Source organism: Halohasta salina (assembly GCF_024178165.1).
Taxonomy (GTDB): domain Archaea; phylum Halobacteriota; class Halobacteria; order Halobacteriales; family Haloferacaceae; genus Halohasta; species Halohasta salina.
In genome coordinates this window covers 1-788,121 of sequence record NZ_JAMZIE010000001.1, presented here as the reverse complement: position 1 = coordinate 788,121, position 788,121 = coordinate 1, and the positions used below count along the sequence as shown (strand labels likewise).

Sequence of the window (788,121 nt, the reverse complement as noted above, 5' to 3'; positions counted from 1 at the left end):
TCGACGCTCCGAGACAAACGTCTTGATTGGGAACATCGTTTGTCGGGTGGCACGAACGTGTCACCCTTGCCCGCTGTGACTTCCAGCTACTGCTGAGAACTGACCAACAATCATCTACCCAAGAGCGATAATCATTAATATTACTTGACTTTGCGCTTCCTCTGATATTTTGTTTACAGAAACGGCCGAAACGCCGGACATTGTTGGAGTTTTTACTACAACTGGAAATAAGGCTCAGACGCTGAAAACGGCGTTTTGGGTGGCTCTAACGTATCAAATCTGAAGGGTTGACCACAGTATTTTTATGGTAGATTGAGGGACATACTACTGATGATTCCACACGCTGACGACGCGATCACGCGCGACGGCAAGTCGCTCATCCTCGCCTACGACCACGGGCTAGAGCACGGTCCGGTCGACTTCGAACCGAACCCCGCGACCGCCGACCCCGATCGCGTTTTCGAGATCGGGACCCACGACGCGGTGACAGCGGTCGCCGTCCAGAAGGGGATCGCCGAAGGCTACTACCCCTCCTACGAGGATCAGGTGACACTGCTCGCGAAGCTCAACGGCACCTCGAACCTCTGGATGGGCGAACCCAACTCGTCGGTCAACTGGACGGTCGAAAACGCCGCCGAGGTCGGCGCGGACGCCATCGGCTTTACGGTCTACGGCGGTTCGAACCACGAGATCGAGATGGTCGAGGAGTTCCGCGACGCACAGGAGGCCGCCCGCGAGCACGACCTCGGCGTCGTCATGTGGTCCTACCCGCGCGGACAGGGACTGAAAAACGCGACCACGCCGTCGACGATCGCCTACTCGACTCGCTTGGGCCTCGAACTCGGCGCGGACATCACGAAGGTGAAGTATCCCGGCTCGCCGGAGGCGATGAGCCACGCGGTCAACATGGCCGCCGACTCGAAGGTCGTCATGAGCGGCGGCTCGAAGACCGACGATCAGGACTTCCTGACGACGGTCCGCAACGCGATGGACGCCGGTGCCGACGGCCTCGCCGTGGGCCGGAACGTCTTCCAGCGTGACAACCCCGAACAGATCCTCGACGGCCTCGAGGCCGTGATCTTCGAGGAGGCAAGCGTCAGCGAAGCCCTCGACGTGATGGGCTCGGAACCCACCAACCCGGCGGCCCTCGAATGAGCGCCCACAGCGACACCCTCGACGAGATCTTCGAGACGTTCGCGGCACTGGCTCCCGACATCCGGGCCTCACTGCCCGGTCGACGGGTCAAAAGCGACGAGACCAACCCCAGCGGCGAGACCCGACTGGAGGCCGACGCCTACGCCGACGAACTCATCGAGGACGCGGTCGCCGAGATCGACGGCGTCGGAATCTACGCCAGCGAGGAGCAGGCCGATCCGGTCGACGTCGGCGACGGCCCGGTGTCGATCGCCTGCGACCCGCTGGATGGCTCCTCGAACATCAAACCCAACAGCCCGATGGGGACGATCATCGCGGTCTACGAGGGCGAGCTGCCGGCCAGCGGCGACGACCTGCTGGCCTCGGGGTTCGTCCTCTTCGGCCCGATCCTGACGATGACCGTCGCCCGCGACGGGGACGTCTACGAGGCCAACGTCGGCGACGGCGAGATCGACGTCATCGACGACGACGTAACCATCCCCGACGAGCCGGTCGTCTACGGGATGGGCGGCCGGGTCCCCGACTGGACCGACGGCTTCGCCGCCTTCATCGACGAGGTCGAACAGGAGTACAAGCTCCGCTACGGCGGCGCGATGGTCGCCGACGTCAATCAGGTGCTGACCTACGGCGGGATCTTCTCGTATCCCGCCCTCCAGTCGGCCCCTAACGGCAAGCTCCGTCTCCAGTTCGAAGGGATCCCGATGGCCTACATCGTCGAATCCGCCGGCGGCGAATCCTCCGACGGCAGCGGGTCGATCCTCGATGTCGAGCCCACCGAGTTCCACCAGCGTGTGCCGGTCCACCTCGGCAACGCCGAACTGATCGACCGCGTCGAAACCCACCTCGCCGACGCGTAGCGGCTGCCCGCGGTTTTCTTCCGGTTGTCGTATCAACGTTATTTTATATATTCGGCCGATAGTGTGTGTATGCAGGTTACGGGCATCGTGACGCGGTTGGAGGCCGTGTTGGGGGATTTCGTCTCGACGGAGGTCCAGATCGGCGTGAGTCTGGTGGTGGTCGTGGTGGCGCTGGCGGCCGCGGGGGTCGTACTCCCTCGGCTGGTCGACCGGAGCCGGCAGCTGACCGCCCGGCTGACCCGCCAGCGGCTCGGCGACCGGGCCACCGAGATCGCCGACCGCATCGAGGACGTCGTGCCACTGTCGCTGCTTTTCACCACGGTCGTCAGGCTCGTGCAGGCGCTGCTGTTCGTGGTGATGGTGGTGGCGCTGCTCGTCGTCTGGGGGCTCGTCGACGTCGCGTGGTGGCTGATCGGGCTGCTGGAGACGGCGCTGCCGGCGCTGACAAAGCTGATCGCGACCGTGGGACTGTTGATCGCCGGTGGGTTGGCGAACAATTTCCTGCAGGACGCCATCTCGGAGTTCACCAGCGACACCAGCCACGTGACCGCCCATCAGGAACAGATCCTCACGCGAGTCGGACAGGTCGCGCTACTGGTGGCGCTCGTCGTCGGCGTCCTCAGCGTCTGGAACATCCAGATCGGCGGCATCCTCGTCGGTGCCGGGTTCCTCGGGATCGTCGTCGGGATGGCCGCCAGACAGACGCTGGGGTCGCTGATCGCGGGGTTCGTCCTCATGTTCTCGCGACCCTTCGAGATCGGCGACTGGGTCGCCGTCGGCGACAATCAGGGGATCGTCACCAAGATCACGATCATGAACACCCATCTGCGGAACTTCGACGGCGAACACGTCGTCATCCCCAACGACAACGTCGGCGAGCAGGCAGTCATCAACCGGAGCCGCGACGGCAAGCTCCGAGTCCACGTCGAGGTCGGCGTCGACTACGAGGCCGACCCGAGCCGTGCGGCCGAGATCGCCCGTGAAGCCGTCGAGGAAGCGCAGTTCGTCGACGGCAACCCCCAGCCACAGGTGTTCCCTGTCGAGTTCGGCGGCTCCTCGGTCAACCTCGACGTGCGATTCTGGATCTCGCCGCCGACTCCCCAGAAGCGCTGGCGGGCGACCGCTTCGGTAATCGACTCGGTCAAAGCCCGGTTCGACACCGAATCGATCGCGATCCCGTTCCCACAACGCACCGTCGGCTACCGCACGGTCGACGACGATTCGGTGGTCGACCGGGAGGCAACCGTCGAGTCGGCCGACTGATTAGACGCAGTCGAAAACGGCTGTAGACGTGCCAAAGAACCCCGTTTGATCCCGGAAACCCGAATCCTCAAGTGTCGGTTCCGACAAGGAGAGGTATGGATGCCGACGACGCCCGGCGGCGGTTTGCGCGAGCGTCGTGGGCCAACGTCGCCGGCAACGCGGTCAAGATCATCGTCGAGGGCGCGGCGGGGCTCGCGTTCGGTTCGGTCGCGCTGGTCGCCGACGCGGCCCACTCGGTGGCTGATCTCGTCGCCAGCGTCGTGGTCCTCGTCTGGGGGAGCAGTGCCTACAGCGACCCCGACGAGGCCCACCCCCACGGCCACGAGCGGATCGAGCCGCTGACGGCGCTGTTCGTCGGCGCGGTGATCGTCGTCCTCGGGCTGAACCTGCTGTTCGAGTCGGCGCAAGGGCTCATCGAGGGTCCGGAAGTCAGATTCAGCTACCTGCTGATCGCGGCGCTCGTGTTTTCGATGGTCGACATGTATCTGGTCTACTGGTACACCGAGCGGGCCAACGAGGGTGTCGGGTCGACCGCGCTGTCCGCGCTTGCGACCGACTGTCTCAACGATCTGTACACCACGGTGGCGGCGATCGTCGGCGTCCTCGGGGTGTTGGCCGGCTATCCGATCCTCGATCCGATCGCTGGCGGGCTGGTGAGCCTGCTGGTCGTCGCTCAGGGCATCGAGATCGGCCGGGAGAACCTCGATTACCTCGTCGGAGCCGCCCCGACCGGGGCCAAGCGCGCGGAGATCACCGACGAGATCAAATCCCATCCGGCCGTCGAGGGGATGCACGACCTGACGGTGTTCTACGACGGGACCGTGTTGGAGGTCGAGGCCCACGTCGAGGTCGACGGCGAACTGACGCTTCGGGAGGGCCACGATCTCGAAAGCGAACTGGTCGACGGACTCAGGGCGGTCGAAGAGGTCGGCGACGCCCACGTCCACCTCGATCCCTCGGGGCTCGGTGAGTGGAAGGACGCCGCCGAAGCCGACGGCGAGTCTCGGGGCCGGTAACACGGCGGTCGGTCGTCTACGGCGTGGGAGGAACCAGTACATACTATACGACGAGCGTTCGACACGGAGCCAATGAGTGACGACCAGTCGGTTCGCAGTACGCCACGGACGGTCGGGATCCTCGGTGGAATGAGTAGCCAGTCGACAGTGGAGTACTATCGGCTCATCGACGAGGGGATCAACGACGTCCTAGGAGGACACAATGCGGGTGAGCTACTGATCCGAAGCGTCAACTTCGCCGAAATCGAGGGGTACATCGACACCGAACAGTGGGACGAGGCGGCGGCGTATCTCTCCGATGCGGCACGGAGCCTCGAGATGGGCGGCGCGGACGTCGTCATCATGGCAACCAACACGATGCACAAGGTCGCCCCCCAAATCACGGAGGCGCTGTCGATTCCGTTCCTCCACATCGTTGACGTCGCTGCCGACGCGATACACGCGGCCGGTATCGACACGGTCGGTGTGCTAGGAACCCGGGCGACGATGGAGGGCGAGTTCTACCGCGGCCGGTTCGAGGACCACGGAATCGATGTCGTCGTTCCGAACCACGCGGAGCGTGAGGACGTCGACCGGATCATCTTCGAGGAACTAACCAGAGGCGAGGTTCGAGACGAGTCCCGCGAGAGGTATCTCGATGTCATCGACTCGCTCACCGCTGCCGGTGCCGAGGGCATCGTCCTCGGGTGTACGGAGATCGAACTCCTCGTCGAACAGGACGACCGCCTCGGGGTACCGATGTTCGACACGACAGCACTCCACGTCGAGCGTGCCGTCGAATACAGTCTCGCTACGGAGGATACCGTTCAAAACGGTCGGTGAAAACGGGAAACCCTGTGCATGCTGGTGGGAACGACGAGTGGGGGACCCACTGATCAATCGACGTCGACTTCGACGGCGACTTCGGTGCGCCGCATGAACGGCGGCGTCCACGGGGCGTCGTACCGCAGCAGGAACGGCTCGCCGACCGGAGTGATCTCCTCGCGCCGGATGGTCGACAGAAGCCGCCGTTCCATGCGCCCGACCCGCCACTCCGGGGCGTACCACGAAAACCGACGGACGGCGACCGTCATCTCGGGGTCGACACGCAACTCGACCGCCGGATCGATCGGCTCCGGGGCCGTCTCGGCGTCGTAGTCGGCTGGAAGGTAGAACGCCATCCGCGTCCCGTCGCTGGTGGCACTGTCGACCTCGGCGTCGGGACTGCCGTGGTCGGCGTCGGGACTGCCGTGGTCAGCACCGTCGGCCGTGGTAGTCTCGACGCGGTCGCCATCGTGGTCGACCGCTCCCGAACGGACCGGCGTCGTCATCGGGAGCGACCCGCCGCGCGTCTCGACGGGCGTCGTCATCGAGAGCGACGTCCCGGTCACGTTGACCCCCGAGATGTAGCGATAGAGTCGCCCGAAGGCGGTTCGTTCGTCCGAGGCGGTCGTCTCGACGGTGACGGTCTCGGGATACCGTCGAATCTCGACACCGTCGACGGTCCGCAGTCGCTCGTAGGGCACCGATTCGGTCGACCGCGCCGCGTAGAGTCCCCAACCGATCCAGCCAGCGAGCACGACCACCCCGGCAACGAGGGCGGCCTTCAGACGTCGTTTCATACCGACTGTTGGACGGCGAGCCGAATGAACTGTATGGCAGCCAGCCGTGACAGTCCGGCTGCCGATCAGTTCAACGCGTCCTCGATCCACGCGGTCAGCTCGTCGCCGGGGATGAACCCCTCGGCGCGGCGGTCGACCGGCTCGCCGTCGACGAACAGGACGAAGAGTGGCACGCTCCGGACCTCGAAGCGGTCGACAAGCGGCGGGTCGTCCCGCGGGTTGACCATCCCGACCGCGACAGCGAGTTGGCGGGCGACGTTGCCGAGTATCGGCTCCATACTCGCACAGATCCCACAGCCTTCGGTGTAGAACTCGACCAGTGCGGCGTCGTGGTCGGCCACGAACGCGTCGAGAGCCGGCTCGTCGGCGAGACTGGTTGGCCGGCTCGGCGACTGGCTGTCGACCGACGAGTCGGCGGGGTCGGACGCGGAGTCGGACGGCTCGGACATGGCTACCGGTAGGAGGGGACGGTATCTAAGCGGTTCGCCCGTCCGACTACTCACGGACAGGGGGATGTTCGTCGACCCGCCGTCGGATCTCCCGGAGGGTCGAGAGCACGGCCTGCCACTGCTCGGGGGTGCCGGGAACCCCACGGGCCTCGCCGTGGTCGATCTGCTCGTTGATCGCCTCTTGGACCGACCGGGGATCGGAGATTCGGCGGAAGTGGATGTCCTCGCCGCCGGCGACCTCGACGGTGACCGTGCCGTAGCCGAAGATCGAGCCGCGGACCGACTGCTCGTAGGCGGTGTTCTGGACTTTCGAGAGCGTGACCCGGCGGACCGACCGCCCCAGCACGCCGGTTTTGACCCAGATCGCCCGCGTCGTCAGCAGATAGGTCGTCCGCTGAACTTGGAGGTAGGCCACGATGGGAAGCGGAATCCCCAGCAGACCGACCGTGGCCAGCCGGGGGTCGACGGTCGAGGCGAGCCAGACCGCGGCGACCAGCACCGCCAGTCCGGCGGCGACGCTCCCGGCGATCGTCGTCAGCCGGGGGCGGCCCTCCCAAAGCTCCGTTTCCGACGCCCGGAGCCAGCGCCAGTCGTCGCTCATCGGTCGTCGGTCGACTCGGTGACCGCGGGCTCGAAGGGATCGGCCCCAGCCGTCTCGCTGTCGGCAGGCTCACCGTCGGTCGGCGCATCCACTCCGGCGTCGGCCGTCGTGTCCGCTCCGGCATCGGCCGACGCATCCGCTCCGGCGTCGGCCGGCGCGTCCGGTTGGCTGCCGGTCGCCTCGCCGTCGAGGGCCTGTCGAATCCCGCGGAGTTCGGTCAGGATCGCATCGAGCGTGTCGTCGACGTCGCCCTCCTGGTCCCGGCTGCCGTCCTCGCGGCGCTCGATCTCACGGGAGATGAGCTCCTGGATCTCGGCGGGGGTGGGGATCGACCGGAACCGGAGTTCGACGCCGGAACTGCCGGCGGTGCTGATCTCGACGGTGCCGTACCCCAGCGACGAGCCGATCGGACTCTGGCTGTAGGAGATGTTTTGGACCTTGTCGAAGCCGATCTGTTTGACGTCCCGCGAGAGGATTCCACGCTTGCGGTAGAGCCCGCGGGTGGTCACGACGTAGTTCGTGTTCGTAAACGAGAGGTAGGCGACGACGACGATCGGGATGCCGATCAACACGAACGACAGCGGAATCCCGACGGCCAACGCCGGCAGGAGGCTGCTTTTGTGCGGTGTGCTCGCCCACAGCACCTCCTCGCCGTCGTCGAGGGTCAACCACTCGAGGTCGACCTCGGCCGTCGAGTCGTCTGCGACGTCAGGCCCGACTGGACGTGTGTCCCTACTCATAGCGGCTACTGTATGTGTATCGACAAAACAGCGTCGACGGATTTCACTCACACTGAGTACCACCGCCACTCCCGGTGTTCAGTCGTCGGCCTCCTCCCGAAGGGCTTCGAGGTCGGCGGTGGCATCGGCCCGCTGCTGCCAGACGTCGAAGGTCGCCTTGTAGGCGTCGCGGTAGACCTGGTACCAGCGGTCGTACTGGGCGACTTTGTCGGGCTCGGGCTCGTAGGAGCGGTCGATGGTGGTGGTCCGGTCGACGGCCGACCCGAGATCGTCGTAGGCGTCGACGCCGATTCCCGCGAGGATCGCCGCCCCCTGTGCGCCGAACTCGCTGCCCTCGGGCACGTCGATCGAGGCGTCCAGCGCGTTGGCGAACATCTGACACCAGAAGTCGGAGTTCGCGCCGCCGCCGCTGAGCGACACCTCGGTCGCATCGTACGGCAAGTGCTCGTAGCAGTCCCGCATCGACAGCGAGATCCCCTCGTAGACGGCGCGAACGAGATGGGCCTGCGTGTGATCCTGTGTCAGCCCGAAGAACTGCGCGCGGGCGTTCGGATCGGCGAAGGGGGCGCGTTCGCCGGCCGAACTCAAGAAGGGGTGATACAGCACGCCGTCGGAGCCGACCGGGATGTCGCCGACGGCCATCTCGACGAGGTCGAAATCGTCGAACGCCATGATCTCTTCGAGCGCCCAATCGAGGTTTGGCGTGCCGGTCATCGACGCCATGAACCGAACCCACAGGTCGTCGACGCCGAGGCCGACGGTCATCCCCACCGGCTCGTCGCCGACGTTCGGGGCGTCCATCACCGTCTGGTTCAGCGACGTCGTGCCCACGACCGACGAGCCGTCGCCGGGTGTCACCGCGCCGCTGCCGATCGCCGAAGCAGGGACGTCGAAGAACCCCGAGACGACGGGGGTGCCCTCCGGAACGCCCGTCCGTTCGGCGGCCGCGGCGGTCACCTCGCCGACGACCTCGTCGCCGTCGTACATCGGCGGCAGCGAATCGGCGATGTATTCGAGATCGGTGAGTTCGAGCACCCGATGGTCGTATTCGAGCGTCTCGATGTCGATGTACGGCAGCGACATGTCGGTCGGATCGGAACACAGCACGTCGGTGAGCTTGTACTTGATCCAGTCTTTACACCAGAACACGGTGTCGATGGCCTCGATGGTCTCGGGTTCGTGTTCTTCGAGCCACTTGAGGATCGTGACGCTGGAGCCCGCGAAGATGCCACAGCCACAGATGTCGTAGATCGCCTCGTCGACGCCCTCTTCGGCCCAGCGGTCGACCTGTCCGGTCGCCCGGCCGTCGGACCAGAGGATCGCCGGCCGGACCGGCTCACCCTCGGCGTCGATGGCCCACACCCCATCGCCCTGTCCGGTGACACCCAGTCCGAGGATCTCGTCCTCGTCGTCGAGTTCGTCGACCACCGCCTCGAGCACGCTGGCGGTCTTCTCCCACGTCGTGTCCATATCCTGCTCGGCGTAGCCCGGTTCGGGGGTCTCGACCGCGTTGTCGAGGCTGTGTTTGTACAACTCCTCGCCGTCCAGCGAGAAGGCGACGGCCTTGATCACGGTCGTGCCAGCATCGACACCCAACAGCACTTGAGTCATAAATAGTAAATAATGATGTTTGCCCACATAGTGTTTGGCGTCTCGGAAATCCGTGTGCCGACACCAGCCTCTAAGATGGCAGACTGCGTGGAGTCAACACCGTCCCGCCGCCGTCGTTCCGACTGTGGCGCGAACGTCTATACCACCAACATATCAGTATGAAAACACTCATCACAGCCAACTTCGATCCGGACGTACTCACATCGCTCGAAGACGAGTTGGGCCTCGAGGTCGAGTACGAGCCGATCAGCGAACGTGAGGGTCGACTCTCCGAAGAGGCGTTCCGCCAGCGGCTCGATGGCGTAGAACTGCTCGTCGTCGGCTACGAGGGCGTCTCGGAGTCGGTGCTCGCCGACGCCGAAGCGTTGCGAATCATCGCCTGCCCGCGTGGGGGGCCGGACGCCAACGTCGACATCGAGGCGGCGACCGACCACGGGATTCCGGTCGTCTACACACCGGGACGCAACGCCAAGAGCGTCGGCGACTTCACGTGGGGGCAGATCCTGGCCGTCTGCCGCAACATCGCCCATGCCCACCACCTGCTGCACACCGGCAGCTACACCGGCGAGCCGCGGGCCGACGCCGCCGAGGGCGGCAGCCGCGAGGACGTGACCTGGGGGCTCGGCAAGGAGTCGCCGTATACGGTGCTCAAGGGGACCGAACTCGCCGACAAGCGGGTCGGCCTCGTCGGACTCGGCGCGGTCGGCCAGGAGGTCGCCAAGCGCGCCCAAGGGTTCGAGGTCGACCTCGTCGCCTACGACCCCTTCGTCGACGCCGACGAAATGGCCGCATACGGAGCCGAGAAGGTCGACCTCGACGTACTGCTCGAAACGAGCGACATCGTCTCGGTGCACGTGCCCGTCACCGACGCGACCCGCGGCCTGCTCGGTCCCGAGGAGTTCGATCGGATGAAACAGGGTGCCTATTTCATCAACAACGCTCGGGCAGCAGTCGTCGACAGCGACGCGCTGCTCGACGCCCTGCAGTCCGGCGACCTCCGGGGGGCAGCCCTCGATGTCTACGAGGAGGAGCCGATTCCGGACGATCATCCCCTCCTCGACCTCGACACCGTGGTGACGACGCCCCACCTCGGCGGGGCGACCGACAGCGTGATCAGCCGACACTCCGAGATGATCAAAGCCGATCTCGAAGCCCTGCTTGCCGGCGACGAGCCCGCACACATCGCCAACGAGGAGGTTCTCGAGTCGGGTTCGGTCGTCGACTAACACACAGCAGACACCACGACCCACCACCATCTGCCACAGGGTACTACCGATCTCCACCCACCACCAGAGACTACCAACGAACACATCACCATGACCGTCCCAGACACGCTCGATACTGACGAACTGCACGACAAACGACAGGCCGTAGTCGACACCGGCGTAGCGATGCTCGAACAGGGGTTGACGAAGGGTACCGGTGGCAACGTCAGCGGCCGGGTCGGCGACGAGTACGTCGCGGTCAGCCCCTCGGGAATCCCCTACGAGGAGATCGAGTCGGGGGACGTCCCGCTGGTCGACCTCGACGCATCGGTAGTCGACGGCGAGCTCGACCCCTCCGCCGAGACGCCGATGCACACGGCGGTCTACCGCCAGCGCGACGACGTCGGCGGGATCATCCACACCCACTCGCCGTACGCGAGCACCTTCGCCAGCCTCAGCGAGCCGATCGAGGCCTCACACTACCTGATCGCCTACGCCGGTGACAAGGTGCCGGTCGCACCCTACGAGACCTACGGCACCGAAGAACTGGGGGCGGTCGCGGCCGACACCCTCGGCGAGGCGTACAACGCCTGTCTGCTGGAAAACCACGGCGTCCTCACGGTTGGCGAGACCATCGAGGGGGCCTTCGAGACCGCGCTGATGGTCGAATACTGCGCCCGCATCCACTATCAGGCCCGCGCGATCGGCGAGCCGACGATCCTCCCCGACGAGGAGGTCGACCGACTCGTCGACCGGTTCGCCGGCTACCGGACGCACTGACCCCGTTAGCTCAGCGCTCTGTGGTCCGCGTTTCGAGCACGCGTCCCCGACAGTCGAGCAGCGTCGACAGATGATCGCCGTCGACGGTGAGCAGTTCGCTATCGGGCAGCCGCCGGGCGAGTTGCTGCACGCCCGCCAGCGGGACGTTCGTATCTCCCTCGCCGTGCCAGAGCCGCACTGGCCGGTCGACCGCCTCCGGCTCGAACCCCCACGGCTCGCCGAGCAGTCGGAACTCGGTGGCGACACCTGGTCGCCCGCCGCCGACTGCCGCACCGAACTCCGCGGTCAGATGGTCGAGATCACGCTCGTCGAACCGATCGATCTCCCGGTCGGTGTACTGCGAGAGGAACACCGACGACGAGAGGTGGTTGGCGACCCACGCCTGCGCGCCGAACAGCCGGCCGAACAGCCGTGGGGTCAGGGTCGCCATCGCCGCCAGCAGGCGCTGGGGAAGCGGCGTCTCGCCGATTGCCGGCGGCGTTGCCCCCGCGATCACGTCGACGCTCGTCACGCGATCGGGGTGGGTTGCGGCGACCGCCAGCGCGTGGGGGCCGCCGCCGGAGAAGCCGACCACGCCTGCCCGCTCGACACCGGCGTCGTCCAGCACTGCGGCGACGACACCGCCGATATCGGCGATCGACCGCCCGGACCACGCCGCCGAATCGCCGTAGCCGGGGCGGTCGACGGCGAGTAGTCGGACCCCCTGCTCGGCAGCCGCCGGGGCGAACAGCCCCCCAAACCGTCGGCTGCCGGGCGTCCCGTGGAGGACGACGACCGGTCGACCCGCCGGATCGCCGTACTCGGCGGTGGCGATGGTGTGGCCGTCGACCGACACGCGCGACGACTCGACCGGTTGCCCCTGTTCGTTCGCAACCGACTCGTCGGTTGCCCGCTCGACCGACCCGGCTGTCGCTGTCGCTACCATACTCGCACAGTCACACGCCGGATGTAATATTATAACTCCGCACTCATGCGGCGTTTTATATATTCTCTCCGTCGACCGGCCGTATGAAGCAGGTGACGTTCACCGCGCGCTACCCACCGGCGTTAGCCCATCCGATGCACCGGGCGCTGATCGAGAGTGAGACTCTGTCGCGGGCGGAACTGCTGATGTGGGGGCCGACCGAGGCGGTGACGACGCTGTTCTGGTACGACGGGCCGAAGGCGGCGGTGCGGGAGCTACTGGCAGCGGTCGACTCCATCGAGCGGTCGGCGCTGGTGGCGGGGGACGACGGGACCTACGGCTTTCTCGTCCAACGGGAGTACGAACTCGCCACGTCGGTCCTCGAACTCGTCGCCGAGGCCCAACTGGTCTTCCTCCCGCCGGTCACCTTTCTCGATTCCGGCCGGGTTCGGTTCCGGGCGGTTGGCGAGGGGAGCGCACTCAGCGAGTTTCATGCTGGGTTGAGCGAAGTCTTGGAGACTGGCATCGAGCGCGTCCAACCGTTCCGTCATGGATCGGTCGGTCGCAGCGAGTCAGCCGGGCGGCTCACCGACCGTCAGCGCGAGGCGCTGGAAGCGGCCGTCGACGTGGGCTACTACGACGTGCCGCGGACCGGCGATACCGCGGCGGTCGCGGCCGAACTCGACTGTGAACCGAGCACGGCGGGCGAACTGCTGCGGAAGGCTGAGGCGGCAGTGGTGGTCGACTATATCGTGTAATCGAACGGGAAAAGCACACGAAACGGAATCGATAACGAACGTCGGTGTGGCGAGCTACTCGCGGCGAACGACGGCCAGTACCGCACCGAGCACTGCTACGGCCGCGAGGATACCGACGACGAGCAGCAGCGTCGAGCTTCCGCCGGAATCGCTTCCAGTGCCGCTATCAGTAGCATCATCGGTCGTCTCGGACTGCTGACCGCCGTCGTCGGTACCGGCCGACGATTGGTCCTCCACGACCGCGAACAGCGAGAACGAGTCGGTTTTGGCCGACAGCGACACCGTGCCGTCGTCGGTCTCCTCGACGGTCGTCTCGAGCCGTTCCCAGCCGTCGTCGGCCTCGTGGACGACGAAGGCATTGTTCGGATCCTCAAGTGACTCCCGTTCGACCGTGAGTTCGACCGTGGCGGACGACTCGGTCGCCTGATCCGACGACGGCGAGATGTCGGTCACCGAAACGAGCCGCACGTTGCTCGCAGTGCTGCCATCGCCGCCGTCGCTGCTGCTACCGTCTGTCGCACCGGCAGCGGCGTCGAGATCGGCGTTCACCGACGACTCGATCCGCGACGTGAGGTCGGCGTCGGGCTGGTACTCCTTCACCGAGACGGTCCCGCTGACCGTCTCGTCGTCGAACGTGACTGCCTGCACGCTCCGGGTGTTGGCCGGTTCAACAGTCACACCCGCGCGGTCTGGATCGGTGTCGGTGATCTCGCTTTCGGACTCGGTCTCGGGTGTGAGGTCGGCGACGTCCTGGACGATGTCCGCGATGGGTGTGTCGTCCTGCTGATCGCGGGCGGTCGCTCCACCGCCACTGCCGCCGGTCGAGCCGTCGTCAGTGGTCTCGTCGTTGTTCTTGTCGTTGTTCTCATCGTTGGTTTCGGTCGTCTGCTCTGCTGTTTCCGGGTGGCCGACAGCGAACACCGAGTAGCTGTCGGTCGTCACCTCGTAGACGTAGCCACGCGTCGTCTCGTACAGCAGTTCGGTTTCGCGTGCGTCGTAGCTGTCACCGTTCTCGTGGTAGATCGTCACGTTGCCAGGGTCGACGTTGCCGCGAGCCAGTGTCGCCTTGCTGACCGCCACCTCAAACGTCGAGTCGCTGAACTTGCTCTCGTCGGCCGAAGTCGTCGCGTTGATGTACTGGACGGCGGTGACGTTGCCGTCGGCGTCGCTGTCGTTGAGCGCCTCGTCGTGGCCGACCTCGGTCGGATCGCCACCGAAGGTGTAGTTCAGCGAGTAGTCCTGCGTCGTACTCACGTTACTGTTGACACTCCGGAGCGTCGCGTTCCGGCCGCGGAAGCCGCGGTCGACGTCAACCGTCGGCTCGGTCCCCTCTGTGGGGTTGATGTACTGGACGTTGATGCTGCCGTAGGAGACGCTGTAGATCGTCTCGGTGTTCGAGAGGCCGATCTTTCGCACCGTCTCACGGCTGTCGTCGGTCTTCACCGAGAGGGTGGCGTACTTCTGATCGAACGACGAGGGCGTGAGGTTCACGTTGACCGTGACTGACTCGCCGGGTGCCAGCGAGGCTGGTGTGCTGGCTCCACTGAGCGACGCGGTGTAGTCGCCGCCGTCGGCCCCACTGACTTCGAGGTCAGTGATGTTGAGCGCGGCCGTCGCCGACGGCGTGTTCTCGACGGTCAGCTGGCCGGTCGTCGTCTGGTCGATCGGGACATCACCGAACTGGAACGTCCGTGGGACCGAGAGGCTCGGCGTGACAGCCTCGCCGTTGAGGCCGATCTCGGTTGCTGCCTCGCTGACGTCGGGATCATTGCTCGATATATTCAGCGTCGCCGCTGCTTCGAGCGGTGTGTTCTGGGCGCGACTGGTGGCGTCGTCGAGTGCCGACGGATCGAACTCCACGACGACCCGGCCGGAGTCTTCGGCTTCGACCGTCGTGTTGTCGGGCGTCTCGACGACGCTGAACGCCGCGGCGTCGGTGCCGGTCACCGAGAGGTCCGTCAGGTTGAGTTCGGCGTTCCCGGTGTTGTTGACCAAGACCTCGGCGGTCGAGGTCGTCCCGAGACGGGTCGTTCCGAAGCGGTCGGCGGCGACGGTGCCGGGCGCGTCGATGTCCGGGGCGACGACCGTCGCACCGAGCTGGCTCGTTACGTCGGCGTCGTCGGTCGGGATGACGACCCGGCTACCGAGACTACCACGGCTGAGACCGGTCGTATTAAGTTTGACCTTGAAGGTCTCGCTGTCACCGTCGCTGATCGTCGGCGTCCCGAGGCCATTGACCGAGAAGGCATCGGAGTCGACCCCGAGGACCGAGGCGTTGCCGGTCACTTCCAGCGGCGCGTTGCCGTCGTTGGTGAGCGTGAGCGTCCGATTGACGGTCTGTCCCTGTTCGACGTCACCGAAGCCGACCGCCGACTCGTTGAGTTCGGCGGCCGCGTCGGTGCCGGTGCCGTTCAGACTGATCGTCCGCGTGCTCCCGTCGGGCTCGTTGAGCGGTTCGACTTGGAGGTTCGCCTCGCTGAGGCCGGTGTCCGATGGCGAAAAGCCGACACTCACGGTCTGGCTACTGTCCGGCCCGATCCGGAGCTGGCGATCCCCGCTCAGGAGGCTGAACTCGCTGGCCCCGGTGCCGGTGATCGTCGGCTCGGCGATCGTAAGCGTCGCGTTGCCGGTGTTCCGGATCGTGACGGTGGCCTGATCGGCGCTCCCGACTCCGGTGTCGCCGAAGGCGATGTCCTCGGTCGTCACACTCAGTTCGGGCGCGACCGCGCGGCCAGTCACACTTACCGTCGGATCGGTGTCGTCGTCAGTCTCGACGGTCAGATCGGTGTCGAAGGAGCCGGTCGCCGACTGGTTGACGACAACGACGAACGTCGATTCGCCGCCGGGGACGATCCGACTCGGACCGAGCCGGTCGGCGGTGACGCCGTCGTCGGGAGTGGAGGTGCCGGTGATCTCGAAGGCTTCACCGCCGTCGTTGGAGACGGTGACCGTCCGGAACTCCTCGTCGCCGACGGTCACGGTGCCGACCGAGAGCTCGTCGGTCGAGACCGTCGGTTCGGGTGTGCTCACGATGCCGGTCAGTCCGAGCCTGCGAGTGACGGTCTTCGCACCGTCGGAACTCGACGCGGTGAGTCTCAGCGTCCCCGTCTGCTCGCCGTTGTCGGCATTGCTGGCAGGATCGAACCTCACGCGCAGAGCGTCGTTCGTACCGCTACCGAGTGTATCACCCTCAGTGAGACCGCTGGTGTCGAGGTCGAAGTTCCCACCACTGATCGAGATGTCGTCGATCGAAAGCTGGGTGCCGGCGAGCCCGACGTTCTCGACGGTCACCGAGCCGGTCGTGGTGCTGTCGGTCGTCGTCACGCCGGTCCGGAGGGTATCCTGGTTGACCTGGAGTTCACCGTAGCGGCCGGTGCCGGTCAGCGGCGTCGAAACGGTCGTGCCCTCGCCGTTGTCGGGCGTGCCGGTGACAGTCAGCGTACCGGTCTGGGTGCCGTTGGCGTCGGGTGCGAACCGAACTGTTATTTCCTCGGATTCCCCGCTCGCGATGGAACCCGGGGGGTCCGTGACGGCGAAGTCACCAGTCGCCGCCGTCTCGGAGAGCGTCAGATCGCTCTCGCCGTCGTTCTCGACCGTCAGCGTCTGCGTGGTCGTCCCACCGACGCCGACGGTGCCGAACTCCGGAGCGTCCCCACTGATCGAGAGATTGGCATCGAAGCCAGCCGCTTCGAGGGTGACGTTCTCCTCTGCGGCCGTCGCGGCGATGTCGTTGGTGTCCAGCGTGAGGTTTGCCGTCGCATTGCCCGCGGTCGCTGGCCTGAAGCCGACAGTCACGGTTCGACTGTCGTCCGTCGGCACCTCGAAGACCGACTCGCTGACGACACTGAAGTTAGCTGGCTCGGTCCCGGTGAACGCTTGGGTCAGGTTGACTGCCAGCGGTGCCGTCCCGTTGTTGTCGAGCTGGATCTCTGCAGTCGAGGTCGAGTTGATGGGTGTATCGTCGAACTCGACAGGCTGGCCCGTGGCGACCGAGAGGGCGGGGGCCTGCCCGGTCGCGTTCAGCGTCGCCGAGGTGTTGACCGAGGTGTAGCTGTCGTTCTGGATCTGCAGTGCCTCAGTCGCTACGCCCGAACTGGTGAGGTTGGCCTCGATGGTCAGCCGCTCGGAGCTACCAGGCGCGAGCGTGATCGTCTCGTCGGCGCTGTCCGAGACGTCGAACAGCGTGCGGTTGGTGGTCGTCACGTTGAGTGTCTCTTTCGTCGTTCCGGTGTTGTCGACCACGACCGTACTGGTGGCCGGCGAGCCGACGGTGACCTCGCCGAAGTCGATCTCGGACTGCCGGAGTTCGACGCTCCGTTCCTCAACCGTCCCGGCGGCGGTCAGTTGGCGATCAGAAAGCGCCGGGCTCTCGGTGGCGATCACCAACTCCGTCGAGAGCGTCCCCGTGTCACCGCTGTCGGGGGCGAACTGGATGTCGACGGTGTCGCTGGAATCACCCGGGATATCGAGATCGGTTGGGTGTCTGAACGCGTCGTTGTCGCTCGACAGCGTCGCGTTCAGCGCTGCGTTCCCATCGTTACTAATCTGGAAAGTCGTGTTCGCGCTGCTGCCCTCTTCCGCCGTAATCTCGATCGGGAGGCCAGTAATGTTGAGTTGCGGTGCGACACCGGTTCCCGAAAGCGAGACCGTCTCACCGGCGACGTCGATACTGGCGGCCGCCGAGCCGCGTTCGAACGGCTCGTAGCGAACCGACACGTTCCGCTCGGTGTTGGCCGCGACCGATTCCGGAAGCGTGTCGTCGTCGATGCTGAACTGGCTGGCGTTCGCCCCGAGCAGGTCGGCGGCACCGACCTCGACACTGGTCTCGTTGTCGTTGACGAGTGTGAGGTTCACGCGGCTGGTAGTTTCCAGCGAGGTCATCCCGAAGTCGAGACTCGTCTCGGCGACCGACAGCGTCGGTGCTGCGACGGAGATCGACACGGAGTCCGAGACGTAGGCGGTGGTCGTCGAGTTCTTCGTCGCCGTCGCGGTCGACTCGCCGACCGTCTCGATCCGAACGGTGGCGTTGCCGTCGGCACCCGTCTGAGCGGTCGTGTCCGGAAGCCGGATCGTCGCGTTCACCGGCGCTCCGTCGTCGTCAGTGACGTTGAACCGGACGGGGTCGCCAGCAACGATCGAGGTCGTGTTGGCGGTCAGCGTGAGGTTTGTCGTGGTCCCGTTCCCACGGAGAGTGATGTCGGACGGGGAGAGTGCCGGGTCACTGGTCGTGAGGTTCAGCGTCGCGTTCGAGCTGGTTCGAGTGAACGGCTCGAAGGCTACCTCGATGGTCCGGTTGGTTTCGGCCGGGATCTCGCCAGTGATCGCCGACTCGTCGATGGCGAACTGGTCGGAACCGTTGCCGGTCAGCGTCGCCGACTCGACGGTGATCGGCGTCGAGGCGTTGTTCGTCACGTTCAGCTGGGCAACCGATGTGTTGACCAGCGTGACGTCACCGAAGTCGATGGCCGTTCGGTCGACTGTGAGCGGTGGCACCGTGACATCGATGGGTGCGCTCGCGATCACGCCCGCGTAGCCCGCAGTCACGTTCGCCGAGCCAGCGCCCTGACCGGAGACGGTGCCGGTGGCGTTGTCGGCGGTGACGACGTCCCGGTCACTGGATTCGAGTGCCACCAGCGAGGTCACGTCCTGTGTCGAGCCGTTTGTCAGTTCCGCGGTCACCGTCACCGAGGTCTCGGCGTCCGATTGGATGACGTCTTGGCCAAGCGTGACGTCCAGCGATGTGGGTTCCGCCGGCCCGACGGTGATCTCCGTCGTGGCATTGATGCCGTCGTAGCTGGCGTTCAGCAGCGCCGTTCCCTGACCGACTGCGGAGACCACGCCGGTAGCGTTGTCGACGGTGACGACCGTCCCGTCGCTGCTGGTGAGGGTCGCCGCGGTCGTCACGTCTTCGGTGGTCCCGTCGGCCAACGTCGCCGTCGCGGTCAGATTGGTGCTGGTTCCGTTGGGGGCCTGAGTCTCGTCGAGCGTGAGCTCGAGTGCCTCCGTCGAGTCGGCGACGCTGATGTTGGCGAAGCTAATGGTGGCGTCTTCGATCAACGAGTCGTCGGGATCGGTGGTCCCCTCCCGGCGGAGGTCAGTCACCGAGACGTTGTACGTGCCCGAATTGTTCGGGGCCGTCGCGTTCACCGATGCCGAGACCGTTAGCGTGCCGTCGGTGATGTTCGTGTCGGTGTAATTGATCGTGAGATCTTCGTCGTCGGTATCGTCGGTCGGATCGTCACCGAGGTCGAGATCGAACGCCTCGAAGCCGACGTCGACCTCACCCGACTCGTCGGTGAGTGAGGTGTTCTCGATAGTGACGTCGACGTCGTAGCGCTGTGTGTCGTTGGCGCTCGCCGTCGTTGGCGTCACCGACGAGGCGGTCTCGTTGACGACCGGTTTCGGTGGCTCAGCGACAGTGATCGTCTCGATGGTGACGTTTGCGTCCGCGATCGGATCACTGTCGTCTTCCGGGCGCAGATCGGTGACGTTGATCTGATACTTGCCCGGAGTTACTGGCGCAGTTGCGTTCACCGTTCCCGAGACGTTCAGCGTCCCGTCGTTGATATCTGCGCTGGTATAGTTGATCGAAAGGTCTTCTTCGGCCGTATCGTCGGTCGAATCGTCCTCTGGCAGATCGAGATCGAAGCCGTCGAACGCGACGTCGACATCACCCTCCTCGTAGAGGTCGGAAGCGTTCTCGATGACGACATCGACCGTGTACTCGTCGGTGGTGTTTGCGGTCACGTTCGTCGGAGCCACTGTCGAGGCGTTCCGGTTGACCACCGGCTCGGCCGGCTCGCTGACGTCGATCGTATCGATCGTCATACTAGCGTTCTCGACCGGTCCCTCGTCGGGTCCGTCGACCCAGATCTCTTCGAGATTGACCGCGTACGTGCCCGCGGTTGCCGGTGCGGTCGCGTTCACCGTCCCCGAGACGTTGAGTGTGCCCTCGGTGATGTCGCTCTCGGTGTAGTTGATCTGCAACTCGTCGTCGGTTGTTTCGAGTGTGAAGTTCTCGAAGCCGACGTCGACCTGTCCTGACTCGTCGGTCAGGGTCGTGTTGTCGACAGTGACATTGACCGTGTACTCCTCGGTCTCGTTGGCCGTAACTGTCGGCGGCGTCACCGACGATTCCGTCTCGTTGATGACTGGGTCAGGCACCTCGCCGACCTCGATTCGACCGACCGTGTTGTTGGAATCGAGGCTCTGTTCGGAGGTGGTGTTTTCGATCCGGAGGGTCGTCGCGTTGACCGCATAGGTGCCCGCCGTGGCGGGTGCGGTCGCATTCACCGACCCAGTGATGTCGAGCGTCCCGTTGTCGATGTCCGTGCCGGTGTAGTCGATCGTCAGATTGTCGCCCGTATCGAGCGTGAAGCTCTCGAAGGCGACGTCGACCTCGCCGTGTTCGTCGGTCAGCGAGGTGTTGTCGATGACGACGTCGACGGTGTAGGGCTCGGTCTCGTTGACCGTCGTAGCGTTCGGTGCGACCGACGAGACCGTCGTGTTGATGACCGGCGCACTGCCGCCACCGGCGCCACTCCCATCGTCATCCGTTGAATCTGAAACCTCGATATCTTCGAACGTGATGTTCCCATCTTCGATCAGGTAGTCGTTGCTCTCAGTCCGGAGGTCCGTCACGTTGACATCGTAGAAGCCGGTCGTGTTCGGAGCGGTCACAGCCACCGACTCGGTAACGTTGAGAGTCCCATTCGAAATATTGGCATCGGTGTAGCCGATCGTCAGATCATCTTCGCCGGTCCCGAAGCTGAAGTTCTCGAAGGAAACGTCGACCTCGCCGGACTCGTCGGTCAGCGAAGTGTTGTCGATGACGACGTCGACGGTGTACTCTTCTGTCTCGTTGGCTGTGGCTTTCGTCGGCGTGATCGACGATGCACTCACGTTGACGACTGGACCAGCGAACGAACCGTCGGAATCAGTAGCTAGTCGAGCGAGAACGGGGTACTCGTTTGCTTCGACCTCCCACGTCTCGACGAAATCGAACGCAGTCATATTGGTCAGTGCTGCATCGCCGACCATCTGAGACGTGCTGAGTCCCGTTCCACCGACCGAGGAGGCTTGGTTCGTCGCCGCCTCGTCCCAGTAGGAACCGGTCACAGTGCTGCCGGACCCCTCACCGACGAGACCACCGACAGCAGTAGTGCCAGTAACGTCTGCGGTAGCGAACGTCTCGTTGACCTCCGCACCGTTGTTCAACCCGACGAGTCCGCCCACGCTCTCGGAGCCGCTAACGGCACCTCTGGCCGACGTGTTACTGATCGTCGCATCGTTGTTGAGTCCGACGAGCCCACCTACGTGTTCGCTCCCGTTCGTGTAGCTATTGGCGGCTGATTGGTTGATCGTAGCGTTCAACAGGTTGTTTCCGACGAGTCCGCCCACGTTTCGGAAACCGTCAATGCTGCTGTTTGCCGATGTAGTGCTGATCGAGCCCTCGTTTCGTCCGACAACGCCGCCGATGTTCAGTGTCCCGTTAACAGTCGTGGTCGACGCTGACTCAGTGATCGTCCCGGTATTTCGTCCGACGAGGCCACCGACTTCTTCGGTCGCATTCACCGACCCAGTAGCGACTGCGTCGGTCACTGTGCCGTTGTTGATTCCAGCGAGGCCGCCGACGCTGAAGTTGCCGCCACGTATCTCAGCGTCGTCTATGACTACATCTCGAACCAGTCCATCGGAGCCAACATATCCGAACAGTCCGACGTTGTCAGTCGTCGATCGATCGATACTGAGCCCGGTTATCACGTTCCCTTCGCCGTCGAGCCGGCCGGTGAATTGGCTGTTTTCGTCGGTCCCGATCGGGGAGAATCCGGAGCCGCCGTTCCACTCGGCGGTCCCACTCGCATCAACAGTGGCTCCCAGTTCGTAGTGGGCAGTCAGATCGTCTTCGATCGCCTGTAACTCGGAGGCGTTCTCGATAATGTAGGGGTCGGTCTCTGTCCCACTCCCAGGTAACGTAGTGACGTCGACATCAACGAACCCGGTGCTTTCGTTGATGCTAGTCTCGACTGTCGTCAGATCGCTATCGGTGTAGTACGGTGCGACGATCAGGTTCCCAACTGCCGCACCACCCGAGCCGTCGAAATCACCGCTTGGCCCATCGGAGGCACCCCAGTAGTTGTACGAGGCATTACCAGTGAGGACGGCATCAGATGCATTGACTGCCTCACCACTTCCATCCGACAGTATCGATTGAGTTATTTTCCAGTTACCCGCTGTATTTTCTGCTTCAATCGATTCGTTTGCACTCTCTTCAACCGTGGAGTCGGTGACTGTCCAGTTAGCACTGCTGTTGTAGAACGTCACTCCGTGGTTTCCTGTATCACGGATGGTCACATTTTGGGCGATTTGCGTGCCGGTCGCATTACCATCACCCGCGGTTATCCCATCAGTACCTACCTGTGTGACCGTCGTGTTTTCCATCACCCAACTCCCAGTATCGTATAGATTGATTCCATTCCCTCCGATGTCGTTGATCACAACATCCTGGATGCGACCATTATCGGTCCGATAGGCGTCAAGTCCCTCCACTGAAACGTTTTGGATACTCGTTGACCGAATCGTCCAATTTCCATTCGAGTAGTCAACAGAGATCCCCCGATAGCTACTATTTCGAACACTGACGTTTTCGACTGTCCAATCACCGGTGCTCTCGAAAGCTTCAACACCGTACTCGCCACTGTTTACGAAGTTAGAGTTGCGTATCCGCCAGTTACCAGTTGTATCAGTGGCAGCAACACCAGCTTCTCCGACCTCGGTAACTGTCGTGTCTTGCACCTGCCAATTACTACTAGAATTGTATGCATCGATACCATCATCGGTCACGTTTTCGATTATAGTGTTTTGAATCAGCCAGTCGCCATCAGAATTGTACGTATCGATACCATCCTCGCTTGTGTTTTTGATAGTCGTGTCGCGTATTTCCCATTGACCCGTCGTATTCGAGGCTGACACAGCCTCGTTTACATCCCGAATTGTCACGCCCGTAATAACGTGTTCCCCGCTGGCTTCGTAAGAAGTAATAGCGGTATCCGCCGCCTCAATTGTGGTGTTGCTGAGCGTCCAGTTACCCGGCGTCCCGGAAGCGAGAACTCCGTACGTGTTATCAGTGACTGTCATATTTCGAGCTACCCAGTCACCTTCTGAGGCACCGGCACTCAGCCCCCACTTCCAGCCAGTCACCGTAAACCCGGCTATCTCGGGTGTGGCAGCATTGATGACTTGGAGGCCTGCGTTATTACTCTCTGTCGAGGTATTCGAAATCGTCGCACCACTGGGAGCAACGAGAGTGACGTTCTTATCGATTTGAACAGACTCGTTGTACACCCCGGACTGCACTTCGATCCGGTCGGTATCGTTTGCGTTATTGACTGCAGTCTGAATCGACGTGTAATCTCCCGAACTATCTTCAGCAACAGTGATGTCGGGCGTCTGTTGTGCGGCCGTGCTCCCAGCAAATACGAAGCCGAGTGCCAGCACTGCAACGAGAACGATCGAGACGAGAAGAACCCGAGATTGTGCGCGGCGGTCCATCTCAGATCACCCTCACTCTGGCTGTCCCGTTCGGAAAACGATTCTGTCTCCACGACGCTGTTCGCTGTCGATCTGTATGTTGTGTTCCGTCTACCATGTGTTCCCCCAGAACTGGCTGCGATCACTACGACATCCGGAATCGGGCGTCGAACCGCCAGCCGTTCCCGGTCTCTCCGAACAATCGACTCCGTCGTAGTGAACGTACAGCATTGCTGAATGTATTTCCAATAGATAAATTCAGTCATTAAATTCCTATCGGTTCGGTCAATGTATTAGTATATTCTCCGCGTGGAACGGTCGTTCGATTGTTTTCAACAACAGAGAGCAACATATTAGTTAATAGTAACAACAGAACCGATGAATAGTCATAGCACGATCTGCAAGCAGGCGTCCGCCTCTTTGGCGTCGTCTACAACGGTCTATTGACGAACCAGCCGTTAGTCTGCTGAACACGAACTTGACGTTCCTGTTGCGGCCGGGCTTCCAGAGTAGCCCTGTTGGGCGACCCCCACCGTCCCGTGCTGTCGACCCAGAAATCGTCCAGCGAGCCGCGTCGACCGCCGCTCAGTAGTGCCACGGGAACTGCCGGAAGTCGGGCTCGCGGCCCTCCAAGAAGGCGTCCCGTCCCTCTTTGGCCTCGTCGGTCATGTAGGCCAAGCGGGTGGCCTCGCCGGCGAAGACCTGCTGGCCGACCATCCCGTCGTCGGTCGCATTGAATGCGAACTTTAACATTCGCATCGCGGTCGGACTCTTCCGGGTCATCTCGTCGGCCCACTCTAAAGCCACGTCTTCGAGCTCCTCGTGGGGAATCGCTTCGTTGGCCATCCCCATGTCGACGGCCTCCGCTGCGGAGTAGGTCTTCCCGCGGAAGAAGACCTCACGGGCCTTCTTCTGGCCGACCTGCTTGGCGAGATACGCCGAACCGAACCCGCCGTCGAAGGAGGCCACGTCGGGGTCTGTCTGGAGGAACTTGGCGTGTTCGTCGGAGGCCAGCGTCAGATCACAGATCACGTGTAGCGAGTGGCCGCCACCGACCGCCCATCCCGGCACGACCGCGACGACTGGTTTGGGCATCGTCCGAATGAGGCGCTGGACTTCGAGAATGTGGAGTCGACCCGCCTTGGCCTCCCGCACAGCGGGATCGTCGTCCGCGGCGGCCGCGTCGTCGGCGCGATACTCGTAGCCCGACTCGCCGCGGACCGACTGGTCGCCGCCCGAGCAGAAGGCCCAGCCGCCGTCCTTCTCGGAGGGGCCGTTGCCAGTGAGGAGAACACAGCCGATGGTGGCCTGTTTGCGTGCGTGATTGAGGGCGGTGTACAGTTCGTCGACCGTCCCCGGGCGGAAGGCGTTCCGTACCTCGGGACGGTCGAAGGCGATCCTGACGGCGGGGACGTCGGTTCCGCGGTGGTAGGTGATATCGTCGAAGTCGAAGGCCTCGACCGGCTCCCAGCGGTCGGGGTCGAACAGTTCCGAAACCATACCGGAGCGAGGGTCGGAGCCGATAAAAAGCCAGCCGAAACACCGCGTCTCAGCGGCTGTCGGTTGAGACGAAACGACCCCAACCGGTTACCGCCGCTCCGACCACAACAATAACAGTACCAAGGTGCATACGTCTGATAATGGTTGCTATGCGGGGGACGTTCGATCGGCAGACTGCGTATTCGCAGCTCTACGAGGTCATGCAGACCGACCGTCCACTGAAAGACCGACTGCAGGACGCCCTCGAAGTCGGCGTTTCGCAGTTCGGCGTCGACGCGGGGATCGTCACCAAGATCGATCAGGAGACCGACGACTGGGAGGTACGGATCAGCACGGATACCGGGGACGCCCCCGATCCGACCGGGCTCAAGCGGGATCTCAGCACCACGTTCTGTCTGCGGACGGTCCAGGAGGAAGGGGTCGTCGCGTTTGCGGACGTCGCCGACGTGGGGCTCGAAGACAGCACGGATGCTGTCGAATACGGGATCCACTGTTACCACGGCGCGCCGATCATGGTCGACAACGAGCCGTACGGGACGGTCTGTTTCACCGCCCAGAACGCGCGTGCAGAGCCGTTTTCCGAGGCCGAAAAGTCCTTCAGCCATCTGATCGCACAGATGGCTGGCTACGAGATCGAACAACAGCAGTACGAGGCCGAACTCGCCGAGCGGGCGGCCGAACTCGACGAACGGGCCGAGATCTATCGAGCGGTCATCGACGCCAGTTTCGATCTGGTCTTTCGCCTCGATCTCGACGGCCGGTTCATCTACACCTCCCCGTCGGTCGTCGACCTGCTCGGCTACGAACACGAGGAACTCGATGGGCGATCGGTCGCGACGGTCCAAGTCGATGCGGAGACGACCGAACGCGCGTGGGAACTGTTCGACCGCGTCCTCTCCGGCGAGACGATCGAGGAACACTACTTCCCGGTCGAAACGAAGGCGGGCGATATCATCTACGTCGACCTCCGAGCGACGCCGATCTACGACAGCAGAGTGCCGGCCGACCAGCGCACGCCGGAGGATATCGTCGCCGTCCAAGCGATGAGTCGGGACGCAACCGACCGTAAGCGCCGGGATGGACTGATCAGCGTCATCAACCGCGTGCTCCGGCACAACCTGCGCAACGATGTCGGCGTCATCAACGGCTACGCCGAGATGCTCGAAGACGAACTGGAGGGCCAACAGGAGACGCTGGCCAAGCGCGTTCGGACGACCTCCGACCGGCTGCTGGACCTCAGCGAGACGGCCCAGAAGCTCGAAGAGACACTCGATAGCCCCATCGAGCGGCAGCCGCTCGATCTCCGCCCGCTGGCCGATCGGGTTGCCGACCAACTCGGTGGGGCGTATCCCGACGCCTCGATTACAGTCGCCGGCCCGGAGACGGCCGTCGTCGACAGCGCCCCACGGCTCGAAACGGCGCTCTGGGAGCTGGTCGACAACGCCGCCAAACACGCCGGCGAGGCCCCGAGAATCGAGATCGAAATCGCGGACACCGAAACCCACTACGAGCTGTCGGTCCGTGACGACGGGCCGGGGCTCCCCGAATTGGAGCGGTCGGTACTGCAGTCCGGCGAGGAGACCCCACTGGTCCACGGGCGAGGATTGGGGCTGTGGCTGGTCTACTGGATCGTCACCGGCGTCGACGGAACGGTGACCGTCGCCGACCCACACCGGCCGGGGACGACGATCGAACTCCGACTGCCGACCGCGGAGTAACCCCGTTTACCGGCCGCGCCGCACCCCAGAGCCGAGCCCTGCGCCGCGGACACAGCGGCGGCTCACGACGGCCGTCTCTGCGGTCCCTCGCGGGACGACGCTTCGATCACTCCTCTGGCGCGTCGACCAGCGAGGAGTCTCCTTGTCCGGCAACCATCGCCTCTTCGAGTACGTCGCTCGGGTCGCGGTCGGTCCCGTCGATGCGGTGGTCGACGGTCCACCCCTCGCCGTCAGTGTAGCTGGCGACGACGGCGACCGAGTCGGTCTGGATGACCACACGGTCGGAGAGCTCTTGGCCGTCGTGGGCCTCGGAGATCAGCGGGATCGCCGTGCGGATAGCGTCGCTGGCTTCGAGATCGGACAGCGCGGCCGTCGTCACTGGACTGTCGGGGAACGATTCGAGGAGTGTGCCATCGGCGGTCATACCGGCACCGACGACCGTGGGCCACTCAAACGACTCGGTCTGGAGCCACCGTGGGCTATCGACGGGGCTCGGGCGGGCAGTTCGCGGCGGAAGAAACGGTGTGGCTGGGTCGACCGGCAGGCTCAGACCGCGTCGATGGTGACGTCGGCCGGCGTCGCGTCCATGATGTTGTCGCCGACTGGACAGCGGGCTTCGACCTCCTCGAGGACGGCACCGAGCGTCTCGTCGTCTGCGTCGGTCCCGGCGGCCAGTTCGACGCGGATCTCCTGGAAGCCCGCGCGGGGCTCGTCGGCCATCCCCATGAACTTCCGGGGGTCGAGATCGCCTTCGATCTCGATGTCGAGGCCGGTGAGTTCGACGTCGTGTTCGTCGCAGACTTCCTGTGCGACGACGTTCAGACAGCCCGCCCAGGCGCCGAGCAGGTACTCGACGGGGTTGGGGCCCTCGTTGGTGCCGCCGAGCTGGTCGGGCTCGTCGACGACGAACTCGAAGTCACGGACCGAGACGGTCGTCTTCGTCTCCGTGTCGCCCGTCGCCGATACCGAAAACTGGTGCATGTGATCTGATTCGCTCATACACGTGATTCGTACCACGGTGGGTATCAAGTTTGTGCGTTTTCTCATCGGTTGATCTCAACACTACCACCATGTCATGCCCCGAACCGTCACCCGCCGGTCGACACACCCCACCCGACACTCGCCGTCGACTCACCCAATAACCCCGATCCCCAACGCGACGACGCCGAGGTGCCACACGGCCACCGGCACGATCATGGCGGGGTCGGTCCGCGGCAGCGGCGGGTTCCGGACGATGGCGTCGTAGAGGAACAGCGTCGCCACGAGCGTGCCGGCGAAGAGCCCGGTCTGCAGCCCGACACCCACAACGGCGCTCACCACCGCACCCAGCAGGACGCTGCCGACGATCCCCGCCAGCACCCAGTCGTAGTAGTCGACCATTGCTAATCGCTATCAGTACCCACGCAGTGGCCGAATAGCTATGGACTCGCCCGACGGCTGACCACTCGACAGCGACCGACCGGTCACCAGTGGACTCATTTGGCGGCGGTCCTAACACTACTCCGACATGCCAGTCGACCCGGAGGAGGGCCTCGTGACCGACCTGATGTTCGGCCTGATGATCGCCTTCGGCGCGGACATTATCCTCATCGTGGGGGCGCTGTGGCTCATCGGCACCACCTCGACGCTGACGTTCCTGACCACCACCGGCCTGATCGTCGGGGCCTTCGCGGCGTGGATCGGCTGGCGCTGGCGCGCGATCCGACGCATCGAGTCGGCCGCCGACCCCGAGCGCGCACCGCTCGACGAACTCAAACACCAGTATGCCGCGGGTGAGATCGACGAGGCGACCTTCGAGCGCAAACTCGACGCCCTCGTCGACAGCGAGGAGCGAGCCGTGCGAGCCGACGGCGAGACCACCGAGCTCGCCGCCGGCCGTTCCGAGTAGCGTTATACCCCTTCGACGGTTTTGCGATAGGCTTTGATCTGGCCGAGGGCGTCGTCGATGTGGTCGACGGCCTCGGGGTTGGCGGCCTCTTTCAGCTCTCGAAGCGTGTATTCGAGTCGTGCGAGCCGGCCGTGGTCGGGTCCCGGCTCGCGGCTGGCGAGGGTCGACAGCGTGTCGGCGGTCTCGGTAAGCTGGTGTCCCCGTTCGGCCGACGCTCGCTCGGCGGCCGCCCGGAGCGCGTCGCTGGCCTCGACGAGTGCGGTTCGAGCCATACCGCTGGCTTGGACCGCCACCAGCATAGCCCGTGTGGCCGATCAGTCGACCAGTCGGTCGACCGTCTCACGCTGCAGGTCGTCCCGCAGGTCGTGGCTCGCCGCCGCGTCGGTCCGGACCTCGATCACCTGCGAGCCCGCAGCCGCCACCGCCTCGGCGTAGGTCTCGCGGAACGCCTCGCGGTCGTCGACTCGTCGATAGTCGAACCCATACAGCTCGCCGGTCGGCTCGAAGTCGATCCCGTGTGGGGTCTTGAACTGACTCGTAAACGGCGGCTCGAAGTCCTCGATCGGCAGCATGTGGAAGATGCCGCCGCCGTCGTTGTTGACGAGGACGATCGTCGCCTCGACGTCGGCCCGCGCGAGCGCGAGCAGCCCATTCATGTCGTGGTAGTAGGCCAGATCGCCGATGACGAGCGTCACGTCGTCGGTCGTCCCATGGGCCGCCCCCAGCGCCGTCGAGACGATGCCGTCGATCCCCGACGCGCCACGGTTCCCGATCGCGGTCACCGATTTCGTCGACGGCATCCCGAACCGGTCGAGATCCCGGACCGGCATGCTGTTGGAGACGACCAGCGTCGACGGATCCGGGAGGCCATCGACCACGTCGGCGAGGATCCCACCCTCGAAGGGCTCGTCGGCGTGATCCGCGAGGACCTCGCCGTGTTCGGCATCCGCCCGCGTCCAGCGGTTCCGCCAGTCGGCGCTGCCGCCGCTGCGAACGATCTGTGAGAGGTGGCCACAGAGCCGGTCGGGATCGGCGACCACGAGATCGGTCGCCGTAAACTCGGCCTCGCGCCACGCGCCGGCGGGGTCGACGACCAACTGCCGTGCGTCGGTCCCCGCGAGGTACTTCCGTAGCGGTTTCGAGGTCGGCGATGCGCCCAGCCGGACGACGACCTCGGGATCGGGCCACGACTCGGTGACCGCGGTATTGACGTAGCCGTCGTAGCCGCCGATCACGGGTGCGGCGCGGGTATGGCCGCCGAACCGAAGCCCCGACAGCGGGTCGGCCAAAATGGGGAACCCCGTCGCATGCGAGAAGGCAGTGACGGCGTCGGCGGTGAGTCCCGGCGGATCGGCCGGCCCGGCGACGATCAGCCCGCGGTCGACCGACAGCTCCTCGGCCAGTTTCCGGAGGTCCCCATCGTCCAACTGCGGCTGGCCGACCGTCCGACGCACGAACGGCTCGTCGTCGCCGCGACCCATCGCGGCCAACCGCGAGAGATCGGCAGGCACGTCGCCGTCGACGGGCGTCGGCTCCAGCGGCTTTTTGAACGGGACGTTCAGGTGAACCGGTCCCGAGTGAGTCCCCTCGGCGGTGCCGACCGCCCGCGAGAGGTCGGTTCGCAGCGACCGGAGCGTCCGCTCGTCGGCGACCGGCTCGGGGAGGTCCTTGTACCACCGGACGGCGTCACCGTACAGTTTCTCCTGATCCACCGTCTGGTTCGCTCCCGAGTCCCGCAACTCCGGCGGCCGGTCGGCCGTCAACAGCAACAGCGGGACCCGGCCCTGACTGGCTTCGATCACCGCGGGGTGGTAGTTGGCCGCGGCCGTCCCCGAGGTCGAGATCAGCGGCGTCACCTCGCCGGTGCGGCGGGCCCGCCCCAGCGCGAAGTAGGCCGCCGAGCGTTCGTCGAGCGCCGAGACCGTCCGCAGGTCGTCGTGTTCGTCACAGGCGACCGTCAGCGGCGTCGACCGACTCCCCGGCGAGAGACAGACAGTGCGAACCCCGTTGCGAGCGAGTTCCGCAGCGATCGCTCGCCCCCAGAGCGTGTTCCGGTTCGGTGCAGTCATTAGCAGTCCCTTATCGCGGACGTTGATATGTCCGGCGTGTTTCCCGGCCGCGAGTCGCGAGGGATGCTGCGCGCGCTCGTGGGGGCAAGCCCAGCCGACGAAGCCGTAACTGTCAGTTCAGATATACGGGTCGCAATATTGAAACTGATGGCAAAAATATTTATGATTAATCATGTGGTATCTCTATTCACTGTGGTAAAGAAAGTAAATAAAAGGCGAAAGTCATCCACAGGGCCACTGTCCAGACGTCGGTTCGTCCAGGTAGCCGGGACGGCTGGCGTGGCCTCGCTGGCGGGCTGTTACGGCAGTGGTACCGAGGGCGTCGAGATCATGGGCAACCAGAGTATCGCCCAGAACCTCGACGTACAGGCGTTCTACGACGCCGGCGTCCCCGAGGACATCAGTATCGAACTCACTGCCGGGCCCGAGGAGACCGACGCGCGGGCCGAATCGTTCGTGACGGTGCTCGATGCCCAACAGGAGAAGCCGGACATCATGGTGATGGACAACGGGTGGACGATCCCGTTTATCGCCCGGGAGAACATCGTCAACCTCGAAGCCGAACTCGACGACTCGTTCGTCGACCGAGTTCGCTCCGAGAGCTTCGAGATGCTCGTCGAGACGGGGAGCCACCCAGAGACCGGCGAGCTGTGGGCGCTGCCCTTCTTCCCGGACTTCCCGACGATGCAGTACCGCAAGGACCTGTTCCGGGAGGAGGGCTACACCGACAGCGAGTTCGACCGCTGGTCGACCGATCCGCCATCGTGGGCCGAGTGGAGCAGCGCCGTCGCCGACGTCCACGACGGCGCCGACGTCGACTACGGCTACGTCTGGCAGGCCGACAGCTACCCCGGACTGTCGTGTTGTACGTTCAACGAACTGATGTCCTCCTACGGCGGGGCGTACTTCGGCGGGCTCGATACCCTCTTCGGGCCGGTCGGCGAGCGACCGATCACTGTCGAGGAGCCGCCGGTCATCGAGGCGCTCAACGTCGGCCGGGATATGGTCCACGGCACCAGCGACGCCACCCAGGACATTGCCCAGTGTTCGCCCAACGTGGTGTTCGGCTGGGCCGAACAGGAGACCGACGGCGCGTTCGTCGGCGACGCCAACGCGGTGGCGATGCGAAACTGGGTCTACACCATCGGACTGGCCGACGACCAGTTCACCGGCGATCAGGAACTCGGTGTGATGCCGATGCCCTACGGGGTGCCCGAGAGCGAGGCCCGCTACGACGGGCTCGGCGGGACCGCCGCCGCACTCGGGGGCTGGCTGATCGGGGTGAACCCCAACACCACCGATCTGGAGTCGACCCTGGAGGTCATCCGGGCGTTCCACTCCGAAGAAGTCCAGGAAGCCCAACTAAACGGACCGGGCTTTCTCCCCCATCAGCCGGATCTCGTCGAACGCCTCGCCGGCGACCATCCGGCCTTCGGCGACTACACCGAGACCCTGCGGCTGACGGGCGACAACACGGTCGCCCGGCCGGTGACGCCGGTGTGGTCACAACAGACCCAGCAGGCCTACCAGGAGATCAACGACGCCCTCCAGCGCAGAAAGTCGCCGTCCGAGGCGATGAACGACTTAGCGACCGCACTCGGCGAGTTGGAGAACATCTAGCGAGGTCGACCCAAACCATGCACCAATCACACACTAGCGGAGGCGACCATGGCAACTGAACAACGACAAGGCTACGGCTTCAGTCCGGTCTCGCGCTCGCTCAACTGGATGGAGAACCTCAGCGAGGAGTCGTACGCATACGTGCTGTTGGCACCGGCGTTTGCCGTCCTGACGGCGATCGCCCTGTGGCCGCTGTGGCGCACGTTCAGGGTGTCGCTGTTCGAAGACAACCTCTTCGGCACCGCGAAAACCGGCGGCTTCGTCGGCCTCGAAAACTACGTGAACGTCCTCACCAACCAGAACCCGCTGCTGTCGCGACCGCTGATCGATTTCACCGGCGGTACCCCGTTTTTCCGCCAGGCGCTGCTGGTCACCCTCGCGTTCGCGATCCTCAGTGTCGTCTTCGAGACGCTAATCGGGTTCGGACAGGCCTACATCATGTCGAAGGAGTACCGCGGTCGACGCTGGGTTCGCGTCTCGATCATCCTCCCGTGGGCAATCGCGATCGTCATTCAGGGGATGCTGTTCTTCCTGCTGTTCAACCCCTCCGTGGGGTTCCTCTCGGACCCACTCCAGTGGATCGGCCTCTTCGGCTCGAACCCCCTGACCAGTAGTTCGAACGCGTTCGTGATCGTCACTGTCGCCGACATCTGGAAGACCTCGGCGTTCATGGCGCTGCTCATCCTCGCGGGGATGCAGAGCGTCGACAAGAGCCTCTACGACGTCGCGGAGGTCGCTGGCGCATCGCCGCTCCAGCGGTTCCGCCACATCACCCTGCCGCTGATCTTCCCGGCACTGATGGTCGCCATGCTGTTCCGGACCATCGACGCCATGCGCATCTACGGCATCATCGAAGCATCGGGGGCTGGCTGCGGCACCGTGCCCTCGCTGTCGTGTCTGGTCGTCGACACCATGTTCGGCACCACCCAGGCCTACGCCTCTGCGGCGACGATCGCCTTCCTCACGGCGACGATCATCGCGCTGGTGATCGTCGGCTATCTGGTCGCACTCAAGCTGAGTCCACGGGGGTCCTACCAATGAGTCAAGCGACACAGCAGGAGCGTCCCGACGACGAACCCCGCGGTGCGTTCACCAACTGGGTCGACAGCGCGATCAAGAACCCGGAGAAGGTCTACCGCGCGATGTTCTTCGTCGTGGTGATCTTCTTCCTGCTGACGACGCTGTTCCCGCTGTACTGGCTGACGATGATCGCGCTGTCGGATAGCAACCGCGTCAGCGAAGGCGTCGGCCTGCTGCCGACGGGGTTCGACCCCGGATCCTTTGTCGAGATCTTCCAGCAGATCCCACTGCATCTCTACCTGTTCAACAGCTTCGTGTTCGCGACGCTGACGACGATCTTCGTGTTGATCATCGCCAGCCTCGCGGGCTACGCCTTCGGTCGACTCCAGTTCCGGGGCAAGCGGACGCTGCTGTTGACCGTCCTCGTGATCAGCTTCTTCCCTCCGGCCTCGTTCTTCATCCCGCTGTTCCAACTGTTTAGCCAGCAGATCTCCTTCCTCGGGCTGACGCCACCCGAACTGTACAGCACGCCCGGCGGCGTCGTCATCCCGCTGAGTGCGATCTTCATGCCGCTGGCGATCTTCATCCTCACCACCTTTTACGGGCAGATCCCCGACGGACTCGAAGACGCCGCCCGCATCGAGGGGACGACCCGGCTCGGCGCGCTGTTCCGCGTGATCGTCCCGCTGTCGGCCCCTGGCGTCGCCACGGCAGGCATCCTGACGTTCATCGCGGTCTACAACGAGTTCTTCTTTTCGTTCCTGATGACCGGCGCACAGGCCCAAGACTGGGCCCCGATCGTCGACGGCATCATCTCCTACCAGTCGCAGTTCCAGATCCGGTACGACCTGATGGCGGCCGCCAGCATCGTCGCGGTCGTCCCCGTGGCGATCCTCGTGGTCGTCGCACAGGAAAAGATCGTCAGCGGACTCACCTCCGGAGCACTGAAAGAATAATGGCAACCATCACCCTCCAGAACATCAGAAAAGAGTACGGTAGCGACGTCGCGATAGAGAACATGAACCTCGACATCAGGGACGGCGAGTTCGTCACGCTCGTCGGCCCCTCGGGCTGTGGGAAGTCGACCACGATCGAGATGATCGCGGGGTTGACCAAACCCACCTCGGGAACCATTCGAATTGGCGAGCGTGACGTGACGGCCCTCCCGCCGAAGGACCGGGGGATCGCGATGGTGTTCCAGAACATCGCGCTGTTCCCCCACAAGGACGTCTACGACAACATCTCCTTCGGCCTCCAGTTGCGGGACTTCGACAAAGCGGAGATGGATCGACGCGTCGAAGAGGCCGCCGACACCGTCCAACTCAACGGGATGTTAGACCGGATGCCCAGCGAGATGTCCGGCGGCCAGCGCCAGCGTGTCGCCATCGCCCGCGCCATCGTCCGGGAGCCCGACGTGTTCCTGATGGACGAACCCCTCGCGAATCTCGACGCCGAACTCCGGGTCCACATGCGGACCCAACTCCAGCGGCTCCACAGCAAACTGGATACGACCATCGTCTACGTCACCCACGATCAGGCCCAGGCGATGACGATGTCCAACCGGATCGCCGTCATCAACGACGGTCGACTCCAGCAGATCGACCCGCCGCTGACGTGTTACCACGAGCCGGCGAACCGCTTTGTCGCTGGCTTCATCGGCTCGCCCGCGATGAACTTCATGAGGGGCGAGATCACCCCGACCGGCTTCGAGTCCGAGTCTGGACGTGTCGACGTCGAATTCGATCCAGCCGCCATTGGCGTCTCGACCGGTCAGGACGTGACCCTCGGCGTGCGCCCGGAGCACGTGATCCCGGTCGAGAACGCCGTCGGCGAGGTGACCGCGCCGGTCGAGACCTACACCGACGTGATGGAGCCGATGGGCGACGAGATCTTCGTCTATCTCGTCACCAGTCGGGGCGAAACCGTCGACATGGAAGACCCCAGCGCCAGCGGCCAGATCCTGATGAACGTCGGTCCCGAGACCCCAGTGGAGGCAGACCAGCAGCTCTCAGTGGTCTTCGATAAGACGAACCTCCATCTGTTCGACGCCGATACGGAGGAGGCACTCGCCCACGGGCTGGCCGAGCCCGTTCGGGTCGACACCGGCACCACCAGCGCGGACGCCGAAGCCGAATCCGACGACTGACGACGATCCTCGCAGTGCGCGCGGGGTCGACCGGCCGTCCGGCGGGACCGAGCCGGCGGCCTCACCGGTAGCCGGCGGGCTGGGCCGACGACGAATGACGAATTCTTTAGGTGTGTCGATACCATCCGGCAACCAATGGACACCGAACGGTTCATATCTGTCTTGGAGGAAGCGGGGCTCTCGCCCTACGAGGCGCAGGTGTACGCTACCCTGCTGGAGTTGGGGACGGCTTCGGCGACCGAGATCGCCGACGAAAGCGGGGTCCCCGGCCCCCGAATCTACGACGTGCTTCGGTCGCTGGCCGACCGTGGGTACGCCGAGACCTACGAGCAGGACACCCTGCAGGCGCGGGCTCACGATCCCGAAGCGGTGTTGGCGGACCTCCGAGACCGGGCCGATCAGTTCGAAGCCGCCGCCGAGGAGATCGAGACCCGGTGGGAACAGCCCGAACTCAAACACAACAAGGTCAGCATCGTCAAGCGCTTCGAGACCGTGCTGGACCGAACCCGACAGTTCATCGAGGACGCGACCCACCAGATCCACCTCTCGGCCAGCCTCGACGACATTACGGCGCTCCGGCCGGCGCTCCGGGCGGCCCACGACCGCGGCGTGGCGGTCCATCTCTCGCTCCACACCGCCGACAGCGAGGCCCTGCCGGCGGCCGACACCTTCGAGGGGATCGCCCGAGAAGTCCGAGCCCGCCGGCTGCCGTCGCCCTTCGTCGCCCTCGTCGACCGCCAGCAGACCTGCTTTTTCCACCACCCTGACGCGGTAGACCAGTACGGGATCCTCGTCGACGACCGAACCCACAGCTACGTCTTCCACTGGTACTTCCTCGCCAGCCTCTGGGAACACTGCGAGACGATCTACTCCGAGCGGCCCACCGACCTCCCGATCGAATACGTCGACATCCGGCGGCTGGTCGCCGACATCGCCCCGGTGGTCGACGACGGCGTCACCGTAGCGGTCAGTATCGAGGGCAACGACACAGACACCGGCGAACCCGTCTCCTGTACCGGTACCGTCACCGACACCGAGTACGCGACCAGTATCGACACGGGCGACAGCCACTCGCAGGTCGCCGGCCAAGCCACTCTCTACGTCGAGACCGACGACGGCGAAGTCAGCGTCGGCGGCTGGGGGGCGATCATCGAGGACATCGAAGCCACCCGGATCGTCGTCGAGGACGCCGACGCCCCGGTCGACCTCGGTCGGTCGATATAGCGTTTACAACACCGATTGTATATCTTCAGGCTTTATTATCGACCGTGATAGACCGTTGGCTATCATGCGAGACCAGCCGACCGACCCCTCACCGACTGACCGCGACCACTGGACGGACCGATGACCGAGCACTCGATTCTCGTAGCCGGCGAGACGTTGATCGACTTCATCCCCGATACCGCGGGCCCCCTCTCGGGGGTCGAGACGTTCCACCGCCGGGCCGGCGGCGCGCCGGCCAACGTCGCCGTCGGGCTGGCCAGACTCGGCGAGACGCCCGGACTCTGTACCACGCTGTCGACCGATCCCTTCGGCGACTTTTTGGCCGACCGCCTCGCCGCGGAGGGGATCCCTGAGGCGTTTATTACGCGGGTCGACAACCCGACGGCGCTGGCGTTCGTCAGCCACGCCGCCGACGGCGACCGCGAGTTCAGCTTCCACCGCGAGCGGACCGCCGACACGGTGCTCCAGACCGACGTCGTCGACACGACGGCGCTGGCGGCGGCCGACTGGCTGGTCGTCGGTGGCGTGGCGCTGTCGGCCGAACCCGCCCGCTCGGCGGTGTTCGAACTGGTCGACCGGGCCCGCGAGGCGGGCTGTCGGATCGTCTTCGACCCCAACACCCGTCCCGAACTATGGGACGACGACCTCGCGTTGACCCTCGAACGGATGCTCCTGCGGACCGACCTGCTGAAAGCGACCCGTGAGGACTTCGCGTCGACGGCGCTACTCGACGCCGAGGCGGGGTTCGCCGATCAGTTGCTCGATATGGGTCCTGACACCGTGCTCGTAACCGAGGGCAGCAAGGGGGCCCGCCTCGTCGCCGGCCCCGACTCGCCGTGGGGGGCCGGCGAGTGGCATCACGCCGGCTACGATCTCGATGCCACCGACACCACCGGCGCGGGCGACGCCTTCCTCGCGGGGACGCTCGCCGCCCTCGCGGAGGGCGACGGCCCGACTGATCCCGAGTCGGCGCTGGCGTTCGCCAACGCGGTCGCCGCGGTCTCGACGACCGCCGCCGGCGCGATGGCCGCCCTGCCCGACCGAGCAACCGTCGACGAACGCTACGAGGAGCCATGAACGAGGACCTCGCCGACCGGGAGTGGCCCCGCTGGGAGCCCGCAGGCCCCATCGAACGCACACCCGGCACCGTCGCCCCGCCGACTGACCGCCCGGCGACCGACCCTGCTCCCGACTACCACGTCTGGGATTCGTGGCCCCTCCGGAGCCGGGACGGCACGATCGCAACCATCGATGGCTGGCGGATCCTGATCGCGCTGACCGCGCCGGCCGACGTGACGCCGGGCGAACGCCACGACATCGCCACCCATCGGTACTTCGTCTCCCGTGACGGCCGCCAGTGGGTCGACCGTGGCCCGGTCTTCGAGACGGGCCTCGGCACTCGCCAGTGGGCCGGCTCGGCGCTCCTCGACGGCGATGACTGTTACCTGTTCTATACGGCCGCCGGCGACCCGGCGGCCGACGCGGTGACCGACTCCCAGCGGCTCGCGGTCGCCCACGGCGGTCGGGTCGAGGTCGACGCCGATGAGTCGGTCGACGACGCGGACGGTTCGGCCAGCGAATCGGTCGACGAGTCGGCCAGCGCCGGTCCGACCATCGAGGGGCCGTGGACCCACGAGATCCTCTTGGAGCCCGACGGCACTTACTACGAGACCCAAGCGCAGGCCGGTGCGATGACCTACACCTTCCGGGATCCGTGGTTCTTCGAGGATCCCGCGACCGGCCGGTGTCATCTGCTGTTCGAGTCCAACACCCCGGCGGCGGCCGACGCCTGCGGCGGCGACGCCGCCAAACAGGCGTTCAACGGCTGTGTCGGCCGCGCGGTCTCGCCGACCGGCGACCCCCTAGAGTGGGAGTTCCGCCCGCCGATCTTCGACAGCGTCTGTGTCAATCAGGAGATCGAACGCCCCCACGTCGTCGTCGACGAGGGCCGCTACTACCTCTTCGTCTCCAGTCACGTCGACACCTTCGCGCCTGGACGCGCTGGCTACGACGCGCTGTACGGCTTCGTCGCCGACTCGCTGTGTGGCGACTACCGTCCGCTGAACGGTTCGGGACTGGTCGTGACCAACCCGGCGACCGCACCGTTTCAGGCCTACTCGTGGCTGGCGGTCGGCCACGACGACGAACTGCTCGTGACGAGCTTCCTCAACTATCCCGACTTCGACGGCGACTCCCTCGACGGCATCGCCGCCATGTCGCCGGCCGAACAGCGCCGGCAGTTCGCCGGCACACTGACCCCGACGCTCCGCGTGGCCGTCGACGGCGACCGAACCCGGATCCGGGGCTCTCTCGACCACTGGCAGCTCCCGACGGTCGACGAACCGTTGCCGGCGATCGAGTCGCCGTGGGAGCCGCCGGCGGCGGTCCTCGACGACGAGCCGGGCCGGACCCGCGAGGACGGTCGACGCACCGAGGGTCCATACTGGTAACATCGCCGGCAGTCCGCCGCCTGCGGCCCCGTTATGCCGATTCGAGTTCGTCGAGGATCGGCCGGAACTTGAGTTCGACCTCGTCCCACTCCCGATCAGGGTCGCTGTCGCCGACGATGCCGACGCCTGCAAACAGGGTCGCCAGCCGCCGAGTTGCCACCGCCGACCGGAGGCCGACGGCGAAAGTGCCGTTGCCCGCGGCGTCGACCCAGCCGATCGGGGCGGCGTACCACCCACGGTCGAACGGCTCGGTCTCCCGGATGGTTTCCAGTGCCGCATCCGGCGGCAGCCCGCCGACCGCGGGGGTCGGATGCAGCGCCTCGACCAACGACAAGACGTGGGTATCGGCGGCGAGTTCGGCCGTAATCGGGGTGTGGATGTGCTGGACCGTCGCGAGCCGCTTGACCTGCCGATCGCCGGTCGAGACCGAGGCGGCAAAGGGAGCCAGTTGGTCGCGGATCGTCTCGGCGACCAGTTCGTGTTCGTGGACGTTCTTGGCGTCGGCCAGCAGTTCCTCGGCGAGCCACTCGTCTTCGGCCGGGGTCTCCCCGCGGCCCGTGGTCCCCGCCAAGGCGTCAGTCTCGACGGTCCGACCCCGCAGCGAGACCAGTCGCTCGGGGGTCGCCCCGAAGAACGCCGGCGGCTCGGGCCCTGCCGGCTCGATGAGGAACCGGGTACAGGAGGGGTATTTCTCGCCGAGCCGCGAGAGGATGTCGCCGACAGCGAGGTCCGCCGCGAGGTCGACCTCCAGCGCCTGTGCGAGGACGACCTTCCGGAGATCCCCCGTCGTGATGCGGTCGGTGGCCGTCGTGACCCCCGTCCGCCACGACTCGGGAGTGGTGGTCCGCCGGCGGCCGTCGATCCCCGGTCGGGGGGTCTCGGGGGCCGCCGCGGGCAGCGATCCCAGCCGCTCGCGTTCGGTCTCGATCCGTGCTTCGACTGCCGCGACCGACGCCTCGGGGCCGACCGCGTTGACCGTCAGCCACGGCCCCCGATCGGTGATCGTCACCTGCACGCGAGGGAACACGAACCGTGCGTCGGGGAACGCCGCCCACGGCGAGGTCGACTCACCGCCGGCGGCCGTCCGGTCGCTGGTCGCCGTGTCCGCAGAGGTGGCCGCCGCGTTCTCGGCACTGGTCGACTCGCCGCCGTCTGCTGCGGACTCGGCGGCCGTCTCGACGGTCGCTGCATCGCCGGCAGGGCCCTCAGCGTGGAAGGTAAACCCGCCGAACAGCCGGGGACAGGCGGCCTCGGTGCCGGCGTGGACGTCACCCGACGAAAAGAGGGATTCGGCGGCTTCGCGGATCTGATCGAACCGGTTGGGGCCCCTCGCGGTGAGCGTCGCCGCCGCGCCGCCGGCGAGCACCGTGGCTTCTCCGACCCCGTCCCAGACGGTCCGTGGCCGATCCAGTGCGTCGAGAACCGCCCGAAACGACGGCGATCCGGCTTCGAGCCGCACCGACCGGCTTACGAGCCGGCAGTCGGCAGCGCGCGGCGACTCCATTGGGAACTACTCGGAACTCCGGACTCTTGAGGGTGACTATCGGTCGAGAGGTGCAGTCGCTACTCGATCAGGGGGTCGGTTCCGTACCGGATCTCGAAGATGTGAGCCATCAGCGTCGCGTAGGTGACAGCCGACAGCACGAAGGTGGCAGTCCCCAATTCGTCGAAAATCAGCAGTTCGAACGTGCCAACAAGCACGAATGTCGACAGCAGTGAGACACTGAGCAGTCCGAGTGGACGGCGGAGATGACCCGGATTCAGTTCCATACGACCGTATTTTTGATCAACGAATTGAATGTTGTGGTCGACCGAAGTTATCCGTACCGCTTCTCAGCTCACAACTCACCCGTACCGCTCCTCGTTCCACGGATCGGCCGTCGACGAATAGCCGCGCTGTTCCCAGTACCCCGGCTCCCGCTCGGTCAGAAACTCGACACCGGTCACCCACTTCGCCCCCTTGTAGGCGTACTTGTGGGGGGTGACCACCCGCAGCGGGCCGCCGTGGTCGGCGGGCAGGGACTCGCCGTCGTAGCCGTAGGCCAGCAGTACCTCCTCGCGCATGCAGTCCGCAAGCGGGAGGTCGGTCGTGTAGCCGTCGGCCGCGTGGAACATGACGTGGCTCGCCGCCCCGTCGACGCCCGCCCGCTCGGCGAGCGTCGGAAACGAGACACCAGTAAACTGGCAGTCGAACTTGCTCCAGCCGGTCACACAGTGGAAGTCCTGTCGCTGGGTCTCGCTGGGGAGCGCCCGAAACTCCGCGAGGGAGAACGCCAGCGTCTCCTCGACCGCGCCGAAGACCTCGATGCGCCACTCTGAGGGGTCGGCCGCCGGCGTGCCGCCCTTCGAGAGCACCGGAAAGCCGTCGGTCAACTGTTGGCCCGGCGGCAGCCGCTCGTCGCCGAATTCGGTGTACAGATCGGTCACGTCGTCGACCATACACTCACGAAGGGTTCGGTGGCCGTATATATACCGCCACACCCGGATATACAGCCGGTTGGGAACGCCGGAGGTTTTAAATGGGCACTCCGGTAACTCCAGCACGTTCAGATGCCGAAAGTCGAAATCAACATCCCCGAACACCTAGAGATGCAGATCGCTCAGCTGGTCGACCAAGGCGAGTTCCTCAACCGCGAGGAGGCGATCGAGAACCTACTGTCGACCGGGATGAAAGCCTACAAAACGAGCGGTCCGATGGACGACGAGCCCGGCTCGAATTCCGGCTCCGGGTTCGAGGACGACGGGATGATGGGTCACGACGACGAATACGTCTTCTGACCGACACCTATGGGGTAGTCTCCCAACAACCCTTAACTGCCGACCGTCCATACGGGCAGCCATGCATAAAGACGAACTGCTGGAGCTCCACGAGGAGATGGTCACCATCATGGAGAGCTTTCGCGCCCAGGAGTCGGTCGACTCCTCGCTGTTCGATCCCTACGACGAACTGAGCGTCGAGCCCGACCACGTCCACAAATCCAAAACCGAGCACAAACACGCCGTCTTCGTGCTGGGCAATGCCTTGGCCACGGCGATGAGCGAAGACGAGTTCTCGAACGCCGGCCGGGTCGGCAAGCGGATGAAGGAGTTGGCCGACGACGCCGAGAGCAAACTGTAGCCGTGTCGACACCCCGCGCCCGCCGGTAGATGACCCCGTTCGCTGGCGGCCCCACGCTGCTCGCTGCGGCCGTTGAGGCGGCGCTCGCCGGCCTGCCGCTCCAGCGGCTCCTCCTGCTGGCTGGGGGCCTGCTGGCGGTCGGCACGCTGCTGGCGCTTTCCCCCCGACCCGCCCGGCTGGTCGACCCCCTGACCGGCCGGCTGCTCTACGGCGTCCCGTGGGGCACCCTCACTGTCTGCGGTCTCCTCCTTGCGGTCTACTACGGCCTGCAGGCCGGTCTCTCGACCCCCAACGACCCGATCGTGTTGCCGTTCCGCGCCTGGAGCTACTTCGATCCGACCGGAATGGTCGTCGCGGGCTTCGCCCACGCGGGCGTCGGCCACCTCACCGGCAATCTGCTGGGAACGCTGGTGTTCGGCTCGCTGGCGGAGTTCCGGTGGGGTCACTACACCGACCACCAGCGCTCGGGGGCGCTCGGTCGACTCCGGAGCCATCCGGTCGGCCGCGCGCTCGTCGTCTTCCCGGCTGCAGTCGTGCTGTTCGGCGTCGTTAGCACGCTGGTGGCGCTGGGGCCAGTGATCGGCTTTTCGACGACCGTTTTCGCCTTCGCCGGCTTCGCCATCGTTCGCTACCCGATTCTCACGATCGTCGCTGGCGTCGGCCAAGGAGTCCTCGGACGCCTCCTCGAGGCGGTCCGACTCCCCCAGCAGGTGGCGGTCGCCGAGGCCAGCTACAGCACGCCGTGGTTCGCCACGATCGCTATTCAGGGCCACATGCTGGGGTTTTTGCTCGGTGTCGTGGCCGGGATCGGGCTGCTCCGGCTCCGCGATGAGTCGCCGCCGCCGGTAATCCACGTCTGGATTGGGGTGCTGTTGTTCGCGGTCTCCCGATCGCTGTGGGCGATTTACTGGTTTCGTGGCGGGGAGACCTACGTGCTGTACCGGGCAGTCGGGCTGGCGCTGGTGTTCGGCCTCGTGGCGATCGTGACCTACGGCGTCGTCGCCCGCGACCGACCGCTGTTTTCGGCGGTCGACGCCGCCAGTCGCGACCGCTCGCTCGGCGCTGCGATCGCCCCAGCCAGCCGCGACTGGCTCGGCGAGTTCGGCTCGATCACCCACCGACAGGTCGGATTGCTGGCCGTCGTCGTCGCCTGCTCGGTCGTCGTCGGGCCGGCGATCCCGGTCAACCTCACGACCGCCGGCGACGCCCCCCTGCCGGGCGACCCTATCGAGATCGAGGGCTACGAGGTCACTTACGGCGAAAACGTCCCCGACGGCCAGCTCAGCGTGATCCCCGCCGCGCTGGCCGGCGATCGGGGCGGCTACAACACCTCGGGGGTGATCGTCCGCAACACCGACCGCCACATCTGGTCGACCGATACCACGACCGGCGAACTCGCCGCCGACGGCCGGTCGACCGTCCGGCTCGGCGGCCTCGGGTGGCAGGAGACAGTGACCGCCACCCGGATCGGCTGGCAGGCTACCGGCGGTGGGATGGCCTACCAGATTCGGCTGGCCCACGACAACGAGAGCCGCCCGGTCTTCGCCTCTGGACCTGCCCGCGCCGAACCCGTCGTCGCCGGCCACCGGCTGGCGATCAACGCGACTGACACCGGCTTCGGCGTCGACATCGAACCGGTCGAGTCGACGAACGCGACCGACACCGGTGGCAACGCCACTGACACCGACGGGAACGCCACCGACACGGGAGACGATCTCTCGGCAAACGGGACCGACACCACGGGCGACGGCCCCGCGAACGAGACCGACGCCGGCGAGGAAATCGTTCTCGAAAACGTGACCAGTGATTCAGTCCGGGCCGTCGACGTGCCGCTGCCGGCCGCCGGCGAGTCGGTGACCGTCGGCCCCATCCGGCTGCTCAACCGCGACGACCGGCTGTTCGCCATTCATCGCGGGACCGTCGTCCGCGTCGCGCGGAAAGCCTGAGCCGTCGTGGGTCGTGTACGGTCGACTGTCGCTACTCCACGCCGGATGAGCTATCGGCGGGGTCGACGCGGCCCAGACGTCGGGCGGCGGTCACCGCAACCCCCATGACGGCCCCGAATGGGGTGGTGACGACGACTGCGATCGCAATCACGAGCAGAGTTTCGCCGACGAAAATCACACCCGGGCCGTAGACGAGTGCCACGAGCAGGGTCCAAACGCCGACGGTGAGCACCGCCGTCAGGCACCCTGCGGCTGCTCCGGAGGGGTAGTCGACGGCGGCTCGCCGCTCGACGACCGCCCACCAGACGACGCCGCCCAGCACCGCACCCGGTGCGGGGAGCAAGATCGCCGCGTCGCCGGTCGGGAGCCCCAGCACCGTGCTGAGTGTTCTGGCGATCGCTCCCAGCGAGCCGACCGCCACAGCACCGGCGATGAACGCGGCGCTGCCGGCGTAGATCGACCAGCGTGTCGACGCCGCAACCATACGCCATCACTGGATCCCTCCGACAAAAAACGCGGCAACGCTTCAGCGATGGTTGTAGTGATTCGTAGAATCCAGCGTCGCAGTCGATTGCCAGTGGGCTACTGGTCGACCTCGAATCCGTTCCGAACAGCGAGAGCTGAGCCTGTCCGTTTGTATCTTGGCTTATTGCCGTATCACACACGAAATAGACCGTCGGCTCGAAGGTTTACGTTTGGTGAAGAAACACCTAATTTCGGGATGGGGACGGAGGGATTTGAACCCCCGATCGACTGATATCTCCGGTCTGCGCCTCGGAACTCCAGAGGGTCGTCAACGCGAGCCGATGATCAGTCGGTCGCTCGGTATATCAGTCTGGAGTGTCGTCCCGGGCGCGTGGCCTCTGGAGTCAGTCGCCATGCCTGGCTTGGCCACGTCCCCTCACCTTCTATTTGCGTGATCGGTTGTAAAGAGGTTTCGATCCCAACTCCCCGAGGGCGGCGGCCCCGCAACCGACTACTCGTCGTCCTTCTCGCGCCATTCGCAGTCCTGACATTTGTAGCCGGTGACGAAGGCGGTCACGCTGGGCATGTAGCCCACAGTGATGACGTTGCCGCCGCAATCGGGACACTCGCGGTCGGCGTCTTCGATCGCGGTTGCCTCCATTGGTGCCTCGCCCTCGATCAACTCGGCGAGCGTTTCGGCAGTGACCATCCGCCCTTCGACAACACGGTTGCTCATGGAGAGCGTTGCACGCTCGGCACCTAAGATGTTCCTGTGTCGGCAGCAGTGTCGACGGGAGTCGATCAGAGCCACGGAGCCCGCGAGCTGTCCTCGCCGGGCGCGCCGTAGCCGACGTCGCCGCTGGCGGTCGACGGCTCGGGGTCGACGGCCATCGTGGCCGCGGGATCCTCGCCGGTGAGCACCGACTCGTCGCGGGGGGCCGCAGCGTCGGCTACCCCGGCCGATCGGTCGGCGTCGACCTCCTCGGGGCGGTCGGTGGCGGCCTCGGGGTCGTAGGCGAACAGCGCAGCGACCACCAACACCGCCAGTGCGATCGGCGCGTCGGTCTCCAGGACGCCGAGGATCGGTAAGGCGAGCACACCGAGGGCGACTGAACTCCCGAACCGGAACCGGTCGATGTCGACGCGGCCCCGTAATTGGGGAGCGACAAGCGCCACCACGAGCGCGAAAGCGACGCCGATGCCGGCGGTCGCGGCCGCCCGGCCGATCAACGCGGGGTCGACAAGCGGGTCGATCACCAGCCCGTCCGGCCGGAGGCTAGCGATCAATCCCAGCCCGATGATGACGCCGGGACTCGGCAACAACTCGCCGAGTTTCGAGCTAGCGGTCTGGGCGGCGACCGTCAGGATCACTAGCCCGGCGAACCGCTCGAAGACGGCCATATCGAGGACGCTCTCGATGGTCACCGCGAAGACGGCCTCGATGGCGGCCACCGGCACGACGACCGCGCCGATCAGCAGGATCGGGCCGACCAGCGCCCGCGGGCTGTCGTCCATCTCCGCAAGGATCACGGCCACGGTGGCCGACCCGCCGAAGATGAGCAGCCCGGTTTCGAGCATGCCCAGCGGCGAATCGAGGGTCCCCGCCAACAACAGCGCCACGAAGATCCCGTCGACCAACGGCAGCGCCATCACCGTCGCCAGTAGCCGGGTGGCACCACCCACGCGCCGCTCCAACTGGAGTGCGACTGGGTGTTGTGAAACGCTCATACCCGACTAATGGCCGTCACCAGCGGCCAACCGGCGATAGGGTCGCAACTCCCGACGGGCTCGCTCGGCGTGGTTGCCGACGACGCCGAACCCGTTTCCCAGTGTGGATACCGCCGACTGCTTGCGCAGCGGTGTAAAGCGACTGCCGGAGCGCTGCTGCTCGATACCGGCCGTGCGCGATGCGGTGTTCCACTGGGTGCGCATATCTACAGGTAGCGCTCCGACTCGCTTAAACGTTGTGTGGGTATCCGAAACACAGTAGTCGTTTCGGCAGATTCTTACCTAGTAGCCATAGCCTAACACGAAATAAGCACATATAATGTGGTTTTGAGCCCAATATTTCGACGAATGTGTGTGAGATCTGCCGGCAGGCACAGATATATCACGATCGTTCGTGTGGGATGTGTACACACGGATCAGCGAATGTATTCACGACACTGCACACGTCGGCCGGAGAACCGCGAACCTGTTCACGATTCTGTATAAGTAGGTCGGTATGCTGTGTCGGATCCTCACGGGCGTGCCGACTCGCAACGTTTTTGCCGGATCCCCGATGACGGCTTATATGGCGAATCACCGTTCAGCGGGTTCTTTCTCCGAGAAGCTACAGGTGCCGGAGGCGTTGACGTTCGACGACGTGCTGCTTCGGCCGATGGAGAGCCGGATCGAACCGGACGACGCGGACCTCTCGACACGGGTTTCCCGGAACGTCGAGCTGACGATTCCGATCCTCTCGGCGGCGATGGACACGGTCACCGAAAGCGACACCGCCATCGGGATGGCCCGCGAGGGCGGGATGGGCGTGCTCCACCGGAACATGGAAGTCGACGAGACGGCCGCGGAGGTCAAACGCGTCAAGCGTGCCGACGAACTGATGATCCGACGGGACGACGTCGTCACCGCCGCCCCCGAACAGACGATCAGCGGCGTCGACGCGATGATGAACCGCGAGGGCGTTTCGGGCGCACCGGTCGTCGACGACGACGACACCGTTCTCGGCATCATTTCGGGCACTGATATCCGACCGTTCCTCGAAGTCGGTGAGACCGACACCGTCGAGGAAGCGATGACCGACGAGGTCATCACCGCCGGCGAGGACGTCGAGGCACGCGAGGCGCTCGAACTCATGTACGACTACAAGATCGAGCGCGTCCCGATCGTCGACGACGACGACACGCTCGTCGGCCTCATCACGATGCAGGGGATCCTCCAACGCCGCGAACACCAGGAGGCCGCCCGCGACGACGAGGGACGGCTGGTCTGTGGGGTCGCTGTCGGGCCCTTCGAGACCGACCGCGCGACCGCCGCCGACGAGGCCGGCGCTGACGTGTTGTTCATCGACTGCGCCCACGCCCACAACCTCAACGTGATCGAATCGGCCCGCGAAATCAAGGAACTCGTCGACGCAGACGTCGTCGTCGGCAACGTCGGCACCCGCGAGGCTGCCGAAGAGGTCGTCGACTTCGCCGACGGGATCAAGGTCGGCATCGGGCCGGGCTCGATCTGTACGACCCGTGTGGTCACCGGTGCGGGGATGCCACAGATCACTGCCGTCGCCGAGGTCGCCGATGTCGCAGCGCCCGAAGACGTCCCCGTCATCGCCGACGGCGGAATCCGTTACTCCGGGGATGCGATCAAGGCCGTCGCCGCGGGCGCGGACGCAGTGATGCTCGGTTCCTACTTCGCCGGCACCGAGGAGGCCCCCGGCCGCGTGATCACGATGAACGGCAAGAAGTACAAACAGTACCGCGGGATGGGGAGTGTCGGCGCGATGAAATCCGGCGGCGGCGACCGCTACCTCAAGGACGACGAGGACGGCGAGGAGTTCGTCCCCGAAGGTGTCGAGGCCGCGACCCCGTACAAGGGAACGCTCGCCTCCGAACTCCACCAGCTCGTCGGCGGGATGCAATCGGGCATGGGCTATGTCGGTGCCGAAACGCTCCCCGAGTTCAAGCAGCGGTCGGAGTTCGTCCGCGTCTCGGCGGCGGGCCAAACCGAGGGCCACCCACACGACGTGATGATCACCGACGAGGCACCGAACTACAGTCCCGAGTAGTCCGGTTCACCGCCGGGCCCTCGTCGACGGCCGGCAATGATCCCGACGGTACTTCGCTATAATCAGAATATTTATAACCGCCAGATGGATGGTATAACGTAGCACAGCCTGTCCATCAATGTTTGTCCCATATTCGCTGCCCTCCATGTCGAACCAGTCACGAAGCAAAGGGGTATTTTCATATGGCCTCGCCTACCACAAGGAAAGTGTGATCGCCGAGGGATTCAGGGAGCCATGAACGACGACAGCCCACTCGTTCTCGTCGTCGAGGACGAACCAGATCTAGCGGACCTGTACGCCACGTGGCTGAAGGCGGACTACCGTGTCCGGACCGCCTACGGTGGCGAAGAGGCCCTCGAAAAACTCGACGACGAGATCTCGGTGATGCTGCTCGACCGTCGGATGCCAGGACTGTCGGGCGACGAAGTACTCGATGCCGCCCGCGAGCGCGGAATCGACTGTCCGGTGTCGATGGTCACAGCCGTCGAACCCGATTTCGACATCATCGATATGGGGTTCGATACCTATCTGGTCAAGCCGGTGACCCGCGATACGCTCATCGAGACCGTCGAAGACCTGCTCTCCCGGAACTCCTACGACGAGGGTGTACAAGAACTCTACTCGCTGGCGTCGAAAAAGGCGCTATTGGAGTCCGAAAAAGGTCGCTCGTCGCTGGAAAACAACGAGGAGTACCAGGAGCTCTCCGAGCGGCTCGCCGAGCTCCGCGAGGAACTCGACGAGACCGTCAGTTCGCTCGATGACCACGACGAGTTCGTCGGCTTCTACGAGGCCTTCGAGGCCCCCGACGGCGACGAGGAGTTCGATCTGAACGCCGACGACGAGACCTTCGAGTTGGAGTAGACCGTCCGGTCCGTCCGTTCGTTTTCGACAACTGTCCCGTTCGTAGCCGGGCGACAACCGGCGAGAACGGTTTTACTGTGAGTCAGTGTACCACGACGTATGGGTGTATCCGACGCCGTCTGGCGGATCGAGACCGCTATCGCGGACACGTTCGACCGGTTCGATCAGGGCATCGACCGCCAGCAGGCCCACTGTCGACGGAGCGCCTACGAGCAGATCCTCGTCGACGTCGACCGACAGGGCGGCACCGAGGCGATGTACACCCTCGCCGACTGGATCGAACGGGAGATCAGAGCCGCCAACCGGCTCCCGTCGACCCACGAGGTCAGACAGGTCGGCAACGAGATCTGTCGCTACCGGACATCCGCGCCGGCCGGCCAGTAGTCACTCCCGGTGTGACCCGCCGTCGACCCGCGTTACCGGTTCCGACAGAACGTTTCGATCCGGTTCATCGCGGTTTTGAGTTCCCGCATGCTCGTCGCGTAGGAGACCCGGAGGTGTCCCGCCCCGCTCTCGCCGAAGACGCGTCCGGGAACGACGGCGACGCCTTCCTCTTTCAGGAGGTCCTCGGCGAAGGCCTCGTCGTCGCCGCCACACTCGGGGAACGCGTAGAACGCCCCGCGGGCGGTGAAACAGTCGAGGCCGATCTCCTCGAACCGGGAGAGGACGAACCGTCGGCGGCGGTTGTACTCGGCGGCCATCTCGTCGACGGCGTCCTCGCAGCTCCGTAACGCCTCGATAGCGGCGTACTGGGCGGTCGTCGGGGCCGACAGCATCGTGTACTGGTGGACGCGATTCATCGATTCGATCGCCGCGGCCGGTCCCAGCGCGTACCCCAACCGGAGCCCGGTCATCGCGTAGGCCTTCGAAAAGCCGTTGATCACGATCGTCCGCTCGCGCATCCCCGGCATCGAGGCGATCGAGGTGTGGTCGCCGTCGTATGTCAGCGCCGCGTAGATCTCGTCGGCGATAACGTCGATGTCGTTGTCGACGCAGAACTCGGCGACCGCGCGGATCTCGTCGGCATCCATCACCGCGCCGGTGGGATTGTTCGGGTAACAGAAGACGAGCAGGTCGGCCTCCTCGGCTCCCGCCTCCGCCAGTGCCGCCGGCGTCAGCGCGAAGTCGTCGGCCGCCGTCGTCGTGACGCCCAGCGGCTCGCCGCCGGCGAACTCGATGCCCGGCTGGTAGGAGATGTAGTTGGGTTGGTGGATCGCCACCGTGTCGCCCGGCGAGACGAACGTCCGCAACGCGAGGTCGACGGCCTCGCTTGCGCCTGTTGTGACGAGGACCTCCGTTTCGGGGTCGTACTCGTGGTCCCAGCGGCGTGAGTAGTCACTGATTAACCGTCGTAGGTCGCTCATACCGCGGTTCGAGGTGTAGGAGGTCCGGCCCTCCTCCAGCGAGTGGATCGCCGCGCTCCGGGCGGCCCACGGCGTCGAGAAGTCGGGCTCGCCGACGCCAAGGGAGATCACGTCGTCGCGCTCCTCGGCCAACTCGAAGAACTTTCGAATACCCGACTCCGGGACCCCCGCGACACGGTCGTTGGGCTGGAGCGTCATGGCGAAACCGAAAGGCGGTCGTCGCCGTCCCGATCCCCGAAGTCGATGCCGGCCTCCTTGTAGGTCTCCATGATGAAGTGAGTCACCGTCTGGGTGATCTCCGGGATCGGCGCGATCTGATTGGAGATGAACTGCGAGACGTCCTGCATCGAGTCGCCCGTGACTTCGATGGCGAAGTCGTAATCACCGGACACCAACCGCAGGGACTCGACCTCGGAAAACCGGGCGATCCGGTCGGCGATCTCCTCGTAGCCCGTTTCGCGGTTGAGTTCGACGTTGAGTTCGACGAAGGCGGCGACGTGCTGGTCGTCGGTGTTGTCCCAGTCGACCACCGCCTGATACCCCCGGACGGTGCCCTCGGCTTCGAGTTCGTCGAGCAACGCCTCGACGCGCTCGGGGTCGACGCCGAGCTGTCGGGCGATGTCCTCGGTCGATTCGCGGGCATCGGTCGACAGCAGCGACAACAGTTCGCGTTTGGTGTCCATACCTCACCTGTCCGTTCCGCCCGCATATTATTTGCGACACTCCCCTGAGAACTGGTCGCACGACCCACCGGGTCGACCAGTTCAGAACCGATAACTTCGCCGGGGGTCGACGGCCGGTATGAGCTATCTCCCGTGGGCGCTCGGCGCATTGGTCGCCTACACGTTCGTCCCGCTGTTGATGCGGGTAGCGACCACCGGTTCGGAGGCGATCCCGAGCGACGTGGCGACGATCATCTCGAACTCGATTCTGGTCGTCGGCGCGCTGGCGGTCGTCGTCGGCACCGACCAGCGTGTCACGCCACATCTCGGCAGTTCGAAGCTCCCGTATGCGGTTGCCGCCGGCATCTGTCTGGCCGCCGGCATTCTGGCCTACTACCGGGCGCTGTCGCTCGGCCCTGTCAGCGTCGTCACGCCCGTTTTCGGTCTCTTTCTGGTGACGAGTTCGATCTTCGGGATGGCCTTCCTCGGCGAGTCCGTCACCGCACGCAAGATCGCCGGCATCGGATTTGCCGTGCTCGCGGTCTATCTCGTGACCGTGGAATAAACCCCATTCCGGAGCGGGCGTCGACCGTCCTCCCACGGTAGTATGCAGTGGCTACCCGGCCGTAGGACGGAACATCAGACTGGTAGTCACTGACTAATCTCGGTATCACTGACTACTCACGGTAGTCACTACTCGTCGACGGGGTCAGATCGTGAGGCTATAGAGCTGTTTGCGTGCGTCCCGGAACGACACTCTGGAGTCGACGGCGTCGGCGGCTTCGAGTCGGGAGACCGCCTCTCGGACGGTTCGGGTCGACAGCAGCGTCTCCTCGGCGAGTTCGCTCTGGGTGAGCGAGTCGTGGTGGTCCAGCGTCTTGGCGACGAGTTTTGAACTCGGCGGGAGTCCGCGGATGGCTGCCCATCGATCGGCTCCGTCACCTGTCGCCGGTTCCGCGCTTGCGGTCGGATCGTCGTGAACGCTCATCGGTAGCTGTCGGTACGGGATTTTCTGTAATAATACTTTTCTCTTAAATATTACTATTAGACATATTTGAGGAGGTAGCTACCGCCAGCAATCTTCAGCGAACCGTGAGTGTCATATCCGCCATCTACGCACCACCGGTATGGAGGTGTTACTCCGGCTGTTCGGGCTACTGGTCCTGCTGCTGGTGGGGACCGGCCTCCGGTCGACCGGGCTGTTGAGCCGTCGCCGAACCGCCCGACTCAATACGGTGGCCTACTACGGGGCGCTGCCGGCGCTCGTGTTTACGGCGACTTACGACCAGGATATCGCCGCCCTGCTGACGCCGGGACTGTTCGTCGGCGTGGTCGGGGTCCTCGGGTCGACGGCGGCCCTCGCGTGGCTCCTCAACAGCCACCGCGGCACTCCGGCTCGCCGCAGCGTCGCTACCGTCCAGTCGTACCACTCGAACCTCGGCTACCTCGGCCTCCCGCTGGTGGCCGCGACGTTCGACGCCGAGGTAACCGCCATCGCCAGCGTCGTCCTCGGGATCGGCTCGCTGACGCAGGTCCCGATCACCGTGCTGGTGCTGGTCTCGGCCACCGGAGCCGACACCCAACTTCGCTCGCAGTTGCTCGAACTCGGGAAAAATCCGGTCCTGATCGCGCTGGTCGCCGGCATCGTGGTCGGCTCCCTCGGCATCGCTATCCCCGCCCCTGCGGTGGCTGTCCTCGACGTGTTGGCCGGGCTGGCGCTACCGCTGGCGCTGGTCTGTGTCGGCGCGACGCTACAGGTCGACGCGGCCTTCGACTGGCGGTCGACCGGTTCGGTGATCGGCTTGAAACTCGTCGTGATGCCCGCCATCGCGTGGGCGGCGTTCTCGGCGCTCGACGTGGATCCCGCGGCGTTCACCGCATCGATCATCATGCTGGGGACGCCGACGGCGGTGTCGACGTACGTCTTCGCCAGCGAACTCGGCGGCGACAGCGAGTTCGCCTCGGTCAACGTCTTTGCGACGACGGTGGCTTCGCTGGCCTCGCTGTTCGTGCTGATCCGGCTGGTCTCGTAGCGACGTAGGTACGGTTTTGTGTGCGGTCTCCAACTACGTGATACCGCCGCCATGTCTCCTGCTATCGTCGACCGAATCGGCTTTCTCCTCCGGGACCGCCAGACGCCAGCGGGCAGAGCGACGAACGCGCTGTTGTACGTCCTCAACACCGCGTTCATCCTACTGTACATTCTGTCGACCTACGAGTTCCCCGCACCCTACCCCGCAGTTATCTGGAACCTCGAAGTCGCCCTCGCGGTCGTCTTCCTCGGCGAGTACGTCGTCCGCGTCGAGTCCGCCCCCGACAGATGGGCCGAGATCACCGATCCCTACACCGTCGTCGACCTCGTGGCGATCCTCCCACTGTTCTTGTTTCCGGGACCGGGCGCGGTCTTTCTCCGTGGGCTCTACACGCTGCGTATCTTTCGGTTCCTCCGCTTGCTGGTCGACGAACAGCAACTGTTCGGCAAATCGCTACCCATCCGAACGATCCGCCGCACCGAACTCTCGGTGACGATCTTCCTGATATTCTTCATTGCGACCGGCTTCGTCTACTCGGCCGAGGTGGGGGCCAACCCCGAGATCTCGAACTTCGGCGACGCCTTCTACTACACGGTCATCGCCGTCTCGACTGTCGGCTTCGGTGACATTATCCCGGTAACGGTGCTCGGACGCTGGATAACGGTTATTGCGGTGCTGGTCGGCTTCGTGCTCATCCCGTGGCAGGCGACCCGGCTCCGCGAGGCCTCGACTGCGACCGGCGCCGACTGCTCGCGGTGCGGCGCGGCCGTTTCCGACGACGACCGCTACTGTCGACAGTGTGGCCACACGCTGGTCGACGTGCCGGCCGTCGAGTCGGAGCCGAACGTGGCCGACCGGCAGCGATAGCCGGCTGGCGTCCACCAGTCAGCCGTGGAAGGCAGTCAACCGCGGAGGGCAGTCAGCCGCGGAGAGCGTCGACCGGCCGGTTGGTGGCGGCCTTCCACGCCGGATACAGCCCGCTGAGCCCGCTTGCGAGCACCGCGAAGCCGAAGCCGTAGACGACGTACTGGGCGCTCCGCCACTGGAATACGAGCAGCGGATCGTCGGTCAACAGGTGGAACAACACCAGTCCGACCCCCAGCGAGACGGCCGCGCCGAGGATCCCGCCGAGGATCCCGAGGAACAGTGCCTCGGTCAGGATCATCCGAAGGACCTCTCCGCGCCGGATACCGACCGCGCGCAGGACGCCGATCTCGCCGCGGCGCTCGATCGTGCTCATCAACATCACGTTCAGAATAGCGACGCTGGCGACCACAAGCGAGATCGAGCCGATGCCGAGCAACGCGAGGTTGAGCGTCCGGAAGAAGGAGCCGACCCGCTGTTGGACGTCCGCGAAGTTCCGAACATCGACCTGCTCGTCGCCGCCCTCGTTGAACCGGGCTTCGAGATCGTCGGTGAGGGCGGTCGCCTCCCTGCCGTCGGTAAATATCGTGACCGAATCGTAGTACTGCTGGTCGTTCATCGCCGACACCGGGACCACCAGTCGACCGCCGGTCGCCGAGCCGAACCCCTCGGTCGACGTGATCAGCCCCTCGATCCGGTAGAGCCGGCTGTCGTACTCGATCGGATCGCCGCGTTCGAGCCCGAGGTTCGTCGCGGTCGTGTTCGACAGCAGCGCACCCGACCGGAGCCGATCGGGGGCGTCGCCGCTAGCTAACCCGTAGAGTGCACTCGCCCGCGTCACACCAGTCACCCGGACCTGCACCTCTCTACCGTTCCGCGATTCGATCGCCGTGACGTTGGTCTTCTCCGGCACGACCGTCGACCCCGAGGCGATCGTGCGGATGGTGGCGACCTGTTCGTCGGTGATCCCCTCTTCGGCGGCGTCCTCGCCCGGCGTGACGGTCACCTCGTTGCTCAGATCCCCGAGATCCGCGGTCGCCTGCTGCTGGAGGGCGACCCCGGCGATCCCCAGCGAGGCGATGGCGACGACGCCGATGACGATCCCCAGCGTCGCCAGCGCCGTCCGCACGCGGTTCCGGCCGAGGTTCCGCCAGGCCATCTGAACGCTCGGGACGCGCCACAGTAGATCGGCGATACTCATTGGATCACCCCGTCGACGAGCCGGACGACCCGGTCGGCATAGTCGACCAACTGTTCGTCGTGGGTGACCGCGACGATGGCGATCTCCTCGGCTTCTTTGAGTCGTGTGAGTTCGTCGAGGATCGTCGCGCCGGTGTCTTGATCGAGGTTCCCGGTCGGCTCGTCGGCCAGCAGGATCTCGGGTTCGTTGATCAGCGACCGGGCGATGGCCACGCGCTGGGACTGGCCGCCGGAAAGCTCAGAAGGTCGGTGGTCGAGCCGATCGCCCAGCCCCACGCGTTCGAGCAGGTCGACCGCGCGGTCGCGTCTGTCGACGCCGGTGTCCCACATCGACGGGAGTTCGACGTTCTCGGTGGCAGTGAGCATCGGCAGCAAGTGGAACTTCTGAAAGACGAAGCCGATCCCCGAGCGCCGCTCGGCGGTCAGTTCGGCCTCGCTGAAGTCGGTCACCTCCCGACCGTCGAGCCGGACGCCCCCCGCGGTCGGCGTATCGAGCAGGCCGATCATGTTGAGCAGCGTCGACTTCCCCGACCCCGAGGGGCCGATGATCGTCACCAACTCCCCGCGGTCGGCCCGGAAGTCGACGCCGTCGAGGGCGGTGATCTCCTCGGCGCCGGTCCGGTAGCGTTTGACCACGTCGTCGAGTTCGATGACCGTCATTGGCGTCGCCACAGCGCGATCCCGATCCCACCGACCACCAGCAGCCCGACGGCGATCCCGATCGGCACCAGTGGCGGGCCCGACGCCGGCGGGCCGGCGGCCGGCGGCGAGTGGCTTGCGGCCGCCTGTGTCGACGGGGCCGGGGCCGAGCGGTTCGCCGATCCGAGGTCGACCTGCTGGGTTTTCGTCATGCGCTCGCCGTCGACGATGTAGGTGATCTCGACCGGGACCGACTCCGCCTCTGGGTCGGCGTCAGCGGTCAGATCGAAGGTAGCGAACTCGCTGGCGTCGACCCCGCCGACGAAGTACTCGCCGTTCGGCGATCGTGGCGAGACGTTGCCGGTGTCGGGCACGCTCAGCAGCACCGACTCGACGTCGGTGTTGCCGATGTTGGCGGCGTCGCCCTCGATCGTCACCGCGCTGCCACCGACGGCCTCGACGCTGGTGAGCCGGACCTCGCCGTGGAGTTCGGACTCCTGGACGTCGACGAACACCGGCTGGCGGTAGGTGTAGATCTCGCCGTCTTCGTCCGAATACTGTGTCGTGATCTCGACTTCCAGCCGCTTTTGGCCGGGATCGTCGAACGTCACCGACAGCGGGATCGACAGCGAGCCGCCGGAGCCAACGGTCCCCACCCGCCGGAACCGGTCGTAGTCGTTCAGCGTGCCGGCCTCACGGAGGTAGACGTAGCGGACGTCGACGTTCCGGCCCTCGTCGTGTTCGAGGTTCGAGATCGTCGCCTCGATACTGACATCCTCGCCGACAACCGGTTCTTCGGGGGTCACGTTGGTCTCGATCTGGATCGGCGGATCGCTCGCGTCGGCGGTGCCGGCCGCCACGCCGACGATCCCACCGGCGACTATCCCCACGACGACGACCCGTAGCAGCCACCACGACACCGGGCGGTCAGTTCTCACCGGAGCCACCTCCGGCGAGTGGGAGCGAGCCGGTCGGCTCCACCGATAGCGGTCGACGAACCGCGAACCGATCGAACAGGCGTCATGTGTGGACCCACGAACCGACCGTCGCATAAGACTGGCTCACGGTTTCCGTGTCTGAAACCAGCCGGAATCACCCACGCATTTGATCTTCGCTCCCGTAGGGCGCGTATGGTACTCAAAGAATCCGACTCCGAACTCGACCGCGGCGACGCCGCACCCGACTTCGAACTGACCGGCACGGACGGTGAGAGCTACACGCCCGATTCGTTCGCCGACAACGACGCCCTATTGGTCGTCTTTACGTGCAACCACTGCCCCTACGCACAGGCCAAGTTCGAGTTCCTCAACGAACTGGCCGACGAGTTCGACGACGCGGCGGTCGTCGGCATTAACCCCAACGCGAACCCCGAATACCCCGACGACGACTTCGACAGCATGGTCGACCTCGTCGAGGAGGGCACCATCGACTACGACGCCTATCTCTACGACGAGAGCCAAGACGTCGCCCGTGCCTACGGCGCGGTCTGTACGCCCGATCCGTTCCTCTTCCGGCGCGTCGACCACGAGTGGCAACTGGCCTACCACGGCCGACTAGACGACGCGTTGAACCCCGACGACGAGCCCACCGAGTTCTACGCTCGGGCGGCGATCGAGTCGGTGCTGGCCGGCGAGGACGTCGCCCACGACGACCTGCCGTCGCGTGGCTGTTCGATCAAGTGGGTCGACGAGTAAGACGCCCTAGGTGTTCTTCGCCAACGCCTCGCGGGCGTTTTCGACCGCGGCCTCGTGTTTCGCGGGGTAGGCTTCGACTTTCGCCCGCAGGGTGATCCCGTCGCCGAGTCGGATCTCGTCCTGAAAGGCGGCCTGTTTGTCGAGTCGCATGAAAAACGAGCAGTTGTCGTCGACCCGCTCGTCCAACTCATCGAGCACTCGATCGATGGCGTCGAGTTCGGCCAACCGGTCGAGGACGTGTCGCATCTCGTCGGCGTTCTCGACGCGCGCCGAGAGGACCACGATCCGGTCGCCGTGGTGGCCGGTGTTTTCCATGCGATCGAGGGCGAACTCCTCGGGGAGGAACGCGCGGATCGCCTCCTCGACCCGCTTTTCGTCCTCAGTCGCATAACAGAAGGTCCGGAGATCGATGTAATGAAACGGCACTCTCGGCATGAGTGGTCTCTTGGTGACCGAAGGGAAAAACCGCTCGGGTCGGGACTACTCCTCGTCGGCGTCGGAGTCGTCGTCAGCGTTGCCGTCGACGGCTTCGAGATCGTCTTCCGGAACGCCAGTCTCTTGGCCCCCCTCGAAGCTGATCGTGTACGTTGCGTCGCCGAACATGTTCTCGACGACCTGCGTGATCGTCCCGGTCTCGCCGTCGTACTCGCTGTGCTTGTCGTGCAGCACGGCCTCGTCGTCCTTTTCGAAGCTCATAGCCACCCCTTCCGCTACCACGGATAAAAACGCGTGGATTCGTCTGCTTTCGACCGCGCGGAATGACTGAAACGGGTGTTTACATCTCCCGAACCGATTTTTAAATGCCGCTTTTAGATATCGCTGTTCTGATGAGTTCTCACACGCGCAGGCAGTTTCTCGCGGTCACCGCAGTCGCCACCGGTGGAGTGGCTGGCTGTCTCGGCTCCGAGAGCAGTACGAGCCGGTCGGGGTCGGCTACCGAGGGGCCGGGGCGAACGATCCCCGAGCAGGCGGCGACTGATCCGGCGGTCCTGTTCCGCCGGGCCGACGCCGACCGGCCGCCGATCCGACTCGCCGACGACGGCGACGAGGCCGACAGCTCCCGCCGACCGGACGACCACCGTCCCAGCACGAAAGTGGTCGACGACACGGCGACGGCCGACCGGCTCGTCGTCGACGAGTCGGTCGACAGCCACCGCGAGGCTCCCAGCAGCGACCTCGCGTCGTTCCGCTCGTCGACCGATTTCGAACGCGAAACGCTCTACCTCGAAACCAAGCAGGTACGCCAGTGCTTCCGGCTCTCGCTGTGTTACATCGCGTGGGACACCGGCATCGAGACCGACTACGGCCGGCTGCTGCGACCGTACGACGAGCAGTGTACCGCCGACAGACGGGTCTTCGAGTCGCGGCTCATCCGGCTGCCGGTCGCCCTCGATGCCGACGAGATCAACCGGTTCGGATCGAGCACCAGTAGCAGTGCGTGCCGTCCGAGACAGCCGCAGGCCGAAGAGAACCGCACGAACCGATCGAACGGGAGCGAGCAGCCATGAGCCGGCCGTCGACGACGCGCCGCGGGGTGCTGGCGGCCGCGGGGGCGGTGCTGCTGGCAGGCTGTGGAACCCCTGAGACGATCGACGACGGCAGCGAGTCGATCCGTGCGACCGAGCTTCGTCGACTCGCTCCGGAGGATGCCGACCCGATCGTCGCCGACGAGTTGCCGGTCAAAATCGAGCAGTCCCACCTTCGGGCGTCGGCCCAGCGTGTCGACGACCTGCTGGCGGCACTCCCGATCCCGTTCGGGGCCGAGAGCGTGCCGAACGGACACATCCGTCAACGGCTCACCGACGCGGCCGGCGAGGCAACCGAGCGCGTCGCGGCGGCCCGAACCGCACCGAGCCGCCTGACTGCGCTCGACGAACTCCGCTGGGCGCGGTCGGAGGCCCGATATGCGGCCGCCGGCTGGAGTTTCGCCGACGGCGACCTGACGGAGTCGGATCTCCGGACCGAACACCGTGGGATCCTCGACGAGGCCGGATCGTTCCGCACCGAGTTCGCGTATCTCGGCGTCGACCCGATCGAGGCGGCGCTGGGCTACGGGCGCGCCGAGCGGCTTCTCGACTCGGCGCTCGACGACCGACGGACGCCGGCCCGCACGGAATCGAGCCGCCTGCTGGCCGTCGCCGAGTGGGGCGAGTACGTCGAGTCGGCGCGGGCGGAGCTTTCGGACGCCCAACACGTCTACGACCGGGTTCGGTCGACGCTGCCCGACGGGGCGGGGTCGGTCGCCGACAGGCTGTCGACGGCCACCGAGACGCTGCGGACGGATCTGCAGCGCCGCCGAAAGGACCTGCCGCCGGAACCCGACGGCGACGACCGCCTTCGCTGGCGACTGTGGGACGAGATCCACGACGGCGCCGACTCGAACATCGAACGGGCCGACGATCCCATCGGCCCGGCCAGCGGGTTGCTGGCGGCGACCGAGGCGCTCACGGCACTACGGGCTGCCGACCGACTCGGCGACCGCCTCAACGGGGGACTCGACCGCCCCGAAACGGCCGCCGCGGTCGGCGACCGGCGGGCGACGGCGGTCGACGCGATCACGACAGCCCTCGAGGAAAGCCCGCGGGTCGACCTCGCGCGTCCGCTGCTCGCCGAGGCGGCCCGCTCGGTGCGTCACGCCGACGACCGCCTCACGCGGTTCGACGGCGACGTTCGCGTCACCCGGCTCGACGACGTGATCGCCGCGTATACGGCCGCGACGCTACAGGCTCGGAGCGTCCCCGCGGCGTGTCAAACGACGGTCGACGCGGTCGAGGAGTCGTAATCGAACCGCGAAGGGTGCCGAAAACGGGAGTTAGTCGGCGTTCTGTGCGACCAGATGGTAGGGCCGCTGGGAGATTGTCTTCCGGAGCTCGCTCAGCGACTCTTTGCCCTCGTTTCGCATCGCGCTCATCACCGCGAAGACCTCCTGTCTGGAGACCTTCACACCGCGTTCGGTCAGCGCGTCTTCAGGGTTGGCAGTGAGCTCTCGGAGGGTACCGACCGCCAGCAGGAAGGGGACACCCCACGCCGCAAGGGTGTTGCCGTGCCGCAGCGGCATCGCCTTGAGATACCCCTCGGCGTCGCCGAGGAACGACTGGGCGTGACTGGCGGTCCGGCTGACGACCTTGGCGGCGTCGTCCCGGTTGTCGGGGTCGACGACAGCCTCCTGATCGATCCCCTCGTCGGCCAGCCACTCGGCGGGCAGGTAGACGTTGTTCTCCTCGGTGTAGTCGTCGTAGACGTCCTTCGAGATATTCACGAGCTGCAACAGCAGCCCGAACTCGACGGCCGTATCGTACAGTCGCTGGCGGCGCTCGGCGGCGAGATCCCCGCGGGTCAGGAGGTTCGTGATGAGGTTGCCCACGGTGCCGGCGGCGTAGTAACAGTACTCTTCGAGTTCGTCGCGAGTGTCGATCCGGAGGCCGCCTTCGGTGGCGTGTCGGTCGACGAACATCGCCATCCCGTCGACCAACTCACGGACCGGCGGAACGATCGCCGCCTGGACGTCGGCGGGCAGTTCTTCGAAGGTCGCCACGACGCGCGGGGCTTCGGCGACCACCGTCCAGTCGGCCGACCGCTCGTCTGCGGGTGGAAGCCACTCGTCGACGGCGGCTCTAAACGCCTCGATGTCGGCCTCGGAGTCGGGATCGAGCGCGGCGTCGTAGCGCCGCAGGAGAGCGGCCTGCGGCTCCGGCGGGATGTGGCCCGCGTCCTCGATAGTGTCGGCAACCCGACAGAGCAGATAGCCCAGACAGATGTGGTCCGCCATCGGCTCCTCCAACACGTCGATAGTCAGCGCGAACGTCCGAGAGACCCCCTGAACCGTCTCGTGGCACCATTCGAGATCGGCTGCGTGGTCCGCACCGGGAGGTCGAGATTCGTGTCCCGTCATTCAAGTATCGGTACATAGGGCATGCGGCATAAAAAGTCTCTTGGGGTGTATCGACGTCCCACGTCGGGTCGGAGCCAACAGAACGCCGCATTACTCATTATTGATCGTTCAGAAACCGCTGGACGCGGCCCGCCAGTTCGGAGCGAACCGCTCCACGGTCGACCCCCGTCTCGAACAGCCGCGGATCGAGTTCGCGGAGCGCCGACTCGAGGATACGCTCCAGAAGGGCGTCGACGGTGACTGACTGGCCCTCGGTGCGCAGGCGCTCCCGAAGCCGGGCCAGTCGCTCGTCGCTGCCATAGCGATCGGCGAGGTCGACCGCGGTCACGTCGTCCGGAGCCGTGGGCTCGTCGTCGACGTCGGGGTTCGGGAGCCGCCCGCGGTGGCCCGACTTGTCGCGGATCACGACGCCCGCGGCCGGGCCGTCGTACCACGCCGACTCCGGAATTTTGTAGCTGGCGGGGTCGAAATCGCGGGCGCGAACCTCCTGTGCGATCGGAGTGACCGCATCGAGGCCGAGCCGGTCGAAGATCCCGTCGACCGCATCGGGTGGGCGGAACCGCTCGGTGTCGGCCGCCCAGATGTCGGTGCCGAGAAACGAGGGCATCCGTTCCCAATCGTAGTCGACCCCGCGGTACTGGGTCGCCTGCCCGAAGAAGGTGATCGCCTCGACGTCGTCGACGGCCGCCCGGAGCGCCTCGCGGTCCAGCGTGTCTTGGACGTGCCGTACCGCGTGGCCGTACTGCGGCGGAAGGTCGTCGGGGGTCTCGTAGACCCGATTGGCGTCGCCGAACTCGATCAGTCCCGACTCCAAGAGCCGAAACCGAAGCGGCGCGCCGGCCACCGCTTCGAGCAGCCACAGGTGACCGGACTCCAGAAGTTCGGTGGGGGCATCGTCGATGTGGGGAACGGATGGAAACGGGTGCATCGTGTGGTTGGACTACCTGACCGGTCGCATCGCGGACCATTATGTGTTGTGCGCGCGTCAGTACACACCAATGTTTCAGCTACCGGATCCACCGCTGGACGACTCGCTTCGGGACGGCGTCGACGCCCTCGCCGATGAGGCTGCCGACCCGCCGACGATCGTCTCGATCAGCGATATCCACGGCTATCTCGAAGCCGCCCGGAGCGCGCTGTTGACCCTCGCCGACCACCCCGAGTTCGCGCCGGTCGTGACCGAGGGCGACGACGGTCGACTCCACTGGGCCGACGAGAACTACGTCCTCGTGTTCAACGGCGACCTCGTCGACCGCGGCCCGGCCAACGAGGGTGTCCTCGCGCTGGTCGCCCGGCTCATAGAGGAGGCCCCGCCTGGCCGCGTGCGACTCACACTCGGCAACCACGAGGCGCTGGCCCTGTCGCCCGACCAGTTCGGCTTCGACGAGTGGTACTCGGGACAGCTCGACGACGACGCCCGGCGGCGGCTCTGCGAGGCGATCGTCGACGGCCACGTCGTCGCTGCCTACGAGGGATACGCGGTCACCTACGCCCACGCCGGAGCCGACGAGCCCTACGACGTCAGTGCGGTCAACGAGTCACTCGTCGCGGCCGCGGCCGACCTGCGGAAGGCGATCGGAACCGATGCCGACGTGGCGACACAGGGCCGGATCGTCACCGACTACCCGCAGGTGCTTGGCGTCGGCCGGAACCACCTCAAAGGGCCCGAGGCAGGGCTGGTGTGGCTTCACTTCGACCATCTCTCGGTCGACGCGCCGCCGCAGGTCGTCGGCCACACCCGCCACGACGAACCGACGACGAAGGGCGGCGTCCACTGTCAGAACGTGCTTCAGGAGACCGTCGACACGCCGGGCGGCGAGGCGGTGTTCGTCGAGACGCCCACAGGGGTTTCGGCACTGGTGCGCCGATCCGACAGCGGTGTCGAGATCCGTGAGCCACCGTTCTGATCGGCGGGAGCCAAATATCAATCCTGAGTTTCCACACTACACATATAAATATCCGTGTCGGGCTCTATCACGATATGACCGATTACGCGGCGGTATTCGGCCAAGGGGGATTCAACGATCAGGTCGACGCCGACTCGCTCGTTCGCGAGATCGGGCTCGACCCCGAAGAGATCGCGTGGCGCAAGGAGTTCGTGAACTTCGACGAGAGCGACGCCGAGCGACTGGCGGCGCTGGCACCGCTGTTCGAGGCCCACACCGAAGAGATCGCCGAGCAGTTCTACGAGAACCTCACCCAGTACGACGAGACGGTCGAGGTCATCAGCCGCTCGGAGAAGAACGTCGAGGCGCTCAAGCAGACCCAGAAGGCCTACTTCGCCACGCTGGCCAGCGGCGAGTACGACCAGCAGTACTTCAAAAACCGCGCCCGCATCGGCAAGCTCCACGACATCATCCAGATGCCGATGAAGCAGTATATCGGCCAGTACGGGGTCTACTACGACCTCATTCTGCCGCTGTTGGCCGACCGAACGACCGAACGCCTCGGCGACCGGCTCCGGGATCGGATCGGTGGGGCCGCCACCGACGGCGGGACCGGCGAGGGGGCGCTGGCGGCCGTCGACGAGATCGTCGCCGAGGAGGTAGAAAAACTCCGGGCCGATATCACGTCGGTGCTCCGGGTTATCAACCTCGATATGCAGGTCGTCGCCGACACCTATCTCCACTCCTACGGCCAGCAACTCGAATCGGAGGTCGAACGCCGCGAGCAGTTGGCCCGCGAGGTCGAAGATGACCTCGAAGCGCCGATGGAAGAGCTCCAGCGCTCCTCCGACGACGTTGCGGACTCCTCACAGGAGATCTCGACGCTGGCCACCGAACAGTCCGATCGCGTGCAGTCGATCGCCGGCGAGGTTTCCAACATGAGCGCGACCGTCGAGGAGATCGCCTCCAGTGCCACCGAGGTCGAACAGAACAGCCAGCGCGCCCAAGAGTTGGCCGAGGACGGCCAGACGGCTGCCGACGACGCGATGGGCGTGATGGACGACGTCGGCGCGGCCGTCGACGAGGTTTCGACCGACGTCGACGAACTCCAGCAGCGGGTCGGCGAGATCAACGCGGTCGTCGAGGTGATCAACGACATCGCCGAGCAGACCAACATCCTCGCGCTCAACGCCTCGATCGAGGCCGCCCGTGCCGGCGAGGCCGGCGAGGGGTTCGCGGTGGTCGCCGACGAGGTGAAATCGCTCGCCAGCGACTCACAGGAGCGCGCCCAAGAGATCGAAGATCTCGTTGCGGCTATCGAAAGCGACACCGAACAGACCGTCGAGAGCCTCGATGCGACGACCGAACAGATCGAACGCGGCGTCGAGCGCGTCGACGAGGCGATGGAGTTGCTCGACGACATCACCGACGCCGTCGAGGAGACGGCCCACGGGATCCGGGAAGTCTCGGATGCGACCGACGAGCAGGCCGCGAGCTCCGAGGAGGTCGCCAGCATGCTCGACCAACTCGTCGCGGAGGCCGAGACCGTCGCCGAGGAGGCCGAGGAGATCGCCGCCGCCAACGAACAGCAGGCCGCGACCATCGACGAGATCTCCCGGGCGGTCACGCGGCTCACCGAACAGTAAAAATCGGTCCGCACGGGGCGGACCACACGTCCATTCCCAATTCCCTCGAGGAGGGCGCGTGCCACACCTCGATCGCGGAGACCATCCGCCGAGCGGCTGGCGTCTCGCGTTCCGAGTTATCTATAGGGACATATAAAAACCCTCGCCATACAACCCTACGACATGAGTCGGAGCCGAATGCGAGCCGCCGCGAGGGGACGATGACGACCGTCAGTGCGCCGGGGAAGGTCTACCTCTTCGGCGAACACGCGGTGGTCTACGGCGAGCCGGCGGTCCCGTGTGCGATCGAAAAGCGGGCGACAGTCACCGCCGAACCGCGCGACGACGACCACGTCCGCGTCGAGGCGGCGGACCTCTCGCTGAACGGGTTCGTCGTCGAGTACGCCGGCTCGACCGACGACCGACCGGACGTCGACGTCCCCCAACCCCTGCTGGACGCCGCGATGGGGTACGTCGACGCCGCCGTCCGGCAGGCACGGGAGGCCGCCGATGCCCCCGAGGCAGGGTTCGATATTACCGTCGAAAGCGAGATCCCCCTCGGCGCGGGGCTGGGCTCGTCGGCGGCCGTCGTCGTCGCCGGCATCGACGCCGCCACCCGCGCGCTGGGCGAACCGCTCGACCGCCGGGAGATCGCCGACCGTGCCTACCGGGCCGAGTACGAAGTCCAGGACGGCCAAGCCTCTCGCGCCGACACCTTCTGTTCGGCGATGGGCGGGGCGGTCCGGGTCGAGGGCGACGACTGTACCACGCTGTCGACGCCGACCCTCCCCTTTGTCGTCGGCTTCGACGGCGGCGCGGGCGACACTGGCAAACTGGTCGCCGACGTCCGTGCGCTCCGGGATCGCTACGACTTCGCGGCCGATACGGTCGGGGCTATCGGCGACATCGTCTCGACGGGCGAGGAGTTGCTCCGCGAGGCCGATCCGAACGCCGCACCGAGCGACGACCTGATCGCCGAGTTGGGCGATCTGATGAACATCAACCACGGACTGCTGTCTGCGCTGGGCGTCTCCTCACGGTCGCTGGATACGATGGTGTGGGCCGCCCGTGAGGCCGGCGCTGAGGGCGCGAAACTGACCGGCGCGGGCGGCGGCGGCTGTATCGTCGCCCTCGACCGCACCGACGAAACCCGGACCAGCCTCCGGTACACGCCGGGCTGTGAGGACAGTTTCCGTGCCGAACTGGCGACCGAGGGCGTCCGTGTCGAGGAGGACGAATGACCGACGATCTCGTGGTCCTCAAACTCGGCGGCAGCGTCATCACCGACAAGGATTCGCCCGAGACGGTCGACGACGCGTCGCTCGATGGCGTCGTCGACGCCGTCGCGGCAGCAGTCGACGCCGACGCCGGGCGGCTCGTCGTCGTCCACGGCGGGGGGAGTTTCGGCCACGTCCACGCCGCCGAACACGGGGTGTCGACGACTGACGGGAGCGACGAGGCTGCGGCGGTGACCGCGATCCACGGCGCGATGAAGCGGCTCAACGCCGAGGTGGTCGACCGCCTCCAAACGCGGGACGTGGCCGCCGTCCCGGTCCATCCACTCTCCGTCGCCGCCCGCGACCACGAGGGAGTGCTCTCGTTGCCGGTCGACGCTACCGCCGGGCTGCTCGCGGAGGGGTTCGTTCCGGTGTTGCATGGCGACGTGATCGCCCACGCGGGCGAAGGGGTGACGGTTCTCAGTGGCGACGAGATCGTCACCAGCCTCGCCGACTCGCTGGAGGCCACTCGTGTCGGACTCTGTTCGACCGTGCCGGGCGTGCTCGACGAAAACGACGCGGTGATCGACGAGATCCGATCCTTCGAGGACGTTGCGTCGGTGCTCGGCGACAGCGAGTCGACCGACGTCAGCGGCGGGATGGCCGGGAAGGTCCGGGAACTCCTCGCGCTCGGCGCGCCGGCCCACATCTTCGGCCCCGACTCGGTTGGCGACTTCTTAAACGGCGAACAGGCCGGGACGGTCGTCGACGGCCGATAACGTCAATAACACTCGCCACCGCCGTCCTACCGATAGTTCTGTCTCCGTCCCATAAGGTATTCACCGACAGATAGTCACGCGTTCCTGTGAACAAGCTTCTCCAGACGATCGGGCTCGTGCTGATCGTTGCCCTTGCGGGCTGTAGCGGACTGCCCGCGGGGGACGGATCGGATGCGGGCAACGGGACGTCGATCGAAAACGACACCGCCGGTGCGACCGAGGTAACTCAATCGCTCGGGATCACGGTCGACGAGACGACTGCCGGAGAGGAACTGAGCGAAATCGGAGCCACCTATCCCAGAGAGCAGTTCGTCGTCAGCGCGGCCCAACACGACGAGATCGAGATCGGCGTCGACTCCGACGGGGACGGAACCGCCGAACACACGTTCAACGAAACCCACATCAGCGGCGTCAACAACAACGCGTACTCCTTCGATATCACTCTTGAGTCGGGGTATACGCTCCAGTCGGGTGACGTCGTCACCGTCGTGTATCCCGCCGTCGACAACCCCGAAGAACCGGGCGAATATACGGTCGAACTGCGAGTGAACGAACGCCAGACCGCCAACGCGACGGCCACGATCGAGTAACCCCGTCGCTCGGTGGACGTACGCGGACCAAATCCTTATTCAGCGGTCGCGCCGAGTGACAGTTATGAACGACGACGCCGTGTTTGAACTGCTGTCGACGGTCGAGGACCCGGATCTCGGCGACGATATCGTCTCGCTGGGACTCGTTAACGCGGTCGACGCCAGCGACGACGAGGTCAACGTCTCGCTGGCCCTCGGTGCCCCCTACGCCCCCCACGAATCGGAGATCGCCAACGACGTGCGGGAGGTCTTCGCGGAAGAGGCCTCCGACGTCGACCTCTCGATCAGCGCCGGCCTCCCCAACTCGCTGGGGTCGGACGACGAGGTGCTGCCCAACGTCCAGAACATCATCGCCGTCGCCTCCGGGAAGGGCGGCGTCGGCAAGTCGACGGTCGCGGTCAACCTCGCCGCCGGCCTCTCCCAACTCGGCGCCCGGGTCGGCCTCTTCGACGCCGATATCTACGGCCCAAACGTCCCCCGGATGGTCAAAAGCGACGAGGGACCCGAGGCCACCGAGGACAAGACGCTCATTCCGCCGGAGCGCTACGGGATGAAACTGATGAGTATGGACTTCCTCGTCGGCGAGGACGACCCCGTGATCTGGCGCGGCCCGATGGTCCACAAGATTCTGACTCAGTTGGTCGACGACGTCGACTGGGGGGAACTCGACTATCTCGTCCTCGATCTGCCGCCGGGAACCGGCGACACCCAACTGACGGTGCTCCAGACGTTGCCCCTCACTGGCGCGGTGATCGTCACCACGCCCCAACAGGTCGCCCTCGACGACGCCGTCAAAGGACTCCGGATGTTCGGCCAGCACGAAACGCCAGTGTTGGGAATCGCCGAAAACATGTCGGCGTTCCGGTGTCCCGACTGCGGCGGCCAACATGACATCTTCGGCAGCGGTGGCGGTGCGGAACTGGCCGACAATGAGGACCTCCCCTTCCTCGGCGCGCTCCCGCTCGATCCAGCCGTGCGAGCCGGCGGCGACGGCGGCGAGCCGGTCATTCTCGACGAGGGTGAGACCGCCGATGCGTTCCGAACACTGACCGCAAACGTCGCCAACAACGTCGGCGTGATTCGGCGTCGACACGTATCGGCGACCCAGCCGAAATCAGCACCGGCGAGAAACGAGGAAAGCTAGGACAGGGATTTGAACCCTGGAAGTCTCGATTACAAGTCGAGTGCATGAACCGCCCATGCTCTCCTAGCGCGCAGCCGTCGATTACCCCTCGTCCTTTGAGTGTGTATCGTTTTCGATCCGTTTTGCGAGTTCGAGCCGATGGGTCCGGTACCCCTGCCGCGAGTAGAACCGCCGGGCGTCGTCGTTGGCCGCCAGCACCTCCAGCGTGACTGTGTCGACGCCCTCGGCGGCCAACTGCTCCTCGGCGGCTGCCAGCAGTTCGCTGCCGATGCCGTCGTCCCTGAACTCCGACCGGACGTAGAGGGTGACAATGATGCCGGTGGTCTCGTCCTGCTGGTAGCGGCCGTCCTCGACGTGGTACATGACGAACCCGCGGATCGCTTCGTCCTCGCGGGCAACCAACAGCCCGCCGGTGACGATGTGGCGGGCGATCGTCTCCGAGACCGCCTGCCGGTTGGCCTCGGTCGACAGCCGGGAGCCGTACTGCTGTTGGTCGGCCGCCAACTCCATCCTACAGTCGACGAGCGGCTCGACGGCTGCGGTCGTCGGCTGTGTGATCTCCATCAGTGGGCCCGACAGTCCGCACAGACGGCCTGCCCGTTGACCGTCGACAGCTCCGGGGCCAGCGAGCCACAGACCTCACAGATGCTCTGGACCGACTCGTCGGCGGGTGCCGGCTCCGGCTCGGCGGTCCGTTCGGTCGAGGCCTCGGCGGCCGGGGCCGGAGCCTCGTCGGCGGGGGTGGTCCCGCTGGCCGCCAACACCTCTCGGTCGGTCACCAGCCCCACCGCCGCCCCCTCGTCGACGACCAGCAGGTGGGAGACCCCCTGTGAGACTAGTTGCTGGGCCGCAACCGACAGCGGCGTCGAGGGGTCGGTGGTCGGCACCGGCGGGGCCATGACCTCGCCGACGGTGGTCGACTCGGGGTCGGCATCGAGCATCGCGGCCATCGCCCCCGCCGGCGAGAGCGTCCCGATCGGCTCCGACCCACGGAGGACGACGACCGCGGTGGCGCCTTCCGCACGCATTAGCTCGGCGGCCTCGGCGAGGCTGTCGGACTCGCTGACGCCGACGAACTCGCGATTCATTAGGTCACGTACAGTGATACCATTGTGCATACGTACGTATTCGGCTCGATCGGCTAAAAGACCCATGCAGAACCATTAATATCGTGCCGGGCTAACCGGTGAGGCTTAGCGCGTGCGGCTGAACGCGTCGGCACCCTCGTAGAACCACAGGTCGTTGTCCCGCATCGCCGTGCCGACCGCCTGATGCATGTCGACGATCGTCTCGAAGCTCGACTGGTCGACGTGATCGAAGATCTCCCGGAGCGGCACGACCGTCTCGTGGTCGATCCGGATCGGGTCGTCGCCGTACTCCTCGACGAACGCTGCTCGCTCCAGCGGGAAGTCGTCGTCTTCGTCGACTTTCTTTGCGATCACGGCGTGCCCGTACTGGCGGCGGCCCTCGCTGCCCTGTTCGCCGTCGGGATCGTGTGGCCAGTCCATACCCTGAGATCCCATCCCAGGATGGTTAGTCTTACGCTCCAGTCAGTCCTCACGCCGTGGGGTGGTCGTCGAGTCGCCGCTTGCATCGCCGTCTGTACCACCGAGTGCGCCGACAACTGGCAGTGTGGCGTCGTCGTCGCCGGCCAGCCGGGCCCAGACGACAAGCACCGACGGCAGGACGAACAGCGAGGCGAGATAGGCGTACAGCACGCTCAGCGAGATCAGCGCGCCGAACGCGCCGAGGGCGGGGTTGAGCGCCAACACGAGGACGCCGATCCCGAAGACGGTCGTCAGCATGCTGCCGGTCAGCGCGCCGCCGGTGCCGATGACGGTCCGCTGGAGGGCCGAATAGAGGTCGCGTTCGGCGTACTCGTCGGCAAAGCGGTGGACGATGTGAACCGAGTAGTCGATCCCGATCCCGACGGCGATCGCCAGAATCGTCCCGTTGATCGCGTTGAAGCTGATGTCGAGTGCGCGCATCGAGGCCACAAGCGCCACCACCGTCACCCCAATCGGCACGATGTTGACCACGCCCAGCGAGGGCGCACCCTCGATGATCCAGTAGGCGACGATCAAGAACAGCGCCGCGCCGACCAGCGTCAACACGAGACTCTGGATGACCGACTCGAAGACCAGCGAGATCGCCTCGTCAAAGATGACGCCGCTGCCGGTCGGCTGGGCTTCCCCTCGAAGGTCGCCGGCGACGGCATAGGCGTCGTCGGTGACTTCCTCGTCGCCGGCGTCGCCGTCGACGGTGTAGATCACCTGCGTGCTCCGCCGGCTTTCGTCGAGGAACCGGCTGGTGTCGATGCCGTCGGCGGATTCGAGTTCGTCGTAGATCAACTCGAGGTTCCGGTCGGGGATCCCGTTGTTGTTGCGGTCGTTCCGCTCGACCAACCGCCGGAACTCGGGGTCGGCTTCCGCCCGCGACTCGATTAGCGTGATGATGCTCTGGGTGTCGGCCTGACGGCCCGTCGACCGGAACGTCGACGGCGGGTCCTCGCCGGCCCGGTGGATCGATTCGAGCGCCGACCCCCGTTCCATCGGCGTCTCGACGTACATCAGGACTTGGCCGTCCTGCTGGAAGTTCTCGTCGAGATAGTCGTTGAGTCGGACGTACTCGAACTCCTCGGGGGGTCGGATCGACTCGGGGAGGTACTGGAGGTACTCGGGGGTTTCGGCGTCGGGGTTGAAGTCGTCGGGGCTGAATCCCGTTCCGACACCGGTCGCATACACCGCCCCGCCGGCGGTGAGCACTAGTGCGACCAGCAGGAACGCTACCGGCGCGCGTTTAGCCACGCCGATCCCGGCCGCCAGCCCACGACCCAGCGCCGAGGCGTCGGAGCCGAACGGAGTCTGGGAGATGGTTGGGATCGGATATTTCTCGCGGGCCCGGTCGACGGTCACCTTCAGGGCGGGGACGAAGATCCCGAAGATGAGGAAGGTAAAGACGATTCCGGCGGCAGCGACGATGCCGAAATCCCGTGTCGGGGGGAAGGCGCTGACGACGTTCGAGAGGAAGCCGATCGCGGAGGTGCCGACGACGATAAAGAAGGCGACACTCACCTGATCGGTCGTCAGCATCATCGACTCGGAGATCCCCTTCCCCGTGACCCGTTCCTCGCGGTACCGGTTGATCGAGTGGATCCCGAAGTCGATCCCGATGGCGATGAGGATCGGCGGCACCGCGATCAACAGCACGGCGAAGGGGATCCCCACCAGTCCGATGAAGCCGAACGTCCAGAGCAGCGTCATCACGATCGCCAGCAGCCCGATGAGGACGTCGACGAGGTCGCGGTAGGCGACCGCGAGGAACAGCATAATCAAGACGAGCGCCGAAGGCAACACCACGCTGGTCGTGATGCCGGTGGTGTCCGGCGGCGTTCCCTGCACCCAGATCGTCGAACTGTCGTCGGCCACCAGTCGCTCGATCCGTTCTTCCTTGTTCGGGGGGTACTCGGATGCGCCGCCCGGACCGGCCGACGACCCCTCACCGGGACCGGCGCGATGGGTGACACTCGCCCGTGTCGACGACGCCGAGGCCGACTGGCGGTTGAAGTCCTCGCTCAACTGGGAGCTAAAGCCGGGATTCCGCTCGGCGGCCGTCCGGACCGCCTTGTCGATCTGGGTCGGCGATGCCCGCTGAACTGCTCGGAGTTGGGCCTCGGGCGTCGACGCGTCGGGATCAAGCGTCGTCGCGACGGTTTCGGCCACCGTCGACGTCCCGGTGACACGCAAGGCCCCGGAATCGGCTATCCGCTGTCTGGTTTCCAGCATGTCGATCAGCGCCCCCTTCGAGAGCACGTTGGTCGACTCCTGTATCAGCGTCGTGCTCGTGGTCTCTTGGGAGAAACTGCTGCCGAAGTCCTCGTTGATGTCCTCGATCGCCTGAAACGAGGGGAGATCCTCGATGAACTGCTGTTGGCCGCTCTCGGTAGAGATCGATCCGAGTCCGCCGATGAACACGACCGTCAGGAGCAGGAACGCGAGAATGACAGTCTTCGACCGGTTGACGATGATCCCGTCGACACGGTCTATCAGCCACTGGTAATCCATCGGCAGTACTGCAGGTCAGTTTTGCGCGCGGAAACAAAAGAATGCCCACATGCATGTAAACGGGCCACGAGTTGAGACACGGCTGTCGGCCGCCAGCAGGCGTCGGCTGCTGGGTGTCGACGGCGTTTCGGGCCGTGTTACCCGGTCAGCCGACCGAACAGCTGTTGGATGGTCGACCCGCTCATCGCGCCTTCGAGTTCCGTGAGCGTGGCCTCCTCTTCGTCGAGGGTCTCGTCGAGCGGTTCGGTGACCTCGTTCGGCAACTCGAGTTCGGTGGCGTGGTTGAGCAGTCCTTCATACACGCTGATCTCCAGTCGCTCGACTTTCACCCCCGCGCCGACGTTGTAAAGGTCGATCAGGTCGTCGTCCGCGGCGGCGTCCTCGAGGAACTCCGAATGGTCCTCGACGAGGCCATCGAGGGCGTGACACTGCCATGCGTCGGGCCGCTCGTCGAGGGCTTCGAAGACGTCTTCAAGCCGTCGAGCCTGCTCGGCGGTCTCCCGCTGGTGGCGCTGGAAGCCGTTGCTGAGTTCTTCGTCGGCAGTGGTCTGATCCATCTCTTCGAGGACGTCGACCAGTTGGGTTTCGATGTAGTACGCCTGCTGGAGCTCGTAAACGAACTTGTCGTGGAGGGTTTCGACGGTCATGGGAACCACAGGTCGACCCTCGGCCATTCGGTCCGTAAGTGTTGAGTCGGGTTGGTCGGCACGCTGTTTTCGGCTACGGACCGGTAGTCACCAGCCGGTTGCCACGACCAAGCCGGCTGGTTCTGCCTGCCGATCGAACGGCAACGACTTAAGTAGCCTCCCCATAACGAAAAGTCGAATGGACGACGCCACCCGGGAGTACCTCCGCGAGCGGTTCGGCGACTACTACCGCCAGTCGACGGTCGCCCTCCCGCCGGCGGCCAACGAACGCGAGTGGGGCCACATCCCGTGGACGCCCGGCACGGGGACGACGATGGTTCGCCACCAGTCCCAGCTCGATCTCGGCGACGTCGACGACTTTCTGGCCCGCGAGTCACCGCGGCACGTCTACTTTTCGGCCGCCCGCTACACCGACCCCTCGGCGAGCACGATGTCCCAGAAGGGATGGCGAGGGGCGGATCTCGTCTTCGATCTCGACGCCGACCACCTGCCGAGCGTCGACCCCAGCGAGGCCACCTACGCGGAGATGCTGGCCGCCTGCAAGGACGCCCTCCACCGATTGTTAGCGTTCGTCGAGGCGGATTTCGGCTTCGACGACGTCAGCGTCGTCTTCTCGGGCGGCCGAGGGTATCACGTCCACGTGCGAGACCCGGAGATACAGGACCTCGATAGCGACGCTCGCCGGGAGATCGTCGACTACGTGCTGGCCGAAAACCTCGACACCGACGGGCTGATCCGGACGGTCTCGGCCGGCGGGACGACCCGGCGCGTGCTCCGCACCGAGGGTGGCTGGGGCCGGCGGGTCCACGCGGCGCTGGTGGCGTTCGTCGACGACCTCGACGGCCTCGACGAGTCGGCAGCCCTCGAACGGCTGACCGCGATCGACGGCATCGGCGAAGGCCGCGCCGAGACGATCCTCGGGGCCGTCTCGGCGAACCGCGAGGCGATCGCAGCCGGCAACATGGAGGCCGGCGGGCCGGGGATCCGGCTGTTGGCCGATAGTCTCGCCCAGCGAGTCGCCGACGCCGAATCCGCCCCGATCGACGAGCCGGTGACCACCGACACCCACCGACTCATTCGCCTCCCGAAGTCGCTCCACGGCGGCAGCGGGCTCGTCGTTACGCCGATCGACCGCGAGGCGCTCGACGCCTTCGACCCGCTGGTCGACGCGGTCCCCGAGCCGTTTCGCGGGGGCTCGGTCGAGATCGACATCGACGAGCCACGGCGGGTCGAACTCGACGGCGACATAACTAAGTTGGAGCCGGGTACACACACAGTAGCAGAACACGTCGGCGTCTTCCTCATGGCGCGCGGCGAGGCCGAAAAAGTATGAAACTCGACGAGCTTCGGACAGTCCAATCGAAGGAACGCCGCAAGGACAGCCTCCAGCAGCTGCGCGATTCCTTCTACGAAGACGTCGCGGCCTATCTTCAGGACCTCAAAGCCAGCCGGGATCGCCGCGCCCAGCAGGTCGACGATCCCTTCTCGGACGACGAAGTCCGGCAGCTCTCCGACGAACTCGACACCGCCACGGAGGTCGCCGAGGCGGTCTACGAGCGCCGGGTCGGCAAGGTGGTCAAACTCGCCTCCTTCGCGGCTGCCGACATGCCGGTCGACGACGAGGGGATGACCTCCGAGGAGCGACGACTGTTCGACGATCTGGTCGACCGGATCGAGCGGAACAAACGGAGCGTCCTCGACGTGTTGTCGGGCGAATCCGACCCGAGTACCACCGACCCCGAGCCGGCGGGGGAGCCGGCCGCGCCACCGTCACCGACCGAGCGGGTCGACGAGTCGGAGCCGGCCGACGGCGCGGCCGACGGGGTGCTCGCCGACGCGATGGGCGGCGGCTCGGAGCCGGCGGCCGACCGCGAGGAGCAGCCCGCCCCGACCGACGCCGGGACGGTCGACGATCCGGCGGCTCCGACCGACACGACGCCGGCCGACGCCGCGCCCGAGGCGTCGACCGAAGCGCCGACCGACCGTACGCCGAACGAGATCCCACCACCCGAAGCCGAACCGGAGCCCGAGGCGGTGATCGAACCCTCGACCGACGGCGGAACGACCACCGAAGTCCCGGCGGACGCGCCGTCGACCGAGCAGCCAGCCACGACAGCAACCGCTGGAGGGGCTGCCGAAGCCAACGGTGATTCGGCGGCCGACACCGACGACGAGGATCGCACGACTCTCAGAATCACGAAGAACGTCGGCGAGATCTTCGGCGTCGACGGCCGGGAGTACACCCTCCGGTCGGAGGACGTCGTCACGCTGCCGACAGCCAACGCCGACCCACTTGTCGACCGGGATGCGGCGATGCGGCTCGATTGAGCCGCGAAGCGCCGGATCGTTCGGTTCGCTCGATCGGTCTACTCTTCGACCTCGCGCCGGAGCTGTGCGATCGTCTCCTGATGATCGGTCGCGGCCGACTGGGTGTTTTCGATGGCGTTGATGACGTCGGCGAGCCCCTCGACGGTCTCGTCGACGAGCGTGGCGACCTCCTGTGTACTGTCGGCCTGATCGTCGGTCGCCTGTGCGACCTGATCGAGGCTGTCGGAGACCCCCTCGATCTGCTCGGCGATGGTCGAAAGCGAGTTCGCCGCGTTCTCGATGTCGGTGATGCCGGTGTCGATGCGGTCGTTCATCGTATCGAGGCTCTCGACGGTGTTTTCGGTCGACCGCTGGATCGCGGTGATCATCTCCTCGATCGTCTCGGCGTTCTCCTGTGACTCGCCGGCCAACGTTTTCACCTCGTCGGCGACCACCGCGAAGCCGTCGCCGCTCTCGCCGGCGCGGGCGGCCTCGATCGAGGCGTTGAGCGCCAAGAGGTTGGTCTGCTCGGCGATCCCGTTGATCACCTCGACGATCTCGTCGATCTCGGTGGCCTTCCGTTTGAGGTTCGTCACCTCCTCGGAGACCGTCTGGGAGGCCTCGGCGACGTCGTTGACCGCCTCGACGGCTTGCGCAGTCGACTGCGCGCCGTCCTGAGCCAGCGTCGTCGCCTGCTCGGCCTGCTCGTCGACCTGATCGACCGTGGCGGCGATCTGCTCGATCGTCGCCGTGAGGTTCGACACCTCGTCGGTGATCCGCTCCAGTTTGGGCTCGTACCCCTGAATGACCTCGCTGTTAGCCTCGATCATCTCGCCGACGGTCTGGCCGCTCTGTTCGAGTTCCGCGACCAGATCCCGTATCTCGACGAGGGACTGTTTGTCGACTTCGACCGTCTCGCTCCCGTCGGTAGTTGACATTGTACAATCTTCGTGAATATCATGTAAAAACCTTATTTATCACGGGAGGGTGCCGGCGTCGACCGGGGTGGGGGGATTACTTGATTACCGTCACGGGGACGGTCGACTTATCGAGGACGCTTTTGGCGACGCTGCCGACCCGGTCGCTGGAGGCCTCCGAGTCGCCGTGGTGGCCGACGTAGATCGCGTCGAACCCGTTTTCGGCGGCGTGGGCGGTGATCCGGTCGGCCGGCTGGCCGGCCAGCAACTCCGTCGACGTCTCGATGGTCGCTTCGCGTTTCTCGGCGGCGGTCGCCGCCAGCCGTTCGGCCTCCGAGAGCGTTCGGCGTCCGTACTCGAGAGACGCCTCACTGCCGGGGATGACGAGGCTCCCGTCGACCAGTTTTGGTTCGGGCGTCAACACGTGGATGATCTTCAGGGGGGCGTCCCACGCGGTCGCCTCGATGGCGGCGTGTTCGATCGCCCTGTCGCTGACTGCCGAGCCGTCGGTGGCCACGAGATACTGCATGTTCGGAAGGTAGGCAGTGGCTACTAAATCAGTCGACCGGTTCTCACGCAGTGACAACGGGCTCGCTGTGGGTTACTCGGTGTGGCGAACGATGTGGACGTCGTACTGGGGGTCCTTCGACAGCGGGCTGCCGACGCTCGTGACCGGCGTCGAGATCCGGCCGGCGTTTTCGGTCCCGATGAAGATCACCGACACGTCGAGTTCGGCGGCGACCTGCCGGATCGTCCGCGTGATGTCGTCGGTCGCCGTCGCGGTCAGGACGTCGCTGCTGTCGGGGGTCTCACACCGGTAGGTCGCGTCGACGAGTTCGTCGACCCGGTGTTCGAACCGCTCGCAGAGCGTTTCTGGCTCGTAGGAGTCGGGGGAGTCGACCCAGCCGCGCTCGACGGCGAACGCCGGGTCATCGGGAAACACCGTCAGTGCGACGACCGATTCGTCGCGGCTGTCGGCGAACGTTTCGGCACGCTGGAGTGCGGTTTCGGCCAGTTCCGAGCCGTCGAACGGCGCGAGTACAGTCATATATCCGGCTTCGGCAGGGGCTGATTTATAATCACCGTCGACTCCCAGAAATCGGCACGCGCTGTGCCGGCCGAACACGCTACAGGTGGCAGATGGTGTCGGCCGCGCCGACGTAGAACGACTGGAGCTGGTTGGGTACCGCCGATTCGTCGACCACGTTCACCACCAGATCGTCGTCGCTCAACGTCTCGCCGTCGTTGTCGTAGGTGTTCTCCCGAACCGCCGCCTCGCCCATCAGATCGAGTTCGCCTGCGATGTTACCGATCACCACACAGGGCCGGTCCCGCTTGGCGTCGACCTGACTGTTGGCCCGCGAGAGACCGTGTTCGGTGACGTCGATCACGTTCTCCTCGGGCCGCCACGAACCGAAGAGATCGAGGACGAACAGTCGGTTGCTCGCCAGCGCGTCGTCGAGGGTGACCCCGGCCTCCCGTTTGAGGACCGAGGCGAGCGTCGACCGGTCCATCGAGGCGGTCGGCGACAGCGAGACCGCCCAGCCGGCGTCGACGGCTGCCGCAGCAAAGCCGGCGACCGCCTCGTCGACGGCGCGGTCGGTCGTCGAGCCGTCGGTGTCGGCGAGGATCACGTCCCGCGAGCCCGCCGGAAGCCCGCCGTCGCGGTCGAAGTCGTCGAGCCCGGTCGGCACCCTGTCGGCCGCCCGGAGCCGGCGGTCGCGGTGTTGGCGCGCGGTCGACAGTGCGTCGTCGATCTCGCCGAGGAGGGCCGTCGTCTGGGCCCGCTCGTCGTGGATCTCGGAGACCGAACTTTCGATCTCCCGTGCTGCATCGGCGGTGTTCCGGGTGACGTTCGCCACCCGCGTGCTGGCCTCCGCGCCTTCCGAGACTGCCTCCGAGACCTCCTCGACGCCGGCGGCCGCCGACGCCATCTCGTCGTCGACGATATCCAACTGTGATTCGGCGGTGTCGACTTCGTCGGCCCCGGCTTCGACGGCGTCGACCGCCTCGTCGAGCGCGCCGGTCAACTCGTCGGTCACCGACTGGATCTCGTCGACGGCGGTCTCGATCTCCTCGGTGCGGGACTGGGACTCTTCGGCGAGGCTCTTGACCTCCTCGGCGACCACCGCGAACCCGTCGCCCTCCTCGCCGGCGCGGGCGGCCTCGATCGAGGCGTTCAGCGCCAAGAGGTTGGTCTGCTGGGCGATGTCGTCGATCACGTCGACCACCTCGTTGATGCGGTCGATCTCGGCTTCGAGCGTCTCGACCCGGGCGGCGACCTGTTGGGTGGCCGTCGAGGCCGCCTCCATCGCCTCGGTCGCCTCACCGGTGGCTTCTCGACCGTCGGATGCGGCCGTTGCCGCCCGCTCGGTCGTCTCGCTGACCTCGTCGGCACTGGCGGCGACCTCCTCGATGGTGGCGCTGAGGTCGGTCACGTCCTCGGCAACTGACTCCATGTCCTCGACCTGCGCGCTGGCGGCCTCGCGGATCAGATCGAGCCGCTCGTCGACCGACTCCGAGGTGGCGTGAACCACACCCACCGCCCCCTGTGCATTGGCTATCAGTCCGTCTTCGATACCCGCCTGCTCGCTCTGCCCGACGTTCGATTGTTCCGTCGACATTCGTTGTCTCGTGAAGGATTGACAAGCAGTAAAAGTCTTTATCTAAAATAAAAATAATTAGAAATAGCGTGCGAATTTGCACTACAAATTTTGCGAATTGTAGGTTATACTGTGATGGTGCAATACTTGCGACGGATATTCCTGTTCGTTCGGTTTTTTTCTGCTGTCGACGGGTATTGTCAACGGCGACGCCTCGGGCTTCGTGTTTACACCCGAACCTGCTCCCCGCGACGTTCGACCGCCGACCCCACGCCGACGCGCTCGTCGAGCGAGTAGCCCGATCTGATATATCGAAACAGGCGAAATTCACAGATAGAAGGACTGAAACCCCCGGTTTCGGGTCGTATACTTTTCACTGATCGTCACAAATAGAGTCCTATGTCAGCCCCGTGGCAGATACTGCTCCCTCCACAGATCGACCCTGCGGGACCCGAATCGATAACCGACTTTGCCGAGTGTACCGGTATGGACGCCTACGAGAGCGTCGCCGCCGCTCTCGACGATATCGCCCGCTACGACGCGGCGATCGTCAGGGTCGCCGCCCTCGACCGCGAGGTGATCGAGCGCGCGGACAACCTGAAAGTGATCGCCAAACACGGCAGCGGCCTCGACAACGTCGACATCGAGGCGGCCTCCGAGAACGGTATCGTCGTCTGCAACACCCCCGGCGTCAACTCGCGGTCGGTCGCCGAACACGCTATCGCCCTCCAGTTCGCGGTCCGGCGGAACCTCGCGGCGGCCGACCGCCATGTTCGGGCCGGCGGCTGGGATCGCTCCGAGTTCGTCGGCTACGAACTGCAGGGCAATACGCTCGGATTGATGGGGTTCGGCTCCATCGCTCACGAGACGGCAACGATCGCTCAGGGCATCGGTCTCGATCTCGCCATCTACGATCCACACTCCCCCGAGGCAGACCTCCCGACGGGCGCCGAGCGCGTCCACGAACTCACCGACCTGTTTGCGGTCTCCGACGCCGTCAGCCTCCACGTCCCGCTGGTCGACGGGACGTACCACGCCGTCTCGACCGAACAGTTCGAGGCGCTGGGCGAACACGGTATCCTGATCAACACCTCTCGTGGCGGGGTCGTCGACAAGGACGCCCTGCTTGAGGCGCTCGACACCGACACCATCGCCGGGGCCGGAATCGACAACTTCGAGGACGAGCCACCCGGCGCGAACCATCCGATCTACGAGCACAGCGAGGTCATTATGACGCCCCACATCGCTGGCGTCACCTACGACGCCCTCGAACGCATGAGCCGCGGTGCGGCAGCCAACGTGCGGGCCGTCTACGAGGGCGAGTTGCCGGCGTCGACGGTCAACCACGACGGGCTGGGCCGGGAGGCGAGCCGATGAGGGTCGAAAACGGCCTCCGGCAGGCGCTGGAAGCCGGCGAGACCCTCTTCGGGGCGGCGTGTGCGACGTTCTCGCCGACGGTGATCGAGACCCTCGGCGCGGTCGGCTTCGATTTCGTCTGGCTGGATTTCGAACACGGCGGGCCGAGCCCCTACGATAGCACCGTCTTCGAGGAGTTGACGCGGGCCGCCGAGACCGGCGGGATCGAACTGCTCGTTCGGATCCCGAAACCCGAGCCCGCACTCGTCAGGAAGGTCCTCGACGCCGGGGTGCGGACGATCCTCATCCCTCGTATCGAAACGGCCGCCCAACTCCGCCCGGCGGTCGCGGCCGCCCACTTCGCCTACGACGGCGGCGTCGGCGACCGCGGCGTCGGCGTCGGTCGCACCAGCGAGTGGGCGGGCTACGTCGACAGCCACATCGGCGGCGAGGACAGCCACGTCCTCGTCGGGACGATGATCGAAAACACGCAGGCGGTCGACAACATCGAGGAGATCTGTTCGGTCCCACAGCTCGGGTTCGCCTTCATCGGTCCCGCAGACCTCTCGATGTCGATGTCGGACGGCGAGCCGCTCGGCAAGCATCCCGAGCAACTGCAGACCGCCATCGACCGCACTCGGGAGGCCTGTCTGGAAGCGGACGTCCCGGTCGGCCGGATCCACAACGACCCGGCCGACGCCCGGCAGGCAGTCGACGACGGGGTCCAACTCCTCCGGCTCGGCGGCGACACCGGAGCGATCCGGTCGGTGCTCGGCGACCGGCTCGCGGCGGTCGACCAGTAACGGACGGGCCGCCGACCCGGCCCAGTGGCGTAGCTATTTGCCCGTGGGTCGACACCGTACTGTATGGTCGGCGTCTCCGAAACAACCGTTCTCGGTGTCGTGAGCGGGGTTCTCGCACTCGCCGGGATCGCACTGCTGTGGGATGGAGCCCGTCAGTACCGCCACCAGCGCGGAGCGGTCCGCCGGGCCCAGACCGCCAGCGGCACCATCGAGTCGACGGGCGTCGACCGGATCGAAGACGGTAGCCAAGTCGTCTACGTCCCACGGGTCGAATACGAGTATCTGACACCGACCCGACGGCGGCACGGCGACCGGCTTTACCCCGGTGCGAGCCGGTACACCAAGCTGTTCCACAGCGAGTCGGCCGTCGAAGCCGCGCTCGCAGGCTACGAGCCCGGCGCGTCGACGACGGTCTACTACGACCCCGAGGCCCCCGACCACGCGTTTCTGGAGCCATCGCCCCACCGCGGGCCGACCCTCGCGCGGATGGGCTTCGGGGCCGGACTCGTCGGTCTCGCGGTCGTCCTGCCGGTCGTTGTCGGCAGTATATAACAGAAAGCGGTGCCGTGGTCGACGACTCAGTCGTCGGCCGGGGCCGGCTCGGCTTCGGCCTCGCGTGGGAAGTTGTCGATGGTCGCCCGGCGGAACCCTTCCTCGTCGAACTCGTAGTCGTCGTCGAGGAACTCGATGACCTGCTGGGTGTCCCGCATCGCGTTCTTCAGGCAGGTCGACGCACCGGGCGAGGGGGTGATGTTGAAGATGATGTCGTCGCCGGTAATCTTCGCTTCACCCATATCGAGTGATTTGGCCGCGGTGTCGACGATCTGTGGGCGGATCCCGCCGAACCCCTTCGCGCGGGAGATGTCGCCTTCCTCGACCGTCGGGACGACCTTCTGGACGTGCGGCAGGAACGTCTTCCGGCCGACGACGGGGATGTCGTACAGGAGGTTCTCGATGACGAAGGGGAAAAGGATCCGGTCGGCCAGGATGTTGGCGTAGCTCAGGAACGAATCGAGATTCATCCCGAAGACGTCGAAGAAGTCCGCCACCGACGACAGCTCGCCGCGTTCGAGTCCGGGGACGACCTTCGCCGTCGGGCCGAATCGGGTCAGGTTCCCGTCGTGGACCTCGGCGTCGCCGTGCACGGCGGCAAACGGCAATTTCTTCATCTGCAGGGTGTAGACCTTGCCGTTGAGCAGCCCCTCGTCGGCGAGGAAGAAGCTGCCGGCGACCGGTAGCAAGGACAGATCCTCGCCGTACCCCATCCGTTTGGCGATCTGGAGGCTGTGGGAGCCCGCGGCGACGACCGTGGTGTCGGCGGCAAACCAGCCGGCCTCGTCGGTCTCGACGAGGTACTCGTCGTCGGTCTCGTTGACCCGCTCGACTTTCGTCCCGCGGAAGACGTCGACCCCCTCGTGTTCCTCGACCTGCTCGACGAACGCCTTGGCGAGTTCGCCGTAGTCGACAGTGTAGCCGTCGGGCGTCTGGAGGGCCAGTAGCTCCTTGGACGGATCGCGACCCTCGACGACCTTGGGCTCGATGTCGGCGATCTCATCGCGGCCGATGGCCTCCAGTTTGGGGAACAGGTCGCCGAACCCTTCGTCGTGGTAGCGGGCTTCGAGCTTGTCGACCTCGTCGTCGCCGACCGCCAGTACCATCTTGCTCCGCTTTGCGTGCATCTCTCGGTCGGGGTCCTTGGCTTCGAGATAGCCCGCGACCATCTCCGCGCCCTCCTTGACCTTCTCGGCCTTCTCGAGGGTGTAGTTGGTCTCGATATCCCCGAAGTGGAGCGTCTGTGAGTTGTTCGTGTGATGGGAGTTGATCGCCGCGATTTCGTCTTCCTTCTCGATCAACGCCACCCGTTCGATATCGGTGAACGTCGCAACCGTATACAAGAGCGATGCGCCGCTTATCCCGCCGCCAACGATAACTAGGTCGTATTCTTTCGGCATGTGTGGTGTCTCCCTCGGGATCAGTAACTGTCTTCGTGAAGATATTGCAGTCGACCTACAAAGGAGCTACTATCTCGACTGACGCGCGCCACCACACCACAAACTCCAGTTCGATATAAGTAGTCGCCGACTACTCATACACCCTCCCGTGAGCCGGATGGCGGTTTAGCTCTCGGTCGACGGAGTGTTGGCTAGCGAGGTTTGCGTCGTCAAAAAAGTCCAGTTGGGACCGCGGGGTCGGCTACTCGGAGGTGATGACGTCGTCGATGCGGAGGATCATCGTCGCGGCCTCGGTGGCCGACTCGATGGCCTCGTGTTTGACCGCCGCGGGGTCGAGGATGCCCGCCTCGACGGGGTCGCCGACCTCGCCGCTGCGGCCGGTCGAGACGATGCCGGCGATGCCGTCCGAATCGTGGCGACCACGGAGGTCGACCAGTGCGTCGATGGCGTCCATCCCGGTGTTCTCCGCGAGCGTCCGTGGAAGGGCGTCGACCGCGTCGGCGAAGGCGTCGATGGCGAGCTGTTTGCGCCCCTCGACACCCGCAGCGTGGCTCCGGATGTGGTCGGCGATGGCGATCTCGCTCGCGCCCGCGCCGCCGACGACGCCGCCGGCGTCGAGGGCGGCGATGGTGACGTCGATGGCGTCGTTGAGCGCGCGCTCGATCTCGTCGATCACGTGGTCGGTGCTGCCGCGGACGAACAGCGTGACGTAGTCGGTCTCGCTGCCGCCGTCGACGAAGGCGACCTCCTCGTCGCCGTACTGCTCGATCGACACCGAGGCGACCGTCCCGAGGTCGTCGGCCTCGATGTCCTCGAGGGTGCCGAGGTGTTTCGCGCCGGTGGCTTTCGCCAGCGCCTTCGACTTCTTCGAGGAGACGTTCTCGAAGGCCAGTATGCCGGCGTCGGCAAGGTAGCCGGCGACACGGTCGTCGATATCCTTCGTGTTGAAGACGACGTCGACGCCGGCTTCCTTCAGCGTCTCGGCGTACCCGCGAAGCTCGCGGTCCTCGGCGGCGATGGCGTCGTCGAGCTGGTCGACGTTGGTGATCGAGTACTCGGCGTCGGCCTCGCCGGTCCGGACTTCGAGGGCGGTTTCGAGGATGACCGCGCTGGCGTCGGCGAGCTGTCGCGGCATGTTGGCGTTGGCGGGCTCCTCGCTGAGCACGACGCCGTCGACCAGTTCGGTCGCGCTGGTGGCCGCGCCGGTCTGGGTGTGGATCCGGACGTCCTCGCGGTCGACTCGATCGTCGCCGGCGACCTGTCGGACCGCCCCGACGACCCGCTCGGCGAGCACTTCGGCGGTGACGTCGCCGGTCCCCTTGCCGGTCATGCTTGATTCGGCGACCGCTTCGAGGATGTCGTCGTCGAGGTCGATATCGAGGACCTGCTCGTCGATCGCCTCGCCGGCGAGTCGGGCGGCCTCGTGGTAGCCTTCGACGATGGCCGTCGGGTGGAGATCCGACTCCAGCAGCTCCTCGGCCTCCGAGAGCAGTTCGCCGGCCAAGACCGCGGCGGTCGTCGTCCCGTCGCCGACCTCGACCTCCTGGGTCTCGGCGACCTCGACGATCATCTGGGCGGCGGGGTGTTCGATATCCATCTCGTTGAGAATGGTCGCCCCGTCGTTGGTGATCGTCACGTCACCCGAAGAGGTGACGAGCATCTTGTCCATCCCTTTCGGGCCCAGTGTCGTCCGTACCGAGTTGGCGACTGCCTTTCCGGCCCGGATGTTCGAGTCCTGGGCGTCCTGTCCTTTCGTCCGTTCGTTGTCTTCCGAGAGGATGAACAGCGGCTGCTGTTGTCGTGCTGCCATAGATGAGTAACCTCAGTACCAGATGGTTTGCAGTTCTATATAAATTTTGCTATCGCTACCGGAACAAACCACCCGAAAGAGCCGCCGTCGACCGGCCGTCTGTGGCTGTATCGGCCAGCGTGTTGATCGATCAATCCAACAGGATGAAACAACTATATGCCGCGCGTCTGACGGTCGACCAATGCTGGAGCTCGAACACGGGTTTCGCGTGGTCGACGCACACGCCCACCTCGACCACGACGAGCGGGCAGTGACGACCTACGGGCGGGATACCGGCCCCGACGAGTTGGAGCGGGAGTGCCATCAGGCAGGCATCGTCCGGGCGGCAGTCTCGCCTTCGCCCCGGCCCCGCGAGGAGGGGTACCTCCGGGCTAACAACGCCATCGCCCGACTCAGCGTCGACCGGCCGTTCCTCGCCTTTGCCCGGCTCAACGGCGCGCTCGACCCCACAGGGGGACCGATGGCGGCGGTCCGCAACTGGCGGCCCAACCGCGAGAACTACCACATCCGACCGGGCGACGTCGAGCAGTACGCCTACGACGACCGGTTTCACGGCTTCGTCCTCGACCCCGCCGTCGACGGGCTCCCCGACGAAGAAGTGGTCGCCGAGCTGGCCGCCGTCGACCTGCCGGTGGTCGTCTACTGCCGGCCGGGGTTTCCGCCGCGGGCCGCCGAGGGAGAGCTCATCGGTGAGGGGTTTCCCGTGATTTTGGCGGGGTTCGGCGGCTACCCCCACGATCACGACCGGATGACCCAGTCGCTCGATCTGCTCGACGCCTACGACCGGCTGTATCTGGACACGTGGGCGGTTCGCTCGCGGGAACTGCTCGAACGCGGCCTCTTGGAGTACCCCGACCGGATCCTCTTCGGCAGCGGCACGCCCGAGATCCATCCCAACGTGGCGCTCATGGAGATTCTCACCCTCGACGTCTCCGAGGACGCGATGCAACGGGTGTTCAACAAGAATCCGGTCCGGCTGATTCCGGGGTTCGCTCCGTAGTAGGCACCGCCTACTCGGGGGTCGACTCGGTGCCGCGCCAGTCGTAGCGGGCGACCGCGCGGTCGGCGCGTTTCGAGATCCCGTGTGGGTTTCGGGACTCCGCTCGGTCCCGTCGACGGGCGACGAAGCCGTCCGAACTCCCGGTCGCGATGCCCGACAACACGTCCCGACCCGTGCCGAACCACTCGGTCGGCTGGGCGTCGCCGCCAACGACATCGCGGGCGGCCGACAGCGCGTCACGCACCGCGTGGGCGGCCGTCCGGCGGATCACCGTGGGCCGGAGGCCGTAGTTTTTGACCAGCCGGTAGGACAGCGCCCGATACTTCCAGCCCCAGTCGCGGTGGGTCCGGCCGCCGTCGGCCTCGTACTCACACCGGACGCTCATCTCGGGCTGCCACGTGACGCCGAGATCCATTCCTGCAAGCCGGTGGGCCGCGTCGCGTGCCCCGCCCGTTTCGAGGTATTCGTCGAACCCATCGAGGTCGTCCAATACGTCGGCCTCGAAGGCCACGTTACTGCCCGAAAAGTAGGTCACATCGCGGGCGGCGATCGCCCTCGTTTCGGCCGATTCGGTCGTCACCCCGCCGGGGACCGTCCGGTGGGTCGGCCCCGTCACCACCGGGGCCTCGGTGAGCCCGTCGACGATCGCTCGTCGCCAGCCGTCTTCGATCCGGAGGTCGTCGCTGACGAAGGCGATCACGTCGCCGGAAGCGACTTCGATCCCCGCGTTCCGGGCGACGTTGACCGTCCGGGCCGACACTTCGACCAGCACGTCGACGTCCTCGCGGTCGCGGACCATTCCGGTCGTCCCATCGGCCGAGGGACCGTTGACGACGACGAGTTCGGCCTCGGGGGCCGCAGCCGTCAGCCGGTCGAGGCAGGCCGACAGCTGGTCCCGGCCGTTGAGTGTCGGCACGACGACCGAAAGCTGCATACAGGTGGATTCGAGAGCGACCACATAAAAGGGCGGATTGCTGCCCGCGTCGACTACGGCGGCTGGCTACGTGTTGAGGTAGTAGACCTGTTTGCGGGCGTCCTTGAAGCTGTACCGCGAGCCGATCAGATCGGACTCCTCGAGCCGGTTGAGCGCGTACCGCACCGTGCGGTCGGGAAGCAGCGATTCGTCGGCGAGTTGGCCCTGCGAGAGTGGCTGGTCGGTTTCGAGGACCTTGGCAACCAGTTTCGCACTCGGCGGTAGTTCGCGGAGTCGGTCCCGAAACTCCGTCTCCGACAGCTCGATACGACTGCTGGCCTCGACCGGACTAGTGCTCATACTACCGCTTCAAGACTGACGTACTGGTAAAGGTTATCTACATACATCACAAGTCAGTAGATATTGTATAAGGGGATACTAGTATAACACCTCAACCTCCGGGCGGTCTGTGGGTGAGTGCCTCGGTATTTGTCCAGTTCCGAACGGTCGACAGTATCCAGTACGGTTTTAGTGCTCCAGCGTGCAGGTTCGGCCACTGTGAAAGGCAAGGAGTGGTACCAGGCCGACGATGTCGCCGAGGAGTACGACGACAAGCGGTTTTCGGAGGGTGGAGCGTTCATCGATCGGCGCGAGAAGGCAGCGGTTCGGTCGGCGCTGGGCCCTCTCGAAGACAAGACCGTCTTGGAGGTTGCCTGCGGGACCGGTCGGTTTACGGTAATGATGGCCCAAGCGGGGGCCGACATCGTCGGACTGGACATCTCGGCGGCGATGCTCGCTCAGGGCCGCGAGAAAGCAAAACGCGCCGGCGTCGACGACCACGTCGAGTTCATGCGCGGCGACGCCGCTCGGCTCCCGTTTCCCGACGACCACTTCGATGCCGTCTTCGCCATGCGGTTTTTCCATCTCGCCGACCGGCCGGTGACCTTCCTGCGAGAACTCCGCCGGGTCACAAAGGGCCAGATTTTCTTCGATACGTTCAATCTCGGCAGCACGCGCGTGATCTACAACTGGCTGTTGCCGATGGGGTCGCGGCTCTACTCCCGGACCGACGTCGAGAGCCTGCTTGCGGATTCGGAGCTCGAACTCGAATCCGAAGCCCACGATTTCGTCCTCCCGTATGGGTTCTACCGCCAGCTTCCCCGGTCGGTCGCCCGACCGTTCCGTACGCTCGATACGGCCATCGGAAAGACGCCGCTGGGCGACAAACTGGCGTCGGTTTCCTACTGGAGCGTACAAAAGTAGTCGGTCCCTACCGACGGCGTTGAGCGCCGACGGAGGCGAAGCACTGATTTGAAGCCCCCTGCGGTCGACGGCCACCTATGGGACGGGATGTAGCCGAGACGGTCGAGGCCTACTACGACGCCCTCGAAGGTGGCGACACCCTCGCGTCGTTCTTTGCGGAGGCACCGAACACGATCAAAGTCGGGCTCAGCGAGCGGCTGGTCGGCTACGCCGACGTCGCAAACGGCCTCTCCGAGCAGACGGCGACGACCGAAGACTGGAGCGTCGAGAGCAACGACCTGTCGGTCACCGTCGACGGCGACATCGCGTGGTTCGACGATCAGGTCTCCCTTGCGTGGCGTGATATCCCGACCGACACCGACTACGACTTCGAGAGCCGGTGGACAGGGGTTCTCCGGCGGCGCGACGGCGACGAGTGGCAGTTCGTCACGCTGCACGTGTCGGCTCCCAACGAGGAGCTCCAGACGGCCGAAGACGACCTGTTCTCGTGGGAGGGCTGATGGTCGGGTCGAGCCTCACGGCCGACGAGAAGGCACTCGCAAACCGCCGGCTCAGGATCGGGTTCGTGTTGCTTGTCGCGGGCTCAACCGCCCTGATGTCGCTCCACATCGATCCCACGCCGCTCCAGTTGGCAGCGGCCTTCGTCAGCGGCCTCGGGGTCGGAATCGTGCTCCTGTGGTTCGTGCTCCGCAACCTCGAGGAGTTCCGGTCGTCGATGCGCTAGTCGACCCGTTGAAGCCACCGTCCCGGTGTGTCGAGTTCCGCATCCGTCGGGAGGTTCTCGGGGGCGTCCCAGACCGCACTTGCGGCAGCCACGCTCCGGGCGTCGGCGACCGCTTCGAAGAAAGCCGCCCCCCGTTCGTACTGCTGGCGTTTGAGCCCCAGACCGAGCAGCCGCCGAAACAGTTGGACGACCGGGCCGCCACCCTTCCGTCTGGCGTCGATCTTCGCCCGGAGATCGGCGTACTCGGTGTCGAAGGCCCGATCCATCAGTAGCTCGGCGTACCCCTCGACGGCAGTCATCGCCGTGTTGAGTTCGTGGTACGCCTCGCGGTTGAGCTGTCCCTCAGTGAGATCGGTCACCGTCTCCTGCATCCGAGCTTCGAGATAGCCCGGCAGCCACGGGGCCGCGCCGAACTCGGCGGCGTGGGCGACCTCATGGAAGGCGATCCACCGACGGAACCGCGGGTAGTCGACGTCTAACTGACGGGCCACACGCCGTATATTGGGCCTAACAAAGTACAGCGAGTGGTCGTCGGTGTCGGCCAACAGCAAGGGATCGTACTGGCCGAGGACGTTCCGCCCAAGAAAACCGAGGGTGATCGCCATCGTCCCAGTGTTGATCGCCCGCGAGACGCCGGGTAGCAGCGCCGACTGCTCCTCCAGCGGCTCAACGACCCGGCGAAAGGTAGCAATGTTGGCGTCGATCCAGTGATGGCGGTGCTGGATTTCGATGGTCGCCGGGAGATCGAAGTCGACGCCGCCGACCGATCGAAGCCGGTCGCGGGCCGCACGCACGTCGGTCCGGTAGCCCGCCCGTTCGTCGGCCGTCAACTCGAGGTCGCCGCGGGGCGTGGCGGCTTTGGCAGCGGCGGCGACCGCCGTCCAGTCGACGATGCCGTCGCCGCCGGCGTCGGCCACCGCCTGGGCGCTCCGAAAGAGATCCATGCCGAGTGGTGGATGTCAGCGAGTAAAATCCTTGTGCGGGTGGTCAGCTCTCCTCGTCGAGGGCCGCCAGTTCGTCGGCGGCGTCCTCGCCGAGGAGTTTCGTCGCCGCCACGACCAGCAACACGACCACGACGGCGGCCACGACCAGCCGTCCGCGGGACCTGCCGCTTCCCGTGTCCGCCGCCGTGTCGCTGGAGGACTTGTCGTCGGTCGTCGTCGACCCGCGGAGCGATGTGGGGCCGAGTTGGATGTCGCCGTCCGAAACGTGGAGTTCGAGGAGGGTGATGTTTCCCATGGGGTCGACACGGAAACCCGGCCTAAATCGGTTGTGGCGGCCGACCGCAAACGCTAGGTTGATAGGTGTGCTGTCGGTTCCCACAGATATGGACGAGAGACGACGGGAGTTTCTGACGGCGCTGCTGTCGACGCCGAGTCCCTCGGGCTACGAGGCCGACGGCCAGCGCGTCTGGATCGACTACGTAAGCGAGTTCGCCGACGAGGTCCGGACCGACGACTACGGCAACGCCGTGGCGGTCCACCAGGGATCGGGCGAGGGCCCCGAGATCGCCTTCTCGGGTCACGCCGACGAGATCGGCTTCATCGTTCGGGACGTCCTCGAGGACGGGTTCCTGCGGCTGAGCCGCATCGGCGGCTCCGATCGGACGATCTCGCAGGGCCAACACGTCACCGTCCACACCGCCGACGGCCCCGTACAGGGTGTCGTCGGCCAGACGGCGATCCATCTGCGAGAGACCGGCAGCGAGGAGTACAGCGACATCAGCGAGCAGTTCGTCGACATCGGCGCGACCGATGGCGAGGAGGCCGAAGAACTGGTCGAAGTCGGCGACCCGATCACGTTCTCGACAGAACTGTTCGAACTCAGCGGCAGCCGACTGTCGGCCCGCGGGATGGACAACCGCGTCGGCACGTGGAGCGCCGCCGAGGGACTCCGCCGAGCGGTCGAAAACGACGTCGACGCCACGGTGTACGCGGTGAGCACGGTCCAAGAGGAGGTCGGGATCAAGGGCGCACAGATGGTCGGCTTCGATCTCGATCCCGACGCCGCCATCGCGGTCGACGTCACCCACGCCACCGACAACCCCGACGTCGCGGGCAAACACAAAGGCCCGGTCGAACTCGGCGACGGACCGGTCGTCTCCCGCGGGAGCGCCAACCACCCGAACGTGGTCGACCTCGCCCGTGAAGCCGCCGAGACAGCCGATATCAACATCCAGCTACAGGCCACCGGCACCCGAACCGGCACCGACGCCGACGGGTTTTACACCTCTCGGAGCGGGATCCCGGCACTCAACATCGGCATCCCGAACCGCTACATGCACACGCCGGTCGAGGTGGTCGACACCGACGACCTCGACGACGTGGCCGCGCTGCTCGGGGCGATCGCCGAGGCAGCGGGCGACGTCGACTCGTTTGCCGTCGAGTTCTGAGTGGGCTCTGTCACGGTACCCATCCCACCGCAACCCGAATCTACAAACGGTCGACGGGAGTAGGCCCCGGAGAGAAGGACTGTGACGACCGACTCCGGGCAGCAACAGTCGACCGAGCCGATCGTACCGCCGATGGCTGGCCTCGTGGTCGCCATCTGTGCGATCAGCGCCGGGGCGATCCTCGTCCGGCTGAGCAGCGAACCGCCCGCCGTCGCGGCCTTGTATCGCGTCCTGTTTACGACTCTGCCGTTGCTCCCGGTTGCCGGCTGGAACTACCGCGAGGAGTTCCGGCGGATCACCGCTCGTGATCTCGGCTTCGCGACGCTCGCAGGCCTCGCGCTCGCAGTGCATTTCGCCGCGTGGTTCGAGAGCCTCGCGTGGACCAGCGTCGCCGCGAGTGTCACCCTCGTCCAGTCCCAGCCCGTCTTCGTCGCGTTCGGTGCTTGGCTCCTGCTTCGCGAGCGTGTCACGAGTCGGATGGCGCTGGGGATCGTCGTCGCCGTCGTCGGCATCGCAACCATGTCGCTCGGCGACTTGCTGGGCGGCGTGCTGGTCGGCCCCGACCCCCTCTACGGGAACGCGCTGGCGCTGCTCGGAGCCGTGATGGCCGCCGGCTACGTCCTCGCCGGGCGGTCGCTTCGCCAGCGTGTCGCGCTCGTCCCGTACGTGGTCGTCGTCTACAGCGTCTGTGCGCTCGCCTTGCTGGCGATCGTCCTCGCACAGGGCCACCCGCTGTCGGGGTATCCGCCCCGCGAATGGCTCATCTTTGCTGGCCTCGCGCTCGGCCCGGGGCTGTTCGGCCACACGGTCATCAACTGGGCGCTGGCGCATCTCGAATCAAGTGTCGTCTCGGTCTCGCTGCTCGGCGAGCCGATCGGCGCGACAGTTCTCGCGTTCGTCGTCCTTGCGGAACTCCCGACCCGGTTTACCATCCTCGGGGGCGTGATCGTCCTCGTCGGCATCTACTACACTGCCTCGGACCGGCAGGACCGAGAGCCGCCCGCCAGCGAGTCCACAGCCGAGGATCTCTCCGACTGATCATTCCCGTCGCAGCCGACGTGTCGACCCGTCTGCCACCGTGTTCCGAGCCCGAAGAATTATCACCGGGAATCCAACCAATTCGCTATGGATACTCGGCTTACACGACGGACGCTGTCAGTGGGCGCGGCGGCGGTTGTGACGGGCGCAAGCGGCTGTTTGTCGTTCGGCAACGACCCGCCGGTGCCGGGATCACTTCGGCTCCGCAACGAAACCGAGACCGAGGTTACGGTGTCCGTGCAGGCCACGAAGGTCAGCGAGGACTCCGACGACCCCCAACAGTACAACGAGACGCCGGCTCCGGACGCTGAGTCGACGGTCGTCCGCGATGACCGCTTCGAACTCCCTGCCGAGGACGACCATCTTTTGGAAGGCTGGCTGTCGACACCGGGGCTCTACTTTCTCGAAGCCAACGTGGGCTCCGAGCGGGTCGACACCGAATGGATCGGCCTCTATCCGGCAGGTCCCAATGGTACGTCGGTTGCCGAGGAGACGGTGCATCTCACCGTCGAGGAAACGAGAGTCCGGTTCGGGCTGTCGGTCAGCGACTGACCGGGCGTGTCACTTTTGAGCGAGTTTGAGCGACACCAGCACGGTCGGGATCACGATCGGGATCGTCAGAATCGCGCCCGTGATGACGACGAAGGGTGCCACGTCGGCGGCCGGATACGCCAGCCAGCCGACGGTTACCCAGTCGACGACGGTCACGATCACCGCGTAAGCGATCGCCGCCAGCAGGACGATCACGCCGAACGTGCCGGCGACGACGCCGGCGGGATGTCGGCCCGGCCGTGGCTCGGATGTCGTTTCGGTGCTACCGGCCATCGACAGTATACTCCATAGTATTGTGAATATTGCAACCAACTAAAACGGTTCGTATTCGGCAGCTACTGGACCGATTCGAGGAAGCCGAGCCATCGCTTGTAGTCGTCGATTTCGGCGCTCCGGACCTCCGAGCCGTAGTCGGGTCGGTACAGCGAGTCGAGGGCGTTCCGCGCGCGGTCGAGGCCGACGATCTCATCGGCGAGTTCCTTGGCCGTCTCCGCGTCGAGATCATCGTTCTTCAGCCGGTCGACCCGCTCGGTTCGTTCGTTTCGGAGCCGGCGTTTCGCCGTCGAGACAAGCTCCCGCGTTCCCGGCGGGATCTCCGGCAGCTCGCGGGTCTCGATGATGAACTCCTGAAGGTCGACCGGCTCGCCGTTGATTGTGATCGTCTCGGGCGTCTTGGCTCCGATCGTCGCGCTCTGCCGGTTGACGCGCTTCAGCAGTTCGTCCCGCGTGGTGTCGTCCATGAATGGGTCAGGAAGCGGTCACAGTTGGCGGTTCCAGGCGTCGGTGCCGAACCGGTCGGCCGCACGTTCGCGTGCCTCCGCGACGACATCCGACGACAACTCGCCGGCCTCGGCGTCGAAGCGGTCGGCGAACGTCGACTTGAGGGCCTCGATCACGTCGGGTCGGCTCGCGTCGACGTGGTCGGTCATCCGGGCGACGCGCTTTTCGGCGGATTTGATCGCCTTGTCCGAGACCTTCTCCTCGCCGATCCGGAGCACCCGAAGCATCTCGGGAATATCGAGGTCGTAGCTCATCGTCGTGTGGTGGAGCACGGCGTTGTCGGTCCGCAACTGGGCCGAGCCGCCGATCTTCCCCTCGGGGTGACTGATGTCGTTCAGCGGTTCGTGGCTGACGTCGAGGCCGACACTTCGCAGGGCGTCGATCGCCCACTGGTCGAGTTCGGCGTAGCTGGCCTCGATGTCCGCCGAAACCTGTTCGTGGGGGAGGTACAACGAGTAGGTGATCACCGCCCCCGGCTGGACGTACATCGCCCCGCCGCCAGTGAGCCGACGTACCACGTCGATGTCGTGTTCCGCGACGTAGTCGACGGCCACCTCGTCGGCGTAGGCTTGAAACCGCCCGAGGGCGACCGCCGGGGCGTCCCGGTACCAGAACCGGAGCGTGGGTTCGAGTTCGCCCGCGTCGAGCCGGTCGGTCAGGACGCCTTCGAGAGCCTGCTGGACCGGCTCGCTGTAGGTGCCGGCGTCGACGATCCGGGCGGTCATTCGAGGGCCTCCAGTGTCGCGTCGGCCAGATGCCCGGCATCGAAGCCGATGAGTCGGGCGTCGACGGCCTCGATTGCCTCGACGAGCGTTTCGTGGGCAACGTCGACCGGCTGGCCTTCGAGAGCGGCTTCGAGCGCCCTGCGGCTCTCGGGCGGTTCGAGGAAGAAGTCGCCGGTCAGCCGGACGTCGGTGATCCGATCGTCGTAGCTGAGGCCGACTTCGAGGAGCTTTCCGTCGGGGACGTTGACTGTCGCGCTGTTGTGCATGCGGCTACCTGTCCGAAGGGCCCCTGCGCCCTTTAATCGCGCCCTTTACGGTTCAAAACGCCTCGTCTTCGACGGTGACATCGGCGGCCAGCCCATCGCGGAGCGCCGCGTGGACGTGACAGAGTTCCTCGCCGAGAGCGACCAGTTCGTCGGGATCGTCGACGGCCGACTCCACTTTGAGCGTGAACGCGATCGACTGGAGGTCGTCGTGGTCGTCGACCGCTGCGGTCGCCTCGATTGCCATCTCGCCGAGGTCGTCGTAGCCGTGCTGCTGGGCCCCCATCCGTACGGCCGGGAGGAAACACGAGGCGTAGTCGGCGACGAGCACCGCGTTCGGGTTCGGCCCCGTCTCGTCCATCGGATCGATGGCGAGCGCGAAGTCGCCGATGACGCTTTCGGTGTCGTAGCCGTCCGGGTTCGACGTCGTGAGTGAGAACTCGTTCATGACTGTATTGGGCACTCTGCACTATACTATGAAATACTTTGTGAATCGGCGGCGGGTCGACACAGGGTGACGGACACGAACGGGACAGGAGTAGCCGAGCCGTTCCGAGACGATGGGAGACGGCCCGACTTTTATGTCTGCCGTGTGTGTTCGTACCGCATATGTCAGGCTTTCAGTCCCTGTTGGGCAGTGAAATGGACGACGCCGAGATCGACGACGTACTGATCGACAACGGCATGGGGGTGCTCTCGATGAGTGCCGAGGGCGTGCCGTACGGCGTTCCGCTGTCGTTCGGCTACGACGGCGACCGGCTGTACTTCCTCTTTCTCGACGCCAGCACCGAACTCCGGAAGGAGACGTACGCCGAAGCGGCCACCGAGGCGAGTTTCACGACCTTCGACGTCGACCCCGACGGCTCGTGGCGGAGCGTGATCGTCGCGGGCCCACTTGACCGGATCGTGGTCGACGAGTGGGACGACGCCCGCGAGGCGATGGCCGACAACGCCTACCAATCGGATCTCCTCGGGGAGTACGAACTCCAGGAGAACCCCAACGTGTGGGCCCTCAAAATCGAAGAGCGGTCGGGCCGTGCTGTCGGCCAGTCGTGACCGTCGATTAGTGGGTGTGGATCGCCTCGCCGCGGGCGTCCGCAGCGGCCTCCATGACCGCCTCCGAGAGCGTCGGGTGGGTGTGGACCGTTCCGGCGAAGGCTTCGAGATCCATCCTGGCTTCGAGGGCGACAGTTACCTCGCCGATCAGCTCCGAGGCGTTCGGGGCGACAATCTGCGCACCGAGAACGCGCTCGCTGGCGGCGTCGGCGACGACGCGGACGAAGCCGTCGGCCGCGTCCATCGTGAGCGCCCGGCCGTTGGCCCCCAGCGGCATCCGGCCGACGACGGGGTTGTAGCCCGCCTCTTCGGCCTCGTCGCTGGTCAAGCCGACCGAAGCGATCTCGGGGTCGGTGAAGACGGCCGCGGGGATCGCTGCCGCGTCGAGCGAGGCGGGTTCGCCCGCGATAGCCGCGGCGGCGACCTCGCCCTCGTAGCTGGCCTTGTGGGCCAACATCGGCTCGCCCGCCACGTCGCCGATCGCGAAGATGTGGTCGCGGTCGGTCCGCCCCTGCGCGTCGGTCTCGATGAATCCGTCCTCGGTGGGTTCGATCCCGACCGCGTCGAGATTGACCGTGTCGACGACGGGCTGTCGACCCGCGACGACCGCCACGGCGTCGGCCGCGAGGTCGGTCTCCTCCCCGTCTTTCGTCTCGGTGGTGACGACGACGCCGTTTGCGGTTTCGCTCCAGTCGGTGGCGGCCTCGCCGAACCGGAACTCGATGCCGAGGTCGGTCGCTCGCTCGCGGACCACCTTCGAGATCTCGTCGTCATACATCGGTAGCACGTCGTCGAGCATCTCGATGGCGGTGATCTCGGTGCCGAGTTTGGCCAGCGCCATCGACAGCTCCATCCCGATGTAGCCCGCGCCGATCACGAGCAGTTCGTCGGGTGCCTCCTCGAAGTCGAGGACGTCACTGGAGTCCAGCACGCGCTCGCCGTCGGGCTCGAAGCCCGGCAGTTCGAGGGGACGGCTGCCGGTCGCAACGATCGAATACTCGAAGTCGACGGCCGTCTCGCCGTCGTCGGTGGCGACCTTCGCGCGGTGGTCGTCGACGAACGTCGCCTCGCCGTCGACGAGCGTGACGCCGTTTGCTTTGCAGAGCCCCTCGACACCGCCGGTCAGTTGGTCGACGACGCCGTCCTTCCACTCGACCAGTTGGCCGACGTCGACGTCGACCTCGGCCGTAATGCCGAGGGGTTCGGCGTGGGTCGCCTCGTGGGCGATCTCCGCGCCGTGGATCAGCGCCTTCGAGGGGATACAGCCCGTGTTGAGACAGGTCCCGCCGTAGGCGTCCTTCTCGACGAGCGTGACGTCGAGGCCCAACTGGGCCGCCCGGATCGCCGCGACGTAGCCGCCCGGCCCCGCGCCGATCACCAGTACCTCGGTCGACTCGGGGACGCCGTCGAGTTCGCCGGTCGAGAGATCGGCGGCGGGCTCGTCGTCGCTGACCCGGGTAACCGCTGGCGTCGGTCCGTCGTCGGCGTCGTCAGCACCGGCGTCCTCGCTGGCATCCGCGTCGTCGTCTCCGTCGGCGTCAGTATCGTCAACGCGCGTGACCGCGGGCGTCGGCCCATCGTCGCTGGCGCTGGCGTCCGCGTCGTCGGCTGACTCGTCGTCACTGGCTGCGCTGTCGGCAGCATCAGTATCGAAGCTCATGACAAGCTCGCCGACTTCCACGGTGTCGCCGGTTTCGGCGTGGATCTCGGCTACCTGCCCGTCGACCGGGGCCGAGACCTCCGAGACCGATTTCGACGTCTCGACCTCCAGGACCGTCTCGCCCTCTTCGACCGTATCCCCGGGGTCGACGTGACAGTCGACGAGCGTCCCATCGGTCGCGTCGCTTCCCAACTCCGGTAGCTCGAATTCGTGGCTCATCGAGTCGGACTACGTAGCCGTGGTTAATATTGTCTTTGGTGTGCAATATTGTTGGCTGGCTGGTGTGTCGGGTCACAGGCCCGTTCGTCGGCAGCACGGCTGTGTCACTGTCTGGCGTGGCGGCTCCCAAAGAACAACCGTTAAAAGCCGAGACCGGTTTCAACTGGATATGGCTGGAACTATCGAAGTACTCGTTCCTGGTGGCCAGGCCAACCCTGGCCCGCCGCTCGGTCCGGAGCTCGGACCGACGCCGGTCGACGTCCAAGCAGTCGTACAGGAGATCAACGCCGAGACTGACGCCTTCGACGGGATGGAAGTCCCGGTGACCGTCGAATACGACGACGACGGCTCCTTCGAGATCGAAGTCGGTGTCCCACCGACCTCGGAACTCATCAAGGACGAGGCGGGCTTCTCGACCGGCAGTGGCGAACCCCACGAGGACTTCGTGGCGGATCTCTCGGTCGAACAGCTCAAAAAGGTCGCCGAGCAGAAGTCGACGGATCTGCTCTCCTACGACGTGAAAAACGCCGCCAAAGAAGTCAGCGGCACCTGCATGACCCTCGGCGTCACCATCGACGGCGAGGACGCGCGCACGTTCAAAGAGCGCGTCGACGCCGGCGAGTACGACGACGTCCTCGTCGACGACGCCAGCGCCTAATTTTCGGCGACCGAGTTTTCCGCTCTCGCTCGTTCGTGAGTGTGAACAGCCGACAGTCGTCCCTCTCACTGAGAATCACGTATTACGGAGTCACCGATTGCAGTGACACCTGCCGCTCCGCTGCAATGGTTCCTGTAACGGTATCATTCGGCCCGCGATACAGTACAAGCGGACCCGAAGGGGCGACGCTTGGTTGATCCGTACCTAAAAAACCACACAGGCGAACCGAGGCCTACACCTCGGCGTCGACATCGATTCGGCGGACGAGTTCGACCAGCGAGTCGAGTTGGGGGAAGGTGTAGACGGTGAGATCGAGGTCGGTGTCGTGGGTGGTGATCTCCGAATCCAGCACGAACACCATCTCTTTGTCGGGCCACCCACCCATCTCGTCGATGATCTTCGCGGTCGAACCGTAGGTAAACGTCGGCGTCGTCATGTTGATCGTCGTGTTGAGGACGTTCGCCCAGCCGTCGATGTAGCTGGAGGTCATGATGTTGCCGATCTCTTGGATGGCCGACTTCTCCATGCTGCTGAACCCGCTGGAATCGTCACCACCCATATCTCCGGGGATCATCGACTGGGCGAGTTCCTTGCTATCGCTCGGATCCAGCAGGAACAGCACGTTGCCGTACGGCGACTCGGTCAGCTCGATGCTAATGCCGACGGCGTTGCGGTCGCCGATGTGTTTCTTGACGTCGTCGATGTGCAGAAAGTTGATCTTCGCCATCTCGATCTCGGCGTCCATCCCCGACATCTGACTCAGGCTGTCGGCGACCTGAATCGATCCCTGTCGACAGATCTTATTGAAAAGCTCCAGCTTGCGGATGTCGACCTTCAAACTCATTTTATACGAATATTCAGTGTAGATATAAAGCGCTTCGCTCCGAGACCTCTCGCTCAACGCCCGGCACTCCGGGGGGTCCGTGTCCGTCCCCATCGCTCGTGGTAGTTCGTATCAAAACCCGTGGGAAACACCCACAGGCGGTCGAATCGGGTTCGACGGGCTTTTAACGCTGATCCGCTACCATCCGGTGAGACAGGCGTAGCCTGTGTCACTGACCCGTAGGAGCAGCATCCTGCGTACTACGGAGGTGAATAATGGCAGACGATACGATAGTAGAAGCAGTTTCTCGCGCGCTCGACGAGTCGCCACCACGGAATTTCCGTGAGACCGTCGACCTCGCGGTGAACCTGCGAGACCTAGACCTCAACGATCCATCGAATCGCGTCGACGAGAGCATTGTGCTCCCGTCGGGAACCGGCCAAGACACCCAGATTGTGGTGTTCGCCGAAGGAGAAACCGCCCTGCAGGCAGAAGACGTCGCCGACCAAGTGCTTTCGAGTGACGACCTCGAAGAACTGGGTGACGACGACGACGAAGCCAAGGATCTGGCCGATGCGACGGACTTCTTCGTCGCGGAAGCCGACCTGATGCAGGACATCGGTCGCTACCTCGGGACCGTCCTCGGTCCGCGAGGGAAGATGCCGACCCCGCTCCAGCCCGACGACGACGTCGTCGAGACAGTCAACCGGATGAAAAACACCGTGCAGGTTCGATCCCGGGACCGCCGGACGTTCCACACCCGCGTCGGTGCTGACGACATGCCGGCCGAGGAGATCGCCGACAACATCGACGTCATCATCCGGCGACTCGAAGCGGACCTCGAAAAGGGCCCGCTGAATCTCGACTCCATCTACGTCAAGACCACCATGGGCCCGGCCGTCGAGGTGAACGCATGAGCGGAAGCGAGTCCGTTCGCAAAACCGAGACGATCCCGCAGTGGAAGCAAGATGAAGTCGACGAGCTCGTCGAGTTCATCTCGGGCTACCAGTCGGTCGGCGTCGTCGGCGTCGAAGGCATTCCGAGCCGACAGCTGCAGGCCATGCGCCGTGACTTGCATGGCAGCGCGGCCGTCCGGATGAGCCGCAACACGCTCGTCGTGCGCGCGCTCGAAGCAGCCGGTGAGGGCGTCGAAGATCTCACCGACTTCGTCGCCGGCCAGGTTGCCCTGATCGGCACCAACGACAACCCCTTCGCGCTGTTCAAACAGCTCGAAGCCTCGAAGACCCCTGCCCCGATCAACGCGGGCGAGGTCGCGCCCAACGACATCGTCATCCCCGAGGGTGACACCGGTGTCGACCCCGGTCCGTTCGTCGGCGAACTCCAGCAGGCTGGAGCCGACGCCCGGATTCAGGAGGGCTCGATTCAGGTGCTGTCGGACAGCACCGTCCTCGAGGAGGGCGAAGTGGTCGACCAGCAGCTCGCGAGCGTCCTGACCGAACTCGGCATCGAGCCGAAAGAGGTCGGCCTCGACCTCAAGCAGGTGTACTCCGAGGGCGTGCTGTTCGCGCCCGACGAACTCGAGATCGACGTCGAGGAGTACCGCGCGGACATCCAGTCCGCCGCCGCTGCGGCCCGGAACCTCTCGATCAATGCGGTCTACCCGACCGCCGAAACCGCGCCCTCGCTCATCGCGAAGGCGACCGGCGAGGCCAAATCGGTCGCGCTCTCCGGCGCCGTCGAGAGCCCCGATGTGCTGGGCGAACTCGTCGGCAAGGCCGACGGTCAGGTGCGGGCGCTCGTCGACCGGATCGACGACCCCGAGGCCCTGCCCGAGGAGCTCCGCGATATCGACACCGCTGCTGACGCTGACGACGCTGACGAGGCCGACGAGGCCGAGGCAGCCGAGGATGCCGAAGCGGACGCAGATGACGCACAGGCAGACGAAGACGACACGGAAGAGGCCGAGGGAGACGACGAGGACGACGACGCTCTCGGAACGCTCTTCTAACCCCAACTGGAGATTACAACAATGGAATACGTTTACGCAGCACTCATCCTGAACGAGACCGGCGAAGAGATCAGCGAAGACAACGTCACCGCAGTGCTCGACGCAGCAGGCGTCGACGTCGAGGAGTCCCGCGTCAAGGCCCTCGTTGCCGCCCTCGAAGACGTCGACATCGAGGAGGCCATCGAGACGGCCGCAGCCGTGCCCGCCGCAGGCGGCGCTGGCGGCGCAGCAGCCGACGCTGGTGGCGACGAGGCAGCCGACGAGGCTGACGACGAGGCTGACGACGGCGGCGACGAAGCCGAAGAAGCAGCCGACGACGACGAAGACGAGGAAGCCGACGGCGAGGGCCTCGGCAACCTCTTCGGCTAAGTTCGGCACCGCTCACAGATCCGTTATTTTTTGCGTGCTATACGGCGAGCCGCAGCACTCCCCGAGGCTTAAGCCGGAAGCCGCCACCACCGTCGCCGATGACGTGGCTGCAAGCCGTGGTCGACGCCAGTGGTCTACTCGCCTTCGTCGGCTTCGCCCTCGGTGGCGTCGCCCTCGGTACGGCCAGCGGACTGGTCCCCGGCCTCCACGCCAACAACTTCGCACTCCTGCTGGCGGCGACCGCGGCCTCGATTCCCGCCGACCCCCTCTTTGTCGGCGTAGCGATGCTCACCGCAGGTGTCGTCCACACGTTTCTCGATATCGTCCCGATGCTCTCGCTGGGGGTACCAGACGCCACGATGGCGATTTCGGCGCTGCCGGGCCACCGACTGGTACTCGAAGGCCGCGGCAGGGAAGCCCTCCGGCTGTCGGCGGTCGGCAGCGGACTGGCGGTCGCGGTCGCCCTGCCGCTGGCGGTCCCGATCACGTGGGCGATGACCCATGCCTACCCGTTCGTCCGGGCCCACCTCTGGGTCGTGCTCGGAGGTGTCGTCTGTCTGCTCGTCGTCACCGAATCGTCGACCGAGGCGATCGTCGGCGGCCTGCTGTCGTTCGGTCTCGCCGCCGCACTAGGGTGGGTGACCCTCGACGTGACTCCCGAGGCCCCGCTGGGGGCGGGGAGTATGCTCACGCCACTACTGACGGGGCTGTTCGGCGCGCCGATCCTGATCGAGGCGATGGGCGGCGGCGGGGTGCCGCCGCAAGCGGATGCCAAACTCACGATGGCCCGTCGTGATCTCGGGCTCACCGCCGGCGCAGGGTCGATCGCGGGCGCGATCGTCGGCTATCTGCCCGGGATCTCGGCGGCCATCGCCTCCGTGCTGGCGCTGCCGGCGGTTTCGAACGACGACCCCGACCGCGGGTTCATTGTGGCGACGAGCGGTGCGAACACGGCCAACACGGTCTTTGCTCTCTTTGCGCTGGTAGCGCTCGGCACGCCACGGACGGGGGTGATGGTCGCCGTCGACTCGACGGGCGTCCCGCTGGACGTGCCGGTTCTGCTTGCGGCAGTTATCCTCGGGGCGGCCTGCGGGACCCTGCTCGTGGTAGTGCTCGGCGACCGCTATCTGCTGACCGTCGGCCGGGCGGACTACACCCGCGTCTCACTGGTCGTGTTGACGTTTCTCTGTCTGCTTTCGTTCGCGTTCACCGGGTTGTTCGGCGTCCTCGTCTTCGCGGCGTCGACGGTCGTCGGTCTCGTTCCACCGCGGTTCGGCGCGCGCCGGGTCCATCTAATGGGTGTGTTGATCGGACCACTGATCGTACAATAAGAAGGTTGGGGGTCGACCGACGCCTACAGGTCGTCTTCGATGATCTCGCCGACTGCGAAGTTGGACTTGACCTCCGAGACTTCGATTTTGACGCGCTCGCCGACTTCGGCACCGGGGACGATGATCACGTAGCCGCGTTCGACGCGGGCGATACCGTCGCCCTGCTTGCCGATGTCTTCGATCTCGACGTAGCGGAGTTCGCCGGCCTCGACCGGCGGCTGGGGTTCGTCCGACGTACGGCCGGCCGGCGACGGCTCGCTCGTGTCGGCGGTCCCGGAGGCCGACCGGGAGATGAGAGCGACGCGGTAGGTCTCGCCGGGCTCGATCGAGCCGGTATCGATCTCACGTTTCGGGATCTCGACAGTGTAGCGGTCGTCTTCCTCGGTGATATCAGCACTGAACAGACAAAGGAGCTTATCTGAGATTTCCATAGGATAACTCGGGTCGACTATCGACACGCGTCAGTATAAAATGACAGGATCGCCGGAGTATCGTGACCGCATGGTGACGGATCGGCCGTTGTGGACACTGGTATTTAATAGTCGTTCGGACACAACCTTCGCATCCAATGGAGGACGTCGAAGCCGGGTTCCGGACGCTGTCGGCCGTGGTGCGGTCGACCGCGGACGTCGACCGCCCGCTCGACGAGAAGATCCGGTCGGTCCTCGAGACGGCGGCCGAGCGCCTCGGGTTTCCGATCGCCTACTTCACCGACATCGACGACCGGAACCAGCGCATCGTAACCGCCGTCGGCGACCACGACGAGATCTACGCCGGCGCGGTCGACCCGCTGGAGGAAACCTACTGCCGGAAAACGATCGCCGCCGACGAACCGGTGGTCGTCGCCGACGCCGAAGCCGAGGGGTGGACCGACGACCCCGCCTACAAGAAGTTCGGTCTCAGCTGTTATCTCGGCGCCCCCGTTACCGTCGACGGCGAGACCTACGGCACCGTCTGTTTCGCCGACGATTCCCCCCGGCCGGGGGTCGACTCGACGGTCTTAGAGACGACCGTCGAGCTGCTCGCCCGGATCGTCGGTTACGAGATCGCCCGAACGCGGGCCGAAACGGCCGTCCAGCGCCGCGAACAGCGGTACCGAAACCTCTTCGAGGGCTCCCGTGATGCGCTGTTGCTCATGGACCGCGAGGGGTTCCGCGAGTGCAACGACGCGGCGCTCGATCTCTTCGGCGTCGACCGGCGGGAGCAGTTGGTCGGGCTGGAGCCGACCGACGTGGTGCCACCGACCCAACCCGACGGCAGCGACTCGGCGACCGCGCTGGCCGAACACGTCGATACCGCCTGTGTCGACGGCGAGACGTTCTTCGAGTGGCAGTTCAGCCGACCGAACGGCGAGTGTTTCCGGGCGGAGGTGAAACTCAGTCGGATCGGGGTCGACGACGACACCCTCCTGCACGTCCACATCAGGGACATCAGCGACCGGAAGGAGCGACGGCAGAACCTCCGGCTGTTCCGGAAAGCCGTCGAGCAGGCCGGCCACTCGGTCGTGATCACCGACAACAACGGGGTCATCCAGTACGTCAACCCGGCGTTCGAATCCCAGACCGGCTACAGCCGCACGGAGGCGGTCGGCCGGACGCCCGCCATCCTCAAATCGGGCAAACAGTCGGCGGGCTTCTACGCCGAGCTGTGGGAGACCATCCTCGATGGCGAGATCTGGGAGGCTGACATTATCAACCGCCGCAAGTCCGGCGAGCTCTATCAGGTTCGGCAGGAGATCGCCCCCATCGAAACCGACGGCGAGATCACCCACTTCGTCGCCATCCAGTCGGACGTGACGACCAGACGACTCCGCGAACAGCAGCTCGACGTGCTGAATCGCGTGCTGCGGCACAACATCCGCAACGGGATGAACGTGATCCTCGGCCGGGCGACCTTCCTTGCCGACGAGATCGACGGGCCGGCCGCCACCCACGCCGAGGCGATCGAAACGAAGGCCGACGCGCTGGCGTCGGTCGGCGACAAGGTCAGCGCGGTCCGCTCGCTGCTCGACGAGGACTACCCCGACACCACAGTCGACGCCGGACAGTTGGTCTCGACGGTCGCCGAGAGCTACCGCGAGCGACACCCCGAGGCCACGATCCGGACGTGGCCGATCGACGACGCCACCATCACCGCCGACGAACGGGTCGAAGTCGCCCTCGGCGAGCTCATCGAGAACGCGATCGTCCACAACGATCGGCCGGAGCCGACGGTGACGATCACGGTCGACAGCGAGACGGCCGCCGACGGCGAGTGGGTCGACATCGTCGTCGCCGACGACGGACCGGGCATCCCCACCCACGAACAGGTGATGATCGAATCCGAGCGGGAAACCCAACTGGAACACGGCAGCGGGCTGGCGCTGTGGATCGTCTACTGGACGGCCTCGCTGTTCGGCGGCGAGATCATGATCGACGACCGCTCGCCACGCGGCGCGCGGGTTACCCTCCGGCTCCCGAAGTCGACGGCCGACGAGTAGCCGGTCGGCGTCGATAGCTTCGAGTCCCCGGCACACGGAGCCGAAGACGATGACAACACTCGTTCGGATCGCCGAGCCGGCGAACGCCGCGGTCGACCGGGCACAGACGGTCGCCGACCGCGGCATCGATGCGGCCGCAGCCCGGGTCGACGGCACGCCGACCGACGGCGGCGTCGGCTCGCTGGCCGCCATCGCGGCGATCAGGTACGCCGTCTTCGTCGACGAACAGGGCGTCGACGTGGCCATCGAGTGGGACGACCACGAGACCGTCGCCGAACACGTTCTCCTCGTCGACGAGGGACGGCCGATCGGCACCGCACGGGTTCGACGGGTCGGCGACGCACTCAAATGCGAGCGGATCGCCGTCAGAAAGTCGGCTCGCGGCGCTGGCTGGGGTGGGCGACTCATGGCCGTCTGTGAGACGATCGCCCGCGAACGCGGGGTCGATGCCTGTATCCTCCACGCCCAACAGCGCGTCGCGGAGTTCTACCGTCGACACGGCTACCGTGTCGTCAGCGAGCCCTTCGAGGAGGCCGGCATCCCGCACGTCGAGATGCGGATGGAACTGACGGCCGACGGAGACTGACACAGCAGGGCCGACGGAAACTATCGCGACCACCGACACCTGACTGGCTTCCCACCGAGTGCAGCCTAAAAAACACGAGCCGACGCTACTCGTCGACCGGCTGCCCGTCGACTCGTTTCGCCCCTTCGGAGTCGTGGACGACGACGCCGTCGACCGCCGCGGGCTGGTAGTTGTCCCGAACCCCGATCGCCTCCTCGATCTCTCTGATCGCCCGCGCTTTCAGCGCCGCCGCCAACTCTTCGGCCTCCCCCCGTGAGATATCCCGTCCCAGTCCGTCACATTCGTGGGCCCGAACCATGCCCTCCGCGTCGACGGCCTCGCCCATCGGCTGGCTCGTCCCGCCGAGGTCGACGCTGAACGGGTACGTGCGACAGATCAGCGGTCGGTCGTCGTGAACCTGACAGGCTCCGGTGTCGTCGTCTACCTCGGTATAAAACGCGCAGTCACCACACGAGTCGGTCTGGAGCGCCCACTCGAAAGTCTCGCCCTCGGGACCGTCGTCGCCCTCACTGAGCCCATAGGGCATCGGGCGGGCGACGTCCCGCCAGTCGTAGTCGGTCGACGCCTGTAGCTCGCGGACTTCGTCGGGGAACACGGTCGCCGTGTGTGGCTCCCGGTCGGCCGTGGGTTCGTTTCTGTCACCGGTCGATTCGCCGCCGTCGCCGCTGTCGCCGTCTTCCGGCTCGTATCCCTTACAACAGGCCCCACACCGGGTACACTCGAAACCAATGGTTTCGATGGCGTCGGCCAGCGCCGCCTCGTCGAGTTCGCAGGCCGCTTCGAGTTCGGTTTCCAGCGACTCCATCACTGCCCCCCGACCAGCGTGGCCTGTTCGGTCTCGGGGTCCCACCGGACCCGCCCCTCGGCATCGAGTTTCCGGATGTGGGCGACCACCGTCTTCCGCGCGAGGTCGTACACCCCCGAGAGGTCCTTCTCGTAGGCGCGGTCGACGATCTCGTCGACCTCCTCGGCGTTGGCAGCCAGCGCGTCGAGAACCGCCTGTTCGCGGGCCTCGCGGTGGTCGACGAGGCGGTCGATAGCGTCGATGGGGTCGTCGATCACGGGCCCGTGGCCCGGATACAGGACGTCGGGGTCACGCTCCCGAACCCGCCGGAGGGAGTCGAGATAGGCGGCCATATCCGCGTCCGGCCCGCCAACGACGACGCTCCCCTCGTCGACGACCAGATCGCCGGTGAAGATGGCGGACCGGCCGTCCGCGAGGTCGACCTCAAAGGCGGTGTGGTCACTGGCGTGGCCCGGCGTCTCGATGGCCGTCATCGGACCGACGCGGTGGCTCTCGCGGAAGGTCCGGGCGGGGTAGACGCCGGTCGACTGGGCAAAGCGGTTCTCGTAGCCGACCGGGGCCCAGACGGTCGCGTCCGTCTCGAAGGCGTAAGCGGTCAACCCCCGGATGTGGTCCGGGTGGCTATGCGTGGCGGTGATGTGGTCGGGGTCGTGGTCCTCGACGGCGGCGTCGACCTCGGGGTGCCGCGCTGCGGGATCGAGCAGTAACGACTCGTCGCCGTCGATCAGGTAGACGTTCGTCTGCTCGGTCGTCGCGACGGTGTCGGTGGGGACCGAAATCCGTGTGATGTCTGTCTGCTGTATCATATTGGAGAGCGGCTCAGTCGGCCTGCTGTGGCGGTCGGGCGGTGGCGTACGCTGTGAGGTCGACGCCGTCGCCGACCTCGCTGGCTGCCTCGTAGGGCCGCCCGACGATGATGTCGCCGGCCCGCTGTCGACCGATCCCCGGCAGCGCTTCGAGCTGCTTCATCGTCGCGCTGTTGAGATCGAGTGGGTAGGGAACCGCGGTCACCGAACGGTAGCCGTGGTCGACGACCACCGCGTCGATCGTCGTTTCGAGGGGGTGTTCGCCGGGAATGCCAACGAGGAGGGGGTAGGTGCCGAGTTGTCGGCCGAACGTCCGGCCGTCCTGATGGTATTCGAGATGGACGTCCGGCAGCACCGTCCCCTCCGGCGTCACCCGTTCCAACATCGGCTGGTCGATCTGCTGGCGGATCTCCTGCTTGTACGATTTAAATAGCTCCTTGTGCTCGTGGGCAATCTCCGCACCGGTATCCGACATATCGGTGCCGTCGAAGGCCATCACCTGCCGGATGTTGATCCGCCGGAGCATCAGCCCCTCGTCGTAGACGCGCTGGAGGAACTCGCGGTTGTGTTCGTAGGTTTCCTCACGTTCGGCCTTCAGGCCGTGGAGGAGGTTGATTCCCGGCAGGAGTTTCGGCAGTCGGTTGGCCGCCCCCTCGCCGTGGGTCGGGGCCGCGTCGGGGTCGTCGCCGGGTCGCCAGCCCGCCTCCTCGTTGACGATCTTCACAGCTTCAAAACACTCCTCGGCGGTGACGTTGAGGTTGTTTTCCTCTTGGACGAGTGGATCAGCCGACTCAAGGCCGAAGGCGGCGGTGTCGCCGGGGGTGTTGTGTTCGGCGATGATCCGGATCCCCTCGCGGCTCTTTTCGGGCCACTTGGCGATCGTGATCGGGTTCATGTTGTCCAAGTGGAGCGTCTCCAAGTCGGGGGCAACTTCCCGAATCCCACCGTAGAGCTGCCGTAGCGCCTCGGGGTTGGGGGCCTCGCCGTCGCCGCCGAAGGCGAGGATGTCGGCCTGTCGACCCAGTCTGAAATGCTGGACCCCGTAGTCCGATAGGGCGTCGACCTCCTCGACGACCGCCACGGGCGTCCGGAACGACGGATTCCCGTACAGTGGTTCAGTGCAGAACGAACACCGGTAGGCACAGCCACGGGAGGTCTCGATCTCACAGATCAGGTGGTCGGGGTGGTTGGGGTGTTGTTCGACGATGAACGCGCCGCCGGGGGCCCACCGGCTGAGTTCCTCGTTGTCCCGCATCCGGTTGTTGAACCCTTCGAGGCCGGAGTCGACCAGATCGTAAACCGCCGCTTCGATGTCGCCCTTGGCGACGAAATCGTAGTCCAGATCCTTGCGCTCGGTCTCGGTCGCCCCGGCGTTCTCGTCGCCGACGCCGAACCGGACCGGGCCGCCGAGGATCGAGGTCCCCTCGGCGACCCACGCCATCTCCTTGACCTCCTCAGGTTCGGCGGGGGTGCCGCCGACGTACTTCCCGGGGACGGTCATCCCGCCGACGTAGACGAAGAGATCGGCCTCCGAGATCGCCCGCCACTTCTGCTTGTCCTCGCGGAGTTCGTCGATCGTGTGGTAGGTAATCCCCTCCGGGGGAACGCCAGCGTCGACCAGCGCGCCCGCGGTAAAGCGCGGATAGGTAGAGATGTAGGGTGGCACGCCGAAATGGGCGGGCTCGTCGACGTAGCCGTCGACGATGGTCACCGAAAGCTCCGACGGGTCGGTCATACGACGGGGTTCGATGTCGAGGCGGTAAAACTGTGCGGTCCCGGTCGTAGCCCCCGAAACCATCAGTCTCCACGCCATTTAAGCCGGTGGCGACCCAACTTCGTACTATGCCAGCCACCGCCGAAGTCGTCTGTGAGAGTTCGGACTGCGAACTCGATATGTTCGAGGTCCACTACACCTACGACGTGCCGGAGGACCACGACGTCGGGGCGTTAGTCTGTCCCTACTGCAGCAGCGGCGCACACCTCTCGGAGATCGAACTATGACGGGGCTCAAAAGCTACGGCAAGGAGGCGATCAGCACGGTGCTCGAACGCGTGGGCCGTGGAGTCGGACAGGTACAGGAGCGCAAACCACTGGCCTACGACCTCCTCGAAACGGACGAGGAGTACCTCGTCGTCTTCGACGCCCCCGGTGCGACCACCGAGGACATTCAGGTCCGATTCATGGACACCGAACTCGAAGTCCGGATTGACCGGTTTCGAGAGTTCTACGAGGACTTCGAGATGCGGTTCCCCGGCCGCGGGCTGACGCTCTCGGGGACGGCCGACCTCCCCGAGGACGCGAGCGTCACCGCCGGCGAGGCTGCGCCCTCGGCGACGCTCACCCGCTCGGGAACCCTGCAGGTCCGGGTCCCCAAATCCGAGCGTGCACGAACCGTCACCGTCGACGACGAGCCGGCGGCCGAGCCGGACGCGTCGGCGGCCGACGGCGACGACACCGACGACACCACGCGGATCGACATCGCCGACGGCGCCGACGGCGAGGAAGACACCGACGACGCCGAGAATACCGGGGCGTAGGGTTTAGATCGGGAGCTCCGCGTCCGGGTCGGCGACCCGGTCGACCTCCGGCGGGACCTCCCAGTCGGTCGTGAGTTCCAGCAGCTGCGCCAACATACGGCCGGTGGCTCCCCAGACGGTGTAGCCGTCGACGTGGAAGTAGTGAATCCGGATCGGACCGTACTCGGGGTGGTCGCGGTACTCTGACTCGTAGTTCGTCGGGTCGGTGAGTGCCGCGACCGACAGCCGGACGATTTCGGCGACCTCGTACTCGTCGGGGGTGTAGGCTCGGTCGGGAATCACCCCGACGTACGGCCGGACGATGTAGCGGGTGACGGTTTCGATGTCGTCGATCACGCCGACGACGTCGGCCTCGCTCGGCGAGAGGCCGATCTCCTCGTGGGCCTCCCGGAGCGCGGTCGCTTCGAGGTCGTCGTCCTCGGGTTCACGGCTGCCGCCGGGGAAGCTCATCTGTCCGGGGTGGTCGCCGAGCTGCTCGGAGCGCTTGGTAAAGAGGATCTCCTCGCGGCCGTCCTGCCGGATCACGGGTGCGAGCACGGCCGCCTCGCGCTCCGGATCTGTCAGCTTCGACGGCGTATGCCGGCCCACGCCCGTCAGGTCCATACGATTCTGTTGGTCGGTGTCCTCTTAATCTTGCGGGAGAACCGGATCCAGTACCGACCGAACCTCGCCGGCGTCGACGCTCGCCCACGTCTCGATATCGTAGCTCACGTCCAGCAGTTCGGCCGCTCGCGTCTGGTTATCGGCCTCGACGACGGCCGCTGCCTCGGTCGTTAGGCGGTGACTAACCTGCTCGGCGAGCCGCTCGCGGTCGACCGTTCGACGGTCGTAGTCGAGAATGTGTGGCAGATCCTCGGCGTTCGGCGGCAGGGTGGGAAACGCCGTTGGCCCGACGGCCACGAGCGGCTCGCTGTCGGTATCACCTGCGGCTGGCTCGTACTCGACCAGCGCGTAGGCGTCGATAGCCGCCTCGATGGTCGACCGCAGCGCCGACTCGTCGACGTCCTGCCCCTGTTTGAATGCGAGTTCGTCGAGTGCGGCGGTCAACTCCGCCCGCCGCAGCGCGCCGAAGAGGTCGACGACCCCGGCTAGCTCGTCGTGTGTAGTCGACATACACCCGTCTGGAGCCCGGACCCGTATCGGTCTATCGGCTACGGATCGGTCGCGTCCGCGATCCCGCCGGTGTCTCTCGACGCCTCGGTCGATTCCTCGGTGGCTGCGGCGAGATCGGCCGCGGCAGCCTCGGCGACGGCTTCGGGCGCAATCGGGGCCTCACGCCACGCCGGAAGTCGGCTGTCGGCGCCCGGCTCGTCGATCGTCTCGCTGTAGGCGTCGACCTGATCGAGTTCGTCGCCGCGATCGTAGTTGAGGCCGTTGTAGGCCGCATCGACCGCGTACTGATCGACGAACCGTGCGGCGACCGACCGGTAACGGTCGGCTACCGTGGCGTAGTCGGGCTCGACACCGTGCTCGGCGACGACCCGAAACAGGGCATCGCCGACGGCGCTGCTCATCTCCGAGAGCCCCGCCGGCCCCCCCACGGCACGGTGGTCGTGTTCGTAGGCCCCGAGGTCGACCTGTGCGGTCCCCTCGAAGCCGGCGTGGGCGTAGGCATCGCCTAACGTCCCGACTTCGAGCCCCCACGACCGCTGGACGCGGAGCGTCGAGACCAACTCGCCGGTGGCGGCGAACTCCCCTGCAAGCGCATACCGGAACGCGGAGAGGTAGTCCAACACCGGGGCGTCGGTCTCGGCGGCGAGCGTTCGGAGCAACGGCGCATAAAACAGCCGGAACAGCCGGCCGTAGAGGGCGTTGTTCTCGACGCGGGCGTAGTACCCCTTGGCGAACTGGTGGCCGTGTTCGAGCGGAAACAGCAGCCGCGGGACGTACGACCGATCGTAGGTCTTGGTATCGGCGTCGTGGCAGACGACGTATTCGGCATCGAGGACCTGCCCGAGGGCAAGCCAGACGTCCCGCCCCTTGCCCCCCTCGCCGTTGAGGCCGTGGTCGACAAGCAGTTCGTCGACGCGCGGCCCGCTGCACCACAGCACCTCGATCGGGAGATCGAACCCCTCGAGCCACTCGCGGAACGACCCGACCGTCTCGGCTGGGGTCCGCAGCGGGACGACGACCCGGTGGGGGTCGACGGCCGACAGCTCCGAGAGCACCCGCTCGGCGGCCAGCCCGCCGTACTCCCGTTCGGTCATCGGCACGACGACCGCTGCCCGGTCGGTCGGTGCGTCGGGTGTCGGCTCCCGGAGTTCGTGGAGCGTCGTAACCTGCTCTTGGACGTACTCCATCGGTTGACTTACGTTGGGTCCCTGCGACCATATGCCCCTCGGTTCGGCGGTTTCGGCGGGCGGTTGGCGGCCGGAGACAGCCAAGAGGTTTTTATTGTGGCGTTCCAACCCGTCAGTTATGAAGTCGACCCGCAAAGGACTCCGCGAAGGCGCGTTGGAGAAGGACAATTACGGCCGCCTCGTCTGTACGGCCTGCGACGAGCAAGTGAAGAAGAAAAACGATCCCGACGAGGTGTTTTCGGTGCGGACCTGTCCGGAATGTGGCACCGAGTGGAAGGAACTCCGATAAACAGCACCGCTATCACCCCACCGCAGTGCCGACAGGCGGGTCGGCTGGCTATTTGAACCGGAACGTTTCGAGGTTCTTCGGCGCGAACGTCCGCATGTTGAACTCGTGGTAGAGCGCCGACGAGAGGTCCTGAACCGATCGCTCGTCACCGTGGACACAGAGTACCTTCTCGGGGCGTGGGTTCATCGTCCGGACGAAGTCCATCAGCCCCTTGCGGTCGGCGTGGCCCGAGAAGCCGTCGACGGTGGCCACGTCCATCTTCAGCGACAGCGTGTTCGACCGGCCGCCGCCGTAGCTGTCGTTGACCGGGATCTCGTCCCAGCCGTTCTGGATCCGGCGGCCGAGCGTTCCCTGAGCCTGATAGCCGACGAAGACGAGCCGCGAGTTCGGATCCGATCCGGTGTGCCGCAGCCACGACATGATCGGGCCGCCGGTGACCATCCCCGAGGTAGAGAGGATGATACACTGGTCGCCGTCGGCGACCTCCTGGCGCTCCTCCTCGCCGCCGTCGATATGATTGAACTCCTCGGCGAGGAACGGGTTTTGATCCTCGTGGAAGATGCGGTTCTGGAGGTCGTCACGGAGATACTCGGGGTAGGTGGTGTGGATCGCCGTCGCCTCCCAGATCATCCCATCGAGATGGATCGGCATGGAGGGGATTTTCCCGGTCCGCATCGCCTCTTCGAGGACGAGCATGATCTCCTGCGAACGGCCCACCGCGAACGCCGGGATCACCACCTTGCCGCCGTCGTCGTAGGTCTCGTTGATGACCTCAAGGAGTTTTTCCTCGGAGTCCTCCTGATCGGTCTGGTAGTCGTTCCGACCGCCGTAGGTCGACTCCATGACGAGCGTCTCGACCCGCGGGAAGTCGTTGACCGCGCCGTTGAAAAGGCGGGTGTCGGTGTAGTGGATGTCCCCGGAGAAGGCGACGTTGTACATCCCATCGCCGATGTGGAAGTGGGTCACCGCCGAGCCGAGGATGTGACCCGCGTTGTGGAACGTGATCTTGACATCGGGGGCGATGTCGGTCACGTCGCCGTATTCGAGCGGGATGGTGTGTTTGATTGTCTCTCGAACTTGCTCGGAGTCATAGGGCGGGGTCCGGCCCTCCTTGGCCGCCACGTCGAGGTAGTCGAGCTGCAGCAGGCCCATCAGATCCCGCGTTGGCTCCGTACAGTAGATCGGGCCGTCGTAGCCGTATTTAAAGAGGAGCGGCAGCAGCGCCGAGTGGTCGAGGTGGGCGTGGGTCAACACCACGGCGTCGATGGAGTTCGGCCCCGAGCCGAGGGCTTCGGGAACCTGTAGGTAGGGGACCTCCCCCTCCGCGCCGGGTTTGTCGCCGCAGTCGATCAGGATTCGGGTCTCGGCCGTCGACAGGATGAAACTCGCTCGGCCGACCTCCCGACAACAGCCGAGCGTCGAGATCCGGACCCACTGATCGCGGCCCATCTCTTCGCGGTGGATCTGTCGACCCACGCGTTCGAGGATGTCGCGTCGCTCCTCGCGTTCCTGTTTGAGGAAGTTGCGGACATTGGAAACCGTCGAGGACTCGATGGGTGGTGTGCGGACGACCTCCGGGGTCCAGCCGACCTGCTTGGTGATCTCCCGGAGCGTCGACCCGTGTCGACCGATCACCATGCCGGGCTTTTCGGCCTCGATGACGACCTCACCGGTGTCCTGATGGAAGTCGAGGTCGGTGACACCGGCGTCGTCGGGGATCACCGAGCGGATCTCCTTGTCGGCCGTCTTCGGGGACGACAGCGCCTCGGGGTCCGGGCGGACCGTGATGCGCTTCCGGAGTTTGCTGGCGAGGTTGCGGACCAGATCACCGTTGCGGGCGAACCGCTTGGGGTGTGGCGTGTAGAGCACCAGCTCCGGTCCCTCGTAGGTGACGTCGGAGACGGTAATATCGGCTGGAACCTCGCTGTCGATCTCTGCTTTCAACTCGTCGAGCTGCTTGTCTACTGAACTCATAGGTCGAAGAAAACCGGGTCGCGTCTGCACCTCAGTCTGTCCCGACCGGTGGCTGCGGCTGTCGGCAGGTGTGGCCGTGATGTCGTCCGGAAACGGGAGTCGGTATGGAACATACTCTCTGCGGATTGTCCGATAGGTGCGAATGCGGGAACAGACAGCGAAAACCCGCTTACATCGGTCTATACGACCCGTATTATAAAACCCTTCGCAAAACCGAAGCCCTTCGAGCGGCTCTGCGGAGTCATGCGTCTCACACCGGACCGCGTCGAGGCCGAATACGAGTGGGTCCGCCGCCGCGCGCCGACGATCGTCACGATCATCAACGACACTCGCGACCGTCTTGGAACCCTTTTCGAGACCGAGGTCGACGGCGTGAGCGAGACTGAATACAAAAACGAAGTCGACGCGGTGTTCGCCGACGGCGAGGTGGCGGTCAACGTTGCGGGCTACGTGGGGCTGCTCCGGGAGCTGGATGTCGAGGGCGATTATCCGGGCTTCGTCGTCGACGAAATCTTGGGCCGGGAGTTGGCGGCCACCATCGCCGGCGGCCAGCCGCTGGCGCTGTTGGCGCAAGCAACGTTCCACTTCGCGGATGTGCATACGCACGGCGAGGACGGTGAGAACGCGGGGGTCGACGATCTGGACGCGGCGCTGGCGGCGGGGTTTCAGACGCGTCTTCCTGGATGGGACTGGCGGGAGCGGGAGAGTCCGTTTACCCTCGAGTAGTCATCGCGACCATCATAGCTGCGTTACGCCGACATCCGACCGAACAATATAATGAGGACGATCATGGCACCGACCACCATCATCCCGAGCGAGCCAAGCACGTGGTGTGGCTTCCACCGCTGAAATGCAGCCACCAGCACAACTACGACGACTCCGATAGCAACGGACTGAACCAAGACAGGCGGGCCAGCCAACTCGAATGCCGTTTCGAGGAACTCCCGGATCACGAACATCGACACTGCCCCGACGCCGAATCCGAACATGAGACGAACGAGAACCGTCCGTTTCATGTCGGTATTTTAGGTATGCCCGATATATGAGTTGTGCCGCTGCCACTGCTCTTTACCTGAACGGTACGAAATGTAATTCCTCGTTGTGGGATAGATCTACCAGCCGCGAGTAGATTTTACAGTCCGGTCGACACATATTGTTGGCATGGAGTTCTCAACGATCCAGGGTGATATCGCCGCCCAGAGCGCCGACGCACTGGTCAACGCGGCCGGAACGAGCCTCGAAATGGGAAGCGGCGTCGCCGGCGCGCTCCGGCGTGCGGCGGGCGACGAACTCAACGAGGCCGCGACGGCAAAGGGGCCGGTCGACCTCGGCGAGGTCGCGGTCACCGACGCCTTCGATCTCGACGCCGACTACGTAATCCACGCCGCGGCAATGCCCCACTACGGCGACGGGAAAGCGACCGAGGAGAGCATCCAGTCGGCAGTGTGGAACAGCCTTGAGGCCGCCGACGAGTTGGGCTGTGAGTCGCTTGTCATCCCGGTGTTGGGGTCCGGTGCGGCGGGATTCGCCTTCGAGCGCGCGGCGGACCTCATCTGTTCGGAGATCGCCGACTACAAATCCGACACGCTGGTCGACGTGGCGGTGATCGCCTACGCCGACGACCAGTACGACCTGCTCCGGAAGGTCGCCGAGCGGACCGACTGACCGCGAGGCCTGCGGCTCCCGGTCGTAGCGTGTCGAAGAATGATGTGTTGCAGTGTCGCCCGAGGGCGACAGTGTCGTCAGTTAGTTCGTGCGAACGACGTTACTCGCTCGCGGGCCTTTGGGAGACTGCTCGATATCGAAATCGATCTCCTCGCCCTCTGTAAGATCCTCGCCGCCAACGTCTTCCATGTGGAAGAACACGTCGTCGTCAGAATCGTCAGTCGAAATGAAACCGTAGCCGCCAGTGTCGTTGAAGAAGTCAACCTTACCGTGTGCCATTGCAAACAGGTCTAGACCCTACCCACGGATAAGACTTCTCCGAGACGTGATACCATGGGCGCTGTGTGGACGGTCACACACCCACAGCCGGCGTCGACCGCGAACACACCGAGTTTATTTGTCCCGGTTGCGGATTCCCGTCAATGAGTAGCGACAGCGACCAAGACCTCGGAATTACCGAACGCAAGCAGTACAACACCGGCGAGTGGTACGCCGAAGTCGTCCAGAAGGCCGGCCTCGCCAACTACGGCCCCGAAGGGATGAGCGGCTTCATCGTCACCCGGCCCCGCGGCTACGCGCTGTGGGAGTATATCCAGAACGAACTGGATCGCAAGTTCAAGTCGACGGGCGTCCAGAACGCCTACTTCCCGATGATGATCCCCGAGAGCTACCTCGAACGGGAGAAGGACATCGTCGAAGGGTTCGACCCCGAAGTCGCGTGGGTGACCCACGGCGGCCACGAGGAACTCGAAGAGCGACTCGCCGTCCGGCCCACAAGCGAGTCGATCATCGCCCCGTATATGGCCCAGTGGGTCCGCAGCCACCGTGATCTGCCCCTCCGCGTCAATCAGTGGTGTTCGGTCGTCCGCTGGGAGGCCACCGAGACGAAACCGTTCTTCCGCACGAAAGAATTCCTCTGGCAGGAGGGCCACACGGCCCACGAGACCCACGACGAGGCGTGGGACGAAACGATGACCCGCCTCGAACAGTACGCCGAGCTGTATGAGGACCTGTTGGCTATTCCCGTCCTCAAGGGCCAGAAGCCGGACCACGACAAGTTCCCCGGCGCGCACAAGACGACGACCGTCGAGGCGCTGATGCCCGACGGCAAATCCGTTCAGGCGGGCACCAGCCACCACCTCGGGACCTCCTTCGCCGAGGCCTTCGACATCACCTTCTCCGACGAGGACGAGGAGACCCAACCGGCCCACACCACCTCGTGGGGGCTGTCGTGGCGTGCCCTCGGCGCGCTGATCATGACTCACTCCGACGATCAGGGCCTCGTCCTCCCGCCGACGGTCGCTCCCGAACAAGTCGTGATCGTCCCGATCTGGCAGGAAGACACCCAAGAGGAAGTCCTCGACTACGCCGAGTCGGTCCGCGATGACCTCGCTGAGGCGGGCATCCGTGTCGAACTCGACGACCGCGACGAGCGCAATCCCGGCTTCAAGTTCAACGAGTGGGAACTCAAAGGCGTGCCCGTTCGGCTGGAAATCGGTCCCCACGAGGTCGACGACGAGGAGATCACGGTAGTCCACCGGCCCGACGGCGCGGAGGCCGTCGAGGACCGCGAGGGGATCGCCGAGACGGTGCAGGACCACTTCGACGAAGTGTACGCCAAACTGTACGCCGCGGCCGAGGAAAACTTGGAAGAGAACGTTCGCGAGGCCGACTCCCGTGAAGAGATCCTCGGGACGCTCGGTCCGAACAATGGCTACGTGAAAGTGCCGTGGTGTGGCGACGAAGACTGCGAGGAGCCGATCAAGGAGCCACTCTCGGCGGAGATCGTTATGTGTCCCTTCGACGACGAGGAGGACATCGACGAAGACGACACCTGTGGGATCTGTGGCGAGCCAGCCACCCAGACAGCCTACTTCGCCAAGAACTACTAACGAACCGACTGCTCAGTAGACGCGTATTTTCTTTCATGTAGGTTCGCCCGGAGAAGTCATTATATTTTATGCACTACAATGAAGATCAATTACCTTGTCTGACCTTATATGTGTCAAAGGAACCCTTATTCCTTCCACAGTAGGCATTTATTTCACCCCTTGCTCTGTTCTCTCATGACCAAGCCACACAGTGATACCCATGCGCACGGGGATGCCGCGCATGAGGGAACCGTCGGGCTCGCGGACCCGACTGACGACCGATCGAACTGCGGCGTTGGGGCCGTCGTCGACCTCGATGGCGGTGCCTCGCATAGCGTCGTTGAGGATGGGATCGAACTGCTCTGCAATCTCGAACACCGCGGCACCACGGGCGCAGAGAAAGACACCGGCGACGGCGCCGGAATCACGGTCCAGCGCCCCGACGACTTTTTCGACGATGTTGTCGGTGATCTTCCCGAAACCTACGCCGTCGGCTCGATTTTCATGCCGCAGGACGACTCCCTGCGCGCCGAGATCGCCGACTTCGTCGAGGAGACGCTGGCCGACTACGACCTCGAAGTCTTCGAGTGGCGGGACGTCCCGACCGACAACAGCGAGCTGGGTAAGACCGCCGTCGACTCCGAGCCGAACGTCCAGCAGGCCTTCGTCGCACCGACCGCCGAGATGACAGACGACGCCTTCGACCGCGCGCTCTACCTCTCTCGGAAGGCCGTCGAAGCCGACATTGACGAGATCGACGACTCCGGGCGCTTCTACGTCTGTTCGCTCGACCGCAAGACGGTCGTTTATAAAGGACTCCTCAAGGGCGAACAGCTCGCAGGCTACTATCCGGATCTGACCGACGACCGTGTCAAAAGCACGCTCGTGTTGGTCCACGCCCGGTTCTCGACCAACACGCTCGGCGCGTGGCATCTCGCTCACCCCTACCGGAAGATCATCCACAACGGCGAAATCAACACGATCCGCGGCAACATTAACTGGATGCGCGCCCGCGAGTCGGCGCTCGAAGACGAGAACTTCGGCGAGGATATCGAGGCGCTCAAACCGATCACCAAAGCCGGCCAGTCCGACACGGCGAGCGTCGATAACGCGGTCGAACTCCTGCTGCACTCGGGCCGGGACCTCCCGCACGTCCTCCGGATGCTGATTCCGGAGGCCCACGAGAACGACGACACGATGGACCCCGACCGACAGGAGTGGTACGACTACCACGCCAGCCTGATCGAACCGTGGGACGGCCCCGCGCTGGTCACTGGCACCGACGGCGACAAGATCGCCGCGGTCCTCGACCGCAACGGCCTCCGGCCCTGCCGGTACGACATCACGAGCGACAACCAACTGATCATGGCCAGCGAGGTCGGCGCGCTCGAAACCGATCCCAGCGAGATCCAGGAACGCGGCCGACTCCAGCCCGGCGAGATCTTCGTCGCCGATCCCGAGGAGGGACGCGTTATCCCCGACGAGGAGGTCTTCGACGGCCTGCTCGACGACACGTACGGCGAGTGGGTCGACGACCACCAGCGGCACCTCGAGGAGATCGCCGGCGACAGCCTCGAACCGAAAGACGACGTCGACCATCTACGGGCCCACCAGGCGACCTTCGGCTACACCACCGACCAACTCAACCACCTGCTGGAGCCGATGGCCAACCAGGGTAAGGACCCGGTTGGGTCGATGGGCGACGACACCCCACTGTCGGTACTCGGCGAGTTCAACCGCCCGCTGTTCACATATTTCAAACAGCTGTTCGCCCAGGTGTCGAACCCGCCGATCGACTACATCCGCGAGGAACTCGTCACGAGCCTCCAGTCACGGCTCGGCGAACAGCGGAACCTGATGGACGAATCCCCCGAGCACGCCCACCAGCTCGTGCTGGACTCGCCCGTCCTCAGCGACGAGGAGACAGCCTCGATCAAGGGCCTCGACCGTGGCGCGGACGGCTTCGAGTCGACGACGCTCGATATGACCTACGATCCGGAGACGGATCTCGAAGCCGCTATCGAACGGCTCCGCACCGAGGCCCGCGAGGCGATCGAGGCGGGCGCGGATATCATCGTCCTCTCGGACCGCGATACGGGGGAGGATCAGATTCCGATCCCGAGCCTGCTGGCGACGGGCGGCGTCCATCACGATCTGGTCCGGCACGGCCTCCGGACCGACGTCGGCCTCGTCGTCGAGTCCGGCGACCCACGTGAGGTCCACCACCTCGCGACGCTGGTCGGCTACGGCGCGGGCGCGGTCAACCCCTACCTCGCCTACCAGACGATCTCGGACCTCTGTGCCGGACCGGATGGCGTCGACGAAGAGGAAGCCATCGACGGCTACATCCACGCGCTCGAACACGGCCTGCTGAAGATCATGGCCAAGATGGGGATCTCGACGGTCGAATCCTACCAAGGTGCGCAGATCTTCGAGGCCGTCGGCCTGCATTCGGACCTGATCGCCGAGTACTTCGAGGGCACCGAGATCCGGACCGAGGGGATCGGCCTCGACGTGATCGAAGACGATGTGCGGACCCGACATGCGGTCGGCTTCGGTTCCGATCCGGAACTGGAGACGCAGGGAGAGTACGAACACCGCTCGTCCGGCATCTACCACCAGTGGAACCCCAAGACGGTCGGCACGCTCCAGCAGGCGGTCCGCAGCGGCGACTACGAGCGCTATCTGGAGTTCGCCGAACTGATCAACGACCAAAACGAGAACCTCCAGACGCTTCGCGGCTTGCTGGAGTTCGATTCGGACCGCGAGTCGGTCCCACTCGGCGAGGTCGAGCCGGTCCACGAGATTGTCGACCGGTTCTCGACGGCCGCGATGAGCCTCGGGAGCATCTCGCCGGAGGCCCACGAGACCAACTCGATCGCCATGAACCGCCTCGGCGGGAAATCCAACACCGGCGAGGGTGGCGAGCCGCCGGAACGGTTCGGCACTGAAAAGGAGTGCAACGTCAAGCAGGTCGCCTCCGGCCGGTTCGGCGTCACCTCCGAATACCTCACCTCGGCCGAGGAGATCCAGATCAAGATGGCCCAGGGATCGAAGCCCGGCGAGGGCGGCCACCTGCCCGGCAAGAAGGTCAACGAGATGATCGCTCACGTCCGGTATGCGACGCCGGGTGTCGGGCTTATCTCGCCGCCACCGCTCCACGACATCTACTCCATCGAGGACCTCAAGCAGCTGATCCACGACCTGAAGGCGGCCAATCCCGAGGCCGACATCAACGTGAAACTGGTCTCGGAGGCCGGCATCGGCACCATCGCTGCCGGTGTCGCCAAGGCCAACGCCGACGTGGTTCACATCTCCGGCGACTCCGGCGGGACCGGCGCGTCGCCGAAAACCTCGATCAAGAACGCGGGACTCCCGTGGGAGCTCGGCCTCGCCGAGGCCAACCAGATGCTGTGTGGCACCGACCTCCGCGACCGGATCAAGGTCACCGCCGACGGCGGGATGAAGACCGGTCGCGATATCGCTGTCGCCGCGCTGCTCGGGGCCGAGGAGTACGTCTTCGGGACCGCGGCCCTCGTCACTGCGGGTTGTGTGATGGCCCGTCAGTGTCACGCCAACACCTGCCCGGTCGGCGTCGCTACCCAAGACGAGGACCTCCGCGAGCGGTTCCCCGGCCAGCCGGACCACGTCATCAACTACATGACGTTCATGGCCGAGGAACTCCGGGAGATCATGGCCGACCTCGGCTTCACCTCGCTCGACGAGATGATCGGTCGACCGGAACTCCTCGACCAGCGAGAGACCGACCACGAAAAGGCCAAACACCTCGACCTCTCGACGGTGATCGCTCCGACGGCGGGCGACCAGCGAGTGAAGACCCGCGAGCAGGACCACGAAGTAGACGCCCAACTCGACTGGGAACTGATCGACGAGGCCGAAGCGGCCCTCGAAGAGGGTCGCCGCGTCCAACTCGACCACGAGATCAGCAACGTCGACCGTGCGGTCGGCGCGACACTGTCGAACGAGATCTCGAAGGCCTACGGCGGTGAAGGACTGGCCGACGACACGATCTCGGTCGACTTCGAGGGGATCGCCGGCCAGAGCTTCGCGGCGTTCCTCGCCTCCGGTGTGACGATGGATCTCACCGGTGCGGCCAACGACTACGTCGGAAAGGGGCTCTCCGGCGGGAAGCTGATCGTCCAGACCCCCGAGACAGCCGCATATAAAGCCGACGAGAACATCCTGATCGGCAACGTCGCCCTCTACGGCGCGACGCAGGGTGAGGCCTACATCAACGGCCTCGCCGGCGAGCGGTTCGGCGTCCGGAACTCCGGCGTCAAGGCGGTCGTCGAAGGTGTCGGCGACCACGGCTGTGAGTACATGACCGGCGGCGTCGTCGCCGTGCTGGGCGAGACGGGCCGGAACTTCGCCGCGGGGATGTCCGGCGGCGTGGCCTACGTCTACGACGCCGACGGCGAGTTCGAATCCAAGGTCAACAAGGGGATGGTGACGTTCTCCGAGGACCTCACCGAGAAAGACGAGCGGATGTTGACCCGAATGGTCGAGAACCACGCCGAGTACACTGGCAGCGAGCGCGCCGCCGAGTTGCTCGACGAGTGGGGTGCGGAACTCCAGAACTTCGTCCGCGTGTTCCCCGACGCCTACGCCAACGTGATCGAAAACGAGGGCGCAGACGACGTCCGCGAGGAACTGCCCGAGACCGCCTCGGCGGCCGTCGACGCCCGCCTCGACGCCGAAGCGGTCTCAAGCGACGACTAAACGCCACTCACTAGCAGTCGAAGGAGAGTAGTCGGCAACTTCTCTTATATAAGCACAGGTCGACGGCGCCCAGTCGGTATTCAAAACAGGAAGAACGCCGCGATGCCGACTGCACCACCACCGAAGATGAGGTAGACCGCCTCGACATCTCGCGTAAAGAGGACGAACGTGGCCGCTGCAAGTGCGACCGTCAGTGGGTCGACGAAAGAGTCACGCGCCAGCGTCACTGTCGCACCCAAAATCGCGCCGACAACCGCGGCGTTAACACCCATGAGCGCGGTCTGGACGACCGGATTCTCCCGAACCCGTGCGAAGTACGGAAACAGCCCCAGAATAAAAACGAACGAGGGGCCGAACGCACCGATCGTCGCCACGAGCGCGCCGAGGACGGCGATCCAGAGCACGCCACCCGACACGTCGAGCAGGAGTTTGTAGCCGACGAACGCAGTCGTCATCACGACCGGGCCGGGAGACAGCTGGCCGATCGCGACGCCGTCGACGAACTCCCGGCCGGTGAGCCACGCGAACTCGGTGACGACGTACTTCTCAATGAACGGAATCAAGACGAGGCCGCCGCCGTAGATGAACGAGCCAGTGTAGAGCATGAACGCAAACAGTTTGATCCACTCGTTTGCCCACAGCGCGGCCACCAGGCCCCACACCGGCGAGGAGTCGAGCAACGAGCGAAGCCGTGGGCCGACAGCGTCGACCAGCCGGTCGCGGAACAGATATGTGAGAGCGATGACGGCGGCGACAACGCCCCACCCACCCAGTCGGCGGGTATTGGCTCGGAGCCAGCCGCGGCGGTAGACCCCGACCGCGATCAGTCCCGCCGCGACGAAGGAGACGACGGGGTTGGGATTGAGCAGTACTGTGACAACGATGGTCGCGACCAGCAGCACTGCCAATAGGTAGTCGATTGTCCACGTCTCTGAGCCGATCCGGAGTTCGGCATCGTCGCGTCCCTCGGCCAGTGCCGACTGTCCCATCGACCACGCTGCACCGACGATCAGCCCGATGACGACCGGGTTGATCCCATAAAAGAAGGCCTCGACCGACGGCACTGCCTGATAGGCGAAGTAGAGCCACGAGAAGAAGACAACGAGGAGGAAGGTGGGGAGCATGAACGCGCCGCCAGCGACCACAGCCCCGAGATTGCCGCCGCGAACCCAACCCATGAAGATTCCCAGTTGCGTCGACGCCGGCCCCGGCAGGGTGTTACAGATCGCTAACCCCTCCATGAACGTCCCTTGGTCCGTCCATCCCTCCTCGCCGACCAGATCGTCCTCCATCATTGCGATGTGGACCAGCGGCCCACCGAAGCCGACGATGCCGATATACAGGAAGTACCGTGCGATCTCGGTGAGTCGGGCGGGTGTCGACTCCCCGCGGTACTCGTCGGTTGCTGTGGCCGGCTGGTCGCTCATCGGTCGGCTAGTCGTGATCGATCTATTTCACAGTCAGGGCCTTCGTGTACAGCCGTAGTTGGCACCTACTACAGATAGACGACAGGACGTCCGCCGATGAGTGTTCAGTAGTCAATGCCTACGCTCTGAACGAGTCGGCCACGTCGCGCAGCCTCGACCGATCGGTCGGTCCCCACAGGTGGCTCGGACAGTCGCAGTCCGAAGCCCCGAACGCCGCAACGCGCTCACAGCCAGCAGCCCCGAGTGCGGTCGACAGTTCGCATTCGAGGTCGCGGTCGGGAAACGTCTCGACGGTCGCCAACTCGGTTTCGGCCGCGCCGAGCAGGTAGTCGACGTGCCAGTGGCGCACGTCGTGGTCCCCGGCGTCGACCTGTCGGTGGCGGTCAACGCGCGACAATCCACCGGGACCGAACGCGCTGCCGACGTACGCGTAGTAGCCCGCCTCGAACGCGCGACTGCCAAGTGCGCCGACCTCAATCTCGGTCGGCTGTTCACAGTCGATAACGAGGAGGTAGGAGCCCGGACCGGCCATGTTAGTCGGCGGCTACTCCCGCGGTTCCGTCGGCCTCAGTCGACCCGTCGTCGGCATCCGGTCGTTCTTGCAGCAGCCGAATCCGCTCGGGAATCGGCGGATGGCTGTAGTGGAACGTCGCATACCACGGATGCGGGAAGGGATTGGCGAGGTTCTCGTTCGCCAATCGGGCTAGCGCGTCGACCATCGGCTCCGGCCCCATCACGTCGGCGGCGAAGGCGTCGGCCTCGCGTTCGTGTTTCAGCGACAGACGGTTGGCCAGCGGCGCGGTGAACTGGAGTACGGGGCCGACGATCAGGACCGCAAGGACGAGCCCCGCGTAGGTCGACGTCTCCGGAATCCCGAAGGCCACATACAGGGGCTCGAAGGCAACGAGTGCGCCGAGGGCGGCGAAAACGATTCCCATTCGCAGCGCGCTGCCCGCGAACTGTTTCCAGATGTGGGCCTCCTTCCAGTGGGCGAGTTCGTGGGCCAGCACCCCTTGGAGTTCGGGAATCTCCATCGAGTCGACGAGCGTGTCGAACAACACCACGCGTTTGGTCCGGCCGAAGCCGATGAAGTAGGCGTTGAGTTGGGATGACCGGCGGCTGGCGTCCATCGTGTAGATGTCGCTCGTCGAGAATCCGGCGCGTTCGAAGACGTCCTCGACGGCCTCCCGAAGCGCCCCCGATTCCACGGGCTCGAAGTCGTTGAACAGGGGTGCGATCACCCGCGGGTAGAGGATCTGCATCACCAGCGAGAAGGCGATAAACAACAGCCACGCGGCCAGCGGCCACAGCGTCGGCAGCGCAGTTACAAACGCGAGGATCGCGCCACCCAGAACGACCGTAAAGACCAGCGAGATACCCAGCGTGAGCAGTGTGTCGCGGGCGAAGAGCCGCGAGGGCTGTTGATTGAAGTCGAATATTTCCTCGATACCGAACGTCGAGACGATGCTGAACGGTAGCGAAAACAGCTGTGTGGCCACGACGAGGCCAGCAAAGAAGACGATACCCTGTAGCACGGTCGACAGACCGGTCGACGTCAGCAGGTCGACGGCCCACGCGAGGCCACCGGCATAGAGAACGACCAGCAGCGTCCCGAGGCCGACCCACGATCGGAGTTCGGAGAACGCGGTCGTCAGCCGGTGATAATCGCGGATTTCGTCCGGATCGTCGACGCCCAGTGTTTCGTCGAGCCACGCCCGCTTGCGGTCGACCAGTCGGTCGGCGTGCCGGACGTCGAGCACCGCCAGCGCAGTGAAAAACGCCTGTGTACCGACCAGCAGGACGACGAAGGCGGCGTGGAGTTCGGGGTACTGCATGCTGTTCGGACGGACGTGCCGACCGGCCTAAACAGTGACTACCGCGCGGTAGTCGACGGCTACTGCCTCAGATATCGTGGTCGCGGTCCATATCGGCGACTTCGCCTTCGAGCCACTCGCGGAACCACTTGACACGTTTGAGCCGCTGGTGAGCGATGGACTCGGCAGTGTCGGATTCCAGCCGGTCGACGTGGTCTTTGCCGCGCTGGAAAACGCGGTCGACCATCCGGGCGGCGTCCATGTGGGTGCGGGCCTCGTACCCCATCCGCAGCAGCATCAGCGCGGTGCCGTTGGCTCCGACCTTGTCGAGGATATCGGCCTCGACCAGACACCGGGTTTCCAGTGGGAGATCAGCCAGCGACCCCTGGTGGGAGTGGGCCTCGACGGCCGCACAGACCTCGTCGACGAACGACTGGGGATAGTCACACCGACTGGTGAGATACTCGCGGGCGACGCTCGCACCCTCTTCGGCGTGGATGTCCTGTGGGGCTTCGAGTTTCGAGACGTCGTGGAACAGCGCGGCGACAGTGACGACGTCGAGATCGGCCCCCTCTTCGACGGCGATCTCGCGGGCGAGGTCGACGACGTTTTTGATGTGGTTGAACCGGTAGTCGGCGCTGTGCCACGGATACCACCGCATGCGGCCGCCGTCGTCTTCGCTCTGGACGCTCGCGGCGAGATAGTCGTAGACGAACTGCTCCATATCGGCGAACTCCGCGTCGGTGACTCCCGACTCCTTGATTTCAACACCCATGGGACCACCTCCTGGACGGGCGAACGGATAGTTTCATTACGGAACGAAACGGTCGTTTCACTCTTAGGCGTTACGACACCGCTATCCGGGCGAAACGCCCGGTCGTGTGGTCGTCTGCCATCCGTCGCACTCACCAGAATGCTGATATTCGTCCGTGAGATACAGTTGCGCAGGGCACGACGCAGGTGACGACCTGGCGACGGAGGCTCAGAGACGATGACAGTCAACCCACGGGAGTACGACGCGGCCGAACTCCGGGAGTTGGCCGGCGCGGAGCCGGTCGAGGACCGATCAGGAGCGACGGGACCGAAACCCGACGAGTCGATCCGCGACGAGCAGTTTCGACAGCTGCTGGCGCTCCAGTCGAAACGCCAGCAACTCGATCAGCTCACCCGGCCGTTCCTGACGGCCCTTCCCGACTCGGAGCTCGGAGCCGGGCTCCGAACGGAATGGCTCGACTTCCTCGTTCACGTCGGGGGGCGCAACCGAACCGAGCGGGCGATCCAGTACTACCGGCGGCTGCGGTGGATCACGCCGGCGGTCGCCATCGAACTCAGCGATTCGGTCGACGAGTTCCCGGAGCCGGCCCACGACCGGTCGTTCACGATGGGTGATCACCGTCTCAGCCTGCTGTATGTCGCCACGCTGGCGTCGCTGTGACCCACACTAACCATGGCAGACGATACCGAAGACGACGCGTTCGACGGCACGAGTGAAGCAAGCGAGATAACCCCTGTCGGCGTCAAACTCGGCAGCACCCGGACGGTCCTCCAGTACCCGAAGAACGGCGAGATGGAGACGGTTCGGACGCTGACCTGTTTGGCGACCTACGAGGACGCCATCACCGGCGAGGAGAAGGTTCTCTACGGCGAGCAGGCCGCCCAGGAGTTCCCCGATACGGTGGAGTTCATGCTCCGCTCGGGCCTACCGGAGGACGACGACCGAGCGGAGCTGGCCGCCAAGTTCTTCAGGGAACTGGTCCGCGCACAGGACATCCCCGAAGACAGCGTCGTCGTCTATGCGATCCCGACGATCGACAACGACGAGGGGCTCGAAAACCTCACCGAGGTGATCGAAAACAGCCCGATCGGCAAACAGCAGGTCCGGAGTTTCCCCGAGTCCCTCTGTGGGGCCGTCCCGGCGATGGGCGACGGGCTCGAAGCCATCGACGAGGTGTTCGTGGCTGTGAACATGGGTTCGACCAACCTCGAAGCCTGTGCCTACCGCCACGCCGAACAGCTCGAACCCTTTTCGACCGGTGCGGTCACCGGCGGCGAGGTCGACCGCCGGATCGCCAACGCGGTCGAAGAGGAGACACAGGGGCGGGTCAACATCGACCTCACGACCGCCCGCGAGTACAAGGAGGAACACGGCGACTTCAACAACTTCGAGCCGTTTACCGATGTCATCCAGCAGCCCGGCGGCGGCTCCCACGAGTTCACTATCGAGCGTGGCGTGATGGACCCCCTCGACGAGTACGTCGACGAGGCAGTCGACGAGATCGCCAACAACTTCCTCTCGGAGTTGGCCAACACCCACATGAAACCCTACCAGATCGCCCTCGGCAAGCCGATCGCGCTGACCGGCGGGATGGCCTGTATTCCGGGAATCGAAGAGGTCTTCGAGGAGCGGCTCTCGGCGGAACTCGATCGGGACATCACCGTCGTCTCGGCCGAACGGCCCGATCTTGCTGCGGCTCAGGGTGCCCAGCGGATCGCCGCGAAACTCGCCGACAACCTCTGAGCTGTCGGCTCAGTTATCGAATATAGTTACTCGGTTCCTACCGGCCGCCCCGCGACGGCCGGTGACACCGGTGTTACTGACCGTTTAAATTCACGGCCCGCCAACCGGTCGACATGACGGCACTTCCACTCGAACACGTTCACGTCGACCCCGAGACGCCGACTGAGGGGCCGGAGCCGGCGGTCGTCGTCCTCCATGGTCGCGGGGCAAACGAACAGGACCTGCTACCGATCGCCCGAGAGATCCCCGAGACGTACCACATCATCAGCCTTCGGGCTCCCGACAGACTACAGGGCGGCTACACGTGGTACGAACTCGATCTCTCGGCCGGCGGCCTCCACCAGAGCCAGCCCGATCGGACCGACTTCCGCCGGAGTCTCGATCTCGTCGACGAGAGCATCGACGCCGCCATCGAGACGTATGGCCTCGATCCCGACCGGATCGGGCTGCTCGGCTTCAGTCAAGGGGCGATCACCAGCCTGTCGCTACTGTTGGAGTCGCCGGTCGACTACCAATGGGTCGCCGCCCTCCACGGCTATCTGCCGGCCTCCCACCGCGAACTCGCACCCGAGGGCATCGCCGACAAGCCCGTCTTCATCGCCGCCGGCAGCGCCGATCAGATCATCCCGGAAGCCCGCACTGAAGCCGCCGCCGAACGGTTCGACGCGCTCGGCGCGGCCGTCGAGTACACCGCCTACGAGGCCCCCCACGGTGTCGGCGGCGAAGAGCTCGCCGATCTGGTCGACTTCGTCGACCGGCTCGACGATCGACAGTAGCCATCGACTACCACCCGGTAGCCGGTGGCTACGCGGGCTGAACACGGGTGGGTCAGTCACGATCGTATGCTAAAGATTGAAGGTCAGGCCTGCCGACAGGCCGGTAGTGAATACGGATCGTCGAACGCTGAGACTCGTTGTCGACAGCCGCCGTGCGACCGACGGCGTGCTTGCGGCAGTCGACCTCACCGAAGTCGTCGAACGTGCTGCTCGGGAGGCCGCCGAACGGGCCGCCAAGACGACCGACCCAACAGTACTGTACGATCAGTTGAACGCCGCTCTCGGGGACGAGCAGCTCGCCGAGCGGCTCGGTGAGCCGCCATCCGAGTCGGAACCGGAGGCGGCCGCTACGTTACTGACCGAGGTACTCGTCGACGACGGAAGCGGTGGCGAAGGGGCGCTGACGGACGACGAGTCGACCCGTGTCGCCGAGGCGTTTCTCGCCGAACTACAGCGGGAACTCGTGGCGATCGACGACGAAGCTATGGGACTCGTCGAGTTGGGGGCGGCTGCCCGCCGGCGAGGAGCCGTCGAGACGGCGAGGGACGCTCTGGAACTCGCCCGCGAAATCGCCCGAGAGGCCGACGACAGCCGGGCGGCAGCGGCCGCACTCGCCGGTCTCGGCGACGTGGCACTCCGGGACGGGTCGGCCGACGACGCCGAAGAGCAGTATCAGGCGAGCCTCGATCGCGCCCGCGAGAGCGGCGACGAGTCGGCGGAAGCGACCGCACTCGCCGGCCTCGGCAACGTCGACCTCCAGCGGGAAGCGCTCGATGCGGCCGAGGAGTACCACCGCGAGAGCCTCGCGATCTCCCGACGGATCGACGACCAGTCGACCGAGGCAAACAGCCTCGCCAGCCTCGGAACGATCGCCGACCGGCGGGGGGACGCCGACACCGCCGAAACGTATCTCCGTGAGAGTCTCGATCTCAAACGTCTCGTCGGTGACGAGGCGGGGGAAGCGACCGCACTCGCCAGCCTCGGCAGCCTCGAGGAGGGCCGCGGCGCGTACGCCGAGGCGGTCGACCACTACGTCGCGGCCGCCGAGGGGTTTGCATCGACCGGTCAGACCGAAGCCCGGCTCGAAGCCCTGCAGGGGGTGGTCGACTGCCAGCAGGCCGACGGTCGGACGGCCGACGCAGTCGAAACCTGCGAGGACGCCCTGTCGGTTCTCGACGACGTCGGCATGGCCGACGCGGACTCCTACCGCCGATGGTTCCGGACGCGGCACGCCGGTCTGACCGGCGACGCTGAGGCCGTCGCTTCGCTTTACGAGCAGGCACTAGGGCTGATCGCCGACGGCGACGATCCCGGAGCCTTCGAACTGCTCGATGGGCTCTGGGAGTGCCGATCGGCCTTCGATCCGGAGACGACCGCCTACAGCCACTGTCTCCGCGCCGGGGTGGCCTTCGCCGCCTACCACCTCCTGCTGGAAGAGCCCGCCGTCGACACCGGCCCTGAGGAGATCGTCGAGACGATCGACGCCTACCGGGAGGCGCTTTCGGAGCCGGCGGCGGTCCTGCTGGCGTTCGTTCGCAGTGGCGGAGCCGATCGGGAACTCGATATCGATCCAGAGAGTCCCGCCGCCGAGGGGTCGGTCGACGCGATCGAACGCCGGGTGTTCGCCGACTTTCTCGACCGGATCAGCGAGACGCCGCCGCCGGCCGAGCTGTACGCCGAGGCGCTGGCCAGGATCGCCGACAGCGACGGCGATCTCCAGACGGTCGTCCAGCTGTGTCTGGTCACGTGGGAGAACGGCGAGCCCGATTCCCGGCCGGTGCTCGGGGCCGGGCTGGTCGCCGAGGTCCACCGCGAGCGGTTCGATATCCGGCTCCCGTTCGACCGTGAGACCGTCGTCGACCGGATCGAGGCCAACCGGACGGAACTGTCGGCACCGCTGGCGGTGCTGTTCGAGCGGTTCACGACCGGCTCGACCGACGTGACACCCGAAGAACTGGTCGAGACAGCCGATACCGACGATCCGACGATCGTCGACGTCGAGCGTGTGGTCGTCGCCCGGCTGCTCGGCTGGCTCGACGATTAGACGCCCGGCAGCGTGTCGATGTAGCCGATGGTCTCGGCGGCGACCCAGCCGACGAACAGCCCGTAACACCCCAACAGGAGCCGCGCCTCCCGGCTGGTGATACGGAGCTTGGTTCGCATAATGGTAAAGAGGACGATCGTCGCCAACGTCAGCGCGCCCATCATCGGTACCGCCAGCGCGTAGTCGACGGTCGTCGAACCGACCAAGAGCACGCCGATCGGCAGCGCGACCAGCAGATCGAAGGTGTTGCTCCCCAACACGTTCGAGAGGCTGACCTCGCCGGCCCCGCGATTGGCCGCCCGGACGCTCATGATCGCATCCGGGAGGCTGGTGCCCGCGGCGACGACAATCAGTCCCCAGATGAACTCCGGGGAGTCCAGCAGATCGCCGAATCCTAGCGCCGCCCGGATCAGTCCCTCGACGGCGGCGACGATCAACACCAGCGCGACCGCCAGCCGGAGCCACTCCCGCCGGACGTCGACCGACGCCTCGCTGATCGGCGGCTCGTAGTCGGTGATGTCCTGATACTGGATGAACAGATACAGCCCGTAGATCCCCAGCGGGATGAGCGCGAGCGGCCGGCCGATGACCGACGTACCGATCGCGCCAGTGGTGTTGTAGATGACGCCGAACGAGAAGGTAAGCAGCAACACGGCGATCGAGAGCATGTAGAACTGCGCCTCCTTGTAGACGACCGCGCGGTTGACTTCGAGGGGGCTGCGGCCCATTGCGCTGACCGCGGGGATCACGAGGATGTTGAAGATCGCCGAGCCGACGATGGTGCCGACGCCGAGATCGAACGTGTCGTGAAGCAACACCCCGAGGACGACGCTGGCGAGTTCGGGGAAACTCGACCCGATGGCGACGATCACCGCGCCCTGAACGACCGCCGGCAGGCCGTAGTAGAGCGCGAGTTTCTGGCTGGCCCCGTCGAGCAGTTCGCTTCCCTTCCAGACCACTGCCGTCGAAACGATCGTCAAGCCGAGCAACGTAACGACTGACACGACAGCACCTGGTCGACCCTCGGTAGTAAGCCCCCCGGTTAGGAGCCGGATCCGGCGGCTGGTCGGGGGTTCCGGCACATCTATACCGGTCGACACCCAATGTGTGGCCATGAGCGTCGAGACCGCAACACTCGAAGATCTGGGCCGCGAGCTGGGCGAGAAAATCGCCGACAGTCCCGAACACGAGGCGTTCGTCGAGGCCAACGAGGCCGTCGAAAACAACGCCGAAGCCCAAGAGAAGATCAAGGAGTTCGAACAGCTCCGCCACGAGTTCATGGTCGATCGGGAGGCCGGCCGCGCCGACCGCGAATCGATGCGCGAGGTCAAGCGGGCCCAGCGCGAACTCCACGCCCTGCCGGTAATGGAGGAGTATCTCGACGCCCAAGAAGCATTGCAGGAGCGGCTCGAATCGGTCAACATGGCCATCTCCGAAGAGCTCGCCGTCGACTTCGGCGGCGAGGCCGGCGGCTGCTGTCAGGACTAGCCGTAGTTTTAGATACCAGTCCACCACCACCGGCGGTATGGATCTCGTCGTCGCCGCCCCCGGCGTGTCGACCGGGCGACTGTCCGAAACCCTCGGGAGCGACGGCCATAGCCTGCTGTTCGTCGACCGGCTGACCCGCTGTGGCGTGCCGACCGCCGACCCGACTACCGCCGACCGGCTCCGCGTGGCAGTCACTCCCTGTGTGAGCGCACTGCATGCCGCCGACCGGTTCCGCCGCCGGCTCCCTGCTGGGGTCGGTGTCGACGCCGTGTTGGTCGTCGGCGCCGGCCGGCAGTCGGTCGCCGCGTGGGCCGACGGCCGTTTCGGGTGCCCCGTCTCGTCGGTCGGCTCGGCGGCCCGCACGGCAGCGCGTTATTGATCACGATAATTCGATGCGTAGGCTTATTTTCGCCCACGACGAGGAGTCGACGATGAGCCGGCGCCTGTCGACGGGGGTCGACGTGCTCGATCGGCAGCTCGACGGGGGGATCCCGACCGGCAGCATCGTCCTGTTTACGGCCGATCCGGCGAGCCAGTCGGAGCTACTGCTCTACGAGCTAACCGCCGTCCGGGCGGCGCTCTACCTGACGACGCTCCGCTCGGAGCAGGCGGTCTCGGACGCACTCGATCGGACCACCCGGTACACACAGGTCGGCGATCCGACGATCCGGGATATCGGTGTCGAGGCCCCCTTGGACGGGGCCAACAAGCTGCTGGGGACCGTCCCCGAGGAGTCGACGCTGATCGTCGACACCCTCGATCCGCTAGAGCGACAGGAGCCCAGCCGGTTTCGCCGCTTCCTCAACGAACTCCAGACCCAGATGACCAACACCGAGTCCGTCGCCGTGCTCCACGCGATGGACGGTCGGTCGGTGCCCGTGATGCGCGACGTCAGCGAGCACATGGCCGACGTGATCTTCGACCTCGACACCGAACGGCAGGGCACCGAGATCGTCAACCGACTGTCCGTGCCCAAATTCCGCGGCGGTCGCGCCCTCGAAGAGACGATCAAACTCAAACTGTCGACTGGGGTCTCGATCGACACCAGCCGAGATATCGCCTGAGTTGATAGACGACAGTAGTAATTGGTTTGTTCGAAAGGATTTATGCCGGTCGTAGCCGAACGGACGAACAATGAACCGACACACAGCCGCGTATCCGCAGTCGACCGCCTGGAGACGATGAACAAGCTCAGCATCGGGCTGCTGCTGCTCGTCGCGCTCGCGGTCGCCGGCGTCGTGGGGATGCTCGTCCTCGCCCCGCCGGGCGTCGTCGAGAACCCGCCGACAGTGGGTCTGCCGGTGGGCCTCGGGGTATGATGGGGCCCGAAACCGTCGGCGGTCCCGCCATCCGATGGATCATCCGGGTGTCGACCACGCAATATAATCATCGCTGATAACTGGACGGGAAAGTTGATACAACAGTTACGAGAGGGTGAAGATATGACGACACGGAACGGGGGGTCTCATCTTCTCTACGCCGACCCCGATCCGATCTACCGGCGACAGGTGTCGTCGGTGTTCGAGCCCGAGTGGACGGTGACGGCGGTAGCGACCGCAGACGAGGCCATCGAGCACCTCGACGAATCGATCGACGCGGTCGCGGCCGCCGACGACCTCCCGGAGACCGGCGGGATCGAGTTCTACCGCTCGGTGACGACGGAGGTAGAGTCGGTCCCGTTCGTCCTGTTTGCCGCCACCGAAGACGTAGACCGGCTGCGCCGGGCGTTTCGGGCGGGCGTCGACGACGTGATCTACAAACAACGCGCGCCAGGAACGACCAAGGACGCGGCCGCCGAGAACAACTCCGGCGGCGGGCGGGCTGGCGACATCACCGACGGGATCGTCGGGCTGCGCAACAGTCTCGAGTCGGTCGAGGAAGTCTCGGCGGATCTCAACGGAATCACCCTCGACGTCTCGCGATCGCTGATGGGAGCGGCACCCGACGAGGTCGACATGAAAACCGAGTGGGCCCTCAAGTCGCTGGCCGAGGAAATCGACGCCACCCAGTGTCTGATCTACGAGGTCGACGACGACCGGCCGAAGCTCGAACTCACCCACGGCTGGACCGGCGACCTCCCGGACGACGAGATCCACCGCGCCGCCTTCGATCTCGGCAGCGAGTCGATCCCGACCGAGCGGTTCCCCGGCTTCGACGACCAACTCTCACAGTTCGAACCCGCCTGTATCGACGCCACACGGCTCGAGGACGCCGGCGAGCGACCCGCGGCGACCGGCGGCGACGAGGGTGGTGTGGCAACCGTCGGATCGGCCGCGGCCTCGGTGGCGACCGACCGCGACGAGGGGACGCTGCTGGCGCTGCCGGTCGTCATCGAGTGGCAGCTCTCGGGAACGATCGTCATCACCGTCGACCAGCCGCGGGAGTGGGGCGAAGACGCACGCCAGCGGTTACAGGCGGTTGGCGAACTCGTCGGCCACATGGAGCGCCGCCGTCGCCAGCGGCAGGCGCTCGAACGTCAGAACGAGCAGCTCGAACAGTTCGCCTCGGTGATCAGCCACGACCTCCAGAACCCGCTGAACGTCATCTCCGGCTATCTCGATCTCGCCGTCGAGACCGGCGACGTGAGCCGTCTCGACCCCGCAGTCGACGCCGCCGATCGCATGTCCGAGATGCTCGACGACCTGCTGACGCTGGCCCGCGAGGGGCGGGCAGTCGGTGAGACCGAGCCCGTCGAACTCGAACCGATCGTCGAGGAGGCCTGGGAGAACGTCGAAACACACGACGCGAGCCTCGAAACGGCCGGCTTCGAGGCGCTCGATCCCGTCGAGGCCGACGCCTCGCGGCTCCAGGAAGCCTTCGAGAACCTGTTCAAAAACGCGATCGTCCACGCGGGCGAGGACGTCGACATGCGTGTCGAGGCCGACGGGGGAACGGTCTACGTCGCCGACGACGGGCCGGGGATCCCGGCTGACAAGCGGGACGTCGTCTTCGAGTACGGCCACACCGGCGGTGACGGCACCGGCCTCGGACTGGCGATCGTCCGGTCGATCATCGAGGGCCACGACTGGGAGATCGATGCCGCCGAAAGCGCCGAGGGCGGCGCCCGGTTCGATATCGATCTCGGCCGCTAGTGGAGTTTGAGTTCGACCCGTCGACCGTCCGGGTCGCGAACATAAACCGCCCAGTCGCGGCCGTAGGCCCCGTATCGTTTGTACGGCTCGCCGTCCTCGACAGTGACACCCGCATCCTGTAGCTCGTCGATCAGCGCCTCGATTTCGGCTTCGGTCTCCATCTCCGACGAGCGGAGTAGGAGACAGAGGTGATCGCTTGCGACATCGATCGGTTCGTTGGTCGGTACGAGATGGATGTGCCGACCGCCGGCGACGACGGCGACGTAGGGGACCTCGCCCCGCTCGAAGCGCTCGCGGTCCCGGATGTCCATCCCCAGTAGCTCGTGGTAAAACTCGAGAGCGGCGTCGAGATCGGACACCCGAACCGCGGCATGATCGAGGTCGACGACATCAATTCCCATGGGCTGACTTCGACAGCGACCGGCAAAAACCGTTCGCGTCGGTCAGACGACAGTAGGAACCGCCTACCGGCTGGAAGCGAGTGGTAGTCGACGCCTACTCGTCCGACTGCCGGCGACGGGCCAGCAGGACGAACAGCCCGATACAGAGGAAGTACAGCTGCCAGCCGCCGACGGCGATCGGGAACCGGCGATCGACCGGCCCCACGGGCTCTTTGGAGGGTTGGACCGGTGTCGAGACGTGGACGCTCTGGGTTGTGCCGCTCTGGCCGGCGTCGACCACCTGCTGGCCGGTGGTGGGGTCGACCGAGATGTCGATGAACGTCTGGACGAGGCCCTCCGAGGAGAGGTAGAGTTCGCCGTCGAGGGCGACAAACTGGTCGACGAGCGGCCAGACGATATTGATCCCGTCGAGATGGGTCCAGTCGAGGGCGATGTGAGCGAAGACGTGAGCGAACAGCGCGACCCACGCCACCCGGACGCCGTACTCGCCCCAGCGGCCGCGGAGCCACGACTCCGACCGTTGGCTGTCCCAGTAGACGAATCCCGCGAGAACCGCCGCGAGGACCATCGTGTGGAGGACGGTGCGGTGGGCACCCGGCATGACGAAACCGAGGGCAGAATCGAGTTCAGGGGCGACGATGACTGCGAGGACGACTGCCAGCGCCCGGCGGTCGTAGTACGCACCGAGCAGGCCGACCGCGAGAACGACGGCGAAGGCGGCGTGGACGACCGACGTGGGCATCAGCGATCACCTCGATCGATGAGCGTCTTCGCCGGCACGGCGGCCGCCGCAGTCAGGACCACCACGGCCTGCCAGCCCGATTCGATCAACCGGAGTCGACGCTCCCCGTCGCCCGGATTGAGCCACGATGAGACGTGGTGGGTCCCTGTGGTTCCGGGCGAAGCCAGCCCGAGCCAGCCGTCGCCGACGGTGAGGTAGGTCTGGACGATCCCCTCCTGTGTCGACAGCACAAATTTGCCGACGATGGCGTAGTAGCGGTCCGACAGCGGGTAGAAGAGGGCGACGCTTTCGGTGCTAAAGAGGTCGACGCCGATTCCGGCGACGGCGTAGGCGGCGATGGCGACCCACGCGACCCGGACGCCGTACCAGTCGTAGCGCTCGCGGAGCCACGAACGGTTGCGGCGGGTCGTGTCGTAGTAGATGAGGGCTGCGGCTATAGTGGGAATAACGATCGTGTGGAGGGCGGCGTTGGTCGCCCCCGGTAGGAGGAGACTAACGAAGACATCGGCGTCGGGGAGGGCGGCGGCGACGCCGACGACGGCCAGCGAGCGCCGGTCGAAGGCGGCCCCGAGCAGCGCACCCCCGAGCAGCACGCCGATTGCGACCGACACAAGCGTAGGCGGCATGCCCTGACTTTCGGCTCGGAGATGGTAAACCTGCGTGACCATCGACTGCACACAGCCGGCGGTGAGGCCTCGCCACGGCAGCACTGCCGTTCTGGCGTGACTATCGCCGAATCCAGACCGCTTAACCGTCCTGCCGAGAAGGGGTAGCTATGGCAGCACCAACCACGGACGATATCGACCGCGCGTGGTGGAAGGAGTCGGTCATCTACCAGATCTACCCGCGGAGCTTCAACGACACCGACGGCGACGGTGTCGGCGACATTCCGGGTATCATTGAGAAACTGGACTATCTCGACGAGCTCGGCGTCGACATCATCTGGCTCAACCCCGTCTACGAGTCGCCGAACGCCGACAACGGCTACGACATCGCCGACTACCAGTCGATCATGGACGAGTTCGGGACGATGGACGACTGGGAGCGGCTGCTGGATGGGCTCCACGACCGGGATATCAAGCTCATCATGGATCTGGTAGTCAACCACACTTCCGACGAACACGAGTGGTTCGTCAACGCCCGCGACGTCGACAGCGAGTACCACGACTACTACATCTGGCGGCACGGCCGCACCGACGTCGACGGCTTCACCGGCCACCACGGCCCGGAAGACGAGGCCCCACCCAACGAGTGGGAGTCGTTTTTCGGCGGACCGGCGTGGGCCTACGACGAGGAGGTCGGCAAATGGTATCTCCATCTGTTCGACGAGAAACAGCCCGATCTGAACTGGGAGAACCCGGCGGTCCGCGAGGAGGTCTTCGACATGATGGAGTGGTGGCTCGACAAGGGGATCGACGGCTTCCGGATGGACGTCATCAACCTCCTGTCGAAACCGCCGGAGGTCACCGACCACGATCCGCCGACCAACACCAGCCAGATGTGGGACTCGATCGACGGCCCGCGGATCCACGAGTTCCTCGACGAGATGCACGAGGCCGTGTTGGACGATAAAGACGTCTTCGCCCTCGGCGAGATGATCGGTCAAGGGATGGATATGGAGACCGCCCGGCGCTACGTCGGTGCCGACGGCCCCCTGTCGACGCTGTTCCACTTCGACCACGTCCTGCTGGACCACGGCGGGGTGATCTGGGAGACCAACGAGTGGACGCTCAACGACCTCCGGGACGTGTTCAACCGCTGGCAGTACGGGCTCGCCGACGAGGGGTGGAACTCCATCTACCTCAGCAACCACGACCAGCCGCGGCTGGTCTCGCGGTTCGGCAACGACGGCGAATACCGCGAGGAGTCCGCCAAGCTATTGGCGACACTGATATTCACGCTCCGCGGAACACCCTACATCTTCCAAGGGGCCGAGATCGGGATGACCAACTACCCCTTCGACTCCCTGGAGGAGTTCCGCGACGTCGAGACGGTCAACCCCGTCGAAAACGCACTCGAAAGCGGCGCAGTCGACTCCTTCGACGACATCAAACACGGGCTCCGACAGAACAGCCGCGACAACGCCCGCACGCCGATCCAGTGGGACGACAGCGACAACGCCGGCTTCACCGACGGCGAGCCGTGGATCGGCGTCAACCCCAACCACGACGAGATCAACGTCGAAGCCGCCCGCCAAGATGAGGACTCGATCTGGCACTACTACCGTGAGCTGATCGATCTCCGGAGCGACAGCGACGTCAGCGACGTGATGGTCTACGGCCGCTACGACGTACTTATCAACGACCACGAGGAGGTCTGGTCGTACATCCGGACACTCGGCGACGAGCGACTGCTGATCACGCTCAACTTCGCCGAGTGGGAGAGTCACACGTGGATCCCAGAGGAGGAAGTCGACTTCGATCCACAGGAGATGGAAGCCGAACTCCTCCTGTCGAACTACGGCGACGACGAGCGGGCGACCGACGTCGACGCCGCGGCGTTCGACCTCCGACCGTGGGAAGCCCGCGTCTACCGCCTAACGTAGCGACGAAGGAGTACGCACCGTTCTGTTTCCGACCCCGTAGTCGGCTGTGAGCGCATTCGACCGACGAGCAGGTGCCGATCCGTCGACACAGGGTCGCGACTGGGATAAAAACGTGAAGCTACATTGTTATCTGAGTGTATGTTCGCTTGAACAGCATATCTTTATGTGTATGGATCACCCAATACTCTGTAGTACACCAGAATGTCTCCGACGAATATGATCGATGCGGACAGGCGGAAACAGGTAGACGGCGCGCAACTGACGGCGGAAATCGGGGTCGACGACGAGGAAATCCTCTGGCGGAAGGATTTCACGAACTTCGAAGAACAGGACCGCCAGCGGCTCGACGCAATGGCCGAGACGATGGAGCCCGTGATCGACGAGATGGTCGACGACTTCTACGACCACCTCGATCTGTTCGACGAGACCGTCGAGATATTCGGCCGGTCGACGAAGACGGGCGAGCAACTCAAAGGCAACCAGCGGGCGTATCTGCGCAGCCTCTTCGGGGGGACCTACGACCGGCAGTACTTCGAGAGCCGCGCGCGGATCGGGAAGATCCACGATATGCTGGAGTTGGGGCCGAAGATCTACCTCGGCGCCTACAGCATCTTCTACGACCACATCATCGAGACGCAGGTCTCGGAACTCCAAAACCGGCTCGAGACGACCGGCGATGGGTCGCTCGAACCCGACGAGGCACTGGCGGAGCTCGGCGACCGGCTCCTGTCGGTCCTCAAGGTTATGAGCCTCGACCAGCAGGTCGCGATGGATACCTACATCAACTCCTACAGTCAGGACCTCGAGGCGGAACTCGACCGCCAGCGATCGGTGACCACGGATATCAGGACGGCGACCAGAGAGGCAAAACAGGCAGGGGTGGAGATCACCGACAGCGCAACCGAAATCAGCGACGTCGCTGCCAGTCAGGCCGATTCGATGGACGAGGTCGCTGGGGAAGTCTCGAACATGTCGGCGACCGTCGAGGAGATCGCCTCGACGGCCGACGAGGTAGCAACCCAGAGCCGGCAGGCGAACGATCTCGCCCAAGAGGGAACGGCAGCCGCCGACGAGGCGATCTCGGTTATGGAGTCGGTTGCCGACTCCTCACAGGAGGTCGTCGACGATATGGACAACCTCCAGTCGCGGATCGACGACATCGATGAGGTCGTCGAGGTGATCAACGACATCGCCGGCCAGACGAACCTGCTGGCGCTCAACGCCTCGATCGAGGCCGCCCGGGCCGGAGAGGCCGGCTCCGGCTTCGCGGTCGTCGCCGACGAGGTCAAGAGCCTCGCCGAGGAGTCCCAGACCCACGCCAAGGATATCGAAGAACTGGTCGACGAGATCAAGGGGGACGCCACCGAGACCGTCGACAGCCTCGAAGCGACCGCCGAGGAGGTCGATACGGGTATCGAACAGGTCGAGTCGGCGATGGCGACACTCGAAGAGATCGCCGACGAGATCCAGCAAGCCACACAGGGAATCCAGGAGGTGTCGACCGCCACCGACGATCAGGCCGCCTCCAGCGAGGAAGTCGCGACGATGGTCTCCGAACTCGTCGAGCAGGCCACCGAGATCGCCGACGAGGTCGAGGACATCGCGGCGGCCAACGAGCAACAGACCGAACAGATCAAAGAGATCGAAGACAGCGTCGGACGGCTCGCGTAACATGCCGACGAGCGATGCGGACAACGGGCCGGCCGACCCGGCAGCGATCGAATCCGCGCTACGCCGCCAGTTTACCGAAACCTTCGAGCAGGCGGAGTATCCCCTTTCGGACCCGTTTTCGTTGATTCCGCTGTTGCCGGAGGGGGCTGCCACCGAGTTCCGTGCCGGTCCGGTCGTCGTCCCGGCGATCGACCTCGGACTCAGATACGGCGACTATCAGCAGTACCCCTACGAGGAGGTCGACGCACTCGTCGACGACCTGATCGCGGGGCTGAAAGCCGAAGACGAACTTCCGACGGCGCCGGGAAGGGAGTCAGGGTCCGACCCCGTCGATTCACCGGAGGGGAACCCGAAGCCGTGATCTCGCACGGACCGACCCAGCCGGCCGTCGGCGCTACGCTCCGGGACGACGAGCATCCACGACGGCAGGTTCGACACCATCGCTCGGAATTCATTCGAGCACGCCCACAACAGGTCGCGTCGGTAGTGATAGATAAAACAAAATTATATGCCCTGTGAAATTTCTTATTGAGAACAAAACGTGAGTACGGATCCACACGGCTCGGAGCGGGACACGATACGCCAGCGGCTCTACGAGTTGTTCGACGACACCGAGGCTCCGCTGGACACGAAGCGACAGCGCGCCCTCGAACTCGGCCGTGAGTATTTGGGCGTCACGAACGGCCACATCCAGCGCCGGAACGACGACGGGACCGACGAAGTAGTCGCCAGTGTCGGCGAGAACCCGGAGCTGTTGCCCGAAGGAGCCATTCTCAACCGCGAGACGACCTACTGTCGACGGACCGTCGAGAGTCACTCGCCGCTGGCGCTATCGAACGCTCCCGAGCAGGGGTGGGCCGAGGACCCGGCCTACAGGGAACACGGCATCGACTGTTATCTCGGAACCACGGTCTTCGTCGACGGGGCGGTCTACGGAACGGTCTGTTTTACGGCCGAAGACGCGCGGGAAACGGATTTCACCGCCGAAGAAAAGGCGTTCGTCGAACTGATCGCCCGGCTGCTCGGCCGCGCGATCGAGGCCGAGGCCCACGAACGCCGCATCGAGCAGCTCTCGCAGTCCCACCGCCGCTCGGAAGCGAAATACGAAGCCCTGCTCCGGCTGGCTCCCGACGCCATCATCATCGTCGACGCCGAAACGGGAGCTATCGAAACGGCCAACGAGCGCGCAGCCAGTTTGACCGGCTACACCGAGACCGAACTCCGCGGAATGTCCGCCCTGGAGTTGCATCCAGAAGACGACCGCGAGCGGTACGCTAGACTGTTGGAAAAAGGGTTCGACGAGCGGATTCAGGAACGGTTCGACGACGGGACGCCGCTTGAGATCGAGCGGCCCGATGGCACAGTGGTCCCGATCGAATTCGGCGTCAGCAGGGTCGACATCGACGACCGGACCGTCATGCTAGGTATCATCCGTGACATCTCGGAGCGGCGGGAACGCCAGCGGGACCTCGCCCGCCAGCGGGACCTGTTCGAACAGACTCAGGCCGCGGTCGGTCTCGGCGGCTGGGAGTTCGATCTCGAAACGGGAGAGGGACGCTGGACCGACGAAGTCTATCGGATCTTCGGGTTCTCGCCCGATAATAACATAACCGTCGAGGATGCTCTTGACCGCTTCCACCCGACGGATCGGCCGCGGATGATCGACGCCTTCGAGCGACTGACGCAGGCTGGCGAGAGCTACGATCTGGAACTCCGCCTTCGGACCGACGACGAGGTTCGGTGGGTTCGAACGCTCGGTAGACCGCGGTACGACGACAGCGAGGAGGGACCTCCCAATAGCGTCTTCGGCATCATCCGGGATATCACCGACCGAAAGGAACGCCAGCAGGACCTCCGACTCAAGACCCAGGCCCTCGAGGAGTCGTCGGTCGGCATCACGATCGCCGACGCGAACCACCCGGAGACGCCGCTGGTGTACGCCAACCGGGGGTTCGAGGCGGTGACCGGCTACACGATGGGCGATATCAGCGGCCAGAACTGTCGGTTCCTCCAGGGCGAGGGGACCGACGAAGAGACCGTCGACGAGATCCGGCAGGCCATCGACGCCGAGGAGTCGATCCGGACGGAGATCCTCAACTACCGGGCCAACGGGACGCCCTTCTGGAACGAGCTGACGATCGCCCCCGTGATGGACCCCGAGAGCCGCGAGGTGACACACTACGTCGGCATTCAGAAGGACGTAACCGCCCGGAAGCGCCGGGATCGGCTGATCGAGGTGCTCGATCGGGTCCTCCGACACAACCTCCGAAACGATATGAACGTCGTCATCGGGTTCTCGGAGACGATCGCCAACCGGGTCGACGGGGAGCTCGCCGAGATGGCGACCCGGGTGAAGGAGACCGCCCTCGATCTCATCTCGCTGACCGACACGGTTCGCGGCTTCGAGCAGGGCGTCGTCGACAGCACAGAACTCAAGCAGTTTGATATCCGGTCGGTCGTCGAAAGTGTCGTCGCGGACCTCCGGGGCGACTACCCCGACACCGAGTTCGACATCGAGGCCGACGGCTCGCCGACGGTCATGGCCACCGGCCAACTCGAATTGGCGCTGTCGGAACTCGGCGACAACGCCGCCCGACACGGCGAGTCGACGGTTCGCTACGAGGTGACGACCACCGACGACAACCGGGTCGCGGTCCGCGTCCACGATTCGGGGCCGGGGCTCCCCACCACCGAACGGACGGTTCTGGAGGCCGGCCGGGAGACGCCGATGGAACACGGCTCGGGGCTCGGGCTGTGGATGGTCCACTGGATCGTCACCAACCTCGGCGGGACCGTGACCACGACCGTCGACGACGGGACGACGGTCTCGATCGTGCTCCCGCCGGCAACAGCGGTCGACGGTCGGCTCACTGCGGCGATCAGCGATCGGTCGCCGTAGTGGGGTCGGCTACTCGATCGGCCCTTCGGTTCGTTCCAGTCCCCGAACCTCCTCGGGGGTTAGCCGCCACCCCTGAATCGACTCTAGGGAGTCGGCCCGCTCGAAGCCCCGCATGAACCAGCCGTTGTCGTCGAGTGTGGCGATGAACTGTTCCCACTCGTCGCTGTCGGGGTCGACCGACCGGAGGGGGCCGGTAGCCGAGACGCTCCGCCAGTTGAACCGCCCCGAGATCGTCGTCACGAGCAGCCGGGCGACCGTCCCCTCGGAGACGATCTCGGCTTTGGTCGACCGGGGGCCCTCGGCGAGAAACGGGAGGTAGATCGACTCGCCGTCGTAGCCGAACGAGATCGGGATGCTGTAGGGGGTGCCGTCGTCGCACAGCGAGCAGATCCCGTACCCCTGTGTCCGGAGCAGGCGCTCGATATCCTCCCGAGCCATCGGTGTACCGCTGAACTGTGCATAGAGGTTCTGGGACATCCGACGCCAACTCGTCGGGCACGATCAAAGCCAGTATTGGCCGTTCGGCCGACGGTTCCGATCGCTGAGTGGTTAGCCGTCCGCCGACAGGAGGTCGACGACGGCGAGGACGACGCCGACGACGAGACAGCCAATCCCAAGGAGCGTCGTCGCTGGGTCGGGAAAGACGACGAGCACAGCCCCGACGAGCAGCAACGGTGCGTAGGTCAGTGGGTCGACGAGCGAAAACCCCTCGCTCGGCTCGGTCGTTTCGGCAACCCAGTCGGGCTCCGTCGGCTCGGTCGACCGCTGGCTGTCGGTCTCGGATCGGACGCCGGTAGACTCGCGGCGCATGCGATGGGTAGTCGGTGTGGAGTTTCCTCAACGCTTCGGCCACCCTCATGCGTGGCGAACGGTCTGCGGACGCCGACAGTGGACGTCGATTCCCCTGTGTGGCGTGAAAAACTCTCAAACGGCCAGCCGTGGATAGCGTCGCTATGCCAGCACGCACCAGCGGTCATGACTGATCGCGTCCTCGTGCCCGTCGACGACAGCCCGCTGGCTGCCGATGCCCTCGACTACGTCTTCAATCGTCGACCCGAGGCCGCGGTGACGGCGCTCCACGTCAGCGATCCGACCCTCGGCATGAACCGGCTGATCGCCGGTGGGGGGTTCGACGACTGGTACGACGACGCCTGTCGGGAGACGGCGGAACTCTTCGAGAGCGCACACGGGATCGCCGAGGCGCACGGACGGGAGATCGAGACCACACACGAGATCGGCGATCCCGGCCGGACGGTCTGCGAGTACGCGGCTGCCAACCCCATCGACGAGATCGTCATGGGGAGCCACGGTCGACACGGTACGGTTCGGTTCCTGCTCGGGAGCGTCGCCGAACACGTCGTCCGACACGCGCCCGTTCCCGTGACGGTAGTCAAGTAGCCTTCCCGCCGACACCGATGACTGAAGCCCGCTTCGGCACAGTCGAGCTCTCCCCGCTCAGTCTTGCGCATCGAAGCGCGTGAGAACGCGGTAGATCGCCCACGCCGCCCAAACGAAGACGGCGATAGCGACGACGACCAGTTCCTGCTCGACGAGATACGAACCGGTCAACTGGAGTACGATGTATTCCAGTAGGACGTAGCCACAGAGCACGACGAACACGTCCCAAAACGACTGTGGGTTTTTAAGCCTCGGTGCTCGCATACCCTGCTCATCGCTTCACAGCCGTATGGCTCTGGTTGCCGCCAAGTACGAACAACACGCGGGTCGACTGCCGCCCAGTCGACTACCGAACGGAACGACAGTGCGGCCGGACGCGTTTTGCGCACGAGCCCCGTATCGCGGGTGTGACGCTGCTGGGTACGCTCGGTCGACGGCTCGGGGCGATCGGACCGCTGGCCCGGCGGTTCTACGGCGAGTACCGTCGGGTGAACCTCAGCTTCATGGCCAGCAGCATCGCCTATCAGGCGTTCGTCTCCCTGCTGCCGCTTTTCGTCTCGATCTTCCTGCTTGTCGCGGTCGTCGGCGGGCGAGGGTTCGCGACGACAGTGCTTGCCACCACCGAGTCCGCGCTCCCGGCGGCGGCCCACCAACTGCTGGCGGGGGCAATCCAAAGCGAGATCTCCTCGACGGCGACCTCCGCGGTCAGCCTCCTCGTCCTGTTGTGGGGCTCGCTCGAACTGTTCCGCTCCCTGAAGACCGCCTTCGCGACGATCTACGGGACCCAGTCGACCAACTCGCTTGTCCGCCAGCTTCGCTACGCGCTCGTAGCCTACCTGCTGCTGCTCGCGGCGATCGTCGCCGCGGTCGCTGCGACGAGCCTCTCGATCCGCTCGGGACTCCCCTTCGTCGACGCCCTCAGCGTCGTCGCCCTCTTCGGCGGACTGACGGCCGTTTTCCTCCCGATTTACTATCTGTTCCCGGATGTTCCGATGTCGACTCGTGGGGCGCTGCCGGGCGCGGTGGTTGCAGCGGTCGGCGCAACCCTGCTCCAGCGACTGTTTCAGTTCTACATCCAGTACGCTGCCGATCCGAACGTTGCGGGCGCACTCGGGGCGATCCTCGTCTTGCTCGTCTGGCTGTACATCGGGAGCTACGTCGTGTTGCTCGGGGCGGTCGTGAACCACGCCCTGCGGGGCGAGCCTGCGGCGTGATCGATCGTCGACCCGCCGGTCACCGCGGACCGTCGGCCTTTTGCTGGCCCAGCGGCTACAACGGGTAGCTGAATGGCCACGTATCATATCGAGACCTACGGCTGTACGTCGAATCAGGGCGAGAGCCGCCGCATCGAGCAGGCCCTGCGAGAGGGCGGCCACTACCCGGCCGACAGTCTCGACGACGCCGATGTCGCCATTCTCAACAGCTGTACGGTCGTCGAAAAGACCGAGCGCAACATGCTACGGCGGGCCGAAGAGTTGCAGGAGGAGACGGCGGACCTGATCGTCACCGGCTGTATGGCCCTCGCCCAAGGCGAGGAGTTCCGCGAGGCCGGCGTCGACGCCCAAATTCTTCACTGGGACGAGGTCCCTGACGCCGTCCTCAACGGCGAGTGTCCCACCGTCACCCCCGACACCGAGCCAGTGCTCGACGGGAAGATCGGCATCCTGCCCATCGCCCGCGGCTGTATGAGCAACTGCTCCTATTGCATCACCAAGTTCGCAACTGGTCGGGTCGACTCTCCCTCCGTCGAAGAAAACGTCGAGAAGGCCCGGGCGCTGGTCCATGCTGGAGCCAAAGAGATACGCATCACCGGCCAAGACACGGGCGTTTACGGCTGGGACAACGGGGACCGCAAGCTTCCCGAACTGCTGGATCGGATCTGTTCGGAGATCGACGGCGAGTTCCGGGTTCGGGTGGGGATGGCAAACCCCGGAGGGATTCACGGCATCCACGACGAACTGGCCGAGGTATTCGCCCGCCACGACAAACTGTACAACTTCATCCACGCTCCCGTCCAGTCGGGCAGCGACGAGGTCTTAGAGTCGATGCGCCGCCAGCACAGAGTTGGGAAGTTCCGCGAAGTGGTTGCGGCCTTCGACGAGCGACTCGATTACTGGACGCTGTCGACCGATTTCATCGTCGGCTTCCCGACCGAGACCGACGCGGATCACCAGCAGTCGATGGATCTCTTGCGGGAGGTCCGTCCCGAGAAGATCAATGTCACCCGGTTTTCGAAGCGGCCCGGCACCGACGCCGCCGAGATGAAGGGCCTCGGCGGGACGCTCAAGAAGGAACGCTCGAAGGAGATGTCCGAACTCAAGATGGAGGTCGTCGCCGAGGCCTACGAGGCGATGGTCGGCACCAAGCGGCAAGTACTCGTCGTCCAAGAGGGGACGGGCGACTCGGTGAAATGTCGTGACGGGGCCTACCGACAGATCATCGTTCAGAACGCGAGCGACCACGGCCTCGAACCGGGTGACTTCTGTGAGGTCGAGGTGACGAGCCACCAGACAGTGTACGCCTTCGGGACGCCGGTCTGACTGCCGGGTCGAGGTCGTCGACCTATTGTTCGGTTTCGTCGAGCGTAATACTCTCGGTCGCAGCGTTCCGCAGCGCGTCCGACCGGCCGTGGCTGCCGGGAGCGATCGCCAGCGTTCGGAGGCCGCAGTTGTTGGCGGCCTCGAAAACGGGTTTGAAATCGGTGTCTCGGGAGGCGATAACGACCGTGTCGCCACGGCCTTCGACCGCAAACCGGACGGCGTCGACCGCGAGTTTCACGTCTACATCCCCGCTGGTGACGATCACCTCGAAGCCGCGGGCTTCGGCGGCCTGAATCAAGCCCGGCGTGGCGTGTTCGTCGACGTAGAGCCGGATCGTCGCCAGTCGACCCGTCTCGGCGGCGGCCTCTCGGATATCGTCGAGGTCCACGTCGAACTCCTCCCGCAGCACGTTCGGCCCGTCGACGAACAGCCCTACTCCATCGAACGCCTCCTCGCGTACAGACGACATTGGCCATCAGTCGACTGCCGGCCCCTATAGACGTGCCGTTTGCCCCTGTGTCACGATTCCAACTAGTCGTTATCGGAACGTATCTCGTCGACAAAGCTATTACCTAGGATTAATAATGATAGAGGCATGGTCCCACGCACCACACCACACACGCCGTGTGTCATCGACCGACCGATGAACAACCACGGGGGGCTGACGCTGTCGGCGGTGACCGGCAGTCGGACCTATCAGGTCGTCGAGTACGCCACGGCAGCGGTGCGCGAGACCCTGTCGATGGCCGCCGCCGGCTCGACGATACGGGTCTGGCTCGAACCGCTCGGCTCCCGCGGCGACGCCTGGGAGGCCGTCGAGATCGCCAGCGGCGTCGACATTCCCCAGATGAAGGCGGCCGCACTCGGACAACCGCTCAAACACTGACACCGTCGGGGGCGGGTCGGAACGTGATGTGTTGGCACTGATCTTCCCCCGGATAGGACGTTTATCACGTAAAACAACACATACTCTGAACATCAGGAGTTTTATGCGTCAGTTCGGCGCTTACAGGGTATGGAGCAGCCTCCTTCGGACGACGGCAGTCAGTCGTATACGATCGTCGCGGACATGAACGAACACGGTGGGATGACCGTCGTCGACGCTGCAACGAACAGCACGTATCAGCTCGTCGAGTACGACGACGAGAACCTTCGTCGTGAGTTGGCCTCGCGTGATGTCGGCGACTCGGTAACGCTCCAGCTCGACCGGGCGGGCGTCCGCGCCAACGTCTGGCGCGCGAGCCGAGTCGAACCGGTCGTCCTCGCGGCTTAACCGGGTCAACCGAAGCGTCATCCGAACCGTCGCTGGTCCCCGTCGGTTCGATACTGCGGTCCTCGGTGTCACGCCACACGAACAGTCAGTGCTACCGATACCAACACCTTACTTGCGTGGACGCGAGGGAGAGATATGGCCCGACGACACCCGCCGCTGGCCGAGGTACATGCGGCCGCCGGCGCCTCGGTCACCGAGTTCGGCGGCTGGGCGATGCCCGTCGAGTTCGACTCGATCCGGACCGAACACGCCGCCGTCCGCGAGTCGGTCGGCATTTTCGACGTCTCCCACATGAGCGAGATCGAGGTCGACGGCCCCGAGGCGACCGAACTGATGGATCGACTCACAACGAACGACGTCGAGGCGCTCGCGCCGGGCGAGGCCCAGTACGCCTGTATCACCCGCGACGACGGCGTCATCCTCGACGATACGGTCATCTACCGACTCCCCGACCGTGACGGCGAAGCCGCCTACCTGTTCGTCCCGAACGCGGGCCACGACGCCCAGTTCACCGACTGGTGGCGCGAGCACCGCGAGGAGTGGGGGCTCGATGCAGCGGTCGACAACGTCACCGACGAGTGGGCGATGTTTGCCGTCCAGGGCCCCGACTCGCCGGCCCGCATCGCGGCGGTCACCGACGACTCGGTGACCGACCTCGGGCGGTTCGAACACACGACGAGTACGGTCGCCGGCTGTGAGTGCCGGATCGCCCGAACCGGCTACACCGGCGAGGACGGCTTCGAGATCCTCTGTCCGGCCGCCGACGCCGAGCCCGTCTGGAGCGCCTTCGACTGCCAACCCTGTGGGCTCGGGGCCCGTGATACCCTCCGCATCGAGGCCGGATTCCTGCTGTCGGGCCAGGATTTCGATCCCGACACCGTGCCGCGAACGCCCTACGAGGCCGGGGTCGGCTTCACGGTCGACCTCGATTCCGCGTTCGTCGGCCGCGACGCGCTGGCCGACCAGCGGTCGACCGGCGTCGACCGCCGGCTCGTCGGCGTCACGATGCGCGACCGCGGCGTCCCACGCGAGGGGTACGAGTTGGTCGACGACACGGGCGAACCGGTCGGCCGCCTCACCTCGGGCACGATGAGCCCGACCCTGAACGAGGGGATCGGCCTCGGCTATGTCGCGATCGACCACGCCGATCCCGGCACACCGGTCGGGATCGTCGTCCGGGGTACGGAGAAACGCGCCGTAATCACTGCCCTCCCGTTTCGGTCGACGTCCTCATAGTGCCCGGTGTACAACTGTCACCATCCACCACAAATGAGCTTCGATGTCCCCGACGCGTTCCGGTATCTCGAATCGCACGAATGGACGACCACCGACGACCCGGCGCGGATCGGTATCACCGACTTCGCGCAGGACGAACTCGGCGACGTGGTGTTCGTCGAACTCCCCGCGGTCGGCGACGAGATCGAAGCCGGCTCGGCCTTCGGCGTCGTCGAGTCGATCAAAGCCGTCTCGGACCTCTATGCCCCGATTTCGGGCGAAGTGACGGCAGTCAACGAGGACCTGTTCGACCAGCCGGAACTCGTCAACGACGACCCCTTCGGCGATGGCTGGATGCTCGAAGTCGAGCCGAGCGACGACGCCTTCGACGACCTGCTGTCGGCCGAGGCGTATCGTGAGCAGATCACATAACACCCTCCTCCAATGACACAGACAGACGGGAGCCCGTTTGCTCCACACACGGACGCAGAGACCGCCGCGATGCTCGAATCGATCGGCGTCGACACCGAGGCCGACCTCTTCGACATCCCAGCGGAGGTCGCCTTCGACGGCGAGTTCGGCATCGAATCACGAAGCGAGCAGGAAATCCGCGGCGAACTCCGGCGGCTGTTCGCCCGCAACGACGATCTCACCGAGTTCATGGGGCGGGGCCACTACAGCCACTACGTCCCCTCGATCGTCGACCACCTCTCGGATCGCGCGGAGTTCCTCACCAGCTACACCCAGTACCAACCCGAAATCACGCAGGGGTTCCTGCAGGCGCTGTTCGAGTACCAGTCGATGCTGGTCGAACTCACCGGCCTGCCCGTGGCCAACTGTTCGATGTACGATGGCGCGACCGCGCTGGCAGAGGCAGCCCTCCTCGCTGATCGCGTCCGCCAAACGAGTGGTCACCGAATCCTTGTCCCCGAGTTCCTCCGCGACGGCAAGCGGTCGGTGCTCGAAAACTACGTCGACGGAGCCGGGCTGGTAGTCGATGCCTACCCGATGGACGACGGCAACGTCGACCGCGAGGCCCTCGTGGACCTCGCTGACGAGGAGACCGCCATGATCTACGCGGAGAACCCGACCGTTCGCGGCACCATCGAGGAAGGCCTCACCGAGATCGGCACGATCGCCAGCGATACCGAGGCCCTCTTTTGCCTTGGCTCGGATCTCGTTGCGCTCTCGCTCCTTCAGGAACCGGCGAGCGTCGGCGCGGACGTGGTCGTCGGCGAGGCCGACGTCCTCGGCCTGTCGACCAGCTACGGGATGGGACTGGGGATCTTTGCGACCCGTGATGCGTTCCTCCGGCAGGTCCCCGGCCGCTTGGTCGGGGTGGGCGAGGATTCCGACGACCGGCGGGCCTACACGCTCACCCTCCAGACCCGCGAACAGCACATCCGCAAGGAGCGGGCGACCTCCAACATCTGTACCAATCAGGCGTGGGTCGCCCTCCGTGCGGCGATGCACATCGCCTCACACGGTCCCGATGGACTGGTCGACCTCGCCGAGGACTGTGTGCGGGACGCCGCCGCGCTCGCCGATCGCGTCGACCGGATTGCGGGGTATCAGGCCCCGGTTCACGACCGCCACCACTTCCGTGAGTTCGTCGTTCGCTCGGATCAGCCGGCCGACAGAGTCGCCACCGCCCTCGAAGCCGAGGGGTTCGCCGTCCACGCGATTGCGGACCATCTGCTCCAGATCTGCATTACCGAGACCAACGCTCACGCGACGGATGAACTGATCGCTGCACTCCAGGAGGCCGCCTGATGATCTACGATCAAGCCCGCTACACCGAGGGCGATAAACACGAACCGCTGTTGTCCGAGAAGGACACCACCACAGTCGAGGTCGGCGGGACGGACTCGCCGCTTCCAGACGACCTCACCCGCGACGACCTCACTCTACCCGGGCTCTCGGAGCCGGAGTTAGCCCGCCACTACACCCGGCTCTCCCAGATGAACTGGAGCATCGACAGCGGCCCCTACCCGCTGGGGTCGTGTACGATGAAGTACAACCCCAAGTTCACCGAGGACGTGGCGGCCGATCCGAACGCGGCGATCCACCCCGACCGCTCTGCCGACAGCGCACAGGGGAACCTCGGCTTGCTCTATGGGCTCCAGGAATACCTCGCTGCCATCGGTGGAATGGACGCAGTGACGCTCCAGCCACCCGCGGGCGCAGCCGGTGAGTTCACCGGTATCCTCGTCGCCAAAGCCTACCACGACCACCACGACAACGACCGCAGCGAGGTCATCATCCCGGCGTCGGCCCACGGCACCAACTTCGCCACCGCGGCGATGGCGGGCTACGACGTGGTCGAACTCACCGCCGACGAGGACGGCCGCGTCGACCTCGAAGCCCTGAAGGCCGCCGTCTCCGAGGAGACTGCGGCGCTGATGCTCACCAACCCGAACACCGTCGGCCTCTTCGAGCGCGACATCGTCGAAATCGCCGAGACAGTCCACGACGCCGGCGGACTCCTCTACTACGACGGCGCGAACCTGAACGCCTTGCTGGGGCGGGGTCGACCGGGCGACATGGGGTTCGATATCATGCACTACAACGTCCACAAGACGTTCGCCACCCCCCACGGCGGTGGCGGGCCGGGAGCCGGACCGGTGGGCGTGGTCGACGACCTCGCGGCGTTCCTGCCGAGTCCCAGAATCGAAAAAACCGACGACGGCGAGTTCGAACGGTTCGAGCCCGACCACACGATCGGCAAGGTCCACGGCTTTTCGGGCAACTGGCTCGTGTTAATCAAGGCCTACGCCTACATCGCCCGGCTGGGGGACGACGGATTGGCGGACGCCAGCGCGAAAGCGGTATTAAACGCCAACTACCTTGCCGACCAGCTGGAGTTAGCAGTCCCCTACGGTCCGTTCCATCACGAGTTCGCGGCGACCGCGGGCGACCGTGACGCCGCCGATGTCGCCAAACGAATGCTCGACTTCGGAGTCCACCCACCGACGACCAAGTGGCCCGAAATGGTGCCCGAGGCCATGCTCACGGAGCCGACCGAGATCGAAAGCAAGCGAACGCTCGATCGGTTGGCCGAGGCGTTCAACAACGCCTACAGCGACACCGACGAAGCCATCGAAACCGCACCGTCACGGACGACCGCCAGTCGGATCGATCAGGTGAGCGCCGCCCGGACCCCGCGGCTCTCGTGGCAGGCCCTCGACGACGAGTAGGCACCGACTACTGACCGTCGACCATTCTTATTCCAGCGCTCACCGAACCGTCGGTATGGATCTCGAACTCACAGGCAACGCTGCACTCGTCACCGCCTCGAGCCGCGGGCTCGGTAAGGCCGCTGCAACCGCCCTCGTTCGTGAGGGCGTCGACGTTGCGATCAACGGCCGCGAGGAGTCGACGCTCGAAACGGCTGCCGCCGACCTCCGGGAAGAAGCCGCAGGGGACGCCCGCGTGGTTCCGATCGGGGCCGATCTGACCGATCCCGACGACATCACACGACTCGTCGAGACGACCATCGAGGAGTTCGGCCAGTTGGACCACCTCGTCACCTCCGCTGGTGGCCCACCCAGCGGGTCGTTTCTGGAGACCACCGACGACGAGTGGTACGACGCCTTCGACCTGCTTGTAATGAGTGTCGTCCGACTCGTCCGGGAGAGCGCAGAGTACCTCCGAGCGGATGGCGGCGGCACCATCGTCACGATCACCTCCCGAAGCGTCAAGGAGGCCCTCGATGGACTCGTGTTGTCGAACTCGGTTCGAATGGGCGTGATTGGACTGGAAAAGACTCTCTCGCGGGAGCTAGCGCCCGAAATCAGGGCGAACGCCGTGCTGCCGGGTGCTCACGAGACGAGTCGGATCGAGGCACTGATCGAAGAGGGCGTCGACCGCGGCGAGTACGACGACTACGAATCGGGGCGAGCCACCTTCGGTGAGGATACCGCACTCGGGCGGATCGGCCGACCGATCGAACTCGGCGAGACGGTCGCGTTCCTCTGTTCGTCGGCGAGCAGCTACATTACAGGCCAGTCGATCGTCGTCGACGGCGGCAGTGGCCGCTCGAACCTCTGATCGAGCGTTTGTTCGGCCTGATACGGGTGTATAGTTACCGACTACCTATGTAGGCCACCAGACGCTTGCGAGGTCGCCCCGAACGGATCGGTGTGGCCCTGTGCAGTCGTCGACTGCGCCACCGTCCCAATGGAGGCCTACAGCTATGGATATCGCAGACATCGTTTCTGACGACTACGAAACGTTCAGCCCGGAGACGCCGGTCTCGAAGCTCGTCGGCGTGTTCGCCGATCCCTCGATCAAGGGGGTCGTAGTACGAGACGACAGCTTCGAGGGGGTCGTCACCAGACGACAGCTCGCTGCGTCACACCACCACCCCACCGAGAAGATCCGATCGCTGCGATGGCACGTCCCGCATCTGACACCGGACGATGACATTCGGGAGGTCGCACGACTCATGATCGACAGCGAGTCCCAACTCCTCCCCGTCTTCGAGGGGTCGGCACTGGCCGGTGTCGTCACGGTCGACGACATCCTCGAGACGGTCGCACCGTTTCTCGACGCTGCCGCTGTTGGCACCGCGGCGACACGGGATCTCGTCACACTCGATCCCGAGTCGACGTTCGGGCAGGCGATCTACGACTTCCGGGAACACCACTTCACACATCTCCCGGTCGTCGAAGACAACACCCCGGTCGGGATCCTGAGCTTGTATGACCTCGTCGGGGTTACGATCCGCTCGGAGCAGACGCGACAGGGTGGTGATGCTGGCGGCGTCGACTCTTTCGGTGGCGATGTAGCCGATCGGGCCGGCCGCACCCGTGGCGGTGGGTACGGCGCTCGCGGGGGCGACCTCGATCGGATGGTCGGCCTCCCGGTCCGCGACCTCATGGCGACGCCGGTCCGGACGATCCACCCCGAGGAAACCCTGCAAACCGCCGTCGACGAGATGTTCGAGATCGACGCCTCCTCGCTCGTCGTCACCGAAAACGGCGAGCCGTTCGGCATTCTCACCAAAACCGACGTGCTCGATGCGCTGACGTGGGAGGCCGGCGGCACCCGCGCGGTCGAAGTCTACGGCAGTGAGTACCTCGACGACATCGGCTACGAGGACATCGTCGCCATGGTCGACGCCTTCGATCGCCTCCACGATGCGATGACGATCCTCGACGCGAAGGTCCACCTCCAGAGCCACAAGGAGACGCTCCGCGGGACGCCGCTGCTGTTAGCCCGGATCCGGCTGTATACCGACGACGGGTTCTACATCGCCTCCGGCGAAGGATACGGCGCGAGTCACGCGCTTCACCAGACTCGGGACATGATCGAGCGACAGATCCGGGACCGGAAAACCCACGGCCGAACGAAGAAGCCGCCCGACGAGGATTTCTGGCAGAAACGGTTCGGCTGGCTGTTGGAGGAGTAGGCAGCGTATTCTTTTATATTGTGAGTCGACCTTTTTATGCTAGCGCTGATGATTCGGCTGGCTTGCTGACCCTGTTAAATGAGTACCGTCCGTCGACTGACGTGTCGAGTCACGCCAGCCAGTCGTCCGGTTTGGTGTCGTAGTCGACCTCGCTGGCTTCGATGGCGTCTTGGAGTGCCGGTTCGAGATCGAACTCCTCGTGGCTCTCGCCATCGTACCGGAGTCGGACGCCGACTTCCGTCCCTTCGGGTTCCCGCCCGCGCCGCCGGGCGACTTCGAGTTCGTGGTCGTCGTACTCGGTACGGATCGTCATCAGATTCACCGGCCGACCCCAGAGGTCGAACACCCGTTCGAGTACCTTCGTTGCCTCCGCGATATCGAGTGCGACCCCGTTGTAACGGTGGCCCAACAGGAGTTCCCCGCGGTTGTCGAAGTTCCCGTCGTACACGGCGATCGAGGGCTTGCCGAAGTTGGTAAACTGCAACAGTAGCTTCCGTTTGACGTCGGCGGCGGCCGTACTGGCCACGCGGTACTCGCTGCCGGCATGGGAGTACTCGTACGTGAAGTAGTTGTTCTGGCGGACGAACTCCCCGGTGAGGAACGCGTCGACGAACGTCACGTCGTTGTGGCTCTCGCGGACTTCGCGCATCCGATCCCAGCCCGCGGTGTAGTCGACGTCGGCCAGCGCCGCCTCGACACTGGCGTACTTCTCGTCGTCGAACATGTACCGCGCGAGCTGTTCCAACTCGGCGCGGTCGATCCGCTTGAGGAATCCCCTGTTTTGGCGTTTGGCCAGCGAGAAGTGGCGTTCGGCCAGCCCCTCGTAGGTCAGCAGCTTCCACGGGTAGCGGTCGGCGTCGACCGCCTCGGGATCGTCGGGATCGAGGTGGCCATCTCGGGTGGCGATCGCCCGCTCGATCGCCTCGGCGTCGACTCGCGGGTCACCCGCGTCGGCCAACTCGGCCAGTTCGTCGAGCCGGCTGGCGTCGGCGCCGGCGATGACGGGGGCGGGCGCGAGCAGTTGGGCGACGTCCTCGAAGTCGACGGCCTCGCTGAAATTGCGCCACGTGACGCCCTCGACGCGGAGCAGTTTGTCGGCGACCTCCTTGCGGTTGGTCGTGTTTTCGAGGTGGTCCCACAGCTCCTTGCCGAGTTTGTAGGGATTCAGCCCCGGCGAGCCGAGCACGCGAGCCTGATGGTCGGCGTAGGTGATGAACTCGTCCGTCCCCGCGAAGCGCTCGTCACCCATCATCAGCGACTCCCAGTAGGCGGCCCACCCCTCGTTCATGATCTTGGTCATCTTCTGGGCGGCGAAGTAGTAGGACTCCTCCCGGAGGCGTTCGATCACGTCGGTCTCCCACTCCTCGCGGTCGACCGCCTTCCCCGCGTCGGGATCGAAGCGCTTGCCGTGGTCTCTGAGGAACGCGATCACGTCGAGCCGCGGGTCGTCGATCCCGGCCGCGTCGTCGGCCTCGGCCCGGTCTTCGAGCCACTCATCGTCGAAGACCTGCTGGCGAACGTCATCGGAGAGCCCCAACTGATCGAGCCGGTCGCTGATGTCGTCGAGGTCGGGGTCGTCGGGATCGGTGTCGGCGGCGGCCAGCGGCCGGTGTTGATCGATCGTATCCTCGATACAGAGCACCGCGTCGATCAGCCGCTCGACTTCGGTGCGATCGATTTCGGGGTCGTCCATATACTGCTCGATAGCCTCGCCGTGACGTTCGAGCATGGCGGCGGCGTCGGGATCGCTGCCGTCGGTCCCGCGGTCGCTGTAGAGGCCGAACCAACTGTTGTTGGCGAAGAAGTCGGCGTGGGCCTCGACGTGGGTGATGACCGCCTTCTGGTCGGCCATCGTGTTCGACTCTTGGAGGAACGCGTGGCTCGGATTGTCGTTATTGACGATCTCGAAGGCCTTCCCCATCCCGAACTGGTCTTTCTTCTGCTGGCGGTCGTAGGCCATCCCCCAGCGCCAGTGTGGATACCGGTCCTGAAAGCCGCTGTAGGCGATGAGTTCGTTCATCTCGTCGTGGTCGACGATCCAGTAGTTCACCGGGTAGGGCTCAAGCCCGAGTTTGCGTGCCAGTGCCGCCGCTTCCGTCACCGGCTCGTCGAGTTCGGCGGCGATCCGTCTGGCGTCCAATCGTTCGTCTTTCATTGTGAATCACTCTCCGCGTCCTCGGTGCTGAGGATCTCGTAGATCGCCTCGATCACGTCGTCGGGACCGGTCACCCGCGTCACCGCGACGTTGCCCGCCGAGCCGAGGGCGCGTTCGACCTCCTCGGCGTGGGTGGCGTTGATCGCCGTCCCGCCGGGCTGGGTCTCGACATAGGCGTGCAAGTTCGCGGGGATCTCACGGATCAGCGGCACCACCCGATCCTTCGTGTCGTTCGAGGAGTTCTCGGAGTCCCCGGCGGCGAATACGTAGCGGTTCCACTCGCTGAAGGGGTACTCCTCCAAGATCTCGGCGGCCAGTTCGTAGGCCGAGGAGATTCGGGTCCCCCCACCTGAACGGATGCCGAAGAACTCCCCGCGGTCGACCTCCCAGGCGTCGGCGTCGTGGGCGATGTAGTGGAACTCGGCGTTGTCGTACTTGCCGGTCAGATACCAGTCCAGCGGTGTCAGCGTCCGCTCGACGAGTTCCCGCTTCTGTTCACGCATCGACCCCGAGACGTCCCGGATGTTGATGACGACGACGTTGCGCTCCTTCTTCTCGATGATCTCGGGATGGCGGTAGCGCTCGTCCTCACGGCGGAACGGAATTTCCTTCAGGCCGTCCCGGCGGATGCGCTGGCCGACGGTCGTTCGCTCAACGTTGTCCTCGAACTCCTCGAACGTCGACCACTTGGTGCGCTCCTCTGCCGGGATCTCGTTGTAGGCCTCCTCGATCCACGCAAACGAGACGGGGATCCGCTCGCCGCGGGCCCACTCGAAGACCGCTCGGGGACCCTTGCCCTCTACCTTCAGGGCCTCGCGGATGTACTCGTCGTCGAAATCCATCGCGAGCTTCCGCTTGAGCCCGCGTTTGAACAGCTCCTCGAAGTCGAGGGTTCCCTTGGGGCCGACCTTCGTGACGTCGGTGAAGTCGCCCTCGACCTCCTCGACGACGCGTTTGCCTTTGGGTTCGAGATCGAGGCCGAGTTCCTCGTCGAGTTCCTCGGCGAACTCCTCGGGATCCATCTCGTAGTACTCGTGGTCCGCCCCCTCCTCGCCGGGGTCGCCGTCCTCGTCGCCCTCGCCCGGTTGGGGCGGGCCGACGGGCTGGCCGGGTTGGGGGGTGCCGCCCTGTCCTTGGCCGACACCGCCCATCGAGCGTTTGTCGTAGCTGAACTCCGGGAGGTCAACGATCTTGACGGGGATCTTCACCTGATCCGGCCGCGAGCCGCCGAGGTCGCCGTAGCTGATGAACTCTTCGAGGTCCTGTCGGCGCTGATCGCCCACCTCACGAAACCGGTCGATGTCATCTCTCAGTCCCATTTGTGTTGCACCTCACGCATGACTGCCCGCGTGGTCAGTTCGGCCGACGCCGGCGTGTACTCGCCGTCGCAGAGCCGGTCGACCGTCTCCCGTTTCAGCCGCTCGGTCTCGGTTCCCGCCGGCGGGTCCTCCCACTGCCGGGGATCGAAGTCGGGGTAGATCCGCTTGACGTCGGCCCAGTCGTAGGTCTCCAAGACCGCCCGGATCACCGGGATCGAGGTGAGGTCGACGTTGTCGATCGAAAACCCCTCGTCGCGGTGCTCCCAGGCGTACCGGTTCAGCGCGGTGATGACCTTCTCCCGGCGGAACGCCTCGACCTCGGCCGAAGGTGCGTTGCCAGTGTAGTCGCTCCCGTCGAACCGCCCGAGGTGTTCGGTCTCGAACACCTTCATCAGGAGTGGGTCGGGGTCGACGCGGCCGCGGTCGGTCTCGACGGTCCCGTCGCCGTCCCACGCGTAGACGTGTTCGACGTACTCGGCGACCGTCTCCGTCGAGACGCTTTTGTCGGCCAACAGTGCCTGCAGGACGGCGTGTTCCTGCTGTTCGAGCACGAAGTCTTTCACCGCGGGTAGTCGGTTCTCGTATTCGGCGGCCTCGGCCCGCGAGAACACTGGTGCGGTCGACAGCGACTCGGCCATCGCGTTCAGCACGTCGGCAGGCATCACCACGTCTTCGACCGGATGATCGGGGTGGGCCCGACCCGTATCCTCGTGGAGCAAGTCGGCGATGATATCGCGGGTGTAGGTGACCGGAATCCCGTGGCTCCCGTCGGAATCGGCCGTGATCTCGAACTCGCTGATCTCCCGGCGCTCGTCGCCGTCTTGGAGATAGCCCTGCTCGAACATGCGGGCCTTCTCGATCAACGACAACTCCGAGGGCACGTCCTCGCCGTCGAGCCGACTGACGACGCTGTACATCGCGGCCGCTCCGATAGCGAACGGCGCGAGTTCGCGCTGGCGCGTCTCGCCGCGGCCGTCCCGGATCGCGATCGACAGCGGGGCCCGCACCCGGGTTTCGATCTCGTCGTCGTCGAGATCAGCCCAGACGCTCGTTTCGGCCGTCAGCTCCCGCCGGATGAGTTCGGCTTCCAGCCGCCGGTTGGTCAGATACTGGAACTCGTGACGATCGAGTCGACGTTTGAGCGCCTTCAGCGGGTCCCGCCCGTTGCGGTCGGCGTACTGGTCGAGTTCGGCATCGAGATCCGGGTTCGAGATCATTACCAACTGCGTGTCGATGTCCATCCCGATCCCTTTGTCCAGTTTCACCCGCCCCTCGTCGGGGACGTTCAGGAGCTTGCGGAGCAGATCCGCATGCTGGCTCGCGTCTTCGACGATCGTGATCAGTCCATTGCCCTGCGACAGCACGCCGTCGTAGCTGAACGCCTGTGGGTTCTTCCGCCCCCGAGAGTCGAGTTCACGCAACATGCCGGGCATCCACGAGCCGACGAGTCGCTCCTTCGGGCTGCCGTCGTCCTCGGAGTGGAGGATACCGATCCCCCGTCCCACGTCGACGATGTAGTTTTTCACCCGAAGGTGACTGTCGTCGGTGATCGACGAGAACAGCTTGCGGGTGCCGGCTTCCCGGTACCGCGATTCGAGGTAGTCGTAGGCCTCCCGGCTGAAGGGGTCGAGTTCGCCGTCGACGACGATCGGCGGCCCCTCCGGATCGAGGTCGTTGAGTCGGGCCAGCAGGTCCTCGCGGACGGCCTTCGGAAAGATCGCAAGCGGGTGAACCTGTACCGGGCTCTCGTACCACTGGTCGTCGTCACTGGCGTCGTCGCCGTAGCTCAGCCCGCGGCTGTTGTCCGCGCCGGTGATGTTCCATTCGAGGGTGTAGCGCCGTCCCTCCGGCGTCTTGGAGTACTCCCGGAGGCCGTTGACCAGACAGCGCTTGAGCTCCGATTTGCCCGTCGCGGTTGGGCCGTCGAACCAGATGATCTTCTCACCCTTGCCTCTGTTCGCGGCGATCGTCCGCAGGTCGTCGACGAAGGCGTTGAGTACCGCGGTGTTCCCGAGAACCGCGTGTTCGCCGTCGTTGTGCGGATCGTCGAAAAAGCGGTAGCGCTCCCGCTCTTCGCCCTCTTCGATCACCGTCCGGGTGTCCATCGACTCGATAGCGGCCAGCAGGTAGCGGCTGGCGTGGGCCGCGATGGATGGCGACTGGAAGGCCGCCTCGACGTACTCGTCGAGGCCCATCGGACCTTCGTAGGCCCGCTGGAGTTGGCGGTCGGCGGCAGTGATGTAGTCTTCAGACATCTTCTTCGAGCTCGCTTTTGGCGACTTCCGCCCCGGCGAACTCCAACACCTCGCGGGCCCCCTCCTCGGAGTACCCCTGCTCGCGGAGCGCGTCGACCCACGCGCTGCGTTCGTCGTCGTCGAGTTCGTTCGCCGAGACCAACGCCGAGAAGTTGATGTTGTGTTTCTTGTCCTCCCAGAGCTTCCGTTCGAGGGCGCGGCGCAGACGGTCGTTGTCCTGCGGGTTGAAGCTGATCCCCTCGCGGGCCCGCCGGGAGACCCAGTTGGAGACCTCCTGCCGGAAGTCATCCTTTCGGTCTGCGGGAATGTCGAGTTTCTCCTCGACCGACCGGAGGAACGTCTCGTCGGGCTCCTGCTCGCGGCCCGTCAGCTCGTCGGCGACGGTCGCGTCGTCGATGTAGGCCATCACGTGGTCCATGTACTTCTCGCCCTGACGCTGGATCTCGTCGAGGTCGTAGGCGAGTGCGTGGCGGACGTCCTCGATGGCCCGATTTTTGTACTCCTCGCGGACCATCTCGAGGTAGCGCTGGTAGCGGTCGATGTTGTCCTCGGGGATCGAGCCGTGGGTTTCGAGGTTCTCCTCGAAGTGCCGGAACGTCGACAGCGGACTCAGGTAGCTGCGGCCGCGGTGGGTCGAGTCCATAATCGCCTCGGCGATCTCGTCGCCGATGAATCGTGCCGAGACGCCGTCCATCCCCTCGGCGATATCCGCTTGGGCCTCGCCGTCCTCCCGGAGCTTCTTGACGTCGACGTCGTCGTCCTCCAGCTCGCCGTTGTAGGCTTTGGCCTTCTGGATCAGCGTCACCGACTCGTCGTTCGGTTCGACGATCCGCGTCAGCACGCCGAAGAGGCCAGCCATTTGGAGCGTGTGTGGCTCGATGTTCATGTTCGGCACGTCGGCGTTCCGGAGCATCTTGCCGTAGATCTCGGCTTCCTGCTCGTATTCGAGGACGTACGGGTAGTCGATGCGTTTGGTCCGGTCGTTGAACGCCTCCATCTTCTCGTCGCCCTTCTTCTCGCGGTATTCGGGCATGTTCGTCCGGCCGACGATCACCTGATCGATGTCGATCCGAGGGTTGTTCTTGGGTTTGATCGTCTGTTCCTGAGAGGCATGCAGGAAGTCGTAGAGGAACTCCCGCTGGAGTTTGAGCAGCTCCTCCCCGGAGAAGATGCCGCGGTTGGCGTTACAGAACGCGCCGGCGTAGTCGAAGGCTCGGGGGTCGGACTCGCCGTAGATCGCCAGTTTCGAGTAGTTGACGTCGCCGGTGAGTTCGGTCTCGTCTTGGTTCTTCTTGTCCTTCGGCTCGAAGGTCTCGACGGCCTGCCGTTTGTTCTCGCTGGCGACCAGTCGGACGATCTCGATGTGGTTGTTGAACACCGCTTCGAGGTCGTCGTCGTACTCCGCCAGCAGCTTGTCCATGTAGAACTCGCTGGCCGGATCGAGATGCTGTTCGTTGCGGATCGTGTACGGAGCCTCGAGCTGTTCGTTGAGCCCCTCAATGATCATGTCCCGCTGCTCTTGCGGCAGCAAGACGAGCGGATCCTGATGCATCGGCGACTCGACGGTGTCGTCGGCGGGGTCCTGATCGCGGATGACGTCACAGAGGTTGACCCAGCGGAAGGTGTACATGCGACCCTCCTCCTGCAAGGTGTAGTTCTCGAAGTACCTGCGGACGAGCCAATCGAAGTGGGATTTGCCCGAGCCCACCGGTCCCAACAGGAGTTTGATTCGCTTTTCGGGGCCCAGCCCACGGGCACCGGATTTGACTTTGTTGACGAACTCGTGGATCGACTCGTGGACCTCCCGCCCGTAGAACACGTTTTCGCCGTCGTGTAACGGGTCTTCGGAAGCCATCGTGTACTCGACCACGCCGGCGTCGTCGTCGTAGGTGGTGCCGTAGTGGTCGAACATGTCGGCAACGCGCTGGTGGGCGTTGCGGGCGATCCGCGGATCGTCGGTCACCTCGTCGAGATACCAGTCGAACGTCTTGGCTTCGCGGAGGTCTTCCGGAACCGATGCTTGGTAGTGCTGACTGAGGCTTTCGAGGGTTTGTCTGTCGTTGCTCATTGTATCACTGGCCGCAGGGTCGACACGGACTGGGTCGGACGCGTCGACCGATTGTGGCCGGAACTCGAACGAAACCACGGCTACTGGCGACCACATGGACGCCGCAACCGAGTCTCGTGTGTGGCATGGATGTGCATACCACTCCACTGGACCGAACACCCGGTCGGCGACGAACAACGAACGACATCGAGAACCAACGAACGGCGCGCGTGGAGAGGTGTGTTTGCCCGGTCGGGAGACCGAGACTATTTGCATTGTGTTTTTTGGAACGTATAAGGCTTTCTCCGAGACGAGCGTGCCGTGACTGGTCTGGCCGAACGTGTCGGCCGACCAGCCGGCCGTCTCGGTACGACGGGGACATCGGACGAGACAGTCTCGTCGGCCGGGAGTAGCCACGCCGATGCGACGGACGGCGGATCTTACCGGCGGTCGACGATCTGCCGACGGTCCGGTGGCGGGGGGTCTTAGTAGTTCGGTGGCTAACGACGCTTATGACCCTCGCGGAGCTTCCGACAGGCTGGCGCGTCTGGAACGAGGAACCCGACGGCCGCATCATCCTCGCCTACCGGCCCGACGTATTCGATTCCGAGACCTTCCCCGCGCCCTGTCTGCCGACGATCTACGTGACCAACGGCTCGCCACAGCGTCGACCCGGCGCTGGCTCGGTCGAGACCGACCACTGGCAGGTGAAACTGTTCCTCGAACCCGAGGTCGCGGTCGGTACCGACAGCTTCGACGACCGGCCGGCGGCCATCGATGGGGCGATCGAGACCGCCCGCGCCTTCGACGACGGCGGGGTCGACTACCGTGCGGCCTATCAGGTCCCCCGCGAGGCGTATCTCGACCGGCTCGACGAACTGATCGGCCGGGAGGAGTGAAGGTTAACAGGGTTCCGCGCCCAACCAGTTGTATGTCGACTGTCACGCTGATCGGCGACCGGCTCGCGGAGGTCGGCCGGGAGTTCGTCTACCGCGGGGAGGCCGCCGGCTGCGAGGGTTGTCCCTACCGCAGCCAGTGTCTCAACCTCACCGAGGGGCGGCGCTACCGGATCACGGGGATCCGGGAGAACGCCCAACTGCTCGACTGTGCGGTCCACGACGCCGGCGTGCGGGCCGTCGAGGTCGAGCCCGCGACTATCGCCGCCAACATCGACTCCCGAGGGGCCTACGCCGGCAGCAAGGCCAGCCTCGAAGGCCCCTGTCCCCACACCGAGTGTCCGAGCCACGAGTACTGCGTCCCCGAGGGGGCCGACTTCGACACCGAGTACCGGATCGTCTCGGTCGAGGGCGAGCCCCCACACGACCACTGCCATCTCGATCGGTCGTTGACGCTGGTCGAACTCGGCGAGGATTAGGCGACCCGGCCGGTTTTCTCGGCGACGTAGCCGAAGATGTCCTCATAGCCCGCCGCGGAGAACAACACCGGATAGAAGTCGGTATCGGCGTACAGCGGCTCGCCGTCGACCGCGGCGAAGGCGGTCCCCGCCTCGACCGGTTCGAAGTTCTCGACCAACACCTCGTAGCTGTCGCCGTCGGGTTTGTAGATCGGTTGTCGGAGCCGGAATACCGCGACCGTCTCCGGGTCGGGGATGTCGAACCGGTCGTCGGCCGCGGGGGCGGGCAGCGCCCCGGTGGCGGCCAGAAACGCCCGCAGGAGGTCGTACCCGGTGTCGGCGGCCGCCTCGGTCCCCTGGAGTCCGCACTCGACCTCGATGGTGTGTGGGTACTCGATCAGCCGCCCGTCGGTGTGGGCATCGGTTTCGATCAGCACGTCGACCGGAAGCCGCGGGTAGATCGCGCGAGCGACCTCGTCGACCGACCGGATGACGCCCATCGGTTTCGGCGTCGACTGCGTGGAGTGGAGCGCCAGCGTCGTACAGCCCTGAATCTCGCGGGCCAGATCGTGGGCCAGCCGCCGTTCGTGGGCTGCCGCGTCCGGATCGCCCGGAAACACCCGGTTGAGATCCGCATCGAGATAGCGCTGGCCCGCCCGCAGGGCCGCCTCGTTGGCGACGATCAGCTTGACCGGCCGTTCGACGGCCGGCTCGGCGGCGAGGAGCCGGTCGATCGCCCGAGGGCCGCAGGGCTCGTCGCCGTGGATTCCCCCGACGACAGCGACTTCGGGGGTACCCTCGCCAAGCTCGTGGATTCGCATTACAGAACTGAAGACAGTCGGGGCATTTGACCCCCGCGATCCGTCTCGGGGGGTCGACCGCACCGGCGATTAGGCCTGTCCCGCACCGAGATAGAGGACGACGACGAGGAAGATCCAGACGGCGTCGACGAAGTGCCAGTACATCGAGGCGGTGCTGACAGAGAGGTGTCGATCGGCGGAATACTGACCGTAGAGCCCGCGGACGAAGACGATAGCGATGAAGACGACCCCGAGCATGACGTGGAGGCCGTGGAGGCCGGTCAGCCCGAAGAACGCCGAGCCGTAGATCCCTTCGGCGTAGGTAAAGCCGTACTGACCGATGAACTCGAAGTATTCGAGGGCCTGGCCGCCGAGGAAGACCACGCCGAGGAGGACGGTGAGCCCCATCCCCCGGAGGAAGTTGGTGCGGTCACCGTTCCGGATGGCGACGTGGGCCCAGTGGAGGGTGAACGAGGAAGCCACCAGTACGGCGGTGTTGGCCAAGATCAGCGAACTCACCAGATCCGGCGTCGTCGCCGGCAGCGTCCACTCCGCGCCCGCACGGAAGTAGAAGTAGTAGGTGAATATCGCGCCGAAGGTCGCCAGTTCCGAGCCGAGGAAGGCGATCATCCCCCACCGGAGCGACGAACTCCCGCGGTCGGAGACCTCTCGCGTCCAGAACTTCGTAATGAAGGCGTGGTAGAGCCAGCCGTAGATACCGGTCAAAAACAGTCCAACGCTGCCGACGACGACCGCCGGCCCGGCCAGCGGGTGGACCAGATCGGCGATGATCCAGAGGGCGACTCCGACGTAGATGCCTGCGCCACCGAGGGCGGTCATGAACGGCCACCAACTGGCCTCGCCGAATCCCCGCGGCCAGTCCTCGACTGCCGGCAGGTGGTGGTCGTCGTGTCCGTCGTCCGTTTCGGTACTCATACCAACTCGTTGCAAGCCGGTGACTAAAAATCCTCCCAACCGTCGTCGCCGCTGAACACGTCGGAGTCGCAAGCTACTCGTGTCGGTGTGTCGTAACGCTGCCAATGGATCGTCGACGGCTCGGCACACACGCGAGTGTCGGACTTCTCGGGGCAACGCTGGCGGTCGCACTGCTGAGCACCCCGGGAGTAGCCCACGCGGCCGGCCTCCGGGAAGCCGGTGCGTCGACCGTCACCGTCCCGACGTGGCTGTTTTTGACGACCGGCGGCGGCGCGGTCGGAGCCTCCTTCCTGCTGGCGTCGTTCGTCACCGACCGGGCGTTCATCCGCTCGTTCCACCAGTGGCGTCGGCAGCTCCCGTCGCCGGGCCGACTCGTCGCCGGTATTGGTCGACTAACCGGCGTTAGTCTCCTTCTACTGACCGTCTACGTCGGGTTCACCGGCCCGTCGACCGGGCTCCGGAACTTCGCGGTCGTCTTCGTCTGGGTCGGTTGGTGGGGTGGCTACGTCGCCTCGACGTACCTCCTCGGCAACACGTGGCCGACGCTCAACCCGTTTCGCACAGTCGCTGACCTGTTCCCGACGCTTGATCGGCCGTACCCCGAACGGCTGGGGGTGTGGCCGAGCGTCGTCGGCTTGCTCGGGCTGATCTGGATCGAGGTCGTCACCCCGATGGCCGACGACCCACGACTGTTGGCGTCGATGGTCGTCGCCTACACCGTCGCCTCCGTCGCCGGCGCGGTAGTGTTCGGTTCCGACGTATGGTTTTCGTCCGTCGACCCGATCTCCCGGGCGTTCGCGCTATTCGGCCGGTTCGCCCCGTTTTCGCGGACCCCAGAGGGGATCGCCGTGCGGCTGCCGGGGATGGCGCTCACCGATACCGACCTCGTGTCGGGGCGTGACGAAGTCGCCTTCGTCGTCTGTCTGCTGTATGTCACCACCTTCGACGGCTTCGTCGCCACGTGGCTCTGGGAGGCCTTCGCCGTCGCCGTGGTCGGATTGGGGCTCCCTCCGCTGGGCGTCTATTTCGTCGCCTATCTCGCCGGCTTCGGCTGCTTTCTGGCGGCGTTCTGGTGGGCGATGGGGTTGGCCCGCCGCTACGGGTCGACCTACATTACTCGTGAGTCACTGGCTAATCGCTTTGCGCCCTCGCTGGTGGCGATCGCGGTCGGCTACCACCTCGCCCACAACCTCGCGTTCGTCGCCGGGTTGGTGCCCGCGCTAGCGGTCGTTGCCGCCGCCCCACTGTCGCCACCCCAGCAACCGCCGGTCCTCGCAGGGCTCCCCGGTTGGGTGTCGGGCATCGAGATGGCCCTCGTCCTCGCCGGCCACATGGTGGCGGTGTGGGTGGCACACGCGGCGGCCTACGACCTGTTGCCCGGTCGACTGGCGGCGATCAAAAGCCAGTACGGGATCACGCTCGTCATGGTCGGCTACACGATGATCAGCCTCTGGGTCGTCACCACGCCGCTGGTCGAGCCACCGTTCATTTCGGGAGGCGGCCCATGACGGCTGATCCCGGTCCCGAAACCCGAATCCCCGAAACCGAGACGCCGGTAGTCTGTCCCTACTGCGGGTTCGAACTGCCGGACGACGAACAGTGTCGACTCCACGTCGGGCTGGAACACTACGGCGAACTCGGCGAGGCGGAACGCGAGGCGTTCAAACGGAGCTACACCGAGGAGGAGGCCGAACTCAACCGGTTTCGGATCGTCGCCCTCGGCGCGTTAGTGGCTCTCTACTTCGGCTTTCTCGTCGTGTACGCCCTCCTTGCGGTCTGAGCTTCGATTAGGGCGCATTTAATTCATGATCAGAACTACGAATAAAATGTGCGACGGTCCGGAAAGTATTTCAGTCGTCTGTAGCGACCTTATGCCAAATGGATCGTGAGATAGTCGACACCGTTACGGGGTGGGAGTCGACCCCGCTCAGCGGTGGCTACGAGGGATTACGCGGGCTCGCCGACCGGGAGTTCTCGGGGGCAGTGACCGCTGGGTCGGCGTGGGGGTTCATGCTCAACGGCCGGCTGATCGCAATCAGGGAGGGATCGCTGTCGGCCTTCGAGACAACCGATGGCACCGCCTACGAGTCGCCCGATCCGGCCCTGCCGCTGCTGTATGCGATGTACGGCCGTGGGGAGAAACAGGCCGAGTACTATTCGAACGAAAAATCGATTTCGGAGGCGGATGCCACGCTCACTTCGGGGAGTTTTACGGGGTATATCGAGCTATCGGAGAACGTTCTTTCGGGGGACTACTATACGGTCTACTACGGCGGCAAGTCGATGAGTGCCGCCTTCGTCGGCAACAGCAAGCGGCTTCTGACCGGCGACGAGGCCTTCGAGCGTGCCGACGACGAGGTGGGCATCTACACGGTCTACGCCGCCGATCTCGACGTGATTGATATCCCGGAGGCCGAGGACGCCACGGATGACGAACCGAGCGCAGACGACTCGGCCGACGAGGACAACGAGGGCCCGACCGCCGGTCGGTCGGCGCACGACCAGCCGACAGCCGACCGTGGCGTCACCCCCGAGCCGACTGACACCGGCGGATCGGGAGACACTAACGACTCGGCGACGACCGACACCGACCCGTCGACCGCCGACCCTGCCGACGACGCCGGATCGGTGACGCCGACCCCGTCGGGGTCGACGGCCGGCGGGCGGTCGACCGACAGTGACACATCGACGGCGACCGGGGGCGCCGACCGGGCGGCGTCGACCGACAGCGAGGCGTCGGCCACGAAGCCGCGCCCGGAGTCGGGGACCGCGGCGAACGGCACCGGTGGGCCGCAGGCGGCGACTGCGAGGTCGACGGCCGACGGGTCGAGCGACGACGTGTTCAGCAGCGAGGCCGAGTGGCGGAACACCAAGACGATCCCGTCGCTCGATCCGAGCAGCGATTCGGCCGACGATCGGACGGAGTCGACCACCCGTTCGCAATCGACCGGTCGGCAGCAGTCGGCGTCGGGCTCCCAACTGTCCCGCACACAGCTCAAAAAACGGCTCAAGCGCGCCGAGAAGGTCATGGACAAAGCCGAGGAGCGACACGAGGCGCTGATCGAAGAGCGGGACGCGGCGATCACCGAGCGTGATGCCGCCCGCGAAGAACTCGACGACGTCCGCGAAGAACTCTCGGCGGCCCGCGCCGAGGTCGACCGGCTCGAAGCGAAACTCCAGTCAGCCGACGCCGGCGGCGGTTCGACAGCCGGCGGGAGCGACGCGGCGGCCGGCCGCTCGCTGTCGACGACTGAGGCCCTCGAGGGAACCAACCTGCTGGTGCGGTACGCCTCGAAAAGCGATGGGACCCTCGAAGACGCTGCCGCCGGCGAGTCGACGCAGGCCGACGTGCGGTCGAACATCCGGATCGAACCCCACACCACCTTCGACACGGAGGGCGCCAGCGTCGACGGCACGCCGTTCGAGACGTTCCTCGATGGACGGATCGAACTCGCCTTCGTCCGGTGGCTCGCCGAGGAGTTCCTCTTCGACATCCAAGAGACGGGCAACCGAAACGACCTCAGTGCGATCTACGAGACGATCCCAGCGATCAACCGCGCCGAACTCCGCGGCAGCGTCGACCTCGGCACCGACGAGGAGGGCGACACGCTGTCGGCACAGTTCGATGTCGTCGTCCGGGACAAACGCGACCGACCGCTGTTCGTCGCCGAGTTCAACGAGTCGAAACAGCCGGTCGGCGGCGGGATGATCGAGTCGCTGGTCCGGGACGGCAGCGAGATCGTTGCCCGTGACGACAGCTTCGCGGCCGCCTTCGGCGTGACGACGAGCTACTACAAGGGGGCGGCGCTGGATGCGGCGGCCAACGCCACCGGCGGCGGCTTTTTGAGCGCCAGCCGCGGCAAGAGTTTCGTCTACATCTCCAGAAAACAGGGGTTCCACCTCTGTCTGGTCGAGCGGCTCGGCGACACCTTCGACCTTCACGTCCCAGAACTGTAAGGCACGACCGATCGGCGCGTCAGTCGAAGCCGACGGGAAACACGAACGACTTCAGCCTTCGATCTCGGCGGCGTCGTCGATGCGCATCGTCCCGAGTTTCTCGACGATGGAGTCGATCTTGTTGTCGAGGTCGTCGACGAACTCCTCGGTGTGGTCGGTCTGGATCGCGCCCTGACTCGAGGGCTCGATCAGGTTCTCCTCTTCGAGGACCCGCAGCGAGTACCGTACCTTGTGATGAGGGTAGCCGGTCTCGTTGGACATCTTGACGATCCCGATCGGTTCGTTCTCGATCACCATCCGGAGGACCTGGAGGTGCCGTTCGAGCATGTCGACTTCTTTCTCAAGTCTGTCTATCATGACACATGCTAACTTGTCTTGGTTCGTTTTAAAGGTTGCTGTCCGAGCGGGGAAAACTGGTCGTTACCGTACACGAACCGGGTGGGAGTAGTTAACAGTTCGGATTCCGTGTCACAGTGTCACGTCCGGAATAGAGCGGACCGTAATCGGTTTACCCACCGGTTGTGAACCGACGGCTGTTATGACCGTAACTATCGTCGGCTCCCAGTTGGGCGACGAGGGCAAGGGTGCGCTCGTCGACATCTGGGGCGGCGACGCCGACGTCGTCGTCAGATATCAGGGCGGCGACAACGCCGGCCACACCGTCGTTCAAGACGGGACGGAGTACAAGCTCTCGTTGGTCCCAAGCGGGGCCGTCCGCGGCAAAGTTGGAATCCTCGGCAACGGCTGTGTCGTCAACCCCGAGACGCTGTTCGACGAACTCGACACGCTCCGCGAGAAGGGGCTGGACCCGGACGTGCGGATCGCCCGCCGGGCCCACGCCATTCTCCCCTACCACCGCGTACTCGACGGCATCGAAGAGGAAGTCAAAAGCGACTCCGACCTCGCCGCCGGCACCACCAAACGCGGCATCGGGCCGACCTACGAGGACAAGGCCGGCCGGCGCGGCATCCGGATCGGCGACATGCTCGACCCCGAGGTGCTTCGGGAGCGACTCGAATACGTCGTCCCACAGAAGCGCGCGGTCGCCGAGGAGATCTACGGCCTCGACGTCGACGAGTCGGACCACGCCGACGCCTTCGACGTCGACGCCCTCTTCGAGACCTACAACGAGTACGGCCGGCGCTTCCGCGAGGAGTCGATGACCGTCAACTGCGGGGACTTCCTCGGCCAGCATATCGATGACGGCGACGAACTCCTCTTCGAGGGGGCACAGGGCACCTCTATCGACATCGACCACGGTATCTACCCCTACGTCACCTCCTCGAACCCGACCGCTGGCGGCGCGGCCGTCGGCACCGGCGTCGGCCCGACCGTCATCGGCCAAGGCGAGGTCGTCGGCATTGTCAAAGCCTACCTCTCGCGTGTCGGGACCGGGCCGCTCCCCACGGAGTTGGACGGCGACGACACCGAGGAAGAACTGGCGGACTTCATCCGCGAGAAGGGTGGCGAGTTCGGTACGGTGACGGGTCGACCGCGCCGGATCGGCTGGCTCGACATGCCGATGCTCCGGCACGCCGCCCGCGCGAACGGCTTTACTGGAATCGCGGTCAACCACATCGACGTGCTGGCCGGACTCGACGAGGTCAAGGTCGGCCACGCCTACGAACTCGACGGCGAGGAGATCGAGACGATGCCCGCGACCACCGAACGGTGGGGCGAGTGTGAGCCCGTTCTCAAATCCTTCGAACCGTGGGACGAGGTCGACTGGGCCGCCGTCGCCGAGGAGGGGTACGAGGCGATCCCCGAAGCCGCCCGCGAGTATCTCGAATACGTCAGCGAGGAAGTCGGCGCGCCGATCTACGCCATCGGCGTCGGCCCCGGCCGCGAGGAGACGGTCGTCCGAGCCAACCCCTTCGACTCACAGTAGCTGCCAAAAGCAACACTTACGGCTGTTTGTCGACCTTGCTGGGGTATGAGCGAAACCGTCCTGTTAGTCGGTGGTGGCGGCCGCGAACACGCCATCGCCCGCGCGCTGGCCCCTGACTGTTCCCTGCACGCCGCGGCGAGCAACCGGAACCCCGGCATCATCCGTCTGGCCGATGGCTTCGAGCAACTGAGCGAGACCGACGCCGAAGCGATCGTCGACTACGCCGAATCGGTCGAGGCCACCCTCGCCATCGTCGGCCCTGAATCCGGCCTGCAGGCCGGCGTCGCCGACGCCCTCGACGAGGTGGGCGTCTACACCTTCGGCCCACAGTCCGAGGAGGCCAGAATCGAGACGGACAAGGCCTTCCAGCGGCGCTTCATGAAGGACAACGACATTCCGGGCTGTCCGGTCTTCGAGACGTTCGACGACATGGAGGCCGCCTGCGACTACATCGACGACTCCGAGATCGACCTCGCAGTCAAGCCCGCGGGGCTGACTGGTGGCAAGGGTGTCAAAGTCATCGGCGATCAGGTCGACAAGGAGGGCGCAAAGGAGTACCTCCGCGAGGAGGACTACGACCGCGTGGTGCTCGAAGAGCGGTTCGTCGGCGAGGAGTTCACCCTGCAGGCCTTCGTCGCCGACGGTGACCTGCGAACCACTCCTGCCGTACAGGACCACAAGCGCGCCTACGAGGGCGACGAGGGTCCCAACACCGGCGGGATGGGCAGCTACAGCGACACCGGCTTCGAGCTGCCGTTCATGAGCGACGGTGACTACGAGCGGGCCGTCGAGATCATGGAGGCCACCGTCGAAGCGATGCCCGACTACAAGGGGATCCTCTACGGCCAGTTCATGCTGACCAGCGAGGGGCCGAAGGTCATCGAATACAACGCCCGCTTCGGCGATCCGGAGGCGATGAACACGCTGCCGGTCCTCGAGACGCCGTTCCTCGACGTGTTGACGGCCGCGCGCGATGGCGAAGCACTCCCCGAACTCGAATTCTCCGGTGAGGCGACCGTCTGCAAATACGCCGTTCCCGCGGGTTACCCGACCGATCCCGATTCGGGCGCGAAGATCGCGGTCGACGAGGAGACGGTCGGCGAGGGCTTGCTCTTTTATGCCAGCGTCGACGAGCGCGACGACGGCCTCTACACCACGACCTCCCGTTCCTTCGCCGTTGTCGGTTTGGCCGACAGCATCGACGCCGCCGAGGCGATCGCCGACGACGCGCTCGCCGCGGCCGGCGACGGCCTCCGCATCCGTCACGACATCGGAAAGGCCGATCTGGTCCAGCAACGGGTCGACCACATGGCCGAGCTCCGCGACGACTGAGCAGGCACTCACTTTGCACGTCCCGCTGCTGCGACGGCGTGTCTGTGGTGTGAGTAGAACGTGGCTACGGCTACCGAGTCAGTAGTAGCCGGTGGCTACTGCGGGTGCTCTTTTACCGATTCCCGACAAACAGCGACTCGTGAGCTCCGAAGCCGACGGCCCCGAGCGTCGACACGATCGCCTCAACCGCCACCCGACCCCTGGCCGGCGCAATTCACTGTGGTCGTGGCCCGAGGCCAAGTCGCCGCTGCGAATCGTCGTCAACTACATCGTCGTTTGGCTCGTCCGTCTGTCGCCGAGTCTCCGGATCAAAAACTGGCTCGTTCGGCAGTTGGGCGCGACTGTCGGTGAGGGCGTCGCGTGGGGACTGGAGTCGACGCCGGACGTGTTTTGGCCCGAACTGATTACGGTCGCGGACCACGCGATCATCGGCTACGACGCCACGATCCTCTGCCACGAGTTCCTGCAGGACGAGTACCGAACCGGCGCGGTCGTCGTCGGCGAGCGGGCGATGATCGGCGCTGGCGCGGTGATCCTGCCGGGCGTCGAGATCGGTCCGGGTGCGCAGGTCGCGGCGAACTCGCTTGTGGCCCGCGACGTGCCGGCCGGTGAAACCGTGGCCGGCGTTCCGGCCGAACCAGTCGACCGGGAAACCGGGAGTGAGTCCAGCGGAGGCGACTCAGTCGATCCGTAACGGCGCAGGACGCCGGAGCGTCAGCGCCGCGTCGACGGCCGACACCGACCGGGTCGGCCAGGAGTCGGTGATCGTCAACGGCTCGATATCCGTCTCGGTCACCAGCACCGTCCCCTCGCTTTTGGCTCCCTGAACGGTCGGGTTCCACGCGTAGGCCTGCGGTTGGACGATGGTTTCCGGCCCATCGGGGGTGGCGATCCACTCCCGGCCGGCGAATCCGGCCGCCCCACCTTGGTGGTGGTGCTGCCACTCATCGGGATAGCCGACCGCCTCGTAGGCCCGCTGGATCGCCCCGAAGACGTCGCCAGCAGTCGACTCCTCGCGGGCGGCCCGCTGTGTGGCCGCCAACGCGGTCGCCTCGACGCGAGCGGCTGCTTCGAACCGATCGTCGAGCCACGCCGGCGCGTCGAAGTCGACCGTGCGGGTCGTACTCGCATACAGGCCGCCACGCTGTGCGGTCACCGACACCAGCGCGTAGTCGCCGAGACCGGCAGTAGTCGGTGTATAATGACGGTACTGTCGGGCGCGTTCGCTTCCTCCGACGAGTACGACCGGCGCGGCGATACCACGGGCCTCGAGCGCGGCCCGCAGGTCGGCGGCGACCGACTGTTCGGTACGGTCGGCCGACAGCCCGCGACAGACGGACTCGACGGCGACGGCCGCCTCCCTGCCGAGTTCCCGATATCGTTCGATGTCGAAGGCGGCCAGCGGCTGTCGCAGCGCCGAGAGATCCGGCTGTTCGAAGCCCGGCACCTCGAAATCCGCAGCCGCCGGCGTCGGGGAGACGGCGGCGACGTGGTCGGCCAGCGAGTCGGCATACCAGTCGACGGCGGTGACTGAAAACGCCGCGGGAAGCTCCTCGTCACGCAGGCGCGGGGGCTCGATGTTGTTCGTGAGTGCGCGAAACCCTGCTTCGCGGCTGTAGCCGACCGCCGCGACGCCGACCAGCGAGTCGCGGTCGACGACGACCGAGCCGCCGGTCAGCCACGCGGCGTTGTTCGGCCGGGCGAGCCACAGCGCGTCGAGTCCGCGCTCGTCGAGAAAGGCCGTCAGCCGGCGACGGCGCTCGTCGAGCTCCGAGGTGCCGTGTATCGACGATCCGTTGCACATACAACGGTCGACAGGCGGTGGCTACTTCAATCCGAACCGATCGCCCCGCGACCGCCACCTAATCTCGAAATCGGTACACAGACGGTGTGAAACCGATGTTAGGAATCGGCTACCAGCAGTAATCGTCGACTACTATGTGCGTCTCTGGATCGCAGACACCGTTGCTCACAGCAACGATAGTTAGCAGTAACTAAACAGGTTAGCGACAGCGTTGTTCGGTCATTATACATATTTTCCACCGACTAACAATACCGGGTTAGGATGTATGTCGGATCGTATGACCCAGATATTCGAACTGACCGGTTTCCAGCGCGACCTCCTGTACGTCATCGCGGGCTCCGAGCGGCCCTCGGGGCAGACGATCCGGCGGGAGATGGAGAAACACGTCGACAACGTCAACCACGGCCGGCTGTATCCCAATCTGGATGCGCTGGTCGAACATGCACTCGTCGAGAAGGGGAGCCAAGACCAACGAACCAACTACTACGAACTGACCGAGAAGGGCCAAGAACTGATCGAGGACCGGCGGCGGTGGGAACAGCAGTACGTCTCGCCGAAGCAGGAAGCCCAGTAGTATCGGCGCGTTCTCGCCACAGATAAGTAGCCGCCGCCCGAAGGGCAACTGATGACGAAACGCCCCGACTGGCTGTCGTTCCGGCGGTTTGCGGCGTTTACGACGGCGCTCACGCTGTCGCTGGTGAGTCTCGGCGTCTACACCGCGGCGACCGGCTCTGGACTAGCGTGTCAAGCCCAGTGGCCGCTGTGTTCCGACCAGTTGATCCCGGCGCTCACGATCAACCCCGACTTCATCGAGTGGTTTCACCGAGTCGTGGCGATGATCACCGGGTTTTTTATCCTCGGGACCGCCGGCTGGGCGTGGCGACGTGAGGACCGTCGACCCAAACTGACGGCCACGCTTGCGGTCGTTCTGCTGCCGCTCCAGATCACCGTCGGCGCGGTCACCGTCACCATCGGCGGGCTCGTCCCCGGCGGCTACTCGATGCCGACTCACGCGGCCCATCTGGTGGTCGCGCTGTCGATCTTTACGTTGTTGAGCCTGACGACGCTGCTTGCCGCCCGCGATCACCACCGCCGGCCGCCGCGGACTCGCAGTCGACTCGCTTTCGTGGTCGCGCTCGTGGCACTGTTGGCCGGTGGGCTGTTCAGCCGTGGCGTACCGCTGTTGAACTACTCGCCGGGCGCACAGGCGTGGTTTTACGCCGTCTCGCTGCTTGCGGTCGGAGCGCTGCTGGCGGCGCTGGTCTGGCTGCCCGCAGCTGACCGACTGAGCCGTCGGCTGGCCGGAAGCGCTCTTGCCGTGCTACTGGTTACGATGCTTCTCGGTCGCGATCTCGTCGCGTACACTGCCGCCGTCCAGCGCATCAACTTCGCGCTGTACTTGCTCGCACTCGGTCTTGTGGCTGCCGCCGGCTGGCGGCTCCGCGAGGGCCAGCAGGCGGTGCCGGCCGGTCGATCGTCGACGAGCGACTAACCCGGCTCGTCGTCGAACCGCTCGCGGACGGTGACCGTCGCGTTGCAGCGTGGACAGAGGAGCACATCGCAGTCGGGCTGTGAGCGGACCACCCACGGCCCGTCGGGGGGTCCCTGATACTCACAGCCGTGACAGAAGAGGACCGTCTTTCGTCTACGTGATGTCTGTTTGGTGGAGGGCTGCCCGTTCATACGTTGTCGTAGCAGCCCGACGGCTATAACCCTGTTTGCGATGATCGTTGCTGGAAGACGTGGTCCTGCATTGAAACGTGGCGTGACCTATCGACTGTCGAACGGCGGCCGTCAGCCGGACGCCACGGCGAGCGGTCGACGACGTTCGGAGACTGGTGTTCGGTAGTGGCGCAGCGTGTCTGGTCCGACCACAGACCGGACGCGATAGTCACATCGCTCTTGGTGAGTGTGTTCGAAGCAAAAACGGGCTGGACGCGATTTGAACACGCGACCGACGGATTAAGAGTCCGTCGCTCTGCCAAACTGAGCTACCAGCCCTCACCTACCCGTATCCGGCAGACCCTAAAAGGCGTTTCCTTCTGCCGGCGTCAGTCAGCGAGGTTGTCGTCTTCCCACTGCCGCCGGGCGTCGATGGCTTCGTGGGCGTCGTCAGTCAGCGTATAGAGGTTCGTCCGCCGATCCTTCTGTCCCTTCTCGACGTACCCCTTCTCGACGAGGGTATCGAGGTTTGGGTAGAGCCGCCCGTGGTTGACTTCCTCGTCGCGGTACTCCTGGAGGGACTCTTTGATTGCTAATCCGTAGGGTTCGTCGAGGCCACTGATAGCGTAGATCAGATCCCGCTGAAACCCGGTCAGATCATACATCGTGTGCCGGTAGGTTTCGCGCCGTATAATATCATTCGTTGTTTACTGCACAAATTTAATCTTTGCTATAATTAATTATAGATTCGGAGAGATGAATCCCACGCCGAAACGAAGAGTCGGAAAACGAACACAGTTTTATCCGCTGGCTCGTGACACCACAGTAATGCCACCGAGCGCGGATATCTGTGTCCTCCTGCCGACTCTCGACGAGTCGGCGACTATCGTCGACGTGATTCGGTCCTACCAGGAGGCCGGGCTGGACGACATTCTGGTGGTCGACGGGGGATCCAGCGACGGCACCCGTGAGCTCGCCGCCGAGGCCGGTGCGAGGGTGATGACCCAGTCGGGCGAGGGGAAAGGGCAGGCCATCCGCGAGGCCATCGATCGGATCGACGCCGAATACGTCCTGATGGCCGACGCGGATATGACCTACCGGGCGACCGACGCCGAACGAATGCTCGAACCGCTGCTCGTCGGCGACTTCGAACACGTCATCGGCAACCGGTTTGCCGACATGAAACCCGGGGCGATGACCCGACTCAACCGGATCGGCAACCGGCTCATCAACCGCGCGTTCGCGTTCATCCACGGCGAACAGTACCACGACATCCTCTCGGGCTACCGGGCGTTCCGAACCGACTCCTTCCGGCAGCTCACCCTGTCGGCCGACGGCTTCGGCATCGAGACCGAGATGGCCGTCGAGTGCGCCAAAAAGGGGATCAAAACCGAGGTCGTCCCGATCACCTATCGGCCGCGCCCCGACGGGTCGACGACCAACCTCCACCCGCTGAAGGACGGCGGCATCATCTTTCTGGAGCTCTACCGCAAGGCCAAAACCAGCAACCCGCTGTTCTACTTCGGCAGCGTCGGGCTCGTCTCGACACTCACAGGCATAGCGCTGGCGGCGTTCGTCATCTACCGGTGGTTCGTCGACAGCGTCGGCCACGAGATCATCGCTGTCGGCGCGACGGCGGCGATCCTCTTCGGCGTCCAGCTGTTGATGTTCGGCGTGCTCGCGGATCTGATCCTCTCGCTGCACCGCGAACAGCTCGGCCGGATCGACCGACTGGAGGCCGACCGCGAGACCGACGCGGACGGCTCGGCGGATACGGCCGACACGGACAGCTCGGCGAATACGGCCGACACGGACAGCTCGGCGAATACGGCTGAGGCCGCCGACTCGACGGCCGCCGAGGCGACGACGAACGTCGACTGAGCGATCAGAACGGTAGCAGCGTCCGCAGCCGGCCGAAGACGCTCGTACCGGCCTGCTTGCGGTGGTCTTCAAAGACCGGATGGAGGGTGTCCAGCAGTGCCGACTCGCTGTCGAACTCGTCGTGTGGGAGCCGCGCCAGTGCCTCCCGGAGTTCGATGGTGTTTCCCGCCCCGTCGACCGGGATGGCGGTGTCGTCGACCGCCTCAACCAGCGCGGCACTCGTCGTCGGGAACTCAACGTCGGCCTCCTCGAGCCGGGCCGACAGCGCGGCGATACCGAACTCGATGACATCCGGCTCCGAGCTGTCGTTCTGCGGCGGTCTGGCTCCCATCGCCAGCCGATTCGGACTCGATTCCTAAAAACCCACCCACACGCGCGGTCGGCCGAGCGAAACACGTGGTTTATGCGGCCCGCTGGCCGTGTGGTCGGTATGGCCGAGTACACGACCGTCTCGATCCCGAAGGACCTCGCCGAACGCGTCGAAGAGACCATCGAAGGCACCAGTTTCACGTCGACGAGCGATCTGGTCCGGTTCCTCCTGCGGAGCATCGTCATCCAGCACCAACGAAACGAGGCGGCCGATGAGAAACTCACCGAGGATCAGTTCACCGAGATCACCGACCAGCTCCGGGATCTCGGCTATCTGGAGTAGTCTACTCGATCGATTCGACCGGCGGTTCGGCGTCCAGTCGGACGAGCTCCAGTCGGCTACCGCTCCGATCGAATGCGGTGACCGTCCCGGCATCCCACGGCGGGACCGCAACGAGCACGACCCCCGCCAGATCGTCGGTTTTCGTGATCCCCTGCGGGCCGGTCGGGTGGGAGACGAACCGGGCCTGTGCGCCGCCGGAGGGCGTCCCCAGATCCATCCCGAAGACCGCGTTGACCGAGCCGGCGGCGTCGGGCAGATAGAAGTGAGTCAACACCGGCGTTGCGGGATCGAGATCGCCAAGCCGACCGTCGACGCCCGCCAGTTCGCCGGCGTCGGTCGCGGCGATCGGGACGTTGGCCTCTGCGGGCTCGCGGTCGGCGGCGAACTCGATGAGGACTTCGAGGAGCCCTTCGGTCGCGTAGAGAGCCACTACGACCCCGTTATGAACTGCCTAACGGTCTTGCCGTACAGCGATAGCGCCGTGGCCTTCGAGGATGCGAGCGCCTCGTCGAGTGCGGCCCCGGCGTCGGTACGTACGCCCTCGCCGTGGCCGACGAGGATCCGCTCGGGACGGTATCCCGACAGCGCCGCCCGCGGCGGCGTCAGTCGCAACATGGGGTGGACGCCGAGCGGTTCGTCGTTGGCCAGGAAGTAGTCGGCCGCACCGACCGACTCGGGGACGACGAGCGTCCCGGTATCGGCGTTGTAGAGCCCAGCTTCCTGCCACGGCGGGAGCGAGGAATCACGGATCCGAAACAGCTCGTAGCCCGACTCGCCGAGTTCGACCGTCACCCGCTCGATCGGGGCGTCGATCTCGCCGGCGACCCCGGTCATCCACCGCGGAATGTGGACCGAGACGTCGTGTCGACGGGCGATCGCCGCGGCATCGCGTTTGTGGCGGTCGAGACAGACGACGACCCCGGCGACGTCGCCGAACTCCGCCAGCAGGTCGTCGAGGCCGTCGGCGTCGACCGGGTCGACGAGCCAGACACCGTCGTCGGCCGCCAGCGCGTGGCTCGCCCGCTGCATCGTCTCGTCGGGGTAGGCGATCCAGCCGACGCCCTCCTCGAATCGGTCGATCTCTCGGAGGCGCGTCGATCCGTCTCCTTTCATTGGCATAGCTACCTGAAGGTGCCGAACGGGCTTAAAAACAGGGCTCCGGGCTCAGAGCCGGTCGGTGTTGATCTGGATCTCGGCGGGGGTGACGACCAGAAACTCCCGGAAATGCATGAGCTCGCCACCCATGTCCTTGACCTCGCGAGCGAAGCCGGCCGCCAGCGTGTTGAGATCGCCCTCGACCGACAGCACGAGGATGTTGCCCTGTCTGACTGCCTGTACCCACTCGTCGGCCGGCGTCTCGCCGTTGAGGACGCCCAACACGACCTGGTCGCTCGGCAGATCCCCGAGTTCGGCCTCCGCGTCCCGCAGATCGAGGTCGAAATTGCTCATACTCCCTCGTTATCACCGGGGACGAAAAGCGTTCGGACGACTCACGCCCCGGTTTCGCGGTCGGCTACCGGCTCCGACGTCCGACTGGTGTAACACTGTCGACCGATACGGTGGACCAGCGTTGTCGAAACCAATATATAAATACACGATTGATTGGGACGATGGGTTCCCACCGTTGCCGGACACAGAGGCCGGAAGACGCGTAGCGGGGCTGAAATCGGTCGTTACAGTCAACCAGTTCCGGTCGACGGACAGTCACCCGACCGGTTGAAACGGTGGTTTTATATACACAGTCGACCTTGCGATGAAGTACATGTCTCACAACGACACGGAGGACTCGTCGGATTCCCCGGCGGATCGAGTTCTTCGAGGGCACATTAGACAGCACTGACGAAATAGAGTCAGTACGAATTTTCGACACGACGCTGCGTGACGGCGAGCAGTCGCCACGTACCTCGTTCGACTACGACGACAAACGCGCCATCGCCGAGCTGCTCGACGAGATGGGCACCCACGTCATTGAGGCAGGGTTCCCCGTCAACTCCGAGCCGGAGTTCGAGGCGGTCTCGGATATCGCGGCGGCGACCGATGCGACGACCTGTGGCCTCGCCCGGGTGGTCGACAAGGACGTCGAGGCGGCGATCGACGCGGGCGTTGATATGGTTCACGTCTTCGTGAGTACGAGTGACGTCCAGCTGCAGGACTCGATGCACGCGAGCCGCCAGGAGGCGATCGATCGGGCGGTCCACTGCGTCGAGATGGTACGGGATGCAGGCCTGGAGGTCATGTTCTCGCCGATGGACGCCACGCGGACCAACAAGGCGTTCCTCGTCGAAGTCGTCGAGGCGGTCAGCGAGGCCGGCGTCGACTGGATCAACATTCCCGACACCTGTGGGGTCGCGACCCCCTCGCGGTTTGCGGATCTCATCAGGCTGGTCGGCGAGCACACCGACGCACGGATCGACGTCCACACCCACGACGACTTCGGGCTGGCAAGCGCCAACGCCATGTCTGGCTTCGAGGCCGGTGCCCACCAAGCACAGGTCTCGGTCAACGGCATCGGCGAGCGCGCCGGCAACGCCGCCTACGAAGAGGTCGTCATGTCGGCCGAGAGCCTCTACGACGTGAACACGGGGATCGACACCACCCGGATCACGGAACTGGCTCGCTTGGTCGAAGAGAAGTCGGACATCCCGATCCCGGTGAACAAGGCGGTCGTCGGCCGCAACGCCTTCGCTCACGAGAGCGGGATCCACGCCGCTGGCGTGATGGAGAACACCGACACCTTCGAACCCGGCGTGATGACCCCCGAAATGGTCGGTGCCTCCCGGGAGTTCGTCCTCGGGAAACACACCGGCACCCACTCGGTCCGCAAGCGGCTGGTCGACAGCGGCTACGACCCGACCGAAAGCCAGGTGCGGGCGGTGACCAAGCGGGTCAAGGAGTTCGGTGCGGAGAAACAGCGTGTCACCGACGCGGCGATCCAGCGGTTCGCCGAAGAGGTCGGTGTCAAGCGGGAACCCGAGGAGGTCCGAACCTGATGGCCTCCGCCGGGATCGTTTCCGACGGTGAGCGACAGCGCTCTTCAGCGCCGCGCCGCCGGACACGTAAGTATTATAATGACAGACGTTGTTCGCCCAGATACAATGCGACAGCCGATCCGCGCTCCCGGTCTGCAAGCCCGTGGAGCGGTCGCTGTCGACGGCATCGGTATTGTAGGGGCCAACTAGCCCCTTTTCCACTTTTCCCCACCGAGCCGAACCGACCATCCAGCATACCCGACGCGGGAGCCGACAACCCCACCACCAGACAATGACCAGTACACACACAGCCGAGCCGAGACGCACAGCCCACTCGAGCGCCTATCGACCGACAGGAGCCCACCAATGAGCGACGCAAGCCAGACGACGGCCGATCCGGAGGCCGACGAACCGACCGAGACGGCCGACGAAACCGAGTCCGCCCCCGTCACCGACGGGTCGACTGCGATCGTCCGCGCGCTGGAAAACGCGGGCGTCGAACATGCCTTCGGCGTGCAGGGCGGGGCGATCATGCCCGTCTACGACGCGCTGTGGGATTCGGATATCGAACACGTCACGATGGCCCACGAACAGGGCGCGTCGCACGCCGCCGACGCCTACGGGATCGTCGCGGGCGAACCCGGGATCGCGCTGGCGACGTCGGGCCCCGGCGCGACCAACCTCGTCACCGGAATCGCCGACGCCAACATGGACTCGGATGCGATGGTCGCGCTGACCGGGCAGGTCCCCAGCGACATGGTCGGCTCCGATGCGTTCCAGGAAACGGATACGACGGGCGTCACCATGCCGATCACCAAACACAACTGGTTCGCCAACTCCGCCGACACCATCGGCGACACCGTTGGCAACGCCTTCGCGCTGGCCGACTCCGGCCGCCCCGGTCCGACGCTGGTCGACCTCCCGAAGGACGTCAGCTTTGAGGAGACCGACGTCGAACCCGGCGAGCCCGAACTCCCGGCCGGCTCCGAGCCGCCGACGACGGCCGACTCCGAGAACGTCGCCGCGGCCGCTCGCGCCATCGAGCGGGCGGAAAAACCCCTCCTGCTACTGGGTGGGGGCGTCATCAAGGCCGAGGCCACCGAGACCGCCCGCGCGTTCGCGCGCGATCACGGGATTCCGGTCGTGACGACGATGCCCGGCATCGGCACGTTCCCCGAAGACGACGAGCTGTCGCTGTCGTGGGCCGGTATGCACGGCACGGGGTACGCCAACATGGCGATCACGCATACCGACTGCCTGATCGGCGTCGGCACCCGATTCGACGACCGACTCACCGGCGGTATCGACACCTTCGCCCCCGAGGCCGAGGTCGTCCACGTCGACATCGACCCCGCCGAGATCAGCAAGAACATCCACGCCGACTACCCCTGTATCGGCGACGCGGGGGCGGTCCTCGATCAGCTGACCGACGAGATCGACCACGAGCCCGACGCACGGGAGTGGCGCGAGCAGTGCCAGACGTGGAAACAGGAGTTCCCGATGGACTACCCGGTCGACAAGAACGCGCCGCTCCGGCCGGAGTTCATTGTCGAGGCCTTCGACGAGGCGACCGCCGACGACACGGTCGTCACCACCGGTGTCGGCCAACACCAGATGTGGGCCTCCCAGTACTGGACCTTCACCGAGCCCCGCACGTGGGTGTCGTCCCACGGGCTGGGGACGATGGGTTACGGCCTGCCGGCGGCGGTCGGCGCACGGTTCGCGGCCGACGACGACCAGGACGTCGTCTGTTTCGACGGCGATGGCTCGTTCCTCATGACGATCCAGGAGCTGTCGGTCGCAGTTCGGGAGAACCTCGATATCACCGTCGCGGTGCTCAACAACGAGTACGTCGGGATGGTCCGGCAGTGGCAGGACGCCTTCTTCGAGGGTCGACACATGGCCTCCGAATACAACTGGATGCCGGAGTTCGACAAGCTCGCCGAGGCGTTCGGAGCCTGTGGCTGGCGCGTCGACAACTACGACGAGGTCGCCCGCGCAATCGAGGAGGCACTCGCGTATGAGGGGCCATCGGTGATCGACTTCCACATCGACCCCGAGGCCGACGTCTACCCGATGGTCGCAAGCGGCGCACCCAATGGAAAGTTCGCACTCACGGAGGACCAACTATGAGCGAGAACACACGCGGCCTGCAAGGGCCACCACCGGAGGAACGGCCACACCCGGACGGACGGCGAAATAGTCAAGGGATTCGGATCGATCCCGAGGTTGAGGCCGAACCCGACACTCGGACGGCGCTGGTGTCGGCGCTGGTCGAACACGAGCCGGGCGTGCTGGCCCGCGTCTCGGGGCTGTTCAGCCGTCGACAGTTCAACATCGAGAGCCTCACCGTCGGCCCGACGACCGTCGAGGGCAACGCGCGGCTCACGCTGCTGGTCGAGGAGACCGAACCCGGCATCGACCAGATCAAAAAGCAGTTGGCCAAGCTCAAACCCGTGCTGTCGGTCGGCGAGCTCGAAGACCGGGCGATCCGGTCGGAACTCGTCTTGCTGAAGGTCAACGGCGACGAACCCGACAAGGTTCAGGCGATCACCGAGATGTACGACGGCGAGACGCTGGATGCCGGCCCGCGGACGATCACTGTCCAACTCACCGGCGAGTCCGAGGAAATCGAGGACGCGATGGATGCCTACCGGCAGTTCGGCATCATCGAGGTCGCCCGGACGGGGCCGACCGCGCTCTCCCGCGGTGATCGACCGACGACCCCCGGCGAGAAGCCCGCTGCGGAGGCGACACTCGGGGTTCCGGCCACCGACGGCGGCGACGAGCCGGCCGACGACGCCGAGAGTCAAGCCGAAACCACCAACTAAGAGGGGCGTCTCATCGCACATACATGGCAGACGAACTCGACGCGACGATCTACTACGACGACGACGCAGCGCTCGACTATCTCGACGACACGACGGTAGCCGTCCTCGGCTACGGGAGCCAAGGCCACGCCCACGCCCAGAACCTCGCCGACAGCGGGGTCGACGTGGTCGTCGGCCTCCGTGAGGACTCCTCCTCGCGCGCCGCGGCCGAGGCCGACGGCCTCGACGTCGCGACGCCGGCCGAGGCCGCTTCGCAGGCCGAGGTGGTTTCGGTACTGGTCCCCGATACGGTCCAGCCCGCGGTGTACGACCAGATCGAAGCCGAACTCGACGAGGGAGACACCCTCCAGTTCGCCCACGGCTTCAACATCCACTACAGCCAGATCGAGCCCCGCGAGGACGTCGACGTAACCCTCGTCGCCCCGAAATCGCCGGGCCACCTCGTCCGCCGGAACTACGAGGCCGACGAAGGGACCCCCGGACTCGTGGCGGTCTATCAGGACGTCACCGGCGACGCCAAGGAGCGTGCGCTGGCCTACGCGAAGGGTATCGGCTGTACTCGCGCGGGCACCATCGAGACCAGTTTCAGAGAAGAGACCGAGACCGATCTGTTCGGCGAGCAGGCCGTGCTGTGTGGCGGCGTCACGAGCCTCGTCAAACAGGGCTACGAGACGCTCGTCGAGGCGGGCTACAGCGAGGAGATGGCCTACTTCGAGTGTATGAACGAACTCAAACTGATCGTCGACCTCATGTACGAGGGCGGCCTCAGCGAGATGTGGGATTCGGTCTCCGACACCGCCGAGTACGGCGGGCTCACCCGCGGCGACCGGGTCGTCGACGACCACGCCCGCGAGCAGATGGAGGAAGTGCTCGAAGAGGTCCAAGACGGCACCTTCGCCCGGCAGTGGATCCTCGAAAACCAGGCCGGTCGACCGGGCTACCACCAGATCCGCGACGCCGAGAAGAACCACGAGATCGAGGCCGTCGGCGAGGAGCTGCGCGGGCTGTTCGCGTGGGCCGACGAGGAGTAAGACGCCGCAGAACGAATTCAAGGAATACAAATGAGCAACGGAACGCTGTACGACAAGGTATGGGACAAACACAAGGTAACCGAGCTGCCGAACGGACAGGACCAGCTGTTCATCGGGCTCCACCTCGTCCACGAGGTCACGAGTCCGCAGGCCTTCGGGATGCTCCGGGAGCGCGACCTCGATGTCGCCTATCCGGATCAGACCTTCGCAACGACCGACCACATTGCCCCCACTGAGGAGAAAAAGCGCCAGCGACCCCTCAAAGACGATCAGGCCGAGGAGATGCTGACCGCCCTCGAAACCAACACGAGCGACAACGGCATCACGTTCTTCGGCTTCGAGTCCGGCAAACAGGGAATTACCCACGTCGTCGCCCCCGAACTGGGCCTTTCCCAGCCGGGGATGACCGTCGCCTGTGGTGACAGCCACACGGCGACCCACGGCGCGTTCGGCTCGATCGGTGTCGGCATCGGCACCAGCCAGATCCGCGACGTGCTCGCGACAGGCTGCATTGCGGCTGACAAACAGAAGGTCCGCCGTATCAACGTCGAGGGCGAACTCGGCGAGGGCGTTTACGCCAAGGACATCATCCTGAAGATCATCCAGGATCTCGGCGTCGACGGCGGCGTCGGCCACGTCTACGAGTACGGCGGCGAGGCCATCGAGGCCCTCGATATGGAGGGTCGACTCGCGGTCTGTAACATGTCGATCGAGGGCGGCGCTCGCGCGGGCTACATCAACCCCGACGAGACGACCTACGACTACCTGAAGGGCCGCGAATACGTCCCCGAAGGCGACGAGTTCGAAGAGCGCAAGGAGTACTGGGAGTCCATCAAGTCCGATGAGGATGCTGAGTACGACGACGTCGTGACCGTCGACGCCGACGGGATCGACCCGCTGGTCACCTGGGGGATCAACCCCGGACAGGTCATCGAGATCAGCGACACGGTGCCGGAGCCCGACGACTTCGAGGCCCGGACTGATCGCGAAGCGGCCGAACAGGCGCTCGAACACATGGACATCGAGCCCGGCCAGTCGATGCTCGGCTACGATGTCGACGTCGCCTTCCTCGGGACCTGTACGAACGGCCGCGTCTCGGACTTCGAGGAAGCCGCGAAGATCCTCGAAGGCAACCAGGTCGACGAGGACGTGCGCGCGCTGGCGGTGCCCGGCTCGGAGTCGGTCCGCGCCGAGTGTGAGGCCCGCGGCCTCGACGAGGTCTTCATCAACGCCGGCTTCCAGTGGCGGCGCGCCGGTTGTTCGATGTGTCTGGCGATGAACGACGACGCCCTCGAAGGCGACGAGGTCTGTGCGTCGTCGTCGAACCGCAACTTCATCGGTCGACAGGGCTCGAAGGACGGCCGGACCGTCCTCATGAGTCCCGCGATGGTCGCCGCAGCGGCCGTCGAGGGGGAGGTCACCGACGCCCGAGAGTACCTCGACGACGAACCTGCTGGCAGCGCCAGCGGTGTAGGGGAGGCGGCGGACTGATGTCGGGCGAAAACCACATCACCGAGGTCGGCGGCACCGGCGTCCCGATCCCCGGCGACGACATCGACACCGACCAGATCCTGCCCGCCCGCTTCATGAAGGAGGTCACCTTCGACAACATGGCCGACTACCTCTTCTACGATGCGCGGCGGGACGACGACGGCGAGTTCAACGACCACCCACTGAACCGGTTCGAGGGTGCCTCGATCGCCGTCATCAACTCCAACTTCGGCTGTGGCTCCTCGCGGGAGCACGCCCCGCAAGCGATGATGCGCTGGGGCGTCGACGGGATCGTCGGCGAGTCCTACGCGGAGATCTTCCGCGACAACTGCAAATCTCTCGGCATTCCGGCCGTGACGACCGACCACGAAACGGTCGTCGAACTGCAGGAGTGGATCGAAGCCAACCCCGACGGCGAGATCGACATCGACGTCGAAAACGAGGAGGTCACCTACGGCGAGACGACGATCGACGTCGACATCGACCACGCGATGAAAGAGGCGCTGGTCGAAGGCATCTGGGATACGACCTCGCTGATGTACTCCAATAAGAGCAAGGTCGAAGCGACGGTCGACGGGCTGCCGTACGTCGAAGGCGACGACTGAGATCGGCCGTCCGGGTTGGTAGCTGCGGTTTCTTTTCAGTCGGTTTCGTATTAGCTGCCACTATCAGCGTCGGTATACCAGTAGGCCCAGAGAATCAACACACCCTGCAGCGGGAGCCGTCCCCACCGAGCGGCCGCCGAGGGATCGCCCCCGCCGATCCCCTCGACAGCGACCATCGAAGTCGCCATGTAGACGTTCGCCGGGAAGATCGCAACGAGTAGCGCGATCGTCGCCCACGCCGCATAGCGTCGCGTCCGTGGAATCAACACTCCGATCCCGACGGCGATCTCGGCGACACCGGAGAGATAGACCAACGCGAGCGGTGCGGGGAGTATCGGCGGGATGATCTGGACGTACAACTCCGGGACGACGAAGTGGAGAATCCCTGCGATGACGTAGCCCGGCCCCATCACGTAGAGCAGCGGGCGTTTGAACCGAGCCAAGCCAATGTTCATCTACCACGTGGTATGTCGACAGGCGTGAAGCGGTTTGGGGTGCGAATCGGCCGCTGGTAGATCCGGTCGTTTGATCGAGGACGAATTTTAGTGGATGGCGACAGCCGTCGAGGTCGACGCGGAAGACGAGGCCGCGCGGCGCGCGCTTGAAGCGGGATACGACGGTGAGTTCGGGCGGAAACTCCCGAACTCACCACGACATCGGCAGTGTGACCGAACCGGTCATTCCAAATCGTTACCACAGGCAGGACATTCGGTGCCCGTCGAACTCGGCGTCGGTCGGACGCTAAGCTGGCAGTGCTCGCACCACAGACGTCGCTCATCCGTTCCATCCGGTGTGTCGTGGGTCATACGTAGCGATAGCGCAGCCGCCTAACTAAAGAGTAGCATGGATGCGATTTACAGTTCTATTCAATCAGCAGCGGCGGTAGTCCATAGACATCGACATCCTCTTTTCAGTGCTATACAGACTGTGGGTATGACTCACCAGATCGCCGTCATCGAAGGCGACGGTATCGGGCAGGAAGTGATCCCGGCAGCCATCGACGTGCTCGAAGCGCTCGATCTCGATCTCGAATTCGTCGAGGGCGAAGCGGGTGACGCCGTCAAAGCCGACACCGGCGAGGCACTCCCCGAGGAGACCTACGACCTCGCGGCCGAGGCTGACGCCACGCTGTTCGGCGCGGCAGGCGAGACCGCCGCCGACGTGATCCTCCCGCTGCGGGACGCCGTCGACTCCTTCGTCAACATCCGCCCCGCCAAAGCCTACCCCGGCGTCGAGGCGGTGCGCCCCGAGACCGACCTCGTCTTCCTCCGTGAGAACACCGAAGGCGTCTACTCGGGCCACGAAGACGATCTCTCGGATGATCTGTCGACGCTGACCCGCGTCGTCACCACTTCGGCGTCCGAAAAGCTCGCCGAGTTCGCCTGCGACTACGTCGACGACAGCGACGCCCACGACGGGTTCAGCGTCGTTCACAAGGCCAACGTGATGCGGAAAACCGACGGCCGGTTCCGCGATGGCGTCGTTGGCGTGGCCGAGGACCGTGGCGTCGACACCGACGAAGTGCTGATGGACGCCTTCGCCACGCGGGTCTGTCTCGACCCCGAACAGTTCGACGTGATCGTCTGTCCCAACCTCGCGGGCGACGTACTGTCGGATCTCGCGGCGGGACTGGTCGGCGGCCTCGGCCTCCTGCCCTCGGCGAATATCGGCGACGACAACGCGCTGTTCGAGCCGGTCCACGGCACTGCCCCCGACATCGCCGGCGAGGGGATCGCCAACCCGTCGGCGACGATCCTCTCAGCGGCGATGCTGCTGGATCACCTCGGCTACAGCGAGGAATCCCAGCAGGTCGAGACAGCCGTCGAGGCGGTGCTGGCCGAGGGGCCGCGAACCGGTGATCTGGGCGGCGACGCCTCGACCGACGAGATGACCGACGCGATCGTCGACGCACTGTAAGCCGCGCTCCCCACGGTAAAGACATACCATCACAGTTATATTGTAGATTATCGTGAACAATCATAGGGTATGGAGGTAACGTACTGCTCGGACCCCGGTAAGGGGCTCGAACCGGCCCTCAGATCGACGGCCTCGTCGGCGTCGGTCGAGGGAGTGTTGCTCCTGTCGACGCCGGATCCGGCGGTGCGGTCGCCGGATTTCGAATCGGTGTTGGCCGCCGTCGAGACGCCGGTGTTCGGCGGCATCTTTCCGGAACTCGTCTATGAGGGCGAGCGGAGAAAGCAGGGCGCGCTGATCGTGGGACTGCCGTCGGAACCGGTGGTGACGACGGTGCCGTCGCTCGGCGACGACGCGGCGGCGTTCGGCGAGGCACTCGACGCTTCGCTGCCGGCGGCGGGGTACGAGACTGCCTTCGTTTTCGTCGACGCCCACGCGAGCGGGATCGAGTCGTTCGTCGACTCGCTGTTCCGCACCTACAGCGTCGAGTTGAACTTCCTCGGCGGTGGAGCCGGCACCCTCGAGGCCGACGACGAACCGTGTCTGTTCACCGACGAGGGGGTCGTCGGCGACGCGGCAGTCGTCGCCGCGATTCCCGAATCGATGGGAATCGGCGTCAAACACGGCTGGCAGGAGGTCGCCGGCCCCTTCCGGGTGACCGAGGCCGAGGGATCGACGCTACACACCCTCGACGGCGAGTCCGCGCTGTCGGTGTACAGCGACGTGGTCGACGACGCCACTGGAACGACTGTGAACCGCGAGAACTTCTTCGAGACCGCCAAATCATATCCGTTCGGCCAGACTCGGATGGACGGCGAACAGATCGTCCGCGATCCCTTCTCGGTCGACGCCGAGGGCGCGATCGACTGCTTCGGCGAACTTCCCGAAGGGGAGTTCCTTACCGTCCTCGAAGGCGACCCCGACTCGCTGGTTGCGGCCACCCGGACGGCTGCGGCCGACGCCCAAGCGGGCGTCGACTCCCCGGCGGGGATCGTCTGTTTCGACTGTATCTCGCGTGTGCTCTACCTCGAATCGGCGTTCGACCGCGAGCTGGCTGCGCTGACGGCCGACGAGCTGCCGGCCGTTGGTGCACTGACGATCGGTGAGATCGCCAACGACGGGACGGGCCATCTCGACTACTACAACAAGACCGCCGTCGTCGGCGCGATCGAGAGCCCATGACCGACAGACAACAGCGTATTCAGGCACTGTACGAGATCGCGCTGTCGATCGGACCCAAAGAGAGCCTCGAGGCCACCGCCGACGCGGCGCTGTCGGGCTATCTCAAAAAGCTCAATTGTTCGGTCGGGGCCATCTTCCAGCGGCTCCCCCACGGGGCCGACACCGACTACCCGATCGTCGCGTCGATCCCGGCCTCGCCGGGGACCAACGAGACGCTGGCGGCGGCCCGCGAGGAGTTTCCCGCGGCCGGGACCACCCATCGTGAGTTCGTCGACCGGCTGCCGATCGCCGGCGAGACGGCCGACGGCTCCCACTACTACATCCTGGAACTCCCGGAGTTCGGCGTGTTGGCGCTGGGCAAGCGCGGCGGCGAGATAGACCGGCTCACCCGGTCGGCGCTGGCCCCGCTCAACGAGAAGCTCGCGGAGGCCTGTCGGAGCCAGCTGATCGAGACACAGCTCCGGACCGAACGCAACCGGTTCGAGGCGGTGTTCGATGCGATCCCCGAACCCGTCGCCAACACCGTCGTCGAGGACGGCGTCGAGCGAGTGACGCGGGTCAACCGTCCCTTCGAAGAGACGTTCGGCCACAGCGAAGGGGCCGCACGTGGCCGGCCGATCGGGGAGCTCGTCGCCCCGCCGGCCGACCACCCTCGGGCCGACGGCGACGGGAACTCGGGAGCCGGCCCCACGGAGATCAGACGCGAGACCGCCGACGGCGTCGGCGAGTTCCTCTTCCGCCGGGTACCGGTCGACGCCGACGACGGGGAGTACATCCACCTCTACGTCGACATCACGGCCCAGAAACGGCGGCAACAGCAGTTCGAACGCTACGAACGGCTCGTCGAGAACCTCCCTATCGGCGTCTACCGGACCACCCCCGGCCCCGAAGGCGAGTTCCGGCTGGTCAACCAAGGGCTGGTCGACATCCTCGAGGGGAGTTCGAAGACGGACTTGGAGAAGCTATCCGTGACCGACATCTACGTCGATCCCACCGAGCGCAAGCAGTTCAGCGATCAACTGCTCGAACAGGGGTCCGTCGAGGGCGTCGAACTCCAGCTCCAGACGGTCGACGGCAACCCGATCTGGTGTGAGGTCTCCGGAATCGCCGTCGAGGAGGTCGGCGAGACGGTCTTCGAGCTGGCGCTGCAGGATATCACCGAGCGGAAGGAACGGCAACAGCAGCTGGCGGTGCTCAACCGGGTGCTTCGGCACAACCTCCGTAACGGGCTGAACGTGATCCGGGGGAACGCCGCCCTGCTGGCCGATGGGGTCGACGGGGAGCTTCAGAGCCACGTCACCGCCATCGAAGACCGGATCGACAGTCTCGAACAGCTCAGCCAGAAGGCCGGTACCGTCCGGTCGCTGTTCGATCAGGGCCGGGAGGTCAACTCGCGGTGTGATCTGGCCGAACTGCTCTCGGAGGTCGCCGACGACTTCGCCGAGCGCCACCCCGAGGCGACGCTGTCGGTCGACGAGGTCGACCCAGTGCACGTCCGGGCGGACGTCCGGCTGAAACTGGCGGTCCTGGAGCTGTTGGACAACGCGGTCGTCCACAACGACAAGCCGGTGCCGACTGTCTCGATCAGCGTCAGCGATTCGGAAAGCAAGCCCGGTGACGGCTGGGTCGACGTCAGTATCACCGACAACGGGCCGGGGATCCCCGAAGACGAGCGGCGGGCGATCGAGACCGGCGAGGAGACCCCGCTCCAGCACGGGACCGGACTCGGGCTGTGGCTGGTCTACTGGACGGTCTCGCTGCTCGGCGGCGATATCTCCATCGCCGACGTCCCCTCGGGGACACAAATCGTCTTGACGCTGCCACGGGCGCTCGAAACGACACGGGTCCAGCCACCGAACGCCGATTCCTGAGAGATGGGCCACCAAGTCATATAAACGACTGGCGACCGTAGCTCCTGTATGGTCCAGATCGATCTCGACGAGGAGACGGTAACACGCCTCGACGACCTCCGGGAGACCGACGAAACGTACGACGAGATCGTGACCGAACTGCTCAATATCTACGAGGTCGAGGAGCTGACGCTGTTCCGGAGCGGCGACGGCTAACCGTCACGATAGGCGGTTCTGGCCCGCTCGAAGCTACCGGTGTCCTCCAGATGAGCCTGCAACGCATCGGCGTAGGCCTGAGTGAGTTCTTCGGCCGCCGCCAGCGCTTCTTGATCGATCGTCTCGGAGTCGTCGCTGCCGAACCCGAGGGCCTCCTTCAGCGAGTCGACAATCCCGCCATCGGAATCCCGACTGCCACCGCCCGGTTGGCCGGCCATCGACGCGGTCTGTGCGCGAATTGTCTCGAGTTCGGGGATGATCGACGCGACGTTTTCGGTGTTGGCGACGATCCGCGCGGCCTCGGGGTCGTCGGCCCGTTCGATCTCCAGATCGGTTGCGGTCATGATGAGATCCCACTCCGCGTTGGAGAACCGTGAGGCGGCAACCCGGTCGGAGAACTCCCCGTCTACGGTCATGCGCTCGCCGATGATCGCATCCGTCCAGTCGCTCATACGTCCCGGTAGGGACGCCCGCGGTTTCAGCCTGCGGATCGCCGGCAAACAGGTCGACACTTAGGTATGCGGTGGCTACTGTGGCCATGAGCGAGCGTTCGAGCCGACGGTCGGTGCTTGCGGGCATCGCTGTGGTCGCCACGGCGGGCTGTCTCGGCGGCAGCGAGGCGGACCTCGAAAGCGACACCTACGGCGACTGGTTCCGTGGAGCGAACAACTTCGCGGGGACGGTCGACCGAACCGACCGATCGGCGGTCACGGTCGACGTCGGAGCCGGCGACGGCTTCGCGTTCGATCCGGCGGCGATTAGAGTGTCGGTCGGCACGACCGTCCGCTGGGAGTGGACCGGTCGCGGCGGCCAACACAACGTCGTCGAGGAAGACGGCGTCTTCGAAAGCGAGTACTACTTCGACGAGGGCGAGACGTTCAGCCACACGTTCGGCGAGCCGGGCGTCTACCGCTACGTCTGTACACCACACCAGACACAGGGGATGCTCGGGGCGGTCGAAGTCGTCGAGTGAGCCCGTCGTGTCGGTAGTAGGCGGTGGCTACTCGCCGGGAGCCGGCCACACCGAGTCGAACCCGTCCCCACAGAGCCCCGCGCCGGTCGGGAGCCGCGCCCGTCCGTCGGCGATCGCGACCGGATCGGCAGCGAGGTCGTCGTCGAGGAGCGAACCGGTCGACAGCCCGCAGGCGGTCACGTCGGGAATCGCCGCGGCGACGTGGACCGCGGCAGTTCGAGCGACGACCGCGTCGATGGTCGTCGTGACGACCGGCTCGACGCCGGCCGCGCGGGCGGCCCCGGCGGCAGCGACCGCCCGCGTGGGGCCGCCGACTGCCATCGGTTTGATGACGACCACGTCGGCTGCCCCCGCGTCGATGACGGCTTCGACCGACGTCTCGGCCAGTGATTCGTCGACTGCGATGTCGACCCCGTGGCCCCGGAGCGTCCCGTGGTCGGCGAGATCAGCGGCCGGAAGCGGCTGTTCGAGGTAGTCGATGCCGACCGGGGCCAGCCGGTCGACCATCCGCTTGGCTGTCGGCCGGTCCCACGCCCCATTGGCGTCCAGGCGGATGCTAACGCCGTCGTCGACTGCGGTTCGGACCGCCCGCACCCGTTCGAAATCCACGTCCGGCTCTCGGAGGCCGACTTTCAGTTTGAGCCAGTCGAATCCATCGTCGACGGCCGCAGTCGCCGCGTCGACTGTCTCCCGAACGCTCCCATCGCCGATCGTGGCGTTGACTGGCACCGACTCGGGGAGCGGGCGGTCGCTGTCGAAACGCTGCTCGCGCAGCCCGGCGGCCAGCGGGCGGCCCTCACGCCGGGCGGCGGCATCGAGGCGAGCGAGGTCGACCCCGTGGGCGGCCGCCGGAGTTGCGTCGGGATCTGGCGGGCTGTAGAGGGTGGCGTCGGCGAGCGCCTGCCGGGCGGCCTCGTAAGACTCCGTCCAGCCGGGCAGCGGGGTCGCCTCCCCCAGCCCGCGGCTGCCGTCGCCTTCGACGCCGACGAGGAACCCCCGTCGCTCGGAGATCGTGCCGGCGGCGGTCGACAGCGGCGCGGCGAGCCGGATCGAAAACGGGTCGACCCACATTACAGCGCCAACCCGAGGCCGAACAGCCCCGAGTAGGCAGCGAGTAACTTTCCGGTGGTTTCGAGGGCGGGGTTGAGCGCTGCGCCGCTGGTCTCCGTCCAGACCGTCCGTGTGAGGACGGCCGCAATCGGGAGCGTCACCAGCGGAAGCAGCACTGTGGCAGCGAACCCCTCAGCCAGCCAGAGCCAGACCGGAACGGCGTAAGCGAGGCCACCGAGCCCGGCGAACTGGAGCCGGCTGAACCGGTAGCCGAACCGCACTGCGAGGGTCCGCTTGCCGGTCGTTGCATCCTCCTCACGGTCACGGATGTTATTGACGACGAGAATGTTCGTCGACAGCGCGGCCACTGGGAGGCTAGCGAGAAACGCGGTCCACGTGACCGTGTTCGGCGGGATCGTCGTCGACAACGGATCGGCGAGGACGGCGGTAGCCTGTACATAATACGTTCCCACGACTGCGATGACGCCGAAAAAGAGGAAGACGAACAGGTCGCCGAGCCCGTGGTAGCCCAGCGGGTAGGGGCCGCCGGTGTAGGCGATGCCTGAAACCACCGATAGGAGGCCAATAACCAAGATGGGAAGCCCGCCGACGTAGACGAGGTAGCTCCCGACACCGATCGCGGCGGCAAACGTGAGGTACATCGCCCGTTTGACCGACTGGGGTTCGATCAGCCCCGACTGGGTAACGCGGGTGAACCCCTCGCGGGCTTCGGTGTCCGCACCCTGTATGGCGTCGTAGTAGTCGTTGGCGAAGTTGGTGCCGATCTGGATGAGTGCCGCACCGACGAACGCCGCTAGCATCGGCAGGGGTGCGAAGACGCCTGCGTGCCACGCGAGCCCCGCACCGACGACGACGGGTGCGGCCGCCGCTGGCAACGTCTGGGGCCGGGCGGCCAGCACCCACGCGCGAGTCTGTGAGAGTTCCGTCCCGCTCATTGGTAGCCTTCAGGCTGCCGTGGGAGTGAATCTTCGGGTTCGTCGACGAGGATGCTCAGACAGAGACGAGAAGTGAAATATTAACTCGAAGTATAATAAATTTTCTCTACCGGGCGTATAGAAGGGGTACGAAGCCTGTCGACGAACGCCAGCACTATTTACGGCTGGGGATAGAAGCCGAAGTATGGTCAGCTACGACGAACTCCACGATCCGAACGCGGAGTACACGATGCGGGAACTCTCCTCCGAGACGATGGGTGCCACGGGCGAACGCGGCGGCAGTCGGGACGTCGAGATCACCGACGTCCAGACGACGATGGTCGACGGGAACTTCCCGTGGACGCTCGTGCGCGTCTACACCGACGCGGGCGTCGTCGGCACCGGCGAGGCCTACTGGGGCGCGGGCGTCCCCGAACTCATCGAGCGGATGAAACCGTTCGTTATCGGCGAGAACCCGCTGGACATCGACCGCCTGTTCGAGCATCTGGTCCAGAAGATGTCCGGCGAGGGGTCGGTCGAAGGTGTCACCGTCACTGCCATCTCCGGCATCGAGATCGCCCTCCACGATCTGGCGGGCAAGATCCTCGGTGTCCCGGCCTACCAACTGCTCGGCGGGAAGTACCGCGACAAGGTCCGCGTGTACTGTGACTGCCACACCGCCAACGAGGCCGACCCGCAGGCCTGCGCCGACGAGGCCGAACGCGTTGTCGAGGAACTGGGCTATGACGCCCTGAAGTTCGATCTCGACGTCCCCTCGGGGCTCGAAAAGGATCGGGCAAACCGTCACCTCCGACCCGGTGAAATCCGACACAAGGCCGAGATCGTTGAGGCCGTCACCGAGCGCGTGAAAGACCGCGCCGACGTGGCCTTCGACTGCCACTGGACGTTCTCGGGTGGCAGCGCCAAACGGCTCGCCGCCGAACTCGAGGAGTACGACGTGTGGTGGCTCGAAGACCCCGTCCCGCCGGAGAACCTCGAAGTCCAAGAGGAGGTCACGAAATCCACGATCACGCCGATCACCGTCGGCGAGAACCGCTACCGCGTCACCGAGGAGCGCCGGCTCATCCAGAACCAAGCCGTCGACATCATCGCACCGGACCTCCCGAAGGTCGGCGGGATGCGCGAGACGCGGAAGATCGCCGACGTCGCCAACCAGTACTACATTCCAGTGGCGATGCACAACGTCTCCTCGCCGGTGGCGACGATGGCGAGTGCCCACGTTGGCGCGGCGATCCCCAACTCGCTGGCCGTCGAGTACCACAGCTACGAACTCGGCTGGTGGGAGGATCTGGTCGAAGAGGACGTCATCGAGGACGGTTACATCGAGATCCCCGAACAGCCGGGTCTCGGCGTGACGCTGGATATGGATGCCGTCGAGGAGCACATGGTCGACGGCGAAACCCTCTTCGACGAGGCATAACCCTCGTCGAGCCAGCGTATCTCCGACTCGCTCGACGACGCGTACGCTCCGTCGGGCCAGCGGTGGTTCGCTCCGCGCTGCTGAGGCGGAGCGAAATCACTAAGTGGCCGATTCGGTCCGTTCGACGACGCCTCACGGCCAGTAGTCGACGGCTACTCGCCGGTAGGGAGCGTATTCTAATTTGGATCGCACGAACAGATATCAAAGTCGACTGGTTGTGTGCACCGAATACACGACGGACACACAGCTATGAGGTCGTCCCATCTACCGGTTGGTATGACAGCCATCGAACTGTACGATCGGCCGGACTGTCCGTACTCCAAACGCGTGCGTCGGGTACTCGACGTACTGGACGTCGACTACGAGGAGATCGTCGTCCCCGAATCGAAAGCCGACCGGGAGGAACTCGAATCGATTACCGGACAGCAGGGGGTTCCCGTGCTGGTCGACGACGACCACCCCGACGGCTGGCTGGCCGACAGTGCCGAGATCTCGACGTATCTCAAGGAGACCTACGGCGCCTGAGCCGGCGTGAGGCGGCCGAGACTGCTTCTGCAGCCGAGAAATAATAACTCCTAATATCGGATGGTGCCTAAGTTAATATATGACTGTGGTCAGCGTCTCGATGCCGGAGGACCTGCTCGACCGAATCGACTCGTTTGCCGACGAACACGGCTACACCGGCCGCAGTGAGGTCGTCCGCGAGGCCGCCCGGAACCTGCTGGGGGAGTTCGAGGACAAGCGGCTCGAAGACCGCGAACTGATCGCCATTGTCACCGTGTTGTTCAACTACGAGACTACGAGCGTCGAAGAACAGATGATGCGCCTCCGGCACGAACACGAGGGGCTGGTGGCCTCGAACTTCCATAGCCACGTGGGCAATCACTACTGTATGGAACTGTTCGTTCTCGAAGGCCGACTCGACGAGATTTCGACGTTCGTCGGCAAGATCCGGGCGACGCAGGATACGCTATCGGTCGACTACTCGGTGATGCCGGTCGACGACTTCGACTCGCTGGAGACCCTCGACTGAGACGGCTCGCCGTCGACGTAGCGTCGGGAAAGGCCGACACAGAGGGCGGCAAGCCCGAGGCCGACGAGGACGTCGGTCCCCCAGTGGATACCGAGGTACATCGTCGAGAGGATGATGCTCGCCGCGAGACCGATCGCCAGCCCGAACCAGATGGGGTAGGCCTCGCGGGTCCGGTAGGCGAAGACGGCGACGGTCGCCGACAGCGAGGTGTGCAGCGACGGGAAGACGTTGGTGTTGGTGTTGACCGCGCTCGTGAGGAACTGGTACTCGGGGTTGGTGATGTACAGCAGGTTCTCGGCGACGCCGACGTTCCGCGGTCCGTAGGCGACGAACACGATATACAACAGCAGCCCCAGCAGGTAGTTGAAACTGTAGGCGACGACCAGCCGTTTGAACGGCGTCCGATCGTCGAGCGCTGCGTAGGCCAACAGCGGGAAGATCAACAGGAAAACGTAGCCGAAGACGTAGACGTACGAGAAGTACGCCGTCAGGAGTTCAGTCTGGACGCTCTGGACCGCCGCGACGAACCCGCCCTCGATCGCCTCGATGGAGTCGGTGATATTCAGGCCGATGAACCACGAGATCTCTTGGGCGTAGTCCCGGACCGCCGAGTTGAGGGCGAGGACGGCGATGAGGACCGCCAGATACGGGGCCGATTCACGGAGCCGTGGCTGGATCTCCACGCGGAGTGCTGTGAGTCGGGTCCGGCCGACGATGGTGACCGCCCCGACCGCGCAGAGCGCGGCGACGACGACGCTGACTTCGAAGACGAGTGCACGTAACATTAGTTGCGTTCTGTGATGAGTTGATCGTCGGCGTTGTACTCGTAACCGATATCCCGAAACCGTTCGCGGGCCGTCTCGACCGCCAACTCTCCGTCTGTCCCGAGGAACGGGACCTCGGGATCGGCGTCGGTCTCGTCGTCCCACACGAGGTCGTCGGCCAGCCAGTCGGTCGCGGCCAGCGGGCTCGCTATCGGCTGTCCGTTGCCGCCGAAAACCTCGCCAGCGAGCCGTGATTTGTCGACGAGACGGGCGACGAGCCGTCGAACGTTCGGGTTTCGGAGCGGCTGTCGCCGTGTATTGAAGCCGAGATGATAAAACGCGTTCGACCGATAGCTCACAGGTTCGACGGCCTGACTGTCGTCCAGTTGAGCGACTGCATCCCCGCTCAGTTTGGTCGCCGTCGCGTCGGCGTCGCCGGCAGCGACCAGCTCCGCGGCGCTGGCGTCCGACGACACCGTCTGGACGACGACCGTATCGAACGGCGGCAGCCCACCGTAGGCCTCCGGCGGTGGCGCGAACGCCTCGCCGGTCGATCTACTGGTCCCGTTCGGTGCCGTCGGCGCCGCGTCGGTCGGTTGTGTGACGGTCGTGTTTGTCGACAGATCGGTGTCGGTCGACGGATCGGTCCCGTTTCGGGAAGCAGTGCCGTTGGGGGCGTCGGTCGGCGTGGTCGCCGAGCGCCACAGGAAGTGTGGCTCGAACCGTGAGAAGACGACCTCGCCGCCGCCGGCCGACTCGAACCGGAGCGGGCCGCTGCCGATCGCCGAAGAGTTGTTCGAGGTGAGCGCCGCAGTCGTCCCACCGGCCCGACCCGGTGGCCGCTCGATTGCGGTCCGATCACGCCAGACGTGGGCCGGCAAGATCGGGACGGTCAGGGCTCGCCGGGCGACCGCGCGGCTGGTGTCGGAAAGCGTCAGCGAGAGTTCGTGGGCACTTTCGACGGTCACGTCCTCGACCAGCGAGATCCGGCCGCGGAACCGCTCGGTCGGGATCGCCCGGATCGCGCCGCCCAGCGAAGTATCTCGAAGGAACTCGTAGGTGAAGCCGACGTCGTAGGCCGAGAGCCGCCGGCCGTCGTGCCAGACGAGCCCCTCCCGGAGTTCGATATCCACGGTCGGGGGGTCGTCGCTCCAACTGACATCGCGGGCGAGCCACGGCACGTACTCGGTGCCGGTATCGAGGGCCAGCGAGTCGTAGACCAGATCCAGCAGCGACTCCTGTTGTTGGTAGACCGCCGAGATCGGGTTCCGGTTGGTCGTGAGCCGGTCGTCGACCGTCGCCAGCCGAAGGGTTCGGGGTGCGCCGTCGACGCCCTCCAACTGAAGTAGGTTGTGGGGGTGGACGGGGCCGCCGCCGGCGGCCTCGCGGTCGTCGGGATCCCAGTTGGTAAACCGGTCGGTGCGGACGCCGGTGACGACCTCCGGGGCGACGACCGGGGTCATCGGCTGGGTGCGGGCCAGAAACGCCTGTAGCTCCGCGACCGGCTCCTCTCGGGTCTCGGCAGCGGCGGTTCGCTGGGCATCGAGCAGGTCGTCACAGCGCAGGTTGGCGAACCCGAAGGGGTTCTGCCAGCCGAGTTCGGTGGCGAACGTCGACCGGAACATGGGGTAGAGCGCGTCGGGATCCGGCGGGCGGGCGTACGGAAACTGACCGACGTAGATGTCGAAGTCGTGGTTCAACAGCACCTGCTCGGAGAGCTGGGTGACGTCCATCACCTGCAGGCTGGCATCGATCCCGACGGCTTCGAGGTTGTCGATCAGCGCGCGGGCGATCGGGACCGCGAACGGATCGCTATCGACGGGCAGGGTCTTGATGTCGAGGGAGACCTGCGTGGTCCCCGAGCCACCAAGCGTCTCCCGGATGCGGCCCAAACAGCCGGCCGTGGCAGTCCCCGAGGCTGCCGCTCCGGCAAGCAGGCCGCGGCGGGAGATCGGAACCGAACGATCTGATGACATCAACTAATACGGCATCACTTCCGCGTGGCGGTATAATAAGACTGCGATAGTGCCGACTCGGGTCGGCTGCCGAAGGCCTACCTCGGCATCGGGCCGGGATATGGCTGGTAGCACACGACGTGCGGCAACCGGTCGGTGGGTAGGCCTTGTGCGTGGGCCTTGCGCGTATTGCAAGGTTCAAATGGGCTGGGAACACACCACTCGGTATGAACGGCAACCGGTTCGGGCGGCTTTTCGAAGTGACGACCTACGGCGAGAGCCACGGCGAGGCGATGGGGGTCACCGTCAGTGGCTGCCCCGCAGGCGTCGACCTCGACGTCGAGGACATCCAGCGAGAACTCGACCGGCGGAAACCCGGTCAGTCGATGATCACCACCTCCCGCGGCGAACCCGACGCGGTCGAGATCAACTCCGGCGTCCAAGACGGCTACACGACGGGGACACCGATCGGGATGGTCATCGAGAACAAGGACGCCCGCTCGGGCAAGTACGAACCGTACGTCACCGCCCCCCGCCCCTCCCACGGCGATTACACCTACTCCGCCAAGTTCGGCACGCGGAACTGGGGCGGCGGCGGGCGCTCGTCGGCGCGGGAGACGGTCAACTGGGTCGCCGCCGGCGCGGTCGCCAAACAGGTCCTCGACCAAAGCGAGTACGACGTCCGGATCAAGGCCCATGTCAATCAGGTCGGCGACATTCGTGCTCCGGAGGTCAGTTTCGAGGAGATGCTCGAACACAGCGAGGAAAACGAGGTGCGGTGTGCCCACCCCGAGACAGCCGAAGAGATGCGGGAGGCGATCGACGAGTACCAGCAGGAGGGCGACTCGATCGGCGGTTCGGTGTACTTCGAGTGCCGCGGGATCCCCCGTGGACTCGGCGCGCCGCGGTTCGACTCCTTTGCCGCCCGCCTCGGTCAGGCGATGTTCGCCATCCCGGCGACTTCGGGGTTCCAGTTCGGCGCGGGCCGAGACACCCGAACCATGCGCGGCAGCGAGCGCAACGAAGACTGGGAGTTCGACGACGGCGACCGGCCCGAAATCGAGAGCGAGGTGGGCGATCCGGTGCCGGTCGGCAACGACCACGGCGGCCTGCAGGGCGGGATCACGACCGGCGAGCCGATCTACGGCGAGGCGACGTGGCACGCGCCGACGAGTATTCCCAAACAGCAGTCGACCGTCGACTGGGAGACCGGCGAGGAGAAGGAGATTCAGGTCGTCGGTCGACACGACCCGGTGTTGATGCCGCGGGCGGTGCCGGTCGTCGAGGCGATGCTGCATCTGACGGTGCTGGATTTCATGCTGCTGGCCGGCCGGATCAACCCCGACCGACTCGACGGCGACGTGGGCGAGTACGACACTGACTACCACCCGCGCAGTCCGGACAATATGGAGTAGGGGGTCGACGGCGACGGTGTGGTGTTTGCGGGGTGATCGACGTGGCGGCGACGTTGCGGCCGGTTGTATATTCACGTCGAAAAACAGGCACCGATGAACAGAGCCGACAGCAGGCACGCAAATTTGGGGGCAAATTACTTTTGAGAGCACGGCGAACGTTTCGGTATGTCTCCCGAAATCGAAGGCGAAACAACAGTCAACGAGAGCTACTCGGTTACCGTTCCGGCGGCGATCCGTCAGGAGGCGGGCGTCGACGCCGGTGACAAACTCCGTTGGCGCGTCGACGAAGACGGATCGCTTTCGGTCGAACTCGTGAAACAGCAGTACGGAGCGTTTTCGGAACTCGACCCGGTTGATATCGGCGAACCGACCGACGCGGCCGACGATCACGACCTGATCGCTGGGGAGTACTGATGGCGGTCGTCGCCGTCGACGCGAACGTTCTTATTGCGGCGCGACTCGCCCGTGACCAGAATCACGACCGCGGCGAGGCGATTGCAACGGCAATCGATCAGGGGAACCTCCCGACAGCGATCGTGCTCAGTGATGTGCTCGAAGAGGTGATCAACTATTTGCAGGCACGCGGCGGGCACGATATCGCGGTCGAAACGCTCGACGCACTCATCGAGAGCAGTGGGTTCGAACTCACCCAGACATCGAAAGCGGATTTCGAGGCCGGTCGCTCGGTGTTCCGGCGGTACGAATCGCTATCGTTGACTGACGCGATCATCGTCGCGGCGATGCAGCGGGCGGAGATCGAGTATCTCTACAGTTTCGACGACGGCTTCGACGGCGTTAGTGAGATCACTCGGCTCACGACACCCGACAGTCCGTTTGCGGAGTAGGACCGTCGACTGGGAGACCGGCGAGGAGAAAGAGATTCAGGTCGTCGGTCGTCACGACCCGGTGTTGATGCCGCGAGCGGTGCCGGTCGTCGAGGCGATGCTGTATCTGACGGTGCTAGATTTCATGCTGCTGGCCAGCCGGATCAACCCCGACCGACTCGACGGCGACGTGGGCGAGTACGACACTGACTACCACCCGCGCAGTCCGGACAACATGGAATAGGTCGACGGCGGACCTACGTCGGTTTGGGCTGAGATTAAATTGCTATATTTTAGTATAATTCTTACAGGTATACGATTACAACCGGTAGACAAGTCAAAAAGCACTGCCCGTGATCAAACTGGACGCTACCGGGGCCGGTATCAAAAGAAAATCGACAGGTGTTAGTGGTTATTGCGGAGCGTCACGCTCGGCAATGACGTTCGAAGATCCTCCGGACGGGTTCTGCCAGATAACTCTGATAGTGTCACCGGTGTAGTAGTCCATGGAGTATTCGTCACCAGTACTCACTGTGCCACTACCGCCGCCCCATCTTTCAGTGTTACTTCCGTTAGTGACATTCAAGTTACTAGCTTCAATATTATCTCCACCCGTATGTGTAATCGTCACATTACTGGGATCAGCAGTCGAATTGAAATCAAAGCTGAACGATGCCTGTGGTGCGTTGTTCGATACCTGATCGCCGAGACCGAGGACGAACGCGCCGATGACGGCGGCCAGAATGACGGTGATCGCCACCATCAGAATGACGCCGATGACCGGCGAGACGCCGCGGTCGGAGTCGTCTGCGAATAGTTCTTTGAACATGATTTGTCTCTGTGGATCACGTGACTGTGAGGGGGTACGGTCGGTAGAGTGCCCGCCGACCGACGCCCGATCCGAGTTCGGTCGACGGCTTCAGGTACCCCATACAGTCGTGATACCTGATGATTGTCGGCTACTTATTTAAATATTCGTGAGACAATTTTCAGGAATGATACTGGCCGTCGACTACGACGGTCAGTCGACCGCCGTGGCTCGGGGAGTTAGTTCGGCCACTCCGATTGGCCGATCGTGGTCGAACTGCCTCCGTCGGGGTCGTTCCAGACGATCCGAACCGTCTCGCCACCCTCGGCGATCGGGTGGCTGGAGTCATTGTACAGTTCGACTGAATCCCCCGAGCCGATGGTTCCGTCCCAGCCCTTGGGGTCCGTGACGTTGGTCGACGCCGCGGGATTGGGATAGGCTTCCGCGCCGTCGATCAGGATCTCGATAGTGCCGTTGTCGATGCTGTCGCCGCCGGTATGGGTGATCGTGACGTTTTCGGTGTCGTCGTAGTCGTAGCTGAACGACGCCTGCGGCACGTTCTCGGGGATCTGATCGCCCTCGTTGAGGACGTACCCCCCGACGGCGGCGGCCAGAATGACCGCGATCGATACCATCAGTACGACGCCAATAACCGGTGCTGCACCGCGGTTCTCGGCTCCAAACTGTGATCGTTGCATACTGTGTGCTCCGTCGGCCACCCGAGACGGACGAAGACGTGGCCGCTCGACAGTCCCACCAGTCCCACGACCCACTCGCCGCTCGCCCGGGATGTCCGTACAGTAGCGCAGTCAAATAGCAGTCACTTAAACATTCATGAAATAAATTATGTTCATGTAATGACTGGATCGCCGACCGGCTGTTCGACCCGATCGTGTTCGCTGACAGTTCGCCGTCGACCGGCGGCCAGCAGCCCCATTCCCGGTGCCCCACGGTAGTTCCTACCACCGCCCGGAGGTGATCTTCGAATGACCATTCGTCCACTTCTGGCAGTCCTTCATTATTGTTCCTTGTCAATCCATAGCAAACTCTTTTATTATGGGCTGGCAAACCGAATACTAGTGGCCCAGAGGGGCCGTGACCCGAAACTATGACTGACAACGAACTCATCTGGCGGATCGCAGGAGGTTCCGGTGACGGGATCGCCTCGACCAGCCAGAACTTCGCCAAAGCACTGATGCGTTCAGGTCTGAACGTATTCACGCATAGACATTATCCGTCGCGGATCCGCGGCGGCCACACCTACACCGAGATTCGTGCCTCGGCCGACCCCGTCAAATCGCGGGGCGACGGTTACAACTTCCTGCTGGCGCTGGGTGACTCCTTCGCGCGCAACCCCAAGGAGGGGTCGGTGTACGGCAACGAGGAGATCAAACCGCTCTCGGAGAACCTCGACGAACTCCGCGAGGGTGGCGTCATCATCTACGACTCGGGGCTGCTTGATGCCTCGGAGATCGAGAACTTCGACGAGCGTGTCGAGGAAAACAACTGGCACGTCTACGATCTCGACCTCCGGACGATGGCCCGCGAACAGGGCCGTGAGGTCATGCGAAACACCGCCGGTGTCGGCGCGACCTGCGCGCTCGCCGGTATCGAACTCGAATGGATCGAAGACCTCATGACCGAGGCGATGCCGGAGAAGATCCTCGAACCCAACCTCGAGATCCTCCACAACGCCTACGAGATGGTCAACGAGGAGTACGATGTCGACGCCCACGACATCAAGGTCCCCGAGGGCAGCCACGACGAAGAGCAGGTCCTGCTGTCGGGCTCCGATTCGATCGCCTACGGCTCGCTGGACGAGGGCTGTCGGTTCATCGCGGGCTACCCGATGACCCCGTGGACCGAGGTCTTCACCATCATGAGCCAGAATCTGCCGGAAGTCGGTGGGATCTCCGAGCAGGTCGAAGACGAGATCGCCGCCGCCGCGCTCGCAGTCGGTGCGAGCCACGCTGGTGCCAAGGCGATGTCCGGCTCCTCCGGTGGCGGCTTCGCGCTGATGAGCGAACCGCTCGGTCTCGCCGAGATGACCGAGACGCCGGTCGTCCTCATCGAGGCCATGCGCGCCGGTCCGTCGACCGGCATGCCGACCAAGCCGGAACAGGCCGACCTCGAACACGTCCTCTATACGTCGCAGGGTGACTCCCAGCGCGTCGTCTTCGCGCCCGGGACGGTCGAAGAGGCTTACACCCAGACCCGCAAAGCGTTCAAGATCGCCTACGAGTACCAGATCCCGGCGATCGTGCTCTACGACCAGAAGCTCGGCGGCGAGCTGATGAACGTCCCGGCGTCGGTCTTCGACGAGGAGCCGAACCCCTCGCTCGGGTCGACGCTCACCGAAGCCGAACTCGAAGACGCGCCACACGACGAGTCGGGCAAGTACAGCCGCTTCCAGCACGACGTCGAAGACGGCGTCAGCCCGCGGTCGATTCCCGGCCAGAAGGGCGGCCACTACCTCGCGACGGGGAACGAACACACCCCCGAGGGACACATCGCCGAATCCCCCGAGAACCGTGTCGCCCAGATGGACCGCCGCGAGCAGAAGCTCGAAGCGATCCACGAGGAGCTGGCCTCTCAAGACGAGGGCCACCAGACCTACCACGGCCCCGACGAGGCGACCTACGGTCTGATGACCTTCGGCAGTTCGCAGGGGACCGTCGAGGAGGCCGTCGACGTCCTCAACGACCAGGGTTACTCGGTCAAATCCCTCGGCGTCTCGGATATGGCCCCCTACCCGGTCGAAGAGGTCACGGAGTTCATCGAGAGCGTCGACGAGGTGCTCGTCGTCGAGATGAACGCCTCCGCCCAGTTCCGCGGACTCACGCAGAAGGAACTCGGCCAGTACGGCGAGAAACTGTCGAGCCTGCTCAAGTACAACGGTAACCCCTTCGAGCCGGCCGACATCGTCGAGGGCTTCGTCACGACGATCGTCGAGGACGAAGAGCTAACTGGCATCGAAACGAAGTACGTACCAGCAGCAGGTGACTAACCATGAGTGCATTTTCAGCAATCGGTGAGGGACGGGAGGTCGAACAGGAGGACTACACGCCGGATCTCGAACCACAGGCAACGTGGTGTCCTGGCTGCGGTGACTTCGGTGTCCTGAAGGCACTGAAGGGCGCGGCCCAAGAGCTCGGCAAATCACCCGAAGAGATGCTGCTGTGTACCGGAATCGGCTGTTCCGGCAAGCTCAACAGCTACTTCGACAGCTACGGGTTCCACACGATCCACGGCCGGTCGCTGCCGGTCGCCCGTGCAGCCAAACTCGCCAACCCCGGCATCGAAGTGATCGCCGCGGGTGGCGACGGCGACGGCTACGGGATCGGTGGCAACCACTTCATGCACAGCGCTCGTGAGAACCACGACATGACCTACATCGTGTTCAACAACGAGATCTTCGGCCTCACCAAGGGCCAGACCTCGCCGACGAGCCCGAAGGGTCACAAGTCGAAGACACAGCCCCACGGCAGTGCCAAGGAGCCGCTCCGCCCGCTGTCGCTGAGTCTCACCTCGGGGGCCTCCTACATTGCCCGGACCGCGGCGGTCAACCCCAACCAGGCCAAGGAGATCATCGTCGAGGCGATGGAACACGACGGCTTCGCCCACGTCGACTTCCTCACCCAGTGTCCGACCTGGAACAAGGACGCCCGCCAGTACGTCCCCTACATCGATGTCAACGATTCGGACGACTACGAGTTCGACAGGACCGACCGGCGTGAGGCCGCCGACATGATGGCCGAGACCGAGGAAGCCCTCCACGAGGGCAAGGTGCTGACCGGCCGCTACTACGTCGACGAGAGCCGTCCGTCCTACGGCGAAGAGAAGCGCTCGATCGGCGAGATGCCCGAGGAGCCGCTGGCCGAACGCTACTTCGACGACTCCTACGAGTGGGAGCGGTCGGCGGACCTCTTCCTCGACAAACACAAGTAGGGCCACCGCTGCCCTCTGGGTTTCGTTGGGTCGAAAACGTTTTTTGGTTCGGAAGATATTTTTTCGTTGGAGCAAAATAGATAGCTATGAGTAGCTCATCGACGGCGGACCGCATTCTCTCTGTGCTGGAAGACGATGCACAGGCTTCTTACTCCGAGATCGCCGAGCGGGCGGAGGTCTCGAAGCCGACGGTCCGCAAATACATCCAGCAGCTCGAATCGGAGGGCGTGATCGTCGGCTACTCGGCCGACGTCGACCCGAAGAAACTCTCCTCGCAGTCGATTGCCATGGTCGGGATCGACGTCGCCAGCGAACAGTACGTCGAAGCCACCCGTGCACTCAAGGCCCTCGACTCGGTCGAAGCGCTCTATACATCTTCGGGGGACCACATGTTGATGGCCGAGGTGCGCGCCACCGACGGCGATGCGCTCGGCGATGTCATCAGCGACGAGATCCTCGACGTCGAGGGCGTGACCGCGGCTCACCCGTCGTTTCTGCAGGAACGATTGAAGTAGGACCGCCGCCACTCGTCTCCGCTCTCGACTCCCCGTCCGTCGATGTTCCGGCCGAAGGGATCGATCCACTCACGTTACCGACGGCTGCCCGACTCAGTTCGCCTGTCGTCGCCGTTCCGCGTCGACCTCGACGTCGCCTTGGCTTCCGATCCGGTAGAGAAGCACGATGCTCGGAACGATCAGCAACGCCCCGAGTGCGGTCAGCAGGTCGTCGTTGGCGAGCCCGTAGGTTACACTGGCGACAGCGACGAGCACTGCAGCGACGGCGGCGAGGTACGTTGGTTGCCGGAGTGATTCTGTGACGCGCCGTACCATCGAGTCAACTGGCGGCATACGAACTAGCATACGGACTACGCCATCATAAGTGTCTCTGAAAAGATAATTCGTGATATAGTTTGATCCTCGCAAGCGAATCGACGCCACCACCGCCGGTTTTCGATCTTTCAACGGGAATATCATAGTCGGCTCGGTTGGCGTGGTCGACCGACGTCGACGACTCGGCGACGGGCGGTCTCGACCTCATCTCAGGTGAAACCACGAGCGGCCAAGCCCACGCCGACGACGAAGACGACGACGGCCAGATAGATCGGCCCGAGGTGGGTCACCCAGTCGTGGGCGAAGCCACCGAGGTAGTGCATCGGCAGGGCGATGACCAGTCCGGTGACTGCGGCGACGACCGCGGTGGCCCACGCCCATCGCTGTCGACTCCGGACCCCGAACCACGAGAGGGCGGTGACCGCGATCCCCGTCGCGATGATGAAGCCCGCAGTGGCGACGTGCAGGTGGCTGATGTAGTAGGCAACGGTCGGATCGAGGTCGACTGGCGTCTGACCGCCGAGGTGGCTCACTCCGATCTCAAAGCCGCCGCCCACGAAGTTCACCACGAGGAAGACGACGCCGTAGCCAACGAAGGCGACTCCGGCGAGTGCCATCAACAGCGCGCCGGTCCAGAGGTTCGCTCCGATGTCGGCCTGTGCATACTGTCGGTCGGGTACTGAGTGTTCTGTCGACATTGTCACACCTCCAAGTGTGGTGTGCGGTATGACAGCACACACCATTTTTCGTGTTCCGAATTCACCGCCAAGCCGCTCAGAACTGCGGTGTTTGTCGATGTCTCCGTCCGGTATGCAGGTGGTATGTCGACAGCAGCTGTCAGCAACCGGGTTCTGAGCGGCATCAACAGGATACCGGCGGCAGTCGCGCCGCGGTCGACGGGGGTCGGCCAGTGGCTCGGTGGGGAGCGTGATTGCCGGTCACCGGAGCCGGTCGACGAACCGGTCGAACGCGCCGCTTGCGGCGTGGACGTGGGCGTAGGTACCCAGCGACTCGTGTTCGAGCAGTCCGTCGTGGTCGCCGTCGATCCCGTCACCGCGGACGGTCTCGAAGGCGAATCGTGCGTCTGCATCGACCGAGGCCTTCGAGTAGTGGAACTCGTGGCCCCGAATCGACTCGCCAGCTCGCGCGGTCAGCGTCTCCGAGGTGGCTTCGAGGTCGACGTGGTTGAGCGCCTGATAGCGGTCACACATCTCGACGTCAGCCGGGAGGATCCCGGCCATTGCGTAGCGCTCGCCCTCGGTGGTCGAAAGCGACTGACTCATCGCCATCAGGCCGCCGCACTCGCCGAAGACCGGTAGCCCCTCGCCGGCCCGCTCGCCGAGTTCGGTGAGGGTGTCGGCCGACGCTAGCGCCTCGGCGTGGAGTTCGGGGTAGCCACCCGGCAGGTAGACGCCGTCACACTCGGGGACCGGATCGCCAGCGACCGGCGAGAAGGTTTGGACGGTCGACCGCTCGTGGAGGCGTCCGATGGTTGCGGGGTACCGGAAGCAGAAGGCGGCGTCGCTGGCGACGGCGACTGTCGCATCAGTGCGCGCCCCGGCCGGTTCGGGGTCGACCTGCGGCGGCTCGCGGGCCACGTCGACCAGCCGCTCGGTGTCGAGGTGGTCGGCGGCTGCCGAGAGCGCCTCGTGCGGCAACGCTGCTTCCGCGCCCATCTCCAGCCCGAGATGGCGGTCCGGGATTTCGAGATCCGACGAGGGAGGAATCCGGCCGAAGTAGTCGAGGTCGTCGGGCAGGGCATCGCGGATGCCCTGTTCGTGTCGACCGCCGTGGGCGCGCTGGGCGATGACGCCGGCCACGTCGACCTCACGGCCGATCGTCTCGGCGTACTCCCGGAAGCCGTAGGCGGTGGCGGCGACGCTCTCCATGCCGGCTTTGGCGTCGACGACGAGCACCACGGGGAGATCGAGGGCTTCGGCGACCATCGCAGTGCTGGAGCCATCGCCGTCGTACAGCCCCATCACACCCTCGACGACGCAGATGTCACCCTCACCGCGAGCGTAGTTGCGGGCCATCCCTTCGCTGCCTTCGAGCCACAGATCGAGGGTGCGTGAGGGTCGACCGGCGATCGCTTCGTGGTGGCTGGGGTCGATGAAATCCGGCCCGGCCTTGGCTGGCTGGACCGCATAGCCCGCCTCGTCGAGTGCGCGAATCGTCGCCAGTGTGGCGACGGTCTTGCCGACGCCGGAACTCACGCCACCGACGACGACTCCCTTCATTGCTCGCCTCGTGTCTCTGCCTGCGGTTGAGTCCGTCGAACTGCCAACACCGAGAGATCCGAAAACGGCGTCTCCTCGGCTCCCGAGCCGCCGGCGTAGTCTGCCAACGCAGCCAGCGAGAACCGGGAGATCGACTCGTCGTCGTGGGTGAGCCGTTCCAGAACCAGCGCCTCAAGCTCCGGATCGCCTCCCGTTTCCAAGAGATGGTCCGCAATATCACCGGGCATCCAGTCGAAGGGACGGGGCAAAACGAGCAGGTGCCGACCGCCGACCGCCTCGGCCAGCCGATCGAGCCCCGGCGTGATGTCGCCGCTCTTGTGGAGTGTAACGAACTCCGTGTCCTCCATCGGTGTCCGGGCCCGGCTGGCGGCGATCTGGAGCGAGGAAATGCCCGGAACGATCCGGACGGGGGTGTCGATCACGTCCTGTACCTTCCCGACGAACTGATACCCCGAGTGGTTCGGATCGCCCATCAACACCGCGGTCCCGCGCTCGCCGTCGGCCACGCGGTCGGCGAACGTCGTTAGGGCCTCGCGTTCGTCCTTGTAGCCACAGGTAAGCAGGTCGGCGTCGGTCAAGTCGGCGATGAAGTCGACCACTGTCGAAAAGCCGACGACGACATCGGCTTCTTCGATGGCCCTGCGACCCCGTGGCGTCAGATACTCCGGGTTTCCGGGGCCGATACCGACCGCATAAACGGGGTCGGTCGCCGCGTCGACCTCCGGCTCGGCCGCAGCCGCGGCGTAGGCCGCCGGATCGGGCCCGGCGTCGAGATCGTAGTCGCTCACTGGTCGACCTCCAGATCGAGGTCGCCGTCACGGACGTCGCTGGCGACGTGGATCAACTCGTTCGTCAGCGCCGCGGCCAGTCCGCTGCCGCCGCGTCGACCGACGTTCGTGATCGCGGGCACGCCGCAGGCGGCGGCGACCTCGCGGATCCGCTCGCGGCTCTCGACGGCCTTGACGAAGCCGACCGGTGTGGCGACGATCACCGCCGGTCGGGTGCCGCCTTCGATGCAGTCGGCGAGCGCGAACGCCGCGGTCGGGGCGTTGCCGATCACGGCGATTGTGTCGTCGTAGACGCCCTGTTTGTCGAGTTCGAGGACCGAGGCTGCGGTGCGAGTCATCCCTGTTTTCTTGGCGAGTTCCGCGCCGTTGCCGATGGCCTTGCGCTTCTCGCAGTTGTGGCCCCGTCCAGTGACTCCGGCCTTCGACATCGTGATGTCGGTGACGATCGTCGACTCACGGAGCACTGCCTCGGCTCCGGCTCGAATCGGCGCGTCGGCATCCGGTTCGCCGTCCTCGTCGGTCCCGGTGAACCGCAACAGGTGCTGGAACTCGATGTCGCCCATCGAGTGGACTGCCTTTTGACGGAACCGATCGGCGAGTGTCTCGTCGGGGACGAACTCCCGGACGATGTCCATGCTCGTCTCGGCGATCTCCATCGCTTCTTGTGTCGTCGCGCCGAGATCGGCGTAGGCCTCGTCTACCGCCTCCCGATCCCCGTTAGTCATCGCCTACCTCCGCGGCCGGCGTGCCGGCACGCGCTTCGAGGTCACCTTCGACCGAGAGATTGATGTCTCGCAGTCGGTCGACGGTCTCCGCGTCGGCATCCCAGAGGCCTCGTTCGATAGCCTCAAGCAGAGTGTCGGAGATCGATTCGAGCGCCCACGGATTGACATCCCGCATCCAGTCCTGCCGATCCTCGTCGAAGGCGAACTTCTCGGCGACGTCCGCCCAGAGCGTGTCGCTGACGACGCCGGCCGTGGCGTCCCACCCCATGACGACGTCGACCGTCGTCGAGAGGTCGCCGGCTCCCTTGTAGCCGTGGTCCTCCATCGAATCGAGCCACTCGGGGTTCAGCACGCGGGCCCGCATCGCCTTGCGAACCTTTTCCTCGTTGGTGTAGACATCGACGTTCTCGGGGTCCGAGGAGTCGCCGACGTAGGAGGCCGGTTCGCTGCCCGAGACCTCCGCCACCGCGGAGATGAAGCCGCCATGGAAGGCATACCAATCGGAGGAATCGAGTTCGTCCTGCTCCATCGTGTCCTCGATTTTGACCGTGGCGTCGACGCTCGACAGCCGGCGCTCGAAGCTGTCGTGGGCTTCCGCTACTTTGCCGCGTTTGCCCATCGCGTAGCCGCCCCACTGGACGTAGACGTCGGCGAGATCGGATCGGTCCTCCCAGTTGCCCTCGTCGACGGCCTTGTTCGTCCCGGCTCCGTAGCCGCCGGGCCGCGTCGTGAACACGCGGTTGGTCGCCGCACTCTTTGCTTCCTTCGCATCGAGTCCATCGGCTTCGAGTTCTTCGACTTCCTCCTCGATGTGTTTCTTGATGTAGTTCATCTCGTGTGGTTCGTCGAGGTCGACCACCGCCGAGACAGCGTCGTGGATCACGCCAGCGGCGGCGGGGAACGCATCGCGGAACAGCCCCGAGACGCGAGTCGTCACGTCGATCCGGGGTCGATCCAGCTCGTCGAGCGGAATCGGCTCGACGCCGTCGATCCGTCCGGCTTCGGTCCACACCGGTTTGACACCCATCATCGCCAACACTTGGCCGATGGTCTCGCCCTTCGTTCTGACTGTGGGGGTCCCCCACGCGACGACGCCGATCTCCTCGGGATATTCGTCGTGTTCGTCGTGGTGGCGGTCGAGCACACCCTCGGCGACGTTTTTGCCCACCTGCCATGCGTATTTGGCCGGCACTTTGCGCGGATCGAGCGTGTAGAAGTTTCGGGCCGTCGGCAGGAGGTCGACACCGCCGCGCGTAGGCGCACCTGACCCACCCGGTGGCACGTACTCGCCACTGAGCGCGTCGGCGGTTCGCGGGATTTCGTCTTCGGCACCTTGGACGCGGGGTGCAGCCTCCTCGCAAATGAACGCCAGCGCCTCCCGCAAATCGTTGTGTGCGCCGGATTTGGCGCGGCCATCACCGAGGGTGTCGATGTCGACCACGAGCAGATTGACGTTTACCTCGTCGTCCGGTCCGGCTTCGCGCTCGGAGTCGGGGACGTCGAACTCGTGTTCGGCCAGCGTTTCGATCAACTCGATGCTGGTCTCGTGGACGTGGTCGGCAGCCTCGGCGTAGGTCATGCCTAACGCCTCGTCGTACTCGCCGGGGCGGTTCCGCAGGGCATCGTAGTCGACGCCTAACACCCCTGCGACGCTCTCTCGCAGGCTCGGCGTGTCGCCGTTTTCGAGTCGCGTGAGCGCAACGAGGTACTCCACGAGCCGGTCGTCGACTGGCGGCTCGCTCATCGTGTGCAGGCCCAGCCGGATCTGGGTCGTTTTGACATCCGTGAGGTACTCGTGGATGCGCTCGACGAGTTCGTCTATCGGGAGGTCGTCGCCCGACACTTCGCCTTCGGCGAGCGTCGAGCCTGCCTCGTCGGGCCCACGGACTTCCATCTGCTCGTCGATGGTGCCTGCGGTGCCGAGTTCGACAGCCAGATCGAGTTCGTCGACGTGGGCCCGAATCAGATCTTCGAGCTGCTCGCCGTCGTCGGCGCGGGCGTCCTCCATCCCGGCCTCGCGGTACTGGTTGGCGAGCTCCTCTAACTCACTCAGCTCGTCGTAGGTGCCGGCGTTGCTCATCACCGGCGTGAGATAGTCGACGATCGCGGCATACGAGCGCCGCTTGGCCTGCGTGCCCTCGCCGGGGTTGTTGACGATGTAGGGGTAGATGTTCGGGAGGTCGCCGATCAGCTGGTCCGGCGCGCTTGCACCGTTGAGACCCACTGTCTTGCCGGGCAGCCATTCGAGCGAGCCGTGGGTACCGAGATGGACGACGGCGTCGGCCTCGAAGCTGTTGCGGAGCCACGCGTAGAAGGCATAGTAGTCGTGCGGCGGCTGGAGATCCGAATCGTGGTAGACCTTCGAGGGGTCCATCCCGAAGCCACGCGGGGGTTGGACGGTCACGAGGACGTTGCCGAACTCCGCACCGGGGATGGCGAACGGTCGACTCGGTGGCTTGCCCCACTCCTCGATGACGTTTTCTTGAAACCGGCTGTCAGCCCCTTCGAACCACTCGGTGTACTGGTCGGTCGAGACCACGTCGACAGACCGCTCGCGGACGTCTTCGGGGGCGACCCACCGACTGTCGAGCGTGAGTTGGCTCGTCAGCGTGTCGATGAGTGTCTGGCCGGAGTCGGGAACCTCGTCGCCGAGATTGTACCCGCGGGCATCGAGTTCGTCCAGCAAATTGATCGTACTCTCCGGTGAATCGAGACCGAATGCGGTGCCGATCCCGTCGTCGCTCGGCGGATAGTTGTGGAGGACGACCGCGATCTGTTTGTCCTTATTGGGTGTGTGTTGGAGATTCGCCCAGTTGACCGCGAGTCGGGCGGCGTGGTCGACGCGATCCTCGATGGGGAAATGCTGTTTCGGCGCGGTGCCGATGCCGGCGGCGTCGTCCATCCGCTCCTTGCCGGAGATCGGATGGGTGATCACGTTGCCGTCGAACTCCGGGAGCGCAACCGAGAGGGCGAGTTCGAACCCCATGACGCCGGTGTCGCTGGCCTCATAGCGGGAGCGGGAGCGCATGGTCGTGATCGTCTGGAGGACAGGGACCCCCAAGCGGTCGAGAAAGACGTCTTCGGCGGATTGGCCCTCGTCACTCGCCGACCGGCCGCGTTCGTCCATCGACAGCGAGAACATGAACGACGAGAGGACGGCGTCGACGATCGGCTCGCCGTCCTCGATGAGCCACTCGTCGGTCACCCATTCGGCGTTCTCCTGCCCATCTTCGTCGGCCGCAGGGTTACAGAAGATGGGGAGGGCGTTCGCGCCCTGTGCTTCGAGGGCCCGTACTTGGGCGTCGACGTAGCGGGTGTTCTCGTGGGTCCAGTGGGACTCGTAGAACCAGATCGCCACGGTCGGCGTGTCGGGGTCGAACGTCTCCAGGAGGTCGTCGTAGCCGATGCCGGGGTTGTCGGGGTGGTAGACGCCCTCGGTCGGGAGCTCGGTGGGGGCGTCGTACCCGATATCTTGGCCGCCGTACTCACTCGCGAGGAACCGACAGCAGTGTTCGAGGTTGATCGTCCCACCGCGGTCGAGGTAGTCAGCGACGAGATCGCGGTCCGAGCCGGCGACCGAACTGTCTTCGAGAGCGAAGGCGTCGCCGGTCGCCTTGACGACCAGCGGGACGCCCAGCTCCCGCAACCGGTCGACCGCGTACTCGTAGCCGGGCATGCTGTCCTCGCCGCCGTGGAGCCACAGCACGACCGCCGCGGCGTCTTCGCAGGCGTCGACGAATTCCGCCACGTCCGCCTGTTCGTCGAGGTCGCTCTCCGAGCGGACGACGAGATCGATACCGTCGAGCCGGCGCGCGGCCCGCTGGACCGAGCCGAGTTCGTTTTCCGTTGCCGTATAGAGGCCAATCCGTGTCATCTTTATAAATTAGCGTTGTAGTAGCGCAAGTATGGTTGCAGACCCTGCGAACAAAAATCCGTCGTCACTCCCTTTCGCCGCGATCGTCGGCCAGGAGTCGCTGAAGGAGGCGCTGTTGGTCGCGGTGGTCCACGACGACCTCAGCGGCGTGGTAATTTCCGGCGAGAAGGGGACCGCCAAGTCGACGGCCGTCCGGGGGCTGGCCGACCTCCTGCCGACCCAGCAGGCGGTGGCGGACTGCCCTTACGGCTGTGATCCGGACGATCCAGCGGGCCAGTGTGCGGCGTGCCGGGAGCGACCGCGGGAGGCGCTGCCGGTCGAGACGCGGTCGGTCCCGCTGGTGACGCTGCCGCTGGGGGCGACCCGCGACCGGGTCGTCGGCACGCTCTCGATCGAGGATGCGATGGCCGGTGACAGCGAGTTCGATCCCGGCCTGCTGGCCCGCGCCAACCGCGGCATCCTCTACGTCGACGAAGTGAACCTGCTCGACGACCATCTCGTCGACGTGCTGCTGGATGCCGCCGCCAGCGGGGTCAACACGGTCGAACGCGACGGGATGAGCGTCAGCCACCCCGCGGAATTCACGCTCGTCGGGACGATGAACCCCGAGGAGGGCGAGCTCCGGCCCCAACTTAGAGACCGGTTCGACCTGCAGGCGACGGTGACGGGCTGTCGGAACATCGACGACCGGGTGGCAGTGATCGACCGCGCCCTCGGCGAGGGCGAGCCCAGCGAGGAGACCGACGAAACGGCGGTCGACGAGCGGACCACGGCCCTCCGCGAGTCGCTCCGGACTGCCCGCACGGCGGTCGACGCGGTCGATCTCCCGGCGGAGTTCAAACGTACTATCGCCGACCTCTGTGTCGAGGCGGGGGTCGACGGTCACCGCGCCGACATCGCCACCGCGCGGGCGGCGATGGCGCTCGCTGCGCTGGACAACCGGCCGACGGTCATCGAGTCGGACGTCCGGACGGCCGCCGGCTACACCCTCCCCCACCGGCTCCGGAGCGACCCCTTCGAGGAGCCGCCCGACCCCGAGGAGTTACTGGACGATCAGTTCGACGATCCGGACGGCGACGCTCCCGACGAGGAGGCGGGCGACGGAGCTGACGAGGGTGGTTCGGGTGACGATGCCGACGGCGAGTCCGCGGCCGACGACGATGGGGCGGCCGGCGAGGACGGACCGACCGAGGGAGACGGATCGGCCGACGACGGGTCGACCGACGAAGACGGGTCGACTGACGGGGAGTCGACGCCGCCCGAAGCGACCGACGATGCCGACGGTGCGACCGACGCCGAGGGCGAGGGTGGCGGCGGGAACGACGCTGGCGGGACTGCCGACCGCGAACCGGGCGAGTCCGACGACGAGTCGACCGACGAGGACGCTCCCGAGGCGGAGCCGCTGGTGCCCGGCCAGCAGCGTGCGGCAGTCGGCGAGGGGCGGGCTCCCGACGTCGACGTCGACGAGCCGGCCGGCGAGGACGTGGTGGCCGGCGAGCGCGGCCGGACCACCCAGCCGGGTGCCCGCGGGCGGCGGGTCCGCACCGAGCGGGCGGCCGAGGCGAGCGAGGCCGACGCCGCCGCGTCAGTCCGGGCGGCCGCCGCCAGTGGCCACGACCGCATCGAACGGGCGGACCTCCGGCGGTCGGTCCGAAAGCGGGAGACGGCTGCCCGGATCGTGTTCGTCGTCGACGCCAGCGCCTCAATGCGGGCGGCGATGTCGACCGCCAAAGGGGTCGTCCTCGAGTTGCTCCGGGATGCCTACCAGCAGCGCGACGAGGTGGCGGTCGTCGCCGTCGCCGGCGAGGCCGCCGAGGTCCTGTTACCGCCGACCCGAAGCGTCTCGCTGGCCGCCCGCCACCTCAAGGAGCTGCCGACCGGCGACCGGACGCCGCTGGCTGACGGGCTCGACACGGCCCGCGAGCTACTGGCCGACGCTCCGGAGACGCCGGGGGTGGCCGTGGTGGTCTCCGACGGACGGGCCACCGTCGCCGAGGGGAGCCCGACGGCGGCCACTCGGGAGGCGGCCCGACGCCTCGCTACCACCGGAGCCGCGGTCGTGGTGGTCGACGCGGGCGACGACGACCGGGGAGGCTTGGTGCCGACGATCGCCGAAGCGACCGACGGCCGGATCGTCCCGCTGTCGGCGCTGGATCCGGCGGTGGTGTCGACGGCCGCCGACAGGGCGGTCGACCGGTCGGCGCAACGCGAGTAGCTGGCCGTGCTGGGCGTCTACGCCGGATTGTTCGGTATCCTACCGAGAAAAAGAATTATCACGAACGACATAATAGAACGCGTATGGAAATATTAGATGGAGATCGGATCGAGTGTAGCAAATGCGGGGAGGTCGTCGATCTAGAGGACGCCGTCGGGCTGGACAAGGACTCCCGAGCGATGTTCAAACCGCTGTGTGGCGACTGTCTGGAGGACGTCGGCGTCCCGGCGGGGTGGACGCTCGAACGCGACATCACCTATTTCGCGCGCCAACGCTGATCAGTCGGGGTCGGTGAGGTCGGCGGTGACCAACACCCACGCGAACGCTCCGAGCAGGACCACCCCCACCGGGATCGGCACGCCGCCGAAGCCGCCGGTCCAGATGTATCCCGTCGACACCGCAAACAGGAGCGCCGCGGCCGCCAGCAGCCATCCCACGCGCCGGATCGGATGCGGTGTGTCGCCGTCGGATGGCTCCCGACCGTAGGCGACGCCGGCGGCCAGCAGCGCCGCGAACACGACGACTGCACCGCCGCCCCAGACCAGCGTAGCGGCTTCGAGTCCCTGTCCCGACTGGAGACCGATCGCCCCGATCACCGACCGGAGCGCTGGCCCGTCGACGCCGGGGCCGAACCCCTGTGTGTACTGGAACTCGAAAAACGGGAACCGGACGAACAACACCGTGGCCCTGTCGGTAGCGGTGTAGGTCACGTTCCACGGCAGGACTGCGGCCAGTCCGGCGACGATGACCGCCAGGTGGCCCGCCCGATCCCGCCTGATCCATCCCATACCGGGAGACTGGTTGCGGGGCTGATAAAAGGGTGCCGGGAGACAGGCGTTACGTTGATACGGTCGCCCGCGAAACTAGTGGTATCGAATGCGGCGAGAACAGTTTGACCTCGACGTTCGCAACATAGAGTGGGTCGACGCCGACGCCGATCCGCGCCAGCCGCTGGCTCGGATCTCGGTCACCGGCACGACGGAACAGCTTCGGTCCCGGCTACGGGACGTCGACGGCGACCGTCTCACGGCGGATATGGTCGACGTCGCCTTCCGGCTCACCGAATCGATCGAGGAGGACCCGGCCGCCGCGGGCGTCGTCGGCGTCGCCAACCGGCTGACCGGCGACTTCATCTTCGAGACCAACGAGGACGCCGACGACGTCCTCCAGTTTATCAACGCTGCCCGGGAGTACGGCCGGGAGACCAACAGCCCCGAGTCCCGCTACCGGATCGAGATCGTCGTCGACGACGAGACGGTCACCTTCGAGAAGGGAACCTTCCTCGTCTACGACAACGACGGCGAACTCCTGCGGAGTCGGAGCCTCATTCCCTCGGGCGTCGAACTCTGAGGACGGCCGGAATCGGTCGACGTTTTATTCTCGCCGTGTCTATCATCCCGCGTGAAAAACGTCACTGATCGCACGCGCAATCCCTTCGGGATGGAGCCTTCGTGTGGCCGGTTCGTCCCCGGCTACGGCGACGCCAACGCCGCCTTCCACGTCATCGGCGACCATCCCGGCGTCCACGGCGGGGTCGACAGCGGCGTGCCGTTTACCGGCTGTGAGTCGGCCAGCCGCCTCCAGTCGGCGCTCGTCGAGACGGGGCTGCTCCGGGAGTCCGGTACCGAACCCGCCGTCGGGGAGACCTACCTCTCGTATCTCCACATGTGTGTCCCCAACCCCGACGGGACGCCGTCGCCGGCCGACTACACCGACATGGAACGGTTTTTCGACGCCGAACTCCGGGCGATCGCCGCCCACGTCCTCTTGCCGGTCGGCGAGCGGGCCACGCGGCACGTCCTCGAAACCTACACCGCCCAAGCCCACAAGACGGCCGTCGACATGGACGCCCTCCACGCCACCGAGATCCGCGGCAGCGGCTTTCTGGTCATGCCGATCAAGGAGCCCGCCGACTGGAGCGACGCCGACCGACAGCGGCTGGTCGAGGCGATCACCGACCTCCGGTCGACCGACTTCCGTCGGGAGAGCGACCTCGGCCGATTCATCGCCGGCAGCGACCCCTACTACGTCCGGTGATCACCGGCGAACCGACGAACGTCCGGGAATCGAACCCGGAATCACTGAAATGTCGAAAAATTTCATATATAGGCGCGAACTAGACAGTATCAACCGGAACGCTGGTCGAATTTAGTTCAACGAAAGGCTTTTTGCCGACATACGTTCGATATGCTGGTGGCGCACTGGCGCGGCGTCGTCAGGAGCGCCGACACGCTGTGGACTAGTGCTCCCACAGTGGCTTGGTCAGTCACGCGGCTCGCGGCCGTGGGCTCGGTGTATGGTCCCGACAGGTGTTCGACCCGTCAGCCCCCACACGACCCACGGCCGCGGCTGTTGACTGCGAAAAAGAGCGTGCGCGTTTCGACGTCCGTGATAATTTACTCACAAGCGAATAATTCTTTTAGTAGTGGCAGCCAACCACACACCAATGAAAGCGATTGGCGTCAGCGACGCGGGCGAGGGGGCCGAACTCATCGAGTTGCCCGAACCGGAACCGGAGTCGGGCGAGGCACTGGTGCGGACGCTCCGGGTGGGCGTCGACGGCACCGACCACGAAGTGATCGCCGGCAGCCACGGCGGCGCACCCGAGGGTGAGGACTACCTCGTCCTCGGCCACGAGGCCGTCGGCGTCGTCGAGGACCCCAACGACACCGATCTCGACGCCGGCGACGTGGTCGTCCCGACGGTGCGTCGACCGCCGAACGGCTCGAACCGCTACTTCGAGGCTGGCGAGCCCGACATGGCCCCCGACGGCCAGTACCACGAGCGCGGGATCGTCGGCGCACACGGCTTTATGGCCGAGTACTTCACCAGTCCCGAGTGGGCGCTCGTCGAGGTGCCGCCCGAACTCGCCGCCTACGGGTTTCTGGTCGAACCGATCTCCATTACCGAAAAAGCAGTCGAGCACGCCGAGGCCAGCCGGTCGGCCTTCGAGTGGGCCCCGGAGTCGGCGCTCGTCCTCGGCAACGGGAGTCTGGGACTGTTGACGCTGGCCATGTTCGAAGAGCGGTTCGACCGGACCTACTGCCTCGGCCGCCGGGAGCGACCGGATCCTACCATCGACATCATCGAATCCCTCGGCAGCACCTACGTCAACAGCAACGAGACGCCGGTCCCGGAGATCCCCGCGGTCTACGAGGCCCCCGACCTCATCTACGAGGCGACCGGCTACGCCAAACACGCCTTCGAGTCGATCGAGGCGCTCGCGCCCAACGGTGTGGCCGCGCTGCTGGGCGTGCCGAGCGACTGGAGCTTCGACGTCGACGGCGGGGCGCTCCACCGTGAACTCGTGTTGCACAACAAGGCGCTCGTCGGCAGCGTCAACTCCAATCGCCGGCAGTTCGCCGCGGCAGTCGACTCGCTGGCGGCGCTGGACGACGACTTCCTCGAGTCGCTCGTGACTGGTGTCTACGGGCTCGACGAGTTCGAGGCGGCGTTCGACGACGACGACACCACTATAAAAACCGCCGTCCAATTCAGCGCGTATGAAGAACGTTGATACGCTCATCGAGAGCGCCGCCGAGTTGGCCGAACGTGGGCTCTCGAAGGGCGAGATCGCCGACGAACTGAACGTCTCCCGTGAGACCGCCAGCTGGCTGGTCGAGCGCAGCGGCACCGACAGCGAGCCCGCACCGGCGGCCCGACCGACTACCAGCCCGCAGGACATCCACGTCGACTGGAACGCCATCGGCCGCGACAGCGACCGCCTGATCCACGTGAGCAAGGCGATGGCCGATATCATCTCGACAGAGGATGAGGATGTCGGCCTGACGGTCGGCATCGAGAAGGCGGGCGTCCCGCTGGCGACGGTCGTCGCCAGCGAACTCGACACCGATCTGAGCGCTTACGGCCCCGCCAAACACCAGTGGGAGGAAGGCGACATCGACGAACTCGGCGGGGGGTTCTCGCGGAACTTCGCGGCGATCACTGACCAGCAATGTTACGTCGTCGACGACATCATCACCTCGGGGACGACGCTCCGGGAGACCATCGAGGCGATCCGCGCCCGCGGCGGCGAGCCCGTTGGCTGTGTGGTCTTGGTCGACAAACAGGGTCTCGACGAGATCGAGGGCGTCCCGGTCTACTCGCTGATGAACGTCGTCAGCGTCGGCCGCGACGAGTAGGACCACCGGCCGTCGAGCGGGCGACCACCTCGTCGGCGCTGAGGTCGGCTGCGGTCGAAGCCACCGGTCCGGACGGCGGATCGAACGGCGCAATACATTTCCCGACCCCGGTGTAAGCAACGGTATGTCGTTTCAACCCCACAGCGGTCCCGACCCCGACGAGGTTAAACAGCAGGTAGACGAGGCGATCGCGTCCAACGACGTCGTCCTCTTCATGAAGGGCAACCAGCTGATGCCGCAGTGTGGCTACTCGGCGAAGGCCCTCGAACTGATCGGCAACCACGTCGACGAGTTCGAGACGGTCGACGTGTTGCCGGCCCTCGACGCCTACCGGGAGGCGTTGTCAGCCCACAGCGGCTGGGAGACGATCCCCCAGACGTTCGTCGACGGCGAGTTCGTCGGCGGCAGCGACATCCTCGAAGAATTAGAGGAGCGCGGCGAACTCGAAGCCGAACTCTCGGCTTGAGATCGGATCGAACGTCGGCGCGCGGCGCAAGCGCCGATCGAAGGGTGTACTATTCTCACCAGATATAAATATCCTCTGTCCCCTACTCACAGTAGGTATCGGCCCAGCCGCGGGGAACTACTCGTGAATCCAACTCCACAATGACAGGTCGCGTATTCCGTCTCCACTCGACGCTTGAACTGCCACTCGAAGACGTCCACTCGTATTTCGAGGAGGATCCGGACCTCCCCGAGGGGATCGAGGACGTCGACATCACTCGACGCAACAACACGCTGATCATCAAGGCCGTCGCGGCCGACGAGAGCCTCAGCAAGTACACCCCGACGGCCCAACTCAAAGCCAGCGTCACCGAGACGCGGGTCTACGAGGAAGAGCCCCCGCGGGCCGGCGGCCCGCGCTGGGGCGACGAGGAGGAAGAGGAGATCCCCTCCGAACTCGTGGAGTTCGCCTGCTTCAAGGGCGACCGGGAGACCGTCCTCCAGAACACCGCCGTCCAGTATCCCATGTTCCTCGTACTCGAAGAACTGGCGCTCCGCTCGGAGAAGGGTACCCTGACGGCGATCACCGAACACGACGGCGATCTCGACGCCACCCGTATCGTCGAGGGCGAAGAACGGTCGGCGACCGTCGAGGTCGTCGAGAACCCCCAGAACAGCTCCGGAGCGAGCGGCGTCGACTGGCGGGACAACGAGTTCATCTCGGACTGAACGGCGGCTGGTCCGGCTCGTAGCCGGCTGTAGTGTTCTCGGCTGTCAGCTACCGATAGCCGACTGGCTGGCGATGTGTCTTACACGATTAATTAGTTATAACACCGCTCTAGACTTGGTGAGACTTTTACCAATGGGTGCAGCTACCATACGGTATGAAATTACACAACCGGGGGGTGCGCCAGGACGTCCGCGAGCTTGGTGCGTTGCTCGGCGACGTACTCAAAGAACAGACCTCAACCGAATCGTTCGAGACCGTCGAAGAGCTGCGACAGGCCGCCATCGCCTACCGTGAAGGAGATATCGACTCACGCGATGAACTCCGGTCGACGTTCGAGCAGCTCTCGCCCAGCGAGGAGGGTGATGTCGCGCGAGCGTTCGCGACCTACTTCGAGTTGATAAACCTCGCCGAGGAGCGCGAGCGGGTGCGCGCGGTGCGCAAAGGCTCTCAAGAGGGGACCCTCGACGACAGCCTCCATGACACCGTTGAGGCGCTGTCGGAGGCCGGTGCCGACACCGAGACCGTCCGGCAGGTGCTCGACGACGTGCTTATCGAGCCAACCTTTACGGCCCATCCGACCGAAGCACGTCGGGGCACTGTCAAGGCCAAACTCCGGTCGATCGCTCGCCATCTCGAGACCCTCGACAGCCAACGCCTGACCGACCGGGAGGCCGAAGACGTCTGGCAGGACATCGACGCCGAGGTGACGAGTCTCTGGCAGACTCGCCAAGTCCGACAGCGGCCACCCGAGCCACAGGACGAGGCGCGCAACGTCCAGTGGTACCTCGAAAACACGCTGTTCGACGTCGTCGGCGAGGTCTACTCCGAGTTCGAGGAGATCGTCACCGACGAGTACCCCGACATCGACCTGCCGAAACTGTTCGAGTTCCGCTCGTGGGCCGGCAGCGACCGCGACGGCAACCCGTATGTGACCGTCGACGTCACCGACGAGACGCTCCGGACCCAGCGGGACATCGTTCTGGAACGCTACCGCACCCAGCTCAAACGCCTCTCGGCCGTCCTGAGTCAGGACGGCGACCGGTATCCGACGACCGGCGCGTTTCAGGCCTCGCTGGAGGCCGACCTCGACCAGTTCCCGGCGATCACCGAGGAGGCCGAGGAGCGCTACCCCGACGAGCCGTACCGTCAGAAGCTGCGGCTGATGCGGGAGCGACTCAACCGCGTCGACGACGTCCGTCCCGGCGGCTACGAGAGCGACGACCAGCTCCTCGAAGATCTCGAAACCGTCGACGCCAGCCTCCGGGCCTACGGCGGCGGCGACATCGCCGAAGCCTTCGTCGAGCCGCTGCTCCGGCAGGTCAGCACCTTCGGCTTCTCGCTTGCCAGCCTCGATCTCCGGGACCACCGGATCCAACACACGAAAGCCATCGACGAGGTGCTCGCCGAGGAGGGCATCGAGTACCGCGAACGCGACGAGGAGGGGCGCGTCGAGCTGCTGACCGACGCCATCCTGCAGGACGAGCCGATCATCGATCCCGAAAACCCCGGCGACGTCTCGGAGGTCGCCGAGAAGGTGATGCAGCGGTTCGTCAAACTCGGCGACTGGCAGGAGGAGTTCGGCGTCGAGGCGATCGACACCTACTGTATCTCGATGACCGAGGAGCCGAGCCACGTCCTCGAAGTGCTGTTCCTCGCCGATCAGGTCGGCGCGGTGTCGCTGCCGGACCACGCCGGGCTCGATATCGTCCCGCTTTTGGAGACCGAATCGGCGCTCAACGGCGCCGACCGGATCATGGGAACCCTGTTCGAAAACGAGGCCTACAAGCAGGCCCTGCAAGCCCGGAACAACACCCAGGAGATCATGCTGGGGTACTCCGACTCCAACAAGGAAAACGGCTTCCTCGCGGCCAACTGGGACCTCTACAAGAACCAGAAACGGCTGGCGGAGATCACCAACAACTACGACGTGACGATGCGGCTGTTCCACGGCCGCGGTGGCTCGATCTCCCGCGGTGGCGGCCCGATGAACAAGGCGCTGTTGGCGCTGCCGAACGAAACCGTGACCGGACAGGTCAAGTTCACCGAGCAGGGTGAAGCCATCGCCGAGAAGTACGGCAACGAGAGGATCGCCGAGCGGAACCTCGAACAGATGCTCGATGCCCAGATCCGCGCCCGCCACAACGCCCTCCAAGAGCCCATCGAGGAGGTTCCCGACGAGTGGGCCGAGGCGATGGACACGATGGCGACGGCGGCCCGCTCGGCCTACCGCGATCTGCTCGAAACCGAGGGGTTCGTCTCCTACTTCGAGCAGGCGACGCCGATCACCGTCATCGAGGATCTGAACCTCGGATCGCGTCCGGCCTCCCGCTCGGAGGACCGCTCCGTCGAGGACCTCCGGGCGATTCCGTGGGTGTTCTCGTGGACCCAGTCGCGCTGCATTCTGCCGGGCTGGTACTCGCTTGCCTCCGGTGTCGAGGCCTATCTCGACGACGGCGGCGAGATGGAGACGCTCCGAGAGATGTACGACGAGTGGGCGTTCTTCCGGACCACCTTCGACCGGGCGGCGCTGTCGCTGACCCGGACGGATCTCGAAATCGCCGACGAGTACGCCTCGCTGGCCGACGCCGAACTCCGCGAGGAGTTCCAGCCGCGGCTCGAAAACGAGTACGAGGCCGCCGTCGACTACGCCGCCGAGATCACCGACCGCGAGGATCTGGTGCGCCGCAGTTGGCTCGACGAGAGCCTCGAACGGCGCAACCCCTACGTCGACCCCCTCAATCTGCTCCAGACGCACCTGCTGAGCCAGACGCATCTCACCGAGGCCGAAGAGCGGACCCTTCGGCTGACGGTCAACGGCATCGCAGCCGGAATGAAAAACACCGGATAGCTGTCGGCGATCACCGCGAGAGGTAGGTGAGGCCGTCGGGGAACGTCCCGACGTCGATCCGGTCGACTGCCTCGCGGGTCTCGGGGTCGATCACCGAGACGTCGTTGGATTTGTTGTTCGCGACGTACGCCGTCGAGCCCTCGGGATCGAAGACGATCCCGCCCGGCCAGATACCGACCGGAATCCGTTCGACCTCCCACGGTCGGCCCGTGCCGCCGCGGTGAAACCGCGTTTCGATCACCGAGACGTCGTTCGACAGCCGGTTGGCGACCAGCGCGATCGCGCCGTCGGGAGCGAAGACGATCCCCATCGGCGACTCGCCGAGCCCCGTCTCGTAGATCGTCTCGTACCGGACGGGGTCGTGGACGGACAGCCGGCACTCCCGCTGGACCGTCACGTAGACGTTGTCGGTCGCCGGGTTGACGCCGACGCCCTCCGGGCCGTCGCCGACCGGGACGTCGACCGTGATCCGGCGCTCCTCGCAGTCGATGATCGTCAGGGTGTTGCCGCTGCTGTTGGTGACGTAGGCGGTCGACTCCTCGCTGTCCAGCGAGATGGAGTTCGACTGGGACTGGTGGGTCGGAACGATGTCAACCAGCGTGTCGGTCTCGATGTCGAAGACGAACACCCGGCTGTTGTGCTCGGAGACCACCCACAGCTCGTTGGCCCGGTCGCGGACGACCAGCCCACGGGGGCCGTCGAAAAGGTCGTGGTCGACCCGTCCGGTGACAGTGAAGGTCGTGTTGTCGATGACGTTCAGCGCGTTGCCCTGCGAGCAGGTGACGTAGCTTTTGGCCCCGTCCGGCGAGGTCTCGATCGTCCGCGGGCCGAAGTCCGTCGAGACCTCCGCGACCGTCTCGCCGGCCGCCGGGTCGACGACCGAGACGCAGTCGTCGTCCCGGTTGAGCACGAGCAATCGATCCTCCATACCGGAGGACCGCTCGCCACGGCAAAGCCCCTTTGCACCGTCCGGTTCCGCTGAGCGTCCGACCCGTCGACACGCCCGCGGTGGCGAGATCGGGTGTGTTGACTGGCGGTTACTGTGGTGTGTCGGTCGCACACTGAGTGTTAGAGCCGTAAAGACAGTGATGCTGTGCAAAATCCAGAGACAGCGGATAGCACAGTACCTATCCAAGTATTGATATACTCAAAATACATTCATTTATTTTGGATAGTGACACGTTCACCCACACTACTACACCAAGCGTATATTGTAAAATATTTTATATAACTGGCGGCAGTCTACTACGTATGAAGAGCCAAGAACTCAAACAGATTCACGCGTTGCTGTACGAAGTACGGAAATACCTCTGCAACGGGAATACTGTCCCATCAGATCCGTTCGAGAGCTACGATTCGCAACCGGTTCGTCCGACTCATGTGCATCAATCGAAACAAGCCCACAAGAACGGAATCGAGCTGCTAGTAGCTGGAATCGAGCGCGTGCTTCAGTTGGATCCACCACCGAAAACACCCGTCGTACTACCGGCTTCCCAGCAATCATGACTCCGGATAGTGAGGAAAACACGTGGCAAAACAGTATTAGTTGTGTGGTGATCAGAGAACCCGACGAGATCGACCAGTGTATTTTGTATCCAACCCACTCGACTGACGACGAAATCAAAGAGATATACATCAATGCAGAAGGGAGCGGCTTCGTTAGTTTAGAAGATGCTCAGTGATTGAATAAGAGGCTACAAGACAGTCTCGCAATCCAACGATGAAAAGGTGAGGCCCCCCCTTACCTTTTAACAGAGATCCCCCAATCCCTGCTGATAGCACTTGTTGCTGTAAGGGTAAAGAAGTTTGTGAATTCACTCAGATAATCACAAACAGTGACTGGTATCTTCGATGTGGTCGTAGTCTTGTACACTCGAAACTGAGGCCGATTAGTCGAACCAAATATGTTATTGGTTCCACGTCGACTCGACCGACTACCTAGTCTTCTCGAACGGCTGCGGCCGCTGCGCCCATGATCTCGACCGCCTCCCGGAGGGCGTCCTCGTCGGTCGCATACGAGATCCGGGCCATCCCCGCCCCACCGTCGCCGAAGGCCTCGCCCGGCACGACGACCACGCCGCGGTCGATACATTCGTCGACGAACCCCTCGGGCACCTCTGGCATCGCATAAAAGGCTCCCCGGGGAGTTGCACAGTCGATGTCGTGGTCGGCGAGGCCATCCAGCAGGATATCCCGCCGCCGCTCGAAGGAGTCGGTCATTTCGTCGACGATCCCCTGCGGGCCGGTGAGGGCGGCCTCAGCGGCGTACTGTGCGGGTGCGCTGGCGCAGGCCTGTGCGTACTGGTGGACCCGGAGCATCCGCTCTGTACGCTCGCTGGCGCCGACGACCCAGCCGAGCCGCCAGCCGGTCATCGAGTACAGTTTCGACGAGGAGTTGACGACCACCACGTTGTCGCCCTCGGCGTACTCGATCGGCGAGTGGTGGCTCCCCTCGAAGACGGTGTACTCGTAGACCTCGTCGGAGACACACAGCACGCCGTGTTCGTCGGCGATCCGGGCAAATTCTCGAATGTCGTCCTCGCTGGCGACCGCGCCGGTCGGGTTGGCCGGCGAGTTGACGACGAAGGCGGCTGTCTCGTCGGTGATGGCCTCCTCGACCGCTGCGGGATCAAGGGTAAGATCCTCCCGGAGCCCCACGGGGACCGGCTGCCCGTCGGCGAGTTTGGTGAGCGCGTCGTAGGAGACGAAGCCCGGATCGGGGATGATAACCTCTTGGCCGGGGTCGACGTGGGCCTCTAGGGCGATGTGGAGCGCCTCGCTGGCCCCGGAAGTGGCGATCACGTCGGCGGGGTCGACGTCGACGCCCTGATCCTGCCGGTGTTTGGCGGCGATCGCCTCCCGGAGCGGCTCGATCCCCTTGTTCGAGGTGTAGCCGTCGGCCTGCCCCGACTCGATGGCGTCGACGGCCGCCTGTCGGGCGTGTGCCGGTGTCGGGAAGTCAGGCTGGCCCAACCCGAGATTGATGGCGTCGTCGCCGGCTGCTTCGAACACTTCGCGAATGCCACTGATCGCAATACGGTCGACGCGTGAGGAGAACCCTGTCATGGTCGTACTACGCGAGGCCGACAGGATAGCTTTTGTTACATTCGATGGGCGAGCCACTCGTCGGCTCGCCCGTCGAACCGGTTGCTGTGAGCCACCCATGGCCCGCCTGTCGAATCGCGTGAGGTCTGTGGGGCGAAACGCTCAGTAGCGTCGACCCGCTAACGGGAGGTATGACACGGGCCGGGGTCCGGTACGCTGCGGGGGCGCTCGCGGTGGCGGTGGCGGCGATCCACATCTACTGGGGGTTCCCGCGGCTCGTCACCCAACTCCAGGCCGGGCTGGTGCCGGATCCCCGGCCGGCGCTGTTCGTCCTCAGCGGGATCGCCATCCTGCTGGGGATCGCCCGGATCCTCGACGGCCACGATCCCGAGCCGTTCTATCTCGCCGGCATCGGGCTCGTGAGTCTCTATCTCGTCGGCTACGTCGCGTGGCACGCCTTCGGCGGCCACGGCGGCTTTTTCTGGCCGTGGGCCCCCGAGCCGATCGTCCACGACGAGCCGGCGGCGGTCGTCGTCGCCGAACACCTGCTCACCACGCCGCTGGATCTCGCCTCGAAACTCCTCGAAACCGTGTTGTTGGGGCTGCTGGTCGTCCTCTACCGGGGTGAGCCGCAGTCGACCGACGAGGCGATCGAACGGGTCGTCGGGAGCGACTAACGTTTATATCCCGTTCCTACCAACCAGCGTGGTAATGGGACACCGCCTGTGGCAGTCGGCGTGGCTCTGGGGAGTCGACCAGTGAGTCGACCAAACTCGCTGCTCGATCGGCTCCGGACGTACGAGACGAACGTCATCGAGGACATTGTCATGGCAGGGTTGATCTTCGCGGTGATCTCTTTCGCGTGGGATGCCGCGCCCGCGGCGTGGCCACAGGTGATCTACTACCTCGGGCTCGCGGTTGGACTGTTCGGCTATTTCAAATACGTGAGCCCGCCACCGTCGGCCGACGAGGCCGATTCGTAGCCCTCCCGGAACTCGCTGGCTGTCGCCTGTTACTCGTCGATCATCTACCTGTCGTCGTCTGTCGACTGCTCGCCGCCGTCGGTTGCGGTCGACTGGCTCCCCTCGCCGTCGGTGAGCAGCGACTGCCGTCGCCGGTCGAACCAGTTCCACTCGGCGGTGTAGATGTCCTCCTCTCGGAGATCCCACGGATCGGTCTCGTCGATCCGTCGCCCCTCGATCCACGACGAAACCATGTTCCAGACCCAGATCACCTGACCGACAGCCAACAGTAGCGCGCCGAGGGTCACCAGCCGGTGGAGCGTGGCGAACTGCGGGAGGTAGGTCGCATACCGCCGGGGCATCCCGCCGTAGCCCAGTAGGATCATCGCGAAGAAGGTGAGGTTGACGCCGACCATCGAGAGCCAGAAGTGGGCCTTCCCGAGCGTCACCTGATACATCCGCCCCGTGACGAGCGGGAACCAGTAGTAGATGCCCGCGAACCCGGCGAAGGCGATGGCTCCCATCACGATGTAGTGGAAGTGGCCGACGACGTAGTAGGTATCGTGGAGGACGAGGTCGACCGGCACGGCTGCCAGGAAGACGCCGGTGACACCGCCGATGATGAAGTTGCCGACGAAGGCGACACAGAACAACATCGGCGTCGTCAGCCGGATCGAGCCGCCCCAGAGCGTGGTGATCCAGTTGAACGTCTTGACCGCCGAGGGGACCGCGATCGCCAGCGAAACCGCCATGAACGATGCCCGAAGCCGGGGGTCGATCCCGGTGGCGAACATGTGGTGGGCCCAGACGCCGAACGACAGCACGCCGATGGCCAGCGTGGAGTAGACGACGAACTTGAAGCCGAACAGCTTACGGCCCGCAAATCGCGGGAGGACGTAGCTGATGATCCCCATCATCGGCAACACGAGGATGTACACCTCGGGGTGGCCGAAGAACCAAAACAGGTGTTGCCACAGCAGCGTCCCACCTTCCGCCATGAAGAAGGTGGTGCCGAGATTGCGGTCGGCCAGCAGCATCAACAGGGCGCTGCCCAGCAGCGGGAAGGCAAAGAGGATGATCCCCGACTGGGTGAGGATGGTCCACGAGAAGATGTCGAGGTTGGCCCACGTGACTTTCTCGCCGCGCTGGGTGAAGATGGTCACGATGAAGTTGATCGCCCCCATCGTGGTGGCGACCCCCGAGAGGTGGAGGCCCAGCAGCATCATGTCGACACCCGCGCCGCCGACGGCGTCGGAGCTGGGGCCACTCCCGCCGAGCGATAACGGCGTGTACATCGTCCACCCGGTCTGTGGCGGGCCGAACAGCCCCAGCGGCTGGGCGAGAAACCCACTAAAAACGAGGATCGCAGCGGGCGGCAGCATCCAGAAGGCGATGGCGTTGATCCGCGGAAAGGCCATGTCGTCGGCTCCGATGATCAGCGGGACGAGGTAGTTGGCGAAGGCAGCGATGATCGGCGTCCCGAACAGCAACAGCATCCCGACACCGTGGCTCGTCAGCAGGGCGTTGTAGGTCGCCGTGCCGAGCAGCGTCGTGTTCGGCGTCACCAACTCGATGCGCATCAGCAGGACTTCGAGCCCGGCGATCACGAATATCGTGATGGCAAACAGCCCATAGAGGAGCCCGATGTCCTTGTGGTCGACGGTCGTCAGCCAGCGCGTGAGCCCGGCCGGCTTCTCGCTTTCGACGTAGGCACCGCCCGTCTCCTCGCCGCCGAGGGCGGGCGTCGCGGTCGTTTCGCGGCGGTAGCGTCCGATCCAGACGGCGGCGACGACCAGCCCAACACCCATCAGCACCGTAAGCAGGAGCTGCGGGGCGAATTCCATACACGTATGTCAGGGCGTCACCTACCTATACCTACGGAGCCTCATACCCGAGCGGATATCTGTGTTGAGGGTCTCTGAAGCCGTTTTGTCGGAATTTCGATTGCGAGTAGTGGCCAGTTTGCGGTCCGGAGTACCCGCTGGACAACCGGCCACGAGCGGATTGGCGTCAGTCGAACGCTTGAAACCGGTCGACCCTCTCTGTTGGGTATATGGTCGACCACGAACTCCGGAAGGAGGCCCACGATCTGGACGTAACCGTCTGGGTCGGCAAGAGCGGCATCGGCGCGGTGACCGAGGAACTCAGCAATCAGCTCGACGACAGAAAGCTCGTCAAGGTGAAGTTCCTCCGGGCGGCCCGCGGGACGGACGACACCGAGGAACTGGCCGCAGAACTGGCCGAGCGCGTCGACGCCGAGTTGGTCGAGACCCGCGGTAACACGGCCGTGCTCACGTAAGCGGCGGCGATCGGCTTTTGCGGACGGTCACGGCGACCGGTTATAGCTCGTTGGCGTCGACTCGGTCGACAAGCCACCGCACTGCGCCGGCGACGCCGACCGCCCCCACACTGTAGCCGCCGACGGCAGCGTAGGTCGCGGTCGTGGCGCTGTCGATCGCCAACAGGGCGGCCACGTTCGCGGGGCTTCCGGGGAGGAACGACGCGCCCGCGAACAGCAGCAGCACCCCCACCGAGAACAGCAACTGTGCCGACCGGCGGTCGGCGGCCAGAATCGAGATCCCGACCGCGAAGCCGACGATTATCACCGTGGCAGCGGTGACGAGCGCGAACAGCCACGCGCCGTTGGCGATCCCCACGCCGTTCAGCGAGAGCAGCGCCAGCCACGTCATCGCCTGCAGCGGCGCGATGGCGATCATCGCCAGCGCCTTGCCGTCGACGATCTGGACCAGCGAGACCGGCGCGACCCGCAGCAACTCGAGGGTGCCGCGGTCGACCTCCTCAGTGATGGAGTCGACGGTGATCGAGCCGCTGATGAACACTGGCAGGAACACCAACAGCGGCAGCAGAACCGTGTACGTGAAATCGAAGTAGGGGTTGCCGCCGCGCTCCGGCGGCAGTTCGAGGGGGACGACCTCCAGTGAGGCCGCCCTGTCGGCCCGCTCGGCGCGTTCGAGGGCCCGAAGGGCCTCCTGGCTCTCGGAGACGACCAGCGTCGTCTGGATCGACCCCTCGGGGGCGGTCAGCACCACCTCGATCCGGCCGTCGCGATCGGTCGCCTCGAACACCGCCTGGGCCCGCCCCTCGTCGAAGGCCGCGAACGCACCGTCCGCCGAGGTGTACTCGGTGGCGTTGATCGCCTCCCGATCGTCGATCGCCGCCAGCATCTCGTCGCTGGCGTCGCCGGTGACCGCGGCCTCGATCCCGTAGCCGTCGACGCTACCGGGATCGTACAGCGAGACCAGCCCGACGACTAAGAAACCCGAGAAGCCGGCGACGAACAGCTGGATCACGAGGGCCAGAACGATCGTCTTCTCCCGGCCGAGCACCCGCAGTTCCCGGCCGGCGATCGTCAGCCGCTGGCTCCGGAGCCGCTGGCGGAGGCTGCCGTCAGCCATAGAGACTCACCACCCCGACGTTGTAGGCGGCGTGCACCGCCGTCGCAACCGCCATCGCGGCGAGATACCACCGCCAATTCCGGCGCGCGCCCAGTGCCGAGATCGCCGCGGTCGCCGTGTGCAACACCAGCGGCGCGAACAACAGCGCGAGCGTCGACGCCGGCGTCACTCCCGCGGGAGTCAACGTCGCCTGCCCGAGGACGAGATCGGGCAGACCGACCAGTTGGGCGATAGCGGTGAATTTCTCGCCGACGAAGAAGCCGAGCCCCGAGAGCCCCCCGAGGACGAGCGCGGTCCGGATCGATCGGTCGAAGCGGTCGCGCTCGATGCCGGCGTAGATGTGGATGCTCTTGGCCACCTCCTCGATCGCCGCGATGACGACCAAGATCAGCGGCACCGAGAGTTCGATCGGCATGACGAACAGGACGGCGATCGCCAACAGTTCGGCGACGAAGACGAAGGGGATCGTCAACGCGGCGGCGACGGCGACCGACTTCCGGCCGCGGAGCCGGGCGTCGACGGCATCGAGGAACTTCAGGGGGACGGGCTTCTGGGTGAACATGTCCTCCTCGCGGTAGACGCCGACCCCGAGCAGAAAGAGGATCGCCGAGCCGAGGTAGAACGACGACGTCGAAAAGAAGTACGCGCCGAGGCCGACGGCCTCGCCCTGTAGCTCCATCACCACGAGCGTCAGCGGCGAGATCAGGGCGATCGGCGTGACGTTGGTGAAGATCGCGGGGACGAACACGTAGCTGGTCAGAAACACCGAGACCGTGACGGTGACAAAGGTGAGTTCCTTGAACGAGCGGGCGAACATCGCGCCGACGAACGTCGACGACAGGAAGGCCAGAGCGATCGGCAGCACGGCCGCTACCGACACCAGCCCGCCGCCGACCCCGAGGCTGATACCGGTGATGGCGACGATCGCGGCCACCAGATACGGCAGCGTCTTGCCGGCGACGATGTCGAGCCGCTCGATCGGCGCGACCAACAGCAACTCGCCGCGGCGGTTGATCCGCTCGTTGAGGATCGTCCCGCCGTAGGCCTGAATGACGAAGTTCATCGGCACGAGGAAGACGAACGCCAACACCAGCGAACTGAACGGGAACGGCGGGCTGATCTCGGCGGGCGAGCCCTCCGTGCCACCGCCGCCGAAGACATCGCCGAGGATCGAATCGTCGCCCGCCGCGCGGTCGACCCGCTCGCGGTCGGTCCCGTCGGTGACGTCGACCGTCGACGGGTCGCCATCGCCCTCGTCGGCGTCGTCGCTCTCGCCGTTACCACTGCCATTCGACTCCTCGCCGTCGCTCCCATCGGTACTGCCGGGTTCGTCGTCGCCGGCGTCGGTCCCGCCGGCCGAGCGGTTGGCGTCGACCGCGCCGGGAACCAGCGACTCCTGACTACGGTACTGAAGCTGGACCGAGACGGGGTAGGCGGCCGTCTCGTTGGGTTCCAGCGCCATCGTCCGGTCGTTGTAGCGCTGGACCGCTGCTCGGAACGCCGTCAGGGCCGCGGCTCCCTTCTCGGTCGGGGTGTGAGCGACCGATACCGACGGCCCGCCGCCCCCGAGGCCGACGGTTCCGGATCCGCCTGCTGCGATCGTCGCCCCGCCGATGCCGCGGGATTCGACCAGCAGGTCGATCTCGCCGCGTTCCAGCCGGTCGACGGCGGGCGGATAGGGGGCCAACGCGGCGTGGCTCTCGACCACGTCGTAGTAGGGGCTGTCGGCGCTGATGCCCACCCGATAGATGTCTTGGCTCGGCGAGAGACCATCGAGGCCGCCGACCACGCCCGCGGTGGCAATCGCCCCGGCCAGCGCCACCAACAGGACGCCCGCGGCGACCGTCCGGCGGTCGAGCCCCAGCGAGCCGAGGCTGACCTCCCAGCGGGCGATCCGCCAGATCCGGCGGAGGCGCGTCCCGAGTTTCACCGTGGCCCCTCCGTCGCGGCTTCGGTGTCGTCAGGCGTCGACGGCGAGTCGCCGGCCGACGCCTCGGGATCGGTCGCCGCCGCGGTCCGGGGGCCGGCCATCTGGCGACCGGTGAGATCCAAGAAGAGTTCTTCGAGGCTCGGCTCGTCGGTCCGGATGTCGACCACCCGGCCGCCGGCGGCCGCGGCGGCGTCCTGCAGGTCCTCGACAGCATCCATCGTGTCGACCTCCATGCGGTGGCGGTCCCCATCGGCGGGCTCGCTCTCGGGGAGGTCGACATCGGTGAAGACGTGGTAGGTGGTCTCGCCGTAGGCCTCGCGGATCTCCTCGACGCTGCCGCGGGCGATGATCCGGCCTTCGTTCATGATGATGACCCGATCGCAGACCGACTCGACATGGTAGAGGTTGTGGGCGCTGAAGAGGACGGTCTTGTCGTCGGCCCGGAGCTCGCGGGTGAACTCAAGGACCGAGTTGGTGGTCAGGGGATCGAGCCCGCTTGCGGGTTCGTCGTAAATGAGGACGTCGGGATCGTTGATCAGCGAGCGGGCGATGGCGACCTTGCGTTTCATCCCCTTCGACATGTCGCCGATCCGCCGATCGCGGTACTCCAGTTCGAGTCGGTCGAGCGTTTCGGCGATCCGCTCGTCGGCCGTCGACCGCGGCACGTCGTAGAGGTCGGCGAAGAAGGTGAGATACGATCGGGGGGTCATGTCCTCGTAGAGCGGCGACTCCTCGGGCAGGAAGCCGAGCCGGTGGCGCATCGCCGGATCGGCGGCGTCGAAGCCCGCGACCTCGGCGGTGCCGGCGGTCGGCTCGATCAACCCCGAGAGCATCTTCAGCGTGGTGGTCTTGCCCGCGCCGTTGGGGCCGACGATGCCGAAGATCTCGCCGGCTTCGACCGAAAAGGAGCTGTCGACGACGGCCGCAAAATCACCGTAGGTCTTCCGCAAGCCCGAGACCCGAATCATACCTGACCTGTCGCCCGCGAGTACAAAAACACACGGCCGAAAATACAGCGACTGATAGTCCCCCCGCGCCGCTACCGCCGGCTATTCGGCGACGAGTTCGGTTTCCGCGACGGCCTCGCTCAACAGCCCCTTGAGCCGGTCGGTCGTCGCGTCGGCCTCCGAGGCGTTTTCCATCAGCACGGTCTCGCTGGGGAACAACTGTTCGCCGAGGACCAGCCCGTGGTCGCGGGCGGTCGACCCCGTCATGGTGAGATAGACACCGAGGCCGACGTCGGCGATGGCAGCCTCCTCCTCGACGTCCTCGTCGGGATAGACGAACTCGACGCCGTCGATGGCCTCGGTGCCGAGGACGGCCTCGACGAGTCGCTCGTAGCGCGGCGAGATACACAGCGGGCCGGCGTACTCGTCGACGAACGCCCGATCGAGGTCGTGGCCCTCGACCGACTCGGGGGTGGCCATCAGCGTGTGGTACACCGTGTCACCGAGCCCGGTGACGACCCTGACGTCGGTGTCTTTGGGGCTGATCCGGCGGTTGATCTCCGCGAGCGAGCCCAGCCCCTCGGGGTGGAGTTCGACTACCTCTTCGAGGACGAGGTCGGCGCTGTCGAAGCCGAGGGCGAACTCGTGGGTCCGCAGGGCGCGGAACGGCTCCTCGCGGCCGATGAGGTGGATCGTCGTCTCGCCGCAGTCGACGGTCGCGCTGTCGAAGACCACCCGTCGGGGAAAGCCATCGCGGCTGTCCCGCAGCAGGGTGTACTCGGGGGCGGTCGGCTCGGTGGGATCGCTGTAGTCGGCCAGTCGCTCGTAGGGGCCGCGATCCGGTTCGGTATGGCCCTTGGTGATCGCCTTCTCGTACCGGAGCGTCGAACTCACCGTGTCGGCGAGCGCTCCGCAGTCGGCAACCGCAGCGAGTCGGTCGAGCACCGCTTCGAGCGGTCGACCCTTTCTGGGCACCGCCACCGGAACCGTTCGGCTCATTGTCGGGGTGTCGGAACCGGCTCCTAAACAGATTCCGTTTCGTTGGCCGTACGGGAGCCCGTCTCACCCCTCGGCGGGCGGCTCAGTTCTCGCCGTCGCCACCGCCGCCGACGCCGCCGAAGGCACTGGAGAGCTGATTGCGGAACTGTTCGAGGGCGTCGATCTCGGCTTCGAGTTCGTCGACCCGGTCGGCGATGGCGTCGACCTCGCCGACGTCGGCCTTGGTGTCGAGGACGTCCATGTCTTCGACCCGCTCTTCGAGGGCATCGAGGTCGCCTCTGAGCCGGCGTTTGGCCGAGCGGATGGTGTCGTCGAGCGTGTCGAGTTCTTCCTCGACGTCGCCGACGGCCGTGTCGACGTCGCCGAGATCGGTGTCCAGTTCTGTGATCCGTGCGTCGAGATCGTCGACCGTCTCGCCGAGGTCGCCGATCTCCTCGAAGGCGTGGTCAAGGTCGCCGTCGAGATCCTCGACGGCGTCGGTCGCCGACTCGGCGTCGGCGGCGGCGCTGTCGGCGGTCTCGACCGCCGTGTTGGCCCGGTCGGCCGCGTTGTCCGCGGTCTCGGTCGCCGTCTCGACCTCGCGGGAGAGCTTCGAGACCGAGGCGTCGAGGTCGTCGACCTGCTCGACGGCCGACTCGACGGTCGATTCGGCATCGTCGACGCGGTCGTCGATCTCGTCGACACTGGCTTCGGCGTCGTCGACGCGGTCGTCGAGCGCCTCGACCTCGCGTTCGACGCTGTTGACCCCGGTCCGGACGCTGGTGAGGTCCGCGCTGAGGTCGGCCCGCTCGGAGGAGGCCGAATCGAGTTCGACCGAGATCTCGTCGATCTCCTTCGAGAGTTCTTCGACGTCCGAGCGTAGATCGCCGAAGATCTCGGTGGCGGTCCCGTTTTCGTTGATGAACTCTTCGAGAGCGTCGGTGTAGGCCGCCAGCTCGTCGACCTGTGACTGGACCCGGTCGAGGCGGACCTCGACGCTCCGGGGCACTCCGGAGCCGAGTTCCTTCTCCAACAGGGCGCGATCCTCCTCGGAGACGTTGTCGTTCCGGAGTTCGGCCGCCAGCACGGCGGCGATCCCGCCTTGGACCGCGACAACCGACGAGGAGTCGTCCTCGTCGCCGTCGACCGCCGGCGTCGCCGTGATCGCCGGCTGGAGGTCGTCGTCGATCGCCGGCTGGTCGGCCTCGGGGTCGACCGAGGCGGCATCCGTATCGGCGTCGACAGTCCCGTCGGCGGCCGATGGCTCGGCGGCGGCCGGTTCCTCGACTGCCGGATCGGCGTCCGTCGAAGTCGCTTCGTCGGCTGGCTCGGCCTCGACTGCCGCCTCGTCGGCCGCCTGCTCGGTGTCCTCGACCGGCGGCTCGTCGAGCGCGTCGTCGACTTGCTCGTCGTCGACCGATTCGGCGTCGGCCACTGCCTCGTCACCGATCGTCGTCCCGCTATCGGTCGCCTCGCTGGCGTCGGCCGTCTCGATGTCGGCTGTCGGATCGGCATCCGCCTCAGCGGCCGGTTCGGCGTCGTCGGCCTCGGCTGCCGGTTCGGCGTCCGCTTCCGCGGCCGGTTCGGCATCGTCAATCTCGGCTGCCGGTTCGGCGTCCGTCTCAGCGGCCGGTTCGGCGTCGTCGATCTCGGCTGCCGGATCGGCGGCGGATGGGTCGGCAGATGCGTCGACCGCCCCGGGTTCGTCGGCCGCCGTCGGCTCGGTACTCGGGGTGGCGTCGGCGAGGGGGTCGTTGTCGCCGGCGAGTGGCTCCTGTTGGTCGTCGACGCCGGGGAGGGAACTCCGGTCCCCGGAGAGTACGTCCCGGACGAGTTGGCTGTTGTCGGGCCCCAGTACGCCCTCGATGTCGGCGGCCTGCTCCTGTTCCTGTGTGGTGAGTTCCTTGACCGACGGCTCGATGAGGAACGACCGCAGATCGCTCATGTCGTCGGTCCGGATGCCGTAAACGGTCTTGAGTTCCTCGCCGGGTTCGAGGTCCCGTTCGAACTCCACGCGGTGGTCCTTGTAGGCAGTCCACCGGTCGCTTTCGAACTCCGGATGGAAGCCGACCCGCTCCATCGGGAACGATTCGGGTATCTGATCGGTCAGCCGCACGTGGGCCGGCTCCGATCCGGTCGACTCGATCTGGAAGACCACCGCCGGGACGGGGAACTCCTCCGCAGTAACAGTCTTCTCGACGGTAATCCCGTCGTTCGAGACTGTTACAGTCTCGTTGATGTCTGACCCCTGGCTCATGTGGGGGTGTTTCACACCAGACTCTTAAAATGTGTGGGGCTGTTTTCGCGTTTGATAGCCCGACGCCGCCCCCGAGATATTCCTGATAGTTATAGATTCTTTATTTAGTCGCATTCACGAACATTTAAATTATGCTGGCCGGGCAGTTCGAACAACTGCGCGACAAAAAATGGGGTGGTGACCCGGTTCAACAGTAGTCCGCGACGTCGACGGTATCCGGCCGCGCCTGCCGGCGGCGCTTCTGGCGTTCGAGTTGTTTACGGACCGCCCGCGCCCACGGCGTGTCCTGTCGCATCGCTTGCCGTCGACAGCGGTCCTGTGTCATCCAGATATGGCGGTCTTCGTCGGTCGTCTCCGGGTCCCAAAACCACGTGGGGAAGTCGTAATCAGTTGTCATTGTCGTGTTCTCCGTTCCGGAGGCTCGGCATCCGCTGTTCGTCTCGGTCGGCACCGTGGCATACCGACCCAATATACTTAAATCGGGCGTTCGTTCTATAATTACAATTTTTGTTTCAAAATAACTATCTATTCGGAGAATAATTAATTATTCACCCATGTTTTTCTCACTATGGTTCACATTTACGAGCCCGTTAGTGTAGCCGTTCGTCTCATCGACGGTAGGACGGGCGGGTACGACTACTATTCCACGAAATTTGCGCCGCGTGTGTGGTTATTTACTGCTTCTGTTGTACATTCTATTTTTCAATAACGACAGAATAATATATTTGTACAGCTATACAATGGTTAGATGGTCAGGGACGATTCGGGGTGGGCCACGTGCTCGGAGGCGGCGGTCGACCCGCTGTGGGCAGTTCTTGATACACTCAGCGATGCAGTTGTGGTCGTGAATCCGACCGGCCGGATCACCGACGCGAACCCCGCCGCCCGTTCGCGGTACGGCCACGACGAACTGGTTGGACGGACGCTCGACGGGCTGGCCGCCGGGCGATCGACCGACGATCCCCTCGTCGACCGACTCCGACGGGCAGCGGGGGGCGACGAGCGGACGGTCGGCTGGACGGTTCGGACCGCCGACGGCGACCTGCTGGAGGAGACGCTCCACCCGACGGTCACGACGGTCGACGGCGAGCCGAGAGTCGTCGTCGTCGCCCGCGACCCCGAATCGGTAGACGGGAGGGCGAGGTCCGAACGACTCGGCGGCGGCACCGACCACCACCTGCCCGCGGCCTACCTGCGGAAGGCACAGGACGTCGCCGACGTCGGCTGGTGGTTCAAGGAGATCCCCTCCGACCGGATCCACTGGTCCGAGAAGGTGTTCGAGATGTGGAGGGTCGACACCGACGCCGCCACCATCGACCACGAGACGTTTTTGAGCTACATCCACCCCGATGACGCCGACCGGGTCGACGCCGCGTGGGCGGCTGCCGAGACGGGCGACCCCTACGACATCGAACACCGGATCGTCACCGACGACGGCGAGACCAGATGGATGCGCCAGCAGGCCGAACTCGGCTTCGAGGACGGCGATCCCGTCTCGGCGACCGGGGTCGTCCAAGACATCACCGACCAGAAACGGCGGGAGGCGGAACTCACACGGCTCCGCACCCAGTTCGAGCGGTTCGCCGGCACCGTTCGGGACGCCTTCTTCCTCGTGTCGGCCGACTACTCCGAGACGCTGTACGTGAACGATGCCGTCGAGCGCATCTACGGCATCACACCCGCGGAGGCCTACGCCGACCCCGAGTCGTGGCTCCGACACGTCCACCCCGACGACACCGAGGCGCTGTCGGGGGCGGTCGAGGAGTTCCGTGAGGGGGTGATCACGGGGACGGTGGCCCAAGAGTACCGGATCCAGCATCCCGAGCGGGGATTGCGCTGGGTGCAGGCACAGATCGACGTCGTAACCGACGACGACGGGGTCGTGACACAGGTCGCGGGTATCACCACCGACATCACCGGACGAAAGGAACGGGAGGAAGAACTCCGACGAAGCCGCGACCTCATCGAACAGACGCAGGAAAACGCCTCGATCGGCTGGTGGGAGGCCGACCTCGTCGACGACACCCTCCACTGGAGCGACGAAGTCTACCGCATCCACGACCGCCCCGTGGACCAAGAGGTGACACTGGCCGACGGAATCGAGTTCTACCACCCCGAAGATCGGCCGACGATACAGGAGGCGTTCGACCGACTGAGGACCGAGGGAGAGCCCTACGAACTCGAACTCCGGATCGTCACGGCCGGAGATCGGACCCGATGGGTCAGGACGGTCGCCGACCCGCAGGTCGACACCGATGGCGAGGTCGTCGGCGCGTTGGGTATCTTCCAAGACATCACCGACCGGAAGCGCGACGAGCAGGAGCTGGAACAGGCCCGGACGGAGCTCCGGCAGATCATCGATCTGATCCCCGATCCCGTCTTCGTCAAGAACCGTGCCGGGACGTTCCTGCTGGCCAACGATGCGCTCGCCGACTGCTACGGAGAGACGACCGCGACTGTCGAAGGACAGCAGGAGTCCGCGGTGATGCCGGACGCGAGCGAGTACGAGAACTTCCGTGAGGACGACTTGGCGGTGATCGACTCCGGCGAACCGAAACAGATCCCCGAGGAATCGGTGACGACCGCCGACGGCGAGACGCGAATCTTCAGCACGGTCAAGATCCCCTACGAGACCGCCCACAGCAGCGAGCCCGCGGTGCTGGCCTACGCCCGCGACGTCACCGATCTCAAGACCTACGAGCGCCAACTCGAGACCCAGCGGGACAACCTCGACGTCCTCAATCAGGTGGTGCGCCACGACATCCGCAACGATCTCCAGTTGATCTCCGCGTACGTCGAGATGCTCGATGGCACACTCGGGGTGGAGTCACAGTCGTATCTCGACGTCATCACCAGAAGCACCGACAACGCCATCGAACTCACGACGACCGCTCGGGACCTCGCCCAGACGATGCTGCAGGCCGACGCCAACCGTCGACCGGTGCCACTGGCTAGAACACTCGACGGCCAGATCGACCGGCTGCTGTCGGCGGAGTCGACGACGGTCGTCACCGTCACCGGCGAGCTCCCGCGGGTCCACGTGCTGGCCGACGACCTGCTGGAGGCGGTGTTCCGGAACCTCCTGAAGAACGCCGTCCAGCACAACGACACCGAAGAACCCGAGATCGGTATCGAGACCGCCGTCGACGACGATGCCGTTACTGTCCGGATCGCCGACAACGGCCCCGGCGTCTCGGATGCCCACAAGACACAGATCTTCGGCCGCGGCGAGCAGGGCCTCGACAGCAACGGGACGGGGATCGGCCTCTACCTCGTCGACACGCTGGTCGACCGCTACGGTGGGACGGTCGTCGTCGAGGACAACGAGCCGCGCGGGGCGGTATTCAGCGTCGAGTTGCCGCTCGCGGACTGACCGCCACGGGAGCGACCGGCTACAGGTCGACGCGGTCACCGATTTCGACGATCTCCAACTGCTGTGGATACTCGTATGATCGGGCGTGGTGGTGGAGTGCAGTCGGATCGGCAGTCATCCCCTTCCACATGTCCCAGTGGCTCGGCAGCAGCCGATCCAACTGGAGGTCGGAAGCGGATTTGACCGTCTCGTTTTCGGTCGCGTACCACTTCGTCCGCACCGGCTCGCGGGTTTCCTTGTCGGGAATGTTGCCGATCGCGCCGAAGGCGAGAATACCGAGGTCGATGTCGTAGGCTTCGCCGACGTCGACGAAGGTGTCGGCCGGTTTGCTGTCGCCGGCGTGGAAGATCGTCCCCGACTCGTGTTGGATCATGTAGCCGACCGGGTGTGTCGAGTCGGGATCGTGGGTCTCGACGACGTCGACGGTGAACTCGCCGACGGAGAACTGATCGCCCTCGGTGACCTCGGTGAACTGATCCTCACTGATGTCGTAGCTGTCGAGCCACTCCTCGTCCTCGAAGGCGACCGCGAGGCTGTCGTCCGGGGCGAAAAAGTCCGCTCCCGTTTCGAGGAGCGGGCCCTGACTCGGGCCGTGGGTGTGGTCGGTGTGTTCGTGGGTGGCAAACACGGCGTCGACGGCTGAGGCGTCGACGTCGTCGGGATCGAACGGGACGGGGATCATCCGGATCGTCCGGGGTGGGTCGCCCAGTCCGACATAGGGGTCGATCCAGATGGTGGTGCCCTCGCTGCCCTTGATCACGAAGCCGTTGCAGCCGAGATACCAGATCGCTACCGTCTCGGGGTCAGCGGCGTCGACGGCCTGTGGGAGCCAGTCGCCCCAGTCGCTTACGGTCATGGCCGATGGTGTGGGCCGACCGCTCCTAAACGTTGCCGTCCGGCTCTATAGCCAGTCGCTCTCGGGGTCGACGTAGCCCTTGGGCTGCTCGTCGGCGAGCACCGCAAGGATGTCGTTGGCCATGTGCTCGTTGAGGTAGGCCAGCGACTCCTCCGAGTAGAACGCCGTATGCGGGGTGAGGATCACGTCGTCGCGCTCCAGCAGCGGCGAATCCTCCGGCGGCTCGGTTTCCAGCACGTCGAGCCCTGCGGCGGCGATCTCGCCTTCTTCGAGCGCCCACGCCAGCGCGTCCTCCTTGACGATCGGGCCACGACCCACGTTGACAAGGACCGCCGTATCGCTCATCCGTCGGAACGCATCGCGGTCGAACATGCCGCGGGTGTCGTCGGTCAGCGGCGCGTGGATCGAGACGTGGTCGGCCTCCTCAAGCAGGTCGTCGAACGGCACTTTCTCGACGCCGTACTCGGCCATTTCTTCCTCGTCGACGTAGGGGTCGGCCGCGACGAACCGGCAGTCGAACCCCTGCAGTTTCTCGGCGGTCGCCTGCGCCAACTGGCCGAACGAGAGGAAGCCGACGGTCTCGCCGGTCAGCCGGTAGATCGGCTGGCCGTCGGTCCAGTGCCAGTTGCCGCCTTTGACTGCCGAATCGAAGACGCTGAGGCGGCGAATGCCCGCAAACAGCAGCGAGGCGGCGTGGGTCGAGACCTCGTCGCGACAGTAGTCGGGAACGTTGACCACCGTCACGTCGTTGGCAGCGGCGGCCTCGAAGTCGATCCGGTCGACGCCGACGCCGGCGCGGGCGACGACCTGTAGCTGCTCGCACTCCTCGAAGACCACCGTCGGGACCGGCGTGTTGACGTCGACGATCAGCCCGGCGGCCTCGCGGGCGGCGTCGACGATGTCGTCGGCCGACTCCAAGTCGGCCACAACGACCTCCGCCTCGTCGCCGAGTACCGATGCCAACGTTTCGGTCCGGATCATCGCATCCTCGCTCGCCACTATCGTTGTCATACAGTCGTGCTTTCGGTGGGGACACATGAATGGCTGCCGGATTCCCACTGACTGATACATTGCGGCGTGATACCGTAAATCACGAATATCCAAGGGCCGCGGACCCCTCGGGCCGGTGTGGACCGACTCCTGACGTGGGGCCGTCGACGGCTTCGCCGGTTGGGCTACCGGAGCTACTACCGGCTGGTCGCGGTCAACTACGCCCATCGGGTGCTCGCGACCGAGAACCGAACCCCTGCGGGTCGGTTCGACAGCTACGAGTTGCTCAACCGCCACGGCAGCGACCCGATGCTGGCCGCACTCGACGCTCACTGCGGCCCCGAGGCGGTGATCTACGATCTCGGAGCCAACGTCGGTATCTACGCGCTGGCGCTGGCGGTCGACGCGCCGGGCCGCCGTCTCGTCGCCGTCGAACCGACGCCCCGGACCTGCACCCACCTGCGGGCGAACGTCGACTGCAACGACCTCGGCGATCGGATCGAGGTCGTCGCCTGTGGCGTCGGCGATGCCGACGAGACGCGGCCGTTCTTTGTCTCGATGTATCCCGAACTCTCGGGATTCGACCGCGAGAGTGCGACCCGCTGGGAAGCCGACCTCGCCGAGAGCATCGCGCTGCCGATCCGGCGCGTCGACAGCATCGTGGCCGACTACCCCCCACCTGACGCGATCAAGATCGACGTCGAGGGTGCGAGCCCCGCCGTCCTCCGGGGAGCCCGCGAGACCCTCGAAACCCACCGACCGACCCTGTTTATCGAGGTTCACGAGGCAGGGCTGTCGACCGACACCGGCCGCGAGGTGCGAGCGATCCTCTCGGCGGCCGGCTACGCCGTCGACGAGCGGGACGGCTACTGGCGGTGCGACCCACCCTGATCAGGTCGACCCCGCTCCCGATCAGTAGCGCGGCAATTGTACCAAGAGACAAGTATATGTGGCGTGGTCACATGGCTCAAACTGCATCGTTATGCAATCGTGCCACAGCTGCCAGACGGTTATCGACGAGTACACATTGGACAAACAACTCGAACCGCTGCGCGACCTGACGGTCGACGATTTCAACGTCTGTGCGGACTGCGTGACGGTCGTCGCCGACGCCTGCATCGAGTGCGGTGGCGCGGTGTACGTCCCGCGGGGCGACGCTGTGGAACCCGACCTCTGTCCGGCCTGCCGGGCCGAGTGTATCACTGTCACCGGCGTCGATCCCGGCTGGACCGCCGACTCGCTGTCGAGTTGAGCGGCAGGCTCCTATTCGTTTCTCGGGATCGTCACGTCGGTCAACCCGGCTTCGATCGCCTCGCGTCGACTCCCGAACTCCCCCGGTAGGACGAGCCGCTCGCCGAGTTCGTCGAGGGGTTCGTCGCTGTCGTACCCCGGGTCGCTCGTGGCGAGTTCAAACAGCACGCCGTTCGGTTCGCGGAAGTAGACCGACCGGAACCAGTGGCGGTCGATCTGGTTGGTCGGCCGGACACTGTGTCTGCTGACGGCCGTCCGCATCGCTTCCTGCTCCTCGTCGGTCGGCGTCTGGAAGGCGACGTGGTGGACCGTCCCGTGGCCCTGCCGGCCGCCCTCGATGGTCGGGAGGACGTCGACGTATTTGCCGACCAGCCCACTCGCCGCAAACCGGGTGCGCTCGTCGCCCGGCGTGTCGCCCGGCGACTCCTCGGTGCCGACCACCTCGAACCCCATCGTTCGCAGCAGTTCCTCGGTCTGGAACGGATCGCCCAGCCAGAGCGTCACCGAGTGGAAGCCGCGGATGGCGTGTTCCGCGGGGACGAACTCGGTCCACGGCACCGTGGGATCGTCGTCCGGAATCTCGACAGCCACGAGTTCGATCGGCAGGCCGTCGGGGTCGGTAAAGGGGAGGACTGTCTCGCCGAAGCGGTCGACGCGATCCTGATAGTCGACGCCGTACTCGTCGAACCGCGCTTCCCAGTAGTCGAGGCTCCCCTCGGGGACCCGGAAGGCGGTCCGGGAGACTTGGCCGGTGCCGACCTTTCCCCGGCGCATGTTCTCCCACGGGAAGAAGGTCATGCTGGTGCCGGGGGTGCCCTCCCTGTCTGCGAAGAAGAAGTGGTAGGTCGACGGATCGTCCTGATTGATCGACCGCTTGACGAGTCGGAGGCCGAGGGTCTCGACCCAGAAATCCATGTTGCGCTGTGGATCACCCGCGATACAGGTGACGTGGTGGATGCCCGGCGTTGCTGGTGTGTCTGTCATGCCTGTATATAGGGCGGTCCGGCTACTTGAGTACGCGGTGACACGAGTGTTACCGCCGTCGACGGACCGTGTAAGCCCCTTCCGACACGACCATTCTTGTGGTGCGGCCACCGACATCTGGTATGGAGTTCGCCCTCCTCGGCTGGCCGGTCGACGAACCCCGACTCCGGCTGGACTACCGCCGGTTCAGCTACGCCGGGAAGTTCGTCACTGGCAATACCGGTATTGCCGTGGCACGTGGCGAGCCACCCGTCGACCACGACACGCCGGACGGCGATGACCCACAGGGTGTCGACGGCCTCGCGTCGCTCCCCGAGGGCCTTTCGGCGGCGGCGTTCGACACCGATATCCTCGTGGCTGCCGCGTTCAACGCCGACCGAACCGACGCCGAGACGCTATGGATCCGGTATCTCACCGTTCGCAACGACCTCCGCGGCAGCGGTCTCCGACTCGGGCCGCGGCTCGCGGCGTTCGTCACCGCAGAGGCGCTCGATCGCGGCTACGACCGGGTCCGGATCGCCGTCAACAACGTCTTTTCGTACCACGCGCTCTACCGGGCCGGATTCGGCACGACCGGCCGTGAGACGGGACTCGCCGAACTGATTCTGCAACGACCCACGGGGCAGCGAGCCGCGGTGTCGACCTCGGGCTACCAACGCGGTCTCGACCGGTTTCGTGGTCGAGACGGGCTGTCTGCGGCCGAGGAGTCGTTTTTGCACGATCACGAGGCGGCCGATCCGCCGGACCCGGTCGAGGACAACGACCGCTCGCAAACCGGGACCGACGACTCGGGGGTTTCAAATCCGCAGGGCTCCAGCGAGTAGCCATGGGAAACGCGGATCTTCGCTCGCTGGCGGCGCTCTCGGAGTGCCCCTTCGCCGACATCGAGGGCAACGTCGTCGCGGTCGACGCCCACAACTGGCTGTATCGGTATCTGACGACGACGGTCAAATGGACCAACGATTCGATCTACACGACCGACGACGGCACCGAAGTCGCCAATCTCGTCGGGATCGTTCAGGGGCTCCCGAAGTTCTTCGAGCACGACCTCACGCCCGTCTTCGTGTTCGATGGTGGCGTCACGGAATTAAAAGACGACGAGGTCGAGCGTCGACGGGAGAACCGCAAGGAGGCCGAAGAACGGCTTGAGCAGGCCAAGGAAGACGGAGACACGGTCGAAGCCGCCCGGTTGTCGGCCCGGACGGTCCGGCTCACCGAGACGATCCACGAGACCAGCCGCGAACTGCTGGACCTGATGGATGTCCCGTACATCGACGCGCCCGCCGAGGGCGAGGCCCAGGCCGCCTACATGACCCGGATCGGCGACGCCGACTACGTCGGCAGCGAGGACTACGACACGCTCCTCTTTGGCGCACCCCGAACCCTGCGGGGGCTGACGAGCAAGGGCCATCCCGAACTGATGGAACTCCAGCCGACTCTCGACAACCACGACATCAGCTACGAGCAGTTGGTCGACGCCGCCATGCTCTGCGGCACCGACTTCAACGAGGGAATCAACGGGATCGGCCCCAAGACGGCGATCAAACTGATCAAGGAACACGGCGATCTGTTCGCGGTCCTGGAGGCCCGTGGCGACCATATTGAGTTCGCCGACCGGATTCGTGAGCTGTTTTTCGATCCGCCGGTGACGGACGACTACGAGTACGATACCGACATCAACCCTGATCTGTCTGCTGCCCGTGAGTATGTGACCGAGGAGTGGGAAGTCGACGAGAGCGAGGTCGAACGCGGCTTCGAGCGCATCGAATCCTCGGTCGTCCAGACCGGGCTGGATCGCTGGAGTTAGCCCCCTTCGTCTTGCGGGCGGGGATGATCGAGTCGGTCGAGGGCGTCGACCGCTTCCAGATAATCGTAGAGCAGCGGCGGGAAATCCTGCCCACGGAGGTATCGGAGCCCGAAGTCCTCGGTCCACGCGATGATGCCCGTGTCCTCGGTGACGACGCCAGCATCGAGTTCGCGGGCCAGAATCAGAAGGTCGAAATCCTCCCGCGAGTCGAGGACCCCCTGCCGGAGCGCCCGCCGGTAGCGATCCCGGAGATCCGAGATTACGGCGTCGACCTCGGTCATGTGGTCGTGGTCCGCGACCGGCTCGTCACCCGAGGTCTCGGCCCGGCGGACGGCCTCCTCCGAAACGCGGAGCCCTCGATCCACGCGGTCGCTCATCTCGTCGACGAACCGATAGACCACGTCGGCTGGAATCGAGACTGTGTATCGGTCGGGATGCTTGCGGATGACCCACGTGGTGAGTGTCGACTGGGTCGACGCCGACACACCCCGGGCGTCGAGCATCGTCGTCAGTTCGCTGTGGATCGACGGCGGCATGTGACAGGAGATGTCCAGCTCCAGCCGCGCGGCCGCGATCAGATCCAGCAGCCTGTCGATGGCCTCCTCCAGCGTTTCCTCGTCGCGACGGATCTCCTCGGTGATGAACAGCGACGTATCGAGGACGAACCGTTGTTTGAACGAGCGGTCCATATGTCGACCTCAACCCCCGTCGGTTTGTAGCTCCAGATCCGTCCGTCGAACTGGATTCGATTCCTGAAATTCGCACGACAGCGAGGGAACGGCGAGGAGATTGATGGGTGTCGACGGCGTGGGTTATGTCATGGAGTACCACGACCAACTCGGGCTGTCTCGGGAGCGGTTCGCCGACCTCGCCGAGCAGTTCCACGACGACAGCTACGCGGGTCGGGAGTACCGTCGACTGCCCGACTACCGCAAGGCCGTCGAGAAGGGGACCGTACTGGTCGCCGGAACCGTAGTTCGTGGCTTTCCGAAGATCCCCCGCTGTCTGGTGCTCGACGAGGGAATCCCCCAGCATTTCGACCGCGAGATCGCCGTCGAGGAGAAGCTCAACGGCTACAACGTCCGCGTGGCCCGCATCGAGGGCGACGTGCTGGCCTTCACGCGCAGCGGGATCGTCTGTCCGTTTACGACGCACAAGGTCAGGACGCTACTCCCCGTCGACCGCTTTTTCGAGCAGCATCCCGACCGAATGCTCTGCGGTGAGATGATCGGCCCCGAAAACCCCTACACGACCGCCGACTGCTACGATGTCGACTCGATCGCCTTCCGGGCGTTCGACATCCGCGAGCGCGTCAGCGGCGAGTCGCTGCCGGTGGAAGATCGGCGCGCAGCCTGTGCAGACCTCGGGATTCCGCAGGTCGACCTGTTCGGGATCTATACGCCCAGCGAGGCGGTCGAGTCGACGCCCGAGACCATAGACGATCTCGACGAGCGGGACCGCGAGGGAATCGTAATGAAGACGATCGACGGCGGCCAACAATTGAAATACACCACCTCGGCGGCCAATCAGGGCGATCTGGCCTTCGCCTTTGGCCTCCCGTTCGACTACGGCCGGGATTTCTCCTTCCGGCGGCTCATCCGCGAAGGGTTCCAGTCGGTCGAGTTCGCCGACACTGAGGCGGAGCGACGGGCGCGCGCCCACGGCGTCGGCGAGTCGCTACTCGTGCCGATGACCGAGGCCATCGAGGCGGTCGACGGGGGCGAGCGACTCGGCGAGCGCCACACGGTTCGCGCCGACCCGCGGGTCGTCGACGCCTTACTGGAGCATCTCCGCGAGCAGGGGCTGACGCTGGACATCGAACAGGATCGGCGAGTCGAGGGCCAGCGGGTGCTCACGTTTTCGAAGCGCATCCAGAAGTCGACCGACAAGATCGATAGCTACCTCGGTGGGACGATCGTCAACGAGTGAGCCCATGACCGCCCGAAGCCTGCCGTTTTTAGTGGTCGGCCCCAACGTCCAGCCATGAACGCAGCCGATATCGAGGCCGCGATCGAAGCGGGGATCGAGGACGCCGAGGCGACGGTGAGTCGACCGCGCGCGGTCGACGAGGAGTTCGAGGACGCCCACTACGCCGCCGAGGTCGTCTCGCCGGCCTTCGAGGGCAAGCGCCTCGTCGCCCAACACCAACTCGTCTACGACGCCCTCGGCGAGGCGATGACGACCGACATCCACGCCATCGAACTCAAGACCTACACCCCCGAGGAGTACACCGAGGAGACGGCCTAATCGGTCCCAGACTCCGGGAAGATCAGTAGCTTTTACCCCGGAATCCCGCGTTGGGCCGCGTATGTCCGACGAGTTCAGAACCGAAGCCGACAGTCTCGGAGAGATGCAGGTTCCCGCGGACGCCTACTGGGGCGCACAGACCCAGCGCGCCGTCGAGAACTTCCCCATCTCGGGGATCGCGTTCGGTCGACGCTTCGTCCGCGCGCTCGGCATCGTCAAGAAGGCCGCCGCACAGGCCAACCGCGATCTCGGCCTGCTGGACGACGACATTGCCGAGGCCATCGTCGACGCCGCCGACGAGGTCATCGCCGGCGACCACGACGACCAGTTCCCGGTCGACATCTTCCAGACCGGCTCGGGCACCTCCTCGAACATGAACGCCAACGAGGTCATCGCCAACCGCGCCGCCGAGATCATGGGCCACGAGATTGGCGACCGCGTCGTCCACCCCAACGACCACGTCAACTACGGCCAGTCCAGCAACGACGTGATCCCGACCGCGATGCACGTCTCGGCGCTCGAAGCGGTCGCCAAGGACGTGGTTCCGGCGCTCGAAACACTCGCCGAATCGCTCGGCGAGAAGGAAGACGAATTCGACGGCGTCGTCAAGACGGGCCGAACCCACCTGCAGGACGCAACCCCGGTCCGACTCGGCCAGGAGTTCGGCGGCTACCGCGCTCAGATCGAGAAGGGGATCGCTCGCGCCGAGAACATCCAAGACCATCTCGGCGAACTCGCCCTCGGCGGGACCGCGACCGGCACCGGGCTCAACACCCACCCCGAGTTCCCTGAGCGCGCCGCGGAATATATGTCCGAGGAGACCGGTCTCCAGTTCCGCGAGGCCGACAACCACTTCGAGGCACAGGCCGCTCACGACGCGATGTCAGAGGCCCACGGCGCGCTCCGGACCGTCGCTGGCTCCCTGAACAAGATCGCCAACGACCTCCGACTCCTCGCCTCGGGGCCGCGCAACGGGCTCGGCGAGATCGAACAGCCCGAAAACCAGCCCGGCTCATCGATCATGCCCGGCAAGATCAACCCGGTGGTCGCCGAATCGGTCAACCAGCTCCACAAACAGGTCGTCGGCAACGACGCCGCCGTCTCCGCGGGCGCGAGCGAGGGGCAGATCGATCTCAACCTCTACAAACCGGTGCTCGCCCACAACTTCCTCCAGTCGGCCGAACTCATTGCGAACGGTTCGGAGATCTTCGCCGAGCGGTTCGTCGACAAACTCGAAGCCAACGAGGAGTACTGCGCCGAGCAGGTCGAACAGTCGATGGCCCTCGCAACGGCGCTCAACCCCGCGATCGGCTACGACAAGGCCTCGAAAGTCGCCAAGAAGGCGCTCGCCGAGGGGAAGACGGTCCGCGAAGTGGCCGTCGACGAGGGATACCTCACGCCCGAGGAGGCCGACGAGGTACTCGATCCCGAAGCGATGACCCACCGCGGGATTCTCGGCACCGACGAGTAGCGACGAACAGCACCGAGCGCGCTGTCGACTGTTTTTCACCCCCGATATTTCAAATAGGATGACGGTGGCACGCCACTGTAGAGTCTCTCCATGGGGTTTCGCTCATTCGATCGGACGGAAACCACTGCCAGCTCGAGTTCGGTAGCTCGGACTACTCGACAACACGGATCGACTCCACAGGAGTCACACCAACAGTCGTCAGGGATCTGGACGAACGACATCGAGCAGGGCGAACAACACTTCGAAATGACGATTCCCGACCATCGGACGCTCCAGCGGTTGCAGACCCACGAGTCGACCTACGGCCAGCACGTCCACGAGTGGGTCGACGAGGGGATGCCGACCGATATCATGGGCAAGACCCGTGACATGGAGGCCTTCCGCGAGCGACAGGCCGAGCGCCCCTCGGCGGTACCAACGAATATCGAACGACAGAACCGCCGATCCGTACTGCGGAGCGAGAAAGCCGTCGACGACACCGATCGGGCTGGAGAGACGGGTGTGCCCGATTCGGTTCGGGATGTGATCTCGTCGACTGGCCGGTCGCTCGATAGCTCGATCCAGCGGGCGATGGAGGATCGGATGGGGGAGTCGTTTAGCGACGTACAGATTCACACTGGCCCGCAGGCCGCCGCAGCCTGCGAGGCGATCAACGCCCGCGCGTTCACCGTCGGCAATCATGTCGCGTTCAATGCCGGCGAGTACGATCCGGGATCGCTGGAGGGCCAGCACGTGCTGGCTCACGAGTTGGCACACGTGAGACAGCAGACGGATGGCGCAGTGTCGATGTTGCCGCAGGACGATATGGCGTTGGAGGTCGACCCCGATCCCGCCCTCGAACGCGAGGCCGAGGAGGTCGCCCAGCAGGTCATGGAAGACGGGCCTGTCGTCGTCAATCGGATGGGCTGTGCGATGCACGTTCAGCGCTCGGCGAAGGGCGGGATGCTCTACGAGGCGGTCGACGATCTCGAAACGCGCGTGGAACACACCGAACAGCGGCAGGAACAGTTGATGGAGACGATGCTCGAAGCCACGCCCGGAGCCACGGAGGGAGTCGACCTGCCGGCGGTCGCAACGAAGGGTGCTGCCGGCTTTGCGGCCGGAGCGACTGCGGGATCGGTTCTCGGTCCCGGCTCGGCCATCGCGGGCGCTGGCGGCGCAGTCGTCGGAATGGCCAGCGCGATCTCCGGTGATCTCGCCAAGGAGACGATCGGTTCACTCATCACCAACCGCCCCGGTGGCGAAGCCGACCGACTCGAAGAGATGTACCACGAGATGGCCGAAATGTACGAAGAGCTCGTCGCGGCCAGAGAGAATCATGGTGGCACGCCCACGGGCGATGCACAAAGTCGACGGTGAAAAATTATGGATGCAATAATAACAGGTGAATCAGAGAGAATTGGTCTGAGTGTTATAGACAATAATGGTGCTGAGCATCTAATCGAGATGGATGAGACAGGAGATATCCTGTATCACCAATGTGAGGCGTACGCAGACGATGCCAGCAAGCGCACCGCCGAAGACAACGAACACAACAATCAGGCGCGGCGATACACCAGATACTACGTGTTCGCCGAGCGGGGCTATGAGGCAGTCGACCACACCGACAACCCGGCCTATATCGAAGCCGTCCGGCAGGCTATCGATAGCCTCTCGCCGGCCGAGTTCGAGCAGTTTTTCGGCGCACTCCACACCCAGATCCGGAGCCACCACGACCCCGTCGACCGGCCGGTCGAACTCCCATCGGCCGTCCGGAAGCCGAATGGGGTCGTCTACGAACAGGACATCTATCTCGGTCTCGATCTCTCCGAGACATCCATCACCGATCGGGCCCGCGAGCTAGCGACGGCCTACGGAATCTCGCTTGAAGACAACACCGAGGTCCGTCCAGTATCCGAACTCTCGGACGCCGACCTCGACCGCTGGCAGTCGTTCAGTGATGACTTCCACGAGGATCCCGGTGTTGATCCACGCGACACCGATCTCACGGTCAGTGCCGTCTCGGGGATTCACGTCGGCTATCCGAATCGACAGGGTCGACACGAAGTCGCAGCAGCCGATGATCCGTTCGACCGGCAGGCAGACACACGACTCGAACTCCTCCCGTATGCGCCCGCGTCGCTTGCCGCGTTCCGGGGGTTCCTCGACTACCACCTTCGATGCCAGATCCGGGACTGTTTCGTCAAAATGGGTGTCGTCCCACCCGAACCGTACCGCCGTCTCGGGTTCGGAAAGTTCCGTGAGGCCCGCCGATACGACCGGTTTTCGATGTATCCCGAACTGCACACACGTGATGGTGACCACACGCCGCTGATCGGCTGATCGACATCCGCGCACTGAAGCGGTAATCTACTGCGGGATTCTCGGCACCGAGGAGTAGGCCAGCCGACTCGGGGTGCGAACTGCCCATCCGTTTCGTCAGTCCGCTCACAGTGACCAGTCGACACGGCCTGTCGGCCGAGTGTGGCCGGTCGACACTGAACGATCGTGAGGGATTCGGGCGGCTACGTTCGAATACAGTCGATTTTGAGAGAGATGTGCGCCAGTAGTTGGCACGTTACAGGGATTCGAAACCCCGGTGTCGACCGTTCGAATCACAAGACGGAGCCGAATTAATACCGGCTACTGGCCGTTAGCCTCGAAAACGATATTTTGAAGCCGGTACCTGTCGTCCGTTCAAATATGCCTCAGCTTCAGACACGGGGACGCGACCTGTTACTGTGCCGAAAATGTGGATCGACGTTCCCGGAGGGGCAGGCCACCCGCGACGGGTGGCACTACGAGTGTCCGACCGAGGACTGTGACTCCGAAGGCCTCGGAGAAGGGCTCCGTCGCGTACGATCCTAACCACTGCCGTCCCGACCGATCCGGCCCCCTCCCCCGTGGGGTGGCCGGAGCTGCCGTGTTTTGACCCGCTCGGCATCTGCATCCTTTTTAGGCCCCCGTCTCCCACGTTCGCCCAATGAGTAGCTCCGAGTACGACTACGAGTCACTCGGTCTCGTCGCCGGTCTCGAAATTCACCAACAGCTCGACACCGAAACCAAGCTGTTCTGTGAGTCGCCGACCGAGATCCGCGAGCCCGAAGACGCCGAGCGAACGATCACTCGATTTCTGCACCCAACGAAGAGCGAACTGGGCGAACTCGACGACGCCGCCCTCGAAGAGAGCCGCGTCGACCGCGAGTTCGAGTACCTCGCCTACGACACCACCTGTCTGGTCGAGGAGGACGACGAACCGCCGACGGAGGTCGACGACGAGGCCCTCGCCGTGGCGATGCAGATCGCCTCGCTGCTCGATATGCAGATCGTCGACCAGCTTCACGTCATGCGCAAACTGGTCATTGACGGCTCGAACACCTCGGGATTCCAGCGCACGATGCTGCTCGGGCAGGAAGGCGAGATCCAGACGAGCGACGGGCCAGTATCAGTGGTCGACCTCCTGCTGGAAGAGGAGTCCGCCCAGCGCGTCGAGGAACGGGACGACGGCGTCCTCTACAGCCTCGACCGCCTCGGCGTCCCGCTCGTGGAGATCGGGACGGGGCCGGACATCCGGAGCCCACAGCAGGCTAAAGAAGCCGCCGAACGCATCGGGATGCTCCTGCGGTCGACGGGCAAAGTAAAGCGCGGCCTCGGCACCATCCGACAGGACGTCAACGTCTCCATCGAGGAGGGCGCACGCGTCGAGATCAAAGGCGTGCAGGCCCTCGACCAGATCGACGAGATCGTCGAACTGGAGGTCCAGCGCCAATCGGAGTTGGTCGACATCGCCGCCGAACTCGGCGAGCGCGAGGCCGGTGTCGGCGACACACAGGATGTGACCGCGGTCTTCGAAGACACCGACTCCGGCGTCATCGGTGGCGCACTCGGCTCGGGTGGCAAGGTCACAGCGGTCCCCCTCTTCGGATTCGACGGACTCGTCGGCCGGGAGATCCAGCCCGACCGCCGACTCGGCACCGAGTTCTCCGACCATGCCAAACGCCACGGCGCGGGCGGCATCTTCCACACCGACGAACTGCCGGCCTACGGCGTTACGGAGGCGGAAGTCGACGCGCTCCGAGAGGCTGTCGACGCAGGCCCAGAAGACGCGGTCGCCATCGTCGCGGCCGATCCGGAGACCGCCGATCTCGCTATCGAGGCGGTCGCCGAGCGCGCGGCGACGGCTATAGAGGGCGTGCCGGAGGAGACCCGCGATGCGACCGAGGAGGGAACCACTCGATATCTCCGCCCGCTGCCCGGCGCAGCACGGATGTACCCCGAGACCGACGTACCGCCGGTCGAACCCGATCCCAGCGAGATCGAGGAGCCCGAACTACTGACCGCAAAGGTCGACCGCTACCAAGACGAATTCGGGCTCGACAGCGGCCTCGCCGAGCAGGTCGCCTACGGCCGCCGGATGCCGCTGTTCGAGGAGGCCGTCGAGCAGGGCGTCGACGCCACCTTCGCGGCATCGGTGCTCGAAAGCACGGTCGTCGAACTCCGCCGGGACGATGTCCCGGTCGAAAACCTCGCGGATGCCCACTTCCTCGCGGTGTTCGAACTCGTGGCCGACGACGAACTCGCAAAGGAGGGCGTGGGTGACGTGCTGACGGTGCTGGCCGAGCAGCCCGATCTGAGCGCCGAGGACGCGGTCGAGGAGGCCGGACTCGGCGGCGTCGACGAGGGCGAGGTCCGCGAAGTCATCGTCGGCGTCGTCGAGCGCAACAGCGAGCAGGTCGCCGAGGAGGGGATGGCCGCCTTTTCCGGACTCATGGGCGAGTGTATGGGCCAACTCCGCGGGAAGGCCGACGGCGAGACGATCAGCAGCATTCTCCGCGAGGAGATCGGCAAGCGGAGCTGAGCAGCCCACTCTTTTGTCCGTCCGGCACCGAGCCGAGGCAATGACGCTGTATTTCGAAGATTTCGCTGTCGACGACGAGTGGACCAGCGATACATACGAAGTGACCGAAACCGAGATCGTCGACTTCGCCGCCCAGTACGACCCCCAGTGGTTCCACACCGATCCCGACCGCGCGGCCGAAAAGTCGCCCTACGGCGGCCTGATCGCCAGCGGCTGGCACACGGCGTCGGTGTCGATGCGGCTGCTCGTCGACTGCCTCCTCTCGGAGGCAGCCACGAGGGGCGCGAAAGGCGTCGACGACCTCCGCTGGTGGCAGCCGGTCCAGCCGGGGGACTCACTCTCGGTTCGGGCCACTGTTGAGGAGCGGGAGGTCGACAGCGATCGGCGCGGAACGGTTCGACTGCGTGTCGAAACCGCGAACGAGGACGACGAGGTCGTGTTTTCGATGGTCGGGATCGTGCTGTTCGCCCGCCGCGACACGTAGGCCACAGGGAAACTGGTAGCCAGTCGACAGCACACTGATGAGTGATGCCGGCAGCACGGTCGGCGTGGGGCGCGTGTGGGATGGCTCGGCACGGGCCCGCGTGTGTCGACGCCGAAAACCCCCACAAGGGGCCGTGGTGAGACCTCACACGGGTGGGACGGTTTGAAAGCGCTTTTATGGGGGTGAGTCGAACGAAGGGGTACAGCCTATCGGGGTTGATGATACGCCTCGCCGTCAGGGACCAACCGTTCGGCGAGGACGTGCGAGCCCACGGATAGGAGAGGTACAACATATGGCAGTTTACGTAGATTACGACACCCCAGCCGACCTCGCAGAGCGCGCACTCGACGCCCTCGAGGTCGCCCGAGACACAGGTAGTGTAAAGAAAGGAACCAACGAGACCACCAAGGCCGTCGAGCGCGGCAACGCCCAGCTCGTCTACGTCGCCGAGGACGTCTCGCCCGAAGAGATCGTGATGCACCTCCCCGAGATTTCCGAGGAGAAGGGCATTCCGGTCGTCTTCGTCGAAACGCAGGACGACGTCGGTCACGCCGCCGGACTCGAAGTTGGCTCCGCGGCCGCCGCCATCGTCGACGCCGGCGACGCATCGGACGACGTCGAGGACATCGGCGCGAAGGTCGAGGAACTCCAGTAACCCACCATGAGCGCAGAGGAGAACGCCACCGACTCGACGGCCGCGGAGGTCATCGAGGTCGTCGGCAAGACCGGGATGCACGGCGAGGCCATGCAGGTCAAGTGCCGCATCCAAGAAGGCTCGAATCAGGGCCGTATCATCACCCGCAACGTGCTGGGTCCGATCCGCGAGGGCGATATCCTGCAGCTGCGGGAGACCCAGCGTGATGCGGACTCCATCGGAGGCCAATAATGGTTGAAACACGCACCTGCGACTACTCAGGCGACGAGATCGAGCCCGGCACGGGCACGATGTACGTCAAGACAGACGGTACCGTCCTCCACTTCAAGGACTCGAAGGCCGAGAAGAACTATCTGCTCGGCCGCGAGGCCCGCGATCTGGAGTGGACCGAAGCAGGCCGCGAAAGCGGCAACTAACCCGAATCGATCGGCAACTATACCGCCATAAGCGGTAACCTGATCCCCTACCAACAGTATCCATGAGTAACGACGAGCGGACCTTCGTAATGGTAAAGCCCGACGGTGTCCAGCGCGGTCTCATCGGCGAGATTATCTCCCGGTTCGAACAGCGAGGACTGAAGCTCGTCGGCGCCAAGGCCATGCAGATCGACCAGCAGCTGGCCGAACAGCACTACGCCGAACACGAGGACAAACCCTTCTTCGAGGGGTTGGTCGACTTCATCACGTCGGCCCCGGTGTTCGCGATGGTCTGGGAGGGGAAAGACGCCACCCGACAGGTCCGGCGGATGGTCGGCGAGACCGACCCCGCCGAGTCGCCGCCGGGAACGATCCGCGGCGATTACGGGCTGGATCTCGGCCGGAACCTGATCCACGCCTCGGACCACGAGGATCCCGGCTCGAACGAACGCGAGATCGACCTGTTTTTCGACGACGACGAACTGCTCGACTACGAGCAGGTCACCGCCGAGTGGCGCTACGAGTAGCGCCATCGAGCCGGGCCAGTGGCTCCCGCCGCAGTCCCACTGTCCTATAATTCCCGCAATCCTAATTGTGTCGGGAGCCGTAGCTCCGTCCGTATGAACACGAACTGCCGAAAACTCGGCGCGTTGTGGGCGATCGGACAGGGACTCCTCACTGCAGTCGTTCCCCAGTTCAACGTGGCGATCTTCAAGAAGATGCTGGGCAAGAACTTCGACCACGCCGGCGATCTCGAAGCGACGCCGGCGTACCTCCGGCAGCTCCGGGCGGTCGGCATCGGATTCGCCGCGGCCGGCATCGCAACCCTCGCCATGGAGCGGGCCGCTGCCGATGCGGACGACGATGAGACGGACGCCGACACAGCGTGAGGTCCGGATCGGCTGTCGGCATCGTTTGGGCGCAGTCGACGAATACGGAGCGTTTTCACGCCACAGATCCAACAGCTACTGATGGATACTGACCACGTCGTGATCGAGTGTCGGGACTGCGAGTTTCGGGCATCGTTTCCGAACCTCGGTCGGGCACGGCTCGCGTTGGCCGATCACGAGTCCGAGCAGGGCCACGATGTCGACTGGGAGATCGACCGCGTCGCCGCCGGCGTCGCACGCGCGGGGGCCGACGCCGGCGTCTGTGGGGTCGATGGCTGCGAAAATCCGGATTCGCCGCTGCTCGATCGCCAAGCCGCGGAGTCGACAGAGCAGGTCGACGAGTAGAACGGCGCTGTCGCTCACCAGTGTAGAAGTGAGAACGCCATCAGCTACGGTCGGGCTCAGTGTGCGGTTTGACGCGCATGGTTATCGAAACCCGACCGGCGGCATGACGTTCGCAATTAGTTGTAGCGTCGGTGGCGGCATATAGGTGTTGATCGAATCGTCTGTCGGTAGCAATACACGATCCTTCCGGGATCCATGCATACTTGCCTCCGGGTCGACTCCGTCCAGTGATGAGTGCCGATCTGTTCACGCCGCTGTCGCTCCGTGAGACGACGATCCCGAACCGGGTGATGGTCTCGCCGATGTGCCAATACTCCTGTGAGGACCGCGACGGCCGGGCCACCGACTGGCACGCCCAACACCTTACCAGCCGGGCAGTCGGCGGCGCGGGCCTCGTGATGACCGAGGCGACTGCCGTCGACCCACGGGGCCGCATCTCGCCCGAGGATCTCGGGATCTGGAGCGACGACCACGTCGACCCGCTGGCTGACATGACGTCGTTTATCAAAGAACAGGGGAGCGTGCCGGGGATCCAACTCGCCCACGCCGGGCGCAAGGCCTCGACCAGTCGACCGTGGGAGGGCCACGATCCACTCCAGCCCGCCGACGGCGGCTGGGACGTCCTCGGGCCGACCGACGAACCGTATCCGTACGACGGTCAGGAGCCGCCGGAGACGAGTCGAATGGGTGACGAGCAACTGGCCGCGGTCACCGAGGCGTTCGTCGACGCCGCCAGGCGCGCCGACACGGCGGGCTTCGAGATCGCCGAGGTCCACGCCGCCCACGGCTACCTGCTCCACGAGTTCCTCTCGCCGGTGACCAATACCCGCGACGACGAGTACGGCGGCAGCTTCGACAACCGAATCCGGTTCCCGCTCGACGTCATCACGGCGGTCCGCGAGGTGTGGCCCGACGACAAGCCGCTGTTCGTCCGGATCTCAGCGACCGACTGGCTCGATGATCGCGAATCGTGGGACGTCGATCAGTCGGTCCGCTTCGCCGACCGTGCGGCCGAAGCAGGCGTTGACTTCGTCGACGTGAGCGCAGGCGGGATCCACCCCGATCAGGAACTCCCGTCGACCGGGCCGGGCTATCAGGTCCCCTACGCCGAGCGGATCAAAAGCGAAACCGACGCCGAACTCGCCGTCGGCGCAGTCGGCGGGATCACCGCCCCCGAGCAGGCCGACGCCGTGCTCCGCAACGGGCGGGCCGATATGGCGATCATCGGCCGCGAGCACCTCCGCGACCCCTACTTCACGCTCCATGCGGCCCGTCAGTTGGGTCGCGAGGATGCCGTCGAGGTGCCGCCGCAGTACGAACGGGCGTTCTGACGGGCTACGTGTATTTGATTAACAGTTCCCGGTCGGCGTCGTACTCGAAGACGGGCTCTCGGTCCAGCGCCGGCAACACCGTTCCGGTCAGCGCCGTCCGGATGGTCGACCGACTCGTCTCCTCGGGTTCGCGGTCGGCGATCAGGTCGACGAGGTGGTCGACCGGGACGACGCCGGCGTCGGCACTGCCGACGGCCTCGACGACCCAGCGGCGCCACTCGCGGCGCTGATCGTCCGACGTCGCTGGCCCGTCCGTGATTGTTAGCTCGTCGCCCGGCGGCGAGTCGGCCCGGTGTGGTCCGTACTGACACATCGTTCGTATTTCGTCCTATGTGAGCCAACTGAATAGCCCTTCGGTCCGCTCGGGTACGTCGACAGTATCGATCAGTATCCGGCCACGACCGAGCCGCAAGCGGTTTCGAAGCGGCGTCGGTTTCCGGCCAGTAATCGAGTGTGGCTGTCGCTACGTCGACACTAACCAGACCTATAGTGCAGTATCGGTTATTCGTCCCACCGGCCAACCGATCGTATGGAGAGCCGTCTACAGCTGTTGGGGGAATCGCTGGACGCGCTCCCGGTGAACGTCTCGGTGCTGGACGACGAGGGGACGATCGTCCAGACCAACCGGGCATGGCGCGAGTTCGGCCGCCGGAACGACATCCAGACGCCGGCCGACACAATCGGCACCAACTATCTCGACGTCTGCGGGCAGTCCTCGACCGAGACGGCGACCGAGACGCGCCGCGGGCTCGCCGAACTACTGGCGGGCACCCGCGATCAGTTCCAACTGGAGTACCCCTGTCATTCGCCGGTCGAACAGCGCTGGTTCCTGCTGGTCGCCGTCCCGGTTGTCATCGAGGGCCGTCGACACGCCGTCGTCGCCCACATCAACGTCACCGAGTACCGACTCGCCGCCCGGCGGCGCGAACGGGAGTTGGCACATCTCGAAGCGATCACCGATCTCAGTGCGGCGATTCGGGCGGTCACCCACGCCGTCATCGATCAGTCCTCGCGGGCGGAGATCGACGAGACGGTCTGTTCGGCGCTCGTCGAGACGACGGGCTACGACTGTGCGTGGGTCGGCGCAGTCGACGGGCCGAGCGGCGCGATCACGGTGCGAGCCAGCGCGGGCGACTGCCCCGACGGGATCGCCGCCGACGGTACCTTCGAGCGACCGTTCGGGGAGACGGTTGTCCGGCAGGCGATCTGGACCCGCGAGGTACAGTCGACGGGCGAGATCCGCGAGGAGCCGGCCTTCGACTGGCGGGACGACGCGGGGGAGGCCTACACCAAGCAGGCGATCGCGGCCGTGCCGATCGCCCACCATGGAGCGCTGTACGGCGTCTGCTGTGTGTACACTGATCGGTCGACCGCTTTCGGCCCCGACGAGCGGGCGATCCTCGCTCAGCTCGGGGCGGTCGTCGGCCACGCGATCGCCGCCGGCGAACACCAACAGGCGCTGATGAGCGACGAACTGATCGAGGTCGACCTCCGGATCCCGGCCGCCGTCGAGCAGCCACAGCCGACTGCCGACTGGCGAGTCGAGGTGACCCAGACGGTCGCTGCGGCCGACGGCGACTACGTCGTCTACGGCACGACGACCGACGACGAACTCGCGGCACTCAGCGCGGTCGTCGACCCCGACCCTGATATCGACCTCACGGTCATCGGCGGTCCACCCGAATCGGTACGGATCGCCCTCCGATTCACGGGGGCGTGTATCATCCCACTGCTGGCGGCCCACGGCTGGTCGACCGACGCCGCGGTGCTCGACGGCGGCGAGTGGTTCCTGACGGTCCACCTGCCGACGAGCGATCGCGTCCGGGATCTGATGGATACCGTCCGTGAGATGGCTCCGGACGCCGAGCTACTGGCTCGTCGACAGATCCACGCCGAGCCGGTCGACACTTCGCGCGACGCCTCGGCGATCGGCGAACTGACCGACCGGCAACAAACAGTACTCAAAACGGCCCACGCGGCGGGCTACTTCGAGTGGCCGCGGGAGGCCTCCGGCGAGGAGATCGCCGCGACGCTGGGTATCTCCGCGCCGACGTTCCATCAACACCTGCGGCTCGGGGAGCGAAAACTCATGAATGCAGTCCTCTCCGGCGAGGCGGTTGGGGGGTAGTGCTACTCGGCGAGCGGCAGCGGCTCGTCGAGGTCGATCTCGCCGGCGTCGAGTTCGGCCTCGACCTCACGGGTCGCCTGCACCATGTTCTCCATCTTGCCGTAGGCAACGTCCCGTGGCAGGAGCTTCAGGCCGCAGTCGGGGCTGATGGTGAGTCGTTCCGGCGGGACGACTTTCAGGCCCTGTTTGATGTTCTCCTTGATCTCCTCGACCGTTTCGACTTCGGCGGTGTGGACGTCGACCACGCCGAGGGCGAGATCCGGCACGAACTCCGGCTCGGTCAGCACGTCGATCTGCTCGTAGCCGCCGTTGCAGAGTTCGATGTCGAACTCGTCGATGGGGTAGTCGTTGAGTTCCGGATAAATGCGGGAGTAGTCGCCGTAACAGACGTGGAGGCCGATCCGGACCTCTTCGGGGATCCCGCTGACGATGCGGTCCAGCGCCTCGCCGACGATAGCGTGGTCGTCCGGCGTCGTTGCCAGCGCGGGCTCGTCGATCTGGATGTATTTGGCTCCGGCTTCGACGAGTCGCTCGACCTCGATGTTGACGAGGTCCGCCAGCTCGTAGACCAGCTCTTCTTCGGTGTCGTAGGCCTCGTTGAACGCCCAGTTACCCAGCGTGTAGGGACCCGTGATCGGCACCTTGACCGGGTGGGTGGCGACGCTGTCGGTGAACTCGAACTCCTCGACTAGCCACGGCTCGTCGTAGCTGACTTCGGCGCTGACCGAGGGCTTGTCGAAGTAGTTGTGGCCCCAGACCTTGACCGGTCCGTTGAACTCGTAGCCGTCGATCCGGTCGGCGAAGAACTCGACCATTTCATTTCGGCGGACTTCGCCGTCGACCACGGTATCCAGTCCACAGCGCTCGTGTTCGTGGGTGATGACGCGGGCGGCGTCGTCGTGGGCCTCCTTCAGGTCGTCTTCGTCGAACTTCGACTCCTCGTCGTCGACGAGTTCGTCGGCGCGGTTGAGCCACTTGGGCTTGGGGTAAGAGCCGACGACGGTCGTCAGCAGGAAGTGGTCGTTGGGGTGGTCCTCGGGGCGGAACTGGGCGCGGTTGTCGGCGGGTCGGCTCATGCTGTAACCTCCTCTTCGTCAGTGTTGGCTGCCGCAGCGATGGCGGCGAGTTTCTCACGGTGTTTGTTCACGGGCAGATAGAACGGCTCGGTGTTGGTCGACAGGTAGAGTCGGTCGAACTCTTGGACCGGGATCTGGTCTTCGAACCACGCGACACGCTCGTCGAGCGTTTCGGCGGATTCGACCAGCGTGTTCTGGCCGTCGGCGATGCCGAGGGCGGCGGCGTCCTTCGTGCCGAATTCGGTGATGTTCGAGAGGGTGTCCTCGCGGTCGCCCGCGACGAGATCGAAGCCCAGCGCCTCGACGTCGGCGTCCATCAGGTGGGCGTAGGTCTTCTCGTCGAGCGCGCCGAAGTAGGTGTGGACGACGACGTCGGCGTCGGTCTCGCTGGCGACGGCGTCGACGGCCTCGGCCAGTTGCTCCTGATGGTCTTCGTCGGGGGCGTTCTCCACGAGGGAGGGTTCCAGCAGGAACAGCGTCTCGTGGTCGGGGAAGGCCTCTACTTCGCCGCCGAGGAACTCCGCGACTGCCTCGAAGAACTCGGCGTCGTCGCCGTAATGCTCGTCGGTCGCCAGATCGAACAGCGAGTAGGGACCCGGCAGCGTCGCCTGCAGAGCGTCACCCTCTTCGAGGAGGGCGGTCGCGGCGTCGAGTTCGCCTGCCACGTCGCCGGAAAAGGTAAGATCGCCCTCGACCACGGGGTCGCGGTAGAAGTTGTTGTTGTCGTAGTAGCGGACGATTCCCTTCGCACTGACGTTGTCGTGGGTCGTCAGCGGATGGGCCAGCATGTCGTCCCACCGCAGTTGGCCCTCGACGATGCGATCGAGCCCGGTCGACTGCTGCTCGGCGATCACCTCGCCGCGATACTCTTCGTAGGCCGCCGCGATCTGACCGCCCTCCGAACCGGAGATCAGATCGCCCTTCTGGTGGCCCTTCAGGTCCGAGAGCTGTTGTTTCGCTCGGTCGGGAAGCGGGAACAGCCCCGGCGTCGTCGCAACGCGTTCTGTCATATGCTCCCGACTTCGGGATGAGGTCGCTTAATATTTACTAAGACAATTTATGCCTGTTAGTAATTCAGCGACTGGCGACCGCAAGCATGCGGCAGGTCGGCGACACTCAAGCGTCGACGTGGTCGCCGATATCGGTGAACTCCTCAATGACGAACGCGCCAGTCTCACCCTCGAAGTCGTCGACCCCGAAGACGACGACGATGTGTTCGGCCTCGGGAGCGGCGACGTCGAGGGCGGCCTCGATCGTGCCGTCGCCGCTGACCGGGCTGTCGTCGTCGAGTTCGGCTGCGACGGTGTAGGAGCCGGCTCCGGCGAAGACGTCGTCGTAGCTCTCCCCCCGACTCCTCGTCGTCGGATTCCTCGTCGTCGCTACTGGGCTCGATCTCGAAGCGCTCGTCGAGGACGGTCGACCCCTCGGGGCCGGTCACGGTGATCGAGCCGGCGACCTGCTGGCCGGTCTCATTGAACAGGTTCACCTCGCCCAACGCGAGTTCGGCGACGGAGTTGGCGACATCCGCGCAGCCGGCCAGTCCGACGACGGCTGCGGTCCCAGCGGCGGTCAGCAGCCGGCGTCGACCGAGCCGATCGGCGCTGGGAGGGCTGGTCGTCGACGGTTCGTCGTGGTGGAACTGCCAGTCCATACGGACGCGTCATCTGACACCACCAAAACTCACCGCACACAGTTTCAGATCGTGAAGTTCGGACCCTCAGGTCGGTCGCAACCGCAGGATCGACAGCACCTCGAAGGGGTAGGATTCCTGTCGTACCTCGTCGACCGAAAACCCCGCACGCTCGGCGAGGTCGACCACGATATCGTACCCGGTGAGGCTGCTCACCAGCAGGTAGACTTCGCCGCCGGGAGCCAACACGCGCCCCACATCCTGCAGGAAGGGACCGATGAGCCGTCGACCGTCCTCGCCGCCCGAGAGGGCGTGTTCCATCCAGTCGTCCCACTCGTTGTCGGGATCGGTCGGCAGGTAGGGTGGGTTGAACAGGACGGCATCGAAGGCACCGTCGGCAAACGGGCCGAGCAGGTCGGCCCGGACGGCTTCGACGCCGCGGTCGCGAGCCTGTCGACAGGCGTGGGGGTTCAGATCGCTGCCGACGACGCGTGCACCGGTTGCGGCGTGGACCTGCTCGGCGACCCATCCAGAACCGGTACCGACCTCCAAGACGACCTCGGGGGCCGACAGCGAGTCGACGGCCGCCTCGGCCAGCAGTCCCGAGTCCTCGGCGGGCTGGTAGACTTCGGGGTCGACTCCACGTCGCTCGGCCAGTCGGGCGCGGGAGTCCTCGCCCTGCGAATCAGTCATTGTCTCCCCTCTCGCTCGGTTCGGCCTGACCTTTTCGGGTCGGCTCGCCGCTGCGGCCGGGGGCGTCGCCGACTGCCCGTTCGCCGTCGGCGAGTCGGAACCCGCCCGTCTCGGCGCGGCCCGAGAGTTCACGCTGCGGGTAGGGGATCTTGATGTCGTTGTCGGCGAAGGCCCGCTTGATCGCCGAGATCATCGCCGTCCGGGCCTGCCAGCGCCGCCGGGCGCTGGGGTTGTCGATCCACCCACGCACGCCGAGGACCACGCCCGACTCGCCGAACTCCTTGCCGACGATCTGCGGCGCTGGCACCTCGAGGATCCGGTCGACCTCCGCGACGGCCGTCTCGGCGATCTCGCCGGCGCGGTCGGGGTCAGCGTCGTAGTCGACGGCGACGTCGACCTCGATGCGGAGCCGCCCCCTGTGGGTCCGATTGACGAGCGGGTTGCTCGTCACAACGTCGTTGGGAACTATCACGACCTCGCCGTCGAACGACTGGATGCGCGTGTTGGCGATGGTGATCTCGGTGACGGTGCCCTCGTCCTCACCGATGACAATCCAGTCGCCGATCTCGAAGGGTTTAGAGAACATGATCACGAACCCCGCCAGCACCGCCCGCAGGGTCTGTCGGGCGGCCATCCCGACGACGATCCCGAGGAACCCTGCGCCGACCAGCAGGCTCCCGATGTTGTCGGTAAACAGCCCGATGACGACCAAGAAGGCGAAAGCGTAGATCGTGATCTGGGTGGTCCGGTGGAGGATCTCGCGTTCGTGTTCGCTGATTGCCTGCTGTTCGGCGGCGAGATCCTTGATCAGGTGGCCGAGGAAGTCCGACAGCGCGTAGGCCCCCCCGAGGATCACCACCGACAGCACGACGTTGGCGATCTGTCGACCGAGATCCACTCCCTCGTAGGCGCTGGACAGCGCGCCGGTGAGCTCCCAGACGGCCACCAGCGACGAGAGGCCACCGGCGATGAGGATCGCCAGCACCGCCGAGATCACGAGCGCGAGCCGCGAGCTGACCTCCCGGTCCCGCCGCCACCGGTTGACCAGCTGTTTGACACCGACCAGTCCACCGACGATCGCGACCGTGAGCAGGAGCTTCTGGGCATTGTCGGCCAGCACGCCGCCCAGTCCACCGAAGAGGTCAGTCACCATCCGGGTTCAAATCACCACCGTCGGTCAACCCGTGTTCGGCGGCCGTTTCGGCAAGCGCGGCGAACTGGGCGGGCGCGACGTTGCCCGCCCGTCGACGCAGGAGGTCCTCGTCGGCCGCTTCGACGACCGCGGCCGGATCGTCGAGCCCCGAGATGTGGGCCGTGTTCCGGATCCCGTTGCGGATCGTCTTCCGGCGCTGGGTGAAGATGGCCTTCACGAAATCGAGGAAGAACCGCTCGTCGTCGACCGCGTAGTCGGGCTCCCGTGGCGTGAGCCGAACGATGGCACTCTGGACCGCGGGTTGGGGATCGAACGCCGTGTTGGGGACGTCTTCGACGACCTCGACGTCGGCGTAGTGTTGGGCGCTCACCGAGAGCCGCCCGTAGTCGTCGTCCCCGCTTTCGGCGGCCATCCGGTCGGCGAACTCCTTTTGGAACATCAATACGAGCGGTTTGCCCAGCGGCAGGAGCCGGAAGGCGATCTCGCTGGAGGCGCTGTACGGGAGATTCGAGACACACGCAGTGAACTCGGGGAGGTCGACGTCGAGGGCGTCGCCCTCGATGACGGTGAGTCGACCCGCCTCGACCGCGTCGGCGAACTCCGCCCGCAGGTGGGCGGCGAACGTCGGATCACGCTCGATCACGGTGACGTGGTCGGCCGTTGCTAAGAGCCGATCGGTCAGCACGCCCGGCCCGCCGCCGATTTCGAGGACGTGGCTCGTGTCGGCCTCCTCGGGGAGGAAGCCGGGGATGCGGTCGACGACGCGGTCGTCGACGAGGAAGTGCTGGTCGAAATCCGGGTTCCCACGCTCGCCAGCCCGCCGAATGAGGGCGTCGGGGTCGCGGGTGCCGACATCCGGTCGGTCCGAGAGAGTCATTGACTGGGGTATCGGGCCTGTCGGCCTAAACGTCTCGCTTCGGCTACTCCGGTCGGACGAAGATCTTGTATTTGAGGTCGTCGTCCCGGAGTTCCTCTTCGATCCGCTCGATGATGACCTCCTTGGGTCGATGCAGGCCGCCGACGCGCTCGGAGAGTTCCTCGAAACTCTCGAAGGGGCCGCGCTTCCGCTCGTCGATGATCTTGTTGCGGAGCTTCTTGCCGATCCCCGGCAGCAGGTTCAACTGGTGGAGCCGCAGGGTGATCGGCTGGGCGTCGTTGTAGAAGCCGACGAACCGCTGTTCGTCGGCGTCGACGATCGCCTCGATGGCGTACTCGAGCTCCGAGACGGCCGAACTAGTGAGTTCGTCGTACTCGATCTCCCGCAAGGAGTCGATCTGGTCGTCGTCGGCCGGCTCGACCGCCACACGGTCGACGATGTTGATGTCGGCCTCGTCGGTTAGCGTAAGCTCCAGCAGGTCGAAGGAGTCCTCGACCAGCGCGTAGGCGACCGCGTTCTTCTGGTACTGGGGTCGATTGTCGTCTGACCGGCCGTGGGGGAGATAGTCGAGAACAACGGCATGGATCGGGGAGGCGTCGTCGCCGTTACCGTCCTCGGTAGTGGACATGCCACACTCTATGCGAACGAGGTACTTAAAAAATCGGCCGCACCAACCGGGATCCGCACCTACCGGTACTGCGCGACGAGGTTCAGGATCTCGTCGAGTTCCTCACCGTCGAGTGCGAACCGCTCTTGGGCGTAGATCGACCGCAGCTCGGTCCGGTCGGCGGGCAGCACGTCGACGATCTTGTGGGCAGTCTTTGCGTCGACCTTTTCGAGATCGGCCAGCTTCGCGACGAGTTCGCGGGCCTCCTCGGGGTCGAGCACCGCATAGCGGTTGACGTGCTCGATGGCGCGGGCGAGCTCGTAGCGCAGCTCGCGGTCCTCGTCGGCGGCGCGCTCGGCTTCGACCTCGCTGAGGAGCGGCTTGACCTCCGAGACGGTGATGTACTCCTCGTCGACTTTCTCCTTGAAGATAGTCATTCCTGCTGTTCGCGGAGGTGGGCGGCGCGGACGATGACGGTCTTTTCCTTGCCGCCGTCGTTAATTGCGACCGTAAAGGCGCTGCCCTGCATCCCGGTGACCTCGCCGGTCAGACCGTTGAATCGCGGGTGGAATCGCCCCTCGCGGACGCTGGGGTCGAGTTTGAGATGGACTTTCTGTCCCGGCTCGAACTCTTGGATCGCACGCTGCGGCGGCGAAGTACCCCGCTCGCGGGGGTCGTTCGACAGCTTTCCTCGTGTTCCCTTCATGGGCCCATTAGAACTCGGCATAGTCGTGGCTCCGAATAGTTGCGGTCCGGTTATAAAACGTGCGTTCCGCGACTGCCACGGCACCGACTCGCATGCTACCGGCCGAAGAACTCCGAGACCTTCTCGCGGATCGAACTGTCATCGCCGAGTTTGAGGTAGTAGGCGTCGCCGTTGTCCTCGTAGTAGTTCTCGATCCGACGGCAGACACGGAAGCCGAGGTGTTCGTAGAAGCCGAGTGCCGCCTCGTTTGTCGTCCGGGCGTGACAGGTGACCGTTCGGTGGTTATCGGCGATCTCGGCGACCAATCGCCGGCCGTAGCCGAGCCCGCGGGCCTCCGGGCGGACGGCCAGAAACAGGATGTAGCCGTCGCTCCGGACCGAGGCGAACGCCGCCAGCGAGTCGTCTTCGAAAAACAGGTGGGTCGTCGACCGCCGGTAGGCGTCGATAAAGAAGCCGCGCCGCTGCTTGAGGACGCCCTCTGCGCTGCGGATGTACTCTTTGAGCGTCCAGGCGGCCTCAACGTACTCTGTTTCGCCGGCCTCGTCGACGCGTTTTTCCACGGTCGCGCTCACTACGAGCGAGGATATGGCCCACGAACATATTAACTCCTCCGGGCCAGCGCCGGGAGCCGCGGCATGGGGCCCGCCACGCCGCGGGAGCCGAAGCCGATATGCCCACGGCGGCCGCAGAGCCGACAATGGGGTACGAACTGCGGGCTCACACCGCCGATATCGCCGTCGAAGCGACCGCGTCGACCCGCGGCGGGCTGTTTGCGGCACTCGCCGACGGACTGGCGGCGGCGATGTGCGAGTCGACTCCCGCGGGCGGCGACCGCTTCGCCATCGACTGCCGCGCCGAGTCGCTCGAAGCGCTGTGCTACGAGTACCTCGATCAACTCATCTACGAGCGAGACGTCCGACTGGTCCTGCCAGTCGACAACGAGGCCCACGTCACCGACGCCGACGACGAGTGGACCCTCACTGCCAGCGCGCGCGGCGTCCCGCTGAGCGAGGTCGACGCCCGCGAGGTCAAGGCGGTCACCTACTCCGAGATGGTCGTCGACCGACGCGGCGACGAGTGGTACGGCTACGTCGTCTTCGACGTTTAACAAGGGTCGATCGCGGCTGGAGGCTGGTTCGACCGCATCGCCAAAGCGACGCGGTCGCGGTATCCGACTCCGGTGGCTGGGTCACGTGTTTCAGAGTTATTTGTGAGATATATGTCAAACTGAGCTGAAAAAATCGCTGCAATTAGTACCCCGAAGATCATAGAAGAGGTATGGACATCAATCATCGTCTTCTCGGGGTCTGTGCCGCTCTGGTGGCTACATTCGCCATGTTCGCCGGCTCGGCGACCGCCCACGTCGAGTACGTGACGCCGCCCGGCACCCAGCCCGCCAACGTCGTCGACTTCCTCGTCGCGGCGTTCACTACCCCGCTCATCGTTGGTGTTCTCGTCGCTGGGTTCGTCGCCACCCTCGCGGGGATCGGCGGCTATCTGTATCTCCGACCGTTCCCCGCGGACATCGCGGCGTTCCGGGCGGCGATGGACGACTACCGTGACCTGCTGGGGTGGCTGCTCCGGCTCAGCATGGGGATGCCGCTGATCGCTGCGGGGTTCCAAGGCTACCTGTTCAGCCCCGCGGCCACGCTGCCGTACCCCACCGCGCTGCGGCTGTTCGGCATCTCTGTCGGCTTCTTCCTGCTGTTCGGTCTCGCCACACGGGTGACGGCGGTGTGGGCGCTGTTCGTCTATCTGGTCACGCTGCCGTCGCACCCACAGCTGTTGTTGGCCTTCGAGTACGTCCCCGGGCTGATCGCCGTGGCACTGGTCGGCGGCGGTCGACCCAGCGCCGACGCCGTCATCGCCCGGATGGCCGACGACGACAAGACGTTCTACTCGCGGGTCGACCCCTTCTACCGGCGGCTCGCGGTCCCGTTCGCCCAACGGGTCAAACCGTACAAGCAACTGGCCCCGGTGGTCCTCCGGGTCGGCATCGGGATCGCCTTCATCTACCTCGGGATCACCCAGAAGCTAATGCGGCCGGGCGAGGCGTTGGCGGTCGTCGAGAAGTACAACCTCACTGGCCTCGTGCCAGTCGACCCCGCGCTGTGGGTGATCGGTGCGGGACTGACCGAAGCCCTCGTCGGCGTGATGCTCATTGCGGGTGCCTTCACGCGTGGGTTCTCGCTGGTGGCGTTCGGCCTCTTTACGACCACGCTGTTCGGCCTGCCGGACGACCCCGTGGTGGCCCACATCTCGCTGTTCGGCCTCGTCTCGGCGCTCCTCATTACGGGCGCAGGTCCCTACTCGGTCGACCAGTGGCTCGCCGACCGGATCCGGACCGCCGGCGAGGTCGCAACGCGCTCGGTCACCCCCACCGAACCCGAGTCGATCGACGAGGCGGTCTCGGAGAACTGAGCGAAGCCGCGACCAGTTCATCGCCTGACGCAACCCTCTTTCACCTCGGCCATCGAGCCTAGGGTATGACCACGACACGCGAGTTCCAGGGTATCACGCTGGAACGGATCCGCGACCACGTCTGGGAGATCCCCCAGTCCGGCGAGATGCGCGTCCCCGCACGCGTCCTCGCCAGCGAGGCCCTACTCGAAGACATCGGCGAGGACAAGACCCTCCAACAGCTGAAAAACGCCACCCAACTGCCGGGGATGACGAAGTACGCCCTCTGTATGCCCGACGGCCACCAAGGCTACGGGTTCCCAGTCGGCGGCGTCGGCGCGATCGACGCCGAGGAAGGCTGTATTTCGCCCGGTGCCGTGGGGTTCGACATCAACTGCGGCGTCCGCATGCTCCGGACGAACCTCACCTACGAGGACCTGCAGGGCAACGAGGAGGAACTCGTCGACACCCTCTTCGAGAACGTCCCCTCGGGGCTCGGTGGCGGTGGCGTCGTCGAAACCGACATTGAGACCGTCGAGGAGATCCTCGAACGCGGTCTCGACTGGGCCATCGAACAGGGGTATGCCACCGAGGCCGACCGCCTTCACTGCGAGGACGAGGGGCGACGGCCGGACGCCAACGCCGACTACGTCTCCGAGAAGGCGAAAAACCGCGGCAAGAACCAAGTCGGCAGCCTCGGCTCCGGCAACCACTTCCTCGAAGTCCAGCGCGTCACGGATATTTATAAAGACGACGTAGCCGAGGCCTTCGGGCTTGCGGCCGATCAGATCGTCGTGCTCATCCACTGCGGGAGCCGCGGGCTGGGCCACCAGGTCTGTTCGGACTACGTCCGGAGGATCGAACAGCGTCACGGCGACCTGCTCGAATCGCTACCCGACAAGGATCTGGCGGCCGCACCCGCTCGAAGCAAGCTCGCCGCCGAGTACTACGGCGCGATGGGCGCGGCGATCAACTTCGCGTGGGTCAACCGCCAGCTGATCACCCACCAGACCCGGAAGGTTTTCGAGCGCGTCTTCGGCCGCGACTGGGAGGCCCTCGGCATGGAGCTACTGTACGACGTCGCCCACAACATCGCCAAGAAGGAGCCCCACGAGGTCGACGGCGAGACGCGCGACCTGTACGTCCACCGCAAGGGTGCGACCCGAGCCTTCCCGGCGGGCCGCCAAGAGGTCCCGCGGGCCTACCGCGACGTGGGCCAGCCCGTGATCATCCCCGGCAGTATGGGTGCAGGCAGCTACGTCCTCCGCGGCGGGGCCGAATCGATGCAGGAAACGTTCGGGTCGACGGCCCACGGCGCGGGGCGGACGATGAGCCGGACGCAGGCCAAGGAGGACTACTGGGGCGAGACGGTACAGGACGAACTCCAGGATCAACGGCAGATCTACGTCAAGGCCCAGAGTGGCGCGACCATTGCCGAGGAGGCCCCCGGCGTCTACAAGGACGTCGACGAGGTCGTCCGGGTCTCCGAGGCGTTGGGCATCGGCGACGCGGTCGCCCGGACGTTCCCAGTCTGCAACATCAAGGGGTAAGCGGGCCGATTCTCAGGGAGTGAGACTCCGCGCGGGGATTTAGGTACTGGAAACCGAACGGTCACCTATGAGTGACGCCTCCGAACCGGGCAGCGGTGGCTGGGACGCCACCGACTGCGCGGGCACCGAGCACTGTCCACCCCGCTGTCCACGGTTCGTCGACGCCGAGGGGGCTCGCTGGACGCTCCGTTCGGCCGGGCCGGCGGACGCCGACGAGCTTGCGGCGATGTACGCCGCCTTCGGGGCCGCCGACCGGGCTCAAGGGATCCCCCCGGCGGTCGACCACCGGCGGCAGGAGTGGGTCGAGATGCTGCTCGAGGAGGGCAACAACATCGTCGCCGAGGGGGCCGACGGGCTGGTCGGTCACGTCGTCTACACCCCGGTCGACGACGCCCAGCCGGAGCTGGCGGTGTTCGTCCACCCCGACTTCCACAACCGCGGCATCGGGACCGAACTCTGCAAGCAGATCGCCGCCGCCGCGATCGCCGCCGACCGCGAGGCGCTCGAACTCCACGTCGAGCCGAGCAACCGCGCGGCGATCTCGGTCTATCAGCGGATCGGCTTCGAGGAGGCCCCTGCCGACCACGGACTCCGGATGGTGCTCCCGCTGGACGACCGCGTCGCGGCGACGGTGACCGCACCGCCGGCCGACCGGGCCGCCGACAGCGCGACGATCCGGCCGCTCGGTCGCGTGGCCGACGACTAATCGAGTTCCTCGGTGATCTCTTCGCGGTCGGTTTTGAGAGTCAACAGCGAGAGGTAGCCGACGACGAGTCCCGGCCAGTAGGTCGTCAGCCGGAACAGCACCGCGGCGGTGAGCGCGGTCGCCAACTCGACCGAGTAAAAGATCCCCATGAGCGCCGAAAACGCCGCCTCGTAGGTGCCCGAGCCGCCGGGCGTCGGCGACAGCGTGGCGATCGTCGACAGCGTGACCAGAAAGTAGATCGGGATGAACCGGGGTTCGATCCCCATCGAGAGGAAGACGACATACAGCGAGACGATCTGGGCGACGATGGCGAGATGCGAGACCAGCGCCGTCCACACCAGAAAACCGGGGTCGCTGCCGGCGGTCTCGAAGGCCGCGACGACCTCGTGGATGCTCTCGCGGATCGAGGCGAAGACGCCCTCGCCCCGCCCGACGACCGCCTCGATGCGGTCAACGAGGCCGACCAGTCGCTCGCCGAGCGCGCCGTTGGCCGACCACAGCAGGTAGGCCACCCCACCCCCAACCGCCAATACGAGGGCCGTGACCACGCCGACCTCGACGAAGAACTCTTCGAGCGTGCCGAACGCCGCCAGATAGACGATCCCACCGAGAGTGAGGGTGAAAAACGGCACCGCATTGATGATATCCGACGAGACTACACTCGCCAGCGATCGCTCGTAGTCCGCGCCGGTGGTCTCCGAGACGATGTAGGCCATCACCGGCTCGCCGCCGAACTGGCCCAGCGGCGTGATCGAGTTGAGGAACTGGCCGGTGAGGAACATCCGCACCGTCCGGGAGGTCGTCGACCGGATCGACAGTTGGCCGAAAAACCGGTGCCAGACCCACGCCCAGACCAGCAGCGAGGAGAAGCCGACCGCCACCGCGACCGCGAAGGCCGCGGGGTCGACCTGCCGGAGCGCGGCGACGAACTCGCCGATGTCGGCGAGGTACAGCAGCCCGGCGAACAGCAGCCCGGTGACGGCGTACCAGAACCACTTGTTGGTCTGCCAGCCGCCGAGTGTCGGAGTCATGTCTGGATAGGGAGTGCCGGTCGCCCAGCCGGCGAACTCACCGGAGCGTTCTCCACACCGGTATAAGATGTCTTTGTTCCCGGATGACTATCACCGATGCCGACCGATCAGCGGTAGCCCAACGCCTCCAGCCGGTCTTCGATCTCGGCGTCGACGTCGCCGGCCGGTCCGTCGTCGTCACCGGTGTCGGCCGCGCCGATGGCGTCGACTTCCTGTCGCAGGTCCTCGGGCACCGACACGGACTCGCCGGTAGCGTCCCGAGCCCTGTAGCGTGAACTCTCGTCTTCGGCGGTGGATTTGACGACGGTCGTCCCCTCGCGCCTGACGTACCGCGCCCGGCGGTAGTACTCGTCCCACTGGTCGCTCGGGATGTAGCCGGTGAAGTTCTCGGGAAATTCGTAGCCGCCACAGATCGTCTCCCCGAAGACGTCGGGCCGGGTCGACCGAAGCCCGGCGTAGTAGGGGATCAGATCGTACAGGCGTCGCAGTTCGAACGGCCGATCCTCCCGCCGGGCATCGAGATCGGGATGGTCGACCAGCAGCACCGTCTCGATGACGGGGTCGGCCACGGTGAACTGGTGGCCGAAGACGCCGTCCTCGCCGAGGGCCTGCCCGTGGTCCGACAGCAGCACGACCACGGTGTCGTCGTCAAGGTCGTTGGCCGCCAGCGCCTCGGTGATTCGACCCACCAGATCGTCGGTGTAGTCGACCGAGGCATCGTACATCCGCCGGAGCTGGTCGTAGTCGATGTCGTCCTTCGTGAACATGTCCTTCTGCCGGTGGGGGATGGCCGACTCGTCGGTGACACCATGCTCGTCGACGTACCGCTGGGGCGGATGATACGGCTCGTGGGGCTCCATCAGGTTCACATAGAGGAAGAAGTCCTCGTCGGGCTCGCGGTCGCCGAGATAGTCTTCGACGGCCGCGACCGTCTCCTCGGATTTACAGGAGTCGTCGACGCCGAAGAGCCGAAACGCCCGATCGAGTTGGCGGCCGAGGATCCGCTTGGGGAGGGTGCCGAGGCTGTCGTAGAGTTTGGTCGAGAGCTTCGAGACGTGGCGGGTCAGGGAGGTGTCAGCCCCGCCGAGGAAGTTTTCGACCTCGTCGAAATCAGTGGTCATCCCCTTGTGCGGGGTGATCCAGACGTTCGGCGTGATCGCGCCGGTGGTGTAGCCCGCCTCGCGGAGGTGGCCGATAAACGTCTCCTCGTCGCCGGTGGCGTAGCTGCGGGCCTGTGTGATGCCGTGGTCCCACGGGTACTGGCCGGTGAACATCGAGGCGTGGGAGGGCAGCGTCCACGGCGCTTGGGTGACGGCCTCTTCGAAGACGATCGACGAAGCGGCGAGGTTGTCGATGTGGTCGGTGAAGTCGACGCGATCGTTGTACGTCGACACCCGGTCGGTCCGCAGGGAATCCAAGACGAGAAACACCACGTTCTTCCGGCCCGCGGGGGAGGTCATGGCTTTCTGCAGGCGGAGCGGACAATTAGTAGCGTTGGTTTGTCTCTCCGCGGAGTACACTCACGCGTAGTTTATATGGGTCCGCTGATGAGCACGAACAGAGCCGTTCATGATCGAGAAGGTAGCGATCGTCTACTGGTGTGATGGGGCGGGCCACGCGGCCAGAAGTATTCCGGTGGCCAAGGAGTTCGAAGCCCGCGGCTGTGAGGTCGCCATCGGCGGCGGCGGCCAAGGCGAGCCGTTCGTCGACCTCAACGGCTTCGACCAGCCCGACCTCACCAAGGTCGCGGTCGAAGGTAGCACGCCGCTGTCGTTCCTCCGACATACGCTGTTCGATCTGGTCCCCTCGGCGGCCCGGCGCTACCGGGAACTCGACGCGTGGCTGGCCGCCGAAGACCCCGATGTGCTGGTGACCGACGATATCTTCGCGGCGATCGTGGCGATCCGACGCGACATTCCGTTCTACCGGATCGACCACCTGACGACTGACCTGTTCGGCCCGGTGTGGGGGACGCCGCTGTCGATCTACAACCGGCTTTCGCTGCGGTTCGGCGAAGGGATCGTCGTCTCCTCGCTGTGGGCCGACCAGCCCGACCCGCCGGGGATCACCCGCGTGGGTCCGCTGGCACAGGAGGGCGACGGCGAGGTAGAGCCCTACGACGTCCTGCTGAACCCCGGCACCCACGGCGAGAACTTCGCGGCGATCCGAGAGGCCCTCGAAGCCAACGGCTACGACGTCCGGACCGTCGGCGACGACGAGTGGGAGACCAAACCCGCGATGACTCCCTACACCGCCGCGGCCGACGTCGTCGTCTGCACCGGCTTCTCCTCGATCGCCGACACGGTCGTCGCGGGGACACCCTGTGTGATCTATCCGTTCCTCCCGTTCCAGAAGGCGCTGGCCGATCGGGCCGACGAACTCGACATCGAGGGCGTCTCGAAGGCGGCCTCGGTGACCGAGGTGCTCGATCGGGTCGACTACTACTGTCGAAGCGACGAGACCCCCGACTACGACAACGGCGCGTCGGCGTTCGTCGACGCGGTTCTCGGCGAGTAACGAGGGTTGTTTCTCGCTCGGAACTGTCTCGGTAGATGTAAAACCCGCGCCGACAATACGGACACAGAGACTTGAATGAATATCGGGTTCTTCACCGACAGCTACTTTCCGGGGATCGACGGGGTCACCTACACCATCAAAGCGTGGCGCGAGCGGTTGGAAGCCCGCGGCCACGAGGTGTACGTCGTCTACCCAGCGAGTAGCCACGACCCCGACGACCACGAACTCCCCGTTCGATCCCTCCCCAACCCCTTCTACAGCCAGTACCGGCTGCCGATCTACCGGTCGCTGTCGACGCTTCCCGATCTCGATGTCGTCCACTGCCACGGGCCGGCGACCACCGGGCTGTTGGGCCGGCGCTACGCCGCGGAACACGACGTGCGGTCGGTCTACACCCACCACACCCCGATCGAGGACTACCTGATTCAGGCGCTGCGGGTCGAGGAACTCTCCCAAGCGATCGGCAAGTTGTACGTCGCCTACGAAAACCGGTTCCTCCAGTCGTTCGACTGCGTAACCGCCTCGACCTCCCGGATCCGACGGGACGTCGAACACACCCAGTTACCGGTCGGCATCGAGACCGAGACCTTCCAGCCACAGTCCGACTCGCTGTTCGAAGACGACAATCCGATCATCGGCTACAGCGGCCGGATGAGCGCGAAAAAGAACCTCGACGAGGTGGTCCGGTTCGCCGAATCGGCCCCCGAATACCGGTTCGTGCTGGTCGGCGAGGGGCCCGCCCGCGAAGGGCTCGAACGCGCAGCCCCCGACAACGTCGAGTTCCACGACTTCATGCCGCGGGAGCGGTTGCCGACCTTCTACTCCTCGCTGGACGTCTTCGTCACCGCCTCGACCTGCGACACGCTCGGCCTGTCGACGCTGGAGGCCAACGCCTGCGGGACGCCCGTGGCGGCCGCCGACGTCCAGCCGTTCGACGAGACCATCGGCCCGGAGAACGGTGCGCGCTTCACCTACGGCGACCTCGACGACATGCGGCGGGCGATCAGCGAGTGTCTGCTCGAACCGAAGCCGACCCGCGAGGCCGTCGAGCCCTTCTCCGTCGACCGGACGGTCGACCAGCTCGAATCGATCTACGGAGTCGAGACCGCCGACGAGTCGCCCGATCGGATGCCGGCCCCTGCCCCGCCGTAGCCGGCCGGACTCGCTTTTCGCCTACCAGAAACCGCCCGGTCCACCCGACCCGCTGGGGCCGCCGGGGCCCGTGGGCCCCCGCGTCGACCGCGGGCCCTCGCCGGCGATCTCGACCTGCTCGCTCGGCGTTCTGGGGTCGAGCTCCCGGCCGTCCTCGAACTTGACGAAGCTGAGATAGAACGTCTCCCCGCAGCCCTCGCCGTCGTTTTTCAGGGTGCCGTCCTCGCCGCAGACGAACCGAACGCCGTCGACGTCCTCGCGGTCTTCGAAGGGCTCGTCGGGCGCGACGTAGCGCCACCCCTCGAAGGGGAACGGTGTCACCGCCTTATCGGCGAGATACCCCTCGCGTTCGAGTTCGACCAGCGCCTCGCAGTGTGGGCAGTAGTAGGTGACCGGATATCCCATACCCCATACAGGGGGTCGACGGGCATATGATGTGCGGTCGGCCGAACCGCGGTCGAGGCGGCGATCGGGCCAGCGATCACTCGATCCGGTCGAGGGCCCACGCCGCCCGCGCGCGAACCGCCTCGCTGGGGTCGTCGTAGCGGTGTTCGGTCAGCGGTTCGGTGGCCTCGGCGGCCTCACAGTGGCCGAGCACCCAGCAGGCGTGGACACGGCTCCGGGTCCAACTGTCCTCCAGCAGTTCGATCAGTTGGGGGACGGCATCGTCGACGCGCTCGGGGAGCGAGGCGGCGATCCGGGCCAGCGCGCCGGCGGTGTTCGACCGGACGGTTGGATCGGCGTCCGCCAACAGGGGTGTGATCTCGTCGGTGTAGGGGGCGACGTCCCGCGGGAACTCCTGGGCGATATCGCCCAACACGCCGACCGCGTTGCCGCGGAGTTCGGGGTCGAACGCGGTCAGTTGATCGGCCAAGATCGGGACGACCGGGGTCGCGGCGTCGGGGTAGACCGACGTGACGTGGCCCAGCGCCGCCGTACAGCTGATCCGGTAGGGATCGTCGTCGGCATCGAGCAACGAACACAGCTGTGGGACCAGCGGGCGGATCTCCTCGGGGAACGATTCGGCGATCACGCTCACCACGGCGAGGGCCTGCCGACGGGCCCGAGTCGGGGTCGGCGATAGCAGCGAGGCGATAGCGGGGGTGGCGTCGATCGCCGCCGCCGGCTCGTGTTCGGCGACCGCCAGCAGGAACTCCGTGACTGCGGCGTTCAAAAGCGAGTTTTGGGCGTCAAGTTCGGCGGTGATCTGCGGCGTAAGCTCGACGACAGCGTCGGGGTACTGATCGGCGACGGTCGCCAGACTCCGAACGGCGTACAGCCGGATCGGCCGGTCGTCGTCGAGCCGATCGGCCAGCCGGTCGACCGCCGCCAGCCCGACCTCGGGGCGCTCTTCGATCACCGAACTCACCGTCCGGATCGCGTCGTACCGCACGTCGCCGTCGTCGACCGCGACCAGCGGCCACAGCGCCTCGGGGTCCAGCAGGCCGGGGGCGACCGCCGCGAGCTGTCGGTAGCGGTCGACCCGCTCGGCCGGCGACCCCTCGTCGAGGGGCGGCAGGGCTGCCTGCGGGACGACCTCGATGGCGTCGATCTCGGGCAGCGCCACGCGGATCGTCCGCGGGCTGGCCTCGACGGTCGTCAGCTCGTAGGTCGGCGGCGCGGTCAGCCCGACGGCGGCCGCCGGCAGCCGGGTCGGGCCGGCGACCGGTGTCTCGCCGGCGGGCGCGTGGCCGTCGGCGAGGACGCGAAAGGCCGCCGACCCGTCGAACTGCGAGAAGAAGCGCTCCAGCGCCGCCGCGGAGTCGGCGACCGTCCGGATCTGCATCGGCTCGCCGGTCGGTCCGGGAGCGAACCACGAAAGCGGCTCGCCGTCGCTGTCGGTGTGCCGACGTCGACACTCGTGGGCGGAGTCACAGCCGATCGCGTCCCGCATCGTCCGGTGGCCGACGGCGGTCGGCCGCGCGGCGTCGACGGTGTACGTTCGCCAACACGTGTGGCCGTCGATGAAGACGGGGTTCGGCTCGCCGCTGTCGGCCGGCCGGCCGGCGGCGGTCTCGGCCCGACCGTCGCAGGCGCGACACACCGGGTTGGGGATCCGCTCGGCGTCCGGCCGCCCGACGGCGTCGCCACAGATGCTACAGCGCGGCTGTCGGGACGTCGGCATCGAAGGCATCGCGGTGGGTATCGGTGACAGGGGCCAGCGTTTCAAAAACCTTCCGTGGTGGCCGAAGCAGGCCCGGAACACATTTCTGCCGAGGGAAGAACGTTCGTGTATGATTGACGAAACCGTCGAGGAGATCCAAGGCATGCAGAGCCACAGCTCCTCGCTGATCGCTATCAAGGCGACGGAGGCGCTCGCGGAGCTGTTGGACCGGGAGTACGCCTCCGTCGAGGAGTTCGAACGCGACCTCCAGCGCAACGCGGGGGCGCTCCGCCGGGCCAACCCCTCGCATGCCTCCCTCCACAACGCCGTCCGAGCGGTCGAACGCTCGGTCATCGACGTCTCCGACAGCGTCGACGAGGCCAAGTCGTTCACCCGCGAGATGATCGACCGCGTGGTCGACGACATCGAAACGGGCAAGCGCCGGGCGGCCGCCAACGCCGCCGAAACGTTCGAGGACGGCGAGACCTTTCTGACCCACGACTTCTCGACGACCGCGCTGGCTGCGGTCGAAGCCGCTGCGCTCGACGGCAACTATCTGACCGCCTACGTGATGGAGGCCCGTCCGCGCTACATCGGCCGGGGGACCGCCCGGATGCTGGCGGCGATCGACCGGGTCGAGCCGCATCTGATGGTCGACAGCGCGCTGGGCCATTTCCTCTCGGAGTGCGACCGCGTCGTCATCGGCATGGACTGTATCGTCGACGACACCCTCTACAACCGGATTGGCACGCTCCCGCTGGCGGCGACCGCCAACGAACTCGGCGTCCCGGTCGTCGTCGTCGGCTCGGGGGCGAAAGTCATCGAGGAAGGGTTCGCCTTCGAGAACCAACACCGCTCGGCGTCGGAGGTCATGCTCGAACCCGTCGAGGGGATCGACATCGAGAACCCCGCCTACGACGCGACGCCCGTCGAGTACATCGACCAACTCATCACCGAAACCGGCATCCACGAGTTCTAGCGCCAGTTGTAGGACCGCCCGCGGAGCACGCGGACGGTTAAAAACCCGAGTAGGCCCATCGCCATGAACACGAAGATCGTGATGGCGTCTTCGAGGAGGCCGACCGACGACAGCACCAGGCCGACGACCAGAATCATGAGACTGGCAATAGCGATCTCGGTTGCAGTCGCCTCAACCATAGCTCCCACTCCCAGCGGTCGGGAAAAACCGTTTCGGTTCCCCCGGAGTCGCCGCTGACCGGCCGAACACGCCGCAAAAACGTTTCCTCGGGCTGCTTAGAGTTTGACTGCCTTTCGGTCGACCAGCGAGTCGGGGACGCGGAGTTCCTTGATCGTCGAGGCGCCCGCGGCGGTCGTCAGCGTCAGGGTGACGCTGTCGCCGCCGTCGAGTTCGCCGCCGATCGCGGAGTCGTTGAACGTCAGCCTGTAGCGATCACCGCGGTCGGTGATCACGTTATCGTTGGTCTCCGAGGTGATGTTGGTAATGTCGGTGTTACCGTCGGCCAGCATGACGTCGGTGTTGACCGCGTCGTCGGTCACGAACTCGTAGGTCACGTTGGCGAGATCGATATCACCCGCGCCCGCGGCCTTCGTCACCGTGACGTTAACCTCGTCGATCGTCTCGCTGCCCGTGACGTTGCCGGTCGCGCTCTGGATCTGGATCCGGTCGCTGACCTGCTGTTGTGTCTCCTGCCCGGTTGCTTCGGCCTGCGTCTGGAGGAGTCCGGCCGTGTTGATCAGTACGCCTGCTGCAATCGCCGCCACCAGGACCATCGCGATGAACACGATCAGGGTACCGATCCCGACCTGGCCTCTCGTTTCGTTGTTGAACATAGGTATCTTACCTGTGCTTGCCCACAGGCACTACCTGACGTATCTGCTGGCCATAATTAAACAACACCTCCAAAATATCTATTTTGATAAAGTGTTATAGGTTTTTCATAATCTGTTCATGAAAACTATTCGCCACGTCGGACACGGTTCCGGCGGGTGCCGGTTCGAGCCGCCGGTCGAGCGGCCGGTTTTATGTTTCGGTCGGTCATAGAGAATTTTAGATGCAGCATCACTCGGTGATCGGATGGGGGCTGGTGGTCGTCGGCGTCCTGCTCGGCGCGCTGCAGGGGGTGGAGTATCTCTGGGTGTCGGCCCCTTCGACGGCGCTGGCGTTCAGTACGCTGCCGTTCGTGTTGGTCGCGGCGGCGATCGCCTACACCGGCCTGACGATCGCACGCCGGTCGGCCTACGAGGGGTATGCCGCGCTGATCGTCGCGTGGGGGGTCGGCGGGGCCGTCGGCTTCGTCGCCGTCTTCGTCCTCGCGACCGCCACGAGTCCGCAGGCTGGGTCGGCACTGCTGTTCGGGGCCGTCGACGCCGGGAGCGCCGGCGGGCTCGCCGGGCTGCTCGTCGGGCTGTACGACGTCGAGAGCCGCCGAACGCTTTCGACGGTCGAGCGGTTCGCCGAGCGGCTCGATGGGCTGAACACCTACGGTAAGGTACTCAACCAGTCGCCCGACATCGAATCCGTGAGCGCCCTCTGTGTCGAAGTCGTCGAGTTCGTCCTCGGCGGCGACGGCGGACTGTTCGTCACGACCGACGGCGAGCGGATCTCTGTCGTCGACACCACCCTGCCGGACGTCGACCCCGAGGGCGCTCTCGGGGAGGCGGTGGCAGCGGTAGCCGACCACGAACCGCTGGAGACGGTCACCGACGAGGCGGGGTTCGCGGGCGTCCGCAACGACCAGCCGGGGTCGACGCTGGCGGTCCGGATCCCCTACGGGGACGGGTCGGCGATGTTGTTTGCGGTGTACTACGACGTCGACAGCCCCGACGAGGAACTCGTCGACCCCTTCGAGATCCTCGCGGCCCACGCCGCGACCGCCCTCTCGTCGGTCGAAGCCCGAGCCGGCGGGTCGACCGCCGAGCACTGATACCGGGCTCGATGCCCGCGGGCTCCGGTGCCGGCGGGCCGATGCTGTTCCCGAGTCACAAGGGCTATTGGCCATCCAGCCGTCAGACGACCAATGGAGGTCGCCCTGATCACCGTCGGCGACGAACTGCTCTCCGGGGACACGGTCGACACCAACGCGACCTGGTTGGCCGACCGACTCACCGACCGCGGCGTGGCGGTCGGACGCATCCTCTCGCTGCCCGACGACCGCGAGACGATCGCCGATCACGTCGCCGACTACAGCGCCCTGTTCGACCGCGTGATCGTCACCGGCGGCATCGGCGGCACGCCCGACGACGTAACCATGGAGGCGGTCGCCGACGCCTTCGACCGGGAGCTGGCGGCCTCGGCGCTGACCCGCGAGGCCGTAGACCAGCGACTGGCCGAGCTCAAACAGCGGCTCCCCGACCGCGACCTCGCTGTCGACCGCGAGGCCGAGGCGGCGATTCCGGCAGGGAGCCGACCGCTCATCAACGAGGCCGGACTTGCTCCGGGCTGTGTCGTCGACGACGTCTACGTGCTGCCCGGGATTCCCGGCGAACTGAAGGCGATGTTCGACTCGGTCGCCGACGAGTTCGCCGGGGACCGCCGCTCCGAGTTCATCTATACGGTCGAGCCGGAGGCCAACATCGTGTGGGCCTTAGAGGAGGCGATGGATCGCTTCGAGGTAACCGTCGGCTGTTATCCCGACCGGGAGGCCGACCACAACCGGCTGAAGCTCACTGCGACCGACGACACGGAGTTGGCCGACGCCACGGACTGGTTGCTGTCGAACATCAACGCGAGCGAGACCCCCGTCTCGCGCGAGTGGGTCGACGACGCCTGATAGAGACGACCGTTCAGTCAAACACACGCCGTTACATGGGTGAGTATACTGTACTCTGTGAATTATCAGCCGGCGTGAGATGGTGTTTATCTATAACTAAAGATAATTATAGTGCGCTATGCAAGCAGCAACATACCATGGACGGAAGGACATCCGCGTCGAGGAGGTAGCCGAGGGAACGGTCGGTGCCGAGGAGGTCCGGATCGACATCGACTCCTGTGGCATCTGTGGCTCCGATCTCCACGAGTACACCGCCGGACCGATCTTCGTCCCGGAGGGCGACCCCCACCCCGTCTCCGAGGAGAAAGCGCCGATCAGAATGGGCCACGAGTACAGCGGCATTATCGCCGAAGTCGGCGACGACGTGACCGGTTTGGCCGTCGGCGATGCCGTCGCCGTCAATCCCATCCTCTACTGCGGCGAGTGTCGACAGTGCCACGAGGGCAACTACCACATCTGCGATTCGATCGGCTTTATCGGCCTTTCGGGCGGCAACGGCGGGTTCGCCGAGAGCGCGGTCGTCGACGCCGAACACGCCGTCCCGCTCGGCGACGACGTCCCCGTCGAACACGGCGCGCTGGTCGAACCGCTCAGCGTGGCGCTCCACGCGGTCCGCCGCTCCGGCCTCCAGGCCGGGGATGCGGTCGCCGTCTTCGGCAGCGGCCCCATCGGTCTGGCGGTCATCCAGTGTGCCCGCGTGGCCGGCGCGGGGACGATCTTCGTCTCCGAACCCCGCGAGGCCCGGCGCAAACGCGCGGCGGACTGTGGGGCGGCGGAACTCATCGACCCGATGTCGACCGACCCCGTCGAGTACATCCAGGACCACACGAACGGCGGCGCGGACGTCACCTTCGAGGTCGCGGGCGTCGAACCCTCGTTCAACGCGGCCGTCGGGAGCACCGCGCCGGGTGGCCGGACGACCGTCGTGAGTATCTGGGAGGAGGAGATCAGCACACACCTCAACACCCTCGTCCTCGGCGAGCGGACCGTGACCGGAACCCTCGCCTATCTCGGCGGGCCGCGGTCGACCGAGGAGTACGGCATGGTGATCGAGATGTTCGCCGACGGCCGCCTCGACCCCGAGCCGTTCATCACCGGTCGGATCGGCCTCGAAGAACTCGTCGACGGCGGGTTCGACCGACTCATCGACCCCGACAGCGACCACGTCAAGATCCTCGTCAAACCCGATCAGTAGTCGCTCGCTCCGGCCAGTTCCATCGACCGAGACAGTCCGTCCCGTCGACCACTCACTCGCTTCGAACTAGAACTACCGGGTTGGTGGCCGACTCGTCGGCCATGCGTTATCTCGAAATCACGATCCCCGAGGGGCGTCGGCGGGCCGTCCTCGACGTGCTCGACGACGCGGGCGTCGACTACGTGATGAGCGACGAGACCAGCGGCGAACGCTACAGCGACGTCGTCCGGTTTCCGCTGCCGAACCGGGCTGTCGAACCGGTTCTCGACGACTTGGCAGCTGCCGATATCCAGGACGCTCGCGTGGTTGTCGTCACCGCCGAGACCGTTATCTCCGAGGAGTTCGACGCCGTCCGCGACCAGTACAGCGGTGGCGGAGCCAAAGGCCAGCGCACGTCTCGGCAGGTGCTCCGGACGAAAGCCGACGAGTTCACGCCCGCCTTTTCGACCTACCTCGTCATGCTGTTGATCAGCGCGGTCGTCGCAACCGCCGGACTGCTTGGCGATTCGCCCGCCGTCGTCGTCGGCTCGATGGTGATCGCGCCGCTGCTCGGTCCGGCGCTGGCCGCCAGCATCGGGATCGTCACCGGCGACGACGACCTCCGGCGGGAGGGATTCGTCTATCAGTTCGTCGGCGTCGCCGTCGTAATCGCCGCCTCGGTCGGCCTCGGCCTGATCGCCCGGCTGGCGGGGTTTGAGCCCGGCGGCGTCGACATCGTCGTCGTCGCCGAGTTGGAAGAACGGGTCTCGCCGAACCTCCTTTCGATCCTGGTCGCGCTTGGGGCCGGAATTGCCGGCATTCTGAGTCTCACCCGTGGCTTCTCGGAGGCGATTGTCGGCGTCATGATCGCCGCCGCCCTCATCCCGCCGTCGGCGGCGGTCGGCATCACCGCCGCGTGGGGGATGGACGGGGCGACACTCGGGGCGTTCACGCTGGTCGTGGTTAACCTGCTGTCGATCAACGCCGCCGCACTGGTGACGCTGTGGGTCGCGGGTTACCGCCCGCAGGGGCTGTTCGAGGTCTCGCCCACACGCCGGTCGACGCTGACCTACGCGACGATCTTCGGCGTCGGCCTGCTGGTGTTGGCAGCCCCACTGGCGAGCGTCACGCTGTTGGAGTTCCGGACGACCGAGATGGAAGCCAGCGCGGAGCAAGCCGTCGCGGCGGTGCTCGAAGATCCGCAGTACGACGGCTACGAGGCCGACGAGATCGCGGTCGTCCTCGACGACGACTACCCGGTGCGGTCGGTCGACCGTATCGTCGTCACCGTCAGTAGTCAGCAGTCCAGTCCGAACTCGGCGCTCACCGACGACATCTATACGGCCCTCACCGACCGAATCGGCGAGCCGCTCCGCGTCGAAGTCGAGTACACCGTCTCCGAGGAGCGCGGCCGACAGTCCGACGAACAGGGGATCATCGATACGGCTCCCGAGCCGTGAGGCCGACAGCGGCGGCTCGCTACCGGTAGACCGCCGCCTCGACCGGGTCGTACTCCATCCGTGTCGCCACGGTCGCGGCAACTTCGTCGCCGAACTCCCGGCCGACGAGGTGAAACGCGAGATCCAGCCCGGCGGTGACGCCGCCGGCGGTCACGACGTCGCCGTCGTCGACGACCCGCGCGTCGACGAGTTCGGCACCGGACGCTTCGAGTTCATCTCGCGCGCTCGCGTGCGTAGTCGCTCTTCGACCGTCGGTTACCCCGGCGCGAGCCAGCAGCATCCCGCCGGTACAGACCGCCGCGAGGTCGACGCCCCGCTCGTGGAGCCGGGCGATCGCCTCGGGGAGATCGCCGTCTTCGGCTTCGGCCCACGCGCCGGTCTCGCCGCGGGCTCCCCACTGGCCGCCGGGCACCACCAGCAGGTCGGGGTCGAGGTCATCCAGCCGGTCGTCGACGCCGATCCGGAGCCCGTGGCTGGCTGTAATCTCGTCGGCCGCCAGTGTGCAGAGCCTCACGTCGAGATCCGCGCCAGCCTGTCGGGCGTTGTCGAAGACCTCGAAGGGGGCGACGGCGTCGAGTTCGTCGACGCCGTCGAAGACGACGATAGCGATCTGCATGGCTGTGCTCGGCTGGGTGTCGAAAAAAGGGTTCCGCCGGTGTTACTCGGTGTCAGGCTCGACCGATGGGGTCGTCGACCCGCCGGACGAACCGACGAGGTTGCGAACGTTTGCAACCGGGTTCGGTTTGCCAGTGATCGTCTGGATGACGTACATCGCGATGATGGCCGCGAACGCCCCGAACTGAACGAGCCGCGAGGGGTGGACCATCGTCACGATCCCGAGGGCGAAGAAGGCGACACCGGCACCGAGCGAGATCGCCTTGCCGAAGCCGAAGCGGTAGTTGATGCCGTGGATCACCGCGATCGCGCCGATCATCGCCAGCGATCCCGAGACCAGCGTCTGGGTGCCGAACTCCGCCGAGACGACTTCCGGATGGTAGACGAAGACGAACGGCAGGATGAACAGCGGCGCGGAGATCTTGATCGCCTCCAGACAGCTCTTCCAGAAGTCCGCCCCCGCGATCCCGCAGGCCACCGCCACACAGGTCGCGATCGGCGGCGTCAGCCCTGCGAGGATCGCCGCGTAGAACACGAAGAAGTGGCTCGCGAACTGCGGCAGCAGGAACTGGTTGGTCAGCGTCGGTGCGATCAGTAAGGCGACGATCGTATACGAGGCGGTCGTCGGCATGCCGAGCCCGAGGATGATACAGATAATCATCGCCAAGATCGCCGCGACCAGCAGGATACCGCCCGACAGATCCATCAGGGTCAGCGAGATCTTGGTCGGCACGCCGGTCGCGGTGAGGATGTCGACGACGCCGTTGATCGCCGCCAGAATGATCGTCACCGGCGCGAGGACGATAACCCCTTCACGCATCCCGTTGAGCGTCTCCCAGACGCTCCGGAGGGCGGATTCGCCCGGCGTCTCGTCGTGGACGCCCGTCAGCGACTGCAGCATCGGGATGATCGTCCCGGTCGCAACCATCGAGACCGCCGTGTACAGCGCGGCGGTCATCACGGTGACCTGGACGATGCCCAGCAGGTAGATGAGGATGGCAAGCGGCAGACCGTATTTGACGAGCTCGGTGAGGAACTCGCTGCGCGGCATCGCGTCCTGGATCAGGATCTCGGGGTCGACATCGTCCAACTGCGGCACTGAGACGTAGTGGACCGCGATGGCGATCGTCACCACGAGGATCGCCGCCGGGATCAGCCCTGCGACGATCACGTCGGCGTAGGTGACGCCCGTAATGAGCGACGCCATAATGAATGCTGCCGCGCCCATGACCGGCGGCAGCACTTGGCCGGAGGTCGAGGCGACCGCCTCGATTGCCCCGGCGGTTTCGGGTTTCATCCCGTTGCGTTTCATCAGCGGAATCGTGAACGAGCCGGTCATTCCGGCGTTTGCGGTCTGGCTGCCGTTGACCGAGCCGATAACCGCGCTTGCCAGCACCGCGGTTTGGGCGATCCCCGAGTCGATGTAGCGGGCCGACCGGAACGCCAGCCGCATGATGAGGTCGAACGCCCCGTAGGACTTCAGGAAGCCCGCATATAGCAGGAACAACGCGATCCACGCGGCGACGAGCTGGGTCAGGAAGCCGAAGAAGCCGTCGACGCTGATGACGAGCGTCCGCAGGATTCGCTCCCACGTGAGCCCGCCGTGTGAGAGCGCCCCCGGTGCGAACGCCCCGTAACGGCCGTACAGAATGCCGACGAAGATCACCGAGAGGAACGTCAGACCGAAGGATCGCCACGTCAGGTAGATGATGACGAACGTGAACACGATCGCCATGATGTACTCGTTGGTGGTTGCCCGGCCGAGGTTGGAGACGTACAGATCCTGGAAGTTCGTCGCGATGTAGGTGATCGTCACCAACACATCGAGCGCCGAAAACGTCAACAGCCCGGCATGGAGTCGATTCCCGGGGCCGTAAGCCTTCTTCAAATCCTCGATGATGTGTCCGCGGCCGCCGCCCGCCATATCCATGAGTTCCGAGAGGACGTACAGTTCGAGGACCCCACCGAGGAAAATCACCCCGTAGAAGGCACGTGCCCACGTCTGGTCCCATGCGTACCAAATAATGACCGCCCAGAACGGGAGCGAACACAGGATCAGCAGGTTCCGCAGCGAGAACGTCTCTGCATCCCCTGGCTGTTCGGTATCGAACCCAATGTCGGTGTCGGTCTCAGTCGACTCGTCGGTTGTATCACTCATAATTGGTCGATCCGTGTTTCTATTAGGTCACGCTGCCCGTTCGACCGGTACGTATCTCTTTGCATACTGTGTGGTTGAAATATAGGTTGGTCGTGTGTGTCGCTACGCCTCGGAGCGCTGGAATCGCGCTACTCGTTGGTCTCGCCGCGTGTCCACTCGTCGTTCCAGGCGTCGTTGGCCTCCCAGTAGTCGGCGACACCGGGGTGGACCTCCAGATCGGGGATGACTGCCTCGGTCATCGAGTCGACGCCCGAGTGGTCGAGGGCCGTCGGGTCGGCGTCTCGGATCGTATCGCCGTGTTCGGCCGAGAGCCGAGCGACTTCCTCGGTTGCGGCCGCGGGCACGTCCGGACCGAAGGCCCACTGACCGGCCAGCACCCACGAGGTAGTCGTGTCGGTGATGCCGGTGACGTCCTGTTCCCAGCCGTAGGGTTCGAGCGTCTTCTTGAGTGCGCCCGGCGTCGCGTCGATGGCGTCCTCGAAGTTCTGGTCGACCTCCATGAGGTTGAGGTTGCCACCACTGCGGACGTCGACTTCCTGAACCCAACTGGAGAGCTCCGCGCCGTTGGCCCCGTAGACACACAGCGCGTCGACCCGGCCTTCCTCGACAGCGCCCGGAATGTCGCTGGTGTTGGAGTTGTTGATCTCGTTGTTCTCCCACAGCCCCGCCTCTTTGATGATCTCCTCGGTCAACAGCCGGGTCCCGAAGCCGGGCTGGATCGGGTAGATCGTGTAGCCGCCGTCCTGAAGATCGGCGGTCGACTCGATGCCCGAGTCCTCCATCGCGACCCAGTGCATCTCGAGGTTCGTGAACACGAACCCTTGCATCGGCAGCGAGTCGACGGGGTCCTCCGCGAACGGCCCCTCCTCGTTCATCGCCTTCGACAGCGAGTTGTTGTCGACACCCATACTGGAGATGTTGCCGCCATCGAACTCGTAGAGGTTCGCTGTCCAGCCGTCGGTGACCTGCACCGAGATGTCGAGGATGTCGCTGTGCTGGCTCGCCGCACGGGCCAGCGCCTGTCCGGCCTGCTGGGTCGAACTCCCCGATGACGTGCCACCGATGGAGATCTGGTAACTCTCACCGTCTCCATCGCCATCGCCACCGCCGCCGCCGGTACAGCCTGCGGTCGTGATGACCCCAAGCGTTGCAGCACCTTTGACCATGTCACGACGGCTGAGGTTTCGTTCTGTCATGAACGTTTTACCTATTTTCGAATGTCAGTATAAACCTAACGTTTGGAGATAAAAGTCATAGGCGAATTAATGTATTAACGCATTGTATATACGTGTCGTCGTCATACGTTAAGAATACTGAATACTATTGTGTCCAACATAGTCACTGGTGTTCGGCAAGCCGAACTGCTATCCGGCGACGATCACCGGCCGTTCGCCCTGCAGGATGACGCCTTGGGTGACGCTCCCGAAGACGGCCTTGCCGACCGGCGTTCGGCCGCGACCGGCGATGAGGACCGCATCGGCGTCGAGTTCGTCGGCGGCCTCGATGATCCGGTCGGTCGGCGTTCCCTGTGTTTCGACGATGTCGACCGGGATGCCGTCGGCTTCGAGTTCGTCGGCGGCTCGTTCGATCGTCACTGGGAGCCCTTGCAGATCCCCGATGGACTCGTTGATCGATTCGATGACCGATTTCCCCGCCTCGTCGGGCACCGTGTCGACCTCCTCGTGAACGTAGAGGACAGTCACGGTGAGTTCGTCGTCTCCCGGCAGCGTCCGTAGCGTCGACAACTGTTTGTCGAGCCGATCCTCATCGCCGTCGACCGGTAGCAGCACGTGGTACATAAGCCGAGGTCTATCACGATATATAATATATGTTTCGAGAGCGTAGCATAGTGAAAAATTGACAACAGAAAGCCGTCCGACGACGGACCCGTTCGGCCGGCCGTCGAAACGCCGCTCGCATACCGCGGTTGTTCGGGTCCCGCCGGGTCGGTCGACGGCTAGTATCTCGGCGGTCGACTCACCGACCACATCGAACCCGACCGCGGGCTGACGGCGATGCTCGGCGTCCTCACGGGTATCGCCGTCGTGTTCGTCCCGCTGGTCGAAACCGGGATCGAGGATCTGTTGGTCGGAAGCTTCGTCCCCGGGGTCGCGCTGTTCTCCATCCAACCGCTGTCGCAGGCGACGATCGCGAAATACTCGCTGCCGGGGTCCCGTGGCCTCTGCTTCGGCTACACCTACCTCGCGATCTTCGGGATCGGGGCTCTCTGCGCGGCGATCACGGGGACGGTGCCACCTGCGGCTCGACCTCGGTGATGTTCCTCGCCCTCGCTGGGTTCTCGCTGATCGGGCTCACGCTGGGGGGTGTGCTGCTGCGTCGACAGCCCTCCGAGAAGTCGGGTTAGTCCTGCGGGTCGGTCGCGCCGACGGCCGCCTCGGACTGGGTCGGCGGCTCGGTTCGGATCACCCGGACGATAAACAGGGTCGCCAACAGCGACAGCCCCGCGAGCATCCCCCAGCTGGCTCGGTAGCTAACCGCGTCGGCCAGATAGCCGAACGTCGGCGGGGCAACGAGCGCCCCGGCGACCAACGCGAGCTGGCCGCCGCCGGTCGCGCTGCCCATCTCCTCGGCGGGCACCAGCGTCGCCAGACACGAGAAGTAGATCCCGGTAAATCCCAGTGCGAAGAAGCCGACCCCGACGAACAACGCCGCCGCCAGCAGCCGATCCTCGACGAGGCCGACGGCGACGAACAACACCGCGCTGGCGGCGGCTTGGACGAGCAGGATCGTCGCGATCCGCTGGCGGGGGTCGCCCGGCAGCACGTCGCTCAGCCAGCCGGTGACCACGCGGCCAGCGCTGCCCGAGACCTGGATCGCTGCGAGGACGAACCCGCCGAAGGCGACGGTCGCGCCGACCGACTCGTTGATGTAGATGATCGTGTAGCCGGTCGTCGTAAACAGCCCCGCACCGAGACAGACGCCAGCCACTGTCAGCGACAGATAGGGGGTGTTCTGCAGGAGGGTGCGGTACTCGGGGTACTCCGTATCGCCGTCGACGGGTTGGCCCCGGTAGGCGAACCAGAAGACCGCGGCGATGGCGAAGCCGGCGACTGCGGCGACGTAGAACCCGGCTTCCCAGAACAGCGCTCCGGCGATCGACGTCACCAGCAGCGCGCTCACCCCACTGCCGGCGGTGACACCGACCTGTTTGATGCCGACCGCGAGGTTCTGTCGACCCACGGGGACGTTGTCGAAGATGGCCTTGTTCGTCCCCGGCATCGCCGTTCCGTACAGCGACCCCAGCAGGAACGTGCCGACGAGCAGTGTGGGGTAGGACCACGCCCCGGCGACGGCTACCGAGCCGACCGAGAGGCCGACCAGCCCGACGGTAAGCATTCGGCGCTCGCCGAACCGGTCGGTCATCGCACCCAGCGGGAGCAGGAACGCGGCGTAGCCGAGCGACAGTGCCGTGAGAACCAACCCGACCTGCGCTCCCGAGAGGCCGAACTCGTCGCGGAAGAAGGGTGTCGCAGCGAAGACGGTGTAGTAACAGACGCTCGCCGCGAGTTGCCACAGAAACACGAGTGACAGAATCCGACGGAACCTCATTGGGTCGGAGTCTGTGGAGGACTGTATAAATTCCTCGGTATGCTTGTAATGTGTTTGTAGAAAAACGTATCAATATAAATAATATAATCGTCTAAGGAAAGTCATCACAGCCGATATATGCGCGATAGGAAGGGCCACACAAAATGTGCTTGAGATGAATGTTTTTGTAGCTACAATATATCTGTGTACAGTCGTTGTCACTCTCCGTAGTAACCGCGTGGACGCCAGTTATGTCACGGCGTTCGAAGCGGCGGTATTGAGACGGTAGACGAGTCGACCGACCGCCCCGATTACAGCGGCAGCGAAGAGGAGCCCCAGATAGTTCGGCGGGGTAGTCACGGCTTCCACGACACCCCACGCGACTGTTGCGATCCCGATTCGGAGAATACTGCTTCCGGCGATGTCTGCGGCGACGTCCTCCGGGATCGATAGGGACTGATCGTACCCTGCAATCAGAAACGTCCAGTGCCGGAATTTGATGAGATATCCGATGATCAGGACGACTCCCCCCGTCCCGAAGGCTCCGATCGCCTCGGAAGAGATCCCAACCATACCGGCGGTTTGCGCCCATCATATCTTAAATGATCGCCGCGTTTCTCTCACGGCCACCCACTGATTTTGGTATAGCGATATACGATTTACGAGTCGGAGTCCCGCCGTTTGGTGCACCGTCCCCACCCGTCGACCGAGGGATGTAGGCGACGAAAGCCCACGTAGTCGGCAATGACACACCTGTCCGATACCCCGCGAGTACATCTCGATCCGCTGCCGGGCGCTCAAGGGGCCACAGATGGGTTTGCAATCGTCTTGAGGCAGCCGTCAGGGACGCCAAGGACTGGTCGCAGACGGCGTCGACGGCCTGCTGAGCGAGAACGACGGTGACATTTCGTTTTCCCCCAAGAGCGTCCCGAAACACGCTGTGGCGTCGATGACACGGGTCGGAACTGCCGTGCGCAGCGCCGTCGACTGCCCCGTCGGCGTCGTCCTGCGGAACGACGCCGCGGCTGCGCTCTCGGTTGTGGCGACCCTCGAGACCGAGTTCGTCCGGATCAACCTCCGTATCGGGGCGGCCATCACCGATCGGGCGTGATCGTGAGGCGAGCCCACGAGACGGTACGACTCCGTGAACGACGCGGTGTCGAGACGACGATTCTGCCGCTGTCGAGGTCAAACACGCTGTGTCACTCGCTGCCGATGGATCGCCGATCGAGTTGTCGATCTCGTCGAGCGAGGACTGGCCGATGGAGTGATCGTCAGCGGTGCCGGGGACGGGTGCGGCAGTCGACACCCTCGAACTGGTTGCAGCCGCCCCGCCGACCACGAACGCTCGACGCCGCTTTTCGTCGGTAGTGGTGTCACCACCGACTCGATCGACCGCCTGCTGACAGTGGCCGACGGTGCGATCGTCGACACCGAACTGAAAACGGGTGGCCACTCCACGTATCCGGTCGACGTCGACCGTGTCGAGCAGCTGATGGCTGCCGTCGAGACAGTCCGCACGTAGGTCCGCAACTGTGTCAGAATCCATATCGTTTCTCCGGAAGCGGTGTTCGGGAGCCGACCACAGCTCTTGTTTCGATTGAGTGGTTGTCGGCAACCAATACAAAGCTGCTACTGTCACTGGAGTCGGCTCATCGGTGTGGAGTCGACCGCGACGCCGAGATTTGTTACTATAGAACCACATTTCCGAATACGCTTAGAAAATGATATCGTCTAATATAATAGCAAACATCGAATTTTGTAATTGTATTACAGTCGATATGCAATCAGAGCCCGGTATTATGCGTTAGTAGATCAGCGCATAAGATCCCTTATCACCCGCAGTATAACCAGGTTGAAGTGAGTGTACTGAAAGACTGAACTATGGGCGAAGGGAGCGAAACCGAGCGGTCGACTGTCGTCACGTACGTCCCGGCGTATCAAAAATCAGAATGGAAGGCCCACGCCGAGGAACTCGGGATGAGCCAGGCCGAGTATGTCAGAACGATGGTACAATCGGGGCGAAAGGGGTTCGAACTCGACGACAAACCGGGTGATCTGGAAGGGTCTTCTGACCCCTCTGACCCTGGGGGTAGCGACCTCGAAACACGGGTCCTCGACGTTCTGAATTCGGGTGATCCACACTCGTGGGACGAACTGGTCGAGGCGCTATCGAGCAACTTCGAAGACCGACTGGAGGAGACGCTCGAATCGCTTCAGGACGACAACCGGATTCGATACAGTGGCCGCGAGGGGGGCTACAGGGTGGTCGACCGATGAGTGCGAGCCAGTCGGGCGACGATCCGGCGGACCCCGTTGCCTACTTCCTCGAAGACCTCACCTTCCACGGCAAAACTGAGCGGACTCGCGAAGCCTACGGTCGCGTCCTCCGGCGGTTCGAGTCGTTTCTGGCCGACCGAAGCGGAGAGTCGACCACTCCAGCAGCGGCGACCCACCGGGACTGTATGGCGTGGGTCCACAGTCTCCGCGGGACGGTCGCCGACAGCACGGTCGCCAGCTACGCCGCCTACCTGCATCGATTTTACGCCTACATGACTCAAGTCGGCGTTTTCGAGGCCAATCCGATGACGCTGGTCGTCGAAGAGATGGACGAAACCATCGAGAAGGATCCCCAGCGCCGAGAGATCGGCGTCGACCGAATGCGGACGTTCGTCTCGACGATCCGGCATCCGCTTGACCGGGCGTTGGTTGTCGCGCTGTTGAAAACGGGAATGCGTGTCGGCGAACTCTGTAATCTGGATCTGCGTGATATCGCCCTCGACGATTCAGAGATCGCAGATAGCTTCGAGACCGCTCCCCGGCCACAGCTCGACACGCGACCGGATTCGCTCTACGTCGACAGCGATCCCAGCCGCGGTGCAGTCACGAACGGCGAGGAACGCACCGCCTCGAACAAACGCAAGCGGGCGACGGTGATCCCGGTCGACGCCGAACTCAAAGCCGCGTTGAAGCGGTGGCTTGCGGTGCGACCCGACAGTCAGTCACCGGCCGATCCGCTGTTCGTCTACACGGCGGGCGACTGGGGACAGCGACTTACCCCACGGGCGGTTCGCAACGTTGTCGCGGATCATGCCCGCGAGATGGGGTGGTACCGAACCGGTGGTGATGCCTCCGAAAACGTCACGCCCCACTACTTCCGGCACTTCTTCACGACACACCTTCGAGAGCGAACCGGCGACCGCGGGATCGTCAAATACCTCCGCGGGGATGTCGCCGAAGACATCATCGACACCTACACCCACAACTGGGGCGACCAGGTGCGAGAGACCTACGAGGCGAATATTTATTCGATCAGTCATTGAGTATCCGTTTAAGTACCGTATCGAATTCTACTAGTAGGACCGTCTCAGCCAGGCCATGTAAATCACATATTGCTATATCAATAGCTCCAGTTCGTACACGCGAACCGCGGTCGTCGTACGCCCGATATCGAGCGCGTCAGCCCGTCGACGGTCTCTGTACCCGGTTCGTGTTCAGTAGTCGTTAGTCCCGTTTCCGAGGGATCCAATTCGGTGCGTCTATTCTTGTGAGGTGATTCGGCCGCTCTTTCAGGGATCCGTTTCCTGGTACTCCGATGGTGGCCGGATACGCACAGTCGACGCCTCACATCGGAGCAACGGATCGGCGACCCCGGCCGGGAGGGAGACCGTGCCCTGCCGGATACGGTCAGTTATTTCGACCGTCGTTTCGATGGCGACCGACCCGTTCGAGACGACAACCTCGTCGGTCGACGCGACACGTCGATCGCTCGCATCGGCGGGGTGCATCCGCAACGGGTGGTCGGACGCGGTCCGGTCGGCAGGCCACTCGCTCGCTCGGCCGCCGGTCACCAACCGCAGTTGGCCCTCGGTCTCTGGGTCGACAGTGCTGTCTCCCGTCTCGGTGTCGTACTGAGCCCTGCCGAACGCCGCCCGTCCGTCCGGCGTGTCGAACGACTCGGTGTAGAGCGTGCTATCAGTCTCGCCCGGCCACTGCCGTCCCTCCGGTCCGATGTCATCGTACGTGATCCCCTCGTGGGTGGGTGCGACCCGCGTCAGTTCGTCGAACACCTCACCGACATCGGTGTAGTCGAACCAGTCTCGGTCTGTGAACAATCGACAACCCACCTCCCGCAGCACATCGAAATCGGCGCGAACCGTCTCCGGCGGTTCGCGGGTCGGTCGTGATAGCTGGATCCGGCGTTCGAGGTTCGTGAACGTCCCCTCCGTCTCGACACCCGCGGCGACAGGAAGTACGACGTCCGCGTGTCGAGTTGTCTCACTCGGGGAGATGTCCAGGACAACGAGGAGATCGAGGGCGGCGAGTCGGCGGCGAATCCACGCCGAATCACGTTTCGAGATCGCGGGGTTCTCACCGACGATGACCGCACCACGGATCTCCTCGCCGAACGCCGCCAGCAGTTCGCTGGCGTTCATGCCCGGAGCGGCGGGCGGTTCGATACCCCACACTTCGGCGACCCGCGTTCGCGCCGTTCCGTCGGTCACCGGCTGGTGGCCCGGGAGGCGATCGGGCACGCAGCCAGCGTCGGTCGCTCCCTGTTCGTTGACGAGCCCACGGAGCACGTACAGACCGGTGCCTCGGTGGCCAACGTTCCCGGTTAGTAACAGGAGATCGATCAGCGCCTCGGCCGCGTTCGGGTCGTCGACGTCGCCTTCGATCCCGGTCCCGACGAGCGCGGCGACACGGTCGGCCCCGGTGAGACGGCCGACCAACTGTCGGATCGTCTCGGGGTCGACGCCAGCCCTCGCCATCACACGATCTCGATCCATCCCGGCGAGCGACGCCGCGAAGGCGTCGTAGCCGCGTGTCCGTTCGCGTATAAACTCGTGGTCGACGTTCCCGTCTTCGATCAGGGCCGCACTCAGGAGGTCGAACACGAGGGCGTCGGTCCCCGGCCGCGGGGCCACGTGGTGGTCGGCCAGCCGCGTCGTCCGGTTGCCGACCGGGGCGACGTGGACGAGCGTCGTGCCGTGGGTGACCGCTGGGCGGACGAAACTATTGAATGCGATCGGCTGGCGTTCGGCCGGGTTCGCTCCCGCAACGACGAGCACGTCGGCGTCGTTGAGGGCGTCCAAGCTCCCGGTCGTCGCCGGCCAGCCGACCTGCTCGGAGAGGGCTCGTGCCGACGAGGAATGGCAGAGTCGGGCGCGGTTGTCGACGTTGTTCGTCCCCAGCGTCCGGGCGAGTTTCTGGAGGAGGTAGCTCTCCTCGTTCGAACAGTGTGGAGCCCCGAGGAAGGCGAGCGCGTTCGGGCCGTGTGTCTCGATGACGTCCTGGATTCCCTCGACGATACGCTCGTAGGCAGTCTCCCAAGCGACGACCGTCAGGTCGCTGTCCCGTCGGACCTGCGGCTCGGTGAGCCGATCGTCGCCGCCGAGCTGGTAGGCGTCGACCCCCTTCCGGCAGAGCCGGCCGTTGGGATTCGCGGGACCAGCCGCACCGCGAGCGCGGCCCTCCTCGCCAGGAACGAGTCGGCAGCCGACCGCACAGAGCGGACAGACCGATGGCGTCGGGTGGTGGTCGGTCACGGGATCGTTTGGCGGCCCCTGAGCCGACGACCCAGTGCGTGTAGCACTGCAAGGAGATAGCCGAGGCTGGCTCGCACGTCCCGACCCGTGAGCTGTCGGAGCCTCGCCTGAAGACTGACTGGCTCCGCCTCGCGTCGGGCCTCGCCGACCGCCCCGAGCACGTCGTTCAGCCCTCGTACGGCCTCCCTGTCGACATCGAGCGCCGAGAGCGTCACTGCGGTCTCGAGCAGCGCGTCGAGTTCACCGTTTTTCTGGAGTTCAGTGACGGCTTCGAGAGCCGCGACGAGTTCCGGCCCGCGCTCGGCGAGCACGGTCGACAGTCGGTCGATCTCGTCGGCCGACAACGAGTCGGTGAACGCCGTAGCGAGGGTGACGAGGTCGTCAAGATGGCCGTCCTGCTGGAGGGTGACAACCGTATCGAGTGACGCCGAGAGTTCGTCGGCGTTCTCGCCGAGCTCGGTCGCCAGCATGGCCGCGCCGTCGGTCGAGAGCCCGTCGGCGGCGGTGACGAGGTTCGCTGCCGAGTCGGTTATCTCGTCGAGTTCCTCTTCGTCGGCGCTGGCGATCACGAGGATCGCGGTTTCGAGCGCGTCTTCGACCTCGTCGCTGCTGTGTATGAGGGCTGCGAGCCGCTCGGCGTTCGCCGACAGTGCGTCGTCGACTGCGGCCTGTCCATCGCCCTCGCCGTCAGCGCCGTTCTTCCGTGCGCGGTTGGTGGCTGTCTCGGGGACGGACTCTGTTGGTTCGGCCATGGTCAGTCATCCCCCGCGGCTTCGAGGTCGGCAGCATCGATCGATTCGGCCGGGCCGTCGACCGGGCTGATGCGCACGGCCGTCATCTTGTACTCCGGGGTCGCCGCGATGGGGTCGAGATGCTCCTCGTCGGTCAGCCGGTTGACCGCGCTCTCGGCGAAGTGGATCGGGATGAAGACCGTCTCGGTGCCGATCCGATCCGTCACCTGCGCTGGGACGACGATCTCGCCGCGGCGCGATTCCACGCTGACTCGGTCGCCGTCCTCGATGTCGAACTCGGCGGCCGTCTCGGGATGGATCTCGACGAAGTCACTGGGCGTGTACTGCATGATCCCCGCCTCGCGGTGGGTCATCGTCCCCGTGTGGTACTGGTAGAGCACCCGGCCCGTCGTCAGCGACAGCGGGTACTCCTCGGTGGGTGTCTCGGCGGGTTCGCTGTAGCCGACCGCCTGGAGGTTCGCCTTCCCGTTGTCCGTGTTGAACTCGTCCTCGTAGAGGCGTTTGGTGCCGGGGTGGTCGTCGTCCCAGCAGGGCCACTGGAGGCCGCCTTCGGCCTCGATCCGCTCGTGGGTCATCCCGCCGTAGATCGGCGTCACCGAGTTCACTTCCTCCATGACTTCGGCCGTCGACTCGTAGTCCCAGTTCCAGTCCATTCTGTTGGCGAGGTCCTGGAGGATCTCCCAATCGGGCCGCGAATCGCCTTTCGGCTCCATGACCTGCTTGACCATCTGGACGGTGCGGTCGGTGTTGGTGAACGTCCCCGTCTTCTCGACGAAACTGCACGCCGGCAGGACGACATCGGCATACTGGGCCGTCTCGTTGACGAAGAGGTCCTGGACGACGAGGAAATCCAGATCTGCCAGCACCCGCTCGGCGTGATTAACGCCGGGTTCCGACAGCGCCGCGTTCTCGCCGATGATGTACATCCCGCGGATGTCGCCCCGGTCGGCTGCGAGGAACATCTGGGTCGTGTAGTAGCCGTACTCAGGGGAGATCTCGCAGTCCCAGGCGTCTTCGAATTTCGCTCGGAGTTCGTCATCGGCGATGTCCTGGTATCCCGGGAAGTTGTCGGGCAGCGGCCCCATGTCGCCGCCGCCACCCTGGACGTTGTTCTGGCCGCGGAACGGCGAGACGCCCGCGCCGGGCTTGCCGAGATTGCCGGTGATCGCCGCGAGGTTCGCCATCGCCAGCACGTTTTCGGTGCCGTGGGAGTGTTCGGTCAGCCCGAGCGTCCAGCCGAAGACGCAGGCATCGGCCGCCACAATCGTCTCGGCCGCCGAGACGATCTCCTCATGGGGGACGCCCGTGACTTCCTCGACGACTTCGGGCGTGAACTCCTGGACCGACTCCCTGACGGCCTCAAATCCGGTCTCCCGCTTGTCGACGCGCTCCTCGCGGTCGTCGGCCGCGTCGTGGTCGGGGGCCGTTTCGGGCTCGTAGCCAGTGACCCGCTGGCTGACGAACTCCTCGTCGTAGAGGTCGTTGTTGATGATGTGGCGGATGAGCCCGTTGATCCAGACCGCGTCGTATCCCGGATTGATCTGACTGTACTGGGTCGCATACTCGGCGATCTGGACCTCTCGTGGGTCGAAGACCAGCAGATCGGCCCCCTCGCGGACGTTCTGTTTGATACGTGTGGCCAGCACCGGGTGGGCTTCGGTCGTGTTCGACCCCGTCAGGAGGATGCAGTCCGCTATTTCGAGATCCCCGGTGCTGATCGACGCTGCGCCGTAGCCGTACGATTGGGCGAGGCCGGCAACCGTAGAGGAGTGACAGAGCCGGTTGCAGTTGTCGACGCTGTTGGTGCCCAGCACTTGCCGGGCGAACTTGCCCATCAGGTAGTTCTCTTCGTTCGTTGCCTTCGAGGAGGCGATTAGCGAGAGGGCGTCGGCACCGTGGTCCTCGCGGACGGCTTCGAGCCCCTCAACGACGCGTGAGTACGCTTCGTTCCACGTCGCTTCGCGGAACTCGCCGTTCTCGTCGCGGACCAGCGGGCTGGTCAGTCGGTCGTCGGAGTTGACGAAGTCGTAGCCGAACTTCCCCTTGACGCAGGTCGAAATCCCGTTGACCGGGGCGTCCTCTTCGGCGGTCGGTCGGGCCGCGAGGATCTCCTCGCCGTCGGAGTAGAGGTCGAACCGGCAGCCGACCGCACAGTAGCCGCAGGTCGTGTCCTGGACGGTCAACTCTTCGAGGCGCTTGTCGCCGATCGACTGGGCGATCTCGAACAGTTTGCCCTCCGAGAGCGTGTCGGCGGCCACGCCCTCCGAGACCTGTTCGACGTTTTTGAGGGCCTGCTGTTTGGCCCGCTGCATGTAGCCCGCGACGCCGTCCAGCTGGTCGTCGGTCGACTCGCGGTCGGTCATGGCCACTCACCCCCACCGGAGGCGTCGTCCCACACGTCCACGTCGACTGTCTCGCTGTCCGTGGTTCGGCTCTCGCTGTCGACTGTTTCTGTCTGTTCGTCTTGCTTTTTCGGTGTCATCGGAGCTTTGGCCTGTGTGCTGTGCTCGTAGGTTTTGCCGATGCTGTTCTTCTGGGTGAATCCGGGAAGCGGGATCGTCGTGGCGTCCTCGATGCCCTTCTCGACGAGCGCGCCGGTCGGACAGACGGTCACACAGTGACCACAGGAGACACAGGTCGACTCGTCCATCGTTTCGGCCCCGTTCTGGAAGCCGATCCGGGTGTCCTTCCCGGTGCCTTCGATCCGGAGGACGCCCTCGACCTGCACGTCGTTGCAGGACTCGACACACCGGTTACAGAGGATACACTTGTTGCGGTCGATCTGGATGAAGGGTGAGGAGTCGTCGAGCGGTTCGTACTCGTCGCGGTCGTCGAGGACGCCGTATCGGGGTTCTTCGACCTCGTTTTCGATCGAGGCGTCCTGCAGTTCACAGCGCCCGTTTTTCCCGCAGGTCGTACACCGGAGGTTGTGGTCCGAGAGGACGAGATCGAGGTTCACGTCGCGTGCCTCCGCGGCCTCGCGGGCGGCGGTTCGGACCGTCATCCCGTCTCGGGCCGGGAAGCTACAGGCCGGGACGATGCCGTACTCCTCGGTGTCGACCATACAGGTGCGACACTCGCTTCGGGGACCGATCTCTTGTCGGCCGTAGTGGCAGAGCGCAGGGACGTAGTCGTCGGTCTCGATCCGGTCGAGTGCGTCGAGCAGCGTCGACCCGGCGTCGAGAGCGACTTCGGTTCCGTCGACGGTCACTGTCGCAGCCGCCTCGCTCCCGACTGGTGGATCGGTTGCTGTTCCGGGGGCGATGCCTTCGGTCAGTGGCGGAATCTCCGCCTGTTGTTGGTCTGAACTCATGGGTTAGGCCTCCAGTGGATCGAGACAGCTGCCGGCCGGACAGTGGCCGTCGGCGTGGGCCTCGAACTCCGCTTCGAACTCGCTGAGTGCGGTTCGGACCGGTCGACCGGCTTGGACGCCGAACTCGCAGATGCTCGATGTCGACATCACGCGAACCAACTCGTCGATCTTCTCGGGCGCATAGCTCCCGTCGTAGATGTCTCGGAGGAGCCCCGCGAGCTGTGTGGTTCCCTCCCGACAAGGCACGCACCGTCCACAGTTCTCTTCGGCCGCGAAGGTGGCCGTTTTGCCGACGAACTCGACGAGACACCGGTCCTCGGCGAGGACGTGAACCGACCCCTCGGTGCCGAGATCGGCGGCCGCCAACGACTCTGGATCGACGGCCACATCGAGATCGCTCGTCAGCCCGCCGAACCGCCCGCCGACGCGGGCGGCCTTGAAGCGGCCGTTCAGGTCGACAGCGTCGAGCCCATCCGCGAGGGTGTCGTCCGCGGGCAGTTCGACTGTCGCTGTGGCGTCGACATCACCCGTGACAGTCAGCAGCCGGGTCCCCGGAAGCTCCCCCTCACGGAGTCCAACGGCGAGGTGCGCGAGGGTTCGGGGTGTGTGGATGAGCGTTGGCTGGCCGTGAAGGCCGACTTCCTCGGGCCCTGGCGGGCGGAGCCGAGCCTCCAGTCGGTGGTTGCCCTCGATCGCTTCGAGCGCCATCGTCGGTTCGGCGGCGCGGTACTCCGGGGGGCCGGTGACTACGTCGACGCCGACCGGGAGCTCCGGATAGTTCGCGGCGGCTTCACGCACCGTGTCGACGGCGCGGTCGTCCGCCGCAGACGCATAGACGATGACGCTGTCGGCCTCAACTGTGCGGGCGAGAGCAACGGCCCCGTCGAGCACCTCGAAGGGGGCGCTCTCCAACAGGAGGGTGTCGGCGGTGGTGCCGTGGCCGTTGACGACGACGACCGGGCTGCCAGCGGCCCCGCGGACGGTCTCCCACGTCTCGGCGAGCGGCGCGTCGTGACACAGATCACCCCAGCCGCGGCCGCGGAGGGACGCGCCGAGTTCGAGGACCGCCTCCGGATCGGGCGGTTCGAACCCGGCGGCGGCTTCGTAGTCCGCGGGGTTCGTTGGTCGACGCCATCCACACCCACCGAGAACGCTTCGAGCCCTCGTATCGAGTCCCGGAACCCCTGCGGTGGGGAGTCGAGTGGCGGTCGGCTCGTGGTCGACGACAGCCTCCGGCGTTTTTTTCGCCCGGTCGGCAGCATCATCCACATCCCCACCGGCAGCTTCGAGTGCGTCGATGATCGCCTCGACATCGGCGGGCGAACACTGGGTGTACAACGCCGTCTCGCCCGCCTGCGTCACCGTCACCAGTGGCTCGACCGCCGGGAGGCCCGTCGACCCGACTGCTGTGACAGTCACGCCTTGGTCGGCACCACGTTCCGGAACGCTCCGACGGAATCCGGACTCCGATACACGGATGACTGGTTTTTGATTTGGTATGATCGATGTCATACAGTGTGGATCTTACAGAACTATGGCTTTTAATCGTTATAAACAGTTGGACAGTGCGGGACTAAGTTATGATTTTGTGAAATTCATAGAACGCGGAATCCGTTGGATCGTGACCACCCGTCTCGGTCGTGGCTCAGCCCGCGCCGACCCGTGGCCGTATCCAATGGCTTTTCCGCCTGTCGCCCGGCAGACGAGTATGGCGATCACAACAGGTGACGACGTTACCTTCGAGTACACAGGTCGACTGGACGACGGCACGGTCTTCGATTCTTCCCGCGAATCGGTCGCCCAAGAGGCGGGCCTCGTCGAGACCCAACCGGACCGCGAGTACGCGCCGCTGACCGTCGAGGTCGGATCGGGTCAGGTCATCGAAGGGATGGAAGAGGGCCTGCTCGGGATGGACACGGGCGAGACCGAAACCATCGAAATCCCACCTGAAAAGGCCTACGGCGAGTGGACCGAAGAGCACGTCCAGGAGTTCGACACCGATGAACTGAGCGAGATGCTCGGCCAGCGACCCGAAGAGGGAGCGTTCCTCGAAGCCCAGAACGGCCAGCACGGCGAGATCGTCCACGTCGACGACGAGACCGTTCGGGTGGATTTCAACCCCGATCTCGCGGGCGAGACCCTCGAATTCGAGATCGAGATCGTCGACGTCAACTAACGCCGTAGGGCAGCGAAGTCCTTACTTACCTATCGACCGAACAATCCCCATGAGCGAAGCAACTGACGAGACTGCGCCGATCACGCTGTATCGGCTCCAAGCCTGTCCGTTCTGTGAGCGCGTCGTCCGCAAACTCGACGAGTACGATCTCGACTACCACTCGCGGTTCGTCGAACCGATGCACTCGGATCGCAACGCCGTCAAACGCGTTAGTGGTTCCCGAACCGTCCCGGCGATCGTCGACGAAACGACGGGCGTCACCATGTCCGAGAGCGCCAACATCGTCGAGTATCTCGAGACGACCTACGGGAGTGAGAACTGATGGATCTCGGCTTCGAGGTCGTCGACCTCCCCGAGAGCGACCACCCGACCGAGGGCGAGCAGGCCCCCGATTTCACCCGCCCGCTGGTGACGAGCGAACACTGGGAGGACGCGAGCCTCTCGGAACTCGCCGCCGAGAGTCCGGTGTTGCTCGTCTTCCATTCGATGGACGGCTCGTTCCCGGCGACCTACGCGTGGAACGAACTCACCGAACGGGCCTTCGAGGAGCACCACGACGTACAGGTCGTCGGCTGCTCGATCTCGACGCCGTACGAGCATATGACGCTGATCGACGACCGCGAGATGGACTATCCCCTGTTCAGTGACCCCCAGAACGGCGTCGCCGAGGCCTACGATATCGTCAATGACCTCGACGGGATGGCGGGGATCAGCGAAGCCCGACCCGCGGTGTTCCTCGTCGACGGCGACCTCACCGTCCAGTATGCGTGGGTCGCCGCGGAGTGGCCCGACTTCCCCGACTACGACGAGGTCGCCGAGGCAGTCGAGTCGCTCTAACTCAGATCGGAACCGGCACCCACCCCGCAGTCGGGAACACACCGACGATAGCCAACAGGGCGATCAGGAACGTCGTAGCGACAATGCTCGTGGCGGGCGGATCCCAGTGGGTGTCGCCATGGGCGTAGAAGATCCGCTCGGCGAGTTCGCCCAACAGCGCGCCCAGCAAGCCGAAAATCGCTCCCAAGACGACCGCTTCGAGCAGCAGTAACTCCGCCTGGACGACGGCGGGGTCGGCCTCCGCGAGCCCGATCCCGATGGAGGCCATCGGCGCGGTCGACGCCGGGAGCGTGATGTGATGGGTGACCGGGATCTTGAGCTGGAACGCGCCGAAGTCCTCCTCGATACCGAGGTTCAAAAACAGGAGGCTGGCAGCACTGATCCCGAAAGCGAGGTAGGGGCTGCCGGTCGCCCAGAAGGTAAAGCCGCCGAGGATCCCGAAGGCGACTCCGACGAGCCCGACGCCGCCCCAACTCCGGAACCACGGCAGCCACGGCTCGACGGCCAGTCGCTCGGCTGGCTCGCCGCCCGTCCCATCAGTCGCGTACATTTCGTCGCGGTCGAACGGCGAGAGGTCGAGGAGGCCGTCGCCACGGGCGGTACCGATGGCATCGTAGCCAAAGACGAGCCGGTGGGCGAGCGCCGAGAGGACGACCCCCATGGCGATCGGATCCCACGGCGCGGCGACGGTACTCGACAGGTAGAACACGACGTAGCCGAGCACGCCGAACAGGCCACCGACGACCAAGACATCGGTCCGCGCGCCGAAGGCGATCAGGATGTTCTTGGCGTCGTGGTACCCCCATCCGCCGCCGAACCCCGACTCCATGTACCCCTGTTTGGCGGCGTAAGCACTCGCGGCCGCGCCGCCGGCGAAGGCGATATGGGGGCCGAAAAACGCTCCGAAGGCGACCTGTCCGGTGATCCCCATCGTCCCGAGTCCCGCACCCTCGGGGAGCGAAACGATGCCAGCGACTCTGGCGGCCTCGCCGGCGATGACCATGATTCCGGTGAAGATGAACGCCGGGAGCGCGCCGATCGCGGCTCCGATCACCCCACCGGCAAACGCCGCGATGAGCATGCCGCCGATAAGCAACGGATCAACCATCGGGGCTCACCGCCCGTCGATCGGTCGACCGGTTCACCCGACAGGAGGGAACGTGAGAGGGGACAACTGCGGATCTGTGAGCGTGCATCATGCGTGTTCACCAGTGGTTACACTGTGTCAATAGCTACCTATCCACATCCACGGGCACGCTATTGGCAGTTATTGTAGAGTAGTTGCCGGACACCGCACAGGCGGCTGTCGACACGACCGTACTACAGTCCAGGTACGCTACGGTGGGGACGATCCAGCTACGTCGAGATGGGGTCGACCAGCGACGGGTCGTCGTTGGTGGGGCTGTTGACGCGCTCGGAGACCGGATACCGGGTGAGTTCGTCGTCCGGGTAGGGTTCCAGCAGGTCGACCACCGCCTCGGGGTCGCCGTGGAGCCAGTCGGCCTCGCAGTCGGGCGGTAGCATGACGGCCATGCGGTGATGGAGCTCAGAAATCAGATCGTTCGGCTCGGTCGTGATGATGGTGAACGTCTCAAGCGTCGACGAGTCCTCGTTCGCGCCGCCGCTACCGAACTCCGCGAGCCCGGTCTGTCGGGTCGGTTCTTCCCACCGCTCCCAGAGGCCGGCGACCGCAAACGGGCGGTCGTCCTCGAAGGCCACGCGATAGGGTCGCTTGCCGTCGCCACGGTCGGCCCACTCGTAGAAGCCGTCGACGGGGACCAGACACCGCCGGGACTCGTAGGCGTCGGCGAAACTGCGCTTCCGGTCGACGGTTTCGGCACGGGCGTTGATCAGTCCCTGCTCTTCGTCGGCCCACGCGGGCGTCAGCCCCCATTTGAAAAACTGCATCCGGTCGGGGTCCTCGCCCGTGATGACCGGGAGTTCCTGGCCGGGCGCGCAGTTGTAGCGCCTCTCCAGCGGGCGGTCAGGCTCGGCGTCGAAGCGCTCGCGGAGGCGCTTGGGATCGGTGTAGAGCGTATAACGGCCGCACATATCTCGGATGACGAGCGACAGGCGCTTAGAGGCAGCGACTCCCGCGAGACGTGAGCTTTAGGGTGGTTCGCTCCCCTCGCTTCGGTATGCGAATCGAGAACAGTTTCATCCCCGTCAGCGGGGTCGGGGAGACGACCGAACGGGAGCTGTGGGCTCAGGGGTCGACCGACTGGGACTGCTTTGAGGCCTCGCAGGTCGGCCCGAAGACGGCCGACAACATCGAGTCGTTCATCGAGACCGCCCGCCGACGGCTCGATGCCGGGGATGCGGCCTACTTCGACGAGGTGTTCCCGAGCAGCGAGCGGTGGCGGCTCTACGAGAACTTTCGGGACGAGGCCTGCTTCTTCGATATCGAGACCACGGGCCTGAATCAGGAGTACAACAAGGTCACGACCGTCAGCTACCATCAGGCCGGTGAGACGACGACGCTCGTCCGCGGCGACGACCTGACCGCCGACACGGTCCAGCGGGCCGTCGACGACGCCAGCCTGCTTGTGAGTTTCAATGGCATTCGCTTCGATCAGCCGTTCTTGGAAACCTCCTTCGGGATCGACGTCGACTGTCCGCATCTCGATCTCATGTACCCCTGCAAAACGCTCGATCTGTCGGGCGGGCTCAAGACGATCGAACAGGAGATCGGGCTCGAACGCGATCGGCCCGATATCTCCGGACAGGACGCGGTCCGGCTCTGGAAGGAACACGAGGCCGGCGTCGACGGTGCACTCGACACGCTGATTTCCTACAACCGTGAGGACGCAGTCAACCTCAAAACGCTGGCCGAGACCGTCACCGACCGGCTCCACCAGCAGGTCTTCGAGCAGGCCTGCCAGCGAGCCATCGAGTAGCACTGCCCGGCGAGCTAGGTTGAGTCCGTTGCGGACTGTTCGGCCGACTCGGTCGACGTCTCGTCGCCCGCGGATTGTTCGGTCGACGTCTCGTCGCTCGGGGAGGCGGCCGGCTCTTCGTCGTAGGCTGGCTCCGAGGCCGTGTCGGCCCGCCTGACGAGTTTCATATCCCCTTTCGCCCGGAGCGCGCCGTCGACGTCCGCGCCCTCGTGGACGACGAGCTCCTGACAGGCGACATCGCCCCGGACTTCACAGCCCGCCTGTAAGGTGACCGTCCCGTTTCTGGTGGTGACGTCACCGATGACGACCGTCCCGGAGCCGACCTCGATGTCCTCACGGGCCCGCAAGCTCCCGAATATCGTGGTGTCGGCTCCGACGACGATCGATTCCGCGCGGATGTTGCCGTGGAGCCGACAGTCGTCGCCAATCGTCGCCGGCGTCGACACGCGCCACGCGTCGTCGGAAAGCTCCGCGCCGCGGGGGATCACCAGCGGCGGCCGGTGTTCGGCGTCGGCGTCGGTCAGCGCACTGGCGAACTCCTCGGCCCCCTTTTCGTCGCCGAACCGAAGGAACTGCGAGAGCACAATGAAGTAAAACACGAGCGCGGGCACCGGGTTCCGGGTGTGGATCCAGCCGTTGGTCTCGAACCCCTCGTCGATCTCGACGTCGTCGCCGATGTCCAAGTCCCCGGAGACGAGCAGTTGGCCGCCGATGTGGACTCGGGCCCCGATGTAGGCGTCCGCACCGACCAGCACGCTGCCGTCGACCGCACAGAGCATATCGAGCCGGCAGTCGTTGTCGACTTCGAGGTGGCGGCCGAAGTCGACGCGTTCGCCGGCGGCGATAGTGCGGCTGCGGACCCCGAACTCGATGCGGCTGTTGGACCCGACCAACACGTCGCTGTCGGTGACGATGTCGTGTTCCTCGACAGTGGTTTCGTCGGGAATCGACAACTCGTCGAGCGGGTCCCCGGGAGATGACACAGACCGAATCAGTACGCGGGAACTAATAAACGGTCCGTAAGACGGGTGGCACACGCCACGACCTCGTCGACCTTTTGAGCCTCTGGGTCGAAACCCAGCTATGACCGCACTTTCCTTCGACGAAACCGGCGTCGACGTCGTCTACGAGGGCACCGAGTTCCGCCTCGAAAAGCAGTTGATCGAGGAAGCGACCCAAAAATCCTACCAGAACGTGACCGACCACGAGGTCCTGAAAATCATCGAAGAGAACCCCGAGCTGTCGGGCGAGCCAGCCCGGATCGGCGACATCCTCCGGACGGCCTAGGGACCGAAAGGCAGTTCCACCCCACCGCCGAACGCCGTGGTATGCTCTCGCTTGCGCTCGCGGGGAAACCCAACGCGGGCAAGTCGACCTTCTACACGGCCGCCACGCTGGCCGACGTCGACGTCGCCAACTACCCGTTTACGACCGTCGACCCCAACCGCGGAGTCGCCACCGTCCGCACGGAGTGTCCCTGTCTCGAACTCGACGAGCGGTGCGGCAACGACCGCTGCCGTGATGGCACGCGCTACGTCCCCATCGAACTGCTCGATGTCGCCGGGCTCGTCCCCGGTGCCCACGAGGGACGGGGCCTCGGCAACCAGTTCCTCGACGAACTCACCAACGCCGACGCCATTCTCAACGTCCTCGATGCCTCCGGCAGCACCAACGCCGAGGGCGAACCCGTCGAGGTAGGCAGCCACGATCCCGTCGAGGACGTGGAGTTCATCGAGGAAGAGATGAACCAGTGGCTGACCGGGATCATCGACCGCAACTGGGAGTCCGTCGAACGCAAGTCCCGCTCGCCGGAGTTCGACATCAACGACGCCCTGACGGACCTCATGACCGGCTTCGGCGCAACCACGGCCGATGTGGCGGCCTGTCTCCGCGCGCTCGACTACCCCGAGGACCCGATCCAGTGGACCGACGCCGACCGGGAGGCGCTGGCCAGCGAGGTCCGGGCCCGAACCAAGCCGATCATTCTCGTCGCTAACAAGGCCGACATTGCCGACGAAGAGACGTTCCAGCGGCTCGAAGACGCTGCCGAGATCGTCATTCCCGCGACGGCTGACGGCGAACTCGCGCTCCGGCGTGGGGTCGAAGCCGGCGTGGTCGACTACAAACCGGGCGACGCCGAGTTCGAGATCACCGGTGACCTCAGCGACAGTCAGCAGGCCGGTCTCGAACGGATCCGCGAGGTGATGGCCGAATACGGCGGGACGGGCGTCCAGTCCGCACTGAACGCCGCCGTCTACGACCTGTTGGACCACCTCACCGCCTACCCGGTCCAAAACGAGACGAAATGGACCGACGGACAGGGCAACGTGCTGCCGGACGCCTTTCTGCTGCCCGAGGGGTCGACGCCGACCGATCTCGCGGCGGCGGTTCACACCGACATCGCCGAGGGGTATCTCCACGCGGTCAACGGCAAGACGAAGCGCCGGATTAGCGACGACTACGAACTCGACGACGGCGACGTGATCAAGATCGTCAGTACGGCCAGCTGATCAGATGAAGACGGCATAGAGGATCGCGTGCGGGACCACCACCAGCAGGAACGCGAGGGCGGCGGCAGCTGGGGAGTAGTACCACAGCCCCGAGAAGTCGCCGGTGGGGGTACCCAGATGGAGATTGCTCCCGAGATCCGCAAACAGGTGGTAGGCGACCAACATCGCCGAAAACAGGATCGCCGACTGGGCCACGATGACGGCTCCGCTGGCGACGCCGAGGCCAGCGAGTCCGACGACCGCGAGCGTCTGGGTGAGTTCGCCCGCCGCGAGATACGCTGGCAGCCGACCTAGCTCGGGGTCGTGGTCGTGGTAGGCCGCCAAGTACGCCTCGAAGGTCGCAGGGGAAACCCACTGGTCGCCGTCCCTGAGGCCGATGTGCGGCGGCAGGTTCGCAACGATCGGCCGGATCTCCGCGGCGGGAATCCCGACGACCCACCGGCCCACGGCGTAGTGGCCGAATTTGTGTGCGGCGAGAACGACCGCACTGACGCCGAAGAAGATCGCGAGCCGTGTGAACATGCCAACCTTAGGCGTCTCCGCTGTCGTCCCACTCGGTGCCGGCGGCGATCACGTCGACGAAACGGCTCGCGTCAGTCATACCACCCCCTCTCGGTTCCACCGGCATTAATCTCGGCATTCCGACCGGTCGACCGCGCCACAGTCCACAAGCGCCGCCAGCAGAGCGTCGACCTCCGACTCGGTATTGAAGGCGTGGACCGACGCTCGGATCGTGTCGGGTTCGGGGAGCGACCGAATCCGGATTTCCTCGGCGGCGAGCGCCTCAACGACCGCCTCGGGGTTGTCGACGTCGATCGTCACGAGCCCGGATTCGAACCGGGCGGGACTCAAAAGCTGTTCGTCCGGAACGCCCGCTTTTAAGCGGTCGGTGAGCCGTTCGATCCGGGCTTCGACCGCATCCATTCCGACCGATTCCAAGAGATCGATTGCCGCGGCCATCCCGACGTGTGGCGCGGGCGAGGCTGTCCCGCGTTCGAACTTCTGGGCAGACGGTTTGAGCGTGTATTCTTCGGCATCCGGATCCTTGACGCTCCCGTAACAGACCTGTGCCGGATGGAGATCCTCGCCAGACCCCTCCCGAACGTAGAGGTAGCCCGATCCCCACGGGCCGAGCAGCCATTTGTGACCCGATCCGGCGACGTAGTCGGCACCCCACGCGTCGAGATCCATCGGGGTTTGGCCGGCCGACTGGACCGCGTCGACCAACACCTCACACCCGGCGTCGTGGGCGACGTCGACCAACTCCGCGACCGGGAGCCGCGTGCCGTAGTTCCAAGATATCGAACTAAAACAGACGAGCCGGGCGTCCGCAACCGCCTCGGCGTACGCCTCACGGTCGATCCGGCCGGCGGTGGTTTCGAGGACCCGCACCTCGACGCCGTGTTTCCGGGCCGCCCGTTGCCACGGTAGGACGCCAGCGGGGTGTTCGAGGTCGGTGCGGACGATCACGTCATCGGACTGCCAGTCGACCGCCGCCGCCAGCGCGCTGATCGCGTCGCTGGTCGACTCGGTGAGGGCGATCTCGGAGGAATCCGCACCGAGATGCGTCGCGATCGTCTCGCGGCTGTCGGCCCGTGCCTCCCGGGCGGCGGTGTACATCCCCTCGGCCGCAGGGGCGACGGCTTTGTGATGGGTGAGACAGTCGGTCGCGGCATCGAGCACCGGCTGCGGGCTCGGCCCGCTCGCGCCCGTGTTGAAAAACGTCGTCTCGTCGAGCGCCGGAATCGACGCCCGGAGGTCGCGGAGAGTCATGGACTCACATTGGCGTCGACCCGGTAAATCCTTCTGCCGAACCGGGAGTAGCCTCAGCCTACCCGCGTTAGAGGTCGTATAACTCGCCGTATTTGTCGGTGACGTAGTCGACGAACGCCGCGGCAGTGAACTCCTCGCCGGTCGCCTCAACGACCAGTTCGTTCGTTTTGTAGCGCTGCCCGTGTTGATGGATGTGCTCGCGGAGCCACTCGCCCAGTGGCTCGAACTCGCCGGTTTCGATCTTCGATTCCAGATCGTCGATCTCGTCGCTGGCCGCGTCGTACAGCTGGGCGGCCATCACGCTGCCCAGCGAGTAGGTCGGGAAGTAGCCGAAGCTGCCGTGGCTCCAGTGGATGTCCTGCAGACAACCCATCGCGTCCGACGGCGGGGTGATGCCGAGGTATTCCTCGTAGAGTTCGTTCCATCGCTGAGGGACCTCGTCGACCGCAAGCTCGCCGCCGATGAGTTCGCGTTCGATCTCGAAGCGGACGATGATATGCAGGTGGTAGGTGAGTTCGTCGGCCTCGACGCGGATGAAGTTCTCGTCGTACACTTGGTTGGCCGCATCGTAGGCGTCTCGGGTCGACAGCCCCTCGGCCTCTGGAAACGCCTCGGTGAATTTCGGCAGGAGGAGCTCCCAGAAGGCCTCCGAGCGCCCGACGTGGTTCTCCCAGAGCCGCGACTGGGACTCGTGGACCGAGAGGTTGCGGTGGTCGCCCAGCGGGCTGCCGAACGCCTCGTCAGGGAGGCCGAGCGTGTAGTAGGCGTGGCCGAACTCGTGGATGGTTGAAGTGAGCGCACCGATCGGATCGTTCTCGTCGAACCGCGTGGTCACCCGGCAGTCGAACTGATTGCCCGAGGTAAAGGGGTGGGTCGAGACGTCGAGTCGACCCCTGCTGAAGTCGTAGTTCAAGAGTTCGAGGACCTCGCGGGAGAGTTCTTCCTGCGTGTCGGTGTCGTAGGTGCCCTCGAAGGCGTCGACCGCGAGGTCGGCATCCGAGGCGCGGATCTCCTCGATCAGCGGGACCAGCGTCTCGCGGAGTTCGTCGAGAATCGACTCGGCCTGCGACAGCGGGAGCCACGGCTCGTAGTCAGCGAACAGCACGGCGTAGGGGTCGGCGTCCGGATCGATATGCTCGGCGTACTGGCGTTTGAGGTCGACCAGCCGTTCGAGATGCGGGGCGAACTCCTCGAAGTCGTCGTTCTCGCGGGCCGACTCCCACGCACCGAGGGCCTCCGATGTGGCTTCGGAGATCTCTTCGACCAACTCGCGGGGAACGCGCTCGGCGCGGATGTACTGCCTGCGCACCTCGCGGACGACTGCTTGCTGCTCGTCGGTGAGCGACGCCTCGTCGAGGTCGTCGAGCAGATCGCCGACCGGTCCGTCGACCAGCAGTTCGTGGGAGAGCGACGAGAGGGTCGACAGCTGTTTCGACCGCGCGGGGGTACCGCCTTCGGGCATCATTACCTGCTGGTCCCACGAGAGGATCTCGCTGGCGCTGTCGACGGCGTTGACTCGTTCGATCTCGGACACCAGTTCCTCGTAGGCCTCGGGCGCTTCGACTGCGCTCGCGTCGGTTGCCATATCCACACATTCGCGCCGGGACGTATCAACGCACTGCCGTCGGCGGTCCAGCTACGTTTCGGGAGCCGACTCGGCGACTGCCCGGTAGATCTCGTAACACCGGTCGACCACCGCCAATGAGACGCTTTCTGTGGCAGTGTGGGCCTCCCCCGGTTCGGCCGCACCGACGATCACACAGTCGGTGCCGGCCGCGGCGAGCCAGCCGGCGTCGGTCGCGTGGGGTTTGGCGACCTGCTGGGGCTCGCCGGACTGGGCGTCGGCCGCCGCTTCGAGCACCCGGTCGGCGAAGGCGGGGTCACCACAGGCCATCGGCGGCAGATCCTGGTCGACCGTCCATTCGACGCCCGCGATCGCCTCGACGCGGTCGAGATCGGCCCGCTCGCCGGGGACGGTGCGCTCGTCGACGGTCACCGAACAGCTGTCGGGGATCACGTTCCACGCCGATCCCCCCTCGATCTCGGTGACGGCGACGCTCCCCGAGAGCTCGGCTCCCAGCACGGTCGCGTCGGGAGCCTCCAGCGACCGGACGACGTCGACCGCGTCACTCGCCCGGTAGATCGCGTTCTCGGCGTCGGCGGGGCGGCTGGCGTGGCCCGCCGTGCCCGTGGCGTGGATGGTGCTCCCGCGCCGACCCTTGTGGGCGACGGCGACATCGGTGGCCCCCGGCGCGGAGTAGCCGGTCGACCCCTCGGTGACGACGGCCCACGTCGGCGCGAAGCCGTCGTCGATGGCGGCCTGTGCGCCGACCCCGCCCTGTTCCTCGCCGACAAAACTGGCAAAGACGAGGTCGACCGCCGGCTCGGCATCGCGGAAGGCGACCATCGCCGCCGCCAGCGCGCCCTTCATGTCGGCGGTCCCTCGGCCGTGGAGGCGACCGTCGCGTTCCTCGACGACGTACCCGCCGTCGGCGTCGGTCTGTTGGTCGGCCGGCGGTACGACGTCGTGGTGGCCGACCAGCGCCAGCGAGTCGTCGACGGTGCCCGCAGCCGGTCGCTCGGCGATCACGTTGCCCGCTTCGTCGCGGCGAACGGTCGCATCGGTCTCGGCCCGGAGCCAGCGTTCGATCCGGTCGCCGACGGCGGTCTCGTCGTCGTGGCTCGGCGTCGACACCAACGTCTCGGTCAGGTCTCGAACCGCGGGAGTCATGCCAGCCGGTTCTCACCGGAGGGTCAAAACTCCGGTCGACACGCCGGACCGTCGGCCGACGGCGACTGTCGTCGCTCGCCTGTCACCGGAGTCGTCTCTCGCAGTCTCCGACCGGAGTAAGCCGAGGGGTGCCCCCGGCATCGGCGACAGGTCGACGGCCTCGGGAGAGATCCGTCGGCTTACCGTCGGGCTACCCGCGTCATAACAAACCGCCCGTCTGCGGTAGCCCGGTAGGTGTCGCCGACCGATTCTGCTCGCGGAGCCACGGTCGAGAACGGTTACCGGATCCGGCCCTACGAGCCGGCGGACCTCGCAGGCTTCCTCCGGCTCGACAGCCGCGTCTGGGATCGCACACGGAGCCGAGAGTGGTTCCGCTGGAAGTACGCCGACAACCCCTACACCGACCACACCCCGGTGTTCGTCGCCGACTACGACGGCGAGATCGTCGGCGCGCGGCCGTTTCTCGCCATGCCGCTCCGGGTCGACGACCGGTCGGTGTTGGCCTTCCAGCCCGCCGATACGATGGTCGACCCCAACCACCGCCGCGAGGGGATCTTCCGGCGGATGACCACGCGCGCGCTGGCAGCCTACCGCGACGGCGAGCCGGCGCTGTTCTTCAACTTTCCGAACCAGCACGCCAGACCGGGCTACCTCGATCTGGGGTGGCGGGCGGTCGCCCCCGAAGTCACTTACTACCGCATCGAGACGCCGACACGGGTTCGAGGACAGAACAACGGGCTCGGGCAGCGCGCAGCCGATATCGCACGCCCCCTGCTTCGTGGCTACTATGGCGCCCGGCGGGCGCTGTCGACGCCACCCGACGACCTCGGGGTGCGTGAGGTCGACGGCGCGCCCGTCGAACTGGTGGCGGGGCTCCACGACCGCCGCCGACCGTCGACGATCCACGCCGGCCGGACCGAGCAGTTCCTCCGCTGGCGACTGGCGAGCCCGATCTGGGAGCGGCGGACCTATCTCGTCGGTGACCCGCCGGACGAGGAGCCGATCGCCGCCGTCGTGGCCCGGAGCCGGACGACCGACGACGGCCTCCGCCTGACACAGGTGATCGACGTCGCGCCGCTGTCGGGCGGCCCGCGGTGGCAAGCGGCCCTGTGGCGGGGGCTGGATGCCGTCATCCGGACGCACCCGACGACGGCCCTGTTCGCGGTCAGCGACGGGGCGATCCCCCACCGAACCCTCGCAGCGTTCGGCTTTCTCCGGGACGACTCGCTGCCGCTCTCGCGGCTCACGACCTTCGATTCGATGCTCGTCGTCCGGCCGAACGGCGACGTCGACGACGAGACGGCGTGGCGGGTCGGCGGTCGGGCGGTCGACGATCCCGACAACTGGTGTGTGACGTTCGCCGAGCGGGATACGAGCTGAATCACGGGCGTCGTCGACCCGACGGAAGTAGTCACAGGCTACTCGACCGAACACGGCGGAATTCGGCGCGCCCCGAACAAACGAGCCTATTACAAAGCATCCGCGGGGACGCCAGTGGCCATGCACGATTACGGCCGCCGGCTGCTCGATCTCGTGGCGAAAGCCTATCGGCTCGGACTGCTCGCAGCGAGCCTTCCAGTCACCCTCGGGGAGTTCTTTCGTCCCGAAACGGGGGCGGCCTACGGCGTCGACCTGTCGACGAAGCTCCTGTTGGTCGTCCGCATGGCCCGGACCAACCTCGCGGTTCCGACCGGCTCGTCGTTCGTCGAGCACCTCGTGATCGCCACGAAAGCCCTGCGGATCCCGGCCGACAGCGATGGAGTACTCGTCGAGTGCGGCGCGTACAAGGGTGGGAGCACGGCTAACCTCTCGCTGGTCGCGGGGCACTGTGGCCGGGAGTTGGTCGTCTTCGACTCCTTCGAGGGGATGCCCGAACCGGATGACGATGACCGGGAACACGTGCTCATCGCCTCCGGACAGCGCCACACCTACGATGCCGACGCATGGGAAGCCCCATTGTCCGAGGTCCGGGCCAACGTCGACCGCTACGGCGAGCTGTCGGCCTGCCGGTTCGAAGCCGGCTACTTCGCCGAGACGATGCCGGCCTTCGAGGAGCCGGTCGCGCTGGCGTTTCTCGACGTCGGGCTTCGGGCCTCCGCCGAGACCGCAATCGAGGAACTGTGGCCGCTGTTGACCGATGGCTCGTATCTGTTCACCCACGAGGCCAAACATATGGAGATCGCCACGCTGTTTTTCGAAAGCGAGTGGTGGGCCGACCGCCTCGATACCTCGCCGCCGGGGCTGGTCGGCGCGGGCAGCGGGCTCGGACTCCATCCCGGTGCCAGCGGCTTTTCGAGCCTGCTGGCCTACACGATCAAATCACCAGCCCGCGAGACCTTCGAGACGGTGACCGACGACGGCCGGGAGAACGTCGTCGACCCCCGCGAGGACTGAGAGCCCGCCGTCGACCCGCGCGGCAACCGGTGATCACAGCACCCTTATGAGTAGCCGCCGACTACCACCCGTATGAACATAGTGCCGGACACGAGCGCGGTCATCGACGGTCGCGTGTCCGAGCGAGTGGAGGACGGCAGTTACAAGGAGGCCACGATACTGGTCCCGGAGGCTGTCGTCGGCGAACTCGAATCGCAGGCGAACGCCGGCTACGACAGCGGGTGGAACGGCCTCGAAGAACTCCAGACGCTCACGGGGTACGCCGACGAGGGGACGATCGACCTCCAGTACGTCGGCCGCCGAGCCAGCGAGGGCGAACAGGCCGGCGCAAGCGAGGGCGAGGTCGACGCCGTCATTCGCGATGTCGCCGCCGACCACGACGCCACGCTGCTGTCGAGCGATATCGTCCAGTCGGAGGTCGCCAAGGCCAAAGGGCTCAGCGTCGAGTACGTCGAGCCGGTGGTCGAGGGCGACGAAGGGCTGCCGATCCGCGACTTTTTCGACGAGGAGACGATGAGCGTCCACCTCAAAACGGGGACCCGGCCGAAGGCCAAACGCGGCGCACTCGACGGGATGAGCTACAAGACGGTCGACGAGACGGTCACCTCCGACGAGCAGATGGACGAGTGGGCCGACGAGATCGAGGCACTGGCCCGAACCAGCCGTGAGGGATTCGTCGAACTCAGCGAGCCCGGCATGACGATCGTCCAGTATCAGGACTACCGGATCGCCGTCGCCCGGCCGCCGTTCGCCGACGGGATCGAGATTACCGCGGTTCGCCCCATCGCGAAGACCACGCTGGAGGACTACGAGTTCGCCGACGACCTCCGGGAGCGACTGCTCGAACGCCAGCGCGGCGTCCTGATCTCCGGCGCACCGGGGGCCGGGAAGTCGACCTTTGCACAGGCGGTCGGGGAGTTCCTCAACGACAACGACTTCGCGGTCAAGACGATGGAGAAACCGCGGGACCTGCAGGTCGGCCCGGAGATCACCCAGTACACTGAACTCGGCGGCGACATGGCCAAAACCGCCGACTCGTTGCTCCTCGTCCGGCCGGATTACACCATCTACGACGAGGTCCGCAAAACCGAGGACTTCGGCGTCTTCGCCGACATGCGACTGGCGGGCGTCGGGATGGTCGGTGTCGTCCACGCGACGCGGGCGATCGACGCCCTCCAGCGACTGGTCGGCCGCGTCGAGTTGGGGATGATCCCGCAGGTCGTCGACACCGTCGTCTACATCGAAGCCGGCAAGGTTCACACCGTCTACGACGTGACCACCGAGGTGAAGGTCCCCGAAGGCTTGACTGCCGAGGATCTCGCCCGGCCCGTCATCCAGATCTCGGACTTCGAGACCGGCACGCCGGCCTACGAGATCTACACCTTCAACCGGCAGGTCGTCACCGTCCCGCTGGACGACGGCGACTCCAGCGACACCGGCGTCGACCGGATCGCCAAACAGGAGATCGAACGGGAGATCCGCTCGGTCGCCCGCGGCCACGTGCAGGTCGAACTACAGGGCCAAAACGACGCGGTCGTCTACGTCGAGGAACGGGACATCTCCTATGTGATCGGCAAGGGCGGCGGCCGGATCAGCGACATCGAAGACCGGCTGGGGATCGACATCGACGTGCGGACGCTCGACGAACGCCCCGGATCGGGGGGCGACGGCTCCTCGGAGGAACTCCAGCCCGCGGGCGAGGTCGTCCAGCCGGAGATCACGGGTCGACACGTCGTCATTCGGATGGACGACCACGTCGGCGAGACCGTCGAGGTCCGGGCCGACGGCGACTACCTCTTTACGGCGACGGTCGGCCGCGGCGGCGACATCCAGATCTCTCGCGGCTCGGCGATCGCCGAGGAACTCGAAGACGCGATCGACCGCAAACAGCAGATCACCGTCGCAGCGGCCTGAAAAGAGGTCTGTGAGCGTGTCTCGCGGCGGCTGTCGTTCGCCGACCGGGACCGCGTTGCCGCCGAGAGACGTACAGTTTTGGAAAACAGAACTCCGAGGCTGTCGAAAGCAAGCCATCGCTACGCAAACGATAACGCTTTTTTGAGACAAAGGGGAACGTTGGGGCATGTCTACTGAGTTGCAGCGTGGACTCGAGGGCGTGGTCGTCACCGAGTCCGGCCTGAGCCAGATCGACGGGGATGCCGGACGGCTGATCTATCGGGGGTACGCCATCGAGGACCTCGCCCGGAGCGCCAGCTACGAGGAGACGTTGTATCTGCTCTGGCACGGCGAGCTCCCGACCGCCGACCAGCTGTCGACCTTCCGCGAGGAGATGGCTGCCGCACGCGAACTCAGCGACGGCGTTCTCGAGATCGTCCGGAATCTGGCCGCGGCCGACGAGGAGCCGATGGCCGCCCTGCGGACGATCACCTCGGCGCTGGCGGCCTACGATCCCGACGCCGACGCCGCCGTCGACGACGAGGCGGCCAACGACCGGAAAGCCCGCCGGATCACCGCCAAGATGCCGACCGCCCTCGCCGCGTTCAACCGCCTCCGGGAGGGCGACGAGCCGGTCGCGCCCCGCGAGGATCTGGACCACGCCGCGAACTTCCTCTATATGCTCAACGGCGAGGAACCCGACGACGTGCTGGCCAAGACGTTCGATATGGCACTCGTCCTCCACGCCGACCACGGGCTCAACGCCTCGACGTTCTCGGCGATGGTCACCGCCTCCACGCTGGCGGACCTCCACAGCGCAGTCACCTCGGCGGTCGGGACACTGTCGGGGAGCCTGCACGGCGGCGCGAACGCCAACGTGATGAAGATGCTCAAGGAGGTCGACGACTCCGCAATGGACCCCGTCGAGTGGGTCAAAGACGCCCTCGATCGCGGCGAGCGCGTCGCCGGCTTCGGCCACCGCGTCTACAACGTCAAGGACCCCAGAGCCAAGATCCTCGGCGAGGAGAGCGAGGCTCTCGGCGAGGCCGCCGGCGACACCAAGTGGTACGAGATGTCGGTCGCCATCGAGGAGTACGTCGCCGAGGAGAAGGGACTGGCCCCGAACGTCGACTTCTACTCGGCGAGCACCTACTACCAGATGGGGATCCCGATCGATCTCTACACCCCGATCTTTGCGGTCTCGCGTGTCGGCGGCTGGCTCGCCCACGTCCTCGAACAGTGGGAGGACAACCGCCTCATCCGGCCGCGAGCCCAGTACACCGGCCCCGAAGACACGGAGTTCGTCCCGGTCGAAGAGCGATAAACGTTCAAGCGGCGATGCCACGGGTTTCAGTTCAGTTGGGTGTGAGCGCTGGCGTCGCCGCGCTGATCGGTAGTGGTCTGTATTGGCTTGTCGGTGACGTCGTATTTGCGACCGTTACCGGCCTCGTCTGGGGATGCGGTCTCGCGCTAAGTATCCATCAGTATCGAACAGATCCATCGATCTCGGCCGATACGACATGGGAGCGTAACCGATGGGTTGGCCTCGGTATAGGTGTAATAAATCTGGCAGCCCTGATCGGTGTTAGTCCGTCCCTACCTGTTTCGGCGGAGCTACGACTCGGACTTGGCATCCTCGTGATCGGCACTGGACTCGTCGGATTTGCGGCCGCCTCACTGGCCCACGGAGAACGCCACGAGTAGCTCAACCGTGGGACTCAGGTCCGCCCACCAAACCCGTTCTCCCACCGGAACGTCCCGTTTCGCTGGATCACTTCACCGTCGACCGAGAGCGTCGACTCGCCACTCATATCCGTAATTAAATCCGTATGCACGGCTGACTGATTGCCGGTCTCGCCGTCGGGCAGACAGGCATCGTAGGCGCGGCCGACCGCGAGGTGGACCGTCTCGCCCATTTTCTCGTCGAACAGGATGCTGTCAGTCACGCGGTCGATCCCGCGGTTCATCCCGATCCCGAGTTCGCCGAGCCGTCTGGCTCCCGCGTCGGTATCGAGAATTTCTTCGAGTACGGCCTCGCCCTGTGCGGCCGCGTAGTCGACGACTTCGCCGTCCTCGAAGGTCAATCGAACATCGCGGAGCCGGGTGGCGTCGACGGTCATCGGCACGTCGAAGACGACCGTCCCTTCGGCGTCGGCGGGGGCGGTGAACACCTCGCCCGACGGGAGGTTGTGCGAATCGTAGTCGACCGAGGCAGCGCTGTTGACCGCGGTCCGGTTTTCGATCGAGAGCCACAGGTCCGTCTCGGATTTTTCAATGTGGATCTCGCTGCCCTCGTCGAGAATCGTCTTCAGTTGGGCCATCTCGTCGGCCAACGACTCCCAATCCCGGAGCACGGCTATATATACGAACTCCCGGTACTCATCGTAGGCCATCCCGGCCTGTTGGGCCAGCGAGCGGGTGGGATGGACCGTCGACACCCAGTCGGTGTCCATCCGGGCCTCCCGAATTTCGGTGCGGGCGCGCCGGTAGGCCTGCCGCGTCTCGCTGGGCACGTCGGCGGTCGCCGTCGTGTTGCGGCCGCCGCCGAGTCGGAGATAGACGTCGGCGTTCGCTACGAGGGCCAGTTCGTGAGCCGGATCGGCGTCGAAATCGCCGTCGTGGCCGCGGAGGTAGGCACGGGCGAGTTCGTCGGAGTCGTAGGTAGCGAGGAGGTTCGCGCCGCGTTCGCCGAGGGCTTCGGCGACCGCCACCGCGAGGTCGTGGGCTCCCTCGGCGACGCTGAGGACGACGTTGTCGCCCGACTCGACGCGGGCGCTCCAGTCGACGAGAATCTCGGCATGTTCGTGTACGCGTGGGTCCATACCACCACTCGGTCGGCCGGTCGGTTAAACACCTGCGGAGGTCGAAAAATGGGCCGAGCGCGCTCCTAGGGCTGGCGGAGTTTCGGCGACTGCCGTTCCGGAATCTTCGTGAGGGTGTCAAACTCGTTGGCGAGCCTGACCAGCAGATCGTCCATCGAGACGACACCGGCCAGCGAGCCCTCGTCGTCGACGAGCGGCACCCGGCGGATGGCTTCGTCGCTCATCGTTTCGATGAGGTCGTCAACCTCGGTGTCGATGTGAGCGGTGACCAACTCGTCGGTCATGAACTCCTCGGCCGTCCGGTCGGCGATATCGCCCTCGATGGCCGCCATCGCGATCTTTCGGTCGCTGATGATACTGATCGGCTCGTCCTCGGCGACGATCACGACCGAACCGACGGCTTCCTCGCGCATCTGCTCGGCGACGGTCGTGAGGTCGTCGTCAGCCTGAGCCGTTACGACGTCCGTTTGTGCGAAGTCAGCGATTGTCATTGGGACCACCGAACCGCTACCACAGCAACCCGCCTAATGGTTCGCAATCCCCCGTTTTCCGACCACAACTGGGGAGACAGTCGACCGGCGGGACCCGTCGACCGGTCGACTGAATCGAGGCCCCGGTCGGCCAGCGGGACCGGCCGCGAGCGGAACCGCTTAGCCCGCGGCGACGAACGCCTCAGTATGGAGGTACGGGTCTATCGCGGGCGGGCCGACGAGCCCGCTGCCGATCGGGACGTGACTGCCGATATGCTCACTGAGACGGCCGAAACCGGCATTCTCGCCGTTCGGGTCTGGCAACCGCACCGGCAGATCGCCTTCGGTCGGCGCGACAGCCATGCCGCAGGCTACGAGACCGCAAAAGCGGCGGCCGAGGACCGTGGCTACCACGCTCTCGTACGGCGCGTCGGCGGCCGCGCGGTCGCCTACACCGGCCGGACGCTGGCGGTCGCCGCCGCCGTCCCAATCGAGGACGTTCGCCAAGGCATGTGTGACCGATACGACGAGATCAGCGGGACGCTCGTCGACGCACTCTCGGAGCTCGGTGCCGACGTAACGCGAGGTGAATCGGTCGATGCCTACTGTCCGGGGAGCCACTCGATCAGCAGTGTCGACGCCGCGGGCGAGCCACACGGCAAGCTGGCGGGGATCGCCCAGCGCGTCCAGTCTGGGGCGGCGCTGGTCGCCGCGAGCCTGACCGTCGCCGAAGCCGATGTTGCGGCCATCCAATCGGTGTTAGGCCCCGTCTACCGCGCTCTCGATGTCCCGTTCGACCCCTCTACCGTCGGCAGCGTCGCCACGGCCGGTGGGCCGACCGATCCGGGAGTCGTTCGGGAGGCGGTCGAGGACGCGCTGGTCGACGGCCGCGACCAAACCGTCGTCAGGGTCGGCGCGAGCACGGTAGGCAGCGACTAATCCACGAGACTTAGGAGTCTGCCATGTCCATGGCAGGCTATGCTGATTACCAACGCCGATCTCGCCGATGGCCGGACCGTCGACGTCCGGATCACTGGCGAGCGGATCGAGACGGTCGACGGCGGTCTCGATCCTGAAGCCGACGAACGCGTGGTCGACGCTACCGACAAACTCCTGTTGCCGGGGGCGATCGACGCCCACGTTCACTTCCGGGAGCCGGGGTATTCACACAAGGAGACGTGGGATACCGCAACCAAAAGCGCGGCTGCCGGCGGGGTGACGACCGTCGTCGACATGCCGAACACCGATCCGCCGACGACTTCGGGGGCGAACTTCGAAGCGAAAGCCGAGTACGCTGGGGCCGCGCGGGTCGATTACGGAATCAACGGCGGCGTCACCGGCGACTGGGATCCTGATACGCTGTTCGACCAGCCGCTGTGTGCGCTCGGCGAGGTCTTCCTCGCGGATTCGACCGGCGACATGGGCGTCGCCATCGAGCTGTTTACCGACGCCACACAGCGCGCCGCCAACAACGACGTGACCGTAACCGTGCATGCCGAAGACGAAACGCTGTTCGACGAGTCGACCCATGACGCAGACGCTGGTGGCGTGGGCCGGGAGGCCAACGCCGAGTTATGGAGTGCCTACCGCAGTGCGGAAGCGGAGGCCGCGATGATCGAACAGGCCACCGAGGTCGGCCGTGAGACCGGCGCGACGATCCACATCGCCCACACCTCGACGCCCGAGGGGATCGACGCCGCCGTCGACGGCGGGGCGACCTGCGAGGTCTGTCCCCATCACCTGTATCTGTCGACCGATGATGCCGACGAACTGGGAACCTACGGGCGGATGAACCCACCACTCCGGAGCGAGGCGCGCCGCGAGGCGGTCTTCGAGCGCGTGGCCGATGGGACGGTCGACATCATTGCCACCGACCACGCACCGCACACCCGCGAGGAAAAGGAGGCTGGCCTCTGGGACGCACCGAGCGGCGTGCCGGGGGTCGAAACGATGTTGCCGCTCCTGTTGGAGTCGGCCCGACAGGGTGAACTGAGTTACGAGCGTGTTCGTGATCTCGTCGCGCACAATCCGGCCAAGATCTTCGATCTCGACTCGAAAGGACGGATCGAACCCGGCTATGACGCCGATCTCACACTCGTCGACCCCGACGACGCCCGCGAGATCCGCGGTGGAGAGACGCATACGAAATGTGACTGGACGCCGTTCGAGGGTCGACTCGGCGTCTTCCCCGAACTCACCATGGTACGGGGCGAGGTCGTCTACGAGCGAACGCCGGGCGACGGCAACGATCGAAGCGGGGACGCCGAGGCGTTCGGCGATGTCCAAGGTCGAAACGTTCGGGAATAAGGCCTCGGATCTCCCAGATAGTTACCGTCGACTGTTGCTAACTGGACGGGGTCAATACAGACCGTATGAACAAGACCTATATATTCTCATCAGCACGTTTCCTATGATTCGTCGGGCAGTTCTCGCGGCGAGCGTCGGCTCGATTAGTCTCGTATCCGCCGGTTGTCTGTTCGATTCCGCCTCCCCACCGACTGCAGAAGGAAATCCAGACCGGAACGAAACACAGGACGAAGAACAAGAAACAGCGGAATTCAATCCGGATGTGGAGCAGATGACGCGGCTTGGAGATGCCGCCGGGATCTCATTTACAGTGGCTCCCGAGTGGGAGTATGCATATCTCGAAGAAAACAACAGTGTGCGGATTCAGTATGATTCCGGCGATTCCAGTACCATGGCGTTCGAGACGTTCGGGACGCTCCGCGCGGCAGACCACTGTTCTGACCGACTCCAGCAGATCTTAGACGACAACTCCGTGACTGGCACGGGCGTCAGCACCGGGTGGGGTCGAGTGGAGCTACGGGAGATCGAAACCTCGACTAACGAGACGATCTCAGCACAGGAGGAATTCACCCGAGATGCTCCAGTGGCTCCCAAAGTATATCACACACATCACTACGCCCGGGACGGGTCGCTTATTTCGGAACCCGCCGTTCCGTTTGAAGACCTCGTCGAAGCCGTGCCGAGATCAATGGAAATCACTATGCGTTTTCCCGAACGAAGCTACACGGCCATGTTCCCCGTTGTCTGTACGAAAGACTGGACGAAAAACGAGTAACCGGGTATCGAAACAGTGCCGACGATGCAGTTCGATGAACCACTGAGACGGACCCGACACGGTTTTGCCAGCGCCGAAAAAACCGATACCCAATGCTGAGTAGACAGTTCGTCCGCGAGAACCCCGATGCCGTCCGTGCGGCCCTCGAAACGAAGGGCGTCGACGTGGATCTCGACCGGATTCTGGAGATCGACGAAGAGTGGCGCTCGCTGAAAAGCGAGGGCGACGACCTCCGCCACGAGCGCAACGAGGTATCGAGCAAAATCGGCCAACTCAAAGGGGAGGGCAAAGAGGAGGAAGCCCAAGAAGCCATCGAGCGATCCAGCGAACTCAAGGAGGAACTCCAAGCGATCGAATCCCGAGCCGACGAACTGGAAGCCGAACTCGAGACCGCGCTGCTGACGCTCCCGCAGTTACCCGACGATTCGGTCCCGGTCGGGGAAGACGAAAGCGAGAACGTCGAGCGTCGACGCGAGGGATTCGACGATCTCCGTGACCTTCCCGACGAGGTGATTCCCCACTACGATCTGGGCGAAGCGCTCGAAATCCTCGATTTCGACCGCGGCGCGAAAGTCTCCGGCGGCGGCTTCTACTTCGCCAAGGGCGACGGCGCGCGGCTCGAACACGCCCTGATCCAGTTTATGCTGGACGTTCACCGCGAACAGGAGTACGTCGAGGTCTTCCCGCCGCTGCCGGTCAACAGTGCCTCGATGCGCGGGACGGGTCAGTTCCCCAAGTTCACCGAGGACGCCTACCGGCTCGAAGGCTCGAACGATGAGCCGTACGACGACGACGATCTGTGGCTGCTGCCGACCGCCGAGGTCCCCGTGACCAACCTCCACCGCGAGGAGATCCTGCTCGACGACGACCTCCCGCTCAAATATCAGGCCTACTCGCCGAACTTCCGGCAGGAAGCGGGCGAACACGGCACCGAGACGCGAGGCATCGTTCGGGTCCACCAGTTCAACAAGGTCGAGTTGGTCAACTTCGTTCGGCCCGACGAGAGCGACGAGCGCTTCGAGGGGCTCCTCGCGGAGGCCGAATCGGTGCTCGACCGGCTCGGACTCCCCTACCGCATCCTTGAGATGTGTACCGGAGATCTCGGCTTCACGCAGGCCAAGAAGTACGATATCGAGGTTTGGGCTCCCGGCGACGACATGGAGGACGGCCCCGACGAGGGCGGCCGGTGGCTCGAAGTCTCGTCGGTCTCGAACTTCCGTGACTTCCAAGCCCGTCGTGCGGGCATTCAGTACCGGCCCGAACAGCACGAATCGGCCGAATACGTCCACACGCTCAACGGTTCGGGGGTTGCGGTGCCGCGTGTCGTCGTCGCCATCCTCGAATACTACCAGAACGACGACGGCACCGTCACGGTACCCGAAGCGCTCCGACCCTATATGGGCGGTCAAGAACTGATCGAAGGCCACGCCGCGGTCGGTGAAAGCGCGGTCGGCGACGGCCCGAACAACTGAGGTAGCCACTGGCTACCGGCTCGTAGCCAGCGTCTATTCATATACCACAGTCGAGCAACAGCTATCGAGTATCGTGTGGTCGACAGCCCTCGGCAAAACCAGTACCCGAGTACGCCCGGTCGACGGATGGTGGTTATTCGACGTCGATCGCAGCGGTGTCGTCGGCCCGATCGAAAGTGACGTTCAGCACGCCGTTGTTGAACGTCGCCTCGGCGGAGTGTTCGTCGACGCCGACCGGCAGGCGCACGCGTTCGTCGTACTCTCGGCGGTCGCTGGCGGCGCTGATAGTGAGCGTCTTGCCGTCACACTGGAGCCCCAACTCGTCTTTGGAGATTCCCGGCAGATCGGCGATGAGTCGGACGACGTCGTCCTCCTCGTAGACATCGATGTGGGTCTCCGAACCGAACCCCGCATCCTCCATCCCGCCAGTCATACCCTGCATCATGCGCTCGATCTCGTCGAAGATGTCGCCGAAAGGGTCCTCGCGGTCGTCCCGTCTCATACCCCGGGGTATGTGAGGGCGGCTCAAAAGGTTTCTGACCGGGGCGATCACCACCGATCCACCGAGGAGTTCGCCGGCAGGCAAACGCTGTATCCCGGCTTCAGTCGGTGCTAACCTTCTGTTTGCGGTGTTTGTCACCGAACGGTTTCAGGCTATTTTAAGTGGTTGTAGTTCACTCATTCAGCTATGAGTAAATCCTATCTGGATGCTGGTGAGTCGGTCGATGAAAGCGACGTAGTCCGTATCGGACTCAACGGCTTCGGCCGAATCGGCCGCAGCGTGTTCCGCGCGATCATGGAGAACCCGCGGCTCGAACTCGCCGGCATCAACGACGTGATGGACTTCGAGGATATGGAGTACCTCGGCAAGTACGACACCATCATGGGCCGACTCGACGGCCTCGAACTCGCCGACGACGAGCTCTCCATCGGCGGCACCTCGGTCCCACTGTACAACATCCAGAGCCCCAGCGAACTGCCGTGGGGCGACCTCGACGTCGACGTCGCCTTCGAGTGTACCGGCATCTTCCGGACGAAAGACGACGCCAGCCAGCACCTCGAAGCCGGTGCTGACAAGGTCGTCATCTCCGCACCGCCGAAGGGCGACAAACCGGTCAAGACGCTGGTCTACGGCGTCAACCACGACGAGTACGAAGGAGAGGATATCGTCTCGAACGCCTCCTGTACGACCAACTCCGTGACGCCGGTCGCCCACGTCCTCGACGAGGAGTTCGGCATCAACACGGCGACGCTGACGACGATCCACGCCTACACGGGCAGCCAGACGCTGATCGACGCTCCCAAGGGCAAAACGCGCCGTGGTCGCGCGGCCGCCGAGAACATCGTCCCGACCTCGACGGGTGCCGCACAGGCCACCACCGAGATCCTCCCGCAGCTCGAAGGCAAGATGGACGGGATGGCCGTTCGCGTCCCGATCCCGAACGGCTCGATCACCGAGCTGGTCGTCGACCTCGAAGCCGACGTAACCGAAGAAGAGATCAACGACGCCTTCCGCGATGCCGCCGACAGCGGCCCACTCGCAGGGGTCCTTGGCTACACTGACGACGAGATCGTCTCCTCGGACATCGTCGGCCTGCCGTTCTCGACGTACACCGACCTCAGTTCGACGAACGTCATCGGCGACAACGGCCTCGTGAAGATCCTGACGTGGTACGACAACGAGTACGGCTTCTCGAACCGGATGCTCGACGTCGCCGAGCACATCGTCGACGAAGCCTAACTCGACCACTCCGGAGTTCACGACTCCGATACAGTCCCGAATCGTATCCAACAGCTTTTCGATAGCAACCACACACATACACGTATGTCTTCGTTCAATACGATCGACGACCTCGAAGCCGAACAGCGCGTCCTCGTCCGACTCGACCTCAACTCCCCCGTTGAGGACGGCGCGGTCCAAGACAACCGCCGCTTCGAACGCCACGCCCAGACCGTCAGCGAACTCGCCGAGGCCGGCCACCGCGTCGTCCTGATGGCCCATCAGGGTCGACCCGGCCGCGATACGTTCGTCTCGCTCGACCAGCACGCCGACATCATGGCCGACCACATCGGTCGTGACGTCGCGTTCGTCGACGACATCTACGGCGACGACGCCGTCGACGCCATCGAGGCACTCGAAGCCGGCGAGGTGCTGCTGCTCGAAAACACCCGGATGGCCGACGACGAGCTACCCGAAGAAGATCCCGAGACGAAGGCCGACACCGAGTTCGTCCAGACGCTCGCACCCCATTTTGACGCCTACATCAACGACGCCTACTCGGCGGCCCACCGGAAACACGCCTCGTTGGTCGGCTTCCCGCTCGTCCTCCCGGCGTTTGCTGGTCGGGTAATGGAGACCGAGTACGAGGCCAACACCGCCATCGCCACCAAGGAGTTCGACGGCCAGGTGACGATGGTCGTCGGCGGCACCAAAGCCACCGACGTGATCGGCGTGATGAACACGCTGGGCGACAAGATCGACACCTTCTGTATGGGCGGCATCGCCAGCCACCTGTTCTTGCGTGCGGCGGGCTACGACGTCGGCTACGACCGCCACGAGGATCTGGATCTGTACGACAGCCAGTGGGAGAACAACGAGGAGATCATCCGCGAGCTCTACGAGGAGCGCCGCGACCAGATCAAACTCCCCGAAGGGTTGGCCTACGAGGACGACGACGGTGAGCGCGCCGAACACGACAACGCTGACCTCGACGCCGCCAACTACGACTACATGGACATCTCCGAGGAGACGGTCGACAAGTACGACCCGATCATTCGGGACTCCGAGGCGGTCTTCCTGAAAGGCGCCCTCGGCGTCTTCGAGGACGAGCAGTTCGCCCCGGGGACCGTCGGCGCGGTGAAAGCCATCGCCGAGACCGACTGCTTCTCGGTTGTCGGCGGCGGCGACACCTCCCGTTCCATCGAGATGTACGGGATGGACGAAGACGACTTCGACCACGTCTCGATCGCCGGCGGCGCGTACATCCGCGCGCTGACCGGCGCTGACCTGCCGGGCGTCGAACTGCTGATCGACGCCGCGGAGTAGCTGTTCGACTCGACGTTTTCGATGCGGTTCCGACAGCAGTGATCGCTCCGGTCTGACTGGCGCCGCGAGGAGCACGACGGCTCGCCCCGATTTCGATGCCGAGATCCCGGAAACCCGACGGGGACGGTTCTTCCCGTCGACTTTATTTTAATTGCATTATATTCATAATAATCAGTTAAGCGTTAAGTAATGAATGTTCATGTATGTAACCGGTGCTCGGCACATGACACAGATCATCTGGATCATCGCGGCGGTTCTGGTAACGTTCACCGCGGGATACATGTGGTACTCGCGGTACCTTTCACAGTTCGTCGGGCTGGACGAGGACGCGGAGACGCCAGCACACAAATACGAGGACGGACAGGAGTACGTGCCCTCGAAGAAGCCAGTGCTGTTAGGCCACCACTACTCGAGTATTGCGGGCGGTGCGCCGATCGTCGGGCCGATCACGGCCGGGGCGGTGTGGGGATGGGTCCCCGCGCTGTTGTGGATCGCCATCGGCAACCCGCTGATGGGGGCGGTCCACGACTTCGTCTCGCTGTCGGGGTCGCTCCGTCACGAGGGGAAATCGATCGGCTACATCATCGGCGAGTACGTCGGCGAGGACGGCAAGAACATGCTGCTGTGGTTCGCCTTCTTGACAATTATCCTCGTCGTCGCCGTCTTCGCCTTAGTGGTCGGGATCGTCTTTAACGCCTATCCCGAGGTGTCGACGGCGTCGCTGGTCTACATCGGCCTCGCACTCGTCTTCGGGGTGTATCTCTACCAACTCAACGGACCGTTTATCCCCGGGACTGTGCTGTTCGTCGGTGGTGTCTTCGCCGCCGTCTGGGTCGGGCTCAACTACCCACTCGCGCTGTTCGAGCCGACCGCCGAGCGAACCGCCGATATCGGGGTGACGGTCCTCTTTAGCGGTGCTGGCGAGTGGGTCCCCGGCTCGGCGGCTCTCGGGGCGAACACCGCGGCGTGGATTCCGGTCGTGATGGTGTATGCCGCCATCGCCAGCGCGCTGCCGGTGTGGGTGTTGCTCCAGCCGCGGGACTACCTCTCGTCGTTCCTGCTGTACACCGGCGTCGGCGGGGCGATCGTGGCGATCCTCGTTGGGACGTTCCTCGGCACGTCGGCCGAACCGCTGGTGATCGACTCCTCGATCAGCGCGTTCAACGGCTTCTGGGGCGTCGAAGGCGTCTTCTTGCCCCTGTTCCCGCTGTTGTTCATCACCATCGCCTGCGGGACGATCAGCGGCTTCCACTCGCTGGTCTCCTCGGGGACGACCGCCAAGCAGCTCAACAAGGAGACCGACGCCCGCCTGATCGGCTACGGTGGGATGCTCGGCGAGGGGCTGCTGGCGGCGGTCGCGCTGTCGACGCTGGCAGTGTGGGGCTTTGCGAATCCGAGCGGTGGCATCGGAACCGCGCTGCCGAACTTCGCCTCCGGCGGTGGCGTCATCCTCACGAGTCTCGGCATCCCCGAGACCGTCGGCGCAGTGTTCATGGCGCTGGTGCTCGTGAGCTTCCTGCTGACGTCGACCGATACGGCGGTCCGACTCGGTCGCTACATGATGGAGGAGATCGTCGGTCTGCCGGCCGGGCGGACTGATACCGGACTCAACGCCAGTATCGGCTCGATCGCCCGCGGTCGGTACACCAACCCGATCCTGCAAGTAATCCCGGCCTACCTGCTTGTCGTCTCCGGCCAGTGGGTGACGCTGTGGGCGCTGTTCGGCGGTGCCAACCAGCTGCTGGCGGCGCTGGCGCTGCTGACGGCGACCGTCTGGCTCGCCAACTGGGACGAGGCCAAACAGCTCGCCTCGACCGGGGTTCCGATGGCCGTGATGGTCTCTATCACGGTGCTGGGGCTGCTGTGGCTGATCTTCTACGAGAACCTGTATGCGAACCTCTATCTCCACTTCACCGGAGCGCTCGACGAACCACTGGCCGGCGAGGCCATCGCCTCCTCGCTCGTTCAGATGGCCCTCGGGCTCGTGTTGATCGGCCTCGCACTCTCGTTAGTCCGGATCGGCTACCGCAACATCCGGAGCGTGCGGTCCGGCACCGGTACGCCGACCGCCGAGCCGAGCGACGACTAACTCCGGGGCCTCCCCCCTTCTGACGGTCGAAACTGTTACTGCCAGAATCGGCGGGCGAACCGCGAAAGGAGGCCGTCGTCCGGCGTCGACACGTCGTCCCACAGCCGGAACGCCGCGGCGACGTCGGCGGCCTCGCTGGCCACACACTGCTGGGCCTCGGGGTCGACCACGACGAGATTCACGTCGTAGTGACCGTAGTAGCCGAACTTGAGCAGCGTCCGGTCCCGAAACCCCTCGACGTACTCTTCGACGGAATCCGAGATCCTGTCGGTGAGGAGGACGAAGGAGATGTCGGTGCCGTAATGTTCCTCGTCGGCGTCGATCCGCCTTTCGGCCAGTTCGTGGCCCCGGTCGACCAGCCGATCGAGGTCCGCGACCGTCGGCTCCTCGATCCACCGAGCGAAAAGGTACTCTTCGGCGTCGTGATCGGCGTAGCTCAACGCCGGATGGAAGAACTGCTTTTGATTTCGAACCCGCATTTCGCCGTAGAGATCCCACGTCCGACCGGCGCAGTCGTAGTCCTGCTGGAGGTCGTAGTTGTACAGGAGTCGCCCGGCGACGCGGTCGAGATACTCGTCGTCCCACTCGGGAACCGACTCACGGATCTCGGCGGGCAGCTCCTCGGCGTCGTCGTTCACGAATTAGCAATACTGCAGGGGCGATATATACTCTGGGGGAGGTTTTACAGTGGTGTCGGACAAACACGTTCGCCAATGAGCGACAAACGGAGCGAAGCCTGCGGCCGGTGTTCGATGTCGACGGTCGTCGAGACAGTCGCCGAGGAGGAGACCGACCGTGACCCACTCGGCGACGAGCGGATCGAACTCGAGGCGGCGGAAATCCGCCGAGTCGCCCCGGCTGCGTGGGTGGGTCGGCTCACGAGCCGCCTCGACGAGATCGTCCACCGCCTTACCTACGGTCGCTAACGCCGACAGGGGAGTCAGGACATCGTCACGTAGTACGTCAGCGAAAACACGACGATGGCAGCCGTCGCGACGTTGAGCAGGTCGAAGGCGACGACGTCGACCACCGACAGCCCGCCGACGATCAGCCAGCCGAACAGCGTCGACAGGACGGCGTTCATCGCCAGCAACACCCGTGGATCGCCCTGCGAGGCGGCCACTCCCTCACCGAAGCCGTCGGCGTCGCCCTCGCTCATAGGTCACGATCTTTTCAGCAACACTTAGTTTTTGTCGCTCGCAGTGGTACGAGGTGTATGCGACTCCCCAACCGTGCCGGGATGGCGATCGATCCGGTCCCGTTCGTCGTGGTCACCGCCACGGCATCGCTACTCCTGCTTTCATTCGGCCCACTGTACGGGCAGGCACTGGGACTGCCGCTGTCGACCGCCATCGTCGTCTCGGTCGGCCTCTGTGGCGTCTCGGCTGCGGTCGCCTACTACCGGCAGGTGTGGACCGCGGAGGCGAGCCTCGATGTGCCGGCGACGATACGAGCCGAACGACTGTTCTATCTGATGGCGATTCTCGGGGTCGGCGGCGTCGGCCTCGGCGTCCCGCTGTTGCTCTGAGTCGTCACGGCGGTCGACCCGTCGGCTACGGCTCTCGAATCACGGTTTCCGCGCCAGCCTCAACCGGGAACGGTCCAGCGCCGGCCGGCGCGGCGTCGGCCGCTCCGACAGCCACCAGTGCCTCGGAGAGCGACTCGCGGAGCGCCGCCTCGTCATAGTCGGTCCCGATGAAGACGAGTTCGGTTCGGCGGTCGCCGTGGTCGTCGTGCCACTCCAGCTCCGGCCGGTTCGAGCGGTACATCTGCCGGTCGACTTCCGGAAGGCTGGCGATCCACGGCCCCTGTGCGGTCGCCCGCACCGAGGGGCCCGCCTGACTCACCACCACCCGCTGATCGGATCCAGCGAGCCAGACGGTGCCCTTTGCACGGACGATCTCGGGCGGCAACTCGCGGAACACGGCGGCGAGTTCCGCGGGATCGAACGGCTGTCGACGCCGGTAGGTAAACGAGGAGACGCCGTAGACCGCGTCCGGATGGGTGTGGTCTTGGGACTCGTCGTGGTGCTCGCCGTGTGTCTCGGCGTCGAGTGTGCGCTTCCACCCCGGCAGTTCGTCGACGGCCGTTGCCTCGAAGCGGTCGGCGCCGAGCAGCCGGTCGGGGTCGACCGCCGAGAACTCGGTTCGGATCGTCTCGGCGTCGGGCTGGAGGGCCGCGACCAGTTCCGACGCCGCGTCGAGTTCGGCCGCCGAGCACTGATCGGCCTTGTTCAGGAGGACGATATTCGAGACCTCGACTTGGTCGACCAACAGATCCGACAGGGGCCGGTCGCCCTCGCTGCCCCGGCGTTCGGGGATCGAGTCGCCGCCAAACCAGTCGAGGAACCGGGGTGTGTCGAGCACTGTCACGAGGGCGTCGACGGTGTACAGTGCGGCCACTCGCGATTCCGTGGTAAACAGTCGGGCGACCGGTGCGGGCTCGGAGATGCCGGATGACTCGACGACGAGCTGGTCGAACGACCGCTCGCGGGCCAACCGGACGACGGCGGTTTCGAGGTCGTCCTGCCGCTCACAGCAGATACAGCCGTTCGAGAGTTCGGCGACGCCATCGTCGACGTCGAGGTCGGAGCCCTCGGCGACCAGTTCGGCGTCGACGTTGACCGACCCCATGTCGTTGACCAACACGGCGAGTTCGCGGTCGCCCGCCGCCGACAGCAGATGGTTGACCAGCGTCGTCTTGCCCGCGCCGAGACTCCCCGAGAGCACCGTGACTGGGATCGAACCGCTCATACTCGGGGTTCGGGCCACGAGTAATTAAAATTCAGTTAGGACTGTCGCCGCGGTAGTTTTTACAGGCCATCCGTCATGTGATCATGTATGACGCTCGCCGAGCGGATCGAATCGTTCCGCGCGACCCTCGAAGAGTGGCTTCGCGGCCTCTACCACGGGATGATCACCCACCCGGCCTACGAGAAGATCGAAAAAGAGGCCGAAGACACCGAGGACGCCTTCATGCTGGCGTGTTTCCCCGACGCCTTCGGCATTCCGTCGCCGGTCTCCTACTACACCGCCGAGTTGCTACCCCTCCTCGAAGCAGAGTTCGAGGCGTGGGAACGGCGGCTTTGGGACCGAGGGTCGTACATCGAACGCAAGGGCCAGCAGTACCACTTCTGATGGAACCGTTCGTCTTCTTCGGCGGCAAGGGCGGCGTCGGCAAAACCACCGTCTCCAGCAGCTACGCGGTCAAATGCGCCCAAGCAGGCCACGAGACGCTGATCGTCTCGACCGATCCGGCCCACTCCGTCTCGGACGTCTTCGACCAGCCGTTCGGTGACGACGCCCGGCCGGTGGAGGGAACGGAACACCTCTGGGCGATGCAGATCGATCCCGACGAGGAGGTGACCCGGCACCTCGACGAGATCCGACAGAACCTCAGCGAGCAGGTCTCGGCGGCGATGGTCGGGGAGATCAACCGGCAACTGGAGATGGCCCACGGAACGCCCGGAGCCTACGAAGCCGCGCTCTTCGACCGGTTCGTCGACGTCATGCGCAGCGCCGACCGCTACGACCGGGTCGTCTTCGACACCTCGCCGACCGGCGGGACGCTCCGGTTGCTCGGCCTGCCCGACCTCCTCGAACAGTGGGTCGACCGACTGATGCAGAAACGGGAGGTGAGCATCGACCTCTTCGAGAAGGCTGCCGTCGGGAACAACGACCCTCGACGTGTGATGGAGGGCGATCCGGTGCTTGCCCGGCTCCAGGAGCGCAAGGAGTTCTTCGAGTTCGCCGGCCGGACGCTCCGGGAGGACGCCGCCTTCTTCCTCGTGTTGAACCCCGACGAGCTGTCGGTCAACGAGACCGAACGCGCCATCGCGGAGCTCGACGACGCGGAGCTATCGGTCCGAGGGCTCGTCGCCAACAAGCTCACACCCGAGCCGGATCCCGACGAGAACGGCCGCGGGGCGCGGTATCTCCGCGATCGGATCGCGACCGAAACCGAGCGCCTCGACCGGGTCCGCGAGGAGTTCGCGCCGCCACTCGTCGCGACCATCGAAACCCGCGTCTCCGAGATCAAAGGCGATCTCCTGACGGATGTCGCGGCCGAACTCGACATCGAGACGACGGTCGACCCGCCGACGGTGACCAGTAACTGAACCGCTCCGGCCGGATCGACGCCGCCTGCACCAGCGGCGTCGAATACGTTTTTTGCGGTCGACCACGACTCACTACGCATGAAACTCGGCATCGTCTCCGATACCCACGACAACCTCGCACACGTCGAAGACGCGGTAGACACCTTCGAATCCGAACCCGTCGATCGCGTCATCCACTGCGGCGACATCGTCGCGCCGTTTTCGGCGACACCGTTCGACAGCGACGCCTTCGATTTTTACGCCGTTCGCGGCAACAACGACGGCGAGTGGGCGCTCTCCCGGACGGTCGCGGAGTTCGGCACCTACCTCGGGGAATGCGGCCAGTTCACGGTCGACGGCGTCTCGATAGCGGTCTACCATGGCACCAACAAACTCCTGCGGGAGGCGCTGGTCGACAGCGGCGAGTACGACTACGTGTTCCACGGCCACACCCACGAGCGGGGGATCGAAGCCCGCGGCGGGACGGTCCGGGTCAACCCCGGCGGGCTCCCGATCCCCGGTTCCGACGACAGCTTCCACGTGGCCACGCTCGACACCGAGCAGTCCGGTGTCGAGGCCGTCACCCACCACGAACTGTAAGCAAGCGCCGCCCAGAGCCGACGTCGACTACCGAGAGATACCGCCGGTCGAGGCATCCAAGACGGCCTCGAGTTCCCCGCGGCTGGTGACGAGCACGTCGCCTTCGAGCGTTCGTTTCAGTGAGGCGGCAGCCGCGCCGTAGCTGAGGGCGGTGTCGATATCGCTGCCGGCGAGCAACTCCGCGAGGACGCCGCCGACGAAGGCGTCGCCGGTGCCGATGGCATCGACCGTCTCGCCGTCGACGATCCCCTGTTCGTACAGTTCCCCGTCGGTGTAGGCCAGCGAGCCGGCCTCCCCGCGGGTGACGACGACCGTTTCGAGATCGTAGTCGTCGGCCAGCCGGTAGGCGATCGACTCGGCGTCACCCTCGTAGCCCAACACCGAACGGGCGTCCCTGAGCGGCGCGAACAGCAGGTCGACCGCCTCGAACAGCGACTCGTATTGGCTGCGGGCCTCGGCCGTCGACCAGAGCTTCGAGCGGTAGTTGAGGTCGAACGATCGGGTCGCGCCCGCCTCGCCGGCGGCCGAAAGCAAGTCGGCGGTCGTCTCGGCCGCCGCCTCCGACAGCGCGGGGGTGATGCCGGTCGTGTGGAACACGTCGGCCCCGTCGAGCACCGAGCGGTCGAGTTCGTCGGTAGCGACCGTCGTGATCGAGGATCCCGCCCGGTCGTAGACGACATCGGTGCCGCGCGGATCGGCCCCGCGTTCGAGGTAGTAGGTACCGAGCCGGGCCGTCTCACTGTCGTCCCACGCGACCACAGGGTCGACGCCGTGGCCCCGTAACACCCGGACGACCCGCCGGCCCAGCGGGTTAGCGGGGAGCTTCGAGAGCCACGTCGACGCCACGCCGAGGCCAGCAGCCGCGACCGCGACGTTGCTCTCGGCACCGCCGATCTGCGCGTCGAACCCGCCTTCGGTTTCGATCCGCTGGCCGGCCGGCGGCGAGAGCCGCAGCATCGTCTCACCGAACGTTACCAGCTCAGCCATGGTATCGACCACCGTACATACCCGGCTATCCGAGCGATCGGCCCTTAAGTCCAGCCGTTGACCACGATAGATATTCGTGCGGAACCGAGAGTAAGGGGTTCCTAACTACGCGTCGTTAAACCAAGCCGAGGGCGGTCGCAACCATGGACGAACGATTTGACGACTGGTGACATACACCACGGCATGGTCTCCACCCGCCGCCTCGGCTTTACCGGGGACGTTATGCTCGGCCGACTGGTCGACGCCGCCTACCGGGACCGGCAGCGTCCGCCGGCGGCGCTCTGGGGTGACCTCCAGCCGCGACTCCGGCGGCTTGATGGGCTGTGTATCACTCTCGAATGTGCGCTCTCGACACGCGGCGACCCCTCGCCCGACCGCCAGTACCACTTCCGGGCGGCCCCCGACTGGTCGACCGAGGCGCTCCGGGCGGTGACGGTCGACTGCTGTTCGCTGGCCACCGATCACGCGATGGATTTCGGGCCCGACGCCCTCGACGAGACGCTTGCGGCGCTGTCAGCCGCCGACGTCGAGCCCGTCGGCGCGGGTCGCACTCGGACGGCCGCCCGTGCGCCGATCGCCGTCGACTGCCGCGGGCTAACGGTCGCCCTCGTTGGATTTACCGACAACACCCCCGCCGATGCCGCCACCGACGAGCGGCCGGGCGTCGCCCACGTCGCGTTCGACCCCGACGACGCGGCGGCGATGGGTGTCCTGCGGGCGGCGGTCAGCAACGCCGCACGGTTCGACCCCGATCTAGTCGTGGCCTCGCTCCACTGGGGGCCGACCGACCGGACCCAGCCGCCGCCGTCCCACCGGGCGGTTGCCCGCAAACTGGCCGACTGGGGCGTCGACCTCGTCGCCGGCCACGGTGGCCACTGTTTTCAGGGCATCGAGGTCCTCGACCGCGGTGGCTCGCCGACGGTCGTCTGCTACGACATGGGCGGTTTCGTCGACGACTACGCCGTCGACCCCACCTACCGGAACGATCGGGGCTTCCTCTTCGAACTCGTCGTCGGCAGCAACGGGCAGCCGCTCGAACTCGAACTCAGGCCGACCGAGATCGACTCGCGGGCGGTCTACCGCGCCAGCCGGCGCGGGGCAACGTGGTGTCGGAGTGCGATGCAAGAACGATCCGCCCCCTTCGAGACGACGTTCGATCGTGCCGGACGAGGGCTCGTCGTTTCGCTGGCCTGATTCGTCAGGAGGCGGCGACTACTCCTGTCGTCGGCCGCCGTGGCCGGGATAATCCCGTTCGAAGCGGTCGTCGATCTCTTCGCGACTGATCTCGATGATCACCGGGCGGCCGTGGGGACAGGCATACGGGTTCTCGCAGTCGTCGAGCGCCGCCAGTAGGTCGACGACCGAGCCATCGGTCAGCGAGGTGTTGCCGGTGATCGACGGGTAACAGGCGAGGTCGGCCAGCAACTCGTCGATCGCCGTCTCGACGGTCGCCTCGCCGCCGTCGGCAGCGTCGACGAACTCCAGTAGGGCGTCCCGAAGCAGTTCGGGATCGAGCGTCGCACTGAAAGCCGCCGGCACCGCCGTCACCTCGATCTCCCGACTCCCGTCTCGTTCGGCCCGGAAGCCGATCTCGGCGAGGTGCTCGCTGTAGTCGTCGAATAACGCCGCCTCGCGGGCCGTTAGTTCGAGACTAACCGGGTCGGCCAGCAGTTGGGTCGACGGCGAGTCGTCGAGCGCCGTCCGGAGTCGTTCGTAGTTCACCCGCTCGTCGGCGGCGTGCTGGTCGATCAACACGAGGCCGGAATCGGTCTCGGCCAGCAGGTAGGTGTCGTACAACTGGCCCAGCAGTCGGAGTTCCGGGAGGTGATCGTACTGCCGGCGGTCGGTCGTCTCGCCGCCGGCCAGCGTCTGCTGGGTGGTCGGCTCGCCGAATCCGTACTGACGGTCGGTCGGCCGATCGACGGCGGTGTCGGATCTCGCGGGCTCCGACTCGGGGGCGCCCGTCGACGGAGTCGGCTGTCCCGCATCGCTGGTCGAGCCGCCATCGCTCGTCCCGGAGTCGCTCCCGGACGTCTCTGCGGGATCCGACGACAGCGCCGGGTCGCCGGTCGTCTCCGCTCGGGATTCGGTCCGGTCGGTGTCGGCCGACGCGTTCCCTACCCCCTCGACCGTCCAACTCCCCTCGTCGGCGGGGTCGACCGGCTCGGCAGTGGCCGATTCCGCACTGGTTTCGGTCGGCTCCGCAGTCGGTTGCGTCGGCTCGACTGTTCGGTCGGGATCGGCGGTCGACTCCGGGTCGACCGTTCCGGCTGTCGAGGGGTCCGCGGTCGAAGCCGGTCGGTTCGGAGCGTCATCGGTCGGCTCTCGGTCGGCATCGGCGTCTGCCGTCTCGGTTTCGCTGCCCTCGGGTGCGATCCGCGTCTCGTCGGGAGCCGACCGGCCTCGGGGCGCCCCCGACCGGATCAGGCCGTCGTCGACGAGCGTCCGCTCGACCGCGTCGGTGACCAGTCCCATGACCGCGTCTTCGTCGTCGAACCGCACCTCGGTCTTCCGGGGGTGGACGTTGACGTCGACCGACTCGGGTGGGACCTCGACGAACAGCACCGCGAACGGATAGCGGTCGGGGGCGAGTTGGCCGCCGTAGCCGTCGACGACCGCCCTGCGGAGCGACGACGCGGTGACGTAACGGCCGTTGACGAACGTCGCCAGATACGCCCGGGTGCTCCGAGTCGTCTCGGGGTGGCTGACGAGGCCGGCGATCGAGTCGACGGGCGCGTCCTCGTCGGCCGTATACGCGATGTCGAGCATCGATTCGGCGACCTCCCGGCCGTAGACCGCCAACACCGCCGACCGGAGCGAGCCGCTGCCCTCGGTTCCGAACAACTCCCGGCCGTTGTGTGACAGCGAAACTGCCACTTCGGGGTTCGCCAGCGCATACTGACTCACGACGGTGTTGACATGGTCGAACTCGGTGGCCTCGCGTTTGAGGAACTTCTTGCGGGCAGGGGTGTTGAAAAACAGCTCTTCGACCTCCACGGTCGTCCCCGCCGGACAGCCCGCCGGCCTGACTTCGCCGACAGTGCCGCCCTCGACGGTGAGTTCGGCTCCGGCGGCCGCCTCGGGGGGACGGGAGCGGATCGTCAGCTGCGAGACTGCGCCGATGGTCGACAGCGCCTCGCCGCGGAAGCCGAGGCTGCCGACGCCGGCTTCGAGGTCGTCGATCCCACTGATCTTGCTGGTCGCGTGTTCCGCGACCGCCCGCGGGAGTTCGGACTCGGGGATCCCGCGGCCGTCGTCGCTGACGCGGATCCGATCGGTGCCGCCGCTTTCGACGGCCACCTCAATCCGGCTCGCCCCGGCGTCGAGACTGTTTTCGACCAGTTCCTTGACCACGGAGGCGGGACGTTCGACCACCTCGCCGGCGGCGATCCGCTGGACGGTCGACTCCTCGAGCGCCCGGATCCGTGGACGGTCCTCAGTCATCGTCCAACGGCTGGCCAGCGAGGGTCGGCTGGGCGTCCAGCAGTTCGTCGATTGCCCGCTGGTGGATGCTGACCGTCAGGAACTCGTCTCTGGCCGTCCGCGGCGAGACCCACGCGTAATCGCAGTGTTCGTGGCTCAACGTGACGTTTGTGGTGTCGGTCTCACACCAGTAGACGACGCTGTACCGCCCCCGGCCAACGTCGTTCCGCCAGGCGGCGGTGTGGACCGGCTCGTGGATGTCGACCGCGAGGCCGGTCTCCTCGCGGACCTCTCGTCGGAGCCCCTCCAACGGCTCCTCGTAGGCCCCCATTCGACCGCCGGGCAGTTCCCACGTCTCGGCGTCCATCTGCATCACCAGCAACTCCTCGTCGGGCGAGAGCACGATCGCCTTCTGGCTGACCTCGGCGATCAGCGGCTGCTCGGTCATCGCTCCGGCCCCGTCGGCACCACGCTACTCGCTGTCGGCGCTGCCCGGAGGCGCGAGTCGGCCGCTGGCTGTCGGTTTCGATTCGGGGTCATTGTCCCAACAACGTGGTAGTTGCCTATCAATCCACTGGCGAAGAAGGGTTGCAGTCGGGACTTATTTGCTACCCGACAAACACGTTAGTCGTCTTCGGCCTCGACGGGATCGCCGTCGACGACTTCCTGAGTGATGACGACCTCGAACTCGGCTTCGGAGCTGGCGGCCTCGGGGTCGAGGTAGCCGGTTGCAAACGCGGTGTAGACGCCGTTGGACTCCGGCGACGCATCGAAGCTAAACACCGCCTGGTCTTCGGTCTCCTCGTCGGTATCCTCGTCTTCCTCGGGCAGCGTCTCGTTGCCCTCGTCGTCTTCTTGGAGGAAGCCGATGTCGTTGCCGCCGTCGGCGGCGAGGTCGGAGAACAGACCACCGCCCTCCGATTCGTTTTCGCCGCCGTTTTCGGTCTCGTTGCCGCCACCGCCCCCAGCGGCCCCACCGTTGGCCGGCAGGACGTTGAACTCGTAGTCGCCGGCCGGCAGGTCGAAGTACTCCGCCTCGGAGAAGGCGACGTTCTCGAAGACCGGCGTCTGCCCGACCAGCACGTCGACCGCGGGTGCGTCGGGCGAGGCGTGGATCAGCCGGAGCCGGGCGTCGTTGATCGACTCCGCCGGCGGCTCGTTGTCGTCGGGGTACAACTCGAGCTGGAAGCCGATGTCGGTGCCGCCGGCCCCGCCGTTGCCGGCATCCGGATTACCCAGTGCGACCGCCGTCGTGTTGCCGGCCGGTACCGACACTTGCTCGTCGAAGACCACCAGCGACTGCGCGCCGGCGGCCGTCACGCGGATCTGGTGGTCGCCGGCTGCGAGGTCGAGGTAGCCGGTGACGTCGGTGTACTCCAGATCGCCGACCACCGGCTCCTCGCCGTCGTCGACGTAGACATCGACGGCCGGGAAGTCCGGGATCATGTGGGCGATGCGGATCAGATCGTCACCAGTCGCTTCGGTCTCCTCGTCTTCGGCCTCCTCTTCGGGTTCGTCCTCTGGCGGCTGTTCGTCTTCTTCGGCTGGCGGTTCGTCTTCTGGAGCGGGCTCGGCTGGCTCCTCTTCGGTCTGATTGCCGTCGCCGTCTTCTTCTTGGGCCTCGCCTGCACAGCCGGCGAGCCCACCTACGACCGCGACACCACCTGCTACCTTGAGAAAGTCCCTGCGTCGTGAGTCATTCATGACAACATCCATCGGTTGTACTCACATACATGTTAATGTTTTTTCAGATCCGGAGATAGTCAGGTACTGGCCTAATGACCGACTGACGTATACCATCAATACAACAGTACACCGACATCGAATTCTTTCTATACGGCGGAATCGCGCATGCAAATGCCGGTATCAGAACTGTTTCGTGCCGGATAGCTCTGATCATCTTTACTGAACTGGTATCGTCGACAGCATCGAACGGACGGACAGTTACCAGTGTTTTGTCAGTAGTTAGAGAGTGTCTACGGGATGGGTAGCCGCCGGCTACGGATCAGTTACTGTCGAGTTGTTCCTGCCACTGCTGGACTTTGGCCATCAACTCGACCGGCGGGGTTTCGCTGATGTCGGTCGAGGCGACTGCTTCGAGAACAGCTTCGGCGGCTGGGTCGACCGACTGGCGAGTCGCCGTCGCCCCGTCTCCACCCTCGCGGCCGGCATCGGAGGTCCCGGAGGCTGTCGTCTCGGTGGCGTTCGCGGTCGCGTGATGTTCACGTCCGTTCGTCTCGTGGGTCCGAAACTCCCCGGCGCTGAGATCGAACACCGCCTGTGTCGGCTCGTCGTCGCCGGAGCCCTTGGCCTCGATCGCCTTCTCCTCGCGGAGTTTTTCGAGGACGGTCCGGGCTCGGTCGACGACCGGCAGCGGGACGCCCGCCAGATCGGCGACGTGAATCCCATATGAGCGGTCGGTTGCGCCGTCTTGGACCGTCCGCAGGAAGGTGATCTCGCCGTCGCGTTCATCGGCTGCGACGTGGACGTTGTCGACGCGTTCCAGATGGGAGGCCAGCGAGGTGAGTTCGTGGTAGTGGGTCGCAAACAGGCAGTGACAGCCGATCCGGTTGTGGATGTACTCGGTCGCGGCCCACGCGATGGAGATCCCGTCGTAGGTGGCGGTCCCGCGGCCGACCTCGTCGAGAATTACGAGGGAGTCCTCGGTCGCCGAGTGGAGGATGTTCGAGAGCTCCTGCATCTCGACCATGAAGGTAGAGCGGCCCTGCGCGAGTTCGTCCAGCGCCCCCACCCGCGTGTAGATCCCGTCGACGAGCCGCACTGTCGCCGCCCGCGCCGGGACGAAGCTGCCGACCTGCGCCAAGAGGGTAATGAGCGCGGCCTGCCGCATGTAGGTCGACTTCCCGCTCATGTTCGGGCCGGTGACGATCAGAAAGCCGCGGTCGTCGTCGAGCCGCAGATCGTTGGGGACGAACTCGGTGGCCTGCTCGACGACCGGATGCCGGCCGGCCTCGATATCGAGGCGGCCGTCGGCCGAGAGCTCGGGACGACACCAGTCGTTGGCGGCGGCATGGGTCGCCAGCGAGCACAGCACGTCGACCTCCGCGAGCGCCCGCCCCACGTCCTGCAGGAGTGCCGACTGCTCGGCCACCTCTTCGCGGAGCTGCTGGAATCGTTCGTATTCTAGTTCCCCGCGGGTCTCTTCGAGCCGGAGGATTTCACGCTCTTTTTCGGCCAGCTCGTCGGTGACGAACCGTTTCGAGTTCTTGAGCGTCTTGATGTGCTGGAAGGAGTCGGGCACCTCGTCGGCCTGTGATTTCCCTACCTGTATATAGTAGCCGTCAGTCTTGTTCCGGTCGACGGTTACATGATTGAGGCCGTGCTGCTGTTTGAGCCGGTCGGCCAGCCCGTCGAGCCACTCCTCGACCTCGCGGTGGCGTTCGATGAGGGCGTCGAGTTCGTCGTCGAACCCGTATTTGAACAGGCCGCCTTGGGTGACAGTTTTCGGTGGATCGTCGGCCAACGCCTCCGCAAGCGTCTCGCGGAGGTCGGCGGCGGCCTCCCTGTCGGGCCGGTCGACGACGGTCGAGAGCGGCGAGTCGGCCAGCGGGCCCGCGGCGATCTCGTCGGCCACAGCAGGCAGACGGTCGAGAGTGTCCCGAACCGACAGCAGATCGCGGGCGTTGGCACTGCCGCTTGCGGCCCGGCTGGCCAGTCGTTCGAGATCGTAGCCGCCGTCCAACGTCTCCCGGAGCCGCTCCCGTGGGAGCGCCGCCGCAGCGAGTGCCTCCACGCAGTCGAGCCGCCGCCGGAGTTCGGTCTCGTCCTGTTGGGGCCGGGTGAGCCACTCCCGCAGGAGTCGACCGCCGGGGCTGGTCTCGGTGTGGTCGATGGTGTCGACGAGCGAGCCGTCTCTGTCCCCGTGCATCGTCTCGACGAGTTCGAGATTGCGCTGGGTGGTGGCGTCCAGTGTCAGGTGGTCGGCGGCGGTGTAGACCTGCAGCCGGGTCATCGACTGTGTGACGCCGACGCCCGTCTCCTCGACGTACGCGAGGACCGCCCCCGCCGCGCGCACCGCGAGATCGGAGTCGAGGCCGATGCTGTCGACGGTTTCGCGGCCGAACTGCTCCCGTACCGTGTGGGTGCTTCGGCCGGGGGCGAAGGCGTCGGTGTCGAACAGCGACAGCGAGGCGTCGCTGCGCTCCCGCAACTGGCGGGCGAAGCCGTCGTCGGTTCGGACCTCGGGGCCGGGCAGCACTTCGACGGGGTCGAACCGGTAGAGTTCGGCGTGGGCCTCGTCGGCGGTGTCGACTTCGGTGACGTGGAACTGGCCCGTGGTGATGTCGGCGAAGGCGAGTCCGTAGGGGCCAGCGTCGTCAGCTGCGCCATCCTCGCGGACGGCGGCGGCGAGATACTGCGCCTCGGCGTCGGTGGTCTCGATCAGCGTGCCCGGCGTGACGAGGCGGGTGATCTCCCGATAATGGCCGCCGCTGTCGTCCTCGAACTGGTCGGCGACGGCGACCCGGTAGCCGCGGTCGACGAGCGCCTTCAGATAGGGGGTGAGTTCCGAGAGCGGGATGCCCGCCATCGGGTACGACGAGCCATGGGAGGACTTCTGGGAGACGGTCAGATCGAGTTCGTCGCTCACGGTTTCGGCGTCGTCGGCGAAGAACTCGTAGAAATCGCCACACTGCATCGCCAAGAGATCCGCGTCGCTGTCGGCTTTGATCGACAGGAATTCGTCGACGATTCCCTGAGACATACCTGCTCTGGGTCGGTCTTCGGCTAAAGCCCTGCGGGTCGACGTGGTGCGGTGAGGATCCCACGCTCGTCACGGGGGTTCCACGGCAGTGTCACTTCGGGTGGTACGGATTCGTGACACTGTCCAGCCGATAGACGTCGGTGGCAGCATCGAAGTCGTCATCGAACGCATAGAGATAGCCGAGCCCCTCCGTTTGCATATAGGCGACAATACAGGCGTCGACGAACGAGAACTGCTCGTACTGTCGAAAGAGAGCTTTCCCCGTCGCGACTGCGTCGGTCGTCAGCGAGTCGACGTGGAACCGCGTGTTTTCTTCGATGCGGTCGAGGAAATCGACAGCCGACTCGTGGCCAGCGTGCGTTGTCAGTCCGTTCAGCGTCTCCGCGAGGACGTAATCGAGAACAACTGCCTCCGGGAGGTCGGCAGTGTCGATACCCTGCAGGATCGACAGGCCGTCATCGTGGGCGCTGTCGCGGCGGTAGGCCGCCGCAAAGAGGACTGTCGTATCGACGAGTGCCCGCGGCATCTAGCTGTCGACGCCCCACGCGTCGTGGTCGTTCGTCGCGTCCGTCCGTTGATCGCCGTCGTAGCCGTCGAACTCGCCGAACGTCCCGGTACGCTGCTGGACGACTTGTACACGAAGCGTCCCGTCGTCTTGGATCTGCCAGCGGAGCCGATCTCCGTCGTCGATATCGAGTTCTCGGCGGATATATGCGGGGATATTCGCCTGATTTCCCGAGACCTTACTCTCGGAGTCGACGCTCTCGCTGCTCATGCTCGAACCGAGGTGACTCGGTTATATAAAAACTAGTGTGCGTGTACACTCCTGCGTTCGTCTGGTGAATTTATCCCCTACAGTACCATAGTGTTCGCTGAAACAGTAGTGTCGACTGGATCAGATATATCTGCAAGACTGCGAGACTGAGTAACTCATGCGCCAGTCCTCATGTGGTATAGCACTCATGGCATGAACCAGACAATAATCGCGCCGACGATCGCTACGCCGAGATGGTATGGTATCAGCGCGAACCCGGTCACAACGTCAAACTGGGCAGCAAGCGTCTCAACATAAAACGGCCAGACTGGCAGGCCGACGAACAGCGCGAAGAGATGCCAGAACCCGACGATAACGGCCGCTAGCGCCAGATAGCGGATCGTGTTTTTGATTTTGACACGGATCCAGTGGGCGTTGTTTTTTAGCGCGCCAGTTGCGGACTCGTCGGCCGAGTATTTCCAGTCGCCCATACACTCAGATATATCACCCAAAAATAAAAAAAACGACGGGTAAGTCCGTAAGATCCTGGACCGTCTCACGGCTCCGGGCGAGACTGCTATCCTCCAGTGAGCCGAGCCCAAGAAACCGAGCAAGCCGAAGGCAACAGGTCCTCACGGCCGTCACAGCGCCGGCCGCAGTAACCAACCGGCCAACATCGGCGCGGCGTCGACCAATCGCGGCCGCCAACGGCTCTCATCGGTGTCTAAGTCTTGTACTTCTTTTTCTTGACTTATAAACCGGGTGTAAAAACCGCTTCAGGGCGCGTAGTAGTACTCGCCCTGCCGCTTTTGAGTCGAGTCCTTCTGGCTGCCCGGTTTATTGATCCGCGGTCGACTGGTCCGCTCGTCGCGCCGGAACGTAATGTCGAGATCCGCGAGGAAGTCGTTCATCCCCGCGCGCATCTCCTGTGGCATCGCGGCGTGGCCGTGCTCGGCGGGTTCGCCGTCGAAGACCATCAGCCGGTCGGCCAGCAGGTCGATCATATAGATGTCGTGGTCGATCACCAGCACCGTGGCGTCGTGGTTCTCGGCGTACCGTCGGATCGCCGTCGTCGCCTGCACGCGCTGTTCGACGTCCATGTGGGCCGACGGCTCGTCGAGCACGTAGAGGTCGGCCTCGTCGGAGAGACACGCGGCGATGGCCACCCGCTGCCGTTCGCCACCCGACAGGTCCGTGAGTTGCTGTTCCATGATCCGCTCCAACTGGAGCGGCTGGGCGACCTCGGTGTTCCAGTAGGAGGTGCCGAACTCGTCGGTGATCGACGAGAGGAAGCTGTCGACCCGCATGGGCTGGTCGATCTCGATGTACTGCGGTTTGTAGGAGATGTCGAGTTCGAAATCGAGGCTCCCCTCGTCGGGGTCGATCGAGCCCGCGAACATCTTGGCGAGCGTCGACTTCCCGATCCCGTTCGGACCGACGATCCCGAGGACTTCGCCCTCGTAGATCGTCCCGCTCTCGACGTCCAGCGAGAACTCACCCTCGCCGTAGGATTTCTTCAGGTCAGGGTACTCGACCAGTGGCATTCCCTTCGTCGTCGCCCGTGGGGCATGTTCCTCGAAGGTGATCTTTTCCGGCCGAATGCGCATGTTCTCGTTGGTCAGGTATCCTTCGAGATACTCGTTGATCCCCTTGCGAACCGACTTCGGCGGCGTAATCACACCGAAAGCGCCGGGTTCACCGTAGCCGACGTGGATCGAGTCCGCCAAGAGGTCCAAGATTGCCAGATCGTGTTCGACCACGAGCATCGAGCGATCGGCGTCGTCCTCGGCGAGTTCGCGGATGAGTCGTGCGGCGACCATCCGCTGGCCCACGTCGAGGTAGGGTGTGATCTCGTCGAGGAAGTAGAAGTCGGCGTCCCGTGCGAGCGTGGCGGCGATCGCCACCCGCTGGAGTTCGCCGCCCGAGATCGAGTCGATCGGCTGGTCCATCACCGGCCGGATGCTCAGGCGGTCGACCAAATAGTCGAGTTCGCCCCGCTCGTCCGTCTGTTCGAGCAGTTCCCGCGTTTTGCCGTCGAACTGCTTGGGGATCTGGTCGACGTACTGGGGTTTGCGGGCGATCGCAACGTCGCCGTCGATCAGGCGGTTGAGGTAGTTCTGGAGTTCCGAGCCGCGGTAGCGTTCGAGGACCGCCTCCCACTCGGGGTCGCCGGCGTAGTCGCCGAGGTTCGGAACCATCTCGCCGGCCAGTCCTTGGACGGCCGTCGACTTCCCGATCCCATTGGGGCCCAGAATACCGGTGACCTTGCCGGGTTCGGGGACGGGCAGCCCGTAGAGGGCGAAGGCGTTCTCGTTGTAGCGGTGGGTCGGCTCCTCGGAGAGCTCCTGTGGGAGGTTGATGATCTCGATCGCGTCGAAGGGACACTTCTCGACGCAGATCCCACAGGTCTCGCCGAGACAGATCTCCTCGGAGATGCGGATCTGGTCGGGGTCGCCGGTGTCGGCGTCCTCGCCGCGCTGGGTGATACACTCCTTGCCGGTTCGGTTCGGCGGACAGAAGTTCGCACACTCGTAGTTACACCGGTCGGGTTGACAGCGGTCGAGGTCGACGACCGCGATGCTGTCGTCGGCCATTAGAAGCTCACCGCCGAGGTGAGCAGGATGGCGTAGGTGATAAACCAGAGACAGAACGTCATAAACGCGACGTAGAGGTTGTCCTTGATGCCGAACTCGCCGGTGTCGACGCCGATGAGCTTGAGCAGCGGGTACTGGGCGAAGACGGCGATCCCCATGAGGAGGACGGCCTGAATGTCACCGGCCGCTTCGGGTGTCGTGCCGACGACGACAGCCGAGGCCAGCCCCGCGAGGATCCCGCCGAGACACGCCAGCGTCGTGATCGTCACGCCGCGGAGGTGATCGGAGAATCCGGATGCCGATTCTGTAGCCATAGGCGGGCTTTGGCGTCGGCCATCAAAAGCGGTTCGTTTGTCGGTGCTCGCAGCCCGACAGTGCAACACTGGTGAAACTTTATGTCAGTGTGTCCGTTGAGTAGACGTAATGGCAGGAACAGACCAAGAAAGCCTCGACGATCTGCCACCGAGCGCCAAGCTGGTTTTCAAGGTGCTCGAATACAACGGGACGCTGACACAGAAGGGGATCGTCGAGGAGTCGATGCTGTCGGCTCGAACGGTGCGCTATGCGCTCGAACGGCTCGAAGCCATCGGGGTCGTCGACGAGGACGTCTACTTCGCGGACGCCAGACAGAACATCTACGAACTCACCCCCGAAGCCGACGCCGCTCTCGAAAACAGCGAGCCGCCGAGCGCCGACTAGCCACCGACTGCGTCGTCTATTCTACCACCCTCCCGTCCATCGCCCGCCCGGGCGTCGACGATCCGACTGGTGTCGAAAATACCGAACAGGGCCGGGATCTATCGGTCGGTCAGCAGGTGTCGGAGGATGTCACCGTAGGCCGGCCGGGTGATCAGCACGCCGACGAGCACGCCGAGGATGGTGAAGATGGCGAACCCGCGGAGGTCGCCGAGCGACAACACCGCCAGCGGCGACATGGCGAGGATGGTCGTCGCGGCCGCGACGCCGATCACCCAGAAGGCCTTCTTGAACCGCGAGTCGAAGACCGTTCGGCTGGAGACGTCGCCCTCGGACATCACCTCGTCGGCGATGATGATCAGGTCGTCGACGCCGGTCCCGATCACGGCGATGAAGCCGGCGATCACCGCGAGATCCAGCGGATAGCCCAGATAGGCCGCAAAGCCCAGCAGGATGAGGACCTCCGAGAAGGCCGTCAGGATCATCGGCGCGGCGACCTTCGGCTCGCGGTAGCGCAGGAAGACGACGCCGGCGACCGCCAGTACCGAGAGGATCCCGATGAGCAGGGCGTCCGTTCGGAAGCTCTCACCCTGTGTCGGCGAGATGTAGGAGTCGGTGCCGCCCTGAAGGTCGAGTTGGGCCGGGAGTGCACCCGCACGCAGGTTGATCGCCACGCGCTGGGCTTCCTCGAAGGAGGTCGTCGTCAGGATGAAACTCGAATCCCGCACCCAGTCGCCACTCTCGATGCTGGCTCCGAGGCCGGGGTCCATCCCGAAGGAGTTGACAACCTGATCGTCGACGACCAACAGGAGACACGGCTCGGTGCCGTTGGGGTTCTGTTCGTAGGTACACCGCGAGCCACCCTGTGCGAGCCCGGTGTCGACCGCCGCCTGCCGGAACTGCTCGGCGGAGCTCTGCCGGACGGTCACCGGGACGTGGGGGCCGCTGCGGTCGTTCTGGGTCGCGGTACTGATGCTCTGGAAGTCCTCGCGGGTCAGCACCGCCCGCTCGGTGTCGTACTCGCCGTCACCGTCGTTGTCGTGGTAGAGGTCGACCCGGACGTTCCCGCGGTCCTCGATCAGTTCGACAACATCTTGGCGGTCCTGTCCGGGCACCTCGATGAGAATGAAGAACTCGCCGGTGCCACTGGAGACCTGCTGGACGGTACTCCCGGAGAGCCCGGCCTGATTGACCTTTCCGGAGAGGACCTCGATGGCCTCCTCGCGGGTAGGCTCGGTGACGCCGTCCCGGACCTCGGCGTACTCGTAGCCGGCGGCGTCCATCGCGGCGCGGAACTGGTCGCGGTCGATATCGGGGTTGACGACCTCGACGGTCGCCGAACGGTCGGGCGTTTCCTGTCTGGCGATCACGTCGGTCGTGTCGGTATCGGAGAGTTCCCCGGCGACCGCCGCGGCGACCTGTGCCTCGCTGTCGTCGCCGAAGTCGACGTCCTCGGCGGTGTTGCCGATCAGGGGCGCGCGGATCCGCGTCCCGCCGGCCAGATCGAGGCCGTACCGGAGGTTGGTGATCGTCTGTACCTGTTGGGATTCCTCGCCGAGGGTCTCGTCGTCGGCCCCGATGGTCGGCGAGAACAGCGCGAACGCCGCCAGCAGGACGAAGACGACGAGCATCGTCACCCGCCAGTTGGATTTGAGCCAGTCGATCATCGTCTGACCCCCTCGTAGACGTGCCAGCGAAGCAGACTCACGTTGAGCAGGTAGGTGTTCATCAGGTCGGCCAGTAGCCCGATCACCAGAATGAGGCCGATAGCGGTCATGATCTGAATACCGAACAGCCACGCCAGGACGGTCATCACCGCCATCGCCGAGATCGAGGTCAGTGTCATCGTCACCCCGGTCCGCATCGCCCGGCTCGTCGACTCGTAGAAGCTCCCCGACCGCCGGAGGATACTGTTGTTCAACAGGATATCCGAGTCGACGCTATAACCGATCAACATCAACAGTGCGGCGATCGTCCCCAGCGAGAGATCGATTCCCAGCAGATTCATCATCGCAAGCGGGATCATCACGTCGGAGAACGCCGAGATGACGACCGCGAGCGACGGAACGAACGACCGGAACATCACGAAGATCAGCACGCTCATACCGACAAAGGCGGCGACGACCCCACCGAGGGCCAGCAGTCCGGTGTCGGTCCCGAAGCTCGGGGAGACCGAGTCGATCGTCCGAATGTCGAAGCCGGCGTCGGTCGCCTCCGCCTCGAGTTGACTGGTCGTTACCGATCCCTCCTGAAACGTCACGACGAAGGTGCCGTCGGCAGCGACCTGCTGGACCGTTGCGGGCTCGGTGCTGAACGCCCCGTCGATCTGTTCCCGTGGGTTCTCGCCGTCGACGTCGAGTCGTAGCTCTGTGCCACCCGTGAACTCCAGCCCCAGATTCGCCGGGGCCCCAGTCACCACGTACCAGCCGACGACCACCAGCAGCGCCACTGCCAGCAGCGCCAGCGGAACCGCCACCAACTGGCGGTTCGTGTACTCGGTGTAGTCGACCTCCGGTACCGTGATTGCAACCATACGGATCGGTCTAACTCAGCCTCGAATAAGCCTTCTCATGTCGAAGACAGTGAATTAGGCACTGACTACGCCGCGAGCGCCCCGAGAGCCTGACCGAGCCGGCTACGGTAGGTACCGAATACTTACAACGCCGGATTCCGAGCGCACCTCGACCCGATTGACGCCGAGCCGGGCGGCCCGCGAAAGGGTCCCCTCACGATCCTCGACGACGCTGTCGACGGCGTCGGCCGTCCCCTCCTCCGGGACGGTCAACACGTGGATCTCGCCGATCCCGGCCCGCGGCTCCCGCGTCAGCTCGCCGACCGGCTGGGCGGCTGCCAACTCGCGTTCCTGGACGGTCGGCGGCTCCTCGCTTTCTTCAATCGATAGCGCCCATCGCTCGGCGATCTCGACGAGTTGCCACGAGACCTCCAGCGGCGGCTCCGGCGACAGTTCACCCTCGATGGCATCGTCGACCTCGACGCCGGGGTTCGAAGCCAGCGTGTGTACCTGCCCGTCGTGGACGTCCTTCAGCACGGCCGACTCGGCGTCGGCGTGGGTGACGAGAAACGTGCTCTCCTTGGAGTCGTCGGTCATGCGTGGATGGTCGACGTGCGGGGATATCGGCGTTTCGTCACGGCCGCCCGCCGTGCGGCTAACCATCCGGCTCGATAGTGGTGTATCGCCGGATTGTAGTCACCACAACACCTACCCGTGGGCTCTCGCATTCGACCCGTATGACACGGTCGTTTTCCAATCGTCTCGTTGGCGTCGCGATTCTCGGGGTGGTCCTCTCGCTGTTCCGGTTCTGGCTGCCGGCGCTGTTCGGACTGCTCGGCGACGTCCGCTGGGGCGGCGGGTTCGTCATCGTCGCCGGAATCGAGGCTGCCGCCGATCTGGTGGTCGCTCTCACCGCAGTCGGGGTACTTTCCCACGCCGTCGACGGACCGGGTGGTCTCCGGTCAACGGGGATACTGACCTGGATTGCGCTAGTCGCCGCGGTCGGGGTACTCATGGCGATCGCTCTCCTGCGAATCGGCCCCTACCGTCTGGTCGCGCCGCTACACCCGGTGTTATACCCCGTTCGGGTCGGGGGCTTGGCGGTGCTGGTCGGGACGATCGTCGTCGGTTGGTTCTACGATAGGGGCGTCGACACGGACGCGGAGACGGGGTAACGAGAGGTCCGTCGGCTCACCGCGACAGCCGGTAGTGGCCGACGGCCATCACGACCATCATGGCGACCGGCGGGACGAGCCCGGCCAACTGTGGGAGGCTGTACAGCAGGCTCACCACCGGCGCGAAGAGTCCCGTGGGCTGTTGTTGAAAGCTCTCGGGCATCGAGATGATCGCGGCCAGATAGATCGACAGCAGGAAGCCGACCCCGAGCAGCGCCATGATCGTGTCGTAACGAGGGTGGTAGGACAGCCCCTTGCGGTGTTTCCGGGCGACCAACAGCACCGGCGCGAGCAGCGGCCCCGCGGCGAACAGCCCCATCACGGCGATGAACGTCCGCGAAAGGGTCAGCGAGCCACCCGGCGTCGACGCTGTTTCGCCGATCCACACCACCAGACTCAGCGTGAACAGTCCGCCGACGAAGACCGCCCCGAGCGCCCCGACGAGCACGTACGCTCTGAACAGCAGCGAGTCGCCGTGTCGAAAGGCGTAGGGGAACGCGCCAAACAGCCCGCGGTAGCCGTCTGCCATTGCCGACCGTAGGTGGTCGACCGGATTAAAACTCGCGGGATCGGTCCCGTTGCCCGCACCCGAGACAGTCGACCGTTCGGACGGACGGCAACGATTTTACCCCTTCCGGCCGCGGGTGATGGTATGTATCTGGATATCGGCAACGTGTTGGACGCCAGTCCGATCACCGAGGCGACACTGGAGCGACTCGACGAGCGGGTCGCGGTCGCCCACGATCGCATCGAACAGGGTATGGCGGCCGAAGAACACGGCTATGCCGCCCTCAATCTCCCCGAGACGGTCGACACCCAGGAAATCAGATCGGCGGTCGAACCCTTCGGTACCCCGGCGGCGATCCTGACGGTCGGTATCGGCGGCAGTGCGCTGGGCGCGGCGACCATCTCGGCGGCGCTGGCCGATCAGACCGACGTGGAGGCCCACTTCCTTGACAACGTCGACCCCGAGGAGACCGCCGAACTACTCGACGACCTGCCGCTCGACGAGACGGTCGTCAACGTCGTCTCACGGTCGGGGACGACCGCCGAGACGCTGGCCAACTTCCTCGTCGTCCGCGAGGCGATGGCCGACGCTGGCGTCGACTGGACCGACCAAACCTTCGTGACGACCGGCGACGAGGGCAACCTCCGAAATCTCGCCGACAAACACGACCTGCCCTCCCTGAAGGTGCCCGACGGCGTACCGGGTCGCTTCTCGGCGCTCTCTACGGTGGGCCTGGCCTGCGGCGCACTGCAGGGCCTCGACATCGAGCGTGTCGTCGACGGTGCCCGAAGCGAGATGGCGAGTCTCTCGGGGTCGCTTCACGACTCCCCCGCCTACGCCTACGGCGCGGTGTGCTACGCGCTCGCCGAACGGGGCGCGCTGACCAACGCGATGATGCCCTACGCCGAGTCACTGGAGTACTTCGCCGAGTGGTTCGCCCAACTGTGGGCCGAGAGCTTAGGCAAGGAGGGCCTCGGTCAGACCCCGGCTCGCGCGCTCGGGGCGACCGACCAACACTCCCAACTCCAGCTCTATCGGGCCGGTCCCCGGGACAAACTCGTCACGCTCGTCCGGCCGCGCGAACGCGAGGATATCGGCATCCCGGAGACCGATCTGGAGGGGCTGTCGTATCTCGGCGGTGCGGGACTCGGCGACCTACTGGACGCCGAGTTCGAGGCCACCGAGGCCAGCCTCGCGGCCGAAGACCGCCCCAACGTCCGGATCGAAGTCGACCGCGTCGACGCCGAGGGGATCGGCGAACTCCTGTATGCGATGGAGGCCGCCACGGTGATGTACGGCGAACTCGCCGGCGTGTCGACGTTTACCCAGCCGGCCGTCGAGTGGGGGAAGAAGGCCGCCCGTGGGCTGCTCGGCGGCGGCGAGTTCGCAGAGGCCGAGGCGGTCGCCGACAAACGCGAGTTCACCATCGAGTAAGCCCGGTATCGAGTCGGCGCCCTGTCGGCCCCACTGTCGACCGGTGTGCCTAACACCCAACCGGTTCAATCGGTGCGTAGAGATGGACCAGTCTGCAGCCAACGGGTCCGGAGATCGACTCCAACACATCGGCGAGGCAATCCTCGTCGTCTTCGGAGCCTACATCGGCGCGGTCGTCGCTATCAGCGCGCTCGACCCCGTCATCGCCTCGCTGGTCGGCTCGTCGACGAACACGTCCGGTCGGCTTCTCCAGACGGGACTCCAGTTTCTGACAATGGCCGCCATCGTCGTCTGGTACGCCCGAACCGTCGACGCCGAGGGGCTGATCCCGGTCGTGATCCCCGACCGCCGGGGAGTCGGGCTGATCGCCGGCGGCGTCGTCGTCCTGTTGGGGCTCCAGTATGCGATCAACGAACTCCTCCAGTGGGCCGGCTTCTCGCCGGGGGCCAATCAGGCCGTCCTCGCCGGCGCGGGGGATCCGACCTACTTCCTGCTGATGATCCCGATCTCGTTGGTGTTCGTCGGCCCCGCCGAGGAACTCCTGTTTCGGGGAGCCGTACAGGGCCGGTTACAGCAGTCGTGGGGGACGTGGCCGGCGATCATCGCCGCGACCGTCCTGTTCGGGCTGGTTCACATCCCCGCGGTGACCGGCGGCTTCGGGGCCCAACTCTCGTATGCACTGCTGGCGGGGTTGCTGGGGGTGTTGCTCGGGGCCTGTTATGCCTACACCGACAACATCGTGGTGCCGGCGGTGATCCACGGCGGTTACAACGGAACGCTGTTCGCGCTGCTGTATTTGGGTGAGATCGGTTACTTCGGTTGAGAATCAGGCGGGATTCTTTCGGGTGAGATCGCTGCCGCAGATCGGACACCGGTCGTGGTCGTCGTCGAAGGTACGGCCACAGCCGCTACACTGGAACTGCCACTCCCGTTTTTCGGTGATGCCGTCGCGGGCGATCACTTGGACGTCGACCGTCAGGTGTTCGGCGACGTTCTGCATGGCGTAGTCGTCGGTCACCAGCGTCCCGTCGAGTTCGAAGGCCGCGGCGATCAACAGCCGGTCGGTCTCGGAGAGTTCGTCGGCGTCACCAGTCTCGACGGCCGCCCGTTGGACCTTCTCGACGGTACCGTCGGCGGGGATGTGGATGTGCATCCCCGCGCCCTCCTCGGCGTCGAACCGGAAGGCGTGTTCGCCCTCCAGTTCCTCGTGGACCTGCGGTACCGAAGCCGTTGACTCGTCGGTGTGATACTCGTGAATAAACGCCGACGTATCGAGGATCTGCATTCGTTACCGGGAGACGACGATGTAGTCTTTGACGGCCTGAACGGTGCTGATCGGGATCTTCAGCCGCCCGGCCTCGTCGGTGTCGAAGCCGACCGAGTGGGCCGAAATCCCCTCGTTCGGGACGACAAGCAGGCTCCGGAGTCCGCCCGTCTTCATCTCCATCGTGATGTTGTACAGATCCCCGAGTTCGGTGCCGTCGGCCCCCATCACCGCTTTCCCGGAGAGGTTTTCGGCCAGTATGTCTACCATACGTTCGCTAATCAGGTGGAATTATATAAACGCCACGGGGAGCGTCCGACGTCCGTCTGTCGCCGCCGAGCGTCGACCGAGTCATTATATGTATTCCACCCCTCCGGTCGGTCGTCGTGTCTTCAAGCGTCCTTACGGTGACCGCGCTTATTTTGGCTCTCGGCATCGGGGCGCAGGTTGTCGCCAAACAGCTGAAAATCCCGAGCGTCCTGTTTCTCATCCTGATCGGTGTCGGCCTCGGACCCGCAGGGATCGGGATCGTCACCCCCGATACCTTCGGTGACGGCCTCTCGACGATCGTCGGCCTCAGTGTGGCGATCATCGTCTTCGACGGGGCCTTCCAACTGCGCCGGGAGAAACTCGGGTTGGCCCCCAAGGCGATCGTCGGGCTGACGACCGTCGGCGCGCTGTTCATGTTCGCCGGGACCGCCGTTGCGGTCCGGCTCTTTCTCGGCACCGACTGGGGCGTCTCGCTGTTGGTCGGCGCGCTGTTGATCGCCACCGGCCCGACGGTTATCACGCCGATCTTGGAGGTGATTACCGTCCGCGAGCACGTGGCGACGACGTTCGAGGCCGAGGGGATCTTCAACGACGTGACCGCCGCCATCCTCGCGATCGTCGTCTTCGAGTCGCTGATCGTCGAGTCGGTTCCCGCCGCACTCCCCGGGGGGTTCCTCGTCCGGCTGTCGGTCGGCGTCGGCGTCGGCATCGGCATCGCGCTGCTGGCGCGTGAACTGCTTGTACGGGCCGATATTCCGGCCGGTGACGCGCCGCAGGTCGCCCGGCTGGTGGTACTGGCGGCGATCATCTTGGCCTACGGGCTCTCGGAGGCGGTGTTCCCGGAGACGGGCGTCGCCGCCGTCGCCGCCGCGGGGATCGTGATGGGCAACGTCGACCTCCCCCACCGGGAGTCGATCCACGCGCTCAACCGCGATCTGACGCTCGTGGTGTTGGCGATCGTGTTCATCTCGCTGGCGGCGCTGATCGACTTCGAGGCGCTGTTGGGGCTGGGACTCGGCGGCGTGGGGGTCGTCGTCTTCGTCACGCTGGTCGTCCGGCCGATCGCGGTCGCCCTCTCGGCGCGGGACCTGCAGTTCACCCGCAACGAGAAGCTGTTTCTGACGCTGGTCGGGCCTCGGGGGATCATCCCCGCCAGTATTGCCACCCTGTTTGCCATCGAACTCCAGGCTGTCGGCCAGTTCGACGAGGCGCAAGTGCTGGCCGGGACCGTGTTTCTGGTGATCTTCGTCACCGTCCTGCTGCAGGCGGGACTGGCCCGCCAGATCGCCCACCGACTCGACGTGATACCCATGCCTACGATCATCATCGGCGGCGGCCGCGTCGGCCGCATGCTCGCCGAACGACTCCAGAACCGCAACGAAAACGTCGTCATCATCGACAGCCGCGAGGACATCGTCGACGAGCTACAGGCCGACGGCTACACCGCCCATCAGGGCGACGGCACCGAGACGGCCGTCCTCGAAACCGCCGGGGCCGACCGCGCCGAGCGGATCGTTGCGGCCACCGGCGACGACGATACCAATCTGCTGATCGCCCAACTGGCTCGCACCAAGTTCGGCATCGAAGACGTCCTCTCGCGGGTCAACGAGCCCGAAAACGTCGGCACGTTCGAGGCCCTCGAGGTGACCGCCATCGACGCCGCAGAGGCGACCGCGTGGTCGATCGACAACGAGATCGAGCGCCCCGAGTTGGCCCACTGGATGACCCAGTTGGGCGAGGGACACGACGTCCAACAGACCGAACTCACGGCCGCCGATCTCGACGGCCAAACGGTTCGGGAGGTCAACGCCGAGATCCCCGACGGCTGTATTATCGCCGTCATCGGCCGCGGCGAGGACACCCACGTCCCCGCAGCCGACGAGGTGCTGGCCCGCGGCGACCACATCACCTTCCTCGGCGAACGGGCGGCCGTCGAGGGGGCGATCCGCCGGTTCCATCCGCGGGACTGATACCGCCGGCTGCGACAGGGATCCACCGCGGACGGGAAGTTGAAACACTTAACACCGACGCCACACTGAATCCCTGTAAAGCGACCTTCTGGAGTTCTCCCATGTCCGACCACACCAACTCACTGCGAACCCCCATCGTCGCCGTCCTCGGCCACGTCGACCACGGCAAGACCAGTCTGCTGGACAAGATCCGCGGCTCGGCGGTCAGTGAGGGCGAAGCCGGCGCGATCACCCAACACATCGGCGCGACGGCGGTCCCCCTCGACACCATCTCCGAGATGGCCGGCAGCCTCGTCGACCCCACGGATTTCGATCTTCCCGGACTCCTGTTTATCGACACGCCCGGCCACCACTCGTTTTCGACGCTTCGGGCCCGCGGCGGCGCGCTCGCCGACATCGCCATCCTCGTCGTCGACGTCAACGACGGCTTCCAACCCCAGACCGAGGAGGCCATCGACATCCTCCAGCGCACCGGCACCCCCTTTGTCGTCGCTGCCAACAAGGTCGACACCACCCCCGGCTGGAACCCCACCGAGGACTCGCCGATCAAACCCAGCTACGACGGCCAAAGCGACGCCGCCAGAAGCCGGCTCGACGAGAACCTCTACGAGTTGATCGGCCAACTGTCGGACCGGGACTTCTCGGCGGACTTCTACTGGCGGGTCCAGAACTTCCAGAACAACATCGGCGTCGTCCCCTGCTCGGCACTCACTGGCGAGGGCGTCCCCGACGTGCTGGCGGTCCTGATGGGGCTCTCCCAGCGCTTTATGAAAGCCGAGATGGAGATCGACGTCGAGGGCCCCGGCGAGGGAACGGTCCTCGAAGTCAAGGACGAACAGGGGTTCGGCGCGACCCTCGACGTGGTCGTCTACGACGGGATCATTCGCGAGGGGGATACGATCGTCGTCGGCGCGAGCAACGAGCCGATCGTCACCGAGGTCCGGGCGCTGCTCCAGCCACAGCCAAACGCCGAGATCCGGGTCGAAAAGCAGTTCGAACAGGTCGACAGCGTCGGTGCGGCGGCGGGTGTCAAGATCGCCGCCCCCGACCTCGATGCGGCGATCGCCGGCGCGCCCGTCCGCGTGGTGCGGGACCGCGAGGAGGACGCGGTGATCGAGGAAGTGAAGGCGGAACTCGCCGAGATCGAGGTCGACACCGAAGAGGAGGGCGTCGTCGTCAAGGCCGACACCCTCGGCAGCCTCGAAGCGATGGCCAACGCCCTCCAGGAGGCCGAGATCCCGATCCTCCGGGCGGAGGTCGGCGACATCGCTCCCCGCGATGTGGCGGTCGCCGGCACTGCACGGGAGGCCGAACACAAGGTGATCCTCGGGTTCAACGTCGACGTCCTGCCGAACGCCGAGCGCGAACTCGAACAGGCCGACGTCCGACTGTTCGACGACGACGTGATCTACCAACTGGTCGAGGAGTACGACGAGTACGTCGAGGAGATGAAACGCTCCCAGCAGGAAACCATCCTCGACAAGATCATTCGCCCGGCCCGGTTCCGGATCCTGCAGGACCACACCTTCCGGCAGTCCGACCCCGCCGTCGTCGGCGTCGAGATCATGTCCGGCACCATCAAGAACAACACCACCGTCGCCAAGTTCGAGAACAACGAACCCGACCGGGTGGGCGAACTCTCGGGGATTCAGGCCCAAGGCGAGGACGTCTCGGAGGCACGGGCCGGCGAGCGTGTGAGCATCGCGATCGATGGACCGACTGTCGGCCGTGGCATCGAGGAGGGTGACGAGCTGTGGGTCGACCTCCCCGAGAAACATGCCAAGATCCTCGAACAGGAGCTGTCCGACGAGATCCCGGCCGACGAGCTCGAAGCGCTGTCGGGGTATCTCAACAAGCGCCGGAAGCGTGACCCCTTCTGGGGTAAATAAGTTCCACGATACAGCCAGTATCCGCAACAAACGGCAGTTTCTCGCTTTCGAATCAAACGTTCAGTGTGTGTATCGCGAGAAATGTCCGAACATAGCAAATAAGTGGGTTGCAACCCAATGTTACAATGAGGTGAATCAGTGTATGAGTACGCAACCACAGTTCGGGATTGCGTCCGTCGGTCGACAGTTGACCACGTTCGACCGCCTGCTGGCGGCGATTCCGCTGGTACTGCTGGCAGGGGTCGTCAGTGCACACCTGCTGCCGGTCCCGCCGTTCGTCGGGATCGCGATCGGTGCCGCGCTCGCCGCGAGTCTCGTCGGCTACGGGATCTACGTGCTGACGCGACTCCAAGCGACGCCCGGCGAGTCGGACCCACCGCTCGGCTGCGGGGTCGGCTGTACCGACTAATACACACGTTTCACCTATTGCTCGGCGACACAAGCCGTCTTCTCGGTCCACTCCCACTCGATAGCCGACAGTCTCGGTTCCGATCGTCGACTGACGACTGTTCCTCGAAGACCGTCGACTGGTGTGTCAGGTATACAGATATAAGTGCGATGCACCGCACATTATATCTAATTAGATGAGCCGGCGGACGCCCGAGCCCCGACAGCCAGTCGACGGGACGCCCGAGCCGAACCGTTCGCGGTTCGACTACCTCCTGGTGGCGATCCCGCTGGCGCTGCTGGCTGGTGTCGGCAGCGTCGTCGTCTTCCCGATCCCGCGGTTCGTCGGCATCTCGCTCGGCGCGGCCGTCGCTGCCAGTTTCGTCGCCTATGGGGTGTACGCTATCGCACACGCGACGTGTGAGACGCCGGCTCGCGAAGCGCAGAGCTACACGGTTGCCGACTGAAATATCGGATCGAGTCCGCCGTACAGAACCGCTATCGCCCGGTCGGTGTGATGCCGTCGCCGACGGCGTCCATGACCTGCAGGACGGCACTGGCGGCGAGTCCCTGTGCGACCTCGCGTTGGGTCTCGGGGTCGAGCCCGGATTCGAGCTCCTCGGGATCCGGCGAGTAGCCCGCCGTGACGGGGTGACCGGCCGGCGGGTCGACCGCGACCGTCGCGGCCGCGCCGGTGCCGGCGTTCAGCTCGGAGCCGACCTGGTATCCTTCGGGGAGATACGACTGGGTCTCGTCGACGATGCCCGCGACCGCGTGTCTGAGCGCGTCCCGCTGGCCGCCCGATAGCTCCTCGGCGTTCGCCGGCTCCCCCGTGCCGGCGGCCGGCCCACCGGCCCCGGTGTAGTTTCCATTCATATGATCGTTACCATCCATTGGTGAGGCGGTCGTAAAAAGCCGTCGCCCGTCCAAACAGACGTCTGAGCCACTACAGCGCCGCTAGAGGATCGGTTCGCTCTCGCCGTAAGCCGCCAGTACCACCGCGGCGGTGTGACCGCTCGCCGCCGGCTCGACGGTCGACAACAGGACGTCGCGGTCGGTGAACTCCCAGTCGCGGAGTTCACAGCCCGCCGCGAGCCCGCGTCGGATCTCGGCTTCGACCGCCTCGGGATCGGTCCCCGAGGCCTCGTAGAACAGTCCCGGGCCGGGGCCGGTCGCCCAGCCGATGCCGGTAGTGATCTCGGTGGCCGACGAATCCGGGCCAGCGACGGTCTTCCCTTCGACGACGGTCAGTTTGTTGCCCGCCGGGCCGAGGTCGGGTGCCGTGTCGACGATCTCGAGGGTCGCGTCGGCCGGAATCACCGAGGAAACAGTAATCAGATTGTAGTTGTGGAGGTTCGCGTCGGCGAGCGCGGCGTCGTAGGCCGCCATCGCCGTCGGCGCGACGCCGACCCCGCCCGCGACGTGAATCGTACTCATTACAGAGAGAGGACGGCGCGACCGGTAATCGGTTACGGATCGGCCTCAGTATTGGTAGCGGACGACGCCGTTGTCGGTCTCGCCACGGTCGAGTTTCTCGCGGGCGTGGTCGATGTCCTCGCGGGTGACGGTCGTCCGGTCGTTGCGAATCGCGAACATCCCGGCCTCGGTGACGAGGCTCTCGATGTCCGCCCCGCTGTAGTCGTCGAGTTCTTCGGCCAGTTCGGTGAAGTCGATCGACGGGTCGACGTTGATCTCGCGGCTGTGGATCTCGAGGATCTTTTCCCGTCCCTCGGGGCCGGGTTTCGGCACCTCGATGAGGCGGTCGAACCGCCCCGGACGCAGAATCGCCTCGTCGAGCATGTCGTAGCGGTTCGTGGCGGCCATGATGCGGATCTCCCCGCGGTCATCGAAACCGTCCATCTCCGAGAGCAGCTGCATCATCGTCCGCTGGACCTCCGCGTCGCCCGAGGTCTTCGAGTCGGTCCGCCGCGAGGCGATGGCGTCGATCTCGTCGATGAAGACAACTGCCGGCTCCTCTTCGGCCGCAAGCGAAAACAGGTCGCGGACCAGCCGCGCGCCCTCACCGATGAACTTCTGGACGAGTTCGGAGCCGGTCATCTTGATAAAGGTCGCATCGCTCTCGTTGGCGACGGCCTTCGCCAGCATCGTCTTGCCGGTGCCCGGCGGGCCGTGGAGCAGCACGCCCGACGGCGGCTCGATGCCGACGGTCTCGAACTGGGCGGGGTTGTCGATCGGGTCCTCGACGGCCTCCCGGACCTCCCGGACCTGCTCGTCGATGCCGCCGATGTCGTCGTAGCTCACGTCGGGGGACTCGGTGACTTCCATCGCCTGTGCCCGCGAGTCGGTCTCGTCGTCCAACACGAGCTGGACGCCGAACGATTCGTTGATCGCAACCCGGTCGCCGGTCTCGATCTCATCGTACAGCTCGGGGGAGACCTCGGTCAGCACCTCCTGGTTGTTACCGTGCTGTTTGATGATGACGCTCCCCTCGTCGGTCAGTTCCTCGACGCTCGCGATGTAGAGCGCCGAGGTTTTCAGTGCCTCGTTGCGGTCCTTGAGCTGGGATACCTCCGCCTGCAGTTCGTTCCGGCGGTCGCTGGCCTCGGCGAGCCGCTCGTCGAGCTCCTCGTTGACCTCGACGAGTCGGACGAAGTGTTTACGGATCGCATCGAGCCGCTCGGCGGTCGACATCTCCGGATCGAGATCCAGCCGCGGACGGTCGGGAAGCGACGGGCTACGTGACATTTGTTGTCAGCCGTAAGTGCCGGAGATAAATGTGCCTTTGGGTCGCTGGCAAGCCTTGTGTCGACCCACGAGCGCGCGCCAACCGGCCGTCAACCGGCAGTAAGCGGTGGCTACCGACGCTCGTCGACCAGCTACCGGAGTTCGTCGACCCGACCGAGGTAATCGTCGTACACCGACAGTGCCGACTCGATCGGCTCGGCCGTCGTCATGTCGATCCCAGCGATCTCGAGGGCTTCGATGGGGTAGACACTACCGCCTGCCCGGAGCATCTCGCGGTAGGCTGCGGCCCCGTCGCCGCCAGCCTCGCCGTCGCTGAGGATTCCCTCGACGATGGCCACCGCCGCCGAGATCCCGGTCGCATACTGGTAGACGTAAAAGTTGTAGTAGAAGTGGGGGATCCGCTGCCACTCCCGTTGGATATGGTCGTCGACCGCGGCCGGCTCGTAGTAGGCTCCTTTGAGATCGCCGTAGATCTCGTCGAAGACGTCGGGCGTCAGCGGCTCGTCGGCCTCGGCGCGCTCGTGGATCCGCTGTTCGAACTCCGCGAACATGGTCTGCCGAAAGAGGGTCGACCGGAACCGTTCGAGATACTCGTCGAGGACGTGGAGCCGAAGCTCGTCGTCGTCGACTGTCTCCAGCAGGTGGTGGGTCAGTAGGGTCTCGTTAACCGTGGAGGCGACCTCGGCGACGAAGATCTCGTAGCCCGCGTCGTGCCACGGCTGGGCCTCCTGAGCCAACTCCGAGTGCATCGAGTGGCCCAACTCGTGGGCCAGCGTAAACATCGACGAGATGTCGTCCTGATAGTTCATGAGGATAAACGGCTGGGTGTCGTACGTCACCGAGGAGAACGCACCCGACCGTTTGCCACGGTTCTCGTAGACGTCGACCCACCGACTCTCCAGTCCGTCGGCCATCCGCTGTTGGTAGGCGTCGCCTAACGGGGCGACCGCGTCGACGATCCACTCTTTGGCCTGCTCGTACTCGACGTCCGGCCCCTCCTCGCCCGTGAGCGACATATAGAGATCCCACGCTTGGAGGTCGTCGACGCCCAGCGCGTCGGCTTTGAGTTCGGCGTGACGATGGAGGAGATCGAGGTTGTCCTGGACGGTGTCGACGAGGGTGTCGTACACCGCAACCGGGACGTTCGGCCCGTCGAGGGCGGCCTCGCGGGCGGTCTCGTAGTTGCGTGCACGGGCGACCTTCACGTCCTTTCGGACCTGCTTTTTGAGCGAAGTGCCGACGGCGTTGCGGACGTCTTCCCACTCGTCGTAAAAGGCCTCGTGGACCCGCTGACGGAATGCTCGATTTTCGTGTTTCTGGAGCTTTGTGAAATTCCCCTGGCTGATCTCGATCTCCTCACCGTCGGGATCCTCGACGGTCGGGAACGTCATGTCGGCGTTGGCCAACATCGAGTAGATGTCGCTCGGCGAGCTCGTGACTTCGCCCAGTTCGGCCAGCAGTTCCTCGACCTCCGCCGAGCGGGTGTGGGGCTTCGCTCGCAGTACGTCGTCGAAGAACTGGTCGTAGTCGGCAAGTTTCGGCTCGCTGTCGACGAACTCCTCGATGTCGGCCTCGGTTAATTCCTGGAGTTCCGGCTCGATGTAGGAGGTTGCGCTGGAGGCCTCCGAAGACAGCGCCTGGGCCTTCCCTGAGAGCGCCTGATACTCCTGATTGCGGGTATCCTCGCTGGCTCGGAGGTTCGCGTAGACCGACAGCTGGGCGACTTCCCGCATGATCTCCTCGCGGAGTTCCAGCAGTTCCAAGAGGGTTTCGGGACTTTCCGTGACCCGACCCTCGTAGGCGGTGAGTTCCTCGATCCGCCCGGAGATCGTCTCGAAGTGGTCTTGCCACGCTTCATCGGACTCGAAGATGCTTTCGAGTGCCCACTTGTGTTCTGCCGCCAGCTCCGACCGTTCGGGAACCGTACTCATGCCAGACGGAAGGCCGAGAGTGGGTGTAAGTCTTGTTACTCCGACGGTTTGGCCGGGTTGTCGACTGCGCGCGTGGAGTGTATCGAGCCGGAACCGTGGTACTATCTGACACGTATCGTGTGGGCTCGAAACGGGTAGGAGCCAGTTCCGTGACGTATCGTGTGTCGATCAGACAGTTATCGGTCGAGACAGCGTAACTACGGTTAGACCCGCTGGGAGCTTACTACCTTTTGCAGGTGTCCCCCAATGGCAGCAGAAGAACACACACCCGAAACCAGCCACGGCGTCGACGTCAGCAACCATCTCGAATTCATCGACTGGATGGCTTCGAACCCGGAGGACGCTGAGGTCACATTTAGCGCAACTGGAACGAGCGAGGAAGTACTAAATCGCACCACAGCGACCATTAGCGAGTGGGAACTCGGCGGAGAACGGATGGGTGCGGATCGGGAGCACACCCTCCGGTTCGGCCTGCCGCCGGAGATCGAAGAGTCGATGGGCTACACCGAACTCGAAGATCGACAGGAGTCGATCGAGGTCGCACTGGCAGCCCTCACGGCGTGTATCAACGGGACGATCGGCTACAACGCTGTCCGCGAGGGGATCGACTTCGACGAGGTCGAAACGATGGTGAGCGTCCCGGTCGACCTCCGCGTGCTGTTCGGCATTCACGACGTCGACCGTGCCGACGAGATGTACGGCGATATCCAACTCGACGTGACCGTCACGGCACCGGATCTCTCGCCCGAAGAAATCAAACAGCTATCGACCTACCCGGCCCGGTCGCCGACCTACAACCTCATCATGGGTGCCCAGACCAACGAGATCGATCTGACGGTGAACACGTAGCGCACCCTATTTTTCTGTGAGCCGGTCGACCACGGCCCGGGAGACACGTCCGCGAGCCAGCGCCTCGATTGCCCGCTCGCCGAACGCAACCGCGCCGCTGTCGACGGCCTCCGGGTCGCGGTCGAAGCCCACGCCCGGATACCGAACCGCCGAGAGTACCAGCGGCTCCGGCGGCGCTGGTGGCGGCCGTGGGTCGACCGGGCCAGCGCCGAGCAGCTCGTCGATCCAGTCGACCGGCCGCTCGCCGGTGGCGACGATCCGAATCACGGATACCAGCCGCCGAACGAGTTCGCGGGCGAACCCTCCGGCGGCAACCGCGATCACCAACCACTCGCCGTCGCGGTCGAGCCGCCCCGACAGCCCGCGCCGGGTGCCGTGGTCGTCGGGCGTCAGGTTGTGAAAGTCGTTGTACCCACAGAGCCGACCGAGGGCCGTCGCGGCGCGCTCGTCGTCGACCGGCGGTCGACCGTCGAGGCTCCGGCTCCCCTGCCGGGGTGCATAGAGGTAGTAGGTGTATACTCGGCGGACCGCATCGTGGGTGGCGTGGAACTCGGAGTCGACGTCGGCGCTGGCCCACGCCCTGATCGTGACCGGGAGTTCACTGTTGAGCGCCCGCGGCGTCAGCCAGTCGGGACACTCGACGGTGACCGTCTGGGCGATCGCCGAGACGCCGGCGTCGGTGCGGCCCGCGGCGGCATACCCCTCCGGGCGGTCGGCGTCGTCGGACAAAACTGACAGCGACCGGAGCGCGTCGAACAGCGTTCCCTCGACGGTCGGCACATCGGGCTGGCGCTGAAACCCATAAAAGGGTCGACCGTCGTAGGCGAGACGGAACGCACGCATCGGGTCGATGTCGGGGGGCGCGAGGTAAATACCTCCTGAGAGCCGATTCGGCAGCGGCATCTGGAGGGGAGAATGCACTATGCGGTCAGTGTTCGGCAACTACTGCCTTACGACGAGTTGCCGTATGCGTACGCCATGACCCCCGACAGTAGCCCTCACGAGACAGCCGAGCCCCATCCGGTCGGCGACGGGGACGGCCGGCCGAACGTCGTGCTCGTCGTCATGGACACCGCGCGGGGGGTCGACACCGTCCCCGCCGACGCCGACGTGACGCCCACACTGGCGTCGCTTGCAGACGCGGGAACCGAGTTCACTCGCGCTTACACCAGTGCCCCATGGACGCTTCCCGCTCACGCCTCGCTGTTCACCGGGCTCTACACTGCCGCTCACGGGGCCCACGGCGGTCACACGTATCTCGATACCGATCACGAAACGCTGCCGGAGGCCTTCCAGTCGGCAGGCTACGAGACGGTCGGGATCTCCAACAACTGCTGGATCACCGGCGAGTTCGGCTTCGACCGCGGCTTCGAGCGGTTCCGCAAAGGCTGGCAGTACGTACAATCCGACGTCGACACCGGGGCCGTCGTCCGTGCCACCGGGGTTAGCAACCGACTAACCTCGGTTAAAAAGCTACTAACCACCGGAAATCCGGTGTCTACGCTGGCGAACGTGGTCTATGAGCGGCTCCGCGAGGACGACGGTGCCGCCCGGACGACCGACTGGGTCGACGGGTGGCTCAGAAGTCGCGAGGGCGACCGGCCGTTTTTCCTCTTCTGTAACTACATCGAACCCCACATCCCCTACGACCCCCCACGGGCGTACGCCGAGCGGTTCCTCTCGCCGGCAGCGGTCGACGCAGCGCGGCAACTCCGGCAGGCCCCACGGGCGTTCGACGTCGGCGAGTACGAGCTCTCCGATCGGGACTGGGAGCTGCTTCGGGGGCTCTATCGGGGCGAGATCGCCTACGTCGACGCCCAGTTGGACCGGCTCCGGGAGTCGCTTCGGGCGGCCGGCGAGTGGGAGCAGACGGTCGTCGTCGTGGTCGGCGACCACGGCGAAAACATCGGCGAATACGGTTTTTTCGGTCACCAGTACAACCTCCACGAAAACCTCCTCCACGTGCCGCTGGTGATCGCCGGCGGCCCCTTTCGAGACGGCGATCAGTATGAACAGTACGTTCAACTGCTCGATCTCGTGCCGACGCTGCTGGAGACGACCGGGGTTTCGGTCTCGAAGCTATCGATGCAGTGTCAGGGACAGTCGGTGCATCCGTCGTCGACGACGCCACGGACGGCCGTCTACGCCGAACACGTCCAACCCCGGCCTACGGTCGCGGCGCTCGAAACCAGATTCGGCGACCTCCCCGCGACAGTCCGGCAGTTCGACCGCTCGCTCCGAGCGATTCGCACCGATCAGGGGACATACATCAGGGGATCGGACGGCTCCCAGTGGCTGTATCCGGCCGGCGAGGCGGGTGAACACCACGACCGAACCGATCGGCGGCCGGCGCTGGCCGCACGGCTCGACACGCGACTCGACGACTGGCTGGGTAGTGTCGAGCGGGACCAGCCAACCGGGAGCGGTGCCGAAGTGAGCGCCGCCACAGAGCAACGACTCGCCGAGTTAGGCTACCTCTAACTACCGAGCGCCGTCGGCACCCACTGGCGGAGCGAATCGTCGACCCGATCCATCCAGCCGACCAGCCGTCGGGCCATGTCGTCTTGCACGTCCGCGTAGGCCGGATGGTCGACGAGATTGTGGAGTTCGTGCGGGTCGGCGGCCAGATCGTAGAACTCGTTTCGGTCCGGACCGTTGTAGACGAACTTGTACCGGTCGGTCCGGACGAGCCGCTGGCTGTAGAGGCCGAACTCGTCGCCGTGGTACTGGGCGTACACCGAGTCGGGCCAGTCGACGGGCGTCTCGCCCCGTAGGAGGGGCTGGATACTCCGGGCGTGGAGGTCCTCGGGGGCGTCGACCCCGGCCCACTCCAGAAACGTCGGCATGAGGTCCTGCAGGCGGACGAACTCGGTCGACTGGCTGCCGGGCTCAACGACGCCCGGCCACCGGACCACGAGGGGAATCCGGTAGGTCTCCTCGTACATCATCGGCCCCTTGTTGAACAGGCGGTGAGAGCCGGTGAGGTCGCCGTGATCCGAGGTGTGGACGACGACCGTCTCCTCGACGAGGCCGAGTTCGTCGAGCGCATCGAGAACCCGGCCGATCTGGTCGTCGATCAGCGTCATGAAGCCGAAGTATTTGGCGACGGCTTCGGCCCACGTCTCCCAGTCGAACCCCTCGACGCCCCGATACCGGAGATACTGCTCGTGGACCCGCGGCTTGCCGTCGAAGGTCTCGGCGTAGTTGCCCCACGGCTCGATCTCGCTCGGATCGTACATCGAGGCGTAGGGTTCGGGGACGACATATGGATGGTGGGGGCCGAGGAAGTCGGTTCGGTGGAAACACGGGCTGTCGTCGTCGACCCAGCGCTCCAGCGCGTTGATCGTCCGCTCGGCCAGAAAGTACGGTCGGGAAGCCTCCACCGGGACGGGATCGGTGCCGGCGACGAGGGCACCGTCGGCACCCGAGCCGGTGTAGAGCCGATCGTCGACATCGGCTTCGGGAACCCTGATTCCCTGTGACTCGCGGTAGTGCTCGAAGGCGACCTCGAAGTTGTCGTGGTGGTAGTCGCTCCCGCCGAAGTAGCGAAACCCGAAATCGCCGGGTGTGTGGTTGTTGCTGACGTGCCACTTGCCGAGGTAGGTGTTGGTGTAGCCACTCTCGGCGAGCAGTTCACCGAACGTCGGGAGCGATTCGGGGAGGTCAGCCCGGATCGCATCAGCCTCGTGGCTGTTGTTGAGCAGGCCGTGGGCGTGCGGGTACAGGCCGGTTAACAAAGTGGCTCTGGCGCTCGTGCAGATGCTCGTCGGCGTGTAGGCCGATTCGAACCACATTCCCTCCGCGCGCAGTCGGTCGACGTTCGGCGTCTCGACCGGCAGGCCGTCGGGAGCCACGAGGTCGGCGCGCTCTTGATCGGTCAACAGCAGGAGAACGTTGGGTCGACTGGCGGACATGCCACTGGCTTCGGCGTCAGAGGTCAAAGGTCGGATGTCCGTTGGATCGACTGGTCGTCGATTCGGACTGTCGAGTAAATAAAAACGAAAACCGCAACCGGACCTCAGCGACGGTTACTCGTCTTTGTCCTCGGCGTCCTCGAAGTCGGCGTCGACGTACTCGTCGCCTTCGCCGGCCGCGCCCTCGGCGCCGGGACCGAAGCCGCCCTCGCCGGCCGCGCCTGCGCCGCCGGCACCGGCCTGTGCCTGCTGGGCCTGCTGTTGGTACATCTGCTTGCCGATCTCCTGGAGTTCCTCCGAGAGGGCTTCGGTGGCCTCTTGGAGCGCCTCGGTTTCGGCGTCGTCGTCTTCGAGCACGTCCTCGACATCGTCGATCGCATCGCGGATGTCGGCTTCGAGGTCGTCGTCGACCTGCTCTTCGTTCTCTTCGAGCAGCGATTCGGCGCGCTGGATCGCGCCCTCGGCCTCGTTGCGGGCCTCGATCCGCTCGCGGCGTTCTTGATCCTCCTCGGCGTGTTTCTCGGCTTCTTCCTGCATGCGCTCGACTTCCTCGTCGGAGAGCCCCGCGCCGCCCTCGATGGTGATCGACTCGGCGTTGCCCGAGCCTTGATCCTCCGCCGAGACGTTGACGATGCCGTCGGCGTCGATCGAGAACTCGACTTCGATCTGGGGGGTGCCAGCCGGGGCCGGGGGGATCCCGCTCAGCATGAACTCGCCGAGCAGTTCGTTCTCGTTGGCGATCTCACGCTCGCCCTGGAAGACCCGGACCTGCACCGAGGTCTGGTTGTCCGCTGCAGTGGTGAAGACCTTCGAGGCGTCGGTCGGGATCGTCGTGTTCTTGTCGATGAGTCGCTCGAAGAGCCCGCCTTTGACCTCGATCCCCAGCGAGAGCGGCGTCACGTCGAGCAGGACGATATCGTCGACGTCGCCTGCGAGCACGCCGCCCTGAATCGCCGCGCCCAGTGCGACCGCCTCGTCGGGATTGACGTTCTTTTTGGGTTCTTGACCGATGATCTCCTCGACCTTCTCTGCGACCTGGGGCATCCGGGTCGACCCGCCGACGAGGATGACCTCGTCGATGTCGCTGTCGGAGATATCGGCGTCCTCGATGGCCTGTTCGGTCGGTGCGACCGTCCGGTCGATCAGGTCCGAGGTGATGTTCTCGAAGGTCGCCCGCGTGATCGAGGTTTCGAGGTGGACTGGCCCCGAGTCCGTGGCCGTGATGAACGGGAGGTTGATCTTGGCCTCCTTGCGCGAAGAGAGTTCGATCTTGGCCTCTTCGGCGGCCTCCTTGAGTCGCTGGAGGGCCTGTCGGTCCTCCCGGAGGTCGATCCCGTGGTCGTTTTGGAACTCCTCGGCGAGGTGGTCGATGATCGCCTCGTCCCAGTCGTCGCCACCGAGGTCGTTGTCCCCGTTGGTGGCGACCACGTCGTAGACGCCGCCGCCGAGTTCGAGAACGGAAACGTCGAAGGTGCCGCCCCCGAGGTCGTAGACCAAGACTGTTTGATCGGACTCGTCGTCGAGCCCGTAGGCCATCGAGGCGGCGGTCGGCTCGTTGACGATGCGCTCGACCTCGAGGCCGGCGATCTGGCCGGCGTTTTTCGTCGCCTGACGCTGCTTGTCGTTGAAGTACGCCGGGACCGTGATGACGGCTTTTTCGACGTCGTGGCCGAGGTACTCCTCGGCGTCATGCTTGATCTTCTGGAGGATCATCGCCGAGATCTGCTCGGGCGTGTAGGAGTCGCCCTCAACCTCGACCTCGTAGTCCTCCTCGCCCATGTGCCGTTTGATCGACTGGATAGTCTTGTCGGGGTTCTGGACGGCCTGGTTTTTCGCGGGCTTTCCGATCAGGCGCTCGTCGTCGTCGGAGAACGCGACCACCGAGGGAGTCGTCCGTTCGCCCTCGGAGTTGACGATGATCTCCGGCTCTCCACCTTCCATAACCGCGAACGCGCTGTTCGTGGTACCAAGGTCAATACCGAGAATCTTCTCGCTGGCCATGTTGGTCTCAATTACCGGCTTGTCTCGGTTAAAGGTTACTAGATACTGCGACACAAGCCCGCTGCCCGTACCGCCGCCGTCTTGCGATTATCGTGATCCGAATTCGACTGGCACGACAGATTTAGTATGACCGCATCTCAACCGACACGGTCGCGACCTTCGATCAGGTGTCGTCGCTGCTGACTGTCACTTGGGCGGCCTGCAGGACCTTGCCCGCCATCTCGTAGCCGTCCTGATAGACGTCGACGATGGTGCCGTCGGGCTGGTCGCCCTCGACCCGCATCATCACTTCGTGACGCTGGGGGTCGACCTCGTCGCCCGGTTCGGGGGAGATGATCTCGACGTTCTCCTCCCGGAGGATGGCGTCGAACTCGTCGAGGGTCGACTGGATGCCCGGCCGAATGTCGGCGTCTTCGTCCTGATCGAGCGCGCGGACGAGGTTGCCCCGGATCTTCGTAAAGCGGGAGACGAGATCCTCGGTCGCGCGGGCCTGCATTTCCTCCTGTTTGTCTTCCATTCGCTTTTTGTAGTTCTGGAAGTCAGCCCGCGAGCGCTGGAGCTTCTCGGTGAGCTCGTCGATCTCCGCGTCCTTTTCGTCGAGCTCGGTTTCCAGCTCCTCGATCCGGGCTTCGAGATCGTCGACAGTCCGTTCGTCGTCGGTGATCTCTTCTTCTTCCTCTTCTTCCTCGAACATCTCGGTGCCAGCAGTCTCGGCCACGTCGGCCTCGGCGTCCTCCTCGTCAGTCGGTTCGGCAGCCGATTCGTCGACCGCTGCTGGGTCATCGCTCATGTTGCGGTCCAGTCGCTTCGGCGGTTTAAGGATTCAGAAACGACCCCGATCGGCTACTGATACATCCGCAGCGGTTGGGCGCGACTGCTGTCGTCGGTCGCCTGCTGCATCCGCTGGATCAGCTGCTGGCGGGCCTGCTCGATCTCCTCGGCCCGCGCCGAGAGGTCCTCGGTCGGCACCTCGATGTCGGCGATGGGTTCGATCCCGCCGTCGATGACGACCTGCGAGGCGATCGGATCGGGGAGCTGTGGGTTCGACTCGACGACGAGGCCGACCGCCGTGGTGTCGTGTTCGGTCGCGTGGGCCAGCAGCGCGCCGGTCGGCCCCGAGATCAGCCCCATCTCGGCGGGCTGGTCGACCCCGGCGTCGGTGAGCCGGTCGCCGGCAGTGTCGTCGGTTGCGACACCGTACAACGCCGGCGGTGCCTCGGTCTGTCGCGGGAGGCCGGAGATGTAGACCGGCAGTAGCTCGCCGTCGTCGAACCAGTCTCTGACACAGTTCCCGAACTCGGTGGCCGCATCCGGGCCGATGGGCACGTCGCTCTGGAGGGCCAACAGATCCCGCTCGGTGTCGACGTAGAGCCGGACGGGCGTCACCAGCCCCCGAGTGTCCTCCTGATAGGTCGCCACCGGCGGCAGGCTGTCACAGTAGACGTTGGCATAGTGGTCCATCTCGAAGGTGGCGATCAGGTGGTCGACGGCCATCTTGCCGACCAACCCGACGCCGGGGAACCCCTCGACCAGTACGGGGCTGTCCAGCGAGGATTTCTCGTCGACGATGTCGATCCGTGCCATGGAGGCGCTATGCCACCCCGGTACGTAATCGTTGGTGCCGACCCGGCTTCGGTCGACCGCAGCCACAGCGCCGACTCCGAAACGGACTAACGGGGCCACTCGAAAGGGAGGCTATGAATCCGTTAGAGCGGTATGCCCCGCTCGTCGACGACCGGGAGGCCTTTTTCGACGCCTGCGAGCGCCCCCTGCCGTCGGTCGTCCGCGTCAACACGATCCGGTCTGCACCCGACCGTGCGCGAGCGGCCCTCGACGAAGCAGGGGTCGGCTACGAGGCAGTCGACTGGAACCCCCAACTGCTGCGACTCGACGAACGCGGACCGGGCACGTCGTGGCCCTACTTCCACGGCTGGCTCCACGGCCAAGAGGAGGTCTCGGCGCTGCCAGCGATCGCGCTCGATCCCCAACCCGGCGAGAAGGTCTGGGATAGCTGTGCCGCACCGGGCAGCAAGACCACCCAACTGTCGGCGATGATGGACGACAAGGGAGTCGTCATCGGCAACGACAACAACCTCGGCCGACTCTCGGCGCTCCGGCACAACGCCGAACGCCTCGGCGTGACGAACCTCGTCGTGACGAAACAGGACGGCCGCAACTTCTCGCTGAAACCCTTCGGCTTCAAGGAGTTCGACCGCGCGATCGTCGACGCGCCCTGCTCCTGTGAGGGGACGATCCGCAAGAACCCCGACACCCTCGACCAGTGGACCCTCGAGCACGTCCACAGCGTCGCGGCCGTCCAGAAGGGCATCCTCTCGCGGGCGATCCAAGCCACCAAGCCCGGCGGCACCGTCGTTTATTCGACGTGCACCTTTGCGCCGGAGGAAAACGAGGCCGTCGTCGACCACGTCCTCGACACCGAAGATTGTGAGGTCGTCGACTTCGAGAACCCCCTCGAATCGCGGCCGGGCGTCACCGAGTGGGAGGACGACGAGTACGACCCGAGCGTCGAACGGACCCACCGGATCTATCCACATCTCAACGATACGGGCGGGTTCTACTGTGCGAAACTGGAGGTGACCGCATGAGCGACCCTGAGACCGGCGACGGCGAGAGTAGCGACGGCGAGGAACTCCGAGACAACGTCGGCCAGCGGTTCGGTCGACTGCCCGCCACGCCCGGCGACCGCGAAGTCGAAGGCCGGGCCTCCCGCGCGGAAGTGATCGACTTCTTTGAGGAGCGATTCGGCATCGAGCCTGCGGTCTTCGAGGGCTTTTCGTTCTGGGAGAAGGGCAAGGGCAAGATCTGGATCTTCGCCGACGAGATGCCGACGCCGATCCGGATCGAGGGGCTTGGGATGACCGTCCTCCGGACGCGACAGGAACACTGGAAGCCGACCCACAGCGCGGTCCAGCGGTTCGGCCACCACGCGACGAAGAACGTGGTCGACCTCACGCCGGAACAGGCAGCGACCTTCGCCCGCGGCGAGGATCAGGACTTCCCCGAGTGGGACGGCGACTGGGGCTACCTCATTGCGAGTCACGAACTCGCCGGAGAGCCGGAGCCGATCGGAGTTGGGTTGTACGTCTACGACGAGCTCCGGTCGACGGTGCCGAAAGGTAATCAGGAAGAACTGCCGGTGCGGTAGCTCAGGGCTCCGGTTGGGACCGCCCCATCGCCCAGTTGCGTATCTCGTCGCCGAACTGGTGCATCAGGATCGTCACCGCGATGCCGAGCGGCGACCACCGGTAGGCCAACAGTGCGATCCCGATCAACAGCGCGCCGATCCGTCTGTCACCCCCGATCAGTGCCCGAACCCCACTGACGAGCACCGACACGAGACTGAACAGACGCGACCACTTCGAACCGAGCAATCGTTTGAGGACCATAGCTAGCGGACGCATCGAACGCGCAAAAAGCCCGCGGCAGTCGGTTCCCGCCTACCGGCTTTTGAGTACGCCACCGGTCAGCCCCTCCCATTCGACGCGGTAGCCGACCGCTGCCAGCACCGCGCTGGCGTCGGTCACACCGTAGTCGTCGATGACCGCCTCGGTATCCGCAAACGACATTCCTTCGGACAATTCTTCGGCGATAGACGACAGCACAGCCGGGCGAACCAACCACTGGCCGACACGCCGGTGGTCCGGAAACGTCCGGTCTTCGATCACGTCGACCGACACCGCGTACTCGCCGGCGAGGGCGTCCAGTTCGATCACGTCAGCCTCTGGGGAGAGTTCGTCTGGCAACTCGGCGGCGGCTTCGTCGATGAGGTCGGCTTCGTATTCCCGCAGGACGTCGACCACGTCTTTCACCCGGACCGTCCCCGAGTAGGGGATCGCCCGGTGGTCGGTCGCCTCGATTTCCTCGCCGACACCCAGCGAGTCGTCGACCGCGACGACGAGGTCGACGTCTTCGACCGCTTCGAGCTGACCGAGCTTCTTGTCGACGTATTCGGGTGTCCAAAACCCCATCACTTCGAAATAGACGCGGAAGTCGGCGTACCGGTAGTCGAAGGCGAAATCCGGGATCATCACGCTCGTCCCCGCCTCCAGGAGATCGGGCTCGCGGCGAAGCTCCCAGTCGAGGTCGAGACTCGAAAACCGGGCGGCGAAGTCGCGCTCGACGCCGCTATCGTAGCTCGGCTCGGCGATGGGGTCGACGCCCGGTACCGACACGTCGCGTTCGGTGAGCACCAACTCGCGTTCGGTGCCGCGGTCGTCAATCGTCGCCCGAAGCTCCCACTCGCCGCTCGTGGCGACCGACCGAAGCAGTCGGGCGAAGGCCGTCCCATAGCGGCGGGTGCGCCGAAACAGTCGGTCGGGTCCGGTGACGACCACCGTCCGCTCGTCGTCGCCATCCGCCCGCTCCTCGCGGTCGATCTCGTACATCAATCCCAGTCGTTTGATCGCCGCAACGAGCCCGCGAGGGTCGTCGCTCGTGACTGCGACCTCGGTAGCGTCGAACAGTGCGGTCTGGGACAGCGAGAGGTTGTACTGCTCGATCAGGTCGTCGGGGTCCCACCGACTCTCGAAGGCGGTGAGCCGCTGGTTGCAGTCGCGGTCGGCATACAACGAGTCCTCAACAGCGTCGACACCCACTGCCAGCCCGTCGGCCGCATTTATAAGCGCCTCCTCGCGCTCGTCGCTGGTGGCGACGCCGACGGTCTCGGCGGCCTCGAAGACCCGCCGTCGCGTCCGCTCCGGCGGCAGCGGCGCGACCGTCTCGAAGCTAGCCTCGCGGTCCAGCAGCGCCGCCAGCCCGCGGACGAGTTTGAAATCCTCCGCTTCGCGTTCGATGGCTTCGACGGCCTCGTCGACAGCGCGGCGCGGCTCGTCGACGTGCTCCCGATAGGTGCCGATGAGTCGGGCAGCGAGGGGTCGTACCTCGCAGCCGATAAACTCCGGGCGGTACCGGCCGCCACGACGGGAGACGCGAAGGAGGTCCTTGGTCAGCACGACTGCTTGTTAGCCACCGATTATTTATAAACGCCCCGAGGAGCGGTCGTCCCAATCCGGGTCAGCGTCGACGCTCCGCGACCCGCTCTTCGGCAGTTTCGGCACTCACGAGTTCGTAGAGCACGGCCCGACCGCCGTCGTCCTTCGGCCGGAGAATCCGGCCGAGTCGCTGGGTAAACTCGCGTTCGCTGCCGCTGCCCGAGAGGACCACAGCGACGTTGGCGTCGGGCACGTCGACGCCCTCGTCGAGGACGTTGGCCGCGACGATCCGGCTGTAGGTCCCCTCGCGGAACCGGTCGAGGATCTCGCGGCGCTCGCTGGCTCCGGTCTCGTTGGTGATCGCCGGCAGCAGGAACCGCTCGGAGAGCCGGTAGACCAGTTCGGTGTGGGCGGTGAAGACGATGATCCGATCCTCGCGGTGGCGGTCAAGAATGCGGGCGAGCTGGTGGCGCTTGTTTTCGGCGTTCATCATCAGCTCGCGGGCCCGCTGTTTGGCCAGCAGGGCCTCGCGAGCCGCGGGGTCGTTCCCCGAGCGTTTGACCAACTGGAGGTAGTCGCTGCCGCTCGAAAACGAGATGTTTGACTGGCGGACGTAGTCGACGAACGTCCCCTGGGCCTCGTCGTACGCGGCGCGCTCCTCCGGCGTGAGTTCGACCTCTATCCGGCGGATCTCGTACGGTGCGAGGTGGTCGCCGGCGAGGTCGTCGACGTCGATCCTGTAGACTCGCGGGCCGACCAATTCCCGGATCGCCTCGTGTGCGCCGTCGGGGCGCTCGAAGGTGGCCGTGAGGCCGAGTCGGTCCGGCGCGGTCATGAGGCGAGCAATATCTTGGTAGCCTTCCGCGCCGAGGTGGTGGACCTCGTCGAAGACGACAAGCCCGAAGCGGTCGCCGAGTTCGTCAGCGCGCAAGTAGGCCGAGTCGTAGGTGGTAACCGTCACGTCTTCGACGCGTTGTTCGCCGCCGCCCAGTCGACCGATCGGCACGTCGAACTCGGTTTCGAGTTCGCGCTGCCACTGTTCGAGGAGGTCGATCGTCGGGACGACGACGAGCGTCGGGGTTCCAGTTTGGGCAATCGCGGCCAGCGCGATGACGGTTTTGCCGGCTCCCGTCGGGAGTTCGAGCACGCCGCGGCGGTTGCTGTCGACCCACGAATCGAGAGCCGCCTGCTGGTAGTCACGGAGTTCGTAGGCGGTCGAGAGAGTCAGCGACTCGCTAGGAGAGATCCGGTCGTCGACGTCGGCGTCGAGTTCCCGAAGTACGTCCCGGAGCTGTGCATAGAAATGGGCAGGCGCACGAACCGTCTCGGTCCGCGGGTCGGCCTCGACACCCGGCAGGCCGCCGAGCGGTGGATCGCTCTCGCGGTCGCTGGAGATGCGGAGCGTGCCGTCCTCGAATGCGAGCCGGACTGTCACTGTCGGCAGTCGACCGGCGGGCGATAAATGCGCTCCGGGTCAGGCGTTTAGTTCCTCGCCGACCAACTCCGTCGCCTGACGGATCGCCTGCACCGAGGTCAGGTAGCCCGCGCCGACGCTGGCTTTCAGCGCCTTCGCCGGTTTGCCGGTCACAACTTTCGGGCCGACTTGGGCGACCGCGCCGTCGCCGACCGAAACGATCCACCCCGGCACGTCGAACCGGAACAGCTCCATACGGGGTTCGAACCCCGTCCGGTCGTCGAGTTCCCAGCCGACCAGTCGCGTGATGTTCGAGGCGGCCACGGGGGCCGCCCGGATCGCCGCCGAGGCGCTGGCGGGCACGGCCTCGCCGTCGGCGTCGACCACCCGCGCCGCATCGCCCAGCGCGAACGTCGACTCCGTCAAGCGAAGATCGGCCCGGACGATCGGCCGGTCGCCGGCCATCGCCGCCGCGCCACCGATGCCGCCGGTCCAGACGAACAGGTCGTAGTCGACCGACCGCTCGGTGCCCGTTCGCTCGTGGCGCGTCTCGACGGTCGAGTCGGTGGCCTCGCTCACGGCCGTCTCGGTTCGGATCTCGACCCCGCGGGCGGCCAGCGCCTCGGCCACGGCGTCTTGGAACGCCGCTGGAAACGCCGGGGCGACCGACTCCAACTGTTCGAGGACGACGATCTCGATGCGGTCGGCCGCACCCTCCTCTTCGGCGAGTGTTGCCAACTCCCCGGCGACTTGGACGCCCGAGAGCCCCGCCCCGCCGACGACGAACCGGGCCTCATCGCCGGCGTCGATGGCTTCGAGGGCCCTCTCGCGGATGGCTTCGGCGTCGTCGACCGACTTCAGCGGGAGGCCGTAGTCGGCGACCCCCGGCAGTCCGTAGTCGGCCGTGTCGGCACCCAGACAGAGCCCGGCGTAATCGTAGTCGATGGTCTCCCCGGAGTCGAGGACGACGCGGTTGGCCTCGGGGTCGACGTCCTCGATGCGGGCGGTGACGATTTCGGCCCGATCGAACAGCGAGTCGAGCGGCACTTCGATGGCGTCGACGATCGAGGGCCGCCGGATGGCGCGGTGGACCTCGTGTTGGACCAGATGGCGCTCGTGTTCGTCGACGAGCGTGAGATCGACCGCGGCCGGCAGGGAACTCTCGAGTTTGCGAGTGAGCGTCACACCAGCGTAGCCGGCTCCGAGAACAACGACGTGCATACGACCTGTTGGGTCGCCAGCCGAAAGAACGTGCCGCTCGTCGGGGGCTCAGCCCACCACGATCTCGACGGCGTCGCCGACGTCGAGTCCGAACGCCTCGTCGCCACGACCCCGGTTGACGTCGCACTCGACGTAACCGTGACTGCCGACCGTCAGCAGCCGTCCCCCGGCCGCGACCCGGTCGAAGGTGTCGACGACCGGGGCCGAGACGCCGTCGACGGTAGCTGACTCGACGTCCACGATCTCCGCACCCGGCACGTTCGTGATGACGTTCCCGAAGTCGTCGACCACCAGCACCTCGCCGCGAATGGTGTCGCCCTCGCGGGTCGGGTCGGGGAATCGCAGGTCGACACAGGATTCGAGAGCGATCGGCGACAGCATACCGACCTCGCTGGTCCGGTCGACGCCATGCTCGTGGATGGCGGCCGCCACAGGAGCGAAGACATCCCGGCCGTGGAACGTCGAGGAGGTCGGCTCCTCGACAGTGATCTCGAAGGCCTCGATTTCGGTCCCGTTGCGGTCAGCGAATCGACGGGCCACCGGCCGCAGCAGGCCGTTGTCGGGGGCGACGAGAGCGTGGTCGCCGACGCGGAGGGCGACAGCGCGGCGGTCGGTCCCCACGCCGGGGTCGACGACCGCGAGATGCACTGCCGGCGGGAAGTGCGGCAGGGTCTCCCGGAGCCAGAAGGCGGCGGCCCGTGGGTCCTGTCTGGGGAGGTCGTGGGCGACGTCGACCAGCTGGGCGTCGGTCCGGGAGCAGATCACGCCCTTCATCGCCGCGGGGTACGGCGAGCCGAAGTCTGAGGCCAGCGTCAGCATCTCAGTCGGCGGCCCCGTCGTCGTCGGTCACCTGCCGGATCCGGTCGACGCCGTCGCACTCCCGGATGACCGCGGCGGCGGGATCGGGGACCAGCGAGGCCCAGTCGCCGCCGTCAATCATCCGTTCGCGGAGTTCCGTTCCTTCGAGTACCTCGCGGTGGAACATCGGCGACTGGCGGACCTCGATGCCGGCCTCCTTGAAGAGCCGGATCACCAGCGGGTTGTTCGAGAAGGCGACGTCGAAGGCCGGCGACATACTCTGGACGTGGCTGACCCACACCGAGTTGCGTTCGAGGTCCTCGATAGGGACCACGTAGGTCGGCATATCGAACTCCGCGACCGACTTGGTGATCATCATCACGCGTTCGCCTGCGGTAAACGGGTTCCGACGGGTGTGAGAGTCGCCCGCACTCCCGATGCCGAGGACCAACTCGTCGACCTGCTCGGCGATCTCGGCGACCATGTGGTGGTGGCCGTCGTGGTAGGGCTGGAACCGACCGATGTAGAACCCACGCATACCGGCTCCTACCACGGCTCGATTTATAAAGTCGGCGAGTCGGACCGAGACACCAGATAGAGAGGTAGCAGCCGTCTACCGGCAAATGACGGTATAGTGGCAGTGTTGGCGAATGGGAGAAAGTATATCAATCGCCAGTTCGTCTTTTCTGACAGCGAAACCGTTCTATGAGCAACCCTACGGACACCGACGACGGCCCCCCCGATTCCGGGGTGAACGATGAGACTACCGCCGAGACCGACCGGCCGGCCGACGGGCAGCCGGACGACGACGGACAGGCGGTCACCAACGGGCAGGCGGACGACCGAGCCGACTCCCACGACCAGGAGTCGGTCGAGGACTCCGAGCCGGTTCTCACCGACGAGGAACTCTTCGAGACGGGTGGCCCGACCGGCGGCTCACGGTCTCGGGGTAACACACCCGCCGAGCCGACCGACGACGAGCCGCCGAGCATCGACGAACTCGGCAGCGACGTCGAGGTCGACGCGCCCATCGCCGACGACGTCGGCGAAGACGACCTGCTCGGCGGGCTGTTGATCGACTCCACGGAGGACGTCTCGATCCCCGACCGACTCGTCGATCAGGTTATCGGCCAGGAACACGCCCGCGACGTGATCATCAAGGCCGCCAAACAGCGGCGACACGTCATGATGATCGGCTCGCCCGGTACTGGCAAGTCGATGTTGGCCAAGGCGATGGCCGAACTCCTCCCCAAAGAGGAGCTGCAGGACGTGCTGGTCTACCACAACCCCGACGACGGCAACAAGCCGAAGGTCCGGACCGTCCCGGCCGGCAAGGGCGAACAGATCGTCGACGCCCACAAAGAGGAAGCCCGCAAGCGCAACCAGATGCGGACCTTCCTCATGTGGATCATCATCGCCGTCGTGTTGGGCTATGCGCTCATCATCGCCGGCCAGATCCTCCTTGGCATCCTCGCGGCGGGGATCATCTATCTCGCGTTCCGCTACGCCTCGCGTGGCAGCGACGCGATGGTTCCCAATCTCTTGGTCAACAACGCCGACACCACCACCGCGCCGTTCCGCGACGCGACCGGTGGCCACGCTGGCGCGCTGCTCGGCGACGTCCGGCACGACCCCTTCCAGTCCGGTGGGATGGAGACGCCGAGCCACGACCGCGTCGAGCCCGGAGCCATCCACAAGGCCAACAAGGGTGTGCTGTTCATCGACGAGATCAACACCCTCGATATCCGCTCCCAGCAGCACCTGATGACGGCGATTCAGGAAGGGGAGTTCTCCATTACGGGCCAGTCCGAGCGCTCCTCGGGTGCGATGGTCCAGACCGAGCCCGTCCCGACGGACTTCATCATGATCGCCGCCGGGAACCTCGATGCGATGGAGAACATGCACCCCGCGCTGCGCTCCCGTATCAAGGGGTACGGCTACGAGGTGTACATGGAGGACACCATCGAGGACACCCCCGAGATGCGCCGGAAGTACGTCCGATTCGTGGCCCAAGAGGTCGCCAACGACGGTCGACTGCCGCCGTTCGAGGACGCGGCCATCGAGGAGGTCATCCTCGAAGCCCGCCGCCGGGCGGGCCGCAAGGGCCACCTGACGCTGCACTTCCGGAACCTCGGCGGACTGGTCCGTGTCGCGGGCGACATCGCCCGCTCCGAGGACGCCGAGTACACCACTCGCGACCACGTCCTGCAGGCCAAAGACCGCTCGCGGTCGATCGAACAGCAGCTCGCCGACGAGTTCATCGAGCGCCGCAAGGACTACGAACTGCAGGTCTCCGACGGCTATCAGGTCGGCCGCGTCAACGGGCTAGCCGTGATGGGCGAGGACTCCGGAATCATGCTGCCGGTGATGGCCGAGGTGACACCCACACAGGGTGGCGGCCAAGTGATCGCCACCGGCCAGCTCAAGGAGATGGCCGAGGAGTCGGTCCAGAACGTCTCGGCGATCATCAAGAAGTTCTCCGACGAGGACATTACCGAACGGGACATCCACATCCAGTTCGTCCAGGCCGGCCAGCAGGGCGTCGACGGCGACTCGGCATCGATTACGGTCGCCACCGCGGTGATCTCGGCGCTGGAAGACGTCGGCGTCAGCCAGAACCTCGCGATGACCGGCTCGCTGTCGGTCCGTGGCGACGTGCTGCCGGTCGGTGGGGTGACCCACAAGATCGAAGCCGCCGCCAAGGCCGGCTGTAAACGGGTCATCATTCCGAAGGCCAACGAACAGGACGTGATGATCGAAGACGAGTACAAGGAGATGATCGAGATCATCCCCGTCAGCCACATCAGCGAGGTCCTCGACGTCGCCCTCGAAGGCGAGGCCGACAAGGACTCGCTCGTGGCCCGACTCAAGTCGATCACCGGTTCGGCGCTTCAGGACGGCAGTGTCGCCGGCCCCTCCAGCCCGAGCCCGCAGTAGGGCCCGATGGCTCAGTGGTCGACCTTTCTCGGCGTCGTCGGTGTCGTTGTCGTCCTTTTGCTCGCACTGACCCGCGCGTCGACGGCCACACTCGACAGTTCTGCCCCGACTTCCCAGCCCACCAGTCGGTCGGCCAGCGACCAGCCATCGGTCACCGATCACCAGTCGACCACCGATCATCCGTCGACCACCAACCAGCCGTCGGCTGTCGAACAGTCGTCGACCACCGACCAGCCGTCGACCGCTGAGCGATCGCCGGCCGGCGACGAACGGTCGACCATCGACGGGCCACCGACCGACGAACGGCCGCCGGTCGACGAGCAGCCGGCCGAATCGACTGTCGGACCGGCAGCGAGTAGCACCGCGACGGCGCTGTCGACGCCCGCACTGTTGGCGAACGTCGCCGTCTCGCAGGGCGTGTTCGCGGTGCTGGTGGTCCTGATGGCGTGGTACACCGAGATCCCGGCGTGGGCCTTCGGGCTGGCTCCGGAGTCGTTGACGCTCGGGGCGTTCGGAACCGGCCTCGCGGTCGGCGTGGGACTGTATCTGCTCAACGAAGCGGGGGCGGCGGTGGGTCGGCGGCACGGGCTAGTCGCGCCGACCGAACTCCGCGAGTCGCTGGCTCCCGACACCGCCGCCGGCTGGGTGCTACTGCTGGTCGTCGTCCTGCCGATCATCGCCGGCTTCGAGGAGCTACTGTTCCGCGGGGCGCTGATCGGGGTTGCCGCCGCGGGGGCCGGTCTCCCGCCGTGGCTACTCGTGGTCGGCTCGTCGGTCGCCTTCGCCCTCGGCCACGGTGCACAGGGCCGGCTGGGGATCGTCGTCACCGGCCTGCTCGGAATCGGACTGGGAGCGGTCTTCGTCCTGTCGGGCAGCCTGCTGGTCGTGGTCGTCGCCCACTACGTGGTCAACGCCGCGGAGTTCCTCGTCCACGAACGCGCCGGCTGGTCACCAAGCGGCTGACCGGCCGAGGTCGACGACGGGATGGCTCCCATCCGGTCTCTGGGAGAGCGTTTCGAGCCAGTGGAACGAGAATCTATCACGAACAACTGTTCTATTATTTCACATTAGCCTACAATTTATGTTCGTACCAATTAAAATATATGAGATGATATTGTGTTTCTATACGTTCCCCACGAGATGGTTCCCTCCATAGCCAGTTTATTGGAACTGCTCACACCGACGACGTCCGGGATCGTGATGATCGTGAGTGCGATCCCGCTGGCGTGTATCGTCTACTGGCTCCGAAACGAACGGTACAGGCCGGCCGTCCGTTGGTTTCGGTATGCAATGGTCTGTGGGATAGTCTGGTCGCTTTCTTTCGGCGTGATGAGTCTGGTCGGTCCGCCGTTCCGACTCATCGCCACCCATTTTTACGTGGCTGCGGTGGGGCTGTCGGCCGTCTTCACGTTCATGTACAGCTACGAGTTCGCGTTCAAGACGGCTGTCCCCAAGAGAGTGTACGTCCTGTTCGTGCCGTCGGTCGTCCTCTTCGTGGTGTCGTGGTTCAACCCCTCGAATCTGATCTACACGGTCGACAACGCCTACGGAGCGACGGAGATACTGATTCCGGCCGGCGCGGGCTCGATCAGGCCGCTAGTGACGGTCGTGTTTTCGGTCCCGCTCGTTGTGTTTGGTGCCGGGATGGTCCTCGGGGAGTTCCTCCGCAGTTCCGATCGTCGACGGCGGATCCAGTCGGGGATCGTCCTGTTTTTGATCCTCTTTTCGGCCACGCTCGGGATGAGTAAGGTACTCGATCTGGTGCCTACGTACTTCGATCCGACGCCGATCGGATGGACGGTCGCGGGGATACTGTATGCGGTCTCGATCAAACGGTATCAGTTCCTCCAGATCTCCCCCGCCGCCGAACAACAGATCATGGACGAGCTCGGCGATCCCGTCTACGTGTTGAACCCGAACGGCGTCGTCGCCGGCTGCAACGAGCCGGCTCGGAGGGTCCTCGGTATCGACGTCGGCACGACGGCCGAGGCGATCGAATGCCGGACACCAGCGCTCGACGGGGGCGACGACGTCGGGAACGCGACGGTCGAGATCCCGGTCGACGGCGAGACTCGAACGTTCACGCGGCGGCGGTCTGAACTGGAGTACGGCTATGGGGCCGCCGGCGAAGTGAACATCTTTCGGGACGTGACCGAACTCGCGGCCAAACGGGCGGAGCTACGGGCGCGGAACGATCGGCTCGGCGAGTTCGCCGACGAGGTGAGCCACGACCTCCGGAGCCCGCTTAACGTCGCCGTCGGCCACACGCAACTCGCCAAAGCCGACCGGGACGACACCGAACATCTCGACGAAATCGAACACTCCCTCGAACGGATGGACGATCTCATCGAGTCGACCCTCGAACGGGCCCGCAGCGGCCGCCGTCCCGACCGTGAACGGCTCTCGCTCGACGCGGTCGTGACCGACGCCTGGAGCACCGTCCGGGCGCCGGCCGCCACCCTGGAGGTCGAGTCGACACGGCGTCTGGACGCCGACGCCGACCAACTGCTGCAGTTGTTCGAAAACCTCCTGCGGAACAGCGTGGAACACGGTTCCACGGGCAACCGGACGCAGTCCGGTGACAGCGTGGAGCATGGCTCCACGGGCAGTCGTCCACAGGCCGACGACAGCGTCGAACACGGCGGCGACGACGTCCGGATACGGGTCGGGTCGACCGACTCCGGGTTTTTCCTCGCCGACGACGGGCCGGGGATCCCCGAGTCCCGCCGACAGGACGTCTTCGAGCGCGGCGTGACCTACGCCGAGGCGGGCACCGGTCAGGGATTGTCGATCGTGAGGAACGTCGTCACCGCTCACGGGTGGTCGATCACGGTGGGCGAAAGCGAATCCGGTGGCGTGCGGTTCGACGTCTCCGGCATCGAATCAATGGCGTAACCCCGACCGTCGACACGATCGCTGGCGGACCGGCCAGGTGTCGGCTCCCGGCCATGCCGGTGGGAGCGGCAACATCGGTAGTGTTTTTCAGCCCACGTCACCGAATGTGGGTGTGACAGGCAGCCTCCGCGGCGAGATCCTCGCGGTCGACGCGCCGACGACCGTCGAAACCGAGTACGGCGAGCGAAAACTCGCGGAGTGTCGGCTCCGACCGACCGACGGCACCGACACCGGCGGCGATGCGGCAGTCGATGTGACGCTGTGGGCCAACTGGGCCGACACGGCCGAGCACGCCGAACCCGGAATGGATCTGATCGTTACCGATCCCGAGGTCGACGAGTACGACGGGACGGTGAGCTACAGCACGACCGGCGACTCCTATGTCGTCCTCGAACCCGACTTTCTGGTCGACGTGACCGCGATCCGGTCGTGGGTCCAGTGTCCCCGCATGTACTATCTCAACAAACTGTCGGCGATCCCACTGAACTACCCGGTCGTCAAAGGGACCATCGTCCACGACGTGTTCGGGGATCTGCTTCGCGGACGCGACCTCGACACAGCCATCGAGGATCGGGTCGCCGAGGCGGGGCTCGAACTCGGTCTGCTGGGTCGAGACGTCGAGGAGGTCGCAGGTGAGGTCCGAGGCAACGCGGCGGCAATCGAGGGCTGGCTCGCCCAAGGGACCCTCACTGACGAGGACGCATGGCGCTCGGAGTACACGCTCATCAGTCCGACCTTCGGCCTCAAGGGTCGGGCCGACGCCCTCCGCCGTGGGATGCCGGTCGAACTCAAGACGGGGAAAAACACCAGCCGCGAGCCGCGGTTTCAGGACAAGATTCAGGCGGCCAGCTACGCCCTCATGCTGGAGGAACGCGGCGTCGACGTCGACACCGGCACCCTGCTGTATACGAAGAACACGACACTCGAACGCACCGAGGAGTCGGGCGACCTTTCGCCGGCCAAGGAGTTCACGATGGGCACGGGCCTGCTCGAATTCGTGGTCCGCAGCCGAAACGAACTCGCGGCCATGGAGGCCCGCGAGGCGGTTCCGACGGGGTACGAGGCCGACGCCAAATGCGAGTACTGCTTCGAGCAGGACACCTGCATGGTCGTCTCGGGACGACTCGATCAGGAGTCGAAAGCCGGCGCAGTGGGTCGACCGATCCCCGAGGAGGAACGGGAGTACTTCGAGCGCTTCTACCGGGCGATCGAGGCCGAACGCCGCGCGGTCCACGACGAGTACCGCAAACTCTGGGAGCAAGGCGAAACAGAGCGGGCCGACGACGACCGGGCGCTGATCGACCTCGAACCAATTGGACGGAAAGAGATCGACGGCAATCGCTGGGAACTTCGCGCCCGAAAGCTCGACGACGCCGTCTCGAAACTACGGGAGGGCGACGTGGCGCTGGCCAGCGAGGGCGACCCCGTCGAAGGCCACGCCGAACTCTGTCGGATCACGCACCTCGGCGAGGAGATCGTCGTCACCACCGACGAACCGGTCGACCTCCGTCGGCTCGACGTCTACCCCTCCGAACTCTCGGTCGACCGCATGCTGACTGCGCTCCACGACACCGTCCTCAAGAGCAGCGACGACCGCAAAGACATCCTCTTCGGCCGCAGAGAACCCGCCTTCGACGACGCCCGAGAGATGTTTATCGACAATAACGAGGGGCAAAACCGGGCGGTCAACCTCGCGGTCAATGCCGAAGACTGCGCACTGATCCACGGCCCGCCCGGAACCGGGAAAACCTACACGATCGCCCGGTTGATCCGCGCGCTCGTCGACCGTGGCGACCGTGTGCTGCTGACGGCCTTTACAAACCGGGCGGTCGACAACGCCCTCGAAGCCCTCCGTGAGCAGGGGTTCGAGGACATCTGCCGGGTCGGCACCGATACCGGGATCCGAGAGGACATGCTCGACGTGCAGTTGGAAACGCGCGGCGACCCCCACGAGCGGGCCGCCGAACTCCGCGAGGCCCCGGTCGTCGCGGCGACGACCGCCTCCTGTGGCTCCCGTGTCATGCGCGAACAGAACTTCGACGTGGCGGTGGTCGACGAGGCCTCCCAACTCACAGAACCCAGCGCCTTGGCCGCCCTCAATTTGGCCGACCGCTTCGTGCTGGTCGGCGATCACGAACAGCTCCCGCCGGTCGTCCAGTCGGCCGACGGCGGGGACGAGACCGCCGAGAGCAACCCCCTCTCTACGTCGCTGTTCGAGCGGTTAATCGACGACTACCCCGACGCAGCGGTGATGTTAACCCGTCAATACCGGATGTGCCAGCGGATTCAGGCCTTTTCCTCGGCCGAGTTCTACGACGGCGCGCTCCGGCCCGCGACGGGCGCGGTCGCCGCCCAGTCGCTCTCGGCGCTCTGTGCTCCCGATCGGCTCCCGGCCGAGCTTCGGGATGCGGTCGCGTTTCTCGACCCCGATGGCACGCGTGTGGGCAACACGAACCCGACCGAAGCCGACCGCGTCGCCGAGATCGTCGACGCCTACATCGAGGCCGGAGTCGACCCCGACGATATCGGCGTGATCGCCCCGTTCCGCGCGCAGGTCGCCGAGATCAGCCGCCGCGTCGACGTGACCGTCGATACGGTCGACCGGTTTCAGGGGTCGAGCAAGGAGCTAATCGTCGTCTCGTTCGTTGCCACCGGGCAGCTCGAGGGCCCGCTGTTCGAGGATCACCGCCGGATCAACGTCGCGCTTACGCGGGCGAAAAAGGGACTCGTCCTCGTCGGCGACCCGGAGGCGCTGTCGACCGATCCGTTCTACCGTCGGCTGCTCGACTGGGCCGACCGGTAGGCGGTCACTACCGGAGCCGCTTGGCGTGATTGTATTCCTCGCCTGAACTACACTTTTCGGCCTCTGCGCCGTGACTGTGTGTATGAGTAACGAACAGGAGGCGCGCAGTTCCAAGGAGATCTCCCGTGAGTCCGGCCAGATCGGTGTCCGGGAACTGTCTGTCGCGGGACTGGCTGGCCTCGGCGGCATGATCGCCATGCAGCCGATCTTCGGGATGGCGACGGTGCTGGGCGTGCTCGATCCGGTCGCGTTTTCGGGGTTCGCCAACATCGTCGGCTACGGACTGGACTTCTGGGGCGGGGTAGCGATCTTCGTTGCCGGGGGGATGACGGTCCTCCCCCTGTTGTTCATCACGCTCGGTAACTACCTCCCGCCGGCGGATAGTATTCCGCTCCGTGGGGTTACCTACGGGACCATCGTCTGGACCGGCTTCGTGCTCGCATTTTATACCGATCAGAGCGGCGTCGGACTCGTCGTCTATCTGGTGTTGACACTGGTCAACCATTGGGTATACGGCGCGGTTCTCGGCTCGGTGTACACACGATACGCCTCGATCGCGGCGTACGAAGTCTGACCGACAGGACCACCCTGAGAGGGTCGTGTTACCGGTCGACGTCCCCCACAGATTCGACCGTTCGGCGATTTCATGGGTGGCGCGTAGTGTGACAAACCGCCCTCAGTGGTATCTAAAACGCATGTAAGTAGTGGCCAGTGGGTGTCGAATATCCGTAGATACACAGTATACCGATTCAATGGAACTGTATCCCGACACAACTGGTCAGAAATACTATATGTATAACCTGATCCTAACGGGATATGGCAGAACGCCATTCGGACGGCTCCGGGCGGAAGGCACAGCTTAACAGACGGGATTATATGCGGCTCGGCGGTTCGGCCGTCGCCGCGGCGGCCATCGGTGGCGTCGGGGCAACGACGTCGGTCGCCGCCCAGACCGAAACGGTCGTCGACCTCGGTGCGGAGGGGCTCAGTGAGGGCGACGAGATCGACCCGTATCTCGAAGAGTTCGTCGACGACGGCGTCGAGGTCCGCGTCCCGGAAGGCGAGTACGACTGGGATGGTGACGGTTTCACGGGTGCGAGTCGTGACGCGGCCATCGTCGGCCAAGGCGAGGTCATTCTCAACAACACCGCAGGCGACTGGTACCAGACGATCAAAGCCAGCGGCGGGACCGTCGAGATCCGGAACTTCACGGTTCGCGGCGAGGCAACCGGTGAGAACACGCGATTCCGCCTCGATGCGGAATCGGACGGGCGGATCGTCGTCGACAATCTCAACTTCCCCGACGGCTCGGAGTCCGGCGGCGAAGCCAAGGCCTTCTACGTGCCCCGGGACCACGCGGGGGTCATCGAGATCCGGAACTGCTACTATTCGGGCTTCGACGACAACGGGATCTATGCCTCCTCACCGGGGTACAGCGACGGCAACGACGGTCAAGTGATCGTCGAGAACTGTACTTCCCACAACAACAACATCGCGGGCATCCGGATCGGCTCCTCGGAGAGCGTCGTCCGGAACTGTCTGATCATCAACGACGACGACGCGCCGAGATCTCCCAGCGGCTCGCGGAACCAGCGCGGGATTCGGGTCCGTGCCCCCGGTGACGACATCGTGATCGAGGACTGTGAGATCATCCACTCCTACGACGGCGCCGGGGCTCCGATCCAGCTCCACCGCACTGCCGAGGGTGGTTCGGGGACGATCAACAACGTCCGCATTCTGAACAACACGAGCAACGACGCCATCTCGGATCAGGACGGCAACACCGCTGAAGGCTGGACCGGCACGAACATCAGCATCACCGGTGACGGCGATCTCGACTACCCCTCGGAGTTCGACGCCACCACCGGCAGCGACGCCGAGTCGCCGACCGGCGAGGACCCTCAGGGTGAGACAGTACCCGACAGAAGCTCGTCCGATTCGGGCTCGGCGAGTGCGGACGAACCAGCCGAGGGCACCGACCGACTGCTGGTGTCGACCGAACCTTCCGACGGCGCGAGCTACGAGTTCACCGCGACTGACGAGATCACCCCGCGATACGACCTCGACCAGTTCAACGCCAACGACGACTCGGTCGGCGAGAGCGCAAGCGAGAACGACGACGGTACGTGGACGGCCACGGGGCAGCTCTCGGGAGCGAGCTCCAGCGGCGACTCGTTCGACGTCGCCGGCGAGCTCACCTCGGTCTCGATCGACGGCGACAGCGACGCCGTCTCGCTGTTCCTCAACGGCGAGGAGCTCCCGGCAGACGACCTCGTCGACGCCGCCGGCGACGACCGGTCGGACGAAGACGATCAGTCCGCAGATGATTCCGAGGACGTCCCCGCAGAATCGCCGGACGAAGTCGACGAGGACGACCTCGCCAACGTCCTCTTGCTCGATGGGACTGTCAGCGACGACCTCGCCCAGTACAAGATCGTCGTCAGCGGCCGGATCGAGCGGAGCGACTCGCTGAGTTCGGTCGCCGACGGCGGCAGTCCATGGGACGATATCGAGGACCGCGTCGACGAATCGACCGCCACCGGCGTCGTTGCCAAAGGCCTCGACGGCTACCGGTTCTCCGGCGACCTCGTCAGCTTCCAAGTCAAGGGTCACGTCGATCTCACCGTCGAACAGGCCGAACAGTAGTCATGGTCGCATACAGTGACTGGGAGTCGCTCTCGGCGGACCCCGATCCGGTCGACGATCTCGGCTACGTCGGCACGGAGTGGGATGTCGTCCGAACGACGCAGAAGGACCGAACGCACCTGCTGTTTTTGCCGCAGGACGAGGAACTCCTGCGACAGGAGGCGTTCGTGATCGCCAGCGAGTCGTCGGTCGTCGACATCGCAACCCACCGCTGACGACCGCGCGCCCTCCAACGCCGCACTAAATTCGTTATACGGTTCCTACCCCCGGCTCGAGCGTCGCCATCCCTCAACCGACGACGACCTCGTAGGGGTGCGTCGGATGGACGTGTCGACCCGAGTGTGCCGACTCGTCGACAACAGTCACCGAGATCGGCGCGATACCGGTGGTACGATCAGTTGGATACCACTCCCGGCCCGTCGGAACGATCACGAACCGAGCGTGTCGGTCGCCGACCCACGCGAACGTGTCGCTCGGCGTTCCCCACGGCGAGAGCCCGACCGTCGTTTCGAGCCACTCGACGAGCGCCAGTGGATCGCGGGCCGGGAGGCCAACCTCGGTGACCCCGTCGACGGCTGCTGCGCCGGCGTTCCGTCGGTCGCCGGTGTACGAGAGCCCTTCGAGCACGTTTCCCGCCGGATCCTCGGCATACACCGCCGTCGCGTCGAGAAACTGAAAGCGGCGACTCGGCTCGCCGTCGACCGGGGTAATCATCGCCCGGTCGGCCAGCCAGTCGGCGATCTCCGCGCCGTCGAGCAGTACTCGAAACGCCAGATGTGCGGGCGGGGCGGCGTCGGTCTCGGTAAATCGAAGGTCGGTCTCGCCGAGTCCCACGACCGGCCCCGTCCCAGGACTGTCAGGAGACGGGGAGAACCGGGAACGATACCACTCGGCGACGTGCAGTGGGTCGACGGCCGGCATCGTCACCCGTGTGAACCGCATTGGTGGGTTTCGGGTCGGCAGCCGTTTATAAATAGTGGGAGGCTGCCCACCTCACTCCGGCTCGACCGCGCCGGCTCCGTCGTCGATCTCTGCGAGGACTCGGTCGTGGAAATCCTGAAGCACTGCGCTTTCGTCGTCGGCCAGCACCACGTCGCTGGCCATCAGTGTCGCCAACCCGAATGCCCGCGGGCTCGGGGAGTCGACCGTGTGGGTCTCGATTCCGACCTCGCCGCTCTCGACCTGGCGTAGGAACTCCTTAACCCCGGTTATGTTGAGCTTATCCTCGGTGAGTTCCCGGTAGGTCTCCTCGGTGACCGCGAACGAATCGAGGTCCTGCGCGAACGACAGCAGCATCTCGCTGGAGACCTGCTGCTGGGCGGCGGATTTCTCGTGGCCCTTGTAGCGTTTGAGGATCATCAGCGACCGGGTCGCGTTGATCCGGAAGTACCGCTGGAGGAGGTCAGTGCCGTCGAGGGCCGCCCGCAGCTCCCCGGCCACCGATTCGGGGTCGAGTTCCCGGATGATGCCGGCGACGTCGACCTTCCGGTTGAGCGGCATGGCGATCGAAAAGCCGTTGTCTGCCACCGCGACCTGTACGCTGGCGGTCGTCTGCTGAGCACAGCGGTGGGCGATCAGCCGGGAGAGTCCGTCGTTGAACGCCCGGCCGTAGTTCGAATGAACGTAGAACCGGCGGCGGTATTCGGCACGGTCGATCTCGGTTTCGATCACCAGCCGCTCGTCGGTGCTCACTGTCGCCTCGCCGAGATACTGTCGCTGTTCGTCGTACAGCCGGCTGATCGCCCGGACGCTGTGCTCGTCGATCGGGAACTCGCGGAGCCAGCTCCTGACACCGGCGATGCCACCGGTCTCGAAGCGGTCACAAAGCTCGGTCTGGAAGCCGACGATCTCCCGACCCAGATCGTACGACAGCGGCAACCGTTCGGAAAACCACGAGGGGACGGTCGGGCGCGCCGCGGTCGGTTCGACGTACACCTTCGATCCCCGCCGGTAGCAGTACTCGAAGTTCTGTCCGCCGAGGACGAACACGTCACCGGGATCGAGCGTATCGAGATACCCCTCGTCGAGGGTGCCGACCCACTCGCTGTCGCCGCGGGTGTGAACCGCACAGCTAAACGAATCGGGGATCGTCCCGATATTGGTCATATAAATGACGCGGGCGAGCCGGCCCCGTTTGCCGATCAGTGACTCGCCGACCGAGAAATCGGGGTAGTGGTGCTCGCCGTCCGGCGGATCGTTCGTGTCCCGCCAGATCTTCGCGTACACGTTGTTGGCTTCAAGCCCCGGGTAGTCGGCTGTTAAATATCGCATCAGCCGTTCCCAGTCAGTGGAATCGTAGTTACGGAACGGATACGCCCGTCGGAGCGTCGACTTCACTTCGGTCTCCCGCCGAACGTCGTTGATCGCCATTCCGTAGACGTGTTGGGCGGCGACGTCGGCGGCGTTTTCGGGGACAAACACGCGGTCGACGAACCCCGCTTCGGCCCGGTCGAGCATCACTGCACACTCGATGAGTTCGTCGCGATCCAGCGCGATCACCCGTCCCATGACGGTCTGGCCGAGTCGATGACCGGCTCGGCCGACCCGCTGGAGCAGCGCGGCGACCGATTTCGGCGAGCCGATTTGGACGACCAGATCCAGATGGGGCATGTCGATCCCGAGTTCCAGACTGGTCGAGGTCGTCACTACATCGAGCTCCCCGGCTTTCAACCCCGCCTCGATCTCGGTGCGGCGGTCTTTCGAGAGGCTCCCGTGGTGACAGCCGGAGTTCGTTTCATCGTATCGGTCGGGAAACCGATCGCGAAGTCGCTGGAGGACGCGTTCGGCCCCCGACCGGGTGTTGGTGAATACCAGCGTGTTGGTGTGGTCGACGATCAGGTCGTCGAGGCGGTCGTAGAGTCGGTCGTGGATCAGCTCCCGTGGCGTGTCGATCAGGTCGTCGGTCGGACACTCCAGCCTGATATCGAACTCCCGAAGGAACCGGGAGTCGACCAGCTCGTACTCCCGGGCGTCGCCGCCCGGCTCGCGGCGACCCACGAGGAACTCCCCGACCGTCGACAGCGGTTCGACCGTCGCCGAACAGCCGACTCTGGTCGGCGACGTGTCGGTCATCGCTTCGAGGCGTTCCAGCGACACTGCGAGGTGGGTGCCGCGTTTGGTTTCGGCGAGGCTGTGGATCTCGTCGACGATCACGTACTCGATGGTTTCGAGCTTCCGTTTGAATTTCGGGCTGTTGAGCAGGATCGCCAGCGTCTCCGGCGTCGTGTTGAGGATGTGTGGCGTCGTCTCCAACATCGCCTGCCGGTCGCTGCTGTCGGTGTCGCCGTGGCGGATCGCATGGCGAATGTCGGTGTCGATACCGTCGTCGGCCAGCCGGTCGGCGATCCCCTCCAGTGGGACGGTCAGATTACGGTGGATGTCGTTGGCCAGCGATTTCAGCGGCGAGATGTAGAGACAGTACACCGCGTTATCGAGGCCATCCGGGCTGGCCTGCTCGCGGGCGAACAGTTCGTTGATGATCGCCGCAAACGAGGCGAGCGTTTTGCCGGAGCCGGTCGGCGCGCAGATCAGGGCGTTGCGCTCGTTGTGAATGTGGGGGATCGCCCCGCGCTGCGGCGGGGTAAAGAAGCCGCCGTTGCTGGCGACGAATTCGCCGAACTGATCGACCCACCAGTCGGCAACGACGGGTTCGAACAGCGAGAGCACGTCCTCGTCGGCGATGTCGACCGTTTCGGGGTCGAACGCGTAGTCGGCGTCGGTTGCCGCAAGGAGGCTACGGCCGGATGAAGCCATCGGCTCGGAGTTGTGTGCCACCGCGTAAGTCGGTTGTGCCGACAGTGACGATCCGAATCCCTTTGGCCGCTAGCGGCCTTCGGACGACCATGCAGGTCACGTTTCTCGGAACCGGATCGGCGATGCCAACCGGGAGTCGGATGCAGAGCGGCCTCCTGTTGACGGCCGGTAGTCGGTCCCTACTGATCGACTGTGGGAGCGGTGTCCTCCACCGGCTCGCAAACACCGAATCGGGATACGAAGGCGTCGGTAGCATCCTCCTCACTCACCACCACCTCGACCATGTCGCCGATCTACTGCCGTTGTTGAAGGCGCGGTGGCTCGCCGGCGAGGAGCATCTCGAAGTCGTCGGCCCGCAGGGGACGAAAGCACTGGTCGACGGGCTGCTGTCGGTCCACGACTACCTCGATGGGCGGGTCGACCTCCGGATCCGGGAGGTGACAGCCGGTCACGCCTTCGAGGTCGCAGGATTCGGAATCGAAGGCCACGAGACCAGACACTCGATGGACGGGCTGGCCTACCGAGTTGCCGATAGCGCCGACGAGTCGCCGGTGTTCGCCTTCAGCGGCGATTCGGAGGCCACCGCTGGACTGGCACGGTTCGCCGACGGCTGCCGGGTGCTCGCCCACGACTGCTCGTTCCCCGACGACGTGGAGGTTTCGGGGCATCCAACGCCGACACAGTTGGGGACGGCGCTCGCCGACTGCGACGTCGACCGGCTGTATCTGACTCACCTCTACCCGCACACGGACGGCCGCCACGAGGAGATGCGGCAGGCGATCGCGGCCGGCGGCTTCGACGGCGAGATCAGGGTCGCCCGCGACGGACTCCGGATCGGGCTAACACGGTCCTGACTGACGGCGCTTCGGCTGGGTCGACCCAAGCCGGGACTGCAGAACAGCAACTACGCACCTGCATCCGTAGTAGAAAGTTACTACCGGTCGGTAGCCTTACTCTAACAGCCCGATGTCCTTGGCGACCAAGTCCTGTATCTGGGATTTGAGCGCCGGGTCGACCTCGGCGCACTCCTCGCCGTCGTGTCTGTTTTCGTTGTGGGTCTCGAGCTGGTCGGCAACGTCCGACAGCGGGACGGTCGTCTCGGTCCCGCAGGCCTCACAGACGATAGGCACCGCCGGATCGTCGGGGTCGTCGGTCATACTCGCCAGTTTCCCTGCGGGTTCAAAACCGGTCCGGTTCCGGAGGAACGTTCCTGATGAAACCGTCGCTGTCGGTGCGGTCGGTCGACGACTGTATTTGCTTGTTATATTCGCCACTTATATTTCGGTGCGGTCCGAGCATGCAGGCGATGAAGCGCTACTACCCGTACGTGTCGTGTCGGTTGAGAACTGCGGTCCGTGATCGCTGGCCTGCCGGTCGGGGGGTGTGGTGAGTGGTCTCCCAGACGGTCGCCCTCGCGTCGACGGTGGCTACGCTGGCGGTCGTTACGGTCGCCGGCGTGCTGTATTCCCGTCGTCGGGTCGGGACGGTCGAAGACCTGCTAACCGCGCGGAACTCCGCCGGGACCGCGGCGACGACCGCGACGCTCGTCGCGTCGACGATGGGTGCGTGGATCCTGTTTAGCCCTGCCGAAGCCGGCGCTGCCTTCGGAGGGATCACTGCCGTGTCGGGGTACGCAGTCGGTAGTGCGATTCCGCTGTTGCTCTTCGTTCCGGTCGGCCGGCGGATCCGAGAACTCATGCCCACGGGCCACTCGCTGACGGAGTTCGTCCTCGTCCGGTTCGGCCCGGCGATGTATCTCGTGGTGCTGGTCGTCTCGGTGTTCTACATGTTCATCTTCCTTGCTGCGGAGATGACCGCGATCGCGGGCTCGCTCGAACTAGTCGCTGGGGTACCGGCGTGGCAGACCGCCACTGCCGTCGGGCTGTTCGTCCTCGTGTATACGGCCTACGGCGGCCTCGTCGCCAGCATCTTCACCGACACCGTCCAGACCCTTGTTATCCTCCCCCTACTGGCAGTCGGCTTCGGGGTGGCCGTCGTCTCGCTGGGCGGTACCACCGAGATGTACACGACCGCAATGTCGACCGACCCCAACCTGCTCGATCCGGGGTTCCGGCCCGGCTTGGAGTTCGGGCTCTACGTCGTCTTCGCGGTGCTGGGGGCGAACATGCTGAACCAGGGGATCTGGCAGCGCGTCTACGCCGCCGACGGCGCATCGACGCTGTCGCGGTCGTTCGGCGTCGCCGCGCTGACGGTCGTGCCGATGGTGCTGCTGGCGGGACTGTTCGGCGTCGCCGCCGCGGGGCTCGGGTTGGTAACTCCCGAGACCCAGAGCGTCGCCTTCTTCCTCGTCGTCACCGAGGTGCTACCCGAGACGGTCGCCTTCGTCGTCGTCCTGCTGGTCGTCCTGTTGGTAATGAGTTCGGCCGACACGATGTTGAACGCGATTTCGAGTCTCGTGACCGTCGACCTCGCCCGCCTCGGCGCGGTCGAGGGCGGGCGGTCGCTCCGGATGGTCGGTCGGGGAGTGACCGTCGCAGTCGCGGGCGGCGCTATCGTGATCGGGGCACAGGGGTACAGCGTCCTGCAGTTGTTCCTCACCGCCGACCTGCTGGCGGCGGCCGTCTTCGTCCCGCTGATCTGGGGACTGTACGCCGAGGGGTTGACCGAACGCGGCGCGCTGGCCGGCAGCCTCTCAGGGCTGGTGGTAGGCATCGCCTACTTCCCGATGCTCCGGGGAGTGGTGACGCTGGTTCCCGGTCTCGGTGGCCTGCTCCCGGAGCCGGCGTTCCTGCCTGCCTTTCTCGGGGCGACCGGCGTCTCGGCGCTAGTGACAGGCCTCGCTGTCGTCGTCGGGAGCGGGAACTTCGAGTTCGACGCGCTGTCGACCGACCTCCAGTCGTTCGACGAGCCGGCCGCCGAGGAGTCGACCCCGACGACCCCGGAGGTGTCGGACTGATGACCCTCGGACCGACGCTGTTTGCCGTCGTCGTCTGGGGAGCAGTCGGCAGCGTCCTCGCGGCGTTCGCCTACCTTCTCGGACTGCTCATCCACCGTCGTCGGACGGGATAGACCCGCTCCCACCCCAACGTGGGACCAATTCCCACGACATGATTCGCGTCATGAAACGGGTTTCGGTTTCAATTGTCGGTAGGAAGACCGCTCATTTAAGAGTACGAGGGGACCATACCGTCGTATGGGCGAGCCACTCGAAGACGAGTTCGGTCGGGAGGTGACCGAGGTCCGGATCTCGTTGACCGACCGCTGTAATTTCGACTGTATCTACTGTCACAACGAGGGGCTCGGCGACACCCGCGGACCGATGGAGCCGACCGACGACGAGTTGACCGCCGACGAGATCGTCCGGTTTCTGGAGGTCGTCGCGGAGTTCGGCATCGAGAAAGTCAAGTTCACCGGCGGCGAGCCGATGTTGCGACGGGATCTCGAAGAGATCGTCCGCCGCACCCCCGATTCGATGGAGGCCTCGTTGACGACCAACGGCACCTTCCTTCGCGGCCGCGCCGAGGCACTCAAGAAGGCTGGGCTATCGCGTGTCAACGTCTCACAGGACGCACTCGACCCCGAGGAGTTCGCGGCAGTCACCGAATCCGGTGCCTACGAGTCGGTACTTGACGGCGTCGACGCGGCACTCGAAGCGGGGTTAGCCCCCGTAAAACTAAATATGGTCGTCTTCGAGCACACCGCCGACTACGTCGAGGGGATGGTCGAACACGTCGCAGACCGGGAGGGGCTCCAGCTCCAGTTGATCGAGTACATGCCCGAACTCACGGGACGGCCGGAGTGGAACATCGACATCGGGCGGGTCCACGACTGGCTCGGCGAGATCGCCGACACCGTCGAACACCGCAAGATGCACAACCGGCGCCGCTACTGGGTCTCCAGTACCGATCCCGACGCGCCGCCGGCCGACGACCCCGCCGACAGCGGCATGGTCGAGATCGTCGACCCCGTTGAGAACCCGACGTTCTGTGCGAACTGCCATCGCGTGCGGGTCACACACGACGGCTACCTCAAAGGCTGTCTCAACCGGAACGACGACCTCCGGTCGATGGGCGAGTTGGGGCGCGAGGAGATCCGTGAGACGTTCCGCGAGGTCGTCGACAACCGGGTTCCGTTCTACGGCGAGTATTTCGTCGAGACCGACGACGGCGAATGGGAACTCAACGAGTCGTACGTCGACGCCTGAGACGCCCACTGTTCTGGCCCCATCCTGACCAAATCCGATCCGGCTTCCGTCCCAGTATTCCCCGACTACTTATCAGTCATTGGTGAGAGCTACGGCTGTGACACTGACCGTCTTCGGTGCGAGCGGGTCACTGGGTCGGCGACTGGTCGTGCAGGCCCTCGACCGCGGTCACCCGGTACGGGCAGTCGTGGGGATGGGTGAGTCGCCCCCCGAGTTCCCACAGGGAGTGACGGTCATCGAGGCCGACATCTACGAGGGGACGAACGTCGAGGCGGCCGTCGACGGGGCGACGGCGGTCTGTAACGTCTGCCGGCACTCGCGGGTGACGCCGCCGGACTACGTGACCGTCGGCGGCCGACACGTACTGGAGGCGATGGCGACGGCCGGTCCCGATCGGTATCTGACGGTCGTGCCGGCGGCCGCCGGCGGCCCCGACACCACTACCGGCCTCGGCGAGCAGGTGGCAGTCGCGCTGTTCCGGCTGTTCCGGCCGACGATCACCGCCGACGCCGCCGCCCACGTCGACGACGTGACCGACCGGGACCTCGACTGGACGATCGTTCGGCCGCTCCGACTGACCGAGGGGCCACCGACCCGGCGGTACACGACCGGCGAGATCCGTCTCGGGGTCCGGGGGGTTTCGAACGGCGACGCCGCGGCGTTCCTACTGGACTGCTACGAGCGTGGGATCTACTGCCGGATGCAGCCGAAGATCCGGTAACATCGACGGTGTCGCCGACGGCCACTCGCGGGTGACCCGTGACAGACGTCGACACCCCCGTCGCGGTCCGTGACCCTTAAGTGCTGGAGTTGATTCTATTCGGGCGTAGTACTGTAGGGGCGCGGCGTCCCGAGTCCATGCGGGCGACGATACAACAAGCGTGTTGCGGTAGCCAAGCCTGGCCCAAGGCGCAGGGTTGCTAACTCTGTGGCGTCACTGCCTCCGGGGTTCGAATCCCCGCCGCAACGCTCGCACAACTGACAACAGCTATGAGTGCAGAAGAACCAGAAGACGGCTTGACAGAGGAGGAAGAGGAGAACCTCCGCTACTTCGTCCGGATCGGTCAGACCGATCTCGACGGGACGAAGACTGTCGAGCGCAGTCTCACAGACATGAACGGTATCGGACAGCGGACCGCCCGCATCGTGGCGGACGCCTCCGGGGTAGACCGTACGGCGACGTTCGGCCTGCTCGACGAGGAAGAGATCGACGCCGTCGTCGACGTCGTCGAAAACATCGAGGACCACGTTCCGGAGTGGATGTGCAACCGGCAGCACGACTTCTACACCGGCGACACGAACCACATCGTCGGCGGGGACCTCGACCAGCAGCGCCGACAGGACATCAACCGGATGCAGATGATCGACTCCTACAAGGGTGTGCGCCACAAGCGCGGCCAGAAGGTCCGCGGACAGCGCACCAAGTCCACCGGCCGGACCGAGGGGACGATCGGTGTCAACGTCGAGCGGATCAAGGAAGAACAGGCCGAAGAGGCCGCAGGCGAAGGTGACGACGAATGACGACCGGTCAGAACACCAAACGCTACGAGACGCCGAACCACCCGTATCAGGGCGAGCGGATCGCCGACGAGAGCAGCCTGCTCGGCCGCTACGGCCTCAAGAACAAAGAGGAGCTGTGGCGCGCCCAATCGGAGCTTCGCTCGATCCGACGCGAGGCCCGTCGACTCATCGGCGAGTCACAGGGTGACGTCGAGGAAGCCGAGGCCGCCGGCGCGGAGTTCCTGACCAAGCTCCGCCGCTACGGCATCCTCGCGGAGACCGACTCGATCACCGACGTGCTGTCGCTCGACGAGACCGACATCCTCGAACGGCGGCTCCAGACGGTCGTCTACCGCAAGGGACTGGCCTCGACGCCACAGCAGGCCCGCCAGTTCATCACCCACGGCCACATCACCGTCGACGGCGCCCGCGCGAAGGCACCGTCGCGAAAGGTCGAAGCCGGCCAGGCCGACCAGGTCGACTACGACGAGACGAGTCCGATCGCCGACGAACTCCACCCGGCACGGGCGGAGGCACAGGAGTAACACAATGAGTGAATCACAGGAAGACAAGTGGGGCATCGCCCACGTGTTTTCGTCGTTCAACAACACGCTCATCACGATCACCGATCTGACCGGGGCCGAGACCATCGTCAAATCCTCCGGTGGGACCGTGGTGAAGCAGAACCGAGACGAGGCGTCGCCGTACGCGGCCATGCAGATGGCCGAGACCGTCGCCGAGGAAGTCAAGGCCGCCGGCATCGCCGGACTGCACGTTCGCGTGCGCGGCCCGGGCGGCAACGGGAACAAATCCCCCGGCCCCGGCGCACAGGCGACGATCCGCGCGCTGGCACGTGCCGGCATCGAGATCGGCCGGATCGAAGACGTGACGCCGATCCCGCACGACGGCACCCGCGCGCCGAAGAACAAGCGAGTCTAACGACGCATGGCACAGGAATTCGACGTTGAGTTCATCGAACGGGAGGATCGCAAGGCGCGGTTCCTCGTCCGTGGACTGACACCGGCACTCGCAAACGGCTTCCGGCGGGCGATGATCGCCGATGTGCCGACGTTCTCGATCGACACCGTCAGGTTCACCGAGAACTCCTCGGTGATGTTCGACGAGATGATCGCCCTCCGGCTCGGGTTGGTGCCGCTGACCACGCCGCTGGACGACTTCGAGATCGGCGACGCCGTCACGGTCGCCCTCGACGTCGAGGGGCCGGCGACCGCCTACTCGGGCGACATCGAGACCAGCGACGCGCTGGTCGTCCCGGCCGACGAGAACGTGCCGATCATCGAACTCAAAGAGGGCCAACGCCTCGAGTTCGAGGCCGATGCGGTACTCGACCGCGGCAAGGAACACGCCAAACACCAAGGCGGCGTCTCGGTCGGGTTCCGCCATCTCCAGGCCGTTGAGGTCGTCGACGACGTCGGCGAGTTCGACGATCAGGAGCCACAGATCCTTCGTGGCGTCATCGAGACGCCCGACGGCGAGGTCGTCCTCACCGACGAGTTCGACAACGACCTCACCAACCGGTATCCCGGTAAGGAACTCGACGTGACGGACGTGCCCGGTGCCTACGTGTTCCACGTCGAGACCGACGGCTCGCTGTCCGTCGACGAACTGGTGCTCCGCGCCGCCGAGGAACTCGGCTCGCGTGCGGACGAACTACACGACGCAGTCACAGTCTAACGACATCATGCCCACACCACCAACTTCCCCGACTGCCTGCCCTGGCGACGAGACAGCCGTCTCGCCGTTCGGCGGTCGGAGCCGGCGGCCGATGACTGGCCGCCGGGCCGCACGCTGTCGCCCGATGACGGGCCGCCAGCGTGGGATGATCGAAAGCGCTAAAGGGTGGAGTGGGCTACACCGGAGTGCGAGCAGGGATAGCCAAGTCAGGCCAACGGCGCAGCGTTCAGGGCGCTGTCCCATAGGGGTCCGCAGGTTCAAATCCTGCTCCCTGCACTCCGTTTTCTATCAGGAGAGTAATAATGAGCAGTAAGACGAATCCGAGACTCCAGAGTCTCATCGCCGAGCTGAAGACGGCCGCAGGCGACGCCGATGCCGCAGTCTGGCAGGACGTCGCCGACCGTCTCGAAAAGCCCCGGCGCACCCACGCGGAAGTCAATCTCGGTCGCATCGAACGGTACGCCCGTGACGATGAGACCGTCGTCGTCCCAGGAAAGGTCCTGGGCAGTGGTGTGCTTGAAACGAACGTCACCGTCGCCGCCGTCGACTTCTCGTCGACGGCCGAAACCAAGATCGGTCAGGTCGGCGACGCCGTGAGCCTCGAAGCGGTTCTCGACGAGAACCCGGAGGGGACCAACGTGCGGGTGATCCGATGAGCGCCGCCGAGTTCGAGGTCGACGTCGTCGTCGACGCCCGGGACTGCATTCTCGGCCGCGTCGCCAGCGAGGTCGCCCAGAAGGTCCTCGACGGCGAGCGCGTCGCGGTGGTCAACGCCGAGGACGCGGTCATCACCGGCAACGAGGAAGACACCATGTCGACCTACCGCAAACGCGCGGAGATCGGCTCCGACCGGGGTCCCTACTACCCCAAGCGGCCCGACCGCATCTTCAAGCGGTCGATCCGCGGGATGGTGCCGTACAAGAAGGAACACGGCCGTGAGGCCTTCGAGAACGTCCGCGTCTACGTCGGTAATCCGTACGACGAGGACGGAGAGGTGCTCGAGGGCACCTCGCTGGATCGCCTGTCGAACATCAAGTTCATCTCGCTCGGAGAGATCTCCGAGAAACTGGGAGCGAACGTCACATGGTAACCAACACATCAGGCAAGAAGAAGACGGCTGTCGCCCGCGCCACCGTGCGCGACGGCGAGGGTCGCGTCCGTATCAACTCCCAGCCAGTCGAGCTGGTCGAACCGGAGATGGCACGCCTCAAGATGTTGGAACCGTTCCGCATCGCCGGCGACGACCTTCGTGACAGCGTCGACATCGACGTCACGGTCAACGGCGGCGGCTTCAGCGGACAGGCCGACGCCGTTCGGACGGCGCTGGCCCGTGGGTTGGTCCAGCATCTTAATGATGCAGAACTGCGTGAAGCATACATGCAGTTCGACCGCTCGCTGCTGGTCAACGACGTCCGGCAGTCCGAGCCGAAGAAGTGGGGCGGTCCCGGGGCGCGTGCCCGGTACCAGAAGTCCTACCGCTGAGGTGATCCAACCATGATGATCCCAGTCCGGTGTTTCACCTGTGGCAAGGTCATCGGTGAACACTACGAGGAGTTCGAAGAACGGTCACAGCGTGGCGAAGATCCCGCCGCGGTGCTCGACGACCTCGGGGTCGACCGCCACTGTTGTCGCCGGATGATGGTGTCGCATACCGACCTCGTCGACGTCGTCGCCCCCTACCAATGAGAGGCCAGTACAACCGCTACGAGAAGGCACGGATCCTCGGTGCGCGAGCGCTGCAGGTCTCCTACGGCGCGCCCGTCCTCGTCGAGACCCAGCAGAGCGAGCCGATCCTCATCGCGGCCGAGGAGTACGACGCCGGGGTCCTGCCGTTTACGGTCAAACGCGACTAACACAATGACACTAATTACCTCGATTTCACTCCGACGTGTGCTCGACTCCCGTGGCAACCCCACGGTCGAAGCGGACGTACTCACCGACGCCGGCGGCTTCGGCCGCGCGGCAGCGCCCTCGGGCGCATCGACCGGCGAGTACGAGGCGATCGAACTCCCGCCGACGGAGGCGATCGCCAACGCGAGAGAACACGCCGTCCCCCGGCTGGTCGACACCGTCCACGCGGGCGACCAGCGGGCAGTCGACGGCGCGCTCCGGGCCGCAGACGGTACCGAGAACTTCTCGGAGATCGGCGCCAACAGCGCCGTCGCCATCTCGATGGCCGCCGCCAAGGCCGCCGCCGACACCCTCGGCGCGCCGCTCTACCAGCACCTCGGCGGCGCGTTCCGCGGTGACAACTTCCCCGTCCCGCTCGGCAACGTCGTCGGCGGCGGCGAACACGCCAAGGACGCCACCGACATCCAGGAGTTCCTCGCCGCCCCGGTCGGCGCACCGAGCGTCGAAGAGGCCGTCTTCGCCAACGCGAAGGTCCACGGCGCGGCCGGCGACATCCTCGACGAACGCGGCATCGGTGCCGGAAAAGGTGACGAAGGGGCGTGGGCCCCGCCGGTCTCGGACGCCGAGGCCTTCGAGATCATGGACGAGGCGACGTCCCGCGTCGAAGAGGAAGTCGGCTTCGAGATCAAGTTCGGTCTCGACGTGGCTGCCTCCGAGATGTTCGAGGACGGTGCCTACCAGTACAGCGACGGCGAGAAGTCGACCGACGAACAGATCGAGTATATCGCCGACCTCGTCGAAGAGTACGGCCTCGCATACGTCGAGGACCCCCTCGACGAGAACGATTACGAGGCCTTCGCCGAACTGACCGAGATGGTCGGCGACCAGACGCTGATCTGTGGCGACGACCTGTTCGTCACCAACGTTTCGCGTCTGCAGGACGGGATCGATCAGGACGCGGCCAACAGCATCCTCATCAAACCCAACCAGATCGGATCGCTGTCCGACACCGTCGACGCCATCGAACTGGCGGTTCGCAACGGTTACGAGACGATCATCTCCCACCGGTCGGGCGAAACCGAAGACACGACGATTGCACACCTCGCGGTCGCAACTGACGCCGGATTCATCAAAACCGGCACCGTTGCGGGCGAGCGAACCGCCAAACTCAACGAACTGATCAGAATCGCGGACGACGCAGTATGAGCGACAACGACACCGAAATCGAACAGCAAGCGCAGGACGCCGCCGACGAGGCCGACGAGGCCGACGTCGACGACGAGCCTGTCGCCGAGGAACCGGCCGCCGACGAGGCTCCAGACGAGGACGCCGCCGAGGCAGAACCAACGGCTGACGACGCCGACGCCGTCGACGAGGAGGCAGCCCCCGAAGCCGACGAGGCCGAGGAGGACGCCTCGCCGTTCGACGACGACGTGATGCCCGACGAGGAGGTCGACCTCCTCATTCCCGTCGAGGACTACCTCGGCGCGGGTGTCCACATCGGGACCCAGCAGAAGACCCAGGACATGGAGCGGTTTATCCACCGCGTCCGTGACGACGGGCTGTACGTCCTCGACGTGAGCCAGACCGACAGCCGTATTCGAACGGCTGCGGACTTCCTCGCGGGCTACGATCCCGAGCAGGTCCTCGTTACCTCATCGCGGCAGTACGGTCGGTTCCCGGCCGAGAAGTTCGCCGACGCCATCGGGGCCCGCGCCCGCACCGGGCGTTTCATCCCCGGCACGCTGACGAACCCCGACTACGCGGGCTACATCGAGCCCGACGTCGTGGTCGTCACCGACCCGATCGGCGACGCCCAGGCGGTCAAAGAGGCGATCACGGTCGGTATCCCGGTCATCGCGATGTGTGACTCGAATAATCAGGTCAGCAACGTCGACCTCGTCATCCCGACGAACAACAAGGGTCGACGCGCGCTGTCGGTCGTCTACTGGCTGCTGGCCAACGAGACGCTCGACCGCCGCAACGCCGGCACCGTCTACGCGCTCGACGACTTCGAAGACGAGCTGTAGACGCGACCTGCCGCTTTCTCAGTTATTTCGCATCCCCCGAGCGGAGCTTCCGGACTACCAGCACGGGGCCGGCCGTCGAGGTAGCGAGTCGGTCGGCCACGTCGCCGAAGATGCGATCGGTGAGCGACGGCTTCCGCTCGCCGATAATGACGAACTCGGCGTCGTCTGCTGCGGTCGTGATCGCCCGGAGCGGCGACCGTGTTACACGGACCTGTGTGGCGATCCGATCGGGGTCGACGCCCGCAGTTGCCAACTGGTCGGCGGCCGTCGACAACAACTCCTCGCCCGACTCACGGTCCGCCTCCGTCCGGGCGGCATGAAACAACAGGACTTCGCTGTCGGTGCCGTCGACGACTTCGGCGGTCGTCGTCGTAAGCTGGTCGAGGTTCACCGGGCCGCGGATCGGGACCAGAACCCGATCGATGACCGGCGCGGGGTTTATCAGTAGGATCGCCGTCGACGCCTCGTCGATAGCGACTCGCTCGATCGTCTGCTGGGGATTGTGCGTGAAGACGGTATGGGTGGTAACAGCCTCGGCGTCGGGCTCGAACAGCGAGGCGTAGTCCGAAAGCCGTCGCCGGAGCCGACTGCCGTACTGGTCGCGGGCCTGTTCGAGCGCAGTCTGGTCGGGCACCTCGTGGTAGCCGAGCAGCACGACCTCGACGCTCGACAGCAGGTCGAGGACGGCCTCCGAGAGCGACTCGCCTTGCAGGGCGGCCACGGGAACCAGAACGGCGGTCGACTCTCCCATAGCTCACCCAGTGGCCGCAGCCACAAGAACCGTCTCACAAGCCGGTCGGCGGGACTGTCGACCGAGCCGTTCAAACACAGCGACAGACCGATCGGCGATCAGTCGTCGTCGGAGCGATCAGTCCGAACGACGACCACCGGCGAGGCCGCGGCCTCGGCGATCCGATCGGCCGCATCGCCGAAGATGATGTCGACGACCGAAGGCTCCTTTTCGCCGATGACGATCAAGCCGGTGTCGGCAGCCGCGTCGCTGATCGCCCGTAGCGGCGTGTCGCTGACGGTGAGTTGGCGGTCGATCCGACCGGGATCGACGCCCGCCTCGGCGAGCTGGTCGGCAGCCGTCGACAGCAGTTCCTCGCCGTCGGCTCGCTGGGCCTCGCTGGCTGCCGCATGGAACAGCACGATCTCGGGGTCGCCGTCGAGCGCCGCGGTCATGGTGAGGATCGGATCGAGGTTCACCGGGCCACGGATTGGCACGAGGATCCGGTCGACCGCGGGAGCCGGGTTCGGGACGAGGATCGCGCCGATGTCTTGCTCGATGGCGATCCGTTTGAACGTCTCGGGGGCGTCGTGTGTGAACACTGTTCGTGGTGTAACCGTCCCGCCGTGAGACTCGAAGAGGTCGACGTACTCGTCGAGTTTGCGCTGCATCTGTTCGTTGAACTGGTCGTGGGCCTGTTCAGTCGCCGTCTGATCGGGGATCTCGTGGTAGCCCAGCAGCGTCACGTCGAGGCCAGCGAGCCGGTCGACCAGTGCCTCCGACAGCGCCTCGCCCTGCAGGACGGCGACGGGGACCAACACGCTCGTCGCGTTACTCATTCATCTCACCTCCCTTGAGCCGTACATCACGGGCGTACAAGAAGTACCACCCCGCTGCACCGACCATGACGAACAGGCCGACGACCTGCGAGGTCGGCTGCATGAACGCGATCATGGCGATGCTCGCCGCCCCGCCGACCACCGGAACGACGGGGTATCCCGGCGTCCGAAAGGTCGGCGCGTACCACTCCGGCGACTGTCGACGGAGGACGATCAACGTCACACAGATTAGCCCGTACATGATGAGGTGCAAAAAGGAGGCGACCTCGGCCAGCAGTTCGGTCTGGCCGGTGCCGACCAGCAGCACCGTCGGTCCGCCGACGAGGGCGAGCGCGAGATGCGGCGTGCCGTACCGGAGGTTCACCCGGCTGACGCCCTTCGGGACCAGCGCATCCCGACTGACCGCGTACAGCGCGCGGGAGGCGCTGAGGATCGAGGCGTTGGCCGACGAGACGGTGGCGAACAGCCCCGCCAGCAGGATCGCGATCGCCCCCGGCAAGCCGAGATACGAGCGGGCGACCTCGACGATGGCAGTTTCGCCCAACTGGCCCAACTCTTGGCTGCCGAAGGCGCTGGTCGAGACGAAGATCGTCACCACGTACAGCACGCCGACGACCACCACCGACCCCACCATCGCCAGCGGGAGGTTCCGGCTCGGCTCCTTCATCTCCCCGGCGACGGTGGCGATCTGGGCGAACCCCAGATAGGAGGTAAAGACGAGCGCGGCGGTCGAGAGGATCGGTCCGACGCCGAAGGGGGCGAACGTCTCGGGCGCCGACTCCGAGCCGAGGAAGCCGAGGGCGTCGACGATCCCGACGGTGAGAAAGACCGCCAGAATCCCGAGCAACAGACTGACGATCCCGTTTTGGAGTTTGGTCGTGTTCTCGGTCCCGCCGACGCTGAGCGCCGTGAGGCCGACGCCACAGACGACGCCGAGGACGGCGACGATGCTCAACGGGCCGAGGTCGGGCGGCCGCGGGAGACCGATCTCGACCAGTACTGCGAGGGCGTACTCGCCGAAGCCGACCAGATAGAAGGCGGTCGCAAAGACGAGGCCGAGCCAGAGGCTGAGGCCGACGACCGCACCGAACAGCGATCCCATCCCGCGGGAGATGAAGTAGTAGCCGCCGCCACTTTTCGGCATCGCCGTGGCCAACTCGGCGGTCGGGAGGGCGACCAGCAGCGCGACGACCGCGCCGATGCCGAAGGAGACCGCGGCGGCAGGGCCAGCGTTGCCCGCGGCCAGCCCCGGAAAAACAAAGATTCCCGCGCCGATCATGGTTCCGATGCCGATGGTCAGCCCGCCGCTAAGGCCGATGGTGCGTTCGAGTTCGGACCCTTCCTCGGTGACGGTCGTCTCGTCGGTCGTCTCACCGATGTCGACGGCCGGATCGGCATGGGCGTCGGCCTGCGTCGCTTCGGGCGTGGCTGGCTGGTCGTCGCTCATTGGCACGGGAGCACCGAGTGACGGAGGGTGGCGGTTTGGGGGACGATCCCGTCGACGTCGTTCATTAGTTGCTGTCGTTTCGGTTGTGAGTTAAATATTTGGCCGGAGACGTGCCGAACGGCGGCCCGCCGGAGCGAGTGGCCAACAGTCATACTTCCTGACTCCTAACGCCGGGTATGGACGGCCCGCAGTTGCCGGGAGCCACGGTCGACGCCGAGGACCGCATTATCCTTCACGTCGACATGGACTGCTTTTATGCCTCCTGTGAGCGACTGCGCGAGCCCGAACTACGGGGCGAGCCGCTGGTCGTCGGGATGGGCTACGAGCCCGGCGAGGGCCACGGCGCGGTCGCCACCGCCAGCTACGAAGCTCGCGAACACGGCGTCGAGAGCGCCCAAGCGATCCGGCAAGCCCTCGACGCCCTCCCCCGAGCCGAAGACGTCGGCGACGACTACGATGGAGTAGTCGGCTACTACCGACCGGTCGACATGGAGTTTTATCAGTCGGTCGCCGAAGAGGTCAAAGCGATCCTGCACGACTACGCCGAGACCGTCCGGGAGGTGAGCATCGACGAGGCGTATCTCGACGTCACCGACCGGACGGGGTGGGATCGCGTCGACGGCGGCGACCGGACCATCGCCGAGGGGTACGGTCGCCACATCAAACAGCAGATCGGCCGTGAGGTCGGCGTCCCCGCAAGCGTCGGCGTCGCGCCGAACATGTCGACGGCCAAGATCGCCAGCGATTTCGACAAACCCGACGGCCTCACGGTCGTCCCACCCGACGACGTTACGGGGTTTCTCGACCCCCTGCCGGTCGACGAGATCCACGGCGTCGGCCCCGTCACGGCCCGCGAACTCCGGGAGTTGGGGATCGAAACCGCCGGTGATCTCGCCGACGCCGATCCCGCGCCGCTGGTCGATCGCTTCGGTCAACGCGGCCGCGAACTGTACGATCGGGCCCGCGGGGTCGACGACCGCGAGGTGACACCCACCGGGGAACCCAAGAGCCTCTCGCGGGAGTCGGCTTTCACTGAGGCCACCGACGAGATGGACGCCAAACGCGAGCAGGTGCGCGCACTCGCCGCCGACGTGGCGGCCCGCGCCCGGAGTCGCGGGGCGATGTACCGCACGATCGGGATCAAGGTCGTCACCCCGCCGTTCGACGTGAACACGCGGGCCTCCTCGTTGCCGGGCCCGGTCGACGAGCCCGATCTCGTCGAATCGGTCGCTCTCGACCTCTTGGAGGAGTTCGCCGACGAGCAGGTCCGCAAGCTGGGCGTCCGTGTCTCGAAGCTCTCGTTCGAGGAGGCCGATCAGGCCCGGCTGGACGGCTTCGAGCCCGCCGACAGCCCGGCAGGTGGCGACGGGATGGCCACGCCAGCGACCGACGACGCCGAGCGCGTCGACCGAGGGCGGATCACCGACTGGATTGACGCCGATACCGGCGAGGCGTCGACCGAGCCGGGGATCGAGGACCGCCGCGAGGGCCAGTCGTCGCTCGGAGAGTTCGAGTGATCGAGTGGCAGTTCTGGCTCTGAAACGGGGGCAGTGGTATAAGTGAGACGGCTCCAGAGAGCCGGAGGGACGTGCCTATGCTCCAACGACTCGCAGCCGAGGCGACCGACGACGCGTTTCGCGTCGCCATTGCCGCCGGTCTCGCCTCGGTTCCGGTCTCGCTACTGCTGTCGTGGGACTCGCTGTCGGGCGAGGGGGTGGCCACCGGTCCGGAGTTCGACGGCCTCGCGCTGCTCGTCGCCGGCGTGCTCGTCGGCTTCTACTACCACGAGCGAGCGGCGTCGACTAAGCGGGCCGGAATCTGGACCGGTCTGACCGGCGGCCTCGCGGCGCTGGTCGTCTTCGGGCTGCCGACGCTCCGGCTGATCGCCTCGGCGGCCGAAACACCCAGTCTCATCCTCCTGTTTGCACCGGTTGTCGCCGTCCTCGGCGTGGGGCTGTCGGTCGCCGTCACCGTCGTCGCGGCGGTCGGAACCGACTGGGTGCTCTACCGCGTCGACCCTGAGCGGAGACGAGCGCCCGCCGCCGGCCAGTCCGACCGGTCGCGGTGGTGGCTCGTCGTTGTCGGCTATGCCGTCCTCGCACCGGTGTGGCTGGCGGTGCTGTTGTGGCCCGCGGAAGTCGGCTTCGGTCTCTCGTTTGCGAGTGCCCTCGGCCTGTTTGCCTGTTCGATCGCCGCGTTCGTCGGGCTGTTCCTCGATGCGACGGCTCTACGCTGTCCCGAGGGGTGGCAGCCGACGTGGTGGCTTTACGTCGGAATCCCACCCGCCGTCGCTGGGGTCGTCGCCCTCGTGTCGACACTCCGGGAGACGGGCTATCCGGCCGGCGACGGGATATTCGGGTTCTATGCCGCGCTCGCGGCGGTCGCGGTGGTCTACGCCGCGAACCGACGCCGGCACGGTGGACGGTTAGTCGACCCGGAGTGAGCCGAGGATCACCACCGACCCGAGGGGTTCGACCGGCACGACGATGCCGCCGCAACGTCTGACACCGGCCTCAGTCGACCGACTCGTCGATCCACGCACCGAACCGAGCCAGCAGGTCGGTCTCGTCGAAGCGCTCGATACAGGGCACGTCGTATGGGTGGAGCTCCTCGATCCGCTCTGTGAGCCGGTCGGCGGCCGCCTCGGTCGTCTTGAGCAGGAGGATCGTCTCGTCGTCGGTGGTGACCTCGCCCTCCCAGCGATAAGTCGACCGGCAGTCGACGGCGTTGACACAGGCGGCGAGCCGTTCGTCGACGAGCGTGGCCGCGAGTTCGTCGGCGGTCGATTCCGGCGCCGTAACGTAGACTGTGGGCATCGGTTGTGAGTCGGCGTCGACCGGCACAAAGCTACCGCCGGCGGGGCCGCGAGTGCCGATCGTGTTCGTCGAGAGGAGTGGACAGATGTCTACCATCGATCGGCAAACGTGCAAACGACTATTACCACAACAGTCAGTTGTTTATGTATGAGTCGCAACCTCGGAGATCCGGTTCAGATTCTCCACGTCGACGCCCCGGCGGTGACGGAGCCGACCGCCGCGGCACTCGCTCGCTGGGACGACGCGATCCACGTCGAGGCCACACCGAGCCCCGCGGCCGCCCTCGAAACGATCGCCGATCGACCCCCCGACTGTATCGTCGCGGGAGACGATCTCCCCGAAATGACCGGCCGCGAACTGCTCGCAGCCGTTCGCGAGCGGTTCCCGGACCTTCCGTTCGTGCTGTTCGTCGAGGGCGGGCTCGACGAAATTGCCAGCGACGCACTCGCTGCCGGGGCGACCGACTGTCTCCGGCAGGGCGGGAATGCCGAATACACCCTGCTCGCCAATCGGATCGACCACGCAGTTAGCGCCCGCCGAGCCGTACAGATGACGACCGGACTGACTGACGGAGGTGACCAACCCAAAGCGGCTGATCACACGGATGCCACCGAGAAGGACGACGACACCGAGGAGTACGTTGTGGCCGATTGGGCAGCCACCAAGCGGAAGAAACGCGAGGCAGAACTCCGTCGACACCGCGACTTCCTGCGGGATATTCAGGACGTCGCCGACATCGGCGGCTGGGAACTCGACCTTCGGACCGAGCGGTTGCGGCTGACCGACGAGATCTACCGGATTCTCGAACAGCCGCTCGGGACCGAGCTGTCGGTCGAGGAGGTCTTGGAGTTCTACCATTCGGCGGACCGCGAGACGATCCGTGAGGCGGTCGACCGCCTCACGACCGACGGCGAGCCGTTCGACCACGAGTGCCGCATCGTGACCACGACCGGCGAGGTCCGGTGGGTACGGGTAATGGGCAAGCCGTGGCGCGACGACAGCGGCGAACTGCTCGGCGTTCACGGCGCGTTTCAGGACATCACCGAACGAACGGAGCGGGAACAGGAACTCCTCACCAAGAGCCGGGCGCTCGACGAAGCGCCGGTCGGGATCGCCATCACCGACTCCACGACGGACGACGAGATGGTGTACGTCAACCCCCAGTTCCTCGAACTCACCGGCTACCCACGCGAGGAGGTTCTCGGTCGGAACTGTCGGTTCCTGCAGGGCGAGGGAACCCAGCCGGAGCCGGTGTCGACGCTCCGGGCGGCGATCGACAGCGAGACCGACGCGTCGGTCGAACTCCGCAACTACCGACGCGACGGGACGATGTTCTGGAACCATCTGGAGATCGCGCCCGTCCACGACGAGACGGGGGCGGTCGTCAACTACATCGGCTTCCAGCAGGACATCACCGACCGCGTCACCCAGAAGCGCGAACTCGAAAAGCGTGAGCGCGTGCTCCACGAGCTTCATACGTCGACACGGGCGTTCTATCCCCCGGATTCGGAAGGCGACATCGCCGAGTTCCTCGTCGAGTTCGTCGACCGAGCCTTCGCGTTCGACTACGTCGCCGTCACCCAGTTCGACGAAGACAGCGGCGAACTCACACCGGCGGCAGTTGCCGCCGACCTCGGCGACGAGTCCGCACTCGGAGGGATCGCACCGGGGCCGAACCCGATCTGGCAGGCCTATCAGCGAGGCGAGGCGACCGTCTTTGACGGCGAGTTCCTCCCACCCGCCGAGCGGGCCGTCGACGAGCCGGTCCAGCAGGCACTCGTGGTGCCGATCGGGGATTTCGGTGTGATCGTCGCCTTCGATACGGGCCACAGCGAGATCGACCCGGTCGACGTGGAACTCATCGAGGTAGCGGCCGCCAACGCCGAGGCTGCCTTCCAACAGCTCCATAGCGACCGGAAGCGCAACGAGATCACGAGTGAGCTGTCGAGCCACCAGTCGGCCATCGAAGCACTGACAGACAGTCTCGACGCGCTACAGGCGATCCACCGGCAGGTCGCCGATAGTGACAGCGAGGCGGCTATCGAGCGCGCCGTCTGTACGGGGCTGCTGGGGATCGATGCCGTCGACTTCGCGTGGATCGGACGACCGAACGGACGGGCGGCCGACATCGAGCCGACCGAGTGGGCCGGCGACGGCGAAGAGTATCTCGACTCGATCGCAGTCGGGGAGGGGAGCGGGCTACCCGCTGGACGCGCCGCCACCGAACGACGGGCGATCAGCGTCCCCGCCATCGCCTCGCGCGTCCTCGAAGAGTCGTGGGCGAAGGCCGCGTTGTCGGTCGGCTACGGATCAGTCTACAGCGTGCCGCTGGTCTACGACGACGTGCTGTACGGCGTGCTGTCGGTCTACGCCCGAAGCGAGCATGCCTTCGACGACCTGCACGCCGACCTCTTGGAGAACGTCGCCTCGCTGGCGGTAACCTACTCCCGGATCCTCGACCAGCGGTATGCGACAGCCGAGGCCGCATACGTCGAACGCGAGTTCAGCCTCGGCGGGTCGACCTACCTCCTCCAGCGACTGGCAGCGGCAACCGAGGGTCGGATTCGGTTCGATACCGTCCTCGAAACGACAGACGAGACGATACGGATCCTCGTGACGGTCCTCGACGGCGACAGCGAGGCGGTCCGGCGCGAAGCGGCCGCCAGCGCGGGCGTGCTGGCCGTCGAGCCGTTCGGGACGGCCGCCAAAGGGCAGTTGAGCCTGACGGTCAGGAAGCCGTTTCTCGCCTCCGTCGTCGCCAAACACGGCGGTCGACTCCTCGAATCGGTCTCCGACCCGTCGGGGACGACCGTTCGGATCGCGGCGCCAGAGCAGGCGGCCAAACGGCCGCTGATCGCGTCGCTGCTGTCGCGGTATCCGGAGATCGAACTGCTGGCCCAGCGACGGACGACCGATCCCGACGCCATCGAGACGACGACGGCGGCCGAACTGCTGACCGACCGCCAGTACGAGATCCTCACGGCGGCCTACCACGGCGGCTACTACGAGACGCCACGGGGCGTGACTGGCGAGGCACTCGCCGAGAGCTTCGGGATTTCGAGCCCGACCGTCTACAACCACCTGCAGGCCGCCCACCGGCGGCTCCTCGCTGCTGTCTTCGAGTCGGAGCCGGATCTCACAGCTGAGAACGAGGGGCTAAATAGCTAGTGTCAGAACTATCGGCGACACTAACCAGTTATCCTGCTGTTTGAACCGGCTTTGTCGTGTGATGTTACATATGGGACTCACAAACACACTCGGCATCGATAGACTGAATCTCCGGCCGAAACTGATCGCATCGTTCCTGATCGTGGCGTTGTTGGTAGCCACGACGGGGGCGGTGGGTTACCAGAGCCTCGCCGAACTCGACCACGAGGCCCATGTCATCGCCACCGAGGGCCAGAACATGGACCACGCCACCGAGATGATCGTCGAAATCCAGAAACAGCAGGTTGCGGTGCACTCGGCGCAACTCGACGAAGCGGGTGCGCGTGAGGCCTACGACGAGGCCGACGGATACTTCGAGACTGAAGCTGCAGCCATGGAACCCACCGGTGAGGCCGTCGCCCAACTCGAAACCCTGCGGGCGACACACGACGAATACAACGAACTCGGCGAGCAGTACTTCGAGGCGAAGGCCGCTGGCAACGAGGAGGTTGCGGCGGCAACGCTGACCGAGATGGAATCGCTCAGCGCCGAGATGGAAGAGCAGGCCCACACGCTCGAAGCCACAGCGCAGGCAAACATGGACGAGCAGGTCGCCCTCGCTGACGCCACGACGCAGTCGACCCAGATGGAGCTACTGGGGCTCACCGTCATCGCGTTCATCTCGGCGATCGGGATCGGGGTCGTGCTCAACAGACACATCACGCCGCCGCTGCAACGGCTCTCGGAGTCGGCCGAAGCGATCAGTGAGGGGCGGCTCGACACCGAGATCACCAGCCGCGAGATGGACGACGAACTCGGAGTGATGGTCGACGCCTTCGGGCGGATGCAACGGAACCTCGTGGGTGTCGTCGACGATCTCTCGGTCGTCAGCGGCAACCTGCAGGCCGGGAAACTTGACCAAGAGATCGACACCGACTACCCCGGCAGCTACGGCGAGATCATGCAGCGACTCGACGGGGGTATCGAGGAACTCACCGGGAGTTTCGACGAGATCGAGGCCGCCAGCCACGCGCTCCGTGAGGGGAAACTCGACCGCACGGTCGAGGCCGACCGCCCCGGCCAGTACGGCAGCGTCCTCGCAGACTTCCAGCGCGGCACCGACCGCCTGTCGGCGAGTTTCGGGCAGATCTCGGCGGCCAGCGACGGGCTCAAACACGGCCGCCTCGACCAAGAGGTCGACACCGACTTCCCCGGCGAGTACGGCCGCGTGCTCGATGACTTCAGCGAGGGCGTCGACCAACTGCGGGAGAGCATCGAGACGGTCCAGTCGATCGCCGACGAGGTCGCCGACTCCAGCCAGCAGGTCGCCGCCAGCGCCGAGGAGATCGAGGCCGCCAGCGAGGACGTCGCCGAGTCGGTCGTCGAGATCTCACACGGGGCGGACAAACAGAGCGACGACCTCCAGACGGTCGCCGGCGAGATGGCCGACATGTCCGCGACCGTCGAGGAGGTCGCCTCCTCGGCCGAGGAGGTCTCGGCGACCGCCGGCAGCGCGGTCGACCGCGGCCAGGAGGGCCGGGAGTACGCCGCCGAGGCGACCGCCGAGATCGAGGCCATCGAGGCCGAGGCCGAAGACGCCTCCCGGCAGGTCGAGGCCCTCGATGCCCAGATGGAGCAGATCGGCGAGATCGTCGAGCTGATCTCCTCGATCGCCGAGCAGACGAACCTCTTGGCGCTCAACGCCTCCATCGAGGCCGCCCGCGCGGGCGAGGCGGGCGAGGGGTTCAACGTGGTCGCCACCGAGATCAAACAGCTCGCCGAGGAGGCGGGCGAGGCGACGACGAAGATCGAGACTCGCATCGAGGAGGTCCAGGAGACGACCGGCGAGACGGTCGACGACATCGAGGAGATGAGCCAGCGGGTCGAGACCGGCGCGGAGACGATCGAGAACGCCGTCGAGATGTTCGACGAGATCGCGGCGGCCATCGAGGAGGCCGAGACCGGCATCACCGAGATCAGCCGGGCGACCGACGATCAGGCGGCCTCCTCCGAAGAGGTCGTCTCGATGGTCGACGAGGTCTCCAGTGTCAGCCAGCAGACCGCCGCCGAAGCGACGACCGTCTCGGCGGCCTCCGAGGAACAGGCCTCGTCGCTGTCGGAGGTCACGATGACCATCGAGCGCCTCAGCCAGACGGCCGAGGAACTCCACGACAGCGTCGACGACTTCGAGGTCGGCGAGACAGACCCCGCCGCGGAGGCGGCAATCGCGGCCGCCAAGGACGTGGCAACTGATGCCACGGATGGAACGTCATCAGCCCCACAGACGGCCACCGAGGAGGCGGCGTCGACGGCCGCCGAACCCGCAGCAGCCGGCAGCGAGTCGGCGGTAGAGGCGGATCCTGCAGCTGACGGAGCGTTGCTCGCGGCCAGAAAAGTCACCGAGACGGATACCGCGTCGACGGCTGACTCCGTGCCGTGGTCGGATATCGATGGCGGGAACGATACTCCGGCCCAGACCGATGGCGGCCGGGGCGACGACGCTGGGTCGGACTGATCGTCGACGCGAACTGTCGACGCCTCGTGTGCGTTTCGGTGGCGGATCGAGATGTGGTGACCGGAACAACGTGGCCCGCGGCTCCCTCGCCGCACTACGAACGTGAGCCGCGACGGAGGCAGACGGCCCCGGCCGCGACGAGCAGGCCACAGGCCGGGGCGATCGTCACCACGACAGTCGACCCCGAGATGCCGACTGCGTCGGCCACCACTGCCAACGGACTCGGCGGACCGACGGCGAACAGCACGAGATTGTTGCCACCGCCGAAGACACCCATGACGACGACCACGTAGGCCGAGACCGCCGCCGACAGCCGTCGGTGGCGGCCCGTCGCGACCACCACCGCGAGGGCGAGGCCACTAAAGTAGCCGGCGACTAACAAGGGGTGTCCGTCCCAGAGCCCGGCGAGAAGCGGGTTGTACTCCCGGTAACCGGGGGCCGCAAAGACCACCCACGTTGTCACCGCGTCGAGACAGATCCCCGCGAGGGCCACCGCCCGCATCCGGTCGACCGATCCCGTCGACGGTTGGCCTCGGAGCGCCGTGTCGAGGCGTGCTTGGTCAGCCACGGTGGGGCTTCGATCGGTACCGGATAACGCGTATTGGCCGTCCAGCCGACTGTTCGGGACGACAGTCACGGCCAGCGACGAATCGACAGCAGGAACTATGTGCCCGTAGCCGATCTATCCATCTAACTGAATGAGCGACGACGAAACGATCACCGTCGCGGACGTGAGCGCGGGGCCGGGCGGGGCCCCCGACACCGCCGCCGGCACGCCGGTCGAGTTGCCCGTGGTCGACATCCTGACCGGCCGCGGCTTCGTCACCGGAAAAAGCGGCAGCGGCAAGTCCAACACCGTCTCGGTGATGCTCGAAAACCTCCTCGACAAGAACTTCCCCGTGTTGGTCGTCGACAGCGACGGCGAGTACTACGGCCTCAAAGAAGAGTACGAAGTCCTCCACGTCGGCGCCGACGACGAGTGCGATATCCAAGTGACCGCCGACCACGCCGAGAAGATCGCCTCCTTGGCTCTCGAAGAGAACATCCCGATCATCCTCGATGTCTCGGGCTATCTCGACGACGACGATGCCGACGAACTCGTCTTGGAGACGACGCGGCACCTCTTCGCCAAGGAGAAAAAACTCAAAAAGCCCTTCCTGGTCGTCGTCGAGGAGTGCCACGAGTACATCCCCGAGCAGAGCGGGATGGGCGAAGCCGGGAAAATGCTAATCAAGATCGGCAAGCGGGGTCGGAAACACGGCCTCGGCATCGTCGGCATCAGCCAGCGGCCCGCCGACGTGAAAAAGGACTTCATCACCCAGTGTGACTGGCTCGTCTGGCACCGGCTGACGTGGCGCAACGACACCAAGGTCGTCGGCCGCATTCTCGGCTCGGAGTACGCCGAAGCGATCGAGGAGATGGGTGACGGCGAGGGCTTTCTGGTGGCCGACTGGGCCAGCGACATCCAGCGGGTCCAGTTCCACCGCAAACGCACCTTCGACGCGGGGGCGACCCCCGGCCTCGAAGACTTCGAGCGGCCCGAACTCAAATCCGTCAGCGGCGATCTGGTCTCCGAACTCACCGAAATATCGGACGAAAAGGAGCGCCGCGAGAGCAAGATCGCGGACCTCCAGCAGGAACTCGACAAGAAAGAGGCCGAAATCCAGCAGTTGGAGCAGGAACTCGAAGAGGCCCGCGACCTGAGCCGGATGGCCGACCAGTTCGCTCAGGCGCTGCTCCAGCGCTCGGAGGCCCCCCACCGCGGCGGACGGGGACGAAACCTCGATCGCCCCGACGAGCAGGCCGATATCGCCGACTACCAGCCGGAGGCGTCGACAGACGATGACGACCCCGGCTTCGATCCGCTGATCGCCGAGGCCGAACCCGACCGCGAGGGAAGCGACCCGACCGGCGGCCCGGCCACACCAGCCGAGTCGACCGCCGAACCACCGACCGATCCGATGGCTGCCCTCGGCACTGAGACCGCCGATACGGCGGCTTCGGACGACGACACGACAGCGACCGGCGATGGGGCGGCCGACGACCGGGCCGAGACGGCCAGCGGCGAGAAGATCCCGACCGATCCGGTCGAAGCGCTGCGCTCGGGGGTCTTCGACGGGCCGAACGACGGGTCGCCGTTTGCCGACGACGGGGGGTCGACGGCCGACTCGGCCGCCGACTCGGGCTTCGAGTCCCCGGACGACGAGGCGGCCTTCGACGGCTCCGCGGCCGGCGCGCCGGTCGACCCCACGCCGGTCGATCCGAGTCAGGTCAGCGGCCCCAGCGAGGCCGAACGTACCGCCGAGGCCGACTCGAAGTTCGGCACTGTCACCCGCCAAGAGATCGCCGAGGAGGCGATGCAGTTCGCCGAAGCAGTCGAACTCGGCACGCGGGACGCGGTCGTCGAGGAGCTCCGCGAGCGGATCGAGGAGTTACCCGAGCAATCGGTCGGCATGCTCAGACACTACCGCGAGGCCGGCGAGAGCGACCCGTTGACCGCCCATCGGGCGGCCGGCGGCGACGACGACCAGCAGCTGGCCTACAGCCGCAACCGGCCGCTCCGACAGGCCCAACTGATCCGCCACACCGGTCGCGGGCGGTACGCCTACGCGGTCCCCGAACTCATCGAGGAGGCCTACGCCTACCAGTTGGAAACGAACGAGGTCGACACGATGGTCCGGGCGATCGAGGCAAGCTTCCGGCCGTCGGTCGACGATCCGCGGGACGACGCCCCGATTGGCGGGACCGACGACTCCGAGGACGTCTTCGGCTTTTAAAAACAGGTTCGATCGCTGGGCGGCCGACTTAGAGCCCGGAGACGAGGTCTTCGAGCGCCTCTTTCGGATCGTCGGCTTTGGCGACGCCGCTGGCCAGCAGGATCCCTTCGGCACCGAGTTCCTCCGCGGCAGTGACGTCTTCGCCCGTCGAGATGCCCGCACCACAGAAGACCTCGACGTCCTCGTCGACCTCGGCTGCGGCGTTGACGGCGTCCTCGACGATCTCGGGGTCGGCGGTCGCGACCGAGTCGTCGCCGCCGATGAGCTCCGGCGGTTCGACGGCCGCCGAATCGGGGCCGAGAGCGGCGACGGCGGCGATCTGTCGGGGGTTGTTCCCACAGACACAGGTTTCGAGGCCGGCGCGCTCGGCCGCGCGGATCGAGGCGTCGATGTCGGCGAGTTTGCGGCGGTTCTCCGAGTGGTTGATCAGCGTGCCGACCGCGCCGGCGGCGGCGGCGGCCTCGGCGAGCTGGCTCCCGGTGAAGCTGCCGTACTGGTTGGGCGAGACGTGCTGGGCCCACGTCTCGACGCCGGTCTCGGCGACGGCCTCGATCTGGGCGGCCTGCGGCGAGACGGCGATGCGAACGCCCGACTCCTCGGCTACCTCGTGGGCAGCTTCGGCGACGGCAATCGGATCACACGGGTACGCCTTGAGGTTCACTAAGATGAACATACCCACACAACGAGTCGCCTCCGACAAATAGCTTCAGTTTTTCGACCGTAAACCGAGGGGTGAGTCCGGCGCTACTCCTTGCGCTCGACGACGTCGCCGAGGGTCATCGACTGACCCGAACCGCTGGACCACTCGGTGTCGCCGACGTCGGCGCCCTCGGTGAGCGTGATGTCGAGCTTCTTCTCGAGTTTGGCCTTGACGTCGTCGCTCGGGAGGATGTCGCCGCGTTCGAGCTTGCGGATGAGGCTCGCCTTCTCGTTGAGGTCGTCGGCGAGTTCTTCCTGTGTCAGCCCCTCGGCCTCCCGTGCCTCCCGGATGCGGTCGTCGTAGTCGCCGGCGAGTTCGTCCATGTCGTCGAACATGTCCTTCTTGCGCCGCGTCGACCCACCGGAGCTCGTCGAGCCACCAGTCGAGCCACCCGACGACCCCGAAGTGCCGCTACTCGAGGAGGTGGAGTACTTGCTGGTTCCCCCGGTCGACTGCTGGGTTTCGACCGTGGTTCCGAACCCCTGACAGTTCTCGCAGAGTTCCAGTTCCGCACCCTCGACTTTCGTGGTGGTGAGCGACGACTCCTGGGCACCACACATCTCACATTGGGGCATATGAACGGATAACGTGCCACCCGGTATAAACCATACGCCGGCGACGCTGCTTGCCACCCTTCAGTCGAGATCGGACCACGCGCCCCAGAACCGCTGGAGGGCGGTGAGGTGGCCGACGACCGCGAAGAACGCCAACAGCAGCGCGACCACGCCGTAGCCGGCGACTACGGGGCCGGTGACGACCGCGGCGACCAACCCGGTGATCGTGATCAACACCAGCCGGTCGGCCCGGCCGACGAGCCCGCCGTAGGCCCGCCCGAGGCCGACGGCCTGAATCTGCGTGCCGAGATACGAAGTCATCAGCACGCCCGTGACGGCCACAAAGCCGAGGGCAAAGCGGTCGACGCCGGCGGCCAGTCCGCCGATGATGATCAGGTCGGCGTAGCGATCGATCACGTGATCCAGCAGGTCGCCGCCGTCGGAGGCGACGTTCTGCCGGCGGGCGAGCGCGCCGTCGACCAGATCCAGCCAGCCGTTGAGCAACACCAGCAAGCCGCCGACGGCGTACCACTGCGGCTCGCCGGCGACGAAGGCGGCGGCCGCCGCGGCCGCGACGCCCAACGAGAGCACGCTGACGCCGTTGGGCGACAGGCCGAGGCTGTCGGCGGCCGTGACGAACGGCGTCAGCATGCGGTCGGCCAGCGGGCGGAACTTGTCGAGGGTCATGGCAGCAGATACTCCGTGAAGTCGACCTCGCCCGCGCTGGGCTCGCGCTCGCCCGCAATGACTGCCGCGATCGCGTCGGCGACCGCCTCCGGGTCGCGGTCGGTGGTGTCGACCTCGTAGACCGACTCCTGACCATGTTCCTCGACGGCCTCCGAGAGCACGACATCGAGTGCCTCGCTTTCGGCGTTCTCGCGGGCCTTTTCAGGCGGGTCGCCACGTTCTTCGAGCCGGGTTTCGAGGTCGACCGGCGCACACCGCAACACGACCACGCGGTCGGCCTCGAAGTGGTGGGCGAGATGTGATTCGAGCACCCCGTTCCAGTCGCCGAGATGTGACCCGACGGCCTCGATGTCGGTCACAAGCGAGTCGCGGTCGACGTCACGTTCGGTCCACAGGTCGTGGTCCTTGATTTCGTCGTTGAGGTGGATGACGCTCGTGTCGACGTCCCAGTCGGCCAACGCCTCGGTGGCGGTGGTTTTGCCGGTGCCGGGGGTGCCGGTGACGGCGATCCGCAGCGGGTCAGCGGTGGCGTCGGTCACGTTGGTGCCACCTCGGCCAAGATGCCGTTGAGCGTCTCGACGGCCGTCTTCGTCTCCTCGCGGGTACCACAGGAGATCCGGACACAGCCCGGCAGCCCGAAGCTGCTGCAGTCGCGGATGATGACGCCCTCTTCTTGGCTCCGCTCGGCGACGTGGCTCGCGTCGCCCACATCGGCAAGGACGAAATTGCCAGCACTCTCGAAGGTCGGCGCATCGAGGTTCTCGTATATGTACTCCCGTGCCCACGCCGCGGTCTCGACCGACTGGTCGACGTGATCGTCGTCGTCAAGCGCGGCGAGGGCGGCCCGGCAGGCGAGTTCGTTCGCGGCGAAGGGCGTGTTGACGCGGGCGTAGGCGTCGGCCCACGACTCGGGGACGACCCCGTAGCCGATCCGGAGGCCCGCCAGCCCGTAGGCCTTCGAGAAGGTGCGAAGGACGGCCACGTTGTCGTACTCGTCGACGAGGTCGATGCTGGTCGGTCGCTCGGAGTACTCGCCGTAGGCCTCGTCGACCACGACCAGCGTCTGGTCGTCGACCGCTTCCAGCAGCGTCGTGATCTCCTCGCGGGCCCACTCGCTGCCGGTCGGGTTGTGCGGCGAGGTGAGGTGGACGATGCGCTCGCCGTCGTACGCTTCGAGGACGATGTCGGCGGTCTGGGCGAACTCGTCGTCCTTCGAGAGGCCGTAAGTCGAGACCTCGCCGTGGTGGTGGCGGGCGCTCATCGAGTAGTAGGAAAAGCCCGGTTCCGGAACGAGCACCGACTGGTCCGGTTCGAGCATGGCTCGCGAGAGGTAGTCGATCGCGCCGTCGGCCCCCGGCGAGACCCAGACCTGCTGGCTGTCGACGCTCCATTTGTCGGCCAGCTTCTCGGTGAGATCGGTGTGGGCGGCCTTCGGATAGACGTGCAGGCCCTCACGAGCCCGGTCGCAGACGGCGTCGACGGCTTTCGAGCTAGAGCCGTGGGGGTTCTCGTTCGAGGAGAGTTTGATCAGCGCGTCGGGGTCGAGCCCGAGGTCGCGGGCGACCTCCTCGATTCCCCGTCCCGGCACGTAGGGGCTGGTCGCGGAGAGATCCCGTGGGTGCATAGTCATGGAAAGCAGACGCCACCCCTTAAGCGTGATTACACGTCCGCACACCGGGAGCGCGCTGTCAGCGGTCGCCTCCGTCAGTCGTCACCGCCTACTCACGCGGGTCGACGCCGGCGCGCTCGACGGTCAGCTCCCGGCCGTCGGTGTCGACCTGAACCGGCGTGTCGGGGTCGGCTCGGTGGCTCATGCCGACTCCGCCGGCGTCGGCTCGGTCGCTCCGGCCACCTTCGATGGTGCTGTTCGACGCTGGAGCCAGCCAAACGTCACGGCGATCAGGAACCAGATCCCGGCCTGTCCGAGGACCACCGTCGCCTGATAGGCCGCGACGAACTCGGTCGACAGCCCCGGATGGGCGACGACCGTCGGCGTAATCGCCGGCAGAACGACCCCCGCGCCGACGACCGGGGCCAGCCCGGTGGCGACGCCAAGCAGCCGGTGTCGGGGAGCCATCCGCCGGTAGCCGGCGACGGCGGCCGCCGAGACGACCGCACCGACGCCGACGAGCCCGGCGTAGATCGCCAGCCGGGCGTCGACGCCATACAGGTGCTGCGAGGCCGGCGTCGCGGGCGGCAAGACCAGCCACGGGATCGCCGAGACCGTCAGGAAGCCGCAGCCGGCGAGGACGTACTGTCGGTTGGATCGGCCGCCCGGCAGCGCGGGTTCGAGGACGAACAGTGCGAGCCCGAAGAGCCCGCCCAAGAAGATCGCCCACACCAGGCCGCCGCCGACGCTGACGAGGGTGGTGATCGGCTCGGCGACGGCCGCCGCGTCGGCGGCGTGGTGGCCGTGGTCGTGGCCGGCGTGGTCGACGGCCGCGATCAGCGGGCCGACGACGACCGCGGTGAACAGCCCGTAGGCGACGCCGGCGACGGCCCCCGCCGAGACGCCGCGCGTGAGATACCCCAGCATCGGTCAGTGGCAGACGATCCCGGTAGCGTGTCGGAAATCGTGCAGCGAGTCGTGGACCAGCGGCTCCTGCAGCACGACCAGCGTGAACACGATCGCGGTCACGAAGGCGGCAGCGACGGCGAACTGGGGTGGCGACAGGGTCGCACGTGCGATTCGAACTCGGTCCGCAACGGTGTCGTCTATAGCAGACATGAAACTCTGATTGTGCTTCTGAAAGTTCGATTGTAAAGCTTGTGATTCAGCGGACTCGACGCTCGGTGCAGAGAGCGCTCGGAGCAGAATCGACGGTGAGTTCGAGGGGTTAGCGGTGGGTAGTCACCGACTACCAGTCGGTAGCGGGCGGCTACGCGTCGACGTCGTGTTCCAGCGTCCCGATCCCGTCGATCTCGACTTCGACGTGGTCGCCGTCCGACAGCGGGCCGACGCCTGCGGGCGTCCCCGTCGAGATGACGTCGCCGGCTTCGAGGGTGATGTGGGTCGTGATCTCGGCGATCAGTTCCGGCACCGAGAAGATGAACTGGTCGATCGAAGAGGCCTGCTTGGTCTCGCCGTCGACCCGGAGTTCGATCGCGGCGTCATCGGGGACCTCGTCGGGTGTCGCCACCACCGGGCCCATCGGGGCGGCGTTGTCGAAGGCTTTGCCGCGGATCCAGTTCTGTTCGCGGTCCTGATCGTCGCGGTTCGAGATGTCGTTGAGACAGGTGTAGCCCTCGACGACCGCCATCGCGTCCTCGGCCGCGACGTTCCGACACTGCTCGCCGATGACCACGGCGAGTTCGGCCTCCCAGTCGACGCGCTCCTTCCCGTCGGGAAGCGTCACCGTACTGCCGTGGGCGGCGACGGTGTTGGGTGTTTTGAAGAACAGCAGCGGCCGATCCGGGAGTTCGGAGTCGCGTTCGGCGGCGTGATCTGCGTAGTTGAGCCCGACACAGACGATCTTGGTCGGCTCGCAGGGCGGGAGGACGTCGGCGGTCTCGGGGTCGTACGTTCGGTCGCCGAACCGGATCGTCCCGTCGTCGAACGTCCCACGCCGGACCGAGCCGGACGGATCGCGGAATCGAATGTAGCGCATACCGGAGTGGTTAGACCACTCATAACAAAGTATTTGATACTCGGCGCGCGGCAGTCGCAGTTCAGTTTTATATGCGCGCTGGCACAATCGGTCGACGGTATGTCCTTCGAACTCACGTGGCACGGCCACTCGACATGGCACGTTACTGTCGGCGACACCAGCCTCCTGATCGACCCGTTTTTCGACAACCCGAAGACGGATCTCGACCCCGAGGACGTGTCGACGCCGGACTATCTGCTGTTGACCCACGGCCACGCCGACCACATCGCCCACGCCCCGGCGTTCAGCGATGCAACGCTGGTCGGGACTCCCGAAATCGTCAGTTACGCGAGCGAGGAGTTCGGGTTCGACGATACCATCGGGATGAACCTCGGCGGCACCGTCGAGTGCGGCGACGCCTTCGTGACGATGGTTCGGGCCGACCACACCAACGGGATCAACACCGACCACGAGTTCTCGGGCGGGATGCCCGCAGGGTTCGTCATCGGCGACGCCGAACCGCAGTCCGGCGGGACATCGACCAGTTTCTACCACGCGGGCGACACCAGTTTGATGAGCGAGATGCGGGACGTCATCGGCCCGTATCTCGACCCCGACGCCGCCGCTGTCCCGGTCGGCGATCACTTCACGATGGGGCCGTGGCAGGCGGCGGTCGCCGTCGACTGGCTGGGCGTCGACCACGCCTTCCCGATGCACTACGACACGTTCCCGCCGATCGAGATCGACGTCGACGACTGGCTCCGCGAGGTTCGGGCGACCGGCACCGACGCCGAGCCCCACGTTCTCGCCGGCGACGAGACGTTCGAACTGTAGGCCGTCTCCCGGCCGCCACCTGCAGCCGGTCGACATCGCCCAGTATCGCGTTCCGACCGAGTCGTAATCGGAACCGTCTTCATTCGCGTCGGCAGTGAGCAACGTTTAGGATGGTCGCGGGCGTCGACCGGGATGCATGACGGATATCGAAACCACCACTGTCAGCGAGGACGGCTACGCAACCACGAGTCAGGTCGGCGACTTCGAACTCTCGATCGACGCCACCGACGAGGCCGGTCCCAACCCCAACGCGGTACTCGTCGCGGATTACGCCTCCTGTTTCCTCCCCGCGCTCCGTGTCGGCGGCAACAAGGAAGGTCACGACGACCTGGGCACGATCCAGATCGACGCCGAGGCCGACATCGACGAGGGTGACGACCTGTCGGCGATCCGGTTTGCCGTCCACGTCGAGGCCGACCTCTCGGATGACGAACTCGCCGCCATCGTCGACCGCGCCGAGGACATCTGCCACGTCCACGCCGCGCTCAAACCCGAACTCCACGCCGACATCGAAGTCCACGGCGGCGCGTTCTAACTGGTAGATACAGCCACCGCTCACCGATTTTTTGGCCGTCATCGGAAAATCAGCGTGCGAAACCGCCGGCACTCACTGCCGAGTGCGGTGGTAGCTCCGGTAGGTCATCGCCCGCCCATCGATAATGACGAGATCCCGCCCTTCGGGGTCGTGGCTGGCTGGTGCTGGCGATTCGTCGCCGAAGACGTACGGTGTGTCACTCGGTTCCATACGAGCGAGTTCGCGCCGGTGAATATAAATCATTGTCAGACAATACCACACAAGATCGTGGATCGTCCTCGGTTCGGATCCGTACGTAGTCGCTGACTACTGAAGTGGAATCAGTCGACGCGGCCGTCGAGAACCGCATCGAGGTCGGCCAGCGAATCGAGCACGTAGTCGGGGTCGATCGGTGATGCGGCGAGGGCCTCGTCGTCGGTGACGCCGGTGCGGACGAGGACAGTGGTCATTCCAGCGGCCGCCCCGAGTTGGATGTCGGTATCGAGGCGGTCGCCGACGACGAGACAGTCGTCGGCGGCGTGTCCGAGGTAGTCGAGTGCGGTTCGGCGGGCCAGCCCGGAGGGTTTGCCACAGATCCGGTCGACCTCCCGGCCAGCGACCCCTTCGATGGCGTGGATGATCGCGCCCGAGCCGGGGCGGTTGGGACCGTCCTGCGGGATCACGGTGTCGGGGTCGGTCCCGATAAAGGGGATCGGCCGGTCGAGAGCGACGATCGCATCACACAGCGACTCGTAGCCGAAGCCGCGGTCGATCGAAGCCACCAGCGCCTCGGCGGCGTTGGGTTCCTCGGCAAGACGCAGTCCGGCGGCCTCCAGTTGGGCTTCGAGCCCCGACTCGCCGATGACGAACAGCCGATCGGCGGCGTGTTCGTCGCGGAGATACTGGGTGGTGAGCGTCCCGGCGGTAAAGACCTCCTCGCGGTCGACCGCGAACCCGGCGGTCTCGAACCGCGATTCGTAGGCCTGTGGCCGTGCAATCGGGTTGTTCGAGAGAAACACGCGGTCGAGACCGGCGTCTTCGACGGCATCGAGACCCGCTGCAGCGCCCGGTATCGGCTCGTCGCCCCGAACGACGGTCCCGTCGACGTCGAGGACGATCCCGCGATATGACATGCGTCGACGTTGGTGGTGGTCGAATTGAATCCCGCGGTTTCGAACCTCCGGTCGGCATCGGGGACGGTTCTGGGGAACGGAAAGACCCAATGTGGAGGGCTCCCAAAAGCGAGTCACTGTGACGACTACTCAGTTGACGCTCGTTCAGATCGACAACTACGGGCCATGGACGGTTACTCCCGAGCCGCGCCGCGAGATGGATCTCCAGACGCTCCAGTCGCGGCTGTTTGCGGATCTCGCCCAGTTTATTGGCAGCCGCGGCGGCTACGTCTTTTTTACGCGGTTCGATAACATGATCGCGGTCACAAACGGGATGGACCGCGAGGATCACGCCGCCCTCCAAGAGAGCGTCGGCAACCGGTATCCGGTGACGGTCAGCCTCGGCGTCGGCGTCGGCGAGACGCCGGCGGCGGCCCTCGACGGCGCGACCGAGCGGCTGCAGGACGCCGGCAGCGCCCAAGACGAGGACCGAACCGAGGTGTTGGCCGGCCGGTTCCTCGATCCGGACGCCGCGGACCCCGAGCCGGTCCGGATCGCCCACTTCGATATCAACGACGCGACCGGCAAGTACACCGACCAGCTCAACGAGTTCGACTCGTTTCTCCACGTCGAGCGGAGCTACGCCTCCCTCATGGAGTACATGCGGCAGGCCCACGGTGCACTGTCGTTTTTCGTCGGCGGCGACAACATCATCGCGGCCTGTCCCGAACTCCCCGCAGAGGCCTACCGGGAGGCCATCGACCACGTCAGCGCGGACGTCGGCGTCGACCTCAAAGTCGGCGTCGGCCGCGGCGAGACCGCCCACGAGGCCGGGATCGCCGCCAAACACGCCCTCGAAGACTGCCGCTACGAGGGGACGACCGTCGAGTTCGCCCAGCCACCCGTCCCGACGAGCGACGACTGACCGATGGCCCGCCGCTCGCTGTACTTCGTCGCGCCCGGCGAAATCGAGGTCCGCGAGGAGCCGATCCCCGAGCCAGCGGCCGACGAACTGCTGGTCCGGACGACGGTCTCGGCGGTCAGCCCCGGTACCGAGTGTTTGGTCTACGAGGGGAACGTCCCCTCGGAGATGGCTGCCGACGCCAACCTCGATGCGCTGTCGGGGTCGCTTTCCTACCCGCTCAACTACGGCTACGCCGCCGTCGGCGTCGTCGAGGCGGTCGGTAGCGAGGTCGACCCCGCGTGGCTCGACCGGCGGGTGTTCGCGTTCCACCCTCACGAGAGCCACTTCTGTGCGACCGCCGACGAACTCCACCCCGTCCCCGAGGGGATCGACACCGAGCAAGCGACGCTGCTGCCGACCGTCGAGACCGCGGTCACGCTGGTCCAGGACGGCGCGCCTAAACTCGGCGAGCGGGTAGTCGTCTTCGGACAGGGGCCGATCGGACTGGTGACGACCGCGCTGCTCGGGGCGTTCCCGCTCGACCGGCTGGTGACCGTCGACTACAGCCCGGCACGCCGCGAACGGTCGCGGGAACTCGGCGCGACCACGAGCGTCGACCCCGACGATCTCGGCGAGGCTCTCTCGCTGCCCGGCGAAACCGGAGCCGAGGAGCCGGCCGGCGCGGACCTGACCTACGAACTATCGGGGAACCCCGAGGCGCTGGATGCGGCAGTGTCGGCGACCGGTTACGACGGTCGGATCGTCGTCGGCTCGTGGTACGGCACCAAACCGACCGAACTCGACCTCGGCGGACGTTTCCACCGGAGTCGGATCTCGCTTTCGAGCAGTCAGGTCAGCACCATCGACCCCGCGCTTCGGGGGCGGTGGGACCGCGAGCGGCGGCTGGCGCTGGCGTGGGATCGGCTCGCCGATCTCGATCTCGACGGGCTGCTCACCGACCGCTACCCGATCACCGAGGCTCCGGCGGCCTACGACGCGCTGTCGACGTCGACCGACGGGACGCTGGGAACACTCTTTAGCTACGAGACCGGCCAATGAGTATGTACACGGTCTCGGTCCGCCGGCCGTTCATCGCCCAGCACTTCCTGACCGTCCCCGATCCCGGTCCCGAAGGCGAGCTTCACTCCCACCAGTTCACCGCGGTCGTGGAGTTCGAGGGTGCGGAGCTCGACGAGTACGGCTATCTGGTCGACATCGACGCGATCAACGCGGCACTCGACGACGTGGTCGACACCTATGCCGATACGACGCTCAACGACCAGCCGGCCTTCGAGGGGCTAAACCCGAGCGTCGAGCACTTCTCGCGGATCGTCTGCGAGCACGTCGTCGACCACGCGTCGCCAACGAACCCGGACCGAATCCGGATCCGAATCTGGGAGGACGACGACGCGTTCGCCAGCTACGAACGGACGCTGGCCGAGAGATGAGGGGTCGACGAGTCGGCCTGCTGGCCGTCGGCCTACTGGTCGGCTGGACGACGGCCTCGTGGGTCGGTATCTACCGGCTCCGGCTGACGGTCGGTCGGCTCTTGACAGCGCTCCCGGACGCACTCATGCCGCGGCATTTCAGCGTGCTGCCGCCGCCACCCCCCGAGCGTGTCGGTGTCTGGGATGTCGACCCCGCAGTCGCCCGACGGAGACTCCGGTCGACCTACGGGTTCCGCCGGTTAGTCAGAGCCTACTTCCACTGTTACGATCGGGACGGCCGGCGCGTCCACGAGGTCGGCAGCTTCGTCTACCGGCCCGAGGGGCTCACCGGGAGCCACCAGCTGCACGTCCGGCTGTTCCCCGCCGCCGATGGCGGGACCGAACTCTGGTGTCACTGGGAGCTGAACGCGAACGTTTCGCCGCTGGCCCACCTGCGTCGACAGGGATACGATCCGGCCGAAGGCGAACGCCGACTCCGCGAGTTGCTGGCCGACGAACGGATCTCGGCCGCCGACAGTCCGTCAGTAGTCGACGCCTAAGTGGCGGTCACGACCGGTAGCCGGCGACTACAGTCGGGCGAGTACGTCGAGGTGGTGGGCGACCAGCGTGAGTTCGCCGCGAGCCAGCTGTTCGCGCCGGCGCTCGATCCACGCGCGTCGCGTATCGGCCTCGATCACGTCGGGAGGGTAGTCCGCGAGCGCACCGTCGATCGTCGACAGGAGCCCGTCGAGCGCGGTCGACTCGGCGGCGGGATATTCGCCGTCGACCGGGCGGACGGTCCAGTCGGCTCCCCCGGCCGCAAGGACGGTGTAGCCGGCCGCCGGCAACGCTTTCAACAGCCGTTGGCCCGCCCGGCTGCTTCCCGGTTGATCGCGAACCTCGTCCATGTGGCGGTGGTAGAGCCGTTCGATCCGGTCGTCGACCAAGTCGCGCGGGAGGAACGAGGTGTGGCCGTTGAACGTAAACGGCGCGTACAGCAGCCCGCCGTCGGCGAGCAGCTTTTTCAGGTCCTCGACCGCCGGTTGGAGGTCGACCAGATCCAACACGGCTGCGGCGATGACCGCATCCGCCTCGTCATCGATGGCGAAGCCGTCGCCGACTTCGAGGCTGATCTCGAGACGCCGATCGAGGCCGTCGTTGGGCTGGCGAGCGACGATGCGGTCGGACTTCCGGTCGACCGTGTAGCCGGCTGCCGACAGCCGCTCGGGGAGCCGGCGGCGGGCGAGGTCGACGGTTGTAGCGTCGAGGTCGACTGCCCGGTAGTCGACCCGCGGGGGAAAGACCTCCCAGTCGGCGAGCCGGACGACCATCGAGCCGGTCCCTGCCCCCACTTCGACGATCCGAACCGGATCGGCGGAGACGACCCGTTCGGCCGTCCGATCGGGTTCGGCGGCTTGCGCAGCCGCCCGGTCGGCGAGTGCGTCGGTAAACCGATCGAACACCCGTCGGTTCAGCGCCCGGTCCTCGATGGTCCGTTTCGCATCGAGGAACTCGTGATGGGTCGTCACGACCGACCCTCCTGTGGGGTCGCAGCCTGCGGATCGGGTGTCGCGTCGGAGGCAAGCCGCTGGAGGTACGTCCGGACAGCCGACAGCGTCTCGGCCCAACTGGGGTGGGCCGCGGCTGTCTCCAGTGCGGCGACGCCGAGGTCACCCAACCGGTCGCGGTCGGCGGCCCAGTCGGCCAACAGGGCGGCGATCCGGTCTGCGTCGCCGGGGTCGACCAGCGCCCCGTTGCCGCCGTCGGTGACGAACTCCCCGGCCCCGCCGGTGGCGCTGGCGATCGGGACGACGCCGTGCTCCATGGCTTCGAGATACACCATCCCGAACCCCTCGTAGGTCGAGGGGACACAACAGACGTGGCTGGCCGCGAGCACGTCCGTGAGCGCCCCGTCGTCGACCTCGCCGACGAATCGGACGCGATCGTCGAGTCCGCGGTCGGTGGCCGCCTCCACCACACGCTCGGCGTAGGCCGGGGCCGCCGTGTGGCTGCCGACGACCGTCAGCTCCCAGTCGGGGCTCTGTTCCCAGCCGTCCAGCCGGTCGACCGCTTCGAGGAGGGAGAGCGGGTCCTTTCGCGGAACGAGATTACCGACGAAGGCGATCCGGAGCGGTCCTTCGGCGGCCCGACGGCGGACGTCCTCGGGAGTGGCGGCGGTCCTCTCAGTCCGGCCGGCTGGCGGGGCTACCGGGCAGTCGGCGAGGCCGGGGGCCAATCGGGCGGCCCGCCGGCGGGTGAACGCACTAGTGCAGACCGCCCCGTCGACCGAGCGGAGGTACTGACGCTCGATCCACCGACGGAGCCGCAGCAGCCGGCCCGACGGTCGATCGGAGGCGACGTGGTGGACGAGCGCGGCCACGGCACCGGGACGGTCGAGCCGGCGGTGCTGTCGCCACAGCGATGGATGGCACAGTTCGTCTTCCAGCAGTACGTCGACCGGCCGGTCGAGCCGCCGGGCGATCGTGGGGTCGAGGCCGTCGGCCGCCCGCCGCCAGTAGCTCCCTTCAGGGAGGGAGATCACGTCGACCGTGTCGCCACAGTCCCGGCAGTAGTCGACGAGCTGCCGGTCGTAGCGGTAGCCGCCGGACGTGCCGTCGAGACCGCCGTAGACGACGAATCCGAGATGCATGTCGGTCCGACCTCCTATTTAGTTGCCGACTACTTAAGTAGGGATGCGGGTCAGCGCCGCCCCGAGACCGCCAGCCAGTCGCGGACGAAGTTCGCCAAAAACGGGACGAGCACGGCGAGCGACAGCGGTCGGCTCACCGCCGTATCGACCATCGGGAGCAGCGCGACCCAGATCGCCGACATCGCAAACCCGCCGAGGAGCCGCCGGAGTTGACTCGGCGGGAGCTCGAAGACGGGGAGTCCGCGGCGTTGGCGAAGCCCGATCCCGGCGACGAACGCGTAGCGGGCGAGACCCACACCGAGAAAGACCGCCGGTGCGAGTCCCTTACTAACGACCAGCAGGCTTCCCAACAGGACGGTCAGGCCGTCCATCTCGGTGTCGAGCTGCGCGCCGAGATCGGTTACGGTATCGGTCGCGCGGGCGACCACGCCGTCGACGGCGTCGAGTCCCGCAGCGATAGCGAACAGTGCCGCCGGGAGCCACGTGACCGGTGCCGCACCGACGAACAGGAAGCCGGCCAACACGGCGAGGGCGGCCCCACGAGCGAGAGTGATCGCCGTCGCCACCGTGAGCCGACTGTCGGTCGTGACCGGCCGGGTGGCGACCGCCGAAATGACGATCACCGCGCCGGCAACGCCGAGTAAAAACCGTCCGTCCGGAATCGTCTGTAGACTGGTCGTAAGTACCGCGACTGTCACGCCGACCAGCAGCCCGAGCCACAGCGCCGCGACCGATCGCCGCTGGTCGGCCGAGCCGTCGACCGACAGTCTACGCGCCACCGTTGGCCTCCGGCCCGCGACTGGTAGTGGCGCCGGCCATCACCAGTCCCAGCGGTAGAGCGTGGCGAGGACGCCGATCAACAGCAGTTGGGCAAGCTTGTCGATGAATGCCGGCGGCCCGATATCCGTCGGTCCCGGCCGGTTGAGTGCGTACCACGCGACGATCTGGACGGCGGTAAAGGCGATACCGACCAGATACAGTTGTCGACGGCGGTAGTCGACCAGCAGCAGGACGATCCCGCCGAGGAAACCGCCGGTCGCCAGCAGGAACAGCACCCCCATCGGGTGGGGGAAGAAGCTGACGCCGAGCACGAGATGGACGACTGCGCTGATCAACGCCAGATTAACGCCGATCCAGTGGAGCGTGGTCAGCGAGTCGAGTTCGAGCCGGCCGTCGCTGGTACTCATACCGACCTTATCGTGAACGGCTTTCAAACAACTTTTGTTATTCGGCTATCAGTCGCGGTCGGAACGGATTTGTCGCCGACGGACCGAAGAGGCGGTATGGATGCTGATCGACGCCGGCTGGGAGTCGGTCTCGTCGTCGGTGCGCTGTTGCTCACCAGCGGGGTGATTCCCCATCCCGTCTTCGGCTCACCGTACGAAACCCGTGAACCTGCTCCCTATCTCCACCAGGCGGTTCCCGAGGGTAGCGACCAGTTCGACCGGCTCGTCGACCTCTACGAGTTCGATCCCGAGTCCTTGACACCGGTGACGGAACTGTCACCGGCCGCCAGAACCGCCGTCGAGCGCACGGTCGACCGCGAGCCCGAGGCCGACGGCTGGCGGCGCTACGAGCTACCGGTCTGCCGGGAATCGGTCCTCGTCTGTGACTCGGTCCGGGAGCCGCCAGCCGACTTCGAGTACGGTGAAGGACCGCCGGCTGCGGTCTTCCGACTCGTCTCGGTCGACGGCGAGCGCTACCTGTTGCAGACCGGCGTCCAGACCGGAGCGGGCCTGAGCGACGGCCTCGGCGACCAGCCGGCGTCGACGTACCTGTGGCTCGGCGGACTGCTGCCGTTCGGCGTCGTCGTGATCGCCAGTCAGGCGATCGCCCAACGGACGGGCGAGCGGCGGCTCCCGGCCCTGTTGACGGCCGCCGGCGGTGGACTGGTGGTCGCCGGCGTTGCAGTACCGTATCTGGTCGTCGCGGGCGTGGCGTCCTACGAAGCGATCGTGGGGCCGGTGACGATCGGCGTGATCGGAGCGACCGCGCTGGCGGTCGCCGCGCTGATCACACAGACGGTTCGGTACACGACAGTCGAAAACTGACCGCTGGGGCCGAAAACTGACCCGCGGCGGTGGACCGTCATCTTTAGGTAGCGGCTGGAGAAGTCCCAACATGGACCGCCTGCGGCAGTCGCTTCTCGACACTCCAGTTACCGAAAAGGACGGCTATCACTACTTCGTTCATCCGATCAGCGATGGCGTTCCGATGTTGGAACCCGAGTTGCTCCGGGAGATCACCGTCCGAATCGTCCGCCGGGCCAACCTCGAAGACGTCGACAAGATCGTCACACCCGCGGCGATGGGGATTCATATCTCGACGGCAGTCTCGCTGATGACCGATATCCCGGTGGCGATCATCCGGAAGCGCTCCTACGGTCTCGACGGCGAGGTGTCGCTGTCGCAGGTCACCGGCTACTCCGAATCCGAGATGTACATCAACGACGTCGAGGAAGGCGACCGGGTGCTCGTTCTCGACGACGTGCTCTCGACCGGCGGGACGATGACCGCCATTCTGGACGCGCTCACCGAGATGAACGCCGAGGTCGTCGACGTGCTGGCAGTGATCAAGAAGGTCGGCGAGAACAAACTCGACGACACCGACTACGACGTCAAGACGCTGATCAACATCGACGTCGTCGGCGGCGAGGTCGAAATCGTCGACGAAAACGGGGATTTCTGAGCCGGCTTTCGCAACCCTTATTTGCTGTATGGCGGTACAGTGAACTGCGCGCCGGAGTAGCTCAGCCTGGCAGAGCGAATCCTTCGTAAGGATTAGGTCGAGGGTTCGGATCCCTCCTCCGGCTCTTTTTCGAATCCAGTAGGACACCGAGCCACGCGTGGCATTCGGAGTACGTGGCAACTCGAATTACCGTCGACCGACCGGTCTCGCCGGCATCAGTTACCCCGTCGACGGGGGTGAATACCGGTAGCAAATCAGTATGATGCAAATAATTATATATGCATGTCACGTCGTCACACATAGGTCAGACATCGATGCCACTCTCCCGCCTCGCCGAACGTTGTATGCCCCGCCCCGAGGCTGGCGAGGAGTCGACGGCGGTAGTCGGTCAGCTCCGATGTGTCGGAGCCTCGACCGTCGAGGCAGTCGGCTTCTGGCTGGCTATCGCCCTCCCGCTCCCGACGCTGGTGGTGTTGACCGCCGGCGTCGGCACGCGAACCGAACTACTCGCCGTCACCGGCCTTCTGACGGCGAACCTGCTGGCTTTCTACATCGGTCACGACTACGCTCGGCCGGAGACTGACACCTGAGACGCCCCGATTATTCGGGGACCAGTCGGACGACCGGTGCCTCAGGGGCGTCGACTGCGGCGTACAGATGGCCCGTGTCGGGAGCGGTAGCGACCGCCCGCAGCCGCCAGCCCCGGTCGGCGAGCAGCGGCTCCCGTTCGGTTACGTCGGTGCCGTCGACCGAAAACCGGCCGAGGTACTCGCCGGCGAGATTGCCGACGAACAGATCGCCTCGCCAGTCGTCGATCGGCCCGTCGTAAAAGGTCATTCCCGCCGGTGGGAAGCCGCCGGTGCCGCACTCCCAGTAGTAGACCGGCGGGACGAGATCCTCGTGCTCGGCGGGCGAGTCACCGACCGGCCGATCGGTGCCGTACTCGCAGGCGTAGGTCGCCAGTGGCCAACCGTAGTTGCCGCCGGCCTCGATCACGTTGAGTTCGTCGCCGTCGCGCTCACCGTGTTCGGATTCCCAGAGCGCCCCGGTCTCTGGGTGGACCGCCAGCCCCTGTGGGTTTCGGTGGCCGTAGCTGTAGATCGGATCGCGGGCGTCGCCGTCGCCGGGCGTTGCCCGGCTGCCAGATGAGCTCCGCTCGTCGCTGTCGCCGGACTGTGTCCGGCTGCCCGAGGAACTGAGTTCCTCGCTGTCGACGAAGGGGTTGTCGTCGGGGATCGAGCCGTCGGGTTCGAACCGGAGGATCGATCCGAGATCGTTCGTCAGGTCTTGTGAGACGTGCTCCGGCCCGAAGTCCTTGAACTCCCGATCGCCGACAGTCAGGTAGAGCCGCCGGTCGTCGCCGAAGACGACCCGCGATCCGTAGTGGTTGGTGCGGTCGAGAAACGGTTCGGCGGCGTGGAGCACCTCGAAATCAGAGAGCCTCGCAGCCGCCGGATCGAGCCGCCCACGGCCGAGATGCGTCGTCGACTCCCCGGCGTCGTTCGCTGCGGAGTAGGTCAGATACACCCACGGTTCGGCCGGGAACTCGGGGTGGATCGCCACGTCGAGCAGCCCGCCTTGACCGGCCGCGTCGACCGTCGGGACGCCCTCAACGCCGGTTTGATCGCCGGTCTCGCGGTCGACCAGCACGACACGCCTCGCGTCGCGCTCGGTAACCACGAGTCGGCCGTCGTCGGGGAGAAACGCCAGCCCCCACGGGTTGGAGAGTCCGTCGGCGACGGGCTCGACGGCGACGCCCGACGGGTCGGCGGGGTCGTCGGCCGTCGAGCCGAGACAGCCGGCGACCGCACAGGAGGCCGCGGCCACGCTTGCGAGATAGCTGCGTCGATCCATTGGTCGACGTTGTCGGTCGGCCGAAATAAACGGTGTGTTGGGCCACCACCAGTAGGTGCCGCACCGATGGCGTTAGGTCCCTCGCCCGCCCGGTCGACAAGCAGGATGGACGACCACACCCACGATCCGACAGTCGCGCCGCCGCTGGCCGGTGAGCCGACGGGCTGGAACCCCGAGACGGGCCACTGGGACCACGGTACCCTCCGAATGGCGACCCTCTACGGCGTCCGATTCTTCAACGCGGGCGAGTTCCATGCCTCCCACGACTGTTTCGAGGACGAGTGGTACAACTACGGCAGCGGCACCACCGAAAGCGCGTTCCTCCACGGGATGGTGCAGGTCGCCGCCGGCGCGTACAAACACGTCGATTTCGAAAATGACGACGGGATGCGGAGCCTCTTTTCGACCGCGCTGCAGTACCTACGTGGCGTGCCCGACGATTTCTACGGCCTCGATCTCGCCGACGTGCGGTCGACGCTCCGGGCGGCCCACGACGAGCCGACGGTCATCGACGGCTGGCAGCTCCGGATCGGCGGCGAGCGACCGGTCGCCACCGAGTCGGATCGACAGTATCTGGTCGACTAACTACTCACCGCCGACCGCGTCGGTGACAACCTCCCCCGCCGGACCGCGTGGTTGAAAGTTATGCCGTCCCTACTGGGGGCGAATGCAGGTCTCGATGCTTCGGGAACGCGCCAGCGACGCACCACAGGAGCCGGGGATCTACCAGTTCCTCGACGACGGGACGGTGCTCTACGTCGGCAAGGCCGTCGACATCCGCTCGCGGGTGCGGTCGTACGCCGATCCCCGGAGCGACCGCATCCGGCGGATGGTCCGAGCGGCCGACGAGTTGGAGTTCGCCGTCACGGACACCGAGACGCAGGCGCTGCTGTTGGAGGCCAACCTCATCAAGCGCCACCAGCCGCGGTACAACGTCCGGCTGAAGGACGACAAATCCTACCCGCTGGTGCAGTTGACAGACCACTCGATTCCACGAATCGAGATCACGCGCGATCCAAACGATGCGGCGACCGTCTTCGGCCCCTTCACCGACAAGAGTCGGGTCGAGACGGCGGTCAAGGCGATCCGCGAAATCTACGGACTGCGTGGCTGTTCGGACCACAAGTACAGCGGCCGCGAGAGGCCCTGTCTCGACTACGAGATGGGGCTCTGTACGGCTCCCTGTACGGGCGAGATCGACCCCGAGAGCTACCGCGAGGACGTCGACTCGGCGATCCGGTTTTTCGAGGGCGAGACCGGCGTGCTCGCCGATCCCCTCAGGCGAGCAATGGAGACCGCCGCCCAGCAGCAGGCCTTCGAGCGAGCCGCGAACCTCCGGGATCGGCTCGAAACCGTCGAGGCGTTCCACGGCGGCGGCGAGTCGGCGGTGTCGGGCCACTCGCGGGAGCGCAGCGTCGACGTCCTCGGCGTGGCCATCGAGGGCGAGGCGGCGACCGTGGCGCGACTCCACAGCGAGGACGGCCAACTGGTCGACCGCTCGCGGCACAGCCTCGATGCCCCCGACGACGAGGAGCACGTGCCGGCGCTACTGTCGGCGTTTATTCCCCAGTACTACGCCGAACGCGAGTTCCCCGACGCGCTGTTGCTCTCCGAGCAGCCGACAGACGGGGACGTCACCGCGTGGCTCGACGCCGAGGGCGTCGACGTCCGGGTGCCGGGGGCGGGCCGGGAGGCCAAACTGGTCGACCTCGCGCTCAAGAACGCCCGCCAGCGACCGGCCAGCGGCGACCCCCTCGGCAGACTCGGCGACGAACTCGAAATCGGCCGCCCGGAACGGATCGAGGGGTTCGACGTGAGCCACTCACAGGGCCGGGACGTCGTCGGGAGCAACGTCTGTTTCGTCGGCGGCAGCGCCGAAACGAGCGACTACCGCCGCAAGAAGCTCACCGACCGCAACGACGACTACGCCAACATGTACGAACTGGTCGAATGGCGGGCGACCCGGGCGGTCGACGGCCGGGACGACCGGCCCGACCCCGATCTGCTGCTGGTCGACGGCGGCGAGGGCCAACTCGGCGCGGCAGTCGACGCCCTCGATGCGACCGGCTGGGACGTGCCGGCGGTCGCGCTGGCCAAAGAACGGGAGCTCGTGATTACACCCGAGCGCGTGTTCGACTGGCCCAGCGACGCCGGCCACTTGCACGTCTGCCAGCGCGTCCGCGACGAGGCCCACCGATTTGCGGTCCAGTACCACCAGACGCTCCGCGACGAGGTCGCCACTGCCCTCGACGGGATTCCGGGTGTCGGCCCCCAGACGCGGAGTCGCCTCCTCGGCCGGTTCGGCAGCGTCGAGAACGTTCGGAACGCCTCGGTCGAAGATCTCAGGGACGTCGACGGCGTCGGTGAGAAGACGGCTGCGGCGATCGCCGAGCGACTGTAGGGCCTCAGGCGATGCGGCCGTACTGGTCGGCCAGCTTGTCGGCGGCCTCGGCCAGCAGATCGGTCTCGTAGGCGTCGAGTTCCCAGTCGACGATCTCCTCGACCCCATCCGAGCCGAGTCTGGCCGGGACGCCGAAGCCGGTGTCGCTGTGGCCGAACTCGCCGTCGAGGACGACCGAGCAGGGGAGTACCTCGCCGGTGTCTTCGACGATCGCCTCGACGGTGTGGGCGACACCGGTGGCCGGGCCCCACTCGGTCGCGCCCTTACGTTCGATCACGTCCATCGCCGACTCCTGGAGGTCGCCGAGGATCTCCTCCCGCTCGTCGCCCGAGAAGGTGGGATCGCGGCCGTCGACCCGTACTTTCGAGAACACCGGGACCTGTGCGTCGCCGTGTTCGCCGAGGATCGTCGCCTCGACGTTCCGGACGGGGGTATCGAACCGCTGGCTCAGCACGTAGCGGAACCGCGCCGAGTCGAGGCGGCCGCCGAAGCCGATCACGTGCTCCCGTGGCCGGTCGCCGACCTCGTAGAGGTGGCGATTCAGCAGGTCGACCGGGTTCGAGGTGGTGACAGTGACAAAGTCGTCGTTGTACTCCGCCAGCGATGCGCCGATATCCGCCATGATCGGGGCGTTGTCCTCGGCGAGATCCAGCCGGGTGTCGCCGGGCGACCGGGGGATGCCCGCGGTGATGACCACGACGTCCGAGCCCGCGGTTGCGGCGTAGTCGCCCTGTCGGACCACCGTATTCGAGTCGTAGGCGATGCCGTGGTTGGTGTCGGCGGCCTGCCCGACCGTCGTGTCCTCCATGTCGGGGATGTCGACGAAGACGAGTTCGTCGACGACATCCCGGAGCGCGAGATTGTAGCCCGTGGCCGCCCCAACCGTGCCAGCCGCACCGACGATGCTGACTTTTGTCATGGTCGACAGTGACGCAGGGGATTTCCCTGTAAGTTTCGGTCGGGGCGAGCCGGTCGAGCCGCTGTGTTTTTCCACCGCAGGCCCCTCTCGTCGCCTATGAGCGACTTCGACAAGGAAGCCGAACGCGAGAAGCTTCGGAAGAAGTTCGCCGACGACGAAGAGAAACGGGCCGACACACAGCGAATGAGCGAGCTCCTGCTGAAGGGGGCGACGATGACGAACAAGCACTGCGACCGGTGTGGCGATCCCCTGTTCCGCTACAACGGCCAGACGTTCTGTTCGACCTGTCAGGCCGAGGGTGCGGCCGACGCCGATGCGGGAACCGCAGGCGACGCTCAGCCGACCGGCGACGACGGGTCCGAGGCTCCCCGGATGGCCGAGTCGCGCGGCGATCAGTCGACCGAGCCGCGGGGCGACCGGGATGCGGAGGCGCGCCCCGAGCAGTCCTCGCAGTCACGACCGCAGCGGGTGGATGCTGTCCGGGACGAGACGGGAGCCGCCCGGAGCCAGCGGACGAGCGAACCGGCCCCGACGGTCGACGGCGAGCCGCGACGCTCGGCGGGGGGTGGCGAGACGGCGGCCGCCGGGAGTCTCGCCGAGGCACGGCAGTCGCTCCGGCGGACGGTGACCCGGTTCGCCCGGGCCGCCGAGGAGACCGACGAGCCGCGACGGGCCCGCGAGCTACTGGCGGCGGCCCGCGAGGCCGCCGAGGCGCTGGCGGCGCTCGACTGATTCCGGTTGCTGTCGGCAGCCATCGTCTCGACTGTCCGAGTAGCGGGCGGGCCCGGCTGCGAGCAGTACTCCGAGCTACTGGCGAACGACGGCGGGTTCGCGTTCCCGGTCGACCGTCGAGTTCGGTTCCGGCTCGGAGGGTGTCGGGACGGTCACGGATGGCACCGGCCCGGCGGCAAGCGCCCGGCAGGCAATCGAGACGACCCAGTCGGGGTGTTCGACGTGCTGTTCGTGTTGTGGCGGCCCGTAGAGACAGTCGGCCCGATCGACCGACTGCTCGTGTTGTGGTGGCCCGTAGCAGGCCTCGTCGACACCGACAACATCGATGGGGGGAGTGGGGGTTTGTATTCGCATGGTGGTGTCGTACGGACAGTGCTGTGTTACTGCACTGCCCCGTAGGCATCTATCAGACGACTGCCAGCGGTCTTATAGCAGATTTTTTTCCAACTATCTCTATCTGAAACGTTGTGAGGAAACGACTGATCGACTTCAAGAATACTCGCTTCCAACGATATCACGGATCGTATCGGCCGTTACTTCGCCAACTCCCGTAACGTCACGTAAATCCGCTTTTCGAGCGGTCATGACGGCCTCGACGGTCCCGAAGTGATCTAGGAGTGCGCGGGCAGTGACGGGGCCGATATCGGCGATCGAACTGACGACGTACTCCTGCTGTTCGGCGCGTGTCTTGGCCCCTTTCTCGCCGTGGACCGACACCGCGCGGTCGCGGGTTTGCTGTTCGCGGCTGGCGATCGTCTCCAACAGATCGGCGGTCTCGGTCTCGTCGTCGGTCCGGAGGACGCTGGCCCCGAAGTCGACGGCGAGGCTCGCGATCGCCCCGCGGATGGCGTTGGGGTGGACGTTCCGCTCGCCGTAGAGATTCTCGCCCTCGATGATGACGATGGGGCGACTATAGTTGCGGGTGAGGTCGCCGAGCTGCTCGAACATCGAGCGGTCGCCGCCGGTGAGGGTGGCAAGGAAGTCGGCGACGGACTTGCGCTCGACGGCGACCCGGTCGGAAAGCACGTAGTCGCCCACAGCAAGGGTTTCGAGGCGGGTGGTAATCGCTTCGCGGGTCGAGAGATCGCGGGCGATGTTCGAGTCGAGTTCCCGCTGGTCGACGACGATCTCGACACTGTCCTCGTCGTCGCTCGCGGCGGTGGCGACGATTCCGTCGTCTTCGTCAGCTTCCGTCTCGGTTTCGTCGGCTTCGGTGTCGACCGTCTCCTCGGCGGCCTCGTCGTCTGCCTCGGGCGTTCCGAAATCGGTCAGTCCGGGGTCCTCGACCGCCTGATCGGCGTCGACGCCGCCGTTAGTCGCAGCCTCCGCTGCCGCCTCACCGGAGTCGCCGGACGCGCCGTCGAACTGGTCGAGCGCCGACTGGGGGGCCTCCAGTTCCTCCTCGACCTCCTCGGCGACGCCCTTGAGCTTCCGGAGTTCCGACTCCATCTGTTTTTCCTTGCGGCGGGAGATCCAGAAGTACGCCTCGTCGCGGGTGTCGTTTGCCAGCAGGACGACCACGCGACCCTCGTCCTGTCGACCGGTTCGGCCCTTGCGCTGAATGGAGCGGATCGCCGTCGGGACCGGCTCATAAAAGAGGACGAGGTCGACTTCGGGCACGTCGAGGCCCTCCTCGGCGACCGAGGTCGAGACGAGGACCTCGAACTCGCCGTTGCGGAACGCGTCGAGGGTCTCCTGTTGTTCTGTCTGGGTCATCCCGTCGGAGCCCTCCTTGTCGCCCTGGCCGACGAACCGGCGGACGTGGAAGTTCTGGCTCAGGAAATCGGTGAGGGCCTCGGCGGTGTCGCGGGACTCGGTGAAGACGATCACGCGGTCGCCGTCGTTGATGCCCAGCGTTTCGGCCAGCAGGATGCGGGTCTGGGAGAACTTGGGGTGGAGATCGTCGTAGGCTTCGGCTTTCCGCATCGCCTCCTGGACTTTGGGCTCGGCGATGAGTCGCTGGCTGGCCTTCGAGGCCCCCGAGCTTCGGGCGGCGTTCTTCTGGCGCTCGAAGTAGCGCCGGACAGATTCGACGCTCTGGGTTTCGACCAGCGTCACCGCCCGGCGGAGTTTCATGATCTCGGCGTGGACCGACATGCCCTGATATCCCTCCGACTGATCGTTGCTCATCAGTTGGCGGAGTTCCGCGCCGATCTTGTTGAGCTGTTTCTGGGAGATATCGGGGCTCGTGGCCTTCGTGACGCCCAGCTCGCGGAGTTGTTCGAGGCGGTCCTCGATCACCTCGTTGACCCCGTCGCGGATGGCGATGAGTTCGTCGGGGAGGTCGATCCGCTTCCACTCGATGTCGGTCTCGTAGGTGTAGTCGTCGACGTCGGCGTCGTCTTCGGTCATCACCTCGACGGTGTCGACGCCGAGGTTCTCACAGATCGTCTGGATATCCTCCTTGGTGCCGCCGGGGGAGGCGCTCATCGCCGTGACCAAGGGCTTGCGGGCGTCGGCGTGGTAGCGCTCGGCGATGTAGACGTAGGCGTAGTCGCCGGTGCCGCGGTGGCACTCGTCGAAGGTGAGGTGGGTCACATCAGCAAGGGAGATGCGGTTGCCGACCAGATCGTTTTCGACGACCTGCGGGGTGGCGATGACGACCGTGGCGTCGTCCCACAGCGCGGCGCGGTCGTCGGGGCGGACCTCGCCGGTGAAGACGACGATCTCGTCGTCGGGGATGGTGAGTGCGTCGCGGTAGAACTCGGCCTGCTGTTCGACCAGTGGTTTCGTCGGCGCGAGGAAGAGGGATTTGCCGCCGACGTCGTGGAGACGTTCGGCGGTGACGAGCAGGCTGACGGTCGTCTTGCCGAGACCGGTGGGGAGACAAACGAGGGTGTGGCCGTTGCGGGCCGTTCCGGCCAACTGGATCTGGTAGAGTCGACGCTCGATGAAGGAGGGCGTGAGCAAGGGGTGGTCGACGTAGTCGACGGACTCGGCCATTTGGCGATTGTTAGCTGTAGCGGGGTTTAAGAGTTGCCGGAGTGGGTGGTGGGCGTCGACCGACTAATCAGCCACATCCTTGGCGGACTGAAAGGGCGAGACAGTCTCGACGAACCCCGGCGACGCAAGCACCGCAACGAAGTGAGGAGCGCAGCGAGCCGCGGGAGTCGAGAGCGTCGAGGGCTTTCTACACGTGTTTCAGTAGAGCACTTAAATGCTAATTAGAAGTCATTTCCGCTTACTGTTTCACCAGAAGCCAATTTGATCCATTGTTGAGGGTGCCAAGCAGCAAGCAGATCAGACGGGCTAATTATGGCTACAGCAGCAAGCCCAAATATGGCGATGAGTAGGTGTTGTTCCCAAAGTCCATACACAGCAATCGGGACAAAAATGTAGGGCCAACCACCGATCAATCGAACTTGAGATTCAGAGAGGTTTTTCGGTGAGTGAAAAGCAGTCCTCGATGGCATGAAGTGCTTATATTGGTCAAAATAAGCATCACCACCGAAAATTCTACCGAGCAACCAATGGCCGTATTCGTGACAGAGTGCTCCTAAAATTGCAGCAACCAAGGGTAGTAGGCTCTCAACAATCATATAGATCATAATGTGCAGTAGCGATTTATAATTTTGATACATTATTAACACTATTGTTCTAAAATCCCAACTAAACGAAAGAGTACCATTGACACACAGTGGTCGACTTCGACTGCAATATTTGCCCCATATCCAAACCCCCACCACAAACCGGAAACCCCCATAGACTGCCCCAAACACCACTAAACCCGCCTCTCACGAACTACTCAGAAAAAGCGAATGGATCGCGCAGACGAAACAGAGGGGTTCGGATTCAGTCGTCGACCGCCGCCGCCAGCATGCCACGCGACTCCAGCAGCGTGCCGAGATCGGCCATCGTCGAGACGACCTCGTCACATGACGGCTCGACGGCCGGTTTCGGCTCGAAGCCGACCGCCAGCCCCGCGACCTCCAACATCGGCAGGTCGTTCGCGCCATCGCCGACCGCGATGGTGTCGGCCATGTCGACGCCGAGTTCGCCCGCCAGTTCCTCAAGCTGGTCGTCTTTCGTCCCCTCGATCAGTGGGCCTTCGACCTCGCCGGTGAGTTCGCCGTCTTCGATTGGGAGGCGGTTCGAAACGATCATGTCGACTGCGGTGTCGTCGGCCTCAAGGGCGCGCTGGACGCCGCGTTCGAACCCGCCGGTGAAGATGGCGACCGTGTGGCCCGCCTCGCGCAGGCGGTCGATGAGGGCGGCTGCGTCAGGTCGGAGTTCCACTTGGCTGTAGGCGTCCTCGGCATCCTCTTCAGAGAGACCCGTGATGAGGTCGGCTCTACTGCGGAGGCTCTCGGCGTAGCTGAGTTCGTTGTTCATCGCCCGCTCGGTGATCTCGGCCATCTCGTCGTCGACGCCGAGTTTCTCGCCGAGCAGCACGGTCATCTCCGAATCCGACAGCGTGCCGTCGAAATCGAACGCAATGAGGCTCATTGGAGGCTCTTTTTGCGCAGGCTATGAAAAACGCCCTGTTTCAGTCGTTGGTTTATGAGTCGTGTTTGGGGGAGTAGTTGAAGGAGAATAGTAGGTATAGAAAGCCCTCGATGCTCTCAACTCCCGCGGCTCGCTGCGCTCCTCACTTCGTTGCGGTGCTTGCGTCGCCGGGGTTCATTGAGAGCATCTCGCCCTTTCAGTCCACCAGGAATCCAGTTCGTTGGGCGGTCGACCACATCGTTAACACAGTCGACCTCCAATTCACGCCAACTGATGAGTACGGATGGCGAAGGGTCGGCCGACACCATACCCACGCCCGAGGCGATTTCCGAAGCCACCAACGGCTGTGTGGTCTGGCACCGTCGACACCTCCGGACGCGGGACCACCCCGCTCTGACGTACGCGGCCCGCGAGTACGACACCCTCTTGCCGTTGTTCGTCTTCGACCCCCAATTCTACGGCGACGACGGGCTGGCCTGCGACGCCCGCATCCGATTCCTCCACGAATCGCTGGTCGACCTCGACGGCCAATACCAGCAGCACGGCAGCCGACTCAGCTATGCTCATGGCGACCCCCTCGAAATCCTCTCACGCTTCCGGGCGGCAGGCTGGGAGATCGTCGCCACCGCCGACCCGACCGGCCGGTACGGCTGGCAGCGCGACAACGCCGCGGCGGCCGACTGCGACGTGACTTTCGTCGACGGCGACGGCCTGGTCCGCAACGAGAATCCCCGCGATGGCTGGAGCGACGCTGTCGAGGAGTGGTTCACCGACGACCAGTACGCGTGGGACCCCGAAGCCGTCTCGCTGGCCGCAGTCGACACCCCGATCACCATCGACCGAATCGAGTCGACCTACGACATCTCGCCGACCAAAACCGACGTCCCGCCGGGCGGCACCGAGGCCGCCCGCGAGCGCCTCCGACTGTTCACTGACGCCATCGGGAGCTATCCGGGCAACATCTCCGCGCCGGTCGACGCCCGGTCGGGCACGAGCCGCCTCTCTCCCTACCTCCGTTTCGGCTGTCTCTCGGTCCGGGAGGTCTACCAGTACGTCGACGCCAACGCTGCGGGCCGTGGCAAGGAAATGTTCGTTTCGCGGCTCTACTGGAACCGCCACTACAACCAGAAACTCGAAGACTGGCCCGGTTGGATGGACCAAGCAGTTAACCCCGCAATGGAGGGGTTTCACGCCGACAGCCACGATCCCGAACTGGTCGACGCGTGGAAGGAAGGCCGGACGGGGTACCCGATGGTCGACGCCTCGATGCGATGTCTGGCCGCCACGGGCTGGCTGAACTTCCGGATGCGGGCGATGTGTGCGTCGTTCCTCTGTGACCTCCTGCAACAACCGTGGAAACCCGGCGCTGACTGGTTCTACTACCACCTGATCGACGCCGACCCCGCGATCAATTACACGCAGTTTCAGACGCAGGCGGGCACGGTCGGTGTCAACATGCTGCGCATCTACAATCCCCGCAAACAGGTCCGGGACAACGATCCCGACGGCGAGTTCATCCGCGGGTGGGTGCCCGAACTCGCTGACTTGCCCGACGAGCATCTCGACCAGCCCGAAAAGACACCCCTCCACGTTCAGGCCGACTGCGGCGTCGACATCGGCGATGACTACCCGTATCCGATCGTCGAGTACGAGGCCGCCCGCGAGCGGATCCTCGAGGAGTTGGATGCGATCAAACCGGCAGCCGAGCAGGCGCTTGCGGACCCCGAAGTGGCCCGGCGGGCCTCGCTGTCGCGCCGTGGTCGACGCCGGAGGGAGACCGGTGCCGACGGCCATAACACGACCGACGATACCGAGTCGACCTCCCAGTCGTCGCTGTCAGCGTTCGGAACGGATGAGTAGCGACCGGGGTAGCTGATTCAAATATCGAATACATGCGCCGATATGGATACTTGTCGGCAGTTTGTATCCGACAGCAGGTGTGGGAATACGTCACGATGGATAGTAGGCCGATGTGGAAACGCTTAATCGACCGCCGAGAAATCCTACGGATATGAAGGTACTCGTCACGGACCCGATCGACGATGCGGGCCTCGATCGGCTGCGTGAAGCAGGCTACGAGGTCGAGACGAACTACGAAGCAGAAGGCGAGGAACTACTTACTGCGGTCGCCGACGCCAACGCGTTGATCGTCCGCTCGGGCACCGACGTCAACGAGGCGGTCTTCGAGGCCGCCGAGGATCTCGTCATCGTCGGCCGGGCCGGCATCGGCGTCGACAACATCGACATCGAGGCCGCCACCGACCACGGCGTGATCGTCGCCAACGCACCCGAGGGCAACGTCCGCGCGGCCGCCGAACACACGGTCGCGATGGCCTTTGCGGCCGCCCGCTGGATCCCACAGGCCCACACCCGCCTCACCGACGGCGAGTGGGCCAAATCGGACTACCTCGGCTACGAGGTCAACAACAAGACCCTCGGTATCGTCGGGCTGGGCCGCGTCGGCCAAGAGGTCGCCAAACGCCTCGATAGCCTCGGGATGGAGCTGGTCGTCTTCGATCCCTACATCTCCGAGGAGCGGGCCGCACAGTTCGGCGCGGAACTCGTCGACGACCTCGAGGACTGTCTCGAAGCCGCGGACTTCGTGACGATCCACACGCCGCTGTTGCCCGAGACCGAGAACATGATCGCCGAAGAGGAACTCGCCCTGCTCGAGGACGGCTTCCTCATCAACTGTGCCCGCGGTGGCATCGTCGACGAGGCCGCCCTCGCCGACGCCGTCGAAAACGGCCCGATGGCCGGAGCCGCCCTCGACGTCTTCGCCGAGGAACCGGTCAGCGAGGACTCGCCGCTGCTCGACGTCGACGAGATCGTCGTCACCCCCCACCTCGGAGCCTCGACGGAGGCCGCCCAAGAGAACGTCGCCGTCGACACCGCCGACCAAGTGGTCGCCGCACTCAACGACCAGCCGGTGCTCAACGCGCTCAACGCGCCGTCGGTCGACGAGACCGCCTTCCCGCGGATCGAACCCTACCTCGGGCTGAGCGAGACCGCCGGCAAGATCGCCGCCCAACTGCTGGGCGAGCGCATCTCCTCGGTCGAGGTCCACTACGAGGGCGATATCGCCGAAGAGGACGTCGACCTCGTCACCGCAAGCGCGCTCAAGGGCGTCTTCGAACCCCTCGAATGGCAGGTCAACGCGGTCAACGCCCCCCGACTCGCCGAGGAGCGCGGCATCGAGGTCACCGAGTCGAAGACCCGGCAGACCGAGGACTTCCAGAGCCTCGTTACCGTCAAAGTCGAAGACGGCGACGAGTCGCTGACCGTCTCGGGAACCCTCTTTGCGGGTGACGATCCGCGGATCGTCCGCATCGACGGCTACCGCGTCGACGCCATCCCGTACGGCCACATGCTCGTCGCCCGGAACCAGGACAAACCCGGTGTCATCGGCCTGATCGGCTCGGTGCTCGGTGAGAACGACGTCAACATCGCGGGGATGTTCAACGCCCGCGAAACCATCGGCGGCGAGGCACTGACCGTCTACAATCTGGACGTCGACGTGCCCGACGAGGTGCTCGAAGAGCTGCTGGCCGACGACCGGATCATCGAACTCAAGACGATCACCCTCGACGGACAGTAGCGGCCGCCCCCGGGGTCGTAGTGTCCAATGTATAAGGGTCTCGGGAACCGAGAGTCTGCTGAATGTCTACGTGGAAACGCGACATCGCCAGTGGGCTGATCGTGCTGCTCCCACTCGGGATCCTTCTTTTCGTCGTCAACTGGCTGTACGTCCGGATTATCGGCCTGCCGCTGATCGACGAACTCGACTTCGCCGAACTGGGCGTCCCTGGTGAGCTCGTTCCTCTCACGCGGATCCTCGTCGCGCTCGCGCTCATCATCACGCTGATTTTGGCAGTCGGCTACCTGATGCGGACTACTGCTGGCCGCGTGTTCGAGGCGACGATCGACGACACGATCAACCGGGTGCCGGGGCTCCGGGTCGTCTACAACGCCTCGAAGCTGGCGGTCGAAACCGCTCTCTCGGGAACCGACGATCTCCAACAACCCGTCCGGCTCGAAATCTGGAACGGGGTCCGGATGACCGCGTTCAAAACCGGCAAACGGACTCAGGACGGCCGGGTCGTGCTGTTCATGCCGACCGCACCAAACATCACGACCGGCTTCGTCATGGAGGTCGACCCCGAGCGTGTCGAGGACACCGGCGAGAAGGTCGAAGAGGCACTGACTCGCGTGCTGAGCGCCGGCTTCGCCGAGTCGGCCCACCAGATCCCGGTCGAGGAAGAGCCCAATCCGGCGGCCGACGACGGCGAGGCGACGGTGACGACGAACGCCGACTCCTCGGGGAGCGATCCGACTACGGTCGACGACTGACCACGAGGTCAGTCGGAGGGTTGGGTGCCGGCCCCCTCCCGGAGATCACGCCCGGTCAGGCAGTTCATGCAGCCGTAGACCGAACCGTCGTTCGCGCCGAAGACCCGGACGAACTGTTTGGTGACGTACTCGCCGCAGTTCTCACACGTTCGCTGCTGGGACTGATGCGATTCGGCCGTTGTCTGGGTATGGAGAACGTCCATGGAAGGCCACGAGAAGGATATCTTCTTTGTTATGAATTCTATAAGACAGTCTGTGTAGCTGTTAAAGACATCCTACTGGTCAGGTTCAGTGTTGGAGCCGTCGTAAGCGGTTCGAGTGAAACCGGTCGGAGCATATCTGAGACCGCCAATTCGGCTAGTAGGCAGTGCCTACACGGCACGGTAGTCCCACGTTAGTCGACTGTGCCGGCGGTCCACCCGAACAAGAGACCGGGACGTATCACAACCTGTGAGTTGAGGGTTCTTGCTCGTTGCTGTCGTCGGACGAGTATGGGAGGTAGTACCACCGAAACAGGGGCGGTCTCGACGACGAGACAGTGGGTGTCCGGACTGTGGGCGTATTACCGAGGATACACCCACTCGGCGATCCATGCCGCGTCGGCGGCCGCCCTCACTATTTTCGGCCTGCTCGTCTTCATCGATCCACTGTTCGCCGGCGTCGCGATCGCCGCGTACGTCTGTCCCCCGGTCGTGCTGTACGTTCTCGACGTCGACATCGGAACGGGGTCGGACACTGCGTCGACCGACCCACAACGCGGGAGTGACGACGTACCAGAAACCGGCCCCACGCGTGGCTTGGAACGCGCCCGGAAAGACGGTGATACCGACAGCGATTCGGATACTGATGATGGGGATAGCGATTCGGACGGCACTGATGGAGACAGTGACTCGGATACTGGTGATGGGGACAGCGACTCGGACGGTGCCGATGGAGACAGCGATTCGGATGGCTCGGATACGGACAGCCACACCGTCGACTCCTCGGCGGGACCGCTCAGACGTAGGTGAACCAGTCGTCGTGGGCGTCGGTTTCCCGTTCGACCAGATCGAAGAACGCCGACTGGAGGTCCTCGGTGACGGAACCGCGACTTCCGTCGGCGATCTGGACGTTGTCGACCTGCCGGATCGGGGTGACCTCGGCGGCCGAGCCGGTGAAGAACAACTCGTCGGCGGTGTGGAGTTCGCCGCGGCTGATCGTCGCCTGATCGTGGACGGTGTAGCCCATCTCGCGGGCCAGCGTGATCACGGTGTCGCGGGTGATACCGTCGAGGATGCTCTGGGAGAGCGCCGGGGTGTAGATCTCGCCGTCACGGACGAGAAAGAGGTTCTCGCCGGGGCCTTCGGCGACCTGCCCCTCCTTGTTGAGCACGATGGCTTCGGCGTAGCCGTTGCGGCGGGCCTCCTCGCCGGCCAGCAGGCTGTTGACGTAGAGCCCGGTCGTCTTGGCGTTGGTCGGGATCTGGCTGGAGGAGTGTTTGCGCCACGACGAGACCATCACGTCGATCCCGTTTTTCAGTGCGTCCTCGCCGAGATAGGCCCCCCACGGCCAGGCGGCGATGGCGACGTCGGTCGGACAGCCCTCCGGACTCACCCCGAGGCTGTTGTAGCCGAAGTAGGCGATCGGTCGAATGTAGGCGCTCTGGAGGTCCTGTCGGCGCAGTAGTTCGAGCGTCGCCTCGGTTAGCTCCTCTCTACTGAAGGGGATCTCCATCTCGTAGGGTTTGCCCGACGCGTAAAACCGGTCGAGGTGTTCCTCCCACCGGAAGACCGCGGTGCCGTTTTCGGTGTCGTAGGCGCGAGCCCCCTCGAAGATCCCGGTGCCGTAATGCAGCCCGTGGGTCAACACGTGGGTCGTCGCCTCGTCCCAGTCGACGAACTCCCCGTTCTGCCAGATCGTCTCGATGTCGCCCGCTTCGCGCATCTCGTCGAATGATGCCATTGGTACCCAAAACCTTCGCCTACCAGTTCTTAACAGTTTGCAAGAATCGTTAGGATCCGTCGCCGAGCGCCGACAGCAGCGCTTCACCTTCGACGTATACGAGGCCGTGGCGGTCGGCGTAGGTTTCGGCGTCGACCGGCGAGCGCGCGCGGCCGGTTTCGTCGTCGAGCATCTCACAGACGACGACCGCCGGCGGCTGGCCCGCCGCCTCGGCGAGGGCGATCCCGAGTTCGGTGTGGCCCGTCCGGTCGACCAGCCCGTTGGGGGCAGCCCGCAGCAGGTGGACGTGACCCGGCGTCCGAAAGTCGTCGGCGAAGTCGGCCTCGTCGTACCCCGATTCGACGGCGGCCGCCGCACCCCCGAGTTCGGAGATCGTCAGCGCGCGATCCTCGTCGGTGATTCCCGTGAACGTCTCGCGGTGGTTGACCGTCAGGGAAAACGACGACCGGTCGTCGTAGGCGAGTTCGTGGTCGGCTGCGGCAGGGTGGTCGACCAACTCCTGCAGGAAGGGGAGCCCGAACGTCTCGCTGACCGGATCCGAGAGGGCCACGCAGATCAACCCCCCGGCATCGTTCCGCAGTCGGGCGACCGCATCGGCGTCGACCGCGGTCGCGGGGTAGACGATGTCGGTCTCGCCCTCGCGGTCGGCGAAGTCGTGGATCAACACCGGCTGGCCGTCGGCGAAGGCGTCGACGGCGGCCTCGACGGCGGCCTCGCTCTCGGTCGACTGGGTCACGCCGAGTCCTCCGCGAAGTGGATCGACACCGTATCGCCGTCCGCGAGATCGAGGGCATCGCGGAGCTTTTCTGGCGCGATGAGTTCGAGACTCGCCTCGTCGTGGTGGGTCCGGTCGGGGACGATCACGTGGGTCGGCTCGTAGCTCCGCCCGTCAGCTTCGAGGCGGGCCGGATAACAGGTCGCCGCGCCGAACGTGCGGTCGCCGTCCTCCCAGCTGTCGATGGGGACCGACGCCTGCGCCGAGAGTTCGGGGCGGGACCGAACGCTGGCCTCGTCGAGGTCGACATTGAGCGTGCCCGGAAACGGCCCATACCCGAGTTTGGACTCGAACTGACGTTCGTAGCCGGGCAGCGAGATGTAGTGGCGACCCTCGCCCATCCCGGTCGTGATCGTGCCCGACAGCGTCAGCCCGGTTTCCTCCTCGAACAGGCGGCGGTAGTCGGCGTACTCCGACCGGAGGGCCCGTTCGCCGTCGTCGGTGACCGACACCCACTGGCCGTCCGAGACGATGTCCCGGTCGACCAGCCCGCCGGCTTCGAGCCGCTGGAGCCGACGGGAGGCCGTCTGGTTCGATGCCTCCAGCCGTCCCGCGAGGCTGGCACACGAGACCTTGACGGGACCGTTGAGCCCGCCGTCGAGCGCGACGGCCTTCAGCGCCTGCAGCTCGTCGTGGTCGGGGGTCCCCGGAGCCGATTCTGACATAGTCGACCGAAGGAACGCGTCGCTCATAAGCATACCGAATCTGCTATGCATCTCAAAAACGTTATACTTGATCGGCCACTGAAAGGTTCCGTTCGTCGGTAGGCGATCCACAACTAAAGCCACGTCGGTTGGCTGACTGGCCGACGGGCTGCCGAGCCGTCGGCGGAGTCGACGGGAGCCGACAGCGAAGCGATCCAGCCGCGTAGTCACCGACTACTGAAGGCCGAAGGGGCTCCGGTCGCTTCGGAAAGTCCTTTAGCGGTCGGGGAAAACCGGGGCGTATGTTCAGACCGTTCCGCTCGGAGGTCGAGAGCGCCATGACTGGCTGTCTGGAGGCCCTCGACCTGCCGACCGGCGACCTCGGGATCGAGGAGCCGCCCGAAGACCTCGATGCTACGCTCGCCTCAAGTGTCGCCTTCCGTCTCGCCAGTGAACTCGGCGCGGCCCCGCCGCAAGTCGCCCAGCAGTTGGCCGACGCCGTCGACACCGACCCCTACGACTACCTCGATGCGGTCTCCACACAGGGGCCGTATCTCAACTTCCACACGAGCGACGCCTACCAGACTGAGACCCTCGAAGCCGCCCAGGAGAGCGATTACGGCCAGCTCGAAGACCGCGGCGAATCGGTCGTCGTCGAACACACCAGCGCCAACCCGACGGGGCCGGTCCACGTCGGCCGGGCCCGGAACCCAATCTTGGGCGATGCGGTCGCCAACGCGATGGAGATGGCGGGCTACGATGTCGAGCGCCACTACTACGTCAACGACGCCGGTCGACAGATGGCCGTCTTCACCTGGGCCTACGAGAAATTCGACGAGAGTGACCTCGACAGCGAGCCCGCCCGCGACCGCACGGAGTACGATCTGGTCCGGTACTACCGTAAGGGGAACTCCTACCTCGAAACCGCGGACGAATCAGCTGTCGAGGCCGCCGAGGCCGAGATCGCCTCGATCCTGCAGGGACTCGAAGCCGGCGACGAGGAAACCTACGAGCGGGTCGGCGAGGTCGTCGATCAGGTCCTCGGTGGGATGAAGGAGTGTCTCGCCCGCCTGCCGGCGGAGTTCGACGAGTTCGTCAAGGAGACCCGGTTCATGGTCGACGGCTCCACGGACGAACTCGCCGAGCGCCTGAAGGAGACCGAGTATGCGGTCTACGAAGAGGACGCGTGGCAGCTCGAACTCGACGAGTACGGCATCGACAAGAACCTCGTCTTCCTCCGGTCGGACGAGACGAGCCTCTACACCACGCGGGATCTGGCCCACCACGAGTGGAAGTTCGACAACTTCGACCGCGCAGTGACCGTGCTGGGCGAGGACCACAAACTGCAGGCCGAACAGCTACAGGCGACCCTCGATATCCTCGGCAACGATCCCGAACGACTGGACGACGTGATCTACTCCTACGTCAATCTCCCGGAGGGGAAGATGAGCACCCGCCGCGGCACCGGCGTCATGCTGGACGACCTGCTCGACGAGGCGATCGATCGGGCCCGCGAGGAGGTCGAAACCCGGCTCGACGACCGGATCCGCGACGACGAACTCGACGACGACGACATCGAGCGCATCGCCCATCAGGTCGGGATCGGTGCCGTGCGCTACGACATCGTCTCGAAACAACCCACCAAGGGGATCACCTTCAGGTGGGACGAGGCGCTGGACTTCGAGGCCCAGTCGGCCCCCTACGTCCAGTACGTCCACGCCCGTTGCTGTGGGATCCTCGAAGAGGCCGACACCGAACCGACGGCGACCGAGTTCGACGCCGACGTGCTGTCGACCCCCGAAGAGCGCGACCTCTTGGCCGTCGTCGCCCGGTTCCCGGCCGTGATCGAGGAGGCCGGCGAGGACCTCGAACCCCACCGGATCGCCACCTACACGCGAGAACTCGCCGAATCGTTCAACGGCTTCTACCGCTCGTGTCCGGTGCTCACCGCCGAGGACGCCGACACACGACAGGCGCGGCTCGCGCTCGTCGCGGCTGCCAAACACACCGTGGCCAACGCGCTGTCGGTGCTCGGCGTGGCGGCACCGGACTCGATGTAGCGCCGGCTACAGCAACAGGCCCGGAATCGCGGTTACGATGCTCCCACCGACGAGATAAATCGCACCGATACCGGCACCGAGTGCCAACAGGACGAAGGCGACGATCCACCAGAACGGGACTGAACCGTTGTCTGCCATACCGCCACTGTGACCGGGGGCTACAAGAATACCACGTTTCCCCGACAGTCACCGGAACAGCCGGCTGAAGAAGCCGCGTTTCTCTTCCTCGTCGTTCTCATCGTCGTCGGCCATCTCGGCAGAATCGTCGACATCGTCAGCCGCCCCGGCGGTCTCCTCGGCGTCGGGGATCACCACTGCCTCGTCGCTGCCATCGTCCTCGCTCGCGTCGGCGGTCGACCCAGTGTCGACGGCCCCATCCTCGTCGTCCATCGCCGCCCCCAGCACGGTGGTCTGTGCGGTGTCGTCGGCCGGCGGGTCCTCGGCGGCATCGGACGCCGACTCGTCGTCGCCCGCACCGCTGAACGGGATCGCGTCCGGCGGCACCGTCTCCTCGTCGCCGTCGCCGTCGTCCGGTCGTGTGGCTTCGGGGTCGACACTGGGACCGTCCGACCGGGACGGATCGGGGTCGGGGTCGGTGCTCTCCGGGGAGCCTGCGCCGAGATCGGCGTCTTCGACCGCGCTGTCGACGTCGCCGACGGTGCCGGTCGCGGCCTCGGCCCACTTCGATGCGCCGGCGGCGGTGTCGTCGGCCGTGGGATACTCCTCCAGCGGGCGTTCCTCGCCCGCGTCACCGGCATCGTCTCCGGCGTTGATCGTGACGCCGCCCTCGGAGAGCGAGTCCGAAAGTTGGTCGTCGCGTGCTTCCAGCGTCTCGCGGGTCTCGGAGTCGGCGTCGGCCGGAGTCGACTCGGGGGCCGAGGGATCGATACCGGTCAGTTCGGCCGCGAGCTGTCGGTAGGCGGCCGCGGCGTCGCTGTGTGGGGCGTAGCTCGACAGCGGCTCGCCGACGGCGATCGACTCCCGGACGGCCTCGTCGTCGGGGATTGTCGTCAGCACGTCGGCCGAGAGGGTCCCGCTGACGACCTCTTCGAGCGGGGTCGCCTCGTCGGTCCGGGTGATCACCGCTCCCGCGACCACGCCGCCGAGGCGGTCGGTGAGCTGGCGCGTCTTTTCGGTGTCGACCAGCGCATCGCGCTCGGGGGTCGACACGAGGATGACGGCGTCGGCGATCGACAGCGGGACACCGGTCTCGTGGCTGACGCCCGCGCCGACGTCGATCAGGACGTAGTCGGCGTCGTCGAACGCCTCGACGACCGCATCGAGCCGCTGGGGGTCGGCCGCGGCGAACGCCTCCAGCGAGGTGTCGCCGGGGACGACGGTGAGACCCGCGGGCCCGTCGTAGGCGGCGGCCGCCGGCTCGGCCGCGTCGCTCAAAACGTCGTGCAGCGTTGCCCCGTCGGGCTGGACGCCGAGTGCCGCACCGAGATTGGCCATCCCGATGTCCCCGTCGATCACCACGACGTCCGCGCCGGTGCCGGCCAGCGTCGACCCCAGATTCGCCGTCGTCGTGGTCTTGCCAACGCCACCTTTCGCGCTGGCGATAGCGTAGACCCGTGCCATACTGTCGTGCTACCACGACGCGGATATAAAGGTACGCTCTAGCTACTGATCGTAGCCACCGACTACTACCATGTCATGCAGGTCCGGCAGGTCGACCGATCGGCGGATTCGGCCAGTCAAAGCATACTTACCGGCTCCCCGGCGATAGGATACTAATGAGTACGGACGCCGACGAGCAACCCAGCGAGGACCGCCGGAAATACGAGTTCCGAAAGGTCATCGAAGAGCTCCAGGAGTACGAGGGCTCGGGCACACAGCTCGTCACGATCTACATTCCCGACGACAAACAGATCTCTTCGGTCGTCGAACACGTCGTCCAGGAGCACTCCGAGGCCGCCAACATCAAATCCAAACAGACCCGGACGAACGTCCAAGACGCTCTGACGTCGATCAAGGACCGACTCCGCTACTACGACACCTACCCGCCGGAAAACGGGATCGTCATCTTCTCGGGGGCGGTCGACAGCGGTGGCGGCCAAACCGACATGGTCACCCGCGTGCTGGAGTCACCCTCCGAGCCGATCCAGTCGTTCCGCTACCACTGCGATTCGGACTTCCTGACCGAGCCGCTGGAGAACATGCTGCTCGACAAGGGGCTGTTCGGGCTCATCGTGCTGGACCGCCGGGAGGCCAACGTCGGTTGGCTCAAGGGGAAACGCATCGAGCCGGTCAAATCCGCGTCCTCGCTGGTGCCCGGCAAACAGCGAAAGGGTGGCCAGTCCGCTCAGCGATTCGCCCGCCTCCGCTTGGAGGCGATCGACAACTTCTATCAGGAGGTCGCCGGGATGGCCAACGACCTGATGGTGCCGAAGCGCCACGACCTCGATGGCATCCTCGTCGGCGGCCCCTCGCCGACCAAAGACGAGTTCCTCGACGGCGACTACCTCCACCACGAACTGCAGGACATGGTCCTCGGGAAGTTCGACGTCGCCTACACCGACGAGTCGGGCCTCAGCGATCTGGTCGACTCCGCCAGCGACGTGCTGTCGGATCAGGAGGTCGTCAAGGACAAACAGCAGATGGAGGAGTTCTTCGAGAACCTCCACACCGGCAACGAGGCGACCTACGGCTTCGAGCCCACTCGGCGGAATCTCGTGATGGGATCGGTCGACCGCCTGCTCATCTCCGAGGACCTCCGCAGTGACGTGGTCGTCTACGACTGCGACGGCACCGACGAGTTCGAGGTCGTCGACCGGCGGCACGACACCCCTGACCACGAGTGTGCCGACGGCTCCGAGGCCGAGGTCGTCGACCGCGAGGACGTGATCGACCACCTCATCGACATCGCCGAACAGCGCGGCACCGAAGTCAAGTTCATATCGACGGACTTCGAGAAGGGCGAACAGCTGCTGGACGCCTTCGGCGGCGTCGCCGGCATCCTTCGCTACTCGACGGGCGTCTGATCGGCGAGTAGGAGGTCCTTACTCGACGCGTAGGTGTCGTATAACAAACTTCGACTGAGCGAACAAACGCCCGTAGCGGTCCGGGCGTGGTGCGCGGATCGCTACCGTCGACAGCTCCATGCGATGGAGTGGTCCGGTCCGTCGGCCACCCCACATCTGAGCCCCCGCAGATGTGACTCTTCGTTCGGTACCGTGCAAAAACGACTGCTGGCCGACGACGCAACCGACCGAGAGTCAGTCGCTGGTGACGGTCGCCTCGACGGCCGATTCGGCTTCGGCTTCGCGTTCCTCGGCTTCCTGTTCTTCCTTCTTGGCCTTGATCTTCTTCATGCGGAAGATCTCCTCGCGTTCCTGTTCTTCGAGCTTCTGCTCGATGTACTCCTGGTTCTCGTAGAGATCCGGCAGGAGTTTGAACTCCAGCGCGTTGACCCGGCGCTTGGTGGTCTCGATCTCGGTGAGCATCTTCTTCATCGCCGTCTCGACTTCCGCGGCGAGGATGATCGTCTCCAACAACTCCTCGTAGGCGTCGGCGGCCTCGTCGATCCGGGCCGACGAGCCGAGCAGGCCGTACCCACGTTCGTCGAGGGATTTCTTGACTTTCGAGGACTCGATCTGCGGGACGACCACGCCCATGATGTTTTTCGACTGGGTCGTGATCTCGGGGTGGTCATGCAAGGCGGCGGCCGCACCGCGAACGGCCACGTCGCCCTCCATCGCTCGCGCCATATCGAGTTTGCGCTGGGCGGTCTCGTAGTTCGCGTTGAGGTCCTCGCGTACGTCTTGGGCCTGATCGAGGATGTCCATGAACTCCATGATCAGCCCGTCGCGCTTCTGTTCGAGCGTGTCGTGACCGCGTTCGGAGAGTTCGATGCGGTCCTCGATCGCCATCAGGTTCTTCCGGGTTGGTTTGACGTCCTCGGCCATCGCTTGGGTGGGCCTTATTTGGCAAAGGGGTTAATGGTTTTCAGTTTCCGTCGCAGTGGCGACCGTCTCGAACGCGACGACTTACAAAAGCGGCCGGTCGACCGGAGCGATCAGTCGACGGCAGCACTCGGCGCGGAGTCGACGCTTCCGACCTGATCGAGGACGCTGTGGCTCCGCAGAAGCACGTAGCCGAAGCCGACCTTCGCAGTCAGATCCAGCACCATGAACGCCGCCGTCTCGACGTACAGCGGGATAAGAGCGATCGTCCCCTCGGTGCCGAGGATCCAGACGACCGGATAGGCCAGCCACAGCACGATCAACATGTTGCGGAGCGTCGTCGTCAAGTTCCGCACCGACTCGGTCTGCCTGCTGGCGGCCTCGTTGAGCGACTCGACGAGGAAGTACAGCAGGAACAACAGCAAGGCGGTGCTGATGCCCCACCAGACGATGCGGACGGCGGGCGTCGCCGCCAGCGCACCGACCAGTCCAGTGAGGATCATCAGCACGTCGAGGCCGACGAGCGTGTAGATCGTGTTCCGACTCGCCTGTGCCAGCAGCGCGAGGTCGATCAACAGCAGTGGCGTCGTGATCAGCCAGTCGGCGTACCGCGCCCAATAGATGTCCAACACCTGTCCGTTGACTGTGATTTCGGTGAGTCCGAACCCTGTCGCCATCGAGAAGTAGGCGACTGCAGCGGTCGCAGGGATGAAGATCGTCAGCACGTAGAAGCGCTTTTGTTCCTCATCGGTGACGTTCCACCCTCGCGCAATGAACGCGAGCATGCCGAGCGCCATGCCGATGGTACCGATCCACAGCCATATCGACTCACTGCCTGGCATTGTGCCTGGGGCTGCCATAGCACAGGAAATTACGGCAGGCGACTGCAAATAGCATCCACCTGACTAGTCACCCCCAGCCGGTCGACTGACCCCGGCCACTGGCCGCACATTACAGGTCGGTCGACTCCGCTGTCGACATCGTTTCGGCTGGTTCGGCGGACTCGGCGAAGAGTTCACCGACCGATTCGACGACGAGCGAGGGGCGTTGGGCGGCAGTCTCGACGGCCCGCCGGGTGGTCTCACCCGACAGCACCGACACCGATTCACAGCCCAGCCGTTCGGCGAGTTCGATATCCGTCGACAGCCGGTCGCCGACGATGGCGACCTCCGACGTGGCGTACCCCTCCCGCTGTAGGATGTGCTCGACCATCCCGGCCGACGGCTTGCCGAAGACGTGGCTCGGCTCACGGTCGGTCGCGGTCTCGACCAGCGCGGCGATCGACCCGCAGTCGGGGACCAACCCGGCTTCGGTCGGACACACCCTGTCGCCGTGGGCGACGAGGAACTCCGCGCCCTCGCGGATCGCGAGGGTGGCCGCCGCGAGTTTCTCGTAGGTGAGTTCGGTGTCGAAGCCGACGACGACGGTTTCGGGAGCGTCCGCCGTCGGCTCGATTCCGGCGGCCGCAACCGCCTCGCGCATCGCCTCGGTGCCGACGACGTAGCTCGCCTCGATTCCGTTCGTTCGGAGGTAGTCGATCACGCCGTCGGTCGACAGTACGATGTCGTCGGGATCGGCGTCGATCCCCATCGAGGCGAGTCTGTCGGCGTAGGTCGGTTTCCACCGCGAGGAATTGTTCGAGAGGAAGTAGACGTCGACGCCCGCGGCACGCAGTCGGTCGACCACCTCGGCAGCGCCGTCGATGGGCGTCTCGTCCAGATAGATCGTTCCGTCGAGATCGAAGAACACCGCCGCCATCGAGCGGAGGTCGCCGAGCGACGAGAAGGTCCGGTCGGCCGCCAGCAGATCGGCCCGCTCGTCGATCTCGACCCAGTCGGCGCCCTCGATATCGACCGGTCGGACATCGTGGGAACCGCTCGATACGAGGTCGTCGATGGCGAGTTCGGTCCACGCGGTGTACTCGCCGTCGACTTCGATCCGCCGCTCGATCCGATCGAACAGCTTCGCCGAGGTGGCCGCGGAAAACCGGTAGCAATCGATGGACGTCCCGGCGGCGACCTCGTTTTCGAACTGTTTGGAGATCCCAGTGATAGCGCCCGCCTCGTCGACGGTGATCTTCATCGCCTCGGGGTCGTACTGGTCGGTGTCGACCGCGATGGCGCTGTGGTCGTCGACGGCGGCCAGCCGATCGACGACCGCGGGTTCGAAGACCACGTCGCCGTTGCTGAGGACGAACGGCTCGCCGGCGACGGCCTCGCGGGCACAGTACAACGAGTACATGTTGTCCGTGTTGGCGAAGACCTCGTTGTGGATCAGTTCGATGTCGACGGAGAGCGCTACCGAGAGGCGCTCGCAGAGCGCTTCGATCCGATCGGCCATGTGGCCAGTCACTACGTGGACGGTCTCGAATCCCGCCGCGTCGTAGGCTCTGAGCTGGTGTTCGGCGATCGGGACCGCGTCGACGGTCACACACGCTTTCGGCTGATCGATTGTCAGTGGCCGGAGCCGGGAGCCGGTTCCGGCCGCGAGGATAACTGCATCCATGCGTTCGCCACCGGGAGGATCAGGGTCCGCTTCAAAAGTACGGGGGGCAGGCTCACAGCAGACCGGATAAGTAGGCGGTGGCTACTATACAACGTCGGCCGGGACTCCGTACTCGATTCGATGCTATATATACCACGTACGAAAGGCAGCACCTGTTTACGTACTGTATCCCGACCGAGAACTCAGCAGAGTCAGGAACGGCCGTCGTCGATCTATCAGCCCACTGGAGGCAGTCATCGCGCGCGGGCGAGGGTCAGTAGCCGTCGGAACGTCGATCACTGGGTCACGGAGTAGCCGTCGGAGCGTCGATCACCGGGTCACGGATTCGAGGCCGGGCCGCTGGAGGGGGACACAGACGCCGGGGTAGTCGGCGATGATCCCGTCGACGCCCACCGCAGCGAGTGCGGCGGCCTGCTGCCACGTCGTCACCGTCCACGCGTTGACGTTTCGCCCCTCGTCGTGGGCCACTTCGACGAGGTCGATGTCACCGAACGAGCCCGGCACCGGGCCGTCGTCCGGGAGTTCGACGTCGGCCACCATGTTCCACGGCGGGTGGATCGCCTCGACGTCGTACCGACGGCTCAGTTCGAGGCCGGTGTCGACCGAAGCGTGGAACACCGACGCGATCGGGACCGACGGGGCGAGCTCTCGGGTCGCCGCGAGCGCACCCTCGTAGAACGACGAGACCAGCAGGTCGTGACCACCGTCAGTCGCGATATCGAGAACCTGACCGACGAACGGCCGCCAGCGGTCGACGGCCGCATCGAGGGCCGGTCCGTCGAGCGTTTCGGCGAACCGAAGCTCCGTGCTCCCCGGATTTTTCAGTTCGATATTGACAGTCATCTCTCGGGGGATCACTGCTAACACGTCGTCCAACCGTGGGATCGACTGCGTCGTGCCGAGCACGTTGTAGCCCGCGATCCGGTCGTAGGGCAACTCCCAGAGGTCGGTCTCCGCAACCGATGGTGGCGCGTCGGTCAGTCGGGAGAGGTCGTCGTCGTGACAGACGACGATCTCTCCGTCGGCGGTCGGCATCACGTCGATCTCGACGCTCGTCGCCCGGTCGTCTGCCACTGCGGCTTCGACCGCAGCCACCGTATTTTCCGGATACAGCCCGGCGAAACCACGGTGTGCGATCCCGTTCAGTTCGACCGTCGACTGCCCGTCGACCGCGGTCGTCAGCGTCCCCTGCGGGTTCCCGGATCTCACTAGGAGGGGGTTAGGTGACGAATACTTAAATTTCTCTATCAGAACGTTTCAAAATTCGATTAGTTCCGCGGTCGACCTGTCCGAAGAACAGTTAGAACGGTGGCGTCGGCTCTCGGGATCGCCGGAAACCAGCCGCGAAACCGCCTCGGAGACCCGCTTCGACGCCGCTCCGGGCGGAACCGGACAGAACCGCTCGCGGAGCCGTCGGCGTGCAGTCGCATACGGGTCGGTTCCACCGGCTGTCGCCTCGAGTGCCTCAGCGAGCGCCGTCCCGAGTTCGTCGACGTCGGTCGCGATCGGGCCGGGTGTCACCGACTCGTAGTCGAAGTAGAAGCCACGAGCGGCGGTGTAGGCCGATCGGTCGTACGCGAAGAAGACGATCGGCCGGTCGGCGGCGAGGAAGTCGAAGAATACCGACGAGTAGTCGGTGACTAACACGTCCGCATGGGGGAGGACGAGATACGGGTCGACCGAGGCTGGTAGCCAGTGGACTCGCGGATGGTCGGCGACGGCAGTCACCGGCTCGTCAGGGTGGGCCTTGATGTAGAGGTGGGCCCCGCGTTCCTCAAGTAGCTCGCCGACAGCAGCGGTATCGAAGGCATCGACGAACGACTTGCCGTCTTCGCGGTAGGTCGGCAGGTAGAAGACGACCGCGCCGTCGGCAGCTTGTGACTCGATGCGGTCGAGGAGTGACTCGTCGACGGTCAGCCTCGCGCCGTCGATTTCCTCGGCGAAGGCGTCCGCTCGCGGGTAGCCGGTCACGACGAACCGGTCGGGAGCGACACCCAACCCGGAGGCCAGCGGCTCGATGGCGGCGGTCGACGGCGCGGTGACGAGGTCGATCTCGTCGGCCATATACGCGTGACACCGCCGCACGGGCCACGGCTGGTCTGGCCATTCGGCGTCCCACGCGATCGTTTTCAACGGGAGGCCGTGCCAGAGTTGGACGAGTGTGGCTCCCGCAGTACTCCCCATGTGGAGGTCTCGGAGCCCTTGGGTGACGAACACGACCCCGGCCCGGAGGGTGAGGAGGCGGCCACGGATCGAATGGGCGTGGTAGGCCTCGTACCCCTGCTGCTGGAGGGCATCGACGACGTCGTCGTCCGTGCTGAGCCAGACCGGCCGGACCGAGGGCTCGTTGGCGGCCACCCACAGATACAGGTATTTGGCGTTGTCGACGAACCCCGATCCGCCACGCGCGCCGAACACCCAGAGTCGATCGTTGCGGCTCCAGAGCCCCGAAAACCGGTCGACGACCAGATAGACGAGCCACTGCCACAACAGGTCGAGTGACGACCGCCACCTCCGGGAAGGCCACCACCGATCGAAGCACCGACGCCGAAGCCGCGTTACGACCCGCCTCAGGCCGAAAGACACGCGTCGAGTTTCTCCTTACTCAAGCGCATGTAGTCCTTGTCGAAGGTGTAGGCCTCAACGGAGACGGTCCCGTTCCAGCCGTCGACAAGCGGTTCGAGAATCGTCTCGAAGTCGGTCGTCCCGGAGCCAACCGGGACGTGTTCGTCGCGGGCCTCCCGTGCGTCGTTGACGTGGACGTGGGACACCCGCTCGCGGTGGTCGTCGAGGAACGCAGCGGTGTCGGCTGCCGAACAGCCCGAGACGCGTGCGTGGCCGGTGTCGACGGTCAGCGAGGCGTCGGTCTCGGCGAGGATCTCCTCGATACTCCGGATGGTGAACACGTCGTCGGGGAGGTTCTCGACACAGAGCTCGATCCCGTTGGCGGTCGCGTAGGCTTCGAGCTCCCGGACCGAGGCGAGGATGCGGGGTTTGGTCCGCCGCTGGCTCCACTCGGGAGCGGTGGCATGGGTGCTGGCGTGGACGACGGCCTTCTCGGCACCGAGATCCGCAGCCGCGTCCAGACAGGCCCGCAGCTCCCTGATCGAACCCTCGCGGACCTTGTCGCGAGGCGTCCCGAGATCGAGGTCGACGAACGGGAGATGCACCAGACAATCGATCTCGGTCTCGGCGAGGGCGGCGGTGATCGCCTCCCGATCGAGGCCGGTTCGTTCGGAGGCACCGTCCATGTAGAGTTCGATGAAATCGTACCCCAACTCGGCAGCCCACTGGATCGACTCCAGCGGCGTGACCGCTCCGGTGTGAGTCTGGGTGACGAACCCGATTCGCGCGTTGGTCATATAGCTTCGTTATAACGCCACTTACAAAGCGACTCTGCCTTTCTGCCCGAGTGTCGACGCGCCTGACGAGTCCGGTCGCTGTCACTGTCGACGGCCTTACACCCACTGTCGGCGTACATTCAGTATGGACAGACCGCCGACGAGCGTCATTCTACCGACCGTTAGGGAAACTGACGTGGTCGACGAAGTCGCCGACCAGTTGAGCCCTGACGACGAACTGCTGGTCGTCTGTGACAGTGAACGCGATCCGGTCGCGGGCGCGGGCGACTCGTTGCCCGACGGCGTACGATTCCTCGTTGCCGGCGAGCCGGAGGACTGTTCGGGGAAGGCCAACGCCATCGCCACGGCGATGGAGGCCGCGCGCCACGACCGGCTGGTCTGGACCGACGACGACTTTCACCACCCACCGGCGTGGCTTACCGACCTACAGCGCGACTACGAACGGCAGGGACCGACGACGGAGGTGCCGTATTTCGTCGGCCGCGACCCGCTGTCGACGCTCATGGAACCGATGTACGTGATGGGGGCGACCGCGGGACTGACGCTCGTAAACAAACCGTGGGGCGGGGCGGTGATCTTCGAGCGGGACGATCTCGACGAGGCAGCGTTTCTACACGACCTCCGGCGGACGGTCAGCGACGACGGGCTGTTGGGGGCGTATCTTGACGTGACGCCAGTCAAGCGCGTCCGGCGGGTCGAGATCGGCGGCACAGTTCGTGAAAGCCTCGAACGTAACAGCCGGTTCATGCAGATCGTCCGGTACTTCTCGCCGTATCCGAACGTGACTGTCCCGCTGTCGACGCTGTATGTCGCCTGCTGTCTCCTGTTTCCGCTGCCGGCGGCAGTGGCGTCGACGCTGCTGATGGCGGGACTGTATATCTACTTCGGTGTTCGGCGGTGGACCGTCCTGTTGACGTATCCGGCGCTCATCGCTCAGTTCCCGCTGTTGCTCTATGGGTTATCTCGGAGCTTTGTCTGGGGCGGTCGACGCTACCACTGGCGCGGCCGATTCGACGTGGTAGTCGACGGCTAACGACGCCGATCAGTATCGTTATGCTGTTGCTACCGAAGGAGGGAACCGATGACTCACAGCCGACGACGGGTGCTGACGCTGACAGCCGCGGGCGTGGGTGGAGCGCTTGCTGGCTGTCTGGGCGACAGTTCGACCACCCAGACCACCGACTCCGGCCCGCGGACGGCCACACTGAACACGAGTCGGGGTGAGGTGGTAGTCGAACTCTACGGCGACCGCGCACCCCGAACGGTCGAGAACTTCGTCGGCCTCGCGACGGGCGATAAAGAGTGGGTCGACCCCGAAACCGGCGAGACGGTCGACGGCGAACCCTTCTATCGGGATGTCCCGTTCCACCGCGTGATCGAGGACTTCATGATCCAGACCGGCGACCGAACCGGGACCGGCCGCGGCGGGCCGGGCTACCAGTTCGACGACGAGTTCCACGAGGAGTTACGCCACGACGGTGCGGGCGTCCTCTCGATGGCGAACGCAGGGCCCGACACCAACGGCTCGCAGTTCTTTATCACGCTGACTGCAACCCCACATCTCGACGACGTCCATTCGGTGTTCGGACGGGTCACCGAGGGGATGGCTGTCGTTCGTGAAATCGGCGGCGTCGAGACCGATGGGAACGATCGACCGGTCGACCCAGTAACTCTCGAATCGGTAGCGGTCGACGAATAAAAGTGGAAAAACCGAAAGACAGTCGATAGCTTAGTCGGCGGTCGCTTCGACGGCTTCGCCCTCGTCTTCGACGTAGTAGGAGTCGATGAAGTCCTCGTCGATCCGGTTGAGTTCGGCCTTCGGGAGCTGGCTCAGCAGTTCCCAGCCGATGTCGAGGGTGTCTTCGAGCGAGCGGTTCGTCTCGAAGCCCTGATCGATGAACTCGGTCTCGAAGGCCTCGGCGAAGTCGAGATACTTGTTATCCCGTTCGCTGAGTGCTTCACGACCGACAATGTTCACCAGGTCCCGAAGGTTCTCACCCTCGGCGTAGGCGGCGTACATCTGGTTGGCCACGTCGCCGTGGTCCTCGCGGGTCAGGCCCTCGCCGATCCCGTCGTCCATCAGCCGCGAGAGGCTCGGCAGCACGTTGACCGGCGGCTGGACGCCCTGACTGTTGAGGTCACGGTCGACGTAGATCTGGCCCTCCGTGATGTACCCCGTCAGATCGGGGATCGGGTGGGTATCGTCGTCGCCGGGCATCGTGAGGATCGGGAGCTGCGTGACCGAGCCCTCACGACCCTGAATCCGACCGGCACGCTCGTAGAGCGTCGCCAGGTCGGTGTACATGTAACCGGGGTAACCACGTCGACCCGGCACCTCTTCACGGGCGGCACCGATCTCTCGGAGCGCCTCACAGTAGTTGGTCATGTCCGTGAGGATCACCAGCACGTGGTAATCCTTCTCGAAGGCGAGGTACTCGGCGGTGGTGAGCGCGAGCCGGGGGGTGACCGTCCGCTCGACTGCGGGGTCGTCCGCGAGGTTGGCGAAGACCACGGATCGCTCCAGCGCACCGGTGCGCTCGAAGTCGTCCATGAACTCGTTGGCCTCTTCCTGGGTAATCCCCATCGCACCGAAGACCACTGCGAACTCGCTGGCCTCCTCGTCATCGCCTTCCTCTTCTTCGGGCACGCTCGCCTGTCGGGCGATCTGGAGTGCCAGATCGTTGTGCGGCAGGCCGGATGCCGAGAAGATCGGGAGCTTCTGGCCCCGAACGAGAGTGTTCATGCCGTCGATGGCCGAAACACCCGTCTGGATGAACTCCTCGGGGTACTCCCGGGAGTAGGGGTTGATTGCCGCGCCGATGATGTCCTCGCGGGACTCGGGGACGATTTCGGGGCCGCCGTCGATCGGCTGGCCCGTGCCGTCCATGACCCGACCGAGCAGGTCCTCGGTGACGGGCATCTTCAGCGTCTCGCCGAGGAAGCGAACCGACGCCTCGCGGTCGATCCCGCTGGTACCCTCGAAGACCTGAATTGCGACGAGGCCGTCGTTGGATTCGAGCACCTGACCGCGCAGGGTGCGGCCGTCTTCGGTCTCGATCTCGACGATCTCGTCGTAGCCGATCGGCTCGTCGACTTCGGCGTAGACGAGCGGCCCACTGATCTCGTTGATGGTTTGGTACTCTTTCATTAGTACATCCCCCGCAGTTCCTCGGTGATATCCTCTTTGAGCTCTTCGACGTACTCCTCGTAGTCCTCCTGGACGCCGATCCGGTTGATCTGCGGCGTCGACTCCAGGGAGACGAGATCCTCGACCGGCACCCCAGCATCGAGTGCGTCGAAGGCCTCGTCGTTGTACGTTTTGATGGCCGTGAGGATGAGGTAGGTCTTCTCCGGCGGACAGAACGTATCCGTCGGGTGGAAGGCGTTCTGCTGGAGGTAGCCCTCACGCAGGTAGCGAGCGACCTCGAGGGTGAGCTGCTGGTCCTCCGGCAGGGCGTCCTTGCCGACGAGCTGAACGATCTCTTGGAGTTCGGCCTCCTCGTCGAGCACGTCGATGGCCCACTGACGGATCTCCGACCAGTCTTCAGTGACGTTGTCTTCGAACCACGGATCGAGCTGGTCGCGGTACAGCGAATACGACTCGTTCCAGTTGATCGACGGGAAGTGCCGTCGTTCGGCCAAGTCGGCGTCGAGTGCCCAGAACGTCTTGACGATACGCAGGGTGTTCTGGGTGACTGGCTCGGAGAAGTCCCCGCCCGGCGGCGAGACCGCGCCGATGACAGAGACGGAACCGGTCGTCCCGTTGGTGTTCTCGAAGAAGCCGGCCCGCTCGTAGAACTGGCTGAGACGGGCTGCGAGGTAGGCCGGGTAGCCCTCCTCGCCGGGCATCTCTTCCAGACGGGAGGAGATCTCCCGCATGGCCTCGGCCCACCGCGAGGTGGAGTCGGCCATTAGTGCCACGTCGTACCCCATGTCGCGGTAGTACTCCGCGATGGTGATCCCCGTGTAGATACAGGACTCACGGGCGGCGACGGGCATGTTCGAGGTGTTGGCGATGAGCGAGGTCCGGGCCATCAGCGGGTTGCCCGTTTTGGGGTCTTCCAGCTCGGGGAAGTCCTCGATGACCTCGGTCATCTCGTTGCCGCGCTCGCCACAGCCGACGTAGACGACGATGTCGGCGTCGGCCCACTTGGCGAGCTGGTGTTGGGTGACCGTCTTCCCGGATCCGAACGGACCGGGGATCGCTGCGGTCCCACCCTTGGCGATCGGGAACAGGCCGTCGAGGACGCGCTGGCCCGACACCAGCGGCTTCGTCGGCGTCTTCTTCTCGACCGCCGGCCGGGGTTGTCGGACCGGCCACTCCTGGTGCATGGTCACTTCCTCGCCGGAGTCGAGTTCGACGACCGTCTCGTCGACGGTGAACTCGCCGGACTCGATGGCGGTGACTTCGCCGCCCTCGTAGTCCGGCGGCACCATGACCTTGTGTTCGATCGTTACTGTTTCTTCGACCGTACCGACGACGTCGCCGGCACTGACCTCGTCACCGACCTCGACGGTGGGCTCGAAGCCCCACTCCTTGTCGAGGTCGATGCCGGGAGCATCGACACCGCGGTCGAGAAAGGCACTATCCATCTTGTCCTCTAGGACGTCGAGTGGGCGCTGGGTGCCGTCGTAGATGGCATCCAGCATACCGGGGCCGAGGTCGACCGACAGTGGCTCGCCCGTGTTTTCGACGGGTTCGCCCGGGCCAACGCCCGAGGTCTCCTCGTAGACCTGAATCGTCGTGATGTTGCCCTCGATCTCGATGACCTCACCCATCAGCCCTTCCGAACCGACGTAGACGACGTCGTTCATTCGGGCGTCGAGATCGCGGGCGGTGACGACCGGCCCACTGACGCTTTCGATGACGCCGGTTGTGGCGTCCTGTTGCGTTGCTTGACTCATAGTTAGTCTTCGTCCTCCATCAGATCGATACCGATGGCGCGTTTGATCTGTCCGCGTAGTCCACCGCTGCCGGCTCCGCCCCCGAGGGTCACCAGCGTCGGTTCGACGCTGGTCTCGACGGCCTTCCGTGTCCCTCGCGAGAGGTGTGGCATATCATCGTCGTGCATGACAATAATACCCACGTCGTCGTCGGCGAGGACGTCCTCGACGGCGTCGTCGAGCTGTTCGTCCTTCCGGTCGTCGGGGACGTTCTCACAGACGCGGACGCCTGCGAGCCGAAAGCCGGTGGTGAACTCCGGACTCCCGATGACTGCGATTTCCTGGCTCATAGGATCACCAGCTCCCCTTCGATCTCGGCCTCGCTCAGTCCGGCCTCACGGCCGCGAGCGATCGCACGGATGTTTTCGACCTCGCGTTCCTTCATCAGGATGTAGGCGACGACCGGGCAGATCGACAGCGGATACACGTTGCCCAGCCGCCGGGAGTATTTCAGCAACACCGATTCGAGAGCGCGCTCGAAGGCGATGAGGCTGTCGGCGTCCTCCAGTTCGTCCAGCGGTCCCGAGAGCTCACGGCCGTAGCTGCTGTCGCGGATCGTCGAGACCAGCTGGTCGGGGCTCTGGACCAGCCCCTCCAGTTCCCGAGCGTTGAACAGCCGCCCGCCTTCGATGAAGTACTCCGCGGGATCGATGTCCGCACCGCTGCGGGCCAGCCGCAGGGCGTTGCGGGCGTTCCGGAAGTCGATCTCGGCTTCGAGGAACTCCCGGTAGAGATCGATCGCCTCGCTCGACGGGAGGTCGGCCAACAGCTCCTCGTAGAAGGTGCGGTCGACCGCGTTCTCCAGCGGGACCAGCACGTCGGTCTCCTCGAAGTCTTCGAGGGCCGCCTCCAGCGGGTCACCGAAGATGGTGCCGTCGAGGCTCGTGATCACGTCCTCGATAGTCGAGGCCTCCAATAGCCGGTCGAGGAACGACTCGTCGAACTCGCCGGCCCGAATCAGGTCGGTCTCGATCGACTCGCGGTCGGCCCCCGAGTAGACGCCTCGCATGATTGTCTTCACGTTCCAGGCGTCGAACTTCCGGAGATACCGGGCGATCAGGTCGTACATCCGGCCCTCCGAGAAGCCCAACAGGTCGTTGAAGTGTTTGGCGAGGTTCCGGTTCAGCGAGTACTCGATGAGGTCGACGCCGCTGTGTCGGCTCCCGAGTTCGTTGATCTCGCGTTCGTACTCGGATTCCTCCATGTAGCGGGCGATCTCCGAGGGGGTCATCCGGACGAGCTTACGGTACTCGTCGTCGCTGAACAGCGCCGCACGCCGGGCACGGACCCGGGCGTTGACGTACTCCGGATTCGAGCTCCCGGTCGTACTCATTGTTCGAAGAGGAGCGCCGAGATGTCCTTCAACTGGTCGTCCCACACCGACTCAAGCACCGAGTCGAAGGTGTTGTTCACCCGAACGCGGGAGGTCTCGCTTTCGACGATGACGCCGCCGAGGCAGTCGACCGGCTCGCCGACCGAAAAGCCGTCGTACGACGCGAGCAGCTCCTCGAGCAGCTCCTCGTCGTCGGCCCGGCCGTGGACGACGACGCTATCGTCGTCGTCGAACTCGACGGCCGCGGCCTCGATGAGGCTGCCGGTCAGCTCCTCGCGGGTCTCGTCGTCGAGGTCGACCAGCGCCGCCTCGATCTCCTCGTATACCTCTTCGAGGACGTCCCGGCGGGCTTCGAGCCGCTGCTGTTTGGCCTCGAGTTTCGCACTCGATAGCGCCTGGTCGCGCTTCCGGTCGATCTCGGCGTCGACCTCGTCGCTACGGGCGGCCTTGATCTCCTCGGCGTCGGCCTCGGCGGCCGAGACGATCTCCTCGGCACGTTCCTCGGCCTCGGCGCGGATCTCATCCGCACGCGCGCGGGCCTCTTTTTCAATGTCGTCTCTGACTTGTTCCAAACTCATTGGTTGAAAGGAGCGCGTCGCTTACAGCAGGAGGATGACGACCAGCAGCGCGAGAATAACGAGTGTCTCGGGCAGTACTGTCAGGATCAGGCCTCGCGCGAAGAGGTCCTCGTTTTCGGCCATCGCACCGACGGCGGCCGCGCCGATCGCTCGCTGGGAGTAGCCTGCACCGAACGCCGCAAGGCCGACGGCGATCGCCGCCGCACCCAGTTCGCTGAGTGCCGGGCCGCCTGCTTCTCCAGCTTGTAGTACAACATTACCAACCTCTGATGCAAGTTCCAAACTCATATTTTGTGTCTCGTCCGCTATGGTTGCGTTGGCTTGTAGCCGAACAGTTTCTATTTGCCTTCAGGCCCATCATAAAGCTTCCCAAAACACCTGGGCGGAACACTCTATACGGCCGATAACGGCCGATTCGTGCGAAGGCCTCACAGCCGTGGCTCAAGCGGCAATACAAAAGGCTGTGTCGACCGAAACGGGCGGTCGGACCGACTACTCGTCGGTCGTCGTGTAGCTGCGGTCGTAGCCGAACGGGAGGTAGGCCCGGCCGCCGCCCTCGTAGAACTTGCCGAAGAACTCGACGTACTCCAGTCGGACCGCCTGGAGGCCGGCACTCGTGATTCCGAGGGCCAACACCGCCGAGTGGCCGACCAACAACACCAGTAGGCCGGCGATGAAGCCGAGGGTGCCGCCGGGCATGAGCCCGCCGAACATGATCTCGGCGCCCTCGGGGATGTGGTCACTGAGGAAGATGAAGTGGTAGTTGCCACCCTCGTTGTAGGCCCCGAAGACGATCAGGTTGACCGCGAAGGCGGTGCCGGCCTTCGCGAGCAGCACCGCGGCGATACGCGTGTAGGACAGCACGTTCACCAGGATGTTGAGGAACTCGACGGCCTCGATCCACGAGCCGAGCGCGAGCAACACGAGCCCGACGCCGGTGACCGCCAGCCCGACCTGCCCGACGAGGAGCGAAAAGCCCTCGAAGCCGAAGGGGAACGGCGCACCGCTGAACGCCGTAAACAGGAACTCGGGTTTGGCGCCGGCGAACAGATCACTGAAGACGAACAGCCAGAAGCCGTTGAGCATCAGGATCCACGAGCCGCTCTCCAGCAGCGCCTCCTTGAAGCCGTGAATCTCGAAGTCCTCGACGAACGAGAGGATGTAGCCGATGTTGAGGTGGACGACCCCGATCAGCACGCTCACGACGAACCACGCGAGTGCCCACTCGGCGTACTCCGGCTTCAGCCCCTTATGCAGGACCGGCAGGCCGAGGTACGTTGCCATCGGCTCCGACAGCGGGTGGAGCCCGAAGACCTCGTCGTAGAGGATCCCGAAGAAGGCCGTAAAGCCGCCGGCCCAGACCGCGACGCCGCCGATGTCGCTGAGACCACCGTCGTAGTTGCTGTAAAGGTAGTAGCCGATCGCCATATACAGCAGCCCGAAGCCGACGTCGCCGATCATGAAGCCGAACATGAGCGGGAACGTCAGGAACACGAGAAACGTCGGGTCGAACTCGGAGTACTTCGGTTTGGCGACCGCACCGACAAGCACCTCGAAGACCCCCGATCCGCGGGGGTTGTCCTGAACCACCGGTGGCTGGTCGTCGACGGTAACGACACCGCCGTCGGCCCGGGCCTCCTCGGGTTCGCCGCTGCCATCCGCGGCAGCCGGTTCCTCGACCGCTGGGGAATCGCCGCCGGCCGGCGACTGGTCGGCGTCCTCAACGTGGTGGTCGCCGTTGGACTTGAACTGGGCGCGTTTGATCTCGTCGATGTCGAGCGGCCCGTCGACCGCCGCAGTCAGCGAGGATTCGAACGCCTCGAAGCGATCGGTCGGGATCCAGCCCTCGGCGACGAAGGCGTTGTCGGTCGTCGCAAACGACAGCGGTGCCTCCTTCTTTTGGGCCTCGATCGAGAGATGCTCCTCGGCCGACAGCAGGAAACCCGCCTGTTCGGCTCTGAGCTCGTCGAGATCGGACTCGATGGCTTCGAGATCGGAGTCGACGCTGGCCTTCTCGGCCCGGAGTTCCTCGATGTAGGCCTCGGGACTCCCTTCGGCGTCGGGGACCGACAGCGTGGCGAACTCGATGCCGACCAACGCGTCGGCGAGCACGTCACCAGTGGCGTCGGCCGCCGGCTTGGCGAACACCGCGTGGGTGCGGCCCGACGACATGACCTCGAAGACGTCGACCGCATCGCTGTTCTCGAGGGCCGCTTCGACGGCCGTGCGGTCGCCCTCGCCGACGCTGACGACGAGCGAATCGTAGCCACCCAACAGGTCGATGTCGATCCCGAGGTCGACGAGCGGTTCGACGGCGGCGATCTCCTCGTCGAGCTCGCGGCGTCGCGCGCGGAGTTCGCCGCGGCGGTCGTCGAGCTCGTTGACCTGTGCTCTGAGCGATTCGAGCTCGTCGTCGAGGGCCGTCTCGTCGATGACGATCCGCTCGTCGACATCCTCGGCGGCGACGCCGAGCATGTTTTCCAGCGAGCGGACGGTCACGAGCTTCTCGTTTACCTCCTCGGCCCCCTCCAACGAGCGGCCGAGGTCGAACTCCGGCCACGACTCGTCGTACTCCGAGAGATGGAGCAGCCCCATCTCGTGGGTCGCCTCGATGGTCGACTCCAAGACGCGCTTGGAGCCGGCCACCGAGACCTTGCTCATCCGCTCAGGTCTGAGCATCGACGGCCTCCTCGAATCGTTCTAAGGCGAGGTCGACGGCGTCGTCGATCCGGTCGCTGGCGTCGTCGACGAGCGCCCGTCGGGTCTCACGTCCCTCTTCGAGGAGGTCCTCACGGCGGGCCTCGATGTCTTTCTCGGCCTCCGCAAGGCGTTCGGTGGCTCGCTCCTCGGCTTCCTCCCGGGCGGTTTCGCGGATCTCGTCGGCCTCGGCTCTGGCCTCGGCGATCCGCTCCTCGCGGTCGGACTCGGCTTCCGCGATGATCTCGTCGGCCCGCGTTTCGGCCTCCTTGATCTCTTTGAGAACGTCTGGTCTCGGCATACTCACTAATCGTTCGTGTGTGCTGTATCTGCCTATAAGGTGTTTGCGGAACCGACCGGCGACCAACGAGCGCCGGACCGATCAGAAAACCGCACCGTTATTGTCCGGCCGCCCGTACGTGTGGTCGACAATGGGATTCCTCGAGAACAAGGCCCGGGCCCGCCTGTTCTACAAATATCTCTCGCAGGTGTACGACACGATCAACCCGTTCATCTGGAACGACGAGATGCGGGACGAGGCACTGTCGTGGCTCGCAGTGGGGGAGGGCGACCGCGTCCTCGACGTGGGCAGCGGCACCGGGTTTGCCACCGAAGGCCTCCTGGAGTACACCGACGAGGTCTACTGTCTCGACCAGTCGATCCACCAGATGGAGAAGGCCTTCGCCAAGTTCGGCAAACACAGTAATGTCAAATTCCACCGTGGCGACGCCGAACGGCTCCCGTTCGCCGACAACAGCTTCGACCATCTGTGGTCGTCGGGCTCTATCGAGTACTGGCCGAACCCGGTCGACGCTCTCGAAGAGTTCAGACGTGTCACCAAACCCGGCGGGCGGGTACTGGTGGTCGGTCCCGACTACCCCAACTCGGTGCTGATGCAGAAGCTCGCCGACGCCATCATGCTGTTTTACGACGAGAGCGAGGCCGACCGGATGTTCACCGAGGCGGGGTACGACGAGTTCGAACACCACATCCAGCAGGCCAGCCAAGGGAGTCCGAAGGCGATTACGACGGTCGCAGCCGTCCCTGAAGAGTAGCTACGCCTCCGTTTCGAGCCGGATAACCCGTCCAGCGTCGGTCGTCAGTCGCACCGAGACGATCGATCCCGACTCGATCGTCGGGCTGTTGGTGCTCGCGACAGTCAGGCTCGCGGTTTCGCCGGCCGACCACTCGGGATCGCTCGCGGAGTTGAACGGCCCGGTCGGGCCGGGTTCGAACCCGGTCGACGAGAAAAACGGGACCGGCGGCTGGTGGGCCAGTGGTTCGCCGTCTACGAGGATCCGAACCGACAGCGTTCGGACGTCAAGCGTGTCGCCGCTCTCGTGAGTAAACCGCAGCGTGTCGCCGTCGACCGACAGTTCGACCGCCGCTGTCGGCGCGGGTTCGGGGGCGGTGTCGACGCCGACGAGCGCGGTCGCCGCGACGGTCGCGACGACGACGGCCAGCCCGACGACCAGCAGGCTGCCGACGAGCGGCGCGCTGCCACGTGTTGGGTGTCGATGCGGGGACTCGCGGAACGGAACCGGGGGCCACATACGGCCGGCTGCTCCCGGCATGGTACAAAAGTAGTCGTCGACTACTCGCCGGACGCGACCGCCTCGGGCGGTGGTGAAGTGACGTCGACGAACGCCGCGTCGGTGTCACCGCCGAGGACAGTGATCGTAAACGGGCCGCGGGGGCTGAGGAGCCAGAGCGTCCCTGCCTCGTCGGTGGTGCCGACCTGCTGGCTTTCACCGCCGTTCTGGCCGACGGTTACCGTCGCATTGACCGGCTCGCCAGTGTCGGCGTCGGTGACGGTGAGCCGAAGCGGGCCGCCAGCGTAGGTCTGATCGGCAGTCACGTTGAGTCCGTCCTGCTGTTTCGTCGTCGTCTCGCCGGTAGTGACCATCGACAGCGGGAGCCGCTGGTGTTCGATAAACCGCTGTTCGGTCGGGCCGTCGATGAAGCTCCGGAGTTCGCCGCCGCTGAACTCGACGCCGACCATCACGACGGATCCGGGCCCATCGGAGCTCCAACTCGTCCCGCGGTCCCAGAGGATCGGATACTCGGTCTGGATGATCTCGATCGCCCGGTCGGCCGATACCTCACCGGCCGTCTCCCCGCGGAGGCCACGACGCTGGACCTCCCGGAGGTACTGGTCGTCGTCGACTGCCGCGAGGGTGATCGCCCCGCCACCGGTCTCGACCAACACCCGGTCGGGCGGCGTTGCCCCGCGGAGGATGTCGGCCGCGTGGGCGCGGACCGGCCCTTCGAGCATCCGGAGGTCGTACTCGATCGCCCGGAACCGGTCGGTCGAGATCGGGTTCGAATCGAGGGCGGTAGCCTGCGATTCGAGCATCTCGGCGCGATCCCTGAGCCGGTCGGCCGTCAGGTGGATCGTCGCCAGTTCGGTGACGTACTGGCGGGCGGTCGTCTCTCCGGTGCCGAACTCGCGGGTCGCGGCCCGTTCTCTGGTTTCGAGCCGGTCGACGTCGGCTTCGACGGCGGCGAGTTCCTCCTCGAGGCGGATCTCACGTTCGCGACCGTCGAGGGCCTCGAGTTCGCGTTCGATCGTCCGCGTGACGAGCCGGTTGGTCGTCGTGTCGGTATCGAACCCCGCTGCAGGCCCCAGATCGGCGTGCTGCCGGTCGACGCCGCTGCGGTCGATCGTCTCGGCGGGGATCCACAACACGTTCGTCATCCCCGGAGCGGCCGCAGCATCGCCGTCGAGTTGGGCGGTGTACGTCGACCGCCGGTCGGCGGTGGCCGACTGGGTGCCGACCGGCTGGCTATCGGTCGTCACGGAGTCCGTCGGGCTGCCGTCGGCCGCCGCAACGCCGGCGGTGTCTGTCACTGGGGCGGCCACGCCGACAACCAGCACGGCCGCCACCAACAGGGCAACCACCACGAGCGGGAGCCGTTTCATTCGTAGGGAGTCTCTCGCCCGGATGAACAAAAACCCATCTACCGGACCGGCGTCCACCGACCAGTAGTCACCGCCTACCGGCCGATGGACGGTCGACGGTAGCGGGGTAGTAACCTCCTACTGGTCGGCTATCGCCGACGCCTAGCCGACTGCATCGATCCCCCAGTCCCGGCGGACGGCGGCGATGACGACCGGCATTCGACCGTCTGACGCCGGCGTTGAGGGCGGCGCAGTCATGCGTTTTTTACTTTCACTCCGCGTGGCGTACGTTTATGTATACAGCATCCGTTATGCCAGTTGCACGTCACACGCGTGCATTCCCCAATTCCCCCTCGACACCCACCGAAATCCCTTAGCGGCCGCCACGGCGAGAAGGAGTATGCTTTCGCTCTCGGCGATCGAAGCGGCCGCCGACCGGGTGTCGGCCGTCGCCCGGCGGACGCCCCTAGAATACTCCCATACCTTCTCGGAGCGGACCGGGGCCGAGGTCTTTCTGAAACTGGAGAACATGCAGCGCACCGGCGCGTTCAAGATCCGCGGGGCGACAAACCGGATCGCCACACTGTCGGACGCCGAACGGGACGCCGGCGTCGTCACCGCCAGCGCCGGCAACCACGCGCAAGGGGTCGCGCTCGCGGCCACGCGAGCGGGCGTCGACTCGAAGATCGTGATGCCGGAACACGCACCGATCTCGAAGGTGAAGGCGACCCGCTGGTACGGTGGCGAGGTCGTCCTCGACGGCGTCGACTACAGTGAGGCCCAGACGCGAGCCCACGAGATCGAACACGAGGAGGGTCGGACCTACGTCCATGCCTTCGACGACGAGGCAGTGATGGCCGGCCAGGGAACGATCGGCCTCGAAATCCTCGACCAACAGCCCGACGTCGAGACCGTCGTCGTCCCCATCGGCGGCGGCGGGCTGATCGCCGGAATCGCTACGGCGATCAGATGCCAGCGGCCCGACGTCCGGATCATCGGCGTCCAGGCCGAGGGGGCCGCCAGTGTGCCCGCGTCGCTCGAAGCCGGCGAGATCCGTACCCGAGAGCGCGTCGACACCGTCGCCGACGGGATCGCCACCCGGTCGGTCGGCGAGCAGACCTTCGAAGTGATCGAAGAGCGGGTCGACGAGGTGGTCACGGTCTCCGACGAGGAGATCGCCCTCGCGGTGACTCTCCTCTTAGAGCGGAGCAAGACGCTCGTCGAGGGTGCGGGCGCGGTCGCGCTGGCGGCGGTGTTGGAAGCGCGGTTCGACTACGCGGACGGGGAGGTGATCGTCCCGGCACTCTGCGGGGGGAACATCGACATGAACGTGTTGACGACGGTGATCCTGCGGGGGATGATCCAGATGGGCCGGTATCTGAAGATCACGACCGTCCTCAAGGACCAACCCGGCGCACTACAGGGCTTGATCGGGATCATCGCCGCCCACGGGGCCAACATCTACGCGATCCACCACGAGCGGGCCTCCCGAGAGATCGGGATGAGCGACACCGAAGTCGAGATCGAGTTGGAGACCCACGGCCCACAGCACGCCGCCGACCTGCTAGACGAGTTGGAGTCTGCCGGCTACGAGGTCGACGTCATAAAGTAGACGGTGACTATCGGGAGGTCGTCATACAGTAGGCGGTGCCTACTGCCGGTTGGTCACGTCCGTACTCCCACACTCCGGACACTGGGTGATCCGGCCGAAGGGTGGTGCGCTGATCCGGTTCCACGCGTCGCTTCCCGAGGCTGCCGTGTAGCCACACTGTCGGCACACCGAGCTTGAGTCGCTGTCGGTCGTGATTGCCATGATTGATCATGTGGTGGCGACTCGAATAACGGTTTTTCAGCCACGCGGAGTGGTCGACACTCGGACCGATCAACGGGGACTTATGCCGTGGGTGGCCCACCCATGGGTATGAAGCGGACGATCAGCACGGATGCGGCACCGGCGGCTGTGGGGGCGTACAGTCAGGCGACGACCGACGGGTCGACGCTGTATACGGCGGGGCAGATCCCACTGACGCCTGACGGCGAGTTGCTCGCCGACCGCTCGGTCGCCGAGCAGACGAAACAGGCGCTGGATAACGTGGTTGCGATTCTGGAATCGGAGGGACTCGGTGCCGGCGACGTGTTGAAGACGACCGTCTATCTGGCCGACATCGAGGATTTCGAGGCGATGAACGACACCTACAGCACGTATTTCGACGCCGAGCCGCCGGCCCGGAGCGCGGTCGAGGTGGGGTCGCTGCCGAAGGGCGTCGACGTTGAGATCGAGGCCGTGGCGACGTTCTCGTGAGACGGCGAACCAAATCGAGCCTGCTGTGGGGGGCGATCGGTGCGCTGACGTTCCTCGTGCTCGCACAGGGGTACCGTATCGTCGGCGGCCCGCTGCCGACGGGCTATCTCGGGATGGTCGTGATCGGACTCACGATCGGCGGCACCGTCGGGACGGTGTCGTATCTGGCCGAGCCGTGGCTGGCCGCGAAGGGAAGGACTTAAAATCGCCAGCAGGCTATGAGCGTATGCAAGCCAGGATGGCCGAGTGGTAAGGCGCACGCCTGGAAAGCGTGTTCCCTTTGGGATCCGGGGTTCAAATCCCTGTCCTGGCGTTTTTACGACGAACAACACCGCCGAGCGAAGCCGATCGGTCGACCACGAGTTTCCTCTTCCGGGGGAAGGTTCATTACCATGGGTGGTGTTAGCATAACTATGCCTGACACCAAAGCGGGCCGCGAACGAAAGGGCCGGAACAAGCGCGCACAGTTGGAATCGGAGCTCAACAGCCGCGAACGGGAGCTCCTCGACGAACCTGCCGAGCCGCCGGAGCCCGAGGGCGTCGACAGCGAGTTCCTGACCGACCCCAACGAACTCGAAAGCTGAGCGTCGCGCTCTTTTTCGGAGCTTGACCGGAGCCAGTGGACACGCTCCGGTCGCCGTCGACCGATGACATCCAGTGGCAATGCTCCGGTCGCCGTCGACCGATGGCATCCAGTGGCAACGCTCCAGCCGCCGTCGACGACCGACCTGTGCTCGATATATAAACGACCGACCAAGACGCGGTGAATCACGGATCAGACGTATGTTAGCGGGCCACATGAATTGCATAGATCGTACAGCCCTCCCCCAGTTTGAGACTGTCGACGGGGGATCGAGGGCGACGGGCTGCCGTCGCGCAACCACAGCTTTTATATAGAATCACAAACAATCAGTCGGTGTACTATGAGCCAGCGAATGCAGCAGGGACAGCCGATGATCATTCTCGGAGAGGACTCTCAGCGCGTCCAGGACAAGGACGCCCAGCAGTACAACATCTCTGCGGCCCGCTCGGTCGCCGAGGCCGTACGCTCGACACTCGGGCCGAAGGGGATGGACAAGATGCTCGTCAACTCGATGGGCGACGTCACCATCACCAACGACGGGGTGACGATCCTCACCGAGATGGACATCGACAACCCGACCGCCGAGATGATCGTCGAGGTCGCCGAGACACAGGAGGACGAGGCCGGCGACGGGACGACGACCGCCGTCGCCATCGCGGGCGAGCTCCTGAAGAACGCCGAGGACCTGCTGGAACAGGAGATCCACCCGACGGCGATCATCAAAGGGTTCCACCTCGCCAGCGAGAAGGCCCGCGAGGAAGTCGACAACATCGCCGAGCCGGTCGACCCCGACGACGAGGAGCGTCTCAAGAAGGTCGCCGAGACCTCGATGACCGGCAAGGGCGCGGAGCTCGAAAAGGACGTACTGGCCCAGCTCGTCGTCGACGCGGTCCAGCAGGTCACCGTCGAAGCCGACGACGGCAGCCACGTCGTCGACCTCGAAAACGTCAAGATCGAGACCCAGACCGGCCGCTCGGCCGGCGAGTCCGACCTACTGGTCGGCGCGGTTATCAACAAGGACGCGGTCCACGACGACATGCCGTCGTCGATCGGCGACGCCGACACGCTGCTGCTCAACGAGGCCATCGAGATCGAGGAGGCCGACGTCGACACCCAGGTCTCCATCGAGACGCCCGATCAGCTCCAGAACTTCCTCGATCAGGAGGAAAAACAGCTGAAACAGAAGGTCGAAAAGATCGTCGACAGCGGTGCTGACGTGGTCTTCTGTCAGAAGGGGATCGACGACCTCGCCCAACACTACCTCGCCAAGGAGGGCATCCTCGCCGTTCGCCGGACCAAGAAGTCCGACATCAAGTTCCTCAAGAACGTCCTCGGCGGCTCGGTCGTCTCCGACATCGACTCCCTGACTGCCGACGACCTCGGCGAGGGCTCGGTCGAGCGCGACGACGAGGACGAGCTGTTCTACGTCGAGGGCACCGGCGACGAGGTCCACGGCGTCACGCTCCTGCTCCGCGGCTCGACCGACCACGTCGTCGACGAGCTCGAACGTGGGATCAACGACGCCATCGACGTCGTTTCGGCGACCGTCTCCGACGGTCGTGTGCTCGCAGGCGGCGGTGCCCCCGAGGTCGAACTCGCCTCCCGGCTCCGCGATTACGCGGACTCGGTGTCGGGCCGCGAGCAGCTGGCCGTCGAGGCCTTCGCTGACTCCCTGGAGCTCGTTCCGCGTGTCCTCGCGGAGAACGCCGGCCTCGACTCGATCGACCTGCTGGTCGACCTCCGTGCGGAACACGAGGGTGGCGACACCCACGCCGGCCTGAACGCCTTCACCGGCAACGTCGAGGATACCTACGATGCGGGTATCGTCGAGCCGGCCCACGCCAAAGAGCAGGCGCTGTCCTCGGCCACCGAGGCCGCGAACCTCGTGCTGAAGATCGACGACATCATCGCCGCGGGCGATCTGTCGACCGACAAAGGCGACGACGAGGGCGGTCCCGGCGGTGCCGGCGGCATGGGTGGCATGGGCGGTATGGGTGGCATGGGCGGCGCTATGTGAAAGTCAGGTCACTGACTTTCCCACATGCCACCGAGCTTCGCTCGGTGACGCCGATGTAAACGCGGGCCACAGCCACACCCCGTCCCCGTACCGCGCGACAATCGACTCGTTTTTTCGCCGACGGCGAAGCCTTCCCAACCGGTTAATATCGCGGCCGCCAAGCGGTCGGCATGCAGACGCTACTACTCGATAGCGACGACGTCCGGGCGAACGCGCCGACCGACCGACTGATCGCGGCCGTCGAGGCCGCCTTCGAAGCCGACCAGCGGGGCGACACCCGGATGCCGGCGAAATCCTACGTCGACCTCCCGCAGTACAACGGCGACTTCCGGTCGATGCCGGCCTATCTCCGCGTCCGCGACGACGACGGTGAGGGGTGGGACGCAGCCGGCGTCAAATGGGTGAACGTCCATCCCGACAACCGGGCCGACCACGACCTGCCAACGGTGCTCGGGACGATGATCTACTCGGATCCGGAGACGGGCGTCCCGCTGGCGATCATGGACGGCCGCGAGCTGACGATGCTCCGGACCGGCGCGGCCGCCGCGGTCGCTACCGACCACCTCGCAATCGAAGGGGCCTCCTCGTTGGGCATCGTCGGCGCGGGCGTCCAGTCGTACACCCAACTCGAGGCCATCGCTGCCGTGCGGCCGATCGAGGAGGTCGTCGTCGCCGACGCCGACGCCGAGCGCGCGGCCGCCTTCGTCGAAGCCTTCGCCGATCGCTTCGAGATCCGGGCCGGCTCGATCGCCGAGGCCGCTGCGTGTGACGTGCTGTCGACTGTCACGCCGGTCGAGTCGCCGATCGTCGACCGCGAGGCGGTCGGCGACCACACCCACATCAACGCGATCGGTGCCGACGCCGCGGGGAAACAGGAACTCGATCCCGAAATCCTCCGGGCGGCCACACTCGTGATCGACGACCACGAACAGACGACCCACTCCGGGGAGATCAACGTCCCCTACAGCGAGGGGACGATCACCGACGCCGACATCCACGCCTCGATCGGCGAGATCGTCGTCGGCAACGCGGAAGGCCGAACCGCCGCCGACCGCATCACCGTCTTCGACTCCACCGGACTGGCGATTCAGGACGTCGCCGCCGCCCACGTCGTCTACACGCGGTCGACCGAGCAGGGCAACGGCACGCCGTTCGACCTGCTCGGGTTGGCCGACTAAGTCGACTCCTGCCGGCCGCCGAGGGCCGCTGCGAGCTTGCCGAGGCCGACGATCGCCAGCGCCAGCGGAATCAACGGGAACAGCAGTGTGAAGACGCCGAGAAACAGCACCCAGCCGAGAAGATCCATCCCAGTGTCGTCGCGACTACCGTAGCCGGGAGTAACCGTTCTGTACGTCGATTCGAGGACGCCGGTGTCGGTATCACGCATACCCTACACTACGTGCCGAGACAAGATAAACGTCTAACATGCGTCTGACGAAACCGACAGGTTTTGTATTCGGTGTGTATACGGTGGGTAGATGGCAACCGACTCACGCGCGGACGAGGCCGCCGGCAGCGTTCGCCGAGCGGTCGGCCCGGTGGTGTCGGCGCTCTCAAAGGCGGTGTTCGGGGTGTGTGCTGTTGCGACCGGCGTGTTGGCCCTGCTCGTGGCGGCCGGCGGCGGGACGGCCGGCTCCGGTACCGCATTCGTGCTGCTGGGGGCAGTGGCCCTGCTGGTCGGCCTCGTCACGATCCGTCGACTGCCGAAACCCGACACCGAGTCGGCCGACGGAGACGAACCGCGATAGCAGCCCTCAGAACTCCCCGAGGGACGTCTGTTCGGCCGCTGCCAGCACGTCCTCGCAGGTCGACCACGACCGGCGGGCACACGCCGGGAGGTCGCCGTGGCGGTCGACGTAGGCCGCGAGGAACTCCCTCGTCGTTCGGTCGCTCGGGTAGCCACTTCCTACCGGTCCACAGTCGGGGTAGTCGGATCCTACTGCGGCCATCCGACGGTCCCGCTCGACTTTGGCCACGATGCTTGCGGCCGCAGCCAGCGGGTGGCTGTCGTCGGCCCCGTGTTCGGCGGTGACTGCGATCTCGACGCCCTCGCTGGCGACGCCCTCACGGACCCGCCGACCGAACCGCGATTCGGAGACGTCGCCGGCGTCGACGATGGCCTCGTCGCCCGGTTCGGCGACGGCCGCGATCGCCCGGACCTGTGCGTCGACGGTCAGGCCGTTCATATCCGTCTCCGGATCGTCGATCTCGTCGACCGTGACGACGCCGAGGCCGATGTCGACGGCCTCGCTGTCCCGTAGCGTCGCCGCCAGCGATTCCCGTTTGGCAGGCGAAAGTCGCTTCGAGTCCGCGACCGCGGTCGGTAGATCGGCCGCCGCTGCGCGGACCGCCGCGGCAGTCATCGGTCCCAACACCGGGCCTTTGCCCGCCTCGTCGACGCCGATCCGAAACGTGGTCATCGTGTTGGTAATCACCGGCTACTTAGAGGAAGTACGCCTCGCGCTCGAACGGTTCGTCGACGCCCTCGACGGCCGTCACGTCGAGATCGGTGACGGTCGCGTCGACGCCGAGCAGTCCGGCAAGACTCGGCTCGGTGCGGCCCTCGTCGCCAGAGACGAGTTCCTTGATGTAGAGGCCGCCCTCGCCGTGGATCTCGACGGTTGCGTGGTTGGGATCGTCGAGTTCGCCGCTGGCGCCGAGCACTTCGCGGGTGCGGGTAAGCCCGGCCCGACGGTGGTCGACACGCTCTGGCGTGTACTGTTCGATCGTTGCGCCGTCGAGTTCCGCGATGGCCGCCTGTAGCTCCTCGCTCGTCACCGCGGCGTCGAACGCGACGGCCGCGCGGTAGGTCTTCGAGGCGTCGAGTTCCTTGACGCGTTCGACCATCTCGTAGTCGGCCAGCCGGAGCCCTTCGACCTCGACTTTCCCCTCGGCGAAGGCGTTGATATCGCCCTCCAACCGCTCGGTGTCGACCGTCCGTCGATAGGGTTCTTCGATCTCGATGACGAACGGCCGACCGGTTCCAAGCATCAGGGCGTCGACGTCCTCCCGGCCCGCGCCGTGGAAGGTCGCCTCGGTGCCGTCCATCACGTCCATGACGACCGGCGCAGTCAGTTGCTCGACGCTCTCGGGATAGAGATACCCCTCGCCGTCGCAGTGGTCGCAGGGTCGACTCCCCTTGCGGCCGCTGCCGTGACACTCCCGGCAGGGCCACTCGGTCTGGGGGATGTCGCGTTCCAGCTTGCGGTAGCGCCCGTAGACGAACGCCGAGTTGAGTTTGGTTTCGACGCGGTCGGCCGTGATGTCGAGGGTGATCTGGACGTCCGGGCGGCCGAAGTCGACTTCGGTCCCGGTCTGCTGGCCGATGCGTTTGCCGACCTCGCGGTTGAAGTTCGATTTGAACAGTTCGCCACGGTCGGCGTCGAGCCCGGCGTCCATCCGGAGCAGTTCGTCGTTCTCCTCGATCAGCGGCGGGGTTTTGGTGCCGACCTGATAGGTCCCGAATTCGGGATCGCCGATGGCGTCGACCGCGCGGTCGGCCCACTCGTCGAACCGGCCGCACTCGCCCTCACAGACCCAGCACTCATCGGGGTCGACCGATTCGTAGGGCTCGTCGTCGTCGAGGGCGACCGCGATCCGGAGGCTCCGGCCGCGGTCGGCGTTCGAGAGGCCGAAACTCCGGTCGGCGAACACGCGGCCGACACAGCTGTCACAGACCGGACCGGCCTCGACGACCGCCCGGGCCTCGGCGAGAACACTCATTGTCCCGTATCAATCCACGGCGGCGATAACTGTCTTGCCCTTTTATTCCGTCCGGCGGCGACTGTCTCCGGTTACCCACCGTCTCCACGATTACGAGACTAACGGCAACATAACAAACCGGACGGTGGCTGCCGTTGGCGTATGGCATCGGTCGACAGCCGAGAAGCACGGACTACCGGGCGCGAGGCGTATCGGATTCGCCGCTACAGGCCGGACGACCGGGCGGCCTTCGATTCGCTCTACGAATCGGTGTTCGGCCGTCCGGCGACCGACGACTGGTTCGCGTGGCGGTTCGTCGAGCCGCCCGCGGTCGACGAGATACCGATCTTCGTCGCGGAAGCCGACGGCGAACTCGTCGGCGCACGCCCCTTCCTCTGCTTTCGGCTCGAAACCGGTAGCCGACGACTACTCGGCGTCCAGACCTGTGATACGATGGTTCACCCCGACCACCGACGCAGGGGGTTGTTCACCCGGATGACCGAGCGGGCCTACGACCACTACGGCTCCCGCGAGGAGCCCGTCGTGCAGTTCAGCGTCCCGAACCAGTACTCCCGGCCGGGCTACCTCAAGCTCGGCTGTGCAGTGGTCGGTCCGTTTGCGCTCTCTCACCGCATCCACCGTCCCGAGTCGCTGGTCGACGACGACCGGCTGGCCCGACTGGCGGGGGCCGGTCGACCGATCCTCCGGCTGTACAACACGGCCCGCCAGCGACTGACCGCACCGACTGGCGGCGACGACATCGGCGTACGCTGCCACGACCGGGTGCCGAGCGAGACCTTCGAGGAGCTCTACGAGACGGCGGTGCCGAACCGGATTCACGCCGTCAGAAGCAGGGCGTTCTACGAGTGGCGGTTCGACAACCCACGCTGGACCTACCGTGCCTACACGGCCCACCGCGGCGGGGAGCCCGTCGCGGGCATCGTCACCGGCACCAAGACCGCGAACGGACGGACACGGATGCAGTTGACCGATGTCGTGCCGCTGGTCGGCGGCCGATACCGGCGGTCGGCGCTGGCGGCGCTGCTTCGTCGGATCCTGTCGGATGCCGGGTTCGTCGACCTCGTGTCGGCCCGCCCAGGTGCGATTCCGGCAGAACTGCTGGCCGCCTTCGGTTTTGCTCCCGACGACCGGTTCCCGCTGTCGCTGGCGACCACGACGACGCTCCTGATTACGAAGCTGATCGACGGCCGCGAGGACGATCGGTGGCTCGTCGACGGCCACGACCTGCAGGACCCGACGAGCTGGCAGTTGGCGCTCGCCGAACACAACACGGCGTAGCCGGCTGTTTCGGAGGGCGTACGCTTAGGCGTACTGTGGTTCGGCGGCGAGTTCGTCGCGGGCGATCTCGCCCATCGTCATCACGTCGACTCGACCGGCCTCGCGTGCGGCGGCGAGATGCTGCCAGATCGCTTCGAGTCGGTCGACGTCCGCCAGCGTCGTGACGTTGTTCGGATGGAGCCACATGTGGAACAGCCGATCGGTAGCTGCGACCCGCTCGATGCCGCCGATCGCCTGCCGAACGATGGGATCGGTGCCGACCAGTTCGGCGACGTTGCGGCCACATCCCTCGAAGCCGAACAGGTACAGCGAGGCGGGGATGGCGACTAGCCCGTGGTCGTCGATACGCGGCCGCACCAGCGGCGGCGAGCCGATCGTCGTCTGCCGGAGTTTCTCCAGTTGGCGTCGCGCCAGCGGCTCCAGCTGCCGGGTCGGCGAGAGATCCCGGTAGCAGCGGTACCCCCGGTCGACCAGCAGCTCGCGGTGGGCGATGTGGTTTCGCGGAAAGACGAACGACGTGGCGTCGACCCCGTAGTCGTCGGTTACCGCCTCGAACTGGGAGAGCTCCGCCCGGACGACGGCGTCGGTGGTCGACTCGACGGTAAAGTCGGGGTGGGAAAACGAGTGGCTGGCGAGTTCGTGGTCGACGTCGGCCGACAACACGTCGTCGACCAGCGACGGGCCGAACCGGAGGGACTGCCGGGTCGACCACTCGGTTCGCTCCCGCTCGAACCGCTCGGCCCCGAGCGGATGCTCGCGGTGGACCCCGTCGCAGTCGTCGAGACAGAGGTGGCCGACGACCGCCCACGTAGTCGGGATCCCGTAGCGATCACACAGCTCACGGAGCTGGTTCCACCCCCACACGGCTCGGTTGAGACGCCCCATCGGTGGCTCTGCAGTGTCGAAAAACCCCCAGCCGAGTTCGGCGTCGACCGAGATACAGACTGTTCCCATCGCCAATGGTGTGACGAGCCAGCGATCTAAATACCGAACTCGGTTGCTCGCTGCAACGGTCCGCTCGCTACTAGTTCACCGGCAGGCGGTCGAGTAAGGCGATTACCACCGACGGCGCAACCGGTCGAAGCAGTAGACCGCGCCGACGGGATCCGCCGAGCGGTGCGGAACTGTCGGCGTAGGTGAATACTAACTACATGCTTTCCGTGGGCTGCGGCAATCGTTATCGGACAACCGCCATTGACATCGACCATCCGGTCGTGCCGGCAGTCGACCGCCGCGCGACCGAGCCCGATCGTCGAGACCGACTCGGGGTCCTGACCGTGCGCGTTCAGTTCCGTATCGACCACCCGTCGCAGGTCGACCGCTCGGTGCACGCGATCACCGCGCTGGTGAGCGACGGCCATCGAGTCGGGATCTGTGTTCGCCACGACGACGCCGTGAGCGCGCGACTCGAAGCGGCCGCGTTCGAGCATACCGTGCTCACGACGTCCCCGCCATCGCCGCTGGGTTCGACTGCCCAACGACTGTTCGGAACGGTTCGGCTGGGTCGATACACCCGGGCGTTCGATCCGAGCGTGATCGTCAGCCAGTCGACGCCAGCAGTGCGGGCCGCACGCCGGCTCACCGGCGCACGGCTGGTCACGTGGAACGAACCGACCACCGCAGACGGAGAGGCCATCTCGGCCGAACTCTACGGGGCGGCCGCTCGATACCACGCCGACTGGTCGTCGCCCGACGAGGCGGTTCGGGAGCACCACAGCGTCGACGAACCGGAGGCGTACACGATTGCCCGGTTCACGGCCAAAGCCAGCCCGTACAACACCCCACAGGAGGGACTCAGTCGGCGAACGAAACAACGGCTGGTCGAGACGCTCGCGACGGTCGGGCGAGTGTACGTCGACAACGTCGACGACCCACATCCGGCACTGGCCGCCAGCCGGATCACGGTGCCACCGCGGGAGACGCCAGATCTCGCCTGCGGTGCGTCGCTGGTGGTCACCGATTCGGCGCGGGTCGCGGTCGGCAGCGCGCTCTGTGGGGCTCCAACCGTCTACGCACACCTCGCGGAGGGCGATCCCGTTCCCGATCCGGTCGACGAACTCGCCGCACGGGACCTCGTTCGCCTCGCCGTCGGGGACGGCGAGGCACGGTCGACCGTCGAGGTGCTGGCGGCCGACACCGACCGCGAGGCAATCTGGGAACGGCGGCTCACGCGGTTTCGGGAGGCGATCGGGGATCCGACCACGGAGCTACTGGAGGCAGTACTGGGGTCGACCGACGACTCTCGGCAGGCGACAGCGGCCACACCACCGGTCGACGAAACCGGGATCGAGCCGACCTGACGGCGGCTACAGCCACGGCTCGATCGATCGGGGCCGGTCCCACTCGGTGTCACTTCCGCAGAGCCGCCGGAGATCCGGATGGTCGGCCAGTCCAGTCGGTTTGCGCCCGGTCGTCGCGACCCGATCACGGAGCCGCTGCCAGCGATCGTGGCGAACGAGCACCAAGGCCGGAACCCGGTCGACGCCCAGCAGTGTGGCGATCGACAGCCGGTTGCGGCCGTCGGCGAACAACAGCTCGCCGTTGCGGCCGATGTCGACCGAAATCTCGTCTTTGATCAGCCGGCCGAGCCGATCGGTCCGCCCGGCCCCCATCGGATCGTCACCGTCGTGGTCGAGCAGTTCGGGCTGGCTCAGATACCCCTCGCGGTCGATCCGGTCGTAGAGCGCGTCGAGCCGTCGACAGCGCTCTTCGAGGGCCACTCGCGAGTCACAGCCCCACGGCGTCCGGCCGAGTTCGATCCCGGCGGCCACGCGCTCGAAAAAGGCCGTTTCGGCCCACGGCACGCCGCCGTCGAAGTGGCTTTTGAACCCCTGAAAGATGTCGGTCTCGGCAAACCGGATGTCCGGCACGTCCCAGTCGCCGCCGACTACCCGGCCGAGTCGCTGGAACTTCGGGCCCTCGAACTCCGCGGCGACGTACTCGATGTCGTCGGGGTCGACCCACAGTAGTTCGTAGGGGTCGATCGGCGCGGCGTGCTGGCGGCGGTGCCGCCACGCGACGGCGTCGAGAATCGCTCGGACGTAGGCCGTGCGGGCGGCCGAAAGCGGGCCTTCGAGCCGCGGGGCGGTGGCGATGACTCGGCGGCCGGTCGACCGGAGGGCCGAATCGATTGCGGAGACCATTGGGAAGCGTGGGGAATACACGGGCTTCGACCGGGTTATGGATTGTTCACGTCGAGTTGAGAGTCACCACGGTCGGCCTGAACGGGACCGTTGTCGCGTACTCCGCGAGCGCGTCGACCGTCACGTAGCGTAGCCCCCGACCGCCGATCGAGACTGTGAGACACAGCCACGCAGGAGCCCGATCACGCAGTATTTAGGTGGCAGACTCATATCGAACGACTACGATATGACTGATTCGACCGCGTCGACGGGTGAGCTGCCAGACTCCCTGTCGCGACTCTACGACGACCCCGAGGCGGAGGCGGCGACCCTCCGCGAGCGGGCGGGCAATCCTGCGGTCGCCGACCGAGTGAGCCGTCTCTGTGGGACGCTCTCGAATCCCCTACGGCTCCGCCTGTTGTGGGCGCTTCGGGACGGCGAGTGTTGTGTCTGTGAGCTGCAGACCGCCGTCGACGCGCCGCAGTCGACGGTCGCCTCGCAGCTTCGCCACCTGACCGATGTCGGACTCGTCACTACCCGGAAGGAGGGCAAGTGGAGCTACTACGGCGTGGCCGACGACGGCGTGTTCGAACTCGTCGACCGCGCGGCCGGCCTCGCCGATCGGACGGAGGTCGACGAATGAGCGGGCCGGCCCTCGAAATCCGGGAGTTGAAAAAGGAGTACGAGGACGTAACGGCCCTCGATGGCGTCTCGCTGACCGTCCCCGAAGGGAGCTTCTTCGGCCTGCTCGGCCCCAACGGGGCGGGCAAGACGACCTTCATCAACATTCTCGTCGGGCTCGTCCGGAAATCCGGCGGGACCGCCCGCGTCTTCGGCCACGACGTCGAAGCGGACTATCAGGAGGCTCGCAACGCCATCGGCCTCGCGCCACAGGAGTTCAACGTCGACCGCTTTTTCCCGATCCGAGAGGTGCTCGAACACAAGGCTGGCTATCACGGGATTCCGGCCCACGAGGCCCGCCAGCGGGCCGACGAGGTGCTCAAACAGGTGGGCATCTACGACAAGCGGGATACGCGCTTCGACTGGCTCTCCGGCGGGATGAAACGGCGCTTTCTGCTGGCGCGGGCACTGATCACCGATCCCGACCTGCTGATCCTCGACGAGCCGAGCGCCGGCGTCGACGTCCAGCTCCGGCGAGACCTGTGGGATCTGGTCACCGAACTCAACGAGCAGGGGACGACAATCCTGCTGACGACCCACTACATCGAGGAGGCCGAACGCCTCTGTGACGAGGTCGCCATCCTTGATTCGGGGTCGGTGCGAGCGGTCGCTACCCCCGAGGAACTCAAAGGCCGTGGGGCCGACCGGATCGTCGTCGAACTCAGGTCGACCCCGACTGAAGTGCCGGCGCTACTGGCCGGCGACGACCGCGTGGAGTCGGTCGACCTCAACGGTCACAAACTCGAAGTCACCGCCCGCGAGGGTGGACTGGTCGCGCCGGAACTGGTCCGCGAACTCGACCGGGCCGGACTGGAGATCGTGGATCTGGAGATCGCTCGGACCTCCCTCGAAGAGATCTTCGTCGAGATGACCCGCACGGCCGAACGCGACGCGACGCCCGACGAGCGGGCGAGCGACGCGGTCGACGAGGACGAACCGGCGGAAGAACAGCCAGTGGCTCCCGATGGCGGCCGGAGCGAGGCGGTCGACCGATGAGCGTCGTCGACCGCATGGCCGCGTCGGCCGGCGTCCCGACCGGGTTTTATACCCTCGTGAAACGGGAGATCCTCCGGTATGTGCGTCGACCGCGAAACACCTTCGTCCCGCCGTTTATCACCAACGTGCTGTACTTCTCGGTGTTCGGCGTCGTCCTCGGCGACCGCGTCGGCGAGATCATCGGCGTCCCCTACATCCTGTTTATCCTGCCCGGCCTCGTGGTGCTGGGGGCGGTCTCCAACGCCTTCGAGAACGCCTCGTTTTCGATCTTCCACGGCCGGTGGAACGAGTACATCGACGAGACGCTGACCTCGCCGCTGTCGTATGCGGGGATGGTCTGGGCCTACCTGCTGTCGTCGGCGTTGCGCGGCGTGCTGGTCGGGACGCTCATCTCCGTGCTCGGGGTGGTGATCATCGGCGGGCTCTACCAGTCGGTCCCGGTCGCCCAGCCGCTGTTCCTCGTCGCGTTCATGCTCGTGATCACGCTGCTGTTTGCGAGCCTCGGCATCGTCGGCGGACTGGTCGCCGAGGACTTCGACGACCTGACGATGATGAACCAGTTCCTGTTGCGGCCGCTGGTGTTTTTCGGAGCCGTCTTCTACTCGCTGGGTGATCTGCCGCCGCTGCTCCGGGACATTTCCTTGTTGAACCCGATGGTGTACATGGTCAACGGCGTCCGCTACGGCTTTCTGGGTGTCGCGGAGGTCGACCCCCTGACCTCGCTGGCGGTGTTGTCTGGCGGGGCCGCCGTCGTGGTGGGGCTCGACATCGCGCTGTTCAAGCGGGGCTACGGGCTGACCGATTGAAACGGGGGCCCGTGCCGTCTCGACCGGCGGCTACCGGGCGACCGAGCGGCCGTACGCGGTGAGGCGGTAGATGACCTCGCCGCTGACCGGTTCGAGCAGGCCGGCGGCTTCGAGAACGAGACAGCGGCGTTCGACCAGCGGGACGTGGAGCCCGGTGTTCGAGGCGATCAGTGCTGGGTAGTCCGCACCCGAGACCGCGAGGTATGCTAAAATACGTCTATCGGCCGGCGTGAGCGTGAGATCGCCGTCCGAGGTCCCACTAGACATTCCTTCTCATGGAAGGCCGTCCGCTTATAAGAACCTACCGAGTCGACATCTGTCCGATCGGTCGGACTGACCGACGGTCGACCGGTCGGGCCGAAGCCGGGGGCGCGGGGGCTACCACTCCATGCCGCCGTTGACTCCGAGGATCTGGCCGGTCATGTAGTCGGCGTCGGGGCCGGCGAGGAACCGGACGATGCCGGTGATGTCCTCGACCTCGGCGAACCGGTCCAGCGGGATCCGGTTACGGATCTTCTCGCGGACGCGCTCGGGGACGTCGGCGAGCATATCGGTCTCGACGAACCCCGGCGAGACGCAGTTGGCGGTCGTCCCCGTCGAGGCGAGTTCGAGGGCGATCGTTCGCGTGAAGCCGAACAGGCCGCTTTTGGCCGCCGCGTAGTTGGCCTGTCCGTAGTTGCCCTGCTGGCCGACGACGCTGGAGATGTTGATCAGCCGGCCGTGGTCGGCCGCCCGGAGGTCGTCGTAGAAGGCGTCGGTGCAGTTGTAGACGCCGCCGAGGTTGACCTCCATCACCGCATCCCAGTCCTCGCGGGTCATCTCGTCGAACCGCTTGTCGACCGTGATGCCGGCGTTGTTGATCAGGACGTCGGCGGGCCCGAAGGCGTTCCGAACCCGGTCGGCCATCGCGTCGACCGCCTCGCCGTCGGTGACGTCGGCCTGAACGGCGATGGCAGTGCCGCCGTCGGCCTCGATGGCGTCGACGACATCGTAGGCCTCGCCTTCCGACGAGCGGTAGTTGACGACGACGTTCGCGCCGTGGCTGCCGAGTTCGGTTGCGATTCCTCTGCCGATACCGCGTGACGAGCCGGTCACAACACACGTCTGAGAGTCTAGGTTCATATTGCGGGGATCGAGCGGTTACACTGGGTGTGAGAAACGCCCCTGTCTCGACGAGCTGTCGGCTCGGTGGCTGTCGAACTGGGGGCGATCGGTGGAGGGAGTAGTGGGGACACACCGTGTCGACCGCTTGTCTACTGGTGTGTCGAATCCGCCATTAAGTCTTGTTACAGTAGCCAGTACGGTCAATTCGAGCAGAAACAGATCGTGACAGACCGGACCCAACTACGCGCCCACTCAGGAACCGTGGTTCCCGGCGTTTTCGATCCACTCGGCTGCGCGGTCGACCGAGACACCGACGTCGTCGGCCAGCCGTTCGGCGTCAGCGTCGACGAGAGCGTCGATGCTCTCGACGCCCGCCTCGCGGAGCTGTTCGGCGTAGTGGGGACCGATTCCGTACACCGACTCCAGCGGCTCGGTCTCCTTGGTAAACGTCGGCTCTCGGTGCTCGTCGTCGGGTTCCGCGGGTGACTCCGTGTCGGTCACGTCGCTTTCGGCCTCGTGATCCTCGTCACGCTCGACGTCTTCGGCGTCGTCGCTCTCGGCGACCTCCTCGTCGCCGTACTCGCTGTCGAGGTCTTCATCGCCGTACTCGCCATCGACCTCCTCGTCGCCGTACTCGCTGTCGAGGTCTTCGTCGCCATACGCTGCCTCGGTGTCGACGTCGCTGTCGTCGATCTCGCGGGCGTCGGCCTCGCTGGCCGTCGTCGTCTCGTCGGCTTCGGCTTCGTCCTCGGGTTCGTCGCTGTCGGCTTCCGGCTGGGACCGCTCGGCGAACCACGCGGCGACGTTCGGCCACAGTTCGTCGTGGGATGTCGAGGAGACCGATAGCCCGATGTGGCCCGACCGTGCCTCGAAAGTGGTCACGTTGCCGGGCACCAGCTCGTTGAATCCCGTACTCGACTCCGGGGGAATCAGGTGGTCGTAGTGGCCGATCACCTGCACGATCGGCAGGTCGATGTTACCGAGGTCGACGTGGTCGTCGCCGAGGTAGTACTCATTGCGCGCGAGTTTGTTGTCCTGGTAGATGTCCTCGATGAACTCCGTGTAGGTCTCGCCCGCGACGTCGATCCCCTCGTCGAGCCACCGCTCCATCCGAGCGAAGTTCTCGACGAACTCGTCGTCCTCGACGTTCTCGTAGAGCCGGAGGTACTTGCTCACGTAGTTCGAGACCGGGTCCATCAGCGCGAAGCCGATATCGAGGAAGTCCGCCGGGATGTTGCCGAAGGTGTCGGCGACCTGTTCGGCGTCGTAATACGCCTCGTCGCCCCAGAGTTCGAGGACGCCACCGGTGTCGTCGAAACAGAGCCCGGCGGCCATCAGTCCCAAATTCCTGACCTTCTCGGGGAACAAGGCGGCGTACATGACGCTCATCGTCCCGCCCATGCAGTAGCCCAAGAGGTTGATCGACTCCTGATCGGAGCGCTCGGCGACGACGTCGACGCAGTTGTCGGTGTACCGCCGCACGTAGTCCTCGATGGTGAGGCTCGCATCCAGCCGGGAGGGTTCGCCCCAGTCGATGAGGTAGACGTCGAAGCCGCCCTCCAGAAGTCGACGGATCACGCTGCGGTCGGGCTGGAGGTCGAGGATGTAGGGTTTGTTGATAAGCGCGTAGACGATGAGGATCGGGACGTCCTGTCGGGTCTCGGGCTCGATGCCCGCCATCTCGGGAGTGTAGTGGAGCAGTTCGAGCTTGTTCTCCTCGTAGACGACCTCGTTGGGCGTCAGTCCGACCTCGATGTCGGCGACGCGGTCGACCTGTTCGGCAAGCTTTGGGACCTTCTCGAAGTACTCCGCGGCGGCATCGAAGCCGCGCTGCTGGGCGTCGACGGTGGCGGTAAAGGGGTTCATGAGTCGTCGTGGTCGAGGCGTTCGAGCACCTGATCGAGTTTCCGTTCGACGGCCTGCTGTCGGCGTTCGAGTTCGACCAGCCGCTCGCCGACCTCCGCGATGTCGTCGTCGGTGGCGAAGCCGAACGAGTGGAGCGTCTCCCGATTGAGCTCGTCGAGCTGTTCGCTCGCTTCGAGCATATCGCCGACCGTCTGGCCCGTCGCCGCGGCGAACGCGCCGGTTCCCATCACCTCTTTGAATGCGTCGTTGGCCGCGTTGAGCCAGACGTCACGGAACGACTCCAGCACGACGTCCTCGCCGCGGAGCGACTCGTCGACCAGTTCGTACTGGGCGTCGGCGGCCTCCATCCAGACCTCGTAGGCCCGGCTGACCCCCTGCATCCCGTCGACGGTCGTCTCGTCGAGACCGCTGTCGGCGAGCGACTCGCGCCACGAGTCGAGAAACTCCGACTGCATCCGCATGTTCTGCTCGAAGGCCTCGACGAACGAGCGGTTCATCTCCTCGGCGTACTCGCTCCACTGTTCACCGGCTGCTGTCGACTGATTAGTATCGGACATCGGAGGGCTCTGCTGGCTGTTTAGGCCGTCTCTTCGTCGTCGATGTCGACGTCCATTCGGGTCGTCCCGATGTCGCCGCCGTAGCCGACGCCTTCGCCGACCTCCGACTCCATGTCTTCGAGCGACTCGACGACGGCGTTGACCGACTCCTCGGTCATCGAGGTCGACTGGTCGACGAACTCGGCGTAATTGTCGGCGTTCTCCTCGAGCTGCCCCTCGATCGACTCCCACGTCTGGTCGCTGATCTCGTCTACGGCCTCGAACTGGTCGTCGACCGCCTGATGGAGGCTCTCGAAGGCCTCGTGCTGACGCTCGCTGGCGTCGTGTTCGTCCTCGCCGACCATCGGCTGGTCGCTGGGGACGCTCGCTTCCATCATCTCTACCATCCCTTTGGCGAGGCTGCGGCTGGCTTCGAGGCCCGTCTTCTGGACAGACCGCTGGGACTCGATCGCGTCCTTCCACATGCGGGGCAGCTGCCGCTGGGCGTTCATGCTCTGGGAGAGCATCTGCTGGCCCTGTTTGATCGACTGCCGCTGCATTGCGATCATCGATGCCATCGGGTTCATACGCGGGGACTGGTTGGTATTACTCATTGGAATCACTGAGATCGTGTTACTGATCGGAACCGCTGGAGGACTGCGGTACTGGAATGACGAACGTCTGGACGATATCTCCCTCGTCGATACCCAGCACTTCGCGTTCGGTGTCGGGGATACTGATACGACCACCGCTCTGCACACGCGTTTTGAACATCGCCATCTCGGTTCCGAGCGAGGTCAACCCCGCCGGATCGAGCGTCGACTGACTGCTGTCTCGTCGCCCCGACAGGAGTTCGGTGAACGCCTGCATTTGCTGGGTGGTCATCTCTTGGCTCGCCTCCTGCAGTTGTGTCGCAAACTGCATCGGCGACCACGCCATCTCGTCCGGACTGTTCGTCATCTCGACTACAACTTCGGCCGACTCCTACTTAATCCTTGTCGCCAAATACCAACTCGTACCATCTGATGGCAACAAATGGTAAATGACGGAACACCGTACAACAGGTCGACTGATGTTGATGGCGACCGTCGACAGGAGGGTGGTGACCGAAACGGATAAGAACGGTACCCACTGAGTTCCGAATATCATCAATTATGAATGGTGAAGAATCAACTGCAGGGATCGAGGCAGTACCGTACAACATGGCCGATGCGTGGGTTCGGGCGACCGGCCATCTGGTCCGGAGTGCCGTCGAGGTCAACCGCGCAGCGCTGGCGGCCTACGGCTTTAGCGACACCGACCGAACCAGCGGCGGGCCGTCGGTCGCCTACGCCCGTCCCGAGTGGGAACTCACCCGTGAGGCCGACGCGGAAGACGAGCTGACGGTCGGTGACCGGATCACGTTTACGAAAACGCTTACGGACGAGGACGTGGCCGCCTTCGCCGAGGTTTCGGGAGACACCAACCGGCTCCACCTCGAAAGCGAGTTCGCCGAGGAGAGCCGGTTCGGCGACCGGATCGCCCACGGAACCCTCGTCTCGGGGCTGATCAGCGCCGCCCTCGCGCGGCTCCCCGGTCTGACGATCTATCTCTCACAGGATATGACGTTCCTCGCTCCGGCCTACATCGGCGACCGACTGACCGCGACCGTCGAGGTCGTCGACGACCTCGAAGACGACAAATACATCCTGTCGACGAACGTCCGTAACGAATCCGACAAGCAACTGATCAAAGGCGAGGCAGTCGTACTGATCGATCCGGTGCCCGAACCCGTCGAGTAGGAACGGACCGTCTTTTCTTCCTGAGGAAACGCCCTTAGCGTACTGAACGTCGGCGCTGAGACGGGTGTGGCATTATATACCGGTGCTAAGCGTACCGCCCCCATGATGATCAACGGGGACGAGAAACCACACCGACGGGTCACGCTCTTCGTGCGGGCGGACCCGGAACTCGGCTGTGAGCAACAGAAACAGACGGTGTTGGATCGACTCGACGATCTCGAAGCCGAAGGCCGCATCGACGACTTCGATATCAACGTGTGGACGAAGGCGATCCGGATCGCGGGGCCGCTCGAAGGGACGACCTACTACCGGCGGGTGTTCGACCACTTCACCACGTTTCAACAGTGGGCCGTCAGGGAGTCGGTAGCGCTGAAATCGGCGTTCAACGTGGAATCGGTCGACTGCGAGATCACCAACGAAACCTACCGGGTGCTGTCGCTGCCGTGTCTCTGTCTGGCCGTCTACGAGGACGACGAGCTGTGTGCGGTCTACCCCCACGTCGACGGCGAGACGACCCGAACGATCACCGACGGGCTCGACAGACTCGACGCCGACCGACCGCTCGAATACGCAGGCTGATAGATACGAATCGAAAACAGTCGACTGCAAGCCGTTTTAGGTGTTTAATCGGTCCGGAAGACATCCAACTGTACCCCACACAACAGCTATTACCCAGCGGGTGGACCACCGAGACGAAGCGTCCGACGAGACCGGTTGTGGGCGTGGTCCCCGACACCGAGAGCGACAGGATACCCCCGCTCGGCTCGTCGGCGTCAACCCACCTACGCATGTCCGATACAGAATCACCCACCACGGAGTCGTACGGTCCTACCGATCCGACATCGGTCACGGTCCCCGCCGAGCTTACGTCGGATGGAACGAAACTCGTCTATCTCTACCTGCAGGTCACCGGGGAGTCGACGGTCGACGAGCTGAATCAATCCCTCGAAATGAAGACGATCTCGCTGCTGCCGATCCTCAACACGCTGGTCGGTATGGATCTGGTTGCCCGCGAGGGCAACACCTACCTGCCGACGGCCGCGTGAGCGCCGAGCGAAACCACCAGCGACTAACCTACCCCGGCGCGAGTCGGGGGTATGCGTCAGTTCATCGTGCTCGGCCACGACGCCCCGACCACCCCCGACTTCTCGTTGTCGGATCTCGCCGGCGGCGCGGGCCGGCTCGACGTCCTGTGTCGGTGTGTCAACGCCGGGCTGTTCCGCTCGCATGGCATCCGCGAGGACGTCCGCGTCCATCTCGTCCTCGACGACGAGTACACGGTCCGGTTCGACGGGTCGACCGCCAAGCGACTGTATCCCAACGAGCGGGCGGTCGCCTCGCGGATCCGGGGCGCACTGGAGGCCCGACAGGACGCCATCGGCCACCAGCCCGCCGACGTCTCGCCGGGCGTCGAACTCTACCGGATGGGCTTCGAGTCGACACTCGAAGCCGTCGCCCGTGAGGGGACGGTCCTCGAATGCCACGAGGACGGCGAGCCGCTGGTCGACGCCGCGCCCCCCGAGAATCCGATCTTCGTGCTGTCGGATCACCACGATTTCACCGCCGCGGAAGCGGAACTGCTGGCCGAGACGGCCGACCGGCGGCTCAGCGTCGGCCCCGAGGTGCTCCACGCCGACCAGACGATGACGGTGGTCCACAACTGGCTCGACACCGCAGGCTACGAGACGTACTGACGTGGGGCAGCGAGAACACAACCGTTAAAATCGGTGGGGGCGTCCGGTCGACTGCGGGCCGGTGGGGTAGCTTGGTATCCTTCGGCCTTCGGGTGGCCGTAACCGCAGTTCGAATCTGCGCCGGCCCACTTTTCCCGCATTCTCAAAACGCCGAGCGTGACGCTACGCACCACGCGGTGTGTGTGTGTGTGTGTGTGTTCTCGGATCTATACCGGCCGCTTAGCTATCTTCGATCGGAAAACAGCAATCGATACCACAGGCCGTGCTGCCGCGTGGTCGGCTACTCACTGTTGAGTTTCTCGAACTGGTCCAGCAGCTCGTCGGCCGACGCGCCCGTGTCGTCGGTCACCGAGCCGCGGAACTCCTTGCGTTCCTGATCGAAATCGGCGTCGACCGTCGACGCCTTCGCTTCGCGCCGCTCGTGTTCGTCCTCGTCGTATGCCCCCATAGACATGGTATACCATACCTTGGAGCGGTGTCAATTTATACCTAACGGTCGTTCAGGTGGATCTCGGCGGCGGGCGAGCGACCGGTGTAATCCGAATATGTAACTACCCCCGTTGTCTCTGCACAGACGTGGCACGACCGCTTCGGTTCAGATACGCCCCGGAGGGCTGGTCGCTCGACCGCGTTCGGTCGGCGATTTTCCAGCCGCTGGATTCGAACCTCGGTGCCGAGATGCGTGGGCCGTGGTACCAGTCGCCGTCGGGGTACGACGCCCGGCGCTTCGAGATGGACAACGGCGATATCGCACTGTTCTGCTGGACCGACGGCGACGAGGGTCCCGACGGTACGGACGGCGGGCCGGCCGGCTACTGGCTCGGGAACACCGAAACCCCGAGTTCGCTCTGGAAAACCGATAAGTACGGCTTTGCGGAGGTTCCGTACCCCGTCCGGCGGTGGGCCGAACGCGAACTGCTGGCCCAACTCCACATGGAGTCGCCGTGGCTTGCGGACTACCCGCATCTCTCTTGGTTCTTCCTGCCGGTCTTCCTCTCGAAGGACGGCCGGGAGACGACCCGGGAGTTCTTCCGAGACCACGCCGCCGGCTTCCCCGACACCTCCCGGGAGGCGGCCCTCGACTACTACGAGTCGGTGCTCCACACCGGCGCACTCGACCCCTATCAGGAGGAGATGGCCGGCAAGCTCGGTACCTCCGACTACATGGATCTGACCCGGATGACCGCCGCGATGGGCGAGTTCAACGTCGCGAAGGTCCTCGTCGACGCCGGCTACGAGATCACCCCCGAGATCGAGGTGACCACGGGTCACTCGATCGACTTCCGGGCGGATCCACCCGACACCGATGGCGGGCAAGGGGTGCTCGTCGAGGTGACCCGGCCGCTGCCGACCGGCCGGCGGGCCGCGGACTCGCCGCTGTCGGCGGTCCGTGATACAGTCAAAACCAAAACCGACGGCCAACTCGACGCCCACGCCGGCGGCGTCGTCCTGCTGGTCGACTGCTCGTCGTTCCCCGACGACGAGTGGGCGGCAGTCGCCGACGAACAGCCGGACGTCCGCCACCGGCCGGCGGTCGTCTTCCGGGCCCGCCCCGACGGCTCGGTCGAAGGCTATCGGAAGGGTCGGCTGCCGCTGTCGCTGGACGACGCGATCACCTTCGTATAAAAGTAGTCGGCGGCTACTTAAAACGAGACCTGCTCGGGGCCGTGTTCGCCGGGCGAATACTGGTCGCGGTCGCTGTAGAACCGCCGGCCGATCGCCTTGTGGCTGACGCCCGTCAGCAGCGCCTGACTAACGGCCTCGGAGTTCTCGTAGGTGTCGTCGCCCAGTCGACCGAGGATCTCGCCGACCGTCTCGGTCCCGTTCGGGAGGGTGATCTCGCTGTCACCGTAGTCCGCGACGAGTTCCGCGGTTGTCGCTGGATAGTTGTGGTCGACGAACGCGTGTTCGGTTCTGGTCAATCGCATACCCAGTTGTGGGTGCCACACTAACTTAATGATTGTCCATGAACTATTGGGAGGTCGACCCTACACCTAATATTCATTAAGGATTGTCAGAGATCGCTTCACCTATCCAGCGACGGTCGTCCGACATCGGTTTGAGTAGTGGTTGCCTACCGCTGGTATGGGCACGGCTCCGGTTGCGGATCTCCACCTGCATACGACAGCCTCCGACGGCGTGCTCACGATGGCGACGCTGCCAGCGGCCGCCCGTCGGGCCGGCGTCGACTGGGTCGCGGTGACCGACCACGACATCGTCCACCCGGCGCTGTCGGCCCCCGTGACCGACCACGACGGGCTCACGGTCGTTCGGGGGATCGAACTCCGGGTCGACACCGGCGACGGGCGCGTCGACCTGCTGGGCTACGGCGTCGACCCCACCCCCGAGTTGGCCGCCGAACTCGACCGACTCCAGGCGGACCGCCGCGAGCGCGGCCGGGGGATTATCGACCGCGTCGAGTCGCGGCTCGACGTCGACCTCGGGATCGAGCCTCACAGCGGCATCGGCCGGCCCCACATCGCGCGGGCGATCGCCGACAGCGACGCCCCCTACGACGTCGACCGGGCGTTCGCCGAGCTGATCGGCGACGACGGCCCCTGTTACGTGCCCCGATCGGTGACGCCGGTCGACCGCGGTATCGAGCTGCTGTCGGCGTCGTGTGCGGTCGTGAGCCTCGCCCACCCGTTCCGGTACCCCGACCCGGAGGCGGCCCTCGAACTGGCGGCCGACCTCGATGCGATCGAAGGACCGTATCCGTACGACCGGCCGGTCGACACCGACCGGCTCGACGAGGTTCGGGAGCGTCACGATCTGCTCGTGACCGGCGGGAGCGACGCCCACGACGAGCGGCTGGGACGGGCGGGAATCTCGGGGGCGGCGTTCGACCGGTTTCGGCGTCGTCTGGCGCGAGCGGTGGGTTAAACCGTCTGGAGCCCCACCGTCGGGTATGCGCTGTCACTACTGCGAGGAGGAGGCCGCGTTCGCGGCCGAAAAGGGTGGTGTGAAAGTCGGCCTCTGTACCGACCACTTCCGCGAGCGGCTCGAAGTCATCAACGACTCCGAGGAGCTCGCCTCGCTCGAAGACCAGCTCGACGTTACCCGCACCGACTGACGGCCCTCAGCCCGCCGTAGAGCGATATCCCTTTGCCGCCGGCGTTCCCATGTCGAGATATGTCATTCGAGCCCAGCGACCGCCCGCGGCGGCTCCGGACCGACGGCATCCGGCCGCTCGTCCGGGAGACGACACTCGACGCCCGCGACCTCATCGCGCCCGTCTTCGTCGACGAAACGACCGACGAGCGCGTGCCGATCGAGTCGATGCCCGGCCACGAACGCGTCCCCGTCGACGAGGCGGCCGCCCGGGTCGAAGAGATCCGCGAGACGGGCGTCAAGGCGGTCATCGTCTTCGGCGTCCCCGACGCGAAAGACGAGGTCGGCAGCGAGGCCTACGCCGACGACGGCGTCGTCCAGCGCGGGATCCGGGAGATCACCGCCAACACCGACGCCTACGTCATCGGCGACGTCTGTCTCTGTGAGTACACCGACCACGGCCACTGTGGCGTCGTCGAGCCCCACGCCCACGACGACCCGACGCTGACGGTCGAAAACGACGACACCCTCGAGTTGCTGGCGAAGACGGCCGTCTCGCAGGCCGAGGCCGGCGCGGACATGGTCGCACCATCCAGTATGACCGACGGAATGGTCGGGGCGATCCGGGCGGCCCTCGACGAGGCGGGGTTCGAGCACGTCCCGATCATGAGCTACGCCGCCAAATACGAGTCCTCGTTTTACGGGCCGTTCCGGGATGCCGCCGACGGCGCACCCGCCTTCGGCGACCGCAGACACTACCAGATGGACCCCGCCAACAGCCGCGAGGCGTTGCGAGAGGTCCGACTGGACGTCGAGGAGGGTGCGGACGTACTGATGGTCAAACCCGCTCTCCCCTACCTCGATGTCGTCAGCGAGGTCCGCCGGGAGGTCGACCAGCCGGTGGCCGCATACAACGTCTCCGGGGAGTACGCGATGCTGCATGCCGCCGCCGAGAAGGGGTGGCTGGATCTCGAAGCGACGGCCTACGAATCGCTGTTGAGTATTAAACGGGCCGGTGCGGACCTCATTTTGACCTACTTCGCCGAGGATCTGGCCGACCGGCTGTAGGCCCCCGGTGGGCGGTCAGATCCGATCCTCGTCGACGCCGGTCTCGAAGTCGTAGCGGCGGGCGCGGGTGTCGAGTTGCTCGCCGAGTTCGGCCAACAGCGTGAGCAGGAAGCCCATCCCGCGTTTGACCTGCGGATCGTTCAGCTTCCGGGCTGCGCCGATCGGCCCCACCCCGTCCGGGGGGTCGGCCGGATCGGCGGCGGTATCGCTGAGCGCGGCGGTGAGCAGTTCGAGGTTCCGGATAGCCTCGGGTTCGCCGGCGGCGCTGTCGAACAGTTCGCCCGCGTGGACGAGCGCCCGGGTCGTCGACCGGACCATGTCCTCGTCGACGGCTTCGGCCGCCAGCGAGACGACGTTCGCCGCCGCCGCGAGGTCGTCGAGCGTGCCGGTCTCTTCGAGTTCGACCAGCGTGTCGAGGGCGTTCTGTACCGATTCGGCGTTCGGATCGAGTTGTTCTCCACTCATAGTATCACGCGAGTCCCCGCGCAGTCAGCCAGTAGGTCTCGTTGTACGCGAGTTTCGCCCAGTGGACGAACTCGGTCTCGTTGCGGATCACCGGCTCGCTGTCGTAGGTGAAGCTCATATGTGAGCCGGAGTCGGTGCCAGCTTCCAGGAAACAGATCGCATCGCCGTCGAAGGTCGTCCGGGGTTCGTGGCCACGGGCCAGCGCGGCTACCCGGTCGACGACCGTCCCGGCGGCGTAGTGGGCGACACTGCCCGCCTTGCTCGTCGGGATGTTCGTCACGTCGCCGACGCCGAAGACGCCGTCGGCGTGGTCGGATTCGAGGGTGTGTTTGTCGACCTCCATCCACGACTCCCCGAGCCCCGACTCCGCGATGAGCGGGCTCGGCTCGAATCCCGGGACCCCGACCAGCAGGTCGTACTCCAGTTCGGTGCCGTCGGCGGCGTGGATCACCTCGGCGTCGGAATCCACGGTATCGAACGCGAACTCCGTGTAGGTCTCGATTCCCCGGTCGTCGAACCGCGGTTCGACCCACTCGGCGGCGGCGTCGACGCTGTGGAGTTGGGAGATCGGGTAGGTGTAGGTGATGTCGATGTCGTCGCGCGTCCCGAGCTGTCGGAAGCGGGCGTCGGCCAGCATCGTGAACTCGATCGGGACGGCCGGACAGACGTGGGGCATCTCGACGACCGAGAAGACGAGCCGCCCGCTGTCGAACGCCGACAGCTCCCGGCGGAGTTCCATCGCCGCCTCGGCGTCGTAGATGTGATGGCCGTTGCCGTCCGCGCCGAACCCCGGGGTCCCCTCGATATCCGGGGCCGCGCCGGTTGCGACGACGAGGTAGTCGTAGGGGATCGAGCCGTTCTCGGCGAGGTCGAGGGACTTCCCGCTCGTGTCGATGTGGGTGACCCGATCGTAGACCAGATCGATCCGCCGGTCGACCAGATCGGCCAGCGGCCGGCTGGCGTCCTCGGGTTCGGCCTCCCCCCACGGGACGTAGAAGAACGTCGGCTTGTAGACGTGGTACGGCGTCTCGGAGACCAGCCGGATCCGGACGTCGCCGCTCGATACCTCCCGGTGGAGCTCCTTCTGCAACCGGTTGGCCGTTACCGTCCCGCCGACGCCGCCGCCGACGATCACGATCTCGGTAGTCATACGCCGACCCTCCGCGGCGGCAGCCGCCGGACCGGTGGGGCGTCGCTCGCCGGCGTCGGGACGGCCGTGGGCCCGTCGACTGCCGGTCGCCGGCTCCCGGTCGTTCCGTTCGGTGATCGACTCATCGATCCCTCCGCGCTCCGAGCGTCCAGTCTGAATTGGCTATCATCATCAACCGTGTAGGAACTGGGAAGGATATCGAATATAAAAATGTGTGTAGATTACAAGACTATGGGAAACCCTTTCGAGGAACCGATCCTAGAATCAGTCTACAATTAGTTTGTAGATTATCCGTTGTTTGATACCCACACAACTACGGCCGGCAGTGAGAGGCAATCGCGGGCGGGAAACGCCGAGCGGTCGGTAGTGGCCGATCGAGGACCGTAGCGAGCGGTCGACGGTGGCGGTAAGAAGTCGTATTGGGGGTGCCGGCCACTCAGCGGGGACAGCCGTCGGTGTCCTCGACGAGTCGGGGGTAGGCACCGAACCGCCATTCGTCGGGCTCGGTGCCGCTCGGACGGGTCGGCTGCGGTGGTGTCTCGACGGGCTCGGGTCGGCGTTCGGCGTCGGTGTCGACGGTCATACCACCACAAGCGTCCCACGAGGGCTAAAACGGGACGGCCGGTGCAACGGTGACGGGCGTCTGCGACGCGCTCGCGCGGGGCGAGCCGGCCGAATCGCGGGCTCGGGGCCGGTCGACCCGCTGTTGGCCGGTTGGACGTGCCAGCGGCCGGTCACAGAAACCCCGAACGGTTGCGGCTATCTCGGTCGACGCTCGACCGACCACAGCGCCGGTGAAATCGCGTTCAGCCCGACTGTAGAGACAGGAAGCCGCCGGTGATCGCGGGGAGGGCCCTCCGAGACCGGGGCAATTCTTGCAGCAGTGTGCCCGTGGCCCGCTCACGTCGGCTGACCGCTCAGAGCAGCGCAGTCGCCCCAAGCCAGCAGAACAGTAGGCCGAACCCCGCGAGGACCGCGGCGCTTCCGGCGGCGATAGCGGGTGCGAAGCCGTCGACCCGCCGGCCGCCGGCGACGAGGGCGGCCGGGAAGGCGGTGACCCACAGCACGATCCCGCCGAAGAAGCCGCCGACCAGCGTCGGACTCCCCGTCTCGACGACCAGATCCCCCACCACTGTCGCGACCGGCGCGGGGACGTGGTCGGCCAGCGCGAGCGTGCCGGGGCGAGCGAGGCCGACACCGACGGTGAGCCAGAAGACGATCTGGTAGGGGTTGGTGATTGCGAGGACGAACGCCTTCTGGAAGCCCGTGGCTCCGACGGTCGTCTCGCCGTCGACGAACCCGGCCTCGGCACGGGCGTTCGAGGCGGCGTCGACGGCGAAAAAGAGCATGAGGCCCCCACCGAGCAGATACAGCAGCCCCGACAGCAGGTCATACCGCTGGACGACCGCGGTGACGCCGACGAGCGTCAGGACGAAGAAGATCGCGTCGGCGAGCAGTGCCCCGAGGCCGGCGCGAACGCCAGCCGTCCACCCGCGGAGGACGCTCTCCTCGGCGATGATCGCGTTCATCGGACCCGGTGGCGCGGCCAGCGAGACCCCGAACACCGCGCCGGCGACCGTCGTTACGAGCAGCGAACTCACGTGTGGTCGCGCCTCGGCGGGACAGCCGTATCACTGTTATGAGTCGACGCTGAATCCGATAACGAGCCGGTCGCTACTCCTCGGTGATCGTCTCGCCGTACTCCTCGGGGTCGAGGTCACCCGTGTGAATCTTCGCGCCGTCCTTGGCGACCTGATTGCCCAACACGGCACAGGGGATCCGCATCGGCGAGATGGTGACCCCGAGCATGTCGACGATGTCGTCGGTCTCCAACGCCTCGAGTTCGTCGAGTGACATCCCGACCAGTCGCTCCGAGAGCATGCTGGCGGAGGCCTGTGAGATCGCACAGCCGTCGCCGGTGAAGCTGACGTACTCGATGGTTTCGCCGTCGTCTTCGAGCCGCACGTCCATTTGGATCGTGTCGCCACAGGAGGGGTTCTCCCCGGTGTGAGAGAAGTCCGGATCCTCGAGTTCCCCGTAGTTGCGGGGGCTCTTGTAGTGATCGAGGATCTGCTGGCGATACATGTCCGAGCCCATTCCCATATACACCAGTTTTGACGTGGCGCTCGCAAAAGGGTTCCGGGGCGGGCGTTCGCTACGCCGCCGGCTCGCGTTCGAGCAGTGTCAGCCCGTCGGTAACCAGCCACCGGACGAACACCTCCGCCTCCGCCGGCGACCGCACCCGGTAGTCGGCGACCGTCTCGCGGTCTCCGACGTGGACGGTGATCCCGTTGGGCGTGATCGCCTCGAAGGCGGCCTCGTCGGTCGTGTCGTCGCCGATATACAGCGGCTGCCAGCCGTCGACGTGTTCCTGGAGTTGGGCGATGGCACTCCCCTTGTCCCAGTCGGCCGCGGGGCGGAGTTCGAGGCTCTCCTTGCCGTCGTGGATCTCGACCTCGTCGTCGCCACGTTCGGCGACGGCGTCGAAGACGTGCTCCCGGACCGTCTCGACTTCCTCGCGGTCGACCATCCGGTAGTGGATCGTCGCGGTCACGCCCTTGTTCTCGACGACCGTCCCCTCGATGTCCGCCAGCCGGCGGCCGAGTTCGTTGCAGATCTCCTCGATTTTCGGTTCGGCTACGGCGGCGTCGGGATGGGTCTCCCGCCGGCCGTCGATGCCGAGTTCCAGTCCGTGGTTGCCGACGTAGTCGACGCCTTCGATGCCGACGCGCTCCCGCAAGTCCGCCAGCCCACGGCCGCTGATGACGGCGGGCCGGACCTGTGGATGGTCACGCAACGTCCGCAGCGACCGCAGGTTTTCGGCGGTCGGCTCGGGGGCCTCGGGGTCTTCCTCGATCGGCGAGAGCGTGCCGTCGAAATCGGTGCCGAACAGCAGGCCATCGGCTACACGGAGTTGTCGGCGGACGGTCCGAAGATGGTCCCAAACCAGCGGTGTGTCGGGACGCGTGTCGGTCGTGTCGGCGGTCTGTGAGGGGTTATCGTGTTCTGACATCGGTCTCTGTCGGTGGGTGGTCGAGTGTGAGCGTCGACGCGAAGACGTCGGCCATCCACGACTGGATGTTCGTCGTTTCGACGGTCGACCGGAGGGCGGTCATCCGGCGGCGGCGCTCGGCGTCTGGCATCGAGAGGGCAAGATCAAGTCGGGACGCAAAGGTCTCGGTGTCGGTCGGATCGATCGAGACCGCCGCATCGCCCAGCAGTTCGTCGGCCCCGGCCCGTTCGCTGAGGAGCAACACGCCGTTCCGGTCGATCTGGGCGGAGACGTACTCCATAGCGACGAGGTTCATGCCGTCGGCCAGCGAACTCACGATGGCGAGGTCGCTGTGTCGACACAGGCCGTAGAGAGCTTCCTCCGAGAGGTAGTCGTCGATTTCGATGATCGGCTGCCAGTCGTCGGTCCCGAACCGGTCGTTGATCCGCTCGACGGCGCGGTCGACCTGCCGGCCGAGTTCGCGGTATTCTGGAATCTCGGTGCGGCTCGGGGTCGCCTTCTGGACGTAGGTGAACTCCCCCAGCCAGTTGGGGTGGGCCTCAAGCAGTCGCTCGATAGCGGCCAGTCGCTCGGGGATGCCCTTGGTGTAGTCGAGCCGATCGATGCCGACCGCGACCTGCTGGTCGTCGAGGATCCCGTAGTCGGCGCGGAACTGCTCCCAGAATCCCTCGTCGGGGGCCGCGGCGTACTCGGCGATCCCTTCGGTGTCGACGCCCATCGGGAACGCTCGCACGCGTGATCTGTGATCGGTGTCGGCCAGCGAGACGGTCCACGCCTCCCAGTCGACCGCCGCCTCGGGGAGCATCGTCGACACGCAGTCGAGGAAGTTCGCACAGTACGCCGGAACGTGGAATCCCAGCAAGTCGTTCGCGAGGAGGCCCCGAAGCAGTTCGGCCCCGTGGGGGCAGTCCCGAAACACCTCGCGTTCGGGCCACGGGATGTGCCAAAACTGGCTCAGCAAGGCTTCGTCGCCGATGGATTCGCGGACGAACTGCGGGGCGAGGCCGAAGTGGTAGTCCTGAAACCAGACGACGGTATCGTAGTCGGTGGGGGTGTCGTGATCGCTCGGGGTGTCGTCGACCGAGTCGTCGGTGTCCGAGGCGACCGTCTCGACGACGCTGTCGGCGAATTTCTGATTGACCTCGCGGTACCGCTCCCAGTGGCGGTCCTCGAAGGTGACCCGGTCTACGAGGCTGTGACACAGCGGCCACAGCACCCGGTTGCTGAACCCGTAGTAGTAGTCGGCGACGTCCGACTCCGAGAGCCAGACGCGTTTGAGCGTGTAGGCCGGATCCTCGGGGGGGACCCGAACCGCATCGTTGTCGTCGGTGGTCTCCCTGTCGGCGTCGCCATCACCCCAAGCGACCCAGGTGCCGTCGGTCTTTTGGACGACCGGATCGAGGCCGGCTGTCAGCCCGCCGGCGGGGCGGTCGACGGCGATCTCGTCGTCCTCGTCGAAGGTGTGGCGGTACGGCTGGCGGTTCGAGACGACGACCAAGTGCCAAGCTTCGAGCACCGACAGCACGTCGTCGAGCGACGGGTCTCCTGATTCAGACATGGGTGACCTCGGAGGGGAGACGAACGCCGCCGGGGGTTCCAGGGGCGGGTCCCCACCGGAGCCGGCGGTCGGTCCTGCGCGTGTCGATACACAGTGCCGTTGTGGCGGATGGTGCGTCCGCTGGTGGCCGAGAGACCCGAGCCGGGGCAGCGGCGCAGACAGCCGCGTCAGGTGGAGGGTGTCGGATACTCATTGCAGGGTCCAGACGTCTCGCGGTCGGCCAGCCACGAACTCCGGCGACTGGGCGACGAGACACTGATGCAGTCGCGTGAGCGCGAGACAGCCTCAGAGGCGACAACGGCGCCTGTCGGAATGTCGCTGTTGGCCAGCCTGCGGCCGACTACGCAGTAGATACATACCGGATACGTACACACGCCTGTCGGCAATCCGTACCTATTTGACCCTAAGCCGCATCTATACAGTCGCATGCGTGCCCGGCTGAACCGGTATCTCGAACGGGTCCAGGAGGAGCTCTTGGAGGCGTTCGCAGGGGACTACACGTCCCAAGAAATCGCCGGCAGCTTCGCCCTCGGCGTGTTCATTACCATGCTACCGACGCTGGGCACCGGACTGCTCGTCTTCGTCGTGCTGTCGTACCTGTTCGCACGGATCAGCAAGGTCGCCCTGTTCGCCTCGGTGCTGGTGTTGAACCCGGCGGTCAAATGGGGTGTCTACGGCACCAGTATCAGCCTCGGGACGTTCCTGCTCGGCCCCGTCGAGGGGATCGAAAGCGTCCGCAGTGCCGTCTCGCTGGATGTCGGTTGGGACGTCCTGGTCCGGCTCTGGGTCGGGAACCTGATTCTCGCGGTCGTGGCGACGGCCATCGCCTACCCGCTGGCTCACAAAACGGTCACGAGCTACCGCAACCGGGAACTGGGACTCCTCGAGACGGTCACAGATCCGATCGCCAGCCGAGTGACGACCGGATCGGAGTCGACGGCCGACACCGCCGACGAACAACCCGACGTCGAGTAGTCACCGACCCCGGTTTCTGCAGTTGCCACCTCCGACCAGCCACGATAGCTACGCCCCGATATAACTATATTATATCAGCAACTAATATAACCGGCGTGGCCGATAGGAAAGGTATGTCCGATACACAGATGTCCGGGAGCCAGCGGCTCCTAGATGTGGGCGCAGCAATCTGGGCGGCACAGAAATCCCACCCGTTCGTGACCGAACTCGCCGCGGGGACGCTCGACGAAGCGGCGTTCGAACACTGGGTCAGACAGGACTACCGGTATCTGCAGGACTACGCTCGACTGTTCGCCGTTGCGGGCACCAAAGCCCGCGACGAGGAGACGATGACCGACCTGTTGGGTGTCGCCCACAGCGTACTGGACACTGAGATGGACCTCCACCGGTCGTTCGCGGCCGACTACGGGATCTCGCGAGGCGAGCTCGAGGCCACCGAGAAGGCCCCGACCTGTGTCGCCTACACGAACTTCCTGCTGCGGACGGCCTACGAGGGAAGTCTCGCGGAGATCGCCGCCGCCCTCTACCCCTGTATGCAGGGGTATCTCGACGTCGCCGACCACATGGCCGAGTTGGCCGACGAAGAACACCGGTATACGCCGTTTATCGAGCTCTACACGAGCGACGAGTTCCGCGCGGAGGTCGACTGGTGCCGGGGGTTCGTCGACGACTGCTGGGACGCCTCTCCCGGCCAGCAGGAGGCGATGGAGGCGGTGTTTCTCACCAGCGCGAAGCTCGAATACCGGTTCTGGGAGATGGCCTACACTGAGGAGGGATGGGGGCTATGAGCAGCGACCCGGCGGCCGCGGCGCCCGACAGCTACGACGCGTACGCCGCAGCGACCGACGACCCGCGGTTCACCGACTGGCTCCGCGAGCGATCGGAGCCCGCGTGGACCGAGGCCACGACCCACCGGTTCACCCGCGGACTCGGCGCGGGCACGCTTGACGACGCCGTCGTTAGGCGCTACCTAACGCAGGATTACGCCTTCGTCGACACGTTAGTCGGTGCCTTCGGCCACGCGGTCGGCGAGGCCCCCTCGATGGCGGCCAAGCGGCGACTGATCGAGTTCCTCGATGTCGTCACCGACGACGAGAACGACTACTTCGAGCGTGCCTTCGAGGCACTCGACGTCCCCGAACCGGACCGAACCGATCCCGACCTGACCGCGACAACCGAGGCGATGGTCGACCTGATCGAAGCGGCGACCAACCGTGGTGGCTACGCCGAGACGCTCGCCGTGCTCGTCCCCGCCGAGTGGGTGTACCTGACGTGGGCGACCGCCGAAGCCGACGACCGACCCGACGCGTTCTACCTCGCCGAGTGGATCGACCTCCACGCGAATCCGGGATTTATCGCCTTCGTCGGCTGGCTCCGCGAGCAGTTGGACGCCGTCGGGCCGACGCTCCCCGCCGACCAGCAGGCCCGCGTCGCCCGACACTTCGAGCGCACCGTCCGACTGGAGGCCGACTTCTTCGAGGCGGCCTACGACACCTGATCAGTCGACCAGCGTGCCGTCGGCGATGTTCGCGGCCAACGCCGCGGGGTCCAGCGAGTCGACCGTCCCGCTGGCGACGACCGGCGGTTCGGTGTCCGCGCGTTCGCCGACGGCGATCTTCGGATACGCCGAATCGTGGAATCCCTCGACGAGGACGAAGTCGTACCCCTCCGCACGCAGGGAGTCGACCGTCGCTTCCAGCAGTGCCGTCTCGCTGGCCGCCGCGTCCTTCCCACCGGGGGTCACCTGAAACGATAACGAGGGTGTCAAGCCAACGACGGTGTCCGCGCCCGCCTCGCGGTGCCGATAGGTGTCCTTGCCGGGGGTGTCGATCTCGACGTCGTGGTGGATCGATTTGACCGTCGCCACGCGGCCGTAGTCACGGAGTTCGCCGATCAGCGCCGTCAGGAGCGTGGTTTTGCCGCTGTCGCTCGGCCCGACCAGACAGATCGTGCGCATAGCTAGGCGTTCGCCCGCCCGATCAAAACACCCCCGGAGACGCCATCGTGTCGGATGCATCGCCGCAACAATTGTTCTGTTGACAGTTCTGTCGTCGACGCCAGATCCACCCCAAAGGCGGTTCGACGGACGAAGCCGTGTCCCGTGAGTACAATAACTGATAATTTGAGACAGAGGTTTAATTGCTGAAGGTGGGAACCGATGGGCAGAGCATATGAGCAGCCGGGATACCGCCGCCGACCGGTCCCAGCCACGGATGCAGATCGTGGTCTACGAGATGTCGGACACCCCGCAAACCGAACTCGGCTCCCGGCTCGATGCGACGCTGTCACGGACGACCGTCCGGATCGCCTCCGATCCGGTCGACCTCGTGGCTTCCCTCACGGAGCCGACCCCCGACTGTCTCGTCTGCCACTACGGCACCGAACCACCCCCGTCGACCGATTCACTCGGAGCGGTCCTCGCAGAGCGTCTCGCCCTCCCCCGCGTGGCCTACGTCGAATCGCCCGATTTACTGACAGTCGCCCGCGACCGCGGCTGTGCTGCCGTTCACGTTCGACGCGAGCACGACGATGCCACCGTGTTCGGCGAGCGGATCCGCGCGGCGATCGACGCCGCCGACACACCACCCGAGCCACCGGGGCTTGCCGCGGCTATCGTCGACCCCGACGGCCGAGTCCGACGGACTGCCGGCGACGTTCCCGCACCCACGCCGGGCGACGATCCCTCACCACTGTGGGCCCTCCCGTCGACGCCCGCCGAGGAGTCGATCGCCGGTGCGATCGATCGGCTGGATGCCGATCCCGACGAGCCCGTCGTCGAGAACGTCGACGGCGGCCGCCTCGTTGCCACCCCCGCCGGCGGGGCCGCCACGGGGGCCCCACCCGACCGGGTCGCCGTCGTCTGGACGTCCCCGTCGCCGACCGACGCGACAGCCGACGGTGAGCCGACTCCGGCGATAGTCGACGACGTCGAGCGCTACGAGGGGATCCTCGAAACCGTCTCCGACGGCGTCTACGCGCTGGATCCCGCCGGCCGGTTTACGTACGTCAACCGGGGGCTGGCGGATCTCACTGGCTACAGCCGGTCGGAACTCCTCGGCTCGCACGTCAGTGTGTTCAAAAGCGACCGGACGGTCGCTCGCGCCGAGCGGGCGCTCCGGGAGGAGATCCGCCGGGTGCGCGAGGATTCGACCGCCGAGGCCGAACTCTCGCTGGATCTCGATATCGAGACCGCCGACGGCCGGACGGTTCCCTGCACCGACCACATCGCCCTGCTGCCGTTCGACGACCAGTTCCGCGGCAGCGTCGGGACGCTCCGAGACATCAGTGACCAACAGGAACGGGAGCGAACCCTCAGCGGACTGCTGACGGTGACCCGGGCGCTGATGGTCGCCGAAACCACCGGCGAGGTCGCCGAACTCGTCGTCGAGGCGGTCTCCAACGTGCTCGGATACGACCGGTCGATCGTCCACCTGTTCGACGAGGACGCCGGGGAACTCCGGCCGGAGGCGGCGACCGAGGTCGTCGACAGCGAGGTCGAGACCATCCAGACGGCCGTCGCCGGCGAGGGGCCGATCGGCTCGGTCTTCGAGTCGGGAGCGGCCGAGGTCTACGATCCGGCCGAGGCGGCCGGCTCGGCCTACCGGGACGCCGAGGCGCTGCTCTGTGTGCCCCTCGGGGAGTACGGCGTCCTGACCGTCGGGGCCGAGGGCGGCGGCTTCTCGGAGTCCGACCGCCAGCTGGTCCAATTGCTGACTGCAAACGCCGAGGAGGCGCTCAACCGGACCCAGCGCCGCCAGACGCTCCGGCGCTACGAGATGATCCTCGAATCCGTCCAGGAGATGATGTGTGTGGTCGACTCGGCGGGCCGGATCAAGCTGCTGACCGATCCGCTGGCCCGCCGGCTCGATGCCGACCGGTCGACGATCGCCGAACGGGGGCTGGCGGCGTTCCTCGCCGACACCGGCGCGGATCTCGACGACGGCCCGCTGGCCGATCTCTTCGACCGAACGGCCAGCGACGTCAGCTTTACCGACTCGCTGCTGGTCGGCGACGAGGCGGTCCCCGTCAGCGTCGAGGCCTCGACGCTGCCCCACATCGAGGGGCGGCCCGAGGCGGTGGTGACGATCCACGACATCTCGGATCTCGTCTCGGCCAAGGAGGCCGCCGCCGCCGAGCGCGAGCGGTTTACCTATCTGTTCGAGAACCTCACCGATCCCGTAGACGAGATCCGCCTTGAGGACGACGGAGCGACCGTCGAGGGTGTCAACAGCGCCTTCCGGTCGCTGTTCGGCGACGGGGGCGACGATGCGGCAGCCGAAGCCGCGCCGATCGCCCTCGACGACGACCGGGTCGTCGAAAGCGGGATCCCCCAGTCGGCCGACGGGCTCCGCTCGGAGGGCGAGTGGGAGCTGAAGCTCACGACCACCGAGGGGACGAAGTACTTCCTCTACCGGAGTGTGAGCTACGACCTCGGGGACGCCCCCGGCGGCTTCGAGATCTACACCGACATCACCGCGCTCAAACAGCGGGAGATCCAGCTGCAGGTGCTCCACCGGCTGCTCCGCCACAACCTCCGGAACGATCTCAACGTCATCGAGGGGTTCGCCGAGCTGCTGATGAGCGAACTCGACGACGAGCGCCACCGGCAGTTCGCCGACCGCATCCGGTCGAACGCTACCCAGCTGGCCGAGCTCAGCGAGACCGCCAACACCATCGAGTCGGTCGTCGGCCACCGCGAACTCGACCGCCGGCCGGTCGAACTCGACGAACTCGTCGACGGCACCATCGCGGCCTGCGCGACGACCTACGAGGCGGCCGACGTCTCGACCGACGAACTCGCGTCGGTCACCGTCGCGGCCGGACCGCCGCTCGAAACGGCGATCACCGAACTGGTCGACAACGCGGTCGAACACAACCACCGGGAGACGCCCGCGGTGTCGGTTGCGGTCGCGGCCGACGCCGACACCGCGACGATCACGATCAGCGACAACGGCCCGGGCATCCCGCCGGCCGAGTGGGCGGTCGTCACCGGCGACACCGAGATCTCACAGCTCGAACACGGCAGCGGCCTCGGCCTCTGGCTGGTCCGGTGGGTCACCGAGGCCTACGGCGGCGAACTCACCTACCACGAACGCGAACCCGGCAGCACGGTCACGATCCGGCTACCTATCGTCGGCTCCGACGACTCGTAGCTCACGGCTCGTAACTGTGCCTTTTGTTCGACGTCGTCGCTCCACGACGGAAAAGTAGTCGGCGACTACTTATACGAAGTCCGAGAGCCCGGCCTGATCGTCGTCGACCTCGTCAGCGTCGTCGTCGACCTCGTCGGGGGAGTCGGATGCGGCATCACTCTCGTCGGCCGGGGCGGTGGCCTCGCCGGGCGCGTCGGCGGCCGGGGCTGTCGAGTCCGCGCCGTCCGCGCCGGTCGACCCGGCGAACGCGCCGCCGGAATGGGCCTCGATCGCATCCGCACGCTTTGTTTGGGCATCCTCGACGATCGAGGCGACCTTGTTGGTCGACTCCCCGCTCCCGGTAATAAACGCGACGTGGGACTCGTCGAGATCGTAAGCCGCCGCCATCCGCACGGTGAGCTCCCGCGGCTTGCAGTGGTGGGTCATCGCCGAGAGGAACGGGAGGATCGCCCGCCGAGCGATGGCGATGCTCGTCCCGCTCCGTTCGGCGATCCGCTGGCAGACCGCGTCGGCGGTCTTGTCCGAACTCGGCCAGAACTGCGGTCGACCGTAGCGGGTCCAACCGCCCTTGGTCCCCTCGCGTGCGGCGGCCACGCCGGCGGCGGTGTTGTCGCCAGCGTACCGCCAGTAGCTGTAGTTTTGGGTGGCCCGCACCCGGCCCAGCCACTGGTCGGCGTTGGCGAGGAAATCGTAGGCGACGGCCGCCTCCTCGGCGTCGTAGACGTCCAGCATGTTGTCCTCGATCCACTTGGTGAGGTCGTCGGGCGTCTCGTCGACGCTGTAGGACGCCTGCAGGGCCTCTTGGGCCGACTCCTCTTTTAATACGGCGTCTAGGAAGGGGAAGATCCCCATCGACGTATCTCGCTCGCCCGTGACGACGTCGGCCTCGGTGATCGCATCGCGGCCCTCGGCGGCCGCCTGCAGGTCCTTGACCGCCCCACGGAGGTCGCCGCTGTTGGTCTCGGCGATGGCGTCGAGGGCGTCCTGTTCGTACTCGATGTCCTCGTGTCGACAGATATCCCGCAAGGCGGGAACGATCGAGCGCGCGCCGACGTCGCGGAACTCGATGTCCTGACAGGCGTTCCGCAAGCCGCGAGACATCTCGTAGAACTCGTTTGCGATCAGGACGATGGGTTGGCCGGAGTTCTTTACCAACTCCGTGATCGCGGCCTTGCCGCCGCGGTCGTAGTTGCCGTGGATGTTGTCGGCCTCGTCGAGGACGACGAGTTGTCGACTGGCCGTATCGCCGCCGACTGCGCCGCCGCCGGCGGCGGACCCCGAGAGGGTGGCGTTCATCGCCGCTCGGCCGGCGAACCGCTCGATCACGTCGGCGGTCCGCTGGTCGGAGGCGTTGAGTTCGACCGTCTCCCACCCCATATCGTTGGCCAAGGCGTGGGCGGCGGAGGTTTTGCCGACGCCGGGCGAGCCATGCAGGACGACCGCCTCGCGGTGGTCGTCCCACGTCTCGGCCCACTCGCGGAGGGCGTCGCGGGCCTTGTTGTTGCCCCGGAGCTCCGAGAGGCTCTGCGGGCGGTACGTTTCGGTCCAGTCGACCATTACCGGAATATGGGTGGTCCGGTGCTTAGGGGTTGCGAAGCCGTCAACCACCCCACCGACGCGAGCACTGCGGCCCCGGCCACGCCCACCCCGTGTCGTAAATAGATGGGCTAAGTAGTCACATAATGTGGCATATATCAGTGGCTTAACCGCTGTCTTCGTGATTGTATCGTCAGAAACCTTTTAATTGGCCGACACTGCTCGGCGGTATGTATCCCTCCGCGCCGTCGACCGCGAGCGTCCTCGCGGCGGTCGAGAGCCTCGCGCCGTCCGGGACGCCAGTGACGGCGGCGGAGGTCGCCGATGGCTTCGACGCGCCGGATCAGGTGGTCGAGACCGTCCTCGCCGAACTCGTCGACGAGGGCATCCTGCAGACGAGGACCGTCGGCGAGCACCACGTCTGGTGGGAGCCAGCGGACCACCTCGGAACCGCGTCACGTCTCGACAGCGATGGCGTGTCGGCTGCGACCGAGGGTTTGCAGCGGGCTATCACGAGCGAAGGCGGCTCCGAGGTGTGGGGAGACCGGAACTTGATCTACAACGTGATCTTCAACCGGACCTTCGAGTTCATCGGCGCGGTTGCCCCCGATGGCACGCTATTGGAGGCGAACGCCTCGGCGCTCCAGTTCGGCGGGTGCAGTCGGGGCGATGTGCTCGGCAATCCCTTCTGGGAGGCCCCCTGGTGGCGGATTTCGACCGCGACACAGCGCCACCTCCAAGCCGCCATCGGGCGGGCCGCCACCGGGGAGTCGGTCCGCTACGAGGTCGAGGTGCAGGGAGCGGGCCACACCGTGATGATCGATTTCTCGTTGCGGCCGGTCACCGCCGACAGCGAGGTGACGCTGTTGATCGCCGAGGGCCGGGATATCAGCGACCGCAAAGCAGCCGAACGTCGACTCCAGCGGGAGCGTGACGACCTCGAATCGGAGCTCTCCGAGGTGCTCGACCGGGTTTCCGACGGCTTCTACAGCCTCGATACCCGGTTCCGGTTTCAGTACATCAACGACCACGCCCAGGCGCTGCTCGGCGTCGACGAGTCGGCGCGGGGGGCGGTTATCTGGGAGACCATCGAAACCACCGACCGGTTCAGAACCGCCCTCGAAACGGCAGCCGAGAGCCAAGAGCCGGTGTTCTTCGAGGACTACTACGAGCCGCTCGACGGCTGGTACGACAACGCTATTTACCCCTCCGAGACCGGCTTGTCGATCTATTTCCGCGATATCACCGAGCGTAAACGACTCGAACAGGAGTTGCGAACCGAGACCGAACAGTTCCGGACGGCGCTCGATAACTCGCCGGTGGTCGCCCTCAGACAGGATACCGACCTCCGCTACACGTGGATCGGCAACCCGATCGAGCGGTATTCGGCCGACGACATCCTCGGGAAACGGGACGACGAACTCCTCGGCCCCGAAGACGCGGCGGCCGTCGAAGCACTCAAACGGACGGTGCTCGACACCGGCGAGGGCGTCCGCGAGGAAGTCACGCTCCAGCTTCCCCGCGGCGAGGTCGTCTACGATCTCGCAGTCAAGCCGATCTCCGATGACACTGGCGAGATCACCGGGCTGGCCGCGACTGCCGTCGACCTCACCGAACAGATACGGACCAGAGAGGCCCTTCGCCGGAACGAGGAACGCCTGCGGCTCGCCTTGCGGGCTGCGGATGTCGGAACGTGGGAACTGGATCTCCGGACCGAGGAGTCGCCCGTTCGCTCGCCCGAACACGACCGGGTTTTCGGCTACGACGAGCCGGTCGACGACTGGAGTTTCGAGATCTTTCTCGACCACGTCCACCCCGACGACCGGCCAGCGGTCGAAGCGGGGTTCGAGGCGGCCTTCGAGACCGGCAACTGGAAGTTCGAATGCCGGATCCGGCGTGTCGACGGCGTCGAGCGGTGGATCGCCGCCGAGGGCGAGTTCCACACGGACGACGACGGCGAGCCGGTGTCTGCGGTCGGCGTCGTCCGAGACATCACCGACCGAATGACTCGGCAGGAGCGACGGCTCGCAACGCTCGATGGACTCCACGAAACCGTCCAGGATATCGCCCATCTCGTCATCGAGTCCTCGACACAGGCCGAGATCGAGCAGGTCGTCTGCGACTGCTTCGATGCCGCCGAGGCCTATACCGCGGCGTGGGTCGGTCGACTCGATCACACCGGCCCGACGATCCGCCCATCGACCGCGGGCGGTGACGACGACGGGCAGCCGGTCGACCCTGCGGGGTGTGCCATCCCGGTCGACCCCGACGAACCGTCGATCGGGGGTCCGATCGCTGCCGCCATCGAGACGGGCGACCCCCAACAGGTCCATACGAGTCCGACCGACCCGATCTATCGGCAGTGGAGCCAGTCGACGCCGATGCGGCACCGGCCCGGGATCGTGGTTCCGATCCGGTACGAGAGCCACGTCTACGGGGTCGTGGTCGTCTACACCGACCGCGATGGCTTCGAGCCGCGCGAAGCGGAGACGCTCGGGCGGCTCGGCCGGATCATCGGCCACGCGATCAACGCCATCGAACGGAAACGCGCACTGATCAGCAACCGGATCACGGAGGTGGTCGTCCGGTCGGACGCACTCGCCGAGCCGTTCCTCGCCGGAGCCGACGACGAGTCGATGACGATCGACATTGACCGCGTCGTGACGCTGGGCGAGCGGTCGCTGATCTACTACACGGTCGAGGGGTCGCCCCCGAGCGGTTCAGCGACATCATCGAACGTCTCGGCGGCGGTACGGTTCGCCTGCTCGAAGCGGATGGCAGTCGCTCGCGGCTCGAACTGTCGACCGAGGCCGAAACGATCCACTCGGTCGTCGCGAGCCACGGCGGGCGGATTACGGAGGCTGCGCTGCGGGACGGCAGCTTCGAGATGGCGATCCGGATCCCGCTGGGCACCGAGGTGCGACCGGTGTTGGACGCCGCACGAACCATCTACCCGGATCTGACGCTCGCCTCCCGGACCACGGTCACGCCGTCGACGCCGACGCCAGCCGACGCGTTTGCGCGGCTCGCCGACCGGCTGACCGACCGCCAGCAGGAGGTGCTCGAAGTCGGCTACTACGCGGGTTTCTTCGAGTGGCCCCGCGAGACCAGCGGCGACGAACTCGCCGACCTCATGGGCGTGACGCCCGCGACCGTCCACCACCACCTCCGGCACGGCCAACAGAAACTGTTGGCCGCGTTCATCGACCGGCCGTCGCAGTAGGCTCCCTTCTAATCGGTTTGAAGACGGGGTTAATTCGATACGCGATAACTGTACAGTACAGTATGACAATCGATTCGACGATACCATACTGCACCTCCACGCCCCGGCCGACACCCGGCGCCGACCCGGAGAACGGACCGGCACCCCGTTTCCCCTACCCAGACTCCGTTCGCCTCGGCGACGACTCCCCCGGAGTCGCCGGGGCTGCCGCGTCGGCGCGGGCTACCACGTCCGTCGCCCCCTACCGGACGTGTGACGGCCGACGGCGTGCCCGCCGTCGCTAACCGACGGGCTTCGGTCGACCGTTCCACAGAGGGCATGGCGGTTCGGCCGGCCGTCTCCCCCGCCAGCCACGGCAACGTTCCGGAAACCCGGAATCTACCGGTGGTTTCATTCAGCCATCCATCATATGGTCACGTATGTCACGAATTCGGTCCACGGAGCTCGACGGTGATGAGATCGAGTCGCTGCTCGGCACCGGCGGGGTCGGTGTGATCTCCTTTGCCGACGACGACGAGCCGTACTCCATCCCGATCTCCTACGGCTACGACAGCGGCACGCGGGAGTTCTACGTCCGGTTCGGCTTCGCCCCCGACAGCGACAAACGGCGCTTCGTCGACGACGGATCGGTGGCCTCGCTGGTGGTGATGGCCGAGGCGATCGACGGCTGGCAGAGCGTCGTCGTCCGTGGCTCGCTCCGTGAGGTCACCGAGATGGCGATCGACTCCCACGCCGCCGAGAGCGTCCGGAAGATCAACATCCCGTTCGTGACGATCTACGACAGACGGGCCAGCGAACTCGAGTTCGAACTCTACCGCCTCGAACCCGACACGATCACCGGCCGCCGCGAACGGTAGCGGTCGGTCCGGGGTCCGGTACGTTTTTGCCCGCGACGACCCCTCGATCGGTATGAAACAGCACGCGGTGGGGCGGCGATGACGTCGTCGACGCGGGAGGATCTGGCCCACCGGATCGCCGGCGAGATCACCCTTAGCGAGGACCCCGGCGCGACCCTCCGGAAGTGGCGCACCGATTTCGAGGTCTCCCAGACCGATCTCGCCGACCGGATGGACGTCTCCTCGTCGGTGATCTCCGACTACGAGAGCGGTCGCCGCTCGTCGCCCGGCATCGGCATCGTTCGGCGACTCGTCACCGCGCTGCTGGACGTCGACGAGGCCCGCGGCGGCAGCCGGATCCGGCAGTACGGCCGGGTGCTGTCGGCGGGGTTCGAAAACGACATCGTCTACGACCTCCGGGAGTACTCGACGGCGCTGCCGATCGAGGACCTCTACGAGGCACTCGATGCCACCGAGATCGTCCGCGGGAACCGGGACTACGTCAACGGCCACACCGTCATCAACAGCATCCAGACGATCACCCGGCTGTCGAACGAGGAGTTCTACCGGCTCTACGGCCAGTCGACCGACCGCGGGCTCGTCTTCACCGACGTGACCCGCGGCGAGGGGCCGCTGGTCGCCATGCGTGTGGTGGCGCCGACGCCGAACGCGGTCATCTTGCACGGGATCGACGCCGACGAACTCTGGGAACACGCCGGCGCGCTGGCACAGGTAGACGGCTTCTCGCTGGCGACGTCGACGCGGGATCTCGACGACGCCCTCGAAGCCCTCCGGGAACTGGCCTGAAAACGAGTCGACGACTTACTCGACGTACTCGTATTTCCGCTCGTTCATCCGGCCCCAGCCGGTGAAGACGAACTCGTCGTCCGGGCTGGTGAACTCCTCGACGTCGACGCTGCCCTTGTCGTAGTTGTGGCTGTCGTGGACCGTCTCGTACTCCTCGAAGCTCAGGTCGTAGCGGGCATCGAGTTGGGCGTCGACGTTGAGGCCCGCGATCTCCTCGCGCCAGCCCTCCTGGACCGTCTCAGCGTGGATCTCGGCCTGGGCGCCCGAGCCGTACGAGCCGACCAGCAGCTTCTCGCCGGCGAGATCGCGGTCGTTTGCGGCGGCGTATTTGAGGGCGGCGATGCGGGCGATGTGGACCGAGCCGGTGTACCAGTTGCCGACGTGCCGCGAGATGCCGAGGGTGGGCTCGATGGCCTTGTCGTACCACGCGCGGTACTGGTCGGTTCCCTTGAGGTCGTCCATGTAGTCGCGGATCGCCTCCTCGTAGCCGTCCCACGAGGTGTACTCGTCCCGACGGGGCTGTCGACCGATCTCGCCTGCGAGTTCGTCTTCGATCTCGGTGTCGCGGCTCATGTGCCGGTAGCCCAGCAGGGCGGCCTTCCGGACCATCCCCGGGAACGGCGTGTGGAACGGAATGTAGGCGAAATCGTCGGGGTGCATGTCCCACGCGACGGATTCGAAGTCCTCGACGGCCTCCCGCATCCGCGAGAGATACACCTGCATCGACCGCTTGCCGTCGACGGAGGGGAACTGCTGGTTGGGTTTGAGGAAGTCCGTCTCGTCCATGCTGCCGTACCCCTGCTCGGTCGAGATCTCCACGAGGTCGGGGTTCTCGTCGACCAGCATGGCGACCGCACCCGCGCCCTGCGTGGCTTCGCCCGGATCTCCGCGGGCATAGAGGGCGGTGTCGGTGGCGATGACGAGGGCGGCGCGGCCGCGGTTGCGGCCGGCGCGGATCCAGTTGTAGGCGTCGTCGATCGACTGGGTGCCGGCGACGCAGGCGAACTTGCGCTCGCCCTTGTTGGCGTGGCGGAAATCCGCCTCGAAGTACTGTTCGAGACAGCCCGCGATGTAGGTCGACACCGGTTTGGAGTTGTCGAACGCCGACTCGGTGGCGACGTCGATCCGGCCGATGTCCTCGGGCGTCAGCCCGCGGCGCTCCATGAGGCGCTTGGCCGCGTTGGCGCCCATCGTGACGATATCCTCGTAGAGGTCGGGGAACGAGGAGTGTTCGAGGCCGATCCCCTTGCGGTACTTGTCGGGGTCTTCGTCTTTGGCGGGCGCGAACGTCTCCGGGAGGTTCAACTGGAGTTTACCGGTCCAGATCTCGACGGCGTCGATGCCGACAGGAGTCATAAGAGGGGATTGCGAGACGGTGCATATGGGTGTGTCGATAGTATATACGTCGACTGTCGAACCCGACGGCAGGAAGTGATAGCCAAACAATCACTCTGCCGCGTATTTATATGCACAAAACCCGATTGGTCAGTATCAGATGACTGGAATCGGTCGTCCGTCTCGAAACTGGCCTATTCCGACCGCAGGTTTTCGTTTGGCGGCGTTGATCGATTGTGAGGCCCGGAGAAATACGAGGAGTTCGGCGGCCATCGACGCACCGATCCGACCGCTTCGTCGACTGCGATATCGGTTCTCCGATAGGAACAACCATCACACTACCAGCAGGCGGATACCGATTGGAGCACCGGACAATGCGTGATCGAGGCTCCGGGGGAAAGCTGGCGACCGACCGGCGTGGCGTCTCAGAGGTCGTCGGCTTCATTCTTGTCTTCGGGTTTCTGGTCCTCGCGTTGACGACCTATCAGGCGGTGGTCGTCCCCCAGCAAAACGCCCAGACCGAGTTCCAACATTTCGAGGACGTCCGTAACGAACTGATCGAGTTTCGGGACGCAGTGTCGACCGCCGGGCAGTCCGATGTTGCGCAGTTCCCAAGCGTCACGCTCGGGACGAGCTACCGATCCCGACTCCTGACCATTAATCAACCTGACCCGGCCGGGACGATACAGACCAGCAAGGCATACAATATCACCATCGCGAACGCGTCCGGATCACAAACGAATATTTCGACCCGATTCGTCCAGTACCGGCCGGGTTACAACGAGATCTCGATCGGGTCGACGTGGTTCGAGCACTCGGTGCTCTACCTCGACGAGCGGGACCGCGGCGGCGTGAGCGTCATCGAAGAGCAAAACATCGTCAAAGACGGAACAGTACGGATTACTGCGCTCCAAAACCAGTTCCAAAAATCTGATATTGGGCGTGTGACGCTCGAACTGTACCCGCAAGACGAACTGAACGCGAGTGATTTTCCGGCGGCGAACGGATCCAATCTCACAGTTACCGTCCCAACGCGGCTAAATGACAGTGATTACTGGGACGGCGCACTGGCTGACTCCGGCGGTATCTATCAGGGCGTCGACTCCGAGGCACACTCAGACGACGTCCACGCACTGAATTTGAGCGTCAATTCTACCGATCTACAGGTGAACACAGTGGGAATCCAGGCCGAACCGGCCGAAGGCCCTGCAACGAACGTCGAACGCTCGACCGACAGTAGCGTCGACGCTAACATCCGTGTTTTCGATACTGTAGGCGCTCATACATGGACCATCCCTGAGGGAGTCAACGAGGTCGAAGTACTCGTCGTTGCTGGCGGTGGGAGTGGCGGCTCCGTAGAAGACTACAACACTGCTGGTGGCGGCGGAGGCGGCGCGGGCGGCGTCGTCTATCGACCGAGCTACTCGGTGACAGGATCTCAGGTTGATGTCGTCGTCGGTGCTGGAGGAACGGCTCCGAGCGGTGACCAACCGGGAGAAAACGGAAGTAACTCCGAGTTCGGTTCGCTCGTCGCCCTCGGCGGCGGTGGCGGCGGCGGCAACAGTCCGGATCCCTCACCCGGTCGAGCCGGCGGCTCTGGGGGTGGATCGAGAGACGAAGATGACACGCTTTCGGGAGGAGACGGACTGCAGCCAAGCAATTCCAGTGGGGGCTTCGGCACCGATGGTGGCGAGGGGCAAGGAGGCAGCGGCAACGACCAAGGTGCCGGTGGCGGCGGCGGTTCCGGCGAAGCAGGGCGGCCGAACAGCAACGACGACGGTGGTGACGGAGGCGACGGGACGTACTTCGGCGATCGGTTCGGGACCGATATCGGCGTCGGCGGCTGGGTTGCTGCAGGCGGCGGTGGCGGCGGCAGCACCGGCAGTTCGACCGGAGGCTCGGGCGGTCGGGGCGGTGGGGGCGATGGGACTGTGACGGGTGGAGACCCTGCAGGGAACGGTCGACCGAACACCGGTAGTGGCGGCGGTGGTGGCGGCTCCAGTGGGGGTCCACTCCCGGGCGACGGGGGCGACGGGGTCGTTGTAATCCGATGGTCGCCATGAGGTCTGACTAACATGTCTCGTTTCAATTCAAACACGACGTTTGGTGACGATAGACGCGCTGTAACAGCCGTCCTTGGGTTGATTTTGATCTTTGCAATATTGGCCCTCACCCTGACGATCTATCAAGCCCAAATTGTCCCGCAGCAAAACGCGCAGGTCGAATTTCAACACTACCAGAACGTTCAGAACGATCTCATTCAACTCCGAAACTCCATCTCGACGGCAGGACAGGCGGATACCTCACAATTCACACGCGTGACGCTGGGAACGACCTACCAGACTCGGGTGGCAACGATCAATCCCGTCGCCCCGGCCGGAACGCTCAGAACGTCCGACGAGTACAATATCACCGTCGACAACGGGGATGTTTCGAAGAACGTGTCGACACGGTTTCTCGAATACGAACCACGATACAACGAAATAACGGCTGGCTCGATCTGGTACGAGCACTCGGTGCTGTACGTCGACGAGAGAAATCAGGGGACAGTACGCATCATCGAGGATCAGAACCTGATGACGAACCGCAGTAGTTCGTTCCGGCTTACCGCCGTCCAAAACGAGTTTGAGGAAACAGGCACACATCGAGCGGTTATCGAGATCTATCCGAGCGAAAAAATAACCGAGTCCGATTTGCCAGAGGGCGAAATCGATATCACGATCCCGACTCGTCTGAACAAGTCGGAATACTGGGGCGAACAATTCGGTTCGGATGTCGACGTGACGGAAGACTACTACGATACCGGCGTCCACAGGCTTGACCTAAGCAATCTGAGTATCAGTTCGAACAATTTCAAATTCAACACTGTCGGTATTAGAGAGAAACCGGAAGCCGACCAACCAAAACAGAATGTAGGGCCGTCGAGTCAACGTAGGAGCGACGAAAACGGCGATACTAGTGATGACAGCGATGAGGGGCAAGCCGGTGCAATCCAAGTAACACCGGATGTCAAGTCTGCAGGTAATAGTGGGATGTATGAATTTGGATTAGAAAATACAGGCGATATCGATGCAACAATTGTTGCTATCGGTGTGAATGATACAACAGTATCTTCAGTTGAGAAGGTTGGTGGGAAGAGTAACGATGATATACTCACTGCGGTAGGCTACGGTCAAATTGTTTCAGATGTCATACAAATAGACAGCGACAACCCAAATCAAGCAAATAGATACAATTTCAGTACGGATGTTGTGATTGCTCAAAATAACGAACAATTGTTTGAGTTCGATCGGTTCAGGGACGCCAGTAACGGTAATGGTGCCATGAAAGGCAGCAGCGTGACCATTACGTTGTGGTTCAGTGACGGGACGTCGACCACGTTACTACTAGATCCAAATGCGTAGCAAACCAGTTGAGAAACGCTCGTTTAATTATTCCTCGTCGATGACTTCCGGATCCGCAAACGCGTCCTGCAGGCTGTCAAGCCCGTTGAGCCACTCGGAGACGATCCACGACTCGATCTCGTCGACCTCGCTGCCGTCGAACTCCGCGCCGTCGATGATCTGGGTGCCCGCCTGCACGAGGTAGGCGAGGGCGGCGTCGACGTCTTCCTCCTCGACAGCAACCTCGATGGCGGCGTCGATACACTCCTCGATGGGGTACTCCTCGACGGGGCCGCCGATGACGTACTCCTCGGCGGCATAGAAGACGGGCACGAGGCTGGTCTGGACGCTGTCGATCAACAGCAGTTCCTCCTCGCCGTCGAACTCCGGTTCGGCCATGACGACCTCATTGATGAATTCGAGCTTGTCGAGGGTGGTCTCCTCGTCGACGCGGCCGTCCTCGGCCGCCGAGATCACCTTGGCGATGGCGATCGTCGTGTCGTTCTGGAGGTTGAAATAGAGCCGGGCGAACTCCTCGCTTTCGGGATCGAGCTCTTCGTCTTCGACCCGCGTTAGCCAGTTCTGCCAGCGATCTTCGGAGTAGAACGTCTCGGCGGGCTCATCTGTCATACGTCATTACTCTGGGTGGGGACTCAAATGCCTTTCTTATCCACCGACGCCTGACGGCCGTAGCTGGATCGTAGCCGTGGTATTTCTCATGATATTCTACAACCAACCGATAACAACGGCCGGTCACGGCTCTCGTCGACGACCTATATGACAGAATAAAATACAGTAGCCGGATAGATCGTCTATCGACTCGGTTACCCCCTACGTGATGAATATTTTTAATAAGGTTATTATTTATTCAACCCTGCTATATTCGAATGGTAGCGACAAATGTCGGTATAGGATTATTATTTTTCGCTGCTGCGGTCCCGTGTTTTGCCGGCGTCTTCCGTGTCTCGCGGCTCCAACAGCGGGACGTGCGCCTCGGACTCCGCGCGCTCCTGTTGACGGTCGGCACGTGGGCCCTCCTACAGGCTGCCCAGATGCTGACCCAGTCGACGACACTCGCGACGGCGCTGTTTACCGCGGGACTGATCGTCGGCTTCGGGACGGTCTTCGCGTGGCTCTACTTCACGTCGGCCTACACCGGCCGAACACTCCACAGACAGCGTTCCTACCGGCTGTTCGCGGTCGCGCTGTACGCCACAGTGGTGCTGTTCAAACTCACGAACCCGATCCACGGCCTGCATTTCACCGCCGAGATGGCGACCGAACCCTACACCCGGCTCGTCGTCGACCATGGCCCGATCTACTGGCTGCTGTTCCTGTCTGCCTACGGGCTGACGGCGATCGGGATGTACTTCCTCGTTCGGATGTTCCGGCAGTCGACCCAGTCGACGTGGAAACTGACCGGCCTCGTCGGGATCACCGGGCTGGCTATCGTACCGAAAGCGGTCAGTGCCGCCTATCCCGCGGTGCTCCCGGAGTTGAGCTACGAACCCATCGGCGTGGCCCTCTTCGCGCTCGGGGCGCTGTATCTCGTCGAGGATACGTTTCTCAGCCTCGAAACACCGGTGCGGAACCAGCTGTTCGAGCGGACCAACAAGGGCGTGATCTCGGTCGGCTCGGAGGGCGAGATCCACGAGTACAACCGACAAGCGGCGACGTTCTTCCCGGCGCTCGACGGAGGAATCCGGACCGTCGACGATCTGTTCGGTCGGCTCCCGGTCGAACAGCTCACAGACGACACCCGGATCGTGGAAGCCGACCGGAACGGCGAGGAGTGCGTCTACTTGCTCACCAGCCGGTCACTGGAGCTCGGCCCTCATCAGGTCGGGCGGACGCTCATCGTCCAGGACATCACCGAGAGCTACGAACGGAAACAGGACCTCCAGCTGTTCCGCAAGGCCGTCGACAACGCGAGTCAAGCCATCCTCATCACCGATCGTGATGGGGAGATAGAGTACGTCAATACCGCCTTCGAGGACCAGACGGGGTACACCGAAGCCGAGGTGCTCGGCCGCTCGCCGAACGTCCTCAAATCCGGCAAGCAGGATTCGAACTACTACGCGAACTTCTGGGAGACCATCGTCGGCGGCGAGCAGTGGGAAGCGACGATCGTCAATCAGCGGCAATCCGGCGAGCTCTACACGGTCAGACAGCAGGTCTCGCCGCTCACGGACGACGACGGCGATGTCACTCACTTCGTCGGCATCGAGTCGGACGTAACCGAGCAGCGACGGCGAGAACAGCAGTTGACGGTGCTCAACCGGGTGTTACGCCACAACCTCCGGAACGGGATCAACGTCATTCAGGGCAACATCGACATGCTCAAAGAGCGACTCGACGACGAGGCGCTCCTGTCGCTTGTCGACGCGGTCGACAGCCGGGCCGAAGAGCTGGCCCGACAGAGCGCGAAGGCTGGCAAGCTCCAGTCGCTGATGGATCAGGAGCTTTCGTCGGATGCGAGCTACGACGTCTGTGGGACGCTCGAACGGCTTCGAGACGAGTTCGCCGACAGCAATCCGAACGCGTCGATCGCGGTCGAGTGTTCCCAGCGCCCGCAGGTAAAGGCGGATACGCGACTGGAACTGGTCCTGACGGAACTGTTCCGGAACGCGATCCTCCACAACGAGCGGTCAGACCTCCAGATCACGGCCACGGTACGACCGGCGACCGTCGAGCAGACCAACACTTGGATCGCGATCTCCATCGAGGACAACGGGTCGGGGATCCCCGACCACGAAAAGGAGACGCTGGAAACTGGGGAGGAGACGCCGCTCCAGCACGGTACCGGGCTGGGACTGTGGCTCGTCCACTGGACGATCGACCTCTTCGGCGGCGAGGTCAACATCGAAACGCGTGGCACCGGAACGCGCGTCACTGTGACGCTCTTGGAGGCCGACGAGCCCGACGGCGAAGACCCCGAAGCGAACGGGAAGTGATCGACAGGTCACCGACTGAGCGTCGACTCGGTGTCGATCCCGTAGACGCGCTCGGGGGCCTCGACGTGGGCCGTCCGGATCGCCTCGTCGTACTCGGCGGCCACCGTCTGTCATGTCTCGCGTGCCTCACCGGCTGTTTCTGAATAGTTGCCACACTTCAGTTGTGTATTCGCTGGATTAGCTACAGAACAGTCATTTTAGTCATCCCTAAGCCCTTGTTTATAACTAACTCACATCTAGGGGTATGCCACGCACACACAGACGTCGTCAGATGCTACAGAGCGCGGCAACTGTCGGGCTTCTCTCAATCGCTGGCTGTCTCTCCGCGGCGGGCGATAGTCCGGAGTCGGAAGCCGACAACAGCGAGTTGACCGACGAGTATACCCAAGCCACCGAAATCGAGCCGCCAGAGTCGGTCGACGAGTGGCTCGAGAGCGCGAACGGTTACACCGGCGACCGGATCCGAACCGGTACTCGCGGACGCGCCGACATCCACGTTGGCCACGAGTACGACGACGGTCTCGGCTTCGATCCAGTCGTCGTCGAGGTGTCGCCCAACACCATCGTCCGGTGGAACTGGACCGGCCATGGCGGCGTTCACAACGTCGTAGCACTCGATGGGACCTTCGACAGCGGCCGACCGAACGCCCAGCCCGGAACGAGTTACGAGTACGTCTTCGAGGAGCCCGGCACCTATCCCTTCGTCTCGGAGCCGGATCGGGACGACGGGATGAAAGGGCTCGTCGTGGTCGACGAGCCGCCGTCGACCGGCTACGAGACGGTCGACGAATGGGTCGTCCACAGCAGCAACTTCGATGGCGAAATCACCGACCGAACCGACGCCGAGACCGCATCGATCACTGTCGGTGCTGATGGCAACGGCGGCAGCTTGGCGTTCGCGCCTGTAGTGCTCCGGATATCACCCGACACGACCGTGACGTGGGAATGGAGCGCCGAAAGCCCCACGGCGACGATCAGCTTCGAGGAACGCGACATCGACTCCGGAGAGCTGACAAGCGACGCCGACGCGACCTTCGAACACACGTTCGACGAACCCGGCGTCTACAGGTACGCCAGTCTCCCACACAAATCGATCGGCATGCGCGGTGCGATCATCGTCGAACAGTAAGCCGAAGCAACTCACGAGAGCGTCGACTCGGTGTCGATCCCGTAGACGCGCTCGGGGATCTCGACGTGGGCCCTCCGGATCGCCTCATCGTACCCCTGCTCGTGGAGCCACCGCACGCGCCGTGGGACCGTCTTCGGGCCCAGAACCGCACCGGGTCGGTCGGGATCGTCGATGAAGTCGGTCTCCATCAGGAACGGCTCGCCCGACTCGGCGGCGGTCTCGATCCAGTCTTTGTTGCTCATCACGCTCGGCGTCGGGCCGGCGAGCCGCCCGCCAGCGTAGTGTTTGACGACCCGGTGGGCGGGGAGCCCGCGATCTTCGGCCCACTCGGCGACCTCGGTGAGGTCCTCGCTGGCCTCGGTGTGGAGCTGGACCGCACAGTCGACCTCCGCTCCCAGCTCGAAGGCGTGTTTCATCACGTCGTTCGAGGCGTCCCACACCGCGTCGCTTACGTCGTAATGTGGTCGACCCGATTTGAGGCCGAGGGCCTTCCCCTCGCGGACGTAGTCGGCAGCGATATCGAGCACGCCCTGCATGCAGTCGCGGGCCTCGGCGGGCGAACAGCCGCGATCCTCGACGAGCCGACTGATCAGCCCCGGATGGGCCCCGAGGATTGGCCACGCCCGGCCCGGCAGGTGGTCGGTTGCCTCCTCGACGATCCCGATAGTGGTCTCGAACACCGGTCTGAAATCCTCCGGGTCCGTCGAGTCGACGCCGAGTTTCCACGACGGTTGGTTGACGATCAACAGGTGGGTGCCGCCGAGGCGGGCGAACTCCTCGACTGCCTCCATCCCGCGGCCCCGCTTGGGGTCGAGATGCAGATGGTTGTCGAGAACGGGCGTCTGTAGCTCCTCCATGCCTGAGAATTCGTGTGGCCGCCTAAAAGTCGGCAGGTCTCGTTACTCGAAGGCGATCTCGACGGCCGATTCGGGGTCGTCACTGACCGCTTCGGGCTGGGCGGCGAACCCCTCGTGGAGTCGCTCGTAGGTGTCGTCGACGGCCTCGACGATGACGTTCGTCTCACCGACCACCGGCATGAAGTTGGTGTCGCCCCTCCAGCGCGGGACGATGTGGGTGTGGATGTGGTCGCCGATCGAGCCACCGGCACCCTCGCCGAGGTTCATGCCCGTATTGACCCCGTCGGGATGGAGACCCGCATCCAGCGCGCGGAGCGTGACCTGTTTGAGCCGGGCGTGGTCCAACAGTTCGGCTTCGGTGAGGTCCTCGTAGCTGCCGACGTGTCGACGCGGGATTACCATCGCGTGGCCGGGATTGTAGGGATAGTTGTTGAGCAGGACGAACGCGGCGTCGCTTTCGGCGACGACGAGGTTCGACCGGTCGGCGTCCCGTTGCGGCAGTACGCAGAAGGGACAGCCATCGAGGTCGGCGTTCTTGTCGTCGCGCTCGACCCAGTCGATCCGCCACGGGGCGAAGATCTGGTCCATACGAACGGACAGCCACTAAGAACGTATAGTCATGTCCGTTAGGCAGTGACTACTGACTGATCACCGACCGAACATTCAGGATTGTCGGATACTGGTTTTATTCCCGTGTGCGGCCTACCTGCGGCCATATGGCCACGACGCCCTCCACCCCGGACAACACCGTCGAGTACTGTTCGCAGTGTGGCCGTGAGACGCCTCACGCCGTCCGCGTCGAGATCCGCACCGAGAGCCAGAAACCCGAAAACGCGGAGTTCTCCCGGGAGCCCTACCGGGTTACCCGCTGTGTCGACTGCGGCGCGGAGACGACGTTACGGATGAACAACGCGTGAGCGGTGCCGCAACGACGTCAGTCGAAGCCGTGAATGCCGGCGGTCGTAACCTCACAGCCGTCGTCGGTAATTAACAGCGTGTGTTCGGCCTGACTGATCAGCCGGCCGTCGTCCTCTTTGAGCACGGGATACCCCTTGACGACGTCGGCCATCTTGAGCCGCCGGAGGGCCATCTCCGACCGCGAGTTGTCGAGCCACCGGGCGGCAAACGGTAGATCGTCGAACTGGGATAGCTCCTCGAGGAGCTGCCGGGCCCGGCGATCACGAACGCTGCCGTCGGCGACCTGCTCGTAGATTTCCTCGGTCGACCCCTCGCCGACCTTGCCGCGGCCGTCGGTCGCGAAGGGTTCGATGGCGATCGCCTGGCCGACTTCGAGTTCGACGCTCCGGTCGACCGCCCGGTTCGGCACGCTCGGACCGGTGTGGGCGTCGTAGCGCTCGACGCCGTGGCCCGTCAGATTGTAGATCGGCGTGTAGCCGTAGCCGTCGATCACCGACTCGATCTCCGCCCCGATTTTCCCGACCTCGACGCCGGGGCCGGCGGCCTCGACGGCGGCTTCGAGGGCCTGTTCCGAGGCCTCGACGAGTTCGTCGTTGCCGGTGAAGTCGACGGTCACGGCGGCGTCGGCGATGTAGCCGTCGACGTGGACGCCGATGTCGAGACAGATCATCTCGTCGCCGAACTCGGTGTCGTCATCGCGGGCCGGCGTCGCGTGGGAGGCTTCCTCGTCGACCGAGATGTTGACCGGGAAGGCGAGTCCCGCCCCGGCCTCCCGGATCATGTCCTCGGCGTACTCGGCGACCTCGAGTTGCGTGACCCCCGGCTCGATCATCTCGCGGGCCTCGGTCATCGTCTCGGCGAGGATTTCGCCGGCCTCACGGTAGCTGTCGACTGCCGTCTCATCGAGGGATCCACTGCTCATACCTGCTCGGTTGGCCGGTCGTCGACAAAGAGGTTCCGACCGCTGGATCCGGCCAACGGCCGACCGCCGCCGGGACGGTCAGGAGGTCGGCCCGGCCCCGCTCGACGCCGAAGCGTCGTCGACCGTTCCCGGAGCATCGCCAACTGATCCCGTATCGACGTGGATCCGGCCGGTCCCCCAGACGGTGACCTCGACCGTCCCGTGCTGGAAGTTCATCATCCACGACTCCGAGGCGGTCGACTCGAAGAGCCGAACGAGGGTGTCCGGATCGATGCTCTCGGCGAGAACCGGCAGCTCGCCGTCGGTGGCCGCCTCGATCGCCTCGACGACCGCCAGACAGGGATCCCGAACGGACGGGTCGAACGTCGTCCGGTAGACCCCGTCGTCGACGGCGGAGACGTCGGCTGCTGATGCGGTCATACCTCATTATTTATCGTGTGGAGTGACTTAACCATCCGGGGTGAATTATCGCCCGAGAAACAGTATCGGGTCGGCCGCCGATACGTCCGCCCGCTCCAGGCGACTCACTGCGTCGATCGCTCCGGCGGATTATCGGGGGAAGGCGTCTCTCGCGGCCGTATTACCAGTGGGAATGGCCACCACGCGGAGAACGGCAGGACTTTTACCCACCCCTGAAAATTCGTGACCGTCTATGAGCTACGACCAGATCGATGTCCCCGAAGACGGCGAGCAGATTACGCTCGTCGACGAGGAAACCGGGGAACTGAACGTGCCGGAGACGCCAATTATCCCGATTATCTACGGCGACGGAATCGGCTCGGATGTCGGCCCCGCCGCCCAGAAAGTGCTGGACGCGGCTGCCGAGGCCACCGGACGCTCGATCGCGTGGATGCGACTGTACGCCGGCGGCTCGGCCCGCGAGAAGTACGACGAAAACCTCCCGCAGGAGACGGTCGACGCCATCCGAGAACACCGCGTCGCCATCAAGGGGCCGCTGACGACCCCTGTCGGCGCTGGCTTCCGCTCGCTGAACGTCGCGCTCCGTAAGAAGCTCGACCTCTATGCGAACGTCCGACCCACCTACCATCTCGATGGCGTCCCCTCACCCGTGAAGAATCCCAGCGCGATGGATATGATCACCTTCCGGGAGAACACCGAGGACGTCTACGCCGGCATCGAGTGGGAGGCCGGTACCGACGAAGTACAGGAGGTAAAGGAGTTCGTCGAAGACGAGATGGGCTTCGACAACACCATCCACGACGGCCCGGTCGGCATCGGCGTCAAACCGATCACCGAGTTCGGCTCGAAACGACTCATCCGTGAGGCCATCGACTACGCCATCGCCAACGATCGGCCGACGGTCACGCTCGTCCACAAGGGCAACATCATGAAGTTCACCGAGGGCGCGTTCCGTGACTGGGGCTACGAGGTCGCCGAGGAGGAGTACGGCGAGGACGTCCTCACCGAGGACGAACTCTGGGAGGAGTACGACGGCGAACAGCCCGAGGGCACCGTGGTCGTTCAGGACCGCATCGCCGACAACATGCTCCAGCAGATCCTCACGCGGACCGACGAGTACGACGTCATCGCCACGATGAACCTCAACGGCGACTACATGTCCGACGCCGCCGGCGCACAGATCGGCGGTCTCGGCATCGCGCCCGGCGCCAACTTCGGCCACGGCCGCTGTCTGGCCGAGCCGGTCCACGGCAGCGCACCCAAGTACGCCGGCGAGGACAAGGTCAACCCGACGGCGATGATCCTCTCCGGTCGGGAGATGCTTGACTACCTCGGCTGGTCCGACGCCGCCGACCTCGTGCGTGACGCGGTCGAACAGACCATCAGCGAGGGGACGGTCACCTACGACCTCCACCGACAGATCGAGGGCGGCGAGAAGCTCGCCACCAGCGAGTTCGCCGAGGCCGTCGTCGACAAGATCGACGAGCTGGCCTGATCGCTCCCGAACGGAGCGACCCCGGCTGTCACGGTCGACCGCACCGATCTATCACGTTTTTTGTCACTGCAACGAATAAAAAGAGACACATACTATCAGGTAGTTATCCCTTCGTAGATGTATTCGTGGGCGAGCCGACGACTCCAGCAGACCTACGAGCGCCTCCTCCGGCGGGAGATCGGCGACGGGCCGACACACGTCGCCATCATTCAGGACGGCAACCGGCGCTATGCGCGCAAACAGGGCGGGGCTGCGCCCGAGGGCCACCGCGCCGGGGCCGAAACCTCCGAACAGGTCCTCGATTGGTGTGACGACCTCGGGATCAAGGAGCTGACGCTGTATACGTTCTCGACGGAGAACTTCGACCGCCCGGCGGTGGAAAACGAGCCGCTGTTCGACATGATCACGCGGAAGCTCTACGAACTCGCCGACAGCGACCGGCTCCACGACCGGGAGGTCGACATCCGCGCGCTCGGCGAGATCGACCGGCTTCCCGAGCGGGTCCGGGAGGCCATCGCCTACGCCGAGGCCGAAACCGCCGACTACGACCGCTTCCGGCTCAACGTCGCGCTGGCCTACGGCGGCCGCAACGAACTGCTCCGGGCCACACGGGAGATCGCCGCAGCCGTCGACGACGGCGAGCTCGCACCCGAGGCGATCGACGTCGAGACGGTCGAATCCCACCTCTACCGCCAGCCGGTGCGGGACGTCGACCTCATCATTCGCACGGGGGGCGACGAACGCACCTCGAACTTCCTGCCGTGGCACGCCAACGGTAACGAGGCGGCAGTCTACTTCTGTGCGCCCTACTGGCCGGAGTTCTCGAAAGTCGACTTCCTCCGTGGGATCCGGACCTACGAGTCCCGCGAGGAATCGTGGCAACAGAGCAAGGTCGACCGCGCGGCCGCCCTCGTCCGGGCGCTCGGCAGCCTCGAACTCGACGAGGCCCGCCGGGTGGCCGGCCGGCTCCGGGACCAGCTTCCGCGGTCGGCCGCCGAAACGCTGGACGCCGAACTCGCCGACACCGACGCCGAACTCGCTGACACCGACGCCGATCTCGCCGGCGGCAGCACCGAGTCGGCCGACTGACGAGCCGAGAGGGCCGTGGGGCAGGGACTGCCGGCGGCGATCGGCCCGTCGACCCGCTTCAGGTGCCGAACCGGCGCTGGCGGTCGGCGTAATCCAGCAGCGCCCGCAGGTAGTCCCGCTTGCGGAAGTCCCGCCAGTTGACGTCGGTGAAGTACAGCTCCGAGTACACCGACTGCCAGATCATGAAATCCGAGAGCCGCTCGGCCCCTGTTTTGAGTACGAGATCGGGTTCTGCCCGGAAGACGAGCCGGTCGTCGATGTGTTCGGTCTCGATCTCCGCGGGAGTGAGTTCGCCGTCGTCGACGGCCGCCGCGAGCTGCCGGACGGTCTCGGTGAACTCGCGTTTGCCGCCGAGGCCGATCGAGATCCCGATCGGCTCGTCGACGGTTTCGGTGTCGCCGGGTGTTCTGACCGCCAGCGGGAGCGGGGCATCAAGCTCGGCGAGCTCCCGGCGCAGGGTCGGCACCACCGCCTCGTCGAGGACGCTGACCGAGACGGTGACCCGCTCGGCTCCGAACTCGACGGCCCACTCGAAGAAGGCCGCCAGCGTATCGTAGGCCCCCTGTTCGAGCAGGTCACGCTCGGTGAGTACGACTGCGACGTGGCGCGGGGCCTCTCCCGCGTGCCGTCGGAGCCGAACGGCGAGGTAGGTATCGTACAGCACTGGCTGTCCGTTCGGCCGGCCGGCTACAAAAGTCCGTTGTCACCGTATCACAGGGCGTTTCCGCATGTCGGGACCGTTAAGTGCGTCTCGGAGATACCCCGTGGTGTGACAGACCGGCTCCGACGCGCTGGCGGATTCGCGGCCGTCTCCAGCCTCGCGCTGGCGGCCCCGGTGCTCGGGTCGGCGGCGGCGATCCCGTTCGCCGCCATCGCGCTTGCGGCGGCGCTGGCGATCTCCGATGGGCCGCTGTTCGAACTGTTCGCCCGTCCCGGCGATTGGGAGGATCGCCGGCTCAACGGGTTGGCCGGCTTCTCGTTGGCGGCAGCGGCGCTGGCCTTGCTGGCGACCGTCCCGACGACGCCGCTGCCGACCGGCGTCTTCGTCTCGACGGTGTTGATCCTCGGCTTCGGCAACCTCGGCACCGAACTCGTCCGGCGGTACACCGACGAGCCGTTTTTCGTCGTCGCGGGGTTCGTGGCGACCGGCTTCCTGGCCGGGATCGGCGGCCACGTGCTAGTCGACCTACAGGGGTCGACCCCGATCGAGTGGCCCGTGATAACGTTCCTCGCGATCGTCGGGGCGCTGATCGCCGCGCTCCTCCGGGAGTTGCTCTACGAGCAGGACGACCCGCTGGTGTTGCTCTCGGTCGGCCTCGTCGGCTGGCTGTTCGCCGAACTCGTCGCTGCGATCCCGACGGCCGAACTGCTGGCGGCGCTGGCGGTGACGGTGTTCCTCGGGGGGGTCTCCTACGGGCTGGGGACCGCCTCGGTGTCGGGGATGTTGACCGGCGTCCTGTTGGGCGTGTTGACGATCGTCCTCGGCGGCTTCGGCTGGTTCGCGGTGCTGATCGCCTTCTTCGGGATCGGCGGGCTCTCCTCGAAGTTCCGCTACGGCGACAAGGAAGCCCGTGGGGTCGCCGAAGGCAACGACGGGGCCCGCGGCACCGGCAACGTCCTCGCGAACGCGGCAGTCGCACTCGTCGCCGTCCTCGGCTTCGCCGTGGTCGACGGCACGGGCCCGCTGGCGGCCGGCTTCCTCTTCGCGTTCTGTGGCTCGCTTGCGACCGCCCTCGGCGATACCCTCTCAAGCGAGATCGGCGGCCTGTTCGACGACCCGCGGCTGATCACGACGCTCGAACCCGTCGATCCCGGCACCGACGGCGCGGTCACCTGGCAGGGCGAACTCGCCGGCCTCACCGGCGTCGTCCTCACCGGCCTGCTGTCGACGGCGGTCCTCCCGCTGGGGCTGACGTGGCCCGCCGCCGCGGTGGTCGCCGGCGGCGGCCTCCTTGGGATCACCGTCGACAGCCTGCTGGGGGCGACGCTCGAAGGCGGCCGGCTCGGCAACCAGTGGGTCAACTTTCTCGCCACCCTCACCGGCGGACTGGCCAGCGCCGGCCTCGCGGTCTGGCTGCTCTGATGGCCCCCGATTATTCCCTCGTTCGGCCGGCTCGACCGGCCGACGCCGCCGCACTCCGCAGACTCCAGTCGCTGCTCATCGAACCGAGCCCCGAGCTGTTGTCGACGGCGCTCGCCGAGCGCTCGGAGTCGCTGCCGATCCGTACCGCTACACTGCTCGTCTCGCCGACTGCCGACGACCGACCGGTCGGCTACCTGCTGGCGGTCGGCAGCGACCCGACCCATGTCGCCGAACTCGCCGTCGACCCACGCTTTCGCCGCGAGGGACGGGCGAGGGCGCTGCTGGCAACGGCCTGCGGCGACGCCGACGCGGTCACGGTCCACGTGGCCGCCGACAACGAGCCGGCGCGGTCGCTCTACGAGGAGTTCGGCTTCGTCGAAACCGGGCGGTCGGCCGATCGGTTCGACGGTAGTGACTGCCTAACGCTGCGATACTGTCCCGGATCAGACCAGTCAGAAGAGTAGTCGACGCCTACCGAGGGCAGTTAGACCTCGGCTTCGAGGTCGGGATCGGCCGCCCGGAGCTGGTCGGCGGTCAACACGCGAGTGCCGACCGGCTGTTTGACGAACTCGCCGGTCGACCGGGCGACGACGTGGTCCAGTCCACACTGGGCGGCCACGTCGAGCTGGCGCTGTGTGAGTTCGCCGTCGATGACCGCCGCAAACGGCTCGTCGGCGGCCTCGATCGCCGCAACGAGCTCGTCGGGGTCGACCTCGTCGAGGAGTTCGAAGGACGATCCCAGCAGGCGGGCGGTGCCGGTCGAGCCGTCGATGATCGCCCGGAGATGACTCCGAAGCGTCGGCGGCGACGCGGCGTCCCCGTCGGCTTCGCCTGCCGGCTCCGACGCGGTGTCGTCGACCGTCGCGTCGGCGGTGGCATCGTCGCCGTCACCCGCAGGCTCATGGGTGGGCGTCGACGGCTCGGTATCGGTCGTCTCGGTCGTCTCGGTCGAGCCGGTCGGGATCACCTCGACTTCGGTCGGCGACGACGCCTCCTCAGCACCGATCGAGTCGTCGGTCGACGCCGGTGGCTCGGTGGTGCCGGTCTCGACGAGACCGGTGATCGTCTCCCGGAGGTTTCGAGTGTCGCCGAGCCGGTCGGCGGCGATCTTCTCGCGGAGCAGCGAGTGGACCTCACCCCGCGAGAGGTCTTCGACCGACCGGCCCGCGGGTGCGAAGACGACGTAGTCGACGTCGCCGACCTGCAACAGTTCCCGGAGGATCAGCTCGCCGCCCCGGTCGCCGTCGACGAAGGCGGTCGTCGTCCGCTCGGCGGTCAGGTCCGCGACCGCCTCGGGGACGTTGGTTCCCTCGACGCCGATGGCGTTTTTGATCCCGTAGTCGAGCAGTTGGAGCACGTCGGCCCGCCCCTCGACGACGATGATCGCATCGGAGCTCTCGGCGCTCGGCCCCGCCGGCAGCCCGGCGTACTCGTCGATGTCGGCGACCTCGACGGACTGTCTGACGTCGGCCAGAATGTCCTCGCTGTCGACGGCCGTCTCCTCGAAGGCTGTCGCCAACAATTCCTTGGCGCGGTCGACGACCGCGCGGCGTTTGGCCGCTCGCACGTCCTCGATGGAGGTGACCTCGATCGAGGCCCGACAGGGGCCGACCCGTTCGATGGTCTCCAACGAGGCACCGAGGACGGCCGTCTCGGCCTTATCGAGACTGGTGGCGATCGTGAGCTCGCCGAACGACTGGCCGTTCTCCGAGCTGATTTCGACGTCGATGCGACCGACTTTCGAGGACTGCTGGAGGTCCCGGAGATCCAACTCCTCGCCCAGCAGGCCCTCGGTCTGGCCGAACACCGCACCGACGACGTCGCTCCGTTCGACGACGCCGTCGGCGGCGATCCGGGCGTGAATGAGATATTTTGCTGTATCGTCCATGATATCGTTCCCCTCCGAGATGCCGACCGTATCGTCCGAGAGAACGGTCCGCGGCAGTGGTGATACTGCTTATAAATACCACGGAAACAAATAGCTGTCGTCGGGCGTCGACGGCCCAAGTTGAAGAAATAATTCCTTCAATCAACTACTCCGAGTGTAATTAGTAATCTTTAGGTTCGGCTGTCGGCTAACTGTGGTAATGACCGGACGCCTTCGATCGCTGCTGTGGGTGGTGACTGCCTGTGTACTGGTCGTCCTTTCGGTCCCGTGGTTCCTGTGGGGCGACGCCCGGACGGCCGCCGGGGTGCCGATCTGGCTCTGGTGGCACATCGGCTGGATGGTACTCGCGAGCCTCGTGTTCTCGCTTTTCGCCCGTACCGACTGGGACCGATATATGGGGGTCGGCGATGTCTGAGCTGAGCCTCCAACTCGGGATCGTCGTCGGCTACCTCGTCGTCGCACTGGGGGTCGGACTCGTCGCCTACCGGCTGACCAGCAACGTCGCCGAGGACTACTATCTGGCCGATCGCTCGATCGGGACGTTGGTGTTGCTGTTTACGACCTTCGCCACGCTGCTGTCGGCGTTTACCTTCTTCGCCGGCCCGAACATCGCCTACGCGCAGGGTCCCGAGTGGATCCTCGTTATGGGGGTCATGGATGGGATCCTGTTCGCCATCCTGTGGTATCTCATCGGCTACAAACAGTGGCTCGTCGGCCGCAGACAGGGGTATGTGACCCTCTCGGAGATGTTGGGCGATCGCTTCGGGTCGACCGGACTCCGTGGACTGGTCGCAGCCATCAGCCTCTTTTGGCTGTTCCCCTACGTGATGCTCCAGCAGATGGGCGCGGGCGAGGCGCTGGCGGGGCTGACCGGCGGGGCACTGCCCTACTGGGCCGGCGCAGCGCTGATTACGGCGTTTATGATCCTCTATGTCGTGATCGCGGGGATGCGCGGTGTGGCGTGGACCGACACGATCCAGGGGCTGTTCATGCTGTCGGTGACCTGGATCGCCCTCGCCTGGGTCCTCGGCGCGGTCGGCGGCCCGGCGGCGGCGACCGACGCTCTCGGGTCGACCAACCCCGAGTTCCTCGCACTCGGCAGCGAGTTCTACACGCCCGCGTATATCATCTCGACGGCGGTGGTGATCGCCTTCGGCGTCACGATGTTCCCCCAGATCAACCAGCGGTTCTTCGTCGCGGGCTCCGACCGCGTGCTCAAGCGATCCTTTGCGCTCTGGCCGGTGCTCGTCCTCCTGCTGTTCGTTCCGACGTTCCTGCTGGGGACGTGGGCCGCCGGCCTCGGGATCGACGTCCCGGCGGGCGAGAACGTCCTCCCGGTCTTGCTCTCGGAGTACACTCCCGTCTGGTTCGCCGCGCTGGTCATCGCAGGCGCGCTGGCGGCGATGATGTCCTCGTCGGATTCGATGCTACTATCGGGCTCGTCGTATTTCATCCGGGACCTCTACCGCCCGTTCGTCGACCCGACGCTGAGCGAGGCCCGCGAGGCGTGGCTCGCCCGCGGCGGGGTGGCGATTTTTGCGACCGCGTCGTTCCTCGCCAGCCTCAGCCGGCCGGGAACGCTGATTGAGGTCGGAAGCACCGCCTTCGGCGGCTTCGCCCAGTTGACCCTGCCCGTGCTGGTCGCGCTCTACTGGCGTGGCACGACCCGAAACGGCATCCTCGCCGGCATTGCAGGGAGCCAACTGCTGTATCTCGCCCACGTATTCGTTCCCACGGTCCCGGTCGACATCGCGGGGTCGACGGTCCCGCTGTTCGCCAGAACCTACGCTGGCTGGGACGTCGCCCTCGCCGGGATGACACTCGGCGCGCTGCTGACCGTCAGCGTCTCGGCGCTGACGAGCCCGACCGCCGACGAGGACGACAGCCGACTCGTCGTCAGCGCAGATTAGACGCCGCCTACCGGCCGGTAGTCGTCGACTACCGACGGATCACTGCGACCGGTGGCCCCGAGTCGACACTCTCGGTCGGGGCCAACGATAGCTATTGGCAACGTCGTGGTAGCTATCGCCAGCTACTCGACATGAACCGCCGAGCGTTCCTTCGTACGATTCTCGGAGCCGGTAGTCTGCCGCTGGTCGCCGGCGTCAGTCGTGGATCGACCGTTGGTGAGTCGGCCGCAGACGGGTCGATGGTCCGGATCCGGCGCGGCCATCGGGTCGTCGATCAGGCCCGGTACGACGACGGCAGCCGGCCCGAGGAGTCACCCGACTACGAGATCGAGACGACAGCGATCAACGCCGCAACCGCCGCCGCAGTCGACGCCGGGCGCGGGCTGGTCGACGAACTTCGCGCCCACGTAGCCGATCTCGACACCGAGTTGTCCGTCGACGCCGACTCGGCCGCCAGCACGGCGGCCGACGTGGGAGCGGTGGGAATCAGTATCCAGTACGCCGACGATGGGCTGCGGCTGTTCGTCGACTGTCCCGAGGGGGTCGACACCGACCGGGTGGCCGCCGGCGTCGACTCGGTCGCGTCGGCGGTCCGGTCGGCGGCGGCCGATCGGCTTCCCGAGGGGCTTTCGGGGGTCGAAATTCGGGTTCGAGACCGACCCACTATCAGCCCGGAACGGGCGTGTGTCGACAGCATCGGACGGTTCGCCGACGCCCAGTACCGCTCGCAGGGGATCGCCATGGGGGCGGCCGTCCGGAGCGAAGCGCTCGGCGAGATCGCCTCGACGGGGTTCCGCGGGCTCCGGGCCGGCCGGGCGGTGGTGGTGACGACCGCCCACACCTTCCGGAGTCGGACGGTCGCCGACGCCGCCGACATCCGCGGCGATCGGCTCTACCAATCTCGACGGCCTCACGCCATCGGCCGGTGTCACGCCGTCGGCTGGCGCGACGACCCCGAAGTCGACGCCGCCGCTGCCGCGGTCGACACCGACACCTACCCGAGCCGGTATCTCGCCGAACCCGGCGGCGACAGCTACACCGAGCGGCCGATCGTGGGAACTGCAAGCTGGGAGCTGCTCGAAACCGCACTCGCCGAGGAGCGGCCGATCTACCGGCAGGGGGCGGTCACCGGTCGATGTGAGGGGACACTCACCGAACTCCGGACGTTCGACAACGGCTACCGCGAACTCGACGTCGACATTCACAGCGGCGGCGGCGACTCCGGAGGGCCCTACTTGCTGCCGACCGACGGGGGGTATCTCGTCGCGGGAGTCCACCTCGGCACCCGCGAAGACGGGCCGCTACGGCGGGCGGTGTTCGTCGGATCGGTGCTCGACAGCCTCGGGGTCGACATCTACTAGTTAGGGACAGTCGACGCCCTCGAAGGAGTCGGGCTCGGAGCCTTGGTCGACCGCCTGGGTCGCCCCCGAATCGAGCGTGACGAGCATCGCCCGCCCGCCGTAACCGTGGGTCCGGTCGTGGCCACGAACGACGACACAGTCGACGTCGCCCGGTACGTCGACCGTCTCGGAGCGTGTGAACGGGGCCGTCGAGTTGGCGTGAGCGAGGTCACGGCGGCCAAGTCGCGTCCCGTCGCGCCGCTCGATTTGCCACCAGTCGGCATAGCCGTCCTCGCCGTCGTCGTCGTGATAGAGTTCGACACTGAACTCGACGTCCTCGCCGTCGTCGGTCACCGTAACGTCGGTGACGTTGGCCTCCCGGAGGTCGAGGTCGTCGGCCTCGGTCGACGCCGCGTCATCGGGGGTCGACGAGTCGGCGTCAGTCGACGTCTCGCTGGCGGTCGACGAGTCGGTGTCGGCACAGCCGGCGAGTGGGCCCACCGCGACGAACCCGACGGCAGCGACGACGCGTCGGCGCGACCGGCCCACACGACGTGTCATACGGACCGCCACGGCCCCCACTCGGAAAAAGCTCGTCCGGTCGCTGATCCGGTTCGCACAGCCGCCGGAGCCGACCACTCATGACCCTCCGGCCCCACCGTACGGTATGCACCTCTTCTGGCACCGGCGGGATCTCAGGATTCCCGACAACCGGGGGCTTGCCCGGGCAGCGGCCGACGACACCACGCTTCCGGTAGCGGTCGTCGACCCCGACTTCCGCGAGCGACTCGGGACGCGACAGCGGGCGTTTCTACTGCGTGGCCTTCGACGGCTCAGGGCCCGCTACCGTGAGTTGGGTTCGGAGTTGCTCGTCCGCGAGGGCACGCCGGCCGCAGTGCTCGACGACATCGCCGCGAAGTACGACGCCGACCGCGTCTACTACAACCGTCACTATCGACCCCACCGCCGCGAGCGCCAGCGGCAAGTCGACGAGGCGCTGTCGACCGAGGCAGTGACCGATCTCACGCTGGTCGACCCCGCGGCGCTGGCGCCTCGGTATCCGAGCCACAGCCAGTTTTACAACGACTGGCAGGCCGTCGCAAAACCGACGCCCGCGGCGGCACCGGACAGCGAGGCCCTCGCCGAGGTGACCGACGACACCACGATTCCCGAAGTCGAGGCCGACATCGAGCTGCCCGAAGCGGGCCACGCCGCCGCAAGAGCGCGGTACGACCAGTTCCTCGCCGACGGGATCGAGACGTACAACGACACGCGCGACGAGATGGCCGCCGCGGTCGACCAGCCCGTCGGCGCGGTCTCGCGGCTCTCGCCCTATATTGCGGCCGGAATGATCGGGGTTCGTGAGCTGTGGGCCGACGCGACCGAGCGGTACGACGCCGCCAGCAGCGACAGCGAGCGGCGGAACATCGAGAAGTTCCGCTACGAACTCTCGTGGCGCGAGCAGAACTACCACCTGCTGTACAACAACCCGGCGCTCCCCACCGAGAACTACAAGGAGATCCCGAACCCCATCGCGTGGCGGAACGACCCCGAGGCGTTTGCGGCATGGAAACGCGGCGAGACGGGCTACCCGCTGGTCGACGCCGGGATGCGCCAACTCGATCAGGAAGGGTATATTCACAACCGCCCGCGGCAGAACGTCGCCTCGTTTCTGACCAAACACCTGCTGGTCGACTGGCGAGAGGGTGCCGACTACTTCGCCGAAAAACTGGTCGACCACGACCCGGCCAACAACAGCGCCAACTGGCAGTGGATCGCCTCTACGGGCACTGATACGGTCGACGTGCGCATCTTCGATCCGGTGGCGCAGATGGCGAAGTACGACGACGACGCGGTGTACGTCAAAGAGTACGTGCCGGAACTTCGTGGGGTGGCGGCGGGGAAGGTCGTCGACTGGCCGACCCTCTCGACTGCGGAGCGACAGGAGTTGGCACCTGAATACGACGAACCGATCGTCGACCGGAACGCGGCCTACGAGCGCGCCCAGCGCGTCTTCGAGGAGGCACTCGGCAAGCGGTGAGGTTAGAACAGGCCGACGAACGGCCGCAACAGCCGACCGAAGAGGCGACTGAGGCCGCCGGCAGCCAGTCGACCGACGCCGCTGGTTCCTACCTTCCGGTCGTCCAGCGCGTACCGCGGCTCGTCGGCAGCGGGGTCGATCGGATAGATCGTGTCGTCACGGCTCCCGAGCTCGATCGCCTCGTGGACCCGTGAGACGGTAAGATCGCAGTCGACGGCGAGTTCCTCGACGGTCTTGGGCTCCTCGGCGAGCGACCGCGCAACGAGTTGGATGTGCTGCAGGACGACCATCGCCTCGCCGGAATCGAGATCGTCGACGGCCTCGGGGTCGGCGAACTGTCGCCCCTCGACGAAATCGGCGCGGGCGTCCAACACCACCCAGAGACTCCCGACGATCGCGACCGCCGGCAGCCACAGCGTGCGATCGGCGGGTGGGGTTTCGAACTCGCCGTAGAGCCAGACGCTGCTAGCCATCAGCAGGACCCCGCTCAACCCGACTTTTACCCAGCGCTCGTCGACGTCCGGATGGGTGTCGAGGACGTCGACGGCCTCGGTCACGACCACGGCTGTGAGGAGTCCGGCGAGGAGCGCGAGGTTCCGCGTGACCGCGTAGATCCCGCCGAAGACGAGCAGCCAGACGACCACCGTAGTCGGATCGAGCCGTCGGTCGACGAACCGGCGAACGCCCCGCATCATGCGTCTGCAAACCGAGCGCCGAACTAATAAAACCGGCCGTCAGTCGTCGCCGCGACGCTCCCGGAGGCTCTGCCGGGTGAACTGCGGCCGGGCGCGAAGCCCGCGAGGCTCCTTGAACGACCGGTAGAGGAAAAACACCATCGGCACCGTCAGTCCGAGGATCGCAAGCGAGATCCGCCACTCGTTTGTGAACGCGTAGATGATCGACGCCGACAGCAGCCCGACGGCGACGATGATCGAGTAGGAGATCCGCTTGGCGAGCTTGTCCAGCACGTGGTTTTCGTCGTCGATCTGAACGTTGACCGTGAGGTTCTCCCGTTCGACCGTATCGAGGACGCGTTCGAGCTTCGGCGGCACGGTAAACAGCGCTTGAGCAGTGCGTTGGACCTGCTGGCCGCCCTCTTCGAACAGCCGCTTGGCCGTCTCCTCGCGGTAGCCCTCCTCCGAGAGGTAGTCGGTGGCCACCGAGATGAAGTCGAAATCCTCATCGAGGGTGACACAGACTCCCTCGACGACCGTCGCCACCCGTAACACGAGCGCGAGGTTCCGGGGGAGTCGGAGCGGGAACTCGTAGATCGTCGACTCGACCTGCTCGATGATCTGGTTGACCCGGTACTGCTCGATATCGTCGCCGCGAGCGTCGGCGATCGCGAGTTCCATCACGTCGCCCATTACCTGTCGGTCGGCCGTGGGGCTGAGTGTCCCCATGTCGACCAGCGTATCGAGGATGGCGTCGATATCTTGGTTGGCGACGGCGATATAGAAGTCGACGATCTTCTCCTGGATGAAGGGGTCGACCGTGCTGGACATCCCGAAGTCGTAGAAGATGATCGTCCCGTCCTCCGCGACCGCCAGATTGCCGGGGTGGGGGTCGGCGTGAAAGACGCCGTCCTGAATGATCATCTGGAGGTAGATCCGCTGGAGTTTGGTCGCCAGTTCGGTGCGGTCGATCCCCAACTCGTCGAGGGTCTCGATGTCGGTGATCTTGGTGCCCGGCAGGTACTCCATCGTCAGGACCCGTGGCCCGCAGGCGTCGTCGACCGGTTGGGGGATCTGGATGTCGCGATTCTCGCCGAAGTTGCCGCGGATCTCTTCGAGGATGTCACGCTCGCGGCTGTAATCCATCTCCTGACGGATCGTCTTGGCGAACTCCTCGGTGAGGTTGTCCAGCGAGAAGGCTCGGCCCTCCCCGAGGAACCGCACGAGGATCGGCACCGACCAGCGCAGCACCCGGAGGTCGGCCTCGACCAGCGACTCGATGTTGGGGCGACGGATCTTGACCGCTACTTGCTCGCCCTCGTAGACCGCGAGATACACCTGCCCGAGGCTCGCCCCGCTGATCGGCTCGGTGTCGAACTCGTCGAAGACCTCCTCGACCGGCCCGAGTTCGGCCTCAATGACTTGTTTCGACTCGGCCCACGGGGCCGGCGGCACGTCGTCCTGCAGGCTCGACAGCACGTCGATGTAGGCCTTCGGGAGGATGTCGGGACGGGTCGACAGCAGTTGGCCGAGCTTGATGAACGTCGGACCCAGCGTGAGCAGGGTATCCAGCAGGACCTCGGCGCGTTCGAGTTGGGTCTCGGTGGTGACGCGTCTCGACCGACCGAACACGAGGAACCGCTTGCGGTCCCGAAGGTAGGCGAACAACAGCGGCGAAAAGCGATAAAAGACGACGACGAATCGCCAGTAGGCGCGGAGAGAGACCAGAGTGACCACCTACTCCGCGGCGTCGTCGATCGGGATGGGTTGCCCGGACCCGTCGTCGGTTTTCGGCAGCGTGATCTCGAGGACGCCGCGGTCGACCGCGGCACGCGCGTCGTCGCCGTCGGCTTCCGGGGGGATCGGGAGCTCGGCGTCGAGGAACAGCGGTCGGTCCTCCCGGACGTAGCGGAACGCCTCGGGGGTATCCTTCTCCCGGCGAGCCTCGATGGTCAGCCGGCTCCCGTCGACGAAGATGTCGGCGGTGTCAGCGGTCACGCCCGGCACGTCGAGCACGAGCCGGTAGGCGTCGTCCGATTCCAACAGGTCCGCGAACACCGCATCGGGGAGCTCCCGAAGCGCATCACGCAGTGGAGACATACTCAAACGTATGAACGCGAGGTCGAAAAACCCCGCGGTCGGTCGCGGGCAATGGACGGCCGTGGCGGGCAGCGACCGGCCGCGGTGGCGATACCGCGCGGGCTTATGGGTCCGGCGACGAAACGGAGGGTATGGCAGACGAGAGACGACACTCCGGGTTCAAGGATCGAACTCGGCTGTCGACCGCCCGACAGCGACTTCTGGAGACGGTCGCTCCCCACGACCGAACCGAGCAGCTCCCGCTTCGGATGGCCGACGGCCGCGCCGTTGGGACCACCGTTACCGCCGACGATCCCGTACCGGGCTACGATCGGGCGGCGATGGACGGCTACGCCGTTCGGGCCGCAGACACCTTCGGGGCCGACAGACACGCCCCGGCGCTGCTGGAACCCGTCCCCCGGACCGCAGGAGTCGACCCCGGCGCTGCCAGCCGGGTCCACACCGGCAGCGAACTCCCCGACGGGGCCGACGCGGTCGTCAAAATCGAGCAGGTCGACGACAAGGCCGAACAGGTCGCGGTCAGACAGCCGGTCGCCGCCGGCGAGAACGTCGGCGAGACCGGCGAAGACGTCGCCGCGGGCCAGCCGCTCTACGAGCCGGGCCACCGGTTGCGGCCCTCGGATCTCGGCCTGCTGCGGTCGGTCGGCCGCTGGGAGGTCGAGGTATACGAGCAGCCGACCGTCGGCGTGATCCCGACCGGCGAGGAACTCGTCGAGGCCGACCCCGAGCCGGGGGAAGTCATCGAGACCAACGGGCTGACCGTCGCCCGGCAGGTCACCCGCTGGGGTGGCGAGGCGACCTACCGGAACATCGTCACCGACGACGAGTCGGCGCTCCGGGCAGCGATCCAGCGGGACCTCACCAAGGACATCATCGTCACGACCGGCGGTTCGTCGGTCGGCCAGCGGGACCTGCTACCGGAGGTAATCGACGACCTCGGGGAGCTGCTGGTCCACGGTGTCGGTATCAAACCCGGCCACCCGGTCGGGTTCGGCGTCGTCGAGTCGACGCCGGTGATCATGCTGCCGGGGTATCCCGTCTCCTGTCTGGTCGGGGCGGTCCAACTGCTCCGGCCGGCACTCAAACGGATGGGCCACCTCCCGATCGACCCCCTGCCGAGTCGGGCGGCGACCCTCGCACGGAAGCTCCCCAGCGAGCCCGGCACCCGGACGTTCGCCCGCGTCGCAGTCGACCACGAGGACGGCGAACTCATCGCCACCCCGACCCGGACCGGCGGGGCCGGGGTGTTATCCAGCGTCGCGCTGACCGACGGCTGGGTCGTCGTCCCCGAGGACCGGGAGGGGTACGCCGCCGGCGACCGCGTCGCAGTGGAAGACTGGGAGGCGAAGTCATGAGCCTCCGGACATGGGGAGGCAAAGTCATGAGCCTCCGGAGATGGGAGGCGAAGCCATGAGCCGCAAGGAGTTCCGCACGCTGGCCGACCCGGAGGAGGTTCGGGCAGCGATCGACGGGCTCGCACTCGGCGGCGGCACCGAGACGGTCGACCTCCGGGCGGCCCGCGGCCGGGTGCTTGCCGAGCGCGTCGACGCGGAGGTCGACGTGCCGGGGTTCGACCGGGCGTCGATGGACGGCTATGCCGTCCGGGCCCGCGATACGTTCGGGGCGGGCGAGGCGGCCCCCGAGCGGCTGGCGCTGGCCGGCGCGGTCCACGCCGGCGAGGCTCCCACGGTGACCGTCGACCCCGGCGAGTGCGCCGAGGTCTCGACGGGCGCAGTCCTCCCCGAGGGGGCCGACGCGGTGGTGGTCGTCGAGCGGACCGAAGAGATCGAGGTCGACGACGGGACGACGATCGAGATCCGCGATGCGGTCGCCCCGGGCGACAACGTGATGACCGCGGGAGCCGACATCGCCGCCGGCTCGCGGGCCCTCGGTGCGGGCCGCCGGCTGACGCCCCGGGAGATCGGGCTGCTGTCGGCGCTCGGCGTCGACGCGGTGCCGGTGCGGGCCGCCCCGAGGGTCGGGATCGTCTCGACGGGCGAGGAACTCGTTCGGCCGGGCGAAGACCTCGACAGCAGCCGCGGGGAGATCTACGACGTCAACAGCAACAGTATCGCCGCGGGCGTCGAGGCCGCCGGCGGCGAACCGGTCGTCTACCCCCACGCCGGTGACGACTACGAGGAGTTGGAACGGCTGCTCCGCACGGCCGCCGAGGAGTGTGATCTGGTGGTCTCCTCGGGGTCGACCTCTGCGAGCGCGGTCGACGTGATCTACGAGGTGATCGAAGACAGGGGTGAGCTGCTGTGCCACGGGGTGTCGGTCAAACCCGGCAAACCGATGCTCGTCGGCCGGCTCAACCGCGCCGACGGCGGGCAGTCGGCCTACATCGGGCTGCCGGGCTACCCGGTCTCGGCGCTGACGATCTTCCGGATGTTCGTCGCGCCGGCGATCCGCGAGGCCGCCGGCCGCCCCGAGCCCGCGAGCGCCACCATCGACGGCGAGTTGGCCGTCGAGGCCCGCTCGGAGAGCGGACGGCTCCGGCTGCTTGCAGTCGGGGTCGCCGACGCTGGCGAACGCCGGCTCGTCTACCCGGTCGACAAGGGATCGGGGGCGACCACCAGCCTCGTCGCCGCCGACGGCGTGGTCCCGATCGACCCGGATACCGACTACCTGTCTGCCGGCGAGTCGGTAACCGTCCGGCTGTTCTCGGCGGACGTCAGCCCCCCGTCGCTGCTGGGGATCGGCGAGGACGACCCCGCCGTCGACCGACTCCTCGATGCCCTCGACACGCCGCGGTACCTCCCCTACGGCAGCCGGGCAGGGCTGGCGCGGCTCCGCGATGGATTGCCGGATTTCGCGGTCGTCGCCGGCCCAGCCGACGACGTCGATGCCGTCTCTGTCGCCCGGTGGCACCGCGAGTGGGGGCTGGTCGTCCCCGCCGGCAACCCCGCCGACGTCTCGGGGCTCGCCGACCTCGTCGACCGCGACCTCCGGCTCGTCAACCGCGGGACGGCCTCGGGACTCCGGACGAGCCTCTCGAATGCGGTCGCGGCGCTGGCCGACGATCGGGGCGTCTCCCGACACGACATCGTCGAGGCGATCGCGGGCTTCGAATCGGCGGTCGATGCGGTCGAGACCCCGGCCCGCCGGGTCGACGACGACCGGGGTGACGCCGGTCTCGGCCTCCGGTCGACGGCCGAACGGCTCGGCATGGAGTTCGTCCCGCTGGGCGAGCAGCCGGTCGAGCTGCTGGTCGCTTCCGACCGACTGGAACGATCAGCCGTCGACGAACTCCGAGAGGCCGCCGCGAAGCTACCGGACCGCTGTCGATCGGTCCCCGGCTACCGGTTCGGCGGCGAGTAGGCAGCCCATACCCGTCGGTAGCCACCGAATACGAACTGCCGGCCGATCGGTAGTCACTGGATACAATCGTCGGCTAGCCAGTAGCTCCGATATAACAACGACCGCGGTAGGGAGACTTGCGGGGAAATGAACCGGTATGTGGTTCGGGATACCGTGGTTTTCCTGACGCTGTGTCTCGGTGGGGTCGCCGGACTCTCGGCGATAGCGGTCGTCATCCGGTCGACCCAGTTGAACCGGTTGCTGGTGGACATCCAACTGGCGGTGGTCTGGACGACCGGCCTCGTTGGTCTCGGGCTGCTGTGGCGGTATCGGTCGGCCGGCGACGCCGATAGCTGACCGGTGGCCTCAGCCGTCGGCGTCGCTGCCGTCGGATGATCCGGTCGAGGCCTCCTCGTCGCCCACGTCGGCAGGCGGGTCGACCGGGAGCGATTCGAGTTGGGCGGCGACGGCGGCGGCGTCGGCGGCGACCGTCTCGTAGTCGGCACCGGCCTCGGCAGCGACCGCGCGGATGTGGGTCGCCAACAGCGAGATCGCCAGCAGTTCCGCCTCCGACTCGCCGCCCGTTCGACGGGAGGCGACGGTGTCGACCGTCCGATCATCGTGGATAACGCCGACGTGGACGGCAGTGAGATCGTCGGCGTCGAGCAGGCTCCGGGCGCGGTCGAGTTCCGTCTCGAATCCGGTTGAATCGGCCATGGGGCTACTCGGGGTAGCAGAATCAAAAAGCCGAGGGGGAACCTACTCCGTGCGCGGCCGAGCGATATAAAGCGCACTCACGATCGAGAAGGGGTCGTACACCGACTGGTGACACTGGCAGTAGACGTCGTTGGCGGCGTCGTACTTTGGCGCGTCACCGGCCGTCTTGTAGCTCGGCACACAGCAGAAGTGGGTACACTTGTTGAGCCACGCAATGACACCCTGATCGGTGCTGGCCTGCAGCCACTCGTTGTCTTGGGCTGCCTCTTCGATGGTTTCGGATCGGAGGAGCATCACCGGCAGTGGGTTCTCGGAGTCCTCCGAGCGCCAGATCGCCTGCCCGGGCTTGCCGACGCCGGGATCGCCGATCCCGCTTTCGGCGTCCCACTCGGTGTAGTCGTCGAACTCCGAGATGTTGAACCGGTCGCCCTCGGATTTGTCCGCCTGCCACTCGTAGCCCGCACCCGGATCAGTGACGAAGTAGTTGTCCGAATCGTGGCCCGGATCGAGCCCGTTGTTCGACTCCAGCCCGCAGTACTGGAACCACTCCTGAGAGTAGGTGACATCGCCGGGCATATCCTGACGAGCGATTTCGACTTCGACACCTTCGACCGTTTCGGTCTGGATTTCTGGCCAGATGCCCTTGATGAACCCCTCGTCGTCGATCTCGATCGGGATCTGCGGCATTCCGCGCGGCGCGGGACCGTCGGTACGCTCGATCACCATCGCTTCGACCGGGCCCCCACCCGCGCCGGAGGAGGTCGTCAGTGTGTTGATGCTCACTGCGCCGGTTGCGCCCACACCGGCGAGTGCCGCTCCACCGACAACCCCCTTGACGAACCGTCGCCGCCCGGACTCCGCGGGATACTTGTCCTCGTCTGCGCTCATAGAGCCGTATTGACTGTCTGTAGTCAAAAACATGACGAAGTGGACGGTTCACACACGTAACCGGTGGAAATTCCGAACGACGAGAAACGAAAGGTGTCGGCGAGAAGGACTGCCGAGGCCGGCTAGATCTCGTTGAGCTTCCGGAGGAGCTGGCCGCGGTACTCCTTGTCGGCGTTGATCCCTTTCAGTTCGAGGACGTTGCGTTCGAGCTTGTCGAGGGCGACGTGGAAGGCGTGGTTCGCGCCGTACCCCTCGCCCGAGCCCGCGAGCTGGCCGTGGCTGGTCCGCAGCCGGATCTGGGCCTGAATCAGCGGGGTGCCGCGGAGCTTCTCTTTGTGTTCGTGGAACCGAACGTGGGCGTGCATCACGTTCATCTCCTGGTATTTGTCGACCACCTGCGTGATCGAGTCGACGATCTCCTGCCGCGAGATGGTATCCAGCAGTTCGACGTTGGTGATCTGGACGTCCATCGTCTCCTCTTCGGTGAACGTCAGCGCACGCATGACGTCGGTTTTGGTGACGATCCCCTCGATGCCGCCGTCGTCGCCGGCGACGACCAGCCCGGAGACGTCGTTGTCGAACATGCGCTCGACGGCCGTCCGGACGCTTTCGTCGGGGTTGGCGGTGAGGACCGGACTCGACATCAGGTTCTCGACGGGGAGATCGAGCATGCGGTCGTTGTCGCCGCTTCGGTCACCTTTGTGTTGGCGCTCGTGGTCCCGGACGACGAAGTCGACGATGTCGTGGGTCGTGAGTACGCCGTCGAGTCGCCCGTCGGCGTCGACCACCGGCAGCCGCGAGATGCCGTGTTCCCGGAGCCGGTTGATCGCCTGACCGACGCTGGATTTCGCCGAGACACTGACGACGTCTTCGGTGTACAGCTGGTCGACGACCAGCGCATCGAGGTTCTCGATGACCGCCTGCAGGATGGCGTCGGTCGTGATGATCCCCGCCAGCGTCTCCCCGCGGAAGACGGGGGCGATCCGGACGTCACCCTCGACCAGCAGCCGGGCGACCTCCCGGACGTCCTCGTGGTTGTCGACCCGCGGGGCGGAGGTCATCAGGACGCTCGCTTTGGTGTCGTCCTGGATCCGGGATTTCACCAGCTCCGACTCCCCGATAACGCCCTCGTAGTCACCGTCGTCGGTAACGATGACCCCACGTGGGTTCTCCTCCTCGAACCGTGCCCGCACCTTCGCAAGCCGTTCGTCGACGCCGACTTCGACGAACTCAGTCATAACAATATCAGTGATATCCATAGTCCAACGTGTGTGTACACCACCGGGGGTATTGAACGTTGTTGCACCGCTACACGGCGGTCGAATCCGGCCGCATCCCCGCCGTACGGCTTACTGTCGCCGGCTCCGGGAGGCGGCTACATCGACGCCGGGGCTGTAGTAGTACACCGGTTCGGCGTCGGGTTCGGCGAAGCCGTTGGCTTCCAGCAGCGTGTTGGTCTCGACGTCGGCCGCGGCGGGATAGAGCGTCCACGGCTCGTGGTCGACGTCGCTGTACCGGATCGAGCCATCGGGAGCCTGCGTGTAGAACCGGTAGCGTTCGACGAGGAACTCGCCGAAGGGGTCTTCGGGAGCCGCAAACGGCTCGCCGGTCGGCCAGTAGCGCGCCGCGTAGCCCGCCGGCCGGTCGCCGGGATGGAGTCGCCGGCTCCGGAAGTCGACCCGACCGTCGGCCCACTCTAAGGAGATCCGGGCGTAGTAGTACGGGAGATGCTGGAACAGCCGCGCACCGAGCACGCTGACGACCCCCTGTGCGTCGAGACTGAAGAAGTAGACGCTGGGGACGCCGTCGCGGGTGACGTACGTCCGGAGGTTGAGTTCGGGTAGCCGGATGCCGAGCTGCCGGGGAAATCCTTTCGGGCGGACCGCCACGTTCGTGAAGGGGACGACCGAGAGCCACGCCGCCCCGTCGTAGGTGTCGGGCTCCAACCCCGCAGGGAGGTGGGCGTCTACCACCTCGGGGTCGACCGGCCAGTTTTCGAACAACAGCTGCCGCCACCCCATCTCCAACGGAACGACCATACTGAACGTACGGATGCCGGACAAAAAGCGGTTGTGTTCGCCGGCGTGATCCCCGAAATCGGCCCCGCTGGAAACGGCAAACCGATACCCAGAGCGCTGTGTCGACGCTCCGCTGGCTCCCGCTGGGGTCGACGACGGGTCGTCGTTAGTTCCACGAGAGCCCTCGGGGTGTCTCCGGCGGGGCAAGTGGGCTCGTCGGCAGTGCAGCGCTCGGATCCGGGTCGTTGTAGGCTCTCGGTGCCACGTCGTTCGGTGCGTCGGGGTAGAACAGTGAGGCGATCGCGTGGATGTGTTGGCGTCCGACGTCGAGTTCGAACTGGCCGCCGCCGAACAGCCGGATCCCGTGGTCGCGGCAGTACTCGATGGTGTCGAACAGCGACTGGACCGACCCGAACCGGGAGGGTTTGATGTTGAGCCACGCCGGTTCCCACGGGAGCTCTTCGATCGTCTCGACGCCGCGAATCGGGTAATCCCACGTGACACGTGCTTCGTGGCCCTCGAACAGCGGCCGTGTCTCCGGGGTCAGTTCCGGGTCTTCGATGAGTGCCTCGGGAAAGCCTTCGATGATTCGCTCATAGAGGTCCGGGTCGGCAGGCTGATCGACCGTCGTCCCGTGGTACTGTCCTTTGAGGTCCAGTGTTCGGACGGCGTCGGTCGACGCGAGCCGCTCGATGACCGCGGGCGTCCACTCCGATGTCGGGTCGAGTTTGAACTCCAGCTCGTCGTTTCGGTCGAGCCAGTCGACCACCCGATCTCCGGTCGGTGGCTCCCCCAGTCGCGTGCTCACGACGAACCGAACCGGATCGTACGTACGACCGAGACGGTCGGCGAGGTTCGTGTCGGCCTGTCTGAGTGCGAGGTCGAGTGCGGCGCTCTCGAAGGCCCACTGTCGGTAGTTGCGGTAGATCGACTGGCCCGGTTCGTCCCCGACAAAGAGATCGATCTCCGAGATCTGCTCGGAAAACTCGTCGACGGTATCTGCTCCCGTAATAGGGAACTCCGCTGGTCGGTCTCGAAGCGTCTCGTGTGGATCGGTGTCGTAGGTCACGTCCTCACCACGCCCGACCTCGCCGTCACCGTACAAGCTGACCACTGTCGACGCTCGTGTGAAGTCACTGGAGGTCTCCCGCTCGTGGTATTCGAGGTCGTAGTCGTCGATCCGGAGTTCGAGGGCAGCGACGTGGTCGTACAACATCGTGTATCACTGCTCGAACGGGCGACAGTAATAGACACGTGTCGACCGCCGGACTCGTGGCGGTCCGTTGGGCCCTCAAACACTCCCAGTAACCCAAATCACTGGTGATCGTGAGTACCTGAAATAACTGGATCGATCATAGCGAACTCTTCGGGTGTTTCCTCAAAGGCACGCTGACACGTCATCGAACAGAAGTAGTAGGTTTCACCACCGTGGGTGACGGTTGGACTATCCCCGTCGGTCCGCATTCCACAGACTGGATCCCGGTACTGTCCGGGGGCTCCCAGACCGCGCCGGTAGACGTAGAGCAGGAATCCCGAGAGTGCGAACGCGATCAGGTTGAGGTAGAACGTGTAGTTCAGTTCGAAATAGGTCTGCTCGCTCGCAGTCATGCCCCCGGCGAGATTGGGGACGATACCCAACAGATCGAACAGTTGCTCCATGAGAAACCCCGTGAACGCCATCGTCACGAAGAACACGCCGAGGATGTACAGCATCACACCCCAGCCGTAGTACTTCCGGTAGACGTTCAGCACGGGGACTGTAATGAGGTCGGCATAGACGAAGGCGATCACACCGGCGAAGCTCACACCGCCACCCCAGAGCGCGACGGCGAACGGGACGTTTCCCATACTACCGACGAAGCTGATGACGGCGATAGCCACGCCCATGATCGCGTTCTCGGCGCTGACGAGCAGGCCGTCGCCACGGAGAAAGAGCGTGTTCCAAACCCACTGTGGGACGAACACGATGACGAACCCGGAGATCAGAAAGCCTGCTATCACGTCCGTGTAGAGCATCGACCACTCCTTTCGATACTGGTTGCCAACCTTGTACCAGCCGCCCCACGAGACGAGTTCGTCTCGCCACCCACCACGGCTGGCCAGTTCCTGCTGATAGGTCTCCATACAGCCCTCCGAACAGAATTTCAGGGTCTCGCCACCGTCGGTGACGAGCGAATACTCGTCGGTCCCTTCCATCCCACAGGTCGGATCCTCGGTCACGCCGTGGTCGTGCTCTCGCTGATTCAGTTCGGTGCGAACCTCCTCAAAGAGGGTTTCTGGAAGCGTCAGGTCGACGATCACCGTCATCACTGCGATGAGGACGAGCCCGCCGAGTAGTTCGGCGACGAGGAACTCCCTGCCCAACAAGATTAGGATCATCAAGCCGAGTTCGACGATGAGGTTCGTCGAGGCGAACATGAACGCGAGGACGTTCACGACGTGGGCACCCTTTTTGAAAAGCCCCTTTCCGATGGCGACCGCACCGAAGCTACAGCCGCTGCTGGCAGCGCCGAACAGCGTGGCCTTCGTGACACCGGCTACGTCATCGTCTCCGAGCACGGCAGCCATTCGCTCTTTCGAGACGTAGACCTGAACGAGACTGGTGATCACTAATCCCATGATGATCGCCCAGGCCGCTGTCCAGAGGAAGCCGATCCCGATCCGCAGGGCCTCGGCGACCGCCGGTCCCAGTGGTGCTAACATCGGCGGACTACGGTTCGGTTTCGAGTCGGTCCCGCCGTCGTTCGTACTCCTCGTCGCTCAGGTCGCCACGTGCGTAGGCAGCCCGGAGCTCTTGGACTGCAGGGTCGGCTTCGCCGTCCCGGTTGCGCATCGCTCGATAGCCGAGGGAGACGGCCCCGACAATGACGGCAAAAAGGAGGAGCGGCATGCCCACGCCAACGATGAGCATCCAGCCAGACATGCCATTCGTCCCCCACATGCCGGTACCCCACATCCCGCCCATCATCGGTCCGGCCCACAGCATGCCGAACAGGGGAACAATGATCAGAGCGGCAACGATTGCGAGGACGATCCAGACGAGTTGTCGGTCGGTTGTCTTGGAGGTCATGATCGGATCCTAGAGCCGCGTCAGAACGCGACCCTACTCTAAACGAACGGGTGCATCGTTCACTGTCGTTTCCCTTACGATACCGAAGCGAATACCGTTCAAATACTTAGATTGCAATCCGTGTTCCGATTGAAGGAATGATCTTGATCCGAACACGGCGCTACGCCGAGGCTTCGATCCGACGTCGACGACTGTCAATCGTTCGTATCTGAAGTGGCGATTCATGCATCCGTTGGTCTGCGCAGGATGGGGACGGCCTCCGTGTAACGTCGGAAAATGTCGCCCGGAACACTAACGTCCGACCTCATCCTGTCGGCGGCATGCCGTGTCGGTCGGGAAACCCTCGTGCCGGGCGGCTGTCGGTCGCGGTCGACAGCGGACCGTATGTCGCGTGCCTGGGTTCTCCGGTCGATCATCGCTCCCAAAGAGGAGTACTCCGCCGGGGACTAGGGCACGCAGGTCGACCTCGGCCGGCCAGCGATTTACGCCTTCCGTCCGAGCGAACGGGTGCCGTCGACCGTCTCAACGCTGACCGGCGGCAACTGGGGGTCGCAGTCCAGAGAGCCGCGTCTCGTGGAACCGGTCGAGAACGTCGCCGAGAGTACACGCGGCTGAGCCGTGTGTGATCGATTCAGGAGACGGCCATGTCACCGGCACACGAGAGTCGACTGTCCAGCGAGCCGTCGGCCAGAATCCGCACCGTGAGGTCGGCGCTGCCGTTGTTCGGCCCACACTGAACGATGCCCGGACCGTGGGTCGCCCGGGGCCCCGCCTCCGAGTGGACGATGTAGACGACCGCCGACCCCGGCGGGACCGCTTCCAGCGTCAGCCCGACGCCCCGGTTCGGGGCGAGCCTCACCGTCTCGGCGTACCGATCGTTGCCGTCGACCGAGAGTGCCGTCACGTTCCGGGGCCAGTCGGACGGCAGGTCCTCAATCGGGCCGTCGAAAGTGCGTGTCGACCCGTTTTCGTAGGTGAGTTCGATCCCCTCGGCGTCGGGTGGGATCGCGTGTACGGTGACAGTGTAGGTCGCGGTGTGCTCGTTCGATAGCGTGACGCTCACGTCGGTGCCGGCTGGTGCAGGTGGCTCGTCGGCCTGCGGTGCGGTACAGCCTGCAAGGAGGACGAGCAGGATCACGACAATCGAGCGGAGGCGCATTACAAACCGACTATACCTGTTGGAATATATACTGTCTCGGTTTCGGTGACGCCGCTCACCGTGGCAGGGTCGAGGAGTTCGTGACCGTCCATGTAACACGTATCTCCCGAAGGAAGGTACGTAACACCGGGGGCCGTGATCGTTGCATCGTCTCACTTTTGAATGAAACTCGTTTTTAGCCCGTGTCGACAAGGGGTAGGCAATGGTCGGACTCCTCGCCGCGCTTCTGCTGGCTACGGTCGCCGTCGCCGTCATCTGGAAGGGCAGCACCCACTTCGAGCGGGCCGCCGCTCGGCTCAGTCGGTACTACGGCCTGCCGGTGGCGGTCCACGGCGCGGTAGTCGTTGCGGTCGGCTCCAGTTTCCCCGAACTCAGTTCGGTCGTGATCAGCACCCTCGTCCACGGCGAGTTCGCCCTCGGTGTGGGCGCGATCGTCGGCAGCGCCATCTTCAACCTCCTCGTGATCCCGGCAGCCTCGGCACTCGCTACCGACGAACTGGAGGCCACGCGGAGCCTCATCCATAAGGACGCCCAGTTCTACATCATCAGCGTCCTCGTGCTCTTTATCGTCTTCGCGCTCGGGGCGACCTACGTCCCCGGCGGCACCAACAGCGCGGCGATTCTCACACCTGAACTCGCGATCCTCCCGCTGGCGACCTACGGCGTCTACATCTTCCTCCACCAGCAGGACGCCAGCGACCACGTCTCGACGGGCGCGGTGGACGTCGACGCTCACCGGGAGTGGGGTGTCCTCGCGGTCGCGCTGCTCGTGATCACCGTCGGCGTCGAGGGACTCATTCGCGCGGCGCTCACGTTCGGCGACATCTTCGAGACGCCGAGTTTCCTATGGGGGCTGACCGTTATCGCCGCCGGGACGAGCCTTCCCGACGCCTTCGTCTCCGTTCGTGCCGCCCAGAACGACGACAGCGTGACGAGCCTGACGAACGTCCTCGGGAGCAACACGTTCAATCTCCTCGTTGCGATTCCGGTCGGCGTCCTGCTGGCGGGGTCGGCGACGATCAACTTTCTGGCGGCGATTCCGACGATGGGATTCCTCGCGTTTGCGACGCTCGTGTTCATCGTCTTTACTCGAACCGACCTCGAACTCACCGACCCGGAGGCCTACGGCTTTCTGGGGCTGTACGTCCTGTTTCTGGTCTGGATGACGCTCGAATCGATCGGGGCGATCGAAACTGTCCGGGAGATCTAACGGCGGCAGTTGACCCACGGACCAAACAGAGGCGGACGCCGCCGGGGACCACGGCACGCAGGTCGACCCCGGCCAGCGATGTAGGCCTGCCGTCCGAGCGATCAGCCGTCGACGACCACCAACGCATCACGGCTGAATTTACAAACACTAACCGAAACGGGGGCGGAGATAGACAAACACGACGCGGCGACAGTGAGTAGTTCTTTTATATACTACTGTGGCCAAAATAGGCTGACAGTTCCGATCGAGTTTCGCCGACAGCGGCCGTGTTTGTCCTGATTGTTCGAGAACCTACCGGCAATCCGACCCACTTATGTGTATGAGACTGCACCCCACGGTAATGGCAGTACAAGTAGGCATTCTCGGAGCGACGGGCGCGGTCGGACAGCGGTTCATTCAGCTGCTCGACGGGCATCCCACGTTCGAGATCGCCGCCCTGACCGCGAGCGAATCGAGCGCCGGACAAACCTACCGCGAGGCGGCCAAGTGGCGGGTCGAAACCCAGATTCCCGACGAAATCGCCGCAATGGAAGTCGGCGCAACGACGCCCGACGATGTCTCCGACGACGTCGACCTCCTGTTTTCCTCGCTGCCCTCCGGGGTCGCCGCGGAGGTCGAACCCCAGTTCCTCGAAGCGGGCTACGTCATCTCCTCGAACTCCTCGAACGACCGGATGGCCGAGGACGTGCCGCTGACGATTCCGGAGATCAACCCCGACCACCTCGGGCTGATCGAAGTCCAGCGCGACAACCGCGGCTGGGACGGCGCACTCATTAAGAACCCCAACTGTTCGACGATCACGATGGTCCCGACGCTGGCGGCCCTCGACGAGTTCGGCCTCGAACGCGTCGACGTCACCACGCTGCAGGCCGTCTCCGGGGCGGGCTACTCCGGGGTCACCTCGATGGAGATCATCGACAACGCGATCCCCCACATCGGCGGCGAAGCGCCGAAGATGGAGACCGAGTCCCGCAAGCTGCTGGGCAGCTTCGACGGCGGCGAACTCAGCCTCCACGACTCGACGGTCAACGCCTCCTGTAACCGGATTCCGACCCTCGACGGCCACCTCGAAAGTCTGTTCGTCGACCTCGCAGACGAGCCGACCGCCGAGGAGGCCCGCGAGGCGATGCGGGAGTACCCCGGCGTCGACCTCCCGAGTGCCCCCGACCAACTCATCCACGTCTTCGGCGACGAGGAAATGTACCGCCCGCAGCCCCGCCTCGACCGCGAGCGCGAAAACGGGATGCAGATCTCCGCCGGAGGGGTCGAACAGACCGACTCCGGGATCAAGTACAACTGTCTGGCCCACAACACCATCCGCGGCGCGGCCGGTGCCAGCCTGCTGAACGGTGAACTGCTGGTCGAAGAAGGCTGGATCTAACCCGGTCGACGACTGGCCACTCGAAACTGTTTCTGCGGGTCGAAACTGAACACGAGTCGACAGCACGCCGTCTTTTCGTCCGGGACCAAGGTTTTTGTATGTGTATAGGTATCACACTGTATGGCAGACATATTCGTGGGCCGGTTGATGACCTCGCCGGTCGAGACGGTACGACGGGAGACGCCAGTACGGGAGGCCGCAACGAGACTGCTCGACGAGGATATCGGGTCGCTCGTGGTGGTCGACGACGACAACGCCGTGGTCGGCATTCTGACGACGACCGACTTCGTCCGGATCACTGCCGACGACACCGCCGCCGAGGCGACGGTAGGCGACTACATGAGCACCGACGTGACGACCGCGACCGCGAACGATTCGATCAACGACGTGGCCGGAACGATGATCGACAACGGCATCCATCACATCCCCGTTGTCGACGACGAGGCCGGGGTCGTCGGCATGCTGACGACGACGGATCTGACCTCCTATCTGGCGACGGTCGAAGTGCCCCAGCCCGCCTAAACGACCCGGTTTTCGTAGTCGGTTTCGCCCCGGCGATAGCGGTCGACGTTCGTCGCCAAGATATCGGCGAGTCGCTCGTAGTAGTCGGGGGTGTGGCCCGCGTTGTGGGGTGTGATCGAGACCGAGTCGAGATCCCACAGCGGGTGGTCGTTCGGCAGCGGTTCCGGGTCAGTGACGTCGAGGGTCGCGCCGGCGATCCGGTTGGCTTGCATTGCCGACACGAGGTCGTCGGTGTCGACCACGCCGCCACGGGCGATATTTACCATGAACGCGTCGGTCGGCAGCGTCAGCAAGGCCTCGCTGTCGATCAGGCCCTCGGTTTCGTCGGTCAGTGGACACGCCAGCACGAGGAAGTCGGTCCGGGCCAACGCGTCGTGAATCTCGTCGAACCCCAGTACTTCGTCGGTCGGCCCGCCCTTCTCCGGGGTATACCGGACGCCGATGGTCTCGACGCCGAATGGGTCGAGTCGGTCGACGACCGCCTGCCCGATCGCACCGAGGCCGACGACGGTGACAGTGCTACCCTGCAGTTCACGGGCGGGGTAGGAGCGCCACTCGTTGCGCTCGGCCTGTCGCCACGCCCGCTTGAACCCCCGGACGAACGAGAGGATCGCCCCGAGGACGTACTCCGAAATATTCGGCCCGTGGACGCCCGAGGCGTTGGTGACGGCGGTCCCGTTGGCCTCGAAGACGTCGAGATCGAGGTGACCCACACCCGCATAGACGCAGGCGAACAGGTCCATGTTCGCGGCAGCCTCGACCTCGGCGGGCGTCATCGAAAACCCGGTGACGATCGGGGCCGACTCGATCAGGTCACGCTCCTCGGCGGGCGTCCGGCCGACGGTGACCTCGACGTCCGGCAGCCGAGCCCGGAGCGCGCTCGCGTAGTCGACGGCCGACAGGCCGTGGATTTTCTGGCGGAGCACTGCTATCTCCAGTTGGCTCATAGCCGACTGTTCGCTGCCACCCATATGAGTGTAAGGCTCGCCGAATGTGGCTGTCCCCGTCGAGTGGCATCGAACGGAACCACTCGGGGTCGGCGTGGAGTTCGATCCCATGGAAAACCGCGCGGGACGGAAGCCAGCGTCGACAGCGAGGCGCTGGTCGTTGGCGACCGGCCGAGGTCCGTCGTCACCGCCGAGACGTTCGAGGCCGTCAGCCCTAGAGGCCCCGACTGTCGGTCACGTCCTCTTGGAGGCCGACCCAGTTGCTGATCGTCCCCGTCTCGTCGGGGATCGGCGCGATCGCGAGGTGGTTCCGAAACGGCGTGCCGTCCTGCCGATAGTTGCGGAGGTCGACGACGACCGGGGCCCAGATATCGATCGCTTCGTGGAGATCCGCTACCGGGGCACTGGCGGTCCCGGATCCCTGGAGGAGTCGGAGGTTCTCGCCGAGGACGTCGGCCTCGTCGTAGCCAGTAATCTCCTCGAAGGCCGCGTTGGCGTAGTAGATCGGGTTGTCCCGATAGGCCGGCCCCGAAATCGTCACGCCGACCGGTGCGTCGTCCATCGCCGGGGTATTCCACGACAGGGGAGCGTCCTCGCCGTGGTGGGCCTCCGGGCCGGCCGCGGTGCGGATCCGTCCCAGCGTGTCGGCGACTGTCTCGACGACGTCCATCGAATCGATCAGTGGGCCGTCCGATGCGGCGTGGGTCTCGAACAGTCGACGAAGCTCGGCGTCGGCGGACATACACCGTCTACGGGACGACATTATATACCGCCTTCCGATCCGTAGCGGTGAGTAGTCACTACCTACCGCCCAGATACGGACCGATAGTTCAGTGGGTTTAATACCGACTCGGCGGGGTATTCGGTATGGAACGCGTAGACGTGGCTATCGTCGGTGGCGGGCCAGCCGGCACCGCAGCGGCTCACGCGGCCGTCAGCGGCGGTGCCTCCGCGGTCGTCTTCGAGAAGGGCGTCCCGCGGGCCGACCGCGATGGACTCGGCCCGGACTCGACTGACGCGGCAGGGATCCTCGACTACTGGGTCGACATCATGGACATCCACCCAGCGGAGTTCCCCGACGACGTCCTCCTCCAGCAGCTCGATCGGGCGGAGTTCGTCGGGCCGACCGAGTCCTGTACGCTCACGAGTACCGGTATCGATTCCTCCTATGATCACTTCGGCTATACGTTCAACCGCGCGCGGTTCGACGACTGGCTGCGGGAGCGCGCCGAATCGGCGGGCGCGGAGTACCGACTCAAGGTGAGAGTAACGGGTGTCGACACCGATCCCGATGCGGATGGTACCGGCGAACCGCGTCACGTCGTCTCGCTGGCAAACGGCGACGAAATCGGGGCCGATTTCCTGATTCTCGCCGACGGCCCACAGCGAACGGTCACCAACGGCGTTCTCGACGAGTATCTCCCGGATGGATCGAAAGCCTCCGACATCCTCGCTTCGCCGAAAGCCAACCACATCGCCTATCAGGAGTACCGAGAGTTCCCCGAAGCGGTCTTCGAGGAACTCAAAACGGCGATCACGTTCTGGTGGGGCGTCATGCCCGGTCACACCGCCTATCCGTGGGTGTTTCCGAACGACAACCGCGTCTGCCGGGTCGGGCTGACGATGCCCATCGGCCTCGACATCGACGCTGTCGAGGACCGAGACGAGTACAAACTCCTTCGACCGGAAGACGACAGTATCCCACAGGGGTCGACCTACATCCGCCGACTCCTCGAATGGCAGTGGGGCGACGAGTACGACATCGAGACCGACTTCCCGCTGGTCGAAGACCGCGGCAAGCGCGGCGGGACCGAGACCTACAGCATTTCGTCGACCAAACCGATCGAGTCGCCAGTCGAGGCCGGCATCGCGGTCGCTGGCGGCGCGATGGGGACGACCTCAGCGTTCCACGAGGGTGGCGATCACGTCGCGGTCCGGACCGGAGCCATCGCGGGCGAGCTGGCCGCCGACGGCGACCTATCGAGCTACAACGTCCGGTGGCAGGAGACGATCGGCGACGAACTGCTCCGGAACGTCACCTTCGCCGAACTCTGCCGCGACTACGGACCGAGCGACTGGGATCGAACGTTTAAATCAGTTCGCGGGATGCTGGCGGCCGACGGGCCAGACCTGCTCAAAGCGAGTACGCTTCGCTCGGGGCTCTCCGGCGCAAAAGTACTGTACAACTACAAAAAACAGAAACGGTCGCTCAAAAAGAACGGTTACACCCAGCTCACTGCCGACGACTACGTCTACTGAGTGGTGTGTGAGCGTGGTTCGGCGAGTCGCGTCCGAAAATCAGACCGTTGCGGCTTTCTTTCGCGTGATGTATCCGGCGACCCGGTTGCGGACGCCCTTCGAGTCGACGGTGGTGAGTTTGGCGACGTTTTCCTTGTTGGTGTCGAAATCGGTGTTGAACGCCTCGGGATACCGTTCGAGGAGGGTCGTTGCGAGCTGTTTGACGTACTTCGGTTTGATTGCCATACGGCCATCTCGGTCCGAGCGACACTAAAACGATTCGTTCCGTCCTCAGTACTCCCGCCACCCGGTCTCGCTGCTCAGCGTGGCGAACGCCTCCCGCTCTCGGGGGCCACCGCACTTCTCGACCGTTTCCTCGAAATACCGAAGCCGCTCGACAAGTTGGTCGGTGTCGAAGCTCGGTACGTCGAGCCGCGAGGCCGCGACGGTGGCATCGATCACCGCGTAAAACCCCCGGTTGATAGTTAGTGGCCGACTACTCTCGGCGGTTCCCGCCGCAGTCGGTTGGAGTTCCCATCGCTCCCACTCGGTGCCGCCATCGGTGCCACTGTCGACCGACGTGGCCTCGATTTCGACCCACGCGTCGGCGTTCGGCAACAACGGCTCGCCGTCCTCGCGGATCGTTACCGCGGCGTCGACGAACTCCCGCGGATCGGCCGTGAACTGAACGACACCACCGCCCTGCCGGTGGAAGTTACGCTTGGTTCGGGTGTTGCCCCACGTCGTCGCCGTCACCGGTTCGTCCGGCTCGTCGGGCGCATGCAGGCCGAGAGCGGCCATGTTCCACAGGTCGTTGGGGCCGAGCGTGGCGACGATCGACTCGGTGACGCCACGGAGCTCGACCGGCCAGTCGTGTGTGTCGCTCATACCTCAAGCCCCCGTTGGAGTGCGACAAACAGCGCCGCCGCGGTAATATCTGCGGTCGTCCCCGGGTTGTACCCCGCCTCGACGAACTCGTCGGCGAGTCCCTCGGCAGCATCGAGGTCGCCGTCGACCGCGGCCGCCCGCGCCGAAACCTCGCGGGCAGTGGCCTCGCCGTGGTTGGTGGCGACGAGCGTATCGGGCTCCTCGGCGAGCAGATCGAGGAAGACGCGCGCAGTGCGGTCGCCCACTGGCCCCTCGTCGGCCAGCAGCCGGTCGGCAGCCCGAAACGTGCGCTCGAAGCCCGAGACCCACTCGCGGGCGTTGCCATCGCCGATCCGGCCGTCGGGATCGGCCGACAACGCCATGATGTCGTACAGCGTTAGGCTTCGCCTACGGAGCGCCTCGGCGGCGTCGCTCCCTCGACAGACGTCGAGTTCGTCGGCCTCTGGTGGCGGGTCACCGACCGCGACGTCGACGTGTTCGAAGGCTCGATAGAAGCCGACGGCGTCGTCGACCGTCGTCGACTCGACGACAGACCGCACACCCTCGGGAGTGAGCGACCCGTCTGCGGCAGCTCTTATTAGTGGCACGAGCAACAACAGACAGCCGAACTGGGTGTTGCCGCCCTCTTGGTTTGACATTCCGTCGACGGCCTGCTCGAAGGCCGCGCCGACCGGGTCGCCGTCGGCGGCACGGTCGAGCCCGTCGCGGGCTCCGACTGCACCAGCCACGAACTGTTCGAATCGGAGGTCATCGAGGTCACGGTGACGGTCGACGTTGCCCGGTTTGGGCGTTCCCGCGACTTCGAGCAACAGCGCGAGTTGGGCGTTTTCAGCCGTGGAGCGGCCGCCGCTATCGTCCGGGCGACTCATTGGATCGGAGCCTCCCACTCCTCGACTGCGGCGGCGACCCGCCGCATCACGGGGCCGGTCGGTTCTCGGCTCGGTCGACCGACACTCACCGCGTCAGCCCCGTAGTCGAGATACTCCCGGACGCTCTCGCGGTCCCGAACCTCGTTGTTGGCGATCACGAACAGGTCGGTCGCGGCCGCAACGTCCCCGATTACGGCCTCGGAGTCCATCGCGTCGACGTGGATGGCGTCGGCACCGGCGGCCTCGACTCGCCGGGCGACGATCGGGAGATCGACATCCGGAACCTCGGCGCGAACTTTGACGCTCACCGCCGCCCCCTCGGCGGCCGCCGCCTCGACGTACTTCGTTAGGCGGTTGCTATCACCGAGCAGCGTTTCGCCACAACCGATCTCGCGGAGTTCGGGTTGTCGACAGTGGGCATTGATCTCCAGTATCGCGTCGTGAGCCGCACAGATCGCTGCGGCCTCATGGATCGGGTCGACCGTCGTCGCCCTGACGTTGACGCCCGGCTGGATCGCCACGTCGTCGAGCGCCGTTAGCTGGTCGCTAACGAAGTCGAGCGGATCGTCAGGGAGGAACTCCCGACGATCGCGGTCGACGAGCGCCCGTGCGGCCTCGCGGCTCGGCTCGTCGAGGGCGATCCCACCTACAAAGGCCGCCCCCGCGAGGTCGGCCCCCGCGGCCGCCCACGCGGCGTCGGCCTCACCGCTGAGACTCGCCAGCGCCAGTCGTGGCTCGAACGGTAGACACTGGCTGTCTCGCCGTCTGTCGGTCGACTGCTCCCTGCTCATACGTCGATCCCCAACTCCGCCAGCGCGTCGAGCACGGCCCCCATCACGCGTCTGCTGTCGGCCTCGTCGTCGATCGTCGTGTCGGTTCGGACGACCGGACGGTCGAGGTCGGTGCCGTCGTCGGTGTCGAGAACGAAGGCGTCGACGAACGGGTAGGCGTCGGCGACGCCCTGCGTGCTCGGCTCGCGTCCCGTGCCCGCCATGAGCTCTGCCGCGGGTCCCGAGAACACCTCGTCTTCGATGAACGGCGAGACCGCAACGACGGGGGTCCGTTCCAGTGCCGCCTCGATGCCCGGCACGGCGAGCATCGGGCCGATGCTCGTCACGGGGTTCGAGGGGCCGATGACGACCGGGGCGTCGAGCGCGTCGAGGACCTGGTTCGTCGGCTTGGCCTCGTCGGCCCCCCGGAACTCGATACCGGTAACCTCTCTGTCGGCTTTGTCGAGCCAGTACTCCTGGAAATGGATCGGCCCTTCGTCGGTCGACACGATGGTCGCAACGGGATCGTCGCTCATCGGCAACAGTGTGAGGTCGACGTCGAAGGCGTCGGCGAGAATCTGGGTAGCCTCGGTGAGCGTCTTCCCCTCATCAAGCAGACTCGTTCGCGTGATGTGGACCGCCCGGTCACGGTCGCCGATAGTCATGAACTCCGCGATCCCCGAGAACCGTCGCCAACGGGCGATGGGTCGACCCTGTGTCTGCTTACGGGGCGGGAGGTATCGCGGCCCGGTGTCGAGGTCGGCTGACTCGGCCAGCCGGTGGAGTTCGGCGTTGGTCTCGTGGCTGTCGTCGTCGATCCCCCACCATCGCTCGGTGTCGAGAACACCTCCCTCGTGGAAGAGGACGGTATCGAGGTCGGGACAGACCAACAGGCCGCCGAGTTCGATGTCGTCGCCGGTGTTGCCGACGACGGTGAGCCCGTCGGGATCGAACACGGCTGTGGCACCGGCCAACAGCTTCGGCGTCCCTGTGCCGCCAGCGAGAAACGTAATCATGGGCGTTCGTAGGAAGGGCGTGGCTTTGTATCCGACGGCTCTTTGGGATGGAGTGACTACTGGCGACAATGAACGAGACACGCCGTGCGCTGCTGTCGGCTTTCGAGGCGGGGCCGGTCGGCGGACCGGAGCTGGCCGAGCGGCTCGGAGTCTCGCGGGCCGCGGTCTGGAAACAGGTCGAGGCGCTCCGCGAGGAGGGGTTCGAAATCGAGAGCACCGATGACGGCTACGCGATCACCGACGTCCCCGACTACGGCGAAGCCGCCATCGAGTTCGGGCTTGATGCGCCGTACACCGTCGAGTATCACGACGCAGTCGACAGTACGAACAACCGCGCCCGCGAGTTGGCTGATGCGGGGGCAGTCGACACGGCCGTCGTCGCCGACGAACAGACCGGGAGCCGAGGCCGACTCGACCGGTCGTGGACCGCCCCCAGCGGCGGCGTCTGGTGTTCGGTCGTCATCCAGCCCGACCTGCCTGCGGCCCACGTCCCGCTGGTGGCGCTCGCGGCTGGCGTGGCGACGGCGAGCGCCTGTCGGGAGGCGGGCGTCGACGCCCACCTCAAATGGCCCAACGACGTGTTGGTCGGCGAGACGGGCGAACGCGGCGGCCGCAAGCTGGCCGGAATCCTCACCGAGATGGAGGGCGAGGCCGACCGCGTCTCGTGGCTCATCGCTGGCATCGGCGTCAACGCCAACATCGACGCCGAGACGCTGCCGGATGGCGCGACGACGCTCCGAGCCGAGTGCGGCGGCGACGTCGACCGCCGCGTCTTCGTCCAGCGGCTCCTCGAATCGCTGCACGACCTGCTTGCGGACCCCGATGCCGTGTTGGATCGGTGGCGAGCCTACAGTTCGACGCTCGGCCAAAACGTCCGGGTCGAGCTACCGAACCGGGTTGTCGAAGGCGAGGCCGTCGACGTCGAGTTCCCCGGCGGGCTCGTCGTCGAGACCGAAGCCGGCACGGAAGTCGTCCACGCGGGCGACTGCGAACATCTGCGGCCGCAGTGAGGTCGTTCAGTCGTCGGCGCCCTCGTTTTGGCCGCTCTCGAACGTAGCCGGATCGGGTTCGATATCGGCGTACTCGACGACGCGCCGGCCGAGGGTGTCGACCCGTTTTTCGGTCCCTTCGTCGACGAACTCGCCGTTTTCGAACGCCGAGCCGACGTTCGGAACCGCTGCCTGATGGGGGAGTACCCAGCTGTCGAGGGCCCGACAGACCGACCGGAGGTGTTCGAGCGTCGTGATGGGGAACGAGCCGCCCGACACCGCAAGGAGGCCGACGGTTTTCCCCTCGAACTCGTCGAACCCACAGTAGTCGATGGCGTTCTTCAGGACCCCGGAGTACGAGCCATGGTACATCGGGCTGGCGAGGATGATCGCGTCGGCCGTCCCGACGCGGTCGACGAGTCGCTGGCTGTCGCCCGGTTCGTCGCGGTCGGTGTTGAGCGGCGGGAGGTCGTACTCCCGGAGGTCGAGCAGTTCGCCGCGGCCGCCAGCGGCGTCGACGCCCTGCAGGGCGCGGTTCGTTGCGAGACGCGTGTAACTCCCCTCTCGGAGGCTCCCCACGAGGGCGACGACGTGTATCTCGGACATGCGTGTGCAATGGAGAGACGGAACAAAAAGGTCAGTCGACAGAGGGCTGCGCGCCGAGCGTTACTCTTGGGCGGCGGACTGTCCGCCCTCCGGCGTCCGGTAGGTTTCGACGATGTCGTCGAGTAGCAGGCTTCGGGGATCGGTCGCCGGATAATGGGTGTCGATCAGGTCGTGAGCGGTCTCGATCTCGCCGCGGATGGCAAACTGCCGGACGCGGGCGGCGATCTGGTAGAACTCCGCGCCCGGTTCGGGGACCCCCTCATCAGTAAACGCCGAGTCATCCGGGAACACCTCGTCGCGAACGTCGTCGAAATCCAGCATCTCGGGCTCGTAGTCGTCGATCTCCGAGAGGACGAACTCGACGGCAAACCGCTGGAACTCGGATTTGCTCGAAAACGTCTCCCCCTCGACCAACTCCTCGACCCGGTCCATTACCGCATCCGAAAACCGGACTGTCGACTTGACCATTATACGCCTACTAACTAAGAGATCTATGTAAAGCTACCTCCCAACCGTCACGACTGGAGGCGGACGACGGTCGGCTCGCTGTCGGCATCAATCTCTACGAGTCCGTCGTCCCGTAGGTCGGCGAGTAGCTCGCGAAGCCACGCCTCGCCAGTCTCGCCGCCGTAGTCGACCCGGACCCGCGGCCCCAGTTCGTCGAGTGTCAGTTCGTCGTACTCGCCGAGCGTCCGGATCACCCGCCCGCGCATCTGTCGTCGACTGCCCTCGAAACTCGGCTGCGTCGGGACGTCCGGCGCGGTGAAATCGCCCGACTCGTAGGCGTGACACCACTCGCGCCACGGACAGCCCGCGGTGTCACACGTCGGCGTCTTCTCGCAGGCAACCCCGCCGAGTTCCATGATCGCGTTGTTCCAGACCCGCGAGCGCCCCGCGGGCATGAGGTCGGCCGCGGCAGTCTCGAAAGCCGCATCGTCGTCCGGAACCCCGAAGGCGCGATACAGCACGCGTTTGACGTTGGTGTCGACCACGGCGTCGCCGTTGTTGAACGCGAACGAAGCGACGGCGTTGGCGGTGTAGGGGCCGACACCCATCAGTTCCTGCAGTTCGTCGGGCGTCTCGGGGAACTGGCCGTCGTATTCGTCGACGACCTGCGTGGCGGCCTCGTGGAGATACTTGGCGCGATTGTTGTAGCCGAGGCTGTGGTCGCTCCAGAATGATACTACGTCGCCGCGGGCGGCGTCGGCCAGCGCCTCGACGGTGGGCCACTCCTCGAGGAAGTCGTCCCACGCCGCAACCACCCGGTCGAGTTGGGTCTGCTGGCTCATGATCTCCGAGACGAGAATCGCGTAGGGGTCGTCGGTCTGCCGCCACGGATACTCGCGGTGGTCGGTCTCGTACCACTCGATCAGGGCCGACCGGATCGCATCGAGAGTGTCGTCGTCCCGGAGGGCTCCCTCGCCGTCTGCGCCCGAATCGCTCATTGTCGACGCTCCGCACGCGGGCGGTTTAGGGGTGCTGATCCAGCCGAACAGCAACGCGTTTCCGTCTGCTGGCCCAGACGCCGGTATGAGTCTCGACGAACTGACCGAGGACATCACCGACGAGTACAGCTCACTCGACGACGAGTTCGTCGTCTCGCTGGATCGGGAGACGAAAAACGAACTCGCCATGCTGGCGGCTGCCTTCGAGACCGACGACCCCGCGGAACTCATCCGCCGTGGCGTCCACCTGCTGTATCGGCAGACCGTCGACTCCGGCGATCTCGACTTCCATCTCCGGTCGGGGTACGACGTGACCTACGACGAGTACCTGAGCGGGATGACCTACGACGAGATGACCGGTGGCGACAGCCTCCCGTCGCTCGACGACTCGAACCGCTACCGGATGTAGACCGGCGTCGACCCACAGAATCGGATATCAGGGCCGTGGGTCGAGATAGTCGGTCAGGCACGCGCCGAGGGTGTCGACCAGTTCGGCCACCGCCTCGCTGCCGACCAGCAGGTCGTAGCCGTCTTCGAGCGCGCTTTCGACGTGGACGCCGAGGCCGACCTCGAAGATCGCATCGCTGTCGAGATAGGCGGCGGCGTCGGTCCACTCCCGTGGCCGTTCGACCACGTAGCGGTCGCCATCGAGGAACGGCCCGACACACGACTCGTCGTCGACGTAGGTCTCGTAGAAGCCGGTGGCGTGCTCGCGGACCGACACCGGGGGCCCCTCGTGGCGTTCGACCGCCGGGAGTTCGGCGGTCGACAACTCCACGAGCAGAAGTGCCGTCCCGCCGTCGTCGCCGACCAACCGCGCCGACCGAAAGACCTCGAAGCCGTGGTTTTCGAGCCCCGACTCGATCCCGGCGAGGGATTTGTCGAGCTGTGGGTAGAGCTGATCGTCGACGATATCGGGCGTCTCGAACCCGATCGCAAGCGGTGTCGTCGCCCGGTCAGCCAACCGCTCGCGGACCGCGTCGACGGACAGGGGCTCCCGATCGGGCGGGAAGAACAGCGCGAGATCGGGGTCGGCCAGCAGCTCGCGGGCGTAGTGTTGGAGCCGGGCAACGTTCTCGGCCGCACAGACGGCGGCCACGTTACGGTCGGGATCGGTCGGATCGATTACGACCAGCGGGTCGTCGAACGTCGTGGTGCCGTGGTCCTCGGGATCGAACTCGACGGGCGTCGACCAGTCGGCGGCCGCCTCCAACAGCGGTTTGAGGCCGCCGTACTCGACGACCAGCAGCTCGGCGAGATAGCCCGAAAAACCGCGGGTCTTGAGGTCGCTGCCGTAGGCCCCGATCCCCTTGAGGAAGCGTTTGAACACCCGAACGTCGCCGGCGAGCTCGTCGTCGATCCGGGCATCAAGGTACTGGGTGTGGAACGGCGTGCGGTCGACCGCCGACCGGATGTCGGTCGCCGAGTCGACGCGGTAGCAGGGAACGCAGTCGACGTCGAAGCCGTCGACTTCGCCTTTGACGTAGGGGTGTTCGGCGTACTCCTGATGGCCTTCGGGGAGGACGTCGTGGCCGATCGCTAACCCATGGGTTTCGAGGTCTTCCCGTGGGAGATCCGGCGGGAACCGGACGAAGAGGTCGATATCGCGGTCGCCAGCGAGCCACGTCCCGCGGGCGGTCGAGCCGACTTGGAGCACGTCGGCCGCGAGGTCGCGGTCGTCGATGGCCTTCTCGGCGCGGGCGATCAGCCGGTCGGCCGTCGCCGACAGCCGCCGGCGCTCGTCGGCCGTCGGGGTAACCCGCTCGTGGACCGTCGACAACACGTCGTCGAGACTACTCATACAGCCGGATTGCGCGACGGCGTGTGAAAGCATGTCGCTTCCGTCGGGTGGAAAACGAAAGCCCTATTAAATGCATCCGACTACCTTTGGTTGCGTTGGGCCGTCGTAGCTCAGATGGTAGAGCACCTCGCTGTTAACGAGGTGGTCCCAGGTTCGAGCCCTGGCGACGGCGTCTTCTCTCGGAACAATTCACGAGGAGCGTCGGCTCCGAGTGCCAACTGTCGCGGCTGTGGTCGTCTCGGCACGGTTGAGCCTCGGTCGCGGGGGCTGTTGGTGCCGAGCCGACTGCTGGACCGGTGGTCGACTGAACGGTGGGTCCCCGTCTACGCACGGCGTGTCGACAGCCTCATATGGGACTAGCCGGTATTTCGGTTTAAGGGCCCTTAGCTTAGTCCGGTTAGAGCGCCGAGCTCATAACTCGGTGGTCGTTGGTTCGAATCCGACAGGGCCCATTATGCTGGTCCTTTGACTGAGAAAATAGGTATGTGGACTGTATAAAAACGAGAACGGCCGAACAGCAGATGAAACGGGGCCGGACTAGACGACGAGATACTCTTCGAGCTGGCCGCGGTCGGCCAGTGCGTCGCCGTCGAGTTCGTCGACGATCTTCCCGTGGTCGATTGCGTAACACCGATCGGCCAGCCCTTGAATCACGGACAAGTTCTGCTCGACGAAGAGGATCGTCGTGCCGAACTCGTCGCTGATCGCTCGGAGGTCCTCGGTGATCGACTGGACGATCGACGGTTGGACACCCTCCGAGGGCTCGTCGACCAACAGCAGGTCGGGGTCGCCGACCAGCGCGCGGCCGATAGCGAGCATCTGCTGTTGGCCACCGCTCATCGTGCCCGCCTTCTGGTCGGCGCGCTCTTCGAGGATCGGGAAGTACTCATACACCTGTTCGTACCGCGTTTCGTCGTCACGGCCGACGGACTCGCCGACCAAGAGGTTCTCCCTGACGGTCAGGTCGGGGAACACGTCACGGCCCTGTGGGACGTAGCCGATCCCGAGTTGGGCATGTTCGTCGGCCCCCATCGTCGTCAGCTCTTCGCCGCCGTACCGGATGCGTCCGGTCTCGGGTTCGAGCAGCCCCATGATCGCTTTCAATAGCGTCGTCTTGCCGACGCCGTTGCGGCCGACGATCCCGACGATTTCGCCGTCGTCGACGCTGAACTCTACGTCCCTGAGGATTGGGGTGCCGTCGTAGCCGGCGTTCAGGCCGGTGATGTCGAGACTCATGCGTTCTCACCCAGGTAGATCCGACGGACCTCCTCGTCGCTCTCGATCTCCTCGATGGGTCCCTGTCGGAGGATCGACCCCTGATTGAGGACCGTCACCTGCTCGGAGATCTTGCGGACGAACTCCATGTCGTGTTCGACGACGAGGAACGTCATCCCGTCGTCGTGCAGCGAGCGGATCAGCTCGGCGATGTCGGCCGTTTCGTCCACGGACATCCCGGCGACTGGCTCGTCAAGCAGCATGAACGTCGGGTCGAGCGTGATTGCCATCCCGATTTCGAGGCGCTGTTTCTCGCCGTGGGAGAGGTCGCTTGCCGGCTCGTCGGCCTTCTCGGACAACGAAATCCGGTCGAGCGTCTTCTCGAGGACCTCCTCGATATCCCGGTCGGTCCGTTCAAGCGGCACCCGGAGGTTCTGGGCGACCGAGAGGCTCTCGTAGATGTGTGGCGACTGGAACTTGACGCTGATCCCAGCGTCCATTCGCTCGTGTGGCTCCATATCGGTCAGGTCGTGACCGTCGAAGTAGATGTCGCCCTCGGTGGGCGACAGCTGGCCGGTGATCAACTCCAGCAGGGTGGATTTCCCGGCCCCGTTGGGGCCGATCAGACAGCGGAGCTCACCCCGTTCGACGCTGAAGTCGACACTATCGGTGGCTGTGAGGCCGCCGAACTTCTTGGTGAGCTGTTTGGTCGCGAGTATCGTCTCGGTCCCGCCGCCGGTCGCGGCGACCGCCGGCTTCTGTCTGACGTTGATGTCCTCCGGAGTGCTCATTCGACCACCTCCTCCGAGCCGGTCGGCGTGTCGGTCTCAGAGACGTCGACGCCAGCCGAACCCAACAGTGTTCGGACACGTGTCTGGACTGTCTCGCGGCCGCGGTCGATTCCCTCGCGGACGCCGTGTTTGTCGAAGAATACGTAGACGTCTCTGATGCCCGGGAGGATCCCCCGTGGAAGCACGAGCACCGAGATCATGAGGATCACGCCGACGAAGACGATCGCAAACTCCGAGGCGTTGACCGAGAACCACAGCCGGAGCCGCTCGATGATGATCGTGCCGACGATCGCACCGAGCAGCGACTCCCGGCCGCCGAGGGTGACCCAGACGATGGGGATCGTTGCGAACGTGATCGTGAACACGCTCGGATCCATGTAGTTGCCCCACGTCGCATAGAGGACGCCGCTGAGCCCAGCGAGCGCGCCCGACAGCGTGAACACGGCCAGCTTCACTTTTTTCACGTTGTAGCCGAGCATCGCGGTTCGCTCCTCGTCCTCACGGATCGCCACCAGCGCGTAGCCGTACTTGCCGTTGACGAGCACGCGGGCACCGAAATACGTGAGCAACAACAGCCCCAACACGAACCAGTAGAACCCCGACCCAGAGAGGCTGATCGACGCGCCTTCGACGCCGAGTGCGAAGTTTCTGATTCCCGGAATCCCGTTGAAGCCGCCGAGTTGGACGGAGCCGACCGACCACTCGGAACCCGCAGTCTGTGCCATGAACGTCTCGAGGACGAGCGTCACGACGAGCGTGAGGATGGCAACGTAGACATCCCGCACCCCACCGTAGAACATGAAGTAGCCGAGAACGAACGCCGACAGCGTCGCGACCGCGACGGCGATTGGCAGCGCAACCGTCTGGCCGAACACGCCGCCGAGGTTGAGGCTCACGATGGCGTAGGTGTAGCCGGCGATGCCGAAGAAGGCGACCTGGCCGAAGCTCAGGATGCCGGTGTATCCCCAGATGAGCGACAACGACAGCGCGAGTAGCCCGTAGACCAAGAACAGCGAGGTCTGTCCCGCTGCGTAGGAGCCCTGAACCAGCGGGTAGGCGACCATCAGGGCCATGCCGACGGCGAAGGCGGCCCAGAACGCCGGCGAGTTGCCGAGGGTGTTCGGGCCGTTCAGTTTGTCGGCGATACCGCCGAGTCGTGGTGGCAGGCTCACATCCATCATTGGCGTTCACCCAGCTTGTCACGGATTGTGTTTGCGAGGCCGGTCAGTCCATCCGGCAGCAGTCGGATGACGATGATGGCTGTAACGAGCAACGCGATCTGCCCGATGAAGTTTCCGTAGAGGTTCGAGAAGATCGCGTCGATCGTGCCGAGGACGCCACCGGCCAGCGTCGTGCCGAGCAACACCGTCGACCCACCGGTGACGACCGTCACGAACGACTCGACGAGGAACGCCTGTCCCATACTGGGGACGATCGTCGCCGAGGGCGCGTACAGCGCGCCGGTCAGCCCGGCGAGGCCGGAGCCGATGGCGAAGGTGACGGTGTACATCCGGTCGGTGTCGACGCCCATCGCGCGGGCGGTCTCGGGGTCCTGGATCGTCGCTCGCGCGCGAATCCCGAACTCGGTGCGAGTGAACACGAGGTAGGCACCGATGAGGACGGCGATCGCTGCGAACAACAGCAGCACGCGGTACCCCGAATAGGTGTACCCCGGAACGTTGCCGAAGGGGGTGCCGATCGACTGCAGGGAGTTGCCGAAGATGATCCGGGTTCCCTGCGTCAAGATCAGTCCCAGACCGAAGGTGACGATCATCGAGTCCAGCAGTCGACCGTAGAGCTGTCTGACGATTGTGCGTTCGATGATTGCGCCGAAGGCTGCGGTGCCGAGCGCGCCGAGTACCATCGCAGCCGGGAGCGGCAGCCCCACGACGTTGACCGACAGCGTCGTGATATAGGCACCCATCATGATGAACTCGCCGTGAGCGAGGTTGATCACGCCCATCATCCCGAAGATGATCGTCAGTCCGATCGCCGCGAGGATGATGAACGCGATGCTATCGGCCATCTGCAGGAGCTGTGGGACCGGAACGCCGATGCTGTCGAGCGCCCCCAACACGTCGCCGATGACGAGAGGGGTGGGCGTGCCGGTTGCGCCGAGGCCCGATGTCATCAGTTACTCTCCTGCTGCGTCGTAGTAATCGGTCGGCGTGAACTGTTTCTCCATCCCGTCGTCTTTGCCTGAGAGATCGATGCCGACGGTCTCCGAGAGGAACTGCTCGGGAATCCGCCGTTCGTCCTCGACGGTGATGTTGTGCTCGGCGTCACACTTCATCACACGCATGTTGTGTGTCATGTGGTGAACCGGTCCCTGGTGGCTGATGTCGCCTTCCGGGGATTTGTCGCCGGTAATCTCCATGCCACTTTCGAGGACATCCCGAACGGCCTTCTGATCGGTCGTGCCGGCCTCCTCGACGGCCTCCTTGTACATGTAGATCGAGAAGTAGTTGTTGACCGACTCCTCGTTGGCGTAGCCGGCGTCCGGCCAGCGGTCGTAGTATCGACTGACGTAATCCTCGTTGCGCTCGGTCGGGATCTCTTCCATGTAATTGAACCCGCCGTAGACGTCTTTGAGAGCGGGTGCATCGAGGCGTTTGTGCTGGTAGCCCTGGGCCATCACGGTCGAGGTGCCCATCGGAATGTCGAGGCCCGCGGAGGTTCGCTGGTTCCAGAACGACGAGTGGTTGTTGCCGACGAGGATCGCCATCACGAAGTCCGGATCGGCCTCCTGGATATTGCTGATCGTCGACCCGAAGTTCTGGTTCGATAGCGGAATGAACTCCTCGTTGTTGACCGAGGCACCGTTCTCCTGGGCGATGACCTTCACCCAGTCGGCCGACAGCTGGCCGAAGTTGTAGTCGGCCGCGATCGTGTAAATGTCGGTCCCGAAGTTCTCGATCATGTAGGGGACGACGCTGCCGAGCTGCTGGCGTGCGGTCGGCCCCATACAGAAGACGTTCTCATCGGCGACGCCGCCCTCGTACTGGGTCGTGTAGAAGTACAGTTGGTCCTCCCGATCGATGATCGGGCGGATCGCCTCGCGGGTCGCCGAGGAGTAGCCCGCCCACAGCGCGTCGACCTCTTCCTGCTGGATGAGCCGCTCGGTGAGCTGCTGGTAGCGTTGGTTGTCGGACTGGGGGTCCGGATCGAACAGCTCGATCTGTTTGCCCATGATCCCGCCGTTCTCGTTGATCTCCTCGATAGCGAGCTTGCTGGCACGCCACTTCGGCGTGCCGACCAGCGAGAAGTTGCCCGAACGATCCTCGAGCACGCCGATCTTGATCGTGTCACTTTCGGAGCTGCTACCGCCGCCGCCAGAACAGCCCGCAACCGAGACACCGAGTCCGGTCCCAGCTGCCGCCAGAACCGAGCGTCGAGAGAGACGATCAGGGTTCATTGACGATCACTAACAGTAACAGCAAAATTGTGTGCATATTCGGCTTGGTCAGTTCGTTTTGACGTCGTTTGTCTACTCATATTCGACAGAACGGTGCACATGGCTGTCACATATAAATGTTTTCAGTCAGATTTGTACAACAAAATATATTCTCGTAGGGGGATGTGAGGTATTTGTATGTCCTTATATATTCAATAAATTGCGTTTTACTGTGTTTTTGTCGACTGAAAATCGAATATACGTATACTTATATCCGAGTAGTTTTGAATATATAGATATGAGACGCATCTGTCGTTTTTCTGTCAGTGTAGATACATTTACAGTCTCGCGTCTACCGAACGATGAAAGCGGCTACAGTTACCGGTTCGACCACCGACTCGGAACACACGGTGGTCTCGCGCGCTGGACTCGTCGACCCCCGTTGAGGTGGTAGTCAGTGCTGTTCGTCGACGACGATGGCTTTGACCTGTTGGACGCCGCTGAGCGCCCGCAGCCGGTTTGCGAGGTCGGTAATCTCGCTGCCGGGGCCGGTGACGACTAGCGTCTCCATACAGGTGTCTTGGGAGAGGTGGATGTGTTGGACCGACGTGATCACATCGGCCATCTCGTGCTGGATCGTCTGGAGGTCGTCGGCCAGTCCGTCGACGTGGTGGTCGTGGACGACGACGATGGTGCCGTGAAACGGACCATCGCCGCCGGTCTCCCACTCGTAGGTCCCGAAGAAGTCCCGCAGGGAGTCTCGCACCGCCTCCGAGCGGCTGTCGTACTCCCAGTCGTCGACGATGCCGTCGAGGCGGCCGATCATCTCCGAGGGCAGCGTGAGGCTGATTCGCCCGATGTCGTCAGTCATACGTCCATCAATTTACGGGAGACACATATGTATGGCTGCTTCGGGCCAATAATACTGCACGATACCAAAGTATTATCCGTCGGTCGAAATATACCGCAGGTATGCATATTCCGGACGGATACGTCGACATAACGATTGCCGTGCTGTTCGGCGTGCTGTCGGTGGCGATTCTAGCTCTCGCCGCCCGCCGCGTCGGTCGGGAGGTCCCCGAGAGCCGCGCTCCGCTGTTGGGTGTGGTTGCGGCGGGGATCTTCGCTGCACAGATGCTCAACTGGCCTATTCCCGGCGGAACGAGCGCCCACTTTGTCGGTGGGGCCTTTGCGGCCATCCTGCTCGGACCCCACCTCGGCGCGCTGTGTGTGGCGACCGTCGTGACGATTCAGGCACTGGTGTTCGGCGACGGCGGGCTCGTGGTCCTCGGGGCAAACGTGTTCAATATGGCCATCGTCGAGGTGTACGTCGGCTACGGGATCTATCGCCTGCTGGCACCCTACGGCGAGTTCCGGGCGGCCTTCGCGGCGGGCTGGCTGGGGATCACCGCGGGCGCGCTGACCGCTGGGCTCCAACTCGGTTTCTCGTCGGCCTTCGAGTACCAACTGCTGACGACGCTGTCGATCATGGGCGTCGGCCACCTCGTCCTCGGACTGATCGAGGGTGGCATTACGGCAGTTGTCTACCGATACCTCGCCGACGCGCGGCCCGATCTCCGACCGACCGCTGACGCGGAGGTGAGCCTCTCGTGAGCCATCTCCCCGACTGGCTGCCGCGTGCGTTGGCAGCTTTGGTCGTCCTGACGCTGCTCGCGCCCGTCTTCGGGTGGGCGGCCGGGGCGGTCGGCTACGCCGAACCCCTCGAAAACGCGGCCGAAGCAACAGGTGCGGTCGACAGCGCCGAAGCCGTTGGAATCGCCCTTCTCCCCGACTACAGTGTGGCGGGCCTCGGTGCGGCGACCGGCACCTTCGTTTCGGCGGTCGTCGGAACGGCACTGACGCTCATCGTCGCGCTGGGAATCGGTCGACTACTCGGCTCCGAACCGAATGCGGAGTGATCTGCTCGACCGAACCGTCGCGGGGATCGCGGCCCGTGCCCAGTGGTTCCTCCTGACCGAGGAGCTCCCGACTCGGAACGGCTTTCTGCAGGCGGTGACGCCGAGTCTGAAGCTCGTGGGGATCGTGCTGCTGGTCGCGGTCACAGTCGTCCAGCGGGAGCTGTGGGTTGTCGGCCTCTTGGTCGGCCTCGCGGGGTGTCTGGCGGCGGCCTCCCGCATCCCGGCCCGAACGTTCCTCGGTCGACTCAGTGGACCGCCGCTGGTCGCTGCCGTTGTCGTCGCGCCGCAGGCGGTTCTGATGGAGGGCCCACGGTTCGCAGCCCTGCCGCTGTCGGTCGAGGGCGTCGACTACGTCGTGACGTTCACCGTCCGGGTGGCTGCCTGCGTCGGTTTTCTATCGTTGCTGCTGTTGACGACCCGGTTTTCGACGCTGTTGGCGGGGTTCGACCGACTCCGCGTGCCGCGGCTCGCCGTTTTCCTGTTGGCGATCACCTACCGGTATTTGCTCGTGTTTTTCGCCGAACTCGAACGGATGGTCCGGGCCCGCCGGAGTCGAACGCTGACCGACCCCGACCTCCGGCGGACGTGGCGGGATTCGGGGAACTTCATCGGGACGTTCCTGCTGCGGAGCCTCGAACGCGGCGAACGCGTCGGGCGGGCCGCCCGCGCCCGTGGGGGGACCGGAGGGACCACACACCGGCCTGCCGCCGGGTTCGGCCGGGCCGACCTCGCCTTCGGGCTGGTCGTCCTCACAACCGTCGTCGGTGTGATCATCGCATGACCGATGGCGTTGACGGCGATGCCACCGCCGATCCGATAGCCGACACCGCCGCCGCTGTCGACGCCGCTCCCGTCATCGAGGCGACGGGGCTGCGCTACAGCTATCCCGATGGAACCACCGCACTCGACGGCGTCGACGTCCGGATCGAACAGGGCGAGCGGGTCGCACTCTTGGGTCCGAACGGCGCTGGCAAGTCCACGTTGCTCCAACTGCTCGGCGGACTGATCGAGCCCGACGCGGGGTCGGTCAGCTACTTCGGGTCGACGACTGACGCCGATTCGATCCGCGACCGGCTCAGCGTGCTCACCCAGAACCCCGCCGACTACCTGTTCAATCCGACCGTCAGGGAGGACCTCGCCTACGGGCCGACCCAGCAGGACGTACCACAGCAGCGTGTCGACCGTCGAATCGAAGCAGTCGCCGAGCGCCTCGGGCTGACTGAACTCCTTTCGAAGCCGCCGTTCCGCCTCAGCGGCGGCGAACAGCGACGGGCGGCACTCGCCAGCGCGCTGACCGTCGAACCCGACGTCCTCCTGCTCGACGAGCCGCTGAGCAACGTCGACGCGGCCAACCGCGGCGAGATCCTCGACCTGCTCGGCGAACTCTCGGCAGACGATGTCACGCTCGTCACCTCGACGCCCGACACCGAACTGTTGCCCCATCTCGCCGACCGGGTGCTGCTACTCGATGCCACCGGCTCGGTCGTCGCCTCGGGGTCGACCCGGGAGATCCTCACCGATACCGAACTGCTGGCCGACTGCAACCTCCGCCCACCGCAGGTCGTCCGGCTGTTCGAGGGCGACGAGCCCGTGCCACTGACGGTCGAGGAAGCTCGCCGTCGACTTGACCAGCGCTAACGACGACTGTCGACGCCGGATTCGCACCACACTCCTTTCCGACGGTCTTCGAGTGGACAAATAGTCAATTCAAGTCCGCTTCATTGCTAATAATTTACCATCTGTCCGATTAGAATGTCAGATTTACGCTGAAAGAAAGGACTTTATTTACGTTATACAAATCAGAGCGTGTTATGTTGATACAACTGATCAATAGCGGCACAGGGACTACGGATGGTGGTCGCCGATGAGTGACCTCGTTCCGGGAGAACTGTTGACCGACGACGAACCGGTCGTGATCAACGCCGACCGCGAGACTGCGGCGGTCACCGTCGAGAACACCGGGGATCGACCGTCGCAGGTCGGCTCGCATTTCCACTTCTTCGAGTGCAATCCGGCCCTCGATTTCGACCGCGAAACCGCCTACGGGATGCGGCTGGACATCCCTGCGGGGACGGCGATCCGGTTCGAGCCCGGCTGTGAGGAGGACGTCGACCTCGTGGCCTTCGGCGGCAACCGGATCATGAAGGGGATGGGTGGGCTGGTCGACGGCCCACTCGACGACGAGGAGGTAAAGGAGGCAGCGCTTGAACGCGCTGCCGAAGCGGGGTATCTGGGGGTCGACGAATGAGCCGCGAACTCTCCCGGGAGAACTACACGAGCCTCTTTGGCGCCACGGAGGGCGACCGGGTTCGGCTTGGCGACACGAACCTCCTCGCGGAGATCGAAACCGACCACACCACCTACGGTGACGAGGCGGTCTTCGGCGGCGGCAAGACGATGCGCGACGGGATGGGCATGCAGCCGGGGACCACCCAGGCCGAGGGAGCCCTCGACTGGGTCTACAGCAACGTGGTCCTCATCGATCCCGTCCTCGGCGTCCGGAAAGGCGATCTCGGCGTCCGGAACGGCGAAGTCGCTGGCTTCGGCAAGGCCGGGAACCCGGATACGATGGACGGCGTCGACGAGGACCTGATTATCGGCCCGAGCACCGACGCGGTGCCGGCCGACGGCCTCATTGCGACGCCCGGCGCGTTCGACATCCACGTTCACTTCAACAGCAAGGAACTGTTCGAACACGCCCTCGCAAGCGGCGTGACGACGATGATGGGTGGCGGCTACGGCGGCGGGGCGACGACCTGTACGCCCGGCCCCGAGAACATCAAGCGGTTCCTCCAGGCCGCCGAGGAGTACCCGATGAACGTCGGGTTCTACGCCAAGGGCAACAGCAGCCAGCCCGAACCGATCATGGAGCAGATCGAAGCCGGGGCCTGCGGGTTGAAGCTCCACGAGGACTGGGGGTCGACCCCGGCGGTGATCGACAGCGCGCTAACGGTCGCCGACGAGGAGGACGTCCAGGTCTGTATCCACACCGACACCCTGAACGAATCAGGGTTCGTCGAGGACACCTTCGACGCCATCGACGGCCGGACGATCCACACCTTCCACATCGAGGGCGCTGGCGGGGGTCACGCCCCCGACGTGCTCGAACTCATCGGCCACGAGCACATGCTGCCGTCGTCGACCAACCCCTCGATGCCCTACACGACCAACACGTTCGACGAACACCTCGATATGGTGATGGTCTGTCACCACCTGAATCCGGACGTTCCCGAGGACGTGGCGTTTGCCGAGTCGCGGATTCGCTCGGAGACGATCGCTGCAGAAGACGTGCTCCACGACATGGGCGCGATCAGCATGATGACCTCCGACTCCCAGGCGATGGGGCGGATGGCCGAGGTCATCTGCCGGACGTGGCAGACCGCCCACAAGATGAAGGCCCAGCGCGGGCCGCTGCCGGCCGACAAGGGCACCGGCGCGGACAACAGCCGGATTCAGCGCTACGTTGCCAAATACACCCTCAACCCCGCGAAGGTCGCGGGCATCGACGACTACATCGGCTCGCTGGAGGTCGGCAAGATGGCCGACATCGTGCTGTGGGAGCCGGCGTTCTTCGGCATCAAACCCAAGTACGTCATCAAGGGCGGCTTCCCGGTCCACTCCGAGATGGGCGAGGCCAACGGCTCGCTGATGACCTGCGAGCCCGTCATGCAGCGCTCGCGGATGGGCGCGGTCGGCAAAGCGAAAAACGCCCTGAGCACGACGTTCGTCAGTCAGGCCGCCTACGAGAACGACATCGGCGAGGAGCTCGATCTCGACTCGACGGTCCGTCCCGTTCAGGGCACGCGGGAGGTCGGCAAGTCGGATATGCTGCACAACGACTACGCCCCCGACGACATCGAGATCGACGCCCAAACCTTCGAGGTCGAAGTCGACGGCGAACACGTCACCTGTGAACCGGCCGAGGAGATCCCACTCGCACAGCGGTACACACTATGAAACTCTCACCAAAGGACAACGAACGACTCACGATCTTCATGGCGGCCGAACTCGCGCGCCGCCGGAAGGACAGAGGCATCGAACTCAACCATCCCGAGACGGTCGCCTACATCTCCGATTGGGTCTGTGAACGCGCCCGCGAGGGGATGAGCGTCGCCGAGATCCGCAAGGAGGCGACCAGTCTCCTGAGTCGGGAGGACGTGATGGAGGGTGTCCCCGAGATGGTCGACATGGTGCAGGTCGAGCCGACGTTCCCCGACGGCACGAAACTGGTGACGGTCCACGAACCGATCCGGGCCGACAGCGCGGAGCAACTCGACTGATGGGTCACAGAGACGTCGCCACCGTTGGCCTCGGCGGGCCGGTCGGCTCGGGAAAGACGGCGATGGTCAAACGGCTCGTCCCGCGGCTCGACGACGCTGGCTACAACGTCGGCGTGATCGCCAACGACATCATGACCCAGGCCGACGCCGAGCAGCTACAGGCCTCGTTCGAGGGTCGACTGCCCGAGGACCTCGTCGCCGGTGTCGAGACCGGCGCGTGTCCACACACCGGGATCCGCGAGGACCCCTCGATGAACCTCGCCAAGATCGACGAGTTCACCGAGCGCCACCCCGACCTCGACGTGGTACTGGTCGAATCGGGCGGCGACAACCTCGCGGCGACATTTAATCCCGAACTGGCGGACTACTTCATGTTCGTCATCTCGGTCGCCGAGGGCGACGACATTCCCGCCAAGCGCGGGCCGGGCGTCACGCAGGCCGACCTGCTCGTCATCAACAAAAAGGACCTCGCGCCGTACGTCGACGCCGACCTCGACCTGATGGAACGCGATTCCGAGCGGGTCCGCGGCGAGGAGCCGACGGTCTTCACGAACTGCAAGACCGAAGAGGGGATCGACGAGGTCGTCGACCTGATCGAACGGAGTGTCCTCTTCGCGTGAGCACGAACACCGACAGCCCGCCTGTGCCGCCTGCCTTCCGGGAGTACGGCGAGCAACACCTGCCACAGTCGCCGGCGTTCGGCCACGGGAAGAACGGCGTCGCCGAGCTGGTGGTGGCCCGCGAGGGCGACAATCCAACCCGGCTGGTGTCGGATTACGTGAAGGTACCCTACCACCTCACCGGGACCCTCGATTCCGATCCAGCACCGGGGCTGACGACGATCTGCCTGCAGGATCCGACCGGCGCAGTCACCCAAGGCGACCGCCACACCCTCTCGGTCGAGGCTCGTCCGGGTGCGCGCGCACACGTGACAACGCAAAGCGCGACGAAAGTCCAGACGATGAAGGCCAGCTACGCCCATCTGGACGCGACGCTCGTCGCCGACTCGGGGGCGTATCTCGAATACCTGCCGGGGCCGACGATTCTCAACGAGAACGCTCGGTGTCTCCAGACGACGAGCGTCGAGATGGCCGCCGACGCGACGGTCATCGTCGGCGACGTATTCGTTCCCAATGGCCTCACCAACCACGAGCCGTTCAGTTTCGACCACTACCACAGCCGACTGGAGGCCTCAGTCGACGACGCACTGGTCTGTGCGGACGCGGTCGACCTCCGGCCCGACGAACGGGACCCGCGGGATCCGGCGACCGTCGGCGAGTTCGGCGTCGTCGGCACGCTCTACGTCTTCGCACCCAGTTGTGAGGACCTCGATGGGCTCGCAGACGGGATTCACGACCGACTCGCCGAGGCGTCCGACGTTCACGGCGGCACATCGCTTTTGAAAGACGACGCCGGCCTCACAGTTCGGGTACTCGGCGACCGGAGTGCCGACGTGACCGCAGCCATCGAGGCGGCGTGGGACGAGAGCCGACGGGCACTGCTCGGCGTCGGCGCGCCGATCGGGGAGGAAAAGCGATGATACGATCGGAGGGACGGCGATGATCCGCGTCGACGGCATCGTCGGGAACGTCGACGATCCCGATCTCGCCGACGCGATCGCCGCCCACGAAGCCGCGGGTACCCTCGAAACCGTCACCCTCGACAGCGCCGATCGCCGGAAGTCCCGGCTCCGCGTCGCAACCGACACCGGGACCGACCTCGGCGTGCTGGTCGACAAACCGGAACTCGCCGCGGGCGACGTCCTCGTCTGCGACGACGACCGCGCGGTCGTCGTCGCCTTCGAGTCCCGCGAGGCGTTCGTGATCGAGTTGCCCCAGTCGACGCCCGCGGCCACGGTCGAACTCGGCCATCGGATCGGCAACCAACACTGGGATATCGCCGTCGAGGACCGAACGGTGTACATCCCGGTCGAAGCCGACCGGGCGATCATCGAGGACGTGCTCGGGCCGTATCTCCCCGAGGGGGCCGAAACGCGGTACGAAACCGTCGACGCCGACCGGTTCGTCGAGGAGTCGACGCCGGACCACGACCACGGAGCGGGTCACGGCCACGATCACGGAGCGGATCACGGCCGCGATCACGGACCGGACGTCGACCACGGCCACAGTCACGACGAGGACCACGAACACAGCCACTCCCACGACGGAGGGCATAGCCATGACTGAGTCGGCGGCGTTCCTGACGGCGCTGCGGCTCTCGGATTCGATGCTGCCGGTGGGGACCTACACCGCCTCCTACGGGATCGAACAGTACCTCAACGAGGGGCGGATCGAGACCACCGGCGACCTCGCGGACCTCGTGGCAGGCTACCTCCGGGGGATCGTCGGCCCGGCCGAGACGGTGGCGCTCGGCTGCGCCCACCGGTCGGCGGCGGCCGGCGATCTCGACGGCGTGCTCGCGGCCGACGAGCGACTCGCGGCCTCGACGCTCCCAGCGGAGTTTCGGGAGAGTTCGACGAAAGCCGGCGGCAAGCTACTGGATCTGTTGGCCGACGCCGACGGCCCCTTCGAGGGGGCTGCGGGCGACGAACTGGTCGAGGAGTACGCCGCGGCGCTCGATGCCGGCGAGACCGCCGGCCACTACCCCGTTATTCTCGGCCTACTCTGCCAGCGGGCCGGGATCGGTCGACGGGAGGCAGCGTTAGTCGGTGCCTACTCGACGGTCACCGGGCTGTTGGGAGCCGCCCAGCGGCTCGGCCGGTTCGGCCACACCGAGATCCAGTCGGCGCTGTCGGGGCTGTTCCCGACCATCGAGGCCGTCTGCGACCGCTATCACGACGCCGACCTCGAAGCGATGTGTTCGTTCGCGCCGCTGGCCGACGTGATGGGAATGCGCCACGAGCGGGCCGACCGCCGGCTGTTTATGAGCTGAGCCGCCCGATCACGGAGCTCCCGCCGGCTCTCTCGGCACACACAAATATTGATATATCTGTGATTCCTACTTGTTGGTAGTACTGTCTCGTCGACCCACTCGTTGCCGACGGGGGGCGGGACGGCCGGGGCCATAGATGAAACGTCGGTACTTCATTCTCAGCGCGAGCGCGTTGGCGACGATCAGCCTCACCCTCAGCGGGACGATGGCGAGTTTCGCGAACTCGGCGTCGGCGCTGGCGAACTTCCAGACGGTCGTCCCGATGGACACCGAGACCAGACTGGAGTTGATCCCGGATTCGGCCGGCCAAGAATCGACACACGTCTGGGAGTTCGGCTACCTCTTTATCGACGACGACGTCGACACGATCACCGTCGACTACCCCGCCGGGACCAGCCTCGATGGCCTCACCGAGAAGGACGTCATCGTGGAACTCGACCGGAGCGGCGACGGAGATCTGAAGGAGATCAAGGTCAACAAGGTCGACAGCAGCTATTCGGGGTCGACCGATACGTTCGATCTCGCGGGGAACTTCAACACCAACATCGAAGGGCTGGCCAAAGTGACCATCGAGGGAGTCACGAACCCCGGTTCGGGCGTTTACGAGCCGGAGATGACTTTCGATACCGGAACGGACAGCCGCACCCTGAGCGCGGAGATGGGGGTCACCGGCGATGCGGCGTTCTACGAACCCGCCATCGACAGCGCGCCGTCGGAGGTTACCGTCGGCGACGATCTCGTCGCCGACTACACGATCACGAACACGGGTACCGGCCCCGGCAATCAGGAGATCACGATCACCGCCGGTAGCGGCGAGGAGTCGACGACGAAGGCCCTCGACGCCGGCGACTCGTACAGCGACACGTTCAGCTACACGACGTCGACCGACGACGCCCCGTCGGTCGACCTCGTCGTCGCCACCGAGGACACCAGCGTCTCCCGAGAGATCATCGTCGGCGGCGAGTGGGATCTGGATCTCGACCCCGCCAAACAGAACACGAGTTCGATCCACACGTGGAGTACCGGCTTCATCGACTACCAAGGGGAAGTCGATACGATCACCGTCGACTACCCCGGCGGCAACCAGGGGGCGAGCCTCGATGGGTTGACCGAACAGGACGTCACCGTCGAGATCACCCGCCAAGGTGAGGATCAGCCGACCACGATCGATGTCAACACGGGCAACTACTCGGGGTCGACGGCGACGTTCGACCTCGACGGACGGTACGACACCGACATCGACGGCCCGGTGATCGTGACGATCGACGGCGTCGAAAACCCCAAGAAAGGCGACTACACCGCCGACATTACCCTCGATGGCACCGAGGAAACCGCCACCTACACCGTCTCGTTTACGATCTAACCCGCCGAATACCGGCGGGAGACGGGTTAGCCGAACAGTTCGACAAACCGGCTGGCGGATGCATCGGTGCCGACGACGACCAACTCGTCGCCGTGTTCGATCCGGAACGTCGGCGACAGATCGGTGTGGAGTTCGCCGTCGCGTTCGACGGCGACGACCGTCGACCCGGTCCGTCCCCTGATGTCGGCCCCCGCCAGCGTCTCGCCGATGAGTCCGGGGGCGGGCGTCCGAATGCACTCGATGCGAGTGTCCATCGAGAGGATCTCCTCGTCGTCGAGGATCTCCTCGGCGATCGCCCGACCGCTGACCGTCGACAGCGAGAGGACGTACTCCGCGCCCGCGCGGTACGTTTTGTTGATCGCGCCGGCCGACTCGGCGCGGGCGATGATCTCGGCGTCGGGGTTGAGATCGCGGACGATCAGTGTGGCGAACTCGGTGGCGGTGTCGTCGGGCAGCGCCAACACGACCGACCGGGCGTCGGTGACGCCGGCCCGTTCGAGCACTGCCGGGTCGGTTCCGTCGCCGACGACGTCGACGCCCTCCCGATCGTCGGTGTCGACGACGGTATGCGGGAGGTCGGCCGCCGCGAGTCGGTCGGCGACGATGCCGCCGACCTCGCCGTGGCCGACGACGACGGTCTCGCCGCGGCCGAACGATCTGACCGCCGCGGTCGCCTCGCTTTCGAGCCGGTCGAGCTGTGGCTCCTCACCGGTGACGATCAGCGTAACCCCGGTGTCGAGGACCATCTCCGGATCGGGCGGCATCTGGAAGTCGCCGTTGCGCCACGCGCCGACGACCGTCGCCCCGTAGCGGTCGTGGATCGCGCTCTCGGCCAGCGTCGACCCCGCCAGCGGCCCGTCACGGTCGATGGGAATTTCGGCGACCGCAAACGAGTCACCGATCTCGATGGCGGCCTCCAGATCGGCCCGGGCGGCGGCGGTGAGCTTCCCCGCGAGGTTCTCCCCGAGAATCGTCCGGGGGGAGACCACGGCGTCGGCGCCGGCCAGTCGGTGGTAGCGCTCGCGGTCGGGGTCCTCGACGACGCTCACCACCCGCACCTCGTCGTTGGCCTCCTGGGCTGCCAGTACGATGCTCGCGTCGACCCGATCGGAGACGTCGGCGACGATCGCCCGCGCCGAGCCGACGTTGGCCGCCTCCAGCCCCGCGACCGACTCGGGGTCGGCGTAGACGACCGGCAGCCCCCGGTCGAAGAGTTCGTCGGCCCGGTCGCGGTCGCCCTCGATCAGCACGTACTCCACGCTGTCGGCATCCAGCTCGTCGATCAGCGTCTCGGCCCGCGAGGAGAAGGTACAGATGATCACGTGGTCGGCCAGTTCCGGGTCGGCACTCGTGGGGGCCGACGTCGAGAGCGCCTGCCGGAACACCGGCAGGAACACCGCGGGGAGGGCGACGAAAAACAGCGCGACGCCGGTGATATCCAGCAGCATCACCAATACGTTCATTTGGGGGCTCTCCCACGGCGCATGCGAGCCGTAGCCGGTCGCGGTGAACGTCTCGACGACGAACTGCACCGACTGGAGGAACGAAAACGAGTAGTCGGGCTCGTAGGTTCGACTCCCGACATCGTAGGCGACCGCCGACACGAGGATGATCACCGCGATCCCGATGACGTAGCCGATCGCCCGCCGTCGTACCTGCCCCATACCACCGGATACCACTCGCCGCGAAAAGCCCTTCCGTTTGGCCTACTCGGCGGTGGCGTAGGCCCGCGTCACGTCGACCAACGCCTTGCGGTACTCGCTTTCGGAGGGTTCGTCGCCGAGTGATTTGAACCGATCTTTGAACGCTTCGAGGTCGACCGCCGGCGCGTTGGCGGCCGCTGCGTGCGCGAGATCGTACAATCGGTGGCTGCTGTCGACCAGCCCGTGGCGTTCGAGCAGTCCGAGGGCGAAGGCAGCGTTGACCGCGGTGATCTCAGGGTCGGCCCCCGGGGTTTCGAGCCGCGAGTCCGGCGGTCCCTCGGCCGGCCGGTCGGCGATCGCCGTCCCGAGCTTCGCGGCGAAGAAATCGATCAGCTTGGTCGCGGGGGCCAACTCGAGGGTGATGTCGTCGGCGTAGACGTCCTTCATGTGGTTGGCGATCTGGTAGCAGTGGCTGAGCTTCCGGCGCTCGACTGATTTGCCAGCCAGTGCGAGAAAGAGCGCCTCCTCGGTCGACTGGCGGTGGGAGGCATGCCGCTGTTCGTAGCGAGCCATGTGGGCGAACTCATGCAGGGCGAGTTCGCGGGCCATCACGCTGGTGGCGGCCTGTCGGGAGATGTTGAGGACGTGGCGGTCCTCGTAGTGGGCCGCCCACGTCCGCTCGTCGGGGTTCTCCCGGATCTGGACGTCGACCGGCCGCGAGAGTGTATACTCGGTTTCCAGCAGCGCGGCCGCACTCAGAAACGGGTCCGGAGCGACGGTCCCCTTTACTCGCAGATCCATGTGTGACTGTATCATGGGGCGAGCGCTATATGGGTGTTTCGCGCCCCTAGAAGACGATCCGTTCGAGCAGTCGGCGGAACAGCGGCGGGCGGCGCGATTCGTGGGGGTAGACGGTGACGGTCGTACAGCCGGGGCTCGGCAGCGTCGGCCGGTCGTCGAACAGCGCCGTCCGCAGGCGATGGTCGGGGCCGCGGCGGACCAACAGTTCCGGCAGGGCGTGGTCGCCGCCGTCGGTGCGGAGCGGTTCGGCAGCCACCGCCACCGACAACAGCTCGCCGAGTTCGGCCTCGTACTCCGCCATCGTCTGCTCGTACTGGTCGGTTCGCTCACCGTCGGTGGGATACCACAGCGAGATCGCCCCGTCGTTGGCGGCGGCGACCGCCTCGCCGACGCTCACCGCCAGCGGGACGTAGGGGCCGCCGTCTCCCGAGAGGACGACCCGCCGGGGAGCGTCGTAGCCGAGATTGTCGACCAACAGCACGTCACAGGGGGCGTGGCGGACGACCCAGTCGATGGGGTCGCCGACGATCCGCGAGCGGAGCCGGAGCGGTTCGTGTTCGGCGACGATCGTGTCGACACCACGGTCGTCGGCGAGGTTGACGATGGCGTGTTTGGTGTCGTGGCTCACGATCTCGTCGGCCTCGATGTCGACCCCACAGTCGTCGGCGAGGGCTTCGACCCGCGTTTCGAACGAGCGGTCGGTCGCCGATTGGATCGTCGCCGCCTCGGTCAGGGGAGCCTGATCGGGGATCTCCTCGAAGCGGACGACGACCACCCGGCCGTTGTCCTGTCGGACGGTATCGGCGGCGAGTTCGATCAGCGCCCGCTCGCGGGCCTCGTCGACGTCTTTGGTCAGGGCGACGAGGATTTCGTCGGTCCCGTCGACGGGCGCGGCGACGTCCGAGAGGGCCTCTTCACCGACCTGTCGACGGATCGCATCGCTTGCGGCCCCCTCGCGGCTGACTCGCGGCCGCACGTAAAGGAGGTACCAGATGACACTCCCGACCGTGATGGCGACCGCGCCGATCAGCGCGACCGTCCCCATCTGTGTGAGCAACAGCAGGCCGGTGATCGCGCCGAAGATCTGCATCCACGGATACAGCGGCGAGGTGAACTCCGGCTCGTACTCCATCGACCCCTCGCGGAACGCGATCAACGCGACGTTGATCAGCCCGAAGACGAGGATCTGGAACGCACTCGCCAGCTTGGCGATATCGAGGATCGGCACGAACGCGATCAACACCAAGAGGACGGCTCCTGTCAGCGTGATCGAGGCAACGGGTGTCCCGAACCGCTCGCTGACCGTCGACAACGACGGCGGGGCGAGCTGGTCGCGGCTCATCGCAAACGGGTACCGCGACGACGAGAGGATGCCTGCGTTAGCGGTCGACACCAGCGCGAGGATCGCCGCGAGGATGACCGCGATGACACCCGCCCGCCCGAGGGTCTGCTCGGCGGCGACCGCCACCGGCGTCAGCGAACCGGCGACGCTCCCCGGATCGGTGACCCCGACCAGCACGGTGACGACCGCGACGTAGAGGACGGTTGTGAACGCCAGCGAGCCGAGAATCCCCAGCGGAATGTTCCGGCCCGGATCCTCGACCTCCTCGGCGACGCTGGCGACCTTCGTCACGCCCGCATACGAGACGAACACGAGGCCCGTCGCCGCCAGGAGGCCGCCGACGCCGTCGGCGAAGAAGTTCGCGTAGTTGGTCGACTGCACACTGGGGGCGCTGCCGGCGGCGAACCAGCCCAGCGCCGCCAGCATGACGACGACGATCACTAACTGGAGTCGACCGGTCTGTTTGGCCCCGAAGACGTTCACCAAGATGAGTAGCGCCGCGAGCCCCAACGCGACCGGCTTCAGGGGGAGATCGAACAACAACAGCAGGTAGGGAACGCCGCCGACGAGCGCGAGCGCTCCCTTGAACGAAAGCGAGAACCACGTGCCAACGCCGGCGATCGTCCCCAACAGCGGGCCCATCCCCCGCTCGATGTAGATGTAGGTGCCGCCGGCCTCCGGCATCGCGGTCGCCATCTCCGATTTCGACAGCGCCGCCGGCACCACCAACAGCCCGGCCAGCAGATACGCGAGGATCACCGCCGGCCCGGCGATTTCCAGCGCCAGCGCCGGTAGAATGAAGATGCCGCTGCCGATCATCGCCCCGATACTGATCGCAAGCACCGACGGCAGCCCGAGGTCGCGTTCGAGTTCCTTCATGCAGTGCGTGTTGTCGACATCTATATGACGGAACAACATAAAACGGCCGACTGAATTGACGACCTGTCAAAATATGGCCCTCATATATAGACTATTGATTATATTAGGTCGGTTAGTCGGCCTTGCGGGCGTCGACCGGCGGGGGCGACTGGTGGTGGCGGTCGGCGGTGGCGATCAGCGGTGGCGGCACAGCCAAAGCTATACGGGACCGGCAGCCAGTCGACGGTACTGATGAAAGACGGCGAGTTGGACGACGTCGACAGGGGGATTCTGTATTATCTCCAGCAAGACGCCCGGCGGACCTCCTCCAGCGACATCGCCGACCGGCTCGATCTCTCGGCGAGTACGGTGCGGACGCGGCTCACCGAACTGGAAGACCGGGGGATCGTCCGGGGCTACCACCTCGATATCGACTACGAGCGGGCGGGGTATCCGCTCTACACCAAGATCATCTGTACCGCGCCGATCCCCGATCGGGACACGCTGGCCGATCGGGCCCGCGAGATCCACGGCGTGACCGCCGTCCGGGAGGTGATGACCGGCGAGCGCAACGTCTACGTCAACGCCATCGGCACCGACCACGACGACCTCAACCGGATCACTGAAGACCTCGACTCGCTGGGGTTGACCGTCGTCGACGAGACGCTGGTCCGCGACGAGTACGTCTGTCCGTACCACGGCTTCCTCGGCGGCTACGAGGACGCCGAGTCCGACGCCGAGTAGCTGGCAGCCAGCGACCACGCGTCGACGGGCGCGAGCGACCGGCAGCGAGCGCGGTAATTTATGATTCTACACGTCCCTTGACCGACAATGAGTCTCGTCGTCCCCTTCGATGGAAGCGAACTGTCGAAGACCGCCCTCGTCCGGGCGGCCCAGTTCGACACCGTGTTGGATCAGTCGGTCGAGGTAGTCTCAGTCGTCCCGCGGAACAACGCCACCTACGCCCGCGATCGGGGGTGGCTCGGTCCCGACGACCCCTTCGACGGCGAGGCCGTCGTTTCGGCCATCCGGGCGATGGTCGACGAGATCGCCCCCGAGGCGACGTTCCACCACATCTCGGTCGGCCGCCACGCCCCTGCGGGGACGATCGCCACCCGGATCCGCAACTTCGCGCGGGACCGCGGGGCGAGCATCGTCTTCGTCGGCAGCGAGAACGCCGGCCGGATCGCCAGTTCGATCAGTGTCGGCGCATCGGTGTCGGCCGACCGCTCCTACGACACCATGATCGTCTCCAACGCCGGCCCGACGACGATCGAGGATCTCGAAGCCGCGGTCTCGACCGAAGACGCCATCGAGTAGTGTGACAGACGGTTCCATACCGAGCCCTCGGGATTCCGGCGTGCTGCGGTCGGAGCCGATGGAATCGGTGGGACCGAAACACTACCCTTTTGACCCTCCTGCCGGTAGCACCCTGTATAATGGGCCGACGAAAACAGATCGTCCAAGAATGTGAGCGGTTGATGGACAAGCCGGAGAACATCCGGAACATCGCCATCGCCGCCCACGTCGACCACGGGAAGACGACGCTCTCGGACAACCTCCTTGCTGGGGCAGGCATGATCTCCAACGAGACCGCCGGCCAGCAGCTCGCGATGGACACCAAGGAAGACGAACAGGAACGCGGCATCACCATCGACGCGGCAAACGTTTCGATGACCCACGAGTACGAGGACACCAACCACCTCATCAACCTCATCGATACGCCGGGCCACGTCGACTTCGGTGGCGACGTGACACGCGCGATGCGCGCCGTCGACGGCGCGCTCGTGGTTGTCGACGCGGTCGAAGGCGCAATGCCACAGACCGAGACCGTGCTCCGACAGGCACTCCGCGAGGGTGTCAAACCGGCACTGTTCATCAACAAGGTCGACCGTCTCATCAACGAGCTGCAGGAAGGACCCGAGGAGATGCAGAAGCGACTCCTCGATGTCATCAGCGACGTCAACGACCTGATCCGCGGGATGACCGAGGAGAAGGACTACGACTGGACCGTCTCGGTCGAAGACGGCACCGTCGGCTTCGGGTCGGCCCTCTACAAGTGGGGCGTCTCGATGCCGTCGATGCAGCGGACCGGCATCGACTTCGGCGACATCATGGAGCTCGAACGCAGCGGCGAGGAAGGCCGCGACGAGCTCCAGGAACGGACGCCGCTGTCGGATGTCGTCCTCGATATGGTCGCCGAGCACTTCCCGAACCCCGTCGACGCCCAGCCCCGTCGTATCCCGACGGTGTGGCGTGGCGACGACGAGTCGGAGGTCGCCGAAAGCATGCGTCTCGTCGACGAGGACGGCGAGGTCGTCTTCATGTCGACCGACATCTCGATGGACCCCCACGCCGGCGAGATCGCTACCGGACGCCTGTTCTCCGGGACGATCGAGAAGGGCCAGGAACTCTACGTCTCCGGGACCGCCGGCAAGAACCGCATCCAGTCGGTCGGGATCTTCATGGGTGGCGAACGCGAGGAAGTCGAGAAGGTACCCGCCGGCAACATCGCCGCGGTCACCGGCCTGAAGGACGCGATCGCCGGCTCGACGGTCTCGTCGATCGAGATGACGCCGTTCGAGTCGATCGAGCACATCTCCGAGCCGGTCATCACGAAATCCGTCGAGGCGAAGACGATGGACGACCTGCCGAAGCTCATCAAGACGCTCCAGCAGGTCGCCAAGGAAGACCCGACCATCCGCGTCGAAATCAACGAGGACACCGGCGAACACCTGATCAGCGGGCAGGGCGAGCTCCACCTCGAAGTCATCACCCACCGGATCCGTGACAACCAGGGGATCGACGTCCACACCGGCGAACCGATCGTCGTCTTCCGAGAGCAGCCACAGGAGAAATCCCGCGAGGTCGAGGGCGTCTCGCCGAACAACCACAACAAGTTCTACATCACCGCCGAACCCCTCAGCCAGGACATCGTCGACGCGATCAAGCTCGGTGAGGCGTCGATGGACATGCCCGAACTGGAGCGCCGTGAGGCGCTGCAGGAGGCCGGCATGGACAAAGACGACTCCCAGAACGTCGAGCACATGTTCAAGACGAACATCCTGCTCGACGAGACGAAGGGGATCCAGCACCTCAACGAGACGATGGAGCTCGTGATCGAGGGGCTCGAAGACGCCCTCGAAGACGGCCCGCTCGCCGCTGAGCCCGTCCAGGGTGCGCTGTTCCGACTCCACGACGCCAAGCTCCACGAGGACACCATCCACCGCGGGCCCGCTCAGGTCATCCCCGCGACCCGTGATGCGATCCACCGCTCGCTGATCGACGCCGAGGTCCGACTGCTCGAACCGATCCAGGACGTCCGGATCGACGTCCCCTCGGAGTACATGGGCAACGCCTCCGGCGAGATTCAGGGTCGACGCGGCCGCGTCGACGACATGTACCAGGAGGGTGACCTCATGGTGATCGAGGGTATCGCGCCCGTCGAAGAGATGATCGGCTTCTCCTCGGACATCCGCTCGGCAACCGAGGGTCGTGCCTCGTGGAACACCGAGAACGCCGGCTTCCGCGTGCTCGTCGACAACCTCCAGACCGAGCAGATCATGGAGATCCGAGAGCGCAAGGGAATGAAGCTCGAACTGCCGCCGAGCGTCGACTACATCTAAGGCGGCCCCCTTCTCCCGATTTTATTTTCTCCGCGTTGGGAGCCACGGCTTCGATGAACTCTTATACCTGCTGAAAAAACAGCCTCGATGTATATGCGGACGAAAACGGCAGTCGCGGTCCGACGGATCAGCATCGAACGACGGAGCAGTTGCTGTCTGTCGGAGACAACACGGCCTCCCGCGGAGGTGGGGCTGTGAGCGACACCGGCGGCGAGGTCCAGACCTACACCGTCCGGCTGGAACTCGTCGACGAGCCCGGCGAACTGCTCGGGGCCCTACAGCCGATCGCGGAGGCCGGCGGCAACCTGCTGTCGATCTACCACGAACGTGGCAACCTCACCCCGCGGGGCCACATCCCCGTCGAGGTCGACCTCTCGTGTGCGCCCGCGCGCTTCGAGACCATCGTCGAGTCGCTCCGGGAGGCCGGCGTCAATGTCATTCAGGCCGGCTCCGAGCGCTACGACGAGGAGCTGGTCGTCATCCTCGTCGGCCATCTGGTCGACACCGACCTCTCGGACACCCTCCGGCAGGTCGAGTCCTGTGCGGACGCCTCGCTGACCGATCTCTCGCTGTCGGCACCACGCGGCAGCGACGACACCTCCAGCGCCCGCCTCCGGCTCAAAACCCGGTCGGGAACCAACGGCAAGGCGCTAGATAAGCTCCGGGAGATCGCCGCCGACAAGGAGCTACAGGTCGTCGAACCGCTCACGGAGGCGAGCCAATGAGTGGCGCTCGCCTCGCGGTTCTGGGCGCTGGCGCGGTCGGCCGCTCGGTGGTCGAACTCGCCGCCGAGTACGGCCACACCGTCACCGCAGTCGCCGACTCCTCGTCGGCGGTCGTCGACCCCGACGGCGTCGACACCGAAGCGGTCCTCGACCGCAAAGCCGACGCGGGCGTCGTCGGCGACGCCGACCCGGCGGACGCGATCGAGGGGCCATACGACGTGTTGGTCGAGGCCACCCCGACAACGCTGGGCGATGCCGAACCCGGCTTCTCCCACGTCAAACAGGGCCTCGACCGCGACAAACACGTCGTCCTCGCCAACAAGGGACCGGTCGCCGAGCGCTACGGCGAGCTTCGGGAGCTCGAAGCCGACAGCGAGGGGGAGATCCGGTTCGAGGCAACCGTCGGCGGCGCGATCCCGATTCTGTCGACCATCGAGGACTTCGGCGCGAACCACATCACCGCCGCCCGCGGCGTCCTCAACGGCACCGCTAATTTCATCCTCTCGCGGATGGCCGCCGAGGGACTCGACTACGAACACGTGCTGGCGGAAGCCCAGGATCTCGGCGTCGCCGAGGCCGACCCCACCTTCGATGTCGAGGGGATCGACGCCGCCCTCAAGTTCGTCATCCTCTCGAACGTCTTGGCCGACGGCGACCAAGAGTTCACCCTCGACGATGCCGCCGTCGACGGCATCACCGATATCCCGGGGACGGCACTCGATCTCGCCGCCGAGGACGGCCGGACGATCCGGCTGATCGGCGAGTCGACGCCCGAGGGCGTCAGCGTCGCCCCGCGGCTCGTCCCGGCCGACGGCCCGCTGTCGGTCACAGGAACGCTGAATATCGTCCAACTGGAGACCACCCACGCCGGCCGACTGAATATCAGCGGCCGCGGGGCGGGCGGTCCGGAGACGGCGACGGCGGTGCTGTCGGACGTGAGTCGACTGGTCGAGTAGGCGGCAGCGACGCCCAGTGGCGGTCGCTGTCGGGCGTACCGTTCTTGCAGGAGCTAGCGTCGAATGGGGAGCCACTGGCTACGGTGGGTGGACGGACGGAGGAGAGTGACGAGCCCGACCACCGGGAGGTCGGAGTCTACTGTGGCGGCTGCCGGTAAGTGTCGGGACCACGCTCGGTGTCGGGACCACGCTCGGTGTCGGGAGCCTGCTCGCTCGCTCCGTCGGAGCCGCCCCGGTCGGTCCCTACACCGGATCCGTCCCCCTGGACGGTCGTCCCGTTAGGCCCGTTTTCCGACTCGGTGCTCCCGTCGCGCCCATCCGTCCCATCGGTACCCCGGTCGTCACTCGGTCGGTCGGTGCCGGGCGGCTCCGCTGATTTGCCCCGGTCGGCGGAGCGGTCGTCCGTGGGGCGTTCGTCGACGCGTGTCTCGCCCTCACCGGGCATAGCTCCCGGCCCGCGGGTGGGGGACTCCTCGGGTGGCCCCCCAGCCCGGCCGGCCCCGGGGGTGGTGACGTTCGGCCCGCCGATCTCACGGGCGATGGCGGCCGTCTCCGGTCCGTTGAGCTCCCTCGCCTCAGCCCGGAGTGCGTCGAGGTCGTCGGTGCTGACGCCCTGTTCGGCGAGGACCGCCCTGGGGAGTTGGCCCGCCGTCTCGTTAGCCCGTTCGGCAGCGCGTTCGGTGGCCGCCGTCTCGGCGGCGAGCGTCGCTACCTGTGCCCGGTAGCGACCCTCGCTGATGTTGCCCGCCTCGCGGGCGGCCCGTAGCTCGGCGAGTTCGGCCCGGTGGTCGACGAGCCGACCCTCGATCTCGGTGCGGCGCTCGGCGACGATGGCGGCCCGCTCGGCGTCGGTGTCGGCGTTGTCCAGCCGTACTGCGTACCGTCGCTCCGAGAGGTCGCCGCCGACCGCGGCCTCTTGCACCCCGACGACGCCGGCGAGACGCGCACCCGGAGCGACCTGGTCGGTCGCGTTGGCTCCGCCGCTGTCGGTGACTGTCGCCGACACGCCGAGCGGTACCGCTACCAGTCCGCTGACGAGGGCAATCGTGAGCAGTAGTGTCCCGAGTCGACTCATTGGATCCGTGTATGTCATCTGTACTGATATACACTCTCGGTGTTGTCGCCGAGTTGCGTTCGTTTAACGCCAGTTTCGAACCCGCCGCTGTCGTGCGGTTGTGGCGTCGAGCGCAGCCGGATCATGGGCTCGGCTCCCGTGGATCGTCCTCGGGGGTCGTGAGAACGTTTTCGCGGCCGATCCGGAACGACTCGATGGTTCCCGCCTCGCGCATCCCGCTGACGACCTTGCTCGTCTTGGCGTCGGTCCAGCCGAGTTCCTCGACGACCGTCTGCTGTTTCATCCGCCCGCCGTTGGCCTCCAGGAGCCGCATCACCTGCTCTTCGTTGCTCAACAGCTCCGCGTCGACCTCGGCTGCCGACGACTCGTCGTCGACCGGCCCGTCGCCGGCTGCGTCACTGTCGGCTCCGGTCGCTCTTTCCTCGTTGGCTTCCGCTCCCTCGCTGGTTTCCGCTCCCTCGCTGGTTTCCGCTCCCTCGCTGGTTTCCGCTCCGGTTGGGGTGGTGGCCGTCCCCTCCCCAGTGGTCGAATCCGTGGTGGCGTCGACGGTCGGACTCTCGGTGGTATCGTCAGTCGACACGCCGGGGTGGCCCGCTCCGGGGCCCCCGTTGGACCGTCGACGGAGGAGCCAGCCGGCCAGCCCCGCAACGACGGCGAGGGCTGCCAGGCCGGCGGCGACCGTCCCGGCACCGACGCCCGTCCCTGCCGGGGTGACGATCACCCGCGGCTCCCCCGAGATGAACTCGGTGCGCGTGCCCTGCCAGAGGACGGCAGTCTCGCGTCTGTCGTCGGGCTCGGGGGCGACCGACTGGAGCTCGTACCCCGCGGGCCAGCTGATCAGCAGCCGCGTCCGGTCGTCGAGATAGATCCCCTCGATGGCGTCGCCGGCCGCCAGCGTCTCGCCCTCGACGGCGGCGAACCCGTCCCACTCGAAGCCGTAGCGGACGACGCCGTACTCCCGGGCCAGCGACTGGCGGTCGGTCTCGACGGTGAAGCCGTCGGCAGTCATCTCGCGGCCGGTCGCGTTGCTCGCCGCGCCGACGGTGGTGTCGATCCGGCCGGCGAACTCCCGGGTGTAGCTGTCGGGGTCCTCCCGGATGTCGCTCCGCAGCGACTCGAAGGCCGCCCGGCTCTCGGCGTCGTCGAGGACGCGCCAGAACTCGATTCGCCAGGCCGCCGACCCGTTTTCGCGGACGTCGACCGAGATCCGAACCTCGTCGGCGTCGATCGCCTCCTGCTGGAACAGCGCCCCGGACTGGCCGCCGACCGGCCCGACCAGAAGCGAGAGGCCGCCGCCGACTGCGAGGGCGACGACGAGACAGACCACGAGGAGACGGCGATAGCCGGCGTTCATTACACGGTGTACATTCACCGAGGGTTAAAAATGAGTCCGTCGCTGCCGGTTGGCAGGCGGCTGTCGGATACGGGCGTCGTGTGTGTCACTTGCTCCCACAAACCGCAAGACGGCGCGGGTGTCCCCCGGGCGACGTATCGAAATGGTTTTACGGGAATCAGTCAAAAGACTCCCCACAGAGCGCCTTAGCGCGTTACTTACCATGAGTGAGAAACCGCACCAGAACTTGGCCATCATCGGCCACGTCGACCACGGCAAAAGCACGCTCGTCGGACGGCTCCTGTACGAGACAGGATCGGTCCCCGAGCACGTAATCGAACAGCACAAAGAAGAGGCCGAGGAGAAGGGCAAGGGTGGATTCGAGTTCGCCTACGTCATGGATAACCTCGCCGAGGAGCGAGAGCGTGGTGTCACCATCGACATCGCCCACCAAGAGTTCGACACCGACGAGTACTACTTCACTATCGTCGACTGTCCGGGCCACCGTGACTTCGTCAAGAACATGATCACGGGTGCCTCGCAGGCTGACAACGCGGTCCTCGTCGTCGCGGCAGACGACGGTGTCGCACCCCAGACCCGCGAGCACGTCTTCCTCGCCCGCACGCTCGGTATCAACGAGCTCATCATCGGCATCAACAAGATGGACCTCGTCGACTACGAGGAGTCGAGCTACAACGAAGTCCGCGAGGAGGTCACCCAGCTCCTCAAGCAGGTCCGCTTCAACACGGACGACGCCGAATTCATCCCGATCTCGGCCTTCGAAGGCGACAACATCGCCGAGGAGTCCGACAACACGGGTTGGTACGACGGCAACACCCTGCTGGAGTCGCTCAACGACCTGCCGGAAGTCGAGCCGCCGACGGACGCGCCGCTCCGACTCCCGATCCAAGACGTCTACACGATTTCGGGTATCGGTACGGTCCCGGTCGGACGTATCGAAACCGGGACGCTCGAACCGGGTAACAACGTCTCCTTCCAGCCCTCGGACGTCGGCGGCGAGGTCAAGACCGTCGAGATGCACCACGAGGAAGTCCCGAGCGCCGGCCCCGGTGACAACGTCGGGTTCAACGTTCGTGGCATCGGCAAGGACGACATCCGTCGTGGTGACGTCTGTGGTCCGGCCGACGACCCGCCGAAGGTCGCCGAGACCTTCCAGGCCCAGCTCGTCGTCATGCAGCACCCCAGCGTGATCACCGCCGGCTACACGCCGGTCTTCCACGCCCACACGGCACAGGTCGCCTGTACGATCGAGTCGATCGATCAGAAGCTCGACCCCTCGACCGGCGAGGTCGCCGAAGAGGATCCCGACTTCATCAAATCGGGCGACGCCGCCATCGTGACCGTGCGCCCGCAGAAACCGCTCAGCATCGAGCCCTCGGGCGAGATCTCCGAGCTCGGTAGCTTCGCCGTCCGTGACATGGGTCAGACCATCGCGGCCGGCAAAGTGCTCGAAGTCAACGAGCGATAAATGCAGCAAGCACGCGTCCGCCTCGCTGGTACCCACCCCGAGGACCTCGACAACATCTGCGACGACGTTCGAGAGATCGCCGAGAAGACCGGGGTCACGCTCAGCGGGCCGATTCCGCTGCCGACCAAGACGCTGGAAGTCCCCTCGCGGAAATCCCCTGACGGCGAAGGGACCGCGACGTGGGAGCACTGGGAGATGCGCGTCCACAAACGGCTCATCGATCTGGATGCCGACGAACGCGCGCTCCGCCAGCTCATGCGTGTCCAGGTGCCGAACGACGTGAGCATCGAGATCGTCCTCGAAGACTGATCTCCGCACCGAGCGGTCGCGGCTCGTTCGTCGACCTGCGACCGAACCCACCGCGGCGCTAAGGCGTCCCGCGCCTCTAGACTTTTCATTTGTTTTATCCCGGTGAGCTGCTGGTGTGTACGACGAATACGTGTCGACTGGAGAGGGTCAATCCAGTATTGAGGCAGTGAGCGTGTCGACTGCAAAGAACCAGAAAGCCCCCGCTCTCTCGACTCCCGCGGCTCGTTGCGCGCTTCGGCCGCTTCGCGGCCTCCAGTGCTTACGTCGCCGGGGTTCGTCGAGAGAGCGGCCCCTTTCAGTCCCACCCGATGGCGGCTGATCCACCGGCTGTGGGTGGGACTGAAAGGGGCGACTGGCTCCGGGAAGACGGCCGAAGTAAGCACCGGAAGCCGCGTAGCGGCTGAGGAGCGCAGCGAGGCCCTCGACTGGAGCCAGTCGGGGCTTTCTGGTTGTTCACGTTCGAGGAGCCGCACAACGCACCACCCTCGAAACCATAATATTGCTTTTTAAGCTGGTCGACCAACCCTACGTATGGCCTCCGCACGAAGCCCGACGGTGGAAACCCTCCTGCTCTTCGTGGTCGTCTTCGCGCTCCAAGGCGTCGCCAGTCTCGTCGGCCTCCTCGGGCTGTTCGTGCTCGCGCCGCCGATCACCGCCGACCCGTGGACGATCGTGACGAGCGTGTATGCCCACGGGTCGATCCCCCATCTGCTGTCGAACAGCCTCGCGCTGCTGCTGGCCGGGCTGCTGGTCGAACGCCGGACGACGCGCTGGCGGTTCCACCTGTTTTTCCTCACGGTGGGCGCGCTCGCGGGGATCACACAGGTGGTCTCTACGGGCCTGCTCGGGCCCGGCACGGCAGTCCTCGGCGCGAGCGGGGCGGTATTCGGCCTGATCGGCTACCTGCTGGCGGGGAACGTCGTGGCGTCGACGCTGCTGGATCGCATCCGGCTTCCGCCGCGGGCGCAGTTCGCGCTGTTCGCGCTGGCGGCGCTGGTGGTTACAATAGCGACTGGTCGACCGGGCGTCGCGCTGGTGGCCCACTTCACCGGGCTGTTGCTCGGGTTGCTGGCAGGCGCGGTCGGGTTGTTGGACACGTAAATCGAAACAGAACATACAAGTACAGCGCTCGGCTCTGTTCGGATGCGGGCTCGTAGATCAGCGGTAGATCGCTTCCTTCGCAAGGAAGAGGCCCTGGGTTCAAATCCCAGCGAGTCCACTTCACTTCGTTCTCGGTTTGCTCGAACTCGCTCAGTGGCCTCGCCGTACTCTCTCCCTCGCTCACTGTGTTCGCTCGTAGGAGTCCCAACGCCATCTGTGGCGAGGAGTCGACGAGTTGCCGACAGCGGTCGACGTACGCATCGATTTCCGTCCGATCCAGAGGTCCCAGTTGCACAACGAGCCCATGTATAAGATGGTGATCTCGCCGGATCCGGGACGATCCCATCTTCTGCCGAGTCGGGACCGACGTGCTGCTACCACCGCCGAACCGCCGCGGTAATCAGGAGGACGGCACCGACGATAGCCGCCCACAGCCAGCCGCTGTCGACGCCGGGGAATGACGTCCCGAGCGGTTCGATGACGCCGACGCCCGGCCCGGCCTCGACGGTCACTGTACCGACCGTCGAGCCGCCGACCGCGAGCTCGTACTCGCCTTCGGTCTCGGGGGTGAATGCGAGGTCGGTCGTCACCGACTCCCCGGCCGGCACCGTCACCGACCGGGTGTCGACGACCTGCCCGTTGGCGGTGAGCCGGAGGGTCGTCGTGTTATCCAGCAACCCCTCGTTGTCGAGGGTGACGGTCGCGCCGACAGCATCGCCGGGGGCGACCTTCTCAGCGGTCACCGACCGCTCGGTGATCTCGACGGGCCGCCGGTCGGAGCCGATCGGGAACACCGACAGCCCCGGCGACTCGCTTTCGAACCAGTAGTGGGTCTCGTTGTCCCTGAGCTGGCGGGTTTCGAGGGCGTTCCACCCCGACTCGTTGCGTCGGTAGAGGGCGAGTTCGTCGGATTCGGTCGCCCGGTTGTCGAGGTAGGATTTGGCCACCCGGAATTCGAAGTCGACCTGCGACAGCGACTCGTCGGCAGCGGTCGCGTCCACTTCGAGGTAGCCGATCGGGAGCCGCTGGGTCGACCGCTCGAAGTCGGCGACCGTCTCGGACCGGGTGTCCGTCTCGGTCTCCCCATCCCTCGTGGTCCGGATCCGGCCGTACTCGTAGCTGGCCGAATCAAGCCGGTAGGATGCCGACTCGTCGACGGTCATCGACACCGACTCCAGCGAGAGGTTCTCGGTCCGCGAGAGCGACGACAGCCCGGTCGTCTCCTTGTTGAGGTCGACTGGCTCGCCACTTGGGGGGTTCTCGACGACGATCGACGTAGCCGTCTCGCGGACGTCGACCGGCTCGTCTTCGTTGACGTCGTCCGAGTCGTCGCCCCCGTCGACAATGATCCGTGTCGTCGAGTCACTAGAGCCACTGCTATCGGGCTCCGGTTGTGGGAGCGAGCCGACCGGGAGCGACACGTTTCGATGTGGACCGTCAGGAACTGCAAGTTCGAGGCCGACCGTGGAGTCGGCATCCGCCTCGGTCGACTGGTAGACCGTCGTGACCCCACCACTGGCGTCGCTGGTATCGTTTGCTGCCGAGAGCGTTCCGTTGCCGCCGTGGCTGAACTCGACGGTGGCCCCCTCGAAGCCGACGTCGACCTGATCGCGGACCGTCGCCGAGACAGTCACGTTGTCGCCCGGATCAATCGAGTTCGGATCGAGGCCAACGTCGGTGATCGCAACCGGTTCGAGTGCAGTCACCTCGACGGTCGTGTTCGCTTCGATGCCGGTCTCGGTAGCGACGGCCGTGATCGTCACGTTGCTATCAGCGTCGACTCGCGCCGGTCCGTAACTCGCCGCAACGGAACCGGTCGCGTCGCTGGTGTCGGTCGACGGCGTCAATGTGCCGTTTCCGCTCTCGAAGCGCACCTCGGTATCGGCCAGCGACTCGTTGTGCTCGTCGACCACATCGGCGCTGACCGTTGTTGTCTCATTAGGCCCGATCGTCGACGGCGTGGTCGTCACGTTTTCGAACCCCTGTGGTGTCGGCCGAACGTCGAACTCGACCGTCGTGTTGGCGCTGCCGTTGACCGATTCGAAGGTCACGCCGACGGTTTGGCGGACGTCCGACTCGTTGGCCCTATAGGTCGTGTTGACGAGGCCGTCGTCCCCGCTGGTCACGTTTGTCGCGCCGAGCGTGCCGTTTCCGTCGGTCTCGACGGTCACGTTCCGGCCCGGCAACGGCTCGTCGAGTTGGTCGCGGACCTGCGCGCTCAGGTTCGTTTGGTTGCCCGCGACGATCTCGCCGGGCGCGGCAGTCCCGTTGTCGAAGCGCGTCGGCAGAAGCTTCGATACCTGCACCGTCGCGTTCGTCTCAACGCCGGTTTCGTTGGCGATCACCGTCACCGTCACGTTGCTGTCGGCGTCCTCTCGGGCCGGCTCGTAGGTCGTCGACACTGCTCCCGACTGGCTGGTGTTGGTCGATGGGGCGACCGTCCCGTTCCCGTCGGTTCGGAACGTGACGTCCACACCGTCCAGCGATTCGTTGCGCTCGTCGACCACGTCAGCGCTGACCCGCGCCGTCTCGTTGGGCTGGATCTCCGGCGGGTCGACGCTGACGTTCTCGAAGCCCTGCGGCGTCGGCCGGACGAAGAACCCGACTGATGTATTGGCAGTCCCGTTGTCCGCCTCGAAGGTCACGGTGACCGTTCGGTTGACGTCCGACTCATTGGCCCTGTAGGTCGTGTTGACCCAACCGTCGTCGCTCGTCACAGTGTCGTTGCCGAGCGTGCCGTTCCAGTCGGTGTCGACGCTCACAGTACCGCCGTCGAACGGATCGCCGAGCTGATCGCGCACTCGCGCACTCAGGTTCGTTCGGTTACCTGCGGTGATCTCGGCGGGCGTTGCATCGACGTCGGTGAACGTCGTCGGTTCGAGATCCAACACCCGTAGCGTCGTGTTCGTCGACGCGTTGGTCCGATTGGCAGCAATCGTGATCGTCGCGTTTTCGGCGGCGGTCGGCCGGAACGTCGCGTCGACCGTGCCGTTGGAGCCGCTCGTGGCGTTGTCGACCGTCAGCGTGCCCGTCGCGTTCGTCTCGAAAGTGACTGCCTCTCCGGGGAGCGGTTCGCCGAACTGATCCTCGACAGTCGCGTTGATCGTTGCCGTCTCGTTCGGCTCGACCCGCGCCGGCGTCGTACCCGCGTCGGCGATCGCCACCGGTTTGAGATCGTCGACCTGAACGGTCGCGTTCCGTTCGGCGTCGGTGTCGGTCGCGTTGATCGTGACCGTCACATTGCTGTCGGCGTCGGCACGGGCCGGGTCGTAGGTCGTTGAGACGTTCCCGTCGCTGCTATTGTCTGTTGACGGGGTGACGTTTCCTTCGCCGTATGGTTCGAACGAGATGTTTGCACCAGTCATTTTCGTGTTGTTTTCGTTCAGTACCGTCGCAGAGATGGTCGCTGTCTCGTTGGGGTCGACGGGTGTTGGGATGACGTTTATATTCGTAATATTGTCGGCATTTTCAGTAACCTCAATCAATTTCACGACTGAGTCTATATCTTCAGTAGCAGGGTCAATAATGAACCTGACGCCAGTATCTATATCTTCCGGGACTATACTAATTTTTGTTGATATATTCCCATCTGTTCCACTAGTGTCTTCACCCGGATAAACAGTTGAATCTTCAAAATTTCCGAATTCGACATCTTGTCCTGAATATGGATTGTCTGCCTCATCAACAACAGTCAGCGAGATATTGATCTCGTCTCCCGGATCTGCCTCGTCGGGGATTCCGTTTATACCCTTAAGATCATACGGGTTAGCCGTTACATTGACTGTCAGGTTCGTCTCGGCGTCGCTGCCGGTCGCGTTGAGCGACACTACGACGGTCGTGTTAGCATCATTTCGGTCGGCTCGGTAGGTCGTGTTGATCCACCCATCATCGCTCGTTACGGTCTCATTACCAAGTGTGCCGTTGCCCTGTGTGACGTTGAACGTGACGTTCGCATCATCCAGTGGCTCACCGACCTGATCGAACACGCGAGCACTGAGATTCGTTTCGTTATCCAGCGTGCCGACGCTGTTGAGCGGATCGATCTCATCAGAGTCCGTCGACCGGTTGCCGAACGATTCGATGGCCAACTCGTCGACCGCGACCTCGACGGTCGTGTTCGCGCCGGTTTCGGTGGCGTTAATGTCAATCGTGACGTTTCCGCCGGCGTCGTCCCTCGTGGCCGTGTATCTGGCTTCGACCGTGCCGTTGTCTCCACTGGTGTTGGCAATCGACTCGACGGTTCCATTGCCGTCATCGCTGAAGCTGACGTTCTCGCCTTCGATCGTCTGGTCCAGCGAGTCGTAGACCGTTGCGGTGATCGTCGACGTGTTACCGGGAGCGACCGTCGACGGCTCGCCGCTCGCGTCGCGGATCGTGTCGGCATCCAAGCGGTTGACCGAGAGGGTTGCGGTCGCGTTCGCGCCGGTTCGGTTGGCCTCGATCGTGATGGTGACGGTCCCGTTGGCATCCTCGTCGTCGGGCGTGTACGCGGCCTTGACCGTCCCGTTGGCGAGACTCGTGTTCACGATCGGGTCGACCGACGTGTTGCCGTCGGAGTCGAAGGTCACGTTTGCACCCTCAAGTTCGTTCGCGTCTTCGTCGAGAACGGTGGCGTTGATGATCGACCGCGTGCCGGCGTCGACCGTCGCCGGGTCGGCGGTCGCGTTCACGATCGCGTCGGCGTTGGCAGTGACAGTGACGTTCTGAGTCGCCTCGACGCTCCGGTCGGTGGCGTTGATGGTGACCATGACGGTCTCGTTGGTGTCACTACGGGCCGCTTGGAAGGTGGCGTTGACCCAGCCGTCGGAGTCGCTCTCGTCGTCGACGTCGGTCAGCGTGCCATTCTCGGAGTCGGTGGTGAAGCTGACGTTCGCCCCCTGTAGTGGCTCGCCGACCTGATCGAACACGCGGGCGCTGATGTTCGTCGTGTTGGTCCGGTTGCCGGTGTTTACGGGGTCGATCGCCTCGGGGGCCGCCGAGGCGTTGATTGTGTCTGCGGCCCGCTCACCGACGGTGAACGCGACCGTCCTGTTGGCGTCAGTCTCGTTGGCGGTGACGTCAATCCGAACTTCGGTGTCGGCATCCGAGCCGTTCGGGGTGTAGGAGGTGTTGAGCCAGCCGTCGTCGGTGCTGGTAAGGCCGGTATCGTCGAGCGTCCCGTTGGCCGAGGCCTTCGTGAGTGCGACGCTGGCGTTTCCGAGTGGGGTATCGGACTCGTCGAGGACCTGCAGGGCGATATCGGTCGACTCGTTGGGCTCGGGAACCTCGGGAGTGATCGTCGCCTCAGTGAAGTTCGCCGGGTTGGCCGTCACTTCGACGTCGACGGTGGCGACCACCTCGCGGTCAGTCGCGTTGATGTAGATGGTGTCGGTCGTGTTGGCGTCCGAATCGTTGGCAGTGTAGGTGGCGTTGACGAGGCCACCGTCGACGCTCGTGTTCTGGACTCCCGAGAACGTCGCGTTGCGAGTGCTGGAGAAGTTTACTGTCGACCCGTTGAGCGGCTGGTCGAACTGGTCGTAGACCGTCGCGTTGATTTCGGTCGTGTTGCCGGGGTCGACCGCGCCGACCGTGAGAGTCGTCTCGTTGATCGTCGTCGCCGCCAGCGGCGGCACGTCGAAGGTGGTCGTGTTCGTGGCGGTGGTGTTGGTCGCGTTGAATGCCAGTTCGATGGTCTCGTTGGCGTCCTCGCGGACCGGATCGTACTTGGTTTCGACGAGGCCATCACCGTCGCTTTCGACGGTCGCGTTCGTGACATTCCCAGATCCGTTGAGTGCGGTGATGGTTATTTCCGCCCCGTCGAGTTCGGTCCCCGATTCGTCGAGGACGGTCGCGTTGATGTCGACCGTCTCGTTCGGCTGCTCGTCGGGGACTGCGTTCAGGTCGGAGATCCGGTCGGCGTTGGCAGTGACGGTGATCGAGACGTTCGTCTCGGCGCTGCGGTCGGTGGCGTCGATGGTAACCGTCACCGTTGTGTTGGCGTCGCTGCGGTTGGCCACGTAGGTCGCGTTGACCCAGCCGTTCTCGTCGCTCTCGTTTTCGACGTCGGTCAGCGTGCCGTTCTCGGAGTCCGTCGAGAACGTGACGTTCGCCCCCTCCAGTCGGTCGCCGACCTGATCAAGCACGCGAGCGCTGATGTTCGTCGTGTTGGTTCGGTTCTCGTCGTCGACGGGATCGATCTCGGGTGAGGCTGCCGAAACGTCGACGAACGACTCGGCGGCGCGTTCACTGACGTTGAACGCGACCGTCGTGTTGGCGTCGGTCTCGTTTGCGGTCACGTTGAGCCGGACCTCGGTGTCGGCGTCCGACCCGTTCGGCGTGAAGGTGGTGTTAAGCCAGCCGTCGTCGGTGCTGGTGAGGCCGGTGTCGTTGAGCGTGCCGTTGGCCGAGCCCCTCGTGAGTTCGACGCCGGCGTCCGGCAGCGGGTCGTCGGACTCGTCGAGCACTTGGAGGGCGATATTGGTCGACTCGTTAGGCTCGGGCTGCTCGGGGATGATCGTCGGCTCGGTGAAGTTCGCCGGGTTGGCAGTCACTTCGACCGCGACGGTGGCGAACGCTTCGCGGCCGGTCGCGTTGATGTAGATCGTGTCGGTGGTGTTGGCGTCAACGTCGGCAGCCGTGTAGGTGGCGTTGACGAGGCCGTCGTCGTCGCTCGTGTTCTGGACCGCCGAGAAGGTCCCGCTGCGCTGGCTGGTGAACGTTACGTCCGACTCGTTGAGCGGCTGGCCGAACTGGTCGCGGACCGTCGCGTTGACCTGTGTCGTGTTGCCGGGGTCGACTTCCGTAACCGTGAGGTTCGTCTCGTTGATTTTGGTCGCCGCCAGCGGCGGGACATCGAAGGTGGTCGTGTTCGTGGCGGTGGTGTCGGTCGCGTTGAACTGTAGTTCGATGGTCCGGTTGGCGTCGTCGTAGACCGGCTCGTAGGTCGTCTCGATGAGTCCGTCGTCGCTCCTGACAGTCCCGTCGGTGACGTTGGTCGACCCGTTGAGCGCGGTGATGTTTATGATCGCCCCGTCGAGTTCGTCCCCGGATTCGTCGAGCACGGTTGCGTTGATTTCGACCGTCTCGTTGGGTTCGCCACCGGGATTGGCGTTCAGATCGGTGATCCGGTCGGCGTTAGCAGTGACGTTCACCTCAATCGTCGCATTGACACTCCGGTTGACGGCGTCGGCCTCGATTTCGACCGTCGAGCCGGCGTCGCTGCTGTTGGCCGTGTAGGTCACGTTCGCCCAGCCGTCGTCACTACTGTTTGTCGAACTCGTGTTGAGATCGCCCGTGCCGTTTGTCACGGTAAACTCGATCTCGGAGTCGTTGAGTCGGTCGCCGACCTGATCGAGTACCAGCACGCCGACGGTCGTCTCGTTGTCGCGGTAGGTGGTGTTGAGAGGGTCGACCTCGGCGGGATCGGCAACGGTTCGGTTGAACTCTTCGGCGGCGCGCTCGCTGACGTCGAACGTGACCGTCTCGTTGGCGGTGGTCGCGTTGGCGGTCACATTGATCGTCACCGACTTGTTGGCGTCCTCGCCGCTCGGGGTGTAGGAAACGTTGGCCCAGCCCGCGTCGGTGGCGTTGAACCCGGTCCGGTTGAGATCGCCCTCGCCGTCGCTGACGTTGAATGCGACGCCGACGTCGCCGAGTGGGTCCTCGGACTCGTCGCGGACCCGGAGGGCGACCGTCGTCGACTCGTTGGGCTCGGGCGGCTCGGGGTCGACCGTCCGGTTGGTGAAGGTCGTCGGGTTGGCCGTCACGTTGAACGGGATTTCGGTCTCGACGCCGGTCGCGTTGGCCGTGATGTTGGCCACAATCTCGATGCCGGCGTCGGCGTCGGCGGCCTCATAGGTCGTGGTCACCCACCCCGTCTCGTTGCTCGTGTTCGTCGGCGGCGAGAGCGTGCCGTTGCCGTCGGTCCCGAAGGTCACGTCCGCGCCCGCTGCGTCGCCGCCGGTTTCGTTGCCGACGAACGTCTCGTTGAACTCGTCGAGCACCCGCGCCGAGAGCGTCGTCTCGTTGCCGGGGTCGACAGCCTCGAGTGTGACGGTTTCGTTGTCGAAGCCGGCCGGCGACAGCGCGCTGACGTCGATCGTGACTGTCCGTGTCAGCTCTGTTGCGGTCGCGTTGAGTTCGACCTCGACGGTCCGGTTGGCGTCGGTCCGGTTCGGCTCGTAGTCGGCCGTCACGAAGCCGTCGGTGTCGCTCTCGTCGCTCGTCTCTATGCTTCCGTCGAACGTTCCGTTCCCCACAACGCGGGTGAAGTCGATCGTCGCTCCGTCGTATTCGTCTCCGGACTCGTCGAGGACCGTCGCGTTGATCTCGATCGGATCCGAGGGGTCCGCCGGCGGGGTGGCGTTGATCGCCTCAAAGCGGTCGGGGTTGGCGGTGACGTTGATCTCGATGCTCGCCGTCGCGTTCTGGCCCGTGGAGTTGGTCGTGTTGGCCTCGATGTCGACCGTGACGTTCGTGCCGGCATCGCTGCGGTTGGCCGCATACGTCGCGTTGACCCACCCCGTCTCGTTGCTCGTCGACCGGTTGACCGTGAGATTCCCATCGCCGTCGTCGCTGAACGTCACGTTCGCGCCGGGCAGCGGCTCGTCGAACTGGTCGAGGATCTGCGCCGAGAGGTTGGTCACGTTGGCCCGGTCGCCGGTGTCGACGGGGTCGATCCGTGTGGGGCTGGCCGTTCCGTTGGTGATCCGCTCGGGCAGCAGCGACCCGATCTCGACGGTCACGTTCGTGGTGGTGTTGGTTGCGGTCGCGTTGAGCCCGATCGTGACGTTCGTGTCGGCATCGGTCCGGTTCGGTTCGTAGACCGCCTCGACGAATCCCGTTTCGTTGCTGGTGTTTGTCGTCGTGGTCCCGCCGCCGATGAACGTCCCGTTACCGGCGGTCACGTTGAATTCGACCGCTTCGTCGGCGATCGAGGTGTTCGACTCGTCGACGACCTCGGCGCTGATCGTCGTCGTGTTGCCGGGGTCGACCGGGTCGGGGGTTGCGGTGGCCCCCTCGAAGCGGTCGGGGTTCTGGCTCACGGTGATTGAGACGTTCGTCTCGACCTCGCGGTCGGTGGCGTTGACCGTGACGTTCACCGTCGAATTGGCGTCCCCGCGGGCGGCCGTGTAGTTCGTGGTCACCCAGCCGGTGGCGTTGCTCGTGTCCCCGCTGGCCGTGACGTTGCCCTCGCCGTCGTCGCTGAAACTCACGTCCGACTCGTTGAGCGGGTCGCCGAACTGGTCGAGCACCTGCACCGAGACGTTGGTCTCGTTGCGCCGATCGCCGGTGTCGACGGGGTCGATCTCGCTCGGCTCGGCGGTCCCGTTTGCGAACCCGCTGGCCGCCAGCGGGCCGACATCGAGGGTCACGTTCGCCAGTACGCTCCGATTGGCTTCGGCGACGATCCCGAGGTCGACCGTCGTGTCGGAATCGTTGCTTGCCGGGGTGTAGTCCGCGCTGACGCTTCCCGCCCCGTCGGTCGTGTTCGAAACCGCCTCGAAGTCGGTGCTGCCGTTGGTCTCGAAGCTGACGTTGGCCTCCGGCAGCGGGTCGTTCGACTCGTCGCGGACGGTTGCCGTGATCGTCGTCGACTCGTTTGGTTCGGGGGCCAAGTTCGTCGCCGTCGCGTCGGTGATATTGGTTGGGTTGGCCGTCACGTTGATCTCGACGACGGCAAAGGCGTCCCGATCGTCGGCACTGGCGTTGATGTAGACGGTGTCGGTCGTGTTGGCGTCCGCATCGACCGCCGTGTAGGTGACGTTGACGAGCCCGCCGTCGACGCTCGTGTTCTGGTCGCGGTTGAACGTCCCGTTGCGGGTGCTGGTGAAGTTCACCGTCGATCCGTCGAGCGGCTGGCCGAACTGATCCCGGACGGTCGCGTTGATTTCGGTCGTGTTGCCGGGGTCGACATCCGCGACCGAGAGACTCGTCTCGTTGATCGTGGTTGCGGCCAGCAGCGGGATCTCGAAGGTCGTCGTGTTCGTGGTGTTGGTGTCGGTCGCGTTGAATTCCAGTCCAATGGTTTCGCTGGCGTTGCTTCGGTTCGGGGTGTACTCGGTTTCGATCAGGCCGTCGGCGTTGCTCGTGACGGTCGTGTTCGTGACGGTTCCGGAGCCGTTGAGCGCGGTGACGTTCACCGTCGACGCGTTGAGTTCGTTCCCGTCCTCGTCGAGGACGGTCGCGTTGATCCCGACCGTCTCGTTGGGTTCGTCACCGGGAACCGCGTTCAGCTTGGTGATTTCGTCCGCATTGGCAGTAACCTCGACTTGGATCGTCTCGGTGACGTTCCGGCCGGTCGCGTTGGCCTCGATGTCGACCGTCGAGTTGGTGGCGCTGCGGGTGGCGCTGTAGGTCACGTTCGCCCACCCATCGCTGCTACTGTTGATCGAACTCGTGTTGAGGTCGCCCGCGCCGGCAGTCACGATGAACTCGATCTCGGTGTCGTTGAGCGTCTCGCCGACCTGATCGAGCACCTGCACGCCGACGGTTGTCTCGTTGTCGCGATAGGTCGCGTTGATCGGGTCGACTTCGGGTGGGTCGGCGACCGTCTGGTTGAACTCCGCGGCGGCGAGTTCGGAGACGTTGAACGTGACCGTTTCGTTGGCATCGGTCGTGTTGGCGGTCACCTCGATGTCGACCGAGTCGTTGGCGTCCGAGCCGTTGGGGGTGTAGGAGACGTTGACCCAGCCGGCGTTGGTGGCGTTGAAGCCGGTCCGATTGAGGTCGCCGTCGCCGGTGGTGGAGAACTCGACGCCTGCATCCGGAAGGGGACTGCCGGACTCGTCGCGGACCCGGAGGGCCACCGTCGTCGACTCGTTTGGTTCGGGTTCCTCGGGGTCGACCGTCCGATCGGTGAAGTTGGTGGGGTTCGCGGTCACCTCGACGTCGACGCTGGCCGAGGCGTTCCGATCGTCGGCGCTGGCGTTGATGTAGATGGTGTCGGTCCGGCCGGCGTCCGAATCGTCGGCGGTGTAGGTGGCGTTGACGAGCCCGTCGGCGTCGCTCGTGTTTTGCATCCCCGAGAACGTCCCGTTGTATGTGCTAGTGAACGTTACGTCCGACCCGTTGAGCGACTGGCCGAACTGGTCCCGGACCGTCGCGTTGATCTCGGTGGTGTTGCCGGGGTCGACTTCGGTGACCGACAGGCTCGTCTCGTTGATTTTTGCCGCTGCCAGCGGCGGGATGTCGACGGTCGTCTCGTTTTCGACACTCGTATTGACGGCGGCAAACGTCACGTTCAGCGTCCGGTTGGCGTCGTCTCGATCCGGCGTGTAGGTCGTATTGACGAGGCCGTTTTCGCTCGTGACGTTTCCATCCTCGATGGTTCCGGATCCGTTGGTGGTGATGTTTATTATCGCCCCATCGAGCTCGGTGCTGTTTTCGTCGCGGACGGTCGCGTTGATCGACACCGTCTCGTTGGGCTCGTCGCCGGGGGTCGCCCTGAGAGCCGTGATCTCGTCAGCATTGGCGGTGACGTCGACCTCAATCGTCTCGGTGACGTTCCGGCCGGTGGCGTTGGCCTCGATGTCGACCGTCGAGCCGGCGTCGCTACGGTTGGCCGTGTAGGTCACGTTCGCCCAGCCGTCACTGCTGTTTGTCGAACTCGTGTTGAGACTGCCCGTCCCGTTGGTCACCTCGAAGTCGATCTCCGAGCCGTTGAGCCGGTCGCCGACCTGATCGAACACCAGCACGCCGACGGTCGTTTTGTTGTTTCGGTTGGTAGTGTTGAGCGGGTCGACCTCCGGCGGGTCGGCGACCGTTTGGTTGAACTCGGCGGCGGCGCGCCCCGAGACGTTGAACGTGATCGTCCGGTTGGCGCTGGTCTCGTTGGCGGTCACCTCGATGGCGACCTCGGTGTCGGCGTCGTCGCCGGTCGGCGTGTAGGTGGCGTTGATCCAGCCGCGGTTGTCGCTCTCGGTCGGCACGGCTTCGAGACTGTTGTTTCCGGTGGTGACGTTGAGTTCGATCCCGGTCCCGTTCAACAGCGAGCCCGACTCATCGCGGACCCGGACGGACACGTTGGTCGACTCGTTCGGTTCGGGCCGCTCGGGGTCGACGGTTTCGTTGGTGAACCGATCGGGATTGGCGGTGACGGTGACGGTCGCGTTCGCCGCCGCGTCGGCATCGTCGGCCGTCACGTCGATCTGCACGTCGGTTCCCGCGTCGTCGCCGGCGGCCGTGTAGCTCGTGTTGGCCCATCCCTCGTCGGTCGTGTTCAGATTCGTTTCGTTGAGTTCTCCCTCGCCGCCGCTGGCCTCGATGCTGATGTTCGCCTCCGGCAGCGGGCTGCCGGACTCGTCGAACACTTGCGCGCTGACGGTCGTCTCGTTGCCGGGGTCGATCTCCGAGGGGTCGACCGACGCGTCGATACGGTCGGCGTTGGCGGTCACGTTCAGCGTGGTCGTGTTGAACACGTCCGTGCCGTCGGCGCTCACGTTGATCGTCACCGTCCGGTTGGCCGCCGAGCCGTTCGGCGTGAACGTCGTGTTGACCACGCCGTTTCCGCCGCTGGTTGCGTTCTCGGAACTGAACTCCCCGGCGTCGACGTCGCCGTCGATGGTGGCGTTAAACGTCACGCTCGCGTTGTCCAGTAGATTCCCGGCCTCGTCGAAGACCTCGGCGGTGACGTTCACCGCCTCTCCGGGGTCGGGGGTCGGCGAGTCGGCCGAGACGTTTCGGATCGCGTCGGCGTTGGCGCCGACCGCGACGGTCACGTTCGTCTCGGCGTTGGTCTCGTTGGCCGCGATGGTGATCTCCACGTCGCTGCCCGCATCGCCGGGCGCGGCTTCATAGTTGACGGTGATGTTCCCCTCGCTGTCGGTGTCGACCTGTGTGGTGCTCAGGTTGCCCGCACCGGCGGCGTTGATGTCGACCGTCCGGTTCGCCAGCGACGCGTTGAACTCGTCGCGGGCCTCCGCGGTCACGGTGGTGTTCTCGCCGGGGTCGACCGTCTCAGGGCTGGCCGATTCGTCGGCGAAGTCGACGATCGACAGCGGCGCGAACGTGACCGTTTCGTTCGTCTCGGCGTTGGTTCCGGGCGCAAGTGTCAGTCTGACCGCCGAATCGTTGTCCGCCCGGTCGGGGACGTAGGTCGTGTTCACGTACCCCGTCGCGTTGCTTGTGGCGTTCTCGCGGATGAACCCGCCGGTTCCGTTGGTCCCGAAGTCGACGGTCGTGTCGTTGAGCGGGTTGTTGGCTTCGTCAAGGACTCGCGCGGTGAAACTGACGTTCCCGTCGGCTGTGGGGTCCTGTGGCTCCGCGGTGACGTTGTCGAAGCCGGCGGTGTTGGCGGTGACGTTGATCGGGATCGTCGTGTTGGCGTCGGTCTCGTTGGCGGTAATGTCGACTGTGACTGTTCGGCCAGCGTCGGTGTCGACCGCCTCATAGGTGGTGTTGACCCAACCGTCGTCGTTACTGGTTACAGTTGTTTCAGTTAGATTCCCATTTCCGTTATTTATCTCGAATATGACTTCAGAATTGCCAACAAACGGCTCGTCGATTTCATTGAAACCACGTGCTGAAATGTTGGTCTCGTTGCCGGGGTCGACAGGGTCGGGTTCAATTGTCCCATTGTGAATGTTCTCTATACTGAATTCAACATAGAACTCTTTGTCAACAGCATTTCCGCCAGATATCACATATACCTCTGTAGTACTACCAACATCATCTCCAGTTGGAGTATAATTGTATGTAGCTACTCCTGTGTTGTCGCTTGTACCACTTATTCTTTGAACTTCCTCACTATCTCTATAAATCGTAGCATCTTCCTCTACACCTTCGACAGGTTCGCTATCATTGAGAAATTCTACGCTAATTACTATATCTTCACCGGGGCTTGACCGATTCGGATCGATACTGATAATATTTACTTCGTCGACCTCCTCGCCATTCTGCGCCGAGACCACCCCCACCGCATCGTCGACCACGGCCACGCCGGCGGTCCCGGCTACGAAGAGACAGACCGCAACCACGAGTCGAGCCGTGGGGTCCGGTACGGCCGCCATCGCGTTTCACCTCTGTAGACGGCGGGCCGGCCGTTGTCCGCTCGGGCGTACGTCGACGGACCGGCGGCTATGCCGACCGATGACTGCCCGTATTGCCGGGGGGTGCCGGCGGGGACGACCGCCGGATAGGCCCCAGACGGGAGGGGAACGATACATAGTGAATCGACCGGTCGAGCCGTGACAGTCCCACCTGTTGTCGACACGGACGCCGGTTCGAGGTATCTTATCGCTGATGTAGATAGTCCTACCTGATTAAACATTCGATACTACCGGTCTCGACACTGTAACGTCGGAACTAGCCTACGGATGGATTGTTCCCGCGTTCCGTAGCCCACTTATATCAGAACTCAATACGGTTAGACAGATGTTGTCACTGCTCGCAATCGCTGGCATCCTCGTCGCCGTGTTCGTCGGGTTCAATATCGGTGGCTCGTCGACGGGCGTAGCCTTCGGCCCCGCAGTCGGCAGCCGGCTCGTGCGCAAAACGACCGCTGCAGGGCTGTTCACGGCCTTCGGGTTCGTCGGCGCGTGGACGGTCGGCCGCAACGTCATCGACACGATGAGCAGCAGTATCGTCCCCGCCGCGCAGTTCACGCCGGTCGCCAGCGTCGGCGTCCTCTTTTTCACGGGCCTCTCGCTGCTTGTTTCGAACCTCTACGGCGTCCCAGCGTCGACCTCGATGACGGCGGTCGGTGCGATCGTCGGTCTCGGGCTGGCCACCGGGACGCTCAACGAGGCGCTCATGTTTACGATCCTCTCGGCGTGGATCGTCGCCCCGTTGGTCGGCTTCGGTAGCGGGGCGCTGATCGGTCGCTACGTCTACCCGTATCTCGACCGCCGCGTCGCGTTCACCCAGTTCGACGCCCCGCTGTTCCAGTTGGATCGCTCCGGGAGGCTCCCGCGGCTGACGGTCAACGGCAACGCCTCCGCGACCGATATCGTCGGCTCGGCGATGGTGCTGGTCATCGCCTGCTACATGGCGTTTTCGGCGGGGGCCTCCAACGCCGCCAACGCGGTCGCCCCGCTGGTCGGCCAGCAGGGGCCGCTGACAGTCGACCAGGGCGTCCTGCTGGCGGTCTTCGCCTTCGGGCTCGGCGGGTTTACCATCGCCCGGCGAACGCTCGAAACGGTCGGCGACGACATCACAGAACTCCCGATTTTGGCCTCGCTGATCGTCTCCATCATCGGCGGCACGATCATCACCGTCCTCTCCGTCTTGGGAATCCCTGCCAGCCTCGCGGTGAGCACGACCTGCTGTATTATCGGATTGGGCTGGGGCCGCGCGAGCCGCGCGGTCACCGTCTCCGAACTCGCGACGCCCACTCCCGACACCCAACCCGAGTTGGACGTCTCGACCGGTGCGCTGGTGGCCTCCCGAACCGAGGGCGTCCCGACGAGCCCGACTGTCGGCGATCTGGCGCGTGGCGAGGCTCCCGCCGAGCAGTCCGCCGCCGACGTGCCCGAGATTCCGGATATCGGCGAGGAGGGACCGGCGGAACTCGACCGCCGGAGCCTGTTCGATCCGACAGCGGTCACCCGGATCGTCTCGATGTGGGTGCTGACACCGACGCTATCGGTCGTTGGGTCGTATCCGCTGTTCCTCGTTGTTCTCTGAGACGGTCGGTCGACACGGACTACCGTCGACCCCGCGGTCGTGCCGAGCCGTTAGCTGCCCAGCAACCGGAGGACCACCGAGACGAACAGGACGACGAGCGATGCGAGTATCGCAAACGGGGGCAGTGGGACGAACAACAGGACGATCCCGAGCAGAAAGCCGAGCGTACTGAGTCTGACCATACGGCGTCGACGACGAGAGGCCGCCTACCGATTGTGGCCTTCAGGCCGACAGTCCCGATCGGTTAGGCGTCGACGCCGTGGACGCGTTCTTTCTCCTCGTCGTCCAACGCGGCGATCTCCTCGTCGGAGAGCACCTCCAGCCCACGGTTGTTGATCGCGTGGGGGTCGAGATGGATCTCGTTCATGTACTGCTTGTACAGCCGCTCGGCGGTTTCGCCGTCCTTCTGCTTGTCGGAGGCCTTGTCACAGAGTTCGACGAGGTTCTCGGGGACGTCGTTCTCGTGGACGATCCAGTGGTTGATCAGATCCGAGAGCCGCCGGATCGGGCTCGTGAAGTGGCCGTAGATATCGAAGTTCAGCGCGTGGTGGCCGCCGAAGGGGTCGTTCATGTATTTTGCGCGTGGCATCACCTTCAGCACCGCCCGCTGGATCTTGTTGAGTTGGCGGCCGGGCGACTCTTCGAGGGCCGCGTTGACGGCCTTCCGCGGGTCGTCCCACGAGCTGCCGGGAATCGAGACGCCCTCCATCTCTTGGATCTCACGGAGCGCGTCGTTCCACTGATCGGGCGTCGGCTGTGGGTGGACGCGGTACATCGCCTCGACGCCGCGGCCCCACATCAGCTCGTGGGTGACGGCCTTGTTCGCCTTCAGCATACACTCCTCGACGATGGTGTGGGCGCGATCACGCGCCGGGTTCAACACGAGCGAGCCGTCCTCCTTCCGCTGTTCGTGGAGCTGTTCGGCCAACTCGAAGACGAGCGCACACTCCTCGTGAAGCGGGGCTCCCTCCTCGTCGATCCGATCTTCGGCCTGCGTGTAGGTCATCCGCTCGTCGCTGTGGATGACGGATTTGTAGATGTCGACCTCCTCGAACGACAGCGTCTCCCGGTCGATCGTCATCTCGACGGTGTGGGCCAATCGGTCCTCGTTGGGGACGAGCGAACAGACCGTCTCTGCAAGGACTGGCGGGAGCATATGAACCGTGTAGGCGGGGAGATAGACGGTGTTACAGCGTTCGAGCGCCTCGGCCCACATCTCCGAGCCGGGGTGGACGTAGTGGCTGACGTCGGCGATGTGGACCCACAGGGTGTAGTGTTCGTCGTCCTCGTCGATACTGATCGCGTCGTCGAAGTCCTGGGCGTCTGCGGGATCGGTCGTCCACGTCGTCAACTCGCGGAGGTCCCGCCGGTCGTCGAGTTCGGCCTCGATCTCGTCGTAGACGTCCTCGGTTCGCTTGCGGGCCTCCACGAGTACGTCACTTGGGAACGCGTCGCGGATCTCGAACTCCTCGAACAGTTCCTCCCGTTTGTCGGCCAACTGATCGGCGATCGATTCGGTGATCCGGACCGGCCCTTGGCCCTCGGCCGTGCCGGCTTGGGCCTGCTCATCTGACATACCTCCCTCAATGGGGGTCGGATAGAAAGACGTGTCGGGGGCGGGACGTTGCGGTCAGGATTCGTGGTGATCGGTCGACCGCTCGGGGTCGACGGCGGCCAGATACCGGTCGAGGAACTCGGCCTGCGAGAGCCCCGCGGCTTCGATCTCGGTCAGGGTCGCTTCAAGGTCGCCGCGCGGCTGGTGGCACAGTTCCCGGAAACAGTCCTTACAGAAGTGCTCGAACTCCTTGTCGTGTCGCTCCCATCGGTTGCCCTCCTTGTCGTACTCACGCGCCTCCGAACGCGGGACCGACTCACCACAGGCGGTACAGCTCACCGTCGTCCGACCCTGATTGCTCCGGGCGCGCCACATACCACTCCCTTTCGTTCGAACCCACTTATCGTTTGTTCCTCCCCGTCTGACGGGTGTACGACGACGTTTCGGCGTCGACACGACCGCCGGTCGGCGCGGAACGGTCGATTTATTCGGTGGGACGGCCACCCACTGGTATGCAGGTCAAATCCAGACACCACCTCCGGAGCGACGCCATCTCCTCGCTCCAAGCGTCCCTCGACGAGGCGTTCGGAGCCGAGGTCACCGGCGACAGTTTCGAACTCGTCGAGTTGAGCGACACGCCCTTCGACGTCGTCCTCGTCGACAGTGAGCAGTTGGTCGCCGAACTCGACGACGAACCGTTTCTCACCGTCCAGGGCGCAAACGCCTTCCCGCCGACCGAGTCGGTCGTCACCGTCGACGCCGGCGCCGTCGAGTTCGTCTCCAACGGCGCGGACGTGATGCGGCCCGGCATCGTCGAGGCTGACGCCGACATCGCGCCCGGTGATCTGGTCGCTATCGCCGAGGAGACCCACGGCAAAGTGTTGGCGATCGGCCGTGCGCTGACCGACGGCGATGACATGGTCGGCGACTCGGACAAGGTCGTCGAGTCGATCCACCACGTCGGCGACGATCTCTACACGTTTTCGGTCTGAGTTATTCCGGCGAGACGTCGCCGACCTCGTCGGCGTAGGCTTCGCGACTCTGTTCGTATCCCAGCAGCGCCGCCTCGTAGGTCGTCCGTAGATCCGCGACCGGCGTCTCGCTGGCGTCGACGCGCAGGTCGTTGTAGAACGTCCGGGGGGTCGGCTCCGCGGTGTCGACCACCCGGACGGCGGCACTCCCCACGGTCAGCGAATCGCGTCGGTCACCGCCGGCTTCGACGCCCGCCGCCAGCGCGTCGATCAGCCGCTCGGCCAGCGGCAGGTCGCCGAAGGCCGTCGTCTCGTAGCTCCTCGCGGTCGCCGCAAGCACGTCCTCGCTGGCCAGCAGGTTGCCGGCGGCGGTGAACTGGCCGGCCTCGCGGTGGCCCGCGAACTCGACGCAACCGCTGCCGGTGACGGCGACGCTCCCGTCGGCGTCGACGCCGTGGATCTGCCGGTTGCGGCGATTGTCGTCGGCCGCCAACAGGGCGTCGACCGCGTCGTCGACCGCGAGGCCGTCGGCGAGATAGGCCAGCGTTCGGTCGCCGAGCCAGTCGCTGGCGTGGCTCTGGACCGCCACCGCACCGTGTTCGGAGACGAACGGACAGATCGCGCCGACCCCCGGCAGCCGGGTCGTGACCGCCACGCCGAACCGGAACTGTCGACCGTCGTCGGTCCGGTAGGGTTCGCGGACACACAGACTGAGGGTCATACGGACCCCTCTATGCCTGTGGTGAAGCCACTTTGGGAGTCGCCGCCGACGCGGGGCGTCTGACGTAAGAACTAATGGGTAACCCGCGCCCATAGAGGGTATGGGTATCATGAGTAAGATTCTCGGCGGCAGCGACCAGCGGAACGCCGAGGACTACGTCGAACTCGACCTCGACAGCTTCGAAACTGCCACCGGCGGCGCTGGGCCCTCCGTTCGCATCGCCGAAATCGCCGGCCGTCAGGACGTGATTCCGATCAAGGACACCGTCTACGACGGGGATCTCGTCATCGCCGATATCACCCGCCACAGCACGCAGGACCGCACCGTCGAGCAGATCATCGACGAACTCCGGCAGGTCGCTGAGGAGGTAAACGGCGACATCGTCCAGAAGGGCGACGACCAGCTCATCATCACGCCGACCGGGATCTCGATCTCCCGCGAGAAGCTGTAACCGCAGCTACCAACCGGTGTTCGGCCGCTCGCTCGCCCCGACGGCGCGATACATCGAGCGGTAGTGCCAGATCTTCCGGAGCAAGAAGAGTCCGAAAACCCCGTCGAAGACGATGACGAAGACGAAAAACGCCGCCAGCGGCGGGAGTCCGAACGCCGAGGCGATGGCAAACGAGCCCAGTCCGACCGTCGAGTTGTAGGTCGCGTGGATGACCGCCGCCAGTAGGAGCCCCTTAACGATAATGGGGCCCCTGTTATCGGCGTTGAATTTGGCTAATCCGAGGTAGTAGCCGGCGACCGCCGAGTAGATGACGTGGCCCGGCCCGGCGAGCGCGCGCACCGCTGTGATGTCGCCGCCCGCGAGGATGGCTCCGAGGCCGAGGCTGAGTTCGGCGAGTTCGCCGGCCTCTTCGAGTTGAGTGACGATATACAGCGAGTTCTCGATGGTCGCAAAGCCGAGCCCGGAGATCGCACCGTAGACCGCGCCGTCGACGACCGAGTCGAACCGGGCGTCGGTGTAGGCATACAGCCGCACCGCCAGCAGTTTCACTGCCTCCTCGCCGGGGCCGACGATCAGGAAGTAAAACAAGACGAGTCCGAGCCCGCCGAGCGGCGCGAACAGCTCGCGGGCGTAGCTGTTGACGATGGCCGCGAACGTCGCAAACAGGATCGAGAGGATGAACGTCGCCACCAGCAGCGACAGCGGCTCGCCGGAGGTCACGTCCGACCGGTAGACGTAGGCCGCCAGCGCCAGCGCCGGGATCACCGACAGCACCGTCAGCAGCCCGACGGCCGGCTCGCTGATCGCTGTGAGGCCGCCGATACCGACGAGGATGCCCAACGCGAGCAGGACGACGACCCACTTGGCCGTCCGAGTCAACAGCCAGTAGAGGGCGACCGCCGCGCCGTCGACCGAGGTTCGTTCCTCCCAAGTCGCCACGTCGTAGAGGTCCCGGCTGCCGTCGTCGGCTGCCTCGACTGGATCCTGCCGGTCGCGCATAGCCGTCCTTCGGCCGCCCGGAACTAAGGTCTTCTCGATGCGGTAGCCCGCGGCCGAACGGACCTTTCAAATCCGCCGGGGTCGAACCGCCGCCATGTTCGCGCTGCGAGCGGCCACAGTCCCACGCGACGGCCCCACCGAGACCCCCGGGCCGTCCCGAACGACGACGACCGCGCGAGGAGAGAGCTATCGATGAGCGACGAGTCGACCGACGCCGACACGTCGGATTCCCCCCACCGGGTCCGGATCCGAGGCATCTACACCACCGCGCTCACACAGCGATGTCTCGATGCCGGCTGGCAGGTTGTCCAGGCGTCCGGTCCGATCGAGCGTCGGTTCGACGAGGCGTTCGGCACGGACGCCCACGACGTGGCGATCGAGACGACCGCCGACAGGCAGGGCGTCGGCGTCCACGGCGCGCCGGCGGCGGTCGACGCCGCCGCCGAACTCGTCGGCGACGTGGGGATCGACGCCCTCCGGTGGGCCGACCCCGCGCCCGTAGGGGCGGTGTTCGACGGGCAGGTCACTGACACCACGGGCCGCGGTGCGGTCGTCGACCTCGGGGACTGCGAGGGGTATCTCCCCTTCCGGCGAGTCGACGGCCATGTCGAGACTGGCGATTCGGTCCGGGTGCAGGTCGAGGAGGCGGCCGCGCCGTGGACCGACGACCGGCCGCTGGTCGACACCACGATCGAGGTCGCCGGTGGACTGGTGACGCTCGTCCCCGGCGACGGTGAGCCGACCGTCGACACCCGCGACGAATCGGCGGCCCGCGAACTCGTCGGGATGACGGACCTACTGGGCGTCGAAGCCCCCGACGGCTGGCGGATCCGATGGACCCACGCCGCCACGGAGGCCTCGATGGATGCCCTCGAAGCCGCCCTCGATCGGACCGCCGACCGGGCCGCCGACCTGACCGCGAGCCTCGGGACCGGCGGGCTCGACGGCGGACTCGCGGCCGCCGGCGACGCGCCCGACGAACTCGCGGCCCCGGCCGCGGGGGCGTGGATCTGGTTCGGCCGCGAATCCAGATTTGGGCTCGACGAGATCCGCAGAGCGGTGACGACGACGATGCCGGGCCACCACCGGATCAAAGCGGGCTCCTCGGATGCGAGTGCGGGCGTCGACTTCGTCGAAGCGCTCTGTGCGCCCGACGGCGCGTTCCCCTTCGAGACGGTCGCCGACACCTTCGGGCCGGCGGAGGGCGATGACGTCGAAATCGCCCACGGCAAACCGGCGGGTCACTGTATCAGTTTGGGCTCGGGGACGGTCACCGACCGCGACGCCGAGAGTCTCACGGTGCGCCGTTCGCTGTCGGGCGGCGGCACGTACGACGGCCTCGGCGTCGACCGCGAGCACGGCGACACCGCCACGACGACGTTCCGCGAGGGCCGATGGTGGTATCCGACCGTCTACCGCGACAACGAGGGGACGGTCAAGGGAACTTACGTCAACGTCTGTACCCCCGTCGAGTGTTTCCCCCAGTCCGTGCGCTACGTCGACCTCCACGTCGACGTGCTCAAACACGCCGACGGGACGGTAGAGCGGGTCGACGACGACGAACTCGATGCCGCGGTCGAGGCGGGTGACGTGCCCGAACCCCTCGCCGAGAAGGCCCGGTCGGTGGCGTCGGCGCTGGAAAACGCCCTCTGAACCCGCGCCGATAGCCATCGTCGAACGTCGAAAATCGTCGGCTAAAGATGTACAAAAGGCCAACAAACTCGCTGAACGTTCGTGAATAAAAGCTTTTACTCGTTGGCGAGTTATGATCCGACAACAATGACTACGATTATCTGCGACCACGTCACGCGCCGACGGGAGGGCAATACGCTGTGAGCACCGATCGCCCGTCGACACACCGGTTCGAACGCGCGCTCCATGAGGTCGACGACGCGATCGTCGCCTTCGAACTCGTCGGTCGGGACGAAGACAGCCGCTCGCAGGACGACGCCGAACCGATCGTCACCGACGCCAACCACGCCTTTCGGGATCTGTTCAGCCCGGACATGAAGCGTGTGCTTGGGCTGCCGCTCAACGAGTTGATCGTCCCCGTCGACAGACAGACCGAAGCCGAGCGATTCGACCGCCGGACGGCGGCCGGGCAACACACCGTCGCCTTCGTCGACCGGACCACCACCGGCGGCGAACGGACCCTCTGTTACTGTGGGGTCCCGACCGGGCCCGATCGTGGGCTCGCGGTCTACACGCCTGTCACCGGCGATCGGGAGGCGGCCCTCGAAGCGGTCGTCGACCGTGTGGCCGACCTCGCCGAGCGGCCGACGACGCGGGTGACCGCCGCCTCGGCCGACCGGGTCCGCCGGTTCGCCGCAGGGCTCCGGCAGTCCGGTCGCCTTGGAGCGTCGGTCGACGCCGACGATCAGGAGTCGGCGGCGAAGTAGCTAGTGAACAGTCCCGAAAAGAACGCCGCGATCGCGACCGAGAGGGCGACATCCGTGAGGCTGTACTCCTCGCCCTCCTCGGCGAACGCGACCGTGATGCCGACGCTGATGAGGAGCGAGACGATACCGTTAGTGAGGTGTTTGAGGCAGCCCATACTCAAACATCGGACTCCGAACCTATAGCTTTCGGGGATTGCAGGGTCGATAAAACGGAAAATCGGCGTCCGGTTAGCGGGCGGCGGCGGCGACGCGTTCGCGTTCTTCCTTCTGGTTGATCGCGTAGGTGCCGACGTCGTAGTCGGCCGCGCCGGTAAGCTGCTGGGCGAGCGCCTCGGCGGCACTCGTTTTCGACTTGTAGCTGGCGTTTTTCGTGCCTTCGGCGAGGAATTTGAGGGCCTCGTCGACCCGTCGCTGCGGGGCGACGTCGACGGCCTTCGGCACCGAGATCCCGCCGTACTTGAGGCGGACGGTCTCCTCACGCGGGGCGGCGTTCTCGACGGCGGTGACGAGCACCTGCACCGGGTTTTCCTCCGTGCGGTCGTGGACCTGCTCGAAGGCGTCGCGGACGATGTTGGTCGCGCGCTGTTTCTTGCCGGTGTTCTCCTCGGTCTGCATCAGGCGGTTGATCAGCCGCTCGACGATCGAGATCTCGCTTTTCTCGAACTGTTTCGAGGCGTGTCGACCCATCGTGTGGGCGATCGGCGTCACGTTGAGGTAGCGCCGGGTACTGGGGTCGTCGTACTCGATGTCGTCGACCGACCAGACGCCGAACAGCTGTGCGCCCTCGACGGCCGACTCCTCGGCCTCGTCGGCTTCGGTTTCGGCTTCCGCTGCTTCGGCGTCGACCGCTTCTTCCTCGGGGGCGTCGGATTCGCTCTCGGACATTATCGCACCGGTTTCTCGGCGTTACCGCGAACGAGTTCGATCATCGAGACGCCGTTTACCTTCTCGACTTTGTAGTTGACACCCGAAAGGTCGCCCATCGCACGACCCTTCGCGCCACCGATCCCCGCGATCGTGACCTCGTCGTGTTCGTCGATAAAGGAGATCGCGCCGTCACCGGGACAGAAGGCGGTGACCTGTTTACCGTTCTTGATCAGCTGGACCCGGACACATTTCCGGATCGCGGAGTTCGGCTGCTTTGCTTCGATGCCGACCTTCTCGAGGACGATCCCGCGGCCCTGCGGTGCGCCTTCGAGGGGGTCGGACTTCTTTTTGAGCCCGCGCTCGCGTCGAGCGTACTCGGAGTCGGACCAGCGTCGCTTCTGCCGGTCCTTGTTGAGCTTCCGGGCGGCGTATTTGCCGTTAGCCATGTACCCCCTCGTTTCGGACGCGGCTACTTAAGCGTCCCTCTTTGCCGCCGGCGAAACCCACGGAGATCGCTCCTTAGGGGTCGCTAATCGAATCTGAGGGAGTTTCCCACTCGTCGGAGAGACCGATCGACAGGAGGCGAAACGGACCGAACGGCGCTTAGGGCGTGTCGACGACACACGACGCGTGTTGGGGCACCGACGGGTTCAGGTCAGTTGAATGTCGTCGATATCGTGTTGTCGGCGGGCCAGCCGCCGGGCCGTCTCGATATGCTGGCCGCCAGCGCCGATCGCGACGCCACGGTCGGCCTCGACGACCTCGACGTAGGCGACGCGGTCGCCCTGTTCGGAGATCGTCACCCCGCGGACCACGGCGGGGGCCAGCGCGTTTGCGACGAACGCTTCGGGCGTCTCGGCGTCCTCGACGAGGTCGACCGAGCGGCCGATCTTCTCTTCGACCCGTCGGACCGTCCGGCCGTCGGGGCCGATCGCGTCGGCCATCTCGCCGGCGGGAATGAGGAAGACGACCCGCTCGCTCTCGACGAGACAGTCGGTCGGGCTGACGCCAGTCTCCTCGTCGAACAGCCCGATGTACCGCCGTGCCTCGTCGGAGAGCGTGACTTTCATGCTAGTCGTCGGCGGGTGTGCTGTCGATCGAGCCCATCCGCAGTTTCACGTCGCCGGTCCCCAGCGCGATCGGTTTGCCGGCGATGACGTTCTCGATGATGCCGTCGAGGTCGTCGCTCTGGCCGTGGATCGCCGCATCCAGCAGGTGGTTGACCGTCACCTCGAAGGCCGCCCGGGCGAGCACCGAATCCTTCGAGCCCGAGATGCCGTGTCGACCGATCGACTCGATCGTTCCCTCGTTGGTCATGATGTCGGCCACCAACATGAGGTGGCGGATGTTCACGTCGTCGAGCCCCTGCTCGCGGAGCGTGTCGACCGTCTCGTTGATGATCGCCTCGCGGGCGGCCTCGATCCCGAGTTCCTCACGGATCTCGTGGATGTTGTTACAGGTCGACCGGGTTGCGTCGACGCCCTCAATGTCGAGCACGTCGCCGAAGGCAGAACCCTCGGTGTAGAGGACGAACTCCTCGCCGGCGTCGGTCTCTTCCTTCCGGATGACGACGCGGCTGATCTCCTCGATCCCTTTGAATACGATATCCCGAAGCTGCTCGACCAACTGGAGCAGCTCCCGATAGCTCGGCTCGTTCGGGCCGAACTCGATAGCCATCCCCTGCTGACGGGTCGAGACGCCGAGTTTGTCGTCGATCGTCTCGGCGATCTCCTGGGCCACCAACTCGGCGGAGTCGACGGTCGGCCAGCGTTCCAGCAGCGTCTCCTCGTTGAGATCGATCCGCACCAGCATGTCGGCGACGTTCGTCGAGACATCGCCGAGCGCGAGGATCTTGGTTGCTTCGAGCGCCCAGACGACCTCGTGGGCCTTCTCGCGGTCCTCGGCGTACTCGTCTTCGAGATACACCGTCATCATCGGCGTATCCGGCGTCTTTCGGGCGTCGACCAGCTCGATGAGCCGGGGCAGCCCTTGGGTGACGTCGATCTCGGCGACCCCCGCGTAGTGGAACGTGTTCATCGTCATCTGGGTGCCGGGTTCCCCGATCGACTGCGCGGAGACCGTCCCGACCGGTTCCAGCGGATCGACGCGGGTGTCGACGTACTGGGATTCGACCGCGCGGGCGATCTCGTCGGCCTGTTCGGTCGTCACGCCCTCGCGATCCTCGATGGTATCGTAGACGCGATCCTTGAGCCGCCGAGGCAGTTCGGTGTCCTCGACGATGGCTTCGATATCGTCGGTGACGTGGCTGTAATCAGTCATCCGACTCCACCTCCTCGAACCGCGGCTCGGTATGCTCCGAGAGGTTCGTCGGCGGCTCCCGCCGGCCGATGAACGCCTCCTTGTCGGCTGCGTCGTCGAACTCGGCTTCCAGTACGCGGTCGGTGATCCCCTCGACGTCGACGTCGAAGTCGTCGTCGGAGGAGACACGCACCGGCGAGGTGCCGTCCTCGCCGAACTCGAACTGGACGACCGTATCCGAGGTGTCCCGGACGGTGCCGTCGTACTGGACTTCGAGTTCGGACAGGGCGTTGATCAGCCGGCGCTGGAGGTAGCCGGATTTCGAGGTCCGGACTGCCGTATCGACTAGCCCCTCACGGCCACCCATCGCGTGGAAGAAGAACTCCCGCGGCGTGAGGCCGCTGCGGTAGGAGTTCTCGACGAAGCCGTGGGCCTCGGCCGACAGATCGTTCTCCTCGTAGTGAGCGAGGGTTCGGTCCTCGTAGCCACGGTTAATCCGCTCGCCGCGGACTGCCTGCTGGCCGACACAGCCGGCCATCTGGGTGAGGTTCAGCATCGAGCCACGCGCGCCGGACCGGGCCATCACGACCGCCGGGTTGTCGTCGCTGAAGTGGTCGTCGGCGATCTCACCCGCGGAGTCCCGGGCCTTGCCGAGCGTCTGCATGATCTTCATCTCCAGCGTTTCGTCCACGGTGCGGCCGGGCAGCGATTCGAGGTCGCCGTTCTCGTAGGTGTCGATGAGTTCCTCGATGCGGTCGTAGGCGCTATCGATCGCCTCGTCGACCTGCTCGTCGGCCACCGGCGGAATCGACTCGTCGTCGATCCCGATCGAGAACCCGAAGTGCATGATCGCCCGCATGGCGAGGGCAGCGACTTCGTTGATGAACACGCGGGCGCGGGTCTCGGAGTACTGTTTGACGATGGTGTCGACGATCTCGCCGCCGAACGCACCGACGGCGTCCTCGTCGATCGTCCCCTCGATGAGGTTGCCGTCCTCGATGACCACGTCGCCGCCGGTCGAGGAGGTGAACTCGAGGTTCAGTCCGTCCGGCAACAGCAGCGAGAAGACGGTCCGGCCGGTCCAGTAGGGGCCGGTTTCGTTCTCGCCGTCGGGGTCGGGCAACTCGTCGACGCGGGTCGCCCGCAGCAGGTCCAGCGCCTGCGTCTCGGTGAAGTCGGGGTTGTCGTTGGTCAGCAGATAGGTCCCCGAGATGTGGTCCTGGATCGCGCCGATGATGTTCTCGCCGAAGCGCGGCGAGAGGATCTGTTCTTGGACGCGCATCAGCACACGCGCCTCCGCGCGGGCCTCCTCGGTCTGGAGGGCGTGGAGGTTCATCTCGTCGCCGTCGAAGTCGGCGTTGTACGGCGGACAGACGACCGTGTTGAGCCGGAAGGTCTTGTACGGCATCACGACGACCTCGTGGGCCATAATCGACATCCGGTGGAGCGACGGCTGGCGGTTGAAGATCACGATGTCGCCGTCGACCAGATGGCGGTTGACTTCCCAGCCGGCCTCGATCTTCGTGGCGAGCTCCTCGCAGTTTTTGGGTGTGACCTTCAGTCGTCGACCGTCGGGCCGTTTGACGTAGTTGGCACCCGGATGCTGTTCGGGGCCGTTGGCGACGTACTGGCGGGCCTCCTCGGTGTTGCGCTCGGTGACGTTGATCGTGATCGTCATCTCGCTGGCCACGCGGTCGGGGATCCCGACCTCGTTGAGCGAGAGTGTCGGGTCCGGACTGATGACGGTCCGTGCCGAGAAATTAACGCGTTTCCCCGATAGGGAGCCGCGGAAGCGTCCCTCCTTGCCCTTGAGTCGCTGGCTCAACGTCTTGAGCGGTCGACCCGAGCGGTGGCGGGCCGGCGGCGTCCCCGAGATCTCGTTGTCGACGAACGTGGTGACGTGGTACTGCAGCAGTTCCCAGAGGTCCTCGATGATGAGTTGGGGCGCACCGGCCTCGCGGTTCTCCATGAACCGCTGGTTGATCCGGATGATGTCGACCAGTTTGTGTGTGAGGTCGTCCTCGGAACGCTGGCCGTTGTCGAGCGTGATCGACGGGCGGGCCGTGACCGGCGGCACCGGCAGCACGGTCATGATCATCCATTCGGGCCGGGAGTTCTCGGCGTCGATCCCCAGCACTTCGATATCCGAATCCGGGATGTCCTCGAACCAGTCGCGGATATCCGAGGGCATCAGCTTGTTCATGTCCTCCTCGGTGAGGTCGACGTCGAGGGCCTTCTCTAAGGCCCGGCGGTCCTCGTCGAGCGGGCGGAACTCGCCGCCGAGGATCTGGTTGATCCGCTCCAAGGAGATGCCGGTCTGGTCGGCCAACTCCGAGGGACTGATCCCTTCGTCCTCCTCGTCGTCGGCGTCGGGCTGCATCGCCGAGGCGATGACCTCCGAGTACTCCGATGCGAGGACGTTCTCGACCTCGTAGTAGGTCGTCGGCTTCTCGTGTTTGATATCGGCCTGTGGCTCCCCACAGTGGGGGCAGGTCCCGGCCTTGCGGGCCTCCCGGACCGCCGCCTTCAGCACCGTATCGGGGTCCTTACCGAGTTCGTCGGCCCGCTCCTGTTGATCGCGGTACTCCTCCATCTGCATCTCGTCGAGCGTCAGCCGCCCACACTCCCGACAGGTCGACCGCAGGAGTCGGCGCATCAGCGTCGTGAAGCCGACGTGGATCACCGGCGCGGCGAGTTCGATGTGGCCGAAGTGGCCGGGACAGGAGCCGGAGTGCTGGCCACAGGTCCGACATTCGAGACCGGGGTCGATCACGCCGAGTCGGGGGTCCATCAGCCCCATGTCGATCGGGTAGCCGTCGTCGTCGTAGGTATCGGCCGTGATCACTTTCGTGGCCGACAGGTCGCGGTACGTCTCGGGATCCATCAGGCCGAAGCGGATCCCGCCGAGCTGTTTGGGTGTTTGCATTGACATTAGACTGCGTCCTCCAGTTCGAGCGTCGGGCGAATGCCGAGCGCCATCAGTTCGTCAAGCAGGAGCTTGAACGCGTAGCTGATCTCCAGTTCGTGGATGTTGTCCTCGCTGCCGGTCGCCGGATCGTACACCCGGCGCTGCTCGCGGTCCTCGATGGCGATCATCCCGGTGTCCGCCGAAACGTAGACGGTCTCCTTGTCCGAGGAATCCAGCAGGCGTTCGTTGAGCACCATCGCCGCCCCGTGGCCGATGATGGTGTCCCGCTCCATCTCGCCGACACGGAGGCCACCCTCGCGGGCACGCCCCTCGGTCGGCTGGCGAGTGAGCACCTGCACGGGCCCACGGGAGCGGGCGTGCAGTTTGTTCGAGACCATGTGGTACAGTTTGTGGTAGAAGATCGTCCCGACGAAGATCTCGGCGTCGATCTTCTCGCCGGTGACGCCGGAGTACATGACCTCCTTGCCGGAGGATTTGAAGCCGTGGTCCTCCAGCGCGCCGCGGAGTTCCTCCTCGTCCTCGCCGAGGAACGGCGTCCCGTCGACGCGCCGGCCTTCCAGCGCGCCGACTTTCCCGCCGAGCATCTCCAGCACGTGACCCACGGTCATCCGTGATGGGAGGGCGTGGGGATTCAACACGAGGTCAGGAACAAGTCCTTCCTCGGTGAACGGCATGTCCTCCTGTGGTGCGAGGTGGCCCACGACACCCTTCTGGCCGTGCCGGGAGGCGAACTTGTCCCCCAACTCGGGGATCCGTTCGTCCCGAACCTTGACCTTCGAGAGCTTCGAGCCGTCTTCGCCCTCCATCAGCGTGACGGTGTCGACGACGCCGTCTTCGCCCGAGCGCATCGTCACCGAGGTCTCACGCCGCTTCTGGGGCGAGAGGCCACCCATGTCGTCGGGTTCTTCGAGGAACCGCGGCGGGCTCGTCTTGCCGAGTAGCACCGAGTTCTCGTCGACGACGGTCTCGGGGTTGACGAGGCCGTCCTCGTCGAGGTGCGTGTAGGCGTCTTCCCCGCGTGCGCCGCGAACGTCCTGACTCGGAATCTCGAAGTGGTCCTCCTGACCACCGGGGTAGCGTCGTTCCTCGCCCTCGTAGGTCCGGAAGAAGTGCGACCGCATCAGCGCGCGGTCGACCGAGCCCTGATTCATGACGAGGGCGTCCTCGATGTTGAACCCCTCGTAGCTCATCACGGCGACGACGAAGTTCTGGGCTGCCGGCCGGTCGTCGTAGTTGATCTGTTCGGTGGTCTGGGTCTTGACCATCGACAGCTGCGGGTAGTGCAGCAGGTGTTGGCGGGTGTCGGGCCGGATCCGGTAGTTGGCGGATGGCAGCCCGAGGGACTGTTTCATCATCCCCGCGCCCATCGTAATCCGGGGGCTGGCGTTGTGTTCCGGATACGGAATCATCCCCGCACCGATCCCGAAGATCAGCGACGGGTCGATTTCGAGGTGGGTGTGCTTTTCGGAGAGGTCGTCTTCGTCGACCGCGATGAGGACGTCCTCTTCCTCCTCGGCGTCGATGAACTCGACGTAGCCGCGGTCGACCAGATCCTCGAACTCGAGGTCGCCGTTCTCGACGGCGTCGATCTCCTCGTCACCGAGCAGCGGCTCGCCGTCCTCGACGACGATCAGCGGTCGACGGGCCCGGCCGGCGTCGGCGTTGATGATGACCTCTTGGGTCCGGTCGCGGACCGAGACGTTGACCATCTCGCTGACGTCGCCACGGCGGCGGGCCTCTCGGATCTGTTCGGCAAGCTGTGCTGGGTCCGGGTGGGTGCCCACCAGACTCCCGTTGACGTATACTTTCGCTTCTCGTGCCTGAGCCATGTTAATCGTCCGCAGGGGTTGTTCGTTCGATACTGTCGATGCCGGGGATCCCCTCGACTCCCATCGACGACAGCTCTCGTTTCAGTCGCTGTTCGTCCTCGATGTCCTGACTCAGCTCCATCGCTTGGGCGAAGTTCTTCACCAGGCCACAGTTCGGCCCCTCCGGCGTCTCGGAGGGACAGATCCGACCCCACTGGGTGGCGTGGAGGTCCCGCGCCTCGAAGTGGGGCTGGGAGCGGGACAGCGGCGAGCGGAGCCGACGCAGGTGGGAGAGAACGCCCATGTAGTCAGTTCGGTCGACCAACTGGCTCACGCCGGAGCGGCCACCGACCCAGTTCCCGGTCGCGATCGGGTGTTCGAGCCGCTCGGTCAGGACATCGGATCGGACGACCGTGCTGACCGAGAGATCCCGGTTCCGCATGTTGGCGCGTTCGAGCTGGTATTTCACGTCCCGCGAGAGTTTGTTCAGCGCGGTCCGGAACAGGTCGGTCATCAGGTCGCCGCTGACCTTCAGCCGCTTGTTGGCGTAGTGGTCCTTGTCGTCGGGCTCGCGCCGTTCGAGGGCGAGTTCGAAACAAGCCTCGGCCATCCGACAGAGGTAGTAGGCCTTGTTGATCCGGACCTCCTCCTCGTCGACGCCGTCCTCGTGGAGGTGTGGCAGCAGGTAGCGGTCGATGACGTAATTCGCTCGCTTGAGCTGGTAGTTTTTGCCCTGACCGGAGGCGACCCGCTGACCGAGGGTCTCGATGGCCTCCTCGGTCGTCTGCACGGAGGCTTCCTCCAGATTCTCCAGCATGAACTTCACGATCTCCGGATCCTCGGAGACGCGGTGGACGATCTCCTCGTCGGATTCGAGCCCAAGCGCGCGGACGAGCGTGACGAAGTCGACGCTGCCCGAGACCGACGGGAAGCTGACTTCCAGCAGTCCTTCGCGGTTCCGCTCACACAGCACGAGTGCGCGGTAGCCGCGGCGCTGGCTGAAGGTTTTGGCGACCTGGATGTCGTCGCCGTACTTGGTGTCGTTCTCGGCGAGGATCTTGTTCGGCGCGAGGTCCTCGCTGGTCATCAGGACGCGTTCGGAGCCGTTGACGATGAAGTAGCCGCCGGGGTCGACGGGGTCTTCGCCGATTTCAATGAGCTCTTGATCCGAGAAGCCCTGAATGTTGCAGTTCTGGGAGCCGACCATGATCGGCATCCGGCCGACCTTCGTCTCGGTGGAGTCGACGACCTGTTCTGGCTCGTCTTCTCCGCCGCGAATGATCGACATCTCCATGAACACCGGCGCGGCGTAGGTGATGTTCCGGAGGCGGGCCTCCTGCGGATACAGGAGTTCTTCGGAGCCGTCGGCCTCGCGCACACGCGGCGTGAGAATACGAACATCACCGAGTTCGACATAGACGGGCTCTTGGCCCTCCTTGTCGCCGATGTCGGTGTCGATCGTTTCCTTTTCGTCGACGACCTGCTGCATCCCCCGGTCGAGGAACGCGTTGAACGACCGGAAGTGGTGTTCGGCGAGCCGTTCGTCCGAGAAGTACTCCTTGGATATCGTCCGTCTGTCTTGCCGGTTCATTCGATCACCAGTCGGTATGAGGTCGCAGTGTCGGTTGTCCGGGAGTCCCGAACGATCTTGATGACGTCGCCCGGTGTCGCGTCGTCGGGAAGCGCCGGATCGTTGCGTTTGATTTTCGGCAGATCGGTGCGGCTGAGACCGTACTCCTCGAGGACCGAGTCGATCTCGGAGTCCTCCAGCAGGACGTGGTCAGGTACGAGTTCGTGTTGGCTTGCGTCTACCATGGGTGGGGTATCCGTCGGTGGGGAGAAGCTACTGTCACGAGATACTACAGCGAGTTACTAGACCGAGCCATTTAACAGTTGCCAACTCCGCCCGCACCAGCGGCTCATCAACCGCTGGAGGGCGTGATAGTACACCACAGGCTGTCGGCCAGTATATGCCTTTGGGCCGGCTACTCGTCGACCCACTGGCGGGCCGCATCCCGGAGTTCCGCATCACGGTCGGACTCGACGGTGAGTTCGGGCACCGCGGTCGGCTCGCCGTCGTCACCGATGGCGACGAAGACGAAGACGCTCTCGGTGGTGAGGGTGTGCTCGCCGGAGCGGGGTTGCTCGCGAAACGCCCGCAGCCGGACCTTGATGCTGGTGCGGCCGTGGTCGAAGACGTAGGCCCGGATGAAGGCGGTATCGCCCTGCGGGATCGGTCGACGGAAATCCATCTGGTCGATGCTGGCAGTGACGCAGGTCTCGCCCGCAAAGCGCATCGCCGCCATCGCGCCGACCTCGTCCATCCACTTCATGACGATCCCCCCGTGGGCCGTCTCGTAGTTGTTGGTGTGGTTCGGCTGGACGCGGTGGCGGTTCTCGATGAAGGTCTCCTCGACAGTTGGCATGGTTTTGTTATAGAGGGACTACTTAAAAAGAGTCAGTCGACCCGATGGAAACCGTCTTTTGGGTGTTGGGCGTTGGGTCGACTGGCCGATGACGAACGCACCGCTCCGAGACGGGGTGGCTCCTGTCGGTGACGAGCCCTATGAGTGCCGAGGCCAGCTTTCTATCCATACATTTGCGCGGAGAAGTGAACGAGCGTCAGAGAATCGCGTCTGCTACCCTCTGAGACAGATTAATTGTTGATGGAGGTCGAATAGAGTGGACTCTAAGTCAGCACGTACGAGTCTCGGTCAGTGATCAACAACCCATTATCCGCTATGGCCCAGACGACTGCACCACGCCGTTCAGTTGAGTTCTGACCACGAGACATTATCTCCTGATGTGGCGGTCGTCCCGAACTGGATAGTTACCGTGTCTTGCACTCGGAGGTGGTCGTATGATTTTCCTCCGTCACCGTCGGTGTCGGACCACTCGACCAATCGGATGTCGTCGAGCCGGGCGACACTCTCGTCGCCGCCGTCGGGCGGGTACAGGCGGAAGTAGATCCGAACGTAGTTGGCCGTGGCTGGTGTTTCCAGTGGCTGCTTGAGACGTTCCCACCCGGTAGTCTGCCCGAGGTCGATCGACACCGAATCGAGCTCGGAACCACTGGTCGATTCGTACCATCGTACGAGCAGTTCCAGTCGGGTGTCCGACTCGTGCCGATACTGCCCGAGCAGCGTTGTCGGCCCTGCGAGCGGTACACGCGCGGCCGTGGTCAGGATCCTTCGCTGCGTGTTGTCGGCTCTCCGAGTCAGTTGAATGCCACCGCTGTCTCCGTGCCCGAATCCCGGTCCGTTAGACTCCTCTCCACGGCTAAATCGCCACAAAGGCCCTTCGTAACGCTCACCGTCTATATCCGAATTGTCGAACGTGCCAGTCGGTAGCAAATCGCGGCCAAGTTCTACCGACGACTGGCCGTCGAGGACCCTGTCGATCCAGCCGGACTTCCGTTCGAAAATCGTTCCCTCACCGTTCAGTGTGCGGGTAACGGTCTGAGTCGTACTATCTTTGCCGTCGACGTATTCGAGCGTTCGCTCATCGAGCGAGAATTCATCGGACGACAGCGCAGCAGTGTTCCGTAACTGCCACGTTTTGGGTTTCCCGACGACCCCCTTCGGAACGTACCCCTCGATCAGGAGTGGATCGACGTACGCCCTAATGACTCCATCTCTCGTGGCATGGACAGTCAGTAGATAAGACGGAAACGTCGACCAGAGTTCTTGATCGAAGACGAGGTTACCGAGCGTCCAAGCGACCAGTGCGCCGTCTCGACGTTCGACTCCACCGGTGACGTGTGGGTGATGGTTGACGACGACGTCCGCACCAGCCGAAATAGCCGACTCCGTCAGTTGTTCTATCTGTTCCGTCGGCTTCGGTTGATACTCATTACCGCCGTGGATCTGAACGACGGTCAGATCAGCGTTCGACGTGGTTTGTGCAACGTGTTCCGACAGTTGTGGCTCTGTCGCTGCTGCGACCCCAACACTTCCCGAGAACGTCAGCGTCTCGCTGTCGGGGGTTCCCTCAGCGCTCTCCTCCCCGACCGTGTAGGTTTCTGACTGACCATCCTCTGCCGACCAGTCGATGTCGTACTGATCGCCCGTCACGGTGGTACAGGAAAGCATGCCGACAGTGAGCCCCTGTACGTCGAAGTAGGTCGGCTCCCACGCCGCCGTGCTCGACTCCCCGGCACCGGAGTTTTTGACTCCGGCATCCGAAAGCGCCTGAAACGTGTCGTCCAGTCCCGGAGGTAGTGCGTCTAACGTGTGGTTGTTCCCGAGCGCGGCGTAGTCGATACCGGCCCTCGACATCGCTGCTGCGGCGTCAGGATGTGAGACGAACGAGTACAGCTTCGACGGGTGGCGCCAAGCCGTCGTCGTGAGTGGCGTTTCAAGATTTATCGACGTGATGTCGGCATCCCCGAAGAGCGGCGAGACGTACTGTAGAATCGTATCGTGTGAAGCACTCCGCTCGTCCGGTTGGATCTGCAAATGTGGTTCGAGCGGGTCGTCATCTTGGTAGAACCGACGACCGAACATCACGTCGCCGCCGAACGTGAGTGATACTGTCCCGTCACGCGGGGTGAGTGCGATACGCCGGGTCGCACCCGGCGCAGTAGCGACGGTACGTTGAACATACCCCGAGGCGGTAGCGCGCACCCAGACTGGGGCACTCGGCTCCCCGACCTCGAAGCGACCCTGTTGGTCGGTCGTCGTGCTATCCACAACGCCCTTCTTCGGCACGATCACGTCTATCGTCGCGTCCGAAATCGCGCTCCCAGAGATTCCAACAACGTTCCCCGAGACTGGCACGCCTTCCCCCGCGTCTCCTCCGGGTTGTCCGCCTTCCCCGGGAGTGCGCGATTCCTTTTGAGTCGGATCGGATCCCGGAAGAGCGTTGCAGCCTGCGATTCCCGCTGTGGTCCCAACCGTCACGAACTGAATGAACTCACGACGGGACCATTGTCTCATTGGTTCCATTTTTTGAATCCTCTGATACAAATAGGATGGGATAAGTTGGTGAGTACTGGAAGCGTTATTTTTGTCGCCAGACGCGTATCTCTTGACGAGACGACGAACTAGTCGGAGAGTCGTGGTTGCTCTGAAAACGGGAGATTCTGATTGCCACGAGTCCTGATTTCCGGAATAGCGTATGCCGAGAAGTCGCTGTTCCGTTACTCTTCGTCGTGAACCGGCAGGTCTGTCAGTGCCTCCGGGTCACAGTCGAACGGACTCGGGAGTTCGTCAACGAATGCTCGAACGAATCCCGTGGTTCCCGGTTCGACCATCACTTCGGCGTTGGCGTGAACCGTCTCACCGTCCTCGTTCTCGTAGGTCGTGGGGACGAGTACGGGGACGCCCTCCTCAAGATACTCCTGCGAGACGTTTCTGAGCGCCTCGCTCTCCGTGTCGAGATTCCCATTCGTGTCTATCGTCCCGACAACCTCACCGCGCTGGTGATTGAGTATCTCGACCCCGACGACCTCGTGCTCGTCTTCATCACCAGCGTTCGCGGCTCCCTCAGCAACGGCCCACCCGAAATCCTCCTCCATCCACTCCGCTATCTCAGCGGCATCAGCGTCGGGGGCGGGCCGCTCAGGCCGTTCGGAGTCGTCCATACGGTGTAGTATTTCTCCTGACAGTATTTAATCGCCAGCGATGCTTTACTCGTCACCTCCGAGTGCCCACAGTGCCATATCGAGCGTGCGGAGACTCACGTCGTATTCGTTCGCTATCGCCCAACACGCACCAAGATATAGCAAATAATCCTCGACAGTCGGGTCATCGGGCATTTCGTCGGGCAAGTATCCGTTCTCATGTAGCACACCCCATGCTTTCCAGTCGAGAACGGTGAAGCGGTCGGGATTGATGAACAAGAGGAACGCAGACCCCATCCGTTCGGCTACACCGCTTATTTCGGTTAAGTGCGCTAGTTTCTCTCCCGGCGAAGAGGCAGCGACCGTTTTCTCGATTTGCGAGGTGACAAACGTCTCGTCGTTCGAGTTGAAATCGTCGAGAACCTTCCCGACGAACGGTGAGCTGGTCATTTTCCATCGTACAATCCATTCCAAATCGTCCCATGTCCATGTCCCCTCTTCGAACGCTTTCGGTAGCGTTTCGAGACGTTCCATTTCCTCTGCGTACTGGTCTTCCTCCGCCTCGTAGGCGACTTCCTGCTCTTCGAGTAACTGCTGGGAGAGAGTCATACGGGAGAGTCCTTGCACAACCCTCCGAGCAGTAAGAAGTTATAGCTTACTCAAGTCGAGATAGACTACTTTAGTCGTTATTTCATTTCTCCGACGTAAGTTTCGCACTATCGCTGCGATATCTTCTATGCGATACTCCGCTCGTTGGATGACTATCTGCGACGAGCGTATCCTCGAACGTCTATCAGAGGTCGAGACAGACACGCCGAAAGGCATGGCCGACAGCGGTGATGTGCGTTTCAGTCGGCAGTACATCGGGGAACGCTGTCGAAGACTGACGGACTACGGGATGCTCCAGCATCTCGGCAATGGCGTCTATCGAATCACGGAAACCGGAGAGCAGTATCTCGATGGCGAAGTCGATGCTGAAGACCTCGAATCCGACGAATCCGAGTAACGAACGACTGTCTCTCATCGTAGACCGAAGAGACTCGCGTGAGACGCGGGAGCAGCAGGACGCCCCGAGGGATACATCGGAACGAACGAGGAACCGCAGAGACGCGCATTGTCTTGAGATAGAACGAAATACGCTGTTCAGACCCATTTGAGGGGACTGTCATCAATATCGATGTCCACAGATGGTATGACGTATCGAAGGGTGCTCCCCATTTTTTCCCGATTCACTATTGCAAGAAGGCCTTCTTCTGGGTCGGTATAGAGTTCGACATCTCCGTTCAGTTTTTCAAAAATCATTCCAAGGTACTTTGGATAGTGTTGCTTAACATCTGGTCCTTCCGCTGAATGCACTGCCAGTTCGCCATGAACCCAGTTCTCAGAGTCTCTTTCAGGGAAAAATGTGAATTCAATCTTCTCATCCCTCACCACCAGAGGATACACAATTGAGTCATCATCCTCGTCAATAATTGAGGTGAACCATGACATCTGGTCAGCAGGAATTCTGATATGAATCGGGGCTACCTTCTTTCCATCTGCGTCAAGAAAAGTGTCATCTGCTGGTACGTGTTTACCCCGAGATCGATTCCGCCAGTCTCTCGTAAGGGTGGCCTGATAGGTGCTGTATATCGATGCATCAGGCGAGTGAACACCCTTCTGAGGGATGGTCTCCGGCCAGGAGACCATCCCGTCTCGCCTGTCGATGACCTCTTCGGAGCCTACCAAGGAAGAGATTCTTGAGCGTCTAGTCGCGCTTGAGGAAGAAAACAAGAAACTCCGTGAGGAGAACAAACGCCTAAGAGCCAAACTTCGCTGGTACGAGGGACCGCATACACCACCGAGCAAGGATCAATCGGGTGATGAAGAGTCGTCCTCGTCCAGCGGTGACGAGGACGACGAACAACCACGTACAGATGGCGGCACGCCGGGGCGAAAACCAGGACATGATCCGGAGTGGCGGTCCGCACCTGATCCAGATCAAGAAATTGAGGTTACCTGTGACTGCTGTCCTGAGTGTGGCGAAACGTTCGACGAGTCGGCGGGCGTCAGCCCCCGACTCGTCGAGGAACTCCCGGATCCACAACCTCCGGAGGTCACACAGTACAACCGTCACCACTACGAGTGCCACTCTTGTGGCTCCGAGACTGTCGCTTCTCACCCCGACTGCCCCGATGAGGGGCAGTTCGGGGTGAACGTCATCGCCCAGGCAGCTTTGACTCGGTACGACTACCGTCTTCCCTATCGGAAGATTGCTGATCGTTTCGAGCAACTCCATGGATTGGAGTTATCAAGCGCGTCGGCGTGGCACGCGACCGAGCGCGCTGCGCGCGCCGGTCGCTCCGAGTACGAGCAAATTCGCCAGCAGATCCAAGATGCTGAGGTAGTTCACGTTGACGAAACAGGCGTCAAACGCGACGGTGAACAGGCGTGGATCTGGACATTCAGAACGGACCAACACACGCTGTATGCTGTCAGGGAGAGCCGTGGGAGTGATGTTCCCGCTGAAGTCCTCGGTGAGGACTTCGCGGGAACAGTCGTCTGTGATGGCTGGACAGCGTATCCAGCGTTCAGCAGTAGTCTTCAACGGTGCTGGGCACACATTCTCCGAGAAGCTGAAGACGCAGCTGAGAATCACGAGGACGCAGAGCCGATTTATCGGAAACTCAGGCAGATGTATGTCGGTCTCCAGGCCTGGCTGGAGACCGACCCGAGTACTCGTGAGCGAGCACAGATGCACCGATCAAGCCAGGCTGGGCTCAGATCGCTCGTTGAGCGATCAGTAGCAAACGAACCAGTGGCAACACTACTCGGAAAGATCAAAGGCGGGATCGATCACTGGCTCACCTTCATCGGTGAGCCAGAGATCTCACCGACAAACAATGCCGCAGAGAATGCACTTCGTGAACCAGTCGTCCTTCGGAAAATCATCGGCACGCTCCGCAACGACCGCGGTATGTTCGTTCATGAAACGTTGCTGTCCCTGCTGGCGACGTGGCGCCAGCAGGGACGCAATCCTTACGACGAACTCAAGCGAGTCGCCCAAAATAACGAGATGATCTCACGAGCTCACGCTGTGCCAGCTGTCGCATCTTCGGGATAAACACGTACATAAAAAAGAAGCCAGCCGAGATGATCGAGCGAAGGTTGTAGACGATCACGCCAGCGACGAACGGCCGGTTCGTTAGCACACCTAGTGGCACCAGCGGCGACCCCCCGGCGCGTTCCAGCCTGCGCTCGTACTGAATGAATGCCGCAAACACGAGGAGGCCAACCCCGAGCAACCAGATCGCTGGCGACGTTCCAAACGGATTGAACTGCGTCTCGCCGATGAAAAACGCCCGCCGTTCGATGAGCCACCCGTACTTCCCGCTCAGTAGGAAGCCAGTGACGAGCGAGGTCGACCCGACGACCGACAGCACGGTTCCACCTTTGTCCAGCGAATTATCAGTGTCCGACAGCGGATCGGGAGTTACGTACCGGACGAAGTAGAGGATCACTGCCACACCAACAAGCTGGAGTGCGAACCCCCACCGCCAACTCGCGTAGGTGGTGAGTGCGCCGCCGATGATCGGGCCGAGCGTCGACCCAAGCCCACTAATGGCAGCCAGCAGGCCGAACGCCGTCGCCCGGTCGTCGTCCGCGTAGCTGACCGTCAACACGGTGTACGTCAGCGGAAACAACACGGCCGCGGCCGCCCCCTCGATGAACGCCCACCCCAGATAGAGGACCGCCGTGTTCCAACTGATCGCTGCCACCACTGTCCCGGCGGCGTAGACGACCAGTGCGACGGCCATCACACGCCGGCTACTGCGTCGCGACGGCAGCGTCCCGGCCGGAAGGACCAGCGCGGCGATCACCAGCGAGTAGAGGGCGACCGCCCCCTGAATCACGGTGACAGTGGTCTCGAACTCGTCGACCATCGTGGGGATGGCCACGTTCATCAGAGAGGCGTTGACGACGATGAGGAACGTCGTCAGACTCACGGCGATGGCTGGGGCCCAGTGTCGGACCCCCGTCCGCACCGTCGAGAGATGGGGACTCCCCACCGGAGGCGATCCGTCCGCGGGCATACAGCGGGCTACCACGTCGACTCTCAAATAGCGTGGACCGGATTACCGAGACGGAACGGGAATCCGACCGGTCGGCCGGACAGTACCCGCTGGGGTGAGTACCGAGGCCGCGACGCCTGTCAGTCTAGTGCGGGCCAGTGGACGATCTCGATCTCTCGGTCGTGGACGGCGTCGACCTCGGGGTCGGTGTCGGCCGGCAGCCGCGGGGGCGACGAGCCGCACTCCCGGGCGGTCAGCGCCGCGACCAGCGCGTCGATGATGTCGTCGCGCCCGCTCTTGCCGATAACCGGTGCCCATTCGGGTTCGGTGAACGTCTCGACGGCCTCCTCGTAGAGCCGGCGGGCCGTCGGCAGCGCCGTCGAGAGGACATCGAGCCGCTCGTCGCGGCCCGCGGCGGTCTGTTTGTCGTGGACCATCGGCTCGCCGCCGTTGAGCGCCGTGAAACACACCTCCGGATGGGTCTCCCTGACCTCGGTATCGGCGAGATCGTCGGCGAACATGGTCAGGAACTCGTCGACCTCCCTGATCCGGGGGACCAGCGCCCACGCCTGGTTTTGGACGCTGAAATCGAGCCCTTCCTGGGCCCGTTTGGCCTCGATAATCGTCTCGGCGGCGACGGCCTCCCGCGTCGGCGTATAGAAGACGCTACTCCCCCGGCTCCCGCCGAGGAGCCGTCTGGCTTCGACGTCACAGGCGCGTTTGCCCCCCGACCGCAGCCCGATCGGGATGTCGACGAGGATCCGGTCGGCGTCGTCGTGGTGGTACCAGAGGTTGAAGATCGACGGGTAGAGTCCCATCTCGGCGTCGCCGTCCGCCGAGAGCGCGACCGCGAACCACCCGCTCGACGCCCAGTCGACACCGACGTACGTGCTCATCGGTATCTGTTGGGGAGGCGAACGTATTAATCCCCGACTACGCACGGAACACGAGTCAGCCGTCGGGCGATCACACCGGGACGGAACAGCCGCCGGAGTAGCCACGCGGTACCGGCTGGTAGGCACCGCCTACGGGACCGGAATCCGGGTACTGTGGCTGTCGACGGGGTCGGCGATGGATATACATGCATCTGTGTCAAAACCAGATGATATGTATCACGCCCACATTCCGAACCGCGTTTCCAGGCCAGTCGCCGTCAGCCACGGTCGGTGACCGATGACTGGGTACGCGCGGCTGTCGGTTGCGGTGGGGGTCCTCGCGGTGCTGCTCGTTGTCGGATCGGGAGCGGCGAGCGCCGCAACCGCCGATGCAGGCGAGCCAGAGGTGCTGTACGCCCACGACAGCAACGAGGAAATCGAGGCTGACGATCACCTCGACTCCGGAGGAGTCTACTGGCAGGGTCAGACGCTCGGCCTCACCGACCCCGACGAGCGACTCAACACGACAAGTCTCTCGATACGGGAGTACGACCCCGACGACGGCGAGTTGGGCTCGCTCGTCCGAGAGATCGAGTACGACGCCGAGGGGATGGAACTGGAGACCGGTGATCTGGAGGGAACCTACGTGTTGACCCTTCCGACCCAGCGGAACACCGCCGTCGAGTTCGCCGATGGCGTCGTCGATCTGACGGTCGCGGCGGGCAACGCGAGCGCCTTCGAGATCCAGCGCCAGACCCTCGAAGTGGGATGGGAGGGCGGTCGCGCCGGGACGGTCCAGTCCGACCGCGAGCTAGTGATGGAATCCAACCGGGTTCGGTACAACGTCAACATCACCAGCCCAAGTCTCTCCTACGGGCAGTTAGAGCAGGTTTTCATGGGCAGCCGACAGCTTCGCGCGGCCAACGAGCCGTTCGGTGACCGCAAGCCGTTCGAAAAGCGCTACCGGATGTACGACACCTACGAGGACGAGGGGACGATCGTCCTCCGCGGGTTCGGCAACGGCGGTCTGGAGACGGATTTCAGCCGGATCGACCGGTTCCCCGAGGCGATCACCGTCGAGGTGACAGACACAGGGGTCATCCGGAGCATCGAGCCGCCGAGCAACGCGGACGAATCGGGGCCCTTCAGCATCACACAGCTCGAAGTCACCGACAGCGTCAGTCCCGGTGACGACGTGAGGCTGTCGGCGACGATCAGAAACGAGTGGTCGACGACCGAGACCGACGAGATAACCTTCGAGCTCGGTGAGGCTTCGTCGACGGTCGGGACGACGCTCGACGGCGGCGCGGAGACCACGGTGTCGGCCACCGTGGCCGCTCCCGAGGAGCCGGGTGAGGTCGGCTACGTGGCACGGACCGACGGCGATCGCGTCGAGGGGACCGTCACCGTCATCGACCCGAACCCCGAGCCCGAGGACGAGTCGAGCGACGAGAGCGGCGATGGACTCGTCGAGACGTTGCTCGGGCTGTTGTATCCGCAGGCGCTGATCGGGCTCGTGATGACGCTGCTCTCGTTGGGGACCGTTCTCATCTGGCGGCGGCGGTAGCTATAGCAAAACGTAGACCGCCGCCCCGATCAGGGCCAAAATGGCAGCGATCGCCGCGTTCGCCTCGACTTTGAGCGGCGAGCCGAAGGCCCGCGCCGACAGCAGCCGGACCGGCGGGAACAGCAGGATACCGCCGAGCAACACCGGTACGCCGCCGGGGTTCGGAAGAACTGAGACGCCGGCGACGACGAACAGGAATCCGAGGGCGTAGCTCACGCGCGCGATCAACTCCTCACGGTCGTCCATCCCCGTCGACCCGGAGCTGGCCCGCTTTTCGGCCTGCTTGTCGATCATCCGATCGAGTTTGTTCCGCGCCTGCTCGTTTTGTGGTTCCCCGCAGTTCGAACAGAAGTTGTCCGACTCCTCGACCGGGGACCCACAGTTCGTACACTCCGGCATACTCCTTGCTGGCCTATTGAAAGGTTCCTACATCAAGCCTTGCATCCAGTCGGCCCGCTGGCCCCAGCAACAGCCGCACGGATTATACACTCTGAGAATTACGTCAGGAGAATTAAATACGTTCGTACCCGACTGCCGCCATTCTGTATCCGATCCCGTCCGGTCGCATGAGACAGTCAGTCGTCGACCACACCGGTCGTATCGCAGCGCTCTCCCTGCTGTTGGTACTGGTGGGTCTCGTCGCCGCGACCGGGACCGTCGCCGCCGACGGAGGGTTCGAGGTCGAGATCACCGACGTCCCCGACACCGTCGACGAGAACGGCGACCTCGAAATCGAGGCCGAGATCAGAAACACCGGCACCGACACCACGACACAGGAGCTTCGGCTGGAGGACGGCGATGGGACCGTCCTGCAGAGCAAAAGTCAGGTGTTGGGTGGGGGCCAATCGGTGACCGACACGTTCGTCTGGAGCGACGTGCCCGGTCGCCCGACACGAACGATCACGCCGACCGTTCGCAGCGAGGACGACAGCGACTCGGCGTCGACAACCGTCGAATGGACGGAGTTCGAGGTGCGTGAGCTGGACCTGAGCCGGGATGCGGTCGCCGGCGGCGATCCCGTAACGGTCACCGGCGAGGTCAGGAACATCGGGACCGCCGTCGGCACCCAAGAGCTCGTCTTTACCGACGTCTCCGGCAACATCGATACGGAATCGGTCACTCTCGATGGCGCCGAGTCGACGGACGTCACCTTCGACGTGACCGCTCCGACCGATCCCGGAACGTACACCTACAGCCTCTCGACGGCCAACGGGAGCGCCGACCGATCGCTCCGGGTCCTCGAATCGGCCGCCTTCGACGTGACCATCACCGAGACGACCACCGACGAGACCGGGTTCGAACTCGTCGCAACAGTCGAAAACGAGGGGGAAATCGAGGGGATCGAGGACGTGACGTTCTCGGTCGACGGGGAGACGGTCACGACGCGGTCGGTCACCGCCCAGCCAAACGAGACGCTCACCGAGACGTTCAGCTACGACACCGGCAGCAAGTCGTTCGCCGTCGAGGCCGCAGTCGAAACCGGGGCGACCACCGACACGACGCAGGTCTCGCGGGCGGCCATCGACGAGGGGCCGGCTATCGAGGCGGTCACCCCGGCGGTCGTTCGGAACGACGGGGTCGTGACGGTGACCTACACCGCCGCCGGGCCGGCCGTCGACGCGGCCTCGCTGACCGTGACCGATCCGAACGGCGAGCCCCTCGTGTCGCGTGCGGTCGATCCGGGCACCGAGCGAACGACGACCGTTCGACTCCCCGGCCGGGACGAACTCGTCGCGGGCCAGTACGACGTCGAACTCACCGCCGAAGACGATTCGGGCCGGAGCGAGTCGACCAGCCGCGCAAACGCCTTCGAGGCCGAACCCCTGCGAGCGGCCGACGACGTCGGCTTCAGCCGGGAGCGCTACGAGACGCCGGCCGGCGACTTCGTCGAAGTCGACGTCTCGGCGGGCGACCGCGAGGAACTGTACGTCCTCGTTGCCGGCCCCACCGATGGTGGCGACGCCGCAGGGCGCTATCTCGACGTGTTGCACGTCTCCGGCGACGCAACGTTCGTCGTCAATACGCGGCTCGTCGGCACGGACCGTCCCTCGACGGACGTCTACATCCCGGTCGACGGCGAGGTGACAAGCTACGCCCACTCGATCGGGGCCGACAGCGAACCGCAGGGGGCGTTCGATGGCCTCTCGTTCCGGAACGAGGACGGGACCGAACGCGCCGACACCCTCGCTGCATTCAGGGACGAACAGGGACACACCGCACTGGAGCGGCCGCTCCAGCCCGGCGAGTACCGGCTGGTCGCCGCCGGCAGCGGCGCGGTACTCGGCGGGGACGGGACTGCCGGCGTCCGCCATCCCATCGCCCGCGCTAATCTCGCGCTCACGCCGCCGGAGCTCGGTGCCGTGCGGACCTACACGCTCCCGCCCGCGGCGGCCGACCGCCTCGACCAGTCCGCCGGCGACGCCGTCGGCGTCGACGACATCGGGCCGCTACTCGCGCGAGCGACCGAGACCGACACCGTCGCCGAGGGCGATCGACTCCTCATCGAGATCCAGTCGACCGGGATCTACGGCGCGCTGATGGCCGATACCGCGGCCACCAACCCGGCGGTCGCCGCCGACAGCGACGGATCGGGAGCGATTCCGGCGGGCGACGTCGCGACGCTGCTCGACCGCCGCGAGGGTGTCCGTCTCGAACTGACGGGAACCTCGGCGTCGGGCGGTGGTTCCTCGGAGCTCCGCTTTGGGGGCGTCGACAGCAACGATCTCTACGTGCTGCCGGACGATTCGGCCGACCAGTGGCCCGGCAGCGACGCAGTCGGCACCGAGCCACGGATCGGCGGACTGTACCTCGTCGTCGACACCCGCGACAACGAGGCGTTCAACGGCCGGCCGACCCCCGGCGACGAACTGACCGTCGAGGTCAGCTACGAGTCGTCGGCCGGCGACCGCTACGCCTATCCCGACGCCTCGCTGGTCGACGGCGACCAGCCCGCTCCGTTCAGTCCCGCAGCCGACGGGACCGAACAGTTCCCGTACGCCAGCACCGCCACGGCGACGGTGAGCGTCACCGACTCGTTCGTCGTCACTGAGCCCGGCGTCGCATACGACGAAACCACCCTCGACGGCGAGCTGCTCGTCCCCGCCGAGGCCGACGGCGTCATCACCGGCGAGACCACCATCGCCCCCGGCTCGACGGCCGAACTCCGGTTGGCTGCGGCCGACGGGGAGTCGACGGTCACGATCGAGGACGTCGAGATCGGCCCGGATCGCTCCTTCGAGGCGACCGGGGAGTTCTCGGCGTTCGAGCCCGGCGAGGACGTTGAGGCCGCGTTCTACTCGGCGGAGCGGACCGGCGAGAACCGACTGCTCGACAGCCGGAGCGTCCGCGTCGTCGAGGATCTCGACGATCCGGCCCGCTTCGAGATCGGCGGCGTCCCCGAATCGGTCAGCGTCGACCGCGGCGAACGACTCGGAGATATCGCCGCGACGGTCACCAACACCGGCGAGTTCGCCGACCGCCAGCGTGTCGCGTTCAGCGTCGACGGCGAGACGGTCCGCGAGCAGTCGACGGTCCTCGACAGCGGCGAGTCGACGACGCTGGCCCTCGCCGAGGAGTTCGTCGTCCTTCCGGCCGGCGAGTACCGCTACACCGTCAGCACCGACGACGCTCGGCGGACCGGCACCCTCACCGTCACCGATGGCGGGGACGCGGGGATCACGGCTGACGACGGCGGGGCGACGCAGTCGACGCCGCCCGAAGAGGACGGCAGCGACGGCGAGGGGACCGGACTGTTCGGGATGGTCGGCCTCCGGGGCCGCGACGTCGCGGCTGCGGCGTTGGTCACCGCCGGGACGTACGTCCTTGGTCAGTGGGCCTGATCGATTGTCCACGGCGGCGTGTGTCGACGGAGGTGACACACTGGTTATACAAAATGAGAATTTCAGGAAGAGGATTAAATACCTATGGTCGGGAAATACGGTGACTATCGAGTACCCCTCCGTAATCATGAGACTCAGAGTTTTCCGAGGCTATCGCCGTACTGTCGTTTTTGCGCTTTTGGTGATAGTATTGGCTACCGTGCTCGTAACCGGGAGCGCTGTCGCCAGCCATGGCGCAGAAGCGAGCGGCAATCTCACTGGCACGGTGACCAACGAGGCTGGCGATGCGATCGAGGGTGCGGCGGTCAATATCACAGACCACGGAACACATCTCAAAACAACGACCGACTCGAACGGCGAGTACGAACTCACCGATGTGCCGTACGAGACCCAGACTGTAGAGGTAGTTCACCCGGACTACGAGACCGAGAGTACGTCAGTCGCCGTGTCGACGACCAACTCACCAGTAACGGAGGACTTCGAACTGGTGCGAAAAACGGGGACGATTACGGGGACGATCAACTCCACACAGAGTCAGGTCGGTGACGAAATCGAAGGTGTGACCATCACCGTCGAACACGACGAGTCGATCGATCAGAATCTCATCGAAAGCGGTGCTGACGGATTGGAGACGGAGACGACCACAGACAGCGACGGGAGCTACGAGATCGATGTTCCAAACGGTAGCGTCGATCTCACAGTTAGTCGGGACGGCTTCGAAACGGCAGACCGGAGCGTCACCGTGGATGCGGGCAAAACTGTAACCGAAGATATCGATCTGGATGCGATCCTCACGACGATCGAAGGGACGGTTACGAACGAGAACGATGACGCTATTTCGGGTGCGGACGTGTCGGTCGACGGTACTGACTCAAGCATCTGGGGGTCACTCAGCACGACGACCGACAGCGATGGTGACTACCAAATCACCGACGTACCGGGGAACGAGAACGGAGCGACACGGACAGTGACGGCCGATGCGGAGAATTTCGAGGAAGGTTCAATTTCGGTTCCGGTCGACGGTTCGACCCAACCAAATACTGACAACGACCTGAGTCTAGTTCAAGACAATGAGAATTTCCAGCTCACAGTAACGGATACCAACGGAAATCAGCTAAACAATATTGATGTCGAAGTGGAGGGCGTCGACCAGGACCAAACTACGACCGGAGAGAACGGCCAATATAGCGAGAATCTCCCGTTCGGTACGCATACTGTAACGGTCTCCCATCCGGATTACAAATCTAACAGTCTCACGACTGAAATCGAGCAAGGCAAGTCGAAACAAGAAGAAATCTCCATCGAACGAGATACGCCGGTCGACATCAGTATCGACAGCGTGACGCCAAATTCCGTGCAGTCCGGGAATGAAGTGACCGTGAAGTTTTCTTTCAGTGAGAAAGTGTACGACACCGTCGAATTCAGTGCGTCGGGGCCTTCGGACGGATTTGCGCCCTCACAGACGTTTGACACCGGCTTCGACAGCGATTATAGCGACGAGGTGACGTTCACTGTCCCGGAGAAAGGCGAGATAAACGACGGACAGTACACCCTCTCGGTTAGCGCACTCAACGAGAGCGCAAGCCAGTCGGTTAGCGTGTCGAACGTCTTCGACTCCGAGCAGGTCGAGTTCACCGAGGAACGCTACCAGACGCCGGCTGGCGATTTCGTCGTGATCGACGTCTCGACCGGTGACCTCGACGAGGCGTACCTCCTCTTCGGCGGTGACCGAGAAGTAAACGAAGGGAACCTCCAGAACTACCTCGATGTGCTCCACATCGACGGCGACGCGACGTTCGTGATCAACACGCGGCTGGTCGGGACCGACGTGCCCTCCGAGCAGGCATACATCCCAGTCGACGGCGAGGTGACGAGCTACGCCCACGACAACGGGGCCGCAAACGCCCCACAGGGCGTGTTCAGCGACGTCTCCTTCCAAGACGAAAGAGGCAACCAGATCGCCGGGAACCTCGCGGAGTTCCGCGACCACGTGGGGCTATCGTCTCGGGGAAGCCCGCTGCAGGCCGGTCGCTACCGACTGGTCGCCGGCGGAAGCGGGACGGTGATCGAGCGCGACGACAACATTCCCGACTTCCGCCAGCCCGTCGGCCGGTCGAACCTCGTGTTGCAGCCGCCCGAAATCCGTAATGTGACAACCTACACGCTCCCGCCCGCGTCCGCCGACCGCGTCGACCAGTTCGAGGACGCCGACGAGCCCGCCGGCGTCGACGACATCGGATCTCTCTTGGATTCGGCGACCGAAACCGACACCATCGCCGAAGGCGACCGGATCCTTATCGAGGTCCAGTCGGTCGGGATGTACGGCGCGCTCATGAAGGACGTGGCAGCCACCAACCCGGCGGTCACCGACGACGGCGACGACCCCGGCGGAATCCCGAACGACGACGTCGACGCCCTCCTCAGAGATCACGAAGGAGTCCACATCGAGTTGGCCGACAGCCAACTCGCCGCGCCGAACCGACCGGGCGCGAGGCTCCAGTTTGCGGGCGTCGACAGCAGCGACCTCTATGTCCTCCCGGACGACACCGCCGACCAGTGGAACGGCACCGATCCGATCGGGACGGATCCACAGATCGGCGGCTTCTACGTCATCGTCGACACCCGTGACAGCGAGGCGTTCGACGGCCGACCGACCGACGGCGACGAACTGACCTTCGAGATCGCCTACGAGTCACCGGCGGGCGAACGCTACGAGTATCAGGAGTACTCGCTCATCAACGGCGAGCAGCCCAAACCGTTCAGCCCGGCCGTTAGCCCCGACGACGGGGTCGAACACTTCCCGTACTTCGGCGATAGCGACACCACGGTGAGCGCCAACGACTCGTTCACCTTCGAGGAGCCATACATCGACTACGGCGAGACCACCCTCGAAGACGAACTGATCGTCCCCGCCGAGGAGGACGGTCTCATTTCGGGTGAGACGAACATCGCGCCGGGCTCGCAGGCCGAGATGCAGTTGGTAGCGAGCAACCGGCCGGTGCCAAAGGTGGTCACGATCGAGGACATCGAGATCAGCGAGGACCGTACCTTCGAGATCACCGAAGACTTCTCCGACTTCGAACCCGGCGAGCGGGTCGAAGTCGAGTTCTACTCACAGGGCCGGCTGATCGACGACCGACTGATCGACAAACGTGGGGTCCGAGTCGTCGACGACCTCGACAACCCGGCGACCTTCGAGATCACGTCGTTCCCCGAATCGGTCGAGGTCGAACGCGGCCAAAATCTCGGCGATATCGCCGCGACGATCAACAACACCGGCGACATCGCCGACCGCCAGAACGTCAACTTCACGGTCAACGGCGAGACGGTCCGCGAGCAGACGACCGTCCTCTACAGCGGCGAGGAGACGACACTTGACCTCTCCGAGGAGTTCGTCGTCCTCTCGCCCGGCGAGTACAGCTACACCGTCAGCACCGACGACGACGAACGGACCGGCACGCTCACCGTGACCGAATCCGAGGACACGGAGGTCACGACCACCGATGGCAACGCCACCCAGTCGAGCCCGCCGGAGGAAGACGACGGTGACGACGACTCCGAAGGGTCGGGACTGCTCGGCATGGTCGGCCTCCGGAGCCGTGACGTCGCGGTCGCCGCCGCAGTGACCGGGGCGATGCACGTGCTGGGCCAGTGGACGTAGACGGCTACTCGTGGCGCAGGGCGTCGATCGGGTCGACGCGGGCGGCGCGCCACGCCGGGTAGAGGCCGGCGACGACGCCGACGAGGATGCCGACGACGACCGCCAGCGCCATCCAGTCCAGCGCAAGTGCAAAGCCGACGTCGGCATACCGGGTCGCTCCATAGCCGACCAGCAGGCCCAGCGGGACCCCTAGCACCGACCCGAGTGTACCGAGCAGGCCGGCCTCGATGAGGAACACCCCCATCACGTCACGGTTGCGCGCGCCGACAGCCTTCATGATCCCAATCTCGCGGGTCCGTTCGGTGACGCTGACCAACATCACGTTGGCGATGCCGATGGCTCCGACCACCAGCGAGATGACGCCGATCCCGGTGACGAAACGGGTGATCTGTTCGATCACGTCGCTGATCGAGTCGACGAAGTCGCTGCCCGAGCGGGCGACGAGTTCGGTGTCAGAGGCCGATAGTTGCCGGGCGTCCGACTCGGCGAGGAAGGCCTCGATGTCGGCTTTGGTATCGGGAATCCGTCGCGGATCGGCGACGACAGTCACCTGTGGGTAGGCCCGCTGGCGGACGCCCGCCGAGGGGCTCTCGACGACGGATTCGTAGAAGGGGTCGACTGGGGCGAAGATCCGGGGCTGGCGGGCGAACTGGCCGACCGGGAGTTCGCCGCGGGTGCCGGTGACGACACCGGTGACGGTGACCTCGCGCTCCTCGCCGTCCGGCATGACCATTGTCAGCGTCGACCCGGCAGTGAGGTTCTGGGAGAAGGCGGTGGCCATGCGCTCGTTGACGACGATCTCGTTTTCGCCCGGTGTGAACGTCCGCCCGGAGACGACCGAGTCGGAAGTGATACTCTCGGGCGTCGTCGCGGTCACCTGTTGTCTGGCGAGGGTTTCGTTGCCCTGTCGTACGGAGCCGACCTGTATGATGCCGCGCGGGAGAACCGCCTCGACGCCCTCGATCTCACGGAGGGCGTCGACATCGGACTCGGTGAAGACTGGCTGGAGGGCCCGGTCGAACCCCTCCTCGTCTTCGGGGGTGCCGAAGACGTAGATGTTCCCCGCGCTGCTGTCGCCGATGTCGCCGACGATCTCGGCTTGCACGCTCGCGCCGAAGGTGGCGAAGGTGATGACGGAGGCGATCCCGATGACGACGCCGATCACCGTCAGCGCCGACCGGAGTTTGTGGGCCCGGATCGACCGGACGGCGATCCGCAGGGACTCGCGGCTATCCATCCGTAGCCTCCCCAACGGCTTCGATAGTCCGGACGTTACCGTCCTCGACGTGGACGATGCGCTCGGCACGCTCGGCGACGTGGCGCTCGTGGGTCACAAGCAGGATGGTGTTGCCCGCCGCATGAAGGTCGTCGAAGATGTCGAGGATCGTCGCGCCGGTGTCGGTGTCGACGTTGCCGGTGGGTTCGTCGGCGAGGATCAGCGCCGGGTCCGGGGCGAGCGCGCGGGCGATGGCCACCCGCTGGCGCTGGCCGCCGCTGAGTTCCGCGGGGACGTGGTCGACGCGGTCGGCGAGGCCCACATCGTCGAGGAGTTCGCGGGCGCGTCGGCGGCGGTCCTCCCTGCTCCAGCCGTCGAAGACCAGCGGGAGGGCGACGTTTTCGACCGCCGTGAGCCGCGGCATGAGGTTGAACGTCTGGAAGACGAAGCCGATTTCCGTGCCTCGAATGGCGGCACGTTCGGCCTCGCTTTCGGCCGACACGTCGTGGCCGTCGACCGTGACGCGGCCCGCAGAGGGGGTGTCGAGGCCGCCGACGAGGTTGAGGAGGGTGCTTTTGCCGGAGCCGCTGGGCCCCATGATCGCGGTGTAGGAGCCCCGCGGCAGCGAGAGGCTCACGTCGTCGAGGGCGGTGACGGTGGTGCCGGCGGCGTACTGTTTGGTGACGCCGTCGACGACCACCGTCGGATCGGCGTCGGCCGGGCTGCCTGCTGATTCGCTCACGACCACCTTTGGGCGTCGTCGGGCATGAACGTTCGCCGGCGCAGGTGGATCGGAGCAACCTACTTACGCCGCAAGCCCCTAACGTAGACAATGCGAGTATCCGGTAGTAGTCGACAGGCGGCAGTGGTGATCGCGGTCGTCGTGGTCGGTCTCGTGGCCGCCGGCGCGGCGACCGGGCTCCCGGGAGCCGACAGCCAGCCCACCGGCGAAGCGATCCTCGACGACGTCGAACAGCGCTACGACGACGCCGAGACGCTGACCGGCAGCGCCGACGTGACGGTGGAAAACGAGAGCGAGACCGAGGAAGCGACCGTCGACTTCGCGTTCGCCGAGCCTGACCAGTTCAGGTTCGTCATCGAGAAGGACGGCTCGACCTCGGAGGTCGGCTCGAACGGCTCTGTCGTCTGGGCCGTCGGCGAGGAGGAGTCCTTCGCTCGTGAGATCCCGGCCGAGTCGGAGTACGACGACCACGAGCAGCCGGACGATTTCGTGCCGGATGAGAACGTCGACGCCGAACTCGTCGACACGACCGAACTCGACGGCGAGGAAGCCTACGTCGTCGAACTGACGCCGACCGACGAGGCCGACGAGAAGTACGAGGACGTCGAGTCGACGGTCTGGGTGTCGACCGAGGACTCGCGGGTGTTGCAGGTCGAGACCACTGACGGTGACAAGCAGATGACCGTCGAAGTAACCGACCAGCAGTTCGACGTGAGCATCCACGAGAGTACCTTCGAGCCGCCGGAGGATCGGGTCGAGGTGACGATGACCGAGACCTACGACGAGTTCGACGACCTCGAGGCGTCGACCGATCTCGACGTGCCGGCGTACGACGACGGCGAGTTCGATGAGGCCACCGAGTTCAGTTCCGCCGACGGACAGGCCGTGATCCAGCAGTACACGACCGACGACGGTGAGGTCCAGATCATCACCGCGACCGGCGCAAGCGACCGCCTCGGCGACGCCGAGGACGGTGAGAGCGTGACTGTCGACGGTGAGGACGCGACCGCCGTCGAGCGTGAGGGCCGCAGCGTCGTCTTCTGGACCGACGACGACGTGACGACCGGGGTTGTCGTCGAGGGCAGCGTCGACGACGCGGTTTCGGTTGCCGAAGAGGTCCGGTAAGACGCTGTTTTCAGTGGGTGTGAATCGCTTCGTTTTTCGCAGCTTCGGCGGCTTCGACGAGGTTTTCGGGGAACGTCGGATGGGCGTGGAGCGTGGTGGCGATATCGTCCAGCGAGGCGTCCATCTCTAAGGCCAGCGTCGCCTCGGCGATCGTATCCGAGGCCCGCGGGCCGACGATCCGCACGCCCAGCAACTGTTCGTCGACGTCCGCGATCACCTTGAGATAGCCCTCGGTTTTGTCCATCGTCAGCGCCCGCCCGGAGGCGGTCATCGGCACCCGACCGACCAGCACCTCGTCGTACTGTTCGGCGGCGTCGGCCTCCGAGAGCCCGACGGTGGCGACCTCCGGGTCGGTGTACATCACCGTCGGCATGTACTCGGTGTCGACGGCCCGGTCCTCGCCAGCAGCGACCGCGGCGGCGACCTTGCCCTCGTGGTAGGCGACGTGGGCCAAGTACGGCGGCCCGGCGGCGTCGCCGACCGCGAGGATGCTGTCGGCGCTGGTTCGGCACTGGTCGTCGACCGCGATGAACCCGTTTTCGGTCAGATCGACGTCCGTGTTGTCCAACTCCAGCCGGTCGTAGGCCGAGTTGGGTTCGCGGCCGGCGGCGACGACGATATAGTCGCCCGACAGCCGGAGTTCGTCGCCGTCCGTTTCGGCGACGAGGATCGGTTTCCCCTCGTCGTCGTACTCGACGCCCTTGGCCAGCGTAGAGGTGTAGATGTCGTCGCTGTACATCTCGCTGGTCTCCTGTATCGAGTCGACGATCTCTTCCTCGAACTCCGAGAGCACTCGATCAAGCGCCTCGACGATCTTGACGCGTGCGCCGAATTTGCTGAACTTGGTGACCGCCTCCATCCCGATGTAACCGCCACCGACGACGACGATCTCCTCGGGGACTTCGTCTACTTGGAGGACTTCCCGCGAGGAGATGACGCGGTCCTGACTGTATTCGAGGCCGGGGATTTCGAGCGGTTGGGAGCCGGTGGCGATGACCGCTGTCTCGAAGTCGAGCGTCCGGGTGTCGCCGTCGGTCTCGACGTGGAGCGTGGTGGCGTCGGCGAACCGGGCGGTGCCTTCGATCAGGTCAACGCCGTAGTGCTCCAAGCTTTCGAGAACCTGTCCGTCGAGACGCTCGATCACCTCGTCCTTCCAGTCTTGGATGGCCTGAAAGTCGACGTCGACGGGACCGGTCTCAATGCCGAGTTCGTTCCAGTGGTCGATGTCACGCTGGAAGCCAGCGGCGTGGATCAGCGCCTTGGCGGGGATACAGCCGTGATTGAGACAGACGCCGCCGACGGTCTCGCGTTCGACGAGGGCGACGTTGAGCCCCTTCTGTGCGCCACGAATGGCCGCGGTGTAGCCGCCGGGACCCGCCCCGATCACCACGAGGTCCGATACTGTGGACATATCCTTTCGTGGGGGCCTATCCTGATAGCCTTTCTTCAGATTCGGCTGAGAGGTTGGCTCGTCGACAGGGGGCCGCCCCCCGTCGGGCAGCTACGTGTGGTAGGACGACTCGCAGCTCGGGCCACAGAAGAGTTTGTACTCGACATCGCCGTCGTCGGTCGCGGTTGCGACGACGCGATTGGTGGGGTAGTCGACGACGCGATCGCTACAGACCGCACACTTCGGTGCGTTTTCTTCCGGGATCGTTGTCTCGGTCATACGCCCTTCGATAGGGTGCAAACACGCATGAGCCTACTGGCCATGGGTGAATCGCACGCACAACCCGTCCCGGACCGCCCGTTGTTTTGTCCGAGTAGCCCTACAGGAACGTATGCACACGACCGATCCGTCGAGACGGAGACAACCTACCCTGAAGACGAACCCCGGAGACGGCCGATGAGCGCCGGGATCGAGACCTGCCGGGCGAAGGCGGTCGGCGCACTCGCCAAGCGAGCCTACGAACGGGCGGGCGACGAGTACACCCGCGTCGGCTGGCAGACACTCGCCGCACCGCGGGAGGGGATGAGCGGGTTCGAGCCGGACGAAAAGGGATGGATCGGCCGAGGGCTGTCGGCCCTCGCCGTTGCGGCCGTCGCCTACCGGGTCGCCGGACGGGCCGACCGGGCGACCCACCGTGGTGTCGAAGGCGTCGCCGTCGCACAGGATCTCACCACGACACTCGCCGAGCCGGTCCAGCAGGCGTGTTTGGCGGAGTTCGTCGCCGACTTCCGCGTCGTCGGTGGGTTGAGCGACGCCGCGGCGGCCTACGACGACGCCGCAGCGGCGTATGCGGAGTTGGGCGACGACATCGACCCGCAGTACTGGGGCACGACGCCGCTGTTCCAGGCCGCGGCCGCCCCGATCAAACAGGCCGCCCGGTCGACCGACAACGGCGAGATCGCCGTCACGTGGGAGGCCCTCCACGGCAGCGATCCCGCCCAACCGGGGGCGTTTCTCGCACACCGGGCACGGTACAAGAACCAGCGATTCCCGATGTTCGTCGAGCAGGTGGTCGACAAGGGGTATCTGGCAGCCCCGCGCGGGACGACCGCGTACAACACTGACCAGTACCGGTGTCCGAACTGCGAGTCGGCCGACGTGAACTGGATCGCCGACAGCGTCCTCTGCTTGCGGTGTTCGACGCCGATGGACGAGTGATCAAGCCGGCTGTCGACCGAACGGAGAGACGACACGGCGTCGAAGCGATGATACCGGATCAGTCCGATATTTCTGTATGGACACTGCGACACTCTCGGTCCCGATCCTGTTTGCGGTCGGCATCGGCGCGGGCATCGTGTCGACGCTGGTGATGGACGTCGTTATGGCCCGGCTCCCGGAGGGCAAGACCCCAATGTACATCGCCGCCGGGGTGTTGACCGACCGTCCGCCGGGCGAGGCCCCCGGTCGACTGGCGGCGGTGGTCCACTACGTCGCGGGGTTGCTGACCGGCCCGCTGTTCGTCTGGCTGTTGTTCGCAAGCGAGGGGCTGCTCGGCGCGTCGGCCGTCTCGACGCTCGCCGCGGCGGTCGTGCTGTTGGTACTGATGGTCGGCTTTTTCGCGGTCGTCGTTCTCCCGCGGTCGCGGGTCGACGCTGGTCGACTCGGAACGATCCGTCGGGACTAGACGCTGGCTGCGGCTGCCTATCTCGTCGTGTTGGTGCCGCTTGTCGCTGCAGCCTCCCGGTTGATCTAACGCACCAACCAGCGTAGGCACGGTACGCCAGTTGGAGAGAACCGAGCTCGCACACGGCATCGAGGGCGGCTGGACCGCTTCGCTCGGACTCGCCACCGGTTCAGTTCCAGTCGCCCGGTTCGGTCTCCAACCGCATGCCGCCGATATCCGACCCCGTGAGGTGGGTATCGTGCTGCTAGCCGGGAGCGATCTCCGAGTAGTCCGTCCAGTAGTGTGCTCCGCGGGAGCTGCCCCTTCTCGCGCGCGAGCGATGCAGCCACTCCAACGGATCTCTCGAGAATCGGCTGTCCCATAGGTCCGCGCGAGTGACAAACAGGAAAATATAGCACAACTACCATACTAGTATGGTAGTCCGGTTATACACAATACTACCCTAACGATAAACGCATTATGACGGATCCAGGTACAATGGTAAGTCCAGGTGGCGAACAATTGTGGCTATGGCTCGGGACCATAGGAATGCTCCTCGGGATGCTGTACTTCATCGCCCGCGGATGGGGCGAGACGGACAGACGCCGACAGGAGTTCTACATCGTGACGATATTCATCACGGCCATTGCGTTCGTGAACTATCTCGCGATGGCGCTCGGCTTCGGGTTGACGACGGTCCAACTCGGGGGTGAAGCAGTGCCCATCTACTGGGCGCGGTACACCGACTGGCTGTTCACGACGCCGTTGCTTCTGTTGGACCTCGCGCTACTGGCGGGGGCCAGCCGAAACACGATCTACACGCTCGTCGGCCTCGACGTGCTGATGATCGGCACCGGCGCGGTTGCTACGCTGTCGACGAGCGCCGCGTTCCTCGGCCCGGTCGGCAACCGCCTCATCTGGTGGGGCGTCTCCACCGGCCTGCTGGTGGTGCTGCTGTACTTCCTGTACGGCGAGCTGGCCGACGAAGCACGCAAGCTCTCGGCTGAGGCCCAGTCGACGTTCAGCACGTTGCGAAACCTGATCGTGTTCGTCTGGCTGGTCTACCCGGTGTGGTGGCTCCTCGGCACTGAGGGCCTCGGCGCGGTCAGCCTCTACACCGAGACGGCCGGGTTCATGGTGTTGGACCTCGTCGCGAAGGTCGGCTTCGGTATTATCCTGCTGTCGAGCCGTGAGGTCCTCGACGCCGCCGGAGCGGCCGTCGGGAGCGCCGCAGGCACCGCCGACTAACAACCAATCGCTGCTGTCGACACGCCGCTGACCGCTCGGGGCACCCGCCCTGAGAGGGTTTTATCATGTACACTCATACACGGATCATCCCGAAAAACCGGCCCGACTACCGAAAGGACCGATCATGAGCGGGCCGACGTACTTCCAGTTCCATTTCGCGTTCCTGATACCGGTCGTCGTGGGGCTGTTGGCCGTGGCGACGGTGATGCGGACCCGGACGACCAGACCGACGGTGTGGACCGTCGGGAAACCGGTCTACTGGACCGGGGTCGCTGCGATCACGCTGATCGCCGTCGTCTACACGACGCCGTGGGACAACTACCTCATCGCCCACGGCGTCTGGGGGTACGGCGAGGGCCAGACGTTTGCCCACATCGGCCTCGCACCGGTCGGCGAGTACGTCTTCTTCCTGCTCCAGCCGATCCTGACCGCGCTGTGGCTCGGCCAACTGACGCTCCGCCGCGGGTGGCCCGAAACGGGACTGCTCGACTGGGCGGACGGCACCCGTCGACTCGATCGTGAGCGGCTCCGACTGCTGCCGCGACTCCTCGGCGGTGCCCTCGCCGTCGGGATCGGCCTCGTTGGCGTCCTGCTGCTGGGCACCGACCGGACGTTCTACCTCGGGGCGATCCTCGCGTGGGCCGCTCCCGTCTTCGCCATCCAGTGGGTCGTCGGCCTCCCGCAGTTGGTGTATCAGCGCCGCACGGTCGCCCTCGGAGTTACCGTGCCGACGCTGTATCTCTGGGTCATCGACCGCATCGCGATCGCGACCGGCATCTGGCACATCTCGCCCGTCTACACGACTGGCGTCGACCTGTTCGGCCTCCCGGTCGAGGAAGCGCTGTTCTTCGTCGTCACCAACCTCTTCGTCGTGCAGGGGTTGGTGCTATTCCGGTGGGTCGTCGACCACTGGACGGCGGCCCCCGCTCGAAAAGCCGCGGTGTGATCACTGCTCGAAGAACGCGTCGACGAGCTTTCGTTCGGCCGCCCGGAGATGCTGGTGGTAGGTCGCCCGGCCGATGTCCATCGACTCGGCGAGGGTGTCGCCGGTGACGGAGCGGTTCCACTCGTAGAACCCGCTGACGTGGGCCTTCCGGAGCGCGGTCAGTTGGCGCTCCGTCAGGCGGGTTTTTATTTCGCCGACGAAGGCACGTCGTGTCGACGGCGGCTGTTCGACCCGCCGCTGAGAGAGGATCTCCGTCTCCGGATACCGCTCTTTGAGGAGTTCGATGATCGCCCGGACGTCGCCTTCGGTGGGGAGTTCGAGGTCGAGACTGGCGACGCCGTCGTCGACGCTGATCGCGTCGATCCGGACGCCCCGCTCGGCGAGGGCCCCCGGCAGCGAGTCGTCGGTGACAACGAACTCGAACAGCGTCTCGCCGTCGTACTCGGAGAGTGCCTCGACCGAGACGATATGGGGGTAGTCGGCGGCCTCGATGATTGCCTCGGCAGTGGCGTCGGATTCGAAAAACAGCAGGACGCTGCCGTCGTCGCGGTACACTGCGCCGTTGTAGGTCAGCGACGCGCCCGTCAGCACTGAGAGGTCGACGAAGAACAACCCCCTGTCTCGGGAGCTGATTTCGATCCGCGTCACGCTGTCGCTGGCGATGAGTCGACCGCGTTCGAGGGCGTTGATCGCCGTCGCCGCGGCGCGACCGATCGCCCCAAGGACGGTCCGCTCGTAGTCGTTGAGCGTTGCTGCTTCGATCGTACACACCGACAGGACGCCGTAGGTCGTCTCCCCGTAGACGAGCGGAATGGCGGCGATCCCCCCGAGGTCGGCGGCATCCACCCACGGGGACGCCGACGCGACAGCCGACAGCGTCGACGGATCGGTGACGACTCGTGGTTCACCCGTCTGATAGGCCGAGGCGGCGGGCATCACGTCCACGGCTGTGAGGTCGATTTCGAGGTCGGCCTTCGAGACGTCCCACTCGCCAGCCGCAGCCGTCGCCACGAGACTGTCGATGGCGCGATCCGGCACGCCGATCCACGCGAAGTCGTAGGTCTCGGCGGCGGCGACCTGTTGGCAGACGGCCGCCTCGACGTTCGACCGGGATTGTGCCTCTACGAGTTCCTCAGTGACGTTCCGTAGCAGGCCGTCGATCCGGCGCAACAGGTGTTGGAGGTCCGTCCGTTCCCGTTCGAGCTGCATCTCGGCCTCCACCCGTTCGGTGATATCCGTCTGAAACCCGACGAAGTGCGAGACCTCGCCGTCGGCGTCGTGAACCGGGGCGATGTCGACGCGGTTCCAGAACGGCTCGTCGTTCTGCCGGTAGTTCAGCAGCTCGACGGAGGCCGACTCGCCCGCGTCGACGGCGGCCCGCAACTCGTCGACGGCCTCGGGATCCGACCCCTCGCCCTGCAGGAACCGGCAGTTCAGCCCGACGGCGCGCTCCTTGGCGTACCCCGTCAGTCGCTCGAAGGCGTCGTTGATGTAGATCATCGGCTCGTCGGGCTGGTCGGCGTCGACGATGGTGATGCCGACCGGCGCTTCGTCGATGGCTCGCTCCTTGAGTCGGAGCTCCTCCTCGGCGCCGAGTGCTTCGATGGGCATCCCCTCGGCCTCGTCTGGGCGAGCGGGCGACGACGGAGCCAGCGCTGCCGACACTCGTCCGTAGAGCCGGTCGGCGGCGTCGGGGCTCCCGGCGGGGACGAACTCCGAGACCCCGGCAGCGACGGCGTCGCTCGCAACGGTGAGGTCGTCGGCGACGACCACGACCGGGAGGTCGGGATCGAACCCACGGACTCGTTTCAGGACATCGACCGCGTCGACACCCTCGCCGTGAACGGCGACGACGCAGTCGGTGTCGGCGAGCCCCGAACCGAGTTCGTCACCGCAAGGCATCAGCGTCACGGCGAGGTCGGCGTCGGCTTCGAGCCCGTCCACCGGGTCGGCGGTCCCGGCTGTGATCACGAGCACGCGAGACGGCCGTGTTCCGGTCATCGTTGATACACTCGTTGTGATGCGTCAGCCAGTCGCATAAACGTGGATGTCGAACAGTCGACGGTCACCCCAATCGTTCGGCGGGCAGCCGATTGCCCTGTCAGAACCACTCACCGAGTGGCGGCACGAGATCCAGCGTCGTGGCCCCGAGGTAGAGCCCGAAGAGCAGAAAGACGATGCCGAAGCCGAGGCCCGCCGTCAGGCCCGCTTCGGCGGCCGAGACCACCATTGCACCACCGAGCCAGACGAAAAACGCGGCGATGCCGAGCAGCAACAGCGTGCCCAAGACGCCGAGGATCGCGTCTTCGACCGCCGACCGGACGACCCGGTAGAGCGCCTGCTCGTCGAACCCCGTCTCGTCGGTCGACTCGGCCGGTGGGGAGGCCATACTGAATTCCAGCGTGAGCGGTTGTAAAACGGTGCTGGTGGCTTCGATGGGTGTTGTACTGACCATCGTTTGGAGGGTTTATCGTTGGTTGATAGACCAATAGTGTTATCTCGTTGGTCCACATACCAATAGCTGAGGATGGGCTCTCCGACCGATGCCGAACTCGATGGTGTGAGTATGGGGCAAAAATACCCGGATGGCACTGTCGTTCGGGTATTCTGTCTCAGAACTGAGCAGAACACCTATCGGTCAGGCTGGGCCTACAAGCTCCACTACGGCGCGACGGAGCCGGACCCGCCTCGCACACTGGAGGATGGCACGATCCGGCGCTATGACAATTCACACGCCGATACGAAGGGCCACGAACGCCATGTCGCGCCGGACCCCGAACCGGAGAGCATCGAGTTCCCCGGCATGGTTGCGCTCTGGAATCGGTTCTGGAGCGAGATCCCGAAACCCGAGTTCGAACTCGACTAACACAGGAGAAACCCATGACCGACACCCCACCACTACACCCGATGGAACGCGAACAGCTTCGAGCCGCGTCGACGCTCGTCGTGACCGTGAACTCAGCCACCGGATTCGACGACGAGGTGACCGAGGCGATCACGACGCTCGACGCTGGCGAGCCAGCCGACAGCACGCCGACGCTGTCGTTCACCAGCTACGATGATCTCTTGGCGACGCTGACGCCGCGTGTCCTGGATCTCATCGAGGCGATCCGCCGCGAGGAGCCGGCGAGTATCAACGCGGCCGCACGGGTGGTCGACCGCGATGTGAAAAACGTCTACGAGGAACTGAATCGACTCGCCCAATTGGGAATTATCCTCTTCGAGGAGGAGGGTCAGAGCAAGCGGCCGGTCGTCTGGTTTGACGAACTCGTGATCTCGCTGCCGTTCGAATCGGAGTCCGGCGAGACGTCGACGGCGGCTCCATGAAGGGCTGACAGTCTGGTGCGGTGGTTGCTGTCAGGAATCGGTTCGCGACCTGTGATTTCACTCCCAATACTATCTGTAGCAATCATAGCTGCGAAGTTCCTGTGGAACTCTTACTGTCCACAACCGCATCCAACAACACTTATCCCCGCCTGTCGGTTTCCGGAATACATGAGCGAAATCGCTGTAATCCTCCCGGACGGCACGGAACTCGCCGTTCCGGAGGGGTCGACACTACAGGACGTGGCCTACGAGATCGGACCGGGACTCGGCGACGACACCGTCGCGGGCAAGATCGAGGGCGAACTGGTCGACAAAGTCACTCCCGTCGCCGACGGCGACCGCATCGAGATCGTCACCGACCAGAGCGACGAATATCTCGATGTCCTTCGGCACTCGGCGGCCCACGTCTTCGCCCAAGCGCTCCAGCGACTGTACGACGACGCCCAACTCACCATCGGCCCGTGGACCGACGAGGGGTTCTACTACGACATCACGGGCGTCGACCTCGACGAGGACGACCTCCAGGACATCGAAGACGAAATGCAGGAGATCGTAGAGGAAGACTACGACATCGAGCGCACCACCTACAGCCGCGACGAGGCCGTCGCCAAATACGAGGGCGACAACCCCTACAAGCTGGACATCCTCGACCGCGAGGCCGCCGACGCCGACGAGATCTCCTTCTACGAGCAGGCGGAGTTCGAGGACCTCTGCCGTGGCCCCCACGTCGAGTCGACGGGCCAGATCGGCGCGTTCGAACTCCTCAACATCTCGTCGTCCTACTGGCGCGGCGACGAGGAAAACGACACCCTCACGCGGGTCCACGGGACGGCCTTCGAGAAGGAGTCCCAACTGGAGGAGTTCCTCGACATGCGCGAGGAAGCTAAAGAACGGGACCACCGCAAACTCGGTCAGGAACTCGATCTGTTCTCGATCCCCACGGTCACGGGACCGGGGCTGCCGCTCTACCACCCCAACGGGAAGGCGATCCTCCGCGAACTCGAACAGTACGGCGAGTCGATGAACGACGAGTACGGCTACGACTACGTCGAGACGCCCCACCTCTTCCGGACGGAGCTCTGGAAGCAGTCGGGCCACTACGACAACTACGTCGACGACATGTTCCTCCTCGATGTGAACGACGAGGAGTACGGCCTCAAGCCGATGAACTGCCCCGGCCACGCAACGATCTTCAACGAAAAGTCGTGGAGCTACCGCGACCTGCCGGTGCGCTACGCCGAAAACGGGAAGGTCTACCGCAAGGAGCAGCGCGGCGAACTCTCCGGGCTCTCCCGCGTCTGGGCCTTTACCATCGACGACGGCCACCTCTTCTGTACCCCCGACCAGATCGAACGGGAGGTCGACGACATCATGGACATGATCTACGAAGTCCTCGAAACGTTCGATCTCGACTACGAGGTCCAGCTCGCCACCCGCCCCGAGAAATCGGTCGGCAGCGACGAAATCTGGGAGAAGGCAGAAAGTCAGCTCGAATCGGTCCTCGAAAACTCGAAGATGGACTACGATCTGGAAGCCGGCGACGGCGCGTTCTACGGGCCGAAGATCGACTTCGCCTTTAGCGACGCACTCGGACGCAAATGGGACGGCCCGACGGTCCAGTTGGACTTCAATATGCCCGAGCGCTTCGATCTCACCTACACGGGCGCGGACAACGAGGACCATCGTCCAGTGATGATCCACCGCGCGCTCTACGGGAGCTTCGAGCGCTTCTTCATGGTGCTCATCGAGCACTTCAACGGCAAGTTCCCGCTGTGGCTCGCCCCCGAACAGGTCCGCATCCTGCCGATCAGCGACGACGAACTCGGCTACGCCCACCGGCTCAAAAACGACCTCGAAGACAACGACTTCCGCGTCGACATCGAGGACCGTTCGTGGACCCTCGGCCGCAAGATCCGCGAGGCCCAGACCGATCGGGTCCCCTACATGGTGATCGTTGGCGGCGACGAGGTCGAGGACGGCACGATTTCGGTTCGGGATCGCAAAGAGCGCGAAGGAAACGATGTCGACCCAGAGGCGTTCGTCGACCACCTCGTCGACGAACGCGCCGACAAGCGCGAAGAGCCGGACTTCCTCGACTAACACAGGACAGGTCGTGGTGTAGATTTCTGCAGCCCACCCCGACAAAACGAGCGTGGCCGGGTTCCACTCACAACCACACAAACAGATAATATCCCCCGACACCTGCACCTAGTATGGGGGGTGACAACGATCACCGGTCACAACCGCTGGATGGCTCGGAACCAGTGGTTTCACTCGAAGATATCCCCCTCCACTCGACGAATCTGCTGTCGTTGCTCGACAAAGACGGCATCATTCGGTATCAGAGCCCGGCGATTGCACGGCTCTGTGGGTTCGACCAAGACGAGTTGGTCGGGATCTCGTGTGCCGATGTCTTTCATCCGGACGATCACGACCGCGTGTACGACGCGTTCAAAAACGTGGTTGCGAGTGAGGAGTTCATCATCGAAGCCGTCGAGTATCGCCATCTGACGGCCGACGGGAGCTACGTCTGGGTCGAATCGGTCGCCTCGTCCAATCCGACGCCGGACGGCCACTACGTCATCAATACCCGAGATATCTCCGAGAAAAAGGCCCAACAAAAAGAACTCGAACACGCAAACGAACGGCTCGAATCGTTCGCTCGGATCGTCTCACACGACCTCCGGAACCCACTCGGTGTCGCTCAGGGCTACCTCCAACTGGCCGAGACGGAGTCGCCGAGCGACCACCACGCGACGGTCGCGACGGCACTCGACCGGATGGAGACGCTCATCGAGAGCCTCCTGTCGGATGCACGCGGAGACACCGACGGGCCGACGGTCGAACTGGTCGACCTCACACGGCTCAGCGAACGCTGCTGGCAGCACATCGTCCACGAGGAGGCGAGACTCCGGACCGACGTCGACCGACCGATCTACGCCGACCCGCTCCAGCTCACCCAACTGTTCGAGAACCTCTTCCGGAACGCGATCGAACACGGGCGTGCGGACGCCGTCGTCACCGTCGGCGGTCTCGAAGACGGCTTCTACGTCGAAGACAACGGCACCGGAGTCCCAGAGGCAGAACGCGACCGAATCGTCGAACGAGGGTACTCGACCGCGCCGGACGGAACCGGATTGGGGTTGGCCATCGTCCAGCGAGTCGCCGAGTCCCACGGGTGGGGGCTCGGCGTAACCGAAGGCGAGACCGGCGGCGCACGGTTCGAGCTTACTGGCGTCGAGTTCGCGGCCTGATACCGCGTCGAGGCCCGACGGATCATCGTCGACACCGAACAGCGCGCCGGACAGTCGTCGATACTGGTCACTGCATGTCATTATGTGCCTTGCAGTCGTCGATGGACACATGCAGGGGCTCCGCTGGGTACAACTGACCGACGAGGAGCGCGACGAGTTTCTCAGAACCGGCGGCACCGGCGTGCTGTCGTTCGCCACCGACCGCGGGGAGCCGCCGGTGTCGATCCCCGTCTCCTACGGCTACTTTGCCGACGCCGATAGCATCTATTTCCGGCTCTCGGTCCCCGAGGACAGCCGGAAAACGACCCTCGTCGACAACCCCATCTCGTTCGTCGTCCACCGCGAGACCGAGGCGGGCTGGCGGAGCATCGTCGCCACCGGTCGCCTCGAAGCCGTCGACGACGCGCCCTACGAATCGGCTGCCCTGCAGGGGTTGTGGGCCGTCGACATCCCCACCGTCGACGTGTTCGAACGCCCACCCTCGGAGATCCCCTACGAGACGTATCGACTGATCCCCGACGAACTCACGGGCCGAAAGGAAGTCGGCACCGAGGAGTAGGCCGACCATCCCTTTTATTCAGGCACCACCCCTCTGAACCCGTATGCGCGCAGTCCGGTTTCACGATCACGGCGACACCGACGTACTGCAGGTAGACGAGATCGACCAGCCCGACCCCGAGGGCCACGAAGTGCTGGTCGAAGTCCACGGCGCGGGCGTCAACCCCGTCGACACCTACTTCCGCGAAGGCTCCTACGAGCCGTTTACGCTGCCGATGATCCCCGGCATCGACGTCGCGGGCGAGGTCGCCGCCGTCGGCGACTACGTCGACGGCTTCAGCGAGGGCGAGACGGTCTACGGCACGGGGATCGGCAGCCAACACTACGGCGGCTACGCCGAGTACGCCGCGGTCCCCGAGGATCGACTCGTCGGCCTGCCGGCGGGCGTCGACACCGTCGCCGCGGGCGGGGCAGGCGTGGCTGCCGTCACGGCGTGGCGAGCGCTGGTCGACCACGCCGACCTGCAGGTGGGCGACCGGTGTCTGATCCACGGCGGCTCCGGCGGCGTCGGCCACGCGGCGGTCCAACTCGCGGCCGCGGCTGGCGCACAGGTGATCACGACCGCCTCGCCGGAGTACCACGACCGACTCCACGAGCTGGGCCCGGATGTCGTCCTCGACTACCGGCGGGACGATCTGGCCGAGGCAGTCGTGGCGGCCGCCGACAGCGTGGCCGGAGAGTCCGATGGCGTCGACGTCATCCTCGACCACCGGCTGCACGAGTACCTCCAGTTCGATGCCGACGTTGCGGCCACCGGTTGTCACGTGGTCGGGATCGGCGAAAAGGATCAGAACGTCGGCTTCACGCAGTCGTCGGCTGCTCGCGGCAAGGACCTGAACCTGACGCTGATGAGCATGTTCAACACGCCGGATTTCCGCCCCCGACTCTCGAAACTGGCGTCACTGATGGCGAGCGGCGACCTCGACATACAGGTCGAGGAGACCTACGGACTCGACGAGGCTGGCGAGGCCCAGCGGGCCGTCCTCGACGACAGCTTCCTCGGGAAGCTCGTCGTCACGCCGTAACGGTCGACCGCGCGACTCGCCCCACCGATTTATAAATCGAGCCGTCGACTGTCACCATATGACAGTCGACTTCGATTTCACCGACCACGTGGCAGTCGTCACCGGAAGCTGTGGGGCACTTGGAAGCGCCGTCGTCGAGGCCTTCGCCGAGGCAGGCGCGACGGTGGCCGCCTGCGACATCGTCGACATCGCAAGCGAGGACTCGCTGCTGGAACCGCGGGACGGCGTGGCCTTCTATCAGGCCGACTTCACCGACGAGGCCGCCGTCGAGGAGACGATGGAAGCGGTGGTCGACGACCACGGCCGGATCGACTACCTGTTGAATATCGCCGGCACGTGGCGCGGCGGCGATCCGATCGAGGAGACTGACGTCGGGCAGTTCGACATGCTGTTCGACGTGAATCTCAAAACGATGTTTCTGGCCTCGAAACACGCCCTCCCACACCTACAGGAGACGGAGGGCGCGATCGTCAGCGTCTCGGCGCGCTCCGGGCTGGAGGGCGGCGAGGGCGACGGGATCTATCGGTCGACCAAAGCGAGCGTCAAGATACTGACCGAGACGATTGCCGAGGAGAACCTCGGCACGGTACGCGCCAACTGTGTGCTGCCGAGCGTGCTGGATACGCCGATGAACCGCGAGATGATGACGCCGAGCGAGGAGTGGGTCGACCCCTCGCAGGTCGCTCGCGTCATGCAGTTCTGCTGTTCGGACGCGGCGGAAGTCACCAGCGGCGCGGCTGTTCCGGTGTACGGCGAAGCCTGAAAACGGATCGGCGAACCGCGGCCTCAGAAGAACGTCGACTGGATGAACTCGTAGTATTCGACGACCGCCAGCGCCAACGTGATGATCAGGACCGGCGGCACGAAGTAGCGGACGGTGTTGAGCCAGACGGGGCCGACCCAACTTTCGGTGCGGCCCTTCTGCAACTCGTGGCGGGCATCCGAGGCGTAGACCCAGCCGATGAACAGCGAGAGCAACAGTCCACCGAGGATCAGCAGGATGTTGTTGGCGAACTTGTCGTAGGTGTCGAGATAGGTGAGGTCGAGCGCGGTCGGGATGCCGATCAGGAAGATGACCACGGCGAGGATCACCGAGGCACGCACTCGCGTGATCTCGAAGGTGTCGATCGTAAAGGAGACGACGACCTCGAAGATACTGAACGCGCTCGACAGCGCCGCCAGCAGCAGCATGAAGAAGAACACGCCGCCGAGCAGTTGGCCGGCCGGCAGGCCGTTGAACGCCCCCGCGAGGCTGATGAAGATCGCTCCGGCTCCGCCCTCACCGGGCGTGACGCCCTGCGTGAAGAGGAACGGGAAGACGACCAGCCCGGCGAGAATCGCGATCCCAGTGTCGATCACGACGATCAGACCGCTGTCACGTAGCAGGTTCCGATCCTCGGCGAGATACGACGAGTAGGTGATCATCACGCCCATCCCCAGCGAGAGGGTGAAAAACGCCTGTCCGGCCGCCGCCGGCAGCACCGAGACGGCGTCGGTGAGTAGCGTCGACAGATCGGGGTACAGGTAGTACTGGTAGGCTTCGGCCGCCCCGCCGAGCGTCGAGCCGTAGATCGCCAAGCCAACCAGCAGCACGATGACGCTCGGGACCATCACTGTCGCGGCCTTTTCGAGGCCGTTACGGACGCCCAGCGCGACGATCCCGGCGACGAGTGCCATGAAAATGGCGTGGAAGGCAACGGTGGTCGGTCCGGAGGCGGTACTCATGAAGAACGCCTGGGCATCGGTGCCGTAGCCGCCGGTGAAACTGGCGAGCAGATACTGGATGACCCAGCCGCCGACGACGCTGTAGTACGAGAGGATGATGAAGCCGGCAATCGCGCCGACCGCCCCTGCGAACTTCCACTGGGAGTGGTTCAACTGATCGAACGCGCCGATCGGGTTGCGGTTCGACCGCCGGCCGATCACGAACTCGACGAGCAACACCGGGAGGCCGACAACCAACACCAACGCGAGGTACACCACGAGGAAGGCTGCCCCGCCCGACTCGCCGGTCAGAAACGGGAACCGCCAGATGTTGCCCAGTCCGACTGCGCTTCCGGTCGCGGCGAGAATGAATCCCAGCCGCGTCGCCCACGTCTCACGTACGTCCATAGCTACACGCTGGATTTCGATTATATAAATATGCATGATATCCGATATAAATATCGCACGGACAGACTGTTCAACGATCCCACAGCCAGAACCCGTCGACATCCTAACCGGTTTTCGAATGAGACAGTCACGTATGCTGTTGCGGAACCCTTTTGATGCCGCTGGTAGTCGATTACAGCCAATGACTGGTGGTCCGCAATGACGATGGACGACCGCATCGAGGAGTTGAGAGCCCGGCGGGCCGAGGCCGAGCAGGGCGGTGGCGAAGAGCGCATCGCCAAGCAACACGATAAAGGCAAGCTTACCGCCCGCGAGCGGGTCGACTACTTCCTCGACGACGGGACGTTCCACGAGTTCGACCAGTTCCGGACCCACCGGAACCACACCTTCGGGATGGAGGAACAACAGATCCTCACCGACGGCGTGGTCACCGGCTACGGCGAGGTCAACGGCCGAACCGTCTTCGTCTTCGCCCACGATTTCACCGTCTTCGGCGGCTCGCTCGGCGAGGTGTTCGCCGAGAAGATCTGCAAGGTGATGGACCGGGCGATGGAGGTCGGCGCGCCCGTCGTCGGCCTCAACGATTCGGCCGGGGCGCGTATTCAGGAGGGCGTCGGCTCGCTTGGCGGCTTCGGCGAGATTTTCCAGCGCAACGTCGACGCCAGCGGCGTCATCCCACAGATCTCGGGGATCATGGGCCCCTGTGCGGGCGGTGCGGTCTACTCGCCGGCGATCACCGACTTCGTGTTCATGGTCAAGGACACGAGCCACATGTTCATCACCGGGCCGGACGTCGTCGAGACCGTCACCGGCGAGGAGGTCAGCTTCGACGAACTCGGCGGCGCGGTCACCCACGCCTCCACCTCGGGGGCGGCCCACTTCGCGGTCGACGACGAGAAGCAGGCCCTCGACGAAATGGCGCTGCTGTTGTCCTATCTCCCCCAGAACAACGTCGAGGATCCCCCGAGAGTCGATCCGTGGGACGATCCCGAGCGCCGGACCGACGAGCTGGCCGAGATCGTCCCCAAAGCGCCGAAGAAGCCGTATGACGCCACCAACGTCGTCGAGGAGGTCGTCGACGAGGGGTCGTTCTTCGAGGTCCACGAGAGCTATGCGAAGAACATCGTCGTCGGTTTTGGACGCTTGGATGGCCACTCGGTCGGCATCGTCGCCAACCAACCGCGGGTCAACGCCGGAACCCTCGATATCGAGGCCAGCGAAAAGGGCGCGCGGTTCGTCCGGTTCTGTGACGCCTTCAACATCCCCATCGTCACCTTCGAGGACGTCCCCGGCTTCATGCCCGGCACCGATCAGGAACACGGCGGGATCATCCGCCACGGTGCGAAGCTGCTATACGCGTACGCCGAGGCGACCGTGCCGCTGCTGACCGTGATCACGCGCAAGGCCTACGGCGGGGCATACTGCGTGATGGCCTCCAAACATATCGGCGGCGACGTCAACTACGCGTGGCCGACCGCGGAGATCGCGGTGATGGGGCCCAAAGGAGCCGTGAACATCCTCTACCGGAAGGAACTGGCCGAAGCCGACGATCCCGAGGCTCGCCGGCAGGAACTGATCGACGAGTACCGCGAGGAGTTCGCCAACCCCTACACCGCCGCGGATCGGGGCTTCCTCGACGACGTGATCGAGCCCGGTGAAACGCGGGCGCGGCTGATCGACGATCTCGACATGCTGCTGTCGAAACGCGAGGACAAGCCCTCGAAGAAACACGGTAACATCCCGATCTAACCATGGCTATCGATTCAGGCGTCGTCGACGAACCGGCGACCGACGCCGACGCCGGCGACGGCGACGCGCCGACCGTCTCGGTCGACGACCTCAGTGGTGTGGCCGACGCCGACGAGGCCGAAGCCGCGGCCATCGCGGTCGCCATCGCGGCCCACCTCCGGGACCGACAGGCCGCGGCCGCAGCCGCCGCGGCGGCTGACGACGAGGAGGGTGAGAGCCGCCGGAGCTGGGCGTTCGCCGGTCGACTCGAAGCCGTCGGCGAGGCCGCGGGTCGACCGCCGACGTCGACCCCAAGAGATGGGTGGACTGCGGCCGGTCGGAGCGACCGGTTCTGAGCGGCGGGATTTCACACCCGGCGGAAGATGCTGTTTTCGATATTATTGGGATACCGTGGAAGATAGAAGCCACCGCTTGGATCACTGGCTCGGAGCGTTCGCAGGTCGAGCGGGTCGACGCGGCGAACGGCTCGCCTGAACTCAAAACCGGTACTCGTCGTCGCCCTCGTCGACCGGCTGCTGGAGCGGTACCGACCGGGTCACGACCGCCGGTACGAGGACGGCGATACCGAGGAACACCCCGAACTGAACGGGTAGCGCGATCTCGGTGAGCGCGCCCAAAAAGAAGTAGCACGTCGCCCCGAGGACGATCGCCGTCCACTGTATCTGCTTGCCTGTGAGCGTCATATCGGACCGGTCGAGTCGGGAGACCTGACTGTTTCGATCCAGGTGACGGCCGACAGCAATCCGGCCGATAGCTATCAGTATTCGTGAGTAGATGGCCGCTACGGGGGCTCCGTCGACCGATAGAATCAGGTGGCCGATGAGCAAACAACACCCTATGTTCAGCAAGGTTCTGGTCGCCAACCGCGGCGAGATCGCGGTTCGCGTGATGCGTGCCTGCGAGGAGCTGGGTGTCCGGACGGTCGCGGTCTACAGCGAGGCCGACAAACACGCCGGCCACGTCCGGCAGGCCGACGAGGCCTACAACATCGGCCCCGCCCGCGCCGCCGACTCCTATCTCGACCACGAGGCGGTCCTCGGTGCTGCCGAGAAGGCGGGTGCCGACGCCATCCACCCCGGCTACGGCTTCCTGGCCGAGAACGCGGAATTCGCCGCCAAAGTCGAGGACAGCCCCTTCACGTGGATCGGTCCGGATGCCGAGGCGATGGAAGCCCTCGGCGAGAAGACCAAAGCCCGCTCGCTGATGCAGGAGGCCGACGTGCCCGTCGTGCCGGGGACGACCGAGCCGGTCGAATCGGTCGAGGAGATCACTGCTATCGCCGACGACTACGGCTATCCTGTGGCGATCAAGGCCGAGGGTGGCGGCGGTGGCCGCGGCCTGAAAGTCGTCCACAGCGAAGACGAGGTCCAGTCCCAGTTCGAGACCGCCAAACGCGAGGGCGAAGCCTACTTCGACAACGACTCGGTCTACGTCGAGAAGTATCTGGAGGCCCCCCGACACATCGAGGTCCAGATCATCGCCGACCACCACGGCAGCGTCCGACATCTCGGCGAGCGGGACTGCTCGCTGCAACGCCGCCATCAAAAAGTCGTCGAGGAAGCGCCCTCCCCGGCCCTCGACGAGGAACTCCGCGAGGAGATCGGCGAGGCAGCCAAACGGGGCGTCGACGCGGCGGGCTACACCAACGCCGGCACCGTCGAGTTCCTCGTCGAAGACGGCAACTTCTATTTCATGGAGGTCAACACCCGGATCCAGGTCGAACACACGGTGACCGAAGAGATCACCGGCCTCGATATCGTCAAGTGGCAGCTCCGGATCGCCGCGGGCGAGGAACTGAGTTTCGAACAGGACGAGGTCGACATCGAGGGCCACGCCATGGAGTTCCGGATCAACGCCGAGAACGCCGCCGCCGACTTCGAGCCCGCGACGGGGACGCTGGAAACCTACGACCCCGCCGGGGGGATCGGCGTCCGGATCGACGACGCGGTCCGACAGGGCGATTCGATCGGCGGCGACTACGACTCGATGATCGCCAAACTCATCGTCTCGGCGTCGGACCGCCAAGAGTGTCTGGTCCGCTCCGAGCGCGCACTCGCGGAGTTCGAGATCGAGGGGTTCCACACGATCATCCCGTTCCACCGGCTGATGGTGACCGACGAGGCGTTCTCGAAGGGCGAGCACACGACCAACTATCTCGACGAGGAACTCGATCAGGCCCGGATCGAGGAGGCTGTCGCCCAGTGGGGGCCAACCGACGACGGCAGCGAGGGCGACGACGACGAAGAGTCGACCGAGCGGGATTTCACCGTCGAGGTCAACGGCAAGCGGTTCGATGTCTCGCTGGAAGAACGCGGCGCACCGCCGATCGCCGTCGAATCGTCGAACCCCGGCAACGACGGCGGTAGCATGCAGCGCCCCCCACAGGCCCGGCAGGACGACGACGAGGACGAGGCGGCCGTCGAGGGCGGCGACACCGTGGCCGCCGAGATGCAGGGGACGATCCTCTCGGTCGACGTTGAGGTCGGCGACGAGATCGCCCCCGACGACGTGGTCTGTGTGCTGGAGGCGATGAAGATGGAAAACGACGTGGTGACCGAACGCGGCGGTACCGTCACGAAGGTGATGGTCGAAGAGGGCGATAGCGTCGACATGGGCGACGTGCTGGTCGTACTGGAGTAGCCACCCCCGACTCCGCAGTACTGTTTTTCAGGCTGGCGGTGAAATCGACCGTATGGCCACGATCAAGGACAGCGTCCACGACCACATCGAGATCGAGGGCGTCGCCGAGGCGCTGCTCGATACGCCGACCGTCCAGCGGTTGCGGCACATCAAGCAGTTGGGGACGGTCCAACTCGTCTACCCGTCGGCCAATCACACCCGCTTCGAACACAGCCTCGGCGTCTACCACCTCGCCAACCGCGCCTGCAGCGAGATCGGCATCGAAGGTCGACAGGCCGAGCGCATCCGAGCGGCGGCGCTGCTCCACGACGTCGGCCACGGTCCCTTCAGCCACAACATCGAGGAACTCACCCACCGCTATACGGGCAAATACCACGACGACGTCGACGAACTCCTCACATCGGGCGAGGTCGGCGAGATCCTGCGGGACCACGACCTCGATCCGGGCCATATCGCGGGGCTCGTCGCCGGCGAGGGGCAGTTCGGCCAACTCGTCTCGGGCGAACTCGACGTCGACCGGATGGACTACCTCGTCCGGGACGCCCACCACACCGGCGTCCCCTACGGCACCATCGACACCGAGCGGCTGATCCGGGAGCTGACCTTCGTCGACGGCGAACTCGTCCTCGATGCAGGCAACGTCCAGACCGCCGAGAGCCTGCTTTTGGCCCGCGCGCTGATGAACCCGACTGTCTACATGCATCCCGTCGCCCGGATCAGCAAGGCGATGCTGCGGCGAGCTACCGAACGACTCATCGAGGAGACCGCTCTCGACGCCGAGCGGATCCGCCGGATGGACGACCACGACCTGCTGGTCGCACTGCGCAACACGCCCGAGACCGAAGCCTTCGCCGAGCGCTACGGGAGCCGCCGCCTCCTCAAACGAGCCGTGTGGGCCGAACTCCAGCACGTCCCCGACTCGCTGCTCGAAGCCGAGCATAGGGAGATCCGCGAGTTGGAGTCGACGATCGCCGAGCGTGCGGAACTCCCTGCGACGGACGTGATCGTCGAGATCCCCGACGAGCCGACGATCCGGGAGTCGACGACCCGAGTGGTGGTCGGCGGCGAGATCCGCAACCTCGGCGCACAGTCGCCGTTAGTGAGTGCCTTACGGACCGCCCAGCGTGGCCAGTGGCGGCTCGGCGTCTACACCCAACCCGAGGCGACGGACCGAGTGGGTCGACTCGCAGCCGACGAACTCGGCCTCGATCCCCCAGACGGACTGATCCGGAAGCGAGGCGGGGGCGTCCACGCGACCCTCGACGAGTTCGAGTAGTCGACGGCTACCGATGGGTCGCGGGCGTCGGTCGACGAGGCCGCCCCTCGTGTGGTCGGTTCGCGGTCCGAGGTATCGCGTCTCACGGGGGGTTTATGACGCTGGAGCTACTCAGTGCAGATGCAATGGCGCAAGGAACCGTTGATTTCTTCAACGACACAGGCGGCTACGGATTTATCGACACTGACGATGCTGACGACGACGTCTTCTTCCACATGGAAGACGTTGGCGGCCCGGACCTCGAAGAGGGTCAGGACGTCGAGTTCGACATCGAGCAGTCCCCGAAGGGTCCACGAGCGGCCAACGTCGAACGCCTCTAAGGCGTTCGCCCACTGTGCAGTAACGACGCGTCGCGGTATCGACGCAATCCGTTTTGCGGATTTTTGATGGCCGAGCGATAGCACTGGCGTCGACTCCCTGGCTGGAGGATTCATCACCGAGAGCGACATCTCACCCCCGCTGAAATAGAGTGATACGGCAGGCGGGCCAACTGCTGGCTGTCCCCCCACAATGCCAGCACCTCAGCGAGGCCATTCCGTTCGAGTATGTACCGGCTAATCGCGGTCCCGGTCCGGATCGCCGTCCGGTTGATCGTCTTCTATCTGGTCGTCATCGGGCTGGTCGCAACCGGCGGCTTTGCCGGGATGGGGCCGCTGGCCGACGATCTCGGTGGCCAGCCGGTCCCGTTCGTCGGCGCGTCGGCCGGCGAAATTACCGAGGCGATTGCCGGGACCGTCGGCGACTCCGCGGGCGAGTTCGACGGCCAACCGGTCACCCAGAACGCGACCGTCGCCGACGAGCAGGCCATCGAACGGCTGATACACGCGGAAGTCAACGCCGAACGGACCGCCGCCGGCCGCGAGCGGCTGTCGACCGACGACGACCTCCAACGGGTGGCGCGCAGCCACAGCGCCGACATGATTGCCGATGGCTACGTCGGCCACGAGAGCCCCGACGGTGTGACGCCCGCCGACCGGCTCACGGCCGCGGGCTGTCGGGCCGGCGGCGAGAACGTCGCCCAGTCGTGGATCGACGAACCCGTCGCCGTCGACGGCGAGACGATCGTCGCCGAGAACGAGTCCGCGGTCGCGACCCACCTGGTCGACCGGTGGATGGCCTCACCGGGCCACCGTGAGAACATCCTCCGGGAGTCGTTCGTCGAAAGCGGCGTCGGCGTGATCGTCACCGAGAACAACCGCGTCTACGCGACCCAGACGTTCTGTACGGACTCGGCCGGCGGCGTCAGCTAACCGTCCGGTACAATCAAACCCATCTCGGACAAAGACTGTGGTATGAGCACGGATCACGCACAGCGAGCCACCCGGTGTCTCGTGGCGAAGGTCGGCCTCGACGGCCACGACCGGGGAGCTCACGTCATCGCCCGCGCGTTCCGGGATGCAGGCTTCGAGGTGGTCTATTCGGGACTCCACCGCGCGCCCGAAGAGATCGTCCAAGCCGCCGTCCAAGAGGACGTCGACGTACTGGGGATCTCGATCCTCTCGGGGGCCCACAACACGCTGATCCCCAAAGTTATTGAGGGCCTGCGGTCGTACGACGCCTTCGAGGACACCCTGATTCTCGTCGGCGGGATCATCCCCGAGGAGGATAAACCCGAACTCGAAGAAGCGGGCGTCGACGCGATCTTCGGCCCCGGCACCTCGACCGAGGAGACCGTCGCGTTCGTCCGCGAACACGCGAGCAACGAGTGACCATGGCCGAACTCAGCGACGCCAACGCCCAGCTGTACGAGTCGCTACTCGACGGCGATCACACCGCGCTGGCCCGTGTCATCACCAAAATCGAGAACCGCGCGCCGGGCTACCGCGACCTCCTCGCTGCCCTCCACGCCGAAACCGGCACGGCGTCGGTTGTCGGGGTAACCGGGAGCCCGGGAACCGGCAAGTCGACGCTGGTCGACGCGCTCACCAAGCAGTACCGCGAGGCCGGCGAGACCGTCGGCGTCATCGCGGTCGACCCCTCCTCGCCGTATACGGGTGGGTCGGTGCTTGGCGACCGGATCCGCATGGGGTCGACCGCGGGCGACATGGACGTCTTCGTCCGGTCGATGAGCGCCCGCGGCCGTCTCGGAGGGGTGTCGATGGCGACCGCCGACGCGGTCAAAGCCCTCGACGCCTTTGGTAAGGACCGAATCATCGTCGAGACCGTCGGCGCGGGCCAAAACGAGGTCGACATCGTCGAAACCGCCGAGACGGTCGCGGTCGTCGTCCAGCCGGGCTCCGGCGACGACGTCCAACTCCTGAAGGCGGGGATCCTCGAAATCGGGGATCTGTTCGTCGTCAACAAGGCCGACAAGGACGAGGCCGCCGGCACCGTCGCCGATCTCGAAACGATGATCCACATGGATGCGGCACCCGCGGCGGGGCTGTCGGCCGGCCACCACGGGCCGAACGCGACGGATTCGGAACCAGCGGCGGTCGACGACGGCGGCTGGACGCCGCCGGTGATCGAAACCGTCGCCACCAGCGGCGAGGGCGTCGACGAGTTCCGGACGGCACTCGACGATCACCGACAGTATCTCGTCGACTCCGGGACGGGCGAGGGGCGCCGTCGGCGACAGGCCGAAACGGAGATCAGGCGGCTGCTCCGGGCAGACGTGGGGGGACTCGCCGAGGAGGTCCTCGACGGTCACGGCGGCATCGAAGCCGTCGCCTCGCGGGTCGCGCGACGCGAGACCGACCCCTACACGGTTGTCGGGGAGTTGGTCGACCCGCTGGAATCGGCGGTCGAGGAGTCCCTCGCTACGAGACCCGAGGCATCTGAAAAGTAGGTGGTGGCGACTAGACGAGGAGTCGGCGACTACGGCAGCACCGTCGCGACCTGCTCACCGTAGACGAGCGCCTGCGGCCAGACGTAGTAGAGAATCCCCGCGAAGGCGACGATCTCGGCGCCAGTCACGAGGACGGTTACGAGATCGGATTTGCTGCTAGAGACCGGGATGCCGACCGGGAGATTGTACTCCTGACTGAGGAGGGGGTACCACAGGGCGATCCCGCGTGTGCTGCCGACCACATCGAGGATGTAGTGGGTGGCAACGCCGATCCAGACGTACTGGAGGTTCCCGAAGTAGAGCGGCCACGCCATGAAGATCGCCAACATCGGGAGGTTGTGGAACGTCTTCCGGTGTTTCCCGAAGGCAGTGTCGACGTCCGGCATCAGTGCCCCCAGCGTGACCGGCACCGAGAGTTTGACGATCATCTCCGCAGTCGCTAGATCCCAGGTCGGCTGAAGGACGGCTCCGAGTCCGATACTCAACAACACCGCGTTCATCACGTGCCCGCGTTTGTTCATTATGCAGAGACTATCTGCCCAGCTATGTGTATGTTTCCGACTGGTGACTGACAGCGATGGCGAAAGAAAGAGGGGTTCGGCCTCGAATTCCCGCCTATGAACTACGAGACGCCGCAGTTCTTCCACGTGATGCAGTATGCCGCGGCGGCCGACGGTGACGTGATCGACATGGTCAGCGGCAACCCCGACTGGGAGCCGCCGGAAGCCATCCGCGACGGACTCAGTGCGTACGCCACCGCCGACGCCGATGAGTTCCAGTATCCCCCGAGTGACGGTCTGACGCCGCTTCGGGAGGAGATCGCCCAGCGCCGCAACGTCGACCCCGACCGGGTGATCGTCACCAACGGCACCGGCGAGGCCAACTACCTCGGGATGGCCCGCGCGCTCGACCGCGAGGCCGGCGACGAGGCCGTCCTGATTGACCCCGTCTACCCCTACTATCCCGGCAAGGTGTCGATGCTCGACGGCGAGACGCGACTCGTCGACGCGGCCCGCGACGGTAGCCTCGATGTCGAGGCCACCTGCGAGGCGATCACCGACGACACCGCGCTCGTCGTCCTCAACACGCCGAACAACCCCACCGGTGCGGTGTACGACATCGAGTCGGTCCGGGCGGTCGTCGAGACGGCCGCCGACCACGACGCGCTGGTCGTCGTCGACGAGGTCTACGACCACTTCGATTTCTCGGGCCACTTCGAGAGCGCGCTCACTCTGGATGCGGACAACGTGATCGTCACCAGCGGCGTCTCGAAGTCGATGGCGATCACCGGCTTCCGTGTGGGGTACGCGATCTTCCCACCACACCTCGTCGAGGCGGCCAAAACCCGACACATGCTGGTCAATGTGACCGGGAGCAGACCCGCCCAGCAGGCGGTATACACCGCCTACCGCGAAACAGGCCCCGACTACTACCGGGAGGCACGCGAGCGACTCACCGAGCGCGTTGAGGCCTTCACCGCGGCGCTCGACGAGGCCGGAGCCGAGTACACCACTCCCGACGGGGCGTTTTACGTGCTGGCGCGGTTCGATGGCTTCCCCGGCACGATGCAGAACGTCAAGACGCTGGTCGACGAGGCCGGGGTCGCGGGGATGCCGGGCTCTACGTTCGGGAATGCGCGCGAGGAGTGGCTCCGGTTTGCGCTCGTCACGCCGCGGGTGACCGAGGCCGCCGAACGGCTGGCCGACTACTTCGAGGCGAGGTGAGGGGGGACCGACGGCTACACAAGTCCCGGCGGTCTCCCCTCGGGTATGAGCGAGATCGATGTCGAAGCCGTCGACGAGGTCGAAGGCGAGGAACCCGAGGCGGAACACACGGCGGATACGGGCCCACAGCCGGTCGAGGTCACAGCGACGAAAACCGACCTGCCGGCAGGTGTCGACGCCCCCGAGTACGTGCTGTACGGCGGAAAGGGCGGCGTCGGCAAGACGACGATGGCCGCCGCGACCGCGCTGTCGAGCGCCGCCGGTGGCACGTCGACGCTCGTGGTGTCGACCGATCCGGCCCACTCGCTGTCGGACACCCTCGAAACCGCGATTCCACCGACGCCGACCCGAATCCGTGAGGAGATCCCGCTGTGGGCTGCCGAGATCGATCCCGACGAGGCGATGGGCGAGGGGATGTTCGGCACCGACGAAAACCCCCTCGGCGGGATGGGCGAGATGGGCGAGCAACTCGGCCCGATGGGTGATATGCTCGGCGACGACGAGGAAGAAGGGATGGGCGGGCTGGCCGGAATGATGGGGATGGGCGGCTCGATGCCCGGCGCCGACGAGGCGGTAGCGATGCGCCAACTGCTCGAATACCTCGACGATCCACGCTTCGACCGGGTGATCGTCGACACTGCACCGACCGGCCACACCCTGCGGCTGCTCGAACTCCCCGAACTCATGGACTCGATGGTCGGCCGCGTGATGAAGATGCGACAGCGAATGCAGGGGATGTTCGAGGGACTCAAAGGGATGTTCGGCGGGGGGAACGACGCCGATCCGTCGGCCGATTTGGAGGAGTTGCGGGAGCGCATCGAACGCCTTCGGGGTGTGCTCCGTGACCCCGAGCAGACGGATTTCCGGGTCGTGATGATCCCCGAGGAGATGAGTGTCGTCGAATCCGAGCGGCTGGTCGACCAACTCGACGCCTTCGGTATCCCGGTCGGGACGCTCGTGGTCAACAGAGTGATGGAGGACCTCGCGGAGATTACCGACCACGAGGTCGACCCCGAGTGGATCGTCACGCCGAACTTGGAGGACTGTGAGTTCTGTCAGTGCCGGTGGGGCGTCCAGCAGGACGCCTTGCAGGGGGCGACCGACCTGTTCCGCGGCCGCGAGGTAAAGCGGGTCCCGCTGTTGGCCGACGAGGTACGCGGCGAGGCGGCCCTCCGGGTCGTGGCTGCCTGTCTGGCGTAACTACGTGAACCGGCGAACGACCGACCAGAGCTGATCGCGGATCGTATCGGGAATGAACCGAGCGAGGACGCTCACGCGGGCGGCCGTCCCGACCGGGACACGGGCGACCGGTTTGGTCGCGCTGGCGGCGTTGACGATATCCTCGGCCACCCGTTCCGGCGACACCGAGCCGGGGCCGTCGCCACCGATGGCCTCGGTGTCGTCGAACAGGCTATAGAAGTCCTCGTAGGCCCCGGTGCGGTCGTTGCCGTCGGCCTCGGCTTCGGCCCGATCCGAGAAGCTGGTCCGGACCGGCCCGGGCTCGACGACGACGACGTCGACCCCGAACGGTTCGACCTCGGCGCGGAGGGCATCCGACATCGCTTCGAGGGCGAACTTCGAGCCGCAGTAGGCGCTGCCGCCGGGGAAGGCGACGCGGCCCGCCACGGACGAAACGTTGACGATCGTCCCCTCTTCTTCCCGGCGCATGTGGGGCAAAACGGCCCGGATCAGTCGGTGGGGGCCGTAGACGTTGACTTCGTACTGTTCGGCGACCTTCTCGACCGGCACGTCTTCCAGCGAGCCGAACTGGCCGAAGCCGGCGTTGTTGACCAGACAGCCGATCGCGCCCTCCTCGTCAAGGATGCGGTCGACCACCCGGTCGATGTCATCCTGTTCGGTGACGTCGAGCCGGTCGGTCCGACAGCCGGCGTCTTCGAGCGTCTCGATGTCGGCCGGATCGCGGGCGGTCGCGTACACCGTCCACCCCTCGTCGGCGAACGCCAGCGCAGTGGCCCGCCCGATGCCGGACGAACAGCCAGTAATGAGTACCGTCTTCGGTTGCACACCCTACGTTCCGCCCCGTGGGTGTTAATTATACGGTGTTTGTTGGCCGGACACGACCGACTCACTCGTCGACGATCTGCGATTTGACCTCGTCGGCGTAGCTGTCGGCCAGCCGCGTCGGCTCGGGGAGTTTGTACCCGCCGCCGAGGACGGCCACGAGGTCGACCGCGGTCTCGGCGCTCACGCGGTGGCCCGGACTCACGTAGAGCGGATTGATCGACTGACTGCCGGAGTCGTACTGTCTCGACTGATGGGCGTAGCCGATTGTCGTCCCCGGTGGACAGTCGACCGCGTCGGTCGACTCGATGGGCGTGCGCCACCCCTCGGGTCGGTCGTCGACTGACTCCCGTGGCGTGCCGCAGAGGAGGTTCTTAGCGATCCCGATGGCTGGCAGGTCGAAGATCACGCCCATGTGGGTCGCTAATCCTGCTTGCCGGAAGTGGATGCGGCCGCTGCCGTCGAAGCAGGCGAGGTCGGGCTCGCAGTTGAGCGTGGCGAACGCGTCGACGATCGCCTCGCCCTCCCGAAACGACAGCAAGCCGGGAATGTAGGGCACCGACAGATCGGTGACGGCGTGGGTGCGTTCGATCACCTCGCCGTCCCGGAGGGCGACGATAGCGCTTATCGCGGTATCGTCGACGAAGGCTTGGTCGACGCCCGCGATGACCGGCGGCTCGTGGGTGTCGCTCGCCATATCGGTCGTCCCGGAGGCGAGCGTCGACTGCGCCGATCCTGTTGTGTCGGCTGGTCGGGTCGACCGGGTGACGACAGCCGGATCGAACGGCAGTCGGTCGGTGAACTCGGCATCGGCGGCGACAGTCCGCTGGAGGGCCTCCATCTCTTCGCGGGACAACGAAGGGTCGGGGAGGAGATCCGGGCGGGCGGGCTCCATTCAGAACCGACCGCGACCGGGACCGCCCATACCGCCGCCGGGGCCACCGCCGCCGAGGCGGAACCGGTTCTGGGTGCGGATGTTCTGGGTTTGTTTGATGTACTGGCCGTAGGCGAGGCCGACGATCAGGCCGACGAGGTGGGCGCCGTGGGCGATCCCGCCACCGCCGGCCTGCCCGGAACCGATGAAGAAGACGCTCACCGCGGCCGTCACGAGGGTGAGCAGCCAGATCGGCGCGGGGATGATGAAGTAGATCAACACCTTGAGCTTGGGGTTGAGGATCGTCAGCACGCCCATGATCGCCAGCGCCGCGCCGCTGGCTCCGAGGACGCCGGGCGTCGCTGGGGTGACCGTCGTTTCGAAAATGGTGAGGGCGGTCTGACTCAGTCCGGCGAGGACGCCGCTGCCGACGAACAGCAGGGCGAACTTCTTCGAGCCGATGTAACGTTCGACCAGCGGGCCGAAAAAGAAGATCACCATGCTGTTGAACACGATGTGGAAGAAGTTCGTCGGCGAGTGGGCGAACACCGAGGTAACCCACGTCCAGACGTACTCGGGGAAGGCGGGCCGGAGGACGAACAGCGTCTGGTGGAGCCCCCCACCGCCGACGAGGATGACGAGCCACTGGAGGATGAACGTGACCCACATCAGCGCCAGCATGGTGTAGGCCATGTTCCCACGGAAATACCCCAGTGGCCCGCCCGTGCCGGTCAGTTTGTCGACCATCCCCTTGGCCGTCGAGGTTCGGCCGCCGCCGTCGACCGAGTCGTCGAACCCGCTATCGAAGACGCCGCCGGGGTCGTTCCAGTCGTCGAGCCCCGGACAGTCGTGGTTCTCCGGGAGTCGGTGGTCCGCACAGAAGGTCCGGCCACAGCGCCGGCACTGGTACGGCATGTTTTCGTCGACGCCACACTCGTCGCATCTCGCCATTAGCTACCTCTAGCGGCGGTGGGATGAAAGACGTTTGGCTCCGAACCGGTTCACTGGTCGTCGTCGGACTCGTCGGGGTCGTCGACCGGCTCGAAGTTCGTCGGGACGACCGTCGGATGCCGGATCCCGAAGTCGGATTCCGTTGCTGACATCACGACTATTCGTTCGGTCCACACACCCAAATAATTACCCATGCGCATACCACATTCCGGCCGGTGTGAGTATGCATCTGACACATTCGCGGCCGAAACAGTGAACGAACGCGGCGAAAACAGGGATGTCGGGCGGTTAGAACGTCTCGTCGTAGAGCTCTTGGCTGTGTTCGATCGCGTCGATGGCGGCGGCTTTGTCCTCCCAGTCGAGAACGTCAGCGCCTTTGCCCTCTTCGAGATTCTTGTAGGTGTTGAAGAACTCGGTGATCTCGTCTTGAGTCTGCTGTGGGATGTCGTCGAGGTCTTCGATGTGGTCGTAGCGTGGGTCCTCGGTCGGGACGGCGATGACCTTGTCGTCCTGCTCGCCGCCGTCGTCCATGCCCATCAGTGCGACCGGGCGGGCTTCGATCACACAGCCGGGGAAGGTGGCGTCCTCGACCAACACGAGTACGTCGAGAGGGTCGTCATCGTCGTACCACGTCTGGGGGATAAAGCCGTAATCGGAGGGGTAGTGGACGTTCGAGTGGAGCACCCGATCCAGCACGACCGCCGGGATGTCCTTGTCGTATTCGTACTTGTTCCGCTCGCCTTTCAGGCACTCGACGACCGCGTAGATCGTCTCCGGCGCGTCGGGTCCCGCATCGAGGGTTTTCCAGAGGTTCGTCATTCCATCTACCGATTCCCAGACACACACAAAAGTCCTTTCGGGACTCCCCGGCCGTTCGTGTCATCCACACGCATTCACTGCCCGGCAGACATCTCCAATCTCGGACACACGATGCGAAACACGCGCCGTTTTTGTCGACCATCCGTGACCGACGGCGGCGATAAACGGGTGATTGAACGGGTGGTGGCCGAAAATAGTTCTCCTTCGATGGTGGATTCCGATTCTGATTACGAAGTGTTAAATAGCATGATGACATTAATCCTACTATGTCAGAGGCACAATCAGTCAGTGATGAGACGGGCATGGCACGCGATCTGACCGCGTTCCAACAGAACATCCTCATGATCCTCGCCGAAGAGTCGCGCTACGGGCTGGCGATCAAGCGCGAACTCGAGGAGTATTACGGCACCGAAGTCAACCACGGTCGACTCTACCCCAACCTCGACGATCTGGTCGAGATGGAACTGGTCGAAAAGAGCGAACTCGACAAACGGACCAACCAGTACGAACTGACCGAAACGGGCTACGAGGCCATCCTCGGCCAGTTCGAGTGGGACCTCTCGAAGTTCGTCACCAACCACGACCGCGCACAGGACATCTACGACCTCGTCGACGCCCTGAAATAAGGTTACTCGGAGGCCTGACCTGGGCAGTCGGCTTCGGAGACGGAAACAAGGTATTCGAGGGAGGTCTCGACGACCTCTCGCTGTTTTTTATCGGGCCACGCGTTCCGTGGGAAGTACTCACGAGTGAACTCCGCGAGCTGTTTGTCGGTCGCCTCGTCGACGCGGGCGAGATAGTGGTTCCCCATGAAGTCCGCGAAGGCGCGGGCGTTTTTCGCGTGAATCTCGCCGTACTCCTCGGCGACGGCCTCGACGAGGGCGGCGTTGTGGGCCTCGATCTCCGCCCACGACCCCTCGCCGCCCGCGGTCGACAGCGGCACCTCGACGGCGCGGTCGGTATCCTCGATCCGATCGAGGATCACCGTGCCATCGTCGTCGAGCCACGCGTCGGGATACAACACGAGCGTCTCGTCCTCATCGCGGACGCGGGCGGTGTACTCGTGTTCGGCGAGCGTCTCGGCGCGTCGCTGGCGGTAGGCGTCGGCCTCGGCCTCGTCGCCGACCTGGCGGGCGAGTTTAGTCAGTCGCTCTGCGGCGTCGACTGCGTCTTGTGGGAGCTCACTCATCGAGTGCCTCGTTGGCCAGTTCGTCGGCGTGGCTGTTTATCTCTCTCGGCACGTGTTCGAGCGACCAGCGGTCGAACCCCGTCAGGAGTTCCCGGACCCGCACCCGCCGCTCCCGGAGCGTCGGCTCGTTGGTGTTCCACTCGCCGCGGACCTGTTTGACGATGAGTTCCGAATCCCCCCGGATGTCGACCTCGTCGAGTCCGTAGTCCCGAGCGGCCTCCAACGCGCGAATCAGGGCCTGATACTCGGCGTCGTTGTTCGTGGTCTCGCCGATCCGGGCGTTGCCGTCGGCGGCGATCCCGTCGCTGGTGACGATCACCCAGCCGACCGCCGCAGGGCCGGGGTTGCCGCGAGAGGCCCCGTCGAAGTAGACGTGGGCGCGGCCGCCGCCCTCCTGTAGCAGCGTGGTGAGCCGGCCGGGATCGGCGCCCTGGACGACGACCTTGTCATCGTAGGCAACCGCGACCGCCCCGTCGCGTTCGGCGCGCCACGCCTCGTGGGGGATGTTTCCCGGCTCGATGTCGACGCCCGCAGCTCGGAGGCGGTCGGCCGCGTCGTCGGGATCGCAGTCGATCGTTGGCATACCGCCGCTGGGGACGGGATCCTCAAAGGTGATTCGTTGCCGACCGGCCGTGAGGCCAGTGGCCCCGCCGGCAGTGGGAATGGTACCCAGTAGGTTTACAATCGTTCCACGGATTACTATGCAACGGGATGACACGGTCAACCCGCCAGCGCGTCGACGGCGAGACGCAACACGAGGAGGGCGACGCCGAGGGGATCGACCTCGACGACGTCGACCCCGAAGACGTCGTCCGTACGTCGGACGGCGAGCTCATGCACGAGCCGACCGGGCTCATCATCGAAAACGACCGGATCGACCGCGGCCCCGAGTGGCGGGCGTTCACCCACTCGGAGCGCCAGGAGAAATCCCGCGTGGGGGCCCCGACGACGAACACGATGCACGACAAGGGGCTGACCACGACCATCGACTGGAAAAACGAGGACGCCTACGGGCGGTCGCTGTCCTCCGAAAAGCGGAGTCAGATGCACCGCCTCCGGAAGTGGCAGGAGCGCATCCGCACCAAGGACGCCGGCGAGCGCAACCTCCAGTTCGCCCTCAGCGAGGTCGACCGGATGGCCTCGGCGCTGGGGGTCCCCCAATCGGTCCGGGAGGTCGCCTCGGTGATCTACCGACAGGCCCTCAACGAGGACCTGATTCGCGGCCGCTCCATCGAAGGGGTCTCGACGGCGGCGCTGTATGCCGCCTGTCGGAAGGAGGGGATTCCGCGCAGCCTCGAAGAGATCGCCGAGGTCTCCCGTGTCGACCGCAAGGAGATCGGCCGGACCTACCGCTACATCTCCCAGGAACTCGGCCTGGAGATGCGGCCGGTCGACCCCAAGAAGTACGTTCCCCGATTCTCCTCGCAGCTCGATCTCAGCGAGGAGGTCCAGGCGAAGGCCAAGGAGATCATCGACACCACCGCCGAAGAGGGGCTGCTGTCGGGCAAGTCGCCGACCGGCTTCGCCGCGGCGGCGATCTACGCGGCCTCGCTGCTCTGCAACGAGAAGAAGACCCAACGCGAGGTCGCCGACGTCGCACAGGTAACCGAGGTGACGATCCGCAACCGGTATCAGGAGCAGATCGAGGCGATGGGGCTGTCGGGGTAGGCCGAACGTTCAAATCCGCCGGGGGCCTCGGGTCGACCGATGCGGCTCTCGGAGTTCATCGAGTACGAGGCCAACGAGCGCGCCGAGCGCCGCCGCCTCGCCGCCAAAAAGTCCTACGAGATCCTCGACCGCTTAGAGGGCGTCGACGACCAGTTCGCCGACGTCGCCGACGACGGGGCCTTCGGCAGCGTCTCGCCCTCCATTTTCGTCGGCCGCGCGGGCTACCCCGAGGTCTCGACCGGCCTCCTGTCGCCGGTCGGCAACGAGGCCGACGCCGCCCAGTTCGCCACCAGCGGCGAGTGGTACACCGAAGGCGTCTCGATCGGCGACGTCTTCGAGCGGCGCACGTCCCTCCTAAATGCGAGTCAGTCGACGCCGGTCGAGACCAACGTCCACGACGCATGGAACGGCTTCCTCGGGGTCCAGCGCGAAGTCGCGATCGCCGACCGGCCCGTCGGCGTCGAAGTCGGGCTCGACGGCACCCCGGAACTCGATGTGGGGCTCTCGCCGGGTGACGTGTCGACGCCGACGGGACCTCGCGCACGCGCGAACGAAGCGACACTCACCGAGAACCCACACGTCCCGCGGCCCGTGGAAAAGACCCTCGAAGACGACGACTGGGCTGCGACGGGCGCGATGAACTACCTCTACGGCCGGGGGTTCGACGTCTACGAGATCAACACGATCCTCTCGGCGGGCGCACTCGGTCAGCAAGACAACCGGCGGCTCGTCCCCACGCGGTGGTCGATCACCGCGGTCGACGACACGATCGGCCAGTTCCTCCGGGGCAAACAGCGGAGCGCGCCGAGCGTCGACACCGTACAGGTGTTCCACAACGAGTATCTGGGCAACAGTTTTTGGATGATCCTCGCGCCGGGGCAGTGGGAGTTCGAGTTGGTCGAATTCAAAGCGCCGGGCAGCGTCTGGAACCCCGACCCGGAGGCGGGTATTTGGTTAGCCAGTGACTACGAGGGCAAATCGGGCCGGACGAGCTACGTCGACCAGACCGCGGGAGCCTACTACGCCGCCCGGCTAGCAGTGCTCGAACACCTCGACGCGATCGGTCGACAGGCCAAAGCCCTCGTCCTCCGGCACGTCTCCGACGAGTACTGGGGGCCGGTCGGCGTCTGGCAGGTCCGGGAGGCGATCCGGCATGCCTTCGACGGCGAGCGGGGCGAAAGCGAGACGTTCGATGCGGCGATCAGGGGAATCGTCGACCGGCTGCCGGTGTCGATGGCCCAGCTTCGGCGGCAGTCGACGCTGGCGGCGGGTCGACAGTCCGGGCTGGACGCGTTTTTATAAATTGTTCTTAAAAATGGTCAGTCCCACGTGACCCACAGCAGGAACGCGAGGGCGACCGTCTGGAAGACGTGGAGGACGATGTTCGCCGTCCACGCTTGGGGCGGCATATCGGTCGCGAACCACGAGGCGAGCACCGGATGGAACGAGTAGAAGTACAGCGTCAGGCCGTTCTGTGCGAGCAGTACGGCTCCGAAGACGGCGAGCCCGATTGCGTGTTTGGATCTGAACGCCCGGTAGTTGCGTGCCCAGATACCTGTCAGTACGAACAGCATGAGCACGTTCAGCGAGACGCTGACCTGCGCGATCGCTATCCAGTCGGTCATCCCTCCGCCCCCGTGTGTCTCGTCGGTGTCATAGTGGTAGTTCCTCCGCGATCTCCTCGATGAGGTCCCAGTTCCGTTCGGCCCCCTCGGTCGGGGAGTAGACCGCGCCGTAGTTGTCGCCCGTCTTCTTGATGATGCCGTGGTTCCGAAGGACATCCAGATGGTGACGAACCGTCGAGTAATCGAGCTCCAACGTTTCGGCGAGCTGGTTGGCGTTCCGCGGCCGTTCGTCGACCGCCCGCAGGATGCGGACACGGTTCGGACCCCCCCGGGTACCGGTCAACACGTACCACAGGACGGCCTCCATACAGGCTGCGATGTGTGGGACGCGCCTAAATATGTTGGTACGTTGGTGGCTCTACTCGGCGTCGACGACGAGTTCGAGGTCGAAGTGCTCGTCGGCCGGGGCCTCGTCGGGCGCGAGATAGCCGACCGCGAAGCCGGAGTAGACGACCCCGGCCTCGGGTGCGACGTCGAAGGTGGCGACGACGTCGCCGTCGTTGTCCTCGGTCGCTGGTCGGACGTCGAGTTCGTACTCGCCCGGCGGCACTTCGACCGCGCCGGCCGCACCGAACGGCACGTCCTCGAAGAGGACATCGCCTCCGGCAGTCACGTCGACGTTGGGCGCGTCGGGTGCGGCGTGGACGAGCCGAACACGGGCGTTGTCACCCGGATCGGAGACGTCGTCCTCGTAGACCTCGACCGCGAACGGTTCGTTTTCCTCGGCGAGTTCGCCGACCGCGGCGACGGTGATCTCGGCGGCCGGGACGTCGAGTTCCTCGTCGAAGACGACCGTCTCCATGTCGCCCGCCGCGGTGATCATGACCTCGTAGGTTCCCGACGCGACGTCGAGATAGTCGCTGACCGTGCGGTAGGGGACGTCTTCGAGCACCGCGTCGCCGTCGAGATAGACGTCGACGTTCGGCGCGTCCGGCGAGAGATGGGCCACTCGGAGGCTGGCATCCGGGTCGGGCTCCGACTCTTCGGAGCCGCCCATATCGGCGTCGACGACGAGTTCGAGGTCGAATGGCTCGTCGGCCGGGGCCTCGTCGGGTTCGAGGTAGCCGACCGCGAAGCCGGAGTAGACCACGCCGGCCTCGGGTGCGACATCGAAGCTGGCGACGACGTCGCCGTCGTTGTCCTCGGTTGCGGGCCGGACTTCGAGTTGGTACTCGCCGGCGGGCACCTCGACCGCGCCGGCTGCGCCGAACGGAACGTCCTCGAAGAGCACGTCGCCGCCGGCGGTCACGTCGACGTTCGGCGCGTCAGGTGCGGCGTGGGCGAGTCTGATCCGGGCGTTCTCACCGGGGTCCGACAGATCGTCCTCGTAGACCTCGACCGCAAACGGGTGGTTTTCCTCAGCGAGTTCGCCGACCGCCGCGACGGTGATGTCGGCGGCCGGAACGTCGAGTTCCTCGTCGAAGACGACCGTCTCCATGTCGCCGGCAGCCGTGATCATGACCTCGTAGGTACCCGAAGCGACGTCGAGGTAGTCGCTGACCGTTCGGTAAGGAACGTCTTCGAGCACCGCGTCGCCGTCGAGGTAGACGTCGACGTTCGGCGCATCCGGCGAGAGGTGGGCGACCCGGAGGCTGGCATCCGTTTCGGGCTCCTCGGAGCCATCCGTCTCCTCGGAGTCGTTCATCTCCTCGTCGGAGCCGTCGGTCGACTCCTCGTCGGTGCCGCCACCCGTACAGCCAGCGAGGGTACCGACTACGGCAACGCCACCGACCGATTTCAGTATCGTCCGTCGTTTGTGGTTCGACATATGCGTCCGTTCCAACGGCGAACCCCCTCATGAACGATTTCCGAACTCCCGCTGGAATGGTTCCCGGATGGGCCCACCCTTCGACCGAACTCTCTCCCAAATTCGTCCCTGATTCGGAGTCGAAACGGACCGCGCGCGTCGAGGGTGTCGTCCGTCGGGCCACAAAAACGTCGACAACAGTCGACTGCCGGCTACTCGTCGTCGGCGTCGAGTTCCGCGAAGACCGCCGCGACCATCTCGCCGGTGTCCTCGATGATCGCGTCCATCTCGTCAGCATCGTCGGCCATCCCGAGCAGCCGCGCGATCTTCATGATCGAGACGTGGTAGACGCGCTGGAGCCCCGGCTCCTCCTGCCAGATGATCATGTTACAGGGCATCAGCGCGCCGAGCCGCTTGTCGGTCGCATCCAGCGCCCGGTCGGCGATGACCGGATTGCACGCGCCAAGCACGTAGTAGGGGTCCCGGTCGGCGTCGACCTTCTTGTTGAGCATCTCGGAGGGTGAGAACTCGACGGGAACGCCGAAGCCGGCGTCGGTACAGACCGCCCGGACGTACTCGATGGCCTCCTGGTGGCCCATTTCGAGGGTGGCCTGTTTCTCGCCGAACTCCTCGGGGTCGACCGCCGCCGGATCGAAGGGGAGCGACATACCCACCCTACGCGTCGGGGGGCAAAAGGAGGCGGGGTACGGCGGCGTTACTCGGTGGCGACCGGTTCGTGGCCGATCTCCTCGAAGACCGCCTCGACGAACGTCTGTCGGCGGTCGTAGTAGGTAGTCTCGACCGGTTCGAGGAGTTCGTCGAGCCGCTGGGGGCCGTCCGGCGTTCGGATCTCCGTCTCGCCGACCTTGGTGAGGATGTCGCTTTTCGTCTGTGGCCACGTGAGCCGGGCGGCGATCCGGGCGACCGGCGCGCCGTCGACGGCCCGTCCGTCGCCGAGCTGGACAGTCGGCTCCGCGTCGGCCTCGTCGTCGTCTGCCATACTAGTAGGTTCGGTGCGGTCCGCCTAACGTTTTCGATCCGGTCGGCGACCGAATACCCCCCGAATTGTTTCCAACCGGTGACTGTCTGACATACTGTTTTGTATCCCCGACACATAGCCGGTCGCATGACCGATCTATCCGAGGCCTACAAGGGGAGTGTCGCCGCCCGGCAGGGGCGGCACCGCCTCTATCTGGGCGTCGGCCTCTTTCTCGTCGGGGCGGTGCTGCTGTTGACGGCGATCGTCGTCGCCGGCTCGGGCGTGTTGACCTCCCGTGGGTACTCGATCGGCGAGACGCGGTGGCTCGGCGGGGTCCTCGGCGGAATCGGGCTCCCGGCCCTGTCGCTCGGCGTCCTCACCGTACTGCCGGCCGACCGGCGGACCCGGACGGCCGCGCTGGTCGGGGCGTCGCTGTCGATCTTCGGGGTGGCCATCTTCGCCCACGCCTACCCCTGCCAGTGGATCGGGACGACCTGTGCGAACCCGGGGGTCGACCTCACGCTGCCGACCGCCGGCGTCTACGCCCTCGGCATGCTGACGACCATTGGCTGTCTGCTGGTCGGCATCGCCAATTTCAAGATCCGCAACGATCCCGGCGGCACCGTCACGATGGAGGTTACCCGGCAGGGTGAGACCAGAACCGTCGAGGTCGACCGATCGGAGCTCAACGGGTTCAATGGACTCGGCGGGATCGGCTTCCTCGGTTCGACGCCCGACGGCGAGGTCGACACCCAGACAGCCGGCGACCGCTCGGCGACGCCCGGCGCGACCACCAGCGACGGCGGCGCGGCGACCGAGGCGATCAGCTCGCCACTTGAGGGGACGACCACACCCGACTCGCCCAATACCTCTGAAGAACCCGGTGTCGACCGGATCGGCCCGGGGTCGCCGAGCGGCTCGGCCGGCACGCCCGACGCCGAATCCTCGGTCGACCGCTACTGCGGCAGCTGCGTCGAGTTCAAATACGTCCGCACCGACACCGGTATCCGCCCCTACTGCGCCTACCACGACGAACTGATGGACGACATGGACGCCTGCGAGGAGTGGGAACCGCGGTAGCCCGTGGTTACCACGGATCGGTGACCCGGTAGGCGTCGACTACTTTCCGCTAACGTTCGACTGCGAAGAACCGCGACCGGAGTGATACGGTGATCGAGCGGCCGGGGACAGTCGGCGAAAGGCTAGGTGGTCAGAAACGACCGCAGTCGGTCGACCGACCACGTGTTGATGACGTGGTCGGCCTCGGCCCAGCCACGGCGGGCAGTCCGAACGCCGAACCGGACGTTCTCGAAGGCTCCGGGGCCGTGGGCGTCGGTGTCGATAGCGATCGTCCCGCCGGCGTCGACGACCGCGCGGACGGCCTCGCCGTGGAGATCCAGCCGCATCGGGTTGGCGTTGACTTCGAGGGCGGTGTCGTGTTCGGCCGCACACGCCGCGACGGCAGCGAAATCCAGCGGCAACCCCTCTCGGTTGTTGATCATCCGCCCGGTCGGGTGGCCGACGATGTCGACCGCAGGGTGTTCGATCGCCCGGCACAGTCGCTCGGTGGCGGCCTCGGTCTCGCCGTCGAGCGCGCTGTGTGGCGAGGCGACCACCACGTCGAGGTCGGCCAACACGTCGTCGGCCGTGCTCAGCGAGCCGTCGGCCTCGATGTTGGTCTCGACGCCGTGCAGGAGGTCGACGTCGACCTCGTCCCGTACCGCCGCGATCTCGTCGGCCTGCTCGCGGAGATCAGCGTCCGACAGCCCGATCGACTCGATGATCCCCGCGCCCGTGGCGTGGTCGGTGACCGCATGGAAGTCGTAGCCACGGTCCGCCGCCGCCGCGGCCATCTCCCGGATCGAGTACCGGCCGTCGGACCACTCGCTGTGGGTGTGGAGATCGCCACGGATCACCGCCTCCTCGACGAGATCCGGCAACGACCCATCGGCCGCCGCGGCGATCTCGCCGGTGTCCTCCCGGAGTTCCGGTGGAATCCAGTCGAGTCCGAGGGCGTCGTACATCTCGGCTTCGGTCGATCCGCCGAGTCGAACCCCCTCCCGGCGGGCGTCTTCGGCGGTCGACGCTGCGGGGTCGTCGAGACCCGAGACGTCGAAGACGCCGTACTCGTTGAGTTTGCGCTCCTGATCGATGGCGACGTTCCGGAGGGCGACGTTGTGGTCCTTGCTCCCCGTGAAGTACTGGAGGGCTGCGCCGAACTCCTCGGGAACGACCACCCGGAGGTCGACGCGCATGTCGTCGGCCCGGAGGCTGGATTTGTGGCTCCCGGCCTCGATCACGTCGTCGGCGTGCTCCCAGTCGGTGAACGCCTCGACGACGGCTTCGCTGTCCTCGCTCGCGGCGAGGACGTCGACGTCACCGATGGTATCCTTCCAGCGACGGATCGACCCCGCGACTTCGACCCGGTCGACCGGGTCGACGCTCTCCAGATACGCCAGCACGCGGTCGGCGACCGGGCGGGCGTCGCCGAGTCGCTCGCGCTGCTGGCTCTGGCGGGCAAACGGGATGTTGTCGAGAATGTTCTGTTCGGTTTTCGCGCCGAACCCCGTGATCTCCCGAATCTCGCCCGCCTCGGCGGCGGCTTCGAGTTCGTCGAGATCGGTGATGTCGAGCGCCTCGTACAGCGAGCCGACGGTTTTCGGGCCGACACCTTCGACGCTGGTCAGCGCCTCGATGTCGACGGGCATCGATTCCCTGAGTTCGTCTAGCTCGGCGATCCGGCCGGTCTCGACGTACTCGACGACTTTCGAGGCGATCGCATCGCCCACACGGTCGATCTCCTCGACGGCGTCTTGGCCGGTCGCCGCGAGTTGGTCGACCGGTTCGGGGTGATCGGCGATGTTTTCGGCCGCTCGCCGGTAGGCGGTGGGCTTGTACTCGACGCCCTCGGCTTCGAGCCGGTCGGCGAACTCGTACAGGAGGCGGGCGATCTCGTCGTTGTAGCTCATTGCCGGCCGTTCGGACGCCGCCCACTTAGCTCCCGGTTCCGGGGTCGACCGAGCGTGTCGGCCTGATCGGCGGCTCGCCTCACCGCCGGTTGCGTTTGTTGGCGTCCTCGTGGCCCAACGCCTTCTTCAGGAACTTCGTCCACCGTTTCGTGTCGGCGGCCGCCTGCCGCTTGCTCTCGGCTTCGAGGTCGACCGGGTCCAACTGATCCAAGGCGTTGAGCGCCCGATCGATACCGATGATCGACTCGGCGAGTGCCTCGCCGCGCTCGTAGCTCACCGCGTTGTCCTCGATCAGCGTGAGGCGGTCGACCCGCTCGCGACGGAGGTTCCGTTTGGCCTGCTCGACGCGCTCGCGTTCGCCCGGCGGGATCGTCTCCCGTCGCTTGATTTCGAAGACGAACGTCCGGAGATCCAGCTCCTCGCCCTGCACCTCGATGGCCTCGGGGATCTGTGCGCCGACCGTCGACCCGTCGCGGCCGACACGTTCGAGAAGCTGTTTTCGCTGGTACTCCTGCACGCCCGCCGGTAGGACGGGCGCGTACTTCGGTGTATCGCCGCTGGCGTCGGAGATAGCGCCCGAACCGGCCCGAAACTGAAACTTCTTAAGGGACTCACCAGTAGGGCCAGTATGGGTTTGTTCGATCGGCTGCGTGGCGACGACGCGCCGCGTGTCGCTTTTATCGGCATCGATGGGGTCCCGTTTAGCCTGCTGTCGGACAACGAAGACCGGTTTCCGAACATCGCAGCGTTGGCCGACGAGGGGTCGGCGGGCTCGATCGACAGCATCGTGCCGCCGGAGTCGAGTGCCTGCTGGCCAGCCCTCACTACGGGCGTCAATCCCGGCGAAACAGGAGTATATGGATTCCAAGATCGGGAGATCGGCTCTTACGACACCTACGTCCCGATGGGCCAAGACGTCCAAGCGACCCGGCTCTGGGACCGAATTAGCGAGGCAGGACGGGATGCCACCGTCCTCAACGTCCCCGTCACCTTCCCGCCCCAGCGGAACGTCCAGCGGATGGTCTCGGGGTTCCTCTCGCCGGGCGTCGACAAGGCCAGCCACCCCGACGAACTGCGGGAGACACTGGAGTCCGGCGACTACATCATCGACGTCAACGCCAAACTCGGCCACAAAGACGACAAAAGCGAGTTCGTCGACCACGCTCACAAGACCCTCGACCGGCGATTCGACGCGTTCGAACACTACCTCACTGCCGACGACTGGGATCTGTTCTTCGGGGTCTTCATGACCACCGATCGGGTCAACCATTTCCTGTTCAAAGACTACGAGGACGACGGCGAGAACAAGGAGGCGTTCCTCGAGTTCTACGAGCAACTCGACGACTATCTGGGGCAGATCCGCGAGCTGCTACCCGACGACGTCACCCTCGTCGTCGCCTCGGATCACGGCTTTACCAGTCTCGATCACGAGGTCCACTGCAACACCTGGCTACAGGAAGAGGGATGGCTCTCCTACGAGGACGACGACCACAGCGAACTCGGCGACATCGCCGACGAGACGCGGGCCTACTCGCTGATCCCCGGCCGATTTTACATCAACCTCGAAGGCCGTGAGCCGCGCGGGAGCGTCCCCGAAGACGAGTACGAAGAGGTTCGTGCGGAGCTCAAAGCCGACCTCGAAGCACTCGAAGGCCCCGACGGGACGCCCGTCTGTGAGCGCGTCGTCGAGAAGGAAGTCGCCTTCCGCGGCGACCACGACGACATCGCGCCGGACCTCGTGGCCATCCCAAACCACGGCTTCGACCTCAAATCCGGCTTCAAGGGCCACGACGAGGTCTTCGGGATCGGCCCGCGAAACGGGATGCACAGCTTCGACAACGCAACGCTGCTGGTCGACGACCCCGACGTCTCGATCACCGACGCCGATCTGTTCGACATCGCGCCGACGATCCTCGACCTGATGGACGTCGACTACGAACGCACGGCGTTCGACGGCGCGAGCCTCCTAAAATAGGCCGTCGAGTTCGTCGTTCTGGAACGTTTTGTCGGCCTCGGTGGCCCCCACGGTCTCGACTTCTTCGGCCTCGCTGGCGGCCTGCTCGGCGCGGGCGAAAAAGCGCTCGATGCGGTCGGAGCGTTCGAGTCCGCCCAACAGCACGAGCGAGGCCAGCCGGCTGCTGTCGATCGGGAAATCCCCGCCGCGGACCTGCATGCTGTCGGTTTCCTCCTCGACCCACCGGCGGGCCTTCTCGACGCCCTTCCGGGAGATCCGCTCGGGCTGGCCGGCGACGACCACCAGCGCCGCGTCGGCGGTCGTCGCCCCCGGCAGGCTCGACCCGGTCAGCACGGCGTTGCGGGTCGTACTCGTGATCAGCGAGATGTTCTCGGCGGCCTCCTCGGCGGCAGGCGCGCTGGCGTAGCCCAAGGCGGCGATACCGCCCGACCGGAGGGTGTTGATGATCTCCGAGGAGTCGACGACGCTTTCGGCGACTCCTTCGGTGGCCTCGCCGGCGGCCAACAGCAGCCCCACCCGGCGGGCGATGTTCTCGTTGATCGCCTCGTACCCCTCGCTGAGGCTCTCGCTTTCGGCTTTCCACGCGTCGTTGTCGATCAACAAGGTCGCGTCGGCCTCGCCGGCCAGCGTCTTCAGCGACCGGCCGGCGTTGACCTGATACAGCGCCCCCTCGTCGGAGCCCGGCAGCACGCCCAGCGCGTACACCGGGACGTCGTAGATCCGGCTGAGCCGGCGGACCAACACCGGCGCACCGCCCGAACCGGTGCCGCCGCCGAGCCCGGCGACGACAAATATTGCTTCCGTCTCCGAGGTGATCCGGCCGCCGAGGGCATCGAGGACCTGATCGGCGTCGGCCTGCATGATTTCAGCGCCGCGTTCGTTGTCGCCGCCGACGCCGTGGCCGCTGACCTTGTCCTGGCCGATCAGGACGGTATCGAGGGGGATCGACTGGAGATCCGCGGCGGCGGTGTTGACCGCCAGCGCGTCCCGGACCGCTCCGAACCCCATCTGCTCGTCGAACTCCGCCAGCGCGGTCGACAGCTTCCCGCCGGCCTGCCCGATACCTACGAGGACGGATTTCATACCTGTAGGTGGCTCATCATACTGCTTGAATGTTCCCCACGAGTTTCCCGCCCGGAACTCCGCAGTGACAACCGTTTTGCAACCGCGCGGGCAAGACGGTGTATGTTACACGACGTTGCCGAGGAGGGCTCGGAGCCCACGCCGTCGGCGCTGCGGACTGCCTACGCGGATGTGCTTCGGTCGACGGTCGAGGCGGTCGGCCCCGGGACAGTCGACGCCGAAACCGACGTTGAGGCCGACCGGATCGAGGCGCTGGCCGCGGGCGACTCACCCAACTTCACCGTCGAGGAGGCCGCCGCCGTTCTCGCGGTCGACCCCGACCAGCCGGACGCCGAGGCGATCGTCTTCGAGCTTCGGGACCACCTGCTGATGGGGATGACCACCGGCGTGTTGGACGTCGACACGATCGCCGCCAACGTCGAGGTCGATCTCACGGGCCAAGAGATCCAGCAGGCCATCGAGGGCCGAACGCCGATGACGCTCGATCAGTTGGCGGCGATCCAGTCGGTGATCGACGGCCGGAGGGCGTAGATGGACCGCGCGCGCGTCGTCATCCTCGGCTGTGGCTACATCGGGATCGAACTCGGTCGACAACTCACGGCGGCGGGTCACGACGTCGTCGGTGTTCGTCGTTCCGACGAGGGCGCGGCGGCCATCGAGGACGCCGGCTTCACGGCCCACCGGGCCGACCTCACCGACCCCGACGACATCGCCGGCCTCCCCGACGCCGACTGGCTGGTGTTCGCGGCCTCCTCGGGCGGCCGAGACGCCGAGGCGGCCCGCGAGATCTACGTCACGGCCCTCGCCGACGCCATCGACGAGTACGGCAGTCGAGCGGACCCACCGGACCGGCTGGTGTACACCTCCAGTACGGGCGTCTACGGCGACCACGACGGCGAGTGGGTCGACGAGTCGACGCCGCTGGAGCCGACGACCGACAAGACCCGCGTGCTCGCCGAGGCCGAACGCGTCGCCCGCCAGCGGAGCGCGGAACAGGGGATCGACGGCACTGTCGCCCGGTTCTCCGGGCTCTACGGCCCCGACCGCTACCGACTGGAGCGCTACATCAAGGGGCCGGTCACCGAGGGCTATCTGAACATGGTCCACCGCGCGGACGCCGCGGGCGCGGTCGTGTACCTGCTGACTGCCGACCGCGCGCGCGACGAAGTGGTGCTCGTGACCGACGACGAACCGGTCGACAAGTGGACGTTCGCCGACTGGCTGGCCGACGAATGCGGCGTCGACAGTCCGCCGAAACGGACGAAACAGCAGCGACTTACCGACGAAGGGCTCTCCGAGGCGGCGCGTCGACGGATCGCCACGAGCAAGCGGTGTTCCAACGAGAAACTCCGCGAACTGGGATACTCGCTGGAGTATCCCACGTTTCGTGCAGGCTACCGCGACGTAATCGACGCCTACCGAAACCGCGACGCGGAGTAGCCACCGGCTACGACGGCCGGCCATGCTGGGTGCTGGCGGCCCGTAGGAGCCGTCTCTCGGCGGCCAGCGACGCTCCGACGTATTTTGTCCCACGTGAACCGACGTAAACGCTGCCAACCTTCTTATTGGACGACGATGACGTGGGACGTATGGGGCAGCTAGCTGTCGGCGGGGTCTTCGCGGTGATCGAAGAGTTCGTCGGCTCGCGGACCGAGCTGTTCGTTGCGATCGTTGTCATCGTGGGAACGGTGGGAGCGGCTGCAATCGTCTACCGGTGGCTGCGGCAGTCCAACGGCGAGCGGTTCAGAGGACTCCTCGCCGATCAGGAGGCGGTGGCGGTGTTGCTCCACCCGAACCCTGACCCCGACGCGATGGCCTCGGCGACGGCGATCGCCGCCCTCGCCGCGCAGGTCGACACCGAGGTGACGATCCAGTACCCCGGCCAGATCAGACACCAAGAGAACCGCGCCTTCCGGACGGTGTTGGATCTGGAACTGGACAACATCGAACACGTCACCGATCTCGCCGCCGAGTCGGTCGTATTGGTCGACCACAACTCGCCGCGCGGGTTTACCGGTGCGGAGGGGATCTTGCCGCTGGCGGTCATCGACCACCACCCCGGCGAGGGGACCGGCGAGCTGTTTACAGACGTGCGGACCGACTACGGGGCCTGTGCGAGCATCGTCGCCGAGTACTTCGAGGACATCGGCGCGGTGCCGGTGCCGGCCGACCAGCACGCCAGCGAGACCGGCGCGAAGTACGTCCTCCCATCGGCGGCCGCCACGGGACTGCTGTACGGGATCCTCTCGGACACCAAAGATCTGACCGTCGGCGCGAGCGCGGTCGACTTCGAGGCGGCCTCCTACCTCCATCCGGGGGTCGACGGGGACAAACTCGACCGGATCGCCAACCCCGAGGTCGACGCCGAAGTCCTCGAAATCAAGGCCCGAGCGATCGCCGGCCGCCGGATCGAGGGCTCGTTTGCGGTCTCGGACGTAGGAACGGTCTCGAACGCCGATGCGATCCCGCAGGCCGCCGACGAAATCATCCGGCTCGAAGGGGTAACGGCGGTCGTCATCGCCGGCGAGAAGGACGGCACGATCCACCTCTCGGGGCGGTCGCGGGACGACCGCGTCCACATGGGACAGGTGCTCGAAAGCGTCACCGACGGGATCTCGAACGCGAGTGCGGGCGGCCACGCGCGTATGGGTGGCGGCCAGATCGCCCCCCAGCCCCAGCTCTCCGACGGCGGCGAGCCGATCGGCACCGACACCGTCCCCCGGGAGGCGCTGATCGATCGGCTGTTCGCCTCCATGTCCGGCGAGATCTAGCGGTTCGGAACACCGTGTTTATTCGAGCCGACCGGCTAGCCGGAGTATGGCAACCGCAGACGGCACGTGGGCCTACCGCGACCGGTTCGGCGACAGCTTCGGCCGTACCTACTTCCGGCGCTTCCCACCGGGCGTCTGTTCGTCGGTCGGCATCGGCACCTACCTCGGCGAGCCGACCGACACGGTCGACGCCCAGTACGTCGCGGCCGTCGAAACGGCGCTCGAACACGGGATCAACCACGTCGACACCGCGATCAACTACCGGTGTCAGCGTAGCGAGCGCGCCGTCGGCGAAGCCCTCCGGCGGGCAGACGTCGACCGGGAGTCCGTCGTCGTCTCGACGAAGGGCGGGTTTCTGCCGTTCGACGGCGAGCGACCCGAAGACCCCGGCCGGTACATCCGCGAGCAGTTCGTCGAACCGGGGATAGTCGACCCCGAATCGTTAGTCCAGGGGAGCCACTCGCTTTCGCCGGGCTTCGTCGACGCGATGGTCGACCGGTCGCTCTCGAACCTCGGTGTCGACCGGATTGATTGTTATTACCTTCATAATCCCGAGACACAACTGCTCGAAAACGACCGTGAGGCCGTCTACGAACAATTAAAGACCGCCTTCGAACTGTTAGAACGCCGCCGAGCGGCCGGCGAAATCGGCGGCTACGGGCTAGCGACGTGGCAAGCGTTTCGGGTGCCCCAAGGCCACGAACAGTACCTCTCGCTGCCGGCGGTGCTCGACCGTGCGGTGGCGGCCGCCGAGACTGTCGGCGTCGACAATCACGGCCTACAGGCGCTCCAACTCCCGTTCAACGTCGAGATGGCCGACGCGTTCACCGTCAAATCGCAGCCGACCGACGAGGGGCCGGTGAGCACGCTCGAATACGCCCACGAGTCGGGACTGTCGGTCGTCACCAGCGCCTCGATCGGACAGGGTGATCTCGCGGCGGCGATCCCGCCCGCGGTCGACGCGGAACTGTCGGGCGACACCGCAGCCCAGCGGGCGATCAACTTCGCCCGGAGCGCCCCCGGCGTCACCACGTCGCTGGTCGGCATGCGGTCGGTCGACCACGTCGCCGAGAACGTCGCTGCGGGAACGTTCGACCCGCTGGGGGCGACGGCGTTCGACACGGTGTTCGAGTAGCCCCCGGTGACTGTCACCAACAGGAGTATTAAGCGAGCGGGGGACCGACGGGGGAACGAATGCGACTCGCACTGATTGCCCACGACAAGAAGAAAGACGATCTGATGGCGTTTGCGAGCGACCACGAGGAGGCGCTGTCGACCGCCGAGTTGATGGCCACCGGGACGACCGGCAAGCGGCTGATGGAGGTCACCGACCTCGACATCGAGCGCAAGGAGTCGGGACCGCTGGGCGGCGACATGCAGATCGGCGGCGAGATCGCCGAGGAAACCTGCGACGGGGTGATCTTCCTCCGGGACCCACTGACGGCTCAGCCACACGAGCCCGATATCAGCGCGCTACTGCGGCTCTGTGACGTCCACGACGTGCCGCTGGCGACCAACCTCGCGTCGGCCGAACTGCTGGTCGACCAACTGTTCGCGTAAGCCGGCGCGTCGACCGGTCAGTTCACCGTGGTGTTTAACCCGACCCGCGAGAAGGTACAGCTATGGACTTGCGGGTCGCGGCCGTCATCTGCTGTCTGCTGGTGGTAACGGTACCGCTGGCCGCACCCGTCGCCACTGCGGCACCGTCGCCGACCGGCCCGGCAGCCGGTGGTGACAGTGCCAACGGCTGTTTCCCCAGCGAGGGCTACGAGTTCACCATCGGCACGCAGGGGCCGCAGATCGGGATGGTGCTCCACCTCTCGCTGTTGACGAACCTCGGCGGTCCCGGCGCGGTCGGGATCGAACTGTCGGGGTCGATCGACGGCCCGCCGATCATCGAGCTCAAAACCGGCGTCGCCTTCGACGGCATCGAGAGCGTCGGCGCGTTCCTCAACGACCCCTTCGCGGCTTTTTCGATCATCTACGACTACCGGTTCGAGCTACCGATGCTCGGCAGCGGTAGCCTCGACCACGAGGAAAGCGAGCCACCGATCTCCGGTCCGATCAACACGACCGGCTGCTGATCGCCGGGCTGTCGACGAGAGCCACCCCACAGCGACGTCTCAGTCGGCGTCGGCGGGGTCGACCACCCGCTCGTCGATCTCGTCGACGCCCACGCGGTCACAGGAGTCGTACAGCGGGCAGGCTTCGGGCCCGTCGAGACACGCCGGCTTGCGTGCCGAACAGTACTCCCGGCCGAACTGGATCATCGCCGTGTGGCCGAAACCGCATTTCGCGGCCGGAACGGCGGCTTCCAGCGCCTCGCGGACGGCCTCGTGGTCGGCGTCGGGATCGGCCAGCCCCATCCGGCGGGCGATCCGATGGACGTGAGTGTCGACCGGAAAGACGCCCCCGCGGCCGCCCGCAAACAACAACACGCAGTCGGCGGTTTTCGGGCCGACGCCGTGGATATCGAGCAGCCGCTTGCGGACCGTTGCGGGCGATTCGTCTTTGACGAAGGCGTCGAAGTCGGCGGCGGTCTCGAACTCCGCGCGGATCTCGGTGGCGGCGTCGATGATCACCGCGGATTTCTGGTTGTAGAGGCCGGCACCGCTGATCGTCTCGGCGAGCGTCGACTGTTCGGCGTCGGCCAGCGCCGCCACGAGATCCACCTCGCTGCCGCCGTACCGATCCATCAGCGCGTCGTGAGCCGGCTGGCTGGCCTTGTCGCTGGTGTTTTGGCTGAGGATCGTCCGCACCAGACACTCGACGGCGTCCTGCCCGCCGTAGGCCGTCTGCCAGTACAGCTCGCCGAGTTGGTCGACGACCGCCTCGGCCCGTGTCCCCGCCGTTTCGGGCTCGAAACTGGCCTCGCGGCCGCCGCCGCTGGCTCCGCCGGAGATGTTCTCGGCTGGCTCCTCGGGCATGGTCGACCCATGGTCGCCGGTCGTGAAAAAGTGTCCCGAGCGACAGTCGTCGGCTGATGTTAGTCGTCGGCTACCGGCGTGTTAGTCGTCGACTACGACCCGCAGTTCGACCGTGAGCGCCGCGCCATCCGCGAGGGCGTCGACCAGCTCGCGGTCAACGTCGGCGGCCGCGCCGTCGGCTCCGACCATGATCGTCCGGTCGTCGACGTAGTCGCTGGTGCGGCCGACCGCGCTGCGGTCGCCCTCGTAGGTGAGATCGGGGTGGCCGCGGCCCGTGATGGTGTGGCTGTGGTCGCCCGTCGAGAGGGTGGCCGTGATCTCGGCGTCGTGTGACTGGGCAGCCTCGACGAACGCCTCGCTGAAGTCGGCGGGCGTACGGTCGGCCTCGATGGCGAGAATGCAATCGCCGGCGGGGGTGAGCCAGTCGTCGCTGGTGACCTCGAAGGTGCTTCCGTGGGTCGACTGGACGTGTTCGTGCCCGCGTGCGTGGATGACTTCGGCGTGTGCCATACCTCGTCTCTCTGAGCAGGTCGAAAAGATCAATCGATCTCCGCCTTCGGGGAAGCTGGTGGCTGTATCCGCTGTCGACTCGTCTTCGCCTCGTACCGATCATTTATATATCAACTCGACCCATGTCAAAAAGCCACATGCGTCGAAATCGGGCGGTATGGTACCTCTTTCCACAGTCATCGTCACCGAAGTATTTATATTGGGTCCGGCGGTATTGGTAGGTACCAGAACGCCTCCGGCGCTGGTGGCATCGCACGCAGAATGATCGGGAACTCTTATCCACGGTCGGTCGCACAGTGGCAGGCCACTGCCATGTCCGGAGCAACAATGGTACCGAGGTTTCAATTATGAGTGTAGTCAACGAATACGACATCGCAGCGCTCGACGAAGCGGACAACGTCGAGTTCACGGACGAACGGCTCGAAAACGGCTCGAAAGGCAAGCTGATCAAACTCGCTGGCCAGCTTCGAGACCGGCGAAACGAACTGAACCAGATGGCCTCCGAGCGCGCTTCCAAGCGCGACGACCTCAACGCTAAGACGCGCGAGAAGGTCGACGAGGCCCAAGAGCACCGCGAGAAACGCGACGAGCTCAACGAGCAGGTCCAAGAGCACAAGGAGAGCCGCAACGAGCTCAACGCCGAGGCCAACAAGCTGTTCAACAAGGTCGAGGAGATGAAGGAGGACCTCGAGCTCGACGATGGCAAGTCCATCGAAGAGCTCGAATCCGAGATCGAAGACCTCGAGTTCCAGCAGCAGACCGAGGTGCTCTCGACCGAGGACGAGCGTGAACTCATCGAGAAGATCGAGGCCAAACGCGAGGAACTCGCCGAGAAGAAGGAGAAGGTCGACGACACCGGTGAACTCGACGAGCTCGTCGAGGAGGCCGAGGAAGTCCGTTCGGAGGCCTCCCAGCACCACCAGAAGGTGACCGAGCTGGCCGACAAGGCCCAAGAGCACCACAACCAGATGATCGAGTCCTATCGCGAGGCCGACGAGATCCGCGATAAGGCCGACGAGATGCACGAGCTGTTCGTCGAGGCCCAAGAGGCCGCCGACCGCCACCACGAGGACTTCGTCCGCGTCCAGAAGCGACTCCGCGAACTGGACAAAGAGGAAGAAGAAGAGCGGAAGGACGAGCGCCAGGAGAAGATGGAAGAGGAGAAGCAGGAAGCCGAGGACATTTATCAGAAATTCAAAGAGGGCGAGACCCTCGACACCGAGGATCTGATGAAGCTCCAGAAGACCGGCCTGCTGTAAGACGACCGAACGTTTCTGCGGTTTTTCCGGCCAACCGACGGGGTTTTTACCGACAGGTGTGTTTTGGCCGGCTGTGACGACGCTCGTCTGTTGTGTCGACCGCGACAACGAGGTCGGCCGACAAACCGGGGTTCGCCCCCCGGTCGACGGCTGGGAAGCCGTGCGCTCGCTCGTCGTCGACGTCGGACTGGCCGAACCCGAATCGACGGGCGTCAACAGCCTGCTGGAGGCCTTGCGAGTAACACGTGAACTCCGCGACGAGGGCGTCGACGCCGTCGTCGCGGTGCTGTCGGGCAGCAGCGAGTCGGCGATCACCGCTGACCGCGCCATCGCCGCACAGATCGAGACGCTGATCGAGCGCTACGAGCCGAGCGAGGCCGTCATCGTCATCGACAGCGTCGAGGACGAACGTGTCGTCCCCATCGTCGAGAGCCGGCTGCGGGTCGACGCCGTCGATCGGGTGGTCGTCCGGCAGGCACGGGATATCGAGTCGACCTACTACCTGCTCAAGCAGTTTCTGGCCGACGAAGAGCTCCGAACGACGGTGTTGGTCCCGCTCGGGATCGGCCTGCTGTTGATCCCGCTGCTGTTGGCGTGGTTCTCGCCGGCGGTCGCCATCGGCGGGGTAGCCGCGTTACTCGGGCTCGGCATCCTCTATAAGGGGTTGGGGATCGACGAACTGGTCGGCTCGCTATCGGCGTGGGGTCGGGAGCTGTTGTACTCCGGGCGGGTCGCGGTCGTGACCTACGTCGCCGCCGCCGGGCTGGCGGCCGTCGGCCTCTTCGTGGGTGTCCTCGGCGTCTCGGACGTCGGCGGGTCGGAGGCGCTGGCGGCCGTCGCGTTCGTCCACCACAGCAGCCCATGGCTGGCAGTGGCGGCGGTCACCGCGGGGACCGGGCGGCTGCTGGACGAACTCATTGCCGCCGAAACGGTGCGGACTCCGTACATCAACCTCCCCTTTGGACTGCTGTCGCTGGGGATCGTGGTTCGCGGCTTTACCGGCTACGTCTTCGAGACCGAACTCGTGGTCGGGGCGGCGGTGTTCGCGCCGGTCTACCGGCTCGTCGCCTACATTCTCGCCGGCGTGGTCGTGAGCCTCGTCGGTGTCCGACTCGCCGGCCTCCTCGAAGCACGGACCGGGCCGACGGCAGTCGACCGACAGCGCTAGCGTGCGGCCTGATACTGGCCGTGTTTGAGGCCGATACCGAACGTTATGAGGCCGAAGACGACCATCGAGGGCAACACCATCATCAGTACCGTCTGGGCGGTCATCATCGGCGCGGCAATGAGCGCGAGGGTTCCGATGGCGATGACCGCAGCGAACAGTCCGATCGTCGTCGTCCGGTTGAACTCCATAGAGATTGTAGGGGTTCGGGGCTCCTAAACACACCGGAACGTCAGTTAGTCGTCTTTGGGGCGGACGAGGTTCGCCAGCGCGACCAGCACGCCGAGGCCCCATCCCAGCGGGATCGAGAGCCCGAACCACATCAGGACGTAGCCGATGCCTTCGAGGGCGAACTGGTCACGAAGCACGTCGTTGAGCCCGCCGACGACGAGGATGGTATCGAGGATCCAGATCGCCAGCTCCTCGCTGTTGGGAAAGACGATGTCGCCGAGGGTCGGCTCGTAGAGGGCCGCGACCACCGGCGGGAGGAACAGGGCGGTCATCGCCGACGGATAGGCCAACAGCACGCTCGTCGCCCGGCCACCGACACGACCGAAAAACACCGCTGCCGCGGCTGCGACCGTCGCGACGGCGCTGGCCGCGAGGACGGCCATGAACCCCTCGGTCGACAGTTGGAAGCGGGCCAGCACCGACAACGCCCCCCAGACGACGACCGACAGGAGAATCGCACCGATGATCCCGAGGCGGGCGGCGGCGCTGTCGAGTTTGGCCGCGTAGTACCGGGTCCCGAAGCCGACCAACAGGAAGGGGTAGCCGACGAGCACGGGAAGCAGCCCCAGCACTCCCCAGAGGTAGTAGCCGACCTTCTGTACGCCTGATTCCGGTTTCCACTTGCCGAGCACGTGGCCCGGATCGAGCTGGCGCGGGAAGACGACCTCCATCCACGTCTCGTGGAGCCGCGTCATGTCGATGCGGACCGCGCCCAACAGCCCTGGTGATCGACGTTCCATTTACTCCTACTGATAGGCCGGAGAATGTGAACTTTGTGTTCAACGTACCAGCCTGATCGCCCACCTCGAACCGTACCGACAGCGCGCAGTCAGTTCGCAGGGACGATCAGTTCCAGGGGCCGAAACTCGGGTCGACGCGGCGGCCGGTCTGTTCGATCGACTCGATGCGGTCGATCTCCTCGTCGCTCAACGTCAGCGACAGCGACTGCCAGTTGTCCCGGATGTGGGCCTCACCCGTCGCCTTGGGGATCGCCGTCACACCCTGCTGGCGGAGCCACGCGAGGCTCACCTGCGCGGCGCTGGCGTCGTGGTCGTCGGCGATCGCCTGTAGCTCCGGCACGTCGAAGACGTCGCCGCGGGCCAGCGGCGAGTAGGCGACGAGTTCGACGCCTTCCTCCTCACAGACCGCTCGAAGCTCTTCCTGCTGGAGCAGCGGGTGGCACTCGACTTGGTTGGCGACGATCGGCGCATCGGAGATCTCGATGGCCTCCCGGAGTTGCTCCGGTTCGAAGTTGCTGACGCCGATCCGGTCGATCTTCCCGTCGGCGTGGAGTTCGTTAAACGCCGCCAGCGTCTCCTCGGCGTCGTAGGTCCGGGACGGCCAGTGGACGTACATCAGGTCGACGCTCTCGACGCCGAGGCGGTCGAGACTGGCTTCCGTGGTCTCGATCACGTCGTCGTGGGCGAGGTTGTCGATCCAGACCTTGGTCGCAAGAAAGATCTCCTCGCGGTCGACGTCGGCGGCGGCGAGCCCCTCGCCGACCGCGGTCTCGTTGCCGTAGGCCTGGGCGGTGTCGATGTGACGATACCCCATCTCGAGGGCGGTCTCGACCGACGCCGCACACGCCTCTGGGTCGTCGTTCTCCCACGTTCCGAGCCCGAGCATCGGGATGTCGTTGCTGGACGGACAGTCGTCGACGGCTGGATCGGTCTGAGACATGCCCGCGAGAGTACGCACCGTCGCCGAAAAGGGGTTGTGATCCGCCGCCGATCGGTTTGACGAGTGACACTCGGGGAGCGTCACCCCGGCAGACGAGCGAGTCCGACCGGATGGCGGGAGAGGACAGCGACTAGTATTTCGGATCGGCACCGGAGATCTCGTAGATCTCGTCCATGAGGTCGTCGCGGAACGACTGCCACGCGGGGAACCCCTCGGGGGAGGTGGGGTACCGCTCGTAGTGGTCGACCAACGCGTTGGTCTTCCGGCGAACGCGGGCGAGATCGAGCAGATCGTCCCAGTGGCCGAAGGTGTCTTTGATCGTCCGGAGTTTCAGCGACAGGCCCATTGGGCCGGTGTCCTTGCCGGCCATCGCGTCGGCGAGGTGTTGGGCCGGCACCGCCGAGACGATCTCGGTCAACTCCTCGACGTCGTGGGCGGTCCCCCAGATGTTGTAGCAGTCGATGGCGGCGAAATGTTTGCCAAAGTCGGCCATGACATCGCGGTTGTACTCCCACAGCGCCGCCTCGCTCACGTCGCCCGCCTCGATGGCTGCGATCGCTCGCTTGGCGGCCCAGTGGGCCGATTTGGCCGCACCGGGGATGCCGCCGCCGGTCGTCGGGTTGACGTGGCCGGCGGCATCGCCGACCGCCACGTAGCCCGGCGCCACCGCCGAGTCGTAGGGCCGTCGGGTGGGGACAGCCGCCCCGAGTTTGTCGACCACGGTCGGGTTTTTGAGGTCGGGTCGTGATTCGATATCCTTCTCGATCGCCGAGATCATCTGCATCTCGGGTTGGTCCATCTGGAAGCCGACGCCGACGTTGATCCGGGTAGGGGTGCGGGGGAAATACCAGAGATAGCCGAGCTGCTCGGTCGGTTTGAAAACGATCGCGTCGTCCCAGTCGACGGGTTCGTCGACCTCGATCACCTCCCGGTAGGCCGAACAGAACTGTGAGTAGCGGACGTTGGTATCGAAATGCGTCCCCGCGAAGTCGGTTTCCTCTTGGAGGATCGACAGCGCGCCCGCGGCGTCGATGACGACCTCGGCGTCGTAGTCGACGGCCTTGCCCTTGTGTGTGCCCGTCACGCCCGTGACGGTGCCGTCGGCGGCCTGTGTGACGTCTTGGACGACCGTATCGTAGTGGATCTCGCTGCCGAGCCGCTCGGCCTCTTCGAGGATGACCTCGCCGTAGCGCTTGCGGTCGAGGACGGCCCCAGGCCCGCGGAAGCCGATCTCGATGTCCTCGTCAGTCAGGGGGTTCTCGAAGACGGCCCGCATCACCGACTGGTTCGTAAACGACTCCGCTTTGAGATAGTCGAGATCGATCACCTCGGGGAAGGTGGCCGTCCCCTTGATAGCATCACCACAGGCGATGTGGCCCGCATCCTCGGCGGGCTTGCGCTCCAAAATAACCGTGTCGAGACCCGCCTTCGCCGTGGTGGCGGCGGCAAACGCACCGCCGGTGCCACCACCGACGACGACGACGTCGTATGACTCGGCAGACATAGCCGTTCTATACCGGCTGACGATAAAAAAGGTCAGCATCCGGCGGCCACCCCGTCATCGACCGGACAGGAGCCGTCGGCTCGACGCTACAATCCCGCTTGAAGCCTCAGCAGAATTCAAATACGAAGACTGTCACCGAAACAAAAATATGTCCCCAATGGGTGGTGACAGTATGCACCGTCGACGGGTTTTGGCGTTACTTGGCGGCATCGGTACGGTCGGCATGGCCGGCTGTCTCGGCGAGGACGGGAACTTCGAGTTCACCGCCGCGCCGGCGGCGATCCCCACCGCCGCCGAGGCAGGCTACGAGGCCGAGGGACCGGATGCGATGGGAATCAACGAGACCGTCGAGGTCGGCGGCGTCGAACGCGATGTCGACATCGAGACGTGGTCGGTAGCCTACAACAACCCCGAGAGCCAGTCATCGATCTTCCTCTTTAGCACGCCCGACGTCTCGTTTGCCGGCGTCTCGGCGAACCCATTGGCCCGGCTCAGCGGCGCGGACCTCATCGTGCGGGTCCTCGAAGAGGGGCTAGGACAGTCGCAGGGCGACGCCGCCATCGAGGAGCTCGAACAGGAAGACGAGCTCACGCTGTCGGTGCTCGGCGAAGAGCGGAGCGCGCCGGTGTTTTCGGCCGTCCTCGACACCGGAACGGACGGCGGCGCGGGGAGCCAGCAGAGCGGCGGCTCGGGGTTCGACGCCGCCCAGAACGGCGAGATCCCGATCCGGCTCTACCTGCTGTCGTTTACCCACTCCGCCGGGGAGAGCGACGACGTGCTGTTGTCGATCGGTCTCCATCCACAGGCCGTCGAAGCCGAAGCAGAGATGGTCTCGCAACTGGAAGCGATCGACCACCCCGTCGAGGCACCCGAAAGCGAGTCGGCTATCTGACGGCGCGGGCGGTTCAGCACTGTTATTCCGCGTCGGCGCCTGCGTCGACGCATGCTTACGTTCATCGGACTCGGCCTCTACGACACCCAGTCGATCACCTGCGAGGGACGGGCCGCCCTCCGGGAGGCCGACCGCGCGTTCGCCGAGTTCTACACGAGCGAACTGCTCGGGGCGAGCGTCGAGGAGCTCGAAGCCGCCCACGAGGTCGACATCGAGGTTCGGGACCGGGCGGGTGTCGAACAGGATCCCGAGCCGATCCTCGCGGCCGCCGAAACCGAGGACGTCGCCTTCCTGACCGCCGGCGATACGATGATCTCGACGACCCACGCCGACCTCCGGATCCGGGCGGAAACACGGGGGATCGAGACGCGCGTACTCCATGGCGTCACGGCCGAAACCGCCGCCAGCGGGCTGACCGGCCTCCAGAACTATCGGTTCGGCAAGGCCGTCACCCTCCCGTTCCCGTTCGTCCACGGCGCGGGCGACGTGCCGCCGAGCGTGATCGAGTCGATCGAGGCCAACCAAACGCGGGGGCTCCACACGCTGGTGTATCTCGATATCAAAGTCGACTCCCACCCTCGCCGGGGGGCTCCGGACGACCACGAGACGTATATGACCGCCGACCACGCCGCCGAGCTGCTGGCAAGCGAGTGGGATGGCGACCAACTAGGCGTGGTCGTCGCCCGAGCGGGGAGCCCCGAGCCGGTAGTAGCGGCCGACCGGCTGTCGACACTGGCCGACCGCGAGTTCGGCGATCCTCTCCATCTACTGGTGGTTCCGGGCGAGCTCCACCACGTCGAGGCCGACGCCCTGCAGGCGCTGGCTGACGCGCCCGTGGGGCTGGTCGAGACCGAGGACTAGTCGGCCCGGTCGACGCGGGTGGCTTCCGGCTGGTCGACGGCAGGCTCACGGGGGAGATCCAGCGCCGCCTGCAGGTCGTGTTCCTCGCCGGTCAGTACGTAGAGGACGTCTTCGAGCACCGTCAGCAGCGCGGGGAGTTGCCGGGCGACCAAATAGGTGATCCCGATCAGCGCGACGACGGCCAGTAGCTGGCTGATGATCCGGTCGGAGACGAGAAACGACACCCGGTAGGGATTGGTCTCGCCGAACAACAACAGGACGGCCTCGGGGAACCAGTGCATGAGTTGGGTGCCGGAGGCGATCGAGATGAACGCCGTCCGGAAGACGTTGAGGACGAAGATCGTCGGCACAGCGACCGCCAGCCCCCGTAGCTTCCGGTCCAGCGGCGCGCGGACGGCGGCGATCAGCCCGCCGAAGATGGCGATGCTGCCGAGGCCGGTGCAGGCCAGCACGATCGAGACGTTGTAGCGGTGGCCGTCCGCCAAGATCCACTGGTAGGTCGCCATGTACCCCTCGGAGCTCTCGATGAGCGTCGGCGAGTAGCCGAACAGCGAGATGATGTCGCCGGTGAGAACGGCCACGAACTCGATAAGGAACTGCCGGGGGGCCGGCAGGGTCGTCCCCGCGAGAGTGACTGCGGGGATCGTCTCGAAGGGGAGGTAGATCAGCCCCATCACCGCCACCGCACGGGAGAGGACGAACAGCGTATCCCGGCCGTCGTAGAGGTGTTTGGCGACGTACAGACAGGCGGGAAACGCGGCGAGACTCAGCAGGCCCTCGACGAAGCTCTGGTGTTCGAACGCGAAGGCCGGAAAGAGGTTGAGCCAAAAGAGGCCGAAGCCGACCCACGCGGCGGCCGCGATCGGCCGGGCGGTCGACATCAGGTCGGCGTCGCTCCGCCGGCCGTACCACTCGACGCCGCCGGCGAGGACGAACAGCCCGATGACCAGCCACGCCAAGGCGTCGGAGACCGGCCCCACGGTGAACAGTTCCGCGCCGAGCCAGTCGATCGCCGCTTGCATACCTGACTGGTCGACGAGGATGCCTAAATCGCTTGTCGTTGCGGGTGCCGCCAGCGTCCAGCCGCCGCTTAGTCGTCGTCGGCCGGGGCTTTGACCGTCGTCACCGGCAGGTCGGTCGTCTGGATCACCCGCTCGGCGACGCTGCCCAACAGCAGCCGGTCCATCCCGGTCCGGCCGTTGGTTCCCATGACGATCGCGTCGGCGTCGACGGTGTCGGCGTAGGCGGTAATGGTGTCGGCGGGCGCGCCCTCCCGGATGCTGGTCGTGGTTTCGAGGCCGGCCTCCGCCGCGCGGTCGGCGATCTCGCCGGTGGCCTTCTCGCCTTCCTGCTGGAGGGTCTCTTTGATGTGGTCGGTTCCGAGTTTCGGGGCCATCCGGCTGACGCGCTCGTGGTCGACGACGTACAGCACGTGGAGTGCGGCGTCGTGGCGCGCGGCGAGGTCGATCGCGTGGGCCGCCGCCTCGGTTGCGGTGTCGCTACCGTCGGTCGGGAACAGCACGATATCGTACATATCGGCACCTCGGACTCGACCGATGTGAATCAATCGCTCTCGGGCGAGTGCTGCGGCTCGGCGGTTGATAAATAAAGAAGGGCCGGCACGCGGCCGGTGGTTGAGTGTGAAATCGGGAGCGGCTACTCGCTGCGGGTCGTCAGATCAGTTCTGACGGCGCGCGGCGAGGAGTGCTGCACCGATGAGGGCAACGAGGGCGACGAGTGCGCCGAAGCCGGGCGTCTCGTCATCCGTGGAGTCTTCCTCGGTGGAGTCTTCCTCGGTGTCTTCCTCGGTGTCCTCTTCAGTGTCTTCTTCAGTGTCTTCTTCGGTGTCTTCCTCTTCCTCGGTGTCTTCCTCAGTGTCTTCCTCAGGAGCGTCACCGAGCGAGCCCTCTTCGACGATCACGGATTCGACGGTGTCAACGGACGAGCCACCAACGCGGTAGGTCGTGTCGAACAGGTCGCCGACTTCCTGATCGCTGAAGTCGAACTCGGCCGAGACCGTACCGTCTTCGCTGATGTTGACGTTCTGTCCGTTACGGAACGAAGTCGAAGCGTCGGTCGAGGAGACGCGGAGCACCGCATCCGAGCCGGGTGCAACGTTCGTCGTACCGGTGATCTCGGAAGCCTCGACGTTTTCAGCTTGGAGCTGGTCGTCGGCGTTCACGTTGTCGAGGGTGATCGCACGCGGCTGGAGGTCGAGTTCAGCACTGTTGCTGATGACGTCACCGTCGAGCAGGTACGGGTAGTTCACCGCGTTGCTGGTTGCGTTGAACGCGTAGCCACCAGCTGTGTTCTGGAACTCGAATCGATCGTCGTCATTGTCAGCATCGTATTCGAGCGTTGCGGTGAAGCTGGTGTCGTCATCGGGTGCGTCGCCGTTCTTGAACGCATTATCTGCGCTCGTGTCAGCGATGAGGAAGAACTGTTCGTTCTCCTCGTCGAGCACCATGTAGGTGTCACTGTCGGAGGCTCCCAGGTTGACTTCGAGCGGATCCTGGTTGCCGGTCGTCGATTCTGCAACGACTTCGAAGGTGACCGATTCGTCGGTGTTGTCGACGATGTTCTGCATCACATTCGTATCGACACCGTCTTCGAGTCGGTCGTAGTCGATGTTGTAGTTAGCACCTTTCTGGTTCGGTCCGGCAACGAGCGCGCCGTAGAGCCCGCTTGCCTCGACCTGAACGACGAGGCGGTCGTTGATCGCGACCTCGTCACGCACGGTTGCAGCGTTGACGAGTTCTTCGATTTCAGTTTCGGCATCAGCGTTGTCTTCGGGTGCGGTGTGGACCGTGATGTCGCCGATCTCCGGCTGCTGGAGTTCGAGCACAGCGCTGCCGAGCTGGTCGGTGGCCTCGCCACCGGTGTCAGCGTCGAAGACCGGTTCGTCGCTGTCGACGTCCGTGCCAGCGAGCTGGATCTCGTAGTCGGTCGGCTGCATCGGTCGCACCAGCTGGTCAGTGTAGTTTTCACCACTGCTCCGATCGACGAGTCCGAGGTCGCCCTGGACGTAGTATCGGTACTGGCTGGTGTTTGCGTCGTCGTCACCGAACAGGGTCGCGTCGCTCGGTGCGTTGGAGTAACCGTTCGGCGAGTCGTGGAATCCGCTTTCGAGAACGTCGACGTTCTCGGTGTCGTAGACCTCGCCGTCACCGTCGAGGCTGGTGTCCGTACCGAGCAGACGGGTGTTGACCGAGATCGAGACCGGTTCGTTTTCGTCGTCGGCTTCGACGTAGAGCACGTCGACGAAGTCCGTATCCTCGTCACCGATCTGGACCCACGTACTGTCGGTGTCTTCGAGTTCGAACTCGAAGGTTGCAATGTCACCGGCGGCCGTCTGGACCGTTCCCTCAGTGAACGAGGCGTCCTCGTCGGACTCGCTGATGGAGATCGTGTCCGTCGCGGTTGCACCCGTGTCGGCCACGTAGAATTCGAACTCGTACTCGCCAGAGTCCGGCAGACCGGCTCCGGTGTCGAGGTTCGTGAAGTTCATCTCGAGGTCGTCACCCGAGAGCGTACCGTTTTCAGCCTGAGCCGACAGGTTGAGCGTGACGTAATCGTCGCCTCGGATGTCGTTGATGTTGTCACCGTCATCACGATCGTACCCGAGTCCGTCGAGCGGGAGGTTATCGGAGTCAGTGACCGTCCCAACCGAGCCGTTCGATGCTTGGAACAGGTCTTCGATCATGTCGGCGTCGAAGGTGTCAGGACCGTCGACGCTGACAGTCACGTTGTAATCCGTATTCTGTCGGTCCGAGGAGAGTTCCACGACGCTCTCGTTGTCGGTCTCGTCGACCTCGTCGTCATCGAACTCGGCACCGAAGCCTTCGTTGATGACCGAGAACGTTTGGGTGATGTTGGTTTGGTTAACGCCTTTGAAACTCGACTCGTTCGAGATCCCGTACTCAGTACCAGATTCGAGGTCAGCGGTGTCGACCTCGTAGTAGATGTTACCACCGACGGCATCTGCTGCCTCTGGATTGAGCGTACTGACGACAGTCTGACCGTCCAAGGAACCTGCATCACGCTGGACTTCAACAAGGAATGCGTTATCTGCATCCCCATTTGAGTCCTGCCAGTCGGACGTATTGTCGATACTCGTGTTGAATTCCTGTCCTGCATATGCCGGATCCTCGTCCGACATAGAGTCGATGCTATTCGGCGATGTCGCAGCTGCCGAGCCCGCGAACGCTGCGGACATGGCGACAACTGAGACCAGCATGATCGCGGCCAGGAACACTGCGCGTCCCTTTTGGCGATACGATGTGTCGTTGTTTCGTGTCATGTATGAGTTGTTGGTTCGCAACTGCACTGCAACGACAACACCCTATTTCCGTCCACGGCTTCACTACCCCGCGTCAATCGCACACGATCCGTGCCATCACGAATCGCCGCGACACCGGACGTACTCTACCGTGCTGTCTTGGGTAGGGGTGTCTGAAACACACGGGCAATCTGGTATATACTTTGTGTTTACCAGTCGGAGCGATGAAGCAATAGGCTGTCGTGGGTTCGAGTATCTATTCGGCGGTAGATGCGGTAATGAGGAACTGTGTCGGTGATTTAGCATTGCCGAGAGACGCGTACCGCATGTGAATCTATTCCACAATCGAAGCAGTGAATGGTCCATATTAAGTACCGCTTCGGTCCGACCCCGCGTCGACCGGTTCGATGGCCAACTCGCCGTCGACGGTCGTCGGTCGGCAGTCGAAGGCCGGCGACTGGCGAAAGGCATCCAACACGACCCGCGTGTCCCCCGACACCGACGGCTCGGCGGCGAGGGTCGACTCCGTGAGAGGGCCGTCAAACGAGTCGTAGAGTTCAGCGAGGTCGACGTCCTCGATCTTCGCCGATCCGCTCCCGCCGACGGAGTAGCGTCGCATGGGCGTCTCTTCGAACGTCCGGCGGCCGAGACACCAGATCACGTCGTCCCGGCGCTCGATGACAACCGTCTCGTGGACTTCGAGTTCCCGCTCACCGAGGGCATGGAGGATCCAGTCGTAGAGATCGCGGTCGACGCTCGTCGAGATCGGGTTCCGGCTCGAAAAGTCCAGATCCGAAAGGGCATCTCGGTTCTCCTCGACGAACCGCTCGGCGGCGCGACGCTCATCACCGACGACATAGAAGACCCCGGTAAATCGGCCCACAGGGACGTTTGGGGTCGACCCAACGGAGCCATCGATCCGGATCCGTCTGACCACCATCCGCTCGTCGGGGTCCAGCAGTGCGATGTCGATCTCCGTCTGCGGCCCAGTTCGGAGTGCGTCGAAAACGGCGGTCATCGAATAGTAGCCCTTTGTGAATGTATAGTGGTACTATCTGATAATGATTCCGTCATGACGCTGCTACCGCTACCGGACGACGTCAGCTCTCGGCAGTAACAGAGTGATTAAAAAAGAATTGAGGCCGATGCGCGCGACTACTCGTTTCGTCGAACAGCCAGCAGTGCAGCCGCGAGAACGGCGATGAGGGCGACGATCACGCCGAATCCGGGCGTTTCGTCGTCAGTTTCCTCGTCAGTCGAGCCGTCGTCCGTTTCCTCTTCGTCGACATCGTCTTCGGGTGTGTCGTCGGTCGGCTCGTCCTCGGGATCGTCTTCGGTGTCGTCACCCTCGTCGGGGAGGTCGCCACCGAGTGTTCCCGCCTCGACGAGCACCGAGTCGACGGTGTCGATAGTCGAGCCACCGACACGGTAGGTGGTGTCGAAGGCGTCACCGACCGACTGTTCGCTGAAGTCGAATTCAGCGGTGAGCGAGCCGTCGTCGTCGATCGTCACGTCTTGACCGATTCGGAACGAGTTGGACGCATCAGTCGATGAGACACGGAGTGTCGCATCGGAACCCGGCGCGACGTTCGTCGTCCCGGATATGTCCGCGTCCTCTACGTTCTCGATTTCGAGCACGTCGTCGGCGTTCAGGTTGTCGAAGCTGATCGCAGCGGGTGCAAGATCGAACTCGACGCTGTTGCTGAGAACGTCCCCCTGAAGCAGGTAGGGGTAGTTCACCGCGTCATCGGCAGCCGAGAATGGATCCGGATCGCTATCGCTGTCGAACTCGTAGCGGTCGTCGTCGTTGTCGGCATCGTATTCGAGCAGGGCGGTGAATCCGAGGTCGTCGTCCGGCGCATCGCCGTTGGCGAAGGCAGTGTCGGAACTCGTGTCGACGACGACGAAGAACTGTCCGCCGTCGTTGTCGATCACAATATAGGAGTCGGTGTCACCGCTTTCGAGGTCGACCTCCAGTGGGTCCTGATTGCCGGTCGTTTCCTCGGCGCTGATCTCGAAGTCGATCGATTCGTTGGTCGTCTCGATCAGGTTGTACAGCACCTGCGTCGAGACACCGTCTTCGAGTCGGTCCCAGTTGGGATCCGCAGCGTTCTCGTTTTCCGCACCAGCGACGAGCGCGCCGTACAGACCGGTCGCTTCCACCTGAACGATGAGTCGGTCATCGAGGGCGATCTCGTCGCGTGGCGTTGCAGCTTCGACGAGGTCGGCGATCTCCGTCTCGTCGTCCGCGTTCTCACCGGGTGCGGCATGGATGGTGATATCACCGATCTCAGGGTTTTCTAGTTCGATCACGGCGCTATCGAGTTGATCGTTCGCTTCGCCAGCACCGAGGTCCGCATCGAACAGTGCGTTGTCGACATCCGTACCCGCGATCTGGAGTTCGTACGTCGTTGCCTGTAGCGGCCGGGTTAGCTGTTCGGTGGCCGTATCGGCGATTCCGAGGTCGTTGACGTAGCTGTCGAGGCTGTTGTTCGTGTTGCTGCCATCATCCTCGAAGAGCGTCACGCCATTGGGAGTGTTCGTCATCGTCCCACCGTTGGCGTCGTGGTAGGCACTCTCGACAATGTCGGCGTTCTCGACGTCGTAAACCGCTTCACCGTCGAGGCTCGTCGACGTGCCGAGGAGACGCGTATTGACTTTTACTTCGATCGGTTCGGCTTCGTCGTCGGCTTCGATGTAGAGCACGTCGACGAAATCAGAATCCGCGTCGCCGATCTGGATCCACGTCTCGTCCGTGTCTTCGAGTTCGAACTCGAAGGTCGTGATGTCACCAGCGGCGGCCTGGTACGTTCCGGAACTGAAGCCTGCACCCTCGTCCGATTCCGCGATCGAAATCGTATCGGTTGCAGTCGCTCCCGTATCGGTAACGATGAATTCGAACTCGTATTCACCACCGTCGGGGAGGCCCTCCCCATCGGCAAGTGCCTCGAAGTCCATCGTCACATCCTCTCCGGAGATCGTCCCGTTGTTCGCTTCCAGGTAACTCAAATCGAGCGTGACGTAGCCATCGTCACGAAGCTCGTTGATACCATCACCCTCGTCGCGATCGTAGCCGAGGTGGTCGAGCGGAAGGTAGTCGGAATCGGTGACGGTCGCTCCGGTCCCGTTCGTCGCGTTGAACAGCTCTTCGATCATATCGGCGTCGAAATCATCGGGACCGTCGACGCTGACTGTCACGTTGTAGCTGGTCGTCTGTCGGTCGGAATCGAGTTCGACGGTGCTCTCGCTGTCGGTCTCGTCGACCGAATCGTCATCGAACGCGACACCGAAACCTTCGCTGATCACCGAGAACGTCTGTGTGATCAGCGTCGTGCCGCTCTGATAACTCGTGGTGTTCGAGATACCGTACTCGGTGCCGGGTTCGAGACTGTCGGTGTCGACCTCGTAGAACGTGTTGGTCCCATCATTTGTCTCAGGATTCAGGGTGCTGACGAGGCGTTGACCGTCGATGTTTCCAGCATCCCGCTGGACTTCGACGAGATACGCGCTATCGCCCACGTCGTTCCAGTCACCACCGAGAGTATTGTCTACACTCGTGTTGAATTCCTGACCGGGATAAACAGGATCGGGTAGTTCCGATACTTCTACCGGTGTGACTGCGGTTGCCGAGCCCGCGAACGCCACGGACATACTGACAACCGAAACCAGCATAATCGCGGCAAGGAACACGGCACGTCCCTTCTGTCGGTACTGTAAGTTGGTTTGCTTCATATTGGTTGTACTTTCTTTCAGACAACACATCGTACCCGTCGACGTCCGGCACGGCGTGCCCGGCGTGTCTATACCAGCACGGATTATTTCTGATAATAGACGAGTTCCGTTGTGCTGTTTTGGGTAGGGGTACCCGAACAGATATCAGTACAATATAAGTACTTTGTGTTTATTATGTCGCGCCACAATGGTAACCACGGTTAGAATGTAGCCGATTCAGAAATCGATTACTCCATGGCTTTCAGACACCTTCCGCAACCTTACAATAAACAACACTAAACAGTACCCGAATTTCATAATAGCCTTTATTAATGGCTGATTACACGGACGTATGTCCGCACCGACTGGTCGTTACATAGATGTAGATGGATCAAACTATTTGGTATTAGGAGTGTCTCACGATCGCGTAAGTCCCTCACCGGTTGCCGGCCGTTCGGACTGGGACCTGCCGTGGTAATTCATGTCTAAAAAATCATATTTATTGATAGGTGTCGTCGGTATCGTGCTTCTGATGCTCGTCACGGGAAGCGTTGTCTCTGCCCAAGCCGGTACGATAGATGCCCAAGGCTCGCCAGATATCAACGTCTACACACCCGACAACGAGGTCACACCGGGTACCGAAACGGCATTTACACTCCAATTTGATAACGACGGCGAGTTCATTCGGGGCAACGAGGCCGACCGACGGTACGTGACAACTGCTCGAAGCGTGGTTACCGAACTACATGCTGAAGACGCTCCGATCAGAATTAAAACAGGCACGCAGTCGATCGGCGAACTCTCGGAGAACGAGCCCAGAAACATCGACTTCATGATCGAAGTCCCGGACAATGCGAAACCGGGGACCTACGAGATGGAGGTCGACATCGACTACACCTATACAAGTAAAGCCGAAGATCAACCGGGACTACGACCCTCACAGACGACCCAGACGCGTTCTATTACGAGAGAAATTGAAATCCAAATCAGCAACGACGCCCGCTTCGAAGTCACTGAAGTCGACTCCACCCTTCGCGTGGGCGAAGAAGGCAAAGTGACGGGCCAACTCGAAAACGTCGGCGGCGAGGATGCCACAAACGCCGAGGTCCGGTTTGCTCCCGAGAGCGAGACCGTCGTCGCCCTCGAAAGCAGCGTCGCCGTCGGCGACGTTCCCGCCGGCGAAACGGTGAACTTCTCGATCCCCGTCGAGGTGACCAGCGAGGCCGAGGCGGTGCCACGGCGCTTCGATCTCCCTGTGTCGTTCCGTGACGAAAACGGAATCCGGCAGTCCGACGACGACCCCGAGTTCCTCGCCGAGGTCGCCGCAAAGCGGGACGCCTTCGATATCGAGCCGGTCGACGCCTCGGTCGAAGCCGGCGGCAGCCGGGCGCTCGACATCGAAGTGACCAACCAACTCGACGAGCCGGTCACCGACGTCGAGGGCAAGCTGTTCGCCGACGATCCGCTCGACAGCAGCAACGACGAGACGTTCACCGAATCCTTGGAGCCGGGCGAGACGACGACCGTCACCGTAGACCTCAGCGCCGACGCGGGGTCGACACCGAAGAACTACCCCGTCTCGATGGACTTCCGGTACACCGACAGCGATGGCGACAGCAAGCTCTCGGATAGCTACCGGATGGCGATTGGCGTCACCGAAGCCGAGGACGACGGCGGCCTCCCGATCGGTACCCTGCTAATCGGGCTCGTCGCGGTCGCCGGGATCGGCGCGCTGCTGTGGCGGCGCAACGGCGGCGACATCGGCGGCCTGAACTGATCGATGAGCGACGCCGGCCTCGATCTCGAACCGTCGCTCAACGCGGTCAACAGCGTCATCCTCGGCCGCCCGCTGGCGGTCGTCGCCGTCTTCCTCTTACTGACTGCGCTGTCGACCGGCGGCCTCGGGATGATCGAAACCGTCGAGGACCAGTCGGATGCCTTCTCCGAGGACATCGCCGCCCAGGAGGCTCTCGATGCGGTCAACGAGGAGTTCGGTGCCTCCTTCGACGGGGGCGACGAGTCGACCCAGTTGCTCCAAGAGGGCGACAACGTCCTGAGTAGGCAGGCATTACTGGACTCGCTGGCGGTCGTCGAACGAACCGACGAGCGCGCCGAACTCCGGCTGACCGACGCCACCGGTCCGGCGACGATCGTCGCCCAACAACTCGATCCCACCGCCGACAGCTACGCGGCCCAAAAGCGCGCGATCCGGCAGGCCAGCGACACCGAACTCAGGAACGCCGTCCGTGCGAGCGCCGACCGACCGGGATTTCAGGCGCTTGTCGGCACTGATTTCAACCGCCAGTCGGCCACCGCGGGGGCGTCGCTGACGGTACTGACTCACTCGTTCCCGCCACAGGACGACAACCTCCAGGCGGTCCAAGGCGGCGTCAAGGAGATCGCCGAGCGCAGCGATGGGAATATTCGCGTCTTCGGCCTCGGTATCACCAACAGCGAGACGCAAAACGTCATCGGCGATTCGCTGGGGATCGTCATGCCCGCGGTCCTCGGGTTGATCCTGCTGTTTCTGGTCGTCGCCTACCGCGACCCGATCGACCTCGTCCTTGGCCTCGTGGCCCTCCTGATGACGCTGCTGTGGACGTTCGGCTTCATCGGCTATGCGGGCATCCCCTTCGACCAGAACATGATCTCGGTGCCGATCCTGCTGTTGGCGGTCGGCATCGACTTCGGCATCCACATCGTCAACCGCTATCGGGAGGAACGCTCCCGTGGGGTCGACGTCAGAGAGTCGATGACCGTCACCAACAGCCAGCTGGCGGTCGCCTTCGCGATCGTTACCGTCACCACGGTCTTCGGTTTCGGCGCAAACTTGACGAGCAACTTCGAGCCGACACGGAACTTCGCGATCGTCGCCAGCGTCGGCATCGTCTTCACGTTCCTCGTGTTCAGCTTCTTCCTCCCGGCGGCGAAGATCATCGCCGACCGCAACCGCGAGCGGTTCGGCGTCCCGAGTTTCGGCTCGTCGCCGTTGGCGACCGAGGAGTCGATCCTCGGCCGCCTGCTGCCGGCGACTGCGACTGTCTCGAAGCGCGCGCCCGTCGCCTTCATCCTCCTGTTTCTCGTGATCTCGGGTGGGGCCGCCGCCTACGGGCAGGGCGTCGACCGGAGCTTCGAACAGGAGGACTTCCTGCCGCCCGAGGAACTGCCGGAGTACATCGAAGGGCTGCCCGAGCCGTTCGCACCGAGCGAGTACACCGCCGCCGGCAGCATCAACTTCATCGAGGACAACTTCGACGCCGGCGAGGACGACCAGATTACGATGTACATACAGGGACCGTTCAGTCAGGCCGACACCCTCGAAGCGGTCCATCGGACGACTCGGGATCCGCCCGACACCTACCTCACTACCGACGGCCGGGCGGAGACGACGAGCATCATCACCGTCATCGACAACTACGCCGACCGCGACCCCGAGTTCGCCGCCCTCGTCGACCGCAATGACCGCGACGGCAACGGCGTCCCCGACCGCAACCTCGATCGGATCTACGACGCCCTCGAAGCCTCGCCGGCGGCCGACCGCGCCGACGAGTATCTCACCGACGACCGCCGAGCGATCCGCGTCGAGTTCGCCGTCGAATCCGACGCCTCACAGGGTGAGATCACCGCCGACTCCCGCGACTACGCCGAAGACTTCCGGTACGACGCCACCCCCACGGGGACGATCGTCGTCTTCCAGGCGGTTACCGATCTCATCTTCCAGTCGGCCTTCCAGAGCCTGTTTATCGCCATCGGACTCACTGGGGTTTTCCTCGTCGGCGTCTACTGGCTCTTGGATCGCAAACCCCTCCTCGGCGTCGTCAACGTCTTCCCGATCCTCGTGACCGTCGCCGTCCTGTTGGCGACGATGCGGGTGCTCGGACTCTCGCTGAACGCGGTGACGGCGACGATCCTCTCGATCACCGTCGGCGTCGGCGTCGCCTACTCGGTGCATATGACCCACCGGTTTATCGACGAGTACACTGCCGGCAAGAGCACCGACGAGAGCCTGAAGGTTACCCTCCAGGGGACGGGCGGCGCGCTCACCGGCAGCATGCTGACCACCTCGATCGGGACGGGGGCGCTCGTCCTCGCGATCTCGCCGATCCTCGGCCAGTTCGGGCTGCTGATGGCGGTCAGCGTCTTCTACTCCTTCGTGGCCGCTATCGTCGTCTTTCCGTCGACAGCCTACGTCTGGGCCCGATACGATCAGGGCGGCTCGCTCCGCGGCTGGCTCCGGGAGCGACTCGAACCGCAGTCGGCCGCCGCCGACCCCGCCGAGCGCTAGTCGCGGTCGGCCGCGGCCCGTAGTTCTGTCACGCGCTGGCAGTCGCCGACGCCGGCCAACAGCACGATGGCGACGATCTCGTCGACGTCGGGTGTCGGCAGGTCGCCGCCACGGATCTCGACGCTCCCCGTTTCCTGGGCCAGCCACGACCGGGCATCCGAGATCGCTCGGCGGTTGAGCCACTCCGGCGGCCCGCCGGTCACCAACAGCCCACGCCGGACCGATCCCCGGTCGACGTCGACGGTTAGTTTCCCATTAACTGCCCGCCGGACGGTGGTTTCGATCGCTTTGATCGCCGTCGTCTCGTCGAGATCGACCTCGCGCTCGAACAGCCCCAGCCCGAACCGCGATTCGGTCGGCCGCTCGACCTCTTGGGTGGCATAGCCCAGTGTTGCGATCCCCCCGGCCTCGAGGGTGTTGATGAGTTCGGAGGCGTCGACGACGCTCTCGGCGACCCGGCCGTCGACGTCGGCCTCGCCGGCGGTAAACAGTGCGGTCACACGGGTCGCTATCGCCTCGTTGAGCCGCCCCCGGACGTCGGGGTCGTCCATCTCGTCGCCCGGCTTCGTCCACAGCGCGTTGTCGAACACCAACAACGCCTCGGTCGCGTCGGTGACCGCCTCGATGGCCACCCCGGCGTTGGCTTCGAGGCGCTGCTGGTTGTCGGCTCCCTCGTCGGGTAACACACCCAGCCCGTAGATCGGTAGCTCGTAGACCGCCCGGAGTTCGGCGGCGAGTGTCGGCAAGAGCGTCGACCCGCTGGCGCCGGCCAGCCCGACACACAGCAGGATGGCGTCCGCACGGGAGCTGACCTGATCGTCGACCGCGCGAAACAGTTCGGTCGACTCCTCGTCGGCGGCCGCCGCCGCCCGCTGGCGGTTGCCGGCGAACCCGCGGCCGGAGGCATCGAGGGCCCCATAGAGGTGCCGGGAGTCGGTCGGGATCGATTCGAGGCCGGCCAGCGACCGCTTGTCGGTGTCGAGGGCGACGCTGCCGTCGACACAGGAGCGTGCGTCCTGCCGATCGGCCGCCACGAGCGCGTCGGCGACCCGACTCCCCGCGCCGCCGAGACCGCAGACTACCAGTTGCATAGCGGCTCCTCGAAGCGATATCACAAAAAGTGTGTGCTGTGCGGACCGTCGACGACAGCCGGCTGGCCGATCAGAACGGGAACAGCGAGTCGGCCTCGGGGTCCCGTTCGATCAGTTCGATCTCGTGGCCGTCGGGATCTTTGGTGAAGGCGTACAGATCGTCGCACTCCTCGGGACTCCGGTAGTCGTCGGCGTCGCGGAGCATGAGCTGGTCCCAGTCCTCTTGGAGATCGTCGACCCGAACGGCGAGGTGGCCCCACGCGTCGCCCATCGTGTAGGAGCGGCCGTCGTAGTTGTAGGTGAGTTCGAGTTTCATCGCCTCCTGCGGCATATCCTCGGGGGCCATGAAGAAGTTCGCAAAGGAGCTGGCCTCCCAGCGGCTCCGGGGTTCGGTGTACTCGAACTTCCGGGTCCAGAAGCCCAGCGCCTCATCGGCGTCCTCGACGCGAATCATCGTGTGGTCCAGCGACCAGAGTGCGCCGTACTCCTTCTGGACGATCTCGACTTCGTGGCCGTCGGGGTCCTTGACGAACGCATACCGACCGCCGCAGGATTCGGGGTCCCGGTAGTCGTCGACCCCTTCGTCCATGAGCTGCTGGTAGTAGTCCTCCAGTTCGCCCTCGGGAACCCGGACCGCGATGTGGCCCCAGGCGTCGCCGACTTCCTCGGGCGTCTCACCGTGGTTCGAGGTGAGTTCGAGCATTGCGCCGTCCTCGTGCATCTCTTCGGGCCCGAGATAGACGATGGTGAACTCCTCGCCCTCGTGACGCTCTTTTTCCTCGTAGTCGAGGTGGGTCTGATACCAGTCGACCGAGGTTTCGAGGTCGTCGACGCGCAGCATTACGTGATCCAGGATGCCAGTCATACACCGTACACATTGGACGCCGGGTCGAAAAGAATACCGAACAATCCTCACAAATGTTCATCCGCCAAGTGGTCCGACCGGGACGTGGACCCGGGTAATCAGGGTGTACTCGGTGTCGATCGGACGAAACACGGGCCTACTCGGCCGGTCGACGGCCACCGAACCGGCGAAGCGCGGGCCAGTAGAACCACCAGACGATGGCACCGGTCGCTACCAGACCCACCGGAATCGTGCCCGAACTACCGCGTCCGACCAACCCCTGCCAAACCATCGCCGATCCGACGGCCGACAACACCAACAAGCCGACCGTCACCCGTGGATCCTCGCGGTCGACGAGGACGCCGCTGGCCGCGCTCGTCACGGCACCCAGATGAAATCCGAGACCGATCGGCCACACCTGAAGCGACCACGGCAGCGTTCCGAACCCACGTGTCGCATCGAAATACTCGGCGAGACTGAGGGCGTGCCACGGGTTCGTGTTGACGAGCCCCCACGACATGACGAACGTCACGTCGCCCGTCCCGTTCGGGACCGCAACCCACGGGAGCAGACAGAGCGCCACGACTGCGGCCAGCGCGGCCGACGAAGAACTGCCGGTCGATGTCGACATTACACCCTGCTACGTGGGACAGCAGTATATAAACGACGGTGCGGTGTTGACGGCTGCAAACGCCCGGTAGCTACCCGTCGGTGTCGACGCGTTCGCGGAGTTCGTCGCCGGTCAGCGACTCGATTTCGCCGTCCTCGCCGCCCTGAAGCCGGCCGCTGATGACGAACTCGGAGACGTCCTCGATGTCGTACTCCGAAAGCGAGCCGATCGACTCGATAGTAATATCGGCCTGCTTGGAAAAGCCGGCGGCGATATCGGTCCACGTCGAGTCGTCACCGAGGGACTCATCGCCATCGAAGGCCTCGATCCCGGTGTAGACGCTTTTGGTTTCCTCCTCGGCCTCGTTCGTGAGTTGGATGCGGGCACGGACCCCAGTCGAAAACCCGTAGGTGAGCGTGATCTCGTCGACGCTGATCTCCGGTAACACCTCGGTGTCCGTCTCCGCGGACTCGGCCTCCGGTTCGGTTTCCGACTCGTTTGCCTGTGGTTCCGATTCCTCCATGGGCTCGCTGCTGCCACTACAGCCGGCGACCACGACGGCTCCACCGACTGCCGTGATTCCGGCCAGCAACTGTCGACGACGTACCATATACCAACTAATTAGACTAAAATCAATTTATAACTATTGGATACTGTCAAAAACGCCAAGTCGACGAGATACGGACTACCAACGATTCGATTACCGGCTCGTGATGATCCGCAACACGTCCTCGTCGGCCAGTTCGTGGTCTTTACCGACCTGCTGATCGTCGTGTTTCGCACTCGGGCCGCTGACGCGAGCGAAGCGGAACCGGTCTTCGAACTCCCCGCCGAGTTTGTGGAGGGCGTCCTCGATGGTCGCTCCCTCCCGGAGCATTAGCGGCTCCTCGTAGTCGACGCCCCGGCCCGGCTTGTCCATATAAATACGCACTAAGCCGAGTGTCTCGTATATCCGCTCTTTGAGGGCTTCGAGTCCTTTTTCTTTCTCAGCACTGATGAACGTGCACTCGTCGGGATCGATATCGTGGCTCCGGAGGTTCTCCTTGACAGTCGGAATGTAGCTCTCATCGATCAGATCGGTCTTGTTGACCGCCACCATCGAGGGGATGTAGATCCGGTTGTCCATCATCCCGTCGATGAGTTCGTCGATCGAGGGGTCACCGCGGACGGTTACCTCGGCGTTGACGTAGCCGTTCTCCCGAAGCACGTCCTTGATCGTCTGCTCGTCGAGGCTCACGCTGTCACTTTTGTTGACCTGAATCCCGTTTTTGTGTCGCTTGCGGATGTGGATACTCGGCGGCTCGGTATCCAGCCTGATTTTGTTGTTGTATAGCTCTTGGGCGAGCCGCTCGTACTGGTCGATCTCGAAGACCGACAGCATGAACACCGCGAGATCGGCCGTCCGGACGACCGACAACACCTCTTGGCCGCCACCACGGCCGTCGGCTGCGCCCTCGATGAGGCCGGGGACATCGAGGATCTGGATGTTTGCCCCGCGGTACTGGAGCATGCCGGGGTTCACATCGAGGGTGGTGAACTCGTAGGAGCCGGTCTCGCTGTCGGCGTTGGTCAAGGCGTTGATCAGCGTCGACTTGCCGACACTCGGGAACCCAACGAGTGCCACGGTGGCGTCGCCGTGTTTCTCGACGGCGTAGCCACCGCCGCCGCCCGCGGAGGACTGGTTTTCGAGTTTCTCTTTTTTCTCCGCGAGTTTCGCCTTGAGTCGGCCGATGTGGGCCTCGGTCGACTTGTTGTACGGCGTCTCGGCGATTTCCTCGCGGATCGATTCGATCTCCTCCTCCAATCCCATTACCGGCCACTGGGCCGTCGCCGTCGAAAAGCCTGTCCATTCGGTGGGTTCGGTCTCCGGAGTCGGAAGCCGAGGATCGATTCGACACGGTTATACAGCATCTGGGCGACCTGTCAGCAACGACATGTCGGACCCATCACGCCTCCGAGACAGCACCCAGATCGAGGTGCCGGCCGAGCGCTTGGAGGGGCTTCGAGAGGAGATCGAAGCCGAGTTCACGGTGACGATCGTCGAGGGTCAGTCGGCGCGGTGTCGCATCATCGGGAGCCCCGTCGAGATCAAGGCCGTCAGCGGCTTTCTCAGCCGTCACGGCGTCAGCCTCCCCTGATCTTTCCGAAGCGTTTCTTACCCCGGGGCACGTTGTGGCCGTATGGAAGAGACACCGGGGCTCAGCGACCAGTACCGGAAGGCCAGCCCGTGGCCGCTGTTTATCGCCCTCGGCGTGCCAATCTCCGAGCTCGGCCTGCTGTTCGATATCTTCCCGGTTGCGGTCGGGGGACTGTTGTTGTTCTGTGGCTGTGTCGTCGGCATGCTGCAGGAGGCCGGCTACATCCGGATGCCGTGGTCCGGGCTGGCGGTCAGCGCCGGGCTGCTGTTTCTGGCCGGCGGCGGCGTCCTCTACATCAACCCACAGGTCGGTGTCGACATGACACTGCGTGCGTACGCGATCTTGGCCAGCGGGCTCATCCTGGCGATGGGGGCGGGAGCCGGTCGCCTGTTCGTCCCGAAGAGTCAGTTCCCCGCCTGAAAGCAGAAACCTATTTGGGCGGCCTCTCCCACGTTGGCGTATGGAAGCCAAGATCTTCGACAGAGAGACGATCCTCGATCTGGTGGTCAACTTCATTCCACTGGGGATCATCCTCTTTTTCATCGGCGCGTTCGCGGTCTTCGCACCGTGGGGCTTCGAGCCGATGGCCTCCGGTCTGATGTTTGCGATCATGGTGGTCATGTTCCTCGCACTGGCGGTGTTGACCTACCTCTCGGCGAAGGCGATCGCCGGCGACGAGAAACGGGCGACCGTCTACGCGCAGGGACAGGCCGGCCTCGAAGGGGCCGAACCGATTCACGGACACGACGACGCCGCAGACACTTCGGCGGCCACCGACGCCGAGGTCGACGACACCGAGTCGACCAGCGAGTAACGCGCCGCCCATCCGGTGACGAAGATAGCAACCGGGCCGGCGTCGACCGGCCCGTAGCGCGCTGAAGACGCCGGAGTCGCGCCCGACAGACCCGAACCTTTCATTACCCTCCGATCCTGTATTGAGGGTATGGATATTAGCGCGCAAATCAGCCTGACGGTGTTGATGGGGGTGTTCCTCGTCGCCGTCGCCACGTGGCTCACACGTGTCGAAAACTGGCGCTCGTACAGTCCAGTCGGTGGCGGGGCCATCGTCGACCGCTCGGGGTACGTCGAAGAGGAGAAACCTGCGGGGATCATCCGCTGGCTAACGACGGTCGACCACAAGGATATCGGCATCCTCTATGGGCTTTACGGCATCACGGCCTTCGTCGTCGGCGGGCTGATGGTGACCGCGATGCGGATCGATCTAGTAACGTCCGAATCGCTGCTCGGGACGGCAACCTACAACGGCTTGTTGACCAGCCACGGGATCACGATGCTGTTCCTCTTCGGGACACCGATCATCGCCGCCTTCGCCAACTACCTTATTCCGTTGATTATCGGCGCTGACGACATGGCGTTCCCCCGGATCAACGCCATCGCCTTCTGGCTGCTGCCGCCCGCAGCACTCCTGATCTGGGCGGGCTTCTTCGCCAAGCCGCTCGGACTGTTCGGACCGGCCCAGACCGCCTGGACGATGTACACGCCGCTGTCGACCGGCGCGGCCGGCGGCAGCGCCGACATGGTCGGCGGCGCGGGTGTCGACATGATGCTGTTGGGGCTCCACCTTTCGGGGGTCGCCACCACGATCGGGGCGATCAACTTCATCGCGACCATCTTCACCCAGCGCGGTGAGAAGGTCACGTGGGCCAACCTCGACATCTTCTCGTGGACGGTTCTCACCCAGTCGGGGCTGATCCTGTTTGCCTTCCCGCTGCTGGGGAGTGCGCTCGTCATGCTGCTGGCCGACCGGAACTTCGGCACCACGTTCTTCCTCTCGGATGGCGGGAACATGCTGTGGCAACACCTGTTTTGGTTCTTCGGCCATCCCGAAGTCTACGTCCTCGTGTTGCCGATGATGGGGATCGTCAGCTATGTCCTGCCGCGGTTCGCGGGTCGACAGCTGTTCGGGTTCAAGTTCGTCGTCTACTCCACGCTCGCCATCGGCGTGCTCTCCTTTGGCGTCTGGGCCCACCACATGTTCGCGACGGGGATGGATCCACGACTCCGCACGTCCTTCATGGCCGTGTCGATGGCCATTGCGATCCCCTCGGCGGTTAAGACGTTCAACTGGATCACGACGCTCTGGAACGGTCGGATCCGACTGACGACGCCGATGCTGTTCTGTATCGGCTTCGTCTCGAACTTCATCATCGGCGGCGTCACCGGGGTTTTCCTCGCATCGATTCCGGTCGACCTCGTGCTCCACGACACCTACTACGTCGTCGGCCACTTCCACTACGTCGTGATGGGTGCCATCGCGTTTGCCGGCTTCGCGGGCATCTACTACTGGTTCCCGCTGGTCACGGGACGGATGTATCAGGCCAGCCTCGGCAAGGCCCACTTCTGGCTGACGATGATCGGCACCAACATCACGTTCTTCGCCATGATCCTGCTGGGCTACGGCGGCATGCCCCGGCGCTATGCGACCTACCTGCCGCAGTTTGCCAGCCTCCACCAGCTGGCGACCCTCGGTGCGCTGATCATCTTCGTGGGCCAGCTCATCTGGTTCTGGAACATGGTCTCGTCGTGGTTCGAGGGCAAGCGCGTCGAGAGCGCCGACCCGTGGAACCTCGCCGACGACGGCGTCAACACCATCGAGTGGCAGTGGTTCGGCACCAAGCTCGACACCCAACTGGCCACCGACGGCGGCGAGGCCGACGAGGTGGCGACCGACGGCGGCCAAGTCGACGCTGACGACGCGTCGGCTGACGCGGACGCTGATCCCGAAACGAACACCGAATAGCTGTTCTCCCGGCGGGTTTTGTGATCGACGGCAGTAGAAGACCCAAAGCGACAACTCACCAACCGGTACTGCTTTGGGCGTCGACTAGTCAGTGGCTAGTAATGAAGGAACACGAGAGAGCTACGACGAGACGCCGGCTAATGCGGTGGGGTGGTGTTGTCGGTGCGATCTGTCTCGCCGGCTGTGCGGGAACGACCGACGAGACGGAGACCGGAGACACCGAGATGACGACCGAGATCGATACCGACGCCCCGTTCCGAGCCATGCTTGTCGTCGACGACGACCACGTGCTGTTTACTGCCGTCGAGATCGCAGCGGTCGGCCCCGTCTCGGAGTCCGAGCGGACCGGGATCTCGATGCCGATCGAACTCACCGACGCGGGCACACAGTCGGTGACGGACACGGCCGCCGAAGTCGGTCTTCGGGAGAACTACCAGGCGGCGGAGATCAGTCTCGACCTCGACGGCGAAACGGTCAGTAGCTTTGGCATCGCCGAATCGCTCGCTGAGGCGTGGGCTGCTGGCGAGTGGAACGGTCCGCTCGTCGTGACGTTCGCGGACCGCGAGGGGGCCGAGACGGTCCGCGACCGGCTGGTCGAGGAGGGGTCGACCTGAGCTACATCACGAGCACGATGCCGGTGAGAAACATCATCAGCGCGATCCCGGCGAGAACGATACCGAGCAGGTCGCTGTCGTCCATACACGTTGTTCGCGTCCCCGGTGGAAAACGGCGTCGGTCGCGTGCGAAACCACTAATTCCGTCCCCCGGCGAGTAGAAGTGTGTCTTCCGGACTCCGCGGCCAACGCGTCGTCGTCACGATCTACCTCATCATCGTCGCGTTCACCGGCGTCGCCGGCTACATGACCGCGACCGTCGTCGGCGAGATCAATCCCCCACGGTTCCTGTTTCTCGTCGAGTTCCCCCCGACACCGCTGGGACTGGCGGCCTTCGGCGCGCTGACGATCGGCCTCGTCCTCGGGGTCCTCCTTGTGGCGGTGACGGTCGTCTCCGACCGCTTCGACGACGCCGCGCCCGGCGTCGACGAGTAGCGGCCACTGGATCACCGGAGCACCAGAGCACCAAAATCTTGTTGAAGTATAAACACTATTTCAGCCAATAATCGACTGTTTGCCCAACAATACTCGTTCTTACATAGTTTTTAGTGCCAACAGCGCGAGAAACATGTATGGATTTCCGTTCGAACGGAGTCGACGACGGGAGCGTCGAGGACGGACTGTACCTCGCGACCGACGAACGCGAGCGTGGATCGGCCGGGCCGTTGTATCCGGCCTACAGCGACGCCGACCGCACCGATCGCTACGGGTTCGTCTGTGGCTCCTGCGACAGCACCGCCGTTCAGATGGGACCGATGGGGCGGCTCGAATGCGCCGACTGCGGCAACGCCCGGAAGCCAACGGGGTGGGACGCCGCCTACCTGTAAGGTGGGCTCTCGGGACCAGTCGAGAACGTGGATTTATGTCGTTGTCGATATGATGGCACCGTATGGCAGACGGGCGTGTCCTCGCGGTCGCCGGAGCGAAAGGCGGCGTCGGCAAGACCACCACCGCGGTCAACCTCGGCGTCGCGCTCGCCGATGCCGGCGAGACGGTCGCCATCGTCGAGATGGATCTGGCGATGGCCAACATCGTCGACTTCCTCCAGTTCGAGCCCGAGCGAACCCTCCACGACGTGCTGGCTGGCACCGTGACGACGACCAAGGCGCTGTATGCGATCGAAGAGCGACTCCACGTGTTGCCCGCAGGGACGGAACTCGCGGATTTCAACGCGATCAACGTCGCCGCCCTCGCCCCCGTCGTGCGGAGCCTGCGGCCGGCCTACGACTGGATCATCCTCGATACCGCCGCCGGCGTCAGCCCCGAGACGATCTACCCCCTCCGGTTGGCCGACGAGGTGCTGATCGTCTCGACGCCGCGGGTCGCCTCAATCCGTGACGCCAAGAAGACCATCGAGCTCGCCGAGCGGGTCAATGGCACCGTCGGCGGCGTCGTCTTCGTCCGCGCGGGCACCGGTCAGGCTCCCCCACCCGAACGGCTCTCGGGCTTTCTGGGGGCCGACCTCATCGGTTCGGTGCCGGACGATCCGGCAGTCGCCGAGGCCCAAGACATGAGCCAGCCGGTCGCGTCGTACGACCCCGACAGCCCGGCGGCCGAGGCCTACGGGCGGATCGCCGACTCGCTGATCCTCTCGGCGCCCGACAGCGGTGACGGCGGCGACGGCGTCATCGGTACCGGCGGCGTCACCGATTTCAAGAACGCCGAGGAGATCGCCGAAACAGCCGCCGAGGCCGACCCAGACAACCTCGATGGGTCGACCCGACCGCTGGAGGCCGACGAACTCGACACCGCCGAGGAGGGCGAAGGCGGCTTCGAGTTCGTCAAGCGCAAGGGCGACAAGTGACATCGGTCGACGGCGAGGAGATGGGGCGGTCCACGGACAACAGCCCGAGAGACCATTGTTTACATACCAATAACTAAGTTAATTCGATCGAAAACCGCTGAAACAAGGAGTAGTAGAGACGGTCCAATGGAACAACTATCGGGACGGGACGGCTCCGTTCGTGGACAGGTCGGCATTGGGACGCTTATCGTCTTCATTGCGATGGTGCTCGTGGCGGCGATGGCCGCGGGCGTGTTGATCGACACCTCGATGCTGCTTCAGACGCAGGCCGAAGCGACCGGCGAGGAGTCGACCGCAGCAGTGGTCGACCGACTGCAGGTGAGTCAGTTCGTTGGCTTTTCCTTCCCGAACGAGTCGAACGTTCACGACCTCGATATCGTCCACCGGAAAGCACCGGGAGCGGGGCCGATCAATCTGACCGAGGCGACCTGGACCGTCGATGTCGAGGGGCAGTCGGTCGAGACGGTCCACGCATCCGACAGTGGCGTCTCGTTCCACGAGTTGTCCGGCACCGGCCAGCCGGATCCCGACCCGGTCGAGGGTGACGATCGGATCCTTCAGGATCGGGATGATTACGTGATGGTTATTATCTCGCTCAACAGCTTGGACGACATCGAGCCACTGGAGAGTGGTGATGACGTGACGGTCGTCGTCCACAGTCCGTCGGGCGCGAAAACGTACGCCCACGGTTCCGCGCCGGAATCGCTCGAAAACGAGTCGAAGCCGACGGCCTACGCGCTGTAGGCCGACGCCGGCGTTAGTCGCTGCCGAGTTTCCGCTGGATGTCCTCGACGACCTCGGGGTTTCGCAGCGTGCTCGTATCGCCGAGATCGTCGCCGTTGGCGATATCTTCGAGCAGTCGGCGCATGATCTTCCCCGAGCGGGTCTTCGGCAGTTCACGGGTGAAGATCACCGCCTCGGGCCGGGCGATCGGACCGATGGCGTCCTCGACACCCTCGACGATCGCCTCGCGGAGGTCCTCACCGTGGTTGTAGCCGTCCTCGGTGATGACGTAGGCGTAGACCGCCTCGCCCTTGATGTCGTGTTCGCCGCCGACGACTGCAGCCTCGGCGACCCCCTCGACGCCGACGATCGCCGACTCGATCTCCATCGTCCCCAGCCGGTGGCCCGAGACGTTCAGCACGTCGTCGACTCGGCCCAACACGGTGATGTAGCCGTCGCCGTCGATCTTCGCACCGTCCTCGGGGAAGTACACCCAGTCCGAGGACTCGTCGCTGTCGGTGTTGGAGTACTCCCGCCAGTACTCGTTGATAAACCGATCGTCGTTGTTGTACAGCGTCCGCAGCATGCCGGGCCACGGCTTGTTGACGACGAGATAGCCCGCCTCACCTGCGCTGACGGGACTGCCGCTCATGTCGACCACGTCGGCACTGACCCCCGGCAAGGGTGGCCCCGCCGAGCCGGGTTTCATCTCACAGACACCCGGTAAGGTGGTGAGCATCATCCCGCCGGTCTCGGTCTGCCACCAGGTGTCGACGACCGGGCACTCCTCGTTGCCGATGTGTTTGTAGTACCACTTCCACGCGCGGGGGTTGATCGGCTCGCCGACGGTGCCGAGCAGCCGCAGACTGGAGAGGTCGTGGCTGTCGGGGTACTCCGCACCCCACTTCATGAACGCCCGGATCGCCGTCGGCGCGGTGTACAGTTGGTTGGCCTCGTACTCCTCGATGATCTCCCACAGCCGGTTGCGGTCGGGGTGGTCGGGAGTGCCCTCGTACATCATCGTCGTCGTCCCCAGCGTCAGCGGCCCGTAGACGATATACGAGTGGCCGGTGATCCAGCCGATGTCGGCCGAACAGAAGTAGGTGTCTTCGGGTTTGATGTCCAAAACGGCGTGGGAGGTCCACGCCGCCCACGAGAGATAGCCGCCGGTGGTGTGTTTGACCCCCTTCGGCTGGCCGGTGGTACCCGAGGTGTACATGAGGAACAGCATGTCCTCGGCGTCCCGGTCGACCGGGTCGACGGTCTCGCCCGCGTGGTTCTCGACGAGTTCGTCGTAGCCGCGAGTCTGTTCGGGCCAGGTGTTGGCGAACGCGTCCTCGCTCGGCAAGCGCTCGACGACGACGGTGTCGACCTCGTGGTCGACGTTGTCGAGGCCGGTCGTGGCCTTGTCGAAGTGGTCCAGCGGATCGCCCCGCCGGTAGTAGCCGTCACAGGTGACGAGATACTCGGAGTCGGCGGCGTTCATCCGGGTGGCCAAGGCGTCGGCGGAGAAGCCGGCGAAGACCACCGAATGGGGCGCCCCGATCCGAGCACACGCCAGCATGGCGACCGGAAGTTCGGGGATCATCGGCATATACAGCGTTACGACGTCGTCCTCGCCGACCCCCAACTCCTGGAGGGCGGCGGCGAACTCGTTTACCTCACGATGAAGCTCGTTGTAGGTGTAGGTCCGGTTGTCCTCGTCGACGGGCTCGCCGACCCACTCGATGGCGGCCTCGTCGCCGCGCTCCTCGAGGTGGCGGTCGAGGCAGTTGGCCGAGGCGTTGAGTTCGCCGCCAGTGAACCACTCGTAGAACGGCGGGTTACTGTCGTCGAGGACCTGCTCGTAGTCGCTGCTCCACTCCAAGAGGTCGGCGGCGTCCTCCCAGCAGTGGGGCCAGTCGTTTTCGAAGGCGTCGTAAATGTCAGGATCGGAGACGTTCGCCTGTTCGATAAACGACTGCGGCGGTTCGAAGGAGTCCTGTTCGGCCAATCTGGCCTCGAGATCGGTATCGGTCTCGGACATACGTGGGAACTGTCTGTATTGTCGATGATAAACCTATTCCAACGCCGTCGGAGAATCGTCGCCGAGCGGTAGTCAGAACCAATATACATAACGGATCTGGAACAATCTGGGAGGGGTCGACACCGGTACAGTGACACACCACCCACGACGTGGTGAGACATCGGTGTCCTACGGGAGCCCGCCGCTTGCCTCGCGGCGATCGGCTGGTGCCGGAGCGGTAGCGCACCAGTGGGTTTATTCGTCCTACCCCCGCTTAGCTAGGCGATAGGCCACGCAGATGATCGATATGCAGACCGACGACGAGCCGATCCTCGTGTTCGACCCGGCCAGCGACGCGGTCGGCTCCTTTCAGTCGCCGTTTTATAGCTCGCTGTGGGCGGCCTTCGACGTCGACCACACCGATTCGGTCGAGACGCTCCGGGAGGCCGTCTCGACGAGCCAGTATGCAGCGGTGATCTACCGGTGGCGGTCGGGGACGATCGCGGACCTCGAAGGCGTGCTAGCGGAGCTGCCGACCTCACGGACGGTGCCGCTGATCGTCGCCGGCCCGGACGATCCGACCGCAGTACGGAACGTACTGGTGACCGCCGTCGACGGCTACGTGCCAGCCGGCGAGGCCGCGGCGGAGAAACTCGACGCCCGGATCGACACCACCGAACCGGTCGCCAAAACCGCCGGCGCGGAGACGGTCGATACCTCGGCGCTCCATGCGGCGATCGTCGAACAGATGCAGGACGCCGCGTGGGTGCTCGACGCCGAACTCCGGATCAGCTACGTCAACGAGCGGTTCACCGAACGCATCGGGCTCGCGGCCAGCGACCTCATCGGCCAACCGCTGGGAGCGGTGTTCGACGACGAGCTGCTGGTCGAGCCGCGCTACGACCGCTTCGAGACGGGACTCTCGGAGCTGGTGGCCGGCGAGCGCGGTCGACTGCGGATCAAGCTCACCCTCGCGCCGGCCGGTGAGCCGACGATCACCACCGACGTGCTCGCTCGCCCCTACCGGAACGACGACGGCGAGATCGTCGGCATCGTTGGTATCGGCCGGGACATCACCGAACAGCTGGCCGAACAGCGCCGGATGGAGCGCCAAAACGACCTGTTCCGGCAGGCCCAGCAGCTGGCGACGATCGGCGGCTGGGCGTGGGATCCGGACGATGACTCCATCGAACTGACCGACGAGGTGTACGCGATCTACGAGGTTCCCGAGAGCTTCGAGGCGACGATCGCCAACCTCTTGCAGTACCACCCCGACCCCGACGGCGAGGTCCGGGAAGCCTTCGACCGGCTCCGGGACGGCGAGGCCGTCGACATCGAGGCCCGACTCCGGACGACCGACGGCACCGAGAAGTGGGTCCGGATCCACGGCTCGCCGAAGCGGGTCGGCGGCGAACTCGTCGAGATCATCGGCTCGGTCCAAGACGTCACCGAGCGCCGGCGGCTCGAAACCCAACTCAGGGAAAACGTCGACTCCCTCCGGCGGCTCTACCAGCTGTCGACCGACACCGAACTGGCGTTTGCCGACCGGATCGAGCGCGTCCTCGAACTCACCTGCGACCGACTGGGCCTCCAGTACGGCTTCCTGTCGACGCTCGACGACGACACCCAAGAGATCGTCGTCGCCCACGGCGACCACGACGACCTCCGGCCGGGGACGACCCGGCCGGTGTCGGCGACCTACTGCCGAGAGACGGTCCAACAGGAGTCGCTGTTTGCGGTCGAAGATGCCAGCGCCGAAGGGTGGGCCGATGATCCGGCCAGCCAGCGGTTCGATCTCGACAGCTATCTCGGCGGCAACATCGAGATCAGCGGCCGGCTGTACGGCACGCTGTGGTTCGCCGACAGCGACGCCCGCCAGCGGCCGTTTACCGACACCGAACGCGCCTTCGTCGAGGTGCTGACCAAGTGGGTGAGCTACCAGCTCGAACGCCGCTCTACCGAGTCGAAGCTCCGGGCCTTACAGGAGACGACTCGGGCGTTCCTCACCGCCGACGACGACGAGGCGGTCGCCGAGTTGGCGATGGAGGCCGCCGACGAGATCCTCGAACTCCCGCTGACGGCGCTGTGGGAGCACGACGACGAGGCCGAGGCCCTGCTGCCGGTGACCCAGACCGGCCCCGCCGCCGACCACTTCGATCGTCAACCCCGCTTCGAGATCGGTGACGGCCTCGTCTGGAAGGCCTTCGCCATGAACTCGGTGGTCGTCGTCGACGACGTCCAGTCGGAGCCGAACCGCTACAACACCGACACGGCGATCGAATCCGAGATCATCGTTCCGGTCCAGTCCTACGGCGTCCTCGTGACGGCGACGCTCGAACAGCGGGAGTTCTCGGATCTGGAAGTCGACCTGCTGCGGATCCTCGCCACCAGTCTCAGTGCGGCGATGATCCGGGTCGAACGCGAGGCCGAACTCCAGCGCCAAAACGAGCGGCTCTCGGAGTTCACCGGCTACGTCTCCCACGACCTCCGGAACCCCCTCAGCGTCGCCCAAGGCTACATCGACCAGATCAAAGCCACCGGCAACACCGATACGCTGGCGGCAGTCGAGCGCGCCCACGACCGGATGCAGACGCTGATCGACGACATGCTGCTGTTGGCTCGCAAGGGCGAGATCATCGACATGGTCGGCCCGACACAGGTCGAGGCGGTCGCTCAGTGGGCGTGGGAGGCCGTCGACACCAAGGACGCGACCCTCGAAATCGAGGGCGAACTCACCATCGAGGCCGACGCCCCGCGGCTCCAGCAGGTCTTCGAGAACCTCTTCCGCAACAGCGTCGAACACGGCGGCCCCGAGTTGACGATCACGGTCAGCTGCGAGAACGACCGAATCCGCATCGTCGACGACGGGCTCGGCTTCGACGAAGAGCCCCCACAGCTCGACGACGAGACCCGCGAGTCGGAGACCGGTCTCGGCCTCGCGATCGTCGCCAAGATCGTCGAGGCCCACGGCTGGTCGATCACCGCCCGCAACGCCGCCGACGGCGGCAGCGAGTTCGAGATCGTCGGCGTCGAACCAGCCGACCGAACCGAACCGGAATCCGACGCGTAGTCGCTTCCTACCAACCAGTAAGAAGTGCCTACCCGAAGTTCTCGACTTTCAGTTCGTCGACTGGCACGCCGGCGGCCGCCGCCGCGTCGGTCGCTTCCTCGACGAAGTCCGCGAATCCGTAGACGAAGACCTGTTCGTCGTCCCGTCCGGTGATGGCATCGCCGGCGGCCGCGGCAATCGGGCCGTCGACGATGTCGACGCTCGCGCCCGCATCCGCGAGGGCGGCGAGCCGCTCTTCGTGGGCGGGGTCGGCGTCCCGGTAGACGATCGCTACCTCGCCGCCGTCGTCGAGAGCCCGCTCACCGATGCCGACCGCCGGGCCGACCCCCGGCCCGCCGGCGAGGACGACCACGCGGGGTTCGCCCTCGTAGTAGTCCGCGCCGAACGGCCCGCTCATCTCGATGGCGTCGCCCGCCGAGAGATCGGCGAGGAACTCGCTGAAGGGGCCGCCCTCCTCGGGATCGATCCCGACAGTGATCTCGGCGGTCCCGTCGACGTCGGGCGACGAAAGGGTGTAGAAGCGGGCGTAGCTCTCGCCGTCGACGGTTGCGCTGAGCTTGACGAACTGGCCGGGCTGGGCGTCGAACCCTGCCGGCGTCGAGAATTCGATAGCGACCGTGTCGGGGCCTACTGTCGTCGTGTCGGTGACGTCCACCGTCGCATCCATACGGTCGCTTCGGGACCGATGCTAAAGGATCTTCCTTTCGGATGGGAATCGAACGGTCGCCCGCTGTGGCGGACAAATTTGTCGGGAAAGAACAGGCATTTCAGAACCCTTTTGATTTGGCGTTGCCAAGCGGAAGGATACAATGCCCGCGGACTTCAACTGGGCCATCGGCGGCGAGGCCGGCGATGGCATCGACTCGACCGGGAAGATCTTTGCTCGGGCACTCTCACGGGCCGGCCGACACGTGTTTACCTCGAAGGATTTCGCCTCACGTATCCGCGGCGGATACACGGCGTACAAAATCCGCACGTCCGTCGACCGGGTCCAGAGTGTCGTCGAGCGACTCGATGTCCTCATCGCGCTGACGCCCCGGACCATCGAGGAGAACCGCTCGGAACTCCACGATGGCTCGGTGATCATCTACGACGGCGAACGGACGACGATGCAGAACGCTACCATCCCCGACGGTGTCGTCGGTCTCGACGTCCCGCTCAAACGGCTGGCCGAAGAGGCCGGCGGCGCGATCATGCGGAACGTCGTCGCGCTGGGGGCGGCCTGCGCCGTCGCCGACTTCCCGATCGAGAACCTCGACAGTGCCCTCGAAAAACGGTTCGGCTCCAAGGGCCAGAAGTTGGTCGACAACAACAAGGAGGCCGCCCGCGCGGGCCGGGACTACGTACTCGACAACTACGACCACGACCTCGACTACGATCTGGAGACGACCGACGAGGACTACGTCCTCATCAACGGCGACGAGGCCATCGGCATGGGGGCGATCGCCGCGGGCTGTCGGTTCTACTCGGGGTACCCGATCACGCCGGCGACCGATGTGATGGAGTATCTCACCGGCCGGATCGAACAGTACGGCGGCCACGTCATGCAGGCCGAGGACGAACTCTCGGCGATCAACATGGCCCTCGGCGCGGCCCGCGCCGGCGCGCGGTCGATGACCGCCACCTCCGGGCCGGGGATCGATCTGATGACCGAGACGTTCGGCCTGATCGCCACCAGCGAGACGCCGCTTGTGATCTGTAACGTGATGCGCTCCGGTCCGTCGACCGGGATGCCGACCAAACAGGAACAAGGCGACATCAATCAGATGCTGTACGGCGGCCACGGCGAGATTCCCCGCTTCGTCCTCGCGCCGACGACGATCGACGAGTGTTTCTGGAAGACCGTCGAGGCGTTCAACCTCGCCGAGAAGTACCAGATCCCGGTCTACCTCACCGCGGACCTCTCGATGGCGGTCACCGAACAGACGTTTGCGCCCGATGCGTTCGACATGGACGACGTCGAGATCGACCGCGGCAAGGTCGTCGACGAGGAGACCATCGACGAGTGGCAAAACGAGAAGGGCCAGTTCCAGCCCCACGCGCTGACCGACGACGGCGTGAGTCCGCGGACCTTCCCCGGGACGACCGACGGGGCCCACATGACGACCGGCCTCGAACACGACGAACTCGGCCGCCGGACCGAAGACACCGAGATGCGTGTCGAGCAGGTCGACAAGCGCAACCGGAAGGTCGAGACCGCCCAGGCGGAGGAAGATTGGAGCCCACGCGAGTTCGGCGATCCCGACAGTGACACGCTGGTCATCTCGTGGGGCTCCAACGAGGGCGCGATGATCGAAGCGATCGATCTCCTCGAGGCGGAGGGCGTCGACGTCCGCTTCATCTCGGTGCCCTACATCTTCCCGCGGCCGGATCTCAGCGAGGAGATAAACAGCGCCGACGACGTACTGGTCGTCGAGTGTAACAATACCGGTCAGTTCGCGGATCTGTTGGAACACGACGCGCTGGCCCGCGTCCAACGCATCAACAAGTACAACGGCGTCCGATACAAGGCCGACGAACTCGCAACCGAGATCAAAGACGCGCTGGCGGACGGCACGGAGGCAACAGCATGAGCTCAGACGTACGCTTCACGGATTTCAAATCCGACAAACAACCGACGTGGTGTCCCGGCTGCGGCGACTTCGGGACAATGAACGGCATGATGAAAGCGCTGGCCAACACCGGCAACGACCCCGACAACACGTTCGTCGTCGCCGGGATCGGCTGCTCGGGAAAGATCGGCACCTACATGCACAGCTACGCGCTGCACGGTGTCCACGGCCGGGCGCTGCCGGTCGGGACGGGTGTCAAACTCGCCAACCCCGACCTCGAAGTGATGGTCGCCGGCGGCGACGGCGACGGCTACTCGATCGGGGTGGGCCACTTCATCCACGCCGTCCGGCGCAACGTCGACATGAGCTACGTCGTGATGGACAACCGCATCTACGGCCTCACGAAGGGGCAGGCCTCGCCGACCTCACGCGAGGACTTCGAGACCTCGACCACCCCCGAGGGGCCGAAACAGCCGCCGGTCAATCCACTGGCGCTCGCACTCTCGGCGGGCGCGACGTTCATCGCCCAGTCGTTCTCGTCGGATGCGATGCGCCACGCCGAAATCGTCCAAGAGGCGATCGAACACGACGGCTTCGGCTTCGTCAACGTCTTTAGTCCCTGTGTGACGTTCAACGACACCGACACCTACGACTACTTCCGGGACTCGCTGGTCGACGTCGCCGACACCGACCACGACCGAACCGACTACGACGCGGCGAAGGATCTGATCCTCGATATGGACAAGGAGTATCAGGGCGTCCTCTACCAGAACGAACGCGCCGATTCCTATGAGCAGGCCCACGGCCTCACCGAGATCATGGCCGACATTCCGGACGGCGCGCCGGAGGACGCGACGGATCTCGTCCGCGAGTTCTACTGATCGGTCCCGACGGGGATCGACCAGTCCTTCTGGACGTCGTCTTCCAGCCGGAGTTCGAGTACCACGCTCCGCCCGGCGTCGGGGACCGTAAAGACGAGCCAGCCCTCGGCTTCCTCCTCGGGGCCGATCTCGTTGGTCGAGGGGAACAGCGGCCCCGAAACCGGCTCGGAGATCGTCGGCTCGATCCCGCTCAGAACCCCATCGAACTCCACCTGATAGGGTTGCTGCCGCGTCCCGTTCGACCGGAGCGTGAAGTCGTCGGCTCTGGGCACCGACAGCGGCTCGTCGGTCGTGTTTGTCACTACGAGACGCGGAAAGACGAACGTGATCGAGTCGCTGCCGCCGGCGATCTCGGTGCCGTTGCCGAACACGGCCGACCCCCCGGACTGTGTCTCGGCCGCTTCGAGGGTCACCTCTAGTTCGGTTTCGGTCGTGTAGCTCTCGCCGGTGTCGTCGGCGACGGAGTCCGTCGAGAGCGCGCTACAGCCCGAGAGCGCCGTCATACCAACCAATCCGCAGTACGTTCGTCGATCCATGGTTGTTCACAGTCGTTGATTGACTTATATGTCTTGGGAGATCGCTACCAGTCGGACGTCATCGACGGGACCTGATCCGGGGACGACGACACCGCGTCTCAGACGATCACGACCACGAGGAAGCCGACGAGGATCGACAGCGTGAGCAGGATCTGAAGGACCGACGACGCGAGCACGCCGGCGGCAGTGTACAGCGACCGTCGGACGGCCTGCGGTGGGTCGGTCCCTCGCCGGAGTTCCAACAACAGCACCGTGCCGACGACGCCGACGACGATCCCGACGGGACCGAGCACGAACAGCATGAGCGCGCCGCCGATCGCCGAGGCGACGGTCACCTCGGTCGACGCGCCGCTGGCGCGGGCCGCGATCGGCCCGCCGAACTGGTCGACGATGACCGTCACGATCCCCGCCAGCGTCAGGCTCGCCACCGCCAGCAGCCCCACGGGCTCGCTCCCGAAGCCGACGTAGAACCAGACGCCCGCCAGCGAGACCAGCCCCGACGGGACTAGCGGAACCAGACTGCCGACGACGGCGGCGATCAACACCGCCACGGCCACCAGAAACACCACCTCGACCATACCCGACAGTCGACCGGCGGCGATATAAGCGCCACGTCGGCGCCGATCGCCCGAGATTTTTATACGAACACGCGTCGAGTCGGCCTGTGAGTCCTCGCACCGACCATCGTCGACTGACCGTCGCGACCGTGATCGCCCTCGTCGTCCTGCTTGGAGCCGGCGGCACGGCCGCCGCCCACGGCAGCCACGCAGGGGCCGACGCGGGCCGGATCGTCGAACTCTACCCGAACCCGACGACCCCCCAGAACCACGGCGAGTACGTCGCCGTCGACCTCGACCGGTCGGGTAACTGGACAGTGACCGACGGCGAGGGAACCGCCCGGCTCCCCGACCGCGAGGGCGTCTTCGCCGTCACGCGCCACCCCGAACGGACGGCCGAGCACACGAACGCGACGACCGTCACGGCCGGCGGCTCGTTCCAACTGGCCGTCGGCGGCGAGACGCTCGAACTCCGGCGAAACGGCAGGGTGGTCGACCGGGTCAGCTACGACGACGCCCCCGAGAGCCAGCGGTGGCACCGCGACCGGGATCCCCACTGGCAGCCCGCCGGCTTCCGCCCCCGTGGGCCCGCGACCACCGACGGGGCCAGTGTCGAAGCCTTCGTGTTGCCCGACTCCCCCGAGGCCCCGATCGCGGCGATCGGAGACGCCGACCGCCGACTCTATCTGGCGGCCTACACGCTGACCGCCGAGCGGGTCGTCAACGAGGTGATCGCCGCCCACGACCGTGGCGTCGAAGTGCGCGTGCTCGTCGAGGGGGATCCGGTCGGCGGGATGTCGACCCGACAGGCCGACCGGCTGGACGAACTCTCGACGGCGGGCGTCGAGGTCCGGGCGATGACCGGCGAGCGGGCGCGGTTCCGCTACCACCACGCCAAGTACGCCGTGGTCGACGACCGGGCGGTCGTCCTCACCGAGAACTGGAAACCCTCCGGCACCGGCGGCGCGGACAACCGCGGCTGGGGCGTGACCGTCGAGGACGGCGGGACGGCCGACGACCTCGCGGCCGTATTCACCCACGACGCAGGATGGGAGGATACGGTCCGGTGGTCCGAGTTCCGGTCGACCGTCGAAACAACCGAGAAGGAAGCGTCGACGGGATCGTATGCCCAGAATCATCCGCCGATGACCGCCACGGCCGAGTCGGTGACGGTGCTGGCTGCACCCGATAACGTCGACGCGGAACTCGCCGAGCTCATTAATGAGACCGACGACCGCCTGCTGATCGTCCAGCCGTCGATCGGCAGCGCAGAGTTCCCGCTGCTCGAAGCGGCGATGCGGGCGGCCGATCGGGGGGTCGACGTCCGGATCCTGTTGGGCAGCCAGTGGTACAACGAGGATGAAAACGACGCGCTCGCGGCGCGGCTCCGGGAGCAAACCGAAGGATCCGACAATCTCGAAATCCGACTCGCCGATGGCAACGGCCGGTTCGGGAAAATCCACGCCAAGGGGATCGTCGCCGACGACACCGCGGTCGTCGGCAGCCTCAACTGGAACGACAACTCCCTCCAGAACAACCGCGAGGTGGCTCTCGCCATCGAGGACGAAGCGGTCGCCGACTACTACGCCGAGGTGTTCGATGGCGACTGGTCGAGCGATGGCACCCGCGAACTGCCGGTCGGGATCCTCGTTGTCACGGTCGGTGCCGCCGGCGGGACCGTACTGGCGCTGAAACGTCGACTCGAATTCGCGGCGAACGGACGCCGGTAGTTACTCCAGCGGTGCGGCCGTCGACAGCGACTCGTCGAGGTCGGCTTCGGCCATCTTCTCGACCAAGAGATCGATCACGGACTCGCGTCGACCCTTGACAAACTTGATCGAGCCGACGACGAGGTGGCCGCCGCCGGAGACGCCAGCACCCGGTAGCTCCTCGTTGAGTTCGGTGACCATCCGCGGGATGTCGAGCCGGACGCCGTCGGAGCGGAGTACAGCGAAGTCCGGCCCGTAGCCGATGGTGATGACGGGCTCGCCGGTCTCGGTGACCTTCTGGTCGTGGAGATTGCCGGTGGTTTTACCGGGCGCGGGGTAGGTGAATCGGTGGGCGAAGTTATCGAGGTCGACGCGGTAGAGGTGGGCTTCCGAGTCGAGCCGTTCGTGTTCGACGTGCGGCTCGACCGCCTCAAGCTGGCGGTCGATGTCGCGTTCGGCGCGCTCCGAGAGGAACGCGATGAGTTCGGCGTGGCGCTCGGGGTCGTCACAGCCGACGTCGAGCACGTCGGTGACGAGGGTTTTGCCCTCGCTGTAGCGGAGCCAGTGGGCGGCGTAGTCGAGTGCCTCGCCGATGTCTTCGAGATGCTCGCGGTCGTAGCCCGCCGCGTCGGCGAGGTCGACGTAGTCCGACATGGCGTCGGCCTTCGAGCGATCCGATAGCCCCGCAACCGCCGGGACGTGTTCGAGATCCGCGCTGATTTCGGGGTCGATCAGCCGGGCGAGTTCGACACACATCATCCCCGTCGTGATGCGGTAGTCCTCGCCGTACAGATAGGGGTTGACGTGGGCGTCCAACAGCGGGTCGACCGCCTCGGGGTCGGGGTGGTGGTGGTCGATAACCGCGATCGGAATGTCGTAGTGGGTCAGGTTCTGGTAGGCGGGGACGTCCTCCTCCGTCGAGCCGTTGTCGAGCATCAGGAGGAACGGCAGCTTCTGGCCGTGTCGTTCCTGCCCTTCGAGGGCGAAGTTGAGGTCACGAGTGACGTCCTCCATCTCGTAGTAGGGGGCCTTGCTCGGCAGCCGTTTGAACAGGTGCCGCGGGGCTTCGGGGTCGCCGTGGACCTCGGCGATCAGGTTTTCGAGCGCCAGTTGGACCGGCGCGGCCGCACACATCCCGTCGCCGTCGGCGTGGTGCCGGACGCGGATGGGTCGACCCTCCAAGACGGTTTCCCGGAGGAGTTCGGCGACGGCTTTCAGCTCCTCGAACACGGGTTCGAAGGCGGGCCACTCGATCAGCGGCTCGATGTCGGCGGCCGCCGCGCGGTCGGCGAGTTCGGTGTCAAGGGCCTCGCGGGCCGCGGCTTCGGTCTCACCCTCCAGGACCGCAAGCGAGTCAGCCTCGATCTGCTGGACGTCTTGGTGGGTTTCGACGTCGCCAGAGATCCGAACCATGTCGTCGATCTCGGCTTCGGGGTAGGCCCGAACGCCCGCGGCCTCGAAGGCGGCGGCGCTGACGATGCCGGTGCCGTCGTTGACGTGGAAGATCGTCGGGCCGCCGGTCTGTTTGATCTGGACGATCGAGCCCTCGATGGTCGCCTCGCTGCCGGTTTCGAGGTCGGCGATCGGCGTGATGTCGGGCTCGTGGTCGACGACCTCGGTGCGGTAGTTCTCGATGTCGGGGACGTCGAAGGCGATGTCGCCGTTTTTCTTTCGCTCTTCGAGTTCGACGACCAAGCGGTCGCCGACGCTGTAGTCCCGGTCGAGGTTCGATTCGTGCACAAGGCCGGAGACGGAGTCGGAGATGTCGACGAACACGCCGTAGGCAACGACACCGTTGACGACGGCGTGATAGTTCGCCCCAACTTCGACGTCTGCAAGCGTGCAGTCGGGCGCGAGATCGTAGACGACGGGACGCGAATCGTCCCGCTCGCCGGACTCCCCGGCGGTATCGTCGGTCATACCCCCCGTTTGGGCGACCGACGTGTTAAGCTTGTTATCTCGCCGCTGCCGCCGACGGGGTCGACAGGTCGGAACGCTTAGATGGACGCCGGACCCAGATTCGCCAATGCGGCTCTTCAGATCGAGCGAGATCCTCGGCATCGCCCGCGACACCATGGAGTTCGCGCTGGAAGCCTCCGAGGAGACCCACCCCAACGAGTACATGGGCTTTCTCCGGGCCGAAGACGCCCGCAAACTCGGCCTCGAAAAGAAGGGTCAGGTCATCACCGACGTGCTGGTCATCCCCGGCACCGTCTCCGACCCGATGAGCGCAACCGTCCGGAGCGATATGGTCCCCAACGACATCAAGGCGGTCGGCTCGGTCCACTCCCATCCGAACGGCGTCCTCCGGCCGAGCGACGCCGATCTCGGCACCTTCCACAAGGGCGACGTCCACATCATCATCGGCGCGCCCTACGAATGGGGCGACTGGCGCGTCTTCGACAGCAGCGGCGACCCACGCTCGCTTGACGTGCTCGATGTCCCACTCCCCGAAGAGCAGTTTTTCGACTTCACCCAGGAAGACATCGACGAGGAGCTATGAGCAGGTCGACGCGAGCGGTCGCCCAGGGCACCTTCGACATCCTGCATCCGGGCCACGTCCACTACCTCGAAGACGCCGCCAGCCACGCCGACGACCTCCACGTCATCGTCGCCCGCCGCAGCAACGTCACCCACAAGGCCCCGCCGGTCCTCTCGGACCGTCAGCGCGTCGAGATGGTGCGGGCGCTGGACGTCGTCGACCACGCCCGAATCGGCCATCCTGAGGACATCTTCGTCCCCATCGAGGAGATCGACCCCGACGTGATCGTCTTGGGCTACGATCAACACCACGACGCCGAGGGGATTCGAACCGCCCTCCGTAAGCGCGGCCTCGACTGCCGGGTCGAACGCGCCACCCCACGGGAGGACCATCCCGACGAACTGCTGTCGACGGGGCGGATCGTCGACCGAATCCTCGAACAGCGCGGCTGACCGGTGCTGCGCGGATCCTCGAACAACGCGGCTGACTGTCCTCCTTGATAAGTAGTCACTGCCTAACGGTGTTGTTTTGCGGGTCGCCGAGAAGGGAGTGGTATGTCGACGCTCGATTTCGACGCGTTCGTGCTGGCGGCGGCGAACGACGACCTCTCGGCGGAGCCCGCGGCCCGCGAGCACGCGGATGCCGTAGAGTTCCGCATGGACATGGCGACCGACCCGCTCGACCAGCTGGCGGCCTACGACGGCGAACTCCCGCTGATCGTCACCAACCGCGCTACGTGGGAGGGCGGCGAGGCCGACGACGAATCCCAGCGCCTCGATACGCTCGAAGCCGCACTCGATCACGAGGCGGTGGCCGCCGTCGACCTCGAATGCGGCGCGCTCGACGGGACCGTCGCGGCCGCCGACACCGAGCGGGTCCGCAGCTTGCGGGACGTCGCCCGCAAGGCGAACATCGCGGTCATCGCCTCGATCCACGACTTCGAGTCGACGCCGTCGGTCGACGGACTGGTCGACCTGTTGGAGCGGGCGAGCGACGAGGGCGACGTCGGCAAGCTCGCGGTGACCGCCACCGACCGAAGCGACGCCCTCGCCGTGTTGACGGCGACCCATCGGGCCGTCGAGTCCGGCTGGACCGTCGCCACGATGGCGATGGGTTCGGCGGGCCAACACACCCGGGCGGTCGCGCCGGTCTACGGCTCGGCGATCGGGTATGCCCCGGTCGACCCCGCGGGGGCGACCGCCCCCGGCCAGTACGAGTTGGCGACGCTCCGGCGGCTTGTCGACGACCTATCGGCCGACCGGTAGTCAAGGCGAGGAGGCCGAGGAGGGATCGGATTCCGAGCGCACGCTGTCGACGTCAGGTGGGGGGTCGTACTCGTCGCTGACGGCCGCCGCGAGCAGTGCGGCCAGCAGAAGAACGGCCTCCTCGTGGCGGTCCCGACGCGCGCGAAACGACACCGGCGTCACACCGAGATCCCGGTAGGGCGCGAAGTACGACCGGTCGACCAACCCCCGGTCTACGACCCGCTCGGAGAGAAGTACCAAAAGCGCATGGAGATGGACGAGTTCGGTTTTCTTCACGGTATGGTATTGGCTCGCAAGGTACCTAAACCCTCGGTGGTACGTATCCCCTAGACCGGAGGTAGGAACAGTCTACTACCCGAAAGAGACGGAAACGCGTTTCGGACCGATGTCGGCTCGGACCGGTTAGTCGATTGCAGAGAAATTATAAACGACAAAATGCTTTGATAAATCAATGGATGTATCGGGGGCCGACCAGCAGACCGCGGAGACGATCCTTCGCCGAGCGATAGTCGAGCCGGGGTCTTTCGGTACCGAGGAGGTCTCTCGGATGCTCGACCTCTTCGAGAGCCGTGACCAGACGGTGCGGCTGAGTGCCTCGTGGGCACTCGGGCTCGTCGTCTCGGTCACCCCCGAGGCGGTCGCCGGCTCCGTGCGAGCGCTGGCATCGCTGCTAGAGAGCGAGCCCGAATCGCGCCACGGAGAGATTATCCGGGCGCTTGGCTACGTTGAATCGGAGTATCCGGAGCTGGTCAGAGAGGCCATCGAGGAGTTCGAACTCGACGACGACGGGGCAGAAAAACGGATTATCTCGGCGTTCGAACGGTTCGAACCCTCCGGCGAGGGGAACGTCACCATGACCGCCGGGGCGGCCACCGAGTACGAAGGACTGGGCGCAGTCGCCCCCTCGTCGGAGTCGACCGAGACGCCGACCACCGGCGAGGAGCCACAGCGCGGCCATCCGCCGCGAGAGCCACCGCCGACGCCGCCGGCGGTCGACGTCAGACGGGGAGCCTTCGAGCCGGTCGCCACCGAAGGGGCCGGCAGCCACGTCAAGCTCTGGCAGGTGACCTACGAGACCGATACCGCGACGCATACGGCGCTGCTCAAACAGCTGCGGCACCCCGCGCCGTCGGCGTTCGACGCGGAGTTCACCGAGACGCTCGACGAGTGGCAGTCGATCGACGGCCACGACGCGATCGTCCCGGTGGTCGCCCACGGGACGATCCCCCGCCCATGGTTCGTCGTCGAGTATCAGGAGGGCCGACGGCTCAGCGAGCGGCTCGGGTCGCTCTCCCGACGGGAGGCCCGCTGGATCGCCGACCGGGTCGTCGACGCGGTCTGTCACGCCCACGGGGCGGGCGTGATCCACAGCGGACTCACCCCGCGAAACGTGATCTTCAGCCGGACCTACGAGGACGGCGCGTGGGCCTACCCCAAGGTGAGCAACTGGGGGATCTCCCGGTTGCTGTGTCAGTTGACGGCGCTGCCAATGGGCGTGCCGCCGCGCTACGCCGCCCCCGAGCAGGCTGCCCCCGAGCAGTACGGCGGCATCGACGCCGCGACCGACATCTACCACCTCGGGTTGATCGTCTACGAACTGTTGGCCGGCCGGCTCCCGTTCGAGGACCAGCCCGGAATCGTCCTCCGCAAGGCTGCCACCGAGCAGCCGCCGCCGGCCAGCCAGTTCGCCGACGACCTGCCCGAAGCCGTCGACACGGTGCTCGCGAAGGCCCTGCGGAAGTCCAAGCTCTATCGGTACGACACGGTGCGGGACTTCCAGACCGAGCTCAGACGCGCCCTCGGGAGGGGGTCGGCGTGACGCTGCTGGAGGATCCCACGGGGACGGTGGTCGTCACCCGACTGACGACCTACCTGCTGTTGGGCGTCGCCTCGGCCAGTCTGGCTTACTACACCGCCCAGAACGCCCGTCGACGGACGATCCACTCGGAGATGTGGGGGTACGTGATTCTGGCGGGGATCGCCGGCGGGCTGTATGCGATCACGGGCACCGGCGAGGTGTTGGCCGCCGCCGACGTCGGAAGCGCCAATATCGGCTTCCTCGGCGCGCTCCGACGGCTCTGTCAGCTGTTTTTCATTATCTTCCTCGCGCTGGCGATGCGGGAGCTGTACTTCGAATCCCCACAGCACACCGGCGACCGGACCACGTCGCTGCCGGTGTCGATCGAGTACATCCGGTACATCGAGGCAGGGCTGTTGTTCGTCGCCTTCCTGCAGTTCATGGCGATCATCCTGCTCGGATTGATCGACGTCAGCCTCGTCGTCCAGTTGGCCGCGAGCATCGGGTTTACCGCCTACGGCGTCTCGTTTGCCACCCGAATCAGGGGAGCGGCGATGTCGACCCGGACGGTCCTCGATACGATGCTGACTTACATTATCGCCGTTCTCCTGAGCGCCGGCGGGGCGAGTGCGGTCGAGGTCGGCGTTGTCGTCGGCGTCCAGCCGGCGATCGTCGAGTCGCTGGCAGTCGTGCTGACGGTGATGAGCGTCACGTTCCTGCTGGTGCTGACCACACGGCTCAAACAGAACGTCGCCGACACGACTGTTTAGAAGATGTTGGCCTGTCGGTGGACGCTCATCCCCTCGTCGGTCAGGTCGTAGGGCTTGGTGGCTCGGGAGTGGTTGGCGTCCCGGATCTTCTGGATCTCGATGGCCAGCCGGGTCTCCTCGAAGTTCGAGGTCCGGACGTACCGCAGGACGAAGACGGCGTCGGTGAGGTACTCGACCGCGCCGTACCGGGAGGCGTGTGAGGAGTCCTCGCTGGCCTCGGAGGTCAACAGCGTCGTCACGCCGGCGTCCTTCAGCGACCGGGTGAAATCGAAGATCTCGCTGCGGCGCTTGGCCGGGTGGTCGTACATCATCTCCAGCAGCGACACGGAGTCCAACACGAGCCGCGAGGCCCCGAACTCCCGGATCAGCCGGGAGATGTCGCCCCGAATGCTGGCGAGACTGTTTGCCATCTCGACGGGATCGAGGACGACCACCGCCAACTGGCCGGAGTCGGCGTACTCGCGGAACGGCCACCCCTTCTCCTCGGCGGTCGACAAGACGGCCTCTTCGGTCTGTTCAAGCGTAATGAAGACCGCGCGCTCGCCGTTTTCGAGCGCTTCGTTCAGAAACTGGAGCCCGAACGTCGTCTTGCCGGTCCCGGCCCCGCCGATGATACCGATCAGCGACCGCTCGGGGACGCCGCCGAGGATCATCTCGTCGAGGCCGTCGATCCCGAGGTCGATCCGGTCGATATCGGAGTCGAACTCCTCGTCGTCGAACTCCTCGGGGGCCGGGCCGCCGCCACCGCCACCGCCGCCGAACCCGCCGAAGCCGAAGTCATCGTCGGGCTGATCGCCGCCACCGCCGACCGACTGGCTGGCGCTGGTGCCGAAGCCGAAGGGGTCGTCCGCGCCGCCGGTGTCGGCGCCGGGTTCCGAGACGGCGTCGGGCGTCGACCCGCCGGCGGCCGGTCCATCGGACTCGGGTGTCGGCGCGTCGGTGGTTGGCGTGTCGGTGGTCGGCGCGTCAGTGGTTGGCGTGTCGGCGGTCGGCGCGTCGGTGGTCGGCGTGTCGGCGGTCGGCGTGTCGGTGGTCGGCGCGTCGACTGTCGACCCATCGGTCGAGGCCCCGTCGTCGAGGCTGAATCCGAACTCTTCGGCCGACTGGGCCGGCGACGGCTCGGGGCGGTCCCCCTCGCCGGCACCGTTGCCCGCCGGCCCCGCGTCGTCTCCATTCCCGGACCCGAAGCCGAAGGGGTCGGTCGAGTCCGCGTCGGGATCGGCCGGCTCGCCGGATCGATCCGTGTCGTCCGTCTCGGTCGATCGGTCCGCGTCGTCGGCATCAAACCCGAACGGATCGACCGACCCCGTCGCCTCCGAGCGGTCGGTGTCGGCGTCGAACTCGTCGGGCGACGCCGGAGCGTCGGCGGCCGTGTGGCCGGTCTCGTCCTCGCTGTCGGTAGCTGCGTCCGCGTCGGTGTCGGAATCGACGTCGAAGGCGTCCTTGATCGACGACTCGTCGGGATCGCGGTCGACCGGCTCACCGTCGGCGTCCTCGTCGATATCTTCGAGGGCCTCCTCGAACCAGTCGCCGCTCATCGTGTCTCACCCCCCTGACTGCGGGCTCGTGCCGGCGGCTCCGACGAACGAACCGAGCGCAGTGGTTGATGATCCATACACGATCAAAACAATCCGGAACTATGAATGTTCCCGTCACCCGGATCGGGCGGTGACGGAGGGCTTTTGCCCCCGGCTCTCGACGGCGACTGCATGGAGGTCGGAATCGTTGCACAGCGGAACAACAGCCGGGCGGCGGCGCTGGCGGCCGAACTCCGGGCGGCCCTCGGCGAGGACGGCGTCGGCTGCTGGTTCGACGAGTCGACCGCGGCCGCGATCGGCGACCCCGCAGCCGCTGCGAGCGTCGCGGGGTTCGACGCCTACGACCTCGTCGTCTCGATCGGCGGCGACGGCACCTTCCTGTTCGCCGCCCGTGGAGCCGGCGGGACGCCCATCCTCGGGATCAACCTCGGCGAGGTCGGCTTTCTGAACGCCGTCCGGCCGGAGGGGGCCGTCGACGCCGTCCGCGAGGAGGTCGGCGCGATAGCGGCCGACAACGCGGAGATTCGGGAGGCCCCGCGGCTCACCGCCGAAAGCGACGGCTTCGAGAGCGTCCCGGCGGTCAACGAGATCGTCGTCACGGGTCGGCGGGGCCACGGCGGCGGCGCGACGTTCGACGTCGACGTCGACGGCTCGGACTACACGGCGGGCCACGCCGACGGCATCCTGATGGCCACGCCGACGGGGAGTTCGGCCTACAACCTCAGCGAGGGCGGGCCGCTGGTCCACCCCTCGATCGACGGCCTGATCGTCACCGAGATGGCCGGCACCGAGGCGATGCCGCCGCTGGTCGTCGACGGCGACTGCGAGATCACCGTCCGGGTCGACGACGCCGACCACATCGTCGTCGTCAGCGACGGGCGTCGACCGCACGAACTCGACGTGCCCCGCGAGATCACCGTCTCACGGACCGAGCCGCCGGTGCGACTGGCCGGGCCGGCGGCGGATTTCTTCGAGGCCCTCGGCAAACTCTCCTGACTGACGACCGGCGAACCTGTCGATGAACACCGCGGTCAGTGTAGCGATACCGCCACGAGCGAGGTCCCTTCGGGTAGTGACACCGCCACGAACGGCGTCTCCTCGGGTAGTTGTGCGGTTTCGCGCGCGAATCGACCGTGAGTGACCACGTGTGACACAGCCACCTACGGAATGTATGCACGGTGAGTCCCGGATTCCCGTTTTGTGATATTTTATTCTAATTGAACAAATTACAAAAATGACTTGTGATATTTTCCCATACATGCCATAGAGTTAAGCTCATGGGCTCATTTCATGTCCATGTGAATTTCAATAATAATAGTGATTTTGGCGTGAAGATACGCCAGTTCGTTTCCAACATCCCGGACGGGAGTCGGATCTCGGACAGCGCCTTCGAGAGGCGACATCGAGTCGTGCTCACGGTCACTGCCCTCCTACTGCCAATTATTTTCGCGATCAGTCGTCTTACCGGAGTCGAGTCGGTGACCGGGGCGGAACTCCCCGCGATCCCGCTGGTGCACTCCGTGGTCGGGGTTGGGATCGTCGCAGTGCTCCTCGGTGCAGCCGTTGTCCCGGTGTTCCCGCGGAAGGTACGAACCTCGCTTGCTTCGCTCGCATTCATGACGACCGCTGCGGTGTTAGCGTACTTCACCGGCGGCTTCATCGAAGCACACTTCCTCTATTTCGTCGGTGTGGGTGTCGTTGCGCTGTACGAGGACTGGGTTCCGTTCGGGGTCGCCATCGGCTACGTCGCAACACAACACAGTGTGTTCGGCCTCATCGAATGGTTTACCGTGTACAACCACCCCGCAGCGATGTCGAATCCTGTTGTCTGGGGCGGGGTACACGCTGTGTTCGTCAGCATGCTTGCGGTGGCGATCCTGATTAATTGGCAGTCGTTGGCGGTCGCACGCAACGAGGTCGAAGCCCAACTCGCGGAGGTGCAGCAAGCCAAAGACGACATCGAAAGGGAGAGCACGAGGGCCGAAAAACAGCGTCAAGAAGCCGAAAAACAACGCCGACAGGTCGAAAAACAACGCGAACGGATGGCGGAACTCAACACCCAACTGGCCGACTCGTACGGCAGTGTCATTGCTGCCTGCGCCGACGGCGACCTGACACAACGACTCGACGAGGACGTCGACAACGAGGCGATGGCGGAGATCGCACACTCGTTCAACGAGATGGTCGACGAATGGGAGGAGACGATCGTTGAGATCCAATCGTTTGCCGTCGAAGTCTCGGAAGCGAGCGAAGACGCGACAGTGAGCGTCAGTGAGATCGAGCAGGCGGGCGAGGACGTCGCTCGATCGGTCGAGGACGTATCACAGCGTGCCGACACACAGACCGAGCAGCTGGGAAGCGTGGCCGACGAGATGAGCAACATGTCGGCTACGATCGAAGAAATCGCGTCCTCCTCGGAGGAAGTGTCGGCAACGGCAACCACGGCGGTTGCGCGGAGCGATACTGGCCGGGAGTACGCTGCGGAGGCAACGGCACAGGTAGATACGATCGAAGTGCAGGCACGTGAGGTAGCCGAACAGGTCGACGCGCTCGATCAGAAGATGGTTGAAATCGGCAACATCGTGAACATGATCGACGAGATCGCCGACCAGACCAACCTGCTCGCACTCAATGCATCGATCGAGGCGGCACGGGCTGGTGAGGCCGGCGCAGGGTTCTCGGTCGTTGCCGACGAAGTGAAATCACTGGCCGAGGAGGCCTCGACGGCGACCGACGAGATCGAACAGCAGATCACGGAGGCCCAATCGATCACCGACGAGACCGTAACCAGTATCGAGGAGATGACTACCCAAGTCGCCGAGGGGGCCTCGACTATCGACGAGACGATCGAGATCTTCGACGAGATTGCCGATACGGTATCCGAGGCCGAAAGCGGCATCGCCGAGATATCCGGTGCCACCGACGATCAGGCAGCATCGTCCGAAGAGGTGGCAGCAATGGCCAACGAGGCACTGACACTGAGCGAACAGACGGCTACCGACGCGGCAGCCGTCTCGGCAGCGACCGAAGAGCAGGCGGCGACGCTCGCGGAAGTCGCAGAAAGCGTACAACAGCTCGCGGAACGGGCTACAGAACTTCACGACGAGGCTGCCAGTTTCGAGACCACGACTACTGCGAGAACGGATCGAACGGCCGCCGAAGCAGGTGGGAAAACCCCCGTGACGACCGACGGCGGTCAGGATCAACAGCGGTAGTTCCCGTCCGGACGGCGAGATCGGCTGTCGTGAGGTGGGTCCCAAGAGGCGTGGGGAGTCCGGCGAGTGCTGGAACGGCCGGAACGCTGCTTAAGTAGACACTGCAAACGCCTGACGGAACTGTTCTGTCGTCGGTCGACTATTGAAGCGACGACGTGATCGTGTCGCTCGGTGGGGGGGAGCCGCGGATGTCTGAACGCGTGAGTTAGCGGCCGTCTACTTGCCCCACTCTTCGACCCGTTTCGGGCGGTCGGCGATCGAGACGACATCGATCGGTTCGTCGGCCGCTCGCAGGGCTTCGAGGGCGGCCTCGGCGCTGTCAGGTGTCGAAAAGTAGGTGATCTCCTCTTCGACCGCGACTTCGAGCAGTTCGCGGTCACGGGAGACGATCAGATCGAGATCGCCGGCGCGGGCGGCCTCGACGAGGTCGACGGCGTCGCTGAACGCGAAGAACTCACCGAAGCCGTCGGCGAGTTCCTCGCCGGCCGTCGAGTCGGGGTCGGGGAAGACCTCGGCGGAGAGATCCAGCGCCATCGTCCCCGTGGTCGGCAGCGGTTTGCCGGTCGAATCCTGGGCCTTCTGGTAGGCCTTGCCGAACGAATCGGCGCTGCCCATCACCTCGCCGGTCGATTTCATCTCGGGGCCGAGTCGCGGATCGGATCCCTGCAGTCGGTCGAACGGCAGGACGACCTCTTTGACGCTGGTCTGTTCGGGGATCTGTTCGTCGACCGCGAGTTCATCGAGCGTCGTGCCGGTCATCACTTTCGCGGCGAGTTTGGCGATCGGGACGCCGGTGGCCTTCGAGACGAACGGGACGGTACGCGAGGACCGCGGGTTCGCTTCGAGGACGAACACCTCGCTGCCCTTGACCGCGAGTTGGACGTTGAGCAACCCGACCGTTTCCAGCGCGGTGGCGATGTCCTCCGTAACTTCGCGCACGCGGGCAAGCGTCTCGTCGCTCAGCGACCGCGGCGGGATCATACACGCCGAGTCGCCGGAGTGGACCCCGGCGCTCTCGACGTGTTCCATGATGCCGCCGATCAGTACGTCCTCGCCGTCGGCGACGGCGTCGACGTCCAGTTCGACCGCGTCGTCGAGGAACTGGTCGACGAGGATCGGCTTGTCCGGCGAGACGCGGACGGCCTCTTCGATGTAGCGTTCGAGTTCGGCGTCGTCGCGGACGACACGCATCGCACGCCCACCCAGCACGTAGCTCGGGCGGACGAGGACCGGGTAACCGATCTCGTGGGCCAGTTCCAGCGCCTCGGGCTTCGAGGTCGCGGTGCCACCCTTCGGTTGGACGATCCCCATCTCGTCCATCAGTTCGTTGAACCGGTCGCGATCCTCGGCGAGATCCATCGCCTCGACCGTGGTCCCCATGATCTCACAATCCAGCCCGCGGCGGTCGATCTCGTCCTGCAGCGGTTCGCCGATGTTGACGGAGGTCTGGCCGCCGAACTGGACCATCACGCCGTCGGCGCCCGTCGCTTCGATGGCGTCGGCGACCTCTTCGGCCGAGATCGGATCGAAGAACAGCCCGTCTGAGGTGTCGTAGTCGGTCGAGACCGTCTCGGGGTTGTTGTTGACGACGTGGGCCTCGATCCCCAACTCGCGGAGCGCCTGAATCGCGTGGACCGAACAGTAGTCGAACTCGACGCCCTGCCCGATGCGGATCGGGCCACCGCCGACCACGACGACGCTTTCGACCTCCTCGTCGATCTTGAGTTCGCCGGCGGCCTTATCGCCGACCAGCGGGCCGCTGTGGAACTCCGGGAGCCGCGCCGAGTAGTAGTAGGGCGTCTCGGCCTCGAACTCGCCGGCACAGGTGTCGACCTGCTTGTAGTTGCGGCCCGGGACCTCCTGCTCGACGGCATCGACGTCGACGCCGCCGTCGGGGAGTTCGGCGATCTCGTTGTTCGTGTAGCCGGCGGTTGCTGCGGGCGTGAACTCACCGTCTTGCGCCGCTTGGGCCGCGTCGGCGATGCGTTTGAACCGTTCGACGTACCACTCCTCGATCCCCGTCATGTCGATAACCTCCTCGACGGTGTAGCCGCGGTCGAAGGCCTCGAACATCGCGTATGGGCGGTCCGGCGAGGGGCGTTCGAGGTACTCGCTGGTCAGCGTCGTGTCGTCGACCGTGTTCCAGTCGACGGCGGGGTCGTACTCCGAGGAGCGCAGCGCCTTCATCAACGATTCTTCGAACGTCGAGCCGATGGCCATCGCCTCGCCGGTCGATTTCATCGCCGTCGTCAGCTCGAAGTCGACGTCCTCGAACTTGTCTATGGGCCACCGTGGGACCTTGGTGACGACGTAGTCGATCGCCGGCTCGAAGGCCGCGGTCGTCTCGCCGGTGATCTCGTTTGTGATCTCATGCAAGCGCTTGCCGAGGGCGACCTTCGCGGTCACGCGCGCAATGGGATACCCAGTGGCTTTCGAGGCCAGCGCCGACGACCGGGAGACACGCGGGTTGACCTCGACGACGCGGTACTCGCCGCCGGGGGTGCCGTCGTCGCGCCACGCGTGCTGGATGTTACAGCCGCCTTCGATGCCGAGTTCGCGGATGACCTTCAGCGCGGAGTCGCGCATCTCCTGGTGGCCCTTGTCGGGGATGACCTGCGAGGGGGTGACGACCGTCGACTCGCCGGTGTGGATCCCCATCGGGTCGATGTTCTCCATGTTGCAGATGATGACCGTCGAGTCGTCGGCATCCCGCATCACCTCGTATTCGAGTTCGACCCAGCCCTCGATGGACTCGGTGATGAGGACTTCGCTGTTCCGCGAGAGGCGCAGCCCCTTGCGGACGCGCTCGACGAGCTTCTCGAAGTCGTCGACGATGCCCGACCCCGAGCCACCGAGGGTGTAGGTCGTTCGGGCGATGACCGGAAGGCCACCGACTTCGTCGACGGCGTCTCGGATATGCTGGCGGAACGTCTCCTCGTCGAAGTCGGTCACCGATTCGTCCTCGTCGAGCGAGATGGTCGTCGACTTGGCGACCGGTTCGCCGATCTTCTCCATCCGCTGGCGGAACAGATCGCGGTCCTCGGTGGCGTAGATCGTATCCAGCGGCGTTCCCATGATCTCGACATCGTACTCTTCGAGGACGCCCTCCTCGGCGAGTTCGGCGGTGACGTTGAGCCCGGTTTGGCCGCCCAGCCCGGCGATGACGCCGTCGGGGTTCTCCTTCCGGATGATCTCGGCGATGGCTTCGGTGTTGATCGGCTCGATGTAGACCTCGTCGGCCATCTCGGGATCGGTCATGATCGTCGCCGGGTTGGAGTTCACCAGCACGACGCGTGCGCCTTCCTCTTGGAGGGCTCGGCAGGCCTGTGCCCCCGAGTAGTCGAACTCGGCGGCCTGGCCGATCTGGATCGGTCCACTGCCGATGAGTAGAATCGTACGCTCTTCGGCCGCGGAGTCAGCGACACCCGAACTGCTGTCGGTACTCATTATGCGCCCGGAGTGCGTTCATCGTAATAAGGCCGACGATAAATTGCGAGATACGTAGCTATTTTCCGAATTTCGAAAGCGATGAGGTACCATACCATGCACGGCACTGTCCCGCCCGGCGGTGTCGGCACCCTAGACACCGGCTACCGAGAGTAGGCGTCGACTACCCGCGGAAGGCAGCGGCTACAGCCGGTCGTGGTCCCGGCTCGCGGAGTCGGTCGACCCCGACACCCCCGCAGAGGGAGTGTGACCGAACCGCCAATCGTAGAGGAGAAAGGCGGCACCGAGTGCCGACAGCGACAGGAAGGTGAGTTCGATGTTGTGAGCGCGAAACGCCGGCCCGTCGAGGGTCGCGTGCAGAAAGAAGATGTCGGCGGTCCCGCTGTCGTGAAACGCGTCGAACCACACACCCCAGCGTCCATCAAGCAGCTTCCCTGCGTCGGGTACCAATGCCAAGCCTCCGCCGACAAATGCCCCCGTGAGCCGGTAGCGAGTAACCGGAACCAGCCAGAGGAGCGCCAGCACGGTCACGAACCCGACGGTGAAATGCACGATTGCGAAGGCCATCGCCTCGGTCGACGGGCCCGAACCCCTTGGTTAGGAACACCGCCACCGACCGAGACCGCTGGTAAGGAGTTCCTACTAACGGTAGAAAGAAACTACGGAGGCCTCACGTGTCGAGCTGGTAGCGGTAGGGCTGGGTGGTGTGGACGGTTACGGCCCCCCGATCGGCCCACCGCCCTAGCACGGTGGCGATCTGGTGAGGACTCTCGAATCCCGTCTCACCGCGGTCCTCCAGCGCCTGCAGTATCTCACGAGCTGTCAGCGGCTCGTCGGCGTCGGCGAGCACACCCCGCAGACGGTCGGCGTCCCGGTGTGTGGTGTGCATACGAGACGGTACGGCAACATCGGGTTTCAATCTACGTGTGACAGCTGTCAGACAGACTGCCTGTCGGGCGTTTGGGAGCTGTCGACGATCACCGCGTCAGTAGAAGGCCTCGGCGTCGAGATCACGCTGATCGCGGTACTGGTCGACGAACTCCGGAATGGAAAACTCGTGCATCTGTTGTTCGAACTCGGTGAGGGCGCTGGTATCGTCGGCGTGGGAGACGGCGTGTTCCATCAACTCGATGACGAGTTCGACGATGAGTTCGTGGAGCCGCCGGGAGTCGAAGTCGGTCACCCACAACATCGCAAAGCCGACGTCCTGATCCTCGGTGGCGTCGTGGGCGACCACCGCCTCGGGGTACTCTTCGAGGACGATCCCCAGCAGGTGCGGGGTACCGAACTCCGGCATCTCCTCGCTCGTGGTCTCGATGGCCTCCCGGAGGATCTCGACGAGGAACTCCGGAAGGAACCGATCGGGCGGGTGGACGTCCATGACGACGCCGTGGGTCGACCCGCAGTCGCAGTCGAAGGCCCGCATCCCGAGGTCGAAGCTCCCGAGCGGGACGCTCTCGCCGCAGGGGAGGTCGACGCGTTCGCCCCGGCCGCCCGGGACGCGTGGTTCTGCCATACACCGGCTTGGACCGCCGGCCTGTTAACTGCCGCGCTCTCGGCCGGCCCCGGTGGCTTAGCTGTCGGCGAGGTCGGTCTCGTCGAGGCCGGGGGCCTCGCTGGGGTCGACGCCGGCCGGTTCGGCGGTGCCGCCACCCTGATGGACCGTCCCGGTGTCGTCCTGCACGTAGACGTCGTCGGCGAAGCCCGCGATCGCGTTCTCGTAGGCCGGCTGGTCGCGTTTCTCCGGTGTTTCGGGCGCCGAAGGGACACCACCGGCCGGCTCGAACTCGCCGAGCGGATCGTCGACCGAGATCCCGTAGCGTTTGAAAAACGCCTCGTAGCGCCGGAAGTGGGCCTCGAACTCCTCGGCGGGGATCTCCATCATCTCGGTCCAGCCGTGGTTGAAGAAATCGAAGTTGGCCTGAATGTGGGTGATCTCCCGGGCCTCGGCCTCGGTGTGGCCGGCTTCGAGGGCGGCGACGTAGGTGTCCATCGTCGCATCGAAGAAGCCATCGAGGTGGGTCCGGCGGGCCTCGCGGGCCGATTCGTCGGCCTTCCCGAGGAAGATCTCCGTGTGGAGGTCGACCAGTTTGTCGTTGGCGACGTCCTTGATGACCGGCGTCGTCAGCGCCTTTTTGGCGGCCCAGTGGCGCAGGTTCTGGCGGATTTTCATCGGCTATCTATAGGGTTTCGACCGTCTTGAAGCCCACGCAACGGGTCGGCCGATGGCGAATCCGCCGGGTGTCCGGCACGTCTCGCCAACGGTCGGAGCGATAGCAACCCACTTTAGCCCGGGCTACGAACGCGTGGGTATGACCGAGTCGTACGTGATCATCGGCGACGGGATCGCGGGCAGCTCCGCGGCGGAGACGCTTCGCGAGGAGGCCCCCGAGGCCGACGTGACCGTCATTACGGAGGAGGGCGAAGCCCTCTACAACCGCATCCTGATCAAGGAGTTTGCGAAGGGCAAGCTCCCCGAGGCGCCGATCTCGATCCACGACGAAAGCTGGTACGACGACCGCGATATCGACCTCCAACTCGATACGGTCGTCACCGACATCGACCCCGCCGCCCACACGGTGTCGACCCACGAGGGCGAGACGATCGAGTACGACAAACTCCTCATCGCGACCGGCGGCACGCCGACCCAACTGCCGGTCGAAAACGCCGACGCCGACGGCATCCACCACTTCTGGACGTTCCAAGACGCCCGGGGGATCCGCGAACACATCGAGGGCGCCGACTCGGCGACCATCGTCGGCGCGGGGCTGCTGGGAATCGACCTGGCGGCGATCTGTGGGGCCCAAGAGGTCGAAGCCAACTACCTGATGCGCGGCGAAAGCTGGTGGCGCTACGCGCTGGAACCCGAGGGTGCCGAAATCATGCACGATGCCATGCGCGAACGGGGCGTCACACCCGTCTTCGGCAGCGGCGTCGACCGCTTCGAGACCGACGACGACGGCCACGTCGTCTCGACGGTCGACCCCAACGGCGAGGTCTTCGACTCGGAGTTCGTCGGCATCGCCATCGGCCTCGATTTCAACCTCGAACTGCTGCAGGACTTCGAGATTGAGACCGACGACGGCGTCGTGGTCGACAAGTACATGCGCACCAGCGCCGACGACATCTTCGCGGCGGGCGACCTCACCCGCTACTACGATACGATCCTCGGGGAGTACGCCCAGAACGGCTCGTGGGGCTCCGCGAAGGAACAGGGCACCATCGCCGCCAAAAACATGATCGAGCCCGAAAGCGACGCGTTCCGCTGGGTCTCGTCGTACTCGATCACCCACTTCGACTTCCCGTTCCTCTCGTTCGGTCACCCGACGCTGGGCGAGGAGGCGGTCTCGAAGAAGTACTCCGACACGGAGTGGCGGCGGATCGCCATCAAGGACGGCAAGGTCGTCGGCGGCGTCCTGATCGGTGATCTGGCCCCCCAGAGCGGTCTCAAACAGCTCATGCGCGAGGAGACCTACGTCGGCGACCAGAAAGAGGTCCTGCTGAACGAGGAGTTCAGCGCCGACGACATCGCCGCCACACAGCAACAGTAGCGACCGGCGTCGACCAACAAGCGAAGCGGTTTTCGGCGGTCGAGGAGTAACGCGGGTATGAACGGAGGAAGCGAGGGCGGCGAGATGACACTGGCGTTGGAACTCGACGCGTTGCAGTCGCTTGCGGACCCGAACGCCGTGTTCAACGACGCCCGACAGTGGACCGAGTACGTCGGCGTCGTCAGCGAGAAGCCGACCTACGTCGTGACGAACTTCACACGGAAACACCGCGTCCGGCAGGACTTCTTTTCGGGCCCACGAGGCGTCGCCGAGAGCTTGGAGAACGTCGCCGAGCAGTTCGATACCGACCGCCACGTCTTCATCGGCACCTCCGAGGACGACGAAGCGATCGCCGCGGAGACGGGCTGGGAGTACCTCCCCTTGGAGCAGGCCGCCGAGGCCGCCGAGTGGGAGATAGCCGCCGACGAGAGCGACGATGACTTTTTCGACGACGACACGCGCGACGACTGGCCCTGAACGCGGTCGACGGGACGACCACTAGCTAGTTGTGGGGTCTCAACGGTAGCTGCAGCGGTTTCGCCGACCGAAAGTCCTAATCAGCGGACACGCCTAATACGCGTAATGAGTCACCAGCTCCCCGACGTGCAGGCCGCTCGTCCAGAGGTCGCCGTCGGGCTCAGCCAAGTCGGTGTGACAGGCGTCGAAAAACTCGTCAAACTCGCCCGCAACGGGAAGCGGCCCATCGTTCTGATGGCGGAGTTCGAAGTGTTCGTCGACCTGCCGGGCGGCCGCAAGGGGATCGACATGAGCCGGAACATGGAGGTCATCGACGAGATCCTCGAAGAGGCCACCGAGGCCGAGGCCTACCGGGTCGAAGACGTCTGCGGGGAGGCCGCCGAACGCCTGCTGGCCAAACACGACTACACCTCGACGGCCGAGGTGAAGATGACCGCCGAACTCATCACGAAAGAAGAGACCCCCGCCAGCGACAAGCAGACCCAAAACACCGCGACGATCATCGCCAGCGCGACCGCCACCGAGGAGGGCACCCACGAGGAGATCGGTGCCGAGGTCACGGGGATGACGGTCTGTCCCTGCTCGCAGGGGATGTCCGAGTCCCGTGCCCGCGAAGAACTACAGGACCTCGACGTCGACCGCGACGTCATCGACGAGTTCTTAGACCGCGTCCCACAGCCGGGGCACTCCCAGCGCGGCCACGCGACGCTGACGGTCACCAGCGAGGGGAGCCCGGACGTCGACCTCCGGGATATCATCGACATCGCCCGCGACTCGATGAGCGCGCGGATCTACAACCTCGCCAAACGGCCCGACGAGGACCACATGACCTTCGAAGCCCACTCGGATGCCAAGTTCGTCGAGGACTGTGTGCGCGCACTCGCCGAGGGTGCCGTCGAGGAGTTCGACCACCTCGCGGACTCGGCGGTCGTTTATATTCGGCAGTCCAACGACGAATCGATCCACCAGCACAACGCCCACGCCGAACGCGAAGTCACGCTGGGCCAGCTCCGAAGCGAGCTACACGGCGACGCCTGAGTCAGCTCTTGTCTGCCGACGGTTCGAGCGGTTCGGCGCGGTCCCACCGCGGGGCGAACTCCTCGCGAACGTCGGCGGCGAAGGCGTCGTCCTTGAGATCGATCATGGCGAAGGCCTCGGTCGGATCCAGCGGGTTTGGCACTTCGATACAGACCTCGACCCCGTCGACGAGCATGAACGTGCCGTCGACGCCGTCGAGGATGCGGACCGCGAAGTTCTCGTAGTCGTCGAGCCGGCCGTGATAGCGGTTGACGCTCCGCTCGGAGAGATCGGCGACCACCGTCGGCGTCACGAGCAGGTCGACGTCGACCCCGCGGTCGAGGGCCGCCTGGAGCTTGTCGGTGACCCGGTCGGTGGCGCTCCGGAGGTCGATCCCCGAGCCGGGAGAGCCGGCGACGTAGATCAACTCCGCCTCGGCGGCCGCGATCCGTTCGAGCAGGAGTTCGAGTGTTTCCTCGGGGCCGACCGCGGCGGTCCAGAACTGCTCGTCGACCGGGGCGGTCGCGTCGATCTCCTCGATGAGGGTGTCGACGACCTCCTCGTACTGACGGGCCTGCTCGTCGAGTTCGCGCTGTTTGGCCTCCAGCAGCCGGTCGAGGGCCACCTCCGGCTCGACGGCGACGTACTTCTTCGGGCGGCCGGCGGCCTGACTCCGGACCAGATTGTGCTGTTCGAGGCTGTTGAGCACGTCGTAGATCCGACCCATCGGCACCTCGCTCGTTCGTGACAACTCCTTGGCGGTTGTCGGTCCAGTCCGGAGCAACGACCGGTACGACCGGGCTTCGTACTCCGAAAGACCGAGATCGCGCAGGCTAGGCATACCGGAAGAGCGTCATCCGCTACCAAAAACTCGTCGGAGGTTTATCGGTTCGCCGCGGCCGCCGACACCCGGTCGACCAGCGTCTCGGGGTCGGTCGCCGAGGTATCGCTGCCGCGGACCGTCGCTTCGCCGGCGTCGACCCCTGCGGCGTCGGGGACGACGACGATCTCGTGGTCGGCGACCCGGAGGGCCGCCCGGTGGAGGTCCGAACCGGCGGGGCCGCCGACGTCGACGACGAGATCGCCGCCGGTGAGTCGGGCGGCGACGCTGCCGTAGCCGGCGACCTGCACGCCGATCCGGTCCCACGCGCCGGCGAACGCCTCGATAGCCTCGGCCGCAACCTTGCGGTAGCGCTCCTCGCCGGTAACTGCCGCCAGATCAAGCAGTCCGTCGGCGAAGGCGACGCTGCTATCGATCGGGTACAGCGGCCGGTCGCAGAGCCCCTCGCCGCGGGCCGGGCCGTCGCGGAACGCGTCGCCGTCCCACAGCGTGTCGATCGTCTCGTCGGTAACTCGCTGGGCGACAGTGGTGTACCGCTCGCCGCCGAGGACCTGCCGGGCCCGACACCACGCTGTGAGGACGCTCGCGGCATCCTCCAGCAGATGGGTCTCGCCGGTCTCCTCGCCAGCCCGATAATGAGTGACGACGCCGGAGTCGACGTCGACCAGTTCGCCTTCGAGGGCATCGAGAATCCGCGCGGCGTAGCTTCGGGCCGTCTCGTCGTCGGTGTAGCTGTAGTAGGTCAGCAGGGCGTCGGCGGCCAAGGCGTTGCCACCGGCGAAGACGGTGAGATCGGTCCGTGGGGACTCGTGGTCGGCGCGTTCGTCGGCATCGAGGCTGTAGTAGGCCGCTCCTTGGCCGGGGCCTTGGCTGCCGCCGACAGCGATCCCGGTCCAGAGCGTCTCGGTGAGGTACTCGACCGTCCGGGCGGCGGGCTCGCGGTAGGCCGCCTCGCCGGTGTAGAGGTAGGCGTTGGCAAACGCCCGCAGGAGGGCGGCGTTGGTATCGAGGACCTTCTCATAGCGGACATCCGACCAGTCGCCGCCCGTGGCAAAGCGGAAGAAGCCGCCGTCGACCGTATCGTGGAGGTGTTGGGCGATCGCATCGAGCGTCTGGAGGGCCTGCTGGCGCTCGCGTTTGAGGGCGAACTCGATGGTCCGCGGCAGCGGGAACTTCGCCTCGGTTCCCCAGCCACCGTGGCGGGGATCGAACTGCTCGGAGAGTTGGCCCGCGATATGCTCCTCGATCCGTTCGTCGAGGTCGCCGGCGGGGGTCGGCTCGTCGGCGAGCGCCCGGGGGACCCGACCGGCCTCGGCACCCTTGTCTCCCCAGAGTTGGCGGATCCGGTCGACGACCTGTCGCATCCCGTCGGGACCGAGGTAGGTCGTCCCCGAGAGGAGTTCTCCCTGCGGAGTAAGGAAGGCAGTAGTTGGAAACCCGCCCATGTTGTAGCGTTCCCGGACGCGCGGGTGGCGGTCGACGTCGGCGCGGACGGGGACGAAGCTGTCGTTGACGTTGGCGGCAATTCGCGGCTCGGCGTAGATCCGGGCGTCCATCTCGTGGCAGGCCCCACACCACGTCGCAGTCAGCGACAGCAAAATCGGGGTCTCGGTGCGTTCGGCCTCGGCGAAGGCCTCGGGCCCCCACGGCCGCCAGTCGACGCGGGTCGGCTCGTTCATACGACCCCTCGGTGCGGCCGCCGCCTAAGGGCTTCGGCACGGGGACGTCGACGAAAGAGGTTATAGACGGCGGGACGCAATCAGGAGCCATGCGAACGCGCACCCTGCTCGTGTCGTTGCTTCTCATCCCGCTGGTCGACGCCTTCGTCCTCGTGGCGATCGTCGGGATGGAGTTGCTGACGTGGCTCCAGACGGTCGCGCTCGTCGTCCTCACCGGCCTCATCGGGATGGTTCTCGTCCGCGCGGAGGGCCGATCTACCTTGCGTCGGTTCCAGCGCAAGCTCGCGGCTGGCTCGCCGCCGACCGACGAACTGCTCGACGGCGGGCTGTTGATCGCCTCGGGTGCGTTTCTGCTCACGCCCGGCCTCGTCACCGACCTCATCGGCTTCCTGTTGGTGTTGCCGCCGACGCGATACCCGATCCGGGTCGCGCTCAAACGCTGGGTCGTCGTCCCCTACATCGACAAACAGACCGGTGGCCTCGGCAGCGGTGCGGCGTGGACCTTCGGCTTTCCCGACCCGGAGCAGGCGGCGGACCACGGGGGCGATGGCTTCGAGATGGGTCACGAACAGGCGACACGACAGTCGCGGGACGGCAACGTCGACGACGACATCGTCGACGTCGACTTCGAACAGGTCGACGACGAAACCGAACGCGAACCGCAGTCGGATTCCTAGCACGAAGCGGTCGTGTTGGCACTCGACACTGAGTCGTGAGTCGAGTGTGTCGACCGGCCGACGGTGGGACGGTGCGCCGTGAAACCGACTGACGTAACGGTGGGGAAAGGAAACGCTTAAACAGAACCCGGCGCTACGATGAGATGCGCCAGATCGGGTCGATAGCTCAGTTAGGTTGAGCGCTCGGCTGATAACCGGGAGGTCCGCGGTTCAAATCCGTGTCGACCCATCACAGGTTACGGCGCACCTCCCCAGCCAATTCTTACCGCACCTACACCGTCGAGACGTGAGTCCCGTGATCGACGGATGCGACGGGCAGGAGTTGCACGCTGCGTTACGACCGTGGAAACGGCCGCGTGATGCTGCTACACTACCGTCGCGTATCCCGAAAAATCGAGGAGAGACATATTGTTAGTCGGGTACTACGCGGTCGACACCGACTCCCTACTGGGCCATCGCCCGGCAGCTTTCGATACAGGGCTCCAACACTTCGGCGCAGGTCTGACAGTGGTCGGCGTCGAACTGCGCACACTCATCGCGGCAGGTTTCGGCGGCGTCGGCGACCAGCGACGCCTGTGCGGCGTGGAACTCGGATTCACGGGCCATAAACCGGGCATGCATCGAGGCGAGGTCGGCAACGTCACGACAGAGTCGGAGACACCGCACCATCTCCTCGCCCGCTTCGGCGCAGGCATCCGCACACATCTCGCAGGCTTGGACGGCCTCCGAACAGTTGTCGATACACTCGCTGAGTTCGGTGTTCTGCTGGTGGAGCTGTTGAATTGCCATCGCACACCAGCTATCCACGGGGGAAGCGACAGGCGTTATGGCGGGTTTGCATCGTGATACCGCCCTGTCTGTATCACGGGCGAAGCCACCGGCTACTCCCGAGTAGCCACTCCCTACTGGGTGGGTAAATACATACGTTCGGGCTCGGTAGTGGTGGGTGTGCCGACCCCGCCAGACGACACCGACCGAACCCCGCCAGCACTCGACGAGCCGGTCGACGACACGCCGACGATCAGCTGTTCGCGCTGCGACCGGACGTGGGAACTCACCTACGAACTCGAAACGCTGTACGCCGGCAACCAGGCCTTCGAGCAGTTCGCCCTCGACCACAAACGTCACACCGGTCATTTTCCCGACGACGTCTCGCCGTGGGTCGTCGACTGCGAGCAGTGTCCTGACACCGACGCCTATCTCGACGAGCGGCCGGCCCGACGCTGGGCCGAAACCCACGCCCGCCACACCAGCCACCCGGTGCGGCTCAGCTACGCCGCCGACGATATCGATCTCGTGGTGACTCCCGAGAGCCCCTAGCGGTCGACGAACCGATCGAGGCCGCTCTGGGAGCGGACGACTCCCTCGGGATCGGCCACCCACGGCCCCCGCCGGTTCCGGATCGCGTCGGTGTCGACCGCCGGCGGGTCGGCCGGCTCGAAGGCCTCGCAGTCGGCCCCACAGTCGGTCGCCGGCTCGACCACCCGATCGAACCACCCGCAGTGGGGGCGGCCGTCGTCGGTCCCTCGGGCGTGTCGACAGCCGGGGAACGTGTAGGTTCGCCACCCCTTGCCGTAGGCACGTTCGGCGACCCGGCGGCGCTGGCGCCCTTTTTCGTCCGGCGTGACGAACGCGATATCGGTCCGGAGCGGTTGCTGGGCCCGGAGTTCGACCCCCGGCTCGGCGGTCGACAGCGGCGTCGGCTCCCGGATCACGGTCCGCTCGCCGTCGTCGGGGTCGAACCGCCAGACGCCGACCGCTTTGGGGAGCCGATTGAGATGGGCGCGGGTGACGTAGCTCTCAGTGGCCAGAATTACCTCGTCGAACAGCCCCAGCGAGACGTCGAGCCGGAGTTGGCGGTCGAGGTCCCCCGGCCGCGAGAGATCGGGCTTGTTTTCGATCCCGACGAGCCCGCCGATCCAGTCGGGATACCGCGTGGTTTGCCGGACGTAGCGCCGGCCGTTGCGGCGCTCGGCGGCGAAAAACCCACACTCGACCGCCCGGTCGACGACGCTCCGGGCGTGGTCGGGCGAGCAGTCGAAGGCCTCGCGCCAGAAGACGGCCTCGCCGGCTCCGACGTCGCTCTCGATCGCCAGCGGGGGGATCGTCCCGCTCGTGATCGCGGTCCGTCGGTCGAACTCCGGGCCCGGCCGCAACCCACAGACGTCGACGATCCGGCTCCCGGGGTCGGCGACCGCGCCGCCGAGTTGGCGGGCGACGAGCCAGTCGGTGTGGGCTTCGAGCCAGCCGCAGAGCGCCACCTCGAACCGGAACTCCATGGAGCCAGCAGGACCGCCCGGCGCATAAACCCGGTGTCGAAATCCCTATTCGATACCGTCGCCAACGGTGAGTATGCGCCGAATCATGCGGAACGCCCTGCTGATCGTCGGGCTGGTGGTCGTCGGGCTGTTGGCGCTGGGTGCGCTGCCGGGCTATCTCGGCGCGGGGGAGTACTACTACCTCGAAGCGACGGCGACCGACGACGACGGGGCGGCGGTCGACGCCGAGTCGATCAGCGAACGACGGTATCCGTATCTGACGGCGGCGCTGGCCGCCGATGACGGCCGGTCGGACGGCTACCAGCGCGGCCTCGGCGGGTTCAAAACGACGTTCACCCACTCGCCGTTCGACGAGGTCGACGCCCTCCAGCAGCTAGAACCTGCGGCCGTCCGCGACGACGGCGACGGCGTCGTGATCGACCACGACAGCGGGCGCTACCACGTGACCGTCGTCACGGCGGGAGAGGGGGACGGGGTCGACGATGCGTGATCGCCACGCGCTGGCCGAACTCGCCGCCCCCGAGTGGCCCGTCGTCGAGTCGGTCACCGAGTACGAAACCGGCTGGTACACCGGCGGCTACGATATGGTCGAACAGCCCGACGGGTCGACCAAGCGCTACTACTGGGCCGAACTCGCGCCCGCCGTGGTAATCGTCGGCGTGACCGACGGGCAACTGCTGTTCGTCGAGCAGTACCGGCCGACCATCCGGGAGACGCAGCTGGAACTGCCCGCGGGGATCGTCGAACCCGGGGAATCGTTTTGCGAGGCGGCCGCCCGCGAACTCCAAGAGGAGACCGGCTTCGAGCCCGCAACGACCCGGCTGCTCCAGACGATGTGGTGTTCGACCGGCCTGCTCCGACACCGCCGCGGGTTCGTGGTCGCCGAGGACCTGTCGCCGGTCGACCGGGAACTCGACAGCAACGAGTTTCTGGTGCCCGAAGCGATCCCAGTCGAGGAGGCGGTCGCCGTCGGGCGCGAACAGCCGACGAACGACGCGACTGTCGAGGGCGTCCTGCTCGCCGAAAAAGAAGGCGTGCTGTAGCGCCGCTAGTCGGACTGTCGGACCGTCAACACCGGGGTATCGGCGGTCCGAACGACTTTCTCGGTGACGCTGCCGATCAGCTGTCGGCTCACCCCGCTGCGGCCGTGGGTACCCATGGCGATGAGGTCGATGTCGTTGTCCGCGGCGTACGAACAGATCACGCGGTGGGGTTTGCCCCGCTTGCAGGCGGTGGCGGTCTTGATCCCCTCCTCTTGGCTCAGCTCGCCGGCGATCTCTGCGACGAGCTCCTCGCCCTCGCGTTCAAGCACTTCGAGGACGTCGACCTTGTCGCGTGACATCCCACCCTGATCCTCACCGGGTCCGCGGCTTACCATGCCGGTCTTCCAGTTGCCTTCGGAGTCCCGCTTGAGCGTCATCGACGACTCGTTGTGGTCCGAGTCGACGACATAGAGGATATGCACGCGGGCATCGTACTGGTCGGCAAGACTCTTGATGTGGTCGATCGTCGCTTCCGAGGCCTCGCTTCCGTCGGTCGGATACAGGATGTGATTGTACACAGTGAACCACCCGACAGCTAGTTCAGACGGCTGTCATATAAAGCCAGTGTCCAGTTCGATGGGCAGGGAGTCGAGGGCTACGTGTCGAGTCGGACGGTCAACACCGGGGTTTCGGCGGTCCGGACGACCTTCTCGGTAACGCTGCCGATTAGCTGTCGGCTGATCCCACGGCGGCCGTGGGTACCCATCGCAATGAGGTCGGCATCGATGTCCGTAGCGTAGTCGGTGATCACCCGGAAGGGTTCACCCTCCCGGACGACCGGGACGGCCTCGATACCAGACTCGCGTAGTGTCTCGGCGATCGCCTCGGTCACCTCGTGGCCCTGCCGTTCGAGAGCCTCGAACAACCCATCGTCGTGCCGCGACATGTGGCCCTCGCCGGCGAGTTCCTCCTCGCGTTTCATCATCCCCGTCACCCGCCGGCCGTCCTCGTCGTGCCGAGGGGCCATCCCCGACTCGACGTGTTCGGCGTCGACGACGAACAGCACGTGAACCGTCGCGTCGTAGCGGCCCGCGAGGTCGCGAGCGTGGTCGATCACCGCGTCTGCACCTTTGCTCCCGTCGGTCGGATAGAGAATCGTGTCGTACACGGGGAAACCACTCCACCGGACGGTACGGGCGACGGCCGTATAAATGTGTGTGCAAGCACAGATAAAACAAACACTCTGTTATACTGTATAAAGTTCTCCGTCGGACTGTCGCGCCGACGGGAAGACTCGGGGGACTTATCCGAGTCGGCCGGCAGCCTCGGGTATGGACGCCGAGATCAGTCCCGCGGCGGTCGAGTCACTGCTGGGAACGGCCGACGAGCCGCGGATCGTCGACATCCGCTCGCCAGCGGCTTTCCGACGGGGTCACATTCCCGGCAGCGAGAACATCCCGTTTCCCGAACTCCCCCAGCGCGTCGCGTCGCTCGCCGACGCCGACCACATCGTGACCGTCTGTCCCCACGGCGAATCGAGCATTCAGGCGGCCCGACTCATCGCCTCCTACGAGGGCACCGACACCGCCCGTGTCGAGAGCATGCACGGTGGGCTCACCGCGTGGGACGGCGAGTTCGAGGCCGCGACCGCGGCCCCCGACGAAGGCCCCGAATCACCGTTTTAATCCGCCAGCCGACGTGCGGCCAGACTTATTAGTAGGAGCACACTAACCGCGGGGATCACCCCGAACCCCGGCGTGTCGACCGCGATCGGCTCGTCGGACGGATCGGGGATCGGTGGCTCCGACTCCGCCGCTTCGACCCGCAGGTCGATCCGGTCGTCGCCAGCGACGACGGTGTATCGGCCGGGGTCGTCGAAGGTGTGGGTAAACCGGTGGCTGGCGGTCTCGCCGGGAGCGAGCCGACCGCGTTCGGTCGACGTCCGGTTGTCGACGCCGAAGGGGAGTTCGTAGTCGCCGACCGTCCCGCCGACGTTCTCGACGTCGACCTCGACCGCGAGGGTCTCGCCGGCGGCGATGCGGGGGTCGGTGCGGTTCAGCGGTTCGGTTCGGTCCCCGCCCGCGACGGTGATCGACGCGTTGGCGAGTCGGAACGCGAATCCGGCCGGCGACTGACCGAACGCCGCGGCGTGGTCGGCCGCCGACCAGACGGCGGGCGTGGCGTCAGTTCGCGTATAGTCACCCGCAGCCGTTCCGACCGACTGCGTGGAGGCCGACGCGACAGCGGCCTCGAACTCGTCGGCGGTCAGCTCCTCACCGTTGCGGTTCAGCGACCCGAAGACGGTGCCGAAGCTCGCCTCGCCGTCGGTCGACAGCCGCATCCGCCGGTCGAGCTCGCCGACGACCAGCGACCCCTTCCCGTAGTTGGCGTCGGCCTGCCAGCTATCCGGGCGGCTCAGCGTCGACGTCGACTGGGGGGCCTTCGCGCCCAGTTCGAGGGCCCGCCGGAACTCGTCGAAGGCGATCCGGTCGTCTTCGAGGGTCAGCAGGGCGGCGTAGTAGGTCGCGGTCGCCTCGGTGAGCCACCGCGTGTCGGCGGCCGTCCGGTTGGCGAAGGCCTGTCTGGTGTGGACGTACTCGTGGATCCAGACGTTGGTTGGCGTGTCGAGCCGCTCGCTGTCTTGGACCCACAGCTCGGCGTCGCCGGTCTGGAGGCCCCGAACCCCCCAGTCGACGCCGTCGGTCGGCGCGGCGATCACCAGCACCTCCCGGTCACGGTCGCCGACCCGCAGGGCGTCCGAGGCGTGGCTCACCGAGTCGAGAATCGCCTCGGGCGACTCGGCCAGCTCCGCGGCCTCGGGAATCACGAGGTGGAACGTCTGGCCGTGGGCGGTCCGGCGGACGACGCTGTACTCGCCGAGATACGCCATTCGGTCGCCGGCGACCCCCGGCCCGTCGACGGCGGTCTCGCGGTCGACCGTGAGTTCTTCCCGGCCGGTCTGGGTCCAGCCGACCCCGACCGAGGGGATCCGGACCAGCGCCCACTCGTCGGTGGCGGTAAACAGGTACTGTCCGTCCTCGGCCAGCGGTCCCTCGTCGTCGGTCATCTGGTCGGCGTCGACGCGGAACGTGATCGATGGGGAGTCAGTTCGGCCGTCCCAACTGTAGTCACCCCCGTTGGACGACGAGAACCCATCGGTCCCGGTGACCGTCGCTCCCTCGGGAAGCTCCGGGGAGAGCTCGGTGACACGGTCGGGGAGCCGAAACGAGACCGTCGCGGCGATCTCGCCGGGATGGTCGGGAGCTCGGTCGACGGTCGTCGTCAGTCGAATCTCGTCGGCGGGCGCGGCCGCCCCGACGGCCGGCAGCACCGCCAGAGAGCCGACGAGGACGAAGATGGCCACGACGACAACGTCGCGTCGCATACCGGAGGGAAGCGTGGGCGGCCTAAAACTCTACAGGGTTTCTGATAGATCGGCCGACGACGCGGCCGCTCGAAGTGGTGAAAACAGTCGGCGGTCGACGTGTGGATTCAGGTGCCGGTCACGCGACGGTAAAGCCTTTCTCGCGGAGGAAATCCTCCACGCGGCCGCGGTGGTTCCCCTGGAGTTCGATCGCGTCGTCCTCGATCGTCCCGCCACAGGCGAACTTCGACTTGAGATCCGAGGACAGACTACTCATGTCCACGTCCCGCGGGTCGAATCCTTCGATGACCGTTACCTCTTTTCCATAGCGGCGCTCGTCGATGCGGATGTTGATCTGTTGAGACTCTTTGGCGACGTCCTCGCAGACGCAGAGTTCATCAGGCAATCCACACGTCGAGCAGACTTCCGACATTACGTCCGGACCTACAAGACGGCCATATTAAACAGTGTCGGGACCCCACCGGTCGCTCGCGCCGGTCGACGGCCGGTCGGCGTGGTAGTCACAGGCTACTGACCGTCAGTGCTAGCTGACTGTCGTGGGTAGCCACCCTGTACTCACACCAGTTACCGAGAGTGTGTATCGGGATTCGAGGCACTGTCTAGTTAAGCCAGTTTGAGAAGTGAGCAGTTCGTGGTTTGAGTTGTTGATGCTATCCCCAGAACTGCTCAGTGAGTCGTTAGACACGGCAAATCTTGAATGTTGGGAGCGAGAGCGGAC

General features: G+C 65.2%; 780 protein-coding genes, 12 tRNA genes and 7 pseudogenes. 408 read left to right on the top strand and 391 right to left on the bottom strand.

Annotation, left to right across the window (positions count from 1 at the left end):
- Positions 1 to 330 precede the first annotated feature (330 nt).
- From NKJ34_RS03975 to NKJ34_RS03955, 5 genes are all read left to right on the top strand, one after another.
- Complete coding sequence (locus NKJ34_RS03975; RefSeq protein WP_253736961.1) at positions 331 to 1,155, top strand: class I fructose-bisphosphate aldolase; 825 nt, start codon at positions 331 to 333, stop codon at positions 1,153 to 1,155.
- Positions 1,152 to 2,012, top strand: a complete 861-nt coding sequence (locus NKJ34_RS03970) for a class 1 fructose-bisphosphatase (protein WP_253736960.1) — start codon at positions 1,152 to 1,154, stop codon at positions 2,010 to 2,012. Before NKJ34_RS03975 ends, NKJ34_RS03970 begins: the two co-directional genes overlap by 4 nt.
- Positions 2,013 to 2,081: 69 nt before the next feature.
- A complete protein-coding gene (locus NKJ34_RS03965; protein WP_253736959.1) occupies positions 2,082 to 3,275 on the top strand; it encodes a mechanosensitive ion channel family protein in 1,194 nt (397 codons plus the stop codon).
- Positions 3,276 to 3,370: 95 nt separating this feature from the next.
- Positions 3,371 to 4,291, top strand: coding sequence for a cation diffusion facilitator family transporter (locus NKJ34_RS03960; protein ID WP_253736958.1), 921 nt, complete (start codon positions 3,371 to 3,373; stop codon positions 4,289 to 4,291).
- A gap of 72 nt (positions 4,292 to 4,363) precedes the next feature.
- Positions 4,364 to 5,113: an aspartate/glutamate racemase family protein gene (locus NKJ34_RS03955; protein ID WP_253736957.1), complete on the top strand. Its 750-nt coding sequence runs from the start codon at positions 4,364 to 4,366 to the stop codon at positions 5,111 to 5,113.
- Between the two features lie 53 nt (positions 5,114 to 5,166).
- Here the strand turns inward: NKJ34_RS03955 and NKJ34_RS03950 are convergent, their stop codons facing one another.
- From NKJ34_RS03950 to NKJ34_RS03930, 5 genes are all read right to left on the bottom strand, one after another.
- Positions 5,167 to 5,892: an SOUL family heme-binding protein gene (locus tag NKJ34_RS03950; RefSeq protein WP_253736956.1), complete on the bottom strand. Its 726-nt coding sequence runs from the start codon at positions 5,890 to 5,892 to the stop codon at positions 5,167 to 5,169.
- A 65-nt stretch (positions 5,893 to 5,957) separates the two neighbouring features.
- Positions 5,958 to 6,341, bottom strand: coding sequence for a thioredoxin family protein (locus tag NKJ34_RS03945; RefSeq protein ID WP_253736955.1), 384 nt, complete (start codon positions 6,339 to 6,341; stop codon positions 5,958 to 5,960).
- 46 nt (positions 6,342 to 6,387) lie between these two features.
- Positions 6,388 to 6,942 (bottom strand): PH domain-containing protein, encoded by a 555-nt coding sequence (locus NKJ34_RS03940; protein ID WP_253736954.1) that lies wholly within the window; start codon positions 6,940 to 6,942, stop codon positions 6,388 to 6,390.
- On the bottom strand, positions 6,939 to 7,682 hold the full coding sequence (locus tag NKJ34_RS03935) for a PH domain-containing protein (protein ID WP_253736953.1): 744 nt from the start codon (positions 7,680 to 7,682) through the stop codon (positions 6,939 to 6,941). Before NKJ34_RS03935 ends, NKJ34_RS03940 begins: the two co-directional genes overlap by 4 nt.
- Positions 7,683 to 7,760: 78 nt before the next feature.
- Positions 7,761 to 9,293: an FGGY-family carbohydrate kinase gene (locus NKJ34_RS03930; protein ID WP_253736952.1), complete on the bottom strand. Its 1,533-nt coding sequence runs from the start codon at positions 9,291 to 9,293 to the stop codon at positions 7,761 to 7,763.
- A 158-nt stretch (positions 9,294 to 9,451) separates the two neighbouring features.
- Between NKJ34_RS03930 and NKJ34_RS03925 the strand changes: the two genes are divergently transcribed.
- Complete coding sequence (locus NKJ34_RS03925; protein WP_253736951.1) at positions 9,452 to 10,519, top strand: 2-hydroxyacid dehydrogenase; 1,068 nt, start codon at positions 9,452 to 9,454, stop codon at positions 10,517 to 10,519.
- A gap of 90 nt (positions 10,520 to 10,609) precedes the next feature.
- Positions 10,610 to 11,278, top strand: a complete 669-nt coding sequence (locus tag NKJ34_RS03920) for a class II aldolase/adducin family protein (protein ID WP_253736950.1) — start codon at positions 10,610 to 10,612, stop codon at positions 11,276 to 11,278.
- A gap of 10 nt (positions 11,279 to 11,288) precedes the next feature.
- Here NKJ34_RS03920 and NKJ34_RS03915 read toward each other — a convergent pair whose 3' ends face one another.
- The gene (locus tag NKJ34_RS03915) at positions 11,289 to 12,203 is read right to left on the bottom strand and encodes an alpha/beta fold hydrolase (protein WP_253736949.1); all 915 of its coding nucleotides are present in this window, start codon (positions 12,201 to 12,203) and stop codon (positions 11,289 to 11,291) included.
- 83 nt (positions 12,204 to 12,286) lie between these two features.
- On the opposite strand from NKJ34_RS03915, the gene NKJ34_RS03910 reads away from it, so the two are divergent.
- Positions 12,287 to 12,940, top strand: coding sequence for a helix-turn-helix domain-containing protein (locus NKJ34_RS03910; RefSeq protein WP_253736948.1), 654 nt, complete (start codon positions 12,287 to 12,289; stop codon positions 12,938 to 12,940).
- Positions 12,941 to 12,994: 54 nt separating this feature from the next.
- Here NKJ34_RS03910 and NKJ34_RS03905 read toward each other — a convergent pair whose 3' ends face one another.
- Positions 12,995 to 23,077, bottom strand: a complete 10,083-nt coding sequence (locus tag NKJ34_RS03905) for a choice-of-anchor D domain-containing protein (RefSeq protein ID WP_253736947.1) — start codon at positions 23,075 to 23,077, stop codon at positions 12,995 to 12,997.
- Positions 23,078 to 24,055: 978 nt separating this feature from the next.
- Complete coding sequence (locus NKJ34_RS03900; protein WP_253736946.1) at positions 24,056 to 24,970, bottom strand: 1,4-dihydroxy-2-naphthoyl-CoA synthase; 915 nt, start codon at positions 24,968 to 24,970, stop codon at positions 24,056 to 24,058.
- 149 nt (positions 24,971 to 25,119) lie between these two features.
- On the opposite strand from NKJ34_RS03900, the gene NKJ34_RS03895 reads away from it, so the two are divergent.
- A complete protein-coding gene (locus NKJ34_RS03895) occupies positions 25,120 to 26,688 on the top strand; it encodes a sensor histidine kinase (protein ID WP_253736945.1) in 1,569 nt (522 codons plus the stop codon).
- 106 nt (positions 26,689 to 26,794) lie between these two features.
- Here the strand turns inward: NKJ34_RS03895 and NKJ34_RS03890 are convergent, their stop codons facing one another.
- From NKJ34_RS03890 to NKJ34_RS03880, 3 genes are all read right to left on the bottom strand, one after another.
- Positions 26,795 to 27,112 (bottom strand): DUF7964 domain-containing protein, encoded by a 318-nt coding sequence (locus NKJ34_RS03890; RefSeq protein WP_253736944.1) that lies wholly within the window; start codon positions 27,110 to 27,112, stop codon positions 26,795 to 26,797.
- 122 nt (positions 27,113 to 27,234) lie between these two features.
- Complete coding sequence (locus tag NKJ34_RS03885) at positions 27,235 to 27,687, bottom strand: OsmC family protein (RefSeq protein ID WP_253736943.1); 453 nt, start codon at positions 27,685 to 27,687, stop codon at positions 27,235 to 27,237.
- A 132-nt stretch (positions 27,688 to 27,819) separates the two neighbouring features.
- Positions 27,820 to 28,068, bottom strand: a complete 249-nt coding sequence (locus tag NKJ34_RS03880; RefSeq protein ID WP_253736942.1) for a DUF8015 family protein — start codon at positions 28,066 to 28,068, stop codon at positions 27,820 to 27,822.
- A gap of 127 nt (positions 28,069 to 28,195) precedes the next feature.
- On the opposite strand from NKJ34_RS03880, the gene NKJ34_RS03875 reads away from it, so the two are divergent.
- Complete coding sequence (locus tag NKJ34_RS03875; protein WP_253736941.1) at positions 28,196 to 28,576, top strand: SHOCT domain-containing protein; 381 nt, start codon at positions 28,196 to 28,198, stop codon at positions 28,574 to 28,576.
- A 2-nt stretch (positions 28,577 to 28,578) separates the two neighbouring features.
- On the opposite strand, the gene NKJ34_RS03870 is transcribed toward NKJ34_RS03875, so the two are convergent.
- Positions 28,579 to 28,848 (bottom strand): DUF7553 family protein, encoded by a 270-nt coding sequence (locus NKJ34_RS03870; protein WP_253736940.1) that lies wholly within the window; start codon positions 28,846 to 28,848, stop codon positions 28,579 to 28,581.
- A 42-nt stretch (positions 28,849 to 28,890) separates the two neighbouring features.
- The gene (menD, locus tag NKJ34_RS03865) at positions 28,891 to 30,645 is read right to left on the bottom strand and encodes a 2-succinyl-5-enolpyruvyl-6-hydroxy-3-cyclohexene-1-carboxylic-acid synthase (RefSeq protein WP_253736939.1); all 1,755 of its coding nucleotides are present in this window, start codon (positions 30,643 to 30,645) and stop codon (positions 28,891 to 28,893) included.
- Positions 30,646 to 30,924: 279 nt separating this feature from the next.
- Here menD and NKJ34_RS03860 point away from each other — a divergent pair, with 279 nt between their 5' ends.
- The 7 genes from NKJ34_RS03860 (at position 30,925) to NKJ34_RS03830 (ending at position 39,105) form a co-directional block, all read left to right on the top strand.
- Positions 30,925 to 32,265, top strand: a complete 1,341-nt coding sequence (locus NKJ34_RS03860) for an extracellular solute-binding protein (protein WP_253736938.1) — start codon at positions 30,925 to 30,927, stop codon at positions 32,263 to 32,265.
- A gap of 48 nt (positions 32,266 to 32,313) precedes the next feature.
- Complete coding sequence (locus NKJ34_RS03855; protein WP_253736937.1) at positions 32,314 to 33,306, top strand: carbohydrate ABC transporter permease; 993 nt, start codon at positions 32,314 to 32,316, stop codon at positions 33,304 to 33,306.
- Positions 33,303 to 34,241 carry a carbohydrate ABC transporter permease gene (locus NKJ34_RS03850; protein ID WP_253736936.1) on the top strand — a complete coding sequence of 313 codons (939 nt, stop codon included), beginning with the start codon at positions 33,303 to 33,305 and terminating at the stop codon, positions 34,239 to 34,241. Before NKJ34_RS03855 ends, NKJ34_RS03850 begins: the two co-directional genes overlap by 4 nt.
- A complete protein-coding gene (locus NKJ34_RS03845; RefSeq protein WP_253736934.1) occupies positions 34,241 to 35,431 on the top strand; it encodes an ABC transporter ATP-binding protein in 1,191 nt (396 codons plus the stop codon). Before NKJ34_RS03850 ends, NKJ34_RS03845 begins: the two co-directional genes overlap by 1 nt.
- Positions 35,432 to 35,566: 135 nt before the next feature.
- Positions 35,567 to 36,655 (top strand): TrmB family transcriptional regulator, encoded by a 1,089-nt coding sequence (locus tag NKJ34_RS03840; protein WP_253736932.1) that lies wholly within the window; start codon positions 35,567 to 35,569, stop codon positions 36,653 to 36,655.
- 120 nt (positions 36,656 to 36,775) lie between these two features.
- Positions 36,776 to 37,732, top strand: a complete 957-nt coding sequence (locus tag NKJ34_RS03835) for a carbohydrate kinase family protein (protein ID WP_253736931.1) — start codon at positions 36,776 to 36,778, stop codon at positions 37,730 to 37,732.
- Positions 37,729 to 39,105 (top strand): glycoside hydrolase family 68 protein, encoded by a 1,377-nt coding sequence (locus NKJ34_RS03830; RefSeq protein WP_253736930.1) that lies wholly within the window; start codon positions 37,729 to 37,731, stop codon positions 39,103 to 39,105. Before NKJ34_RS03835 ends, NKJ34_RS03830 begins: the two co-directional genes overlap by 4 nt.
- Positions 39,106 to 39,136: 31 nt before the next feature.
- Here NKJ34_RS03830 and NKJ34_RS03825 read toward each other — a convergent pair whose 3' ends face one another.
- From NKJ34_RS03825 to NKJ34_RS03815, 3 genes are all read right to left on the bottom strand, one after another.
- A complete protein-coding gene (locus NKJ34_RS03825) occupies positions 39,137 to 40,609 on the bottom strand; it encodes an isochorismate synthase (RefSeq protein ID WP_253736929.1) in 1,473 nt (490 codons plus the stop codon).
- 59 nt (positions 40,610 to 40,668) lie between these two features.
- On the bottom strand, positions 40,669 to 40,875 hold the full coding sequence (locus NKJ34_RS03820) for a hypothetical protein (RefSeq protein WP_253736928.1): 207 nt from the start codon (positions 40,873 to 40,875) through the stop codon (positions 40,669 to 40,671).
- A 75-nt stretch (positions 40,876 to 40,950) separates the two neighbouring features.
- Positions 40,951 to 41,544: a sulfite oxidase-like oxidoreductase gene (locus tag NKJ34_RS03815; protein ID WP_253736927.1), complete on the bottom strand. Its 594-nt coding sequence runs from the start codon at positions 41,542 to 41,544 to the stop codon at positions 40,951 to 40,953.
- 111 nt (positions 41,545 to 41,655) lie between these two features.
- Here NKJ34_RS03815 and NKJ34_RS03810 point away from each other — a divergent pair, with 111 nt between their 5' ends.
- From NKJ34_RS03810 to NKJ34_RS03800, 3 genes are all read left to right on the top strand, one after another.
- Positions 41,656 to 41,883 (top strand): DUF7120 family protein, encoded by a 228-nt coding sequence (locus NKJ34_RS03810; protein ID WP_253736926.1) that lies wholly within the window; start codon positions 41,656 to 41,658, stop codon positions 41,881 to 41,883.
- A gap of 61 nt (positions 41,884 to 41,944) precedes the next feature.
- Entirely contained in the window at positions 41,945 to 42,223 is a 279-nt protein-coding gene (locus NKJ34_RS03805; RefSeq protein ID WP_253736925.1) for a UPF0058 family protein, read from the top strand.
- 29 nt (positions 42,224 to 42,252) lie between these two features.
- Positions 42,253 to 44,169, top strand: a complete 1,917-nt coding sequence (locus NKJ34_RS03800) for a rhomboid family intramembrane serine protease (protein WP_253736924.1) — start codon at positions 42,253 to 42,255, stop codon at positions 44,167 to 44,169.
- 31 nt (positions 44,170 to 44,200) lie between these two features.
- On the opposite strand, the gene NKJ34_RS03795 is transcribed toward NKJ34_RS03800, so the two are convergent.
- The 5 genes from NKJ34_RS03795 to NKJ34_RS03775 form a co-directional block, all read right to left on the bottom strand.
- Positions 44,201 to 44,653: a hypothetical protein gene (locus tag NKJ34_RS03795; protein ID WP_253736923.1), complete on the bottom strand. Its 453-nt coding sequence runs from the start codon at positions 44,651 to 44,653 to the stop codon at positions 44,201 to 44,203.
- A gap of 238 nt (positions 44,654 to 44,891) precedes the next feature.
- Positions 44,892 to 45,070, bottom strand: a tRNA-Trp gene (locus NKJ34_RS03790).
- Between the two features lie 75 nt (positions 45,071 to 45,145).
- Positions 45,146 to 45,370 carry a DUF5795 family protein gene (locus tag NKJ34_RS03785; protein WP_253736922.1) on the bottom strand — a complete coding sequence of 75 codons (225 nt, stop codon included), beginning with the start codon at positions 45,368 to 45,370 and terminating at the stop codon, positions 45,146 to 45,148.
- 65 nt (positions 45,371 to 45,435) lie between these two features.
- Complete coding sequence (locus NKJ34_RS03780; protein ID WP_253736921.1) at positions 45,436 to 46,362, bottom strand: DUF5794 domain-containing protein; 927 nt, start codon at positions 46,360 to 46,362, stop codon at positions 45,436 to 45,438.
- Positions 46,363 to 46,368: 6 nt separating this feature from the next.
- Positions 46,369 to 46,566: a DUF8099 family protein gene (locus NKJ34_RS03775; RefSeq protein ID WP_253736920.1), complete on the bottom strand. Its 198-nt coding sequence runs from the start codon at positions 46,564 to 46,566 to the stop codon at positions 46,369 to 46,371.
- Between the two features lie 361 nt (positions 46,567 to 46,927).
- On the opposite strand from NKJ34_RS03775, the gene guaB reads away from it, so the two are divergent.
- The 3 genes from guaB to NKJ34_RS03760 all read left to right on the top strand — a co-directional run bounded on the left by guaB (position 46,928) and on the right by NKJ34_RS03760 (position 49,663).
- Positions 46,928 to 48,418, top strand: a complete 1,491-nt coding sequence (gene guaB / locus NKJ34_RS03770) for an IMP dehydrogenase (RefSeq protein ID WP_253736919.1) — start codon at positions 46,928 to 46,930, stop codon at positions 48,416 to 48,418.
- A gap of 234 nt (positions 48,419 to 48,652) precedes the next feature.
- Entirely contained in the window at positions 48,653 to 49,279 is a 627-nt protein-coding gene (locus NKJ34_RS03765) for a HalX domain-containing protein (protein WP_253736918.1), read from the top strand.
- 99 nt (positions 49,280 to 49,378) lie between these two features.
- The gene (locus tag NKJ34_RS03760; protein ID WP_253736917.1) at positions 49,379 to 49,663 is read left to right on the top strand and encodes a hypothetical protein; all 285 of its coding nucleotides are present in this window, start codon (positions 49,379 to 49,381) and stop codon (positions 49,661 to 49,663) included.
- 32 nt (positions 49,664 to 49,695) lie between these two features.
- On the opposite strand, the gene NKJ34_RS03755 is transcribed toward NKJ34_RS03760, so the two are convergent.
- Together NKJ34_RS03755 and NKJ34_RS03750 are read right to left on the bottom strand one after the other, a co-directional pair.
- Positions 49,696 to 50,841, bottom strand: a complete 1,146-nt coding sequence (locus NKJ34_RS03755) for a pyridoxal phosphate-dependent aminotransferase (protein WP_253736916.1) — start codon at positions 50,839 to 50,841, stop codon at positions 49,696 to 49,698.
- Positions 50,838 to 51,326 carry an Lrp/AsnC family transcriptional regulator gene (locus NKJ34_RS03750; protein ID WP_253736915.1) on the bottom strand — a complete coding sequence of 163 codons (489 nt, stop codon included), beginning with the start codon at positions 51,324 to 51,326 and terminating at the stop codon, positions 50,838 to 50,840. The genes NKJ34_RS03755 and NKJ34_RS03750 overlap by 4 nt, the downstream gene beginning before the upstream one ends.
- A gap of 118 nt (positions 51,327 to 51,444) precedes the next feature.
- On the opposite strand from NKJ34_RS03750, the gene NKJ34_RS03745 reads away from it, so the two are divergent.
- Positions 51,445 to 51,870, top strand: coding sequence for an EamA family transporter (locus NKJ34_RS03745; protein ID WP_253736914.1), 426 nt, complete (start codon positions 51,445 to 51,447; stop codon positions 51,868 to 51,870).
- A gap of 144 nt (positions 51,871 to 52,014) precedes the next feature.
- On the opposite strand, the gene NKJ34_RS03740 is transcribed toward NKJ34_RS03745, so the two are convergent.
- Positions 52,015 to 52,293: a MarR family winged helix-turn-helix transcriptional regulator gene (locus NKJ34_RS03740; protein ID WP_253736913.1), complete on the bottom strand. Its 279-nt coding sequence runs from the start codon at positions 52,291 to 52,293 to the stop codon at positions 52,015 to 52,017.
- Between the two features lie 139 nt (positions 52,294 to 52,432).
- Here NKJ34_RS03740 and NKJ34_RS03735 point away from each other — a divergent pair, with 139 nt between their 5' ends.
- Positions 52,433 to 53,338, top strand: a complete 906-nt coding sequence (locus tag NKJ34_RS03735; RefSeq protein ID WP_253736912.1) for an AEC family transporter — start codon at positions 52,433 to 52,435, stop codon at positions 53,336 to 53,338.
- Between the two features lie 51 nt (positions 53,339 to 53,389).
- On the top strand, positions 53,390 to 54,205 hold the full coding sequence (locus NKJ34_RS03730) for an ion transporter (RefSeq protein WP_253736911.1): 816 nt from the start codon (positions 53,390 to 53,392) through the stop codon (positions 54,203 to 54,205).
- 52 nt (positions 54,206 to 54,257) lie between these two features.
- Here NKJ34_RS03730 and NKJ34_RS03725 read toward each other — a convergent pair whose 3' ends face one another.
- Genes NKJ34_RS03725 through NKJ34_RS03715 form a run of 3 tightly spaced genes read right to left on the bottom strand, consistent with a single transcriptional unit; the run spans position 54,258 to position 56,979 of the window.
- Positions 54,258 to 55,403: an ABC transporter permease gene (locus NKJ34_RS03725; RefSeq protein ID WP_253736910.1), complete on the bottom strand. Its 1,146-nt coding sequence runs from the start codon at positions 55,401 to 55,403 to the stop codon at positions 54,258 to 54,260.
- A complete protein-coding gene (locus NKJ34_RS03720; protein ID WP_253736909.1) occupies positions 55,400 to 56,062 on the bottom strand; it encodes an ABC transporter ATP-binding protein in 663 nt (220 codons plus the stop codon). The genes NKJ34_RS03725 and NKJ34_RS03720 overlap by 4 nt, the downstream gene beginning before the upstream one ends.
- A complete protein-coding gene (locus tag NKJ34_RS03715; protein WP_253736908.1) occupies positions 56,059 to 56,979 on the bottom strand; it encodes a COG1361 family protein in 921 nt (306 codons plus the stop codon). The genes NKJ34_RS03720 and NKJ34_RS03715 overlap by 4 nt, the downstream gene beginning before the upstream one ends.
- Before the next feature lie 192 nt (positions 56,980 to 57,171).
- Between NKJ34_RS03715 and NKJ34_RS03710 the strand changes: the two genes are divergently transcribed.
- Positions 57,172 to 57,735, top strand: a complete 564-nt coding sequence (locus NKJ34_RS03710; protein ID WP_253736907.1) for a thioredoxin family protein — start codon at positions 57,172 to 57,174, stop codon at positions 57,733 to 57,735.
- A gap of 6 nt (positions 57,736 to 57,741) precedes the next feature.
- On the opposite strand, the gene NKJ34_RS03705 is transcribed toward NKJ34_RS03710, so the two are convergent.
- Complete coding sequence (locus tag NKJ34_RS03705; RefSeq protein ID WP_253736906.1) at positions 57,742 to 58,170, bottom strand: RNA-binding protein; 429 nt, start codon at positions 58,168 to 58,170, stop codon at positions 57,742 to 57,744.
- 45 nt (positions 58,171 to 58,215) lie between these two features.
- Entirely contained in the window at positions 58,216 to 58,431 is a 216-nt protein-coding gene (locus NKJ34_RS03700) for a DUF1918 domain-containing protein (protein WP_253736905.1), read from the bottom strand.
- 131 nt (positions 58,432 to 58,562) lie between these two features.
- Here NKJ34_RS03700 and NKJ34_RS03695 point away from each other — a divergent pair, with 131 nt between their 5' ends.
- Both NKJ34_RS03695 and NKJ34_RS03690 read left to right on the top strand, forming a co-directional pair.
- Positions 58,563 to 59,243 carry a hypothetical protein gene (locus NKJ34_RS03695; RefSeq protein WP_253736904.1) on the top strand — a complete coding sequence of 227 codons (681 nt, stop codon included), beginning with the start codon at positions 58,563 to 58,565 and terminating at the stop codon, positions 59,241 to 59,243.
- Positions 59,240 to 60,517 carry a hypothetical protein gene (locus NKJ34_RS03690; RefSeq protein ID WP_253736903.1) on the top strand — a complete coding sequence of 426 codons (1,278 nt, stop codon included), beginning with the start codon at positions 59,240 to 59,242 and terminating at the stop codon, positions 60,515 to 60,517. The genes NKJ34_RS03695 and NKJ34_RS03690 overlap by 4 nt, the downstream gene beginning before the upstream one ends.
- 30 nt (positions 60,518 to 60,547) lie before the next feature.
- Here NKJ34_RS03690 and NKJ34_RS03685 read toward each other — a convergent pair whose 3' ends face one another.
- Entirely contained in the window at positions 60,548 to 61,627 is a 1,080-nt protein-coding gene (locus NKJ34_RS03685) for a phytoene/squalene synthase family protein (RefSeq protein ID WP_253736902.1), read from the bottom strand.
- Between the two features lie 97 nt (positions 61,628 to 61,724).
- Positions 61,725 to 62,555: an RNA ligase family protein gene (locus NKJ34_RS03680; RefSeq protein WP_253736901.1), complete on the bottom strand. Its 831-nt coding sequence runs from the start codon at positions 62,553 to 62,555 to the stop codon at positions 61,725 to 61,727.
- A gap of 70 nt (positions 62,556 to 62,625) precedes the next feature.
- On the opposite strand from NKJ34_RS03680, the gene NKJ34_RS03675 reads away from it, so the two are divergent.
- The 6 genes from NKJ34_RS03675 to NKJ34_RS03650 all read left to right on the top strand — a co-directional run bounded on the left by NKJ34_RS03675 (position 62,626) and on the right by NKJ34_RS03650 (position 68,868).
- Positions 62,626 to 63,534, top strand: a complete 909-nt coding sequence (locus NKJ34_RS03675) for a metallophosphoesterase (protein ID WP_253736900.1) — start codon at positions 62,626 to 62,628, stop codon at positions 63,532 to 63,534.
- 74 nt (positions 63,535 to 63,608) lie between these two features.
- On the top strand, positions 63,609 to 65,159 hold the full coding sequence (locus NKJ34_RS03670) for a globin-coupled sensor protein (RefSeq protein ID WP_253736899.1): 1,551 nt from the start codon (positions 63,609 to 63,611) through the stop codon (positions 65,157 to 65,159).
- Between the two features lie 200 nt (positions 65,160 to 65,359).
- The gene (gene mvk, locus NKJ34_RS03665; RefSeq protein WP_253736898.1) at positions 65,360 to 66,379 is read left to right on the top strand and encodes a mevalonate kinase; all 1,020 of its coding nucleotides are present in this window, start codon (positions 65,360 to 65,362) and stop codon (positions 66,377 to 66,379) included.
- The gene (locus NKJ34_RS03660) at positions 66,376 to 67,134 is read left to right on the top strand and encodes an isopentenyl phosphate kinase (protein ID WP_253736897.1); all 759 of its coding nucleotides are present in this window, start codon (positions 66,376 to 66,378) and stop codon (positions 67,132 to 67,134) included. Before mvk ends, NKJ34_RS03660 begins: the two co-directional genes overlap by 4 nt.
- 86 nt (positions 67,135 to 67,220) lie before the next feature.
- On the top strand, positions 67,221 to 67,724 hold the full coding sequence (locus NKJ34_RS03655) for a hypothetical protein (protein WP_253736896.1): 504 nt from the start codon (positions 67,221 to 67,223) through the stop codon (positions 67,722 to 67,724).
- A gap of 64 nt (positions 67,725 to 67,788) precedes the next feature.
- Positions 67,789 to 68,868 (top strand): Mrp/NBP35 family ATP-binding protein, encoded by a 1,080-nt coding sequence (locus NKJ34_RS03650; protein WP_253736895.1) that lies wholly within the window; start codon positions 67,789 to 67,791, stop codon positions 68,866 to 68,868.
- On the opposite strand, the gene NKJ34_RS03645 is transcribed toward NKJ34_RS03650, so the two are convergent.
- The 6 genes from NKJ34_RS03645 to NKJ34_RS03620 all read right to left on the bottom strand — a co-directional run bounded on the left by NKJ34_RS03645 (position 68,863) and on the right by NKJ34_RS03620 (position 73,579).
- Positions 68,863 to 68,936: transfer RNA gene (locus NKJ34_RS03645), tRNA-Thr, on the bottom strand. The two genes, NKJ34_RS03650 and NKJ34_RS03645, sit on opposite strands and share 6 nt — an antisense overlap.
- A 13-nt stretch (positions 68,937 to 68,949) precedes the next feature.
- The gene (locus NKJ34_RS03640; protein ID WP_253736894.1) at positions 68,950 to 69,432 is read right to left on the bottom strand and encodes a GNAT family N-acetyltransferase; all 483 of its coding nucleotides are present in this window, start codon (positions 69,430 to 69,432) and stop codon (positions 68,950 to 68,952) included.
- Positions 69,432 to 69,956, bottom strand: a complete 525-nt coding sequence (locus NKJ34_RS03635; protein ID WP_253736893.1) for a CBS domain-containing protein — start codon at positions 69,954 to 69,956, stop codon at positions 69,432 to 69,434. The genes NKJ34_RS03640 and NKJ34_RS03635 overlap by 1 nt, the downstream gene beginning before the upstream one ends.
- 105 nt (positions 69,957 to 70,061) lie before the next feature.
- Positions 70,062 to 70,376 carry a DUF5785 family protein gene (locus NKJ34_RS03630; RefSeq protein WP_253736892.1) on the bottom strand — a complete coding sequence of 105 codons (315 nt, stop codon included), beginning with the start codon at positions 70,374 to 70,376 and terminating at the stop codon, positions 70,062 to 70,064.
- A 42-nt stretch (positions 70,377 to 70,418) separates the two neighbouring features.
- Positions 70,419 to 72,932, bottom strand: a complete 2,514-nt coding sequence (locus tag NKJ34_RS03625; RefSeq protein ID WP_253736891.1) for an efflux RND transporter permease subunit — start codon at positions 72,930 to 72,932, stop codon at positions 70,419 to 70,421.
- A 137-nt stretch (positions 72,933 to 73,069) separates the two neighbouring features.
- Entirely contained in the window at positions 73,070 to 73,579 is a 510-nt protein-coding gene (locus NKJ34_RS03620) for a YciE/YciF ferroxidase family protein (RefSeq protein ID WP_253736890.1), read from the bottom strand.
- Positions 73,580 to 73,757: 178 nt separating this feature from the next.
- On the opposite strand from NKJ34_RS03620, the gene priS reads away from it, so the two are divergent.
- Entirely contained in the window at positions 73,758 to 74,912 is a 1,155-nt protein-coding gene (priS, locus tag NKJ34_RS03615; protein ID WP_253736889.1) for a DNA primase small subunit PriS, read from the top strand.
- Positions 74,909 to 75,907 (top strand): DNA replication complex subunit Gins51, encoded by a 999-nt coding sequence (locus tag NKJ34_RS03610; protein ID WP_253736888.1) that lies wholly within the window; start codon positions 74,909 to 74,911, stop codon positions 75,905 to 75,907. Before priS ends, NKJ34_RS03610 begins: the two co-directional genes overlap by 4 nt.
- A gap of 38 nt (positions 75,908 to 75,945) precedes the next feature.
- Here the strand turns inward: NKJ34_RS03610 and NKJ34_RS03605 are convergent, their stop codons facing one another.
- The 4 genes from NKJ34_RS03605 to NKJ34_RS03590 all read right to left on the bottom strand — a co-directional run bounded on the left by NKJ34_RS03605 (position 75,946) and on the right by NKJ34_RS03590 (position 79,427).
- The gene (locus tag NKJ34_RS03605) at positions 75,946 to 76,824 is read right to left on the bottom strand and encodes a methyl-accepting chemotaxis protein (protein ID WP_253736887.1); all 879 of its coding nucleotides are present in this window, start codon (positions 76,822 to 76,824) and stop codon (positions 75,946 to 75,948) included.
- A gap of 76 nt (positions 76,825 to 76,900) precedes the next feature.
- Positions 76,901 to 77,332: a universal stress protein gene (locus tag NKJ34_RS03600; RefSeq protein ID WP_253736886.1), complete on the bottom strand. Its 432-nt coding sequence runs from the start codon at positions 77,330 to 77,332 to the stop codon at positions 76,901 to 76,903.
- Between the two features lie 72 nt (positions 77,333 to 77,404).
- Positions 77,405 to 77,851 (bottom strand): universal stress protein, encoded by a 447-nt coding sequence (locus tag NKJ34_RS03595; protein ID WP_253736885.1) that lies wholly within the window; start codon positions 77,849 to 77,851, stop codon positions 77,405 to 77,407.
- Positions 77,852 to 77,930: 79 nt separating this feature from the next.
- A complete protein-coding gene (locus NKJ34_RS03590) occupies positions 77,931 to 79,427 on the bottom strand; it encodes a methyl-accepting chemotaxis protein (protein WP_253736884.1) in 1,497 nt (498 codons plus the stop codon).
- A 465-nt stretch (positions 79,428 to 79,892) separates the two neighbouring features.
- Here NKJ34_RS03590 and NKJ34_RS03585 point away from each other — a divergent pair, with 465 nt between their 5' ends.
- The 3 genes from NKJ34_RS03585 (at position 79,893) to NKJ34_RS03575 (ending at position 82,117) form a co-directional block, all read left to right on the top strand.
- Positions 79,893 to 80,783: a hydroxyacid dehydrogenase gene (locus tag NKJ34_RS03585; protein WP_253736883.1), complete on the top strand. Its 891-nt coding sequence runs from the start codon at positions 79,893 to 79,895 to the stop codon at positions 80,781 to 80,783.
- On the top strand, positions 80,780 to 81,565 hold the full coding sequence (locus NKJ34_RS03580) for an HpcH/HpaI aldolase family protein (protein ID WP_253736882.1): 786 nt from the start codon (positions 80,780 to 80,782) through the stop codon (positions 81,563 to 81,565). Before NKJ34_RS03585 ends, NKJ34_RS03580 begins: the two co-directional genes overlap by 4 nt.
- 63 nt (positions 81,566 to 81,628) lie before the next feature.
- Positions 81,629 to 82,117, top strand: coding sequence for a DUF3592 domain-containing protein (locus tag NKJ34_RS03575; protein WP_253736881.1), 489 nt, complete (start codon positions 81,629 to 81,631; stop codon positions 82,115 to 82,117).
- Between the two features lie 26 nt (positions 82,118 to 82,143).
- Here the strand turns inward: NKJ34_RS03575 and NKJ34_RS03570 are convergent, their stop codons facing one another.
- Both NKJ34_RS03570 and thsA read right to left on the bottom strand, forming a co-directional pair.
- The gene (locus tag NKJ34_RS03570; RefSeq protein ID WP_253736880.1) at positions 82,144 to 83,517 is read right to left on the bottom strand and encodes an FAD-dependent oxidoreductase; all 1,374 of its coding nucleotides are present in this window, start codon (positions 83,515 to 83,517) and stop codon (positions 82,144 to 82,146) included.
- Between the two features lie 241 nt (positions 83,518 to 83,758).
- On the bottom strand, positions 83,759 to 85,327 hold the full coding sequence (gene thsA / locus NKJ34_RS03565) for a thermosome subunit alpha (RefSeq protein WP_253736879.1): 1,569 nt from the start codon (positions 85,325 to 85,327) through the stop codon (positions 83,759 to 83,761).
- Between the two features lie 181 nt (positions 85,328 to 85,508).
- On the opposite strand from thsA, the gene NKJ34_RS03560 reads away from it, so the two are divergent.
- Positions 85,509 to 86,327: an amidohydrolase family protein gene (locus tag NKJ34_RS03560; RefSeq protein ID WP_253736878.1), complete on the top strand. Its 819-nt coding sequence runs from the start codon at positions 85,509 to 85,511 to the stop codon at positions 86,325 to 86,327.
- 10 nt (positions 86,328 to 86,337) lie between these two features.
- Here NKJ34_RS03560 and NKJ34_RS03555 read toward each other — a convergent pair whose 3' ends face one another.
- Positions 86,338 to 87,261: a glycosyltransferase family 2 protein gene (locus tag NKJ34_RS03555; RefSeq protein WP_253736877.1), complete on the bottom strand. Its 924-nt coding sequence runs from the start codon at positions 87,259 to 87,261 to the stop codon at positions 86,338 to 86,340.
- A 66-nt stretch (positions 87,262 to 87,327) separates the two neighbouring features.
- Positions 87,328 to 87,600 carry a MarR family transcriptional regulator gene (locus tag NKJ34_RS03550; protein ID WP_253736876.1) on the bottom strand — a complete coding sequence of 91 codons (273 nt, stop codon included), beginning with the start codon at positions 87,598 to 87,600 and terminating at the stop codon, positions 87,328 to 87,330.
- 198 nt (positions 87,601 to 87,798) lie between these two features.
- On the opposite strand from NKJ34_RS03550, the gene NKJ34_RS03545 reads away from it, so the two are divergent.
- From NKJ34_RS03545 to NKJ34_RS03535, 3 genes are all read left to right on the top strand, one after another.
- Positions 87,799 to 88,503: a class I SAM-dependent methyltransferase gene (locus NKJ34_RS03545; protein WP_253736875.1), complete on the top strand. Its 705-nt coding sequence runs from the start codon at positions 87,799 to 87,801 to the stop codon at positions 88,501 to 88,503.
- A 77-nt stretch (positions 88,504 to 88,580) separates the two neighbouring features.
- Positions 88,581 to 89,003: a nuclear transport factor 2 family protein gene (locus NKJ34_RS03540; protein ID WP_253736874.1), complete on the top strand. Its 423-nt coding sequence runs from the start codon at positions 88,581 to 88,583 to the stop codon at positions 89,001 to 89,003.
- Positions 89,003 to 89,227, top strand: a complete 225-nt coding sequence (locus NKJ34_RS03535) for a hypothetical protein (RefSeq protein WP_253736873.1) — start codon at positions 89,003 to 89,005, stop codon at positions 89,225 to 89,227. Before NKJ34_RS03540 ends, NKJ34_RS03535 begins: the two co-directional genes overlap by 1 nt.
- On the opposite strand, the gene NKJ34_RS03530 is transcribed toward NKJ34_RS03535, so the two are convergent.
- Together NKJ34_RS03530 and NKJ34_RS03525 are read right to left on the bottom strand one after the other, a co-directional pair.
- Positions 89,224 to 90,171 (bottom strand): zinc-dependent metalloprotease, encoded by a 948-nt coding sequence (locus tag NKJ34_RS03530; RefSeq protein WP_253736872.1) that lies wholly within the window; start codon positions 90,169 to 90,171, stop codon positions 89,224 to 89,226. The two genes, NKJ34_RS03535 and NKJ34_RS03530, sit on opposite strands and share 4 nt — an antisense overlap.
- A 43-nt stretch (positions 90,172 to 90,214) precedes the next feature.
- On the bottom strand, positions 90,215 to 90,466 hold the full coding sequence (locus NKJ34_RS03525; RefSeq protein WP_253736871.1) for a hypothetical protein: 252 nt from the start codon (positions 90,464 to 90,466) through the stop codon (positions 90,215 to 90,217).
- A gap of 88 nt (positions 90,467 to 90,554) precedes the next feature.
- Between NKJ34_RS03525 and NKJ34_RS03520 the strand changes: the two genes are divergently transcribed.
- The 3 genes from NKJ34_RS03520 (at position 90,555) to NKJ34_RS03510 (ending at position 93,209) form a co-directional block, all read left to right on the top strand.
- On the top strand, positions 90,555 to 91,619 hold the full coding sequence (locus NKJ34_RS03520; RefSeq protein WP_253736870.1) for a M20/M25/M40 family metallo-hydrolase: 1,065 nt from the start codon (positions 90,555 to 90,557) through the stop codon (positions 91,617 to 91,619).
- A 132-nt stretch (positions 91,620 to 91,751) separates the two neighbouring features.
- On the top strand, positions 91,752 to 92,657 hold the full coding sequence (locus tag NKJ34_RS03515; RefSeq protein WP_253736988.1) for a DMT family transporter: 906 nt from the start codon (positions 91,752 to 91,754) through the stop codon (positions 92,655 to 92,657).
- A gap of 87 nt (positions 92,658 to 92,744) precedes the next feature.
- Positions 92,745 to 93,209 carry a hypothetical protein gene (locus NKJ34_RS03510; RefSeq protein ID WP_253736869.1) on the top strand — a complete coding sequence of 155 codons (465 nt, stop codon included), beginning with the start codon at positions 92,745 to 92,747 and terminating at the stop codon, positions 93,207 to 93,209.
- A gap of 9 nt (positions 93,210 to 93,218) precedes the next feature.
- Here the strand turns inward: NKJ34_RS03510 and NKJ34_RS03505 are convergent, their stop codons facing one another.
- The 5 genes from NKJ34_RS03505 to NKJ34_RS03485 all read right to left on the bottom strand — a co-directional run bounded on the left by NKJ34_RS03505 (position 93,219) and on the right by NKJ34_RS03485 (position 95,425).
- A complete protein-coding gene (locus NKJ34_RS03505) occupies positions 93,219 to 93,482 on the bottom strand; it encodes a hypothetical protein (protein ID WP_253736868.1) in 264 nt (87 codons plus the stop codon).
- Between the two features lie 62 nt (positions 93,483 to 93,544).
- Complete coding sequence (locus tag NKJ34_RS03500) at positions 93,545 to 93,949, bottom strand: DUF5788 family protein (protein ID WP_253736867.1); 405 nt, start codon at positions 93,947 to 93,949, stop codon at positions 93,545 to 93,547.
- An 18-nt stretch (positions 93,950 to 93,967) separates the two neighbouring features.
- Entirely contained in the window at positions 93,968 to 94,714 is a 747-nt protein-coding gene (locus NKJ34_RS03495; protein ID WP_253736866.1) for a lipoate--protein ligase family protein, read from the bottom strand.
- On the bottom strand, positions 94,711 to 94,980 hold the full coding sequence (locus NKJ34_RS03490) for a hypothetical protein (RefSeq protein ID WP_253736865.1): 270 nt from the start codon (positions 94,978 to 94,980) through the stop codon (positions 94,711 to 94,713). The genes NKJ34_RS03495 and NKJ34_RS03490 overlap by 4 nt, the downstream gene beginning before the upstream one ends.
- A gap of 52 nt (positions 94,981 to 95,032) precedes the next feature.
- Positions 95,033 to 95,425 carry an OsmC family protein gene (locus NKJ34_RS03485; protein WP_253736864.1) on the bottom strand — a complete coding sequence of 131 codons (393 nt, stop codon included), beginning with the start codon at positions 95,423 to 95,425 and terminating at the stop codon, positions 95,033 to 95,035.
- 161 nt (positions 95,426 to 95,586) lie between these two features.
- Here NKJ34_RS03485 and NKJ34_RS03480 point away from each other — a divergent pair, with 161 nt between their 5' ends.
- Complete coding sequence (locus NKJ34_RS03480; protein WP_253736863.1) at positions 95,587 to 96,033, top strand: pyridoxamine 5'-phosphate oxidase family protein; 447 nt, start codon at positions 95,587 to 95,589, stop codon at positions 96,031 to 96,033.
- Positions 96,034 to 96,040: 7 nt separating this feature from the next.
- On the opposite strand, the gene lpdA (NKJ34_RS03475) is transcribed toward NKJ34_RS03480, so the two are convergent.
- Both lpdA (NKJ34_RS03475) and NKJ34_RS03470 read right to left on the bottom strand, forming a co-directional pair.
- Positions 96,041 to 97,414 carry a dihydrolipoyl dehydrogenase gene (gene lpdA / locus NKJ34_RS03475; RefSeq protein WP_253736987.1) on the bottom strand — a complete coding sequence of 458 codons (1,374 nt, stop codon included), beginning with the start codon at positions 97,412 to 97,414 and terminating at the stop codon, positions 96,041 to 96,043.
- Positions 97,415 to 97,699: 285 nt separating this feature from the next.
- Positions 97,700 to 97,912, bottom strand: a pseudogene (locus tag NKJ34_RS03470) (biotin/lipoyl-containing protein); the annotation flags it as partial.
- Between the two features lie 169 nt (positions 97,913 to 98,081).
- On the opposite strand from NKJ34_RS03470, the gene NKJ34_RS03465 reads away from it, so the two are divergent.
- The gene (locus tag NKJ34_RS03465) at positions 98,082 to 98,570 is read left to right on the top strand and encodes a 50S ribosomal protein L11 (protein ID WP_253736862.1); all 489 of its coding nucleotides are present in this window, start codon (positions 98,082 to 98,084) and stop codon (positions 98,568 to 98,570) included.
- Positions 98,571 to 98,802: 232 nt separating this feature from the next.
- Here NKJ34_RS03465 and NKJ34_RS03460 read toward each other — a convergent pair whose 3' ends face one another.
- On the bottom strand, positions 98,803 to 99,414 hold the full coding sequence (locus NKJ34_RS03460) for a chemotaxis protein CheC (protein WP_253736861.1): 612 nt from the start codon (positions 99,412 to 99,414) through the stop codon (positions 98,803 to 98,805).
- A gap of 254 nt (positions 99,415 to 99,668) precedes the next feature.
- On the opposite strand from NKJ34_RS03460, the gene NKJ34_RS03455 reads away from it, so the two are divergent.
- The 4 genes from NKJ34_RS03455 to NKJ34_RS03440 all read left to right on the top strand — a co-directional run bounded on the left by NKJ34_RS03455 (position 99,669) and on the right by NKJ34_RS03440 (position 103,062).
- Positions 99,669 to 100,310 (top strand): 50S ribosomal protein L1, encoded by a 642-nt coding sequence (locus NKJ34_RS03455; RefSeq protein WP_253736860.1) that lies wholly within the window; start codon positions 99,669 to 99,671, stop codon positions 100,308 to 100,310.
- Positions 100,307 to 101,362, top strand: a complete 1,056-nt coding sequence (locus NKJ34_RS03450; protein WP_253736859.1) for a 50S ribosomal protein L10 — start codon at positions 100,307 to 100,309, stop codon at positions 101,360 to 101,362. The genes NKJ34_RS03455 and NKJ34_RS03450 overlap by 4 nt, the downstream gene beginning before the upstream one ends.
- A 21-nt stretch (positions 101,363 to 101,383) precedes the next feature.
- On the top strand, positions 101,384 to 101,731 hold the full coding sequence (gene rpl12p / locus NKJ34_RS03445; RefSeq protein ID WP_253736858.1) for a 50S ribosomal protein P1: 348 nt from the start codon (positions 101,384 to 101,386) through the stop codon (positions 101,729 to 101,731).
- A gap of 98 nt (positions 101,732 to 101,829) precedes the next feature.
- Positions 101,830 to 103,062 carry a tripartite tricarboxylate transporter permease gene (locus tag NKJ34_RS03440; RefSeq protein ID WP_253736857.1) on the top strand — a complete coding sequence of 411 codons (1,233 nt, stop codon included), beginning with the start codon at positions 101,830 to 101,832 and terminating at the stop codon, positions 103,060 to 103,062.
- A gap of 23 nt (positions 103,063 to 103,085) precedes the next feature.
- Here NKJ34_RS03440 and NKJ34_RS03435 read toward each other — a convergent pair whose 3' ends face one another.
- Positions 103,086 to 103,493 carry a TRAM domain-containing protein gene (locus tag NKJ34_RS03435; protein WP_253736856.1) on the bottom strand — a complete coding sequence of 136 codons (408 nt, stop codon included), beginning with the start codon at positions 103,491 to 103,493 and terminating at the stop codon, positions 103,086 to 103,088.
- A 137-nt stretch (positions 103,494 to 103,630) separates the two neighbouring features.
- Between NKJ34_RS03435 and NKJ34_RS03430 the strand changes: the two genes are divergently transcribed.
- Both NKJ34_RS03430 and NKJ34_RS03425 read left to right on the top strand, forming a co-directional pair.
- Entirely contained in the window at positions 103,631 to 105,541 is a 1,911-nt protein-coding gene (locus tag NKJ34_RS03430; protein ID WP_253736855.1) for a PAS domain S-box protein, read from the top strand.
- A gap of 49 nt (positions 105,542 to 105,590) precedes the next feature.
- A complete protein-coding gene (locus NKJ34_RS03425; RefSeq protein WP_253736854.1) occupies positions 105,591 to 106,127 on the top strand; it encodes a GNAT family N-acetyltransferase in 537 nt (178 codons plus the stop codon).
- Positions 106,128 to 106,212: 85 nt separating this feature from the next.
- Here NKJ34_RS03425 and NKJ34_RS03420 read toward each other — a convergent pair whose 3' ends face one another.
- From NKJ34_RS03420 to NKJ34_RS03410, 3 genes are read right to left on the bottom strand one after another with little or no spacing between them, the layout of a single operon-like run.
- Positions 106,213 to 106,932 carry a YkgJ family cysteine cluster protein gene (locus NKJ34_RS03420; protein WP_253736853.1) on the bottom strand — a complete coding sequence of 240 codons (720 nt, stop codon included), beginning with the start codon at positions 106,930 to 106,932 and terminating at the stop codon, positions 106,213 to 106,215.
- Positions 106,932 to 107,738 (bottom strand): MBL fold metallo-hydrolase, encoded by an 807-nt coding sequence (locus NKJ34_RS03415; RefSeq protein ID WP_253736852.1) that lies wholly within the window; start codon positions 107,736 to 107,738, stop codon positions 106,932 to 106,934. The genes NKJ34_RS03420 and NKJ34_RS03415 overlap by 1 nt, the downstream gene beginning before the upstream one ends.
- A gap of 13 nt (positions 107,739 to 107,751) precedes the next feature.
- Positions 107,752 to 109,473 carry a radical SAM protein gene (locus tag NKJ34_RS03410; RefSeq protein WP_253736851.1) on the bottom strand — a complete coding sequence of 574 codons (1,722 nt, stop codon included), beginning with the start codon at positions 109,471 to 109,473 and terminating at the stop codon, positions 107,752 to 107,754.
- 107 nt (positions 109,474 to 109,580) lie between these two features.
- On the opposite strand from NKJ34_RS03410, the gene NKJ34_RS03405 reads away from it, so the two are divergent.
- Together NKJ34_RS03405 and NKJ34_RS03400 are read left to right on the top strand one after the other, a co-directional pair.
- On the top strand, positions 109,581 to 109,739 hold the full coding sequence (locus NKJ34_RS03405; RefSeq protein ID WP_253736850.1) for a DUF7559 family protein: 159 nt from the start codon (positions 109,581 to 109,583) through the stop codon (positions 109,737 to 109,739).
- Positions 109,736 to 110,275: an Hsp20/alpha crystallin family protein gene (locus tag NKJ34_RS03400; RefSeq protein ID WP_253736849.1), complete on the top strand. Its 540-nt coding sequence runs from the start codon at positions 109,736 to 109,738 to the stop codon at positions 110,273 to 110,275. The genes NKJ34_RS03405 and NKJ34_RS03400 overlap by 4 nt, the downstream gene beginning before the upstream one ends.
- A 3-nt stretch (positions 110,276 to 110,278) precedes the next feature.
- On the opposite strand, the gene NKJ34_RS03395 is transcribed toward NKJ34_RS03400, so the two are convergent.
- Genes NKJ34_RS03395 through NKJ34_RS03385 form a run of 3 tightly spaced genes read right to left on the bottom strand, consistent with a single transcriptional unit; the run spans position 110,279 to position 112,575 of the window.
- Positions 110,279 to 110,878, bottom strand: a complete 600-nt coding sequence (locus NKJ34_RS03395; RefSeq protein ID WP_253736848.1) for an NUDIX hydrolase — start codon at positions 110,876 to 110,878, stop codon at positions 110,279 to 110,281.
- A gap of 24 nt (positions 110,879 to 110,902) precedes the next feature.
- Positions 110,903 to 111,388, bottom strand: a complete 486-nt coding sequence (locus tag NKJ34_RS03390; protein WP_253736847.1) for a DUF7109 family protein — start codon at positions 111,386 to 111,388, stop codon at positions 110,903 to 110,905.
- A 38-nt stretch (positions 111,389 to 111,426) separates the two neighbouring features.
- Entirely contained in the window at positions 111,427 to 112,575 is a 1,149-nt protein-coding gene (locus NKJ34_RS03385; RefSeq protein WP_253736846.1) for a glycosyltransferase family protein, read from the bottom strand.
- Between the two features lie 118 nt (positions 112,576 to 112,693).
- Between NKJ34_RS03385 and NKJ34_RS03380 the strand changes: the two genes are divergently transcribed.
- Positions 112,694 to 112,864, top strand: a complete 171-nt coding sequence (locus NKJ34_RS03380) for an HVO_0758 family zinc finger protein (protein ID WP_253736845.1) — start codon at positions 112,694 to 112,696, stop codon at positions 112,862 to 112,864.
- A 48-nt stretch (positions 112,865 to 112,912) separates the two neighbouring features.
- Here the strand turns inward: NKJ34_RS03380 and NKJ34_RS03375 are convergent, their stop codons facing one another.
- A complete protein-coding gene (locus NKJ34_RS03375) occupies positions 112,913 to 114,838 on the bottom strand; it encodes a beta-CASP ribonuclease aCPSF1 (protein ID WP_253736844.1) in 1,926 nt (641 codons plus the stop codon).
- Positions 114,839 to 115,081: 243 nt separating this feature from the next.
- Between NKJ34_RS03375 and NKJ34_RS03370 the strand changes: the two genes are divergently transcribed.
- Positions 115,082 to 115,564: a DUF7984 family protein gene (locus tag NKJ34_RS03370; RefSeq protein ID WP_253736843.1), complete on the top strand. Its 483-nt coding sequence runs from the start codon at positions 115,082 to 115,084 to the stop codon at positions 115,562 to 115,564.
- Between the two features lie 23 nt (positions 115,565 to 115,587).
- Here the strand turns inward: NKJ34_RS03370 and NKJ34_RS03365 are convergent, their stop codons facing one another.
- Positions 115,588 to 115,854: a hypothetical protein gene (locus NKJ34_RS03365; RefSeq protein ID WP_253736842.1), complete on the bottom strand. Its 267-nt coding sequence runs from the start codon at positions 115,852 to 115,854 to the stop codon at positions 115,588 to 115,590.
- A 145-nt stretch (positions 115,855 to 115,999) separates the two neighbouring features.
- Between NKJ34_RS03365 and NKJ34_RS03360 the strand changes: the two genes are divergently transcribed.
- Positions 116,000 to 116,503: a macro domain-containing protein gene (locus NKJ34_RS03360; RefSeq protein ID WP_253736841.1), complete on the top strand. Its 504-nt coding sequence runs from the start codon at positions 116,000 to 116,002 to the stop codon at positions 116,501 to 116,503.
- Between the two features lie 81 nt (positions 116,504 to 116,584).
- On the opposite strand, the gene NKJ34_RS03355 is transcribed toward NKJ34_RS03360, so the two are convergent.
- Positions 116,585 to 116,782, bottom strand: a complete 198-nt coding sequence (locus tag NKJ34_RS03355) for a cold-shock protein (RefSeq protein WP_253736840.1) — start codon at positions 116,780 to 116,782, stop codon at positions 116,585 to 116,587.
- Between the two features lie 143 nt (positions 116,783 to 116,925).
- Here NKJ34_RS03355 and proS point away from each other — a divergent pair, with 143 nt between their 5' ends.
- Together proS and gltB are read left to right on the top strand one after the other, a co-directional pair.
- A complete protein-coding gene (gene proS, locus NKJ34_RS03350) occupies positions 116,926 to 118,395 on the top strand; it encodes a proline--tRNA ligase (RefSeq protein WP_253736839.1) in 1,470 nt (489 codons plus the stop codon).
- 174 nt (positions 118,396 to 118,569) lie between these two features.
- On the top strand, positions 118,570 to 123,114 hold the full coding sequence (gene gltB / locus NKJ34_RS03345) for a glutamate synthase large subunit (protein WP_253736838.1): 4,545 nt from the start codon (positions 118,570 to 118,572) through the stop codon (positions 123,112 to 123,114).
- Between the two features lie 80 nt (positions 123,115 to 123,194).
- Here the strand turns inward: gltB and chrA are convergent, their stop codons facing one another.
- The 4 genes from chrA to NKJ34_RS03325 form a co-directional block, all read right to left on the bottom strand.
- On the bottom strand, positions 123,195 to 124,541 hold the full coding sequence (gene chrA / locus NKJ34_RS03340; protein ID WP_253736837.1) for a chromate efflux transporter: 1,347 nt from the start codon (positions 124,539 to 124,541) through the stop codon (positions 123,195 to 123,197).
- Between the two features lie 118 nt (positions 124,542 to 124,659).
- The gene (locus tag NKJ34_RS03335; RefSeq protein ID WP_253736836.1) at positions 124,660 to 125,073 is read right to left on the bottom strand and encodes a GIY-YIG nuclease family protein; all 414 of its coding nucleotides are present in this window, start codon (positions 125,071 to 125,073) and stop codon (positions 124,660 to 124,662) included.
- A gap of 1 nt (position 125,074) precedes the next feature.
- Entirely contained in the window at positions 125,075 to 126,376 is a 1,302-nt protein-coding gene (locus NKJ34_RS03330) for a M48 family metallopeptidase (protein ID WP_253736835.1), read from the bottom strand.
- A gap of 67 nt (positions 126,377 to 126,443) precedes the next feature.
- Positions 126,444 to 127,130 carry an HD domain-containing protein gene (locus NKJ34_RS03325; protein ID WP_253736834.1) on the bottom strand — a complete coding sequence of 229 codons (687 nt, stop codon included), beginning with the start codon at positions 127,128 to 127,130 and terminating at the stop codon, positions 126,444 to 126,446.
- A 216-nt stretch (positions 127,131 to 127,346) separates the two neighbouring features.
- Here NKJ34_RS03325 and NKJ34_RS03320 point away from each other — a divergent pair, with 216 nt between their 5' ends.
- The 4 genes from NKJ34_RS03320 (at position 127,347) to NKJ34_RS03305 (ending at position 131,693) form a co-directional block, all read left to right on the top strand.
- Positions 127,347 to 127,790, top strand: a complete 444-nt coding sequence (locus tag NKJ34_RS03320) for a FlaD/FlaE family flagellar protein (protein WP_253736833.1) — start codon at positions 127,347 to 127,349, stop codon at positions 127,788 to 127,790.
- 12 nt (positions 127,791 to 127,802) lie between these two features.
- The gene (locus NKJ34_RS03315; protein ID WP_253736832.1) at positions 127,803 to 128,873 is read left to right on the top strand and encodes an actin-like salactin; all 1,071 of its coding nucleotides are present in this window, start codon (positions 127,803 to 127,805) and stop codon (positions 128,871 to 128,873) included.
- Between the two features lie 113 nt (positions 128,874 to 128,986).
- On the top strand, positions 128,987 to 129,649 hold the full coding sequence (locus NKJ34_RS03310) for an alpha/beta hydrolase (protein WP_253736831.1): 663 nt from the start codon (positions 128,987 to 128,989) through the stop codon (positions 129,647 to 129,649).
- Between the two features lie 106 nt (positions 129,650 to 129,755).
- Positions 129,756 to 131,693: a tetratricopeptide repeat protein gene (locus NKJ34_RS03305; protein WP_253736830.1), complete on the top strand. Its 1,938-nt coding sequence runs from the start codon at positions 129,756 to 129,758 to the stop codon at positions 131,691 to 131,693.
- Here NKJ34_RS03305 and NKJ34_RS03300 read toward each other — a convergent pair.
- Complete coding sequence (locus NKJ34_RS03300; RefSeq protein WP_253736829.1) at positions 131,690 to 132,697, bottom strand: sodium:calcium antiporter; 1,008 nt, start codon at positions 132,695 to 132,697, stop codon at positions 131,690 to 131,692. The two genes, NKJ34_RS03305 and NKJ34_RS03300, sit on opposite strands and share 4 nt — an antisense overlap.
- A gap of 109 nt (positions 132,698 to 132,806) precedes the next feature.
- On the opposite strand from NKJ34_RS03300, the gene NKJ34_RS03295 reads away from it, so the two are divergent.
- The 5 genes from NKJ34_RS03295 (at position 132,807) to NKJ34_RS03275 (ending at position 136,273) form a co-directional block, all read left to right on the top strand.
- Positions 132,807 to 133,181, top strand: a complete 375-nt coding sequence (locus NKJ34_RS03295) for a YlbF/YmcA family competence regulator (RefSeq protein WP_253736828.1) — start codon at positions 132,807 to 132,809, stop codon at positions 133,179 to 133,181.
- 37 nt (positions 133,182 to 133,218) lie between these two features.
- Positions 133,219 to 133,560: a hypothetical protein gene (locus tag NKJ34_RS03290; protein WP_253736827.1), complete on the top strand. Its 342-nt coding sequence runs from the start codon at positions 133,219 to 133,221 to the stop codon at positions 133,558 to 133,560.
- 52 nt (positions 133,561 to 133,612) lie between these two features.
- Positions 133,613 to 134,245 (top strand): RAD55 family ATPase, encoded by a 633-nt coding sequence (locus NKJ34_RS03285; protein ID WP_253736826.1) that lies wholly within the window; start codon positions 133,613 to 133,615, stop codon positions 134,243 to 134,245.
- 117 nt (positions 134,246 to 134,362) lie between these two features.
- Entirely contained in the window at positions 134,363 to 134,500 is a 138-nt protein-coding gene (locus NKJ34_RS03280) for a hypothetical protein (RefSeq protein WP_253736825.1), read from the top strand.
- A gap of 123 nt (positions 134,501 to 134,623) precedes the next feature.
- Positions 134,624 to 136,273, top strand: a complete 1,650-nt coding sequence (locus NKJ34_RS03275; RefSeq protein WP_253736824.1) for an ATP-binding response regulator — start codon at positions 134,624 to 134,626, stop codon at positions 136,271 to 136,273.
- Here NKJ34_RS03275 and NKJ34_RS03270 read toward each other — a convergent pair.
- The 3 genes from NKJ34_RS03270 to NKJ34_RS03260 form a co-directional block, all read right to left on the bottom strand.
- On the bottom strand, positions 136,270 to 136,674 hold the full coding sequence (locus NKJ34_RS03270; RefSeq protein WP_253736823.1) for a VOC family protein: 405 nt from the start codon (positions 136,672 to 136,674) through the stop codon (positions 136,270 to 136,272). The genes NKJ34_RS03275 and NKJ34_RS03270 overlap by 4 nt on opposite strands.
- A gap of 94 nt (positions 136,675 to 136,768) precedes the next feature.
- On the bottom strand, positions 136,769 to 137,416 hold the full coding sequence (locus tag NKJ34_RS03265) for a metal-dependent hydrolase (protein ID WP_253736822.1): 648 nt from the start codon (positions 137,414 to 137,416) through the stop codon (positions 136,769 to 136,771).
- On the bottom strand, positions 137,416 to 138,042 hold the full coding sequence (locus tag NKJ34_RS03260) for a metal-dependent hydrolase (protein WP_253736821.1): 627 nt from the start codon (positions 138,040 to 138,042) through the stop codon (positions 137,416 to 137,418). Before NKJ34_RS03260 ends, NKJ34_RS03265 begins: the two co-directional genes overlap by 1 nt.
- Before the next feature lie 149 nt (positions 138,043 to 138,191).
- Between NKJ34_RS03260 and NKJ34_RS03255 the strand changes: the two genes are divergently transcribed.
- From NKJ34_RS03255 to NKJ34_RS03240, 4 genes are all read left to right on the top strand, one after another.
- Positions 138,192 to 139,961 carry a glycoside hydrolase family 13 protein gene (locus NKJ34_RS03255; protein ID WP_253736820.1) on the top strand — a complete coding sequence of 590 codons (1,770 nt, stop codon included), beginning with the start codon at positions 138,192 to 138,194 and terminating at the stop codon, positions 139,959 to 139,961.
- 216 nt (positions 139,962 to 140,177) lie between these two features.
- On the top strand, positions 140,178 to 141,632 hold the full coding sequence (locus tag NKJ34_RS03250) for a globin-coupled sensor protein (RefSeq protein ID WP_253736819.1): 1,455 nt from the start codon (positions 140,178 to 140,180) through the stop codon (positions 141,630 to 141,632).
- 1 nt (position 141,633) lies between these two features.
- Positions 141,634 to 141,993: an MTH865 family protein gene (locus tag NKJ34_RS03245; RefSeq protein ID WP_253736818.1), complete on the top strand. Its 360-nt coding sequence runs from the start codon at positions 141,634 to 141,636 to the stop codon at positions 141,991 to 141,993.
- A 180-nt stretch (positions 141,994 to 142,173) separates the two neighbouring features.
- Positions 142,174 to 144,531 carry a PAS domain S-box protein gene (locus NKJ34_RS03240; RefSeq protein ID WP_253736817.1) on the top strand — a complete coding sequence of 786 codons (2,358 nt, stop codon included), beginning with the start codon at positions 142,174 to 142,176 and terminating at the stop codon, positions 144,529 to 144,531.
- 9 nt (positions 144,532 to 144,540) lie between these two features.
- Here the strand turns inward: NKJ34_RS03240 and NKJ34_RS03235 are convergent, their stop codons facing one another.
- Together NKJ34_RS03235 and NKJ34_RS03230 are read right to left on the bottom strand one after the other, a co-directional pair.
- Entirely contained in the window at positions 144,541 to 145,008 is a 468-nt protein-coding gene (locus tag NKJ34_RS03235) for a pyridoxamine 5'-phosphate oxidase family protein (protein ID WP_253736816.1), read from the bottom strand.
- A 72-nt stretch (positions 145,009 to 145,080) separates the two neighbouring features.
- Positions 145,081 to 145,341, bottom strand: coding sequence for a hypothetical protein (locus tag NKJ34_RS03230; protein WP_253736815.1), 261 nt, complete (start codon positions 145,339 to 145,341; stop codon positions 145,081 to 145,083).
- A 165-nt stretch (positions 145,342 to 145,506) separates the two neighbouring features.
- Between NKJ34_RS03230 and NKJ34_RS03225 the strand changes: the two genes are divergently transcribed.
- Positions 145,507 to 145,929, top strand: a complete 423-nt coding sequence (locus NKJ34_RS03225) for a universal stress protein (RefSeq protein WP_253736814.1) — start codon at positions 145,507 to 145,509, stop codon at positions 145,927 to 145,929.
- 57 nt (positions 145,930 to 145,986) lie between these two features.
- Here NKJ34_RS03225 and NKJ34_RS03220 read toward each other — a convergent pair whose 3' ends face one another.
- Complete coding sequence (locus NKJ34_RS03220) at positions 145,987 to 146,193, bottom strand: hypothetical protein (RefSeq protein WP_253736813.1); 207 nt, start codon at positions 146,191 to 146,193, stop codon at positions 145,987 to 145,989.
- 143 nt (positions 146,194 to 146,336) lie between these two features.
- Between NKJ34_RS03220 and NKJ34_RS03215 the strand changes: the two genes are divergently transcribed.
- Entirely contained in the window at positions 146,337 to 147,143 is an 807-nt protein-coding gene (locus NKJ34_RS03215; RefSeq protein ID WP_253736812.1) for a YihY/virulence factor BrkB family protein, read from the top strand.
- Positions 147,144 to 147,215: 72 nt separating this feature from the next.
- Positions 147,216 to 148,469, top strand: a complete 1,254-nt coding sequence (locus tag NKJ34_RS03210; protein WP_253736811.1) for a tRNA (N(6)-L-threonylcarbamoyladenosine(37)-C(2))-methylthiotransferase — start codon at positions 147,216 to 147,218, stop codon at positions 148,467 to 148,469.
- Between the two features lie 22 nt (positions 148,470 to 148,491).
- Here NKJ34_RS03210 and NKJ34_RS03205 read toward each other — a convergent pair whose 3' ends face one another.
- A complete protein-coding gene (locus tag NKJ34_RS03205) occupies positions 148,492 to 148,938 on the bottom strand; it encodes an NYN domain-containing protein (RefSeq protein WP_253736810.1) in 447 nt (148 codons plus the stop codon).
- A gap of 126 nt (positions 148,939 to 149,064) precedes the next feature.
- On the opposite strand from NKJ34_RS03205, the gene NKJ34_RS03200 reads away from it, so the two are divergent.
- The 8 genes from NKJ34_RS03200 (at position 149,065) to NKJ34_RS03165 (ending at position 156,370) form a co-directional block, all read left to right on the top strand.
- A complete protein-coding gene (locus NKJ34_RS03200) occupies positions 149,065 to 149,355 on the top strand; it encodes a DUF7999 family protein (RefSeq protein WP_253736809.1) in 291 nt (96 codons plus the stop codon).
- A 129-nt stretch (positions 149,356 to 149,484) separates the two neighbouring features.
- Positions 149,485 to 149,742 carry a DUF7999 family protein gene (locus NKJ34_RS03195; protein WP_253736808.1) on the top strand — a complete coding sequence of 86 codons (258 nt, stop codon included), beginning with the start codon at positions 149,485 to 149,487 and terminating at the stop codon, positions 149,740 to 149,742.
- 135 nt (positions 149,743 to 149,877) lie between these two features.
- Complete coding sequence (gene gcvT / locus NKJ34_RS03190; protein ID WP_253736807.1) at positions 149,878 to 150,978, top strand: glycine cleavage system aminomethyltransferase GcvT; 1,101 nt, start codon at positions 149,878 to 149,880, stop codon at positions 150,976 to 150,978.
- 33 nt (positions 150,979 to 151,011) lie between these two features.
- Positions 151,012 to 151,389, top strand: coding sequence for a glycine cleavage system protein GcvH (gcvH, locus tag NKJ34_RS03185; protein WP_253736806.1), 378 nt, complete (start codon positions 151,012 to 151,014; stop codon positions 151,387 to 151,389).
- Positions 151,390 to 151,401: 12 nt separating this feature from the next.
- Positions 151,402 to 152,730, top strand: coding sequence for an aminomethyl-transferring glycine dehydrogenase subunit GcvPA (gene gcvPA, locus NKJ34_RS03180; RefSeq protein ID WP_253736805.1), 1,329 nt, complete (start codon positions 151,402 to 151,404; stop codon positions 152,728 to 152,730).
- Positions 152,730 to 154,154, top strand: a complete 1,425-nt coding sequence (gene gcvPB, locus NKJ34_RS03175) for an aminomethyl-transferring glycine dehydrogenase subunit GcvPB (RefSeq protein ID WP_253736804.1) — start codon at positions 152,730 to 152,732, stop codon at positions 154,152 to 154,154. Before gcvPA ends, gcvPB begins: the two co-directional genes overlap by 1 nt.
- Before the next feature lie 55 nt (positions 154,155 to 154,209).
- On the top strand, positions 154,210 to 155,007 hold the full coding sequence (locus NKJ34_RS03170) for an SDR family oxidoreductase (RefSeq protein WP_253736803.1): 798 nt from the start codon (positions 154,210 to 154,212) through the stop codon (positions 155,005 to 155,007).
- A 145-nt stretch (positions 155,008 to 155,152) separates the two neighbouring features.
- Entirely contained in the window at positions 155,153 to 156,370 is a 1,218-nt protein-coding gene (locus tag NKJ34_RS03165) for a CBS domain-containing protein (RefSeq protein ID WP_253736802.1), read from the top strand.
- Between the two features lie 109 nt (positions 156,371 to 156,479).
- Here NKJ34_RS03165 and NKJ34_RS03160 read toward each other — a convergent pair whose 3' ends face one another.
- From NKJ34_RS03160 to NKJ34_RS03145, 4 genes are read right to left on the bottom strand one after another with little or no spacing between them, the layout of a single operon-like run.
- On the bottom strand, positions 156,480 to 158,525 hold the full coding sequence (locus NKJ34_RS03160) for a SpoVR family protein (protein ID WP_253736801.1): 2,046 nt from the start codon (positions 158,523 to 158,525) through the stop codon (positions 156,480 to 156,482).
- Positions 158,522 to 159,844, bottom strand: a complete 1,323-nt coding sequence (locus NKJ34_RS03155; protein WP_253736800.1) for a DUF444 family protein — start codon at positions 159,842 to 159,844, stop codon at positions 158,522 to 158,524. Before NKJ34_RS03155 ends, NKJ34_RS03160 begins: the two co-directional genes overlap by 4 nt.
- On the bottom strand, positions 159,835 to 162,099 hold the full coding sequence (locus NKJ34_RS03150; RefSeq protein WP_253736799.1) for a PrkA family serine protein kinase: 2,265 nt from the start codon (positions 162,097 to 162,099) through the stop codon (positions 159,835 to 159,837). Before NKJ34_RS03150 ends, NKJ34_RS03155 begins: the two co-directional genes overlap by 10 nt.
- Positions 162,092 to 164,167, bottom strand: coding sequence for a PrkA family serine protein kinase (locus tag NKJ34_RS03145; RefSeq protein ID WP_253736798.1), 2,076 nt, complete (start codon positions 164,165 to 164,167; stop codon positions 162,092 to 162,094). Before NKJ34_RS03145 ends, NKJ34_RS03150 begins: the two co-directional genes overlap by 8 nt.
- A gap of 491 nt (positions 164,168 to 164,658) precedes the next feature.
- On the opposite strand from NKJ34_RS03145, the gene NKJ34_RS03140 reads away from it, so the two are divergent.
- Complete coding sequence (locus NKJ34_RS03140; RefSeq protein WP_253736797.1) at positions 164,659 to 165,045, top strand: DUF5820 family protein; 387 nt, start codon at positions 164,659 to 164,661, stop codon at positions 165,043 to 165,045.
- Between the two features lie 32 nt (positions 165,046 to 165,077).
- A complete protein-coding gene (locus NKJ34_RS03135; RefSeq protein WP_253736796.1) occupies positions 165,078 to 165,521 on the top strand; it encodes a UPF0179 family protein in 444 nt (147 codons plus the stop codon).
- On the opposite strand, the gene NKJ34_RS03130 is transcribed toward NKJ34_RS03135, so the two are convergent.
- Positions 165,518 to 166,321 (bottom strand): M14 family metallopeptidase, encoded by an 804-nt coding sequence (locus tag NKJ34_RS03130; RefSeq protein WP_253736795.1) that lies wholly within the window; start codon positions 166,319 to 166,321, stop codon positions 165,518 to 165,520. The genes NKJ34_RS03135 and NKJ34_RS03130 overlap by 4 nt on opposite strands.
- 69 nt (positions 166,322 to 166,390) lie before the next feature.
- On the bottom strand, positions 166,391 to 167,236 hold the full coding sequence (locus tag NKJ34_RS03125) for a cytochrome c oxidase subunit 3 (RefSeq protein ID WP_253736794.1): 846 nt from the start codon (positions 167,234 to 167,236) through the stop codon (positions 166,391 to 166,393).
- Positions 167,237 to 167,340: 104 nt separating this feature from the next.
- Here NKJ34_RS03125 and NKJ34_RS03120 point away from each other — a divergent pair, with 104 nt between their 5' ends.
- From NKJ34_RS03120 to NKJ34_RS03110, 3 genes are all read left to right on the top strand, one after another.
- On the top strand, positions 167,341 to 168,744 hold the full coding sequence (locus tag NKJ34_RS03120) for a hypothetical protein (protein WP_253736793.1): 1,404 nt from the start codon (positions 167,341 to 167,343) through the stop codon (positions 168,742 to 168,744).
- Positions 168,741 to 169,016, top strand: a complete 276-nt coding sequence (locus NKJ34_RS03115) for a DNA-binding protein (RefSeq protein ID WP_253736792.1) — start codon at positions 168,741 to 168,743, stop codon at positions 169,014 to 169,016. Before NKJ34_RS03120 ends, NKJ34_RS03115 begins: the two co-directional genes overlap by 4 nt.
- A gap of 98 nt (positions 169,017 to 169,114) precedes the next feature.
- Positions 169,115 to 171,193, top strand: coding sequence for a DUF7527 domain-containing protein (locus NKJ34_RS03110; protein ID WP_253736791.1), 2,079 nt, complete (start codon positions 169,115 to 169,117; stop codon positions 171,191 to 171,193).
- Positions 171,194 to 171,244: 51 nt separating this feature from the next.
- Here the strand turns inward: NKJ34_RS03110 and NKJ34_RS03105 are convergent, their stop codons facing one another.
- Positions 171,245 to 171,550, bottom strand: coding sequence for a hypothetical protein (locus NKJ34_RS03105; RefSeq protein ID WP_253736790.1), 306 nt, complete (start codon positions 171,548 to 171,550; stop codon positions 171,245 to 171,247).
- 181 nt (positions 171,551 to 171,731) lie between these two features.
- Between NKJ34_RS03105 and NKJ34_RS03100 the strand changes: the two genes are divergently transcribed.
- The 3 genes from NKJ34_RS03100 to NKJ34_RS03090 all read left to right on the top strand — a co-directional run bounded on the left by NKJ34_RS03100 (position 171,732) and on the right by NKJ34_RS03090 (position 175,107).
- Positions 171,732 to 173,081, top strand: a complete 1,350-nt coding sequence (locus NKJ34_RS03100) for an adenylosuccinate synthase (RefSeq protein ID WP_253736789.1) — start codon at positions 171,732 to 171,734, stop codon at positions 173,079 to 173,081.
- Between the two features lie 45 nt (positions 173,082 to 173,126).
- Positions 173,127 to 174,413: a phosphoribosylamine--glycine ligase gene (gene purD / locus NKJ34_RS03095; RefSeq protein WP_253736788.1), complete on the top strand. Its 1,287-nt coding sequence runs from the start codon at positions 173,127 to 173,129 to the stop codon at positions 174,411 to 174,413.
- 139 nt (positions 174,414 to 174,552) lie between these two features.
- A complete protein-coding gene (locus NKJ34_RS03090) occupies positions 174,553 to 175,107 on the top strand; it encodes an acyltransferase (RefSeq protein WP_253736787.1) in 555 nt (184 codons plus the stop codon).
- On the opposite strand, the gene NKJ34_RS03085 is transcribed toward NKJ34_RS03090, so the two are convergent.
- The gene (locus NKJ34_RS03085) at positions 175,093 to 176,217 is read right to left on the bottom strand and encodes a M24 family metallopeptidase (RefSeq protein WP_253736786.1); all 1,125 of its coding nucleotides are present in this window, start codon (positions 176,215 to 176,217) and stop codon (positions 175,093 to 175,095) included. The genes NKJ34_RS03090 and NKJ34_RS03085 overlap by 15 nt on opposite strands.
- Positions 176,218 to 176,494: 277 nt before the next feature.
- Here NKJ34_RS03085 and NKJ34_RS03080 point away from each other — a divergent pair, with 277 nt between their 5' ends.
- The gene (locus NKJ34_RS03080; protein WP_256488539.1) at positions 176,495 to 176,791 is read left to right on the top strand and encodes a PadR family transcriptional regulator; all 297 of its coding nucleotides are present in this window, start codon (positions 176,495 to 176,497) and stop codon (positions 176,789 to 176,791) included.
- Between the two features lie 51 nt (positions 176,792 to 176,842).
- Positions 176,843 to 177,709 carry a COX15/CtaA family protein gene (locus NKJ34_RS03075; protein WP_253736785.1) on the top strand — a complete coding sequence of 289 codons (867 nt, stop codon included), beginning with the start codon at positions 176,843 to 176,845 and terminating at the stop codon, positions 177,707 to 177,709.
- Here NKJ34_RS03075 and NKJ34_RS03070 read toward each other — a convergent pair.
- From NKJ34_RS03070 to NKJ34_RS03060, 3 genes are all read right to left on the bottom strand, one after another.
- The gene (locus tag NKJ34_RS03070; protein ID WP_253736784.1) at positions 177,706 to 177,900 is read right to left on the bottom strand and encodes a DUF8106 domain-containing protein; all 195 of its coding nucleotides are present in this window, start codon (positions 177,898 to 177,900) and stop codon (positions 177,706 to 177,708) included. The genes NKJ34_RS03075 and NKJ34_RS03070 overlap by 4 nt on opposite strands.
- A 244-nt stretch (positions 177,901 to 178,144) precedes the next feature.
- A tRNA-Lys gene (locus NKJ34_RS03065) sits at positions 178,145 to 178,218 on the bottom strand.
- A gap of 50 nt (positions 178,219 to 178,268) precedes the next feature.
- On the bottom strand, positions 178,269 to 178,544 hold the full coding sequence (locus NKJ34_RS03060) for a helix-turn-helix transcriptional regulator (RefSeq protein ID WP_253736783.1): 276 nt from the start codon (positions 178,542 to 178,544) through the stop codon (positions 178,269 to 178,271).
- 163 nt (positions 178,545 to 178,707) lie between these two features.
- Here NKJ34_RS03060 and aglJ point away from each other — a divergent pair, with 163 nt between their 5' ends.
- Positions 178,708 to 179,760 carry an S-layer glycoprotein N-glycosyltransferase AglJ gene (gene aglJ, locus NKJ34_RS03055; RefSeq protein ID WP_253736782.1) on the top strand — a complete coding sequence of 351 codons (1,053 nt, stop codon included), beginning with the start codon at positions 178,708 to 178,710 and terminating at the stop codon, positions 179,758 to 179,760.
- 4 nt (positions 179,761 to 179,764) lie between these two features.
- Here aglJ and NKJ34_RS03050 read toward each other — a convergent pair whose 3' ends face one another.
- Positions 179,765 to 180,091 carry a hypothetical protein gene (locus tag NKJ34_RS03050; RefSeq protein ID WP_253736781.1) on the bottom strand — a complete coding sequence of 109 codons (327 nt, stop codon included), beginning with the start codon at positions 180,089 to 180,091 and terminating at the stop codon, positions 179,765 to 179,767.
- 99 nt (positions 180,092 to 180,190) lie between these two features.
- Between NKJ34_RS03050 and NKJ34_RS03045 the strand changes: the two genes are divergently transcribed.
- On the top strand, positions 180,191 to 180,412 hold the full coding sequence (locus NKJ34_RS03045; protein ID WP_253736780.1) for a ribbon-helix-helix domain-containing protein: 222 nt from the start codon (positions 180,191 to 180,193) through the stop codon (positions 180,410 to 180,412).
- Between the two features lies 1 nt (position 180,413).
- Here NKJ34_RS03045 and NKJ34_RS03040 read toward each other — a convergent pair whose 3' ends face one another.
- Genes NKJ34_RS03040 through NKJ34_RS03030 form a run of 3 tightly spaced genes read right to left on the bottom strand, consistent with a single transcriptional unit; the run spans position 180,414 to position 181,861 of the window.
- Positions 180,414 to 180,842, bottom strand: a complete 429-nt coding sequence (locus tag NKJ34_RS03040) for a JAB/MPN domain protein-containing protein (protein WP_253736779.1) — start codon at positions 180,840 to 180,842, stop codon at positions 180,414 to 180,416.
- Positions 180,842 to 181,531: a hypothetical protein gene (locus tag NKJ34_RS03035; RefSeq protein ID WP_253736778.1), complete on the bottom strand. Its 690-nt coding sequence runs from the start codon at positions 181,529 to 181,531 to the stop codon at positions 180,842 to 180,844. The genes NKJ34_RS03040 and NKJ34_RS03035 overlap by 1 nt, the downstream gene beginning before the upstream one ends.
- Before the next feature lie 45 nt (positions 181,532 to 181,576).
- The gene (locus NKJ34_RS03030; RefSeq protein ID WP_253736777.1) at positions 181,577 to 181,861 is read right to left on the bottom strand and encodes a DUF5779 family protein; all 285 of its coding nucleotides are present in this window, start codon (positions 181,859 to 181,861) and stop codon (positions 181,577 to 181,579) included.
- 344 nt (positions 181,862 to 182,205) lie between these two features.
- Here NKJ34_RS03030 and NKJ34_RS03025 point away from each other — a divergent pair, with 344 nt between their 5' ends.
- From NKJ34_RS03025 to leuD, 6 genes are all read left to right on the top strand, one after another.
- The gene (locus NKJ34_RS03025) at positions 182,206 to 183,402 is read left to right on the top strand and encodes a LeuA family protein (protein WP_253736985.1); all 1,197 of its coding nucleotides are present in this window, start codon (positions 182,206 to 182,208) and stop codon (positions 183,400 to 183,402) included.
- Between the two features lie 345 nt (positions 183,403 to 183,747).
- Entirely contained in the window at positions 183,748 to 185,514 is a 1,767-nt protein-coding gene (gene ilvB, locus NKJ34_RS03020; RefSeq protein WP_253736776.1) for a biosynthetic-type acetolactate synthase large subunit, read from the top strand.
- Entirely contained in the window at positions 185,511 to 186,212 is a 702-nt protein-coding gene (gene ilvN / locus NKJ34_RS03015) for an acetolactate synthase small subunit (RefSeq protein WP_253736775.1), read from the top strand. Before ilvB ends, ilvN begins: the two co-directional genes overlap by 4 nt.
- A 23-nt stretch (positions 186,213 to 186,235) precedes the next feature.
- A complete protein-coding gene (ilvC, locus tag NKJ34_RS03010) occupies positions 186,236 to 187,243 on the top strand; it encodes a ketol-acid reductoisomerase (protein ID WP_253736774.1) in 1,008 nt (335 codons plus the stop codon).
- A 30-nt stretch (positions 187,244 to 187,273) separates the two neighbouring features.
- Positions 187,274 to 188,734: a 3-isopropylmalate dehydratase large subunit gene (gene leuC / locus NKJ34_RS03005; protein WP_253736773.1), complete on the top strand. Its 1,461-nt coding sequence runs from the start codon at positions 187,274 to 187,276 to the stop codon at positions 188,732 to 188,734.
- Positions 188,734 to 189,339, top strand: coding sequence for a 3-isopropylmalate dehydratase small subunit (gene leuD, locus NKJ34_RS03000; protein ID WP_253736772.1), 606 nt, complete (start codon positions 188,734 to 188,736; stop codon positions 189,337 to 189,339). Before leuC ends, leuD begins: the two co-directional genes overlap by 1 nt.
- Before the next feature lie 50 nt (positions 189,340 to 189,389).
- On the opposite strand, the gene NKJ34_RS02995 is transcribed toward leuD, so the two are convergent.
- Positions 189,390 to 189,794, bottom strand: coding sequence for a DoxX family protein (locus NKJ34_RS02995; RefSeq protein WP_253736771.1), 405 nt, complete (start codon positions 189,792 to 189,794; stop codon positions 189,390 to 189,392).
- 478 nt (positions 189,795 to 190,272) lie between these two features.
- Here NKJ34_RS02995 and NKJ34_RS02990 point away from each other — a divergent pair, with 478 nt between their 5' ends.
- From NKJ34_RS02990 to NKJ34_RS02975, 4 genes are all read left to right on the top strand, one after another.
- Positions 190,273 to 191,256: an isocitrate/isopropylmalate family dehydrogenase gene (locus NKJ34_RS02990; protein ID WP_253736770.1), complete on the top strand. Its 984-nt coding sequence runs from the start codon at positions 190,273 to 190,275 to the stop codon at positions 191,254 to 191,256.
- Positions 191,257 to 191,325: 69 nt separating this feature from the next.
- A complete protein-coding gene (locus tag NKJ34_RS02985; RefSeq protein WP_253736769.1) occupies positions 191,326 to 192,435 on the top strand; it encodes an FIST signal transduction protein in 1,110 nt (369 codons plus the stop codon).
- On the top strand, positions 192,432 to 194,306 hold the full coding sequence (locus tag NKJ34_RS02980) for a PAS domain-containing sensor histidine kinase (RefSeq protein ID WP_253736768.1): 1,875 nt from the start codon (positions 192,432 to 192,434) through the stop codon (positions 194,304 to 194,306). Before NKJ34_RS02985 ends, NKJ34_RS02980 begins: the two co-directional genes overlap by 4 nt.
- Before the next feature lie 48 nt (positions 194,307 to 194,354).
- Positions 194,355 to 194,501 (top strand): DUF7557 family protein, encoded by a 147-nt coding sequence (locus NKJ34_RS02975; protein WP_253736767.1) that lies wholly within the window; start codon positions 194,355 to 194,357, stop codon positions 194,499 to 194,501.
- Here NKJ34_RS02975 and NKJ34_RS02970 read toward each other — a convergent pair.
- Positions 194,498 to 194,953, bottom strand: a complete 456-nt coding sequence (locus tag NKJ34_RS02970; RefSeq protein WP_253736766.1) for a DUF5799 family protein — start codon at positions 194,951 to 194,953, stop codon at positions 194,498 to 194,500. The two genes, NKJ34_RS02975 and NKJ34_RS02970, sit on opposite strands and share 4 nt — an antisense overlap.
- A gap of 86 nt (positions 194,954 to 195,039) precedes the next feature.
- Here NKJ34_RS02970 and NKJ34_RS02965 point away from each other — a divergent pair, with 86 nt between their 5' ends.
- Positions 195,040 to 195,474 (top strand): halocyanin domain-containing protein, encoded by a 435-nt coding sequence (locus NKJ34_RS02965; protein WP_253736765.1) that lies wholly within the window; start codon positions 195,040 to 195,042, stop codon positions 195,472 to 195,474.
- Positions 195,475 to 195,501: 27 nt separating this feature from the next.
- Here the strand turns inward: NKJ34_RS02965 and NKJ34_RS02960 are convergent, their stop codons facing one another.
- Both NKJ34_RS02960 and NKJ34_RS02955 read right to left on the bottom strand, forming a co-directional pair.
- Positions 195,502 to 196,545 (bottom strand): mandelate racemase/muconate lactonizing enzyme family protein, encoded by a 1,044-nt coding sequence (locus NKJ34_RS02960; RefSeq protein ID WP_253736764.1) that lies wholly within the window; start codon positions 196,543 to 196,545, stop codon positions 195,502 to 195,504.
- Positions 196,545 to 197,480, bottom strand: a complete 936-nt coding sequence (locus tag NKJ34_RS02955) for a 1,4-dihydroxy-2-naphthoate polyprenyltransferase (protein WP_253736763.1) — start codon at positions 197,478 to 197,480, stop codon at positions 196,545 to 196,547. Before NKJ34_RS02955 ends, NKJ34_RS02960 begins: the two co-directional genes overlap by 1 nt.
- A gap of 184 nt (positions 197,481 to 197,664) precedes the next feature.
- Here NKJ34_RS02955 and NKJ34_RS02950 point away from each other — a divergent pair, with 184 nt between their 5' ends.
- From NKJ34_RS02950 to NKJ34_RS02940, 3 genes are all read left to right on the top strand, one after another.
- The gene (locus tag NKJ34_RS02950; RefSeq protein WP_253736762.1) at positions 197,665 to 198,900 is read left to right on the top strand and encodes a mandelate racemase/muconate lactonizing enzyme family protein; all 1,236 of its coding nucleotides are present in this window, start codon (positions 197,665 to 197,667) and stop codon (positions 198,898 to 198,900) included.
- A 276-nt stretch (positions 198,901 to 199,176) separates the two neighbouring features.
- Entirely contained in the window at positions 199,177 to 199,425 is a 249-nt protein-coding gene (locus NKJ34_RS02945) for a glutaredoxin family protein (RefSeq protein ID WP_253736761.1), read from the top strand.
- A 79-nt stretch (positions 199,426 to 199,504) separates the two neighbouring features.
- Complete coding sequence (locus tag NKJ34_RS02940; RefSeq protein ID WP_253736760.1) at positions 199,505 to 199,933, top strand: CopG family ribbon-helix-helix protein; 429 nt, start codon at positions 199,505 to 199,507, stop codon at positions 199,931 to 199,933.
- Here NKJ34_RS02940 and NKJ34_RS02935 read toward each other — a convergent pair.
- Together NKJ34_RS02935 and NKJ34_RS02930 are read right to left on the bottom strand one after the other, a co-directional pair.
- Positions 199,882 to 200,718: a phosphatase PAP2 family protein gene (locus NKJ34_RS02935; RefSeq protein WP_253736759.1), complete on the bottom strand. Its 837-nt coding sequence runs from the start codon at positions 200,716 to 200,718 to the stop codon at positions 199,882 to 199,884. The two genes, NKJ34_RS02940 and NKJ34_RS02935, sit on opposite strands and share 52 nt — an antisense overlap.
- Positions 200,718 to 202,673 (bottom strand): ABC transporter substrate-binding protein, encoded by a 1,956-nt coding sequence (locus tag NKJ34_RS02930; RefSeq protein WP_253736758.1) that lies wholly within the window; start codon positions 202,671 to 202,673, stop codon positions 200,718 to 200,720. Before NKJ34_RS02930 ends, NKJ34_RS02935 begins: the two co-directional genes overlap by 1 nt.
- 206 nt (positions 202,674 to 202,879) lie before the next feature.
- Between NKJ34_RS02930 and aroC the strand changes: the two genes are divergently transcribed.
- The 4 genes and pseudogenes from aroC to NKJ34_RS02910 form a co-directional block, all read left to right on the top strand.
- Positions 202,880 to 204,067: a chorismate synthase gene (gene aroC / locus NKJ34_RS02925; RefSeq protein WP_253736757.1), complete on the top strand. Its 1,188-nt coding sequence runs from the start codon at positions 202,880 to 202,882 to the stop codon at positions 204,065 to 204,067.
- A 165-nt stretch (positions 204,068 to 204,232) separates the two neighbouring features.
- A complete protein-coding gene (locus NKJ34_RS02920; protein WP_253736756.1) occupies positions 204,233 to 204,481 on the top strand; it encodes an AbrB/MazE/SpoVT family DNA-binding domain-containing protein in 249 nt (82 codons plus the stop codon).
- Positions 204,481 to 204,912 carry a type II toxin-antitoxin system VapC family toxin gene (locus NKJ34_RS02915; RefSeq protein WP_253736755.1) on the top strand — a complete coding sequence of 144 codons (432 nt, stop codon included), beginning with the start codon at positions 204,481 to 204,483 and terminating at the stop codon, positions 204,910 to 204,912. Before NKJ34_RS02920 ends, NKJ34_RS02915 begins: the two co-directional genes overlap by 1 nt.
- Positions 204,905 to 205,135, top strand: a pseudogene (locus NKJ34_RS02910) (chorismate synthase); the annotation flags it as partial. The gene NKJ34_RS02915 and the pseudogene NKJ34_RS02910, both read left to right, overlap by 8 nt.
- A 168-nt stretch (positions 205,136 to 205,303) precedes the next feature.
- Here the strand turns inward: NKJ34_RS02910 and NKJ34_RS02905 are convergent.
- Positions 205,304 to 205,723 carry a type IV pilin domain-containing protein gene (locus NKJ34_RS02905; protein ID WP_253736984.1) on the bottom strand — a complete coding sequence of 140 codons (420 nt, stop codon included), beginning with the start codon at positions 205,721 to 205,723 and terminating at the stop codon, positions 205,304 to 205,306.
- 215 nt (positions 205,724 to 205,938) lie between these two features.
- A complete protein-coding gene (locus tag NKJ34_RS02900) occupies positions 205,939 to 206,397 on the bottom strand; it encodes a type IV pilin domain-containing protein (protein ID WP_253736754.1) in 459 nt (152 codons plus the stop codon).
- Positions 206,398 to 206,807: 410 nt separating this feature from the next.
- On the opposite strand from NKJ34_RS02900, the gene NKJ34_RS02895 reads away from it, so the two are divergent.
- The 3 genes from NKJ34_RS02895 (at position 206,808) to lrpA1 (ending at position 210,162) form a co-directional block, all read left to right on the top strand.
- The gene (locus NKJ34_RS02895) at positions 206,808 to 208,706 is read left to right on the top strand and encodes a 2-oxoacid:acceptor oxidoreductase subunit alpha (RefSeq protein WP_253736753.1); all 1,899 of its coding nucleotides are present in this window, start codon (positions 206,808 to 206,810) and stop codon (positions 208,704 to 208,706) included.
- Positions 208,707 to 208,708: 2 nt separating this feature from the next.
- Positions 208,709 to 209,647 carry a thiamine pyrophosphate-dependent enzyme gene (locus NKJ34_RS02890; protein ID WP_253736752.1) on the top strand — a complete coding sequence of 313 codons (939 nt, stop codon included), beginning with the start codon at positions 208,709 to 208,711 and terminating at the stop codon, positions 209,645 to 209,647.
- Positions 209,648 to 209,733: 86 nt separating this feature from the next.
- Positions 209,734 to 210,162 carry an HTH-type transcriptional regulator LrpA1 gene (gene lrpA1, locus NKJ34_RS02885; RefSeq protein WP_253736751.1) on the top strand — a complete coding sequence of 143 codons (429 nt, stop codon included), beginning with the start codon at positions 209,734 to 209,736 and terminating at the stop codon, positions 210,160 to 210,162.
- Between the two features lie 93 nt (positions 210,163 to 210,255).
- Here the strand turns inward: lrpA1 and NKJ34_RS02880 are convergent, their stop codons facing one another.
- From NKJ34_RS02880 to cobN, 6 genes are all read right to left on the bottom strand, one after another.
- The gene (locus tag NKJ34_RS02880) at positions 210,256 to 210,495 is read right to left on the bottom strand and encodes a hypothetical protein (RefSeq protein ID WP_253736750.1); all 240 of its coding nucleotides are present in this window, start codon (positions 210,493 to 210,495) and stop codon (positions 210,256 to 210,258) included.
- A 191-nt stretch (positions 210,496 to 210,686) separates the two neighbouring features.
- Entirely contained in the window at positions 210,687 to 211,175 is a 489-nt protein-coding gene (locus tag NKJ34_RS02875) for a hypothetical protein (RefSeq protein ID WP_253736749.1), read from the bottom strand.
- Between the two features lie 240 nt (positions 211,176 to 211,415).
- Positions 211,416 to 212,717, bottom strand: coding sequence for a cobyrinic acid a,c-diamide synthase (locus NKJ34_RS02870; protein WP_253736748.1), 1,302 nt, complete (start codon positions 212,715 to 212,717; stop codon positions 211,416 to 211,418).
- On the bottom strand, positions 212,714 to 213,505 hold the full coding sequence (locus NKJ34_RS02865; protein WP_253736747.1) for a cobalt-precorrin-7 (C(5))-methyltransferase: 792 nt from the start codon (positions 213,503 to 213,505) through the stop codon (positions 212,714 to 212,716). The genes NKJ34_RS02870 and NKJ34_RS02865 overlap by 4 nt, the downstream gene beginning before the upstream one ends.
- Positions 213,502 to 214,230 (bottom strand): precorrin-8X methylmutase, encoded by a 729-nt coding sequence (locus tag NKJ34_RS02860; protein ID WP_253736746.1) that lies wholly within the window; start codon positions 214,228 to 214,230, stop codon positions 213,502 to 213,504. Before NKJ34_RS02860 ends, NKJ34_RS02865 begins: the two co-directional genes overlap by 4 nt.
- Complete coding sequence (gene cobN / locus NKJ34_RS02855; RefSeq protein WP_253736745.1) at positions 214,223 to 218,104, bottom strand: cobaltochelatase subunit CobN; 3,882 nt, start codon at positions 218,102 to 218,104, stop codon at positions 214,223 to 214,225. Before cobN ends, NKJ34_RS02860 begins: the two co-directional genes overlap by 8 nt.
- 31 nt (positions 218,105 to 218,135) lie before the next feature.
- Here cobN and NKJ34_RS02850 point away from each other — a divergent pair, with 31 nt between their 5' ends.
- The gene (locus NKJ34_RS02850) at positions 218,136 to 220,319 is read left to right on the top strand and encodes a VWA domain-containing protein (protein WP_253736744.1); all 2,184 of its coding nucleotides are present in this window, start codon (positions 218,136 to 218,138) and stop codon (positions 220,317 to 220,319) included.
- 83 nt (positions 220,320 to 220,402) lie between these two features.
- Positions 220,403 to 220,597 (top strand): hypothetical protein, encoded by a 195-nt coding sequence (locus NKJ34_RS02845; protein ID WP_253736743.1) that lies wholly within the window; start codon positions 220,403 to 220,405, stop codon positions 220,595 to 220,597.
- Here NKJ34_RS02845 and NKJ34_RS02840 read toward each other — a convergent pair whose 3' ends face one another.
- A complete protein-coding gene (locus tag NKJ34_RS02840; protein WP_253736742.1) occupies positions 220,598 to 221,107 on the bottom strand; it encodes a DUF7549 family protein in 510 nt (169 codons plus the stop codon).
- Between the two features lie 88 nt (positions 221,108 to 221,195).
- On the opposite strand from NKJ34_RS02840, the gene NKJ34_RS02835 reads away from it, so the two are divergent.
- From NKJ34_RS02835 to ppc, 7 genes are all read left to right on the top strand, one after another.
- Entirely contained in the window at positions 221,196 to 221,669 is a 474-nt protein-coding gene (locus NKJ34_RS02835) for a DUF5793 family protein (protein ID WP_253736741.1), read from the top strand.
- Between the two features lie 51 nt (positions 221,670 to 221,720).
- Positions 221,721 to 222,356 (top strand): uracil-DNA glycosylase family protein, encoded by a 636-nt coding sequence (locus NKJ34_RS02830; RefSeq protein WP_253736740.1) that lies wholly within the window; start codon positions 221,721 to 221,723, stop codon positions 222,354 to 222,356.
- A gap of 409 nt (positions 222,357 to 222,765) precedes the next feature.
- Positions 222,766 to 223,836 carry a glucose 1-dehydrogenase gene (locus NKJ34_RS02825; protein WP_253736739.1) on the top strand — a complete coding sequence of 357 codons (1,071 nt, stop codon included), beginning with the start codon at positions 222,766 to 222,768 and terminating at the stop codon, positions 223,834 to 223,836.
- Complete coding sequence (gene gfcR / locus NKJ34_RS02820; RefSeq protein ID WP_253736738.1) at positions 223,823 to 224,461, top strand: transcriptional regulator GfcR; 639 nt, start codon at positions 223,823 to 223,825, stop codon at positions 224,459 to 224,461. Before NKJ34_RS02825 ends, gfcR begins: the two co-directional genes overlap by 14 nt.
- Before the next feature lie 124 nt (positions 224,462 to 224,585).
- On the top strand, positions 224,586 to 224,927 hold the full coding sequence (locus NKJ34_RS02815) for a glutaredoxin family protein (protein ID WP_253736737.1): 342 nt from the start codon (positions 224,586 to 224,588) through the stop codon (positions 224,925 to 224,927).
- A gap of 140 nt (positions 224,928 to 225,067) precedes the next feature.
- Entirely contained in the window at positions 225,068 to 225,634 is a 567-nt protein-coding gene (locus tag NKJ34_RS02810; protein ID WP_253736736.1) for a DUF7110 family protein, read from the top strand.
- Positions 225,635 to 225,789: 155 nt separating this feature from the next.
- Positions 225,790 to 228,483, top strand: a complete 2,694-nt coding sequence (ppc, locus tag NKJ34_RS02805; RefSeq protein WP_253736735.1) for a phosphoenolpyruvate carboxylase — start codon at positions 225,790 to 225,792, stop codon at positions 228,481 to 228,483.
- Positions 228,484 to 228,493: 10 nt separating this feature from the next.
- Here the strand turns inward: ppc and NKJ34_RS02800 are convergent, their stop codons facing one another.
- Positions 228,494 to 229,411, bottom strand: a complete 918-nt coding sequence (locus NKJ34_RS02800) for a YncE family protein (RefSeq protein WP_253736734.1) — start codon at positions 229,409 to 229,411, stop codon at positions 228,494 to 228,496.
- 323 nt (positions 229,412 to 229,734) lie between these two features.
- Here NKJ34_RS02800 and NKJ34_RS15940 point away from each other — a divergent pair, with 323 nt between their 5' ends.
- Positions 229,735 to 229,989, top strand: coding sequence for a UPF0058 family protein (locus NKJ34_RS15940; RefSeq protein WP_425491746.1), 255 nt, complete (start codon positions 229,735 to 229,737; stop codon positions 229,987 to 229,989).
- Between the two features lie 432 nt (positions 229,990 to 230,421).
- Here the strand turns inward: NKJ34_RS15940 and NKJ34_RS02795 are convergent, their stop codons facing one another.
- On the bottom strand, positions 230,422 to 231,549 hold the full coding sequence (locus NKJ34_RS02795) for a pyridoxal phosphate-dependent aminotransferase (RefSeq protein WP_253736733.1): 1,128 nt from the start codon (positions 231,547 to 231,549) through the stop codon (positions 230,422 to 230,424).
- Between the two features lie 170 nt (positions 231,550 to 231,719).
- Between NKJ34_RS02795 and NKJ34_RS02790 the strand changes: the two genes are divergently transcribed.
- Together NKJ34_RS02790 and NKJ34_RS02785 are read left to right on the top strand one after the other, a co-directional pair.
- Positions 231,720 to 232,205 carry a hypothetical protein gene (locus NKJ34_RS02790; protein WP_253736732.1) on the top strand — a complete coding sequence of 162 codons (486 nt, stop codon included), beginning with the start codon at positions 231,720 to 231,722 and terminating at the stop codon, positions 232,203 to 232,205.
- 81 nt (positions 232,206 to 232,286) lie between these two features.
- Positions 232,287 to 232,511, top strand: a complete 225-nt coding sequence (locus NKJ34_RS02785; protein ID WP_253736731.1) for a DUF8119 family protein — start codon at positions 232,287 to 232,289, stop codon at positions 232,509 to 232,511.
- Between the two features lie 44 nt (positions 232,512 to 232,555).
- On the opposite strand, the gene NKJ34_RS02780 is transcribed toward NKJ34_RS02785, so the two are convergent.
- On the bottom strand, positions 232,556 to 234,298 hold the full coding sequence (locus NKJ34_RS02780; protein ID WP_253736983.1) for a cbb3-type cytochrome c oxidase subunit I: 1,743 nt from the start codon (positions 234,296 to 234,298) through the stop codon (positions 232,556 to 232,558).
- 245 nt (positions 234,299 to 234,543) lie between these two features.
- Here NKJ34_RS02780 and NKJ34_RS02775 point away from each other — a divergent pair, with 245 nt between their 5' ends.
- Entirely contained in the window at positions 234,544 to 234,789 is a 246-nt protein-coding gene (locus NKJ34_RS02775; protein ID WP_253736730.1) for a YhbY family RNA-binding protein, read from the top strand.
- Between the two features lie 40 nt (positions 234,790 to 234,829).
- Here the strand turns inward: NKJ34_RS02775 and NKJ34_RS02770 are convergent, their stop codons facing one another.
- The 6 genes from NKJ34_RS02770 to NKJ34_RS02745 all read right to left on the bottom strand — a co-directional run bounded on the left by NKJ34_RS02770 (position 234,830) and on the right by NKJ34_RS02745 (position 242,415).
- Positions 234,830 to 235,906: an ABC transporter permease gene (locus tag NKJ34_RS02770; RefSeq protein ID WP_253736729.1), complete on the bottom strand. Its 1,077-nt coding sequence runs from the start codon at positions 235,904 to 235,906 to the stop codon at positions 234,830 to 234,832.
- On the bottom strand, positions 235,899 to 237,836 hold the full coding sequence (locus NKJ34_RS02765; protein ID WP_253736728.1) for an ABC transporter permease: 1,938 nt from the start codon (positions 237,834 to 237,836) through the stop codon (positions 235,899 to 235,901). The genes NKJ34_RS02770 and NKJ34_RS02765 overlap by 8 nt, the downstream gene beginning before the upstream one ends.
- Positions 237,833 to 238,804 (bottom strand): ABC transporter ATP-binding protein, encoded by a 972-nt coding sequence (locus NKJ34_RS02760; protein ID WP_253736727.1) that lies wholly within the window; start codon positions 238,802 to 238,804, stop codon positions 237,833 to 237,835. The genes NKJ34_RS02765 and NKJ34_RS02760 overlap by 4 nt, the downstream gene beginning before the upstream one ends.
- An 81-nt stretch (positions 238,805 to 238,885) precedes the next feature.
- Complete coding sequence (locus NKJ34_RS02755) at positions 238,886 to 239,782, bottom strand: phosphoribosyltransferase HisG-related protein (protein WP_253736726.1); 897 nt, start codon at positions 239,780 to 239,782, stop codon at positions 238,886 to 238,888.
- A gap of 82 nt (positions 239,783 to 239,864) precedes the next feature.
- Entirely contained in the window at positions 239,865 to 242,018 is a 2,154-nt protein-coding gene (locus NKJ34_RS02750; protein WP_253736725.1) for an alanine-zipper protein, read from the bottom strand.
- 187 nt (positions 242,019 to 242,205) lie between these two features.
- A complete protein-coding gene (locus NKJ34_RS02745) occupies positions 242,206 to 242,415 on the bottom strand; it encodes a hypothetical protein (RefSeq protein WP_253736724.1) in 210 nt (69 codons plus the stop codon).
- Positions 242,416 to 242,766: 351 nt separating this feature from the next.
- Here NKJ34_RS02745 and NKJ34_RS02740 point away from each other — a divergent pair, with 351 nt between their 5' ends.
- Positions 242,767 to 245,391, top strand: a complete 2,625-nt coding sequence (locus tag NKJ34_RS02740) for a PAS domain-containing protein (protein ID WP_253736723.1) — start codon at positions 242,767 to 242,769, stop codon at positions 245,389 to 245,391.
- 19 nt (positions 245,392 to 245,410) lie between these two features.
- Here NKJ34_RS02740 and NKJ34_RS02735 read toward each other — a convergent pair whose 3' ends face one another.
- On the bottom strand, positions 245,411 to 246,247 hold the full coding sequence (locus tag NKJ34_RS02735; RefSeq protein WP_253736722.1) for an MBL fold metallo-hydrolase: 837 nt from the start codon (positions 246,245 to 246,247) through the stop codon (positions 245,411 to 245,413).
- Positions 246,248 to 246,292: 45 nt separating this feature from the next.
- The gene (locus NKJ34_RS02730; RefSeq protein WP_253736721.1) at positions 246,293 to 247,258 is read right to left on the bottom strand and encodes a C-terminal binding protein; all 966 of its coding nucleotides are present in this window, start codon (positions 247,256 to 247,258) and stop codon (positions 246,293 to 246,295) included.
- A gap of 117 nt (positions 247,259 to 247,375) precedes the next feature.
- On the opposite strand from NKJ34_RS02730, the gene NKJ34_RS02725 reads away from it, so the two are divergent.
- Both NKJ34_RS02725 and NKJ34_RS02720 read left to right on the top strand, forming a co-directional pair.
- A complete protein-coding gene (locus NKJ34_RS02725; protein ID WP_253736720.1) occupies positions 247,376 to 248,128 on the top strand; it encodes an FkbM family methyltransferase in 753 nt (250 codons plus the stop codon).
- Between the two features lie 91 nt (positions 248,129 to 248,219).
- Positions 248,220 to 248,489 carry a DUF7571 family protein gene (locus NKJ34_RS02720; RefSeq protein WP_253736719.1) on the top strand — a complete coding sequence of 90 codons (270 nt, stop codon included), beginning with the start codon at positions 248,220 to 248,222 and terminating at the stop codon, positions 248,487 to 248,489.
- Between the two features lie 11 nt (positions 248,490 to 248,500).
- On the opposite strand, the gene NKJ34_RS02715 is transcribed toward NKJ34_RS02720, so the two are convergent.
- The gene (locus tag NKJ34_RS02715) at positions 248,501 to 249,472 is read right to left on the bottom strand and encodes a VOC family protein (protein ID WP_253736718.1); all 972 of its coding nucleotides are present in this window, start codon (positions 249,470 to 249,472) and stop codon (positions 248,501 to 248,503) included.
- 122 nt (positions 249,473 to 249,594) lie between these two features.
- Here NKJ34_RS02715 and NKJ34_RS02710 point away from each other — a divergent pair, with 122 nt between their 5' ends.
- Positions 249,595 to 250,296: a GNAT family N-acetyltransferase gene (locus NKJ34_RS02710; RefSeq protein WP_253736717.1), complete on the top strand. Its 702-nt coding sequence runs from the start codon at positions 249,595 to 249,597 to the stop codon at positions 250,294 to 250,296.
- Positions 250,297 to 250,298: 2 nt separating this feature from the next.
- Positions 250,299 to 251,279 (top strand): flap endonuclease-1, encoded by a 981-nt coding sequence (fen, locus tag NKJ34_RS02705; protein WP_253736716.1) that lies wholly within the window; start codon positions 250,299 to 250,301, stop codon positions 251,277 to 251,279.
- Here fen and NKJ34_RS02700 read toward each other — a convergent pair.
- Positions 251,276 to 251,968 carry an RNA ligase partner protein gene (locus tag NKJ34_RS02700; RefSeq protein ID WP_253736715.1) on the bottom strand — a complete coding sequence of 231 codons (693 nt, stop codon included), beginning with the start codon at positions 251,966 to 251,968 and terminating at the stop codon, positions 251,276 to 251,278. The genes fen and NKJ34_RS02700 overlap by 4 nt on opposite strands.
- 130 nt (positions 251,969 to 252,098) lie before the next feature.
- Between NKJ34_RS02700 and NKJ34_RS02695 the strand changes: the two genes are divergently transcribed.
- From NKJ34_RS02695 to NKJ34_RS02630, 15 genes are all read left to right on the top strand, one after another.
- Positions 252,099 to 253,208 carry an RNA ligase gene (locus NKJ34_RS02695; RefSeq protein ID WP_253736714.1) on the top strand — a complete coding sequence of 370 codons (1,110 nt, stop codon included), beginning with the start codon at positions 252,099 to 252,101 and terminating at the stop codon, positions 253,206 to 253,208.
- Between the two features lie 54 nt (positions 253,209 to 253,262).
- On the top strand, positions 253,263 to 253,526 hold the full coding sequence (locus NKJ34_RS02690) for a BolA/IbaG family iron-sulfur metabolism protein (RefSeq protein ID WP_253736713.1): 264 nt from the start codon (positions 253,263 to 253,265) through the stop codon (positions 253,524 to 253,526).
- Positions 253,527 to 253,587: 61 nt separating this feature from the next.
- Positions 253,588 to 254,997, top strand: a complete 1,410-nt coding sequence (locus NKJ34_RS02685) for a class II fumarate hydratase (protein ID WP_253736712.1) — start codon at positions 253,588 to 253,590, stop codon at positions 254,995 to 254,997.
- A 246-nt stretch (positions 254,998 to 255,243) separates the two neighbouring features.
- A complete protein-coding gene (locus NKJ34_RS02680) occupies positions 255,244 to 256,356 on the top strand; it encodes an eCIS core domain-containing protein (protein WP_253736711.1) in 1,113 nt (370 codons plus the stop codon).
- Positions 256,357 to 256,362: 6 nt separating this feature from the next.
- On the top strand, positions 256,363 to 257,319 hold the full coding sequence (locus NKJ34_RS02675) for a DUF7958 family protein (protein ID WP_484494512.1): 957 nt from the start codon (positions 256,363 to 256,365) through the stop codon (positions 257,317 to 257,319).
- Between the two features lie 360 nt (positions 257,320 to 257,679).
- Complete coding sequence (locus NKJ34_RS15830; protein WP_303647401.1) at positions 257,680 to 257,844, top strand: HVO_2901 family zinc finger protein; 165 nt, start codon at positions 257,680 to 257,682, stop codon at positions 257,842 to 257,844.
- A 115-nt stretch (positions 257,845 to 257,959) separates the two neighbouring features.
- The gene (gene gatE / locus NKJ34_RS02670) at positions 257,960 to 259,834 is read left to right on the top strand and encodes a Glu-tRNA(Gln) amidotransferase subunit GatE (protein ID WP_253736709.1); all 1,875 of its coding nucleotides are present in this window, start codon (positions 257,960 to 257,962) and stop codon (positions 259,832 to 259,834) included.
- Between the two features lie 40 nt (positions 259,835 to 259,874).
- Positions 259,875 to 260,318 (top strand): MaoC family dehydratase, encoded by a 444-nt coding sequence (locus NKJ34_RS02665; RefSeq protein ID WP_253736708.1) that lies wholly within the window; start codon positions 259,875 to 259,877, stop codon positions 260,316 to 260,318.
- A 292-nt stretch (positions 260,319 to 260,610) separates the two neighbouring features.
- Positions 260,611 to 260,973 (top strand): 50S ribosomal protein L7Ae, encoded by a 363-nt coding sequence (rpl7ae, locus tag NKJ34_RS02660; protein WP_253736707.1) that lies wholly within the window; start codon positions 260,611 to 260,613, stop codon positions 260,971 to 260,973.
- A gap of 6 nt (positions 260,974 to 260,979) precedes the next feature.
- Complete coding sequence (locus tag NKJ34_RS02655) at positions 260,980 to 261,204, top strand: 30S ribosomal protein S28e (RefSeq protein ID WP_253736706.1); 225 nt, start codon at positions 260,980 to 260,982, stop codon at positions 261,202 to 261,204.
- Complete coding sequence (locus NKJ34_RS02650) at positions 261,204 to 261,389, top strand: 50S ribosomal protein L24e (RefSeq protein ID WP_253736705.1); 186 nt, start codon at positions 261,204 to 261,206, stop codon at positions 261,387 to 261,389. Before NKJ34_RS02655 ends, NKJ34_RS02650 begins: the two co-directional genes overlap by 1 nt.
- Before the next feature lie 62 nt (positions 261,390 to 261,451).
- On the top strand, positions 261,452 to 261,916 hold the full coding sequence (gene ndk / locus NKJ34_RS02645) for a nucleoside-diphosphate kinase (RefSeq protein ID WP_253736704.1): 465 nt from the start codon (positions 261,452 to 261,454) through the stop codon (positions 261,914 to 261,916).
- A gap of 93 nt (positions 261,917 to 262,009) precedes the next feature.
- Entirely contained in the window at positions 262,010 to 262,279 is a 270-nt protein-coding gene (locus NKJ34_RS02640; RefSeq protein WP_253736703.1) for a hypothetical protein, read from the top strand.
- 81 nt (positions 262,280 to 262,360) lie between these two features.
- Positions 262,361 to 262,624, top strand: coding sequence for a DUF7542 family protein (locus NKJ34_RS02635; protein WP_253736702.1), 264 nt, complete (start codon positions 262,361 to 262,363; stop codon positions 262,622 to 262,624).
- A gap of 230 nt (positions 262,625 to 262,854) precedes the next feature.
- Positions 262,855 to 263,955: an NADH:flavin oxidoreductase/NADH oxidase gene (locus NKJ34_RS02630; RefSeq protein ID WP_253736701.1), complete on the top strand. Its 1,101-nt coding sequence runs from the start codon at positions 262,855 to 262,857 to the stop codon at positions 263,953 to 263,955.
- A 4-nt stretch (positions 263,956 to 263,959) separates the two neighbouring features.
- Here the strand turns inward: NKJ34_RS02630 and NKJ34_RS02625 are convergent, their stop codons facing one another.
- Positions 263,960 to 264,268, bottom strand: a complete 309-nt coding sequence (locus NKJ34_RS02625; RefSeq protein WP_253736700.1) for a hypothetical protein — start codon at positions 264,266 to 264,268, stop codon at positions 263,960 to 263,962.
- Positions 264,269 to 264,484: 216 nt separating this feature from the next.
- Between NKJ34_RS02625 and NKJ34_RS02620 the strand changes: the two genes are divergently transcribed.
- Entirely contained in the window at positions 264,485 to 266,083 is a 1,599-nt protein-coding gene (locus tag NKJ34_RS02620; RefSeq protein WP_253736699.1) for a bacterio-opsin activator domain-containing protein, read from the top strand.
- A 2-nt stretch (positions 266,084 to 266,085) separates the two neighbouring features.
- Here NKJ34_RS02620 and NKJ34_RS02615 read toward each other — a convergent pair whose 3' ends face one another.
- The 10 genes from NKJ34_RS02615 to NKJ34_RS02570 form a co-directional block, all read right to left on the bottom strand.
- Positions 266,086 to 267,159 (bottom strand): methionine synthase, encoded by a 1,074-nt coding sequence (locus tag NKJ34_RS02615; protein ID WP_253736698.1) that lies wholly within the window; start codon positions 267,157 to 267,159, stop codon positions 266,086 to 266,088.
- Positions 267,156 to 268,169: a 5-methyltetrahydropteroyltriglutamate--homocysteine methyltransferase gene (locus tag NKJ34_RS02610; protein ID WP_253736697.1), complete on the bottom strand. Its 1,014-nt coding sequence runs from the start codon at positions 268,167 to 268,169 to the stop codon at positions 267,156 to 267,158. Before NKJ34_RS02610 ends, NKJ34_RS02615 begins: the two co-directional genes overlap by 4 nt.
- Positions 268,170 to 268,333: 164 nt before the next feature.
- On the bottom strand, positions 268,334 to 268,810 hold the full coding sequence (locus tag NKJ34_RS02605) for a hypothetical protein (RefSeq protein ID WP_253736696.1): 477 nt from the start codon (positions 268,808 to 268,810) through the stop codon (positions 268,334 to 268,336).
- A 66-nt stretch (positions 268,811 to 268,876) separates the two neighbouring features.
- Entirely contained in the window at positions 268,877 to 269,482 is a 606-nt protein-coding gene (locus tag NKJ34_RS02600) for a HemK2/MTQ2 family protein methyltransferase (protein ID WP_253736695.1), read from the bottom strand.
- The gene (locus NKJ34_RS02595; RefSeq protein WP_253736694.1) at positions 269,475 to 270,635 is read right to left on the bottom strand and encodes a mechanosensitive ion channel family protein; all 1,161 of its coding nucleotides are present in this window, start codon (positions 270,633 to 270,635) and stop codon (positions 269,475 to 269,477) included. Before NKJ34_RS02595 ends, NKJ34_RS02600 begins: the two co-directional genes overlap by 8 nt.
- Positions 270,625 to 271,512 (bottom strand): 16S ribosomal RNA methyltransferase A, encoded by an 888-nt coding sequence (locus tag NKJ34_RS02590; RefSeq protein WP_253736693.1) that lies wholly within the window; start codon positions 271,510 to 271,512, stop codon positions 270,625 to 270,627. Before NKJ34_RS02590 ends, NKJ34_RS02595 begins: the two co-directional genes overlap by 11 nt.
- A gap of 43 nt (positions 271,513 to 271,555) precedes the next feature.
- The gene (locus tag NKJ34_RS02585) at positions 271,556 to 272,140 is read right to left on the bottom strand and encodes a DUF655 domain-containing protein (RefSeq protein WP_253736692.1); all 585 of its coding nucleotides are present in this window, start codon (positions 272,138 to 272,140) and stop codon (positions 271,556 to 271,558) included.
- A gap of 59 nt (positions 272,141 to 272,199) precedes the next feature.
- Positions 272,200 to 272,556: an RNA polymerase Rpb4 family protein gene (locus tag NKJ34_RS02580; protein ID WP_253736691.1), complete on the bottom strand. Its 357-nt coding sequence runs from the start codon at positions 272,554 to 272,556 to the stop codon at positions 272,200 to 272,202.
- Positions 272,553 to 272,846: a 50S ribosomal protein L21e gene (locus NKJ34_RS02575; RefSeq protein WP_253736690.1), complete on the bottom strand. Its 294-nt coding sequence runs from the start codon at positions 272,844 to 272,846 to the stop codon at positions 272,553 to 272,555. Before NKJ34_RS02575 ends, NKJ34_RS02580 begins: the two co-directional genes overlap by 4 nt.
- 74 nt (positions 272,847 to 272,920) lie before the next feature.
- Positions 272,921 to 273,397 (bottom strand): GNAT family N-acetyltransferase, encoded by a 477-nt coding sequence (locus tag NKJ34_RS02570; RefSeq protein ID WP_253736689.1) that lies wholly within the window; start codon positions 273,395 to 273,397, stop codon positions 272,921 to 272,923.
- Positions 273,398 to 273,522: 125 nt separating this feature from the next.
- On the opposite strand from NKJ34_RS02570, the gene NKJ34_RS02565 reads away from it, so the two are divergent.
- The 4 genes from NKJ34_RS02565 to NKJ34_RS02550 all read left to right on the top strand — a co-directional run bounded on the left by NKJ34_RS02565 (position 273,523) and on the right by NKJ34_RS02550 (position 277,481).
- Positions 273,523 to 273,933, top strand: coding sequence for an archease (locus tag NKJ34_RS02565; RefSeq protein WP_253736688.1), 411 nt, complete (start codon positions 273,523 to 273,525; stop codon positions 273,931 to 273,933).
- A gap of 212 nt (positions 273,934 to 274,145) precedes the next feature.
- Positions 274,146 to 275,246: a DoxX family protein gene (locus tag NKJ34_RS02560; RefSeq protein ID WP_425491745.1), complete on the top strand. Its 1,101-nt coding sequence runs from the start codon at positions 274,146 to 274,148 to the stop codon at positions 275,244 to 275,246.
- Positions 275,247 to 275,311: 65 nt separating this feature from the next.
- The gene (locus tag NKJ34_RS02555; RefSeq protein WP_253736687.1) at positions 275,312 to 276,775 is read left to right on the top strand and encodes an RtcB family protein; all 1,464 of its coding nucleotides are present in this window, start codon (positions 275,312 to 275,314) and stop codon (positions 276,773 to 276,775) included.
- A gap of 67 nt (positions 276,776 to 276,842) precedes the next feature.
- A complete protein-coding gene (locus tag NKJ34_RS02550) occupies positions 276,843 to 277,481 on the top strand; it encodes a GNAT family N-acetyltransferase (protein ID WP_253736686.1) in 639 nt (212 codons plus the stop codon).
- Here NKJ34_RS02550 and NKJ34_RS02545 read toward each other — a convergent pair.
- Together NKJ34_RS02545 and NKJ34_RS02540 are read right to left on the bottom strand one after the other, a co-directional pair.
- Complete coding sequence (locus NKJ34_RS02545) at positions 277,478 to 278,512, bottom strand: lysylphosphatidylglycerol synthase transmembrane domain-containing protein (protein WP_253736685.1); 1,035 nt, start codon at positions 278,510 to 278,512, stop codon at positions 277,478 to 277,480. The two genes, NKJ34_RS02550 and NKJ34_RS02545, sit on opposite strands and share 4 nt — an antisense overlap.
- A gap of 107 nt (positions 278,513 to 278,619) precedes the next feature.
- Complete coding sequence (locus NKJ34_RS02540) at positions 278,620 to 279,972, bottom strand: sulfatase (RefSeq protein WP_253736684.1); 1,353 nt, start codon at positions 279,970 to 279,972, stop codon at positions 278,620 to 278,622.
- 109 nt (positions 279,973 to 280,081) lie between these two features.
- Here NKJ34_RS02540 and NKJ34_RS02535 point away from each other — a divergent pair, with 109 nt between their 5' ends.
- Complete coding sequence (locus NKJ34_RS02535; RefSeq protein ID WP_253736683.1) at positions 280,082 to 281,029, top strand: glycosyltransferase; 948 nt, start codon at positions 280,082 to 280,084, stop codon at positions 281,027 to 281,029.
- A gap of 75 nt (positions 281,030 to 281,104) precedes the next feature.
- Positions 281,105 to 282,181, top strand: a complete 1,077-nt coding sequence (locus tag NKJ34_RS02530; RefSeq protein WP_253736682.1) for a glycosyltransferase — start codon at positions 281,105 to 281,107, stop codon at positions 282,179 to 282,181.
- Between the two features lie 21 nt (positions 282,182 to 282,202).
- Here the strand turns inward: NKJ34_RS02530 and NKJ34_RS02525 are convergent, their stop codons facing one another.
- Together NKJ34_RS02525 and NKJ34_RS02520 are read right to left on the bottom strand one after the other, a co-directional pair.
- On the bottom strand, positions 282,203 to 282,586 hold the full coding sequence (locus tag NKJ34_RS02525; protein ID WP_253736681.1) for a DUF7969 family protein: 384 nt from the start codon (positions 282,584 to 282,586) through the stop codon (positions 282,203 to 282,205).
- Between the two features lie 76 nt (positions 282,587 to 282,662).
- Positions 282,663 to 284,306 (bottom strand): HEAT repeat domain-containing protein, encoded by a 1,644-nt coding sequence (locus tag NKJ34_RS02520; protein WP_253736680.1) that lies wholly within the window; start codon positions 284,304 to 284,306, stop codon positions 282,663 to 282,665.
- A 109-nt stretch (positions 284,307 to 284,415) separates the two neighbouring features.
- Here NKJ34_RS02520 and NKJ34_RS02515 point away from each other — a divergent pair, with 109 nt between their 5' ends.
- A complete protein-coding gene (locus NKJ34_RS02515) occupies positions 284,416 to 285,264 on the top strand; it encodes an eIF2B alpha/beta/delta subunit family protein (RefSeq protein ID WP_253736679.1) in 849 nt (282 codons plus the stop codon).
- Here the strand turns inward: NKJ34_RS02515 and NKJ34_RS02510 are convergent.
- Positions 285,261 to 285,443 carry a hypothetical protein gene (locus NKJ34_RS02510; RefSeq protein ID WP_253736678.1) on the bottom strand — a complete coding sequence of 61 codons (183 nt, stop codon included), beginning with the start codon at positions 285,441 to 285,443 and terminating at the stop codon, positions 285,261 to 285,263. The genes NKJ34_RS02515 and NKJ34_RS02510 overlap by 4 nt on opposite strands.
- A gap of 96 nt (positions 285,444 to 285,539) precedes the next feature.
- The gene (locus tag NKJ34_RS02505; RefSeq protein WP_253736677.1) at positions 285,540 to 286,097 is read right to left on the bottom strand and encodes an archaellin/type IV pilin N-terminal domain-containing protein; all 558 of its coding nucleotides are present in this window, start codon (positions 286,095 to 286,097) and stop codon (positions 285,540 to 285,542) included.
- Positions 286,098 to 286,318: 221 nt separating this feature from the next.
- Here NKJ34_RS02505 and NKJ34_RS02500 point away from each other — a divergent pair, with 221 nt between their 5' ends.
- From NKJ34_RS02500 to NKJ34_RS02485, 4 genes are all read left to right on the top strand, one after another.
- A complete protein-coding gene (locus NKJ34_RS02500; RefSeq protein WP_253736676.1) occupies positions 286,319 to 287,191 on the top strand; it encodes a hypothetical protein in 873 nt (290 codons plus the stop codon).
- Positions 287,192 to 287,284: 93 nt separating this feature from the next.
- The gene (locus NKJ34_RS02495; RefSeq protein ID WP_253736675.1) at positions 287,285 to 288,037 is read left to right on the top strand and encodes a competence/damage-inducible protein A; all 753 of its coding nucleotides are present in this window, start codon (positions 287,285 to 287,287) and stop codon (positions 288,035 to 288,037) included.
- Between the two features lie 118 nt (positions 288,038 to 288,155).
- Positions 288,156 to 289,232: a 2,3-butanediol dehydrogenase gene (locus NKJ34_RS02490; protein ID WP_253736674.1), complete on the top strand. Its 1,077-nt coding sequence runs from the start codon at positions 288,156 to 288,158 to the stop codon at positions 289,230 to 289,232.
- A 101-nt stretch (positions 289,233 to 289,333) separates the two neighbouring features.
- Positions 289,334 to 290,671 (top strand): TIGR00341 family protein, encoded by a 1,338-nt coding sequence (locus tag NKJ34_RS02485; protein WP_253736673.1) that lies wholly within the window; start codon positions 289,334 to 289,336, stop codon positions 290,669 to 290,671.
- A 19-nt stretch (positions 290,672 to 290,690) separates the two neighbouring features.
- Here the strand turns inward: NKJ34_RS02485 and NKJ34_RS02480 are convergent, their stop codons facing one another.
- From NKJ34_RS02480 to NKJ34_RS02465, 4 genes are all read right to left on the bottom strand, one after another.
- On the bottom strand, positions 290,691 to 291,287 hold the full coding sequence (locus NKJ34_RS02480; RefSeq protein ID WP_253736672.1) for a DJ-1/PfpI family protein: 597 nt from the start codon (positions 291,285 to 291,287) through the stop codon (positions 290,691 to 290,693).
- 42 nt (positions 291,288 to 291,329) lie between these two features.
- A complete protein-coding gene (locus NKJ34_RS02475; RefSeq protein WP_253736671.1) occupies positions 291,330 to 293,444 on the bottom strand; it encodes a TRAP transporter permease in 2,115 nt (704 codons plus the stop codon).
- Positions 293,445 to 293,572: 128 nt separating this feature from the next.
- The gene (locus NKJ34_RS02470) at positions 293,573 to 294,640 is read right to left on the bottom strand and encodes a TAXI family TRAP transporter solute-binding subunit (RefSeq protein ID WP_253736670.1); all 1,068 of its coding nucleotides are present in this window, start codon (positions 294,638 to 294,640) and stop codon (positions 293,573 to 293,575) included.
- 168 nt (positions 294,641 to 294,808) lie between these two features.
- Positions 294,809 to 295,243, bottom strand: coding sequence for a universal stress protein (locus NKJ34_RS02465; protein WP_253736669.1), 435 nt, complete (start codon positions 295,241 to 295,243; stop codon positions 294,809 to 294,811).
- Between the two features lie 216 nt (positions 295,244 to 295,459).
- Here NKJ34_RS02465 and NKJ34_RS02460 point away from each other — a divergent pair, with 216 nt between their 5' ends.
- A complete protein-coding gene (locus NKJ34_RS02460; RefSeq protein WP_253736668.1) occupies positions 295,460 to 295,720 on the top strand; it encodes a hypothetical protein in 261 nt (86 codons plus the stop codon).
- A gap of 85 nt (positions 295,721 to 295,805) precedes the next feature.
- Here the strand turns inward: NKJ34_RS02460 and NKJ34_RS02455 are convergent, their stop codons facing one another.
- Both NKJ34_RS02455 and NKJ34_RS02450 read right to left on the bottom strand, forming a co-directional pair.
- On the bottom strand, positions 295,806 to 297,014 hold the full coding sequence (locus NKJ34_RS02455) for an MFS transporter (protein ID WP_253736667.1): 1,209 nt from the start codon (positions 297,012 to 297,014) through the stop codon (positions 295,806 to 295,808).
- A gap of 228 nt (positions 297,015 to 297,242) precedes the next feature.
- Positions 297,243 to 297,566, bottom strand: a complete 324-nt coding sequence (locus NKJ34_RS02450; protein ID WP_253736666.1) for a DUF3784 domain-containing protein — start codon at positions 297,564 to 297,566, stop codon at positions 297,243 to 297,245.
- 283 nt (positions 297,567 to 297,849) lie between these two features.
- Between NKJ34_RS02450 and NKJ34_RS02445 the strand changes: the two are divergent.
- From NKJ34_RS02445 to NKJ34_RS02435, 3 genes and pseudogenes are all read left to right on the top strand, one after another.
- Positions 297,850 to 298,518, top strand: a pseudogene (locus NKJ34_RS02445) (BtpA/SgcQ family protein).
- Positions 298,519 to 298,877: 359 nt separating this feature from the next.
- On the top strand, positions 298,878 to 299,273 hold the full coding sequence (locus NKJ34_RS02440) for a DUF5805 domain-containing protein (protein WP_253736665.1): 396 nt from the start codon (positions 298,878 to 298,880) through the stop codon (positions 299,271 to 299,273).
- Positions 299,270 to 300,316: a tyrosine-type recombinase/integrase gene (locus NKJ34_RS02435; protein WP_253736664.1), complete on the top strand. Its 1,047-nt coding sequence runs from the start codon at positions 299,270 to 299,272 to the stop codon at positions 300,314 to 300,316. The genes NKJ34_RS02440 and NKJ34_RS02435 overlap by 4 nt, the downstream gene beginning before the upstream one ends.
- A gap of 246 nt (positions 300,317 to 300,562) precedes the next feature.
- Here NKJ34_RS02435 and NKJ34_RS15865 read toward each other — a convergent pair whose 3' ends face one another.
- From NKJ34_RS15865 to NKJ34_RS02410, 5 genes are read right to left on the bottom strand one after another with little or no spacing between them, the layout of a single operon-like run.
- Entirely contained in the window at positions 300,563 to 302,542 is a 1,980-nt protein-coding gene (locus NKJ34_RS15865) for a molybdopterin oxidoreductase family protein (RefSeq protein ID WP_253736663.1), read from the bottom strand.
- Positions 302,539 to 303,294 (bottom strand): helical membrane plugin domain-containing protein, encoded by a 756-nt coding sequence (locus NKJ34_RS02425; protein WP_253736662.1) that lies wholly within the window; start codon positions 303,292 to 303,294, stop codon positions 302,539 to 302,541. The genes NKJ34_RS15865 and NKJ34_RS02425 overlap by 4 nt, the downstream gene beginning before the upstream one ends.
- Before the next feature lie 2 nt (positions 303,295 to 303,296).
- Complete coding sequence (locus NKJ34_RS02420; RefSeq protein ID WP_253736661.1) at positions 303,297 to 305,657, bottom strand: molybdopterin oxidoreductase family protein; 2,361 nt, start codon at positions 305,655 to 305,657, stop codon at positions 303,297 to 303,299.
- Positions 305,654 to 306,607: a 2Fe-2S iron-sulfur cluster-binding protein gene (locus NKJ34_RS02415; RefSeq protein ID WP_253736660.1), complete on the bottom strand. Its 954-nt coding sequence runs from the start codon at positions 306,605 to 306,607 to the stop codon at positions 305,654 to 305,656. The genes NKJ34_RS02420 and NKJ34_RS02415 overlap by 4 nt, the downstream gene beginning before the upstream one ends.
- Before the next feature lie 3 nt (positions 306,608 to 306,610).
- On the bottom strand, positions 306,611 to 308,026 hold the full coding sequence (locus NKJ34_RS02410) for an NADH-ubiquinone oxidoreductase-F iron-sulfur binding region domain-containing protein (protein WP_253736659.1): 1,416 nt from the start codon (positions 308,024 to 308,026) through the stop codon (positions 306,611 to 306,613).
- 289 nt (positions 308,027 to 308,315) lie between these two features.
- Between NKJ34_RS02410 and NKJ34_RS02405 the strand changes: the two genes are divergently transcribed.
- The 3 genes from NKJ34_RS02405 to NKJ34_RS02395 are packed head-to-tail and all read left to right on the top strand — an operon-like array spanning position 308,316 to position 309,620.
- On the top strand, positions 308,316 to 308,783 hold the full coding sequence (locus NKJ34_RS02405; RefSeq protein WP_253736658.1) for an FKBP-type peptidyl-prolyl cis-trans isomerase: 468 nt from the start codon (positions 308,316 to 308,318) through the stop codon (positions 308,781 to 308,783).
- Between the two features lie 49 nt (positions 308,784 to 308,832).
- A complete protein-coding gene (locus tag NKJ34_RS02400; protein WP_253736657.1) occupies positions 308,833 to 309,105 on the top strand; it encodes a glutathione S-transferase N-terminal domain-containing protein in 273 nt (90 codons plus the stop codon).
- Positions 309,105 to 309,620, top strand: coding sequence for a peroxiredoxin family protein (locus NKJ34_RS02395; protein ID WP_253736656.1), 516 nt, complete (start codon positions 309,105 to 309,107; stop codon positions 309,618 to 309,620). Before NKJ34_RS02400 ends, NKJ34_RS02395 begins: the two co-directional genes overlap by 1 nt.
- Before the next feature lies 1 nt (position 309,621).
- Here the strand turns inward: NKJ34_RS02395 and NKJ34_RS02390 are convergent, their stop codons facing one another.
- Together NKJ34_RS02390 and NKJ34_RS02385 are read right to left on the bottom strand one after the other, a co-directional pair.
- The gene (locus NKJ34_RS02390; protein ID WP_253736655.1) at positions 309,622 to 310,728 is read right to left on the bottom strand and encodes a DUF7973 family transport facilitator; all 1,107 of its coding nucleotides are present in this window, start codon (positions 310,726 to 310,728) and stop codon (positions 309,622 to 309,624) included.
- A 248-nt stretch (positions 310,729 to 310,976) separates the two neighbouring features.
- Positions 310,977 to 311,672, bottom strand: a complete 696-nt coding sequence (locus NKJ34_RS02385) for an SOS response-associated peptidase (protein ID WP_253736654.1) — start codon at positions 311,670 to 311,672, stop codon at positions 310,977 to 310,979.
- An 86-nt stretch (positions 311,673 to 311,758) separates the two neighbouring features.
- Between NKJ34_RS02385 and NKJ34_RS02380 the strand changes: the two genes are divergently transcribed.
- Complete coding sequence (locus tag NKJ34_RS02380) at positions 311,759 to 312,517, top strand: ribonuclease H-like domain-containing protein (RefSeq protein WP_253736653.1); 759 nt, start codon at positions 311,759 to 311,761, stop codon at positions 312,515 to 312,517.
- Positions 312,518 to 312,531: 14 nt separating this feature from the next.
- On the opposite strand, the gene NKJ34_RS02375 is transcribed toward NKJ34_RS02380, so the two are convergent.
- Positions 312,532 to 313,500 (bottom strand): polymer-forming cytoskeletal protein, encoded by a 969-nt coding sequence (locus NKJ34_RS02375; protein WP_321169440.1) that lies wholly within the window; start codon positions 313,498 to 313,500, stop codon positions 312,532 to 312,534.
- A 100-nt stretch (positions 313,501 to 313,600) separates the two neighbouring features.
- Between NKJ34_RS02375 and NKJ34_RS02370 the strand changes: the two genes are divergently transcribed.
- Complete coding sequence (locus NKJ34_RS02370; RefSeq protein WP_253736652.1) at positions 313,601 to 313,804, top strand: DUF5800 family protein; 204 nt, start codon at positions 313,601 to 313,603, stop codon at positions 313,802 to 313,804.
- 41 nt (positions 313,805 to 313,845) lie between these two features.
- On the top strand, positions 313,846 to 315,027 hold the full coding sequence (locus tag NKJ34_RS02365) for a redox-regulated ATPase YchF (RefSeq protein WP_253736651.1): 1,182 nt from the start codon (positions 313,846 to 313,848) through the stop codon (positions 315,025 to 315,027).
- On the opposite strand, the gene NKJ34_RS02360 is transcribed toward NKJ34_RS02365, so the two are convergent.
- The 4 genes from NKJ34_RS02360 to NKJ34_RS02345 all read right to left on the bottom strand — a co-directional run bounded on the left by NKJ34_RS02360 (position 315,028) and on the right by NKJ34_RS02345 (position 319,531).
- Complete coding sequence (locus tag NKJ34_RS02360; RefSeq protein ID WP_253736650.1) at positions 315,028 to 315,549, bottom strand: hypothetical protein; 522 nt, start codon at positions 315,547 to 315,549, stop codon at positions 315,028 to 315,030.
- 105 nt (positions 315,550 to 315,654) lie between these two features.
- Complete coding sequence (locus tag NKJ34_RS02355; protein WP_253736649.1) at positions 315,655 to 316,800, bottom strand: aminotransferase class V-fold PLP-dependent enzyme; 1,146 nt, start codon at positions 316,798 to 316,800, stop codon at positions 315,655 to 315,657.
- 67 nt (positions 316,801 to 316,867) lie between these two features.
- Positions 316,868 to 318,385 carry a carboxypeptidase M32 gene (locus NKJ34_RS02350; protein ID WP_253736648.1) on the bottom strand — a complete coding sequence of 506 codons (1,518 nt, stop codon included), beginning with the start codon at positions 318,383 to 318,385 and terminating at the stop codon, positions 316,868 to 316,870.
- A gap of 51 nt (positions 318,386 to 318,436) precedes the next feature.
- Complete coding sequence (locus tag NKJ34_RS02345; RefSeq protein ID WP_253736647.1) at positions 318,437 to 319,531, bottom strand: M20 family metallopeptidase; 1,095 nt, start codon at positions 319,529 to 319,531, stop codon at positions 318,437 to 318,439.
- A gap of 234 nt (positions 319,532 to 319,765) precedes the next feature.
- Between NKJ34_RS02345 and NKJ34_RS02340 the strand changes: the two genes are divergently transcribed.
- From NKJ34_RS02340 to citZ, 4 genes are all read left to right on the top strand, one after another.
- Positions 319,766 to 320,911 (top strand): GNAT family N-acetyltransferase, encoded by a 1,146-nt coding sequence (locus tag NKJ34_RS02340; RefSeq protein ID WP_253736646.1) that lies wholly within the window; start codon positions 319,766 to 319,768, stop codon positions 320,909 to 320,911.
- A gap of 120 nt (positions 320,912 to 321,031) precedes the next feature.
- Entirely contained in the window at positions 321,032 to 321,925 is an 894-nt protein-coding gene (locus tag NKJ34_RS02335) for a TylF/MycF/NovP-related O-methyltransferase (RefSeq protein ID WP_253736645.1), read from the top strand.
- 72 nt (positions 321,926 to 321,997) lie between these two features.
- A complete protein-coding gene (locus tag NKJ34_RS02330) occupies positions 321,998 to 323,839 on the top strand; it encodes a PINc/VapC family ATPase (RefSeq protein ID WP_253736644.1) in 1,842 nt (613 codons plus the stop codon).
- 166 nt (positions 323,840 to 324,005) lie between these two features.
- On the top strand, positions 324,006 to 325,142 hold the full coding sequence (gene citZ, locus NKJ34_RS02325; protein WP_253736643.1) for a citrate synthase: 1,137 nt from the start codon (positions 324,006 to 324,008) through the stop codon (positions 325,140 to 325,142).
- Positions 325,143 to 325,536: 394 nt separating this feature from the next.
- Here citZ and NKJ34_RS02320 read toward each other — a convergent pair whose 3' ends face one another.
- Positions 325,537 to 326,640 (bottom strand): aminopeptidase, encoded by a 1,104-nt coding sequence (locus NKJ34_RS02320; RefSeq protein ID WP_253736642.1) that lies wholly within the window; start codon positions 326,638 to 326,640, stop codon positions 325,537 to 325,539.
- Between the two features lie 65 nt (positions 326,641 to 326,705).
- A complete protein-coding gene (locus NKJ34_RS02315) occupies positions 326,706 to 327,131 on the bottom strand; it encodes a CBS domain-containing protein (protein WP_253736641.1) in 426 nt (141 codons plus the stop codon).
- A 186-nt stretch (positions 327,132 to 327,317) separates the two neighbouring features.
- Here NKJ34_RS02315 and NKJ34_RS02310 point away from each other — a divergent pair, with 186 nt between their 5' ends.
- The 4 genes from NKJ34_RS02310 (at position 327,318) to serS (ending at position 331,664) form a co-directional block, all read left to right on the top strand.
- A complete protein-coding gene (locus tag NKJ34_RS02310) occupies positions 327,318 to 328,049 on the top strand; it encodes a lipoyl protein ligase domain-containing protein (RefSeq protein ID WP_253736640.1) in 732 nt (243 codons plus the stop codon).
- A gap of 39 nt (positions 328,050 to 328,088) precedes the next feature.
- Positions 328,089 to 329,417, top strand: a complete 1,329-nt coding sequence (locus NKJ34_RS02305) for a dihydroorotase (RefSeq protein ID WP_253736639.1) — start codon at positions 328,089 to 328,091, stop codon at positions 329,415 to 329,417.
- Positions 329,389 to 330,192 carry a hypothetical protein gene (locus tag NKJ34_RS02300; RefSeq protein ID WP_253736638.1) on the top strand — a complete coding sequence of 268 codons (804 nt, stop codon included), beginning with the start codon at positions 329,389 to 329,391 and terminating at the stop codon, positions 330,190 to 330,192. Before NKJ34_RS02305 ends, NKJ34_RS02300 begins: the two co-directional genes overlap by 29 nt.
- Before the next feature lie 92 nt (positions 330,193 to 330,284).
- On the top strand, positions 330,285 to 331,664 hold the full coding sequence (gene serS / locus NKJ34_RS02295) for a serine--tRNA ligase (RefSeq protein ID WP_253736637.1): 1,380 nt from the start codon (positions 330,285 to 330,287) through the stop codon (positions 331,662 to 331,664).
- A 133-nt stretch (positions 331,665 to 331,797) separates the two neighbouring features.
- Here serS and NKJ34_RS02290 read toward each other — a convergent pair whose 3' ends face one another.
- Positions 331,798 to 332,166 carry an Hsp20/alpha crystallin family protein gene (locus tag NKJ34_RS02290; protein WP_253736636.1) on the bottom strand — a complete coding sequence of 123 codons (369 nt, stop codon included), beginning with the start codon at positions 332,164 to 332,166 and terminating at the stop codon, positions 331,798 to 331,800.
- Positions 332,167 to 332,352: 186 nt separating this feature from the next.
- Here NKJ34_RS02290 and gap point away from each other — a divergent pair, with 186 nt between their 5' ends.
- The 3 genes from gap (at position 332,353) to NKJ34_RS02275 (ending at position 336,799) form a co-directional block, all read left to right on the top strand.
- Positions 332,353 to 333,405 (top strand): type I glyceraldehyde-3-phosphate dehydrogenase, encoded by a 1,053-nt coding sequence (gene gap, locus NKJ34_RS02285; RefSeq protein WP_253736635.1) that lies wholly within the window; start codon positions 332,353 to 332,355, stop codon positions 333,403 to 333,405.
- 84 nt (positions 333,406 to 333,489) lie between these two features.
- Positions 333,490 to 334,710 (top strand): phosphoglycerate kinase, encoded by a 1,221-nt coding sequence (locus NKJ34_RS02280; protein WP_253736634.1) that lies wholly within the window; start codon positions 333,490 to 333,492, stop codon positions 334,708 to 334,710.
- Positions 334,711 to 334,933: 223 nt separating this feature from the next.
- Positions 334,934 to 336,799, top strand: a complete 1,866-nt coding sequence (locus NKJ34_RS02275; RefSeq protein ID WP_253736633.1) for a carbon starvation CstA family protein — start codon at positions 334,934 to 334,936, stop codon at positions 336,797 to 336,799.
- Positions 336,800 to 336,834: 35 nt separating this feature from the next.
- Here the strand turns inward: NKJ34_RS02275 and NKJ34_RS02270 are convergent, their stop codons facing one another.
- Positions 336,835 to 337,437 carry a DUF8052 family protein gene (locus NKJ34_RS02270; protein WP_253736632.1) on the bottom strand — a complete coding sequence of 201 codons (603 nt, stop codon included), beginning with the start codon at positions 337,435 to 337,437 and terminating at the stop codon, positions 336,835 to 336,837.
- A 75-nt stretch (positions 337,438 to 337,512) separates the two neighbouring features.
- On the opposite strand from NKJ34_RS02270, the gene NKJ34_RS02265 reads away from it, so the two are divergent.
- Positions 337,513 to 337,725 carry a DUF8007 family protein gene (locus tag NKJ34_RS02265; RefSeq protein ID WP_253736631.1) on the top strand — a complete coding sequence of 71 codons (213 nt, stop codon included), beginning with the start codon at positions 337,513 to 337,515 and terminating at the stop codon, positions 337,723 to 337,725.
- Between the two features lie 14 nt (positions 337,726 to 337,739).
- Here the strand turns inward: NKJ34_RS02265 and NKJ34_RS02260 are convergent, their stop codons facing one another.
- Positions 337,740 to 337,958 (bottom strand): DUF8107 family protein, encoded by a 219-nt coding sequence (locus tag NKJ34_RS02260; RefSeq protein WP_253736630.1) that lies wholly within the window; start codon positions 337,956 to 337,958, stop codon positions 337,740 to 337,742.
- Between the two features lie 57 nt (positions 337,959 to 338,015).
- Between NKJ34_RS02260 and NKJ34_RS02255 the strand changes: the two genes are divergently transcribed.
- Positions 338,016 to 338,327: a hypothetical protein gene (locus NKJ34_RS02255; RefSeq protein ID WP_253736629.1), complete on the top strand. Its 312-nt coding sequence runs from the start codon at positions 338,016 to 338,018 to the stop codon at positions 338,325 to 338,327.
- A gap of 25 nt (positions 338,328 to 338,352) precedes the next feature.
- Here the strand turns inward: NKJ34_RS02255 and NKJ34_RS02250 are convergent, their stop codons facing one another.
- A complete protein-coding gene (locus NKJ34_RS02250) occupies positions 338,353 to 339,552 on the bottom strand; it encodes a CobW family GTP-binding protein (RefSeq protein ID WP_253736628.1) in 1,200 nt (399 codons plus the stop codon).
- 87 nt (positions 339,553 to 339,639) lie between these two features.
- Between NKJ34_RS02250 and NKJ34_RS02245 the strand changes: the two genes are divergently transcribed.
- From NKJ34_RS02245 to NKJ34_RS02235, 3 genes are all read left to right on the top strand, one after another.
- Positions 339,640 to 339,936, top strand: a complete 297-nt coding sequence (locus NKJ34_RS02245) for a DUF7990 family protein (protein WP_253736627.1) — start codon at positions 339,640 to 339,642, stop codon at positions 339,934 to 339,936.
- Positions 339,936 to 340,916 carry an ArsA family ATPase gene (locus NKJ34_RS02240; protein ID WP_253736626.1) on the top strand — a complete coding sequence of 327 codons (981 nt, stop codon included), beginning with the start codon at positions 339,936 to 339,938 and terminating at the stop codon, positions 340,914 to 340,916. Before NKJ34_RS02245 ends, NKJ34_RS02240 begins: the two co-directional genes overlap by 1 nt.
- Positions 340,917 to 340,994: 78 nt before the next feature.
- Entirely contained in the window at positions 340,995 to 341,495 is a 501-nt protein-coding gene (locus tag NKJ34_RS02235) for a metallophosphoesterase (protein ID WP_253736625.1), read from the top strand.
- 27 nt (positions 341,496 to 341,522) lie between these two features.
- Here the strand turns inward: NKJ34_RS02235 and kdgK1 are convergent, their stop codons facing one another.
- Positions 341,523 to 342,482: a bifunctional 2-dehydro-3-deoxygluconokinase/2-dehydro-3-deoxygalactonokinase gene (kdgK1, locus tag NKJ34_RS02230; protein ID WP_253736624.1), complete on the bottom strand. Its 960-nt coding sequence runs from the start codon at positions 342,480 to 342,482 to the stop codon at positions 341,523 to 341,525.
- Positions 342,483 to 342,665: 183 nt separating this feature from the next.
- Here kdgK1 and NKJ34_RS02225 point away from each other — a divergent pair, with 183 nt between their 5' ends.
- A complete protein-coding gene (locus NKJ34_RS02225) occupies positions 342,666 to 343,676 on the top strand; it encodes a CapA family protein (protein WP_253736623.1) in 1,011 nt (336 codons plus the stop codon).
- 18 nt (positions 343,677 to 343,694) lie between these two features.
- On the opposite strand, the gene mutL is transcribed toward NKJ34_RS02225, so the two are convergent.
- The 9 genes from mutL to NKJ34_RS02180 all read right to left on the bottom strand — a co-directional run bounded on the left by mutL (position 343,695) and on the right by NKJ34_RS02180 (position 354,290).
- On the bottom strand, positions 343,695 to 345,926 hold the full coding sequence (gene mutL / locus NKJ34_RS02220) for a DNA mismatch repair endonuclease MutL (protein ID WP_253736622.1): 2,232 nt from the start codon (positions 345,924 to 345,926) through the stop codon (positions 343,695 to 343,697).
- Complete coding sequence (locus NKJ34_RS02215) at positions 345,919 to 346,353, bottom strand: NUDIX hydrolase (RefSeq protein ID WP_253736621.1); 435 nt, start codon at positions 346,351 to 346,353, stop codon at positions 345,919 to 345,921. Before NKJ34_RS02215 ends, mutL begins: the two co-directional genes overlap by 8 nt.
- Before the next feature lie 176 nt (positions 346,354 to 346,529).
- A complete protein-coding gene (locus tag NKJ34_RS02210; protein WP_253736620.1) occupies positions 346,530 to 347,609 on the bottom strand; it encodes a DUF4397 domain-containing protein in 1,080 nt (359 codons plus the stop codon).
- 301 nt (positions 347,610 to 347,910) lie between these two features.
- Positions 347,911 to 350,628, bottom strand: coding sequence for a DNA mismatch repair protein MutS (gene mutS, locus NKJ34_RS02205; RefSeq protein WP_253736619.1), 2,718 nt, complete (start codon positions 350,626 to 350,628; stop codon positions 347,911 to 347,913).
- Positions 350,629 to 350,719: 91 nt separating this feature from the next.
- Positions 350,720 to 351,154: a PIN domain-containing protein gene (locus NKJ34_RS02200; RefSeq protein WP_253736618.1), complete on the bottom strand. Its 435-nt coding sequence runs from the start codon at positions 351,152 to 351,154 to the stop codon at positions 350,720 to 350,722.
- Positions 351,155 to 351,403: an AbrB/MazE/SpoVT family DNA-binding domain-containing protein gene (locus NKJ34_RS02195; protein WP_253736617.1), complete on the bottom strand. Its 249-nt coding sequence runs from the start codon at positions 351,401 to 351,403 to the stop codon at positions 351,155 to 351,157.
- A 185-nt stretch (positions 351,404 to 351,588) separates the two neighbouring features.
- On the bottom strand, positions 351,589 to 351,873 hold the full coding sequence (locus NKJ34_RS02190) for a hypothetical protein (RefSeq protein WP_253736616.1): 285 nt from the start codon (positions 351,871 to 351,873) through the stop codon (positions 351,589 to 351,591).
- 285 nt (positions 351,874 to 352,158) lie between these two features.
- Positions 352,159 to 353,976: a ribosome biogenesis/translation initiation ATPase RLI gene (locus NKJ34_RS02185; protein WP_253736615.1), complete on the bottom strand. Its 1,818-nt coding sequence runs from the start codon at positions 353,974 to 353,976 to the stop codon at positions 352,159 to 352,161.
- The gene (locus tag NKJ34_RS02180) at positions 353,976 to 354,290 is read right to left on the bottom strand and encodes an EMC6-like membrane protein (RefSeq protein WP_253736614.1); all 315 of its coding nucleotides are present in this window, start codon (positions 354,288 to 354,290) and stop codon (positions 353,976 to 353,978) included. The genes NKJ34_RS02185 and NKJ34_RS02180 overlap by 1 nt, the downstream gene beginning before the upstream one ends.
- A gap of 109 nt (positions 354,291 to 354,399) precedes the next feature.
- Here NKJ34_RS02180 and NKJ34_RS02175 point away from each other — a divergent pair, with 109 nt between their 5' ends.
- Positions 354,400 to 354,675, top strand: coding sequence for a MarR family winged helix-turn-helix transcriptional regulator (locus tag NKJ34_RS02175; protein ID WP_253736613.1), 276 nt, complete (start codon positions 354,400 to 354,402; stop codon positions 354,673 to 354,675).
- Between the two features lie 98 nt (positions 354,676 to 354,773).
- On the opposite strand, the gene NKJ34_RS02170 is transcribed toward NKJ34_RS02175, so the two are convergent.
- From NKJ34_RS02170 to NKJ34_RS02160, 3 genes are all read right to left on the bottom strand, one after another.
- Positions 354,774 to 356,339: a preprotein translocase subunit SecD gene (locus NKJ34_RS02170; protein WP_256488535.1), complete on the bottom strand. Its 1,566-nt coding sequence runs from the start codon at positions 356,337 to 356,339 to the stop codon at positions 354,774 to 354,776.
- On the bottom strand, positions 356,336 to 357,205 hold the full coding sequence (gene secF / locus NKJ34_RS02165) for a protein translocase subunit SecF (protein ID WP_253736612.1): 870 nt from the start codon (positions 357,203 to 357,205) through the stop codon (positions 356,336 to 356,338). Before secF ends, NKJ34_RS02170 begins: the two co-directional genes overlap by 4 nt.
- A gap of 102 nt (positions 357,206 to 357,307) precedes the next feature.
- Positions 357,308 to 357,781 carry a DUF5812 family protein gene (locus NKJ34_RS02160; RefSeq protein ID WP_253736611.1) on the bottom strand — a complete coding sequence of 158 codons (474 nt, stop codon included), beginning with the start codon at positions 357,779 to 357,781 and terminating at the stop codon, positions 357,308 to 357,310.
- Positions 357,782 to 357,921: 140 nt separating this feature from the next.
- Here NKJ34_RS02160 and NKJ34_RS02155 point away from each other — a divergent pair, with 140 nt between their 5' ends.
- Entirely contained in the window at positions 357,922 to 358,359 is a 438-nt protein-coding gene (locus NKJ34_RS02155; protein ID WP_253736610.1) for a hypothetical protein, read from the top strand.
- A 16-nt stretch (positions 358,360 to 358,375) separates the two neighbouring features.
- Here the strand turns inward: NKJ34_RS02155 and NKJ34_RS02150 are convergent, their stop codons facing one another.
- Positions 358,376 to 358,888, bottom strand: a complete 513-nt coding sequence (locus NKJ34_RS02150) for a DUF8056 family protein (RefSeq protein ID WP_253736609.1) — start codon at positions 358,886 to 358,888, stop codon at positions 358,376 to 358,378.
- Between the two features lie 123 nt (positions 358,889 to 359,011).
- Here NKJ34_RS02150 and NKJ34_RS02145 point away from each other — a divergent pair, with 123 nt between their 5' ends.
- Positions 359,012 to 360,301 (top strand): glucose-6-phosphate isomerase, encoded by a 1,290-nt coding sequence (locus NKJ34_RS02145; protein WP_253736608.1) that lies wholly within the window; start codon positions 359,012 to 359,014, stop codon positions 360,299 to 360,301.
- A gap of 82 nt (positions 360,302 to 360,383) precedes the next feature.
- Entirely contained in the window at positions 360,384 to 361,124 is a 741-nt protein-coding gene (locus NKJ34_RS02140) for a CPBP family intramembrane glutamic endopeptidase (protein WP_253736607.1), read from the top strand.
- Between the two features lie 3 nt (positions 361,125 to 361,127).
- Here the strand turns inward: NKJ34_RS02140 and NKJ34_RS02135 are convergent, their stop codons facing one another.
- Both NKJ34_RS02135 and NKJ34_RS02130 read right to left on the bottom strand, forming a co-directional pair.
- Entirely contained in the window at positions 361,128 to 361,586 is a 459-nt protein-coding gene (locus NKJ34_RS02135; RefSeq protein WP_253736606.1) for an NOB1 family endonuclease, read from the bottom strand.
- 3 nt (positions 361,587 to 361,589) lie between these two features.
- Positions 361,590 to 361,835 (bottom strand): PRC-barrel domain-containing protein, encoded by a 246-nt coding sequence (locus tag NKJ34_RS02130; protein WP_253736605.1) that lies wholly within the window; start codon positions 361,833 to 361,835, stop codon positions 361,590 to 361,592.
- A 116-nt stretch (positions 361,836 to 361,951) separates the two neighbouring features.
- On the opposite strand from NKJ34_RS02130, the gene NKJ34_RS02125 reads away from it, so the two are divergent.
- The 4 genes from NKJ34_RS02125 (at position 361,952) to NKJ34_RS02110 (ending at position 366,548) form a co-directional block, all read left to right on the top strand.
- Positions 361,952 to 363,805, top strand: a complete 1,854-nt coding sequence (locus tag NKJ34_RS02125) for a cation:proton antiporter domain-containing protein (RefSeq protein ID WP_425491743.1) — start codon at positions 361,952 to 361,954, stop codon at positions 363,803 to 363,805.
- Positions 363,806 to 363,906: 101 nt separating this feature from the next.
- Positions 363,907 to 365,694, top strand: a complete 1,788-nt coding sequence (gene infB / locus NKJ34_RS02120; protein WP_253736604.1) for a translation initiation factor IF-2 — start codon at positions 363,907 to 363,909, stop codon at positions 365,692 to 365,694.
- Positions 365,695 to 365,836: 142 nt separating this feature from the next.
- The gene (locus tag NKJ34_RS02115) at positions 365,837 to 366,103 is read left to right on the top strand and encodes a DUF8015 family protein (protein ID WP_253736603.1); all 267 of its coding nucleotides are present in this window, start codon (positions 365,837 to 365,839) and stop codon (positions 366,101 to 366,103) included.
- Between the two features lie 175 nt (positions 366,104 to 366,278).
- On the top strand, positions 366,279 to 366,548 hold the full coding sequence (locus NKJ34_RS02110) for a DUF8015 family protein (RefSeq protein WP_253736602.1): 270 nt from the start codon (positions 366,279 to 366,281) through the stop codon (positions 366,546 to 366,548).
- A 31-nt stretch (positions 366,549 to 366,579) separates the two neighbouring features.
- On the opposite strand, the gene NKJ34_RS02105 is transcribed toward NKJ34_RS02110, so the two are convergent.
- The 4 genes from NKJ34_RS02105 to pepF all read right to left on the bottom strand — a co-directional run bounded on the left by NKJ34_RS02105 (position 366,580) and on the right by pepF (position 370,718).
- Positions 366,580 to 366,957, bottom strand: coding sequence for a DUF5811 family protein (locus NKJ34_RS02105; RefSeq protein ID WP_253736601.1), 378 nt, complete (start codon positions 366,955 to 366,957; stop codon positions 366,580 to 366,582).
- An 81-nt stretch (positions 366,958 to 367,038) separates the two neighbouring features.
- Positions 367,039 to 367,518, bottom strand: a complete 480-nt coding sequence (locus NKJ34_RS02100; RefSeq protein WP_253736600.1) for a pyruvoyl-dependent arginine decarboxylase — start codon at positions 367,516 to 367,518, stop codon at positions 367,039 to 367,041.
- A 45-nt stretch (positions 367,519 to 367,563) separates the two neighbouring features.
- Complete coding sequence (gene pan2 / locus NKJ34_RS02095; RefSeq protein ID WP_253736599.1) at positions 367,564 to 368,787, bottom strand: proteasome-activating nucleotidase Pan2; 1,224 nt, start codon at positions 368,785 to 368,787, stop codon at positions 367,564 to 367,566.
- Between the two features lie 131 nt (positions 368,788 to 368,918).
- Complete coding sequence (pepF, locus tag NKJ34_RS02090) at positions 368,919 to 370,718, bottom strand: oligoendopeptidase F (RefSeq protein ID WP_253736598.1); 1,800 nt, start codon at positions 370,716 to 370,718, stop codon at positions 368,919 to 368,921.
- 246 nt (positions 370,719 to 370,964) lie between these two features.
- Here pepF and NKJ34_RS02085 point away from each other — a divergent pair, with 246 nt between their 5' ends.
- Entirely contained in the window at positions 370,965 to 371,567 is a 603-nt protein-coding gene (locus NKJ34_RS02085; protein ID WP_253736597.1) for an OsmC family protein, read from the top strand.
- A 6-nt stretch (positions 371,568 to 371,573) separates the two neighbouring features.
- Here NKJ34_RS02085 and truA read toward each other — a convergent pair whose 3' ends face one another.
- A complete protein-coding gene (gene truA, locus NKJ34_RS02080) occupies positions 371,574 to 372,410 on the bottom strand; it encodes a tRNA pseudouridine(38-40) synthase TruA (protein WP_253736596.1) in 837 nt (278 codons plus the stop codon).
- A 135-nt stretch (positions 372,411 to 372,545) separates the two neighbouring features.
- Between truA and NKJ34_RS02075 the strand changes: the two genes are divergently transcribed.
- Entirely contained in the window at positions 372,546 to 374,048 is a 1,503-nt protein-coding gene (locus NKJ34_RS02075) for a sulfatase (protein ID WP_253736595.1), read from the top strand.
- Here NKJ34_RS02075 and NKJ34_RS02070 read toward each other — a convergent pair.
- The 4 genes from NKJ34_RS02070 to NKJ34_RS02055 all read right to left on the bottom strand — a co-directional run bounded on the left by NKJ34_RS02070 (position 374,045) and on the right by NKJ34_RS02055 (position 379,066).
- Positions 374,045 to 375,481, bottom strand: a complete 1,437-nt coding sequence (locus NKJ34_RS02070; RefSeq protein WP_253736594.1) for a sulfatase family protein — start codon at positions 375,479 to 375,481, stop codon at positions 374,045 to 374,047. The two genes, NKJ34_RS02075 and NKJ34_RS02070, sit on opposite strands and share 4 nt — an antisense overlap.
- A gap of 114 nt (positions 375,482 to 375,595) precedes the next feature.
- Positions 375,596 to 377,482 carry a molecular chaperone DnaK gene (gene dnaK / locus NKJ34_RS02065; RefSeq protein WP_253736593.1) on the bottom strand — a complete coding sequence of 629 codons (1,887 nt, stop codon included), beginning with the start codon at positions 377,480 to 377,482 and terminating at the stop codon, positions 375,596 to 375,598.
- A gap of 163 nt (positions 377,483 to 377,645) precedes the next feature.
- A complete protein-coding gene (locus NKJ34_RS02060; RefSeq protein ID WP_253736592.1) occupies positions 377,646 to 378,272 on the bottom strand; it encodes a nucleotide exchange factor GrpE in 627 nt (208 codons plus the stop codon).
- A 53-nt stretch (positions 378,273 to 378,325) separates the two neighbouring features.
- Entirely contained in the window at positions 378,326 to 379,066 is a 741-nt protein-coding gene (locus tag NKJ34_RS02055) for a proteasome assembly chaperone family protein (RefSeq protein ID WP_253736591.1), read from the bottom strand.
- 113 nt (positions 379,067 to 379,179) lie between these two features.
- Here NKJ34_RS02055 and NKJ34_RS02050 point away from each other — a divergent pair, with 113 nt between their 5' ends.
- Together NKJ34_RS02050 and NKJ34_RS02045 are read left to right on the top strand one after the other, a co-directional pair.
- On the top strand, positions 379,180 to 380,088 hold the full coding sequence (locus NKJ34_RS02050; RefSeq protein WP_253736590.1) for an RsmB/NOP family class I SAM-dependent RNA methyltransferase: 909 nt from the start codon (positions 379,180 to 379,182) through the stop codon (positions 380,086 to 380,088).
- The gene (locus NKJ34_RS02045; protein ID WP_253736589.1) at positions 380,085 to 380,648 is read left to right on the top strand and encodes a DUF7122 family protein; all 564 of its coding nucleotides are present in this window, start codon (positions 380,085 to 380,087) and stop codon (positions 380,646 to 380,648) included. Before NKJ34_RS02050 ends, NKJ34_RS02045 begins: the two co-directional genes overlap by 4 nt.
- 1 nt (position 380,649) lies before the next feature.
- Here NKJ34_RS02045 and NKJ34_RS02040 read toward each other — a convergent pair whose 3' ends face one another.
- The 6 genes from NKJ34_RS02040 to NKJ34_RS02015 all read right to left on the bottom strand — a co-directional run bounded on the left by NKJ34_RS02040 (position 380,650) and on the right by NKJ34_RS02015 (position 386,405).
- Positions 380,650 to 380,889 (bottom strand): hypothetical protein, encoded by a 240-nt coding sequence (locus tag NKJ34_RS02040; RefSeq protein WP_253736588.1) that lies wholly within the window; start codon positions 380,887 to 380,889, stop codon positions 380,650 to 380,652.
- Between the two features lie 51 nt (positions 380,890 to 380,940).
- Positions 380,941 to 382,455 carry a DUF790 family protein gene (locus NKJ34_RS02035; RefSeq protein WP_253736587.1) on the bottom strand — a complete coding sequence of 505 codons (1,515 nt, stop codon included), beginning with the start codon at positions 382,453 to 382,455 and terminating at the stop codon, positions 380,941 to 380,943.
- A gap of 61 nt (positions 382,456 to 382,516) precedes the next feature.
- Positions 382,517 to 383,869: a DEAD/DEAH box helicase gene (locus tag NKJ34_RS02030; RefSeq protein ID WP_253736586.1), complete on the bottom strand. Its 1,353-nt coding sequence runs from the start codon at positions 383,867 to 383,869 to the stop codon at positions 382,517 to 382,519.
- 39 nt (positions 383,870 to 383,908) lie between these two features.
- Positions 383,909 to 385,069 carry an NAD(P)/FAD-dependent oxidoreductase gene (locus NKJ34_RS02025; protein WP_253736585.1) on the bottom strand — a complete coding sequence of 387 codons (1,161 nt, stop codon included), beginning with the start codon at positions 385,067 to 385,069 and terminating at the stop codon, positions 383,909 to 383,911.
- A gap of 48 nt (positions 385,070 to 385,117) precedes the next feature.
- Positions 385,118 to 385,888, bottom strand: coding sequence for an SAM hydrolase/SAM-dependent halogenase family protein (locus NKJ34_RS02020; protein WP_253736584.1), 771 nt, complete (start codon positions 385,886 to 385,888; stop codon positions 385,118 to 385,120).
- A 1-nt stretch (position 385,889) separates the two neighbouring features.
- Complete coding sequence (locus tag NKJ34_RS02015; RefSeq protein ID WP_253736583.1) at positions 385,890 to 386,405, bottom strand: nicotinamide-nucleotide adenylyltransferase; 516 nt, start codon at positions 386,403 to 386,405, stop codon at positions 385,890 to 385,892.
- A 167-nt stretch (positions 386,406 to 386,572) separates the two neighbouring features.
- Between NKJ34_RS02015 and lonB the strand changes: the two genes are divergently transcribed.
- The 7 genes from lonB to NKJ34_RS01980 all read left to right on the top strand — a co-directional run bounded on the left by lonB (position 386,573) and on the right by NKJ34_RS01980 (position 397,363).
- On the top strand, positions 386,573 to 388,804 hold the full coding sequence (gene lonB, locus NKJ34_RS02010) for an ATP-dependent protease LonB (RefSeq protein WP_253736582.1): 2,232 nt from the start codon (positions 386,573 to 386,575) through the stop codon (positions 388,802 to 388,804).
- A 6-nt stretch (positions 388,805 to 388,810) separates the two neighbouring features.
- Positions 388,811 to 389,767, top strand: coding sequence for a CPBP family intramembrane glutamic endopeptidase (locus tag NKJ34_RS02005; protein ID WP_253736581.1), 957 nt, complete (start codon positions 388,811 to 388,813; stop codon positions 389,765 to 389,767).
- A gap of 177 nt (positions 389,768 to 389,944) precedes the next feature.
- A complete protein-coding gene (locus NKJ34_RS02000) occupies positions 389,945 to 391,699 on the top strand; it encodes a histidine kinase N-terminal 7TM domain-containing protein (protein ID WP_253736580.1) in 1,755 nt (584 codons plus the stop codon).
- 112 nt (positions 391,700 to 391,811) lie between these two features.
- Positions 391,812 to 394,502, top strand: a complete 2,691-nt coding sequence (locus tag NKJ34_RS01995; protein WP_253736579.1) for an AAA domain-containing protein — start codon at positions 391,812 to 391,814, stop codon at positions 394,500 to 394,502.
- Between the two features lie 82 nt (positions 394,503 to 394,584).
- A complete protein-coding gene (locus tag NKJ34_RS01990; RefSeq protein WP_253736578.1) occupies positions 394,585 to 395,076 on the top strand; it encodes a DUF6789 family protein in 492 nt (163 codons plus the stop codon).
- Positions 395,077 to 395,318: 242 nt separating this feature from the next.
- A complete protein-coding gene (locus NKJ34_RS01985; RefSeq protein WP_253736577.1) occupies positions 395,319 to 397,148 on the top strand; it encodes a right-handed parallel beta-helix repeat-containing protein in 1,830 nt (609 codons plus the stop codon).
- 2 nt (positions 397,149 to 397,150) lie between these two features.
- The gene (locus NKJ34_RS01980; protein ID WP_253736576.1) at positions 397,151 to 397,363 is read left to right on the top strand and encodes a hypothetical protein; all 213 of its coding nucleotides are present in this window, start codon (positions 397,151 to 397,153) and stop codon (positions 397,361 to 397,363) included.
- A gap of 73 nt (positions 397,364 to 397,436) precedes the next feature.
- Here NKJ34_RS01980 and NKJ34_RS01975 read toward each other — a convergent pair whose 3' ends face one another.
- Positions 397,437 to 398,090: a VOC family protein gene (locus NKJ34_RS01975; RefSeq protein ID WP_253736575.1), complete on the bottom strand. Its 654-nt coding sequence runs from the start codon at positions 398,088 to 398,090 to the stop codon at positions 397,437 to 397,439.
- Positions 398,091 to 398,141: 51 nt separating this feature from the next.
- Complete coding sequence (locus NKJ34_RS01970; RefSeq protein WP_253736574.1) at positions 398,142 to 400,901, bottom strand: ATP-dependent helicase; 2,760 nt, start codon at positions 400,899 to 400,901, stop codon at positions 398,142 to 398,144.
- A gap of 89 nt (positions 400,902 to 400,990) precedes the next feature.
- On the opposite strand from NKJ34_RS01970, the gene NKJ34_RS01965 reads away from it, so the two are divergent.
- Positions 400,991 to 401,755, top strand: coding sequence for an MBL fold metallo-hydrolase (locus NKJ34_RS01965; protein WP_253736573.1), 765 nt, complete (start codon positions 400,991 to 400,993; stop codon positions 401,753 to 401,755).
- Between the two features lie 96 nt (positions 401,756 to 401,851).
- On the opposite strand, the gene NKJ34_RS01960 is transcribed toward NKJ34_RS01965, so the two are convergent.
- Positions 401,852 to 402,058, bottom strand: a complete 207-nt coding sequence (locus NKJ34_RS01960) for a DUF8149 family protein (RefSeq protein WP_253736572.1) — start codon at positions 402,056 to 402,058, stop codon at positions 401,852 to 401,854.
- A gap of 233 nt (positions 402,059 to 402,291) precedes the next feature.
- Here NKJ34_RS01960 and NKJ34_RS01955 point away from each other — a divergent pair, with 233 nt between their 5' ends.
- The 16 genes from NKJ34_RS01955 to rpsB all read left to right on the top strand — a co-directional run bounded on the left by NKJ34_RS01955 (position 402,292) and on the right by rpsB (position 412,142).
- Positions 402,292 to 403,818 (top strand): sodium:solute symporter family transporter, encoded by a 1,527-nt coding sequence (locus NKJ34_RS01955; protein ID WP_253736571.1) that lies wholly within the window; start codon positions 402,292 to 402,294, stop codon positions 403,816 to 403,818.
- A 237-nt stretch (positions 403,819 to 404,055) separates the two neighbouring features.
- Positions 404,056 to 405,066 carry a GTP 3',8-cyclase MoaA gene (gene moaA, locus NKJ34_RS01950; protein ID WP_253736570.1) on the top strand — a complete coding sequence of 337 codons (1,011 nt, stop codon included), beginning with the start codon at positions 404,056 to 404,058 and terminating at the stop codon, positions 405,064 to 405,066.
- Between the two features lie 97 nt (positions 405,067 to 405,163).
- Positions 405,164 to 405,787, top strand: a complete 624-nt coding sequence (locus NKJ34_RS01945; RefSeq protein ID WP_253736569.1) for an NAD(P)-dependent oxidoreductase — start codon at positions 405,164 to 405,166, stop codon at positions 405,785 to 405,787.
- A gap of 162 nt (positions 405,788 to 405,949) precedes the next feature.
- Positions 405,950 to 406,035 (top strand) — tRNA-Ser (locus NKJ34_RS01940).
- A 21-nt stretch (positions 406,036 to 406,056) separates the two neighbouring features.
- Positions 406,057 to 406,587 (top strand): 30S ribosomal protein S13, encoded by a 531-nt coding sequence (locus NKJ34_RS01935; RefSeq protein WP_253736568.1) that lies wholly within the window; start codon positions 406,057 to 406,059, stop codon positions 406,585 to 406,587.
- Positions 406,584 to 407,111 (top strand): 30S ribosomal protein S4, encoded by a 528-nt coding sequence (locus NKJ34_RS01930; RefSeq protein ID WP_253736567.1) that lies wholly within the window; start codon positions 406,584 to 406,586, stop codon positions 407,109 to 407,111. The genes NKJ34_RS01935 and NKJ34_RS01930 overlap by 4 nt, the downstream gene beginning before the upstream one ends.
- A 4-nt stretch (positions 407,112 to 407,115) precedes the next feature.
- Entirely contained in the window at positions 407,116 to 407,505 is a 390-nt protein-coding gene (locus NKJ34_RS01925) for a 30S ribosomal protein S11 (protein ID WP_253736566.1), read from the top strand.
- Between the two features lie 6 nt (positions 407,506 to 407,511).
- Entirely contained in the window at positions 407,512 to 408,261 is a 750-nt protein-coding gene (locus NKJ34_RS01920) for a DNA-directed RNA polymerase subunit D (protein ID WP_253736565.1), read from the top strand.
- A 191-nt stretch (positions 408,262 to 408,452) separates the two neighbouring features.
- Positions 408,453 to 408,537 (top strand) — tRNA-Leu (locus NKJ34_RS01915).
- A 26-nt stretch (positions 408,538 to 408,563) separates the two neighbouring features.
- Complete coding sequence (locus NKJ34_RS01910; protein WP_253736564.1) at positions 408,564 to 408,917, top strand: 50S ribosomal protein L18e; 354 nt, start codon at positions 408,564 to 408,566, stop codon at positions 408,915 to 408,917.
- The gene (locus NKJ34_RS01905; RefSeq protein ID WP_253736563.1) at positions 408,914 to 409,351 is read left to right on the top strand and encodes a 50S ribosomal protein L13; all 438 of its coding nucleotides are present in this window, start codon (positions 408,914 to 408,916) and stop codon (positions 409,349 to 409,351) included. Before NKJ34_RS01910 ends, NKJ34_RS01905 begins: the two co-directional genes overlap by 4 nt.
- Positions 409,345 to 409,743 carry a 30S ribosomal protein S9 gene (locus NKJ34_RS01900; protein WP_253736562.1) on the top strand — a complete coding sequence of 133 codons (399 nt, stop codon included), beginning with the start codon at positions 409,345 to 409,347 and terminating at the stop codon, positions 409,741 to 409,743. The genes NKJ34_RS01905 and NKJ34_RS01900 overlap by 7 nt, the downstream gene beginning before the upstream one ends.
- A gap of 12 nt (positions 409,744 to 409,755) precedes the next feature.
- The gene (locus tag NKJ34_RS01895) at positions 409,756 to 409,947 is read left to right on the top strand and encodes a DNA-directed RNA polymerase subunit N (protein ID WP_253736561.1); all 192 of its coding nucleotides are present in this window, start codon (positions 409,756 to 409,758) and stop codon (positions 409,945 to 409,947) included.
- Entirely contained in the window at positions 409,944 to 410,114 is a 171-nt protein-coding gene (locus tag NKJ34_RS01890) for a DNA-directed RNA polymerase subunit K (protein WP_253736560.1), read from the top strand. The genes NKJ34_RS01895 and NKJ34_RS01890 overlap by 4 nt, the downstream gene beginning before the upstream one ends.
- 4 nt (positions 410,115 to 410,118) lie before the next feature.
- Positions 410,119 to 411,318, top strand: a complete 1,200-nt coding sequence (gene eno, locus NKJ34_RS01885; RefSeq protein ID WP_253736559.1) for a phosphopyruvate hydratase — start codon at positions 410,119 to 410,121, stop codon at positions 411,316 to 411,318.
- Positions 411,315 to 412,142, top strand: coding sequence for a 30S ribosomal protein S2 (gene rpsB, locus NKJ34_RS01880; RefSeq protein ID WP_253736558.1), 828 nt, complete (start codon positions 411,315 to 411,317; stop codon positions 412,140 to 412,142). Before eno ends, rpsB begins: the two co-directional genes overlap by 4 nt.
- A gap of 22 nt (positions 412,143 to 412,164) precedes the next feature.
- On the opposite strand, the gene NKJ34_RS01875 is transcribed toward rpsB, so the two are convergent.
- The 3 genes from NKJ34_RS01875 to NKJ34_RS01865 all read right to left on the bottom strand — a co-directional run bounded on the left by NKJ34_RS01875 (position 412,165) and on the right by NKJ34_RS01865 (position 415,158).
- Positions 412,165 to 412,893, bottom strand: a complete 729-nt coding sequence (locus NKJ34_RS01875; protein ID WP_253736557.1) for a universal stress protein — start codon at positions 412,891 to 412,893, stop codon at positions 412,165 to 412,167.
- Positions 412,894 to 412,991: 98 nt separating this feature from the next.
- Positions 412,992 to 413,711 (bottom strand): adenine nucleotide alpha hydrolase family protein, encoded by a 720-nt coding sequence (locus NKJ34_RS01870; RefSeq protein ID WP_253736556.1) that lies wholly within the window; start codon positions 413,709 to 413,711, stop codon positions 412,992 to 412,994.
- Positions 413,704 to 415,158: an APC family permease gene (locus tag NKJ34_RS01865; RefSeq protein ID WP_253736555.1), complete on the bottom strand. Its 1,455-nt coding sequence runs from the start codon at positions 415,156 to 415,158 to the stop codon at positions 413,704 to 413,706. The genes NKJ34_RS01870 and NKJ34_RS01865 overlap by 8 nt, the downstream gene beginning before the upstream one ends.
- 176 nt (positions 415,159 to 415,334) lie before the next feature.
- On the opposite strand from NKJ34_RS01865, the gene dinB reads away from it, so the two are divergent.
- The gene (dinB, locus tag NKJ34_RS01860; protein WP_253736554.1) at positions 415,335 to 416,675 is read left to right on the top strand and encodes a DNA polymerase IV; all 1,341 of its coding nucleotides are present in this window, start codon (positions 415,335 to 415,337) and stop codon (positions 416,673 to 416,675) included.
- 77 nt (positions 416,676 to 416,752) lie between these two features.
- Positions 416,753 to 417,601, top strand: coding sequence for a DUF5518 domain-containing protein (locus tag NKJ34_RS01855; protein ID WP_253736553.1), 849 nt, complete (start codon positions 416,753 to 416,755; stop codon positions 417,599 to 417,601).
- Positions 417,602 to 417,671: 70 nt separating this feature from the next.
- Here NKJ34_RS01855 and cutA read toward each other — a convergent pair whose 3' ends face one another.
- Positions 417,672 to 417,974 carry a divalent-cation tolerance protein CutA gene (gene cutA / locus NKJ34_RS01850; protein WP_425491752.1) on the bottom strand — a complete coding sequence of 101 codons (303 nt, stop codon included), beginning with the start codon at positions 417,972 to 417,974 and terminating at the stop codon, positions 417,672 to 417,674.
- Positions 417,975 to 418,121: 147 nt separating this feature from the next.
- Between cutA and NKJ34_RS01845 the strand changes: the two genes are divergently transcribed.
- The gene (locus NKJ34_RS01845) at positions 418,122 to 421,142 is read left to right on the top strand and encodes a PAS domain S-box protein (protein WP_253736551.1); all 3,021 of its coding nucleotides are present in this window, start codon (positions 418,122 to 418,124) and stop codon (positions 421,140 to 421,142) included.
- Between the two features lie 70 nt (positions 421,143 to 421,212).
- Positions 421,213 to 423,636 (top strand): methyl-accepting chemotaxis protein, encoded by a 2,424-nt coding sequence (locus NKJ34_RS01840; protein WP_253736550.1) that lies wholly within the window; start codon positions 421,213 to 421,215, stop codon positions 423,634 to 423,636.
- A 94-nt stretch (positions 423,637 to 423,730) separates the two neighbouring features.
- On the opposite strand, the gene NKJ34_RS01835 is transcribed toward NKJ34_RS01840, so the two are convergent.
- Entirely contained in the window at positions 423,731 to 424,204 is a 474-nt protein-coding gene (locus NKJ34_RS01835) for a DUF5658 family protein (RefSeq protein ID WP_253736549.1), read from the bottom strand.
- A gap of 130 nt (positions 424,205 to 424,334) precedes the next feature.
- On the opposite strand from NKJ34_RS01835, the gene NKJ34_RS01830 reads away from it, so the two are divergent.
- The gene (locus NKJ34_RS01830; protein ID WP_253736548.1) at positions 424,335 to 426,413 is read left to right on the top strand and encodes a helicase HerA domain-containing protein; all 2,079 of its coding nucleotides are present in this window, start codon (positions 424,335 to 424,337) and stop codon (positions 426,411 to 426,413) included.
- 28 nt (positions 426,414 to 426,441) lie between these two features.
- Here NKJ34_RS01830 and tpiA read toward each other — a convergent pair whose 3' ends face one another.
- The 8 genes from tpiA to NKJ34_RS01790 form a co-directional block, all read right to left on the bottom strand.
- Complete coding sequence (tpiA, locus tag NKJ34_RS01825; RefSeq protein ID WP_253736547.1) at positions 426,442 to 427,086, bottom strand: triose-phosphate isomerase; 645 nt, start codon at positions 427,084 to 427,086, stop codon at positions 426,442 to 426,444.
- A 71-nt stretch (positions 427,087 to 427,157) separates the two neighbouring features.
- Positions 427,158 to 427,688, bottom strand: a complete 531-nt coding sequence (locus tag NKJ34_RS01820; protein WP_253736546.1) for a multiprotein bridging factor aMBF1 — start codon at positions 427,686 to 427,688, stop codon at positions 427,158 to 427,160.
- A 60-nt stretch (positions 427,689 to 427,748) separates the two neighbouring features.
- Positions 427,749 to 428,354 (bottom strand): CDP-alcohol phosphatidyltransferase family protein, encoded by a 606-nt coding sequence (locus tag NKJ34_RS01815; protein ID WP_253736545.1) that lies wholly within the window; start codon positions 428,352 to 428,354, stop codon positions 427,749 to 427,751.
- Positions 428,351 to 428,869 carry an adenylate kinase family protein gene (locus NKJ34_RS01810; protein WP_253736979.1) on the bottom strand — a complete coding sequence of 173 codons (519 nt, stop codon included), beginning with the start codon at positions 428,867 to 428,869 and terminating at the stop codon, positions 428,351 to 428,353. The genes NKJ34_RS01815 and NKJ34_RS01810 overlap by 4 nt, the downstream gene beginning before the upstream one ends.
- A 20-nt stretch (positions 428,870 to 428,889) precedes the next feature.
- Positions 428,890 to 429,978 carry a histidinol-phosphate transaminase gene (hisC, locus tag NKJ34_RS01805; protein ID WP_253736544.1) on the bottom strand — a complete coding sequence of 363 codons (1,089 nt, stop codon included), beginning with the start codon at positions 429,976 to 429,978 and terminating at the stop codon, positions 428,890 to 428,892.
- A gap of 186 nt (positions 429,979 to 430,164) precedes the next feature.
- On the bottom strand, positions 430,165 to 430,890 hold the full coding sequence (locus tag NKJ34_RS01800) for a CbtA family protein (RefSeq protein WP_253736543.1): 726 nt from the start codon (positions 430,888 to 430,890) through the stop codon (positions 430,165 to 430,167).
- Between the two features lie 3 nt (positions 430,891 to 430,893).
- Complete coding sequence (locus NKJ34_RS01795; protein WP_253736542.1) at positions 430,894 to 431,082, bottom strand: CbtB domain-containing protein; 189 nt, start codon at positions 431,080 to 431,082, stop codon at positions 430,894 to 430,896.
- A 151-nt stretch (positions 431,083 to 431,233) separates the two neighbouring features.
- Positions 431,234 to 431,962, bottom strand: a complete 729-nt coding sequence (locus NKJ34_RS01790; protein WP_253736541.1) for a fumarylacetoacetate hydrolase family protein — start codon at positions 431,960 to 431,962, stop codon at positions 431,234 to 431,236.
- 99 nt (positions 431,963 to 432,061) lie between these two features.
- On the opposite strand from NKJ34_RS01790, the gene NKJ34_RS01785 reads away from it, so the two are divergent.
- Positions 432,062 to 432,775, top strand: coding sequence for a metal-dependent hydrolase (locus NKJ34_RS01785; protein ID WP_253736540.1), 714 nt, complete (start codon positions 432,062 to 432,064; stop codon positions 432,773 to 432,775).
- 136 nt (positions 432,776 to 432,911) lie between these two features.
- On the top strand, positions 432,912 to 433,310 hold the full coding sequence (locus NKJ34_RS01780) for an OsmC family protein (protein WP_253736539.1): 399 nt from the start codon (positions 432,912 to 432,914) through the stop codon (positions 433,308 to 433,310).
- 72 nt (positions 433,311 to 433,382) lie between these two features.
- On the opposite strand, the gene NKJ34_RS01775 is transcribed toward NKJ34_RS01780, so the two are convergent.
- A complete protein-coding gene (locus tag NKJ34_RS01775; RefSeq protein ID WP_253736538.1) occupies positions 433,383 to 433,520 on the bottom strand; it encodes a hypothetical protein in 138 nt (45 codons plus the stop codon).
- Between the two features lie 110 nt (positions 433,521 to 433,630).
- Complete coding sequence (locus tag NKJ34_RS01770) at positions 433,631 to 434,422, bottom strand: HAD-IIA family hydrolase (RefSeq protein ID WP_253736537.1); 792 nt, start codon at positions 434,420 to 434,422, stop codon at positions 433,631 to 433,633.
- 118 nt (positions 434,423 to 434,540) lie between these two features.
- On the opposite strand from NKJ34_RS01770, the gene NKJ34_RS01765 reads away from it, so the two are divergent.
- From NKJ34_RS01765 to NKJ34_RS01750, 4 genes are read left to right on the top strand one after another with little or no spacing between them, the layout of a single operon-like run.
- Positions 434,541 to 435,326, top strand: coding sequence for a GTP cyclohydrolase III (locus tag NKJ34_RS01765; protein WP_253736536.1), 786 nt, complete (start codon positions 434,541 to 434,543; stop codon positions 435,324 to 435,326).
- Between the two features lie 3 nt (positions 435,327 to 435,329).
- On the top strand, positions 435,330 to 436,364 hold the full coding sequence (locus NKJ34_RS01760) for a zinc-dependent alcohol dehydrogenase (RefSeq protein ID WP_253736535.1): 1,035 nt from the start codon (positions 435,330 to 435,332) through the stop codon (positions 436,362 to 436,364).
- Between the two features lie 2 nt (positions 436,365 to 436,366).
- Positions 436,367 to 436,753 carry a 6-pyruvoyl trahydropterin synthase family protein gene (locus NKJ34_RS01755; protein ID WP_253736978.1) on the top strand — a complete coding sequence of 129 codons (387 nt, stop codon included), beginning with the start codon at positions 436,367 to 436,369 and terminating at the stop codon, positions 436,751 to 436,753.
- Positions 436,750 to 437,292, top strand: a complete 543-nt coding sequence (locus tag NKJ34_RS01750; RefSeq protein ID WP_253736534.1) for a hypothetical protein — start codon at positions 436,750 to 436,752, stop codon at positions 437,290 to 437,292. Before NKJ34_RS01755 ends, NKJ34_RS01750 begins: the two co-directional genes overlap by 4 nt.
- 27 nt (positions 437,293 to 437,319) lie before the next feature.
- Here NKJ34_RS01750 and NKJ34_RS01745 read toward each other — a convergent pair whose 3' ends face one another.
- From NKJ34_RS01745 to NKJ34_RS01730, 4 genes are read right to left on the bottom strand one after another with little or no spacing between them, the layout of a single operon-like run.
- Positions 437,320 to 438,261 (bottom strand): class I SAM-dependent methyltransferase, encoded by a 942-nt coding sequence (locus NKJ34_RS01745; RefSeq protein WP_253736533.1) that lies wholly within the window; start codon positions 438,259 to 438,261, stop codon positions 437,320 to 437,322.
- Complete coding sequence (locus NKJ34_RS01740; protein ID WP_253736532.1) at positions 438,258 to 439,382, bottom strand: glycosyltransferase family 4 protein; 1,125 nt, start codon at positions 439,380 to 439,382, stop codon at positions 438,258 to 438,260. The genes NKJ34_RS01745 and NKJ34_RS01740 overlap by 4 nt, the downstream gene beginning before the upstream one ends.
- 50 nt (positions 439,383 to 439,432) lie before the next feature.
- Positions 439,433 to 440,161 carry a CDP-alcohol phosphatidyltransferase family protein gene (locus NKJ34_RS01735; protein ID WP_253736531.1) on the bottom strand — a complete coding sequence of 243 codons (729 nt, stop codon included), beginning with the start codon at positions 440,159 to 440,161 and terminating at the stop codon, positions 439,433 to 439,435.
- Positions 440,162 to 440,200: 39 nt separating this feature from the next.
- Positions 440,201 to 440,569, bottom strand: coding sequence for a DUF7475 family protein (locus NKJ34_RS01730; protein WP_253736530.1), 369 nt, complete (start codon positions 440,567 to 440,569; stop codon positions 440,201 to 440,203).
- Positions 440,570 to 440,665: 96 nt separating this feature from the next.
- Here NKJ34_RS01730 and NKJ34_RS01725 point away from each other — a divergent pair, with 96 nt between their 5' ends.
- The 4 genes from NKJ34_RS01725 to NKJ34_RS01710 all read left to right on the top strand — a co-directional run bounded on the left by NKJ34_RS01725 (position 440,666) and on the right by NKJ34_RS01710 (position 442,660).
- Positions 440,666 to 441,433 (top strand): hypothetical protein, encoded by a 768-nt coding sequence (locus NKJ34_RS01725; RefSeq protein ID WP_253736529.1) that lies wholly within the window; start codon positions 440,666 to 440,668, stop codon positions 441,431 to 441,433.
- A 70-nt stretch (positions 441,434 to 441,503) separates the two neighbouring features.
- Entirely contained in the window at positions 441,504 to 442,070 is a 567-nt protein-coding gene (gene hpt / locus NKJ34_RS01720; RefSeq protein WP_253736528.1) for a hypoxanthine/guanine phosphoribosyltransferase, read from the top strand.
- A gap of 50 nt (positions 442,071 to 442,120) precedes the next feature.
- Positions 442,121 to 442,194, top strand: a tRNA-Thr gene (locus tag NKJ34_RS01715).
- Positions 442,195 to 442,414: 220 nt separating this feature from the next.
- Positions 442,415 to 442,660 carry a DUF8028 family protein gene (locus NKJ34_RS01710; protein WP_253736527.1) on the top strand — a complete coding sequence of 82 codons (246 nt, stop codon included), beginning with the start codon at positions 442,415 to 442,417 and terminating at the stop codon, positions 442,658 to 442,660.
- 10 nt (positions 442,661 to 442,670) lie between these two features.
- Here NKJ34_RS01710 and NKJ34_RS01705 read toward each other — a convergent pair whose 3' ends face one another.
- Positions 442,671 to 443,924, bottom strand: a complete 1,254-nt coding sequence (locus NKJ34_RS01705; protein WP_253736526.1) for a PQQ-dependent sugar dehydrogenase — start codon at positions 443,922 to 443,924, stop codon at positions 442,671 to 442,673.
- 105 nt (positions 443,925 to 444,029) lie between these two features.
- On the opposite strand from NKJ34_RS01705, the gene NKJ34_RS01700 reads away from it, so the two are divergent.
- Together NKJ34_RS01700 and NKJ34_RS01695 are read left to right on the top strand one after the other, a co-directional pair.
- Positions 444,030 to 444,509 (top strand): DUF309 domain-containing protein, encoded by a 480-nt coding sequence (locus NKJ34_RS01700; protein ID WP_253736525.1) that lies wholly within the window; start codon positions 444,030 to 444,032, stop codon positions 444,507 to 444,509.
- Positions 444,510 to 444,591: 82 nt separating this feature from the next.
- On the top strand, positions 444,592 to 446,325 hold the full coding sequence (locus tag NKJ34_RS01695) for an excinuclease ABC subunit C (protein ID WP_253736524.1): 1,734 nt from the start codon (positions 444,592 to 444,594) through the stop codon (positions 446,323 to 446,325).
- Positions 446,326 to 446,329: 4 nt separating this feature from the next.
- On the opposite strand, the gene mdh is transcribed toward NKJ34_RS01695, so the two are convergent.
- On the bottom strand, positions 446,330 to 447,244 hold the full coding sequence (gene mdh, locus NKJ34_RS01690; RefSeq protein ID WP_253736523.1) for a malate dehydrogenase: 915 nt from the start codon (positions 447,242 to 447,244) through the stop codon (positions 446,330 to 446,332).
- 96 nt (positions 447,245 to 447,340) lie between these two features.
- Here mdh and NKJ34_RS01685 point away from each other — a divergent pair, with 96 nt between their 5' ends.
- Positions 447,341 to 447,976, top strand: a complete 636-nt coding sequence (locus NKJ34_RS01685; RefSeq protein ID WP_253736522.1) for an Sjogren's syndrome/scleroderma autoantigen 1 family protein — start codon at positions 447,341 to 447,343, stop codon at positions 447,974 to 447,976.
- Positions 447,977 to 448,051: 75 nt separating this feature from the next.
- Here the strand turns inward: NKJ34_RS01685 and NKJ34_RS01680 are convergent, their stop codons facing one another.
- From NKJ34_RS01680 to serB, 4 genes are all read right to left on the bottom strand, one after another.
- Positions 448,052 to 448,330 (bottom strand): hypothetical protein, encoded by a 279-nt coding sequence (locus tag NKJ34_RS01680; RefSeq protein WP_253736521.1) that lies wholly within the window; start codon positions 448,328 to 448,330, stop codon positions 448,052 to 448,054.
- A 135-nt stretch (positions 448,331 to 448,465) separates the two neighbouring features.
- The gene (locus NKJ34_RS01675) at positions 448,466 to 450,919 is read right to left on the bottom strand and encodes a DEAD/DEAH box helicase (protein WP_253736520.1); all 2,454 of its coding nucleotides are present in this window, start codon (positions 450,917 to 450,919) and stop codon (positions 448,466 to 448,468) included.
- Between the two features lie 221 nt (positions 450,920 to 451,140).
- Entirely contained in the window at positions 451,141 to 451,515 is a 375-nt protein-coding gene (locus tag NKJ34_RS01670; protein ID WP_253736519.1) for a hypothetical protein, read from the bottom strand.
- 253 nt (positions 451,516 to 451,768) lie between these two features.
- Positions 451,769 to 452,422, bottom strand: coding sequence for a phosphoserine phosphatase SerB (gene serB / locus NKJ34_RS01665; RefSeq protein ID WP_253736518.1), 654 nt, complete (start codon positions 452,420 to 452,422; stop codon positions 451,769 to 451,771).
- Positions 452,423 to 452,695: 273 nt separating this feature from the next.
- On the opposite strand from serB, the gene NKJ34_RS01660 reads away from it, so the two are divergent.
- From NKJ34_RS01660 to NKJ34_RS01650, 3 genes are all read left to right on the top strand, one after another.
- The gene (locus NKJ34_RS01660; RefSeq protein ID WP_253736517.1) at positions 452,696 to 454,282 is read left to right on the top strand and encodes an FAD-binding domain-containing protein; all 1,587 of its coding nucleotides are present in this window, start codon (positions 452,696 to 452,698) and stop codon (positions 454,280 to 454,282) included.
- A gap of 151 nt (positions 454,283 to 454,433) precedes the next feature.
- Positions 454,434 to 456,020, top strand: a complete 1,587-nt coding sequence (serA, locus tag NKJ34_RS01655; RefSeq protein ID WP_253736516.1) for a phosphoglycerate dehydrogenase — start codon at positions 454,434 to 454,436, stop codon at positions 456,018 to 456,020.
- Between the two features lie 62 nt (positions 456,021 to 456,082).
- Positions 456,083 to 456,772, top strand: coding sequence for a DUF502 domain-containing protein (locus tag NKJ34_RS01650; protein ID WP_253736515.1), 690 nt, complete (start codon positions 456,083 to 456,085; stop codon positions 456,770 to 456,772).
- An 8-nt stretch (positions 456,773 to 456,780) separates the two neighbouring features.
- Here NKJ34_RS01650 and NKJ34_RS01645 read toward each other — a convergent pair whose 3' ends face one another.
- Complete coding sequence (locus NKJ34_RS01645; protein WP_253736514.1) at positions 456,781 to 456,975, bottom strand: DUF7563 family protein; 195 nt, start codon at positions 456,973 to 456,975, stop codon at positions 456,781 to 456,783.
- Between the two features lie 288 nt (positions 456,976 to 457,263).
- Between NKJ34_RS01645 and NKJ34_RS01640 the strand changes: the two genes are divergently transcribed.
- Positions 457,264 to 457,782: a hypothetical protein gene (locus tag NKJ34_RS01640; RefSeq protein WP_253736513.1), complete on the top strand. Its 519-nt coding sequence runs from the start codon at positions 457,264 to 457,266 to the stop codon at positions 457,780 to 457,782.
- Here NKJ34_RS01640 and NKJ34_RS01635 read toward each other — a convergent pair.
- From NKJ34_RS01635 to NKJ34_RS01625, 3 genes are read right to left on the bottom strand one after another with little or no spacing between them, the layout of a single operon-like run.
- Complete coding sequence (locus NKJ34_RS01635) at positions 457,769 to 458,713, bottom strand: branched-chain amino acid transaminase (RefSeq protein ID WP_253736512.1); 945 nt, start codon at positions 458,711 to 458,713, stop codon at positions 457,769 to 457,771. The two genes, NKJ34_RS01640 and NKJ34_RS01635, sit on opposite strands and share 14 nt — an antisense overlap.
- Positions 458,714 to 458,762: 49 nt before the next feature.
- A complete protein-coding gene (gene ribB, locus NKJ34_RS01630; protein ID WP_253736511.1) occupies positions 458,763 to 459,449 on the bottom strand; it encodes a 3,4-dihydroxy-2-butanone-4-phosphate synthase in 687 nt (228 codons plus the stop codon).
- Positions 459,446 to 460,153, bottom strand: a complete 708-nt coding sequence (locus tag NKJ34_RS01625) for a DUF120 domain-containing protein (protein WP_253736510.1) — start codon at positions 460,151 to 460,153, stop codon at positions 459,446 to 459,448. Before NKJ34_RS01625 ends, ribB begins: the two co-directional genes overlap by 4 nt.
- Before the next feature lie 281 nt (positions 460,154 to 460,434).
- Here NKJ34_RS01625 and argS point away from each other — a divergent pair, with 281 nt between their 5' ends.
- Positions 460,435 to 462,192, top strand: coding sequence for an arginine--tRNA ligase (gene argS, locus NKJ34_RS01620; protein ID WP_253736509.1), 1,758 nt, complete (start codon positions 460,435 to 460,437; stop codon positions 462,190 to 462,192).
- A gap of 6 nt (positions 462,193 to 462,198) precedes the next feature.
- On the opposite strand, the gene NKJ34_RS15720 is transcribed toward argS, so the two are convergent.
- Positions 462,199 to 462,330, bottom strand: a complete 132-nt coding sequence (locus tag NKJ34_RS15720) for a hypothetical protein (RefSeq protein ID WP_256488532.1) — start codon at positions 462,328 to 462,330, stop codon at positions 462,199 to 462,201.
- A 48-nt stretch (positions 462,331 to 462,378) separates the two neighbouring features.
- Positions 462,379 to 463,773, bottom strand: coding sequence for a cell division ATPase MinD (minD, locus tag NKJ34_RS01615; protein ID WP_253736508.1), 1,395 nt, complete (start codon positions 463,771 to 463,773; stop codon positions 462,379 to 462,381).
- Between the two features lie 155 nt (positions 463,774 to 463,928).
- On the opposite strand from minD, the gene prf1 reads away from it, so the two are divergent.
- A complete protein-coding gene (gene prf1, locus NKJ34_RS01610) occupies positions 463,929 to 465,176 on the top strand; it encodes a peptide chain release factor aRF-1 (protein ID WP_253736507.1) in 1,248 nt (415 codons plus the stop codon).
- 234 nt (positions 465,177 to 465,410) lie between these two features.
- On the opposite strand, the gene NKJ34_RS01605 is transcribed toward prf1, so the two are convergent.
- The 6 genes from NKJ34_RS01605 to NKJ34_RS01575 form a co-directional block, all read right to left on the bottom strand.
- Positions 465,411 to 466,100 (bottom strand): V-type ATP synthase subunit D, encoded by a 690-nt coding sequence (locus NKJ34_RS01605; protein ID WP_253736506.1) that lies wholly within the window; start codon positions 466,098 to 466,100, stop codon positions 465,411 to 465,413.
- 110 nt (positions 466,101 to 466,210) lie between these two features.
- Positions 466,211 to 466,939, bottom strand: a complete 729-nt coding sequence (locus NKJ34_RS01600) for a bacteriorhodopsin (protein WP_253736505.1) — start codon at positions 466,937 to 466,939, stop codon at positions 466,211 to 466,213.
- A gap of 109 nt (positions 466,940 to 467,048) precedes the next feature.
- Entirely contained in the window at positions 467,049 to 468,602 is a 1,554-nt protein-coding gene (locus NKJ34_RS15825) for an HAD-IIA family hydrolase (RefSeq protein WP_303647400.1), read from the bottom strand.
- A gap of 309 nt (positions 468,603 to 468,911) precedes the next feature.
- Positions 468,912 to 469,811 (bottom strand): glycerophosphodiester phosphodiesterase, encoded by a 900-nt coding sequence (locus tag NKJ34_RS01585; protein ID WP_253736504.1) that lies wholly within the window; start codon positions 469,809 to 469,811, stop codon positions 468,912 to 468,914.
- Between the two features lie 48 nt (positions 469,812 to 469,859).
- Positions 469,860 to 471,092, bottom strand: coding sequence for a CDP-glycerol glycerophosphotransferase family protein (locus NKJ34_RS01580; protein WP_253736503.1), 1,233 nt, complete (start codon positions 471,090 to 471,092; stop codon positions 469,860 to 469,862).
- Positions 471,093 to 471,172: 80 nt separating this feature from the next.
- Positions 471,173 to 471,964 carry a sugar phosphate isomerase/epimerase family protein gene (locus tag NKJ34_RS01575; protein ID WP_253736502.1) on the bottom strand — a complete coding sequence of 264 codons (792 nt, stop codon included), beginning with the start codon at positions 471,962 to 471,964 and terminating at the stop codon, positions 471,173 to 471,175.
- 124 nt (positions 471,965 to 472,088) lie between these two features.
- On the opposite strand from NKJ34_RS01575, the gene NKJ34_RS01570 reads away from it, so the two are divergent.
- Together NKJ34_RS01570 and NKJ34_RS01565 are read left to right on the top strand one after the other, a co-directional pair.
- Positions 472,089 to 472,997 carry a glycosyltransferase family 2 protein gene (locus NKJ34_RS01570; protein ID WP_253736501.1) on the top strand — a complete coding sequence of 303 codons (909 nt, stop codon included), beginning with the start codon at positions 472,089 to 472,091 and terminating at the stop codon, positions 472,995 to 472,997.
- A gap of 48 nt (positions 472,998 to 473,045) precedes the next feature.
- The gene (locus NKJ34_RS01565; protein WP_253736500.1) at positions 473,046 to 473,663 is read left to right on the top strand and encodes a peptidylprolyl isomerase; all 618 of its coding nucleotides are present in this window, start codon (positions 473,046 to 473,048) and stop codon (positions 473,661 to 473,663) included.
- A gap of 30 nt (positions 473,664 to 473,693) precedes the next feature.
- Here NKJ34_RS01565 and NKJ34_RS01560 read toward each other — a convergent pair whose 3' ends face one another.
- The 8 genes from NKJ34_RS01560 to ahaH all read right to left on the bottom strand — a co-directional run bounded on the left by NKJ34_RS01560 (position 473,694) and on the right by ahaH (position 481,817).
- The gene (locus NKJ34_RS01560; RefSeq protein WP_253736499.1) at positions 473,694 to 475,112 is read right to left on the bottom strand and encodes an ATP synthase subunit B; all 1,419 of its coding nucleotides are present in this window, start codon (positions 475,110 to 475,112) and stop codon (positions 473,694 to 473,696) included.
- Positions 475,112 to 476,869: an ATP synthase subunit A gene (locus tag NKJ34_RS01555; RefSeq protein WP_253736498.1), complete on the bottom strand. Its 1,758-nt coding sequence runs from the start codon at positions 476,867 to 476,869 to the stop codon at positions 475,112 to 475,114. Before NKJ34_RS01555 ends, NKJ34_RS01560 begins: the two co-directional genes overlap by 1 nt.
- Before the next feature lie 2 nt (positions 476,870 to 476,871).
- Positions 476,872 to 477,198 (bottom strand): V-type ATP synthase subunit F, encoded by a 327-nt coding sequence (locus NKJ34_RS01550; RefSeq protein ID WP_253736497.1) that lies wholly within the window; start codon positions 477,196 to 477,198, stop codon positions 476,872 to 476,874.
- The gene (locus tag NKJ34_RS01545) at positions 477,195 to 478,241 is read right to left on the bottom strand and encodes a V-type ATP synthase subunit C (RefSeq protein ID WP_253736496.1); all 1,047 of its coding nucleotides are present in this window, start codon (positions 478,239 to 478,241) and stop codon (positions 477,195 to 477,197) included. Before NKJ34_RS01545 ends, NKJ34_RS01550 begins: the two co-directional genes overlap by 4 nt.
- Positions 478,238 to 478,819 carry a V-type ATP synthase subunit E gene (locus tag NKJ34_RS01540; protein ID WP_253736495.1) on the bottom strand — a complete coding sequence of 194 codons (582 nt, stop codon included), beginning with the start codon at positions 478,817 to 478,819 and terminating at the stop codon, positions 478,238 to 478,240. Before NKJ34_RS01540 ends, NKJ34_RS01545 begins: the two co-directional genes overlap by 4 nt.
- A gap of 21 nt (positions 478,820 to 478,840) precedes the next feature.
- A complete protein-coding gene (locus NKJ34_RS01535) occupies positions 478,841 to 479,107 on the bottom strand; it encodes a F0F1 ATP synthase subunit C (RefSeq protein WP_253736494.1) in 267 nt (88 codons plus the stop codon).
- Between the two features lie 204 nt (positions 479,108 to 479,311).
- Positions 479,312 to 481,498, bottom strand: coding sequence for a V-type ATP synthase subunit I (locus tag NKJ34_RS01530; RefSeq protein ID WP_253736493.1), 2,187 nt, complete (start codon positions 481,496 to 481,498; stop codon positions 479,312 to 479,314).
- Positions 481,485 to 481,817 (bottom strand): ATP synthase archaeal subunit H, encoded by a 333-nt coding sequence (ahaH, locus tag NKJ34_RS01525; protein WP_253736492.1) that lies wholly within the window; start codon positions 481,815 to 481,817, stop codon positions 481,485 to 481,487. The genes NKJ34_RS01530 and ahaH overlap by 14 nt, the downstream gene beginning before the upstream one ends.
- A gap of 130 nt (positions 481,818 to 481,947) precedes the next feature.
- On the opposite strand from ahaH, the gene NKJ34_RS01520 reads away from it, so the two are divergent.
- Positions 481,948 to 482,571, top strand: coding sequence for a methyltransferase domain-containing protein (locus NKJ34_RS01520; RefSeq protein WP_253736491.1), 624 nt, complete (start codon positions 481,948 to 481,950; stop codon positions 482,569 to 482,571).
- Here NKJ34_RS01520 and NKJ34_RS01515 read toward each other — a convergent pair whose 3' ends face one another.
- On the bottom strand, positions 482,572 to 483,069 hold the full coding sequence (locus NKJ34_RS01515) for a type IV pilin domain-containing protein (protein WP_256488528.1): 498 nt from the start codon (positions 483,067 to 483,069) through the stop codon (positions 482,572 to 482,574).
- 41 nt (positions 483,070 to 483,110) lie between these two features.
- Positions 483,111 to 484,439, bottom strand: a complete 1,329-nt coding sequence (locus NKJ34_RS01510) for a DUF7096 domain-containing protein (protein ID WP_253736490.1) — start codon at positions 484,437 to 484,439, stop codon at positions 483,111 to 483,113.
- Between the two features lie 379 nt (positions 484,440 to 484,818).
- Between NKJ34_RS01510 and ilvA the strand changes: the two genes are divergently transcribed.
- Positions 484,819 to 486,030 (top strand): threonine ammonia-lyase, encoded by a 1,212-nt coding sequence (gene ilvA, locus NKJ34_RS01505; RefSeq protein ID WP_253736489.1) that lies wholly within the window; start codon positions 484,819 to 484,821, stop codon positions 486,028 to 486,030.
- Between the two features lie 39 nt (positions 486,031 to 486,069).
- Here the strand turns inward: ilvA and NKJ34_RS01500 are convergent, their stop codons facing one another.
- Entirely contained in the window at positions 486,070 to 486,231 is a 162-nt protein-coding gene (locus NKJ34_RS01500) for an anaerobic ribonucleoside-triphosphate reductase (protein ID WP_253736488.1), read from the bottom strand.
- A 108-nt stretch (positions 486,232 to 486,339) separates the two neighbouring features.
- Here NKJ34_RS01500 and NKJ34_RS01495 point away from each other — a divergent pair, with 108 nt between their 5' ends.
- The 6 genes from NKJ34_RS01495 (at position 486,340) to NKJ34_RS01470 (ending at position 490,498) form a co-directional block, all read left to right on the top strand.
- Positions 486,340 to 486,720, top strand: a complete 381-nt coding sequence (locus NKJ34_RS01495; protein WP_253736487.1) for a Rid family detoxifying hydrolase — start codon at positions 486,340 to 486,342, stop codon at positions 486,718 to 486,720.
- A complete protein-coding gene (locus NKJ34_RS01490) occupies positions 486,717 to 486,923 on the top strand; it encodes a DUF7981 family protein (protein WP_253736486.1) in 207 nt (68 codons plus the stop codon). The genes NKJ34_RS01495 and NKJ34_RS01490 overlap by 4 nt, the downstream gene beginning before the upstream one ends.
- A gap of 29 nt (positions 486,924 to 486,952) precedes the next feature.
- Positions 486,953 to 487,033 (top strand) — tRNA-Ser (locus NKJ34_RS01485).
- 100 nt (positions 487,034 to 487,133) lie between these two features.
- Positions 487,134 to 487,304, top strand: a complete 171-nt coding sequence (locus NKJ34_RS01480) for a hypothetical protein (RefSeq protein WP_253736485.1) — start codon at positions 487,134 to 487,136, stop codon at positions 487,302 to 487,304.
- A gap of 369 nt (positions 487,305 to 487,673) precedes the next feature.
- Positions 487,674 to 489,320 (top strand): thermosome subunit beta, encoded by a 1,647-nt coding sequence (gene thsB / locus NKJ34_RS01475; protein WP_253736975.1) that lies wholly within the window; start codon positions 487,674 to 487,676, stop codon positions 489,318 to 489,320.
- A 170-nt stretch (positions 489,321 to 489,490) separates the two neighbouring features.
- On the top strand, positions 489,491 to 490,498 hold the full coding sequence (locus NKJ34_RS01470; protein WP_253736484.1) for an ornithine cyclodeaminase family protein: 1,008 nt from the start codon (positions 489,491 to 489,493) through the stop codon (positions 490,496 to 490,498).
- Here the strand turns inward: NKJ34_RS01470 and NKJ34_RS01465 are convergent.
- On the bottom strand, positions 490,495 to 490,707 hold the full coding sequence (locus NKJ34_RS01465; RefSeq protein ID WP_253736483.1) for a DUF7535 family protein: 213 nt from the start codon (positions 490,705 to 490,707) through the stop codon (positions 490,495 to 490,497). The genes NKJ34_RS01470 and NKJ34_RS01465 overlap by 4 nt on opposite strands.
- Positions 490,708 to 490,798: 91 nt before the next feature.
- Between NKJ34_RS01465 and NKJ34_RS01460 the strand changes: the two genes are divergently transcribed.
- Positions 490,799 to 491,068, top strand: a complete 270-nt coding sequence (locus NKJ34_RS01460) for a hypothetical protein (RefSeq protein WP_253736482.1) — start codon at positions 490,799 to 490,801, stop codon at positions 491,066 to 491,068.
- Positions 491,069 to 491,074: 6 nt separating this feature from the next.
- On the opposite strand, the gene rnhB is transcribed toward NKJ34_RS01460, so the two are convergent.
- Together rnhB and NKJ34_RS01450 are read right to left on the bottom strand one after the other, a co-directional pair.
- A complete protein-coding gene (gene rnhB, locus NKJ34_RS01455; RefSeq protein WP_253736481.1) occupies positions 491,075 to 491,740 on the bottom strand; it encodes a ribonuclease HII in 666 nt (221 codons plus the stop codon).
- Between the two features lie 22 nt (positions 491,741 to 491,762).
- Positions 491,763 to 493,043: a tRNA pseudouridine(54/55) synthase Pus10 gene (locus NKJ34_RS01450; RefSeq protein ID WP_253736480.1), complete on the bottom strand. Its 1,281-nt coding sequence runs from the start codon at positions 493,041 to 493,043 to the stop codon at positions 491,763 to 491,765.
- A gap of 141 nt (positions 493,044 to 493,184) precedes the next feature.
- Here NKJ34_RS01450 and NKJ34_RS01445 point away from each other — a divergent pair, with 141 nt between their 5' ends.
- On the top strand, positions 493,185 to 494,321 hold the full coding sequence (locus NKJ34_RS01445) for a GNAT family N-acetyltransferase (protein WP_253736479.1): 1,137 nt from the start codon (positions 493,185 to 493,187) through the stop codon (positions 494,319 to 494,321).
- 24 nt (positions 494,322 to 494,345) lie between these two features.
- On the opposite strand, the gene NKJ34_RS01440 is transcribed toward NKJ34_RS01445, so the two are convergent.
- Positions 494,346 to 495,275, bottom strand: coding sequence for a polysaccharide deacetylase family protein (locus NKJ34_RS01440; RefSeq protein ID WP_253736478.1), 930 nt, complete (start codon positions 495,273 to 495,275; stop codon positions 494,346 to 494,348).
- Between the two features lie 323 nt (positions 495,276 to 495,598).
- Between NKJ34_RS01440 and NKJ34_RS01435 the strand changes: the two genes are divergently transcribed.
- Positions 495,599 to 496,621, top strand: coding sequence for a hypothetical protein (locus tag NKJ34_RS01435; RefSeq protein ID WP_253736477.1), 1,023 nt, complete (start codon positions 495,599 to 495,601; stop codon positions 496,619 to 496,621).
- A 6-nt stretch (positions 496,622 to 496,627) separates the two neighbouring features.
- On the opposite strand, the gene NKJ34_RS01430 is transcribed toward NKJ34_RS01435, so the two are convergent.
- Positions 496,628 to 497,464: a hypothetical protein gene (locus NKJ34_RS01430; RefSeq protein WP_253736476.1), complete on the bottom strand. Its 837-nt coding sequence runs from the start codon at positions 497,462 to 497,464 to the stop codon at positions 496,628 to 496,630.
- A gap of 226 nt (positions 497,465 to 497,690) precedes the next feature.
- Here NKJ34_RS01430 and NKJ34_RS01425 point away from each other — a divergent pair, with 226 nt between their 5' ends.
- From NKJ34_RS01425 to NKJ34_RS01415, 3 genes are read left to right on the top strand one after another with little or no spacing between them, the layout of a single operon-like run.
- Positions 497,691 to 498,086: an ArsR/SmtB family transcription factor gene (locus NKJ34_RS01425; RefSeq protein ID WP_253736475.1), complete on the top strand. Its 396-nt coding sequence runs from the start codon at positions 497,691 to 497,693 to the stop codon at positions 498,084 to 498,086.
- Positions 498,083 to 499,120, top strand: coding sequence for an ABC transporter ATP-binding protein (locus NKJ34_RS01420; RefSeq protein ID WP_253736474.1), 1,038 nt, complete (start codon positions 498,083 to 498,085; stop codon positions 499,118 to 499,120). Before NKJ34_RS01425 ends, NKJ34_RS01420 begins: the two co-directional genes overlap by 4 nt.
- Positions 499,117 to 499,926, top strand: a complete 810-nt coding sequence (locus NKJ34_RS01415; RefSeq protein WP_425491742.1) for an ABC transporter permease — start codon at positions 499,117 to 499,119, stop codon at positions 499,924 to 499,926. Before NKJ34_RS01420 ends, NKJ34_RS01415 begins: the two co-directional genes overlap by 4 nt.
- Positions 499,927 to 499,956: 30 nt before the next feature.
- Here NKJ34_RS01415 and NKJ34_RS01410 read toward each other — a convergent pair whose 3' ends face one another.
- The 6 genes from NKJ34_RS01410 to NKJ34_RS01385 all read right to left on the bottom strand — a co-directional run bounded on the left by NKJ34_RS01410 (position 499,957) and on the right by NKJ34_RS01385 (position 504,392).
- Entirely contained in the window at positions 499,957 to 500,193 is a 237-nt protein-coding gene (locus NKJ34_RS01410) for a DUF2250 domain-containing protein (protein WP_253736473.1), read from the bottom strand.
- 111 nt (positions 500,194 to 500,304) lie between these two features.
- Entirely contained in the window at positions 500,305 to 501,048 is a 744-nt protein-coding gene (locus tag NKJ34_RS01405) for a beta-ketoacyl-ACP reductase (protein WP_253736472.1), read from the bottom strand.
- Between the two features lie 234 nt (positions 501,049 to 501,282).
- Positions 501,283 to 502,896 carry a class III poly(R)-hydroxyalkanoic acid synthase subunit PhaC gene (gene phaC / locus NKJ34_RS01400; protein WP_253736471.1) on the bottom strand — a complete coding sequence of 538 codons (1,614 nt, stop codon included), beginning with the start codon at positions 502,894 to 502,896 and terminating at the stop codon, positions 501,283 to 501,285.
- Positions 502,893 to 503,453, bottom strand: coding sequence for a poly(R)-hydroxyalkanoic acid synthase subunit (locus NKJ34_RS01395; RefSeq protein ID WP_253736470.1), 561 nt, complete (start codon positions 503,451 to 503,453; stop codon positions 502,893 to 502,895). Before NKJ34_RS01395 ends, phaC begins: the two co-directional genes overlap by 4 nt.
- 20 nt (positions 503,454 to 503,473) lie before the next feature.
- Entirely contained in the window at positions 503,474 to 504,019 is a 546-nt protein-coding gene (locus tag NKJ34_RS01390; RefSeq protein ID WP_253736469.1) for a hypothetical protein, read from the bottom strand.
- Positions 504,020 to 504,065: 46 nt separating this feature from the next.
- Positions 504,066 to 504,392, bottom strand: coding sequence for an AbrB/MazE/SpoVT family DNA-binding domain-containing protein (locus NKJ34_RS01385; RefSeq protein WP_253736468.1), 327 nt, complete (start codon positions 504,390 to 504,392; stop codon positions 504,066 to 504,068).
- Positions 504,393 to 504,586: 194 nt separating this feature from the next.
- Here NKJ34_RS01385 and NKJ34_RS01380 point away from each other — a divergent pair, with 194 nt between their 5' ends.
- The 5 genes from NKJ34_RS01380 to NKJ34_RS01360 all read left to right on the top strand — a co-directional run bounded on the left by NKJ34_RS01380 (position 504,587) and on the right by NKJ34_RS01360 (position 507,035).
- Positions 504,587 to 505,213, top strand: a complete 627-nt coding sequence (locus NKJ34_RS01380) for a MaoC family dehydratase (RefSeq protein WP_253736467.1) — start codon at positions 504,587 to 504,589, stop codon at positions 505,211 to 505,213.
- Positions 505,214 to 505,315: 102 nt separating this feature from the next.
- Positions 505,316 to 505,792, top strand: a complete 477-nt coding sequence (locus NKJ34_RS01375; RefSeq protein WP_253736466.1) for an HTH domain-containing protein — start codon at positions 505,316 to 505,318, stop codon at positions 505,790 to 505,792.
- Positions 505,793 to 506,001: 209 nt separating this feature from the next.
- A complete protein-coding gene (locus NKJ34_RS01370; protein ID WP_253736465.1) occupies positions 506,002 to 506,259 on the top strand; it encodes a TrmB family transcriptional regulator in 258 nt (85 codons plus the stop codon).
- A 51-nt stretch (positions 506,260 to 506,310) separates the two neighbouring features.
- Positions 506,311 to 506,907 carry a tRNA (pseudouridine(54)-N(1))-methyltransferase TrmY gene (gene trmY / locus NKJ34_RS01365; RefSeq protein WP_253736463.1) on the top strand — a complete coding sequence of 199 codons (597 nt, stop codon included), beginning with the start codon at positions 506,311 to 506,313 and terminating at the stop codon, positions 506,905 to 506,907.
- 55 nt (positions 506,908 to 506,962) lie between these two features.
- Positions 506,963 to 507,035 (top strand) — tRNA-Pro (locus NKJ34_RS01360).
- A 152-nt stretch (positions 507,036 to 507,187) separates the two neighbouring features.
- Here NKJ34_RS01360 and NKJ34_RS01355 read toward each other — a convergent pair.
- The gene (locus NKJ34_RS01355; RefSeq protein ID WP_425491741.1) at positions 507,188 to 507,361 is read right to left on the bottom strand and encodes a DUF5786 family protein; all 174 of its coding nucleotides are present in this window, start codon (positions 507,359 to 507,361) and stop codon (positions 507,188 to 507,190) included.
- A gap of 122 nt (positions 507,362 to 507,483) precedes the next feature.
- Here NKJ34_RS01355 and NKJ34_RS01350 point away from each other — a divergent pair, with 122 nt between their 5' ends.
- Positions 507,484 to 508,533 (top strand): DUF5784 family protein, encoded by a 1,050-nt coding sequence (locus NKJ34_RS01350; protein ID WP_253736462.1) that lies wholly within the window; start codon positions 507,484 to 507,486, stop codon positions 508,531 to 508,533.
- A gap of 17 nt (positions 508,534 to 508,550) precedes the next feature.
- On the opposite strand, the gene NKJ34_RS01345 is transcribed toward NKJ34_RS01350, so the two are convergent.
- On the bottom strand, positions 508,551 to 508,835 hold the full coding sequence (locus NKJ34_RS01345; RefSeq protein ID WP_253736461.1) for a DUF5789 family protein: 285 nt from the start codon (positions 508,833 to 508,835) through the stop codon (positions 508,551 to 508,553).
- A 157-nt stretch (positions 508,836 to 508,992) separates the two neighbouring features.
- Here NKJ34_RS01345 and NKJ34_RS01340 point away from each other — a divergent pair, with 157 nt between their 5' ends.
- From NKJ34_RS01340 to hemB, 3 genes are read left to right on the top strand one after another with little or no spacing between them, the layout of a single operon-like run.
- Positions 508,993 to 509,790 (top strand): PHP domain-containing protein, encoded by a 798-nt coding sequence (locus NKJ34_RS01340; RefSeq protein ID WP_253736460.1) that lies wholly within the window; start codon positions 508,993 to 508,995, stop codon positions 509,788 to 509,790.
- A gap of 25 nt (positions 509,791 to 509,815) precedes the next feature.
- Positions 509,816 to 509,980 carry a DUF6757 family protein gene (locus tag NKJ34_RS01335; protein ID WP_253736459.1) on the top strand — a complete coding sequence of 55 codons (165 nt, stop codon included), beginning with the start codon at positions 509,816 to 509,818 and terminating at the stop codon, positions 509,978 to 509,980.
- 59 nt (positions 509,981 to 510,039) lie between these two features.
- Positions 510,040 to 511,026: a porphobilinogen synthase gene (hemB, locus tag NKJ34_RS01330; RefSeq protein ID WP_253736458.1), complete on the top strand. Its 987-nt coding sequence runs from the start codon at positions 510,040 to 510,042 to the stop codon at positions 511,024 to 511,026.
- A gap of 15 nt (positions 511,027 to 511,041) precedes the next feature.
- On the opposite strand, the gene NKJ34_RS01325 is transcribed toward hemB, so the two are convergent.
- From NKJ34_RS01325 to NKJ34_RS01295, 8 genes are all read right to left on the bottom strand, one after another.
- Positions 511,042 to 511,491, bottom strand: a complete 450-nt coding sequence (locus NKJ34_RS01325; RefSeq protein ID WP_253736457.1) for a helical membrane plugin domain-containing protein — start codon at positions 511,489 to 511,491, stop codon at positions 511,042 to 511,044.
- 4 nt (positions 511,492 to 511,495) lie between these two features.
- On the bottom strand, positions 511,496 to 512,641 hold the full coding sequence (locus tag NKJ34_RS01320; protein ID WP_253736456.1) for an NAD(P)/FAD-dependent oxidoreductase: 1,146 nt from the start codon (positions 512,639 to 512,641) through the stop codon (positions 511,496 to 511,498).
- Positions 512,638 to 512,766, bottom strand: coding sequence for a hypothetical protein (locus NKJ34_RS15715; RefSeq protein ID WP_256488522.1), 129 nt, complete (start codon positions 512,764 to 512,766; stop codon positions 512,638 to 512,640). Before NKJ34_RS15715 ends, NKJ34_RS01320 begins: the two co-directional genes overlap by 4 nt.
- Before the next feature lie 311 nt (positions 512,767 to 513,077).
- The gene (locus NKJ34_RS01315) at positions 513,078 to 513,224 is read right to left on the bottom strand and encodes a hypothetical protein (RefSeq protein ID WP_253736455.1); all 147 of its coding nucleotides are present in this window, start codon (positions 513,222 to 513,224) and stop codon (positions 513,078 to 513,080) included.
- 334 nt (positions 513,225 to 513,558) lie between these two features.
- Positions 513,559 to 514,242, bottom strand: a complete 684-nt coding sequence (locus tag NKJ34_RS01310; RefSeq protein ID WP_253736454.1) for a LysE family translocator — start codon at positions 514,240 to 514,242, stop codon at positions 513,559 to 513,561.
- Between the two features lie 73 nt (positions 514,243 to 514,315).
- A complete protein-coding gene (gene sufU / locus NKJ34_RS01305) occupies positions 514,316 to 514,744 on the bottom strand; it encodes a Fe-S cluster assembly sulfur transfer protein SufU (RefSeq protein ID WP_253736453.1) in 429 nt (142 codons plus the stop codon).
- Between the two features lie 52 nt (positions 514,745 to 514,796).
- Complete coding sequence (gene otsB / locus NKJ34_RS01300) at positions 514,797 to 515,654, bottom strand: trehalose-phosphatase (RefSeq protein WP_253736452.1); 858 nt, start codon at positions 515,652 to 515,654, stop codon at positions 514,797 to 514,799.
- On the bottom strand, positions 515,638 to 517,212 hold the full coding sequence (locus tag NKJ34_RS01295) for an alpha,alpha-trehalose-phosphate synthase (UDP-forming) (protein WP_253736451.1): 1,575 nt from the start codon (positions 517,210 to 517,212) through the stop codon (positions 515,638 to 515,640). The genes otsB and NKJ34_RS01295 overlap by 17 nt, the downstream gene beginning before the upstream one ends.
- Positions 517,213 to 517,638: 426 nt before the next feature.
- Here NKJ34_RS01295 and NKJ34_RS01290 point away from each other — a divergent pair, with 426 nt between their 5' ends.
- The 3 genes from NKJ34_RS01290 (at position 517,639) to NKJ34_RS01280 (ending at position 519,685) form a co-directional block, all read left to right on the top strand.
- On the top strand, positions 517,639 to 518,187 hold the full coding sequence (locus NKJ34_RS01290) for a DUF2062 domain-containing protein (RefSeq protein WP_253736450.1): 549 nt from the start codon (positions 517,639 to 517,641) through the stop codon (positions 518,185 to 518,187).
- A 128-nt stretch (positions 518,188 to 518,315) separates the two neighbouring features.
- Positions 518,316 to 518,975, top strand: a complete 660-nt coding sequence (gene tenA / locus NKJ34_RS01285) for a thiaminase II (protein WP_253736972.1) — start codon at positions 518,316 to 518,318, stop codon at positions 518,973 to 518,975.
- Positions 518,972 to 519,685, top strand: a complete 714-nt coding sequence (locus tag NKJ34_RS01280; RefSeq protein WP_253736449.1) for a TenA family protein — start codon at positions 518,972 to 518,974, stop codon at positions 519,683 to 519,685. Before tenA ends, NKJ34_RS01280 begins: the two co-directional genes overlap by 4 nt.
- Here NKJ34_RS01280 and mobB read toward each other — a convergent pair whose 3' ends face one another.
- The gene (gene mobB / locus NKJ34_RS01275) at positions 519,686 to 520,144 is read right to left on the bottom strand and encodes a molybdopterin-guanine dinucleotide biosynthesis protein B (protein ID WP_253736448.1); all 459 of its coding nucleotides are present in this window, start codon (positions 520,142 to 520,144) and stop codon (positions 519,686 to 519,688) included.
- A 214-nt stretch (positions 520,145 to 520,358) separates the two neighbouring features.
- Here mobB and NKJ34_RS01270 point away from each other — a divergent pair, with 214 nt between their 5' ends.
- Positions 520,359 to 523,340 (top strand): PAS domain S-box protein, encoded by a 2,982-nt coding sequence (locus NKJ34_RS01270; RefSeq protein WP_253736447.1) that lies wholly within the window; start codon positions 520,359 to 520,361, stop codon positions 523,338 to 523,340.
- Between the two features lie 69 nt (positions 523,341 to 523,409).
- On the opposite strand, the gene NKJ34_RS01265 is transcribed toward NKJ34_RS01270, so the two are convergent.
- Complete coding sequence (locus NKJ34_RS01265) at positions 523,410 to 524,897, bottom strand: replication factor C large subunit (RefSeq protein ID WP_253736446.1); 1,488 nt, start codon at positions 524,895 to 524,897, stop codon at positions 523,410 to 523,412.
- A 209-nt stretch (positions 524,898 to 525,106) separates the two neighbouring features.
- Here NKJ34_RS01265 and NKJ34_RS01260 point away from each other — a divergent pair.
- The 4 genes and pseudogenes from NKJ34_RS01260 to NKJ34_RS01245 all read left to right on the top strand — a co-directional run.
- Positions 525,107 to 527,392: pseudogene (locus tag NKJ34_RS01260) on the top strand (PAS domain-containing protein); the annotation flags it as partial.
- A gap of 212 nt (positions 527,393 to 527,604) precedes the next feature.
- Positions 527,605 to 528,099 carry a helix-turn-helix domain-containing protein gene (locus NKJ34_RS15860; protein WP_321169441.1) on the top strand — a complete coding sequence of 165 codons (495 nt, stop codon included), beginning with the start codon at positions 527,605 to 527,607 and terminating at the stop codon, positions 528,097 to 528,099.
- Between the two features lie 419 nt (positions 528,100 to 528,518).
- Entirely contained in the window at positions 528,519 to 528,956 is a 438-nt protein-coding gene (locus NKJ34_RS01250; protein ID WP_253736445.1) for a pyridoxamine 5'-phosphate oxidase family protein, read from the top strand.
- Positions 528,957 to 529,034: 78 nt separating this feature from the next.
- Positions 529,035 to 529,742, top strand: a complete 708-nt coding sequence (locus NKJ34_RS01245) for a helix-turn-helix domain-containing protein (RefSeq protein WP_253736444.1) — start codon at positions 529,035 to 529,037, stop codon at positions 529,740 to 529,742.
- A 15-nt stretch (positions 529,743 to 529,757) separates the two neighbouring features.
- On the opposite strand, the gene hmgB is transcribed toward NKJ34_RS01245, so the two are convergent.
- Complete coding sequence (gene hmgB, locus NKJ34_RS01240) at positions 529,758 to 531,098, bottom strand: hydroxymethylglutaryl-CoA synthase (RefSeq protein WP_253736443.1); 1,341 nt, start codon at positions 531,096 to 531,098, stop codon at positions 529,758 to 529,760.
- Between the two features lie 353 nt (positions 531,099 to 531,451).
- Here hmgB and NKJ34_RS01235 point away from each other — a divergent pair, with 353 nt between their 5' ends.
- Together NKJ34_RS01235 and NKJ34_RS01230 are read left to right on the top strand one after the other, a co-directional pair.
- Positions 531,452 to 533,140 carry a glycine-rich domain-containing protein gene (locus NKJ34_RS01235; RefSeq protein WP_253736442.1) on the top strand — a complete coding sequence of 563 codons (1,689 nt, stop codon included), beginning with the start codon at positions 531,452 to 531,454 and terminating at the stop codon, positions 533,138 to 533,140.
- 12 nt (positions 533,141 to 533,152) lie between these two features.
- Positions 533,153 to 534,481 (top strand): hypothetical protein, encoded by a 1,329-nt coding sequence (locus NKJ34_RS01230; RefSeq protein ID WP_253736441.1) that lies wholly within the window; start codon positions 533,153 to 533,155, stop codon positions 534,479 to 534,481.
- A 27-nt stretch (positions 534,482 to 534,508) separates the two neighbouring features.
- On the opposite strand, the gene NKJ34_RS01225 is transcribed toward NKJ34_RS01230, so the two are convergent.
- Positions 534,509 to 535,090 carry a DUF2150 family protein gene (locus NKJ34_RS01225; protein ID WP_253736440.1) on the bottom strand — a complete coding sequence of 194 codons (582 nt, stop codon included), beginning with the start codon at positions 535,088 to 535,090 and terminating at the stop codon, positions 534,509 to 534,511.
- 257 nt (positions 535,091 to 535,347) lie between these two features.
- Between NKJ34_RS01225 and NKJ34_RS01220 the strand changes: the two genes are divergently transcribed.
- Positions 535,348 to 537,414 carry a PAS domain S-box protein gene (locus NKJ34_RS01220; RefSeq protein ID WP_253736439.1) on the top strand — a complete coding sequence of 689 codons (2,067 nt, stop codon included), beginning with the start codon at positions 535,348 to 535,350 and terminating at the stop codon, positions 537,412 to 537,414.
- Positions 537,415 to 537,658: 244 nt separating this feature from the next.
- Positions 537,659 to 538,543: a halocyanin domain-containing protein gene (locus NKJ34_RS01215; RefSeq protein WP_253736438.1), complete on the top strand. Its 885-nt coding sequence runs from the start codon at positions 537,659 to 537,661 to the stop codon at positions 538,541 to 538,543.
- Positions 538,544 to 538,554: 11 nt separating this feature from the next.
- On the opposite strand, the gene NKJ34_RS01210 is transcribed toward NKJ34_RS01215, so the two are convergent.
- Positions 538,555 to 539,400 carry a TatD family hydrolase gene (locus tag NKJ34_RS01210; protein WP_253736437.1) on the bottom strand — a complete coding sequence of 282 codons (846 nt, stop codon included), beginning with the start codon at positions 539,398 to 539,400 and terminating at the stop codon, positions 538,555 to 538,557.
- Between the two features lie 42 nt (positions 539,401 to 539,442).
- Complete coding sequence (locus tag NKJ34_RS01205; protein ID WP_253736436.1) at positions 539,443 to 539,988, bottom strand: HIT family protein; 546 nt, start codon at positions 539,986 to 539,988, stop codon at positions 539,443 to 539,445.
- A 128-nt stretch (positions 539,989 to 540,116) separates the two neighbouring features.
- Between NKJ34_RS01205 and NKJ34_RS01200 the strand changes: the two genes are divergently transcribed.
- Entirely contained in the window at positions 540,117 to 540,317 is a 201-nt protein-coding gene (locus NKJ34_RS01200; RefSeq protein ID WP_253736435.1) for a DUF7835 family putative zinc beta-ribbon protein, read from the top strand.
- 17 nt (positions 540,318 to 540,334) lie between these two features.
- Here the strand turns inward: NKJ34_RS01200 and map are convergent, their stop codons facing one another.
- Both map and NKJ34_RS01190 read right to left on the bottom strand, forming a co-directional pair.
- Positions 540,335 to 541,240, bottom strand: coding sequence for a type II methionyl aminopeptidase (gene map, locus NKJ34_RS01195; RefSeq protein ID WP_253736434.1), 906 nt, complete (start codon positions 541,238 to 541,240; stop codon positions 540,335 to 540,337).
- Between the two features lie 78 nt (positions 541,241 to 541,318).
- A complete protein-coding gene (locus NKJ34_RS01190) occupies positions 541,319 to 541,660 on the bottom strand; it encodes a HalOD1 output domain-containing protein (RefSeq protein ID WP_253736433.1) in 342 nt (113 codons plus the stop codon).
- 232 nt (positions 541,661 to 541,892) lie between these two features.
- On the opposite strand from NKJ34_RS01190, the gene icd reads away from it, so the two are divergent.
- The gene (gene icd / locus NKJ34_RS01185) at positions 541,893 to 543,155 is read left to right on the top strand and encodes an isocitrate dehydrogenase (NADP(+)) (protein ID WP_253736432.1); all 1,263 of its coding nucleotides are present in this window, start codon (positions 541,893 to 541,895) and stop codon (positions 543,153 to 543,155) included.
- A gap of 117 nt (positions 543,156 to 543,272) precedes the next feature.
- The gene (gene uppS, locus NKJ34_RS01180; protein ID WP_253736431.1) at positions 543,273 to 544,244 is read left to right on the top strand and encodes a polyprenyl diphosphate synthase; all 972 of its coding nucleotides are present in this window, start codon (positions 543,273 to 543,275) and stop codon (positions 544,242 to 544,244) included.
- 58 nt (positions 544,245 to 544,302) lie between these two features.
- Here uppS and NKJ34_RS01175 read toward each other — a convergent pair whose 3' ends face one another.
- Positions 544,303 to 544,908: an undecaprenyl diphosphate synthase family protein gene (locus NKJ34_RS01175; protein WP_253736430.1), complete on the bottom strand. Its 606-nt coding sequence runs from the start codon at positions 544,906 to 544,908 to the stop codon at positions 544,303 to 544,305.
- Positions 544,909 to 545,013: 105 nt separating this feature from the next.
- Between NKJ34_RS01175 and NKJ34_RS01170 the strand changes: the two genes are divergently transcribed.
- Both NKJ34_RS01170 and NKJ34_RS01165 read left to right on the top strand, forming a co-directional pair.
- Complete coding sequence (locus tag NKJ34_RS01170; RefSeq protein WP_253736429.1) at positions 545,014 to 546,327, top strand: DUF92 domain-containing protein; 1,314 nt, start codon at positions 545,014 to 545,016, stop codon at positions 546,325 to 546,327.
- Positions 546,327 to 546,791 carry a GNAT family N-acetyltransferase gene (locus NKJ34_RS01165; RefSeq protein ID WP_253736428.1) on the top strand — a complete coding sequence of 155 codons (465 nt, stop codon included), beginning with the start codon at positions 546,327 to 546,329 and terminating at the stop codon, positions 546,789 to 546,791. The genes NKJ34_RS01170 and NKJ34_RS01165 overlap by 1 nt, the downstream gene beginning before the upstream one ends.
- A 20-nt stretch (positions 546,792 to 546,811) precedes the next feature.
- Here NKJ34_RS01165 and dnaG read toward each other — a convergent pair whose 3' ends face one another.
- On the bottom strand, positions 546,812 to 548,215 hold the full coding sequence (gene dnaG / locus NKJ34_RS01160) for a DNA primase DnaG (protein ID WP_253736427.1): 1,404 nt from the start codon (positions 548,213 to 548,215) through the stop codon (positions 546,812 to 546,814).
- Positions 548,216 to 548,414: 199 nt separating this feature from the next.
- Between dnaG and NKJ34_RS01155 the strand changes: the two genes are divergently transcribed.
- The 3 genes from NKJ34_RS01155 (at position 548,415) to NKJ34_RS01145 (ending at position 551,486) form a co-directional block, all read left to right on the top strand.
- Positions 548,415 to 548,630 carry a DUF3311 domain-containing protein gene (locus tag NKJ34_RS01155; RefSeq protein ID WP_253736426.1) on the top strand — a complete coding sequence of 72 codons (216 nt, stop codon included), beginning with the start codon at positions 548,415 to 548,417 and terminating at the stop codon, positions 548,628 to 548,630.
- Positions 548,623 to 550,125, top strand: a complete 1,503-nt coding sequence (locus NKJ34_RS01150) for a sodium:solute symporter family protein (RefSeq protein WP_253736425.1) — start codon at positions 548,623 to 548,625, stop codon at positions 550,123 to 550,125. Before NKJ34_RS01155 ends, NKJ34_RS01150 begins: the two co-directional genes overlap by 8 nt.
- A gap of 131 nt (positions 550,126 to 550,256) precedes the next feature.
- On the top strand, positions 550,257 to 551,486 hold the full coding sequence (locus NKJ34_RS01145; protein ID WP_253736424.1) for a hypothetical protein: 1,230 nt from the start codon (positions 550,257 to 550,259) through the stop codon (positions 551,484 to 551,486).
- On the opposite strand, the gene NKJ34_RS01140 is transcribed toward NKJ34_RS01145, so the two are convergent.
- Complete coding sequence (locus tag NKJ34_RS01140; RefSeq protein ID WP_253736423.1) at positions 551,487 to 552,026, bottom strand: hypothetical protein; 540 nt, start codon at positions 552,024 to 552,026, stop codon at positions 551,487 to 551,489.
- 106 nt (positions 552,027 to 552,132) lie between these two features.
- Here NKJ34_RS01140 and NKJ34_RS01135 point away from each other — a divergent pair, with 106 nt between their 5' ends.
- Positions 552,133 to 553,506, top strand: a complete 1,374-nt coding sequence (locus NKJ34_RS01135) for a cryptochrome/photolyase family protein (RefSeq protein ID WP_253736422.1) — start codon at positions 552,133 to 552,135, stop codon at positions 553,504 to 553,506.
- A 2-nt stretch (positions 553,507 to 553,508) separates the two neighbouring features.
- Here NKJ34_RS01135 and NKJ34_RS01130 read toward each other — a convergent pair whose 3' ends face one another.
- The 3 genes from NKJ34_RS01130 to NKJ34_RS01120 are packed head-to-tail and all read right to left on the bottom strand — an operon-like array spanning position 553,509 to position 556,280.
- A complete protein-coding gene (locus NKJ34_RS01130; protein ID WP_253736421.1) occupies positions 553,509 to 554,201 on the bottom strand; it encodes a hypothetical protein in 693 nt (230 codons plus the stop codon).
- A 39-nt stretch (positions 554,202 to 554,240) separates the two neighbouring features.
- Positions 554,241 to 555,917 (bottom strand): ABC1 kinase family protein, encoded by a 1,677-nt coding sequence (locus tag NKJ34_RS01125; RefSeq protein ID WP_253736420.1) that lies wholly within the window; start codon positions 555,915 to 555,917, stop codon positions 554,241 to 554,243.
- Positions 555,918 to 556,280 (bottom strand): Hsp20/alpha crystallin family protein, encoded by a 363-nt coding sequence (locus tag NKJ34_RS01120; protein ID WP_253736419.1) that lies wholly within the window; start codon positions 556,278 to 556,280, stop codon positions 555,918 to 555,920.
- Between the two features lie 131 nt (positions 556,281 to 556,411).
- On the opposite strand from NKJ34_RS01120, the gene NKJ34_RS01115 reads away from it, so the two are divergent.
- The 3 genes from NKJ34_RS01115 (at position 556,412) to NKJ34_RS01105 (ending at position 559,937) form a co-directional block, all read left to right on the top strand.
- Complete coding sequence (locus NKJ34_RS01115) at positions 556,412 to 557,635, top strand: molybdopterin molybdotransferase MoeA (protein ID WP_253736418.1); 1,224 nt, start codon at positions 556,412 to 556,414, stop codon at positions 557,633 to 557,635.
- Between the two features lie 40 nt (positions 557,636 to 557,675).
- Positions 557,676 to 559,601 carry a molybdopterin biosynthesis protein gene (locus tag NKJ34_RS01110; protein ID WP_425491740.1) on the top strand — a complete coding sequence of 642 codons (1,926 nt, stop codon included), beginning with the start codon at positions 557,676 to 557,678 and terminating at the stop codon, positions 559,599 to 559,601.
- A gap of 126 nt (positions 559,602 to 559,727) precedes the next feature.
- Positions 559,728 to 559,937: a hypothetical protein gene (locus NKJ34_RS01105; RefSeq protein WP_253736416.1), complete on the top strand. Its 210-nt coding sequence runs from the start codon at positions 559,728 to 559,730 to the stop codon at positions 559,935 to 559,937.
- Positions 559,938 to 559,946: 9 nt separating this feature from the next.
- On the opposite strand, the gene NKJ34_RS01100 is transcribed toward NKJ34_RS01105, so the two are convergent.
- The 8 genes from NKJ34_RS01100 to NKJ34_RS01065 form a co-directional block, all read right to left on the bottom strand.
- Positions 559,947 to 560,297, bottom strand: coding sequence for a DUF8113 family protein (locus NKJ34_RS01100; RefSeq protein ID WP_253736415.1), 351 nt, complete (start codon positions 560,295 to 560,297; stop codon positions 559,947 to 559,949).
- A gap of 42 nt (positions 560,298 to 560,339) precedes the next feature.
- Complete coding sequence (locus tag NKJ34_RS01095; RefSeq protein ID WP_253736414.1) at positions 560,340 to 561,185, bottom strand: Rieske (2Fe-2S) protein; 846 nt, start codon at positions 561,183 to 561,185, stop codon at positions 560,340 to 560,342.
- 122 nt (positions 561,186 to 561,307) lie between these two features.
- Positions 561,308 to 562,444, bottom strand: coding sequence for a CBS domain-containing protein (locus NKJ34_RS01090; protein ID WP_253736413.1), 1,137 nt, complete (start codon positions 562,442 to 562,444; stop codon positions 561,308 to 561,310).
- A gap of 90 nt (positions 562,445 to 562,534) precedes the next feature.
- Positions 562,535 to 563,224 (bottom strand): YqjF family protein, encoded by a 690-nt coding sequence (locus NKJ34_RS01085; protein ID WP_253736412.1) that lies wholly within the window; start codon positions 563,222 to 563,224, stop codon positions 562,535 to 562,537.
- Positions 563,225 to 563,369: 145 nt separating this feature from the next.
- The gene (locus NKJ34_RS01080; protein ID WP_253736411.1) at positions 563,370 to 564,419 is read right to left on the bottom strand and encodes an enolase-like domain-containing protein; all 1,050 of its coding nucleotides are present in this window, start codon (positions 564,417 to 564,419) and stop codon (positions 563,370 to 563,372) included.
- 98 nt (positions 564,420 to 564,517) lie between these two features.
- Positions 564,518 to 565,906: a permease gene (locus NKJ34_RS01075; protein ID WP_253736410.1), complete on the bottom strand. Its 1,389-nt coding sequence runs from the start codon at positions 565,904 to 565,906 to the stop codon at positions 564,518 to 564,520.
- 7 nt (positions 565,907 to 565,913) lie between these two features.
- On the bottom strand, positions 565,914 to 566,273 hold the full coding sequence (locus tag NKJ34_RS01070; protein WP_253736409.1) for an SHOCT domain-containing protein: 360 nt from the start codon (positions 566,271 to 566,273) through the stop codon (positions 565,914 to 565,916).
- Positions 566,274 to 566,904: 631 nt separating this feature from the next.
- Positions 566,905 to 567,432, bottom strand: a complete 528-nt coding sequence (locus NKJ34_RS01065; RefSeq protein WP_253736408.1) for a YdgH/BhsA/McbA family protein — start codon at positions 567,430 to 567,432, stop codon at positions 566,905 to 566,907.
- A 202-nt stretch (positions 567,433 to 567,634) separates the two neighbouring features.
- Here NKJ34_RS01065 and NKJ34_RS01060 point away from each other — a divergent pair, with 202 nt between their 5' ends.
- The 3 genes from NKJ34_RS01060 to NKJ34_RS01050 all read left to right on the top strand — a co-directional run bounded on the left by NKJ34_RS01060 (position 567,635) and on the right by NKJ34_RS01050 (position 570,545).
- A complete protein-coding gene (locus NKJ34_RS01060; protein ID WP_253736407.1) occupies positions 567,635 to 568,642 on the top strand; it encodes a sodium:calcium antiporter in 1,008 nt (335 codons plus the stop codon).
- 340 nt (positions 568,643 to 568,982) lie between these two features.
- Complete coding sequence (asd, locus tag NKJ34_RS01055) at positions 568,983 to 570,023, top strand: aspartate-semialdehyde dehydrogenase (RefSeq protein ID WP_253736406.1); 1,041 nt, start codon at positions 568,983 to 568,985, stop codon at positions 570,021 to 570,023.
- Positions 570,024 to 570,143: 120 nt separating this feature from the next.
- Complete coding sequence (locus NKJ34_RS01050) at positions 570,144 to 570,545, top strand: CBS domain-containing protein (RefSeq protein ID WP_253736405.1); 402 nt, start codon at positions 570,144 to 570,146, stop codon at positions 570,543 to 570,545.
- Here NKJ34_RS01050 and NKJ34_RS01045 read toward each other — a convergent pair.
- Both NKJ34_RS01045 and NKJ34_RS01040 read right to left on the bottom strand, forming a co-directional pair.
- Positions 570,542 to 571,492: a D-2-hydroxyacid dehydrogenase gene (locus NKJ34_RS01045; RefSeq protein ID WP_253736404.1), complete on the bottom strand. Its 951-nt coding sequence runs from the start codon at positions 571,490 to 571,492 to the stop codon at positions 570,542 to 570,544. The genes NKJ34_RS01050 and NKJ34_RS01045 overlap by 4 nt on opposite strands.
- A 214-nt stretch (positions 571,493 to 571,706) precedes the next feature.
- The gene (locus tag NKJ34_RS01040) at positions 571,707 to 572,234 is read right to left on the bottom strand and encodes a PAS domain-containing protein (RefSeq protein ID WP_253736403.1); all 528 of its coding nucleotides are present in this window, start codon (positions 572,232 to 572,234) and stop codon (positions 571,707 to 571,709) included.
- A gap of 125 nt (positions 572,235 to 572,359) precedes the next feature.
- On the opposite strand from NKJ34_RS01040, the gene NKJ34_RS01035 reads away from it, so the two are divergent.
- Positions 572,360 to 573,751: an NAD(P)/FAD-dependent oxidoreductase gene (locus tag NKJ34_RS01035; RefSeq protein ID WP_253736402.1), complete on the top strand. Its 1,392-nt coding sequence runs from the start codon at positions 572,360 to 572,362 to the stop codon at positions 573,749 to 573,751.
- 39 nt (positions 573,752 to 573,790) lie between these two features.
- Here NKJ34_RS01035 and NKJ34_RS01030 read toward each other — a convergent pair whose 3' ends face one another.
- Genes NKJ34_RS01030 through cofD form a run of 5 tightly spaced genes read right to left on the bottom strand, consistent with a single transcriptional unit; the run spans position 573,791 to position 577,273 of the window.
- Complete coding sequence (locus NKJ34_RS01030; RefSeq protein WP_253736401.1) at positions 573,791 to 573,976, bottom strand: 30S ribosomal protein S17e; 186 nt, start codon at positions 573,974 to 573,976, stop codon at positions 573,791 to 573,793.
- A 45-nt stretch (positions 573,977 to 574,021) separates the two neighbouring features.
- The gene (locus NKJ34_RS01025) at positions 574,022 to 574,618 is read right to left on the bottom strand and encodes a DUF447 domain-containing protein (protein WP_253736400.1); all 597 of its coding nucleotides are present in this window, start codon (positions 574,616 to 574,618) and stop codon (positions 574,022 to 574,024) included.
- Positions 574,615 to 575,487, bottom strand: coding sequence for a triphosphoribosyl-dephospho-CoA synthase (locus NKJ34_RS01020; RefSeq protein ID WP_253736399.1), 873 nt, complete (start codon positions 575,485 to 575,487; stop codon positions 574,615 to 574,617). The genes NKJ34_RS01025 and NKJ34_RS01020 overlap by 4 nt, the downstream gene beginning before the upstream one ends.
- Complete coding sequence (locus NKJ34_RS01015; protein WP_253736398.1) at positions 575,484 to 576,278, bottom strand: tRNA-dihydrouridine synthase; 795 nt, start codon at positions 576,276 to 576,278, stop codon at positions 575,484 to 575,486. The genes NKJ34_RS01020 and NKJ34_RS01015 overlap by 4 nt, the downstream gene beginning before the upstream one ends.
- Positions 576,275 to 577,273: a 2-phospho-L-lactate transferase gene (gene cofD / locus NKJ34_RS01010; protein ID WP_253736397.1), complete on the bottom strand. Its 999-nt coding sequence runs from the start codon at positions 577,271 to 577,273 to the stop codon at positions 576,275 to 576,277. Before cofD ends, NKJ34_RS01015 begins: the two co-directional genes overlap by 4 nt.
- Before the next feature lie 68 nt (positions 577,274 to 577,341).
- On the opposite strand from cofD, the gene NKJ34_RS01005 reads away from it, so the two are divergent.
- A complete protein-coding gene (locus NKJ34_RS01005) occupies positions 577,342 to 578,283 on the top strand; it encodes a biotin--[acetyl-CoA-carboxylase] ligase (RefSeq protein WP_253736396.1) in 942 nt (313 codons plus the stop codon).
- Positions 578,284 to 578,289: 6 nt separating this feature from the next.
- On the opposite strand, the gene NKJ34_RS01000 is transcribed toward NKJ34_RS01005, so the two are convergent.
- Genes NKJ34_RS01000 through NKJ34_RS00990 form a run of 3 tightly spaced genes read right to left on the bottom strand, consistent with a single transcriptional unit; the run spans position 578,290 to position 580,313 of the window.
- Positions 578,290 to 578,868: an NADPH-dependent FMN reductase gene (locus NKJ34_RS01000; protein WP_253736395.1), complete on the bottom strand. Its 579-nt coding sequence runs from the start codon at positions 578,866 to 578,868 to the stop codon at positions 578,290 to 578,292.
- A 60-nt stretch (positions 578,869 to 578,928) separates the two neighbouring features.
- Entirely contained in the window at positions 578,929 to 579,336 is a 408-nt protein-coding gene (locus NKJ34_RS00995; protein WP_253736394.1) for a transcriptional regulator, read from the bottom strand.
- Between the two features lie 47 nt (positions 579,337 to 579,383).
- Positions 579,384 to 580,313 (bottom strand): HhH-GPD family protein, encoded by a 930-nt coding sequence (locus NKJ34_RS00990; protein WP_253736393.1) that lies wholly within the window; start codon positions 580,311 to 580,313, stop codon positions 579,384 to 579,386.
- 85 nt (positions 580,314 to 580,398) lie between these two features.
- Between NKJ34_RS00990 and NKJ34_RS00985 the strand changes: the two genes are divergently transcribed.
- The gene (locus NKJ34_RS00985; RefSeq protein ID WP_253736392.1) at positions 580,399 to 580,722 is read left to right on the top strand and encodes a ribbon-helix-helix protein; all 324 of its coding nucleotides are present in this window, start codon (positions 580,399 to 580,401) and stop codon (positions 580,720 to 580,722) included.
- Between the two features lie 27 nt (positions 580,723 to 580,749).
- Here the strand turns inward: NKJ34_RS00985 and cca are convergent, their stop codons facing one another.
- A complete protein-coding gene (gene cca, locus NKJ34_RS00980) occupies positions 580,750 to 582,114 on the bottom strand; it encodes a CCA tRNA nucleotidyltransferase (RefSeq protein WP_253736391.1) in 1,365 nt (454 codons plus the stop codon).
- 99 nt (positions 582,115 to 582,213) lie between these two features.
- Between cca and NKJ34_RS00975 the strand changes: the two genes are divergently transcribed.
- Positions 582,214 to 582,286, top strand: a tRNA-Asn gene (locus NKJ34_RS00975).
- 205 nt (positions 582,287 to 582,491) lie between these two features.
- Positions 582,492 to 582,566: transfer RNA gene (locus NKJ34_RS00970), tRNA-Ile, on the top strand.
- Positions 582,567 to 582,651: 85 nt separating this feature from the next.
- Here the strand turns inward: NKJ34_RS00970 and NKJ34_RS00965 are convergent.
- The 6 genes from NKJ34_RS00965 to NKJ34_RS00940 form a co-directional block, all read right to left on the bottom strand.
- Positions 582,652 to 583,350, bottom strand: coding sequence for an ABC transporter ATP-binding protein (locus NKJ34_RS00965; RefSeq protein WP_253736390.1), 699 nt, complete (start codon positions 583,348 to 583,350; stop codon positions 582,652 to 582,654).
- Positions 583,347 to 584,120 (bottom strand): ABC transporter ATP-binding protein, encoded by a 774-nt coding sequence (locus NKJ34_RS00960; RefSeq protein WP_253736389.1) that lies wholly within the window; start codon positions 584,118 to 584,120, stop codon positions 583,347 to 583,349. Before NKJ34_RS00960 ends, NKJ34_RS00965 begins: the two co-directional genes overlap by 4 nt.
- Complete coding sequence (gene urtC / locus NKJ34_RS00955; RefSeq protein ID WP_253736388.1) at positions 584,117 to 585,301, bottom strand: urea ABC transporter, permease protein UrtC; 1,185 nt, start codon at positions 585,299 to 585,301, stop codon at positions 584,117 to 584,119. The genes NKJ34_RS00960 and urtC overlap by 4 nt, the downstream gene beginning before the upstream one ends.
- A complete protein-coding gene (gene urtB / locus NKJ34_RS00950; RefSeq protein WP_253736387.1) occupies positions 585,298 to 586,251 on the bottom strand; it encodes an urea ABC transporter, permease protein UrtB in 954 nt (317 codons plus the stop codon). The genes urtC and urtB overlap by 4 nt, the downstream gene beginning before the upstream one ends.
- Before the next feature lie 3 nt (positions 586,252 to 586,254).
- Complete coding sequence (locus NKJ34_RS00945; protein WP_253736386.1) at positions 586,255 to 587,535, bottom strand: urea ABC transporter substrate-binding protein; 1,281 nt, start codon at positions 587,533 to 587,535, stop codon at positions 586,255 to 586,257.
- Between the two features lie 433 nt (positions 587,536 to 587,968).
- On the bottom strand, positions 587,969 to 588,385 hold the full coding sequence (locus NKJ34_RS00940) for a CopG family ribbon-helix-helix protein (protein WP_253736385.1): 417 nt from the start codon (positions 588,383 to 588,385) through the stop codon (positions 587,969 to 587,971).
- A gap of 101 nt (positions 588,386 to 588,486) precedes the next feature.
- On the opposite strand from NKJ34_RS00940, the gene NKJ34_RS00935 reads away from it, so the two are divergent.
- From NKJ34_RS00935 to NKJ34_RS00880, 12 genes are all read left to right on the top strand, one after another.
- Positions 588,487 to 589,128, top strand: coding sequence for an energy-coupling factor ABC transporter permease (locus NKJ34_RS00935; RefSeq protein WP_253736384.1), 642 nt, complete (start codon positions 588,487 to 588,489; stop codon positions 589,126 to 589,128).
- The gene (locus NKJ34_RS00930) at positions 589,125 to 589,433 is read left to right on the top strand and encodes a PDGLE domain-containing protein (protein WP_253736383.1); all 309 of its coding nucleotides are present in this window, start codon (positions 589,125 to 589,127) and stop codon (positions 589,431 to 589,433) included. Before NKJ34_RS00935 ends, NKJ34_RS00930 begins: the two co-directional genes overlap by 4 nt.
- On the top strand, positions 589,423 to 590,214 hold the full coding sequence (cbiQ, locus tag NKJ34_RS00925) for a cobalt ECF transporter T component CbiQ (RefSeq protein WP_253736382.1): 792 nt from the start codon (positions 589,423 to 589,425) through the stop codon (positions 590,212 to 590,214). The genes NKJ34_RS00930 and cbiQ overlap by 11 nt, the downstream gene beginning before the upstream one ends.
- Positions 590,211 to 591,071 carry an energy-coupling factor ABC transporter ATP-binding protein gene (locus NKJ34_RS00920; protein ID WP_253736381.1) on the top strand — a complete coding sequence of 287 codons (861 nt, stop codon included), beginning with the start codon at positions 590,211 to 590,213 and terminating at the stop codon, positions 591,069 to 591,071. Before cbiQ ends, NKJ34_RS00920 begins: the two co-directional genes overlap by 4 nt.
- A 226-nt stretch (positions 591,072 to 591,297) precedes the next feature.
- The gene (locus NKJ34_RS00915) at positions 591,298 to 591,681 is read left to right on the top strand and encodes an urease subunit beta (RefSeq protein WP_253736380.1); all 384 of its coding nucleotides are present in this window, start codon (positions 591,298 to 591,300) and stop codon (positions 591,679 to 591,681) included.
- Positions 591,678 to 593,390 carry an urease subunit alpha gene (gene ureC, locus NKJ34_RS00910; protein WP_253736379.1) on the top strand — a complete coding sequence of 571 codons (1,713 nt, stop codon included), beginning with the start codon at positions 591,678 to 591,680 and terminating at the stop codon, positions 593,388 to 593,390. The genes NKJ34_RS00915 and ureC overlap by 4 nt, the downstream gene beginning before the upstream one ends.
- Positions 593,387 to 593,713 carry an urease subunit gamma gene (locus tag NKJ34_RS00905; RefSeq protein ID WP_253736378.1) on the top strand — a complete coding sequence of 109 codons (327 nt, stop codon included), beginning with the start codon at positions 593,387 to 593,389 and terminating at the stop codon, positions 593,711 to 593,713. Before ureC ends, NKJ34_RS00905 begins: the two co-directional genes overlap by 4 nt.
- A complete protein-coding gene (gene ureG, locus NKJ34_RS00900; protein WP_253736377.1) occupies positions 593,713 to 594,333 on the top strand; it encodes an urease accessory protein UreG in 621 nt (206 codons plus the stop codon). The genes NKJ34_RS00905 and ureG overlap by 1 nt, the downstream gene beginning before the upstream one ends.
- The gene (locus tag NKJ34_RS00895; protein WP_253736376.1) at positions 594,330 to 595,253 is read left to right on the top strand and encodes an urease accessory protein UreD; all 924 of its coding nucleotides are present in this window, start codon (positions 594,330 to 594,332) and stop codon (positions 595,251 to 595,253) included. Before ureG ends, NKJ34_RS00895 begins: the two co-directional genes overlap by 4 nt.
- A gap of 19 nt (positions 595,254 to 595,272) precedes the next feature.
- On the top strand, positions 595,273 to 595,899 hold the full coding sequence (gene ureE / locus NKJ34_RS00890; protein WP_303647399.1) for an urease accessory protein UreE: 627 nt from the start codon (positions 595,273 to 595,275) through the stop codon (positions 595,897 to 595,899).
- The gene (locus NKJ34_RS00885) at positions 595,892 to 596,605 is read left to right on the top strand and encodes an urease accessory protein UreF (RefSeq protein ID WP_253736375.1); all 714 of its coding nucleotides are present in this window, start codon (positions 595,892 to 595,894) and stop codon (positions 596,603 to 596,605) included. The genes ureE and NKJ34_RS00885 overlap by 8 nt, the downstream gene beginning before the upstream one ends.
- Before the next feature lie 136 nt (positions 596,606 to 596,741).
- Positions 596,742 to 597,968 carry a hypothetical protein gene (locus NKJ34_RS00880; RefSeq protein WP_253736374.1) on the top strand — a complete coding sequence of 409 codons (1,227 nt, stop codon included), beginning with the start codon at positions 596,742 to 596,744 and terminating at the stop codon, positions 597,966 to 597,968.
- Positions 597,969 to 597,994: 26 nt separating this feature from the next.
- Here NKJ34_RS00880 and NKJ34_RS00875 read toward each other — a convergent pair whose 3' ends face one another.
- Genes NKJ34_RS00875 through NKJ34_RS00865 form a run of 3 tightly spaced genes read right to left on the bottom strand, consistent with a single transcriptional unit; the run spans position 597,995 to position 602,633 of the window.
- Positions 597,995 to 599,632, bottom strand: coding sequence for a potassium channel family protein (locus tag NKJ34_RS00875; RefSeq protein WP_253736373.1), 1,638 nt, complete (start codon positions 599,630 to 599,632; stop codon positions 597,995 to 597,997).
- Between the two features lie 42 nt (positions 599,633 to 599,674).
- On the bottom strand, positions 599,675 to 600,412 hold the full coding sequence (locus NKJ34_RS00870) for a DUF5781 family protein (RefSeq protein ID WP_253736372.1): 738 nt from the start codon (positions 600,410 to 600,412) through the stop codon (positions 599,675 to 599,677).
- A gap of 46 nt (positions 600,413 to 600,458) precedes the next feature.
- The gene (locus NKJ34_RS00865; protein ID WP_253736371.1) at positions 600,459 to 602,633 is read right to left on the bottom strand and encodes a universal stress protein; all 2,175 of its coding nucleotides are present in this window, start codon (positions 602,631 to 602,633) and stop codon (positions 600,459 to 600,461) included.
- Positions 602,634 to 602,864: 231 nt separating this feature from the next.
- Here NKJ34_RS00865 and NKJ34_RS00860 point away from each other — a divergent pair, with 231 nt between their 5' ends.
- The 5 genes from NKJ34_RS00860 to NKJ34_RS00840 all read left to right on the top strand — a co-directional run bounded on the left by NKJ34_RS00860 (position 602,865) and on the right by NKJ34_RS00840 (position 607,919).
- On the top strand, positions 602,865 to 603,356 hold the full coding sequence (locus NKJ34_RS00860; protein ID WP_253736970.1) for an Lrp/AsnC family transcriptional regulator: 492 nt from the start codon (positions 602,865 to 602,867) through the stop codon (positions 603,354 to 603,356).
- Positions 603,357 to 603,443: 87 nt separating this feature from the next.
- On the top strand, positions 603,444 to 603,932 hold the full coding sequence (locus NKJ34_RS00855; RefSeq protein ID WP_253736370.1) for a universal stress protein: 489 nt from the start codon (positions 603,444 to 603,446) through the stop codon (positions 603,930 to 603,932).
- 119 nt (positions 603,933 to 604,051) lie between these two features.
- Complete coding sequence (locus NKJ34_RS00850; protein WP_253736369.1) at positions 604,052 to 606,238, top strand: elongation factor EF-2; 2,187 nt, start codon at positions 604,052 to 604,054, stop codon at positions 606,236 to 606,238.
- A gap of 149 nt (positions 606,239 to 606,387) precedes the next feature.
- On the top strand, positions 606,388 to 606,963 hold the full coding sequence (locus NKJ34_RS00845; protein WP_425491739.1) for an amino acid-binding protein: 576 nt from the start codon (positions 606,388 to 606,390) through the stop codon (positions 606,961 to 606,963).
- The gene (locus tag NKJ34_RS00840; RefSeq protein ID WP_253736367.1) at positions 606,960 to 607,919 is read left to right on the top strand and encodes a homoserine dehydrogenase; all 960 of its coding nucleotides are present in this window, start codon (positions 606,960 to 606,962) and stop codon (positions 607,917 to 607,919) included. Before NKJ34_RS00845 ends, NKJ34_RS00840 begins: the two co-directional genes overlap by 4 nt.
- A gap of 136 nt (positions 607,920 to 608,055) precedes the next feature.
- On the opposite strand, the gene NKJ34_RS00835 is transcribed toward NKJ34_RS00840, so the two are convergent.
- Positions 608,056 to 608,994, bottom strand: coding sequence for a hypothetical protein (locus NKJ34_RS00835; RefSeq protein ID WP_253736366.1), 939 nt, complete (start codon positions 608,992 to 608,994; stop codon positions 608,056 to 608,058).
- Between the two features lie 121 nt (positions 608,995 to 609,115).
- On the bottom strand, positions 609,116 to 610,348 hold the full coding sequence (locus tag NKJ34_RS00830) for a DUF7343 domain-containing protein (protein WP_253736365.1): 1,233 nt from the start codon (positions 610,346 to 610,348) through the stop codon (positions 609,116 to 609,118).
- Positions 610,349 to 610,550: 202 nt separating this feature from the next.
- Here NKJ34_RS00830 and tuf point away from each other — a divergent pair, with 202 nt between their 5' ends.
- From tuf to NKJ34_RS00810, 4 genes are all read left to right on the top strand, one after another.
- The gene (gene tuf, locus NKJ34_RS00825; protein WP_253736364.1) at positions 610,551 to 611,816 is read left to right on the top strand and encodes a translation elongation factor EF-1 subunit alpha; all 1,266 of its coding nucleotides are present in this window, start codon (positions 610,551 to 610,553) and stop codon (positions 611,814 to 611,816) included.
- The gene (gene rpsJ / locus NKJ34_RS00820; RefSeq protein ID WP_253736363.1) at positions 611,817 to 612,125 is read left to right on the top strand and encodes a 30S ribosomal protein S10; all 309 of its coding nucleotides are present in this window, start codon (positions 611,817 to 611,819) and stop codon (positions 612,123 to 612,125) included.
- A gap of 531 nt (positions 612,126 to 612,656) precedes the next feature.
- Positions 612,657 to 613,226: a rhomboid family intramembrane serine protease gene (locus NKJ34_RS00815; RefSeq protein ID WP_253736362.1), complete on the top strand. Its 570-nt coding sequence runs from the start codon at positions 612,657 to 612,659 to the stop codon at positions 613,224 to 613,226.
- Positions 613,227 to 613,272: 46 nt separating this feature from the next.
- A tRNA-Ala gene (locus NKJ34_RS00810) sits at positions 613,273 to 613,344 on the top strand.
- A 256-nt stretch (positions 613,345 to 613,600) separates the two neighbouring features.
- Here the strand turns inward: NKJ34_RS00810 and NKJ34_RS00805 are convergent.
- Positions 613,601 to 626,848: an Ig-like domain-containing protein gene (locus NKJ34_RS00805; protein WP_253736361.1), complete on the bottom strand. Its 13,248-nt coding sequence runs from the start codon at positions 626,846 to 626,848 to the stop codon at positions 613,601 to 613,603.
- Positions 626,849 to 627,578: 730 nt separating this feature from the next.
- Here NKJ34_RS00805 and NKJ34_RS00800 point away from each other — a divergent pair.
- Positions 627,579 to 628,829, top strand: a complete 1,251-nt coding sequence (locus NKJ34_RS00800) for an inorganic phosphate transporter (RefSeq protein WP_253736360.1) — start codon at positions 627,579 to 627,581, stop codon at positions 628,827 to 628,829.
- Between the two features lie 50 nt (positions 628,830 to 628,879).
- Here NKJ34_RS00800 and NKJ34_RS00795 read toward each other — a convergent pair whose 3' ends face one another.
- From NKJ34_RS00795 to NKJ34_RS00785, 3 genes are all read right to left on the bottom strand, one after another.
- Positions 628,880 to 629,011 (bottom strand): transporter, encoded by a 132-nt coding sequence (locus tag NKJ34_RS00795; RefSeq protein WP_253736359.1) that lies wholly within the window; start codon positions 629,009 to 629,011, stop codon positions 628,880 to 628,882.
- Positions 629,012 to 629,073: 62 nt separating this feature from the next.
- Positions 629,074 to 630,405 carry a ribonuclease catalytic domain-containing protein gene (locus NKJ34_RS00790; protein ID WP_253736358.1) on the bottom strand — a complete coding sequence of 444 codons (1,332 nt, stop codon included), beginning with the start codon at positions 630,403 to 630,405 and terminating at the stop codon, positions 629,074 to 629,076.
- A gap of 54 nt (positions 630,406 to 630,459) precedes the next feature.
- Entirely contained in the window at positions 630,460 to 630,759 is a 300-nt protein-coding gene (locus NKJ34_RS00785; protein WP_253736357.1) for a DUF7562 family protein, read from the bottom strand.
- A gap of 137 nt (positions 630,760 to 630,896) precedes the next feature.
- Between NKJ34_RS00785 and NKJ34_RS00780 the strand changes: the two genes are divergently transcribed.
- Positions 630,897 to 631,376 carry an RNA-binding protein gene (locus tag NKJ34_RS00780; protein WP_253736356.1) on the top strand — a complete coding sequence of 160 codons (480 nt, stop codon included), beginning with the start codon at positions 630,897 to 630,899 and terminating at the stop codon, positions 631,374 to 631,376.
- A gap of 1 nt (position 631,377) precedes the next feature.
- Here the strand turns inward: NKJ34_RS00780 and NKJ34_RS00775 are convergent, their stop codons facing one another.
- A complete protein-coding gene (locus NKJ34_RS00775; RefSeq protein WP_253736355.1) occupies positions 631,378 to 632,076 on the bottom strand; it encodes a DUF1028 domain-containing protein in 699 nt (232 codons plus the stop codon).
- 100 nt (positions 632,077 to 632,176) lie between these two features.
- Here NKJ34_RS00775 and NKJ34_RS00770 point away from each other — a divergent pair, with 100 nt between their 5' ends.
- Positions 632,177 to 632,527 carry a cell division protein SepF gene (locus tag NKJ34_RS00770; protein WP_253736354.1) on the top strand — a complete coding sequence of 117 codons (351 nt, stop codon included), beginning with the start codon at positions 632,177 to 632,179 and terminating at the stop codon, positions 632,525 to 632,527.
- Positions 632,528 to 632,533: 6 nt separating this feature from the next.
- Here the strand turns inward: NKJ34_RS00770 and NKJ34_RS00765 are convergent, their stop codons facing one another.
- A complete protein-coding gene (locus tag NKJ34_RS00765; RefSeq protein ID WP_253736353.1) occupies positions 632,534 to 633,526 on the bottom strand; it encodes a PrsW family intramembrane metalloprotease in 993 nt (330 codons plus the stop codon).
- A gap of 192 nt (positions 633,527 to 633,718) precedes the next feature.
- On the opposite strand from NKJ34_RS00765, the gene NKJ34_RS00760 reads away from it, so the two are divergent.
- A complete protein-coding gene (locus NKJ34_RS00760; protein ID WP_253736352.1) occupies positions 633,719 to 635,179 on the top strand; it encodes a ribonuclease FAU-1 family protein in 1,461 nt (486 codons plus the stop codon).
- Between the two features lie 179 nt (positions 635,180 to 635,358).
- Positions 635,359 to 635,925 carry a PAS domain-containing protein gene (locus NKJ34_RS15820; RefSeq protein WP_253736351.1) on the top strand — a complete coding sequence of 189 codons (567 nt, stop codon included), beginning with the start codon at positions 635,359 to 635,361 and terminating at the stop codon, positions 635,923 to 635,925.
- Here NKJ34_RS15820 and NKJ34_RS00750 read toward each other — a convergent pair.
- The 13 genes from NKJ34_RS00750 to NKJ34_RS00690 form a co-directional block, all read right to left on the bottom strand.
- Positions 635,904 to 636,080: a hypothetical protein gene (locus tag NKJ34_RS00750; protein ID WP_253736350.1), complete on the bottom strand. Its 177-nt coding sequence runs from the start codon at positions 636,078 to 636,080 to the stop codon at positions 635,904 to 635,906. The two genes, NKJ34_RS15820 and NKJ34_RS00750, sit on opposite strands and share 22 nt — an antisense overlap.
- Positions 636,081 to 636,153: 73 nt before the next feature.
- Positions 636,154 to 636,810, bottom strand: coding sequence for a 30S ribosomal protein S7 (locus NKJ34_RS00745; RefSeq protein WP_253736349.1), 657 nt, complete (start codon positions 636,808 to 636,810; stop codon positions 636,154 to 636,156).
- Entirely contained in the window at positions 636,810 to 637,238 is a 429-nt protein-coding gene (locus NKJ34_RS00740; RefSeq protein ID WP_253736348.1) for a 30S ribosomal protein S12, read from the bottom strand. Before NKJ34_RS00740 ends, NKJ34_RS00745 begins: the two co-directional genes overlap by 1 nt.
- Before the next feature lie 204 nt (positions 637,239 to 637,442).
- Entirely contained in the window at positions 637,443 to 637,862 is a 420-nt protein-coding gene (locus tag NKJ34_RS00735) for a NusA-like transcription termination signal-binding factor (RefSeq protein ID WP_253736347.1), read from the bottom strand.
- Position 637,863: 1 nt separating this feature from the next.
- Complete coding sequence (gene rpoA2 / locus NKJ34_RS00730) at positions 637,864 to 639,072, bottom strand: DNA-directed RNA polymerase subunit A'' (RefSeq protein ID WP_253736346.1); 1,209 nt, start codon at positions 639,070 to 639,072, stop codon at positions 637,864 to 637,866.
- A complete protein-coding gene (locus tag NKJ34_RS00725; RefSeq protein ID WP_253736969.1) occupies positions 639,065 to 641,977 on the bottom strand; it encodes a DNA-directed RNA polymerase subunit A' in 2,913 nt (970 codons plus the stop codon). The genes rpoA2 and NKJ34_RS00725 overlap by 8 nt, the downstream gene beginning before the upstream one ends.
- Before the next feature lie 5 nt (positions 641,978 to 641,982).
- Complete coding sequence (rpoB, locus tag NKJ34_RS00720; RefSeq protein WP_253736345.1) at positions 641,983 to 643,809, bottom strand: DNA-directed RNA polymerase subunit B; 1,827 nt, start codon at positions 643,807 to 643,809, stop codon at positions 641,983 to 641,985.
- A gap of 1 nt (position 643,810) precedes the next feature.
- On the bottom strand, positions 643,811 to 645,379 hold the full coding sequence (locus NKJ34_RS00715; RefSeq protein ID WP_253736344.1) for a DNA-directed RNA polymerase subunit B'': 1,569 nt from the start codon (positions 645,377 to 645,379) through the stop codon (positions 643,811 to 643,813).
- Entirely contained in the window at positions 645,376 to 645,603 is a 228-nt protein-coding gene (locus tag NKJ34_RS00710; protein ID WP_253736343.1) for a DNA-directed RNA polymerase subunit H, read from the bottom strand. Before NKJ34_RS00710 ends, NKJ34_RS00715 begins: the two co-directional genes overlap by 4 nt.
- 170 nt (positions 645,604 to 645,773) lie before the next feature.
- Complete coding sequence (locus NKJ34_RS00705; protein ID WP_253736342.1) at positions 645,774 to 646,214, bottom strand: acyl-CoA thioesterase; 441 nt, start codon at positions 646,212 to 646,214, stop codon at positions 645,774 to 645,776.
- A gap of 342 nt (positions 646,215 to 646,556) precedes the next feature.
- Positions 646,557 to 648,566 (bottom strand): CapA family protein, encoded by a 2,010-nt coding sequence (locus tag NKJ34_RS00700; RefSeq protein ID WP_253736341.1) that lies wholly within the window; start codon positions 648,564 to 648,566, stop codon positions 646,557 to 646,559.
- A 362-nt stretch (positions 648,567 to 648,928) separates the two neighbouring features.
- Positions 648,929 to 649,372: a hypothetical protein gene (locus NKJ34_RS00695; RefSeq protein WP_253736340.1), complete on the bottom strand. Its 444-nt coding sequence runs from the start codon at positions 649,370 to 649,372 to the stop codon at positions 648,929 to 648,931.
- A gap of 45 nt (positions 649,373 to 649,417) precedes the next feature.
- Positions 649,418 to 649,960, bottom strand: a complete 543-nt coding sequence (locus NKJ34_RS00690; protein WP_253736339.1) for a hypothetical protein — start codon at positions 649,958 to 649,960, stop codon at positions 649,418 to 649,420.
- Between the two features lie 127 nt (positions 649,961 to 650,087).
- Between NKJ34_RS00690 and NKJ34_RS00685 the strand changes: the two genes are divergently transcribed.
- Positions 650,088 to 650,357: a MarR family transcriptional regulator gene (locus tag NKJ34_RS00685; protein ID WP_425491738.1), complete on the top strand. Its 270-nt coding sequence runs from the start codon at positions 650,088 to 650,090 to the stop codon at positions 650,355 to 650,357.
- Positions 650,358 to 650,494: 137 nt separating this feature from the next.
- Here NKJ34_RS00685 and NKJ34_RS00680 read toward each other — a convergent pair whose 3' ends face one another.
- Positions 650,495 to 651,040, bottom strand: coding sequence for a hypothetical protein (locus NKJ34_RS00680; protein ID WP_253736337.1), 546 nt, complete (start codon positions 651,038 to 651,040; stop codon positions 650,495 to 650,497).
- Between NKJ34_RS00680 and tnpC the strand changes: the two genes are divergently transcribed.
- A complete protein-coding gene (gene tnpC, locus NKJ34_RS00675; protein WP_425491737.1) occupies positions 651,018 to 652,454 on the top strand; it encodes an IS66 family transposase in 1,437 nt (478 codons plus the stop codon). The two genes, NKJ34_RS00680 and tnpC, sit on opposite strands and share 23 nt — an antisense overlap.
- A gap of 4 nt (positions 652,455 to 652,458) precedes the next feature.
- On the opposite strand, the pseudogene NKJ34_RS00670 reads toward tnpC, so the two are convergent.
- A pseudogene (locus NKJ34_RS00670) lies at positions 652,459 to 653,424 on the bottom strand (MFS transporter); the annotation flags it as partial.
- 119 nt (positions 653,425 to 653,543) lie between these two features.
- Positions 653,544 to 654,299, bottom strand: coding sequence for a DUF429 domain-containing protein (locus tag NKJ34_RS00665; RefSeq protein WP_253736334.1), 756 nt, complete (start codon positions 654,297 to 654,299; stop codon positions 653,544 to 653,546).
- A 277-nt stretch (positions 654,300 to 654,576) separates the two neighbouring features.
- Here NKJ34_RS00665 and NKJ34_RS00660 point away from each other — a divergent pair, with 277 nt between their 5' ends.
- Positions 654,577 to 655,845 carry a hypothetical protein gene (locus NKJ34_RS00660; protein ID WP_253736333.1) on the top strand — a complete coding sequence of 423 codons (1,269 nt, stop codon included), beginning with the start codon at positions 654,577 to 654,579 and terminating at the stop codon, positions 655,843 to 655,845.
- Here NKJ34_RS00660 and NKJ34_RS00655 read toward each other — a convergent pair whose 3' ends face one another.
- Positions 655,846 to 656,244, bottom strand: coding sequence for a zinc ribbon domain-containing protein (locus tag NKJ34_RS00655; protein WP_253736332.1), 399 nt, complete (start codon positions 656,242 to 656,244; stop codon positions 655,846 to 655,848).
- 167 nt (positions 656,245 to 656,411) lie between these two features.
- Between NKJ34_RS00655 and NKJ34_RS00650 the strand changes: the two genes are divergently transcribed.
- On the top strand, positions 656,412 to 659,684 hold the full coding sequence (locus tag NKJ34_RS00650) for a BGTF surface domain-containing protein (protein WP_253736331.1): 3,273 nt from the start codon (positions 656,412 to 656,414) through the stop codon (positions 659,682 to 659,684).
- A gap of 199 nt (positions 659,685 to 659,883) precedes the next feature.
- The gene (locus tag NKJ34_RS00645; protein WP_253736968.1) at positions 659,884 to 663,345 is read left to right on the top strand and encodes a carboxypeptidase regulatory-like domain-containing protein; all 3,462 of its coding nucleotides are present in this window, start codon (positions 659,884 to 659,886) and stop codon (positions 663,343 to 663,345) included.
- Positions 663,346 to 663,349: 4 nt separating this feature from the next.
- Here NKJ34_RS00645 and NKJ34_RS00640 read toward each other — a convergent pair whose 3' ends face one another.
- Positions 663,350 to 664,582, bottom strand: coding sequence for an ABC transporter permease (locus NKJ34_RS00640; protein WP_253736330.1), 1,233 nt, complete (start codon positions 664,580 to 664,582; stop codon positions 663,350 to 663,352).
- Entirely contained in the window at positions 664,575 to 665,303 is a 729-nt protein-coding gene (locus tag NKJ34_RS00635) for an ABC transporter ATP-binding protein (protein ID WP_253736329.1), read from the bottom strand. Before NKJ34_RS00635 ends, NKJ34_RS00640 begins: the two co-directional genes overlap by 8 nt.
- Positions 665,304 to 665,393: 90 nt before the next feature.
- Here NKJ34_RS00635 and NKJ34_RS00630 point away from each other — a divergent pair, with 90 nt between their 5' ends.
- Complete coding sequence (locus NKJ34_RS00630; protein WP_253736328.1) at positions 665,394 to 666,428, top strand: LolA family protein; 1,035 nt, start codon at positions 665,394 to 665,396, stop codon at positions 666,426 to 666,428.
- 10 nt (positions 666,429 to 666,438) lie between these two features.
- Here NKJ34_RS00630 and lpdA (NKJ34_RS00625) read toward each other — a convergent pair whose 3' ends face one another.
- Both lpdA (NKJ34_RS00625) and NKJ34_RS00620 read right to left on the bottom strand, forming a co-directional pair.
- Complete coding sequence (gene lpdA / locus NKJ34_RS00625) at positions 666,439 to 667,839, bottom strand: dihydrolipoyl dehydrogenase (RefSeq protein WP_253736327.1); 1,401 nt, start codon at positions 667,837 to 667,839, stop codon at positions 666,439 to 666,441.
- A gap of 90 nt (positions 667,840 to 667,929) precedes the next feature.
- The gene (locus NKJ34_RS00620; protein ID WP_253736326.1) at positions 667,930 to 668,097 is read right to left on the bottom strand and encodes a DUF7576 family protein; all 168 of its coding nucleotides are present in this window, start codon (positions 668,095 to 668,097) and stop codon (positions 667,930 to 667,932) included.
- Positions 668,098 to 668,274: 177 nt separating this feature from the next.
- On the opposite strand from NKJ34_RS00620, the gene NKJ34_RS00615 reads away from it, so the two are divergent.
- From NKJ34_RS00615 to NKJ34_RS00600, 4 genes are all read left to right on the top strand, one after another.
- Positions 668,275 to 669,036: a hypothetical protein gene (locus NKJ34_RS00615; RefSeq protein ID WP_253736325.1), complete on the top strand. Its 762-nt coding sequence runs from the start codon at positions 668,275 to 668,277 to the stop codon at positions 669,034 to 669,036.
- Between the two features lie 76 nt (positions 669,037 to 669,112).
- Complete coding sequence (locus NKJ34_RS00610; RefSeq protein WP_321169439.1) at positions 669,113 to 669,502, top strand: hypothetical protein; 390 nt, start codon at positions 669,113 to 669,115, stop codon at positions 669,500 to 669,502.
- A 477-nt stretch (positions 669,503 to 669,979) separates the two neighbouring features.
- Complete coding sequence (locus tag NKJ34_RS00605; protein ID WP_253736324.1) at positions 669,980 to 670,729, top strand: bacteriorhodopsin; 750 nt, start codon at positions 669,980 to 669,982, stop codon at positions 670,727 to 670,729.
- 124 nt (positions 670,730 to 670,853) lie between these two features.
- Positions 670,854 to 671,675: a lycopene cyclase domain-containing protein gene (locus tag NKJ34_RS00600; RefSeq protein WP_253736323.1), complete on the top strand. Its 822-nt coding sequence runs from the start codon at positions 670,854 to 670,856 to the stop codon at positions 671,673 to 671,675.
- Here NKJ34_RS00600 and NKJ34_RS00595 read toward each other — a convergent pair whose 3' ends face one another.
- The gene (locus tag NKJ34_RS00595; protein WP_253736322.1) at positions 671,676 to 673,676 is read right to left on the bottom strand and encodes a bacterio-opsin activator domain-containing protein; all 2,001 of its coding nucleotides are present in this window, start codon (positions 673,674 to 673,676) and stop codon (positions 671,676 to 671,678) included.
- A gap of 100 nt (positions 673,677 to 673,776) precedes the next feature.
- Positions 673,777 to 674,064: a hypothetical protein gene (locus NKJ34_RS00590; protein WP_253736321.1), complete on the bottom strand. Its 288-nt coding sequence runs from the start codon at positions 674,062 to 674,064 to the stop codon at positions 673,777 to 673,779.
- Between the two features lie 138 nt (positions 674,065 to 674,202).
- Between NKJ34_RS00590 and NKJ34_RS00585 the strand changes: the two genes are divergently transcribed.
- The 7 genes from NKJ34_RS00585 to NKJ34_RS00555 all read left to right on the top strand — a co-directional run bounded on the left by NKJ34_RS00585 (position 674,203) and on the right by NKJ34_RS00555 (position 680,602).
- Positions 674,203 to 674,541, top strand: a complete 339-nt coding sequence (locus NKJ34_RS00585; protein WP_253736320.1) for a toxin-antitoxin system TumE family protein — start codon at positions 674,203 to 674,205, stop codon at positions 674,539 to 674,541.
- A 14-nt stretch (positions 674,542 to 674,555) separates the two neighbouring features.
- A complete protein-coding gene (locus NKJ34_RS00580; RefSeq protein WP_253736319.1) occupies positions 674,556 to 675,002 on the top strand; it encodes an HVO_A0114 family putative DNA-binding protein in 447 nt (148 codons plus the stop codon).
- Between the two features lie 168 nt (positions 675,003 to 675,170).
- Positions 675,171 to 677,102, top strand: coding sequence for a threonine--tRNA ligase (gene thrS, locus NKJ34_RS00575; protein WP_253736318.1), 1,932 nt, complete (start codon positions 675,171 to 675,173; stop codon positions 677,100 to 677,102).
- A gap of 113 nt (positions 677,103 to 677,215) precedes the next feature.
- Positions 677,216 to 678,256: a two-component system sensor histidine kinase NtrB gene (locus tag NKJ34_RS00570; RefSeq protein ID WP_253736317.1), complete on the top strand. Its 1,041-nt coding sequence runs from the start codon at positions 677,216 to 677,218 to the stop codon at positions 678,254 to 678,256.
- 109 nt (positions 678,257 to 678,365) lie between these two features.
- The gene (locus NKJ34_RS00565; RefSeq protein ID WP_253736316.1) at positions 678,366 to 678,815 is read left to right on the top strand and encodes a pyridoxamine 5'-phosphate oxidase family protein; all 450 of its coding nucleotides are present in this window, start codon (positions 678,366 to 678,368) and stop codon (positions 678,813 to 678,815) included.
- Positions 678,816 to 678,858: 43 nt separating this feature from the next.
- Positions 678,859 to 679,839 (top strand): NADPH:quinone reductase, encoded by a 981-nt coding sequence (locus NKJ34_RS00560; RefSeq protein ID WP_253736315.1) that lies wholly within the window; start codon positions 678,859 to 678,861, stop codon positions 679,837 to 679,839.
- Positions 679,840 to 679,897: 58 nt separating this feature from the next.
- Positions 679,898 to 680,602, top strand: coding sequence for an SDR family NAD(P)-dependent oxidoreductase (locus NKJ34_RS00555; RefSeq protein WP_253736314.1), 705 nt, complete (start codon positions 679,898 to 679,900; stop codon positions 680,600 to 680,602).
- Between the two features lie 23 nt (positions 680,603 to 680,625).
- Here the strand turns inward: NKJ34_RS00555 and NKJ34_RS00550 are convergent, their stop codons facing one another.
- Positions 680,626 to 681,951, bottom strand: a complete 1,326-nt coding sequence (locus NKJ34_RS00550) for a sodium-dependent transporter (RefSeq protein WP_253736313.1) — start codon at positions 681,949 to 681,951, stop codon at positions 680,626 to 680,628.
- 204 nt (positions 681,952 to 682,155) lie between these two features.
- On the opposite strand from NKJ34_RS00550, the gene NKJ34_RS00545 reads away from it, so the two are divergent.
- Entirely contained in the window at positions 682,156 to 683,700 is a 1,545-nt protein-coding gene (locus NKJ34_RS00545; RefSeq protein WP_253736967.1) for an acyl-CoA carboxylase subunit beta, read from the top strand.
- A 2-nt stretch (positions 683,701 to 683,702) separates the two neighbouring features.
- Positions 683,703 to 684,035 carry a DUF8022 family protein gene (locus NKJ34_RS00540; protein ID WP_253736312.1) on the top strand — a complete coding sequence of 111 codons (333 nt, stop codon included), beginning with the start codon at positions 683,703 to 683,705 and terminating at the stop codon, positions 684,033 to 684,035.
- A gap of 141 nt (positions 684,036 to 684,176) precedes the next feature.
- Here the strand turns inward: NKJ34_RS00540 and NKJ34_RS00535 are convergent, their stop codons facing one another.
- Positions 684,177 to 684,383, bottom strand: a complete 207-nt coding sequence (locus NKJ34_RS00535; protein ID WP_253736311.1) for a hypothetical protein — start codon at positions 684,381 to 684,383, stop codon at positions 684,177 to 684,179.
- 154 nt (positions 684,384 to 684,537) lie between these two features.
- Here NKJ34_RS00535 and NKJ34_RS00530 point away from each other — a divergent pair, with 154 nt between their 5' ends.
- From NKJ34_RS00530 to meaB, 6 genes are all read left to right on the top strand, one after another.
- A complete protein-coding gene (locus NKJ34_RS00530; protein ID WP_253736310.1) occupies positions 684,538 to 686,340 on the top strand; it encodes an acetyl-CoA carboxylase biotin carboxylase subunit in 1,803 nt (600 codons plus the stop codon).
- A gap of 52 nt (positions 686,341 to 686,392) precedes the next feature.
- On the top strand, positions 686,393 to 687,616 hold the full coding sequence (locus NKJ34_RS00525) for an HD domain-containing protein (RefSeq protein ID WP_253736309.1): 1,224 nt from the start codon (positions 686,393 to 686,395) through the stop codon (positions 687,614 to 687,616).
- Between the two features lie 125 nt (positions 687,617 to 687,741).
- Entirely contained in the window at positions 687,742 to 687,936 is a 195-nt protein-coding gene (locus NKJ34_RS00520) for a cold-shock protein (RefSeq protein ID WP_253736308.1), read from the top strand.
- A gap of 225 nt (positions 687,937 to 688,161) precedes the next feature.
- Positions 688,162 to 688,866: a CAP domain-containing protein gene (locus tag NKJ34_RS00515; protein ID WP_253736307.1), complete on the top strand. Its 705-nt coding sequence runs from the start codon at positions 688,162 to 688,164 to the stop codon at positions 688,864 to 688,866.
- Between the two features lie 42 nt (positions 688,867 to 688,908).
- Positions 688,909 to 689,325 (top strand): cobalamin B12-binding domain-containing protein, encoded by a 417-nt coding sequence (locus tag NKJ34_RS00510; RefSeq protein WP_253736306.1) that lies wholly within the window; start codon positions 688,909 to 688,911, stop codon positions 689,323 to 689,325.
- Between the two features lie 2 nt (positions 689,326 to 689,327).
- Complete coding sequence (gene meaB, locus NKJ34_RS00505; protein WP_253736305.1) at positions 689,328 to 690,404, top strand: methylmalonyl Co-A mutase-associated GTPase MeaB; 1,077 nt, start codon at positions 689,328 to 689,330, stop codon at positions 690,402 to 690,404.
- A 29-nt stretch (positions 690,405 to 690,433) separates the two neighbouring features.
- On the opposite strand, the gene NKJ34_RS00500 is transcribed toward meaB, so the two are convergent.
- Entirely contained in the window at positions 690,434 to 690,925 is a 492-nt protein-coding gene (locus tag NKJ34_RS00500) for a metal-dependent hydrolase (protein WP_253736304.1), read from the bottom strand.
- 96 nt (positions 690,926 to 691,021) lie between these two features.
- On the opposite strand from NKJ34_RS00500, the gene NKJ34_RS00495 reads away from it, so the two are divergent.
- Together NKJ34_RS00495 and NKJ34_RS00490 are read left to right on the top strand one after the other, a co-directional pair.
- The gene (locus NKJ34_RS00495; protein ID WP_253736303.1) at positions 691,022 to 692,128 is read left to right on the top strand and encodes a pyridoxal phosphate-dependent aminotransferase; all 1,107 of its coding nucleotides are present in this window, start codon (positions 691,022 to 691,024) and stop codon (positions 692,126 to 692,128) included.
- A gap of 45 nt (positions 692,129 to 692,173) precedes the next feature.
- A complete protein-coding gene (locus tag NKJ34_RS00490) occupies positions 692,174 to 693,328 on the top strand; it encodes an ArsA family ATPase (protein ID WP_253736302.1) in 1,155 nt (384 codons plus the stop codon).
- Here NKJ34_RS00490 and NKJ34_RS00485 read toward each other — a convergent pair whose 3' ends face one another.
- From NKJ34_RS00485 to NKJ34_RS00470, 4 genes are all read right to left on the bottom strand, one after another.
- Positions 693,329 to 694,153, bottom strand: coding sequence for an SDR family oxidoreductase (locus tag NKJ34_RS00485; RefSeq protein WP_253736301.1), 825 nt, complete (start codon positions 694,151 to 694,153; stop codon positions 693,329 to 693,331).
- A 61-nt stretch (positions 694,154 to 694,214) separates the two neighbouring features.
- On the bottom strand, positions 694,215 to 695,045 hold the full coding sequence (locus tag NKJ34_RS00480; RefSeq protein WP_253736300.1) for an endonuclease V: 831 nt from the start codon (positions 695,043 to 695,045) through the stop codon (positions 694,215 to 694,217).
- Complete coding sequence (locus NKJ34_RS00475; protein ID WP_253736299.1) at positions 695,046 to 695,975, bottom strand: rhomboid family intramembrane serine protease; 930 nt, start codon at positions 695,973 to 695,975, stop codon at positions 695,046 to 695,048.
- A gap of 288 nt (positions 695,976 to 696,263) precedes the next feature.
- Complete coding sequence (locus NKJ34_RS00470; protein WP_253736298.1) at positions 696,264 to 696,794, bottom strand: inorganic diphosphatase; 531 nt, start codon at positions 696,792 to 696,794, stop codon at positions 696,264 to 696,266.
- Positions 696,795 to 697,060: 266 nt separating this feature from the next.
- Here NKJ34_RS00470 and NKJ34_RS00465 point away from each other — a divergent pair, with 266 nt between their 5' ends.
- Entirely contained in the window at positions 697,061 to 697,420 is a 360-nt protein-coding gene (locus tag NKJ34_RS00465) for a PadR family transcriptional regulator (RefSeq protein WP_253736297.1), read from the top strand.
- 2 nt (positions 697,421 to 697,422) lie between these two features.
- On the opposite strand, the gene NKJ34_RS00460 is transcribed toward NKJ34_RS00465, so the two are convergent.
- Both NKJ34_RS00460 and rnhA read right to left on the bottom strand, forming a co-directional pair.
- On the bottom strand, positions 697,423 to 697,983 hold the full coding sequence (locus NKJ34_RS00460; protein WP_253736296.1) for a DUF7108 family protein: 561 nt from the start codon (positions 697,981 to 697,983) through the stop codon (positions 697,423 to 697,425).
- Positions 697,976 to 698,566, bottom strand: coding sequence for a ribonuclease HI (gene rnhA, locus NKJ34_RS00455; RefSeq protein WP_253736295.1), 591 nt, complete (start codon positions 698,564 to 698,566; stop codon positions 697,976 to 697,978). Before rnhA ends, NKJ34_RS00460 begins: the two co-directional genes overlap by 8 nt.
- A gap of 194 nt (positions 698,567 to 698,760) precedes the next feature.
- Between rnhA and NKJ34_RS00450 the strand changes: the two genes are divergently transcribed.
- The gene (locus NKJ34_RS00450) at positions 698,761 to 699,651 is read left to right on the top strand and encodes a transcription initiation factor IIB (protein ID WP_425491751.1); all 891 of its coding nucleotides are present in this window, start codon (positions 698,761 to 698,763) and stop codon (positions 699,649 to 699,651) included.
- A 39-nt stretch (positions 699,652 to 699,690) separates the two neighbouring features.
- Positions 699,691 to 700,953 carry a DNA repair protein NreA gene (nreA, locus tag NKJ34_RS00445; RefSeq protein WP_253736294.1) on the top strand — a complete coding sequence of 421 codons (1,263 nt, stop codon included), beginning with the start codon at positions 699,691 to 699,693 and terminating at the stop codon, positions 700,951 to 700,953.
- 17 nt (positions 700,954 to 700,970) lie between these two features.
- Here nreA and NKJ34_RS00440 read toward each other — a convergent pair whose 3' ends face one another.
- From NKJ34_RS00440 to NKJ34_RS00420, 5 genes are all read right to left on the bottom strand, one after another.
- Entirely contained in the window at positions 700,971 to 701,276 is a 306-nt protein-coding gene (locus NKJ34_RS00440; protein ID WP_253736293.1) for a DUF8036 family membrane protein, read from the bottom strand.
- 28 nt (positions 701,277 to 701,304) lie between these two features.
- A complete protein-coding gene (locus NKJ34_RS00435; protein WP_253736292.1) occupies positions 701,305 to 701,583 on the bottom strand; it encodes a winged helix-turn-helix domain-containing protein in 279 nt (92 codons plus the stop codon).
- Positions 701,584 to 701,634: 51 nt separating this feature from the next.
- A complete protein-coding gene (locus NKJ34_RS00430; RefSeq protein ID WP_253736291.1) occupies positions 701,635 to 703,044 on the bottom strand; it encodes a DUF4397 domain-containing protein in 1,410 nt (469 codons plus the stop codon).
- A gap of 191 nt (positions 703,045 to 703,235) precedes the next feature.
- A complete protein-coding gene (locus NKJ34_RS00425; protein WP_253736290.1) occupies positions 703,236 to 703,691 on the bottom strand; it encodes a DUF302 domain-containing protein in 456 nt (151 codons plus the stop codon).
- Positions 703,692 to 703,738: 47 nt separating this feature from the next.
- Positions 703,739 to 704,023: a DUF5789 family protein gene (locus NKJ34_RS00420; protein ID WP_253736289.1), complete on the bottom strand. Its 285-nt coding sequence runs from the start codon at positions 704,021 to 704,023 to the stop codon at positions 703,739 to 703,741.
- A 126-nt stretch (positions 704,024 to 704,149) separates the two neighbouring features.
- On the opposite strand from NKJ34_RS00420, the gene NKJ34_RS00415 reads away from it, so the two are divergent.
- Positions 704,150 to 705,082 carry a cell division protein CdpA domain-containing protein gene (locus NKJ34_RS00415; RefSeq protein WP_253736288.1) on the top strand — a complete coding sequence of 311 codons (933 nt, stop codon included), beginning with the start codon at positions 704,150 to 704,152 and terminating at the stop codon, positions 705,080 to 705,082.
- Positions 705,083 to 705,204: 122 nt separating this feature from the next.
- Here the strand turns inward: NKJ34_RS00415 and polX are convergent, their stop codons facing one another.
- Positions 705,205 to 706,971, bottom strand: a complete 1,767-nt coding sequence (gene polX / locus NKJ34_RS00410; protein ID WP_253736287.1) for a DNA polymerase/3'-5' exonuclease PolX — start codon at positions 706,969 to 706,971, stop codon at positions 705,205 to 705,207.
- Between the two features lie 79 nt (positions 706,972 to 707,050).
- Positions 707,051 to 707,488: a DUF5788 family protein gene (locus tag NKJ34_RS00405; protein WP_253736286.1), complete on the bottom strand. Its 438-nt coding sequence runs from the start codon at positions 707,486 to 707,488 to the stop codon at positions 707,051 to 707,053.
- Between the two features lie 111 nt (positions 707,489 to 707,599).
- On the opposite strand from NKJ34_RS00405, the gene NKJ34_RS00400 reads away from it, so the two are divergent.
- Complete coding sequence (locus NKJ34_RS00400; RefSeq protein WP_253736285.1) at positions 707,600 to 708,946, top strand: alkaline phosphatase family protein; 1,347 nt, start codon at positions 707,600 to 707,602, stop codon at positions 708,944 to 708,946.
- On the opposite strand, the gene NKJ34_RS00395 is transcribed toward NKJ34_RS00400, so the two are convergent.
- The gene (locus NKJ34_RS00395) at positions 708,938 to 710,029 is read right to left on the bottom strand and encodes a tubulin/FtsZ family protein (RefSeq protein ID WP_253736284.1); all 1,092 of its coding nucleotides are present in this window, start codon (positions 710,027 to 710,029) and stop codon (positions 708,938 to 708,940) included. The two genes, NKJ34_RS00400 and NKJ34_RS00395, sit on opposite strands and share 9 nt — an antisense overlap.
- A 102-nt stretch (positions 710,030 to 710,131) precedes the next feature.
- Between NKJ34_RS00395 and NKJ34_RS00390 the strand changes: the two genes are divergently transcribed.
- The 6 genes from NKJ34_RS00390 (at position 710,132) to NKJ34_RS00365 (ending at position 714,884) form a co-directional block, all read left to right on the top strand.
- Positions 710,132 to 710,560 (top strand): DUF5791 family protein, encoded by a 429-nt coding sequence (locus NKJ34_RS00390; protein WP_253736283.1) that lies wholly within the window; start codon positions 710,132 to 710,134, stop codon positions 710,558 to 710,560.
- A complete protein-coding gene (locus NKJ34_RS00385) occupies positions 710,561 to 711,469 on the top strand; it encodes an SDR family oxidoreductase (RefSeq protein ID WP_253736282.1) in 909 nt (302 codons plus the stop codon).
- 149 nt (positions 711,470 to 711,618) lie between these two features.
- A complete protein-coding gene (locus tag NKJ34_RS00380; RefSeq protein WP_253736281.1) occupies positions 711,619 to 712,800 on the top strand; it encodes a DHH family phosphoesterase in 1,182 nt (393 codons plus the stop codon).
- A 46-nt stretch (positions 712,801 to 712,846) separates the two neighbouring features.
- The gene (locus NKJ34_RS00375) at positions 712,847 to 713,935 is read left to right on the top strand and encodes an aldo/keto reductase (protein ID WP_253736280.1); all 1,089 of its coding nucleotides are present in this window, start codon (positions 712,847 to 712,849) and stop codon (positions 713,933 to 713,935) included.
- A gap of 59 nt (positions 713,936 to 713,994) precedes the next feature.
- The gene (locus tag NKJ34_RS00370; protein WP_253736279.1) at positions 713,995 to 714,360 is read left to right on the top strand and encodes a methylglyoxal synthase; all 366 of its coding nucleotides are present in this window, start codon (positions 713,995 to 713,997) and stop codon (positions 714,358 to 714,360) included.
- Positions 714,361 to 714,422: 62 nt separating this feature from the next.
- Positions 714,423 to 714,884 carry a DUF7332 family protein gene (locus tag NKJ34_RS00365; RefSeq protein ID WP_253736278.1) on the top strand — a complete coding sequence of 154 codons (462 nt, stop codon included), beginning with the start codon at positions 714,423 to 714,425 and terminating at the stop codon, positions 714,882 to 714,884.
- 39 nt (positions 714,885 to 714,923) lie between these two features.
- Here the strand turns inward: NKJ34_RS00365 and NKJ34_RS00360 are convergent, their stop codons facing one another.
- Both NKJ34_RS00360 and NKJ34_RS00355 read right to left on the bottom strand, forming a co-directional pair.
- Positions 714,924 to 715,727 (bottom strand): endonuclease III domain-containing protein, encoded by an 804-nt coding sequence (locus NKJ34_RS00360; protein ID WP_253736277.1) that lies wholly within the window; start codon positions 715,725 to 715,727, stop codon positions 714,924 to 714,926.
- A gap of 81 nt (positions 715,728 to 715,808) precedes the next feature.
- Positions 715,809 to 716,237 (bottom strand): DUF371 domain-containing protein, encoded by a 429-nt coding sequence (locus NKJ34_RS00355; protein ID WP_253736276.1) that lies wholly within the window; start codon positions 716,235 to 716,237, stop codon positions 715,809 to 715,811.
- A gap of 347 nt (positions 716,238 to 716,584) precedes the next feature.
- Here NKJ34_RS00355 and NKJ34_RS00350 point away from each other — a divergent pair, with 347 nt between their 5' ends.
- Both NKJ34_RS00350 and NKJ34_RS00345 read left to right on the top strand, forming a co-directional pair.
- A complete protein-coding gene (locus NKJ34_RS00350; protein ID WP_253736275.1) occupies positions 716,585 to 717,496 on the top strand; it encodes a coiled-coil protein in 912 nt (303 codons plus the stop codon).
- A gap of 73 nt (positions 717,497 to 717,569) precedes the next feature.
- Entirely contained in the window at positions 717,570 to 718,664 is a 1,095-nt protein-coding gene (locus tag NKJ34_RS00345) for a DUF373 family protein (protein WP_253736274.1), read from the top strand.
- On the opposite strand, the gene NKJ34_RS00340 is transcribed toward NKJ34_RS00345, so the two are convergent.
- From NKJ34_RS00340 to NKJ34_RS00325, 4 genes are all read right to left on the bottom strand, one after another.
- Complete coding sequence (locus NKJ34_RS00340; RefSeq protein ID WP_253736273.1) at positions 718,661 to 718,852, bottom strand: DUF7333 family protein; 192 nt, start codon at positions 718,850 to 718,852, stop codon at positions 718,661 to 718,663. The two genes, NKJ34_RS00345 and NKJ34_RS00340, sit on opposite strands and share 4 nt — an antisense overlap.
- Positions 718,853 to 718,897: 45 nt before the next feature.
- Positions 718,898 to 719,608, bottom strand: coding sequence for a hypothetical protein (locus NKJ34_RS00335; protein WP_253736965.1), 711 nt, complete (start codon positions 719,606 to 719,608; stop codon positions 718,898 to 718,900).
- Between the two features lie 130 nt (positions 719,609 to 719,738).
- Positions 719,739 to 720,572 carry an aldo/keto reductase gene (locus NKJ34_RS00330; RefSeq protein ID WP_253736272.1) on the bottom strand — a complete coding sequence of 278 codons (834 nt, stop codon included), beginning with the start codon at positions 720,570 to 720,572 and terminating at the stop codon, positions 719,739 to 719,741.
- Between the two features lie 130 nt (positions 720,573 to 720,702).
- On the bottom strand, positions 720,703 to 722,076 hold the full coding sequence (locus NKJ34_RS00325; protein WP_253736271.1) for a geranylgeranyl reductase family protein: 1,374 nt from the start codon (positions 722,074 to 722,076) through the stop codon (positions 720,703 to 720,705).
- 172 nt (positions 722,077 to 722,248) lie between these two features.
- Here NKJ34_RS00325 and NKJ34_RS00320 point away from each other — a divergent pair, with 172 nt between their 5' ends.
- The gene (locus NKJ34_RS00320; RefSeq protein WP_253736270.1) at positions 722,249 to 722,968 is read left to right on the top strand and encodes a DUF6517 family protein; all 720 of its coding nucleotides are present in this window, start codon (positions 722,249 to 722,251) and stop codon (positions 722,966 to 722,968) included.
- 51 nt (positions 722,969 to 723,019) lie between these two features.
- A complete protein-coding gene (dph5, locus tag NKJ34_RS00315) occupies positions 723,020 to 723,829 on the top strand; it encodes a diphthine synthase (protein ID WP_253736269.1) in 810 nt (269 codons plus the stop codon).
- Here dph5 and artA read toward each other — a convergent pair.
- The 6 genes and pseudogenes from artA to NKJ34_RS15935 form a co-directional block, all read right to left on the bottom strand.
- Positions 723,826 to 724,851: an archaeosortase A gene (artA, locus tag NKJ34_RS00310; RefSeq protein ID WP_253736268.1), complete on the bottom strand. Its 1,026-nt coding sequence runs from the start codon at positions 724,849 to 724,851 to the stop codon at positions 723,826 to 723,828. The two genes, dph5 and artA, sit on opposite strands and share 4 nt — an antisense overlap.
- Before the next feature lie 68 nt (positions 724,852 to 724,919).
- Positions 724,920 to 725,363, bottom strand: coding sequence for a universal stress protein (locus NKJ34_RS00305; protein ID WP_253736267.1), 444 nt, complete (start codon positions 725,361 to 725,363; stop codon positions 724,920 to 724,922).
- Between the two features lie 144 nt (positions 725,364 to 725,507).
- Positions 725,508 to 727,856 (bottom strand): BGTF surface domain-containing protein, encoded by a 2,349-nt coding sequence (locus tag NKJ34_RS00300; protein ID WP_253736266.1) that lies wholly within the window; start codon positions 727,854 to 727,856, stop codon positions 725,508 to 725,510.
- 619 nt (positions 727,857 to 728,475) lie between these two features.
- Entirely contained in the window at positions 728,476 to 729,126 is a 651-nt protein-coding gene (locus tag NKJ34_RS00295) for a hypothetical protein (RefSeq protein ID WP_253736265.1), read from the bottom strand.
- A 137-nt stretch (positions 729,127 to 729,263) separates the two neighbouring features.
- On the bottom strand, positions 729,264 to 731,627 hold the full coding sequence (locus tag NKJ34_RS15855; protein WP_253736264.1) for a BGTF surface domain-containing protein: 2,364 nt from the start codon (positions 731,625 to 731,627) through the stop codon (positions 729,264 to 729,266).
- Positions 731,628 to 731,735: 108 nt separating this feature from the next.
- Positions 731,736 to 731,840: pseudogene (locus tag NKJ34_RS15935) on the bottom strand (surface glycoprotein); the annotation flags it as partial.
- A gap of 511 nt (positions 731,841 to 732,351) precedes the next feature.
- Here NKJ34_RS15935 and NKJ34_RS00285 point away from each other — a divergent pair.
- The gene (locus tag NKJ34_RS00285; protein WP_253736263.1) at positions 732,352 to 733,596 is read left to right on the top strand and encodes a COG1361 S-layer family protein; all 1,245 of its coding nucleotides are present in this window, start codon (positions 732,352 to 732,354) and stop codon (positions 733,594 to 733,596) included.
- Positions 733,597 to 733,599: 3 nt separating this feature from the next.
- The gene (locus tag NKJ34_RS00280) at positions 733,600 to 736,104 is read left to right on the top strand and encodes an efflux RND transporter permease subunit (protein ID WP_253736262.1); all 2,505 of its coding nucleotides are present in this window, start codon (positions 733,600 to 733,602) and stop codon (positions 736,102 to 736,104) included.
- On the opposite strand, the gene NKJ34_RS00275 is transcribed toward NKJ34_RS00280, so the two are convergent.
- From NKJ34_RS00275 to NKJ34_RS00255, 5 genes are all read right to left on the bottom strand, one after another.
- Positions 736,101 to 737,195 (bottom strand): tubulin/FtsZ family protein, encoded by a 1,095-nt coding sequence (locus NKJ34_RS00275; protein ID WP_253736261.1) that lies wholly within the window; start codon positions 737,193 to 737,195, stop codon positions 736,101 to 736,103. The two genes, NKJ34_RS00280 and NKJ34_RS00275, sit on opposite strands and share 4 nt — an antisense overlap.
- Positions 737,196 to 737,265: 70 nt before the next feature.
- Complete coding sequence (locus tag NKJ34_RS00270) at positions 737,266 to 738,060, bottom strand: VOC family protein (RefSeq protein ID WP_253736260.1); 795 nt, start codon at positions 738,058 to 738,060, stop codon at positions 737,266 to 737,268.
- Between the two features lie 136 nt (positions 738,061 to 738,196).
- The gene (locus NKJ34_RS00265; RefSeq protein WP_253736259.1) at positions 738,197 to 738,670 is read right to left on the bottom strand and encodes a TIGR04206 family protein; all 474 of its coding nucleotides are present in this window, start codon (positions 738,668 to 738,670) and stop codon (positions 738,197 to 738,199) included.
- 70 nt (positions 738,671 to 738,740) lie between these two features.
- A complete protein-coding gene (locus tag NKJ34_RS00260; protein WP_253736258.1) occupies positions 738,741 to 739,259 on the bottom strand; it encodes a hypothetical protein in 519 nt (172 codons plus the stop codon).
- Between the two features lie 90 nt (positions 739,260 to 739,349).
- Positions 739,350 to 740,459 (bottom strand): OBG GTPase family GTP-binding protein, encoded by a 1,110-nt coding sequence (locus NKJ34_RS00255; RefSeq protein WP_253736257.1) that lies wholly within the window; start codon positions 740,457 to 740,459, stop codon positions 739,350 to 739,352.
- 124 nt (positions 740,460 to 740,583) lie between these two features.
- Here NKJ34_RS00255 and NKJ34_RS00250 point away from each other — a divergent pair, with 124 nt between their 5' ends.
- From NKJ34_RS00250 to NKJ34_RS00210, 9 genes are all read left to right on the top strand, one after another.
- Positions 740,584 to 740,787 carry a VNG_1110C family protein gene (locus NKJ34_RS00250; RefSeq protein ID WP_253736256.1) on the top strand — a complete coding sequence of 68 codons (204 nt, stop codon included), beginning with the start codon at positions 740,584 to 740,586 and terminating at the stop codon, positions 740,785 to 740,787.
- A gap of 42 nt (positions 740,788 to 740,829) precedes the next feature.
- The gene (locus tag NKJ34_RS00245) at positions 740,830 to 741,207 is read left to right on the top strand and encodes a DUF7541 family protein (RefSeq protein WP_253736255.1); all 378 of its coding nucleotides are present in this window, start codon (positions 740,830 to 740,832) and stop codon (positions 741,205 to 741,207) included.
- Positions 741,208 to 741,247: 40 nt separating this feature from the next.
- Positions 741,248 to 741,601 (top strand): DUF6684 family protein, encoded by a 354-nt coding sequence (locus NKJ34_RS00240; RefSeq protein WP_253736254.1) that lies wholly within the window; start codon positions 741,248 to 741,250, stop codon positions 741,599 to 741,601.
- Between the two features lie 165 nt (positions 741,602 to 741,766).
- Complete coding sequence (locus NKJ34_RS00235; protein WP_253736964.1) at positions 741,767 to 743,548, top strand: cbb3-type cytochrome c oxidase subunit I; 1,782 nt, start codon at positions 741,767 to 741,769, stop codon at positions 743,546 to 743,548.
- Positions 743,549 to 743,649: 101 nt separating this feature from the next.
- On the top strand, positions 743,650 to 744,162 hold the full coding sequence (locus NKJ34_RS00230; protein WP_253736253.1) for a hypothetical protein: 513 nt from the start codon (positions 743,650 to 743,652) through the stop codon (positions 744,160 to 744,162).
- A 165-nt stretch (positions 744,163 to 744,327) separates the two neighbouring features.
- On the top strand, positions 744,328 to 744,597 hold the full coding sequence (locus tag NKJ34_RS00225) for a DUF7520 family protein (RefSeq protein ID WP_253736252.1): 270 nt from the start codon (positions 744,328 to 744,330) through the stop codon (positions 744,595 to 744,597).
- 137 nt (positions 744,598 to 744,734) lie between these two features.
- Complete coding sequence (locus NKJ34_RS00220; RefSeq protein WP_253736251.1) at positions 744,735 to 744,989, top strand: DUF5816 domain-containing protein; 255 nt, start codon at positions 744,735 to 744,737, stop codon at positions 744,987 to 744,989.
- 62 nt (positions 744,990 to 745,051) lie between these two features.
- The gene (locus NKJ34_RS00215; RefSeq protein WP_253736250.1) at positions 745,052 to 745,966 is read left to right on the top strand and encodes a MinD/ParA family ATP-binding protein; all 915 of its coding nucleotides are present in this window, start codon (positions 745,052 to 745,054) and stop codon (positions 745,964 to 745,966) included.
- Between the two features lie 126 nt (positions 745,967 to 746,092).
- Positions 746,093 to 746,710, top strand: a complete 618-nt coding sequence (locus NKJ34_RS00210) for an archaellin/type IV pilin N-terminal domain-containing protein (RefSeq protein ID WP_256488499.1) — start codon at positions 746,093 to 746,095, stop codon at positions 746,708 to 746,710.
- A 13-nt stretch (positions 746,711 to 746,723) separates the two neighbouring features.
- Here NKJ34_RS00210 and acs read toward each other — a convergent pair whose 3' ends face one another.
- The gene (gene acs / locus NKJ34_RS00205) at positions 746,724 to 748,715 is read right to left on the bottom strand and encodes an acetate--CoA ligase (RefSeq protein ID WP_253736249.1); all 1,992 of its coding nucleotides are present in this window, start codon (positions 748,713 to 748,715) and stop codon (positions 746,724 to 746,726) included.
- 286 nt (positions 748,716 to 749,001) lie between these two features.
- On the opposite strand from acs, the gene NKJ34_RS00200 reads away from it, so the two are divergent.
- The gene (locus tag NKJ34_RS00200) at positions 749,002 to 751,764 is read left to right on the top strand and encodes a sensor histidine kinase (protein ID WP_253736248.1); all 2,763 of its coding nucleotides are present in this window, start codon (positions 749,002 to 749,004) and stop codon (positions 751,762 to 751,764) included.
- A gap of 28 nt (positions 751,765 to 751,792) precedes the next feature.
- Here NKJ34_RS00200 and NKJ34_RS00195 read toward each other — a convergent pair whose 3' ends face one another.
- Entirely contained in the window at positions 751,793 to 752,431 is a 639-nt protein-coding gene (locus NKJ34_RS00195; protein WP_253736247.1) for an FAD-dependent oxidoreductase, read from the bottom strand.
- Between the two features lie 142 nt (positions 752,432 to 752,573).
- Between NKJ34_RS00195 and NKJ34_RS00190 the strand changes: the two genes are divergently transcribed.
- Both NKJ34_RS00190 and NKJ34_RS00185 read left to right on the top strand, forming a co-directional pair.
- The gene (locus tag NKJ34_RS00190) at positions 752,574 to 754,337 is read left to right on the top strand and encodes a 2-oxoacid:acceptor oxidoreductase subunit alpha (RefSeq protein ID WP_253736246.1); all 1,764 of its coding nucleotides are present in this window, start codon (positions 752,574 to 752,576) and stop codon (positions 754,335 to 754,337) included.
- Positions 754,334 to 755,197 carry a 2-oxoacid:ferredoxin oxidoreductase subunit beta gene (locus NKJ34_RS00185; protein ID WP_253736245.1) on the top strand — a complete coding sequence of 288 codons (864 nt, stop codon included), beginning with the start codon at positions 754,334 to 754,336 and terminating at the stop codon, positions 755,195 to 755,197. The genes NKJ34_RS00190 and NKJ34_RS00185 overlap by 4 nt, the downstream gene beginning before the upstream one ends.
- On the opposite strand, the gene NKJ34_RS00180 is transcribed toward NKJ34_RS00185, so the two are convergent.
- Together NKJ34_RS00180 and NKJ34_RS00175 are read right to left on the bottom strand one after the other, a co-directional pair.
- Complete coding sequence (locus tag NKJ34_RS00180; protein ID WP_253736244.1) at positions 755,191 to 755,733, bottom strand: hypothetical protein; 543 nt, start codon at positions 755,731 to 755,733, stop codon at positions 755,191 to 755,193. The two genes, NKJ34_RS00185 and NKJ34_RS00180, sit on opposite strands and share 7 nt — an antisense overlap.
- A gap of 98 nt (positions 755,734 to 755,831) precedes the next feature.
- Positions 755,832 to 756,311 (bottom strand): DUF456 domain-containing protein, encoded by a 480-nt coding sequence (locus NKJ34_RS00175; RefSeq protein ID WP_253736243.1) that lies wholly within the window; start codon positions 756,309 to 756,311, stop codon positions 755,832 to 755,834.
- Between the two features lie 86 nt (positions 756,312 to 756,397).
- Here NKJ34_RS00175 and NKJ34_RS00170 point away from each other — a divergent pair, with 86 nt between their 5' ends.
- The gene (locus NKJ34_RS00170; RefSeq protein WP_253736242.1) at positions 756,398 to 758,020 is read left to right on the top strand and encodes a phospholipase D-like domain-containing protein; all 1,623 of its coding nucleotides are present in this window, start codon (positions 756,398 to 756,400) and stop codon (positions 758,018 to 758,020) included.
- Here NKJ34_RS00170 and han read toward each other — a convergent pair whose 3' ends face one another.
- Positions 758,021 to 759,919 (bottom strand): Hef-associated nuclease, encoded by a 1,899-nt coding sequence (gene han, locus NKJ34_RS00165; protein WP_253736241.1) that lies wholly within the window; start codon positions 759,917 to 759,919, stop codon positions 758,021 to 758,023.
- A 106-nt stretch (positions 759,920 to 760,025) separates the two neighbouring features.
- Between han and NKJ34_RS00160 the strand changes: the two genes are divergently transcribed.
- The 3 genes from NKJ34_RS00160 (at position 760,026) to NKJ34_RS00150 (ending at position 761,746) form a co-directional block, all read left to right on the top strand.
- Positions 760,026 to 760,502, top strand: a complete 477-nt coding sequence (locus NKJ34_RS00160) for a Mov34/MPN/PAD-1 family protein (RefSeq protein WP_253736240.1) — start codon at positions 760,026 to 760,028, stop codon at positions 760,500 to 760,502.
- Entirely contained in the window at positions 760,499 to 760,933 is a 435-nt protein-coding gene (locus NKJ34_RS00155) for an FAD synthase family protein (protein ID WP_253736239.1), read from the top strand. The genes NKJ34_RS00160 and NKJ34_RS00155 overlap by 4 nt, the downstream gene beginning before the upstream one ends.
- A 102-nt stretch (positions 760,934 to 761,035) precedes the next feature.
- Positions 761,036 to 761,746, top strand: coding sequence for a type I 3-dehydroquinate dehydratase (locus tag NKJ34_RS00150; RefSeq protein ID WP_253736238.1), 711 nt, complete (start codon positions 761,036 to 761,038; stop codon positions 761,744 to 761,746).
- On the opposite strand, the gene NKJ34_RS00145 is transcribed toward NKJ34_RS00150, so the two are convergent.
- Positions 761,747 to 762,022 (bottom strand): UPF0058 family protein, encoded by a 276-nt coding sequence (locus NKJ34_RS00145; RefSeq protein ID WP_253736237.1) that lies wholly within the window; start codon positions 762,020 to 762,022, stop codon positions 761,747 to 761,749.
- A gap of 175 nt (positions 762,023 to 762,197) precedes the next feature.
- Here NKJ34_RS00145 and NKJ34_RS00140 point away from each other — a divergent pair, with 175 nt between their 5' ends.
- Entirely contained in the window at positions 762,198 to 763,565 is a 1,368-nt protein-coding gene (locus tag NKJ34_RS00140) for a serine/threonine-protein kinase (RefSeq protein WP_253736236.1), read from the top strand.
- Positions 763,562 to 764,314 (top strand): hypothetical protein, encoded by a 753-nt coding sequence (locus tag NKJ34_RS00135; RefSeq protein WP_253736235.1) that lies wholly within the window; start codon positions 763,562 to 763,564, stop codon positions 764,312 to 764,314. Before NKJ34_RS00140 ends, NKJ34_RS00135 begins: the two co-directional genes overlap by 4 nt.
- Here the strand turns inward: NKJ34_RS00135 and NKJ34_RS00130 are convergent.
- Entirely contained in the window at positions 764,311 to 765,852 is a 1,542-nt protein-coding gene (locus NKJ34_RS00130; RefSeq protein WP_253736234.1) for a KaiC domain-containing protein, read from the bottom strand. The genes NKJ34_RS00135 and NKJ34_RS00130 overlap by 4 nt on opposite strands.
- Before the next feature lie 171 nt (positions 765,853 to 766,023).
- On the opposite strand from NKJ34_RS00130, the gene NKJ34_RS00125 reads away from it, so the two are divergent.
- Positions 766,024 to 766,848, top strand: a complete 825-nt coding sequence (locus NKJ34_RS00125; protein ID WP_253736233.1) for an NAD(+)/NADH kinase — start codon at positions 766,024 to 766,026, stop codon at positions 766,846 to 766,848.
- 482 nt (positions 766,849 to 767,330) lie between these two features.
- Positions 767,331 to 769,067: a methyl-accepting chemotaxis protein gene (locus tag NKJ34_RS15850; RefSeq protein ID WP_253736232.1), complete on the top strand. Its 1,737-nt coding sequence runs from the start codon at positions 767,331 to 767,333 to the stop codon at positions 769,065 to 769,067.
- Positions 769,068 to 769,283: 216 nt separating this feature from the next.
- On the opposite strand, the gene carB is transcribed toward NKJ34_RS15850, so the two are convergent.
- The 5 genes from carB to NKJ34_RS00095 form a co-directional block, all read right to left on the bottom strand.
- Positions 769,284 to 772,514, bottom strand: a complete 3,231-nt coding sequence (carB, locus tag NKJ34_RS00115) for a carbamoyl-phosphate synthase large subunit (protein ID WP_253736231.1) — start codon at positions 772,512 to 772,514, stop codon at positions 769,284 to 769,286.
- Positions 772,515 to 772,697: 183 nt separating this feature from the next.
- Entirely contained in the window at positions 772,698 to 773,081 is a 384-nt protein-coding gene (locus tag NKJ34_RS00110) for a hypothetical protein (protein WP_253736230.1), read from the bottom strand.
- A 103-nt stretch (positions 773,082 to 773,184) separates the two neighbouring features.
- Positions 773,185 to 773,403 (bottom strand): hypothetical protein, encoded by a 219-nt coding sequence (locus NKJ34_RS00105; protein ID WP_253736229.1) that lies wholly within the window; start codon positions 773,401 to 773,403, stop codon positions 773,185 to 773,187.
- A 96-nt stretch (positions 773,404 to 773,499) separates the two neighbouring features.
- A complete protein-coding gene (locus tag NKJ34_RS00100) occupies positions 773,500 to 774,030 on the bottom strand; it encodes a DUF5815 family protein (RefSeq protein ID WP_253736228.1) in 531 nt (176 codons plus the stop codon).
- 57 nt (positions 774,031 to 774,087) lie between these two features.
- Positions 774,088 to 774,687 (bottom strand): DUF6149 family protein, encoded by a 600-nt coding sequence (locus NKJ34_RS00095; RefSeq protein ID WP_253736227.1) that lies wholly within the window; start codon positions 774,685 to 774,687, stop codon positions 774,088 to 774,090.
- 139 nt (positions 774,688 to 774,826) lie between these two features.
- On the opposite strand from NKJ34_RS00095, the gene NKJ34_RS00090 reads away from it, so the two are divergent.
- The 3 genes from NKJ34_RS00090 (at position 774,827) to mptA (ending at position 777,580) form a co-directional block, all read left to right on the top strand.
- Positions 774,827 to 776,065 (top strand): NAD(P)/FAD-dependent oxidoreductase, encoded by a 1,239-nt coding sequence (locus tag NKJ34_RS00090; RefSeq protein ID WP_253736226.1) that lies wholly within the window; start codon positions 774,827 to 774,829, stop codon positions 776,063 to 776,065.
- Positions 776,066 to 776,149: 84 nt separating this feature from the next.
- Positions 776,150 to 776,542: a DUF7124 domain-containing protein gene (locus tag NKJ34_RS00085; RefSeq protein WP_253736962.1), complete on the top strand. Its 393-nt coding sequence runs from the start codon at positions 776,150 to 776,152 to the stop codon at positions 776,540 to 776,542.
- A gap of 105 nt (positions 776,543 to 776,647) precedes the next feature.
- Positions 776,648 to 777,580 carry a GTP cyclohydrolase MptA gene (gene mptA / locus NKJ34_RS00080; RefSeq protein ID WP_253736225.1) on the top strand — a complete coding sequence of 311 codons (933 nt, stop codon included), beginning with the start codon at positions 776,648 to 776,650 and terminating at the stop codon, positions 777,578 to 777,580.
- Between the two features lies 1 nt (position 777,581).
- Here mptA and NKJ34_RS00075 read toward each other — a convergent pair whose 3' ends face one another.
- Complete coding sequence (locus NKJ34_RS00075; protein ID WP_253736224.1) at positions 777,582 to 778,400, bottom strand: TrmB family transcriptional regulator; 819 nt, start codon at positions 778,398 to 778,400, stop codon at positions 777,582 to 777,584.
- Positions 778,401 to 778,441: 41 nt separating this feature from the next.
- Positions 778,442 to 780,079 carry a DUF255 domain-containing protein gene (locus tag NKJ34_RS00070; RefSeq protein ID WP_253736223.1) on the bottom strand — a complete coding sequence of 546 codons (1,638 nt, stop codon included), beginning with the start codon at positions 780,077 to 780,079 and terminating at the stop codon, positions 778,442 to 778,444.
- Between the two features lie 89 nt (positions 780,080 to 780,168).
- On the opposite strand from NKJ34_RS00070, the gene NKJ34_RS00065 reads away from it, so the two are divergent.
- Both NKJ34_RS00065 and NKJ34_RS00060 read left to right on the top strand, forming a co-directional pair.
- Positions 780,169 to 780,756: an FxsA family protein gene (locus NKJ34_RS00065; protein ID WP_253736222.1), complete on the top strand. Its 588-nt coding sequence runs from the start codon at positions 780,169 to 780,171 to the stop codon at positions 780,754 to 780,756.
- Between the two features lie 155 nt (positions 780,757 to 780,911).
- A tRNA-Ile gene (locus tag NKJ34_RS00060) sits at positions 780,912 to 780,985 on the top strand.
- Between the two features lie 215 nt (positions 780,986 to 781,200).
- On the opposite strand, the gene NKJ34_RS00055 is transcribed toward NKJ34_RS00060, so the two are convergent.
- Complete coding sequence (locus NKJ34_RS00055) at positions 781,201 to 781,545, bottom strand: four-helix bundle copper-binding protein (RefSeq protein ID WP_253736221.1); 345 nt, start codon at positions 781,543 to 781,545, stop codon at positions 781,201 to 781,203.
- Between the two features lie 159 nt (positions 781,546 to 781,704).
- On the opposite strand from NKJ34_RS00055, the gene NKJ34_RS00050 reads away from it, so the two are divergent.
- Positions 781,705 to 782,076, top strand: a complete 372-nt coding sequence (locus tag NKJ34_RS00050) for a DUF8062 family protein (RefSeq protein WP_253736220.1) — start codon at positions 781,705 to 781,707, stop codon at positions 782,074 to 782,076.
- Here NKJ34_RS00050 and NKJ34_RS00045 read toward each other — a convergent pair.
- Entirely contained in the window at positions 782,073 to 783,035 is a 963-nt protein-coding gene (locus NKJ34_RS00045) for a DUF5787 family protein (RefSeq protein WP_253736219.1), read from the bottom strand. The genes NKJ34_RS00050 and NKJ34_RS00045 overlap by 4 nt on opposite strands.
- Positions 783,036 to 783,108: 73 nt before the next feature.
- On the opposite strand from NKJ34_RS00045, the gene NKJ34_RS00040 reads away from it, so the two are divergent.
- Complete coding sequence (locus NKJ34_RS00040) at positions 783,109 to 783,525, top strand: hypothetical protein (RefSeq protein WP_253736218.1); 417 nt, start codon at positions 783,109 to 783,111, stop codon at positions 783,523 to 783,525.
- Positions 783,518 to 784,078: an NUDIX hydrolase gene (locus NKJ34_RS00035; protein ID WP_253736217.1), complete on the top strand. Its 561-nt coding sequence runs from the start codon at positions 783,518 to 783,520 to the stop codon at positions 784,076 to 784,078. Before NKJ34_RS00040 ends, NKJ34_RS00035 begins: the two co-directional genes overlap by 8 nt.
- A 5-nt stretch (positions 784,079 to 784,083) precedes the next feature.
- Here the strand turns inward: NKJ34_RS00035 and NKJ34_RS00030 are convergent, their stop codons facing one another.
- Both NKJ34_RS00030 and NKJ34_RS00025 read right to left on the bottom strand, forming a co-directional pair.
- Positions 784,084 to 784,596, bottom strand: a complete 513-nt coding sequence (locus NKJ34_RS00030) for a universal stress protein (RefSeq protein WP_253736216.1) — start codon at positions 784,594 to 784,596, stop codon at positions 784,084 to 784,086.
- Between the two features lie 77 nt (positions 784,597 to 784,673).
- The gene (locus NKJ34_RS00025; RefSeq protein WP_253736215.1) at positions 784,674 to 785,186 is read right to left on the bottom strand and encodes a universal stress protein; all 513 of its coding nucleotides are present in this window, start codon (positions 785,184 to 785,186) and stop codon (positions 784,674 to 784,676) included.
- A 163-nt stretch (positions 785,187 to 785,349) separates the two neighbouring features.
- Between NKJ34_RS00025 and NKJ34_RS00020 the strand changes: the two genes are divergently transcribed.
- Positions 785,350 to 785,703 carry a rhodanese-like domain-containing protein gene (locus NKJ34_RS00020; RefSeq protein ID WP_253736214.1) on the top strand — a complete coding sequence of 118 codons (354 nt, stop codon included), beginning with the start codon at positions 785,350 to 785,352 and terminating at the stop codon, positions 785,701 to 785,703.
- Here the strand turns inward: NKJ34_RS00020 and NKJ34_RS00015 are convergent.
- Both NKJ34_RS00015 and yciH read right to left on the bottom strand, forming a co-directional pair.
- Positions 785,700 to 787,403, bottom strand: a complete 1,704-nt coding sequence (locus NKJ34_RS00015) for a hypothetical protein (RefSeq protein WP_253736213.1) — start codon at positions 787,401 to 787,403, stop codon at positions 785,700 to 785,702. The two genes, NKJ34_RS00020 and NKJ34_RS00015, sit on opposite strands and share 4 nt — an antisense overlap.
- A gap of 118 nt (positions 787,404 to 787,521) precedes the next feature.
- The gene (gene yciH / locus NKJ34_RS00010; RefSeq protein ID WP_253736212.1) at positions 787,522 to 787,815 is read right to left on the bottom strand and encodes a stress response translation initiation inhibitor YciH; all 294 of its coding nucleotides are present in this window, start codon (positions 787,813 to 787,815) and stop codon (positions 787,522 to 787,524) included.
- Positions 787,816 to 788,050: 235 nt separating this feature from the next.
- Here yciH and NKJ34_RS00005 point away from each other — a divergent pair.
- Positions 788,051 to 788,121: pseudogene (locus NKJ34_RS00005) on the top strand (IS6 family transposase); the annotation flags it as partial.

What these genes read in the sequence shown, in the direction of transcription:
- NKJ34_RS03975 (WP_253736961.1), top strand. Translation starts at nt 331, where the DNA reads ATGATTCCACACGCTGACGACGCGATCACGCGCGACGGCAAGTCGCTC.
- NKJ34_RS03970 (WP_253736960.1), top strand. Translation starts at nt 1,152, where the DNA reads ATGAGCGCCCACAGCGACACCCTCGACGAGATCTTCGAGACGTTCGCG.
- NKJ34_RS03965 (WP_253736959.1), top strand. Translation starts at nt 2,082, where the DNA reads ATGCAGGTTACGGGCATCGTGACGCGGTTGGAGGCCGTGTTGGGGGAT.
- NKJ34_RS03960 (WP_253736958.1), top strand. Translation starts at nt 3,371, where the DNA reads ATGGATGCCGACGACGCCCGGCGGCGGTTTGCGCGAGCGTCGTGGGCC.
- NKJ34_RS03955 (WP_253736957.1), top strand. Translation starts at nt 4,364, where the DNA reads ATGAGTGACGACCAGTCGGTTCGCAGTACGCCACGGACGGTCGGGATC.
- NKJ34_RS03950 (WP_253736956.1), bottom strand. Translation starts at nt 5,892, where the DNA reads ATGAAACGACGTCTGAAGGCCGCCCTCGTTGCCGGGGTGGTCGTGCTC.
- NKJ34_RS03945 (WP_253736955.1), bottom strand. Translation starts at nt 6,341, where the DNA reads ATGTCCGAGCCGTCCGACTCCGCGTCCGACCCCGCCGACTCGTCGGTC.
- NKJ34_RS03940 (WP_253736954.1), bottom strand. Translation starts at nt 6,942, where the DNA reads ATGAGCGACGACTGGCGCTGGCTCCGGGCGTCGGAAACGGAGCTTTGG.
- NKJ34_RS03935 (WP_253736953.1), bottom strand. Translation starts at nt 7,682, where the DNA reads ATGAGTAGGGACACACGTCCAGTCGGGCCTGACGTCGCAGACGACTCG.
- NKJ34_RS03930 (WP_253736952.1), bottom strand. Translation starts at nt 9,293, where the DNA reads ATGACTCAAGTGCTGTTGGGTGTCGATGCTGGCACGACCGTGATCAAG.
- NKJ34_RS03925 (WP_253736951.1), top strand. Translation starts at nt 9,452, where the DNA reads ATGAAAACACTCATCACAGCCAACTTCGATCCGGACGTACTCACATCG.
- NKJ34_RS03920 (WP_253736950.1), top strand. Translation starts at nt 10,610, where the DNA reads ATGACCGTCCCAGACACGCTCGATACTGACGAACTGCACGACAAACGA.
- NKJ34_RS03915 (WP_253736949.1), bottom strand. Translation starts at nt 12,203, where the DNA reads ATGGTAGCGACAGCGACAGCCGGGTCGGTCGAGCGGGCAACCGACGAG.
- NKJ34_RS03910 (WP_253736948.1), top strand. Translation starts at nt 12,287, where the DNA reads ATGAAGCAGGTGACGTTCACCGCGCGCTACCCACCGGCGTTAGCCCAT.
- NKJ34_RS03905 (WP_253736947.1), bottom strand. Translation starts at nt 23,077, where the DNA reads ATGACAGTCACTGATAACACGTACGGAGTTCTCGCTTCCGGGACGCCG.
- NKJ34_RS03900 (WP_253736946.1), bottom strand. Translation starts at nt 24,970, where the DNA reads ATGGTTTCGGAACTGTTCGACCCCGACCGCTGGGAGCCGGTCGAGGCC.
- NKJ34_RS03895 (WP_253736945.1), top strand. Translation starts at nt 25,120, where the DNA reads ATGCGGGGGACGTTCGATCGGCAGACTGCGTATTCGCAGCTCTACGAG.
- NKJ34_RS03890 (WP_253736944.1), bottom strand. Translation starts at nt 27,112, where the DNA reads ATGACCGCCGATGGCACACTCCTCGAATCGTTCCCCGACAGTCCAGTG.
- NKJ34_RS03885 (WP_253736943.1), bottom strand. Translation starts at nt 27,687, where the DNA reads ATGAGCGAATCAGATCACATGCACCAGTTTTCGGTATCGGCGACGGGC.
- NKJ34_RS03880 (WP_253736942.1), bottom strand. Translation starts at nt 28,068, where the DNA reads ATGGTCGACTACTACGACTGGGTGCTGGCGGGGATCGTCGGCAGCGTC.
- NKJ34_RS03875 (WP_253736941.1), top strand. Translation starts at nt 28,196, where the DNA reads ATGCCAGTCGACCCGGAGGAGGGCCTCGTGACCGACCTGATGTTCGGC.
- NKJ34_RS03870 (WP_253736940.1), bottom strand. Translation starts at nt 28,848, where the DNA reads ATGGCTCGAACCGCACTCGTCGAGGCCAGCGACGCGCTCCGGGCGGCC.
- menD (WP_253736939.1), bottom strand. Translation starts at nt 30,645, where the DNA reads ATGACTGCACCGAACCGGAACACGCTCTGGGGGCGAGCGATCGCTGCG.
- NKJ34_RS03855 (WP_253736937.1), top strand. Translation starts at nt 32,314, where the DNA reads ATGGCAACTGAACAACGACAAGGCTACGGCTTCAGTCCGGTCTCGCGC.
- NKJ34_RS03850 (WP_253736936.1), top strand. Translation starts at nt 33,303, where the DNA reads ATGAGTCAAGCGACACAGCAGGAGCGTCCCGACGACGAACCCCGCGGT.
- NKJ34_RS03845 (WP_253736934.1), top strand. Translation starts at nt 34,241, where the DNA reads ATGGCAACCATCACCCTCCAGAACATCAGAAAAGAGTACGGTAGCGAC.
- NKJ34_RS03840 (WP_253736932.1), top strand. Translation starts at nt 35,567, where the DNA reads ATGGACACCGAACGGTTCATATCTGTCTTGGAGGAAGCGGGGCTCTCG.
- NKJ34_RS03835 (WP_253736931.1), top strand. Translation starts at nt 36,776, where the DNA reads ATGACCGAGCACTCGATTCTCGTAGCCGGCGAGACGTTGATCGACTTC.
- NKJ34_RS03830 (WP_253736930.1), top strand. Translation starts at nt 37,729, where the DNA reads ATGAACGAGGACCTCGCCGACCGGGAGTGGCCCCGCTGGGAGCCCGCA.
- NKJ34_RS03825 (WP_253736929.1), bottom strand. Translation starts at nt 40,609, where the DNA reads ATGGAGTCGCCGCGCGCTGCCGACTGCCGGCTCGTAAGCCGGTCGGTG.
- NKJ34_RS03820 (WP_253736928.1), bottom strand. Translation starts at nt 40,875, where the DNA reads ATGGAACTGAATCCGGGTCATCTCCGCCGTCCACTCGGACTGCTCAGT.
- NKJ34_RS03815 (WP_253736927.1), bottom strand. Translation starts at nt 41,544, where the DNA reads ATGGTCGACGACGTGACCGATCTGTACACCGAATTCGGCGACGAGCGG.
- NKJ34_RS03810 (WP_253736926.1), top strand. Translation starts at nt 41,656, where the DNA reads ATGCCGAAAGTCGAAATCAACATCCCCGAACACCTAGAGATGCAGATC.
- NKJ34_RS03805 (WP_253736925.1), top strand. Translation starts at nt 41,945, where the DNA reads ATGCATAAAGACGAACTGCTGGAGCTCCACGAGGAGATGGTCACCATC.
- NKJ34_RS03800 (WP_253736924.1), top strand. Translation starts at nt 42,253, where the DNA reads ATGACCCCGTTCGCTGGCGGCCCCACGCTGCTCGCTGCGGCCGTTGAG.
- NKJ34_RS03795 (WP_253736923.1), bottom strand. Translation starts at nt 44,653, where the DNA reads ATGGTTGCGGCGTCGACACGCTGGTCGATCTACGCCGGCAGCGCCGCG.
- NKJ34_RS03785 (WP_253736922.1), bottom strand. Translation starts at nt 45,370, where the DNA reads ATGAGCAACCGTGTTGTCGAAGGGCGGATGGTCACTGCCGAAACGCTC.
- NKJ34_RS03780 (WP_253736921.1), bottom strand. Translation starts at nt 46,362, where the DNA reads ATGAGCGTTTCACAACACCCAGTCGCACTCCAGTTGGAGCGGCGCGTG.
- NKJ34_RS03775 (WP_253736920.1), bottom strand. Translation starts at nt 46,566, where the DNA reads ATGCGCACCCAGTGGAACACCGCATCGCGCACGGCCGGTATCGAGCAG.
- guaB (WP_253736919.1), top strand. Translation starts at nt 46,928, where the DNA reads ATGGCGAATCACCGTTCAGCGGGTTCTTTCTCCGAGAAGCTACAGGTG.
- NKJ34_RS03765 (WP_253736918.1), top strand. Translation starts at nt 48,653, where the DNA reads ATGAACGACGACAGCCCACTCGTTCTCGTCGTCGAGGACGAACCAGAT.
- NKJ34_RS03760 (WP_253736917.1), top strand. Translation starts at nt 49,379, where the DNA reads ATGGGTGTATCCGACGCCGTCTGGCGGATCGAGACCGCTATCGCGGAC.
- NKJ34_RS03755 (WP_253736916.1), bottom strand. Translation starts at nt 50,841, where the DNA reads ATGACGCTCCAGCCCAACGACCGTGTCGCGGGGGTCCCGGAGTCGGGT.
- NKJ34_RS03750 (WP_253736915.1), bottom strand. Translation starts at nt 51,326, where the DNA reads ATGGACACCAAACGCGAACTGTTGTCGCTGCTGTCGACCGATGCCCGC.
- NKJ34_RS03745 (WP_253736914.1), top strand. Translation starts at nt 51,445, where the DNA reads ATGAGCTATCTCCCGTGGGCGCTCGGCGCATTGGTCGCCTACACGTTC.
- NKJ34_RS03740 (WP_253736913.1), bottom strand. Translation starts at nt 52,293, where the DNA reads ATGAGCGTTCACGACGATCCGACCGCAAGCGCGGAACCGGCGACAGGT.
- NKJ34_RS03735 (WP_253736912.1), top strand. Translation starts at nt 52,433, where the DNA reads ATGGAGGTGTTACTCCGGCTGTTCGGGCTACTGGTCCTGCTGCTGGTG.
- NKJ34_RS03730 (WP_253736911.1), top strand. Translation starts at nt 53,390, where the DNA reads ATGTCTCCTGCTATCGTCGACCGAATCGGCTTTCTCCTCCGGGACCGC.
- NKJ34_RS03725 (WP_253736910.1), bottom strand. Translation starts at nt 55,403, where the DNA reads ATGAGTATCGCCGATCTACTGTGGCGCGTCCCGAGCGTTCAGATGGCC.
- NKJ34_RS03720 (WP_253736909.1), bottom strand. Translation starts at nt 56,062, where the DNA reads ATGACGGTCATCGAACTCGACGACGTGGTCAAACGCTACCGGACCGGC.
- NKJ34_RS03710 (WP_253736907.1), top strand. Translation starts at nt 57,172, where the DNA reads ATGGTACTCAAAGAATCCGACTCCGAACTCGACCGCGGCGACGCCGCA.
- NKJ34_RS03705 (WP_253736906.1), bottom strand. Translation starts at nt 58,170, where the DNA reads ATGCCGAGAGTGCCGTTTCATTACATCGATCTCCGGACCTTCTGTTAT.
- NKJ34_RS03700 (WP_253736905.1), bottom strand. Translation starts at nt 58,431, where the DNA reads ATGAGCTTCGAAAAGGACGACGAGGCCGTGCTGCACGACAAGCACAGC.
- NKJ34_RS03695 (WP_253736904.1), top strand. Translation starts at nt 58,563, where the DNA reads ATGAGTTCTCACACGCGCAGGCAGTTTCTCGCGGTCACCGCAGTCGCC.
- NKJ34_RS03690 (WP_253736903.1), top strand. Translation starts at nt 59,240, where the DNA reads ATGAGCCGGCCGTCGACGACGCGCCGCGGGGTGCTGGCGGCCGCGGGG.
- NKJ34_RS03685 (WP_253736902.1), bottom strand. Translation starts at nt 61,627, where the DNA reads ATGACGGGACACGAATCTCGACCTCCCGGTGCGGACCACGCAGCCGAT.
- NKJ34_RS03680 (WP_253736901.1), bottom strand. Translation starts at nt 62,555, where the DNA reads ATGCACCCGTTTCCATCCGTTCCCCACATCGACGATGCCCCCACCGAA.
- NKJ34_RS03675 (WP_253736900.1), top strand. Translation starts at nt 62,626, where the DNA reads ATGTTTCAGCTACCGGATCCACCGCTGGACGACTCGCTTCGGGACGGC.
- NKJ34_RS03670 (WP_253736899.1), top strand. Translation starts at nt 63,609, where the DNA reads ATGACCGATTACGCGGCGGTATTCGGCCAAGGGGGATTCAACGATCAG.
- mvk (WP_253736898.1), top strand. Translation starts at nt 65,360, where the DNA reads ATGACGACCGTCAGTGCGCCGGGGAAGGTCTACCTCTTCGGCGAACAC.
- NKJ34_RS03660 (WP_253736897.1), top strand. Translation starts at nt 66,376, where the DNA reads ATGACCGACGATCTCGTGGTCCTCAAACTCGGCGGCAGCGTCATCACC.
- NKJ34_RS03650 (WP_253736895.1), top strand. Translation starts at nt 67,789, where the DNA reads ATGAACGACGACGCCGTGTTTGAACTGCTGTCGACGGTCGAGGACCCG.
- NKJ34_RS03640 (WP_253736894.1), bottom strand. Translation starts at nt 69,432, where the DNA reads ATGGAGATCACACAGCCGACGACCGCAGCCGTCGAGCCGCTCGTCGAC.
- NKJ34_RS03635 (WP_253736893.1), bottom strand. Translation starts at nt 69,956, where the DNA reads ATGAATCGCGAGTTCGTCGGCGTCAGCGAGTCCGACAGCCTCGCCGAG.
- NKJ34_RS03630 (WP_253736892.1), bottom strand. Translation starts at nt 70,376, where the DNA reads ATGGACTGGCCACACGATCCCGACGGCGAACAGGGCAGCGAGGGCCGC.
- NKJ34_RS03625 (WP_253736891.1), bottom strand. Translation starts at nt 72,932, where the DNA reads ATGGATTACCAGTGGCTGATAGACCGTGTCGACGGGATCATCGTCAAC.
- NKJ34_RS03620 (WP_253736890.1), bottom strand. Translation starts at nt 73,579, where the DNA reads ATGACCGTCGAAACCCTCCACGACAAGTTCGTTTACGAGCTCCAGCAG.
- priS (WP_253736889.1), top strand. Translation starts at nt 73,758, where the DNA reads ATGGACGACGCCACCCGGGAGTACCTCCGCGAGCGGTTCGGCGACTAC.
- NKJ34_RS03610 (WP_253736888.1), top strand. Translation starts at nt 74,909, where the DNA reads ATGAAACTCGACGAGCTTCGGACAGTCCAATCGAAGGAACGCCGCAAG.
- NKJ34_RS03605 (WP_253736887.1), bottom strand. Translation starts at nt 76,824, where the DNA reads ATGTCAACTACCGACGGGAGCGAGACGGTCGAAGTCGACAAACAGTCC.
- NKJ34_RS03600 (WP_253736886.1), bottom strand. Translation starts at nt 77,332, where the DNA reads ATGCAGTATCTCGTGGCCACCGACGGCTCGGCAGTCAGCGACAGGGCG.
- NKJ34_RS03595 (WP_253736885.1), bottom strand. Translation starts at nt 77,851, where the DNA reads ATGACTGTACTCGCGCCGTTCGACGGCTCGGAACTGGCCGAAACCGCA.
- NKJ34_RS03590 (WP_253736884.1), bottom strand. Translation starts at nt 79,427, where the DNA reads ATGTCGACGGAACAATCGAACGTCGGGCAGAGCGAGCAGGCGGGTATC.
- NKJ34_RS03585 (WP_253736883.1), top strand. Translation starts at nt 79,893, where the DNA reads ATGGACGCCTACGAGAGCGTCGCCGCCGCTCTCGACGATATCGCCCGC.
- NKJ34_RS03580 (WP_253736882.1), top strand. Translation starts at nt 80,780, where the DNA reads ATGAGGGTCGAAAACGGCCTCCGGCAGGCGCTGGAAGCCGGCGAGACC.
- NKJ34_RS03575 (WP_253736881.1), top strand. Translation starts at nt 81,629, where the DNA reads ATGGTCGGCGTCTCCGAAACAACCGTTCTCGGTGTCGTGAGCGGGGTT.
- NKJ34_RS03570 (WP_253736880.1), bottom strand. Translation starts at nt 83,517, where the DNA reads ATGCCGAAAGAATACGACCTAGTTATCGTTGGCGGCGGGATAAGCGGC.
- thsA (WP_253736879.1), bottom strand. Translation starts at nt 85,327, where the DNA reads ATGGCAGCACGACAACAGCAGCCGCTGTTCATCCTCTCGGAAGACAAC.
- NKJ34_RS03560 (WP_253736878.1), top strand. Translation starts at nt 85,509, where the DNA reads ATGCTGGAGCTCGAACACGGGTTTCGCGTGGTCGACGCACACGCCCAC.
- NKJ34_RS03555 (WP_253736877.1), bottom strand. Translation starts at nt 87,261, where the DNA reads ATGCAGCTTTCGGTCGTCGTGCCGACACTCAACGGCCGGGACCAGCTG.
- NKJ34_RS03550 (WP_253736876.1), bottom strand. Translation starts at nt 87,600, where the DNA reads ATGAGCACTAGTCCGGTCGAGGCCAGCAGTCGTATCGAGCTGTCGGAG.
- NKJ34_RS03540 (WP_253736874.1), top strand. Translation starts at nt 88,581, where the DNA reads ATGGGACGGGATGTAGCCGAGACGGTCGAGGCCTACTACGACGCCCTC.
- NKJ34_RS03535 (WP_253736873.1), top strand. Translation starts at nt 89,003, where the DNA reads ATGGTCGGGTCGAGCCTCACGGCCGACGAGAAGGCACTCGCAAACCGC.
- NKJ34_RS03530 (WP_253736872.1), bottom strand. Translation starts at nt 90,171, where the DNA reads ATGGATCTCTTTCGGAGCGCCCAGGCGGTGGCCGACGCCGGCGGCGAC.
- NKJ34_RS03525 (WP_253736871.1), bottom strand. Translation starts at nt 90,466, where the DNA reads ATGGGAAACATCACCCTCCTCGAACTCCACGTTTCGGACGGCGACATC.
- NKJ34_RS03520 (WP_253736870.1), top strand. Translation starts at nt 90,555, where the DNA reads ATGGACGAGAGACGACGGGAGTTTCTGACGGCGCTGCTGTCGACGCCG.
- NKJ34_RS03515 (WP_253736988.1), top strand. Translation starts at nt 91,752, where the DNA reads ATGGCTGGCCTCGTGGTCGCCATCTGTGCGATCAGCGCCGGGGCGATC.
- NKJ34_RS03510 (WP_253736869.1), top strand. Translation starts at nt 92,745, where the DNA reads ATGGATACTCGGCTTACACGACGGACGCTGTCAGTGGGCGCGGCGGCG.
- NKJ34_RS03505 (WP_253736868.1), bottom strand. Translation starts at nt 93,482, where the DNA reads ATGGCCGGTAGCACCGAAACGACATCCGAGCCACGGCCGGGCCGACAT.
- NKJ34_RS03500 (WP_253736867.1), bottom strand. Translation starts at nt 93,949, where the DNA reads ATGGACGACACCACGCGGGACGAACTGCTGAAGCGCGTCAACCGGCAG.
- NKJ34_RS03495 (WP_253736866.1), bottom strand. Translation starts at nt 94,714, where the DNA reads ATGACCGCCCGGATCGTCGACGCCGGCACCTACAGCGAGCCGGTCCAG.
- NKJ34_RS03490 (WP_253736865.1), bottom strand. Translation starts at nt 94,980, where the DNA reads ATGCACAACAGCGCGACAGTCAACGTCCCCGACGGAAAGCTCCTCGAA.
- NKJ34_RS03485 (WP_253736864.1), bottom strand. Translation starts at nt 95,425, where the DNA reads ATGAACGAGTTCTCACTCACGACGTCGAACCCGGACGGCTACGACACC.
- NKJ34_RS03480 (WP_253736863.1), top strand. Translation starts at nt 95,587, where the DNA reads ATGTCAGGCTTTCAGTCCCTGTTGGGCAGTGAAATGGACGACGCCGAG.
- NKJ34_RS03465 (WP_253736862.1), top strand. Translation starts at nt 98,082, where the DNA reads ATGGCTGGAACTATCGAAGTACTCGTTCCTGGTGGCCAGGCCAACCCT.
- NKJ34_RS03460 (WP_253736861.1), bottom strand. Translation starts at nt 99,414, where the DNA reads ATGAGTTTGAAGGTCGACATCCGCAAGCTGGAGCTTTTCAATAAGATC.
- NKJ34_RS03455 (WP_253736860.1), top strand. Translation starts at nt 99,669, where the DNA reads ATGGCAGACGATACGATAGTAGAAGCAGTTTCTCGCGCGCTCGACGAG.
- NKJ34_RS03450 (WP_253736859.1), top strand. Translation starts at nt 100,307, where the DNA reads ATGAGCGGAAGCGAGTCCGTTCGCAAAACCGAGACGATCCCGCAGTGG.
- rpl12p (WP_253736858.1), top strand. Translation starts at nt 101,384, where the DNA reads ATGGAATACGTTTACGCAGCACTCATCCTGAACGAGACCGGCGAAGAG.
- NKJ34_RS03440 (WP_253736857.1), top strand. Translation starts at nt 101,830, where the DNA reads ATGACGTGGCTGCAAGCCGTGGTCGACGCCAGTGGTCTACTCGCCTTC.
- NKJ34_RS03435 (WP_253736856.1), bottom strand. Translation starts at nt 103,493, where the DNA reads ATGGAAATCTCAGATAAGCTCCTTTGTCTGTTCAGTGCTGATATCACC.
- NKJ34_RS03430 (WP_253736855.1), top strand. Translation starts at nt 103,631, where the DNA reads ATGGAGGACGTCGAAGCCGGGTTCCGGACGCTGTCGGCCGTGGTGCGG.
- NKJ34_RS03425 (WP_253736854.1), top strand. Translation starts at nt 105,591, where the DNA reads ATGACAACACTCGTTCGGATCGCCGAGCCGGCGAACGCCGCGGTCGAC.
- NKJ34_RS03420 (WP_253736853.1), bottom strand. Translation starts at nt 106,932, where the DNA reads ATGGAGTCGCTGGAAACCGAACTCGAAGCGGCCTGCGAACTCGACGAG.
- NKJ34_RS03415 (WP_253736852.1), bottom strand. Translation starts at nt 107,738, where the DNA reads ATGATACAGCAGACAGACATCACACGGATTTCGGTCCCCACCGACACC.
- NKJ34_RS03410 (WP_253736851.1), bottom strand. Translation starts at nt 109,473, where the DNA reads ATGACCGACCCGTCGGAGCTTTCGGTGACCATCGTCGACGGCTACGTC.
- NKJ34_RS03405 (WP_253736850.1), top strand. Translation starts at nt 109,581, where the DNA reads ATGCCAGCCACCGCCGAAGTCGTCTGTGAGAGTTCGGACTGCGAACTC.
- NKJ34_RS03400 (WP_253736849.1), top strand. Translation starts at nt 109,736, where the DNA reads ATGACGGGGCTCAAAAGCTACGGCAAGGAGGCGATCAGCACGGTGCTC.
- NKJ34_RS03395 (WP_253736848.1), bottom strand. Translation starts at nt 110,878, where the DNA reads ATGGACCTGACGGGCGTGGGCCGGCATACGCCGTCGAAGCTGACAGAT.
- NKJ34_RS03390 (WP_253736847.1), bottom strand. Translation starts at nt 111,388, where the DNA reads ATGTCGACTACACACGACGAGCTAGCCGGGGTCGTCGACCTCTTCGGC.
- NKJ34_RS03385 (WP_253736846.1), bottom strand. Translation starts at nt 112,575, where the DNA reads ATGGAGTACGTCCAAGAGCAGGTTACGACGCTCCACGAACTCCGGGAG.
- NKJ34_RS03380 (WP_253736845.1), top strand. Translation starts at nt 112,694, where the DNA reads ATGAAGTCGACCCGCAAAGGACTCCGCGAAGGCGCGTTGGAGAAGGAC.
- NKJ34_RS03375 (WP_253736844.1), bottom strand. Translation starts at nt 114,838, where the DNA reads ATGAGTTCAGTAGACAAGCAGCTCGACGAGTTGAAAGCAGAGATCGAC.
- NKJ34_RS03370 (WP_253736843.1), top strand. Translation starts at nt 115,082, where the DNA reads ATGCGTCTCACACCGGACCGCGTCGAGGCCGAATACGAGTGGGTCCGC.
- NKJ34_RS03365 (WP_253736842.1), bottom strand. Translation starts at nt 115,854, where the DNA reads ATGAAACGGACGGTTCTCGTTCGTCTCATGTTCGGATTCGGCGTCGGG.
- NKJ34_RS03360 (WP_253736841.1), top strand. Translation starts at nt 116,000, where the DNA reads ATGGAGTTCTCAACGATCCAGGGTGATATCGCCGCCCAGAGCGCCGAC.
- NKJ34_RS03355 (WP_253736840.1), bottom strand. Translation starts at nt 116,782, where the DNA reads ATGGCACACGGTAAGGTTGACTTCTTCAACGACACTGGCGGCTACGGT.
- proS (WP_253736839.1), top strand. Translation starts at nt 116,926, where the DNA reads ATGAGTAGCGACAGCGACCAAGACCTCGGAATTACCGAACGCAAGCAG.
- gltB (WP_253736838.1), top strand. Translation starts at nt 118,570, where the DNA reads ATGACCAAGCCACACAGTGATACCCATGCGCACGGGGATGCCGCGCAT.
- chrA (WP_253736837.1), bottom strand. Translation starts at nt 124,541, where the DNA reads ATGAGCGACCAGCCGGCCACAGCAACCGACGAGTACCGCGGGGAGTCG.
- NKJ34_RS03335 (WP_253736836.1), bottom strand. Translation starts at nt 125,073, where the DNA reads ATGGCCGGTCCGGGCTCCTACCTCCTCGTTATCGACTGTGAACAGCCG.
- NKJ34_RS03330 (WP_253736835.1), bottom strand. Translation starts at nt 126,376, where the DNA reads ATGCAGTACCCCGAACTCCACGCCGCCTTCGTCGTCCTGCTGGTCGGT.
- NKJ34_RS03325 (WP_253736834.1), bottom strand. Translation starts at nt 127,130, where the DNA reads ATGGGTGTTGAAATCAAGGAGTCGGGAGTCACCGACGCGGAGTTCGCC.
- NKJ34_RS03320 (WP_253736833.1), top strand. Translation starts at nt 127,347, where the DNA reads ATGACAGTCAACCCACGGGAGTACGACGCGGCCGAACTCCGGGAGTTG.
- NKJ34_RS03315 (WP_253736832.1), top strand. Translation starts at nt 127,803, where the DNA reads ATGGCAGACGATACCGAAGACGACGCGTTCGACGGCACGAGTGAAGCA.
- NKJ34_RS03310 (WP_253736831.1), top strand. Translation starts at nt 128,987, where the DNA reads ATGACGGCACTTCCACTCGAACACGTTCACGTCGACCCCGAGACGCCG.
- NKJ34_RS03295 (WP_253736828.1), top strand. Translation starts at nt 132,807, where the DNA reads ATGAGCGTCGAGACCGCAACACTCGAAGATCTGGGCCGCGAGCTGGGC.
- NKJ34_RS03290 (WP_253736827.1), top strand. Translation starts at nt 133,219, where the DNA reads ATGGATCTCGTCGTCGCCGCCCCCGGCGTGTCGACCGGGCGACTGTCC.
- NKJ34_RS03285 (WP_253736826.1), top strand. Translation starts at nt 133,613, where the DNA reads ATGAGCCGGCGCCTGTCGACGGGGGTCGACGTGCTCGATCGGCAGCTC.
- NKJ34_RS03280 (WP_253736825.1), top strand. Translation starts at nt 134,363, where the DNA reads ATGAACAAGCTCAGCATCGGGCTGCTGCTGCTCGTCGCGCTCGCGGTC.
- NKJ34_RS03275 (WP_253736824.1), top strand. Translation starts at nt 134,624, where the DNA reads ATGACGACACGGAACGGGGGGTCTCATCTTCTCTACGCCGACCCCGAT.
- NKJ34_RS03270 (WP_253736823.1), bottom strand. Translation starts at nt 136,674, where the DNA reads ATGGGAATTGATGTCGTCGACCTCGATCATGCCGCGGTTCGGGTGTCC.
- NKJ34_RS03265 (WP_253736822.1), bottom strand. Translation starts at nt 137,416, where the DNA reads ATGCCCACGTCGGTCGTCCACGCCGCCTTCGCCGTCGTTCTCGCGGTC.
- NKJ34_RS03260 (WP_253736821.1), bottom strand. Translation starts at nt 138,042, where the DNA reads ATGCCGCCTACGCTTGTGTCGGTCGCAATCGGCGTGCTGCTCGGGGGT.
- NKJ34_RS03255 (WP_253736820.1), top strand. Translation starts at nt 138,192, where the DNA reads ATGGCAGCACCAACCACGGACGATATCGACCGCGCGTGGTGGAAGGAG.
- NKJ34_RS03250 (WP_253736819.1), top strand. Translation starts at nt 140,178, where the DNA reads ATGATCGATGCGGACAGGCGGAAACAGGTAGACGGCGCGCAACTGACG.
- NKJ34_RS03245 (WP_253736818.1), top strand. Translation starts at nt 141,634, where the DNA reads ATGCCGACGAGCGATGCGGACAACGGGCCGGCCGACCCGGCAGCGATC.
- NKJ34_RS03235 (WP_253736816.1), bottom strand. Translation starts at nt 145,008, where the DNA reads ATGTCCCAGAACCTCTATGCACAGTTCAGCGGTACACCGATGGCTCGG.
- NKJ34_RS03230 (WP_253736815.1), bottom strand. Translation starts at nt 145,341, where the DNA reads ATGCGCCGCGAGTCTACCGGCGTCCGATCCGAGACCGACAGCCAGCGG.
- NKJ34_RS03225 (WP_253736814.1), top strand. Translation starts at nt 145,507, where the DNA reads ATGACTGATCGCGTCCTCGTGCCCGTCGACGACAGCCCGCTGGCTGCC.
- NKJ34_RS03220 (WP_253736813.1), bottom strand. Translation starts at nt 146,193, where the DNA reads ATGCGAGCACCGAGGCTTAAAAACCCACAGTCGTTTTGGGACGTGTTC.
- NKJ34_RS03210 (WP_253736811.1), top strand. Translation starts at nt 147,216, where the DNA reads ATGGCCACGTATCATATCGAGACCTACGGCTGTACGTCGAATCAGGGC.
- NKJ34_RS03205 (WP_253736810.1), bottom strand. Translation starts at nt 148,938, where the DNA reads ATGTCGTCTGTACGCGAGGAGGCGTTCGATGGAGTAGGGCTGTTCGTC.
- NKJ34_RS03200 (WP_253736809.1), top strand. Translation starts at nt 149,065, where the DNA reads ATGGTCCCACGCACCACACCACACACGCCGTGTGTCATCGACCGACCG.
- NKJ34_RS03195 (WP_253736808.1), top strand. Translation starts at nt 149,485, where the DNA reads ATGGAGCAGCCTCCTTCGGACGACGGCAGTCAGTCGTATACGATCGTC.
- gcvT (WP_253736807.1), top strand. Translation starts at nt 149,878, where the DNA reads ATGGCCCGACGACACCCGCCGCTGGCCGAGGTACATGCGGCCGCCGGC.
- gcvH (WP_253736806.1), top strand. Translation starts at nt 151,012, where the DNA reads ATGAGCTTCGATGTCCCCGACGCGTTCCGGTATCTCGAATCGCACGAA.
- gcvPA (WP_253736805.1), top strand. Translation starts at nt 151,402, where the DNA reads ATGACACAGACAGACGGGAGCCCGTTTGCTCCACACACGGACGCAGAG.
- gcvPB (WP_253736804.1), top strand. Translation starts at nt 152,730, where the DNA reads ATGATCTACGATCAAGCCCGCTACACCGAGGGCGATAAACACGAACCG.
- NKJ34_RS03170 (WP_253736803.1), top strand. Translation starts at nt 154,210, where the DNA reads ATGGATCTCGAACTCACAGGCAACGCTGCACTCGTCACCGCCTCGAGC.
- NKJ34_RS03165 (WP_253736802.1), top strand. Translation starts at nt 155,153, where the DNA reads ATGGATATCGCAGACATCGTTTCTGACGACTACGAAACGTTCAGCCCG.
- NKJ34_RS03160 (WP_253736801.1), bottom strand. Translation starts at nt 158,525, where the DNA reads ATGAAAGACGAACGATTGGACGCCAGACGGATCGCCGCCGAACTCGAC.
- NKJ34_RS03155 (WP_253736800.1), bottom strand. Translation starts at nt 159,844, where the DNA reads ATGGGACTGAGAGATGACATCGACCGGTTTCGTGAGGTGGGCGATCAG.
- NKJ34_RS03150 (WP_253736799.1), bottom strand. Translation starts at nt 162,099, where the DNA reads ATGTCTGAAGACTACATCACTGCCGCCGACCGCCAACTCCAGCGGGCC.
- NKJ34_RS03145 (WP_253736798.1), bottom strand. Translation starts at nt 164,167, where the DNA reads ATGAGCAACGACAGACAAACCCTCGAAAGCCTCAGTCAGCACTACCAA.
- NKJ34_RS03140 (WP_253736797.1), top strand. Translation starts at nt 164,659, where the DNA reads ATGACCCTCGCGGAGCTTCCGACAGGCTGGCGCGTCTGGAACGAGGAA.
- NKJ34_RS03135 (WP_253736796.1), top strand. Translation starts at nt 165,078, where the DNA reads ATGTCGACTGTCACGCTGATCGGCGACCGGCTCGCGGAGGTCGGCCGG.
- NKJ34_RS03130 (WP_253736795.1), bottom strand. Translation starts at nt 166,321, where the DNA reads ATGCGAATCCACGAGCTTGGCGAGGGTACCCCCGAAGTCGCTGTCGTC.
- NKJ34_RS03125 (WP_253736794.1), bottom strand. Translation starts at nt 167,236, where the DNA reads ATGAGTACCGAAACGGACGACGGACACGACGACCACCACCTGCCGGCA.
- NKJ34_RS03120 (WP_253736793.1), top strand. Translation starts at nt 167,341, where the DNA reads ATGGATCGTCGACGGCTCGGCACACACGCGAGTGTCGGACTTCTCGGG.
- NKJ34_RS03115 (WP_253736792.1), top strand. Translation starts at nt 168,741, where the DNA reads ATGACGGCTGATCCCGGTCCCGAAACCCGAATCCCCGAAACCGAGACG.
- NKJ34_RS03110 (WP_253736791.1), top strand. Translation starts at nt 169,115, where the DNA reads ATGGATCGTGAGATAGTCGACACCGTTACGGGGTGGGAGTCGACCCCG.
- NKJ34_RS03105 (WP_253736790.1), bottom strand. Translation starts at nt 171,550, where the DNA reads ATGATAGACAGACTTGAGAAAGAAGTCGACATGCTCGAACGGCACCTC.
- NKJ34_RS03100 (WP_253736789.1), top strand. Translation starts at nt 171,732, where the DNA reads ATGACCGTAACTATCGTCGGCTCCCAGTTGGGCGACGAGGGCAAGGGT.
- purD (WP_253736788.1), top strand. Translation starts at nt 173,127, where the DNA reads ATGAGCGAAACCGTCCTGTTAGTCGGTGGTGGCGGCCGCGAACACGCC.
- NKJ34_RS03085 (WP_253736786.1), bottom strand. Translation starts at nt 176,217, where the DNA reads ATGTGCAACGGATCGTCGATACACGGCACCTCGGAGCTCGACGAGCGC.
- NKJ34_RS03080 (WP_256488539.1), top strand. Translation starts at nt 176,495, where the DNA reads ATGACCCAGATATTCGAACTGACCGGTTTCCAGCGCGACCTCCTGTAC.
- NKJ34_RS03075 (WP_253736785.1), top strand. Translation starts at nt 176,843, where the DNA reads ATGACGAAACGCCCCGACTGGCTGTCGTTCCGGCGGTTTGCGGCGTTT.
- NKJ34_RS03070 (WP_253736784.1), bottom strand. Translation starts at nt 177,900, where the DNA reads ATGAACGGGCAGCCCTCCACCAAACAGACATCACGTAGACGAAAGACG.
- NKJ34_RS03060 (WP_253736783.1), bottom strand. Translation starts at nt 178,544, where the DNA reads ATGTATGATCTGACCGGGTTTCAGCGGGATCTGATCTACGCTATCAGT.
- aglJ (WP_253736782.1), top strand. Translation starts at nt 178,708, where the DNA reads ATGCCACCGAGCGCGGATATCTGTGTCCTCCTGCCGACTCTCGACGAG.
- NKJ34_RS03050 (WP_253736781.1), bottom strand. Translation starts at nt 180,091, where the DNA reads ATGGGAGCCAGACCGCCGCAGAACGACAGCTCGGAGCCGGATGTCATC.
- NKJ34_RS03045 (WP_253736780.1), top strand. Translation starts at nt 180,191, where the DNA reads ATGGCCGAGTACACGACCGTCTCGATCCCGAAGGACCTCGCCGAACGC.
- NKJ34_RS03035 (WP_253736778.1), bottom strand. Translation starts at nt 181,531, where the DNA reads ATGCCAATGAAAGGAGACGGATCGACGCGCCTCCGAGAGATCGACCGA.
- NKJ34_RS03030 (WP_253736777.1), bottom strand. Translation starts at nt 181,861, where the DNA reads ATGAGCAATTTCGACCTCGATCTGCGGGACGCGGAGGCCGAACTCGGG.
- ilvB (WP_253736776.1), top strand. Translation starts at nt 183,748, where the DNA reads ATGAGCGACGCAAGCCAGACGACGGCCGATCCGGAGGCCGACGAACCG.
- ilvN (WP_253736775.1), top strand. Translation starts at nt 185,511, where the DNA reads ATGAGCGAGAACACACGCGGCCTGCAAGGGCCACCACCGGAGGAACGG.
- ilvC (WP_253736774.1), top strand. Translation starts at nt 186,236, where the DNA reads ATGGCAGACGAACTCGACGCGACGATCTACTACGACGACGACGCAGCG.
- leuC (WP_253736773.1), top strand. Translation starts at nt 187,274, where the DNA reads ATGAGCAACGGAACGCTGTACGACAAGGTATGGGACAAACACAAGGTA.
- leuD (WP_253736772.1), top strand. Translation starts at nt 188,734, where the DNA reads ATGTCGGGCGAAAACCACATCACCGAGGTCGGCGGCACCGGCGTCCCG.
- NKJ34_RS02995 (WP_253736771.1), bottom strand. Translation starts at nt 189,794, where the DNA reads ATGAACATTGGCTTGGCTCGGTTCAAACGCCCGCTGCTCTACGTGATG.
- NKJ34_RS02990 (WP_253736770.1), top strand. Translation starts at nt 190,273, where the DNA reads ATGACTCACCAGATCGCCGTCATCGAAGGCGACGGTATCGGGCAGGAA.
- NKJ34_RS02985 (WP_253736769.1), top strand. Translation starts at nt 191,326, where the DNA reads ATGGAGGTAACGTACTGCTCGGACCCCGGTAAGGGGCTCGAACCGGCC.
- NKJ34_RS02980 (WP_253736768.1), top strand. Translation starts at nt 192,432, where the DNA reads ATGACCGACAGACAACAGCGTATTCAGGCACTGTACGAGATCGCGCTG.
- NKJ34_RS02975 (WP_253736767.1), top strand. Translation starts at nt 194,355, where the DNA reads ATGGTCCAGATCGATCTCGACGAGGAGACGGTAACACGCCTCGACGAC.
- NKJ34_RS02970 (WP_253736766.1), bottom strand. Translation starts at nt 194,953, where the DNA reads ATGAGCGACTGGACGGATGCGATCATCGGCGAGCGCATGACCGTAGAC.
- NKJ34_RS02965 (WP_253736765.1), top strand. Translation starts at nt 195,040, where the DNA reads ATGAGCGAGCGTTCGAGCCGACGGTCGGTGCTTGCGGGCATCGCTGTG.
- NKJ34_RS02960 (WP_253736764.1), bottom strand. Translation starts at nt 196,545, where the DNA reads ATGTGGGTCGACCCGTTTTCGATCCGGCTCGCCGCGCCGCTGTCGACC.
- NKJ34_RS02955 (WP_253736763.1), bottom strand. Translation starts at nt 197,480, where the DNA reads ATGAGCGGGACGGAACTCTCACAGACTCGCGCGTGGGTGCTGGCCGCC.
- NKJ34_RS02950 (WP_253736762.1), top strand. Translation starts at nt 197,665, where the DNA reads ATGGTCAGCTACGACGAACTCCACGATCCGAACGCGGAGTACACGATG.
- NKJ34_RS02945 (WP_253736761.1), top strand. Translation starts at nt 199,177, where the DNA reads ATGACAGCCATCGAACTGTACGATCGGCCGGACTGTCCGTACTCCAAA.
- NKJ34_RS02940 (WP_253736760.1), top strand. Translation starts at nt 199,505, where the DNA reads ATGACTGTGGTCAGCGTCTCGATGCCGGAGGACCTGCTCGACCGAATC.
- NKJ34_RS02935 (WP_253736759.1), bottom strand. Translation starts at nt 200,718, where the DNA reads ATGTTACGTGCACTCGTCTTCGAAGTCAGCGTCGTCGTCGCCGCGCTC.
- NKJ34_RS02930 (WP_253736758.1), bottom strand. Translation starts at nt 202,673, where the DNA reads ATGTCATCAGATCGTTCGGTTCCGATCTCCCGCCGCGGCCTGCTTGCC.
- aroC (WP_253736757.1), top strand. Translation starts at nt 202,880, where the DNA reads ATGAACGGCAACCGGTTCGGGCGGCTTTTCGAAGTGACGACCTACGGC.
- NKJ34_RS02920 (WP_253736756.1), top strand. Translation starts at nt 204,233, where the DNA reads ATGTCTCCCGAAATCGAAGGCGAAACAACAGTCAACGAGAGCTACTCG.
- NKJ34_RS02915 (WP_253736755.1), top strand. Translation starts at nt 204,481, where the DNA reads ATGGCGGTCGTCGCCGTCGACGCGAACGTTCTTATTGCGGCGCGACTC.
- NKJ34_RS02900 (WP_253736754.1), bottom strand. Translation starts at nt 206,397, where the DNA reads ATGCAACGATCACAGTTTGGAGCCGAGAACCGCGGTGCAGCACCGGTT.
- NKJ34_RS02895 (WP_253736753.1), top strand. Translation starts at nt 206,808, where the DNA reads ATGACTGACAACGAACTCATCTGGCGGATCGCAGGAGGTTCCGGTGAC.
- NKJ34_RS02890 (WP_253736752.1), top strand. Translation starts at nt 208,709, where the DNA reads ATGAGTGCATTTTCAGCAATCGGTGAGGGACGGGAGGTCGAACAGGAG.
- lrpA1 (WP_253736751.1), top strand. Translation starts at nt 209,734, where the DNA reads ATGAGTAGCTCATCGACGGCGGACCGCATTCTCTCTGTGCTGGAAGAC.
- NKJ34_RS02880 (WP_253736750.1), bottom strand. Translation starts at nt 210,495, where the DNA reads ATGCCGCCAGTTGACTCGATGGTACGGCGCGTCACAGAATCACTCCGG.
- NKJ34_RS02875 (WP_253736749.1), bottom strand. Translation starts at nt 211,175, where the DNA reads ATGTCGACAGAACACTCAGTACCCGACCGACAGTATGCACAGGCCGAC.
- NKJ34_RS02870 (WP_253736748.1), bottom strand. Translation starts at nt 212,717, where the DNA reads ATGAAGGGAGTCGTCGTCGGTGGCGTGAGTTCCGGCGTCGGCAAGACC.
- NKJ34_RS02860 (WP_253736746.1), bottom strand. Translation starts at nt 214,230, where the DNA reads ATGACTAACGGGGATCGGGAGGCGGTAGACGAGGCCTACGCCGATCTC.
- cobN (WP_253736745.1), bottom strand. Translation starts at nt 218,104, where the DNA reads ATGACACGGATTGGCCTCTATACGGCAACGGAAAACGAACTCGGCTCG.
- NKJ34_RS02850 (WP_253736744.1), top strand. Translation starts at nt 218,136, where the DNA reads ATGGTTGCAGACCCTGCGAACAAAAATCCGTCGTCACTCCCTTTCGCC.
- NKJ34_RS02845 (WP_253736743.1), top strand. Translation starts at nt 220,403, where the DNA reads ATGGAAATATTAGATGGAGATCGGATCGAGTGTAGCAAATGCGGGGAG.
- NKJ34_RS02840 (WP_253736742.1), bottom strand. Translation starts at nt 221,107, where the DNA reads ATGGGATGGATCAGGCGGGATCGGGCGGGCCACCTGGCGGTCATCGTC.
- NKJ34_RS02835 (WP_253736741.1), top strand. Translation starts at nt 221,196, where the DNA reads ATGCGGCGAGAACAGTTTGACCTCGACGTTCGCAACATAGAGTGGGTC.
- NKJ34_RS02825 (WP_253736739.1), top strand. Translation starts at nt 222,766, where the DNA reads ATGAAAGCGATTGGCGTCAGCGACGCGGGCGAGGGGGCCGAACTCATC.
- gfcR (WP_253736738.1), top strand. Translation starts at nt 223,823, where the DNA reads ATGAAGAACGTTGATACGCTCATCGAGAGCGCCGCCGAGTTGGCCGAA.
- NKJ34_RS02815 (WP_253736737.1), top strand. Translation starts at nt 224,586, where the DNA reads ATGTCGTTTCAACCCCACAGCGGTCCCGACCCCGACGAGGTTAAACAG.
- NKJ34_RS02810 (WP_253736736.1), top strand. Translation starts at nt 225,068, where the DNA reads ATGACAGGTCGCGTATTCCGTCTCCACTCGACGCTTGAACTGCCACTC.
- ppc (WP_253736735.1), top strand. Translation starts at nt 225,790, where the DNA reads ATGAAATTACACAACCGGGGGGTGCGCCAGGACGTCCGCGAGCTTGGT.
- NKJ34_RS02800 (WP_253736734.1), bottom strand. Translation starts at nt 229,411, where the DNA reads ATGGAGGATCGATTGCTCGTGCTCAACCGGGACGACGACTGCGTCTCG.
- NKJ34_RS15940 (WP_425491746.1), top strand. Translation starts at nt 229,735, where the DNA reads ATGAAGAGCCAAGAACTCAAACAGATTCACGCGTTGCTGTACGAAGTA.
- NKJ34_RS02795 (WP_253736733.1), bottom strand. Translation starts at nt 231,549, where the DNA reads ATGACAGGGTTCTCCTCACGCGTCGACCGTATTGCGATCAGTGGCATT.
- NKJ34_RS02790 (WP_253736732.1), top strand. Translation starts at nt 231,720, where the DNA reads ATGACACGGGCCGGGGTCCGGTACGCTGCGGGGGCGCTCGCGGTGGCG.
- NKJ34_RS02780 (WP_253736983.1), bottom strand. Translation starts at nt 234,298, where the DNA reads ATGGGTGTTGGGCTGGTCGTCGCCGCCGTCTGGATCGGACGCTACCGC.
- NKJ34_RS02775 (WP_253736730.1), top strand. Translation starts at nt 234,544, where the DNA reads ATGGTCGACCACGAACTCCGGAAGGAGGCCCACGATCTGGACGTAACC.
- NKJ34_RS02770 (WP_253736729.1), bottom strand. Translation starts at nt 235,906, where the DNA reads ATGGCTGACGGCAGCCTCCGCCAGCGGCTCCGGAGCCAGCGGCTGACG.
- NKJ34_RS02760 (WP_253736727.1), bottom strand. Translation starts at nt 238,804, where the DNA reads ATGATTCGGGTCTCGGGCTTGCGGAAGACCTACGGTGATTTTGCGGCC.
- NKJ34_RS02755 (WP_253736726.1), bottom strand. Translation starts at nt 239,782, where the DNA reads ATGAGCCGAACGGTTCCGGTGGCGGTGCCCAGAAAGGGTCGACCGCTC.
- NKJ34_RS02750 (WP_253736725.1), bottom strand. Translation starts at nt 242,018, where the DNA reads ATGAGCCAGGGGTCAGACATCAACGAGACTGTAACAGTCTCGAACGAC.
- NKJ34_RS02745 (WP_253736724.1), bottom strand. Translation starts at nt 242,415, where the DNA reads ATGACAACTGATTACGACTTCCCCACGTGGTTTTGGGACCCGGAGACG.
- NKJ34_RS02740 (WP_253736723.1), top strand. Translation starts at nt 242,767, where the DNA reads ATGGTCAGGGACGATTCGGGGTGGGCCACGTGCTCGGAGGCGGCGGTC.
- NKJ34_RS02735 (WP_253736722.1), bottom strand. Translation starts at nt 246,247, where the DNA reads ATGACCGTAAGCGACTGGGGCGACTGGCTCCCACAGGCCGTCGACGCC.
- NKJ34_RS02730 (WP_253736721.1), bottom strand. Translation starts at nt 247,258, where the DNA reads ATGACAACGATAGTGGCGAGCGAGGATGCGATGATCCGGACCGAAACG.
- NKJ34_RS02720 (WP_253736719.1), top strand. Translation starts at nt 248,220, where the DNA reads ATGCAATCGTGCCACAGCTGCCAGACGGTTATCGACGAGTACACATTG.
- NKJ34_RS02715 (WP_253736718.1), bottom strand. Translation starts at nt 249,472, where the DNA reads ATGACAGACACACCAGCAACGCCGGGCATCCACCACGTCACCTGTATC.
- NKJ34_RS02710 (WP_253736717.1), top strand. Translation starts at nt 249,595, where the DNA reads ATGGAGTTCGCCCTCCTCGGCTGGCCGGTCGACGAACCCCGACTCCGG.
- fen (WP_253736716.1), top strand. Translation starts at nt 250,299, where the DNA reads ATGGGAAACGCGGATCTTCGCTCGCTGGCGGCGCTCTCGGAGTGCCCC.
- NKJ34_RS02700 (WP_253736715.1), bottom strand. Translation starts at nt 251,968, where the DNA reads ATGGACCGCTCGTTCAAACAACGGTTCGTCCTCGATACGTCGCTGTTC.
- NKJ34_RS02695 (WP_253736714.1), top strand. Translation starts at nt 252,099, where the DNA reads ATGGAGTACCACGACCAACTCGGGCTGTCTCGGGAGCGGTTCGCCGAC.
- NKJ34_RS02690 (WP_253736713.1), top strand. Translation starts at nt 253,263, where the DNA reads ATGAACGCAGCCGATATCGAGGCCGCGATCGAAGCGGGGATCGAGGAC.
- NKJ34_RS02685 (WP_253736712.1), top strand. Translation starts at nt 253,588, where the DNA reads ATGTCCGACGAGTTCAGAACCGAAGCCGACAGTCTCGGAGAGATGCAG.
- NKJ34_RS02680 (WP_253736711.1), top strand. Translation starts at nt 255,244, where the DNA reads ATGACGATTCCCGACCATCGGACGCTCCAGCGGTTGCAGACCCACGAG.
- NKJ34_RS02675 (WP_484494512.1), top strand. Translation starts at nt 256,363, where the DNA reads ATGGATGCAATAATAACAGGTGAATCAGAGAGAATTGGTCTGAGTGTT.
- NKJ34_RS15830 (WP_303647401.1), top strand. Translation starts at nt 257,680, where the DNA reads ATGCCTCAGCTTCAGACACGGGGACGCGACCTGTTACTGTGCCGAAAA.
- gatE (WP_253736709.1), top strand. Translation starts at nt 257,960, where the DNA reads ATGAGTAGCTCCGAGTACGACTACGAGTCACTCGGTCTCGTCGCCGGT.
- NKJ34_RS02665 (WP_253736708.1), top strand. Translation starts at nt 259,875, where the DNA reads ATGACGCTGTATTTCGAAGATTTCGCTGTCGACGACGAGTGGACCAGC.
- rpl7ae (WP_253736707.1), top strand. Translation starts at nt 260,611, where the DNA reads ATGGCAGTTTACGTAGATTACGACACCCCAGCCGACCTCGCAGAGCGC.
- NKJ34_RS02655 (WP_253736706.1), top strand. Translation starts at nt 260,980, where the DNA reads ATGAGCGCAGAGGAGAACGCCACCGACTCGACGGCCGCGGAGGTCATC.
- NKJ34_RS02650 (WP_253736705.1), top strand. Translation starts at nt 261,204, where the DNA reads ATGGTTGAAACACGCACCTGCGACTACTCAGGCGACGAGATCGAGCCC.
- ndk (WP_253736704.1), top strand. Translation starts at nt 261,452, where the DNA reads ATGAGTAACGACGAGCGGACCTTCGTAATGGTAAAGCCCGACGGTGTC.
- NKJ34_RS02640 (WP_253736703.1), top strand. Translation starts at nt 262,010, where the DNA reads ATGAACACGAACTGCCGAAAACTCGGCGCGTTGTGGGCGATCGGACAG.
- NKJ34_RS02635 (WP_253736702.1), top strand. Translation starts at nt 262,361, where the DNA reads ATGGATACTGACCACGTCGTGATCGAGTGTCGGGACTGCGAGTTTCGG.
- NKJ34_RS02630 (WP_253736701.1), top strand. Translation starts at nt 262,855, where the DNA reads ATGAGTGCCGATCTGTTCACGCCGCTGTCGCTCCGTGAGACGACGATC.
- NKJ34_RS02625 (WP_253736700.1), bottom strand. Translation starts at nt 264,268, where the DNA reads ATGTGTCAGTACGGACCACACCGGGCCGACTCGCCGCCGGGCGACGAG.
- NKJ34_RS02620 (WP_253736699.1), top strand. Translation starts at nt 264,485, where the DNA reads ATGGAGAGCCGTCTACAGCTGTTGGGGGAATCGCTGGACGCGCTCCCG.
- NKJ34_RS02615 (WP_253736698.1), bottom strand. Translation starts at nt 267,159, where the DNA reads ATGAGCCGACCCGCCGACAACCGCGCCCAGTTCCGCCCCGAGGACCAC.
- NKJ34_RS02610 (WP_253736697.1), bottom strand. Translation starts at nt 268,169, where the DNA reads ATGACAGAACGCGTTGCGACGACGCCGGGGCTGTTCCCGCTTCCCGAC.
- NKJ34_RS02605 (WP_253736696.1), bottom strand. Translation starts at nt 268,810, where the DNA reads ATGGACTGGCAGTTCCACCACGACGAACCGTCGACGACCAGCCCTCCC.
- NKJ34_RS02600 (WP_253736695.1), bottom strand. Translation starts at nt 269,482, where the DNA reads ATGACTGATTCGCAGGGCGAGGACTCCCGCGCCCGACTGGCCGAGCGA.
- NKJ34_RS02595 (WP_253736694.1), bottom strand. Translation starts at nt 270,635, where the DNA reads ATGGTGACTGACCTCTTCGGTGGACTGGGCGGCGTGCTGGCCGACAAT.
- NKJ34_RS02590 (WP_253736693.1), bottom strand. Translation starts at nt 271,512, where the DNA reads ATGACTCTCTCGGACCGACCGGATGTCGGCACCCGCGACCCCGACGCC.
- NKJ34_RS02585 (WP_253736692.1), bottom strand. Translation starts at nt 272,140, where the DNA reads ATGTCCACTACCGAGGACGGTAACGGCGACGACGCCTCCCCGATCCAT.
- NKJ34_RS02580 (WP_253736691.1), bottom strand. Translation starts at nt 272,556, where the DNA reads ATGACTATCTTCAAGGAGAAAGTCGACGAGGAGTACATCACCGTCTCG.
- NKJ34_RS02575 (WP_253736690.1), bottom strand. Translation starts at nt 272,846, where the DNA reads ATGCCGAGTTCTAATGGGCCCATGAAGGGAACACGAGGAAAGCTGTCG.
- NKJ34_RS02565 (WP_253736688.1), top strand. Translation starts at nt 273,523, where the DNA reads ATGGGGTACGAACTGCGGGCTCACACCGCCGATATCGCCGTCGAAGCG.
- NKJ34_RS02555 (WP_253736687.1), top strand. Translation starts at nt 275,312, where the DNA reads ATGACCACGACACGCGAGTTCCAGGGTATCACGCTGGAACGGATCCGC.
- NKJ34_RS02550 (WP_253736686.1), top strand. Translation starts at nt 276,843, where the DNA reads ATGAGTGACGCCTCCGAACCGGGCAGCGGTGGCTGGGACGCCACCGAC.
- NKJ34_RS02545 (WP_253736685.1), bottom strand. Translation starts at nt 278,512, where the DNA reads ATGACTCCGACACTCGGCGGCTGGCAGACCAACAAGTGGTTCTGGTAC.
- NKJ34_RS02540 (WP_253736684.1), bottom strand. Translation starts at nt 279,972, where the DNA reads ATGACCTCCCCCGCGGGCCGGAAGAACGTGGTGTTTCTCGTCTTGGAT.
- NKJ34_RS02535 (WP_253736683.1), top strand. Translation starts at nt 280,082, where the DNA reads ATGATCGAGAAGGTAGCGATCGTCTACTGGTGTGATGGGGCGGGCCAC.
- NKJ34_RS02530 (WP_253736682.1), top strand. Translation starts at nt 281,105, where the DNA reads ATGAATATCGGGTTCTTCACCGACAGCTACTTTCCGGGGATCGACGGG.
- NKJ34_RS02525 (WP_253736681.1), bottom strand. Translation starts at nt 282,586, where the DNA reads ATGGGATATCCGGTCACCTACTACTGCCCACACTGCGAGGCGCTGGTC.
- NKJ34_RS02520 (WP_253736680.1), bottom strand. Translation starts at nt 284,306, where the DNA reads ATGCCGACGTCCCGACAGCCGCGCTGTAGCATCTGTGGCGACGCCGTC.
- NKJ34_RS02515 (WP_253736679.1), top strand. Translation starts at nt 284,416, where the DNA reads ATGATTGACGAAACCGTCGAGGAGATCCAAGGCATGCAGAGCCACAGC.
- NKJ34_RS02510 (WP_253736678.1), bottom strand. Translation starts at nt 285,443, where the DNA reads ATGGTTGAGGCGACTGCAACCGAGATCGCTATTGCCAGTCTCATGATT.
- NKJ34_RS02505 (WP_253736677.1), bottom strand. Translation starts at nt 286,097, where the DNA reads ATGTTCAACAACGAAACGAGAGGCCAGGTCGGGATCGGTACCCTGATC.
- NKJ34_RS02500 (WP_253736676.1), top strand. Translation starts at nt 286,319, where the DNA reads ATGCAGCATCACTCGGTGATCGGATGGGGGCTGGTGGTCGTCGGCGTC.
- NKJ34_RS02495 (WP_253736675.1), top strand. Translation starts at nt 287,285, where the DNA reads ATGGAGGTCGCCCTGATCACCGTCGGCGACGAACTGCTCTCCGGGGAC.
- NKJ34_RS02490 (WP_253736674.1), top strand. Translation starts at nt 288,156, where the DNA reads ATGCAAGCAGCAACATACCATGGACGGAAGGACATCCGCGTCGAGGAG.
- NKJ34_RS02485 (WP_253736673.1), top strand. Translation starts at nt 289,334, where the DNA reads ATGCGTTATCTCGAAATCACGATCCCCGAGGGGCGTCGGCGGGCCGTC.
- NKJ34_RS02480 (WP_253736672.1), bottom strand. Translation starts at nt 291,287, where the DNA reads ATGCAGATCGCTATCGTCGTCTTCGACGGCGTCGACGAACTCGACGCC.
- NKJ34_RS02475 (WP_253736671.1), bottom strand. Translation starts at nt 293,444, where the DNA reads ATGAGTGATACAACCGACGAGTCGACTGAGACCGACACCGACATTGGG.
- NKJ34_RS02470 (WP_253736670.1), bottom strand. Translation starts at nt 294,640, where the DNA reads ATGACAGAACGAAACCTCAGCCGTCGTGACATGGTCAAAGGTGCTGCA.
- NKJ34_RS02465 (WP_253736669.1), bottom strand. Translation starts at nt 295,243, where the DNA reads ATGTACCACGTGCTGCTACCGGTCGACGGCGATGAGGATCGGCTCGAC.
- NKJ34_RS02460 (WP_253736668.1), top strand. Translation starts at nt 295,460, where the DNA reads ATGCTCGGCGTCCTCACGGGTATCGCCGTCGTGTTCGTCCCGCTGGTC.
- NKJ34_RS02455 (WP_253736667.1), bottom strand. Translation starts at nt 297,014, where the DNA reads ATGAGGTTCCGTCGGATTCTGTCACTCGTGTTTCTGTGGCAACTCGCG.
- NKJ34_RS02450 (WP_253736666.1), bottom strand. Translation starts at nt 297,566, where the DNA reads ATGGTTGGGATCTCTTCCGAGGCGATCGGAGCCTTCGGGACGGGGGGA.
- NKJ34_RS02440 (WP_253736665.1), top strand. Translation starts at nt 298,878, where the DNA reads ATGGGCGAAGGGAGCGAAACCGAGCGGTCGACTGTCGTCACGTACGTC.
- NKJ34_RS02435 (WP_253736664.1), top strand. Translation starts at nt 299,270, where the DNA reads ATGAGTGCGAGCCAGTCGGGCGACGATCCGGCGGACCCCGTTGCCTAC.
- NKJ34_RS02425 (WP_253736662.1), bottom strand. Translation starts at nt 303,294, where the DNA reads ATGGCCGAACCAACAGAGTCCGTCCCCGAGACAGCCACCAACCGCGCA.
- NKJ34_RS02420 (WP_253736661.1), bottom strand. Translation starts at nt 305,657, where the DNA reads ATGACCGACCGCGAGTCGACCGACGACCAGCTGGACGGCGTCGCGGGC.
- NKJ34_RS02415 (WP_253736660.1), bottom strand. Translation starts at nt 306,607, where the DNA reads ATGAGTTCAGACCAACAACAGGCGGAGATTCCGCCACTGACCGAAGGC.
- NKJ34_RS02405 (WP_253736658.1), top strand. Translation starts at nt 308,316, where the DNA reads ATGGCGATCACAACAGGTGACGACGTTACCTTCGAGTACACAGGTCGA.
- NKJ34_RS02400 (WP_253736657.1), top strand. Translation starts at nt 308,833, where the DNA reads ATGAGCGAAGCAACTGACGAGACTGCGCCGATCACGCTGTATCGGCTC.
- NKJ34_RS02395 (WP_253736656.1), top strand. Translation starts at nt 309,105, where the DNA reads ATGGATCTCGGCTTCGAGGTCGTCGACCTCCCCGAGAGCGACCACCCG.
- NKJ34_RS02390 (WP_253736655.1), bottom strand. Translation starts at nt 310,728, where the DNA reads ATGGTTGATCCGTTGCTTATCGGCGGCATGCTCATCGCGGCGTTTGCC.
- NKJ34_RS02385 (WP_253736654.1), bottom strand. Translation starts at nt 311,672, where the DNA reads ATGTGCGGCCGTTATACGCTCTACACCGATCCCAAGCGCCTCCGCGAG.
- NKJ34_RS02380 (WP_253736653.1), top strand. Translation starts at nt 311,759, where the DNA reads ATGCGAATCGAGAACAGTTTCATCCCCGTCAGCGGGGTCGGGGAGACG.
- NKJ34_RS02370 (WP_253736652.1), top strand. Translation starts at nt 313,601, where the DNA reads ATGACCGCACTTTCCTTCGACGAAACCGGCGTCGACGTCGTCTACGAG.
- NKJ34_RS02365 (WP_253736651.1), top strand. Translation starts at nt 313,846, where the DNA reads ATGCTCTCGCTTGCGCTCGCGGGGAAACCCAACGCGGGCAAGTCGACC.
- NKJ34_RS02360 (WP_253736650.1), bottom strand. Translation starts at nt 315,549, where the DNA reads ATGTTCACACGGCTCGCGATCTTCTTCGGCGTCAGTGCGGTCGTTCTC.
- NKJ34_RS02355 (WP_253736649.1), bottom strand. Translation starts at nt 316,800, where the DNA reads ATGACTCTCCGCGACCTCCGGGCGTCGATTCCGGCGCTCGACGAGACG.
- NKJ34_RS02350 (WP_253736648.1), bottom strand. Translation starts at nt 318,385, where the DNA reads ATGGCAACCGACGCGAGCGCAGTCGAAGCGCCCGAGGCCTACGAGGAA.
- NKJ34_RS02345 (WP_253736647.1), bottom strand. Translation starts at nt 319,531, where the DNA reads ATGACTCCCGCGGTTCGAGACCTGACCGAGACGTTGGTGTCGACGCCG.
- NKJ34_RS02335 (WP_253736645.1), top strand. Translation starts at nt 321,032, where the DNA reads ATGCACGATTACGGCCGCCGGCTGCTCGATCTCGTGGCGAAAGCCTAT.
- NKJ34_RS02330 (WP_253736644.1), top strand. Translation starts at nt 321,998, where the DNA reads ATGAACATAGTGCCGGACACGAGCGCGGTCATCGACGGTCGCGTGTCC.
- citZ (WP_253736643.1), top strand. Translation starts at nt 324,006, where the DNA reads ATGTCTACTGAGTTGCAGCGTGGACTCGAGGGCGTGGTCGTCACCGAG.
- NKJ34_RS02320 (WP_253736642.1), bottom strand. Translation starts at nt 326,640, where the DNA reads ATGGACCCACGCGTACACGAACATGCCGAGATTCTCGTCGACTGGAGC.
- NKJ34_RS02315 (WP_253736641.1), bottom strand. Translation starts at nt 327,131, where the DNA reads ATGACAATCGCTGACTTCGCACAAACGGACGTCGTAACGGCTCAGGCT.
- NKJ34_RS02310 (WP_253736640.1), top strand. Translation starts at nt 327,318, where the DNA reads ATGGAGGTACGGGTCTATCGCGGGCGGGCCGACGAGCCCGCTGCCGAT.
- NKJ34_RS02305 (WP_253736639.1), top strand. Translation starts at nt 328,089, where the DNA reads ATGCTGATTACCAACGCCGATCTCGCCGATGGCCGGACCGTCGACGTC.
- NKJ34_RS02300 (WP_253736638.1), top strand. Translation starts at nt 329,389, where the DNA reads ATGTCCAAGGTCGAAACGTTCGGGAATAAGGCCTCGGATCTCCCAGAT.
- serS (WP_253736637.1), top strand. Translation starts at nt 330,285, where the DNA reads ATGCTGAGTAGACAGTTCGTCCGCGAGAACCCCGATGCCGTCCGTGCG.
- NKJ34_RS02290 (WP_253736636.1), bottom strand. Translation starts at nt 332,166, where the DNA reads ATGAGACGGGACGACCGCGAGGACCCTTTCGGCGACATCTTCGACGAG.
- gap (WP_253736635.1), top strand. Translation starts at nt 332,353, where the DNA reads ATGAGTAAATCCTATCTGGATGCTGGTGAGTCGGTCGATGAAAGCGAC.
- NKJ34_RS02280 (WP_253736634.1), top strand. Translation starts at nt 333,490, where the DNA reads ATGTCTTCGTTCAATACGATCGACGACCTCGAAGCCGAACAGCGCGTC.
- NKJ34_RS02275 (WP_253736633.1), top strand. Translation starts at nt 334,934, where the DNA reads ATGACACAGATCATCTGGATCATCGCGGCGGTTCTGGTAACGTTCACC.
- NKJ34_RS02265 (WP_253736631.1), top strand. Translation starts at nt 337,513, where the DNA reads ATGAGCGACAAACGGAGCGAAGCCTGCGGCCGGTGTTCGATGTCGACG.
- NKJ34_RS02260 (WP_253736630.1), bottom strand. Translation starts at nt 337,958, where the DNA reads ATGAGCGAGGGCGACGCCGACGGCTTCGGTGAGGGAGTGGCCGCCTCG.
- NKJ34_RS02255 (WP_253736629.1), top strand. Translation starts at nt 338,016, where the DNA reads ATGCGACTCCCCAACCGTGCCGGGATGGCGATCGATCCGGTCCCGTTC.
- NKJ34_RS02250 (WP_253736628.1), bottom strand. Translation starts at nt 339,552, where the DNA reads ATGAGCGGTTCGATCCCAGTCACGGTGCTCTCGGGGAGTCTCGGCGCG.
- NKJ34_RS02245 (WP_253736627.1), top strand. Translation starts at nt 339,640, where the DNA reads ATGACGCTCGCCGAGCGGATCGAATCGTTCCGCGCGACCCTCGAAGAG.
- NKJ34_RS02240 (WP_253736626.1), top strand. Translation starts at nt 339,936, where the DNA reads ATGGAACCGTTCGTCTTCTTCGGCGGCAAGGGCGGCGTCGGCAAAACC.
- NKJ34_RS02235 (WP_253736625.1), top strand. Translation starts at nt 340,995, where the DNA reads ATGAAACTCGGCATCGTCTCCGATACCCACGACAACCTCGCACACGTC.
- kdgK1 (WP_253736624.1), bottom strand. Translation starts at nt 342,482, where the DNA reads ATGGCTGAGCTGGTAACGTTCGGTGAGACGATGCTGCGGCTCTCGCCG.
- NKJ34_RS02225 (WP_253736623.1), top strand. Translation starts at nt 342,666, where the DNA reads ATGGTCTCCACCCGCCGCCTCGGCTTTACCGGGGACGTTATGCTCGGC.
- mutL (WP_253736622.1), bottom strand. Translation starts at nt 345,926, where the DNA reads ATGACTGAGGACCGTCCACGGATCCGGGCGCTCGAGGAGTCGACCGTC.
- NKJ34_RS02215 (WP_253736621.1), bottom strand. Translation starts at nt 346,353, where the DNA reads ATGACCGAGCAGCCGCTGATCGCCGAGGTCAGCCAGAAGGCGATCGTG.
- NKJ34_RS02210 (WP_253736620.1), bottom strand. Translation starts at nt 347,609, where the DNA reads ATGAATGACTCACGACGCAGGGACTTTCTCAAGGTAGCAGGTGGTGTC.
- mutS (WP_253736619.1), bottom strand. Translation starts at nt 350,628, where the DNA reads ATGTCTCAGGGAATCGTCGACGAATTCCTGTCGATCAAAGCCGACAGC.
- NKJ34_RS02200 (WP_253736618.1), bottom strand. Translation starts at nt 351,154, where the DNA reads ATGCCGCGGGCACTCGTCGATACGACAGTCCTCTTTGCGGCGGCCTAC.
- NKJ34_RS02195 (WP_253736617.1), bottom strand. Translation starts at nt 351,403, where the DNA reads ATGAGCAGCGAGAGCGTCGACTCCGAGAGTAAGGTCTCGGGAAATCAG.
- NKJ34_RS02190 (WP_253736616.1), bottom strand. Translation starts at nt 351,873, where the DNA reads ATGGGCGACTGGAAATACTCGGCCGACGAGTCCGCAACTGGCGCGCTA.
- NKJ34_RS02185 (WP_253736615.1), bottom strand. Translation starts at nt 353,976, where the DNA reads ATGGCCGACGACAGCATCGCGGTCGTCGACCTCGACCGCTGTCAACCC.
- NKJ34_RS02180 (WP_253736614.1), bottom strand. Translation starts at nt 354,290, where the DNA reads ATGGCTACAGAATCGGCATCCGGATTCTCCGATCACCTCCGCGGCGTG.
- NKJ34_RS02175 (WP_253736613.1), top strand. Translation starts at nt 354,400, where the DNA reads ATGGCAGGAACAGACCAAGAAAGCCTCGACGATCTGCCACCGAGCGCC.
- NKJ34_RS02170 (WP_256488535.1), bottom strand. Translation starts at nt 356,339, where the DNA reads ATGATCGACTGGCTCAAATCCAACTGGCGGGTGACGATGCTCGTCGTC.
- secF (WP_253736612.1), bottom strand. Translation starts at nt 357,205, where the DNA reads ATGGTTGCAATCACGGTACCGGAGGTCGACTACACCGAGTACACGAAC.
- NKJ34_RS02160 (WP_253736611.1), bottom strand. Translation starts at nt 357,781, where the DNA reads ATGACCGACGACTCCAAGGAGAGCACGTTTCTCGTCACCCACGCCGAC.
- NKJ34_RS02155 (WP_253736610.1), top strand. Translation starts at nt 357,922, where the DNA reads ATGACACGGTCGTTTTCCAATCGTCTCGTTGGCGTCGCGATTCTCGGG.
- NKJ34_RS02150 (WP_253736609.1), bottom strand. Translation starts at nt 358,888, where the DNA reads ATGGCAGACGGCTACCGCGGGCTGTTTGGCGCGTTCCCCTACGCCTTT.
- NKJ34_RS02145 (WP_253736608.1), top strand. Translation starts at nt 359,012, where the DNA reads ATGTATCTGGATATCGGCAACGTGTTGGACGCCAGTCCGATCACCGAG.
- NKJ34_RS02140 (WP_253736607.1), top strand. Translation starts at nt 360,384, where the DNA reads ATGGACCAGTCTGCAGCCAACGGGTCCGGAGATCGACTCCAACACATC.
- NKJ34_RS02135 (WP_253736606.1), bottom strand. Translation starts at nt 361,586, where the DNA reads ATGCAGATCCTCGATACGTCGGCGTTTATTCACGAGTATCACACCGAC.
- NKJ34_RS02130 (WP_253736605.1), bottom strand. Translation starts at nt 361,835, where the DNA reads ATGGTAGACATACTGGCCGAAAACCTCTCCGGGAAAGCGGTGATGGGG.
- infB (WP_253736604.1), top strand. Translation starts at nt 363,907, where the DNA reads ATGTCCGACCACACCAACTCACTGCGAACCCCCATCGTCGCCGTCCTC.
- NKJ34_RS02115 (WP_253736603.1), top strand. Translation starts at nt 365,837, where the DNA reads ATGAGTACGCAACCACAGTTCGGGATTGCGTCCGTCGGTCGACAGTTG.
- NKJ34_RS02110 (WP_253736602.1), top strand. Translation starts at nt 366,279, where the DNA reads ATGAGCCGGCGGACGCCCGAGCCCCGACAGCCAGTCGACGGGACGCCC.
- NKJ34_RS02105 (WP_253736601.1), bottom strand. Translation starts at nt 366,957, where the DNA reads ATGAATGGAAACTACACCGGGGCCGGTGGGCCGGCCGCCGGCACGGGG.
- NKJ34_RS02100 (WP_253736600.1), bottom strand. Translation starts at nt 367,518, where the DNA reads ATGAGTACGATTCACGTCGCGGGCGGGGTCGGCGTCGCGCCGACGGCG.
- pan2 (WP_253736599.1), bottom strand. Translation starts at nt 368,787, where the DNA reads ATGTCACGTAGCCCGTCGCTTCCCGACCGTCCGCGGCTGGATCTCGAT.
- pepF (WP_253736598.1), bottom strand. Translation starts at nt 370,718, where the DNA reads ATGAGTACGGTTCCCGAACGGTCGGAGCTGGCGGCAGAACACAAGTGG.
- NKJ34_RS02085 (WP_253736597.1), top strand. Translation starts at nt 370,965, where the DNA reads ATGGCAGCAGAAGAACACACACCCGAAACCAGCCACGGCGTCGACGTC.
- truA (WP_253736596.1), bottom strand. Translation starts at nt 372,410, where the DNA reads ATGCGTGCGTTCCGTCTCGCCTACGACGGTCGACCCTTTTATGGGTTT.
- NKJ34_RS02075 (WP_253736595.1), top strand. Translation starts at nt 372,546, where the DNA reads ATGACCCCCGACAGTAGCCCTCACGAGACAGCCGAGCCCCATCCGGTC.
- NKJ34_RS02070 (WP_253736594.1), bottom strand. Translation starts at nt 375,481, where the DNA reads ATGTCCGCCAGTCGACCCAACGTTCTCCTGCTGTTGACCGATCAAGAG.
- dnaK (WP_253736593.1), bottom strand. Translation starts at nt 377,482, where the DNA reads ATGGCCAGCGAGAAGATTCTCGGTATTGACCTTGGTACCACGAACAGC.
- NKJ34_RS02060 (WP_253736592.1), bottom strand. Translation starts at nt 378,272, where the DNA reads ATGAGCGATGACCCAGCAGCGGTCGACGAATCGGCTGCCGAACCGACT.
- NKJ34_RS02055 (WP_253736591.1), bottom strand. Translation starts at nt 379,066, where the DNA reads ATGGCACGGATCGACATCGTCGACGAGAAATCCTCGCTGGACAGCCCC.
- NKJ34_RS02050 (WP_253736590.1), top strand. Translation starts at nt 379,180, where the DNA reads ATGAATCCGTTAGAGCGGTATGCCCCGCTCGTCGACGACCGGGAGGCC.
- NKJ34_RS02045 (WP_253736589.1), top strand. Translation starts at nt 380,085, where the DNA reads ATGAGCGACCCTGAGACCGGCGACGGCGAGAGTAGCGACGGCGAGGAA.
- NKJ34_RS02040 (WP_253736588.1), bottom strand. Translation starts at nt 380,889, where the DNA reads ATGGTCCTCAAACGATTGCTCGGTTCGAAGTGGTCGCGTCTGTTCAGT.
- NKJ34_RS02025 (WP_253736585.1), bottom strand. Translation starts at nt 385,069, where the DNA reads ATGCACGTCGTTGTTCTCGGAGCCGGCTACGCTGGTGTGACGCTCACT.
- NKJ34_RS02020 (WP_253736584.1), bottom strand. Translation starts at nt 385,888, where the DNA reads ATGCTGACGCTGGCCTCAGACTTCGGCTCGCCGTACCCCGCGGCGATG.
- NKJ34_RS02015 (WP_253736583.1), bottom strand. Translation starts at nt 386,405, where the DNA reads ATGCGTGGGTTCTACATCGGTCGGTTCCAGCCCTACCACGACGGCCAC.
- lonB (WP_253736582.1), top strand. Translation starts at nt 386,573, where the DNA reads ATGAGCAACCCTACGGACACCGACGACGGCCCCCCCGATTCCGGGGTG.
- NKJ34_RS02005 (WP_253736581.1), top strand. Translation starts at nt 388,811, where the DNA reads ATGGCTCAGTGGTCGACCTTTCTCGGCGTCGTCGGTGTCGTTGTCGTC.
- NKJ34_RS02000 (WP_253736580.1), top strand. Translation starts at nt 389,945, where the DNA reads ATGGTTCCCTCCATAGCCAGTTTATTGGAACTGCTCACACCGACGACG.
- NKJ34_RS01990 (WP_253736578.1), top strand. Translation starts at nt 394,585, where the DNA reads ATGAGTAACGAACAGGAGGCGCGCAGTTCCAAGGAGATCTCCCGTGAG.
- NKJ34_RS01985 (WP_253736577.1), top strand. Translation starts at nt 395,319, where the DNA reads ATGGCAGAACGCCATTCGGACGGCTCCGGGCGGAAGGCACAGCTTAAC.
- NKJ34_RS01980 (WP_253736576.1), top strand. Translation starts at nt 397,151, where the DNA reads ATGGTCGCATACAGTGACTGGGAGTCGCTCTCGGCGGACCCCGATCCG.
- NKJ34_RS01975 (WP_253736575.1), bottom strand. Translation starts at nt 398,090, where the DNA reads ATGCGGTTCACACGGGTGACGATGCCGGCCGTCGACCCACTGCACGTC.
- NKJ34_RS01970 (WP_253736574.1), bottom strand. Translation starts at nt 400,901, where the DNA reads ATGGCTTCATCCGGCCGTAGCCTCCTTGCGGCAACCGACGCCGACTAC.
- NKJ34_RS01965 (WP_253736573.1), top strand. Translation starts at nt 400,991, where the DNA reads ATGCAGGTCACGTTTCTCGGAACCGGATCGGCGATGCCAACCGGGAGT.
- NKJ34_RS01960 (WP_253736572.1), bottom strand. Translation starts at nt 402,058, where the DNA reads ATGACCGACGACCCCGACGATCCGGCGGTGCCTATCGTCTGTGAGGCC.
- moaA (WP_253736570.1), top strand. Translation starts at nt 404,056, where the DNA reads ATGGGCGAGCCACTCGAAGACGAGTTCGGTCGGGAGGTGACCGAGGTC.
- NKJ34_RS01935 (WP_253736568.1), top strand. Translation starts at nt 406,057, where the DNA reads ATGAGTGCAGAAGAACCAGAAGACGGCTTGACAGAGGAGGAAGAGGAG.
- NKJ34_RS01930 (WP_253736567.1), top strand. Translation starts at nt 406,584, where the DNA reads ATGACGACCGGTCAGAACACCAAACGCTACGAGACGCCGAACCACCCG.
- NKJ34_RS01925 (WP_253736566.1), top strand. Translation starts at nt 407,116, where the DNA reads ATGAGTGAATCACAGGAAGACAAGTGGGGCATCGCCCACGTGTTTTCG.
- NKJ34_RS01920 (WP_253736565.1), top strand. Translation starts at nt 407,512, where the DNA reads ATGGCACAGGAATTCGACGTTGAGTTCATCGAACGGGAGGATCGCAAG.
- NKJ34_RS01910 (WP_253736564.1), top strand. Translation starts at nt 408,564, where the DNA reads ATGAGCAGTAAGACGAATCCGAGACTCCAGAGTCTCATCGCCGAGCTG.
- NKJ34_RS01905 (WP_253736563.1), top strand. Translation starts at nt 408,914, where the DNA reads ATGAGCGCCGCCGAGTTCGAGGTCGACGTCGTCGTCGACGCCCGGGAC.
- NKJ34_RS01900 (WP_253736562.1), top strand. Translation starts at nt 409,345, where the DNA reads ATGGTAACCAACACATCAGGCAAGAAGAAGACGGCTGTCGCCCGCGCC.
- NKJ34_RS01895 (WP_253736561.1), top strand. Translation starts at nt 409,756, where the DNA reads ATGATGATCCCAGTCCGGTGTTTCACCTGTGGCAAGGTCATCGGTGAA.
- NKJ34_RS01890 (WP_253736560.1), top strand. Translation starts at nt 409,944, where the DNA reads ATGAGAGGCCAGTACAACCGCTACGAGAAGGCACGGATCCTCGGTGCG.
- eno (WP_253736559.1), top strand. Translation starts at nt 410,119, where the DNA reads ATGACACTAATTACCTCGATTTCACTCCGACGTGTGCTCGACTCCCGT.
- rpsB (WP_253736558.1), top strand. Translation starts at nt 411,315, where the DNA reads ATGAGCGACAACGACACCGAAATCGAACAGCAAGCGCAGGACGCCGCC.
- NKJ34_RS01875 (WP_253736557.1), bottom strand. Translation starts at nt 412,893, where the DNA reads ATGGGAGAGTCGACCGCCGTTCTGGTTCCCGTGGCCGCCCTGCAAGGC.
- NKJ34_RS01870 (WP_253736556.1), bottom strand. Translation starts at nt 413,711, where the DNA reads ATGAGTAACGCGACGAGCGTGTTGGTCCCCGTCGCCGTCCTGCAGGGC.
- NKJ34_RS01865 (WP_253736555.1), bottom strand. Translation starts at nt 415,158, where the DNA reads ATGAGCGACGACCAGCCAGCCACGCCCGAAGCGACGCAGGCCGACGCC.
- dinB (WP_253736554.1), top strand. Translation starts at nt 415,335, where the DNA reads ATGGACGGCCCGCAGTTGCCGGGAGCCACGGTCGACGCCGAGGACCGC.
- NKJ34_RS01855 (WP_253736553.1), top strand. Translation starts at nt 416,753, where the DNA reads ATGCTCCAACGACTCGCAGCCGAGGCGACCGACGACGCGTTTCGCGTC.
- cutA (WP_425491752.1), bottom strand. Translation starts at nt 417,974, where the DNA reads ATGCCCACAGTCTACGTTACGGCGCCGGAATCGACCGCCGACGAACTC.
- NKJ34_RS01845 (WP_253736551.1), top strand. Translation starts at nt 418,122, where the DNA reads ATGAGTCGCAACCTCGGAGATCCGGTTCAGATTCTCCACGTCGACGCC.
- NKJ34_RS01840 (WP_253736550.1), top strand. Translation starts at nt 421,213, where the DNA reads ATGGGACTCACAAACACACTCGGCATCGATAGACTGAATCTCCGGCCG.
- NKJ34_RS01830 (WP_253736548.1), top strand. Translation starts at nt 424,335, where the DNA reads ATGAGCGACGACGAAACGATCACCGTCGCGGACGTGAGCGCGGGGCCG.
- tpiA (WP_253736547.1), bottom strand. Translation starts at nt 427,086, where the DNA reads ATGTTCATCTTAGTGAACCTCAAGGCGTACCCGTGTGATCCGATTGCC.
- NKJ34_RS01820 (WP_253736546.1), bottom strand. Translation starts at nt 427,688, where the DNA reads ATGCCCCAATGTGAGATGTGTGGTGCCCAGGAGTCGTCGCTCACCACC.
- NKJ34_RS01815 (WP_253736545.1), bottom strand. Translation starts at nt 428,354, where the DNA reads ATGACCCTCGACAAGTTCCGCCCGCTGGCCGACCGCATGCTGACGCCG.
- hisC (WP_253736544.1), bottom strand. Translation starts at nt 429,978, where the DNA reads ATGCACCCACGGGATCTCTCCGCGACCAGCCCCTACGTGCCGGGACGG.
- NKJ34_RS01800 (WP_253736543.1), bottom strand. Translation starts at nt 430,890, where the DNA reads ATGCTGGGGTATCTCACGCGCGGCGTCTCGGCGGGGGCCGTCGCCGGC.
- NKJ34_RS01795 (WP_253736542.1), bottom strand. Translation starts at nt 431,082, where the DNA reads ATGTCTGCTATAGACGACACCGTTGCGGACCGAGTTCGAATCGCACGT.
- NKJ34_RS01790 (WP_253736541.1), bottom strand. Translation starts at nt 431,962, where the DNA reads ATGCGCTACATTCGATTCCGCGATCCGTCCGGCTCGGTCCGGCGTGGG.
- NKJ34_RS01785 (WP_253736540.1), top strand. Translation starts at nt 432,062, where the DNA reads ATGTCCTTCGAACTCACGTGGCACGGCCACTCGACATGGCACGTTACT.
- NKJ34_RS01780 (WP_253736539.1), top strand. Translation starts at nt 432,912, where the DNA reads ATGACGGATATCGAAACCACCACTGTCAGCGAGGACGGCTACGCAACC.
- NKJ34_RS01775 (WP_253736538.1), bottom strand. Translation starts at nt 433,520, where the DNA reads ATGGAACCGAGTGACACACCGTACGTCTTCGGCGACGAATCGCCAGCA.
- NKJ34_RS01770 (WP_253736537.1), bottom strand. Translation starts at nt 434,422, where the DNA reads ATGTCATATCGCGGGATCGTCCTCGACGTCGACGGGACCGTCGTTCGG.
- NKJ34_RS01760 (WP_253736535.1), top strand. Translation starts at nt 435,330, where the DNA reads ATGGCCCGCCGCTCGCTGTACTTCGTCGCGCCCGGCGAAATCGAGGTC.
- NKJ34_RS01755 (WP_253736978.1), top strand. Translation starts at nt 436,367, where the DNA reads ATGTACACGGTCTCGGTCCGCCGGCCGTTCATCGCCCAGCACTTCCTG.
- NKJ34_RS01750 (WP_253736534.1), top strand. Translation starts at nt 436,750, where the DNA reads ATGAGGGGTCGACGAGTCGGCCTGCTGGCCGTCGGCCTACTGGTCGGC.
- NKJ34_RS01740 (WP_253736532.1), bottom strand. Translation starts at nt 439,382, where the DNA reads ATGCATCTCGGATTCGTCGTCTACGGCGGTCTCGACGGCACGTCCGGC.
- NKJ34_RS01730 (WP_253736530.1), bottom strand. Translation starts at nt 440,569, where the DNA reads ATGAGTACCAGCGACGGCCGGCTCGAACTCGACTCGCTGACCACGCTC.
- NKJ34_RS01725 (WP_253736529.1), top strand. Translation starts at nt 440,666, where the DNA reads ATGGATGCTGATCGACGCCGGCTGGGAGTCGGTCTCGTCGTCGGTGCG.
- hpt (WP_253736528.1), top strand. Translation starts at nt 441,504, where the DNA reads ATGGACCGCCTGCGGCAGTCGCTTCTCGACACTCCAGTTACCGAAAAG.
- NKJ34_RS01710 (WP_253736527.1), top strand. Translation starts at nt 442,415, where the DNA reads ATGCCCCGCCCCGAGGCTGGCGAGGAGTCGACGGCGGTAGTCGGTCAG.
- NKJ34_RS01705 (WP_253736526.1), bottom strand. Translation starts at nt 443,924, where the DNA reads ATGGATCGACGCAGCTATCTCGCAAGCGTGGCCGCGGCCTCCTGTGCG.
- NKJ34_RS01700 (WP_253736525.1), top strand. Translation starts at nt 444,030, where the DNA reads ATGGACGACCACACCCACGATCCGACAGTCGCGCCGCCGCTGGCCGGT.
- NKJ34_RS01695 (WP_253736524.1), top strand. Translation starts at nt 444,592, where the DNA reads ATGCAGGTCTCGATGCTTCGGGAACGCGCCAGCGACGCACCACAGGAG.
- mdh (WP_253736523.1), bottom strand. Translation starts at nt 447,244, where the DNA reads ATGACAAAAGTCAGCATCGTCGGTGCGGCTGGCACGGTTGGGGCGGCC.
- NKJ34_RS01685 (WP_253736522.1), top strand. Translation starts at nt 447,341, where the DNA reads ATGAGCGACTTCGACAAGGAAGCCGAACGCGAGAAGCTTCGGAAGAAG.
- NKJ34_RS01680 (WP_253736521.1), bottom strand. Translation starts at nt 448,330, where the DNA reads ATGCGAATACAAACCCCCACTCCCCCCATCGATGTTGTCGGTGTCGAC.
- NKJ34_RS01675 (WP_253736520.1), bottom strand. Translation starts at nt 450,919, where the DNA reads ATGGCCGAGTCCGTCGACTACGTCGACCACCCCTTGCTCACGCCCTCC.
- NKJ34_RS01670 (WP_253736519.1), bottom strand. Translation starts at nt 451,515, where the DNA reads ATGATTGTTGAGAGCCTACTACCCTTGGTTGCTGCAATTTTAGGAGCA.
- serB (WP_253736518.1), bottom strand. Translation starts at nt 452,422, where the DNA reads ATGAGCCTCATTGCGTTCGATTTCGACGGCACGCTGTCGGATTCGGAG.
- NKJ34_RS01660 (WP_253736517.1), top strand. Translation starts at nt 452,696, where the DNA reads ATGAGTACGGATGGCGAAGGGTCGGCCGACACCATACCCACGCCCGAG.
- serA (WP_253736516.1), top strand. Translation starts at nt 454,434, where the DNA reads ATGAAGGTACTCGTCACGGACCCGATCGACGATGCGGGCCTCGATCGG.
- NKJ34_RS01650 (WP_253736515.1), top strand. Translation starts at nt 456,083, where the DNA reads ATGTCTACGTGGAAACGCGACATCGCCAGTGGGCTGATCGTGCTGCTC.
- NKJ34_RS01645 (WP_253736514.1), bottom strand. Translation starts at nt 456,975, where the DNA reads ATGGACGTTCTCCATACCCAGACAACGGCCGAATCGCATCAGTCCCAG.
- NKJ34_RS01640 (WP_253736513.1), top strand. Translation starts at nt 457,264, where the DNA reads ATGGGAGGTAGTACCACCGAAACAGGGGCGGTCTCGACGACGAGACAG.
- NKJ34_RS01635 (WP_253736512.1), bottom strand. Translation starts at nt 458,713, where the DNA reads ATGGCATCATTCGACGAGATGCGCGAAGCGGGCGACATCGAGACGATC.
- NKJ34_RS01625 (WP_253736510.1), bottom strand. Translation starts at nt 460,153, where the DNA reads ATGTCAGAATCGGCTCCGGGGACCCCCGACCACGACGAGCTGCAGGCG.
- argS (WP_253736509.1), top strand. Translation starts at nt 460,435, where the DNA reads ATGTTCAGACCGTTCCGCTCGGAGGTCGAGAGCGCCATGACTGGCTGT.
- NKJ34_RS15720 (WP_256488532.1), bottom strand. Translation starts at nt 462,330, where the DNA reads ATGGCAGACAACGGTTCAGTCCCGTTCTGGTGGATCGTCGCCTTCGTC.
- minD (WP_253736508.1), bottom strand. Translation starts at nt 463,773, where the DNA reads ATGGCACGGGTCTACGCTATCGCCAGCGCGAAAGGTGGCGTTGGCAAG.
- prf1 (WP_253736507.1), top strand. Translation starts at nt 463,929, where the DNA reads ATGAGTACGGACGCCGACGAGCAACCCAGCGAGGACCGCCGGAAATAC.
- NKJ34_RS01605 (WP_253736506.1), bottom strand. Translation starts at nt 466,100, where the DNA reads ATGGCCGAGGACGTCAAACCAACCCGGAAGAACCTGATGGCGATCGAG.
- NKJ34_RS01600 (WP_253736505.1), bottom strand. Translation starts at nt 466,939, where the DNA reads ATGCCAGGCAGTGAGTCGATATGGCTGTGGATCGGTACCATCGGCATG.
- NKJ34_RS15825 (WP_303647400.1), bottom strand. Translation starts at nt 468,602, where the DNA reads ATGGATGCAGTTATCCTCGCGGCCGGAACCGGCTCCCGGCTCCGGCCA.
- NKJ34_RS01575 (WP_253736502.1), bottom strand. Translation starts at nt 471,964, where the DNA reads ATGACCAACGCGCGAATCGGGTTCGTCACCCAGACTCACACCGGAGCG.
- NKJ34_RS01570 (WP_253736501.1), top strand. Translation starts at nt 472,089, where the DNA reads ATGGACAGACCGCCGACGAGCGTCATTCTACCGACCGTTAGGGAAACT.
- NKJ34_RS01565 (WP_253736500.1), top strand. Translation starts at nt 473,046, where the DNA reads ATGACTCACAGCCGACGACGGGTGCTGACGCTGACAGCCGCGGGCGTG.
- NKJ34_RS01560 (WP_253736499.1), bottom strand. Translation starts at nt 475,112, where the DNA reads ATGAAAGAGTACCAAACCATCAACGAGATCAGTGGGCCGCTCGTCTAC.
- NKJ34_RS01555 (WP_253736498.1), bottom strand. Translation starts at nt 476,869, where the DNA reads ATGAGTCAAGCAACGCAACAGGACGCCACAACCGGCGTCATCGAAAGC.
- NKJ34_RS01550 (WP_253736497.1), bottom strand. Translation starts at nt 477,198, where the DNA reads ATGAGCCAGGAAATCGCAGTCATCGGGAGTCCGGAGTTCACCACCGGC.
- NKJ34_RS01545 (WP_253736496.1), bottom strand. Translation starts at nt 478,241, where the DNA reads ATGAGTACGACCGGGAGCTCGAATCCGGAGTACGTCAACGCCCGGGTC.
- NKJ34_RS01540 (WP_253736495.1), bottom strand. Translation starts at nt 478,819, where the DNA reads ATGAGTTTGGAACAAGTCAGAGACGACATTGAAAAAGAGGCCCGCGCG.
- NKJ34_RS01535 (WP_253736494.1), bottom strand. Translation starts at nt 479,107, where the DNA reads ATGAGTTTGGAACTTGCATCAGAGGTTGGTAATGTTGTACTACAAGCT.
- NKJ34_RS01530 (WP_253736493.1), bottom strand. Translation starts at nt 481,498, where the DNA reads ATGCTCAGACCTGAGCGGATGAGCAAGGTCTCGGTGGCCGGCTCCAAG.
- ahaH (WP_253736492.1), bottom strand. Translation starts at nt 481,817, where the DNA reads ATGCCGAGACCAGACGTTCTCAAAGAGATCAAGGAGGCCGAAACGCGG.
- NKJ34_RS01520 (WP_253736491.1), top strand. Translation starts at nt 481,948, where the DNA reads ATGGGATTCCTCGAGAACAAGGCCCGGGCCCGCCTGTTCTACAAATAT.
- NKJ34_RS01515 (WP_256488528.1), bottom strand. Translation starts at nt 483,069, where the DNA reads ATGTGGCCCCCGGTTCCGTTCCGCGAGTCCCCGCATCGACACCCAACA.
- NKJ34_RS01510 (WP_253736490.1), bottom strand. Translation starts at nt 484,439, where the DNA reads ATGAAACGGCTCCCGCTCGTGGTGGTTGCCCTGTTGGTGGCGGCCGTG.
- ilvA (WP_253736489.1), top strand. Translation starts at nt 484,819, where the DNA reads ATGCTTTCGCTCTCGGCGATCGAAGCGGCCGCCGACCGGGTGTCGGCC.
- NKJ34_RS01500 (WP_253736488.1), bottom strand. Translation starts at nt 486,231, where the DNA reads ATGGCAATCACGACCGACAGCGACTCAAGCTCGGTGTGCCGACAGTGT.
- NKJ34_RS01495 (WP_253736487.1), top strand. Translation starts at nt 486,340, where the DNA reads ATGAAGCGGACGATCAGCACGGATGCGGCACCGGCGGCTGTGGGGGCG.
- NKJ34_RS01480 (WP_253736485.1), top strand. Translation starts at nt 487,134, where the DNA reads ATGCCTGACACCAAAGCGGGCCGCGAACGAAAGGGCCGGAACAAGCGC.
- thsB (WP_253736975.1), top strand. Translation starts at nt 487,674, where the DNA reads ATGATCATTCTCGGAGAGGACTCTCAGCGCGTCCAGGACAAGGACGCC.
- NKJ34_RS01470 (WP_253736484.1), top strand. Translation starts at nt 489,491, where the DNA reads ATGCAGACGCTACTACTCGATAGCGACGACGTCCGGGCGAACGCGCCG.
- NKJ34_RS01465 (WP_253736483.1), bottom strand. Translation starts at nt 490,707, where the DNA reads ATGCGTGATACCGACACCGGCGTCCTCGAATCGACGTACAGAACGGTT.
- NKJ34_RS01460 (WP_253736482.1), top strand. Translation starts at nt 490,799, where the DNA reads ATGGCAACCGACTCACGCGCGGACGAGGCCGCCGGCAGCGTTCGCCGA.
- rnhB (WP_253736481.1), bottom strand. Translation starts at nt 491,740, where the DNA reads ATGACCACGTTTCGGATCGGCGTCGACGAGGCGGGCAAAGGCCCGGTG.
- NKJ34_RS01450 (WP_253736480.1), bottom strand. Translation starts at nt 493,043, where the DNA reads ATGAGTGTTCTCGCCGAGGCCCGGGCGGTCGTCGAGGCCGGTCCGGTC.
- NKJ34_RS01445 (WP_253736479.1), top strand. Translation starts at nt 493,185, where the DNA reads ATGGCATCGGTCGACAGCCGAGAAGCACGGACTACCGGGCGCGAGGCG.
- NKJ34_RS01440 (WP_253736478.1), bottom strand. Translation starts at nt 495,275, where the DNA reads ATGGGAACAGTCTGTATCTCGGTCGACGCCGAACTCGGCTGGGGGTTT.
- NKJ34_RS01430 (WP_253736476.1), bottom strand. Translation starts at nt 497,464, where the DNA reads ATGGTCTCCGCAATCGATTCGGCCCTCCGGTCGACCGGCCGCCGAGTC.
- NKJ34_RS01425 (WP_253736475.1), top strand. Translation starts at nt 497,691, where the DNA reads ATGACTGATTCGACCGCGTCGACGGGTGAGCTGCCAGACTCCCTGTCG.
- NKJ34_RS01420 (WP_253736474.1), top strand. Translation starts at nt 498,083, where the DNA reads ATGAGCGGGCCGGCCCTCGAAATCCGGGAGTTGAAAAAGGAGTACGAG.
- NKJ34_RS01415 (WP_425491742.1), top strand. Translation starts at nt 499,117, where the DNA reads ATGAGCGTCGTCGACCGCATGGCCGCGTCGGCCGGCGTCCCGACCGGG.
- NKJ34_RS01410 (WP_253736473.1), bottom strand. Translation starts at nt 500,193, where the DNA reads ATGTCTAGTGGGACCTCGGACGGCGATCTCACGCTCACGCCGGCCGAT.
- NKJ34_RS01405 (WP_253736472.1), bottom strand. Translation starts at nt 501,048, where the DNA reads ATGAACCTAGACTCTCAGACGTGTGTTGTGACCGGCTCGTCACGCGGT.
- phaC (WP_253736471.1), bottom strand. Translation starts at nt 502,896, where the DNA reads ATGAACCCCTTTACCGCCACCGTCGACGCCCAGCAGCGCGGCTTCGAT.
- NKJ34_RS01395 (WP_253736470.1), bottom strand. Translation starts at nt 503,453, where the DNA reads ATGTCCGATACTAATCAGTCGACAGCAGCCGGTGAACAGTGGAGCGAG.
- NKJ34_RS01390 (WP_253736469.1), bottom strand. Translation starts at nt 504,019, where the DNA reads ATGAACCCGATGGCATCGATGATCGCAATGCAGCGGCAGTCGATCAAA.
- NKJ34_RS01385 (WP_253736468.1), bottom strand. Translation starts at nt 504,392, where the DNA reads ATGACGAACAGTCCGGACGAGATGGCGTGGTCGCCGATGCAGTTTGCG.
- NKJ34_RS01380 (WP_253736467.1), top strand. Translation starts at nt 504,587, where the DNA reads ATGAATGGTGAAGAATCAACTGCAGGGATCGAGGCAGTACCGTACAAC.
- NKJ34_RS01375 (WP_253736466.1), top strand. Translation starts at nt 505,316, where the DNA reads ATGATGATCAACGGGGACGAGAAACCACACCGACGGGTCACGCTCTTC.
- NKJ34_RS01370 (WP_253736465.1), top strand. Translation starts at nt 506,002, where the DNA reads ATGTCCGATACAGAATCACCCACCACGGAGTCGTACGGTCCTACCGAT.
- trmY (WP_253736463.1), top strand. Translation starts at nt 506,311, where the DNA reads ATGCGTCAGTTCATCGTGCTCGGCCACGACGCCCCGACCACCCCCGAC.
- NKJ34_RS01355 (WP_425491741.1), bottom strand. Translation starts at nt 507,361, where the DNA reads ATGTCTATGGGGGCATACGACGAGGACGAACACGAGCGGCGCGAAGCG.
- NKJ34_RS01345 (WP_253736461.1), bottom strand. Translation starts at nt 508,835, where the DNA reads ATGCGATTGACCAGAACCGAACACGCGTTCGTCGACCACAACTATCCA.
- NKJ34_RS01340 (WP_253736460.1), top strand. Translation starts at nt 508,993, where the DNA reads ATGGGCACGGCTCCGGTTGCGGATCTCCACCTGCATACGACAGCCTCC.
- NKJ34_RS01335 (WP_253736459.1), top strand. Translation starts at nt 509,816, where the DNA reads ATGCGCTGTCACTACTGCGAGGAGGAGGCCGCGTTCGCGGCCGAAAAG.
- hemB (WP_253736458.1), top strand. Translation starts at nt 510,040, where the DNA reads ATGTCATTCGAGCCCAGCGACCGCCCGCGGCGGCTCCGGACCGACGGC.
- NKJ34_RS01325 (WP_253736457.1), bottom strand. Translation starts at nt 511,491, where the DNA reads ATGAGTGGAGAACAACTCGATCCGAACGCCGAATCGGTACAGAACGCC.
- NKJ34_RS01320 (WP_253736456.1), bottom strand. Translation starts at nt 512,641, where the DNA reads ATGACTACCGAGATCGTGATCGTCGGCGGCGGCGTCGGCGGGACGGTA.
- NKJ34_RS15715 (WP_256488522.1), bottom strand. Translation starts at nt 512,766, where the DNA reads ATGAGTCGATCACCGAACGGAACGACCGGGAGCCGGCGACCGGCAGTC.
- NKJ34_RS01315 (WP_253736455.1), bottom strand. Translation starts at nt 513,224, where the DNA reads ATGACCGTCGACACCGACGCCGAACGCCGACCCGAGCCCGTCGAGACA.
- sufU (WP_253736453.1), bottom strand. Translation starts at nt 514,744, where the DNA reads ATGGGAATGGGCTCGGACATGTATCGCCAGCAGATCCTCGATCACTAC.
- otsB (WP_253736452.1), bottom strand. Translation starts at nt 515,654, where the DNA reads ATGTCAGAACACGATAACCCCTCACAGACCGCCGACACGACCGACACG.
- NKJ34_RS01295 (WP_253736451.1), bottom strand. Translation starts at nt 517,212, where the DNA reads ATGTCTGAATCAGGAGACCCGTCGCTCGACGACGTGCTGTCGGTGCTC.
- NKJ34_RS01290 (WP_253736450.1), top strand. Translation starts at nt 517,639, where the DNA reads ATGCGTGCCCGGCTGAACCGGTATCTCGAACGGGTCCAGGAGGAGCTC.
- tenA (WP_253736972.1), top strand. Translation starts at nt 518,316, where the DNA reads ATGTCCGGGAGCCAGCGGCTCCTAGATGTGGGCGCAGCAATCTGGGCG.
- NKJ34_RS01280 (WP_253736449.1), top strand. Translation starts at nt 518,972, where the DNA reads ATGAGCAGCGACCCGGCGGCCGCGGCGCCCGACAGCTACGACGCGTAC.
- mobB (WP_253736448.1), bottom strand. Translation starts at nt 520,144, where the DNA reads ATGCGCACGATCTGTCTGGTCGGGCCGAGCGACAGCGGCAAAACCACG.
- NKJ34_RS01270 (WP_253736447.1), top strand. Translation starts at nt 520,359, where the DNA reads ATGAGCAGCCGGGATACCGCCGCCGACCGGTCCCAGCCACGGATGCAG.
- NKJ34_RS01265 (WP_253736446.1), bottom strand. Translation starts at nt 524,897, where the DNA reads ATGGTCGACTGGACCGAAACGTACCGCCCGCAGAGCCTCTCGGAGCTC.
- NKJ34_RS01250 (WP_253736445.1), top strand. Translation starts at nt 528,519, where the DNA reads ATGTCACGAATTCGGTCCACGGAGCTCGACGGTGATGAGATCGAGTCG.
- NKJ34_RS01245 (WP_253736444.1), top strand. Translation starts at nt 529,035, where the DNA reads ATGACGTCGTCGACGCGGGAGGATCTGGCCCACCGGATCGCCGGCGAG.
- hmgB (WP_253736443.1), bottom strand. Translation starts at nt 531,098, where the DNA reads ATGACTCCTGTCGGCATCGACGCCGTCGAGATCTGGACCGGTAAACTC.
- NKJ34_RS01235 (WP_253736442.1), top strand. Translation starts at nt 531,452, where the DNA reads ATGCGTGATCGAGGCTCCGGGGGAAAGCTGGCGACCGACCGGCGTGGC.
- NKJ34_RS01230 (WP_253736441.1), top strand. Translation starts at nt 533,153, where the DNA reads ATGTCTCGTTTCAATTCAAACACGACGTTTGGTGACGATAGACGCGCT.
- NKJ34_RS01225 (WP_253736440.1), bottom strand. Translation starts at nt 535,090, where the DNA reads ATGACAGATGAGCCCGCCGAGACGTTCTACTCCGAAGATCGCTGGCAG.
- NKJ34_RS01220 (WP_253736439.1), top strand. Translation starts at nt 535,348, where the DNA reads ATGGTAGCGACAAATGTCGGTATAGGATTATTATTTTTCGCTGCTGCG.
- NKJ34_RS01215 (WP_253736438.1), top strand. Translation starts at nt 537,659, where the DNA reads ATGCCACGCACACACAGACGTCGTCAGATGCTACAGAGCGCGGCAACT.
- NKJ34_RS01210 (WP_253736437.1), bottom strand. Translation starts at nt 539,400, where the DNA reads ATGGAGGAGCTACAGACGCCCGTTCTCGACAACCATCTGCATCTCGAC.
- NKJ34_RS01205 (WP_253736436.1), bottom strand. Translation starts at nt 539,988, where the DNA reads ATGGACCAGATCTTCGCCCCGTGGCGGATCGACTGGGTCGAGCGCGAC.
- NKJ34_RS01200 (WP_253736435.1), top strand. Translation starts at nt 540,117, where the DNA reads ATGGCCACGACGCCCTCCACCCCGGACAACACCGTCGAGTACTGTTCG.
- map (WP_253736434.1), bottom strand. Translation starts at nt 541,240, where the DNA reads ATGAGCAGTGGATCCCTCGATGAGACGGCAGTCGACAGCTACCGTGAG.
- NKJ34_RS01190 (WP_253736433.1), bottom strand. Translation starts at nt 541,660, where the DNA reads ATGACCGCATCAGCAGCCGACGTCTCCGCCGTCGACGACGGGGTCTAC.
- icd (WP_253736432.1), top strand. Translation starts at nt 541,893, where the DNA reads ATGAGCTACGACCAGATCGATGTCCCCGAAGACGGCGAGCAGATTACG.
- uppS (WP_253736431.1), top strand. Translation starts at nt 543,273, where the DNA reads ATGTATTCGTGGGCGAGCCGACGACTCCAGCAGACCTACGAGCGCCTC.
- NKJ34_RS01165 (WP_253736428.1), top strand. Translation starts at nt 546,327, where the DNA reads ATGGCCCCCGATTATTCCCTCGTTCGGCCGGCTCGACCGGCCGACGCC.
- dnaG (WP_253736427.1), bottom strand. Translation starts at nt 548,215, where the DNA reads ATGGACGATACAGCAAAATATCTCATTCACGCCCGGATCGCCGCCGAC.
- NKJ34_RS01155 (WP_253736426.1), top strand. Translation starts at nt 548,415, where the DNA reads ATGACCGGACGCCTTCGATCGCTGCTGTGGGTGGTGACTGCCTGTGTA.
- NKJ34_RS01150 (WP_253736425.1), top strand. Translation starts at nt 548,623, where the DNA reads ATGTCTGAGCTGAGCCTCCAACTCGGGATCGTCGTCGGCTACCTCGTC.
- NKJ34_RS01145 (WP_253736424.1), top strand. Translation starts at nt 550,257, where the DNA reads ATGAACCGCCGAGCGTTCCTTCGTACGATTCTCGGAGCCGGTAGTCTG.
- NKJ34_RS01140 (WP_253736423.1), bottom strand. Translation starts at nt 552,026, where the DNA reads ATGACACGTCGTGTGGGCCGGTCGCGCCGACGCGTCGTCGCTGCCGTC.
- NKJ34_RS01135 (WP_253736422.1), top strand. Translation starts at nt 552,133, where the DNA reads ATGCACCTCTTCTGGCACCGGCGGGATCTCAGGATTCCCGACAACCGG.
- NKJ34_RS01130 (WP_253736421.1), bottom strand. Translation starts at nt 554,201, where the DNA reads ATGATGCGGGGCGTTCGCCGGTTCGTCGACCGACGGCTCGATCCGACT.
- NKJ34_RS01120 (WP_253736419.1), bottom strand. Translation starts at nt 556,280, where the DNA reads ATGTCTCCACTGCGTGATGCGCTTCGGGAGCTCCCCGATGCGGTGTTC.
- NKJ34_RS01115 (WP_253736418.1), top strand. Translation starts at nt 556,412, where the DNA reads ATGGCAGACGAGAGACGACACTCCGGGTTCAAGGATCGAACTCGGCTG.
- NKJ34_RS01110 (WP_425491740.1), top strand. Translation starts at nt 557,676, where the DNA reads ATGGGAGGCGAAGCCATGAGCCGCAAGGAGTTCCGCACGCTGGCCGAC.
- NKJ34_RS01105 (WP_253736416.1), top strand. Translation starts at nt 559,728, where the DNA reads ATGAACCGGTATGTGGTTCGGGATACCGTGGTTTTCCTGACGCTGTGT.
- NKJ34_RS01100 (WP_253736415.1), bottom strand. Translation starts at nt 560,297, where the DNA reads ATGGCCGATTCAACCGGATTCGAGACGGAACTCGACCGCGCCCGGAGC.
- NKJ34_RS01095 (WP_253736414.1), bottom strand. Translation starts at nt 561,185, where the DNA reads ATGAGCGCAGACGAGGACAAGTATCCCGCGGAGTCCGGGCGGCGACGG.
- NKJ34_RS01090 (WP_253736413.1), bottom strand. Translation starts at nt 562,444, where the DNA reads ATGGATATCACTGATATTGTTATGACTGAGTTCGTCGAAGTCGGCGTC.
- NKJ34_RS01085 (WP_253736412.1), bottom strand. Translation starts at nt 563,224, where the DNA reads ATGGTCGTTCCGTTGGAGATGGGGTGGCGGCAGCTGTTGTTCGAAAAC.
- NKJ34_RS01080 (WP_253736411.1), bottom strand. Translation starts at nt 564,419, where the DNA reads ATGTTGTACGACCACGTCGCTGCCCTCGAACTCCGGATCGACGACTAC.
- NKJ34_RS01075 (WP_253736410.1), bottom strand. Translation starts at nt 565,906, where the DNA reads ATGTTAGCACCACTGGGACCGGCGGTCGCCGAGGCCCTGCGGATCGGG.
- NKJ34_RS01070 (WP_253736409.1), bottom strand. Translation starts at nt 566,273, where the DNA reads ATGACCTCCAAGACAACCGACCGACAACTCGTCTGGATCGTCCTCGCA.
- NKJ34_RS01065 (WP_253736408.1), bottom strand. Translation starts at nt 567,432, where the DNA reads ATGCGCCTCCGCTCGATTGTCGTGATCCTGCTCGTCCTCCTTGCAGGC.
- NKJ34_RS01060 (WP_253736407.1), top strand. Translation starts at nt 567,635, where the DNA reads ATGGTCGGACTCCTCGCCGCGCTTCTGCTGGCTACGGTCGCCGTCGCC.
- asd (WP_253736406.1), top strand. Translation starts at nt 568,983, where the DNA reads ATGGCAGTACAAGTAGGCATTCTCGGAGCGACGGGCGCGGTCGGACAG.
- NKJ34_RS01050 (WP_253736405.1), top strand. Translation starts at nt 570,144, where the DNA reads ATGGCAGACATATTCGTGGGCCGGTTGATGACCTCGCCGGTCGAGACG.
- NKJ34_RS01045 (WP_253736404.1), bottom strand. Translation starts at nt 571,492, where the DNA reads ATGAGCCAACTGGAGATAGCAGTGCTCCGCCAGAAAATCCACGGCCTG.
- NKJ34_RS01040 (WP_253736403.1), bottom strand. Translation starts at nt 572,234, where the DNA reads ATGTCCGCCGACGCCGAGCTTCGTCGACTGTTCGAGACCCACGCCGCA.
- NKJ34_RS01035 (WP_253736402.1), top strand. Translation starts at nt 572,360, where the DNA reads ATGGAACGCGTAGACGTGGCTATCGTCGGTGGCGGGCCAGCCGGCACC.
- NKJ34_RS01030 (WP_253736401.1), bottom strand. Translation starts at nt 573,976, where the DNA reads ATGGCAATCAAACCGAAGTACGTCAAACAGCTCGCAACGACCCTCCTC.
- NKJ34_RS01025 (WP_253736400.1), bottom strand. Translation starts at nt 574,618, where the DNA reads ATGAGCGACACACACGACTGGCCGGTCGAGCTCCGTGGCGTCACCGAG.
- NKJ34_RS01020 (WP_253736399.1), bottom strand. Translation starts at nt 575,487, where the DNA reads ATGAGTCGCCCGGACGATAGCGGCGGCCGCTCCACGGCTGAAAACGCC.
- NKJ34_RS01015 (WP_253736398.1), bottom strand. Translation starts at nt 576,278, where the DNA reads ATGAGCAGGGAGCAGTCGACCGACAGACGGCGAGACAGCCAGTGTCTA.
- cofD (WP_253736397.1), bottom strand. Translation starts at nt 577,273, where the DNA reads ATGATTACGTTTCTCGCTGGCGGCACAGGGACGCCGAAGCTGTTGGCC.
- NKJ34_RS01005 (WP_253736396.1), top strand. Translation starts at nt 577,342, where the DNA reads ATGAACGAGACACGCCGTGCGCTGCTGTCGGCTTTCGAGGCGGGGCCG.
- NKJ34_RS01000 (WP_253736395.1), bottom strand. Translation starts at nt 578,868, where the DNA reads ATGTCCGAGATACACGTCGTCGCCCTCGTGGGGAGCCTCCGAGAGGGG.
- NKJ34_RS00995 (WP_253736394.1), bottom strand. Translation starts at nt 579,336, where the DNA reads ATGGTCAAGTCGACAGTCCGGTTTTCGGATGCGGTAATGGACCGGGTC.
- NKJ34_RS00990 (WP_253736393.1), bottom strand. Translation starts at nt 580,313, where the DNA reads ATGAGCGATTCGGGCGCAGACGGCGAGGGAGCCCTCCGGGACGACGAC.
- NKJ34_RS00985 (WP_253736392.1), top strand. Translation starts at nt 580,399, where the DNA reads ATGAGTCTCGACGAACTGACCGAGGACATCACCGACGAGTACAGCTCA.
- cca (WP_253736391.1), bottom strand. Translation starts at nt 582,114, where the DNA reads ATGAGTAGTCTCGACGACGTGTTGTCGACGGTCCACGAGCGGGTTACC.
- NKJ34_RS00965 (WP_253736390.1), bottom strand. Translation starts at nt 583,350, where the DNA reads ATGAGTCTCGACATCACCGGCCTGAACGCCGGCTACGACGGCACCCCA.
- NKJ34_RS00960 (WP_253736389.1), bottom strand. Translation starts at nt 584,120, where the DNA reads ATGAGCACTCCGGAGGACATCAACGTCAGACAGAAGCCGGCGGTCGCC.
- urtC (WP_253736388.1), bottom strand. Translation starts at nt 585,301, where the DNA reads ATGATGGATGTGAGCCTGCCACCACGACTCGGCGGTATCGCCGACAAA.
- urtB (WP_253736387.1), bottom strand. Translation starts at nt 586,251, where the DNA reads ATGACATCGGGCCTCGGCGCAACCGGCACGCCCACCCCTCTCGTCATC.
- NKJ34_RS00945 (WP_253736386.1), bottom strand. Translation starts at nt 587,535, where the DNA reads ATGAACCCTGATCGTCTCTCTCGACGCTCGGTTCTGGCGGCAGCTGGG.
- NKJ34_RS00940 (WP_253736385.1), bottom strand. Translation starts at nt 588,385, where the DNA reads ATGACTGACGACATCGGGCGAATCAGCCTCACGCTGCCCTCGGAGATG.
- NKJ34_RS00935 (WP_253736384.1), top strand. Translation starts at nt 588,487, where the DNA reads ATGCATATTCCGGACGGATACGTCGACATAACGATTGCCGTGCTGTTC.
- cbiQ (WP_253736382.1), top strand. Translation starts at nt 589,423, where the DNA reads ATGCGGAGTGATCTGCTCGACCGAACCGTCGCGGGGATCGCGGCCCGT.
- NKJ34_RS00920 (WP_253736381.1), top strand. Translation starts at nt 590,211, where the DNA reads ATGACCGATGGCGTTGACGGCGATGCCACCGCCGATCCGATAGCCGAC.
- NKJ34_RS00915 (WP_253736380.1), top strand. Translation starts at nt 591,298, where the DNA reads ATGAGTGACCTCGTTCCGGGAGAACTGTTGACCGACGACGAACCGGTC.
- ureC (WP_253736379.1), top strand. Translation starts at nt 591,678, where the DNA reads ATGAGCCGCGAACTCTCCCGGGAGAACTACACGAGCCTCTTTGGCGCC.
- NKJ34_RS00905 (WP_253736378.1), top strand. Translation starts at nt 593,387, where the DNA reads ATGAAACTCTCACCAAAGGACAACGAACGACTCACGATCTTCATGGCG.
- ureG (WP_253736377.1), top strand. Translation starts at nt 593,713, where the DNA reads ATGGGTCACAGAGACGTCGCCACCGTTGGCCTCGGCGGGCCGGTCGGC.
- ureE (WP_303647399.1), top strand. Translation starts at nt 595,273, where the DNA reads ATGATCCGCGTCGACGGCATCGTCGGGAACGTCGACGATCCCGATCTC.
- NKJ34_RS00885 (WP_253736375.1), top strand. Translation starts at nt 595,892, where the DNA reads ATGACTGAGTCGGCGGCGTTCCTGACGGCGCTGCGGCTCTCGGATTCG.
- NKJ34_RS00880 (WP_253736374.1), top strand. Translation starts at nt 596,742, where the DNA reads ATGAAACGTCGGTACTTCATTCTCAGCGCGAGCGCGTTGGCGACGATC.
- NKJ34_RS00875 (WP_253736373.1), bottom strand. Translation starts at nt 599,632, where the DNA reads ATGGGGCAGGTACGACGGCGGGCGATCGGCTACGTCATCGGGATCGCG.
- NKJ34_RS00870 (WP_253736372.1), bottom strand. Translation starts at nt 600,412, where the DNA reads ATGGATCTGCGAGTAAAGGGGACCGTCGCTCCGGACCCGTTTCTGAGT.
- NKJ34_RS00865 (WP_253736371.1), bottom strand. Translation starts at nt 602,633, where the DNA reads ATGAAGGAACTCGAACGCGACCTCGGGCTGCCGTCGGTGCTTGCGATC.
- NKJ34_RS00860 (WP_253736970.1), top strand. Translation starts at nt 602,865, where the DNA reads ATGAAAGACGGCGAGTTGGACGACGTCGACAGGGGGATTCTGTATTAT.
- NKJ34_RS00855 (WP_253736370.1), top strand. Translation starts at nt 603,444, where the DNA reads ATGAGTCTCGTCGTCCCCTTCGATGGAAGCGAACTGTCGAAGACCGCC.
- NKJ34_RS00850 (WP_253736369.1), top strand. Translation starts at nt 604,052, where the DNA reads ATGGGCCGACGAAAACAGATCGTCCAAGAATGTGAGCGGTTGATGGAC.
- NKJ34_RS00840 (WP_253736367.1), top strand. Translation starts at nt 606,960, where the DNA reads ATGAGTGGCGCTCGCCTCGCGGTTCTGGGCGCTGGCGCGGTCGGCCGC.
- NKJ34_RS00835 (WP_253736366.1), bottom strand. Translation starts at nt 608,994, where the DNA reads ATGAGTCGACTCGGGACACTACTGCTCACGATTGCCCTCGTCAGCGGA.
- NKJ34_RS00830 (WP_253736365.1), bottom strand. Translation starts at nt 610,348, where the DNA reads ATGAACGCCGGCTATCGCCGTCTCCTCGTGGTCTGTCTCGTCGTCGCC.
- tuf (WP_253736364.1), top strand. Translation starts at nt 610,551, where the DNA reads ATGAGTGAGAAACCGCACCAGAACTTGGCCATCATCGGCCACGTCGAC.
- rpsJ (WP_253736363.1), top strand. Translation starts at nt 611,817, where the DNA reads ATGCAGCAAGCACGCGTCCGCCTCGCTGGTACCCACCCCGAGGACCTC.
- NKJ34_RS00815 (WP_253736362.1), top strand. Translation starts at nt 612,657, where the DNA reads ATGGCCTCCGCACGAAGCCCGACGGTGGAAACCCTCCTGCTCTTCGTG.
- NKJ34_RS00800 (WP_253736360.1), top strand. Translation starts at nt 627,579, where the DNA reads ATGTTGTCACTGCTCGCAATCGCTGGCATCCTCGTCGCCGTGTTCGTC.
- NKJ34_RS00795 (WP_253736359.1), bottom strand. Translation starts at nt 629,011, where the DNA reads ATGGTCAGACTCAGTACGCTCGGCTTTCTGCTCGGGATCGTCCTGTTG.
- NKJ34_RS00790 (WP_253736358.1), bottom strand. Translation starts at nt 630,405, where the DNA reads ATGTCAGATGAGCAGGCCCAAGCCGGCACGGCCGAGGGCCAAGGGCCG.
- NKJ34_RS00785 (WP_253736357.1), bottom strand. Translation starts at nt 630,759, where the DNA reads ATGTGGCGCGCCCGGAGCAATCAGGGTCGGACGACGGTGAGCTGTACC.
- NKJ34_RS00780 (WP_253736356.1), top strand. Translation starts at nt 630,897, where the DNA reads ATGCAGGTCAAATCCAGACACCACCTCCGGAGCGACGCCATCTCCTCG.
- NKJ34_RS00775 (WP_253736355.1), bottom strand. Translation starts at nt 632,076, where the DNA reads ATGACCCTCAGTCTGTGTGTCCGCGAACCCTACCGGACCGACGACGGT.
- NKJ34_RS00770 (WP_253736354.1), top strand. Translation starts at nt 632,177, where the DNA reads ATGGGTATCATGAGTAAGATTCTCGGCGGCAGCGACCAGCGGAACGCC.
- NKJ34_RS00765 (WP_253736353.1), bottom strand. Translation starts at nt 633,526, where the DNA reads ATGCGCGACCGGCAGGATCCAGTCGAGGCAGCCGACGACGGCAGCCGG.
- NKJ34_RS00760 (WP_253736352.1), top strand. Translation starts at nt 633,719, where the DNA reads ATGAGCGACGAGTCGACCGACGCCGACACGTCGGATTCCCCCCACCGG.
- NKJ34_RS00750 (WP_253736350.1), bottom strand. Translation starts at nt 636,080, where the DNA reads ATGGGCTGCCTCAAACACCTCACTAACGGTATCGTCTCGCTCCTCATC.
- NKJ34_RS00745 (WP_253736349.1), bottom strand. Translation starts at nt 636,810, where the DNA reads ATGTCCGAGAGCGAATCCGACGCCCCCGAGGAAGAAGCGGTCGACGCC.
- NKJ34_RS00740 (WP_253736348.1), bottom strand. Translation starts at nt 637,238, where the DNA reads ATGGCTAACGGCAAATACGCCGCCCGGAAGCTCAACAAGGACCGGCAG.
- NKJ34_RS00735 (WP_253736347.1), bottom strand. Translation starts at nt 637,862, where the DNA reads ATGAAAGTCACGCTCTCCGACGAGGCACGGCGGTACATCGGGCTGTTC.
- rpoA2 (WP_253736346.1), bottom strand. Translation starts at nt 639,072, where the DNA reads ATGACTGATTACAGCCACGTCACCGACGATATCGAAGCCATCGTCGAG.
- NKJ34_RS00725 (WP_253736969.1), bottom strand. Translation starts at nt 641,977, where the DNA reads ATGCAAACACCCAAACAGCTCGGCGGGATCCGCTTCGGCCTGATGGAT.
- rpoB (WP_253736345.1), bottom strand. Translation starts at nt 643,809, where the DNA reads ATGGCTCAGGCACGAGAAGCGAAAGTATACGTCAACGGGAGTCTGGTG.
- NKJ34_RS00715 (WP_253736344.1), bottom strand. Translation starts at nt 645,379, where the DNA reads ATGAACCGGCAAGACAGACGGACGATATCCAAGGAGTACTTCTCGGAC.
- NKJ34_RS00710 (WP_253736343.1), bottom strand. Translation starts at nt 645,603, where the DNA reads ATGGTAGACGCAAGCCAACACGAACTCGTACCTGACCACGTCCTGCTG.
- NKJ34_RS00705 (WP_253736342.1), bottom strand. Translation starts at nt 646,214, where the DNA reads ATGCCAACTGTCGAGGAGACCTTCATCGAGAACCGCCACCGCGTCCAG.
- NKJ34_RS00695 (WP_253736340.1), bottom strand. Translation starts at nt 649,372, where the DNA reads ATGGACGACTCCGAACGGCCTGAGCGGCCCGCCCCCGACGCTGATGCC.
- NKJ34_RS00690 (WP_253736339.1), bottom strand. Translation starts at nt 649,960, where the DNA reads ATGACTCTCTCCCAGCAGTTACTCGAAGAGCAGGAAGTCGCCTACGAG.
- NKJ34_RS00685 (WP_425491738.1), top strand. Translation starts at nt 650,088, where the DNA reads ATGCGATACTCCGCTCGTTGGATGACTATCTGCGACGAGCGTATCCTC.
- tnpC (WP_425491737.1), top strand. Translation starts at nt 651,018, where the DNA reads ATGGTCTCCGGCCAGGAGACCATCCCGTCTCGCCTGTCGATGACCTCT.
- NKJ34_RS00680 (WP_253736337.1), bottom strand. Translation starts at nt 651,040, where the DNA reads ATGGTCTCCTGGCCGGAGACCATCCCTCAGAAGGGTGTTCACTCGCCT.
- NKJ34_RS00665 (WP_253736334.1), bottom strand. Translation starts at nt 654,299, where the DNA reads ATGAGCACGTACGTCGGTGTCGACTGGGCGTCGAGCGGGTGGTTCGCG.
- NKJ34_RS00660 (WP_253736333.1), top strand. Translation starts at nt 654,577, where the DNA reads ATGACTGGGTACGCGCGGCTGTCGGTTGCGGTGGGGGTCCTCGCGGTG.
- NKJ34_RS00655 (WP_253736332.1), bottom strand. Translation starts at nt 656,244, where the DNA reads ATGCCGGAGTGTACGAACTGTGGGTCCCCGGTCGAGGAGTCGGACAAC.
- NKJ34_RS00650 (WP_253736331.1), top strand. Translation starts at nt 656,412, where the DNA reads ATGAGACAGTCAGTCGTCGACCACACCGGTCGTATCGCAGCGCTCTCC.
- NKJ34_RS00640 (WP_253736330.1), bottom strand. Translation starts at nt 664,582, where the DNA reads ATGGATAGCCGCGAGTCCCTGCGGATCGCCGTCCGGTCGATCCGGGCC.
- NKJ34_RS00630 (WP_253736328.1), top strand. Translation starts at nt 665,394, where the DNA reads ATGCGAGTATCCGGTAGTAGTCGACAGGCGGCAGTGGTGATCGCGGTC.
- lpdA (WP_253736327.1), bottom strand. Translation starts at nt 667,839, where the DNA reads ATGTCCACAGTATCGGACCTCGTGGTGATCGGGGCGGGTCCCGGCGGC.
- NKJ34_RS00620 (WP_253736326.1), bottom strand. Translation starts at nt 668,097, where the DNA reads ATGACCGAGACAACGATCCCGGAAGAAAACGCACCGAAGTGTGCGGTC.
- NKJ34_RS00615 (WP_253736325.1), top strand. Translation starts at nt 668,275, where the DNA reads ATGAGCGCCGGGATCGAGACCTGCCGGGCGAAGGCGGTCGGCGCACTC.
- NKJ34_RS00610 (WP_321169439.1), top strand. Translation starts at nt 669,113, where the DNA reads ATGGACACTGCGACACTCTCGGTCCCGATCCTGTTTGCGGTCGGCATC.
- NKJ34_RS00605 (WP_253736324.1), top strand. Translation starts at nt 669,980, where the DNA reads ATGGTAAGTCCAGGTGGCGAACAATTGTGGCTATGGCTCGGGACCATA.
- NKJ34_RS00600 (WP_253736323.1), top strand. Translation starts at nt 670,854, where the DNA reads ATGAGCGGGCCGACGTACTTCCAGTTCCATTTCGCGTTCCTGATACCG.
- NKJ34_RS00595 (WP_253736322.1), bottom strand. Translation starts at nt 673,676, where the DNA reads ATGACCGGAACACGGCCGTCTCGCGTGCTCGTGATCACAGCCGGGACC.
- NKJ34_RS00590 (WP_253736321.1), bottom strand. Translation starts at nt 674,064, where the DNA reads ATGGCCTCCCCACCGGCCGAGTCGACCGACGAGACGGGGTTCGACGAG.
- NKJ34_RS00585 (WP_253736320.1), top strand. Translation starts at nt 674,203, where the DNA reads ATGGGCTCTCCGACCGATGCCGAACTCGATGGTGTGAGTATGGGGCAA.
- NKJ34_RS00580 (WP_253736319.1), top strand. Translation starts at nt 674,556, where the DNA reads ATGACCGACACCCCACCACTACACCCGATGGAACGCGAACAGCTTCGA.
- thrS (WP_253736318.1), top strand. Translation starts at nt 675,171, where the DNA reads ATGAGCGAAATCGCTGTAATCCTCCCGGACGGCACGGAACTCGCCGTT.
- NKJ34_RS00570 (WP_253736317.1), top strand. Translation starts at nt 677,216, where the DNA reads ATGGGGGGTGACAACGATCACCGGTCACAACCGCTGGATGGCTCGGAA.
- NKJ34_RS00565 (WP_253736316.1), top strand. Translation starts at nt 678,366, where the DNA reads ATGCAGGGGCTCCGCTGGGTACAACTGACCGACGAGGAGCGCGACGAG.
- NKJ34_RS00560 (WP_253736315.1), top strand. Translation starts at nt 678,859, where the DNA reads ATGCGCGCAGTCCGGTTTCACGATCACGGCGACACCGACGTACTGCAG.
- NKJ34_RS00555 (WP_253736314.1), top strand. Translation starts at nt 679,898, where the DNA reads ATGACAGTCGACTTCGATTTCACCGACCACGTGGCAGTCGTCACCGGA.
- NKJ34_RS00550 (WP_253736313.1), bottom strand. Translation starts at nt 681,951, where the DNA reads ATGGACGTACGTGAGACGTGGGCGACGCGGCTGGGATTCATTCTCGCC.
- NKJ34_RS00545 (WP_253736967.1), top strand. Translation starts at nt 682,156, where the DNA reads ATGGACGACCGCATCGAGGAGTTGAGAGCCCGGCGGGCCGAGGCCGAG.
- NKJ34_RS00540 (WP_253736312.1), top strand. Translation starts at nt 683,703, where the DNA reads ATGGCTATCGATTCAGGCGTCGTCGACGAACCGGCGACCGACGCCGAC.
- NKJ34_RS00535 (WP_253736311.1), bottom strand. Translation starts at nt 684,383, where the DNA reads ATGACGCTCACAGGCAAGCAGATACAGTGGACGGCGATCGTCCTCGGG.
- NKJ34_RS00530 (WP_253736310.1), top strand. Translation starts at nt 684,538, where the DNA reads ATGTTCAGCAAGGTTCTGGTCGCCAACCGCGGCGAGATCGCGGTTCGC.
- NKJ34_RS00525 (WP_253736309.1), top strand. Translation starts at nt 686,393, where the DNA reads ATGGCCACGATCAAGGACAGCGTCCACGACCACATCGAGATCGAGGGC.
- NKJ34_RS00520 (WP_253736308.1), top strand. Translation starts at nt 687,742, where the DNA reads ATGGCGCAAGGAACCGTTGATTTCTTCAACGACACAGGCGGCTACGGA.
- NKJ34_RS00515 (WP_253736307.1), top strand. Translation starts at nt 688,162, where the DNA reads ATGTACCGGCTAATCGCGGTCCCGGTCCGGATCGCCGTCCGGTTGATC.
- NKJ34_RS00510 (WP_253736306.1), top strand. Translation starts at nt 688,909, where the DNA reads ATGAGCACGGATCACGCACAGCGAGCCACCCGGTGTCTCGTGGCGAAG.
- meaB (WP_253736305.1), top strand. Translation starts at nt 689,328, where the DNA reads ATGGCCGAACTCAGCGACGCCAACGCCCAGCTGTACGAGTCGCTACTC.
- NKJ34_RS00500 (WP_253736304.1), bottom strand. Translation starts at nt 690,925, where the DNA reads ATGAACAAACGCGGGCACGTGATGAACGCGGTGTTGTTGAGTATCGGA.
- NKJ34_RS00495 (WP_253736303.1), top strand. Translation starts at nt 691,022, where the DNA reads ATGAACTACGAGACGCCGCAGTTCTTCCACGTGATGCAGTATGCCGCG.
- NKJ34_RS00490 (WP_253736302.1), top strand. Translation starts at nt 692,174, where the DNA reads ATGAGCGAGATCGATGTCGAAGCCGTCGACGAGGTCGAAGGCGAGGAA.
- NKJ34_RS00480 (WP_253736300.1), bottom strand. Translation starts at nt 695,045, where the DNA reads ATGGAGCCCGCCCGCCCGGATCTCCTCCCCGACCCTTCGTTGTCCCGC.
- NKJ34_RS00475 (WP_253736299.1), bottom strand. Translation starts at nt 695,975, where the DNA reads ATGGCGAGATGCGACGAGTGTGGCGTCGACGAAAACATGCCGTACCAG.
- NKJ34_RS00470 (WP_253736298.1), bottom strand. Translation starts at nt 696,794, where the DNA reads ATGACGAACCTCTGGAAAACCCTCGATGCGGGACCCGACGCGCCGGAG.
- NKJ34_RS00465 (WP_253736297.1), top strand. Translation starts at nt 697,061, where the DNA reads ATGTCAGAGGCACAATCAGTCAGTGATGAGACGGGCATGGCACGCGAT.
- NKJ34_RS00460 (WP_253736296.1), bottom strand. Translation starts at nt 697,983, where the DNA reads ATGAGTGAGCTCCCACAAGACGCAGTCGACGCCGCAGAGCGACTGACT.
- rnhA (WP_253736295.1), bottom strand. Translation starts at nt 698,566, where the DNA reads ATGCCAACGATCGACTGCGATCCCGACGACGCGGCCGACCGCCTCCGA.
- nreA (WP_253736294.1), top strand. Translation starts at nt 699,691, where the DNA reads ATGCGGCTCTCGGAGTTCATCGAGTACGAGGCCAACGAGCGCGCCGAG.
- NKJ34_RS00440 (WP_253736293.1), bottom strand. Translation starts at nt 701,276, where the DNA reads ATGACCGACTGGATAGCGATCGCGCAGGTCAGCGTCTCGCTGAACGTG.
- NKJ34_RS00435 (WP_253736292.1), bottom strand. Translation starts at nt 701,583, where the DNA reads ATGGAGGCCGTCCTGTGGTACGTGTTGACCGGTACCCGGGGGGGTCCG.
- NKJ34_RS00430 (WP_253736291.1), bottom strand. Translation starts at nt 703,044, where the DNA reads ATGTCGAACCACAAACGACGGACGATACTGAAATCGGTCGGTGGCGTT.
- NKJ34_RS00425 (WP_253736290.1), bottom strand. Translation starts at nt 703,691, where the DNA reads ATGTCGCTCCCCTTCGATCCGGCGGCGGTCGACCCCGAGGAGTTCGGC.
- NKJ34_RS00420 (WP_253736289.1), bottom strand. Translation starts at nt 704,023, where the DNA reads ATGGCAGACGACGACGAGGCCGACGCGGAGCCGACTGTCCAGCTCGGC.
- NKJ34_RS00415 (WP_253736288.1), top strand. Translation starts at nt 704,150, where the DNA reads ATGACCGATCTATCCGAGGCCTACAAGGGGAGTGTCGCCGCCCGGCAG.
- polX (WP_253736287.1), bottom strand. Translation starts at nt 706,971, where the DNA reads ATGAGCTACAACGACGAGATCGCCCGCCTCCTGTACGAGTTCGCCGAC.
- NKJ34_RS00400 (WP_253736285.1), top strand. Translation starts at nt 707,600, where the DNA reads ATGGGTTTGTTCGATCGGCTGCGTGGCGACGACGCGCCGCGTGTCGCT.
- NKJ34_RS00395 (WP_253736284.1), bottom strand. Translation starts at nt 710,029, where the DNA reads ATGAAATCCGTCCTCGTAGGTATCGGGCAGGCCGGCGGGAAGCTGTCG.
- NKJ34_RS00390 (WP_253736283.1), top strand. Translation starts at nt 710,132, where the DNA reads ATGTTACACGACGTTGCCGAGGAGGGCTCGGAGCCCACGCCGTCGGCG.
- NKJ34_RS00385 (WP_253736282.1), top strand. Translation starts at nt 710,561, where the DNA reads ATGGACCGCGCGCGCGTCGTCATCCTCGGCTGTGGCTACATCGGGATC.
- NKJ34_RS00380 (WP_253736281.1), top strand. Translation starts at nt 711,619, where the DNA reads ATGGGGCAGCTAGCTGTCGGCGGGGTCTTCGCGGTGATCGAAGAGTTC.
- NKJ34_RS00375 (WP_253736280.1), top strand. Translation starts at nt 712,847, where the DNA reads ATGGCAACCGCAGACGGCACGTGGGCCTACCGCGACCGGTTCGGCGAC.
- NKJ34_RS00370 (WP_253736279.1), top strand. Translation starts at nt 713,995, where the DNA reads ATGCGACTCGCACTGATTGCCCACGACAAGAAGAAAGACGATCTGATG.
- NKJ34_RS00365 (WP_253736278.1), top strand. Translation starts at nt 714,423, where the DNA reads ATGGACTTGCGGGTCGCGGCCGTCATCTGCTGTCTGCTGGTGGTAACG.
- NKJ34_RS00360 (WP_253736277.1), bottom strand. Translation starts at nt 715,727, where the DNA reads ATGCCCGAGGAGCCAGCCGAGAACATCTCCGGCGGAGCCAGCGGCGGC.
- NKJ34_RS00355 (WP_253736276.1), bottom strand. Translation starts at nt 716,237, where the DNA reads ATGGCACACGCCGAAGTCATCCACGCACGCGGGCACGAACACGTCCAG.
- NKJ34_RS00350 (WP_253736275.1), top strand. Translation starts at nt 716,585, where the DNA reads ATGAGTGTAGTCAACGAATACGACATCGCAGCGCTCGACGAAGCGGAC.
- NKJ34_RS00340 (WP_253736273.1), bottom strand. Translation starts at nt 718,852, where the DNA reads ATGGAGTTCAACCGGACGACGACGATCGGACTGTTCGCTGCGGTCATC.
- NKJ34_RS00330 (WP_253736272.1), bottom strand. Translation starts at nt 720,572, where the DNA reads ATGTCTCAGACCGATCCAGCCGTCGACGACTGTCCGTCCAGCAACGAC.
- NKJ34_RS00325 (WP_253736271.1), bottom strand. Translation starts at nt 722,076, where the DNA reads ATGTCTGCCGAGTCATACGACGTCGTCGTCGTCGGTGGTGGCACCGGC.
- NKJ34_RS00320 (WP_253736270.1), top strand. Translation starts at nt 722,249, where the DNA reads ATGCACCGTCGACGGGTTTTGGCGTTACTTGGCGGCATCGGTACGGTC.
- dph5 (WP_253736269.1), top strand. Translation starts at nt 723,020, where the DNA reads ATGCTTACGTTCATCGGACTCGGCCTCTACGACACCCAGTCGATCACC.
- artA (WP_253736268.1), bottom strand. Translation starts at nt 724,851, where the DNA reads ATGCAAGCGGCGATCGACTGGCTCGGCGCGGAACTGTTCACCGTGGGG.
- NKJ34_RS00305 (WP_253736267.1), bottom strand. Translation starts at nt 725,363, where the DNA reads ATGTACGATATCGTGCTGTTCCCGACCGACGGTAGCGACACCGCAACC.
- NKJ34_RS00295 (WP_253736265.1), bottom strand. Translation starts at nt 729,126, where the DNA reads ATGACCGCCGTTTTCGACGCACTCCGAACTGGGCCGCAGACGGAGATC.
- NKJ34_RS00285 (WP_253736263.1), top strand. Translation starts at nt 732,352, where the DNA reads ATGCTCGTCACGGGAAGCGTTGTCTCTGCCCAAGCCGGTACGATAGAT.
- NKJ34_RS00280 (WP_253736262.1), top strand. Translation starts at nt 733,600, where the DNA reads ATGAGCGACGCCGGCCTCGATCTCGAACCGTCGCTCAACGCGGTCAAC.
- NKJ34_RS00275 (WP_253736261.1), bottom strand. Translation starts at nt 737,195, where the DNA reads ATGCAACTGGTAGTCTGCGGTCTCGGCGGCGCGGGGAGTCGGGTCGCC.
- NKJ34_RS00270 (WP_253736260.1), bottom strand. Translation starts at nt 738,060, where the DNA reads ATGACTGGCATCCTGGATCACGTAATGCTGCGCGTCGACGACCTCGAA.
- NKJ34_RS00265 (WP_253736259.1), bottom strand. Translation starts at nt 738,670, where the DNA reads ATGTCGACATCGACCGGCAGTTCTTCGTCGGCCGCGCTGGCCGCAGTC.
- NKJ34_RS00260 (WP_253736258.1), bottom strand. Translation starts at nt 739,259, where the DNA reads ATGGTACGTCGTCGACAGTTGCTGGCCGGAATCACGGCAGTCGGTGGA.
- NKJ34_RS00255 (WP_253736257.1), bottom strand. Translation starts at nt 740,459, where the DNA reads ATGGGATTGGAGGAGGAGATCGAATCGATCCGCGAGGAAATCGCCGAG.
- NKJ34_RS00250 (WP_253736256.1), top strand. Translation starts at nt 740,584, where the DNA reads ATGTCGGACCCATCACGCCTCCGAGACAGCACCCAGATCGAGGTGCCG.
- NKJ34_RS00245 (WP_253736255.1), top strand. Translation starts at nt 740,830, where the DNA reads ATGGAAGAGACACCGGGGCTCAGCGACCAGTACCGGAAGGCCAGCCCG.
- NKJ34_RS00240 (WP_253736254.1), top strand. Translation starts at nt 741,248, where the DNA reads ATGGAAGCCAAGATCTTCGACAGAGAGACGATCCTCGATCTGGTGGTC.
- NKJ34_RS00235 (WP_253736964.1), top strand. Translation starts at nt 741,767, where the DNA reads ATGGGGGTGTTCCTCGTCGCCGTCGCCACGTGGCTCACACGTGTCGAA.
- NKJ34_RS00230 (WP_253736253.1), top strand. Translation starts at nt 743,650, where the DNA reads ATGAAGGAACACGAGAGAGCTACGACGAGACGCCGGCTAATGCGGTGG.
- NKJ34_RS00220 (WP_253736251.1), top strand. Translation starts at nt 744,735, where the DNA reads ATGGATTTCCGTTCGAACGGAGTCGACGACGGGAGCGTCGAGGACGGA.
- NKJ34_RS00215 (WP_253736250.1), top strand. Translation starts at nt 745,052, where the DNA reads ATGGCAGACGGGCGTGTCCTCGCGGTCGCCGGAGCGAAAGGCGGCGTC.
- NKJ34_RS00210 (WP_256488499.1), top strand. Translation starts at nt 746,093, where the DNA reads ATGGAACAACTATCGGGACGGGACGGCTCCGTTCGTGGACAGGTCGGC.
- acs (WP_253736249.1), bottom strand. Translation starts at nt 748,715, where the DNA reads ATGTCCGAGACCGATACCGATCTCGAGGCCAGATTGGCCGAACAGGAC.
- NKJ34_RS00200 (WP_253736248.1), top strand. Translation starts at nt 749,002, where the DNA reads ATGCAGACCGACGACGAGCCGATCCTCGTGTTCGACCCGGCCAGCGAC.
- NKJ34_RS00195 (WP_253736247.1), bottom strand. Translation starts at nt 752,431, where the DNA reads ATGGATGCGACGGTGGACGTCACCGACACGACGACAGTAGGCCCCGAC.
- NKJ34_RS00190 (WP_253736246.1), top strand. Translation starts at nt 752,574, where the DNA reads ATGCCCGCGGACTTCAACTGGGCCATCGGCGGCGAGGCCGGCGATGGC.
- NKJ34_RS00185 (WP_253736245.1), top strand. Translation starts at nt 754,334, where the DNA reads ATGAGCTCAGACGTACGCTTCACGGATTTCAAATCCGACAAACAACCG.
- NKJ34_RS00180 (WP_253736244.1), bottom strand. Translation starts at nt 755,733, where the DNA reads ATGGATCGACGAACGTACTGCGGATTGGTTGGTATGACGGCGCTCTCG.
- NKJ34_RS00175 (WP_253736243.1), bottom strand. Translation starts at nt 756,311, where the DNA reads ATGGTCGAGGTGGTGTTTCTGGTGGCCGTGGCGGTGTTGATCGCCGCC.
- han (WP_253736241.1), bottom strand. Translation starts at nt 759,919, where the DNA reads ATGACCGACGATACCGCCGGGGAGTCCGGCGAGCGGGACGATTCGCGT.
- NKJ34_RS00160 (WP_253736240.1), top strand. Translation starts at nt 760,026, where the DNA reads ATGCGGCTCTTCAGATCGAGCGAGATCCTCGGCATCGCCCGCGACACC.
- NKJ34_RS00155 (WP_253736239.1), top strand. Translation starts at nt 760,499, where the DNA reads ATGAGCAGGTCGACGCGAGCGGTCGCCCAGGGCACCTTCGACATCCTG.
- NKJ34_RS00150 (WP_253736238.1), top strand. Translation starts at nt 761,036, where the DNA reads ATGTCGACGCTCGATTTCGACGCGTTCGTGCTGGCGGCGGCGAACGAC.
- NKJ34_RS00140 (WP_253736236.1), top strand. Translation starts at nt 762,198, where the DNA reads ATGGATGTATCGGGGGCCGACCAGCAGACCGCGGAGACGATCCTTCGC.
- NKJ34_RS00130 (WP_253736234.1), bottom strand. Translation starts at nt 765,852, where the DNA reads ATGAGCGGCGACTGGTTCGAGGAGGCCCTCGAAGATATCGACGAGGAC.
- NKJ34_RS00125 (WP_253736233.1), top strand. Translation starts at nt 766,024, where the DNA reads ATGGAGGTCGGAATCGTTGCACAGCGGAACAACAGCCGGGCGGCGGCG.
- carB (WP_253736231.1), bottom strand. Translation starts at nt 772,514, where the DNA reads ATGAGTACCGACAGCAGTTCGGGTGTCGCTGACTCCGCGGCCGAAGAG.
- NKJ34_RS00110 (WP_253736230.1), bottom strand. Translation starts at nt 773,081, where the DNA reads ATGGCCTTCGCAATCGTGCATTTCACCGTCGGGTTCGTGACCGTGCTG.
- NKJ34_RS00105 (WP_253736229.1), bottom strand. Translation starts at nt 773,403, where the DNA reads ATGCACACCACACACCGGGACGCCGACCGTCTGCGGGGTGTGCTCGCC.
- NKJ34_RS00100 (WP_253736228.1), bottom strand. Translation starts at nt 774,030, where the DNA reads ATGGCAGAACCACGCGTCCCGGGCGGCCGGGGCGAACGCGTCGACCTC.
- NKJ34_RS00095 (WP_253736227.1), bottom strand. Translation starts at nt 774,687, where the DNA reads ATGAAAATCCGCCAGAACCTGCGCCACTGGGCCGCCAAAAAGGCGCTG.
- NKJ34_RS00090 (WP_253736226.1), top strand. Translation starts at nt 774,827, where the DNA reads ATGACCGAGTCGTACGTGATCATCGGCGACGGGATCGCGGGCAGCTCC.
- NKJ34_RS00085 (WP_253736962.1), top strand. Translation starts at nt 776,150, where the DNA reads ATGACACTGGCGTTGGAACTCGACGCGTTGCAGTCGCTTGCGGACCCG.
- mptA (WP_253736225.1), top strand. Translation starts at nt 776,648, where the DNA reads ATGAGTCACCAGCTCCCCGACGTGCAGGCCGCTCGTCCAGAGGTCGCC.
- NKJ34_RS00075 (WP_253736224.1), bottom strand. Translation starts at nt 778,400, where the DNA reads ATGCCTAGCCTGCGCGATCTCGGTCTTTCGGAGTACGAAGCCCGGTCG.
- NKJ34_RS00070 (WP_253736223.1), bottom strand. Translation starts at nt 780,079, where the DNA reads ATGAACGAGCCGACCCGCGTCGACTGGCGGCCGTGGGGGCCCGAGGCC.
- NKJ34_RS00065 (WP_253736222.1), top strand. Translation starts at nt 780,169, where the DNA reads ATGCGAACGCGCACCCTGCTCGTGTCGTTGCTTCTCATCCCGCTGGTC.
- NKJ34_RS00055 (WP_253736221.1), bottom strand. Translation starts at nt 781,545, where the DNA reads ATGGCAATTCAACAGCTCCACCAGCAGAACACCGAACTCAGCGAGTGT.
- NKJ34_RS00045 (WP_253736219.1), bottom strand. Translation starts at nt 783,035, where the DNA reads ATGGAGTTCCGGTTCGAGGTGGCGCTCTGCGGCTGGCTCGAAGCCCAC.
- NKJ34_RS00040 (WP_253736218.1), top strand. Translation starts at nt 783,109, where the DNA reads ATGCGCCGAATCATGCGGAACGCCCTGCTGATCGTCGGGCTGGTGGTC.
- NKJ34_RS00035 (WP_253736217.1), top strand. Translation starts at nt 783,518, where the DNA reads ATGCGTGATCGCCACGCGCTGGCCGAACTCGCCGCCCCCGAGTGGCCC.
- NKJ34_RS00020 (WP_253736214.1), top strand. Translation starts at nt 785,350, where the DNA reads ATGGACGCCGAGATCAGTCCCGCGGCGGTCGAGTCACTGCTGGGAACG.
- NKJ34_RS00015 (WP_253736213.1), bottom strand. Translation starts at nt 787,403, where the DNA reads ATGCGACGCGACGTTGTCGTCGTGGCCATCTTCGTCCTCGTCGGCTCT.
- yciH (WP_253736212.1), bottom strand. Translation starts at nt 787,815, where the DNA reads ATGTCGGAAGTCTGCTCGACGTGTGGATTGCCTGATGAACTCTGCGTC.